838 protein-coding genes, 22 tRNA genes, 1 other RNA gene, 2 pseudogenes and 1 other annotated feature (2 of these 864 only partly in view) are annotated in these 922,746 nt (G+C 51.5%); of the genes and pseudogenes, 353 read left to right on the top strand and 510 right to left on the bottom strand.

The features are described 5' to 3' along the window. On the bottom strand, nt 1-507 hold the 5' portion of the coding sequence (ubiG, locus tag HMF8227_RS07805; protein ID WP_109339648.1) for a bifunctional 2-polyprenyl-6-hydroxyphenol methylase/3-demethylubiquinol 3-O-methyltransferase UbiG. The gene continues 207 nt to the left of window position 1, outside the view; the window shows 507 of its 714 coding nt (coding positions 1-507); its start codon is at nt 505-507; the stop codon falls past the left edge of the window. Between the two features lie 236 nt (nt 508-743). Here ubiG (HMF8227_RS07805) and gyrA point away from each other — a divergent pair, with 236 nt between their 5' ends. From gyrA to pyrF, 9 genes are all read left to right on the top strand, one after another. Next, entirely contained in the window at nt 744-3,353 is a 2,610-nt protein-coding gene (gyrA, locus tag HMF8227_RS07800) for a DNA topoisomerase (ATP-hydrolyzing) subunit A (protein ID WP_109339647.1), read from the top strand. Nucleotides 3,354-3,440: 87 nt separating this feature from the next. Beyond that, a complete protein-coding gene (gene serC / locus HMF8227_RS07795; RefSeq protein ID WP_109339646.1) occupies nt 3,441-4,526 on the top strand; it encodes a 3-phosphoserine/phosphohydroxythreonine transaminase in 1,086 nt (361 codons plus the stop codon). Further along, nucleotides 4,526-5,812 carry a 3-phosphoshikimate 1-carboxyvinyltransferase gene (aroA, locus tag HMF8227_RS07790; RefSeq protein ID WP_109339645.1) on the top strand — a complete coding sequence of 429 codons (1,287 nt, stop codon included), beginning with the start codon at nt 4,526-4,528 and terminating at the stop codon, nt 5,810-5,812. The genes serC and aroA overlap by 1 nt, the downstream gene beginning before the upstream one ends. Nucleotides 5,813-5,920: 108 nt before the next feature. Continuing rightward, a complete protein-coding gene (gene cmk, locus HMF8227_RS07785) occupies nt 5,921-6,601 on the top strand; it encodes a (d)CMP kinase (RefSeq protein WP_109339644.1) in 681 nt (226 codons plus the stop codon). Between the two features lie 106 nt (nt 6,602-6,707). Next, nucleotides 6,708-8,381 (top strand): 30S ribosomal protein S1, encoded by a 1,674-nt coding sequence (gene rpsA, locus HMF8227_RS07780; protein WP_109341042.1) that lies wholly within the window; start codon nt 6,708-6,710, stop codon nt 8,379-8,381. Nucleotides 8,382-8,434: 53 nt separating this feature from the next. Next, nucleotides 8,435-8,722 (top strand): integration host factor subunit beta, encoded by a 288-nt coding sequence (ihfB, locus tag HMF8227_RS07775; protein ID WP_109339643.1) that lies wholly within the window; start codon nt 8,435-8,437, stop codon nt 8,720-8,722. Nucleotides 8,723-8,815: 93 nt separating this feature from the next. Beyond that, complete coding sequence (locus HMF8227_RS07770) at nt 8,816-9,073, top strand: LapA family protein (protein ID WP_109339642.1); 258 nt, start codon at nt 8,816-8,818, stop codon at nt 9,071-9,073. Nucleotides 9,074-9,082: 9 nt separating this feature from the next. Then, nucleotides 9,083-10,255: a lipopolysaccharide assembly protein LapB gene (gene lapB, locus HMF8227_RS07765; RefSeq protein ID WP_109339641.1), complete on the top strand. Its 1,173-nt coding sequence runs from the start codon at nt 9,083-9,085 to the stop codon at nt 10,253-10,255. Further along, nucleotides 10,252-10,953, top strand: coding sequence for an orotidine-5'-phosphate decarboxylase (pyrF, locus tag HMF8227_RS07760; RefSeq protein ID WP_109339640.1), 702 nt, complete (start codon nt 10,252-10,254; stop codon nt 10,951-10,953). The genes lapB and pyrF overlap by 4 nt, the downstream gene beginning before the upstream one ends. 74 nt (nt 10,954-11,027) lie before the next feature. Here the strand turns inward: pyrF and rne are convergent, their stop codons facing one another. Continuing rightward, the gene (gene rne, locus HMF8227_RS07755; protein ID WP_204101044.1) at nt 11,028-14,000 is read right to left on the bottom strand and encodes a ribonuclease E; all 2,973 of its coding nucleotides are present in this window, start codon (nt 13,998-14,000) and stop codon (nt 11,028-11,030) included. A gap of 473 nt (nt 14,001-14,473) precedes the next feature. Between rne and rluC the strand changes: the two genes are divergently transcribed. Both rluC and HMF8227_RS07745 read left to right on the top strand, forming a co-directional pair. Then, nucleotides 14,474-15,424 (top strand): 23S rRNA pseudouridine(955/2504/2580) synthase RluC, encoded by a 951-nt coding sequence (gene rluC, locus HMF8227_RS07750; protein WP_109339638.1) that lies wholly within the window; start codon nt 14,474-14,476, stop codon nt 15,422-15,424. Beyond that, nucleotides 15,421-16,071: an HAD family hydrolase gene (locus tag HMF8227_RS07745; RefSeq protein ID WP_109339637.1), complete on the top strand. Its 651-nt coding sequence runs from the start codon at nt 15,421-15,423 to the stop codon at nt 16,069-16,071. Before rluC ends, HMF8227_RS07745 begins: the two co-directional genes overlap by 4 nt. On the opposite strand, the gene HMF8227_RS07740 is transcribed toward HMF8227_RS07745, so the two are convergent. After that, a complete protein-coding gene (locus HMF8227_RS07740; protein WP_109339636.1) occupies nt 16,068-16,649 on the bottom strand; it encodes a Maf family protein in 582 nt (193 codons plus the stop codon). The two genes, HMF8227_RS07745 and HMF8227_RS07740, sit on opposite strands and share 4 nt — an antisense overlap. 130 nt (nt 16,650-16,779) lie before the next feature. Here HMF8227_RS07740 and yceD point away from each other — a divergent pair, with 130 nt between their 5' ends. The 17 genes from yceD to HMF8227_RS07655 all read left to right on the top strand — a co-directional run bounded on the left by yceD (nt 16,780) and on the right by HMF8227_RS07655 (nt 30,954). Beyond that, on the top strand, nt 16,780-17,307 hold the full coding sequence (gene yceD / locus HMF8227_RS07735; RefSeq protein ID WP_109339635.1) for a 23S rRNA accumulation protein YceD: 528 nt from the start codon (nt 16,780-16,782) through the stop codon (nt 17,305-17,307). Between the two features lie 3 nt (nt 17,308-17,310). Further along, the gene (rpmF, locus tag HMF8227_RS07730) at nt 17,311-17,481 is read left to right on the top strand and encodes a 50S ribosomal protein L32 (protein ID WP_109339634.1); all 171 of its coding nucleotides are present in this window, start codon (nt 17,311-17,313) and stop codon (nt 17,479-17,481) included. A 12-nt stretch (nt 17,482-17,493) separates the two neighbouring features. Further along, on the top strand, nt 17,494-18,519 hold the full coding sequence (plsX, locus tag HMF8227_RS07725; protein WP_109339633.1) for a phosphate acyltransferase PlsX: 1,026 nt from the start codon (nt 17,494-17,496) through the stop codon (nt 18,517-18,519). A gap of 5 nt (nt 18,520-18,524) precedes the next feature. After that, nucleotides 18,525-19,484, top strand: a complete 960-nt coding sequence (locus HMF8227_RS07720; protein ID WP_109339632.1) for a beta-ketoacyl-ACP synthase III — start codon at nt 18,525-18,527, stop codon at nt 19,482-19,484. 79 nt (nt 19,485-19,563) lie between these two features. Continuing rightward, nucleotides 19,564-20,499 (top strand): ACP S-malonyltransferase, encoded by a 936-nt coding sequence (fabD, locus tag HMF8227_RS07715; RefSeq protein WP_109339631.1) that lies wholly within the window; start codon nt 19,564-19,566, stop codon nt 20,497-20,499. Beyond that, the gene (fabG, locus tag HMF8227_RS07710) at nt 20,500-21,237 is read left to right on the top strand and encodes a 3-oxoacyl-ACP reductase FabG (RefSeq protein WP_109339630.1); all 738 of its coding nucleotides are present in this window, start codon (nt 20,500-20,502) and stop codon (nt 21,235-21,237) included. Nucleotides 21,238-21,426: 189 nt separating this feature from the next. Then, nucleotides 21,427-21,666 (top strand): acyl carrier protein, encoded by a 240-nt coding sequence (gene acpP, locus HMF8227_RS07705; RefSeq protein WP_109339629.1) that lies wholly within the window; start codon nt 21,427-21,429, stop codon nt 21,664-21,666. A gap of 84 nt (nt 21,667-21,750) precedes the next feature. Then, the gene (gene fabF / locus HMF8227_RS07700) at nt 21,751-22,989 is read left to right on the top strand and encodes a beta-ketoacyl-ACP synthase II (protein WP_109339628.1); all 1,239 of its coding nucleotides are present in this window, start codon (nt 21,751-21,753) and stop codon (nt 22,987-22,989) included. A gap of 64 nt (nt 22,990-23,053) precedes the next feature. Beyond that, on the top strand, nt 23,054-23,857 hold the full coding sequence (pabC, locus tag HMF8227_RS07695; protein WP_109339627.1) for an aminodeoxychorismate lyase: 804 nt from the start codon (nt 23,054-23,056) through the stop codon (nt 23,855-23,857). Continuing rightward, nucleotides 23,850-24,845 carry an endolytic transglycosylase MltG gene (gene mltG, locus HMF8227_RS07690; protein WP_109339626.1) on the top strand — a complete coding sequence of 332 codons (996 nt, stop codon included), beginning with the start codon at nt 23,850-23,852 and terminating at the stop codon, nt 24,843-24,845. The genes pabC and mltG overlap by 8 nt, the downstream gene beginning before the upstream one ends. An 8-nt stretch (nt 24,846-24,853) precedes the next feature. Beyond that, nucleotides 24,854-25,474 (top strand): dTMP kinase, encoded by a 621-nt coding sequence (tmk, locus tag HMF8227_RS07685; RefSeq protein WP_109339625.1) that lies wholly within the window; start codon nt 24,854-24,856, stop codon nt 25,472-25,474. Continuing rightward, a complete protein-coding gene (holB, locus tag HMF8227_RS07680) occupies nt 25,471-26,358 on the top strand; it encodes a DNA polymerase III subunit delta' (RefSeq protein WP_109339624.1) in 888 nt (295 codons plus the stop codon). Before tmk ends, holB begins: the two co-directional genes overlap by 4 nt. 1 nt (nt 26,359) lies before the next feature. After that, a complete protein-coding gene (locus HMF8227_RS07675; RefSeq protein ID WP_109339623.1) occupies nt 26,360-27,139 on the top strand; it encodes a TatD family hydrolase in 780 nt (259 codons plus the stop codon). Nucleotides 27,140-27,180: 41 nt separating this feature from the next. Further along, a complete protein-coding gene (locus HMF8227_RS07670; RefSeq protein ID WP_109339622.1) occupies nt 27,181-28,146 on the top strand; it encodes an arginine deiminase-related protein in 966 nt (321 codons plus the stop codon). 199 nt (nt 28,147-28,345) lie between these two features. After that, nucleotides 28,346-29,347, top strand: a complete 1,002-nt coding sequence (gene trhO / locus HMF8227_RS07665; RefSeq protein WP_109339621.1) for an oxygen-dependent tRNA uridine(34) hydroxylase TrhO — start codon at nt 28,346-28,348, stop codon at nt 29,345-29,347. Nucleotides 29,348-29,447: 100 nt separating this feature from the next. Further along, a complete protein-coding gene (locus HMF8227_RS07660; protein WP_109339620.1) occupies nt 29,448-29,696 on the top strand; it encodes an EF-hand domain-containing protein in 249 nt (82 codons plus the stop codon). A gap of 847 nt (nt 29,697-30,543) precedes the next feature. Continuing rightward, on the top strand, nt 30,544-30,954 hold the full coding sequence (locus HMF8227_RS07655) for a hypothetical protein (RefSeq protein WP_109339619.1): 411 nt from the start codon (nt 30,544-30,546) through the stop codon (nt 30,952-30,954). Between the two features lie 33 nt (nt 30,955-30,987). Here HMF8227_RS07655 and HMF8227_RS07650 read toward each other — a convergent pair whose 3' ends face one another. Both HMF8227_RS07650 and ald read right to left on the bottom strand, forming a co-directional pair. Next, nucleotides 30,988-31,374 carry a DCC1-like thiol-disulfide oxidoreductase family protein gene (locus tag HMF8227_RS07650; RefSeq protein ID WP_109339618.1) on the bottom strand — a complete coding sequence of 129 codons (387 nt, stop codon included), beginning with the start codon at nt 31,372-31,374 and terminating at the stop codon, nt 30,988-30,990. A gap of 442 nt (nt 31,375-31,816) precedes the next feature. Beyond that, nucleotides 31,817-32,947, bottom strand: a complete 1,131-nt coding sequence (gene ald, locus HMF8227_RS07645; protein WP_109339617.1) for an alanine dehydrogenase — start codon at nt 32,945-32,947, stop codon at nt 31,817-31,819. A gap of 129 nt (nt 32,948-33,076) precedes the next feature. Between ald and lrp the strand changes: the two genes are divergently transcribed. From lrp to HMF8227_RS15250, 7 genes are all read left to right on the top strand, one after another. Next, the gene (gene lrp / locus HMF8227_RS07640) at nt 33,077-33,562 is read left to right on the top strand and encodes a leucine-responsive transcriptional regulator Lrp (RefSeq protein WP_109339616.1); all 486 of its coding nucleotides are present in this window, start codon (nt 33,077-33,079) and stop codon (nt 33,560-33,562) included. Between the two features lie 113 nt (nt 33,563-33,675). Then, on the top strand, nt 33,676-36,117 hold the full coding sequence (locus HMF8227_RS07635) for a DNA translocase FtsK (protein ID WP_109339615.1): 2,442 nt from the start codon (nt 33,676-33,678) through the stop codon (nt 36,115-36,117). A 1-nt stretch (nt 36,118) separates the two neighbouring features. After that, nucleotides 36,119-36,721 carry an outer membrane lipoprotein periplasmic chaperone LolA gene (lolA, locus tag HMF8227_RS07630; protein WP_162558545.1) on the top strand — a complete coding sequence of 201 codons (603 nt, stop codon included), beginning with the start codon at nt 36,119-36,121 and terminating at the stop codon, nt 36,719-36,721. A 3-nt stretch (nt 36,722-36,724) separates the two neighbouring features. Beyond that, nucleotides 36,725-38,044 (top strand): replication-associated recombination protein A, encoded by a 1,320-nt coding sequence (locus HMF8227_RS07625; protein WP_109339613.1) that lies wholly within the window; start codon nt 36,725-36,727, stop codon nt 38,042-38,044. Next, entirely contained in the window at nt 38,037-38,423 is a 387-nt protein-coding gene (crcB, locus tag HMF8227_RS07620) for a fluoride efflux transporter CrcB (RefSeq protein ID WP_109339612.1), read from the top strand. Before HMF8227_RS07625 ends, crcB begins: the two co-directional genes overlap by 8 nt. A gap of 10 nt (nt 38,424-38,433) precedes the next feature. After that, complete coding sequence (gene serS, locus HMF8227_RS07615) at nt 38,434-39,729, top strand: serine--tRNA ligase (protein WP_109339611.1); 1,296 nt, start codon at nt 38,434-38,436, stop codon at nt 39,727-39,729. A gap of 113 nt (nt 39,730-39,842) precedes the next feature. Beyond that, nucleotides 39,843-39,974, top strand: a complete 132-nt coding sequence (locus HMF8227_RS15250) for a hypothetical protein (RefSeq protein WP_275425501.1) — start codon at nt 39,843-39,845, stop codon at nt 39,972-39,974. Here the strand turns inward: HMF8227_RS15250 and HMF8227_RS07610 are convergent. Genes HMF8227_RS07610 through HMF8227_RS07590 form a run of 5 tightly spaced genes read right to left on the bottom strand, consistent with a single transcriptional unit; the run spans nt 39,971 to nt 42,052 of the window. Then, on the bottom strand, nt 39,971-40,309 hold the full coding sequence (locus tag HMF8227_RS07610) for a TusE/DsrC/DsvC family sulfur relay protein (protein ID WP_204101043.1): 339 nt from the start codon (nt 40,307-40,309) through the stop codon (nt 39,971-39,973). The genes HMF8227_RS15250 and HMF8227_RS07610 overlap by 4 nt on opposite strands. Beyond that, the gene (gene tusB, locus HMF8227_RS07605; RefSeq protein WP_109339610.1) at nt 40,306-40,596 is read right to left on the bottom strand and encodes a sulfurtransferase complex subunit TusB; all 291 of its coding nucleotides are present in this window, start codon (nt 40,594-40,596) and stop codon (nt 40,306-40,308) included. Before tusB ends, HMF8227_RS07610 begins: the two co-directional genes overlap by 4 nt. Beyond that, complete coding sequence (gene tusC / locus HMF8227_RS07600) at nt 40,596-40,952, bottom strand: sulfurtransferase complex subunit TusC (RefSeq protein WP_109339609.1); 357 nt, start codon at nt 40,950-40,952, stop codon at nt 40,596-40,598. The genes tusB and tusC overlap by 1 nt, the downstream gene beginning before the upstream one ends. Beyond that, the gene (tusD, locus tag HMF8227_RS07595; protein WP_109339608.1) at nt 40,949-41,335 is read right to left on the bottom strand and encodes a sulfurtransferase complex subunit TusD; all 387 of its coding nucleotides are present in this window, start codon (nt 41,333-41,335) and stop codon (nt 40,949-40,951) included. Before tusD ends, tusC begins: the two co-directional genes overlap by 4 nt. 45 nt (nt 41,336-41,380) lie before the next feature. After that, entirely contained in the window at nt 41,381-42,052 is a 672-nt protein-coding gene (locus HMF8227_RS07590; RefSeq protein WP_109341040.1) for a Bax inhibitor-1/YccA family protein, read from the bottom strand. Nucleotides 42,053-42,289: 237 nt separating this feature from the next. Here HMF8227_RS07590 and HMF8227_RS07585 point away from each other — a divergent pair. Both HMF8227_RS07585 and HMF8227_RS07580 read left to right on the top strand, forming a co-directional pair. Beyond that, nucleotides 42,290-42,381: transfer RNA gene (locus tag HMF8227_RS07585), tRNA-Ser, on the top strand. A gap of 438 nt (nt 42,382-42,819) precedes the next feature. Then, entirely contained in the window at nt 42,820-43,335 is a 516-nt protein-coding gene (locus HMF8227_RS07580) for a GNAT family N-acetyltransferase (RefSeq protein WP_109339607.1), read from the top strand. Nucleotides 43,336-43,379: 44 nt separating this feature from the next. On the opposite strand, the gene HMF8227_RS07575 is transcribed toward HMF8227_RS07580, so the two are convergent. Beyond that, nucleotides 43,380-43,856 (bottom strand): tetratricopeptide repeat protein, encoded by a 477-nt coding sequence (locus HMF8227_RS07575; RefSeq protein ID WP_109339606.1) that lies wholly within the window; start codon nt 43,854-43,856, stop codon nt 43,380-43,382. A gap of 182 nt (nt 43,857-44,038) precedes the next feature. On the opposite strand from HMF8227_RS07575, the gene HMF8227_RS07570 reads away from it, so the two are divergent. Continuing rightward, the gene (locus HMF8227_RS07570; protein ID WP_109339605.1) at nt 44,039-46,276 is read left to right on the top strand and encodes a tetratricopeptide repeat protein; all 2,238 of its coding nucleotides are present in this window, start codon (nt 44,039-44,041) and stop codon (nt 46,274-46,276) included. On the opposite strand, the gene HMF8227_RS07565 is transcribed toward HMF8227_RS07570, so the two are convergent. After that, entirely contained in the window at nt 46,259-46,765 is a 507-nt protein-coding gene (locus tag HMF8227_RS07565) for an RNA methyltransferase (protein ID WP_109339604.1), read from the bottom strand. The two genes, HMF8227_RS07570 and HMF8227_RS07565, sit on opposite strands and share 18 nt — an antisense overlap. 164 nt (nt 46,766-46,929) lie before the next feature. Here HMF8227_RS07565 and HMF8227_RS07560 point away from each other — a divergent pair, with 164 nt between their 5' ends. Then, a complete protein-coding gene (locus HMF8227_RS07560) occupies nt 46,930-49,125 on the top strand; it encodes a YgiQ family radical SAM protein (RefSeq protein WP_109339603.1) in 2,196 nt (731 codons plus the stop codon). A gap of 19 nt (nt 49,126-49,144) precedes the next feature. Then, nucleotides 49,145-49,480, top strand: a complete 336-nt coding sequence (locus HMF8227_RS07555) for a DMT family transporter (RefSeq protein WP_109339602.1) — start codon at nt 49,145-49,147, stop codon at nt 49,478-49,480. Nucleotides 49,481-49,534: 54 nt separating this feature from the next. On the opposite strand, the gene HMF8227_RS07550 is transcribed toward HMF8227_RS07555, so the two are convergent. Genes HMF8227_RS07550 through HMF8227_RS07505 form a run of 10 tightly spaced genes read right to left on the bottom strand, consistent with a single transcriptional unit; the run spans nt 49,535 to nt 62,262 of the window. Then, the gene (locus HMF8227_RS07550; protein WP_109339601.1) at nt 49,535-50,713 is read right to left on the bottom strand and encodes an AGE family epimerase/isomerase; all 1,179 of its coding nucleotides are present in this window, start codon (nt 50,711-50,713) and stop codon (nt 49,535-49,537) included. Continuing rightward, nucleotides 50,706-51,701, bottom strand: a complete 996-nt coding sequence (locus tag HMF8227_RS07545) for a carbohydrate kinase family protein (RefSeq protein ID WP_239421232.1) — start codon at nt 51,699-51,701, stop codon at nt 50,706-50,708. Before HMF8227_RS07545 ends, HMF8227_RS07550 begins: the two co-directional genes overlap by 8 nt. Further along, nucleotides 51,702-52,814 carry an ABC transporter ATP-binding protein gene (locus HMF8227_RS07540; RefSeq protein WP_109339600.1) on the bottom strand — a complete coding sequence of 371 codons (1,113 nt, stop codon included), beginning with the start codon at nt 52,812-52,814 and terminating at the stop codon, nt 51,702-51,704. Between the two features lie 2 nt (nt 52,815-52,816). Continuing rightward, nucleotides 52,817-54,400 carry an FAD-dependent oxidoreductase gene (locus HMF8227_RS07535; protein ID WP_109339599.1) on the bottom strand — a complete coding sequence of 528 codons (1,584 nt, stop codon included), beginning with the start codon at nt 54,398-54,400 and terminating at the stop codon, nt 52,817-52,819. Continuing rightward, entirely contained in the window at nt 54,397-55,881 is a 1,485-nt protein-coding gene (locus HMF8227_RS07530) for a DUF4127 family protein (protein ID WP_109339598.1), read from the bottom strand. The genes HMF8227_RS07535 and HMF8227_RS07530 overlap by 4 nt, the downstream gene beginning before the upstream one ends. Further along, nucleotides 55,878-58,424, bottom strand: coding sequence for a glycoside hydrolase family 38 N-terminal domain-containing protein (locus HMF8227_RS07525; RefSeq protein WP_109339597.1), 2,547 nt, complete (start codon nt 58,422-58,424; stop codon nt 55,878-55,880). Before HMF8227_RS07525 ends, HMF8227_RS07530 begins: the two co-directional genes overlap by 4 nt. Further along, a complete protein-coding gene (locus HMF8227_RS07520) occupies nt 58,421-59,248 on the bottom strand; it encodes a carbohydrate ABC transporter permease (protein ID WP_109339596.1) in 828 nt (275 codons plus the stop codon). Before HMF8227_RS07520 ends, HMF8227_RS07525 begins: the two co-directional genes overlap by 4 nt. Next, the gene (locus tag HMF8227_RS07515) at nt 59,245-60,108 is read right to left on the bottom strand and encodes a carbohydrate ABC transporter permease (protein WP_109339595.1); all 864 of its coding nucleotides are present in this window, start codon (nt 60,106-60,108) and stop codon (nt 59,245-59,247) included. The genes HMF8227_RS07520 and HMF8227_RS07515 overlap by 4 nt, the downstream gene beginning before the upstream one ends. Then, a complete protein-coding gene (locus tag HMF8227_RS07510) occupies nt 60,095-61,006 on the bottom strand; it encodes an ROK family protein (protein ID WP_162558544.1) in 912 nt (303 codons plus the stop codon). The genes HMF8227_RS07515 and HMF8227_RS07510 overlap by 14 nt, the downstream gene beginning before the upstream one ends. After that, nucleotides 61,003-62,262 (bottom strand): ABC transporter substrate-binding protein, encoded by a 1,260-nt coding sequence (locus HMF8227_RS07505; RefSeq protein WP_162558543.1) that lies wholly within the window; start codon nt 62,260-62,262, stop codon nt 61,003-61,005. Before HMF8227_RS07505 ends, HMF8227_RS07510 begins: the two co-directional genes overlap by 4 nt. Before the next feature lie 152 nt (nt 62,263-62,414). On the opposite strand from HMF8227_RS07505, the gene HMF8227_RS07500 reads away from it, so the two are divergent. The 3 genes from HMF8227_RS07500 (at nt 62,415) to HMF8227_RS07490 (ending at nt 65,100) form a co-directional block, all read left to right on the top strand. Next, nucleotides 62,415-63,152: a GntR family transcriptional regulator gene (locus HMF8227_RS07500; protein WP_109339592.1), complete on the top strand. Its 738-nt coding sequence runs from the start codon at nt 62,415-62,417 to the stop codon at nt 63,150-63,152. A gap of 10 nt (nt 63,153-63,162) precedes the next feature. Continuing rightward, nucleotides 63,163-63,846, top strand: coding sequence for an N-acetylmannosamine-6-phosphate 2-epimerase (locus HMF8227_RS07495; RefSeq protein WP_204101042.1), 684 nt, complete (start codon nt 63,163-63,165; stop codon nt 63,844-63,846). A gap of 207 nt (nt 63,847-64,053) precedes the next feature. After that, nucleotides 64,054-65,100, top strand: a complete 1,047-nt coding sequence (locus HMF8227_RS07490; RefSeq protein ID WP_109339590.1) for a sensor domain-containing diguanylate cyclase — start codon at nt 64,054-64,056, stop codon at nt 65,098-65,100. 67 nt (nt 65,101-65,167) lie between these two features. Here the strand turns inward: HMF8227_RS07490 and HMF8227_RS07485 are convergent, their stop codons facing one another. The 7 genes from HMF8227_RS07485 to HMF8227_RS07455 all read right to left on the bottom strand — a co-directional run bounded on the left by HMF8227_RS07485 (nt 65,168) and on the right by HMF8227_RS07455 (nt 75,009). Continuing rightward, a complete protein-coding gene (locus HMF8227_RS07485; protein ID WP_109339589.1) occupies nt 65,168-66,721 on the bottom strand; it encodes a DUF3370 family protein in 1,554 nt (517 codons plus the stop codon). A 152-nt stretch (nt 66,722-66,873) separates the two neighbouring features. Next, nucleotides 66,874-67,956, bottom strand: a complete 1,083-nt coding sequence (locus HMF8227_RS07480) for an acyltransferase family protein (protein WP_109339588.1) — start codon at nt 67,954-67,956, stop codon at nt 66,874-66,876. After that, nucleotides 67,953-69,287 carry a sugar MFS transporter gene (locus HMF8227_RS07475; protein ID WP_109339587.1) on the bottom strand — a complete coding sequence of 445 codons (1,335 nt, stop codon included), beginning with the start codon at nt 69,285-69,287 and terminating at the stop codon, nt 67,953-67,955. Before HMF8227_RS07475 ends, HMF8227_RS07480 begins: the two co-directional genes overlap by 4 nt. A 22-nt stretch (nt 69,288-69,309) precedes the next feature. Then, the gene (nagA, locus tag HMF8227_RS07470; protein ID WP_109339586.1) at nt 69,310-70,434 is read right to left on the bottom strand and encodes an N-acetylglucosamine-6-phosphate deacetylase; all 1,125 of its coding nucleotides are present in this window, start codon (nt 70,432-70,434) and stop codon (nt 69,310-69,312) included. A gap of 8 nt (nt 70,435-70,442) precedes the next feature. Then, nucleotides 70,443-71,438: a glucosamine-6-phosphate deaminase NagB-II gene (gene nagB-II / locus HMF8227_RS07465; protein WP_109339585.1), complete on the bottom strand. Its 996-nt coding sequence runs from the start codon at nt 71,436-71,438 to the stop codon at nt 70,443-70,445. Beyond that, nucleotides 71,435-72,331, bottom strand: coding sequence for an N-acetylglucosamine kinase (gene nagK / locus HMF8227_RS07460; protein ID WP_109339584.1), 897 nt, complete (start codon nt 72,329-72,331; stop codon nt 71,435-71,437). Before nagK ends, nagB-II begins: the two co-directional genes overlap by 4 nt. 110 nt (nt 72,332-72,441) lie before the next feature. After that, on the bottom strand, nt 72,442-75,009 hold the full coding sequence (locus tag HMF8227_RS07455; protein ID WP_162558542.1) for a family 20 glycosylhydrolase: 2,568 nt from the start codon (nt 75,007-75,009) through the stop codon (nt 72,442-72,444). A gap of 85 nt (nt 75,010-75,094) precedes the next feature. Between HMF8227_RS07455 and HMF8227_RS07450 the strand changes: the two genes are divergently transcribed. Then, on the top strand, nt 75,095-76,612 hold the full coding sequence (locus tag HMF8227_RS07450; RefSeq protein WP_109339582.1) for a sulfotransferase family protein: 1,518 nt from the start codon (nt 75,095-75,097) through the stop codon (nt 76,610-76,612). Here the strand turns inward: HMF8227_RS07450 and HMF8227_RS07445 are convergent. The 4 genes from HMF8227_RS07445 to HMF8227_RS07430 form a co-directional block, all read right to left on the bottom strand. Next, nucleotides 76,589-78,106, bottom strand: a complete 1,518-nt coding sequence (locus HMF8227_RS07445) for a tryptophan halogenase family protein (protein ID WP_109339581.1) — start codon at nt 78,104-78,106, stop codon at nt 76,589-76,591. The genes HMF8227_RS07450 and HMF8227_RS07445 overlap by 24 nt on opposite strands. A 5-nt stretch (nt 78,107-78,111) precedes the next feature. After that, a complete protein-coding gene (locus tag HMF8227_RS07440; protein ID WP_109339580.1) occupies nt 78,112-79,665 on the bottom strand; it encodes a tryptophan halogenase family protein in 1,554 nt (517 codons plus the stop codon). Nucleotides 79,666-79,668: 3 nt separating this feature from the next. Further along, the gene (locus HMF8227_RS07435; protein ID WP_109339579.1) at nt 79,669-80,382 is read right to left on the bottom strand and encodes a SapC family protein; all 714 of its coding nucleotides are present in this window, start codon (nt 80,380-80,382) and stop codon (nt 79,669-79,671) included. Between the two features lie 103 nt (nt 80,383-80,485). Beyond that, on the bottom strand, nt 80,486-83,098 hold the full coding sequence (locus HMF8227_RS07430; protein WP_109339578.1) for a TonB-dependent receptor: 2,613 nt from the start codon (nt 83,096-83,098) through the stop codon (nt 80,486-80,488). A gap of 276 nt (nt 83,099-83,374) precedes the next feature. On the opposite strand from HMF8227_RS07430, the gene HMF8227_RS07425 reads away from it, so the two are divergent. The 3 genes from HMF8227_RS07425 to HMF8227_RS07415 are packed head-to-tail and all read left to right on the top strand — an operon-like array spanning nt 83,375 to nt 85,747. Continuing rightward, on the top strand, nt 83,375-84,418 hold the full coding sequence (locus HMF8227_RS07425; RefSeq protein ID WP_109339577.1) for a LacI family DNA-binding transcriptional regulator: 1,044 nt from the start codon (nt 83,375-83,377) through the stop codon (nt 84,416-84,418). Next, a complete protein-coding gene (gene cobB / locus HMF8227_RS07420; RefSeq protein ID WP_109339576.1) occupies nt 84,405-85,109 on the top strand; it encodes a Sir2 family NAD+-dependent deacetylase in 705 nt (234 codons plus the stop codon). The genes HMF8227_RS07425 and cobB overlap by 14 nt, the downstream gene beginning before the upstream one ends. Nucleotides 85,110-85,111: 2 nt before the next feature. Beyond that, entirely contained in the window at nt 85,112-85,747 is a 636-nt protein-coding gene (locus tag HMF8227_RS07415) for a LysE family translocator (RefSeq protein ID WP_109339575.1), read from the top strand. Between the two features lie 27 nt (nt 85,748-85,774). On the opposite strand, the gene HMF8227_RS07410 is transcribed toward HMF8227_RS07415, so the two are convergent. Beyond that, a complete protein-coding gene (locus tag HMF8227_RS07410) occupies nt 85,775-86,383 on the bottom strand; it encodes a hypothetical protein (RefSeq protein WP_109339574.1) in 609 nt (202 codons plus the stop codon). Between the two features lie 231 nt (nt 86,384-86,614). On the opposite strand from HMF8227_RS07410, the gene HMF8227_RS07405 reads away from it, so the two are divergent. Genes HMF8227_RS07405 through HMF8227_RS07395 form a run of 3 tightly spaced genes read left to right on the top strand, consistent with a single transcriptional unit; the run spans nt 86,615 to nt 88,801 of the window. After that, the gene (locus HMF8227_RS07405; protein WP_109339573.1) at nt 86,615-87,358 is read left to right on the top strand and encodes a hypothetical protein; all 744 of its coding nucleotides are present in this window, start codon (nt 86,615-86,617) and stop codon (nt 87,356-87,358) included. Further along, the gene (locus tag HMF8227_RS07400; RefSeq protein ID WP_162558541.1) at nt 87,330-88,136 is read left to right on the top strand and encodes a glucosaminidase domain-containing protein; all 807 of its coding nucleotides are present in this window, start codon (nt 87,330-87,332) and stop codon (nt 88,134-88,136) included. Before HMF8227_RS07405 ends, HMF8227_RS07400 begins: the two co-directional genes overlap by 29 nt. Continuing rightward, nucleotides 88,136-88,801, top strand: a complete 666-nt coding sequence (locus HMF8227_RS07395) for a DUF2987 domain-containing protein (RefSeq protein WP_109339571.1) — start codon at nt 88,136-88,138, stop codon at nt 88,799-88,801. Before HMF8227_RS07400 ends, HMF8227_RS07395 begins: the two co-directional genes overlap by 1 nt. On the opposite strand, the gene ttcA is transcribed toward HMF8227_RS07395, so the two are convergent. The 11 genes from ttcA to ccoN form a co-directional block, all read right to left on the bottom strand. Then, on the bottom strand, nt 88,798-89,703 hold the full coding sequence (gene ttcA, locus HMF8227_RS07390; RefSeq protein WP_109339570.1) for a tRNA 2-thiocytidine(32) synthetase TtcA: 906 nt from the start codon (nt 89,701-89,703) through the stop codon (nt 88,798-88,800). The genes HMF8227_RS07395 and ttcA overlap by 4 nt on opposite strands. A gap of 92 nt (nt 89,704-89,795) precedes the next feature. Further along, nucleotides 89,796-90,728, bottom strand: a complete 933-nt coding sequence (gene uspE, locus HMF8227_RS07385) for a universal stress protein UspE (protein WP_109339569.1) — start codon at nt 90,726-90,728, stop codon at nt 89,796-89,798. A gap of 340 nt (nt 90,729-91,068) precedes the next feature. Beyond that, nucleotides 91,069-91,815 (bottom strand): fumarate/nitrate reduction transcriptional regulator Fnr, encoded by a 747-nt coding sequence (fnr, locus tag HMF8227_RS07380; protein WP_109339568.1) that lies wholly within the window; start codon nt 91,813-91,815, stop codon nt 91,069-91,071. A 35-nt stretch (nt 91,816-91,850) separates the two neighbouring features. Further along, nucleotides 91,851-92,522 (bottom strand): sulfite exporter TauE/SafE family protein, encoded by a 672-nt coding sequence (locus HMF8227_RS07375; RefSeq protein ID WP_109339567.1) that lies wholly within the window; start codon nt 92,520-92,522, stop codon nt 91,851-91,853. After that, on the bottom strand, nt 92,506-92,697 hold the full coding sequence (gene ccoS / locus HMF8227_RS07370; RefSeq protein WP_109339566.1) for a cbb3-type cytochrome oxidase assembly protein CcoS: 192 nt from the start codon (nt 92,695-92,697) through the stop codon (nt 92,506-92,508). Before ccoS ends, HMF8227_RS07375 begins: the two co-directional genes overlap by 17 nt. Continuing rightward, nucleotides 92,694-95,063: a heavy metal translocating P-type ATPase gene (locus tag HMF8227_RS07365; RefSeq protein WP_109339565.1), complete on the bottom strand. Its 2,370-nt coding sequence runs from the start codon at nt 95,061-95,063 to the stop codon at nt 92,694-92,696. The genes ccoS and HMF8227_RS07365 overlap by 4 nt, the downstream gene beginning before the upstream one ends. A 10-nt stretch (nt 95,064-95,073) precedes the next feature. Further along, entirely contained in the window at nt 95,074-95,562 is a 489-nt protein-coding gene (locus HMF8227_RS07360) for a FixH family protein (RefSeq protein ID WP_109339564.1), read from the bottom strand. A gap of 66 nt (nt 95,563-95,628) precedes the next feature. Continuing rightward, the gene (gene ccoP, locus HMF8227_RS07355; protein WP_109339563.1) at nt 95,629-96,600 is read right to left on the bottom strand and encodes a cytochrome-c oxidase, cbb3-type subunit III; all 972 of its coding nucleotides are present in this window, start codon (nt 96,598-96,600) and stop codon (nt 95,629-95,631) included. After that, entirely contained in the window at nt 96,593-96,787 is a 195-nt protein-coding gene (locus tag HMF8227_RS07350; protein WP_109339562.1) for a cbb3-type cytochrome oxidase subunit 3, read from the bottom strand. The genes ccoP and HMF8227_RS07350 overlap by 8 nt, the downstream gene beginning before the upstream one ends. After that, nucleotides 96,787-97,392 carry a cytochrome-c oxidase, cbb3-type subunit II gene (gene ccoO, locus HMF8227_RS07345; RefSeq protein WP_109339561.1) on the bottom strand — a complete coding sequence of 202 codons (606 nt, stop codon included), beginning with the start codon at nt 97,390-97,392 and terminating at the stop codon, nt 96,787-96,789. The genes HMF8227_RS07350 and ccoO overlap by 1 nt, the downstream gene beginning before the upstream one ends. A gap of 12 nt (nt 97,393-97,404) precedes the next feature. Then, complete coding sequence (ccoN, locus tag HMF8227_RS07340) at nt 97,405-98,832, bottom strand: cytochrome-c oxidase, cbb3-type subunit I (protein ID WP_109339560.1); 1,428 nt, start codon at nt 98,830-98,832, stop codon at nt 97,405-97,407. 221 nt (nt 98,833-99,053) lie between these two features. Between ccoN and HMF8227_RS07335 the strand changes: the two genes are divergently transcribed. After that, nucleotides 99,054-99,485, top strand: coding sequence for a hypothetical protein (locus tag HMF8227_RS07335; RefSeq protein ID WP_109339559.1), 432 nt, complete (start codon nt 99,054-99,056; stop codon nt 99,483-99,485). Here HMF8227_RS07335 and HMF8227_RS07330 read toward each other — a convergent pair. Continuing rightward, nucleotides 99,469-101,052 (bottom strand): cation:proton antiporter domain-containing protein, encoded by a 1,584-nt coding sequence (locus tag HMF8227_RS07330; protein WP_109339558.1) that lies wholly within the window; start codon nt 101,050-101,052, stop codon nt 99,469-99,471. The two genes, HMF8227_RS07335 and HMF8227_RS07330, sit on opposite strands and share 17 nt — an antisense overlap. Before the next feature lie 292 nt (nt 101,053-101,344). On the opposite strand from HMF8227_RS07330, the gene HMF8227_RS07325 reads away from it, so the two are divergent. Next, on the top strand, nt 101,345-101,536 hold the full coding sequence (locus HMF8227_RS07325; protein WP_109339557.1) for a zinc ribbon domain-containing protein: 192 nt from the start codon (nt 101,345-101,347) through the stop codon (nt 101,534-101,536). A 109-nt stretch (nt 101,537-101,645) separates the two neighbouring features. Continuing rightward, nucleotides 101,646-101,936 (top strand): high-potential iron-sulfur protein, encoded by a 291-nt coding sequence (locus HMF8227_RS07320; RefSeq protein WP_109339556.1) that lies wholly within the window; start codon nt 101,646-101,648, stop codon nt 101,934-101,936. 37 nt (nt 101,937-101,973) lie between these two features. Here the strand turns inward: HMF8227_RS07320 and HMF8227_RS07315 are convergent, their stop codons facing one another. Beyond that, on the bottom strand, nt 101,974-102,801 hold the full coding sequence (locus tag HMF8227_RS07315) for a S1 family peptidase (RefSeq protein ID WP_204101041.1): 828 nt from the start codon (nt 102,799-102,801) through the stop codon (nt 101,974-101,976). 586 nt (nt 102,802-103,387) lie between these two features. Here HMF8227_RS07315 and HMF8227_RS07310 point away from each other — a divergent pair. Genes HMF8227_RS07310 through HMF8227_RS07300 form a run of 3 tightly spaced genes read left to right on the top strand, consistent with a single transcriptional unit; the run spans nt 103,388 to nt 104,588 of the window. Beyond that, nucleotides 103,388-103,861 (top strand): DUF3653 domain-containing protein, encoded by a 474-nt coding sequence (locus HMF8227_RS07310; RefSeq protein WP_109339555.1) that lies wholly within the window; start codon nt 103,388-103,390, stop codon nt 103,859-103,861. 42 nt (nt 103,862-103,903) lie between these two features. Beyond that, nucleotides 103,904-104,275 (top strand): hypothetical protein, encoded by a 372-nt coding sequence (locus HMF8227_RS07305; protein ID WP_109339554.1) that lies wholly within the window; start codon nt 103,904-103,906, stop codon nt 104,273-104,275. Further along, the gene (locus tag HMF8227_RS07300) at nt 104,268-104,588 is read left to right on the top strand and encodes a hypothetical protein (RefSeq protein ID WP_162558540.1); all 321 of its coding nucleotides are present in this window, start codon (nt 104,268-104,270) and stop codon (nt 104,586-104,588) included. Before HMF8227_RS07305 ends, HMF8227_RS07300 begins: the two co-directional genes overlap by 8 nt. A 42-nt stretch (nt 104,589-104,630) precedes the next feature. On the opposite strand, the gene HMF8227_RS07295 is transcribed toward HMF8227_RS07300, so the two are convergent. The 26 genes from HMF8227_RS07295 to HMF8227_RS07185 form a co-directional block, all read right to left on the bottom strand. Beyond that, nucleotides 104,631-104,840, bottom strand: a complete 210-nt coding sequence (locus HMF8227_RS07295; protein WP_109339552.1) for a hypothetical protein — start codon at nt 104,838-104,840, stop codon at nt 104,631-104,633. 53 nt (nt 104,841-104,893) lie between these two features. Further along, a complete protein-coding gene (locus HMF8227_RS07290) occupies nt 104,894-105,100 on the bottom strand; it encodes a hypothetical protein (RefSeq protein ID WP_109339551.1) in 207 nt (68 codons plus the stop codon). A 2-nt stretch (nt 105,101-105,102) separates the two neighbouring features. Then, nucleotides 105,103-105,291, bottom strand: a complete 189-nt coding sequence (locus tag HMF8227_RS07285; RefSeq protein ID WP_109339550.1) for a hypothetical protein — start codon at nt 105,289-105,291, stop codon at nt 105,103-105,105. 1 nt (nt 105,292) lies between these two features. Next, the gene (locus tag HMF8227_RS15050) at nt 105,293-105,442 is read right to left on the bottom strand and encodes a hypothetical protein (protein ID WP_162558539.1); all 150 of its coding nucleotides are present in this window, start codon (nt 105,440-105,442) and stop codon (nt 105,293-105,295) included. After that, on the bottom strand, nt 105,439-105,801 hold the full coding sequence (locus HMF8227_RS07280) for a hypothetical protein (RefSeq protein ID WP_109339549.1): 363 nt from the start codon (nt 105,799-105,801) through the stop codon (nt 105,439-105,441). The genes HMF8227_RS15050 and HMF8227_RS07280 overlap by 4 nt, the downstream gene beginning before the upstream one ends. Nucleotides 105,802-105,917: 116 nt before the next feature. Next, nucleotides 105,918-106,373, bottom strand: a complete 456-nt coding sequence (locus HMF8227_RS07275) for a hypothetical protein (protein WP_162558537.1) — start codon at nt 106,371-106,373, stop codon at nt 105,918-105,920. Between the two features lie 41 nt (nt 106,374-106,414). Beyond that, a complete protein-coding gene (locus HMF8227_RS07270; protein WP_109339547.1) occupies nt 106,415-106,846 on the bottom strand; it encodes a hypothetical protein in 432 nt (143 codons plus the stop codon). Beyond that, nucleotides 106,839-107,918 carry a hypothetical protein gene (locus HMF8227_RS07265; RefSeq protein WP_109339546.1) on the bottom strand — a complete coding sequence of 360 codons (1,080 nt, stop codon included), beginning with the start codon at nt 107,916-107,918 and terminating at the stop codon, nt 106,839-106,841. Before HMF8227_RS07265 ends, HMF8227_RS07270 begins: the two co-directional genes overlap by 8 nt. Continuing rightward, a complete protein-coding gene (locus HMF8227_RS07260; RefSeq protein WP_109339545.1) occupies nt 107,915-108,559 on the bottom strand; it encodes a hypothetical protein in 645 nt (214 codons plus the stop codon). The genes HMF8227_RS07265 and HMF8227_RS07260 overlap by 4 nt, the downstream gene beginning before the upstream one ends. Beyond that, complete coding sequence (locus HMF8227_RS07255) at nt 108,560-109,660, bottom strand: hypothetical protein (RefSeq protein ID WP_109339544.1); 1,101 nt, start codon at nt 109,658-109,660, stop codon at nt 108,560-108,562. Nucleotides 109,661-109,865: 205 nt separating this feature from the next. Continuing rightward, nucleotides 109,866-110,258, bottom strand: coding sequence for a hypothetical protein (locus HMF8227_RS07250; protein ID WP_109339543.1), 393 nt, complete (start codon nt 110,256-110,258; stop codon nt 109,866-109,868). Nucleotides 110,259-110,438: 180 nt separating this feature from the next. Then, the gene (locus HMF8227_RS15110) at nt 110,439-110,582 is read right to left on the bottom strand and encodes a hypothetical protein (protein ID WP_204101040.1); all 144 of its coding nucleotides are present in this window, start codon (nt 110,580-110,582) and stop codon (nt 110,439-110,441) included. A 9-nt stretch (nt 110,583-110,591) separates the two neighbouring features. Next, the gene (locus tag HMF8227_RS07240) at nt 110,592-110,885 is read right to left on the bottom strand and encodes a hypothetical protein (RefSeq protein WP_109339541.1); all 294 of its coding nucleotides are present in this window, start codon (nt 110,883-110,885) and stop codon (nt 110,592-110,594) included. A gap of 9 nt (nt 110,886-110,894) precedes the next feature. Continuing rightward, nucleotides 110,895-111,725: a major capsid protein P2 gene (locus tag HMF8227_RS07235; RefSeq protein WP_239421231.1), complete on the bottom strand. Its 831-nt coding sequence runs from the start codon at nt 111,723-111,725 to the stop codon at nt 110,895-110,897. Nucleotides 111,726-111,734: 9 nt separating this feature from the next. Next, nucleotides 111,735-111,860 (bottom strand): hypothetical protein, encoded by a 126-nt coding sequence (locus tag HMF8227_RS15245; protein ID WP_275425500.1) that lies wholly within the window; start codon nt 111,858-111,860, stop codon nt 111,735-111,737. A 112-nt stretch (nt 111,861-111,972) separates the two neighbouring features. Further along, nucleotides 111,973-112,764 (bottom strand): hypothetical protein, encoded by a 792-nt coding sequence (locus HMF8227_RS07230; RefSeq protein ID WP_109339539.1) that lies wholly within the window; start codon nt 112,762-112,764, stop codon nt 111,973-111,975. Then, complete coding sequence (locus HMF8227_RS07225; protein ID WP_109339538.1) at nt 112,745-113,239, bottom strand: hypothetical protein; 495 nt, start codon at nt 113,237-113,239, stop codon at nt 112,745-112,747. Before HMF8227_RS07225 ends, HMF8227_RS07230 begins: the two co-directional genes overlap by 20 nt. Beyond that, complete coding sequence (locus tag HMF8227_RS07220; protein WP_109339537.1) at nt 113,239-113,811, bottom strand: hypothetical protein; 573 nt, start codon at nt 113,809-113,811, stop codon at nt 113,239-113,241. The genes HMF8227_RS07225 and HMF8227_RS07220 overlap by 1 nt, the downstream gene beginning before the upstream one ends. Next, a complete protein-coding gene (locus tag HMF8227_RS07215) occupies nt 113,804-114,109 on the bottom strand; it encodes a hypothetical protein (protein WP_109339536.1) in 306 nt (101 codons plus the stop codon). Before HMF8227_RS07215 ends, HMF8227_RS07220 begins: the two co-directional genes overlap by 8 nt. 121 nt (nt 114,110-114,230) lie before the next feature. Continuing rightward, nucleotides 114,231-114,503 (bottom strand): helix-turn-helix domain-containing protein, encoded by a 273-nt coding sequence (locus HMF8227_RS07210; RefSeq protein ID WP_109339535.1) that lies wholly within the window; start codon nt 114,501-114,503, stop codon nt 114,231-114,233. After that, complete coding sequence (locus HMF8227_RS07205; protein ID WP_162558423.1) at nt 114,500-116,338, bottom strand: HlyD family secretion protein; 1,839 nt, start codon at nt 116,336-116,338, stop codon at nt 114,500-114,502. Before HMF8227_RS07205 ends, HMF8227_RS07210 begins: the two co-directional genes overlap by 4 nt. After that, nucleotides 116,335-116,532 (bottom strand): hypothetical protein, encoded by a 198-nt coding sequence (locus HMF8227_RS07200; RefSeq protein WP_162558536.1) that lies wholly within the window; start codon nt 116,530-116,532, stop codon nt 116,335-116,337. The genes HMF8227_RS07205 and HMF8227_RS07200 overlap by 4 nt, the downstream gene beginning before the upstream one ends. Continuing rightward, nucleotides 116,529-116,720, bottom strand: coding sequence for a hypothetical protein (locus HMF8227_RS07195; RefSeq protein ID WP_109339532.1), 192 nt, complete (start codon nt 116,718-116,720; stop codon nt 116,529-116,531). The genes HMF8227_RS07200 and HMF8227_RS07195 overlap by 4 nt, the downstream gene beginning before the upstream one ends. Continuing rightward, nucleotides 116,717-117,157, bottom strand: coding sequence for a DUF3850 domain-containing protein (locus HMF8227_RS07190; protein ID WP_109339531.1), 441 nt, complete (start codon nt 117,155-117,157; stop codon nt 116,717-116,719). Before HMF8227_RS07190 ends, HMF8227_RS07195 begins: the two co-directional genes overlap by 4 nt. 2 nt (nt 117,158-117,159) lie before the next feature. Continuing rightward, nucleotides 117,160-117,330 carry a hypothetical protein gene (locus HMF8227_RS15045; RefSeq protein WP_162558535.1) on the bottom strand — a complete coding sequence of 57 codons (171 nt, stop codon included), beginning with the start codon at nt 117,328-117,330 and terminating at the stop codon, nt 117,160-117,162. Between the two features lie 289 nt (nt 117,331-117,619). Continuing rightward, a complete protein-coding gene (locus tag HMF8227_RS07185) occupies nt 117,620-117,874 on the bottom strand; it encodes a hypothetical protein (RefSeq protein WP_162558533.1) in 255 nt (84 codons plus the stop codon). Between the two features lie 412 nt (nt 117,875-118,286). On the opposite strand from HMF8227_RS07185, the gene HMF8227_RS15040 reads away from it, so the two are divergent. Next, complete coding sequence (locus HMF8227_RS15040; protein ID WP_162558532.1) at nt 118,287-118,457, top strand: hypothetical protein; 171 nt, start codon at nt 118,287-118,289, stop codon at nt 118,455-118,457. Nucleotides 118,458-118,603: 146 nt separating this feature from the next. Here the strand turns inward: HMF8227_RS15040 and HMF8227_RS07175 are convergent, their stop codons facing one another. From HMF8227_RS07175 to HMF8227_RS07155, 5 genes are all read right to left on the bottom strand, one after another. Then, a complete protein-coding gene (locus HMF8227_RS07175) occupies nt 118,604-121,708 on the bottom strand; it encodes an EAL domain-containing protein (protein WP_109339528.1) in 3,105 nt (1,034 codons plus the stop codon). A 160-nt stretch (nt 121,709-121,868) separates the two neighbouring features. Next, complete coding sequence (locus HMF8227_RS07170) at nt 121,869-122,252, bottom strand: hypothetical protein (protein WP_109339527.1); 384 nt, start codon at nt 122,250-122,252, stop codon at nt 121,869-121,871. Nucleotides 122,253-122,262: 10 nt separating this feature from the next. Next, a complete protein-coding gene (locus HMF8227_RS07165; protein WP_109339526.1) occupies nt 122,263-122,694 on the bottom strand; it encodes a DUF3693 domain-containing protein in 432 nt (143 codons plus the stop codon). Between the two features lie 77 nt (nt 122,695-122,771). Continuing rightward, nucleotides 122,772-123,038 (bottom strand): Lpp/OprI family alanine-zipper lipoprotein, encoded by a 267-nt coding sequence (locus HMF8227_RS07160; protein ID WP_109339525.1) that lies wholly within the window; start codon nt 123,036-123,038, stop codon nt 122,772-122,774. A gap of 84 nt (nt 123,039-123,122) precedes the next feature. Then, a complete protein-coding gene (locus HMF8227_RS07155; RefSeq protein ID WP_109339524.1) occupies nt 123,123-124,013 on the bottom strand; it encodes a L,D-transpeptidase family protein in 891 nt (296 codons plus the stop codon). Nucleotides 124,014-124,138: 125 nt separating this feature from the next. Between HMF8227_RS07155 and HMF8227_RS07150 the strand changes: the two genes are divergently transcribed. Continuing rightward, nucleotides 124,139-125,548: an MBL fold metallo-hydrolase RNA specificity domain-containing protein gene (locus HMF8227_RS07150; RefSeq protein WP_109339523.1), complete on the top strand. Its 1,410-nt coding sequence runs from the start codon at nt 124,139-124,141 to the stop codon at nt 125,546-125,548. 16 nt (nt 125,549-125,564) lie between these two features. On the opposite strand, the gene HMF8227_RS07145 is transcribed toward HMF8227_RS07150, so the two are convergent. Continuing rightward, nucleotides 125,565-125,822: a hypothetical protein gene (locus tag HMF8227_RS07145; protein ID WP_109339522.1), complete on the bottom strand. Its 258-nt coding sequence runs from the start codon at nt 125,820-125,822 to the stop codon at nt 125,565-125,567. 141 nt (nt 125,823-125,963) lie between these two features. On the opposite strand from HMF8227_RS07145, the gene fabA reads away from it, so the two are divergent. After that, complete coding sequence (gene fabA / locus HMF8227_RS07140) at nt 125,964-126,476, top strand: 3-hydroxyacyl-[acyl-carrier-protein] dehydratase FabA (RefSeq protein ID WP_109339521.1); 513 nt, start codon at nt 125,964-125,966, stop codon at nt 126,474-126,476. 58 nt (nt 126,477-126,534) lie between these two features. Here the strand turns inward: fabA and rmf are convergent, their stop codons facing one another. From rmf to HMF8227_RS07100, 8 genes are all read right to left on the bottom strand, one after another. Continuing rightward, the gene (rmf, locus tag HMF8227_RS07135; RefSeq protein WP_109339520.1) at nt 126,535-126,708 is read right to left on the bottom strand and encodes a ribosome modulation factor; all 174 of its coding nucleotides are present in this window, start codon (nt 126,706-126,708) and stop codon (nt 126,535-126,537) included. 273 nt (nt 126,709-126,981) lie between these two features. Further along, nucleotides 126,982-128,646 (bottom strand): DUF3466 family protein, encoded by a 1,665-nt coding sequence (locus tag HMF8227_RS07130; RefSeq protein WP_109339519.1) that lies wholly within the window; start codon nt 128,644-128,646, stop codon nt 126,982-126,984. A 14-nt stretch (nt 128,647-128,660) separates the two neighbouring features. Further along, nucleotides 128,661-130,583 (bottom strand): ATP-binding cassette ATPase Uup, encoded by a 1,923-nt coding sequence (uup, locus tag HMF8227_RS07125; protein ID WP_109339518.1) that lies wholly within the window; start codon nt 130,581-130,583, stop codon nt 128,661-128,663. Beyond that, on the bottom strand, nt 130,580-130,813 hold the full coding sequence (locus HMF8227_RS07120) for a glutaredoxin family protein (protein ID WP_109339517.1): 234 nt from the start codon (nt 130,811-130,813) through the stop codon (nt 130,580-130,582). The genes uup and HMF8227_RS07120 overlap by 4 nt, the downstream gene beginning before the upstream one ends. Further along, complete coding sequence (rlmKL, locus tag HMF8227_RS07115) at nt 130,806-132,899, bottom strand: bifunctional 23S rRNA (guanine(2069)-N(7))-methyltransferase RlmK/23S rRNA (guanine(2445)-N(2))-methyltransferase RlmL (protein ID WP_109339516.1); 2,094 nt, start codon at nt 132,897-132,899, stop codon at nt 130,806-130,808. The genes HMF8227_RS07120 and rlmKL overlap by 8 nt, the downstream gene beginning before the upstream one ends. Nucleotides 132,900-132,963: 64 nt before the next feature. Continuing rightward, nucleotides 132,964-133,506 carry a cell division protein ZapC domain-containing protein gene (locus tag HMF8227_RS07110; protein ID WP_109339515.1) on the bottom strand — a complete coding sequence of 181 codons (543 nt, stop codon included), beginning with the start codon at nt 133,504-133,506 and terminating at the stop codon, nt 132,964-132,966. 105 nt (nt 133,507-133,611) lie between these two features. Then, the gene (gene pyrD, locus HMF8227_RS07105; protein ID WP_109339514.1) at nt 133,612-134,619 is read right to left on the bottom strand and encodes a quinone-dependent dihydroorotate dehydrogenase; all 1,008 of its coding nucleotides are present in this window, start codon (nt 134,617-134,619) and stop codon (nt 133,612-133,614) included. Between the two features lie 147 nt (nt 134,620-134,766). Continuing rightward, a complete protein-coding gene (locus tag HMF8227_RS07100) occupies nt 134,767-139,593 on the bottom strand; it encodes an NAD-glutamate dehydrogenase (protein WP_109339513.1) in 4,827 nt (1,608 codons plus the stop codon). Between the two features lie 400 nt (nt 139,594-139,993). Here HMF8227_RS07100 and HMF8227_RS07095 point away from each other — a divergent pair, with 400 nt between their 5' ends. Beyond that, entirely contained in the window at nt 139,994-140,725 is a 732-nt protein-coding gene (locus tag HMF8227_RS07095) for a sulfite exporter TauE/SafE family protein (protein ID WP_109339512.1), read from the top strand. 75 nt (nt 140,726-140,800) lie between these two features. On the opposite strand, the gene HMF8227_RS07090 is transcribed toward HMF8227_RS07095, so the two are convergent. From HMF8227_RS07090 to HMF8227_RS07025, 14 genes are all read right to left on the bottom strand, one after another. Next, nucleotides 140,801-143,125 carry an efflux RND transporter permease subunit gene (locus tag HMF8227_RS07090; RefSeq protein ID WP_109339511.1) on the bottom strand — a complete coding sequence of 775 codons (2,325 nt, stop codon included), beginning with the start codon at nt 143,123-143,125 and terminating at the stop codon, nt 140,801-140,803. Then, nucleotides 143,122-144,123 carry a YCF48-related protein gene (locus HMF8227_RS07085; protein WP_109339510.1) on the bottom strand — a complete coding sequence of 334 codons (1,002 nt, stop codon included), beginning with the start codon at nt 144,121-144,123 and terminating at the stop codon, nt 143,122-143,124. The genes HMF8227_RS07090 and HMF8227_RS07085 overlap by 4 nt, the downstream gene beginning before the upstream one ends. A gap of 67 nt (nt 144,124-144,190) precedes the next feature. Next, on the bottom strand, nt 144,191-145,555 hold the full coding sequence (locus HMF8227_RS07080; protein WP_109339509.1) for a DUF1329 domain-containing protein: 1,365 nt from the start codon (nt 145,553-145,555) through the stop codon (nt 144,191-144,193). A 14-nt stretch (nt 145,556-145,569) separates the two neighbouring features. Continuing rightward, nucleotides 145,570-147,639, bottom strand: coding sequence for a DUF1302 domain-containing protein (locus tag HMF8227_RS07075; protein WP_109339508.1), 2,070 nt, complete (start codon nt 147,637-147,639; stop codon nt 145,570-145,572). A gap of 198 nt (nt 147,640-147,837) precedes the next feature. After that, nucleotides 147,838-148,059 carry a DUF2835 family protein gene (locus HMF8227_RS07070; RefSeq protein WP_109339507.1) on the bottom strand — a complete coding sequence of 74 codons (222 nt, stop codon included), beginning with the start codon at nt 148,057-148,059 and terminating at the stop codon, nt 147,838-147,840. Nucleotides 148,060-148,078: 19 nt separating this feature from the next. Further along, nucleotides 148,079-150,664 carry an aminopeptidase N gene (gene pepN / locus HMF8227_RS07065; RefSeq protein ID WP_109339506.1) on the bottom strand — a complete coding sequence of 862 codons (2,586 nt, stop codon included), beginning with the start codon at nt 150,662-150,664 and terminating at the stop codon, nt 148,079-148,081. Between the two features lie 17 nt (nt 150,665-150,681). Continuing rightward, nucleotides 150,682-152,157 (bottom strand): Na+/H+ antiporter NhaC, encoded by a 1,476-nt coding sequence (gene nhaC / locus HMF8227_RS07060; protein WP_109339505.1) that lies wholly within the window; start codon nt 152,155-152,157, stop codon nt 150,682-150,684. Between the two features lie 32 nt (nt 152,158-152,189). Further along, complete coding sequence (locus HMF8227_RS07055) at nt 152,190-153,524, bottom strand: sodium-dependent transporter (RefSeq protein WP_109339504.1); 1,335 nt, start codon at nt 153,522-153,524, stop codon at nt 152,190-152,192. 93 nt (nt 153,525-153,617) lie between these two features. Then, nucleotides 153,618-155,663, bottom strand: a complete 2,046-nt coding sequence (gene prc / locus HMF8227_RS07050; RefSeq protein WP_109339503.1) for a carboxy terminal-processing peptidase — start codon at nt 155,661-155,663, stop codon at nt 153,618-153,620. A 19-nt stretch (nt 155,664-155,682) separates the two neighbouring features. After that, nucleotides 155,683-156,327 (bottom strand): RNA chaperone ProQ, encoded by a 645-nt coding sequence (proQ, locus tag HMF8227_RS07045; protein ID WP_109339502.1) that lies wholly within the window; start codon nt 156,325-156,327, stop codon nt 155,683-155,685. A 3-nt stretch (nt 156,328-156,330) separates the two neighbouring features. After that, entirely contained in the window at nt 156,331-156,636 is a 306-nt protein-coding gene (locus tag HMF8227_RS07040; protein ID WP_109339501.1) for a hypothetical protein, read from the bottom strand. Next, nucleotides 156,633-157,088 (bottom strand): GAF domain-containing protein, encoded by a 456-nt coding sequence (locus tag HMF8227_RS07035; RefSeq protein WP_275425514.1) that lies wholly within the window; start codon nt 157,086-157,088, stop codon nt 156,633-156,635. Before HMF8227_RS07035 ends, HMF8227_RS07040 begins: the two co-directional genes overlap by 4 nt. 122 nt (nt 157,089-157,210) lie before the next feature. Continuing rightward, a complete protein-coding gene (locus tag HMF8227_RS07030) occupies nt 157,211-157,888 on the bottom strand; it encodes an SIMPL domain-containing protein (protein WP_109339499.1) in 678 nt (225 codons plus the stop codon). Between the two features lie 80 nt (nt 157,889-157,968). After that, nucleotides 157,969-159,429, bottom strand: a complete 1,461-nt coding sequence (locus tag HMF8227_RS07025) for a bifunctional 2-methylcitrate dehydratase/aconitate hydratase (protein WP_109339498.1) — start codon at nt 159,427-159,429, stop codon at nt 157,969-157,971. Nucleotides 159,430-159,523: 94 nt separating this feature from the next. On the opposite strand from HMF8227_RS07025, the gene rsmF reads away from it, so the two are divergent. Next, nucleotides 159,524-160,957, top strand: a complete 1,434-nt coding sequence (gene rsmF, locus HMF8227_RS07020) for a 16S rRNA (cytosine(1407)-C(5))-methyltransferase RsmF (protein WP_109339497.1) — start codon at nt 159,524-159,526, stop codon at nt 160,955-160,957. A gap of 468 nt (nt 160,958-161,425) precedes the next feature. Here the strand turns inward: rsmF and HMF8227_RS07015 are convergent, their stop codons facing one another. Genes HMF8227_RS07015 through HMF8227_RS07000 form a run of 4 tightly spaced genes read right to left on the bottom strand, consistent with a single transcriptional unit; the run spans nt 161,426 to nt 165,269 of the window. Next, entirely contained in the window at nt 161,426-162,043 is a 618-nt protein-coding gene (locus HMF8227_RS07015) for a LysE family translocator (RefSeq protein WP_239421229.1), read from the bottom strand. Further along, nucleotides 162,036-162,557: a gamma carbonic anhydrase family protein gene (locus tag HMF8227_RS07010; RefSeq protein ID WP_109339496.1), complete on the bottom strand. Its 522-nt coding sequence runs from the start codon at nt 162,555-162,557 to the stop codon at nt 162,036-162,038. The genes HMF8227_RS07015 and HMF8227_RS07010 overlap by 8 nt, the downstream gene beginning before the upstream one ends. Then, complete coding sequence (gene tesB, locus HMF8227_RS07005) at nt 162,557-163,426, bottom strand: acyl-CoA thioesterase II (RefSeq protein WP_109339495.1); 870 nt, start codon at nt 163,424-163,426, stop codon at nt 162,557-162,559. The genes HMF8227_RS07010 and tesB overlap by 1 nt, the downstream gene beginning before the upstream one ends. Before the next feature lie 10 nt (nt 163,427-163,436). After that, complete coding sequence (locus HMF8227_RS07000) at nt 163,437-165,269, bottom strand: protein kinase domain-containing protein (RefSeq protein ID WP_109339494.1); 1,833 nt, start codon at nt 165,267-165,269, stop codon at nt 163,437-163,439. Nucleotides 165,270-165,423: 154 nt separating this feature from the next. On the opposite strand from HMF8227_RS07000, the gene HMF8227_RS06995 reads away from it, so the two are divergent. Then, nucleotides 165,424-167,034: an L-lactate permease gene (locus tag HMF8227_RS06995; RefSeq protein WP_109339493.1), complete on the top strand. Its 1,611-nt coding sequence runs from the start codon at nt 165,424-165,426 to the stop codon at nt 167,032-167,034. A gap of 94 nt (nt 167,035-167,128) precedes the next feature. Beyond that, on the top strand, nt 167,129-167,449 hold the full coding sequence (locus tag HMF8227_RS06990) for a hypothetical protein (RefSeq protein ID WP_109339492.1): 321 nt from the start codon (nt 167,129-167,131) through the stop codon (nt 167,447-167,449). Between the two features lie 169 nt (nt 167,450-167,618). Here the strand turns inward: HMF8227_RS06990 and HMF8227_RS06985 are convergent, their stop codons facing one another. From HMF8227_RS06985 to HMF8227_RS06975, 3 genes are read right to left on the bottom strand one after another with little or no spacing between them, the layout of a single operon-like run. Beyond that, a complete protein-coding gene (locus HMF8227_RS06985) occupies nt 167,619-169,214 on the bottom strand; it encodes a dihydrolipoyllysine-residue acetyltransferase (protein ID WP_109339491.1) in 1,596 nt (531 codons plus the stop codon). An 11-nt stretch (nt 169,215-169,225) separates the two neighbouring features. Continuing rightward, nucleotides 169,226-170,203, bottom strand: coding sequence for an alpha-ketoacid dehydrogenase subunit beta (locus HMF8227_RS06980; protein ID WP_109339490.1), 978 nt, complete (start codon nt 170,201-170,203; stop codon nt 169,226-169,228). A gap of 2 nt (nt 170,204-170,205) precedes the next feature. After that, nucleotides 170,206-171,390 (bottom strand): thiamine pyrophosphate-dependent dehydrogenase E1 component subunit alpha, encoded by a 1,185-nt coding sequence (locus tag HMF8227_RS06975; RefSeq protein WP_109339489.1) that lies wholly within the window; start codon nt 171,388-171,390, stop codon nt 170,206-170,208. A gap of 303 nt (nt 171,391-171,693) precedes the next feature. Between HMF8227_RS06975 and HMF8227_RS15240 the strand changes: the two genes are divergently transcribed. Then, on the top strand, nt 171,694-175,401 hold the full coding sequence (locus tag HMF8227_RS15240; RefSeq protein ID WP_162558530.1) for a S8 family serine peptidase: 3,708 nt from the start codon (nt 171,694-171,696) through the stop codon (nt 175,399-175,401). A gap of 65 nt (nt 175,402-175,466) precedes the next feature. Here HMF8227_RS15240 and purC read toward each other — a convergent pair whose 3' ends face one another. From purC to dapA, 3 genes are read right to left on the bottom strand one after another with little or no spacing between them, the layout of a single operon-like run. Continuing rightward, nucleotides 175,467-176,177 (bottom strand): phosphoribosylaminoimidazolesuccinocarboxamide synthase, encoded by a 711-nt coding sequence (gene purC / locus HMF8227_RS06965; RefSeq protein ID WP_109339487.1) that lies wholly within the window; start codon nt 176,175-176,177, stop codon nt 175,467-175,469. A gap of 20 nt (nt 176,178-176,197) precedes the next feature. Then, entirely contained in the window at nt 176,198-177,310 is a 1,113-nt protein-coding gene (bamC, locus tag HMF8227_RS06960) for an outer membrane protein assembly factor BamC (protein WP_109339486.1), read from the bottom strand. Between the two features lie 9 nt (nt 177,311-177,319). Next, on the bottom strand, nt 177,320-178,198 hold the full coding sequence (dapA, locus tag HMF8227_RS06955) for a 4-hydroxy-tetrahydrodipicolinate synthase (protein WP_109339485.1): 879 nt from the start codon (nt 178,196-178,198) through the stop codon (nt 177,320-177,322). A 126-nt stretch (nt 178,199-178,324) separates the two neighbouring features. Here dapA and HMF8227_RS06950 point away from each other — a divergent pair, with 126 nt between their 5' ends. Both HMF8227_RS06950 and bcp read left to right on the top strand, forming a co-directional pair. After that, nucleotides 178,325-178,852 (top strand): glycine cleavage system transcriptional repressor, encoded by a 528-nt coding sequence (locus HMF8227_RS06950; RefSeq protein ID WP_109339484.1) that lies wholly within the window; start codon nt 178,325-178,327, stop codon nt 178,850-178,852. 7 nt (nt 178,853-178,859) lie between these two features. Next, nucleotides 178,860-179,330, top strand: a complete 471-nt coding sequence (bcp, locus tag HMF8227_RS06945; protein WP_109339483.1) for a thioredoxin-dependent thiol peroxidase — start codon at nt 178,860-178,862, stop codon at nt 179,328-179,330. Nucleotides 179,331-179,350: 20 nt separating this feature from the next. Here the strand turns inward: bcp and HMF8227_RS06940 are convergent, their stop codons facing one another. Then, the gene (locus tag HMF8227_RS06940) at nt 179,351-180,415 is read right to left on the bottom strand and encodes an AI-2E family transporter (protein WP_109339482.1); all 1,065 of its coding nucleotides are present in this window, start codon (nt 180,413-180,415) and stop codon (nt 179,351-179,353) included. Further along, nucleotides 180,408-180,644, bottom strand: coding sequence for a sulfurtransferase TusA family protein (locus HMF8227_RS06935; RefSeq protein ID WP_109339481.1), 237 nt, complete (start codon nt 180,642-180,644; stop codon nt 180,408-180,410). The genes HMF8227_RS06940 and HMF8227_RS06935 overlap by 8 nt, the downstream gene beginning before the upstream one ends. Nucleotides 180,645-180,878: 234 nt before the next feature. Between HMF8227_RS06935 and bepA the strand changes: the two genes are divergently transcribed. Continuing rightward, the gene (gene bepA / locus HMF8227_RS06930) at nt 180,879-182,327 is read left to right on the top strand and encodes a beta-barrel assembly-enhancing protease (protein WP_109339480.1); all 1,449 of its coding nucleotides are present in this window, start codon (nt 180,879-180,881) and stop codon (nt 182,325-182,327) included. On the opposite strand, the gene HMF8227_RS06925 is transcribed toward bepA, so the two are convergent. Next, a complete protein-coding gene (locus tag HMF8227_RS06925) occupies nt 182,313-182,789 on the bottom strand; it encodes a TlpA family protein disulfide reductase (RefSeq protein ID WP_239421228.1) in 477 nt (158 codons plus the stop codon). The genes bepA and HMF8227_RS06925 overlap by 15 nt on opposite strands. Before the next feature lie 68 nt (nt 182,790-182,857). On the opposite strand from HMF8227_RS06925, the gene arsC reads away from it, so the two are divergent. The 3 genes from arsC to HMF8227_RS06910 are packed head-to-tail and all read left to right on the top strand — an operon-like array spanning nt 182,858 to nt 184,206. Continuing rightward, nucleotides 182,858-183,211: an arsenate reductase (glutaredoxin) gene (arsC, locus tag HMF8227_RS06920; RefSeq protein WP_109339479.1), complete on the top strand. Its 354-nt coding sequence runs from the start codon at nt 182,858-182,860 to the stop codon at nt 183,209-183,211. A gap of 12 nt (nt 183,212-183,223) precedes the next feature. Continuing rightward, entirely contained in the window at nt 183,224-183,817 is a 594-nt protein-coding gene (gene wrbA, locus HMF8227_RS06915; RefSeq protein ID WP_109339478.1) for an NAD(P)H:quinone oxidoreductase, read from the top strand. Nucleotides 183,818-183,825: 8 nt separating this feature from the next. Then, the gene (locus HMF8227_RS06910; RefSeq protein ID WP_109339477.1) at nt 183,826-184,206 is read left to right on the top strand and encodes a DUF2069 domain-containing protein; all 381 of its coding nucleotides are present in this window, start codon (nt 183,826-183,828) and stop codon (nt 184,204-184,206) included. On the opposite strand, the gene hda is transcribed toward HMF8227_RS06910, so the two are convergent. Further along, nucleotides 184,203-184,901, bottom strand: a complete 699-nt coding sequence (gene hda / locus HMF8227_RS06905; protein WP_109339476.1) for a DnaA regulatory inactivator Hda — start codon at nt 184,899-184,901, stop codon at nt 184,203-184,205. The two genes, HMF8227_RS06910 and hda, sit on opposite strands and share 4 nt — an antisense overlap. Further along, a complete protein-coding gene (locus tag HMF8227_RS06900) occupies nt 184,894-185,955 on the bottom strand; it encodes a DUF2066 domain-containing protein (RefSeq protein WP_109339475.1) in 1,062 nt (353 codons plus the stop codon). Before HMF8227_RS06900 ends, hda begins: the two co-directional genes overlap by 8 nt. A 150-nt stretch (nt 185,956-186,105) precedes the next feature. Between HMF8227_RS06900 and purM the strand changes: the two genes are divergently transcribed. The 4 genes from purM (at nt 186,106) to fadE (ending at nt 191,083) form a co-directional block, all read left to right on the top strand. Further along, complete coding sequence (gene purM, locus HMF8227_RS06895) at nt 186,106-187,140, top strand: phosphoribosylformylglycinamidine cyclo-ligase (RefSeq protein WP_109339474.1); 1,035 nt, start codon at nt 186,106-186,108, stop codon at nt 187,138-187,140. Nucleotides 187,141-187,142: 2 nt separating this feature from the next. Continuing rightward, on the top strand, nt 187,143-187,781 hold the full coding sequence (gene purN / locus HMF8227_RS06890) for a phosphoribosylglycinamide formyltransferase (protein WP_109339473.1): 639 nt from the start codon (nt 187,143-187,145) through the stop codon (nt 187,779-187,781). Further along, nucleotides 187,768-188,508, top strand: coding sequence for a DUF3108 domain-containing protein (locus tag HMF8227_RS06885; protein WP_109339472.1), 741 nt, complete (start codon nt 187,768-187,770; stop codon nt 188,506-188,508). Before purN ends, HMF8227_RS06885 begins: the two co-directional genes overlap by 14 nt. Nucleotides 188,509-188,629: 121 nt before the next feature. After that, complete coding sequence (fadE, locus tag HMF8227_RS06880) at nt 188,630-191,083, top strand: acyl-CoA dehydrogenase FadE (protein WP_109339471.1); 2,454 nt, start codon at nt 188,630-188,632, stop codon at nt 191,081-191,083. A 206-nt stretch (nt 191,084-191,289) separates the two neighbouring features. Here the strand turns inward: fadE and HMF8227_RS06875 are convergent. The 5 genes from HMF8227_RS06875 to dnaQ form a co-directional block, all read right to left on the bottom strand. Continuing rightward, nucleotides 191,290-191,366 (bottom strand) — tRNA-Asp (locus tag HMF8227_RS06875). Nucleotides 191,367-191,385: 19 nt separating this feature from the next. Then, nucleotides 191,386-191,462, bottom strand: a tRNA-Asp gene (locus HMF8227_RS06870). A 21-nt stretch (nt 191,463-191,483) separates the two neighbouring features. Then, a tRNA-Asp gene (locus HMF8227_RS06865) sits at nt 191,484-191,560 on the bottom strand. Between the two features lie 194 nt (nt 191,561-191,754). After that, nucleotides 191,755-193,233: a TIGR03503 family protein gene (locus tag HMF8227_RS06860; protein ID WP_109339470.1), complete on the bottom strand. Its 1,479-nt coding sequence runs from the start codon at nt 193,231-193,233 to the stop codon at nt 191,755-191,757. Nucleotides 193,234-193,240: 7 nt separating this feature from the next. Further along, complete coding sequence (gene dnaQ, locus HMF8227_RS06855) at nt 193,241-193,951, bottom strand: DNA polymerase III subunit epsilon (protein ID WP_109339469.1); 711 nt, start codon at nt 193,949-193,951, stop codon at nt 193,241-193,243. A gap of 138 nt (nt 193,952-194,089) precedes the next feature. Here dnaQ and rnhA point away from each other — a divergent pair, with 138 nt between their 5' ends. Continuing rightward, nucleotides 194,090-194,554 (top strand): ribonuclease HI, encoded by a 465-nt coding sequence (rnhA, locus tag HMF8227_RS06850; protein ID WP_109339468.1) that lies wholly within the window; start codon nt 194,090-194,092, stop codon nt 194,552-194,554. Here the strand turns inward: rnhA and HMF8227_RS06845 are convergent. The 6 genes from HMF8227_RS06845 to HMF8227_RS06820 form a co-directional block, all read right to left on the bottom strand. Further along, the gene (locus tag HMF8227_RS06845) at nt 194,541-195,506 is read right to left on the bottom strand and encodes an NAD(P)H-quinone oxidoreductase (protein ID WP_109339467.1); all 966 of its coding nucleotides are present in this window, start codon (nt 195,504-195,506) and stop codon (nt 194,541-194,543) included. The genes rnhA and HMF8227_RS06845 overlap by 14 nt on opposite strands. Beyond that, nucleotides 195,506-195,781, bottom strand: a complete 276-nt coding sequence (gene yccX, locus HMF8227_RS06840; protein WP_109339466.1) for an acylphosphatase — start codon at nt 195,779-195,781, stop codon at nt 195,506-195,508. Before yccX ends, HMF8227_RS06845 begins: the two co-directional genes overlap by 1 nt. A 237-nt stretch (nt 195,782-196,018) precedes the next feature. Beyond that, entirely contained in the window at nt 196,019-196,318 is a 300-nt protein-coding gene (locus tag HMF8227_RS06835) for a PilZ domain-containing protein (RefSeq protein ID WP_109339465.1), read from the bottom strand. Between the two features lie 65 nt (nt 196,319-196,383). Beyond that, complete coding sequence (gene hrpA, locus HMF8227_RS06830; RefSeq protein WP_109339464.1) at nt 196,384-200,244, bottom strand: ATP-dependent RNA helicase HrpA; 3,861 nt, start codon at nt 200,242-200,244, stop codon at nt 196,384-196,386. A 62-nt stretch (nt 200,245-200,306) separates the two neighbouring features. After that, the gene (locus HMF8227_RS06825; RefSeq protein WP_109339463.1) at nt 200,307-200,726 is read right to left on the bottom strand and encodes a CBS domain-containing protein; all 420 of its coding nucleotides are present in this window, start codon (nt 200,724-200,726) and stop codon (nt 200,307-200,309) included. A gap of 82 nt (nt 200,727-200,808) precedes the next feature. Beyond that, nucleotides 200,809-201,828: an isoaspartyl peptidase/L-asparaginase family protein gene (locus HMF8227_RS06820; protein ID WP_109339462.1), complete on the bottom strand. Its 1,020-nt coding sequence runs from the start codon at nt 201,826-201,828 to the stop codon at nt 200,809-200,811. A gap of 135 nt (nt 201,829-201,963) precedes the next feature. Here HMF8227_RS06820 and sbcB point away from each other — a divergent pair, with 135 nt between their 5' ends. Next, nucleotides 201,964-203,406 carry an exodeoxyribonuclease I gene (gene sbcB, locus HMF8227_RS06815; RefSeq protein WP_109339461.1) on the top strand — a complete coding sequence of 481 codons (1,443 nt, stop codon included), beginning with the start codon at nt 201,964-201,966 and terminating at the stop codon, nt 203,404-203,406. Nucleotides 203,407-203,459: 53 nt separating this feature from the next. Next, nucleotides 203,460-205,121: a FapA family protein gene (locus tag HMF8227_RS06810; protein ID WP_109339460.1), complete on the top strand. Its 1,662-nt coding sequence runs from the start codon at nt 203,460-203,462 to the stop codon at nt 205,119-205,121. A 14-nt stretch (nt 205,122-205,135) separates the two neighbouring features. Here HMF8227_RS06810 and HMF8227_RS06805 read toward each other — a convergent pair whose 3' ends face one another. Continuing rightward, nucleotides 205,136-206,002: an NAD(P)-dependent oxidoreductase gene (locus HMF8227_RS06805; RefSeq protein WP_109339459.1), complete on the bottom strand. Its 867-nt coding sequence runs from the start codon at nt 206,000-206,002 to the stop codon at nt 205,136-205,138. Nucleotides 206,003-206,106: 104 nt separating this feature from the next. Between HMF8227_RS06805 and HMF8227_RS06800 the strand changes: the two genes are divergently transcribed. Together HMF8227_RS06800 and HMF8227_RS06795 are read left to right on the top strand one after the other, a co-directional pair. After that, entirely contained in the window at nt 206,107-206,598 is a 492-nt protein-coding gene (locus HMF8227_RS06800) for a glutathione peroxidase (RefSeq protein WP_109339458.1), read from the top strand. Continuing rightward, nucleotides 206,595-207,599 carry a 2-hydroxyacid dehydrogenase gene (locus HMF8227_RS06795; protein WP_109339457.1) on the top strand — a complete coding sequence of 335 codons (1,005 nt, stop codon included), beginning with the start codon at nt 206,595-206,597 and terminating at the stop codon, nt 207,597-207,599. Before HMF8227_RS06800 ends, HMF8227_RS06795 begins: the two co-directional genes overlap by 4 nt. Here the strand turns inward: HMF8227_RS06795 and HMF8227_RS06790 are convergent. Together HMF8227_RS06790 and HMF8227_RS06785 are read right to left on the bottom strand one after the other, a co-directional pair. Next, nucleotides 207,580-208,350 (bottom strand): methyltransferase domain-containing protein, encoded by a 771-nt coding sequence (locus HMF8227_RS06790; RefSeq protein WP_239421226.1) that lies wholly within the window; start codon nt 208,348-208,350, stop codon nt 207,580-207,582. The two genes, HMF8227_RS06795 and HMF8227_RS06790, sit on opposite strands and share 20 nt — an antisense overlap. Nucleotides 208,351-208,594: 244 nt before the next feature. Continuing rightward, nucleotides 208,595-209,359 (bottom strand): Nif3-like dinuclear metal center hexameric protein, encoded by a 765-nt coding sequence (locus tag HMF8227_RS06785; protein ID WP_109339456.1) that lies wholly within the window; start codon nt 209,357-209,359, stop codon nt 208,595-208,597. 111 nt (nt 209,360-209,470) lie between these two features. On the opposite strand from HMF8227_RS06785, the gene HMF8227_RS06780 reads away from it, so the two are divergent. Then, nucleotides 209,471-209,821 carry a hypothetical protein gene (locus HMF8227_RS06780; protein WP_109339455.1) on the top strand — a complete coding sequence of 117 codons (351 nt, stop codon included), beginning with the start codon at nt 209,471-209,473 and terminating at the stop codon, nt 209,819-209,821. A gap of 48 nt (nt 209,822-209,869) precedes the next feature. Here the strand turns inward: HMF8227_RS06780 and phrB are convergent, their stop codons facing one another. The 5 genes from phrB to pheS form a co-directional block, all read right to left on the bottom strand. Next, nucleotides 209,870-211,297, bottom strand: coding sequence for a deoxyribodipyrimidine photo-lyase (phrB, locus tag HMF8227_RS06775; RefSeq protein ID WP_109339454.1), 1,428 nt, complete (start codon nt 211,295-211,297; stop codon nt 209,870-209,872). Then, complete coding sequence (locus HMF8227_RS06770) at nt 211,294-212,253, bottom strand: YbgA family protein (RefSeq protein ID WP_109339453.1); 960 nt, start codon at nt 212,251-212,253, stop codon at nt 211,294-211,296. Before HMF8227_RS06770 ends, phrB begins: the two co-directional genes overlap by 4 nt. Nucleotides 212,254-212,334: 81 nt before the next feature. After that, nucleotides 212,335-212,631 (bottom strand): integration host factor subunit alpha, encoded by a 297-nt coding sequence (gene ihfA, locus HMF8227_RS06765; protein WP_109339452.1) that lies wholly within the window; start codon nt 212,629-212,631, stop codon nt 212,335-212,337. A gap of 5 nt (nt 212,632-212,636) precedes the next feature. Next, nucleotides 212,637-215,015: a phenylalanine--tRNA ligase subunit beta gene (gene pheT, locus HMF8227_RS06760; protein ID WP_109339451.1), complete on the bottom strand. Its 2,379-nt coding sequence runs from the start codon at nt 215,013-215,015 to the stop codon at nt 212,637-212,639. A 14-nt stretch (nt 215,016-215,029) separates the two neighbouring features. After that, on the bottom strand, nt 215,030-216,010 hold the full coding sequence (pheS, locus tag HMF8227_RS06755) for a phenylalanine--tRNA ligase subunit alpha (protein ID WP_109339450.1): 981 nt from the start codon (nt 216,008-216,010) through the stop codon (nt 215,030-215,032). A 143-nt stretch (nt 216,011-216,153) separates the two neighbouring features. Here pheS and HMF8227_RS06750 point away from each other — a divergent pair, with 143 nt between their 5' ends. Further along, nucleotides 216,154-217,383, top strand: a complete 1,230-nt coding sequence (locus tag HMF8227_RS06750; RefSeq protein WP_109339449.1) for an EAL and HDOD domain-containing protein — start codon at nt 216,154-216,156, stop codon at nt 217,381-217,383. Between the two features lie 102 nt (nt 217,384-217,485). On the opposite strand, the gene rplT is transcribed toward HMF8227_RS06750, so the two are convergent. From rplT to thrS, 4 genes are all read right to left on the bottom strand, one after another. Further along, nucleotides 217,486-217,839: a 50S ribosomal protein L20 gene (gene rplT / locus HMF8227_RS06745; RefSeq protein ID WP_109339448.1), complete on the bottom strand. Its 354-nt coding sequence runs from the start codon at nt 217,837-217,839 to the stop codon at nt 217,486-217,488. An 18-nt stretch (nt 217,840-217,857) separates the two neighbouring features. After that, nucleotides 217,858-218,055: a 50S ribosomal protein L35 gene (gene rpmI, locus HMF8227_RS06740; RefSeq protein WP_109339447.1), complete on the bottom strand. Its 198-nt coding sequence runs from the start codon at nt 218,053-218,055 to the stop codon at nt 217,858-217,860. Nucleotides 218,056-218,135: 80 nt separating this feature from the next. Next, nucleotides 218,136-218,693: a translation initiation factor IF-3 gene (gene infC / locus HMF8227_RS06735; protein WP_109339446.1), complete on the bottom strand. Its 558-nt coding sequence runs from the start codon at nt 218,691-218,693 to the stop codon at nt 218,136-218,138. A gap of 8 nt (nt 218,694-218,701) precedes the next feature. Then, a complete protein-coding gene (gene thrS / locus HMF8227_RS06730; RefSeq protein WP_109339445.1) occupies nt 218,702-220,618 on the bottom strand; it encodes a threonine--tRNA ligase in 1,917 nt (638 codons plus the stop codon). Nucleotides 220,619-220,768: 150 nt separating this feature from the next. Here thrS and HMF8227_RS06725 point away from each other — a divergent pair, with 150 nt between their 5' ends. The 5 genes from HMF8227_RS06725 (at nt 220,769) to HMF8227_RS06705 (ending at nt 224,301) form a co-directional block, all read left to right on the top strand. Continuing rightward, nucleotides 220,769-221,404, top strand: a complete 636-nt coding sequence (locus HMF8227_RS06725; protein ID WP_162558528.1) for an START domain-containing protein — start codon at nt 220,769-220,771, stop codon at nt 221,402-221,404. 63 nt (nt 221,405-221,467) lie between these two features. After that, nucleotides 221,468-222,325, top strand: a complete 858-nt coding sequence (locus HMF8227_RS06720) for a fructosamine kinase family protein (RefSeq protein ID WP_109339443.1) — start codon at nt 221,468-221,470, stop codon at nt 222,323-222,325. Then, nucleotides 222,326-223,084: a pteridine reductase gene (locus HMF8227_RS06715; RefSeq protein WP_109339442.1), complete on the top strand. Its 759-nt coding sequence runs from the start codon at nt 222,326-222,328 to the stop codon at nt 223,082-223,084. It abuts the gene before it with no gap. Nucleotides 223,085-223,093: 9 nt separating this feature from the next. Next, complete coding sequence (locus HMF8227_RS06710) at nt 223,094-223,294, top strand: CPXCG motif-containing cysteine-rich protein (RefSeq protein WP_109339441.1); 201 nt, start codon at nt 223,094-223,096, stop codon at nt 223,292-223,294. Nucleotides 223,295-223,380: 86 nt separating this feature from the next. Continuing rightward, nucleotides 223,381-224,301, top strand: coding sequence for a DUF3080 family protein (locus tag HMF8227_RS06705; protein WP_162558527.1), 921 nt, complete (start codon nt 223,381-223,383; stop codon nt 224,299-224,301). A gap of 138 nt (nt 224,302-224,439) precedes the next feature. Here the strand turns inward: HMF8227_RS06705 and ppsA are convergent, their stop codons facing one another. Further along, the gene (ppsA, locus tag HMF8227_RS06700; RefSeq protein WP_109339439.1) at nt 224,440-226,815 is read right to left on the bottom strand and encodes a phosphoenolpyruvate synthase; all 2,376 of its coding nucleotides are present in this window, start codon (nt 226,813-226,815) and stop codon (nt 224,440-224,442) included. A gap of 160 nt (nt 226,816-226,975) precedes the next feature. Here ppsA and ppsR point away from each other — a divergent pair, with 160 nt between their 5' ends. After that, nucleotides 226,976-227,788, top strand: a complete 813-nt coding sequence (ppsR, locus tag HMF8227_RS06695; protein WP_109339438.1) for a posphoenolpyruvate synthetase regulatory kinase/phosphorylase PpsR — start codon at nt 226,976-226,978, stop codon at nt 227,786-227,788. A gap of 44 nt (nt 227,789-227,832) precedes the next feature. On the opposite strand, the gene HMF8227_RS06690 is transcribed toward ppsR, so the two are convergent. The 9 genes from HMF8227_RS06690 to bioB form a co-directional block, all read right to left on the bottom strand. Continuing rightward, on the bottom strand, nt 227,833-229,176 hold the full coding sequence (locus HMF8227_RS06690; RefSeq protein ID WP_109339437.1) for a class II 3-deoxy-7-phosphoheptulonate synthase: 1,344 nt from the start codon (nt 229,174-229,176) through the stop codon (nt 227,833-227,835). Between the two features lie 92 nt (nt 229,177-229,268). Next, nucleotides 229,269-230,009, bottom strand: a complete 741-nt coding sequence (locus HMF8227_RS06685; RefSeq protein ID WP_109339436.1) for an ATP-binding cassette domain-containing protein — start codon at nt 230,007-230,009, stop codon at nt 229,269-229,271. Continuing rightward, entirely contained in the window at nt 230,009-230,953 is a 945-nt protein-coding gene (locus tag HMF8227_RS06680; protein ID WP_109339435.1) for a FecCD family ABC transporter permease, read from the bottom strand. Before HMF8227_RS06680 ends, HMF8227_RS06685 begins: the two co-directional genes overlap by 1 nt. Further along, on the bottom strand, nt 230,950-231,417 hold the full coding sequence (locus tag HMF8227_RS06675; RefSeq protein ID WP_109339434.1) for a low molecular weight protein-tyrosine-phosphatase: 468 nt from the start codon (nt 231,415-231,417) through the stop codon (nt 230,950-230,952). The genes HMF8227_RS06680 and HMF8227_RS06675 overlap by 4 nt, the downstream gene beginning before the upstream one ends. 215 nt (nt 231,418-231,632) lie before the next feature. Beyond that, entirely contained in the window at nt 231,633-232,505 is an 873-nt protein-coding gene (gene htpX, locus HMF8227_RS06670; RefSeq protein WP_109339433.1) for a protease HtpX, read from the bottom strand. A 131-nt stretch (nt 232,506-232,636) separates the two neighbouring features. Beyond that, a complete protein-coding gene (gene bioD / locus HMF8227_RS06665; protein WP_109339432.1) occupies nt 232,637-233,308 on the bottom strand; it encodes a dethiobiotin synthase in 672 nt (223 codons plus the stop codon). Next, on the bottom strand, nt 233,305-234,078 hold the full coding sequence (locus HMF8227_RS06660) for a methyltransferase domain-containing protein (protein ID WP_109339431.1): 774 nt from the start codon (nt 234,076-234,078) through the stop codon (nt 233,305-233,307). Before HMF8227_RS06660 ends, bioD begins: the two co-directional genes overlap by 4 nt. After that, complete coding sequence (gene bioF, locus HMF8227_RS06655; protein ID WP_109339430.1) at nt 234,062-235,225, bottom strand: 8-amino-7-oxononanoate synthase; 1,164 nt, start codon at nt 235,223-235,225, stop codon at nt 234,062-234,064. The genes HMF8227_RS06660 and bioF overlap by 17 nt, the downstream gene beginning before the upstream one ends. Beyond that, complete coding sequence (gene bioB, locus HMF8227_RS06650; RefSeq protein WP_109339429.1) at nt 235,226-236,269, bottom strand: biotin synthase BioB; 1,044 nt, start codon at nt 236,267-236,269, stop codon at nt 235,226-235,228. Nucleotides 236,270-236,373: 104 nt separating this feature from the next. Here bioB and bioA point away from each other — a divergent pair, with 104 nt between their 5' ends. Next, entirely contained in the window at nt 236,374-237,636 is a 1,263-nt protein-coding gene (bioA, locus tag HMF8227_RS06645; RefSeq protein WP_109339428.1) for an adenosylmethionine--8-amino-7-oxononanoate transaminase, read from the top strand. 14 nt (nt 237,637-237,650) lie between these two features. Here bioA and HMF8227_RS06640 read toward each other — a convergent pair whose 3' ends face one another. The 3 genes from HMF8227_RS06640 to HMF8227_RS06630 form a co-directional block, all read right to left on the bottom strand. Beyond that, nucleotides 237,651-238,376: a substrate-binding periplasmic protein gene (locus HMF8227_RS06640; protein WP_109339427.1), complete on the bottom strand. Its 726-nt coding sequence runs from the start codon at nt 238,374-238,376 to the stop codon at nt 237,651-237,653. A 41-nt stretch (nt 238,377-238,417) separates the two neighbouring features. Then, nucleotides 238,418-239,014: a 3'-5' exonuclease gene (locus tag HMF8227_RS06635; RefSeq protein WP_162558525.1), complete on the bottom strand. Its 597-nt coding sequence runs from the start codon at nt 239,012-239,014 to the stop codon at nt 238,418-238,420. Between the two features lie 61 nt (nt 239,015-239,075). After that, nucleotides 239,076-239,459, bottom strand: a complete 384-nt coding sequence (locus tag HMF8227_RS06630) for a hypothetical protein (protein WP_109339425.1) — start codon at nt 239,457-239,459, stop codon at nt 239,076-239,078. 183 nt (nt 239,460-239,642) lie between these two features. On the opposite strand from HMF8227_RS06630, the gene asnS reads away from it, so the two are divergent. Beyond that, nucleotides 239,643-241,040, top strand: a complete 1,398-nt coding sequence (gene asnS / locus HMF8227_RS06625) for an asparagine--tRNA ligase (RefSeq protein ID WP_109339424.1) — start codon at nt 239,643-239,645, stop codon at nt 241,038-241,040. Between the two features lie 431 nt (nt 241,041-241,471). On the opposite strand, the gene HMF8227_RS06615 is transcribed toward asnS, so the two are convergent. From HMF8227_RS06615 to HMF8227_RS06600, 4 genes are all read right to left on the bottom strand, one after another. Further along, complete coding sequence (locus HMF8227_RS06615) at nt 241,472-243,259, bottom strand: DUF4209 domain-containing protein (protein WP_109339423.1); 1,788 nt, start codon at nt 243,257-243,259, stop codon at nt 241,472-241,474. Between the two features lie 109 nt (nt 243,260-243,368). After that, the gene (locus tag HMF8227_RS06610; protein ID WP_204101039.1) at nt 243,369-243,680 is read right to left on the bottom strand and encodes a hypothetical protein; all 312 of its coding nucleotides are present in this window, start codon (nt 243,678-243,680) and stop codon (nt 243,369-243,371) included. 1,106 nt (nt 243,681-244,786) lie between these two features. Then, entirely contained in the window at nt 244,787-245,338 is a 552-nt protein-coding gene (locus HMF8227_RS06605) for an NAD(P)H nitroreductase (RefSeq protein ID WP_109339421.1), read from the bottom strand. Nucleotides 245,339-245,471: 133 nt separating this feature from the next. Next, nucleotides 245,472-246,089, bottom strand: coding sequence for an HvfX family Cu-binding RiPP maturation protein (locus HMF8227_RS06600; RefSeq protein WP_109339420.1), 618 nt, complete (start codon nt 246,087-246,089; stop codon nt 245,472-245,474). A 104-nt stretch (nt 246,090-246,193) separates the two neighbouring features. Here HMF8227_RS06600 and HMF8227_RS06595 point away from each other — a divergent pair, with 104 nt between their 5' ends. After that, a complete protein-coding gene (locus HMF8227_RS06595; RefSeq protein ID WP_109339419.1) occupies nt 246,194-246,394 on the top strand; it encodes a hypothetical protein in 201 nt (66 codons plus the stop codon). Between the two features lie 12 nt (nt 246,395-246,406). Here the strand turns inward: HMF8227_RS06595 and HMF8227_RS06590 are convergent, their stop codons facing one another. Further along, a complete protein-coding gene (locus HMF8227_RS06590) occupies nt 246,407-248,437 on the bottom strand; it encodes an NADPH-dependent 2,4-dienoyl-CoA reductase (RefSeq protein WP_109339418.1) in 2,031 nt (676 codons plus the stop codon). Nucleotides 248,438-248,644: 207 nt separating this feature from the next. Here HMF8227_RS06590 and sppA point away from each other — a divergent pair, with 207 nt between their 5' ends. Next, nucleotides 248,645-250,507: a signal peptide peptidase SppA gene (gene sppA, locus HMF8227_RS06585; protein WP_109339417.1), complete on the top strand. Its 1,863-nt coding sequence runs from the start codon at nt 248,645-248,647 to the stop codon at nt 250,505-250,507. A gap of 50 nt (nt 250,508-250,557) precedes the next feature. Here sppA and HMF8227_RS06580 read toward each other — a convergent pair whose 3' ends face one another. Continuing rightward, nucleotides 250,558-251,439: a PEP-CTERM sorting domain-containing protein gene (locus HMF8227_RS06580; RefSeq protein WP_162558524.1), complete on the bottom strand. Its 882-nt coding sequence runs from the start codon at nt 251,437-251,439 to the stop codon at nt 250,558-250,560. A 173-nt stretch (nt 251,440-251,612) separates the two neighbouring features. Continuing rightward, the gene (locus HMF8227_RS06575; RefSeq protein WP_109339415.1) at nt 251,613-251,975 is read right to left on the bottom strand and encodes a VOC family protein; all 363 of its coding nucleotides are present in this window, start codon (nt 251,973-251,975) and stop codon (nt 251,613-251,615) included. 204 nt (nt 251,976-252,179) lie between these two features. On the opposite strand from HMF8227_RS06575, the gene HMF8227_RS06565 reads away from it, so the two are divergent. Then, nucleotides 252,180-253,553: an MATE family efflux transporter gene (locus tag HMF8227_RS06565; RefSeq protein WP_109339413.1), complete on the top strand. Its 1,374-nt coding sequence runs from the start codon at nt 252,180-252,182 to the stop codon at nt 253,551-253,553. A 149-nt stretch (nt 253,554-253,702) separates the two neighbouring features. Here HMF8227_RS06565 and HMF8227_RS06560 read toward each other — a convergent pair whose 3' ends face one another. The 3 genes from HMF8227_RS06560 to HMF8227_RS06550 all read right to left on the bottom strand — a co-directional run bounded on the left by HMF8227_RS06560 (nt 253,703) and on the right by HMF8227_RS06550 (nt 256,680). Further along, nucleotides 253,703-254,617 (bottom strand): M14 family metallopeptidase, encoded by a 915-nt coding sequence (locus HMF8227_RS06560; protein ID WP_109339412.1) that lies wholly within the window; start codon nt 254,615-254,617, stop codon nt 253,703-253,705. Between the two features lie 130 nt (nt 254,618-254,747). After that, the gene (locus tag HMF8227_RS06555; protein WP_162558523.1) at nt 254,748-255,380 is read right to left on the bottom strand and encodes a hypothetical protein; all 633 of its coding nucleotides are present in this window, start codon (nt 255,378-255,380) and stop codon (nt 254,748-254,750) included. A gap of 124 nt (nt 255,381-255,504) precedes the next feature. Next, the gene (locus HMF8227_RS06550) at nt 255,505-256,680 is read right to left on the bottom strand and encodes an acetyl-CoA C-acyltransferase (protein ID WP_109339410.1); all 1,176 of its coding nucleotides are present in this window, start codon (nt 256,678-256,680) and stop codon (nt 255,505-255,507) included. Between the two features lie 210 nt (nt 256,681-256,890). Here HMF8227_RS06550 and HMF8227_RS06545 point away from each other — a divergent pair, with 210 nt between their 5' ends. The 6 genes from HMF8227_RS06545 to HMF8227_RS06520 all read left to right on the top strand — a co-directional run bounded on the left by HMF8227_RS06545 (nt 256,891) and on the right by HMF8227_RS06520 (nt 263,844). Next, nucleotides 256,891-257,289, top strand: a complete 399-nt coding sequence (locus tag HMF8227_RS06545; RefSeq protein WP_109339409.1) for a MerR family transcriptional regulator — start codon at nt 256,891-256,893, stop codon at nt 257,287-257,289. Beyond that, entirely contained in the window at nt 257,286-258,455 is a 1,170-nt protein-coding gene (locus tag HMF8227_RS06540; protein ID WP_109339408.1) for an isovaleryl-CoA dehydrogenase, read from the top strand. The genes HMF8227_RS06545 and HMF8227_RS06540 overlap by 4 nt, the downstream gene beginning before the upstream one ends. A 77-nt stretch (nt 258,456-258,532) precedes the next feature. Further along, on the top strand, nt 258,533-260,140 hold the full coding sequence (locus HMF8227_RS06535) for a carboxyl transferase domain-containing protein (RefSeq protein ID WP_109339407.1): 1,608 nt from the start codon (nt 258,533-258,535) through the stop codon (nt 260,138-260,140). A gap of 9 nt (nt 260,141-260,149) precedes the next feature. Further along, the gene (locus tag HMF8227_RS06530; RefSeq protein WP_109339406.1) at nt 260,150-260,938 is read left to right on the top strand and encodes an enoyl-CoA hydratase/isomerase family protein; all 789 of its coding nucleotides are present in this window, start codon (nt 260,150-260,152) and stop codon (nt 260,936-260,938) included. 3 nt (nt 260,939-260,941) lie between these two features. Beyond that, nucleotides 260,942-262,945 carry an acetyl-CoA carboxylase biotin carboxylase subunit gene (locus HMF8227_RS06525; RefSeq protein WP_109339405.1) on the top strand — a complete coding sequence of 668 codons (2,004 nt, stop codon included), beginning with the start codon at nt 260,942-260,944 and terminating at the stop codon, nt 262,943-262,945. After that, nucleotides 262,942-263,844: a hydroxymethylglutaryl-CoA lyase gene (locus HMF8227_RS06520; protein WP_109339404.1), complete on the top strand. Its 903-nt coding sequence runs from the start codon at nt 262,942-262,944 to the stop codon at nt 263,842-263,844. The genes HMF8227_RS06525 and HMF8227_RS06520 overlap by 4 nt, the downstream gene beginning before the upstream one ends. 28 nt (nt 263,845-263,872) lie before the next feature. Here HMF8227_RS06520 and HMF8227_RS06515 read toward each other — a convergent pair whose 3' ends face one another. Continuing rightward, nucleotides 263,873-264,682, bottom strand: coding sequence for an META domain-containing protein (locus HMF8227_RS06515; RefSeq protein WP_109339403.1), 810 nt, complete (start codon nt 264,680-264,682; stop codon nt 263,873-263,875). 126 nt (nt 264,683-264,808) lie between these two features. Here HMF8227_RS06515 and HMF8227_RS06510 point away from each other — a divergent pair, with 126 nt between their 5' ends. Next, nucleotides 264,809-268,147 carry a hybrid sensor histidine kinase/response regulator gene (locus tag HMF8227_RS06510; RefSeq protein WP_109339402.1) on the top strand — a complete coding sequence of 1,113 codons (3,339 nt, stop codon included), beginning with the start codon at nt 264,809-264,811 and terminating at the stop codon, nt 268,145-268,147. Nucleotides 268,148-268,198: 51 nt separating this feature from the next. Here HMF8227_RS06510 and HMF8227_RS06505 read toward each other — a convergent pair whose 3' ends face one another. Further along, nucleotides 268,199-268,963, bottom strand: coding sequence for a class II glutamine amidotransferase (locus HMF8227_RS06505; RefSeq protein ID WP_109339401.1), 765 nt, complete (start codon nt 268,961-268,963; stop codon nt 268,199-268,201). Between the two features lie 65 nt (nt 268,964-269,028). Further along, on the bottom strand, nt 269,029-269,670 hold the full coding sequence (locus HMF8227_RS06500; RefSeq protein ID WP_109339400.1) for a response regulator: 642 nt from the start codon (nt 269,668-269,670) through the stop codon (nt 269,029-269,031). Between the two features lie 214 nt (nt 269,671-269,884). Between HMF8227_RS06500 and HMF8227_RS06495 the strand changes: the two genes are divergently transcribed. From HMF8227_RS06495 to HMF8227_RS06485, 3 genes are read left to right on the top strand one after another with little or no spacing between them, the layout of a single operon-like run. After that, complete coding sequence (locus HMF8227_RS06495) at nt 269,885-271,180, top strand: GntP family permease (RefSeq protein ID WP_109339399.1); 1,296 nt, start codon at nt 269,885-269,887, stop codon at nt 271,178-271,180. Between the two features lie 9 nt (nt 271,181-271,189). Further along, nucleotides 271,190-272,368: an E22 family MetX-like putative esterase gene (locus HMF8227_RS06490; RefSeq protein WP_109339398.1), complete on the top strand. Its 1,179-nt coding sequence runs from the start codon at nt 271,190-271,192 to the stop codon at nt 272,366-272,368. Nucleotides 272,369-272,379: 11 nt separating this feature from the next. Then, nucleotides 272,380-273,357, top strand: a complete 978-nt coding sequence (locus tag HMF8227_RS06485; RefSeq protein ID WP_109339397.1) for an extracellular catalytic domain type 2 short-chain-length polyhydroxyalkanoate depolymerase — start codon at nt 272,380-272,382, stop codon at nt 273,355-273,357. Between the two features lie 71 nt (nt 273,358-273,428). Here the strand turns inward: HMF8227_RS06485 and HMF8227_RS06480 are convergent, their stop codons facing one another. From HMF8227_RS06480 to HMF8227_RS06465, 4 genes are all read right to left on the bottom strand, one after another. Then, nucleotides 273,429-273,575, bottom strand: a complete 147-nt coding sequence (locus HMF8227_RS06480) for a DUF2256 domain-containing protein (RefSeq protein WP_204101038.1) — start codon at nt 273,573-273,575, stop codon at nt 273,429-273,431. Between the two features lie 115 nt (nt 273,576-273,690). Continuing rightward, nucleotides 273,691-274,065, bottom strand: a complete 375-nt coding sequence (locus HMF8227_RS06475) for a hypothetical protein (RefSeq protein WP_109339395.1) — start codon at nt 274,063-274,065, stop codon at nt 273,691-273,693. 134 nt (nt 274,066-274,199) lie between these two features. Further along, entirely contained in the window at nt 274,200-274,487 is a 288-nt protein-coding gene (locus HMF8227_RS06470; protein ID WP_109339394.1) for a hypothetical protein, read from the bottom strand. A 133-nt stretch (nt 274,488-274,620) separates the two neighbouring features. Beyond that, complete coding sequence (locus tag HMF8227_RS06465; protein WP_109339393.1) at nt 274,621-274,968, bottom strand: hypothetical protein; 348 nt, start codon at nt 274,966-274,968, stop codon at nt 274,621-274,623. A 292-nt stretch (nt 274,969-275,260) separates the two neighbouring features. Here HMF8227_RS06465 and HMF8227_RS15170 point away from each other — a divergent pair, with 292 nt between their 5' ends. Both HMF8227_RS15170 and HMF8227_RS06455 read left to right on the top strand, forming a co-directional pair. Further along, complete coding sequence (locus tag HMF8227_RS15170; RefSeq protein WP_338056558.1) at nt 275,261-275,470, top strand: tyrosine-type recombinase/integrase; 210 nt, start codon at nt 275,261-275,263, stop codon at nt 275,468-275,470. Between the two features lie 163 nt (nt 275,471-275,633). Next, entirely contained in the window at nt 275,634-276,134 is a 501-nt protein-coding gene (locus HMF8227_RS06455) for a GNAT family N-acetyltransferase (protein WP_204101037.1), read from the top strand. A 32-nt stretch (nt 276,135-276,166) separates the two neighbouring features. Here the strand turns inward: HMF8227_RS06455 and HMF8227_RS15035 are convergent, their stop codons facing one another. Both HMF8227_RS15035 and topA read right to left on the bottom strand, forming a co-directional pair. After that, nucleotides 276,167-276,307, bottom strand: a complete 141-nt coding sequence (locus HMF8227_RS15035; protein ID WP_162558521.1) for a hypothetical protein — start codon at nt 276,305-276,307, stop codon at nt 276,167-276,169. Between the two features lie 149 nt (nt 276,308-276,456). Next, a complete protein-coding gene (gene topA / locus HMF8227_RS06450; RefSeq protein WP_109339392.1) occupies nt 276,457-279,123 on the bottom strand; it encodes a type I DNA topoisomerase in 2,667 nt (888 codons plus the stop codon). Between the two features lie 297 nt (nt 279,124-279,420). Between topA and astB the strand changes: the two genes are divergently transcribed. Then, a complete protein-coding gene (astB, locus tag HMF8227_RS06440; RefSeq protein WP_109339390.1) occupies nt 279,421-280,758 on the top strand; it encodes an N-succinylarginine dihydrolase in 1,338 nt (445 codons plus the stop codon). A 73-nt stretch (nt 280,759-280,831) separates the two neighbouring features. On the opposite strand, the gene HMF8227_RS06435 is transcribed toward astB, so the two are convergent. Next, complete coding sequence (locus tag HMF8227_RS06435; RefSeq protein ID WP_109339389.1) at nt 280,832-283,024, bottom strand: Ig-like domain-containing protein; 2,193 nt, start codon at nt 283,022-283,024, stop codon at nt 280,832-280,834. A gap of 111 nt (nt 283,025-283,135) precedes the next feature. Here HMF8227_RS06435 and HMF8227_RS06430 point away from each other — a divergent pair, with 111 nt between their 5' ends. Further along, nucleotides 283,136-284,482, top strand: coding sequence for a dicarboxylate/amino acid:cation symporter (locus HMF8227_RS06430; protein ID WP_109339388.1), 1,347 nt, complete (start codon nt 283,136-283,138; stop codon nt 284,480-284,482). A gap of 91 nt (nt 284,483-284,573) precedes the next feature. Here HMF8227_RS06430 and ahcY read toward each other — a convergent pair whose 3' ends face one another. From ahcY to HMF8227_RS06415, 3 genes are all read right to left on the bottom strand, one after another. After that, on the bottom strand, nt 284,574-285,956 hold the full coding sequence (ahcY, locus tag HMF8227_RS06425; RefSeq protein WP_109339387.1) for an adenosylhomocysteinase: 1,383 nt from the start codon (nt 285,954-285,956) through the stop codon (nt 284,574-284,576). Between the two features lie 44 nt (nt 285,957-286,000). Next, nucleotides 286,001-287,017, bottom strand: coding sequence for a protease SohB (sohB, locus tag HMF8227_RS06420; protein ID WP_109339386.1), 1,017 nt, complete (start codon nt 287,015-287,017; stop codon nt 286,001-286,003). Nucleotides 287,018-287,122: 105 nt separating this feature from the next. Next, nucleotides 287,123-289,645 (bottom strand): VolA/Pla-1 family phospholipase, encoded by a 2,523-nt coding sequence (locus HMF8227_RS06415; protein WP_109339385.1) that lies wholly within the window; start codon nt 289,643-289,645, stop codon nt 287,123-287,125. A gap of 268 nt (nt 289,646-289,913) precedes the next feature. Between HMF8227_RS06415 and HMF8227_RS06410 the strand changes: the two genes are divergently transcribed. Then, a complete protein-coding gene (locus HMF8227_RS06410; protein WP_109339384.1) occupies nt 289,914-290,660 on the top strand; it encodes a YciK family oxidoreductase in 747 nt (248 codons plus the stop codon). Between the two features lie 127 nt (nt 290,661-290,787). Here the strand turns inward: HMF8227_RS06410 and glnS are convergent, their stop codons facing one another. The 11 genes from glnS to sdhC all read right to left on the bottom strand — a co-directional run bounded on the left by glnS (nt 290,788) and on the right by sdhC (nt 304,921). Further along, nucleotides 290,788-292,458, bottom strand: coding sequence for a glutamine--tRNA ligase (gene glnS / locus HMF8227_RS06405; protein ID WP_109339383.1), 1,671 nt, complete (start codon nt 292,456-292,458; stop codon nt 290,788-290,790). An 81-nt stretch (nt 292,459-292,539) separates the two neighbouring features. Then, complete coding sequence (locus tag HMF8227_RS06400) at nt 292,540-292,926, bottom strand: SpoIIAA family protein (protein WP_109339382.1); 387 nt, start codon at nt 292,924-292,926, stop codon at nt 292,540-292,542. Nucleotides 292,927-292,985: 59 nt separating this feature from the next. Continuing rightward, nucleotides 292,986-294,782 carry a trans-sulfuration enzyme family protein gene (locus HMF8227_RS06395; protein WP_109339381.1) on the bottom strand — a complete coding sequence of 599 codons (1,797 nt, stop codon included), beginning with the start codon at nt 294,780-294,782 and terminating at the stop codon, nt 292,986-292,988. Nucleotides 294,783-295,053: 271 nt separating this feature from the next. Continuing rightward, a complete protein-coding gene (gene sucD / locus HMF8227_RS06390; RefSeq protein WP_109339380.1) occupies nt 295,054-295,926 on the bottom strand; it encodes a succinate--CoA ligase subunit alpha in 873 nt (290 codons plus the stop codon). Continuing rightward, complete coding sequence (gene sucC, locus HMF8227_RS06385) at nt 295,926-297,092, bottom strand: ADP-forming succinate--CoA ligase subunit beta (RefSeq protein WP_109339379.1); 1,167 nt, start codon at nt 297,090-297,092, stop codon at nt 295,926-295,928. The genes sucD and sucC overlap by 1 nt, the downstream gene beginning before the upstream one ends. A gap of 121 nt (nt 297,093-297,213) precedes the next feature. Beyond that, entirely contained in the window at nt 297,214-298,770 is a 1,557-nt protein-coding gene (gene odhB / locus HMF8227_RS06380; protein ID WP_109339378.1) for a 2-oxoglutarate dehydrogenase complex dihydrolipoyllysine-residue succinyltransferase, read from the bottom strand. 9 nt (nt 298,771-298,779) lie between these two features. Then, nucleotides 298,780-301,599, bottom strand: a complete 2,820-nt coding sequence (locus HMF8227_RS06375; RefSeq protein ID WP_109339377.1) for a 2-oxoglutarate dehydrogenase E1 component — start codon at nt 301,597-301,599, stop codon at nt 298,780-298,782. 113 nt (nt 301,600-301,712) lie between these two features. Then, nucleotides 301,713-302,423 (bottom strand): succinate dehydrogenase iron-sulfur subunit, encoded by a 711-nt coding sequence (locus HMF8227_RS06370; protein WP_109339376.1) that lies wholly within the window; start codon nt 302,421-302,423, stop codon nt 301,713-301,715. A 15-nt stretch (nt 302,424-302,438) separates the two neighbouring features. Then, nucleotides 302,439-304,205: a succinate dehydrogenase flavoprotein subunit gene (sdhA, locus tag HMF8227_RS06365; protein ID WP_109339375.1), complete on the bottom strand. Its 1,767-nt coding sequence runs from the start codon at nt 304,203-304,205 to the stop codon at nt 302,439-302,441. Continuing rightward, the gene (sdhD, locus tag HMF8227_RS06360) at nt 304,206-304,553 is read right to left on the bottom strand and encodes a succinate dehydrogenase, hydrophobic membrane anchor protein (protein ID WP_109339374.1); all 348 of its coding nucleotides are present in this window, start codon (nt 304,551-304,553) and stop codon (nt 304,206-304,208) included. Beyond that, nucleotides 304,547-304,921 (bottom strand): succinate dehydrogenase, cytochrome b556 subunit, encoded by a 375-nt coding sequence (sdhC, locus tag HMF8227_RS06355; protein WP_109339373.1) that lies wholly within the window; start codon nt 304,919-304,921, stop codon nt 304,547-304,549. Before sdhC ends, sdhD begins: the two co-directional genes overlap by 7 nt. Before the next feature lie 497 nt (nt 304,922-305,418). Here sdhC and HMF8227_RS06350 point away from each other — a divergent pair, with 497 nt between their 5' ends. The 7 genes from HMF8227_RS06350 to HMF8227_RS06320 all read left to right on the top strand — a co-directional run bounded on the left by HMF8227_RS06350 (nt 305,419) and on the right by HMF8227_RS06320 (nt 318,521). Further along, nucleotides 305,419-306,699 carry a citrate synthase gene (locus HMF8227_RS06350; RefSeq protein ID WP_109339372.1) on the top strand — a complete coding sequence of 427 codons (1,281 nt, stop codon included), beginning with the start codon at nt 305,419-305,421 and terminating at the stop codon, nt 306,697-306,699. 90 nt (nt 306,700-306,789) lie between these two features. Beyond that, nucleotides 306,790-307,320 (top strand): mechanosensitive ion channel domain-containing protein, encoded by a 531-nt coding sequence (locus HMF8227_RS06345; protein WP_162558519.1) that lies wholly within the window; start codon nt 306,790-306,792, stop codon nt 307,318-307,320. Between the two features lie 8 nt (nt 307,321-307,328). Continuing rightward, nucleotides 307,329-308,297 (top strand): D-cysteine desulfhydrase family protein, encoded by a 969-nt coding sequence (locus tag HMF8227_RS06340; RefSeq protein WP_109339371.1) that lies wholly within the window; start codon nt 307,329-307,331, stop codon nt 308,295-308,297. A 223-nt stretch (nt 308,298-308,520) separates the two neighbouring features. Next, nucleotides 308,521-309,585 carry an efflux RND transporter periplasmic adaptor subunit gene (locus HMF8227_RS06335; protein ID WP_109339370.1) on the top strand — a complete coding sequence of 355 codons (1,065 nt, stop codon included), beginning with the start codon at nt 308,521-308,523 and terminating at the stop codon, nt 309,583-309,585. 11 nt (nt 309,586-309,596) lie between these two features. Continuing rightward, a complete protein-coding gene (locus HMF8227_RS06330; protein WP_109339369.1) occupies nt 309,597-312,878 on the top strand; it encodes an efflux RND transporter permease subunit in 3,282 nt (1,093 codons plus the stop codon). Beyond that, nucleotides 312,865-315,933: an efflux RND transporter permease subunit gene (locus HMF8227_RS06325; protein WP_109339368.1), complete on the top strand. Its 3,069-nt coding sequence runs from the start codon at nt 312,865-312,867 to the stop codon at nt 315,931-315,933. Before HMF8227_RS06330 ends, HMF8227_RS06325 begins: the two co-directional genes overlap by 14 nt. A gap of 191 nt (nt 315,934-316,124) precedes the next feature. Beyond that, entirely contained in the window at nt 316,125-318,521 is a 2,397-nt protein-coding gene (locus HMF8227_RS06320; RefSeq protein WP_109339367.1) for a TonB-dependent receptor, read from the top strand. Nucleotides 318,522-318,591: 70 nt separating this feature from the next. On the opposite strand, the gene HMF8227_RS06315 is transcribed toward HMF8227_RS06320, so the two are convergent. The 6 genes from HMF8227_RS06315 to acs all read right to left on the bottom strand — a co-directional run bounded on the left by HMF8227_RS06315 (nt 318,592) and on the right by acs (nt 324,068). Next, nucleotides 318,592-319,113: a DUF2937 family protein gene (locus HMF8227_RS06315; protein WP_109339366.1), complete on the bottom strand. Its 522-nt coding sequence runs from the start codon at nt 319,111-319,113 to the stop codon at nt 318,592-318,594. A 1-nt stretch (nt 319,114) separates the two neighbouring features. After that, nucleotides 319,115-319,498, bottom strand: a complete 384-nt coding sequence (locus tag HMF8227_RS06310) for an MAPEG family protein (protein WP_109339365.1) — start codon at nt 319,496-319,498, stop codon at nt 319,115-319,117. A 198-nt stretch (nt 319,499-319,696) separates the two neighbouring features. Then, nucleotides 319,697-320,242, bottom strand: a complete 546-nt coding sequence (locus tag HMF8227_RS06305) for a DUF2058 domain-containing protein (RefSeq protein WP_109339364.1) — start codon at nt 320,240-320,242, stop codon at nt 319,697-319,699. A gap of 114 nt (nt 320,243-320,356) precedes the next feature. Next, entirely contained in the window at nt 320,357-321,352 is a 996-nt protein-coding gene (gene add / locus HMF8227_RS06300; RefSeq protein WP_109339363.1) for an adenosine deaminase, read from the bottom strand. A gap of 72 nt (nt 321,353-321,424) precedes the next feature. Beyond that, entirely contained in the window at nt 321,425-322,099 is a 675-nt protein-coding gene (locus tag HMF8227_RS06295) for a LuxR C-terminal-related transcriptional regulator (RefSeq protein ID WP_109339362.1), read from the bottom strand. Between the two features lie 25 nt (nt 322,100-322,124). Next, on the bottom strand, nt 322,125-324,068 hold the full coding sequence (gene acs / locus HMF8227_RS06290) for an acetate--CoA ligase (protein WP_109339361.1): 1,944 nt from the start codon (nt 324,066-324,068) through the stop codon (nt 322,125-322,127). A gap of 244 nt (nt 324,069-324,312) precedes the next feature. Here acs and HMF8227_RS06285 point away from each other — a divergent pair, with 244 nt between their 5' ends. The 3 genes from HMF8227_RS06285 (at nt 324,313) to cmoB (ending at nt 327,279) form a co-directional block, all read left to right on the top strand. Further along, a complete protein-coding gene (locus HMF8227_RS06285) occupies nt 324,313-325,461 on the top strand; it encodes a DcaP family trimeric outer membrane transporter (RefSeq protein ID WP_420820522.1) in 1,149 nt (382 codons plus the stop codon). Between the two features lie 112 nt (nt 325,462-325,573). Then, nucleotides 325,574-326,305 carry a carboxy-S-adenosyl-L-methionine synthase CmoA gene (gene cmoA / locus HMF8227_RS06280; protein ID WP_109339360.1) on the top strand — a complete coding sequence of 244 codons (732 nt, stop codon included), beginning with the start codon at nt 325,574-325,576 and terminating at the stop codon, nt 326,303-326,305. Then, nucleotides 326,302-327,279, top strand: a complete 978-nt coding sequence (gene cmoB, locus HMF8227_RS06275) for a tRNA 5-methoxyuridine(34)/uridine 5-oxyacetic acid(34) synthase CmoB (protein WP_109339359.1) — start codon at nt 326,302-326,304, stop codon at nt 327,277-327,279. The genes cmoA and cmoB overlap by 4 nt, the downstream gene beginning before the upstream one ends. Here the strand turns inward: cmoB and HMF8227_RS06270 are convergent. The 12 genes from HMF8227_RS06270 to uvrY all read right to left on the bottom strand — a co-directional run bounded on the left by HMF8227_RS06270 (nt 327,266) and on the right by uvrY (nt 335,770). Continuing rightward, complete coding sequence (locus tag HMF8227_RS06270; RefSeq protein WP_109339358.1) at nt 327,266-328,045, bottom strand: substrate-binding periplasmic protein; 780 nt, start codon at nt 328,043-328,045, stop codon at nt 327,266-327,268. The genes cmoB and HMF8227_RS06270 overlap by 14 nt on opposite strands. A gap of 208 nt (nt 328,046-328,253) precedes the next feature. Continuing rightward, nucleotides 328,254-328,943, bottom strand: a complete 690-nt coding sequence (locus HMF8227_RS06265) for a DUF5020 family protein (protein ID WP_239421225.1) — start codon at nt 328,941-328,943, stop codon at nt 328,254-328,256. Between the two features lie 240 nt (nt 328,944-329,183). Continuing rightward, nucleotides 329,184-329,378: a hypothetical protein gene (locus tag HMF8227_RS06260; protein ID WP_109339356.1), complete on the bottom strand. Its 195-nt coding sequence runs from the start codon at nt 329,376-329,378 to the stop codon at nt 329,184-329,186. A gap of 84 nt (nt 329,379-329,462) precedes the next feature. Continuing rightward, on the bottom strand, nt 329,463-330,572 hold the full coding sequence (msrB, locus tag HMF8227_RS06255; RefSeq protein ID WP_204101036.1) for a peptide-methionine (R)-S-oxide reductase MsrB: 1,110 nt from the start codon (nt 330,570-330,572) through the stop codon (nt 329,463-329,465). A gap of 213 nt (nt 330,573-330,785) precedes the next feature. Then, nucleotides 330,786-331,304, bottom strand: coding sequence for a hypothetical protein (locus tag HMF8227_RS06250; protein WP_109339355.1), 519 nt, complete (start codon nt 331,302-331,304; stop codon nt 330,786-330,788). A gap of 136 nt (nt 331,305-331,440) precedes the next feature. Continuing rightward, nucleotides 331,441-331,614, bottom strand: a complete 174-nt coding sequence (locus HMF8227_RS15030) for a hypothetical protein (protein ID WP_162558518.1) — start codon at nt 331,612-331,614, stop codon at nt 331,441-331,443. Nucleotides 331,615-332,198: 584 nt separating this feature from the next. Next, nucleotides 332,199-332,285 (bottom strand) — tRNA-Leu (locus HMF8227_RS06240). Between the two features lie 50 nt (nt 332,286-332,335). After that, nucleotides 332,336-332,409 (bottom strand) — tRNA-Cys (locus HMF8227_RS06235). Between the two features lie 14 nt (nt 332,410-332,423). Next, nucleotides 332,424-332,499, bottom strand: a tRNA-Gly gene (locus tag HMF8227_RS06230). A 213-nt stretch (nt 332,500-332,712) separates the two neighbouring features. Further along, on the bottom strand, nt 332,713-333,285 hold the full coding sequence (gene pgsA, locus HMF8227_RS06225; RefSeq protein WP_109339353.1) for a CDP-diacylglycerol--glycerol-3-phosphate 3-phosphatidyltransferase: 573 nt from the start codon (nt 333,283-333,285) through the stop codon (nt 332,713-332,715). 17 nt (nt 333,286-333,302) lie between these two features. Continuing rightward, nucleotides 333,303-335,129, bottom strand: coding sequence for an excinuclease ABC subunit UvrC (uvrC, locus tag HMF8227_RS06220; protein ID WP_109339352.1), 1,827 nt, complete (start codon nt 335,127-335,129; stop codon nt 333,303-333,305). Continuing rightward, complete coding sequence (gene uvrY / locus HMF8227_RS06215; protein ID WP_109339351.1) at nt 335,129-335,770, bottom strand: UvrY/SirA/GacA family response regulator transcription factor; 642 nt, start codon at nt 335,768-335,770, stop codon at nt 335,129-335,131. Before uvrY ends, uvrC begins: the two co-directional genes overlap by 1 nt. A 441-nt stretch (nt 335,771-336,211) precedes the next feature. On the opposite strand from uvrY, the gene ansA reads away from it, so the two are divergent. Continuing rightward, nucleotides 336,212-337,219, top strand: coding sequence for an asparaginase (gene ansA / locus HMF8227_RS06210; protein WP_109339350.1), 1,008 nt, complete (start codon nt 336,212-336,214; stop codon nt 337,217-337,219). A 58-nt stretch (nt 337,220-337,277) separates the two neighbouring features. Here ansA and HMF8227_RS06205 read toward each other — a convergent pair whose 3' ends face one another. The 7 genes from HMF8227_RS06205 to HMF8227_RS06175 form a co-directional block, all read right to left on the bottom strand. Further along, nucleotides 337,278-339,557, bottom strand: a complete 2,280-nt coding sequence (locus tag HMF8227_RS06205; protein ID WP_109339349.1) for a DEAD/DEAH box helicase — start codon at nt 339,555-339,557, stop codon at nt 337,278-337,280. Further along, entirely contained in the window at nt 339,554-340,288 is a 735-nt protein-coding gene (locus HMF8227_RS06200) for a hypothetical protein (protein ID WP_109339348.1), read from the bottom strand. Before HMF8227_RS06200 ends, HMF8227_RS06205 begins: the two co-directional genes overlap by 4 nt. A gap of 1,023 nt (nt 340,289-341,311) precedes the next feature. Further along, nucleotides 341,312-341,749, bottom strand: a complete 438-nt coding sequence (locus tag HMF8227_RS06195) for a hypothetical protein (RefSeq protein ID WP_109339347.1) — start codon at nt 341,747-341,749, stop codon at nt 341,312-341,314. 54 nt (nt 341,750-341,803) lie between these two features. Further along, nucleotides 341,804-342,502 (bottom strand): SMC-Scp complex subunit ScpB, encoded by a 699-nt coding sequence (gene scpB / locus HMF8227_RS06190; protein WP_109339346.1) that lies wholly within the window; start codon nt 342,500-342,502, stop codon nt 341,804-341,806. Next, nucleotides 342,502-343,371 (bottom strand): segregation and condensation protein A, encoded by an 870-nt coding sequence (locus tag HMF8227_RS06185; RefSeq protein WP_109339345.1) that lies wholly within the window; start codon nt 343,369-343,371, stop codon nt 342,502-342,504. Before HMF8227_RS06185 ends, scpB begins: the two co-directional genes overlap by 1 nt. Further along, complete coding sequence (locus HMF8227_RS06180; RefSeq protein ID WP_109339344.1) at nt 343,364-343,984, bottom strand: L-threonylcarbamoyladenylate synthase; 621 nt, start codon at nt 343,982-343,984, stop codon at nt 343,364-343,366. The genes HMF8227_RS06185 and HMF8227_RS06180 overlap by 8 nt, the downstream gene beginning before the upstream one ends. Nucleotides 343,985-343,996: 12 nt before the next feature. After that, the gene (locus HMF8227_RS06175) at nt 343,997-344,833 is read right to left on the bottom strand and encodes a PHP domain-containing protein (RefSeq protein ID WP_109339343.1); all 837 of its coding nucleotides are present in this window, start codon (nt 344,831-344,833) and stop codon (nt 343,997-343,999) included. A gap of 554 nt (nt 344,834-345,387) precedes the next feature. Here HMF8227_RS06175 and HMF8227_RS06170 point away from each other — a divergent pair. The 6 genes from HMF8227_RS06170 to trpA are packed head-to-tail and all read left to right on the top strand — an operon-like array spanning nt 345,388 to nt 351,946. Then, nucleotides 345,388-346,989, top strand: a complete 1,602-nt coding sequence (locus HMF8227_RS06170; RefSeq protein ID WP_109339342.1) for an anthranilate synthase component 1 — start codon at nt 345,388-345,390, stop codon at nt 346,987-346,989. Further along, nucleotides 346,982-347,587 (top strand): aminodeoxychorismate/anthranilate synthase component II, encoded by a 606-nt coding sequence (locus HMF8227_RS06165; RefSeq protein ID WP_109339341.1) that lies wholly within the window; start codon nt 346,982-346,984, stop codon nt 347,585-347,587. The genes HMF8227_RS06170 and HMF8227_RS06165 overlap by 8 nt, the downstream gene beginning before the upstream one ends. Continuing rightward, complete coding sequence (gene trpD / locus HMF8227_RS06160; RefSeq protein WP_109339340.1) at nt 347,572-348,591, top strand: anthranilate phosphoribosyltransferase; 1,020 nt, start codon at nt 347,572-347,574, stop codon at nt 348,589-348,591. The genes HMF8227_RS06165 and trpD overlap by 16 nt, the downstream gene beginning before the upstream one ends. Next, on the top strand, nt 348,584-349,957 hold the full coding sequence (trpCF, locus tag HMF8227_RS06155; RefSeq protein ID WP_109339339.1) for a bifunctional indole-3-glycerol-phosphate synthase TrpC/phosphoribosylanthranilate isomerase TrpF: 1,374 nt from the start codon (nt 348,584-348,586) through the stop codon (nt 349,955-349,957). Before trpD ends, trpCF begins: the two co-directional genes overlap by 8 nt. Next, entirely contained in the window at nt 349,957-351,138 is a 1,182-nt protein-coding gene (trpB, locus tag HMF8227_RS06150) for a tryptophan synthase subunit beta (RefSeq protein ID WP_109339338.1), read from the top strand. The genes trpCF and trpB overlap by 1 nt, the downstream gene beginning before the upstream one ends. Nucleotide 351,139: 1 nt before the next feature. Further along, entirely contained in the window at nt 351,140-351,946 is an 807-nt protein-coding gene (gene trpA, locus HMF8227_RS06145) for a tryptophan synthase subunit alpha (protein ID WP_109339337.1), read from the top strand. Nucleotides 351,947-351,969: 23 nt separating this feature from the next. On the opposite strand, the gene HMF8227_RS06140 is transcribed toward trpA, so the two are convergent. After that, nucleotides 351,970-352,209, bottom strand: coding sequence for a hypothetical protein (locus tag HMF8227_RS06140; protein WP_109339336.1), 240 nt, complete (start codon nt 352,207-352,209; stop codon nt 351,970-351,972). Nucleotides 352,210-352,297: 88 nt separating this feature from the next. Here HMF8227_RS06140 and HMF8227_RS06135 point away from each other — a divergent pair, with 88 nt between their 5' ends. The 3 genes from HMF8227_RS06135 to arfB are packed head-to-tail and all read left to right on the top strand — an operon-like array spanning nt 352,298 to nt 353,578. Next, complete coding sequence (locus HMF8227_RS06135) at nt 352,298-352,849, top strand: septation protein A (protein ID WP_109339335.1); 552 nt, start codon at nt 352,298-352,300, stop codon at nt 352,847-352,849. Further along, nucleotides 352,849-353,148, top strand: coding sequence for a YciI family protein (locus HMF8227_RS06130; protein ID WP_109339334.1), 300 nt, complete (start codon nt 352,849-352,851; stop codon nt 353,146-353,148). The genes HMF8227_RS06135 and HMF8227_RS06130 overlap by 1 nt, the downstream gene beginning before the upstream one ends. Nucleotides 353,149-353,152: 4 nt before the next feature. Continuing rightward, nucleotides 353,153-353,578 (top strand): alternative ribosome rescue aminoacyl-tRNA hydrolase ArfB, encoded by a 426-nt coding sequence (gene arfB, locus HMF8227_RS06125; protein WP_109339333.1) that lies wholly within the window; start codon nt 353,153-353,155, stop codon nt 353,576-353,578. On the opposite strand, the gene HMF8227_RS06120 is transcribed toward arfB, so the two are convergent. The 3 genes from HMF8227_RS06120 to HMF8227_RS06110 all read right to left on the bottom strand — a co-directional run bounded on the left by HMF8227_RS06120 (nt 353,575) and on the right by HMF8227_RS06110 (nt 356,705). Continuing rightward, a complete protein-coding gene (locus tag HMF8227_RS06120) occupies nt 353,575-355,545 on the bottom strand; it encodes a class I adenylate cyclase (protein ID WP_109339332.1) in 1,971 nt (656 codons plus the stop codon). The genes arfB and HMF8227_RS06120 overlap by 4 nt on opposite strands. 138 nt (nt 355,546-355,683) lie before the next feature. Next, nucleotides 355,684-356,028: an antibiotic biosynthesis monooxygenase family protein gene (locus HMF8227_RS06115; protein ID WP_109339331.1), complete on the bottom strand. Its 345-nt coding sequence runs from the start codon at nt 356,026-356,028 to the stop codon at nt 355,684-355,686. After that, the gene (locus HMF8227_RS06110) at nt 356,028-356,705 is read right to left on the bottom strand and encodes a 1-acyl-sn-glycerol-3-phosphate acyltransferase (RefSeq protein WP_162558516.1); all 678 of its coding nucleotides are present in this window, start codon (nt 356,703-356,705) and stop codon (nt 356,028-356,030) included. The genes HMF8227_RS06115 and HMF8227_RS06110 overlap by 1 nt, the downstream gene beginning before the upstream one ends. 118 nt (nt 356,706-356,823) lie before the next feature. Here HMF8227_RS06110 and HMF8227_RS06105 point away from each other — a divergent pair, with 118 nt between their 5' ends. From HMF8227_RS06105 to HMF8227_RS06085, 5 genes are all read left to right on the top strand, one after another. After that, nucleotides 356,824-357,258 carry a hypothetical protein gene (locus HMF8227_RS06105; RefSeq protein ID WP_109339329.1) on the top strand — a complete coding sequence of 145 codons (435 nt, stop codon included), beginning with the start codon at nt 356,824-356,826 and terminating at the stop codon, nt 357,256-357,258. 256 nt (nt 357,259-357,514) lie between these two features. Next, nucleotides 357,515-357,922, top strand: a complete 408-nt coding sequence (locus HMF8227_RS06100; protein ID WP_162558515.1) for a hypothetical protein — start codon at nt 357,515-357,517, stop codon at nt 357,920-357,922. 44 nt (nt 357,923-357,966) lie between these two features. After that, nucleotides 357,967-358,230 carry a PepSY domain-containing protein gene (locus HMF8227_RS06095; RefSeq protein ID WP_109339327.1) on the top strand — a complete coding sequence of 88 codons (264 nt, stop codon included), beginning with the start codon at nt 357,967-357,969 and terminating at the stop codon, nt 358,228-358,230. A gap of 13 nt (nt 358,231-358,243) precedes the next feature. Further along, nucleotides 358,244-358,918 (top strand): response regulator transcription factor, encoded by a 675-nt coding sequence (locus tag HMF8227_RS06090; RefSeq protein ID WP_109339326.1) that lies wholly within the window; start codon nt 358,244-358,246, stop codon nt 358,916-358,918. Next, nucleotides 358,915-360,273: an ATP-binding protein gene (locus HMF8227_RS06085; RefSeq protein ID WP_109339325.1), complete on the top strand. Its 1,359-nt coding sequence runs from the start codon at nt 358,915-358,917 to the stop codon at nt 360,271-360,273. The genes HMF8227_RS06090 and HMF8227_RS06085 overlap by 4 nt, the downstream gene beginning before the upstream one ends. Here HMF8227_RS06085 and HMF8227_RS06080 read toward each other — a convergent pair. Further along, nucleotides 360,233-361,294: an AI-2E family transporter gene (locus HMF8227_RS06080; RefSeq protein ID WP_109341030.1), complete on the bottom strand. Its 1,062-nt coding sequence runs from the start codon at nt 361,292-361,294 to the stop codon at nt 360,233-360,235. The two genes, HMF8227_RS06085 and HMF8227_RS06080, sit on opposite strands and share 41 nt — an antisense overlap. 96 nt (nt 361,295-361,390) lie before the next feature. Here HMF8227_RS06080 and folX point away from each other — a divergent pair, with 96 nt between their 5' ends. Beyond that, nucleotides 361,391-361,762, top strand: a complete 372-nt coding sequence (gene folX / locus HMF8227_RS06075; RefSeq protein ID WP_109339324.1) for a dihydroneopterin triphosphate 2'-epimerase — start codon at nt 361,391-361,393, stop codon at nt 361,760-361,762. Between the two features lie 9 nt (nt 361,763-361,771). Further along, nucleotides 361,772-362,668 carry a TIGR01777 family oxidoreductase gene (locus HMF8227_RS06070; protein ID WP_109339323.1) on the top strand — a complete coding sequence of 299 codons (897 nt, stop codon included), beginning with the start codon at nt 361,772-361,774 and terminating at the stop codon, nt 362,666-362,668. Between the two features lie 26 nt (nt 362,669-362,694). On the opposite strand, the gene HMF8227_RS06065 is transcribed toward HMF8227_RS06070, so the two are convergent. The 4 genes from HMF8227_RS06065 to HMF8227_RS06050 all read right to left on the bottom strand — a co-directional run bounded on the left by HMF8227_RS06065 (nt 362,695) and on the right by HMF8227_RS06050 (nt 366,926). Further along, complete coding sequence (locus HMF8227_RS06065; protein WP_420820521.1) at nt 362,695-362,934, bottom strand: ChaB family protein; 240 nt, start codon at nt 362,932-362,934, stop codon at nt 362,695-362,697. 95 nt (nt 362,935-363,029) lie between these two features. Continuing rightward, entirely contained in the window at nt 363,030-363,629 is a 600-nt protein-coding gene (locus HMF8227_RS06060) for a membrane lipoprotein lipid attachment site-containing protein (protein WP_162558514.1), read from the bottom strand. A gap of 101 nt (nt 363,630-363,730) precedes the next feature. Further along, on the bottom strand, nt 363,731-366,247 hold the full coding sequence (locus HMF8227_RS06055) for an ABC transporter permease (protein WP_109339321.1): 2,517 nt from the start codon (nt 366,245-366,247) through the stop codon (nt 363,731-363,733). Further along, nucleotides 366,237-366,926 (bottom strand): ABC transporter ATP-binding protein, encoded by a 690-nt coding sequence (locus tag HMF8227_RS06050; protein WP_109341028.1) that lies wholly within the window; start codon nt 366,924-366,926, stop codon nt 366,237-366,239. The genes HMF8227_RS06055 and HMF8227_RS06050 overlap by 11 nt, the downstream gene beginning before the upstream one ends. 24 nt (nt 366,927-366,950) lie before the next feature. On the opposite strand from HMF8227_RS06050, the gene HMF8227_RS06045 reads away from it, so the two are divergent. Together HMF8227_RS06045 and HMF8227_RS06040 are read left to right on the top strand one after the other, a co-directional pair. Continuing rightward, nucleotides 366,951-367,562 carry an arylesterase gene (locus HMF8227_RS06045; protein ID WP_420820554.1) on the top strand — a complete coding sequence of 204 codons (612 nt, stop codon included), beginning with the start codon at nt 366,951-366,953 and terminating at the stop codon, nt 367,560-367,562. Between the two features lie 54 nt (nt 367,563-367,616). After that, the gene (locus tag HMF8227_RS06040) at nt 367,617-367,808 is read left to right on the top strand and encodes a hypothetical protein (RefSeq protein ID WP_109339320.1); all 192 of its coding nucleotides are present in this window, start codon (nt 367,617-367,619) and stop codon (nt 367,806-367,808) included. 389 nt (nt 367,809-368,197) lie between these two features. On the opposite strand, the gene HMF8227_RS06035 is transcribed toward HMF8227_RS06040, so the two are convergent. The 3 genes from HMF8227_RS06035 to HMF8227_RS06025 form a co-directional block, all read right to left on the bottom strand. Next, nucleotides 368,198-369,475, bottom strand: coding sequence for an amidohydrolase family protein (locus tag HMF8227_RS06035; protein ID WP_109339319.1), 1,278 nt, complete (start codon nt 369,473-369,475; stop codon nt 368,198-368,200). Continuing rightward, entirely contained in the window at nt 369,472-370,887 is a 1,416-nt protein-coding gene (locus tag HMF8227_RS06030; RefSeq protein ID WP_109339318.1) for an amidohydrolase, read from the bottom strand. The genes HMF8227_RS06035 and HMF8227_RS06030 overlap by 4 nt, the downstream gene beginning before the upstream one ends. Nucleotides 370,888-371,066: 179 nt before the next feature. Next, nucleotides 371,067-372,005, bottom strand: coding sequence for a tRNA-dihydrouridine synthase (locus tag HMF8227_RS06025; RefSeq protein WP_109339317.1), 939 nt, complete (start codon nt 372,003-372,005; stop codon nt 371,067-371,069). 83 nt (nt 372,006-372,088) lie between these two features. On the opposite strand from HMF8227_RS06025, the gene HMF8227_RS06020 reads away from it, so the two are divergent. Further along, on the top strand, nt 372,089-372,766 hold the full coding sequence (locus HMF8227_RS06020) for a DUF599 domain-containing protein (protein ID WP_109339316.1): 678 nt from the start codon (nt 372,089-372,091) through the stop codon (nt 372,764-372,766). Here the strand turns inward: HMF8227_RS06020 and HMF8227_RS06015 are convergent. Genes HMF8227_RS06015 through HMF8227_RS05995 form a run of 5 tightly spaced genes read right to left on the bottom strand, consistent with a single transcriptional unit; the run spans nt 372,763 to nt 377,903 of the window. Then, complete coding sequence (locus HMF8227_RS06015) at nt 372,763-373,755, bottom strand: sulfotransferase family 2 domain-containing protein (RefSeq protein ID WP_109339315.1); 993 nt, start codon at nt 373,753-373,755, stop codon at nt 372,763-372,765. The genes HMF8227_RS06020 and HMF8227_RS06015 overlap by 4 nt on opposite strands. A gap of 6 nt (nt 373,756-373,761) precedes the next feature. Further along, nucleotides 373,762-374,748 (bottom strand): sulfotransferase family 2 domain-containing protein, encoded by a 987-nt coding sequence (locus tag HMF8227_RS06010; RefSeq protein ID WP_109339314.1) that lies wholly within the window; start codon nt 374,746-374,748, stop codon nt 373,762-373,764. Nucleotides 374,749-374,764: 16 nt separating this feature from the next. Then, entirely contained in the window at nt 374,765-375,997 is a 1,233-nt protein-coding gene (locus tag HMF8227_RS06005; RefSeq protein WP_109339313.1) for a lipoprotein-releasing ABC transporter permease subunit, read from the bottom strand. Then, nucleotides 375,994-376,674, bottom strand: coding sequence for a lipoprotein-releasing ABC transporter ATP-binding protein LolD (gene lolD / locus HMF8227_RS06000; RefSeq protein WP_109339312.1), 681 nt, complete (start codon nt 376,672-376,674; stop codon nt 375,994-375,996). Before lolD ends, HMF8227_RS06005 begins: the two co-directional genes overlap by 4 nt. A 14-nt stretch (nt 376,675-376,688) precedes the next feature. Beyond that, entirely contained in the window at nt 376,689-377,903 is a 1,215-nt protein-coding gene (locus tag HMF8227_RS05995; protein WP_239421221.1) for a lipoprotein-releasing ABC transporter permease subunit, read from the bottom strand. Between the two features lie 153 nt (nt 377,904-378,056). On the opposite strand from HMF8227_RS05995, the gene HMF8227_RS05990 reads away from it, so the two are divergent. From HMF8227_RS05990 to HMF8227_RS05955, 8 genes are all read left to right on the top strand, one after another. After that, the gene (locus tag HMF8227_RS05990) at nt 378,057-378,653 is read left to right on the top strand and encodes a PilZ domain-containing protein (RefSeq protein WP_109339311.1); all 597 of its coding nucleotides are present in this window, start codon (nt 378,057-378,059) and stop codon (nt 378,651-378,653) included. A gap of 7 nt (nt 378,654-378,660) precedes the next feature. Further along, nucleotides 378,661-382,143 (top strand): transcription-repair coupling factor, encoded by a 3,483-nt coding sequence (gene mfd / locus HMF8227_RS05985; RefSeq protein WP_109339310.1) that lies wholly within the window; start codon nt 378,661-378,663, stop codon nt 382,141-382,143. A 6-nt stretch (nt 382,144-382,149) separates the two neighbouring features. Further along, on the top strand, nt 382,150-383,445 hold the full coding sequence (locus tag HMF8227_RS05980) for a CsiV family protein (RefSeq protein WP_109339309.1): 1,296 nt from the start codon (nt 382,150-382,152) through the stop codon (nt 383,443-383,445). Between the two features lie 6 nt (nt 383,446-383,451). Then, nucleotides 383,452-383,973, top strand: coding sequence for a cob(I)yrinic acid a,c-diamide adenosyltransferase (locus tag HMF8227_RS05975; RefSeq protein WP_109339308.1), 522 nt, complete (start codon nt 383,452-383,454; stop codon nt 383,971-383,973). Nucleotides 383,974-384,064: 91 nt separating this feature from the next. Beyond that, nucleotides 384,065-384,682 carry an XrtA/PEP-CTERM system exopolysaccharide export protein gene (locus HMF8227_RS05970; protein WP_109339307.1) on the top strand — a complete coding sequence of 206 codons (618 nt, stop codon included), beginning with the start codon at nt 384,065-384,067 and terminating at the stop codon, nt 384,680-384,682. Nucleotides 384,683-384,735: 53 nt separating this feature from the next. Next, nucleotides 384,736-386,358, top strand: a complete 1,623-nt coding sequence (locus HMF8227_RS05965; RefSeq protein WP_109339306.1) for an XrtA system polysaccharide chain length determinant — start codon at nt 384,736-384,738, stop codon at nt 386,356-386,358. Between the two features lie 3 nt (nt 386,359-386,361). Then, a complete protein-coding gene (locus tag HMF8227_RS05960; RefSeq protein ID WP_109339305.1) occupies nt 386,362-387,225 on the top strand; it encodes an XrtA-associated tyrosine autokinase in 864 nt (287 codons plus the stop codon). After that, nucleotides 387,215-388,840: a hypothetical protein gene (locus HMF8227_RS05955; protein WP_109339304.1), complete on the top strand. Its 1,626-nt coding sequence runs from the start codon at nt 387,215-387,217 to the stop codon at nt 388,838-388,840. Before HMF8227_RS05960 ends, HMF8227_RS05955 begins: the two co-directional genes overlap by 11 nt. Here HMF8227_RS05955 and HMF8227_RS05950 read toward each other — a convergent pair. Further along, on the bottom strand, nt 388,837-389,877 hold the full coding sequence (locus HMF8227_RS05950; RefSeq protein WP_109339303.1) for an XrtA/PEP-CTERM system-associated ATPase: 1,041 nt from the start codon (nt 389,875-389,877) through the stop codon (nt 388,837-388,839). The genes HMF8227_RS05955 and HMF8227_RS05950 overlap by 4 nt on opposite strands. Nucleotides 389,878-390,025: 148 nt before the next feature. Here HMF8227_RS05950 and galE (HMF8227_RS05945) point away from each other — a divergent pair, with 148 nt between their 5' ends. From galE (HMF8227_RS05945) to HMF8227_RS05935, 3 genes are read left to right on the top strand one after another with little or no spacing between them, the layout of a single operon-like run. Beyond that, nucleotides 390,026-391,048, top strand: a complete 1,023-nt coding sequence (gene galE, locus HMF8227_RS05945) for a UDP-glucose 4-epimerase GalE (protein ID WP_109339302.1) — start codon at nt 390,026-390,028, stop codon at nt 391,046-391,048. Between the two features lie 38 nt (nt 391,049-391,086). After that, nucleotides 391,087-392,061 (top strand): efflux RND transporter periplasmic adaptor subunit, encoded by a 975-nt coding sequence (locus HMF8227_RS05940; protein WP_109339301.1) that lies wholly within the window; start codon nt 391,087-391,089, stop codon nt 392,059-392,061. Next, nucleotides 392,062-395,094: an efflux RND transporter permease subunit gene (locus HMF8227_RS05935; RefSeq protein WP_109339300.1), complete on the top strand. Its 3,033-nt coding sequence runs from the start codon at nt 392,062-392,064 to the stop codon at nt 395,092-395,094. Between the two features lie 5 nt (nt 395,095-395,099). Here the strand turns inward: HMF8227_RS05935 and prsR are convergent, their stop codons facing one another. The 7 genes from prsR to prsT form a co-directional block, all read right to left on the bottom strand. Continuing rightward, nucleotides 395,100-396,467, bottom strand: a complete 1,368-nt coding sequence (gene prsR / locus HMF8227_RS05930; RefSeq protein WP_109339299.1) for a PEP-CTERM-box response regulator transcription factor — start codon at nt 396,465-396,467, stop codon at nt 395,100-395,102. Between the two features lie 2 nt (nt 396,468-396,469). Next, nucleotides 396,470-398,515, bottom strand: coding sequence for an XrtA/PEP-CTERM system histidine kinase PrsK (gene prsK / locus HMF8227_RS05925; protein WP_109339298.1), 2,046 nt, complete (start codon nt 398,513-398,515; stop codon nt 396,470-396,472). 18 nt (nt 398,516-398,533) lie between these two features. After that, nucleotides 398,534-399,160, bottom strand: a complete 627-nt coding sequence (locus tag HMF8227_RS05920; RefSeq protein ID WP_275425498.1) for a S1 family peptidase — start codon at nt 399,158-399,160, stop codon at nt 398,534-398,536. Nucleotides 399,161-399,425: 265 nt separating this feature from the next. Next, nucleotides 399,426-400,358, bottom strand: a complete 933-nt coding sequence (locus HMF8227_RS05915) for a THxN family PEP-CTERM protein (protein WP_109339296.1) — start codon at nt 400,356-400,358, stop codon at nt 399,426-399,428. A gap of 153 nt (nt 400,359-400,511) precedes the next feature. Beyond that, nucleotides 400,512-401,369 carry a ThiF family adenylyltransferase gene (locus HMF8227_RS05910; RefSeq protein WP_109339295.1) on the bottom strand — a complete coding sequence of 286 codons (858 nt, stop codon included), beginning with the start codon at nt 401,367-401,369 and terminating at the stop codon, nt 400,512-400,514. Further along, nucleotides 401,362-402,276 carry a PEP-CTERM/exosortase system-associated acyltransferase gene (locus HMF8227_RS05905; RefSeq protein WP_109339294.1) on the bottom strand — a complete coding sequence of 305 codons (915 nt, stop codon included), beginning with the start codon at nt 402,274-402,276 and terminating at the stop codon, nt 401,362-401,364. Before HMF8227_RS05905 ends, HMF8227_RS05910 begins: the two co-directional genes overlap by 8 nt. 204 nt (nt 402,277-402,480) lie before the next feature. Beyond that, the gene (prsT, locus tag HMF8227_RS05900) at nt 402,481-405,204 is read right to left on the bottom strand and encodes an XrtA/PEP-CTERM system TPR-repeat protein PrsT (RefSeq protein WP_109339293.1); all 2,724 of its coding nucleotides are present in this window, start codon (nt 405,202-405,204) and stop codon (nt 402,481-402,483) included. A 93-nt stretch (nt 405,205-405,297) separates the two neighbouring features. Between prsT and xrt the strand changes: the two genes are divergently transcribed. Next, nucleotides 405,298-406,737, top strand: coding sequence for an exosortase (xrt, locus tag HMF8227_RS05895; RefSeq protein WP_162558512.1), 1,440 nt, complete (start codon nt 405,298-405,300; stop codon nt 406,735-406,737). Here the strand turns inward: xrt and HMF8227_RS05890 are convergent. From HMF8227_RS05890 to HMF8227_RS05850, 9 genes are read right to left on the bottom strand one after another with little or no spacing between them, the layout of a single operon-like run. Next, entirely contained in the window at nt 406,687-407,817 is a 1,131-nt protein-coding gene (locus tag HMF8227_RS05890; RefSeq protein ID WP_162558511.1) for a hypothetical protein, read from the bottom strand. The two genes, xrt and HMF8227_RS05890, sit on opposite strands and share 51 nt — an antisense overlap. Nucleotides 407,818-407,821: 4 nt before the next feature. Then, nucleotides 407,822-412,078, bottom strand: a complete 4,257-nt coding sequence (locus HMF8227_RS05885; RefSeq protein ID WP_109339290.1) for an FG-GAP-like repeat-containing protein — start codon at nt 412,076-412,078, stop codon at nt 407,822-407,824. Nucleotides 412,079-412,128: 50 nt separating this feature from the next. Then, entirely contained in the window at nt 412,129-413,109 is a 981-nt protein-coding gene (locus HMF8227_RS05880) for a polysaccharide deacetylase family protein (protein WP_109339289.1), read from the bottom strand. Continuing rightward, a complete protein-coding gene (locus HMF8227_RS05875) occupies nt 413,106-414,281 on the bottom strand; it encodes a hypothetical protein (protein WP_109339288.1) in 1,176 nt (391 codons plus the stop codon). The genes HMF8227_RS05880 and HMF8227_RS05875 overlap by 4 nt, the downstream gene beginning before the upstream one ends. Then, entirely contained in the window at nt 414,278-415,465 is a 1,188-nt protein-coding gene (locus HMF8227_RS05870) for a glycosyltransferase family 2 protein (RefSeq protein WP_109339287.1), read from the bottom strand. Before HMF8227_RS05870 ends, HMF8227_RS05875 begins: the two co-directional genes overlap by 4 nt. Nucleotides 415,466-415,517: 52 nt before the next feature. Continuing rightward, the gene (locus HMF8227_RS05865; RefSeq protein WP_109339286.1) at nt 415,518-416,693 is read right to left on the bottom strand and encodes a glycosyltransferase family 4 protein; all 1,176 of its coding nucleotides are present in this window, start codon (nt 416,691-416,693) and stop codon (nt 415,518-415,520) included. Continuing rightward, nucleotides 416,690-417,325, bottom strand: coding sequence for a polysaccharide deacetylase family protein (locus HMF8227_RS05860; protein ID WP_109339285.1), 636 nt, complete (start codon nt 417,323-417,325; stop codon nt 416,690-416,692). The genes HMF8227_RS05865 and HMF8227_RS05860 overlap by 4 nt, the downstream gene beginning before the upstream one ends. Continuing rightward, nucleotides 417,309-418,412, bottom strand: coding sequence for a glycosyltransferase (locus tag HMF8227_RS05855; RefSeq protein ID WP_162558509.1), 1,104 nt, complete (start codon nt 418,410-418,412; stop codon nt 417,309-417,311). Before HMF8227_RS05855 ends, HMF8227_RS05860 begins: the two co-directional genes overlap by 17 nt. A gap of 58 nt (nt 418,413-418,470) precedes the next feature. Next, a complete protein-coding gene (locus HMF8227_RS05850) occupies nt 418,471-419,817 on the bottom strand; it encodes a phenylacetate--CoA ligase family protein (protein ID WP_239421215.1) in 1,347 nt (448 codons plus the stop codon). A gap of 187 nt (nt 419,818-420,004) precedes the next feature. On the opposite strand from HMF8227_RS05850, the gene HMF8227_RS05845 reads away from it, so the two are divergent. Beyond that, nucleotides 420,005-421,462, top strand: a complete 1,458-nt coding sequence (locus HMF8227_RS05845; protein WP_109339282.1) for an oligosaccharide flippase family protein — start codon at nt 420,005-420,007, stop codon at nt 421,460-421,462. Here the strand turns inward: HMF8227_RS05845 and HMF8227_RS05840 are convergent. Both HMF8227_RS05840 and HMF8227_RS05835 read right to left on the bottom strand, forming a co-directional pair. Continuing rightward, nucleotides 421,446-422,807, bottom strand: a complete 1,362-nt coding sequence (locus HMF8227_RS05840) for an O-antigen ligase family protein (protein ID WP_109339281.1) — start codon at nt 422,805-422,807, stop codon at nt 421,446-421,448. The genes HMF8227_RS05845 and HMF8227_RS05840 overlap by 17 nt on opposite strands. After that, nucleotides 422,807-423,874, bottom strand: a complete 1,068-nt coding sequence (locus HMF8227_RS05835; RefSeq protein WP_109339280.1) for a GNAT family N-acetyltransferase — start codon at nt 423,872-423,874, stop codon at nt 422,807-422,809. The genes HMF8227_RS05840 and HMF8227_RS05835 overlap by 1 nt, the downstream gene beginning before the upstream one ends. 133 nt (nt 423,875-424,007) lie before the next feature. Here HMF8227_RS05835 and HMF8227_RS05830 point away from each other — a divergent pair, with 133 nt between their 5' ends. Further along, nucleotides 424,008-424,847, top strand: coding sequence for a glycosyltransferase family 2 protein (locus tag HMF8227_RS05830; protein ID WP_109339279.1), 840 nt, complete (start codon nt 424,008-424,010; stop codon nt 424,845-424,847). A gap of 168 nt (nt 424,848-425,015) precedes the next feature. On the opposite strand, the gene HMF8227_RS05825 is transcribed toward HMF8227_RS05830, so the two are convergent. Genes HMF8227_RS05825 through HMF8227_RS05815 form a run of 3 tightly spaced genes read right to left on the bottom strand, consistent with a single transcriptional unit; the run spans nt 425,016 to nt 427,954 of the window. Then, nucleotides 425,016-425,816 carry a hypothetical protein gene (locus HMF8227_RS05825; protein ID WP_109339278.1) on the bottom strand — a complete coding sequence of 267 codons (801 nt, stop codon included), beginning with the start codon at nt 425,814-425,816 and terminating at the stop codon, nt 425,016-425,018. Nucleotides 425,817-425,867: 51 nt separating this feature from the next. After that, entirely contained in the window at nt 425,868-426,860 is a 993-nt protein-coding gene (locus HMF8227_RS05820) for a glycosyltransferase family 2 protein (RefSeq protein WP_109339277.1), read from the bottom strand. Further along, nucleotides 426,857-427,954, bottom strand: a complete 1,098-nt coding sequence (locus tag HMF8227_RS05815) for a glycosyltransferase family 4 protein (protein WP_162558508.1) — start codon at nt 427,952-427,954, stop codon at nt 426,857-426,859. Before HMF8227_RS05815 ends, HMF8227_RS05820 begins: the two co-directional genes overlap by 4 nt. Nucleotides 427,955-428,087: 133 nt before the next feature. On the opposite strand from HMF8227_RS05815, the gene HMF8227_RS05810 reads away from it, so the two are divergent. Next, complete coding sequence (locus tag HMF8227_RS05810; RefSeq protein ID WP_162558507.1) at nt 428,088-429,161, top strand: glycosyltransferase family 4 protein; 1,074 nt, start codon at nt 428,088-428,090, stop codon at nt 429,159-429,161. Next, nucleotides 429,158-430,120, top strand: coding sequence for an endonuclease/exonuclease/phosphatase family protein (locus tag HMF8227_RS05805; protein ID WP_109339274.1), 963 nt, complete (start codon nt 429,158-429,160; stop codon nt 430,118-430,120). Before HMF8227_RS05810 ends, HMF8227_RS05805 begins: the two co-directional genes overlap by 4 nt. Here the strand turns inward: HMF8227_RS05805 and HMF8227_RS05800 are convergent. The 11 genes from HMF8227_RS05800 to HMF8227_RS05750 form a co-directional block, all read right to left on the bottom strand. Next, the gene (locus tag HMF8227_RS05800; RefSeq protein ID WP_109339273.1) at nt 430,103-431,158 is read right to left on the bottom strand and encodes an SDR family oxidoreductase; all 1,056 of its coding nucleotides are present in this window, start codon (nt 431,156-431,158) and stop codon (nt 430,103-430,105) included. The two genes, HMF8227_RS05805 and HMF8227_RS05800, sit on opposite strands and share 18 nt — an antisense overlap. A 26-nt stretch (nt 431,159-431,184) precedes the next feature. Further along, a complete protein-coding gene (gene tviB, locus HMF8227_RS05795) occupies nt 431,185-432,456 on the bottom strand; it encodes a Vi polysaccharide biosynthesis UDP-N-acetylglucosamine C-6 dehydrogenase TviB (protein WP_109339272.1) in 1,272 nt (423 codons plus the stop codon). Between the two features lie 29 nt (nt 432,457-432,485). Next, a complete protein-coding gene (locus tag HMF8227_RS05790; protein ID WP_420820553.1) occupies nt 432,486-433,898 on the bottom strand; it encodes a TIGR03013 family XrtA/PEP-CTERM system glycosyltransferase in 1,413 nt (470 codons plus the stop codon). 186 nt (nt 433,899-434,084) lie between these two features. Further along, complete coding sequence (locus HMF8227_RS05785; protein WP_420820520.1) at nt 434,085-435,488, bottom strand: SLC13 family permease; 1,404 nt, start codon at nt 435,486-435,488, stop codon at nt 434,085-434,087. A 3-nt stretch (nt 435,489-435,491) separates the two neighbouring features. Then, the gene (locus tag HMF8227_RS05780) at nt 435,492-436,148 is read right to left on the bottom strand and encodes a PilZ domain-containing protein (protein WP_109339270.1); all 657 of its coding nucleotides are present in this window, start codon (nt 436,146-436,148) and stop codon (nt 435,492-435,494) included. Nucleotides 436,149-436,179: 31 nt separating this feature from the next. Beyond that, nucleotides 436,180-436,842: an SDR family oxidoreductase gene (locus HMF8227_RS05775; RefSeq protein WP_109339269.1), complete on the bottom strand. Its 663-nt coding sequence runs from the start codon at nt 436,840-436,842 to the stop codon at nt 436,180-436,182. Between the two features lie 14 nt (nt 436,843-436,856). Next, nucleotides 436,857-437,603 carry a 3-deoxy-manno-octulosonate cytidylyltransferase gene (gene kdsB / locus HMF8227_RS05770; protein ID WP_109339268.1) on the bottom strand — a complete coding sequence of 249 codons (747 nt, stop codon included), beginning with the start codon at nt 437,601-437,603 and terminating at the stop codon, nt 436,857-436,859. Next, the gene (locus HMF8227_RS05765; protein WP_109339267.1) at nt 437,600-437,806 is read right to left on the bottom strand and encodes a Trm112 family protein; all 207 of its coding nucleotides are present in this window, start codon (nt 437,804-437,806) and stop codon (nt 437,600-437,602) included. Before HMF8227_RS05765 ends, kdsB begins: the two co-directional genes overlap by 4 nt. Beyond that, a complete protein-coding gene (gene lpxK, locus HMF8227_RS05760) occupies nt 437,806-438,798 on the bottom strand; it encodes a tetraacyldisaccharide 4'-kinase (protein ID WP_109339266.1) in 993 nt (330 codons plus the stop codon). Before lpxK ends, HMF8227_RS05765 begins: the two co-directional genes overlap by 1 nt. Before the next feature lie 4 nt (nt 438,799-438,802). Then, entirely contained in the window at nt 438,803-440,545 is a 1,743-nt protein-coding gene (gene msbA / locus HMF8227_RS05755) for a lipid A export permease/ATP-binding protein MsbA (protein ID WP_109339265.1), read from the bottom strand. A 93-nt stretch (nt 440,546-440,638) separates the two neighbouring features. Further along, nucleotides 440,639-442,891: a DNA internalization-related competence protein ComEC/Rec2 gene (locus HMF8227_RS05750; RefSeq protein WP_109339264.1), complete on the bottom strand. Its 2,253-nt coding sequence runs from the start codon at nt 442,889-442,891 to the stop codon at nt 440,639-440,641. Nucleotides 442,892-442,943: 52 nt separating this feature from the next. On the opposite strand from HMF8227_RS05750, the gene HMF8227_RS05745 reads away from it, so the two are divergent. Both HMF8227_RS05745 and HMF8227_RS05740 read left to right on the top strand, forming a co-directional pair. After that, nucleotides 442,944-443,477 (top strand): DUF2062 domain-containing protein, encoded by a 534-nt coding sequence (locus tag HMF8227_RS05745; RefSeq protein WP_109339263.1) that lies wholly within the window; start codon nt 442,944-442,946, stop codon nt 443,475-443,477. A 184-nt stretch (nt 443,478-443,661) separates the two neighbouring features. Further along, nucleotides 443,662-444,306: a hypothetical protein gene (locus HMF8227_RS05740; protein WP_109339262.1), complete on the top strand. Its 645-nt coding sequence runs from the start codon at nt 443,662-443,664 to the stop codon at nt 444,304-444,306. On the opposite strand, the gene recD is transcribed toward HMF8227_RS05740, so the two are convergent. From recD to recC, 3 genes are read right to left on the bottom strand one after another with little or no spacing between them, the layout of a single operon-like run. After that, a complete protein-coding gene (gene recD, locus HMF8227_RS05735; protein WP_109339261.1) occupies nt 444,303-446,165 on the bottom strand; it encodes an exodeoxyribonuclease V subunit alpha in 1,863 nt (620 codons plus the stop codon). The genes HMF8227_RS05740 and recD overlap by 4 nt on opposite strands. Continuing rightward, nucleotides 446,159-449,758, bottom strand: coding sequence for an exodeoxyribonuclease V subunit beta (gene recB / locus HMF8227_RS05730; protein ID WP_109339260.1), 3,600 nt, complete (start codon nt 449,756-449,758; stop codon nt 446,159-446,161). The genes recD and recB overlap by 7 nt, the downstream gene beginning before the upstream one ends. Then, the gene (recC, locus tag HMF8227_RS05725; RefSeq protein ID WP_109339259.1) at nt 449,745-453,014 is read right to left on the bottom strand and encodes an exodeoxyribonuclease V subunit gamma; all 3,270 of its coding nucleotides are present in this window, start codon (nt 453,012-453,014) and stop codon (nt 449,745-449,747) included. Before recC ends, recB begins: the two co-directional genes overlap by 14 nt. A 190-nt stretch (nt 453,015-453,204) precedes the next feature. On the opposite strand from recC, the gene HMF8227_RS05720 reads away from it, so the two are divergent. The 9 genes from HMF8227_RS05720 to HMF8227_RS05680 are packed head-to-tail and all read left to right on the top strand — an operon-like array spanning nt 453,205 to nt 461,903. After that, nucleotides 453,205-454,392: a UDP-N-acetylglucosamine 4,6-dehydratase gene (locus HMF8227_RS05720; RefSeq protein ID WP_109339258.1), complete on the top strand. Its 1,188-nt coding sequence runs from the start codon at nt 453,205-453,207 to the stop codon at nt 454,390-454,392. Further along, nucleotides 454,392-455,549 carry a LegC family aminotransferase gene (locus HMF8227_RS05715; protein WP_109339257.1) on the top strand — a complete coding sequence of 386 codons (1,158 nt, stop codon included), beginning with the start codon at nt 454,392-454,394 and terminating at the stop codon, nt 455,547-455,549. Before HMF8227_RS05720 ends, HMF8227_RS05715 begins: the two co-directional genes overlap by 1 nt. Nucleotides 455,550-455,551: 2 nt before the next feature. After that, the gene (gene neuC, locus HMF8227_RS05710; RefSeq protein ID WP_109339256.1) at nt 455,552-456,715 is read left to right on the top strand and encodes a UDP-N-acetylglucosamine 2-epimerase; all 1,164 of its coding nucleotides are present in this window, start codon (nt 455,552-455,554) and stop codon (nt 456,713-456,715) included. Next, nucleotides 456,712-457,785 (top strand): N-acetylneuraminate synthase, encoded by a 1,074-nt coding sequence (gene neuB / locus HMF8227_RS05705; RefSeq protein WP_109339255.1) that lies wholly within the window; start codon nt 456,712-456,714, stop codon nt 457,783-457,785. The genes neuC and neuB overlap by 4 nt, the downstream gene beginning before the upstream one ends. Then, complete coding sequence (locus tag HMF8227_RS05700) at nt 457,778-458,413, top strand: acetyltransferase (protein WP_109339254.1); 636 nt, start codon at nt 457,778-457,780, stop codon at nt 458,411-458,413. The genes neuB and HMF8227_RS05700 overlap by 8 nt, the downstream gene beginning before the upstream one ends. Before the next feature lie 2 nt (nt 458,414-458,415). After that, nucleotides 458,416-459,477 (top strand): nucleotidyltransferase family protein, encoded by a 1,062-nt coding sequence (locus HMF8227_RS05695; protein WP_109339253.1) that lies wholly within the window; start codon nt 458,416-458,418, stop codon nt 459,475-459,477. Further along, complete coding sequence (locus tag HMF8227_RS05690) at nt 459,474-460,445, top strand: Gfo/Idh/MocA family protein (protein ID WP_109339252.1); 972 nt, start codon at nt 459,474-459,476, stop codon at nt 460,443-460,445. The genes HMF8227_RS05695 and HMF8227_RS05690 overlap by 4 nt, the downstream gene beginning before the upstream one ends. Then, nucleotides 460,442-461,155, top strand: a complete 714-nt coding sequence (locus HMF8227_RS05685) for an acylneuraminate cytidylyltransferase family protein (protein WP_109339251.1) — start codon at nt 460,442-460,444, stop codon at nt 461,153-461,155. The genes HMF8227_RS05690 and HMF8227_RS05685 overlap by 4 nt, the downstream gene beginning before the upstream one ends. Then, nucleotides 461,142-461,903: an oxidoreductase gene (locus HMF8227_RS05680; RefSeq protein WP_109339250.1), complete on the top strand. Its 762-nt coding sequence runs from the start codon at nt 461,142-461,144 to the stop codon at nt 461,901-461,903. Before HMF8227_RS05685 ends, HMF8227_RS05680 begins: the two co-directional genes overlap by 14 nt. Here HMF8227_RS05680 and HMF8227_RS05675 read toward each other — a convergent pair. The 9 genes from HMF8227_RS05675 to HMF8227_RS05635 form a co-directional block, all read right to left on the bottom strand. Then, nucleotides 461,893-464,022 carry a motility associated factor glycosyltransferase family protein gene (locus HMF8227_RS05675; protein WP_109339249.1) on the bottom strand — a complete coding sequence of 710 codons (2,130 nt, stop codon included), beginning with the start codon at nt 464,020-464,022 and terminating at the stop codon, nt 461,893-461,895. The two genes, HMF8227_RS05680 and HMF8227_RS05675, sit on opposite strands and share 11 nt — an antisense overlap. Further along, complete coding sequence (locus HMF8227_RS05670) at nt 464,022-464,321, bottom strand: hypothetical protein (RefSeq protein WP_109339248.1); 300 nt, start codon at nt 464,319-464,321, stop codon at nt 464,022-464,024. The genes HMF8227_RS05675 and HMF8227_RS05670 overlap by 1 nt, the downstream gene beginning before the upstream one ends. Beyond that, the gene (gene fliS, locus HMF8227_RS05665) at nt 464,314-464,745 is read right to left on the bottom strand and encodes a flagellar export chaperone FliS (RefSeq protein ID WP_109339247.1); all 432 of its coding nucleotides are present in this window, start codon (nt 464,743-464,745) and stop codon (nt 464,314-464,316) included. Before fliS ends, HMF8227_RS05670 begins: the two co-directional genes overlap by 8 nt. A gap of 31 nt (nt 464,746-464,776) precedes the next feature. Next, a complete protein-coding gene (gene fliD / locus HMF8227_RS05660; protein ID WP_109339246.1) occupies nt 464,777-466,201 on the bottom strand; it encodes a flagellar filament capping protein FliD in 1,425 nt (474 codons plus the stop codon). A gap of 25 nt (nt 466,202-466,226) precedes the next feature. Then, a complete protein-coding gene (locus HMF8227_RS05655) occupies nt 466,227-466,664 on the bottom strand; it encodes a flagellar protein FlaG (protein WP_109339245.1) in 438 nt (145 codons plus the stop codon). A gap of 75 nt (nt 466,665-466,739) precedes the next feature. Beyond that, the gene (locus tag HMF8227_RS05650) at nt 466,740-467,732 is read right to left on the bottom strand and encodes a flagellin N-terminal helical domain-containing protein (protein WP_109339244.1); all 993 of its coding nucleotides are present in this window, start codon (nt 467,730-467,732) and stop codon (nt 466,740-466,742) included. 276 nt (nt 467,733-468,008) lie between these two features. Beyond that, nucleotides 468,009-469,004, bottom strand: a complete 996-nt coding sequence (locus HMF8227_RS05645; protein WP_109339242.1) for a flagellin N-terminal helical domain-containing protein — start codon at nt 469,002-469,004, stop codon at nt 468,009-468,011. 257 nt (nt 469,005-469,261) lie between these two features. Beyond that, a complete protein-coding gene (locus HMF8227_RS05640; protein ID WP_109339243.1) occupies nt 469,262-470,254 on the bottom strand; it encodes a flagellin N-terminal helical domain-containing protein in 993 nt (330 codons plus the stop codon). Between the two features lie 916 nt (nt 470,255-471,170). Continuing rightward, complete coding sequence (locus HMF8227_RS05635; RefSeq protein ID WP_109339242.1) at nt 471,171-472,166, bottom strand: flagellin N-terminal helical domain-containing protein; 996 nt, start codon at nt 472,164-472,166, stop codon at nt 471,171-471,173. A 242-nt stretch (nt 472,167-472,408) separates the two neighbouring features. Between HMF8227_RS05635 and xthA the strand changes: the two genes are divergently transcribed. The 3 genes from xthA to HMF8227_RS05620 all read left to right on the top strand — a co-directional run bounded on the left by xthA (nt 472,409) and on the right by HMF8227_RS05620 (nt 475,309). Beyond that, entirely contained in the window at nt 472,409-473,215 is an 807-nt protein-coding gene (gene xthA / locus HMF8227_RS05630; RefSeq protein WP_109339241.1) for an exodeoxyribonuclease III, read from the top strand. Further along, complete coding sequence (locus HMF8227_RS05625) at nt 473,215-473,868, top strand: energy-coupling factor ABC transporter permease (protein ID WP_109339240.1); 654 nt, start codon at nt 473,215-473,217, stop codon at nt 473,866-473,868. Before xthA ends, HMF8227_RS05625 begins: the two co-directional genes overlap by 1 nt. Before the next feature lie 106 nt (nt 473,869-473,974). Beyond that, nucleotides 473,975-475,309, top strand: coding sequence for a hypothetical protein (locus HMF8227_RS05620; RefSeq protein ID WP_109339239.1), 1,335 nt, complete (start codon nt 473,975-473,977; stop codon nt 475,307-475,309). 115 nt (nt 475,310-475,424) lie between these two features. Here HMF8227_RS05620 and ggt read toward each other — a convergent pair whose 3' ends face one another. After that, complete coding sequence (gene ggt, locus HMF8227_RS05615) at nt 475,425-477,113, bottom strand: gamma-glutamyltransferase (protein WP_109341024.1); 1,689 nt, start codon at nt 477,111-477,113, stop codon at nt 475,425-475,427. Between the two features lie 60 nt (nt 477,114-477,173). After that, nucleotides 477,174-477,929: an enoyl-CoA hydratase gene (locus tag HMF8227_RS05610; RefSeq protein ID WP_109339238.1), complete on the bottom strand. Its 756-nt coding sequence runs from the start codon at nt 477,927-477,929 to the stop codon at nt 477,174-477,176. A gap of 125 nt (nt 477,930-478,054) precedes the next feature. Between HMF8227_RS05610 and rrtA the strand changes: the two genes are divergently transcribed. The 3 genes from rrtA (at nt 478,055) to HMF8227_RS05595 (ending at nt 482,154) form a co-directional block, all read left to right on the top strand. Beyond that, nucleotides 478,055-478,648, top strand: a complete 594-nt coding sequence (rrtA, locus tag HMF8227_RS05605) for a rhombosortase (protein WP_109339237.1) — start codon at nt 478,055-478,057, stop codon at nt 478,646-478,648. Between the two features lie 121 nt (nt 478,649-478,769). After that, complete coding sequence (locus HMF8227_RS05600; RefSeq protein ID WP_109339236.1) at nt 478,770-481,064, top strand: carbohydrate binding family 9 domain-containing protein; 2,295 nt, start codon at nt 478,770-478,772, stop codon at nt 481,062-481,064. Between the two features lie 46 nt (nt 481,065-481,110). Next, entirely contained in the window at nt 481,111-482,154 is a 1,044-nt protein-coding gene (locus HMF8227_RS05595) for an oxidoreductase (protein ID WP_109341023.1), read from the top strand. A gap of 71 nt (nt 482,155-482,225) precedes the next feature. On the opposite strand, the gene HMF8227_RS05590 is transcribed toward HMF8227_RS05595, so the two are convergent. After that, nucleotides 482,226-484,718 (bottom strand): S9 family peptidase, encoded by a 2,493-nt coding sequence (locus HMF8227_RS05590; RefSeq protein ID WP_109339235.1) that lies wholly within the window; start codon nt 484,716-484,718, stop codon nt 482,226-482,228. 462 nt (nt 484,719-485,180) lie between these two features. Continuing rightward, entirely contained in the window at nt 485,181-485,792 is a 612-nt protein-coding gene (locus HMF8227_RS05585) for an FMN-dependent NADH-azoreductase (protein ID WP_109339234.1), read from the bottom strand. A 176-nt stretch (nt 485,793-485,968) separates the two neighbouring features. On the opposite strand from HMF8227_RS05585, the gene HMF8227_RS05580 reads away from it, so the two are divergent. Continuing rightward, nucleotides 485,969-488,437, top strand: coding sequence for a CHRD domain-containing protein (locus tag HMF8227_RS05580; RefSeq protein ID WP_109339233.1), 2,469 nt, complete (start codon nt 485,969-485,971; stop codon nt 488,435-488,437). Nucleotides 488,438-488,489: 52 nt separating this feature from the next. On the opposite strand, the gene HMF8227_RS05575 is transcribed toward HMF8227_RS05580, so the two are convergent. Beyond that, nucleotides 488,490-489,728 (bottom strand): cystathionine gamma-synthase family protein, encoded by a 1,239-nt coding sequence (locus tag HMF8227_RS05575; protein ID WP_109339232.1) that lies wholly within the window; start codon nt 489,726-489,728, stop codon nt 488,490-488,492. Between the two features lie 147 nt (nt 489,729-489,875). Here HMF8227_RS05575 and HMF8227_RS05570 point away from each other — a divergent pair, with 147 nt between their 5' ends. From HMF8227_RS05570 to HMF8227_RS05560, 3 genes are all read left to right on the top strand, one after another. Then, entirely contained in the window at nt 489,876-490,643 is a 768-nt protein-coding gene (locus tag HMF8227_RS05570; protein WP_109339231.1) for an NRDE family protein, read from the top strand. A gap of 100 nt (nt 490,644-490,743) precedes the next feature. After that, nucleotides 490,744-491,928 carry an amino acid aminotransferase gene (locus HMF8227_RS05565; RefSeq protein ID WP_109339230.1) on the top strand — a complete coding sequence of 395 codons (1,185 nt, stop codon included), beginning with the start codon at nt 490,744-490,746 and terminating at the stop codon, nt 491,926-491,928. Between the two features lie 143 nt (nt 491,929-492,071). Next, entirely contained in the window at nt 492,072-492,488 is a 417-nt protein-coding gene (locus HMF8227_RS05560) for a DUF3429 domain-containing protein (RefSeq protein ID WP_109339229.1), read from the top strand. 12 nt (nt 492,489-492,500) lie between these two features. On the opposite strand, the gene HMF8227_RS05555 is transcribed toward HMF8227_RS05560, so the two are convergent. Next, on the bottom strand, nt 492,501-494,450 hold the full coding sequence (locus HMF8227_RS05555) for a HAMP domain-containing methyl-accepting chemotaxis protein (RefSeq protein ID WP_109339228.1): 1,950 nt from the start codon (nt 494,448-494,450) through the stop codon (nt 492,501-492,503). A gap of 244 nt (nt 494,451-494,694) precedes the next feature. Between HMF8227_RS05555 and tcdA the strand changes: the two genes are divergently transcribed. Continuing rightward, nucleotides 494,695-495,492, top strand: a complete 798-nt coding sequence (gene tcdA, locus HMF8227_RS05550; RefSeq protein ID WP_109341022.1) for a tRNA cyclic N6-threonylcarbamoyladenosine(37) synthase TcdA — start codon at nt 494,695-494,697, stop codon at nt 495,490-495,492. Here tcdA and HMF8227_RS05545 read toward each other — a convergent pair. Next, a complete protein-coding gene (locus HMF8227_RS05545) occupies nt 495,480-495,887 on the bottom strand; it encodes a SufE family protein (RefSeq protein ID WP_109339227.1) in 408 nt (135 codons plus the stop codon). The two genes, tcdA and HMF8227_RS05545, sit on opposite strands and share 13 nt — an antisense overlap. Nucleotides 495,888-496,043: 156 nt before the next feature. Here HMF8227_RS05545 and HMF8227_RS05540 point away from each other — a divergent pair, with 156 nt between their 5' ends. Both HMF8227_RS05540 and HMF8227_RS05535 read left to right on the top strand, forming a co-directional pair. Then, complete coding sequence (locus HMF8227_RS05540) at nt 496,044-497,291, top strand: MFS transporter (protein WP_109339226.1); 1,248 nt, start codon at nt 496,044-496,046, stop codon at nt 497,289-497,291. Between the two features lie 59 nt (nt 497,292-497,350). Further along, the gene (locus HMF8227_RS05535) at nt 497,351-497,953 is read left to right on the top strand and encodes a hypothetical protein (RefSeq protein ID WP_109339225.1); all 603 of its coding nucleotides are present in this window, start codon (nt 497,351-497,353) and stop codon (nt 497,951-497,953) included. 5 nt (nt 497,954-497,958) lie between these two features. Here the strand turns inward: HMF8227_RS05535 and HMF8227_RS05530 are convergent, their stop codons facing one another. From HMF8227_RS05530 to gltX, 7 genes are all read right to left on the bottom strand, one after another. After that, nucleotides 497,959-498,486 (bottom strand): DUF6942 family protein, encoded by a 528-nt coding sequence (locus HMF8227_RS05530; protein ID WP_109339224.1) that lies wholly within the window; start codon nt 498,484-498,486, stop codon nt 497,959-497,961. Further along, nucleotides 498,483-498,854, bottom strand: coding sequence for a DUF2750 domain-containing protein (locus HMF8227_RS05525; RefSeq protein ID WP_109339223.1), 372 nt, complete (start codon nt 498,852-498,854; stop codon nt 498,483-498,485). Before HMF8227_RS05525 ends, HMF8227_RS05530 begins: the two co-directional genes overlap by 4 nt. 65 nt (nt 498,855-498,919) lie before the next feature. After that, on the bottom strand, nt 498,920-500,203 hold the full coding sequence (locus HMF8227_RS05520; protein ID WP_109339222.1) for an MFS transporter: 1,284 nt from the start codon (nt 500,201-500,203) through the stop codon (nt 498,920-498,922). A 629-nt stretch (nt 500,204-500,832) separates the two neighbouring features. After that, nucleotides 500,833-500,908: transfer RNA gene (locus HMF8227_RS05515), tRNA-Glu, on the bottom strand. Nucleotides 500,909-500,967: 59 nt separating this feature from the next. Then, nucleotides 500,968-501,043, bottom strand: a tRNA-Glu gene (locus HMF8227_RS05510). Between the two features lie 27 nt (nt 501,044-501,070). Further along, nucleotides 501,071-501,146 (bottom strand) — tRNA-Ala (locus HMF8227_RS05505). A 78-nt stretch (nt 501,147-501,224) separates the two neighbouring features. Continuing rightward, the gene (gene gltX / locus HMF8227_RS05500; protein ID WP_109339221.1) at nt 501,225-502,628 is read right to left on the bottom strand and encodes a glutamate--tRNA ligase; all 1,404 of its coding nucleotides are present in this window, start codon (nt 502,626-502,628) and stop codon (nt 501,225-501,227) included. A 276-nt stretch (nt 502,629-502,904) separates the two neighbouring features. Here gltX and HMF8227_RS05495 point away from each other — a divergent pair. From HMF8227_RS05495 to HMF8227_RS05430, 14 genes are all read left to right on the top strand, one after another. Next, nucleotides 502,905-502,980 (top strand) — tRNA-Val (locus tag HMF8227_RS05495). Nucleotides 502,981-503,006: 26 nt separating this feature from the next. Further along, a tRNA-Val gene (locus tag HMF8227_RS05490) sits at nt 503,007-503,082 on the top strand. Between the two features lie 146 nt (nt 503,083-503,228). Beyond that, the gene (locus HMF8227_RS05485) at nt 503,229-503,708 is read left to right on the top strand and encodes a GbsR/MarR family transcriptional regulator (RefSeq protein WP_109339220.1); all 480 of its coding nucleotides are present in this window, start codon (nt 503,229-503,231) and stop codon (nt 503,706-503,708) included. Next, nucleotides 503,705-504,796, top strand: coding sequence for an efflux RND transporter periplasmic adaptor subunit (locus HMF8227_RS05480; RefSeq protein WP_109339219.1), 1,092 nt, complete (start codon nt 503,705-503,707; stop codon nt 504,794-504,796). The genes HMF8227_RS05485 and HMF8227_RS05480 overlap by 4 nt, the downstream gene beginning before the upstream one ends. Then, the gene (locus HMF8227_RS05475; RefSeq protein ID WP_109339218.1) at nt 504,796-507,939 is read left to right on the top strand and encodes an efflux RND transporter permease subunit; all 3,144 of its coding nucleotides are present in this window, start codon (nt 504,796-504,798) and stop codon (nt 507,937-507,939) included. Before HMF8227_RS05480 ends, HMF8227_RS05475 begins: the two co-directional genes overlap by 1 nt. 21 nt (nt 507,940-507,960) lie before the next feature. After that, a complete protein-coding gene (locus HMF8227_RS05470; protein ID WP_109339217.1) occupies nt 507,961-509,205 on the top strand; it encodes an HD-GYP domain-containing protein in 1,245 nt (414 codons plus the stop codon). 64 nt (nt 509,206-509,269) lie between these two features. Next, nucleotides 509,270-510,898 carry a response regulator gene (locus HMF8227_RS05465; RefSeq protein ID WP_109339216.1) on the top strand — a complete coding sequence of 543 codons (1,629 nt, stop codon included), beginning with the start codon at nt 509,270-509,272 and terminating at the stop codon, nt 510,896-510,898. A gap of 56 nt (nt 510,899-510,954) precedes the next feature. Beyond that, a complete protein-coding gene (locus tag HMF8227_RS05460) occupies nt 510,955-512,763 on the top strand; it encodes an ABCB family ABC transporter ATP-binding protein/permease (RefSeq protein ID WP_109339215.1) in 1,809 nt (602 codons plus the stop codon). Further along, nucleotides 512,741-512,953, top strand: coding sequence for a DUF3820 family protein (locus HMF8227_RS05455; RefSeq protein ID WP_109339214.1), 213 nt, complete (start codon nt 512,741-512,743; stop codon nt 512,951-512,953). Before HMF8227_RS05460 ends, HMF8227_RS05455 begins: the two co-directional genes overlap by 23 nt. Before the next feature lie 6 nt (nt 512,954-512,959). Beyond that, complete coding sequence (locus tag HMF8227_RS05450; RefSeq protein ID WP_239421213.1) at nt 512,960-513,373, top strand: hypothetical protein; 414 nt, start codon at nt 512,960-512,962, stop codon at nt 513,371-513,373. 43 nt (nt 513,374-513,416) lie between these two features. Further along, entirely contained in the window at nt 513,417-513,623 is a 207-nt protein-coding gene (locus tag HMF8227_RS05445; RefSeq protein WP_239421212.1) for a DUF6435 family protein, read from the top strand. Between the two features lie 59 nt (nt 513,624-513,682). Continuing rightward, on the top strand, nt 513,683-514,273 hold the full coding sequence (locus HMF8227_RS05440; RefSeq protein WP_239421210.1) for a YqaA family protein: 591 nt from the start codon (nt 513,683-513,685) through the stop codon (nt 514,271-514,273). An 880-nt stretch (nt 514,274-515,153) separates the two neighbouring features. Further along, nucleotides 515,154-515,501, top strand: a complete 348-nt coding sequence (locus tag HMF8227_RS05435) for a hypothetical protein (protein WP_109339212.1) — start codon at nt 515,154-515,156, stop codon at nt 515,499-515,501. A 115-nt stretch (nt 515,502-515,616) separates the two neighbouring features. Further along, a complete protein-coding gene (locus tag HMF8227_RS05430) occupies nt 515,617-516,366 on the top strand; it encodes a nuclease-related domain-containing protein (protein ID WP_109339211.1) in 750 nt (249 codons plus the stop codon). A 289-nt stretch (nt 516,367-516,655) separates the two neighbouring features. Here the strand turns inward: HMF8227_RS05430 and HMF8227_RS05425 are convergent, their stop codons facing one another. From HMF8227_RS05425 to rpsO, 4 genes are all read right to left on the bottom strand, one after another. Further along, nucleotides 516,656-518,005 (bottom strand): ABC transporter permease, encoded by a 1,350-nt coding sequence (locus HMF8227_RS05425; RefSeq protein WP_109339210.1) that lies wholly within the window; start codon nt 518,003-518,005, stop codon nt 516,656-516,658. Further along, nucleotides 518,005-518,673: an ABC transporter ATP-binding protein gene (locus HMF8227_RS05420; protein WP_204101035.1), complete on the bottom strand. Its 669-nt coding sequence runs from the start codon at nt 518,671-518,673 to the stop codon at nt 518,005-518,007. Before HMF8227_RS05420 ends, HMF8227_RS05425 begins: the two co-directional genes overlap by 1 nt. Nucleotides 518,674-518,690: 17 nt before the next feature. Further along, nucleotides 518,691-519,986: an alkaline phosphatase gene (locus HMF8227_RS05415; protein WP_109339208.1), complete on the bottom strand. Its 1,296-nt coding sequence runs from the start codon at nt 519,984-519,986 to the stop codon at nt 518,691-518,693. A gap of 103 nt (nt 519,987-520,089) precedes the next feature. Continuing rightward, on the bottom strand, nt 520,090-520,359 hold the full coding sequence (gene rpsO, locus HMF8227_RS05410) for a 30S ribosomal protein S15 (RefSeq protein ID WP_109339207.1): 270 nt from the start codon (nt 520,357-520,359) through the stop codon (nt 520,090-520,092). 269 nt (nt 520,360-520,628) lie between these two features. On the opposite strand from rpsO, the gene HMF8227_RS05405 reads away from it, so the two are divergent. Beyond that, on the top strand, nt 520,629-523,709 hold the full coding sequence (locus HMF8227_RS05405; protein ID WP_109339206.1) for an efflux RND transporter permease subunit: 3,081 nt from the start codon (nt 520,629-520,631) through the stop codon (nt 523,707-523,709). Nucleotides 523,710-523,719: 10 nt separating this feature from the next. Continuing rightward, nucleotides 523,720-524,802: an efflux RND transporter periplasmic adaptor subunit gene (locus tag HMF8227_RS05400; protein ID WP_109339205.1), complete on the top strand. Its 1,083-nt coding sequence runs from the start codon at nt 523,720-523,722 to the stop codon at nt 524,800-524,802. On the opposite strand, the gene HMF8227_RS05395 is transcribed toward HMF8227_RS05400, so the two are convergent. The 7 genes from HMF8227_RS05395 to HMF8227_RS05365 all read right to left on the bottom strand — a co-directional run bounded on the left by HMF8227_RS05395 (nt 524,799) and on the right by HMF8227_RS05365 (nt 532,719). Beyond that, complete coding sequence (locus HMF8227_RS05395; protein WP_109339204.1) at nt 524,799-526,259, bottom strand: winged helix-turn-helix domain-containing protein; 1,461 nt, start codon at nt 526,257-526,259, stop codon at nt 524,799-524,801. The two genes, HMF8227_RS05400 and HMF8227_RS05395, sit on opposite strands and share 4 nt — an antisense overlap. Nucleotides 526,260-526,347: 88 nt before the next feature. Then, on the bottom strand, nt 526,348-527,274 hold the full coding sequence (gene truB, locus HMF8227_RS05390) for a tRNA pseudouridine(55) synthase TruB (RefSeq protein ID WP_109339203.1): 927 nt from the start codon (nt 527,272-527,274) through the stop codon (nt 526,348-526,350). Between the two features lie 5 nt (nt 527,275-527,279). Further along, the gene (gene rbfA / locus HMF8227_RS05385) at nt 527,280-527,699 is read right to left on the bottom strand and encodes a 30S ribosome-binding factor RbfA (RefSeq protein ID WP_109339202.1); all 420 of its coding nucleotides are present in this window, start codon (nt 527,697-527,699) and stop codon (nt 527,280-527,282) included. A gap of 71 nt (nt 527,700-527,770) precedes the next feature. Next, on the bottom strand, nt 527,771-530,395 hold the full coding sequence (gene infB, locus HMF8227_RS05380) for a translation initiation factor IF-2 (RefSeq protein ID WP_109339201.1): 2,625 nt from the start codon (nt 530,393-530,395) through the stop codon (nt 527,771-527,773). A gap of 24 nt (nt 530,396-530,419) precedes the next feature. Then, the gene (gene nusA / locus HMF8227_RS05375) at nt 530,420-531,913 is read right to left on the bottom strand and encodes a transcription termination factor NusA (protein WP_109339200.1); all 1,494 of its coding nucleotides are present in this window, start codon (nt 531,911-531,913) and stop codon (nt 530,420-530,422) included. A gap of 69 nt (nt 531,914-531,982) precedes the next feature. Next, the gene (gene rimP, locus HMF8227_RS05370; protein ID WP_109339199.1) at nt 531,983-532,441 is read right to left on the bottom strand and encodes a ribosome maturation factor RimP; all 459 of its coding nucleotides are present in this window, start codon (nt 532,439-532,441) and stop codon (nt 531,983-531,985) included. 201 nt (nt 532,442-532,642) lie between these two features. Beyond that, a tRNA-Met gene (locus HMF8227_RS05365) sits at nt 532,643-532,719 on the bottom strand. Between the two features lie 283 nt (nt 532,720-533,002). Between HMF8227_RS05365 and HMF8227_RS05360 the strand changes: the two genes are divergently transcribed. After that, nucleotides 533,003-535,510, top strand: coding sequence for an EAL domain-containing protein (locus HMF8227_RS05360; protein ID WP_109339198.1), 2,508 nt, complete (start codon nt 533,003-533,005; stop codon nt 535,508-535,510). Here HMF8227_RS05360 and HMF8227_RS05355 read toward each other — a convergent pair. After that, a complete protein-coding gene (locus HMF8227_RS05355; protein ID WP_109339197.1) occupies nt 535,482-536,702 on the bottom strand; it encodes an NADH:flavin oxidoreductase/NADH oxidase family protein in 1,221 nt (406 codons plus the stop codon). The genes HMF8227_RS05360 and HMF8227_RS05355 overlap by 29 nt on opposite strands. A gap of 69 nt (nt 536,703-536,771) precedes the next feature. Here HMF8227_RS05355 and HMF8227_RS05350 point away from each other — a divergent pair, with 69 nt between their 5' ends. From HMF8227_RS05350 to HMF8227_RS15025, 5 genes are all read left to right on the top strand, one after another. Continuing rightward, nucleotides 536,772-537,170, top strand: a complete 399-nt coding sequence (locus tag HMF8227_RS05350) for a MerR family transcriptional regulator (RefSeq protein WP_109339196.1) — start codon at nt 536,772-536,774, stop codon at nt 537,168-537,170. A 90-nt stretch (nt 537,171-537,260) separates the two neighbouring features. Beyond that, a complete protein-coding gene (locus HMF8227_RS05345; RefSeq protein ID WP_109339195.1) occupies nt 537,261-538,265 on the top strand; it encodes a GGDEF domain-containing protein in 1,005 nt (334 codons plus the stop codon). 32 nt (nt 538,266-538,297) lie between these two features. Beyond that, nucleotides 538,298-539,518: a saccharopine dehydrogenase family protein gene (locus tag HMF8227_RS05340; RefSeq protein WP_109339194.1), complete on the top strand. Its 1,221-nt coding sequence runs from the start codon at nt 538,298-538,300 to the stop codon at nt 539,516-539,518. Nucleotides 539,519-539,710: 192 nt separating this feature from the next. Next, entirely contained in the window at nt 539,711-542,554 is a 2,844-nt protein-coding gene (locus HMF8227_RS05335) for a bifunctional diguanylate cyclase/phosphodiesterase (protein ID WP_162558505.1), read from the top strand. Between the two features lies 1 nt (nt 542,555). After that, a complete protein-coding gene (locus tag HMF8227_RS15025) occupies nt 542,556-542,729 on the top strand; it encodes a hypothetical protein (RefSeq protein WP_162558503.1) in 174 nt (57 codons plus the stop codon). A 61-nt stretch (nt 542,730-542,790) separates the two neighbouring features. Here the strand turns inward: HMF8227_RS15025 and HMF8227_RS05330 are convergent, their stop codons facing one another. The 3 genes from HMF8227_RS05330 to HMF8227_RS05320 all read right to left on the bottom strand — a co-directional run bounded on the left by HMF8227_RS05330 (nt 542,791) and on the right by HMF8227_RS05320 (nt 545,941). Further along, on the bottom strand, nt 542,791-543,579 hold the full coding sequence (locus tag HMF8227_RS05330) for a S1/P1 nuclease (RefSeq protein ID WP_109339192.1): 789 nt from the start codon (nt 543,577-543,579) through the stop codon (nt 542,791-542,793). A gap of 78 nt (nt 543,580-543,657) precedes the next feature. Next, nucleotides 543,658-544,710 carry an MBL fold metallo-hydrolase gene (locus HMF8227_RS05325; protein WP_109339191.1) on the bottom strand — a complete coding sequence of 351 codons (1,053 nt, stop codon included), beginning with the start codon at nt 544,708-544,710 and terminating at the stop codon, nt 543,658-543,660. A gap of 61 nt (nt 544,711-544,771) precedes the next feature. Next, a complete protein-coding gene (locus tag HMF8227_RS05320) occupies nt 544,772-545,941 on the bottom strand; it encodes an acyl-CoA dehydrogenase (RefSeq protein ID WP_109339190.1) in 1,170 nt (389 codons plus the stop codon). Between the two features lie 205 nt (nt 545,942-546,146). On the opposite strand from HMF8227_RS05320, the gene HMF8227_RS05315 reads away from it, so the two are divergent. Together HMF8227_RS05315 and HMF8227_RS05310 are read left to right on the top strand one after the other, a co-directional pair. Further along, nucleotides 546,147-547,727, top strand: a complete 1,581-nt coding sequence (locus HMF8227_RS05315; RefSeq protein ID WP_162558502.1) for a methyl-accepting chemotaxis protein — start codon at nt 546,147-546,149, stop codon at nt 547,725-547,727. A gap of 25 nt (nt 547,728-547,752) precedes the next feature. Next, the gene (locus HMF8227_RS05310) at nt 547,753-549,390 is read left to right on the top strand and encodes a GGDEF domain-containing phosphodiesterase (protein WP_162558501.1); all 1,638 of its coding nucleotides are present in this window, start codon (nt 547,753-547,755) and stop codon (nt 549,388-549,390) included. 18 nt (nt 549,391-549,408) lie between these two features. On the opposite strand, the gene HMF8227_RS05305 is transcribed toward HMF8227_RS05310, so the two are convergent. Next, nucleotides 549,409-551,235, bottom strand: a complete 1,827-nt coding sequence (locus tag HMF8227_RS05305; RefSeq protein WP_109339187.1) for a cation:proton antiporter — start codon at nt 551,233-551,235, stop codon at nt 549,409-549,411. Between the two features lie 217 nt (nt 551,236-551,452). Here HMF8227_RS05305 and HMF8227_RS05300 point away from each other — a divergent pair, with 217 nt between their 5' ends. Genes HMF8227_RS05300 through HMF8227_RS05285 form a run of 4 tightly spaced genes read left to right on the top strand, consistent with a single transcriptional unit; the run spans nt 551,453 to nt 554,578 of the window. Then, nucleotides 551,453-552,286: a MipA/OmpV family protein gene (locus HMF8227_RS05300; protein ID WP_109339186.1), complete on the top strand. Its 834-nt coding sequence runs from the start codon at nt 551,453-551,455 to the stop codon at nt 552,284-552,286. Further along, the gene (locus HMF8227_RS15305; protein ID WP_109339185.1) at nt 552,286-552,681 is read left to right on the top strand and encodes a DUF3019 domain-containing protein; all 396 of its coding nucleotides are present in this window, start codon (nt 552,286-552,288) and stop codon (nt 552,679-552,681) included. The genes HMF8227_RS05300 and HMF8227_RS15305 overlap by 1 nt, the downstream gene beginning before the upstream one ends. Beyond that, nucleotides 552,681-553,361, top strand: a complete 681-nt coding sequence (locus HMF8227_RS05290) for a response regulator transcription factor (RefSeq protein WP_109339184.1) — start codon at nt 552,681-552,683, stop codon at nt 553,359-553,361. Before HMF8227_RS15305 ends, HMF8227_RS05290 begins: the two co-directional genes overlap by 1 nt. Further along, complete coding sequence (locus HMF8227_RS05285) at nt 553,358-554,578, top strand: ATP-binding protein (RefSeq protein ID WP_109339183.1); 1,221 nt, start codon at nt 553,358-553,360, stop codon at nt 554,576-554,578. The genes HMF8227_RS05290 and HMF8227_RS05285 overlap by 4 nt, the downstream gene beginning before the upstream one ends. Here the strand turns inward: HMF8227_RS05285 and HMF8227_RS05280 are convergent. Continuing rightward, nucleotides 554,571-555,401: a pirin family protein gene (locus HMF8227_RS05280; protein WP_109339182.1), complete on the bottom strand. Its 831-nt coding sequence runs from the start codon at nt 555,399-555,401 to the stop codon at nt 554,571-554,573. The genes HMF8227_RS05285 and HMF8227_RS05280 overlap by 8 nt on opposite strands. A gap of 395 nt (nt 555,402-555,796) precedes the next feature. On the opposite strand from HMF8227_RS05280, the gene HMF8227_RS05275 reads away from it, so the two are divergent. Both HMF8227_RS05275 and HMF8227_RS05270 read left to right on the top strand, forming a co-directional pair. Next, a complete protein-coding gene (locus HMF8227_RS05275) occupies nt 555,797-556,525 on the top strand; it encodes a substrate-binding periplasmic protein (protein WP_109339181.1) in 729 nt (242 codons plus the stop codon). 126 nt (nt 556,526-556,651) lie between these two features. After that, the gene (locus HMF8227_RS05270) at nt 556,652-557,056 is read left to right on the top strand and encodes a hypothetical protein (RefSeq protein WP_109339180.1); all 405 of its coding nucleotides are present in this window, start codon (nt 556,652-556,654) and stop codon (nt 557,054-557,056) included. Between the two features lie 301 nt (nt 557,057-557,357). Here HMF8227_RS05270 and HMF8227_RS05260 read toward each other — a convergent pair. From HMF8227_RS05260 to apbC, 3 genes are all read right to left on the bottom strand, one after another. Next, nucleotides 557,358-557,434, bottom strand: a tRNA-Pro gene (locus tag HMF8227_RS05260). 119 nt (nt 557,435-557,553) lie between these two features. Then, on the bottom strand, nt 557,554-558,144 hold the full coding sequence (gene dcd / locus HMF8227_RS05255) for a dCTP deaminase (RefSeq protein ID WP_109339178.1): 591 nt from the start codon (nt 558,142-558,144) through the stop codon (nt 557,554-557,556). A gap of 57 nt (nt 558,145-558,201) precedes the next feature. Continuing rightward, nucleotides 558,202-559,263: an iron-sulfur cluster carrier protein ApbC gene (gene apbC / locus HMF8227_RS05250; protein WP_109339177.1), complete on the bottom strand. Its 1,062-nt coding sequence runs from the start codon at nt 559,261-559,263 to the stop codon at nt 558,202-558,204. Between the two features lie 161 nt (nt 559,264-559,424). Between apbC and HMF8227_RS05245 the strand changes: the two genes are divergently transcribed. Continuing rightward, complete coding sequence (locus tag HMF8227_RS05245; protein WP_239421207.1) at nt 559,425-560,645, top strand: GGDEF domain-containing protein; 1,221 nt, start codon at nt 559,425-559,427, stop codon at nt 560,643-560,645. Nucleotides 560,646-560,738: 93 nt separating this feature from the next. Continuing rightward, nucleotides 560,739-562,778 (top strand): methionine--tRNA ligase, encoded by a 2,040-nt coding sequence (metG, locus tag HMF8227_RS05240; protein WP_109339176.1) that lies wholly within the window; start codon nt 560,739-560,741, stop codon nt 562,776-562,778. Between the two features lie 130 nt (nt 562,779-562,908). On the opposite strand, the gene HMF8227_RS05235 is transcribed toward metG, so the two are convergent. Beyond that, nucleotides 562,909-563,664: a methyltransferase domain-containing protein gene (locus HMF8227_RS05235; RefSeq protein ID WP_109339175.1), complete on the bottom strand. Its 756-nt coding sequence runs from the start codon at nt 563,662-563,664 to the stop codon at nt 562,909-562,911. Between the two features lie 77 nt (nt 563,665-563,741). Between HMF8227_RS05235 and gloB the strand changes: the two genes are divergently transcribed. Beyond that, complete coding sequence (gene gloB / locus HMF8227_RS05230) at nt 563,742-564,509, top strand: hydroxyacylglutathione hydrolase (RefSeq protein ID WP_109339174.1); 768 nt, start codon at nt 563,742-563,744, stop codon at nt 564,507-564,509. A gap of 179 nt (nt 564,510-564,688) precedes the next feature. After that, on the top strand, nt 564,689-566,353 hold the full coding sequence (locus HMF8227_RS05225) for a lytic transglycosylase (RefSeq protein ID WP_109339173.1): 1,665 nt from the start codon (nt 564,689-564,691) through the stop codon (nt 566,351-566,353). A gap of 41 nt (nt 566,354-566,394) precedes the next feature. On the opposite strand, the gene HMF8227_RS05220 is transcribed toward HMF8227_RS05225, so the two are convergent. Together HMF8227_RS05220 and HMF8227_RS05215 are read right to left on the bottom strand one after the other, a co-directional pair. Then, nucleotides 566,395-567,588: an ABC transporter permease gene (locus HMF8227_RS05220; RefSeq protein WP_109339172.1), complete on the bottom strand. Its 1,194-nt coding sequence runs from the start codon at nt 567,586-567,588 to the stop codon at nt 566,395-566,397. After that, nucleotides 567,588-568,376 carry an ABC transporter ATP-binding protein gene (locus HMF8227_RS05215; protein WP_109339171.1) on the bottom strand — a complete coding sequence of 263 codons (789 nt, stop codon included), beginning with the start codon at nt 568,374-568,376 and terminating at the stop codon, nt 567,588-567,590. The genes HMF8227_RS05220 and HMF8227_RS05215 overlap by 1 nt, the downstream gene beginning before the upstream one ends. A gap of 113 nt (nt 568,377-568,489) precedes the next feature. On the opposite strand from HMF8227_RS05215, the gene HMF8227_RS05210 reads away from it, so the two are divergent. Beyond that, complete coding sequence (locus tag HMF8227_RS05210) at nt 568,490-569,203, top strand: Yip1 family protein (protein WP_109339170.1); 714 nt, start codon at nt 568,490-568,492, stop codon at nt 569,201-569,203. Nucleotides 569,204-569,206: 3 nt separating this feature from the next. Here HMF8227_RS05210 and HMF8227_RS05205 read toward each other — a convergent pair whose 3' ends face one another. Further along, on the bottom strand, nt 569,207-569,995 hold the full coding sequence (locus tag HMF8227_RS05205; protein WP_109339169.1) for a DUF3025 domain-containing protein: 789 nt from the start codon (nt 569,993-569,995) through the stop codon (nt 569,207-569,209). Between the two features lie 76 nt (nt 569,996-570,071). Here HMF8227_RS05205 and HMF8227_RS05200 point away from each other — a divergent pair, with 76 nt between their 5' ends. From HMF8227_RS05200 to HMF8227_RS05170, 7 genes are all read left to right on the top strand, one after another. Next, nucleotides 570,072-571,742, top strand: a complete 1,671-nt coding sequence (locus HMF8227_RS05200) for a M28 family metallopeptidase (protein WP_109339168.1) — start codon at nt 570,072-570,074, stop codon at nt 571,740-571,742. A gap of 236 nt (nt 571,743-571,978) precedes the next feature. Continuing rightward, complete coding sequence (asnB, locus tag HMF8227_RS05195) at nt 571,979-573,649, top strand: asparagine synthase B (RefSeq protein WP_109339167.1); 1,671 nt, start codon at nt 571,979-571,981, stop codon at nt 573,647-573,649. Nucleotides 573,650-573,821: 172 nt separating this feature from the next. After that, nucleotides 573,822-575,453, top strand: a complete 1,632-nt coding sequence (locus tag HMF8227_RS05190) for an FMN-binding glutamate synthase family protein (RefSeq protein WP_109339166.1) — start codon at nt 573,822-573,824, stop codon at nt 575,451-575,453. Between the two features lie 89 nt (nt 575,454-575,542). Then, complete coding sequence (ybeD, locus tag HMF8227_RS05185) at nt 575,543-575,809, top strand: DUF493 family protein YbeD (protein WP_109339165.1); 267 nt, start codon at nt 575,543-575,545, stop codon at nt 575,807-575,809. 8 nt (nt 575,810-575,817) lie between these two features. Continuing rightward, nucleotides 575,818-576,465, top strand: coding sequence for a lipoyl(octanoyl) transferase LipB (lipB, locus tag HMF8227_RS05180; protein ID WP_109339164.1), 648 nt, complete (start codon nt 575,818-575,820; stop codon nt 576,463-576,465). Then, nucleotides 576,458-577,420 carry a lipoyl synthase gene (gene lipA / locus HMF8227_RS05175; protein ID WP_109339163.1) on the top strand — a complete coding sequence of 321 codons (963 nt, stop codon included), beginning with the start codon at nt 576,458-576,460 and terminating at the stop codon, nt 577,418-577,420. The genes lipB and lipA overlap by 8 nt, the downstream gene beginning before the upstream one ends. Nucleotides 577,421-577,565: 145 nt before the next feature. Next, complete coding sequence (locus HMF8227_RS05170; RefSeq protein WP_109339162.1) at nt 577,566-578,045, top strand: SprT family zinc-dependent metalloprotease; 480 nt, start codon at nt 577,566-577,568, stop codon at nt 578,043-578,045. Here HMF8227_RS05170 and HMF8227_RS05165 read toward each other — a convergent pair. From HMF8227_RS05165 to HMF8227_RS05120, 10 genes and pseudogenes are all read right to left on the bottom strand, one after another. Further along, nucleotides 578,029-579,519, bottom strand: a complete 1,491-nt coding sequence (locus tag HMF8227_RS05165; protein ID WP_109339161.1) for a tetratricopeptide repeat protein — start codon at nt 579,517-579,519, stop codon at nt 578,029-578,031. The two genes, HMF8227_RS05170 and HMF8227_RS05165, sit on opposite strands and share 17 nt — an antisense overlap. Next, nucleotides 579,519-580,412, bottom strand: coding sequence for a lipoprotein NlpI (nlpI, locus tag HMF8227_RS05160; protein WP_109339160.1), 894 nt, complete (start codon nt 580,410-580,412; stop codon nt 579,519-579,521). The genes HMF8227_RS05165 and nlpI overlap by 1 nt, the downstream gene beginning before the upstream one ends. Before the next feature lie 99 nt (nt 580,413-580,511). Beyond that, complete coding sequence (gene pnp / locus HMF8227_RS05155) at nt 580,512-582,629, bottom strand: polyribonucleotide nucleotidyltransferase (RefSeq protein ID WP_109339159.1); 2,118 nt, start codon at nt 582,627-582,629, stop codon at nt 580,512-580,514. Between the two features lie 165 nt (nt 582,630-582,794). Continuing rightward, nucleotides 582,795-582,881, bottom strand: a tRNA-Leu gene (locus HMF8227_RS05150). An 11-nt stretch (nt 582,882-582,892) separates the two neighbouring features. Then, nucleotides 582,893-583,249 (bottom strand): preprotein translocase subunit SecG, encoded by a 357-nt coding sequence (gene secG, locus HMF8227_RS05145; RefSeq protein ID WP_109339158.1) that lies wholly within the window; start codon nt 583,247-583,249, stop codon nt 582,893-582,895. Between the two features lie 9 nt (nt 583,250-583,258). Further along, a complete protein-coding gene (gene tpiA / locus HMF8227_RS05140; RefSeq protein WP_109339157.1) occupies nt 583,259-584,008 on the bottom strand; it encodes a triose-phosphate isomerase in 750 nt (249 codons plus the stop codon). Between the two features lie 103 nt (nt 584,009-584,111). Further along, complete coding sequence (gene glmM, locus HMF8227_RS05135) at nt 584,112-585,455, bottom strand: phosphoglucosamine mutase (protein WP_109339156.1); 1,344 nt, start codon at nt 585,453-585,455, stop codon at nt 584,112-584,114. Nucleotides 585,456-585,475: 20 nt separating this feature from the next. Continuing rightward, on the bottom strand, nt 585,476-586,312 hold the full coding sequence (gene folP / locus HMF8227_RS05130) for a dihydropteroate synthase (protein ID WP_109339155.1): 837 nt from the start codon (nt 586,310-586,312) through the stop codon (nt 585,476-585,478). Between the two features lie 59 nt (nt 586,313-586,371). After that, the gene (gene ftsH, locus HMF8227_RS05125) at nt 586,372-588,336 is read right to left on the bottom strand and encodes an ATP-dependent zinc metalloprotease FtsH (protein ID WP_109339154.1); all 1,965 of its coding nucleotides are present in this window, start codon (nt 588,334-588,336) and stop codon (nt 586,372-586,374) included. Nucleotides 588,337-588,384: 48 nt separating this feature from the next. Then, nucleotides 588,385-588,983: pseudogene (locus HMF8227_RS05120) on the bottom strand (SAM-dependent methyltransferase). Nucleotides 588,984-589,059: 76 nt separating this feature from the next. Between HMF8227_RS05120 and yhbY the strand changes: the two are divergent. The 5 genes from yhbY to HMF8227_RS05095 all read left to right on the top strand — a co-directional run bounded on the left by yhbY (nt 589,060) and on the right by HMF8227_RS05095 (nt 593,897). Then, entirely contained in the window at nt 589,060-589,356 is a 297-nt protein-coding gene (yhbY, locus tag HMF8227_RS05115) for a ribosome assembly RNA-binding protein YhbY (RefSeq protein WP_109339153.1), read from the top strand. A 158-nt stretch (nt 589,357-589,514) separates the two neighbouring features. Continuing rightward, nucleotides 589,515-589,910, top strand: a complete 396-nt coding sequence (locus tag HMF8227_RS05110) for an H-NS histone family protein (protein ID WP_109339152.1) — start codon at nt 589,515-589,517, stop codon at nt 589,908-589,910. A 156-nt stretch (nt 589,911-590,066) separates the two neighbouring features. Next, nucleotides 590,067-590,978 carry an AAA family ATPase gene (locus HMF8227_RS05105; RefSeq protein ID WP_109339151.1) on the top strand — a complete coding sequence of 304 codons (912 nt, stop codon included), beginning with the start codon at nt 590,067-590,069 and terminating at the stop codon, nt 590,976-590,978. A 2-nt stretch (nt 590,979-590,980) separates the two neighbouring features. Further along, the gene (locus tag HMF8227_RS05100) at nt 590,981-591,943 is read left to right on the top strand and encodes a DUF58 domain-containing protein (protein ID WP_109339150.1); all 963 of its coding nucleotides are present in this window, start codon (nt 590,981-590,983) and stop codon (nt 591,941-591,943) included. Beyond that, nucleotides 591,921-593,897, top strand: coding sequence for a transglutaminase TgpA family protein (locus HMF8227_RS05095; RefSeq protein ID WP_109339149.1), 1,977 nt, complete (start codon nt 591,921-591,923; stop codon nt 593,895-593,897). The genes HMF8227_RS05100 and HMF8227_RS05095 overlap by 23 nt, the downstream gene beginning before the upstream one ends. Here HMF8227_RS05095 and rlmM read toward each other — a convergent pair. Genes rlmM through HMF8227_RS05075 form a run of 4 tightly spaced genes read right to left on the bottom strand, consistent with a single transcriptional unit; the run spans nt 593,879 to nt 596,814 of the window. Then, a complete protein-coding gene (rlmM, locus tag HMF8227_RS05090) occupies nt 593,879-594,937 on the bottom strand; it encodes a 23S rRNA (cytidine(2498)-2'-O)-methyltransferase RlmM (RefSeq protein WP_109339148.1) in 1,059 nt (352 codons plus the stop codon). The genes HMF8227_RS05095 and rlmM overlap by 19 nt on opposite strands. Further along, nucleotides 594,937-595,311, bottom strand: a complete 375-nt coding sequence (locus HMF8227_RS05085) for a DUF423 domain-containing protein (RefSeq protein WP_109339147.1) — start codon at nt 595,309-595,311, stop codon at nt 594,937-594,939. The genes rlmM and HMF8227_RS05085 overlap by 1 nt, the downstream gene beginning before the upstream one ends. After that, on the bottom strand, nt 595,308-595,913 hold the full coding sequence (locus HMF8227_RS05080; protein ID WP_420820519.1) for an alpha/beta family hydrolase: 606 nt from the start codon (nt 595,911-595,913) through the stop codon (nt 595,308-595,310). Before HMF8227_RS05080 ends, HMF8227_RS05085 begins: the two co-directional genes overlap by 4 nt. Beyond that, entirely contained in the window at nt 595,903-596,814 is a 912-nt protein-coding gene (locus tag HMF8227_RS05075) for a transcriptional regulator GcvA (RefSeq protein WP_109341018.1), read from the bottom strand. Before HMF8227_RS05075 ends, HMF8227_RS05080 begins: the two co-directional genes overlap by 11 nt. A 194-nt stretch (nt 596,815-597,008) precedes the next feature. Between HMF8227_RS05075 and HMF8227_RS05070 the strand changes: the two genes are divergently transcribed. After that, on the top strand, nt 597,009-597,272 hold the full coding sequence (locus HMF8227_RS05070; RefSeq protein WP_162558500.1) for a hypothetical protein: 264 nt from the start codon (nt 597,009-597,011) through the stop codon (nt 597,270-597,272). Between the two features lie 140 nt (nt 597,273-597,412). Here HMF8227_RS05070 and kdsA read toward each other — a convergent pair whose 3' ends face one another. The 7 genes from kdsA to hemA form a co-directional block, all read right to left on the bottom strand. After that, nucleotides 597,413-598,267 carry a 3-deoxy-8-phosphooctulonate synthase gene (gene kdsA / locus HMF8227_RS05065; RefSeq protein WP_109339144.1) on the bottom strand — a complete coding sequence of 285 codons (855 nt, stop codon included), beginning with the start codon at nt 598,265-598,267 and terminating at the stop codon, nt 597,413-597,415. A 3-nt stretch (nt 598,268-598,270) separates the two neighbouring features. Beyond that, nucleotides 598,271-599,518: a DUF819 family protein gene (locus tag HMF8227_RS05060; RefSeq protein WP_109341017.1), complete on the bottom strand. Its 1,248-nt coding sequence runs from the start codon at nt 599,516-599,518 to the stop codon at nt 598,271-598,273. 92 nt (nt 599,519-599,610) lie between these two features. Beyond that, nucleotides 599,611-599,988, bottom strand: coding sequence for a SirB2 family protein (locus HMF8227_RS05055; RefSeq protein ID WP_109339143.1), 378 nt, complete (start codon nt 599,986-599,988; stop codon nt 599,611-599,613). Nucleotides 599,989-600,072: 84 nt separating this feature from the next. Next, complete coding sequence (locus HMF8227_RS05050) at nt 600,073-601,041, bottom strand: DUF3369 domain-containing protein (protein ID WP_109339142.1); 969 nt, start codon at nt 601,039-601,041, stop codon at nt 600,073-600,075. Between the two features lie 60 nt (nt 601,042-601,101). Beyond that, nucleotides 601,102-601,947 (bottom strand): peptide chain release factor N(5)-glutamine methyltransferase, encoded by an 846-nt coding sequence (prmC, locus tag HMF8227_RS05045; protein WP_109339141.1) that lies wholly within the window; start codon nt 601,945-601,947, stop codon nt 601,102-601,104. Beyond that, nucleotides 601,934-603,025, bottom strand: coding sequence for a peptide chain release factor 1 (gene prfA / locus HMF8227_RS05040; protein ID WP_109339140.1), 1,092 nt, complete (start codon nt 603,023-603,025; stop codon nt 601,934-601,936). Before prfA ends, prmC begins: the two co-directional genes overlap by 14 nt. A gap of 38 nt (nt 603,026-603,063) precedes the next feature. Next, nucleotides 603,064-604,326 (bottom strand): glutamyl-tRNA reductase, encoded by a 1,263-nt coding sequence (hemA, locus tag HMF8227_RS05035; RefSeq protein WP_109339139.1) that lies wholly within the window; start codon nt 604,324-604,326, stop codon nt 603,064-603,066. Between the two features lie 129 nt (nt 604,327-604,455). On the opposite strand from hemA, the gene lolB reads away from it, so the two are divergent. The 13 genes from lolB to HMF8227_RS04970 all read left to right on the top strand — a co-directional run bounded on the left by lolB (nt 604,456) and on the right by HMF8227_RS04970 (nt 613,179). After that, the gene (gene lolB / locus HMF8227_RS05030; protein WP_109339138.1) at nt 604,456-605,052 is read left to right on the top strand and encodes a lipoprotein insertase outer membrane protein LolB; all 597 of its coding nucleotides are present in this window, start codon (nt 604,456-604,458) and stop codon (nt 605,050-605,052) included. Further along, complete coding sequence (ispE, locus tag HMF8227_RS05025; protein WP_420820552.1) at nt 605,042-605,926, top strand: 4-(cytidine 5'-diphospho)-2-C-methyl-D-erythritol kinase; 885 nt, start codon at nt 605,042-605,044, stop codon at nt 605,924-605,926. Before lolB ends, ispE begins: the two co-directional genes overlap by 11 nt. 75 nt (nt 605,927-606,001) lie before the next feature. Then, nucleotides 606,002-606,952, top strand: coding sequence for a ribose-phosphate pyrophosphokinase (locus tag HMF8227_RS05020; protein WP_109341016.1), 951 nt, complete (start codon nt 606,002-606,004; stop codon nt 606,950-606,952). A 67-nt stretch (nt 606,953-607,019) separates the two neighbouring features. Beyond that, nucleotides 607,020-607,403, top strand: coding sequence for a hypothetical protein (locus HMF8227_RS05015; protein WP_109339136.1), 384 nt, complete (start codon nt 607,020-607,022; stop codon nt 607,401-607,403). Between the two features lie 124 nt (nt 607,404-607,527). Further along, a complete protein-coding gene (locus HMF8227_RS05010; RefSeq protein ID WP_109339135.1) occupies nt 607,528-608,187 on the top strand; it encodes a 50S ribosomal protein L25/general stress protein Ctc in 660 nt (219 codons plus the stop codon). A 5-nt stretch (nt 608,188-608,192) separates the two neighbouring features. Then, nucleotides 608,193-608,777, top strand: a complete 585-nt coding sequence (gene pth, locus HMF8227_RS05005) for an aminoacyl-tRNA hydrolase (RefSeq protein ID WP_109339134.1) — start codon at nt 608,193-608,195, stop codon at nt 608,775-608,777. 11 nt (nt 608,778-608,788) lie between these two features. Beyond that, the gene (gene ychF, locus HMF8227_RS05000; RefSeq protein WP_109339133.1) at nt 608,789-609,880 is read left to right on the top strand and encodes a redox-regulated ATPase YchF; all 1,092 of its coding nucleotides are present in this window, start codon (nt 608,789-608,791) and stop codon (nt 609,878-609,880) included. A gap of 102 nt (nt 609,881-609,982) precedes the next feature. Beyond that, on the top strand, nt 609,983-611,131 hold the full coding sequence (locus tag HMF8227_RS04995; RefSeq protein WP_109339132.1) for a GGDEF domain-containing protein: 1,149 nt from the start codon (nt 609,983-609,985) through the stop codon (nt 611,129-611,131). Between the two features lie 128 nt (nt 611,132-611,259). Continuing rightward, nucleotides 611,260-611,336 (top strand) — tRNA-Met (locus tag HMF8227_RS04990). Between the two features lie 5 nt (nt 611,337-611,341). Further along, nucleotides 611,342-611,426, top strand: a tRNA-Leu gene (locus HMF8227_RS04985). 3 nt (nt 611,427-611,429) lie between these two features. Beyond that, nucleotides 611,430-611,504 (top strand) — tRNA-Gln (locus HMF8227_RS04980). 27 nt (nt 611,505-611,531) lie between these two features. Then, nucleotides 611,532-611,606, top strand: a tRNA-Gln gene (locus HMF8227_RS04975). A gap of 154 nt (nt 611,607-611,760) precedes the next feature. After that, a complete protein-coding gene (locus tag HMF8227_RS04970; RefSeq protein WP_109339131.1) occupies nt 611,761-613,179 on the top strand; it encodes an alanine/glycine:cation symporter family protein in 1,419 nt (472 codons plus the stop codon). Between the two features lie 325 nt (nt 613,180-613,504). Here the strand turns inward: HMF8227_RS04970 and HMF8227_RS04965 are convergent, their stop codons facing one another. Both HMF8227_RS04965 and HMF8227_RS04960 read right to left on the bottom strand, forming a co-directional pair. Next, entirely contained in the window at nt 613,505-614,671 is a 1,167-nt protein-coding gene (locus HMF8227_RS04965; protein ID WP_109339130.1) for an FAD-dependent oxidoreductase, read from the bottom strand. A 56-nt stretch (nt 614,672-614,727) separates the two neighbouring features. Next, nucleotides 614,728-615,036 (bottom strand): hypothetical protein, encoded by a 309-nt coding sequence (locus HMF8227_RS04960; RefSeq protein WP_162558499.1) that lies wholly within the window; start codon nt 615,034-615,036, stop codon nt 614,728-614,730. Between the two features lie 234 nt (nt 615,037-615,270). Here HMF8227_RS04960 and HMF8227_RS04955 point away from each other — a divergent pair, with 234 nt between their 5' ends. The 7 genes from HMF8227_RS04955 (at nt 615,271) to HMF8227_RS04925 (ending at nt 622,976) form a co-directional block, all read left to right on the top strand. Further along, nucleotides 615,271-616,122: a DMT family transporter gene (locus tag HMF8227_RS04955; protein ID WP_109339128.1), complete on the top strand. Its 852-nt coding sequence runs from the start codon at nt 615,271-615,273 to the stop codon at nt 616,120-616,122. 133 nt (nt 616,123-616,255) lie between these two features. Continuing rightward, nucleotides 616,256-617,686 (top strand): tRNA (N6-isopentenyl adenosine(37)-C2)-methylthiotransferase MiaB, encoded by a 1,431-nt coding sequence (gene miaB, locus HMF8227_RS04950; protein WP_109339127.1) that lies wholly within the window; start codon nt 616,256-616,258, stop codon nt 617,684-617,686. Nucleotides 617,687-617,709: 23 nt separating this feature from the next. Then, complete coding sequence (locus tag HMF8227_RS04945) at nt 617,710-618,768, top strand: PhoH family protein (protein WP_109339126.1); 1,059 nt, start codon at nt 617,710-617,712, stop codon at nt 618,766-618,768. Continuing rightward, nucleotides 618,765-619,226, top strand: coding sequence for an rRNA maturation RNase YbeY (gene ybeY, locus HMF8227_RS04940; RefSeq protein ID WP_109339125.1), 462 nt, complete (start codon nt 618,765-618,767; stop codon nt 619,224-619,226). The genes HMF8227_RS04945 and ybeY overlap by 4 nt, the downstream gene beginning before the upstream one ends. A 32-nt stretch (nt 619,227-619,258) precedes the next feature. Then, complete coding sequence (locus HMF8227_RS04935; protein WP_109339124.1) at nt 619,259-620,140, top strand: HlyC/CorC family transporter; 882 nt, start codon at nt 619,259-619,261, stop codon at nt 620,138-620,140. After that, entirely contained in the window at nt 620,109-621,623 is a 1,515-nt protein-coding gene (gene lnt / locus HMF8227_RS04930) for an apolipoprotein N-acyltransferase (protein ID WP_109339123.1), read from the top strand. Before HMF8227_RS04935 ends, lnt begins: the two co-directional genes overlap by 32 nt. Nucleotides 621,624-621,695: 72 nt before the next feature. Further along, on the top strand, nt 621,696-622,976 hold the full coding sequence (locus HMF8227_RS04925) for a Xaa-Pro dipeptidase (RefSeq protein WP_109339122.1): 1,281 nt from the start codon (nt 621,696-621,698) through the stop codon (nt 622,974-622,976). 12 nt (nt 622,977-622,988) lie between these two features. Here the strand turns inward: HMF8227_RS04925 and HMF8227_RS04920 are convergent, their stop codons facing one another. From HMF8227_RS04920 to HMF8227_RS04910, 3 genes are all read right to left on the bottom strand, one after another. Further along, on the bottom strand, nt 622,989-623,669 hold the full coding sequence (locus HMF8227_RS04920) for a glutathione S-transferase family protein (RefSeq protein ID WP_109339121.1): 681 nt from the start codon (nt 623,667-623,669) through the stop codon (nt 622,989-622,991). 84 nt (nt 623,670-623,753) lie between these two features. Next, a complete protein-coding gene (locus tag HMF8227_RS04915) occupies nt 623,754-624,806 on the bottom strand; it encodes a Kelch repeat-containing protein (RefSeq protein WP_239421205.1) in 1,053 nt (350 codons plus the stop codon). 302 nt (nt 624,807-625,108) lie between these two features. Then, entirely contained in the window at nt 625,109-627,277 is a 2,169-nt protein-coding gene (locus HMF8227_RS04910) for a M3 family metallopeptidase (protein WP_204101034.1), read from the bottom strand. A 351-nt stretch (nt 627,278-627,628) separates the two neighbouring features. Here HMF8227_RS04910 and HMF8227_RS04905 point away from each other — a divergent pair, with 351 nt between their 5' ends. The 3 genes from HMF8227_RS04905 to HMF8227_RS04895 are packed head-to-tail and all read left to right on the top strand — an operon-like array spanning nt 627,629 to nt 632,366. Continuing rightward, entirely contained in the window at nt 627,629-629,551 is a 1,923-nt protein-coding gene (locus HMF8227_RS04905; protein ID WP_109339120.1) for a PrkA family serine protein kinase, read from the top strand. A 15-nt stretch (nt 629,552-629,566) separates the two neighbouring features. After that, a complete protein-coding gene (locus tag HMF8227_RS04900) occupies nt 629,567-630,835 on the top strand; it encodes a YeaH/YhbH family protein (protein WP_109339119.1) in 1,269 nt (422 codons plus the stop codon). A gap of 4 nt (nt 630,836-630,839) precedes the next feature. Beyond that, the gene (locus HMF8227_RS04895) at nt 630,840-632,366 is read left to right on the top strand and encodes a SpoVR family protein (protein ID WP_109339118.1); all 1,527 of its coding nucleotides are present in this window, start codon (nt 630,840-630,842) and stop codon (nt 632,364-632,366) included. On the opposite strand, the gene HMF8227_RS04890 is transcribed toward HMF8227_RS04895, so the two are convergent. Next, nucleotides 632,367-633,233, bottom strand: a complete 867-nt coding sequence (locus HMF8227_RS04890) for a LysR substrate-binding domain-containing protein (RefSeq protein WP_109339117.1) — start codon at nt 633,231-633,233, stop codon at nt 632,367-632,369. 118 nt (nt 633,234-633,351) lie between these two features. Here HMF8227_RS04890 and HMF8227_RS04885 point away from each other — a divergent pair, with 118 nt between their 5' ends. Both HMF8227_RS04885 and fghA read left to right on the top strand, forming a co-directional pair. Beyond that, entirely contained in the window at nt 633,352-634,473 is a 1,122-nt protein-coding gene (locus HMF8227_RS04885) for an S-(hydroxymethyl)glutathione dehydrogenase/class III alcohol dehydrogenase (RefSeq protein ID WP_109339116.1), read from the top strand. A 9-nt stretch (nt 634,474-634,482) separates the two neighbouring features. Next, on the top strand, nt 634,483-635,319 hold the full coding sequence (gene fghA / locus HMF8227_RS04880) for an S-formylglutathione hydrolase (RefSeq protein WP_109339115.1): 837 nt from the start codon (nt 634,483-634,485) through the stop codon (nt 635,317-635,319). A gap of 68 nt (nt 635,320-635,387) precedes the next feature. On the opposite strand, the gene HMF8227_RS04875 is transcribed toward fghA, so the two are convergent. Next, nucleotides 635,388-635,762, bottom strand: coding sequence for a DUF2237 family protein (locus tag HMF8227_RS04875; RefSeq protein ID WP_109339114.1), 375 nt, complete (start codon nt 635,760-635,762; stop codon nt 635,388-635,390). A gap of 78 nt (nt 635,763-635,840) precedes the next feature. Between HMF8227_RS04875 and ubiG (HMF8227_RS04870) the strand changes: the two genes are divergently transcribed. The 3 genes from ubiG (HMF8227_RS04870) (at nt 635,841) to HMF8227_RS04860 (ending at nt 638,611) form a co-directional block, all read left to right on the top strand. After that, nucleotides 635,841-636,620 carry a bifunctional 2-polyprenyl-6-hydroxyphenol methylase/3-demethylubiquinol 3-O-methyltransferase UbiG gene (gene ubiG / locus HMF8227_RS04870; RefSeq protein ID WP_109339113.1) on the top strand — a complete coding sequence of 260 codons (780 nt, stop codon included), beginning with the start codon at nt 635,841-635,843 and terminating at the stop codon, nt 636,618-636,620. A gap of 905 nt (nt 636,621-637,525) precedes the next feature. Continuing rightward, nucleotides 637,526-637,930 carry a GFA family protein gene (locus tag HMF8227_RS04865; protein ID WP_109339112.1) on the top strand — a complete coding sequence of 135 codons (405 nt, stop codon included), beginning with the start codon at nt 637,526-637,528 and terminating at the stop codon, nt 637,928-637,930. 63 nt (nt 637,931-637,993) lie between these two features. Next, complete coding sequence (locus HMF8227_RS04860) at nt 637,994-638,611, top strand: class I SAM-dependent methyltransferase (RefSeq protein WP_162558498.1); 618 nt, start codon at nt 637,994-637,996, stop codon at nt 638,609-638,611. A 94-nt stretch (nt 638,612-638,705) separates the two neighbouring features. Here the strand turns inward: HMF8227_RS04860 and HMF8227_RS04855 are convergent, their stop codons facing one another. Continuing rightward, on the bottom strand, nt 638,706-639,038 hold the full coding sequence (locus HMF8227_RS04855) for a hypothetical protein (RefSeq protein ID WP_109339110.1): 333 nt from the start codon (nt 639,036-639,038) through the stop codon (nt 638,706-638,708). A 284-nt stretch (nt 639,039-639,322) separates the two neighbouring features. Beyond that, nucleotides 639,323-639,438, top strand: a sequence feature (His leader region). 30 nt (nt 639,439-639,468) lie between these two features. Here HMF8227_RS04855 and hisG point away from each other — a divergent pair. The 9 genes from hisG to HMF8227_RS04810 all read left to right on the top strand — a co-directional run bounded on the left by hisG (nt 639,469) and on the right by HMF8227_RS04810 (nt 647,689). Beyond that, nucleotides 639,469-640,368 (top strand): ATP phosphoribosyltransferase, encoded by a 900-nt coding sequence (gene hisG / locus HMF8227_RS04850; protein WP_109339109.1) that lies wholly within the window; start codon nt 639,469-639,471, stop codon nt 640,366-640,368. Between the two features lie 2 nt (nt 640,369-640,370). Next, complete coding sequence (gene hisD, locus HMF8227_RS04845; protein ID WP_109339108.1) at nt 640,371-641,663, top strand: histidinol dehydrogenase; 1,293 nt, start codon at nt 640,371-640,373, stop codon at nt 641,661-641,663. After that, nucleotides 641,660-642,739 carry a histidinol-phosphate transaminase gene (gene hisC, locus HMF8227_RS04840; RefSeq protein ID WP_109339107.1) on the top strand — a complete coding sequence of 360 codons (1,080 nt, stop codon included), beginning with the start codon at nt 641,660-641,662 and terminating at the stop codon, nt 642,737-642,739. The genes hisD and hisC overlap by 4 nt, the downstream gene beginning before the upstream one ends. Then, entirely contained in the window at nt 642,736-643,806 is a 1,071-nt protein-coding gene (gene hisB, locus HMF8227_RS04835) for a bifunctional histidinol-phosphatase/imidazoleglycerol-phosphate dehydratase HisB (RefSeq protein ID WP_109339106.1), read from the top strand. The genes hisC and hisB overlap by 4 nt, the downstream gene beginning before the upstream one ends. A 1-nt stretch (nt 643,807) precedes the next feature. Beyond that, complete coding sequence (gene hisH / locus HMF8227_RS04830; RefSeq protein ID WP_109339105.1) at nt 643,808-644,422, top strand: imidazole glycerol phosphate synthase subunit HisH; 615 nt, start codon at nt 643,808-643,810, stop codon at nt 644,420-644,422. A 2-nt stretch (nt 644,423-644,424) separates the two neighbouring features. Next, the gene (gene hisA, locus HMF8227_RS04825; protein ID WP_109339104.1) at nt 644,425-645,162 is read left to right on the top strand and encodes a 1-(5-phosphoribosyl)-5-[(5-phosphoribosylamino)methylideneamino]imidazole-4-carboxamide isomerase; all 738 of its coding nucleotides are present in this window, start codon (nt 644,425-644,427) and stop codon (nt 645,160-645,162) included. Then, nucleotides 645,162-645,944, top strand: coding sequence for an imidazole glycerol phosphate synthase subunit HisF (hisF, locus tag HMF8227_RS04820; RefSeq protein ID WP_109339103.1), 783 nt, complete (start codon nt 645,162-645,164; stop codon nt 645,942-645,944). The genes hisA and hisF overlap by 1 nt, the downstream gene beginning before the upstream one ends. Beyond that, nucleotides 645,941-646,561 (top strand): bifunctional phosphoribosyl-AMP cyclohydrolase/phosphoribosyl-ATP diphosphatase HisIE, encoded by a 621-nt coding sequence (hisIE, locus tag HMF8227_RS04815; RefSeq protein ID WP_109339102.1) that lies wholly within the window; start codon nt 645,941-645,943, stop codon nt 646,559-646,561. The genes hisF and hisIE overlap by 4 nt, the downstream gene beginning before the upstream one ends. A 267-nt stretch (nt 646,562-646,828) precedes the next feature. Continuing rightward, nucleotides 646,829-647,689, top strand: coding sequence for a hypothetical protein (locus HMF8227_RS04810; RefSeq protein WP_239421339.1), 861 nt, complete (start codon nt 646,829-646,831; stop codon nt 647,687-647,689). Here the strand turns inward: HMF8227_RS04810 and HMF8227_RS04805 are convergent. Continuing rightward, complete coding sequence (locus HMF8227_RS04805) at nt 647,686-650,064, bottom strand: Lon protease family protein (protein ID WP_109339100.1); 2,379 nt, start codon at nt 650,062-650,064, stop codon at nt 647,686-647,688. The genes HMF8227_RS04810 and HMF8227_RS04805 overlap by 4 nt on opposite strands. A gap of 149 nt (nt 650,065-650,213) precedes the next feature. On the opposite strand from HMF8227_RS04805, the gene HMF8227_RS04800 reads away from it, so the two are divergent. Next, a complete protein-coding gene (locus tag HMF8227_RS04800; protein WP_109339099.1) occupies nt 650,214-650,732 on the top strand; it encodes an SRPBCC family protein in 519 nt (172 codons plus the stop codon). A 955-nt stretch (nt 650,733-651,687) separates the two neighbouring features. Here the strand turns inward: HMF8227_RS04800 and HMF8227_RS04795 are convergent. Continuing rightward, the gene (locus tag HMF8227_RS04795; protein ID WP_162558497.1) at nt 651,688-652,173 is read right to left on the bottom strand and encodes a zinc ribbon-containing protein; all 486 of its coding nucleotides are present in this window, start codon (nt 652,171-652,173) and stop codon (nt 651,688-651,690) included. Between the two features lie 190 nt (nt 652,174-652,363). Between HMF8227_RS04795 and leuS the strand changes: the two genes are divergently transcribed. From leuS to HMF8227_RS04745, 10 genes are all read left to right on the top strand, one after another. Then, nucleotides 652,364-654,943, top strand: coding sequence for a leucine--tRNA ligase (leuS, locus tag HMF8227_RS04790; RefSeq protein ID WP_109339097.1), 2,580 nt, complete (start codon nt 652,364-652,366; stop codon nt 654,941-654,943). After that, nucleotides 654,943-655,431 carry an LPS-assembly lipoprotein LptE gene (locus HMF8227_RS04785; protein WP_109339096.1) on the top strand — a complete coding sequence of 163 codons (489 nt, stop codon included), beginning with the start codon at nt 654,943-654,945 and terminating at the stop codon, nt 655,429-655,431. The genes leuS and HMF8227_RS04785 overlap by 1 nt, the downstream gene beginning before the upstream one ends. 2 nt (nt 655,432-655,433) lie before the next feature. Continuing rightward, a complete protein-coding gene (holA, locus tag HMF8227_RS04780; RefSeq protein ID WP_109339095.1) occupies nt 655,434-656,468 on the top strand; it encodes a DNA polymerase III subunit delta in 1,035 nt (344 codons plus the stop codon). Continuing rightward, a complete protein-coding gene (gene nadD, locus HMF8227_RS04775) occupies nt 656,468-657,106 on the top strand; it encodes a nicotinate-nucleotide adenylyltransferase (RefSeq protein WP_109339094.1) in 639 nt (212 codons plus the stop codon). Before holA ends, nadD begins: the two co-directional genes overlap by 1 nt. A gap of 29 nt (nt 657,107-657,135) precedes the next feature. Further along, the gene (gene rsfS, locus HMF8227_RS04770; protein WP_109339093.1) at nt 657,136-657,453 is read left to right on the top strand and encodes a ribosome silencing factor; all 318 of its coding nucleotides are present in this window, start codon (nt 657,136-657,138) and stop codon (nt 657,451-657,453) included. A gap of 11 nt (nt 657,454-657,464) precedes the next feature. Continuing rightward, entirely contained in the window at nt 657,465-657,935 is a 471-nt protein-coding gene (gene rlmH / locus HMF8227_RS04765) for a 23S rRNA (pseudouridine(1915)-N(3))-methyltransferase RlmH (RefSeq protein WP_109339092.1), read from the top strand. Between the two features lie 3 nt (nt 657,936-657,938). Beyond that, entirely contained in the window at nt 657,939-659,837 is a 1,899-nt protein-coding gene (mrdA, locus tag HMF8227_RS04760; protein WP_109339091.1) for a penicillin-binding protein 2, read from the top strand. Then, nucleotides 659,815-660,930: a rod shape-determining protein RodA gene (gene rodA, locus HMF8227_RS04755; RefSeq protein WP_109339090.1), complete on the top strand. Its 1,116-nt coding sequence runs from the start codon at nt 659,815-659,817 to the stop codon at nt 660,928-660,930. Before mrdA ends, rodA begins: the two co-directional genes overlap by 23 nt. A gap of 4 nt (nt 660,931-660,934) precedes the next feature. Next, nucleotides 660,935-661,768, top strand: coding sequence for a septal ring lytic transglycosylase RlpA family protein (locus tag HMF8227_RS04750; RefSeq protein WP_109339089.1), 834 nt, complete (start codon nt 660,935-660,937; stop codon nt 661,766-661,768). Between the two features lie 148 nt (nt 661,769-661,916). Then, nucleotides 661,917-663,092: a serine hydrolase gene (locus HMF8227_RS04745; protein ID WP_109339088.1), complete on the top strand. Its 1,176-nt coding sequence runs from the start codon at nt 661,917-661,919 to the stop codon at nt 663,090-663,092. A 47-nt stretch (nt 663,093-663,139) separates the two neighbouring features. On the opposite strand, the gene HMF8227_RS04740 is transcribed toward HMF8227_RS04745, so the two are convergent. Both HMF8227_RS04740 and queE read right to left on the bottom strand, forming a co-directional pair. Further along, entirely contained in the window at nt 663,140-663,991 is an 852-nt protein-coding gene (locus tag HMF8227_RS04740; RefSeq protein ID WP_239421204.1) for a transporter substrate-binding domain-containing protein, read from the bottom strand. Nucleotides 663,992-664,022: 31 nt separating this feature from the next. Continuing rightward, entirely contained in the window at nt 664,023-664,694 is a 672-nt protein-coding gene (queE, locus tag HMF8227_RS04735; protein WP_109339087.1) for a 7-carboxy-7-deazaguanine synthase QueE, read from the bottom strand. Between the two features lie 67 nt (nt 664,695-664,761). On the opposite strand from queE, the gene queC reads away from it, so the two are divergent. Continuing rightward, nucleotides 664,762-665,421, top strand: a complete 660-nt coding sequence (gene queC / locus HMF8227_RS04730) for a 7-cyano-7-deazaguanine synthase QueC (protein ID WP_109339086.1) — start codon at nt 664,762-664,764, stop codon at nt 665,419-665,421. On the opposite strand, the gene HMF8227_RS04725 is transcribed toward queC, so the two are convergent. From HMF8227_RS04725 to HMF8227_RS04715, 3 genes are all read right to left on the bottom strand, one after another. After that, a complete protein-coding gene (locus tag HMF8227_RS04725) occupies nt 665,418-666,344 on the bottom strand; it encodes a LysR family transcriptional regulator (protein ID WP_109339085.1) in 927 nt (308 codons plus the stop codon). The genes queC and HMF8227_RS04725 overlap by 4 nt on opposite strands. Nucleotides 666,345-666,464: 120 nt before the next feature. Beyond that, nucleotides 666,465-668,477 carry an excinuclease ABC subunit UvrB gene (uvrB, locus tag HMF8227_RS04720; protein WP_109339084.1) on the bottom strand — a complete coding sequence of 671 codons (2,013 nt, stop codon included), beginning with the start codon at nt 668,475-668,477 and terminating at the stop codon, nt 666,465-666,467. Beyond that, nucleotides 668,474-669,787, bottom strand: a complete 1,314-nt coding sequence (locus tag HMF8227_RS04715) for an MATE family efflux transporter (protein ID WP_420820551.1) — start codon at nt 669,785-669,787, stop codon at nt 668,474-668,476. The genes uvrB and HMF8227_RS04715 overlap by 4 nt, the downstream gene beginning before the upstream one ends. A 927-nt stretch (nt 669,788-670,714) precedes the next feature. On the opposite strand from HMF8227_RS04715, the gene HMF8227_RS04710 reads away from it, so the two are divergent. The 9 genes from HMF8227_RS04710 (at nt 670,715) to nth (ending at nt 677,288) form a co-directional block, all read left to right on the top strand. Next, nucleotides 670,715-670,791: transfer RNA gene (locus tag HMF8227_RS04710), tRNA-Asn, on the top strand. A 30-nt stretch (nt 670,792-670,821) separates the two neighbouring features. After that, a tRNA-Asn gene (locus tag HMF8227_RS04705) sits at nt 670,822-670,898 on the top strand. A gap of 142 nt (nt 670,899-671,040) precedes the next feature. Beyond that, entirely contained in the window at nt 671,041-671,622 is a 582-nt protein-coding gene (gene rsxA / locus HMF8227_RS04700) for an electron transport complex subunit RsxA (RefSeq protein WP_109339083.1), read from the top strand. Further along, entirely contained in the window at nt 671,622-672,182 is a 561-nt protein-coding gene (gene rsxB / locus HMF8227_RS04695; RefSeq protein WP_109339082.1) for an electron transport complex subunit RsxB, read from the top strand. The genes rsxA and rsxB overlap by 1 nt, the downstream gene beginning before the upstream one ends. Before the next feature lie 12 nt (nt 672,183-672,194). After that, on the top strand, nt 672,195-674,264 hold the full coding sequence (rsxC, locus tag HMF8227_RS04690) for an electron transport complex subunit RsxC (protein ID WP_109339081.1): 2,070 nt from the start codon (nt 672,195-672,197) through the stop codon (nt 674,262-674,264). Beyond that, on the top strand, nt 674,261-675,319 hold the full coding sequence (gene rsxD, locus HMF8227_RS04685; protein WP_109339080.1) for an electron transport complex subunit RsxD: 1,059 nt from the start codon (nt 674,261-674,263) through the stop codon (nt 675,317-675,319). The genes rsxC and rsxD overlap by 4 nt, the downstream gene beginning before the upstream one ends. Next, nucleotides 675,319-675,960: an electron transport complex subunit RsxG gene (rsxG, locus tag HMF8227_RS04680; protein WP_109339079.1), complete on the top strand. Its 642-nt coding sequence runs from the start codon at nt 675,319-675,321 to the stop codon at nt 675,958-675,960. The genes rsxD and rsxG overlap by 1 nt, the downstream gene beginning before the upstream one ends. Next, nucleotides 675,957-676,655 carry an electron transport complex subunit E gene (locus HMF8227_RS04675; RefSeq protein WP_109339078.1) on the top strand — a complete coding sequence of 233 codons (699 nt, stop codon included), beginning with the start codon at nt 675,957-675,959 and terminating at the stop codon, nt 676,653-676,655. The genes rsxG and HMF8227_RS04675 overlap by 4 nt, the downstream gene beginning before the upstream one ends. Beyond that, nucleotides 676,656-677,288: an endonuclease III gene (gene nth, locus HMF8227_RS04670; protein WP_109339077.1), complete on the top strand. Its 633-nt coding sequence runs from the start codon at nt 676,656-676,658 to the stop codon at nt 677,286-677,288. 159 nt (nt 677,289-677,447) lie between these two features. On the opposite strand, the gene HMF8227_RS04665 is transcribed toward nth, so the two are convergent. Further along, nucleotides 677,448-678,329, bottom strand: coding sequence for a DUF2306 domain-containing protein (locus tag HMF8227_RS04665; RefSeq protein ID WP_109339076.1), 882 nt, complete (start codon nt 678,327-678,329; stop codon nt 677,448-677,450). A gap of 115 nt (nt 678,330-678,444) precedes the next feature. Then, nucleotides 678,445-679,572 (bottom strand): helix-turn-helix domain-containing protein, encoded by a 1,128-nt coding sequence (locus tag HMF8227_RS04660; protein WP_239421203.1) that lies wholly within the window; start codon nt 679,570-679,572, stop codon nt 678,445-678,447. Nucleotides 679,573-679,928: 356 nt separating this feature from the next. Here HMF8227_RS04660 and HMF8227_RS04655 point away from each other — a divergent pair. From HMF8227_RS04655 to glpQ, 3 genes and pseudogenes are all read left to right on the top strand, one after another. Then, a pseudogene (locus HMF8227_RS04655) lies at nt 679,929-680,084 on the top strand (endonuclease III); the annotation flags it as partial. Between the two features lie 24 nt (nt 680,085-680,108). After that, nucleotides 680,109-680,492, top strand: a complete 384-nt coding sequence (gene gloA, locus HMF8227_RS04650) for a lactoylglutathione lyase (protein WP_109339074.1) — start codon at nt 680,109-680,111, stop codon at nt 680,490-680,492. Between the two features lie 67 nt (nt 680,493-680,559). After that, complete coding sequence (gene glpQ / locus HMF8227_RS04645; RefSeq protein WP_239421202.1) at nt 680,560-681,543, top strand: glycerophosphodiester phosphodiesterase; 984 nt, start codon at nt 680,560-680,562, stop codon at nt 681,541-681,543. Between the two features lie 106 nt (nt 681,544-681,649). Here the strand turns inward: glpQ and HMF8227_RS04640 are convergent, their stop codons facing one another. The 9 genes from HMF8227_RS04640 to glyA all read right to left on the bottom strand — a co-directional run bounded on the left by HMF8227_RS04640 (nt 681,650) and on the right by glyA (nt 689,138). Beyond that, nucleotides 681,650-682,132, bottom strand: coding sequence for a phosphatidylglycerophosphatase A family protein (locus HMF8227_RS04640; protein WP_109339072.1), 483 nt, complete (start codon nt 682,130-682,132; stop codon nt 681,650-681,652). A gap of 2 nt (nt 682,133-682,134) precedes the next feature. Next, a complete protein-coding gene (thiL, locus tag HMF8227_RS04635; protein WP_109339071.1) occupies nt 682,135-683,097 on the bottom strand; it encodes a thiamine-phosphate kinase in 963 nt (320 codons plus the stop codon). A 2-nt stretch (nt 683,098-683,099) separates the two neighbouring features. Beyond that, nucleotides 683,100-683,519 carry a transcription antitermination factor NusB gene (gene nusB / locus HMF8227_RS04630; protein ID WP_109339070.1) on the bottom strand — a complete coding sequence of 140 codons (420 nt, stop codon included), beginning with the start codon at nt 683,517-683,519 and terminating at the stop codon, nt 683,100-683,102. Nucleotides 683,520-683,521: 2 nt separating this feature from the next. After that, complete coding sequence (ribH, locus tag HMF8227_RS04625; RefSeq protein ID WP_109339069.1) at nt 683,522-683,995, bottom strand: 6,7-dimethyl-8-ribityllumazine synthase; 474 nt, start codon at nt 683,993-683,995, stop codon at nt 683,522-683,524. 64 nt (nt 683,996-684,059) lie between these two features. Further along, complete coding sequence (gene ribBA, locus HMF8227_RS04620) at nt 684,060-685,166, bottom strand: bifunctional 3,4-dihydroxy-2-butanone-4-phosphate synthase/GTP cyclohydrolase II (protein ID WP_109341010.1); 1,107 nt, start codon at nt 685,164-685,166, stop codon at nt 684,060-684,062. 56 nt (nt 685,167-685,222) lie between these two features. Beyond that, nucleotides 685,223-685,888 carry a riboflavin synthase gene (locus tag HMF8227_RS04615; protein ID WP_109339068.1) on the bottom strand — a complete coding sequence of 222 codons (666 nt, stop codon included), beginning with the start codon at nt 685,886-685,888 and terminating at the stop codon, nt 685,223-685,225. Nucleotides 685,889-685,895: 7 nt separating this feature from the next. After that, the gene (gene ribD, locus HMF8227_RS04610) at nt 685,896-687,026 is read right to left on the bottom strand and encodes a bifunctional diaminohydroxyphosphoribosylaminopyrimidine deaminase/5-amino-6-(5-phosphoribosylamino)uracil reductase RibD (RefSeq protein WP_109339067.1); all 1,131 of its coding nucleotides are present in this window, start codon (nt 687,024-687,026) and stop codon (nt 685,896-685,898) included. Continuing rightward, nucleotides 687,023-687,478: a transcriptional regulator NrdR gene (gene nrdR / locus HMF8227_RS04605; protein WP_109339066.1), complete on the bottom strand. Its 456-nt coding sequence runs from the start codon at nt 687,476-687,478 to the stop codon at nt 687,023-687,025. Before nrdR ends, ribD begins: the two co-directional genes overlap by 4 nt. A 403-nt stretch (nt 687,479-687,881) precedes the next feature. Beyond that, a complete protein-coding gene (gene glyA, locus HMF8227_RS04600; RefSeq protein ID WP_109339065.1) occupies nt 687,882-689,138 on the bottom strand; it encodes a serine hydroxymethyltransferase in 1,257 nt (418 codons plus the stop codon). Nucleotides 689,139-689,311: 173 nt separating this feature from the next. On the opposite strand from glyA, the gene HMF8227_RS04595 reads away from it, so the two are divergent. From HMF8227_RS04595 to HMF8227_RS04570, 6 genes are all read left to right on the top strand, one after another. After that, complete coding sequence (locus tag HMF8227_RS04595) at nt 689,312-690,109, top strand: SAM-dependent methyltransferase (protein WP_109339064.1); 798 nt, start codon at nt 689,312-689,314, stop codon at nt 690,107-690,109. A gap of 145 nt (nt 690,110-690,254) precedes the next feature. After that, nucleotides 690,255-690,437, top strand: coding sequence for a hypothetical protein (locus tag HMF8227_RS04590; RefSeq protein ID WP_109339063.1), 183 nt, complete (start codon nt 690,255-690,257; stop codon nt 690,435-690,437). Between the two features lie 21 nt (nt 690,438-690,458). After that, nucleotides 690,459-692,258 (top strand): tetratricopeptide repeat-containing diguanylate cyclase, encoded by a 1,800-nt coding sequence (locus HMF8227_RS04585; RefSeq protein WP_109339062.1) that lies wholly within the window; start codon nt 690,459-690,461, stop codon nt 692,256-692,258. Nucleotides 692,259-692,340: 82 nt separating this feature from the next. Further along, nucleotides 692,341-694,011 carry an energy-dependent translational throttle protein EttA gene (gene ettA / locus HMF8227_RS04580; protein ID WP_109339061.1) on the top strand — a complete coding sequence of 557 codons (1,671 nt, stop codon included), beginning with the start codon at nt 692,341-692,343 and terminating at the stop codon, nt 694,009-694,011. Nucleotides 694,012-694,213: 202 nt separating this feature from the next. Continuing rightward, the gene (locus HMF8227_RS04575) at nt 694,214-694,969 is read left to right on the top strand and encodes a substrate-binding periplasmic protein (protein WP_204101032.1); all 756 of its coding nucleotides are present in this window, start codon (nt 694,214-694,216) and stop codon (nt 694,967-694,969) included. An 84-nt stretch (nt 694,970-695,053) separates the two neighbouring features. Then, nucleotides 695,054-695,413, top strand: a complete 360-nt coding sequence (locus tag HMF8227_RS04570) for a PilZ domain-containing protein (protein ID WP_109339059.1) — start codon at nt 695,054-695,056, stop codon at nt 695,411-695,413. A 9-nt stretch (nt 695,414-695,422) separates the two neighbouring features. Here HMF8227_RS04570 and HMF8227_RS04565 read toward each other — a convergent pair whose 3' ends face one another. Further along, the gene (locus tag HMF8227_RS04565) at nt 695,423-697,354 is read right to left on the bottom strand and encodes an alpha/beta hydrolase family protein (RefSeq protein ID WP_239421201.1); all 1,932 of its coding nucleotides are present in this window, start codon (nt 697,352-697,354) and stop codon (nt 695,423-695,425) included. Nucleotides 697,355-697,430: 76 nt separating this feature from the next. Next, nucleotides 697,431-698,795, bottom strand: coding sequence for a DNA repair protein RadA (gene radA / locus HMF8227_RS04560; RefSeq protein ID WP_109339058.1), 1,365 nt, complete (start codon nt 698,793-698,795; stop codon nt 697,431-697,433). Between the two features lie 241 nt (nt 698,796-699,036). Between radA and HMF8227_RS04555 the strand changes: the two genes are divergently transcribed. Then, a complete protein-coding gene (locus tag HMF8227_RS04555) occupies nt 699,037-701,595 on the top strand; it encodes a PilZ domain-containing protein (RefSeq protein WP_109339057.1) in 2,559 nt (852 codons plus the stop codon). Here the strand turns inward: HMF8227_RS04555 and HMF8227_RS04550 are convergent. Next, a complete protein-coding gene (locus tag HMF8227_RS04550; RefSeq protein ID WP_204101031.1) occupies nt 701,544-702,461 on the bottom strand; it encodes an alpha/beta fold hydrolase in 918 nt (305 codons plus the stop codon). The genes HMF8227_RS04555 and HMF8227_RS04550 overlap by 52 nt on opposite strands. Further along, nucleotides 702,458-703,528 (bottom strand): phosphoserine phosphatase SerB, encoded by a 1,071-nt coding sequence (gene serB / locus HMF8227_RS15165; RefSeq protein WP_239421200.1) that lies wholly within the window; start codon nt 703,526-703,528, stop codon nt 702,458-702,460. The genes HMF8227_RS04550 and serB overlap by 4 nt, the downstream gene beginning before the upstream one ends. 210 nt (nt 703,529-703,738) lie before the next feature. On the opposite strand from serB, the gene HMF8227_RS04540 reads away from it, so the two are divergent. Then, nucleotides 703,739-704,320 carry an AhpA/YtjB family protein gene (locus tag HMF8227_RS04540; protein ID WP_109339056.1) on the top strand — a complete coding sequence of 194 codons (582 nt, stop codon included), beginning with the start codon at nt 703,739-703,741 and terminating at the stop codon, nt 704,318-704,320. Here HMF8227_RS04540 and HMF8227_RS04535 read toward each other — a convergent pair. From HMF8227_RS04535 to rpoE, 10 genes are all read right to left on the bottom strand, one after another. Continuing rightward, nucleotides 704,317-705,105: a TatD family hydrolase gene (locus tag HMF8227_RS04535; protein WP_109339055.1), complete on the bottom strand. Its 789-nt coding sequence runs from the start codon at nt 705,103-705,105 to the stop codon at nt 704,317-704,319. The genes HMF8227_RS04540 and HMF8227_RS04535 overlap by 4 nt on opposite strands. Before the next feature lie 21 nt (nt 705,106-705,126). Beyond that, nucleotides 705,127-705,765: a pyridoxamine 5'-phosphate oxidase gene (pdxH, locus tag HMF8227_RS04530; protein ID WP_109341006.1), complete on the bottom strand. Its 639-nt coding sequence runs from the start codon at nt 705,763-705,765 to the stop codon at nt 705,127-705,129. Between the two features lie 71 nt (nt 705,766-705,836). After that, nucleotides 705,837-706,745, bottom strand: a complete 909-nt coding sequence (gene era / locus HMF8227_RS04525; RefSeq protein ID WP_109339054.1) for a GTPase Era — start codon at nt 706,743-706,745, stop codon at nt 705,837-705,839. After that, complete coding sequence (rnc, locus tag HMF8227_RS04520) at nt 706,732-707,409, bottom strand: ribonuclease III (RefSeq protein WP_109339053.1); 678 nt, start codon at nt 707,407-707,409, stop codon at nt 706,732-706,734. Before rnc ends, era begins: the two co-directional genes overlap by 14 nt. Then, nucleotides 707,410-708,315 carry a signal peptidase I gene (gene lepB, locus HMF8227_RS04515; RefSeq protein WP_109339052.1) on the bottom strand — a complete coding sequence of 302 codons (906 nt, stop codon included), beginning with the start codon at nt 708,313-708,315 and terminating at the stop codon, nt 707,410-707,412. After that, nucleotides 708,316-710,139, bottom strand: a complete 1,824-nt coding sequence (gene lepA, locus HMF8227_RS04510) for a translation elongation factor 4 (RefSeq protein ID WP_420820518.1) — start codon at nt 710,137-710,139, stop codon at nt 708,316-708,318. 102 nt (nt 710,140-710,241) lie between these two features. Continuing rightward, nucleotides 710,242-710,727, bottom strand: coding sequence for a SoxR reducing system RseC family protein (locus HMF8227_RS04505; protein ID WP_109339051.1), 486 nt, complete (start codon nt 710,725-710,727; stop codon nt 710,242-710,244). After that, on the bottom strand, nt 710,724-711,698 hold the full coding sequence (locus HMF8227_RS04500) for a MucB/RseB C-terminal domain-containing protein (protein WP_109339050.1): 975 nt from the start codon (nt 711,696-711,698) through the stop codon (nt 710,724-710,726). The genes HMF8227_RS04505 and HMF8227_RS04500 overlap by 4 nt, the downstream gene beginning before the upstream one ends. Nucleotide 711,699: 1 nt before the next feature. Beyond that, nucleotides 711,700-712,290 (bottom strand): sigma-E factor negative regulatory protein, encoded by a 591-nt coding sequence (locus HMF8227_RS04495; protein WP_109339049.1) that lies wholly within the window; start codon nt 712,288-712,290, stop codon nt 711,700-711,702. Nucleotides 712,291-712,316: 26 nt separating this feature from the next. Beyond that, complete coding sequence (rpoE, locus tag HMF8227_RS04490) at nt 712,317-712,895, bottom strand: RNA polymerase sigma factor RpoE (RefSeq protein ID WP_109339048.1); 579 nt, start codon at nt 712,893-712,895, stop codon at nt 712,317-712,319. A gap of 226 nt (nt 712,896-713,121) precedes the next feature. On the opposite strand from rpoE, the gene nadB reads away from it, so the two are divergent. From nadB to HMF8227_RS04460, 6 genes are all read left to right on the top strand, one after another. Next, entirely contained in the window at nt 713,122-714,723 is a 1,602-nt protein-coding gene (gene nadB / locus HMF8227_RS04485; RefSeq protein ID WP_109339047.1) for an L-aspartate oxidase, read from the top strand. Between the two features lie 243 nt (nt 714,724-714,966). After that, entirely contained in the window at nt 714,967-717,933 is a 2,967-nt protein-coding gene (locus HMF8227_RS04480) for a TonB-dependent receptor (protein ID WP_109339046.1), read from the top strand. Between the two features lie 144 nt (nt 717,934-718,077). Then, on the top strand, nt 718,078-719,622 hold the full coding sequence (locus HMF8227_RS04475) for a tryptophan halogenase family protein (protein WP_109339045.1): 1,545 nt from the start codon (nt 718,078-718,080) through the stop codon (nt 719,620-719,622). A gap of 26 nt (nt 719,623-719,648) precedes the next feature. After that, nucleotides 719,649-720,356: a SapC family protein gene (locus tag HMF8227_RS04470; RefSeq protein ID WP_109339044.1), complete on the top strand. Its 708-nt coding sequence runs from the start codon at nt 719,649-719,651 to the stop codon at nt 720,354-720,356. A gap of 6 nt (nt 720,357-720,362) precedes the next feature. Continuing rightward, complete coding sequence (locus HMF8227_RS04465; protein ID WP_109339043.1) at nt 720,363-721,370, top strand: cupin-like domain-containing protein; 1,008 nt, start codon at nt 720,363-720,365, stop codon at nt 721,368-721,370. Nucleotides 721,371-721,394: 24 nt separating this feature from the next. Further along, complete coding sequence (locus tag HMF8227_RS04460) at nt 721,395-722,882, top strand: tryptophan halogenase family protein (protein WP_109339042.1); 1,488 nt, start codon at nt 721,395-721,397, stop codon at nt 722,880-722,882. Nucleotides 722,883-722,937: 55 nt separating this feature from the next. Here HMF8227_RS04460 and HMF8227_RS04455 read toward each other — a convergent pair whose 3' ends face one another. Together HMF8227_RS04455 and HMF8227_RS04450 are read right to left on the bottom strand one after the other, a co-directional pair. Next, complete coding sequence (locus HMF8227_RS04455) at nt 722,938-726,279, bottom strand: glycoside hydrolase family 3 N-terminal domain-containing protein (protein ID WP_162558495.1); 3,342 nt, start codon at nt 726,277-726,279, stop codon at nt 722,938-722,940. Continuing rightward, on the bottom strand, nt 726,276-727,562 hold the full coding sequence (locus HMF8227_RS04450) for a sugar MFS transporter (protein WP_109339041.1): 1,287 nt from the start codon (nt 727,560-727,562) through the stop codon (nt 726,276-726,278). The genes HMF8227_RS04455 and HMF8227_RS04450 overlap by 4 nt, the downstream gene beginning before the upstream one ends. 175 nt (nt 727,563-727,737) lie before the next feature. Here HMF8227_RS04450 and HMF8227_RS04445 point away from each other — a divergent pair, with 175 nt between their 5' ends. From HMF8227_RS04445 to HMF8227_RS04425, 5 genes are all read left to right on the top strand, one after another. Beyond that, the gene (locus HMF8227_RS04445; protein WP_109339040.1) at nt 727,738-729,087 is read left to right on the top strand and encodes a GH1 family beta-glucosidase; all 1,350 of its coding nucleotides are present in this window, start codon (nt 727,738-727,740) and stop codon (nt 729,085-729,087) included. A gap of 9 nt (nt 729,088-729,096) precedes the next feature. Further along, nucleotides 729,097-730,422, top strand: coding sequence for a glycoside-pentoside-hexuronide (GPH):cation symporter (locus HMF8227_RS04440; protein ID WP_109339039.1), 1,326 nt, complete (start codon nt 729,097-729,099; stop codon nt 730,420-730,422). A gap of 18 nt (nt 730,423-730,440) precedes the next feature. Next, nucleotides 730,441-731,454: a LacI family DNA-binding transcriptional regulator gene (locus HMF8227_RS04435; RefSeq protein ID WP_109339038.1), complete on the top strand. Its 1,014-nt coding sequence runs from the start codon at nt 730,441-730,443 to the stop codon at nt 731,452-731,454. A gap of 95 nt (nt 731,455-731,549) precedes the next feature. After that, nucleotides 731,550-732,083, top strand: a complete 534-nt coding sequence (gene dsbB / locus HMF8227_RS04430) for a disulfide bond formation protein DsbB (RefSeq protein WP_109339037.1) — start codon at nt 731,550-731,552, stop codon at nt 732,081-732,083. A gap of 95 nt (nt 732,084-732,178) precedes the next feature. Further along, entirely contained in the window at nt 732,179-732,703 is a 525-nt protein-coding gene (locus HMF8227_RS04425; RefSeq protein WP_109339036.1) for a GAF domain-containing protein, read from the top strand. Between the two features lie 74 nt (nt 732,704-732,777). Here HMF8227_RS04425 and HMF8227_RS04420 read toward each other — a convergent pair whose 3' ends face one another. From HMF8227_RS04420 to HMF8227_RS04395, 6 genes are read right to left on the bottom strand one after another with little or no spacing between them, the layout of a single operon-like run. Further along, on the bottom strand, nt 732,778-733,164 hold the full coding sequence (locus HMF8227_RS04420) for a Na+/H+ antiporter subunit G (protein ID WP_109339035.1): 387 nt from the start codon (nt 733,162-733,164) through the stop codon (nt 732,778-732,780). Nucleotides 733,165-733,169: 5 nt separating this feature from the next. Continuing rightward, nucleotides 733,170-733,439, bottom strand: coding sequence for a K+/H+ antiporter subunit F (locus HMF8227_RS04415; RefSeq protein WP_109339034.1), 270 nt, complete (start codon nt 733,437-733,439; stop codon nt 733,170-733,172). After that, nucleotides 733,433-733,936, bottom strand: a complete 504-nt coding sequence (locus HMF8227_RS04410) for a Na+/H+ antiporter subunit E (protein WP_109339033.1) — start codon at nt 733,934-733,936, stop codon at nt 733,433-733,435. The genes HMF8227_RS04415 and HMF8227_RS04410 overlap by 7 nt, the downstream gene beginning before the upstream one ends. Beyond that, entirely contained in the window at nt 733,936-735,447 is a 1,512-nt protein-coding gene (locus tag HMF8227_RS04405; RefSeq protein WP_109339032.1) for a monovalent cation/H+ antiporter subunit D, read from the bottom strand. The genes HMF8227_RS04410 and HMF8227_RS04405 overlap by 1 nt, the downstream gene beginning before the upstream one ends. After that, complete coding sequence (locus HMF8227_RS04400) at nt 735,444-735,806, bottom strand: Na+/H+ antiporter subunit C (protein WP_109339031.1); 363 nt, start codon at nt 735,804-735,806, stop codon at nt 735,444-735,446. The genes HMF8227_RS04405 and HMF8227_RS04400 overlap by 4 nt, the downstream gene beginning before the upstream one ends. Continuing rightward, entirely contained in the window at nt 735,806-738,598 is a 2,793-nt protein-coding gene (locus HMF8227_RS04395; protein WP_109339030.1) for a monovalent cation/H+ antiporter subunit A, read from the bottom strand. Before HMF8227_RS04395 ends, HMF8227_RS04400 begins: the two co-directional genes overlap by 1 nt. Nucleotides 738,599-738,984: 386 nt before the next feature. Here HMF8227_RS04395 and HMF8227_RS04390 point away from each other — a divergent pair, with 386 nt between their 5' ends. From HMF8227_RS04390 to HMF8227_RS04375, 4 genes are all read left to right on the top strand, one after another. Next, nucleotides 738,985-739,512, top strand: a complete 528-nt coding sequence (locus tag HMF8227_RS04390; protein WP_109339029.1) for a cytochrome b — start codon at nt 738,985-738,987, stop codon at nt 739,510-739,512. Between the two features lie 26 nt (nt 739,513-739,538). Then, nucleotides 739,539-740,105 (top strand): YceI family protein, encoded by a 567-nt coding sequence (locus HMF8227_RS04385; protein ID WP_109339028.1) that lies wholly within the window; start codon nt 739,539-739,541, stop codon nt 740,103-740,105. Between the two features lie 246 nt (nt 740,106-740,351). After that, on the top strand, nt 740,352-741,011 hold the full coding sequence (locus HMF8227_RS04380; protein WP_239421193.1) for a 2OG-Fe(II) oxygenase: 660 nt from the start codon (nt 740,352-740,354) through the stop codon (nt 741,009-741,011). A 194-nt stretch (nt 741,012-741,205) separates the two neighbouring features. Beyond that, entirely contained in the window at nt 741,206-741,649 is a 444-nt protein-coding gene (locus tag HMF8227_RS04375) for an Hsp20 family protein (protein ID WP_109339027.1), read from the top strand. Between the two features lie 67 nt (nt 741,650-741,716). Here HMF8227_RS04375 and HMF8227_RS04370 read toward each other — a convergent pair whose 3' ends face one another. Continuing rightward, a complete protein-coding gene (locus tag HMF8227_RS04370) occupies nt 741,717-743,093 on the bottom strand; it encodes a Type 1 glutamine amidotransferase-like domain-containing protein (RefSeq protein ID WP_109339026.1) in 1,377 nt (458 codons plus the stop codon). 337 nt (nt 743,094-743,430) lie between these two features. Between HMF8227_RS04370 and ppk2 the strand changes: the two genes are divergently transcribed. Next, complete coding sequence (gene ppk2, locus HMF8227_RS04365) at nt 743,431-744,201, top strand: polyphosphate kinase 2 (protein WP_162558494.1); 771 nt, start codon at nt 743,431-743,433, stop codon at nt 744,199-744,201. Here ppk2 and HMF8227_RS04360 read toward each other — a convergent pair. From HMF8227_RS04360 to HMF8227_RS04265, 22 genes are all read right to left on the bottom strand, one after another. Next, on the bottom strand, nt 744,198-745,001 hold the full coding sequence (locus HMF8227_RS04360; protein WP_162558493.1) for an alpha/beta fold hydrolase: 804 nt from the start codon (nt 744,999-745,001) through the stop codon (nt 744,198-744,200). The genes ppk2 and HMF8227_RS04360 overlap by 4 nt on opposite strands. A 49-nt stretch (nt 745,002-745,050) precedes the next feature. Continuing rightward, on the bottom strand, nt 745,051-745,695 hold the full coding sequence (gene adk / locus HMF8227_RS04355) for an adenylate kinase (protein ID WP_109339023.1): 645 nt from the start codon (nt 745,693-745,695) through the stop codon (nt 745,051-745,053). Nucleotides 745,696-745,912: 217 nt separating this feature from the next. Beyond that, nucleotides 745,913-747,835: a molecular chaperone HtpG gene (htpG, locus tag HMF8227_RS04350; RefSeq protein WP_109339022.1), complete on the bottom strand. Its 1,923-nt coding sequence runs from the start codon at nt 747,833-747,835 to the stop codon at nt 745,913-745,915. A gap of 84 nt (nt 747,836-747,919) precedes the next feature. Further along, a complete protein-coding gene (gene recR, locus HMF8227_RS04345; RefSeq protein ID WP_109339021.1) occupies nt 747,920-748,519 on the bottom strand; it encodes a recombination mediator RecR in 600 nt (199 codons plus the stop codon). A gap of 71 nt (nt 748,520-748,590) precedes the next feature. Then, the gene (locus HMF8227_RS04340) at nt 748,591-748,917 is read right to left on the bottom strand and encodes a YbaB/EbfC family nucleoid-associated protein (protein ID WP_109339020.1); all 327 of its coding nucleotides are present in this window, start codon (nt 748,915-748,917) and stop codon (nt 748,591-748,593) included. 33 nt (nt 748,918-748,950) lie between these two features. After that, on the bottom strand, nt 748,951-751,221 hold the full coding sequence (gene dnaX, locus HMF8227_RS04335; protein ID WP_109339019.1) for a DNA polymerase III subunit gamma/tau: 2,271 nt from the start codon (nt 751,219-751,221) through the stop codon (nt 748,951-748,953). A 4-nt stretch (nt 751,222-751,225) separates the two neighbouring features. Then, nucleotides 751,226-751,762 carry an adenine phosphoribosyltransferase gene (apt, locus tag HMF8227_RS04330; RefSeq protein WP_109339018.1) on the bottom strand — a complete coding sequence of 179 codons (537 nt, stop codon included), beginning with the start codon at nt 751,760-751,762 and terminating at the stop codon, nt 751,226-751,228. Between the two features lie 12 nt (nt 751,763-751,774). After that, on the bottom strand, nt 751,775-751,897 hold the full coding sequence (locus tag HMF8227_RS15235; protein ID WP_275425497.1) for a hypothetical protein: 123 nt from the start codon (nt 751,895-751,897) through the stop codon (nt 751,775-751,777). A 56-nt stretch (nt 751,898-751,953) separates the two neighbouring features. Then, a complete protein-coding gene (locus HMF8227_RS04325) occupies nt 751,954-752,706 on the bottom strand; it encodes an HvfC family RiPP maturation protein (protein ID WP_109339017.1) in 753 nt (250 codons plus the stop codon). Further along, a complete protein-coding gene (locus HMF8227_RS04320; protein ID WP_109339016.1) occupies nt 752,703-753,542 on the bottom strand; it encodes an HvfB family MNIO-type RiPP peptide maturase in 840 nt (279 codons plus the stop codon). The genes HMF8227_RS04325 and HMF8227_RS04320 overlap by 4 nt, the downstream gene beginning before the upstream one ends. Before the next feature lie 56 nt (nt 753,543-753,598). Then, a complete protein-coding gene (locus HMF8227_RS04315) occupies nt 753,599-754,141 on the bottom strand; it encodes an HvfA family oxazolone/thioamide-modified RiPP metallophore (protein ID WP_109339015.1) in 543 nt (180 codons plus the stop codon). 145 nt (nt 754,142-754,286) lie between these two features. Next, entirely contained in the window at nt 754,287-755,582 is a 1,296-nt protein-coding gene (locus HMF8227_RS04310) for a tetratricopeptide repeat protein (RefSeq protein WP_109339014.1), read from the bottom strand. 1 nt (nt 755,583) lies between these two features. Next, complete coding sequence (locus HMF8227_RS04305; protein WP_109339013.1) at nt 755,584-756,192, bottom strand: energy transducer TonB; 609 nt, start codon at nt 756,190-756,192, stop codon at nt 755,584-755,586. Between the two features lie 2 nt (nt 756,193-756,194). Beyond that, nucleotides 756,195-756,596 (bottom strand): ExbD/TolR family protein, encoded by a 402-nt coding sequence (locus HMF8227_RS04300; protein ID WP_109339012.1) that lies wholly within the window; start codon nt 756,594-756,596, stop codon nt 756,195-756,197. Between the two features lie 12 nt (nt 756,597-756,608). Further along, nucleotides 756,609-757,133 (bottom strand): MotA/TolQ/ExbB proton channel family protein, encoded by a 525-nt coding sequence (locus HMF8227_RS04295; protein ID WP_109339011.1) that lies wholly within the window; start codon nt 757,131-757,133, stop codon nt 756,609-756,611. 1 nt (nt 757,134) lies between these two features. Beyond that, nucleotides 757,135-758,493 carry a MotA/TolQ/ExbB proton channel family protein gene (locus tag HMF8227_RS04290; protein ID WP_109339010.1) on the bottom strand — a complete coding sequence of 453 codons (1,359 nt, stop codon included), beginning with the start codon at nt 758,491-758,493 and terminating at the stop codon, nt 757,135-757,137. A gap of 5 nt (nt 758,494-758,498) precedes the next feature. Continuing rightward, the gene (locus HMF8227_RS04285; protein ID WP_109341003.1) at nt 758,499-759,263 is read right to left on the bottom strand and encodes a DUF3450 domain-containing protein; all 765 of its coding nucleotides are present in this window, start codon (nt 759,261-759,263) and stop codon (nt 758,499-758,501) included. Between the two features lie 494 nt (nt 759,264-759,757). After that, nucleotides 759,758-760,003 (bottom strand): hypothetical protein, encoded by a 246-nt coding sequence (locus tag HMF8227_RS15020; RefSeq protein WP_162558492.1) that lies wholly within the window; start codon nt 760,001-760,003, stop codon nt 759,758-759,760. 200 nt (nt 760,004-760,203) lie between these two features. Further along, nucleotides 760,204-760,953, bottom strand: a complete 750-nt coding sequence (locus tag HMF8227_RS04280) for an O-methyltransferase (protein ID WP_109339009.1) — start codon at nt 760,951-760,953, stop codon at nt 760,204-760,206. 21 nt (nt 760,954-760,974) lie between these two features. After that, on the bottom strand, nt 760,975-762,789 hold the full coding sequence (locus HMF8227_RS04275; RefSeq protein WP_109339008.1) for a 2OG-Fe(II) oxygenase family protein: 1,815 nt from the start codon (nt 762,787-762,789) through the stop codon (nt 760,975-760,977). A 105-nt stretch (nt 762,790-762,894) separates the two neighbouring features. Continuing rightward, entirely contained in the window at nt 762,895-765,591 is a 2,697-nt protein-coding gene (locus HMF8227_RS04270) for a TonB-dependent receptor plug domain-containing protein (RefSeq protein ID WP_109339007.1), read from the bottom strand. 293 nt (nt 765,592-765,884) lie between these two features. Beyond that, nucleotides 765,885-766,979: a tryptophan 2,3-dioxygenase family protein gene (locus HMF8227_RS04265; protein WP_109339006.1), complete on the bottom strand. Its 1,095-nt coding sequence runs from the start codon at nt 766,977-766,979 to the stop codon at nt 765,885-765,887. 135 nt (nt 766,980-767,114) lie between these two features. On the opposite strand from HMF8227_RS04265, the gene HMF8227_RS04260 reads away from it, so the two are divergent. Beyond that, on the top strand, nt 767,115-767,390 hold the full coding sequence (locus tag HMF8227_RS04260; protein WP_109339005.1) for a late competence development ComFB family protein: 276 nt from the start codon (nt 767,115-767,117) through the stop codon (nt 767,388-767,390). A 9-nt stretch (nt 767,391-767,399) separates the two neighbouring features. Here HMF8227_RS04260 and ffs read toward each other — a convergent pair. After that, nucleotides 767,400-767,496, bottom strand: an RNA gene (ffs, locus tag HMF8227_RS04255) — signal recognition particle sRNA small type. 96 nt (nt 767,497-767,592) lie between these two features. After that, the gene (locus tag HMF8227_RS04250; RefSeq protein ID WP_109339004.1) at nt 767,593-768,648 is read right to left on the bottom strand and encodes a Glu/Leu/Phe/Val family dehydrogenase; all 1,056 of its coding nucleotides are present in this window, start codon (nt 768,646-768,648) and stop codon (nt 767,593-767,595) included. Nucleotides 768,649-768,867: 219 nt separating this feature from the next. Here HMF8227_RS04250 and HMF8227_RS04245 point away from each other — a divergent pair, with 219 nt between their 5' ends. Further along, complete coding sequence (locus HMF8227_RS04245) at nt 768,868-769,335, top strand: Lrp/AsnC family transcriptional regulator (protein WP_109341002.1); 468 nt, start codon at nt 768,868-768,870, stop codon at nt 769,333-769,335. Nucleotides 769,336-769,366: 31 nt separating this feature from the next. On the opposite strand, the gene HMF8227_RS04240 is transcribed toward HMF8227_RS04245, so the two are convergent. Then, a complete protein-coding gene (locus HMF8227_RS04240) occupies nt 769,367-769,765 on the bottom strand; it encodes an aldolase/citrate lyase/malate synthase family protein (RefSeq protein WP_109339003.1) in 399 nt (132 codons plus the stop codon). Nucleotides 769,766-769,882: 117 nt separating this feature from the next. Here HMF8227_RS04240 and HMF8227_RS04235 point away from each other — a divergent pair, with 117 nt between their 5' ends. Continuing rightward, on the top strand, nt 769,883-771,379 hold the full coding sequence (locus HMF8227_RS04235; protein WP_109339002.1) for a DUF3612 domain-containing protein: 1,497 nt from the start codon (nt 769,883-769,885) through the stop codon (nt 771,377-771,379). A 60-nt stretch (nt 771,380-771,439) separates the two neighbouring features. Here the strand turns inward: HMF8227_RS04235 and maiA are convergent, their stop codons facing one another. The 10 genes from maiA to pspA all read right to left on the bottom strand — a co-directional run bounded on the left by maiA (nt 771,440) and on the right by pspA (nt 779,966). Next, nucleotides 771,440-772,093, bottom strand: coding sequence for a maleylacetoacetate isomerase (maiA, locus tag HMF8227_RS04230; protein ID WP_109339001.1), 654 nt, complete (start codon nt 772,091-772,093; stop codon nt 771,440-771,442). Beyond that, nucleotides 772,090-773,106, bottom strand: a complete 1,017-nt coding sequence (locus HMF8227_RS04225) for a fumarylacetoacetate hydrolase family protein (protein WP_109339000.1) — start codon at nt 773,104-773,106, stop codon at nt 772,090-772,092. Before HMF8227_RS04225 ends, maiA begins: the two co-directional genes overlap by 4 nt. After that, entirely contained in the window at nt 773,103-774,245 is a 1,143-nt protein-coding gene (locus tag HMF8227_RS04220) for a homogentisate 1,2-dioxygenase (RefSeq protein ID WP_109338999.1), read from the bottom strand. The genes HMF8227_RS04225 and HMF8227_RS04220 overlap by 4 nt, the downstream gene beginning before the upstream one ends. After that, nucleotides 774,238-775,317 carry a 4-hydroxyphenylpyruvate dioxygenase gene (gene hppD, locus HMF8227_RS04215; protein WP_109338998.1) on the bottom strand — a complete coding sequence of 360 codons (1,080 nt, stop codon included), beginning with the start codon at nt 775,315-775,317 and terminating at the stop codon, nt 774,238-774,240. The genes HMF8227_RS04220 and hppD overlap by 8 nt, the downstream gene beginning before the upstream one ends. 215 nt (nt 775,318-775,532) lie before the next feature. Beyond that, nucleotides 775,533-777,089 (bottom strand): transcriptional regulator TyrR, encoded by a 1,557-nt coding sequence (gene tyrR / locus HMF8227_RS04210; RefSeq protein ID WP_109338997.1) that lies wholly within the window; start codon nt 777,087-777,089, stop codon nt 775,533-775,535. A gap of 144 nt (nt 777,090-777,233) precedes the next feature. Then, nucleotides 777,234-777,572 carry a 4a-hydroxytetrahydrobiopterin dehydratase gene (locus HMF8227_RS04205; protein WP_109338996.1) on the bottom strand — a complete coding sequence of 113 codons (339 nt, stop codon included), beginning with the start codon at nt 777,570-777,572 and terminating at the stop codon, nt 777,234-777,236. Between the two features lie 14 nt (nt 777,573-777,586). Next, nucleotides 777,587-778,384 carry a phenylalanine 4-monooxygenase gene (phhA, locus tag HMF8227_RS04200; RefSeq protein WP_109341001.1) on the bottom strand — a complete coding sequence of 266 codons (798 nt, stop codon included), beginning with the start codon at nt 778,382-778,384 and terminating at the stop codon, nt 777,587-777,589. A 223-nt stretch (nt 778,385-778,607) separates the two neighbouring features. Beyond that, nucleotides 778,608-779,027: an envelope stress response membrane protein PspC gene (pspC, locus tag HMF8227_RS04195; RefSeq protein ID WP_109338995.1), complete on the bottom strand. Its 420-nt coding sequence runs from the start codon at nt 779,025-779,027 to the stop codon at nt 778,608-778,610. Next, nucleotides 779,024-779,260 (bottom strand): envelope stress response membrane protein PspB, encoded by a 237-nt coding sequence (gene pspB, locus HMF8227_RS04190; protein ID WP_109338994.1) that lies wholly within the window; start codon nt 779,258-779,260, stop codon nt 779,024-779,026. Before pspB ends, pspC begins: the two co-directional genes overlap by 4 nt. Before the next feature lie 19 nt (nt 779,261-779,279). Then, the gene (gene pspA / locus HMF8227_RS04185) at nt 779,280-779,966 is read right to left on the bottom strand and encodes a phage shock protein PspA (RefSeq protein WP_109338993.1); all 687 of its coding nucleotides are present in this window, start codon (nt 779,964-779,966) and stop codon (nt 779,280-779,282) included. Between the two features lie 213 nt (nt 779,967-780,179). Here pspA and pspF point away from each other — a divergent pair, with 213 nt between their 5' ends. Genes pspF through HMF8227_RS04155 form a run of 6 tightly spaced genes read left to right on the top strand, consistent with a single transcriptional unit; the run spans nt 780,180 to nt 786,547 of the window. After that, a complete protein-coding gene (gene pspF / locus HMF8227_RS04180; protein ID WP_109338992.1) occupies nt 780,180-781,247 on the top strand; it encodes a phage shock protein operon transcriptional activator in 1,068 nt (355 codons plus the stop codon). Continuing rightward, nucleotides 781,244-782,866 (top strand): ABC transporter substrate-binding protein SapA, encoded by a 1,623-nt coding sequence (gene sapA, locus HMF8227_RS04175; protein WP_109338991.1) that lies wholly within the window; start codon nt 781,244-781,246, stop codon nt 782,864-782,866. The genes pspF and sapA overlap by 4 nt, the downstream gene beginning before the upstream one ends. Next, a complete protein-coding gene (locus HMF8227_RS04170) occupies nt 782,867-783,898 on the top strand; it encodes an ABC transporter permease (RefSeq protein WP_109338990.1) in 1,032 nt (343 codons plus the stop codon). Then, entirely contained in the window at nt 783,885-784,778 is an 894-nt protein-coding gene (locus tag HMF8227_RS04165; RefSeq protein ID WP_109338989.1) for an ABC transporter permease subunit, read from the top strand. The genes HMF8227_RS04170 and HMF8227_RS04165 overlap by 14 nt, the downstream gene beginning before the upstream one ends. Continuing rightward, nucleotides 784,779-785,774: an oligopeptide/dipeptide ABC transporter ATP-binding protein gene (locus HMF8227_RS04160; protein WP_109338988.1), complete on the top strand. Its 996-nt coding sequence runs from the start codon at nt 784,779-784,781 to the stop codon at nt 785,772-785,774. Next, a complete protein-coding gene (locus HMF8227_RS04155) occupies nt 785,771-786,547 on the top strand; it encodes an ATP-binding cassette domain-containing protein (protein ID WP_109338987.1) in 777 nt (258 codons plus the stop codon). The genes HMF8227_RS04160 and HMF8227_RS04155 overlap by 4 nt, the downstream gene beginning before the upstream one ends. Nucleotides 786,548-786,706: 159 nt before the next feature. Here the strand turns inward: HMF8227_RS04155 and flgE are convergent, their stop codons facing one another. The 6 genes from flgE to HMF8227_RS04125 form a co-directional block, all read right to left on the bottom strand. Further along, nucleotides 786,707-788,107, bottom strand: coding sequence for a flagellar hook protein FlgE (flgE, locus tag HMF8227_RS04150; protein WP_109338986.1), 1,401 nt, complete (start codon nt 788,105-788,107; stop codon nt 786,707-786,709). Nucleotides 788,108-788,121: 14 nt separating this feature from the next. Further along, nucleotides 788,122-788,805 carry a flagellar hook assembly protein FlgD gene (locus HMF8227_RS04145; RefSeq protein WP_109338985.1) on the bottom strand — a complete coding sequence of 228 codons (684 nt, stop codon included), beginning with the start codon at nt 788,803-788,805 and terminating at the stop codon, nt 788,122-788,124. A gap of 14 nt (nt 788,806-788,819) precedes the next feature. After that, nucleotides 788,820-789,275 carry a flagellar basal body rod protein FlgC gene (flgC, locus tag HMF8227_RS04140; RefSeq protein ID WP_109338984.1) on the bottom strand — a complete coding sequence of 152 codons (456 nt, stop codon included), beginning with the start codon at nt 789,273-789,275 and terminating at the stop codon, nt 788,820-788,822. Continuing rightward, the gene (gene flgB, locus HMF8227_RS04135; RefSeq protein WP_109338983.1) at nt 789,275-789,679 is read right to left on the bottom strand and encodes a flagellar basal body rod protein FlgB; all 405 of its coding nucleotides are present in this window, start codon (nt 789,677-789,679) and stop codon (nt 789,275-789,277) included. Before flgB ends, flgC begins: the two co-directional genes overlap by 1 nt. An 81-nt stretch (nt 789,680-789,760) precedes the next feature. Then, nucleotides 789,761-790,603, bottom strand: coding sequence for a CheR family methyltransferase (locus HMF8227_RS04130; RefSeq protein WP_420820517.1), 843 nt, complete (start codon nt 790,601-790,603; stop codon nt 789,761-789,763). 1 nt (nt 790,604) lies between these two features. Then, nucleotides 790,605-791,534 carry a chemotaxis protein CheV gene (locus tag HMF8227_RS04125; RefSeq protein ID WP_109338982.1) on the bottom strand — a complete coding sequence of 310 codons (930 nt, stop codon included), beginning with the start codon at nt 791,532-791,534 and terminating at the stop codon, nt 790,605-790,607. A 134-nt stretch (nt 791,535-791,668) separates the two neighbouring features. Here HMF8227_RS04125 and flgA point away from each other — a divergent pair, with 134 nt between their 5' ends. The 3 genes from flgA (at nt 791,669) to HMF8227_RS04110 (ending at nt 793,254) form a co-directional block, all read left to right on the top strand. Continuing rightward, entirely contained in the window at nt 791,669-792,361 is a 693-nt protein-coding gene (flgA, locus tag HMF8227_RS04120) for a flagellar basal body P-ring formation chaperone FlgA (RefSeq protein WP_109338981.1), read from the top strand. Between the two features lie 144 nt (nt 792,362-792,505). Further along, a complete protein-coding gene (gene flgM / locus HMF8227_RS04115) occupies nt 792,506-792,832 on the top strand; it encodes a flagellar biosynthesis anti-sigma factor FlgM (protein WP_109338980.1) in 327 nt (108 codons plus the stop codon). A gap of 2 nt (nt 792,833-792,834) precedes the next feature. Next, on the top strand, nt 792,835-793,254 hold the full coding sequence (locus HMF8227_RS04110; RefSeq protein WP_109338979.1) for a flagella synthesis protein FlgN: 420 nt from the start codon (nt 792,835-792,837) through the stop codon (nt 793,252-793,254). Nucleotides 793,255-793,309: 55 nt separating this feature from the next. Here the strand turns inward: HMF8227_RS04110 and HMF8227_RS04105 are convergent, their stop codons facing one another. Next, nucleotides 793,310-793,774 carry an LPP20 family lipoprotein gene (locus HMF8227_RS04105; RefSeq protein WP_109338978.1) on the bottom strand — a complete coding sequence of 155 codons (465 nt, stop codon included), beginning with the start codon at nt 793,772-793,774 and terminating at the stop codon, nt 793,310-793,312. Nucleotides 793,775-793,966: 192 nt separating this feature from the next. Between HMF8227_RS04105 and HMF8227_RS04100 the strand changes: the two genes are divergently transcribed. Both HMF8227_RS04100 and HMF8227_RS04095 read left to right on the top strand, forming a co-directional pair. Beyond that, nucleotides 793,967-795,103 carry a flagella assembly protein FlgT gene (locus tag HMF8227_RS04100; RefSeq protein ID WP_204101030.1) on the top strand — a complete coding sequence of 379 codons (1,137 nt, stop codon included), beginning with the start codon at nt 793,967-793,969 and terminating at the stop codon, nt 795,101-795,103. Between the two features lie 60 nt (nt 795,104-795,163). Further along, nucleotides 795,164-795,238: transfer RNA gene (locus HMF8227_RS04095), tRNA-Arg, on the top strand. Nucleotides 795,239-795,246: 8 nt separating this feature from the next. Here HMF8227_RS04095 and yghU read toward each other — a convergent pair. Next, nucleotides 795,247-796,107 carry a glutathione-dependent disulfide-bond oxidoreductase gene (gene yghU / locus HMF8227_RS04090; protein WP_109338976.1) on the bottom strand — a complete coding sequence of 287 codons (861 nt, stop codon included), beginning with the start codon at nt 796,105-796,107 and terminating at the stop codon, nt 795,247-795,249. A gap of 172 nt (nt 796,108-796,279) precedes the next feature. On the opposite strand from yghU, the gene HMF8227_RS04085 reads away from it, so the two are divergent. Continuing rightward, a complete protein-coding gene (locus HMF8227_RS04085) occupies nt 796,280-796,642 on the top strand; it encodes a YbaN family protein (protein ID WP_109340999.1) in 363 nt (120 codons plus the stop codon). Here HMF8227_RS04085 and HMF8227_RS04080 read toward each other — a convergent pair. From HMF8227_RS04080 to ccmA, 10 genes are read right to left on the bottom strand one after another with little or no spacing between them, the layout of a single operon-like run. Then, complete coding sequence (locus HMF8227_RS04080) at nt 796,639-797,427, bottom strand: MlaA family lipoprotein (RefSeq protein ID WP_109338975.1); 789 nt, start codon at nt 797,425-797,427, stop codon at nt 796,639-796,641. The two genes, HMF8227_RS04085 and HMF8227_RS04080, sit on opposite strands and share 4 nt — an antisense overlap. Continuing rightward, nucleotides 797,424-798,635, bottom strand: a complete 1,212-nt coding sequence (gene ccmI / locus HMF8227_RS04075; RefSeq protein ID WP_109338974.1) for a c-type cytochrome biogenesis protein CcmI — start codon at nt 798,633-798,635, stop codon at nt 797,424-797,426. The genes HMF8227_RS04080 and ccmI overlap by 4 nt, the downstream gene beginning before the upstream one ends. Continuing rightward, on the bottom strand, nt 798,632-799,069 hold the full coding sequence (locus tag HMF8227_RS04070) for a cytochrome c-type biogenesis protein (protein ID WP_109338973.1): 438 nt from the start codon (nt 799,067-799,069) through the stop codon (nt 798,632-798,634). Before HMF8227_RS04070 ends, ccmI begins: the two co-directional genes overlap by 4 nt. Next, on the bottom strand, nt 799,066-799,638 hold the full coding sequence (locus tag HMF8227_RS04065; protein WP_109338972.1) for a DsbE family thiol:disulfide interchange protein: 573 nt from the start codon (nt 799,636-799,638) through the stop codon (nt 799,066-799,068). The genes HMF8227_RS04070 and HMF8227_RS04065 overlap by 4 nt, the downstream gene beginning before the upstream one ends. Then, the gene (locus tag HMF8227_RS04060; RefSeq protein ID WP_109338971.1) at nt 799,635-801,596 is read right to left on the bottom strand and encodes a heme lyase CcmF/NrfE family subunit; all 1,962 of its coding nucleotides are present in this window, start codon (nt 801,594-801,596) and stop codon (nt 799,635-799,637) included. Before HMF8227_RS04060 ends, HMF8227_RS04065 begins: the two co-directional genes overlap by 4 nt. An 8-nt stretch (nt 801,597-801,604) precedes the next feature. Beyond that, entirely contained in the window at nt 801,605-802,072 is a 468-nt protein-coding gene (gene ccmE / locus HMF8227_RS04055; protein WP_109338970.1) for a cytochrome c maturation protein CcmE, read from the bottom strand. Next, the gene (ccmD, locus tag HMF8227_RS04050) at nt 802,069-802,278 is read right to left on the bottom strand and encodes a heme exporter protein CcmD (RefSeq protein WP_109338969.1); all 210 of its coding nucleotides are present in this window, start codon (nt 802,276-802,278) and stop codon (nt 802,069-802,071) included. The genes ccmE and ccmD overlap by 4 nt, the downstream gene beginning before the upstream one ends. A 1-nt stretch (nt 802,279) precedes the next feature. Beyond that, a complete protein-coding gene (locus HMF8227_RS04045; protein ID WP_109338968.1) occupies nt 802,280-803,023 on the bottom strand; it encodes a heme ABC transporter permease in 744 nt (247 codons plus the stop codon). Further along, nucleotides 803,023-803,691 carry a heme exporter protein CcmB gene (gene ccmB / locus HMF8227_RS04040; RefSeq protein WP_109338967.1) on the bottom strand — a complete coding sequence of 223 codons (669 nt, stop codon included), beginning with the start codon at nt 803,689-803,691 and terminating at the stop codon, nt 803,023-803,025. Before ccmB ends, HMF8227_RS04045 begins: the two co-directional genes overlap by 1 nt. Next, a complete protein-coding gene (ccmA, locus tag HMF8227_RS04035) occupies nt 803,688-804,311 on the bottom strand; it encodes a cytochrome c biogenesis heme-transporting ATPase CcmA (RefSeq protein ID WP_109338966.1) in 624 nt (207 codons plus the stop codon). Before ccmA ends, ccmB begins: the two co-directional genes overlap by 4 nt. A 180-nt stretch (nt 804,312-804,491) precedes the next feature. Here ccmA and HMF8227_RS04030 point away from each other — a divergent pair, with 180 nt between their 5' ends. Together HMF8227_RS04030 and HMF8227_RS04025 are read left to right on the top strand one after the other, a co-directional pair. Continuing rightward, complete coding sequence (locus tag HMF8227_RS04030; protein ID WP_109338965.1) at nt 804,492-806,432, top strand: flagellar hook-length control protein FliK; 1,941 nt, start codon at nt 804,492-804,494, stop codon at nt 806,430-806,432. Beyond that, the gene (locus tag HMF8227_RS04025) at nt 806,429-806,743 is read left to right on the top strand and encodes an EscU/YscU/HrcU family type III secretion system export apparatus switch protein (protein ID WP_109338964.1); all 315 of its coding nucleotides are present in this window, start codon (nt 806,429-806,431) and stop codon (nt 806,741-806,743) included. The genes HMF8227_RS04030 and HMF8227_RS04025 overlap by 4 nt, the downstream gene beginning before the upstream one ends. A 36-nt stretch (nt 806,744-806,779) precedes the next feature. Here the strand turns inward: HMF8227_RS04025 and HMF8227_RS04020 are convergent, their stop codons facing one another. The 13 genes from HMF8227_RS04020 to flhA form a co-directional block, all read right to left on the bottom strand. After that, on the bottom strand, nt 806,780-811,291 hold the full coding sequence (locus tag HMF8227_RS04020) for an EAL domain-containing protein (protein WP_109338963.1): 4,512 nt from the start codon (nt 811,289-811,291) through the stop codon (nt 806,780-806,782). Between the two features lie 242 nt (nt 811,292-811,533). Next, complete coding sequence (locus tag HMF8227_RS04015) at nt 811,534-811,941, bottom strand: DUF2802 domain-containing protein (RefSeq protein WP_109338962.1); 408 nt, start codon at nt 811,939-811,941, stop codon at nt 811,534-811,536. 61 nt (nt 811,942-812,002) lie between these two features. Beyond that, nucleotides 812,003-812,509: a chemotaxis protein CheW gene (locus tag HMF8227_RS04010; RefSeq protein ID WP_109338961.1), complete on the bottom strand. Its 507-nt coding sequence runs from the start codon at nt 812,507-812,509 to the stop codon at nt 812,003-812,005. Further along, nucleotides 812,506-813,198: a chemotaxis protein CheW gene (locus tag HMF8227_RS04005; RefSeq protein ID WP_109338960.1), complete on the bottom strand. Its 693-nt coding sequence runs from the start codon at nt 813,196-813,198 to the stop codon at nt 812,506-812,508. The genes HMF8227_RS04010 and HMF8227_RS04005 overlap by 4 nt, the downstream gene beginning before the upstream one ends. Before the next feature lie 43 nt (nt 813,199-813,241). After that, nucleotides 813,242-814,006, bottom strand: a complete 765-nt coding sequence (locus HMF8227_RS04000) for a ParA family protein (protein WP_109338959.1) — start codon at nt 814,004-814,006, stop codon at nt 813,242-813,244. A gap of 51 nt (nt 814,007-814,057) precedes the next feature. Next, on the bottom strand, nt 814,058-815,173 hold the full coding sequence (locus HMF8227_RS03995; protein WP_109338958.1) for a protein-glutamate methylesterase/protein-glutamine glutaminase: 1,116 nt from the start codon (nt 815,171-815,173) through the stop codon (nt 814,058-814,060). An 18-nt stretch (nt 815,174-815,191) separates the two neighbouring features. Beyond that, on the bottom strand, nt 815,192-817,384 hold the full coding sequence (locus tag HMF8227_RS03990; RefSeq protein ID WP_109338957.1) for a chemotaxis protein CheA: 2,193 nt from the start codon (nt 817,382-817,384) through the stop codon (nt 815,192-815,194). Nucleotides 817,385-817,393: 9 nt separating this feature from the next. Next, nucleotides 817,394-818,143, bottom strand: a complete 750-nt coding sequence (locus HMF8227_RS03985; protein WP_109338956.1) for a protein phosphatase CheZ — start codon at nt 818,141-818,143, stop codon at nt 817,394-817,396. 33 nt (nt 818,144-818,176) lie between these two features. Continuing rightward, entirely contained in the window at nt 818,177-818,560 is a 384-nt protein-coding gene (cheY, locus tag HMF8227_RS03980; protein WP_109338955.1) for a chemotaxis response regulator CheY, read from the bottom strand. A gap of 48 nt (nt 818,561-818,608) precedes the next feature. Then, the gene (locus tag HMF8227_RS03975; RefSeq protein ID WP_109338954.1) at nt 818,609-819,334 is read right to left on the bottom strand and encodes an RNA polymerase sigma factor FliA; all 726 of its coding nucleotides are present in this window, start codon (nt 819,332-819,334) and stop codon (nt 818,609-818,611) included. Next, nucleotides 819,331-820,203: a MinD/ParA family protein gene (locus tag HMF8227_RS03970; RefSeq protein WP_109338953.1), complete on the bottom strand. Its 873-nt coding sequence runs from the start codon at nt 820,201-820,203 to the stop codon at nt 819,331-819,333. The genes HMF8227_RS03975 and HMF8227_RS03970 overlap by 4 nt, the downstream gene beginning before the upstream one ends. Then, nucleotides 820,200-821,549: a flagellar biosynthesis GTPase FlhF gene (gene flhF / locus HMF8227_RS03965; RefSeq protein WP_109338952.1), complete on the bottom strand. Its 1,350-nt coding sequence runs from the start codon at nt 821,547-821,549 to the stop codon at nt 820,200-820,202. The genes HMF8227_RS03970 and flhF overlap by 4 nt, the downstream gene beginning before the upstream one ends. A 15-nt stretch (nt 821,550-821,564) precedes the next feature. Beyond that, nucleotides 821,565-823,664 carry a flagellar biosynthesis protein FlhA gene (flhA, locus tag HMF8227_RS03960; RefSeq protein WP_109338951.1) on the bottom strand — a complete coding sequence of 700 codons (2,100 nt, stop codon included), beginning with the start codon at nt 823,662-823,664 and terminating at the stop codon, nt 821,565-821,567. Nucleotides 823,665-824,078: 414 nt separating this feature from the next. Between flhA and leuA the strand changes: the two genes are divergently transcribed. The 5 genes from leuA (at nt 824,079) to HMF8227_RS03935 (ending at nt 830,014) form a co-directional block, all read left to right on the top strand. Further along, nucleotides 824,079-825,632: a 2-isopropylmalate synthase gene (gene leuA, locus HMF8227_RS03955; protein ID WP_109338950.1), complete on the top strand. Its 1,554-nt coding sequence runs from the start codon at nt 824,079-824,081 to the stop codon at nt 825,630-825,632. Then, nucleotides 825,633-826,730 carry a 3-isopropylmalate dehydrogenase gene (leuB, locus tag HMF8227_RS03950; RefSeq protein ID WP_109338949.1) on the top strand — a complete coding sequence of 366 codons (1,098 nt, stop codon included), beginning with the start codon at nt 825,633-825,635 and terminating at the stop codon, nt 826,728-826,730. It abuts the gene before it with no gap. Next, nucleotides 826,730-828,130 (top strand): 3-isopropylmalate dehydratase large subunit, encoded by a 1,401-nt coding sequence (leuC, locus tag HMF8227_RS03945; protein ID WP_109338948.1) that lies wholly within the window; start codon nt 826,730-826,732, stop codon nt 828,128-828,130. The genes leuB and leuC overlap by 1 nt, the downstream gene beginning before the upstream one ends. Next, nucleotides 828,127-828,729 carry a 3-isopropylmalate dehydratase small subunit gene (gene leuD, locus HMF8227_RS03940; RefSeq protein ID WP_109338947.1) on the top strand — a complete coding sequence of 201 codons (603 nt, stop codon included), beginning with the start codon at nt 828,127-828,129 and terminating at the stop codon, nt 828,727-828,729. Before leuC ends, leuD begins: the two co-directional genes overlap by 4 nt. Nucleotides 828,730-828,808: 79 nt before the next feature. Beyond that, a complete protein-coding gene (locus HMF8227_RS03935; protein ID WP_109338946.1) occupies nt 828,809-830,014 on the top strand; it encodes an HD-GYP domain-containing protein in 1,206 nt (401 codons plus the stop codon). Nucleotides 830,015-830,039: 25 nt separating this feature from the next. On the opposite strand, the gene HMF8227_RS03930 is transcribed toward HMF8227_RS03935, so the two are convergent. Beyond that, nucleotides 830,040-831,005, bottom strand: a complete 966-nt coding sequence (locus HMF8227_RS03930) for a chemotaxis protein CheV (RefSeq protein ID WP_109338945.1) — start codon at nt 831,003-831,005, stop codon at nt 830,040-830,042. Between the two features lie 129 nt (nt 831,006-831,134). After that, the gene (locus HMF8227_RS03925) at nt 831,135-832,730 is read right to left on the bottom strand and encodes an isocitrate lyase (protein ID WP_109338944.1); all 1,596 of its coding nucleotides are present in this window, start codon (nt 832,728-832,730) and stop codon (nt 831,135-831,137) included. Between the two features lie 148 nt (nt 832,731-832,878). Between HMF8227_RS03925 and HMF8227_RS03920 the strand changes: the two genes are divergently transcribed. Next, nucleotides 832,879-833,817, top strand: a complete 939-nt coding sequence (locus tag HMF8227_RS03920) for a LysR family transcriptional regulator (RefSeq protein WP_109338943.1) — start codon at nt 832,879-832,881, stop codon at nt 833,815-833,817. Nucleotides 833,818-833,925: 108 nt separating this feature from the next. Further along, a complete protein-coding gene (locus HMF8227_RS03915; protein ID WP_109338942.1) occupies nt 833,926-836,091 on the top strand; it encodes a malate synthase G in 2,166 nt (721 codons plus the stop codon). A gap of 56 nt (nt 836,092-836,147) precedes the next feature. On the opposite strand, the gene HMF8227_RS03910 is transcribed toward HMF8227_RS03915, so the two are convergent. From HMF8227_RS03910 to HMF8227_RS03865, 10 genes are all read right to left on the bottom strand, one after another. After that, the gene (locus tag HMF8227_RS03910) at nt 836,148-837,272 is read right to left on the bottom strand and encodes a beta-ketoacyl-ACP synthase III (RefSeq protein ID WP_109338941.1); all 1,125 of its coding nucleotides are present in this window, start codon (nt 837,270-837,272) and stop codon (nt 836,148-836,150) included. A 138-nt stretch (nt 837,273-837,410) separates the two neighbouring features. Then, nucleotides 837,411-839,201: a choice-of-anchor I family protein gene (locus HMF8227_RS03905; protein WP_109338940.1), complete on the bottom strand. Its 1,791-nt coding sequence runs from the start codon at nt 839,199-839,201 to the stop codon at nt 837,411-837,413. A gap of 288 nt (nt 839,202-839,489) precedes the next feature. After that, on the bottom strand, nt 839,490-840,101 hold the full coding sequence (locus HMF8227_RS03900) for a DUF2490 domain-containing protein (RefSeq protein ID WP_109338939.1): 612 nt from the start codon (nt 840,099-840,101) through the stop codon (nt 839,490-839,492). A gap of 96 nt (nt 840,102-840,197) precedes the next feature. Continuing rightward, on the bottom strand, nt 840,198-841,103 hold the full coding sequence (locus HMF8227_RS03895) for a hydrogen peroxide-inducible genes activator (protein WP_109338938.1): 906 nt from the start codon (nt 841,101-841,103) through the stop codon (nt 840,198-840,200). Between the two features lie 133 nt (nt 841,104-841,236). Beyond that, nucleotides 841,237-842,505 carry an inorganic phosphate transporter gene (locus tag HMF8227_RS03890; protein WP_109338937.1) on the bottom strand — a complete coding sequence of 423 codons (1,269 nt, stop codon included), beginning with the start codon at nt 842,503-842,505 and terminating at the stop codon, nt 841,237-841,239. A 12-nt stretch (nt 842,506-842,517) separates the two neighbouring features. Further along, nucleotides 842,518-843,195 (bottom strand): TIGR00153 family protein, encoded by a 678-nt coding sequence (locus HMF8227_RS03885; protein ID WP_109338936.1) that lies wholly within the window; start codon nt 843,193-843,195, stop codon nt 842,518-842,520. A 165-nt stretch (nt 843,196-843,360) separates the two neighbouring features. After that, nucleotides 843,361-844,077 (bottom strand): phosphate signaling complex protein PhoU, encoded by a 717-nt coding sequence (gene phoU / locus HMF8227_RS03880; RefSeq protein WP_109338935.1) that lies wholly within the window; start codon nt 844,075-844,077, stop codon nt 843,361-843,363. Further along, nucleotides 844,077-844,907 (bottom strand): phosphate ABC transporter ATP-binding protein PstB, encoded by an 831-nt coding sequence (gene pstB, locus HMF8227_RS03875; protein WP_109338934.1) that lies wholly within the window; start codon nt 844,905-844,907, stop codon nt 844,077-844,079. The genes phoU and pstB overlap by 1 nt, the downstream gene beginning before the upstream one ends. A 4-nt stretch (nt 844,908-844,911) precedes the next feature. Next, a complete protein-coding gene (pstA, locus tag HMF8227_RS03870; protein ID WP_109338933.1) occupies nt 844,912-846,468 on the bottom strand; it encodes a phosphate ABC transporter permease PstA in 1,557 nt (518 codons plus the stop codon). 2 nt (nt 846,469-846,470) lie between these two features. Further along, nucleotides 846,471-848,510, bottom strand: coding sequence for an ABC transporter permease subunit (locus HMF8227_RS03865; RefSeq protein WP_162558491.1), 2,040 nt, complete (start codon nt 848,508-848,510; stop codon nt 846,471-846,473). Nucleotides 848,511-848,728: 218 nt separating this feature from the next. On the opposite strand from HMF8227_RS03865, the gene HMF8227_RS03860 reads away from it, so the two are divergent. The 6 genes from HMF8227_RS03860 to HMF8227_RS03830 all read left to right on the top strand — a co-directional run bounded on the left by HMF8227_RS03860 (nt 848,729) and on the right by HMF8227_RS03830 (nt 855,849). Then, nucleotides 848,729-849,241, top strand: a complete 513-nt coding sequence (locus tag HMF8227_RS03860) for a glycine cleavage system transcriptional repressor (protein WP_109338931.1) — start codon at nt 848,729-848,731, stop codon at nt 849,239-849,241. A gap of 95 nt (nt 849,242-849,336) precedes the next feature. Next, entirely contained in the window at nt 849,337-851,427 is a 2,091-nt protein-coding gene (gene ppk1 / locus HMF8227_RS03855) for a polyphosphate kinase 1 (protein WP_109338930.1), read from the top strand. Next, on the top strand, nt 851,427-852,953 hold the full coding sequence (gene ppx, locus HMF8227_RS03850) for an exopolyphosphatase (protein WP_109338929.1): 1,527 nt from the start codon (nt 851,427-851,429) through the stop codon (nt 852,951-852,953). The genes ppk1 and ppx overlap by 1 nt, the downstream gene beginning before the upstream one ends. A 190-nt stretch (nt 852,954-853,143) precedes the next feature. Next, nucleotides 853,144-853,416, top strand: coding sequence for an HU family DNA-binding protein (locus HMF8227_RS03845; RefSeq protein ID WP_109340998.1), 273 nt, complete (start codon nt 853,144-853,146; stop codon nt 853,414-853,416). Nucleotides 853,417-854,005: 589 nt separating this feature from the next. Then, a complete protein-coding gene (locus HMF8227_RS03835) occupies nt 854,006-855,367 on the top strand; it encodes an AlkA N-terminal domain-containing protein (protein WP_109338927.1) in 1,362 nt (453 codons plus the stop codon). After that, nucleotides 855,364-855,849: a methylated-DNA--[protein]-cysteine S-methyltransferase gene (locus HMF8227_RS03830; RefSeq protein WP_109338926.1), complete on the top strand. Its 486-nt coding sequence runs from the start codon at nt 855,364-855,366 to the stop codon at nt 855,847-855,849. The genes HMF8227_RS03835 and HMF8227_RS03830 overlap by 4 nt, the downstream gene beginning before the upstream one ends. Before the next feature lie 40 nt (nt 855,850-855,889). Here HMF8227_RS03830 and lysS read toward each other — a convergent pair whose 3' ends face one another. Beyond that, entirely contained in the window at nt 855,890-857,446 is a 1,557-nt protein-coding gene (gene lysS / locus HMF8227_RS03825; protein WP_109338925.1) for a lysine--tRNA ligase, read from the bottom strand. Between the two features lie 14 nt (nt 857,447-857,460). Beyond that, nucleotides 857,461-858,559 (bottom strand): peptide chain release factor 2 gene (gene prfB, locus HMF8227_RS03820; RefSeq protein WP_109338924.1). Its coding sequence is split into 2 segments (ribosomal slippage): nt 857,461-858,483 and nt 858,485-858,559, totalling 1,098 coding nucleotides; the frame shifts between segments, so codons are not numbered across the junction. A 359-nt stretch (nt 858,560-858,918) separates the two neighbouring features. Between prfB and HMF8227_RS03815 the strand changes: the two genes are divergently transcribed. The 5 genes from HMF8227_RS03815 (at nt 858,919) to HMF8227_RS03795 (ending at nt 863,617) form a co-directional block, all read left to right on the top strand. Next, on the top strand, nt 858,919-859,959 hold the full coding sequence (locus tag HMF8227_RS03815) for an AI-2E family transporter (RefSeq protein ID WP_109338923.1): 1,041 nt from the start codon (nt 858,919-858,921) through the stop codon (nt 859,957-859,959). Beyond that, a complete protein-coding gene (locus tag HMF8227_RS03810; RefSeq protein WP_109338922.1) occupies nt 859,959-860,966 on the top strand; it encodes an amidoligase family protein in 1,008 nt (335 codons plus the stop codon). The genes HMF8227_RS03815 and HMF8227_RS03810 overlap by 1 nt, the downstream gene beginning before the upstream one ends. Continuing rightward, entirely contained in the window at nt 860,918-861,625 is a 708-nt protein-coding gene (locus tag HMF8227_RS03805) for a gamma-glutamyl-gamma-aminobutyrate hydrolase family protein (RefSeq protein ID WP_109338921.1), read from the top strand. The genes HMF8227_RS03810 and HMF8227_RS03805 overlap by 49 nt, the downstream gene beginning before the upstream one ends. Next, on the top strand, nt 861,625-862,059 hold the full coding sequence (locus tag HMF8227_RS03800; protein ID WP_109338920.1) for a YqaA family protein: 435 nt from the start codon (nt 861,625-861,627) through the stop codon (nt 862,057-862,059). The genes HMF8227_RS03805 and HMF8227_RS03800 overlap by 1 nt, the downstream gene beginning before the upstream one ends. Nucleotides 862,060-862,420: 361 nt before the next feature. Then, nucleotides 862,421-863,617: an Nramp family divalent metal transporter gene (locus HMF8227_RS03795; RefSeq protein WP_109338919.1), complete on the top strand. Its 1,197-nt coding sequence runs from the start codon at nt 862,421-862,423 to the stop codon at nt 863,615-863,617. A gap of 119 nt (nt 863,618-863,736) precedes the next feature. On the opposite strand, the gene proB is transcribed toward HMF8227_RS03795, so the two are convergent. Further along, nucleotides 863,737-864,855, bottom strand: coding sequence for a glutamate 5-kinase (gene proB, locus HMF8227_RS03790; protein ID WP_109338918.1), 1,119 nt, complete (start codon nt 864,853-864,855; stop codon nt 863,737-863,739). Nucleotides 864,856-864,939: 84 nt separating this feature from the next. Between proB and HMF8227_RS03785 the strand changes: the two genes are divergently transcribed. From HMF8227_RS03785 to HMF8227_RS03775, 3 genes are read left to right on the top strand one after another with little or no spacing between them, the layout of a single operon-like run. Next, complete coding sequence (locus tag HMF8227_RS03785; protein ID WP_109338917.1) at nt 864,940-865,836, top strand: acyltransferase; 897 nt, start codon at nt 864,940-864,942, stop codon at nt 865,834-865,836. Next, nucleotides 865,836-866,729, top strand: a complete 894-nt coding sequence (locus HMF8227_RS03780) for an acyltransferase (protein ID WP_109338916.1) — start codon at nt 865,836-865,838, stop codon at nt 866,727-866,729. The genes HMF8227_RS03785 and HMF8227_RS03780 overlap by 1 nt, the downstream gene beginning before the upstream one ends. Beyond that, a complete protein-coding gene (locus HMF8227_RS03775; protein WP_239421191.1) occupies nt 866,729-868,003 on the top strand; it encodes a mechanosensitive ion channel family protein in 1,275 nt (424 codons plus the stop codon). Before HMF8227_RS03780 ends, HMF8227_RS03775 begins: the two co-directional genes overlap by 1 nt. 31 nt (nt 868,004-868,034) lie before the next feature. Here the strand turns inward: HMF8227_RS03775 and HMF8227_RS03770 are convergent, their stop codons facing one another. The 3 genes from HMF8227_RS03770 to HMF8227_RS03760 form a co-directional block, all read right to left on the bottom strand. After that, nucleotides 868,035-868,763, bottom strand: coding sequence for a hypothetical protein (locus HMF8227_RS03770; protein WP_109338915.1), 729 nt, complete (start codon nt 868,761-868,763; stop codon nt 868,035-868,037). Nucleotides 868,764-869,014: 251 nt separating this feature from the next. Next, nucleotides 869,015-869,899 carry a UTP--glucose-1-phosphate uridylyltransferase GalU gene (galU, locus tag HMF8227_RS03765; protein WP_109338914.1) on the bottom strand — a complete coding sequence of 295 codons (885 nt, stop codon included), beginning with the start codon at nt 869,897-869,899 and terminating at the stop codon, nt 869,015-869,017. Then, nucleotides 869,896-871,242 carry a UDP-glucose dehydrogenase family protein gene (locus HMF8227_RS03760; protein ID WP_109338913.1) on the bottom strand — a complete coding sequence of 449 codons (1,347 nt, stop codon included), beginning with the start codon at nt 871,240-871,242 and terminating at the stop codon, nt 869,896-869,898. The genes galU (HMF8227_RS03765) and HMF8227_RS03760 overlap by 4 nt, the downstream gene beginning before the upstream one ends. Nucleotides 871,243-871,454: 212 nt before the next feature. Between HMF8227_RS03760 and wecA the strand changes: the two genes are divergently transcribed. Continuing rightward, nucleotides 871,455-872,501: a UDP-N-acetylglucosamine--undecaprenyl-phosphate N-acetylglucosaminephosphotransferase gene (wecA, locus tag HMF8227_RS03755; RefSeq protein WP_109338912.1), complete on the top strand. Its 1,047-nt coding sequence runs from the start codon at nt 871,455-871,457 to the stop codon at nt 872,499-872,501. Between the two features lie 106 nt (nt 872,502-872,607). On the opposite strand, the gene pssE is transcribed toward wecA, so the two are convergent. The 15 genes from pssE to HMF8227_RS03680 all read right to left on the bottom strand — a co-directional run bounded on the left by pssE (nt 872,608) and on the right by HMF8227_RS03680 (nt 886,711). Beyond that, complete coding sequence (pssE, locus tag HMF8227_RS03750; RefSeq protein WP_109338911.1) at nt 872,608-873,066, bottom strand: PssE/Cps14G family polysaccharide biosynthesis glycosyltransferase; 459 nt, start codon at nt 873,064-873,066, stop codon at nt 872,608-872,610. Beyond that, nucleotides 873,063-873,536, bottom strand: a complete 474-nt coding sequence (gene pssD, locus HMF8227_RS03745) for a PssD/Cps14F family polysaccharide biosynthesis glycosyltransferase (protein ID WP_109338910.1) — start codon at nt 873,534-873,536, stop codon at nt 873,063-873,065. Before pssD ends, pssE begins: the two co-directional genes overlap by 4 nt. Then, entirely contained in the window at nt 873,520-874,590 is a 1,071-nt protein-coding gene (locus HMF8227_RS03740; RefSeq protein ID WP_162558489.1) for a glycosyltransferase family 4 protein, read from the bottom strand. The genes pssD and HMF8227_RS03740 overlap by 17 nt, the downstream gene beginning before the upstream one ends. A gap of 2 nt (nt 874,591-874,592) precedes the next feature. Then, the gene (locus HMF8227_RS03735) at nt 874,593-875,807 is read right to left on the bottom strand and encodes an O-antigen ligase family protein (protein WP_109338909.1); all 1,215 of its coding nucleotides are present in this window, start codon (nt 875,805-875,807) and stop codon (nt 874,593-874,595) included. Between the two features lie 6 nt (nt 875,808-875,813). Continuing rightward, the gene (locus tag HMF8227_RS15230) at nt 875,814-876,161 is read right to left on the bottom strand and encodes an acyltransferase (RefSeq protein WP_275425496.1); all 348 of its coding nucleotides are present in this window, start codon (nt 876,159-876,161) and stop codon (nt 875,814-875,816) included. An 89-nt stretch (nt 876,162-876,250) separates the two neighbouring features. Then, a complete protein-coding gene (locus HMF8227_RS03725) occupies nt 876,251-877,174 on the bottom strand; it encodes a Wzz/FepE/Etk N-terminal domain-containing protein (protein WP_109338907.1) in 924 nt (307 codons plus the stop codon). A gap of 3 nt (nt 877,175-877,177) precedes the next feature. Beyond that, nucleotides 877,178-878,077, bottom strand: coding sequence for a glycosyltransferase (locus HMF8227_RS03720; RefSeq protein WP_109338906.1), 900 nt, complete (start codon nt 878,075-878,077; stop codon nt 877,178-877,180). After that, a complete protein-coding gene (locus tag HMF8227_RS03715; protein WP_109338905.1) occupies nt 878,074-879,141 on the bottom strand; it encodes a nitroreductase family protein in 1,068 nt (355 codons plus the stop codon). The genes HMF8227_RS03720 and HMF8227_RS03715 overlap by 4 nt, the downstream gene beginning before the upstream one ends. Before the next feature lie 9 nt (nt 879,142-879,150). Beyond that, complete coding sequence (locus HMF8227_RS03710) at nt 879,151-880,485, bottom strand: flippase (RefSeq protein ID WP_109338904.1); 1,335 nt, start codon at nt 880,483-880,485, stop codon at nt 879,151-879,153. Between the two features lie 8 nt (nt 880,486-880,493). Beyond that, entirely contained in the window at nt 880,494-881,435 is a 942-nt protein-coding gene (locus tag HMF8227_RS03705; RefSeq protein WP_162558488.1) for a glycosyltransferase family 2 protein, read from the bottom strand. Next, nucleotides 881,399-882,547: a polysaccharide pyruvyl transferase family protein gene (locus tag HMF8227_RS03700; protein ID WP_109338902.1), complete on the bottom strand. Its 1,149-nt coding sequence runs from the start codon at nt 882,545-882,547 to the stop codon at nt 881,399-881,401. The genes HMF8227_RS03705 and HMF8227_RS03700 overlap by 37 nt, the downstream gene beginning before the upstream one ends. Before the next feature lie 34 nt (nt 882,548-882,581). Beyond that, nucleotides 882,582-883,649 carry a glycoside hydrolase family 88 protein gene (locus HMF8227_RS03695; protein WP_162558487.1) on the bottom strand — a complete coding sequence of 356 codons (1,068 nt, stop codon included), beginning with the start codon at nt 883,647-883,649 and terminating at the stop codon, nt 882,582-882,584. 115 nt (nt 883,650-883,764) lie between these two features. Beyond that, the gene (locus tag HMF8227_RS03690; RefSeq protein ID WP_162558486.1) at nt 883,765-885,642 is read right to left on the bottom strand and encodes a hypothetical protein; all 1,878 of its coding nucleotides are present in this window, start codon (nt 885,640-885,642) and stop codon (nt 883,765-883,767) included. Nucleotides 885,643-885,647: 5 nt separating this feature from the next. After that, nucleotides 885,648-885,998, bottom strand: coding sequence for a DUF2304 domain-containing protein (locus tag HMF8227_RS03685; RefSeq protein ID WP_109338899.1), 351 nt, complete (start codon nt 885,996-885,998; stop codon nt 885,648-885,650). Continuing rightward, nucleotides 885,998-886,711, bottom strand: coding sequence for a glycosyltransferase family 2 protein (locus HMF8227_RS03680; RefSeq protein WP_204101029.1), 714 nt, complete (start codon nt 886,709-886,711; stop codon nt 885,998-886,000). Before HMF8227_RS03680 ends, HMF8227_RS03685 begins: the two co-directional genes overlap by 1 nt. Before the next feature lie 289 nt (nt 886,712-887,000). On the opposite strand from HMF8227_RS03680, the gene galU (HMF8227_RS03675) reads away from it, so the two are divergent. Together galU (HMF8227_RS03675) and galE (HMF8227_RS03670) are read left to right on the top strand one after the other, a co-directional pair. Continuing rightward, nucleotides 887,001-887,915 (top strand): UTP--glucose-1-phosphate uridylyltransferase GalU, encoded by a 915-nt coding sequence (gene galU / locus HMF8227_RS03675; protein ID WP_109338897.1) that lies wholly within the window; start codon nt 887,001-887,003, stop codon nt 887,913-887,915. Next, nucleotides 887,912-888,928, top strand: a complete 1,017-nt coding sequence (gene galE / locus HMF8227_RS03670; RefSeq protein ID WP_109338896.1) for a UDP-glucose 4-epimerase GalE — start codon at nt 887,912-887,914, stop codon at nt 888,926-888,928. Before galU (HMF8227_RS03675) ends, galE (HMF8227_RS03670) begins: the two co-directional genes overlap by 4 nt. A 9-nt stretch (nt 888,929-888,937) precedes the next feature. Here the strand turns inward: galE (HMF8227_RS03670) and HMF8227_RS03665 are convergent, their stop codons facing one another. The 29 genes from HMF8227_RS03665 to HMF8227_RS03525 all read right to left on the bottom strand — a co-directional run bounded on the left by HMF8227_RS03665 (nt 888,938) and on the right by HMF8227_RS03525 (nt 921,472). Beyond that, nucleotides 888,938-889,816, bottom strand: a complete 879-nt coding sequence (locus HMF8227_RS03665; RefSeq protein WP_109338895.1) for a glycosyltransferase family 2 protein — start codon at nt 889,814-889,816, stop codon at nt 888,938-888,940. 1 nt (nt 889,817) lies between these two features. Beyond that, on the bottom strand, nt 889,818-890,903 hold the full coding sequence (locus tag HMF8227_RS03660) for a glycosyltransferase family 2 protein (protein ID WP_109338894.1): 1,086 nt from the start codon (nt 890,901-890,903) through the stop codon (nt 889,818-889,820). Next, nucleotides 890,893-892,623 carry a hypothetical protein gene (locus HMF8227_RS03655; protein WP_109338893.1) on the bottom strand — a complete coding sequence of 577 codons (1,731 nt, stop codon included), beginning with the start codon at nt 892,621-892,623 and terminating at the stop codon, nt 890,893-890,895. The genes HMF8227_RS03660 and HMF8227_RS03655 overlap by 11 nt, the downstream gene beginning before the upstream one ends. An 87-nt stretch (nt 892,624-892,710) precedes the next feature. Next, nucleotides 892,711-893,676, bottom strand: coding sequence for a sulfotransferase family 2 domain-containing protein (locus HMF8227_RS03650; RefSeq protein ID WP_109338892.1), 966 nt, complete (start codon nt 893,674-893,676; stop codon nt 892,711-892,713). A 303-nt stretch (nt 893,677-893,979) separates the two neighbouring features. Then, nucleotides 893,980-895,695, bottom strand: a complete 1,716-nt coding sequence (locus tag HMF8227_RS03645; RefSeq protein WP_109338891.1) for a class I SAM-dependent methyltransferase — start codon at nt 895,693-895,695, stop codon at nt 893,980-893,982. Next, on the bottom strand, nt 895,667-896,572 hold the full coding sequence (locus tag HMF8227_RS03640) for a glycosyltransferase (protein ID WP_109338890.1): 906 nt from the start codon (nt 896,570-896,572) through the stop codon (nt 895,667-895,669). The genes HMF8227_RS03645 and HMF8227_RS03640 overlap by 29 nt, the downstream gene beginning before the upstream one ends. A gap of 11 nt (nt 896,573-896,583) precedes the next feature. Next, the gene (locus tag HMF8227_RS03635; RefSeq protein WP_109338889.1) at nt 896,584-897,894 is read right to left on the bottom strand and encodes a glycosyltransferase family 2 protein; all 1,311 of its coding nucleotides are present in this window, start codon (nt 897,892-897,894) and stop codon (nt 896,584-896,586) included. Beyond that, a complete protein-coding gene (locus HMF8227_RS03630; RefSeq protein WP_162558485.1) occupies nt 897,884-899,146 on the bottom strand; it encodes a glycosyltransferase family 2 protein in 1,263 nt (420 codons plus the stop codon). Before HMF8227_RS03630 ends, HMF8227_RS03635 begins: the two co-directional genes overlap by 11 nt. 2 nt (nt 899,147-899,148) lie before the next feature. After that, nucleotides 899,149-900,291 (bottom strand): hypothetical protein, encoded by a 1,143-nt coding sequence (locus HMF8227_RS03625; protein WP_109338887.1) that lies wholly within the window; start codon nt 900,289-900,291, stop codon nt 899,149-899,151. Beyond that, complete coding sequence (locus HMF8227_RS03620) at nt 900,278-900,937, bottom strand: hypothetical protein (RefSeq protein WP_162558484.1); 660 nt, start codon at nt 900,935-900,937, stop codon at nt 900,278-900,280. Before HMF8227_RS03620 ends, HMF8227_RS03625 begins: the two co-directional genes overlap by 14 nt. Next, a complete protein-coding gene (locus HMF8227_RS03615; RefSeq protein WP_109338885.1) occupies nt 900,934-901,734 on the bottom strand; it encodes a hypothetical protein in 801 nt (266 codons plus the stop codon). Before HMF8227_RS03615 ends, HMF8227_RS03620 begins: the two co-directional genes overlap by 4 nt. Nucleotides 901,735-901,753: 19 nt before the next feature. Further along, the gene (gene rfbC, locus HMF8227_RS03610) at nt 901,754-902,299 is read right to left on the bottom strand and encodes a dTDP-4-dehydrorhamnose 3,5-epimerase (protein WP_109338884.1); all 546 of its coding nucleotides are present in this window, start codon (nt 902,297-902,299) and stop codon (nt 901,754-901,756) included. A gap of 64 nt (nt 902,300-902,363) precedes the next feature. Next, entirely contained in the window at nt 902,364-903,248 is an 885-nt protein-coding gene (gene rfbA / locus HMF8227_RS03605; RefSeq protein ID WP_109338883.1) for a glucose-1-phosphate thymidylyltransferase RfbA, read from the bottom strand. After that, nucleotides 903,245-904,150, bottom strand: coding sequence for a dTDP-4-dehydrorhamnose reductase (gene rfbD, locus HMF8227_RS03600; protein ID WP_204101028.1), 906 nt, complete (start codon nt 904,148-904,150; stop codon nt 903,245-903,247). Before rfbD ends, rfbA begins: the two co-directional genes overlap by 4 nt. Next, nucleotides 904,132-905,172: a dTDP-glucose 4,6-dehydratase gene (gene rfbB / locus HMF8227_RS03595; protein ID WP_109338881.1), complete on the bottom strand. Its 1,041-nt coding sequence runs from the start codon at nt 905,170-905,172 to the stop codon at nt 904,132-904,134. Before rfbB ends, rfbD begins: the two co-directional genes overlap by 19 nt. A gap of 248 nt (nt 905,173-905,420) precedes the next feature. Continuing rightward, nucleotides 905,421-907,022, bottom strand: coding sequence for a hypothetical protein (locus HMF8227_RS03590; RefSeq protein WP_109338880.1), 1,602 nt, complete (start codon nt 907,020-907,022; stop codon nt 905,421-905,423). 165 nt (nt 907,023-907,187) lie between these two features. Further along, nucleotides 907,188-908,588, bottom strand: a complete 1,401-nt coding sequence (locus HMF8227_RS03585) for a hypothetical protein (RefSeq protein WP_109338879.1) — start codon at nt 908,586-908,588, stop codon at nt 907,188-907,190. A gap of 240 nt (nt 908,589-908,828) precedes the next feature. Beyond that, nucleotides 908,829-910,880 carry a type II secretion system protein D gene (locus HMF8227_RS03580; protein WP_109338878.1) on the bottom strand — a complete coding sequence of 684 codons (2,052 nt, stop codon included), beginning with the start codon at nt 910,878-910,880 and terminating at the stop codon, nt 908,829-908,831. Between the two features lie 3 nt (nt 910,881-910,883). Next, nucleotides 910,884-911,438: a hypothetical protein gene (locus tag HMF8227_RS03575; RefSeq protein ID WP_109338877.1), complete on the bottom strand. Its 555-nt coding sequence runs from the start codon at nt 911,436-911,438 to the stop codon at nt 910,884-910,886. Then, nucleotides 911,435-911,983: an alanine--tRNA ligase gene (locus HMF8227_RS03570; RefSeq protein ID WP_109338876.1), complete on the bottom strand. Its 549-nt coding sequence runs from the start codon at nt 911,981-911,983 to the stop codon at nt 911,435-911,437. The genes HMF8227_RS03575 and HMF8227_RS03570 overlap by 4 nt, the downstream gene beginning before the upstream one ends. Next, nucleotides 911,983-913,083, bottom strand: a complete 1,101-nt coding sequence (locus tag HMF8227_RS03565; RefSeq protein ID WP_109338875.1) for a hypothetical protein — start codon at nt 913,081-913,083, stop codon at nt 911,983-911,985. The genes HMF8227_RS03570 and HMF8227_RS03565 overlap by 1 nt, the downstream gene beginning before the upstream one ends. A gap of 6 nt (nt 913,084-913,089) precedes the next feature. Then, nucleotides 913,090-913,953: a hypothetical protein gene (locus tag HMF8227_RS03560; protein ID WP_109338874.1), complete on the bottom strand. Its 864-nt coding sequence runs from the start codon at nt 913,951-913,953 to the stop codon at nt 913,090-913,092. Nucleotides 913,954-913,955: 2 nt separating this feature from the next. Next, on the bottom strand, nt 913,956-914,645 hold the full coding sequence (locus HMF8227_RS03555; RefSeq protein WP_162558483.1) for a prepilin-type N-terminal cleavage/methylation domain-containing protein: 690 nt from the start codon (nt 914,643-914,645) through the stop codon (nt 913,956-913,958). Further along, on the bottom strand, nt 914,645-915,061 hold the full coding sequence (locus tag HMF8227_RS03550; protein ID WP_109338872.1) for a type IV pilus modification PilV family protein: 417 nt from the start codon (nt 915,059-915,061) through the stop codon (nt 914,645-914,647). The genes HMF8227_RS03555 and HMF8227_RS03550 overlap by 1 nt, the downstream gene beginning before the upstream one ends. Then, nucleotides 915,058-915,459, bottom strand: a complete 402-nt coding sequence (locus HMF8227_RS03545) for a type II secretion system protein (protein WP_275425513.1) — start codon at nt 915,457-915,459, stop codon at nt 915,058-915,060. Before HMF8227_RS03545 ends, HMF8227_RS03550 begins: the two co-directional genes overlap by 4 nt. Next, nucleotides 915,446-916,645: a type II secretion system F family protein gene (locus HMF8227_RS03540; RefSeq protein WP_162558482.1), complete on the bottom strand. Its 1,200-nt coding sequence runs from the start codon at nt 916,643-916,645 to the stop codon at nt 915,446-915,448. Before HMF8227_RS03540 ends, HMF8227_RS03545 begins: the two co-directional genes overlap by 14 nt. Before the next feature lie 5 nt (nt 916,646-916,650). Next, nucleotides 916,651-918,306, bottom strand: a complete 1,656-nt coding sequence (locus HMF8227_RS03535) for a GspE/PulE family protein (protein ID WP_204101027.1) — start codon at nt 918,304-918,306, stop codon at nt 916,651-916,653. Continuing rightward, nucleotides 918,303-918,728, bottom strand: a complete 426-nt coding sequence (gene gspG, locus HMF8227_RS03530) for a type II secretion system major pseudopilin GspG (protein ID WP_109338869.1) — start codon at nt 918,726-918,728, stop codon at nt 918,303-918,305. Before gspG ends, HMF8227_RS03535 begins: the two co-directional genes overlap by 4 nt. Nucleotides 918,729-918,736: 8 nt before the next feature. After that, on the bottom strand, nt 918,737-921,472 hold the full coding sequence (locus HMF8227_RS03525; RefSeq protein WP_109338868.1) for an SLBB domain-containing protein: 2,736 nt from the start codon (nt 921,470-921,472) through the stop codon (nt 918,737-918,739). Between the two features lie 215 nt (nt 921,473-921,687). Here HMF8227_RS03525 and HMF8227_RS03520 point away from each other — a divergent pair, with 215 nt between their 5' ends. Then, nucleotides 921,688-922,008 carry a DUF6170 family protein gene (locus tag HMF8227_RS03520; RefSeq protein WP_162558481.1) on the top strand — a complete coding sequence of 107 codons (321 nt, stop codon included), beginning with the start codon at nt 921,688-921,690 and terminating at the stop codon, nt 922,006-922,008. A gap of 128 nt (nt 922,009-922,136) precedes the next feature. Here the strand turns inward: HMF8227_RS03520 and HMF8227_RS03515 are convergent, their stop codons facing one another. Further along, nucleotides 922,137-922,574, bottom strand: coding sequence for a hypothetical protein (locus tag HMF8227_RS03515; protein ID WP_109338866.1), 438 nt, complete (start codon nt 922,572-922,574; stop codon nt 922,137-922,139). Between the two features lie 92 nt (nt 922,575-922,666). Here HMF8227_RS03515 and HMF8227_RS03510 point away from each other — a divergent pair, with 92 nt between their 5' ends. Continuing rightward, a protein-coding gene (locus HMF8227_RS03510; RefSeq protein ID WP_109338865.1) for a PQQ-dependent sugar dehydrogenase crosses the window boundary here: on the top strand, nt 922,667-922,746 show its 5' end (the start). It continues 1,045 nt past the right edge of the window; only the first 80 of its 1,125 coding nucleotides appear in the window; it begins with the start codon at nt 922,667-922,669; the stop codon falls past the right edge of the window.

Raw genomic sequence — 922,746 nt, 5'->3', positions numbered from 1 at the left:
GACAATGGCCATCAGATAGGATTTAATATTGCGGTTAAGGGTTGAGAAAAACACATGGCCCCCTGGCTTGACCAGCTTGGTGCAAGCCCTGACCACAGATTCAGGGTCGGGCACATGTTCTAACATTTCCAGACAGGTTATCACTTCAAACTGCCCGGCGTTGTCTTCGGCATAAGCTTCCGCGGTGGTAGCGTGATAGTTGATATCCAGCTGCGATTCCAGTGCATGTAGGCGCGCAACACTTAATGACTCCTCAGCCATATCGATACCCGTTACCTTAGCGCCAAGTCTGGTCATGGCCTCACACAAAAGGCCGCCACCACAACCAACATCCAGCACTGTTTTATCGAACAGACCGCCACTTTGACTGGCGATAAAATCTACTCTCAGCGGATTGATTTGGTGCAAGGGTTTGAACTCACCCTCTGGATCCCACCAACGGCTGGCGATGGCAGAAAATTTATCTATTTCGTTTCGATCAACGTTCTGGTTGGCCTCTGTGGTCATGGTCTGCTCACTACTGAAAAATCTGACCGGCAGTATAAATAGTTGAGCAAAAACGGACTAGGCCTAAATGGACTTATCTACTCAGTCAGTGGCTATTTATTTGCAAAGGATGGTGGTAGAATCGGGCGATTGTATAAGGGCGCAGAATCTACTCTGCGCTGCCGGTTCGGTTGCGGCGAAAGGCATCCCGATATTCGCCCGCTGATTCTAATAAGAACAAAGGGACAACGCAGTATATGACTGAGCGCGCCAAAGAAATACTCCCCATTAATATTGAGGAAGAGCTGAAGAACTCTTACCTGGATTACGCCATGAGTGTAATCGTCGGGCGAGCGCTGCCCGACGTTCGTGATGGTCTTAAACCAGTGCACCGCCGTGTGCTGTTCGCCATGCACGAACTCAAAAATGATTTTAACAAGCCATACAAAAAATCGGCCCGTGTGGTCGGGGATGTTATCGGTAAGTACCATCCCCATGGTGACTCGGCGGTTTATGACACCATTGTGCGTATGGCTCAGTCGTTCTCCCTGCGTTATATGCTGGTGGACGGGCAGGGGAACTTTGGCTCAGTGGATGGCGATTCGGCCGCGGCCATGCGTTATACCGAAGTTCGCATGGCCAAGATTGCCGGTGAACTGCTGGCGGATCTGGAAAAAGAAACCGTCGACTATGTGCCTAACTACGACAACACCGAGCAGATCCCCGATGTGCTGCCTACTAAGGTGCCAAACCTTTTGGTCAATGGCTCTTCTGGTATTGCCGTGGGTATGGCCACTAATATCCCGCCACATAACCTGACCGAGGTGGTGAACGGCTGTATCGAATTGATTAAGAATCCGGATATCAGCATCGAAGAACTGATCCAGTTCATCCCGGGTCCGGATTTCCCCACTGCGGCTACTATCAGCGGCCGGAAAGGCATCGAAGAGGCCTATCGAACGGGGCGAGGCAAGATTTACCTGCGCGCCAAGGCTGATATCGAATGCGACGACAATGGTAAAGAAACCATTATTGTCACCGAGATCCCTTATCAGGTGAATAAGGCACGTCTGATCGAGAAGATCGCCGAGCTGGTTAAAGAAAAACGTGTTGAGGGCGTCTCCGCGTTGCGTGACGAATCCGACAAAGACGGTATGCGTATCGTTATTGAGGTGAAACGCAACGAGTCGGCCGAAGTTCTGCTGAACCATCTGTATGCCAATACTCAGTTACAGACAGTATTTGGCATCAATATGGTCGCGCTGGAAAACAACCAGCCTAAGGTGTTCACCCTCAAAGAGATGCTGGAAGCCTTTATTCTGCATCGCCGTGAAGTCGTGACTCGTCGTACCGTGTTCGACCTGCGTAAAGCGCGCGATCGGGCCCATATCCTCGAAGGCCTGGCGATTGCACTGGCTAATATCGATCCTATTATCGAATTGATTAAGGCTTCACCCAGCCCGGCGGATGCCAAAGAAGGCTTAGTGTCTCGTGGCTGGCAATTAGGCCATGTGACCGACATGCTGGAGCGTGCCGGTGTGGATGCGGCCCGTCCCGATTGGCTGGCGCCGGAATACGGCATTCGCGACGGCGAGTATTACCTGACCGAGCAACAGGCTCAGGCGATTCTGGAACTGCGCCTGCACAAACTGACCGGTTTAGAACATGAGAAGATTCTGGGCGAGTATAAAGAGCTGTTGGATCTGATCGCGGAGCTGATCCATATCTTGGAAAGTCCCGAGCGCTTGATGGAAGTCATTCGCGAAGAGTTGGAGAAAATCCGCGCCGAATACGGTGATGAGCGCCGCACCGAAATCACCGCTGCCAGCCATGAGATCGACATGGAAGATCTGATCGACTCTGAAGACGTGGTGGTGACCCTGTCCCATGAAGGGTATGTTAAGTATCAGAAGCTGGGCGAATATGAAGCCCAGCGCCGGGGTGGTAAGGGCAAAGCAGCCACGAAGATGAAGGACGAGGACTTTATTAATCGCCTTCTGATCGCCAATACCCATGACTATATTCTGTGCTTCTCCAGTCGCGGCCGTCTGTATTGGATCAAGACGTATCAATTGCCTCTGGCCAGCCGTAATGCGCGTGGCAAACCGATCGTCAACATACTGCCGTTGGAAGACAACGAACGCATTACGGCCATGCTGCCTATCCGCGAGTTTGTGGAAGACAAATTCGTCTTTATGGCGACGGCCCACGGCACGGTGAAAAAGACCGATCTGACACAGTACTCTCGTCCTCGGGCCAGTGGCATTATCGCCGTGAACCTCAATGACGGCGATGAATTGATTGGCGTTGCATTGACCGGCGGCGACAGTGAGATCATGCTGTTCTCCGATGCCGGCAAGGTGGTGCGCTTCCCTGAGGATCAAGTGCGCTCTATGGGCCGAACGGCCACTGGGGTTCGGGGCATTAAGCTGGAAGACGATCAGAAAGTGGTATCGCTGATCGTGCCGGAAGGCGAGGGTGAGGTGCTCACCGCCACCGAAAATGGTTTTGGTAAGCGTACTTCTCTGGCTGAGTATCCCACTAAGAGCCGTGGCACCAAGGGCGTCGTGTCCATCAAGGTAACCGAACGTAACGGTGACGTGGTGGGGGCCGTCCAGGTGAACGAGTTTGACGAAATCATGCTGATTTCCAATCAGGGCACCCTAGTACGTACCCGGGTGAACGAAGTCTCCAGTGTGGGTCGTAATACTCAGGGTGTGCGTCTGATTCGTACTGCCGACGGTGAGTTTGTGGTAGGACTGCAACGCATCGAGGAAGTGGACGAAGAACAATTAGAAGACGGGCAAGAGTCCGCTGCAGAAACCGGCGATAATGGCGCCGAAGGTATCACCACGACAGAAGAGTGAGCCGGCGCAGCCTCAGGCTGCGCTTCTGTAATTGATAACGAGCGGCGCTTTGGTGGCCGCTCGTTTTGGTTTAGGAAGTCAATCTCAATGACCAAGGTATATAACTTTTGTGCAGGTCCGGCCATGTTGCCAGAGCCTGTGATGCAGCAAGCTCAAAGTGAGTTCTTAGACTGGCGCGGCCATGGCTGTTCGGTCATGGAACTCAGCCACCGCAGCAAAGATTTTGTGGCGTTGGCGGAAAAGGCCGAAGCCGACTTGCGCGAACTATTGCAGGTGCCAGATAACTATAAGGTACTGTTTACCCATGGGGGCGGTCGGGGCCAGTTTGCTGCCGTACCGCAGAACCTGTCACACGCCAATGATAAAGCTGATTATCTGGTTACCGGCTCCTGGTCTAAGGCGGCGGTAAAAGAAGGGGAACGCTTCTTACACCCGTCGGTGGTCGCCGAGCAAAGCGAACACGAGGGGCTTAAGGGTATCCCGGACAGCGCCCGCTGGCAGTTAGATCCGGCAGCAGCCTTTTTCCATTATTGTGACAATGAAACGGTCGACGGTATCGAACTGGACTTTGTGCCGGATACCGGCAGTGTGCCTTTAGTCGCCGATATGTCATCCAATATCTTGTCCCGGCCTGTGGATGTGAGCCGTTTTGGCGTGATTTACGCCGGTGCGCAGAAAAACATCGGCCCTTCGGGATTATCGGTGGTGATTGTGCGCGAGGACTTATTGGATAAAGCCCGTCAGGATGTTCCTTCCATTTTGCATTATCAGACGCTTGCCGAACACGGTTCCATGTTCAATACGCCGCCCACCTATGCCTGGTATCTGGCCGGACTGGTATTCGAATGGCTGAAAGAGCAGGGGGGCGTGGAGACTATGGAAAAGTTGAGCCAGAAGAAGTCAGCGCTGCTGTATCAGGCCATCGATGGTTCAGACTTTTATGTTAATCGTATTGTGCCTCGCTATCGCTCGCGGATGAATATTCCGTTTCAGCTTGCAAAGCCGGAGTTGGATAACGCGTTTCTGTCTCAGGCTGAGGCGGCTGGACTGAAAGCCCTGAAAGGTCATCGAAGCGTCGGCGGAATGCGCGCTTCTATCTATAACGCCATGCCTTTGGAAGGTGTTCAGGCTTTAGTGGACTTTATGCAAGATTTTGAAAAGAGGATGGGCTGATGGAACAACTGACACTCAAGCCCATTGCGCGCATTGATGGCACGGTAAATGTTCCCGGGTCCAAGAGCCTGTCGAATCGAGCCTTGCTGCTGGCGGCTCTGGCGTCGGGGGAGACGACGCTGACCAACCTGCTCGACAGTGACGACATTCGTCATATGCTGGCAGCCTTAAAACAGCTCGGTGTGGATTATCAGCTGAGTGAGGATAAGACCCGTTGCACCGTTACGGGGTTAGGCGGTGCGTTTAAGGTATCCACGCCGCAGAGCCTGTTTTTGGGTAACGCGGGGACCGCCATGCGCCCCCTGTGTGCAGCATTGGCAGCCTCTGTTGGAGAGTTTGAGCTGACTGGCGAGCCACGTATGGAAGAGCGCCCCATCGGCGCTCTGGTCGATGCCTTACATCAGGCTGGTGCGCAGATTGACTATCTGAAAAACGATGCCTATCCGCCGCTGAAGATTGCCGGACAGGGCCTTAAAGGCGGCCATATTCAGGTAGATGGCAGTGTTTCAAGCCAGTTTTTGACCGCGGTTTTAATGGCTGCGCCGCTGTTTGAAGATACCACCGAGATCGAGATTGTTGGTGAGCTGGTGTCCAAACCTTATATCGACATTACCCTGGATACCATGGCCAAATTCGGCGTTCAGGTAAACAATCACGACTATCAGCGCTTTGAGATCTCAGGCGGACAGACTTATCGTTCACCAGGGCAGTTTCTGGTAGAAGGCGATGCCTCGTCGGCGTCTTATTTCCTGGCCGCCGGTGCGATTAAAGGCGGTACCGTTAAGGTGACCGGTATTGGCAGTGACAGTATTCAGGGCGATAAAGACTTTGCGTTGGTACTGGAAAAAATGGGCGCTGAGATCCAGTGGGGGCCGGATTATATTCAGGTGACCGGTGCGCCGCTCAAAGCCGTAGATATGGATATGAATCATATTCCCGATGCGGCCATGACCATTGGGACAGCGGCTCTTTTTGCAGAAGGTAAAACCGCCATTCGTAATATTTATAACTGGCGAGTCAAGGAGACCGACCGGTTGGCCGCCATGGCGGCAGAACTTCGAAAAGTGGGCGCTGAGGTGATTGAAGGCGAGGACTTTATCGAGATAACGCCGCCCGAGGCGATTAAGCACGCCGCTATTGATACCTATAACGATCATCGCATCGCCATGTGCTTTTCTCTGGTGGCCTTGTCCGACACAGCGGTGACCATTAACGATCCGGGCTGCACCGCTAAGACCTTTCCCGACTACTTTGAACGGCTAAAAACGATCTGTCACGAACGTTGAGCTGGATCAGGCAAATGGTAACAAGGTGTTGCTTGCATTGCTTTAGGTGAGTGAAGGCGTATAATTGCGCGCGATTTTAAGCCACTCATTAGCTTTATGGGAGAAAGCATGCAAGCAGCACCTGTCATCACCGTTGATGGCCCCAGCGGCGCAGGCAAAGGAACGCTCAGCACCAGTTTGGCCAAGCATTTAGGCTGGCATTTTCTCGATAGCGGTGCCATCTATCGGGTGCTCGCTGTCGCCTCTATTCACCATCAGATCGACCCTACCGATGAACAGGCATTGTCGCCTCTGGCAGCAGGGCTCGACGTGCATTTCGAAGCCTCTGAAGAGGGGACTCGTATCGTACTGGAAGGAGAGGATGTGACCGACTCTATCCGTACTGAAGAGGTCGGGGCTGTGGCTTCTCAGGTGGCGTCTCTGCCTCAGGTTCGTGAGGCTCTGTTACGTCGTCAACGTGGTTTTCGCGATGAGCCGGGACTGGTCGCCGATGGCCGCGATATGGGCACCGTCGTGTTCCCCTCGGCGGAGGTCAAGGTGTTTTTGACCGCCAGCGCGGAAGAACGGGCCGAGCGGCGCTATAATCAGTTGAAAGAGGCGGGGCACGATGTTAGCATTGACCGCCTTTTGGCCGACATAAAAGCCCGCGATGAACGGGATATGAACCGTTCAGTAGCCCCTTTGGTGCCGGCTGAAGATGCCTTAGTGCTGGATTCTACCGAACTCAGCATTGAGCAAGTCTTTGATGCGGTTTTGGCTCATGCCGAGAATCGCTTGTCAAAAGACTGAAACTGGCAGGAAACGCCTGAAAAAAGGAAAGATCAGGCCAATTTGAACAACCCCACATTAGCGGGAATGCTGAGTGGATGTCCATTTAAGTTTATTTCTTATCATTATGACTGAAAATTTTGCAGAACTTTTTGAAGAAAGTTTAAAACAGCTTGAGACTCGTCCCGGTTCCATCGTAAAAGGAACTGTGGTTGCAATCGATAAAGACATCGTCCTGGTTGACGCGGGTCTTAAGTCTGAGAGTGCCGTACCGGCCGACCAATTCAAAGGCGCCGATGGAGAATTGGAGATCGCCGTGGGCGATCAAGTCGATGTGGCACTGGACGCGGTAGAAGACGGTTTCGGTGAAACCATTCTGTCCCGCGAAAAAGCCAAGCGTCATGAAGCTTGGTTGGAGCTGGAAAAAGCTTACGAAGACAAAGAAACCATTAAAGGTGTGATCAACGGTAAGGTGAAAGGTGGTTTCACCGTTGAAGTGAACTCCGTTCGCGCCTTCCTGCCAGGCTCTTTGGTTGACGTGCGTCCTGTGCGTGACACCACTCACCTGGAAGGTAAAGAGCTTGACTTTAAAGTGATCAAGCTGGATGCCAAGCGCAACAACGTTGTTGTTTCTCGTCGTGCGGTTATCGAAGCAGAGAACAGTGCTGAGCGTGAACAACTGCTGGCCACTCTGGAAGAAGGTCATGAAGTTAAGGGTATCGTTAAGAACCTGACCGACTACGGTGCGTTCGTTGACCTGGGCGGCGTAGATGGCCTGCTGCACATCACTGACATGGCTTGGAAACGCGTTAAGCACCCAAGCGAGATCGTCAATGTGGGCGACGAGATTCAGGTTAAAGTATTGAAGTTTGACCGTGAGAAACAGCGCGTTTCTCTGGGTATGAAGCAAATGGGTAACGATCCTTGGACTGATATCTCCGAGCGTTATCCAGAAGGCACTAAACTGACCGGTCAGGTCACAAACCTGACAGACTATGGCTGCTTCGTTGAGATCGAAGACGGCGTAGAAGGTCTGGTTCACGTGTCTGAAATGGATTGGACCAACAAGAACATCCACCCCTCTAAAGTGGTTAACCTGGGTGATTCTGTTGAAGTTATGGTTCTGGAAATCGACGAAGAACGTCGTCGTATTTCTCTGGGTCTGAAACAGTGCAAGCCAAACCCTTGGGAAGAGTTTGCTAAGTCTCACAGCAAAGGCGACAAGGTTACTGGTAAGATCAAGTCCATCACCGATTTCGGTATCTTTATCGGCCTGGAAGGCGGTATCGATGGTCTGGTACACCTGTCTGACATCTCCTGGAATAAGCCAGGCGAAGAAGCTGTTCGCGACTACAAGAAAGGTGACGAGATCTCGGCCATCGTTCTGCAAGTCGACCCTGAGCGTGAGCGTATTTCTCTGGGTGTTAAACAGATCGAAGAAGATCCGTTCAATAACTATCTGGCAGAAAACAAGAAAGGTACTATCGTTACAGGTACAGTGAGCGCTGTTGATGCCAAGGGTGTGACGGTGAAACTGGCTGAAGAAGTGGAAGGCTACATTCGTGTTGCTGACCTGGCCACTCATCGCATCGAAGACGCCAGCACTGAAGTGAGTGAAGGCGAAAGTATCGAAGCGAAGGTTGTGGGTGTGGATCGTAAGAACCGCAACATCAGCCTGTCTGTCAGAGCCAAAGACCAGGCCGAAGAGAAAGAAGCCATTGAGAAAGTGAACCAGCAAGACGATTCTGGTTTCTCTAACGCGATGGCCGAAGCCTTTAAAGCAGCGAAAGGCGAAGAGTAATGATGTAGGAGGCCACGGCCTCCTCGTCGATGCCACGGCTTAGAGAGGTTGCTATGACCAAATCCGAATTGATCGATAGACTGGCTTATAAAGCCAGTCATATGGCGGCAAAGGATGTCGAATCGTCCATTAAGGAATTACTGGAAATGATGGCTCAGACTCTGCAAAAGGGTGACCGCATTGAGATTCGTGGGTTTGGCAGCTTTTCATTGCATTATCGCGCACCGCGCGTAGGCCGGAATCCGAAAACGGGGGAAAAGGTGGAGTTAGACGGCAAGTACGTCCCCCACTTTAAACCCGGCAAAGAACTTCGGGAGCGTGTCGACAGCATTGCTGAATAACTCGCAAAGATAGTAAAAACGGCATTCCTCAGGAGTGCCGTTTTTTTATCGTTTCTGATAACCTATAGTCTAGCCAACGGACCGGAGTGACCCTTGAAAGCGATACTGACCCTGCTTATTGCCGTAATGGTATTTATTATCGCCCTGGCGTTGGGGGCACAGAATGATCAACTGGTCAGTGTCAATTACCTCATTGCCCAGTCAGAATTACGCCTTTCCAGTCTGATGGCGGTATGCTTTTTCTTCGGTGTAATAGTCATGGCCGTTTTCAGTACCCTCCTGGCCATGCGATCCAAATGGAAAGCCTTACGCCAGAGTCATAAGACCAGCCACGCCGACAAGGATTCGTAGACCGGTCTCATGCTTGAGCTTCTGTTTTTACTTTTACCCGTTGCCGCAGGCTACGGCTATGTGATGGGTCGTAACAGTGTGCGACAGGCTCAGCGCAAGCAATCCAAACTGCTATCCAGACATTACTATAAAGGACTGAATTTCCTGCTGTCTGATCAGCCGGATAAAGCTGTCGATACCCTTATTAAGATGATCGATGTCAACAGCGATACGGCCGAAACCCATATCGCCATGGGTAATTTTTTTCGCCATCGTGGTGAGTTAGACCGAGCTATCCGGCTGCACCAGAACCTGGTCGAAAAAGTGCAACTGAACCAGTCGCAAAGAGAAACAGCGCTCAAAGAGCTGGGACGGGACTACTTACTGGCCGGTTTTTTGGAACAGGCTGAAAACGTGGCGTTGCAGTTGCTCGACAGTGACAAGTACTATCTGGACGCACAAAAGCAACTGTTTAGTATCTACCAGACCACCAAAGAGTGGGAGAGGGCGATAGAGCTGGCCGAAAAGATGGCACAGCACCATGGTGATTCGGCGGAGCTATGCCAAAGGCTGGCGCATTTTTATTGTGAACAGGCAACAATCGATTGGCGCAAAGGAGATGTCAGTAAAGCGGAGAAAGCACTGCAAAAAGCGGTACTAGCCGATGAACGTGCCATTCGTCCTTGGTTGATCATGGGCAAGATAGCTCTCGAGCAGAATAACCCCGTCACCGCGATGAGCTACCTGGAAGAAGTCCCTCGTCGCGATGTGGACTGGCTGTCTGAAGCGATTCCGTTGATGACCCGTTGTGCTGGACAGGATGCTCAGGCGAAGGAATCGCTCAGGCATATACTGGACAGCTATCATGAGCAGTGTGCCACGGCCTATCTGGCCAGGGTGGAGTTAATGGCTGAGGAGGGACAGGAGTCTGAGGCGGTGGAATTTTTACTGCGCCAGTTGCGCCAGCATCCCACCATGAAAGGTTTTTATAATTTGATGGCGATACTGAGCCGTCGTGATGGCAACGGTGAGGTAGACCAAACACTTAGCTTGTTGCAGGAGCTGGTCCGGGAACAGTTACAACAGCGCCCTACCTACCGATGCACTTCCTGCGGCTTCTCTGGGCGGCAGGTATATTGGCTGTGTCCGTCTTGTAAACACTGGGGTGTGGTCAAACCCATTAAAGGCTTAGATGGAGAATAAACTTGAAAGAACCCAAGGTATTAATCGCACTGGATTTTGATGATAAGGACAAGGCTCTCGCTTTTGTCGACCAGTTATCTCCGGATGAATGCCGCCTGAAAGTCGGCAAGGAGATGTTTACCTATTTTGGTCCGGATTTTGTTAAGGCTCTGGTGGACCGAAACTTCGATGTGTTTTTGGATCTGAAATTTCACGATATTCCCAATACGGTGGCCAAAGCGGTGACGGCCGCCGCCAAACTGGGGGTCTGGATGGTTAATGTCCACGCCAGTGGTGGCAGCCGCATGATGCAGGCAGCGGTCGAAGCGTTAAACGTTTTTGGCGGGCAGCGGCCTTACCTTATTGGGGTCACGGTGCTGACCAGTATGTCGGAACAGGATTTGGCCGAAACGGGCGTCAGTGCGTCACCCAAGGAACAGGTACGACATTTGGCTAAGCTGGCTCAGGACGCGGGATTGGACGGTGTTGTTTGTTCGGCGCAGGAAGCGGCGATCCTGAAAGAGGATTTGGGCACTCAGTTTAAGCTGGTCACTCCCGGGATTCGTCCTGTCGGCAGTGCACAAGGTGATCAGCGCCGGGTGATGACGCCGCCTGAGGCCATGGAAGCCGGTGTGGACTATATGGTGATTGGTCGCCCGATTACCCAGGCAGCCGATCCTGTACAGGCGTTAAAGGCCATTAATCAGTCTATCGCCTAGGTCGGCAAAGAAGATTTACCCATTAAAAAAGGGCTGCCTACGGGCAGCCCTTTTTGGTCACAGCTCAGAAGCGTTTAACTGTCCTGGCTAGCCGGGTTGGTTGCCGGGGCTGATGCCTGACTGCGTCCCTTACTGCCCAAGGCCACCAGACCTGAGATTTCAAACTCGGGGCGGGCGTCATTGGCGATGCCGGTAATTTGTATCGAAGGCAACTCGCCCTCCACTGACTCAGGGCGAGTCATGGGGCGAGAGACAAAACGCGCCGGCACTCGTTCTTTGCGTTCAGTACCGGAAGCTTTTCCATTGCTTTCAGCTTTGGCTTTTGATGCGTCAGATGCCTTGTCGACCGTCACCTCAGAAGGCTGCTCCTCTGACTCGCTAAACAGCGGTGCCTGCTGCTCGTCGGGAGCCTGAGTGTCGTCGGTCTTCTGGGGCTCAGCCTGGGCGGCTGCACTCGTCTCTGTCTCTGCCTGAGCTACAGGTTCTTCTTCTGACTTATTGGCAGGTGCCTCGGGTGTCGCTTCCGGCTTAGTAGGCTCCAGCGCAAATTCGCCCTGTTCAGGCTGGGTATCAGTCTCAGCAGTTTGAGTACTTGAGCTCGCCTTTGCATCTGGTTTGGCCGGGGAGGGAGCTTGCTTAGACTCTACTTCAGAAGCAGGGACTTGCGGTTTGCTCTCCACTTGAGACGCCTGCTCACTGGCGGAAGGCTCTGCCTTCTCAGACTGAGCTTCGGCTGACGTTTCGGTGTCCTGAGGTTGCTGCTCTTTACGGCGACGCTGTCCCGATGCCCGTGCATGACGAGGACTACGGCGGCTTCTGTTACGGCCGCTGTCTTTGCTCTCGTTGCTTTCTGCCTGAGTGTCGTTGCCTTGCTGAGCCTGAGTCTCAACCTGTTCAGTTTGGGTTTGAGTGGCCTGAGGCTCGGTCACTGCCGCGTTTTCTTTCTTGGCTGGCGCAGGCGTGTTGACTTCTGTGTCAGTGCTCTTGGCCTCTACCGCTTGGCTGGCGGTCTCTGCGTCAGTTTGAATGCGCACCGAACGGCGACGATCCCGACGCTGACGGCGTTCCACATTCTGTTGCGCCTTACTCTTTTGCTCGGCGTTCTTCGGGCCTTGTTCTGGTTTGTTATCGGTTTTTGGCGCCTGGTCTTTTTTGTTAGACCGGTTTTGAGGCTTCTTCGGCTCCGCCTTGTCTTTGGCGGGACCGGCTTTTTTCTCTGACGCAGGTTTCCGGCGGTTGTCCTTATTGCCACCCTTATTATCTTGCTGGCGACCACGGCCACCACGGTTGCCTTGTTGTTGACGGCCGCCGCGGCGGCGCTGCTGACCGCGTCCATTTCCGGAGTCTGTAGAGGACGACTGCGTGGACTCTTCCGATTCCAGCAGAGACTTCAGCCATTTGACAATTCGGTCAAACAGGGAAGGCTGCGCCACCTGAGGAGCGGCTTTTTTGGGCGCTGTCATACCCTGCAACGCAGGCTCTTCACGCTTTTTGGCCATTTCAGATGGGGTGCTGGCACTCGGCTCAGGCGCTTCCTTATCCAACTCCAGGTTGTAGCTGGCCTCGGTGATCACTTCATCGGAGCGCAGGCGGGACACGCGGTAGTTGGGGGTTTCCAGATTCGGGTTAGGGATGATCAGCAAACTGACATTGTGACGATTTTCGATGCCTCGTACCGAGTCGCGCTTTTCATTCAACAAGTAGGTAGCCACGGATACGGGCACCTGAGCTTCGATTTGGCCGGTGTTTTCCTTAATGGCCTCCTCTTCCAGTAAGCGCAATACGGATAACGCCAAAGATTCGGTTCCACGAACCGTGCCATGGCCCTTACAGCGGGGGCAGACATTGGAGGCTGACTCACCCAGTGACGGACGCAGGCGCTGACGGGACATTTCCAACAGACCAAAACGGGAAATACGACCCAGCTGAACTCGTGCTCTGTCCTGACGGACGGCGTCATTCAGACGCTTTTCCACTTCTCGTTGGTGGCGCACCGGGCTCATATCGATAAAGTCGATAACAAACAATCCGCCCAGGTCGCGCAGACGTAGCTGGCGGGCGATTTCGTCCGCGGCTTCCAAGTTGGTATTCAGTGCCGTTTCTTCAATGTCGCCGCCTTTGGTGGCGCGCGAGGAGTTAATATCGATGGAGGTCAGGGCTTCGGTCTGATCGATAACGATGGAACCGCCAGAGGGTAAGCGCACTTCCCGTTGGAAGGCTGACTCGATCTGACTCTCTACCTGATAGTGATTGAACATGGGCACATCGCTGATGTAGCGCTTAACCCGTTGCGCAAAATCGGGGCGGACCAGTTCGATATGCTGCTGTGCCAGGTTGTAGACCTTCTCGTTGTCGATCAGAATCTCGCCGATATCGCGGCGCAAATAATCACGAATGGCGCGCACGATGACGTTGCTTTCCTGATGGATCAGGAACGGCGCCGAGCGGGACTTAGATACTTCCTCAATGGCCTGCCAGTGGGTCAGCAATACACTCAGATCCCACTCGAGCTCTTCGTAGGATTTACCCACACCGGCCGTACGAACGATCAGTCCCATGCCGTCGGGCAGTTTCAGCTTGTTTAAGGCACTTTTAAGTTCGGTACGCTCATCCCCCTCAATGCGTCGGGAGATTCCGCCGGCGCGAGGGTTGTTGGGCATTAATACCAGATAGCTGCCCGCGAGGCTGATAAAGGTGGTCAGGGCCGCGCCTTTCTGGCCGCGCTCTTCCTTATCAACCTGTACAATGACTTCCTGACCTTCTTTAATCACTTCTTTAATGTTGGGGCGACCATCGAAGGTGTAGTTTTTGGGGAAGTAAGTGCGGGCGATTTCTTTTAAGGGGAGGAAGCCGTGGCGGTCGGCGCCATAATCGACAAAGGCGGCTTCGAGACTGGGCTCGACTCGGGTGATTTTGCCCTTGTAGATATTGGCTTTTTTCTGCTCATGACCGGGACTTTCAATGTCTAAATCGTAAAGCTTCTGCCCATCTACCAGGGCAACACGCAACTCTTCTTGTTGAGTTGCATTGATTAGCATTCTTTTCATATTTTGTGACTCGATACTTTTTAAGTTCGGCCACTGTCGAAGATGGAGCGACGTTCAGGCATAAGGGCGCAGTCTCCCGACTGTACTGCGGCTGAGACCAGTGCTTTAAATATACTGCGTTGTCATACGTCACCTGATACTAAGCATCAGATGACCAAAAAACTGGGTTCGTTCTGTCTTCGCAAGTGACCGTTAATATTCTAATTAAACAATCCTGCTGCGGGGCCTTGAGATGCCACTCTTCCTAAACTGTTACACTCTTCAGGACAGGCATTTTTCTCGGTTGACCGTGTTGGGTAAGCGCCCAAAGCCCGGCGAATACAATGATTCAATGTTGCTTTTTTTATCGCTGCGCCCTCGCATTTTGAAGGCGTGGCTATAAGCCTAGTGATTATCGCATTAATTCTCAACCTAGCGCAATAGAATAAATGAGTGTCGGGGAGAGACTAAAATAGGATAAAATAGACCGTGTTATGACAGATTCTAGTTTCTCAAAAGTTCAGTTTATCAAGGTCACTGAGGCCGCCGATGGGCAAAGAATTGATAATTTTTTGCGTACTTTGGTAAAAGGTGTGCCGAAAAGCCTGATTTATCGCATTTTGCGCAAAGGTGAAGTGCGGGTGAATAAAAAGCGCGTCAAGCCAGACTACAAGTTATGCCAGGATGATGAAGTGCGCGTGCCACCGGTAAAAGTGCCAGAACGCCCAGAATTGCCCTCAGCCAACTTAGAGGTGGTCTCTAACCTCAAGCACCAAATTCTCTATGAAGATGAGACCCTGCTAGTCGTTAACAAACCTTCCGGTATGGCGGTGCACGCTGGCAGTGGAGTCAGTTTCGGCGTGATAGAAGCCTTACGTTCATTGCGGCCCAGTCAGACATTTTTAGAGTTGGTTCACCGGCTGGACCGGGACACATCAGGCTGCTTACTGGTGGCCAAAGACAGGCCTACTTTAAAGTCTCTGCACCGTCAGCTGACCGAAAAACAGGTAGACAAGCGTTATCAGGCTCTTGTTGAAGGCCAGTGGCCCGACGCCCGTCACAAAGTTCGCGCGCCATTGCGGAAAAACACCCTGAAGTCGGGGGAACGATTGGTGGCGGTTACCGCCGACGGCAAAGACTCGGAAACCGAATATCAGGTACTGGAACGTTTCGATGGCGCGACCCTGGTAGAGGCCTTTCCGGTCACCGGGCGCACCCACCAGATCCGGGTTCATTGCCAGCACGCCGGGCACCCTATTGGTGGCGACCCTAAATACGGCAGTGATTCGTTCAATGTACGCTGTCAGGAATGGGGGTTACAACGACTTTTTTTACACGCTCACAGCATCAGCTTTCTCCACCCCAAACGGGAGACCACCCTGCGCTGTGAAGCGCCGCTGGAAGCATCACTACAACGAGTATTAGAGGAGTGTCGCCGTTCATGAGTGACTATCGGTTAGTAATTTTTGATTGGGACGGCACTCTGATGGACTCGGCGGGCCGCATCGTCAGCAGCGTGCAGGCAGTAGCGAAGCGACTGGAACTGCCCGTGCCCGACGACGAGGCGGTTAAAGAGATCATTGGCATCAGCTTAGGACCGTCTTTAAAGCGGTTGTTTGGTGAATTGCCAGAGGCTCGGATGGAGCAGTTGGTTTCCGCTTACCGGGACGAATATGTGGAATTGAATACTACGCCTACGCCCTTATTCAACGGCGTGCCGGAACTCTTGACCCGGCTTCACGGTGAGGGACGTACTCTGGCCGTCGCCACCGGCAAGGCCCGTCGCGGGTTAAAGCGGGTCTGGCAGCAGACCAATACCGGCCACTTCTTTCATGGTTCACGCTGTGGTGATGAGACCGAATCCAAACCCCATCCACAGATGCTGGAGCAGTTATTGGAAGAGCTGGATGTGCCGGTTCACCAGGCGGTGATGATCGGCGATACGGTACATGATATGAAAATGGCGGAAGCCATCGGCATGGACCGCATCGGAGTCAGCTTCGGGGCGCATCATCCTTCGCGACTGGAATCCCACAAGCCTAAGGCTATCGTGGATAATATAGATCAGCTCGCCGCGCTGCTGGTCAATTAGGCGGTTAATACATCCACGCCTTCATTGGCCAGCATCTGGGTCAGGCGAATCAGCGGCAGTCCCACCAGGGTATTGGGATCGTCGCTGTGGATGGCAGAAAACAAGCTGATGCCAAGTCCCTCACACTTAAAGCTTCCGGCGCACTGGAAAGGGGTTTCTTTATCAATATAAGCGGTAAGCTGTTGCTCGGTCAGGCGGCGGAATACGACCTCTACCGGCTCTACCGCTGTCTGACAGTTTCCGGAATTACTGTTGAGCAGGCAAAGTCCTGTATAAAAATGCACTCGCTTGCCGTTGGCCAGCCGCAGTTGAGCCAGCGCCTTGTCCCGTTCCCCCGGTTTACCCATGATCTGATCATCGATGACCGCCACCTGGTCAGAACCGATAACCAGTGAGTGAGGCGCATTGGCGGCGATGGTCTCGGCTTTTTGGCGAGCCAGCCGTTCCACCAGGGCCTGGGGGGATTCACCGGCAACAGGGGACTCATCAATGTCCGGGCTTTGACACCGGAACGTTATACCCAGTTTGTTCAGCAGTGACTGACGGAACGGCGAACTCGAAGCCAGTATCAGTTCCATTTAGAGCTCCAATAAGGGATTTGTTTCCGGGCTCAGTTTAACATAGCCCGCCACAAAACGGCGCTGGGCAGTGGCCAGAGGGCAGATTTTCTTTGACTAACGCCTTGACTGGCTATATCATGCGCGCCCTATGCAGAAAGTGAAACTGCCAAAGCAGCTCGACCCTTTTAAAAATGCCGTTAAGCGCTCCGATTACGATGGAGTGCTAGAGGTTAAGGATATGTCGCGTTTGCATGAGGCAGCCGCTGCGGTGGAAGACGATGTGTCGGTCAATGTTCGATTTGATAAAGACGCGCAGGGTCTGGCATTTTTCGACGGCACGTTGACCACCAAAGTATCGCTTATCTGTCAAAGGTGTAATGAATCCTTTGTTTATCCGGTTTCGGTGTCGTTTTGTTTCTGCCCGATTCGGAGTGACAGTGACCTGGATGAATTACCGGAGCGTTATGAACCGGTGGAGGTCGACGACCATGGAAATGTCGATCTGCTCAAACTGTTCGAAGACGAACTGATTTTGTCATTGCCCTTGGTGGCCCTGCACGCAGAACAGGATTGCCAGATACGCAGTGACGAAATGAGTTATGGGGAGGTCGAACCGGTGGATGACAATCCAAACCCATTTGCGGTTTTGAAAGAACTAAAGCGAGATCAGGAGTAGGTAATGGCCGTACAACAGAATCGTAAAACCCGTTCTAAGCGTGGTATGCGTCGTTCGCACGATGCGTTGACTGCGGAAACTCTGTCTGTCGATTCCACGTCAGGCGAGACGCACCGTCGTCATCACGTCACCGCTGACGGTTACTATAAAGGCAAGAAAGTCATCGCTAAGTAACGCGAGTTGACATTGAGCCGTCTAACCATTGCGTTAGATATGATGGGGGGCGATCATGGCCCCCCTGTTACTGTTAATGCTGCCGTTCGTGCAGTAACAGATTCCCCGAATTTACAATTGTTGCTCTGTGGCGATCGCCCACAGCTTGAAGAGCAGCTCAAAAACTATTCCAATTACCCTGAAGAAGCCTTAATTCTGGTGCACACCGAGCAGGTAGTGACCATGGATGATAAGCCCAGCTCGGCGCTGCGCAACAAGCCCCGCTCGTCTATGAGAAAGGCGTTGGAGCTGGTGCAAAGCGGTGAAGCTGATGCCTGTGTCAGTGCCGGCAATACCGGTGCCTTGCTGGCCATGGCCTACTATGAGTTAAAAACCTTGCCGGGCATCGACCGACCCGCCTTGATATCTTCGGTGCCAGCCCAGAACCACAAAAAAGTGTTTTTATTGGATCTGGGCGCCAATGTGAGCTGCGACTCTGAAATCCTGTTTCAGTATGCGGTGATGGGCTCGGTGATGGCCGAAGAAGTCGAAGGCATCGCTCAACCCAAGGTGGGGCTTTTGAACGTGGGCGAAGAGCAGATCAAGGGCAATGATGTAGTCAAACACACCGGCCAGATCCTGTCTTCCCTGCCCAGTTTAAACTACATAGGCTACATCGAAGGTGGGGATATCTTTTCCAATAAAGCCGATGTAGTCGTGACGGATGGCTTTGTGGGTAATGTGGCGCTGAAAGCCTGCGAGGGCTTGGGCAAATTTATTATCAGCGAAGTGAAAAGGCTCTCACAAAAGAATTTGTTTACCCGTCTGATGGCGCGGCTGTCGCTACCGCTATTGAAAAAGATCTACAACAGGGTGAACCCCGACCAGTATAACGGGGCAAGTTTGATAGGATTGCGCGGCATTGTCGTCAAAAGCCATGGGAATGCGTCCAGTGATGCATTTTTGTACGCCATCCAAGAAGCCGTACATGAGGTGGACAGACAAGTACCAACAAAAATTAAAGACAAAATCGAACGTCTGTTAATGGAAAGGCCTTAATCTTTATGTATTCAAGAATTATTGGTACCGGGAGCTATTATCCCAGCCAGATTCGCACCAACGCGGATCTGGAAAAAATGGTGGATACCAGCGACGAATGGATCACCGAGCGCACCGGCATTAAGGAGCGCCGTATCGTTGGCGACGATGAAAATGTAGCCACTATGGGTGCCGAAGCCTCTCGCCAGGCCATTGAAGCGGCGGGTATCGACGCTAAATCCATCGATATGATCCTGTGCGCCACCACCAGTCATGACAAGGCGCTGCCCAGTGCCGCCTGTGACATTCAGAAAATCCTCGATCTTGATGGCATTCCAGCGTTTGATATTGCCGCTGCCTGTGCCGGCTATTGCTACGCGCTCAGCGTCGCGGATCAGTACATCAAATCTGGCATGTGCAAACGTATTCTGGTGGTGGGCAGTGATACTCTGTCGCGCCTGATCGACCCTAAGGATCGCACCATGATCATCCTGTTCGGGGATGCCGCCGGTGCCACGGTTATCGAAGCCAGTGAAGAGCCGGGCATTTTGTCCACTCATATTCACGCGGCGGGATCGCACGGTGACCTGCTCTATGTCGGTAACCCAACCCGGGGCGAAGAGGCATCTGTGCATGACAACTGGGGGGTGATGAAAGGTAACGAAGTATTTAAAGTGGCTGTTACCAAACTCAGTGAAGTGGTTGAGCAGACTCTGGCAGCCAATAACATGGCGAAGTCGGATCTGGATTGGCTGGTGCCGCACCAGGCCAACTACCGCATTATCAAGGCGACCGCTAAGAAGCTGGAAATGCCCATGGAGCAGGTGGTACTAACCCTGCCATATTTTGGTAATACTTCGGCAGCGACCGTGCCTACGGCACTGGACACCGCGATTCGAGATGGCCGCATACAACGCGGGCAGAACTTGTTGCTGGAAGCCTTCGGCGGCGGTTTCGCCTGGGCCTCGGCACTGGTTCGATACTGATCTGACAAAGGCTGCCGTTCCGGCGGCCTTTTTACTCAAGTAGACTACTCTCTATAAGAACTTAAAACAGGAGCAAGACATGTCTGAATTGGCACTGGTCTTTCCCGGGCAGGGCTCACAAACGGTGGGAATGTTGACCGAGTTAGCCGAACGCTACTCTCAGGTGCAGGAGACCTTCGAACAAGCCAGTGAAGCCCTTGGTTATGATCTCTGGGCCCTGGTCCAGAATGGACCGGAATCACAGCTCAACGAAACCCATCGCACTCAACCGGCGCTATTGACCGCCAGTGTCGCTATCTGGCGTATCTGGCAGGCCGAAGGTGGCGCGAAGCCTGCCATGATGGCCGGTCATAGCTTAGGTGAGTATTCGGCGCTGGTGTGTGCCGGGGTACTGGATTTTACCGATGCGGTGAAGCTGGTAGAAAAGCGCGGCCAGTTAATGCAGCAAGCGGTCCCCGCGGGTGTGGGCGCCATGGCCGCTATCATCGGTTTGGATGACGACAAAGTGAAAGCGGCCTGCCAGCAAGCAGCAGAAGGCCAGGTGGTGTCGGCGGTCAACTTTAACTCTCCCGGCCAGGTGGTCATCGCTGGCAATAAAGAGGCCGTAGACCGGGCGGTGGTATTGTGTAAAGACACCGGCGCCAAACGAGCGCTGCCTTTGCCGGTGAGCGTGCCATCTCATTGCGCTCTAATGGAGCCGGCGGCACAGGAACTGGCAGACGCGCTGAAGCAGGTAACCTTTAACAGCCCTGACATTCCGGTGGTGAATAATGTGGATGTAGCGGTGGAATCCGATGGGGATCGCATTCGCGATGCCCTGGTGCGCCAACTGTACAGTCCGGTACGTTGGACCGAGAGCGTTCAGTTTATGGCCGGTCAAGGCATCAGTACACTGGCCGAAACCGGACCAGGAAAAGTACTGACAGGCCTGGCACGTCGTATCGATAAGTCACTGGCGGCCACGGCCATCAATACTCCGGATAGCTTAAAATCATTATTGGAAAAAGGTGAATAAATGGCACAATTGGACGGACAAATTGCCCTGGTAACCGGCGCGAGCCGTGGTATCGGCAAGGCCATTGCTCAGGCATTAGCGGAGCAGGGCGCAACGGTTATCGGCACTGCGACCTCAGAGAAAGGCGCTCAGAGTATCTCCGACTATCTGGACGGCAAGGGCAAAGGTATGGTGCTGAACGTCAATGACGAAGGCCAACCCGACGCTTTATTGAAGGATATTAAAGCCGAATTTGGCGATCCTCAGATATTGGTTAATAATGCGGGCATCACTCGTGACAACCTTATGATGCGAATGAAGGACGACGAGTGGGACTCTATTATTCAGACTAACCTGACAGCGATCTTTAGACTGTCTAAAGCCGTATTGCGGGGTATGATGAAAAAGCGTCAGGGTCGGATCATTTCCATCGGTTCGGTCGTCGGCAGTGCCGGCAACCCAGGCCAGGCCAACTACGCAGCGGCCAAGGCCGGTGTGATTGGCTTTTCTAAGTCCCTGGCCCGGGAAGTGGCTTCCCGTGGGGTCACGGTTAATGTCGTGGCGCCAGGTTTTATCGACACGGATATGACCAAGGCCTTGAACGACGAACAGCGCGAGGCCATCTTTAAGGATGTTCCGGCGAACCGTTTGGGCCAGCCGGAAGAGATCGCTTCCACAGTGGCGTTTTTGGCCTCGCCTGGGGCAGCCTATATCACGGGTGAAACCATCCATGTGAACGGCGGCATGTACATGAGCTAATTGCAGTAATTTGTATCGATTTGCTATTAAAATGGGTACAATTGCTTTGAAAATAATATTTTTTAAATTTATGCTAGACTGTGGTTAGACCAGCAAAAAACTTAATGCTTCGGCTTGCAAGGCCAGCTTTTGCTGAATAAACTACCCGCAAATTTGTTATCTAGCGTTACTTAAGGGAAAACAAAAACTATGAGTACTATCGAAGATCGCGTTAAGAAAATCATTGTTGAACAGCTTGGCGTGAAAGAAGAAGAAGTAAAATCCGAAGCCTCTTTCGTTGACGACCTGGGCGCTGACTCTCTGGACACCGTTGAACTGGTAATGGCGCTGGAAGAAGAGTTTGACACCGAGATCCCAGACGAAGAAGCTGAGAAGATCACCACGGTTCAATCAGCGATCGACTATATCAACGCTCACAAAGACGCGTAAGTAACACCGAATTTGTAAAAAACGGCTCTGCAGAGCCGTTTTTTTTGTACCTACCTGAAAAATCCTTTGTAGTCGGAGGCCATTGTGTCTAAACGTCGTGTTGTCGTTACCGGTCTTGGCATGTTGTCACCCCTGGGCTTAGATACCCAAACCAGCTGGCGTAATGTATTAGCAGGCAAAAGCGGTATTGGGGATATAACCCGGTTTGATGTGAGTGATTTTGCCACCCGTTTTGCGGGCGAAGTTAAAGACTTTGATGTCGAACAGTACATGTCCCGCAAGGAGAGCAAGAAAATGGATCTGTTTATCCAGTACGGCATCGCCGCGGGTAAACAGGCTCTGGCGGACTCCGGGCTGGACATTAACGAAGCCAACGCCAAGCGTGTTGGTGTGGCTATCGGCTCTGGTATTGGTGGCTTAGGCCTTATCGAGGAAAACCACAAGAAACTGCTTAACAGCGGCCCGCGTAAGATGTCGCCGTTTTTTGTGCCTTCTACCATCACTAATATGATCTCCGGCTTCCTGTCGATTATGGAAGGTCTGAAAGGACCTAATCTGAATATCGTCACCGCCTGTACTACGGGGGTGCATAACATCGGTGTGGCGGCGCGCAATATTGCCTACGGCGATGCCGATGCCATGTTGGCCGGTGGTGCCGAGGCGGCGATTACGCCGTTAGGGTTAGGCGGTTTCGCTGCCGCCCGCGCGCTGTCCTCTCGTAATGACGATCCTCAGGCGGCCAGCCGTCCGTGGGACAAAGACCGTGATGGTTTTGTCATGGGTGAAGGCGCCGGTGTGGTCATGCTGGAAGAGTATGAGCATGCCAAGGCCCGTGGCGCGACCATTTATGCCGAGCTGTCCGGGTTTGGCATGAGCGGCGACGCTTTCCATATGACCTCGCCGCCTGAAAACGGGGAAGGTGCGGCCGACGCGATGGAAAATGCCCTGAACGACGCTCAGATTACTCCCGGGCAAGTGGGGTACATCAATGCCCACGGCACGTCGACGCCGGCTGGCGATATTGCCGAGGTGCGGGCGGTACATTCGGTGTTTAAAGATGCGGCCAAAGATGTTCTGGTCAGTTCTACCAAGTCTATGACCGGTCACTTGCTGGGCGCGGCAGGCTCGGTGGAAGCCATCTTCACCATGTTGGCGCTGCGCGATCAGGTCGCTCCGCCAACGATTAACTTAGAGACTCCCAGCGAAGGCTGCGATCTGGACTTTGTGCCCGGTCAGGCTCGCGATGTGAGCATGGAGTATGCCTTGTGTAACTCCTTTGGCTTTGGCGGGACCAACGGCTCCTTGCTGTTTAAGAAAATCTAAGGTGTTGCAATTGCCGATAAAAGCCTGTTTCCTGTGGGAAGCAGGCTTTTTTATGTGATGACTTATGGCGATCATTAACGGACAACCAGACAACCAAATTCCCATCACCGATCGCGGGTTTAACTATGGCGACGGTGTGTTTACCACCGCGGTGGTGGAGAACGGCCAGCTACAGCACTGGCCACTGCATCAACAGCGCCTGGCCGAAGGCCTGAAGCGCCTGAGGATCCCCTTCGAACACTGGCCTTCGCTGCTCGATAGCATCAAGTTGCAAGCTATGGCCCATCGTCAAGCGGTGATGAAAATCATCATTACCCGCGGCAGTGGCGGACGCGGCTATACGCCGCCAAAGGAACCCCAGCCGAACTGGGTTATCTCGGTGCATGACTTTCCCGAAAAATACGTAAGCTGGCGAGAGCAGGGCATTGAGCTGGGTCTCAGTGCCGTCAAGCTTGCTAAGCAGCCTTTGTTGGCAGGCATTAAACACCTCAACCGCCTCGAACAGGTATTGGTTCAACAGGAACTGCAGGATAAACCCTATGCCGACGCGCTGGTGTGTGACACCGATGGGGTAATGGTGGAAACGGCCATGGCCAATCTGTTCTGGTGCAAGGACGATGACTGGTTTACACCCGAGTTAAGACAGGCCGGGGTGGCCGGTGTAATGCGCCATCGAGTGCTCGCCGCCATGCATCAGCAGGGCATCGACTGCTATCCGGTGCGCCAGATGCCGATGATGCTTGAGCAGGCCGACAGCGCCTTTATCTGTAACTCGGTGATGGGACGGGTGCCGGTGGTTCGGTTTCAGGGACAGGACTTCGACCGGGAGCGGTACGAACAGCTAGAGGAGCGGCTGAATCTTGACTAAGTTACGTTGGCTCGGGCTTGTGGCCCTGGCGTTATTGCTGGCCGGCGCTATGAGCTATCAATGGCTAGAGCGCCAGTGGTCGGCGTCTTTACCGGTTGATGAACCTCAGCTGATTACGGTGGCTAAGGGCGAATACGCCGACGCTATCCTGGGGCGGCTTAAGAATAAACAGTGGCTCCCCCGGCCCTGGATGGCCAAGATCTGGCTACGGCTTAACCCCAAGCAGGCCCAGATTAAGGCGGGCACCTATGAAGTGACACCTGGGATGAGCCTCAAAGACCTGTTCGTCCGTCTGGCGGCGGGCGATGAAAAACAGTTTGCCATCACCCTGGTGGAAGGCCTGCAGTGGCGGCAGTGGCGGGAAAGCCTGCTGGCCGATTCACGGCTCAATAGCCAGGGTTTTAATGAGCAGCAACTGATCGCACAGCTTAGCCTCCAGGGCGATAGCCTGGAAGGCCAGCTGATGCCGGATACTTACCATTTTACCCATGGTACCTCAGTAACCGATCTGGTACTCCGCGCCTATGAGCGGATGCAGGCCTATCTAAATACTCAGTGGCAGCAGCGTCAGGTTGGTTTGCCGTTGGAGAGTCCCTACCAGGCACTGATCCTGGCGTCCATCGTCGAAAAAGAAACCGCACTGGCCGAAGAACGGCCGTTGATCGCTGGGGTCTTTATCAATCGCTTGCGCCGCAATATGCGCCTGCAGACCGATCCTACGGTGATTTATGGCATGGGCGAGGCATTTGACGGCAATATCCGCCGCGCCGACCTGCGCCGAAAAACGCCGTACAACACCTATGTGATCAAAGGCCTGCCGCCCACGCCCATTGCCATGGTGGGTCGCGAAGCCGTCGACGCCAGTTTGCATCCGGCTGACACTCAGGCGCTGTATTTTGTGTCCCGCAACGACGGCAGCCATGTGTTTTCCACAACCCTTGCCGATCACAACGCCGCGGTGAGAAAATACCAGCTTAACCAAGAGTAATCCCAGCTATGTCAGCAGCAAAATTTATCGTTATCGAAGGCTTGGAAGGCGCGGGCAAGAGCTCCGCCGTGGCCGTGGTGAAAGACTGGATTGAGCGTCAGGGCCATGACCTGGTGTGTACCCGTGAGCCAGGCGGTACGCCAATGGCCGAGGCTCTGCGCGATTGCGTTAAGGGTCACTGGCAGGAAACGGTCACCGCCGAGGCGGAGCTGATGATCATGTATGCGGCCCGGGTCCAGTTGCTGGAAAACGTCATCAAACCCGCCTTGGCAAACGGTCAGTGGGTGTTGGGCGATCGCCACGACCTGTCCTCTCGCGCCTATCAGGGGGGGGGGCGTGAGTTACCTGACGCTATGCTCGACAGCCTACGTCACATCAGCCTTAAAGGCTTTGAGCCGGACCTGACTCTGTATCTGGATATCGATCCGGCCATTGGCCTGCAGCGGGCGCGTCAGCGTGGCGACCTGGATCGCATCGAACAGCAGCAGATTGACTTTTTTAACCGCACCCGGGCGCGCTATCTCGCGCTTGCCGGGCAGGATGACAAGATCGTCACCATCGATGCCAGCCAGCCTATGGACGAGGTTCATCAGGCCATCCGAGGCGTGCTTGAAACGAGGTATTTATGAATCCTTGCCTGCCATGGTTTCAGACTCAGTTTGACCAGCTAGCCAGGCAGCGACAAAGCGGCCAGCTGCATCATGGTTTGCTACTGCAAGCCTCACCGGGCAGCGGGCAGGGCGACTTTGCCCGTAGTTTGGCCGCGTTATTACTCTGTCAACAATCGGGTGATCGTCCCTGTGGGCAGTGTCAGTCCTGTAAGCTGTATCAGGCCGGTTCACACCCGGATTTTATCGAGTTAGAAAGCGACAAGGCCATCGGCGTGGATCTGATCCGCGAAGGAATCGGTAAGCTGACCGGCACCTCGCAGCTGTCCGGCGCTAAGGTGCTGATTCTGCATCACGCCGATGCCATGACCGAATCGGCCAGTAATGCGCTGTTAAAAACCCTGGAAGAGCCGACCGCCAATACCTACTTGATTCTGACCAGTACCAGCTTAGAAGGGCTGTTACCCACCATTGTAAGCCGTTGCCTGAAAGTACGCCTGCCAACCCCCAGCCGGGCTCAGACTGAAAACTGGCTGAACGGTCAGGGGTTGATGCCCGAGTCCGAGATATTATCGTCTTTGTATGGCTCGGCTCCCATGACCCTAAAGCATTTGGTGGAGCAGGGGGAGGCCAGCCGTCTGGATGATTTTATTGCTCAGCTTGAGCGGGTGTTAAACGGCCAGCAAAGCCCCCTGAGCCTTGCCAATGACTGGCAGGACAAAGCCTCAGATACGGTGGCCTGGCTCGAACACTGGGCCCGCCAGCAGGGTCGGCTCGACCCGGAACTGCATCAGCGTTGTGTGGCGGCTCGCCGTCAACTGATGTCTGCCGGGGCCAATAAGAGCCTGATCCTTTATCACCTGCTGGGTGTTTTAATTTCTCAATCTCAAACTACAGGAGCCTGATTTGTTAGTTGATTCTCACTGCCATTTGGACCGCTTGGACAAAGACCCATCGCAATTACATGAGGTGATCCAGGCCGCCACCGATGCCGGTGTGGAGCACCTGCTTTGTGTCTGTGTGGCCGTTAATGATTACGAGACCATGCTGGATAAGGTGAAAGCCTATGACAATGTGTCGGTATCCTGCGGGGTACACCCCCTGCATCAGGAAGACGCCTGCAGTTACGATGAGCTGATTCGCTATGCCTGCCGCGATGAGGTGGTGGCCATTGGCGAGACCGGGCTGGATTATCACTACAGCCCCGAGAGTAAAGCGGTGCAGATTCAGTCGTTTATCGACCATATTAAGGTGGCAAATGAGACCAATAAGCCGCTGATTATTCACACCCGCGATGCCCGCGAAGATACCATCGAACTGTTAAAGCAACACAAAGCCGACCATACCAAAGGGGTACTGCATTGCTTTACCGAGAGCCTGGAAATGGCTGAGGCCGCCATGGAAATGGATTTTTATATTTCCATCTCCGGTATTGTGACCTTTAACGGTGCTAAGGAACTTAAACAGGTGGTTAAGGCCTTACCTATAGAGCGACTGTTGGTTGAGACCGACTCGCCCTGGTTGGCGCCGGTGCCACACAGAGGCAAGCAAAACCAGCCCGCTTACGTTAAAGAGGTGGCGCAGTATATTGCCGACTTAAAGGACATCCCCCTGGAGGAGTTAGCCCGGATCACCACGGATAATTTTTACCGACTGTTTGATCGAATCGAGCGCTCACACGTTTGATAAGGCAGTTCTAAACGTAACTTACACAACAAAACAACAATATGATGATGCCCTACACACAACCCCAGGTGGCCCGCACTCTGGTAATGGTGCCACCGCTTCACTTTGCGTATAACAACCAAACCGGCAAGGATAACGCCTTTCAGCAGCGCCTGACTCTGTCACAGGAAGAGGTGCGCGGACAGGCGATGGCCGAGTTTTCGAACATGGTGGACACCCTCAGAGGCCACCATATCGATGTGGTGGAAATGGCAGTGCCCGCCGACAGGCCCAAAACCCCGGATGCGGTGTTTCCCAACAACTGGTTCACTACTGGTGCTGACGGTGAACTGAGCCTGTTTCCCATGGCCACCGAAAACCGCCGCCAGGAAGTGTATCCCGACTGGCTCCAACAAAGCCTGCTCAGACATGGTTTTACCATCAGTGAGACTCGCGATATACGCGATCAGGCCGCGCCTGGCGTGTACTTAGAAGGCACAGGCGCACTGGTGTTTGACCATATCCATAAACAGGCTTATGCGGCCATCTCGCAGCGTTGCCACCGCCAGCTCGGTGAGCGGTATGTGACTGAGCTGGGTTATCAGTTTCAGGCGTTCGAGACCCAAACCCAATCCGGTAAGCCGGTGTATCATACCAATGTAATGATGAGCATTGGCGAGCGTTTTGCGGTGGTCTGCCCGGATGTGATCGAGGCCGGGCGCCGCGACGAGGTGATTGCCTCTCTGGCCGAACAGCGCGAGCTGATATTGCTGTCGGAAAACCAGATCAACCAGATGTGTGGCAATGTACTGGAAGTGGAGAACGAGGACGGTAAGCGCTACCTGCTGATGTCGCAAACCGCTTATTACGGCTTTACCGAGCGTCAGCGCCAGACACTCAGCCAATACGCCACTATATTGCCCATCGCTGTGCCCACCATTGAGCAGGTGGGCGGCGGCAGTGTGCGCTGCATGGTGGCCGAGGTCTTTCTGCCCAAAAAGCAGGCAGTCACCGCCAAAGCCAGTTAGGCGTTAAGGCCTGTTTATCTCTTGCCGACGAGCAGGGAAGGTAAACGGGCTCTTTAGTCCCTTTAAATGGTAAGGTTTTTTCTATACAATGCGCGCCGCTTGCCAGTACGAATAGGTTGCTGGCAGGCGGTCGTGGTGTGCCCGCACACCGGTTGTTCATGCTCTGGTTTTACGTTCCAGACCGCATAGAGGAAAAATCATGTCTCAGTACGTTGTATGTGCGCTGTATAAGTTCGTCACCCTGGACGATTTCGAAGCCCTCCGTCAGCCCTTGCTGGAAACCATGGAAAGCCATGGCATCAAAGGCACCTTATTGCTCGCCAAAGAAGGCATTAACGGCACCGTTTCGGGCAGCCGTGAAGGTATCGATAGCCTGCTGGCCTGGCTGAACGCCGATGAGCGGTTAAACCCCATCAGCTATAAAGAATCCTATGACGAAGAGCAGCCGTTTCATCGCACCAAGGTGAAGCTGAAAAAAGAGATCGTCACCATGGGCGTAGAAGGCATCGATCCGCGTAAAACCGTGGGTACCTACGTAAAGCCCAGCGAATGGAATGATCTGATTTCCGATCCCGAGGTGATGCTGATCGACACCCGCAACGACTATGAGATTGAGATCGGCACCTTTAAACGCGCCATCAATCCCAATACCGACACCTTCCGCGAATTTCCCGAGTATGTGGAAAAGACCCTGGATAAGAACAAGCATAAGAAAGTGGCTATGTTCTGCACCGGCGGCATCCGTTGTGAAAAGTCCACCGCCTACTTAAAAGAGCAGGGCTTTGAAGAGGTGTATCACCTGGAAGGCGGCATCCTGAAGTACCTGGAAGAGGTGGATAAGGACGAGTCCCTGTGGGAAGGCGACTGCTTTGTGTTCGATAACAGGGTGGCGGTAAACCACGACCTGGAACGGGCCGGTTATGACCAGTGCTACGCCTGCCGTTTGCCGATTACCGAGGAAGACAAGCAGAGCGACCAGTTCGAGCGCGGTGTATCCTGCCCCCGATGCTATGGCACACACAGCGACGAGCAGATTGCCCGGTTCCGCGAGCGTGAAAAGCAGGTACAGCTGGCCCGTCAGCGTAACGAAGAGCATGTCGGCTCAGACGCCCGCAAAGCGATGGAACAGCGCCGCCGCCAGAAAGCCGCCGAGCAGCGTGCCCGTGACCTGGCCGCCCAACAAGGCCAAAGCAAGGCGTAAACTACTAGACAGCCTTAATACGACCCCGTTACACTGGTTTTATTATGGGCGCGTAAGCATCAGCGACGTGCCGGAGTATCCAGTTAGCGGGGTTTTTAGTATGACCGAACAACAAGCACTCACCGAGCAGCAGGTGGCTCAGGTAAAAGACGAATTCAACTTCTTCGACCGTGACGATAACGGCCGGATCGACCTGGAAGAATTTACCGAACTGCTCACCGCATTATCCCCCAAAACCAAAGACGCCGCCGTGGCCGAAGCCTTTTCCATGATCGACGAAAACGGCGATGGTCATATCGACTTCGATGAATTTCTGGCCTGGTGGCAACAGGGGTGGTGGGAGTACTAAGCCCTCCGGCGGTAGGCCACCGCCATCACCTGTCGCCCTGAATTGATTTCAGGGCCTCGTCCAGGTCGTCCGCGCGGGCCCAAACCAAATCGTCACCCCTACCCCGATGCGGGGTCCAGCTCTTTAATGATTATTGAGAAGTTAGAATCCTGCTTGGTAAGAGGATTCTAACTTTGGTCTCCCTGCCGGATATGACGCCTTATCCATAAGGCGCCAGCTACTTTTGTCAGCTCACAAAAGTAGCGAAAAGGACCTAGTGGCCCGTGGACACCCTAGACGTGCCGGTCAGGCTTGCAAAAAGTCGGTCGTTCACACTCACTCCCTGTTCGTTTTCGCTCAAATCTCTCCCTGATATTTGACCCACTTTTTGCGGCGCTTGCCCGCCACAGGGTGTTTTAACGGGCCAATGGGTGCAAAACCGAGGGTTATGTTCTAATCATGAAGTTCTTGAGGTGCTAAAGGTGATGAGTAGAGCTTGGGGTTACTTCCAGTCGCTTTGACTTTCCCTTACCGAACCAAAGCTCAATCGAACGCGAAATCCTGGATGATTTCGCGAGGCGATAGCCTTGCAGGACGCTACCTAGAACCGGTTCGACGTCGTCAGAGCCTTGGTTCGGCAAGGTTCCCGGAAAGTCAGCAGCGACCAAAGACCTTTTCGCCCCTTTTAGGTCTTTCTAAAAGGGGCTGGCGTGCCGGGACGGTACGTCATATATCCAGCAGGGAAAGGCCAATATGACAAAGCTAATTGATTAACTGAATGGCTTTACTGTAGGGTACTAGACTTGGAAAGGTATCAGCAGGTAGCGAGCTCGACCTTCTCTTACCCCTTTGATTTGAAGAGGAATCTATGCCTGATTTAGCAACTATTGGAACGGTCCTTTCTAATGTGAAGACTGCGACAGATCTTGCGAAGTTAATAAAAGATAGTCAGCTTACACTGAATGAAGCTGAAACGAAGTTAAAAATCGCTGATCTTATAAGCACATTGGCTGATGTAAGACTTGAGATGGCCGAAGTTCAGCAAGCATTATTAGACAAAGATTCTCGAATAAAAGAACTGGAAGAAATCCTGCAAAAGAAGCGGTTACTTGAATTTGATGGGAAGTTGTACCGAGCTGAAGGTGACGATGTTCCATTTTGCCCTGTGTGCTATGAAAAAGATGATAAAACCCATCATTTATCATATGCAAAAAGAGCCAAGTACACTCCATCCCCTTATCATTACTGCAAAATATGTAATAACAAGTTCTATCAATAAATATTACATACATTTTAAGGTGCGAAATAAGTTTTACCCCTCCCTTGGCATCCTCCCTTGCTGACATAACCGCTTTACCACCCAGTGGTGATACCACTTGGCAAGTACGGGTCTGATGACAGGGATTCTGAACAGCCAGCCTAAGGGCTTAAGCCAGGGGACTCTTCCCAGCAGTAGGTCATAGGCGTCCAGTTCTTTGTAGACTTCGTTGATATCCGGGCGGTAGATGTGCAGTGCCAGCAGGGCGGCGTGGTAGTCGATATCCAGCTCGGCCATTTTCTGTTGGTGGGTATTGGCGTCCAGCCACAGGATGTTGTGGGCGTATTTCCCGGCCAGCTTTTCATAGCGCACCCGGTCTTTGCGGCAACGCGGGCATGCGGCGTCGTAGAAAACTTCCAGCGGTGGCAGGGATTGGCTCATAAACAGCTATATAGTGGCTTTGCCCTAAGTTTAGCTGCCCAGTCGGTGATAATCAGGCCGAATCGCTGCTCTCGTATTCGTGAACTAATGCTTTAAGCCATCACTAGCACCCGTCCTTGGGAGGATATTCCAGCCCGGCCTTTTGCTTGCGGTTTCCTGCCAGTAGCAAAAGTCCTGGTCGGGCATCCGTTGCCCTCCCGCTCACCACTCTATTGGCTGCGCGTTCTCGCCAATAGCGGGCGTGGTTCGCCCAAGGCCTCGTGCGCAGAGCGCACCGTGATTCACCCCCTTGACATAAAAAAGCCGGGTATTTGACCCGGCTTTCTGATTTTGTTGGTGCTAGCCTTAAGCAGACCCTGCGAGGCAGGACGCCGAAAAGGAGCCTACAGGGAGGTATTGACGGCGTGTCTGCGTAGGCAAGCTCCGATGAAGTCAGGCACTATCAGCCACCCAGTGCGGTTTTAGCATCGGTATAGCTAAAGCCCAGCTGTTCGCCCAGAGCGTCAACTACCGCTTTGTAGGTGACCTTGCCTTCGTGCACGTTCAGGCCGGCCAGCAGATGCTCGTCATCCAACATGGCTTGTTTGGGGCCTTTGTTGGCCAGGGCCAGACCAAAGGGCAGGGTGGCGTTGTTCAGTGCCATGGTAGAGGTGCGGGCCACGCCGCCCGGCATATTGGCTACGCAGTAGTGCACCACGTCGTCCACGTTATACACAGGGTCCTGGTGAGTGGTGGCTCTGGAGGTTTCAAAGCAGCCGCCCTGGTCGATGGCCACATCCACCAGTACAGAGCCCTCTTTCATAGCGCGGATATTGTCACGGGTCAGCAGTTTCGGCGCTGCGGCACCGGGGATCAGGACCGCGCCCACAATCAGATCGGCACGGGCCGAGTAATGCTCGATGGCATCCACAGTAGAGAAGACATTGTTAGTGCGACCGGCAAAGATATCGTCCAGCTGACGCAGACGCGGCAGGGAGCGATCCAAAATGGTCACATCCGCGCCCAGGCCAATGGCCATCTTCGCCGCGTTGGTGCCGACCACACCGCCGCCAATAACCAGTACCTTACCAGGGGCAACACCGGGAACCCCACCCAGCAGAGTGCCGCTGCCGCCGTGGGCTTTTTCCAGATAATGAGCACCGGCTTGTACGGACATACGGCCAGCCACTTCACTCATGGGGGCCAACAGAGGCAGGCCGCCGCTGCGGTCGGTAACGGTTTCATAGGCAATACAGGTAGCGCCGGATTCGATCAACAGCTCGGTTTGTGTTGGGTCCGGGGCCAGATGCAAGAAGGTGTACAGGGTTTGGCCACGACTGAGCATCTTACATTCGTTAGGCTGCGGCTCTTTGACCTTTACGATCATTTCCGCTTGTTCAAAGATGCTCTCCGGCTTATCGGCGATGGTCGCACCGGCTTGCTCATACTGCTCGTTGGTAAAGCCGATGGCGGCGCCACCATTGTTCTCCACCATCACCTGATGGCCGTGAGTCACAAATTCTTTAACGGCAGCAGGCGTCAGACCGATACGGTACTCGTGGTTTTTAATTTCTTTTGGTACACCGATTAGCATTTCAGAGGTTTCCTGTTTTGATTTTCAGTAGGGAAGCGCAGTATAGGTGAAGCTTTCCAGACATGTGTGCTGAATTTCGATGAAAACCAGTGTAATATTCTGCTATAAACCTGATTGGTAGATAATTGTATGCTGGTAAAAACCCCAAAACACCTCGATCGCATTGACCGCAATATCCTGGTGGAGCTGCAGAAAAATGGCCGTATTTCCAACGTGGATCTGTCTAAAAAGGTGGGCTTGAGCCCAACACCGTGTCTGGAGCGAGTGCGCCGTTTAGAGCAGCAAGGCTATATTACCGGTTATCACGCTCAGGTGGACCCGTCCAAGCTGGGCGCCGCCATGCTGGTGTTTGTGGAAATTACCCTGACTAAAACCTCGGTGGACATCTTTGCAGAATTTTCTGCTGCGGTGAAAAAGCAGGAGGATATTCAGGAATGCCATCTGGTGTCCGGCGATTTTGATTTCTTGCTCAAGGCCCGGGTGGCGGATATGTCCAGCTATCGGAAACTGCTGGGCGATACACTGCTGCGTTTACCCGGTGTGAGTGAGTCGCGCACCTATGTGGTGATGGAAGAAGTGAAACACACCGGCAATTTAAAGATTAACCTTAAATGAACAGGCTGAAAACGGCGCCATGAGAGGCCAACAGGCTCTAGGATTTATGCCCGATGGCTGGTATCTTTAGGCGCTGGTAAGCAGTATCCCGAAAGGACATCCCAATCGAAACTATGGCACGTTTATCCGGTATCCAAAGGATCATGGAAGTAGGCATGATCATCAGCAGCGCCTTTGCGCTGTTTTTGCTGTTGTCGCTGGCTTCCTTCGACCCGGCTGATCCCAGCTGGAGCCAGGCCGGATTTCGCGATGAGATCCACAATGCCGCCGGGCCGATTGGTGCCTGGTTTGCCGATATTCTGCTGAACACCTTTGGCTATGTGGCTTATTTATTTCCGTTTGCCGCGGCCCTGTTAGGCTGGTTTTTATTCCAGCAGACCAAACATCTGATGGAGCTGGATTACCTGACCATCAGCCTGCGCCTTATTGGCACCATCCTGGTAATGGTGGGTGCCACGGGCCTGGGTAGCCTGAACTTCGATGATATTTACACGTTTTCCGCCGGTGGTTTTATGGGCGATGCCATCAGCGGCCGGCTGCTGCCGTATTTTAATCTGCCTGGCACCATCTTACTGCTGCTGTGCTTTTTCTGTACCGGCTTTACCCTGATGACCGGTATTTCCTGGCTATTGATTGTGGATACCATGGGCGAATGGGCCATTCGCGGCACTCAGGCGCTGATGCAACTGCCCAATAAGTTATCCGGTTTTTCTATCTCCATGCCCAAGCGCGCACATGAAGAACAGGAACCGCAAGCCGAACCGAACCGAATGGCCACAGAGCCCGATGTGCCCTTTGAGCCGGATCCTGTGCCCGAGACCGAACCCGATAAGCCAGCCAGCAACAGCAAGGTTGCCGGCCTGTTTAAGCGTAAAAAGGCGGCCGAGCCGAAGATGGAGGACGACAAGCCGGTTATGCGTGAAGAGCCGGTGATTGCCGATTTGCCGCCTATGGATGAACCCTCCATGCCGGAAGAGCCCGTGATGCTGGACCCCATGGCGGATAAGAAGCAGGCCGCCAAACATACCAGGCCCGAACCCAAGAAGCCGGTGGTGGAAGGGGAAATGCCGTCTTTCGACTTACTGGATCGGCCGGATAAGAATCAAAACCCCATTACCCAGGAAGAGCTGGATCAGGTCTCTCGTTTGGTGGAAGAGAAGCTGGCTGACTTTAATGTGGATGCGACCGTGGTGGGTGTGTATCCGGGCCCGGTGATCACCCGTTTCGAGCTGGATCTGGCGCCGGGCGTTAAGGTGTCCAAGATCAGCAACCTGTCCAAAGATCTGGCACGGGCCTTATCGGCCATGTCGGTACGGGTAGTAGAGGTGATCCCCGGAAAATCGGTGATCGGTCTGGAACTGCCGAATAAAAACCGCGAAATGGTGCGTTTAAGCGAAGTCATCGAATCGGAAGCCTTTAAGAAATCTCCGTCGCCACTGACCATGGTGCTGGGCGCGGATATCTCCGGTAAACCGGTGATTGTGGATCTGGCCAAGATGCCGCACCTGTTGGTGGCCGGTACCACGGGCTCGGGTAAGTCGGTGGGCGTCAACGTGATGATTCTCAGCCTGCTGTACAAATCCACGCCCGAAGATGTGCGCCTGATCATGATCGACCCCAAGATGCTGGAGCTTTCGGTGTACGAGGGCATTCCGCACTTGCTGGCTGAGGTGGTCACCGATATGAATGAGGCTGCCAATGCGTTGCGCTGGTGTGTGGGCGAGATGGAACGCCGCTACCGGCTGATGTCGGAGCTGGGCGTGCGTAACCTGAAAGGCTATAACGCCAAGGTGGCCGATGCCATCGAGCGCGGCGAGCCGATTAAAGATCCTCTGTGGAAACCGGAAGAGAGCATGGAAACCGAGGCCCCGGATCTGGAAAAACTGCCCAGCATCGTGGTGGTGGTGGACGAATTCGCCGATATGATGATGATCGTCGGCAAGAAGGTGGAAGAGCTGATAGCCCGAATCGCCCAGAAGGCGAGGGCGGCAGGCATTCACCTGATCCTGGCCACGCAGCGGCCCTCGGTGGATGTGATCACCGGTTTGATTAAGGCCAATGTGCCTACGCGAATTGCCTTTCAGGTGTCGTCTAAGGTGGATTCACGCACCATTATCGACCAGCAGGGGGCCGAAGCCTTGCTGGGCGCCGGTGATATGCTGTATCTGCCGCCGGGCTCAGGCGTGCCGACCCGGGTTCACGGTGCCTTTGTGGATGACCACGAGGTGCATAATGTGGTGGCCGACTGGCAGTCTCGCGGCGAGCCGGAATATGTGGATGAAATTCTCAATGGCGAAGCCACCGCTGAAGTCTTATTGCCGGGTGAGCAGCCCGAAGGCGGCGATCAGGAGATGGACGCCTTCTACGACGAAGCCGTGGCCTTTGTCACCGAAAAACGCAAGGTGTCGGTGTCCAGTATCCAGCGTCAGTTCCGCATCGGCTATAACCGGGCGGCGCGCATTGTGGAGCAGATGGAGCACTCCGGTGTGGTCAGTGCCCAGGGCCACAATGGCAACCGCGATGTGTTGGCACCGCCACCCCCTCCAAGAGATTAATATGAAAAAACTACTACTCAGTTGTGCGTTATTTTTTTCCAGCCTGGCAGCGGCCGAAGGCGCCAAAGAGGCGTTAGAACAAAAGCTGGATGCGCTGAATACCTATCAGGCCGAGTTTAAGCAGACGGTGACCGATGCCGAAAACACCGTTATTCAGCAGGCTGAGGGCTTGCTGCAACTGCAAAAGCCTAATCAATTACGCTGGGAGTTGTACGCGCCCAACGACACCATCGTTATCGCCGATGGCGACACTGTCTGGCACATCGACCCCTTTGTGGAGCAGGTGGTGGCCATGAACCAGTCCGAGGCGGTGCAGAATAATCCGCTGGTACTGTTGGCTCAGCGCGATCCGGACACCTGGGCGCAGTTTAACGTCAGCCGGGACGATAGCGACTTTGTGGTCGCAAGCCGCAGTGACGACAGTCATATCGCTCAGCTTAGGATTCGTTTCGACGATAACACGCTAAGCAAGCTGACCATGCTCGACAGGCAGCAGCAAACCAGTGAGTTTGATTTTTACAATATCCAGCAGAATGTGTTGTTAGAACAGGGGCTGTTTAACTACAACCTCGCTAAAGGATATGAGCTGGACGACCAGCGTTAAGCTATGACTCAGTCGTTCGACTTTGGCGAAACCAACCCCTTCGTGCCTCTGGCCGCTCAGCTAAGGCCGGAGAAGATCGAGGATTACGTCGGCCAGGCCCATATTCTGGGGCCGGACAAACCTCTGCGTCACGCATTGGAGCAGGGCAAGGCGCACTCCATGATCCTCTGGGGGCCGCCGGGCACCGGCAAGACCACGCTGGCCGAGCTCATTGCCCGCTATTGCGAAGCCCATGTGGAGCGGATCTCGGCAGTCACCTCAGGAGTGAAAGAGATTCGTGCGGCGATCGACAACGCCAAACAGCAGGCCAGCGCCCGCGGCAAGGTGACCATCTTATTTGTGGATGAGGTACACCGCTTTAATAAGTCCCAGCAGGATGCCTTCTTACCCTATATCGAAGATGGCACGGTGATCTTTATCGGTGCCACCACGGAAAACCCTTCCTTCGAACTCAACCGGGCCTTGCTATCCCGCGCCCGGGTCTATGTACTGAAGTCTCTGACCAAGGATGATCTGAATCAGATGCTCGACAGGGCCCTGGCAGAGCCGCGCTTTAGTGATACCACGCTCACCGGAGAGGCCCGCCAGCAGCTGTTATTTCTAAGCCAGGGCGACGGTCGCCGGATGCTGAATTATCTGGAACTGGCGGCGGATTTTTGCCCGGGAGCGGAGATCACACCCCAGGCGGTTCAGGATGCGGTGGGCGGCAAGGTGATGGCCTTCGATAAGGGCGGCGATCAGTTTTACGATATGCTATCGGCGATTCATAAATCGGTGCGCGGCTCGTCGCCCGATGGCGCGCTCTATTGGTATTGTCGGATGCTGGAGGCGGGGGCCGACCCCTTGACCATTGCGCGGCGCTGTCTGGCGATTGCCTCGGAGGATATTGGTAATGCCGACCCCCGGGCTTTGCAGGTCTGCTTAAACGCCTGGGATATTTTTCATCGGGTGGGCCCGGCCGAAGGCGAGCGGGCCATCGCCCAGGCACTCATCTATTGTGCCAGTGCGCCTAAGAGCAATGCCGTCTACACCGCCTTTAAGGCGGCGCGCAAGCTGGCACGGGAAGATCACGACTACGAGGTGCCGGTGCATCTTAGAAATGCCCCCACAAAACTGGCTAAGAGTATGGGCCATGGAGAAGAATACCGTTACGCTCACAATGAGCCGGGCGCCTATGCCGCCGGTGAGTGTTATCTGCCAGAAGAGTTAAAAGGCACACGCTTTTATGAGCCCAGCGATCGCGGGCTGGAAAAGCAGATCTCGGCGAAGCTGGACTATCTGCGCCAGCAGGACCAGCACAGTAAGGTAAAGCGCTATGAATAATCTGGCCCTGTACGGCGTCATTGCTTTGGGGGGAGCAGGCGGTGCCTGCCTGCGTTATTTTATTTCCTCGCTGGCGCTGCAGTGGTTTGGCAAAGGCTTTCCCTTTGGTACACTTGCCGTCAATGTTATTGGCTCGGCCCTGATGGGCATGGTGTATGCCGCTTTAGAGGCCGAGGCTCTGGCCGGTCACCCCTGGCGGGCCTTTGTCAGTATTGGCTTTATCGGTGCACTGACCACCTTTTCCACTTTTTCTCTGGATACGCTGCTGCTGGTGCAGCAGGGAGCCTGGTTGAAGGCCGGTGCCAATGTGATTTTAAATGTGCTTTGCTGTCTAGCGGCAGCATGGCTGGGAATGCAAATTATTTTTTCGAAAGGGTAAGCGAAGCAGCATGTTAGACCCCAAGTTTTTACGTAGCGATATCGAAACCACCGCCAAGCGTCTGGCCAGCCGAGGCTTCGAGCTGGACGTGGCCGCCATCTCGGCACTGGAAGAAAAGCGCAAGGCCTTGCAGGTGAAAACCGAACAACTGCAGAACGAACGTAATGTGCGTTCTAAGTCCATCGGTAAGGCCAAGGCCGCCGGGGAAGACATTCAGCCGCTTTTGGCCGAAGTGGGTAAACTGGGCGACGATTTAGACGCCGCCAAGCAGGAGCTGGGTGAACTGCTGGACGAGTTAAAGCAGATCTCCCTGTCTATTCCCAATCTGCCCGATGATTCGGTGCCTGAAGGCAGTGATGAAGATCAGAATCAGGAAGTCAGCCGCTGGGGCGAGCCGCGCCAGTTTGATTTTGAGGTCAACGATCATGTGGATGTGGCCGCCAGGCTAAACAAGGGCCTGGATTTTGAAACAGCGAGTAAGCTAAGTGGCTCCCGCTTTGTGGTAATGCGTGGTCAGATCGCCAGGCTGCATCGGGCGCTAACCCAGTTTATGCTGGATTTGCATACCGACGAGCACGGCTATCAGGAAATGTACGTGCCATATTTGGTCAACAACGACAGCCTGTATGGCACCGGCCAGCTGCCCAAGTTTGGTGAGGATCTGTTCCATACTCAGCCTGCCACCGAAGAAGGACAGGGCATGAGTCTGATCCCCACCGCCGAGGTACCGCTGACCAATATTGGCCGGGATGAGATCTTCGATGCTGCTGAGCTGCCCGTGAAGATGACCGCCCACACGCCGTGTTTTCGCAGTGAAGCAGGCTCTTACGGTCGCGATACCCGCGGCCTGATTCGCCAGCATCAGTTCGACAAGGTGGAGTTGGTGCAATTGGTTAAGCCCGAACAGTCTTTCGAGGCTTTAGAGCAGTTGACCGGTCATGCAGAGAAGGTATTACAGCTGCTGGAACTGCCTTATCGCAAGATGTTGCTGTGCACCGGCGATATGGGCTTTGGTGCCTGCAAGACTTATGACCTTGAGGTGTGGCTACCGGCGCAAAATACCTATCGGGAAATTTCTTCCTGCTCCAACATGTTGGATTTCCAGGCCCGTCGTATGCAAGCCCGTTTCCGTAACCCGGATACCAATAAGCCCGAGTTACTGCATACTCTGAATGGTTCCGGTTTGGCCGTGGGCCGTACACTGGTGGCTATCCTGGAAAACTATCAGCAGCAGGATGGTTCGGTGACCGTGCCTGAAGCATTGCGCTCCTATATGGGCGGTGTGGAAGCAATAACGCCAGAATAATAACTCTGTGCCACTAAGTGATTGAGAAATGGGCCAAAATGGCCCATTTTTTTGTAATAGACTAAAAATTACGCTTTAATAGGCCAATTAATTAATCAACAGGGCGTTAGCCGATGAAAGTCACCGATGACGTGCGCCTGCTAATGAAGTTTGTCTACTGGATTGCCATGGCCATTGGCTTTGGTCTGGTGGCTTATTTGCTTTGGATGACCTTTGTTACCGTGTACAACGGTCTGATTGGTTAGAGGCACTTCTTTGGCTTGGGCAAACCGGCGATCTTGGTGGCCTGCTTGGCCGGGCCATCGGGAAACAGGCGAAACAAGTAACGGCTGTTACCTTTCTCTGGACCGTACTCTTTAGCCATGGCCTTAACCAGGGCGCGGATGGCCGGACTGGTATTAAACTCCAGATAGAAATTACGCACAAAGTACACCACTTCCCAGTGGGCCTCGGTCATTTCAATCTCATCACGCCGCGCAATTTCTGCGGCCAGTGCCTCACTCCAGTCATCGATGGACTTTAGATAACCGTTGGCGTCGGTGGCGATGGTCTCGCCCTGAAATTCGATACTGCTTGTCATGTCCAGGTCAGGCTGTTGTTGTACTCTAGCGTCAATTCTACCACAGACGCCATATCCACCGAATGAAAGAGCGCCGGTGATTCGCCCATTCCCCGGGCCAGGCAGTCACTTTGAAGCACATACACAGGTTGGTTCAGGGCGTTTAACCTTCGCTGCCAGCTAGGGGCGTTGAGCGCATAGACCCCATCTTCAAGCAGAAGAATGCCATCCTTGTCGCCTAACTGTGCCAAACACTGCTCCAGTGCCGGTGACGAAAAGGGGGAGGCGGTGACCAGATGTAGCGTCATTACAAGCTCACCAAGTGTTGATAGCCTGCGAGGGTTTGCTGCCACAGTTCCGGGCTTAGGATGCTGACCTCGGGCAATAAGTCTTGCGGGTTTATACCGCGTTCGGACAAGCTGGATTCCAGCACATAGATAGGCTCCACATCGTAAAACTCCAGCGCGGCAAAGGTCTTGCTGAAATTTTTGCGCTGCAAGGGCTCCGGCTGTTGGTGTTTAACCAGTTGAAAAACGCCATCACCGGCAACGAACAGCGCGCACTCCAGACCAAAGGTGCCCGCCATCATGGCCAGATCCAGGGCTTCCTGAGCACAGTGACCTGCATAAGGGGCGCGGCGACTGATAACGGCGACCTGGGTCATAACTGCACCACCCGATCGCTCTGGCTTATCAGCTTGATCAATTCGCCTAAGCCAGAGGCCTGAAAGGGCTTGTGTAAGTTCGGCTGTACCTGATGTTGGCTGGCATCTTCTTTGGCAATCACGCCACGTTTGGCGGCTGCGGTCACGCACACATGCAGGGGCACCTGAGTCTTTTGGTGAAACTCGGTCCAAAGGTCATGCCAGTTGGCCTCGTCGCCCGGGGGAGTATGCAGAGCATTGGCGTTATCGACGCCCGCCAGATAGAAAAATACTCCGTTAATTTGGTGGCCGAGTGCCAGAGCCGATTGCGCAAAGGTCAGTGCCGTAGCAGGGCCTGATGACTGAAAGGGGGAGCGAGTGAGAAGTAATGTAAAGCTTGCCATGACCGGAATGAAAAAACGCCCCCGGAAGGGGGCGCAGGGGGATGATTAATCTTCGCCGCCAAAGGCACCCAGTAAGTGCAGCAGAGCGGTGAACAGATTGTAGATACTTAAGTACAGTCCTACGGTCGCTCGGATGTAATTGGTTTCGCCACCATGGATGATACGACTGGTATCAAACAGGATGAAGCCGGACATAATCAGCACGATACCGGCGCTCACGGCCAGGCTCATGGCTGGGATCTGCAGGAAGATGTTGGCAATACCTGCAACAATGGCCACGATCAGGCCCACCATTAAGAAACCACCCATAAAGGAGAAGTCTTTCTTCGTGGTCAGGGCATAAGCGGACAGACCGAAGAACACCACCGCGGTCCCCCCCAGTGCTTGCATAATCAGTTCAGGACCGTTGCTAAAGGCGCCCAGGTAGTAGTTAAGAATGTGGCCCAGTGAACCGCCCAGCAGGCCGGTAAACAGGAATACCCAACCGATGGCAGACGAGCTTTCTGCTTTTTTGTGCACCACAAACAGCACACCCAACGCGCCCAGGCTCATTAACAGCGATGTGATCGCCGAGATTTGCATGGCAGTGGTGATGGCCGCACAGACGGCACTGAATGCCAGTGTCATGGACAGCAGCATATAGGTGTTGCGAAGTACCTTGTTGGTTTCAAGGACAGATGCCTTGGACGCCGTGTTGTACATCGTCTTTTGATTCATAGGGTTCATCGTTTGCTCCGGTTTATCAACCACATAGTGAAGTCATTGTACTGTTATATAGTCCATTTGTATGGGGTTTAGTTCACTTTTTCAAGGGCTTTCGGGTAAGTGGAGGGAAAAGGGGAATTTATTGATGCTTTTCACCGCAAAATGGACAAAGACTAAGCACTTAAAAGCTATTTTTAAAATAGGCCTTTACAAGGTCCGGAAAGCTCATTAAAGTACGCCCCACTTAACGGAGAGTTGGCAGAGCTCGGTTGAATGCACCTGACTTGAAATCAGGCGAAGGGTCAAACCTTCCGGGGGTTCGAATCCCTCACTCTCCGCCATATTCAAACAAAAACGCCTCGCTTTTTAGCGGGGCGTTTTTGTTTGTGCTATTGCTCGGCGGAGTTTGAGGGTGAGTCCCCGCTGGGTTCGACAAATTTGTCAGGAACAAATTTGGACGTCGCTTTAGCGGCGGCCCGAAGGGCGCTGGGCAGGATAGCCTGGCGCAATCCCTCACTCGACTTCACTACTTCCCACTCTGAGTGTGTCTTTAATAGCTGGATGCCTGCTCGCAGGCAGGCATGACGACAGGCTTAAACGAGCAGCTCGTAGGCATAACAAAGGCGTGTAATGTTACTCCGTCGTTCCTGAACAAACAGGAAGCCATTGCCGGGGCATAGGTCGGCTTGGTTGTTATTCCTTAATCCCTTCGCATCGCGTGGTATTTGTGAAAGAAACCGGTAATATCAAGGCATTGCAATGAGCCACAGGAAGCTCTAATGGAATTTAACATTCGTCATCTTGAAAAATCTGATGCCGAGTCTCTCGCTGACACTTATCGCTTTACTGAGGTAACGGAGCAGACATCTCAACTGCCTTATATGAGCTCTGAAACAGTAAGCGATCTGTTTTTCAGTACCAGGAATTATACGCTGGTAGCCGAGCAGGGTGGCCGAATTATGGGACATGTTTCCTTGTTTTTATCAGACAAAGCCCGGGAGCGTCACTGTGCGTCTTTAGCGATTGCTATTCATCCTGACGCCCAGGGGAAGGGGCTTGGTCGTCGGTTGATGCACTCGATGCTGGAGCAGGCCGATAACTGGCTAAACCTGGTGCGTATCGAGTTGGAAGTGCATTCCGATAATAAGCCGGCTATCGAGCTCTATAAGAAGTATGACTTTGAAATTGAGGGCGAAAAGCGTTTTGCCACTTTTAAGAGAGGCCAGTACCATAACCTGTTGATTATGGCCCGGCTAAGAAAGGAAGACCGCGAAAGAGAGCGGCGAGCCTGCTGAATGCCCGCAACGGGCGGGCATCGTTCAGATGTCGTCTTGCTCAATCAGTTGCTGGCGAACTGACTTCTGGCCAGAACCCGTTCAAGATTACGGGCGGTAATATCATTGTGAGGGTTCAGATAAGCGGCCATCTCCAGATTTTCGACACTCGCCTTGGCGTCACCCTGCAGGTAGCTTAAAACCGCCAGGTTGTTATAGGCGATGCTTTTCTCTCTCTTACTGGTGTACATCTTGACCGCTTCTGAGCAGGTTGTTGTGGCCTGCTGTAAGTCGCCCTGAGAAATGTAAGCCACGCATAAATTGGTGTTAATGTCGGCGAGTTCGCCCCGGTGTGACGTCTTGGCTTTGAACTGAGAGAGTTTCTGTACGCCAGTCTGGTAGTTTCCGGCTTCAACATCTCTGACACCATAGACATCGGCATAGCTTGTTTTCAGTTCCAGTGAGCCTGACGGGCTGCCACTGGCAGTGAAAGCGGCCAAAGTAATGGCGGCGATTGCGGTGATTTTGATTAGATTTTGCATGGTTTTCCCCTTGGATGTTTAACACTTGCCGGTATGAGCGATACCAGTGACGACCTTATAAAACTGAGTCATACTGAGCGCCTGACGAAAGTGAAATGACCGGCTAATGTTTTCCTAATGAAGGTTATTTTTCTTGTTAATCAAAGGGATAAAACCTGCTGAATAAATTGGAAATACAGAGCATGACAGGTAAAAATCGCCCCGAAGGACAATTTTATATTGGTGATGTACAGGTTGATGCGGATAACAACAGCATTAACCTGCATGGCCAGTGGGTCCACGTCGAGCCCAAAGCCATGCATGTGTTATGGGTATTAGCGTTGCAGGCCGGTCAGACCGTTCCCCGCGATAGCTTATTCAACAAGGTTTGGGGAGAGCGGGTTGTGGTCGAGGAGGCGCTGACCCGCACTATTTCGCAGTTGCGTAAGGCGCTGAATGACAGTCAGGCGCGACAAGTCATCCAGACCGTGCCGAAAAGAGGGTATAGGCTGACCAGTAACGTTCAGTGGCAGCAACATCTGCCGCAACAGGCTGAATCTCAGCCTGAGCCAACATCCAGGCCGCAGCAACCGGAAAGCCGGATGTCGGTGATCATCGCCACGGCACTGATTGTCATAATGGTGATCATCGTTCCGCTCTGGTGGTTTGGAGCTGACGAGCCGAAATACGACACCTCTCCTACGCCATCGGATTCAGTGGCAAACCAACCATCGGTGGCGGTCACTGCATTCACTAACGGCAGCGGCAAAAAAGAAGGGGATTACCTGGCCGCTGAGTTATCTGAGCAGCTGCATCAGGGATTATCCGGGCAATCGCGCCTGTCGCTTGCCCCCTACCAGCCTGAGCAGAATGTTGAACAAAAGTCGAAGCAAGTGCGCTTTGTCATAACCGGCCGTGTTGAACGACTCACCTCCTCAGGCGCCGACCTTGTATTGAGCATATATGACAGCCAGGTTGATAAGGTGGTTCGGACGATGCCGGTCAACAGCGATGAGTTAAAGCCAGGGGCCATTACTCCGGCACTGTTAAAACCGGTATTTGAGCAACTGGGCATCAATACAGAAGAGCCATCATCGGAGCAAGGCGACTCAGGCCAGGTTGACGTAAAAGCCTACCAGTATTACCTCAGAGGCAACTATTGGTGGATGAATGGCTCAACCAGTGAGTGGTTTGCCCGGGCTGAAAAGGCGTTTTTAAAAGCGTTAGAGATAGAGCCCGATTTTGCCTCCGCCCGGGGCAGCCTTGCCTATATCTATGCCCGGTATCAATTTCACGATATCTACATGCCAGAGGCAATGGCCATTACCAAAGCCGAACAAGCCATTGAGCAGGCGCTGGACTTAAACCCTAGACAAATAGATGCCCTCAATGCCAGGGCTATCATTGCTACTCAAAGGCAGAACTTTAAGCGAGCTGAACAAGCGTTGGAGGCGGTATTTGAGGTTGAGCCATCCAATTCGCAGGCACTGTATTTATATTCCGAGCTGGAGATTGCCCGCAATCAACCGGAAAAGGCCCTGGCCTACGCATTGAAAGCCCAGCAGGCGGACCCCTTGTCACCCTGGGTAAACATTAATCTGGCGATTGTTTATGGTGTTATCGGTCAGTACGATTCGGCGTATCAGGCGCTCGAGGACGCCATCAGCATCGACCCTGATTACGTTTGGGGCTATGTCTGGAAGGCCCGCATACTGCATCAAGAGGGCAAACTGGCAGACGCTGTTAAGGTACTAGAGTCAGCGATGGAGCTCGATCCTGGGTCAGCGGCGAACAGCGCTTATCTGGGATTGATATATCTGGATCTTGGGCTGTCCGGTGAGGCCCAGTACTGGTTTGAGCATACGGCTGCCCTTTATGGTGACTCGGTGGACGCCAGGTTCTGGAAAAACTTTGTGCGGTTGGTGTATCAGCGCAAGGATGCGGCTTTGCGCTTTAAATTACTGACTCAGCTTATTAGTCTGAAAAGCGGCACTTACAATCTGATGCCCGTATTGCTCCAGACCGCTGAGGAACTCAGACGCTCAGCCCCGGCCCTGATAACCGCTGAAGCAAGGAAGATCAAAGCTTCTGACCGGTTGGTGAATATCCAAAACGTGGAGCAGGCGTTGGGGTTACTGAGCCTGTCTGCGCCCGGTGATCAGAGGTTGATAAATAAACTGGTGCAATTCGAGCAGGCCTTGCCGCAATGGTCAGCCAGTCAGGCAATGGGGGCACGTCGTCTGTTGGCAACCGGTCAACCCAGGGAGGCTGTTAATGCTTTAATGCAGACCGCGAATGACGGCTGGCTAGTGCATCATTGGCTTAGACTGCGTCACCCTCTGTGGGAACAATACTCATCCGTGCCGGGTTTCGATACGCTACGCAGAACCATCAAGCAAAAGCAGCAAACCCAGCAGGCGTTGTTAGAGCGCGATTTTTAAGCGGTTATTATTGTCCCGGCTTTGTCGAATAAGTGTGTCACCTACCGGGTAATCCCGTTTGCTCATACGATCATAAAGTACCACATTGGCGGTGGCGGCCAGGTTCATGCTGCCCTGAGTCGGGATATAAATGACATGATCACAGGCCGACACCACTTCTTGTGGCAGAGAACCATCTTCAGGGCCAAACAAGTAGTAGGCATTATCCGGATGTTCAAATTCAGGCAGCGGCGTGGCGCCTTCCACCAGTTCAATACCGATACGACTGGCCCCCTTGGGGGTCATACTGATGAGGTCGTCCACGCCCACCGTGGGAATGCGCTCGCGAATCTTCTGGGTGTCGGCGCGATAATCCTTGGCATAACCATAACGCTGGCCGGTATAGAACACTGCACTGGCGCCGTAGCAGCCGCAGGCCCGTAATATGGAGGCCACATTGGTGGCGGATTTGGGGTTGACCAGCCCTAAAGTGACTCTGGATGGATTCATATTGAATTACCGTTGATTGAACGGCGCTAGAGTAGGCAACTCGGATAAGAAATACAACTTAAATACAGACCAATCTGACATTGTTTGTCTGAAAAATGGTCAATATTTCCATGGCGTTCAGGTATAATCCGCGACCCTTTGCGTTATCGAGAGTCCCGCCTGTTATGAAAGCCACCATCAAAGCCGAGCGTTCGCTGTTTTCCTATCCCAAATACTGGGCCCATTGCTTTGGAGCGGCGCCATTTTTACCCATGAGCCGGGAAGAAATGGACCAGCTGGGCTGGGACAGTTGCGACGTGATCCTGGTCACCGGCGATGCCTATGTGGATCACCCCAGCTTTGGTATGGCGGTCATCGGTCGCATGCTGGAAGCTCAGGGCTTTCGGGTGGGGATTATTTCCCAGCCAGACTGGCACAGCAAAGACGATTTCATGAAGCTGGGTAAGCCCAATCTGTATTTTGGGGTGACAGCGGGCAACATGGACTCGATGATCAATCGCTACACCGCCGATAAAAAGCTGCGCCACGACGATGCTTACACCCCCGGCAACGTGGGCGGAAAGCGACCGGACAGGGCGGTAACTGTGTACGCTCAGCGCTGCCGGGAGGCGTTTAAAGGTGTGCCTGTCATTGTTGGTGGTATTGAGGCCAGCTTGCGCCGCATCGCCCACTATGACTACTGGTCGGAAAAGGTCCGTCGCTCGGTACTGTTTGATTCGAAAGCCGATATGTTGATGTTCGGCAATGCCGAGCGCCCTCTGGTGGAAGTAACCCACCGCTTAGCGGCCGGAGAAGACATCAAGGACATTCGTGATGTGCGCGGTACCGCCATTATCGTTAAAGAGGCGCTGCCGGAGTGGGAAGGAGTGGATTCCACGCAGCTCGACAGGCCGGGCAAGATCGACCCTATTCCAAGCCCGTATCAGGAGGAACCGGACTGCGATCAGCAAGCTAAGGCGCAGCAACCGGAAGATAAAAACGCCGCCAAGCCAGTGGTGGTGCAGGCGGATTTTCGTCGTCGTCCCTGGGAGTACGTATATGTAAAATTGCCGGCGTTTGAAGTGGTTCGCGACAATAAGACCCTGTATACCCATACTTCGCGTATTTTACATCAGGAGACTAATCCGGGGTGCGCGCGGGCGCTGATGCAGCGCCACGGCGATCGCTCCATCTGGATCAATCCTCCGGCCATGCCGCTGGAAACCGAAGAGCTGGACGCGGTATTTGATCTGCCGTATCAACGCATACCTCATCCGGTGTATGGCGATGCCAAGATCCCGGCCTATGACATGATCAAGTTCTCGGTCAACATTATGCGCGGCTGTTACGGTGGTTGTACGTTCTGCTCTATTACCGAGCATGAGGGGCGCATCATTCAAAGCCGCTCAGAAGACTCCATCATCCGAGAGATCGAAGACATTCGCGACAAAGTGCCTGGGTTTACCGGCGTGATTTCCGATCTTGGCGGGCCCACTGCCAATATGTACCGGCTGCGCTGTCAAAGCCCCAAGGCCGAGGCCACCTGTCGGCGCCCGTCGTGTGTCTATCCCAGCATCTGTGCCCATATGGATACCGACCATACACCGACCATCGATCTGTATCGGCGGGCGCGCAATCTGGACGGCATCAAGAAGATCCTGATCGCCTCCGGCGTGCGCTATGATTTAGCGGTGGAAGATCCGCGCTATGTGGAAGAGCTGGCAAAACACCATGTGGGCGGTTATTTGAAAATTGCACCCGAGCACACCGAAGAGGGCCCATTATCTAAGATGATGAAACCGGGTATGGGCAGTTATTACCGGTTCAAAGAGCTATTCGATAAGTTCTCTAAGGAAGCGGGCAAAGAGCAGTATTTAATACCCTATTTTATTGCCTCTCACCCCGGTACTACCGATGAAGACATGCTGAATCTGGCCATCTGGCTCAAGGAAAATCGCTTTAAGCTGGACCAGGTGCAAAACTTCTATCCGTCACCCATGGCGACCGCCACCACCATGTATCACACCGAGGTGAATTCGCTGAAGAAGGTGAAAAAAGACAGTGATGCCGTGCCGTCGGCCAAAGGGGAGATCCACCGTCGTCTGCATAAGGCCATGCTGCGTTACCACGATCCTAAGAATTTCCCGCAGATCCGCGAAGCCCTGAAGCGCATGGGGCGGGAAGACCTCATTGGCCGGGGACCCCAGCATCTTGTCCCGCCGGAAAGCCCGAATGAGAAACGTCGTCAGGCACCGAAAGGGCGTAAGGGGGAAAAAGCCCTGACCAAGCACACTGGGTTGCCACCCAAACCGAAATATAAGGCGGCTTCCACGGGGAAAGGCAAAGCCCGGAATAAGAAGCCGCAACGCCAGGAGCGTTAGCATCCCAGGGGAGCTATAAATGTCATCAGGATTTACTTATCTGACCATCGCCATTATCGCAGAGGTGGCCGGCACCTTGGCCTTAAAAGCCTCCAATGGTTTTCAGCAGCCAGTTGCGGGGGGCCTGTGTGTGCTGGCCTACGTGGTGGCGTTTTATATGCTGTCACTGGTGGTCAAAACTGTACCGGTCGGCATTGCCTACGCCATCTGGGCCGGCGCAGGGATTGTGCTGATTACAGCACTTAGTGCCATTATCTATCGACAGTTCCCGGATTTGCCTGCGGTTATCGGTATTGTGCTGATTCTGGCTGGCGTTGTGATTATTAATATGTTTTCCCGTACTGTTAGTCATTAGATGGTGGCTGAGCTCTTTAGAGGCAGCGTTTTTTTTAAATGACGCTGGCGGTGCTCACAACACCGCCAGAGTATCCCAGCATGCCCCCATAGTATGGTAATCACACTTACCGCCGAGGATGCTTTTCTCGTTGGTGTATTTGTCGTTGTTGGCTTTCAGGATGCGATACCAGGCGCCGTATTTGTGGTCGACAAAATGATCCCAGGCATAGGCCCAGATTTGCTCATACCAGCGCCAGTATTGCTGGTCATCGGTGGCCTGCGCCAGCATGGCGGCGGCGGCAAATGTTTCGCACTGGACCCAGAAGTATTTATCCGAATCGCAAATACTGTTATCCGGCGCATGACCATAGCAGATGCCGCCGTGTTGGTCGTCCCAGCAGAGTTCTAAGGAACGGTCGAACAGGGCACGGGCACGTTTAAGCAGCCAGTCTTCTTTCTTATAGCGGTGCAGGGTGACTAATAGCTTGGTCCATTCGGTTTGGTGACCGGGCTGGAACCCCCACGGGCGGTAGAGGTTTTGTGGGTCGTCTTTGTTGTAGTCCCAGTCGATATTGAGCTGTTTACCGAAATGTTCCCAGATAAGACCACCGGTTTTGTCGGCCAGTTTGACCGCCACTGTTTTTGCCAGGGTGTAGGCGCGCTCTAAAAAGACCTCATCGCCGGTGGCCTGATAAGCGGCCAGAGTCGCTTCGCAGCAGTGCATGTTGGCATTTTGCCCGCGGTAATCACCCAGCTGCTTCCAATCCGGTGAGGCTTCGTCGGCGTACAGTTCAATGTGGGACTGCCAGAAACGGCGGTTCAGGATCTCCCAGGTGCGATACAGATCGGCGCGGGCCGATTCAATCCCCACCTCCACACAGCGGGAGTAGGCCAGTATCACAAAGGCCAGGCCATAGCAGTGATTGGTCTGATCCACCGGCTGATTGTCCTGCAAGATCCAGTTATACCCCTGGCGGGCCGTGTCCCAGTGCTGATTGCGAATATAGCTAAGGCCGTGCTTCGCCAGCGCCAGATAGCGCTCTTTACCGGTGTCCTGATAGGCGCGGCAGTAGTTGACCACCATACGGGTGGAGCTGACCAGATGTTTGTGGCCCTTATCAAACACAGTGCCATTGTCGTAATAGTTCTGGTGAAAGCCGCCGTTAACCCCATCCACCACCTGGGGATCGTAAAAGGCCAGGATGTCGTCGATATGCTGGCGAAGAAAGCGCGCGTCTTTAAAATCAGGCATGGTTGGCTCCTTGGTTTAAAAAAGGTTGTAATGAATCCGGGTCAGGCAATGAGCTAAAAGCGCCTTTGATTGAGGCGGCATGAGCGCCGCAGCAACAGGCAAAATAAAGATCATCCTCAAGCTCATGGCCACTCAGCCACTCGGTAAGTGTATTGCTGTGCATAGGCTTAGCCGATAAACAGCTTAGCAAACCGCCAATAAAGGCATCTCCCGCAGCGGTGGCATCTACCATCGCTACCTTAGGCGGTGAAAGCTGCCCCTGATCGGCTTTGGTGTACCATTGTACGGGTCTCGCGCCGTCGGTTATCAGGATGAGCTCAGGTTTGTGTTGTAGCAACTGTGTTAAGTAATCCTTATGACCTTGGGCCAGATAATCCAGCTCTTCGGTGCTCATCTTGATAATCTGGCACTGCTGAGCCAGATGGTTAACCCTGTTAGCGTCGGCCTTGCCCTCGGGCCAGAGGTTATGACGTAAATTCACATCGAAGCTGGTGATCCAGCCGGACTTCGAGGCTTGCTGCACACCATATGCGGTGGTCTGAGCAATAGCCATTTCGGTGAGGCTATTGGAGCAGATATGCAAAATACCGGACTGTTTAAAGAGCTCAGGGCGAAAATCCTCTGGTCGAAAGCAGAGATCGGCGGCCGGGGGCCGGTAAAATTCAAAGGTGCGTTCGCCATGCTCATCCAGTGAGACAAAGGCCAGGGCGGTTTTGGCCTTGTCGGTGGTCACAATATGCTGAATGTCGACCCCGGCATCGGCCAGGTTTTGCTGTAAGAAGTGGCCGAACTGATCCTGACCCAACGCGCCCACAAAGGCGGCCTTTCCGCCGAGCTTAGCGACGGCGACTGCGGCGTTGGCAGGCGCACCACCGGCATACTTAGTAAAGGTCTCAGGGCCGCCGCTCTCACTATCGCCAATGCGATTGGACAGCATATCCACCAAGGCCTCGCCAAAGCAGACCACCTGGGTTGTATCTGACATCATTCAGGACGCCTCCGCCACAAGCTGCTGCTCGGCTTTCTCTGCCGACAAGCGTTGCCCCTGATGATCGAACAGATACAGGCTGGACTCGGTGAGCTTGAGACGCACGGTATCGCCGGTGTTCGGGAGGTTGACCGCATGGCTCTGCACGCAGATCTCTTGTTTGCCTAACTGGCAATACAGGTAGCTTGTGGAGCCTAAGCGTTCGATCACGTTCACTCGCACCTCCAACTGACCATCATCAGCGATCAGAATATGTTCGGGGCGAACGCCCAGTCTGGCGACGCTGCGGGGCAACTCGACACCATCTTTTATCGCCACCTGCACACCGGCTTGCTGCTCCACCAATACATTTAAGTGCCCGTTATGCTGCTCGCCAACGCCCACATCCACGATATTCATCTTGGGCGAGCCGATAAAACCGGCCACAAATTCATTCACCGGATTGGTGTACAGCTCCATGGGCGTACCCACCTGTTCGATATTGCCGTCTTTGAGTACCACGATGCGATCGGCCAGGGTCATGGCTTCCACCTGATCATGGGTCACATAGATCATGGTCGCGCCCAGGCGGTGGTGCAGCTCGGACAACTCCACCCGCATCTTAACTCTTAGCTCCGCATCCAGATTGGATAAAGGCTCATCGAACAGAAATACCTCGGGGTCCTGAACGATGGCCCGGCCTATGGCCACCCGCTGGCACTGGCCGCCGGATAATTCGCCGGGTTTACGCTTAAGATAGGGCGATAATTGCAACATATCGGCGGCGTTTGCCACCTTTTGCTTTATTTTATCCTTAGGCTCTTTGCGCATCTTCATGCCGAAGCTTAGGTTTTGCTCGGCGGTCATATGGGGGTAGAGGGCATAGGACTGAAACACCATGGCCACCTGACGCTCGCTGGGCGGGAGCTTGGTCACATCGCGCTCACCGATGTGGATCTTGCCTTCGGTGACGGTTTCTAAGCCTGCGATCATGCGCAGCAGGGTGGATTTACCGCAGCCCGAGGGGCCGACAAAAACCACAAATTCACCGGACTGGATGCCCAGATCCACACCGTGGATGGTCTGGGTATCGCCAAAGCGTTTTTTTACCTTAGATAGGGATAGTGCGGCCATGGTTACTCCTCATAGCGACTGAATGCATTGTTATCGGGCCAGTGCAGGGGAATGCCCTGAACCTCCAGCAGCTGTTGTAGCTGTGTTACCTGCCTGGGATCACTGTGTATGTCGGCCGGTGTTTTTCCCTGGCTTATGCTGTAGGCGGCGATCAGTCCGGCCACTTCACCGACCAGCCATTCCACCGGATGTACCCGGGTCACGGCGCCTACCAGATGGGTGACGCTTAAGTTCTTACAGGCGGGTAACAGGTTGGTGATGGTTTTGGGGATAAAGATACCCAAGGGCAGTTCGAAGGGACGCACCCGGGCATTGGCCCCCATCTGAGAACGACAGGTGGGGTGGATATCCATATTATACAGCCCAATGCCTACTGAATTGGTTGCGCGTAACGGATTGCTATCGCTATTCCCATCGGCCTGAATGTCGCACAAGGTCAGGGTTTCCAGGCCCTTGATGCGTCTCGATTCGCGAATATAAAGCTGCTGTGCCAGGCCGTCTTCGGTGCCGGTCACGTCGGGCGCTAAACCCAGTTCGGGAAAGCCAAAACCGGCTTCGCATACCGAGTGGCGCGGTGCCTCATTTTGCAGCCAGTAGAGCAGACACAGGGATAACTGACGGGCGCGCTCTGCCAGTTCTTCTTCACTAAAATCTGGGTTATCCAGATAAGGTTCCAGCGCGTAATCGTTTTGCGCCCAGTTGATAAGACTCACATCCTGCTTGTCGCTGCGCCAGTTTTTCGCGGCGATAACCCGCCGGTAGCGCCACAGATCCAAGGTCTCGCCCTGACCAAAAAGTGGCAAGGTGATATGACCGAAAGGCTCACCACCGGGCAGCTTCTCACTGAAGATCGGATAGTCATAACCGGGCAGGTGATAGTCCCGCCAGAAGTCATAGGCAGGGGGTTTAGCAATAGCCGGTGCCTTGCCCGGGTATTTTCTTAGTGCCATCACCCAGGTCACCGGCTGCTGATCCATGGGATCAGCCGTCTCCGGAGTCTGCGGTTCGTTAAATTCGTCCCGGCTTTCCTTGCCCAGCGCATAGGGCATATTGGCCTGTTTCAGCAGCTCGCCGGTGTCCGTGGCATCTAAGTAAACATCGGCCATCAGGCTGACCGCTTTGCCTTGAGGGCACTGAACCTCGACGGCGGTGATGCGATCTTGCTGGCACTGGACCGAACTGAGTCGATGGCGCTCCAGTAACACCAGTAGTCCCTGTTCCACAAAGGGCTGAAGCAGGTCCCGGAAGTAGTCCTCGGCGACTTTAGGCTCGAAGCACAAACGGCTGACCCAACCATCGCCGGGGTTCAGTCCTTCGGTAAGGCTGCTGTTATCGACAAAATCCGGCTGCGCCTGGTAGTGCTCGCGAATGGCCTTGCGAAAGGCGTAATAGCTTTTTGAGGCGCCAAAAGATTCGATAAAGCGGTGTTCGTCGGGCGGTACGCCCTGGGATGTCATCTGTCCGCCCAGCCAGTGGTATTCGCTGACCAGAATCGTCTTAACGCCCTGACGACAGCTTTGCCAGGCGGCCATCACGCCGCCCAGGCTGGCCCCGATAACGGCGACCTGGGTTTGATAGCTGTTCATGACGTGGCTCCCTGCGCGATTTTGGTAACAAGGCCGATCTCGAAGCTGCGCTGCCAGGGCAGGTAGACATCATCCAGTTGAATATCCTCCAGGCCATGGTCGGCTAGCCACTGTCTGGCCACTGACAGGTAGGTCTTGCGCGCCAGTGCGGTTAATTCGCTGGCCGATTCTGTGCCGGTAAGCTGACGGCGAAGATGCTGGCGTAACCTTGCCTGATACAGATAATCGTCCAGCAGCCGAATGGCCAGCAGGTGGCGATTGGCGGCGGCATCAGGCTTTTTAGCCAGACATAACTGAGTCACTAAAAAGCCAATGCTGTTGCTGGCGGTATTCCAGGCGCCATAGGCGCTGAATTGATTAAGCTTGGCATCCAGAGCCTGAATAAGCTCAGGATCGCCGCCATTGGCATAGGCCAGATCCAACAAGCCCACCGGCTTATCGACGTTGGCAATACGCTCAAGCCACTCAGGATCATGAGGCAGGCTTTCGGGTAAGGGGTAGCCCAGCGCCCAGTCGCCCTGCTGGTGGCCCTGGCAGTGTACGGCGATAATGGCATCGGCATCGTCCGGGGATGATACGAGTTCTGCGCCTGCTGCGGCTATCTGGCCCTGGAGTGAGTCCACCACCGGACGATCTTCATAACGCGCCACCATCTGGCTCAGGCTGTCGGCATGATGAGGGTCGATAGCCAGTCTGGTTTTTTCGACCACACCAAGCTGCTGTAACTGACAGGCCAGTAAGGTGGCGGCGACTTCGTCGGCCCCGGCGTAAATGGCGACGTTTTGGCTAAGCCCTCGGCTTGCTACCTGCTGCTGCCAGTGGCGGCGCTCGGCAATATTAAAGCCGTATTCGGCGGTGTCATCCTGGGGCAGGATCAACCGGTCGATGATACCGTCGTCAACCCAATCCAGGATTTGTTCGGTGATCGCCAGATTACGCCTGCGCGTTGCCAGATAATCCTCACGGATGGCTTTGGGAATACGCGCCTTGGCCGCCTCGGCGCGGGTCTTATCTTCACTGTCGGCTAAGCAGTCGAAACGATCGCTGTAAAAGGACCACTCCCAGATATCGGTGCCATAATCGGCCCAATAGAGCTTTTCCTCTTCGTTTTCGTTGTTATTGGACATGCGCATGGTGGCGCAAAAGCCATACAAAGGCTTGTCGGGATAGTGCTGTTTTAAGTCTTTAAGCAATTCCAGCCACTCACGCAGGCTGTCCAGATCGTCCTCGATAAAGCGCGATGGCACCAAACCGCCATAGACCAGCATATCCAGCGACAGTATAAAGCCATCGGCCTTCGAGGCTTGCTGGTGGATCCATTGATGTAGCTGCTTACGATCGGCAGGTTCCCGGAAAAAGCCCAGCGCATCCACCTCGGGCAGCAGTAGCTCACAGTCAGCAGCCCTGGCAAGAAGGCCTAGCTGCTCACGGGTAACCGGACGGCCATCCACCGGCAGGGCGAGAATCGTGGCGCGCGTCATTGGTTGGCTCCTAATTTAAGGGTGAAGGTGGCAATCTGTTTTGGCTGGACCACCAGTGACAGTGGCAGAGGATCGCCGTTTAGATCGGTGCGGGTCACTGATTGAGTGCCAAAGTCGGCCTTAACCTCGGACTCCTGCGGGTTCCAAAGCCGCACTTCCAGATGGTCTTTAACACGGCGGCAGCTGGTGATCTGCAGCTCCGGGCTGTGTAGCTGGACCTGAGGCGCCTGATGCTCGCTGTGCCCCCGTAACACAGCCACCGGCTGACGGAACTGCCGGGCCTGATTGAGCAGTTTAGTGGGCGTGGGATCACCAGGCAGTAGCGCAAAGTGAAACTCATACTGGCCTAAACACTGAGCCTGGGGGGTAGCCAGATCGGGGCCTGCACCCTGACCCCGGGTGCTGAGGTCCCGGCGCGACAACCAGCCGACGCTGCGCAGTAAGGTTACCGCCAGGGTATCGCCGTGCTCATCACCGACCAGTTCAAATTCCTGCAGGCCACGCTGCATCACACCAAGGCGACCCGCCTTGATGGCCGAATAGCTGGGGTTCACCGCCACCGGGGTTTCCTGCATGCCGGAGACCGGCGCATCATCGAAATAGACCTTAGGCCGTTTGACCCAGTCAAAGGCGCTGTCGGCGTAAGAGTGCGCGACGCGCTCGCCAAGCGGCAGGTTGATACGAAGGCGCTGATCCTGAGCCCGGTTATGCCAACTTAGACTCACGTCGATATGCTGGCGGTCAGGCAGCAGGGTCAGGCAAAGCTGGCCTTGGCTGTCGACGGTCTTATCGTGGGCACCCTGGCGATCGTCGTTAAGGCTTGCCGGTTGGGTCAGTGTGATTTCCAGCACCAACTGCTGTAAACCATTGTCCCAGTGTCGACACTGACGCACTCGGGTAATTTGGCTATGGCGTAGCACCCCATCCACCGGCGAAAAATTATAGCTGTCCCCGGCGTCCAGTTCGGAGGTCAGGCTCAGCCAATTGTCGTAACGTTTCTGGCTTTGTTTGTCGGTAAACTGCAGCTTGCCATCTTGAGTCGGCTCGATTCGATAATACGCGTTTTCAAAGTAAGTCGTCTCAGTGTTCGTCGGGCCAGCAACGGATTGGCGGTCAGCCTCAACATTAAGCGGTTTTAATTCAAGGCCATCTAAGTCGGCCTTGAGTAATACCTGGTAACGAATACCTGACACCTGGTCGGGAAAGTCGTCAATTGGCGAGTGAAAATCCGCCGTTGGCTCGGAGCTTATTACCGTGCAGGGCAGGGTATTACCCTTATTGTCGGTAATGGTCAGCATCTGGGCCTCTTCACCGGCCAAAAACAGGCTCAGTGGTTGCCAGCCGCTGACCGGTTTGGGACTTGGATTAAATAGGCTGAACCGGCTGTCATCGGCAAAAGGATTGGATAAACCCTGCTCGCGGTGTTTGGTCATGCGGTTATTGGACAGCCCCAATGCCAGCTGGGCTTGCTTCTGCAAGGCATCCAGGCGCTGATTAAGCTGTTTAAAGCGCACCTGCATCTCTTCATGCACTTCATCCACGCTGCAGCCGCAGATAGAATCGTGGGCGTGCTGCTCAATAAGCAGCTTCCAGGTTTGCCTCAGATAGTGCTCCGGATAGCGGGCCAGAGGCGCAATAGCCAGCAGCGGCTCAATCAAGCCGGTGAGGCGGTCTTCAATGTGTTGGTTGGCCTGTTTCAGATACTGGCGGGTGGAGAGTACATCGGGCAGTACGAAAATATTGTCATTGCCTCTGAGCTCGCCGGTGAGTCGGCCTAACTGACCGCTGCTGCCTTTAAGCTCATTCACATAGTCTTCGAGGCGTTGCTGCTCGAGTTGGTAGGTGTTTTGACCTTGATTAAATTCCTGGATGCGCGTTTGCAAGCCTTCCCGGGTCAGCAGATGATCGCCCCCTTGGGTCAGTAGCAGACGCTGACCGGTGGAGCGCGTGGCAATTTTATCTAAGTAAGTGGTTAGGTTTCTCTGCCAGTTGTCGGTATTGAACGGGTGCTGGTAATAGCCCTCGGTAAGAAAGACGGTAAACACCTCGCTGCCATCGGCGGCCTGCCAGATCATTTCCGATTCGCTGTGATCGATGCCGCGCCAGGCCACCGCATTATCGATGCCAAAGCCTTTTAAAATCTGCGGCATCTGGGAGATGTGACCAAAGGTGTCGGGCAGATAGCCCACATTCTGACACTGGCCGAGTTCATCGGCACGCGTCCGGCCCAGTTCCAGGTTGCGGATCAGCGACTCACCGGCACAGAGAAATTCGTCGGCCATGATGTACCAGGGGCCGATGACGATCTTGCCCTGGCGTACATAGTCCTGAACCCGTGCGGCCAGCTCAGGCTCGGCGGCGGTATAAAAGTCGTCGATGGCCGATACCTGGCCGTCGAACAAAAAGCTTGTTAGTTCCCCGGCGTCCAGCTGTTCTACCACCTGCTCCATAACCTGTAGCAGGCGGGCCAGGAAGGTTTGGTGGGGATAATACCACTCCCGATCCCAATGGGTTTGTACAACAACGGCAACGGACTGACTCATCCTTTTACGCTCCCTTTCATGGCACCTTCGATAAAGTACTTCTGACTGAAAATAAATACGATCAATATGGGGACGATGGAGAAGATCGCGCCAGCGGCCACTAAGCGCCAATCCATGGAAAAAGTATTGGCCAGGCGATTCACGCCCAACGGCAGGGTGTAGTAGCCCGGATCATCCAGGATAATCAGGGGCCAGAGAAAGTCGCCCCATACGGCGATAAAGCTGAATACCGCCAGGGTTGCCAGCGACGGCTTCACCAGCGGCAGCAGAATATGCCACCAGATCTGCAAGCGGTTTAAGCCTTCCACCATGGCAGCTTCTTCCAGTGCCCGGGGAATGCCTAAGAAGGCTTGCCGCATTAAAAATACCCCAAAGGCACTGCAGGCATGGGGCAATATGAGCCCCAGGTAGGAGTTCTGCAGTCCCAGGGAAATGGCGATGCTGTAGACTGGGATCATCAGCAGCTGAAAGGGGATCATCATGGAGCTAAGTAGAACAATGAAGATCAGGTTCTTACCTTTAAACTCCATCCGGGCCAGCGGGTAAGCGGCCAGAGAAGCAAAAATAAGATTGGCAGTAACCGACAATATGGCCACCAGCACACTGTTTTTTAAATACAGCATAAAGGGCTGGCTCTCAATCACCCGCCAGAAGTTGTCCAGGGTTGGATCTTCTGGCAACAACGACGGCGGATACTGGAAGATATTTTCGTCACCGGATTTGAGAGCGGTGGACAGCAGCCATAGGAAAGGCCCTATGGTGACTACTGCCATCAATAGCAGGCCAAGGTAACGATTTAACACGGCAAACGCGGGGTGTTTCATTTGTCTTTCCTTAGCATAAACAGGTTAATCAGGGAAAAGCACAGCGTCATCAGGAATAACACCACACCGGCGGCGGAGGCATAGCCCATTTCAAACTCCTCAAAGGCGCTTTGGTAAATGAAGTACACCAGCGTCTTGGTGGCATCCAGCGGCCCACCCTGAGTCATCACATAGATCTCTTCAAATACTTTCATGGCAGCGATGGAGGACATCACACTGACCACGGCGATGGAGGGCTTTAACAGCGGAATGGTGATATACAGGGTCTGTTTAAACTTGGAGATGCCTTCTACCTCGGCGGCTTCATACAGATCTCGTGGGATGGATTGTAATCCTGCCAGGTAAATCACCATGTAATAGCCCATACCGGTCCAGATGGTTACCGCCATCACCGAAAACAGGGCGTTAGCCGGATCGGTGAGAAAGGCAACTGGATCATCGGTAATGCCGGTGGCCATCAGAAAATAATTAAGCAGCCCCTGCTCTTCGTACAACCATTTCCAGATGAGACCGGTAACCACCAGTGATGTGATTACCGGTAGATAGAAAATGGCCCTAAACAGTTTGATTCCCGGCAGCGAGCGGTTGACTAAAATGGCCAGGAAGATGGGCGCAATGACCAAGACCGGTACTACAATGACCAAATACAATAGAGTATTTTGCAGTGCATTCCAGAAGAAGGGATCTTCGGCCAGCTGAGCATAGTTATCCAATCCCACAAACCGGGATTCGGTGATCATATTGTAATCAGTCAGGCTGGCGGCGATCGCGTGCAACATCGGGTAGAGCACAAAGGCACCGATGATGGCACAGGCCGGAATTAGAAACAGGTATGGAGTCAGACTGTTACGATTCAACATGGCGAATTCCTATAGATTGCAATGCCAGCTTAGCCGCGCCGACGGCGCCAGCATCGTTGGCCAATTGGGCCACCTGCAGATTGATATCAAGATCACGCTGTTGCAGACGCTCCTGTACTTGTGACCACCAGTACTGGCGAGCGTCGATAAGACCGCCCCCAATAACAATGGCGTCGGGGTCCAACAGCCAGTACAGGTTTTCTATAGTAGCGGCCAGGTGCTGGCAAAACAGTTCGATGGCTTGAGAGGCCAAGTGGTTACCTTGATCCAGCGCTCTTGTCACTGCTTTGCCATCGGCAAAGAGCGCTTCAGAAGCTAACTGATTGGCAATAAAAGCAAGACCAGAGCCAGACACCAGCCTATCCAGGGTGAGCCACTCACTTGGTTTCCAGGGGTGGGGTAAACGCGTGCGGCCGATGTGTCCGGCGAGCTGGTGCCGGCCGTGAACGATCTGCCCTTGTTCTGCCAGTGCGCCACCCAAGCCGGTACCCAGGGTCAACATAAAACAGCGCCCCTGTTGTAAGGCGTTATTTGCCGATAATTCGCCCAGTAACGCCGCTTTGACATCATTGACGGCGACTGCGGGAATGTTAAAGGCCTTTTCTACCTCGGCGGTCAGGGGCGTGCCAGACCAGCCGGGAATGGCGTCGGTGGCATCTATCACAACGCCTGTGGCCGGGTCGATTATACCTGCACTGGAAATGCCAATGGCTTTAACAGGGGTTGAGGAGACGGCGAACAACTCAGTGAGGAGCTTATTAATGGCTTCCAGTACCGCCTCTCGACCCTCAGCGGCGTTGGCAGGCAACTGCTGCATATGAGAGGGCGTTAGGGCTTTATCAAAGCAAGCCCCCCGCACCTTGGTGCCGCCAATATCGATGCCAATAACCTGATTCACGAGCGATCTCCTAAAAACAGAGCCCAGGTATCGGCGGCTTGCTGTACCGCCTCATCCACCGAGAGCTTGCCCACCATGGCCGATTGCAGGTTGCGAACGAAGCTGTTTCTGAGTTTGCTGTATTTAGGCAGCGGTGGTACCAGTACGTGGCCTTCTAACACTTGCTCGGCAGATACGTAGCGCGCCTTCTCGAACAGGCTTTTGGGTGCCTGACTGTCTTTGGGTTGGAAAAAGTCAGACTGGTAACTGGCTTTTGTAGAGGGCAGTAAGGGCACTCGTTTAGCCAGTGCCATTTGATTTTCAGCATTGGTCACAAAGGCGGCAAATTCAAATGCGGCGTGTTTATGCCTGGAGAGCATGGGGACGGCCAGATTCATGGCGGCCACATTAAATCGACCCGATTGGGCTCCAAGCTGGGGAGCGACGTCTATCTGCTGGTAGAGATCCGGCGCATTGATCTTAATGGTGTTGAGGAACTGCATACCCGTGCTGATCATCGCCAGTTGTCCGGACTGAAACAGGTCTACGGCTTTATGATGTCCCTCGGTAAGGACATTCTTTGGGATCAGCTCTTGCTGATAGAGCTGACGATAGAGTTCGAAAAACTCGCGGCCTTGCCCGGTATTAAAACCTGCGGCAGTTTGACTATCATTGACCAGTTTGGCACCTGAGGTGACCAGATCTTCCAGTGGCTTACTGCCGTCCATAGCCGGGAAGTAGGTGTACTTGCCCAGCTTTTTCTTAATGGTTTTAGCCGCTTCCAGAATACCTTCATGGGTTTCGGGCACCGAGACGTCCGCTTGTTGCATCATTTGGCGGTTGTAAATAGTGATAGTGGTGGACAAATACCAGGGAATGGCAAACGTCTGGCCATGGTAACGATTCGCTTTCCAGATGGCGGGCAGAAAACGGTTGACCTGCGATTGGGTCAGGTAGTCTTCAGGATCTGCTAAAGCGCCATAGGAGGCGAGCTTTGAAGAAAACTGCGGGTTGAGGTTGACCACATCGGGGGCCGTCCTGGCCGCTACCGAGGCCAGCATTTTCTTTTCCATCTCCTTCCAGGGAACATCCACCCACTTTACCCGGATATCAGGGTGATCTGCTTCGAAGCGTTCAATGAGTCCGTTGACATATTCATCGTGAAAAGGGGAGAGCTGCATGGTCCAAAACTGGATCTGTACAGCACTTAAAGCGGGTCCGCTGCACAGTAACAATCCCATTATCAACGGGCGGCAGATTAAACGTAACGGGCGCATAGTTAACCCCATGAGAATGACTGACAACTGATTAACAATTTAGCCAATCTTTTTTTGCAAATCAAACCAATTGGTATATTATTTTTATCAGGGGCGACCTTAATGCCTGATTTGGTATACTTGTAGTCCAATTTTTTACAGGGTGAGACGCAGTGGCAAGAACAGCAAAACAACAGCGCTTATTGGCAGAGCTTATTCGGATTGCCGACAGACAGGCGCCCGGCACTCGTTTGCCCGCCGAACGGGAGCTAAGCGACACTTTGGGTGTTTCTCGGGATACTTTGCGAAGAGTCCTGAAAGAGGCAGAAAAGGACGGGCACGTTGAAATCCGCCAGGGAGCAGGTATTTTCATCCGGCCTAAGCCGCTCTCACAGAAACTGCGTCTGATGTCCTTCACGGAAGAAATGCGCCAGCGTGGCCTGACTCCATCCAGTGAGATGCTGTTTAACGATATGGTTCAGGCTGCGATTAAGGTGGCCAGAAAGCTCAATGTCCAGCCAGGTGCAGAGCTATTTCTTTTGCGTCGTTTGAGACTCGCCGATAATTCCCCTGTCGCTATAGAACGCGTCTACCTGCCCCGGGCTATTTTCCCACAGCTTCAAACCAAGCAACTGGCCAGCGGCTCTTTATATGAACTGCTGTATGAGCAATATGAAACCCTGGCCCATAGCGCCAGACAGAGTATTGAGGCAACGGTGGTTACCGAAGAGGAAGCCGAGCTCTTACAAATTCCGCCATTCAGCCCTGCGTTGCTGGTGGAGCGTACGGTCAGTGATGAACAGGGACGTACTATTGAATACGCCAAGAGCATTTACCGGGCCGATAAGTACCGCTTCGATGTGGCTGTAGAGCGCAGTGGCACTCAGATTGCCACCGTTTATGAACAGTAAAGGAGATGTCATGCAGGTACGGGATGAGAAACTGAGCGGGGGGCTTATCGTATCCTGTCAGCCAGTGGACAATGGTCCCATGGATAATGACGATGTGGTCAAGCGTCTGGCTCAGGCGGCTATTGCCGGTGGTGCCGACGGGGTTCGTATCGAGAATGCCCGCCGTGTGGCTCAGGTGCGAGAGGCTATGCCTGAAGCGCTTATTATCGGTATTGTGAAGCGCGATTTGGATGACAGCCCGGTGCGGATAACGCCATACTTAGAGGATGTGGCAGCACTGGCAACGGCAGGCGCCGATGTGATCGCTGTGGACGCGACAGACCGTGACCGCCCAGTGCCGGTAAAGGATTTGATAGAAGCGATTAAGCAGCAGGGCAAATGGGCAATGGCTGACTGCTCTTGCCTGTCAGATGCCTTAAGTGCGATGTCTTATGGCGCCGATATTGTCGGTTCGACGCTCTCCGGTTACACAGGCGGCCCTCCCCCCACAGAGCCTGATTACAAGCTTCTGGAACAGTTGGTCAGTCATTGTCCTAAAGTGATGGCAGAAGGGCGTTTCAATACCCCGCAGGACTGCGCAAAGGCGCGCTCATTAGGCGCATGGGCAGTGACAGTCGGAACGGCGATTACCCGTACCGAGGTGGTTACAGGCTGGTTTGCTGACGCCTTGAATACCGACTGGCCATCGCGTTAATTCCTTGCCGTTTTCTGCACAAACTTGTGCAGTGATAAAGTGCAATCTAGTATTAGTTAAGGTTGGCAACACTGGGTGTGTTGCTGTTCCTGTTCGGCGTGCCAGTTTGGTAGACAGGAGTAAGACAAGAGGGTCCTTAGAAGGAGAAACAGCACCAAATTCGCATTTTTCCAAGTCTTAACGCTCAGATTTCGCCACAGTTAACTTATGAATAAACTTCCTGAGGATGAGTTCGCCCAAGAGCTCGAAGAACTGAGAAGCAAAAGCCAACACCTTTTCAAACTTGAAAGCCGTTTGGAGGAGCTTGAGAAGCGTTGTAGTGAGTACAAAGACAGTTCAGATAAGCTCAGGGAAGAAGTCGGTATCTACCAAAAATTACTGGATGAGTGGGACTGGTTCTTTCAGCACTCCAGCGAAATGCTGTGTATCGCAACGAAGCAAGGGTACTTTAGGCGAGTAAACCCTGCTTTTGTCAAAGCGCTTGGATACTCTGAGAAGGAGTTGCTTTCCCGTCCCATTATAGATTTTGTTCACCCAGACGATCGCGAGAAGACACAAAAAGAGTATGAAAAGCTGATTAATGGAAATCAGGATGCGGTTGATTTCAGGAATCGATACCGGCATGCGGATGGCAGTTGGCATCATATTGCGTGGGTCTGTCCGTCATTAACTCCGGGGGTCAACAATCTCTATGCGATCGCCAGGGACATCACTGAACAACTAAAGCATGACGAACAAATATTATATAAGGCCATGCATGATCCATTGACCGGGCTTTACAACCGGGCAGCCTTCTCGGAGATGCTGGACAGAGCGATGGCCCGGGCAGATCGCCACAATGAAGGGGTAGTGGCCCTCTATCTGGTGGATTTAAACCGGTTTAAAGAGATTAACGATACCTACGGTCACTCCGTAGGGGATGAAGTTCTGACTCAGGTCGCCCAGCGCTTTGCCAACGTCAACCGAAAGAGTGAGTCAGTGTTTCGGTTGGGCGGGGATGAATTTGCGTTTTTGCTGGAGGATATCGCACCGGTTGAAGTGAAGCCGCTGGCACAGCGCATAGTGAAGTCTATTGAGTCACCTATTGCACTGAGTGATGGTGCATTTTCGCTTACCGTCGGGTGTAGTATTGGCGTTTCTTTTTATCCAAATAGCGCCACGGAAGTGAAAAAACTCATCGACCAGGCTGATGCGGCCATGTACAGGGTAAAGCGGGCATCCAAGAACGGTTTTGAGATTTTTCACCAGCCATAAACAGTATTCTTTCAGACGCTAATAAAACAGGCCAAATTCCGGCCTGTTTATGTGTAAGCCGTTTGTCTCAATTGGCTTCTAAGATCAGTTGTTGATTGGTGGTAATCAGTCCAGGTACATAAAGCTCAAGGTTAATGTTACGACTACCATTGGCCGGAATAGTATAGGTATCAATCACGGCGGAGGGGGAGCTCGGTGTGGTAAACAGATCCACCAGGCTCCCGTTAACCAGAGCCGGACTGTTCCAGGTAAAAGACACCGGGCTATTGGTTACATTCGAACCAAACCTAAAGGTGACTGAGCGATCGACGGAGTTATTATTAATCAAATGCAGCGTTACATTGTAATGGTGACCATAGTTACCATGAGTCTGTGCTGAGGAGTCAGATAGGTTCATGATTGCATCAGAGGTCTGATCCTGCAGATAGGTATAGATTTTATTGGTACTATTAAAGTTAAAGCCGATATAGCCCTGATTGTCTGGCAGCACGATGCTCTGGACACTTTTCACTCCGGAGCCGCTATAAATTCCCGCTTCACGACCAAATTTATCAACGTCAGGCTCGGCGATAAAACCTGGTGCCACATTGCCCTGAGACAGGTTAATGGCGTCGCTGCTGCTCCCTGTATTGGTCGCAACGGTGTACAGGTAAACCCCTTCATCGGAACAGATTTCATAGCGTCCATCGATCATACTATCCAGCTTAATCCTAACCAGCTCTTGGGCCGTATAAGGCGATACGATTCGTTGGATGTTGGTACGAGGTGTGTCATACAGCCAGTCATAGGCGACCTGATAATTAAGACCAGTGCCTTTGCCATATAAGGGCTTTTCGGTGTTGTTATACATAGAACCCGACAAGGTGACTGAAGCAGATACGTCATTCGGGTTGGATGCTAATAAGTGTACATATTTATCCGAACCGGATTTGTTGATGTGAAATAAATAGATATCGTTACAGCCTTGTAAAGGCGTGGATTGACCACCACGGGCGCCATCGGTACGACTGCTTTGCATCATCCAACCAGTGCCCTCTATGGCTTCTGGATTATTACTCTTCCAGATGGTTTTTTCGTCTACTTTTATTGATAAATTCCGCAGGAGAGTCCAATCCACAATATCACTGTTTAATGCCCCGGATTGCCAGTCTGCTGCAACCGTGCAGGGCGCATCGTTAACGATCACTGTACGGCTGTTGCCTTCCCAGCTGGTATCCGCGCCGGTCGCCTCTGATATAAAGGCAACAGGAACCATCGTTCGATTATAGGGCGTGGCGATAAAAGGGGCGGCATCCAGAGTCGTGCTTTGACCATCCACATAGGCGGTTGTACTCCCAATCCATAATTCAATGACTGTTCCGTCCTTGGTGCCGGTAATCTTTTGGGTTTCACCGTCCCAGGTTAAAGCAATCCCCATCGCCGTAAAAAGGGTGTTTAGCTCGACGAAGGTCCGTCCCTCAACGATTAACGGTGGTACTTCGAACGTCGGATAGCCGCAATTGTAATTTACATAGACCTCGTCCTGATTAGCGAGAATCGCATCGGCGTCACGGTAGTCCTGGGCTTGTAACGTGCTGGTAAAGAGCGCAGCAAGACAACAAAGGGTTGGAATTATTTTCATTGTATACCTTAGGTTGTGGTGGGTTTATGGCTAAATATTGCACAACTTCGGTATAAATCAATCCAATTGGACTTGTATTTGTAAATATCGGACCTACAGGTAGAAGCCCTGTGCCGTACAACCTAATCAGCACAGGGGATCCAGGGAAAGCATTACAGCTTGATAAAGATGCGTTTCTGGTAAAGCCAATGAGATAGGGTGTAGAACAGACCAACCGCGATGAGTGCAAACAACAACGAGGCGTTCTTGGCACTCATAACGTGATTGAAGCCATCAAAGATCCATTGATAGGCATTGGTAGTCTGTCCGTTAATGTCGAAGCGAATCAATTGAGCCAGACTAGCGGCATAAATCCATGAGAGTACATAGATAAACAGCGGGTTTGTGCCATAAATTGCCATCCAACCAAAGCCTTTTTGCCATCCTTTGATATCGTAGGCATAGATAATCAGGCTGAGTAAGAGCCAGGCGCAACCGGCTGTGACCAGTACATAAGAACCAGTCCAGAGCGCTTTGTTAACCGGCTGTGCCAGCGACCAGATCAGGCCTGCTGAGATGGACAGAGAAGCCCAGACTAGTAAGCGGCGACACTTATGCAATGGCTCACTCAAACGCGCCAGCTCAGAGCTGGTAAAGTAACCCGCAAGCACGGTAACCACGGCGGGTAGGGTACTGAGCAATCCTTCGGGATCGAAAGGCAGCCCGAAGCCTTGGTACATATGTCCACTACCCAGTAAAGTAAGATCTACAGTGCGCACCAGGTTGGTCTGAAGCTGCCAGGGCGCATCGACGGTTAACATGAGTCCCCAGTAGGCCAGCAAGATAAGACCCGCGGATACGTATAGCTGACGTTTAGACAGTGTCAGAATCAGTATGGATGCCACGCAATAACACAGGGCAATTCGCTGTAACACCCCCATAATCCGCCATTCATCCGGTGAGTGGGTAAAAGGATAGGCATTGAGCCCCACACCAATAAGAAACAGCAGCGCGGTTCGCTTGCCGATCTTGCCCCAGGGAATGCTCCGGCCCTGAAACTTACTCATGGAATGGAACATGGCTGCGCCCACCACGAATAAGAAGAAAGGAAAGATCAGATCCGTGGGAGTCATACCATGCCAGGCGGCGTGTTTTAGCGGAGCATAAATATGGCTCCACGAACCAGGGGTATTAACCAGTATCATCGCGGCCAGGGTCAGGCCGCGAAAGATATCTAAGCTGACTTCACGTTTCATGACTTCCACTGACGTTTTTTATGACCCGACAACGCGAAGTGCAGAATGTAAAGGTAGCAGGGGATCATCATCAGGTAAGCTTGCTGATTGGTAAAGAGATCGGCAAACAAGCCGTAAATCATGGGGATCACTGCACCACCGGCGATTCCCATAATCAGCAATGCCGAGCCTTTGGCGGTGAATTTGCCCAGGTTGGCTAATGCCAGTGGCCATATTGCGGGCCATACCATGGCATTGGCAAAGCCCAACAGTGCCACATAGGCTACGGTGTTCGGCATTTCAGGGAAGCCCAGCCAGCCCCAGGCAACCGCCGACACCGCCGTGCTTTCATGGCTGGAGAAGACCACCGCGAGTGACAGAATGATTCCCAGTACAGCGGAGAACGTCAACGCCTGATCCTGTTTGATCACTCTTGGGATCAATGCCAATCCCAGCAGATACCCTAGTACCATAAAGGCCATGGTATAGCTGGTCAGGGAGGTGGCATTCGCGACGCCCAGTTTGGATCCAAACAGACCGATAGTATCACCGGCGATCACTTCCACGCCCACGTAGAAGAACAAGGCAATGGCACCCAGAATTAGGTGGGGGAACTGAGTTACCGACGTCTTGGCATCGCCCTCAGCCAGATCGGCCAAAGAGTCATCGTCTTCAAATTCGATATCCGGTAGCGGCGAATACAGCAGGCCTACCATGAGTACGACCAAAGCTATCGCCATCCCTAGGTAAGGCATCACCAGCGCATTCGACAGCGCTTCGATTTGTGCTGCTTTTTCGGCGGCACCTAAGACTTCTACGGTTTTGGCGGTGACGCCCTCGAAATCGCCCATAACCAAGGCCGTGAATACGATAGGAGCAGCCACGCCGGCCCCTTTATTAAGCAGGCCCATTATGGAAATTCGGGCCGCCGCACTTTCCTGAGGACCGATATGCACGATATAGGGGTTGGAGGCCGTTTGCAGTATGGTCAGGCCTGTGCCCACTACGAACTGCGCCAGTAAGAACACCACAAATTGCTGGGAGTAGGCCGCCGGAATAAACACCAGGCTGCCCACGGCAATCAGGAGAAGACCCAGTGCCATGCCTTTCTTATACCCGGTACGTTCCAGAATAAAGGCCATAGGCAGTGCCATCACCGTGTAGGCGATGTAAAACGCAAATGCGATGAACAGTGCCTGAGTCTCGTTCAATTCACAGACGATCTGTAAAAACGGGATCAGGGCGCCGTTCAGCCAGGTAACAAAGCCGAAGATAAAAAATAGGGTACCGATGATCATCATGGGTACCACAGAACTGCGGTATTGAGGCTGGTCAGACATAGTGGTCTCCATCAGGTTGTCCTCTTGATTGTTATTATTGTTGAGTCACGACTTGGCCCTGGATCCAGGTCTGAGTCGCGTTAAGTGTATCGTCCAGCAGCACCATGTCGGCCTGATAACCGGGCTGGAGCTTACCGAGTTGATCCGCCAGTCCCAAATAGCGAGCGGGAGTGCGAGACGCCATAATCAATGCTTGCTCTAATGACAGACCGCTCTGGCAGGTGTTACGTACCGCCGAGGCCATATCCAGGGCAGAGCCGGCCAGGTTGCCCGCCGGAATAGTGAGCTTATCGCCAGTGCGGATGATGCGGGTGTCGAAAAAGGCCAGATCATCAATGTCCGAGCCCACATGGGCCATCGCATCGGTAACCAACATAACCTGATCGATACCTTTCGCTTTTATGGACGCCTTAACAGTAACCTTGTCCACATGGTAGTTATCCACGATCAGGCCGCAGTAGCTGTTGTCGTCAGCCAGTGCTGCGCCGACTACGCCCGGTTCCCGACTGGTCATGGGGGACATGGCATTGTGAAGGTGGGTAAAACCGTTGGCACCGGCTTCCAGTGCTTTTAAGGTGGTATCACAATCGGCGTTGGTATGTCCTAGGCAGACCCTGACACCCTGACGCACCAGATCGGCGATCACATCGGCGGGGACATTTTCCGGCGCTACCGTGAGCATGACCTTGCCCAGGTCCTGACGGGTAAACTGCTTAAGCTCATCGTCGGTAATGGGGCGAATAAACTGACTGCGGTGAATGCCTTTCTTAGGCTCGCTAAGGTGGGGGCCTTCAAAATGGATCCCCAAAATACCGGGGCTGTCTTGTGCGATGGCCTCGGCCATCGCATCGGCGGCACGAGTGATCGTATCCAGACTGTCTGTAATCAACGTCGGCATCATGGCTGTTGTGCCAAACTGGCTGTGAGCGTGACGAATGCGGTTAAGAGCATCGGCACTGGTATTGCTGTTAAACAGCACACCGCCGCCGCCATTCACCTGCACGTCTACGAAACCAGGCACCAACGTTCCCGCCAGTGGCGTGGGGCTGTCAGTGTGATTGCCGATCGCCAGAACTTTGCCCTGGTCAATGGTGACCGTCGTATTGGTATGCAGAGTGTCACCGTCAAAGAAACGCTCTGCAAGATAGGTAATAGCCATAGGTGCCTCTACAGAGTTTGAGTGACTTTTTTAAGGCCCTCTGGGTTATCCGGGTCCAGTCCCATTTGCTGAGCAACATTTTCAATATCCAGATAAAAACGCTGCATGATCGCCAGTGGCGCCAGGCGTGGATGTAGGTCCGGTGCAGGGTTGGAAAGATGGCATAGCTTGGCCCCGCGGTGTTTGATCTCTTTAATTTGCTCTCGGTGAGCCTCTACCGATTCATCGGTGACTTCAATATCCACTACGGCAAGCTGTTTTTGCACCAACGTCACCGGGCCATGCAAAAACTCGGCACTGGAGAAGGCTTCGGCGTGGACAGCCACCACCTCTTTTAACTTTAACGCCAGCTCCCGGGCGATGGCATAACCGAAGCTGCGCCCCAGAACGACACAGTGGGCCAGCGGTTTTATGAACACCCGGTCCAATTGCGCGGGCGCATCGACGGCTTTTTGTAAGCCTTCGGGAAGATGATCTAAAGACTCGATCAGTGATTTATCCTGTTTCCAGTACGCTACCATCTGCAGGAGGGCGCTGAGAGTGCACAGGTAGCTCTTGGTGGCGGCAACGGCTTTTTCTTCGCCCGCATTCAGCGGCAGTACATGATCAACCATTTCCGCCAGTGGTGAGCTTTCGTCGTTAACCAAAGCGACGACCAATGCGCCTGAGGCTTTGGCTGACTTGGCCTGAGCCAGAATGTCCGGACTGCGGCCAGATTGGGATATCACTAGTACCAGTGCCTTGTCTAACTTCAGGTTCTGGCCGTAAATACTCGCCACCGATGGGGCTGATGCGGTGACAGGAACGCCGGTTTCGACTTCAATCAAATACTTGGCAAACACCCCCGCATGATCCGACGAGCCCCGTCCCACCATCAATACAAAAGCAGGCTCGAAAAGTCGAATCTGGTGTCCTAGTCGTTCGCAGGCAGCTTGATTCTGTGTCAGTTGTTCTTTAACGCGGACAGGTGCTTCTGCCGCTTCTTTGGACATAATACTGGTCATAAGGTATCTCGCTTTGGATTGTCTTGTTGAGCAAATAGCACAGCACCCATTTCCGGACTGTGCAGACTGGGCTGGAGTCGCTCCTTTACATCTTCATCCAGCCAGGGAGCAATAATCGGAGCCAAGCCACCAATCATGGAAAAGCGCGGTGGGTTGTAGCCAAATAAGCGACGGGCCAGACGGTTGATGTAGTCGGCACCCTTGATCACCAGTTCAGTGGCTAACTCATCTTTCACATTAGCCTGTTCAAAGACGACTGGAGCCAGTTTGGCATATTTGGCCGGACTTTGGCCTGCCATGGTCTGAGCCAGTTCCCGAGCGGTTTGGCATTGTGTGAGATCCAGTACCCGCTCCACTAAGTCGGTTTTGGGCAACAGGCCGTCTAAGGCTTGCAAGCTTTGGCGAATGGCATTGATACCTAACCAGGCTCCGCTACCCTGATCGCCGACGGTGAAGCCATGACCACCGAATTGACGCCGTTGACCTTTGACATTGACCATGCCGCACGATCCCGTGCCGGTAATGATGACGGCTCCGTCCCCCCCCCCGTGAGCGCCTAAACAGGCGATATGTAAATCCGTGCTGATGTTAAGGCGGGCAAACGGATGATCCCAGTTGGCCATCCATTGATAGTATTTGGGTAGATTCAACCCAGCCAGCCCCATTCCTGCATAAACTTTATCGATGGTACTTGCGGGTAAGCCTGCGTTATCGATGGCCTGAGTCGCGCAATCGAGAATCGAGTTCAGTGACTGATCCAGCCCCTGATTGGGGTTAGCGGGACCTGACTGTCCGGTTCCCAGTTCCTTGCCCTCGGCATCGGTGAGCAGGGCTCGGCACTTACTGCCGCCACCATCGATGCCCATGTAATAGAGAGGCTGTTGCGTTGTCATGGTTTCCTCACTTGTTGGCCTTGCCTGCCATCGTATCCACCTAGCCTAGCAGACTGATGACAGCGTTGTCATTAATGTTATTGGAATATTTTATCCGAACTAAGTTTGGTCTATTTGGAATCATTATTCAAGAAGAACGCTCGACTTACCTTATCCGTTCCCGGTAAACGTGTACGTACATTGATCGGCGTATCAGTCTCGACAGGCGCCTTATAGGTTTGCCACTTACCATTGTGAGTTCGGTACTCTGCTTCCAAATGGGGCCAGGGCAGGGCGATACTCAATACGCCATGCTCTATCACGGCCCCGGGGGGAGGTAAGCGGAACATCAATTCCTGTTGGGTCAGCAAAGGTAAATATCCGGTGACCAGTGTGCCCGCAAACCCCTGCCAGTCAGCAAGTTGTTGTTGACGATGGGCCTGATCAAAATAATTTGTATCCGGACCATAGCTTTGTCCGGCTGTATAGGCCAGCTCCCAATCGGCTTTATGCCAGGCACGTTCTGCCAGAGCATGGAGGCGAGGAAACAACATGTAGCTGACCTGAGAGTCCAGTCTGAGCGTCTCGCTCCAAAGCTGTCCCTGAATGCCATAAGCTCGGGCGTCGTCTTGCAGTGGGGTATTGTCCTCTACACGAAATGCATTGCCCATTCGGTCGCGCCAAATTTCGGCGTGGACCGGCAGGTTATCCGGCATAAACTGGAATACCTGAAAACTGTCAGTACTGCGAGTGGCCCAGTAATAGCCTGGTTCGTCTGGGTGGGCACTGTAAGGGAAGTCAAAGTAAAGTACATCGGGGATACTCAACACGACATCCCAGCCGGTATTGGCCATCTGATGAGCGGTCTTTGCTCCATCCCAGTACAGAGTTCCCCATACATTGGCGTGAATTTGTTCTGGCAATTTTTGTGCGTCTACATGACTCAGGCCGTCACTCCAGGCACCGGCAGTAACCCCCATGCCAGCCACAGTTGCGGTCACCTTCTCGATAAAGTAGCCGGTGAGTTTATCCGCCTCATTAATGCCTTGTTGTTGCATCAGAGCCTGACAGGCCGGTGAGTCCACCCAGGCTCCCTCGGTTTCATCGGCTCCGATGTGATACCGCTGAATAGGTACACCAACAGCTTGGTGCATGGCCTGTACCTCACTGAGAACCTTCTCAACAAAGCGATAGGTGCTGTCAATGCAAGGATTCAATGTGTTGTCATTGTAGTATTGCACCGATGAATAGACCGTCTTATCTTCTGGCTCTACCAAGCGATAGCGTTGGGCCTGCTCAGTTTTGCCTTCCGCCATCAGGCGCTGGTACCTGACCTCCATCGACTTAATAGCAGCCCGGGAATGACCGGGCATATCGAGCGATGGGATAATCTCAATGTGTCGCTCGGCCGCATATTGCAATAGCTGCTGATATTCAGTAACACTCAGATAACCATTGACGGAGGTGTCTTTAAAAGGGCCGCTGCCAAGCTGGGGTTGTAAACAGCGACGTTCAGTAAGATCAAAGCAGCGATAGCCACCAATGTCGGTCAGTTCGGGAAGGCCGGGGATCTCCAGGCGCCAGCCCTCATCATCAGCCAGGTGCAAATGCAGTTTATTGAGCTTTAGCAAAGCCATCTGATCGAGCAGTTTTTCAATGAAGGTCTTACTATGAAAATTACGCGCTACATCCAGATGAACGCCGCGGAAGTCATAGCGGGGCTGATCCTGTATTTGGCCCTTGGGTAGGCTGTTGGAGTCTGGATCGTATAGACCAGCCAGGGTGATTAAGCCATAAAACTGTCCGGCAGTGTCCCGATACCTCAGTTGGATCGTATCACCGATATCCAATTGATAGCCTTGCTTTGCAATATCGTCATCCTGATTCAGTTGCACCAACAAGCCCGTCTGACTCAATGGCAATGATTCAAGACTGAACAGCTTACCCAGCGCTGAGCTTAAAAAATCCGCCGGTAGCTGTAAGCCCTTGTCCAGGCTCATAGTATCCCCGGTCCAGTTGCTCTGCGCAGGTTTAGGAATAATACGCGGCTGTGACTCGGCAGCGGTACTTGCCTGCAGGTTCTGGTAGTACTGATAGAGGTGCTCAGCATCGGCCAACGGGCTGTTGTCCTGCTCACTGCGCTTATATTGCTCGGGTCGTTTAAATTCGGCTACAAAGGGCAGGTAGGCTTCTTCGGTCGAGGTGTTCACTTGTTCCTGAGTAGACTGGATTATTTCAGGTTCGAGCTCACCACTGACGATAAAATAATTCGGTGTGGCGTCAGTTTGACTGATCGACCAGAAGGTTCCTTTAAACGGAATCTCCAGGCTTGCATCAGCTTCAAAACCGGTGAAATTTTTAGTGGGCGTAAGTGCATGCAAGTCGCCATTGATATGGGTAATGTCGAACGCATCACTGCTGTCCGACTGAATCGGCTTGGTATTGCTAAAATAAATAGCCCAGTTGTTGCTTTCAAAAGGCAAGGGTGACCGTAAGACCAGTTCGCCTGAAAAGCATTGGCCACCTCCGAGTGTTTCAGAACAGTCTTTTGCAGACAGGTTATCATTAACCCTGAAGGTCAGGTCTAACTGCTGGGCAAAACGATGCAGCTGCTGTTGAGACAGCCCCTCGTTTTGTGGTGCACAGCCAGATATGCTCATAGCACCGATAAGAGCAGTTGTATAAACGATGGTTTTCATAAAGATCTCTGCTGCAAATGACAACGTTGTCATTAATGTTAACTAAAGGTTATTATGGTTGCAAATACTTTGTCGGAATGAACCTATGGATAAACGGTCATTAATCCACGTCAGGCTCAGTCCCAACCAGGACGTCGTGTCTCTGAATGAAGAGCAACTCATTCAGCGTTTATTTACCTGGCAGTCAAAGGGAAACTGGAATCAACTGGCGTATGTTGCCGCACAGATCGATCCCGGGCAGCCGTTAGCAAAGAAGATCTGTGGTTATTTATTCAAAGCCAGATTTGAACTGGGTGATTTCAGGGCGTTGCTTAACGATGCCCATGAGCGTTGGGCGTTGGGTGATCGTCAGAGCGCGGTAGTAATGGCAATCACAACGGCTCAGCGTTACTACGGGCAGCACGAGGAAGCTTGTAAACTGATGCACGAGCTCATATCAAAAGGGGATGCGCAGGCATCACTCTACCATCAATACGGCTTGTTGTTATCCGAGCTGGGTCGCCGAAACGAAGCGCTTACAGCACTCAATCAGGCCATCAAACTCGCCCCAGACAAAGTGGCCAGTTATTGGGCCCGGGCTCCCTTGGTCAGAACGCTTGCGATGACTGATATCGAGGCGATGATTCAGCGCTTTGAGGAGCTGCCAGAATCACGCAACCCCGCTCCTTTGGCTTATGCCATTGGCAAAGCCCTGGAAGCTTACCCAGATAAGCGCGCCGACAGTTTTCAATGGTATCAGGTCGGCGCTCAAAAAATGAGGGATAGGTTATCACGAGCAGCGCACTCAGAGCAGCGTGAACTCTCGCTTTTGCATTCGGTATTTTGCAGTGCCGGAACAGTAGACATCAAGTCGCCCGAACGGCAACAGAAGGCTAAGGGACCAATTTTCATTTGTGGGCTACCCCGCAGTGGTACTTCTTTACTGGAATCGATACTGGCGACTCACAAACAGATACTGCCAAGAGGCGAATCACTCGCTCTGGCTCAGGCGACTCAGCACGTTTTGCAGCATGAAGGCATTTCAAAGTTCGGATATCAGTGGGTAAACCAACTTGACGCTAGGCAGTGGCAAGCGATTGGCGATAACTACCTTGAGCGACAACAAGCAGGCAATAATGAATTTATAACGGATAAGATGCCCCATAATTTTAAATCCCTTGGCATCATAGCCCGGGCATTACCTAACGCCCGAATTATCCACTGTCGGCGTCAGCCCCGGGACCTCTACTGGGCGTGCTTTCGACAGCTATTTGCCAATGGGCATGAATACACCTACGACTTTACCCGGATGCACCAGTATTATCAGAGTTACAGAAAGCTTATGACCCTGTGGGACTTACAGTTACCCGGAAGGATCTACCACCTCGACTATGAGCGGTTGGTAACACAGACAGATGCTGTACTTCAGGAACTCTCTGAGTTTATTGGTTGTGAATCAGACTTTGACTGGCGCGGCTTTCACCTTGCAGGCCGGCCGATGGCCACTTTAAGCAGCGAGCAGGTGCGCCAGCCTCTTTATGCCACTGGCATAGAAAACTGGCGTCGCTTTGAATCGCAACTTGAACCTATCTATAACCAATTAGGCCTGATGGATACTGGCTAGATAATCATGATGCGGTAGCAACTGTTCTGCCATCGTTTGGATACGTGACTGGCATTGTTCAAATGTTGCCGCGGCGGTTGCCGGATCAATGCGTAAACTCAGAGAAGGGGAGCGCTCCATCCCATACAGCACATAGCGATAGTTTTCGTCGGTGAAAGTGCTGGAGTAGCCCCCCGCCAAATCAAAGTACTCACAGACCTTATGCTGCCAGAGCTCAAGCTTACGCTCCAGGCCGGGGCATGCGGATGCGGTAGTCTGAGCATGTTGCCAAAAGGGCGTATCATCCCTGTCGGTTAGACAGTAGTGCAGCACAATGAATTGCTTGAGGTCGTCGTAAATGCCATTCATGGCCTGATTGTAAGCCTGGGCGACAGACTCAGCTTCAGAGCCACTTAAGTGGCTTGCCAGCAGGCGCACACCCAGGTTAATCACATGTAATCCGGTGGACTCCAGAGGCTCAATAAATCCGCCAGACAACCCGATGGCAATGCAGTTACCGCTCCAGAACTTATTTCGGCATCCCACCTGCATAGCTAAGTGATTGGTTTTGATAATATCGTCACTCGTCACGTCTATATGGCGCAGTAACTCGGCTTCAGCTTGCTCAGGTGTCAGCCTGTTGCTGTCGTAAACATAGCCATTGCCCCGTCGGTTGACTAAATCGATTTCCCAGGCCCAGCCATTAGACAGAGCGGTCGCTACTGTATAAGGCTTGGGCACGGTGTCTTCTTCGTATTTGGTCTGCACAGCAACGGCGCGGTCACAAGGAAGCTCCGCTTTAAAGGAGCGCCAGTTGTCCGGCTCCAGTTGATTGATCAGCAGGCCCTTAAAGCCGGAACAATCGATAAAAATATCGCCGCTGAAGGTGCCCTGGTCGGTGTGTACTGCCCGAATACGATGATTTTCAACGATCACATCATCGACCAGGGCTTCGATGTGCTCGACACCCGCTGCGGTCGCTTGTTGACGCAGATAACGTGCCATAAGGTTGGCGTCTAGATGATAGCCATAGGGGACCAGTCCGGTATAGGGGCGAGAGTTTTTACCTTTGGCGCACAACCCATCCCGGATGTGGTGAGCACTGGTGCAAACTGCCTCATCATAGCGCTGGAAGGGGGAACTGGATTGCATCCAAAGCGAGGAAATATCAATACCCGGCCCACTGAAATTCGACTCAAAAGGATGAAAGTACTCATGGGTGCGCCCATCTTTAGGCTTCATCCAGTTACGAAATAAAATTCCGGATTTTAGCGTACCCTGGGACTGTCGTATTAACTCAGCTTCATTCAACCCCATGGCGGCAAAAAAGTAGCGGATGCTGTGAACTGTTGCCTCACCGACGCCAATGATCCCCACATCCGGGCTTTCAATCAGGCGTATGTGGTATTGCTTGTGATCTTTGTTGAAATAGCGGTTTAAATAAATGGCGCTCATCCACCCGGCAGAGCCGCCGCCAACGATAGTAATTACAGGGAGGGTGTTGGATGTTGTCATAGTCTCTAAATCCGTTGTAATCCGTGCTGACCGGCGAGCTCCAGAAATTTTCGGTGTGACATCAGCTGCTTGCTTTGTTGGTCGGCCATTTGCTTAAGAAACTGGGCCTGCTGTCGTGCCTGCTGTGAATGAGCATACCGAAAGGCTCCCGCGCTGATGTCGGTGTGATACTCCATGCCGTATAGGACATAAAGATAGTTATCTAAATTGAAAATACTGTTTGTCTGTGCAAAGTCGTAGGCCGAGGGAACCTGGTAGCGCCAGCGATACAGCTTGTCCGATAAATGCTCAGGAATGGATGCTGGTTCTCTGTTATCCCGCCAAAAATCTGAGTCATCCCGTCGTGAAATACAGTAGTGCAGCTTAATGAAGTCAATGACCCGTTCCCACGCATAACAGACATGTTGATTATAACGTTTTGCTGCATGGGCTAACTGGTCGCGGCGCGCCGGTAGGGTGTCCGCGAGCATTCGGGCTGTAAGATCGAACATCAACAGACCCGTTGCCTCTAATGGCTCCACAAACCCTTGTGAGAGACCAATGGCGCAGCAGTTCCGATGCCAGAATTGTTGTCGGTAGCCGACTTGCATCGGGATACGACGGTAATCAAGATCGGCGGCATTACCGCTTTGTACCAAATACTGACTTAGGGTGTCTGCCGCCTGTTGTTCACTGGTATGAGCAGACGAATATACGTACCCGACACCCCGGCGTTGAGTCAGGCCTATATCCCAGATCCAACCGTGTTCCTGGGCTGTCGCCAATGTTGAACACGGGATGGCGGCATCAGGCTGGGAGTAGGGCACTTGCAGTGCCAGGGCGGTATCGGCCAGTAAAACATGGCGTTTATCTATGAGCGGGATTTGATAGGCGTCGGACAACAACCTGGCATTAAAGCCGCTGGCATCGACAAAGAAGTCACCTTCGAGGGTATTACCGTCTTTGAACTGCAGGGCCTTAATGTCGCCATTTGGGTGCAGTAGAGGTTGAGTCACATGGCCCGATACCCGCTTTACGCCAAGCTTTTCGGTGGCATGTGAAGCCAGTAACTCACTGAACTTTAGAGCGTCCATATGATAGGCATACTCGGTGACACCTTGGTATTCCGGATGCATCATACTTTTAGGCGCCAGGCCTTGATGGATAAGGTGACTCTGTACCGAGACATAATCGGCATAAGGTGTTTTCGTCTCGGATAGCAGCCAATAGGGGGTGAGATCACCTCGGCTCATATCCGGGTAATCAAACAGGTGATGATAACTGTGTTTACCACGGTGAGACGGCGAGTCATTCCAATTGATGAACTGAATACTCTGCTTTAACGTGGCCTGGCAATGTCTTAACACATCAGTTTCTGAGATGCCCAGATACTTTAGGGTATGGCGAATGTGTGGCACCGTACCTTCGCCCACACCAATGGTGGGCACATCCGGCGATTCAACCAGGGTGACACTGATTTCATCGGAGTCCCGACAATTGAGAGCCTTAGCTAAATGATTCGCGGCCAACCAGCCTGCGGTTCCACCACCGAGGACTACGATATTATGAATCGGGCTCATAGTTTAGCGGTTGTATTGGATAAAGTCGTGAGTCAGCCGCTGGATCTGGTGCAATGAAGTTAAGTGGCTATAGATAGCACCGAGAAAACCGCGTCGGCGTAGCTCGTTCACAACCTCATCGTCTAATTGTTTGAGCTTTTGTTCATCCACCATGTACAAACCTGCAATAGGCTTAGTGCTCTGCTCTTTATCATTAACTCGTAATTCCTGGGTTATTAGCAGATCATGTTGTTTGAAAAAGTTTACCAACCACCGAGTGGCATCTATTTGATGGAGGTAGTCCACCAAACTCTGTGCTCGTTGTTTTAGAAACGGCGTCTGCTCACCCTGGCTGTCAAATAAAGCCTCACCTTGATGTGCGCTGACCTTGGGATGGGATTCATCAATGCAGATGATAAGTTGCTCACTGTCCGGGGTTTCGCGGGTGACGGCAAAGGGACGATGGCGCATTGCCTGAGGCATGTAGGGCAGGGACCAGTCATTATTCTGACAATACAGATTCTGCCCTGGGTTCAGCCCCATCAGGGCAACGGCTTGAAAGTCACCGGTCTGACCGTGTTTTAAAAAAACCACGGGCCATTGGCTCGCCACGGCTGCAAACTCCTGGGCTGTGACGGGAATGGCTTGCTCGCCACAATAATCGCTGGGGGTGACCTGTGCCACTACTTTCAAGTGGCCATGCTGTTCGGGAGTCAGAGGAGTCATGGATGCTGTCATTGTTCTTATCCTAAAAAGTGAAGAGCGACTTATAGTAAGCCTGAGACAAAAAAGGGGGGCAAGCCCCCTTTTACGTTATACACTCAGTCTACTTTCTCGCCGTTTAGAAGCGAACGGACACGCCAGCGGTAATACGACGGGCCAGAACGTACTCATACAACGGGAATCCATCCTGGAAGCCACTGTAGAAGGTTGGCACTGCGTTGTTACCGAATTGCTTAGCATGTTCTTCAGTCAGGTTATTCACATCCAGCTTCACATCCACATTGTCAGTGACGTGGTAGGTGGCGCTAAGGTCAAGAACACCGAAGTCATCGTGCAGACGGTTACCGTAAGAACCGGTTTCACGAATCATATATTCATCCCGCCAGTTGTATGAGACTCGTACTTGGAACGAATCATTTTCATAGTAAGCGCTGGCGTTCACAACATGAGGTGAGCTGTCACTCAGAACACCGTTGCCATCAACGAAGGTGTCATTATCGGTATCCGTGTCGGTGTAGGTATAGTTCAGAATTGAGCCAAACCCGTTACCAAAATCTTGTTGATACTGAAGTTCCAGGCCTCTGACTTTAGCGGTCTTACCGTTGTCTTTCTCCTGAACGGTCCAGCCATTGGCGGCCTCGTCACCGGTTAAGTCGAACGGAATCTCGCTAGCGGGGGCACTGTATTCGCTGAAATTAACAAAGTTCTTTACGTCTTTTTGGAATAAACCCGCAGACAACAGAGAAGAATCATTAAAGTACCACTCTATGCCCAAATCAAACTGGTCGGAGATAAAGGGCAGCAGGCCGACGTTACCTTTGATCCACATTTGGTTGTTGGGCAAATCGTCGTTAGTGCCGCGCACGTCCGGGTTAGTATACATATCAATGTATTGTGGGCGCGCCATGGCTCGTGATGCAGAGAAGCGCAGAATCACATCATCGGCCAAGTCCATCGCCATGTTAAAGCTTGGTAATACTTGGGAGTAATCCGCTTTCTCGTTAGTACGCTGACCATCCACATAGAAGGTTGACGTCGCATCGGTGGTAACATAGCGCAAGCCAAAGTTACCGCGGATCATGTCGCCTTGATATTTGGCCATCACATAGGCGGCGAAGTTGTCTTCCTGGATTTCACTGTGAGCACCAAGATCTTCAACCTGACCCGTGATACTCGCCTTGGCCCAATCTTTCACCGCATCCACATTCAGTCCTAAAATGGACTGATCCTCAACGCCAACGTCTACCAGACCCTGACCATACTCTGATGTTGCGAAGGTGTTATCAAAGCCGTCTGTCTGTGTGTACTCAAAACGCAGACTGGTACTCTCGTGGTCGACAAACTTGGCACCGGTCTTGATGGCGTAGATGGGGCCGTAATCCACATTAAACTCAATATCACCCTGGAAATAGGTCTCTTCATCGGTTTTGGGAGTACGGTTGAAATTAGGGCCAGTACCCATGGCTAACAGCCCAGGATCGTAATCCGAGATATCGCTGACCGCGCCATTTGCGCTTTCAATGCTGTCAAACATCCACTGTTGGTTACCATTGGTAAAGTCATACGTTCCATTGTTCACCACAGACGCAGGGAAGAAGGCATCGTCTACGACCATTTCAAAATCGGTACCACCATCGGAGGTTGTTTTACCAGCCTGAAGATGCAGCTCATACCCGTCACCGGTATAGTTCGCTTCCACATCAAACACTTCAGAATTCATGGTCGCTTCACGAGGACGAGCCTGATAATAAGCGTTTGCAATGGGACCTTTTACCGGTGTGATGTTGTCCCCGGAACCCAAAAACTCCTCGGTGGCACTGGTATCACCCCAGGTGGTATCAGCCTGAGTTAACCATAATGCGTAGTTGGTGTTATCAGCCTCCATTTGCATGTCCATATAGTTAACTACCAACTCAAGGTTGTCGGTAGGCAAATACTGGACTGCCGTGGTAAAGGCACTACGCTCACGCTCTTGTTCAAAGCCTACAGGGCCTGCGCCCCATTGCCAGAACGCCTCGTTCCCCTGGCGAGCCAGGTTGCGCTTCTGAGCGACGGCACTCACTAATACGCCAAAGTTGCCATCGTCATTTTTCCAGCTGTAAAGGCCGGAAAGCTGAGGATCAGTTTCTTCAGAGTCACTTTGGTAGGAGCCTTCGAGCGACGCATAAACGGTATTAGGATCGAGATCCAGCGGCTTACGGGTATTAACAATAACCGTACCCCCGACACCACCTTCGGCGATGTCCGCCTGTGAACTCTTATAAACTTCCAGATCCCCAACCAGTTCAGAAGGGAGTAGTTCATAGTTAAAGCTTCGTTTTGCCGGTTCCAGAACAAACCAACCGGTAGAGGCAACGTTTTGACCATTTAGGGTAGTCTTGGTTAGCTCATTACCTACACCACGAATAGAAACCGCAGCCCCTTCACCAAACTGGCGCTGAATGGTAACTCCCGGAATCCTTTGCAAGGATTCGGCAACGTTCTTGTCAGGGAACTTGCCAATGTCCTCTGCGGTAATGGCGTCCACAATGGAGTCAGAAAAGCGTTTTTGATTAAGATTCTTGGCCTGGGATGCCCGAATACCACTGACCTGGATAACTTCCACATCATCAGCACTATTGTTCTGAGCGTTGTTATCTTCCTGTTGAGCCAAGACTTGCTGAGCACTTAAGGTGGAACCCACCATCAATGCCAGTTTCAAGCTTCGAGTTATTTTATTGAGTTGTTTCATGATGCCCTCTCGCGTTTTAAGTTTATACTGACAGCGTTGTCATTATTGTTGTTTTTTAAAGTTGGCAATCCCAGCAGTAGGGTACATCAGCCATGACAGCGTTGTCATGAATCACAACTTACACCATTATATTTACCTCTGCAACCTGGCGTTTACAAAAAAATTACAGGGCCGGGGCTCGCTGTTCCTGCCGAAGTACGTAAGCTCAATGACTTGGCTGGATTTAGTTGGGGGATTCATGTTATTTATCCTTTATTCATCGCGGTGGAAAAATTAATGAAAGCAACCATAAAGGACGTCGCTCATGAAGCCGGCGTTTCCATCAAGACCGTTTCCCGGGTTATTAACAAGGAAAACTCCGTTAAGGATGAAACGGTTAAACGCGTTACCCAAGCTATTGAAAAGTTAGGATATGAGCCCAACAAGGCCGCGCGTAATTTGGCGGGGACCCGCTCTTACACTATCGGTTACGTATACGATAACCCAAATGCCTATTACGTAATTGGGATGCAAAACGGTATTTTGGATGAATGCCGTGAGCAAGGCTATGAACTGGTGATCCATCCCTGTGACGCCAGTGCTGCAAATATCTGTGACGAACTGGGAGCGATGGTCCGCAAATCTCAATTGGCCGGATTGGTGATCTCGCCGCCATTATCGGAGATGCCGCACGTACTGGAGCGCCTGACTGAGATGGCTATTCCCTTTGTGCGTATCATATCCGGTTCATTTGAGAGTAAAGAAAATTACGCCAGCATCTATGTGCACGACCATGAGGCGGCTTATAACATTACGCAACATCTGGCCTGTCAGGGACATTCCCGGATCGCCTTTATCAGTGGTGATAAAGATCACCGCTCTACGACTGAACGCTTAAATGGCTATAAGGCTGCACTGTCCGACAATGACATCCGTTTTCAGCCTGGTTATGTTTATGAGGGGCGTTATTCCTTCGAAACCGGAGTACAGGGAGCGAAGCAACTGTTGCAGCTGGACAATCCGCCCTCTGCAATTTTTGCCTGTAACGATGAAATAGCTGCGGGCGCCTTATTTGCCGCCCGCTTGCTGGGGGTGGATGTGCCGGTCCAACTGGCGATTGCAGGCTTTGAGGACAGCCCTTTCTCACGCCAGACCTGGCCCAAGCTGACTACAGCTGCGCAACCTACTAATGACATCGCGCGGGAAGCAGCCTCCATGTTGGTTAATAATATCGCCGCCCAGCGGGGGACGAGAGCGAAAGATACCCGCATTGGCCATTTCCACTTTGAGCCTCAGCTGGTCATCCGCGAATCTACCCAACAACCCTATGAGCAAACCTAATGTTGTGGTTTTGACCGGTGCAGGTATCAGCGCCGAGTCAGGACTGAAAACGTTCCGCGATAATAACGGCTTGTGGGAAGAGCACCGGGTCGAAGAGGTGGCAACCCCCGAAGCCTTTGCCCGTAATCCCGATCTGGTGTACCGCTTCTATAACTTGCGACGCCAGGCGTTACTGTCCGGTCAGGTGCAACCGAATGCGGCCCATCACGCTCTGGTGCAACTGGAGCAGTACCTGGGTGGACGTTTTACCCTTGTTACTCAGAATGTGGATGACCTGCATCAGCGCGCTGGCAGCAAACGATTGCTTCCCATGCACGGAGAGTTGCTCAAGGCCCGTTGCTGCCGTACCGACAAACTGATGCTTCTGAAGGGAGAGCTGGATCGCGCAAACCACTGTCGGTGCTGTGAGCCACCAAGCTCAATGCGGCCCCATATCGTCTGGTTTGGTGAGATGCCACTGTACATGGACGAAATCTATGAAGCGCTCTGGCAAGCGGATATTTTTGTGGCTATTGGTACCTCTGGCACCGTCTATCCCGCCGCAGGGCTGGTTGCTGAGGCCAACCGTAATGGCGCACATACCCTTGAGTTAAACCTGGAGTCCAGCGATAGCGATTTTAAGGAAAAACGCCGGGGACGAGCCTCGGAATTGGTGCCTGACTGGGTGAATGAGATCTTGGAGCTGCGGTAATCATGCAACAATACTGGCTGGAATTTATCACTATCGCCACGGTTCACTTACTTGCGGTAGCCAGCCCGGGACCGGACTTTGCGATTGTGGTGCGCCACAGCATCCGGTTTGGCCGGCGCATTGCAATTATGACCAGCTTAGGAATCGGCGTCGCTATCTTGCTACATGTGGCCTATTCGTTACTCGGGATTGGCCTTATCATCAAAACGACTCCCTGGCTTTTTCAGTTACTGAGCTATGTCGCAGCGGTTTACTTGTTGTATATCGCCTGGGGAGCGCTACGCAGTCAACCCGCGAAGCCCGGGACAGAAGACTCGCCATCTACAGCGGTAAAATCCATCTCGGACAAGCGCGCTTTTGTCATTGGCTTTATCACTAATGGCCTTAACCCAAAGGCAACACTGTTCTTTCTATCCCTTTTCGCAGTGGCGATTTCACAGCAAACACCTATCGCAATTAAACTGATGTACGGTGGTTACCTGGCCTTGGCCACCGGCATCTGGTTTATCGGTTTGTCTCTGTTGTTGAGCGCGGGTAAGGTGCGTGACTGGCTGCAACGTCGGGGCCATTGGTTTGACCGCCTTATGGGCCTGGCATTAATCGCCCTGGCAATCAAACTGGTCTGGCCCGCGGGTTAGTAACGTCTGAGTTCAGCGGAATCCGTTTTAGAAATGGACATCCACATCACCCACGCCGACTTCAATATCGACTTCGTATTGGCCGTTGCCGCGCCAATGCACATCTTGAGACACGATACTCCGCTCCTGCTCAACATCTTTAAAACCACTGAGATCGGCGTCACCCACACCAGCTTCTAAACGAATAGAGTGATAATTTTTTGCCCCCAGTGATACATCCACAGAACCCACGCCGACTTCCATCATCAGGTTCTGTTGTACGCCGGCGATATTGACCTCACCAACGCCCAGATCCACCTCAAGGTTTGCATCGGACGGTAGCCAGATAATCCAGTGCTGGTGAATGTCATCGTCATCAATCGACAGATATAAACGCTGGTCATTGTGTTTAACATTCACCTCAACATCGGACAGGTCAACGCTACCAAACCAGTTACCATCCTGTTCTTCGATTTTCACCTCGTAGCGAACTTCAGGCTGGTCATGAACTTGGATATCCAGTTCACCCACAGGGATATCCAGCTCAACCTGGCTATTGGCGCTCACAGGATGTTGATCGCTCAGTGATACTTTCTCAGAGGCCACCACGGAGGTGCTAATAACCAGAGTTGTTAGTAATACAGCAGGGATGTGCATAATTCTTCCTTCTTAGTGCTATGAACAGATCTTGATTCAGCAAGCATCGGGCCAAATAATAACTGCCTCAATATCAACAACTTAATAAAATTAGGTCTGTTACGCGTAACTTTTTATTGGCTAATTTACTAAATAAGTAAACATTTTGACCACTTTGGAAACGAAGGGAGTACCGACATTTCATTGTGTGGCTGGTATTATGTCGCCACTTTTACAGCGAAGGTTTAAGCAGTGACCCAGAAACAAGCACTGACAATTGGTGGAAGCCTGGAAAAGGCATTGAAAGGGGAGATCAGCCTTGATGTGAAATCCCTTCTCAAGGAGGCTTGGCAGCTAACCCAAGTTACCAAGTGGGTATTATTACAAGCGATATTAGTGGTGTTTGTTGCGGCCTTGGTCGTCGTGCTGACAACAACCTGGTTATCCGAGACCCGAGGCTTGGCACTCACCGATCCTAATGTACAGTTAGCCACCAACTTAGTCTTAACCTTGTTAATGGCGCCGTTGATCACTGGCCTGCTTATGATGGGCATTAACCATAGCGTTGGTGGTGTATCTCGCTTGGATCATCTGTTTCATTTTATTCCCAAAACGCTGTACCTGTCGGTAACCGCACTGGTCGTCAGTTTACTTGTGGAGCTGGGATTAATGCTGCTCATTGTGCCAGGGATATATCTGATGATCGCCACTGGCTTCGCACTGCCACTCATCATCGAAAAGAAACTGACGCCACTGAAAGCCATCTGGTACTCAATCCTATCGGTGAGTCAGTTGTGGCTACAATTTATCGCGCTGTATTTTCTGTTTGCACTGCTAATGTTATTGGTAGTGGCCAGTTTCGGCATTGCGGCTATCTGGGTGCTGCCGTTTTATTATAATGTCAAAGGCGTACTGTACCGCGAGTTATTTGGGGTTACAGTGTATATTCAAGGCTCAGGAGGCTCGAATGAAGGCGAGTCCGTATTCAAGGCTTAAACGCTGGCGTAAACGGGCCAAGTGGCTTCTGATCACCGTTATTGGTGTTTCGGCCGTGCTGTATCCTTTTTGGCCCAAGACGCCACAGCCAGATGCTGTGGCTCCTGACGCACCATCACCGGTCAGCCGAATTCCGGACTTTGACCGATTCAGTGATGTTAAGCAAAAAAAGCGCGCCTTCTTCCAATATCTGCAGCCAGTCATTGAAAAACAAAATGAGCGTATATTGGAGCAGCGCTTGTTTGTGTTGGCGGTTCGGGAAATCTGGCGAGCCGGTGAAACCCTGACCCCGATACAGAATTCCAGACTGGAGACACTCGCTGAACACTATGAAGTCGCAGTACCTGATACCGATGCCGGCCTGACACCGTTACTCGAACGGCTGGATATCGTCCCAGAAGCTTTGGTTTTGGTTCAGGCTGCCAATGAGTCTGCCTGGGGAACCTCACGCTTTGCCCGTCAGGGCTACAACTTCTTTGGGATGTGGTGCTTTAGCCGCGGCTGTGGCTTTGTGCCAAAACAGCGCAACCAGGGAGCCAGCCATGAGGTGGCTAAGTTCGACAGCCTGGAACAGGCGGTAGCCGCCTATCTGCATAATATCAATACCAACAGTGCTTACGCTGACTTACGCACCATCCGCGCCCGTTTGCGTCAGCTGCAACGCTCTGTCAAGGCCGAGCGCCTGGCACAAGGCCTGATGCGATACTCTCAACGCGGGCAGGCTTATATTGATGAACTTTTATTGATGATTCGAATCAACCGGAAATACTTTAGCTAATGCGTTCTATATTACTTATCCCCGTGCTCGCGGCTTTATGCTGCCCCGTCAACGCCAACACCCTTGAACTCGATTACAAAAGTCTCTACAGCCATGTACGTAAGCTGGACGACGACACCATGCCAGCGCTGCAGTTTGCTTTTGGCCTGCTCGATAATCGCTCTACCGGCGGTCAGTTGTGTCAGATCCAATCGGCCACTCTGGTAACTCAGAAAAAAAAATTCGAGCTGCCCGTCACTGAGGAAGGGCGGTTTACGGTTTGGGCAGAGCGTGCCTTAAAAATGGCAAAGGCCAAGGTAAAACTGCAATTGACGGAGTCTGCCGAGCACTGTGATATGTCAGTGCAGCTGGAAGCCAAGCCAGAATATAACAAGACGCAGTACGACCTTGCCGAGTTAAGGGCCTTATCTGAGCAGTACCAGGTGTTTTTTGATGAGATGGGGAGCTTCCTGTCGTTTTTAATGCCTGGAACGCAAGGGATTCAGCTGCAGTTTGATGTCGCTCCAATGCCGGGCGAGGTGACCTTAAATGGCAAGCCTGTTGACCTGCCGGTTCATGACCGTCAGATTAGGCTGTCGAGTAGCTGGTTAACTGAACAGGGGGGCGAATTAAGCCTGCCAAAGGCGCCCAAGCGTATCACGGCCTGGGTGGAGCAGTCTGACTAAGACAGCTCCACAATCTGCACATCATCACGATGCTCTGGGGCACCGCTTGGCAGCTCCGGGGCGTCAAAGCCGATATCGCCGCCTTCGAAGGGACTGTCCTGCGTTCTCAGGTTGGCAAAGTCAAACAACTCAGTATCGGCCAAATGGGAGGGCGTCACGTGCTGTAAGGCGCGAGCCATATTTTCAATGCGACCGGGATAGCGCTGATCCCAATCCTGCAACATCTGCTTAATCATTTTACGCTGCAGGTTTTCCTGCGAACCACAGAGATTACAGGGAATGATGGGGAATGCCATGACCTCCGCGAAGCGGGCCAAATCCTTTTCTGAGCAGTAGGCCAACGGGCGGATCACCATATGCTGGCCATCATCGCTTACAAGCTTCGGCGGCATGGACTTTAAGGTCCCGCCATGAAACATATTCAACAGCAGGGTTTCGATCATATCGTCTCTGTGATGGCCCAGAGCGATCTTGGTGGCACCGAGCTCACTGGCAGTGCGATAAAGAATCCCGCGGCGCAGACGTGAGCACAAAGAGCAGGTGGTTTTGCCCTCGGGTATTTTGTCCTTAACAATGGAATAAGTGTCTTCATTGACGATATGGTAAGGCATATCAATGGCGTCGAGGTACTCGGGCAACACATGCTCGGGAAAGCCGGGCTGCTTTTGGTCCAGGTTAACGGCAATCAATTCAAACGACACCGGGGCTGAGCGCTGTAAAGAGCGCAGAATCTCAAGCATGCCGTAGCTGTCTTTACCGCCGGACAGGCAAACCATTACCTTATCGCCTTCTTCGATCATGGCAAAATCAGCAATGGCCTTGCCAACTCCACGGCGCAAGCGTTTATGCAGTTTGTTGAAGTCGTATTTCTGCTTGGCTGACAGTGTGTCTATCTGGCTCATTTCGCCACCTTGGTTGACCCGACAATAAGGGCGGCGATTATAGCGAAAGCGAAATAAAAAATCGCCCCTGGAAAGGGGCGATGGCAAGCTGGTTATTGCTTTAAGGGACTGACGAAACCATCTGGCTTGAGTGCCAGTACATCGCAGTCCAACTCATCAATGACATGCTCGGCAGTATTGCCAATCAAGGCAGCAGAAATGCCCTGGCGACCGACGGTACCCAATACGACTAACTCGGCATCCACATTACGAGCCGCGGCTGGTATCGCGTCTTCTGGCAAGCCTTCGCGCACAAAACAGTGTTCCTGACCGATGCCGTGCTTATCGGCAAATTCGCGCATTGTTTGTTCATGGTGCTCTTTGACCGATTGATTGAAACTGGCCGGATCGAACTCAGGGATCTCCACGGCAATATTGACTGGTGTTCCCGGATAGGAGTTCACCAGATTCATATCCGCATTCAGTGTATCGGCATAAGCCTTGGCAGTAGTGGCGATTTTGTCATTTAACTTGGCATGTTCCTCGTCCTCGGTACCCACATTCACTGCGGCCAGGATATGGCCCTGATCACGCCAGTCATGATCCTTAACCAGCAGTACCGGAACAGGGGATTTTCTCAACAGATGCCAGTCAGTAGGCGTGAAGATCACTGACTTAAGTGCACTGTGTTGGTGAGTGCCTTTAACGATCAGATCATACTGATGTTCCAGAGCCTCATGAACGATGGCTTCATAGGGACGGTTATGCCAAACCACTTTTGCTTTAACAGTGATACTGTCGTCCTGAACCTGGCTGGTAATGAGTTCACTCAACCACTCGGTGCGATCATCTACCACTGCCTGTCGCATGGTTTCTCGTTCTTCCACCGACAGCATGGTGGTCATCTCGTAAGAAAAGTCATAAATGGTCAAAAAGGCGGTGATGTCCGCCCCGGTTTTCTTGGCCAGCTCGACCGCTCGGTTTAGTGCCTTTTGCTGCTCGACAGTCGGGTCGACCACCACCAAAATATTATTGAAATCCAGCATCCTTTAAATACCTTACTCAGCTAATAGCAAGTTAAACAACTGGCATTAAGTGTATGTTCAAAAGGGAGTTTTCGCCAATAGTCTGAATTTGCGGTGGATCAAGCCTGAGAGCTTTAAGAACGGCGTCGCCATGGTGATTGGGCGTGTTCTTTGCGGGCAAGGGCGGAGGAGAAATTCAGAGGCGCCGTAAGCGGGAAAGTGATTTCAACCAAGCAAGCGCGAATGCCAGAACACCGTTCTGTATCTTACGGTGACAAGCCGCACTGACTGCGCTAAATGCAGCTGAGTGGCTCTTACGGCATCAAAAAAGATGATTAAAGGGGTAAAAAACCCCTTAACACTAGGACGCTTGTGTATTGGGGTTTTTCAGCGCCGCCACGTTCTCAACACTCTGTTCCAGTCGCCGTGGGTCCAGCAAGGTAATAAGCTTGCCATCCACCTGGATCAAGCCTTCCTGCTGGAAGCGAGTTAGCAGGCGACTGATGGTTTCTACCGTCAACCCCAGGAAGTTACCAATCTCGGCACGGGTCATGGTCAGTCTGAATTCCTTTGCCGAAAAGCCTCGTTCGCCATAGCGTCGACCCAGCTGTGACAGGAAGAAAGCCAACCGTTGAGTGGCGGTACGTTTATTCAGTAACAGGAACATCTCCTGATCGGCGAAAATCTCCTGGCTCATCATGCGCATTACCTGCTGGCGCAATCGCGGTAGATCGCCACTGAGGTTCTCCAGCGTGGAGTAGGGGATTTCACAAACCATGGCGGTCTCTAACGCCATAGCCGTACTGCGGTGGGCACTATTTTGAATGGCATCAAAACCCACCACATCGCCGGGAAGATGAAAGCCAATAATCTGTTCTTCACCATCGGGAGTGACAGTATAGGTTTTGAAGGTCCCGGTTCGCACCGCGTATAAGTTAGTCAGCGGGTCACCCGATTGAAACAGGGTGTCGTTTTTCTGGAATGGGCGTTTACGCTGAATAATATCATCCAGCTTGGCCATTTCGTTTTCACTTAACGAGAAGGGCAAACAGAGTTGACTGAAGCTACAGTTCTGACAGTGAATGGTACCGCTGGAAAACTTGGACATACCGGATTTTATACCTTGATATTATTCTTTCCACACTATATCGAATCTAGCCAGGGCTTTAAAAGTACCCACAAAGAAAAAATTACTAATATCAGGGCTAAGGTCGAACGTACCCACCGAAATCCTAGCCATTGCCGAAGTTGCTGACCGAGTGTTCCCAGCGCAATGAGTGTCGGTAGCGTACCGAGTCCGAAAAGCAGCATAATTTGGGCGCCTTGAATAGCGGAACCAGAAGCGACCGACCAACTTAAGGTGGAATATACCAATCCACAGGGAAGCCATCCCCAGACTAACCCATAGGGCAAGGCAGCCAGCGGTGAGCGAAATGGCAACAAAGACTTAGACAGCGGGGCAATGTGCCGCCAGACTCTGCCTCCCAGCCGTTCTAAATACGTCAGTCCTCGCCACCAGTTGCCCAAGTACAGACCCATGGCCAACAGTAATAAACCACTTATGGTATTAAGAATATAAGGTCCCAGAGGAAGATGCGCGCCCGCGGTGCTACCTAAGGCGCCCGCTAAGGTGCCTGCCAGGGTGTAGCTGGCAATCCGGCCGACGTTGTAACCAAGCACGTAGGGCCAGTGGGAACGGCCCCGGGGAATCGCGTAACTGAGTGCACCGACCACGCCGCCACACATACCGATGCAGTGTATACCGCCGGCTAAACCGATAAGAAGCGCCGATAGCAGGCTAATCTCTGGGGCCATCGTCGTTCGGTTTGCGCTTTGATTGAGAGGGTGTGTCGTCTTCGTCAAATAGGATGCTCGAGCCGTGACGCTCCAGATCGTCGAACTGACCGCTCTTTACTGCCCAGAAAAATACCATCACGGCTACGGCTACCAGCAGTATTGCCAGAGGAATCAACACATAGATAATGCTCATCGGGTCGAGTCTCCTGTTAACAGACGAACCGAGTTAACCACCACAATGATGGAACTGGCAGACATGCCGATCACCCCCATCCAGGGTGTAAGTATGCCGGCGACAGCCAGGGGCATCGCCAGCAGGTTGTAGCCGAGAGCCCAGGCGATGTTCTGACGAATCTTATTGCGACAACGCCTCGCCAGTTCCAGTAGATCCGGCAGGGCGGTCAATGAGCGGCCAACCAAAATAACATCGGCGGCATTTTTAGCCAAGTCGCTGGCTCCGCCCACCGCCACGGAAATATCGGCGGCCGCCAAAACCGGACTGTCGTTAATGCCATCGCCGATCATCATGACTTTACTCTGTTCCTGTAATTGCTTGAGCTGCTGTAATTTTTGTTCAGGTGTACACTGAGAAAAATACTGCTGAATGTTCAGCTGTTGGGCGACCTTTGCTACGTGCTTGGCGTGATCACCACTGATAATCAGACTGTCACAAGGCAGTGCAGCCACTACCGCAGCAGCTTCTTTCCGCAGCGGATCTTCCAGCACAAAGCCGCCAAGTACCTGATGCTCATCCTCCACAAGAATATGACAGTCCTTGAGAGGGCTATTGATGGTATGGCGCATGAATCTCGGGGCGCCGAGTCGGTAGAACTGCCCCTCGACCCACCCGCTTAGGCCCATCCCCGGATGCACTTCCACCCGCTCCGCTTGAACGCGCGGAAGCCCGGCAAAAGCCCGGGCGATGGGGTGTTCAGAAAACGCCTCCAGGCTGGCGGCAACAGATTTTAACTTAGCAGCATCATAGCCCGGGGCTGTATGGATGTCAGCCAAACGAAAGTGGCCTTCGGTTAAGGTGCCAGTCTTATCGAAGGCGACCTTTTGTACGCCTATTACACCTTCGAGCAAGTCAGAGCGTTTTAGCAGAATCCCTCTCTGGTTGAGCGCCCCCATGGCTGCCGTCAGCGCGGATGGTGTCGCCAGAGCCAGAGCGCAGGGACAGGTCGCTACCAATACCGACACAGCGAACCAAAGCGCATCGGGATGTCCGGCCCATTGCCAGCCCACGAAGGTTAACAGGGCAGTGATAAGCACGACGGTAACAAAATGACGAGCCAACCTGTCCACCATCAGCGCTACCTTTGGTTTACTGGCTAGTGCTTTATCCTGTAGCGCCATAATTTGGCTTATCAGGGCTTGCTTTAATGGTCGGCTGACTTCAATCACCAAGGCTCCGTACTGATTCTGGCTACCACCATAGACCACATCGCCAGTGGATTTATGCACTGGCTCGAATTCACCACTTAGCATGGATTCATCGATATAGCTGTTGCCGTCGATAATCCGGCCGTCCACCGGTATGGTTTCACCGGCTTTCACCAATACCTTCTGGCCCTGAGTCAGAGAGCGAGCCAGACACTGACGGTGCTCGCCATCGTCGATGACGGTGGCGGCTACTGGAATGAACTGAGTAATATTGGCCGACATCTCACTGGCTTTATGCCTGGCGCGATGCTCCAGGTAGCGACTGATCAGCAGCAAAAAGATGAACATGCATACTGACTCGAAGAAGACTTCGCCCTGTTGAGTTAATGTTGCCAGGGCGCTGGCACTAAAAAGAATAAGAATAGCCAGGCTTACAGGCACATCCATATTCACCGATCTGGCGCGCATAGCGCGCCAGGCACTGTGATAAAAATCGATTCCGGAATAGGCAACTACAGGGGTCGTCAGTACCAGGCTCACCCAATGCAGGAAGTGTCTGGTGTCTTCATCCAGATTGCCCAACAGACCAAAATACAAAGCCACCGCGATCATCATCACTTGCATGGACATGAGTCCGGCCAGACCAAGCTTTTTCAGAAACGAGCGTCCGACCTGCTGGTATTCCTGCTCATGGACTTCTGGCTGGAAAGGTTGAGCGTGATAGCCAATACGTTCGAATTGCTGCAGTAACGCGCTTAGCTTGAGCTTATCCGCCTGCCAGCGTACCGTCGCCCGATGGGCACTGACATTAACCGCCACCTGGATAATGCCATCCAGCTTTAACAGCTGCTTTTCAATCAGCCAGGCACAGGCCGCACACTTGATGCCTTCAAGCGTCAGCTGTATCTGCTTGCTGTTGCCCTCGTCAGCAACCAGCTCCTGCTGTAATTCGGGCGAGTCATACAGCCTCAGTGTGTCCAGCAGGCTTTGCTGTTCACTGGGTGTCTCTGCCGGGGCAGTGCGGAATCGGTAATAATCTTCCAGGCCGTTATCGACGATCGACTGTGCCACCGCCTGACAGCCGGGGCAGCACATGGCACGAGACTGACCTAATACTTCGGCGGTGTATTGATTCTGTTGAGCCACAGGCTCATGGCAGTGGTAACACTGGGTCAAGTTGGTTTCCCTAAGGGAGCAAACGCTGTGTCTGCTGCTGACCGTTAAAGCTTAGTGGCTGCTGGATTTTCCATTGTCCGTTTAAAGGGTGCAAGTTCAGCTTCCACTTACCTTCAAGTTGATGAGGCAGCTCGGCACGATAGATGCCGCCAGCATCACGGGTTAACAAAACGCGGAAATCCTTGTTCTCCAGTGTCGGGTGTTGGAAAAAGAGTTCCAGCGCCGTTCCGCTCTCAGGTTGGCCACTGATAAACTCCAAACTAAGGACGGTTTCAGAGACACTTAACTCGGTTGATATGCCCAGTTTTTGTGCCCGGCGTACCGCTGCCAACTGGCGGTTAATGGCCTTACCTTCTTTATAATAATCGTCTACCACCAGACTGTCTTTGGTGGTGACAGCCAGATACAGCATATGGCTACTAAGAATGATGGACAGCACTGGGATGGCGATCAAAAACCAGGGCCAGAATTGTTTATACCAAGGGCGAGAGTCAGACATTGTTAAATAAAATACAGGTTAAAATACAACAACGCCCCGCGGAGCGGGGCGTTCCTTTGCCAACAATTATTGTTGCGCTTGTTCAGACGTATCCTGTGACAGGCTGTATACATAGGCTGTCAGCACATGAACCTTGTCTTCACCCAGAATATCTTTCCAGGCAGGCATGACGCCATTGCGGCCGTACATCAACGTTTCGGTAACGGCTTTTTCGCTGCCGCCATACAACCAGGTGTTGTCGGTCAAATTAGGCGCACCAAATGCATACTTGCCTTTGCCATCCTGGCCATGGCAGGCCGCACAGGCTGCGAAGCGGGATTCACCGGCTTCAGCTAACTTGGGATCCACCTTACGGCCACTCAGACTCAAGGTATAGGCCACTACTTCTTTTACCCCTTGCTCACCGAATGCGTCTTTCCATGCTGGCATCTGACCTTGACGGCCTTGCAGCAGGGTCGTCTTAATCGCGCTGGGGCTGCCACCATAGAGCCAATCATCATCGGTCAGGTTGGGAAAGCCTCTCATTCCGCGGGCATCCGAACCATGGCACTGGGAGCAGTTTTGAATAAACAGGCGTTGACCGACCTTTAATGCCTCAGGGTCAGTAGCCAGATCTTTTACGTCCCGTTTGGCATAGGCTTCGAAGATCGGGCCAAAGCGTTCTTCAGCCTGCTCCATCTCACGGGCGTATTGCAGCAAACCACCTTCTTCCATGGCTGCCTGGCGCTTCTGCTGAACCTCCTCGACGCTGCGAGCATCCTGAATCGAGCTCTGCCAACCAAGCAGACCGGCAAAGTTACCCAGACCAGGGTAAAGTGCCAGGTAAATCAGTCCCCATACGATGGTGGCGTAGAACATGATGGTCCACCACCGGGGCAGGGGATTATTAATCTCAACGATACCATCAAATTCATGATGCATATCGTCGCCTTCCTTAACGCCAGTTTTATTTTTCAGACACCAACGTAAGATTAAAAAACAGCCTAAGATGGTGCCCAGTGTGATCACTGAGATCCAGATGCTCCAAAAGCTACTCATTGCTCGATGACTCCCGCTTTTCTTGTTGTGCTTCGCGCTTGGACGGCTTGTTCTCGTCGTCAAACACTAGGTTTGCCGCCTCGTCAAAACCCTTTTTGGATTTCTTGCTGTACGCCCACACCACGATTGCGATAAATAGTACAAAGACGGCAACCGTCCAAATAATGTTGATGGTTACCGAATCCATTATTTCAGCGCCGTTCCAAGTGACTGCAGATAAGCGATCAGCGCCTGCATCTCAGTCTTGCCTTTTACGGCGTCTTTGGCTCCGGCAATTTGCTCATCGGTGTAGGGCACGCCGAAGTCACGGAAGACTTTCATCTTCTTAGCCGTCAGTTCTCCGTCCAGAGTGTTTTCTGCCAACCAGGGGAAGCCAGGCATATTCGACTCTGGTACCACGGCTCTTGGGTTGATCAGGTGAACACGGTGCCATTCGTCACTGTAACGACCTCCCACGCGGGCCAAGTCAGGGCCAGTGCGCTTGGAGCCCCACAGGAAAGGACGTTCCCAAACAGACTCGCCAGCAACCGAATAATGACCATAGCGCTCGGTTTCGGCACGGAAGGGGCGAATCATCTGACTGTGACAACCTACGCAGCCTTCACGGATATAAATATCGCGTCCTTCCAACTGCAAGGCTGTGTATGGTTCTAAACCTTTTACCGGCTCAGTGGTTTGCTTCTGGTACATCAGCGGCACGATTTCCACTAAGGCACCAAAGCTAATTACCACCAGTACCATGATGGCCAACAGGCCGGTATTCTTTTCAACTAACTCGTGTACGTTCTTCATTAATCTGTTTCCTTATGCTGGCTGAGCTTCGGCCTGCAGGCTGTCTTTGGGCGCGCGAATAGTGCGATAGCAGTTATAAGCCATCAGCAACATACCGGCGACGATAAAGCAGCCGCCCAGGAAGCGGACAATATAGAACGGTTTGGAGGCATCAATGCTTTCGATAAAGCTGTAGGTCAGGGTGCCGTCGGAGTTAACCGCGCGCCACATCAGACCTTGCATTACCCCGGAGATCCACATAGCTACGATGTACAGCACCACGCCGATGGTTGCCAGCCAGAAGTGCACATTGACTAAATGAGTCGAGTACATACGCGGCTGACCGAATAACACCGGAATCAGGTGATAAATAGAGCCAATCGACACCATAGCAACCCAGCCTAGGGCACCGGAGTGCACGTGACCAATGGTCCAGTCGGTGTAGTGGGAGAGGGCATTCACGGTCTTGATCGCCATCATCGGACCTTCAAAGGTCGACATACCATAGAAGGACAAGGATACAATCAAAAAGCGTAATACAGGATCGGTACGCAGTTTATGCCAGGCACCGGACAGGGTCATAATACCATTGATCATGCCACCCCATGACGGTACGAACAGGATGACCGACATCACCATTCCCAGTGACTGAGTCCAGTCAGGTAGAGCAGTATAGTGCAGGTGGTGAGGACCGGCCCAGATATACAAGGCGATCAGTGCCCAGAAGTGCACTACAGAAAGGCGATAAGAGTACACGGGACGACCGGCCTGCTTAGGCACAAAGTAGTACATCATGCCCAAAAAGCCCGCCGTCAGGAAAAAGCCCACGGCGTTGTGACCATACCACCACTGCACCATGGCATCGACGGCACCGGCGTACACCGAATAGGATTTAAAGAAGGATACCGGCACCGCCATGCTGTTGGCGATGTGCAGCACCGCTACAGTCAGGATAAAGGCGCCGAAGAACCAGTTCGCAACATATATATGACTGACTTTACGAATGATCATGGTGCCGAAAAACACAATGGCATAGGCAACCCAGACAAGGGTGATCAGAATATCGATGGGCCATTCCAGCTCAGCGTACTCTTTAGATGAGGTCAGTCCCAACGGCAGGGTAATGGCTGCCGCCACAATCACCGCTTGCCAACCCCAGAAGGTAAAGGCTGCGAGCTTGTCGCTGAACAGACGCACCTGAGAGGTCCTTTGCACCACATAATAGGAGGTAGCAAACAAAGCGCTGCCGCCAAAGGCAAAGATTACCGCGTTGGTGTGAAGAGGTCTGAGACGGGAATAGGTTAGCCAGGGGGTGTTGAAGTTAAGCTCGGGCCAGATTAACTGAGCCGCAAGCAGAACGCCTACACTCATGCCGACAATCCCCCATATCACCGTCATCACGGCGAATTGTCGCACCACCTTATAGTTGTAGTCAGTATGTGCTTGACTGGTTTCACTCATTGTCATTTTTCCGCTGCTGGTTTTAAATGCTTCTGATTTTTTAACTAATTGTTACAGCCTGGTTAATTAACTGATAATTAGCCAAAAATACGAGTACAGTGGCTGCGAATGATACGTTTTTTGGGCATTAAAAGATAGCCTAATGCCGGCTTGATTGATCCGTATCAATGCTGCACACTGCCGCCTAAATCAAGTTCGTCGAATTATCCACCATAGCCTCAATGAAGCACTCTCTATGGCCTCTGTTTCTCTCTTTTGCCGCCCTGATGGCGAGCGTCTTTATTTTTTCAGATTGGTCCGGTGTCACCACCCTAAACGACGAACCGTGTCAGCTTGATCAAGGAAGCTGTCCTATTCAGCTTGGTCCACGTCAAGGTCGTATCATGCTGACACCTCAGCCCATTCCCCTCGAAGAAGAGTTAACGCTGCAATTTGAATTACCCGAAGGGTGGCAGCTGAACTCGGCGGTTATCGAAGGTGTTAATATGTATATGGGCCAAATCCCCGTTATCTTTGAAGGGCCCAACCGTGGCATCACTTTTTTGGGGGCTTGCTCTGAGCCTCGCATGCAGTGGCGCCTAGCCCTGAGGTTAGAACAACAAGACCAAAACGCCACCATTAGTCGCGAGCTTTACTTTACAACGCAGCGATAGGCCGCTTCTCAATCAGGTTCAGGCTCTCTTCGGCAAAGCCTGAACCGGCCTCGGTATAGAAGTTAAATACGTGCTCAATACCGTAGTCTAATAACTCTCTGCGTTCATCTTCATAACGGGCAATAGCGGCAGATTTTCCAGAATAACCAATGGACTTAAGTTGATCCTGAACGTGTTTGATGTCATCTACCGACGGTAGGGCGATCAGGAGCATTTCTACTTCGCTGAGGTCGAGGTTTTCCCAGAGATCGGCATCCTCACCATCGGCCAGCATTACCTGTAATCCGGCCTTTTTCTGCCGTGCTACCCGTTCAGAGTCGGCATCCAGCCCCCAGACTTGATCACCCAATACGTTTCTAAGCGCCATAAAGGCCCCTTTACCTACGCGTCCCATACCCAGTACCAAGACGCGCGCACCTTTTGGCTGCTGATAAACGTCTTCGGGCAGTCGGCGGCGACGCTCGAAGAAATTCAACAGCTTGTGCCAGCGGCTGTACCCGCTGTGAGCAAACTGGTAGCTTACACTGGTCAATATAAACGACAGCGACACAGCCAGTGCCAAAATGACCAGCCATTCTTTGGCCAGCCACCCCATATCCACACTCAGTGCGACCACGATTAACCCGAATTCACTGAAATTTGCCAGTGCCATGCCACATAGGTAGGCGGTACGTCCCCTTAGTCGCAGACCGGTAAACAAGAAGAAAAACAGCCAGAATTTTATTGGTAGTACCAGAGTAAGACCAAGCGCCATCAGTAGCATGGGAAGATTAGGAATGGCGGTAAATCCGATGGTCAGGAAGAAGCCGATAAGGAAAAGATCCTTAAAGTTCATCAGCGCCTTATTCAATTCTGCCGACTTGGTATGCCCGGAGAGCAATACGCCGACGATCAAGGCACCAAGATCGCCTTTTACGCCAACCAACTCAAACAGCTCATAACCGCCCAGCGCCAGGAAAAAGCCAGTAAGAGGCAGAAGTTCACCATGGCCGGACATCTGTAGCAATCGGGTCAGCAACGGGCGCAGGGGGATTAATGCCAGCAGGCCCAACGCATAGATGGAAGGCACCTTGCCGGTGGCCAATACCAGGAATACTACTGCGGCGATATCCTGCATAATCAGGATGCCTACCGCCAGCCGGCCATGCCGAGTCTGCATTTCTGCCGCTTCTTCCAGGATTTTAACAATACACACGGTACTGGAAAAACTCAGCGCAAAGCCCAGTAGGGCAGCTTCCTGCAAGCTTACGCTATCCAGGTAAGGTAGACCGATCGCCGCTGCCAGACTGACCAGGCCAACAGCAATGCTGGTCCACAGTACCATATGGGTGGTCGAGCCCAGCCAGACTTCCCGCTTCAGCAAGCCTCTGACATTAAGTTTTAAGCCAATGGTAAACAGCAACAGGGTGATGCCCAGATCGGCCAGAGCGTGCAGGCTCTGATTGGCCTCAAAGCCGAGAAAATGAAGTACAAAGCCTGCAGCCAAAAAACCAATCAATGGCGGAAGCTTAAGCAAACGCACGCCGAGGCCGCATATAAAGGCAAAGATAATAAAAACGTAATCCATGTATTAAGCTGTTTTATTGATTATGAATCCAGATTGCTGCTAAGGATAGCGAGCAAACGCCCTGTACGGCAAAGGATTTAGTTAAAAAGTCTCTTAAAAATTGATTTAAACCAAAGTGTTATACAAACAAGATCCGGCTTAACCCAGTGCTCGTATAAAGGGTGTGAACTGGAAAAAAATAGCACTATACGGGGATGAAAAGGTTACGCGTAACCATAAAAACTGTAAATATAGCAACGAGTTAGCTACCTTAGTGTACAAATAACTTAGTAAGAAGATAATTAAGAAGAAAATGAGTTTATCCGACGCCCAATCCTTTGAATGTCCGTATTGCATGGCAATCAATGATCTTGAGGTTGACCCCATCAATGATGTGGATCAATCGCAGGTTGTCGATTGCCAAGTATGCTGCCAACCTATTGTTATCAGAGTTACCGATGATGGACACGAGTATTACGTTGATGCCAGGGCTGAAAATGAATGAATCAAGCCCACATCATCCGGTTTCACAAAGCAAGGCTCGCCACGCGGCGGGCCTTGCTGGTTTTAACAAGGTGTAAATCGCAACTATTCTTATTTTAAGAGAGGTCGAAATGAAAGCACTATCGCGGCGAGATTTTTTAAAAGTGACAGGTTCTGCGCTTATTGGAGTAACAACCGGCGGTGTTTCTTTGCAAGCCTTGGCCAAAGAACAATTGCCACTGGACAACCCCAGCGCTAAGGCCTTGAAATACACTCATCAGTCTGACAAAGAAGGGCAGACGTGCGCCAACTGCATGCACATTCAGGGCGACGCCGGTAATGAGTGGCGGCCATGTGCGTTATTCCCAAATCATTTAGTGAACAACAATGGCTGGTGCGCAGGCTGGGTCAAACAGCCTTAAGGCTGGAAAAGGTGCCTGATTGCAGGCACCTTACTCACTAATTGCCGTACTGGACTAAAACATCATTAATAAAACTAATGGCGTCAGTGGTGTCAGTCCGGTAATTAAAGTCATTACCGACACAGTTCCCGTTTTTTGCCCAACCGAAAGACGTAACGGAAACGACCAGGTTGGTCTCTTTATAGAAGGTCGGGCCGCCACTGTCTCCGTAACAGGTTCCACCTCCGACGCCAGGGTTGTTGGAGAATTTAGCACTGGCTTCGCCTTGCCCACTTAGATAGCTATTGACCTCCAAGAGCCTTACGTCACCTTTATAGCGTTCATAGTCGCTCATTTCAGTTGGTGGTAGGGTGCCTTGACGTCCATACCCTACAGACTCAAAGAAGCGGCGATCCTGACCTTTTAGGTTCTCGAGAAATCCTTCTGGGGGCAGTTGTCCAAAACCGTTAGATGGGTAATAAGGTTGGTCGAGTATCACCACGCCAATATCATAGGTCATAGGGAACTCGCCATAGTCAGTCCAATCGGGGTGAGCGATAACCGCAGTCGTTGACATCCATTCATTATTGAACCAGTCCTGCAAACTAGCGTAATCACCTATACCAGAAAGCGCCTCTTCTTCGAAACGCACATAAGTAATATCGTTGGTATTACCGGCTTCGGATACACAGTGAGCGGCAGTAAGCATAACTCTCGGTGCGATCATGGTGCCGGTACAACTGAAGAACCCAACGCCATTTTGCACAAACAGCAGGGTACCAACATTAGGATGCTCACCGTTATCCGGCGCACCCCAGGTGATAGCCATGGCCGAACTGCAAGCACAAGAAGCTAAAGCAAGTGCAATAAGCTGTTTTTTAAACATGTGTTTCTCCAAAATAATCAGTTAATCAATAAGGTGCCTTACTTAACTAACTACAGGACAACTAACGGCAGGTGCTGTTACCTGGTAAGGAAGGAATGTAAGCATAGTCGACTTTAAAGCACCGAGTTAGCTGGCTGTATAATAGACGCTATTGGTTGTTGTAAAGCACAGAGAACTAAATAAGGAAAGGTCACATAAAAAGACTAAGACAGGTGGCGTTCTGATTGGCTCGTTGTTTGTGAACTACGATTCCTTCCTGTGATGCACAGGTTTATGAGACCGGCCAGAACATAGCCCAACAAGAGCAACATTCGGATCTGAGTTCCCATCCGCGAGGCCAACGTTTTAAAAAGAACGCGAAAGGAGAGCACCCAACTGAGTCAGGCGCTTGAGGAGCTAGAGCGCGTAGCGCAAAGGATTGCCAAACTTCGTAACTCTGCGTAGCCACTCAACTATGCATTTAACATAATATACATTATGCGCATATGTGATGTACGGGAATATTTACAAAAGGTACTTTTATTGCATCTGGCATTAATTGACTGATTTGAGTCGTATTTTTGTCAGTTGGCATGGAGTGCTGTACATGAGTAAAACTAACCGAAAAAAAGTTAAAAAAAATTCATGGTTCTTTTCCCAATGTTGGCAAGCTGGCCTGATCCACGGTGGTTTATCTGAATCGGATCTGGTTCAGCGGTTGGTTGATTTCTTCGGTGTGAGCGCCCGGACGGTTCGCGGCTGGCTCAATGCTGAGCATGATCCGCACCCTTGCGCCTTAAAGCTGCTAAGGCAGCGTATTTGTGGGGTTCCGCCGTCTGAGTCTTGGTCTGGCTGGTCGTTCTCTGGTGATGCGTTGGTCAGCCCTTATGGAACGACGATTACGCCAGAGATTGATAATAAGCTGCGGTATTTTCAAAACGAGATCCGGCGTTTGCGCATCGAGAACCAGGCGGCCAGCAATGAGCTTAAACGCCTTAGAAAAAGTTATGACCCCGAGTTTGTATCCCGAGTGCGTCAGGCTGCGGAGTTACTCAGCGATGTTGACGGGTTGCCGGTATGATGGTTCACTCTTGAGCCTCTGGAGTATTGCGAGTTTTACAATATGGAAAAGGAAGAATTCTTCGACTATCTCAATTCTATTGGTGCTAGTTGCCCTGTCTGCGGCAATGTAGATAAGCTTGGTGCTTTTATGCAGCCTGTGGTTGATGATGATGGCAACAAACGCAAGGTCGTAGCCCGCTATTCAATCCCACTTGAAGAACACTTAGGCTCTGAAGGCTATGTTAGTCATTTAGCCGATCCTGATTTTTTACCAGTTGATGCTTTTTTAGCTGCTTGTGGTAACTGTGGGCATATTATTCCCTTCAACCCAGCATTAATTCAAAAGCGGATGGAAAAAAAGGCCGAGAGGATCTCAAAGGAAATCCTTGAGAAAGAAGAAAAGTCTAACAATGAGGATGGACCCCATGAGTGATGATAAACAACAGTTGGCGCCTGTCTTTGAGCTTCCAACACGGCATACAGGCTTCTATAATGAAGGTAATGATTCAGGCGGCGGAGGTGGAGATTTGGAAACTCGTGTAGCAAAGTTAGAATCTGATGTGGAGCATATCCGCTCTGACATTAGCGACATCAAAACCGATATTCGTGAGATTCGGAAAGACAACCAAGAGATGAAAGATGCGCTGAGTGATATTAAAGTCGGCTTGGCCTCTAATCGTGCTTGGTATGTAACCACGGCTACGGGCTTAGCTATCGCCGCTTTTACTTTTGCCCGCTTTCTTTAATTACATATCAGACACTACTAAAGGGGCCTTAAGGCCCCTTTTTTAACGCTTCATTAATATGCATTCGTTGCTATATACCTTTACAACACTGACATCGAGAGTTTTTTCAATGTAGGCCACGTCATCGTCATCTATCGGTGATGATAGTCTCATAGCTATTTCTGAACCTTCTGGCACATCTTCTACCAACGGTTCGATATAGCCGTGCCCAGAATGCGGTTTGTTGTAGTTATATTTGTAAACTTTTGTCATGTTCACCTCACGAATAGACCAGATTAGGTAGTATGATTCGTGAGTGTCTAATGTCAATCCAGTTGAGTTCTGACAGTCTCGCCAGTAGATACCTGGATTATGGCACCGCCTTGGGCATATTTGAAGCCGGGGCGGAGCTGGCGGGTGCCGGGTTTGAATGGGTCGATTGCGGCGGTGGCCGGGGCCGTTGTTTCGGGCTGCTCTCGATTCGCCATAATGGCCTTGGTGTTGCGCACGATGCGGCGGCGGAATTGGTCCATTGTTATCCTCTCTGGTTGCTCAGTTCTAGGGTTTTAATGCGGGTGTCGTGCTCTTTCAGCGTTTCGTTGATGGTGTCGTCAGACTTGCTCAGATAGTCAATATGGACGGTTAACGCTTTTACGGTGCCAATGGCGGCGACTACGCCGGTAATCAGTGAGCCGATAACGGTTATTGCTATGGTTTCCAGCATACTACTTAACCTTTTTCAAAACGATCAGTGTGACCAGTGCGGCCACGCCGAGAAATACGACTTTCTCCCCTACCGTCAGATGCAGATTGACGGGCTTTTCTGGGGTGACGGTGGCGTTAACGTCGAATTGCTGCGGGATGCTGAAACTCACTGTTTGCGCCCTCCCTTGGCAGTTATGAAGCCTTCAAAGGCTCCACCTCCAAAGTAAAACGCGAGAATTACCCCGACCAATACGGCCATATCCCCTTTCAGCATTGTCATTTGGTCGTCCACGTTAATCCAGAACGACATAGCGAAGGTGATAAACCACGCCAGCCCATAGGGTACGCAGAAAATCACGGCAAGCAGACGCTGGGCCAGTTTGAAGGGTTCGTACAGCTTTAATAGCCGCTCCCGGCCATGGGCCTTTTCTTCGTCGGTGTGCCATAGGGCGTCCCCGGTGTTAACAACGGCGCTTACACCCTGGCTAACGGTTTCGGGACTGAATAGGGATTTTATCCAACTGAACATAGCCGCTCCTTAATCGTCCACTATGCCGCTGGTGTGTTTGCGGAGCTGGTACACCACCACGGCACCGATCACGGCTCCGGCAATAGTGGTAACTAGCCACGGCCCGTTAATGCGGTTCATGCCAATACCTCGCCGATGCCCATGTAATCCCCGCCGACGCGGGACCATAGCGCGGGCTGGGACTCGGTTTTGTCGGTTCTTACGTCTACATGCAGCATATTTCCGGGCTGAGTGTCGGTATACAGGCCAATTCCGGTAAAGCCGACCTTGCGGGCGGCGTCATAGACGGTTTGCCGCTGTTGGGCGGTGGTGATGTATTCGCCGTTGAGTGTGGGGAATACGTCGATGGCCCTGACCTCACCCCACATATCCACGTTGTGTTGGGAGTGATCGCCGGAACCGCCGTGGCGGCCCAGCGCTCCATTCACCGGGGAAACGTGGATCGGTGAACCTAGTTCCTCGCGCAAGGCGTCGAGCTTTTGCAGTAGTTCGCTGTTCATCAGCGGATACCAGGCCCCAAATTCAGAGGGCGCGAAGTGCTTTAGCTTTGGCTTGCTTAAGATCTTACTCACGATAATTACTCCAATTGCGAGAATTGCAAAATGCCAGGGCTTCATTGTTTGGGCTGTTCGTCTGGGGTGCCATCGGCTCGCAGTTCGTCGGCTCGGCCAGTGGCTAAAATTCCCACTTGTTCCAAATATGCCAGACCATCTACAGTGGCCGGGAAATCCAAGTCCACAAAGCTGCTGCTCATTAAATCCTTTTCCAGCACTTTAACGGTGCTGTCGGCGCTATCCTCAATGGCGACCTTTTCAGTGAGACTTAACCGGCGACGGAATGAGCCGATACTGATAACCCGGATGGGTTCAGGCTCGTTGGCTGGCGCTGGCGAGAACTCGCCCGTGGCCGGGTCGTATTGCTGGCCCACTAGCGCAGAGTCATACTCTGGTACTGGCACCAGTGCGGGATTGTCCACTTCGCCGGAGAGCTGGGAGACACCGACAACGATATTTTCAGCGTTAAGCTGCGCGTAATAGTTAGACATACTCGATCACCTCCCAACTTAGGGATACATTAATATTTTGACCGAAGTCGTTGTAAATCCGGATTGTTGTCGAATTTAGCAGCCTATACGTGATGTAGCTCGTATTGTCGTCAGAGCTGTATTTTCCGGCTACAGATGCATTCAGCATCGACTTCGACAGCGCAATAGAGCTAATAGGGATGTCATGGCTTGCCCCGCCAGTTATATAACCTGTGAAACGCCCCCTCTGAACACTAGAGATTGGGCTTTGCTTGGCGTTAATGTGGCTTTTGATATTGTCGCGGGCGTTTGCAATGTCTGTATTAATGGCATTGCGAACACCGGATAGCGACCAGCCCGCCCGGACGTTTGTATTTACCCAGTCAATCACCTTGTCGTATAAACTGCCTGCTGTTGTTCTAACAATTTCAGCTTTTACAGCATCGCGGGCCGCATTGACATTTGTTGGCGTGGCGCGGGTGCCGATGCGACTGTTTAGGGCGTCATATAGCAGCTTGTAGAGACTGCCCGCAGTTGTCCTAACAATTTCGTTTTTAACATTGTCTCGTGCGTTATTTACATCAGCGGCGGTAGCCCAGCCTGATAACGCATTAACGACATTGTAAACCTGCGTCAGGTCGCGATTTCCCGCGCCTTTTACTGAATCTCTAGCGCCGGTAACGTCAGCAGGTGTTGCGCGAGTATTAATACGTCCGTTTAGGGCGTCATATAGCAGCTTGTAGAGACTCCCTGCTGTTGTGCGCTGTAGCTCCGTGAAAATCTCGCCCCGCAGGGTGTCATTTTCAGCGGTTGTATGGTCGTTGATTGTCTGTACGTTGGTGTCCAGTTCACCATTAACTGTGGTGATGCTTTCCAGGATCGCCTCGTTTTGGTCATTTTCGGTGGCTATCTTGGTCAGGATCTGATTGAGAACGTCGTTTAGCTGGGCGCCCAGATTGCCGGTTTCGGTCTGGACCACGCCCTGAGTATTGCCCGCTTCCTCCAGTATCTTGGCGAACAGTTCAGCCAGCAGATACGCTGACTGGTCGTTCAGAAACTTCGGCATATTGATAGGGTTGCTCACTCCGTTCATGGCCGGTACTCCTCTGATACAGTCAATGTGGCGTCCTGGCCATCCGGGTTATAGGCCCATATTTCGGCGGCGTTACTGACTGTTGTACTCGCTGGGGCATCTAGTGCCCCTCTCAACATTAATCCGCCCTGCCCGTCCACTAATGAGTTACCGATTCTCACCATGGTCATCTGGCCACTGATATTTTGCACAGAGACAAGGCGATTGGTGTTGTCCCTGGCGTCTACCAGCTTTTTAGATTGGCCGGCGGGGATCACAACGTCCGGGTGTTGCTGAATCACGTTGGCCGGGATGTGCCGCGTTTTGCCGTCTTCAATACTGCTGACGGTGGCGCTGACGCTGATACCTTCTTGAATCCGCTTCACTACAACGTCATTTTCGACTGTGACAACGCCGGTTCCTGAGCCTGTCACCGGGATATTGGCAATTTCGTATTCGACCTCTACCGGGTCGGTGCCCTCGTTTTTGAACGCTACCTCGGTCACTGATGCCAAGTCATACTGGCGGGATACCTTACCCACCAACTCGCCAAATTCAGGCGCTGATACCACGAATTGGCCGGTGGCGTTAATTACAGACAGCCAGCGCCCGGATGTTTTGATGGGAAGCTCTTGGCCGGGGTTTATAGTCTTAATCGGCATTTACTTTCTCCCGAATGCAACAGCGGCAGTAATCAGCACCAGCGCCACAGCCACATAAAGGATCATCTTTTGGCTGGACTCGGCGACCACGTCTTGCCCTTGCAAGCTGGCGCTCTTGGCAAGCTCGGTAATGGCTTCGTTGTTCTTGGTTTGATTCTCGCCGAGGGCCTTAAGCACGGCATTTTGGCCGGTGGCGTTCATGGCGGCATTCTGGCTTAAGGTTTCCTGGAACTTGGTTGCTTGCTCGCCTAGTTCTTCCTGATATGACTCGGTAATGCTTTCGGTCACCCGCTCCAAGCTGCCGATAACCTCACCACCAAACCCAAAGCCCTCTGTCAGAGCGTTTTTGCTGACTTCCTCAATGGAATCGGCCGCTGTGCTGGTGATATTTTCAGCCGCATTCGTTGTTGATTCGATGGCTTTATCAGCCAGCCCCTTAAGGTCATCGGATTGACTCTCGGCCAGCTGGCCAACTTGCGACAGCGATTCTTTACCGAAGTCGAACGCATCCCCAACGATTTCAGTATTGCCACTGATAGATTCTTTACCAAAATCAAAGGCATCCCCGACGATTTCGGTATTACCTTCTATAGACTCAGAAATAGCGTCTTTACCGAAGTCGAACGCATCCCCAACGACTTCTGTATTCCCCTCAATGGACTCGTTTATCGCTTCCTTGGCAACTGCTTCTGCAGACTGCACCGCGCCGCCATCGACAATATTGATGGTGCCGTTATTTCCCGATAACTCTCCTTCGTTGTCGATGTTGACGCTGTTATCGGTGTTAAAGGATTCGTCAAACTCTCGATTATCGGAATTGTCCGTATTGAACGAGTCATCGTAGTTCTGAGACTGGTCATAATCGTTATCGACATCTGTTTTATTGGTTGTTGTGGTGTTGTAGGAGTCCTCTACTGTCGTATTATTGGAGTCCTCAACATCCACCGAGCTATCGGTATTTCCCGAGTCGGAAACCTCGATCTCAGTTTCTGACTCATCGTTAACGATGTTTTCAGCGCCCGCGAAATCACCATCATTGACGTGGTTAATCGTCTGCTGGTTATTCGTCGTGTTCTGTGAGCTTCTTGATTTACTGCCCATGAGGACCCCTTATCTCAGGCGATAAATGCGCTGACCATGAAACGGCTTTGGAGCCGTTCTTGCTGGCATCGGAGAGCGAGACGGATACGATGGAACCCCACGGCGAGTGCGGCTCTGCCGGTTCTTCTCTCGGCGGCGGCGTTTGTGGTCTTTTTTTGCTTGCACTGTTGCCGGGTTTGGTGCGGCAAAGCGGTTAAGCAAGTTGTTAATACTGAACATTATTAACCCCTAATTTAAATACGTACTCGTCTCGCCCTAACAGGCGCTTTCGAACCTCGGACAGCACAATAGGCAGACCGGACAGGCCCTTTTTCAGATGTTCCGGGGCGCGGGTATGAAAGCGAATGGTCATCGCATCATTACCCCTGGCAAAGTCGATTAACTCGCCTCGGTTTTGGCGAAGGTTTCTCCCTGCTACCGCCACAACAACCATTTCTGCGGCCTCAAACCGAATTACCGCGAGCATATCCCGGCTGTGGGTGATGTAGAGTCGGGAGATACCGCGTTCGATTTCGCGGAAAACCTCTTTCTCTGCATTACCCCACAGAGCAGGCTTAAGCAGCTTTTTGGCTTCTTTGGTTAACTGGATGCGCTTCATATCACTTCCTTAAAACAACAAACAGGACGCCAGCAACTGCCAACGCAATAAGCCAAGACGGTATTCCTGTTTTGTAGTTCAGGCCGCCAAAGTCGTTATTACCGGCCTGTAACCCTACGTCACCTGTGCCTGATGCGGCGCTGCTGCTGTTACTGGCACTCATGCCCCCCGCGCCGCCGATCATTTGGACACCTGCTTATAAGCGACATAAACCGCGCCACCGATAACGGCCCACTTAATGGCACTTCCGAAAGTGTCAGAGCTGAACAGGCCAAGGCCGAAACCGGCCCCGCCTGCAATTAACGGCCAAAATAAGAACGGCATAGATCCCCCTTATCGGCGCACGGCCAGCAGAAGAACGGTAAACAGTAGAGCTCCGCCCATAACCATCACTTGGTTATCTTTCACCCATTCCATAAGGCCGGGTGCGGGTTGCTGTTGCTGCTGAGCCGGTGACTGTTGGTTATTAGTCAGATTTTGTTGAGGGTTTTCCTGATTGGTGTTCCCTAGCTCATTCTGAGTCCATGCCCTGGCATATTCCTGGGCGAGTGGTGAAATCGTATCCACCACATCGCCCCCAAAGTCCATGATGGAATCCCAGATACTCGTTGACTGAGTTGTTTCCATGACTCCCCCTTATGCTACGCGCTTAAAGCCCTCAATACGGGTTTTCAGTGCGCCCTTAGCATCCACCGTAAAGGTAAAGTTGAGGTTGGCCGTTTCCACGGAATCACCCTTACCAAAGCCGAACTGAGTAAAGTCCAGAAGCAGCTTACCCGGTTGAGGTGTCACCCCTGCATAGCGCTGTAAACCATGATCAATGTCGCTTCGGTGCATCTCGCGAATGGTCGTGGCTCCACGCTTAACGATCACCTTTGAAATGGATACTTCGGATTCGTCGATGATCATGTGCTGAACATTTAGATTGGGCGAGCCGTTGGGGAAGCTCCAATCATAATCACCGGCTGCCGGGGTGTACTGAGTCACCTCATACGCCTGGGGGATCATGATGCGTCCACCGCCTTGTTTCGCACCTTGAGGGTTGGGCGATACATAGGCTTTACCCTTGAGGGTCAAATCTGCGGGGTCGGCTGCATCCTTAGCGCCAAATTCCACTTTAAGGGTGATGTCATCATACTGTGAGGTTTTCAGCCCTGATACGTGAATCCCTTCCAGCGTCCGATAACGGAACTTGGACAGGTCGATGCAGAAACGACCTGTGGTTTCGTGCAGGTTAAACAGCTTATCGTTCAGTTCCAGGTCTTTACCCGAATAATAAGCCACTGGCGTTCCACCAATGTCTACAGTCACCTTTTTCAAGGTGGCTTTCTTAACCAGATTGGTTTCCAGTTCCAGGATTTGATAAACCAGGCCGCCTTGCAGCTTGATGATAGCTTCCTCGCCATACCCTACGCCAGTTGGCCCCGCCAGTTGGATCATGGATGCCGCTAGTAATGAAGTCTTCACGATACCCCCTTACCCGATTACGTCTTCGACGGCGTCTACGTTGTTTGATGCCCAAACAACGAAGCCCGAACCGATGATCACCAAGCCGATGATAACGGCCAGCGATACGCTTTTTTTCTTCGTCAGAAAGTCCATAGAGTTACCTTGTTGTGTGTTGCCTGAAAATGCGTCAAATGTGTTTTTCAGGAATAACAAGGCCGGGAAGGAAAGACCGAACCCTATTCGGTTATGGATTCGGTCTTTTCGGTTAAGCGTTAATCAGCCGGTATTGCTTGGATTGGGCTTTAAACTGGGCTGGAACCCGCGCCAGTAGCGGTTTATTCGGTTTTATGTTCAGAGCCACTTTTTCATAGTTGCCTAGCCCTGGCTTTTTCAGCAGATAGTGGAGTCGGGTTTTATCTTCGCCCACCTTAAACGCCTCGTTGAGCTTGCCAAGCTGCACGACTTCATCCAGTGAGCAGCTTAATTCTGACTTCATTCGCTCGGCGTCAATCATGGATTCCTGACCGCCGACAACCTTAACCGGTGAGTTTGACCAGACCGTTTTAGGCACCTCGGTTGAACGCTGAAAGTCGGCGCTCATGATCAGGCCAAACTTGCGGCCGCCGGTGTAGCATTCGCCCAGAATGCTCGATTCCTTACCCGAGGACAGGACCATTCGGGCCAGCTCGGAGATATGAACATGCAACCGGCGAGCGCCATCACTGGCCGCCCACATCAATTGGCAGAACCACAGCAGCTCGGCGCGATCACATCCAGACTGTGGCTGATACGCTACCCTGAACGGCTTGCCACTTTTCCATGCGGTGGCAAAGGCGCGGCCAAAGGCTTTGCGGGTCTTGAAGTGGTAAACGGCGCGGCCCCCGATGCCGCCTTGCCGGTTCTGGTACTGGTATTCGCCGTAAGGGTCGAAGATAGCCAAGCAGGGCTTGGCCGGTATTAACCCCATCCAGTTAATCGCAACGCCCTTCCCATTGCCGGACGCGGCCACATAGGTGATGTGCTCAGAATCAAGGGCGTTATTCGGATTGATCGCCATCCGCGCCCCCTTCTGTCTTGTTGTCCTGGTCCTTTCTTGGGTTCAACTCCTTTTCGCGCTTCGCCTGGATCAACTTTTCGGTTTTCACTTTACGGAATACAGAGAAACCGAACATGAGCGTGGCAAAACCCATCCCCATATAGGGCATGTAATCCAGTAATTGCTTCACCCAAGGCGGCAACTCGTCCTCGCTGTTAAACAGCTTGCAGACGCCGGGGGCGAGTGTGTCGGCCAGATCCCGATATTCAAGCTCCGATAAGGTGGCATCGGTGCGCGTTACCATGCCGATGCAGTTTGTCAGCGTCCGGGCGCTGGATAAAACCTTCTCCTTGGCCTGTTCCTCGGTGAGGAATTCGGTTCTACCCCCTGATTCCTCGCCGGTCTGGACCGAATCGCCGGATTCGGTCTTGGCTTCGCTTTCTGCCGTTTCGGTCAGGAAGCTGTCCAGATCCATACCATCAAAAACCGAATCCATTACGCCCCCTGTGGTTGTGGTTCAGCCTTACGGGAAAGCCGTTTAAAGGCGAAATAGCCCCCAGCTCCGACCATGATCACAAGAGCAACCAGGCCGAAAATATGCCAGCCGGTTAAGCCGCCCTTTTCGGATTCGGTCTTTTCCGGCTCTGCTGCGGTTTTGGCGGCGGGTTTGGACGATGGCCGCCACAATTCCGGCTCGGATTTATTCTCATTTTCCGCGCCGGATTCGGTTCGAGCGGCCAACGGCTCGGGCTCCTGCTCGGGTTCCGGTTCGGTCTGAGTTTCGGTGTCTGATTCGGGTTGTTCGGTTTCGCCATTCGGTTCTGATTCGGGTTCAGAAACCGCATCTGCTGCGGGTTGTTCGGGTTTTCCGGTGCCAACTTCGCGCATATTCTCGGCCACGTAATCCTGAAAGGCATCATCCCCGGTCTGGTTTAAGCTCTTGCAGTGCTCGCAATAGGTGTAATACAGATTACGCCCGTTGGAGCGCTGGCGAACCGATGCAATTTCATCACAGGCGGGGTTCTGACAATCAATCTCACCGACGATTTTTGGATTGTCTTTACGCATGGGCGGCCTCCTCCAACTGCTTAACTCGGTCTTTCAGCGTTTCCAGCATCTGGGAAAGCTGGCTGACTTGGTGACTCAGGCTAATGGTGCGCCGGTCCAGACCGGCCACAACTTCAATCAGGTTGATGGACAGTTGCATGGCCTTGGGGCCTAACTCCTGCGCCTTTTTCGCTTGCAGGTCTACCCGGTAGCCGGGTACATCTGCTGCTTCCTTACTTAATTGAATTAGCCCCTTCGCATCCTCTATCAGTTTTGCGACTGACTCGGATTGGGTCGGTTGTTGTGCGTCTTCTGACATGGTGTTACCTCTGTTGGTGTTGTGTTTTGTTCTTCGGGTAGATAGAAAACGACTACCCATACCAGCGTTGCCCAACAAAGCCACCGGCCTATCGGCGCTATGACTTCATCGAACAGCTTTACTATTTCACTTTCTGACATGGTGTTACTCCTACTGTCATTTCCGAATTACCTATCCGGATGCAGATTTCACCGCCGCCCAGGGCCTTGATGATTGGCTCTACATTATCGAAGGTTAGCGCCGCGTCTGCGGACTCAATGCGGGATAAGGTGGCCTGTGTTACGCCCATTTTTTCTGCCAATTCTCCCTGCCCTATGCCCTGGGCTTTTCGTTGCTTTCGTATCCAGTCGGCAAGGTGCTGTCGGTAAAGGGATTGAGGAAATCTGTTGCTCATGCTGCCACCTCGCACCAGTTCCAGTCAGCGGGAATCATGCCGTTAACCGGCTCCACTTCGGGCGGTGCCCTGAATCCATAAAGCGCGTCTAACCACATCGCCTGGTTACTCAAGTTGCGCCATTGGTTCCAGAACTCGGAAACCACGGCCTTGTTCAGCTCGCGGCCCTTGGTCTTGCACCAGTCCACCACGGCACCGGCCAGCCGAACGCCCTTTTTGCTGTGCTCAACGACCTTAGCCCGCCAGCCACGGTTAACGATGGCGTGATGGATGAATGCCTGGGTCTGCTCCGGGGTGCGGAAGGTGATTTGATAGCGGTGGCCCCACTCGGTTTTTTCGCGCTGCTTTTGCAGGGCCTCCAAACGGGCTTTTTCCCGCTCAAGGCGGCGGGTCAGGCGCTCGACGTTGGCCTTTTGTACTTCCGGCCGTACTTTGTGGTAACGGTTCCAGCGGGCAAGCTGGGCTTGGTCGTGCTTTATGTTGTCTCTGGCCTGCTCCAGCTCCTGCTTAATCCGGTGCTGCTCGTTTTGTTTCTCAATGCCCATTTCATAAAGCACCTGGCTGGCTCGCTCGGCTTCGAACTCGGCCAGCACTTCCCACCCCGGAGCGCGGGCGCTGCGGCTGATGTTGTAACGGTTGCCCCGTATCCAGCCCTGAGTGCTGATAAGCTCGCCTGTGTCTTTATCCAGCGTGTGGTTGCCCTTGGTCATGTATCCGAGCGCCTTAAGCAAGTACCCGGTGGCCGCTTTGGGGCTGTGGATTCGCTCAAGATGGGCGAAGCCCTGCCCCCATGCTGATTCCATCTGCTCCGCCCAGCCCTTGAAATACTGTTTAGGCACATGCCAATTCATCAGAATATGCACATGGGGATTCTGGCCTGTGATCACTTCCCTGGTTTCGCCTACGGCGTTGGTAATTTTGCCGTACTTGGGCGGTGCTTCGGCCACCCAGATATAATCCAGCGGCGCGGGGACGCGCTCCGGGCCATAGTCGGTGTGTTTAACATCCCACGTTGGCCCGAATTTAACCGGCGCGGCGAACATTTCGCCTTGGGCTTGCTCCCGTTCGTCCTTGCTGGGCGTCCACGTCCAGCCGCGCTGGTAACGCTTCTGCATCAGGTCAAAGAACCGGCTTACTTCTCGGCCAATGGTGCTTTCGGTGTCAAAATCTACCGGCGTAAACGGGCCTGCTGCCTCATGGCCGGAGCACATATCGCCGACCCCATACACCCAGCTAAACTTGCCAGAGGCCATCACGGCCCCGCACTTGTCGCCCTTTTTGCCGCTGGCGTTGTTCCGCCATGCCTGAATATCAAGGATGCGCCGCCTTGCGGCGGTGTCAAAGGTCAGCGTTAGGAACGTTGAAAAGCCACGGCGGCACGTTGCCACATACGCGCCGGAATCGGTGATCGCCCTTGCGGCTCTATCGGTCAACTTCTCGGTCCACCGGTCCCCAAGCTGGGGAGCCGGTGCGGCCATGTGACGGCCTAATGTTTCAACTCTAACCCGCTGCTCGCCCGACCACTCACGGCCATAGAATCGCAGTATGGCGGGCCTGTCTGCCCCTGTCTCGCGTCTATCTGTACCTGAATTTTCCGTTGTCGGACTTTTGCGGGTATAGACAAGCCTATCTGTTCCCGCCGTTACCGGCGGCGCTTCGCGACGGGATTGTTGCTGTTTCACCCACCACTTGTGTTCCCACTTTTCCTCCTGAGTAAAGCGGGCGTGGCGTTGGGCTAGTTCGTCAGAATTGCATCCAAAAAAACCCGCTTCCGGGGCGGGTTGTCTGTCCCGGCCAACGTTGACCGGGATGTGTTCTATTACGCGGGGGGTCATCCTTGTTTCTCCCTTTCCAGCCAGAGGATGCAAAGCACGACAAAAGGCCAGATTATCGCCACTGGCAATAAGCAAAGCTTATTTCTCCACGTCAATTCCCTGCCCTTAACTAAATCCCTAAAAAAGATGATAAAACCAACTAAATATAAGCCGACAATGCCGCCTTTAATCATTTCCAGTGCTACGTCCATCAAGCCGCCCTCCACTCTTTCCACATCAGGTAAAACAGCACCAAGGGCCAAAAAACGGAAGTAGCTAGATATTTAGATGTGGGTTTATAGACTCGAAATCCTCTTTTTAGCTCAAGCAGGCTACAAACAAGGCCATACAGATAGATGGCGATACCAAAAATACCCGCCATATCCAAAGCTGTATCAATCATGCCGCCGCCCTCCCTTGCTGGTACTGAGCAAGCTGGGCCTCAAGCTCTGTCACTCGGTCCTTTAGGTTGCATTTTTCTTCGACTAGAGCGGTCAATTGCTGGACTAACTCTTTGCGTCGATGGCATTCCGCCTCGTAGCTGTTTTTCAGGCGGGTAACTTGGTTCCAAACAGGCGCAGGGATCGAATTGGTATTAAAGAGTTCAACCCAGCAAAAATCCGGCGCTATGGCCGGATTCTCGTCATGGGTCACCACATCGGTGATCACCGTCATAATCGCAAAAGCGTTACTCTTTCGGTCTGTCCCGTCGCGCAGGTCCAGCAAATCGCCCACGCAGTAATGGCGGTCCTTGCGAACAACCAGCGCCCGCTTATGACCGGCGCGGATGGCGTCAATGGTCTGTGATTTGGTGCAGAGGGTGTGTAATTCTCCTAACATGATCACACCCCCGCCTTGCTGGTCAGGCCGAAGTCCATGAGGTTATCGGCCACCGCTTCCCGAAGGTCTACCCCCTTAATGAGTTGCCTAAGCCAGTACCACTTGGCCTCTGCATCATGTCGCCATAGCCAAACAAAAGCGGCCCATTTAGAAATGGTGTTCACTGTCTTCATGCTACACCCCCTGAATGCTTTATCAGGTGGTCTAACGCGACCATTCCGGCATGTTGGCCGCACAATTTAACGCCGTTGATGCTGTAGCGGGCATATCTAACGCATCGTTGCCTTGTTTCGATTCCGGCTATTACCTGCCTGGTTATTCGCTGGCATCGAGCGGCTCTGGTGTCCATTCTGGGGCTGTGCAATCTCTCGGCCTGCATATCACGCTCTTTGGTGCACCTCGCTAGGCTCTTTCTTTTTGATGGATTTTTAGCGAGTGAGCTCATTCCTGCAAACGGCATGATCACACCCCCGCCGCTTCGCGTTGGGCTTCGGTGCCGATGGTGTCGATGTTGTGCTTTCTGCAGAAATCTTCCAGTTCCGCCAGATTGGGGAATTCCACTACCGATTTAGTGGTGGTCCGTGTCCCGTTTACCACGAGATTAAGCGCGAAATAGTTGTGATGCTCATTCACAACGGCTTGAAGCCCCACCGCCTGCATATCGGGCGCTGAGGTGGTCAACATTGCGAAACCTGGATGCTGTGTAAATTCTGTCATGGTTATCACCCTTCCCCGGCCTTGGCCGTTTAGTTTGGATTTAGGTTGTATTCACTTCCGCCCCTGTAGCATTAGGGGAAGGGTGCAGGGGCGCGGTTTCCCGCGAGCTACCCCCTGACCCTGATTTAGGAAGGAAAATGTCTAAAAAACCGCAACCCGGCCAAGCGCTGGAGTATTGCGAGTAATCCCGCCAAGCCAGATTGCTTAATTACATTAGCTCGACCCATCGAGGTAGTTCAATAGGGTGTAACCGTTGCAGGCCTTGAACGCATTAACTATTCTTATGTTGCGAGTAAATCTGGAGTATTGCGAAATGTTCACTACATGCGAATTGCTAGACCGTGTGAAAGCCACGTATGACCTGCGTTCCGACTATGCAGTTGCGAAGAAAATTGGTGTGAGAACATCATCCATGACCAGATACCGGAAGCACGGCGGCACTTTGGATGATTCTGTTGCTGTGGAAGTTGCGGAACTTTTAGAGCTAGATCCCTTTCAGGTTCTGGTTTCTGTTCACCTTGAGCGAGCGCACAACCAGCACAACCAAAAGTTGGTTAATGTCTGGCAGCAGTACGCTGCTTAATCCTGTTGAATTGCAACTTTTGCAAATTTCCCTATTCTTCTGAATCCCCCGCCCTGACTGAGTTTCAGGGCGATTGATTTAACGATTCAGAATATACATAAGACGAACCCAGATAGCCGTTGTCAAAAATCGTTGGCCAGTTAGTTTTAGTTATTAATGACTTTAGACAGACTTACAAATGGTGTTGAGAGAAGCTCGTCAAATAGCTCTGGTTTATGTAAGTAGTAACCTTGTACATAGTCGATGCCCATGTTGACTACTTCGTTATAGATCTCCTCATTTTCGACAAATTCAGCGACAGTCGGAATGTTTCTTACCTTAGCCACGTCAATAAATGATCTCACTGCAACTCGGTCAAGCTCTTCCGACAGAATAGCTCTGACAAACTGACCATCAATTTTTAGGAAGCTCGTATCAATGTTTTTGAGATATCCGAATGATGATGCTCCACTCCCAAAGTCATCGAGAGCGACATTAACTCCGATTTCTTTCAACTTGTCGACGAAACTGACAGCATCAGCAATCGACCTTACAGCTGTAGTTTCCGTTATTTCAAAGCATAAAAGATGCGTTAGTGATCTCGGCAAGGCTTGTAATACATTAATTACATCACTGTGGAACCGACGATCGCTTATGGATTGACCGGAAACATTGATATTTACTTGTTTAATGTCACTCCATACTGCTCTTTTCTGCAGTAAATCTATGGTTTCTTCAATGACATACAGGTCTATGCGGGCGGACAAGAAGTAGCGTTCTGCAATAGGTAAAAATGTTCCTGGAGATATGTAACGATTTCGCTCATCTCTAAGTCTCAATAAGACTTCAACGTGCAAGGCTTGATGCTCATCCTCAACTGAGAAAATTCTTTGTGCGAACAAATCAAAGCGTCTTTCATCAAGCGCTCGCTCTAACTTAGTAGCCCACCCCATTTCCACATGACGTAACTTAATGTCCATGTCCGATTGTTCCCAAACATGGACCCTGTTTCGCCCACCTTCTTTAGCTGCGTAACAGGCCCCATCAACAGCCCGCATTAGATCAGAAAGGCTAGTCCAAATGTCGCTAATGGGTACCAAACCAATGCTGGTACCTACTCTAAACGACTGATTACCATGGTAGTACCTGAACGCATCGACTCTCTGCCTAATGTCGTTAGCAACAGTGGTCGCTCTTGCAATCTCACAGTTGCTAAGGATTACAGCATATTCATCACCGCCGATACGGGCTATGATGTCACTGGAGCGAACCTCACGTTTCATCAAGTTAGTTACCTGTTTTAGCAGTTCATCGCCCGCAGCATGACCACAGGTATCGTTAACAATCTTAAAGTGATCAAGATCGATAAAAAGCAGAGCGTGAGTATTTTGATTGGAGTGGCAATCGTGGAGAGCCTGTTCAATTTTTGTTTCAAATGCAGAGCGATTGAGTATACCTGTTAGCGCGTCGTGAGTAGCTCTGTATTCAACTTCGTTATTTGCTCTGCGTTGCTCGGTTACATCATGAAAGACCATCACGGCCCCGATTGTTTCGCCATTTTCATTTTTAATTGGGGCGGCTGAGTCTGCAATGCTGTACTCTTCGCCATACTGGGATATCAGTTTGGTATCCGCAGCAAGCTCCACGGTTTTGTCTTTAGCAAGGCACTCTTCAATTGGATTACTGACGGGGATATTCGTATACTCGTTCACTATATTAAATACGTGTTGTATATCCTTACCTTTCGCATCATGGATTAAGAATCCAGTCAGCTGCTCAGCAATAGGGTTCATCCATTCAACCTTAGCCTTATTATCTGTTGTAATTACCGCATCGCCAATGGACTTCAATGTCACTCGCATGAGCTCTTTGGCTTCATGAGTTTCTTTGTGAAGTAAATAGGTCTCTGTTATATCTTGGAACACCCCAAACAATCGGATGCATCTCTCTCCGTCGAACTCAGCATCACCAATCGCCCTAACCCATATAGTCCGACCTTTTCCTGTCACAAGTTCTAGCTCTAGGTCCCAGCCTTTCCCTGTTTCAATTGCCAGCTCTACAGCTTGTTCAATTCTGTTTCTACTCTCTCCCTCTTTATAAAATTGTATTGCTGTTTCCATACACGGCTTATAATTGTTTTCAACTTCATGGATTTTTCGAGTTTGCTTACTCCATTGAATCTCACCAGTCTCGAGGTTAACCTGCCAAGTCCCAATATTTGCAATGTCTTGGAGTTTTCTTAATGTCTTTGCATCTTCTCTAATCCGTGCAAGGTCATCATTATGTTTTTCCTCAGCGCTAACTAACTCTTGATTAATTTTATAATCAATAAATTTTCGTCTTCGATGTAAAACGTAGGTGCTGATGACCGCGAGTAACGTTATAACGGTAGAGAATATTAGGTAGTTTAAGATAGGCTTACCCTGAATATGACTAACTATCCAGATTTCATAACTGCTTCCCAGAGCAGTCTTTAATCTAAGTGGCTCACTCAGCCAAAAGGACCACTCTTCAACGAATGCACCCTCTCTCTCTATACGATTAAACTTCTTTAAATCAGAATTTTTTAAGTTCCAACCTGAAGATGTTTGATGTCCAAACCTCACTTTGTCATCAGGATGGGCCAACAGCACGCCAAACTGATCAACAATCCAAGTCTCAACTTGATCGAGTTCACCAATATTTGAGTCTAAACCATCTTTTACAGAGAGATTGACGATCAATAGCACACGTTCATTTCCACCCAACTGCAACCATTCCATTACTCTAATGACCGGTTGCCATGGCTGCTCTATAACTCCTCTTTCCTGATTAAGTTCGACCCTTGAAATTAATTGAGAGGTAGAGCTTTCTAAAGCTCTTTTAAAGTAGCCTCGATTAGACTTATTCTGAAGTTCATTAGTCGGTATTTTGGTGACATCACCTGTATCACCTCTCTCATATCTGACTATCTCTTCGCCATTTTGCTTGATAAGCCTTATTTGTAGGATATCGGGATCAATGAAAAACACGCTTTCTATCAAGGGGGTGAGATAGTTGCCATTAGCGCCGTTCTTACTACTCAAGCTATCTTCTAGTCCTGCTACAATTCGACGACCGGACTTAATACTGTAACCTATGCCCTGAGCCGCCTCCCTAACACCGTCAGAGCTCTGCTTGAGATACTGGTTTGCCTGTTCCTTAAAGAAGAAGAAAGACAAACTGAATATGGATATAAATAAGAGCGAGACTATACCAGCGGTAAGAATGCTATTGCCTTTAGGCCTGACCATGACAAAACTTCCTTTTCTGCTTTCACATAGATACTTACGTCCGGAATACCCTTTTAGACCTTTTTGAAGGCAGGTATTTATACAAAGGGTAGGAGTCGGACTCGCCAATAGCAATTTGAGGATTTTTCAGAGTCAACTAGCTAAAGTCTTATTACTATGCTTAGGCCTTATCACTTTTTACTTCATTAACCGCTGCAGATCTCGGTCCAGGAGCCTTCCGCTGTTGGTTTCTCTGATTATTCATAACTTTAGCTTGCAGCCTTGCTATCGCTTTGTATCGATGGACGAAGGCCAAATCACTTGGCCTGCAAATACCCCAAGGTGTTTCTACATTCCCCTCCTTATTAATCTTGCACCGCTTCCAAGGCCCTGTTTCAGGCAGATAGCCACGATAGGCAATAGATAATAGTTTCTTTGCCCTACAACAGGGTTTGCCAGTCAGCCAATTATCCAGTGTTCGCACGGTGCAACCAAAGAACTTAGCAGCTGATTTTTTATCGTACCCAAAATAGCTAAAGAACTGCTGGTTAAACTCTCTATCCATGAGATGCCTCTTAACCAGCCGGGAGTGATATCAGTCTTCTTTGATTAAAATCTCGCCAATTAAACGAGCTAGTAAAGATTTTTTTGAAGAATTTTATAATTCTAAAAAACGGAGCTTTAAGTGAGTATGATTGAGAAAGCCAAAGAAAAACTAAGTTTATTAGATAGTTAGAAATATTTTCTTGCAGCGTTTTCTCCCCTTGAGGTCCCGTCAATCGGGGCGTAGGATGAGGTTGTAGCGCAAAGATGCAAATGAGAAGTATTATACATTGTGCGAATTTAGATAAGACCAAAGAAAAGGGCTCATGAGCGCCCAAATCTCCGCCTAACAGCAACAAGCTAATCACTGCCGCCTGACCGAATAACTTCTTTAAGGCTTTGTCCCACGCGGCCCGTTCTTCTGGGCTTTTAGCGCGTTCAGCGGCTCGCTTTGTAATGATCATTTATAATGATCATTTATTTTGTTTAACTAATAAAAAAGCCGGCTTATGCCGGCTCCGTTAATAAATGGCGGACTAAATTACTTGCGACAGCATTTTTCAAACATTCGCTCGGCACGCTCGTTAGCATCATCTGCCATCATTTGCGCCTTACGAGCTTCTTTCAGCGCCTCATCGGCACTTTGTTTTGCGCTGCCAACATCACTGGCTGTGCTGCTTTGCTGCTGTTGTAGATTACTCACTTGTGACTCCAAGCGCTCGACTTTATCAACCAGATCCTGGTTACTGGCACAAGCACTTAATGTCATTGCTGCCACAGCAGCGACCACAAGTTTAAAGCTCTTCATAAAGTGACCTCCTCTGTTAACTGTCTAAAATCTAGTCTATGTATTTCTAATGGTCAATTTATGCCTACAAACCAAGCTCTTAAATTAAATAGATACCGCATTGGGAATACCCTGAGCCTGTTGCATTAATCGAGTGACACGGGACCAGTCGATTGCCAGGTCCTGCTGTCCCCGGGCTTTTACAACCGCCTGCGTTGCAGGGGTCATGTTCTGACTCTTTGCTCGCTCACCGATCCGGTGCACTTCCAGCATAAGCTGGCCTGCGTGCCAACCGGCTTTTACGGGCTGGTAAATAATACGTACTGGCGTTCCCACCGTCACATTCTGATAAAGATCCGCAATGTCCTTGTCATAAAGTCTTAAACAGCCGTGACTGATGCGGGTACCCACCCCGTAGTCTTTATTCGTGCCGTGAAATAGATAACCCGGCCAGTTAAGCGTCACTACGTGCTTTCCCAGAGGGTTGTCAGGGCCGGGACGCACAAATTCCGGCAGTTCTCGCCCTTCCGCCTCCGCTTGGGCGCGGATGGAGTCTGGCACGCGCCACCAAGGATCCGTATTTTTACCGGTCACTAAGGTTTCGCCGGTGGGTGTTTCCCAGCCCTGACGGCCAATCCCCACCGGAGCGGTCATGACTTTGCCATTACCCAGAAAATGATAAAGCCGAAACTCAGCCAGGTTGACCACGATACCTCGACGCTCGCCTTCGGGCAGGATAAAGCGCGAAGGTATGGTTACCACCTGCCCCACCTTCGGCAACCAGACGTCTATCTCGGGATTGGCCGCGGTCATTTCCTCAATGCCAAGGCCATATTCACTGGCCAGATCCACCAACGTGTCCCCTTCTTCGATACTGGTATATTGCAAAGTACCGATAAGATCGCTGTCTGGAGTAATGTGATAGAGGCGCGCCTGCACATCAAAAACAACGAGCAGCGCAAAAAGGCAGCCCACTAAAGTCATAATCAGACGCAAGAACAAAACCTCCTAAAGCCGTTGGTGCCTTTCCTGATCCAAATCAGGTTGAAGTGCTCCACCAGTCGCTATGATTAGCCTATCTTATATCACAGAAGATAAAACAATCTAAGCGAGGAACGTCAATGCCAGAAGTTACCTTTTTCGGAGCGGCTCAAGAGGTTACGGGCAGCTGCCATAGAATCTCGCACCCGGGGCTAGGACACATCTTACTGGATTGTGGCATGCATCAAGGGGGGGATGCCGTGTCCAGGCTTCAGGAAGAACACTTTGAGTTCTCACCTCGCGACATTGACGCTGTGGTGCTCTCCCATGCTCATTTAGATCACTCTGGTATGTTACCAAAAATGATTCACCAGGGGTTTACCGGCCCAATATATTGCACCAAGGCCACCGCCGAGCTGTTGTCAGTGCTACTCAATGACGCAGCAGGTCTTTATCTCAGGGACCTGGAAAAGGAAAACTTACGTCGGCGAAGACAAGGTAAACGCCGGTTGTCTCCGGTTTACTCGATGAAGGACGTGGAACAAGTCTTAAAACAATGTGTCGGCCTGGATTATGAAACCGAGGCTTCTCTGAGTGATAACACTCGTCTGGTATTTCATGATGCCGGGCATATTCTTGGTTCAGCAATCACTGAGCTGTCGTTCCTTGAGCCGGGCGAACAAAAGCCGAAAACACTGGTGTTTAGCGGAGATCTTGGCAATACAGATATGGTGTTGATGCGTGACCCTAGCTTTCTGAGACACGCCGATGTGTTGATGATGGAAAGTACATATGGTGACCGCGAACACAAAACCCAGGGAGATACATTATCCGAGCTGGAGCAAATCCTTGCCGATACCTGGCAACGTGGCGGCAATGTGATGATTCCCGCTTTCGCCGTCGGGCGTACTCAGGAGATATTGTTCCACTTGGGCTGTTTGCACCAGCAAGGGCGACTGGATAACTGGCAGATATTCCTCGATAGCCCTATGGCTATCGAAGTCACCCAAATCTACGACCACTGGGTAGACTGGCTGGATACAAAGGACACGCAATTCCTGGATATGTCCCACCCTCATCCTCTTGAAGAGTTTCTACCGCATCTGTTTTTGGCCGTCACTCCGGAAGACTCTATGGCCATCAACAGCGTTAAAAAAGGCTGCATTGTCATTGCGGGTAGCGGTATGTGTACAGGTGGGCGGATTCGCCATCACTTTAAACAGCGCATCTGGAACCCGCACAATACTTTGCTGTTTGTGGGTTTTCAGGCCCGAGGGACACTGGGGCGGATTCTGGTCGATGGCGCCAAGTTCATCCGCCTATTTGGAGAGCAGTACGCCGTTAAGGCGCGCATCGAAACTCTGGGAGGTTTTTCGGCACATGCCGGTCAATCAGGCTTGGTTAACTGGGCCAGTGCCTTTACGCCAACCCCAAAGTTGATCTTGGTTCACGGTGAACCCGGCGCTCAGAAAGCACTGGCGCAAAGGCTAGAGAGAGAGACTGGGCAACGCCCTCTTATTCCCGCTCAGAAGGAATGCTTTCATTTCTAGCGCAATGTTCGATGGCTTAAAGGTCCCGCTCTTTAAGCCATTGACTTAAAAGCTTTATTTGGCCGCACTTATAAGCAGCGTAGGTTATGCGTAACGCATTGTTAAGCAGTTCACTGTCGGTCCAGCCGCTCTTGTTGGCCAATTCCTGATAACTATTCAGCCCTTTCTCATCTACGTAACCACGAATTTCCTTTTTTCCTGCTTGGCGCTGTCGTTCTCGGAATCGGCGTTGCTTATCGGCGTTGGCCCGGCGTTTTTGTTCTGGTGAATTCATGCTCATTCGTTGTCACAAATCTGTAGTGGCAGTATCGGACATTCGCAGGGTAAGGTAAATGACTGTTCGGAGTTGTTTAGCTTACAAGTGTGCGCTAAGTTAGGCGGCTTTCATGATAACAGCAACAAGAGAAGATGCGCTTTGAATAAAAACAGCTTTGATAGAGACGACTTGCTGGCCTGCAGCCAGGGTGAGCTCTTTGGTCCCGGCAACAGCCAGCTTCCAGCCCCTAATATGCTGATGATGGATCGTATTAGCCATATCAGTGATGAAGGTGGCGACTACGGCAAAGGTCATATTGTGGCTGAGTTGGATATTAAGCCAGACCTCTGGTTTTTCGATTGCCACTTCCCTGGTGATCCTGTGATGCCCGGCTGCCTGGGACTGGATGCCATGTGGCAATTAGTCGGCTTCTTCCTGGGGTGGTCCGGTGGACCGGGTAAGGGTCGCGCACTGGGTGTGGGCGAGGTGAAGTTTACCGGTCAGATATTACCCGATGCCAGTAAGGTAACTTACAAGATCCACATGAAGCGCGTCATCAAACGCAAGCTCTTTATGGGCATGGCTGATGGCTACGTGGAGGTGGACGGACGGCCTATTTACGAGGCTAAAGATTTAAAAGTCGGTTTGTTTCAAGACACCAGCGGCTTTTAATCTCCCCCTAATACTCAACAGCCCCAATTAAGGGGCTGTTTTCTGATATGGAATTGAGTTAGCGAATTAAGCCCGAACTTCGGTCTTCTTGAGCTGCCCGCCAGCCTCCGAGCCACTGGGAGCGAATCTCCGTATCTTGATAAGGGCAATTTTCTCTGGCCCGACCGATAACACCAGCCTGATAACCTTTGGAATGAGCTCTGGAGAGTTTGTCGCGTTTTTGTCTTTTCATGTAGCTTCCTCGTCCGTTATTTCAACTGTGTGATACTGGATCACCCTTAATGAGATATAGGATATTCCAGCTGGGTTCAATAGAGGATCTGAGGGTAACTGCTCATTCTTCAATAACGATTTGAATTAAAGTGACTTTTTATTTACATCATTTTTTCATATTTGTTACGCATCTTGATGTTTTTGGAATAAAAAGCCTTTCGTAGCTGGTATTTTGTTATTTTTCCAGTTCACAAAAAAGGGGCCAATGGCCCCTTCGTATAGCGATTCATGCTTAACCTCGGTAACGTCGCCATCCAATAAGGCCAAGCATTCCAAGCAATAGCCATGACAACCCACCGGCTTGACGTTCGAACTTCTCTTCCGAGTCGGAGCAGTCCTCAATGTCACCACCGGGAACAGGATTAAGTTTTACCGCTATGACGGTACTCTCGATGATGTCATTGCCTTGTTCGTCTTGTTCAATTTCACCGGCAATATTGCGTTTTGGCTTCTCAACCACGGCGGTAGCGGCAATCTCACCATTATCATTGATACCGTTGGCCTGAACAATGGTATAAGGCGCATCACAGGCGATAAGGTCATTCAGATTCTGGAAGCTCCCGCTGTCGTGGTCATAGATAAAGCCATTTCTGCGGCGCACAGCACCATTACCTGTTACCGTATCCACTTCGCCATCCCCGACAATGACATTGTTGTTATTGATGTCACGGGGCAAACTGGATGAGCCTGGGAAAAAGTCATCTGGGAAAGTCAGGGTTTCGCTGTTGATGTCGTAGACAAAAAACTTAGAACGCTCAAAACCGTTAACAAAACGCACACCATAGCCAGTGACTAGACCGTTATCGTTGATCCCGGCAGCCATTCCCGAAGTGTAGTCTTCTTTATCAAGTAACAGACTATTGGTCTGACCATCAATAAAGACCGCGGGCATGGTTCTAATCCGATCGTTCAGGTGCGGAACGCGATTCTGAGCAGTCCCCACTCCAACCCCCTGGCTGTTTACATCATTGGCCTGGCTGTTAAAGGTAGTGGTAGAATCTTCATCCGGCTCAAAGGCCAGAGGGAATGTCTCTAAAGATTCAATTTGGCCATCGTTGGAAATCTTCCAAAGGGCCGCCCTCATCTGAAAGTTGGAACTGTTTGCGTTTCTTACTGACTGCAAGCAGAGCTCTACTGGCTGATCACCGCGCTCTTCGGGATCTTCGCAATTACTCACCTGCCCAGCGAGGGTTTCAGGGGCCTCAGTAGAGACACTGCCCGCTACCCAGAGATTATCAGCTATGCCGCGCGCAGCACTGCGCCCGCCAAGTGTGTCTTCAGGCGGCAGTAAAGGCAGCACCTGATCGTTCAAATACACAAAGCCACGCTGATTAAAATCTCTTACCAAGTAAGTCAGCTGTTCGCCCTCATCATTGGTGTAGTTCACCTTATAATAAGGTGCCGTTCCTGTTCCTACGGCATTGCCAAGTGCATTGATGTCATAGACCAGTGTATTTACACTGCGCGTCAGCCCATCAAAGGCGGTAGAGGCTTGATCGAAACCCGTTACTTCCGTGGCGCCATTGGCATCGCCGATATAGCTTTGCACTTCACCCAACTTCTGCGTGAGCGGACTGTCGCTGCCGCTGAGAACGTTATACAAAATGACGAGGTCTTCATCACTGATATTGCCTTGCGCAACGGCATCAGGATCGTTGAGTTGCTCACGCAACGCTTCATTGTTTTCCAAATCCAGCAGCTCAATGTCGATGGGCGGATTAAAAGGAAATTGTACCTGAGACACCACACCGCCCTGCTCGCCGATGGCAACAGACACACTTTGTACCCCTTGCTCATTGCTGGCCAACTCTGAAATTTCATACACGGCAGCCTGGGCGGTATTACTGGTCAATGCCAGTGTTAAGGCTGATAATGCAAATAGCTTGGTTCTTGTCATTTTATATCCTGTTTTTACTGCTCCGCCATACTTTCTAATTCATCCCAGCGTTGATATGCGGTTTCAAGCTGCTGTTGTAAACGCGCTAATTCGTCCAACTTAGCCTGAGTTTGCTCGGAGTCCTGTTTAAAAAAGTCTGGATCGTTTATTTTTTCCTGTAGATCATCCACTTGCAGCTCAAGCTTTTCGATCTGTTCAGGCAGCTTCTGAAGTTCCAGTTGGTACTTATATGATAACTTTTTCGGCTTAGTGACAGAAGACTGCGGCTTTGGACTGTCTTTGTCCACTTTAGTTTCCTGCAATTTTTCTTCTGCTCGCTGCTTTTGCTGCTGCTCAGCCTGCTTTCGATACCAGTCCTGAACATCCGCATAGCCTCCCACAAACTCGCGAATGCGTCCATGACCTTCAAAGTAAAGGCTGCTGGTGACCACGTTATCGACAAACTCCCGATCGTGACTGACTAGCAGAACTGTACCTTGATAGTTACTCAGAGTTTCTTCCAGTAGCTCTAGCGTTTCCACATCCAGATCATTGGTGGGCTCATCCAGAATCAACAGATTACTGGGTTTTAGTAACAGCTTGGCTAGTAGCAGGCGATTGCGCTCACCGCCAGAGAGAGAATACACCGGCGCATTGAGCCGGTCAGGTGTGAAAAGGTAGTCCTGCAAATGACTGATCACATGACGAGTGCGGCCATTGACAGTCACTTCCCGTTTACCATCGGCAATGGCATCTACTACCTTGGCATCATGATCGAGGGCTTCACGATGCTGATCAAAATAAGCGATATCGAGATTGGAGCCCTGTCGCACCTTACCCTTGTCTGGAGTAATGCGTCCGAGCAATAACCGAATCAGAGTACTCTTGCCACAGCCATTTGGGCCGATCAGTGCCAGCTTGTCGCCCCTTTGCACCAACAGGCTGAGGTCCTCAACGATTGGCTTAGTCTCATACTGATAGCTTAGATGCTCCGCCTCCAAAACCATCTTTCCGGAAGACTGACCGTCGTTAACAGTGACCAACGCCCGGCCTTGCTTTTGCCGACGTTTAGCGTGTTCCTGACGCATGGCTTTTAAGGCTCGAACCCGACCTTCGTTGCGGGTACGCCTGGCTTTTATGCCTTGACGGATCCAGTTTTCTTCCTGACTGAGTTTTTTATCGAAAGCGGCATTATGAGTCGCTTCCACCGCCAGATCCTCGGCCTTTTTATCCAGGTAAGCCTGGTAGCTCCCCGGGTAACTCGTGGCGTTACCACGATCCAGGTCCAGAATGCGGGTGGCCATGGCTCGAATAAAAGCCCGATCGTGACTGACAAACACTAAGGTGGCCCGAATGTCTTGCAGAAACTTCTCCAGCCACTGAATGGTGGCCACATCCAAATGGTTGGTAGGCTCATCCAACAGTAGTACATCCGGATCGGATACCAGTGCTTTGGCAAGCGCCGCTTTTCGGCGCCAGCCGCCAGAGAGAGCCGCCAAACTGCTTTCGGCCGACAGCTCAAGATGTGACAACACCTGTTCAATACGTTGCTCAAACTCCCAGGCATTGTGGTGCTCAAGCTGGTGCTGCAGCTCCTGAAGTCGGTTCAGGTTGGCTTCTGAAGGATCTTTGGCTACCAGGTGGGTCTGGCGGAAATACGCTTTTAGCAACTCGCCTGATTGGGAAAGTCCCTCTGCGACGTAATCGAAAATGCTGATGTCTTTGTTTTGCGGCGGATCTTGCTCAAGCCGCGCGATAACGGTTTCTTTGTTAACGATACGCTGGCCATCGTCCAGGACCGTCTCACCGGCTAGTACTTTAAGCAGCGTGGACTTACCACAACCATTTCGGCCCACCAGACACAAACGTTCCTGTGGCTGAATCACCAGTTCAACCTTATCCAAAATGGCTTGTGGGCCAAAGGCTAACTGTGCGTCTTTTAACTGAATCAAACTCAACGGACAAACCCTTTTAACTGCTCGCCATCAAACGGCCACCTCAGCTCTTTGCCGCTTGAGGCCTTAAGCACTGGAATCGACCATTTGTAACACTCATAAAGCGCATCATCATAGGCAATATCCTGTACCTGTAAAGCCTGATATGCCTCAGGCGCGCTTTGTTTAATCAAATCCAGCGCCTGCTCACACAGATGGCAGCCTTCGGTGCTATACAGGGTGTACTCAACCATGGGTGATCACCCAACAGTGATGGATTTTTGGCTGGCGCTTAAAATCAGTCGGCAAGGTTTTAGCGCTGATGTTCTCTGCTCGTAACCCGACCTGTTCCAGCCCTTTCTCGTCCAATTTAAAGCCGCGCAGGTTATTAGAGAATACGATTTTACCGTCAGCTGACAGACTATGCTTAGCATCGGTCAGTAAGGCGAGGTGGTCTCGTTGTACATCCCAGGTATTGTCCATGCGTTTGGAGTTAGAAAACGAAGGAGGATCGATAAAAATAAGATCATATTGGCGCTTCTGGCTCTGCAAATACTGAGTGCAATCGGCTCGCTCAAACTGATACGCGCTGCCCACCAGTTTGTTTAACCGAAAATTTTTCTTGGCCCAGTCCAGGTAGGTATTGGACATATCCACTGTGGTCACCGACTTGGCCCCGCCAAGGGCCGCCTGTACCGATACCGAACCGGTATAAGCAAACAGGTTGAGTACGTGTTGACCCCGACTCCACGACTTAACCAACTGGCGGGTATCGCGATGATCGAGAAACAGCCCGGTATCCAGATAGTCTTTAAGGTTAACCCAGAAGCGCGCGCCGTTTTCATACACCTGGATAAAGTCTTTTTCCTGTGCCAGTTTCTGGTACTGCTCGGTACCCTTTTGCTGCTGTCGCACCTTGAGTACCAGTTTGTCTTCCTCGATGTTCAGCACCTGGGGTAGCACCATTAAGGCGTCCATCAGGCGACGACGGGTTTTACTTTCCGGAATATTTTTGGGCGCCGCGTACTCCTGCACCACCGCCCAGTCGCCATAGCAATCTACGGCAATGTTGTATTCCGGCAAATCAGCATCATAGACCCGATAGCAGTTGGTATCCTGACTTTTTAGCCAGCCTTTAAGCTTATTCAGGTTCTTCTTAAGGCGGTTTTCAAAATCGTTGTGCCCCTGGATGCGCTCCTGACAATTGGCCTCATCCATGCGGTATAGCGCCAGCTGACACTCCAGCCGACCATTGTAGAGGCTGTACTCTTTATGAGCCCTGAGCTTAAGCTGGCGCAATAAGTCCCGGTTAGAGGACAGTAGCGCCAAGTGCCAGTCGGCAAAGTGCCGTTTAAGATGCTGACCCCAGCGATCGAAAATCGGTAGCAAAGCCGTCAGTTCACTTAACCGTTCACCGTAAGGAGGATTCGAGACCAGATAGCCAGGTTGCTCAGTGTCAGGCACCCATTCACACGCATCGCCCTGGGCAATATCCACATAATGTTTCACACCAGCACGTTCGGCATTCTGGCGAGCGAAGCCCACCACCTGGCTGTCCTCATCTCGACCTGAAATAACCATAGCGGGCTCACGCTGTTGATCGACGGCGTGATCGCGTAAAGATTGCCACAAGCTTTGATTATGGTTTTTCCAGTGATCGAAGCCCCAACGCTGTCTGGCTAAACCGGGGGCAATATTGGCAGCCATGAGCGCGGCTTCGATCAACAAGGTGCCTGCGCCGCACATGGGATCAGCTAACGGTTTGCCAGAATCGGCCCATCCGCTGCGATACAAGACAGCTGCCGCCACGTGCTCTTTTAAGGGCGCTTCACCAGTTTGCTGGCGATAATGGCGCTGATGCAGGCTTTGACCAGAGAGATCCAGGGCAATAATGGCCTGATCGCGCCACAGGCGGCAGTGAAGACGAATATCTGGGTCTTGTTTGTCAATGGAAGGACGTTGTTCATAAAGATCCATAAACTGATCGACGATGGCGTCTTTGACCGTCAGCGCACCGAACTGACTGTTACGGATCTGGCGGTTAGTACCGACAAAATCGATTACCAGTTTTTGGTCGACGTCAAAATGCCGTCCCCAGTTAACCCGACCAGCCAACTCATAGAGTTGGTCTTTATTGTCGGCGCTGCCCTGCTCCAGCACCCAAAGTACCCGGTTAGCCAGTCTTGACCATAAACACAAGCGATAAGCATCGGCCAGTTCGGCCTCCAGCCGCACTTGTCCCGGCTTTATGGCGACCTCAGCCTCTGGACAGAGTCGCTCAACTTCGGCTTTGAGTAATTCTTCGAGGCCCTTGGAGGTGGTCAGTATAAGTGGTTGCATATCCCGCCCTTTTTTTATGAGGCTGGGATTATACGGGAAATACGGGGCCGCTGGCGAGTTGTGATCAGGCTAATTTACGTTCCATGCTGCTGTAACGACTCACGCACGGCAACAGGCAATCCAAATGCACTTTCAGCACATCGAATTGTTGCAGGGTTTTGGTACTGGACAGGCTAAACTGCTCATCCAATAGCATGATATTACAAACATCTTCCTGCTCATCCAGTACAAACACTCTGGCTTCACCATCCTCGGTATGTATGGTTGCCAACTGGTGATGATGTCCGGCATAGCGATGACGCTTGAAATACCAGCTCTTTGGGGCTTGCAGCTTAAAAAAGCGCATCACTGCACAGGCGTTAATGGCGATCTGGGTTTTCTCTGGAGGCGTCATTTCCGGCAAGGCCGCATCCAGTTGATGGGCGTAGCGGGTGTAACTTTCCAGATCTTGCAAATCAAAGCCATCGCCTTTGGCGGCGGGCAAATGGGTTAAGCGCTTATTTGCATAAGGCGTTACAAACACCATGTCGTCCGTTAATTTCAACGCCAGCTTTTGGTGCTCCTCATCGAAGTACCATAGCCAACTGGTGTCTGGCTGTAACATCATAACAAGCTCCCCCTGCTCGTTGGTTTTGATCCCATAAGCTTACTAGTTATGGGGCTTTTTATTAATATCAAAAGTGAATAAAAAATCGCCTTTAGCTGCTAATTTTTATATGTGTTTCAGGATCTTAGTGATCAGGCTCGGCCCTTGGTAAATAAACGCCGAATACACTTGTAGCAAGTTCGCCCCGCTATCCATACGCTGTCTGGCCGCTTGCGGACCATCGATACCGCCGACACCAATAATGGGAAGCTTACCATCTAGGTGTCGGGCGAGCTTATGCAACACTTGGTCACTCTTCTCGGTCAGGGGCTGCCCGCTCAGGCCGCCGGCTTCATCAGCGTGTTCAAGTCCTTCCACCAGGGCCCGATCTAACGTCGTATTGGTAGCAATGACCCCATCCATCTTGCTTGCCATTAGTGCGTCGGCCATTTGAGCAATTTCGTTATCATCCAGATCCGGCGCAATCTTTACTGCAATGGGGACATAGCGACCGCTTTTTTCGGCCAGTTCAGACTGAGCCTGCTTTAAACCTGTCAGCAAAGTTTGTAAGGCATCGCCATGCTGTAAGTCCCGCAAACCTGGTGTATTGGGTGATGAAATATTCACCGTAATATAACTGGCATAAGGATATACCTTGCGCAGACAAATGAGGTAATCTTCCAACGCCTGCTCTTCCGGGGTGGTTTTATTTTTACCAATATTGATCCCCAAAATGCCCTTATAGTGTGCCTTTTTAACCTGCTCTACCAGATAGTCCACGCCCTTATTATTAAACCCCATACGATTGATAATGGCGTTCGCCTCTGGCAAGCGAAATAACCGGGGTTTATCATTACCTGGCTGAGGCTTGGGAGTGACTGTGCCCACCTCAATAAAGCCAAAGCCCATGGCCGCAAAAGCGTCGATGCACTCTCCGTTCTTGTCCAGTCCTGCCGCTAATCCCAGCGGGTTAGGAAACGTCAGCCCCATCACCTCCACCGGTTTGTCTGATACGGACTGGGCATAGAGCGCCTTAAGCGGCGTACGTTGAGTATTTTTCAACGCCGACAGGCTGACATCATGAGCGGTCTCGGCATCCAAACTGAATAATATAGGGCGCAGCAAAGAGTACATGGTGGTCCTCAGTGGGAAAAAGCCGTAAGTGTATCAGTTTTTACAAGATTATTGCTTTCCTTTATCGGCGGTCATGTTCGTAACCTGAGCGTCAAAACGAAAAAAGCCGACAGTCACGTCGGCTTTTTAAGGTAGGTGAATCGATGCTTAGGCGCAGTTCAGGCTCAACAGCATTAATTCCCGCAGTGCTACTGAGAACTTGGCAAATTCATGAGTACTGCTTGTCTTAAACTCAGACATCATGTGATACCAGCGCTCAAGCAGGTTTTCATGGGTGTCAAACCAACCATCCAGAATATCCTCAGCATTGGTCTTATCACCGCCAAACTTAAGCAATACCGAGGTCAGAGCACGCTGTTGCCAATCGAGCTCTTCACGATATGACGCTCGGGCCAAGGCCTGCCAGTGATTGGTCACATCCTGAGCATTGATCTGGTCCAGGAACCAGTGCAGTTGCAGTCGATTGCCCAACGTAAAGTACAGGGTCGCCACCAGTGCAGTGGGCTTGTTTTCCTGCTCAATAATCTGTGCCAGGTCCAGCACACAGAAAATATTGCTCAGACTGGCTACCTGATAGGCAATGTCATCAGGTACTCCGTGCTTCGTCAGTTTAAGGGTCTTCTCTTCCAGCTCTTTATACTCGGAGTCTACCAGGTATTTCTCGATGTTCTTATACAGGTCTTGGTAGACCGGTTCGAACTCCGCTACCGCCTGCTCGATGGGCTTAGACTTGGAGCCATGACGCAGATACCAGCGGCTCGCACGACGAAGAGTACGGCGCATGTCATCTAACATCCGCAGCTGTACGTCGGCATCAATCTTGTTATCCAGCGTCTCGATTTTTTCCCACAGCTCGTGGAACCGGAACACTTCCTTGACTACAGCATAGGCATTGACTACTTCCTGAATTGTGGCACCGGTTTCTTCTTGAATACGGAACGCAAAATTCAGTCCCATGTCGTTGAGCATATTATTGGTCAGCTTAGTGGCCACTATTTCTGCTTTTAGCGGGTGCTCGTAAATCTGCTCTTCGAAGCGCTCCTGTACCTTCTGAGGGAAGGCATTAACCACCAAATTAGCATGATACGGGTTATCGGTGATTTCCGGAATGTTCAGGCGCTCTTTCATCACCATCTTGCCATAGGCCAGCAGAACGGACAGCTCTGGCCTTGTTAACCCACGGTTAGCCGCCTGACGCTCAGACAGCTCATCGTCGGATGGAATAAACTCCAGTTCACGATTGAGCTTACCTTCCTTCTCTAACCCATGGATAAAGCGCATCTGCTCTTTGAGACGTGCGGCGCTTCCCAGTTCGCTGATGGACAGAGACTGGGTCTGACGGTAGCAATCCTGCAATACGATGTCGGCGACATCGTCAGTCATATCGTACAGTAGCTGGTTACGCTGCTTGAGGGTCAGGTCGCCATTTTGCACCAAGGCATTGAGTAGGATCTTGATGTTAACTTCGTTATCCGAACAGTCCACACCGCCGACATTATCCACAAAGTCGGTATTCACTCGACCGCCCTTGGCCGCAAACTCGATACGACCGAGCTGAGTCAGTCCCAGGTTTCCGCCCTCACCGACGATCTTCGCATTGAGTTGCTTACCGTTAACACGCAAATCGTCGTTGGCGCGATCGCCCACATCTGCATGAGACTCTTTGCTGGACTTCACATAGGTACCAATACCGCCATTCCAGAACAGATCCACTTCCATTTGCAGGATGTTATGAATAAGTTCATTAGGCGTCATGGCCTGCTTCTTGGTGCCCAGCCACTTCTTCATTTCCGGCGTCAGATTGATAGATTTAGACGCGCGCGAGAACACCCCGCCGCCCTTAGAAATCAGTTTAGTATCATAGTCGGCCCAGTTCAGAGAAGGATCCTCGAACAGACGCTGACGCTCTTTGTAACTGGTGGCCGCATCCGGCGATGGGTCGAAGAAAATATGCATATGGTTAAACGCTGCCACAAGGCGAGTGTGTTCAGATAGCAACATGCCGTTACCAAACACATCCCCGGCCATATCACCCACCGCAATACAGGTGAAGTCCTGAGTCTGACAGTCGATGCCCATTTCACGGAAATGACGTTTAACGGACTCCCAGGCGCCACGAGCGGTAATGCCCATACCTTTATGGTCGTAGCCTACGCTGCCGCCGGAGGCAAAGGCATCACCCAACCAGAAGTTATATTCCTGAGCAATACCGTTGGCGATATCGGAGAAGGTAGCGGTGCCTTTATCGGCAGCCACAACCAGGTAGGTGTCATCGTCATCGTGACGCACCACATCCTTAGGGGGCACCACTTCACCTTGTACGATGTTGTCGGTCACATCCAGCAAGCCTCGAATAAAGGTCTTGTAGCACGCCTGACCTTCCTTAAAGAACGCATCGCGACCACCTTTCTTAGGCAGTGCTTTACAGACAAAGCCACCTTTGGCCCCCACAGGTACGATAACGGTGTTTTTCACCTGCTGGGCCTTTACCAGTCCCAATACCTCGGTACGGAAGTCTTCCTGTCGGTCAGACCAGCGTAAACCACCGCGGGCGACACGACCACCGCGCAAGTGAACCCCCTCGACACGCGGGGAGTACACGAAGATTTCATACTTCGGCAGTGGCAACGGCATTTCAGGGATCAACTCCGGCAACACCTTGAAGGACACATAGGCCTTATCTTCACCCGCCTCATTGGCCTGATAGAAGTTGGTTCTTAAGGTGGCCATGACCATATCCACATAACGGCGAATAATACGGTCATCATCGAGGTTGGATACCGAATCCAGTTTTTCTTTAATGTCGTTTTGAAGTTTTTCGACCTTCTTCTCAGTGCGCTTGGCTTGAGGATCGAAACGTTGTTCAAACAGGTTGACGATTAAGCGAGCAATATCCGGATAGTTGTCGAGAGTACGGGCAATGTAGTTTTTACTGAAAGAACTGCCCGTTTGACGCATGTATTTAGCATAGGCCCGTAAAATAGTCACTTTACGACCGGACAAGCCGGCACCCAGCACCAGGCGGTTAAAGGAGTCATCTTCCAGGTGGTTATACCAAACCTTCGAGAACGCATCCTGAAACAGATCCTGGGCCTGCTCCAGACTCATCTTGTGGCTGTTGCTGTGCAACATGGAGAAGTCCATAATCCAGTTCACCCGGCCATCAGCCGATTTCACCTCAAACGGACTTTCGTCGATTACTCGCAAGCCAAAGTGCTCCAACATAGGCAGCACGGCGGACAGATGGATGGGTTCTTTGCGATGGAACAGCTTGAGCTTAACCACCTTGCTGTCGGACGACTCCTCTTGTGGACGGTAAAACAGCATATCCAGGGTATGGTTGTCGTCCAGGGCTTCAAGCTTCTCGATATCCACCACAGCGGTGGTGGGGAGGTTGTGTTCTTTATAGCTGCGCGTGAAGGCCTGATTATAGTATTCGTCCAGCTTCTTGCCCTTGGCTTCGCCGTAGCCAGAACGCAATGCCGCGCTGAGCTTGTCGTTCCAGCTTTTGGTTAATTCGATGATGTTCTTTTCAATTTCCTTCACATTGATTTCCACATTATTGTTTTTGACGCGCACAATGTAGTGAGTCCGGGCATAAACCGACTCGGAGAAGTAGGTGGTAAACTCCACTTCCTCGTCGCTATTAAGGTAGTTTTTCAGCAATTGCTGAGTTTCTTTGCGCAGTTGGGTGTTGTATTGCTCTCGGGGGACAAACACCATGCAGGAATAAAAGCGCCCAAAAACATCTTTGCGTACGAAAAGCCTCGAAATGCCGCGCTCCTGCATCTGTAAGATACCGAGAATGATTTGGCCCAGCTCTTTTTCCTTGGCCTGCAAAAGTTCATCCCTTGGATAAGTTTCCAAAATGTTGAGAAAAGCCTTGTAAGCGTGTGAGCCTTTTTCAAAGCCGGAGTCATTGCAGATTCTCTCGATTTTATTTTTCAATACCGGCACTTCGTTGGCGCTCGCATTGTAGAAGGTCGACGAGAACAGTCCAATAAAGCGGTGTTCGCCCACGACATTGCCCGACTTGTCGAACTCTTTAATGCCGATGTAATCCATATAGGCCGGGCGGTGCACCCGTGATTTTGAATTGGTTTTTGTCAGAATCAGCGGATTATTGCTTAAGGTTTCCTGACGGGCCGACAACGGCAAGTTCGATAGCAGGCGCTCGCGATTGCTGATGGAGTTTTTCATCAGGCCCAGGCTCGAGTCGTCGTCGGAAATCCAGCGGTGGTCCCCTTCGATGGCCTTAGCGTTATAGTGACGGTAGCCCATCAGAGTAAAGTTGTGATCCCGGATCCACTTTAAAAAGGCCAGAGACTGTTGCTGAGCCTCATCGCCGGCGGGGCAAGGAGCCTTGCCGTAACCGGCAATGATTTCATCTAAGCGATCCATCATGCCACTCCAGTCGGACACAGCCAAGGACACTTCTTCAAGCACCGACTTAAGCTCTTTGGTAATGGTATCCAACGCTTTTTTACTGGTCTGGCGATCGATTTCGATCAAAAAGACGGTTTGCTTCAGGCCTTTTTCGTCACGCTCCAGAATCCCTTGCAATCGATGTTGTTTATCCCGCTTCACATTGATCGGTGTATGCAATAACAAGTGGGCAGTAATACTCAGACGGTTGATAGCCATTCGCACCGAGTCCACCAGGAAAGGCATATCGTCGACAATGATCTCAATGATGCTGTGACCGGACTGCCAGCCGTGTTTGGCTACCTCAGGATTGAACACATTAATGTAGGGCGTGCTCTCATTGAACTGAATAAATTCATTCCAGAGGCTTAAGGTCGCACCATAAAGGTCACTATCGACCCGGCTTTCCAAATCATCGGCGGAGATATTGCGAAAAAGGGTTTGGGCAAATTGCTCGACCATGGGGGCCTGAGTCTTATCGACATTCTTTCGGATAAGTTTATAAACGTTTTCGAGGAGTACAGAGTGTTGACTATTTGCAACCGTCATTATTTTACCTTTTCTTAGGTGATGGTTTGTTTTGCGGCCCTGTAACACGAGGGGCTTGTTACAAATTTGATGCGTATTGTCCCGCATTCTGGCAGCGTTTAAAAGGGCTCCTTTAACCCTAAATTAACAACTGAAAATAGATATGCAGCCAGCTGTGATAAAAACGATTAAACGCCTTTAAATCCCTAGGTTAAGACTCATAGTTATGCAACAAAATTTTTTTAACCCGCGTTATTTTAGTATGCCATCTACCACTTCTGACCTGTCGTAACTCGGCAATCCCCTTTCACTGCACGACCAGAACAATGTCTCAAAAAAACTAGATTTAGTCCTGCATACCTCAGTTTTGTATCAGTGTTCATGGTAAAATTCCGGCTTTCTTAGCAACGGATAATCGTTTATGGAAGCCTGGCTTATTCTTGGTGCTGCGGTACTGGTGGCGAATTGCATTCAGGCCGCGACCGGCTTTGGCAGTATTGTCATTGCGATCTCTATTGGAGCTCTTTTTTTACCCATTCCGGCTATGTTGCCTGTGTTGGTTCCGCTTAATGCAATCATCACTGCCTATATGGTAGCGCGGTATTATCAACACGTTCAGTGGCAGACCTTTCTTGGACTTATCCTACCGCTGATGATTAGCGGCCTGGCGGTGGGGGTTTTCGCTTTATCCTACCTGGATAACCGATATCTGAAAGCACTGTTTGCTCTATTGGTTATTTGGTTTGCCAGTCGATCTCTATGGGCCATATATCGCCATAACAGTGCTAATTGCCACCATCCTTTGGTTACCCGGCTACTCGTGTTCGGGGCTGGTATCACCCACGGCATGTTTGCCAGTGGCGGACCTTTGTTGGTATATGGACTGGCCGGTACAACGATGGATAAAGCCCAATTCCGGGCCACGCTCTTGCTGGTGTGGCTAACCATGAATATTAGCCTGACCGCTTGGTTTGCTTACAATGGCAAACTGTTTATAAACGCTGATAAAATTCTTTGGCTGCTACCAATGGTGTTGTCTGGAGCCTGGCTAGGCAATGCGCTTCATCACCGTATTCCGGAGTTAACCTTTAAGAAGCTGGTCCTCGCGATGTTAATGATTACTGGTGGCCTGTTGCTAGGCAGTAGCATTTAAACACCGATTCGGATTGCGCAATCAGACACAAAAAAGCCAGCATTTAAGCTGGCTTTTTACTATTAAGACAGAAAACTACGTATCTTTGCTTTGCTTACGCCAGAACAGCGCTGACAGAGCCGGCAACACCAAAATCGCTCCAAGCATGTTCACCAGGAACATAAAGGTCAGTAGGATCCCCATGTCCATCTGGAACTTCAGGCTGGAGAATACCCAGGTGCTCACACCGATTGCGAGCGTTATGCCGGTAAAGAGTACCGCACTGCCCCGTTCCTTCAGAGCTTCAAAGTAAGCCTGGCGCACCTGCATGCCATCCTTTAATTTGTCACTCATGGTCGACAAGATGTAGATCCCATAATCTACACCGATGCCCACGCCCAGCGCGATTACTGGCAGAGTCGATACGGTCAAACCGATTTCCAGCAGGGTCATCAGTGCCTGAGCCAGTACCGACACCACATACAGTGGTACCACCACCGCCAGCGTGGCACGTAAAGAACGGAAGCTCAGCAGGCACAGAATGATCACCGCACCGAATACATAAGCCATCATCGGCATCTGTGCCGCCGATACGGCTTCATTGGTGGCCGCCATTACGCCGACCGGGCCAGAGGCCAGCTTAAACTGCAGTTCCTCGGTCTCATATTGCTGGCGATATTCCTTCACGGCCTCCACCGCACGGCTGATGGTTTCGGCCTTGTGGTCTTCCATGAATAAAATCACCGGCATAACGGAGCAGTCGCCATTCAGTAAGCCCGAAGAGGTGTCTACCCGAGCAATGGCCTGAACCAACGTCTGCTGATTACGGGGCAGCACTCGCCATTTAGGGTTCCCTTCGTTATAGCCAGCATTAATCAGCTTAGCCACTGAGGCAAGGCTCACCGCTGATTGCACCCCTTCCACATTCTCCATCTTCCACTGGAAATCGTCGATGGCGTTCATGACTGAATGCGAGGTACAGGCCGATGGCGTGCTCTCGACTATTACCGACATATAATCCACGCTGATGGCGTATTTATCGGTTATCAGGAAGGTATCCTGATTATAACGAGAGTCAGCATGCAATGCTGGGGCGCCTGCATGAAGATCACCGATCTTCATCTGCTGCGACTGATAAAAACCCAGGGCAAACAAGATGGCGGTCACCGTCAAAATACCATAGGCAACCTTGGGTCGTGAACAGTGAGCAATGCCATCCCAAAAGCGATCGGAGCGCTGTTCCTTATCCTTAAACCTAGCCTTGTATTTATCGCCCAGCTTAACGTAAGACATCAGTACCGGCAGCAAAATCAGGTTAGTCAGTATAATCACCGCCACACCCATACTGGCAGTAATGGCCAACTCCCGAATGATACCTATCTCAATGACCAGCAAAGTCATAAAGCCCACGGTATCGGACAACAAGGCCACGCCCCCCGGGATCAGCAAGGTTCGGAATGCTCGCTGAGCACCTTCTTTGACCGTCATGCCAGAAATCACCCGCTTACCTACCGAGTTAATCATCTGAACCCCGTGGCTGACGCCAATGGCAAACACCAAAAAAGGCACCAGAATGGACATCGGATCGATACCAAAACCCAGCACCGTCAATAAACCAAGCTGCCATATAACCGCAATCAACGAACAGGCAAGTGGCAGTAGCGTCAATAGCATCGACTTAGAAAAGAAGTACACCATCAATGCGGTGATAAGGATGGCAACGGCGAAGAATAGTAATACATCCTTGGCACCATCGGCCACATCGCCCACCATCTTCGAGAAACCGATGATGTGAATACTGATTTGTTCGTCTTCAAACTGATCGCGGACCTTGGTCTCCAGTTGCTCGGCAAACGCCAGAGTATCCAACGGCTCACCGGTATCTGGATTGATCTCCATTAACTGGGCGGTCACCATGCTGCAACTGAAATCGTCGGAGACCATGCGCCCAACGATCCCTGCTTTAGAAATGTTTTCCGAGACCTGCTGCAGACCCCGCTCACTCTTAGGCGAGAAGTCTGCCGGAATGACCGGACCGCCCGAGAACCCCTCTTCCACCACCTCGGTAAAACGAGTAGACGGGCTATACAGAGATTTGACCTGTGAACGGTCAACGCCAGGAATAAAGAATAACTGATCATGCACTGCTTTGAGGCGCTCAAAGAAGCGCTGATTAAAGATATCCCCTTCCCGGTTACACACTGACACCAGGATGTTGTTGGCGCCACCGAAGCTCTCACGATGCTTCATATAGGTTTGCATGTATTCATGCTTTAGCGGGATATTCTTAGTAAAGCCCGCATCCAGCCGCAGAGCCGTCGCCTGCCACAATAATAAACCGGTCAATACGGCAAATAAGGTCAGCACCCAAGCTCTGTGACGAAAGATAAGTACTTCAAAAAAATCAATAAATCGGGTCATAATAAATCTTTAGTATCAAACACCTGAATACCCACCTCCGTGACGGCCACCAGGCGACCGTTAAAAGGTACTGCGTTAAGAATGGCTTTTTCTTCCGGCCACTGAGATAACTGATTCTGCGCGCCTATTTGCAGCCGATATCCCTTATTGGCCACCAGTAACGCTCCACCATTTGGCAGAGGCACCACTGAATTAAAGGTCGAGTCGATGCCAGACTTGATTTTCTGCCATTGGTTACCATCAACCAGTTCAAAGGCGTTGCCTCTCAGCCCCGCGGCGATCACCCGCCCACTCAGGGTAATATCGATTCCGAAGAACGAGCCATAGTAATTGATGGGCATACGCTGCCAGCTTTGGCCTTTGTCACTGCTCTTAGCGATGGTGCCCATTTCCGCAGCCAGGTACAAAGTCCCATCCTCACCCCGAGCCACTCGGTTGAGATGCGGGAAGATCGACCCGACTTCAATCTCATAAAACTCTGGATCATTTTCCTTTAAGTCCAGCAGGTATTCCTGATCCATCTCGCTGAGTAACGACAGATGACGTTCTTTCTGCCAGTTCTGCCCGCCATCCACCGTGCGATAAAACAGGCCATAGGCGCCGATGGCAATGCCACTTTGATCATTAAAGAAATACAGATCCATCAGCGGCTTTTGCAGTTCTATATCCTGATGCACCTTTTTCCAGCTCATACCACCGTCATCACTGTGCAGGATGACCGCATCATGGCCCGCCGCCCAGGCATGGCCATAAGCACTGAATACGGTGGTCAGGGTAGACTGGGTCGGTACCGGGCGTTGCTGCCAGCTCTTACCGTCGTCGGAGATCAGAATATGGCCTCGCTCTCCCACGGCAATCAACCGGTTGGCCTCGGTCTTTGTAATATCCAGGAGCAAAGACTGGTCAGCCAAAGGCGCGATAAAACTTTGCTTATCCTCGGCAAAGGAAGGCCAAATTAACATCCAGCTCAGGATAAACAATACTGCTGCGCGTTTCATAAATTGCTTTTTTCCTTAGAGGGCTAAAACAAAAACGGTTGGCAGTGCCAACCGTTTACCTGCGTTATTAACGAATGCCGGACCGTCGTAGTGCCTGAGGCGTAAACTCTCGCTCACTCGGTTCAACGGTAAAGTCGTACATCTGAGCTTCGTTGTCCAAGCCCAGCGCCAGGTAGCGACGCGAGTTCAGATCGTGATAGACATCCAGCGTCGACCACAAAGTGGGCACCTCATAATAATTGATGGCATAGGCCATGGCATTACGATAGAGCTCATCGCGGTTATCGTACATATCGGTGACCAGGATTTGCCAGCTGTCCTCGTCAATGTAGAACACCCGCTTTTTATAAATATGACGGAACTCGTCTTTCAGGTTCGCTTCCACTACCCATACGCGGTGCTTCTCATAACGAGTCAAATCCGGGTTAATATGACCGGGTTGTAAAACCTGATCATAGCTCAACTCGTCACTGTGCAAGCGGTAGTTATTGTATGGGACATACATCTCTTGCTTGCCAACCAGCTTCCAGTTGTAACGATCCGGTGCACCATTGTACATATCAAAATCATCAGAGGTACGTAAGCCGTCGGAAGCCGTTCCGGGCGCATCATAAGCTACATTCGGAGCCTTGCGAACACGGCGCTGGCCAGTGTTGTATGTCCAGGCGCGACGGGGCTCTTTCACCTGATCCATGGTTTCATGAACCAGCAATGCAGTCCCTGCCAAACGCGCAGGCTCGGTGACCTGTTGTTTAAACTTCATGATGATGTTTTCTTCGGTCAGTTCCGCCGGCGTGGCGTCCTTGTCGGCATAATTGACCAATAATATATCGTCGAAGCCTACCAGGTTATAATCGCCTGAGGGCGTTGGGCCTGCCTGGCCGCCATAGCGCTGAATCGCTTGTCCACGATAGCGCAGGATATGGTTCCATATCACTTCCAGACCATTTTGCGGGATCGGAAAAGGCACACCAATGGCAGCATTTTTCACGCCGTTACCACCCTGAGCCAATTCGGCCCGAGTGGCGTTAGCTTTGGTCGCCTCATACACAAATTCTGGATTAGCAGCGGTACGACGAGTCTGGTAAACCGGCATCTTGAAGCTATCCGGGTAAGCCTTGAACATGGCTTTTTGACCTGCCGAAAGATAATCGGCGTACTGACTCATATTTTCGGCCGTAATCGTGAACTGCACCTTGTCCTCAGGGAAAGGATTAGGGTGATGATCCCCTACTTCGTAACCCGCCGGTGGCTCAGTGATACCACCAGTCCAGGCCGGAATGGAACCATCCTCATTACCCGCTTTCTTACCACCTAATGGCGTTAATTCATTACCGAGTTTGGCCGCTTCCGCTTCAGACACTTTGGCGTACGTGCCGTGAGCACTTAACGCCAGGCCTAGAGCAGCTGCGACTAGGGCTAATTTTCTCATACTTCTGTAACTCCCTAGATTGAATACTTAACGTTCAGAGATATAAAGTCTCTGTCTGCGAGTGAGTTGGTGGTTCCGACACCACCCCAATAGTTATTGACCGACAAGCTGGCCGACCAACGACTCAGATAATCAAAGTTCACCGACAGGCTGGACGACTTACGATCTTCCACAAACAGGAACATAGGATCGGGCGTAATACCGTCCACATCGTGAGCAAACGTCGCTCTGACTGACATATTCACGCCAGCGTAAACGTTATTAAAATCCGCCTTCGCCAACAGCCGGTATCCCCACGCGTCTTCGGTAGGGAAAGGATTGGTTTCAGGGCCATTTGACAAGCCAATATGCAAACCTTCTTTACCTTCGAACTCGCTCGCACCGGAGCGTGAGGTGCCCGGGCCGTTTAGGCGCAGAAAATCGGGATCGGGAAAGTCACTGATATTCACATAACCGACTTCACCCAATACCGTCAAATTGTCAGTACCCAGAGTGGGACCAAACAAATGAGTCGCGGTTAACTGCATCTGAGTGGTGTCTGTCCTAATAAAGCCCTGAGCTGTCTCGCCAGGTCCCGGCACATAACCGAGAAAATCATTAAGCTGGGAGATATTGGCCAAATCCGGTCGCAGGCCAGCATTGGCTAGCTGCTGTGGCATCCCCGCATACAGCAATTCAACATCATCGATTTGCAGTGGCTCATCCTCACGGTAAGCAATTTCCCCGGCCAGCGCCGTATTACCCACGTAGGTATTGAAGCTAAAGCCATACAACTTAATATCTTCAGGGAAATAGAATTGTGCCTTGGTAAAGGCTTTGAGGTTGGTAATGTTGTCTTTGGTTATGGTGTTTTGAGCCATATACTGCAAGTCACTCACCAGACTGCCCTGACGGAAGTCAGAAGTTAACCCTGAAATCACAGGTCTCTGAGAGTGATAATTAATATGGTAGAGACCAAACTCAGTCGCGTTCAGTTCTTCGGCATAATAAGACAGTTTAATACCGTACTGGCCACTATCGCTGGCTTCTACATCCGCAGCGTCACTGTACCCACGCACCGCCACCTTTGTTGGGAAAGCCAGATAGGCCTGAGCCAGTGCCGGGTTTTGAGTGGCCGCAAACTGGTCGCCGATGGAGTTTAAGTTAGCCAACAGAAAGTCCAAATCGATGTCTGGATTACCCGAAAAACCTAACTGAACATTCGACGCCTGACCGCCCTCACCAGCAAAGTCATTGGTGGAAAAGTAACTGCCGTTTTGTGGTAAGCGGCTCTTTTCCCACTCGTACTGATAGTACATAGAAAGACCAAGGTTGGCCGTCAGCCCCAACTGGGCGTATAGCATACCGACTGGTATGAACACTTCTTTAAGCTCAGACCCCGGCGCGACAGCGCGAGACACATCCACTGGATTGATGGTATTGATACCATGCTGAATAAAGGTACTTTCGCCCCAGCTGACGACCTGATCGCCCAAGCGAATGGAAACCGGCACCTTGCCAATTTCAAAGTCGGCATAGAAAAACGCATCCAGTAAACGGACATCGGCGCATAGTTCTTCTTTGGCCTCGTCGTCTTCACAGGGGTCTACCCGACTATCCAGTCCCGCCTGTTGCGATACAGGGTTACGCCATGGACGGTCACCATCCATCAATTCAAAGTCGTAGAAGTACATCCCACGGACAAAGAGTCCCATGTTGTCATAACGAATATCCAGATCATGAGTGCCTTTGAATTGGGTCGAAAAAGCCTCGCCTGGATCGTAGTTCAGGTTACCGTTATCACCATTGGTTGAATAGGCGCCGTCCACAGTACTCCATATGTCTGCCGACGGGTATACCACCTGGCCAGCAGCCGGGTTGTAGCCCGTCCAGTTAAACACCGGATTGTTAGCCTGACCTATGAGGTCGAAATCCCGATCTTCGATCCGGTAGCTGGTCCCCAGTGAAAAACTGGAGTCAAAACTGACATCCACGTCACCGAACCGCCAGTTGGCAGCCTGTGACGAGGCAGCCGTCAAGCCCATAAAGGCAGCGACACCTATTGCCAGAGGCGTTTTGGTAAAGTTGCGAGGCCCTTTATTCATCGTTGTTATTCTCCCCTGTCCTACAGGTTGGTGTGTATCTAGCTGGCGCTCAGAAAGAGAGTCCAAATTAACAAAATGATTACATCATTTTAGGGTATAAGCAAGAACAAATCGTACCAGTTGACCATAGCGCATTCTTTTGTTTTTTCAATCGGTTAATAATGCTTCGATAGCAACGGACTGGCAGGAACGATAGCGTTAACCGACTCGCTCAAAGGATTGAATCTTATTGTTCTCGTCGGTCAATAACCGAAATCGCCCCTGGATTCCGGTGTGACCGATAAAGGGCCTGAGGGTATAAGCGGGCACTTGGACCCGCTCACCGCTCTCAGCCATCAAAAGCGCATGTGGGGTACTGGCGTGATAAAAGTGAATGCACTCATCATAGGCCAGATTGAGTCGGAAGAAATAGGCTTTCATTTCCCCTTTTCTCTTCTGTCTAACCTTTTAAGGCGCGGGTCACTTTTTCGTACAGGTCACGGCTAAGCGTCGCCTGCTCTGCCAGTCGCTCTAGTTGTTGGCGCATGTGCTGTTGCCGGCCCAAATCAAAGCGTTTAAATGCCAGCAGCGGCGTAACCAGCCGCGATGCCACCTGGGGATTAACGCTATCGAGGTTAAGCAGGTAATCGGTTAACAGGCGATAGCCACGTCCATCGGCCTGATGAAAGGCTTGAGGGTTGCGCATCGCGAAGGGCCCCCAAATCGCACGCACTTTATTGGGGTTGTTAATACTGTACATGGGGTGCTCCATCAAGCTTTCCAGCTGCCCGGCCATATCGTCTTGAGGGCGACTGGCGTGCAGGCTAAACCATTTATCCATCACTAGTGAGTCTTTACGCCAAAGCTGTTCGAAGTCGCTCATCAGACTGTCAAACAAAGACAGATTCGCTTGCTGGCAGCCGGTCAGCACACCCAGAGTCTGAGTCATATTATCGCTGTCCTGATACACCTGCTGCAGTTGAGTTTCTGCCTCCGGCAACTCACTATGAGCCAGATAAAACATGGCCCGGTCCAGCAGACGTCGCCAATTAGCCTGTTCGGCAGTATAGGCATAATCCTGCTTAGGTCGCTCATCCACAAGCTGTTGCCACTGAGTGGCAAACTCCTGCGCCAGCCGGGTCACTATCAGCTTGCGGGCTCGCAGTAGGCCGTCCACATTCACGATATCCTGCTGTTGGCTTAGGGTATCGAAACTGGGAAGCATGAGCATTTCAGCGAGTAAAGCAGCGTCCTCAGGCGGGCTTTTTAATAGTTCAGCAATCAGTTCAGACAACGCTTCTGACACCTGTTCCGAACTGTTACGCGAGCTATCCTCAGCCAGTTGATGAATGTGCTGACTAAACAGAGTCTGACACGCATCCCAGCGCACAAAATCATCCTGCCCTTTTAACGCGATGCGAATCAGGTCGCTGTCGGCAATGGTCTGTTTTACCTTCACCGGTGCAGAAAACCCTGTCAGGCAAGCGATAGCGGGGTTTGATGCGACATGATCAAAACAAAACCGCTGCTCAGATTCGGACAAGGATAAGACTTCAGACCGACTGCCGTGCTCGTCCACAAGTTCAACCCCAAAAGGGATCGGCAGCGGCTGTTTATCGGCCTGATCCTGAGTCGGCGGAGTATGTTGACTCAGGGTCAAGATCAGCTGCTGATGTTTTGCGTCGTATTCCGACTGCACGGTGACCTGAGGCGTACCAGACTGACTGTACCAACGTTTAAACTGTTCTAAATCGACGCCATTCGCATCGGCCATGGCCTGCACAAAATCATCACAGGTGACGGCCTGGCCATCGTGGCGCTCAAAATACAGATCCATGCCTTTTCTAAAGCCACCCTGCCCCAGCAAGCGCTGCAACATGCGTATTACCTCAGCGCCTTTGTCATACACGGTCACCGAGTAGAAGTTATTCATTTCCATGACCTCTTCAGGTCGGATGGGATGCGCCATTGGGCCGGCGTCCTCGGCAAACTGATGTTCGCGGATGACCCTGGCCTGCTTAATTCTGACTAAAGCTGGTGAGGCCATGTCGGCGCTGAATTGCTGATCCCGGAACACCGTTAGCCCCTCTTTCAGGCTCAGTTGGAACCAGTCTCGGCAAGTGACACGATTGCCGGTCCAGTTGTGAAAATATTCATGGGCGATCACCGACTCGATATTAAAGTAATCATCGTCAGTCGCTGACTCGGCATCGGCCAGTACGAACTTGGCGTTAAAGATGTTCAGGCCCTTATTTTCCATGGCGCCCATGTTAAAGAAGTCCACGGCCACGACCATATACACACCTAAGTCGTATTCCAGACCATACACCTGCTCATCCCATTGCATGGCTTTTTTCAACGACGCCAGCGCATGATAACCGCGATGGCGGTTGCCCTTGTCAACGTAAAGTTCCAATGCGACTTCTCGTCCGGAGCCTGTGGTATAGCGGTCGGTCAGACAGTCAAAGTCGCCGGCCACCAAGGCAAATAAATAACAGGGTTTAGCGAACGGGTCCTGCCAGCGCACCCAATGGCGGCCGTCGTCTAAATCACCGCGCTCCACCAGATTGCCGTTGGACAACAGGCTCGGATATTTGTGCTTATCGGCGATCACCTTAACGCTGTATTTGGCCATCACATCGGGTCGGTCCAGAAAATAGGTAATACGCCGAAAGCCCTGAGCCTCACATTGAGTGCAAAAGGTCCCATCAGACTTGTATAAGCCTTCCAATGCCGTGTTATTGGCCGGATCAATCTCCGTAACCACTTTGAGTTCAAACTGCTCGGGCAAATCCGTTAAGACTAGCGCGGTATCGGTTTGCTGCTCTGGTGTTTTATCCTCTCCATCTACGGTCAGTGCTAAAAGCGTGAGGTGTTCACCATCCAGTTCAAGCACCGCCTGGGTCTCGCCCTGACGCACCACCTGTGATACCGCCGTTACCCGAGTCTGATGATCCTCAAGTTCAAAGGTGAGATCCACGTCGGTAATGGTGTAAGCAGGTGGCCGATAATCGGCCAGACGCATAGACTGATGAGGTTGAGACATATAAAGGCTCCTACCGCTTAATTGGAATTCGAGTTTTCTACTGCCTGCTTCGCGTATTCGGGCGGATCGATACGCAGTATCTTGATGCCGACATAGGCATAAACGATCGACAACACCAAATTAATCAAGTTAAAGAATGCATAGAAAATATACTCAAAAGGATGCACCATCAGCACGCTATGCATGTACGCGCCACAGGTGTTCCAAGGGATAAGTGGCGAGGTGATAGTACCGCCATCTTCCAGACTCCGGGACAGATTCAATTGGTGCAACCCTCGCTTACTGAACTCCTCCTTGTACATCCGACCTGGCATCACAATGGCCATATATTGATCGGCAGTAATCAGGTTAGTGCCGATGCACGTCAGGATGGTACGGCTTATCATAGCTCCAGCCGTGTCGGCGCCTTTAAGGAACGCCGATACCGCCCGTTTGAGCAAGCCAATTCGTTCCAGAACGGCGCCAAAAGACAACGCACACATAATCAGCCAGACCGTATTGAGCATACTGGCCATGCCGCCGCCGCTGAGTAAGCTGTTTAGCTCCTCACTGCCTGTATTCAGGCTCACGCCGGCATACAGGGTTTGCCAGATTAATGACAGATCCGCCACCAGGTTGCCTTCTCCATTACCCAGCTTATTCACCAGTTCAGGTTGGAATATCAGCGCCCAGACGCCCCCTAACAGGGCTCCGATGGATACCGCGGGGAAAGCGGGCATTTTCTTAATGGCAAGGGTTAATAACACGATCAACGGGATCACCATGGCAAAACCCAGATTATAGTTGTCGTTTAACAACGTCTGCATCTGTTCAATTTTTTCCAGTGAGGCACTGCCGGATTCATTCAGGCCAATAATGAGAAAGGCGATGAGCGCCAGAATGAAGCTCGGTACCGTTGTCCACATCATATACCGAATGTGTTCAAACAGCTCTGTACCGGCCACTGCGGGGGCCAGGTTGGTGGTCTCCGATAAGGGTGATACCTTATCGCCAAAGTACGCTCCGGAAACAATGGCACCGGCGGCCACCGCTTCCGACATCCCCATACCACTGGCAACACCGATTAGAGCCACACCCACGGTAGCGGCCGTGGTCCAACTGCTACCAATACTCATCGCCACAATGGCGCAGATCAAGCATGAGGCAGCGTAGAATACCGAGGGGTTAAGCAGTTCCAAACCGTAATAAATCAAGGTTGGCACGGTACCGGCCAATAACCAGGTGCCAATAAGCGCCCCCACCGACAGCAGGATCAATATGGCCCCTAAAGACAATGAAATGCCATTGATAATGCCTTTTTCGATGTCATGCCATTGCATGCCATTCTTAAGACCGATCACCGCAGCAATGCCCATCGACACCAACAAGGCAATCTGATTGGGGCCGTAGGACGAGTCATCCCCAAAAAGATAGACCGATGAGGACAGAAGGAACACCAAAACCACGATGGGAATCAGTGCATCAATCAAGGAGGGTTCGCGGTGTTTTACCATCAGACTAAAGCTCCGTTATTGTTGTTGTATTTTTAAGCCACTGAGCGGTAGAACATCAGTAGGATGACTACAGGGCACACAAATCGCACATACCAGGGCCAGATTTTCCAGAACAGTCGCTGCTCTGCCTGATCGTCGCTGCGCTGAAGCTCCTGAAGAATCTCATTGCGACGCCAGACCCAACCGGCGAAAAGGCACAGCATCAACCCCAAAAGAGGCTGGCTATATTCGGTAGTCAGCATGATCACCAGACCAAAGAGCTGCTCAAAGTTGAGCATAATAAGAGTGCTGATAACAAAGATAACCGCCGCAATCAGGATCACCGCTCCCTTTCGCGGCAGACGTGATTTTTCTACCACGCAGGATACCGGCACTTCCAACATGGATATGGATGAGGTGAGTGCAGCGATAGACATAAGCACAAAAAATGCCAGACTGACCATGACCCCCATGGTGCCCATAGTATCAAACAGCGCCGGTAATACGGTAAAGATAAGGGTATCGCCGGCGATCAGAGCACCGCTATCATTGAAAATCTGTACACCGTTGTGCAGGGCGACATACATGGCAGGAATGATCAGAAGGCCCGCAAGTATCGCCACACCAATATCCACCAAAGCTACCGACGCGCCCAGCGAGGGCAGTTTTTCCTTATGGCTGACATACGAACCGTAGATCAGCATGGTTCCCACCCCTAACGACATAGAGAAAAACGCCTGGCCCATGGCACTGATGAGCAAATTGGCATCCCAAACCCGGCTAAAGTCAGGCAGTAGATAGGCCTTGAGTCCTTCTGTGGCACCGGGCTGGGTCATCACATAAGCAAACAGTAAAGCCATAATCAAAAACAAAGTGGGCATCAGACGCACCGACCAGCGTTCGATTCCACCGCTTACGCCACCGATAACGATGCCCGCAGTCAGCGCCATAAACAGGGCGCAAAATACGATATTACGACTGTCGGAAAACGTCACCAACCAATCGGCCAGAGAGTCTAAACCAGTGATATGGGCCAGAGCCTGGAAGGCAAAGGCCAGCATCCAGCCAGCAACAATGGCGTAAAATGCCAGAATAAACGAGACGGTAACAATGCCCCACAACCCAACTGCGTTACCAAACTTAGAACGGCTCACCTTGCCCAAGGCGTCTACCACATTAGCGCCCGTAGCCCGGCCTATCATCAACTCCGCCATCAACACCGGATACGCCAGCACGAAGGCCAGAATCAGATACACCAACACAAAGGCTGCGCCACCGTTGCTCGCGACCTGCGTTGGAAACCCCCAAATGTTGCCCAGGCCAACAGCCGAACCGGCCGCCGCCATAATAAATCCTACTCTCGAAGAGAATTCGCCCCTAGAATTCATAATCAGCCTTTATCATTGTTGTTATTGTTTTTTTATTGTTTAACACACAACAGGGGCCGTGGCGGCCCCTGTTACCAGTGTCATTGCTGGATGTTACGACTGGTTGATAGCGTAATGACCGGTGTTGATCATGTCAAAGGTGATGGCGGCTGCTTCGTCCAGGAGAGGATCCAGCTCATCCAACACCTCAGGCAGATCCTCATCCAACGACGCCAACGGTTCTTTACCCATGCGTTTTAATCGCTCATTAACCCGGGTCAAACGCTGCTCTTCTCGCTCTTTTTTGTCAGCGCGCCGTTCAGCTTCCACCAAAGACACATATTTCTTGTCCTTTTCATCCAGGTAACGCTGAATGTCCTGCTCAATATATTGAAACTCGGGATCTTCATCGATGCGCTGTTGATGAGCCTGACGCAGTTGCTCCACTGCCGCATCGGCATCACCGTAGGTGGTGTAGCTGGCTCGTTGAATACGATCCCATGGCAGCGCATTATCTTCCTGACTTTCACCCCACTCCTCAGGCTCAATGGGAGAAGGGAAACGAATATCAGGCACCACCCCCTTATGTTGAGTACTACCACCGTCAATTCGGTAGAACTTGGCAATGGTGAACTGGACGCTACCCAATTTATTGTCATAGAGGTCGTAGATCCGTCCCAGTCCACGGTGCTGTTGTACCGTGCCTTTCCCGAATGTCTGCTCACCAATAATCAACGCCCGCTCATAATCCTGCATCGCCGCAGCAAAAATCTCTGAGGCAGAAGCGCTGTAGCGATCCACCAGGACGGTCAGAGGGCCACTGTAAGCCACTTTGCCATCCCGATCTGCTTCTTCGCGAATACGCCCAGCGCCGTCACGAATTTGTACCACCGGTCCTTGCTCAATAAACAATCCAGTCAACAAGGTCGCTTCGGAAAGTGAGCCACCACCGTTGCCACGCAGATCCACGATAATCGCCTCGACGTCCTGTTCATTCAGTGATTCCAGCTCCGCGGCCACATCCTCATGCAGATTGTTGTAAAACGAAGGAATAGTAATCACTCCCAACTTTTTGTCGGCATTAGGGCCGGTTTTTGGGGTGTATACCTCTGACTTGGCAGCCCGATCTTCTAGCTTAATCTTATCCCGGGTCAGTCTAACCACATCCGGCGTGGTACTCTCCGTAGACCCTTTTAATACCTGTAGTCGAACGACACTACCTTTGGGTCCTTTAATTAAATCCACAACCTCGTCCAAACGCCAGCCTACGACATCGACAAACTCTTCGCCTTCCTGAGCGACGCCGACGATCTTATCTTCTGGCTTGATCTTGCCGGACTTGTCGGCCGGCCCGCCGGGCACAACTGAACGGATAACGGTAAAGTCTTCTTCCACCTGCAGCACCGCACCGATACCCTCAAACTCCAGGTTCATCTCCATCTGGAAACGTTCAGCGTTGCGGGGCGACAAGTAGCTGGTGTGTGCTTCGATGCTACGGGCGAAGGCATTCATCGCCGTTTGAAATACATCTTCACTGTTGGTTTGATTAAGTCGACGAATGGCACGCTCATAACGTTTGGTAAGCACCTCTTTGATGCCCTCCCATTCTTTTCCAGCCAACTTCAGATTAAGGGCATCGTACTTAACCCGTTGGCGCCATAACTCGTCCATTTCGGCCTGTGTCTTGGGCCAGTCGGCCTCTTCGCGATCGTAGTGAAACTTGTCATCGGCGACGGTGAAGTCAAAGGGCGACTCAAGCAAGGATAAGGCGTATTCATAACGCTCCTTACGGCGCTGCATATTCAGCTCGTAAAGGTCATAGGCGATGGACAGGTTGCCAGACTTTAACGCCTCATCGAATTTATATCTGAGGGATTGGGCTTGTTTTATGTCGCTGGCAAAAAAAAGATTACGATTGCCGTCCAGCATATCCAGATAACGCTCGAACATCTGTCCGGACAGGCTGTCGTTCAGTTCAATCTCTTTGTAGTGAGCCCGGGTAAACAGAGAGGTTACTCGTTTCGCCGATACCGCGTGTTGGCTTTCTTGCTCCAGTTCCGGCAGGGTTTTGTCTGCTGCTGGGGAGTCATTCACTGCCGCAGCGCCGCTGCTGAGCGCCAGAAATACACCAGCCACTAAGGGGCGAATCGAGTGCTTCATATTGTTACCTCTTAATTCGTTACTGTCGCGCTAGTCTCAGCGTATCCACAGGGACCTTAACGGACATACCGGAATCCAGCTGAACCTGAACACCGTCTTTGACCACCTCTGTGATCACACCTTTGACCGGTGCCTTGGCGAGCTTCACAGATACCTTAGTGCCCGCTTTCAGATCACCTTCTTCGAGTTTTGGCGGTGGTCCTTGCCTATTTGGTTGCTTACGTGGCGCTTTAGTTCCAGTCCTTTGCGTCGGTTTGGCTTTTTTCTGAGATGAAGCTTCGCCTTTTTCGCCCCTGTTGGGCTTCTTCTGAGCCTGCTGCTTGCGCCGCTCAGCGACGCGCTGCTTGCTCTCCTGCAACTGTTGTTGAGCGTGGTCAGCGTGTTCTTGCTCAACCACACTGTCAGCTTCACCATCCAATCCAACTCGCTCAGCACCGACTTTCACCGAGTGCAGGTAGCGCCAGCTATTAGTATAGTGCCTTAACGTGCTGCGCAGCTGGGTTTTACTGACTCGCTCGTCGTCTTTTAAGCGTTCGGCAAGATCCTGAAAAATGCCAATTTTGAGAGGTTTGGCCTCGCCCTGAGTGGAAAAGCAAGCGGGAAAGGTTTCCGCCAGAAAGGCGATGACTTCTTTAGTATTCGAGAGTTTTTGTGGGCTATCCATTAACTAAGGTTCTGGTTGGTGATTAAGATTATCCGAGTCGTCATCTTCCCAAGTTGCCAGCATATGGTCAACCCAGTCAAACAGCTCAGTCACGTCGCTATCGATCAGATGGGGGTCTTGATGCCAGTTTTCCCACACCTTTTGCAGCATCAATTCCAGGCGTGGCACAGGTATGTCCTCATCCACTTGCTGGTAAAGGTAGTGCAACATTTCATTGAGGCGGTCAGCCGCATCCTCGGCCTCTTCGTCCCAAAACTGCATGTCATCCTGAGTAGCCAGTACTACGTGAATATCAATCAATGATTTCACAGCTGCGCCTCTAAGATGCTCACCAGCTTCTCCAGCCCGGCCTGATCGTCTGCATCGAAGCGCCCTATTAGTGGGCTGTCAATGTCCAGAACACCGAAAAGTTCACCGTCGACCTGAATAGGCAAGACGATTTCAGCGTTAGAAGCTGCATCACAGGCGATATGACCTTCGAACTGATGTACATCGTCAATCCGTTGCACCTGTCGCTGCTGAGCCCCTGTACCGCAAACACCACGGCCAATAGGGATGCGCACGCAGGCGGGTTTACCTTGAAACGGCCCCAACACCAGCTGCTCTCCATGGGCCAGGTAAAAACCGGCCCAGTTGATATCAGGCAATTTCATCCATAAAAGCGCACTGATGTTGGCCAGGTTGGCAACTCTGTCAGGTTCGCCATCGATCAGCGCCTGAGCCTGCTGGACAATTTCATCGTAAAGTTCGGCTTTTTGAATCGGCATAAAGGCAATTTACCCCAAGGGAATAACAAAGGGCGCAAAACATACTGTGATCTGCACGGATTGAAAACCTTTTTATGGTAAAAACCCAAACCTTTTGTTTATAAAACCCTCAATCTCTATCGAGGCTGGAGCTCAAACTTTACCCGAACCGTAGCAGCAATCTCACTTTGTCCGGCCATTGAGCCGGCCGAATCCGCTTCCATTGACATCCTCATCATTGGCATAGGCCTTGGCTGATAGGCCGATTGTTCTGTCACCGCCATCACCTGGCCTACAGCGACGCCCAGACTCTTGGCGATTTGCTCGGCTCGCAGCTTTGCGTTGGCCACCGCCTTTGACAGGCTGGTCATGTAGAGTCCTTCAGCATCGGCAAAACCCTGTCGAAAATCACTGATGCGGCTGGCCCCAAGTTTCATAACGCCATCCAGTATGGTGTCATACTTTTCCAGTTGGTACAGGTTGACGGCAATTTCCCGGCTCAGAGTAAAACCCTGGTGCTGACGCCCCTGCTCCGTATGATGATAATTCGGTCTCAGATTCACCTGAGTGGAGCGAATATCCTGCCTGGCAACCCCCTGCTTTAACAAAAACTCTTGAATTTCTTCTGTGTTGGCCTGCAAATTTTGGTTGAGTTTAGCCACCACCGAACCCTGTTCTTCCAGGTACAGGCTAAAGCTAAACTTATCTGGCACCTGAAGGACCCGTCCCTGTCCGGTGACCTCAATAACCTGACCAGTCTGTGCCATGGCGCTTAAGCTAAGGCAACAGAGTAAAACTAACCACCAGTGCTTCATAGAATTTCCTTGCTAATTTCCTGAACGTTAATGCTGAACAGTTTGCCATCGCAATCTGAATCGGCCATGAACGCACTGCCTTAAATACGCCAATGTTCCATAAACTGATGTACAGGCAGGTTCATCAAGCCTTGTTCGTCATTCATCAATTCAATAAGGCGCTGACACTGGGCTACAGGAAAGCGTGTGGACAGGTTCCGCTCAAATTTGCGCTCTAAAACCCTAATCCCTTCTTCCCGGCGGCGGCGATGACCGATTGGGTACAACACCTCTGCCCGGTCGCTGGCGCTACCGTCTTTGAAAAACACCTGCACGGCGTTGGGGATGGCCCGCTTACTCGGTTCCAGGTAGTCCCGACTGTAAGCGGAATCCTCCGTCAGCCGCATCTTGTCTCTGAGCTGATCGATCTCGGGATGGGATTGATGAAACTCATCGGCGTAATGGTCAGCGGTAAGTTCGCCAAACAGCAAACACACCGCCACCATATACTGCAGGCAATGATCTCTGTCAGCAGGATTGGTTAGCTTGCCCTCTTTGGCAATAATCCGCAGTGCCGATTCATGGGTTGTCAGTTCGATGTGCTGGATGTCATCAAGTCGATCTTTAACTTGTGAGTGCAATGTTAGCGCCGCTTCACACGCGGTCTGGCCATGAAACTCTGCGGGGAAAGACAACTTGAACAGAATATTTTCCATCACGTAGCAGCCATAATCTCGCTGAAAGCGAAACTGACGCTCGCTGACAGGTTTCAACGACAGATCTTTATTGGCGTGGCTGAACACTACGTCATAAAAGCCCCACTGGGCTGCCGTTAAGGCACTCGGGACCCCGGGTTCGCCCCTTAAAGCCAGGCTCGCCAGTGTAATCGCCCGAGCCGTGGCATCGCCAGCCGCCCAGGACTTTCTTGGCCCGGTATTAGGTGCATGGCGATAAGTCCGCAAGGCCTGTCCATCCACAAAAGCATGGGACACAGCCGCCATAATCTGGTCCCGATTGCCGCCCATCAGCCAGGTTACCACTGCGGTACTGGCTACCTTTACCAGGATTACATGATCCAGGCCGACCCGGTTAAAACTGTTCTCCAGCGCCAGTATTCCCTGAATTTCATGGGCTTTAATCATGGCCTCAAATAGGTTACGCATAACCATTTTTCGGTCGGATTGAGATAGAAAATCCCCCATTGCCAGAATCGCGCCCAGATTATCGGAAGGATGGCCCCATTCAGCAGCCAGCCAGGTATCATTAAAATCTAGCCAGCGGATCAAGCTGCCAATGTCGAACGCCGCCTTTTCAGGATCCAACTGAAATTGAGTGCCGGGTACTCGAGCGCCACCGGGTACTTGATGGCCCCGTACCCGAGGACCGAGATGGCTGGCACATTCGGGAAATCGGAGTGCCAACATGGCACAGCCAAGCGAATCCATCAGACAATAGCGCGCCGTCTGCCAGGCTTCTGGACTTTCAATTTTATAATCGAGCACATAATCGGCGATATCCTGAATAACCTGATCATAACTGTGCTGTTCAGCGTCACGACTCATAAAGGCTCCCAGATAAACTGATACCTCTTTAGCCTAGTCCATCGCGAGTCTATTTTTGCTATAGTGCGCGCCATCGTTGTTCAGTGGAGTTTCCATGGAGCCCCAAACTCACTTACCCCAAGCTTTTATCGATAAGATGGCCTCTCTGCTGCCTCAAACACTCAGCCTGGACGATTTTATTCGGTATTGCCGCACTCCGCTACGTAAGAGCATTCGGGTGAATACCCTGAAGATCAGTATCGATGACTTTGTCAGCCACATACAAATAAAGGGCTGGCGCCTGACGCCAATCCCCTGGTGTAAGGCAGGGTTTTGGCTAGAAAGACCATCAGAGGAAGAAGATCGTCTGCCTCTTGGAAATACGGCCGAGCACTTAGCCGGACTGTTTTATATTCAGGAAGCCAGTTCCATGCTGCCGGTCAGCGCACTGCTGCATGGCGGAGATTCTCCGGAACGGGCCCTGGACATGGCCGCTGCGCCGGGATCAAAAACCACTCAGTTGGCAGCCTGCATGCAAGGTGAAGGACTTGTCGTAGCCAATGAGCTATCGGCCAGTCGGGTTAAGGTTTTGGTGGCTAACCTCCAACGCTGTGGCGTACGCAACGTATTAGTCAGTCATTATCAGGGACAGGTCTTCGGCGAATGGCTACCGGAGTCGTTCGATGCCATTTTGCTGGATGCGCCTTGTGGCGGCGAAGGGACGGTGCGCAAAGATCCTCTGGCGATGAAAAACTGGTCACCACAGGCTATTGAAAACATTGCCAGCGTTCAAAAGGAGCTCTTGCACAGCGCCTTTTTGGCGCTTAAGCCAGGTGGCACCCTCATCTATTCCACCTGCACCCTGAGCCCGGAAGAAAACCAGCAGGTGGTGGCCGATCTGCTCGGGCAATATCCAACTCTGGCTCAGGTGGAGTCCCTAGAAGACCTCTTCGACGGGGCCAGCAAAGTGGTTACACCTGAAGGCTATCTGCACGTCTGGCCTCAGGTTTTTGACAGCGAGGGCTTTTTTGTTGCCCGTCTGACAAAGCGCCAGGCCCTGAGTCAATTAGCCAAACCGAAGAAAGTAAAAGTAACGTCAGTCCCCGCGCCCAAGAAGACCGAAGAAACACTCAAACACTACCTTGACAGTCAATTTGGCCTAACCCTGCCTTCAGGTGAATTAATGCAAAAGGACAAAGACCTCTGGCTGTTCCCTTCCGGCACCAGTGAACTTATCCCGCGATTTCGCTTTAATCGCTGTGGGTTGAAACTGGCAACGCAACATAAAAACGGCTTCCGTCTGACTCATGACGCCGCCATTGCACTTGCGCCCCATATCAACAAAAACCGTTATGAGCTGAGCGAACAGCAATTAGTAGAATTTTACAAAGGACGGGACTTGAACGTACCCGAACTCAGTCAGGGCGGTGAGCTGGTGCTGTGCTTTAATGGCCATGTCGTCGGCTTGGGCAAGGCACTAAATGGCCGTATTAAAAATGGACTGCCTCGGGAACTGGTGCGCGATGACCGGGTTGTGAAAGCAAGCTAAGCAACTGTGGATAAAGCCTGTATAAAATGTTGACTAACTGTGTTCAATCTCGACTGTGTTTTATATAACGATCTGTATAAACAGGTTTTTTTTCTTAAAAAAATATTTAACACATAAATATCCACAATGGGCTAAACTAAGATTCCGCCTTTAAAAAGGCGACAGATTCACGCCGAGTTAGCGCAAGGCTCACGCCCGTGAGCCATTCCCCTAGCCCGGAAACCCCAAAAGGTTTCCGGGTTTTTTTATATACAGGATGTATGGTATGCCACGGGCGCATGGATGCGCAGGAGTGGCGATGTCCAGAGCCGAGCTGGAATATCGCCCCATGGATGGGTAACAACAATACAACCCAGGGAGCAATTCGAAAGATATGGCAGAGCTCTAAGTCAGGTGTTCGCGCCTGCAAAAACTGTACTTAGGCAGTCCATAACCCGCGCATGAATTCTCAAGCAAGGGGTACGCACGTTATAAACCGTGCCAATGATCCACCATTGGCCAAACCACCGCTAAAACTAACAGCATAGCCATAATACGGTTAAACCAGCGTATGTGGTTGGCCTGCTTGAGAAAGTGCGTGAGTCGGCTGCCAAAATACAGCCACAATCCGACACAGGGAAAGGCCACTGCCGAAAAGGTCAGCGCGATCACCGCCACCTGCCAGTTCAGCGTCTCAGTAGCGCTGGTGTAAGCAGCCAGAGCTCCGGTAGCCATCACCCAGGCTTTAGGGTTGAGCCATTGAAATAGCACCGCCTGCCAGTAAGTTAACGGTTGGGATTGAGTGCCGTGACGTTGCTCAAGATTGGGCACGGTGGTCGCCATCTTAAAGGCCAAAAACAGCAAATAGACCAGACCTCCAACCCGAATAGCTTCAAATGCCATAGGGTATTGCTTTAATACCGCGCCCAGCCCCATTCCCACCAATAGCACCATAACGGGAAAGCCGGTACAAATACCGAGAAAATGTGGCAAACTGCGCCGAACGCCAAAATTCAGGCCAGATGTCATGATCATCATATTATTTGGCCCCGGCGTAATGGTCATAGTGAGGGTAAAAAGCATCAGAGCCGGCAATAACTCAATCAAGGGGCGTTAGCTCTTTACTAAAGCGCCTGGCATTGTCCACATAATGTTTTGCCGAGGCCTCCAGGCCACGAGCCTGTTCGGGAGTGAGCTGTTTGATGACTTTAGCCGGACTTCCGACCACCAGCGAATAGTCAGGAACGTCCATATTTTCAGTCACCAATGCGTTAGCGCCGATCACGCAGTACTTACCAATATTGGCGCCATTGAGCACCACCGCATTGATGCCGATAAGGCTATAGTCGCCAATGTGACAGCCATGCAGCATGGCCTTGTGCCCTACCGTAACCCCTTTACCCAGAAACAACGGCGAGCCTGGGTCCGTATGCAGCACCGCCCCATCCTGAATATTAGTATCTGGGCCGATATCGATGGGATCATTATCGCCCCGTACCACAGCGTTGAACCAGAAACTGACATTCTCATGGGCGATAACATTACCCATTACCTGCGCCGATGGTGCCATATAGACTGACGGGTGCAGCTTAGGTTGGGTATCACCGATTTTATAGCGCATTATGAGTTTTCCCCAATCTGCCGAACCAAGCCTTCCTGCATGGTGGACGCCACTAACTCTCCCTGTTGATTGAATATCTGTCCTCGAGCCAGACCACGGGCCCCCCCCGCCGTCGGACTTTCCATGCAGTACAATAACCACTCATCGCCAAAGCTAAAGGGACGATGGAACCACATCGCGTGGTCGATGGTCGCCATCCTTAGATTACGATTTAAAGTGGATATGCCGTGAGGCTGAACCGCAGTAATTAAGAAATAATAATCGGACGCATACGCCAGTGCACACTGATGCATGTTAAGCTCACTGCCCAAGTCCGACGCCTTCATCCACACTTGACGGACCGGTTCGTGCACCGAGGGCTCCAGCGGATTAATGGCTTGCACCGAACGCATATCGATGGGCTTATGGAAGTTAAGTTTTTCCACCATATGCTTGGGCAGCTTCTCAAGATACCGCTCGTAAAAACGCAGATCGGACTCCAGCTCTTCAGGCCCTGGCACATCCGGCATGCTGGGGTACTGGTGGGTCATACCCACTTCCTCAATCTGAAAAGACGCCGTCATATAAAAGATAACCCGGCCATGTTGAATACCTTTAACCCGCCGGGTGGCAAAGCTGCGACCATCGCGGATATTCTCAACATCGTAAACGACTGGGATGTTAGGGTCACCCGGCAACAAGAAGTAGCCATGAAAAGAGTGAGCCTTACGACGCTCTTCGACGGTTTGCTGAGCGGCTGCCAGCGCCTGGGCCATCACCTGACCACCAAACAGGGCTTTGAAGCCCAGATCCCAGCTTTGTCCCCGAAACAGCTGATTTTCGAGCCGTTCCAGAGTCAGTAATTCGGTTAGTTTAATATGTGTATTCATTGTGCCTTATTTAAGCCTGTGTCATTGGGTCGCGCGGATAAAATTTATCCGGCAACGCCATCTTGTGTTCAAAGTAGCGGGTGTCTTTATACGGTAATTTCATAAAGCCAGAAATCCCCAACCCGTCAATCAGGGAAATATGCGCTACAACCTGTTGCAGCAAATGCTGAAACCGAGCTTCCTGAGAGTGATCCAGCAACCGGTAATAGCTGTGCAACTTCAAATTGTGTTCCAGAGCCTCAAAAATAATACACCCCGTGTGATGTATGGTATTGAGTTCACTGAGAATTTCCAGCATGGATTGGGGCAATTGCAGTAACTCATCCGGATCGTCACCATCTTCGAAATAAGAGTGCATCTGGGTTTGCTCTTCCACTAAGGAAATGGAGCTAACCTCATAGGGAATGCGGGTGTCGGCCTCGGGCAAAAAGGGCACATCGGGACCTGACCGATCCAGGTGCAAAGTGTCTCTGGCATTGAACATACAGCTTTTAAACACCCCCACACGATGAATGGCGCGGGCCAGTGTAACAACATGGTTCACCGAGATTTCAAAGGAACGGCGTAAGGCAGGTTCATAAAGATTCAGGCTGGAGTCAATATATACCCCTTCCGGGTGCCAGCGCACTGCCATGCCACCCACCACGGGGTACTTACCCAGACGACTGACCGCAGAAACAAACGCCTTCTCGGTCTCCCCCATGCCCTGCATATAGTTTTTGTAGTAGCGCTCAAACTGGGCGTCATTGATGTACCGGAGCTCTGCATCCTTGCCCTCTTCCCGCAAAAACGACTTGCGTGACGAATACACCACGGTATCGATGAGCTTATCCGACTCGTGCACCCAGCAAGGAATGTCCGGCACGTACTCCAGCTGCTCCAGACTGCTTGAGAATTTGATGTTGCGCCAATAATGGCTGTTGCGTACAAAGTAATCGCCGCCCTGTCGGCGCTGCTCGGCGTCGCTGCTCATCATCGCTTCCAGTGTTAATGCCACCTCCTTCGGCAATCCCAGTGAACAGGGACGGATCACATGGCGGCCAAAACGGCAGGATTGACCCGATGCCAAAGCATAAAGCGTACTGGCGACGCCTTGCTCATCGAAGCGAGGGCTTGAAAGCGCTCCGTTCAACTGTTCCTCCCCGATGTAGTACACGTCTCCCAGCCTCGCATTCGTCTGCTGCAGATCGGCGGACATCAGATCCATCACCGAAGTGCTGATAAACTGGCCATTGGCATCAAGCTGGGCAAACACCGACGAGCCCCAGTCAATCAGGGACACCTGTTCGGTTTGCGGATCAAACACAAGGTTCGATGGTTTTATATCGCCATGAACGATGGGACGGGGCTGGCCCTGATAGGTTTGACTACGCAGATGTTTCAGCAATTGACCCAGCTGTACGGCAATCTTAACCACTAATCGGGCACTGAGGGGGCCTTGCTTGAGAGAGAACTCCTCCAGATCCTCACCTCTGGCGCGCTGCATCACCATAATCGCCTGCTTACGGATTCGCTGAAATTCTTCCAGTGCGGGCACATGGGGGTGATCTACCTGGGATAGCATATAGGCTTCGTCTTCGAGCCGATCCTGTACATGCTGAGGTAGGTTGATGCGGGAGAACTTAAACACCAACTGCTCGCCCCGCTCACTGATACCGCCAAACACAAAGCCAAACGCGCCTTTACCGATTAGCTCAATACGTTGGTACCCCAAAAGCTCAAGCTGTTCAATACACAGATTAATCCAGTCTTTAAGCTTGCGGGCATCCTTGTGCGACAGCAGATAGATAGACTGTTCATCGGGAATATAGAAGTGTTTAAGCTTTGACTCTGGGACCGGCATAACCCGTGACTGACGAAGACTTTTCGGCAGAATAACAAACCTGACTGATTAAGGGGAGCGACAAAACCCTAAACCAATGACCCGCATCAAGCTGCTCTATTGCTTATTCACTCCAGTGTGAGTGTAATGGTGCTTTTCATATCTGGATTGACCTATGACCTGGCTTCAGATTGTTACTGCGATTATGCCGGTATTAAGCGTACTGGTATTACTGGTGGTACTTCGCCTGCCAGCCGCTCGCGCGATGCCATTAAGCCTGCTGCTCTCAGCATTTATGGCATATTTTATCTGGGGTATGAGCGAGCGTCAGATGGCTGCCGCCATGATGGAAGGCGTCATGATCGCCGCCACCATACTCTGGATCGTATTGGGCGCCCTGTTTTTGCTCAACACATTAAAAGCCACCGGTGCCATTGATGTGATCCGGGGTGGCTTTGCACAGATCTCACCAGATCGACGGATCCAGGTCGTGATCATCGCCTGGCTGTTTGGCAGTTTTCTGGAGGGGGCGGCCGGTTTCGGCACTCCGGCCGCCATTGCCGCTCCGTTATTAGTCACGCTTGGCTTTCCACCTCTGGCTGCCGTGGTATTAGCGCTGATTGCCGACTCCAGCGCTGTTTCTTTCGGAGCCGCTGGCACCCCTATTATTGTGGGATTAAAACAAGGCCTGGAGCAGTCCAGCTACAGCCAGTTACAGGATATCGCTGTCACAGCCATCGGTATGGATATTCTAATCGGATCTTTGCTGCCTACCGTCATGGTGATCATCCTGACGCGTTTTTTCGGTGAGCAGAAAAGCTTTAAACCGGCACTGGCAGCCTTGCCTTTCACCCTTACCGCCGGCTTGGCCTTTACCCTACCCGCCTATATCGTAGCTTATTGGCTGGGGCCTGAGTTCCCCTCCATTTTAGGCGCGTTGATCGGCCTGGGCTTGATGATCACACTGGCAAAACTTAGCTGGCTGGTGCCCAGAACGCCCTGGTATTTCTCCGAGGAAGATCGCCAGCAGGTACATAAGGCAATGTTAAAGCTCGCCCAACCTCAGCCAGTCACCATGAGCCTGTGCCGAGCCTGGTCGGCTTATCTATTGGTCGCTACCCTGCTCGTTCTTACCCGACTTGAGTTTTTGCCTTTGAAAAGCTGGTTAAACGCCGCCGTACTTAGTTGGCAAAGTATTTTGAATACTTCTATCTCCATAACCATCACTCCACTGTATTTGCCGGGCAGTCTGTTTATTATCAGTGCATTGGTGTCCATCCGCTGGCAGCAGGGTCGTCGCCATCATTTAACCCAGGCTTTGACGACAAGTCTGAAAACCTTGCGCCCGACCTTCATCGCTCTGATGACTGCCGTACCGATGGTCCGTATTTTTTTGCATTCGGATATTAATCGGCTTGGCCTCAACGCGATGCCCTTGGAGATGGCGCAACTTGCTGCAGAGCAGCTTTCTGCCCACTGGCTATGGGTGGCCCCTTTTATTGGCGCACTAGGGTCCTTTATCGCCGGCTCGGCCACCTTTTCTAATATGATGTTTGCCGAATTCCAGCAAGCAGTGGCATTAGATGCTCAGTTACCACAGAACCTGGTGTTAGCCTTGCAGCTGTTAGGCGCTAATGCGGGCAATATGATCTGTGTCGTCAATGTAGTGGCGGCCGCCAGTGTGGTGAATCTCAATGGCCGTGAGGGACAAATCATCCGATTTACCCTGCCGCCAATGCTGTTCTATTGTCTGGGCGTCGGGGCGATTGCGGTGTTACTGGGTTAGCGATTCCGAGAACAGACTTGGGGAACTAGGTTTCAGCTTCTATAGTGTTCAACAACGGTCTATAAATCGATACATTGCATTAGTTACTGGAGGTATGAGATTGTTTCGTGTCGATGACTTTCCAGAATTAAAACGATACCAGCCAAGTACGGCTAGGAAACTGCTCAATAAGGCTAAGCAAGAAGCTTACGCTGACAAACGATTTTGGATGAAGCTGATCTGGTTAAGCCTTATCGCGATGCTCATCGTCGCTGGTTTCATCTCAGTCGCAGAATATGTGGCGCCTCAAGCTGGACCTTGGTCACATACTATCAGTATTGCCGGAATAATGCTCGCCGCGGGGCTGTTCAACTTGAAGGTGAAGCCTCTGTTCGGCCGCTATGTGACGAGCACTATCCGGGATGAGGAAAAGTAGCGCCCCGGGTCTCTGGCAAGTAAGAAACAGGCCAGTAGGACTGGCATTACGAACAAAAAGACGTCGGTGTCGGTGTCTCTGATCTCCTTTTTCTATCGCTGCGCGAGCGGATTAACACTGAGTAACCTGAATAAAAAAGCCGACGTAAAAGCCGGCTCTGTATGACCACTTATTTTAACTCCGACAGCATCGACAGCGGGTTCTCAAGGTAAGACTTCCACAGATTGGAAAACCGTACCATGGTCGCGCCGTCGATAATGCGGTGATCGCCCGACCAGCTGATATGCATCAGGTTGACGGCCTTGACGTTGTCCTGCTCATCAAAGCGCGGCAGCTTTTGCATCTTACCCAGCGCCACTATGGCCGATTCGGGTTTGTTGATCACCGGCGTGGCCGTGGTGCCGCCCAGCACACCGATATTGGAGATACTGATGGTACCGCCGCGCATATCTTCCTGACTGATGCGCCCTTCTCTGGCACCGTCGATCAAACGCGCGGCTTCCTGGGCCACCTCAAACAGGCTGAGATTCTGCACCCCTTTGATGTTCGGCACTACCAGCCCCATTTTAGAGTCTACCGCCATACCGATGTTATGGTCATCGAAGTAAGTCAGTTCGGTGCAGTCGTCGTTAACCTGGGCATTGACGATGGGGAACTGCTTCAGCGCCAGCGACATGGCCTTGATAAAAAACGGCATAAAGGACAGCTTCACGCCCTGTTTTTCAAACTGCGGCTTAAGCATGGCTCGCGCCTCGATCAGCGCGTCCATCTCAATCTCATCGGAGACTGAGAAATGCGGAATGGTAAACACCGAATCGGCCATCTGCTTAGCCATAACCTTACGTACACCACGAATGGGCTCGGTACGCTTGCCGCCGGTCGCCTTAACCTCAGCTTGAGGCTGCCTGGACTCAGGCTGAACTCGTGTCTGGGACGTTGCGCCCAGCACATCCTTTTTCAGAATACGGCCTTTCTTACCACTGCCTTTGACGGCGGTAAGGTCCACGTCCTGCTCTTTGGCCAGGCGGCGTACCGCAGGACTGGCAACCGGCTTGCCAGAGTGGGTATACATGGGCTCACCCGCGCCACCTTCGGCTTTCTCAGAGGCCTTGCCGGAGGGCTTTATATCGGCTTTGTCGTTGCTTGCTTGCGGTGCCGGAGCAGGCGAAGAGCTTGGCGGATTCGCTTCCCCTTCTTCTCCTTCCATTTCGATGGCAAACAGCGGCTCGTGAACCTTGGCAATATCGCCTTTGTTGTAATAGCGCTTTACCACTTTGCCCGAGTATTTGGCCGGGATCTGTACCATGGCCTTATCGGTCATCACCTCGGCCACGGGCTGATCTTCTTTGACCTCATCACCTTCTTCCACCAACCACTCGGCAATTTCACATTCGACAATGCCCTCGCCGATATCCGGCAAAATAAAGTCTTCTACATGCTTACCGGCAGATGAGGACTGTTCTTGCAGTTTGGACTCAGAGGCGGATTCAGCCGGGCTTTCTGTGGCGGCTTGCTCAGTGCTGGTTTCGCCGTCCACCTCCATAGCAAATAAAGGTTCGTGGACCTTGGCAATATCCCCTTTCTGGTGATAGAGCTTTTTCACGATACCGGCGTGCATGGCAGGGATCTGCACCATGGCCTTGTCGGTCATCACGTCCGCCACAGGCTGATCTTCCTCAACCCGGTCACCTTCTTTCACCAGCCATTCGACCAGTTCGCATTCGACAATACCTTCACCGATATCAGGTAAAATAAAATCTTTCATACGTCCCAATCCTAAAACTGTACCGTGCGTTTAATGCCTTCAAACACCTTGAGGTGGTCGGGCAGATATTCTTTCTCATGCGCCAGCGGGAACGGCGTGTCCAAGCCGCAAACGCGTTCAATGGGCGACTCGAGATTTAAAAAGCAGCGCTTTTGCACGGTTGCGGCAATCTCACTGGCAAAGCCCGACGTGAGCGGCGCTTCCTGAGCGATCAGCAACCGGCCGGTTTTCGCCACTGATTCACACACGGCCTCCACATCCCATGGCAAAATACTGCGAAGATCGATAATTTCACAGGAGATACCGTCTTTTTCGGCCATTTCTGCGGCCTTTTCCATGTAATCCATCTGCTGCCCCCAGGCCAGCAGTGTGATATCGGAACCTTCCTTAACCACATCGGCCTTGCCCAGCGGCAACTCATAATCCTCTTCTGGCACCTCGCCCACTGACGCGCGATAAATGCGCTTCGGTTCTAAAAACAGTACCGGATTATCATCGCGAATCGAGGACAGCAATAATCCCTTAGCCTGGTAAGGGTTGCGCGGTACCACGATCTTCAGGCCCGGAGTGTGAGCAAAATAGGCTTCTGGCGACTGTGAGTGATAATGGCCCCCGGCGATACCGCCGCCATAAGGTGTGCGGATGGTTAAGGTGCCACAACTGAACTGACCACCGGAACGATAGCGCCACTTGGCGGTCTCGTTAACGATCTGGTCAAAAGCCGGAAAGATATAGTCGCCAAACTGAATTTCAGCGACCGGCACCGAACCTTGTGACGCCAGACCATTGGCAAAACCAATAATGCCCTGCTCCGTGAGCGGCGTATTAAAACACCGGGCCCGACCAAATTTCTCTTGCAGATGACTGGTGGCTCGAAATACGCCCCCGAAGTGCCCCACATCTTCACCAAATACCATCACTCGTTCGTCGTCAGTCATGGCGGTGATAAGAGCACTGTTTATTGCTTGCAGTAGATTCATCTTCGCCATCTTTATAGCCTCCCTGACGTATTTGGATAGGCATCGGGATATTTTTTCATATGTGCCTTGAGTTCATCGAGTTGTTCCTGGAGATGCCAGGGTGCTTTGTCATAGACATCGGTAATCAGTTCGTCGATATGACAAACGTCGGTTTTTTCTACCTTCTTCAGCTCGGCTAATACGGTCTGGCGCATTTGCTCGGCGTCCTTCTCGTCCTGCTCTTCATCCAACAATTTCTTGGCCGACAGGTATTTACCCAAGCGCTGGATGGGATCCTTCTGACGCCAGCGCTCTTCTTCGTCTTTAGAACGGTAGCCCGTGGGATCATCCGACGTCGAGTGGGCGGCCAGACGATAGCTCATAGCCTCGATCAACACAGGGGCGTTTTCTTCCAACGCAATCTCACGAGCCTTCTTGGTGGCAGCGTAAACGGCAAAGGCGTCATTTCCGTCTACTCGAATGGTCTTCACGCCATAACCTAAGCCCCGAGAAGCAATACCATCACCGGCAAACTGCTCGTCGGCCGGGGTGGAAATGGCATAACCATTATTACGACAAAAGAAAATGCACGGACAATTCAATACGGCGGCCATGTTCAGACCCGCATGGAAATCCCCTTCCGATGCGGCGCCTTCACCGAAATAACAAATGGTGATCTTGCCTTCCTTTTGCATTTTCTGTCCGTACGCGTACCCGGCAGCCTGAGGGATCTGAGTGCCCAGCGGCGAGGAGATGGTCATAAAGGCATGCTCTTTGCTGCCGTAGTGGATAGGCATCTGACGGCCTTTATTGGGATCTTTTTCGTTGCTGAACATCTGGTTCATAAAGGCTTCGGTGGTATAACCCCGGTACGCCAAAGCCCCCTGCTCCCGGTACTGGGAGAAGATCATATCCTTGTTGTCCAGCGCGGCAGCACTCGCTACCGAGGCAGCCTCTTCACCGGTAGAAGCCAGATAAAAGCTGATACGGCCCTGACGTTGGGCGGCGATCATACGCTCATCCAATATGCGGATATAGCGCATGGTCTTGTAGATCTTCACCAGAGTATCGTCATCGACATCCGGTTTTTTGGCGCCTTTAACTAAGGTTCCATCGGCATTGAGCAACTGCAGCATGGGAATATCCACGGTGCCTTTTTCAATGATGCTCACCTTATGGCTGGACTTAATATCGGCCAGATGATTTCTGTCTTTCATAGGGTCAACCTTATTATTGTGATGGCAGCACGCTCACCGCCTAATCTCACTGTTTTGCTGTCCAGTATAGTAGTTAAGATATCCCCGAAAGGTGTTGCTTTTTATCGGAAGTGTTTGCCAAGCGCTAGGATAGAACTTTTGCTTTAAGGGTATTATTTAGGATAAAACTTGGCGTATTTAACAAAATCCATACACCGGATACACATTCGACGAACATTGGCCGTTTCCCAGTGAATAAACCGGATGTCACCTGGGTCCGTATTGGTTAAGCTGATACCGAAAATAACGTCAAAGGAGTTTGTTGTGAGGTCAGTCAGGTTGTATTCGTTATCATTATTGATCTCGATATTGGTAGCTTTGGGGCCGTATTCTGCCCACGGCAAGTCTGGCGATAATCCGTTGCAGCGGGACTTACCGTATATCGTGGAGCTGAAGACATCGACGTTTTCACCGCTAAGCCATGAAAAGGCGGCGAGCCAGGATAATCAACACCTTAAGCGACAGCAGCTGGCGTTTATCCAATCGGCCGGTTTGCATCTGGGTCAATCTGTTAAAGCGCTATACCACTACCGCCATGCCCTGAACGGAGTGGTATTAGATATCAGCCCGTCTCAGGCCCAGGCTCTGAAAGACCACCCGGAGATCGCACACATTGAGCGCTCTCGCATTGAGCCTTTGATGACCGATTCAGGCCCGGACTGGATAGGTGCCGACCAGGTCTGGAGTGGCACAGACTCTCAAATGCCCTATCAGGGAGAAGGTACCATTATCGGCATTCTTGATACCGGCGTGAATACGGATCATCCTTCCTTCGCCACCGAGAGCGGTGACGGTTACGTCCATCAGAACCCCAAAAGCGGTTATCTGGGCGACTGTCTGGACAATCCCAACCTGTGTAATGACAAGTTGATCGGTGTATACAGTTACGACGATATCACCGGTGAATACGCCAACTTATCTCCCGGCACTCCTGAAAATGGTGAGGATCATAATGGCCACGGTTCCCATGTCGCCGCCATTGCCGCCGGTAACGTCCAGCGAGACGTGCCGATTTATGACGCCGCCGGCGATCCAAATCCCGACATGACCTTTGCCCGGATCTCCGGGGTAGCGCCGAGAGCCAACATTATCAGCTATCAAGTCTGCCAGGCGGGTGACCCCGGCGATAGCATTAACTTCGATGGTTGCCCTACTCATTTGGTGATTAAGGCTGTGGATCAGGCTATTGCCGATGGTGTGGATGTGATCAACCATTCTATTGGTGCGGCCACACAGTCTCCCTGGTCTGGCAGTAAAGGCAAAGCGTTTTTAAAAGCGCAAAATGCCGGAATTGTGGTGGTGCACTCAGCCGGTAATGAGGGGCCTGCTTCACAAACCGCCAGTTCGGATGCTTCGGCGCCTTGGGTTATTTCAGTGGCCGCCTTTACCCATGATCGCGCTGTGGCCGATAAGACCATTGGTAGCTTTTCCGGTGGGCTGGTCGCTCCCCCCACACTTACCGGACGTGCTCTTACCGAAGGCATTACCGCAGCGGTTGTGTATGCGGGAGACTTTAACAACCCGAACTCCAGTGACGACCCGGCCCAGTGTCTGGAGCCTTTCCCTAGCGATACCTTTAATGGCGAAATTGTTGTCTGTGATCGTGGACAAATCGCTCGCGTGGACAAGGCCAAAAACGTTAAAGCTGGTGGTGCCGGAGGCTTTGTGCTGGCAAATGTCAGCGACAATAATTTGGTTGCCGATGCTCACGTGCTCCCCGCCATCCATATAAATCGTGCCGATGGCGATGCATTAAAAAACTGGCTTGCCAGCGGCAGCGACCATCAGGCCACCATTTCGGCGGCAGAGTTCGTCAGCGAGCCTGCGTTGGCCAACCAAGCCGCCGATTTCAGTTCACGCGGGCCTAATAATCTGTTGCCCGATGTACTGGCTCCGACTCTGGCCGCACCTGGTGTCAACATCTGGTCGGCTTATGCCGATAACCAGCCGAGCGGATTTAAGGATGACCCCGACCCCAGTGACTATGCCTTTATTGACGGCACCTCTATGGCCGCCCCTCACGTGGCAGGAGCAGCGGCCTTGCTGGCTGGCCTGCATCCGCAATGGTCGCCAGCTCAAATTCAATCGGCATTAGTATTAACCGCCGATGATAATACTGTAAGAGAAGATGGCACCACCCCCTCAACTCCTTTTGATATGGGCGCTGGAATGGTGAATCTGGCGGCCGCTGCCAATGTCGGGTTGGTTTTGAATATCACCGATGAGGAATTTGAACTTGCCGATCCGGCGCGGGGCGGTGATCCCAAAGCACTCAACCTTGCCAGCTTAACCGACAGTGATTGTGTCACCCAATGCCAATGGCAGCGTACCTTGACGGCCACGAGCGATCAGAGTTGGGCCGTCACCACACAAAGCGCCGATTCTGATTTGAGCCTGAGTGTGGATCAGGCAAATTTCGCACTCAGTGCCGACGAGAGCCAAACTCTCACCGTTAATGCTGATATCGGTAGCGGTCAGGCCAATCATTGGTATTTTGGCAAGGTCATCCTCAGCAGTGCGGAGCAAACGCTGGTGATGCCAGTGAGCGTTAAGAAAAGCACCGGCAATCTTCCTCAGTCTGTTTCTTTTATCAGTCACAGAGACACGGACACTCGCATTCTGACTGATCTGAAAACCGCAGCCGCCGACTCATTGACCTTTACCTCATACGGTCTGGTGTTCCCTCAGTCGATCCAGGGGGATATCAGTCAGGACAGTAATAACAGCTCCGCCTTCGACCAACTTGACGATGGTGTTGACCAGCGCCTAGTCAGCCTTGGTGATGACGCCCAACGGCTGGTGGCAGTAATCACCGAAAGTAGCGCACCGGATCTTGACCTTTTCGTGGGTCGGGATGATAACGGTGATGGCTTAGCTCAGGAATCAGAGTTGCTGGCTTCCAGCACTTCTGCCGATGCTTCAGAGCGAGTCGATCTGCTTCAGCCTGAACCGGGAGACTATTGGATTCTGGTACAAAACTGGCAGTCGTCAGACGCCAACCAGGATAGCTTCAACCTCGATTACGCCATCGTCGGTGAGAGCAGCGACGCGAGCCTGAACGTCTCAGCTTCAAAGAACCAGTTTGCCCGTTTAGAACCCTGGTCGTTGAGGCTAAATTGGCAGCTTAATGACGCCACTCAAGGGGACGCTTTCTATGGCCTTGTTCAACTTGGTTCGTCGCCAGACTCTCCGAATGATATGGGGGCTATCGCTGTGGATATAGTTCGCGGCGAAAATGATGTCTCTCTGACCGCCGAGGCAGACAGAGTCCGGCCGGGAGCAACGGTGAATGCCGCAGCACGCATTTTGCCTAACCGTACCAACGAGACCCGAGCTTATCAGATACAGCTAACACTGCCTTCGGCGTTCTCGGCAAACAGCGCTGACAGCGGCAGCATCGATGGTCAGCAGATACAATGGCAGACGGAGCGGCCTGCCAACAGCATGGCTCAGCAATTTCCCTTCACCATAACCGTGCTAAACGACGCCCCGGCCGGCCCAATCGAGCTACTGTTAGAGTCTCAGCTAACCACACCAGCCTCCTCCCACGAACAGCTTGAGGTGGAGCTCCCCGTGCAGGTGGAGGGCGCTCCACAGGTCGCCATCAGCGGTAATACCAGCGTGAGCAGCGGTGCAAGCGTCAGTCTCACGGCCGAGGTTACCGAACCGAACGATGATCCGGTGGATATTCAATGGCAGCAGTCTGGAGGGCCATCAGTGGCTCTGTCTGGATCAAACTCAGCGCGGTTAAGCTTCACCGCCCCCGATGTCAGCAGCCGTGTCAGTATATCACTGCAAGTCAGTGTGAGTGATGACAGAGGTAACCAGACGACTGAAATGGTGACAGTAACCGTAGCTCCGGCTCAAAGCAGTGGCGGCGGAGACGGCGGAGGCGGCAGTCTTGCATGGCTGTGTGTGCTGCTGATTTCCGCGCTCTTCATTAAGAGCAGTCCGACAATCAGGGCTGTGTGAGATTCAGGCAGCAACAAAAAAGCCCGGTTTGGCTAACCGGGCTTTTTTTAGACCTTGTTCGGCGCTTACAGCGACACGCCTAAACGTTTGGAAACCTCTTCGTAGGCCTCTATAACTCCTCCAAGCCCCTGGCGGAAGCGATCCTTATCCAGCTTGTCGCGAGTCGCTTTGTCCCATAAGCGGCATCCGTCCGGGGTGATCTCATCACCCAGAGTAATCTCGCCGTTAAACAAACCAAACTCGAGTTTGTAATCCACCAGAATCAGCCCAGCGTCATCAAACAGCTGCTTAAGCACATCATTAACCTTGAAGGTCAGCGCTTTCATCTGTTCGATCTGCGCTTCGGTGGCCCAGCCAAATGAACGAATGTGATACTCATTGATCATGGGATCATGCAACGCGTCGTTCTTGAGGAAGAACTCGAATGTTGGCGGTGTCAGGTCAGTACCTTCTTCCACGCCCAGACGACGACACAATGAACCGGCCGCAACGTTTCTTACCACACACTCGATGGGAAACATGTCTAGCTTCTTCACCAGGGACTCGGTGTCCGACAGTAACTGTTCTACCTGAGTCGGAATACCGGCCTGTTCCAACTTGGACATAATGAAATGATTAAACTTATTATTAATCATCCCTTTGCGATCCAGCTGTTCGATTTTTTCACCATCGAAGGCGGAGGTGTCGTTGCGGAACTCCAGCACCAGCCTGTCAGTATCCTCTGTGGTATATACTGTTTTGGCTTTGCCTCGATAAAGTTCTTGCCGTTTTTCCATCGAATTGGTCTCTTTCGGTATTAAAGGTCTAAGTCATCTTGGGCCATAACGTCGGCAAAGGCCGGATAAATGGCGTCAAGAGTCTGTTTATCCAGTGGTTCACTGGCGTCGTTCATCAGGGTAATCATCACACTATCCTGATCCTGGTTCAGCTTAAATCGGTAAGCCTGCTTTTGCAGAGGCATTCGCTGTTCATCACCACCAAACAGGCTATCCCACCAGCCGTCATCGCCACCGTTATAATCGGTGAACAGCAAGCCCACTGACTTATCCAGGTCTTTGACGACAAAACCCAGCTTGCGCAGTACTAACTGCATCCGGGTCCAGGCAATATCATAGTCTGCCTTTATCACAAACGCTGGCTCACCTTGCTGGTTCTGGCCTTGTTCTAATGACAGTCCCTGCTGGGCCTGACGGAATTGCTTAATCTGCGCAATCTGACGCTGCTGCGCGAAGCTGTGTAAAACTCTGTTGAGTTCTTCCACTTCCAAACGCTGTTGCGAGGCGGCCGCCAGCTTATCCTGACCTTGTCCATCAACTTGATAGTCATTCAGTGACAAGCTCAACTCGCCCGAGCGACCATGAGGCTTCATATCCAACTGAAACTCAAGCTTAGCTCGCTGCAATGCTTGTTCCTGCTCTTCACTAAAGTCGAACAAACTGACGTCATCACCTTCAATGGTTTGATCTAACATCATCCACTCTGTTAACAGGCGGCCTTGGTCGCGGTCAAACTCAGCCACCTGAATGCGATTCTCTTCCAGGTAGTGGATCACTGCGTTCCAGATGCTCTGAGACAGTGTGGTATCGTCGTCCACCTGTTCGAAGTAAACCCGGGCGCTACTGTCTCCTTCTACCACTCTTGAGCCTGTGACTAATGGCATTACCAGCGCCGGAGAGTCGACTCTTAGTGCCTTACCAACAGGTTTACCCTGTGTCTCCACATGAGATGGCAATGCATACTGGTTGTCCATTTTAGGTGCGACTAAATCTGGAGGGGTTTGAAGCGTGCCAGAGCCTTGCTGCTGCTCGACATACTGAAAGTTTCCGTTGGCGGTGCGACGTTCTTCCACTGAAGAACAGCCGCTAACCACAGCGGCAACGGCCAGCACTAAGGCTGAATGACGGATCATGAATACTCCTTAAATAAGTCCGGACTGCTGCATGGCCTTTTCGAGTCGTTCCTGGCTGTTTAGTTCCGGCTCAACCAACGGCAACCTAAGCGTTGCCGACGCAATACGTTGCATCTTAAACAAAGCCCACTTGGGCATCACTGGATTGGGCTCGATAAACAGCAGCTCATGTAAATCGGCGATGGATTCGTTCAATTGCTCAGCTTCAGCCAGTTTGCCCTGGCCACACAACTGACAAAGACGCGCCATTTCGGCGGGAACGATATTCGCGGTCACTGAGATCACCCCGTGACCACCTTGTTTTAAAAACTCGTAGGCGGTGGGATCTTCGCCGCTCAGCAGCACAAAGTCCTCTGGAACCTTTGGCTTAAGCGATGCCAGCCGGGACAGGTCTCCGGTCGCATCCTTCAGGCCAACAATATTCGGATGTTGAGCCAACTCTTCCACAACCCAGTCGGCCATGTCAGCTACCGTCCGGCCTGGTACATTATACAATATGGTCGGTAAGTCCGTTGCTTCAGCGACGGCCTGAAAATGAGCTAGAATGCCACTTTGCTGCGGCTTATTATAGTAAGGCACCACGGTCAGTTGGCCATCGACACCCACTTCCGCCGCTCTTTGGCTGAGCTCGACCGCTTCAGCCGTGGCGTTTGCGCCTGTGCCCGCGATGATCGGAATCCGCCCCTTGGCGAACTCAACCGTTCTTTTGATCACTTCAATATGCTCATCGGTGGGTAGTGTGGCGGATTCGCCGGTGGTTCCGACTGCCACAATGCCCTGAGTACCATTATCAATATGGAATTCGACGAGTTCTTCTAATGCGTTGTAATCGACATTGCCACTGGTGTCCATTGGAGTCACCAGCGCAACAATACTACCTTCGAACATGTTGCCCCCGTTATTTGAGCGCCTAATGGTAATAACCAAGCCTTATAAAAACAAGCGAGTCGTAGCGAAAAAACGCATTTGTGGTAAACTTGCGCGCCCTCGATGTCAAACAGACCTCAATGCCCTATGAAGCAACAGTTAATCGTGACCATTTTGGGTACCGACAGCCTGGGAATTCTCAGTACGTTGGCTGCGGAAGTGGGAGCCTGTCAGTGCAATATTCTGGACAGTCGTCAGGCCATCTACGGCCAGGATTTCTCACTGACGATGATTCTGGAAGGCAGTCAGTCGGCCATCACCAAGGCAGAATTAGTATTGCCTCAGGTCTGCCAGCGCCATGATCTATTGTCCATGATGAAACGTACTTCGCAGCATTGTAAACAAAGCCTGGTGCGCTTGGCAGATGTGGAGTTTGATGGTCGTGATGCGGTGGGCGTACTGGAGGAAATTACCCGGTTCTTTGCTGACTTTGCCATCACCATTACCGCTTTTCGCCAACAGACGGACAAAGAGCCATCCAGCAACACCGCCCAAATGCACTGTACCATGGTGGTCAGTATGCCTAAGGACACGGATATCGAAGCGGTCAACCAGGCTTTCACTAATAAGCTCAAAGATTTACAGTTAACCGGAACACTCACTGAAAAACATTGAGGAACCTATGAAAACACTTGAAGCGGGCCAAGCCGCCCCGAGTTTTACTCTCCCCAATCAAGATGGCGCAGACGTTAGCCTGAATGACTTCAAAGGCAAGAAGGTACTGGTGTACTTTTACCCTAAAGCCATGACCCCTGGTTGCACCGTTCAGGCACAGAACCTGCGTGACAGTAAAAAGGATCTGGACAAGCATAATGTCGAAGTACTGGGGATCAGTATCGATCCGGTCAAACGACTCCCTAAGTTTATTGAGAAGGAAAACCTCAACTTTACCCTGCTCTCTGACGAAGACCATCAGGTAGCCGAGCAGTTTGGTGTCTGGGGTTTAAAGAAGTTTATGGGCAAGGAATACGATGGCCTGCATCGGATCAGCTTCCTGATCGACGAACAAGGCAACATTGAGAAGGTATTCAACAAGTTTAAGACCAAAGACCACCATGAAGTGGTCCTCAATTACCTTAACAGCGACAGTTAACCGTCACCATGGACCTGCGACTACTGAGTCGCAGGTACTTCCGACTCAGACCAGGCATTGAACACCGCCTTCACCAGGGTCGCCAGAGGGATAGCGAAAAACACCCCCCAAAAACCCCACAGCCCGCCGAAAAACAATACCGCAATGATGATGTAAACCGGATGCAGGCTGACCGCCTCGGAAAACAGTAAAGGCACCAGTAAATTCCCATCCAGAGCCTGAATAATACCATACGCTACCATCAGGTAGCCGAATTCAGGCGACAAGCCCCATTGAAAGAGCCCTACGACCGCTACCGGCAGGGTCACCATCGCCGCACCGATATAAGGAATTAACACCGAAAAGCCCACTAATACCCCCAATAACAAGGCATATCTCAGTTCCATAAGGCTAAAGGTTATCGCCGATACAGCACCGACAATTAAGATCTCCACTACCTTGCCGCGTATATAATTGACGATTTGCAGGTTCATTTCCCTCCCTACCTGATTCACCAGGCGCCGCTCTTTGGGCACAACGCGCGACAGGTTCCCCATTAGCTCCCGTTTATCTTTAAGCATAAAAAGCACCATCAGGGGGACCAGAATCAGATAAACCAGAAGCGCCACCAAATCCACCAGAGAACTGACCGAAGCGCTGAGAATATCTTCACCCAAACCAACCACCTTAGCGTTCGCATCCGTCAACAATCGTTCAATATCCATCGGTGCCACGAATCCGGGGTAACGTTCCGGCAGCGTCAGTAACCAGTCCTGAGTGTGGGCCCAAATTTCAGGCAGTTCGGTAAGTAGGTTCATACTTTGTCGCCAAATTACCGGCACCAATCCAACTGCGGCCAGAATAATCAGCGTTAAAAAAACTAAGATGACCAGACTCGTGGCCCAGGTCCGGCCCAACCCTATCCGCTCCAGCCGGGCCACAGGCCACTCCAGTAAGTAAGCCACTACGATGGCAATTAGCATCGGTGCCATCATATCGCCCCAGAAAATCAGCAGCCCGAAGGCTACGACTAAGATCAGTAGCAGTGCCGCCGCATCCGGATCGGAAAATTTACGCTTGTACCAGCCGTTAAACATATCAAGCATGGTGAGAGTCCCAGTAAAAGCTTAATTCAATATCATGTTCGTTGATTCTGTGGCCTTGCCATTGGCAGCCACGGAGTGTCAGCCAATGTTTGGCATCCGCCGCACTATCCACTTTCATCCGAACCCGGCAGTGCTCGTCGGTTATATTACGAAGGGCGCGCTTAAGCTCCAACAGGGATTGTGGGCAACGCCACTCCGTTAAGTCGATATGATGTACAGTATCTGTCATACAAGGCCGCTATTTCTCTGACGTCGAGATGGCGTGTTCCAATGTGCACTATTCTAAGAACAAGCGCACTGGTATAACAGTCTTTTTTCAATGAGCCGACTGCGCTATTCTGCCTACAAGGCTTTCGCCCATGGGCTCAAATCCAAGTGCTCACAGAAACGTAGGAACTTCCAGAGTAATTTCATCTCCAACCCTGTCGAAGTAAAGGGTTAAACCAAGGATTCTAGTATTACCATGCAGCGCTTTGTCAGTTTTATTTCGGCCGCCATATTAAGTTTCGGTCTCGCCGCTCAGCAGCTAAATCTAAATGATCGCAACACTCTGCCGGAGATCGGTGTTGTGGCCGCCAATGCCATCAGCATCGATAAAGAGCGCTTAGTGGGAGACGCGATCATGCGCCAGATGCGCGGTCAGGCTCCGGTGGTCGGAGATCCGCTACTGAATGAATACATTCAGGACTTGGGAAATCGACTGGTAGCGCAAGCAGATAACACCAAGTTCCCGTTCAATTTCTTTTTAGTCAATAACCCGGAGATCAACGCATTCGCCTTTTATGGTGGTTATATCGGCGTTCACACGGGGCTTATCTATCAGGCAAGCACCGAGAGCGAGCTAGCGTCTGTGCTAGCGCACGAAGTGGCTCACGTTACTCAGCGTCATATCGCCCGGCGCATGGAGTCAGCTCAACGTTCGGGACCACTGCAAATTGCCTCTATGTTGGGTGGAATACTGCTGGCCATGGCCGATCCCGAAGCGGGTATGGCGGCCATCTCCGCGAGCTCTGCTGCAGGCCAGCAAGCCAGTATTAACTACACCAGAGATAACGAAAAAGAAGCTGACCGTATCGGTCTGAGGATCCTGTATCAGGCAGGTTTTGACCCGACGGCCGCGGCCAGCTTTTTCGACAGGCTGGTGGAAAAATATCGCCATAAATCGAAGCCCCCAGCGTTTTTACTGACCCACCCGCTGCCAGAGAGTCGTGTCGCCGACGCCAGGGCCCGGGCCGGCGCCTACAACTCTCAGGAGCGGGGCTCCAGCCTCGCCTTTTTCCTCGCTAAAGCCCGTATCCAGGCGCTTTATATGTTCGATGCCGATAAGAACCAGAGTTATTTCCGCCGGCAATTGGATCAGGCGCATCCGGGCTTGCAGTTGGCAGCCCGGTACGGCTTAGCATTGAGCTTAATGCGTGCAGAACAGCCAAAGCAGGCTCAAGCCCAGTTAACGCCGCTTATGGATGCGCATCCAGATAATCTGTTTTTCCTTGATGCCATGACCGACATCCTATTGGATCAGCAAAACTACGATCAGGCAATGAAAATGCTGGCACCACACCTGGCTAATAAGCCCCGTAATCAGGTGTTGGCACTGAATTACGCTAATGCCGCCATAAATGCAGGTCAGTATAAAGATGCCATTCGGCTGCTGAAAGATTACCTGATGATCAACGAAGACCATATGCTGTCCTATCAACTGTTGGTTGAAGCCTATGGTCAGAGTGATCAGGCCCTTGAACGCCATCAAAGTCAGGCAGAAATATACGCGCTGGTAGCCGCCTACCCGCGCGCCATTGATGAGTTACAAAGCGCCTATAACTACACCGGCGACAGCCACCTTGCCAAACAGCGTATCCGGGCACGAATCGAGCAGTTCCGGGAAGCGAAAAACCGCCTAGAGCGCCTCTAGTTTTTTTAGAGTCCGAGTCAGAGATTCGGCGCTTTGTTCACCCAGCAACTGCTTAACCACTTCACCCTGTGGATTAATGATGTATGTGGTTGGCAGGCTAATGGGCCACTCCATCGGTAATTTGGGGTGGGGAGTGGTCAGGATAACAGGAAAGCGAATCTGGTATTTTTTAACCATCTCCTGCAAGGGGCCGGGCGGGATACCGTCAAAGTTGACCCCAAACAAGTGCACCGGCTTACCAGTCATTTGTTGTGAAAACCGGTTAAGCTCGGGAAATTCTTTCAAACAGGGAGCGCACCACTCGGCAAAGAAGTTCACTACAACCCACTGCCCCTCCAGCTCTCGCCACTGGTAACTCTCACCCTTAAGTGTCTTAAAGTCCGGGGCAAACTGGTTAAAACTGAATACACCGGCTACGATGGCCAGAATCGCTACCACCGGTATTATGACTTTTTGACGCAAAGCTCTGTCCTCATTGCTCGGTCTTGTTAGAATAACCGCAAGATTAACTAAAAACGGCAATGGAAACTATGAGTCAGGTACAAATCCTTCATAATCCGAGATGTTCAAAGAGCCGACAAACTCTGCAACTACTAAAAGACAAAGGCGTCGAGCCAGAGATTGTCGAATATCTGAAAACCCCTCTAGACCGGCAGGCTCTGGCGACGCTTCAGCAACAGCTCGGACTGGACGATGCACGCCAAATGATGCGCACTAAGGAAGCAGAATACAAGGCTCATAACCTAGGCGACACCAGCCTGACGAACGAGCAGTTATTGGCCGCGATCGCCGATACACCGAAGCTACTAGAGCGCCCCATAGTGATTAATCAGGATAAGGCGCGTATTGGCCGACCACCAGAAAACGTTCTGGATGTTTTGTAAAGCGAGTCTCAAATGAACCAAGCTTATGCTTTGGTGCTCTATTACAGCACCCATGGCGCTACGCGTAACCTGGCCGACAAGTTAGCTCAGGGCATTGAACAAGGTGGCCTGGAGGCCAGAGTGCGCACTGTGTCAGCGGTTCGCACTTTGGACCAGCCCGGGCAACAAACCCAGCCAGACACTGGAGCGCCCTATGTAACCCGTGAGGATCTGGTTAACTGCTCGGCACTGGCCATGGGCAGCCCGGTCCGCTTTGGCAATATGGCAGCGGCCCTAAAATACTTCTGGGACTCCACGTCTAATGAATGGTTGGCCGGGGAACTGGTGGGCAAACCAGCCTGCGTATTCACTTCAGGCGCCAGTTTACATGGTGGTCAGGAGTCCACCTTGCTAACCATGTTATTGCCATTACTTCATCACGGCATGTTGGTGCTCGGTACACCTTTTACCGAACCCGAACTCAACCGCACCCAGCAAGGCGGTACCCCCTATGGCCCCAGCCATGTGGCCGGTATCGACAATAACGTTCGACTGAGCGATAGCGAACAGCGCCTGGCACTGGCTCAAGGCCAGCGTTTGGCAAACATCGCCAAAACTCTTATCTAGGAAATTTTATGGCTCCCCATACCCGATTTTTGCGCTTTTTGGCCTTGATCAGCTACTCCGCCCTGCTGATTTGGGTGGTGTTATGGCATTTTGTACTCGCCCCCAGTGAGATGTATTCGCCGCTGTTTCTGGTGCTGATGTGGGTTCTGCCGGGTCTGTTGCCGTTGAAGGGCATCATTCAGGGCAAGCCCTATACCCATGCATGGGCGAACTTTATTCTGATGATTTACATTCTGCATGGCTTCACTTCCGTGTACGCGGTGAGCGAGCAATGGCATTATGCCACGGTAGAAATCCTGCTTAGTCTATCGGCGTTTATCGGCTGCACCTATTACGCCCGGTATCGGGGTCGGGAGTTAGGAATCGGACTGAAAAAACGAAAAAGCTAAAGGTTCAGCGCTTTTTTTACAAAGGGGATGGTGAGCCGGTGTTGAGCTTTAAGGCTTAACGCATCCAGGCGGTCTAATAGCCCCACCAGTACCGTCATATCACGCTGACAGTGGTTCATCAGAAAGCGGGCCACTTCCTGGGGCATAGTCATCCCTCGCCGGTGGGCCCGTACCTGTAAGGCATTAATGCGCTGCTCATCATCCAGCGGCTGGATATGATAGCTGACGCCCCAGCTCAACCTGGATTGTAAATCCGGCAATTCCAGTGGCAACTGCTTCGGACCCGAGTCGGCGGCAACCAACAACCGACACTGCTGCTCTCGTGCACGGTTGATAAAATCAAATACAGCCTGCTGCCACTCCAGGTGTCCACCTATGCATTGAATGTCGTCCAGACACACGAGGTCCATCTGCTCTAACCCCTGTAGCATGGCCGGGGCCAGATCTGCCATTTGGTTGAAGCTAATATAGGTGCAGGTCAGGTTGGCATCGGCCGCCTGATTACAGGCACTGAACAGCAGGTGGCTCTTCCCCGCCCCCGTTTGACCGCTCAAATAGGTCAGAAAAGGCTTCGGCTGAGCCGCGGTAACCCAGGCAGTCAAATGGGCCAATACATGCGCATTGCTACCTGGAATGAAACTGTCGTAGACCTCATCATCAGGCAACTGAACGGGTAAGAAAAGTTGCTCAGTCATTGTTGACCCAAATAAAGCGGTTATCGGTCACCGGCTGACCGAAGTTGTCCCGTTGGCGTTGAATTTTTGGCTCCAGAGATAACGATTGCAGCAAATCCTGCTCACTGCCGAGCAGACCGACTTCATAGGACGCCTGAGCGCCCTGAATGTGTTTAAGACTAACGTTGGACACAACAGCCAGACTCGACAGCACTCGTGAGATACCTACAAAACTGTCCAGGCTGGTCACATTGTCAAAGGTCATCAGCAGTGACTCGCTTTGGCCGTTAACCTGACCGGTGGCGTACTGTTCGGCCAATTGATTGGCCAAGGCGTTCACCAGCCTCCGGGCCAATGCATCAGGGTTTGATGCCAGCAGGTAGCCTTGAAAGAATTGCTCTTCCAGCACCATATCCCAGTCGGCTCGCCATTGCTCTGACTCACTGTTCTCAGCGTCACTCACTTCAGGATACATACGAGCACTGAAAACCACCTGAGGCTGATAGCGTTCGCTACTTTGCTGAATATGCTCTATAAATCGCCCCCACACATCCAGCGCACTGACTCTGTTCACATCGGTCAGATCCATCAGCGGTAAACGCAGCACAATGCCCCTTCGACGAGCCTGCTCTTTAAACTCTCTGACTAAACCGGCGTGATGGTACTCCGAAACCAAACCTCTTTCGCCATCAACCGGGTCCAGAGCCAGCCATAGCAGACTCTCCGGCCTGCGCTGCCCCCAGATGGGAAAACCGGCCCCCCGGATCAGTTGATTCACCTTAGCCTGGTCAAACCTGGCTAAGTAGAACAATTGTTGCTGTTGTTGCTCAAAGCGATACTGACTCAGAAGCTCATCGGCATTTCGGAGCTGACGACGGGTATCAGGATGACTCAGGATATCTTCCTTGCCACGGACTTTGACTAACACCTGTGCCAAGGCTTCCCCCATGGCTTTGCTCTGCGCAGAAGCAGACTGGTTATCAATGGCAACGCGGCCTTGATAGAGATCGCTTACCACCGCTCCATAGGTAGGACCACTCAGCACCATCAGCAGAATCACAGCCAGTCGCAGCATGTTAGACGCTCACAATATTCCTGTTCGATGAGGCTATTGTCATGGAATTGCTGAAAAATTTCATCCTTTGTTTTATCGGGTTACCCATTATCAACCTTTGCTGGTAGAATTCGCCCAGTTTTCAATTGCACCAGAGAGTTGAGGTGAGCCGTGAGTAAGTCCCAGTCGTTAAGCTATAAGGATGCCGGGGTCGATATTGATGCTGGTAACCAATTGGTGGAGCGCATCAAAACTGTTACAAAGAAGACCCAGCGCCCCGAAGTCAAAGGTGGCCTTGGCGGTTTTGGCGCCCTGTGTGCCTTGCCTGAAAAATACCGTCAGCCTTTGCTGGTCTCTGGTACCGATGGTGTTGGTACCAAGCTGCGTCTGGCCATGGACCATGGACAGCATCAGGGAGTAGGTATTGATCTGGTCGCCATGTGCGTCAACGATTTAATCGTTCAGGGTGCCGAGCCACTGTTTTTCCTGGACTATTATGCCACCGGTAAGCTTAATGTAGACACCGCTGCCGACGTGGTCACCGGTATTGGTGAAGGTTGTCAGCAGTCCGGTTGCGCTCTGATTGGCGGCGAAACGGCTGAGATGCCCGGCATGTATCATGGTGATGATTATGATATCGCCGGTTTCTGCGTTGGCGTGGTTGAGGCTGATGAAGTTATCGATGGCAGTAAAGTCGCACCAGGCGATAAGCTGATCGCACTTGGTAGCTCAGGTCCGCATTCCAACGGTTACTCACTGATCCGCAAAATTCTTGAAGTGTCTGGTGAAGATCCCAAGCAGGACTTTAATGGCAAAGCCATCATTGACCATCTTTTAGCGCCTACCCGCATCTATGTAAAATCGACTCTGAAACTGATTGAGACATTACCAGTGCATGCCATCTCTCATATTACCGGTGGCGGCTTCTGGGAAAACATCCCCAGAGTACTTCCGGATAATGCCAAAGCGGTTATCGACGGCAGCTCCTGGGAGTGGCCAGCGATTTTTAATTGGTTACAGCAAAAAGGCAATGTCACCACCCATGAAATGTACCGTACCTTTAACTGTGGTGTGGGACTGATCGCAGCAGTGCCAGCTGAGCAGGCCGAACAAGCTGTGGCTTTGCTCAACGAACAAGGCGAGAACGCCTGGATTATCGGCAGCATTGAACAGGCCGATGGTGAACAACAGGTTGAGATTCGTTGATAATGAAGTCCATTGTTGTACTGATTTCTGGCAGCGGCACCAACCTGCAAGCCATCTTAGACGCCTGTGAACGCGGTGATATCAATGGTCGGGTGAGTGCCGTTATCTCAAATAAGGCTGATGCCTATGGCCTCAAACGAGCCGAATTGTCAGGCGTAAAAGCCGTGGTTTTGAGTCATAAGAGCTATGCATCCCGCGAAGACTATGATCGGGCTTTGCAACAGGAAATCGATCAGCACCAACCGGATCTGGTGGTACTGGCGGGCTTTATGCGTATCCTCAGTGACGAATTTGTGCAGCATTACACTGGGCGAATGCTGAATATTCATCCGTCCCTACTGCCTAAGTACAAAGGACTCAATACACACCAACGGGCCCTGGATGCGGGTGATACCGAACACGGGGTGACCGTACATTTTGTAACCCCGGAACTGGATGGCGGCCCCACCGTAATACAGTCCAAGGTGCCGGTCTTCAGCGGTGACACCGCCGAAGAGCTGAGCGAGCGGGTGCGTCACCAAGAGTTGAGCCTGTACCCATTAGTGGTAAAGTGGTTCTGTGAGGATCGGCTGGAGTTAGACGGTGATACAGTACTTCTCGACAGACAACCTCTGCCTACTCAGGGTTATGCGAACGATTAAAGCCTTACTGGCAGTAACCAGCCTAATGGTCGGTACTGCCTTGGCCCAGGCTGATACTCGACCTTCTTTCCAGTTACAGCCTTATCACGCCCAGTATGTGGCTTCCCGCTCTGGTATGGAGCTGGGTGAAGCAAATCAGCGCCTCACTGCGCTGGGTCGCCATCAATACGAATTATTTTACCGGTCTCACGCCCAACTGCTGTTTTTATCCGATACCCGTACCGAACGCAGCTTATTCCGCTACCGACCAGAGAGCGGGCGGATTATCCCCTACAAATACTACTATGAGCGCGAAGGCACGGGTGACGATGAGAAGCTAAGTCTGGAATTTTTCCCAGAAAAACAACGAGTTGAATCTAGCAAAGGGAATACGATTTCCTGGCAACCAGAGGACTTACTCGACAACCAGCTTTATCAGCTCAAGGTCCGTCAGGGACTGGCTGAGGGGAAAACTGACTTTCGTTTTGACAGCATCGATGAGGACGGTCAGACCGAGAGCCAGCACTTTCGGGTGGTTACCCGGGAAGATCTTCAACTTCCCTACGGAAAACTGCCAACCATAAAGCTAGAGAAGGTACGCGAAAGCAGTCGTCGTCAGACCTTTATCTGGTTTGCGCCCCAACTTAACTACACGATGGTGCGTCTGCGTCAGTTTAAAGACGGCGACGAACAGGCCGACATCAGACTGACTCAATATGAAACCGGCGCATCGTCGGTGCAACAATAAACTGACACTCACTCCCACTCTATTTGACCTCACCGACTAAATTATCTGCTTGATTTTTTGATCCATTGAGCCTAATTTGCCATACTGTATCTGGTCGGACCTCTTATCTTACGGAGTAATTATGCACAGTTTATTATGGCTTCTCGTCATTGTGGTAGCACTGGGTGCTGCCGCATACTGGCGCTTAAAGCTAAGCGCCACTACCTTATTAATCGCAGCAATTCTGGCTGCCGGCACCCTGATAGGTGGCGTCAACCAGTGGGGCTGGATCGCCTTTGCCATTCTGGCTCTGCCCTTTAACCTTAAGGCTATTCGTAAAAACTACCTATCGGCTCCCATGCTCGCCATGTATCGCAAGATCATGCCCAGTATGTCGCGAACCGAGCAGGAAGCCATTGATGCCGGCACCGTCTGGTGGGATGGCGAGCTTTTTAGCGGTAAACCGAATTGGTCAAGTCTGCACAACCAGCCCAAGGCCCGACTGACCGAGGAAGAACAAGCCTTTCTGGATGGTCCATGTGAGGAAGCTTGCCGCATGGCCGACGAGTGGGAAATTAACCACGAGCGTGCCGATTTGCCTCCGGAGCTATGGCAATTCTTAAAGGACAATAAGTTCTTCGCCATGATCATCAAAAAAGAATTTGGTGGCTTGGAGTTTTCTGCTTACGCCCAGTCCCGGGTACTACAGAAGTTGGCTGGTTCTGGCGCTGTTTTGGCGTCCACGGTCGGTGTCCCCAACTCTTTGGGTCCCGGTGAGCTGCTACAGCACTATGGTACCGAAGAGCAAAAAGATCATTACTTGCCCCGACTGGCTGACGGCCGTGAAATCCCCTGTTTTGCACTGACCAGCCCAGAAGCAGGTTCCGATGCGGGTGCTATTCCGGACACCGGTGTAGTCTGTAAAGGGGAGTTTAACGGGGAAGAGGTTCTGGGCATGCGCCTGAATTTCTCCAAACGTTACATCACTCTGGCGCCGGTTGCCACAGTGGTCGGCCTGGCATTCAAGCTCTATGATCCCGACGGTCTGCTGGGCGACCAGGAAGATCTTGGCATCACCTGTGCCCTGCTTCCCAGCGAGACCAAAGGGCTGGAAATTGGTCGTCGCCATTTCCCACTTAACGTACCGTTCCAGAATGGTCCGATTAAAGGTGAAGACGTCTTTGTACCGCTGGATTACATCATTGGTGGTAAGAAAATGGCTGGTCAGGGCTGGCGCATGCTGATGGAATGCCTGTCGGTCGGCCGTTGCATCACTCTGCCGTCCAACTCTGCCGGTGGTGTTAAGTCCGTTGCTCTTGCGACAGGGGCCTATTCGCGCATCCGCCGGCAATTCAAGCTGCCCATCGGTAAAATGGAAGGTGTTGAAGAGATGCTCGGGCGTATTGGCGCCAATGCCTATATGATGGATGCAGTGACCAGCATGACCACCAAGGCACTGGATATGGGTGAAAAGCCCTCCGTGATCTCTGCCATCTGTAAGTATCACCTTACCGAGCGTATGCGCCAGTCCGTTATTGACTCTATGGATGTGCACGGCGGTAAAGGCATCATCCTGGGCCCGAACAACTACATTGGCCGAGCCTATCAAGGTGCGCCTATTGCCATTACTGTCGAGGGTGCCAACATTCTCACCCGTAATATGATGATTTACGGTCAGGGCGCCATGCGCTGCCACCCTTTTGTATTGCGGGAGCTTTACGCGGCGCAAAGCGACGATGCCAATGAGGCATTAAGCGAATTTGATAAGGCCGTCTTTGGTCATATTGGTTTTGCCATCAGTAACTTCTTCAGGGCCAAATGGTTTGGTTTCACCGGCGGACACTTTATCGGTACCCCCTATAACGATGAAACCAAAGCCTATTATCAGGGCCTGGAGCGTTATTCAACAGTACTGGCCATGTTATCCGACGTTGCCATGGGCGTTCTGGGTGGCGAACTAAAACGTAAAGAGCGAGTCTCAGCGCGACTTGGCGATATTCTCTCTTACCTCTATCTGGGCAGTGCGGTCTTAAAACGGTATCAGGATGAGGGCCGCATTAAAGAGGACCTACCTATGGTTCATTGGTCCATGCAGGACTTGCTGTACCGTACAGAAACCGCTGTCATGGACCTGCTGGATAACTTCCCGGCCAAAGGTTTGGGTAAAGTACTGAAGCTCGCTGTGATGCCTTTCGGCCCGCGCTATAAAAAGCCCTCAGATAAGTTGGATCATGCTATCGCCAAGATCCTTCAGACCCCGTGCGAAGCTCGTAATCGCCTGGGCGAAGGTCAGTATCTGACGCGGGAAGAAGGCAATCCGTTCGGACAGCTAGAGCAGGCGCTGGACGATATTCTTGCCGCCGAGCCTCTGTATGACAAGGTATGCAAAGCCGCAGACAAACCCCTGCCTTTCTTCTATCTCGACCAGGTGGCAGATAAGGGTCTGGAGCTGGGCGTTCTGAGCGAACAGGAAGCTGAGCTGTTGCGTCGTGCAGAACAAGAGAGATTAACGGTTATCAACGTGGATGACTTTGATACCGAAGATCTTGTCGCAGGCCGTCAGCGAACGGATACATCCAAAGAAAAAGCAGCCTGACAGGCTCAGTAACTGAAATATCAAAAGCCCCGTTTAGCGGGGCTTTTTTTGTAACAGAGGAGATGCGAATACACGAGCGCAGAGTCTTGGGAATATAATGCGGTTCCTCTCGGTTCTCAGAAGCGCGAGGATTAACAACTCTTCAGAGAAAGCACGTGAGTAAAATACAGACACAAAAAAACCACCCTCAAGGTGGTTTCTTGTAGTGGCGGAGCGGACGGGACTCGAACCCGCGACCTCCGGCGTGACAGGCCGGCATTCTAACCAGCTGAACTACCGCTCCGTTATGACTATTTTCTGACTGGCGGAGCGGACGGGACTCGAACCCGCGACCTCCGGCGTGACAGGCCGGCATTCTAACCAGCTGAACTACCGCTCCGGACAGAAAATTATAACAGTGTGGCGGAGCGGACGGGACTCGAACCCGCGACCTCCGGCGTGACAGGCCGGCATTCTAACCAGCTGAACTACCGCTCCACATATTCTGTTATATATCAAAACGTTAAGTAAGAACTCGTTTAAGCTCTTGCTCAACTGGGCGCAGATGATACGGCGTCCCCCTGATACAGTCAACCGGTTTTTCAAAGTAAACCTGTATTTTTGCCCTTTTCAATTCCGTTTGGCCTAATAATAAGCAAAATGGCTAAATAACTATCAGTGACACCGGCCCGCTAGTCCTCATCAGGCATGGACAAATCCAGCAGACCATCATCCTTGCCTTTGGTAGTCTTTGGGCTGGACTGGGTTTCCGTATCCAGTAACTCCTCGTGTTCGGGGTCTGTCTTACTGCGCGGACGCTGAAAGTACCAAATCATCCCACCGCCGGTCAGCACAATCAGAACATTGGCCGCGATAATGATGATCAGCAGCATTTGACCGGACATGCCCTGCTCGGCTTGCTCCTCCGGCGCTGGCGCGAAACTCTGAGGCATGGCCATGCCATCCAGATTGCCGGCAATATTGCTAGCCTCTTGCGCTTCACTGAGCGACGCTTCACCGCTGGTGCCAGCTTCCGCCTGGTTATCATCTTGCGGTTGCTCAGCCATGGCCTGTTGCTGCTTGACCGCTTGTTCTTCAGCGAGGAAACTAAACTCAGGCACGTCCATAATAAAATCACGCCCCGAGGTGGTATTGCCAAAAGCGGTCACCTTTGCGCGAAACATACCGTATTCGTAATTAAAAATTTCGAATTCCCGGGGCCCGGGACCTGTCTCGGTTAACGAGAAGTTTTGGACGTCACCGTTGGGGTAACGTACTTTACCGTCGATCAACACCGACTCCATATCAATCTTGGGGTGTGTAGCGTCGATAAATAAATGATGGCGTCCGTCCCCCTTATCCAGTTCCACCGACAGTTCGAAAGGGTTGGGTAACAGGTGAACGGGCTCGCCTCTGTGTTCTCGGTTGAACAGCTCAGATTTCACCCGATAAACCGGTGTCCATTTTCCGGAATTGATGCGCAGATTAAACTGTCCGGTAAATAATCCATCCGCTGGCCTCTCATCCATGCCACGTCCATCATCTTTAAAGGTGGCAAGGGTGACGGTACCGGCGCCGAAGTTATCGTATTCAGCGTCATTGGTACTGACCAGCTCGACCTCAAGCTCCACCACATCACGAAAGCCAACTTCGTCGATAGGCTCGCCATCATTACTGAGTGTCGCGATCACCTTTAACACTTCGCCTTTGAACAGAGTCTCGGGGAACGGCTCAACTTCCAGCTTGAGATCACTAATCACCATAATTCGGCTATTGGGCTTGATCGCCCCTATGGCTTGCCAGGGCCCGGGCATGGGCTCTTTAATGCGGATCAGGTCATAGTTCACGTCATCGAACCAACGAATCTTATCGGCACCCGGCTCACCGGCCATTTCCACATCTTCATCGCTGGCGAAGATCTTAGAACCATCGGGCCTGACCAACACCACCGGCGCACTGCCATACTCACGGAAAAACACCATGGTGACTTCATCGACCTTATAATCGATACGAAACCGGTTATTCAGCAGTTCAATGCTATTGAGGTACTCATTTCCCAACATGGTAATAGGATTAGCCTTGTCGGATTCAGACTGCTCCTCCTCTCCCTGTTGCGCCCATACCGTCAAACTCAATAACACGCCTGCTAAGGCCCATAAATGTTTTGTCATAACCCGCCTATTGGCGCCATATGCACTGGCCGCCTTCCTCTTCGATCAAGTCCAAACGCTGTTCATGCGCTTCTAGTTCATCGGCGGTGGCCCGAATAACCTTTAGCGGATTTCGATCGGCGGTTAAACGACGGATGGACTCCGCACCATTGTTGTCGTTGCCACTATTTTGATGACCATGCAAATTCAAAGCCGTCTGACCACCGGTCATGTGCAAATAGACGTCGGCCAGAATCTCAGCATCCAATAAGGCACCGTGCAGTGTACGATGGGAGTTGTCGATGCCATAGCGTTTACACAACGCATCCAGGCTGTTTCTCTGCCCTGGGAACAGCTCCCGCGCCATGGTCAGGGTGTCCCGAATCTGACATAACTGGTTGGTCAGATCCTGTGGTTTACCCAATAAACCAAATTCATGGTTCATAAACCCCACATCGAAAGGCGCGTTATGGATCACCAGTTCAGCACCGCGAATATAATCGACAAAGTCGTCGGCGATGGCGTGAAACTTGGGTTTATCCGCCAGGTATTCATTGGTAATGCCATGGACCTCAATGGCTTCTTGTTCTACCTCTCTTTCGGGATGAATATAGACATGAAAATTATTGCCCGTCAGGCGACGATTGATCATTTCGACACAGCCGATCTCAATGATGCGATGCCCCTGCTTAGGATCAATGCCCGTCGTCTCGGTATCCAATACTATCTGTCTTGCCATAAACGCCGCTCCTTATCTCATTAACGGCCATTATACATAGCGAGAGAACTCTGCACGACGCCTACGGATGGATTTTGACATCGTGCTCACGACAAGCAGGTGTTATCATTAAGCCAGTAATCAAAGACTTAGTGATTAATGAAACAAATTAAAATTTTTACCGATGGTTCTTGTCTGGGCAACCCAGGACCAGGCGGCTACGGAGCGGTACTCGAGTACGGGAAGCATTCTAAAGAGTTAAGCCAAGGCTATCAGCGTACCACCAATAACCGCATGGAGATGATGGCCGCCATTGCTGCACTTGAGAGTCTCAATCAGGCCTGCGAAGTTGACCTGACCACCGACAGCCAATACCTGCGTCAGGGCATCAACCAATGGATCCATAACTGGCGCAGAAATGGCTGGCGTACCAGTAACAAGAAACCGGTAAAAAACGCTGACCTGTGGCAGCGCCTGGATGCAACAGTGCAAAAACATCAGATTCACTGGCACTGGGTGAAAGGCCACTCGGGGCACCCCCAAAACGAACGTTGCGATGATTTAGCCCGCAATGCAGCACAAAGTGATAATTTGTTAGAAGACACGGGCTTTACCAGTGAATAACTAACTTGCCGAGGTTCTCATTACGCGCCATTCGCTGATGGGCTTGGTCTATCTGTTCTGGGGAAAAGACCCTATCCACGCAGGGCATTAAGCTGCCCTGCCCGAACAGAGCCAGACAATCTTTGTTTAAGGCTTGAATCAGCTCCGCCTTGTAGGCATCGGAGCGATTTCGCAGCGTTGACCCCATTACCGTGGCCCGTTTCTGTAAAAGCCGTGCCATATCAAGCTTATCCGCAAAACGCCCACCCAGGATGGCCAGAGTGACAATACGGCCGTCCAGATTCAACGCTCTCAGGTTGCGATTGAGATAATCTCCCCCCACCACATCCAGAATGAGATCCACACCCCCCAGGCGCTCTCGCACTGTATCGACAAAGTCCTGCTGGCGGTAATTAATGGTCACATCCGCGCCAAGTCGCCCGCAGAAGCTGAGTTTGTCGGCATTAGATGCCGTTATGGCCACCTGTGCCCCCCGACTTTTCGCCAGTTGAATGGCCGCCGAACCGACGCCGCTGGCCCCTGCGTGGATTAATACCTTTTGCCCTTCTGCCAACTTACCGAGCCAGAATAATGCCTGATAAGCGGTTAGAAACACTTCCATGAGTCCCGCGCCATCGCTAAAACTCATATTATCGGGCAGTGGCATCAGGTGCTCGGCTCTAACTCTGACGTACTCAGCATAACCGCCGCCCGGCACTAATGCGCATACGCGATCGCCTTCGTGCCAGGCAGTTACCATGCTGCCTACAGACTCAAGGGTACCGGACACCTCAAGACCCAAAACCTGGCTTTCCCCCCTAGGAGGTGGGTACTTGCCCTGTTTTTGCAGCAGATCGGCCCGGTTTATACCAAAAGCCTTTACCTTGATAATGACCTCATAGTCACCGGGATTGGGCTTATCCATTTCAGCCAATTGCATCTGGCCGTGCTCATCGACGGTGAAGTAACGCATCAGCGAACCTCAAAGCCTGTATAATCCTGAGCAGGACGCTCCTCGACAACAACTCTGTCCACCCTGGCCTGCTCAGGCCCCCTATGCAGATAGTCCACCAGCAACTGTAGCTTGTCATGGCCGCCATCAGCCTGCACCTCAACGCTACCATCGGGCAGGTTTTTGGCATAGCCAGTTAATCCCAGCTTGATTGCCTGTTGCTGGGTACTCTTGCGAAAAAATACGCCCTGTACCTGACCATATACGATGGCTCTAATGCCCGTGTTTTTATTCATTGGCACTCCTGAAGGTTAAATCATAGAAGTGAGGATAGTGAAAATGACTGAAAATTGTTTAATACAATGTAAAGAAACAGCAGCTAAACTGGCACCTTTTGACGTGGCCCTTTATCGCAACAAAACAAACAAAAAGCGGTGAATACACTCAAGACATCTGAGCAATACAAACGGGCGGCTGGATGAGGGTTATACTAGGCTGTACGTCAGGCGAACGCTCCACGCTAAAAACCGGCTCTAGATCATCTCCAGAATTTCCAGTCCGACAATAAATTGTCCATCGTCCTCAGACTGACAGCGCACCACCTTAGTTTTGGCATTCAGGGAAGGTAACTGACTGTTGGGTGAATCCATGCTAACCCGAACCTGTGCTCCAGGCTCAATGCTTTCTTCCACTTCAATGGACATGCCACTGGCGCTTAAATCCTTACACAGCCCAGTCAGAGTGCGCAAAGACTCAGCATCGTCCACGGCCAGCTCCACCGGCGTGTTCACCATCATGCGTAAATAATCCCTTTTATCTTCATAGCCCAGCATTGCTCATCCCCCTGAATAAAAGCCTGTTGCGGTTATAAATCGAGCGGCCAGTGATGTCAATCCGCTTACAAAGTCTCTAACTCGTTGATAATGCGTTTTTCAGAGATGGGATAGGCTGTACCCAACTGCTGAGCGAAATACGACACCCTGAGCTCATGCAGCATCCAACGTACGTTTTTTAAGGCTTCTGGCACCACCTGTCCCTTTGGCACTTTATTCAGCTTGGCTTGCCAGCGCAGCTGGACTTTTTCGATACTCAGCTGATGCTGTCGGTCGCGCGTTGGATCGATAGGCAGCTTTTCCAGACGCCGTTCGATAGCCTGTAAGTAGCGATTCCAGTCATCCATTCGTTCCACGCCCAGATCGGTCACAAAGCCGGGGTAGACCAGATCATCCAGTGTCGCCTTAATATCACCAATGGCATTAATCATGGTCATGGGTACATTGCCTTTAATCTTCTTGTGGATACCGTGAGCACGAGTGAGACCAGTCTCAACTTTGACCGCTACCGCGAGTACCTCGTCGTTGAGCCTGCCACGCACCTGCTCCTTGAGGGCGTCAAACTGCTCAGGGTCACGGACATCTTCTGGCCAGTTAATGATGGCATCGTCCAGCACGGCCGCAATACAGTCGTCGATCAGCGCCTTGATTTGTCCGAAAGGGTTAAAGTACAGCCCCAGCTTAGCCTTGTTGGGGAGCTTTTGCTGCAGATAACTCACCGGAGAGGGTAACTGTAACAACAGCAGTCTGCGCACCCCCTGACGATGGGCTTGCTGCGCCTTCTGCTCACCGTCGAACAACTTGATGGCGACAGACTTGCCTTCATCCACCAGCGCCGGATAAGCCTTCACCTCGTAGCTGCCCTGTTGCTGATGGTATTCAGTGGGCAGTGGCCCAAACTGCCAATCGCTCAGACTGTCTTGTTCTATGCCCGGACTGGCCACCTGCTGCAGGTTCTCAGTTACCTGACCTTTTAACTGCTGTTGCAAAGCCAGCAGATCTCGTCCTTGAGCGAGTAACTTGTGGTTATGATCAAACACCTTAAAGTTCATCTTTAAGTGCTGTGGCAATCCCGCCCAGTCCCACTCATCCTCAGGCACTTCAACACCGGTCATGCGTTTAAGATGATGGCTCAGTGAGTCCAAAAAGGGGCTGTCGCCCACTTCCATCGCCGACACACTGGCACTTGCATAATCCGGTGCCGGAACAAAATTGCGGCGTAAACGTTTTGGCAGCGACTTTATCAAAGTCGTAATCAATTCTTCACGTAGCCCGGGCACATGCCAGTCAAAACCATGCGGGCGGACCTGGTTCAACAAAGGCAGGGGTATCTCAACACTGACTCCGTCATCGTCGTCTTTGGGTTCGAAATGATAGCTCAGCGGAAGGGTCAGGTTGCCTTGCTGCCAGGCTTCTGGGTAATCCAGCTCACTAACAGTACTACCATCATCACGCATCAGTTTATCCCGGGTCAGCACTAAGTCCACCTGCTGATGGGCCTGTTTCCACCAGCGGCGGAATTCCGCTTCGCCAACCACGGAATCAGGCAGATGCTCGTCGTAAAACTGCATTAAGTGTTCTTCGTCCACCAAAATATCACGACGGCGAGCCTTGGCTTCCTCTGCCTCTATCTCGGCGATCTGCCGCTGATTCTCGCGCAAAAACGCGTAATCCAGCTTGGTGTTCAGGTTAACCAACGCCTCTCGGATAAAAATTTCCCGACTGGCAACGGGATCGATATTGGCAAAACGCACCGGCCGGGACGGCACAATGTCCAGTCCGTACAAAGAAACGCGCTCCTTGGCCATAACCGCGCCCTGTTTCTTAGACCAATAGGGTTCGGCGTGATGATACTTCACCAGATGCCTGGCCAGCGGCTCTAGCCATTGGGGTTGAATGCGTGCCACATCCCGGGCAAACAGGCGGGAGGTTTCCACCAATTCGGCGGCCATCAGCCACTTTGGTGCCGACTTGGCCAGTCCCGAACCGGGAAAAATCATAAAGCGGGTATTACGAGCACCCAGATACTCTCTTTCTTTGTCTTTAAAACCGATATGAGACAGCAGGCCTGATGCGATTGACTGATGAATGGCATCATAGTCGCTTGGCTGGCTGTTAATGCCAAAGCCGAGATCCGCAATCGCCTGCTTAAGCTGGCTGACAATATCCTGCCATTCGCGCAGACGCAGATAATTGAGAAACTGCTGCTTACACCATTTGCGAAACTGATTGCCCGACAAGGCCTTCTGTTGCTGCTTAAAACTCTGCCACAGATTGTAAAAGGCGATAAAGTCGGAATCCTTGTCCTGATACTCGCTATGAGCTTGATCGGCTGCCTGACGTTTTTCCTGAGGCCGCTCTCTGGGATCCTGAATACTCAGCGCCGCGGTGATGATAATCACCTCCGACAAACAATCTCGGGAAGCCGCTTCAACCACCATCCGGGCATAGCGCGGGTCAACCGGTAAACGGGCTATCTGGCGGCCCTGACGGGTCAACTTAGCCCGGTTAAAGCCTTTGCCTTGCTGGCGGATGGCACCCAATTCATCGAGCAACCGGAAGCCATCCTTGATATGGCGTGAATCCGGTGGCTGCACAAAAGGAAAGCCGTCAATATCACCAAGACCGATGGCCAGCATCTGCAGGATCACCGAGGCCAGATTGGTCCGCAGAATCTCTGGATCGGTAAACTCGGGCCGAGCCATGAAGTCTTCTTCTGAATACAGCCTGATGCAAATACCCTCAGACACCCGGCCGCAACGCCCAGCGCGTTGATTGGCTGAAGCTTGAGAGACTGGTTCGATGGGCAGCCTCTGTACCTTACTGCGATAGCTATAACGACTGATACGAGCAAAGCCAGGATCGATCACATACTTTATGCCGGGAACCGTGAGCGAGGTTTCCGCCACATTGGTGGCCAGCACGATGCGCCGACCGCCGTGAGGGGAAAAAATACGGTTTTGCTCGGCGGAGGATAATCGCGCGTACAATGGCAGAACCTCAGTACCTCGCCACTGTTGCTTATTTAAGGCATCGGCGGTATCCCGTATCTCTCGTTCGCCGCTGAGAAACACCAGAATATCGCCACGCGATTCACGGCCTAACTCGTCCACCGCATCGATGATGGCCTGAGTCTGATCGCGATCTTCACCGCCCTCTTCCTGTATCGGCCGATAGCGCACTTCCACTGGATAGGTACGACCACTGACCTCGATGATAGGAGCGTCATTGAAGTGCTTTGAGAACCTCTGTGGATCGATGGTGGCACTGGTGATGATAAGCTTCAGATCGGGCCGCTTGGGCAGCAGTTGTTTTAAATATCCGAGAATAAAATCGATATTGAGACTGCGCTCATGGGCCTCATCGATGATGATGGTATCGTACTGATTCAGGTACCTGTCCTGTTGCAACTCAGCCAGTAAGATGCCATCGGTCATCAACTTCACATAGGTAGAATCACTGACCTTATCGGTGAAGCGCACCTTGTAACCCACCGCCTGGCCCAGCGGCGAGTCCAGTTCTTCGGCGATACGGTTAGCGACACTGCGCGCCGCCAGTCGTCGTGGCTGGGTATGACCAATAATGCCGGTCGCACCACGGCCCAGTTCCATGCATATCTTGGGGATCTGAGTGGTTTTGCCTGAGCCGGTCTCCCCGGCAATGATGACGACCTGATGGTCACGGATCGCCTCGGCAATGGCGTCTTTCTGATCACTGACTGGTAGCTCAGGGTACTCAATAGGCGGACGCGTGTCCGATTTCTGGCGGGTCTTATCCACCGAACGTTGAATCCTGTCGGCGAGTTGCTCAAGAGCTTCCCTCTGCGGTGACTTGCCAAGCCGCTGCAATTGACGGCGCAAGCGGTGGCGATCCCTGGTCTGACTCTGTTCGATTTGTTGTTTTAGTTCGGCAACAGAAAAACTCAAAAGCGGCGCTCCACATCAATAATGGGCGCCGATCCTAGACCGTGCGAGGTTAGATTTCCAGCCTAACCCACTCGGCGGTAGCCATCGTGGAGCTGGATGTCGATGGCATAGAGCACATCGGTGCGAGTTATAATGCCCTTGATAACGCCATCGTCATCAACCACAGGATACACTTTCGGTTTTTCCGTTAGCATCTGCTGGGCCAGATCGATAATCGATGTGTAGGGTTTTACCGTCATCACATCAGTTTGCATTACCTCTTTTACGCGGGCCACCTGCTCCCGGTAATAGCTCGACTCAAGCATACGATTCAAGCAATCCTGCTCGGATAAAAAGCCGACAACCTTGCGATAACCATCGCACACCGGTCCACCGGTTTGGTGACCGTTGAGGAAAATTTCCACTGCTTCGGCTACCGTCATTTCCGGGGTAAATAACAGCGGGCGACGATTCATATAATCACTGACTTTCAGGGACTCCATTAGGCCTCCTTAGATTGAGTGTTACTACAACAACACTTTAAATGTAGACCCTGTAATTCGCCCTTTCCCGCTTTTCGTGCTTTTATTTTTTTCCGTAAATACCGACATCGAGAGCACCATCAGTATCAATGGCCGCCCGGTACATGCCTTCGGTGTTAAAAGGCATGGAAATATGGCCTTGTGAATCAATCACAATAACGCCACCATCGCCGCCGGCCGGCTTTAATACCTGATGGATCACCGTATTAGCCGCCTCAGCGGCGCTAACATTCTGGTATTTAACCCGGGCACAAATGTCTGCGGCCACGTTAAAGCGAATAAAATACTCACCGTGACCAGTGGCCGACACCGCACAACTGTCATTATCAGCAAACGTTCCGGCACCAATCACCGGTGAGTCACCGATACGTCCCCAGCGCTTCGCGGTCATGCCGCCGGTAGAGGTACCTGCCACCAGATTTCCCTGATCGTCTAATACCACCGCCCCTACGGTGCCAAATTTATAATCGCCCCCCCCCTTTGACAACACGGCCGAGTTTGTTCCCTCAATAGCCTGCTTGGCCTTCTGCAGACTCTGATAACGGCGTTCGGTGTTAAAATAGCTGTTCGGTACCATGGTGATGCCCTGAGAGATGGCAAAATCTGCCGCCCCTTGCCCACTTAAGAACACGTGTTTGGAGTTGGTCATCACCTTATGAGCCAGAGTGATAGGATTACGAATGCCAGTTACACCGCTGATAGCCCCAGCCTGCCTGTGGCGACCTTCCATAATAGAGGCATCCAGTTCATGGGTTTCATCATAGGTATACACTGCCCCTTTGCCCGCATTAAACAGTGGCGAGTCTTCCAGGATGGTAATCGCTGCCATGACCGCCTCAGTGCCATGGGCACCAGCTTTAAGCTTTGCATAACCTGCTTCTGCCGCTTCTTGTAGCTTGGCTCGGTAGGCTTTTTCCTGTTTATCAGTGAGCCTGGCCTTCGTAATGGTACCGGCCCCCCCGTGAATGGCGATCGCGACTGGCCCCTCACTGGCTTGAACAGGTATTAAACTTAAACACCCGAGTGCCAATACCCCCAAACCGGTTATCACTAATGATTTCATTTGACGTTCCTTACAATGAGATTGCTGTTGCCAGACTAGCAAACTCCAACAAGAAAGTGATTATTTTCATCTTATTTGCCAGCCCCTAATCACCCGCCTAGAATGGCGCCTACTTTTAATTCACGATCAAGAGAGATGCCGGTGGCAACACATCAACCCAGTTTATTCTGGCACGATTACGAAACCTGGGGGGCCAACCCGGTTAAGGACGTTCCTGCCCAATTTGCTGGTGTGAGAACGGATCTGGAGCTTAATATCATCGAAGAGCCTGTAGAATGGTTCTGCCAGATCCCCAACGACTACCTGCCCCATCCCCAGGCCTGTCTTATCACCGGTATCACTCCTCAGCAGAGCCTGAGAGACGGGATGAACGAAGCCGAGTTCGCCCGGCACATTGAGCATCAGTTCAGCCGCCCGGACACCTGCGTAGTGGGCTACAATAATCTTCGCTTCGATGATGAAGTGACCCGCCACCTGCTGTATCGCAATTTCTATGAACCTTACGCAAGAGAGTGGCAAAACGGCAACAGCCGATGGGACATCATTGATATGGTCCGTGCCTGCTATGCCCTGCGCCCTGAAGGCATTGAATGGCCGGAGAGAGAAGACGGCAGCCCGAGCTTTAAGCTGGAGCATCTAACCCAAGCCAACGGGCTTGGCCATGACCGGGCTCACGATGCGATGTCCGATGTATACGCCACCATCGATATGGCGCGCCTGATCAAGCAAAAACAGCCTAAGCTCTATCACTACCTGTTTGGTCTGCGCAAGAAATCAGCGGTTAAGGCCCTTATCGATTATCACAACCTGACACCTTTAGTGCATGTATCTTCAAAGCTCCCTGCGGTTAATGGCTGTACGAGCTGGATAGTGCCCGTCTGTCCACACCCGATCAATCGAAACGCCATTATCTGTCTGAACCTGGCACTGGATCCCAGCCCTTTGTTTGATCTGGATGCCGAGCAATTACGACATAAGCTCTATCAGCCCAGCAGCGAGCTGACCGAGGGCGAACAGCGCTTACCAATAAAATTAGTGCATCTGAATAAATCACCGGTACTGGCCCCGGCTAAGACACTGACCGAGGATAACGCCGACCGGCTCGGGCTGGATCGTCAGCAGTGTTTACATAACCTGAGTTTGATTAAAAACAGCCCCGGACTGGTGCAAAAACTGCAGGATGTGTTCGATACCGAGCCGGAATCCATCGAGAAGGACGCCGACCACGCCTTATACTCCGGTGGCTTTATCGGTGATGCGGACAAGAGTCGCTGCGAGCAAGTCCGCCTGAGTGAGCCAGAGCAGTTAACCGGATTAGACTGGCAGTTTGAGGATCCACGTCTGAACACCCTGCTGTTTCGCTATCGGGCCAGAAATTATCCCCAGACTCTAACTGAGGCGGAGATGAACCGCTGGCAACGTCACCGGCAATACCGACTGACTGCCCCCGACTCCCCGGCCAGTATCAACTTAACCGAATTTGCCGAGCAGCTGGAAATTCTCAGTGAATCGGTAAAAGAAGACCCGAATAAGCTGGCAATTTTACGCGCTTTGTATCAATATGCCTCTGAGTTGTAACATTATTGTTATTCTCGCCGATAGCAAAATAAGACACGATAAAGGCAGACGATATGAATGGGGTCACGCTGTATCTGTCCAATGATAAGAATGAGCTGATCATGGAGATAGATACGTCGAAAGTCACCGACGAAATTACTGTCCATGGTCTGGAAGCTCTGATCGAACAAAGCGACGGTGCCGAGTTTTTCCGCCATAAGCAACAGATACAAAGTCTGTTCCAGGACTACAGTAAGGCTAAGAAAGACGGTGCCAGTAAGTCTTTTAAAGAAGCCGTCGCCGAGCGGCGTGACGCGAAGATGCGCTTTACTATTGGCGAAGATAATATGGAAGCCACCGTCGAGGTCACCAGCGCCTGTGGTGGCAAACCAATCAGCTATACACAACTCATTCAGGAAGCCAAACGCTCGGGTATTCAGCGCGGTATCAGTCGTAAGCGTTTAAAAACCTTAGTCAAAGAGCTACAGCAAGCGTCCCCTGGCACGACCCTGTCCAGAGTGTTTGCCAAGGGTCTACCGGTACGTCATGGGCATGACTCGCTCGTCAAGCCTTTGGTACCCAATGCATTAGAACGTATATTACAGCCTCAGGAAGTCAGCGAGTCGCGCGTGGATATGCGTGATCTGGGGGACATTATCTGTGTTAAAGCGGGTACGCCGGTATTACGCCAGGTACCTCCCAGCAAGGGGCGAGCAGGTTACACAGTTAAAAATGAAACCGTAGTCCCCAATGTGGGTAATTGGGTGCCGTTACAGCCCGGCGATGGCACGGTTGTCAGTCCCGATGATCCTCACCTGCTACTGGCTGAAATCTCCGGCATGCCAAAATTTCGCGATGGTCGCATGTGGGTGGATGACACCTACATCTCCAAAGGCGTTAACGTGGGTACTGGGAATGTATCCTATAACGGTGCGGTCATTGTCAATGGCGATGTCACAGAGAAGATGATCATTAAGGCTGACGGCGATGTGACCATCAATGGTTTTGTAGAATCGGCCACCATAGAGTCGGGCGGCGATATCATCATCACCCAGGGTGCGGTCGGCAAGCAAGCCGATCACGATAGCCCAGAATATGGCACCCGGCTGGTGGCTCAGGGCAGCATCTTTATCCAACACGGTCAGGGTCTGGACATCTGGTGCGGTGGCAATGTCAATGTGGGTAAGCAGCTGGCTTATAGCCGCGTTGATGCCGGAGGTGCTCTCACCGTTGGGCCGGTGAATAACCCCAGTGGCAACTTATTTGGATGTGACATTAAATGTCGGGACAGAGTCACCGCCGGGGTGATTGGCGCTAAGGCCGGCAGTGTGCTGTCCATCGACTTTAGCGATGGTTATAACGACTTGCTGGAGCGCCGCGATACGCTTGAAGAGATGCTGAATACCTATGAGCGAACTCACAAGCGGCACCGCAAGAAATTTAATGATCTAACCAAATACCGCGTCCCCAATAGCCTGCAGTCGAAAATGGAACGGGCTAATAAGCTGTTTGATGATGAGAAGCAGTTGATAAAATGGATGTATCTAAAGATCGATCACCTCAAAAAAGGTAAGGATCTTTACCTTGAAAGCAATGCGCGCGTGGTGGCCACCAAGAATATCCGAGCCGGTGTCAAAGTTCGCCTCAATAACCGAAACTGGAAGGCAGAGCGCGACTTTGGCACCGGTCAGGTGCTTTATATCGAGCACGAATGGCAGTATAAGCCGGGCAGTTAGCTCCCGGCCTATACCTATTTATTCAGGCGCGCCAGCAAGCTGGAAGTATCCCAACGTCCCCCACCCATGGCCTGTACATCACTGTAAAACTGGTCCACCAAGGCCGTTACCGGCAGACTCACGCCAGTTTGAGCCGCTTGTTGCAAGGCAATGTTTAAGTCTTTACGCATCCAGTCCACCGCAAAGCCAAAGTCGTATTCCCCTTGCAACATAGTTTTATACCGGTTTTCCATTTGCCAGGACTGTGCCGCGCCGTGTCGAATGACTTCAACCACTGCTTCACAATCCAAGCCACTGGCCTGACCAAAATTTAACGCCTCAGAGAGTCCCTGTACGATACCGGCAATGCAGATCTGGTTCATCATTTTGGCAAGTTGGCCGCTGCCCACAGGGCCCAGTAACTGACTGTGTTTGGCGTAGCTGTCCAGCACCGGTTTTACGCGCTGATAACTGGTTTCATCACCGCCCATCATGATGGTCAGTTGGCCTTGCTCTGCTCCCGCCTGACCGCCGGAAACGGGAGCATCCAGAAACCCGACGTTAACCCGATTTGCCGCGTCGGCTAATTCTTCGGCCAAACTGGCTGAGGCAGTGGTGTGGTCAACCAATACCGACTGTTCCTTCATTGAGGCCAAAACGCCCTGCTCGCCTATCGTTACTGAACGAACATCATCATCATTGCCCACACAAAGAAGCACAACATCGGCATCCTCTGCCGCTTGACGCGGTGTTTTGAAGCTATTCCCACCGAATTGGTCACACCAATTGTCCGCTTTACTCCTGGTGCGATTGTATACTCTGACATCAAATCCGGCCTGCGCGAGGTGCCCCGCCATCGGGTAGCCCATCACGCCCAGGCCTATAAACGCTACCTTTGTCATAGATCATTCCTCTTATTTGGTTAGGTATTTATTTTGTCCTGAAAAACGCCTAAGCTGAAACAAGTGTGCAGTGGGTATCCGGCAGTATTTTAGACGGGATCAGGATGACTTCCATATACGACTTTACCATTGAACTTGCCAATGGCGAGCCTAAACCCTTGGCCGATTATCGTGGTCAGGTAATGCTGATTGTAAACACGGCCAGCTATTGCGGCTTTACCCCTCAATACCAGGGCTTGGAAAACCTGTATCAGAAATTCAAAGACAATGGTTTTGTGGTGCTAGGGTTCCCCTGTAATCAGTTTGGCAATCAGGAGCCGGATTCAGAAGAAACCATTCAGTCTTTCTGCCAGCGTAATTATGGTGTTACCTTCCCATTATTTAAGAAAGTGGACGTGAACGGCAAACAGGCTGAGCCCCTGTTTGACTATTTAAAACAGCACGCGCCAGGCATTTTGGGTAGTCGCCGCATCAAGTGGAACTTTACCAAATTTCTAGTTGGCTCCAATGGCAAAGTATTGAAGCGCTTTGGCAGTGTAACCAAACCCAAAGAACTCTCCCGCCATGTGCACCAAGCTTTGCAGAAGGGCCTATGAAAGTCGGAGTATTCAGCGCCAAACCCTATGATCGCCAGTTTTTGCAAGAGGTTGATGCGCCCGACATAGACTGGCACTTTATTGAGACCCGTCTCAGTGAGCAGACATTACCCCTGGCCAAAGGAATGGACGCTATCTGTGCCTTTGTGAACGACCAGTTGGATACCACGACGCTATCCCAGCTCAAAAAGATGGGCATAATGCACATAGCGCTGCGCTGCGCTGGCTTTAACAATGTCGACACTCAGGCGGCCCAACGACTAGGCTTTAGCGTTTCCCGTGTGCCGGCATATTCACCTGAGGCTGTTGCCGAGCACACCCTGGCACTGATTTTGACTCTCAATCGTAAGTTACATAAAGCCTATAACCGTATCAAAGAGGGCAACTTCAGCCTTGATGGGCTGATGGGCTTTAATCTGCACGGCAAAACCGTGGGCATTATCGGCACCGGGCGTATCGGCGCTGCCACCTGCCGTATAATAAGCGGTTTCGGCTGCAAGATTCTCTGCCATGACCCCAGCCCTAATGACGAGGTTAAAGCCATGGGTGCCCGCTATGTTCCCATTGATGAACTAGTGAGTCAGGCCGATATTATCAGCCTCCACTGCCCCCTGACGCCCGAAACCCGACACATGATCAATGACGCCCGACTGTCGCAGATGAAGCCGGGTGTTATGCTAATCAACACTTCCAGAGGTGCTATGGTGGACACCCAGGCCGTGATCCAGCACCTGAAAAATGGTCATATCGGTTACCTGGGTCTGGATGTGTATGAAATGGAGGGGGACTTGTTTTTTGAGGATCTGTCTGACCAGATCATTCAGGACGATGTGTTTCAGCGCCTGCAAACCTTCCCCAATGTATTAATTACCGGTCATCAGGGCTTTTTCACCCGGGAAGCCATGACCCACATTGCCCAAACTACCGCAGACAACCTGCTTGCCAGCCAGCAGGGTGATTATAGCGCTCCGAGCTTTTTAGTTACCCCTGCTTCTTCATGAACAGGTGCATATAGCGGCCCAGCCAGAAATACGGATGAGTGCGGCCGTAGGCTATCTCCATGGTTTTCAACTCATCATAGCGTTCGGTTTGCATGTCACGCTCTTTCAAGTAGTCATGAAAACAACGGATGCCAGCGGTGTGTTGAATGGTCACCGGTTTGGGTGCCAAAAAATCCAACACTGCTTTTGGCTCCAGCGCGTTATTTGGGTTCAGCCGAACCCGGTTTTTGACCTTAAGATCCCGCTCGATGTATTCGAAATTCCCGTACAGCAGGTTGGCAAAACGATGGGCATCCTTATTAAAAAAGCTCAGCGATAGCCAGCCGCCTTCCGGCAACAAGTCAAGCAAATGTTCAACCGCCTCATAAGGCTTCTCCAGCCACTCCAGTACTGCATGACAGACGATACCATCGGGTCGCCAGTTATCAGGCAACGACTGCAACGGGCCTTGATGATAGTCAACATCTAGACTTTCAAGCCTTTGTCTGGCCAACGTTAGACAATCATTCGAAACGTCGTTGAGCAGCACTTTATGGCCGCGACGGCTCAATTCCAGAGACATCATACCGGTGCCACCACCTGCATCAATAATGCGCTGAGGTTTGCTATCGAGTAATTCATCAAGATAGTGCACTAACAGCTCATGACGCAGCCGCCCTTTGGTACTGCCGTAAATGTTTTTATCGAATTTTCCGGCGATACGATCGAAGCTTTGATCCTGATTCATAACTAGGCCGTGTTTGTCTTTCATATTCGTCTCTGTTGATAGCGTAAAAAGCGTCAATTAGGGCGCGAAGGCTGTGGTTAGTCATCTAAACGACCACGAGTAGCGAAGACTGACGTTTTTTAGCCTCGACCCGAAGAGCTGCTGTTATTTTTCCACCCAGCGTCGTTATCGGTCACTTATTTAGACCCTCTAAACTACGCTCCCCCTGCCTTGCAGGGATGAAAAAATGCCCGCCGGCAGGGGACGTCTATTAAAATGTAAACACGGTCTATGCCGGACTATCAATATCAACGAAAGCCACATCCAGTCCAAACTCCTCGGCCAGGTGGTCTCCCAGGGCCTTTGCTCCATAGCGCTCTGTGGCATGGTGCCCTGCAGCAAAAAACTGAATACCCCGCTCTCGGGCCGTGTGAATGGTCGGTTCAGATACCTCTCCGGTAATAAAAGCGTCGACTCCGCTATCGGCTGCCATATCGATAAACCCCTGACCACCACCGGTACACCAGGCCAGAGTCTTAATGATTTTATCACTGGCTTCTACCAGCGGCTTTCTTTGTAAGCGCTGTTCAATGCGCTCGGCCAGCTGAGCCGCAGTCAATGGCTCGGATAATTCACCGGTCATTACCACACTGCAAGGGTTCTCTGGCTCCAGGGTACCTGTCACCTCAATCTCCAGCATAGCGGCCAGTTGAGCATTATTGCCGTATTCTGGATGGGCATCCAATGGCAAGTGATAAGCCAACAGATTGATATCGTGCGCCAATAGCGCCTGTAAACGACGTTTTTTCATGCCGGTGACAGGCTGAGGCTCGCCCTTCCAAAAATAGCCATGGTGCACCAACAAGGCATCAGCGTTTAAGTCGATGGCCTTATCCACCAATGCCTGGGAAGCCGTCACCCCAGTGACCAGTTTTTGAATGCGCTCCTTCCCCTCAACCTGCAGACCGTTAGGGCAATAATCCTTGAACTGAGACACTCTCAAAGTGTCATTTAAATACTGAATCAGTGCGTCTCTTTGTACTTCTGCGCGCATATCCACTCTCTATCGGCTGAAAATTAGACATTAAAATGCAAACAAGGTATAACAGGGGCTTATCCGTTTTCAAATTGAGTTACACATTTAATAAAGGTAGTAGTCCAGATTATGAGTAAATTGGATAAAGACCAGGTCATTGCGAAGTTTACCGAAGCGTACAAAGCTGCCAATGGTAAAGAGCCACAAATTGAAGCCAAGAGTGGTTGGTATAGCGTCGATGGCGGCAAGAATGTTCGCCTGGCGACACTGGATGAAATGGCTGACGAACTCGCCGCTGGTAAGAGCACTACCGCCAGCAAACCTGCGGCCAAAGCCGACAAACCGGCTAAGCCTGCCGCCAAGGCCAAGAGTGCTCCGGCTAAGAAACCAGCCAAAAAGAAAGCCCCTGCCAAAGGCGGCTTCTCTGTTAAGGCATTCTGGGGCGAGCAATTAACCGAAGGCAGTCGCCTGCCTCGCTAATTTGCTCGTTGATAACGGATATAGAGAAAGCGGCCAACGGCCGCTTTTTTAGTGGCTGGCTAAAAAATCCTGAAACCGACGCTTGGTTTCAGCCACCGTCGCTTTATGATCGACAATTGGGGCTGGATAATCTACGTCTGAGAATCCTTGCCAAGCACTGGGCTGGTGCAGATGTTTATCAGGTACAGACTCAAGCTCAGGTACCCAAGAACGAATAAACCTGCCCTGCTTATCGTATCTTTCCCCCTGCGTGGTGGGATTAAAAATACGAAAATACGGCGCCGCATCGGTGCCCACGGAAGCGCTCCACTGCCAGCCACCGTTGTTAGAGGCGAAATCTCCGTCGATCAAACGTGACATAAAGTAATCTTCCCCCCAGCGCCAGGGCAGTCTGAGGTGCTTACACAAAAAGCTGGAGACGATCATTCTTAACCGGTTATGCATCCAACCGGTCTGGTTGAGACAACGCATGGCTGCATCGACGACCGGATAGCCGGTGCGCCCCTCACACCAAGCCTCAAAAGCCTTCTTATCGGTCTCCCAGGGAAATTCATCATACTGGGACTGAAAACATCTGTGCTTACACACATGAGGAAAGTGAAACATTACATAGCGATAAAAATCACGCCACGCCAGCTCACGCAGCCATTCGTACTCTCCTCCGTTGCGTTGCTCGAGGCTTTGACGGGCTTCGATAGACAGTTGGTGATAAAGCCTGGCCGGACTAATAGCGCCAATAGAAAGATACGGCGATAACTCACTGGTGCCTTCCTTGATCGGGATATCCCGATTTGACGCATAATCCGCAGCTCGCTCACTGACAAACGCTCTGGCCTTTTCGGTCAGACCTTTATCGCAGGCAGGCCAGCGCTTCGAATCACGCCGCGACCAATACCAATCAGACAGTGAGTCCAGCTCGACTTCCTCATCCAATGTTTGAGTCTGGCTGGCCTGGCTGTTTGCCGACAAAGGCGTCATATTTTGTCGCTCAAGTTCTGCCAGCCAAGCCTTAAAATACGGTGTGAACACCTTATAGGGTTTGTTTTGCTGGTTGAAGATGGCGTCGGGACGCACCAGGCATGTATCGTGAAACACGCCACATTGAATGCCCTGATCCTGTAACGCTAGCTTCAGTGCCTTATCCCGTTGCCGTTCATCCCACTCATACTCAGCATTAACATACACGTTATTGATGTTGTGTTTCTGACACTCTATGGCAATACGCTTAACAGACGACGTGTAATCGGGCTCTTTGACTATGTTCAAATAAACATTGCGATCTTTGAGTCGCTTTTTTAGCTCAGCGAGCCGTGCCAGGATTAAATCTGTCTTCGCCTGTGCCAGCCCATAATGCCGCCACTGCTGCGGAGTAACGATATACACCGCAGTAACGCTGTCATGCTGCTCAATGGCATAATTTAAAGGGCTGTGCCAATCGGCCCGCAAATCACTTCTTAGCCAGATTAACGCACTCACTGCATGAGGTTCCTGATACCGAGTTGCTCCGGATAAGGGTCAAGATAGACCTGCTTAGAGACATAGTCGTCGGGATGATGCCTAAGATGGTGTTGTAAAAGCGCCATCGGAGCCATTAAAGGCACGTAGCCGCGGCGATATTTGTCAATCTGCTCAGAAAGCGCCTGTTTATCCTGCGCCGATAGCTGCTGCTTAAAGTAACCTTGTAAGTGCATCAGAGCATTGGTGTGTTTCTTACGAGTCGTTGGTTTACTGAGCGTTGCCATAAATAAGGTCAGGTATTGATCGATGGCCGATTGCCAGTGTTCTGAGGCCGATGCCACAACCCTGCCCAGTTGGCGACAAGCGGCGGGACTGTAAGCCATCAGTAGCAATTTATAACGACTCTGAAAGTTCACCAATTCGGCCATCTTCTTCGATGCCAGTACGTTTTGTTTAAAATCACGATAGGCGAACACCCGGGTGACAAAAGCTTCTCTCAAGCCAGCGTCATTCAAGCGACCATCTTCTTCCAGCGGCAAGTGCGGATAATGCTGTCGCAACAGGTGGACAAACACGCCCTCACCTTTTCGATGCATGAGTTCACCGCTTTCGTTATAAACCTTAATCCGCTCCATGCCACAACTGGGGGACTTGGCGGCCAGGACAAACCCATCCAGCGTGTCGAGCACGGGTCGCTGCCTATCGAAGAAGCTTTGCATCTTGTCGGTATGATCCAGACGACCGTCTCTGGTGTCGGTTAAACGGTACTCACCATTCAACTCTCGAACATGGATAGTTGGCCTGGGTACTGGCATACCCATGCCCACCTCAGGGCACAGGGACTTAAACTCAACCACTTCGGCAAGTTTGTCGGTCACAAAATGGGAGCGCTTATGGCCTCCGTCATAGCGCACCTTTTGTCCCATAACACAGGCACTGACACCCACTTTGGGACGGGCAAATGTAGCAGTCATAGATTCCTCCTCTCAATGAAGAATAAACGACGACGATCCTGCGTTGGATCATAAAAAAACGCGCCGATTGGCGCGTTTTTACTATTTCAGGGGCTCGGCATTTTCCACCCGGCTCTTTAGCTTCTGACCGGGTCGAAACGTCACCACCCGACGGGCTTTAATCGGGATGTCCTCGCCCGTCTTAGGATTGCGGCCGGGCCGCTGGTTTTTATCCCTGAGGTCAAAGTTGCCAAAGCCGGACAGCTTGACTTGCTCACCGCTTTCCAGCGCTTCTTTGATTTCCTCAAAAAAGGCTTCCACCAGTGCTTTGGCGTCACCTTTGTTGATTCCAAACTTCTCAAACAAGTGTTCTGCCATTTCGGCTTTGGTCAGCGCCATAGGTGTCAATCCCTCAGTGTTGCTCCGAAGTGTTCCGACAGATGAGCAACCACCTGCTCCACTGTCGCCTGAATCTCTTGTTCTTCCAGTGTACGTTCGGCATGTTGAAGAGTCAGAGAAATTGCCAGACTCTTGTTGTTTTCTCCGAGCGCATCACCACGATATATGTCAAACAAGTTTAGGGCAACCAATTGATTTCCGCCAACTTTTTCTATCGCATCCAAAACATCCCCGGCCGCGACCGCCTCATCCACCACTAATGCAATATCGCGACGATTGGCCGGCTGATTGGAAACCTTTCTGGCCTGAGGCAAACGACGCTGACACAAGGCATCCTGATGCAGCTCAAACACAAAAGCCCGACCTTTCAGACCCAACTGCTTTTCAAACTGAGGATGTACGGCCCCTAACCAGCCAATCACCTCACCTTGACGCAGGATCTCGGCGCTCTGACCTGGATGCAAAGCCGAATGTTCGGCAGCCCGGAAACTAAATTCATTCTCGGCGCCAGTCAGTTGAATCAGGCTTTCAACCACCGCCTTGATGTCGAAGAAATCCACACCCGCATTCGCCTTATCCCAGTGCTCCTGATGGCGCTGACCAGCCAGTACGCCACTGATCATCGGCTGCTGCTGCATCTTGCCATCTTGCACCACAAAACGCAGGCCAGTCTCAAACAGCGCAACTCGCTGCTGCTGGCGATTCTGGTTATAGCTAACCGCCTGCAACAAGCCGGGCCACAGGCTGACTCGCATTGCCGACATGTCCACCGAAATCGGGTGAGGCAGCACCCAGGCTCCGGAGGCTGGGAATAAGGCTTCCTGCGCCTTAGGATCGACAAAAGAATAGGTAATAGCTTCCTGGTAGCCCAAGCTGGTCAAACGTTGTTTCAGTGCGACCAGGGGTAACTGTTGCTCGCTGGTGGGAGCCATGGAAAGCCTGGCCATCGGCGCCACCGGCTCTACCCTGTGGTAACCATATACTCGTACGATTTCTTCGATCAGGTCTTCTTCAATGTCGATATCAAATCGATAGGGAGGCACATCCACCTGCCACTTTTGACCGTCAAACTCCACCATAAAGCCCAGACGCTTAAGGCAATCGGTAACTCTGTCATCATCAATATGCATGCCCAAGACCCGATCCAGGCGCTCACGACGAACATGGACATTTTTAAAGCCCGGCAAATACTGCTCATCCACCGCTTCAGTAATAGGACCTGCCTGACCACCAACAATATCCAATAACAACCGGGTAGCACGTTCCATGGCCTGGAATTGCAAGGTCGGATCGACGCCTCGCTCATAGCGATGAGACGCGTCGGTGTGTAATCCGTACTGACGTGCGCGGCCCATGATGGCGTCCGGTGCAAAGAAGGCGCTTTCCAGGAATATATTCTGAGTCTGTTCGGTCACGCCCGAACCTTTGCCCCCAAAGATACCGGCCATGGCCAGGGGCTTTTCCTGATCGGCGATAAGCAGCGTATCTTCTTTTAACTCCACCTCTTCACCGTCCAGCAATACGAGCTTCTCACCGGCTTTGGCATTACGCACCTGGATGTCGCCGCTCAGAACATCGTTATCGAAAGCATGCATGGGATGACCTAATTCCAGCAACACGAAGTTGGTCACATCCACCACAGGGTCGATGCTGCGGATACCGCTGCGACGCAACTTTTCCTGCATCCATAAGGGGGTCTTGGCCATGGGATTAATGCCTTTAATGACACGACCTAAATAACGGGGACAAGCCTCACCATTGACCAGACGGATTTCCCGTTTATCATCGATCATCGCCGCCACATCGTTCACCTGAGGCTCCAACACGTCCTGTTGGTTTAACACCCCAACCTCACGAGCCAAGCCCTTCAGTCCCAGGCAGTCGGCGCGGTTTGGCGTAAGATCCACCTCGATACTGACATCGTCCAACTGCATGTAGTCACGAATATCCACACCAATAGGTGCGTCTTCAGGCAACTCGGTAATACCGTCGTGATCCTCTGACAAGCCCAACTCAGAAGCCGAGCACAACATCCCATGAGAGGGCTGTCCCCGAAGCTTGGCCTTTTTAATCTTAAAGTCACCGGGCAATACCGCGCCTACTTTGGCCACCACCACTTTTAACCCCTGACGGCAGTTCGGCGCACCACAGACAATATCCAGTAATTCTTCGTCACCGGCATTGACCTTGGTCACCTGCAGTTTATCGGCGTCCGGATGCGGCCCGCACTCCACCACCTCACCGACCACCACGCCGCTGAATGCGGGGGCGACTGGCTCAATAGCGTCCACTTCCAGCCCGGCCATGGTAATCTGTTCCGCCAGCTCTTCGGTGCTAACTTGGGGGCTTACCCACTCTCTTAACCATTGTTCACTGAATTTCATGGCGTCGTATAACCTTAATTAAATTGTTTCAAGAAGCGCAGATCGTTTTCGAAGAAGGCGCGAAGGTCGGTCACCTGATAGCGCAGCATGGTGAGGCGCTCAACCCCCATACCGAAGGCAAAACCGGTGTATTCCTCCGGATCGATATTCACCGCTCTCAATACATTTGGATGCACCATGCCGCAACCCAACACTTCCAGCCATTTACCATCCTTGCCCATCACATCCACCTCAGCAGAAGGCTCGGTGAAGGGAAAGTACGATGGCCTAAAGCGAATGGTTAACTCCTGTTCGAAAAAGTGCGTCAGGAAATCCTGCAAAATACCCTTAAGTTCGGCGAAGCTGACGTTCTTATCCACCATCAGGCCCTCTACCTGATGGAACATGGGCGTGTGAGTCTGATCATAGTCGTTACGATAAACCCGTCCCGGCGAGATGATCCTCAGCGGTGGTCTTTCCTGTTCCATAGTACGAATCTGCACCCCCGAAGTTTGGGTACGCAGCATCGCATCGGGATTAAAATAAAAGGTGTCATGGTCAGCCCGCGCTGGATGGTTAGCCGGAATATTAAGCGCATCGAAGTTATGGAAACTATCTTCGATTTCCGGGCCGGATTTGACCACAAAGCCCAGCTCACCAAAAAAGGCGCTGATACGCTCAATGGTACGCGAGACAGGATGAATGCCGCCCGCCTCCAGCGTTCGTCCGGGCAAAGTGACATCCAGGGTTTCCTTAGCCAGCTTGGCATTGAGCTCTTGCTGCTTAAGCAAATTGCCTCGCTCCTGAATCAAGCCTTGCAGCTGCTGTTTGGCTTGGTTGATTTGGCCTCCAACCTTAGGACGCTCTTCAGGACTTAGCTTACCTAGGCCCTTTAATAATTCGGTTAACTTACCTTTCTTGCCCAGAAACTCCACTCGGACCTTGTCCAGAGCGGCGGCATCGGTAGCGTCGGCGATGCGCTGTTCGGCTTCACGACTGATGGCTTCGAGATCCATAGATTCCTCAAGTGTCAATTGCGATGACGTTATGCTTCGATAAAATAAAGCGTTGAATTCTACACGATTATTCGTTTTTACTGCTAGGCTTTAGCGGATAAAAACTGCAGAATAATAGCTACAGCAACACAAATAGCCCTGATATGAATGTATATTGTGCCCGCCAGGCCATTTTGAACCGCCGCCTCAATACCGTGGCATACCAACTGACTTTTCGCCATTCACTCGATGACGATGACAGCGACAACAGCTATCAGGCCCTGAGCCGACTTGTATCTCAGCAGCACTTCGGCGTCGGTTTCAGAACTCTGACCCAAAGCCGTAAGGCAGTTCTTCCCATCACTCAGGAAGCCATTAACGAGGGGATTGGCCGCTTCCTGTCGCCCAAAGATGTGGTTTTAGAGCTTGATGCCTCTGTATCACTGCCCCAGACCGTTTATGAAGAGTGCCAACGGCTGTTCCACCAAGGCTTTCGCTTCGCCCTCGTTAATTACATACCGGGCCAGGGCTGGGATGAGTTTGTTAATTTTACCCGCCTGGTGCGTTACGACTTTAACCAATTCGATACCGCTAAGCTCGCAACCGTCACTGAACCGTTGAAAAAGCGCAACAACATCAAGCTGCTGGCCTACGGTATCAACAACAAGGAACAGTTGGACAGAGCCAAGTCACTGGCCTTCGAGTTTTTTCAGGGCAGCAGCTTTCATCAACCGGAAGCCATAGCCAGCCGGGATATTGAGTCGAATCATATCCTAATCATGGCCATTTATGCCGAAGTACTGAAAAAAGACATGAACATCGATCGTATCGCCGACCTTTTCCAACGCGATGTATCACTCAGTTACAAGCTGCTGCGCTTCATCAATTCCGGAGTCTACGAACTGGTTCGCCCCATTGAGTCCATTCGCCAGGCCATTATTTATCTAGGCAACGAAACAGCCAGAAAATTTGTGTCGTTAATTGCTACCGCTCATATTGATAACGGCAAGCCCAAGGAGTTGCTCACTGTATCCATCATCCGGGCCCGGTTCTGCGAGTTGATTGCAGAGCGGCATTGTCCGGAGCAAAGTACCCGCGCTTTTTTGGTAGGTCTTTTTTCCATGCTGGACAGCTTTCTTGACCTGCCCATGGAAGAGATTGTTGAGCAGTTGCCAGTAGACGACGATGTCAAAGGCGCTCTGCTGGGAGAGGCCAATGCATTGCAGCATATTCTGGCGCTGGTGCAATCCTACGAAGAAGGCAGTTGGTATTGGACCCAACGTTGGTCAAATGTGTGTGAAATCCACCCGGATAAACTCCCTCAGTTACATCAAACCAGTCTCATCTGGGCCCAAGCCTGTGACAATTTGAAGGAAGAAAACGACGAACTTTGAAGTTGTAATCGCTATCAGTTTTCGTCACTGCAACGAAAAACGGGATGCATCCTGCATCCCGTTTTCCTGAAAGAACATAAAGCTAATGAAAATTCACTTCGCTTAAAGGGCGCCCTTGGCAGTATCTACCAGAGCGGAAAACGCTGTCTTGTCGTGCACAGCGATGTCTGCCAGAATCTTACGATCGATCTCAACAGAAGCTTTCTTCAGACCATTGATAAAACGGCTGTAAGACAAACCATTCTGACGAGCGGCCGCGTTGATACGGGCGATCCACAGCTGGCGGAACTGACGCTTGCGTTGACGACGGTCACGATATGCATACTGGCCCGCTTTAGTAACGGCCTGGAATGCAACACGGTAAACGCGTGAACGCGCTCCGTAATAACCTTTCGCCTGCTTCAGAATTTTCTTATGACGGGCGTGGGCAATGGTGCCTCTTTTTACTCTTGCCATTGTACAGTCTCCTTAAGCTTAAACGTACGGCATCATGCGTTGGATTAACGCAGTATCCGCATCATGTGCCAGTTTCTTGCCACGCAAATGGCGTTTACGCTTAGAACTCTTCTTGGTCAGAATGTGACGCAAGTGAGACTGCTTACTTTTAAAGCGGCCGGAAGCAGTTTTCTTGAAACGCTTGGCAGCACCGCTGTTAGTCTTCATTTTAGGCATTGCTAAAACTCCGCATTGTTACAGTTAAAATTAGCAGTAAGGCGATCGAGCGCGCAGTCGCTCAATGCTTTGGGCCTTATCTACTTCTTGATGGGAGCTAACACCATGATCATCTGACGACCTTCAACCCGACGAGGGAAAGATTCGCAGCTGGCGATATCTTCCAGGTCCCCTTTTACACGGTTTAAAAGATCAATACCGATCTCTTGGTGGGCCATTTCACGTCCGCGGAAGCGGATCGTAACCTTGGCCTTGTCTCCCCCTTCCAGAAAGCGACGCAGGTTGCGCAGTTTGACCTGGTAATCGCCTTCATCAGTGCCAGGACGGAATTTCACCTCCTTGACCTGAATTTGCTTCTGCTTCTTCTTCTGCTCTTTCTGAGCCTTACTCTTTTCGAAGAGGAACTTGCCGTAGTCCATGATCTTACAGACCGGCGGGTTAGCGTTCGGGCTGACCTCGACCAGATCTTCACCAGCCTCAGCGGCAGCTTCCATGGCCTGATCAATAGAGACCACGCCTACCTGTTCACCACCGGCTCCGACTAAACGGACTTCGGATACATTAATTTCTTCATTAATACGGGCTTTTGATTCGTTTTTTCCCCGATTGTTAGCGCCTTTAATGTGTTGTTCCTCCAAGAATTAAATTATTCAATCACTTTGTTGCGAATCTGAGTCTGAGCCTGTTCGGCAAAATCCGCCAAACTCATGCTGCCCAAGTCTTCGCCGCGGCGAGTCCTTACGGCTACCTGGCCTGCGTCCATTTCTTTGTCGCCGACCACCAGCATGTAAGGCACACGCTTTAGAGTGTGCTCGCGGATTTTAAAGCCAATCTTCTCATTTCTCAAGTCAGTCTTAGCCCTAAAGCCCATTTGATTGAGCTTTTCTACCACATCACGGGCATAATCCGCCTGTTTATCGGTAATATTCAGTACTACCATCTGGGTAGGAGCCAACCACAGCGGGAAGAAACCGGCGTACTCCTCGGTCAGAATACCAATAAAGCGCTCCAACGACCCTAAAATGGCCCGATGGATCATCACTGGTACCTTACGCTCCCCATCCTCAGCCACATAGGTAGAACCTAAACGTCCTGGCATGGAGAAGTCCAGCTGTACCGTACCGCACTGCCATGCACGATCCAGGCAGTCATGCAGGGTAAATTCGATTTTCGGCCCGTAGAAGGCCCCTTCCCCCGGAAGGTATTGGAATTCTATTCCCTTCGCCTCTAATGCTTCGGCCAGGGCTTTTTCGGCTTTGTCCCAGATTTCATCCGAACCTACGCGCTTTTCAGGGCGGGTCGACAGTTTTACGGCCACCTTCTCGAAGCCGAAAGCCTCATAGGTTTCATAGACCATGTCGATGCAGCTGCCCACCTCGGCCAGAATCTGCTCTTCGGTACAGAAGATGTGCGCGTCGTCCTGGGTGAAGCCTCGTACCCGCATCAATCCGTGCAAAGCGCCCGAGGGCTCATTTCGATGACAACAGCCAAACTCGGCCATTCTCAGAGGCAGGTCCCGGTATGACTTCAGTCCCTGATTAAAGATTTGCACATGCCCGGGACAATTCATCGGTTTCACCGCGTACTCACGATGTTCTGAATGCGTAGTGAACATATTCTCCGCGTACTTATCCCAGTGACCGGAACGCTCCCACAGGGTACGATCCATCATCAAAGGCCCTTTAACCTCGCCATACTCATATTGGCGCAGCTTCTGACGCACAAATTGCTCCAGCTCAGTGTAGATGGTCCAGCCATCGTTGTGCCAGAATACCATGCCCGGGGCTTCTTCCTGCCAATGGAACAAGTCCAGTGCTTTACCAATCTTGCGGTGGTCGCGCTTCTCTGCTTCTTCTAAGCGTTGCAAATAGGCCTTCAACTGCTTCTTATCAGCCCAGGCTGTGCCATAGATTCGCTGCAGCATTTTGTTGTCGCTGTTACCACGCCAGTAGGCACCAGCAACCTTCATTACCTTGAAGTTCTGACAAAAGCTCATGTTTGGAACATGGGGGCCACGGCACATATCGGTGTATTCTTCGTGATGGTATAGACCCGGTTTATCATCCCGACTGATGTTTTCATCCAGGATTTCCATCTTGTAAGGTTCACCCCGGGATTCAAAGGTATCTCTGGCTTCCTGCCAACTGACCACTTTTTTGATGACCGGGTACTTGGTCTTGGCCAGTTCTTTCATGCGCTTTTCCAGCTTCGCCAGATCGTCCTCACTCAAGGGTTCATCCATGTCCACGTCATAATAAAAGCCATTATCGATCACAGGACCAATGGCCATCTGTGTATTGGGCCATAGCTGCTTAATGGCATGGCCTAGCAGGTGGGCACAAGAGTGACGGATAATTTCCAGTCCTTCTTCATCACGAGCGGTGATGATCTGAAGGTCGGCGTCCTGCTCAATAGGGTCACAGGCATCGACTAACTCACCATTGACCTTACCAGCGATGGTGGCCTTAGCCAGGCCGGGGCCGATATCATTGGCCACATCCATGACCGAAACGGCGTGATCGAATTGACGTTGACTACCGTCGGGAAGCGTAATTACAGGCATGAAACATCCTTTACAGTGGTGACACAAACCAAGTGCCACTTGTTTATAAAACAAAGCACGCCCCCAGGGCGTGCTGACCTAAAATAAAAATACGAGATAATGTCTGTTACCATCAGACAGGCGCACACTATACCCAATACAGGACTCTTGATGCAACGACTAGCCGTTTCTCTGCTGTTTTTGGTCAGTATTGCCAGTGGGGCAAACCCGACTTGTCTCACCACTGCCGATACCTGGCAACAGGCCAAGGCGCCCTCTACAATCCAGCTTTATTACCGGACTCTGCCGGATAGTGGTCATTTAGAAGTCACCGCAGCCACAGAACTGTCCGGTCAGCCTGAAGATTTCATCAGACTATTGCGCCAAACTCAAAGGGCGCCAGAGTGGATGGCTAACGTAAGGTCCGTGGAAGTACTGTCAGAACCGGAACCGAATGTGGATATTGTACACACCAAGCTCAACGCTCCCTGGCCGGTAAGAGACAGGGATATGGTCACCCGCTCAACGATTAAAAGAGATCCGGACGGACATATTCACATTCAGGTCACCGATCTGGGGCAGCACTACCCCCAAGAAACCGGCTTTGTCAGAATGACTCATGTGCGGGGCCGCTGGCAGCTAACACCAGGGTCGTCAGGCACCTTTAACCTCTGCTATCGCGGCAGTGGTTCAGCCGCCGGACGACTGCCGCAATGGCTGTCGAATAACCTGTTGCTGTCCGCCATGAAGCGCACCTTTACCCGCTTGCGAGAATTACCGGAATTTTCCGTTTCGCCAGCAGCGTAGATGACTTTTTTTCTCAGCGTTCTGTTCCATACTAATAACCTCATCCGTTGATTAAGAACCCCTATGTGGCATTTTATCAGTGAGCAAATCAGTCAATCTCTGGGCATCGACTTTGTCTGTGACGATATTCGCCAGTTGGGTCAGCAATTTACTCAAAGCTTTCGCATCGCCAACGACAAGCGCCGATTTTTTGTCAAACTCGGCCAGCCCAATCAACTCGCCATGCTCGAAGCAGAAGCCAATGGCTTAACCCATCTGGCCCAGGCTGCGGATTTCGATGTCCCTAAAGTGATCTGTGTCGGCCAGGTTTCTCAGCACAGTTTTTTAGTACTCAGTTACATCCGGTTTGAAGAGGGCGACCATGCTCTTTGGGGGCAACTCGGTCGTGCCCTGGCTCGGTTTCACCGTCAGGACACTCAGGCCATGTATGGCTGGGAGGAAGACAATTACATCGGTAGCACTCCGCAGCTTAACCGCTGGCACAAGAAGTGGCATCGCTTCTTCGCCGAACAGCGAATCGGGTATCAGCTTCAACGGCTCAGCGAAGCAAGTCAGCTTAACGTGCACATTGATAGAGTAGTGGATTCAGTGCAGCGACTCCTGGCAGGTCACCAGCCCCTGCCCAGTCCACTGCATGGCGATCTGTGGCAAGGTAACGTCGGCTTCAGTCATCAACGACCGATACTGTACGATCCTGCATATTACTACGGGGATCGGGAGACGGATCTGGCGATGACCGAGTTGTTCGGTGGTTTTCCCCACACTTTTTATGAGCATTATCAGGACGAGTGGCCCTTACCGGAAGAATACCAGTATCGTAAATCCGTTTATCAGCTGTATCATATCCTGAACCATGCACTGATGTTCGGCGGCCACTACCTGCAAAGCGCGCAACAACATTTGGATCACCTGGAATACTGAATGCCACTGCCTGAACACAGCCTGCCGTCGAATGCGGTTATTCTGATCACCGGTGCCGCACAACGCTTGGGCGCTACCCTCGCAAGGCATTTGCACAGCAAGGGCTACCGAATACTCATTCACTACCATCGCTCGGTTGAGGCAGCTGAACAATTGCGGAGCGAGTTGGAACAGCAACGTCCTAATTCGGTCAATACCGTGCACGGAGATCTCACCCAAGCTGCCAGCATAACCGGCATCGTGGATCAGGCTCTTGCCCGGTTCGGAGAGGTTAATGGGCTGATCAACAACGCCTCAGCTTTTTATCCCAGTCCCATGGGGGAGATCGACGAGCCACACTGGCACCAGTTATTTGCCACCAACACTGCGGCACCGCTTTTACTGAGTCAGCAGCTTCGTCAACAACTGAGTCACCACAACGGCTGCATTATTAATATCACTGACATCTACGGAATGACGGGACGGGCAGGTTACAGTCTGTATTGTGCCGCCAAGGCTGGCCTAAATAATCTGACCAGAAGCCTGGCACTGGAATTAGCTCCGCGGATACGAGTCAACGCCATTGCCCCGGGTGCCATTCTCTGGCCGGAGCCCGAACCGAACCAACAGGAAAAAGAGCGTATGCTGTCAGAAATCCCGTTGGAACGTTTGGGTCAACCGATGGATATTGCCAAGGCGGCGGCGTTTTTGCTTGAATCTGAGTACATCACCGGCCATATATTAAAGGTAGACGGCGGTAAAAGCCTGTCTGGCTGCTAAGGAGTCACCATGCACAATCAATCGCAAACCATCGAATGCCCTCACTGTGGTCATCACCTGCATATAGAACTGGATTACAGCCAGGGCGACCAGAATTACTACGAGGACTGTACTAACTGTTGTAACCCTATCCATCTGCAATTGCACATCGATGAGGAGCATAAAAAGCTCAGTGTGCGTATCGACGGCGATGACGAACAGCTTTACTGACTGATCGAATGCGTTTATGTCAAAGACTCTGCATAGTACTGGCAACCCTAAATCTGCTCGCCTGTTCCCCTGAGCTCCCGGAACATGTGACGACCTACCGGGACCGGCTTGCTAATGTACTAGAGGTCGATACTCCAAGCCCTACCGCAGTATCGCCGATGCAGCCCTTTCCCAGAGTCAAAAAGCCAGAGAATAAAATTAAACTGACCCTCAATGAGTTTTATCAACTCAGCGACTGTCCACTTTATAGCCTGGTCGCCGAGCGCAATACGACTCTGGGGCGTCTGCAGGCCCCCTCGACGCGTTATCATTATGAACAACGGCTTTTGCACGCGCTAAAGCGTTGTGCTGACAACACTGAGGACAGCAAGCTCAAAACGAAACTCAATCAATGGTATCGCCTAAAACAGCAACAACGGGCACAAAACTGGTACTGGCTGCTGGGTAGTGAAGAACTGCGCCATGGACTCAGTCGCAATCAGGGCTGGCTTTCAGCTCAGCCGAAACATAGCGACGCTGTGGAGAGCTGGCGTTATCTTCAGCAAATGCGGCCTCCCTCAGCCAGAGATATCGACCTTGCCATACTGGAACAGCACCTTAAACGAATTGCCGACGCTCATGTGGTTAGCCGCGTGATCCGCACCCAGCGCTATCTGGCGCAGCAGCTGCCGGCATTTACCCAGTGGCTCGAGCAACACCGTCCAGAGTGCACAAACGACTCGGCGCAGTATCTGCGCAACGTCTTCGGCCGTTTTTTTATCGAACGTATTCAGCCTGTCGGCGCTCGCCTGAATCATTACCACTACCGGTTAAATCCCATGCTGGATGACTTATACCGACAGCCCGGCCAACCCGAAGCCATTGTTCGGTGGCTGGATAGCTATTGGTTACAAGGCTTTCAGGAGTATCAAACAGCGATGCAGGAACATATCCAGTGGTGGCAGGACTTTTTTAAACAGTGTGAACTGGCACCACCGACAGCCGGTATGGGTTTGGGCCCCACCTAAACCCATTAACTGCTGCCTGCAGCGGCCTCCCTGGCGTGCCATATACAAAGGGAAGGATTTTCTATACTCCGGTAGGCACCGAAAGAGGTAAAGACTGGAAATAGTATAAGGCTGGCATGACGCCAGCCTTATTAGGTGTTACTGCTGATATTTCTCACCCAGATGCAGCCAGGTATCAACCACCGAGTCCGGGTTTAAGGACACACTGTCAATGCCCTGCTCTACCAGCCACAGAGCCAGATCTTCGTGATCCGACGGCCCCTGCCCACAGATACCCACATACTTACCACGGGCATTAGCGGCCTTAATGGCCATGGACAGCATCGCCTTAACGGCTTCGTTACGCTCATCGAACAAGTGAGCGATCAGACCCGAGTCCCGATCCAGACCCAGCGTCAGCTGTGTCATATCATTGGAGCCGATGGAGAAACCATCGAAAATATCCAGGAACTGGTCGGCCAATACCGCATTGGAAGGCAGCTCGCACATCATAATGACGCGCAAACCATTTTCGCCCTGCTTAAGTCCCTGCTCGGCCAGAAGCTCGATAACCTGACGCCCCTCTTCCAAGGTACGTACAAAGGGAATCATGATCTCCACATTGGTCAGTCCCATCTCATTGCGTACTCGCTTGATGGCCTCACATTCCAGCGCAAAGCACTCGCGGAAGTCCTCGGAGATATAACGGCTGGCACCGCGAAAGCCCAGCATGGGGTTTTCCTCATCGGGCTCATACTGGAAACCACCCACCAGATTAAAGTACTCGTTCGACTTAAAGTCAGACATGCGCACAATAACCTTTTCCGGCGAGAAGGCCGCACCGATGGTGGCGATGCCTTCCATCAGCTTCTTAATGTAAAATTCACGAGGTGACTCGTAACCGGCCATCATATCGCGGATTTCCGCTTTGACATCTTCAGGCTGATTATCAAAATCCAGCAGCGCTTTGGGGTGAACGCCAATCATGCGGTTAATGATAAATTCCAACCGTGCCAGTCCCACCCCTTTGTGTGGCAGACGTGCGAAGCCAAAGGCTCTGTCCGGGTTGCCCACATTCATCATAATCTTAAAGGGCACTTCCGGCATGGCATCGATGCGCGAGCGCGTCACATCAAACTCCAACTCAGAGCCGTAAATGTAGCCGGTGTCCCCTTCGGCGCAGGAGACTGTGACCTTATCACCGTTTTTAATTACCTCAGTGGCATCACCACAACCGACAACCGCTGGAATGCCCAGCTCGCGGGCAATGATCGCCGCATGGCAGGTGCGACCACCGCGATTGGTGACAATGGCCGAGGCCTTTTTCATGATCGGCTCCCAGTCCGGGTCAGTCATATCGGTCACCAATACATCACCGACCTGGATCTTATTCATTTCATCCAGCGAACTCAGCACCTTCGCCTCACCGGCACCGATTTTATGACCGATAGCACGGCCTTCGCAGACCAGCCTGGCATCGCCTTTTAACTGGAAGCGCTCTACTACCTGCATGTCTTCGCGGCTGCGCACCGTCTCAGGACGCGCCTGCACGATATATAACTTGCCGTTCACACCGTCTTTGGCCCATTCGATATCCATTGGGCGTTGGTAATGCTGCTCGATAATCACCGCCTGGCGGGCCAAATCCATTACTTCATCGTCTGTCAGGGAGAACTTATGGCTCAGTTCAGCGTCGACGTCGACAATTTCCACCTGCTTACCGTGGCTGGCATCCTGCGAGTAAACCATCTGCTTGAGCTTGCTGCCCATGTTGCGACGCAAGATAGCCGGACGTTCGGCAGCCAGCGTCGGTTTATGGACATAGTATTCATCCGGGTTTACGGCGCCCTGCACCACCATTTCACCCAGGCCCCAGGAAGAGGTGACAAAAACCACATCTTCAAAGCCAGACTCGGTATCGATGGAGAACATGACACCAGAAGAGGCCTTGTCACTGCGTACCATCAGCTGAACCCCTGCCGACAGGGCTACGCCCTTATGGTCGTAGCCCTGATGCACACGGTATGAAATGGCCCGATCATTAAACAGCGAGGCGTACACGTGCTTGATGGCAGTCAGTACGTTTTCATAGCCTTTCACATTCAGGAAGGTTTCCTGCTGGCCTGCAAAAGACGCATCGGGCATATCTTCGGCGGTAGCTGATGAGCGCACCGCAAAGGAGGCGTCGCTGCCTGCTTCTTGCTCTAATGTGTCGAAAGCCTCGCGAATGGCCGCTTCTTGCTCGGCCAAAAACGGCGTGTCGATGATCCACTGGCGGATCTCTCCGCCCGCTTTCGCCAGAGCGTCCACGTCATCCACATCCAAAGCGTCAAGGGTCTGATGGATGCGATCGTTAAGCCCGCTCTGTTCCAGAAACTGATTAAACGCCGCCGCGGTGGTGGCAAAGCCGCCAGGAACCGACACCCCGGCCGAAGCCAGATTGGAAATCATCTCCCCCAGAGATGCATTCTTGCCGCCCACCTTGTCGACATCCTGCATCCCCAATTCCTGATACCACAACACGTAATCTTGCACTGCAACGCCTCCGGATAGTTGTTAAATGCATTAAGGATGATTTATTTCCTTTATGCATTTTTACTCGCTTTTTGTGGGATGGATTTTAAAATGGTGGGTATAAAAAAGTAAAATTTTATTTGTTTTCGTAATAAAATTACGACAATGTTAAGGAGATGTTGTGCGCAGCGCGTTTTATATTTCAGACGGTACCGCCATTACTTCAGAGGTATTCGGTCATGCCCTGCTGTCCCTGTTCCCCACTGAATTCAACCACATCACCATTCCCTTTGTGGAAACCGAAGAACAGGCCAGACAGGTTTGTAAGGAAATTTCGGACAATTTTAAGCAAACGGGTGAACGCCCTTTGGTGTTTTATACCATCGTTAACTCTGACGTTCGCGAAGTCATCAGCGGCTCGGAAGGCATCAATTATAATTTTCTGGATCAATTCGTCGCACCCTTAGAGAAGATTCTCGGCTTGCCCGCCAAGCCTGAAAAACACCGCACCCACAGCATTCATGAAAAGACTTATGATATCCGTATTGAAGCGGTCAATTATGCGCTGGCCAATGATGACGGAAGTACCACAGATAACTACGCCGAGGCCGATATTATCCTGGTAGGCGTGTCCCGCTCTGGCAAAACACCGACCAGCTTATATCTGGCGCTGCAATACGGCATCAAGGCTGCCAATTATCCGTTCACTGAAGAAGATATGGGCGATATGTTAAAGCTGCCGCCCAAGCTCAGGCGGTTTAAGGAGAAGCTGTTTGGGCTGACTATTTCCGCCGACCGGCTGCATCAGATCCGTAATGAACGACGCGCCAACAGCCGCTATGCCTCCATCCGCCAATGTCGCATGGAGCTCAGGGAAGTAGAAAACCTGTACCGTAAGGAAAAAATTCCCTTCCTCAATAGTACCCGTTTCTCAGTGGAGGAAATTTCCGCCAAGATCTTAGCCCAGACAGGCCTGACACGGAAAAAATACTAAAAGCATGCAGCCGCCCGGAACGGGCGGCCTGAGGGTGCAACGTGTTAGTCGTTTTTCAGATGATCGGCCACCAGGAAGGCCAACTCCAGCACCTGATCGGCATTTAAACGAGGATCACACTGAGTCTGATAGCATTCGGCCAGATCCGCTTCGCTGATCTTATAGGCACCACCAGTACACTCGGTCACGTGTTGGCCGGTCATTTCCAGATGGATGCCACCTGCATGGGTGCCCTCGGCCCGGTGAGCCTGGAAGAACTGCTGGATCTCTCGCAGGATACTGTCGAAGTTACGGGTTTTATAGCCACTTGAAGCCTTCACCGTATTGCCGTGCATGGGGTCGGAACTCCACACCACATGACGACCTTCCTGCTTGACCCGGCGCAGTAAGCGCGGCAGGTTTTCAGCCAGATTGTCCGCCCCCATCCGAGTGATCAGAGTCAACCGGCCCGGATCATTGTTGGGGTTTAAAGCATCGATAAGGCGAATCAACTCGTCTTCGGCCATGCTTGGCCCAACCTTAACCCCAATGGGATTATGAATGCCGCGGAAGAATTCCACGTGAGCATGATCCAACTGGCGGGTTCGTTCGCCAATCCACAGCATATGCGCCGAACAGTTGTACCACTTATCGGTTAAGGTATCGACGCGGGTTAGCGCCTGCTCGTAGTTGAGCAGCAATGCCTCATGGGACGTAAACAGGTTGGTCTCGTGAAGTGCCGGATGATTGTTGGCATTAATCCCCACCACTTCCATAAATTCGAGCGCATCCTGCAGGCGATTGGCCAAATCCTGATAGCGCTCTTTCAGCGGATTATTTTCCACAAAGGCCATATTCCAACGGTTAACCTGATGTAAGTCTGCCAACCCACCCTGAGCAAAGGCTCTGAGCAGGTTTAACGTGGACGACGCCCGGTGATAAGCCTCCACCATGCGCTCAGGGTCCGGTACCCGGGCAGCTTCTGTGAACTCGAAACTGTTGATGATATCGCCCCGGTAACTAGGCAGAGAGACCCCATCAATGGTTTCCATATCGCTGGAGCGAGGCTTGGCGTACTGGCCTGCCATTCGCGCAACCTTAGTTACCGGGCAGCGCCCCGCATAAGTCAGCACGATGGCCATCTGCAGAATGACCTTAAAGGTGTCGCGAATCTTCGGTGCATTAAACTCACTGAAAGACTCTGCACAATCGCCGCCCTGCAACAAGAAGCCCTTGCCCTGGGACACATCGGCCAACTGGGAATAGAGCGCGCGGGTTTCCTCGGCAAACACCAGCGGTGGATACGACGACAGACGCTGCTCCACTTCGCTTAGCTTGTCATTATCCGGGTAAGTGGGTTGTTGCAGAATCGGCCTTTCTCGCCAGCTATCAGGTTGCCAATGTGTCACGAAGTTTCCTTTATTAATGCTTCAACTAGTTACAGACCCGACAACTTACGACCTCTGTAAGAATATTTCAATGCGAAATGCATCTAACTCATTCAATCAGGCTCGGTGCGCACTGCACAACGACCGTTTGAGTCATATAACCAGTGAACCCGACAATCCAGTGTCTCTGCCAGACGAGTTGACTCCACCAACTCTCCCACCGTGTCACAGGCCAGCAACCGTTGGTTTTTCAACAAAACCAGACGGTCGGCGTAGTCAAAACTCATGGTCAAATCATGACTGGACATCACCACCAGATTGCCTTTGATAGCCAGCGCGTTTAACAACGTAAGCAACTGATGTTGATGACGATAATCCAGTCCCTGTAAAGGCTCGTCCAGCAGGAGCAAAGCCTGGCCGTGTTCTATCTGCGGCCAAAGCTGCAGCAATACTCGCGCCAAATGCACCCGCTGCAGTTCTCCGCCGGATAACGCGGTTAATGGCCGGTGGTAAAAAGCGCTAATTTCCAGCGCTGCGGCCAAAGAGTCATCAATGTGGCTCCCCCCGCTGTAATAATCCAACAGCTCCGCCACCGTCAACGGAAACGCGCAGTGATAATCCTGTTCCAGGAACGTGCGGTAATACGCTAGCTCTGCTGGCTGGTAGGTATTAATCGCGTTATTCAGTAACAGATATTGACCGGAATCGATATCCAGCAACCCCGCCAGGACCGTTAACAGGCTTGATTTTCCCGCCCCGTTTGCACCGATTAAATGCACGCACTGGCCGGACGTCAGATTCAGACTGATATCCTGCAATCGCCCTGTGACCGTTACTGCTTGCAGACGAATCATCAACGGCCCACCTGACGAATAATGATGTAAAGAAACAAGGGGCCTCCTACCGTCGCGGTCAGCATGGACACCGGCACCGCGACGCCGCCGAAGGCACGAGACGCCAGAATCACGATCAGCATTAAAATCGCACCGGTCAATGCCGACGCCGGTAGAATAAGACGGTTATCATGGCCCCAGCACAACCTGAGAAGGTGTGGCACCAGCAGCCCCACAAAGGCAATGGAGCCTGCCAGTGACACGGCTATACCTACCAGCATGGCGCTGACTAATAAAATGCGCGGATAAAAACGTCCCATATCCAGGCCTCTGAGCTGGGCAGCGCTGTGGCCCAGATAGAGCCAGTTTAACGCACTGGATTGCGTCGTCACATAGGCCAATAAGACTAACGCCACCGGCAGCGTGATCAATGCGAGGGTCAAGTCAGCCTGATGCAAACTCCCAAGCAGCCAGAAGGTCAAATTACGCAGCGACTGGGCATCGCTGAAAAAGTAAAGCCAGGCAATAATACCACCGGCTAAGGTCGACACAGCAATCCCCGCGAGAATCACTGTATTAGCCGCATAAAAGCTTAATCGTTTGCTAATAAAATAAATCAGCAAGGTGGTGAGCATGGCCCCGATAAAGGCAAACACCGGCAGGCCGTAAACCCAGCTCGCGCCGAAACCGGTTAACAGAAACAGCGCTGCAAATAAGCTGGCACCGCTACTGATACCGATAATACCGGGATCGGCCAGAGGATTTTTTAACAAAACCTGTAGCAAGGCAGCGCTGACAGCAAGCCCAGCACCGACAGTCCAGGCGGTTAACACGAGAGGCAGCCGCAACTGCCAGAGGATCTGTTGCTGCGCGCCATCGTCACCGGGGAGTCCGTGCAGCAACACCCACAGGCTCAGCCCAAACAACAGCGCCGTGAGCACCAGCAACTTAGTACGGTGGCTCATTGGCGCGATAAATGAGTCAACAAGGCGTCCACACCGGCTTCAACCCGGTCCAATACCTCTTCAAAACCGCCCTGCCCGCCATAGTACGGATCCGGAACGATAGGATCAGACAAATCGGTAAAACTTAAAAACAGACGCACTTTATGCTGATGTTCGTCGGGACAGCGTGCCTGCAGGTCAGCCAGGTTGTCTTCGTCCATGGCCAGTATCCAGTCAAAACGCTCAAAGTCGCTATCATCCACCCGACGAGCGCGCAGATCATCACAAGGATAACCTCTATCCAACGCGGCCCTTTGAGTTCGCGGGTCCGGTGCTTTGCCCACATGATAGGCGGCGGTGCCCGCCGAATCGATGGTCAGTTCCACACCAGTCTGTTTAGCTCTGGCGCGCATAACCGCATGAGCCGTGGGTGAACGGCAGATATTGCCCAGGCAGACAAATAATACAGAGGTGGGTGTTGGCATAGTGCTCCTTTAAACAAGACGTCTTATTGCCTGATGCAACTATTAATAAACTGGGCATTAGAGGTCATTATTGGCAGACTCGCCGTGAGACCGTCCCTGGGGTGCCTGTCCAGCAGCCTTGCTGCAGAGGGTCTGCTCACAATGCCCCTAAGCCCAACCAGCTATCTTGATAAACGGTACTATGTCAGACTGGCTTCCCCAGTCAACACAGTCACTTACCCCTGGCGCAAGGCGTTAATGCGCTTTTCCAGCGGGGGATGGCTTAAGAACAGTTCACTGACACTGTGCCGTCCGCGAATGCCAAAGGCCGCCAGGGTACCGTCCAACTTAGATTCCTGACTGAGTTTTAGCCGCTCAAGTGCTGCTATCATCTTCTGTTTGCCCACCAGGTTCGCCGAGCCGGCATCGGCCCGATACTCCCGGAAGCGACTGAAAGCCATCACGATGATACTGGCAATCAACCCAAACACCATCTCAAGCACAAACACTGTCGCCATATAGGCAAAAAAGCCCATGCCGCCACCCTGCTCGTTGTTACCGCGCATAGCACTCGAAATCACATTGGCCACCACTCGGGCCAGGAAGATCACAAAGGTATTTAAGATGCCCTGCAGTAAAGTCATGGTCACCATATCGCCATTGGCAATATGGCTGACTTCATGGGCCAGCACCGCCTCGACCTCGTCCCGACTCATACTCTCCATAAGCCCGGTGGACACAGCGACCAGGGCATTATTGCGACTGGCTCCGGTAGCGAAGGCATTCATATCTGCCGAGCGGTACATCGCCACTTCCGGCATGCCAATTCCGGCCTGTTTAGCCTGACGGGCCACGGTATCCACGAGCCAGCGCTCGGTTTCCGAGCGCGGCTGCTCGATGACATAGGCCCCTACCGAGCGTTTGGCCATCCACTTTGACAGCCACAGAGATATAAAGGCCCCGCCAAAACCAAACACGCTGGCAAAGATCAGCAAACCACCGTAGCTTTGCATGGATGTTCCCGTGGCCGCGAACACAATGTTCATCACCACACCCAGTACCAGCACAACGGCCAAATTGGTTGCCAAAAACAGCAGCACTCGCTTCATGGTTACATACTCCAGTTATACCAATGCGTATAGACGTTTCATTACCGTCATTAATGTAGTGTCACAGTCATCGCTTTCCAATAGACAAAGTGTGAACATTTATGACAACAGTCCACTTGCTATCCACCCACTTAAAGAATGGGCGTCAGATCCAGATACTTAAATGCTTCTGCCGGGCCGGATAAGCGCGGTATTTTGCCCAGAAAAGGGGCCTGGATACTCTTATGTAAATAGTTGAGGTTGTCGTCGGCATAGGGCATCTGCCAGTCCACCTGATTGGCAATCCAGCCCACCAGTTTAAGACCATCATTTTGAATGGCTTCGGCGGTCAGCAAGGCATGGTTCAAACATCCCAGCCGCAGGCCCACTACCATGATTACCTGCATCTGCTGCTGTTTAACAAAATCACTCAGGTAAATCCCGTCTGTAAGCGGCAAACGCCAGCCTCCCGCACCTTCTGCCACCAGATAGTCCGGCTGCATCCGCTCAATATTGCTCACCGCTTGGTTTAACGGGTCTAAATCAATCCGTTGGCCCAAGCTTTCAGCCGCAATGTGCGGCGCGATGGGTTGCTCATAGGCGCAGGGGTTGACCTGTTCATATGTCAGCTCTACCGTACTTTCCCTTTGCAGTAGCAACGCATCATCGTTACGCAGGGCGCCCCCCAAATTATTACAACCCGCTGCTACGGGCTTAAACCCAGCGGTACTGAAACGGCGCTGTTTAAGCTGGTTTAAAATCGCGGAAGTCGCAAAGGTTTTACCCACATCCGTGTCTGTTCCCGTTACAAACAACTTTTTCATTTACTCAGTTCCAAAGTCAAAATTCGATAAGTCAGCGGCAACCCGTGTTCGCAGCCATAGTGCTCTAGGTATTGCCCCTCAATATTCTTTAAGGTGTGGCGCCCCAAATACCCGGACTGGCGCTGGATCACCACATTGGCACCGATAGCCTTAATGGAGCCCAGTAACTGGCGAACGCTTGCGTGATACGTCAAATAATCCTGTTGGTGGCTCTGCACGGTAAACCCGGCTTCTGTAGCAGCCTGAATCACCTTGCCCGGATCGGCAAAGCGATTGACATGCTGGTGTTTATCCACCTTCTGCCAGCAATCGTTAAGCTGATAAAAAGAGCCATCCACCATCAGGGTAAGCACTGCCCGGCCCTGAGGCTGAAGCACCCGGTATATTTCATCTAAAGACAGGCTTAAGGGGTCACACCACTGCAGTGCCATGGAGGAAAACACCACATCCACGCTTTCAGAGCGAAGCGGCAACGCATCGGCATCACCCTGCATCCAGGTAACGTCTTGCGCATTGTGCTGCGCCGCCTGCAGCATGCCAAAGGCCAAATCCAATCCCAGCACCTGATTGGCACGCCCCTGTAAGCCCACTGTTATCCGGCCCGGGCCGCAGCCAATATCCAACAACCGGTTTGCCGAGGCTGGCAGTCGGCTTACGGCATCGTCGGCGATCCGGCGTTGTACCTCGGCGGCTTTATCATAATCCGCCGCCGCACGACTGAACTGCCGGGCGATACTGTGTTTAATATCCGGCTCAATCAGGCTTTGCAAAAGCTTGCTCCATTAAAGTCACCAACTGCTGAATATCCTGATCCTGGTGAGCTGCGCTAAGAGTAATACGGATACGGGCCGAATCCACGGGTACCGTGGGCGGACGAATGGCGACAGCCATCACGCCGTCTCGCTCCAACTTCTGGCTCATCGCCAGTGTCTTTGCCGCATCCCCGAGGATAATGGGCTGAATAGCGGTCTGTGACTCGCTCAGCGGCAGTCCGGCGCGCTGGGCCAGATGACGAAACAGGGCGATATTGTTATTAAGTCTGTCGCGCCGCCAGCTCTGATGTTCCATCAATTGCAAAGCGCCCAGTGTTACCGCCGCCATCAGCGGCGACATGGCGGTGCTGTAGATATAGTCGCGGGCAAAATTCAGCAAATATTCGAACAACAATTCGTCACAGGCAACAAACGCACCGCTGGTACCCACCGCTTTGCCAAAAGTAGCCATTAGCAAAGGCACCTGAGTCGCATCCAAACCAGATGCAGCCACACTGCCAAAGCCCGTCTCGCCGGATATGCCAAAGCCATGAGCGTCGTCGAGCATCAGCAGGCTGTTATTGGCGGTGGCCGTTTGTGCTAACTCGGCCAGAGGCGCTCTGTCACCGTCCATACTGAAAACGCCTTCGGAGATCACCAGAGTATCGCCCTTAGCCTTAGTCATCAGTTGTGCCAGATGCTCACTGTCATTATGGCGAAAACGCATCAACCTCGCTTTGGTATGGGTAGCACCATCAAGCATAGAGGCGTGGCTGAGGCGGTCGGCCAAAATGGTGCCGCCGTCTTTCATCAGGGTGTGGATCAGGCTGTGATTGGCACTGAAACCTGCGTTAAAGAGTAACGCTCGTCGATAGCCCAGCCGCTCACATAAAAAGGCTTCCAGCCTGGCATGCTCCACGGTAAAGCCGGTCACCAACGGTGAGGCGCTGCTGCCTGCCCCCACCCGCTCGGCGGCCTGCACCGCCACGGCTTTAAGCTCATCGCTGTGCGCCAGGCCCAGATAGTCGTTGCCGGAAAAATTCAGGTAGGCCCGGCCATCCAATTTAACCGTGCGTCCGTCTACCGGCTCTATCACCCGGCGGCGACGCAATAGCGCCGCCTCGTGCCGCGCGTCCAACTCGGCCTGTAAACGGGAAAAGCCCATTTAGGACGCGTCGTAAAACAGCGCTTCGGACTCTTTCTCGGCCACCGCATCACGCAGCACCGATTCATGAGCTTCATCGGAATAATCCCGGCCGCGCTCGGTGTTGATGCCCAGCTTCTTAAACAGCTGCACATCCGAGTCTTCGTCCGGGTTGGAGGTCGTCAGCAGCTTACAGCCATAGAATACCGAGTTAGCGCCGGCCAGGAAGCACAGCGCCTGCATCTGCTCATTCATCTCTTCCCGGCCTGCCGACAGACGTACATAACTTTTCGGCATCATGATCCGGGCCACGGCAATGGTGCGCACAAATTCAAAGGGCTCCATATCCTCAAGGTGATCCACCGGCGTGCCTTCCACTTTGACCAGCATGTTGATCGGTACACTCTCGGGCTGCTCAGGCAGGTTGGCCAGTTGCATTAGCAGACCAGAGCGGTCATTAGCATTTTCGCCCATGCCCACGATGCCGCCTGAGCACACATTCATGCCCGCTGCACGCACATTTTCCAAGGTATCCAGACGATCCTGATACGTTCGGGTGGTAATAATCTCACCGTAGTATTCGGGAGAAGTATCCAGGTTATGATTGTAATAGTCCAAACCGGCATCTTTGAGCATCATAGCCTGCTCGCGGGTCAGCATACCCAGCGTCATACAGGTCTCCAGCCCCAGATCTTTGACCCCCTGAACCATCTCGATGATATAAGGCATATCGCGGTCTTTCGGGTTACGCCAGGCCGCCCCCATGCAAAAGCGCGTAGAGCCGGCTTGCTTGGCTTCCTTAGCCCGCTGTAACACTTTCTCCACTTCCATCAAACGCTCTTTTTCCAGACCAGTGTCATAACGCGCGCTCTGCGGACAGTATTTACAGTCCTCCGGGCAGGCGCCGGTTTTTATAGACAGCAAGGTACTGACCTGAACCTCGTTCGGGTTAAAATGCTCGCGGTGAACTTGCTGGGCGCGGAATAAGAGATCGTTAAAGGGCAAAGCGAATAAGGCATTCACTTCATCCAGAGTCCAGTCGTGACGGATTTCTTCAGCAGACATAGCGCTTCCTTTACAGGGGTAATATGCTCGAGTAGTCTAAGCGCCGACCTTAAGTTGTCAACCGATTTCATTTACCACACTTTACATCTGGTGATATTTTAACCATGGATACTTCTTTCGATCAGCAGCACATTTGGCACCCTTATACCTCAGCCTTGAATCCATTGCCTTGTTACCCGGTGAAACGGGCTGAAGGTGTCAGGATAGAGTTGGACGACGGCCGCAAGCTGATCGATGGCATGGCGTCCTGGTGGGCAGCCATCCACGGTTACAACCACCCGGCTCTGAATAGCGCCGTTCATGAACAAACCGACAATATGGCCCATGTCATGTTTGGTGGCCTGACCCACCAGCCCGCTATCGAGGTGAGTAAGAAGCTGATCGATATGGCCCCGGACGGATTAGAACGGGTGTTTTTGGCCGATTCAGGCTCGGTGGCAGTGGAAGTGGCCATGAAGATGGCCTTGCAATATTGGGCCTGTCAGGGCAATCAGCAAAAACATAAGTTTCTGACCCCTCGTAACGGTTATCACGGCGATACCTTTGGCGCGATGTCGGTGTGCGATCCGGTCAACGGCATGCATTCGCTGTTCAGCAATGTCCTGCCCAAGCAGATTTTTGCCCCCGCCCCTCAGACGCTCTTTGACCAGCTTTGGAACGAAGATGAAATGGCACCGCTGATCGAACTGTTGGAGCAGCACCACCACGAAATTGCCGCTATGATCCTGGAGCCCGTGGTACAAGGCGCTGGCGGCATGCGCATTTATCATCCCAATTATTTACAGCGAGCCCGCCAGTTGTGTGACGAATACGGCGTGTTGTTGATCGCCGATGAAATCGCTACCGGCTTTGGCCGTACCGGCAAGTTGTTTGCGTGCGAACACGCCGATATCAGCCCGGATATCCTGTGCGTGGGTAAGGCATTAACGGGCGGCTACATGACCATGGCCGCCACCTTGTGCAGCGAGGATGTGGCGATGGGCGTGTGCCAGGGCGAGCCCGGTGTGTTTATGCACGGCCCCACTTATATGGGCAACCCTTTAGCCTGTGCAGTGGCTGACGCGAGCCTTTCACTGATTCAGCAGGGCCACTGGCATCAGCAGGTCGCCAATATCGAACAACAATTACAGCAAGAATTAGCGCCTCTTGCAGAGTTAGAAGCCGTGGCCGATGTGCGGGTTTTAGGTGCCATTGGTGTGGTGGAAGCTCATAAACCGGTGGATGTGGCGAGCATTCAACGCCATTTTGTAGACGCCGGGGTCTGGATCCGTCCGTTTGGCAAGCTGGTGTATATAATGCCCCCCTATATCATCCAGCCCGATGAGTTGCGCCAGCTAACTCAAGCGATTGGCTCAGCGCTCAATTAGTCAAAAGCGGTCAACTAACGATAGGTGTCGACAATACGTTTCAGTTCGCCCGTTTGCGCTAATTCAGCCAAGCGGTACTCCAACCAATGCTGGGCCTCTTCCGGAAGGTGCCCATCGTACATCAGGTACATTTGTATGGTCGGGATCAAATGGCTGAGTGACTGGATCACATAATCATTGGCGCGCATGTTTAACTGCCTCAGGTGGTACTGTAAACGCAAGTCAATATCCAGGTAGGCATCACCTCGTCCCTTTTGCAGCATTCTCAGAGCATGAGCCGGCGATGCAACGTAAGAGATACGAAAACGCACATTTTCGTCGCTTTGCTCAGACAGGTAACTTTGCAGCTGCGGATAGTCATAGCCGCGCACCAGTAACAGATGCACAGAGGCTAAATCATTCCACTGATTAACCTCGATGTCTCGGCGAGTGATGAGTACATGCCGCCAGTCAAACAGCGGCGTCTGCGACAAACGTGCGCCGTCGATTAACCAAGGTTCGGCCCCATAGGTTAGCCAATGATGTACCTCGCCTTGTTCCCGCATACGCTGCATTCTTTGGGCAGGTGCCATTAGCGTTTTTAAGCGATAAGGCTGCTGCGCAAATATGGCCTTAACAATATCCGTTATCACTCCTGAGTGCATAGGCTGGCCGGGCTGCGATATTTGAAGTGGCTGTACCTGACCCGGATAGATCAGATAAGTGAGATCCAATGCCCGGGCACCGGTTGCGCCTGACATGGTTAAAAGACACGCAGCAGTCCATATGATAAATATTCGATTCATCGGGTTTGGGTAAGCTCCGACCAATCAAGAAGCCCTTGAGCGAGTATGTGCTCCAAACTCACAGCCATGCTGCGAACATCATGCAAAGCATTATGGGCTTCACCTTTCAGTGGCAGCTGAAACACCTTATGCAGATCGCCACTGCATACATCGTTCACCGCTATCCCTGCGCGGTTAAACACATCCATCAGGTTTTCAAAACCGCCGCCAAATTCAGGCTGGGGTAAGCTCAGTAACCGGGCATTTTCCATTAATACTTCATCATCTTTGCCCCAGCAGAAGCAGCGCAGCTGTCCTTGTTCGGTGAACTGGTGAAAAGCCTTTAACGCCGACGCATAATCGACACCATGATTCTCCAGCGCATGCTGAGTGATTCCCGTCAGATCCACAATATAGTCGCTGAGCGTGGGGTTGATTGCCGGGCAAACGAGCTCATTGAAGCTCTGTTCTATCTGGATTCCCTCAGAGATATAATCGATTTTCAGTGCTGCCAACTGTATAACCTCACGGTGCTCCCCGGGTCCACGCCAATTGCGCTCCCTGGAGCCGGGCCAGGCGGTAAACTCAGTATCAAACAATACAATCGGTGGCATAGAAAACAATTAGTAACAGCGGTGTGGTTATATCAACCCATTCCTTACTCTAACGCAAGGGTCAGTCCATATGTTTGAAAAGGTAGAGAATAAACATCACCGAGATAACGAGAAGGACGGGTAAATTAAGCCAGATAGCATCGCCCCGACGCCGGATACGCTTGCGGCGAATAACGGTGCCCGCCGCGCTGATGATAAAAGTCAGTACCACCGTAATGATTAAATAGACGCTGTAGCTTTCCAGCCAGTGCTCTCTAACTTGCAGCTTCCAATAGGTGATCAGCCCCGTAATGAGCTCGGGCCGCGCGTAATGAAACAGCACCAGCGCCAGCACAAACACACTCCAGCCGAGGATACTAAGTACGATCAATAACTTGAGTACTGGATCCCGGGTTTTGGGAGCTTCTCTTCGTTCGGCACGTTCAGGCGTTTTGTCTGTCTTCATGATTTATGCTTGAGTCTCTGATACAGCTAAGTAAGATAGCGTTTTTGCTTCTCAGCCCCACGATCGAGAGGCAGTTATAGTATTTTAGGCAATAGCCGCTCATTTTTCGTTCAAATATCAGAATTTTATCTGGCAAAAAGATCTTATGTACCGGTTTGTTACAGCCAGAGATGGAGAGTTTTAATGGCGCATACCCCAGTTGTCGATGTTCTTAAGGGTCAACACGCGGTCGGCGATACCGTTTTGGTCAAAGGATGGGTTCGTACCCGTCGTGATTCCAAGGCCGGTTTGTCGTTTATTAATTTGCATGACGGGTCCTGCTTCGATCCGGTGCAGGTCATCGCGTTAAACACCCTGAATAACTATGACGATATACTCAAGCTCACAGCCGGATGCTCGGTCAGCATCACCGGCACGGTCAAAGAGTCTGAGGGTCAGGGCCAGGCGCTGGAAATTGAGGCTCAGGATGTCGAGATCCTGGGCTGGGTAGAAAACCCAGACACCTACCCCATGGCCGCCAAGCGCCACAGCATCGAGTACTTGCGGGAACACGCTCACCTGCGTCCGCGCACCAATGTAATCGGTGCGGTAACGCGCGTGCGCCATTGCCTGTCGGCGGCCATTCACCGTTTTTTCCACGAGCAAGGCTATTACTGGATCAGCACGCCGATTATGACCGCCAGTGACACCGAAGGCGCCGGGGAGATGTTCCGCGTCTCCACGCTGGATATGGCGAACCTGCCGCTGGACGACAAGGGCCATGTGGATTACTCGGAAGACTTCTTTGGTAAAGAAACCTTCCTGACCGTATCCGGCCAGTTAAACGTAGAAACCTTCGCCTGCGCCATGTCCAAGGTATACACTTTTGGCCCCACCTTCCGCGCCGAAAACTCCAACACCAGCCGCCATCTGGCCGAGTTTTGGATGATCGAACCCGAGGTTGCCTTTGCCGACTTAAACGACGTTGCCGGGCTTGCCGAAGAGCTGCTGAAATACGTATTTAAGGCGGTACTGGAAGAGCGCCGCGACGATATGGAGTTTTTCGCCAAGCGCATCAATAAAGAAGCCATCAGCCGGTTAGAAAAGGTGGTGGAACAGGACTTTGTGCATATGGATTACACCGATGCCATCGAAATCCTGAAAAACTCGGGCAAGAAGTTCGAATTCCCGGTGGAATGGGGCGTGGATCTGTCGTCTGAACACGAGCGTTACCTGGCCGAAGAGCATGTGGGCGCGCCCATTATTATGAAGAACTATCCCAAGGACATTAAGGCCTTCTATATGCGCATCAACGACGACGAGAAAACCGTCGCAGCCATGGATGTGCTGGCCCCGGGGATTGGTGAGATCATCGGCGGCTCCCAGCGTGAAGAGCGTCTGGATGTGTTCGACCGCCGCTTGGATGAAATGGGCCTGAATAGAGAAGACTACGCCTGGTACCGGGATCTGCGCCGCTACGGCACCGTACCCCACTCCGGCTTTGGCCTGGGCTTTGAACGTCTGGTGGCCTACGTCACCGGCATGCAAAACGTCCGGGATGTGATCCCCTTCCCCAGAACGCCGGGGAATGCACAATACTAATTACTGCGATTTTACTTCCTGTAGAACTAAAAAAGCCGACACCTTTGTCGGCTTTTTTATTGTTTACTCTGGTGAGCTTAGAGCGTTATAAATCACCTTATCCATTTACGGCCTCTGATGTAGAACCTACATCTTTTTTAAGCAGTAACACGACCAAGTAAACCAAAGCGAAAGGCGGAATCAACGATAACACCCACCCAATAAACCTGCTAAAACAGGAGTTTGTGTTTTACGACGGCCAAGGTAGTAACAGACTGCACCCATGATTAAGGCGAAGAGTGCGATAAACTCGCCAAGCAACGTAGCATTAATATTCAAACGAACTCTCCCTGTAGTTTATAACGCCGCCATAAGCGGTGAGTAACAGTTGGCTAAACTTTCTAGCGAAGCGGAACCGAGCCAACTGTTACGAATCCGACTTAATGGCTTTGTTAGCTGCTATTTTCTGGTTTGTAGTACTGTTTCCAGTGACTACCTAAAGGCAACATTACAATGTGTAAAACTAACCACCAAAGAAAAATCGGTGCAACACCATAAAAGTGACCAGCCGGCATATAGCCATGAGACATCTGGTTTCTTAAGTCTCCATATATCTTATCTATTAAAATTGATTGAAGATTTCCGACAATATCTTGACCTAAAACTTCAATAATAGCTGGATGATCTAATAAATATTTCAGGCCACTTCTTTCTTGAGAACCATCACCGTGCAATGTTGTTGGCTCCTCTCCTTGAGTTCTTGCCACGTACCTAAGTGAATTTTCAATCTGTGGAATAAGAATATGACACGCACTTAGAAAATCCCCTTCAAGGCCAAATATAATCCCTTTAATATAAAAATATTCGTGCCCATATGGTATGAACGGACTATTTTTTAAAATAGATTCTAGAGCATATTCAGAAACATGGTGCTGAGTCATTAGCTCATTTAGGGCAGGTCTTATCTGTCCCTGTACTGCTAATTGATGATCAATTCCAATATTTTTCATCATTGTAGCCCAAGTGACAGGACCATCTTGACTTTCATCTAGTCCCATACCAGCAGGAACTGTTGCAACTGTGATACCTTCGTGATCTATATGCGTTCCACCAAACATCCATGCGATGCTACTTTGCATTTGTTCGATTGCTTGCTCTTTCAGCTTGTTAATATCTGTAGGTCTTGAAACCAGAACACCAAGCCTAAAAAGCATATCGAAGAAATCTTTACCTTGGACTTGAATTTTTGCTTGATGAACAATTTCACTAATGTCTTGTGCTGGTGTTGAAAACTCATGTAGTTGATGTAGAGATTCAATTTGGTGATCTCTCATTGTCTCATATAGTTCAAGCCTTTCTTGCCTAGTGTTGGGGACTTTAGACAATGCATCAATTGCTTTAAGTATGCATCCTGCAGCTATCAGTCCACCATCTTGAAGCTCTGAGTCTTTGATGTGGCAAGCTGCTATTTCTCTCCATATTTCTTGCTGTTTGCTTTTATTTCTAGATGAATTAGCAGAGTTTAGTGCGCACTCCCATCCACTTATCGCTGTTCTAGTATCACCTAATTCAAAACGAGTTTGAGCAATTTCCTCTGCTGTATTAAGAATCCAGTCATCATCACCTACGCCACATTCATGTGATAACGTCAATAAACGCAATGCATAAAAAGGTGAATCATCTAGTTTTTTACTATCTATCTCAGATTTAATGAAGTCTGCTAATTTTTCGAACAAATCAGGCCGCTGAGTATCTCTTCTGAACATGCAGCTTAACCTTAAGGCGCGTTCTATTCTCTCTGCTGGGTATATCCATGATTCACCTAATGCTAATAATTGTTTTGCTGATTCAAGATATGCCTCTATTGCCATATAGGCATGATCAACACTTCCAACTTTAGTAACCCAAGAAATATCTGCTAACCGTGCTTGTAACTCTGGTATTGTCACAGAGTCGCAAAATTGAGAAATCGCATTCAAAGACTCTTTAGAAAAATCACTGGCAATGAGACCTCTGCGGTCTTGCATTATAAATTTAGGTGAAAATGGCGCTTTCGGATTTTCAGGCTTTAGGTGCATCGAGCAAGTGGCAGATAACAGTTTTGCGGCATTAGAGCCTTCAATACTCCTCAAAGCTGACTCCAATTCATAATACAAAGGCTTGCTGCATGAACAGAGTATTTGATCTTGATCTAGTGATTGCAACTCCTCCAGAGTTACTTCAATTTCTTGAATAGACATATAACCTCCGTGTGTAGAGTGCAGCTAACGCCGCAATAAAAGGCGAGCGTTAGCGAGTCCAGCCCACGCTTTTTTTGTGGGCGAATTTTAATTGCCTTGTTAAGTGGCATTATTTGCCAACCTTTTTATATAGCTTTTCAAAGTGTTCATTGGCTTCAGTAGCATTTAGTGTTTGACGCTCTTCTACTTTTTGAGTGTTGTACTCTAATAGTTTTTGGATAAACACATCAAAGAACCCAAGTGGAAGTATTAGTGATACAACCACGGATATTACTATTACTTCAGTGAGCCAAGCGCTGCTAGTGAAGTATGCTACGATCACGACAATAGCCAGAATAGATTTCACCCATTTAGATACTGATGCAAAGCCCATTGCGGACTTAATGTCGCTAGTTAACATCTCTTCTTTCAGGTCTCGCACAATCCTTCCTTTTGCCATTTAACAGTTATTAGTGTGCACGCGCACTAAATACGGGAGGGTGATAGCTGGTTTGAGGATAGTGCATCGGTTAACTCCTTTTAAAACAATCCGTTAATGGCTTTTTGGTAGGCTGCCATGCGCCAGAAGATATGTAGAAAGTGAGCACAGTCTAACCGAGCGCTCGCTAAAAACACAAGCTAGAGAAAAAAGTATTTAATATCAATACCATGCTTAGTTGCCTTTGGAGGAAGCGAGCGCTTTACTTCGCGGGCAGGCACCAATTCATGGCAAGTTCTATTATACCTGTATATTTATTGGCTTAGGCTTGGAAAAAGCGGGTCGCTCACACTCACTCCCTGTTCGTCTTCACTCGATTTTCTTCCCTGAAAATCGCCCCACTTTTTCCGGCGCCGGCCCGCCACAGGGTGTTTTAACGGGCCAAGGGTGCACCCTCAGACATCTGCGCTTAATGTTGGAGACCCTGAGGCGACCTCAGGGTGACTGTAATAGTGAGGATTGGTATGTCGCTTTGACTTTCCCTTGACGTGCCAAGGCTCAGTCGAACGCGAAATCCTGGACGATTTCGCGAGGCGATAGTTTTACAGGATGTTGCCTAGAGCCGGTTCGACGTAGTCAGAGCCTTGGGGCGACAAGGTTCCCGGAAAGTCAGCAGCGACTAAAGACCTTTTCGCCCCTTTTAGGTCTTTCTAAAAGGGGCTGGCTCGCGAGGGAGCGCGAGTCATATCCGGCAGGGAGGCCATGGTTGAATCCTTCGCCGGGGCGACTGGGTTAGGTTAGCAAACTCGCTAAAAGAACTGGACCCCGTATCGAGTACGGGGTGACGATTACTTTAAGATTAGTGCATCATGCTCGGCAAGGAGGCCAAAGCTGGAATCAACCTCAAAAGCAGAATTCCGGCTTATCAATAAACTAAAAGACCTGAGTCCCGGCCTGCCGGGACGACGAGGGTTACTGATGCTTTGAGGATAATATCGGCTCTGACCGCGCGTTGAGTAAGGGGGACCGAGGGCGAGGCCCGGAATTGAATTCAGGGCCACAGTTAGCATAAAGAGTCTGGTCTGATTCAGGGCGCCAACCCTGGTCGCTTAATCCCAAAACTCGAAAAAGTCGCCTGTCTCCTTCTGCGGTTTGGGCAGTGGTTCGGTCACCGGGGTACCCAGATACAAGAAGCCAACAATCTCATCTTGCTCGGCCAGACCCAGCGCATTTTTCACCTCACCGTTTTGAGCGTAACTACCGGTGCGCCACATACCACTATATCCTTGGGCCACAGCGGCCATTTGCATGGCATGTACGGCACAGGAGGTGGAGGCGACCTGCTCTACCCAAGGCACCTTAGGGTGTTCGCTGTACTTGCTGATCGCCACAATCACCATAGGGGCCCGTTTAGGCAACTCTGGCGCACGTTCAATGTCTTTTGCCGACATATCTTCGGCGATGGCCCCTTGCTCAAAGATATCCCCGAGCTTTTTCAACCCCTTGCCCTGACAGACAATAAAACGCCAGGGCGTTAAGGCTCCGTGATCGGGTGCGCGCAAGGCGGCCTGCATAATATTTTCCAGCGCTTCCCCTTCGGGGGCCGGGGCTTGTAAGCGAGGTTGGGAGGAACGGGTTAACAACAACTCCAGTGCCTGCATGGGCGCTCCTTAAATCCTGTTCTGATCATCGAAGGTACAAAACCATACCTTTAGAAAGCCGCAAAGGTTCACTCCGGGAACGTTCGCGGCGAGTCTTTAAATGATGGGGCCGTTTTACTGATGCCGCATTCGGTTATCGGCACAGCCAGCGGCATAAATAGTAATCCACGCTGGTAAAGCGGCCGCCGCCGGTGAAAAACAAACTGAGCAGCATAATAAAATAGGTGGCGGCAAACTCAATACCATTATTGAGGATAACGAAGTTACCACTGCTGGTCAGCCAGTCGTAATTGCCGTATTCCTGGAGGATATCTTTGGCCATGGCCAGCTTTTCCTGAGCCTGCATGACCTGTTCGTTGTGTAAAATGGTGCCATCGGCCAACCAGCTCGAGGCATCGGCTATGGCGGGCCAGCCGTTCTGCCAATGCACTGTCACAGCGGCCACAACCATGGTGATCATCAGCGGAATACTGGCCCAGCGTGTTGCCAGCCCCACCAGAATCAACACGCCCCCCACCAGTTCGGCGGCAATGGCCAAAAACGCCATCAGCTCCGGAAACGGCATTCCCAGTCCCCACTCGCTATTGCCAAACCACTGCACCACGCTGTCAAAGGAGTTGGCTTTATTCCATCCCGCCTGAATGAGCACCGGCGCCAGATAAAGCCGAATCAGCAGAGGCGCAAGGCCTTCAGCAACGTTTGTGACGTTTAACGCCTGGTGAAGTTTTTTACCGGTATTGACGATGTCCATGCTCTCTCCTGCTGATTTTTATGGTTATTCACAGTGACAATTTCTACAATTAAGGAACGGCAACACAGCAATATCCTTTCAAAAGCCAGTATCAGTCAATAACTATGAGTAAACCCACACCATCGTCAAGTGGCGCATTACATAAACTGTATCAGAAACAGCAGCCCAAGCTGGGTGCCAAAAGGGGCACGTCAAAGCTTTTGACGACGTTTGCCGAGGACGACTATCAGCGGATCGCGGCCTTGATAGCCAAATGGCTGGAGGAGTCGGAGAAACCTCAACGCCGCCGTTCCCAGCGGCGTTGAGCATTTTTAGGATTAAATACTGGCCGCCAGTTCGGCCCCCTGGCGGATAGCACGCTTGGCATCGAGCTCCGCAGCCACATCGGCGCCGCCAATCAGATGATTAGGAATGCCTTTATCCGTCAGGCCCTTTTGCAAGGCTCTAAGCGGCAACTGGCCGGCGCAGATGATCACGTTATCCACGGCCAGTATCTGCTGCTCGCCTTCGATGCTTACATGCAGGCCTTTATCATCAATGGCTCGATACTCCACCCCGGCGATCATCTTCACCCCCTGATTTTTCAGGTCTTTACGGTGCACCCAGCCGGTGGTTTTGCCTAAGCCTTTGCCCACTTTTGAGGTTTTACGCTGCAAAAGGTAGATCTCCCGCTTCGATGCGCTAATTTGAGGCTTAGCCAGAGCACCGCGATTATTGCGATAGTCTTTATCAATGCCCCAGTAGGTCAGCCATTTATCCACATTGGTGGACAAAGACTCGTCATGACACAAAAACTCCGCCACATCAAAGCCAATGCCACCGGCACCAATGATCGCCACCTTGTCGCCCACCGGCTTGTGGTCGCGCAATACATCCAGATAAGACAGTACTTTTTCGTGCTCAATGCCCGGTAAATCCAGCTCTCTGGGCTGAATTCCCGTTGCCAGAATAACTTCATCGAAGTTTGCTTCAGCCAGCGATTCGGCTGTCTGCTCACTGCTTAGATGCAGTTTAACGCCGGTTACCTCAAGTCGTTTATTGAAATAGCGCAGCGTTTCGTGAAACTCCTCTTTACCGGGGATTTGCTTGGCATAATTAAACTGCCCGCCGATTTCAGACGCTTTATCGAACAGATGCACCTCATGACCACGCTCAGCAGCGTAACAGCTAAACGCCAGCCCCGCCGGGCCCGCGCCGACCACCGCCAACTTTTTCTTATGATGCGTGAGGGTGAAATTTAATTCGGTTTCGTAGCCAGCCCTTGGGTTGACCAGGCAGCTGGCCCGCTTTTTCTCAAACACATGGTCTAAACAAGCCTGGTTGCAGGCAATACAGGTGTTGATTTCATCGGCCCGGCCTTGCTCGGCCTTAATCACCAACTCGGGGTCTGCCAGCATGGGCCGTGCCATAGACACCATATCCGCCTGCCCTTCCGCGAGAATCTTCTCGGCCACATCGGGCATGTTGATGCGGTTGGTGGCGATAAGCGGTACCGACAACTCCTGCTTAATGCGTTCCGTAACCCAGGTAAAAGCGGCTCTTGGCACCGAGGTGTTAATGGTCGGAACCCGGGCTTCGTGCCAGCCGATGCCGGTGTTGATGAGGGTAACGCCGTTTTGCTCCAACAATTTACCGAGCTTAACGACCTCTTCCCATTCACTACCATTTTCCACTAAGTCCAGCATGGACAGACGGAAGATGATAATAAAGTCCTCACCGACTTTTTCGCGCACCGCTTTAAGAACTTCCAGAGCGAAACGAGCGCGATTTTCGAAGCTGCCGCCCCACTCATCGTCGCGCTGATTGGTGCGTGGACATAAAAACTGATTGATCAGATACCCTTCCGAGCCCATGATTTCGACACCATCATAACCGGCCAGCTGTGCCATGGCCGCGCTGTTGGCATAATCTTTAATGGTGCTCTTGATGCCTCGTTTGGACATGGCCCAGGGTTTAAACGGGTTAATCGGAGCCTGAATCGCCGAAGGCGCCACATTAATGGGATGATAACCATAGCGACCGGTGTGCAGAATTTGCATACAAATTTTACCGCCATGCTGGTGCACAGCCTCGGTAATCACCTGATGCTTTTTGGCTTCTCGTTTGGTTGCCATGCGGGAGGCAAAGGGAAACACCCAGCCCTGACGATTGGGGCTGATGCCACCGGTTACAATCAGGCCTACGCCACCGGCGGCCCGCTCAGCGTAAAAGGCGGCCAGCTTATCGAAGCCGTCTTTCTCCTCTTCCAGGCCCACATGCATGGAGCCCATCAATACGCGGTTTTTCAGCTGCGTGAAGCCTAAATCCAAGGGTCTGAAAAGATGAGGGTAATGAGAGTTATCTGCCATGATTATTATTGATTTACTGGTCTGATTAGTTGAGTCTAACCAAGAGTTTTACCAATTGCACCCGCTATTGGGCGTACACGCGTTCACCAGACAGTAAATAACAAACTGTCTCTGGCCGAGTTACAAAAACTTACATTTGCGATTTCGGGCTTTGCGCCATATCAGATAGGATACGGATGATAAGTAGTGAAAGGAGTATTTATTTCGATGGCATCCGGCAAGAGCTTTACCAAATCCCTGTTTACCGGTTTGTGGGCTGTACTTAACTTCAGTCGCAAGCTGTTCTTTAATCTGATCTTCATCGCCATTGCAGTGGGCATCATTGTCGCCATCGTCAACTCAGAAGATGGCAAGGTGGTGGTACCGAAAGACTCTGCCCTGGTTCTGAATCTGAACGGTAAGTTGGTGGTACAGGAAACACAGGTCGATCCGTTCGAAAAGTTTATGCAGGAAGCCCTGGGTGAGAAAGAAGAAGATCCTGAGGTGTTGGTACGCGATGTGATCTTCGCCATTGATAATGCCAAGCAGGATAACCGCATCAAAACTCTGATTCTCGACTTACACGGCCTGCGTCGCAGTGGACTGGATAAGCTGGGGCGTGTTGCCGAAGCCATCGACAGCTTTAAGGAGAGTGGCAAGAGCGTGTACGCCATTGGGGATTACTTCTCTCAAAGCCAGTATTACATCGCCAGTCATGCCGATAATCTCTATCTCAATCCAATGGGCGGGCTCATGTTCGACGGCTATGGTCGTTACAAGCTCTACTATCGCTCGGCGCTGGAAAAGCTGAAAGTGAACCCGCATATTTTCCGGGTCGGTACCTATAAGTCTGCGGTAGAACCCTTTATGCGTGACGATATGTCCGATGAGGCTAAAGAGGCCAATCTGGCCTGGCTTAATGCCCTTTGGGATCAATACAAAACGGACGTTGCCAGTGCCCGTGGCCTGGAAGCCAGCCACTTTGACGACGATCTGGACAAACTCAACCAAAAGCTTTCCTCTGTGGATGGCGATTTCGCCCAGTACGCGCTGGAATATCAGTGGGTGGACGCGCTGAAGACCCGCGAGGAAGTGCGCACTGAAATGGTGGACCTGGTGGGCAAAGATGATTCCCGGCTCGGCTTTCGCCATATCAGCTACGACAATTACCTGAAAGTCATCAAGCTACCCTTTATCGGTAAAGATAACGGTACCGACAATGTAGGTGTGGTCGTTGCCAAAGGCACCATCTTAAATGGCAACCAGCCAGCAGGCACCATTGGAGGTGACAGCACGGCCCGTCTGTTGCGCCAGGCTCGCATGGATGACGATATTAAGGCCGTGGTACTGCAGGTCGACAGTCCCGGTGGCAGCGCCTTTGCCTCTGAACTGATTCGTCAGGAAGTAGAACAGTTGAAAGCGGCTGGCAAGCCTGTGGTGGTTTCCATGAGTACTTATGCCGCCTCCGGCGGATATTGGATCTCTACCAGTGCCGATCAAATATGGGCAAACCCCAGCACCATCACCGGCTCTATCGGAGTATTCGGACTGTTTATGACCTTTGAGGACTCGCTGGATTACCTGGGCATCAATGCCGATGGCGTTGGAACGACCGACTTAGCCGGCCTCTCCCCCTTCAATGGTTTGAAACCGAAAGCTGGCGAACTCATCCAGAAAAGCATCGAGCACACCTACGATCAATTTATCTCCCTGGTGGCAACCCACAGAGACATGACGAAGTCTGAGGTGGATGAAATCGCCCAGGGACGTGTCTGGGTTGGCAGCAAGGCCAAAGAGCTCGGATTAGTTGATGAACTCGGTGATGTGGATGACGCTGTGCGGGCCGCTGCGGAGCTGGCGGAGCTGGATAAGTACGACACACATTATGTTGAGCCGCCATTAAGCCCACAAGAAAAATTCTGGCGCGAGCTTTTTGGCACAGCTTCAGTCTGGATGGGCGACATGTTGATATCACAAAGCGACAGCACTCTGATCAAGATGGCTCGCAAGACGCTGTCGGAGTTTGACCAGTTCGCCAAGCTCAATGATCCCAAAGGAACCTATGCGCTGTGCTTCTATTGCCAGCCATAAAACGGCACTGAACGGATAAAAAAAGAGCGGCTAAGCCGCTCTTTTTTGGTTTAGGCTTTCAGTCGCCACCGACTGAGTCCCATCATCAACAGCCCCAATGCCAGCAGTGCCAATGACCAAGGCTCAGGCACCGTTGTGGTATCGGCCGGGTCTCTGGCCCACACATTGATGTGGGACACCCCTTTTCCTGCCAGATCCATGGTATTCAATGTCCCGGTAAAGGCATAAGGAGTCAGGAAATTCAGCGCTGGGTTCGGCTCATTATTGAAAATATCAATAAAGTCAAAGTCGTACACAGCAAAACCGGTCCCTGCCTTGACGGAAAACGCCAAGTGGTCAAAGGTTTTATCGCCTAATACCGCTTGCACCTGCTCAATGATGTCGAGCTTGACGGTTAATGACCAGTCAGCCGAGGTACAATCGCCATCTGCACAGTCGAAGCTCATCTCCAACAGGTCTCCTATAAACAAACCTGTATTGTCATTAGGCTTCACGGAGCTGTAGTTATAGCTACCGGTTTCCAGCTCATCGTCCCATTGGAAGTTCAAAAGGTGAATCCAACCCGGATCATTCTGTGCATCGGCAGGCTCAGGGTCACCAGCCCACGTGCCCAAGACCTGCAACTCATCGGCTTCAATAAACTCTAACCCATCAAACAAGTCACCTTCGCCATTGAGTAAACCATCATTGTACTGGCCAATGTTATTGGTGGGGTTGCTAAGTCCCCACTGGTCATCATTACCAGGATCGTAGCCCAAACACTGACTCGCATCATAGGGCCCATTCTGTAATAAATTGTCATTAAGATCAGTCAGTAACGCTACCGTATTCAGAGTAACCTTTGAGGGATCGCAACTGAGAACACCGGCCTTGGCCGTAAAGGTCAAGGAGGCAGCAATAATGACCACGATTGTTACGCAAAATTTGTACATGCTCGGCTCCAAACCATCCATATTGAGACTTATTAATTAGCAAGAAGCGGGCCTTTTTAAATACCTTAAATTAATCAGCCAGTTAGCATCGAGGCTGGCGAGACTATTGACTCGGTGTAAAATTTACTGACAGTGCTAAATCCCGCTGTCTCAAGGACCAAATCCAACACACTTTACGGGCTGTGATAAAAACTCAGCACGTAACCATCGGGATCCTGAAAATCGGCAGTTAATCCGCCATCTGGCGCAGGCTGGACCGGCTCGATAATCTGCACATCATGCTTTACCAACTCTTCCACTAACTCGTAAATATCGTGCCCGTCAATATTAAACACCAGTACCGGGGTGCGGCACGACTTCTCTTGCCCCTCAATAAACACCAACACCATATGCCGTGTATTGACGACCAGGTAAGGATATTCATGACCGGAAGTCAGTTCCGCTTCAAGACCTAATATGCCCTCATAAAAGTGTCGGGTTCGCTTTAAGTTTTTCACCGAGAATACCGCCGCACCGATTTCCGGGTTATTCAACATCTGTCCATCTCCCACTTTTTGTCCTGCTTTATGTTCTCAATTAAGAATGCTTTGTGGTTTTTTGCAAACTCTTCGTCCCCAAGGCTGTAAAATTTCCGGTCACTGACCGCGACCCAATCAGTGGAATCAAGTACAATCCGTGGCTCGCAGTCGTAAGGAGCGACTGCAATAAATGAAATCACTCTTATCCAGATCTAAGCGGCGATGTTAAAAACTGAAATCCGACAATTACTCAAGCTCGCCTGGCCACTGTTGATCGCCCAGGTCACTCAAACACTGATGGGTGTCTCCGACACCATTATGGCCGGTCAGGTCTCTGCATCAGATATGGCCGCGGTGGCTATCGCCGGTAGCATCATCATGCCCATTTTGTTCTTTCTGCAAGGGATTATCCTGGCGCTGCCGCCCATTATTTCCCGGCTCAATGGTGCCGGACAAAGTGCCAGTATTCCCAATCAGGGCCAGCAGATGCTGTGGCTGTCATTACTACTGTCTCTGCCGCTGGCTGCGGGGTATTTTTACATTCCCTACTGCATGCAATGGCTAACCATGGAAGCCGAGCTTAAGGCCATCACCACCGAGTACATGCAGTATTTGGCCTTGGGCATTCCTGGTTTCGTGGCCTATCAGGTATTCCGCCAGTATTGTGAGGGATTATCCGTGACCCGGCCCAGCATGGTCATCATGGTGATGGGGCTGTTGGTCAATATCGCCGCCAATTATGTGTTTATCTATGGCAAGCTTGGTCTGCCCGCCTTTGGCGGTGCGGGCTGTGGCATCGCCACCAGCATTGTATTCGCCGCCATGATGGTGGCGACCTGGTGGTATACGCTCAGATCGCCCCGGCTTCAGGCCCATAGCCTGTACCGGCGCTTTTACCGGCCCAGCTTGAGTGATTTCCGCGCTCAGCTGGGCATTGGCCTTCCCATTGCCCTGACCATCTTGTTTGAGGTATCTCTGTTTGCTTTAGTGGCGGTGCTCTTGGCTCCATTTGGCGCCGAAATCGTGGCCTCACACCAGATTGCGCTGAACTTTTCGTCGCTGGCCTTTATGGTGCCGCTGAGCATTGGTTTTGCCACTTCCATTCGCATAGGGCATTTACTCGGTGAGGGCCGACCTGCCAATGCCCGAAAAGCGGTGTATGGGGCCTGGATTACCGGCTTGAGTGCGGCTGTTTTCACCGCCAGCCTCAGCCTGCTACTGCGCTACCCCATTGCCAATCTGTATTCCAACAACGCCGAGGTCGTGAATATGGCCGCTAACCTGATGTTCCTGGCGGCGGTGTTCCAGTTTTCCGATGCCATTCAGGTGATTTCCGGCTGCGCTTTGCGAGGCTATAAGGACACCAAGGCCATGTTCTATATCAGTTTTGTGTCTTACTGGATGGTGGGCCTGACCACCGGTTGTGTGCTGGGTCTGACTGACTGGATTGTTGAACCCATGGCGGCAGAGGGCTTCTGGATTGGCTTTATTACCGGTCTGACAGCGGCAGCGATATTCTTAGGCTGGCGGCTGATGGTGGTACAAAAACGTCTGCGCTCCACCCCAAGCCAGTCACCTCAAGCGGCATCTGCCTAAGGCATACACGCGACTATTTTTGGCTCAGCGGGGACGTTTAACCAATCAGCTGACCTTGTGAGACAGGACGTCGAACAAGAGTTCCATAGATGGACTTCCAACGTGTATGCGTTTGGTTAAACGTCTCCGACGAGGATACTTAAGCTCCCTTACAGCTGTCCGCGCACATAATCAAGTCCGCCGGTAACGGCCGCCACCTGTGCCAGAATGCATTGCTCAGGATTGGCCTTAGGGCTGTCTGGGTAGACTTCGGTGGTGGTGGTAAAACGCGCCTGACTCAGGCCCATACACAAGCCCAGATTATCGGCTGGTAAGTGAATCATGCCATGCTCGGTGATATCCACGCCAATGAGTTTCCCTTGATCGTCGGCCTCGGCTATATGGGTCACCTTCTCTACCTCGCGCAATACGGATCGCTGGAATTCCACTTCGGCGCGTGACGCATTCGCCACCAGATAAAAGCCGTCGGGAATATTCCAGTTGTCATTGACCGTTCCCTCGCGGGCTGCCAAGGCTGGACGGAACTCTGAGTTATCCGTATCCGTAGTCTCGTGCAAGTCGATGTGCACCAAAGGCTCGATGCCCTGAGCGGCCAGAAAGCCCATAATATTCGCCGCTTCCGGGGCCGGGCTGTTTGCCACAAAGGAACGGTTCGGGTCCTCTGCGGCCGGGTTCCAGCGGTTGATGGTCTCATAGCCCCAAGGGCTGATGCAGGGCGCCACCAGAATATTAAACGCATCGGTGTAACTGCCTGCCCTGGTCTTGGCAAAGCGCAATGCGCCGTGTACGCCACTGGTTTCATAACCATGAACACCACCAGTCACCAGTACTACCGGCTTATCATTCTGCCATTGTTTTGCCTTTAGCACATACAGCGGATAGTTGTTGGTTTGATAGTCCAGAGTGCCGTATTGATGGACGTCGAATGACTCAGTAAGCGCATCAATCTCGCTGACCACATCGTCAAAGTAAGAACGTTTCACGGACTGGCTTTCGAACCACTGCTGCTTCTCAGCCTCGCCCCAGGGCTGGCCCGGTATACCAATTGGATACTGTCGCTGCATTAATCTATGCCTTTACGATAATACAAAGGCCGCTGATTATATCAATATCCACTTCTGAACACAGGGAACAGAATAAAACAGTAGCCGATTCAACGCCGTTAAAGCTTTACATCACTGTGCGTCTTGAGTTCTATTTTTCCGACGGGCCCCGGCGTTTGTCTGCAGGGGGACCGCGGCGCTTCTCTTGTTCGGCCTCTTCATTTTCCTGCTCAATGATCTCACGCTCTCTTTCCAGCGCATCCTGTTGGCTTTCTCGTTCCTCTTCCCGACGTTCCCTCTCGTCCTCAAATGCATCCTGCTGGCGCTCACGCTCCTTTTCTATGCGCTCCCTGGCTTCTTCTTCCTTATCCCGTTGTAACTCACGCGTACGTTCTTGTTGTTCAAAGCGTCTTTCATACTCGTTCTCACTGATATCTTGCTCGTATTTATGGCGCTTTTCACGCCATTCCTCCCGCTCTTCCTGCCAACGCTCTTGTTCCATTTCCCGCTGCTCTTTGTCCCCTTCCCGCATTACTTTGGCGTGCTCCCTGGCTATTTCAGCCTGATGCCTCCCTTCTCCCTGACGAGCTTCACGCTCCGCCATGCGCGCTTCCTTCTTCATTTCACGGGCTTGTTTCCGCTGCGCTTTCTCATATTTACGTTCGGCCTTTTTATCCATTTGAGTTTGCTTACTGCCCTTGTCCTCTGGTGGCTGCAACGCCATCGTTGATGAGGAAAAAAAGCTCAGAGTCACGATAGTGGCAATCATCATTAACGTTTTCACAGGTGGTTCCTTATCAAATCTCCCACGAATCAGTATCAGACAATTTTCAGTAAAAACAATTTGCTTGATATAAAAAAGCCAGCGTCATGGCGCTGGCTTTTATCAACAAAATGGCGGCCTGAACTTAGATAAGTTCAACACCGATGGCTGTAGCTTCCCCACCGCCGATGCAAAGTGACGCCACACCTTTTTTCAGATTACGCGCCTTTAAGGCATGCAGCAGGGTCACAATAATCCGCGCTCCGGAAGCTCCGATGGGGTGACCCAAGGCACAGGCCCCACCATTCACGTTGACCTTATCGTGAGGAATATTCAGCTGCTTCATTGCCAGCATCGTCACCATGGCAAAGGCTTCGTTGATCTCAAACAGATCCACATCATCCACACTCCAATCCAGCTTATCCAACAGCGACTGCATGGCACCCACTGGCGCCACAGTGAAATTTTCAGGCTCAATGGAATGGGTACTGTGACCTAAAATCCGGGCAATGGGCTTTGCGCCTTGCGCTTTCGCTTCTGCCTCACTCATGACCACCAGGGCTGCCGCGCCATCAGAGATGGAGCTGGAGTTGGCCGCCGTAACAGTGCCGTCTTTTTTAAACGCCGGTTTCAGGCTGGGAATCTTATCGGGGCGAGCATTGCCCGGCCCCTCGTCGGTATCCACCACCACATCTCCCTTACGGGTTTGCATGGTCACTGGTGTAATTTCGTCCTGGAAGTCACCACGCTTAATGGCCTCACCGGCCCTCGCCAACGATTCCACAGCAAACTCATCCATCTGCTCTCGGGTAATGTTCTCGGCATCGGCCGTATCCTGTGCGAAACATCCCATCGCCTTGCCATCGTAAGCATTTTCCAAACCATCCAGCATCATATGGTCGAGCATTTGGGCATGCCCCATGCGGTAGCCTGTGCGCGCTTTGGGTAACATGTAAGGCGCATTACTCATGCTCTCCATCCCGCCAGCTACCACACTCTTGGCAGACCCGGCTTTAATGAGATCATGAGCCAACATCACCGCCTTCATACCCGAACCGCAGACCTTATTGATAGTAGTAACTCCGCAGCTCAATGGCAGCCCGGCTTTCAGGGATGCCTGGCGAGCGGGTGACTGACCCAGACCTGCGGGCAATACACACCCCATAAAGACTTCGTCCACACCACCTTCACCGGCTTGCTTGATGGCGGCCTTAATGGCCTCAGCGCCTAAATCGGTGCTGGAAACGGGCGCCAATCCCCCCATAAAACTGCCCATTGGTGTGCGTTTGGCTGCCACTATTACCACAGAATCCTGACTCATCGGTTATCACCTCTTTGCTATTAATCTCAATTAACTTAGCTTAATCCCACAAGGGCTCCTCAACCATAAGGATTTGGTACAGTGCTGCACATAAAAATGAACATCGTCTTTCATCGACTTTGTACCAATTTCCCCGCCGCAGTTGTTGACGCCTTGTTATGGTTACTTTACCTTTACGTTAACTCAACCCTTACGTAAACGTAAAGCTGTATGACCGATGAACGCACTTACACCATAGGTGAACTGGCAAAGGAATTTGACATCACCCCCAGATCCATTCGTTTCTACGAGGAGCAAGAACTGCTAAACCCAGAACGAAATGGCCAGGCCCGCATATACTATAAACGGGATCGTGTTCGTCTAAAGCTGATTCTGCGCGGTAAGCGGCTGGGGTTCTCGCTAGCCGAAATCCGCTCGCTATTTTACCTGTATGACATCAATGACAGTTCAGAGGCACAGCTGATCACCGTATTGGAAATGACTCAAGAAAAGCGCACGGCCTTGAAACAGCAACTGGACGATATTCACTCACTGATGACGGAATTGGATGATCTGGAAAGCCGTTGCGCCCGCGAATTAGAACAAATTAAACGAGGAAAAGCGTCATGAATGCACCTTACCCTACTTTGAATTTCGGTCTTGGCGAAGACGTGGATATGTTAAGAGACCATGTATACGCCTTCGCTCAGGGCGAGATCGCCCCGCTGGCTGAATCCGCCGATGAGGCCAATAGTTTCCCTAATGAACTCTGGCCCAAGCTGGGCGAGATGGGCCTGTTGGGCGTGACCGTTTCTGAGCAGTACGGCGGATCCAACATGGGCTACCTGGCCCATGTGGTGGCGATGGAAGAAGTCAGTCGCGCCTCTGCGGGTATCGGCTTGAGTTACGGTGCTCACTCCAACCTCTGTGTGAACCAGATTTACCGTAACGGCAACGATACCCAGCGTGAAAAATATTTACCCAAGCTGGTTTCTGGTGAGCATATCGGGGCGCTAGCCATGAGCGAGCCTAACGCCGGGTCCGATGTGGTGAGCATGAAGCTCAGCGCCAAAAAGCAAGGCGACAAATACGTTCTCAACGGCAATAAAATGTGGATCACCAACGGTCCGGACGCCGATGTGTTTGTGATTTATGCCAAAACCGACCCAAATGGCGGCTCCAAAGGCATCACCGCATTCATCGTCGAGAAAGACACCCCCGGATTTACCCAGGCCCAGAAGCTCGACAAGCTAGGCATGCGTTCGTCGAACACCTGTGAACTGGTATTCGATAACTGCGAAGTTCCTGCCGAGAACGTGATGGGCAACGAGGGTGACGGCGTGAAGATCCTGATGAGTGGTCTGGATTACGAGCGCTTAGTACTATCAGGAGGGCCACTTGGCATTATGCAAGCCTGTATGGATGCCGTGGTGCCCTATATTCACGACCGTAAACAATTCGGCCAGAGCATCGGCGAATTCCAACTGGTACAGGGTAAAGTGGCAGATATGTACACCCAGATGAATGCCGCCCGCGCTTATGTGTACACCGTGGCCAAGTCCTGTGACCGCGGTGAAACCACCCGTAAAGATGCTGCCGGTGCTATTTTATATTCGGCGGAACTTGCCACCAAAATGGCTCTGGATGCTATTCAGTTACTGGGTGGCAACGGCTATATCAACGAATACCCAACCGGTCGCTTGCTTCGCGATGCCAAGCTGTATGAGATTGGCGCTGGTACCTCGGAGATCCGCCGTATGCTAATCGGCCGTGAATTGTTTAAAGAATCTAAGTAATACGATTTGCAAATTCGCTGTCATCGTCTGCACTTAAGACGGAATAACGATAATAAGGCAACAAACAGGAGAGCCCTGTGCCCCGAATAGAATCGAGCATTAACACCAAAAGCCAAGAGTTTGCCGACAACGCCGCCTATATGAAGAAACAGGTGGACGATTTGCGTCAAACTGTGGCGAAAATTCAGCAAGGTGGTGGTGACAAAGCACGCCAGCGCCATACAGAGCGGGGCAAGTTACTGCCCCGGGAGCGGATTAACGCCCTGATCGATCCTGGTTCCCCCTTTTTAGAACTGTCTCAATTGGCAGCGTGGGAAGTCTACGACGATTACGTCCCGGCTGCGGGGATTATCACTGGTATTGGCCGGGTTAACGGCGTCGAATGTATGATCGTAGCCAATGATGCCACTGTTAAAGGCGGCACCTATTACCCGCTAACGGTGAAAAAGCATCTTCGGGCCCAGACCATTGCGGAGCAAAACAACCTGCCCTGTATTTATCTGGTCGACTCCGGTGGCGCTAACCTGCCTCGCCAAGACGAGGTGTTTCCGGACAGAGAGCACTTCGGCCGGATTTTCTTTAATCAGGCCAATCTGTCATCTCGCAACATTCCTCAGATCGCTGTCGTAATGGGGTCCTGCACTGCAGGAGGCGCTTATGTTCCGGCGATGGCCGACGAATCCGTCATCGTGCGCGAGCAAGGTACCATCTTCTTAGGTGGCCCACCTTTGGTCAAAGCCGCCACCGGCGAGGTGGTCAGTGCCGAAGAACTGGGTGGTGGTGACGTGCACTGTCGCACCTCCGGGGTGGTGGACCATCTTGCCAATAACGATCACCATGCCTTGCAGATCGCCAGGGATGCCGTGGCCCGTCTCAATCGTACCAAACCCCTGAATTTGAATGTCACCGAACCTGTCGCGCCCCATTACGATGAACAAGACATCTACGGCATCATCCCCAAAGACAGTCGCAAGGGCTATGACGTGCATGAGATCATCGCCCGTATTGTGGATGGGTCCGAATTCGATGAGTTTAAGTCTCTGTATGGTTCTACACTAGTATGCGGATTTGCACGCATCTTCGGCTATCCGGTAGGCATTGTCGCCAATAACGGAATTCTATTCTCGGAGTCGGCGCAAAAAGGGGCTCACTTCATCGAATTGTGTGCCCAACGCAAGATCCCACTGGTGTTTCTGCAGAACATCACAGGCTTTATGGTAGGTAAACAGTACGAAGCTGACGGCATTGCCAAACACGGCGCCAAGATGGTGACCGCCGTTGCCTGCGCTCAGGTACCCAAGTTTACCGTACTTATCGGCGGCAGTTTTGGTGCTGGCAACTACGGCATGTGTGGTAGAGCCTACGATCCCCGCTTTATGTTTATGTGGCCCAATGCCCGTATCTCAGTAATGGGCGGCGAGCAGGCCGCTGGCGTGCTCGCCACAGTTAAACGAGATCAAAAAGAGCGTCAGGGTGAGAGCTGGAGCGAACAAGAAGAAACGGACTTTAAACAACCCATTATCGATGATTATGAGCGTCAGGGTCACCCCTACTATGCGTCGGCCAGGCTATGGGACGATGGGGTCATCGATCCGGCCGATACCCGCCAGGTACTGGGCCTTTCCCTGTCCGCCGCCTTGAATCAACCCATTGCCGACAGCCGCTTCGGCGTCTTCAGAATGTAAGGAGGTCACATGTCAGAGCAGATTATATTTGAAACCGACGCTCGGGGTGTGGCCACGGTCACCCTGAACCGACCGGAGAAGCATAACGCCTTTGATGACCAGTTGATTGCACAATTAAACGAATGCTTTAAGCAGGTGGAAGAGGATGACGACATCCGGGTGATGATACTGACCGCCGAGGGCAAAAGCTTCAGTGCCGGTGCCGACGCCAACTGGATGAAACGTATGGCCAATTACAGCTTCGATGAAAATGTGAATGATGCCCGGTTGCTGGCTAATATGCTGCATCGACTCAATAACCTGTCCAAGCCCACCATTGCCAAGGTACAGGGCTCGGCGTTTGGTGGCGCTATCGGCCTGATTGCCTGCTGCGATATCGCTATCGCCAGCAAGCTGAGTAAGTTTTGTCTGAGCGAAGTGAAACTCGGCCTGATTCCAGCCACCATCAGCCCCTATGTGATCGACGCCATGGGTAAGCGAGTGGCACGACGTTATTTCACCACTGCCGAGGTATTTTCTGCCCGACGCGCTCGTCGGCTAGGGCTGCTCAGTGAGGCAGTTACTGAGGAAGAACTGGATCAGACAGTCGAAGATATCGCCGCTCAGATTCTGAAAAACAGTCCTGCAGCAGTCACTGCAGCCAAGCAATTGGTGTTCGATGTCGCCGAGTTGCCTCAGGATGAAGAGCTGATCGAAAAGACCAGTTTGCGTATCGCTCGTATTCGCGTATCCGAACAAGGCCAGGAAGGCTTACAGGCGTTTTTGGATAAGCGTCGCCCTAACTGGTATCAGGAGTAAATCATGGTAGTAAAAGTACTGATTGCCAATCGCGGCGAGATCGCCTGCCGAATTATTAAGACCGCCCGGCGTATGGGCTTTCAAACGGTGGCCGTGTATTCCGATGCTGACGCCAATGCCCTGCATGTGCAGATGGCCGACGAAGCGGTGAATATCGGCCCGGCTCCTTCAAAGGACAGTTACCTGCAGGCGGAGAAAATCCTTGAGGTTGCTGAGCGTACCGGCGCCGTAATGGTCCATCCCGGCTACGGATTCTTGTCAGAAAATGCCGAGTTTGCCCGCCTGTGTGAAGACAAACAGCTGTTGTTTGTCGGCCCGCCGGTGGCGGCTATCGACGCCATGGGCTCAAAATCAGCGGCCAAAAATATCATGGAATCGGCTGGAGTGCCGCTGGTGCCTGGATACCATGGAGATGATCAATCCGAGACCAATCTAAAGCAACACGCCGACAATATGGGCTACCCTGTACTGCTGAAAGCTGCCGCGGGCGGCGGCGGTAAAGGCATGCGTGCAGTCTGGTCCGACTCTGAGTTCACCGAAGCCCTGGCAGCCGCCAAACGAGAGTCTCAGGCCAGTTTCGGTGACGATACCATGCTGATAGAAAAATACCTGACTCAGCCACGACACGTGGAAATACAGGTGTTTTGCGACATGCATGGTAATGGTGTTTACCTGTTCGAGCGGGACTGCTCCATCCAGCGCCGTCACCAGAAAGTCATCGAAGAGGCCCCGGCCCCCGGCATCAGCGATGCTGTGCGTCAGCAGATGGGCGAAGCGGCTTTAAAGGCTGCCAACGCCATCGGCTACGTAGGCGCCGGTACGGTGGAGTTTCTGCTGGACACCGACGGCAGTTTCTACTTTATGGAAATGAATACCCGTCTACAGGTGGAGCACCCGGTTACCGAAATGATCACCGGGCAAGACTTGGTGGAGTGGCAACTTCGCGTCGCCAGTGGTGAAGAGCTGCCATTGAGCCAAAGTGAGTTAGTGTGTCAGGGCCACGCCTTTGAGGCGCGCATTTATGCCGAAGATCCCAATAACGACTTTCTGCCCTGTACCGGCAAACTGCAATTTGTACAGCCCCCTGAAGAATCGGATTATGTGCGGGTTGATACAGGTGTGCGTCAGGGCGATGAGGTATCGGTTTACTATGACCCTATGATCGCCAAGCTGGTTGTCTGGGACGAAAACCGGGATAAGGCTCTGAGGCGCCTGTTGCGTGCTCTCTCTGAGTATCGTATTCAGGGACTGACCACCAACGTGGAATTCCTCTACAACCTGGCTAATTGCAAGGCCTTTAAGCAGGTGGAACTGGATACCGGCTTTATCGAGAAACACCGTGAAGCCATCTTTGCCGAGAGTGAAGCCGATCTGAAGCACTTGTTAACCCTGGCATCGCTGTATCTGGTCCTGTCGCAAGGCAATCGACAGAAGCCCAGTGTCATTAATAATTACGACCGTTTTTCGCCCTGGCAGCAGCAAAGTAACTGGCGCGCCAACCTGACCGCCGAACATCAGTTGGATATTGAGATCCGCGGCGATCTTTACCCGGTTAAGGTCACACCATTAGGCAGTGATCAACAAGGCTATCGCATTAGCAGTGACTTTGGCGTCAGCCAGTGTAGCGGCGATCTGGACCGTGAAACCCTGACCGCCGTCGTAGATGGTCACAGGGTCACAGCTCTGGTGGCCGGAGACACCATGCAGGCAACCCTCTATACTCAAGATAACGCCCTGCACTTTAGCCGTCGCCAGCCTGATATGGGATTGGCTGACCAACAGCATCACAGTGGCTTTACGGCACCGATGAATGGCACAGTCGTGAAGCTAATGGTTGAGCCGGGCCAATCGGTCAAAAAAGGCCAGCCATTGATGCTGATGGAGGCCATGAAGATGGAGCACAGCCTCAACGCCTTTGCCGATGGCAAGGTTACCGAGTTTTTCTATCAACCCGGTGACTTAGTGGACGGGGGCGCCGAGCTATTAACCTTTGAGGAAGACGCATGATCCCGGCGCAGGTTAAACTGGTTGAGGTAGGCCCCAGAGACGGGCTGCAAAATGAGCCTGGCACCATTGATACAGCCGATAAGGTGGCATTGGTACAGGCACTTGCCGATGCAGGCTTGCCCGTGGTGGAAAGCGGTGCCTTTGTATCGCCTAAATGGGTGCCGCAAATGGCCGATAGCGGTGAGGTACTCAAGACAATTGAGCGCCATAAAGACACCGTCTATAGTGCGCTTACTCCTAACATCAAGGGATTTGAACTGGCTTTGGATGCCGGGGCCGACGAAGTGGCTATCTTCGGTGCGGCCTCGGAGGCCTTCTCCCAGAAAAACATCAATTGTTCGATTGCGGAGAGCCTTGAGCGCTTTCAGCCCGTATTGGATGCGGCCAAGCAGGCAAACATTCCCGTGCGCGGCTATGTTTCCTGTGTACTGGGCTGCCCCTATGAAGGAGAAGTTTCACCGCAAAAAGTCACCGACGTGACGCGTCAGCTTCTGGACATGGGCTGTTACGAGGTGTCATTGGGTGACACCATCGGTGTGGGCACTCCGAAAAGCACCCAAGCCATGCTGAAATCGGTGTTATCCCAGGTGCCAGTAGAACAGATCGGAGTGCATTTTCATGATACGTACGGTCAGGCTCTGGCCAACATACTGACGGCGCTGCAGCTTGGCGTGCGCACGGTGGATAGTGCAGTGGCCGGTTTAGGAGGATGCCCCTACGCCAAAGGAGCTTCAGGCAATGTGGCCACCGAAGATGTTCTTTATATGCTTAACGGCATGGGTATCAGCACCGGCGTTGATTTAGATCGAGTGGTAGCGGCTGGCGAACGCATTACCCAGATTCTGGGTAAGACTAACCAGTCCAAAGTAGCCCGGGCTATGCTGGCCCAGAAGGCTTGAAGATATCGACAAAAACTGGCGATTGGTTTTAATTAAAACGAATCGCCGCTTCAAACCGTGCTAATGGAGCCATACGCCCCTTATTGAGTGACAATTGATTGCCTTTACGAGTCAGGTTGTCGGCCTTTTTCAACGCCTCGAGAAAGGCCTGCTCAACTTGCATGTTAGGGCACGCCATCATAGTAGAGCCCAACTGTCCGAAGCTCACTTTACCCGGTGCGTCTTCACTGAACTGACCAAAAAAACGGTTGCAGCCCGCGATCCCGGCAAGCTGCAGGGTTTCTGGGTGAATCCGAAAAAAAGGTTGCTTACCTTCCACGTCTACCGACTGTCCGTTTAACTCCATCAAGACCCATTTGATGCCTTTTATTTTGGGAAGTTGGCCGTGTTGCTTGGCTAAGCGATAATGCTCGGCTAAAGCGCCACTCACACGATGCCCTTCCTCCGTTAAATGATACAGCTGGTTCTCAGTCACCTGGTAGAGTCCGGGGGCATTTTCCAGGTCTTTTAACGTCACCACAGAACCGTTATCACTCCAGGCAAAATGACCGCCCTGGCGTTGCCAGCCGTCACCGGTACCGATATAGCGCGTCTCCATGGTATAAGTCAGATCAGGATTCAGCGTCAGCAAGGTGTCTGTGCCCATACAATCGGCACAGGGTAAGACACCATGGTAGGTACCTGCCCAATCCACAGAGTTCTGGCTGTTATGAGCCCGGTCATCGACTACCGGCGATTCCGCTGACTGACTGGACGACGCTTTATCCGACTCTGAAACAAAAGTGCTACAGCCTGTCAGGCCAAGTATCAGAACAAATGGAACTAAGAGGTTTTTCATTACCGATTCCTGTTGTGATTGTTATTATCCGATTGCTACGTTCAGTACCAACACCTGACCCTAGTCAGTCAGCGAAGTTCAGGTTAAAGTGTTTCAAATAAGTATAAGAATAACAAAAATTTTATTATGTTCAGTATCTGGCTGCTGACGCTCTTCGCTCTAGCCTACCTTAGTTTGCTGTTCGGTGTCGCCTTCTGGGGCGATCGTTTTCATCGTAGCGCCCGTCAACGACCGATTATATACAGCCTGGCGCTGGGCGTGCACTGCACTTCCTGGGCATTTTTCGGCACTGTGTCGCAAACTCTCAATTATGGCTGGGCCTTTGTCCCCACCTATGCGGGCAGCATTGTTGTTTTTGTATTCGGCTACCCACTGTTAATGCGTATTATCCGCTTCTGTCAGCGGCATAATATCAGTTCACTGGCTGACTTTATCGGTGCCCAGTTTGGCCAGTCCTATTCACTGGCGGCTTTAGTCAGCATCGTGTGCTTACTGGGTGTAGTGCCTTATACGGCGCTGCAACTGGATGCGCTTACCAACAGTGTCGAATTGCTCTCAGACGGTCAGCCGCAATGGCCCGGTGGCATGAGCTTGTATGTAGCATTATTGCTGGCTATGTTTGCCATTATCTTCGGCACGCGGAGCCTAAGCCTCACCGAAAAACGCCCTGGTCTGATGCTCGCTATGGCTTTCGAGTCTCTGGTAAAACTCGCCGCTTTAATCGCCATCAGTCTGTTTATTATCTATGGCGTATTTGATGGTTTTTTCGATATGGCAGCCAAGGCCTACGATAATCCGACAAGTCGTCGAATGCTTCAGGCCGATGCCAGTTACTGGGTATACCTCAGCCATATGGTGCTGGGTTTTTGCTCCATGCTGATCCTGCCGCGCCAGTTTCATATTAATTATGTGGAAAATAATGGCGAGCTGGAACTCAACCGGGCGCGCTGGTTGTTTCCCCTGTATCTGACTTTGATGAGTATCAGCGTATTTCCCATTGCGCTTGGGGGGGCCTTGCTGCAGCCTGACACCAGCCCGGATCACTACGTGCTGGCCATTCCTATGCTGGCAGACAGCCCTATCAGCGCCATCATTGGCTTTATCGGCGGCCTGTCCGCCGCCTCCAGTATGGTGATTGTGGCGACCCTGGCTCTGGGCATTATGATCGCCAACAATCTGGTGACCCCGCTGTGGCTGAGCCTGACCATTAAAAGCCATCACCACCACCGTATCCAACCGACCACCCTGTTAACTGTGCGCCGCCTGACCGTGCTGGCGATCCTCGGGTTATCCTACTTGTATTCCGAGCACGTTAGTCAACGAGCGCCGTTGGCCAATAGCGGCGTGATCGCTATTGCACTGATGGCTCAACTGGCACCGGCCATGATATTAAACTTAACCACCGGAGCGCGCAGCCAGCTTGCCGCCCATTTAAGCATATTAACCGGTACGCTATGCTGGCTATTCTGGGTACTTTGGCCCAGTGTTCAGGCCAGCTATTATTTTGAAGAAACCCCCAGCGACATCGAGCTGGCCGATGGACTCTTTTACAGCCTTAGTTTAAACCTTCTGGTGTTTATAATAGTCAGCCTTTTACGCGGTAAAAGACAACACTTGCAGGAACAGCCTCATCGGGCTCTTCCCCCCTCCCATGCTGTCAAGATAGGCCCTCTGTTATCGGTTACACGACGGGTTTTACCGGCTGGACAACAGGCAAATCTTGAGGCGGACCTGGATCGGCGTAACGACCATTACTACGCCAGCCAGCAGCTGATTCAGCGAGCCGAGCAGTTGCTCTCAGCACACGTAGGCAATGCCAGCGCCCGTATTTTACTGTCAGCCATCACCGAAAAGCATCAGGTTGCCCTGGATGAACTGGTGGGACTGGTGGAAGAAGCGACACAAAGCTATCAGTTTAATCATGAACTGCTGCGCTCTTCGGTAGAGCACATCGAGCAAGGCATCAGCGTGGTAGATCAGCACCTTAAGCTGCTGGCCTGGAACCAACGTTACATCAGCCTGTTTCACTACCCGGACGGCTTTATTCGCGCAGGTCTGCCTCTGGGAGACATTTTGCGTTTTAATGCCAAACGGGGCCTGTTTGGCGAAGTCGACGACATTGAGGCTGAAGTCGATAAACGACTGGCCTATATCCGTCAGGGTAGCAGCTATCGTTATCTGCGGCGTCAAAGTGATGGCCGTTATATCGAACTTCAGGGCAATCCTATGCCCGGGGGTGGTTTCGTAACCACCTACAGCGATATTTCTAATTACGTTCAGACCCAGCAAGCCTTAGAGGAAGCTAAAACTCACTTAGAGGCCCGGGTGGCCGAGCGCACTAAGGCCCTTGCGACCGCGAAGCAGGAAGCCGATCAAGCCAACCAGAGCAAAACCAAGTTCCTGGCCGCTGCTGGTCATGACCTGATGCAGCCTTTTAACGCCGCCACACTGTTTGCCAGTATGATCCGCCAGCAAGCACCCAACCAGGCCATTGATGAGTTGGCCGACCACTTACAACAATCCCTGCATAATGCTGAAAACTTGTTAACCTCACTACTGGATATGACCAAGCTCGACTCTGGTCGCCTGCAGGCTCATCGGGGAGCTTTTCCGCTCAGTGAGGTTTTAGATCCGCTGACGCGTGAGTTTTCGCTGCTGGCCGAGCAAAAGTCCCTTAGTCTGCGCTCAATTCCCACATCGGTGTGGGTAAATTCCGACAAAAAGCTCCTCAGGCGCGTACTGCAAAACCTGTTGTCTAACGCTCTGCGTTATACCGTAAGAGGCCGGGTTATTCTGGGTGTACGCCACCGAAACGATACGGTTGAGGTTCAGGTATGGGACACCGGCCCTGGCATGACCGCCGAGCAACAGAAGGTGATATTCAACGAATTTCAGCAGCTCAACCCCGATAACAAACAAGGGTTGGGTCTGGGCTTAACCATTGTCGAACGCATTGCCGAGTTGCTAGAGCACCCCCTCACCCTGGCCTCAATACCTGATAGTGGCACCCGGTTCAGCCTGACATTACCGCGAGCGTATCCAACCAAAGCTGTTCAACACAGTCGTCCGTCTGAAATACCGGACAACAGCCGCTTTATGAATGGTCGACGGGTGCTGATTGTGGATAACGATCCACAGATACTCCATGCCATGAGTCAACTGTTTAAACAGTGGGGTGCTGAGGCCATGACCGCTTCTGAGGCCAGCCAGGCTCTGCACCTGTGTCCACAAGCCCCCGATCTAGTGATGATGGATTATCAACTGGATAATGGCGTTACCGGCTTAACAGCACTGGAGCAGTTACAAGCGCAGTGGCAATGCTCTCCACCCTGTATTCTCAATTCGGCTAATTATGACGATCAGGTCCGAGAGCAAGCCATCGAAGCCGGACTGGCGTTTATCCATAAGCCCATTAAACCCGGTGCCCTGAAGCGCTTAATAAAGAAAGTACTGAGGCTCGAGTGAGTTGGGCCAGTGACTGATTAAACATAAGTTTGTGGCCCGGTATCACTGGTACTAGACAGGCTCTCCATAGTGAAACAGCTGGCTCTCACCGCAGGCCATCTTATGCCAGTGTTCGTTATTGGTCAGCGGCTCTGTGGTGATCACCGATACCACATCATTGGGTGTGGTCTCCTCGGCAAAGTCGATATCCACATCCACATCTGACAGTCTGGCGATGCTAAACGGTGCCCTGCGGGTAATCCAGTGTAGCTTCGAGGTACAGTACGCCAGAAGGTACTCGCCATCGGTGAGCAGCATATTAAACACGCCAAGCTCACGCAGGCCATCCAAGCGGCGACGAATAAAGTTAAAAGCGGTTTTACGATTTGGCATATCATCGCCGTAATGCTGGTACAGCTCACTCATCAGGTAACAAAAGGCGCGTTCAGAATCTGTGGTGCCCACGGGTTTAAAGCGGCTATAGGGAAGGTCCCGATAGCCCGTTAGCTGACCATTATGCGCATAAGTCCAATAGCGTCCCCACAACTCTCGGGTAAAGGGATGGGTGTTGGCCATACTCACATTGCCCCGGTTGGCCTGGCGAATATGGGCAATCACGCTCTTACTCTTGATGGGATGATCGGAAACCAGCTCGGCAATCCTGGACTGATAACTGGGCTGAGGGTCTTTAAAGGTGCAATTGCCCTTGCCCTCGTAAAAAGCAATACCCCAACCATCTTTATGGGGTCCGGTGCGCCCGCCGCGCTCGCGCAGCCCTTTAAAGCTAAAACAAATGTCCGTGGGCACATTGGCGGACATGGCTAACAACTCACACATGGCGCTTTAAACTGATTTTCCTGTGCATGAATGGTTACATAAAACCGCAACGAGGGTAAGTGTTTTTAGCGCTCCATGGCCTGACGGAACAGAATGCCTGCCTGTGTGCGGTTGATCACATCTAACTTACGTAAGATCGCCGAAACATGCTGCTTAACCGTGGTTTCCTGTACCTGCATCTCATAGGCGATCTGCTTATTCAGTAAACCATCGGCAATGTATTTAAGCACCCGCAATTGATGCGGGGTCAACTGCTCCAACTGCCGGGCAAAGTCGGCGTGTTCACTCTGGCCCAGCTGTTCTATCAAAGAGTCCACCCCTTCTGGCAACCACTGTTCGCCATCCAAAACTTTGGTGATGGCAATCTCAATATTATCCAGCGGCGCCGATTTGGGCAGATAACCACTGGCTCCAAATTCCAGCGCCTTGGCAATCATGCTGGGTTCTTCCTCGGCCGAGACAATCAGCACCTGTACGCCGGGATAGGTATGCCGAATCAAAGATAAACCGGTCAGCCCATCGTTGCCCGGCATATTCAAATCCAACATCACCAGTTCGATATCCGGATGCCGAGCCAACGCCTCCATGGTCTGTTCAAGACTGGCGGTTTCTAGTAACTGATCCCCGATCACGCTCTGCACAGCCTGTTTCATAGCACTGCGGAACAAGGGGTGATCGTCGGCGATAATGGCGCGATACTGACTCATAGGGTTTGATGCCTCTGACGCGGATGTCATGGTGTTGTGATACTGTTATCGATGTTAACAAATTTCGTTCCACAGGGTGATGCCGATTTGTTAGCGCCAGGCTGTACCATAGTACTATGGGCGCATTTATAACGATGACACACAATAAGGTTCAAATGTCATCGTGCCGATAAGCACACCAGTGACAAAACAATAACAACAAAGGACAGACATTATGCTGAGTTTGATCGGCCTGGTAGGCGGGCTGGGATTGTTGATTTGGCTGACCATCAGAGGCATGAACCTGTTTATCGCCGCGCCTCTTTGTGCGCTGATTGTCGCGTTAACCAGTGGTATTCCCGTATTTAGCGGCGAGATCAACTTTGTTGAAGCCTATATGAACGGCTTCTCGGGATTTATTGCCTCCTGGTTTTTTATGTTTCTGCTCGGATCCCTGTTCGGCAAGTTTATGGAAGATACCGGTGCGGCCGACTCGGTGGCACGCTGGATCGTCGATCGTCTTGGAATGAAGCACGCCGTGCTGGCGGTTGTGGCCGCCTGCGCCATTCTCACATACGGCGGTGTAAGTGTGTTTGTGGTGGCATTCTCTGTTTACCCCATGGCGCTGAGCCTGTTTAAGGATGCCAACCTGCCGCGGCGCTTTATCCCGGCAGCACTGGCGTTTGGCTCAGTCACCTTCACCATGACCTCGGCGGGTTCACCGGAGATCCAAAACTGGATCCCGATTAAATACCTGGGTACGTCTCCGTTTGCCGCTTGGGAGGTGTCACTCGTGGTGGCCGTATTTATGGCCGTATTTGGCTACTGGTGGCTGAAAAAAATGATTGGCAAAGCCGTGGCCAATGGCGAAGAGTTTGAGCACCGCGATACCGACCCCCACATTCCTGAACGTGACTACCCTCACCCCATGACCGGTATCATTCCGTTATTGGTGGTATTGGCGTTTTCATTTTTCTTCCATGAAAGCCTGCAACAACTGGCGCTGATCGTGGCCCTGGGCGGCGGGGTGCTGACCTTAATGGCCATTAACTTTAAGCACTTCCACAATCTCAGCAATGCGGTGTCTCTGGGAACCACAGGCGCATTGGTGGCCATTGGTAATACCTCGGCAGTGGTAGGCTTTGGTTCAGTAGCCAAATCCACCGATGCCTTTCAGGTGGCCGTGGATGCCATGACTGCCCTACCCGGCAACGAGCTTATTGGCGCGGCAGTAGCAGTGAGTGTGATTGCAGGCCTAACCGGTTCGGCCTCTGGCGGCCAGGCCATCGCTTTACCGTTGATAGGCCCTCACTATATGGATCAGGGCGTCGACCCAGAGCAACTGCACCGAATCGTATCGATTTCCTCCGGCGCACTGGATTCACTGCCCCACAATGGTTATGTGGTGACCACCATCCGCGCAATCTGCCATGAAACTCACCAGCGCGCTTACTGGCCGCTGGGTGCGCTGACAGTCGTACTGCCATTAGTCGGCCTGGCTATGGCCGTCGCTATGTTTAACTTTTTCTAGGGAATAACGATGCGAGTTTTAGTTAGCCTGTGGTTTATTCTGATTTGTCTACCCGCAAGCGCAGAGCCACTGTTGGTCGACAAACAGCACTTTACGCTTGAGAGCTTTACCACCTTTTCCGGTCAGACCATCAAGAATGTACAAGTAGGCTGGGAAAGCTATGGCAAGCTTAACGACGATAAGAACAATGTGATTCTGGTCACCCACTACTTTTCCGGCAACTCTCATGCTGCCGGTAAATACCACCCCGACGATGAGGAACCTGGCTATTGGGACGCCATTATCGGGCCCGGCAAAGCCATCGACACCAATAAGTATTATGTCCTCAGTGTAGATACCCTGGTGAATTTAAACGTGCACCACCCCAAGGTGATCACTACGGGCCCCGCCACCATCAATCCGGATACCGGCAAGCCCTACGGGCTGGATTTTCCGGTGGTGACCATCCGCGATTTCGTCAATGTGCAAAAAGCCCTGTTGGATTCACTGGGCATCGCCAAACTCCACGCCGTGATAGGCCCTTCGATGGGCTCCTTGCAGGCACTGGACTGGGCCACCGCCTACCCTGAGCGCGTAGAACGAATGATTTCGGTGATCGGCATGGGAGAAACCGACGCCTGGAGCATGAACCGCTTAGAGCACTGGGCCAATCCCATTCGTTTGGACCCTAATTGGAACAACGGCGATTATTACGCCAAGGTGCCGCCAAAAGAGGGACTGCATGACGCCCTGACACTGATTACTCAGGATGCTCTGCACCCGCAGTTTATTAATGCCATGCTGCCCCAGCATTTTCCGATTGAAGAATCACCTCTGGCTCACATCAATAACAAACACTCCAGTGTGAAAGCCTTTGAAGCCTTGTCCGCAAAACGGGTTAACACCGCCGACGCCAACCACCTGTTGTATCTGGTCAAAGCCAGCCAGTTGTTTGTGGCCGGGTTCGATAAGCCCCTTGAACAGGCCATGCAAACCGTTCAGGCAAAGGCCTTATTCCTACCCGCCGCGAACGATCTCATCCTGCCACCCTACCTGGCCAATGAGGCCCACCAGGCGCTATTAAACGCCGGTAAAAGTAGCGATTATGAAGAACTTAGCGGCGACATGGGCCATTTAAACGGCATTCGTTATGTTCAACAGGCTGGCGAACGCATCGCCAGTTTCTTAGCCGAACCGGTTAATCACTAAAAGGAAACGCCATGAAAGCCATTACCCTAGCAGTTACCTCTGCGCTGAGCTTGTCGGCCTTTGCCGGTGAGCTGCCCGCTCTCAAACTGGATTTGAGTAATCTGACTGTATCCGGACTGTCCAGCGGCGGTTATATGGCCGGCCAGTTTCATCAGGCCTATGGCGATAAGATAACGGGTGTTGGCATTATCGCCGCCGGCCCCTACTACTGCGCCCAAGGCTCGATCATGACAGCCCTGGGCCAGTGCGTGAATAAACAAGACGGTGCCATTGACCTCAAGGCATTGAATGAAACCCTAGCTCAGTGGCGGCAACAAGGCCTTATCGCCCCTGAAACCGCCATCGAGGACGATAAGGTGTGGGTATTGCACGGCAGTATGGATGAAAAAGTCATCGCGCCGGTCACCAACGCCTTGGTGCAACAATACCGTGACTGGGGCGTAGAACAGCTCACTTACATCAACGACAAACCCTTCGCCCATCACTTCCCGGCCGAGTCCAACGGAACCGATTGCGCCGTATCCGAGGCGCCTTTCGTGGGCAACTGTGGCTATAATGCCGCCGCGGAAATGCTAAACACCATTAGCGATGCTAAGGCTACAGAGACCGACACCGGAGAGCTCTATCGCTTTAATCAACAGGAGCTTGGCGGAGAGTTTGCGGAAAGCCTCGCCGAAACTGGCTATGTATTCGTGCCACAAAGCTGCACCGAGGGCAATCAGTGCCAGCTGCATATAAACTTTCACGGCTGTAAACAATACGCCGAGGCCGTTGGCACCGACTATATCGAGCAAAACGGCATTAACGACTGGGCCGCGGTGCACAATACCGTGGTGCTCTACCCGCAAACCACCGCCTCTGCGCTGATGCCCATGAACCCCCAAGGCTGCTGGGACTGGTGGGGCTACACCGATGAGCACTACGCCACCAACAAAGGCCAACAGGTTCAGGCCGTAATGAAAATGGCCGAGTCACTGAGTAGAGAATAGCGAGTTGCGAGTTGCGAGTTGCGAAATCAACATCAACCCAAACGCGAATAGCCGCAACGTCTGCGGCTTTTTTATGCCTTATGAGCCTTGTGGCGCTCGCCCCTGCAACGCTCAGAGCAATACTTCACCTCATCCCAACAGGCTTTCCACTTCTTACGCCATGCAAAAGGTCGCTCACAGACAGGACAGATTTTCTCGGGAAGGTGGGATTTTTTCATTGATATCAGGCGTTGTCATAAATAAAAATATATAGGGCAATTCGCCTAATTCGGACCAATATTGGATATAGATGCCAGCGTCCCTTTACAGTACTTTGTTATGCGTGGCTTGGCACTATAAGCAGAATACCTCTTGTACCCACTCGTCTTTTTCAAATGGACCATGTATTGATTTAAAGCAACCACGGCTTTCTTCAATGTTTCGATCTAGATCTTTTGCAACCCAATCAACAGTGCAAACCACCTTATCGGTATCCAGAATAACCCCTTTGACGATACCAAGATGAAATATTCTGATGCCAGTTTGGCCGCCTCCTTTCATTCGCTTAATCGCGATTCTATCTCCTACTTTAACTCCTGAAGCCTTTTTATACTGTGCCGGTTGCTCACCTTCATTCCAGCCAAGCATCCATATTCCTTGCTCTAGAAACTTCTGATCCTGATGCTCGGTTCCTCCCCAAGAAGCACCCACAACCCAATATTGACTCATTTCTTACTCCGTTACTTGATGATGAAACGCAAAACGCACACAACTAAAGGCCCTGAGCTTTACTCTCTGGCTTTGTTATAAGTCACTTTATCGCTGCTTTAGGCTATCTGGTTCTTTTTGCGCAACCACTACCACTATGCGATAACCGATACTGCTCGACTTTCAACTACTGTAACAGCTCCCGCTCGCTCAATGATTTTTAACAAGACCGATTGAATTGCTTCGTCCTCTCTGACATCTTTATCACCCGTAAACCTTTGTATTTGAGGCTCACCATTCTCTTCAGACAGAAAGGTAATGACTACCTCCGTCGCTAAATTTGGCGCTTTACCGAAATACTCTACTGAAATTTGCGGATAACCCTTAAAACCTCGTTGCACTCGTTTCAGTATGCGTTTTTTCGCTTTATCCACATTCATCATTAAACTCTTTTTGATTGCTAAATTTAAATAAACGTCTTGCTCACACGTCGGTCTGGAGCCGCGAAACGTCGGAAGAACGGTCGCTGTGCAGTCGATTGTTAAGTATACAGTGCTGCCCTCGGTACCCTCCGGATTAACCCATGAGAGGACAGCACTGTATGCAGTAAGGATTCCCAAGTGGATCACAGCGATTAGTATAACTGAGCTTCCAGGTTGGAGCTTTGGTACAGGGCGCTTTTGCTTCGTAATCATTCTTCACGAGCGGACTGTCTTCCGGTTTTACCAAAAGACCCAGGCCCACATTTTTAGCATCAATGCCGCTAATATTTGTTATTCGGAAACGGTAAGTTTTACCATCTTTGAAAATATAGAAGGATAGTCGAGCAGCATTTCTCTCTTTTTCTTCCCGTAGCAATATCTCCAGCTGCTTTTTTGCGAGCTCGGACGTTGCACGCTGCAGCTCGTTTGCTTCTATCTGCATTCTCGTTATCCAGCTCAAACAACCAAGCTAACAATCGTCGCGATGCAACCGAAGAGAACGCTTAAGCGCTCGTACTTTGACACCCTGATTCCCGAGTTCCTTTGGGCTTAACAGCGTATTACTGAAAATTCTCGGTATCCACGAGGCAGGTTAACATCGGAGCATCCCTATTCTCGGTGTTTGCCTCATCCTATCAGCAACAACACTGCCGCTAACTTTTCAAAGAGTTAGCGACGTCATTTTGTGAAAACCGAGCCCGACGATTCAGCAAACCGAGAATTGCCCAAGCAATATGTATTTCCGCCTTTCACACCTTGCATTCGTCCCTATGATGGTTATGTGTGTCGACACCCTATTTGCGAAACCGCTTACCCTAAGCCACTTAGGGCTGCTGTTTTACAACAGTGGCATTGCTAAGAGGGTAACAGCTCACACATTCCGACATACTTTTGCCACTCAATTGCTTCTGCATGGCGCGGATATCAGTAGGGTACAGGATTAATTAGGCCATAGCGATGTACGAATCACTAAGCTCTATACCCACGTGATTGGCAGTCGCTCTTCAAGTGCAGTCGGCCCTCCCGACTGGCTCTAATGAGAAGTTTAAGTTAACGTCATTGAGCGCTAGACTACCGGCAAATAAGTAAACATTCATCGGAGTCGAATTGAACGCCGAGATCCGCATTTCGTCCTACTCCCCAAGCCATGCCAGGGCCATTGCCGATCTTTACCACGCTGCAGTGCATGGGATTGATTCATTGGTTTATTCAAAGGCCCAAAAAGAAGCCTGGGCACCAACACCGCCGGATTACACTTTTTGGGCTAAACGTCTGCAGGATAAGCAGCCCTTTGTGGCTTTGGTGGATGAGCGTGTGGCGGGCTTTATGGAGTTAGAAGCCGATGGGCATATCGATTGCGCCTATACACACCCGGATTTTCAAGGCTCGGGGGTTGCCTCGGCTTTATATCAGCACCTCGAAAGCCAAGCCACAGCAAAGGGTATAGATTCTCTTTATGTGGAGGCCTCAATCGTTGCGAAGCCTTTTTTCGAGCACCGAGACTTTATGGTTTTGCGCTCTAATAAGGTTTACAAAAAAGGTTTGGAACTCATTAATTTCAGTATGGAGAAGCCTCTTTCTGGCAGGCAGATAGCTGATACATTTTAATCTCACTAAAGTTTTAATCAGGCTTTAGCACGTTAGCTCTGGCGCTCTTTACTGACCGTCATCACCTTTGACAGTCCCCAGAGGAATACTCCAATCCCGACCCCGGAAAACAAGAAAAATACAGCTATACCGATGGGAGCCCCCCAACCTAACACGCCATAAAGATATTCCATGGTTACTCGTCCAAGTTCATTGATGAATTTTCATTGTTCAGTACTTGTCAGGGCGATGCAACAAAATGTACGTAAAGTAATGCGCTTACCGGCAAATGCTTAGACCAATGAAAAAAGCCCCTGAGCAATTCTGGGGCTTTTTAAAGGGATTAGGACTTAGCCTTGGTTTTCTTCTTGGCCGTGGTTTTGCCCTTGCGCTTATCCTGCGCCTGCCACTTACCATTATCGTACCAGGCGCTCCAGCCACTGGCCTTACCTTCCGGCGTTTCGCTCATCACATACTGCTGCTTAGTCTTACGACTAAAGCGCACGACGGTTGGGTTACCGTCTGGATCTTCCTGGGGCGCATCGGCCAGATACAGGAATTTAGATGGCAACCGATCGCGGAAGCGGGCCAGTTCGGCCACTTTGGGCGCACGGGTCTCGCGGGATTTCGGGAAATTATGAGCGGCCAGGAAAATACCGGAGGCGCCGTCACGCAGCATAAAGTGCGCATCGGTCTTTTCGCACGGCAGTTCGGGTAAATCCACCGGATCTTCTTTCGGTGGCGCCACTTCGCCATTACGCAGCAGCTTACGGGTGTTTTTACACTCCTCGCTGGTGCAGGCAAAATATTTACCAAAGCGGCCGTTACGCAGCTCCATATCCGAGCCGCATTTGTCGCATTCGATAATGGGACCGTCGTAGCCTTTGATCTTAAAGGTGCCAGTCTCGATTTCCGTTCCCTTGCACACCGGCGTGTTACCACACACATGCAGTTTACGTTTTTCGTCGATCAGGTAGCTGTCCATGGCCGTACCACACTGGCTACAACGGCGTTTAGCCCGCAGCGCCTCGGTTTCCATTTCCTCTTCGTCGTCCACCTTCACCACTTCATCGCCTGAGGTCAGGTTCATGGTGTTGGTGCAACGCTCTTTGGGCGGCAGGTTGTAGCCTGAGCAGCCTAAGAATACGCCGGTGCTGGCGGTACGCACCATCATGGGACGGCCACACTTACTGCACTCTATATCCGTTTGCACCGCTTCATTGGTGCGCATACCGCCCTCTTCGGCGGGCTTTTCCGCGCTCAGCAACTTCTGATAGAAGTCACCGTAGAAATCGTTAAGAACTTGCTTCCAGTTGAGCTGACCTTCGGCGATCTCGTCGAGATGCTGCTCCATATTGGCGGTGAAGTCGTAACTAATAAGGTCGTTAAAATTTTCCAGCAGGCGGTCATTGACGATCTCACCCATTTTCTCGGCGTAAAAGCGCTTGTTTTCAAGCCTGACGTAGCCACGATCCTGAATAGTAGAAATGATGCTGGCATAGGTAGAAGGTCGACCAATACCGCGTTTTTCCAGTTCCTTAACCAAGGAGGCCTCGCTAAAACGCGCCGGAGGCTTGGTAAAGTGCTGCTTGGGATCCAGTTTTTTCAGATCCAGCACGTCGCCTTCCTTCACATCCGGCAGGGTCAGATCTTCCTCGCCCTTTTTGGACTTTGGCGGCTGAACCCGGGTCCAACCATCAAACTTCAGTACCCGGCCCTTAGCGGTCAGTTCGAAGCCGTTGGCTTCGGCGCGAATGGTGGTGGCGTCGTATTTGGCAGGCACCATCTGACAGGCGACAAACTGACGCCAGATCAGCTCATACAAACGCTGAGCGTCGCGCTCCATTTCCGACAACGAATCGGACTTCACCTTTACATTGGAGGGGCGAATGGCTTCGTGCGCTTCCTGGGCCCCCTCTTTGCTACCATAGCGATTGGGGTTATCCGGTAGGTAGTTGGCACCAAAGCTCTCATCAATATAGCCACGGCAGGCGTCTACGGCCTCACTGCTTAAATTGGTAGAGTCGGTACGCATATAGGTGATGTGGCCCGCTTCGTACAAACGCTGGGCCATCATCATGGTCTTTTTCACTCCAAAGCCTAAACGGGTACTGGCCGCCTGCTGTAAGGTGGAAGTGATAAAAGGCGCCGAGGGCTTGCTCTGGGTCGGCCGGGATTCCCGGCTGACCACCTTATAGTCGGCGTCTTTAAGCTTGCTAACCGCCTCATCAGCCTGGGCCTTATTCTTGGGCTTAAAAGCCTGACCGTTTTCCTTGGCCACCAACATGCGTAGCGGTGATGACTTGGCCGTTAAGTCCGCGTGAATGTCCCAGAACTCTTCTGGCACAAAGGCTTTAATTTCACGCTCACGCTCCACCACCAGGCGCACCGCCACCGACTGCACCCGACCGGCCGACAGCCCTCGGGCAATTTTCTTCCACAACAGAGGCGAGACCATAAAGCCCACCACCCGATCTAAAAAGCGGCGCGCCTGCTGGGCATTGACCCTGTCTACGTTAACTTCCCCCGGGTGAGAGAAGGCTTCCTGAATGGCGGTTTTGGTGATTTCATTAAACACCACCCGCTTGAACTCTTGCTTGTTGGAGCCAATCAGCTCCTGTAAATGCCAGGCAATGGCTTCCCCTTCACGGTCCAAATCCGTCGCGAGATAGATGGTGTCGGCATTTTTAGCCAACTTTTTCAGTTCGTTGACCACCTTCTCTTTGCCTTGCAATACCTCATAATGGGCTTCCCAGTCGTTTTCCGGGTCGATACCCATACGATCCACCAGTTTTAAATACTCGTGACGACGCAGGTAGGCCTGCTTTTCTTCCTCCGGAAAAGTCTTCAATTCTTTGGCCGGTTTTTTGGGCGGCACCTTACCCTGGGCCTTAGTGGGCAGGTCGCGAATGTGTCCGACACTGGATTTCACCACATAGTCGTTACCCAGGTATTTATTGATGGTTTTTGCTTTTGCCGGGGACTCGACGATGACCAACGACTTTGCCATAGACTCAATGCTCGTAACTGTTTGAAAGACTTAGCTGAATGAAAATTAAGGAATGCCAGCTATGCGTATTATTTTTACATATATCGGCAAACTCCCTATAACACAAGGGAATTTGCTATTGGGTGGTGTAATTGGAGCACATGGTAGTCATCCAATAGCGGGGATGCAAATTTGGCAGCTTGTTAAAAAAACGTATAATAGGCAGCCTCTGCGCCCTTCTTATCTCAACAAGAACAATAACAGATCGGTTAAGCGCAGTGTTTCCCTCAACACACCACAGAGAATAACGAGGAAATAATGAAAGCATTTGAAGTGAATTTCGATGGACTGGTCGGCCCCACACACAACTACGCTGGCCTGTCTTTCGGTAATGTTGCCTCGCTGAATAACGCTAAAGCCGTTAGCAGCCCCCGTCAGGCGGCAAAGCAAGGTCTGCAAAAAGCCAAGGCACTGGCCGATATGGGCATGCTACAGGGCCTATTAGCGCCTCAGGAACGTCCGGATGTGGAGACGCTGCGTCGCATCGGCTTTACTGGCTCTGACGCTCAGGTTCTGGAAAAAGCCGCTAAACAAGCCCCAGAGATTTTTCTGGCTTGCTGTTCAGCGTCCAGCATGTGGACCGCCAACGCTGCCACCGTATCTCCCAGTGCCGATACGGCCGATGGTCGTGTGCACTTTACGCCAGCCAACCTGACCAACAAATTCCACCGCTCACTGGAGCCGGACGTCACCGGTCGTATTTTAAAAGGCACCTTTGCCAACGAGAAATACTTTAATCACCACCGTCATCTGCCTGATAACGATCATTTTGGTGATGAAGGCGCGGCCAATCATACCCGCCTGTGTTCTAATTACGGTCATGCCGGTGTGGAACTGTTTGTATTTGGCAAGTACGCCTTTGACAGCAGCAAACCTGCACCCACTAAGTTCCCTGCTCGTCATACCTACGAAGCCTGCGAAGCCGTTGCTCGTTTGCACGGCCTGAGCGATGACAGCGTAGTGTATATTCAGCAGAACCCGGACGTGATCGACCAGGGCGTGTTCCATAACGACGTTATTGCCGTGGGCAACCAGAACGTGCTGTTCTATCACGAGCAAGCCTTTGCCGATACCCAAAAGGCGCTGGATGAAATCCGCCGCAAGTTTGGCAGCGACGACCTGCACTTTATCGAGGTGAAAACTTCTGATGTTTCTGTTGAGGAAGCTGTCAAAACCTATCTGTTTAACACTCAGATCATCACTCTGCCTGATGGTGATATGGCCATTATTGCGCCCAGCGAGTGTCAGGAGAGCCTTGCGGTTTCGGCTTATCTGGATAAGCTGGTGACCTTGGGTACACCGATTAAGAAGGTCCACTATTTCGATGTGAAGCAGAGCATGAAAAACGGTGGTGGCCCCGCTTGTCTGCGTCTGCGTGTGGCTCTGACCGATCAAGAGGTCGCGGCGGTTAACCAAAATACCCTGATTAACGACGCTCAGTTTAACCGTCTGAATCAGTGGGTGGATAAGCACTATCGCGATGAACTGAGCTTCGACGATCTGCGCGATCCGCAGTTGCTGATCGAATCCCGCGATGCACTGGATGAGCTGACCCAGATCCTGAAACTAGGCTCGGTATACCCTTTCCAGCGTTAAGCAATAAGTTCTTACAAATACAAGAAACCCGGCGACTGCCGGGTTTCTTCGTTATGATGTACTTTACAATGCATTAATTCGGATCTGCGCAGCTATTGCTGGAGCCGAACGAGTTGGGTGCCGGGGCGGCGTCCTCGTTGCTGACATCCTCTCCCGATACTGTCAGTGTTAACACATGACTTTCTTCGGACTCACTGCCGGCGGACTCACTTTCCACTGAAATCTTAACTTCCGTCCAGGGCGCAAAGCTCTCGGCATAGGTGTGATACATCAGTACAGGGTCAGAACTATTAGTTACAACGCTATCGGTAAAGTTCTCGCCATCTTTAAAGCTGATGCTGCCCAAAATACCCGGAGTTAGTTGTCCGTCACCATTGGTATCCTCACCGGCATCCAAGATTCCGTTGCCGTTAATGTCCTCATTATCACAAACGGCCGTTACCACGGTCAGCCAGCGCTCATCCGGCTCACTCCATACCCAATACCCCTTACGGTACACCCCGCCTTCTGCGTAAGGCTCTGGTACCACCGACGCAGTCAAATCGACGCCATCTTGCAAGCTGCCCTGAGGATCGGTAACAAAAACCGCGTATTCCTTACGATAGGTAGCAGCACTGGGTGATTCAATCAGATTGCCGGTACCAAAAGAGATATCAAAGGGTCGATCACCAACGGTGACATTGGTTTGCCCGGTGACAGAGTTATCTTCTACGACGGTGGCGGTAATGGTCACAAACTCTTCGTTGGTCACGGCATTGGAGGTAAAGACCGTACTGGCAACACCTTTATCATTAGTGACTGCCGAGTTTGGCTCGAGAGAACCGGCACTGGGATCATCCACATTGAAGCTCACCTGCATACCTTCCACCAGATTGTCGTTAGGATCGCGTACCACCGCAGTAATGGTACTGGTTTGACCATCCGGCCCAATGCTGTCTGGTGTCGCATCGACAATAATACTGTCGGCATCGGTGGCAATGAAGTTCACCTCGCCAGTGACACTGACCTTATTCCCCTCACTGTCCTCACCTTCGGCGGAAATAGAGGCGGTTCCCGCATTATTTGAGCTGATACTCACTGAAGCCTCGCCATTGGCATCAGTAGTGACTGTGCTTGACGAGAACTGACCTCTGGAGGTCAGGAAGGTCACACTCCCTCCCGCAAAGGCACTGCCGTCTTTTTCCCAGCGTATCGTGACAGTGGCATTATCGCCTAGCGGCACATTGTCGCTGGGTAAGCTTACGAAGCGGAAGTTATCCCGCTGCACGCTAATCTCAAACTCAGCACTGGCATTAAGTGCCTCGGCCGATATGGTATCAAGGCCTGCCTGGGTGCCTGTGTAGACAACCGTCGCTTTACCATCGGTATTAGTGGTTACCTCTGATTCAGCCAAAGTGCCATTTTCGGCGCTCAGACTAACCGTCTGGTTAGCAATCCCCTTGTCATCCGAGTCCAACAGACTAATAAACAGCTCAGTGCTGTTATTTAAGACGACCGAGGTACCACCATCGATCTGGATTTCGGTGCCCAGGACTGATACCACAACATCCTGCGTCAACGTGCCCGATGTGGCCGTAACAGTGATATCCCGGTTTTCGGGGTTCGCTTTACTGGTCAATGTAGTGCGCGCTGTGCCGTCCTCACCACTGACTGCCACGCCGGGAGCCGGAAGTTCGCCGGAGGTCGCGCTGAAGACCACCTCTGCGCCGGGCAACAAACGATTGCCTTGGTCTTTTAATAAGGCGATGATTTCGACGCTGTCAGCCCCTGACGACGCCATCTGATTGGAGGTAGCATAAACCTCCATAGAAGCCGCCTGGATAGTGGACTGTCCTCCATCGCCGGCCGAGTTAAAGCTGGTGGACGCTTCTTCACCGTCTACGGTCGCCACTATATTGGCTTCCCCCGCAGTGCTGCCCACCACCAAACGGATACTGGCAACGCCGTTTGCGTTGGTGGCTGCCAGACCGTCAGCCGGATCTAAATTGGCACGCCCCGATACCGGCAGTGAGAAAGTAACCGTCTCTCCCTCAACTGCTGCACCGGTTTCATCGGTAACCGTTGCCTGCGCAACGAGCGGCGTCGCAGCAGACAGTTCTGTGCTGGCATCTCCGGATTGCTCATCCACCAATTCTAACGAAACGGACAGTTCCGAACTTCCTGAACCGCCTGAGTCATCATCCCGGCTTAAACTTCCTCCGCCGCCGCAGGCGGTGATAAGCGATAATAAACTGATAAGAACCAGCGTCTTGATCGTCGACGGCATTCACTTCTCCCAAATATCAACATGAAACACTCGTTAGTGGGCGAGTTTTAGTTTAGCTTGTCCAGCAAAATTGCTAGGCTAAGCGCCATAATAATAAGCTATGGAACACTTATGACCGATCAGAAAACTAAATACAGTCTCACCACCCGAATTTTTATTGGTATGCTCGCCGGAATCCTTGTCGGTTCCCTACTGCGAGCCCTGTTTGATGATAGCGGAGATTTCGCTTTTCGTGTATTCGGGCTGCAGATTTCTACGTATGGCCTTTTAGTCGACGGTATATTTACCGTTATCGGTCAGATATTTATCGCCAGTTTACAAATGCTGGTGGTCCCCCTGGTGTTTATCTCACTGGTCTGTGGCACCTGCCATTTAAGTGAGCCCAGTAAGTTAGGCCGACTCGGGGGCAAGTCTATTCTACTGTACATTGGAACGACGGCCATTGCCGTGACGTTGGCATTGAGTGCCGCGATCTTCTTCCAGCCCGGCGGCGATGTCACCATGTCCAGTGACACCACCTACGAAGCCAACGAGGCACCTTCTCTTTCTCAGGTGATCATCGATATGTTTCCGACTAACCCCATTAATGCCATGGCCGAGGGCAACATGCTGCAGATCATCGTGTTTGCCATCTTGTTTGGTATTGCCATCGCCATGAGCGGTGAAGGCGGTAAGCGAATTGCCAATGTGTTTGAGGACTTTAACAAGGTGGTAATGCGTTTGGTAACCATCCTGATGAACATTGCGCCCTATGGGGTCTTTGCACTGATGGCTAAACTCTTGGCAACGGTAGACTTTCAAATTATTGGCGAGCTGGGTAAGTACTTTGCGCTGGTCCTGGCGGTATTGCTGTTTCACGGCTTTGTGTCCTACTCGGTCATCCTCAAGCTGTTTACCGGCCTCAACCCGCTGATTCTGTTTCGTAAGATGCGCGATGCAGCGCTGTTTGCCTTTAGCTCTTCGTCGAGCTCGGCTACTTTACCGGTAACCTTAGAAACCGCCCGCAATAAACTGGGTGTTAAGAACACCGTATCTTCCTTTACGGTTCCTCTGGGCGCCACCATCAATATGGATGGCACCGCCATTATGCAGGGTGTGGCGACCGTATTTATCGCTCAGGTATATGCCGTCGACTTGAGTGTGGCGGACTACCTGATGGTCGTACTGACCGCTACCCTCGCCTCTGTGGGTACGGCAGGCGTTCCGGGCGTTGGTCTGATTATGCTGGCAATGGTGCTAAACCAGGTGAACCTGCCAGTAGAAGGCATTGGGCTGATCATCGGCGTGGACAGGCTGCTGGATATGACTCGAACCGCCGTGAATGTCACCGGTGACTGCACTGTGGCCTGCATTGTTGGCAAGAGCGAAGGCGAGCTGGACGAGTCGGTATTTAACGACCCTGATGCAGGTTACAAGGAAGAAGAAGTCGATTTCGACCACTTTGAACGCAATAAATAGAGTGTATCTACTTTAATGGGTGCCAGATTGTGCACCCAAGGATCAAAAAAGCCACTCGTACGAGTGGCTTTTTTATTGGCCTGTTGGCGTATCAGTATTTGTAACTGTCCGGCTTAAACGGGCCATCGGCGCTTACGCCAGTATAGTCGGATTGCTCTTGCGTCATTCGGGTAATCACGCCGCCAAAGCCTTCCACCATATCCTGAGCCACTTCCTCGTCCAGCTTCTTAGGCAGTACTTTGACATAGAGGCTGTCGGCTTTTTGGTCTGCCGGTAACTCAGCAAACTTACCGTCCCACAGATACATTTGCGCCAGCACCTGATTGGCAAAAGAACCGTCCATAATCCGCGAAGGATGGCCGGTAGCATTACCCAGATTGACTAAGCGACCTTCCGCCAGCAGCAGCAGGTGATCATCGGTGGCTTTGTTGCGATAGACTTTATGGACCTGGGGCTTGATCTCATCCCATTCCCAGTTGTCACGCATAAACTTGGTGTCGATTTCATTGTCGAAGTGGCCAATATTACAGACGATGGCACCGCTTTTCAGACATTGCAGCATGTGTTTATCACAGACATTCACGTTGCCTGTGGTGGTCACTATCAGATCCGTATTGCCCAGCAGGTCCTTGTTGATGCTTTCCAGTGTCCCGTCGTTCTGACCATTGATATAAGGCGACACCACCTCAAAACCATCCATACAGGCCTGCATGGCGCAAATGGGGTCAATTTCTGACACCTTAACGATCATACCTTCCTGACGCAGAGACGCCGCCGAACCTTTACCCACATCGCCGTAACCCACGACCAAGGCTTTCTTACCAGAGAGCAGGTGATCGGTGCCACGCTTGATGGCATCATTCAGGGAGTGACGGCAGCCGTACTTGTTGTCGTTCTTGGACTTGGTGATGGCATCATTAACGTTGATCGCGGGCACCTTCAGCTCACCGTTTTTCAGCATCACCTGAAGTCGGTGGACGCCGGTGGTGGTTTCCTCCGAGATGCCGTGAATATTATCCAACAGTTGCGGGTATTTGCTGTGTACCATTTCGGTCAGATCACCGCCGTCGTCCAGAATCATATTGGCATCCCAGGGCTTATCACTGCCCTTGCTTTCCAGAATGGTCTGTTCAATACACCATAAGAATTCTTCTTCGGTCTCGCCTTTCCAGGCAAACACCGGAATGTCAGCGGCAGCCATGGCGGCGGCGGCATGGTCCTGAGTGGAAAAGATATTACAGGATGACCAGCGCACCTCCGCGCCCAAGGCGGTAAGAGTTTCAATCAATACCGCCGTTTGAATGGTCATATGAATACAACCCATGATTTTGGCGCCTTTCAGCGGCTGCTGATCGGCGTATTTACGGCGCAGTGCCATGAGCGCCGGCATCTCACTCTCGGCAATAGTGATCTCCTTGCGGCCCCACTCAGCCAGAGAAATATCCGCCACTTTATAGTCGTTAAACTCACTCATTATTGTCTCCTAGATGGATAGGTAAAACGATGCCAAACGCTTGGCTACGCCCAGGGTAATTGTAGCTTCTGCCACAACCGATCGAGCAGGCTTTCTGTGCCCACACTCACAGACTGACCCAGCTTCTCGGCCAGGTTCTTGCGGGTTTTAAATTCAACTTTGTAAATCTGACGCTCTTTGTTAGCGGCAAACAAAAAATCATCGGAGGTCTTAATTTCGTCCACCAGTTCCATAGTTTTGGCTTTTATGCCATACCAATATTCCCCCGTGGCCACACTGCCAATGTCCAGCTTGGGGCGGTGTTCACTGACAAAATCTTTAAACATACCGTGCACTTGTTCCAGTTCTTCACGGAATTTCTTTCGACCCAGATCATCATTTTTGCCGAACAGCGTCAGAGTACGCTTAAATTCGCCAGCGGTGTGCTGCTCAAAGTCGATGTAGTTCTTATCCAACAACCGGTGAAAATTAGGCAGCTGAGCAATAACACCAATGGAGCCGACAATGGCAAAAGGCGCGCTGATAATTTTATCGGCCACACAGGCCATCATATAGCCACCGCTCGCGGCCACTTTATCCACTGACACGGTCATTTTAATCTTATGATCCCGGAATCGCTGCAGCTGGGAGGCTGCCAAGCCATAGCCGTGGACCATACCACCGCCACTTTCCAGGCGAACCAGCACTTCGTCGTTGTCCTCGGCCACACTCAAAATGGCACTGACCTCTTCCCTTAACTGTTCGACTTCCCGGGCGTCAATGGAGCCCTTAAAATCTATCACGAAGAGCTTATTCTGCGCTTGTTCATTCTTGCTTTGCTGTTTTTGCTCTTTCTTACGCGCCTTATGACGCTTCTTCAACTCGTTTTTGTCCAGCAGGACGTGCTGAGCCTGCTCCACCATATGATCAAGTCGTTCCGATAACGACGTAATTTCTAATTCGCCCTTATTGTGTTTATGCCGGTTCGCCAAGCCCATAATGCCGCCCACCGCCAGTAAAATCGCCACGACAATGGTGATGGCTTGCAATAAAAACAGGCCGTATTCATAGAGAAATTGCACCGTTGTTTTCTCCTTTTTCGATATTGAACCCCTTAAGAGGGCGAATTTAACACAAAAAAAGCCGGACAAGTGTCCGGCTTCGTCAATTAACGGTGAATCGCTAGATTATTGAGCAATCACCGCTTCATTGGAGATAACAATGGCACCGTTACTGAGGAATGCACCTACCTGTGTCTGCATCTCAGAGGTGGCAGCCGCACTGCTGGACGGGTCAAGCAGTGAACTGTGCCCACCTTGGTTAAAGCGCACAGCGCCCTCACCGACGGTGGTACTCACGATGTTCGGCAGTCCCAGTAACTGAATCAGTGGCTCGGTGCCCGCCAGTGGCAATGACGTGCTGTTGGGAATCACCTGATCCGGTAAGTTCTGCTCACTACCATCACCGACAACTTCGATAAGGTGCACATTGGTGTTCTCAGCGACCGTTGCCGCATAGTTATTCGGATCAGCGGCATCCACCACAGTCTGGGCTGCAAATGCGAAACCAGCGAACGTGCTCTCAATTTCTGCCTTTTGAGCGCCGCTCAGGCTCTGTTCAAACAAAGGATAAAACTGAGCAGCTGCGCTCACGGGATCGGTCAGACCATTTTCCACCATGTACGCTTGTAACGCTTGCTGGAAGTCTTCTGACGATGCTGCCAGCAAAGAGCCTTTAACAACCGGACCGAAAGTGGGTGAATCCAACAGGAAGCCGGCAATACCACCACCTGGCATCGCCAGTGTCGCCGACTCCATTGCCGTCATGGAGGCAAAGTCAGCCAGTTGACCATCCAGTTCACTATTCGCGATAGCGAGCGCTGCAGTACCGGTAATACCACCCAACGAATGCCCTACATAGGATACGGCGTTTGGATTGATAGTCACCTGACCGGTAGCGTCGTTAAGCGCATTTAGGCCTAAACGTAACGCCAGGGTATCGGCGATGCTCTGGCGCAGGTTATCCCGGGTAACAAGCAAGTTCGCCAGGTTCATATAGGCCGTTGCACTGCCCGTTGTGGCATTCACCTGACCAAAACCGCGTTCACCATGCAAAGGGTGGTCGATCGCGACAGTCGCAAAGCCAAACAGTGACAACGCCCCAGTCATAGCCAGCATGTCCTCTTTCTTGGACGTGATACCGTGCTGCAAGATCACCACCGGCCAGCCGTTCTCAGGCATAGCGGCAATCGGCTCGAGACCTGGAGTGCTGGCAGCAACCATATTCTGGAAGGCCAGGTTCGGTACAGTATACTGAACCGGAACATCCTGTACTGACTGTTGTTCTGGAATCGGGTTGTACTTGGTCAGGTGACGAGGGTCATCAATACCCACGGCTGACAGATTAAGGTCAAACAGCTGGCCGTCGGACAGAGCCTGACACAACGCATTGTTCTCGCCCACGGCTCCCGCGGCGATGAGTTGCGTGACTTGCTCCTGGCCCATAGCCTGTAGCATTGCGCCAGACGTACAGGCCGCACGCCACCATTGATCCATCGGCATATCTGCACTGGAGTAGTATGGTAGCGACGCACTACCAACGGCTAAATCCGCGGCGCAGAATGCACCAAACTGCCCCACCAGTTGACCGGCAGTGGGGTCGCCCGCGCCTGCCGCAGTAAATAAGTTGCTGCAATTATCCAGACCTGCGGCCTGAATGCCTGCTAACTGGTCTGCGGGCAAAGACACTTGTAGAATTTGCGGATATACAGAGCCTGCGGCAACAGATGCAGTCACTTCTGGCAGTGTTCCTGCTGCTGCGGCCTGCGCTTGCTGGAGAGGCAAGCCTTGCCCCAGCGCTCCCTGCAATGTTTGAGCGTACTCCCCTATTTCCATCTTACGAATGGTGGACAATACTTCGCCGGTTGACTGAGTCGAGAAATAAGCCGCATAGGACACACGCTCTCGCACCAGACCCCGATCTTCCAACAATGGAATAAAGGTATTTACAATACCCTGAAGCTGTAGCTGGTCCGGAGTAGCCAGAGGATTGACCTCAGGGTCCTGTTTGACCAGATCCCAGGTGGTTGACCCCTTTACGGCATTACCGGCACTGTCTCTTAACGATTCTGTCATTGCCAGTACATAACCCTGGCCGGACTTGAGTGGTTTAAGAGGAACTACATTAATAGTACCAGAGGATGGATCGGGCATTTGGGCCACATAATCCACACCATAAACCAGTTCATCACCCAGTTCACAAGGTAAGCCCGGGGCACCCGCTTCGGCTGCGATGCCCTGACAAATTTGCGACTCACCTTCCAGCGCCTGAGTAGCCTCGTAAATATGAATGGCGTCCATCAGGGTGTCTTCGTTCAAAGATGACCCCTCAGGTACATTAATATTAATGGTAAAAGGATGCTGTGTTGACCAACCGTCCAGCGCACTGAGCGCATGTTGAGGATTACCCGGATCAAACTCCGCGACACTGACAGTATTGATAGTGAAATCGAAAAGATCACCATTTGGAATCATCAGTAAGTCATTGGGAACATTGAGGTTACTGGCAGCTGGATCGAAAACGATTCTAGATGTGGGTGGCGTTGGTGACTGCTCGGCCTCATTTTGCAGCTCTTCGAGCGTCTCTCCGCCGCCGCAACCCGTCAGTCCCAGCACTGTGGCAATGGTTGCACTTAATACGAGTTTTTTCATTGTGTCTCCCCAGGATCCTATTGTTGTTTTTATCCACCGCCATGACCGCATTGGCCCGGTTGGTATCATTGCTGTTTTAAACTGGTCGTAATCAATGACGTTCGCCAACATGTACGACCAGTTGCATTATTCACAATAGTATTGGCTTTACCTTGGTTTTGCAAAGGTTTGTTAACCAATTGTTAGCTCAATCATTAATCCTATAAATGCAACCACAAACAAGCAGTTAACTGATAAAATGAAGTAAACCAAATAATGGGTATTAATCATGTTTGACTACCAACCAAAGACCAATGAACTAAGGGATAAAGTCATTCTGGTAACCGGTGCCGGCGATGGTATCGGCAAAGTCGCAGCGAAAACCTATGCCAGTTTAGGCGCTACCGTGATTTTACTGGGACGCACTACCAGTAAGCTGGAAACGACCTATGATGAAATCATCGCCGACCAAGGCCCGGAGCCTGCTATCGTGCCACTGGATCTCAAAGGCGCAACCCTCAGCCATTACCAACAGATGAACGCGACCATTGAACAAGAATTTGGCCACTTGGACGGGCTGTTACATAACGCCAGCCTGCTCGGCCACCTGCGCCCGTTCAGTCAGATCCCGCTCGACGAATGGCAGGAAGTCATGCAGGTCAATGTGACTGCCGAATTTATGATGACCCAGGCCCTGCTGCCGACGCTGCAAAAAGCCGAAAAAGCCTCGATCATCTTCACCAGCTCTGGTGTGGGTCGCAAAGGCCGTGCTCACTGGGGCAGCTATGCGGTATCTAAATTTGCCACCGAGGGCATGATGCAAGTGCTGGCCGATGAGTTTGAAAACAGCTCGATGCGCTTTAACTGTATTAACCCCGGCGCCACTCGCACCGATATGCGGGCCTCGGCCTACCCTGGCGAAGATCCCAAGACATTGAAAACGCCAGAGCAAATTATGCCGCTGTATTGTTATTTAATGAGTGATGCCAGCGCTGAGACCACCGGCCAGAGCCTGGATGCGCAGCCCAAAAGGTAACCTCATTACTTGATGACAGATACGACAAAGCCATCGTTCACAGGCTAGCCGTAACTCCTTCCTTGGAGCTGCACAGGGCCTGTGAACGATGGCTTAGTTTTTTCTTAATTAAGCAAAGCGTCCGCGACTATTCCTTAGCCTCAATCTTGGCCCAGGTATCTCTTAGCGTTACGGTACGGTTGAACACCGTTTTTTTCTCGGTGCTGTACTTGTCCTTGCAGAAATAACCGATACGCTCAAACTGCAAGGCTTTGCCGCGAGGCACCTCGTTCAGGCTAGGTTCGATAATGCCGGTACGAACCACCAGTGATTCCTCATTAATGGCGTCGGTAAAGACTTCTTCAGCCTGGGGATTGGGCACCTTAAACAGACGATCGTATTCACGAATTTCCGCTTCTACACCGTGTTTGGCAGATACCCAGTGGATCACGCCTTTAACCTTGCGACCATCGGCCGGGTCCTTACCCAGAGTGTCAGGATCGTACGAGCAATAGACAGTCGTGACATTACCTTCGGCATCCTTTTCGACGCGCTCAGCCTTGATGACATAGGCATTGCGCAGGCGCACCTCCTTGTCCAGCACTAAACGCTTAAACTTCTTGTTGGCCGACTCGCGAAAGTCTTCCCGTTCGATATAGAGTTCACGACTAAAGGGCACTTCCCGCTGACCCATCTTCGGATCATTAGGGTGATTGGGGGCGATCAGCATCTCCTCGGCGTCTTCGGGATAATTCTCAATCACCACCTTGATGGGATCCATGACCGCCATGGCCCGGGCGGCATGCTGGTTCAGATCATCGCGGATGCAGGATTCCAGTACCCCCATCTCCACGATGTTGTCCATCTTGGTAACCCCAATGCGTTTACAAAACTCTCGAATTGAGGCTGGTGTGTAGCCACGGCGGCGCAAACCGGCAATGGTCGGCATCCGTGGGTCGTCCCAGCCATCCACATGCTGCTCTTCTACCAACTGAATCAGCTTACGCTTGCTCATGATGGTGTATTCGAGATTCAGGCGCGAAAATTCATACTGACGCGGACGCGCATCGATGGTGATGTTATCCAACACCCAGTCGTATAAACGGCGATTATCCTGGAACTCCAGAGTGCACAGAGAATGAGTGATACCTTCCAACGCATCGGAAATACAGTGGGTAAAATCGTACATGGGGTAAACACACCATTTATCCCCAGTCTGGTGGTGATGCGCGAATTTCACCCGATACAGAACAGGATCACGCATGCACATAAAGGGCGAGGCCATGTCGATCTTAGCCCTTAACACGCACTCACCTTCTTTGTACTTACCGGCAGTCATATTCTCAAATTCCGCCAGATTCTTCTCTACCGGTGTGTCTCTGTAGGGACTGTTCTGCCCCGGTGCTTTCAGGGTGCCACGCATTTCACGGATGGTGTCTGGATCGCTGAAATCCACATAGGCAAGGCCTTTTTCAATCAGCTCTTTAGCAAAGCCGTGCAACTGGTCAAAATAGTTCGATGAATAACGGGGCTCACCCAGCCACTCATATCCTAACCAGTGCACATCGTCTTTTATGGAGTTCACATAGTCGATGTTTTCTTTTTCGGGATTGGTGTCATCAAAACGCAGATTGCACTCGCCCTGATAATCTTCCGCAAGTCCGAAATTCAGACAGATCGACTTGGCATGACCAATATGCAAAAAACCATTGGGCTCAGGCGGGAAACGGGTATGCACATGATCATGCACACCTTCGGCAAGGTCTTTGTCGATGATTTGACGAATAAAATTGGTCGGACGGTGCTCGGTCTCGGCCATGGATGCTATCCCCTGCTAACACACTGAAAAATAAAGCGAGCATTATAACAGTTCAGGCGCTAAAAACAGCAGGGACTTATATCAATCGTCGCTCAACAACCAATTCAACGCATCATCATGATAGGTAAAAAACTTGACGTCGCCGGACACGAACCAGCCGCCAATTTTGGCCGCCATCTCCTGCCAGTTTTTATTGCCCCAGATGGCAACTTTCTTAAACTTCTTACCATGGGCCATGCCCAGCTTAAAGTCATCCCAGGCTGCGCGCAGCTCCCAGCCCTCCATGTGAGTCGCATCCACAAACACTAAGCCCCTGGGTTCCTCCAGGCCGTCCAGCGCCGACTCCAGTAGCGGAGTAATCTGCTTATAATCCTCATGAGTCAGCTTCCCCACCGCTTTAAGAGTCAGAAAAAAGTCCTCACCGACTCGTTCTATACCTACCGACAGGCCATGCCGTTCAATACTCATGCCGCCCCCTTTTGCTTTTATCTCAGGCAAAGTGTAGACGAGCCAGCGCGTGTTGATGCTTAACTTTTCGTTTCTAACAGCTCGGAGACTTTTGTGCCGGTCGTAAAGTGCTGTCGACACACGGTCTCAGCGACCGAGTCATAGAGATTGTCGATATCTTCGGAGCCCATAAACTGCTCGCTAAAGCCCGGCATAACCGGGTCCAGATGCAGGCGCGTCACATTGATAAAGTGAGCGATCAGTTCCTTAATATTTTCAGTGCCCACAGCGATGCGCAGTGTGGTCAGATAAATGCCGGCCTCTTGCTGCTCTTCCGGGCCCATTTCCGAGTGTGACGTGAGGGCCGGACAGAGCACAATAGTATTGTTCTGCCCGATACTCACCTGATGACTGAAGGCGGGCTCCAGAGCGTCGAAAAAGCGTACAAAGGTATCACGGCACAGGCCCGCCTTTTCCATATCAATGGTAAACAGCGCACAAGGCCAGCCATGACGGAGCTGCTTTTCCCGAATTGCCGCATTGTGATTGTGACTCAGACTATGGCAATGCACCTGTATATCGGGGTGAGAATCGAGAAACTGACTGAGCACCTGTGTATTAATGCTCTTGATCATGATGCGCTGTTCCAGGGTCTTCATGCCAGTTAGCACATCAAAGGCCTTCTCCGAATCCAGGAAGGCTCCCTTGATGTAATACACATCCCAAAACAGAGTACGTGACCAGTCATAGCCATTGATACTCTCGCCTTTGGGTTGGAACATCTTATAAGTCTCACCAATCACCACACCGGCGGTGGTGGCGCCACTACCACAAATGTCTTTGGTATAACTGTGCACCACATAATCGGGGCGCTCAGTCTTATCCTTGCGTTGTAAGGGCTGATGCAGTACCGGCGTAGCCAGCGTTGAGTCCAGAATGACCTGATGACCCCCCTTGTGTGCGGCTTTACTGATCCCGGCCACATCCAGAACATAACCGTGAGGGTTACAGGGTGACTCCAGATACACATGCAGCTCATGGTCCTGCAGCCGTTCGCGATACTTAGCCTTCACCTCCTCAAGGCGCAGTTTAAAGCTGTTGGCATCATAACCGTCGAACCACTCCAGTTGGATATTGAGGCGCTTTTCACGGGCGTAGTAATCATGCAGCAGCTGGTATACGCCACCATAAACATTGCGCGATACCAAAAGCACATCGCCATGACTGAGTACATTGGAGAGCACCCCATCGATGGCGGCCATTCCAGAGTTGAAGTTCCAGGCCAGATAATCGGCCGAATAAGGCCCGGCCTCGAGGTCCACAATGGCATTGGCCAGACTAATATTGGTGGGATTTAACAAGCGCGAATAAATTTGATGGGTAAATTCCTTGCCCTGAAAAGCATCGTCCACCCATTCAGTACAAGCATATACGTATGTGGCGGTACGCACGATAACGGGTGTGGCAGAAAACAGCGCGGTAACATTGTCGAACAGCGGATAATGGCTCTGCCCTACCTGGGTGCCATTGTGCAAATGCAGGCTTTGGAAAGTCGCACGAAACGGGTTTTGCAGCGTATCCAGAATTTTAGCAATCTGAAACGAAAGAAACTTTTTGGCATTAAAGTAGGCGATTTTATCTTTACGACTGAGATCCCCCAGTGTCTGATTAGTGATCTGCCACAATTCGCTAATATCCAGCTGCGCCTCATAAAGATGCCGCGCCGTGCTGAGCAGAGTGCGACCATAATCCGTATTCGGGTCAACGCCGAAATGATCCAGCTGCTCCGCAGCCAGTTCATCTACAGAGTGACTGCGGGTGGTATTGCGTTTGGGTGAGAGTAATTTTGCTGCTTTCAGGGACTGCTGCTCGCGCATAACAAACCTTTTTTACTTATTATTTGCATTCTATTAAACAGCAATTGGCTCTGACTGGCACCCCAGACGGGAACAGTCATAGAGCAACCTGGCAGCTTTTATTTACGGTGCATACAGCAAGTGGTCGCAGCGGGTATCAATATGGCTGAGCTTAGGCTGGCTTGTTCAAAATTCTGAACAGTAGCAATATTAACCACAGCAGATGATTAGGGCTAAAACAAAACAGCCCGCTAAAAAGCGGGCTGTTTACCGTGTTACTTGGTGAGGTGGCTTACCAGCCAGTGGCTTCGCGCAGTGCCTTACCAATATCAGCCAGGGAGCGAACGGTTTTTACGCCAGCCGCTTCCAGTGCCTTAAATTTATCATCAGCAGTGCCCTTACCGCCGGCAATGATGGCGCCAGCATGGCCCATACGTTTGCCTGGAGGCGCGGTAACACCTGCGATGTAAGATACAACCGGTTTAGTGACGTTGTCCTTAATAAAGGCCGCTGCCTCTTCTTCGGCAGTACCGCCGATTTCACCGATCATCACGATGGCTTCGGTTTCCGGATCTTTTTCGAACATTTCCAGAATGTCGATAAAGTTAGAACCTGGAATCGGATCGCCACCGATACCCACACAGCTGGACTGACCGAACCCTTCGTCGGTGGTTTGCTTCACGGCTTCATAAGTCAGCGTACCGGAACGAGATACGATACCCACTTTACCGGGCTTGTGAATATGGCCTGGCATGATGCCGATCTTGCACTGATCCGGCGTAATCACACCCGGGCAGTTAGGACCGATCATACGTACGCCTTTGCTATCGACGTACTCTTTCACGTACAGCATATCCAACGTCGGGATACCTTCGGTGATACAAACGATAAGTTCAATGCCTGCATCCGCAGCTTCAATAATGGAATCTTTACAGAAAGGCGCAGGAACATAGATAACAGTCGCTGTCGCGCCGGTGGCTTCAACAGCTTCGCGCACGGTGTTAAATACCGGCAGACCCAGATGAGTAGTGCCACCCTTGCCTGGCGTCACACCGCCAACCATCTGTGTACCATAGTCGATGGCCTGCTCGGAGTGGAAGGTGCCTTGTCCGCCAGTAAAGCCCTGACAGATAACCTTAGTGTTTTTATCGATTAATACTGACATTATTTGCCCTCCGCAGCTTTGACCACTTGCTGTGCCGCGTCAGTCAGACTGGAAGCAGCAATGATATCCAGACCGGAATTGGCCAGAACTTCACGGCCCAACTCGGCGTTGGTGCCCTCCAGACGAACCACAACCGGAACGTTGACGCCAACTTCTTTCACTGCACCGATAATACCTTCGGCAATCATGTCACAGCGAACAATACCACCGAAAATGTTCACCAATACCGCTTTCACATTGTCGTCAGACAGGATGATCTTAAAGGCTTCGCCAACGCGCTCTTTGGTCGCGCCGCCGCCCACATCCAGGAAGTTAGCCGGCTTACCACCGTGCAGGTTTACGATGTCCATGGTACCCATAGCCAGACCCGCACCGTTCACCATGCAGCCGACGTTGCCGTCCAGCGCCACATAGTTCAGTTCCCACTTAGACGCATGAGCTTCGCGCTCGTCTTCCTGAGAAGGATCGTGCATGCCCTGTACCTTAGGCTGACGGTACAGTGCGTTGCCATCAACACCCAGTTTGGCATCCAGACAGTGCAGATCGCCGTCTTCTTTAATAACCAATGGGTTGATTTCGATCAGTGCTACATCTAAATCTTCAAACATCTTCGCCAGACCCATGAAGATCTTAACGAACTGCTTGATTTGTGCGCCTTCCAGACCCAGTTTAAAGGCAATTTCACGCGCCTGGTATGGCTGAGCGCCTACCAGAGGATCGATTTCTGCCTTTAGAATCTTTTCCGGAGTTTCTTCGGCGACTTTCTCAATCTCAACACCGCCTTCGGTAGAAGCCATAAAGACGATACGGCGAGTACCACGGTCAACAACAGCACCTAGGTACAGCTCCTTACCGATATCAGTGCAAGATTCAACCAAAATTTTATTAACAGGCTGACCTTTCTCATCCGTCTGGAAAGTGACCAGGTTCTTACCCAGCCAGTTTTGCGCAAAATCGCGGATCTCGTCTTTGGTTTTAACCAGTTTTACACCGCCGGCCTTACCGCGACCGCCAGCGTGGACCTGACATTTAACTACCCATTCGTTACCACCAATACGCTCGGCCGCTTCTACGGCACCCTGAGGCGTATCAGCAGCATAGCCTTCGGATACGGGTAACCCGTATTCGGCAAATAGCTGTTTGCCCTGATATTCATGCAAATTCATGGTGTTCGTTCCGTTGTTTTGAGTGAGAAAGTTGCATAGACATGCAACCGACTCACAAGATTATAAAAGTAAGCCGCCACAAAAGACAGCCCCGACAGCGGGTCGGGGCTTTAGGTGGCGATTAAATGTCCAACAGCAGGCGGGTCGGGTCTTCCAGCAACTCTTTAATGGTTACCAGGAAGCCAACAGACTCTTTACCATCTATTATACGATGGTCGTAGGACAGAGCCAGATACATCATTGGCAGAATTTCCACCTTGCCATTGACCGCCATAGGACGTTCCTGGATCTTGTGCATACCCAGAATGGCGCTTTGCGGTGGATTGATAATCGGCGTTGAAATCAGCGAGCCAAATACACCACCATTAGTCAGGGTAAAGTTACCGCCCTGCAAATCATCCATGGAAAGCTTGCCATCACGACCTTTTAAGGCCAGCTCACGAATGTTTTTCTCGATATCAGCAAGTCCCATCTGGTCACAGTCGCGCACGACCGGCGTTACCAGGCCGCGAGGCGTGGATACCGCGATAGAGACATCGAAATAATTATGGTAGCAGATGTCGTCACCATCAATGGAGGCGTTCACCTCAGGGAAGCGTTTCAAGGCTTCAGTAACGGCTTTAACATAGAAGGACATAAAGCCAAGACGGATGCCGTGCTTCTCTTCGAAAACGTCCTTGTACTGCTTACGAATATCCATGATCGGCTTCATGTTCACCTCATTAAAGGTGGTCAGCATGGCCGTGGAATTCTTAGCCTCGAGCAGACGCTTAGCAATGGTCTTACGCAGACGGGTCATGGGCACGCGCTTCTCAGTGCGGTCGGCCATGCCGGTTGCCGCTGGCGCGTCGGCCGCTTTCTCGGCTTTATCGTCTGACTTCGCCTTATCGCCGCCGGATTTCAGGTGCTTTTCCACATCTTCTTTGGTGATGCGGCCATTTTTGCCTGTGCCCTTAATCTTAGCCGGATCCAAGCCTTTCTCAGACAACAGACGGCGCACCGAAGGGCTCAGCGCATCGCTACTGCCCTCATCCTCACTGCTGCTCTCTGACTGAGTCTTTTTGTCATCAGAAGAGGACGCCTGACCACCGCCAGCCTTAAAATTAGCGATAACCTGTTCAGCTTCAACGGTGGTGCCTTCTTCAGCCAAAATCTCACTGACCGCACCGTCGGCAGGTGCGACGACTTCTAATACTACCTTGTCAGTCTCAATATCCACCAGATTCTGATCGCGGGATACCTGCTCGCCTGGCTGAACATGCCAGGTGGCTACAGTGGCATCGGCAACAGACTCAGGCAAGGTCGGCACTTTGACCTCCATGGATTCGCCTTCGGCGTCGTCGCTGTCTGACTTAGACTCTGCCTTATCACCGTCTTTACCGTCAGCCTTATCGTTCTTTTCTTCTTTTTTGTCATCGCTGCTTGAAGACTCACCTGAGGCGCCTTCTTCAAGCTTACCGATAACCTGCTCACCATTGACGGTGGCACCTTCATCTTCGAGGATTTCGGCAATCACGCCATCGGCCGGTGCGGATACTTCCAGCACCACTTTATCGGTTTCAATATCCACCAGATGCTGATCACGGGTTACGCTGTCACCCGACTTTACATGCCAAGTGGCAATGGTCGCGTCAGCAACGGATTCTGGTAGTACCGGAACTTTAATTTCTACACTCATTGTGGTCCCTTATTTTGTCGCAAGTGCATCTTCGACCAGCGCTTTTTGCTGGATATTATGCACGGAAACGTAACCCACGGCCGGCGAAGCTGACGCCGGACGTCCTGTATAAGTTAATTTTGCCCCATCCGGGATGGCGGCATAGAAATGGTGCTGGCTGCAATACCAGGCACCCTGGTTTTGCGGCTCTTCCTGACACCATACAAAGTCGGTGACGTGTTTGTATGGCTCCAGCACCTCAGCAATCTCATCATGAGGGAACGGATAAAGCTGCTCAATACGAATAATGGCAACGTCATCCTGTTCGTTCTTGCGTCGTTGGTCGAGCAGGTCGTAATACACCTTACCGGAGCACATGACCACACGCTTGACCTTCTTAGGATCAAGATCGTCAATCTCAGCGATAACGTTGTGGAACTGCCCTTCGGCCAACTCTTCCAGTGACGAAGTCGCCTGAGCGTGACGCAACAAGGACTTCGGTGACATCACAATCAATGGCCGACGCATAGGACGCAGCATCTGACGGCGCAGCATGTTAAACACCTGAGCCGGCGTCGATGGTACACACACTTGCCAGTTGTGGTCGGCGCTCATCTGTAAGAAGCGCTCCAGTCGCGCCGAGCTGTGTTCTGGCCCCTGCCCCTCATAACCGTGAGGCAAGAGCATTGTCAGGCCACACAAACGGCCCCACTTCTGCTCACCGGAGCTCAGGAACTGGTCGATAACCACCTGAGCACCATTGGTAAAGTCGCCAAACTGCGCTTCCCAAATGGTCAGGCAATCCGGCTCTGCAGTGGAGTAACCATACTCGAAGGCCACCACCGCTTCTTCCGATAATACCGAGTCGTAGATCTCCATCGGGCCCTGGCCTTCCCGGATATTCTGCAACGGCATGTAGGTCTCGGCATCCGCCTGATTATGCAGTACCGCATGCCGGTGGAAGAAGGTGCCCCGGCCAGAGTCCTGCCCGGTCATACGAATACGCGAGCCGTCATCGACGATCGTGGCGTAGGCTAAAGTCTCTGCCATACCCCAGTCCAGTTTTCGCTCGCCATCGATCATGGCTCGACGGTCTTTATACAACTTAGCGACCCGACTGTTCAGTTCAAAGCCTTCAGGGATGGTGCAGATGCGATCGCCCAACTCTTTGAGTTTGTCCAAACCGATCTCACCTTTGTAAGGTGTATTCCAGTCGTGGCCCAGATAAGGTGACCAGTCCACCGAATGCTCGGTCATCGGACGCCATTCATCCACCACACAAGCCCCGTGATCCAGAGCAGAGCGATAATCGGATACCAGCTTTTCCACCTCGTGCTTATCAATGGTGCCTTCGGCTGTCAGTTGATCGGCATAAATCTGTCGAGGTACTGGGTGCTTTTTGACCTTCTTGTACATCAGGGGCTGAGTGGCCGAGGGCTCATCGGCTTCGTTATGGCCATGACGGCGATAACACACTAAATCAATCACCACATCCCGCTTGAACGTGTTGCGATAATCCAGTGCCAACTTAGTCACAAAAACCACTGCTTCAGGATCGTCGGCATTCACATGGAAAATTGGCGCCTGGACCATCTTGGCGATATCTGTACAGTAGGGCGTCGAACGGGTGTCATCCAATTTGGACGTGGTAAAACCCACCTGGTTGTTAATCACAATGCGTACCGTACCACCGGTTTGGAAAGCGCGGGTCTGAGACATATTGAACGTCTCTTGCACCACGCCCTGTCCGGCAATCGCAGAGTCACCGTGAATGGTGATCGGTAACACCGTAGAACCGTCTTCACAGCCGCGACGATCCATACGCGCACGCACCGAGCCCATCACTACCGGGTTAACAATCTCCAGATGTGAAGGGTTAAAGGCTAACGCCAAATGCACATTGCCACCTGGGGTAGCGTAGTCCGATGAATAGCCCATATGGTACTTCACGTCACCCGAACCGAGTGATTCGTCGTGTTTCCCGGAAAATTCATCAAACAGGACGGAGGGGTTTTTACCCAGTACATTCACCAACACATTCAGGCGGCCACGATGAGCCATTCCCACAACCACCTCTTTGGCACCCTTTTCACCGGCATGGCTGATGAGGTTTTTCAGCATCGGGATCAGCGCATCACCACCTTCCAGCGAAAAACGCTTAGCGCCCGGGAACTTAGAGCCCAGGTATTTTTCCATGCCGTCAGCCGCGATCAGGCCCTTAAGGATATTGATCTTGGCATCGCGGTCAAATTCAGGTTTGGCCTGCACCGATTCGAAGCGCTGCTGAATCCAACGCTTCTGTTCGGTATCGGTGATGTGCATGTATTCTGCACCCACCGACCCGCAATAAGTTTGATTCAATGACTTAAACAGCTCACCCAGGGGCATGCTGTCTTTGCCGACTTTATAAGAGCCGACATTGAACACCGTGTCAAAATCTGATTCGCTCAGTTCGTGGTGGGCCAGTTCCAGATCACGCACCCGATCCTGCTTCCACAAACCCAGAGGGTCGAGATTGGCATTTTGATGCCCACGGAAACGGTAGGCGTTGATCAGTTGCAGCACCTTGACCTGACGGTCGTCGGTAGCGGCACCGGTTGCACCCGCCGCACTGACTCGTCCCATGGGCCCCAGCTTCGCCTGTTCGCGAAACTGCTGGCGGATATCGCTGTGCTTGGCTTCCAGCTCTACCCCTTCCACTTTCGGGAGACGGTCAAAAATCGTGCGCCATTCGTCCGATACGCTTTGCGGATCGTCGAGGTAGGCCTCGTAGACTTCCTCTACGTAGGCTGCGTTACCTCCAGCCATGTGGGAGGAATCCCACCACGCTTTCATCACGCTTTCTAGCATTGTTGTCCCTTAGTTCGTAAGACTCAGCAAATAACAAAAAAATAGCCACCCTCCACGGATGGCTATTTAGTATTACTACGCTGTGATATCAGTTGCCTGTATCACTAACGTCACTAAACAGCCCGTTGCAATAGCATAGACTTGATCTGACCAATCGCCTTAGTCGGATTCAACCCTTTCGGACATACGCTGACACAGTTCATGATGCCATGACAGCGGAATACACTAAAGGCATCATCCAGTTCATTCAGACGCTCTTCGGTGGCCGTATCACGGCTGTCGGCCAGGAAGCGGTATGCGTGCAGCAAACCAGCCGGGCCGATAAACTTGTCCGGGTTCCACCAGAATGATGGGCAAGATGTAGAGCAACAAGCACATAAAATACACTCATACAGCCCGTCCAGCTTATCCCGCTCTTCCGGCGACTGCAAAAACTCACGCGCCGGCGGGTTCTTGCCATCGTTAATCAGGAACGGCTTCACCTTCTCGTACTGGGTGTAGAACTGGCTCATGTCGATAACCAGGTCGCGAACGACTGGCAATCCAGGCAATGGACGGATCACAATCTTACCCTTGCCTAACGCCGACAGAGGAGTAATACAGGCCAGACCGTTTTTGCCATTCATGTTAATACCATCGGAGCCACACACGCCCTCGCGACAAGAACGGCGGAACGACAGCGTCGGGTCCTGCTCTTTGAGCTGAATTAACGCATCCAGCACCATCATGTCCTGACCTTCGTCCACCTCGAGCTGGTAATCCTGCATCCGGGGCGCACTATCAACATCCGGGTTGTAACGGTAAATGGAAAATTCTAATTTCATCGTTATACCACCCTATCAATAAGTCCGAGCTTTCGGCGGGAAAGCCTCGCGAGTTTTCGGAGACATGTTCACCTGGCGCTTGCTCATCTGCTCGGTCTCAGGAGAGTAGATGGTGTGACACAACCAGTTCTCATCGTCTCGATCCAGGTAGTCTTCCCGGCTGTGAGCGCCGCGGCTCTCGGTACGGAAGTTCGCCGCAACAGCTGTGGCGTATGCGGTTTCCATCAGGTTATCCAGCTCTAAACACTCGATGCGCTGAGTATTGAAGTCAGAGCTCTTGTCGTCCAGACGAGCGTGTTGCAAGCGCTCCCGGATCTCTTTCAGTTCGGCCAGACCATTGGCCATGGCTTCACCTTCACGGAACACCGAGAAATTCATCTGCATGCACTGCTGCATGTCTTTCTTAATCTGTACCGGATCTTCGCCTTTCTCTGAGCCTTCCCAGCGATTGAAACGCGCCAGAGCAGCGTCCAGATCAGAATCCGACGCCTGACGAGGCGTACCAATTTCATCCAGCGCCTCACCCAGATGCATACCTGTAGCACGGCCGAAGACCACCAGATCCAGCAGCGAGTTACCGCCCAGGCGATTCGCCCCGTGCACCGACACACACGCGATTTCACCGCAGGCAAACAGGCCATTCACGACCTTCTCATTGCCTTCTTTATCCATAGTTAGGGCCTGGCCATGAACGTTGGTCGGTATACCCCCCATCATGTAGTGACAGGTTGGAATGACCGGAATAGGTTCTTTAACCGGATCCACGTGAGCGAATGTACGGGACAACTCCAGAATGCCAGGCAGACGAGATTCGAGTACCTCTTTACCCAGGTGATCCAGCTTCAGCTTAATGTGAGTCCCCCAGGGACCATCACACCCACGACCTTCGCGAATTTCCGTCATCATGGAGCGAGCTACCACGTCTCGGCCGGCAAGGTCTTTGGCATTCGGAGCATAACGCTCCATGAAGCGCTCACCGTCTTTATTCAGCAGGTAACCACCTTCACCGCGGCAACCTTCCGTTACCAGCGTTCCGGCACCGGCAATTCCCGTTGGGTGGAACTGCCACATTTCCATGTCTTGCACCGGTACACCTGCACGCAGTGCCATGCCAACACCATCGCCGGTATTGATATGAGCATTGGTCGTTGACGCATAAATACGACCTGCACCACCGGTGGCCAGTACCACGGCTTTCGATTTAAAATAAACCACTTCGCCGGTTTCAATATCAATGGCGGTACAGCCAACGATATCGCCGTCTTGGTTTTTCACCAGATCCAGCGCATACCACTCACTGAATACCTTGGTCTTGTTCTTTACATTCTGCTGATACAGCAGGTGCAACAGCGCATGACCGGTACGGTCAGCTGCGGCAGCGGTACGAGCAGCCTGCTCGCCACCAAATTCTTTTGACTGCCCACCGAAAGGACGTTGATATACTTTGCCGTTTTCAAAGCGGGAAAAAGGCAGGCCCATATTTTCTAATTCAAGAATGGCCTTAGGACCGGTTTCACACATGTATTCGATGGCATCCTGGTCACCGATGTAATCTGACCCCTTGACGGTGTCATACATGTGCCATTGCCAGTTATCTTCATGGGCATTGCCTAGTGCAACGGTTATCCCACCCTGCGCCGAAACCGTGTGCGAGCGAGTTGGAAACACTTTAGACAACAAGGCACAGGATTTACCGGACTGAGAAATCTGTAAGGCGGCGCGCATTCCCGCACCACCAGCGCCGATCACGACGGCGTCAAATTCATGTACTGGAATACTCACTTACACACCCCACAATACGAACAGGCCTACCGCCACATAGACGAAAGCCAATAAATTCAACAAATACTGAACAACCATGCGAACACCGGTGGCTTTAACGTAGTCAGTCAATACCTGCCACAGACCGATGCGCACGTGAAGCATGATGGAAACTAATGCTGCGAAGGTGAAGACCTTCATCGCCAGACCGGAAAACAGACCACGCCAAAGTTCATAAGTCAGATTTGGCGTTGATACAAAGAACCACAGCATAAAAATGGCAAAAGCCGCCATTATCACTGCGGTGGCGCGCAGGGTCACAAAATCCTGAACCCCATTGCGTTTTAAACTCGCTTTATTGGTCACCATAATGCCACTCCCAATACTACTGTCAGCACAATCCACAGACCGATGACAGCCTTCGCACTGTTATTACCGGACTCCAGCTCTTCCCAATAACCCATATCCATCACCATATGGCGCAAACCGCCCAACAGATGATAGGTAAAAGCAGAGGCTGTACCGATGGCGATGATTTTGCCCACCACACCGTTCATACACTCTGACACCATGGCGAAGCCGTCCGCAGACGATACCGACACGGCCCATGCCCAGATTACAAACAGCAAGGCAAAAAACATGGCCACACCGGTCACACGGTGAAGGATGGATGAAACAGCAGCGGGAGGAAACTTAATCGTATTGAGTTCTAGATTTACTGGTCTTTGTTTATTCACGACTTGTTGCCCGTTTTACCCTTTGGGGTTTGAATTTCAACGTCATTCCGGTGCGCAAAAATGTCACTGGCATGACATCTCGGTTAATCCGGTAATTGTTATCATTTTGTAACAGCAAAATGTTAAAAAAAAGCTACAACCACCGAGACTTAAACGCAGCAGAGTATATCTAGCTGCCACAATAATTACAATTTTTGTTACTGGCTATTGTCCAGATAGAATCTGTCTCATGCTCGACGTCATTATCAGGCAATACGCCAATTTCTGGGCTAGGATCATGACTGATTCTTTTTCTGTGGCTATGCCACTTTAGTTGCATAGATATCGACCAAAAACGCATTTAAATTGACTTGACGGCTCATTATCAGTACAAATAGCCGCACTTTTTCATGCTGATTGGAACTTTTCGCACTTTTGAACCTTGGCGAAAGCCACATCGTATAAGGTCCGACGAGTTTTTCAATTGACGACAGACGCAATCTGAAGGAGAGCATCTTATGGCAGATAACAACGCCATCCTAAAAGTAGGCGACAAGGAGATTGAGCTTCCTGTGCTATCAGGAACCGCAGGACATGATGTCATCGACGTGCGTAACCTGGGTAAACACGGTTACTTCACTCACGATCCTGGCTTCACCGCCACCAGTTCCTGCGAATCTGACATCACCTACATCGATGGTCAAAATGGTGTTCTGCTGCACCGCGGCTACTCTATCGAAGAACTGGCCCGGGACGCCGAGTTTCTGGAAGTTTGCTACATGCTGCTACACGGTGAAGCACCGTCCGCTGAGCAGTACGCCGAATTCAAGCATACCATCACCCACCATACCTTGGTGCACGATCAGGTGAACAACTTCTTCCGTGGTTTCCGCCGCGATGCACACCCTATGGCTATGCTGTGCGGCACAGTCGGTGCCCTTTCGTCATTTTACCATGACGACCTGAACATTCATGACCCCGAGCAGCGTCTGCGTAGCGCCTATCGCTTAGTGGCAAAAATGCCGACGCTGGTTGCCATGTGTTACAAGTACAACATTGGTCAGCCGTTTGTTTATCCCGATAACAGCAAATCCTTTGCCGAAAACTTCCTGAATATGATGTTCTCGGTACCGGCGGAAGAGTACAAGCCAAGTGCTGCGGTTGTGCGCGCAATGGACCGTATCTTCACCCTGCATGCCGACCACGAACAAAACGCCTCAACCTCAACGGTGCGTTTGGCCGGCTCGTCGGGCGCCAATCCCTACGCCTGTATCGCTGCTGGTGTTGCTTCACTTTGGGGCCCAGCACATGGCGGTGCTAACGAAGCCTGTTTGAACATGCTGCAGGAAATCGGCAGTGTGGATCAAATCCCCACTTACATCGAAAAAGCCAAAGACAAGAACGACCCTTTCCGTCTGATGGGCTTCGGTCACCGGGTATACAAAAACTATGACCCTCGCGCGACGGTAATGCGTGAAAGCTGTCATGAAGTTTTAGAAGAGCTTAACATCGACGATCCTCTGCTGGACGTGGCCATGGAACTGGAGCGTATCGCTCTGAGCGACGACTACTTCAAAGAGAAGAAGCTTTTCCCCAATGTGGACTTCTACTCTGGTATCGTGCTGAAGGCCATCGGTATTCCAACCAATATGTTTACCTGTATCTTTGCTCTGGCACGTACCGTGGGCTGGATCTCCCACTGGCACGAGATGCTATCTCAGCCAGGCCAGAAGATTGGTCGTCCTCGTCAGCTTTACACTGGCGAAGCACAAAAGCCGTACCAGCCGATCAAGAAATAGGTCGACAATCAGAAGACTTAAAAAAACGCCGCGCAATGCGGCGTTTTTTTGTTTAGGCTATAAACACTTAGTAATAACAGCAGGACTAAAATGTCTTTTCCCCTAACCGCCCTGGCGTTATTGGCTGTGGTGCTGGCGTTTCTGCTCACCCGCCGGGCCCTGGGCAGCTTTCTAAACCGCGTTATGGACACCAAAGAGGCCAGCATTCAGCGCAAACAGTTAGTAGAACGATTGGTACGGCTGGCCCATAGCCTGGCGTTTGTAACTCTGCTGCTACTGACACTGGGTATCGACTATCAGAATCTGATGCTGTTTGTGTCCTCCACCTTCGCCATTTTAGGTGTTGCCCTGTTTGCCCAGTGGTCGATCCTCAGTAATATTACCGCCGGAGTACTGATCTTCTTTAACTTCCCCTACAAGGTGGGGGACAGCGTGCGGGTGGTCAATAAAGACTATGATGTCACCGGAACCATCAAAGAGATCACCACCTTCCATGTGCTTATCCAGCGCCAGGATGGCGAACTCATCACTTACCCCAACAGTTTGCTGCTACAAACCCCAGTGGTGAAGTTACCTCAAAATCCCGTAGACGCTAAACCCGAGTCCATAGAATCTGACTAGGAAAACTGATGCCAAACATAGATAAAGTCTCACTTGCTCATTTACCCACACCACTTGAGTTTCTGCCGCGTCTGACGGAAGCCCTGGGGGGCCCCGATATCTGGATTAAACGGGACGATCAAACCGGTTTGGCGCTGGGCGGCAACAAGACCCGTAAACTTGAGTACTTGCTAGGTGATGCCCTGACAAGCGGAGCCGACACCATCGTCACCGCCGGCGCAATTCAATCCAACCATTGTCGCCAGACCGCCGCGGCTGCCGCCAAGCTGGGGCTGGATTGCCATCTGGTACTCGGCAGTGAACCGCCAGATACTGTCACCGGAAACCTTCTCCTGGACCAGTTATTTGGTGCCAAATTGCATTGGGCAGGCAGAGAGCGAAGGGGCGAGCCGCTGTCTGAATTAGTCAGTGAGTTAAAAGCCCAAGGCCGCTCACCTTATCTGGTCCCCTATGGAGGCTCCAATCCTATCGGCGCTCTGGGCTATGTCGAGGCAATCAAGGAATTAAAACAGCAAAATGGCCCGGAATTCAGCCATATCCTGTTTGCTTCATGCTCTGGTGGCACCCATGCAGGAATGCTGGCTGGTCAGGCCAAATATGGACTTAATTCCAAGATACTGGGTATTCGCATCGACAAACAGGATCCTATGGATGGTCCTTATGAACAGCAACTGACCAAACTGACTCAACAAACTACCCGGTTACTCACCCCCGAAGTCACCACCGATAAAGTGCAACTGAACAACGACTATATGGCTGGCGGTTATGCTGTACTGGGCCAGCAGGAAGTCGAGGCCATTCAAATGCTGGCGCGCACCGAAGGCATTTTACTGGACCCTGTCTACAGTGGTCGCGCCTTTGCCGGCCTGGTGGATCTGGTTCAACAAGGCTTTTTTGATAGCGATAAGCCCGTATTGTTCTGGCATACAGGGGGCAGTCCAGCTTTGTTTGCCTACCACCAACAACTGAGTGCCTGATTCCCCAACGGCCTGGCGTCTTCTAAGTACGATAGGGACTCTCGCCAACAATTAGTGTTTTTAGCCAACAAGTTTTAAACCTTTTGTTAATTCGCTGCGACTAACAAAAATAAACTCATGATATAAAAGGAATTTCTATTTTGGCACAGGCTGTGCAACTAAAACGACTAAATACTCTCTAATTGGGGCTTTTCGGGTCCATTACTTATTCAGGGGAAGAACAATGTTAACCAGTTACCGAATGCTATTTGCCACTGTGGCCATTGCGGGCAGCGCTTTACTCAGCGGCTGCAACAGCGCCGGTGCCAGTGCCGATCATCAAAAAGAAGAAACGGAGACAGTGGCCATTCCAGTGGAAACCACGGGTCTTAAAACCGGTGATATTTCCTCGGCCTACTCCACTACCGCGATTCTGGAGGCTAAGGAAGAAGCCTTCGTTGTGGCAAGAGCCTCCGGCATTATCCGCGAGATTCTAGTGGAAGAAGGCGACTATGTGCAGCAAGGACAACCCCTGGCGAAGCTAGAAACCGAGCGTTATAAGCTCAACCTGCAAAAAGCCAAAGCTAATCTTGCCGGTATCGAAAAGGAATTAGCCAAGGTTAAGGATATGCACCGCCGACAACTGGTCAGCGACGATGTCTACGACAAACTCTCCGCACAGTATGATGCTGCCAAAGCTAACCTGGAAATCGCCAAGCTGGACCTGTCAGAAACCACCATCACCGCGCCCATCGCGGGTTTTATCGCCGAGCGTAACGCTAAGGTGGGTAATCTGACCGAATCATTCCAACGTGAGCGCATGTTCCATATTGTTCAGCAGAAGCAACTCTACGGTATCGTGCATCTCCCCGAAAAGGAGCTGCCCCGAGTGCATGTGGATCAAGCCGCCAGCCTGAGCATTGCCGCTTTGGGTGACGCTCAGGTCAGTGCTTATGTGGAGCGCATCAGCCCCGTTATCGATGCAACTACCGGTACCTTTAAGGTCACCCTGCGGGTACCCAACGAAGAGAACCGCCTTAAAGCTGGCATGTTTTCCGAGGTCAGTCTCAACTACGACACTCACAATAACGCCACCTTGTTGTCTCGCCGGGCGGTGATCAATCAGGACAATCGCACCAATGTGTTTGTGGTTAAAGATGGGGTCGCTTCCAAGGTGGAAATTAAAACCGGCTATCAGCAAGGCGAATGGGTGGAAGTCCTTAGTGGACTCAACGGCGATGAGCAAGTGGTGGTTACCGGCCAACACAACCTCAAAGACGAAGCCCCTGTCGAAATCGTTAACAGCTAAGGAACAGTGCAATGAAATTGGTGGATATTGCAGTTAAACGCCCGGTCACGGTTTGGATGTTTACCTTTGCAGTCGTGCTGTTCGGCATGGTGTCACTGTCGAAATTGTCGCTCAATTTACTGCCCGAACTGTCTTACCCCACGCTGACCATTCGAACGGATTACACCGGTGCGGCCCCAGCAGAAGTAGAACAGTTGGTGTCCAAGCCCATCGAAGAAAGCATTGGCGTGGTACAGGGTGTACGGCGGGTGACATCTCGCTCCAAAGCTGGTCAGTCCGACGTAATCCTGGAATTTAACTGGGGCACGGACATGGATATGGCCAGCCTGGATGTGCGAGAAAAACTCGATACGCTCAGGCTGCCCCTTGATGTAGAAAAGCCCCTGCTGCTCCGCTTTAACCCCAGCATGGACCCGATTCTTCGCTATGGCCTGTCACCTAAAGGCGATCAGGATCTGGATGAGGACACGACTAAGGGACTGCGTAATTACGCCGAAGAACAGATCAAGCGCAAACTGGAGTCCGTGGAAGGGGTAGCCTCGGTACAAGTGGGCGGAGGCCTGGAAAACGAAATCCAGATTCTGGTGGATCAACAAAAAGCCAGCCAGCTGAATATCGGCCTGGAACAAATTATCGATCGCATCAAGGCTGAGAATATCAACACCTCCGGCGGACGGGTAGAAGACGGCGCCAAGGAATATCTGGTGCGCACGCTCAACGAATTTACGCAGCTCGACCAAATCCGGGACCTCTTTATCGCCACCCGAGGGGGCCGGAATATTCGCCTGGGCGATCTGGCCATTATCAAAGACAGCCATAAAGAGCGCGATTCGGTAACTCGCTTCAACGGCCGCGAAGGGGTTGAAATCGCCATCTATAAGGAAGGCGACGCCAACACCGTGCAAGTCGCAGAGAATGTCGCCCAGCGCTTAAAACAGTTTGATACCAGCCTGCCAGAAGATTACCAGTTTACTCAGCTCTATGATCAAAGCCGCTTTATCAGCAATGCGATCAGCGAAGTCCAGTCAGCAGCTATTGTGGGTGGCTTGCTGGCCATGGTGGTGTTGTATCTGTTTTTAAACAACATCTGGCCTACTCTGATCATTTCACTGTCGATCCCGGTTTCGGTGATTGCCACTTTTAACCTTATGCTGGGTAACGGCATTAGCCTGAATATGATGAGTTTGGGCGGTATCGCCCTGGCTATAGGCCTGTTGGTGGATAACGCCATCGTGGTACTTGAAAACATTGACCGGCAGAAGAAGCACCAGCCCAACCCATTCAAGGCCGCTGCCATAGGCACCAAAGAGGTCAGTACCGCCATTACCGCGTCCACCCTGACTACCATTGCGGTATTTTTCCCACTGGTGTTTGTCGAAGGGATTGCCGGACAACTGTTTTCTGATCAGGCCCTCACTGTCACTTTTGCCCTTGCCGTATCACTGGTGGTTGCTCTGACCTTGATTCCGATGCTGGCGGCCAGGGAAAAATCCGAACAAGCCAAAGCCTATCAGCAACAAATTGATTTGGGCCCCAGCACGCCGTGGCAGCCCAGCAGCCGGTTAGGCAAACTTTGGTACTGGTTAACCCTGCCTCTGCGCTGGCTGGTTCGTGGGGTGTTTTACTACCTTCCCCTGGTGTTTAGCTCCGCTGGGCTTACGCTGTTCCGCGCTCTGAAATGGGTCGCCAGCAAACTGGTGTCACCACTTCTGTGGAGCTTTAACCGGCTGTATCAGGCCGTCGAAAGCGCTTATCTGAAATTACTGCCTGGAGCTTTAAAACAGCGCTTGCTGGTGTTGGGCAGTATTGTTGTGATCTCTGGCGCTTCACTGGCACTACTGCCTCGACTGGGCATGGAACTGCTGCCCTCTATGGCTCAGGGCGAATTCTATGTGGAAGTCACTCTGCCGACCGGCGCACCCATCGAGCAAACCGATAAGGTGCTCGCCAAACTTGCCGATTTTACTCAAGGCCTGGAGGGGGTCGAGCGTACCTATTCGCTGGCCGGTACCGGCAGCCTGATGAACGCGTCTCCTAGCCAGGGTGGCGACTACTGGGGCAAGCTGAATGTGGTGCTCAATGAAGGGACCGACGCGGCGACCATTGAGCAAGTTCAGGCTCAGATGCGCCAGTTCTTGCGCCAACAGGCCAGTGTGACAGCCCGTTTCGACCAGCCTGCGCTGTTTAGCTTTGCGACGCCACTGACCATTGAGCTGCGCGGCTACGACCTGAACCAACTCGCTCTCGCCCGGGATCGAGTGCTAGAAGCTATGCAGGATAACCGCCGCTTTACCGACATTGAATCCAGCCTGCAGTCCGGTCATCCAGAGCTCAGCATTCAGTTTAATCATGGCCGATTGGCTCAGCTGGGCCTGACCGCCCCTCAGGTATCACAGCTTATCGCCGCCAAGGTGGAAGGCGAAGTGGCCAGTCGTTATACCATTGATGACCGCAAGGTGGATATTCTAGTACGAACTCAGCAGCGTCAGCGTGACTCTATCGAGGATATCAGCGCAATGATCGTCAACCCCGGTCAGACTCCGGCTATTCCGCTTGAAGCTGTCGCCGATATTCGTATGGATACCGGTCCCAGCGAAATTACTCGCATCGGCCAGGAGCGGGTCGCGGTTATTTCTGCTAATCTTGCCTTTGGCGATCTTAGCGAGGCGGTTGCCGAAGCTCGTCGGTTACTGACTCAAGTCACGCTTCCTGCCACCATTAACGCCAATGTCGCAGGTCAGAGCGAGGAGATGGACGTCAGCTTCAAGTCTCTCCAGTTTGCCTTGCTGCTGGCAGTCTTTATGGTCTATTTGGTGATGGCCTCCCAGTTTGAATCGCTGCTGCACCCATTTTTGATCCTCTTTACTGTGCCCCTTGCCGGAGCAGGTTCCATTTATGGTTTGCTTATTACTGGTACCAGTATCAGTGTGGTCGTCTTCATAGGACTTATCATGCTGGCGGGCATTGTGGTGAATAACGCCATTGTTTTGGTGGATCGAATCAATCAGCTCAGAGACTCAGGCATGGATAAGCACAATGCCATCATGGACGCCGCTCATAGTCGATTAAGACCCATTCTGATGACCACTCTCACCACGACCCTGGGTTTACTCCCCATGGCCATCGGTTTGGGTGAAGGCGCAGAGGTGCGCACCCCCATGGCCGTGACGGTGATTTTCGGTCTGCTGTTTGCGACCGTGCTGACCCTGATACTGATTCCCGTGCTGTACAGCCTGTTCGACCGCAAGGTGTTCGCCGAGCAAGTAGAAGGAGCCCAGCATGAATCAGCTTGAATCTATGGGGGCGGGCCTGGCAAGCTTTGCCATTAAACGGCCGGTGACCATCGGCATGATCTTCTTGTCGATGCTGTTGCTTGGGCTGCTTGCCAGCCGATTGCTGCCGCTGGAGAAATTTCCCGGTATTGATATCCCTGAAATGGTAGTGGTGGTGCCCTATCAGAACGCCTCGCCGGCGGAAGTGGAAACCATGATCACCAAGCCCATCGAAGAAGCTCTCGCCACGATGTCGGGCATCCGGGAACTCAACTCCCGCTCCAATGAAAACGAATCAGTGGTGCATCTGCAGTTCGACTGGGGGGAAAATATTCGAGCGAAGAGCATAGAAGCGCGGGAAAAAGTCGACGCTATCCGCCACCTGCTACCCTCAGACGTACAGCGGGTAATGGTGTATCGGTTTAATACCAGTGATATGCCCATCTTCCAGCTGCGCGTTTCCAGCGAACGAGACCTGTCCAATGCTTATGATCTTCTGGAGCGCAACCTGAAAATGCCCATCGAACGGGTTCCGGGCGTATCCAAGGTAGAGTTATACGGGGTGTTAAAGAAGCAGATTTCCATCCGTCTGGACTCTGCCCGGGTTGCCGCATTGCATCTGGATCTGTCACAACTCACTGAGCGTCTTCAACAAGCCAACTTTTCCATGAGCGCCGGAGATTTTGTGGCTCTGGACCGCAAGATCCTGATCAGTCCCCAGGGTGAGTTTCGCAGCCTGGATGATATTCGTAATCTGGTCATCAAGCCCGGCGTGCGTTTGGACGATGTTGCGGATATCGGCTATGAAACTCCAGAACGGACCGAAGGGCGACACCTGGATCGCACTTATGCCGTGGGTCTTAACATTTTTCGTGAGTCCGGATCTAACCTGGTCAACGTTTCTACTGCCGTACTGAAGGTGGTCAATCAGGCTAACCAGAATCCGGCATTTAACGGCATCAACCTGTTTATCATGAATGACGAGGCCGACGCGGTTCAGTCCTCCCTGGGCGATCTGGTGGAAGCCGGCCTTATCGGCGCTGTACTATCCATACTCGTGTTGTACGCCTTCCTGCGGCAATTCAGTTCCACTTTAATGGTGGTTCTGTCAGTGCCCTTCTCACTGTGCATCACTCTCGGTGCCATGTACTTCTTTGGCTACAGTCTCAATATACTGTCTTTGATGGGCCTGATGCTGGCAGTGGGCATGTTGGTGGACAATGCGGTAGTCGTCACCGAAAGCATCGTTCAGGAGCGGGCTCATATCAAGGACCCCATCGCTGCCACCAAGGCCGGGGTCAGCAAGGTCAGTTTGGCCGTTATTGCCGGTACCATCACCACCATGATCGTGTTTCTGCCGAACATTGTCGGTGAAAAGGTCAACGTCACCGTGTTCTTAGAACATGTTGCCATTGCCATCTGTATATCATTATTAGCATCACTGCTTATCGCTCAGACCCTGATCCCGCTTTTGAGCACCAGAATAAAGCTGAAGGACACTCAGGCTACAAAACCTGAGGGCCCGATAAAGCGAGGGTACTTAAAGGCGTTGGCATGGACGCTTAAACACCAGGGAGCCACGGCCGCTATTGCCATATTGATTCTGTTCAGCACCGCTATTCCGATGGGTGTAGTGTCTAATGACGAAGCCAATGAAGGCCCGGATAAGCAGCTCTGGTTGGCCTACCACATTCAGGGTAATTACAGCCTGGATGAGGTGGAAAAAGAAGTGGATCGGATGGAAGCATACCTCTATGCCAATCAGGATCGCTTTCACATTAAGCAAGTGTACTCCTATTACAACCCCGGTCATGCGGTATCCGGCATTACCTTAAATGACGAGGTGCCTGTAAAGGCTGCCGATATCAAGGCGCTGATCATGGAAGACATGCCCAGCTTTGTACGCGCCAAGCCCAGTTTTCAGTGGAACACAGGCATGGGAGGTGGCGTTAAAATCACCCTACTGGGGCAATCTTCCGATGTACTGATGAAGATCGCCGATCGTGTGGTACCCGTGCTGGGAAGTATCAATGGTCTGACCGATGTGCGCGCCGACATCAACAGCGAGCAACAGGAACTGCGCATTAAGGTGGATCGTCAGAAGGCCTATCGTTACGGATTAAGCGCCGGACAAGTAGCCAATAGTGTCGCCACGGCTCTCAGAGGTAGCAATCTTCGCACCTTCCGTCATGGTGATACCGGTGAGGAAGACATCCGTCTGTTGTTTGACCGCCGGATTCAGCACTCGGTGGATAAACTGCGTCACTTGCCGCTGCTGCGTCAGGGGGATAAGACAGTGACTCTGGACATGGTGGCGGATCTCTCATTGGCCCCCAGAATGTCAGAAATCCGCCGCCACGAGCGTCAAACCGCCCTGACCATAGGCGCAAACCTCGGTGAAGAGATGACTCTGGGGCAGGCACAAACACAGATCCGAACCATGATGGACAATATCGCGCTGCCCACTGGCTATGCCTGGCAGTTCGGCGGCAGCTTTAACAATAACAACCGTAACCGAGCGGTGATGCAACTCAATATGCTGCTGGCCATCTGCATGATCTATGTGGTGATGGCGGCTTTGTTTGAGTCCTTGCTTCTGCCCACAGCGGTAATCACCTCGCTGCTGTTTTCTTTTACCGGGGTATTCTGGGCCTTTATGCTCACCGGAACCTCTATGTCCATTATGGCCATGATCGGCATGTTGATACTGATGGGCATTGTGGTGAACAACGGCATCGTCCTGGTGGACAGAATCAATCAGTTGGTGAACTCAGGCCTGAGTGTACCGCAGGCGATCATGGACGGTTGCTCGACTCGGGTACGACCTATTCTGATGACAGTAGCCACGACGGTGCTCGGCCTGGTGCCTCTGGCTTTGGGTAGTACCAAGATTGGTGGCGATGGGCCGCCCTACTCCCCTATGGCCATTGCCATTATTGGGGGCTTGATCTTCTCTACCCTGACCAGCTTATTTTTGGTGCCGCTTGCCTATCTACTGTTACTTAAGCTGCGACGCAAGACGGTCAACCTGTTTCAGGACAGCCGTCAACTGGTCGGTCGACTGGGTGTAAAATAATTTTTCTCCATGGGAGGCTCAGCGCCGTGTTGAGCCTTCCCAGAGACCAACTGTTAGTATATCTATACTCGTCTGATGAGTTTTTATACTCAAATAAGCAACATTGCTCTTGCCGCGTTATTTTCAACGTCATATTCTGGTTATGAAACAAAGCACATTTCAATGTGCAACAATAATAATTGGAGAACACGATGACACTCACAAATAAGCCTTTTCGCAGAACGCTACTGTCGGCAGCCATCGCGAGCCTGGCATGTGGCAGCGCTTTTGCTCAGCAAGAGGATAACAATGAACAACAGGATACTGAGTTCGAACAGATCCTTGTCACTGCAACGAAACGCACCGCGACGCTGCAAGAAGTTCCCTTTTCACTCAATGCCCAGACTCAGCGAGATATTGAGCGCGCCGGGGCCGGTAACCTCGAAGACCTGTCGCGCAATATTGCCGGGTTGGTGATCCAAAACCTGGGGCCAGGCCAGAGTCAGGTGGCCATTCGTGGTGTCTCTGCCGGTCAAATCGTCCGTGACCAACCTGGCGTCAAAGAACAGGTGGGTGTCTATCTGGATGAGAGCGTGATTTCCTTATCCCTGTTCACCCCAGATATTGACCTTTATGACCTGAATCGCGTCGAAACCCTGCGGGGACCTCAGGGCACGCTTTTCGGTTCCGGCTCAATTGGTGGCACCATCCGCTACATCACCAATCAACCTGCGTTAGGGATCACCGAAGGCAGCTTTGAGGCAAACCTAAATACCATGACCGATGGTGGTACCGGTGGACACTTAAAAGGCATGTATAACCTGCCCCTGACTGACGATATGGCGCTGCGCGGTGTGCTCTATTCCACTCAGTATGGCGGCTATATCGATGCGTATAAAGAAGGTGGTGGTTTCGAAGAAGACGTAAACAGCGGCAGCCGCACGGGTGGCCGCCTGGCCCTGAAATGGGAAGTCACGCCTGATCTGACTATCACTCCACGAGTGGTGTACCAGGAAATCGATATGGATGGCTTTAATCGCCAGGAAGTGTTCAACCTGTTTGCCAATCCCTACACCACCGAGCGAACTCCAATTCAACTGGGCGAGCGCGAGCAATACCTGCTGCTGGATGAAGGCTTTAAGGACGAGACCCTGATAGCCGATCTGACCGCCAAGTGGACCATGGACACAATGGATATGGACTTCATCTACAGCTACACCGATCGTGAGATCATGGTCAGTCGTGATGCTTCTGCTCTGACCGGCAGTGTCAGTGTTGATCTCGGATTCCCCGATGAGGCAGTAACATTACCCTCCAACCTCAGAGATGGAACCGAGGTAGAACAGGATACGATAGAACTGCGCTTTAGCTCTAATACGGTTGAGCCTCTTCAGTGGGTTGCAGGCGTGTTCTACGCTGATACCCAAAGGGAGTATAATCAACGGCTGCCGACCCCCGGATACGATGCCTACACAGACGCCATATTTGGCGAAGGGACATCTGAAGCCCTGGCCAATGGCTTTATGCTGAACTCGCCCTATAACTCCTACCTGCCTTACGACCTGGAACAGCTGGCCGTTTTTGGCGAGGTTAACTACGATGTCAATAAGGACCTGACCCTGACTCTCGGCAGCCGCTTCTATGATTATGAAGAGTCTCGCCGCTTTAAGACCGGTGGCCTGTTCTCGAACAGCGATGACCAGACCGACTCTACCGAGTCAGACGGCTTCACCTCTCGTGCTATCGCCAGCTACAAGCTGAACGACACCGTAAACCTGAACGCTCAGGTGTCACAAGGTTTCAGACTTGGTGGTGTTAACGATCCACTGAACAGCAGCCTGTGTAACGATGAGGACGAACAGGTATTTGGCAGTTTCCAAAGCTATGATGACGAGAAACTGGTCAACTATGAAGTCGGTTTTAAGGCTCAGGATCGCGGCTGGACAGCGAATATGGCGCTGTTCTATACCGATATTGAGGATCTTCAGGTTACTCTGGATGCGGGGTCATGCTCGTCTCGAATCTCCTTTAATGTGCCTGAGGCCCATACTAATGGACTGGAGTTTGAGCTGAGTCGTCAGGCCACAGATAATCTTTACGTCACTGCCGCCGGTAGCTGGGTGAAAGCAGAGTTTGACTCCACGGTGCTGGACAGCACAGGCTCAGTACTGGGCGGGGTTAAAGAAGGCAACCGTCTGGCATCAGTTCCCGAGCTGCAGTTTTCATTGGGCACAACTTACGACTTTGATTCCGGCCTGCTCGGTTCGGACAGTGCTTATATGAACGCGTCGTTCCAATACGTTGGTGACCGCATCACTCAGCCTGGCGACCAGGTAGAAGGAGCGGGTGTGTTTGTATCCGGTCTGCCTTTTGGGGGCGCAACGGGTAACGAAGTGACCGAGCTGGATTTGGAACTGGATGCCTACTCCACTTTGAACCTGAGCCTGGGATTAACTTATGACGATTATGATGTGGTGATCTACGCCAATAACGTCACCGATGAAAATGCCAACCTGTCTTTCGACCGTGAACGCGGCGGCCGGGCCAGACTGGCTTATCGGACTAATCAGCCCAGAACCTTTGGCGTTACCTTCAGAACCATGTTCTAAGACGCCATCCCTGGAAAGTAAAAAGGCCGCATAATGCGGCCTTTTTTAGATAACCTCAAGATAGATTAAATTACGGCGTAACACTCTGACGCCCTGAACGAATCAGTATCCCGAAGAGTAAATCTATCAAAATCAGACCCAATAGCCCGCTGAAAACACCCCAACCAATAGCAACTGGATTTAGCTGTATCTGATAACTGTAGCTTTGCTGCGCCTCGCTCAGGAGTTGTCTGTCAGGTTGGAGCATCATCAACCACGCATTCTGCAGACTGTTTTGTTGTGACAGACGCTGATTAAGATCGTTAAGATACGTCACGCGAGCCACCAAGGCCCGCAGGTTGCGGCCTCCCGCGACAATCGCTGGATCCGAGTTGCCAAGATAACGCACAATCAACGCATCCAACCGACCATCAGTAAAGCGCTCCGCGTCCTGCCGGTACGGCGCCAGATTCTGTCTGGCTTCAGACAAGTGTGCCGTTACCGTGTCCTGATACTGATCGATAAAGGCGGGCACCTGTACTCCTGAAAGGAGCAGCGCCACAAAGATCCCCAGTCTCAGGTAATTCAGCAAATGCAGCAGCACACTTTTCATCCTAGACCAGTCGCATCACCACCTGCACTAACCCCAACACGGCACCGGCAATAAAAACCACATAGGTCATCACCATGCCCCAGAAGCGAAAGGGTATTTTTGAGCGCAGCAATCCATGGGCATGCGAGAGTCGCCCTAATAGCAGTACGATACCGAGAAGGTGTATGATCCATGGTGCTAAGCCCGACTGTTCCAGTAAATAAATAAGCAACAGCGCAAAAGGGATGTTCTCAACCGCGTTGCCGTGGGCGCGGGCAGCGATCTCCAAAAGTTTATTCCCACCATCGCCGGTAGAGATCTGGTGCTTTCGACGATAGGTCACTACGTTGTAGGACAAAACCAAGAGCAAAATTGCCAGCACACTGGCATAGAGTAAAGTAATCACGCTAAATCTCCTTAGAGTCCACGCAAAATCAAATGCTTAGACTCCAGCATAGCGCGTTTTTTGTGCTGTTTTAAACTATTCCAGTTTATGGGTCGACTGATTTACTGGTACCGGTGATCGAATCCGGTGCCCTAGCCTGAGTCGCCAGGGACAGGCGCTTGCCGCTGATAGTCTATCAGCGGCTTTTTTATGCCAAAATCACCACATTAAGTCGTCGGGTATTTCATACTCGGCATACCAGTCATCTTCTTCAGTGCCAGTATTTTCCTGCACCTTATCGGCCCGATGCAGCACATAGCTGTCATCCCGTTCAGCAATCTTATCGGCCACAGGCATGGGCACTATCTGGTAAGTTCCTTCCAGCGTCACGATAGCTAGCTTACCATTGGTCAGGCGCTTGTGAGTGAGTTCGTTCACATGCAGCTGCTTCACCTTACTGTCATCCGTGAAGTTAAAGGCAATATCGCCATTATCTTTTGGCTGAGCATTGGACTGGATGAGTTGTTTGATCTGCGCCGTAACCTCACGCTTTTGCGCCTCGGCTTTATTCTTAGCATTTAACTCACGGTCACGAGCCTTTTTTTCCTCGAGAGCTTTCTGTGCGGCAAGTTTGGACTCATCCACTTCCACAACTTTTTGCTTACGTTGAGCTTTATGCTTTTTTCGTTGTTCTTGTTTGACTCTCTGGGCCTGCTTCTTATCAGTCAGCCCTGCTTGTAATAATTGGTCTTGTAATGAAGACATGGCTTCTCTCTTACTGCCAAATTGACACCCGTTGAATCATTTTATCAATACCGGCCGACAATGTCCTTGGGTTTCCCTGCAGTCAGGCTTCTGAGAAGACGCCTGACTGCATGGTCAAAGTGCTTTTTCTGCCAGTTGTTGCTTTTCCGCTTCACTCAAGAAGGCTGCCTTAACCCCTCCTAACTGAATTTGTTCCAGCTGCCGTTGACTGATGCCAATCACCTCATGGGCGACTCGGTACTCATTTTCCAAGTCGATATTGGAAACGGCAGGGTCGTCGGTAGCGAGAGTGACGTTAATGCCATGCTCCAGAAACGTGGGCATGGGGTGCTTTTTAATGTCGTCGATAGTGGCAGTTTGGTAATTAGAGGTAGGGCAAGATTCCACGGATATCTCATGCCTTGCCATATAATCCATCAATTTAGGATCCTGAGTCGCTGCCACCCCGTGACCGATTCGGTTAGCGCCCAGCTTTTCGATGGCATTCCACACACTTTGAGGTCCATCGGCCTCACCAGCATGAATGGTAATAAACCAGCCTGCGTCACGAGCCTGTTTAAAATGCTCCAGAAATAATTCAGCCGGATAGCCCAACTCGTCACCAGCGAGATCCAAAGCTTTTATCTTATCCTGGTGGGTCAATAATGCCTGTAACTCTTGCATGCAAATATCGGCACCAAAAGTACGACTTAAAATGCCGATAAGGTTGGCCTTAACACCGAATTCGCGACTGCCCGCACGCACGCCATCAACCACTGCGGCGACTACATCGGCCATGGGTAAGTCATGCGTATGAGCCATATAGTAAGGCGAGAACCTCAGTTCGACATAGTCCAGTTTGGCTTCGGCGGCATCGCGCATGTTCTCATGGGCCACCCGATGACAGGCATCCACATCCGCCAGCACCGACACGCCATAATCGAGCTTTTGTAAGAAATCCATCAGGTCACTGGTCTGCCCCTGTACCTGCGCTAAGGGAATCAGAGCTTCCAGGGAGTCTGCGGGTAACTCCAGATGGTGCTCTTGCGCTAGTGCCCAGATGGTTTTCGGGTGAATATTGCCGTCCAGGTGGCGGTGTAAATCCACCACCGGTAATGCATAGTTGATCATTCAGGCTCCGTAATATACTGCTGGAATACGGCCCTACTGTACTCTTTTCAAAAGGCGGGGAAAATAGTTATCTTAAGCTGAGTTAGCTCCAGTTGAATCTGCTCCCTGGGGCGACTCAAGCTGCAACTTTTCCGCCAGCAGTACCGCCTGAATGCGACTGTATACATCAAGCTTTCGGAAAATCGCCGTCATATGAGCCTTCACTGTGGCTTCCGTAATTCCTAGTTCATAGGCGATTTGTTTATTTAACAGGCCGGTGTGCAGCAGATACAACACCTTATATTGCTGAGGCGTTAAAGTGGCGACCTTCGCGGCCAAATCCCGTTCTTCCTGTGACAGGCTGGCGAGCTTGCCGCGTACTGTCTCAGGCACCCACTTATCTCCTTCTATCACGGCACTAACCGCCTCTTTGATGGCGTCTGTAGAGGCGGATTTTGGAATAAAGCCCAGCGCACCAAAGCCCATCACTTTAGAGATAATCTCTGGACTGTCGCTGCCGGAAATGACCGCGACAGGTACTGTCGGGTAATCCTCGCGCAAGCGAATCAGACCATAGAGATCGCCAGAGCCAGGCATATGCAGATCGAGCAGTACCAGATCCAGCTCTGGATACTGCTCGAGCTGTTTGAGCGTGGTGTCCAGGGAGTCAGACTGGACAATTTCCAGATCATCAAACATCTGTGACAGGGCACCCCCTAAGGCTTCCCGAAATAACGGATGATCATCGGCGATCAGAAATTGCGCCATAACTCCCCCAACAGGCTCTACTTACCTAACGATTCAGGCGATTCTCAATCAGCGAGTCTACCACAGCAGGGTCAGCGAGGGTCGACGTATCCCCGAGTGCCTCGTGCTCATTAGTGGCAATTTTGCGTAAGATTCGTCTCATTATCTTGCCAGAGCGGGTCTTTGGCAGGCCGGTCGTCCACTGAATAAAATCCGGCGTGGCAATGGGGCTTAGATCATCACGTACCCACTGGCGCACTTCCTTGGTTAATTCTTCAGTAACTTCGGTGCCATCGGTAGGCATCAGATATACATAGATCCCCTGGCCCTTAATATCGTGCGGATACCCCACTACCGCCGCTTCGGCGATGGCCGAATGAGCCACCAGCGAGCTTTCGATTTCGGCGGTGCCCAGGCGGTGACCGGATACATTAAGTACATCGTCCACCCGACCGGTAATCCAGTAATAACCGTCTTCGTCGCGGCGTGCGCCATCACCGGTAAAGTAAAGGTCATCGTAAGCGCTGAAGTAGGTCTGCATAAAGCGCTCATGATCGCCCCATACAGTCCGTGATTGACCTGGCCAGGAGTCGGTGATCACCAGATTCCCCTCGGTCGCACCTTCAAGGAACTGTCCCTCGGAGTCTACCAGTGCCGGTTTCACACCGAAGAAAGGCCGTGTCGCTGAGCCTGGTTTAAGGTCGGTGGCCCCAGGCAACGGCGTAATCATAATGCCGCCGGTCTCGGTCTGCCACCAGGTATCCACGATGGGGCACTGACCGTTACCGATCTTATTGTGGTACCACTCCCAGGCTTCGGGGTTAATGGGCTCACCCACACTGCCTAATATTTTCAATGAGCTGCGATTCGTGCCCTCGGAAGGAAAATCGCCTTTGGCCATAAGAGCCCGAATGGCCGTTGGCGCGGTATACAGAATATTCACCTGATGCTTATCGACAATCTGAGCCATACGGCGAACATCCGGATAAGTGGGCACCCCTTCAAACATCAACGTTTGTGCGCCATTGGCCAGCGGGCCGTAGACAATATAAGTATGGCCGGTGATCCAGCCGACATCGGCGGCGCACCAGTACACATCCCCGGGTTGATAATCGAATACATATTGATGAGTGAGCGACGCGTACACCAGATAACCGCCTGTGGTGTGCACCACTCCTTTGGGCTTACCGGTTGAGCCGGAGGTATACAGCACAAACAGCGGGTCTTCCGCATTCATGGGTTCAGGCTCACAATAGCTGTCGATATCAGCCACTAATTCATGCCACCAGATATCACGTCCTTGCTGCATCACGGTATCACTGTCCACATTGTTCAATGTGATGACTTTTTCGATACAGCGGGTATCCTCACGTTCCAATGCTTTATCGACATTAGACTTCAGTTCCATCTGTTTACCGCCGCGACGGTTGAAGTTGGCTGTGATCACCAGCTTGGCCTGACAATCGTCGATGCGATCGGCAATGGCATTGGGCGAGAAGCCACCAAATATCACCGAGTGAACGGCTCCGATACGGGCACAGGCCAGCATCGCGTAGGCTGCTTCAGGCACCATAGGCATATAGATGATGACCCGATCACCTTTGCCTACTCCCAGCTTTTTCATGCCATTAGCCAACTTGCAGACTTCGTCTTGCAGTTGCTGGTAGCTTATTTTCTTGTCTTCCTCGGGCGAATCTCCCTCCCAAATGATGGCGGTTGCATCGGGATTCGCTTTGGCATGGCGGTCAATACAGTTGTAAGCCACATTAAGCTCGCCATCTTCAAACCATTTGATGCTTACATCGTCACGGGTGAAGCGGGTATTTTTTACCTGAGTAAAAGGAGTGCTCCAGTCCAGACGCTTCCCCTGCTCAGCCCAAAATCCCTCAGGGTCATCGACAGACCATTGATACAGGCGCTGGTACTCGGCGTCATCGGCGTGTGTCGGACGTTTGGGATAAGAAGACACAGGATGCGTTTGATGGGACATAGTCACTCTCCAGAATGTTCTGTTTGTAAAATTTTTGTTTATGGTAGGCCGTTACTTGACTGACAGTATTAGACCATAGTCTAACAACTTGTAAATAAAGGGTAGAACACAGTCCAGCCCCTATTAATACTCGCTTAACAAAAACCGAACTGTCTTCGACTTAGGTCTATACGACCAAGGTCAGATTGAGGTCTCCCCATTCGTACACAACAGTGACATTGTCATAGTTTGCGAGGACATAACCGTGAAAACAATAACCACACTGACCGCATTGTTGGCTGCGTGTACTCTACCCGTTGGGGCCGATGCATTAAACAATACAGAATTCAGCTACGGTGGATACATAAAACTCGATGCCATCGCCAGCCAGTATTCCGATGGCGATCTTTCCTCAGGCAATATAGGTCGCGATTTTTATATTCCGGCACTGGTTCCCGTTGAAGGTGTAGAGGAAAGTACCGCTTTTGATATGCACGCCCGTCAGAGCCGCTTTAAGCTTGGGACCAAAACCTCACTGGATAACGGCAAAGCTATCACTACCCGTATCGAAATGGACTTTATGGCCACCCCAAATGGTGACGAGCGCATCTCCAATTCCTACAGCCCCAGAATCAGGATCGCCAGCCTGCAATACGATAACTGGTTGTTTGGCCAGAGCTGGAGTACCTTTCAGGACGTGGCCGTGCTACCGGAAACTCTGGACTTTATTGGTGCCACCGATGGTACTATCTTTGTGCGCCAAGCCATGATTCGCTATACCAATGGCGGCTTTGCTATTGCCATCGAAAATCCAGAAACGACCATCACCCCTTTTGGCGGCGGTGGACGAATTATCGCCGATGATAACGCCGTACCGGACTTCGTCGCCCGTTATACCTACAAAGGAGGCTGGGGGCACATCAGCCTGGCAGGCTTATTACGTCAGCTGTCCTATGAAGATACGGCAAGCAATATTGATGACAGTATTACCGCCGTAGGCCTGAGTCTTTCAGCTAAGATCAACATCGGCCGTGACGACCTCAAGCTAATGATTAACTCCGGCTCTGGCCTCGGACGCTACCTGGGACTGAATACCGCCAACGGCGCCGTTTTAGATGCCAATGGTGAGCTTGAAGCCATAGATGCTACCGGCGGTCTGGTGGCTTATCGTCACTGGTGGAGCGAACAGTGGCGCTCCAGCTTAAGCTATTCGTTCTTTAACGCCGACAACGATACCGCCCTGACCGGCGCAAACGCGACGAAGATGACCAACAGTTTGCGCATAAATGCTTTGTATTCTCCCACCCCCGCTCTCACCTTTGGTGTTGAGTACGCCAAAGCAACCCGGGAGTTGGAGTCCGGAACCGACGGTGACATGGACAGATTACAGTTTTCCGCCAAGTACAGTTTTTAAGAGGCTGCCTGCACTTTTACCGACCTTGCTGGCTCTACGTCAGGAGCCAGCCTTTTTCTTTCAACGCTAATTCCGCTAAAATCCCGCCATCTTCCGGCAATACAAGCAGATTATGGCAACCCCACAAGACACCATCTATTCCAGCCCTATGGCTCAGGTTAGCGACTTTCGCTTTGATGAGAGCGTGGCTGAAGTCTTTCCGGACATGATTCAACGCTCGGTACCGGGCTACAACACCATTGTGGATGCCATCGGCCAACTTGCCGGACACTACGCCCAGCCAGATACTCGCTTGTACGACTTAGGCTGCTCGCTGGGCGCGGCCAGTTTGTCTATGAGCCGCTATGTACAGTCGAATAATACCGACATCGTGGCGGTGGACAACTCCGAAGCCATGGTGGAAAAATGTCAACGTCATATTCAGGCTTACAAGTCCGAGACGCCCATTTCTGTCGTCTGTGACGACCTTCAAAATATCAACATAAAAAATGCCTCGGTGGTCGTTATGAACTTTACCTTACAGTTCATCCCACCCGAGCAGCGCCAGAGTTTGCTTGCCAGGATCTACGCGGGCATGGTGGAGGGCGGTATTCTGATACTGTCGGAGAAACTCAGTCATTCCACAACCCAAGGCAATGAACTACTGGTCGAACTGCACCACGAATTTAAGCGTCGCAATGGTTACAGTGAATTAGAGATCAGCCAGAAGCGCACCGCTCTGGAAAACGTGATGCGCATCGACAGCTTTGATGCCCACCATGAAAGGCTCACTCAAGCGGGCTTTAAGGACGTTGTATTGTGGTTCAAATGCTTTAATTTTGCCTCAATGGTGGCCATCAAATGAATAACACTCTCCCTGCCTTTAGCGAATTCTACACGCGTATTGCATCAACGGAGCTTGGCCACTGGCTGACCACCCTGCCCGCTCAGCTTGCCCAATGGCAGCAGACCAATAAGCAAGAGTTACAAAAAGGCCTGAAACTTATCGGCAAGCTGCCGGATCTGGACGCCGACGAGGTGGACTTACAAACTCAGGTAAAAATCGGCTCCGGTCAAAAGGTAGAAGAGTATACCCAAAAGCAAATCACCGGCCTGCTGCAACGCTTTAAGCCTTGGCGTAAAGGCCCCTTCCATATTCACGGTATTCATCTGGATACGGAGTGGCGTTCAGACTGGAAGTGGGACCGAGTCTTGCCTCACATCCGTCCTCTAGCGAATAAGACAGTGCTGGATATTGGCTGTGGTAGCGGATATCACCTGTGGCGGATGCTTGGAGAAGGCGCCCGAGAGGTCATTGGTGTTGACCCTTACCTGCCGTTTTTCCTGCAATTCCAGGCCATTAAACACTTTTATCCAGCCGGTAATATTAACCTGTTGCCCCTTGGCATCGAACATCTGCCGGAATTAAAAGCGTTGGATACGGTGTTCTCCATGGGCGTATTCTATCACCGACGCAGCCCCGTCGACTTTCTATACCAGCTAAAAGGCTTACTTAAAAAAGATGGTGAATTGGTGCTGGAAACCCTGGTTATCGAGGGCGATGAGCACAGTGTACTGGTCCCTGGTGAGCGCTATGCGCAGATGCGAAATGTCTGGTTTATTCCCAGCACAGCCGCGTTAACTCAGTGGTTAACCCGGGTTGGCTTTAGCGATATTAAAGTGGTGGATATCAATCAAACGACCGTAGATGAGCAGCGCAGCACTAGCTGGATGACCAGTCATTCATTAGCCAACTTTTTAGACCCAGCCGATCAGAACAAGACCATCGAAGGCTATCCAGCTCCAATTCGGGCCGTGTTAGTCGCTAAGGCCGGTTGAGTTTCGGTGAAGACTGAATTAAATCCAGCCACTGCTGATACTGATCATTGCTAAAGCCATATCGTTCAAATAGAGCTTTAACTTGTGGTGAGTCCCCCATACTAAGCAGTGCCTGGTTGAGCCGCTTTACCACGTTAATCATAGGCCGGTTATCGTTGGCGGTGACAAAATGTACCGTCGTATGAATCAAGGATTCGGTCACTCGTTTAGGGCACAAATCGACCTCGTGACTCTGACAATAGACTCGCACAAACGCGTCGGATAACAGCGCATAGTCAATGCGCTGGCCGTTTAAGGCGGCGAAAAGGTCAAACGCCGAACGTGCCGGGTAAATTTGGTTAAACCCTTTTTTCTGAGCATAACGATGTTGTATTGAGCCGTTCGAGACACCCACAATACTGTCCTTGTAATCAATAGGGCCGGCGTTAACATGAGCTGGCACATAGAGGGCAGAAGATTCGGTTGCCATGGGCAAGCTGAAATAAGCCCACTTTGCCCGCTCTTCGGAGTACAGTGCCCCAAAAGCCAGATCCGACTTATGCGCCTTGACTCGCCGCTGAGCCCCCAACCAAACCGTACTTCTTTTATCAAACTGAATTTCTGCCTTTCGTGCTGCTTGTTCGAGCAGTGTCCATGACAGTCCATAAGCAGGCGACAGACGTGTGAATTCCTCATGATTATCAAATACTGTAATGGATACCTTGGCTGCAGCCAATCCAGCTTCACAGTGAAACCATAATGCTATGAGTAGTAGCCAACGAGACATTCGTCTTCCTTATCCCCCAGTTATCCATCAGATTAGCTCAAAACCAACCAGAACTGAGGTGATTTCGATCAAAAAAGCCGCCAACGATGACGGCTTTGGGCAACACTCTCTAAGTCTACTGTCTCTTTTACTGAGCGTGCAGACTATCGGAAGCTAACTCCGTTACCGATCCATTCACGCCCCTAAAAATGAATTCCGCGCGAGTCTGTTAAAAGTGATATTTCACTAACAGATTGACATTAGACTCATGAGTCGGAAAGCCCAGTGTATCGGCAATGCCGAATTTATTGCGCCAGTACACATACTCAACCCCGAGATAGAGACGCTCTTCCAGTCCCATGGCTTTGCCTGCATTCCATTTGAGCTGGGATGTCCAGTTCATGCTGGCACGCTGGTCTTCTGTACTGGAAAACCAATCCAGAAAGCCATCAAACAAAAATGCTTGTTGTCCGATTGAGAAAGGATATCCCCAGACTGTGGTCAACTGCCAGTTGTCCTCAACCTGGTCATTATTGCGTCGATAGGTGTTCACCTGTAAGTATTGGAACCCTGGAATATTTAAATCCAGACCAACGCCATGAAGAAAGTGAGTCGCATGCTCGGCCATTTCTACCGTATTGGCGAACAACACATCCTTGATGAGCCCCCCTTTTTCAGGGCAATAAATCTCTAACTTGCAGCCGCTTAAACGAGGTGACCACTCGGCGTAATTTTCCCGACCACCATCGCGAGAACGTAAGTGATCCAGAAAGAAAAAGCTATCACCCCAACTAGCACCTGATGCATGCTCAAAGGTCAGCACAGCCCGGCGACTGTCACCAACTCGGTAATTTTCGCCATACAGGTACGTCGCACTAAAATCCTGCCACAACAGTTTTGCGTGTAGCGGCGCAGTCAATAAAAGTGTCCCTAGGACAAGGAGCGTCTTTCTCATCGGTATAGGTAGCCTAACTTTTACAGGTAAGATTAGCTTATCGCAGGATACGCACAGGTGTCAGCCTTTATCGACGGGCCCCAGAGAGAGGCAACAAGCCGGCGCACATAACCAGCGTTATCACGATACCCCATTTCCTGCCGACCAGCCGCATTGCGGGACCACGAGAAGTACAAATGGTAATCCAGTTTTTAACTTCTGCACTCAGTGGATTTGCTCGAGCTGCTCGTACAGCTCATCGATCTCCATGTCCAGGGCTTCAATCATAGCGCGCTGGGTTTCCAGAAACTCTTCCTCTACTCCTTCCGAGACCTCACGAGCTTCAAGTTCCCGCTGAGTTTTATCACGCTTTTTCTTGAGCTTTTTAATTTCTGACTGAATTTGTTTTTGATTTTTCATAGCTGTTTACAAACAGGTTCGGTTACAAGTTCCAGAATATGTCAGACTTATTGAAAATTAAAGATATTTCTTTTAACTGTCGTTTTAGTTTTGTGAGTCAGCCTTACCGGTGACATCAGCGATATAGTCATCATAGCCCCGTTCCTTCATGACGGACAGCGGAATAAACTCCAAAGCCGCAGAGTTCATACAATAGCGAAGCCCCGTCGGCTCAGGACCATCGGCGAACACATGCCCCAGATGAGAGTCGGCAATTCGGCTTCTGATTTCGGTCCGACTGATAAACCAACTGTTATCTTCCCGTCTGACAACGGCATCAGGTCGGATTGGCCGGGTAAAGCTCGGCCAGCCAGTACCGGAACGGTACTTATCAGCCGAAGAAAACAATGGCTCACCACTGACCACATCAACATAGATACCGGACGCCTTATTGTCCCAATAGGCGTTGTCAAATGGCGGCTCAGTCTCATCCTGCTGGGTGACCCTATATTGCATGGGCGTCAGCTGTTCTTTGAGTCGAGCTTTAGCAGGCACTTGATAGCGGCTATCGGCCTGCGTCATACCGCCCGGATTATCATTGGTGAAGCGCTGGTAGTCCACACCACTGGTCTCTCCCCAATGCCGCTCGACAAAATCGTAACGCCCGGAGTTAAAAGTGTAGAACTTATAACGTAGTGGATTTTTTTTATAATAGTCCTGGTGATATTCCTCAGCACGATAGAATTCAGAAAAAGGGGTGACCGGCACCACGATGGACTGCTCAAAAGGCCCGTACTGTTGTAGCCACTGCTTCGATGCCTCAGCAACCTGCTGCTGCAGGTCATTGTGATAGAAGATTTCAGGCCGGTATTGCTGCCCCCGATCCACAAACTGCCCGTCTGCATCAGTGGGATCCATGATTCGCCAAAACTTTTGCAGCAATCCTGCATAGGAAATCACATCGGGATCGTAGTAAACCTGCACCGCTTCGGTGTGGCCTGTACTGCCCGATGAGACCTGCTGATAGGTGGGGTGAGCTTCCGTTCCTCCCGTGTACCCAGACACGACTTCCCGTACGCCCTCAAGCTGTTCGAAAGCCTCCTCAACACACCAAAAGCACCCCCCCGCCAAGGTCGCAACCTGCTCTTTGGCAGACAGCGCACCGGATGAAAGCACAGTTACCAGTAGTATGGCTACAGTCTTGATTAGCTTCACACTTCACCTCAATCAATAAACGACTTACTCTTTATTGACCGGCAAAGCGCAGAAAGATTACTCAGAATACAAAAATTGTGGAGGGATAATCAGCTTCCGTACGTACGAATCGTATATGTCGAACAACCTTAAAAGTCTTCATTGTCCCGGTTGCCATTAAAGCAAGAGCTTGCCACATCTTAGATTAAAGCCCGAAACAGAAGTCGCGTCTGTTTAGAGGTAATCTGCGTACAAGTCTTTTTTATAATAGAGTTTTCCCGCTAACACTTTGACAGCGATCATCACGGCGCAAGCGGTCACAATAAGGTTGCAGATAGCCTGTGATGACGCGTAAAACACACCGAGTGCATCAGACTTTATTATGAACCTGTCGACATAGCGGGCCACTTCCAGGGTTCCCATGAAAAACAGGCTCCCCAACAATAATTGCACGGTAGCAAGCTTATTTAAACCATTGTTAAACGTATTGGAGACGATAGAAAAGAAGCAGCTCATATAAATCAGGGCATAACCCAAATACCAGCCAAACCTGATGAGTGTCTTATACTCCTCTACATGCCAGATCGCCTCCATCCCTATAAGGAAAAAACCCTCAACCAACCTTAGAAGGAGAATCGTAAACAATACCATAGAGATCGGACGATTAGCCCTACCAAAAACAACAACAATTAATACTGCAAGTATGTCGAGAAATACGATACTTCTCGCCAAATGGGATAACCAGTCAACCACTCGATTCTATCAACTTGATTTTTCAGAAAGGAATGTAAGTCTGGCACACTAACGAGAGAGAAGTAAAGGAGGTTTGGGTAACCATGTATAGATCATTCTCAGGTTACCCCAACCTATTCGTATAAGTGTGGATAAGTTACGAATAAACCGGTGGCTCAAGACCGCCCTTTCCGAAACAGATGCTACAAGCAATCAGTTCACTACCCTTTACTTCCAGATCAGTTAGCGAGCTGTCAGAGATCACTGCAGCGAAAGAAGAAAAAGCGAATATCACTGCCAGCGCAGGAAGTATTTTTTTTAATTGAATCATTGAATGGTCTCCCAATAATAAATATCGATGGTATTGGTTGCTTCAAAGAGCAACACTGAGAGACTGCAAGTTAGATGCCAAGAAGGAGACATCTCTGGAGCGCATAGCTGCCTTGCTATCCAGCGATAGACAATATTTTGACAAGGCCATTATCGGTGGAAATATATCGCCCAAACGGCAACAACATGCCTTTGGATGGCAATGCACTGCGCAGCAAAAGACCGCCCACTGGCTAGAGAAGGAAAATAACGTAATAAGGAGCGCGAATTTTAATCGCTTGTATCTTGTGCCAACGGCGTCGGTTTAAGTCTGGGTTCGGTGAGTCAAATAGCAGCACATCAGCTTAAGTGGAGAAAAAATCATTGAGATAATTGGTACCCGGGCGCAACGCGAACACAGGACGTGTGAGCTGGGGGGGGCGGTGCATCAGGGATGTGTTGACTCAAGACACAAATAGCGCCTTGTGTACCAACAGACGGGGAATCATTAAGAACCGCACGCCAACGGCGTCGGTTTAAGTCCGGGTACACCAATTCAAACAATTGAACATCAGCTTAAGTGGAGAACAAAATCAAAGAGATAAATGGTGCCCGGGGCCGGACTTGAACCGGCACGAACTTGCGTTCGAGGGATTTTAAATCCCTTGTGTCTACCAATTTCACCACCCGGGCATCGGGTGCAAGTCTGTCGACTTGGGTGTGATATTCTGCTTAAAGAAGCATGGAGGCGGGTCCCGGAGTCGAACCGAGGTCCACGGATTTGCAATCCGCTGCATAGCCACTCTGCCAACCCGCCTTGGGAATAAAGTTTGGAGCGGGAAACGAGATTCGAACTCGCGACCCCAACCTTGGCAAGGTTGTGCTCTACCAGCTGAGCTATTCCCGCAAACTTTATATGTTACTTCTGCTCTTTGGTCATCCTATAGGGCTGAGCTATTACAAAGTACTTCCTGTACCTCTCCCTGTGCATATCGCGCTGGGCGAAATGTGGAGCAGAATTCTACAGCCACTGCCCGGACTGTCAACCACAAAAGTGCCCTTTTGCTTGCGACTGCTGCTTTTTTAGCTTAACCGGCCTATTTTCCAACAAAAAACGTTGTTAGGCGTCGCTTTTGACCAGTAAAAACTTCCAGGCCGCCATCAGGTAGATCGCCATAGACCATACCGATAACGCCGTCGCCAACCACAGCAAAATATGCCCCAGCGTGACCCAATAAATGGTGACCCCCATAAAGGTCTCCAACTCCGACAGCAAGCCGATAAGCGCCAGCATCTGAGCCATCGTCTTGGCTTTGCCGATAAAGGAAACCTTAACCATCTCCTTTTGCCCTGACTCAGCCATCCACTCTCTGAGAGCGGAAATAAACAGCTCTCGCGACATTAATAAGATAGCTGGGATCGTCACCCACAGGCTGTCGTAAGTATGAGCCACCATTATCAGGGCAGCCCCTACGATCAACTTGTCCGCTACCGGATCCAAAAAGGCCCCAAAGGGCGTAAATTGCCCCAAGCGACGGGCCAGATAACCATCAAACCAATCGGTGATCGCCGCAAACCAGAAGATAAAGGCCCCGGCCTGATGGGCCCAGCGCCAATCCAGGAAATAAACGACGACAAAAACCGGTACCAGCAGCACTCGGAGAAGGGTAAGAATGTTCGGTACTGTCCACATGTAACGCTGCTTTCCAATTATTGATGTAAATGTTCGTAAATGGCTTCGGCCAGCGCCTGACTGATACCCGGCACCTTGGCCAATTCGCTGGTGCTGGCATTTAGCACCTCCTGCATTCCGCCCAGGTACTTCAGCATCACCTGACGGCGCTTCGCGCCCACTCCGGGAATAGACTCCAGCCGGGACTTAGTTTTGGCTTTCTGCCGGCGTTGCCGGTGACCGCTGATGGCAAAGCGATGGGCTTCGTCGCGGATATGCTGAATTAAATGCAACGCTATCGAATCTGCAGGCAGCGGGATAGTAGCATGATTTCCGGCCAAGATGAGAGTTTCAAGGCCGGGTTTTCGGCTGGTGCCTTTGGCAACACCGATAAGTAGTGGCATTTTGTCATGAGGCCAATCCTCAAACTGGGCCTCGGCCTGAGCCAGCTGCCCTTTACCGCCGTCGATAAGCAAAATATCCGGAATCTTACTGTCGTCCTTTACATTGCGATAACGGCGGCGCAACGCCTGAGCCATGGCGGCATAGTCGTCGCCAGGTGTAATACCCTCAATGTTATAGCGTCGGTAATCGGCCTTAAACGGCCCCTCCCGATTAAATACCACACAGGAAGCCACCGTCTGTTGGCCGGAGGTATGGCTGATGTCAAAGCATTCCATACGCTGAACAGGTGACTCCAGCTCCAGCGTCTGCTCCAGCTCCTGATACCGCGCCACAACGGACTTTTGACTGTTCTGACGCGACTCCAGCGCCGTCTGGGCATTGGTATTCGCCAGTTGCAGATAGCGGCGTCGCTCGTCCCGCGCGCCACGGTAAAAACTCACCGAGTGCCCGGCCTGCTCAGCCAGCAACGATGCGATGGTGTCCTGCTCTTGCAAAGGCACCGGCACCACAATTTGTTTGGGAATGGACTTATTGCCCGCCAGGTAAAACTGCAACAAGAACGCCTGGAAGATCTCTTCCGGCGAGGAGTCTGCCGGTACCTTTGGGAAAAAGCTTTTGTTACCCAACAACTTATTATCACGAATAAAAAAGCCCTGAATACAGGCAAGACCGGGAGCGGAGGCGATACCAAACACATCCATCTCCGGCTGATCACCACTGACCCACTGCTGTTCCTGCACCTTGCGCATGGCAGAAATCTGGTCCCGATAGCGTGCTGCTGCCTCAAAGCGCAACTCTTGGCTGGCCGCTTCCATTCGGTTTACCAGCTCATCAATCACCTCGCTGCTCTTACCCTTCAGAAACTTGCGTGCCAGGTCCACCTGCTGCTGATACTCTTCATCAGTAACCAGCCCCTTCACGCAAGGTCCGGCACAGCGTTTTAACTGATACTGTAAGCAAGGCCGGGTGCGGGCCTGATAGTAACTGTCCTGACACTGACGTACCGGAAACAATTTCTGCATGGTACGCAGGCTTTCGCGGACCGACCAGGCACTGGGGTAAGGGCCAAAATACTCGCCTTTGAGCTTGCGCGAGCCGCGGTGCATTGTGAGCCGCGGATGTTGATGATCGGTAAGCACAATATAAGGGTACGACTTATCATCCCTCAGCAGAATGTTATACCGGGGCTTATACTTCTTGATGTAATTATTTTCGAGGATAAAGGCTTCGGCTTCCGAATGGGTCACCGTTACATCCATATCGGCAATCTGTTTTACCAGAGACTCGGTTTTAACGCTGCCCACGTTAGTACGAAAATAACTGGCCACACGCCGTTTGAGGTTCTTGGCCTTACCCACATAGATCACCTCACCGGCGGCGTTGTACATACGGTACACGCCGGGCTGTTCGGTCAGGTGTTTCAAGAAAGCCTTGTGGTTAAAGGCAGAGGTTTGGCTCATTAAATATCGGAGCTGATCACGTTGTGTTTGATGGCCAGCCGGGTCAGTTCCACATCGCCGGAGACCCCTAACTTATCAAACATCCGGTATCTGTGAGTATTCACGGTTTTGGGCGTGACATTGAACTTAGCAGCAATATCCAGCACCCGCTCGCCCCGCGTCAGCATCAGCATAATCTCCATCTCTCTCTGGGAGAGCTTTTCAAAGGGATTCTGGCTGTCACCGCCACAGCGACTAATGGCAATTTGCTGCGCCATTTCGGGCGTCAGAAATTTCTGGCCTGAATGAACTTTGAAAATGGCCTGCAACATCTGCTGAGGCCCGGCGTCCTTGGTGATATACCCCCACGCACCGGTTTCCATCACTTTGGCAGGCAAGGCATTATCCTTGTGCATAGACAAGAAAAGCACTCGGGTATCCGGGCAATGGTGCAGAATGCGTTTTGTGGCCTCCATACCACCCAACCCTGGCATATCCAGGTCCATCAACACCATATCCGGTTCTAATGCCCTACATTGTTTTACCGCATCTTCGCCGTTGTCGGCCTCACCCACCACTTTAATGTCTTTTTCTTTATCCAGCAGTGAGCGAATGCCAAAGCGAACAATATCGTGGTCATCCACTAAAAAAATGTTAATCAAGGGGAAGCTCCTGAGTAATTTGAGAGCCCTCTATGTCCCACCAAAGGTGCTACTGTTTATTACCGATAAAAACTGCTGCTGAGCCGATTCCAGCCTTGAACCACATCGGCTCTACCCTGCCCGATATTACGGGCATAACAGCGACTGACTGTACACTCAATCAACCAGCGATCCCGCCCTACGTGCAATTTTTCCGGGCCTTTGGGCTTGCCACCACACCGGCATGTGTCAGGCGTCGATCGCTTCTCTGGCAACATTGAGTCATCCGTCTATCACATTGTAACTATTCATAAATACCACAAAGATTATCCCAAAAGCTATGCCTGGACCCGTAAATGTAGCAAATGCACACCAAATGATGAAAAATCCAGCGCCCACGGGCATCAAAGGACCAGTGATTCGGGTTACACTATAGGGCAAACGCATCATCGGATTGTGACAGTGAAAAAGAATATTTACGTGGCCTACACCGGCGGCACCATAGGCATGCATCCTTCCGATAAAGGCTATGTCTGTGTGCCCGGCTTCCTGAGTCAGACATTAAGCAAAATGCCCGAGTTCCATCGCCCGGAAATGCCTCAGTTCACCATCCACGAATACGACCAGTTGATCGACTCATCGGATATGAGCCCCAACGACTGGCAGCAGATCGCCGAGGACATTCGAGCTAATTACGACCAATACGACGGTTTTATTATCCTGCACGGCACCGACACCATGGCGTATACCGCCTCGGCCCTGTCCTTTATGCTGGAGGACTTATCCAAGCCTGTGATTGTGACCGGCTCCCAGATCCCACTGGCCGAGCTGCGCAGCGACGGTCAGGTGAACCTGTTAAACGCCCTGTATCTGGCCGCCAACTACCCCATTGCCGAAGTCAGCCTGTTTTTTAATAACCAGCTGTTTCGCGGGAATCGCAGCCGTAAGATCCACGCCGACGGTTTTGACGCCTTCGCCTCCCCAAACTTCCCGCCGCTGATCGAAGCGGGGATCAACATCGAACTGCGTCAGGGCAAACTCAGCCAGCCCAGCAACAAACCATTGCATGTACGCTCAGTCACTCCGCAGCCAATTGGCGTGATCACCCTATATCCCGGAATCAGCGCCGAAGTGGTAAGAAACACCCTGCAACAGCCGGTAAAAGCGTTGATATTGCTAAGCTACGGTGTGGGCAACGCCCCTCAGAACAAGGCCCTTTTGGATGAACTGGCCTACGCCAGAGACAACGGCATCGTCGTGCTTAACTGCACCCAGTGTTTAAAAGGCAAGGTCAACATGGCCGGCTACGCCACCGGCAACGCCCTGGCCCAGGTCGGCGTAGTCTCCGGCAGCGATATGACCCTGGAAGCCGCCCTGGCCAAACTGCACTACCTACTCAGCCAGGACTTATCGGTAGATGAGATTAAAAACGCCCTTAAACAGAATTTAAGGGGTGAAGTGACGGAGTAACGCCTCAATCAGCCGCCGCCGAAGGCGGTCGGCTGGATTGACTTGTTATGAGCATTTCTCAGGGAAGATACCATTCAACCATATCTTGAATGTATTTTGGAGCTGTATAGATTTCATCTTTGAAGTTTATGGTTTCTTCACTGATATAAAGTATATATTGCGTGATATCAGCAATGTTCTCTGGTGGGAAACCGTACCGCATCAGTAACGTATGCATGGTATTGTTGGTTCCGAACCTCAAGAGCTCGATCATTTTATCAGCACGAACATCTGATGTATGGTCTTTATATATCTTGAAGGTAGTAATGAATGATTCTGTTAACGAGAATGATATAACCTGATCCAAGTAATCGTACGTATCAAATACTATTGCATCATAGCTGACGTCTTTCGCTCTACTAGAAGCATCGAACATTGGATAAGAATTAGTAAGTGAGCTTTTTGGCAGTTTTACTGCTGGTTGTGAAAACTCAGGACTTCCGTGATGGCCAGAATCTTTTTTTGATATATAGCTGTAACGAATACCTACAATTTCTCTAAATGAGCGGCCTTGAATGACTTGCAAGAAAATTGAGATTGCCTGTCTGAAAACCGCTTCTTCTCCGTCATACAACACTCTATTGATATAGGCTTCATATAGAAAACGAAAATAAACCTCTAACGACCTCCTTTTTTGTTTGTTTTGAGAGCCATATAGGGCATCTTTAATTGTTGCCTCGTCATAAATAATATTTAATATAGATTCGCAATATTTTATGGTTTCAGGTGTTGTTAAACGCTCAATTTTAGAAGGGGGAGCTTGTTTGTCATCATCGAAGCTGCCATCTTTAATAGAATCAATGAGTTCTACCTTATCTTGATCGATATCTTCCGAGTCAATTATTGACTCTTCACTTAATAAGAATTTATCATTGACTCTTTGGGCAAGTAATTTAGGGCTTTTTGTAAAAACATAACCAAAGTCGAATTTAGGATCATTAGAAAGTCTTCCTGCCCGCCCTATTAGGTTTTTAAAGGAAAGTGACCTGCTCTGATCATTCTCACCTAAAATTCTCATGTTATCTAGCCACACAATATCAAACGGCATATTTACCCCTTGAGCTAGGGTGCTAGTAGCGAAGCATATTTTTGCATAGCCTTTTCTAATCAAGTCTTCTACTAAGAATCTGACCTCTAAAGGAACAGAACCATGATGAATTACAATCCCCTTGCGCAACAACTCAACCATATCTGAATCATGTCCATCATTGTCAGCACCAAGTAAGTGCTCGATAGTATTAATAATATCTATCGCATCATCAGCTTCGATGTTTTTATAGTTGTCGATATATTTTTTAAAAGGCTCAATATATGAACCATTATATATTGAGTTTTTTGAAACGAAGACTAGTACGGAATGAGTTCCATCAAAAGCAAAATCATTAAACTTTCCGTCTAACTCAACACAACTCTTTATATGGTGACCATTTTCACTATACGGAGAGAATTGATAATACTTCCTATTGCTACTGTGTTGAAAAATAAATATTTTCCCAACAGTACCGTGCGTATATGACCTTGAGTATCCAGAATCTTCTGAGAAATCGTGCTTTTTCAGTTGAGCTTCGGGGTTTTCAACAAAAGGGTGTGCGAATATTAATTTTGCTGAAGGGTAATGTTTTTTCACTCTTCTGACGAATACATCAAATATTATTCCCCGCTCATTCTCCTCAGAAACTTGGGCCTCATCAAAGAAAAATATTTTTATATTAAGACTGAGGTTTCCGGTAAAAAGATCTCTGGCCCTTTCTGGAGTTAGAATAAATATCCTTCTAAGATTCCTTGATTTGAATATGTCATCAACAAAGGGAGAAATCATTACATTCTTATCCCCCTTAAACTTCTTTTTCATTGTATTGACATATTCCGCAATTAAAGCTCTTGATGGTACAACTACTACAGCATCCCCATCGTCCTCAGCAATAAAGTCTCTTATTGAATATGATTTCCCTGCACTAGTTGGCGCAGAAATAGAGACGACACGATTATCATTTACTGCTCGCCTAACACTTGCTTGCACAGGCGTTAGGTATTCACCAAAATCATTTTTGTGCTGCTTGCCAAATCCAGAAATGAGAAATGAATATAAACTGTTTGGCTCAGGCAACTTATAAAACAAGCCAAGTGAAGAAATTATTTGTTCTTCGTGTTCTTCAAATATCTCACCGTGGAATTTTTTATAATAACTTAGTTTTTCTAATATTTCTGAACTTATAGGCCCATCTCGGTGGAGTTGGTCAAGTAATACAGACAGACCAATTAATGGATTAGGGTTGTTAACGATCTCAGTAATACTCACCGAGTTACTCCTACCAAGTAGACTGATTTGATTTCATCAGCGTTAAGTTTCTCTTCTGCAGACTTAATGGCATTATGTATGATCGAGAGAGGATTATCAGTGTTTATAGAAAATGCAGCCACAACCCCATAGCTATCTTTATCAAGATTATCTATTGCTTCACCCGAAACCAAGTTTATTAAATGAATACGATCTCTAAAGTGTTTTTCATCATCAATGAATCCTTTCGCTTGATTTATTGCATTCCCGTGTGGATTCGATACTCCAGAGAATTTAGCCTCGCCAAAATTTATTATTTGCTCTGAGCATACTGTATGAAAATCAAAACCTTCATTTTGCTTTAATTGAGGTTTCCAAAGTTCAGCTACTGGTAGCGGTAAGTGGTTAAATATTGCTTCTAGTGCATGAGTCGAACCAATAGATACCATAACTTCACCAAACTCACTACCTACATTACAAGATGCAGCTGTATTTTGGAAAATGCTAACTAATGCCTGAGCTGTTTCATTAACTGTTCTGTCATATGCTCGCCGGCATCCTGGATCTAAATTCATCATCCATGCTGTATCAAGGACATTTTTAGCCAGTTCATTTGCTATTTTATCGATCTCGTTAACATGTACATGGCAAACTTTGATTTTTTCAATAGTGGATTTACTAACGACCTCCCTAAAATCGCATCCCCAGTTAGCGTCGATGTGTTGGCTTCCGTATCCTAGTTTTTCTGTCATCAGTTGATTCTTCTAAATGATAGATGTGATTAAAGTTACTGAACTTGATGTATGCGCTGCTCATAACAGTTATTAGTGTGCACGCGCGATAAATACAGAGTTCTGGAAGCTTGATTGGAGAGCAAACATTGAATAACTCCTTTTAAAACAGTCCGTTACGGGTATGCCGCCAGGTCGCGACAAACCGGTTGTTTTGTGGAAAACGAGTACAGTCTAACTTGGCGCTCGCCAGAAACACAAGCCTGTCAAAAAGCCTTTTAGTATCAGCCTGATACAAGAGTGGCTTTGGAGAAAGCGAGCGCCTTACTAGCGACCTGACACCGATTCTGGTGTAAGTTCTATTATACCTGTATAAGAGTTGAGTAGTTTGACTTAGGCTTTCCCTGCTGGCTATGACACGCCATCCACAGGGTGTTTTAACGGGCCAACTGGTGCGGACTGAGGCTTACGAGTTGAATGTTGGAGACCCTGAGACAAGCTCAGGGTGACTGGGAAGGTTGGGTTTACTCCTTGTCGCTTTGACTTTCCCTTGACGAAAAAAGGCTCAATCGAACGCGAAATCCTGGACGATTTCGCGAGGCGATAGTTTTGCAGGACGCTACCTTGAGCCGGTTCGATGCTTTCAGAGCCTTGGTTCGGCAAGGTTCCCGGAAAGTCAGCAGCGACCAAAGACCTTTTCGCCCCTTTTGGGTCTTTCCAAAAGGGGCTGGCGTGCCACGGAAGGCACGTCATATCCGGCAGGGATGCCAAAGGTGGAATCCACCTCAAATTCAGTATCCTGGCTACTCAGTAAAGCTAAAAGGACTGGACCCCGCATCAAGTGCGGGGTGACGATAACTCTATGATTCGCGTCACGTATCTGGCTATGGTTGCCAATGTATAAAGGCCCTATGAAGGGCAGGATTCCGAACTCTTAGTCAAACTACAAGGATCAGGCCCCGGCCCTCGCCGGGTTGACGATAAGTGCGGGCGGGCATACTGCGAGGCCCTGAGCTAACTCAGGGCGACGATATGCCCTGGCCCCTAGATCCTTACCCCTCGCTCCCTGAGCATATTCTCAAGCACGATTTTGGACCACTTATACACCTGATCGGTGGCGATCCCGGTTTGCTCCTTTTTAAAACGGATCACAATGGGATAGGTACTGGGGTCGCAGAAGTTGTGCCTGTCGAAGCCCTCCCAGAGCAGCGCCAAAGAGCTGATCTCGATGCTCGAGTCCCCATACACCCAGTAACTGACCCGGCTGGAATAGCCATTGCGGTATATATCATTGCCCAGTCGTCTGGCTTCGGCCTCAGAGCCCAGACAAAAAGCCTGGTAGACCGGCCTGGACTCCTGTTTTGAACTTGGGGTCAGTGAACAGGCCGACAAGCACAGGCCTAACAATGCGTACATAACGGACTTTACACTCACCGGCTGACAACTCAGCGATGGGCGCTTCTTCTTTACTTCTGATTTCATTCGACGGGACTTTCTCAAAACAATCGTTAAATTAAACACCGGGATTTCAGTCAATCAATCCTGGCTCTCTGCGCCTCGTAGCGGGATCACATTATCGGCTGTTGGCGTCCCGTCCGCTGCCGTCTTCCTGCTGTCCTTATTCTCCGGGTCATCCCCGCTTATCGAGGCCTCGGCCTGCTTCGCATCCTCGTCGGTGGGCATAGAGAAAAGATCCTCTATCTCACCGTCAAAACCTTCGATATCCGGCAATTGTTCCAGACTTTGCAGGCCAAAGTAATCCAAAAATCCCTTGGTGGTGGCGTATAGCGCCGGGCGGCCGGGCACCTCACGGTGGCCCACCACCTTAATCCAGTCCCTTTCGGTCAGCGTCTTAATAATATTGCTGCTGACCGTCACCCCGCGCACATCTTCGATTTCGCCCCGGGTAACCGGCTGGCGATAGGCGATCAGCGCCAGCGTTTCCAGCAAAGCGCGGGAATAGCGCGGCGTGCTTTCCTGCCACAGCTTACTCAGCCAGGGCGACAGGCTGTCGTCCGACTGAAACCGATAGCCCGACGCCACCTGCACCAGATGAATGCCTCTGGGCCGGTAATCCAGTTCGATGGCGTCCAGCGCCTTATTCAGCTTCTGGGTAGAAACTCCCAGGCCTTCCAGTACGGTGTTTTGCAGCTTGTCTTTACTCAGTGGTCCGTCGGCCACAAACAGCGCCGCCTCCACCAATTGTTTTAACTGTTCATCGCCGATCTTCGCCATCAGCCCAATTCCTCGTAACTCTTATCCTGCCCACCTGCGGCGCGAATATGGATCTGACTGTAGGCCTCTGATTGTAACAGCTCCACCAGCGACTCCTTCACTAATTCCAACACGGCTAAGAAGGACACCACCACGCCCGAGCGGCCTTCCTCGGGGGTAAACAGCTCGGAGAAATTCAGGTAACGATCCGCCTGCACCTTATCCAGGATCTGGCTCATGCGCTCTCGGGTGGACAGCACTTCGGGAGTAATATGATGATGCTCGAAATTGGCTGCCTTTTGCATGGCAGACTGAAAGGCCAGCACCAGCTCTTTAAGGTCCACTTCCGGCAAGATCTGCTCGGGCTGGCAGTTTTCATGGGCTGTTGCCGCGCCGGTAAAATTGTCCCGTTCCTGACGGGGCAAGCCGTCGATCTCGGCCGCCGCCTGCTTGATGGCCTCATACTCTTTTAGCCGCCGGATCAGCTCGGCTCTGGGGTCTTCTTCGTCCTCTTCCACCGACTTAGGCCGCGGCAGTAACACCCGGCTTTTAATCTCCGCCAGAATCGCCGCCATCAGCAGGTACTCTCCAGCCAGTTCCAGCTTGAGATCCTTCATCACGTCTACGTATTCCATATACTGGCGGGTGATATCCACAATGGGCATATTGGCGATATCCAGTTTCTGGCGCTTGATCAGATACAACAGCAGATCCAGCGGGCCTTCGAAGGTTTCCAGAATCACTTCCAGCGCTTCCGGCGGAATATAGAGATCCTGCGGCTTTTCCAGTACCGCTTCGCCATTAACAAACGCCAGTGGCAGCGGTTGCTGCACCGGAACTTGTTGGCTGACTTGTGGCTTGTCGCCGCTGGAAGGGGTTGGCTCAGACAAAAGGCTCTACATCCCCCTCGCCTTCACGCAATACCCGCGCCTCACCGTCGGAAAGGTCCACCACTGTGGTGGGATGCTCGCCAATATTGCCGCCGTCGATGATCAGGTCCACCACCTTCTCCAGTCGGTCGCGAATATCTTCAGGATCGGACTCGGCCAGGGCATTGCCCGGCAGAATCAGGGAGGTGGACATCAGTGGTTCGCCCAGCTCTTCCAGCAGTGCCAGGGAAATGGGATTTGCCGGTACCCGAATGCCTATGGTCTTACGTTTGGGGTTTTGCAAACGCTTGGGGACTTCCTTAGTGGCCTTAAATACAAAGGTGTAGGGGCCTGGCGTGTTGTTCTTAAGTTGGCGAAAAGCCAGATTATCCACCCGCGCGTACTCAGACAGCTCCGACATATCCCGGCACATCAGGGTAAAGTTGTGATCCTTGCCGATGTTTCGGATCTGGCAAATGCGCTCCAGTGCCTTTTTGTCGTCCATATGGCAACCAATGGCATAACCGGAGTCGGTGGGATAAACCACCACAGCACCGTCGTGGATCATCTCACAGGCTTTCTTAATCAGCCTCGGCTGAGGGTTGTCCGGGTGTATCTGAAAAAACTGACTCATCAATACCTCCAATTAATTGATGGACCAATTCTGCCATATTGGCACAAGGTCTTCGGCAAACGAAAGGTTTTTGCCCAGCTCCGTCCAGCGCGACGGATGATGAAAGTCCGAGCCGGCCGAGGCTTTAAGATCATATTCGCGGGCATAGCTGGCCATCTGTCGACGCCGATCCGGCGACAGGCCCGGATGCAATACCTCCAGGCCATCGCCGCCACAGTCTTTAAAATACACGATCAGTCGGCGCAGCCACTTGGCGCTAAGGTCATAGCGGGCCGGATGAGCCAGCACCGCATCGCCACCGGCGGCGTGGATCCAGTCAATGGCCTCAGGGATCTCCGGCCACTGGGGGGTCACATGAGCTCGTTTCCCCTTGCCTAAATAACGGCGAAAGGCGGCATCAAAGTCACTGACAATACCGGCGTTAATGAGCGCCCGGGCAAAATGGGCCCGGGTCACCTGCCCCACTCCGGCCAGTCGCACCGCATCTTCATACACCGACTCAAAGCCCATTTTAGCCAGCTTCTCACCGATTTTTTGCGCCCGCTCATCACGCCGCTCACTTTGCTCGGCCAGCCGCTGAGTTAAAACCGGATGGGCCGGATCGATATTCAGCCCTAATACATGAATATCAAACCCATGCCAGCGGGTGGAAATTTCCACCCCTGGAATCAGCTGTAATGATCGTTTTTGCCCGGCCTGACATGCCTGAGCCTCTTCCAGGCCAGCGGTCGAATCATGATCGGTAATGGCCAGCACATCCAGCTGATGATTATGGGCCCGAAGCACCAATTCCTCAGGCGATAAACTGCCATCGGAATAGTGGGTGTGACTGTGCAGATCGATTTTCATTAGGGTCTGTTTATCTCTCATCTTCGTCTCTGTTGAGAGCGAAAAAAGTGTCAATCAAGGCGCGAGTGGCGTGGTTTAGCCATCTAAACGAGCCACGAGTAACCTAGCGTGACGCTTTTTTAGCCTCAACCCAAGGGGCTGGGGCCATTTTCTCATCCAGCGGCGTTATCAGTCGCTTATTTAGGTCCACTAAACTTCACTCCCTCTGCCTTGCTGGATGAAAAAATAGCCTCCAGCAGAGCGCGTTTATGAAAGATAAACAGACCCCAACACTATGGTTTATTCACTTTTGCCATAAGCACATTGGTTGACTTAGGCTTCAATTTGGTTTCTTCTATAGGCACATTATACAGAACAGCGACGCTGATTCTCGAACAAAACCAATGAAAGCATTGAACGATTTATGAGAGCACAACAGTCTTTTCACACACTGAACACTATCTGGTGGTGGCATAACCCGAACTAAGCGGGCTATGCGCTTTTGTGCCTGGAAAAATTCCAGAGAAAAGGCCCGCACTTCGCGGGCCTTTTTCGTTTTTAACCATGGATAATTTATGAGCTTAACTCAACTTAGCCAACAACCCGGACAGGTGGAGAGTCTGATTAAAGACGCCCCCTACCAGCCCGACCCCTTGGCACTCTATCAGCATCTGTGTCGGGAGCGGGGCAATACCCTGCTGTTAGAGTCGGCCGAGATCGACAGCAAGGACAACTTAAAGAGCCTGATCCTCACCGACGCCGCCGTACGTCTTGAGTGCCGGGGTCATCAGGTGAATGCCGTAGCGCTCACCGATAACGGCCAGGCGGTACTGCCGGTACTGGCCGAATACAGCGGTGCCGAAGTGAGTGAACAAGGCCTTACCCAATTAACGCTGACCTACCCGCCCGCCGATGCCGAGCTGGATGAAGACGCGCGTTTAAAAGCTCACTCGGTATTCGACAGCTTAAGAGCCTGCGTGCAGAGACTAACGCCATTGCGCGACCATCCTCAGGCAGTGTTTCTGGGCGGGGTGTTCGCCTATGACTTACTGGCCGGTTTCGAGCCTTTGCCGGAGGTACCCGACGGCGATAACGACTGCCCGGACTTTGTGTTTTATCTGGCCGAGACCCTGATATTGGTAGACCACCAATCCCGCAGCAGCCAGATTATCGGCAGCGTATTTAGCGGCGAGCAGGTCGCCAATCATTATTTCGCCGTCAGTCAGCGTGTGGAGCAGCTTTATCAGGCCTTAGGTGAGAATCTGCCCGAACCGACAGCGCCCACGGCTTCAGTCAGTGCCGAGTCACTGAAGGTGAGTAAATCCGATGCAGAATTCAAACAGGATGTGCTGAATCTTAAAGAACATATCCTGGCCGGGGATATTTTTCAGGTGGTGCCCTCGCGCACCTTCTCCCTGCCCTGCCCCGATGCTTACCTGGCCTACGCCAGGCTTAAGCAACAAAACCCCAGTCCCTACATGTTCTACCTGCAGGATCAGGACTTCACCATCTTCGGTGCCTCGCCAGAGTCGGCGCTTAAGTACACTCAGAGCAACCGCGAGGTGGAGGTGTACCCCATCGCCGGAACCCGTCCACGAGGCTTTAACCACGATGGCAGTATCAATAGAGATCTGGACAGCCGCATTGAGCTTAACCTACGCGAAGACGACAAAGAAAAAGCCGAGCACCTGATGTTGGTGGATCTGGCCCGTAACGATATAGCCCGGGTCAGCGAGCCGGGTAGCCGTTATGTCAAAGATCTGCTCAAGGTCGACCGCTATTCTCACGTAATGCACCTGGTATCGCGTGTTGTGGGCACCTTACGCAGCGACCTGGATGCGCTGCACGCTTATCAGGCCTGCATGAACATGGGCACTCTGGTGGGCGCACCAAAAGTGATGGCAGCCCGGCTGATTCGTGAGGTGGAGGGGGAACGCCGGGGCAGCTACGGCGGCGCCGTAGGCTATATGAATGGCCACGGCGATCTGGATACCTGTATCGTGATTCGCTCGGCCTTTGTCAAAAATCAGACCGCCTATATTCAGGCAGGCGCCGGGGTGGTATTTGACTCCGAGCCTCAGTCAGAGGCGGATGAAACCCGTGGCAAGGCTCAGGCGGTGATCCGTGCGGTGATCGACGCCCACCAATGCCCTATCAAGGAGAATGATCATGGCTGATAAGCGTATTATTCTGGTGGATAACTTTGACTCCTTTACCTACAACCTGGTAGATGAAATGCGCTGCATGGGCTTTGAGCTGACCGTCTATCGTAACCAGCAAAGTGCCGATTTTATCCTGAAACAGCTGGAGCGAAGCCCCACTCCGCCGCTGTTGATGCTCTCGCCAGGCCCCGGCGCACCGGCCGATGCCGGCTGTGTGCCTGAACTGTTAAATAAGGTGGCCGGGCGTTTCCCAGTGCTGGGGATCTGCTTAGGCCATCAGGCCATTGTGGAGCATTTTGGCGGCACAGTGGGCCGGGCCGATACCGTGATGCATGGAAAGTCTTCGGCCATCGAGCACTGCGGCGATAAGATGTTCAGCGATCTACCCAACCCATTACCGGTGGCACGCTACCATTCTCTGGTGGCGCACTCGGTACCCGACTCGCTGGACGTGTTGGCCGAATTTAACCAGTTGCCCATGGCGGTGTATCACCAGGAGCAGCAGATGCTGGGCTTTCAGTTTCACCCCGAATCCATTTTAACGTCACTGGGCAGCCAGTTGTTGACCCAGAGCATTCACTTTCTAGGAGATGCGTCGTGCAAGACATACTAGATACCTTATACGACGGCAAAGCCTTGTCTCAGGCCGATACGCGGCGTTTTTTTGATGCCGTAGTGAAAGGCGATGTGGAGCCGGTGGTACTGGCTTCCGCACTCACCGCATTAAAGATGCGCGGCGAAACCCCGGAGGAGATAGCCGGGGCCGTATCGGCGCTAATCGATAATGCCAGGCCCTTTCCTGAGGTCGACACGCCTTTTGCCGATATCGTCGGTACCGGCGGCGATGGTCACAACACCATTAATATCTCCTCGGCCAGCGCGATTGTGGCGGCGGCCTGTGGCGCTAAGGTGGCCAAACACGGCAATCGCAGCGTGTCCAGCAAATCCGGTTCGGCAGACCTGTTTGAGTCTTTCGGCATGGAATTGATGATGTCCCCAGACACTGCCGCCAACTGCCTGGAGCAAACCGGCCTGTGCTTCTTATTTGCGCCCAACTATCATGCCGGCATTCGCCATGCGATGCCGGTGCGTCAGGCGCTCAAAACCCGTACCCTGTTCAACCTGTTAGGGCCGTTGGCCAATCCGGCCCGTCCCAGCCATATGTTGGTAGGGGTGTATCTGCCTGAACTGGTGCGGCCCTTTGCCGAAACCCTGAAACTACTGGGCTATACCAAGGCACTGGTGGTGCATGGCAGCGGCCTGGATGAATTTGCACTGCATGGCCCTTCGCAGGTGGCTGAGTTGGATCAAGGGGAGATCCGTGAATATCAGCTCAGCCCGGCGGATTTTGGCCTGACCGAATCCCCCATTAGCGCCATTAAAGGCGGCGAACCAGAGGAGAATAAAACCCTCATTGAGGCGCTGCTCAATGGTCAGGGCCAGCCAGCCCACGAAACCGCCGTCGCCATCAACACCGGCGCGCTACTGAAACTGCTTGGCTTAGCCGAAACCTTTAAACACGGAGCCGAACAGGCGCTGGCGGTGATCCGATCGGGCCGGGCAATCGAAACCATTGAACAAGCCAGTCGACTGAGTCAGGAGGCCACTCATGGATAATGTGCTTGCCCGGATTGTTGCCGATAAGCGCCAGGAATTAACAGCCCGTAAGCAGGCGTTACCTCTGAGTGAGTTTCAGCGTACGCTGACTCCCTCAAAAAAGAGCCTGTATCGGGCTTTAAGTGCACCGAACACCGGCTTTATCCTGGAATGCAAGAAGGCTTCACCTTCCAAAGGACTGATTCGCGAGCGGTTTGATCTGGACGAGATCCTCGCCGCCTACACCCCTTACGCGGCCGGCATCTCAGTGCTAACCGACGAGAAATACTTTCAGGGTCGCTATGAATATCTGCAGTATGTGACCGAACGTGTCAGCCAGCCGGTGTTGAATAAAGACTTCTTTGTTGACCCGTATCAGGTATACCTGGCCCGCTACTATGGCGCCGATGCCATCTTGCTGATGCTGTCGGTACTCAGCGACGACGAATATAAGCAGTTAGAGGCGGTGGCCAATGAGCTGGAGCTGGATATTCTGACCGAAGTCAGTAACGAACAAGAAGCCGAGCGGGCCTGCCAGTTAAAGGCCAAAATCATCGGCATTAACAACCGCAACCTGCGGGATCTCAGCACCGATCTGGCCGCTACCGAGCGCCTGGCTCCTCTGTTGTCAGAAGAGGCGGTAGTGATTTCCGAATCGGGCATCTATACCCATGAGGATGTGCAGCGTCTGGCACCGCATGCGGACGGTTTTTTGGTGGGCAGCGCCCTGATGGCCCAGCACGATCTGCCTAAAGCCGTGCGCCAGCTGGTGCTGGGGAAGGTAAAAGTCTGTGGGCTCACGCGCATTGAGGATACCAAAGCCGTGGCCCAGTCTGGTGCCAGCTATGGCGGACTGATTTTCGCTCGAAAGTCATCCCGCTGCGTGACGCTTGAGCAGGCTCAGGCCATCGTCGATGCCGTGCCCTTTAATTATGTGGGGGTGTTTGTGAATGAAGCCATCGAAACCGTTGCGGATACGGCCCGTCAGTTGTCACTGGTGGCGGTACAATTGCACGGCGATGAGGACCATACATACATCGACCAGCTGCGCGCCGCCCTGCCCGACAACTGTCAGGTCTGGCGGGCCGTCGGCGTTAAAAACAGCCTGCCTGAGATGGACCACCCTAAGGTGGACCACTACCTGCTGGACTGTCAGGTGGGCAAGGATAAAGGCGGCACCGGCCAGTCCTTCGACTGGTCGTTGCTGGAAGGGCTCGTTGATAAGTCCGGTTACTGGCTGGCGGGCGGACTGAGTCCGGAGAATATCAAACAGGCACGCCGCACAGGTTTAGGCGGGCTGGATGCCAATTCCGGCGTCGAAAGCGCTCCGGGCATCAAAGATGCCGACAAGATCAAACAACTTTTTAACCAATTACGGGATTACTGATGACTGATAACACAGGAAAATTCGGCGATTATGGTGGCACCTATGTGCCCGAGTTGCTGGTGCCGGCACTGGACCAGCTGGCCGAGGCCTTCGAGGAGGCCCAAAACGATGAAGGCTTTAAACAGGAGTTTATGAGCCTGTTAAAAGACTACGCCGGTCGCCCGACGGCGCTCACTCTGACCCGTAATCTGGTGAAAAACCCTAAGGTAAAGCTGTACCTGAAACGGGAAGATCTGCTGCATGGCGGCGCTCATAAAACCAATCAGGTTCTGGGTCAGGCGCTGCTCACCAAGCGCATGGGCAAGACAGAAGTGATCGCTGAGACCGGCGCCGGTCAGCATGGTACCGCCACGGCTCTGGCGTGCGCACTGCTGGGGCTCAAAGCCCGGATTTATATGGGCGCCAAAGACGTCGAACGCCAGGCGCCCAATGTATTTCGTATGCGCCTGATGGGGGCGGAAGTGATCCCGGTGGAATCAGGCTCCGGTACCTTGAAGGACGCGGTGAATGAGGCCATGCGCGACTGGTCCGCCACCTATGACAAGGCCCACTACCTGCTTGGTACCGCTGCCGGACCGCACCCTTTCCCCACCATTGTGCGTGAGTTTCACCGTATGATCGGCGAGGAAGTAAGGGAGCAAATCCTGGAAAAAGAAGGTCGCCTGCCCGATTCCATTGTTGCCTGTGTCGGCGGTGGCTCCAACGCCATCGGCATTTTCGCCGACTTTATCGACACTCCCGAGGTCAAACTAATTGGCGTCGAGCCGGCCGGTAAGGGGCTGCACAGCCACGAGCATGGCGCGGCCATTGCCAACGGCACTAAAGGTATCTTACACGGGGCTTACAGCTACATTATGCAAACCGAGGAAGGCCAGATTGAAGAGTCCTACTCGGTCTCGGCCGGGCTGGATTATCCGGCGGTGGGTCCTCAGCACGCTTACCTGAACGACATTGGTCGGGCAAGCTATGAGTCCGTCACCGATGAAGAAGCCCTAAATGCCTTTAAGCTATTGGCCCGTAAGGAAGGCATTATTCCGGCGCTGGAGTCCTCCCACGCCCTGGCCCATGCCCTGAATATGGCCGATGAAGCCGAAGACGACACCATCATCGTGGTCAACCTGTCCGGTCGCGGCGACAAAGACCTGGCCCATGTCCACCAAATCCTGGAAGGAGAGCAGTAAGATGGCGCGATACCAAGCAATGTTTGAACGACTGGAAGCGGCCAATCAAGGTGCGTTTGTGCCCTTTGTGATGGTAGGCGACCCGGATCTCGAGACCAGCCTTGAGATCATCAACGCCCTTATCGACGGTGGCGCCGACGCGTTGGAGCTGGGCATCCCGTTCTCAGACCCAGTGGCCGACGGCCCCACCATTCAAAAAGCGGCCCTGCGTGCTTTAGAGCATAACGCCAAACCGAGCGATTGTTTAAACCTTATCGCCAGGGTGCGCGAACAACACCCGGACATTCCTATCGGCCTGTTACTGTACAGCAATCTGGTGCTGGCGCCTGGCATTGATCAGTTTTATGCCAGGGCTGCCGAAGCGGGAGTAGACTCGGTTCTGATCGCCGATGTGCCCCTGAAAGAAGCGGCACGCTTTCAAGAGCAGGCCAGAAGTCATGGTATTCAGCAGATCCTAATCGCCCCACCTAATGCCAGTGAAGCAACATTAGAGAAGATCGGCGCCCAGTCCGAAGGCTATACCTACCTGCTGGGCAGAGCCGGAGTAACAGGCACCGAAACCGCCGCCACCATGCCAGCCAAGGACCTGGTCGAGAACCTGCAACGTTTTAATGCTGCGCCCCCCATTCTCGGGTTTGGCATTTCCAAGCCAGAGCAGGTGAAAGACGCCATCCAGGCAGGCGCGGCCGGCGCCATTGCCGGTTCGGCCACGGTTAAGCTTATTGAGCAGCATCTCGGGGATAAAGCCACCATGCTGGGCGAACTGACAGCCTTTGTTCGCTCCATGAAGACAGCCACACAAATGTAACCGCAGCGACGCCCTGCGGGGCGTCACTCTTTACTCTGAGATTCGCGCTCTTGCCTCACCCGCTTAGCCTGAGCCACAATCACGCCGCTCATTAACCCCAGGCCGGTGCCTGAGAGAATACCAGCCAGTAAGCCTAAACCGGGATCATTGACGTGCTTGCCGTAAATAAAACCAAAGAAAACCCCCAGCACAAAACCCACCAGGGCACCGATCCAAAGATAGCGACCGGCTAAAGACCGGGACGGCGCTTTTGGATTATTCACTATTATTCTCCCTGCTTAACGCTGACAATGCTGTAAAGCCTAGCAAAAAGCGTTACTATTGCCCCGAAATATCCAGACAAAAGTAACGATGACCGCACTGTTTGAATTTTTACCTCTGATTGTATTTTTTGTGGTGTACAAGATAGAAGGCATCTTCTGGGCCACCGGAGCCCTGATGGCAATGATGGTGCTGCAAATTTTGGTCACCTTTGCCAAGACCAAGTCAGTTCCCAAAAAGCAGTGGCTGTTTTTAGCCATTATTCTGGTGTTCGGCGGCCTGACAATCGGGCTCCGGGACGAAACCTTTATCATGTGGAAGCCAACCATCGTCTATGTGGTGTTCTTCGCGGGCCTGATGATCAGTCAGTGGATGAAAAAGCCGGCCATTAAAGGCTTGATGGGCGGAGCCATTGCCATGCCCGAGCGTATATGGAATCGCCTGAACACCAGTTGGGCCCTGTTTTTTCTGCTCTCTGCCATGGTCAACCTGTACGTGGCTTATCAGTTCAGTGAGGAAGTCTGGGTTAACTTTAAGGTCTGGGGCATGACTGGTGCCACCCTGCTTTTCTGTGTTGCCAGTATTCTGGCGGTACAAAAACATGTCACCGAGGTCGACACCCCTGCCAAGGAGAACGACTGATGTGGTATATGATTGTATCGGAGGACGTACCTAACAGCCTGCCACTGCGCAAGCAAACTCGTGAGGCTCATCTGGCCCGCCTGCAGCAGCTTAAGGAGCAGGGTCGCTTACTCATCGCTGGCCCCTGTCCGGCCATTGATACGGAGAACCCCGGCGAAGCGGGCTTTACCGGCTCACTAGTGGTCGCCGAATTTGAATCTCTGGAAGCTGCCCGACAATGGGCCGATGCCGACCCCTACAAAGCCGCCGGCGTCTACGCTCAAACCACCGTGAAACCCTATAAAAAGGTTCTGCCCTGATTCTATGATCGAGAGTAACAGCCTGTTTATCTCTAATAATGTTCAGCTGCCGCTCCATGAAATCGAGTTAAACGCCATCCGGGCTCAGGGCAGCGGCGGCCAGAATGTGAATAAAGTGGCTACCGCCATTCACCTGCGTTTCGACATTCGCACTTCGTCATTGCCTGAGTTCTACCAGCAGCGCCTGTTGGCACTGAAAGACCAGCGTCTGACTCAGGATGGGGTAATAGTGATAAAAGCCCAAAGCTTTCGCACTCAGGAACAAAATCGAGAAGACGCGCTGCAGCGGTTACAGAAGCTGATTCAGAGCGTCGCCAAAACCGAGAAAAAGCGCAAAGCCACTAAACCTTCCAAAGCGGCCAAGCGCCGACGACTGGAGAACAAAAAGCAACAGGGGCAGAAAAAGCAGCTCAGAGGCAAGATCTTTTAAAGCAGATCAAACTCATATTTGCTGCGCCGGCAAAAGTCACTGTGCAACCGTTCCTGATGCGCTCCCTCCGGCACCATTAGACCGCAGCGGGGCCGCTCCTTATCCAAGCGTTCCGTTAGGGTATTGAAGATCTCAAAGCCGCGATGACAATACAGCTCTCCCCAACTGGTAACATAGATTACATAGAGGCTGTCGATATCGCCTCGCAAACGACGGCTGGTAAAGTTCGCCACCGCCAGGCAGGCTGTAATTTTTTCCGGCGCCAGCAAAGCCTCGCGGCTGATTTCTGATACTTTACGGGGCGGGAACCAATCCTCGAACAAGAGCACCATCCGCCGCACGTCCGCTTCCGATAATGGTTCGGTTTTATAATCCATTAAAAAACGGCTGCGTCCATCGAGTACCTTGTTCCATACCGACCAGAGAATGGGCTCGACCAGGTTTTCTCCCTTGTGAAGGATCTTCTTTGGAATGGTTTCGGGCAGAATATTGAGCTGGTCGCCGCTGCAAATAAACCAACGTCGACCGCTTTCAGACACCAACTCCATATCCGCCTTTATGGTGACAAAGCGGCAGTAAAGTTCATCATCCATGACGCTGCGGAGATATTCGATTTTATGCTTCTTACGGGAGTAAAAACTGTCCAGCTTACGCCCAATAACCGTCATGTCCGTCGGATTAACCTGCTGGGGGGCCTGACTCAATTCGGCCGACAAGCGTCGATAGCAATGAATCAGGAAACTATGTACCTGACGGCTTAGCACCAACAGATCATGAAAGGGCCATTGGCGCAGGTTATCCACGCGGGTCAGTTTCTGAGAATCCCACCCCCAGTGCCGGACATAACTTTGCATAATGCGTTTTTTAAAGGTGCTTGTGGCCTGCAGCTGGTTGTTGTAACTGGACAACGGCTCACCACACTTCACATAAAAGCACAGTTGCAACAGAGGCACCACATCCGGCTTGGCCCGACGATAGTAATCCACCAGATCATCAAACATCAGGGCATAGGCATCCACCTGCTCCTCGGCTCCTTCGATCTGGAAGCCACTGTGGACACGCTCTTTCAACAGGTTACATAGCGGCTGTTTTCGCCCTAAATTCTGCAAAAAGACTTCCAGCTTGGCCATTTTCAATACCGATTTGAAGGGTGAGTCCATGGCCTTGGCGATCTGCCAGATAGCGGCACCAAACAGTTCTCCCGAATCGAGCTGCTGCAGGTTGCCCAAGTCCATGACTAAATGGGGCTCCGGCGAACGGCCCGGTTTGAGGGAATGCAGCAGCCGATGGTATTCATCATCGTCGGCATCGGCCGGCACCAGCCACCAGAAGGGTAAACGGCCGGCAACCAGAATATTGGTGGCATAAAACTCGGCTTTCAGAAATCGAGCCTGCGCCGAACCTGAGCTCTCTCCATCGGCCTGACCAAAGTCATTGGCTCTGACATGGTCGATATCGGACAGGAAGAAATGCACTTCCATTCCCTGCTGATCAGCCCATTGTTCTATGCGGGTCAGCTTAGTCTGTAACAACGCTAACTGATGCTCGGAAAAGGCTTTGGTATCCAGGCAAACCCAATAGTCGAAATCCGAATTTGCCGACTGGGCGATGCTGCCGATGCTCCCCATCAGTAACAACGCATCGATGGACCTTTGCTTAGGCCAGATAGCCCTGAAGTTATTAAACAACTCGTGCTGTTCTGGAAAAAGCTCCGGCAAGACCTCACGCACACTGTCCCGCAAAGAATAAACTTGCAAACCATAGGGCACTGCCGGGTCATCCACATACCCCGGTAGGTCCGGATGATTTACATGCAGTAAAAACGGCAAAGCATGAAAGTAAGCATGTCGCCCATCGGGCAACAGGGACACGGCTCTCTCGTAACGGATTTTATTAAACCGCAACACCCGTAATAGACGAATAGCGAGGTTAGACTGTATAGGAACTTCAGCCTGTTCGATGTTCATGATGCTCTCTGTTGGCGCACTGTTTTTGAACGAGGCTGGATGCCCCCTGCCACACTCGGCCCGCCTGCAGACCGATAAAGCCAGACATTACCGCCCGGCCGCCCATAATAACAAATTCCGCAGTGTGCATCTGCCTTGTTAACCTTCTCTCTGGTCCGACTTTGTCTCCGGTAACTCCGAAGGCAGGACCCGCCACTCAGGCTCAGCAAACTCGCCTATTGGTGTCACCTTACAGAACTCTGCCGCACGCTTGATGATCGCCATCACTTGGCTGGGCTTGTGCTGCTCCATGGCATCCCGTTGAGCCTTCGTTTCCCAGTGGGCAATGGCGATTAAACGTTGGGGATCACTCAGGTCCCGGTGAAGCTCGGTACCCTGGGCACCGGCGGCCTGCTGAATCAAACGACTCGCAGCCAGCCAGGCCTGGGCGTAATCTTCGGCCCGATGATCGGAATCCACCTTGATCTCGAACAGATATTTCATTAAGGCACCTTTTGCGTTAACCGTTGGTTCATATCCGCCATTACTTTGGCTTTAAAGCTGCCTTCTGGCCGCTTTTCAATGTTAGCCTTGTAGCGTTGAATAGGCAGGATCTCCAGATTGGCACTTAGGGTCTTAAACAGCCTCGGCAGGCGCTCCCCCGGAGTTTGTACATGGTGAAGACCGCCGCTGTAGACAAACAGCATTTTGCCCTTATCCAGTCGTTCCAGAATATCTGCCACTCCACCACGAACCGTCATGGGGTTACCGTGTTTGTCCAGGCCATTGGCTCGTTTCATTCGTCCTTCTGGCAAAATCGCGGTAATCGCCTGATCATCGACCTGCTGTAAGAAATGCTGCCAGGATTCATCTTTTTGGCGCGTGATGGGGATCACGCCAGGCAACAACCATTTCAATAAACGCCCCGTCATTGGACGCATTAAGGTGACGTCGGCGCCCGGTATAATCACTTTATGCGCCAGAGACCACACAAAATGCCAGGGGGCCATTCGAATTAACAGCGGTTCAAACAAGCTGGTATGGTTTAAGAACACCACCAGCCTGACTTCCCCGAGAGCTTCAGGTGGTTCTGTTCCCAGCCAGGTAGGCCTTCCTCGGTAACAAAGCTGGCTGAACAGTTTTAACGTCGCCATTAAGGCAAAACTTAACCAACGCCGCAACGAACTCCTCCGATAAACCATACCTAATTGCCCTTATCCATACCTTAATGCCGGTTCAGGAAAATAGCCACTCGCCGATAGATTTATCAGACAGAATTAATAAGCTGGAATAGAGAAAATGACGATCTTGCCCAACCCTCTGCGGGTATTATTGCTACCGATGCTGGCGATCATCCTGCCAATGAGCCTCACCGGCTGCATTCAGGGTCAGTCCATGGCTGCAACTCAAAAGAGCTTCGCTGCAGGTAGTGACGTGCCTACCCAAACATTACGGAGTGTCGACCGACAGTTGCGTCAGGCGCTGACTCCCAGTGGCTGGTACTACAAAGGCTCCGTGGCAGCTAATGACCAAGTCAACGCCTATATCAAAATCCCCAGTCAGTTAACTCTGGATATTGAGTATCAGGAAAACTACCTCAAACAATCGGTGTGCAAGATGATCAGCGAACCGGCAACCTGGCGTGAACTGGAAGACATATCGGTATGGGTGCACATTTATACTCAGGAGAAGAGCCAGTCGGTTTATGCCAGATGTGACAACCCCGTGGCTTAATCTATACGCCCCGTTCTGCCTCCGTGCCAGCCTTTAATGTTAGCTACATTTACCTCCCCGCTGTTTTTCGCTTAATGTTAAGCGTTGTTTATCCGCAGATAATTTAACCCATGACTTTCCTGCCTCGGCTCACCGAAAACAGAGAATTATACTTACTCAGGAAGCCAGAATACTTAGCGGCCACTTAACCTCAGTTCAGCCCGGATTCATGCTTGCGGCCTAGACTTCAGATAACACGCTTTGTTTGGAGTTCGTTATGAAATCCGTAATTTACCTGCTGGCCGCTGCGACGCTAACCACAAGCACCCTGACCTATGCCGGTCATACCGATTATGCCCGAGTTTATCGCGTGGAGCCGATTTATACCTCCGACCACAAACGCCATTGCTACTCCCCTCATCCACGACACCACTCAAAGAGTAATAAGCACAGGGGCAGTAAACACCATGGCAGAATTACCATCAATAGAGAGCGAGGCCCGTCAGTGCGTTACCATTCAGGCCACCGGCCCCATCACACCCCGCAAACAGGGAACTGTTACAAAACCCAGTACCGGGTCTGGTATTATTATCAAGGACTTCAGTTTCAGAGCGTGATGCCCTTTCACCCAGGCGGTCAACTCAGGATCCGCATCGATATTACGCCCCTTGTTCATGGATATTGAACCGGGTGCTAAACTGGCTTCATCTGGGAGAGACAGGAAACGCCATGATACGCCCATTTCTATTGATACTGAGCATCGCTATTGGTGTCTTATACGGGTCTGCTGAAGCCCAGCAGCAACGCCTCAGTGTTAATGTCAGCTCTTCTCAGGCGGCTCAGATTGCCGCCCACCGAGTACCCGGCAGAGTTTTGAAAGTCACCACCGGCCAGCGCTATTACCGCGTTAAGATTCTGAAGGAGTCCGGACGGGTCGTGGTTGTGGTGGTTAATAACAGTAGCGGTAAAGTAGTCCGCGTCGAAGGCGAATAGTTAAGGAGTTGTTATGCGTATTATGATTGCCGAGGACGATCCCCGACTGTTAACCCAGCTCGACCAATTGTTGCAACAACAAGGTTACAGTGTGGATCTGGCCGACGATGGTCAAAAGGCGCTCCACCTGCTGGACGAGTTTTCCTACGACCTGGCAGTCGTCGATATTGGCCTGCCCATCACCGATGGTCTGGATGTCATTCGTCGCGCCCGCAAAGCCGGTAACCGCGTGCCGGTTCTAATTCTCACTGCTCGCGACCGATGGCAGGAAAAGGTTGAGGGACTGGAAGCCGGAGCGGATGACTACCTGACTAAGCCCTTTCATAACGAAGAGCTACTGGCCCGGATTAAGGCCCAGATTCGTCGTGCCTCCGGTCAGCCCAATCCCACCATCGAACGCGGGCCAATCACGTTGGATACCCTTAATGAAGAGGTGGAAGTGGACGGCGAGTATGTGGAACTCACTGCCTATGAGTACAAGGTATTAGAATACTTGCTGATGCATCCCAATAAAATCGTCTCCAAAATTGAACTGACCGAGCACATCTATGATCAGGATTTTGACTTGGACAGCAATGTGATTGAGGTGTTTATCGGCCGTCTGCGCAAGAAACTCGACCCGAGCAACCACCTCAAACCCATTGAGACTCTGCGTGGTCGGGGCTACCGCTTCAATCGCCAGCTATGATCAAGCTGTCGCTCAAGCTGCGCACATTCCTGGCCGCACTGGTGGTGTTGGTGGTGTTTGTACCATTGACCGCCTTTACTCTGGAGCGGGCCTTTACCAATAGTCTGAGTCAGTCCATCCGCGACCAACTGGAACTGCAGACCCTGGCCCTGATCTCCGAATTTGAGATGCAGAACAACGAAGTGCGCATGCCACAGCGGCTGTTCGATAACCGCATGAATCTGCCTGGTTCCGGCACTTACGCGTTTATCTCCCTGAATAAGCTGGCGGCCTGGCAGTCGGCATCGGCGGTCAACTGGTCATCCCAACCCGACCTTCATCGCCCGCCCGTGGGGCAGGCCTTCTTCGGTCGCCAGTCATTACAGGGCAACACTTACTTCCAATACAGCTATACCGCCGAGTTTGCCGACGGCGGTCGGATATTCCCTGTCACTTTTCACACCTTACAGGAAGGTCGCTTATTCGATCAGGAGCTCAGCGCCTTTCGCCAGACTCTGTGGCGCTGGCTCGGCGCGGTAGCCGCTGCATTGATTCTGGTACTGGCATTAAGCTTACGCGCAGCTTTAAACCCCATCTCCCGACTGGATAAGTCCATTCAGGCTATGGAGCAAGGCCGGATTCAGCGGCTGGATGATGCATTTCCCCCTGAGCTGCATAAGCTGACTGACAGTCTGAATCACCTACTCGACTCCGAGCAGCAGCAGCGTCAGCGCTATCACAATAGTCTGGGCGACTTAGCCCACAGCCTTAAAACCCCCCTGGCAGTATTGAAGGGCTTGAATACCTTACCCGAACAGGCACAGGAGCCAGTGTCGCAGATCGAGCATATTATCAACCGCCAGCTAAAACGAGCGGTCGCCGGCGCCGGTAGCGGCCTGCAATCCACCCAGCCGATCAAGCCCGTTGCCGACGCTCTGCTGCGCGCCATGGACAAAATTTACCAAGCCCGCCAGCTCAATTTAAACAGTGATATAAGTGACTCGGCCTGTGTGCCCATGGATAAAACCGATCTTAACGAGGTACTGGGAAACCTGTTAGATAACGGCTGCAAAGCCGCCCGCAGTCAGGTTACCGTTTTTGCTCGTCGCGAAGCCAACCTGTGGCAACTTGGTGTGGAAGATGACGGGCCCGGTATTACCGAAGAACAACAACAGCAATTACTGGCACGGGGCCAGCGACTGGACACTTACCGGGACGGTCAAGGCTTAGGGCTTGCCTTGGTTGCCGACATCGCCCACGCCTATCATGGAGAGTTACACATTGAGCCTGGCAGTCTTGGCGGAGCCCGGGTGTTTATATCGGTGGCAGATGATACTAAGACTCCTGGCGCATCTTCTGAATCGTCGCGTCGGTAGACTGCTCGTCAGACAGCAACAAGGCAAACCAGCGCCCGCCCTGGGTACTTTCTAAGGCAATCTTAACGATCATGGTCAGCGGCACCGACAACAACATGCCTACAGTACCCAACAGCCAGCCCCAGAAGATTAACGATAAGAACACCACCAAAGTGCTCAGCCCCATACCGCGTCCCATTAGACGGGGCTCGACAATATTACCCATTACGGTATTGATCACCACAAACACCGCTGCCGTAGCGCCTGCCACACCAACACCATGCTGAACCAAGGCCAACAATACCGGTGGTATAGCGGCAATCATCGAGCCGATATTAGGCACGTAGTTCAATAAAAACGCCAGCGTGCCCCACAACATGTAATGGTTAACATCCAGCAGATACAATAAAAAACCTGCCAGGACACCGGTTGCCAGACTCACTAAGGTCTTAATGGCCAGATAGTCTTTTACCGAGCTGAGAAACTTATCGATCTGTTTGGTTTTCATATCCGGATCGTCCAGGGCTACATGGACTTTTTTGGGGATCGACTCAGCTTCAAACAGCATAAACACCACGGTCAGCAGAATCAGTAAAAAGTTTGTCATTACGGCACCGACACTGGTTAGCAAATTACTGGCCATATTCATGGCAATGCCGGGGTCCAGATACGATAACAGCTGCTCGCGGTCGACATGGATATTGAACTGGGCTAACTGCCCCACCAGCCACTGAAACTGCTCGGACAATTGCTGCTTGTAGTCAGGCATACTCTCTGAAAACTCATTCAGGGACTGACCAACCAGACCAGTTAGCATAAATCCAAAAATAACAATCAGGAGTATAACCAGTATCACCGATAACAAACGCGGCACGCGATACTGGGCGGCTTTCGTTACCAAGGGGTTACAGGCCACTGCAATAAATACCGATAGCAAGAAGGGCACCACAATGGTGCTGGCCGATTTGATACCAGCCAAGACCACCACGATGGCTGCGGTACAGAGTAGCACCTTAGTTGAAGCCGAAGGCTGAGAGTTCATAAATTGCGTCATTGGTCGGTGAATGTGGCAAAATTAGCAGAAAAACGGACTCTTTAAAATAAAATCAATCAGTTGCAACAGAGGATAAGAAACACAATGACACTCAACCCGGCCACCATTCGAATTAAAAACCTGCGTCTGCGAACCTTTATCGGTATCAAGGATGACGAAGTACAAAATAGGCAGGATGTCGTGATCAACGTCAAGATCCACTACCCGGCAGACAGAGCGGTGAATACGGACGAAATGGATAATGCACTGAACTACCGCACCATCACCAAACGCATCATTGCCCATGTGGAGAATAACCGTTTTTCCCTGCTGGAAAAGCTCACCGCCGATATTCTGGATATTGCCGCAGAACACCCCTGGGTTGAGTATGCCGAGGCAGAAGTCGATAAGCCTCACGCTCTTCGCTTTGCAGATTCGGTATCTCTTTGCTTATCTTGTAATAAGGAAAGCCAATAAGGCCAGCTTATGAACCTTTTTATCACCGGCGGTACCGGACTGGTAGGCTCAACATTAATCGGGGCCCTGACCGAAGATTACAAAGTCACCGTACTGACTCGTGACACCGATCACGCTCGTGAGGTATTAGGCGACAGGGTTCGGCTGGTCACTGACCTGGACGAGCTGAAACACCTCAATGAGTTCGATATTGTCCTGAACCTGGCCGGTGAGCCGATTGCCGATAAACGCTGGACGGCACGTCAGAAAGAAAAAATTTGTCAGAGTCGCTGGCACATTACCGACAAATTAAGCGAATTAATCCAGGCCAGTGAGCAACCGCCGGTACTGTTTATCAGCGGGTCGGCGGTGGGTTACTACGGACGTCAGGGTAATAAGCTGGTCACCGAAGACGAGACTCATTGCTACGATGAGTTCAGTCATAAGGTCTGTGCCAAATGGGAAAAGCTGGCGCTTAGGGCAGAATCGGAGCAAACTCGTGTTTGTCTGCTGCGCACCGGCATTGTGCTGAGTGACCATGGCGGCGCATTACAGAAGATGTTGCCGGCGTTTCGCTTTGGCCTTGGTGGCCCCATTAGCAAAGGCGACCAATATATGTCTTGGATCCACCTTCAGGATATGATCTCCGCCATTCGTTTTTTAATGGTTCAGGGTGACGCTAAAGGCCCTTACAACCTAACCGCGCCTGAACCAGTCACCAATGAACAGTTCAGCCGCACTCTGGCAGAAACCCTGAATCGACCGTGTTTGTTTCGGGTACCTGCGTTTATGTTGCGACTGATGTTTGGCGAAATGGCCGATCTGCTTCTGTACGGTCAACGTGTACTGCCGAGACGGTTAGAGCAGGCAGGCTTTCATTTTCGATTTCAACAGCTCCCTGGCGCCATGACCGATCTTTTGAGCTAGCAGCACTGCTGCTGTTGTCGTTAAGGCTAATCGTCCTTTTGAACCCATTTACCTTGTTCATCTTTAACATAGCTTTGCTTTACTGCTGACCAGGCGACCTTATGGGCCACTTCTTCCCGGCTGTCATCACCATCCCGGTCTTTCGGTGAAGCATACTCGTCCCAGGCATTATTAAAGGCTTCACGGTAGATAGTCTGCGCGTGTTTCGGCAACACATCTTTTACCGCAGCGGGTAAACTAGCATTAGAATCGTAAGGCAAGGCCATTCCTCTTTTATGTGAAACACTGAAAGCTTAGCACTAAATATCGGCTGTCGGCTGATAAACCAAGAAGAGCGCCCTGTGGCGCTCTTACTCAATGTCTATAGATGGTCTTCAGCCCTCAGCGTCGCTTCCTGTCTTTGAGAAACATCCTTCGATTTCCAGGCAGGCAGATATTCCGCGTATTTTTGCTTAATGTCAGGCATATTATTTGTTGCCCACTTTTCTGCCTCCGGAGTCACTTCCACAAACTCGGCATTCTTCATCATTTTTTGCACACGCTCATTATCATATGAGAACTTAGCCGAATCATCATTCCTCACTGGATGAAGCGAGAACCGTGCCTTCCAAAACCCCATCCGTGGCGTCACTATCGAATAATAAGTTTTTCCTTCTTTTAATTCGGCTTTTAAAAAATCCGCCGACTCACCAACGACCATAAACATCCGTTCTCCACCTTCAGTATCGTACTTAACTTGCGTCTCGTCAGAAACGATACCGATAAACTCAGGCTCACCATTAGTTACATCGAACACGGATGCCTGAATCGCTTGTGCAACAAATGCAGAACGCACAAACACAACCTGAGCACTTCCGGACTCGGCATTATCCAGCTTTTGCGACTGCGCACTTTGCATCATGGTTGATTTACAACCTGAAAGTACAATGACTGCAACAAGGAGTGTGAGGATTTTTTTCATCTTAGAATTCCCTTTAAAAACAAAAAGAAAGCTGACCATAACAATTTAGTTACATTGTTGCCTGCTTTCTGTGTCCCGAGATCAAGTCCTTACAACAACCATCAAGCCAGTCTTCTTAACAGCATGGCCGTATTAAAGGATAACAGCCGCCAGCAGGCTAATGCGCCTAACAGGCCCACCACAAGAGCTCCGGCCAGAGGGGCCAAAACCCAGAACTCCAGGTGAATGCTGGCCTGCATACTAAATATCTGAGTCTGCAATAGATAAAGCGCCAACTCATTGGCCAGGGCCGCAATAAACCCAGCAACCAGCCCGATGATGACAAACTCCAGTACCACACTCAGGCGAATCATAAGTCCTTTGGCACCCAAGGTGCGCAGTATAGCCAGTTCCTGCAGCCGTTCATCCATACTGGCCTGTACCTGAGCGATAAGCACCAGGGTCCCGGCACAGAGTACCAGTATCAGAATAAATTCCACCGCTGCCGAGACCTGATCGATAATGCTGCGCAACTGATTGATGCGCGCATCCACATCGAAAAGGCTAACGGTGGGAAACGGTGCCATCAACGCCGCCAGCTCCGACTTTCGCTCAGTGGGTAAATAGAAGCTGGTAATATAGGTAGGTGAGAAGTCCGCCATGGCTTCGGGCTCGATCACAAAGTAAAAATTTGGCTGCATGGTTTGCCAGTTCACCTTCCGTAAGCTGGTGACCTCTACTTCCACTTGCTCACTGCCAATATTGAACCTGAGCTTATCCCCAAGGCCAATATTCAGCCGCTCCGCCACCTGGGACTCTACCGACACTTCCAGCACCGGATTGTCGTTATTTCCATGAAACTGCCCGGCAACAACCTGATTGGCGTTTTGCAGGTTATCCGACCAGGTAAGGTTGGACTCCCGTCCCAACCCCTGACGACCTTCATCGCCCTCTTCCTTACTGACATCGGTGCGTACCGTTTCATCATTAACCGCAGCAAAACGACCACGCACCACCGGATAAAAAGTTTGGGTACTGACATTCGCTTCACCAAAATGCTGCTTCACTTCCGGTAGCTTCTGCTCCGTGATGTTAATCATAAAATAATTGGGGGTGCCTTGAGGCAACTGATCCCGCCACTGTTGCACCATGTCATTGCGCATCACCAACACCACCAGCAATAACATGATGGTGATGGAGAAACTCATCAATTGGACCGAATTATCCATGGCGCGGCGTTTAATGCGTGCCCAGGCCAGTTGCCAAGCACCGATAGAGCCACCACCCAACTTACGCCCAAGGGCGATGAGCCCGTAAGTCACCACCAGTAAAGCCAACACCAGCACAATGCCCGATACAAATAATATGGCACTGATTTTCAGGTTACCGCTGTAAGCCCACATCAAACTAAAAATAGCACCACCGGCAGCGGCAAACTGCAGGGTTCGCGAACTGAGTGTCGCTTCAATGTCTTTTCGAAGCACACGTAACGGCGGCACTGAAAACAACTTAAGTAATGGGTAAAGTGAAAATAGCAACGAACACACTAAGCCGGTGAACAGCGATATTGCCAACGGACGCCAGTACCAGCCGCCCAGCGCGATATCCGCACGTTCAGCGATAAGTTCAGCCACCCAGGACTGAACGCCGTAGCCTATAATGCCGCCGACAAAAATCCCCAGGAGAGTGATAAAGACTACCTGCAATAAATACACACGTTTTACCAGCCTGCCACTGGCACCCAGTGTCTTCATGATGGCCACAGGATCATAATGGCGCTGACTGAAACGCTGTGCCGCTACCGCAATGGACACTGACGCCAATACAATGGCGAGCAAACTGGCCAACAGAAAATATTGCTCGGCCCGGTTCACCGCTTCGCCCAATGGCGAATCGTCGTCCTGTATACTGCGCCAGTAGTGAATGTCGCGATTAAGTTGCGGCTCCAGCCACTGGTAGTAGGCTTCCAGAGCCTGTTCTTCACCGGCAAACAGATAATCATAGTCGGTGCGACTGCCCGGCCCGGTCAGATTGGTGGCGGGCATGTCCTGACGACGCATCAACACCAGAGGATCACCACCAAACACATTGAAGCCGCCGTCGGGGAGCTCTGACAGTACTTCCGTCACAGTAAAGCTGCGATCACCAATTTCCACCTCGTCCCCTTTGCTCAACTTCAGGTTCTGAAACAGCCTTGAGTCGAGCCACACTTCACCGGAGGCTGGTAAACGGGACACTTCTTTGGCCTGCCCAAAGGGTTTATCAGCAATCTTAATCGTACCTTTCAGCGGATATTGATCATCGACAGCCCTGAGATCGGAGAGCACCAACTGACCATTGGCGAACACCATAGAGCGCAACTGGATCTTCTCAGCAACCCGCAACTCACGGTCATGCGCTTGCTGTATCCATTCCCGCGGCGCGGGCTTGTCCGAGCCCAACAGGCGATCGGCTGCAAGAAACTGAGCGGTACGTTCGGTTAAGGCCTCTTGCAACCGTTCACTAAACATAGACAGAGACAGCACTGCCCCCACAGACAATACGATGGCCGCCAGAATGACCGACAGTTCTCCGCGTCGGGCCTCGTGTTTAAAGAGTCGCCAGGCCAGCGACATCGCCAGTGTCCAGTTAGCTGGCATAACGACGACGCTCCTCTGTCACTTCAGTCAGGCTACCAGCCTGCATTTGCAGCTGGCGGTCGCAGTGGGCAGCGAGTTCGCTGTCATGGGTCACCAGAATCAAGGTGGTGCCGGCCTGTCGATTCAAGTCGAACAACAACTTCTCTACCCGCTCGCCATTATCGGCGTCCAGGTTACCGGTAGGTTCATCGGCGAACAGGATTTTCGGGCGAGTAATAAACGCCCGGGCTATGGCGACTCGCTGCTGTTCACCGCCACTAAGTTGGTTGGGATAGTGATGGCCGCGGGCTTCAAGGCCGACTTGCTCTAGCGCTTCCAGCGCTTTTTGCCTGGCGTTTTTTACTCCGGCAATCTGTGCCGGCAACATGATATTCTCCAGTGCAGTTAAACTTTGCACCAACATAAAGCTCTGAAAAATAAAGCCGACTTTCTCGCCCCTGACCTGAGCCCGGGCTTCTTCGTCCATGGCATGCAATGGCTGGCCATCAAGATAAATCTCACCTTCACTAACTTGATCCAACCCCGCCAACAAGCCCAGCAGAGTGGATTTACCGGAACCGGACGCGCCAACAATGGCAACCGACTCGCCCTGCTTGACTCTGACGTCGATCGGTTGAAGGATCTGAAGCGTACCATTGGTGGTGGTCACCGATTTTGTGACTGCTTTTGTTTCTATCATCATAAAGAGGCCAATTGCATCGTGCTGAATAAAATTAAACTACTGCTAGTGCTTATACCCCTGCTAGTGATTTCAGATCAAGTGAATGCCAAGCAGGTTAAGCTACTGATCCTGGGAGATAGCCTAAGCGCTGCCTACGGCATGAAGCAAGAACAAGGCTGGGTTAATTTGTTACAAAATAAATGGCAGGACAAAAGCATCACGCTGATCAATGCCGCCATCTCCGGCGAGACCAGTCAGGGTGGACTCGCGCGTTTACCGCGACTATTAAATCAACACAATCCCAGCCACCTTCTGATCGAACTCGGAGGCAACGACGGTCTGCGAGGCTACCCGGTGAACAAGCTTAAACATAATTTAGGGGCTATGATCGAGCTGGCCCGCCAACAGAATGTCAAAGTATTACTGCAAGAGATCCAAATCCCGACCAATTTTGGCCGCCGCTACACAGACATGTTTACCAACAGTTTCAGCGAGGTCGCCGAAAATTACGATATGCCTTTAATTCCCTTCTTTTTGCAGGATATCGCCACCGATGACAGCCTGATGCAAAACGATCGCATCCACCCGAATGAACGCGCCCAGCCCAAGATCAGCGACTTCATGGCTCAACAATTGAGCCCTTACTTATTTTAACTGCTCAACTTTTGAGCTAAACTATAACGTACTATTTTTCGATTCGGAGTGATTATGGAAGTCGGTTCAACCAGCTTACAAAATGCCACCACTCAACAAGCAGCAGTTAATACGCAGCAAGAACGTCGCGATTTGCAAACACAGCAAAACCAACAGCAAAATGTGGAGCAACAGCAGCAAGCACAGCAAACCGCTTCTACTACCCCCGGTGAGCGAGTCGGTTCTATAGTGGACATACAAGCCTGATTAACGCTTACCCCAATTTGCATAAAAGCGGCAAGCCTCAAAACTTGCCGCTTTTCGTTTGGCCCATTATACCAATCCGTATAAAGGTTTATCACTCAGCAAGAGCTAAAAGGTGCTCTGACAAGGCAGGTTACCGAAGGTTTATTGGGGCTAAATCGAGGTAGCCTAACACAGTCAGAGTGCCTTTTAGCCTTGCCCATGAGGAGCGGCCAGAAGGCCTTACCTCTGTGTTGGCGCTTTTTGACATAGCACCACTATGCCTGCAAAGCACCGCCTTGATCTAAGACCTTCTGACCCGCTCTGAATGGTTAAACCTTATATACGGATTGGTATTAATCAAAAAGCCCCGCCAAATGGCGGGGCTTTCCATTACAGATTAGTGCTTTGTCCTAGGGACGCACATAGCCGTGCGGCTTATCTTGTTCCAGGTTTAGATAACGATCTCTAAGCTTGGTCTGGCGGGATTCGAGGTTGACCTCCTCGCCATTGATAACCACATGCTCAGGAGCCTCCATGACTTCCAGAGGATCGCCGGACCAGACCACCACATCGGCGACTTTGCCCGCTTCCAGGCTGCCATAGTCGGTGTCCACGCCAAAGATCCTGGCGGTGTTGATGGTCAGCGCCGCCAGGCCCTCCTCCCAGGGTAGGCCATAAGAAACCGCATTACCGGCATGCTGGGTCGCAAGGCGGATATTATGTGTTTCCACACCAATGGCAATGGTCACCCCTGCCTCACTCAGGCGGCTGGCGTTGGCCAGGGTCGCGCCCAACTGATCGAAAGCATAGGGCAGATTGGATTCGGGGTTAAGGATTACCGGAATGTCCGCATCGGCCAGCTCATCGGCAACGCGCCAGGCCTCAGAGCCCTCCAGCAATACCAAATCTAATTTTGAATAGCGGTCTTTAAGGGCAATTATCTGGCGAATATCTGAGGCACGATGGGCTTCGATCACCAGCGGCATCTGGCCCTGTACCACCGGGATTAGCGCATTGACGTCCTCCTTGGGGAACTGACCATACCAGCGATCATTCGGTCCCAACTTATCGCCGTTCAGACTATCGGCGGTGGCCAGCGCATCATCCAGCTTGGGCCACAGTGCCGCGCGGGAGCCGCCGTTGTCATCGGCGCCGTCGTTATCCACCGCCAGCACCATCAGCGCCTTAGACTTGATGACAGGGTTAGCATTATCACCCAGAGTGATCACCGCGCCCTGGCCATGGAATAGCCGGTTGGTATGTGACATGGCGCTCACCGCCGAGGTAAAGCCCTCGATACGGCTAATCGGGATCAGACTGGAGTCTGGGTTGATGGCATAGGACACATCCAAGGCTGCTCCCAGCGGCGAATAACTGTCCAGTGTGTGGGAGGCGTCCACAGTACCGGCCGAATACCCTACTTCCACGAGTCCCAATTGAGTAAAGGCACCGATAAGGCCTGGTGTGACGACCTTATCTCTGGCATCGATCACTCGGTAACCGGCCGGTACCTCACCACCAGAGGTGACCGACTCTATACGGCCGTCGCTGATCAATACGGTAGCATTTTGCACTGCCCCCAGGCCATTCATGGTGTGGGTATAACCGCCTACAATGGCAATATCCTCGGCCAGCGCCTGAGTGGAGCACAAGCCGGCAATTAAGGTCGCTAAAGCTAATTTTTTCATTTCACGTCTCCTTCTCCGGTTTGCCCTAACTCAAAGTCGCGCACCGGCCAACTGTCCGGATTCTGACGATCATAAGCCAGACCGCCGTCGATATAGACTCGCTCGGCTTGAGCATAGGTAGAGAACGGATCGGTGCTCCAGAGCACCAAATCGGCATTTTTGCCCGCTTCCAGTGAACCGGTCTGATCGAAAATACCCAATGACTTGGCCGGATTGGCCGACAGCCAGGTCCAGGCGACCGCCTTATCCAGTTCGATACCGGCGCGCTGACCGTCGGACAGTGCCTTGGACGCTTCCTGGTTTAGCCTTTGAATACCTAGGTCACTGTCTGAGTGAACAATGGCGCAGGCGCCCGCCTGCTCCACCATGGCGATATTCTCGCGAATGCCGTCGTAGGCTTCCATCTTAAAGCCCCACCAGTCGGCCCACATGGATGAGCAGACATTATTCTCGGCCAGAAGATCGGCGATCTTGTACGACTCCACCGCGTGGTGGAAAGAGGTGATCTGATAATCAAATTCTTGCATCAGATCCATCATGGTGCCCATATCATCGGCCCGATAGCAGTGCATATGCACCAGGATCTCTCCCTCTAGCACACCGGCGAGTGTTTCCAGCTTCAAGTCGCGTTTAGGCGGAGTGGGGTTCTTGCCAGCCCTATGATCTTCGCGGTATTGATCCCACTTACGCATGTAGTCCTGCGCATCAGCCCAGGCCTGACGGTATCCGGCGACGTTACCCATACGGGTTGAAGGCCCACCTTTGTCACCATACACCCGCTTGGGGTTTTCACCACAAGCCATCTTCATGCCATAGGGCGCGCCGGGAAATTTCATGTCCTGAATAATGCGGTTGGGGAGGTTTTTCACCGTTACCGCTCGGCCGCCCACTAAGTTGGCCGAGCCTGGCAGTATTTGCATGGCGGTCACACCACCGGCCAGTGCACGCGGAAAGCCCGGGTCCTGAGGCCATATAGAGTGTTCGGCCCAAACCTCGGCCGTAACCGGGTTCGTCATTTCGTTACCATCGGCGTGGGAGTGAGTATCCGGAGTAGCATACACACCTAAGTGACTGTGGTTATCGATGATCCCCGGCGTTACCCATTTGCCAGTACCATCAATCACCTCAGCCCCTTCAGGCGCGTCGATGGACTCACCCACTTGGATGATCTTACCATCTTTAAACAGCACCGCACCGCCGTCGATACGCCCACCCACGCCGTCTAAAAGGGTGACATTGGTGATCAGCACATGCTCGGCTGGTAAAGGTTGATAGGTGCTGGGGTATGGATCTTTGTCGATTTCCACCAACGGCTTCTGCTCTGTATCGGCCTTCTGACCACAGGCGGCCAGGAGGCCTGCCGTCACAGCCGCCAGTAGCAGTCGCTGGCCATTCTTATAGTGTAATTTCATGGTGTTCCCTGTCGTTTTTCTATGGTTGCTTGGGAAAGAGAGCGACAGGCCGTGCGAAGAGGCCTTGTCGCCATTACCAACAATAGAGCAAAACGACACGTCCGGATCAACTTAAAACCAAGGCGTCCGGGACCAATGACAGATTAGTGCGACTAATTAGCCTGGCACGCAAACTGAGATCAGGCTGCCAGATGGGGCAGAATATCCTCAGCGGTTTTTAAGACCCGTATGGTCTTGAACAGCGCTTCTGCTTCCGGATATTGCAGTTTCAGATATCCGAGCCATTGCTTGACCCTGTTGGGATAGTACTTGCCCTTATCGCCGTATATTTCATAGCCTGAGTAACTGGCCAGCAGTTCCTTGACCTCCGGCCAGCTCATAGGCGTTTGATGGCCGCGCACCACCTGCCCCAGGTTAGGCATAGCCAGTGCGCCCCGTCCGAGCATAATATCGCCGCAACCAGACTGAGCAATGCAGTTTAAGGCATCCTGACGCTGCCAGATCTCGCCGTTGGCGATAACAGGGACATCCACCACCTGACGAATCTTATCGATCCAGTCCCAGTACGCCGGCGGTTTATAGCCTTCCGTTTTGGTGCGGGCATGCACGGTAATAAGACCAGCCCCACCCTCGGCCAGGGCTCTTGCGTTATCCAGTGCTAGAGACTTATCCTCAAAGCCCAGACGCATCTTGGCAGAAACTACCTGATTTGAGGGCACCGCCTGCCTGACCGCCTGCATAATTTGATACAGCGTCTCGGTCTCTTTCAGCAGTACCGCCCCGCCTTTGGATTTGTTGACTGTCTTGGCCGGGCAACCAAAGTTCAAATCCACACCATGTGAGCCAAGCTCAATCGCCCGAACGGCGTTTTCCGCCAGCCACTCGGGGTATTGTCCAAGCAGTTGTACCCGAACCGGCGTGCCCGCATCGGTCAATCCCCCTTGCTTTAGCTCCGAGCACTGACGATAAAACACTCGTCTCGGCAAGCGCTGATCGACTACCCGCACAAACTCGGTCACACAGAGGTCATAACCACCGATCTTTGTCAGCATGTCCCGCATTAACGCATCCACCACGCCTTCCATCGGTGCCAGAGTGATGCTTTTCGGTTTTGTCATCAACGGATTCTCGGGTACAGTGATTGGGAGCGCGAAGTGTATCAAACCATCTCTAAGGGGGCAGTAATATCGTGAACGAGAGCATGAATTGGCTCGACCTGACCGCCATCGTTTGGTTTTTCAGTATCTGGATTGGCTATACCCTGTTTGCCAAACGAAAAGCACGCTCGGTGTCATGCCTTGCCAGTGAGTTACGCCAAAAGCGTACCCGCTGGATGAGCCAGATGCTACTCAGGGAAAACCGGGTGGCTGATGTATCGATCATCTCAACCCTGGAGCGCAACATCACCTTCTTCGCCTCGAGTTCCCTGCTGATACTGGCTGGTTTACTGACCGCCATGGCTTCTATCGACAAGTTGGAGCGCATGCTCGAGCAGTTAGCCTTACCCTCCCCGCAAAGCCCGGAACAGATCCAGCTTAAACTGCTGGTGTTGATCATTATTTTTGTGTTTGCGTTTTTCCAGTTTACCTGGTCGCTGCGCCAATATGGCTTTGCCGGTGTACTGGTGGGCGCCGCCCCTAATGGCAACGTACTCACCGAGCAGGAGGTGGAAGACTATGCGAATCGCACCGCTAAGGTGGTGGATCAGGCGGGCCACAGCTTTAACTATGGTCTCAGAGCCATTTACTTTTCACTGGCGACCCTGTCCTGGTTTATCAGCACCGAGCTGTTTATGGCCTCCTCGGTAGTGACCATGCTGGTGATGCACCAACGAGAATTCCACTCCAAGGCTTTAAGGGCTCTGAAAGACAGTCACTAAGGTTCTCTATGGAAAGGGGTGCCGGTAAAAGCAATGGTTTCCAGTGTTTCCTTCCAGTTACGGAAAATAGCAGGCTGCTCTTCTAGTTGCTTGTGCAGGTGTTTCGTTCCTACAGGCAGGAATGACTGCTGACTGCGTTTTTCCTTCTCCACCTCGAAACATCCCGCAGTTAAAGGGTTTAGTGACATATTTTCGTCTAGCTGCTTTGGTAAGCGTCGATGATCTCTTATAGTATTAAAAAACAGTCGGTCAATCGCGTTTAAACTCTCCAACTCGTCATCAAAGCTACTCAAGTCCAACTTATACTTATCCAGAGTCTGATTAAAAGTCTCGTAAATGACACAGGGAAGCTGCTTGCGACTTAAATAATACTCTTGAATGGCATGGATATCTTCGGTGATTCCTACAGTGTCAAACTGCTCTAAGACTTGATGCGCAGCGACACTGCCATCAAAACCTGGCTGCTCAACCGCTTCAGGCCCGCTTGGGTTCAACTGCTTCACCATCAAGTTTTGATTGTCAGGCTCCGCGATAAATGCTTTGAAACCTTCAACACTGGGCTGCTCTTGCGCGCGCATACATTGATAGGTGTAGGAAGACTTCACACGTTTGACAGGATCTCTCACTATGGTGACAAGCTCAACAGGTTGAGGAAACTGCTTGTGCATTCCAAAACTCACATGTCCGGACAACCAGCTACATTTAGCATTTGGATGCTGCCGTAATTGAGCCAGAAGGCTGTCCATATCCGATTGACCACCGAGCCTCACTTGAGCTCCCGCCGAGAGGTACTGTAATGGGCGCCCCTTAGCCAGTAGATTCTGCAAATGACCCGACAACTGGAAAATATTGGTTAAAGAGATGCCACCGGTTTTGGGCACATGATAGAAAAATATGGGCTTATCCAGCGGAGTCACACCTTGAAAGCTTCTTAGGAAGTGAAGATGTTTATTCGCCTGCTGCGCTAATTGATGAATAGTGTTTGTCATAAATACCTACGAATATTCCAGCTCTAGAGCACCTTTGTTAACGATATTCTTTACCGCGCTTGGCCAGTCGGAAAACTGCGCAGGGTTCGACTCCAGTTGTTCGACAAGATAGCGCGTTCCCATCAGACCACCTGTTTGTTGAGAGCTTTTTTCTTTCTCCAGTTCGTAGCAGATTGCCGTTACACCATGTAAAGGCTCCATCTCAAAGAGAGATAGATCGGGTAACTTCCGGTTTCGGCGCAACAGTTGGTACAAGTCCATATCCCGCCGGTTGTTTTCGATAATCAACTGATCATAATGACTTAAATCCAACTTATATTGGGGGAGGGTTTGGTTGAATCTTTCATAAGTCACACAAGGTAGTCCTAAGCGACTTAGGTAAAATTCTTGAAAGAGCTTAAGATCTGAGATGTCGCCAATATAGTCAAAAGATGAGGCAATGCGCTCAGCCCAATCATTTATACCCACGTCCTCTACAAGCTCATCTTTAGGCACGCAGAGCTGCTTAAACATGACATCTTGATTATCGGGGCTTCCGATAAAACACTCAAAATCGTCCATAGAAGGCTTCTTCTGGCTGCGCATACACTTATATTGATAGGCCGACTTCACCCTATGGATAGGATTTCGGATAATGGTCATCAGCTCGGTGTCATTGGGTAAGAACTCATGGGTACCAAAGGGGACATGCCCCGCGATCATTTCACATTTGGCAGCGGGATTTTGTTCCAGCTTTTTAGCGAAATCTGCAAGCTGTTCGGGACTATCCACACGACCACTAACTCCCCCTTGCCCCCCAAAGCTTGGCTGTACTCGGCAGAGCCTTTGGTAAATCTGCTTAGCGAGCATAATGGTATTGAAAAAGGATAATCCGCCTGTTTTAGGGATATGATAAAAGAAAACCGTTTTATCGAGTCGATTCTTTGTCCTAAATGACCTTAAAAAATTAAGATCAGGATTTAACGAGCTCAATTTATTATCAATAGAAGTCATGCTTTTATTTTCCTTATTACCCCGTTAGTACCTTGGCTGGAGCCACCCTGGCCGCCTTAATCGCCGGATACAGGGTGGCGATAGTACTTAATGCCAGCGCGATGAACATCGTTATGCCCACATCATCCCACTTAAGCTGGCTTGGCAGAAAATCGATAAAATAGATATCGCCAGAAAGCAGTCGAACTTGAATCAGATTTTCCAGCCAGAGCACCAAGTCTGAGATATTCAATGCCAACAACACGCCGACAGCGCTACCAACCAAGGTGCCAATGAGCCCATTGAGCAGGCCTTGCAGCATAAATACCTTAATGATCATGCCATGGCTCGCGCCCATGGTTTTTAGCATGGCGATCTCACCGCGCTTTTCATTTACGGCCATCACCAAGGTGGAGACAATATTAAAACAAGCCACCGCGATTAACAGGGTTAATGCCAGATAGACCACCATACGGACTAACTGAATATCCTGATACAGGTGCCCATGAGTTCGGGTCCAGTCGGAGATATAAACGTGCTGAGGAAAGTCGAAGCCAATACGACGCATTAGCCTTGGAGCCTGATAGGGATCAGCAAAGCCAAATTCCAGGCCTTGAGCGCCACTGTCGATGCCCGCTGTTTCGGCGGCCAAAGACAAATGTACCAAGCCCATGTGATTATCCAGTTCACCGCCAATATGCAAACTACCGGCGACCGTCAACCACACCGACTTAGGGGCACTGAATTTGTCCTCCCCCAGGCGCGGGAGTAACACCTGAACTTTATCCCCCGGGTTAAGTTTAAGCTCATCCATCACACCTTCACCCAGCAACACCCTATCGGGATGGCCTTTAAATCGTTGCCACTGGCTTTCATCGAGCAACTGTCGATAGCGGTGACTGCCGCCAAGCGATGGGTCTAACCCGGTCAGCTCCACCGCCTTCATTTCGCGGCCCTTTTGCAACATAGCGGTCATCCGGGTGATGGGCACCACATAATCCAGTTCCCTGATGGCCTGTAATCGCTCGACCTGCTCGGGCCAGTACTCAATGCCCGAGGGGGCCACAGCCATAAGATCGCCGTGGGGCAAAACGGCCAGCAGGCGGTCTTTCAACTCCCGCTCGAAGCCATTCATCACCGACAGCATCAGGATCATCACAGCGCAGCCCAGGCCGATGCCCAGAGTGGAAGACGCCGAGATAAAGGAGGTAAAGCCGCTTTGACGTTTGCTGCGGCGAAAGCGCCAGGCCAATTGCCACAACAGCTTCATGGAATATCCACCAACTCACCATTGTGCAGAGTATACTGGCGGTCCAGTCGATCGGCCAGATGCTGGTCATGCGTCACCACGACAAAGCTGGTTTGCAGCGAATCGGTCAATTCCTTAAGCAGTCTGTAGATCTGTTCGGCGGTCTTGTTGTCAAGGTTGCCGGTTGGCTCATCGGCTAACACCAGCTTGGGGTGATGCACCAGCGCCCGGGCGATAGCCACCCGCTGACGCTCACCACCAGAGAGCTCCGACGGCTTGTGGGCGGCACGATGCTCCAGGCCTACTTTACAAAGCATCTTTCGGGCCTGATGCTCCGCATCACGGGTGGACTGTCCGCCGATCAGCAAGGGCATGGCGACATTTTCCAGCGCCGTAAACTCTGGCAACAGATGATGAAACTGATACACGAAGCCCAGCTGCCTGTTACGAAACTGTTCCTGCTGGCGCTGGTTGAGCTTAAAGATATTCTTACCTTCAAACAACACCCTACCCTTGTTGGGAGTATCCAGCGCCCCCAGCAAATGCAACAGGGTACTCTTGCCAGAACCGGAACTACCGACAATGGCCAGTTGTTCGCCGGTACGCACCTTAAAGTCCACCTCGCTGAGCACCTGGACCGATTCAGGCCCCTCATCATAACTTTTGGACAAATGCTGACATTCCAGCAATACCGACATGGAAATTCTCCTTGCTATTCGTATCTGAGAGCCTGAGCGGGCATCACTTTAAGGGCTTTAAAGGCTGGGTAAAGAGTTGCCAAAAAGCTTAACAATAAACACCCCATCACCATGACTAAGATATTGGCGGGCTGCATTTGTACCGGAATGGGACCGGCACCGGGAAACAGGTTCACGCCCATCAGCCCCATAATTGTGGTCAGCTGACTGGCAATCAACACCCCGCCTATCAGCCCGAATAGTACCCCCTTGGCGCCATTATATAAGCCGGTAAACAGGAAGATGCGCATCACCTGCCCAGGCGCCATACCCATGGTGCGCAATATGGCGATATCACCGCTCTTCTCGGTCACGACCATGACCATGGCTGAGACAATATTAAAAGCGGCCACGGCAATGATCAGCCCCAGCATCAGACCCATCATATTTTTTTCCATCTTGACCGCATCGAATAAAGGCCCCTGACGCTCTCGCCAACTCTGATACTTCACCTCTCGCTTGTCGAGCACTTCAGCCACCGGCTGCCAATCAAACGCATCGTCTAAAAACAGACGCCAGTGAGCACGCCGTTCCACTTGAGTACGCAATAGCCTGGCGATATCCTGGATATGGCTCAGCACCACCTTGTCATCCATCTGCGAGCCTAAATCGAATATCCCGACCACAGTAAACTGACGCTGACTGGGAAAACGTCCCAAAGGAGTAAACACGCTCGCTTCGGCAGACATCAGGCGCACCCTGTCGCCGACTTTTATCGATAGAGCCGAGGCCAGTGCCCTTCCGATCAAAATCTCATAACGCCCCCCCTCCAGCGGCATTTCCCCGGCAATAAGATGCTGACCTACCGCCGAGGCGGAGCCTATCGTCTCGGGAGACACGCCTTGTAACTGAACGCCCTTTAAGGCGCTGGCGGACTGAATCAGCGCCTCCGTTTCGATATACGGAGCGTAAGCCTGAATCCCCGACAAGCCGGTGATTTCAGGTGACAGGGGTTTATCAACGGGCTGTTCGAGGACAAAGTGGGGCATCAGTCCCAGAATGCGGTCTTTTAGCTGACCTTCAAAGCCATTCATCACCGAGGAGATGGTGATCAGAGCCGCCAAGCCCAGAGCGATACCGGCTACCGAGAACACATTAATGAAAGCCACAAAGGGGTTGCCCTTGCGAGTTCTTGCATAACGAAAGCCAATATAGGTGGACAGCGACTGAAACATGGGAAGATCGCTCATGAGTAACGGCGTGTGGCACCTGCCTTTTGCTGCCTAAAAATGCAGCGCCATAAGGCAAGAAATCACTGATTCTCTTAATGATTGGCGATAATAGGTGTAAGCTATCTCACAATCAAGCACTGGGTGATTGCCCTTCTGTACGCGGAGTCATCGATGGACGAACTGTCACTGGAGCAGAAACAACAGCAATTTGATGAGTTTTTTCGCATCAAACATAGCCTCAAGGCCAATATGAAGCCCCTTGAGGATGACTTTGTGCTGCCTCATGTGGACAATCTGCGCGAGCACATGCCCTATGCATTTCGTATAGCCACCGAAGTCTCCACACTCGAAGCCTCAGCCCTGAGGCCCTTGCGCAAGCTGGGCGAACAGGCCCAAGAGCTGGCCAGCTTCTTAAATCATCAGTCCCGAAAGATCGACTTGATGATGTCCTACATTCTGCACTCGCAGATGGAAGAACAGTACCAGTATGAATCCTATTCTTTTGGGGGCGGTGGTGTGGTGTTAATTTCCGACCAGCCAGCAGAAATAGGCCAGCGCTGCGAATTGCGCCTGTTTATTGACGAAGAGGCTTCGGCCGTATTTTGCTATGGCGAGATCATTGCTTGCGACAAGGTGGAAGATGACTACCATCTGTCACTGATCTTTACCCGAATCCGTGATGAAGATCAGGAAGTGTTGGTCAGAGCCAGTCTGCATCTGCAAACCCAACAACTCAGAGCCCGTAAAAAACAACAGGACAACGACTGATCGACCTATGAACAGCAGTATTTTCGCACCGCCGCTGCCCGCCAAGGCACAACAGATTATTTCCTGGGGCAACCTGCACGGCAGCAGTCTGGCCTTAGCCATCGTCAATGCCGCCAGACAGCATAAAGGCTCCACCGTGCTGGTCACTGCGGATACCCCCACGGCCCTGAAACTTGCCCGTGAAATAGAAAGCCTGCTACCGCCCAGCCAAATTCCGGTGCGCGTTTTTCCCGATTGGGAAACGCTGCCCTACGATCAGTTCTCCCCCCATCAGGATATTATCTCAGAACGGCTGGAAACTCTGTTTAATATGACTCAGCCTCAAGCCAGCCTGTATATAGTGCCGGTGAACACCCTGATGCAGCGACTGGCGCCGGTAGATTACCTTTCCAGGTACCTGCTATTGCTGGAAAAAGGCCAGAAACTGGAGGTCGACACCTTCCGTCAAGGACTGGAAAAAGCCGGTTATACTGCGGTGACTCAAGTGCTCAGCCATGGCGAATATTCGGTGCGCGGCAGCATCATCGATCTCTATCCTATGGGCAGCAAACAGCCGTTTCGCATTGATTTGTTTGACGATGAAATCGACTCCATCCGGGTGTTCGATACCGACTCTCAGCGCTCCGGGGAGACTCGCGATAAGATCCGAATGCTGCCAGCTCATGAATTCCCCACCGATAAAACCGCCCTCAATCTGTTCAGAGAACAGTTTCTTGAACGCTTTGATGCCAGCAATGCCAAAGAGTCGGTGTTCTACCAAGTGACCAAGGGTACTATGCCGGCCGGTGTGGAGTATTACCTGCCGCTGTTTTTTGAATCCACCGCCACCTTATTCGATTACCTACATAAAGACTCCCTGGTGCTGATGCATGGCGACATTAATCATGCTGCCGAGTTTTTCTGGGCCGATATCAGCGAACGTTACGAGCAACACAAGTATGATCCTCAGCGGCCTTTACTAGGACCGGCCGAGATCTATCAGCGGGTAGATGAGCTCTTTGCGGCGCTGAAACGATGGCCGCGGGTGCAGGTTCAATACGAAATGCTGGAAGACAAAGCCGACCGGCACAACTTCCAGACCCAGGCCCTGAGTCCGGTAGCCGTTAACCCCAACAGCAAGACTCCGCTGGCCTCACTGCAACAGCACCTTGAGCAATGGCGGAAGCTGGGAGTTAAAGTGCTGTTCAGCGTCGAAAGTCAGGGTCGCCGGGAAAGTCTGTTGGATATGCTCGGCAAGATCCGCTGTCAGCCTAAACAATGCCAGGATCTGGACGCTTTTTTAAACCAGCATGAGTCTCCCGGCATTTTTGTCAGCAATGCCGAGCACAGTTTCGAATTGCACGAATCCGATGCGCAGTTGGTACTCATCACTGAGACCGAATTATTAGGCCATAAGATCAGCCAAAGGCGACTGCGCAAGCAACAGCAGGCCACCGACGAAGCAGCCGTTATCCGAAATCTTGCAGAGCTGAAAATCGGCCAGCCGGTGGTACACCTGGATCATGGTGTTGGTCGTTACATAGGTCTGCAAACCCTGGATGCTGGCGGCGTCAGCACCGAGTTTGTCACCATCGAATATGCCAAAGGCGCTAAGCTGTACGTGCCGGTCTCGTCGTTGCACCTTATCAGTCGCTACACCGGTGGCGATGTGGATCAGGCCCCTTTACACAATCTGGGTAACGACACCTGGGCCAAGCAACGTAAGAAAGCCGCCGAAAAAGTACGGGATGTGGCCGCTCAGCTGTTGGATATTTACGCCAAACGCGCCGCTAAGCCCGGCTTTGCCATCGATGTGGACTGGAACGAGTATCAAAGTTTTGCCGATAGTTTCCCCTTCGAAGAAACCCCAGATCAACAACAGGCTATTAATGCGGTGATCCAGGACATGGGTAGCCCTACCGCCATGGACCGTCTGGTCTGCGGTGACGTAGGCTTCGGTAAGACTGAGGTGGCCATGCGGGCGGCCTTTCTGGCCGCCAACGCCGGTAAACAAGTCGCGGTTCTGGTGCCAACCACCCTGCTGGCCCAACAGCATTTTGAGAACTTTAAAGACCGCTTTGCCAACTGGCCGTTTAAGATTGAGGTTATGTCACGCTTCAGCAGTGGCAAGAACCAAAAGGCGGTGTTGCAAGAGCTTGAGGATGGCAAGGTGGATATTGTGGTGGGTACTCACAAGCTGTTGCAAAACGACATCAAGTTTAAGGATCTGGGCCTGGTCATCATCGACGAAGAGCACCGCTTCGGTGTGCGCCAGAAGGAAAAGTTCAAAGCCCTGCGTGCCGATGTGGATATTCTGACTCTGACCGCCACCCCCATTCCCCGAACCCTGAATATGGCCTTATCGGGCATGCGGGATCTGTCGATCATTGCCACCGCCCCCGCCAAACGTCTGGCCATTAAAACCTTTGTCCGCCAGCGGGATCATCAGCTGTTGCGCGAGGCGGTGATGCGCGAGATCTTGCGGGGCGGTCAGGTCTATTTTCTACATAATGAAGTGGAAACCATCGACAAAACCGCTCGTGAACTGGCCGAGATTGTGCCTGAAGCCCGCATCGCCAGCGCCCACGGACAGATGCGCGAGCGCGAGCTGGAGCGGGTGATGTCAGACTTTTATCACCAACGCTTTAATGTACTGGTCTGTACCACCATCATCGAAACCGGCATCGATATTCCCTCGGCCAATACCATCATCATGGACCGAGCCGATCATCTGGGTCTGGCCCAATTACACCAGTTGCGTGGTCGCGTGGGACGATCTCACCACCAGGCCTATGCCTATCTATTAACCCCCCACCCCAGACGCATGACCAAAGACGCTCAGAAGCGTCTGGAGGCCATCGCCTCGCTGGAGGATCTCGGTGCGGGCTTTGCCCTGGCTACCCATGACCTGGAAATTCGAGGCGCAGGGGAACTGCTGGGTGATGACCAATCCGGCCAGATCGCCACCGTTGGCTTTAGTCTGTATATGGATATGCTGGAAGAAGCGGTGGAAGCCTTAAAAGAAGGCAAAGAGCCGTCGCTGAGTGACAGCCTGTCAAGACATACCGACATCGAACTCAGGGTTCCGGCACTGCTGCCCGAGGACTATATAGCCGATGTAAACCTGAGGTTGTCCATGTACAAGAAGATAGCCAATTGCCAGAACGATAGAGAGCTCGATGAGGTCCAGGTAGAACTGGTTGATCGCTTCGGACTGCTGCCACAACCGGCCAAGAACCTGGTCAGACTCACCGCCATGAAATTTAAGGCCCGCCAAATCGGCATTCAGAAGATCGAAGCTCATGCCAAAGGCGGCATCATCGAATTTGACGAGAAGCCCAGCATCGACCCCGGCTATCTGATTCAACTCATTCAGCAACAGCCCAGTATTTACAAGCTGGAAGGCCCGCAAAAGCTTAAGTTTAACATCGCCACTGACGAAGCCACTGAGCGTGTTAAACTGGTGCAGGACATGCTGGATGAATTCAGCCAACAACTACAGGCGGCATAATAAGAAATGAAAGGAAAACTCTTACTGGCCATCGTAACTACTGGGCTGAGCCTCGCTCTGCATGCCAAAGAACCGTTGGTGGATTGGTGGTTTGAAATCGAAGTTCTGGCCTTTAAGCACAATACACCGGTGGCCGAACTTGATGAACGCTTCCCTCAGCCAGTGGTAACGCCTGCAGTCCCATCCATGATGGAGCTGATCAAACAATATTTGCGTCCGGACACCAGAACACTCAGAGCCAGTTTACCCTCGTGTTTGCCTCTGTCTGACTCCGATGAACCACCACCGTCTGTAGCAGACAAGGCTCTGCTCAACACCCTGACTCAGAGCATCAGCAGCTTAGAGTCCACTAGCCCACTGTATCCAACGGACCCGGAGGAGCATTTTTCACCGGATGCTGAAGTGGTCGGTAAAGTTGTGGACTCGGAAGATAGTGGTAAAGTCAGCCAATCCGCTCACTGGCTTAACACCGGTTGCCAGTATGATTTTGAGCAACGCTACCTGGCCGATCTACTGGTTAAAACTCCACAGCCGGAGCAACACATCGAGCAAGTGCCGACAACCATTGATGCCCCAGAGAAAATCGGTAACGATAAGCCCTATCTGCTGGCCAGCGACTCACTGCAATTGCACAGGTTGGCGGGTAAACTGCGCTATCGGGCGGACGTTGAGCCGCTCTTACACTTGGGCTGGCGACAGGAAGTTCAGTTTGGGCGCGGTCGCGCTCTGCCACTGCGCCTGATGGGCGGTAAAAACTTTGCCAAAGACTATGATGTCTTGGGTTATCCCCTAGGGGAGGACGAGCCAAAGCCTGACATAAATACCCCACTCGCCTCACCCACACAGCCCCTGATGGAAAAAGTTGAGGAAGCGTTAGACAACCCACTGGTGCTGACCAAATCCCATATCGCCAGCGAGCAGCTCGGCCAGACTATCCCCGAGTTATTTGAACTGGACGGTCAGTTTAAAGTCTATCTGAAGTACATTAACCGGGTGCCCTATCTTCACATTGATGCAGAGCTGGTGCATCGCCGGGAGGGCGATGCTGGCCTGATGAATACCCAGCCGTTGTCGCAACTGCAAGCGGTTCCGGAGACTTCATCGGCACTCTACGCCAGTGATGATAGTGCCAATCGCCAGCTTTACGGTTTTGGCTTTGATCAATTACGGCGAGTCATCAGTAACCAACTGCACTATTTTGATCACCCCTTGTTCGGTTTAGTCGTCCAGATCAGGCGTTACACCAAGCCTGTTGAGGAAGATAAAGCCGAGCAAGAACAGCAACAGAATAATAACCAATAGGCTTTTATGAAAATTTACACTCGAACTGGGGATAAAGGTAATACCCAGGTATACGCCGATACCGTTGAGCCCTTACCTAAAAATCACAGATTACTGGAAGTATACGGCACTTTGGATGAACTGAATGCCCACCTCGGTCTGTTGGCTTCCTACCTGGACATTTCTGAATCTCACTGCCAGGCCATTTTCGAGGTACAGCAGAAACTATTTCATATTGGGTTCACTCTATCAGCCAGCAGTGAACTTACGGATAGTGACGTTACGGAACTGGAGCATCAGATAGACCAGTGGCACACCGAACTGCCACCTCAGACCAGCTTTATTCTGCCCGGAGGCTGCACTAAAGCAGCCCAGGCTCAGGTCTGCCGAACCGTTTGCCGACGAGCCGAGCGTCATGTGGTCGCGCTCAGTGAGCAGCGTGATGTCAGCCCCCAGGCCTTGTGCTACCTGAACCGACTGTCCGACTGGCTGTTTACCCTATCGCGTTATCTTAATCATCAACAAGGCATAACCGAACAAAAAGTCTAGTTTTCACCAACTTGTGTCATTTTCTATTTTGCTATTTGGCGGCTTTCATCTAGTCTTTTTTTAACGACACGCTTAACTGCCATGGAATATAATGATGCAACGCTACGGATTCTTGGTACTTCTATTGCCTCTATGGCTGGCGGGATGCGCCACCCACCTCCCCCCAGCCACTGTTCACGAATCTCAGACCACCAATATCGATAATTACGAATATTTGATTGGCCCCGGTGACACCCTGAACATCTTTGTGTGGCGCAACCCTGAAATCTCCGGTTCTTTCCTGGTCCGTCCCGATGGCAAGATAACCACCTCTTTGGTGGAAGATATCGAGGTCTCCGGAAAAGCACCTTCGGCATTAGCAAGAGACATCGAAACCGTACTGAGCAAGTACATAAAAGATCCCATAGTCACCGTGAGCGTGTCGGGTTTTGTCGGCCCGTTTAGCGAGCAGGTTAGGGTAATCGGCCAGGCCACGTCGCCCCAAGCCATCAACTATCGTAAAAATATGACCTTACTTGATTTAATGATCGAGGTGGGAGGACTGACCGAGTTCGCCGCAGGCAATCGGGCCAAGTTAATTCGGGTAGAAAACGGACAACAGAACCAATATGACCTTGAGATTGCCGATCTCATTGAGTCTGGTGATATCAGCGCCAACGTAGATTTGCTGCCGGGAGATATTGTGATCATCCCTGAGTCCTGGTTCTAGGCTGACACAGATCATCATCCCCAATTTTTATCATCACTGGAATACAGTAAAAGATGGAACATCTACAGCAGCTTTTCGATGATCTGATCGGCTATGTCCGAGGTATCTGGGTTAAAAAGCGTATTATCATGCTCACATCATGGCTCATATGCCCATTGGCATGGTTAGCCATAGCAATTATGCCAGACGTCTATCAGGCTTCGGCTAAGGTCTATGCCGATACCAACTCGATTTTACAACCCCTGTTAAAAGGGGTCGCAATCCAAACCAATGCCGATCATGAAGTGCAATTGATGGCCCGGACTCTGCTGACCCACCCGAACCTGGAAAAAATCGTTCGTCAGACAGACATGGACTTAAATGCCAAAAACGAAAAAGAGTTCGTGAACATCGTTGAGCATCTCAAAGAAAAAATCGACATCGACTCGACTGGGCGAGCCAACATTTATACGATTTCTTACCAGAACAAGGACCCTCAACTGGCAAAAACGGTCGTCGAAGAAACATTGAATCTGTTTGTGGAATCGACCCTGGGCTCGACCCGGCAAGACTCTCACTCTGCCAACCGCTTTTTAAATACCCAGATTGCGGAGTATGAACAGCGTCTGAGCGAAGCCGAACAGCGTTTGGCTGACTTTAAGCGCAATAATGGGCAATACCTGTCCAGTAATAACACAGGCTACTATGAGCAAAAAAATCAGCTCAAAGACGAGTTAGACGCCATCGAACTGGAAATTGCTGAAGTCGAATCACGACTGACACAAGCCGAAAACGCCATGAAACAAGCCAGACAGGCGTTAAGACAGCAGAACTCTACCGACAATGTGAGCATTACAACCAAGTACGACGAGCGTATTAAGACCCTGCGCACTCGCTTAGATGAGCTCATGATCCGCTTTACCGAGAATCACCCCGATGTGATCGAAACCCAAAATTTGCTTACTAACCTGGAGCAGATGCGGGCGCAGGAAATACAAGAGTTTGAGCGTCAGCTGGAAAGTGATCGCGACATTACCGCCTTGTCTAAAAGTGCCGTGGGAGAAACTTTGATGATCCGAGTCCAGCAACTGCGTAACGAGCTGGCATCACTGGAAGTACGTAAAAGCAATTACCAACAAAAGTTGGAAGATCTCGAAGCAAAGATCGATGTCTACCCGCAGATCGAAGCCCAGCTAACCGCACTAAACCGAGACTATGGTATCACCAAGAAAAAGTATGAGGAGTTACTGTCAAGGCGCGAGTCAGCCAAGATATCCCAACAGGCAGAGCTGCAGCAGGATGACATTCAGTTTCGAGTGATTGACCCACCGCGCACACCATTGACGCCCTCGGGGCCAAACCGCCTGCTATTACATAGCGCGGTGTTAGTCTTTGGCTTCGGGGCTGGTATTGGCCTGGCTTTTCTCATAAGCCAGATTCATCCGATAGCACTGAGCCCTGGGCAATTAAGTGCTGCTACTCAACTGCCCGTTTTTGGGGTGGTTTCCCATGTAGATATACAAGACATTGCCAAAGCGAAACGTCGTAAGTTGTTTTGGTTCTGGACATCCAATATTACATTACTGGCCGGTTACCTGGGTTTTATCGTCCTCGACCTGACAGGCCACCGATTGGATAACGCCTTACTGAACAAGATCTTTCAGCATATTAGCTCACAAGTAGCAGGCTTGGTGTAAGTTATGAGTACCATTGAAGAAGCCCTGAAAAAACACGCTTCAACCTCTGTCGAAGACGAGTCTGAAAGCCAGACAGCGGCGCCGGTTGATAAAAAGCATCCCTCGCGCTCAGCATCCGTTAAGCAGGAAGAGAGTCCCCAGGTTCACATTCCTCTGGAAGACCTGGAACGTCAGGGCTACGTATCGGTACTTGGCAATCGTTGCGCCATTAATGAGGAGTTTCGCGGCATTAAGCAAAAAGTCTTGTCCAACGCCTTTGGGCCGTTGTCTAAGAGTCTGCCTAACGCCAACTTAATTATGATCAGTAGCGCTACTGCCAGCGAAGGCAAGTCCTTTTGTGCGCTGAACCTGGCGCTCAGCATCGCCCTGGAGCAGGACAAGACGGTGCTATTGGTGGATTGCGACGTTTTGAACCCGTCACTGGACAAAAAAATGCAGATCAAGCCGAAGCAAGGGTTGATTGAGTATTTATCCAGCGAGGCCGACGATGTCCAGGACATTATCCATTTAACTAACCTGGAGAAGTTGCGTTTTATTACTGCCGGTCGACAACACCACTTAAGTAGCGAGCTACTGGCCAGCGAAAAAATGGCCCAGTTGGCTGAAGAGTTTGTCAGCCGCTATCCAGATCGCCTGGTTATCATGGACTGCCCTCCTTTGCTCGGCATCAATGAGACCTCTGTGCTCTCCACTCTGGCCGGTCAGATACTGATCGTTGTCGAAGAAGGCCGAAGTGCAATGGCAAACATAAAAACCGCTGTCAGCTCTCTGGATCGGAATAAGGCTATCGGGTTTGTATTGAACAAATCCACACAGCCGGATAACAGCAATTACGGCTATGGGTATGGATACAGCTATGGCAGATAAGGTTAAGCAGCCAACCTACCGTTTACTTTGCTTACTGAGCACGATGGCTCTGCCAGTCAGTGGGCTGGCAGGTGAACTCATGATTCAGCCAGCATTAGAAGTGCTGTCGTCTCACCCGGATATCGACGATCGAACCACTCCCAGTCAAAGCCGCGATGGTCTCGCCTGGAGCCTTACCCCAGAGTTAGGGCTTGAGTACCATTCAAATCGCACCAGGGTGAATTTCATCACTCGCTATCAACATATTGAGCGCCATGGCGAATTGACGTCGAGCGGCCGCAGTAACGGCGATTGGTCTACAACGCTGAGCTCTACCGTAGATATTGTCAAAGACGCCCTGCAGCTGGCCGCGACGTATGATCGCTCGCAACAGCTAGCCGACAGTCGCACCGGCGTTTTCAGCGACAAGCTTACCGCTCCGGACGACTTTGTGGATGTAGAATCCTACAGCGGTAATCTGAGCTGGCAAATCCCTAATGCCAAATGGGTATCAATGAACGGCAGTCTCTTTGGCTCACGCCGTACCACAGTCGATGATGTCAGCGATGGCGACTTTTTCAATGTAGACTCTGAGCGGCTCGGCGGACAAATGCAGCTGAGTAACGGATATCAATACCAATACTTGCAATGGCAGCTACAGGCTTCTGAGCAGGAAACGCGACGGCGTCAACTGGGTGACTTTAAGCAACAGGCTCTTTCAGCAAATATGGACATTCCGCTATACGGTGAGCTCAGCCTGACTCTCACAGCGCAAGATACAAATTACAGCCTGGATGGCAACCAGATACTGGCTGACCGACTGGATTATCAACAATACGGTATTGGCTTGGGCTGGCAGTTAGGGCAAAACAGCGTGATTAAAATTATTGCTTACCGCTCCGATCAGAACCAGGAGCAAACCGATGATAATTATATTGGAGGACTGGCCAGACTGGTCTTGTCGCCGCGCTCTTCCATTGAGTATGAGAAGTCCAAAAATGCCCTTGGCGACAAGGAAAGCCTGACGCTGATTCAAAACAGTCGTCTGCTGCGCACCCGGGTTGGCTTCTCGGAAGATATCCGCATCAGTACGACCACCGAATTAGCTCAGACCGGCACCGCAACGTTTGTATGCTCGGACTCCAGTACCGATATTAATGACTGCTTTCTGCCTTCGACACTGGACTATCAACTGGCTCCCGGTGAAGCCTTGGTCAGCTTTAATCAGCTGTCTCCAGAGTTAAACGAGCAGGTGGCCAAACTAGAAACCGCCTTCATCAGTCTCAGCTACGATAATCAAAGTAAATTGCTAATGAGTGTCGGCTATAGTCACAGCAAGCGGGTTGGTCTTGAAAGTGCGACCCGTGACGAAGACAGAGACAGCTACAGTGCCAACCTCAGCTATAGGGTCGCCCCCTACTCGGCAGTCATACTGAGCGCCAACATCAGCCAGATTGACTTTATCACTCTCAACGAGTCGGATGACAACCGTCAATTCGCATTGTCTTACGATACCGCATTGAGCCCGGATATGGATCTTAAGCTATCGGCTGTTCGGCGTGAGCGGAAGGTAGATGAACGACAAATTGACTTTACCGATGATAGGTTGGAACTGGTGTTGAACTACCGTTTTTAAGGCGCATCATTCCCCTGCTTCAGACGCTCCAGCCGACGTTTTATCACATTATCCAGATAGCGGCTGAGCTTGAGTTTATGCTTTAACGTCACCTCCAGCGTATCCCGGATCTCGGCGATGCTGGTTTTCAGGTACTCCAGGTCCTCTTCTACCTTGTTATCCCCGAATTCCAACGCCGCTTTGTCTTCATCCAGCGGGTATTGAGCATCCAGCGCACCTTCCACCAGAGACTCTTCGGTTAACTCTTCCAACACGCGTTTCACATCATCCGCGTCAATGATTCTGGCTTCACTCAGATAACCGAACAACAAGGCACGATCGGCTAAGGTATTGATTTTCCTGGGCACTCCCTGACTGTACTCGAATATTACATCCAACGCCTGATCGGTAAATATCCGTTGCGGCTGACGAGACACACAATCGATGCGGTATTGAATGTATTCGGCAGTTTCCTGATGGTTAAGAGGTGTAAGATTCAAGGAAGCCACTATGCGCTGCCGGAACTGTTCCATCTCTGGTCCCCTTAGCAAGGTGCGCAGCTCCTTTTGTCCCAATAAAAAGCTTTGCAACAAGGGACGACCCTGGGTTTGAAAATTTGACAGCATGCGTAATTCTTCCACCGACTCTGGTGGTAGGTTTTGCGCTTCATCGACGATGAGTAAAGCCCGTCGTCCTTCATCGTACAACGTGGTCAGAGCCTGCTCGATCTGCTCCACTAACACCGCTTTGGAGGACGCCTGATGGGATAAACCCAACTTACTGGCGGTCACTCGTAATAGATCTTCCGGTTCAAGTCGCGTGGTTACCATATGTAACACGGTGATGTTGTCGTCGCGAATTTGCTCAATCAGACTGTTTGCCAGTGTGGTTTTGCCCGTACCAATATCACCGGAGATAACAATAAACCCCTCCCCCGATTGCACGCCATATTGTAAGTAAGACATGGCGCGGTTATGGATCGAACTGCCGTAAAAGAAATTCGGATCCGGTGTGAGGTGAAAAGGTTTATCCGTTAAACCATAAAACGATTGATACATAACCCACCCACTCCTTTATAATCTTGACACCGGCTTGATGGTCAGTGCTCATCTAGCTTGGTTGTAAGTTGTATTATTAGCAAGCATCAACAAAAATGATAGATAAATACGAGGGTACCGATCCCCCGACAATACAGGGAGACACACTTTGACAACACTTATCACCGGAGGCTGCGGTTATATTGGTAGCCATACCCTGGTCAACCTGTTAGAACAACAACCACAACGAGATGTTCTGGTGCTGGACAACCTCAGCAACAGCTCTGAGACGGCCTTGCAGCGCGTATCCGAGTTGGTAGGGCGGCCCATTGAACTGGTGGTCGGCGATATTCGCGACAAAGACACCCTGACACGCCTGCTAAAACAAAACCAGGTGGATACCGTGATCCACTTTGCCGGTCTCAAAGCGGTCGGCGAGTCGGTCAACCAACCGCTGGACTATTATTCCAACAATGTCTATGGCAGCCTGGTGTTACTGGAAGCGATGCAGGAAGTCGGCGTTAATAAGCTAATTTTCAGCTCCTCGGCCACTGTCTATGGCACGCCCAAACAACTCCCCATCACAGAACAAGCCCCCACTGGCGGTATTATGAATCCTTATGGGCGCACCAAATGGCATATCGAGCATATCCTGCAGGATGTCTGTACCGCCATTCCAGACTTTACGGCTATTTCACTGCGCTATTTTAATCCGGTCGGCGCCCACAGCAGTGGCCGCATTGGCGAAGACCCCAAAGACACCCCTAATAATCTGATGCCCTATATCACTCAGGTGGCCGTGGGCCGGCGCCCCCGGTTAACGGTATTCGGTGATGACTATGACACCATAGATGGTACTGGCGTGCGAGACTACATTCATGTAATGGACCTGGCAGCGGGACACAGTGCGGCACTGGAACGGCTAAGTCAGATTGGTGCCGGTTTTCACGCCATCAATCTGGGCACCGGGCGGGGCTATTCGGTACTGGAGATCATCCGAGCCTTTGAAGCCGCCTCCGGGCAGAGAATTGATTATGGAATCGGTCCAAGACGTTCAGGTGACATTGCCAGTTGTTATGCCGCCAATGATAAGGCCAGACAACTGTTGAACTGGCAGGCCACCCGAGGGCTTGATGAAATGTGTACCGATGCCTGGCATTGGCAGCAAAACAATCCCAATGGCTATACTTAGACTCTACATCACTTCAGTTATTACAAGGACATCGCGCCATGCGGCTCATTCCGGTGACACTCACCTGCCTGCTCTTTGTTAGCTGCCTGTTCTGGCCGTCCCTGTTAATCGCCGACGAGCGCTTTCAGGTTCAGCGCGTCCAGGCCGTCGAACACATAATAGAAGTACGTCGCCAGGGCACACTGGCCTTTCTTCGGGAGTACCGCCGCGCCTTTAAGACCGCCGGTTATGTGAAGGCATTAAATGTGGATGTGGGCCAGACCTTCCAGCAAGGCGATACGCTTGCTCAATTGGATATCAGCGAACTCTTACAGCAACGCCAGCGTATTCAGGCCAGACTCACCTTTATCGGTAATGAGTTATTGCGGCTCAACCGTCTACTGGATCGAAAGCTGGTCTCTCCTTCCAGTGTTGAATCGATGCAGGCCGAACACGACCAGCTCCAGGCTCAACTATCAGAGCTGAATTACAATATTAACAAATCGACCATCAAGGCCGACTTCGACGGGGTCGTCCTTGCCCGCCAGGTCAATCAGGATGAACTGGTTCAGCCCGGACAGAGTGCTTTAGTCGTGACACCACTGCGCGATAACTGGGTGGTCGAGGTCACCGTCAGCGCTGACGAACGACTTGGGCTTAAACCGGGGCAAAAACATCGTATTTACCTACCCGCTTTAGACCAGGAATTTTCCGCTCCGATCCGTATTCTCGCCCAATCTCCGATAACCAATAGCCAGTTATATCGGGTCGCCCTGGCACTGCCAGCAAAGGCCGATTTTGTGAAAGGTTTAGTAGCAGAAGTGACCTTTCAACTGCAGCGCGCAAATGTTTACCCGATTCCCCATCAGGCCATTATCCGCAGCCATCAGGGACAAGCCGAAATAATGTTAAGTCAGGACGACCGTTACAAGACGCAAAAGTTTGCGGTGTTGGATATGGATGAGCGCTATAGTTATCTGGCAGCACAGCAATCAACCATTCAAGTCGTTACCAATAGCTGGATTGCACACTAAATGATGGTGACACTCGCAAAACGTGCTATCGCCTATAACCGGGTGTCTTTCTTACTGTTGGCATTGGTCCTGCTGCTGGGCGGAATTTCACTTAAGCTAATGCCCAAAGCCGAAGACCCTCAGTTTGAATTACCCTTATCGGTGGTCGAAGTCCTGGCCCCCGGACTGAGCACCCAGGATATGGAAGTCCAAGTGGTCAACCCCATTGAGGATGCCTTTAGCCTGCTGGAGGATGTTGACAGTATCGAAACCACCATCAAACAAGGCAGTGTCACCTTTGAGGTACGCTTTTTATACGGCGTTGAGCCGGACGCTGGCTTCGATGAGGTAGTCCGGGCTGTAGGCCGGGTCAGAGCCAGCTTACCGTCACAAATCAAAGGCATCCTATACTTCAAGGCCGCCCCCACCACAGTCAATATCTTTCAGATAGCCCTTAGTTCGACCCAGAACGACTATGTCCTCTTAGAACGTCATGCCAAGCGCCTTCAGCGACGCTTGCAGGCTATTAAGGGCATCAACAAGGCAGAACTTTGGGGCGTTCCGGAACAGGTGGTTAAAGTGGCTTTAATGCCGCATAAATTACAGGCTCATCAACTCAGTCTCGCCCATATTCAACAAGCTCTGAGCGCCCGGGGCACCTATCGAAGTGCCAGCTATATCGATACCCAACAGCGCCGTTATCATATTGAGTTGTCAGGTAAGTTTGAGTCGCTGGCGGCCATTCGTAACACCCTGATCCCCGCTATCGGCTCAGAGCCTGTACGCTTGGGGGATATTGCCCATATTGACTATGCCAGCTATCAGCCCGATTACCTAGCCTACCTGAATCAAATCCCCAGCGTTTTTGTGACGCTACAGCAACGTAGCGGCAGTAATATCTTTGATATCAAGCAACAGGTACAAGAACAGCTGGATAGCTTTGCTAAGCAGCTTGATGGCTCAGGGATTCAGATGAAGGTTATCTTCGATCAGTCCGAGGGCGTGAAGCACCGTGTGGGCGGTTTTCTTAACAATCTTTGGTTCGGCTTAGGCCTGATCCTAGCCGCCCTGTTAGTGTTTATCGGCTTGCGAGAGGCCATTATCGTAGCCCTAACCATTCCCTTGTCTATTGGACTGGCGTTAGTATTATTGGACAGCCTGGGCTTTGCCTTTCAACAAATGACCATCGCCGGCCTTATCATCGCCTTAGGTCTACTCGTGGATAATGCGCTGGTAATGGTCGAGGCGACCACTCAAAAGCTGCGACACAACGGCAATAAGATCAAAGATGCGGCTCTTGCCGCCGTTAAAGACGTTGCCTGGCCAATCACCTCAGGAACTTTGACCACCGTTTTTGCCTTTCTGCCGTTGCTGCTGTTGCAAAGCGATACCGGTGACTTTATGCGCGGACTGCCAGTGTCGGTGAGTTTAGTGCTGATCTCCTCACTGATCTTTGCCACCGTCTTTCTGCCAGCATTAATGGTGGCTCTGCGGATTCAACACCAGGGCCGTTGGAACCTGCAACGCACTCTCAATGGTCTGGCCAGAACCGTCTATTCGCCTTTGCTGTCGTCGCTAACCCGCTGGCCCTGGCTAACGGTTGCGGCCGGCCTGGGGCTGGCGGCCTTATTTGCCAGTTTGTTCCCCAAAGTCGGCGTGAGCCTGTTTCCCAAAGCTGAAAAGCAAATTGTGGTAGTCAATGTGGAGACCAATCCTGCGACATCTCTTACTCACACAAGGGAACTTGCCTTTTCCATCAGCCGAGAGCTTAGTCAACTGCCTGGCGTTCAGCATATCGTCGAGAACGTGGGCGCCAGTAACCCCAGAATCTATTACAACCATGTAGCCCGCCGTGGAGAGCCCTACTTCGCCCAGTTAATGCTGTTCATGGACAACTATAATCCGAGCACTATCGAAGACACCATTAGCAAGGTCCAGTCCCGTTATCAGGATGAGGGGGAAGTTAAAGTCAACGTGTATGAATTTCAGCAGGGCCCGGTCACCGATCGCCCCATCACTTTCAGGATAATGGGCGACGATTTAGCTCAATTACGCGACTACGGTGCAAAGCTGGCTGAGTTTCTGAAGCAACTCGACGGCACGCGCGACGTGCGCAACGTCTCGTCCCAAAACAACACCAAGCTGGCTATCCGGATCGACGAGTTTAAGGCCCTTAACGCTGGTCTGAGCCTGTCAGCACTGGAACAGCAATTGTCCTTATTGCTGGAAGGTCAACGGCTGGGCAGCCTGGATGACTCTTTCGGCGAAGACTTTTCCATAATACTAACCCAGTCCGAAGCTGAGCTTCAGCACCTCCTGCGCAACACCTATGTTTATCATCCGCAGGGAGAAAGTCTGCCGCTCAGCGCCGTTGCCAACATTCATACCATAGCGGGAACACCGCCATTCTTTCACTATCAGAGAACCCGGATGGTCAAAGTCAGTGCCGATTTTTCGCCGGGCTATAATGTCAAAGCGCTAACCGAACAAGCTCAAGCTTTCCTAGATCGCCAGCAGTGGAAAGGCGGTATTTATTATCTAACCGGCGGCGAGGAGGCCGCACGACAAAAGTCCTTCGGCGGCCTGAGCCAAATTATGCTGCTGGCCGCCGGCGGTATTTTTACTATTCTGGTTTTACAGTTTAACTCGCTGCGCCAGCCACTGATCATCTTTAGCATACTCCCTCTTGCCATTACCGGAGCCATTGTGGGCCTCTATCTGACCGGCCACTCCTTTTCCCTGATGGCGTTTATCGGTGTAATCAGCTTACTGGGCATCGTAGTGAACGACTCCATCATCATGGTCGATACCTTTAACCGACAACGTCATCAACACGAAAACAGAAAAGCGGCGATGATTGAGGCTGCCAGCAGCCGCTTTACCCCCATCATCTTTACCTCATTGACCACAATTTTAGGTCTGTTGCCGCTAACCTTATACGGCGGTGCGCTTTGGGAGCCCATGGGCTGGGTGATCATCACCGGGCTGATCTTTTCTACGCTGACCTGTTTACTGTTTGTCCCTGCAGTTAGTCTACTGCTGTCCCGACGCTGATCTGGCTAATTCACCTGATTGTTCGACTTAATATCACTAAGACCGTACTTATCAATCAGGGCATAAAGCGTGGGGCGTGTAATGCCCAATAACTCTGCCGTACGAGATAGGTTACTGTCGGCTTGAACAAAGGCTCTGCGTATAGCGTTGGACTCTGCCGTTTCTCTTACCTGTCGTAAATTAAAGACCTCTGCCGGTCCCCCACCACCAGACAGGTTTAGCATCAGATCATCAGCACCGATAAAGGGCTTGTCGGCCATCACAACAGCGCTTTTTATCTTATTTTGAAGCTCTCGGATATTGCCTGGCCAAGCGTATTCGAGCAGAGCCTGTTTGGCATCATCGGCAAGGCCGCGACACGGTTTATTTAATTGCCGGCTATAGCTATTGAGAAAATGCTTGGCCAATAACAAGGTATCCTTGTCCCGATCTTTGAGCGGTGGGATTTTCAAGGTTATCTCACTCAGCCTGTAGTAAAGGTCTTCCCGAAACGCTTCATTAGCGACCATTTCAGGAATGTCTCTGTGCGTGGCGCAAACTACTCGAATGTCGACCGGAATTTCCTTGCGACCACCAACTCGCTCAATAGTACGCTCTTGTAAGAAACGCAGCATCTTGGCCTGCAGTGGCAGTGGCATATCGCCAATTTCATCCAAAAACAGGGTGCCGCCATCGGCATGCTCAATCTTACCGGCTGTGGTTTTTACCGCGCCTGTAAACGCGCCCTTCTCATAGCCAAAGAGCTCGCTTTCCAGCAGGTTTTCCGGTATGGAGGCGCAATTAATGGCAATAAAGGGTCCCTCGGCGCGGGCACTTTTTTTGTGCAAAGTGCGTGCAAACACCTCTTTACCGGTACCGCTTTGACCCAAAAGCAATACGGAAATTTCCGTATCCGCCACTTTATCCACTATCTGGCGGGCTTTAAGAATCGCTTCACTGCTGCCAATAATGTCGGAGTCCTGACTATGACGCTGCTCCAGAGCTGTCAGCTCCCGCTCCAGGTTCACTAGATAGAAAGCCCGTTCAAGAATGACAGAAATAGTCGGTAACTCAATGGGCTTGAGATAATAGTCATAGGCGCCAAGCGCAATAGCTTTAAGGGCGCTCTCCTGGTCCGAATTCCCAGTGACCACGATCACCTTGGTGTCGGGCAATAGAGATAAGATTTGTTCAAGAATGGCAAGCCCCTCAGTGGCATTACTGGCATCCGGTGGCAGCCCCAGATCCAGAGTCACCACTTTTGGCTCGTGCAAACGAAGCTGTGCAATGGCCGATTGCCGATCCTGAGCAAAAACGGTTTCATAGTCGGTCAGCCCCCACTTCAACTGTTTTTGGATCCCCAGGTCGTCGTCAATGACCAATAACTTTTCCATAACTACTCCTGCGTTAAAATTGGCAAACGAATATCGAATCGAGTTCCCTCGCCAGGGGAGGAAGTCACCGCAACCTGTCCTCCCAGAGACTCCATATAATGCTTAGCCTCGTAGGCCCCAATGCCCATGCCGGCATTTCCCTTGGTTGTTACAAAAGGCGTAAAAAGCTGGGTCTGAATAAACTCTTCGGTCATACCGTTACCGGTATCGACAATGGTTAACTGACCTTGCTGTTCTCGCTGAGTAACGAAAATCCTGATGGCGCCTTTATCAGGCGTTGCCTGTTGAGCGTTATCCACCAGATGATAGAGAACCGTGGCCAGTGTTTCGCTGTCCGCCTGCACGCTAAAGTCTCGTTCTACCTTAAGCTCAGGTTGAGGTTGCTGCCCCCGACACCGCGGCAAAACTTTATTTTGGATACATTCAGCGATTGCCACCCGACTTACTTCATGGCTGTCAGCGCGCCTTGAAGTCAACTGAGTGAGCATTTTTTGCAGTCGGGTATCAGTATGACTCAAGGTTTCAAATGTATCTTCTATAAACTCCGGGTTGTGCTTATGCTTAGTCGCATTACTCAGGATAAGACGAATCTGGGCCAGTACGTTTTTCAGGTCGTGTACTACAAAGGCCGATGTGCGACTAAAAGCAACAAATTGTGCATTCTCCAATAATTGTTGACGGGTCTCATACTGGGTCAAATAATGACTCACCTGCTCTGTCACCACACCCACATAATCGCGCATCTCCCAGTCAAGACGCATCTCTTTACTGCTTTTTAGCAAAACCATGCCCCATAAACCTTGAGGATTGTATATCGGAATCACCACCAAGGACGCTAGCTGCTGCTCCTGCCACCCGCTCAGAGCTAATTTCGGATAATGTTCAGGATGTAACCGGTATTCATGGCCGTCTACAATCCAGTGGTTATCCTTTAGAAACGGACACAGACCTTGTTTGATCGCAGCTAACTGCGAATCGGTCACCCAAAATCCGATATCCGCCACCGTGGATAAAGTTGCTCCCTGTTGCTTAACCAAGGCCCCTATGGGTAACTCCATGGCATCCAGTACACCTTTCAGTGCACGTTGATAGGCATCTTCCCCCTTGGTAAAAGGTTGGCTCAACAAATGGGTAAGCGCCAGCCAACGGGCCCGGTAGTCAAAGCGATTGGCAAAAAAATGCTTTTGAATCAGAACTCTTGCCTTGCGCTTAAATTGAGAGGACAACAACACAAACAGCAATACTACAAAGGCCAGGGCAGTAAACAGTATTTGCAACATTGAGGACCATTGTCCCTCAATAGAGCGAATATAATAACCAGTTAACGCCATTACCGTCAGATACAGGCCCGCTCCCAATAATAACGAGCTGCGCCATACCACATCACGGGATATATATATCTGTCCGCCTAGCTGGCGGCTGCGCTTCATTGACCAGAAAAGAAAGGGAATAAACAGAGTATGCAGATAGCCTCGGGCCAGCCACATGGTCGGTTCAACCTGCTTGAGTAAACTGGCATCGGCGAAAACAATGAAGTCATAAACCAGTAAAGTACCAAGGCCAATTAATAAAGGCTTTAACCCCCATAGTCGGTTCTTTGCCTGGCGAAGCAGCGTCTCGATATAAAATAAGGCCAGCAGGGTCAGCGCCAGATAACCAGTAAACACGGCATTTTTCGACAACCAATAGATCTCATTCGCCAGCGGCAGGAACATCCCCGTGCTCAAAGCCAGTATGGCTGACATTTTATGACCTGAGCCGATTTTTCCATCACCTTGGCTGACCACCAATAACAAACCGATAACAGAGACCAATCTCAGGCTTTCTCCGATAAAAACCGGAGTATCGAACACCACTAGCCAGGAGCCGCTCAAATGAATAGCCGCCCAAATCGCCCCACACAATAATGTTAGTGTCAGGACTCTTTTAACCACAGAGCGGCCGGGCGTAAACTGAGTCAGTCCAAGAATCAATAAATACACCAGCAGAGCACTGGCATACCCGAGCCAGTTCAAGAGCTCTGGCGGCGTCCCATCAATGGCTAACATAACAGTGTCCTTAAGGCTCTATTCAATACTGTCTAACAACTGTTGTAGGTACCGGGTCGGTATTGCGTAGGTAATATGGCTGGGATCTCGTAATACATCCTCCTTGGTTTCTTTCACAAATACCTTATTGACGATGGCGATTACCTCGCCACTGTTTTGTTCGTATACGGGACTGCCACTATTGCCGGGGTAGGCAGTCGCATCCAGCTGATAAGTTAAGAAAGGCTCTCGCAAACGCTTTAGTTTTTGAATGGAAAGCTGACTAGAATGATCTGCAGGTATGGCAATGGGCGTTCTGGCAGAAATAATTCCTTTATGTGTCACCGGATACAGCCCCAGCACCGCACCAATGGGAAAGCCGGTAAAGGCGATCTCGGTACCATCCTGATACCAACGAGTATTAAGCACCATTGGCGGCAGCTTGGCACCTGACAGCGCCAATATGGCCAAGTCATGGTCTTCATCCTTGGCGATCACAGTAACAGGGATAACGGTGATCTTGTCACCACTGCCAGCAAATACGGCGTAGTGCTGCCGGGTCTTTGGATCTAACGCCTGATCCACCACATGAGCATTGGTGGCGACCCACTGCCCCTTCGCCACGGCAAAGCCAGTACCTAATATTTTGACTCTAGGTGTCCCCATGGGCCTAAAAATACCCACTCCAACTACAGATGGTTTAACCTCAGTAACTACGCTTACCAGTGGCTTTCCGATTACCACCAGTGGCAGACAGGTCAAAACCATAACAATGACTTGAGACAACCGAATATTTATCAACTGAGCCTGGATTAAAAGTTCAATAAAAACATTATGTTCAGATTAGTCTGCCGCTGAACATTGTCCATACTTTAAGCACAAAAAAAGGGCCAGTATTCACTGGCCCTCTGTCTCTTTACTGACGTTTCATTCAACCCCGACGGCGTCCTGCCAGTCCCAGACCTAACAGACCCAGGCCAAAGATAGCCAACGTACCTGGCTCAGGAACGGTGATTCTAAACTCCGCGTTAAGAGTGTTTTCTTGTCTCTCCTCGGTGACAAAGCCAACACATCCGGGCGCGGCACCGACATTAGCGCAAGCATCATCGGTGATAGTAGTTAAACCGCTGAGCCGTGTGGTCAGGTAGTACATGCTGTCCCAGTCAGGGTCGAGGCTCACCTGGAAAGGCACGGTAAACTCAACAAAGTCACTGCCCACCACGAAAGGAAATGCCGGAATGGTGTTATCCACCACAAAGATATCCGCACAACCGCCGGCGTTAACGCCCTGGAAGTTTGGTTCACCATTGGGGCAAATAGGATCGCCACCGTTATTGTTTTGGGTCTCAAAGAACAAAATATTAAAGTGCAGCTGAGGCCCAGTGAATGCAAGAGCAGGTTGTCCCGGTACTGGCACACCACCAGGCATGGCAGCTGTAGGCTCCAGTAACAAGGCATCCAGCAATGAAGCATTGGTCAGGTAATCATCATTAATGATGAAGTTATTGTGGGTAATGGATGTACCGGGTGCAAAACCGCCATTCGTCACAATGCTTCCCTCGGATGCGCTGTCCACATCCAGGCTACTTCTGTCCGTAGACACCGCGGTACCCCACTCTAACAGAGTTGGCAGAGGACCATCGTCACCATCAACATCACCGTCTTCGTCACTGTCGATGATATTGCCATAAACAGAGCCCGAGTCTGAGCTGCCGCTGGCGGTGATAGGAGGGTTAGCACCAAGAGGTTCCCAATCAAGCCAACCGGCCTGGTTGGAGAAGTTCCAGTTGGTCACGATGCCTGCCTGAGCAGCGCTGGTAACACCTGCAAACAAGCCTGCCAGTAACAATTTATTCAGTTTCATCTTTGGTCTCCGTTCGTCAACCTATTTGGTTACGGAGTACTTAAGCATAGCTTGTGCCAATATATTAACGATTGATTTTATTGGGTTTTATTTAGAATCTTTAAATGAAAAATTAAAGTTGTAAAGAAAGCTGACAAACGACTTCAAATCTGACTAATCAGACAACACCACACGTTTAGCCACATGAAAGGCAATTCGCTGCAAGGGGTTACGGTTGCCCCAAGGTCGCCAGGTTATTTTCGTGCGGTTACGGTAAGCATCAAAATGCAAACCATAAGGTGCATGAATGACTGGGCCGCGCTCCAGCAGAATTTTCAATGCATAGGTTGCAGCCACTCCTGCACATAGCTTTACCCCCATCACTAAAGAAGGTCCTTTACGGGCCTTGAAGTCCGCTTTGGACGCATCCACCAGATAATGTCTTTGCATCATGGCCGGGGATAAACCGATCAAAAACTGAATCAGTTGTTCTTCCTCGGACTTAACGTCATCAAAGCGAAAGTAGTCCTCGTAAGTCATTTTACCCGGCATAAAGCAAAGGAAAGCTACGCCCATACCCAAAGGCGCTGCCGTGATCACGGGGATTTTCAATTCCTCACAACGACGAAAAATCAGTTTTCGGGCCTCCAGGGCGAAGAAGTCCAGACTATCGACATAAAGGTCCACGTTGTTCAGAAAGGCATCTACATTCCCTTCCGAAATCCCTTCGGGGAATTCATTTAGAGCCAGTTGAGGGTTAGTATCTCTGGCAATATCGGCCATCACCTGACATTTTTTACCTCCAAGCCGACTTAACAAAGCGCCGGCCTGGCGATTGATATTATGGATCTCAAACTCGTCGAAATCAGAGATGTTAAAGTTTTCGACACCTAAGCGGACCAAGGTCACCAGATGTTCACTGCCCACTCCCCCCATGCCCGCGATAGCGATCCGCTTGCCGCGCAGCACATCCTGCTCAGCATCAGTAACCCAACCAATATTGCGCGAAAAGGCAGCCTGGTAATCAAACATGACGTAGCGGATACAAACTGGTCACACTCGGATATCGGGCATTCAGTATCTCAGGAGGCCGGGCATATTTTTTCTTGTCGTCTTGTAACGATTGCAGCAGCTTAACCTGAGCAGCCAAATCCTGATCGATACGATCGTAAAGGAGTTGGAACCCGGTATTCAGTTCATCCAGTCCCTGCTCAGGCTCAATATAATAAGGCGCTCGCTTACCATGATACTCAGTGACTGGTCCCACTTGCTGAAACCGTATTCCGACAAAGTTCATGCTCCTGGCAAGCCTTGGCTCCATCATGACAAAGCAATGTCGAATACCCAGATTTACCATTACCGATGCCGCCGCCAGGTAAAGGCCAACAGCAATAAAGGGAAAGCAACGCAATTCGGTTTCCGAATAGGTATCCTCATTTATTACCCCAGTCTCCGCCCCCTTGTATTGATCCATAGTACGACGCCGATAGCTGGCTGGAACGGCCAAGCGGGAGATCTCACAGACCTCATCACGGTGAAACTGACTGGGCTTCAGGGTTGCCTGTTCGAGTGTATCTGAGCAAAACTTCTCAAGCGGTAACAGTTCCTGACTGCTGTGGCTGCGCACCACCCGAACGGTTCCGGCAAACCGATGTTTCGGCCAGTGCTCAATCAAACAGTGGACCGACTGAGGCTCAAACTCATCCGTTTCCATGCCCGATTGGCGCTGGGGCTCAAAGTGCAGTTCATCACAATACACGTTATGCCGTATGCGATAGGACTCATCTTTTAACTCATCCGAAATTGCCAACTGTGGCTTAAGATACTGTGAAAAATGTCTGGAAACCCGTTTTACTTCCCGGTTGGCCAACAGGGTGATCAAGTTGTGCGCTACCGGTCCGATAATGGGCTTGCGGGATAGGCGTCGGAGTAGTTTCATGGTCTCAGCCACCTCTATAGCTGACAGAAATATAGGCTGTACCAACTGCCTCAGCCCTTCGTGTGACACGATTACTTTTTGACTAAATATTGTTCAATCATAGATGACATAACCGGACTGTCACCCTTGCTCTTATCTTTAAAAAACATAAAAGATATTACGGTAATAACCATATGAGCTTTACACTCAGCAACAACCCGCAGTCTATAGTTGCTGTTTCAGATAACTCACCCGCTGGCGCAGCTCGCCCTGTAGCGGTGGCAACTCATCGACAAGAACTTTGGCCTCACTCCATTGCTGGTGACTGACTAACGCCTCCAGTAAATTCACACCAATGGCCGGGTTTTGTTTGCCGGTCAACTCATAGGCCCGGCGCAAAACACTGACCGCGGCCCCAGGCTGTTGTTCCTGTAACAAAATGGTGCCTTGCGTATCTAATATCTGAGCATCGTCAGGACTTAAACTAACGGCCCTATCAATCAATGATTTAGCCTGCTTCAGTTGCCCCTCTTGGGCTCGGAGCCATGCCAGATTATTCAACAGCATGGCATTGTCAGGCTTTGTCTCCAGCAAAGACTGATATTGCTCGGCAGCGGCGGGATAGTCTTGCTGTTGCAGCAGCCACTCAGCATATAGCATAGCGCTTTGATAGTCGTCAGGATGTGCCTTTAGGTGTGACTGCCAGAATGCTTTCGCTTCCTCTTTGTCGCGATGATTCTTGGCCTTGGCCAGGTTCAATACAATCTCGGGCTGCGGCTGCTGTTGATACAGTTCCATGAGTACCAACTCTGCCTGTCGGTAATTTTTCATCAGCATGTGATACCGTGCCACTAACTCCTTGACCAGCATTTGTTCAGGGTGGGAGGACTGCAAAGAATCCAGGACAGGTTTGAGCTTATTCAGCTGCCCTTGCGCCATCAGCCAGCGCGCCTGAAACACCCTGAACCGAAGGTTTTGTGGCCACAAACTGACCGCCTGTTCTAACAATCGTTGCACCCTTTGATTTTGTCCTTGTTGGCGCGCATCGTAAATCGCCAGTGCGTAGGCCGCAGGCTCACTGTCAGTCATTTCCAACCATTGCTTTGCTGTATCCGATGCCGCCTCTGGCTTTCCTGAACGCAGCTGCGTTTCATAAAGTGTCAGCCAGTATTGCTTTTCGGTATAGGCTTCTGGCTCAAATGTTTCCACCGCTAACGTTTGGGCCGCTTTATCGAAGTGCTTATGATGAAACTGGGCGTAACCTACTAAGGCTCTTATTGGCTTATTTTTGGGATATTGCGACAGGGTTTGCTCGAGCGTGTTCAGTGCCTGTTCCGTGCGGCCCGAAAAGCTCGAGAGTAAATAGATCTGTTTTAATAACAAGGGGTTTTGAGGATGTCTGGCCAAGGCACTATTAAGGTGTTGCTCCCCCCATTCATAATTCTCGGTTAGTTGAGCAAGCTGCGCCACATACAACGCCGTAGAGGGCGCCCCAGGCTCGTTGGAGAGCGCCTTCTCCAGCGCGGCTCTGGCCTGTTCGAACTGTTGCTGTTTTATATGAATGTAAGCCTCTAAATTATAGCCTTCCACCCGCTCCGGATATTGCTGCTGCCATGCTTTTGCCATTTTTGTGGCAGGGCCGTATTCACCGTACTTAACCTTAGCCATGGCATAAGCCAGCTCGGCTTCCGGGTATTCTCCCTTTTCAAGAATGACTTGCTCGAGGTGACCAAATCCAGCCGTGTCATCGACCCTCAGCTTAAGCAGCCCAAGTCTTAACTGAGTCTCAGCATTAAGATTATCGCTCTGCTCAACCTGCTCAATAATCCTGGCCACCGTACCGATCTCGCCACTGTCAGCGAGAGCCGTTCCCATGGATAGCAAAAAGTCGGGCGAGTATCCCTGATGCGTAGTGATCTGTTGAACCGCCTCTTCCACATACCCAAGCTTCATCCTTACCATGGCAAGCAACGGGTGAGCCGGATGCGACTGCGGCAAGTTTTCAGCCGCTGGTGCCAGGTGATGATAAGCCTGACTGAAATCCTCAAGCTGATAAAAGCTGGCGCCCAACACATACCCCAACATAGGCGAGGAAAACCCATTACTGCTAGCGATACGCGCATAGTTACGCGCCTGTTCGTAATCCTGTTCACGAAAGTAGGTCATGCCCAGTAGCGCATTGGCAAATGGTTGCCGTTCATTGGCTTTAAGTACTGGTTCCAGCGTTTCTTTTACCTGCTGTAATTCATCGTTATAAAAGTACGCATTAGCCAGAAGCAAGTAGGTTCGCCCCTGCTCAGGACGAAGTTGCCGATAATGTTTAAGCTTTCCAATAGCACTCTGAAGCTGTGTCATTTCCAGATCGATGCGAGCCGAGAGCAATACAGCGTCGGCATAATCCGGAGATTGCGCCAATACTGGCTCGATGGTCTCCGACGCTTTGGCTAAATCACCTTGAGCCGCCTGCCAGTAGGCTTTGGCAAAGCCTGCATAAGAATTATCTTCAGGTAAAGTCTGCAACACACTCTTGGCGGCATCGAATTGCTGTAGTTCAAGGTGGGCTACAATTTGGTAAGCCTGACTCTTTGGCGAATCAACTGCTTCCTGCTTCTGGCCCAGTTCAATGGCATCCAGATAGCGCTCCTGTAACACGTAAATTTGAGTCAGGTCCCCCACGAGTCCGGATTGCCGGGGCGACAGTTCATAAGCTCGACTCAACTCTTTGTCTGCTGTCTCATAGTCTCCTTGTTTCAGATACAACCGCCCCAAAGTTAGCCTCGCTGGCGCATAGCCGGGAAAGGCTTTAATCAGGTTTTTCAGTTCGATGATCGCGGCTCTTTCCTCTCCGGCCTTTATCGTGGCATGAATGTCTTGCAGCTGCTGCTCTTTACTTTGAGGGCTGCAAGCAATTAAAAACAGTAAACAAATAGACCAAATCGCTGGGCGCATGGCGTCAGGCTCCTTAACATGCCATAACTGGTGTAATGACTAATATAGACTAGGGTTTAAATTTTGAGTGCGCTTTTGAAAAGGACGCAAACATTGACCACTCCAACTCGATATTATTTCTTTAACGCTGGCGTCTACCTGGTCGTTGTCATGGCATTTATGCTGGTTAATCGGCCTATCGTCCTTGATATAGCCACTCACAGCTTTGACGACGGCACATACTCTCATGCTTACTTAATGCCATTGGTCAGCCTTTATTTGCTCTGGCATGGCTTGCGACAAGGAAACATACAACTTCGTCCGAGCTGGGGCTGGCTGTTTTGCGCTGCAATAGTGATGGCGTTAATGACACTGACCTATATCGCACAGATAGCGCCGTTGTATCGACTGCTGTTTGCCATCGCCCTAATGCTTCTGGTTAACGGGTTGTACAAGACGACCATAGCCTCACTAATGCCTATCTTGATGGTGTTTTTTGTGGTGCCGATATGGGGCATTCTAACTGTTCCGTTACAACAGCTCTCGATTTACGCCGTATCGGGTATTATGGCTCTGACCGGCGTTCCTACCTTTGTAGAGAATACCCACGTCAGCATCCCGCCAGGCACCTTTGAAATTGCCGGAGGCTGCAGCGGACTGAGATACTTCATCGTCTCCTGCCTGATTGGGCTGCTGTACAGCTATCTGAACCTCAGCCGTTGGCGCTCAGTGACGCTTTTTATGACTGTGGCCATCCTCGGCGCGTTAGTGACCAACTGGCTGCGTATCGTTGGCCTTATTGTGATTGGCTACGTCTCTGACATGAAAAGCCCTTTAATGGACGACCACAACCTGTTCGGTTGGTATTTGTATATTCCGTTTCTGGCGGGCCTGCTACTATTTGGTCGCTATCTGGCCCGGAAAGACAAACAGCATACGCCTGTGACGTCTGTGCGCTCAACGGTTAACAGTCAATGGCATCCGCTCCAGGCAATTTGTTTAATGGGCGCTACCTTAATACTGTCTACCCAAAGCGTGAGTTTGCTGCTCCCTTCGTCATCGGAGCAGGCTCCCGCTTTGCCCAACCGCATCGCCGTTAGCCCCATCATCCCCGATCCGGATCACCTGTCTACCAAACAAGGCAACCGCTATCCCGGGAGCCTTCACTTGCGGTACGCCTTTTCGGGTCTGCGACCGGGGAATAAGGCGTCTTATTACCTTAATCAACCCGTTCCCCCTGACTGGCATGTCCGCCAACGCCAGCTTAAGGGCCACTATCAGTGGACATTGGTAAGCCGTTCTGCCCGTGAGCACGCAATAATCGGTTACAGTTATGGAGCCGGACAAAAACAATTTGCCCGTGAAAGCCAGCTGAAGCTGGAACGATTGAAACAGGCGATAACACTGTCGCGCAGCAGCCATTTGGACTGGTATTATTTTCCCTGCCCTACTCTGTCAGAATGCCAGTCATTGTTTGACAGCCTGACCGAGGAGGGCTCCCCTTTACTTGGCCAGTCGCAACTTCAAACGGCGAAAATGGCCACGCAACACTAAGAAATCCAGTTGCCTTAACCATAAACGCCAGTAGTAATTTTTTAGTGCTCGACCAATGGCGACGCTGAGTTCATCCTGCTTTGCTCTCTTTAGCTTGTCATAAAGCTCCTGCCAGTTGGCGACCTGCGACTGTTCATAGAGTCTAAGACGCCGAATACGGTTTATGGCTTGTGTGGTCATAGGCGGGAAAGCGTCACTGTGTATGCCCAGTACATCGAGCGCAGCCATGGTTCGCAGACACTTTTCGCATTCACCACAGTTGTATGTTTTGTCATGCCAACAAACCCTTAATAGTTTGACGGCATCAGGATCCCTGGCGATCAAAGCCAACTTTTGCAGCCGGGTATGTTCAGCTCCGTCATGAATAATCTTTGTCTGTCGACTACTCCAGAGCGGGTCGGTTACAAAAGACGTACCTTCTATTTTCATCTCGGCATAACTGCTGCCCGAGGCGATATAACAGCGCGCCACCCCTCCTGCCAGGGCAATACTGGCCAAACCTGCCCCATTCCAGCGATTCCAGCCGATATTGTGGTGATAGCCTAAGTAACGCACATTGGTGGCAATAGCGCGCATCGGCATTTCGTCACGCGCCAGATAGGCAGTATTGCGTTCAAGAGCCTGCTGATACAAGGGGTCATTATCCAGTTGAATATCTATTCCCTTGGCAAAGAGCGTCTCATCTAAATGCGCTCGCTGTTTCAGGTAGGTGTGGGTGCCATCCACCCCGCCGGAAAAAAACGCCACTCGCTTTTTCGCCGGTGGCGCCGATTGGTAATCCCCGCCCGTAACGGCAATTGGTTTTAGGGATAAATTCAGAGACTCAGACCAACTCAAAAAAATGTCCTGAACCTGCTTAAGGTTTTCCAGTAATATCGGACAAACCGGAAGATCGTCAGGAAGCCGTATATCCTGACCCAACTGCATTGCCGGTAGCATCGCGGCCACCACAAAAGCATCCGCTCTGGGACGCAAGCCATAGCCCTTGGGAAACTCGAACCAGAGTTCAAAGTCACCACAAAGGCCTGTCAGACGTTCCTTGCCGTTTCGCTCAACCACTTCTACTGCTGATATTCTCATTCACTTACCGCTCCATCGCCCGGGCTTTTATGCTATCCGAGCCCTCAGGGTAAAATACAATCTGATAATGCTGGTCAACCTGTATATTTTCGAAACGCTGACTGGCTGGCCAAGCATTCGGCCAGACGACTTGAATATCCACTCGTTCGTTTTTCCCCAGGCCAATGTGAAGGCCACGTGCAGGTCCAGTATGGCGATAGTCCGGAGCTATCAGACGATGCGCTAACAACTGATCAGTTCCCGCTTTATACACCAGCACCCGACTGCCGATCCCGTCTATATTCTGACCTTTACCCATCGCTTTGCCATTGAGGCTCAGACGCAGAGAGTGATTCTTAACAGAGGATTCATTTGTATACACCCAGGCGCTGGAACGCTCAGCATTTTTAGCGCTGATCGCAAGATCCAGTAGCCCATCCTGATCGATATCATCGGCCGCCAGATACCATACGAGAGGCACTTCCGGGGTTGACAAAACCGCCGCCCCTGAGCGCATGTTGAAGTCTCCCTGAGAGTCTTGCATCAATAAGCGAAGCTTCTGGCCGGGCCCGATAGTCACTAAGTCTGCGTAGCCGTTATTATCCATATCTTCAAACACCAGTGTGCCCTTCGTAAGAGCTACACTGGCGTAAGTGTCCGGGTAAAGATCCTCAGCGCTGAGAGCCCGAGCGTGATAACCATCGGGTTGATTAAGCAGGACATGAAAATCCGATTGCGGCTCATCGCTGGCGGTCACACAAAACAGATCCAAGGCACCATCTTTGTCATAATCGAGATGGAAGATGCCACCACTGTAGTCACAAATATCAAATGCCGGCTGATACTGGCCGATGGTAAAGCCTTGGCCCTGATCATTGAGCAGCAGTTTCTTATCAGCCAGGCTCCATAGATCCGGCCAACCGTCCTGATTGAAGTCGGCCCAGACAGGTTCTTTTACTTGGGTATCGAACAATAACCGCCCGTCGTCCAGTGATCGAATACGCCCTTGTCGATTGATACGATCAAGCACTCCATCACCATTAAAGTCCGCAAAACTAAATCGATCTTTATAGCCTTGCGCGTAGGGCGTATCCGCCTCGGCTCGCCAGGCCTTCTGATGTTCAAAAACAAGGGTCTCAGCGCCTTTAGCCGAATGATTTTCAAAAAAATCCGAACCGGCCTCAGTCCCCCGGCACCAGAAGTCCGCCTTGTCGTCGCCGTTAAAGTCGCTGATCTGCGCACTCCAGGTGCAGGCGATATCATCCGCCCCGGATAGATGCTCACTGGCAACAGTATCCAACTCAAACCGTCCGGCGCCATTATTTAACCAAAGACAATGACGCCCAATCTCCTTGCCGTACTTACGCAGGTGCTGATGATCCAATGCCAGTTTATCCGGGTGACCGTCCCCGTTAAAGTCGGCCAGGTGAACGCCAAAGCTATTGTCCGGCCGACATTGCCCCTCTAGCGCCTCAGGTCGGTGCTGAAAAAAAATGGGCTGATTTTTATCCGGGTAGCGCTTGCGAAAGTGAGCCTCTACAGCATTATTACGCGCTTCTAATCGGGAGCGTGTTAACTGGCAGTCGCTTTGCCCCCGACACAAACCGCTCCAGGCCACAAACTCAAAGCCAGTGTCCGGCTTAGCGGTAAGGTTTATCACATCCTCTGGATCAACCCTTAAGCGACAGCGGTCAGCACACTCACGGTCACCAGCGATCCGTCCTCCGTCAGATACGCTAAGTTCAACGGCTTTATTCAGCTCATCGAGGACCCAGGCATAGGTTTGCACACTATTGGATCGATGTTGCCAGTTCCATAACCTTGGCACCATACTAAGCTTTGCGCACTGAGGGTTCACCCAACCCTCATAAAGCGCCTCCAAACGGGCCAGCAATCGCTGACGGGCAGAGACAGACGACTCAAAATAAACGCCGGCGGACAGCGTCAGCAGCGTTTCAATATTGTGGGTGTCCGTATACCAGCGGTGCCAACTTTCAGAGCTTTGTTGTTCCACTGATGCCAGGTCACTCATAAAATACAGCATAGCCGTGCTCTTAGCTCTTGTATTACATGAGCGGGTGCGTGCTTCGGTAAAGCCGGGCTTAGTAATAAAACTCTCAGATTCAGCATCAAAGCTTGAGGTGAACCCGTATTGTTCCACCGCGTTCGCCAGGCGTCTCAGCATTTCTGGTACATCCGAGTGGTCAAGCAGCCAATACGCCTGCCAAAGGAAATCGGCAATATTTTCACTCATCCAGGGCGAGCCAGCTCGGTCATCGCTCATTCCGTCTCCCGGATAAGGCATACCCTCATGGACACGGTAAGAATGCCGAAAATACCCCGGCATAGGCAGCCAATCATTATCTTTATCCCACTGCTTGGGGGCTTGCTGCATGTCTTTTAGCGACTCAATGCGCTCATTTAAATGTGCTAATACCCCCTCATTCGCGGTCATTTCAAAGACATTCAATTCAGCCAGCCCTACCAAGCCCGCTCCCCGCTCAGTGAAGCCTTCACTTTCACTGTCGTACGGGTCTCGACTAGGATGCTGATTCCAGCCTTTATCCGCCTGAAGTGCCATATCCACCAGCAGCGACTCATCCCACTGGGTGCTGTCTCCGGTTAAGGCCCAAGCCAGCTTCGCTTGCTGAGGGGCAATGTACTTTCCATCCGCGCAGGCGGTGGACTTGTATGTCCAGCAGCCCCTTCCTCCCTCTGGACGCGGGGGCACATCGTCACTGCGAACATAGTTAAAGTAAAACTGCTTGCTCAGATAGGCTTCTTTAAGATATCGCGCGTCTCCGGTCACCATGTAAGCCTTAAACAATGCGGAAGCTCGGTCAAACAGCCAGTTCGCATTACTGGAGCTGGTGAAATTAAGCGATCCGGCCCAGTGTTCGAACTGAGTCTCTAAATACTCGGCCATAGCAGGACTCTCGTCGGTTACTGGCCGAAAAGGAGGGACGATACCGCTTTGACTTAAGTAATAAGGGTCGTGCGTTACTAGAATACGCGGGAAAGGCAAGTGCTCTTTGTCGGTCCCCGCGTGGCTTAAAGACTGATGATAAGGCAATGGTTCGGGTATTGTCTGGCCTTGACCACCATCAGTAACCGTGAGCCAAACATCTCCCTGAGTCAGATCCAGCTCCGGCAGCTGGACGGTCGCTGAGCGAACCGACCCATCTCGCCAGTGCCACATCATTCCGGCCTCGACGTGACTCTCTATAGGTTGATCTCCCTGAAAAATTTGAATTTGTTCAGTTGACTGGATCACACCACTGGCCAGCGGCAAACCAAACACAACCAGCTCCTTATCTCCGGCAGTGACAGCTGAATCGACCTGCAACTTCACATAAGTGTGCAGCCTGTCAGCTGCCGGAGCCCAAAGCGCCCGGGTGTGTTTAGCGCTGCTCATGGCTAGCTGACATTCGTCTCCTTGCCCGCGACAAGCACCATCCCAACCAGCAAACTGCCACCCTGGTTCGGCAACCGGCTTCAGCGTCACAGGCTCTGACTGGGGAACAGTAAAATCACAGCTCTGAGCGCAACGCCAGGTCCCCCGATTTACAAGGACCTGTCCGCTGCCGTGATTATGGATCGTCAGAATCACGTCTCCCGAAAGACTACCCGGTGACAAAGGCGCTGTAGCGCTTACCAACAGGTTATCCGCTTGGGCCTCAAGCCCCCGATCCCGAGTGAACAGCAAGGGACGAACCTGCTGCCAGTCTCGTGTCTCCAACTCGTGCCAGTACAACGTTTGCTCTGGCTGGGTAAGCTTAGACACCTGAATTTCGCCGCCTTGTTCAGACAAATGCACGCGCCAAAGGTAGCCAGTATTCAGCTCAGCCGGTCCCAATTCGAAACGAGACAGATAGCCATATTGGTTGTTCGTGCCCGCGTAAAAATATCCGTTATCCGCATACACATAGTAATAATCATCACTGTGCTGACTTTGTATACCGAAACCAAATTGTCCCCGTTCAAACCACTGCTGTGCACTGAATTCAATACTAATAGTTATGGAACTTTTGGCGGGATAACTCTGCTCTCCTAAAACCTTATAGATGCTCTCGTCCCAGCCTGATAAACGCTCAATTTGAAGATGCGAGTCCAGATTCTGCCAGTTCTCCGGCAAGGCACTCAGGCCCTCCGTTCCCTGATCAAAATCCTGCTGCCAGATGAGCGCACCAGAGCCACCAGCACTGGCACCTAGTGACAAAAGCACAAGCAAAAAAGAATTGACCACTATCAGCCGCAGGCAACAAAAATGGTTAGACCACATGAGCTTTCCGGAAAGGAAATTCTGCTAAAAGTTTAGCAGTGGCGGGCTATTCAGCAATTGGAACTCAGCTTTCGGCAACGCTTTTGCATAGCGCGATGGTCGAACTCTCTGTCTACCGGAATACGACAAAGCTGGAAGCGCTGTGAATCAAGTTGAGTGTTAACTCCAGCGTTAAAAGAGAACGCCACCCGGTAGCCAAAGCTCCGAATCATGGAAAACATGGTCTGGTTAAAACTGCGACCACCGCCCACCGGATAAGACAAGGCCTCAACCTGTATACCAAGGTGCTGTTGCAACAATGCCTTGCTGTGCTGCAATTCAAAACTCAGTTGCTGCTCATCCAATTCCGTAAAGATTCGATGAGTATGGGAGTGCGCGCCGATAGTCATGCCGCCATCGACCATTTCCTGAAGTTGTGACCAGTTCATAAACTGACTGGCATAGCTACCCGCGTCGATATTCAGCCCCGTGGCCTCCCGTAATTGCTGCAACTGCTCAGAGACAGACTGCGGACTGGATTTTATTCGCGCCAGTACCGCTCGGATATCCTGACGACAATCGCCCTTCAGCGTCACAGGCTCGCTCCATGCGGGAAGCATTAACTTGTGGTCGTTAAACCGCCGCACCATCCAGGCAATTTCATCCCACCAGGCCAGTTCATCAGAATCCACCAAACCTGTCGCGATAAAAAACGTTGCCGGTATATTCAATTCCCTTAGCACCGGAAAGGCCAGCTCGTAATTGTCCATGTAACCATCATCAAAGCTGACAAATGCAAGGGGCCTATCCACCGGCTGATGGCTGTCGGCCATTGCAATCAACTGCACCAAATCAATCACCTCAAATTCTTGTTTAAAGTAACGAAGATACCGTTCAAGGCTGGTTTTAGAGCAGGAAAATACACAAGGGTCAAAGTCGGTCTGACGCCAGTCACCAATGCGATGAAAATTAAAGCAGTATACCCCTGGTTTCAGTTGATTAACTGTCCAAGGCCAGAGCCGGTTCAGCCTGGTGGTCCATGACACGCTCATGGCTTCAGACTCGTCTTGTAACTCGGCGCGGGCAGGATAAAGTCGCGGTAATCATTCGGGTTTCCCGACTTGCCGGCTTCCGCTGCCTTAATGATATTGTACATTTCCCGGGAGTTGACGTAGTGCAGACAATAATTCTGACCGTCGTTATAAGTCGACTCCAGATAGCTAAACATCTGCTCTGCCGGCTTACCCAAGAGCACCTCGGCGTCTTTCTCCTGTGTGCCATGGGTATGGATCTTGATAAAACGCCAATTAGGCTGACCTGTTACATGCACATTCGCTTTGACCCACAGATCCACCCGTTCGGGTGTGGGCTCCATCCCTGCTCGGATATCGGCATTTTCTATCTGTGGAAACACGCCTTTTTTACGGACTTTCCAGTTCAGCATTAGCGGGCCATTAACCAACAGCAAATCCCCCCATGCCTTTCCCCCGCACGTCACCGCCCGGCCCTTGTCATGGGACTTAGGCGCAGTGGGATCGTCTTTGGCGTAATAAATACTATTGATGGTGCTGGGCTGAGTGCAGTGAGGTGCCGATGGAAAGGTAAAGTCGGCATAACAGCCTGTTTCCCGTAACACGATGAGTTCGTTATTCACCCCACACAGGCTGCCATCGGGAGCCGAGTTATCCAACGTCCAGTTACCATGTATAAAGCCATACATGAGTTGGCCACTTTCAGGATCCGGGCTTAGGGCACCATGGGCCTCATGCAGACGAGAGGCAAAGTCGGTCAGGGTCTGCCTTAGGTTCTCGGCCGTATCGTCGTCGTGGTGCAGATGAACCTCGATTTCACCGAACCCCTGTTGGCATAACCAGGCAAGCTTATCTAAATGCTCGAAGCGGTACTCTTCCTCGGGATAGAAAAACGTGTGCTGTGGTGGCCGACCATCGGCATCCTGATGTCCCTTGACCAGTTCAGGATAACGACGCATCCACAAGTCCACTCGCTGACGCTCCTGCTCAAGGCTGATATCCCGGCCCCACTGGGGCTCAAAGTGATCCACAAAACTAAACATTATATGAACCGGCCCTGATTGGCATTTGGAACGCCCTGGCATCCAACGCTGTCTCAGATACGCCCAGAACCAGTTTTGCATATGCTTTTTACGCAGCACTGTCCAAAAGCCTGCTGCCAGCAGCAGAACAATGACTACAGCCCAGATCATTCTCTCGCCGTCCTCTTCCAATGGCCCTGAACATCACCGCTCATGTAGCGCAAAAAGCCTTTAAGCAGGGCCAGATTCATCAATACGAAAAAAAGCAATAAACGCTGTAAGCCACCCAGCCTTTTTCCTTGTTTCTGTCGGTTCCAGCCTTGCCATACCAAACCATAGACACCAAGCTGCAATAGCCATAGCAGAAGATAGCCAGGGCTGGCGATCAGGAAAGTGTTGGCTAGGGCAGCCACCACCAGGCAGTGTGGCACAAACCAGCGGCACACCTTATGACTCAGGTAGGAAAACCAACGCCAGCCATATCGGGGACTCAAGGCCCAAGGCATGGTAAATAAAGCCTGATAATTGCCCATGCCAATGCGTACACGGCGTTGGGCCTCGTCGACAACGCTGGGCGCCACCTTTTCCTGAGCCCTGGCCTCGGGATCGTAAACAAGCCGATAGCCGGCTTTCGCTACCTGCATAACGAGTCGAAAGTCATCGATAATGGTGTTTACTGGCAAGTCGATGTATAACGACCGACGAATAGCGTAAATGGCCCCGTTAGCGCCAAGGAGAGCGCCCATGCGTGATTCGTGAAACTTCAATATCTGCTCATATCGCCAGTAAAGTCCATCCTGATTATCACCCGACTCGGCATCCCATAAATGTAACTCCCCGCACACTGCTCCTACGCCCGCATCATTGAAGTGTCGCACAAGGGTTTTAAGCGCATCGGCTTCGAATTGGGTATTGGCATCGGTCATCACCAGAATGTCATCCTCAGATTCCGCCACCAGGTCATTTAATACACTACTTTTTCCGCGGTTACGTTCAAACAGATGTAACCTGAGGTTAGGAATATCGAGATTGCTCAACAATGCATTGGTCTCATCCGTACTGCCATCGGACCCGACTCGGATGGTGAGCCGGTCACTCGGGTAATCTAATGCCATCAGGTTGTGGATCCGCTCCACAATACAGCTTTGTTCATTGTAGGCGGCAATAATCACCGTTACTGGCGGCCACGCGTCTGGTTTACCTGGGCGTCGATTGCAACGTTGCCAGAGAAAACGGGTGTCTCTCCCAGTTTGCAGGATGCTGCTACTGAGCACCAACACTATGGGATATAACAAGTAAGTGTAGAGGACGACGCCCAGGCTCCCCCAAAGCAACCACTCCCAAAACGTATGCATTCAATCCCCCTGCCACCGACCCTTGCTAGAGTGGAGAGCCACTCGCAATGTCTTAGTGTGTATTATCCAGTAATCCCATCAGCTGCTGGGCGTTATGGTGCCACTGGCGTTCACGCTTAATATAATCTCGGGCGTTTTCCCCCACCTTTTGTTGGTGATGACGATCCCCTGCCAGCACCAGCACTTTCTCAATACAAGCCTGACGATCGCCCGCTGGGAAAAGCCAACCGGTCTCACCATCTTCCACCACTTCCTCGATGGGGGAATAATCCGGTGCCACCATCGCCTTGCCCATTGCCATAAATTCGAACAACTTCATGGGTGAGCCATAGTCATTGGAGTCGGGCAATATGCCCAAATCCATCGCTGCGAGGTAATCCACCACCTGTTCGTGCGGTAAACGGCCCGTCATAATCACCTGCTGCCCGGCGCCAGCTTCTTGTACACGTTGTTCAATGGCTTCGAAACAATACCCATCTCCCACCAGCAACAACACCAAGTCCGGGACCTCATGCAGTCGCTCCACCATCATATCGACAAACCAATCGATACCATGCCAGTGGACAAAGGCCCCTACATACCCTAGTACGACTTTATCCTGAACCCCTAACTGTTGGCGTAACTTTTGACGGCGCCTTTCGTCAGGATGAAAACGCGCCAGGTCGGCCCCATTGGGTGACACCACACTAGGTGGCAGATCTTTGTATGCTTGTTTCGCCACCGATTGAAAACGGCCGGAGATAAACACCAGGCCGCTGGCATGCTGAAAGATCCAGCGTTCAATCCTTCTTGCCAGCCCTTTAAAAAACAATGGTCTTACCCGCTCAACCAGGCAGGAGTCATTGACCTCAAGAATGATGGGCAACTTCTTCTGACGAGCACAAACCACCCCCGCCACCATAAACAAAGAGTAGCGTTCATAAATGCACTGGATCGATTGGCGCTTTACTGCACGACGCAACCGATACCAGGCAACAAGGTTATAAGACAGTTCAAACAGCTCAAACAGCCATTCAGGGGCGTGGCGTGTCCACTCCAATAAGCCTTTTAAAGGGTGTCGCCTGGCCTTTTCCGGGCTTGTCTTGCTGGCGCTTTGCTCAGGATCCGCTCCTGGTAAAGATAACAGTGACACCTGGTGACCAAGCTGCCTGAGCCCGTTGGTCACCCCTAAAATATGCACACCTTCCGCCCCCTGGCCCCGGGTACGATGATGAAATAACACCCTCACGAACGCGACTCCAGAGCGCACAGTTCAAAGCCTTGTGCCTGCCAGCGAGGAATGAGTGTTTTAAGGGCTTCGACACAACGATCATCGTCATCGTGAAAAAGAATAATATCGCCATTAACCGGGGGATGGCTGTCAAATTCCTGTACCAACCGTTCGGGGGGCCACTTCCTAAAATCCATCGAGTCGCGACTCCAGTGCACTGCCGTCATGCCTTTTCTGGCAAGGTACAGCAGCAGCCTCAGATCCCAGCGTCCCTGAGGTGCGCGAAACCACCGACACGAACGATGAGTGATGGCTTCGATGACAGCATTGGTACGCGCCACCTGTTGTATTTTTTGCTGATGGCTAATGCGATGAAACGGCGCATGGTCAAAGGAATGATTAGCCAATGTATGGCCCTGAGCATGAATTTGTGCTGTCAGCGAGGGATACCGCTCAACCTGCTGACCCAGCATAAAAAAAGTCGCCCTGGCACCAGTTTCAGTCAGTAAGGCCAGTAGCGACGGGGTCACTTCTGGAGTGGGACCATCATCGAAGGTCAAAAATAGCTGTTTGCGCCTGGGCGATTGACGTTTTAGCAACCAAGGCGCTAAGCAGCGCTGCAACCAGGGCCAATTAAGCAGATATGTCATCGCCCTGGCCCTGAGTTTCTGAGTTGTCCCCGGAGCTTGTATTTAATAGCTCCAACAGGCCCTTACGGTTTTCCTGCCAGCTGAAACGCTGACTGTATGCCTTTATGGCTTCGCTCGACCATGAGTGCTTCAATACGCCCTGCAATGCTTTTGCTACCGCGGCCGCGTCTTGGGGCGGGATTAACAGACCGCACAGCTCCCTGTCCAACACTTCGGGAATGCCGCCTACCTCTGTTGCCACCACTGGCACCCCGGCGGCCATTGCCTCTAAAACCACGTTGGGCACCCCTTCATGATAGCTGGGCAAAACCACTGCCTTGGCATGTTGCATCCATGGCCCCAAGGCTTTGTGAGGCACTACCCCGGCAAACTCCACCCGACCGGCAACACCCAGCTTCCTGGCCCGTTCTTTAAGGCGCCCTAACATGGGGCCACCGCCCAAATAGACCAGTTTCATCGGCTCCTCAGGGTCCACACTCAACCGGGCAAAACCTTCGAGTAATTCCATAACCCCTTTTGCTGCCTTTAAATTACCCACATACAAAAAGTAATTTCGTTTGATGGGAGGTTCTTTAGGCTCGCTAAATAAACTGTGGTCCACACCATTGTAGATGACGTGGATTTTATCTTCTTGAATCCCCATACTGACCATCTTGGTCTTCAGAGCCTCGGAGACCGCCACTATCCCTTGGGCCTCATCCGCCGCTGCCAGTATTTGACGCGCGCGATGTTTGTCCTGCGCGTGGATATTGATATCACTGCCATGCACCTTGAAGTAAAACTCCGCATTCAAACGGCGAGCGATAGGCGCGGCCGCAACCACATCGGGATAGGCCCAGGTCGCCAGGACTTTCTGCGGTCTGATACGCTGTAGCCAACGCCGCCCCCATAGCCAAAGCGACCAATACATGAAACGACCATACCAGCGCCGGCCAATCTTAGGCGTGTAAAAATAAGGTACCAAACGATAGTGAGACGACTTCCCCACCATAAACGCATGAGCCAGCCAGTCCGCAAACGCCACAGGAATCAAAAAGTACAGTTCGTAATCCTGCTCCAGCTGCTTAAACTGCTGCTGATTAAACATGGCCCGACTCGGCTGCCATGGCAACGGATAAAGGTTGGTAATAATTAATAGTTTGGGTTTACAGCTCACAAATCGTCACCCTGTGTTTGCCTGAAGCGTTTAAGGGGATGCTCGGCACTCGCCGAACATTTACCCGTAATTCACCTTGGCTGTATTTGTCCACTTCCCTCTGCAGTCGCTCAACCGCCTCATCACCGAGTGGCAACGGGCACTCCAGCAAAACATCCAAGCTATCCAGTTGGCTTTGCCTCACCTGAAACCGCTTGATTTCCGGGAACTCTTTAAACAAGTGGGGGAACAACTCACCGGGAATGTGAGCGCCGGATGGGGTCCTTAGCATGTCCAGCTTGCGACCCTCTGCGCTGTCCATCACTGGTAGCGGGTTACCGCAACCACAGCCCTCTCGGGCGAGTGAGACCCGGTCACCGTTCAGATAACGCACCAAAGGCATCCGGTAATTGAAAAGGTCCGTTAGGGCTAGATCACCACTGCCCTGCTCCAGACTCTGCCCTTGCTCATCCAGGGCTTCCACCATCAACTGGTCACTATTAATGTGCAGCCTCTTATGCGCTTGACACTCGGCGGCAATCAACATCACTTCACGACAGCCGTAGGTGTTGTATGTTGGGGCGCCAAAGGCCTGCTCGATGATCTGTCGCTGCGACTCAAACAAGGGCTCGGCGCCAGTCAATATGGCATTAGGCTGATACACTGTCAGCCCTTTTTCGACGATATAACGAGCTAACTCAAACAATGGGTTTACGTAACCAACAATAGCCTCAGGTCGCACTCGGTTTACTTCGTTAACGTAACTGTCGAGGTTATCGCTGCGCATGGCAAAAGCATTTAGCATGGTGCGGTTATAGAACCCATGATATAGCCGGTTTCTCAAACGCTTCGACCAAGGCTGAGGCCCAACATCGGTTCCCCACAGGTACAACGTTTTATGTCCCAGACCTGCCCCTAACCAACCATAAGCCCGCCACATAACCGCCTCTCGGCGTGTATTACTGTCGGGGTTTAGCTCGAAATGAAAAGGCTGACCGGTGGATCCACCGGTAGATTTACGAATACCACCACTGCCTGTCTGAGCCAGTACCCGGTCACGATGCTCGGTTAACACGGATTTGTTTACCGGAGGCAAACGTGTAAAGTCATCCCGGCTACGGATATCTTGTACTGAGTCAAGACCAGCGCGCTGCCAATGCTGACGATAAAAAGGCGAATGCTCAAAACAATGAGTCAACAGCCGCAGCAACTGTTGCCACTGATGCTCTCTGAGTTGATCTTCAGTCCAGTTCAGGTGATTTTTATACTCATCCAGGTAGTCCAGCAAAGGCTTGGACCTTAACTTCTGATAAACCGGCAATAAGACCTTGTTAAGCATCCAAGGGTACCAAGCCACCCCACTTCTCCTTTTGCCAGACAGTCAGAACGAACTGCAACTTATTCGTGTTTTACAATTACATTTATCATTGGTCATATCCGTTTAATGTCAATGTTTTGATGGAAAAAATGTCGTAAATTCAATCATCACTGGCTACACTGCCGGTTTGTAATCCATCCCGGATCACGCACACTGAGACAGCACAATGCCCAATTTGTCGTTTAAAGCGCAGGTATTGAATTCGTTAAAGTGGGTTGCTATCGGCCGGATAGGCACCCAGCTTATTCGATGGCTTATCACCTTCTGGGTGATCCGTATTCTCACCCCGGAAGACTACGGGGTGGTAGCCATCTCCGACATCTTGTTCAGCTTTCTGACCACGGTGGCGGGCGCCTTTGCCCTGAGCCCCCTGATTCAGTCAAAACAACTCAGTCAACAACAGCTGTCAGGCTACTTTGGGGCCATACTGTTGTTTTACCTCAGTTTGTTTGCCTTGCAGATGCTGACCGCCGACTGGTTCGCCTATATTTACGACAGTGAGGTAGTCGATGACATTCTCAGGGTCAATGCATGGTGTTTCCTGCTGCTGGCACTGGAAGCCATTCCCTCAGCCATGCTCAGCCGTCAAATGGCGTTTAAGTCACTATCACTCATCAATGCCGGAGCCAATATTGTGGCCGCCATCGCCACTCTCACCTTCGCTTTAAACGGCTTTGGTTTTTGGGCGTTAGTTTATGGAGAGATCGTCGCCATTGGACTTAGGGTAATCGCACTCACCCTCATCCACCCCATTCGTTTCTGGCCTTCGCTGGACTTTTCACAAATAAAAGAACTGGGACGATTTGGCGGCACCATGAGCCTGCTGTCCGTTGTGCTCTATCTGTTTTTACACCTGGATGTGGCCGTTGGTGGGTTATTACTCAGTAATGCCCAAATCGGTCTGTTTGCCGTTGCTCTCCAGTTTGCGCTGATGCCACAAAAGAAAATACTGCCATTAATTCGCCAAGTTGCCTTCCCAGCGTTTTCGCAGATACAGCACTCGCCTAAGCTGATCGGAAACTATATGTTGCGGGCCCAACAACTCTCAGCTCTGGCGGTCTTGCCGATATTTTGGGGGCTGGCCAGTGTAACCGACTATATTATTCCACTGGTTTTGGGAGCTCGCTGGGAGGACGCCATATTACCCACCACGCTGGTACTATTGATCATGCCTCTGCGATTCAGCGAAGAATTGTTTCACCCCGCCATAAAGGCCCTTGGCAAAGGTGGCGTATTGCTTAATAACACGCTGCTCAGCATCGCCGTCATGAGTGTGGCCATTGTCATCGGTAGCCACTATGGAGCTCCGGGGCTGGCCGGAGCCTGGCTTTTGGGCTTTCCTGTCGTCTACTTCATGTTACTGCGCCGCTACACCCACTACCTGCAGTTTTCAGCCATGGGATTGATGCGCAGTGTATTGCCCTTCGTATTGGCCGGTGGACTGATGCTACTGTTGGTGCACATCGCCAAGATATGGTTAGTCAAAGTAACCATCATCAACCTCACATGTCTGGTCATGCTGGGCGCTGTCACCTACCTGGGGGTCTTATGGTTGTTTTGCAAAGACAGATTACTAGAAAGCAAACGGTTGCTGAGTCAGGATAAACCTAAATCAACAATTTAATAATTACCACCATGCTGGCAATGGCCCCTGCTGACAGCGCCAGCCCCAACCAAATTACTCTGCCTAACCCTTCGACATTGAGGCTTCCATTCATCCTGGCCGTGCGATAAAAGCTGGCCACTGCCAGTCCCGCGAACAGGTAACCAATCAATGTATAGGAACGACTTAAGAAAAATGCGGTGCTCAAAAAGCCCAAAAAAGAGTAGAAATACGTTGTCATTAATAACTGTTGCTCTCTAACCCGTTCATAATCAGTATCCTGACCGTTTGCTTCAAAGCCAACATCAGCCTTCTTTTCAGGAAGGGATAGAGTATTTAGTTGACGCCTAGGGTAGACCATATACAGCGTCAACAGGGCGAATAGCATCCATAACAGATAACCCACCATTCCTAATTCGGCCAATACCAGTACATAAGAGTTGTGGGCCGTCAGGCCGTGATGATCAAGAAAGTTATTCTGTCCCACACCGAACAGCGGGTTGGAAAAGAACATCTGCATGCCTTCATACCAGGCATCGACACGCCCGTAAGCAGAACTCTCGCTTGCATCAATGGAGCGAAACTTAGTCAATACCACCACCACCAACGGCAATAACAACAGCCCGAAAAAGAACGCCTTTACCTTGCCGTAACGAAAATAAAAGCCCACGGCCATCAGAAATAACAGCGATACAATGGCCCCTCTCGAGTTCGTCAGGTAGACGCCATAAGCGAGAAAGACCGCCACGCCCAACATCAATATCTTAGTCAGCCAGTTGCCTCGATAGATAAAGAACATCACAAAAGGCAGCGTCATTACCAAAAACATGGCCAGATCATTAGGGTCATTTAAAAACCCCAGATAAGTTATACGCCCATGCAAGGTCATCATTGCCCCACTCCAGCCTATCCCCATCGGGTCAGCGCGCTGCGATATGCCATTATGTACCATCAGGATAGCCGCCAGAATAGCCAGCAGCATCAACGTCTTTTGCCGAGCCGGCGTTGTAGCGATGCTACATACCACGAGGAAGGGTAAGGTGGCCCCAGTGAGGAAATTAATTCCACTTTGAACCCCGCCCCCCAACCACCCATTGAGCGCACCTGAGACCACCATCACCGGAGTCACCGCCAGGCATAACCAGAATTGGATGGGGAATACCTTCGGTCGCGTTAATAACAGATAGGCAATAAAGGTCAGTATCAATGAATACCGAATAATGGGCGTTTCGTAGAGAGTCTGCCCCATTTCATGGGGCCGAATCAGCACCAGTGCAAAGTAAATTAACAAAAACACAAAAGGTATTGTGGAGTCGGACTTCTCCGCCTCCATGGATTGAGGTTTACCCAAACTCTGTACCAACATTAGCTGTTTCCCAAAAACATCAATACCCTGGATAGCACTCGCGCCGAGGCATAGCGAAGAGGGTGCCTAATCCAAAGTACTTCTCCGATAAGGCCCATACTATCGGCCAGTTTTGCCTTATAGCTGTCGTTCATCGAGCCCAGCATCAAGTCATAATCCCAGTCCGAGTGACTCTTACGGCTCCACAGATGCAAAACCAAACCCGGTGACATGGCCGAAAACGCCGGGTCCCAACCGCTTTGATAAAAAAACAGCCGCCCCTGATATTCATAGTAACAGTGGATGCCGTAAATACATTCGGGCGACTCCAAGACACTCATTTTTAGCCGTTTTGATGTTTGCATCTGGCGTTGATGAAAAGCATTAAACGCACCAGAGATAAATGCACCGGTCTTGCCTCGCTGATGCCAGCGCTTTTGGTGCAACTGTTTTAAGCTGGACCAATAATCTGTCATTTCGCTCCTTGCCAACCAACGACAGTGGGCCCCCTGATTTTGAAGCTTTCTCAAACGCCGTCGATACTGCCGTTCCAAAGACATTGATGGAGGACTGCCCGCTAAAGACATATAACGCAGGCCGAGAGGTCGAAACTGGACTCTGGGCTGGCGGGCAACAACGCTTAGCCAGCCAGCCTTCTCGGACAGCGCCCGCCAATAGCACCAATCAAAAGGCAAGGCACACACCGCGCGTTCTAATATCATCATTAGCTCAGAACCATGCGCTGGGTGAACCAAAGCGTCGGTATACTCCGAGGCAATTTCCGCCTCTTCTGGTTCCCCCTGCCCCAATGGCCTCAGCACTCTGGCTCCTAAGTAGGATGGTTGGGTGTACAGTGGCAACAATGCCACCAGGTCCCTCCGATGATTCCATACCAGCACGGCCAGTAAGCTCCAGTCGCTTTGCCAGAAGCACTCGTACCAAGGCCGCAACCATTGAGGCGATGAGAACCACCCGTCTTTGCCGTACTCCTTAGCCAGGGTCTGCCAGGCATGTTCATGCTGTTCCAGCTCCTGCCATTCGGTGATCAGGGCACAACGATAATGGGCCGTTTCTAACAGGTCATGCATAGGATCCCTGTACCAACAGTTGCCAAAGTGCTCCCCTGAACTATTTTTATCTTTACTGCGAGTTTATATAGCAGTCTTCTGCCTGAATACCAGAAACCTGTCACTCTTAAGTCATGACAACACTGAGGACACCATGGTCGAAAAGAGCAAAGATACAAAGAGTATTGCCGTATTGATCCCATTTTTCCGGGCCGAGGCGTACTTTGCTGAGTGCCTGGCCTCTGTGTTGGCACAATCACTTCCTCCCGATGAGGTATTGGTTGCCGACGACAACAGTACGCCTCAGTCAAGAGACTTTCTGTCTCAATTTGAACCTCAGATAAAAGTCATCCCTTTGTCATACCAACATGGCCCGGGTAGAGCCCGTAACAAACTGATTCAGGAGGCTCGCAGTCACTGGGTGGCATTTCAGGACTCTGATGATCTCTGGCATCCCAATAAGCTCGAACGGCAACTGGGCTTCCTACTGGAACATCCTGGCTATGCAGGCTGTCATACGGGCGTTCAAACCTTTAATCAACAAGGACCGCTCAATACTTATAACAACAAGCCGGAGCTGTTAACCGTTACAGATCTGATGCACAGCAGTCAGATTCCCCCTCCCAGCTTTTTAGTTAAGCGTGAATGTCTGTTGGCTATTGGTCTGTTCGATACTCGTTTTAAGACCTCTGAAGATTATGATCTATCCATTCGGCTAGTGTCTGCCGGATATCCTATCGGATTTATTCCGGAGGTATTGACCTATGTGCGCAGAGCCAATCACGGCAACATTTCTTCTCAGGGGTTCACAGTGCTGCGTCACCACCTAAAGCTTATGTACAAACATCATACTCTGTTCAGCCAGCAAGGAGTGCCACACTGGCGTCGTCAGTTTATTGGTCAATCCATGCGTCAGGCTGGTGGCAAGGTAGGGGGACTGGCCGGTAAAGCCCTATCCGGGATGGGTCGCCTGCTGACTTACCAAAATGAATGAGAGAGTAGACTGACCCTGGTTCAGACTGCGCAAAAGCTTCAGAAGACATTTATCCGCGATGGGGAGCCTCTGCACAACTGGCAATTCTTTCTTGCTAAGCGCCTCTTAGAACCGGGGGAACGAAAACGACCAACTCGCCAGTTAACTTTGCTTCGGTAGGGCTCCTAACTAATCTAAAAACTCACGGATAAATGCCTGCTCCTCATGGGTTAATAGTGAGCAGGCGGGCTCTGCTGTGAGTAACTGCACAATACGCTCTGGCCATCGAACCTGAGTCCAGCGGGTTCTTGCCTGGTCCGGATCCGGAGGACCTTGATGGTGGCTGAAGGACGACCCACCTCCCTGGCTACTGATAGCGGGCATGCGATCATAACTCAGCATCAATGCTTGCAAGAAACGAGACCGATACTCCCCATTCACCAGCCAGTCATCATAATGCCAGTGTAGCCACTGGTGCTGCTCGGCGTCATGCAACCATTTCAAGCGCCTGATAAAGTGTTTATCAACACGCATATCCCCTCTATCCAGGCCTTGTTCGGCCTGATTCACAGCTCTTTGAATGCGTGAAGCGATGAGATTCAAGCAACTCCGTGTAACAGCAATGGAAACACTGCCTCTGGGAACATAGGGAGAACAGGCGCTCGGTAGCCAGTCTTCCAACGAAATAATGACAAAGCTGGCCTGTTGCCAGCTCTGCCGATATCGCCAGACGATTCGCAGAAGCTCAGCCACTCCAAACCAGTTGGCCTCATTAAACAGTACCGTCCGACCAGTTACGGAGCACGAGAAGCAACCGTCCTGCTCCTCCCAGCTCACCGGTTGACGCTCCAGGGCGTTTGCAAGCCAGTTGATGCAGGCATGGTTGCCGCTGCGCCTAAGCCCTACCACAGTATAGACCTTTTTCGAGCGAAACAGCGCCGAAAGCCACCAGAAGCAGAGCCAGTTAAACGCGTACTTAAGCGGACTCAAGTGCACTCCCTATGAGCAATACTAGCTCTATGGCCGTGGGATATTGCTCCATCACCAACCTTTTAGGGAGTAATAGTTTTGAGAAAGCTGAACCGGGTCGGAGAGCGGATCCCAAACTGGAGTGAACAAAGTCTTCACTTTACCCACCAACCGGGTCACTGTATTGGCAATTGGAATCGGCAAGTATAACCACCGACACAGCAAAAATATTTTCCGACGGAACACCCAGTGATACATGGCCTGCTCGGCGTAAAAGTTATATCCCCAGCGAGACTCAAACAGCCGGGAGCTATGATAGGTAAGCTTAGGCGCCCAACGGAAGAAGAAAAACTTCATGTCAAACCAGGCCATGCGCGTCCCCAGGTTATCGAAAATCACTACGGATTCGGGCTGGGTCACTATAGCGCGCCCCATCTGTCTGATTTGCATTCCAATATCAATATGTTCTCGAATGACCATTTGAGGCAGTTCGATGCTCTGTAACACTTGGGTGTCGAAAAGCACCCCGTGCAACTCAAACATTTCAGAGGAACGCACCTCTTTTGGAATATCCTCAGGCAAGGCACGGCGGAAGTGTTTATCTTCGATAAGATAGTCCTGCCCCTCTACATTAACGATCCGAATCTCATTCGTGTACAGATGGTTTCTGAGACTGGCTCCTTCATCCACCCCAGCTTTCTCCAAGGTAAGTGGGTTGACTATGGCAGCATGCTCGTCGCGTGCTGTTTCAAGCAGCGGGGGTAACCAGTTCTCGGTGACATTGGAGTCATTGTCCAACAGCATTGTGTATGGGGTGTCTATATTGTCTCTTATTTGGCGAATGGCCTGCATGGGGATCACCAACCCGAGTTCGATCACTTCGGCATTAGGCTTATCCGCCAATGTATCGGCGATGCTCTTTTTCAGGTGCTTGGGGTAATCCAAATCCAGAACTTTGAGCTTAAAAGGCTCAGAGGTGCATCGATAGAGGTTGTTAATGCATTCGATGATCCCAGAGTAGCGATCCCGGGGCGTGATAACAACGGTGACCTGTGGCGCATTCATGGCGTAGCCTCGTGCTGAAGTTGTTGAAATTGCTCTAAGTAATTGGAAACCATATGTTGCCTGGAAAAGCGTGTAGCCACTCGCTGATAAGCGGCGGCCCCAAGCCTTTGGCACAGCTCGGCATCGTTTTCCAGTTTAACTATAGCCTCGGCTATGCGTTCCGGAGAGGCCGGTGGCACCAAAATCCCAGTTTGTTGATCCATCACAATATCGGGGATTCCTCCCACATGGGTAGCAATAACCGGTTTGGCCTTGGCCCCGGCCTCAATAAAGACCAGCCCGAAGGCTTCTTCTCTGGATGGCAATAAAAAAATGTCGCAAGCTGTGAGCCACTGCGGCGCGTTATTCAGTTGCCCCAGAAAGCTGACCCTGGTGTTAAGCCCCAGTACACTGGTCAGTTCCAACAGCCGTTGTTGCTCCTCAGAAGAGCCTTCCCCTGCAATGTAGAGATGCGCGCACGAGCCTCGCTCAATAGCCAAGGCCAGTGCCTGAATACTATCCTGATGGCCTTTAATAGCGCCCAGGTGACCCAAACTGAGAATCACAAACTGGTCCTGGTTCAGTGATAACTGCTGACGAATAGCGCTGATCTGCTCCCCATCAGGCTCTGGCCCTACTGCCGTTCCTCCATGAACCACGGCACACTGGTCGGGAGGTAAATCAAGCTGGCTCTGAATCAATGCCATTCGCTCTGAAGATACTGCAATAAACCGGCTAAGGCAGCGCTTTAAAACCCAATTCAACGCTGATGGACGATACCGGCTCACATCTGAACGATGAAAGGTGCCAACAACCGGCACTCCCAGCAAACGCCCCACAACACCAGCGTAAAACTGACTGAGTTCACAATGGGCATGAATCAGTGAGATGCGCCGCTTGCGAATCAGGCGAGCCAACTGAAAAAACAATCGCCAGTTTAGTCCTTCCTTCCTGGGAAGGACTACCACATCATCGAGCTTTATATTGACCGTCGGCGCCTTCAACGAAACGGCTGTAACGGTCTGTCCCTGTGACCGGAGCCCTTCCACGGTATCGCAAAAACGAACTGTGCGTCCGCCCTTATCCAGGCTCTGCACCACTTCCAGTATTCCCATCCCCACTCCTCGAAGGATAGCGTTTCGGCATGGCAATCTGTGCCAGTGCTTTATACACTCAATAACAATATGGATCTGCACCAAGCTTAGCCCAGATTGGACAGTCCGCCACGACAGCAACAAGGAGTTATCAGTGGACGCACATCATGTGGTACACGTTCTATCCAGCCTTAAAGTCGGCGGGGCTGAACGATTCGTCATCGACCTCAGCGAGCTGCAACGTCAGCAAGAAATGTCGGTGTCAATTGCCAGCTTCGGTAATCCGGCAGACCCCCTAGTGGAAGTCTGTGGTCAGCATCAACTGCCGGTCACCCATATCACTGGCAGTTTGTGGGGTAAATACCGTCGCTTATATCACCTGACTCGCAACAACCCCATATTACATGTGCACTCCCCTGCGGCTCTCAGAGCCATGATGCCATTTTTGCTTACCTTAGGACGTCATCTGCGTCTGGTATATACCCGCCATGGTGCCGCTCCACTGGCGGGTAAACGCTGGCAACGCGTGCATAATCTTTTACGTCATCGACTGCATCAGATCACTTTTGTCTCCGAAGATGGCCGCAATCAATTTCTCAGTACTTACCCTTGGGAAAGTCGCCAATGTCAGGTCATCGAAAATGGTATCGCTTTACCGGAAATATCCACCCCTCCCCAGCCCCAAAATCCGATCAGACTCGGGATGGTGGGCCGCTTAGTCCCCATCAAGCATCAGATTGGCTTACTACAGGCGCTGGAAACATTGTCGGAAAGACGACAGCAATTCACCCTGGACGTTTTCGGTGACGGACCTTGTCGTCAGGAACTGGAATCTTTTTGCCAAACACATCTTAGTGACATGGAGGTGCATTTTCACGGTAATGTGTCAGACCGCCACCGCATTTATGACGCTATGGATGTGCTGGTCGTCACCTCTCAGTCTGAGGGTTTATCTATTGCGATGCTAGAAGCCATGGCTCGTCAAATCCCCTGCATCGCCACTGCAGTAGGCGGAAACCCAAGGCTGGTAGAAGATGGTCACACCGGAAGTCTGGTGGACTATGATAACCCGACCCAGCTGGCAAGCCGCCTGAGTGGAATCCAAGAAAATCCCGAACAACTAGTGCGATGGGGGATCCATGCCAGAGAGTGGGTGGCGCGCTATTTTTCCATTGAGCGCACCGCAGCCTGTTACCAGCAAATTTATCAGCAGGGCATTTCAAGATGAGATACGTACTTCAGGGGCTCTTTGTGCTGTTTTGTGCCGCCTTGCTCAGCTTATCGAACTGGCCCGTCAATGATGTCACCCGCCCCCTGCTGCTGAGCTTGCTCTATTTCCCTCGCTGGCCATTAGCACTGGGGTTATTACTGTTACTGGTGGTTATCGCCTATCGGCGACCTTGGTGGCTGACCCTATTCAATACCCTTTTACTGGCCTTGAGTCTAACCGTGTTCTTGGAAATTAAGCTTTCAGCCAGCCAGGCAATCGCAAGCCAGAGGCCAGCAGCGGTCACGATCTTGAGCTTAAATATGGGCGGCCCGACGGACACCCAAAAATTACAGCGAATGGTGGAAACCTATGATGTGGACGTGATGGCATTTCAGGAAACCTCTGAACAGGAAATCTCCGGTCTGTTCCCTGCCCCCTGGCAAACTCACTGCGTATCTCGCCTATGCACCGTCAGCCGCTGGCCACTAAGATATCAAGGAAGCGGTGAGCGCAACCAGGCACTGGACGGCTGGGGACGCTTTGTCGCGTTTTACCAACTGGGGGCAGATAAGCCCGTACAACTGGCGAATGTGCACCTGGAAACGCCCAGAAAAGCCCTAAACCATATTCTCCGGGCCGATGTCAGCCATATTGATGTGATGCTGAATACCAACGAACGACAGCGGCAGGCACAGCAAGTGGCACATTTCCTTGGTTCCGACACGCCGGGATTGGCGGCCGGTGATTTCAATATGGTTCGGCTAAGCCCTTTATATAGCGCCGAACTTGGCCACTACAACAACAGTCTGGCCCTGGCGGGAAGAGGACTGGCTCATACTAAGCTTACCTCTTACCACGGCGTCACCATCGATCACGTGATACACAACGACAAGTTACAAACACACAGCGCTGCTGTCTTAGAAAACCTAGGCGGTGACCATAACCCCATTATCGCCCGGTTAACCCATACTCCCTGACCTTGACTCCGGGAGCTCATCGGAGAGACGACGTACATACCACTGCATAGCCAGTGTCAGTCCCTGCTGGACCCGATACTCAGGTTCATACCCCAACAGCCGCTTTGCCTTACTGATATCAGCCTGAGAATGTCGCACATCACCGGGGCGAAAATCTTCATAACGCGGAGACTGTTCATAAACGATCCCATTTTGCGCCAGTGCTTGGCGCACGTGCTCGAACAACTGATTCAAGCTAGTGCGATCGTTTAAGGCCACATTCATCACTTGATGACCTGGCAACTGTTCATTGGCCGCCGCCAGAATATTAGCCTGAACGGTATTTTGGATGTAACAAAAATCCCGGCTGGTCTCTCCGTCACCATAAATATGAATAGGCTGGTTTTGAATCATGGCTGCTATCCACTTGGGGATCACCGCCGCATAGGCACCGTTAGGGTCCTGACGGGCACCAAACACATTAAAGTAACGCAACCCAACGGACTGAAAACCATAGTTGCGCCAGTAGACATCAGCGTACAGCTCGTTAGTCAGCTTTGTTACTGCATAAGGTGACAATGGATTACCAATCTGATCCTCCACCTTAGGCAATTGAGTATGATCACCATAGGTGGAACTGGACGCCGCATAAACAAAAGCCTTTACCTGACGTTGCCGGGCCGCGTCTAGCACTGCCAGAAAACCATCCACATTGGTTCTGTTTGTGGTCAGCGGGTCTGCCAGCGAACGGGGCACGGAGCCCAGCGCCGCCTGGTGCAGCACATAATCCACACCTTGAGTCAGCTCCAGGCATAACTCAGCATCGACAATATCCCCCTCAATAAAAGTAAAACGCTGCCACTGTGACGCCGTCACTGAAGACTTAACCTCATTCAGATTGTGTCGAAAACCAGTAGCAAAATTATCCAGGCCGATGACGGTTTGCTCCAGCTTAAGCAGTGTTTCCAGCAAATTAGAGCCAATAAACCCCGCCACTCCGGTAACAAGCCATACTTTGGGGTTGGCTCTCAGCTTCCCCTTCACCGCTTCGTATTCCATTGGAGGCTCCTGTTTTACCCTCAGTTTTAAAGGCGCAAATCGACCATTTCACGTGGCAATGCATGCTTAAGGTCATACACCACAGCCACATCTTTACCATAGGAGCGGATCGTCTGCGCTGCCAATTGCTTGAATTCCTTATGCGCCACGGCCAGAATAACCACATCGTAGCCAGCCTGGGTTGGCTCATCAATCAGCTCAATGCCATACTCATGAAAGGCTGCCTGCTTATTGACCAGAGGATCATAGACCTCCACATCAATATCAAAATCTTCCATTTCATGAACCACATCGATCACCCGGGTATTGCGAATATCAGGACAGTCTTCCTTAAAGGCTAACCCAAGCACCAGGGCGCGCGAGTGAAATACCTTTATCTCCTTTTTAATCATCCGTTTGACCAGCTGATGCACCACATGCTTGCCCATATCGTCATTAATTCGGCGTCCGGCCAGAATGACCTGCGGCTGATAGCCAATAGCCTGCGCCTTATGCGTGAGGTAATAGGGATCGACACCGATGCAATGCCCACCAACGAGCCCCGGGCGGAAAGGTAGAAAATTCCATTTGGTTCCCGCCGCCCTGAGCACATCATCGGTATCAATGCCTAGCTTGTTAAAGATGATGGCCAGCTCGTTAATCAATGCAATGTTCAAGTCTCGCTGTGTGTTTTCGATAACCTTAGCGGCCTCCGCTACCATGATGGATTCTGCTTTGTGAGTACCCGCCCGAACGACCGAGGCATACAAGCTATCGATTATCTCGGCCACTTCTGGCGTAGACCCCGAGGTTACCTTCTTGATATCCTTGAACTTATGAGCATTATCCCCTGGGTTAATTCTCTCCGGACTGTAGCCGACGTAAAAGTCATCATTGAGGGTTAACCCGGATACTCGCTCCACCACGGGTACACAGTCCTGCTCCGTAGCACCGGGATAAACGGTGGATTCGTAAACAATGATATCGCCTTTACCGATCACTTCACCCAACATTTGCGAGGCATTGATCAACGGCGACAAATCCGGACGCTTGGAGCTATCTACCGGCGTTGGCACCGTGACAATATAGAAGTTACAGCGACGCAGGTCCGCCAAATCACTGCTGTAGTTAAGGTGCTCGGCCTTGGCCAACTCATCGGCAGAGCACTCTCGTGTCGCATCGACCCCCTCTCGCAATGCCTGGATTCGGGAATCACTGATATCAAACCCCAGGGTGTCATAGGCCTCACCAAAGGCCACCGCCAGGGGCAAGCCTACATAACCTAAACCAATCACACCAATGACATAATCTTGTTTCATGCTGCCTCTTTTGTTGTTATCCAGAGTCCTCAACGTCCCTTACCAAACACGATAACCTCCAGTGTTCGGATCAGGATCAGGATATCGAACATAATGGAGCGATGCTTGATGTAATAGAGATCGAACTTCACCTTCTCAAGCGTATCTTCATCGGTGGAGCCATAAGGGTATTTAAGCTGAGCCCATCCCGCCAGTCCTGGCTTAACGTAGTGACGCTGCGCATAGTAAGGAATAAGCCCGATATACTTTTTCACAAACTCGGGCCTCTCCGGACGCGGGCCCACAAACCCCATATCACCGCGCAGGATATTAAACAATTGCGGCAGTTCGTCGATTCGATATTTGCGCAAGAAGTGGCCTATCCGGGTGGTTCTGTCGTCATTCTCACTGGCAAAGCGAGCTCCGTCTTTCTCGGCATCGGGCCGCATACTACGGAACTTACGGATGCTAAACACTCGTCCGTTCTCACCCACTCTCTCCTGGGTGTACAACACGCTGGCGCCGGTTTTACGACCGTCATCAAGGTAGATACACAAGGCGGTTAATAAGATAATTGGCCATGTGAGCAACAGGATGAACAACGCCAGGCCAGCATTAAAGAAATAGTCAACCGACTCACGGAAATGATTAGAACTGCGAAACCCATTCGAGTAGATCACCCAACTGGGATAAATGAGAGTCACAGCAATCTGACCAGTTTCCCGCTCAATAAAGTCGATAATGTCCGTGATTTGTATACCACGGATCTTAAAGTTAAATAAGGCATCCATCGGCATCGTATTGCGGCGCTGGTCACAGGCGATCACCACTTCCTCAACACCATTTTCAATGACAAAGGAAGTCAGGGCTTCCTCATCAAACTCATAGACTTTTTCTCGCCTTATCAAACGCTCCTTGTCACCCGGTTGCGCCACAAAACCCAAAAGCTCGAAGTCCCGGCGATCCGCTTTGCGCCGCATGCGCTGCTCAATGATTGACGCGCGCTCTCCGGTACCCAACACGATACAACGACGCTTAACAAACCCAAGCCATTGACTGTCGTAAACAATGACCCGGAACAACGTCAACAGGATCAGGCTGATGCTGCTGATCAGCGCCACCGAGTAGTGGTCGAAGGGCTCAAACTGAAAGATATTGAGAACGATGACATCAACTAAAAAATAACTCAGGCCAACGGCCACCAGAATACGGCGAAAGATTCCCCGGCTGCTCTCTCGCAGTCTTAGCTCATAAAGTCCGAGCGATAGCAGGATCAATTGCTGGAGCAGAATAAACAACACGACTTCCACTCTGAAAATATCCGGTAACAGACGGACTTGCTCAGTTTCTACGGATAAATAGGCGACAGAACCGATCCAGACTGCGATAAACAGAACGGCAAAATCCAGGAAAAACAGCTTTCGCGTTTTCGCATGCACATGTGCATGATGGCTGTATGACAGCGGCATGGTATCCCTTAGGTGTGTTGTGCCCTAAATTTCATACTAATAGTCCAAGGGTCAATCGGTGGACAGTAAATATGATGGTTTCTTAAACACTAACTAAAAGATAGACCTAACTTAGTGACTCACAAGGCGTTTTGTGATTTTTTTGGATATAAAGCCAAAGCCAGTTTCACAGCAACAATCTTAGGCCAGCACTACCACAACAACGGCCGTGACAATCAAGGCGACCAGCAAATTCAGTACCACGCCCTGACGGGCCATCTGCTGAATACTGACTTTTTGTGAACTGTAAATAATGGCATTGGGTGCCGTCGCGACCGGCAACATAAAGGCACAACTGGCACTGAGAGCCGCGGGAATCATTAACAACTTAGGATCGATGCCTGCTGCCGTCCCCGCTGAAGCTAAAACCGGCATGAGCAGAGTTGCGGTGGCAGTATTGGAGGTAATTTCGGTTAAGAAAGTTACACTCAGGCACAAAATCAGAACCAACAATGGCAAAGGCAGATGCGACAAACCGCTCAGCCACTGGCCCATCAACTCGCTCAGGCCCGATTGGGTGAACGCTTTGGCGATGCAAATACCACCGGCAAACAGCAGCAGCATGCCCCATGGGATATCACTGGCAGTTTGCCAGTCCAGTAACTTGCCTTTGTGCCCCGAGTCATTTTTAGACTCACCAGAGGGCACCAGAAACATGGCCACTACCCCGGCAAGCGCAATGGTGCTGTCACCAACCGTACTCAAGCCCAGCCACTGAGTCCAGTAAGGACGGGTGATCCAGGCAAGTACCACCATAGCAAACACCCAAAGCGTGCGCTTTTCGATAGCTCGCCAGGGACCAGGCTCAGGCAACCTTAGCTCACTCCGCCCCGAGAGTCCTCGTGTCAGCCATAAGGCCATCAGTGGAATGCCGATGAATACCACCGGCAGACCAAAGGACATCCACTCAAGGAAACTCATTTCCAGCCCCTGAGTTTCCTTATAAATGCTGATAAAGATGATATTGGGTGGCGTACCGACCGGCGTTCCCACACCACCCAGACTCGCCGCATAAGCAATACCCAGCAGCAAAGCCACCGACAGCGTTTTGTCGTTGCTTGCTTGCAACACCGCAATAGCCATCGGCAATAGCATCAAGGTGGTGGCAGTATTAGAGATCCACATCGACAACAGTGCAGAAGTCAACATAAACCCCAGCACGATGCGCTTGGCGCTGGTTCCGCCGGTCAGTCGAATCATGTAGTAAGCCAACCGGCCATGGACTCCTGAGTATTCGATCGCCTTTGACAACATAAAGGCTCCCATCAACAGCAGGATCACATGACTGCCCAGCGCCGATGCCGCCTGGTTGTAATCTAGCACGCCGGCTAAAGGAAAAGCCGCAAAGGGGATCAAAGATGTGGCCGGAATGGGCAGAGCTTCGGTCACCCAATAAAAGGCCGTCAACAAAGTTATGGCGGCCGTCAGACTGATGATCAGAGGTTGCCCGGCCCAGTGCAACACCGCCAATAACGTTAGAGCCGATAAAGCCCCTAATAATATATAAGGGGGCCGAACTCGTGCCTTACGTAAGTGCCCTTCCAAAGTTTATTCCAACCCCAAACTATCCAGATATTGCTGAGGCTGATCAAACTGAATGCCCACGCTGAGACCTTCTTGAGAATCGTACTTTGAGTTTTTGATCTCACCGCTAATGGCCTCATCCAAGCCTAATTTACTGTCAAACAGATGGATGTGAATAGGCATATGATTGACCTTCTTTCCCTTATAACTGGCATCAAATACAAAGCGGCAACCGCTATTGGAGATATCCTTAACCGTGCCCTCCAATGCTTTCGCCTTGGCTTTCTTTGGCTGAATACTGGCCTTGAGACTAATGGCCACCCGCTTACTTGAACGTAAGGCACGTCGGTGAATCTCATTGGGAAAGGTAAGAAACATGAGTCGGTCAGGGTGACGTACTAACTGCATAATCTGGGATTTAAACGCAAAGCAGTCCCCCATTTCATCTTCGATGATATAACGACAGACCACTACCAAGCCTCTGGCCTCGCCTTCGGCTGGCAACATCTCTTCGTCAAAGCGAACTATCACATACTTGCCCGGCACCATCCCCACCAATTTGGTCATATGGCGGTTGCTCAGGCTATCCAGCAACTGTAACTCAACCTTCAGGCCGATCTTAAATTGAGACAACAGCTGGCTGTCTTGCAGCAGTTGTTCTCGCTTAATAATGGAATCCAAAGACCACTCCTACTACGTCACACGTTGTCGACTACCAAGGCAATACTTGTCCCTGCGCATGCCAGAATGTCCCCGAGTTCTCCATGTTTAGTTGTGCAATTCTCTGCATCAGTCCCTGCGCCGAGTATTCTGCCGTCACGTCTCCGTTATGATTAACCATATCAGTCTGCACATAGCCCGGATGCAATATGGCCACTGCTATTCCCTTATCGGCCAGATCCCGGGAAAGTGAAACCCCGGCGGCATTCAACGCAGCCTTGGACATCCGATAGCCGTACCGACTGCCAGAACCATTATCTCCCATTGATCCCATACGACTGGTGATAAGAGCGACCTTGCTGCCCGCCTTAAGATTCGGCAACAATGCCTGGGTGAGCTTCAACGGCCCCAGCGCATTCACCCGAAACTGGCGTTCCATGCTGGCAACATCCAGATCGTCCAGAGTTTCACGCCCCAGAATGCCCGCATTGTTTACGAGTGTATCGATAGTCACGCCCTGTAGCGGGGCCAGAGTCTGAGATAACCGCTCAAAATCGCTAATATCCACACCTTCAATCACCTCAGCGCCACTGTTCTTCAACGCTTCTGAAGCCGCACGACACAAGCCATATACCCGATGGCCCTGCGCCAGATAAGCTTGTGTCATAGCCAAGCCTATGCCTCGATTCGCGCCGGTAATCACCACATTCGCCATCACTGATTCTCCTGTTATTGCTCAAGCCGGACCAGATCTTCTGGTGTATCTACCCCTACAGGCGGCGCTTCTCGAGCAATATCCACATGGATCTTCTCACCATGCCAAAGCACCCTGAGCTGCTCAAGAGATTCGATCTGCTCAATTCCCGACGGACTCATATTCACATATTGCTGAATAAATCCGGCCCGGTACGCATAGATACCTATATGACGCAGATAATAGTCCCCAACTTCATCAATGGTGTCTTCGTCCATAAAACGAGCCCGATCATACGGAATGGTTGCGCGGCTAAAATACAGCGCATAACCAAGCTTATCGGTGACCACTTTAACAACATTAGGATTAAACACTTCCTCTACTTGGTTAAGAGGCACTGCCAGGGTCGCCATTTCGGCGTCCCGATGCTGATATAAGTTCTCTGCCACCTGCTGAATGTTAGCCGGTGGTATAAACGGTTCATCCCCCTGCACATTCACCAGAATGTCCTCGGACCCGAGCTTAAGCTTATCGACTACCTCCGCCAATCGCTCGGTTCCCGACTCGTGATAGCTTGCCGTCATACACACGTGACCACCAAAAGCCGTCACGCACTCCGAGATTCGACTGTCATCGGTGGCCACAATGACCCTCTCGGCACCAGACTCGTGGGCTCTTTCAACCACATGCTGAATCATGGGTTTGCCCTTAATCTCCGCCAGCGGCTTACCCGGGAAGCGAGTCGAGCCATAACGAGCCGGAATGATCACCGAAAATTTCATGCCCTTTTCACCTGCTCAGCCTCGTCCAAAGTCAGGTTCCGGGCCTCACTTTCCAGCATCACGGGGATGTTCTCTTTAATGGGAAACGCAAGGCGATCGAACAGACAGATCAACTCCTGTTGCTCACCATTATCATATAACTCCACTTTGCCCTTGCATAAGGGGCAGGCCAAAATGTCCAGAAGCTGTTTATCAAAGGCCATTATCGTTTTGCATCCTTAGTTCGCTTATTCGTTTTCAGACGTTGCAACAGTTGTTGCTTAAACTGCTCACTTAACTTAGCACTCACGGGTAAATACCACCATTGGGAACGGGCAAAGGGACGGCATTTTACTGCGTCTTTTTCGGTCATCAGTACCACATCATCGGGCAGATCACTCTCACAGAAGGGGTGATGATCCGAGAAAGCCCGGGCTTCACTTAAACGCACCCCTTTACTTTCCAGCAACTTAAAGAAGCGATCAGGATGACCAATCCCCGCCACAGCCATCACCGGCCGATTCAAACTCGCCAGAGAACGGGTCTGGTTCGGATACTTTACATTCACCAGTTGCCCCGACTCTAGCGTCATCAGGTGCTCGCCCGCCTTGGCGGTGCCACCGTTGACGACCACAAAGTCGCTCTGCGAAAGACGCCAGGCTCCTTCTCTGAGTGGCCCCATTGGCAACAAATACCCATTACCCAACCGCCGCTGACCATCGATTACCACAATTTCAATATCCCGTTGTAACCGGTAGTGCTGCAAACCATCATCAGAGACAATCACATCGCAGCGATGCTGTTCCACTAAATATTGGGCACCGCGCACCCGATCCGGATCCACCACCAGAGGGCACGGCAGATGCTGGCGGATCAGCAACGGCTCATCACCTACGACTCTCGGGTTGCTGTCTTTGGCAACCGTTAACGGGTAGTGGGGTGCCTTTCCACCGTAGCCACGACTGATCACGCCAGGGTGATAGCCCTGCTGGCGTAACCACTGGCACAGGCGGATCACCATTGGCGTTTTTCCCGTTCCGCCAACAGTAATATTACCGACTACAATAACCGGTGCCGATACACGACAGGACTTTTTCAGCCCCTGACGATAAGCCCAGCGTCGACAGGCGGACAACAACCAAAATACGAGTGCCAGAGGAGCCAGTAACCACAACCAGAACGAGCCCTGATACCAGCCTTTTTCTAACCAGTTCATCGCCCTAGCCCTTAAATTGCATCTTATAAAGCTGAGCATAGATTCCATCGGCCTCAAGCAGGCTCTGATGGGTGCCCGACTCCTGAATCTGGCCATGATCCATCACCAGGATCTGGTCAGCGTTCTCGATGGTCGATAAACGGTGCGCCACCACAATGGCGGTGCGATCTTGTTGCAGTTTTTCCAACGCATCCTGAATCAAACGCTCCGATTCAGTATCCAGTGCCGAGGTGGCTTCATCCAGAATCAATATGGGCGCATCACGTAAGATAGCCCGAGCGATGGCGATTCGCTGACGTTGACCACCGGAGAGCATCAGGCCATTCTCGCCGACCATTGTATCCAGTCCCTCCGGTAATTCATCTGCAAATTCCATAACATGGGCCACCCGAGCCGCCTCGATGATCTGCTCGCGGCTCACCTGTTGCTTGGCGCCATAGGCAATATTATTCGCAATCGTATCGTTAAAGAGCGTGACATGCTGAGACACCAGCGCAAACTGGCGTCGTAAATCCTGCAAACGAATATCGTCAATGGCATTGCCGTCAATGTTCACTTGCCCTTCCGTGGCGCTGTAAAAGCGCGTCATCAAGTTAGAAATCGTCGATTTACCACTGCCTGAACGGCCCACCAGAGCCAAGGTAGTGCCGGCCGGCACATGAAAACTAACGTTCTCTAAGGCCGGTTGAGATTTATTTGGATAGTAAAAAGTTACCTCATCAAAACGAATTTCACCCTTAACTCGCTCCAGCGACTTTGTGCCACGATCCACCTCTGGCTGCTCGTCCAATACCTCAAAAATACTGCTACAGGCTGCCATCCCTCTCTGGAACTGACTGTTGACCGTGGTTAATTGCTTTAACGGCTTTAATAACATGGTCATACAAAACACTACCGTGGTAAAAATACCGGCGGTAAGCTGTTCCAGCATCTGTGGCAAGCTCGAGATATACAGCACCACTGCCAACGCCACTGAGGCGATGATTTGGATCGACGACTCGCTAAGAATACGCGAGACGATAAGCTTCATATTATGCTGGCGGTTGCGATTGTTTCGCTCATTAAAACGCTCGGCTTCCAGCTTCTGCCCGCCGAACATCAGTACCACCTTATGTCCCTTGATCACCTGCTCTACCGTATTGGTCAGGCTTCCCATGGCCAACTGAATATTCTTACTGACCACCCGAAAACGCTTACTGACCACCGATACGATCACCGCCACCAGCGGACCTATCAGCAAGAAGATCAGCGACAGACGCCAGGAGTAGTAAAACATCACCGTTAGCAGCCCAATAACCAGTGCGCCCTCTCGCACCAGCACCAGTAACGCCTTACCGGCAGCGTTGGTAACCTGCTCGGTGTCATAGATCACCTTGGAAATCATCTTTCCGGAGGAGTGGTTATCGTGGAAGGCCACCGGCAGGTGCATAAACTTCTCAAACAATTGCTGGCGCATCCGCATGACCACCTGATTGGAGATCCAAGACAACGTATAGGCACCCATAAAGTTAAACAGACCGCGTAAGATAAAAACGGGGACCACAAAGTAAGCAGCCATACGCAGATATTCGTACTTGCCGTTAACCAGGCTCTCATCGATCAACGGCTTAAGCTGTGAAAACACCCAGGCATCCAGCGCCGAATACCCAATCATACCGACGATGGCCACGGCAAATGCCAGCTTAAAATCGCTCTGGTAATGTAAAAATCGCCTTACTATTGACTCTTCAGGGGCAGTCTTTGTCATTGAATTCGCTATTATTATTCCGATACGCCCGGACGATGGGCAAGATAGCGTCTATTGTAACCGCCATAGCCCTAATCCCCAACTGTTAGCTAATCAGCGCCGGGGGTGGTACCAGTAAGGCGCCAGATCACGGCGATAGGTCAAGACTTGCCATCTCCCGTCCGGGTAAAATCTTAGCCGGATCTGTCCCTGTCGATGGGTGCTGAGGGTGTTAATATTCTGCTGCCGATAGCGCTGTACCACCCCAGCCCGAGGAAAATCCCAGCGATTGGCAAAGCCAGCGCTGAACAAAGCCAGCTCGGGCAATACCCTAATAATAAAACTATGACTTGATGAGGTATTACTGCCATGGTGCGGCACCAGCAAAACGGTAGCGTCCAATACCTCATTCGCGCCAGACAGCAGCGCCAGTTCCTCGGTCTTACCAATATCACCGGTCAACAGAACACTGTGGTTTGGCCCTGTGATGTTAAGGACACAGGAGTCTGCATTATCACTGTCGTGCACCGGCCCCGGTGGCCATAACACCCTTAAGGTCAGTCCCTGCCATTGCTGCTGCCAGCCCCTGATACAATTATCCTCCGGCGTTAATAACTGAGCTACCGGCATATGGGAACGTAATATATCCAGTCCGCCGCTGTGGTCATTATCGCTGTGACTGATAAACACATGATCAAGCCGGGTAATTCCTTCATGATGCAGCAACGGCAATACATGACTGTCGATCGCGTTATAGCCACTGGGATAGGCAGGCCCCGTATCATATAAAAGCGCCCGGCTACCGGATTGAACGATAACGGACAGCCCCTGCCCCACATCCACCAAGTCCAGTTGCCAATAAGGGGCCTTGGCGGGCAGTAGATAACTGATTAACGGCAGGCAGAGTATCAATCCCCAACCACGATGTAGCGGCAATGGGGGCAACAAAAACCACACCAGGGCCAACGCCAGACACAGCCAGACCGCCCCCGATACCTGAGACAATAATGTGCTGGATAAATCCCAATGATGTAACGTCTGAGCGCCAGTCATCAACCAGTCCAGCAATGCCCCTAAGGCTTCAAAGCCTACGAGAGCCCCGCTTGGCCAAAACATCAAGCCCACCACCAGCAACAAGCAGGCAGGTACTATGAGCAAGCTCACCACAGGCACCGCCAGAGAATTAACCAGCGGCGCCAGCCAGGAAACAACGCCAAACTGCCAAACCACCAGTGGCATCATCAGTACGCTGAGCCCCAATTGCAGCTTGATCAGGTTAATCATTGCATTAGCCAGATTCCAACGTCGGCGCCTCGTCGGCCAGCGCCAGAATATAAACCCGATGATCACAATGGCCCCAAAGCTTAGCCAAAAACTCAGGCTGTAGAGACTCAGTGGAAACAGCAGCAAAAATACCGTCACCGACACCAGTAAGAATCGCCGCGGGGACCAATATTGCCTGAATATCACCAAAGCACCGAACAGCACCAACATCAACCAGGCCCTGAGCACCGGCAACTGAAACCCGGATAAGTACGCATACCCCAGAGTTACCGCAGCAGCCCCCAGTAAAGCAGCACTGTGACCGTTAAACCACTGGCGTTGGCGCATTAAGAAACTCAGACCCCAGGCCAAAACTGCATAGCCGAGACCAGCGACAATCCCAAGATGCAAACCAGAAATGGCCACTAGGTGCGAAAGCCCCAATGATTGCAGCAACTGCCAGTCTTCATCCTGCAGAAGGCTTCGCTCACCCAGCGATAAGGCCAGTAGCCAGCGTTTAGCCGGCAACTCTGACTCCTTGAGACGATTCACCCAATACTGTCGCCACTGATACTCACTATTTAACCACCGGTTGTTCTTATCCGATTTCACATAACCTGTGGCCACAATGCCGTTGGCCAGCAACCAGCGCTGATAATTAAAGCCGCCTAAATTAAGTGAGCCATGGGCGGGTTTGAGCTTTACCCAAAGCCGCAGGTTTTGGCCCGAATAAACCGGATCCGGTGGGTAGCGCCAGCTGAGTCGCAACGCAGGAGCGACTCCACGGACTGACAGCCCGTTAAAACGTGTCAGCTCAAGCGTAAAGCGCGCTCGGTGTTTATCGTTGGCAGCCGAGACAACCTGCCCCTCAACCCAAAGCGGCTGCTCTAACTCTACCTGTGGCAGTTGCCAAGAGGCATACCAATGGCCTACACTCGCCGCCCAGACAATACCGGCCAGCAAACCGGATAAGATGAAACGCTTAAGGCCCAGGCACACACAGGCTGTAATGCCCATTGAGGCGACAAGCCAGACGGGAGGCAACTGATACCAAATCAGGGCCGATACGTTGGCGATAATAAAACTGAAAAGCCATCTATCCATAATGCGCTTGCCGATGAGATCCCTTCGGGTGTCGTGCTACTCTGAGAATGCTATGCCTAGAAAATTTATTAGACGTTTTTTACCAGATCATCAAAAAATACGTGAACAGCGCGCGCTGGCCGTATTCGGCACGCTATTGCACGACGCCAACCTATGGCATCTCAATCGCCGCTCGGCCGCTGGCGCCTTTGGTATTGGCCTTTTCTTCGCGTTCTGGCCAGTGCCTTTCCAGATGTGGCTGGCTGCAGCCTTAGCCATTCCCTGCAGGGTAAATTTGCCATTATCCGTCGCCACCGTCTGGATCACGAACCCCTTGACCATGCCACCCATGTTTTACGGCGCCTACCTGGTGGGCGTCTTTGCCCTGGGTGAGGAAATTCAAAGTTTTGCTTTTGAGCTTAGCTGGGACTGGGTGGTACAAAGCATCAGCACCATCGGGCCGGCATTTTTGGTAGGCTGCGGCATCTGCGCCATCGTCGCGGGGCTGGCCGGATATTTTGGTATGAATTTGCTCTGGCGCTGGTCGGTGGTGAGACACTGGAATAAACGCCGAGCACAACGAAAATCGGCGTCTTCTGATAGCTGATACCGCGTACCCAAAGTGCCGGGCTCCCCAGAAACGGTGCTAAAGTCTAAAAACAAAGAGAAACGATAGAGGAACTTCTCCCCTTAGCTAACCTCTATTGTTGCATTGCTCAGCCTGTTCGTTGCAATGGATGGCCCAACATCGCCTTATCACCTTTCGTTTCTGGAGACCCTGGCTTCTTTCCATGAGCCTGCATCTTGTATTGTTCGCGTGGTTTAGCGAGTCATTACATCGCCCGGAGTCCGCCGACATCCACGGTGACATCATTCATGCCAGACTCATTAACGCTCCCCCAAGGCCACCTTCAACGGCCCGTAAGCCAAAGGGTCAAACGGAGGCTGAGAGTCAAGCCAGTGAGCCTGATAGTTCTTCGCCTACCAGTTCTCAGCCCGACAACAGCGCCAATACCAACAAAACAAAACGCCCGAACCAAAGTTATTCCGGGCCCGCGGCAAGCCCACCCACTATCCCGTCCCGAAAAACTGGGACTGAGGCCAAAACGCTCCCAACACACCAATCGCTTTATGAGCGAACCCGAAAAAGCATATCCCGGCTACAACAGCAGCAGGATCACGCCTTGTTTAGCCAGCACCGGGAGCAACGTCGCCGGCAACGGCTCCAGGAAATGGTACGTCCCATCGAACCTGAGATCCGAGCCAGGCAAAACCGGCAACCCGGCGAGATTCGATGGGAGATTAACTGTGATAAACAGATTGGTCAGGCGCTTAGCTTGTTAAGTCGTTTCACCGGCGGGAATTTGGATTGTAGCCAACCCAGCGATATTCAGCCCTTTATCAACCGGCGACTTAAAAAGCCGGAACAGAACTAACCGGGATGGTTAACCGCCAGTCGTATTGTCAACCCTGAACCACGCTGGCAGGGCTGATCGACCGCAGCCTGCAAAATACCTTGCCCGGCAAACAAACTCATCTTATCCCTGGCCCGGGTGATGCCCGTGTAGAGCAACTCGCGACTGAGAATTGGCGAGGGGGATTTCGGTAGACAGAGCACCGCATGGGAAAATTCCGAGCCCTGACTCTTATGGATGGTCATGGCATAGAGAGTATCATGAGCAGGCACACGGCTGGGCAGTGCGTTCTCGAAACCACCATCGGCACGTTGGAACCAGACTTTGATAAGGCCATCCTCATCCGGCATCACAATGCCCACATCGCCGTTAAAGCGGTTCAGGCGATAATTATTTTGCGTCACCATGACCGGCCGGCCGGTGTAAAAATCCTGCTGCGGTTTTATCCATCCCTGCTTGGCCAGATGCTGCTCAATGAGCAGGTTAAGCTGCTCCATACCCCAGGGACCTTTGCGGGTCGCGCACAAAACCTGGATTTGACTCAAAGCCTGAAAAGCAGTCCGAATATCCCGTCGCTGGCAGGCACGAAAATAGTCAGGATAAACCTCACCCAGAAGTTCGAGAAGCTGTTTCACCTGTGGATTTGAGTACCAGTGAATATCATCGTGGTTCTGAGTTAACACCTGACTTAACGTCTCGAACTGGCCGTCATTCACGGCCTGCGCTAGCTGGCTAATACCACTGTCAGCATCGAAGCGATGACTTTTGTGTAAGCGCACGAGGTGATTTTGCAGCAGACTCACCGGTTTTCGGGCCGCTTCAAGGTGATACCCGGTTACCGCCTGAATCATATGGATGGTGTCTCTATCAAACTGAGCGGCAGGGTTGTCGGTCATCCCATACCAGCTTTGACAGATATCGCCGAGTACTGAGCCCACTTCCACCGAGGCAAGCTGATGATGATCGCCCAGTAATATCAATCGACAGTGGCTCGGCAGCGCCTCTAATAACTTGGTCATCAACGGCAGATCCACCATTGAGGCTTCATCCAACACCAGGGTGTCCACCGGCAGCGGGTTGTCTTTATGATGACGAAAAGTCACCTTACCGGGTAAGGGGCCTAATAGCCGGTGCAGTGTATGGGCCTGTTCGGGCAGTGCCAACGCCATACTTTCGGGCAACCGCGCCTTAGCCGCGACCATGGACTCGGCCAACCGAGCAGCCGCCTTGCCGGTAGGCGCGGCCAGCGCAATGCGCTGCTCCTGCTTATCGGATAAGGCCTGAATCAGCGCCAGTAAACGACTGACCGTAGTCGTTTTGCCCGTGCCCGGCCCGCCGGTGATAATACTAAGCTGTCGGGTTGCCGCTACCAGCACCGCGATCCGCTGCCAATCAATGTGAGCCGGAGCCGCCTGCCCCTCAAACAACAAGGCGAGTTGCTCGCCCAATCTATCCATATCCAGCGAATAACGCCGCTTGGCCAACTGCTCCAGTCGCTGAGTTAAGACCACTTCATAATGCCAGTATCGCTGTAAATAAACGGCATCTTGCGCCAGCACCAGTGGCGTTTGCAGGCTCCCATCCAAAGGTTCATCCGCCGAGGCAATGGCATCACTGCCCTCGGCAACTAAAGCGTGGATTGAAGGAAAGTCGCCCATGCCCGGGCTTAGCTCTCGCGCCTGCCGCCAAAGCACCGCCAGATCATTAATGGACACGCATACCTGCTGACGCGCTAACTGGCGACTGACCAAAGCAGCAATGACTCCCAATGCCTGACCGGATTTTGCACTGTGTCGGGCGACAAAATCCCCCAGTCCCTGATCCAGAGGAGTCAGCCAACCGGCTTTAACCAGCGGAGCTAAAACTGAGTTCTCTAACATAAACTTAATTGCTCCACCTGAGGGGTTTGCCCGTCGAATAAGTCATCCAGAGCCAGGATCAATGCCTTGGGGGGCTGATAATGTAAGACACCGGAATCTTTCGTCTGACCGTCCATTCCCCGTAAAAACAGATACAGACTGCCGCCCATATGAGTATCAAAGTCGTAGCCGGGCCAGTAGACCTTCAGCCAGCGATGCAGCGCCAGCACGTACAGAATTGCCTGCAGATAATAATCGTGTTCCAACATAGCCTCGTGCAGCGCCTCTCCCTGATAATCGGCGAGAGTATCGCCTAGGTAGTTGGACTTATAGTCGGCCACAAAGCAGCGCCCCTCATGGACAACGGTAAGATCGATGTAGCCTTTTAACATGCCAGAGAGCCGCTCAAACTGATAGTTAGCGTTTAGCATGGGCTCGTGCTGATTCAAGACCCGGTTAAACTGACTGGCGCCCACCTGCTCCAGCGGCAGATAAAACTCCATTTCTGCTTTAAGCTGTCCGATCTCCGACAAGCTGACATTATCCAGCGCCCCGACAGGATGGCGCATCACCGACATTATCCAGTGACACAACATCCCGACCTGGCTTTCTACCTCCGCGGCCTCCGGTGACAGTGTATCAGCGCCTTCCTCTATCTGACTCAGCCATTTTGTCGGCAAGATAGCGTATTTTTTCGCCATCTTAAGCACTACATCCCGGATTCTACCGGGCTCACTCAGTGGCAGGCTATGCTCCAGAATATCATGCAAGAAAGAGCCCGCCTGAGCACCGCGCTGAAAGCTAAAAGGCGTGACTGACTCAGTCTCAGGAGTGGACAGGACCTTGTCTCTGCCTTCATCCAGTCCGGGCACCGGCGCTTCCTCCTGCGAATCTGGCTCATCGGCAACCTGAGTCTGGCTTAAAGCCGAGTAGCTGGTTACGCGCCACTGGCGCATCAAACTGCGACTTAACTGGGCACAGGCGAGCCCTTGCTGCTCGTCACTGTAAGCCCGGTAATAAGTCGGTTCTGCCTCTGGGTCCAATTCCAGGGGCAGATAATGCAGCGTGTCACCGTCAGCCAATTCCGTGAATCGCTGACTCAGGCAGGCATCATCCGGCTCATCACCGTCTTTTAATACCAGCTTGCCCACCGCCACTTGCTTGAGCACCGACTGTTTGCCACGGTGGGCAGGATTCCACACCCCCACAAAACAGGCTAAGGCGGCGCGGGTCAGCGCCACATAAAGCAGCCTCAACTGCTCCGCCAGCTGTTCGTACTCGGCCTGTTTCACACCCTCCGGCTCATCGTTTCCGGCCAGTTTCAACTGCCCAGTGGCATCATGATAAAAGGCCTCCCTGAGCGGTTGGCTATTGCAACTAAAGGGATAGAACACCACCGGGTATTCCAGCCCTTTGGAGCTGTGCACGGTAACGATTTGAACCAGGTTGGCATCGGTTTCCAGCCTTAACTGTTGAACATTATCCTGCGCTTCGGGAGCCTGCAGACGGTGCTGATACCAGCGCAACAATTGACTTTCTCCCTCTAGCTGTTGGCTTTGTTGTTGCAATAGCTCGCTGAGATGGCGCAAGTCGGTGATCCGCCGTACTCCGTCAGGGCGGGCCATCTGGCGCTCAAACGCCGATAAAAAATCCAGTGCCTGATTCAGAGCACTGGCAATGCCCTGTTGCCGCCAGACTCTGTGCCAACGGCCAAACTCCCACAGTAACTGTTGCCAACGCTGGTCATGGCTCAACCAGTGTTCAAACTCACTCGCGCTGAGGCCCACCAATTCAGTTAACAACGCGGCTTTCACTGCCTGTTCGTCACTGGGGTGTGCCAGTGCCTGTAACAAGTAAAATAATTCCAACGCCAGCGGGGTATCAAACACGCTCTCGCGGGATAAAAACACGCTGTCGATACCGACACGCTTGAAGGTTTGCGCCAGCACTTGCGCTTCGTTGCGGTTATTCACTAACACGCAGCAATCCCCCGGTGTCAGAGGGCTGCGCTGTCCCGAAGCATCCACAATAGCGGTTTGCCCGGTCTGTGCCTGATTCAGCAACCCGGCCAGAGTATTGGCGCACTGCTGGGCCACGGTAGGCGCCATAGCGCGAAAGGTAGATGCCGACGCTGTTTGCCAGTGCCAGAAGGTCATCCCCTCGCTACGCTGACCGTCGATTTCCAGCCAATGCTGCCGATTCTTAGCCTTTACCGGACTAAAGGGAATGTCCTTATCGAACAGAAAGCCGTACTGACTTTGTGAGAATAGTCGATTGACCCCTTCCACCAGCGACGGACGGCTGCGCCAGTTGCTATCCAGCGTATAGTGCTGGGCGGCATCCACCCAATGCTTGGCTTCAATGTAGGTATAGATATCGGCGCCGCGAAAACCGTAGATGGCCTGCTTGGGATCACCAATCAGGATCAGGCTGTTTTGGTGATTATCAGCCGGATAAATGCGACGGAAGATCTCAAACTGCACCGGATCAGTATCCTGAAACTCATCGATCATGGCTTTGGGGTATTGCTCACGGATCGCCGCAGCCAGTGCTTCGCCCTGTTCGGATATCAGTGCCTCACCCAATTGACTGAGCAGATCATCGGGACTGAGCAGTGCCTGGCGACGCTTGTCCCGGCGCAGCTGGTCACGCACTTCGGCTACGGCCTTTTCCAGAAGCTCTGCCTTTAAGCCCTGTAACCACTGCTGATGCAAGTGCAAAGCCTCATCCACCAGACTAAAGTCCAGCGAGGTTAAAACCTTACTGGCCTTTTTTTCCGCTTCATACACCTTCGCCGACTGCAACTGCTCAAAGCCGAGCTCTCCGTCGGGCAGCAAGGCATCAGACTGGCAATAGGCTGTGAAGGCTTCGATCAGTTCGGGACGGGCCAGCTTACGACCTTTCTTAAAATCGGCCTTGGCAAAATGCTCTGGCAGACGTTTATCCAGCCACCAGCGCTTGAGCTGACTGACGACGTCTTCTAATGTCCCTCTCACCTGTGAAGCCGTGGTCAGAGGCGCTTCCAACGTTATGGCTCGGGACAATAACGGCCCGATGGTCTTGGTAAGCTCTGCAGGCGTCGCCCAAATGGCCAGAATCTGCGTCAGGCTGTCCTTATCAGTAGGACTAATATGACGACGCCAGAAGTCATTCGCCGCGTGCTGCAACAGCTCTGATTCGTCGGTGATCAACTGTTGCTGATAGGCCGAACCACTTTCAAAGGCGTGCTGCACCAACATACGCTGGCAAAAACCGTGAATAGTATAAATACTGGCCTCATCCAGCTGTCGGGCCGCCAGTATGAGCCGCTGACAGGCCAGCGACTTATCCTCAACATCGGATAGAATCTCTCCCAACACACCATCCGTTTCTGACGCGAACAGGGCCTGGACCGCCTGCATGATAAGCTGGCGAATGCGATCTTTTAACTCGGCGGTGGCTGCGTTAGTAAAGGTCACTACCAGGATCTGATCCACAGTCCTGGCATCGCACTGATGCCCGAGCAGCAGTCTCAAATACAAATGCGCAATGGTAAAGGTCTTACCAGTGCCTGCACTGGCTTCGATGAGCGCCGAACGGTCAAGGGCAAACGCCGGAATATCAAGCGCCTTCATAGAATTCCTCCGCGGTCAGGCGCTGTCGCGCCGCCATTGCTGGCCCCCAAAGGGTTTCACTGTAATGACAGAACGCCTCCCAGACCTCGCTAAGTTCAGGAAAGCAACGCCCGATGTAAGGGTCGCTTCCTTCGGCGTAATGGCTGTCTTCGCTAAAGGCCTGCAAAACCCGTTGTGGGTCTTGTTTATCCAACCAGATATCGGCCAACCGCACTAAAAACGGCTGGGGTTGTGTCAACCCCATTCGACGGCAGTGCTCAAATGCCTCTAGCCAGCTTCGGGCCTGTTGCGTATCCGGAGCGTCAAACACACAAAGCTTATCCTCACTGCCAAGATAGATGCCATGATCCACAGCATGGCCGCTGGCACTGAGTAATAGCAGCTTTAACCACAACTCCAGTTCATGACCGGGCCGAACCTTGCCGGCTCGCCATAACACCAGCCGACGACCATAGATGTGGTGCTGTCGCCCACTGATTCGGCTCTCACCCAGTTTCAGGTCTAAATCCAGCTCCCGGGCCTTGATGTTGGCGGTAAGCACCGACAGGCGCTCTTTGATACGTTGCGCCTGGGTCTTGACAGGCTGCAACGCCAGCTCTCCCATATTGCCGGGAGGCAGCAACCCCTGAGCGGCAAAGTACGCCGCCGAATCAGGCCGTTCTTCCTCCACCAGTGACTGACGCAACTGATACTGCGTCAGTCCATCAAGAGCAAAGGGTTCCTCGTCTTCCTGCTGCTCCTGTAACTGGCCAAAGCGTACCTGCCAGCGCTGCTGAAAGAAGCCTTTACAGGGATTTTGTAAAAAGCCGATCCAGTCCTGGATATCCAGGCTGTCACTGTCTGGTAGGTCAGGTAATGGCGTATCGGCAAAAGCCTTAATAGTCAGCGAGCGGTGTTCATTTTCGGCCAGCGCCAGCCAGTGCTTTTGGTAGCTTTGCGGTGCATCAGGCTCAAAGCAGGTGCGGTCAAATGGCTGTAACGGGGCCTGACAACAGAGCTGCTCGCGCAGCGACACCCGACTATTGTCAGACCGATAAACCTGTTCACAGTAATCCAGCAGTTCACTGACGAGCACCGAAGGTAGCAAGTCACTGTTATCCCTTTGACTGCGACCGATATAACTGATGTATAGCGCCTCACGGGCCGATAGGATTGCTTCCAGAAACAGATATTTATCGTCCAGTCGCCGGGAGCGATCGCCTTTTCTGGGGGTTGCGAGTTGCATTAAGTCAAAGCCCATCGGCGTCACCTGACGCGGATAGTCGGCATCATTCATTCCTAACAGACACACCAGCTTGAAAGGCACCGCTCGCATGGGCATTAAGGTGCAAAAGTTTACCGCCCCGGCTAAGAAACGTTGTCCAACGCCTTTTTGCTCCAGCTCTTGTTCCAGTGCCAGCACAAAAACGCGCTGTTCCACTGCTTCGGCATACTGCCGGCCGTGCTCACTTACGCTGTCGATGGCTTGCTGAAGCTGTTGGATATAGGCCAGGTCGCCTTCATCCGGCCGGTAAAACCCGTTCAGCGCCTCCCTTGCCTGATTTGACTTGTGTGAAAGCGAATTGGACGCCAGACATTCGGCCTGCAGCCATTGTAAATGCTGCACAAACACCAGTAACTTACCCAGCGCCTGAGCACTTTGGCCTTCGATGTCCGCATAGGGGCTCAAATGAGAGGTCAACGACAGCGTGTCGCAGCTGGCAGCGTACCCTGCCAACAAACGCTCCAGCGCAAACAGCCAGGTATTTTGCAGCACCTCAGGTACTTGCCAACGCGCCTTATCCCTATCATCCAGGCCCCAGCGCGCGCCCGCATCAATCAGCCAGTAGCGACATAAATCAAATTCCGCCTCGCTGAGTTCAAAACGCCGTCGCACCGCAGGCACATCCAGAATGTCCATCACCTCGCTCAGGCCAAAGCGACTGTCCTGCAGGTTTAACAGGCTTAAGAAGCTGCTTATCAGCGGTGACTCTTCAGCCACATGACGATCGGAGATGCTATAAGGCAACGACAAAGGATCATCCTGACGACCAAACACCCCATGGATCAACGGCGCATACTGGGCCACATCGGGCATCATAACGATAATATCGCCGATATCGGCCGCAGGGTGAGTATCCAAAAAACGTAATATCTCATCGTGCAGCACTTCCAACTCGCGCTGGCGTGAGTGGCAGCTGACGAAGCTTAAGCTGCGGTCATCGCTGTCTACCGGTATTTTGCCCTGCTCATCGCACCACAAAGCTTCGGGGGCCAGGTCGGGCTCATCACGACAGGTAAGTTCGTCGATTTCATGCTGTAAGTGACTGAGCAAATGACTGGGTGGCACCCGTACAAAAGCCTCTAAAGGTTCGGGCTCCGCATCCAGCAGCATATCCTGAAAGTCCTGCCCCAATTTACCCCAGGAGGCTAACAAGGGATTACCCACATCCAGGTAGTCGGCGCGCTGCTGCTCGGATAATGCATCACTGACCCTAATGCGTGCACGGCGCTTTTCATCCACCAGGTCGCCCCAGTAATGGCAACTGGGGTTTAACCAGTAAACAAACACCTCGGTATGTTCAGACAGGGCCTGCAACACCTCCAACTGCTGTTTGGGCAAGGCGGAAATACCAAACACGGTAAGTGAGTCGGGTAAGTCTGAGGGCGGGTGATGCCGAAGTGCTTCCAACAACTGCTGATGTAAATTGGCCCGATGCCAGTGGGACTCCCCCAACTCACGGGTTTTATTCACTAGTGATCGCCACAGTATGGGCTGCCAGGGATGCTCGGTGACCTGGGTATCCTCAAGCCGATCCTGACCGCCTTCCCATGCCTGTATCCAATCGGGCCTGTAAACCAGGTACTGGTCAAACACGTCGGCCATTTTCAATGCCAGCCGGTAGCGTTTAACCGAGTCATTGTCCGCCAGGTAATCACGCACCGCAGCAAATTCAGGCTCACCGGATAACTCGGGCAACAACGCCATCAGCTTCCAGGTCATATTGTCTTTGGTAAACGCTGACTCATCGGGCAGATCGGGCAGACACTGCTGATACAGTTGCCAGATATAGCTGGAAGGTAAAGGGAAGCTCAGGTTAGCCGCGATCTTATGCCGCTCGGCGATGCGCAACTTCAGCCACTGCGCCATGCCCGGACTTTGTACCCAGACCGGACGCTCAGCAAAAACCCGCGTTAAGTCCACTGGCGCACGCAACTGCTCGCAGAGCTGTTCGGCCAACACTTCCATTTTATTGGACTGGATAAGGTGGAGCATGATTAAAGTCTGCTGAACATTTTCCGAAATAATATCACCGGACGATAAAAACGAATAGCACTCTAGACCACAACCCAGGCACCAAGCGATAAGCTAACTCACTGAGTTAAAATGTGATTTCCAGTTTGCTTTGGCTTCTTTATACTGTAAAGAGTGCGCGCTTTCGCTCTGAACCACACATAGGCAGAATATGAATACGGTACTTTCACTGATTGGCCGCGACCAGGCCCTGTTTCAGACTGATCTGGATTCCTTAGAACCTCTGCTCGCCGACCGAGTCGCTCAGGGGCGCTTCTTAATCGTGGGTGGTGCCGGCTCCATCGGTCAGGCAGTGGTGAAGGAGATCTTCCGTCGTCAGCCACAGAAACTGCATGTGGTGGACATCAGTGAAAATAATCTGGCGGAACTGGTACGCGATATTCGCAGTCGCTTCGGCTATATTGACGGCGATTTCGCCACCTTTGCGCTGGATTCTGGTAGCCTTGAATTTGAAGCCTTTTTTAATGCCGATGGTCACTACGATTATATTTTAAACTTGTCCGCCCTTAAGCATGTGCGCAGCGAAAAAGACCCCTTTACCCTAATGCGCATGGTGGATGTGAATATCTTTCACTCGCTGAGGCTGGCCGAACTCGCCGCCCAGGCTAAGGCTAAATACTTTTGCGTGTCCACCGATAAGGCTGCCAACCCGGTCAATATGATGGGTGCCTCGAAACGCATTATGGAGATGTTCTTACTGCAGCAAAGCAAGCACGTCTCAGTCTCAATGGCGCGCTTTGCTAATGTGGCCTTTTCCGACGGGTCATTGCTGCATAGCTTTAATCAGCGCCTGCTTAAGGAACAGCCGATTGTCGCACCAAATGATGTGCGCCGGTATTTTGTGACCCCGGAAGAGTCCGGTCAACTCTGTTTAATGGCCTGTTTATTAGGCAATAATGGCGATATCTTGTTTCCCAAACTCAGCGACAAACTCCATCTGATCACCTTTGCCGAAATAGCCGAAAAGTATCTTAAGCAGCGAGGGTTTCACCCCATACTCTGTAGCAGCGAAAGCGAGGCTCGGGAAAGAGTACAGGAACTTAAAGCTCAATCCTGCTGGCCCTGTTTATTTACCCGAAGTGATACCACCGGCGAAAAAGACTTTGAAGAGTTTTTTGTCGAGGGCGAACAGGTGGATGACAAACGCTTCGATAGCCTTGGGGTAGTGAAAAACAAGGCCTTTCAACAAGATGAAAACTTGGCCGCCTTTGAACACGGGGTCCGCCAGTTAAAGCAGCAAGGTCAATGGCAAAAAAGCGATATCCTTACCTTGTTCACTAGACTCTTGCCGAACTTCCATCACAAGGAGTTAGGCCGTTACCTGGATGAGAAGATGTAATGGATCCCATTCAACAACTGGTGGATTTTACACGCCACTATTACCAGACCAATGACTTTATCCCGCTGCACGCCCCTCAATTCGGCGATGCGGAAAAACAGGCGGTTATGGATACACTGGAGAGCACCTTTGTCTCCAGTGTGGGTCGTTATGTGGATGAGTTTGAGCAGCAGATAAGCCAGTTTACCGGCTCGGCCGGGGCCGTTGCCACTGTCAATGGTACGGCGGCCCTGCATGCCGCCCTTTACGCCAGTGGTGTTCGCCAAGGCGATATGGTCATTACCCAGGCGCTGAGTTTTGTGGCCACTGCCAATGTGATCCACCATATGGGTGCCACGCCAGCCTTTGTGGATATCAGTCCGTCGGGATTCGGGCTATGCCCAGATGCACTGGCGGCGTTTCTGGACGAACACGGCCAATTAAGAGACGGGGCTTGCTACCACAAAACCAGCCACCAGCGTATCGGCGCCGTGGTGCCTATGCATACCTTTGGCCATCCGGCGGATATGGACGGTTTGCTCAGGGTCTGCCAACAATGGCATATCCCCTTAGTGGAAGACGCCGCCGAAAGCCTGGGTTCTTGGTACCAAGGCCATCATACCGGCACTCTGGGTGATTTTGGCGCGCTCAGTTTTAATGGCAATAAGATTATTACCACCGGCGGTGGCGGCATGGTGCTCACTCGAACGGCCGGGGCGCAGCAGCAAGTCAAGCACCTCACCACTACCGCCAAGGTGCCCCATCCTTATGAGTTTTTCCACGACCAGGCCGGTTTTAACTACCGGATGCCGAACCTGAACGCCGCATTAGGCTGTGGCCAGATGACCCGCCTCAATGACTATCTCAAGGCAAAGCGGGCCTTGGCAGAGCATTACCAACAATTGTTTGCGGGCACTGAATATCAATTTATCCAGGAACCTGAAAACTGCCGCTCCAATTACTGGCTCAATGGCATTATCTGCCCCGATAAAGCCTGCCGGGATAAACTGTTAACGATAACTAATGATCAAGGGGTAATGACCCGGCCCGTATGGCAACTGATGCATCGACTACCCATGTATCAGGACTGTATCAGAGGAACGCTCCCTACCGCCGAACGGGCGGCAGAGCGCATCGTTAACCTGCCCTCCAGCCCACTGACAACAAAAGAGGCCTGACTATGAAGCGAATCTGCGTCTTTACTGGAACTAGGGCCGATTACGGCCTGCTCTACTGGCTGATGCAGGATATTCTTCACGACACAGAGTTAGAATTGCAGACTTTGGTGTCCGGCAGTCATTTATCGCCGGAGTTAGGCCTGACCTACCGCCAGATCGTGGCCGATGGCTTTAACATTGACGCTAAAGTCGACATGCTGCTTTCCGCCGACTCGGCAGTGGCGACTGCCAAAAGTATGGGACTGGGCGTGATGGGCTATGCCGACGCGCTGAGCCGTTTAGCACCCGATGCGTTGGTTATTCTGGGGGATCGCTATGAAGCCCTGGCCGCCGCACAAACGGCCTTGTTGCTTAATATTCCCATTATTCACTTACACGGCGGGGAAATCACCGAGGGGGCCTATGACGATGCCCTTCGCCATGCCATTACCAAGCTGAGTTACTTACACTTCACCTCCACCGAGCCCTACCGCCAACGGGTCATCCAGCTAGGCGAGGCCCCTGAGCGGGTATTCAATGCTGGGGCCATTGGTTTGGATCACCTAAGTAGAAGCCAATTAATGACCCGAGCGGAGCTGGCCCAATCCCTGGACTGGACGCTGCACCGCCCCTATTTTGTGGTCACCTACCATCCCGTCACCTGGGGTGATGAGGATGGCCCAACCAGCATGGCAGCATTATTAGCGGCCTTGGACTGCTTTCCTAAGCATCAGGTCATTCTTACTTATCCCAATGCAGATGAAGGAGGCCGGCAATTGCTGCCCCTGTTAGAAGACTATGCGGCGGCGCAAGGCGAAAGAGTCAAGCTTGTGCCGTCTTTAGGCCAGACTCGTTATCTCAGTGCCATCAAATACGCCGATGCGGTAATTGGTAACTCTTCCAGCGGCATTATTGAGGTGCCCGCTTTCAATGTAGGGACAGTGAATATCGGCGTTCGCCAACAAGGGCGACTGGCTGCGGACAGTGTATTGCATTGCCAGCCCGACCAAAGCAATATTCAAAAGGCCATACAAACCGCCATTCAAGAGCGCCCCCACTGGCAAGCTCAAGGTGTCGATAACCCCTATGGTAAAGGCAGCGCCAGTAAAGCCATCATTAAACAACTTAAGCTCTTGCCTAAAAAGCCGATAAAAACATTCCACGATCTAGTGATAGGTGATAAGTGAAAACCCTGATTATTGCCGAAGCCGGTGTCAATCATAACGGCGATGAACAACTCGCACGTGAGTTAGTCGATGTGGCCGCCCAGGCTGGGGCTGATATCGTAAAATTTCAGACCTTTAACGCCGATAACCTAACCACCCAAGACGCCAAGCAGGCCGACTATCAGGCTCAAAACATGGGACAACAGCAGTCTCAGTATCAGATGTTGAAAGCCCTGGAACTGCCTACTGAAGCCTTTCGCCGTTTGAAAGCCTACGCCGAAAGCCAGGGTATTGGATTTCTGTCAACGGCTTTCGAAAGTCAAAGCCTTAATTTTTTAACCTCTGAGTTAAAGCTGACCCGACTCAAGATCCCCTCAGGGGAACTCACCAACAGCCCATTTGTGCTTGAACATGCGCGTACCGGCTGCGATCTTATTGTTTCTACCGGCATGGCGACCCTGGCGGACATTGAGAGGGCGCTGCAGGTGATCGCCTTTGGCCTACTCAATAGCAGTGGCAATCCGACCGAAGCCTTGTTGCTACAAGCTTATTCAAGCCAACAAGGCCAGGAAGCCTTAAGACAAAAAGTCACCCTGCTACACTGCACCACAGAATATCCAGCGCCCATGGAACACATTAACCTCAATGCCATTAGTAGCATGAGACAAACCTTCGGACTGGCGTGTGGTTACTCCGATCATACTCTGGGCATCACAGTGCCTATCGCGGCAGCGGCCTTGGGCAGTGCTGTTATCGAAAAGCATTTTACACTGGATCCCAAGCTACCCGGGCCAGATCATAAAGCTTCGCTGCCGCCGGACGAACTGACCACCATGGTCAAAGCCATCAGGGAAGCGAATCAGGCCATGGGCGACGGTATCAAACGACCACTAGGCGATGAACTTAACAATGCAAAAGCGGCCAGAAAGAGCTTAGTGGCTAGCACCGATATTCATACGGGCGATGTTCTTGGTGAGCACAACCTCACCATTATGCGTCCCGGTGATGGCATTCCCGCTCATAGATACTGGGACTATCTGGGCCGCCAAGCACTAAAAGCCTACCGAGCCGGAGACTGTATCGATGAATAAGCCCTTGGTCTTGCTTGGGGCAGGCGGACACGCCAAGGTGGTGGCGGAATTATTAGCCGAGCTGTCTTTAGCGCCGGATTATATTATCAGCCCTGCTCCTCCCACATTCGAGTTTCAGGCCGTTCACTTGACCGATGATGACGCATTACACCAGTTCAAGCCTGACGAAGTTATATTAATCAACGGCCTGGGCGCCCTTCCCGGTCAGCCCCGTCGCTATCACCTGTTCGAACAGTTTACCGCTCAGGGCTATACCTTTATGACGCTGATTTCACCCCTTGCTCATGTATCGCCGTCCGCCCAGCTAGAGCAAGGCGTCCAGATAATGCATGGTGCAATCATTCAGGCCGCCGCCCACATAGGCCGCAATAGCATTATCAATACCGGTGCCATCGTTGAGCATGATTGTCATCTTGGTGCTCATAATCATATTGCCCCAGGCGTCACCTTAAGCGGCGAAGTAAAAACCGGTCATTATGTCCATATCGGTACCGGCGCCAATATCATTCAGCAATGCCACATTGGCGATAGAACCGTCATAGGCGCAGGGGCCACTGTAGTAAAATCGGTGACTGCCGATAAGAAAATGTACGCAGCAATGGGAACTGTCCGAGACCACGAGGAGTAGCTATGGCACAGCGTTGGCAACAGGCCCTGATTCATCCCTCGCAGAGTATTAGGGATGCCCTTCAATGTATGAATGATGAGGCATTGCGGCTGGTTATGGTGGTGGATGAACAACAACATCTGATCGGTGTTGTTACCGACGGAGATATCCGACGGGGATTGCTTGGCGATCTCACCCTGGACCATCCTGTCCAGGCGATAATGAATACCTCCCCCGCCACCGCGGCGGAAGGCACGTCCAAAGCATCCCTGGTTCGTTTGATGAAAAGCCGCAGTATCTTGTCGGTGCCCTTGGTTAAAGATGGCAAAGTCGTTGGGCTGGAAACACTGCAGCACGCGCTGGATAAGCAACGCTACCATAACCCAGTCTTCATTATGGCTGGCGGCTTAGGAACACGACTCCGGCCGCTTACCGACGAGTGCCCCAAACCCATGTTAAAGGTGGGCGACAAACCCATACTGGAAACCATATTACAAAGCTTTATCGATGCGGGCTTTAGCAATTTTTACATTTCCACCCACTATATGCCCGAGAAAATTCAGGACTACTTTGGCGATGGCAGTCGCTGGGGCGTTGATATTCATTATGTCCATGAGGCATCGCCACTGGGTACCGGGGGCGCTTTAGGGTTACTGCCGGACGACTTGCCCGATCTGCCCATTATTATGATCAATGGCGATATCTTGACTAAGGTGGATTTTGAGCGCCTGCTGAATTTTCATAATGACAGCCAGGCAACCGCTACCATGTGCGTACGCGAGTATGAGTATCAGATCCCCTATGGAGTAATAAATGGCCAGGGCATCGAGATTACCAGTATGGAAGAAAAGCCCATTCAACGGTTTTTTATCAATGCCGGGATTTATGTAGTTAGTCCTGAACTCGCGCGGTCAGTCCCAAAAAACCAGCCAGTGGACATGCCCTCTCTTCTGGATCAGCGAATGCAGCAACAAGAGAAAGTGGTCATGTTTCCCATCCATGAGTATTGGCTCGATATTGGCCGCATGGATGACTTCCATCGTGCCCAGGCGGATATTTATACCTTCGAACGGGAGTCAGTGTGAAGCGCGCGCTGGTTGTGGGGCTGGGTAACATCAGTCACCGCCATAGACGCAATATCAAAAGGCTCTATCCGGATGCCGCGGTAATGGCACTGTCGGCCTCGGGCCGCCAAGTGCTAGATGTTCCAGATGCGGATATCATTGGCCAAACTTTTGAGCAGGCGCTGGACTGGCAACCCGACTATGCCATTATCGCCTCTCCCGCCAGTAGCCATTTAGACTATGCTATCGCTCTCATTCAGGCGGGCACGGCATGTTTGATTGAAAAGCCGCTTTGCGCTAACCGCGACCAATTGGCGCGGCTAAACCAGTTTCCAGCAGATGCCAGAGTCGCCGTGGGCTACTGCCTTCGCCACTTGCCTGCCGCCCAATTGGTCAAGGAGCAACTAGACCAGCAAGCCCTGGGCAAGATCATCGGCTGCCAGATTAGTGCCGGTCAATATCTGCCGTTATGGCGTCCCACAGAACATGGTGACTCGGTATCCAGCCAGGCTCATCTGGGAGGCGGTGTATTGCTGGAGCTCAGCCATGAGTTAGATTATTTACAGTGGTTTTTTGGTCCCTGTGAGATCCAATCTGCCCTACTTCGGCATTCATCCCTATTAACGCTCGATGTGGAAGAAGTGGCCGATCTTAGTTTATTGAGCCAAGGCAATGTGGCCTGTCAGGTACACCTCGATTTCCTTCAGAATCCGGCCCAGCGCTATTGTTCCATCTTAGGGACACAGGGGCGCTTACACTGGGATCTTATCACTAACCAAATCCGGCATTGGAACGGCACTGAAACAGAGCGTGTTCTTTACCATCAACCGGAATATGATCGAAATGATATGTATCTTAAGCAACTAAAAGAGTTTGAAGCCATGACTCAGGGACGTCCCCATCAATGCGTTTCTCTGCAAGAAGCCGCAGCCACCATCCATTTGGTCGATAGCATCAAACAAAAAGCCCTATGGGGAGCACCAGTATGAGCAATTACGCCTTTATCTTCGCCCGCGGGGGCTCTAAAGGCTTACCCAGGAAGAACGTCAAGCCTTTGGCAGGCAAACCCTTGTTGGCCTATTCCATTGAATCCGCTTTGGCTTGCCCTGATATTGACAGGCTTTTTGTGTCCACCGAAGATGCCGAGATTAAACGCATTGCTCTGGGTTACGAGCAGGTGGAAGTGATCGAGCGGCCCGCTGAGCTGGCCAAAGACACCAGCGCCGAGTGGCTGGCCTGGCAACACGCAATAGGTTGGGTAAAAGAGCAATATGGGGCGTTTGATAATTTTATCAGCCTGCCGGTAACCAGCCCGCTTCGAAATACCCAGGATATTGTTCGGGCCATTTCCCAGCGACAACAGCAGGCTGCCGATATCTGCATCTCTGTTACCGCGTCCGATCGCAGCCCTTACTTTAATATGGTAACCCTGGACGACAACCAGAAATGCCAGCTCGTTATTCCCAGTGAAGGCCCGGTAACCCGCCGTCAGGATGTGCCCTCGGTGTATGACATTACCACTGTAGTCTATGCAGCCAAACCAAGCTTTATCGAGCACAACCATAGCTTGTTTTCCGGTACAGTAACGGCCATCCAAGTCCCCAAAGAGCGCGCCGTAGATATTGATGATATCTATGATTTTTATCTGGCCGAAGCCATCTTAAAACATCAGCAGGAGCCCGACCATGAAAGCAGGTGACAACCGTATTTTGCTCTTAGGCGCAGGCGGTCTATTAGGCACCGAGCTTGCCTGTCATCTGTCTCAAACAAGCTCGGCCCAACTATTATTGGTGGATAAAGACGTCCAGACCATGAAAAAGCGTCTGGCCAATAAAGGCATCGACTTAAACAGAGTGGAGTCCATTGAGTTAGATGTTACCAACGAGCAAGAGGTGAAACACTTCTTCGCGCAACAGGACTACTTAAACGGGGTCGTCAACTGCAGCTATCCCAGGAACCAGACGTATGGCCAGCACTTCTTCGACGTCGGCCTAAGTAGTTTTAACGACAATCATAACCTGCATTTGGGTTCCGCATTTTTAATCATGCAGCAGGCGGCCGCTTTATTTAAACGCCAGCAACGTCCTATGAGCGTGGTTAATATCGCCTCTATTTATGGCGTGACCGCGCCAGACTTTGATATTTATCAGGGTACAGCAATGACCATGCCCGTGGAGTACGCCTCCATCAAGGCGGCCATCCTGCATCTAAGTAAGTATGTGGTCAGTTATGTAAAAGACAGTGATTTTCGGGTGAACTGTGTCAGCCCTGGCGGGTTGGAAGACGGGCAGCCAGAAAGCTTTCTGCAAGCCTACAGAGCAAACACCCTGGGCACCGGAATGCTGCAGGCGGCAGACATCACCGGCGCCATTGAGTTTTTATTATCCGACCAGGCGCGTTATATCAATGGTCAGAATATTATCGTAGACGATGGGTTTAGCCTTTAGACGCGGCTCTGGCTTCTTCGTTCAAACGCTTCTGATACTGAGATACTTCCCAGGAATGGCCACACTTGGTTTTCCAGTTTATGGCAAAGTCGTCCCTCATTGCACGAATACATTCCTGCCAAACAGGGAAGCAAGCGTTGAAGTATTCCAAGCTTCGCTTTTCGTCTTTAAACAGATACAACATCGATATTAAAGGGCAATGGAAATACAAGAGTGTTCCTTTAATAATATGGAATAAGTGGCTATATTTGCTGCCCTGATAAGCGAAGACCACCCTCGACTGACGCTTCAAGATATCGTTGGCTTCTTGTCTGCTGGAGTAAGACTCTTCTCCAATACTAAGGAGGTAGTCACACAACGACGTAAACTCTTCAACACCCACACTTTGCTCTAAATCGTCCTCTTTCAGCTGAACGAAAAAACTCTGCTTTATCCGCTCAATAATAGTGTCCTTGGATTCTTTAGCCGGCAGGCATAACACATCTTCCTCCGTTAATGGGGTCGCTCCCTCAATCGCGGCTCCTTGGCCCACATTATAAACATCCAACGTCGATGCATCTTTCAGCAAGGAGGCCATTTGCTGACGCGCTATGGCCAAGAGTTTCGTTGCTTTTACGGTTCCCCCCAGGTTTCCAGGAAGCTCAAACTCTGCGTTGGTGTCCAAGTTGAACCGATCGCTGAAGTTCACATCTTTGTAAATACTGAACTGAGAATGACTGTCTCCGTCAGCTGGATAGCCATTATCAACCCCAAACAGGTAGATCTCTTGAAAGCCCATCATATAAGCAAAGGATAGCGCAGTGTTCGCGACTAACGGCGCAGCGTTAGGCAAGGAGGCCATTAACGCCCCCGACTCTCTCAGATATTGCTGCTGAATAAAGACGGTCGCCGCTTCCGGTCCTTTAAGGCCTAATCCAGCCCACTCGTATTTATCCAACACGTCTGGATAAATGACATCCACAGCAAGCAGATTGGTCTTGGCAACGATATCTTCAGGCAGAGTGTCACAAACCACATCGTAAGTGATTTTCGGGCGCTCTACCAAGACATGGAAATCTGGCTGAATTCCCAGTTTTAGCAACGACTGAAACGCTGATCCCGCAGCCAGAATTATTGCTTCGTTGGCGTTTTCCTTAATAACAGACGCCGCTTGATCGAGTGACGGGCCATTACCAATAATAAACACAGGAATATCAGAAAGGACGCGACGGTTTACTCTGGTTCGTAGTAGAAAGTTAGCTGGCTTTTCAACATTACGAATGCCGTGCGCTAACCCTGTCAGCGCGTCGTTATAAAAACCGTAGCCAAACTGCACCTGATAAAAGTTGTTAAAGAATTCCTTGATCAACTTATTAACTTCGTCCACCGGCGTATGCTGGTAGCAAAAGCTACTGATCAGAGAAAACGCTCCAATTTTCTGATACGTCGTTCTCAGAACATTAAAAAATGTTTCATAGGGAATGCCAACCTGAATGAATAAACAGCCGGACTCAACATCGACCTTCTCCATCAAACTACACCAGTCTGTGCAATACAAGCTTGCATAGAAGGTTTCAAAGTCAGGTTCACAAAGGAAAATATAATCGAACTGATGCTGCTCAAAGAGTATCGGCAAGTGATACCCAAGCCCAATTCCGAAGACAATACACGTCGGATAGTGCTCAGGTAATTTATCTAACTTAGGTTCATTTTTATGATCAAATTGATTTATCGCCTCAGCTAACTTGCACATATATCGCATATGCAAGCGTTCATCTGTCTTGGTGGCCTCATCCGGCTTACCGTACAAGGAAGACCGACCGAATACTGGGTTGGCGACGTTTCGTTCAACTTGTCTTCTTGACTGGGCTATCGGTTCTTCAGAATAAATGGGAACAGACTGGCCTTTGGGAATATAGTTGCCTTCCCCGGTAGGAGTCACAAAGACCCGAAAGTCATCGCTCGGAGTGTAGCTGCAAATGGACTCATAAATTTCAGGGAAGAAACGCTTGAAGGCAAGTAAGTTATTATCGAATCGCCGCTGAGATTCCTGTTCAAAGGCTCGTTGTTGCTCTTGTTGAGCCTTAGCTTTATCAAGCCTCTTTTCCAGCTCAGCCAACTCTTTTTTTAGTTCATCCATCAATCTTTCCGATAGTGCTTACCTTTATTAAGAGCACTATTCTTATTAAAAGGGGCCAGAATATCAACAAGACGCGCGGCTTCTTTCTCTAAGTTTTCGGTGTTGTCTCGGAGACGAAGCGCCAACTCGTTCAGGTAAGCGCGATCATGTTCAGACAGAGAAGCTAGGTATTCGGTGGAAAGGCTACGTAAAGAACTATCCAGCTGGCGAAATTCCACCAACGCGTTCGAGAAATCCTTATTTTCAAGATACTCCTCAAAGCGTTGGCGTTGCTGTTTTATTTGGTCAATATCAACCACCGGACGCCACTGCCCGTTGCTCCATCTGTTGGAACGCTTGCTCACGGCTTTCTTTCGGAATCTGATCCCAGGCGTCTTTAATTCCTGAGAAAAGCTCGATTACTTCATCAATAGCTGCAGTGTCATTATTGACGGATGCATCCAATAAACGCTCTGACATATAGGCGTACAGAGAAGCCAAATTCTCTGACATTTCTCCGCCCACCTCCATGTTAAGACTTAAACGCAAAGAGTCTATGATGCTCGTGGCTTTCGACAAGAACCGGCTCTTATTCTCGAGATCCTTCTGCTCAATATTAATCTTGGCAATCTTCATAGACTCAAGAGCACCATTCATTAGCATTTGAGTAATCTCATAAGGATCTGCACCGGCGAGCCGTGTTTTTAATGCCTCTTTCTGATAGTGCTTAACCTTCGTATTCATAACCATACCTCTTAATACTCTGTTCTATTAACTAATTCTTATTGGATGTAAAGCCCGGAAGAGAGGCCAGTTGTCCCATAAGATAGTCACCGGAACTGCGCATACTCGCAATCAACGTATCCAAAGAGGCGTACTTGTCTCTAAGGCTGGATTCTAACTGCTGCATTTGATACCGATGGTCGAGTCTATCGTCAGTGAGATCATCCAGTTCTTCATTCAGGTAATCTTGTCTGTCTTTGAGAACCCCACCTGTCTCAACATAAGTAGACAAAATATTATTAAAGGTCTCTGATATACCACCAGGATTAGTAAACAATTTACCAACATCCGCAAAGTTATTGTCTAAAGCTTCGCTTAAGCTAGTAATGACATTGGATGTATCCAGCTTCATGCTTTCATTCAGCTCGAGACCTGCATCAAACATTGTTTTAAAATCACCGGCACCAGACACCTCTGTTGACAATGCGCCAATCAATTGGTCTTTGATTGAGCGAATAGTTGCATCACCAAAAAGCGGTGAATTTACAGAAGATGATTGCTGGTTGAGCATATCTATGGTGTTGTTGAACGCCTTAACAAAGTCGTTCACTTTCTTGGTTACACCCTCTTTATCGTAATCAACTGTCGCTTTGGCCACTTCACCAGATACACTTTCCCGTTTAGCGGTAATCGTTAAGTCCTGGACCGCATCTGTAAAGGTATTGGTGGCATTTGTAATCTGGATACCATCTACTTCGATAATGGCATCCTGAGCTTGATCTTCGGCGGCAATTGCTAGGCCCCCTGCACCCCCGCCGTTTGCAACCGTAGAAAGTCTGTCAAGCTCAGCATTGTCGTTAGTGATAGTTAAATCATTACCCGCACCGGTTTCGTTAGACTCGATCACCAACAAGCTTTCAGAACCAGTATTTACAATATTGGCAGACACACCGAAATTGGTATCGGAGTTATTTATCGCTTGTCTTATGTCTTCCAAAGTGGCGTTGGCATCGATGGCAACATCGAATGACTTGCCTCCTGCGGCAAACGATAAAGTACTGGCAGAAGTAGTAATAACTTCGTCAGCAGATGAGAAAGTATTGGCCGGATTCGATGTGTCAGTTACCGCGCGACTGCCTTGGGCAATCTGTACAACACCAATGTCAAAGTTGCCGGGTGTCGCGGTTTCTGCTGCTTTAACATCAACCAAGTCACCTAAAGTATCTGCATTATCTGGTTGCCTGGTAGTAGCAACTCGTTGATTGAATTTGTCCGCACTAAGCAAGTCCTCAACCGTTTCTTGCAACTTGGACATGACCGACTTAATGGCACCAATGCCTGTCAACTGCACGTTTAGCTCAGACTCGCGCTGGGCAAACTTTTGCAGTTTAGGCTGATTCTTCGCCTGTAGTGTGGCAGAAATGATCGACTCTAGGTCAAGCCCGGAACCAACTCCTGCATTGGTAATTGTCGGCATAGTACCTCCGTAATTGGCCTACTGCTTACGACTTTTCATCGAACAGTATACCAGAACCTCTATTTAGATTATCGGCGATCTCACTCAGAGCTTGAGCAATTTCTCTCAATTCTTTTGGCGGTATTTCTCTTATCACCTCACCGCTATCTTTATCAACAACCTTGACCACGGGCGGGTCGTTGGCGTCATCGAATTCAAATACGAGACTGGTGGATTTGAGCGGGAATTGCTCATTCAACGAAGTTAATTGTTCAATAACAGACTCTTTATCATCTGAGGACGACGACGCTGACTGCTCTGAAGGCACGGGTTCGCTATCGCGGCGCTGAGATTTACTGGCCGTCTCTTGCGTACCTTGGGACACCTCAAGTACTGTTCGCTTTTCTGCTCCATCACCTGAATACGCTCCCTCTCCAATCTTAGGTGAATAGCTGACAAAATCCGGAATATTGCTGACTGACATATATCCTCCTACCACTTGGCTTAAGAGGAGGTACCGAAGCCGGTACCTCTCTCAATATTAGAGGCACTACCTGTTTTAGCCAAGTAGACTCAGTGCCAACTGAGGGCGCTGATTTGCCTGAGCCAAGATACTTTGAGAAGCCTGCTGCAGAATCTGATTCTGCGTCAGCTTCGCTGTTTCAGCGGCAAAGTCTGCATCTTTGATACGAGATTTCGCTGCCGACAAGTTCTCAGAAATGTTGGCCTGGTTATTAATCGTAGACTGGAAACGGTTCTGAACCGCACCCAACTCAGCACGCTTCTTATCCACCACCGCAATCAATGAATCCATACTCGCAAGTGTTAACTGAGCATTAACCTGAGTAGACACAGAAATGGTGGTTGCGGCGAGACTGGCTGCACTAAAGGCAATATCAGCCAAGGCCATCGTGGTGTCTAACGCCGAGAAAGCTGAGACACCATTGGCACCGACCACGTCTGTCAAAGCGTTACCGGTAACGGCACTGGCTATATCCGCAATACCCGACAAGGTAAAGCCGCCGTTGGCCGTCAGGCTGTTTGCACCATTGGCTGTATTACCGACATCTTTCATGCTAAAGCCGATGGTTTGGACCGCGTCTGCACCAACCTGGAAGCTCGCTTCGTAGCTACCATCCAGCAGATTTTGACCACCGAACGTCGTATCTTGAGCAATACGGTTAACTTCTTCCATGAGTGAGCGAATTTCTTCCTGTATCGCTAAGCGGTCTTCATCAGTATTTGAACCATTGGCCGCCTGAGAGGCCAGGGTACGCACACGCTGGAAAGAGTTTGTAATCTCTTCCATTGCCCCTTCAGCTGTCTGAGCCAAAGAAATACCGTCATTCGCGTTACGGTTACCTTGGTTTAGTCCATTTACTTGGCCTTCTAAACGGTTTGAAATTTGAAGACCAGCCGCATCGTCTGATGCACTGTTAATACGAAAACCTGATGACAGGCGCTCAAATGCCTGATCAAGCGAATTACCAGATTTCATCAACTGACGCTGAGCATTCAACGAGCTGACATTGGTGTTTACATACAATGGCATAATATAGCCTCCGCTTTTGTTTGTATTTGAGACGCTAGCCTACCCCTAAGCATTACGCCTCCAACTCTACAGAGCGACTTTAGATACAAGTCGTCTAAACTGTTTATCGACCCCATATCTTCAGGCTTTAATGTTTTTTTTAAAAATCTTAAAAAAAATAGTCAAGACCCTGTTTTATAACAACTTTTACTTCCCACTCTCATACAAAAAACTCCCACAGGGCGACCCTGCAGGAGTTTAATAATTCAACCAGTAGCGTTACTGGGATTGAAAAGCTTACCCTTGAAGCAGACTCAGTGCTGCCTGAGGGCGCTGATTGGCTTGCGCTAAAATGGTCTGTGAAGCCTGTTGCAGTATCTGATTCTTAGTCAGCTTCGCGGTTTCTTCCGCAAAGTCCGCATCTTTGATTCGCGACTTCGCTTCACTCAGGTTCTCTGAAATATTGGCCTGGTTATTAATCGTGGACTGGAAACGGTTCTGAACCGCACCCAACTCAGCACGCTTCTTATCCACCACTGCAATCAATGAGTCCATACTCGCCAGGGTTAACTGCGCATTGACCTGGGAGGATACCGATATCGTGGTCGCGGCAAGATTCGCTGCACTGAACGCCAAATCCGCTAACGCCAGCGTCGTATCCAGTGCCGAAAAGGCCGACACGCCATTCGCACCAATGACATCCGTTAGCGCATTGCCCGACACCGCACTGGCTATACCCGCTATACCTGACAGGGTAAAACCTCCATTGGCCGTTAAACTGTTCGCACCATTGGCGGTATTTCCCACTTCTTTCATGCTAAAGCCAATGGTTTGCACCGCATCTGCACCAACCTGGAAACTCGCTGAGTAACTGCCGTCCAACAGGTTCTGACCACCAAAGGTCGTATCCGACGCGATTCGATTGACTTCATCCATCAATGCCCGAATCTCTTCCTGGATCGCAATCCGGTCTTCATCCGTGTTCGAGCCGTTCGCTGCCTGGGAGGCCAATGTACGAACACGCTGGAACATGCTGGTCATTTCGTTCATGGCACCTTCGGCTGTCTGCGCCAAAGAGATGCCGTCGTTGGCATTTCGGTTGCCCTGGTTCAGACCCATAATCTGCGATTGCAGACGGTCGGTAATCTGAAGACCCGCCGCGTCATCCGACGCACTGTTAATTCTGAAGCCCGATGACAAACGCTCAAACGCCTGGTCCAGACCGTTGCCCGAACTCATCAGTTGGCGCTGGGCATTTAATGAGCTAACATTAGTGTTTACAAATAATGGCATGACTATTCTCCTCAATCTCTCTTGGAAAAGACGGTTGGGCTCTCACCCCCAACCTTATCTCTCTTCTTCTTCTGTCCGGTCTCTCACCCCCGGACAATTCCTTTAACGGCAGACAAAAAAATTACTTAAGAAGTTTTTTCGTACATTTATCAATTAACCATTAGCTTGAGCCCACCATAAGCTTCCTCATTGAGTAAAATAAAAAAAGCCCGCTTTAAAAGCGGGCTTTTTAGAGAGAGATTGAGAGATTTGAGAGATTATCCCAACAGACTCAATGCAGCTTGAGGACGCTGGTTGGCCTGAGCCAAAATAGTCTGAGAAGCCTGCTGCAGAATCTGATTCTGCGTCAGCTTCGCTGTTTCAGCGGCAAAGTCTGCATCTTTGATACGAGATTTCGCTGCCGACAAGTTCTCAGAAATGTTGGCCTGGTTATTAATCGTAGACTGGAAACGGTTCTGAACCGCACCCAACTCAGCACGCTTCTTATCCACCACCGCAATCAATGAATCCATACTCGCAAGTGTTAACTGAGCATTAACCTGTGAGGAAACAGAAATTGTAGTCGCAGCAAGGCTAGCGGCACTAAAGGCAATATCAGCCAAGGCCAACGTGGTGTCTAATGCCGAGAAGGCTGAAACACCATTGGCACCAACAACGTCCGTCAAAGCGTTACCGGTAACGGCACTGGCAATACCGCCAATACCCGACAGGGTAAAGCCGCCGTTAGCCGTCAGGCTGTTTGCACCATTCGCGGTATTTCCCACTTCTTTCATGCTGAAGCCGATGGTTTGGACCGCGTCTGCACCAACCTGGAAGCTCGCTTCATAGCTACCATCCAGCAGATTCTGACCACCAAAAGTGGTATCTGATGCTATACGGTTCACCTCTGTCATCAATGAACGAATTTCTTCCTGGATCGCTAAGCGATCTTCATCGGTGTTTGAACCGTTGGCAGCTTGAGAAGCCAGAGTACGCACACGCTGAAACATGTTAGTGACTTCGTTCATCGCACCTTCGGCGGTTTGAGCCAAGGAAATACCATCATTAGCATTCCGGTTGCCTTGGTTCAGACCTTGAATCTGAGACTCCAGACGATCTGAAATTTGAAGACCAGCCGCATCATCAGCTGCGCTGTTAATACGGAAGCCTGATGACAAGCGTTCAAACGCCTGGTCCAGATTATTGCCTGAAGTCATCAGCTGACGCTGAGCATTCAACGAGCTGACATTTGTATTTACATATAAGGCCATAGTTACACCCTCAATCTATGTGTTAATTCGATAAGCCGTCATACAGGTTGTAGTTCGACTTACCTAGGTTATCGGGCGGCAACTTGCTTCCTTTAGGATTTTTTTTGCCACCCCAAAGAAAAGGGAAATAAACCACATATATAACAACCAATTACATGAAACAGGGAGGAAATAAAAAGAAAAGAAAAGACTGGCGCAACATGAACTACTGGAATGCAATAACTCACAGATAACTTATCACTCTTACACCAGAAAACCCTATAAAAGCTAAATTTATCAACAGAATATAAAACTTAAAACCAATAGGTTACAAATAAAAACATCGACTAATGAAAGCCTTAACAAAAAAAATAAAAAAAACATAGATAAGCATAAGAAAACAGAAGCCAATACAGCAACCACTTGCCACTACTGGACACCTGCTACGCTACAAATTGGTATACGGACCAACACAGCCGATAAGCTATGTACTTCGCAAAAGGTGTATCATAAAAAACTCCATCTGCCCTCTAACACTCTCTTCAGCCTTTGCAATAATGCTGCGAAAGAAAAACCTTATTAGACTTGTAGATTATATCGGCGGCAACCGGAGACAATTTAGGAAAAAATTTACCGCTTCGATAATGGGGATATAGCGGGCGTTACAGGGGCTCTGAGGTACAAAGAAATAAAGACGGCAGATTCCTGCCGCCTTTGGCTTCAGAGAGTTGAGAGAATATCTAAGCGACCAGTTATTATTGGTATAGTACTTGCTTTTATCTTTTTTATGGCGGGAAGTGACGGAAAAATGTCGTTCCTGCCTCGGTTAGTAAGTAGCCTCCGCGGTCTTACTTTCCACTTTTGCCCCCTTATCTCTACCCCTTCCTATGGTAAGGGGGCAATACCTTTCCCAGTAGCGTTACTGGGATTGAAAAGCTTACCCTTGAAGCAGACTCAGTGCTGCCTGAGGGCGCTGATTGGCTTGCGCTAAAATGGTCTGTGAAGCCTGTTGCAGTATCTGATTCTTAGTCAGCTTCGCGGTTTCTTCCGCAAAGTCCGCATCTTTGATTCGCGACTTCGCTTCACTCAGGTTCTCTGAAATATTGGCCTGGTTATTAATCGTGGACTGGAAACGGTTCTGAACCGCACCCAACTCAGCACGCTTCTTATCCACCACTGCAATCAATGAGTCCATACTCGCCAGGGTTAACTGCGCATTGACCTGGGAGGATACCGATATCGTGGTCGCGGCAAGATTCGCTGCACTGAACGCCAAATCCGCTAACGCCAGCGTCGTATCCAGTGCCGAAAAGGCCGACACGCCATTCGCACCAATGACATCCGTTAGCGCATTGCCCGACACCGCACTGGCTATACCCGCTATACCTGACAGGGTAAAACCTCCATTGGCCGTTAAACTGTTCGCACCATTGGCGGTATTTCCCACTTCTTTCATGCTAAAGCCAATGGTTTGCACCGCATCTGCACCAACCTGGAAACTCGCTGAGTAACTGCCGTCCAACAGGTTCTGACCACCAAAGGTCGTATCCGACGCGATTCGATTGACTTCATCCATCAATGCCCGAATCTCTTCCTGGATCGCAATCCGGTCTTCATCCGTGTTCGAGCCGTTCGCTGCCTGGGAGGCCAATGTACGAACACGCTGGAACATGCTGGTCATTTCGTTCATGGCACCTTCGGCTGTCTGCGCCAAAGAGATGCCGTCGTTGGCATTTCGGTTGCCCTGGTTCAGACCCATAATCTGCGATTGCAGACGGTCGGTAATCTGAAGACCCGCCGCGTCATCCGACGCACTGTTAATTCTGAAGCCCGATGACAAACGCTCAAACGCCTGGTCCAGACCGTTGCCCGAACTCATCAGTTGGCGCTGGGCATTTAATGAGCTAACATTAGTGTTTACAAATAATGGCATGACTATTCTCCTCAATCTCTCTTGGAAAAGACGGTTGGGCTCTCACCCCCAACCTTATCTCTCTTCTTCTTCTGTCCGGTCTCTCACCCCCGGACAATTCCTTTAACGGCAGACAAAAAAATTACTTAAGAAGTTTTTTTATCACCCGGCTGAAGCCTATCAGGGCAAGGGGTTCGGGGTTATCTTGCTCAAAGAGATTTGCTACCATTGCCGCCATTAACGCACTCGGAAAACCTCAACCTATGAAGTTTATTTCCTTTAACATCAATGGCATCCGCGCTCGACTACACCAGCTCCAGGCGCTGATAGACAAACATCAACCGGACGTGATCGGCTTACAGGAAACCAAGGTGCATGACGACCAATTCCCCCTTGCCGATGTACAGGCCATGGGGTATCAGGTGCATTATCATGGTCAGAAAGGCCACTACGGTGTGGCCTTGCTCAGCAAGCAAGAAGCGAGTGATGTTCGTTGTGGCTTTCCCGGTGATAGTGAAGAAGCACAACGACGGATGATTATGGCCACTTATAAAGACGAAAATGGACAACCGGTCCGCGTGCTGAACGGTTACTTCCCTCAGGGTGAAAATCAGGAACATGAAACCAAATTTCCCGCTAAGCGTCGTTTCTACGCCGACTTGAATAACTATCTGCGCGAGTATCACCGTAACGACGAGCAGTTGATCGTGATGGGCGATTTGAATATTTCTCATCAGGATCGGGACATTGGTATCGGTGAGCAGAATCGTAAACGCTGGCTACGGACCGGCAAATGCAGCTTTCTTCCGGAAGAGCGAGAGTGGCTGAACAACCTGTTAAGCTGGGGGCTGAAAGACAGCTTCCGCAGCCTGAACCCAGACGTCGACGATCAGTTCAGCTGGTTTGACTATCGCTCAAAGGGCTTTAACGACAACCGCGGGCTGCGCATCGACCTGATCCTGGCGACCACGCCTCTGCACGACAAACTCGCCGACGCCGGCATTGATTACGAGCTAAGGGGCATTGAAAAGCCATCTGACCACGCGCCGATCTGGGCTGATTATTCTTAATGTGGGGATTAACACCACTTCAGATCGCTGCTTGGGCCGCCTTAATTGTTTTTGTGTTGCTCGGCCTGCGCCACCAGTCGCCCAGTGAATTACTGGGCGATAGGCGCTCACAACACCTGGTATTCGGCTCAGCCGCCTGTGTGTTTTTCCTTTGGCTATTTCGTACCGGCATCTACGACGGCCTGAATGTGCACTTTTTGTGGCTAACTGCACTGACATTAGCCCTAGGCTACCGCCGAGCTATTATAAGTGGGATATTAGCGCTTCTCGGGGTTACTTTGATAGGTTATGAAAGCTGGCCCATGCTGGGTATCAACGCCACCTTAGGGGTAATCATTCCCATCAGCCTGAGCTATATCATCTACAACGTGGTATTTCACAAATTACCGCGTAATGTGTTTATTTATATATTCCTGTGCGCCTTTGTCCCCGGTGCACTGATGATCGCGTTAAAAATGACCCTACTGGGTGGCTACTACCTTTTAGAGGGCATTCACAGCTGGCCGGTGATCCAGGATAACTACCTGATTCTTATTCCTTTACTGTTATTCCCCGAAGCCATGCTCAACGGCATGACGATGACGCTGATGATCATTTATAAGCCCTCTTGGGCCTACACTTTTTACGATAAGTTTTATCTGTTCCATAAATAAACGAGTACTGGCCCTCGCGAAGTCTGTCGTCGTTCCACAAACAGTGGAATATAATATTCTCCAGGGATACTATGTCTGTAATACCCCCGATTAAAAGGAAACTACAATGACCAGACCCCTGGCCCTTTCCAGTCTCGCGCTCTTGATATTAACCGCCTGTGGTGACGTCACTCCCACAGCGACCGAACAAAGCAGCAACGATAAAGCCAAGAACGCTCAACAGCGCGTGCATCAGAAACTCGAACAAGATCCTTTTTATAAACAGCAGATCACCTCTCAGCCACTGCTACCGGCAAATTTAAGTGAGCCCTATATCCAGTGCCCGCTTTCTTCATCTCAAAGCGGTGATTACAAATCCAGTGAACAGGTGGACTACAGCCAGCCAGGTTGGGAGCAGCGTATCGCCGCAGACTGGGACTACTTTGATAGCAGTGAGGAAGCAGGGAGAATTCTGGTTATCGACTTTCAACAGCGCGATCAAAGCCTGGCGTATCGCTATCTGGCCAACGCCAATACTCAGGATGATCTCTATGAGCCCTGGAGCACCTCCAAGATCATGGCTATTACAGGTGCTGTCAGCAAGGCCAGAGAGCACGGCGTAGGGGCACGCAGTCTGGCCGGCGGCGTTGTACCAGTGCCGGATCTTATCACCAGCATCAATAGCTATGCTCCTTTTGGCCAGGCTAACGGTAACTCCAACTCTATTGCCACCTACCTGGTCAATGCTGCCGGGCGCGATTACCTGACCTCACTGTTTCACGATAACTGGCTAAAGCTCAGTAACGATAACGTCAGCTTGCGCGGTGCCTATTACCGGGAAGTATTCAATCCGGGCGAAGATCTCTGGCTCGACCCCGAAACGGGCAAAACAGCGCCCATGCCAACACTGGAAAGTAACAGCGACGATCCTGGATATCGTGATTACCGGTGTGATGATTGCGGCCTGACCGGCAACAAACCCATGACCACTCTGGCTCAGGCTGAATGGCTTAAGCGCCTTGCGTCTCACCAACAGGATAAAGCTACCCGCCACCCCAATCTGACGGCCGAAGACGTGCAAACACTGTTTTATGGCACCGGTCACTCTGATGAGCAGCACCAGTATGGTGGGATGCTTCAGGGAATCTCACGAATGCTGACTCATGCCTTAGCCAAGGGCATTGATGCCGATACTCAGGACCCCAAGGCCACGTTGGATAAATCCACCGACGGGCAGTGGCGAATTTTCCAGAAAATCGGTTGGGGGCCAAGCGGCACCCGTGGCCGCTCAGAAGTAGTGATACTGGCGCAAGTCTGCTTGCCAGAATATCAGGGAGGTAAAGCCTTCACGCTAGCAGCTCAATCGTCGGTGGAAGGTAATGATGAGGCGTTGGTCAGCAATGCAGGTCAGAAACTGCAAAAGCTGATGACCCATTCGCTAGAGCAATATCTGAACAGGTAACCCTAAGATGATATTGGGGAGCTTCATCCGCTGACTCGCCGTAGCTTCATCTCTACTCCTCTGCGGCTTCCCTGCCGCAAAGGAGTAGAGATGACTCCCCAATAGCTTGCAATTACTACAGGCCCACAGCCACCCCTTCACGTCTGGGGTCAGCACCACCGATCAGCTTGCCATCCTTAAGCACTATGCCGTGCAGACCGCTGTTTAAGTCAATCACCTTAACCTTGTGTCCTCGCTGTTCAAACCAATCCTTGTGCTGTTCAACCGGCGTCCCCTTTTCAAGGGCCGTATAGTCATTACGGTTAGTGATCTTAGGTAGATTGATGGCCTCCTGAATATTGAGATCCCAGTCCAGCACCCCCACCATTGTCTGGGCCACATAATTAATGATTCGGCTGCCACCGGGCGACCCCACAACCATATAAAGTTCCCCATCTTCTCTAAATACCATGCTGGGTGCCATGGAGCTGCGTGGACGCTTGCCCGGCTCAATGCGGTTGGCCACGAATTGATCACCATATTGAGGCACAAAGGAAAAGTCTGTCATTTCGTTGTTCAGCAAAAAGCCTTCCACCATCAGCGAAGAGCCAAAAGCCATCTCAATCGTGGTGGTCATCGACACAGCATTACCTTGCGCATCCACAATCGAAACGTGACTGGTGTTGGGTAGATCATAAGCGTTGTCGGCCGCAAAGCTATTACCCATATAAGGCTTACCGTGGCGTGCAGTACCCATATCTTTTCGTTTATCCATCAGTCGGGAACGCCCTTTAAGATAAGAACTGCTGATAAGCCCCACATAGGGCATACCGGTGTGATCGCTGTCCGCCACATAGCGTTCTCTGTCGGCAAAGGCTAAACGCGACGCTTGGGTCAGAAGATGCAGGGCCTCAGGAGAGTTGGGCTTATATTGAGCCAACTCATAAGGCTCCAGCATCTTTAATATTTGCAGCACGGCGATCCCTCCAGACGAGGGCGGGGCCATACCGCAAATATCATACACCTTATATTGACCGCACACCGCGTTGCGTTCAGTAGCTTCATAAGCGGCGATATCCTCGGCGGTTAAAACTCCGGGATGGATAGACGCTTTTTGCACCTTTTCGGCAATTTTGTTCGCAATTTCACCATGATAGAAAGCATCCGCGCCTCCCTGAGCAATCTTGTTCAGGGTACTTGCCAGCGCAGGGTTTTTGAGGAGGTGCCCCGGCCGAACCGGCTTACCATCGGGATAGAAATAGTTCTTGGTCTCCGGAAACTGCTTCACTCCAGGGTGGATCTCCAACGCCACCAGCTTGGCGAGGCGGGGGGACACTTTAAAGCCCTGCTCGGCCTTAACCGCCGCCTCGTAAAACAAATCCTGCCAGGGCAACTTACCATGTTTGCTGTGCGCCAGCTCCAGCGCCCGCAGCACCCCTGGCACACCCACTGCCTTACCACCGACAATGGCATCTCGCCAGGCCATTGGTCTGCCGTCTTCTAAAAACATATCTGCGGAGGCCGCTGCCGGGGCCTTCTCACGTCCATCATAGGTGTAGAGTTTTTTCTTTTCGTTATCCCAATAAAGGATAAAGGCGCCGCCCCCGATACCAGAGGACTGAGGCTCAACCAACGTCAGCATGGCCTGAACCGCAATAGCCGCGTCCAGAGCCGTACCGCCCTTTTCAAGAATGTGCTTACCCGCCAGTGAGGCATGAGGATTGGCGGCACTGACCATATATTTCGATTTAACCACTGCCTGCTTTTCTATATAGCCGGTGGCCGCCTCGGGCTCACGATCCTCTCTGGGTGGCTCGCTGGCCATCCCTGAAGCGGTCAATAGGGCCAGCAAATAACAACTTAATTTACGCAAACTACATCTCTCCTATTGATAAATCTTCGGATCCGGGGTCCGCTTTTCCAGGAACGCTTGAAAAGCTTCCTTTGCGGCTGGGCTTTGAACCTGTTCCAGAAAAAAGTCCAGCTCCTCGTTCATATGCGCGGTGACCGCCTGTTGCTCATACTTCATCAGCTTCTTGGTCAACGCCAGCGCATACTTTGGCTTCGCTGCCAGTTTTAAAGCCGCCTGCCAGGCACTGGCTTCCAATTCAGTTTCGCTGATAACCGCATTCACCAGACCAAACTCCCGCGCCTCTTCGGCCCCAAAGGGTTCAGCCAGCATTAGCCATTCGGCGGCCTTACGATGGCCCACCAACTTAGGCAACAGGTAGCTGGAGGCATACTCCGGCACCAACGCCAGATCAACAAAAGGCAAAGAGAACTGGGCATTGTCGGCGCAATAGACCAGGTCACAGTGCAGCAGCAAGGTGGTGCCAATACCTATCGCCCGGCCCTGTACCTGAGCCACCACCGGCAGCGGACAGTTTTTTAACGCGTGCATGAAGCGCACCGTATCGCCTAAGTGCTCATTGCCGGCCTCGGCGAAAACTGAGATATCATTACCCGCGGTAAAGTCGGCGCCTTCCCCACGGATTAACACCGCCCGCAAGCTCTCATCTTCTTTGGCTTTTTCCAATGCATCCGCCATCGCCGCATACATAGGCAGAGTAATGGCATTTTTCTTCTCTGACCGTTTTAGGGTCAGCACTAACACAGCCTGTTTGTGATCGATGCTTATCATGCTCGACTCCGTCGCACGTAAAGACGCCCACTTTATCAGGCGCTTAGCAATTTCGCTATAAACATGGACTGGGCTGGTCGTTACTAACAAAAATGGCTACTATACCTGCAAAAAATCGTCGCCCTATGTCATTGCCTCTAAAACCTCATCAATACGCTGGCCCCTTATTCTTGGCTCTGCTTTGTCTGTTGCTGTTTGCTGCACCGGATACCCTTTATCAACAACTGATCTACGATCGAGTGTTAGTTCGAAGCCATGAGTGGTGGCGATTGCTTAGTGCCAACCTACTGCACACTAATATTAACCATTTGCTACTCAACCTAGCGGGAGTGGCTCTGCTTTGGGCACTGCATGGCGATTATTATCGCACCGGCGGGCTTCTGCTGCGGTTTATGCTATGCGCATTAGGCTGCACTTTGGGGCTTTTCTGGTTTGTCGAAAATATGCTGTGGTACGTAGGTCTGTCCGGAGCCTTGCACGGGCTCTTTGCCTGGGGCGCGGTGCAGGACATCCGCTATGGTCTTAAATCAGGCTGGCTGCTGCTCGCTGGTCTCATCGCAAAGCTGGCTTACGAACAGTGGTTTGGCGCCAGCGCCGATATTAGTCGCTGGATAAACGCCGCTGTCGCGACCGATGCGCATCTTTTTGGAGCTTTGGCGGGCTTTATGATCGTGTTAGCAGAATGGTGCTCACAAAAGATGTTACGTAGCCCCCAATAAATGCCGGTCAGCATTTAACGAAGAATCCGGTTGCTTGATCTCAACCTTATTGCTTTGTAAACCTATCTCCCCATACTGGCGACCAAGGCAATCTGACTAACAATTTTTGGACCTCTATTTCATGCGAACGAGACTTATCGCTGTATCACTATTAGCCAGTACCGCCTTCGCCGACGATGCCGCCATGGCGCCTTTTCAAATCCCCAACCTACCCGCCGATGTGACGATTGATGGGAAAATCGATGAGTCGATATGGCAACAAGCCGGTGTGCGTGAGCTCAGTTACGTTACCTGGCCAGACGAAAATGCCCCATCCCCTGTGAACACCACACTGCGCATTTTTGAAAGTGGTGACACGCTCTACCTGGCGTTTGATGCCAAAGATCCAAACCCCAATGATATCAGAGCCTTTTACAGTGACCGTGATAACATCTGGAGTGATGACGCTGTGGGCGTCAAGCTGGATACCTTTAACGACAGCCGCCTTGCCTATCAGTTTTTTGTGAATCCTTTTGGCGTACAAGGGGATGCCATCGAAAATGAAATGACCGGTCAGGAAAGCGACAGCTGGGATGCCATCTGGCAATCGGCCGGCCAGATCACCGAAGATGGCTATCAGGTCGAAATGGCCATCCCGCTGCGGATATTAAATTTTAAAGAGTCGGATCGCACCCAAACCTGGCAGGCCGAGTTTGTGCGCTTCTACCCGCGTGATGAACGCTTACGCTTGTCCAACTTACCTAAGGATCGCAGTAATGCCTGCACCCTGTGTCAGTTAAGTCCACTGCAGGGCTTTGCCGAAGCCGAGCAAGGCACCGATCTGACCCTGGTTCCCACTCTGGTGACCAGTCGCAGTCGCAGCCGTGACCCGGCAGAAACCCTGAACTGGGACTACGACAGCAAGCTGGAGCCGGGACTGGATATAAAATGGGGGGTGACCCCAGAAATGTCGCTGCAGGCCACTTTAAATCCGGATTTCTCTCAGGTGGAAGCGGATGTCGCCCAGCTTAGCATCAACAACACCTTTACCTTGTTTTTCCCTGAGCAGCGCCCATTTTTTCTAGAAAATGCCGATTATTTTGCCAGTAACTATAACCTGATCTATACCCGAAACGTCGGCGCGCCCGATTATGGCGCCAAACTGACCGGTCGCGCCGGTGACCACACACTGGGCGTGTTTGGCGCCAATGACATTAATACCACCTTTATTGTGCCGGGCAATATTGGCTCCTCCATTGCCGAACTAGAGCGGGAGTCGCAGAATGCTGCGCTGCGCTACCGCTACGACGCTTCAGACAACCTTTCTCTGGGCTGGGTAAGTACCCACCGTCAGGCGGATGACTATCGAAATACGGTGTACGGTGGCGATGCCAAGTACCGCGTCAACGAACAGGATACGGTCAGAGTGCAGTACGTACATTCCAGCACTCGTTACCCTAATGGACTTTATCAGGAGTTCTGCGATGATGAGCAGTGCCAGTCTTCGCAAGAGTTCACTGAGACAGCCCTGCGCCTACAACAAACCGATATCGACGATAAAGCCTATCGTGTGGATTTGAACCATGATGAGCGCGACTGGTTTGCCTATGTCAGCCATTCTTACCAAGGCAAAGATTTTCGCGCCGATTTAGGCTTTGAGTCGCGCAGCGACTTTGTTAAAACGGTTGCCGGTGGTGGCTACGCTTGGTACAACGAAAGCTCATGGTGGAGCCGCTTCCGCCTACGCGGTGACTGGGATATCACCCACAATACCAACGGCGAGCTGATCGAACGAGAGAACGAGGCCAATATTACCCTGGACGCCGTCAAGCAGTCTTATGTGCAGCTTGGTTATGTTGAGCGGCAGCGCGTGGGTCAACGCCGGGATACCTCCCGCCTTGCCATTGACGGTAACACCCGACTGTATGACGAGTATCTCTACTATCTGTTTGCTGAAATGCGCCCCAATGCCAACTGGTACATGAATTTAGACATTCAACATGGCGAACAAATCGACTTTGCCAATGACCGCTTAGGCGATCATTTCCGCTTTCAGGCCGTGGCCGACTGGAATCTTGGTGCCCATTTCAAGCTAAAGCTTCGCCATACATATCGTTCCATGGACGCCGCAGATGCGCCTCTTTTTACTGCCAACCTGACCGACACCCGTTTCATCTACCAGTTCGATGCCAAGCAGTACCTGCGCCTGTCGCTGATCTACTCGGACATCGAGCGTAATCAGGCCAATTATCTGGACGACGTCACCGAGCAAAGTACCGACCTGGGCACTCAACTGCTCTACTCTTATAAGGTCAACCCTCTGACGTCCTTCTTTGTGGGCTACGCCGATCACGGGTTTACCGATGATGTTGTGGCAGGCTATACCCGTGACGAGCAGTCGGTATTTATGAAATTCAGTTACGCCTGGATGCTGTAAGCCTCCCATTGCTACAATGCCCCGCAACCAATTGCGGGGCTTTTTTATGTCACAATCACAACCCATCTCCACCGCGTTAATCGGCTTCGGGCTCTCGGCCAGAGTTTTTCATCTGCCATTTATTCAATGCCAGGCCGGATTTAGTCTGACTGCAGTGAGTACCTCACAGCAAAACGAGGCCAGCTCCATAGTTCCGGACGTTAAACTGTTTCGTGACGCACAATCCTTAATCCAGCAATCGGATTCGGAATTAGTAGTCATCACCGCTCCTAATCAGTTTCACTATCCGCTCGCTAAGCAGGCTCTGATGATGGGCAAGCACGTAATTCTGGAAAAGCCTTTGGTGCTGACTGTCGCTGAGGGCGAAGAGTTAATTCTCCTGGCCCGACAAAGCGGCAAGATACTGGCCCCTTTCCATAACCGCCGCTGGGACGGGGATTTTCTGACCCTTCAGCAACTCATCTCAGAAGATGTGCTGGGCCAAATCAAAGGCTTCGAGTCCCACTTCGACCGCTTCCGGCCCCAGCCCCGCCAACGCTGGCGCGAGCAAGCGGGGCCGGGAAGCGGCATCCTGTATGATTTAGGCCCACACCTTATTGACCAGGCGCTGGCTCTGTTTGGCTGGCCGCAGGCAATCAGCGCCACCTTAAAAAACAGTCGCGATAGCGCCGAAACCTGTGACTACTTTCATCTACAGCTCCATTACGCGGATAAAGAAGTGCTATTGCACGCCGATGCCTTCTCCGCTGGCCCCAAATTACGCTTTAAACTTCAAGGTGATCGGGGCACTTATTTGAAGTACGGCATGGATCCACAGGAAGAGCGGCTGCGCGCTGGAAAGACGCCTGACCGTTCAGAATGGGCAGCAGAGGATGAAAATCATTACGGCACCTTGTATCAAGAGTCGGGGGAGCAGGTCATCGCCACCCAGACCGGCGGCTATCAGTACTTTTATCAAGAAGTGGCTAACGCCATTCGTTACCATGCGCCGCTAACGGTTAGCGCTGACAACGCGCTGGACTCCATTCGACTGATTGAGCTGGCCCAACGTAGCCACCAGGCAGGCCAACGGTTAACTCTGACCTCTTAGAAATTTCCCTCAAGAAAGCAAAAAGGGCTGTCATCACTGACAGCCCTCTAACACACAAAATATAAACTCGATTATTCGAGGTTTTCCTCAAACAGCTTATAGATCCGGCGATACTCGTCCAGCCAGGAGCTGGGCTGACGGAAGCCATGAGGCTCCACCGGGTAGATGGCAGTCTCAAAGTCTTGCTTCTCAAGCTCAATCAAACGCTGCACCAGACGCACCACATCCACAAAAAATACATTGTCATCAATCATGGGCGCATTGATTAACAATGGCTTTTCCAGACCTTCAGCATGGTAAATGGGCGAGCTGCGCTTATAGGCAATGGGATCCACCTGCGGCGTGTTTAAGATATTAGACGTATAAGGGGTATTGTAATAGGCCCAGTCCGTGACTGGTCGAAGTGCAGCGCCGCACTGGAACAGATCCGGCTCGGTGAACAGGGCCATAAAGGTCATAAAGCCGCCGTAAGAGCCGCCATAGGTACAGACATTGTCCCGGCCCACATTGGCATTATTCACCAGCCAGTTAACCCCATCACTCAGATCCTGAGTCTCAGGAGTGCCCATCTGCCGATAGATAGCGGTACGCCAATCGCGGCCATAGCCTTGAGACGCTCGGTAATCCATGTCCATGACCACATAGCCTTGCTGCACTAACATAGAATGGAACATAAACTCACGGAAGTAACCGGACCAGCCCATATGGGAATTTTGCAGATAGCCGGCACCGTGGTTAAAGATGACCGCCTTGCGTTTTTCCCCGGCCTGATAATCTTCCGGTAAATACACCTTGGAGTAGATCGGCTTGTCGGTATGACTGGACGGCACAGGCATAATTTTGGGCGCGGTCCAAGGCAGTGACTGAAACGCCTCGCTGACGGTGCTGGTCAGCTTCATCGGTCTTTGCGCTACATCGGCTCTTTGCACATAGAGTTCCGGCGGCATAGTGATTTTACTATGGGTAATGATCAGCCTCTGCTCGTCTGGGCTCAACACATACTCGTTCATGCCACCCATATCGGTAATAGGCTCAATGGCGCCATTTTCCAGGTTCACCCGGTAGATCTCATAGATGCCCGGATGCTTCTTATTGGCGCGGAAGTAGATGTACTGATCGTCGTGAGTCAACGTCAGATCATCCACCACATAATCACCATAGGTCAGCGCCTGCTCCTTGGTACCCGGCGTTTGCAGGTAAAGATGCGCATAGCCGGATTGCTCCGACAGGAAATACAGCCGCTGGCTGTTATTCAACCAACCAAAGCTATTAAATTTGTAATTAATCCAGGCATCGTCGTGCAGGCGGTGTTGCGATACCAGCACTCTGTCTTTCAGATCCACGGTGGCGATCCAGCGGTCTTTGTTATCCCAGGCTTGCAGCATTACCGCCACTTGCTCGCCGCTGTTATGCCATTCAATCGCGCTCTGATGCCAATACCAATCGGTCATCAGGCCGATATCCCTTGGCAGCCGATTGGGCTCATAGGTTTCGCCTTTGGCCTCGGCGTTTTCTTTTTTCACCTCGGCCAGCACATCTTCATTATAACCAGGCAGTGTCTGGTAGCTTAACGCGTGCTGTTGATGTGCCTCTAACTCCAGCAGCAACAATTCTTGATTGACCGACTCCGCATCGGCCACCATGCGCCGTGCTGACTCAGCATAAATACGGCCGTCTTCATTGATGTAATTCGGCATGATGTCGCCGTCGCTACGGCTGGGCTTGTCTTCCTGAATCGCCAGGATCACCCGTTTGCCATCAGGCGACAGGCTCGCATCCACGGTCTTAAAGCCTTCTTTTAGGTAAAAGGGCTGTGGGCCGGTGGCCGGGTTTTGCTGCTGCAGGGCCTGTTTGTGCTCAAACTTGGCGTGACGATCGGCACGCTCCTTGGCCACATAGTCGATAAGCTTGACCTGTTCCCTGGCCAGATAATCGTTAAGCTCCTTATTAGCCTTAGGCGGCTCACTAAACTGCCAGCTTACCAACAGCTCGGTAAAACCGGACTGAGGATGAATGGCATAGAAGCCGTTGCCGCTTTGGTAGGCAATGCGTCCATCAAGCAGGAACTGGGGTGACTGAATCGGTTTGTCAGTACGAGTCAACTGGCGCACTTCGCCGCTATCCAGGTTCTTAATAAACAGATTATTCTCAAAAACCCACAACACCTGACTGCGTTCACTGTTAAAGACACGATCGGCGTTATCGGCAAGATGGTACTCAGACAAACTCAGCTTATCGCCATTGCCCGCATTGGCCGCGTCACTTTGCCAGAGATCCTCAATAGGCTGGCCGTCACGTTTACGCCAATAGCGCACCTGTTCGCTGTCCAGGCTCCAGAATGGCTTTTGCGGCTGACGGCCCAGCCAATCAGGGTGCGCCATCACCTGCTCAAGGGTAATGGTGCCATCAGTTGCTGGACTCATAGATTCAGCCTGAACCGCAGGGGCCGCAGTTGTTGCAGCATTCGTCGAAGCGTCCATTTCTGGAGTCTGACTGGTGGTGCTACAGGCCGCCAGTGCGCCGGACAAGACCAGCGCCGTTAAAATCTTGGATTTGTTCTGCATCATTGGATTCCTTTAAGGAGGCACAAACAGCGATAAAGCCGTTCTGACTGCTCGCTATTAAAACGCAAAGCGTGCATAAGGAGCAAATAGGTTGAGATAACTTTATGGATAGGACGGTTGAGTGAGGAACTCCCTTCTGTGCGTATTGCGCACAGAACCGACATAGACGGCGGAAATGCAGAAAACCCAGGAGCGATTATTTGCCCGTCCATCCCTGGACATCGCCACTCCTGCGCATCCATGCGCCCGTGGCATACGCCGACCTAGAACCGTTCAAGTCCATGCTTTGAGCAAAAGCTTGCCCCCTTGCCCTAACATATCCCTCGAATTGCTCCTGCATTCGAGGGATACCGTCCATCCCTGGACATAAAAAAAGGCCCTATCGGGGTGATAGGGCCTAAGAGCACACTCAACTAGGAACACACATTCATAAAGGCTTGCACCTTTACTTACTGCATAAGGTCAGGCAACGGTTTGTCCAAGAAGTTCAGAAATTTTTTCATTAGCGGCAGAAAAACTTTTTTCAAAGCTATCCTCGCCCATAGCCAACCCTTCCGCGTACACAAACTCCACATCAGAAATGCCGATAAAGGCAAAGAAATTTTTCAGATACTGAGTCTGAGTATCCTTGTCTGTGCCTTGATACTGGCCTCCGCGAGCAGCCAATACGATCACTTTTTTGTTTTCCACCAGTCCCACAGGGCCGTTTTCGGTATAACGGAAGGTAATACCGGCCCGCGCTACCCGGTCCACCCAGGCTTTGAACACCGAAGGTGCGCCGAAATTGTACATCGGCATGCCAATCACCAAAGTATCGTGCTGCTGCAGTTCATTCACCAGGGTATCGGAAATTGCCGCCAGTTCTTGCTGCCCAGCATCACGTTCATCGACAGGTGTCATCCAGCTTGCCATCTCAGCCTGACTCAGATGTGGCAGACTGTCTTCGGCCAAATTACGCTGAGTTACACTAACATCCCGCTGCTGTTGCAGCTTCTCCACAAAGGCGTTCACCAGTTTGTTGGAATTGCCTGCATCGCCGTTCAGGCTGGTTTTAATTACCAATAAATTCTTCATAACAAGACTCCTCAAGATTGGACACTTGTCATATTAGTCTTATTGATTGGAAAATAAATCACATAAAAACGGCGAAATAATTCCAATAAATAGAACATTCCATTTGTAAATAATTTGTGATCTCTTAACTTTGACCTAGCGTAAGCTCCTTTGATATTAACCAATGGAGCAACACCATGAAATCCATAACACCAATACTGGCAGCCTTAACACTGCCATTTGTTCTTACCGGTTGCTTAAACAGTGACTCCGACCCCCTACCGGAGCCCCCTGAGCCGCCAGCGTTCAGTAATTTGAGGGTCACTCATGCGGTTTCTGACGCCCCGACCGTTAATGTTATCGCTAATGGCGACACCCTTTCAGAGGGCGCTGACTACCAGGCTTCCACAGGCTGGCAGTCCGTTTTATCTGACACTTATACCGTAGAAGTGAACGCCAATTTACCTGGTGGAGACAGCGCTACTGTGATCGGCCCGGTGGATCTGACTCTCACTGGCGACATGAATTACGATGTTGTAGCTGTCGGTCAGGTGGGGGATATCGAGCCACTCGTGTTGGAAAATGCCGAAACCACTGTCACCAGTGGCAACGCTCGGGTGCAGATTCTGCATGCTGCAGCCAATGCTCCGATGGTAGATATTTATGTTACTGCTCCCGATGCCGAGTTAGCCAGTGAACAGGCACTAGCTACTTTATCTTTCAAAGAATATACCGCCCAGACAGAAGTAGCGGGAGGTGATTATCGGGTGCGCATCACCCCGGCCGGAGCCGATACTGTGGTGTTTGACTCAGGTACTATCAATCTGGCCGACGGCGCCGACTTAATGGTTGCCGCTACTGACAACACCGGCGCTGGTGATTCACCGGTTACCCTGCTGGCGGTAGACGCCAATGGCGCAACCAGGCTTTGGGACACAAATACCGGTGCTAATCTGCGCGTTCTGCATGGCAGTCCTGATGCGCCAGCCGTTGATGTGCTGGTAAATAATGCAACTATGCCCATGCATTATCAGCTAGATGGCTTAGCCTATCCTAACGCCACCGACTACCTGGCAGTGCCTGCCGACGAGTTGCTCGTGGATGTGGTTGCCGACGCAGATAACAGCGTGGTGGCTATTGATGATGCCGCTGTCGCTCCCATGCAGGGCATGGCTTATACGGCTATTGCGACCAATACTCTTGCCGACATCCAGTTAGCGTTGCTAACGGATGATCACAGAAGCATCGCGACGGCCGCCAAGGTACGCCTAATCCACAACGCGCCAGCGGCCGGTGATGTGGACATTTACGTCACCGCCGATGATGATATCAGCGACGACGATCCTGCCTTCACTGACGTGCCCTATGACGCAACGAACCTGGCGACCACCGGCTATGTTGAGCTGGCTGAAGGCACCTACTACATCACTATTACCCCAGCCGACACCAAAACCGAGGCCATTGGCCCGTTAATGGTTGAACTGAACAATGGTGACGTACTCAGCGCGGTAGCGTTGGAAGCGAATGGCGGTGGTACACCTCTGCAGGCGGTCATTCTGGATGACTCCAAACCTGCCCCGGTCAGCCTGGACGCCACTCAAACCTTCGAAGTGAGCCTTGATGGCATGCAGGAAGTCCCGGCTGTCGATACAGCAGCAACAGCAGCGGCAACGGTGTTGCTGGATGAAGACGACCGCTTGTTCAGTGTCACTGTGGATACCAGCGCCGTAGACAACGTCACGGGAGTGCATGTGCACGACGGGAACATTGGCCGAAATGGCCCGGTTGCCTTCCCGTTACAAGCTTCCGGGGATGATACCTACACCCTGCCAGCCACCAATCTGCTTGACCCAATGATCGAAGCGCTGAAAAGCGGTGAGTGGTATATCAACGTCCATACCGAGGCCAACCCCAGCGGCGAAGTACGCGGCCAGATCGTACCTGAGACCATGGCCGTAGTGACCTTTCCGCTGAGTGGCAGTCAGGAAGTCCCTTCTGTTACCACCGATGCCATGGGGTACGGATACGCGACCTTAGACACAACGACATTGGCAGTGGATCTGGTTGCCGTCACCATGGGTGTGGAAGATGCCACTATGGCCCACATTCACACAGGCTATGCCGGTGAGAACGGGCCAGTCTATGTCACGCTAGAGCAAAGCATGGATGACGCCAATGTCTGGATGACGCCAGCGGGAGCTATGATCGATGCCACTAACGCCGCTCGTTTGGTTGAAGGGGGGCATTATGTCAATATTCACACGCCGGCAAATCCATCGGGTGAACTTCGCGGTCAAATTACCCCCGACAATATTGAAGTCTATGGCGTGACCGCGACCGGCGACCAGGAAGTGCCCGCCGTTGATACCAATGCCATGGGTGAAGGTGCAATAACCCTCAATACATCAACGATGACCATCAAAGCCATCATTAACGTCATGGACATCAGTCCCAATGCGGCCCATATCCACCAAGGCGCGGTGGGTGAAAATGGTGGTGTGGTAATTGGGTTAACTAACCCCGACGCGGGCCTCTGGACCTTAGATGCCACATTAACCGAAGCACAGATGGCACTAATGCAAGCGGAAGGGTTATACACTAACTTCCATACCGACGCATTCCCGTCTGGTGAGATCCGTGGTCAAATTACGCTGGGCTTTGAATAACCCGGCAACGCAGCTTAAAAACAGCAACGCCCCGCTATCGGGGCGTTCTTTTTTATACCTTATCTAACGCCTGGTCGAAGTCGGCGATGATGTCGTCGGTATCCTCAATGCCCACACTGAAGCGAATCATATTATCGCTGATGCCCATCTTCGCGCGCTGCTCCGCGCCCATTTCATAGTAAATGGTATGAGCTACCGGAATCCCCAGCGTTCGGGTATCACCCAGATGAGTGGCATTGAGTACCAGTTGTAACTCATTCATAAAGGCAAAGCAGTCCACCTCAGGTTTGAGGTCAATGCTTAAAATGCCGCCGTAGTATTTAAACAATTCCCGGGCAATAAAGTGCTGAGGATGACTGGGCAGGCCCGGATAGTAGACCGTTTCAACTTTATCGTGCTGATCCAGGTATGTCGCCAGTTTCATAGCACTGGTGCAGCATTTTTCCATGCGCAGCGCCAGAGTTTCCATGCCAACGGAAATTAAGTGCGCAGAGTCTGGCGTCAGGCAGCCCCCCATATCCCGAAGACCTTTTTTCTTTATTTGAGTCAGCCCCCACATCTCTTCTGGCTGGCTCTTATAGTCCTCGTTAATGTTGGGGAAACGAGTCCAGTCATACAAGCCGGTGTCAATAACTGCACCGCCCAACACATGACCGTGACCGGCAATGTATTTGGTCAGCGAACCCAGTACCAGTGAAGCTCTGGCTTTTTTGGCATCGAATAAAAAGGCTGGTGTCATGGTGTTATCCAGCATATAAACCAGTCCGTGTTCTTCACACAACTGGCCGATGGCCTGCAAGTCCGCTACCTGAGTCACGGGGTTGGCAATCGTTTCCAAATACACTGCGCGAGTATTCGGTTTGATAGCCTCTTTGACCGCAGTCACGTCGGTCACATCCACCAAAGTTACGTCAATACCAAAGCCTTCCAGGGTATTGGCAAAACTATTGGTATTGCCAAACAAAAACTGGCTCAGAATCAGATGATCGCCATGCTTTAACAAGGTCAGCATAGCCGTAGTAATGGCCGCCATACCGGTAGCAAAAGTAAGCGCCCCAACGCCCTCTTCCATTTGCGCCAGCATATTCTGAAGCGCATTAATGGACCCAGATGACTGACGGGAATAGGCATGGGCATTTTTACGCCCCTGAAACACATCGACCAGCTCTTCAACACGCTGGTATTCAAACAACACCGAATTACTGGTGGGCTGATGCACGGCCCCGTCTTGTGGCTGATTTAAGGTACGATCGGCGTGAACCAGACGAGTGGTAAACCCTTTAGACTGCAAAATACTCCCCTTACACTACGGCGAACATCATTCGCTGATAACACTGAATCTGCCCCGATAATCCAATATGATAAGGGCATTGTCGAGAGAGAATCCGTCTAAGATGCAATTTTTTGCTATTAGCCTATAACCTCAGGGCCTTTCATTATGTGCGTACTCTTTGTCGCTCTGAATCAGCACCCCGACTACAAACTCATTGTGGCTGCCAACCGGGATGAGTTCTTTGCCCGGCCCACTCAAGCATCGGGCTTCTGGGCTGATTCTCCTGAATTGCTGGCCGGTCAGGATTTACAGGCCGGCGGCACCTGGATGGGACTGACCACCAAGGGCCGTTTTGCGGCACTGACCAATATCCGTGCTCCCAAGACCATGGATAAAGATAAACTCAGCCGTGGTCATTTGGTCAGTAACTACCTAAAAGGCAACGAGAACATCGAAGCCACGATCCAAAGGCTGCGCCAAACCCGGCATCAGTACAATGGCTATAATCTGCTGTTTGGCGATGCAGACCAACTTGTGGCTTACAATAATTTTTCCGATGAGTATGACGTTCTGAAGTCTGACATCTATGGCTTGTCCAATGCCGATATTCATACCCCCTGGCCAAAGACACTGGCTGGCTGCGAAGAACTGGCTCACATTTGCCAAAGTCAGGCGCCCGCCGAACCGGCTCTTCTGGCCCTTTTGCACAATACCCAGCAAGCCGACGATGTCCATTTGCCAGACACCGGCATTCCCAAAGACTGGGAACGCCAGCTATCGGCCCGATTTATACAAGGCCAGAGCTATGGCACACGATCCTGTACGTTACTGTTGGTTAGCCAAACCAGTCAGGTTATCTGGCGCGAGCAGCAATACGGTCCCGACAGTGAGTTTCTTGGCGAGCGGCGTTATGAGTTTCAGATAGCGACATAATATATTTGATTTTTCATCTCGATCTTTATCAAGCCGCTGGCATAATACCTCCTTTGTTGAGTCGAGTTGTCCCGCTGGGACCTAATCAAAGAGGGAAATCATGCTAGAAGTGCTTGAGCAATTACCTGCCGACCCCATTCTGGGCCTATCCACTGCCTACAAAGCCGATACTAACCCAAAGAAAGTTGATCTGGGCGTGGGCGTCTATAAAGATGAGCAGGGCCGCACCCCGATTATGAGTGCGGTAGCGAAAGCACAAAATATTCTGCTCGCCAACGAGGATTCCAAGACCTATATCACACCCCAGGGTGTGCCTGGTTACATCGAGGGTATGTTGAAGCTGCTGCTGGGTCAGGAGCACAAGACCTTGATAGACGATCGCGTAGCAGCGGTACAGGCTCCCGGCGGCTGTGGTGCCCTGCGTATTCTGGCCGAACTGATTAAACGCGCCAAAGGCGACACCACCGTTTGGGTTTCTGACCCCACCTGGGCCAATCATATTCCGCTGATCGGCAGTGCCGGCCTGGAAATCAAGACCTATACCTACTTCGATAAAGAACTGGCCGGCATTCGCTTCGACGATATGCTGCAAAGCCTTCAGCAGTCGAAGAAAAATGATGTGGTGTTGCTGCATGGCTGCTGCCATAACCCCACCGGTGCCGATTTAACCAAAGAGCAGTGGCATCAGGTACTGGAGCTGGCGAAAGAAAAGCAATTCATTCCCTTTATCGACATCGCCTATCAGGGCTTTGGCGACGGGATGGATGAAGACGCCTACGGTCTGCGCCTGCTAACCGAAAACCTGCCGGAAGTATTGGTCGCGGCCTCCTGCTCGAAGAATTTCGGTCTGTACCGAGAGCGCGTGGGACTGGCAGCCATGATTACCCCCGACCAGAAAATACGCGATGCAGTGCAAACTCAGATCCAGTCTGTCGCTCGCGGTATCTACTCCATGCCACCGTCATATGGAGGTGCATTGGTGGATATCATCTTAAACAGCGATGATTTGAAGCAGCAATGGCTGGCCGAGGTCACCGAGATGCGAGAGCGTATGCACACCCTGCGTCAGATGCTGGCTGACAAGCTCAAGGCCAAGGGCCATGACTTTGACTTTATTACTCGTCAGAAAGGCATGTTTACCTATCTGTGTATTACTCCCGAGCAGGTACAGCAACTGCGTAATGAGTACTCCATCTACTTCGTAGACTCCAGCCGCATCAACGTGGCCGGGATCAGTAAGTCCAACGTAGACTATCTGGCCGACTCCATCGCCGCCGTACTCTAAACGGGACGTAAAAAGGCAGACCTGTTTCACTGGTCTGCCTTTCCTTCTCCTTCTACCCTTTAACCGATCTTTCCTGTTCCCTACGCCATATAAAGTCCGTAATTCAGGCTAAAAAGCCTTATCTCTGCTCAGGGAGTCTGATTATGTATTTACTATTGGGATGGGCGGGCATTTTGCCCTTTGTCATATTAAGTGCTGGCAGTGTTTTTGGGTGGCTACCACCAACTCTGGCGACACAATGGTTTAGTTTGTACAGCTTAGTTATTTTAAGCTTTATGGCCGGAACCCAATGGGGCTGGGCGGTGAAACACCAGCATGCGCCCACCCCCCACCTATTGTCGGTCACACCTGTGGTATTGGCCTTTTTGCTGGCGGCCATTGGTGACCTTGTCATCATAAGCACGCCGGTTGAGCTGGCTATTCTGTCCGGGCTGTTTGTGTGGCTTTGGATTTATGATCGTCTGTTATTTCGCGAACATAGCCATTACCTGAAGCTACGGCTCCACCTCACTACGGTGGTCGTAGCCTGTCATATAATGATGATATGGCAGGCCCAATAAAGCCCGTTACACTCAGAGCTTAAAGTGACCACAGCTTTGTTTCAGGGACTCAGCCATATGCTCCAGACGATTGGCTGATTGAGCCGTGCTCTTCGCCCCGTCTGAGGTTTCCTTAGCCATGGTGTTAATTTCCATAATGTTGCGATTAATGTCTTCAGCGACCGCAGATTGCTCCTCTGCCGCACTGGCGATTTGGTGATTCATATCATTAATGTTATTTACCGAATCGGTAATCAGCACGAAGGCTTCCTGGGTCTGGTTAGCCTTGTCGATGGTCGTTTCTGTCTCGGTCATTGTTCCGCGCATTGACTCCACCGAACGACGCGTTTCCCCCTGTAGCCGGTTCAGCATACTTTGAATCTCATCAGTACTCTGCTGAGTTCGGCTGGCGAGGGTCCTTACTTCATCCGCCACAACCGCAAAACCACGTCCCTGCTCACCAGCCCGGGCGGCCTCAATGGCCGCATTTAACGCCAGCAGATTGGTCTGTTCGGCGATACCATTAATGGTCCCCAGTATTGAGCCCATGCTCTCCGCTTCCTTATTAAGGTTGTCGATAGTTTCCGATACATGGTTAATATTGCGTACCAATACCTGGATACTATCGGCGGTAGACTGTACCAGCTGCTGACCGTGAGAAGCGCTCTTGTCCGTTTCCGATGCTGCCTGCGCCGCACCCTGAGCGTTCTTGGTCACTTCCTGAACCGACGCGGCCATCTCTTCCATTGCCGTGGCGGCCTGAGACAGCTGGTTAAGCTGATTGTCCGTGCTTTTGGAGGTTTGTGTGGTGACCGACGCCAAACTGGAAGCCGACTCCGAAAGTTCGTCGCTGGATTTGTCAATTTGACTGATAACATCACGCAGTTTTGTCACCATCTGCAGCAACGCGGCATAGATGCCAGTAACTTCTTTACCGGAGTCATTAACGACCATCAGGTCACCGTCGGCCACACGACGGGCGATACGCTCAATGGTTCTGGGCTCACCACCTATAGGACGCATAATAAACTGGGGCATGAATATGGCCGCCGCCACACCTGCCACTAGAGACAAAGCCACCACAACAAGAACCCAGAAATTGGCCGAATCCGACGCCGATACCGCCTCCTGTCCCAGTCGCTCCTGAGTCTTAGCAATTTCTAACTTTAACTGCTCTATCTCACCGGCCATCTGAGGACCCAGGGTGTTTAACACTCCATTGATGACCTGGTTTCGAGCCACGATCACCTCAGTTACTTCTTTTAGAGCCTGTAAGTACCTTTGGCGCTGCTCTCTGATATCTTGCTTTAATGCGTCTTCCCGGGCACTTAAGCTCAGGCTATCCAGCTGGTTCAGCGCCATTTCCAACTCATCAAGCTCACCAAGAGCCCGCCGCTCATCTGAGATATCATTATTCAGTAAAAACTTATTCGTATACAAACGCCCTAGCAGCAGGCTTTGTTGTGCGTGAGCGGAAAAATAACTGAGTTCCGTATCGCCACTCTGCCGTGCTAACGTAATAATCTCGGTGGCACTTTTGCGCATCGCTAAGCCCGCAGGGTCCAAGTCCTGATATACGATGTCATCTCGCTGAGCGTAATATTCCCTGACCTTGTCAAAACCGTCCTTATAACGCTGAAACTGTGCAGCGATGTCCCTGATAATTTGACTCTGCTGATCATTCCTGTTGTTCTGCTGAGCTGCTTGCAAAAGCTCGGATAGTAGCGTCACCCGACTTTCATAATCGGTAAGATTCTCCTCATTTGGATCACTGAAGAACTTCACTACCGCCATGCGCACTGTTAATAGATTGGCCTGAATCCGCCCTGCCAGATTCGTGTTACTGGACTGGTACTGGTAGTCGTCAAAATAATTGTTCACTCGCTTAAGACCGACAAAACCAACCGCTGCAACAATGAGCAGTAAAAGTAACAATGACAGAAAGCTCAGCTTGAGCTGAAGATTCAAAGATAGGTTATTCATCGTGCGCCTCACTTCATTTATAGCTTCGATCCATGAGGCCACTATTATTAACTGGTAGAAATGCCCGAACTTCCATCCAGGCACTATTTGTAATTATGATTTACCTAAATTAGCTTAATTTAGAACGATATAAGCCATTTGTTAAGGAAATATTACAACTGCCTCGATAAGGCACTGTTTCCCCTTGCTCATAAAATTTATGTTAAACTGTGTCGCCTTTTACAGTGCCGAATTCCTGCAAATAATGAGTGATTTTTCTGAACGTTTTGGTGGCACACAGCGCCTCTATGGACAGCAGGCGATGCAATGGTTACAGCAGGCCCGTTTTGCCGTTGTGGGCATTGGCGGTGTCGGTTGCTGGGTTGCAGAAGCTCTGGCCCGAACGGCGATAGGCCAGCTGACCCTGATTGACCTTGACGACATCTGCGTGACCAATACTAACCGTCAGTTACATGCGCTTACCGATACCGTCGGCCGACCTAAGGTGGATGAGATGGCCAGGCGCATCAGCCTCATCAACCCCGACTGTCAGCTTAATGCCGTTGAAGATTTCGTTACAGCGGAAACGGTCGGTGAGTATCTGAATGAACTGGATTATGTTATCGACGCTACCGACTCGGTCAGCGCCAAGGCGGCCATGATCGCCCACTGCAAACGCCGTAAGATCCCGGTTTTAACCATCGGCGGCGCGGGCGGGCAGACGGATCCCACTCAGATCGCCATCGCCGACCTGGCCAAGACGGTACAAGATCCACTGGCCGCCAAGGTGCGTTCTTTACTGAGGCGCGAGTATGGCTTTAGCTCCAATCCAAAAAGGCGCTTTCAAGTGGACTGCGTATATTCTACCGAGCAACTGAAATATCCTCAGCCCGACGGCAGCGTGTGCGAAACCAAACAATTTGCCGATGGCAGTACCAAGCTCGACTGCAACACCGGTTTTGGTGCTTCCGTGGCAGTTACCGGGAGCTTTGGCTTTTTTGCCGCCGCCCGGGTGATTGATAAATACCTGGCTCGCTGTGAGCGACAGGCTCAAAGGGACTGACAGCGATACTGAATGGCTTTAACTACCGCGTTGAGGCCACTGGCTCTGGATTGGCTGAGGTGTCGCTCCAGACCGAGTAACTGTAAATAGGCCTGACTGTCAAAGGCCTGGATTTTCTCCACCGACTGACCTTGTAACGGCTCCATCAATACGGCCAACAGTCCACGGATAATCTTACTGGTGGAATAGGCTCTTAACTGAACGGCGTGTGTATCACCTCCCAGAATGAGCCAGACCTGGCTTTCACAGCCAGACACCTCATTGTCGTCACATTGCTCAGACGGCGTCAGAGGCGCAAGCTGCTTTCCCGCCAACATCAGTTGACGCATTTGCGCCTCCCAGTTCTGGGATTGCTGTATGGTGGTGGCTAAAGGCGATAGCTTAACGGTGCTCAATGTAATTCCAGTGTTCAATGTGCGTGGCCGATTGTCAGGAATAACCTGCCTGGGATCAAGTATCACCTTAGGTTATACAAAAAATACAACGTATTTATTTTACTAATGTAGCTGGCCAACCCTAATATATAAACAAATTACTTTATAAAATAATCAATGACTACTCGACTCGCTTATACCATCTTACTCACCATGATGCTGGTGAACCTTCTCAGCACCGCCGGGATCGCACTGCCCTACCCGATTCTGGCACCTCTTTTTACTGACACCGCAACGAGCGGTTTAACACGTTTCGCCGACCTTCCTCCTGAGCTTCTGCTCGCCGGCGCCCTGGCGATTTATCCGCTCGGTATGTTAATCGGCTCGTCCTTTATCGGTGCGTTATCTGACATTTACGGTCGCAAGCCGGTGTTAAGAACCACGCTGGTTTTAAGTGTTATCGGCTATCTGTGCACCGCCTGGGCCGTGGTCAGTGAAAGCTATCTGCTGTTTATTCTGGCCCGGTTTGCCACGGGTCTGTGCGAAGGTAATATCTCTATTGCCCGCGCAATCGTAGCCGACCTTGAACCCCAGATAGACAAAACCCGTGCCTTCTCCTGGCTGTTTGCTACCTCATACTCAGGCTGGTTGATCGGTCCGTTGAGCGGTGGATACCTGATGGCCTTAGGGCCCGAAGTACCTTTTATCGTTGCCGCCGGAGCCATGGCTGTGGCCTTAGTACTGGTTGCCTTTGTGGTACCACTGGCCGCGTCTCCTAAGATGAAACAACGCGGCTGGTTACAGCAGGCGAGGCAGACCAATTCGTTAAGCTTGTTAAAATACAGCGATGTGCGTCAGTGCTTTGCCATGTATCTGTGTCTTCTGCTGGGCGTAAACGCCCTGTATCAGTTCACGTCATTGTGGCTGGTCGAACAATACCAGATGAGCAGCGAAGCCATCGGCGAAACCATCGCCGTGCAAACACTGGCCATGACCAGTGTCAGCCTGTTGCTCGTAGAGCGTTTTAAGCGCTGGTTTGGCCTGGTCGCGACCGTCATTACCGCCATCGGCTTACTGGCACTGGTGCTGATTAGTGCTCCCTGGTTCAAAGCCGACAGCGTCTGGCCTTACTACGCCGTCACCGGTACCCTGATCGCTGCCTATAACGGCCTGCTGCCAGTGTATATCAGTGACCGCTTTGCCGAGTATGGTCAGGGGCGGATTATGGGCCTCATTGCCAGCACTTTTGTGTTTGCCAGTATGAGTATTGCTGCATTAGGCGGAATTATTAGCCTCTGGGGCGCGCACTGGAGTTTATTTAGCGGGGGTATTCTGATGCTGTTGGCACTGGCACAGCTAATTATTCTGTTTTATCAGGATGGTCAGCTAGCCAAACTGAAGACTCAGCAAAGTACATCCAACTAATCGCTTGTGTTATCAGGCAAAAAACACGCACAATAAATAAAAACGAATAGGAACACGCAATGAAGTCTCTTACTTTGCTAGCCGCTATGATCGCGCCATTCGCCCTGGCAGAAACCGGTGACAGCCACCTGTCTTACGACTGGCTTGAAGCTGGCTATAAAAATATCCAACTGTACGATATCGATGCCGATGGCTGGGGACTGGGATTTTCCAAAAAGCTGACCCGAAACTTTTATGTGCAGGGGCGCTATCACGATGTCACCGATGATCATGTTGATGCTCATACCCAAGTGGACATAACCACCGCGGAACTTGGTCTGGGTTATTATCATCCACTGACAGACAACATGGATTTTACCGCCACACTGTCGCGCTTAGACGGTGAAGAAGACTTCACCGAAGATGAAGGCTACCATCACCATCATGACCACGATATCGAGAGTACCGCCTTCACTCCTGGCTTAAAAGCCCATATCGGCAAGGTAGAATTGCATGGTTCGGCCCGCTACGTGAAGCCCGATCATGGCGACAGCCACTGGGGGCTTGAGGTCAGCGCTAATTATTTTGTCTCCCCGACGTGGACCCTAAGCGTGTTGTACGAGAAGGTGGATGAAGAAAAAGTACTGCTGCTCGGCACCCAGTATCATTTTGGCAGCCATTAATAGCGTCACTGAGGTGTGGCCAAATCAACCATAATCTGCGCCAGACGCTCAATCTTAGCATTGGACAACTGTCGGTAATCTAAAAAGGGGCTGACCACCAGCCTCTCACTTTGATTGACCGCAAACGCCGGATCCAGCCAAACCAGCCCTAACGGGGCGAGTGCATCCATCGTTCTGGCGTGTTGGCGTCCGGCAATAATCTCAACGGCCTGTGGCCGGTAACAGGGCCTGGGAGCGCCAAAGACCAGCGCCGTCCCAGAACCGGCCTGTAACAGAGTCTGCTCCCGATAATCTTGCCATCGTTCGGCGCCCTGAGTCAGATCCATACCGATGTCCTTTAAGGCAAACACCAGCTTGGCATAGACATTGAAAATTTTTCGCCAGCCGTTACCACAGGCCTGCCCAATACTGTGCAACTCACCGCGTGCGGCAGGGTGAAACACCACTGGCGAATTCCCCAGCGGTGGTGCCATTGCCACATAAATAATCAAGTCCGGTTCATCATCGCCCAGCCCTGATGCGGCCAGACTCACAGGGTGACACCCTCTTCCGACAGGGCCTGTAAAAACTCATCAATGGTGATCAAAATACCCTCTGCTTCCCTTGGCGCCGGTGAAAGCATTAAATACACATCATCCTCGGCGTACAGAGGCAGCCATTCTTTCATGAGTTTCTTTAGCGACAAAGATTTGGGTTTGGCTTCCGGGTAATGAGCCCCCAACCATTGAAGCGCCGCATCTTTTCGGCAAAACAGTGGCGTGCAGGCATCGCCTTCTGCGCTTAACATGGCCCAGCGCGGCCCGTGTTGCAGGTGATAAAGCTCGCCTTGCTCAATAATAGCCAGCAGAGTCTGCTCGGCGCGCTCTTCTGGCGCCAGTTGCTGAAAGTCTTCCAGAGTCATAGTCTACAGCTTTAGATGAAATCTGGCGGTATTATGCCTGAAAAGGGGCGTAAACGGCACGCCCGTTATTCCTGTGTTTCCGTTCGGTCAGCCGCCGTCTCCTGACTTCGGTAGGGCTCCCCTTTTTCATTTTGCAGCTGGAAGTCATAGGCTGCCTGGAGACCAGTATCTTCCAGGATTTCCTCGTCTGGCTCCAGCTCTAACTGACGCGGATAAAAGGGCGACAACAGGGCTGCCAGAATGCCCAGAGCGGCAAAAATGGCAAAGGCATCGCCATAACCAAAGTCCTCCACCAGCAAACCGAACAGCGCCGAACCCACGGCTTGTCCCAAGGACACCGCCATAAAAGGCAACACCGGCCCCATGGATAAGCGACCGGGTAACAAGCGAATGCCGGTCATCAGGTACAAGCCGGTCAGACTCATATACGACAAGCCGAATACCAGCGCCGAAAAGATCGCAATAGCGATATTACCGGGACTGGCCGCCACCAAAGCCAGAGCGGCAGATAACATCATCAGCATTAAGGCCTGGGTGATCGGCGGATTATTGCGATCGGCCAGATCGGCGACCACGGCGCCCCCCAGTCCCGCAAGCCCGACCGCGAGCCAAAGTAAGCCGGTAGAACTTGATGGTAACTGGCCAAGCGTGGCCACCAAATCCGGCGCAAATATCCAATAGGCTGAGGATACAAAGCCCATGACAAACGCAAACCCGGACAACCGAAAAAGTCGGGTCCACTGAAGCACACTGACCGGTGGTGCCGGTGCGGCATTGGAGGGCAATACTGGTGAGACGGACGGCAACATTCGCCAGGCCGCCAAAACCCCAACGGCTGCCAGTACTGCAAAAGAAAAATAAGCGAATCGCCAGGCATCCGCCAGCAATAAGACCGTAGGTACCGCTACTGCTACACCGATACTGGTTCCGGCATTCATCACCGAGCTGACGCGCCCGTGCAGCGAACGCTTCACCAGTGCCTGCATAGCCGCAGTGAGTGCCGGCATCATTAATCCGGTGCAGATACCGCAGGCAAACACTCCAACGCCCAGGGAAATAGCTCCCCAGGCCTGACTGATCAGTCCCAGCCCTGCTGCGCCAAAGATGCCTGAAATCATCCCGGTTTTTCGAGCCCCCAGCCGATCGGCGGCCAGAGGGGCGATGGCGGTGGCGAATAAAAAGCTGATAAGAGGTAGCGCACCGATAATACCGATCACCGAAGGGGTGAGATTGAGAGCTTCGCGAATCGGCGGCACAAAAAGACCAAAAGCAAAACGCGCCAACCCGTAGCTAATGGCGATCAACATTGCACCAAATATCGCAAACGCAGTGCTCGATGGATACCTCATAGCGTCTCCCTTTTGCCCTCCTCTCCACTTCCCTCAAGGGCTATCAGAACAATGCACGAGCCCTCATTGTTGTAGTTGTATGGCGAATCGTCCAGAAATACATGACAAAGGCAGAAGATCTTGGTCAGTAAGTCACTGATGAAGCGATGAACGGCATGTCATGGAAGACATGCCTGGAATACAGCGACATGGATGTCTGCTCCTCAAAAGCAGCCAATTTATAAATATTGATTCCCTTAAGCCAGCGATAAAGCAGAACCTGTGAGATAGGGTGAAGAGCGGTAAGCTTTGCTTATCATCAGTGACCTAACGTCACTGATGAAGCGATGAACGGCATGTCATGGACGACATGCCTGGAATACAGCGACAAGGAGGTCTGACAGATGAGAGCTAGTACAGCTAAAGCACACATAAGAAGCCCTGGCACTCGGGCGATTACCTTAGGCTCAAGAGTCAAATGTCCCCAAGGGGATTACGAAATGCCTCCATGCATTTCGCCCTTCGGGCCGCCGTCGCAAGCTCCGGCATTCCAATTTGCTCCAGACAAATTGGTCGAACCCACAGGGGTTCTCAGTCTCATGGACCAACAAATAAAAAAGCCCCGCTCTTGCGAGCAGGGCTTTTTTATTTGGCGTCCCCAAGGGGATTCGAACCCCTGTTGCCGCCGTGAAAGGGCGGAGTCCTAGGCCTCTAGACGATGGGGACAAAACCTTTAGTATGTCGATGGCCTAATACCGGCATACTGAAATTTTGTCATTTGGAAGTGGCGTCCCCAAGGGGATTCGAACCCCTGTTGCCGCCGTGAAAGGGCGGAGTCCTAGGCCTCTAGACGATGGGGACGCTGTATTCCAAATTGTTCCAGAAAGTTGGTGGAGCCAGGCGGGATCGAACCGCCGACCTCTTGCATGCCATGCAAGCGCTCTCCCAGCTGAGCTATGGCCCCGACTTTCTTGTCTGGCTGCTGTTCCGTGACAGCGGGGCGCATTCTAGGCACCCCCCCGTTTTAAGTCAATAACTTTTTTTAAGAATTTTCTCTGTCTGCTATAAATTTAAGCGCTTTGTCGATTCGTTGCTCGATTTGATCGATTTTTAGCAGGTTTAGGGTCACATCCAGCGACGGAGAGTTACCGGAACCGGTCGCTGCGACTCTCAGGGGCATCCCCACTTTGCCCATGCCAACGTCCAGTTGTTGGGCTGTTTCATTGATGGCAGCCTGAATATTCTCCGGCTTCCACTCAGAAATCGCCGCCAGCTTCTGTTTTACTAACTCTAGCGGCTCCTTAGCCACCGGACGCAAGTGCTTCTTAGCCGCCTTGGCATCAAACTCGTCATATTCCTCGTAGAAGTAACGACTGATCTCGGCCAACTCTTTTAAGGTTTTCACCCGGTCCGCCTGGATGGCGATCACCTCTTCCAGCGCCGGCCCCTGAGACAGGTCGATACCCTGATGCTCAAAGTGCCACTTTGCGTGTTTTGCCACGTCGTTGACCGGCAGCGACTTAATATAGTGCTGATTCAGCCAGATGAGTTTTTCGGTATTGAAGGCGGACGCCGACTGGCTGATGCCATCCAGACTGAAATGCTCCAGCATTTCGTCCAGAGTGAAGATTTCCTGATCGCCGTGGGCCCATCCTAATCGAACGAGGTAGTTAATCATCGCCTGAGGCAAGAAACCGTCATCACGGAACTGCATCACACTGACCGCGCCATGACGTTTAGACAGCTTCTTACCGTCATCGCCCAGAATCATCGACACATGGGCGTACTCCGGCAACGGCGCATCCAGAGCTTTAAGAATATTGATCTGGCGAGGGGTATTATTGATATGGTCTTCGCCGCGCACCACATGGGTAATGCCCATATCCCAGTCATCCACCACTACACAGAAGTTGTAAGTAGGAGAACCGTCGGTACGCTGAATAATAAGATCGTCCAGTTCGCTGTTGGCAATGGTAATGTCACCACGGATATGATCCGGGATCACCACACTGCCCTCATCGGGATTGCGGAAGCGGATGACATAATCGCCGTCCTGTTCACCGGCGTCCCGACAATGACCATCGTATTTCGGCTTCTCGCCATTGGCCATCTGCTGCTCACGCAAGCTCTCCAGACGTTCACGGGAGCAATAGCACTTATACGCCTTGCCCTGGTCGAGCAGCTGTTGAATCACTTCCCGGTAACGATCGAAGCGTTGAGTCTGATAATAAGGGCCTTCGTCCCAATTCAGTCCCAGCCACTCCATGCCCTCTAAAATGGCGTCGATGGCCTCCTGAGTGGAGCGCTCGATATCGGTATCTTCAATCCGTAAGACAAATTTGCCGCCCTGACTCTTGGCATATAACCAGGAGTACAACGCCGTTCTGGCTCCGCCAACGTGCAGGTAGCCGGTAGGACTGGGAGCAAATCTAGTGGTAATGGTCATAGTCGAGTGAATCCTGTTGCAGGTCGTTAAATCATTTAGCCCGATATTTTATCAGCTTGCATCGCCTACGCCTATTCGACTGTCCTGGTGTTTTACTGCATCGCCAGAATAACGCTCAAAATGGGCAATATTGATGGTATAACCATCAGAAAAGCTCAATCTGCGCGCTTTTTATGCACTCAAACAGCTTTTTCAAAAATTGTGTTGACTCCTTTTTCGGGCTCCCTATAATACGCCCCCACTTGCCGAGGCAACTTAGCAAGGCAGACAACAAGTGGGTGGTTAGCTCAGCTGGGAGAGCATCGCCCTTACAAGGCGAGGGTCACTGGTTCGAACCCAGTACCACCCACCATTTGTTGTTCTGATTCCACTTTATGTGGGTGGTTAGCTCAGCTGGGAGAGCATCGCCCTTACAAGGCGAGGGTCACTGGTTCGAACCCAGTACCACCCACCATTTCTTTGTACAGATACCGTTTCATTCCTCTTTAAGAACTTTACGCATTCATTCGTATTGTTTTCGTTTCCTGTTGATCCAAATCTAATCAGGATCAATATGTTTAGTCTAGACTGAACGAACTAAACAAAAACCAACGCCCCAATATGAAAAACGATGTCGCCGCCCATTTTATTGAGCGTATGGGCTTATTAGTGGAAGCCGAAGGCATGCCTCGCATCGCCGGACGTATTTTCGCCTTTTTGATCTTAGCCGAAGGTCCACACAGTTTTGCCGAACTGGCTGAAGAGCTTCACATCAGTAAAGGCAGTGTCAGCACTAATACCCGTTTACTGGAAAACCTGGGTCTTATCGAACGGCTCACCCAGCCCGGTCAGCGTCAGGATTACTTTCAGCTAAAACACGCCCCCTACTCGGAACTGTTACGGGGCATCGCCCAGCGCACCAATACGGCCATTGAACTCATTCAACAAACCCGACGAGACTTACCTGTGGCGTATTCAGGCAGCCAACCTCGTTTGCAGGAACTTGAGCAGTTTTATCAGTGCTTTTGCCGTCATATCGAATCAATGTTTCAGGAGCTGGCGGAGCTTTCCGTTGAACGCATCAAGGAGGTGAAATTATGAACCGCTCTATTTGGATGGCCGCCGGATTAGCCGGAGCCTTGATAGTCTGGATGCTCCTTGGCGTGTTCAGCGATTCAGAGGGTCAGGCTTCATCGGAGGATAAGCAGAAAAGCGCAGCTCCAGCACTAACGGTACAGGCGGAACAACGCTCAGCACAGACCATAACCCGCGAAATTAAGGCCCATGGTTCTGCCGAGCCTGAGCGAGAAGTCGCCATCAAGGCTGAAACCTCCGGCCAAATACGGCAGATACTGGTCGACGAAGGCAATCAGGTGAAGCAGGGACAGGTACTGGCTCGCATAGCCATGGATGACCGTCAGGCGCGCTTGTCCAAGGCACAGGCGGCACTGGCAGAGGCGCGCAGCCAACTGGCTTCGTTCGAAACACTGAAAAAAGACAACTATCAATCCGAGCTTAGCCTGCAGCAGGCCAGAGCCGCCGTTGAAAAAGCCAAAGCCGATCTGGCCGCCATTGAGTTGGACATTCAACGCACCGAAATTCGCGCCCCCTTTAGCGGTGTGATCGAGCGTTTTATGGTGGAGCAAGGCGAGTTTGTTGTCGCCAATCAGGGCGTCATCCGCCTGGTGGATAACGACCCACTGGTGATCCGCGCCGATATTGCTCAGCAGCACATTGGCCGGGTCAAACCAGGCAAAACGGTGCAGGTGGAACTGGCCACCGGTTACAAAGACAGCGGTCCCATTCGCTATATCGCTCCCAAAGCCAATACCAATACGCGCACCTTTGCCATTGAGGTGGAGCTGGATAACGCCGACCATGCCCTGCCCGGCGGCGTCAGCGCTAAGCTAACCATCCCCACCGAGCAGGTGCAGGCTCATTTTGTTTCCCCTGCCCTGATAAGCCTGAATACCAATGGCGAATTAGGGGTAAAGAGCGTGGATGATGAAAATCGTGTGCATTTTCACCCAGTCACCATTGTGGATGCTAAGACACAGGGGCTGTGGCTAACCGGCTTACCCGATGAGCTGGGCCTGATAACCGAAGGCCAGGCCTTTGTTCAGGATGGGGAAACGGTTGCGGTGAGATGGCAACAACAATCGGCTCAGGTAAGATCGGGAGGTCTGTAATGAACTCAGTGATACAGGCCGCCTTCCAGCGCAGTCGAGCCGTGGTGTTGCTGTTTTTTGTCACCATCTTAGCCGGCGCCGGCGCTTACTACACCATTCCCAAAGAAGCCGAGCCAGATATCACCATCCCCACCATCTATGTGTCTATGGTGCATCACGGCATTTCCCCGGAAGATGCAGAGCGATTGCTGATCCGTCCGATGGAAAAAGAACTGCAATCGGTGGAAGGCCTCAACGAGCTCCGAGCCGTAGCTTCGGAAGGCTACGCGTCTATAACCTTAGAATTTGATGCCGGATTTAACCCGGATCAGGCCCTTCGCGATGTGCGCGAACAGGTGGATATCGCCAAGGCGGAATTGCCCCCGGACACCGAAGAGCCCAGAGTCACTGAAGTGAACGTGGCCTTGTTTCCGGTTATCACAGCAGTACTGTCTGGCCCGGTTCCAGAGCGGCAAATGCTGGAGGTGGCCCGCCGGCTGCAAGAACGCATCGAAACCATCGAAGGGGTACTGGAGGTGGAGATTGCCGGAGATCGGGAGGAACTACTGGAGATTCTGGTAGAGCCCAACACCCTCGAAACCTATGGCCTGTCCTTCGAAGAGATCATCAGTGTCTTTCAGCGTAACAATCGTCTGGTGGCGGCCGGAGCGCTGGAAAGTGAAGCCGGGCGTATTCTGCTCAAGGTGCCCGGCGTCATCGAAACCCTGGAAGATGTGCTTAATATGCCGGTAAAAACCGTCGATGGCACCGTCATTACTTTTGGGGATGTGGCGACCATTCGCCGTACCTTTAAAGACCCGGACAGCTTTGCCCGGGTCGGTGGCCAGCCTTCCATTGCGCTGGAGATCACCAAGCGCGCCGGAGCCAATATCATCGAAACCATCGAACAGGCACGCCAGACCATAAGCCAGACTCAGGACGCCTGGCCCGCATCGTTAAAACTGACCTACATGCAGGATAAGTCCGAGCAAATACGCACCATGCTCGGCGACCTGCAAAATAATGTACTGACCGCCATTGTGCTGGTGATGATCGTGGTGCTTGCCGCCATGGGCCCTCGCCCTGCTATGTTAGTAGGGCTGGCGATACCCGGGGCCTTTTTAGCCGGAATTCTGGTGATCCAGTGGATGGGACTGACACTCAACATTGTGGTGCTGTTCAGCCTGATTCTGGTGGTCGGTATGTTGGTGGATGGCGCCATCGTCACCACCGAACTGGCTGACCGCTACATGAGTGACGGCCAAAAGCCCAAACCGGCTTACCGAGCCGCAGCACAGCGTATGGCCTGGCCGATTATCGCGTCCATCGCCACCACCCTGGCCGTGTTTGTGCCCTTACTGCCCTGGCCGGGCATCGCCGGTGAGTTTATGCGCTTTTTGCCCATAACGGTGATCATTACCCTCATCGCATCGCTGGCGATGGCCCTAATCTTTATCCCCGTTCTCGGCGGCGTCATCGGGCGCGCACCACGGGACCAAATCGGCCAGCAGGCTGTTATCGCCGCCGAAAGTGGAAAGCTGGAAGACATCGGCGGCTTTACCGGCCGCTACCTGAATCTGTTAAGCGTGTTATTACAACACCCGGGCAAGGTCTTGCTGGGCGCCATTTTACTTTTAGTCGGTGCCTATTCGGCTTACGGCACCTTTGGCCGCGGGGTGGAGTTTTTCCCCGAGGTGGAGCCTGAGTTTGCCCAGGTCCAGGTGCGCGCCCGCGGCGACTTATCCATCTATGAGCGGGATAAGCTGGTTCGTCAGGTAGAACAGCAGGTGTTACCCATGAATGGCCTCGAAACCGTCTACACCCGCACCATGGGCGGCGGTCGCAACAGTAGCGGTCAACTGGCCGAGGATGTGATCGGCGTGATACAGCTGGAATTTGTTGACTGGCAGCAAAGGCGCAGTGCCGACGAAATACTCGGTGAAGTGCGCCAGCGTACCCAGCATATTCCCGGCATCATCGTACAGGTACAAAAAGCCCAGAACGGACCGTCTCAAGGCAAGCCGGTGCAGCTTCAGGTACGCTCCAGTGACTCTGCGGCCCTGAACAACACCATCGCTAAAATCAGAGACAAGATGCGCGACATTGGCGGTTTTGTGGATGTCACCGACTCCAGACCTCTGCCGGGCGTAGAATGGCAGCTTAGGGTAGACCGTGACGAGGCAGCCCGTTACAGCACCGATGTGGTCAGCCTGGGGAATATGGTGCAAATGATCACCAACGGGGTAAAGATCACCGAATACCGACCGGACGACGCCGATGAAGAAGTGGAAGTACGGGTACGTTTTCCTCATCAATACCGCAGCTTTGATCAGCTTGACCAACTGCGCGTGCCCACCCGTTACGGCCCCCTACCGGTGACCAACTTTGTCAACTTCGAACCTGCCCCGAAGACGGGCACCATCAATCGTGCCGACGCCCAGAGGGTTATGACCATCGAGGCTAATGTGACCGATGGCGTACTGGTGGACGAACAAATTGGCAGGATGGAGCAAGCCATGGCCGGTATGAACTTTCCCTCGTCGGTGAGCATGCAGTTTAAAGGGGAAGCAGAAGATCAGCAGGAAGCGGCCAACTTCCTGATGCAAGCCTTTGCCACTGCGGTGTTCCTGATGCTGGCGATTTTACTGATCCAGTTTAATAGCTTCTACCAGGCTGCTCTGGTGTTAAGTGCCATTGTTTTCTCCACCGCTGGCGTACTGCTGGGACTGCTGGTGACCGGTCGGGCCTTTTCCATTGTGATGGGTGGCGTGGGCATCATCGCACTGGCGGGTATAGTGGTGAACAACAATATTATCCTCATCGACACCTTCAATGATCTTAAACACAGAGGCTATGAAGTTAAGGAAGCAATACTGCGCACCTGCGCACAGCGTCTACGCCCCGTATTGCTCACCGCACTGACCACCGTGTTGGGGCTACTGCCTATGGTGTTTGCCCTGAACATTGACTTAATCAATCAGGATATCGCCGTGGGCGCCCCCTCAACGCAGTGGTGGACTCAGCTGTCCAGTGCCATTGCCGGCGGATTAACCTTTGCTACCTTGCTGACCTTACTGCTGACGCCTTGTCTGCTAAGGTTAGGCGAGCGCTTGCCGGTACCGAAAACACAGCAAGCGCCGGACGCATCACCTGGACAAGCCTGACAGACAGAGTTACTGACGTTTATGACTACTATCAATATCAGCCCCCAAAAGCTCACCTTAGGCATGTACGTTAGGCTGCCTTCCGGCTGGATGAAGCATCCTTTTTTGTTGAACAGCTTTGAGCTGAAAGACCCACGTCAAATCAAGATCATTCAGTCACTGGGTCTGGATTACGTGGTGGTGGATGAAAGCAAAAGTGCGGTGCGACTGGACGAACCAGAACCCGACTCCGCCGAAGAGGATGACAGCGAACTGTTGAAAATGCGCCTTGAGCAGGAGAAGCAGCAACGCATCGAAAAACTCAAGACCTTCCGCCGCAGTTTGCAAAAAACCGAGAAGCAGTTCGATAAAAGCCTGGCTCAGGTACGCAGCCTGATGAATAAGGTCAATGGCCGTCCGCTGCAGGCGGTGCAGGAAGCCAAGGAACTGATTAACAATCTGGTGGAGGTCATCATGGGCGATCAGGGGGCCATATTGCACCTGATGAAAGACAACAAAGACCATCAGGAGCTTTACTACCATTCTCTGAATGTCACTGTACTGGCGCTGATGCTGGCCAAGCAGATGGACATGAGCAAAGAAGACTGCCAGAACCTGGGGCTTGCGGCGCTGTTTCATGATGTCGGCAAACTCAAGATCCCCAAACAAATCCTGAATAAGAAAGTCGCGCTGACCAGGCCCGAAAAGAACTTTTTAATGCTGCATTGCCAGTATGCGGTGGAAATGTTGCAAGAGGCCGAAGAGTTTCCCAGACAAGCCTTACCGATGATTTTCCAGCACCATGAATACCTGGACGGCTCCGGGTACCCAAGAGGACTGACCGACGAAAATATCCTTCCCCCCAGCCAGGTACTGATGCTGGTTAACGAATACGATAATCTCTGTCACCCGGTAGACAGCAGCAAAGCACGAACGCCCTATTCCGCCCTGTCTTACCTGTTCAAGAAAATGCGGCAGAAACTACCGGAAAAAGCCCTGAAGATGTTTATCAAGCTGCTGGGAGTATACCCACCGGGAACCCTGGTATTGCTGTCTGAACAGCAGATAGGCATGGTAATTTCGGTGAACAGTAAGGATCTGCTCAATCCGGGCATCTTGCTTTATGACCCAAGCGTACCGCGCACCGAGGCGCCCATCCTGGATTTAAAGGACAGCGAACTGTCCATCCAAAAAGCGCTGGCACCCAAGCAACTCCCGCAAAAGGCTTACGAGTACCTCAACCCCAGAGAGCGAATCAGTTATTTTGTCGATCAGGCGCCAAGTTAAGAAATTTTGCCGTTTGCACGATATACTCTAAAGCACAGGCCGACACGAACAAAGATAAAGGCGCATGGATTATAAGCTGGCACAGTCCTGTAAAGTATTGGTACTGGACGATATTCAGCTCGCTCAGGGCTACATCAAATACAGCCTCAAAGAACTGGGACTGACCGATCTCTACTACGCCGATCGTACTGAAACCGCCCTGAAACAACTCAAAGATACCCGGTTTGATCTCATCCTCTGCGCGTATGACCTTAAGCACGAGCAGGAAGGCTACAACCTTTATGAGCGGCTCAAACAGGAACAACGTCTGCCCTCTAGCACGGCGTTTGTTATTACCTCTGCCGATACCAGTGCCCATATTGTTCGCGCCATTATTGAACTGCAGCCCGACGAATTTATCGTCAAACCCTTCACCGTTAAGTCACTGGATAAACGCTTAAGTGTGGTACTGGAGCGCAAACGAGCTCTGCGCAACGTCTACCAGCTGATGGACCAACAAGAATTTAACGCCGCGTTGCAAGAATTGGAAGTGGTATTAACCAACCCGGCCCACTCGCGTTTCTACCCCACCGCACTGCGCCTCAAAGGTGACTTACTGCTTAAGCTGGAGCAATATGAGAGCGCACGGGACTTTTACGAAGCCATTGTCAGTGTGCAGAGTTTCTCCTGGGCCGAGTTAGGCCTGGCCAAGGCGCTGCTGGCCTTGGGTGACAACGACGAGGCCGAGAAACGCATCCTGCGTATCGCCTTTAAGCCTGACGCCCAGCTGGCCGCCTACGACTTACTCAAGGACGTGAACATTCAGCGACAGGATTACAACAGCGCCCTGGAGAGTCTGGTCACCGCCGCTCAACTGTCGCCACATAATATCGAGCGGCACAAAGAGGCCGTGGACCTGGCCCGACTGGCCCACGATCATCAGGCCCAGTTTGAATCCGCCAAAAAAGCGGCCCGCTATGCGCGCCAAACCCTGCATGACCACCCTGACAACTACCTGACCGCCGCCCGCGCCGGGCTGGATTACGCGATGACGGTGGAAGATAACGACGTGCCCGATGTGCTGCATCAGACTCAGGAGTGCATCAAACAAATGACCTCCAGTTTCCCGACCGCTAAGAATGAGTACGACGAACAACTCAATGTGGTCAACGCCCGCCTGAACTTTTTGTACGACGATGAACAAAAGGCCCAGAAGCTTATCAACCAGTTAAGCGGCGATGTGCTTGAGAACGACGATCTGGAAACCCTGCTGGATAAGGCCAAAACCTTCCATGCGCTGGGTCTGTATGAGCGCAGTGAAAAGGTCATGAACGAAGTCGAGCAGCGCTGCCACCAGGACGACCAGCAAAGCCGGTTGTTTATTCAGTATGTTAAACAGGAAAAACGGGAAAAGTCCGCCATTCGCATGAACCCTCGGGAGCTCAACAACAGCGCGGTAAGCTCTTATCAGTCCGGTGACCTGAATAAGGCTCTTAAAACCTTCCGACAGGCCTATACGATTATGCCCAAGAGCCCGTCCATCGCGCTTAACTTACTGCAAGCCCTGACCGACAAAACCGGCGGCATTAACATTAATAAAAATGTCGAACAGCTCATGCACCGCTGCATTCGAACCATCGAATCGGGCGAATTGTCGGAAGACCAGCATTCCCGTTACCAGCAGATCCGAGCCAAACTCGAAGGCAGTTTGTGATCGCGTCCGTGCTGCCAATGGTACAATAGCGCCAACACTCATCCATCCAGACCTCAATGAGATCGAATCGATTTCCCGTTGACAACGATCACCCGGTAAACTGGCACACCCTGAAACAACTCCTCCCCTACCTGAGCGAGTTTAAGGCCCGGATCGGACTGGCGCTGGTCTGTCTGATCGGTGCCAAGCTCGCCAGCATCGGCATGCCTTTTGTACTTAAGTACATTGTCGATGATCTGAATATGGACAGTACCGAAAAAGCGCTGCTCGCGGTACCGGTGGCGCTAATCGTGGCCTACGGCAGCCTGAGGCTGTTCAATACCCTGGCCGGAGAAATCCGCGACACCCTGTTTGGGCGGGTCACCGAGCGCGCCATGCGCCGGGTCGGGCTTAAGGTGTTTAAGCATCTGCATCGTCTGGATTTAAGCTTTCATCTGGACCGCCAGACCGGCGGGCTGGCCCGGGACATCGAGCGCGGCACCAACGGCATCAGTTTTCTGCTGCGCTTTATGGTGTTCAACATCGTTCCCACCCTGCTGGAAATTACTCTGGTGGTCGGCGTGCTGTTCTATCAGTTTGGCTTTAGCTTCGCGAGCGTCTTGTTGGTGGCGGTGGTGGTGTATATCTGGTTTTCGGTCAAGGCCACCCACTGGCGCACCGAATATGTGCGGCAAATGAATCAGGCCGATTCCGGCACCAATACCCGCGCCATCGACAGCTTGCTTAACTACGAGACGGTAAAATACTTTAACAACGAAGGCTATGAATCCCGCCAGTACGACAAACACCTGGCCGATTGGGAACAGGCCCGCCGCAATAACCGTTTGTCTCTGTTTGCGTTAAACGGCGGCCAGGCACTGGTGATCGCCGTGGCCATGACCGCCATGTTGCTGCTCGCCGCTCAGGGTGTGGCCAGCGGGGCCATGACCATCGGTGACTTTGTGATGGTGAACGCCTTTACCATGCAGATCTTTATGCCGCTGAACTTTTTAGGCTTTGTGTATCGCGAAATACGCGGCGCCATGGCCAATATCGAACAGCTGTTCGGCTTGTTAAAACTTGAGACCCGCATTAACGACCAGCCCGGCGCCTCTGAGCTTAAGGTTACCCAGGGGCGGGTTGAGTTTAAGCACGTGAACTTTGCCTATCAGCCGGACCGGCCGATTCTGGAGGAGTTAAACTTTACCATTGAACCGGGCCAGAAAGTGGCGGTGGTCGGTCCGTCCGGCGCCGGTAAATCGACGCTGGTTAAGCTGCTGTTTCGATTTTACGACGTTACCCAGGGCCAGATAAGCATCGATGGACAGGATATTCGCAGCGTCAGCCAGGATTCGCTGCGCAAGGCCATCGGCATCGTACCTCAGGATACCGTGCTGTTTAACGACTCCTTGTTTGAGAATATCCGCTATGCCCGGCCCGACGCCAGTGACGAGGAGGTCAACCGGGTGATCGATCTGGCCCATCTGCGCCATTTTGTCGAAGCCTTACCCAAAGGGGCCGAGACCAAGGTGGGCGAACGGGGCCTTAAGCTCTCCGGCGGCGAGAAACAGCGCGTGGCCATTGCCCGGGTGCTGCTGAAACGCCCCCCTGTTATGGTGTTCGACGAAGCCACCTCATCACTGGATTCACGCAGTGAACAGGCCATCGTCAGGGCACTCAAAGAGGTGGCACGGGGCCATTCCAGTTTGGTGATCGCCCATCGCCTGTCTACCATCGTCGATGCCGATAAGATCCTGGTCCTGGAGCAAGGCCGCATTGCCGAATCGGGCAGCCACAGCGAATTACTCTCCCGTAATGGTCTGTATGCGGCCCTGTGGCGTAACCAACAGCAAGAGCAACATGATGAACCCACAACAACTGCGTGAGGCCGTAAACCAAACCATGCCCTTTGGTAAGTATGCCGGTAGCAAGCTGCTGCATCTGCCCGAGCCCTATTTAGTCTGGTTTTCCCAGCAGGGGTTTCCCGAGGGCAAACTGGGCCAGCAACTGGCGCTGATGCATGAGATCAAGGTCAATGGTCTGGAGTCGGTCTGCGCGCCGCTTCTGGAGGATTGAGCCTCAGTGCCTTTGTACCATCAACCGGATCACCGGCGTCGGCGCCGACAGTACGAACCGCGGCGCCGCAGTATCAAAGACGAAAACATCGACCGCCAAATTCTGGTGCTACACCAGGCCATGCTGGACAAGCTGCAGCGCCATCCCGAGCTGCTTCCCGCCATTTTTGAAGTGCTGGAGCAGCGCCGGGAAATGGGCAAACTCCGCCACGGTGCCTACCTGACCTGGTACTGTGCGCTCGAGCAGCTGACCCGTAATCCCAAGCGCTGTTTCGAAGCGCTGCTGGACGATACCCCCCGAATGCGCAAACTGCGACGTAAAACCCCACTGGTGGGGATACTCACCGAAGAAGAACGGCAACAGGCCCTGACCAGCAATGCCTGCGGCGAAGGCAGTGTGGGGCCGCTGATCGGTCATTAGTCCGGGCAATACAACTTTTTCGGCCTGTTCACCGTAGGGAGTCATGCAATCAACCATTTTTGAGGCCCCCATGTTCGGATTATTCAGCGCTAACCCCAGCAAAAAGTACCGTAAACAACTGTCGAAACTACAGGAGCAGGCCCTCACGGCCCAGCGAAACGGCGATATTCGCCAGTACTCCATGCTCTCCAAAGACGCCGACGACCTGTGGCAGAAAATCCAGCAGATGGAAGCTCAGCAACAAAAATAACGGCCCTGGAGGGCGGTGTGGCATAATACGCACTTTTGATGCAGCACCCTTTGGAGCCTATGACCCCACGCCCCAAAAACAAACGCGCCGACCAGTGGCTACAGCGACTGCTGGACTCCAACCATGCACTGGTGATTCTGTTTTTCTTTTCAGCGCTGGAAGCCACCATTATTCCCGTGCCGCTGGAGCTGGTACTCATTCCCTATATGCTGGCCGAGCGACACAAGATATGGCGCATCGCCTCGGTGGCGCTGGCGGGCTGTCTGTTCGGCGCCAGCATGGGTTACTGGGTCGGCTTTGGGCTATATGAGTCGGTCGGCCAGTGGTTTTTGAGCTACACCGGTGGCCAGGCCCAGTTCAACGAATTTTTAGCTAATATGGAAGGCAATGGCTTCTGGGCCATTTTTATGGTCGGCCTGACCCCGGTGCCCTTTCAGATCGCGCAGCTCGCGGCCGGCGCCAGCCAGTACTCCTACTGGCTGTTTCTCGTCGCCTCCCTGCTGTCCCGCTCGCTGCGCTATTACGGTCTGGCACTGCTAGTCATGTTAATTGGCGAACAGGCCATGACACTGTGGCGTAAACACTCGGTGAGTGTGGGCATTGGTCTTTTAGTGATTCTGGTTATCGGGCTGGGGATTCAGTATTTTTAAGCTGCCCGGAGGCAGACAGGCACTCCCCCAGTCGGCGACGGATATCTGCCAGTATTGGCCTCCTTGCCTTATATGACGTGCCTTCCTTGGCACGCCAGCCCCTTTTAGAAAGACCACAACGCTTTCGGGAAAAGCGTTGAACGTGGGAGCAACGCGACGACGGCCCGTACGGCGAGTATCAGGACGATACGAGTAAAAAGGGGCGAAAAGGTCTTTGGTCGCTGCTGACTTTCCGGGAACCTTGCCGAACCAAGGCTCTAACTACATCGAACCGGCTCAAGGTAGCGTCCTGCAAAGCTATCGCCTCGCGAAATCATCCAGGATTTCGCGTTCGATTGAGCCTTATTTCGGCAAGGGAAAGTCAAAGCGACATATCAATCCCCACCATCATAGTCATCCTAAGCTTGGCTCAGGATCTCAACCGGTAATTATCAAAGTTTCGGCCAGCACCAATGGCCCGTTAAAACACCCTGTGGCGGGCAGACGCCGGAAAAAGTGGGGTCATCTGCTGTCACCCTGAACGTGGTTCAGGGTCCAACACTTTTAGTATTAACTGAAAAGCCAAAATCCAGCTTATATATGGATGCATAATCTGGCCCCCCTGCCAGATACGACAGGCCATTCTGTGGCTCACCGGTCTGGCTTATGCAAGTGTTGAATTGAAGGTAAAGGTCAGTTACCCATGGTGTTCAGAGTTCCTGATAACAGCAATATGACGGCAATCTGCCGGTTTTTGACATTCTTTGCGCCAGACAATGGGGTATAAGCCAATCTATACAAGGCCTGTGGGCTATGGTACAAAAAACCTATTATTGATCTCGAGCAAGACGCCGCGTTTAAACACGGCACTTTGCCGCAGATTAAATTGTTATGCAATTATATGAAGAAGCCTTCGAGAAAGAAAAAGCGTCAAAGAAAGGAGAAGTCCGTTGAAGAATTGCGCGAGCCAAGGTTTTCAGCGCTAGGAGATGCTCTTGAAAGCTTGATGCTCCCCAAGAAGCAGGGATGGCTCTATTTTGGGTTCTTTTTCTTCCTCGCGTTGTTTTTGGGGGTTCATCTATATCAAGCAGCGATTAATTTAGCGGTACCCAATATCCGAACTACAGATACGGTATATTTCGATACAATGCCTACGTGGTTTACGGTCGTCGTGTTAGTTAAGCTTGCGTTCTGGCTGTTTAGCGTGACTTACATAGCTGTCTTCATCAAAAAGCTAATCTGGGACTAAAATGCATAACCAAGCCATTAAATTCGCTCCCTTCGGTCGCCGGACCTCGTTTCACTCGGCCGTTTATGGCAGGCGTTAAGAACCAACAGTAGACAACTCCCCGGGTATCCATAAAATGCTAGATCTTTGGTGGGTTCTTCCCGCCCTGATTCTCCTATCGCTATTAAAAACACCTTGGTTTAAGGGTGTTGCGGGTGAGTGGTTAGTCAAGCTACAGGCAACGCTACGCTTGCCCGAGGGCACTTATCATCCGATACACAACGTAACGCTCCCCACGCCTGACGGCTCTACGCAGATCGACCACATTTTTGTTTCCCGCTTTGGGGTGTTCGTTGTGGAAACCAAGCATATGAAGGGGTGGATCTTTGGCGGGGCGAACCAGGCCCAGTGGACACAAAAAATCTACAGAAAGTCCTTCAAATTTCAAAACCCACTGCACCAAAACTACAAACATATCAAAGCGCTGGAATCATTACTCGATGCCCCGCCCGATGTTATTCATTCAGTTGTTGTCTTCACGGGTGACAGTACATTCAAGTCTTCCATGCCAGCTAATGTCACGAGCGGTGGTGGCTACATTAGCTACATAAAGTCATTCTCTCAGCGGGTAATGACAGAGGCTGAAGTAGCGCAAGTTGTGTCCCAAATTCACTCTGGCCGGTTAGCAGCGAACTGGCACACACATCGTCAGCATGTCCGACAACTCAGAACTCAACCTGATGCCAGGGTGGAGCGAAAATGCCCAAGATGCGGTAATAAGATGGTGCAGCGCACGGCAAAACGGGGCCCGAATGCTGGAAATCCGTTCTGGGGCTGTTCGACCTATCCCAAGTGCAGAGCCGTTGAGAATATCGGTTCAACCTGACCAAGCGTATGATAGTGCGCTAAACACAGCCCGGCAGGCAGTTTCCCTTGACCTGCTCGCCTCTTTAGCTACGTTTGGTAGAAAGCTTTAAAAACTAACGTTCAATCAAGGCCGTATAAGATGGCCGTCTAAGGAGAGACTCTATGAACAGGGTGAAATGGAGCGGTATTGTTTTGTTTTTAATTGGTGTCGCCATGATTATTGTGGCATCTGTAAAGATAAACTCAGCCACCGCGGCTGAGCTGACTCCCCTCTCCCACGCCCAGCCCCACCGGGGCTGGCGATAAATCTACACCCTGGCTGATAACCCCCGGCTCAGTGCCGTGCGGTAAGACAGCCACGCTGGCAACAGCGCCAGCAGCGCCGCCAGCGCCAGTACCACCAACAGATAAATACCGGTGGAGGCGGTCATCGGCAGCGGGCCGATAAACAGGCCAAATTGCTGGCTGAGCAGTGGCCTTGCCAGGGTCAGGCTGCCTGCCAGTATGGCATAGCCCATCACCGCGCCCACCAGCGTAATCAGCACCGCTTCGATCTCAATCAGCAGCAGCACCACCCGGCTGGGCGCGCCAATGGCCCGGAGTACGGCGATTTCCCGCTCCCGCTCTCTGAGTGAGGCCAGCAGCATGGTCATCATGCCAAGCAGGCTGGCCACCAGTACCAGTGCCGCCACCAGAGATAACGCGCCCTGCACCATGCCCATCATTTCCCACAGCTGCGACAGGGCCACGCCGGGGATAATGCCCAGCAGTGCTTCGTCTTTAAACTGGTTCACCTGACGCTGGAACTGCAGCACTCCGATACGGGTTTTTAGGCCCACCAGTAACGCGGTAACCGAGTCCGGCTGGTGATGCTGATGGGCGTGCTCACTATGCTCCTGGTGTTTGGGCTCAGCGTCGTGATCATCATGATGGTCATGACTGTCATGCTTATGCTCGTCATGCTCGTGATGGTCCGCAGGCTTAGGCTTGGCGCCGATGCGCTGGCCGATTTTGGGCCGGGATGAGGTATCATGAATGGCGGCAATGGCGCCCAGATCCACATGCACCGTCTGGTCCACCGGCGTGCCCGTGGGCGACAGAATACCCACAATTTTCAGTGGATGGCCCTTATGCTGGGTAAAGCTCACCTCGCCGGTGCCGTGAGACAGTGTGATGCTCTCATTGAGCTTATATCCGAGTTTTTCGGCCACGGCCGCGCCCAGCACCACTTCCTGCTCGCTGGCAAAGGCCCTGCCCTGCGCAAATGCTAGCGGCTGCTTGTCGCCGTATTTAAAGCGCTCAAAGTAGGCCTCGCTGGTGCCCATCACCGCATAGCCTTTGTGGGAGTCGCCCAATGAAATGGGCACCATCCAGTCCACCTGTGGCGAGTCTTTCAGCGTCTCGACGGTCTGCCAGCTGATGTTGTTGGTGGGGTTACCGATGCGAAACACCGAGTACAGCAGCAGGTTCACCGGCCCGGTGCGCGGTCCCACGATCACATCCACCCCGGAGACGGTGCGGCCAAAACTGGCCTCCAGCTCGTTTTTCAGGTGGTCCACCCCCAGCAGAATAAACACACTCACGGCGATGGAAAAAGCAGTGAGAAAGGCGGTCAGTTTGCGATTCCAGAGACTGGCCCGTGCGATCTTCAGTAACATTACCGCCCCTCCACTTGATTGATTTCGGCCAGATTCTGGTGATGGTCAAAATGCCGCGCCAGATCTTTATCGTGGCTGACGAAGATCACCGTAGCATTGGACTGTTCGGCGCTGCTTAACAGCAATTCGATAAAGTGGTCACGCAGATCACTGTCGAGTGCCGAAGTGGGTTCATCGGCGATGATCAGCTCCGGCTTATTCAGCAGCGCCCGCACCACGGCCACACGCTGCTGCTGGCCTACGCTCAGATCGGAGGCCTTACGCTGAAGGATATCGTCGGTCAGCTCCAACCGTTCAATCAGGGTGTGACGCCAGTCTGCGTCGAGCTGACGACCGCCGCTGAAGCTGGCCGCCAGGGCGATATTGTCTTTAACGCTCAGATACGGCAGCAGGTTAAACTGCTGAAACACCATACCGATATGACGAGCCCGAAAACGGTCCCGTTTACCCGGACTCAACTGATTGATGGCGGTGCCCAATATCTTCACCTGCCCTGATTGCGGGGTCAGCACGCCGCACAGCAGATTCAGTAAGGTGGATTTGCCGGAGCCGGAGGGCCCGTATAAAAACAGGCTGTCGCCGCTGGTCAGCTGCCACTCGGGGATATCCAGCACCGGCGCTTGCTGCCAGGCAAAACGCACATCGGTCAGTTTTACCGCTACCGTCATTATCCGCCCTTCCTCAGTCAGTCCTGTGTCACTAAATCAATCAGCTTCTGGCCGATGACGTTGTTTTCCATCGATCCACGAAATGCCTCAGCGCCCTGCCCGTAGGCAAAAATCTGAATATCCCCGGCGCTGTGATTGAGCGAGGTCCAGCCGGTGATGGTGCGCTCGTTGATCATATCCCGCAGGCGCTGACGAATGATATCGCGCGAGCCGGTCCGGCGATCCCGAACCAGTTGCTTCACCTCTTTATCGGTCAGCTCAAAATCCACTGCGGCGGCCACCAGCTTCGGGGCCTGCTCAGGTTCGGCGGCCAGAATATCGTCCGCCAGTGTCACAATGGCCCGGTGTACCTGTTTTACGATAGCGGGTTTCCACTGCTTGGTATGATAGCCGCCCACACTCAGGCCTCCGGTCTCGTGATCGGCGGTGATCACCAGCAAGGTATTGGGGTGGGCATCCACATAGTCCTTGGCGGCCTGAACGCCATTGGCAAAGTCGGTCATCTCGTACATGGTACAGGCGATATCGTTATCATGGCTGCACCAGTCAATCATGCCGCCTTCGGCCATCAGGAAAAAGGGCTTGCCGGCATCATCGAGCAGGTCGGTGGCCTTGCTGACCATCGTCGCCAGTCGGGTCACGTCTTTATCGTCTGTGTCGACCACATAAGGCAGGTTCACCGGCGCAAACAGGCCCATCAATGGCAGACTGTTGGTCTTTTCCAATTCGGACCAATCGTCGATATAGGTGCCGCCCGCCTGTTTGAATTCCTCGGTCAGATCCCGGTCGTTGCGCACAAAGTAATCGGTACCACCACCCAACAACACATCAAACTTAAACTGGTCCTTAATTTTCTCATCCAGATAGTCATCGGCCAGTTCATGATAGTTACGGCGTGCCTCGTTATGAGCCAGGAAACTTGCTGGTGTGGCGTGGTTAACCTGTACCGTGCTGATAACGCCCGTTTGATAGCCACGCTCTTTGGCCAGCTCCAGCACGGTGGGAACGGGCTGCTTGTTGTTATCCACGGCAATGGCGCCATTGTAGGTTTTAATGCCCGCCGATAAGGCAGTGGCGCCAGCGGCAGAGTCGGTAATCAGGTAGTCATCGTCTGGTGTATTGCGGGACATGCCCACCAGCATCTCGTCCAGCACAGTTGGCCTGGCCGGCCGGCTCTCATCAGCAAAGTAACGATAGGCGGTGGTATGGGAGACCCCCATGCCATCGCCGATCATCAGGATGATATTGGGAGCTGGCTCAGCCTGGGCCACGGAGGCGGCGGCTAACGCCGAAAACAGGAATCTTTTTAGCATCTTACATCCAAAAGTAAGCAGAGAAACAAGGCTATCCTAGTGTAACCGCAGGCACAAAAAAAGCACCCGAAGGTGCTTTTTGTTTGCGATGGATGGCGCGATATTAACGACGCAGACCCAGACGCTTGATCAAATCGCTGTAGCGGTTCAGATCGTTTTTCTTCACATAGTCCAGTAGCTTACGACGACGGCTAACCATGCGCAGCAGACCACGACGAGAGTGGTGATCCTGCTTATGCTCACCGAAGTGGTTTTGCAGCTTGTTGATGTTGGCGCTCAGCAGCGCAACCTGAACTTCAGGAGAACCGGTATCGTTCTCGCCCTGACCGTATTCGGCAACAATTTGTGCAGTTTCTTGTTTCGTTAGTGACATAGCTTACTCCAATAGTGAGACAGGCCGATCACTAATTCAGCCTGTCGAAAAAGAGGCGGCATTATAACGACCCAGCGACAAAACACAAGCAAAACTGCCACTTATCGTCATAAAAGCCACCGATTGCCTTAACTGAAACACACCTCCCCAGCCCTTACGGGGCAAGGGCTTAAGAAAATTTAAGAACTTTTAAGAGGCTATTCAGGCACCTTAAGCCGGGCTTTTCTATGCTGCGTGACGTTCGATTTTGAAAGCTAAAAGGACGACCCATGAATTTGCTTGCTAACAGCCATAAAAATCCGATTGCGGTGATTGTGGTGTTTTTGATCCTTGGCATTTTAGGTGCCACTGCGCTGACGCAGCTACCTGTCCAACTCACGCCCAATATTGAGCGCCCTCAAATCACGGTGGTGAATTTCTGGCGCTCCGCCGCCCCGGAGGAAATGGAGTCTGAGATTGTGCAGCCCCAGGAGGAAGTGTTGCAGTCGGTAGTCGGAGTTGAAAAACTCAGCTCCACCATCCGCGCCGGGCTTGCTTATACCACCATTGAGTTTGCCATCGATGCCAATATGCAGCAGGCCTTTATCGATGTGGTCAGCGCTATTAATCAGGCTCCGGGCCGGCCCCGTGAGGCCGCCGAGCCACAAATTGTGCTCGGTCAACTGGACATGGGTTTCTCAACACTGCTGATCCAGAACCTGAGCGAAGATGGCAACAAGGATTTCAGTGCTTACCAGGAAATGATCAAGCAAAACGTTGCGCCTCGCCTGCGGACCATTGAAGGCATCACCGACGTGAATCTGAACAGTTATCTGGAGGGCGAATTACAGATTACCGTCGACCCCTACCGCATGGCAGCCCTGGGGTTGTCCTTGTCACAGCTGATGCAAAATATCGCCAATGCCAGGGACGTCTCTGGCGGCTTTGCCGAGGTTGGTCGTCGCGAGTACACCGTGCGCTATAACGGCCAGTACAGCACCGAGGAATTTGGCAATATGGTGGTCGCCTACAACGACGGCCGGCCGGTGTACTTGCAGGAAGTGGCAACCGTCACTAAGGGCTATCGTGAACAGCGTAATTTTGCCTACCGCAACAACCAGCCCGCCTTTTACATTACTCTCAGTGCGGCAAAGAACGCCAACACCATTGCCATTATGGATGAACTGAAACAGCGCGTTGGGCAAATCAATGAGCAGATTCTGGCGCCGCACGATCTCAATCTGGTACTGAGCTTTGATCCGTCAACACACATCAAGCGAGCCATTGAGCTGGTCAAAGGCAACCTCGGGATCGGCATTATCCTGGCGATGCTGATGCTCTATGCCATGCTGCGCGGCGTGACCGCCACGCTGCTTATCGGCATTACGATCCCGGTTTCGTTGCTAGCCGCAATCTGGGGGCTGTCGCTGATGGACCGCAGCCTGAATATCATCTCCCTGGCAGGTCTGGCCTTCTCAACCGGCATGGTGCTTGACGCCGCAATTGTGGTGCAAGAAAACATCGTGCGGCTGAGAAGGTCCGGGCTTCCCCTTACCGATGCGGCAATTCAGGGCACCCGAGAGGTTGTCCCTGCCCTGTTTGCCTCAACGCTGACCACCATTGCCATCTTTACCCCCATCATCTTTATGCAGGGCGTCGAGGGGCAGCTGTTTATGGATCTGGCCCTGACCATGACCTTCTCGGTGGGCGCCTCCCTGCTCGCGGCCACGCTGTTACTGCCGGTTGTGGCGGTAATGGCACTGAGACGGGATACAGGCAACAAATCGACCGATGTCTTCTGGCAAAGGCTGGCCGGGTTGTATCAGCGGCTGATGAACACCCGCTTAAAGCAAGCGATTGCCTTTGTCGCGCTGCTGCCAGGGGCCCTGATGATCATCGCCTTAATGATGCCGCGTGCAGACTTCCTTCCTGAAGCCAAGTGGGAGGGCATCATTACCGTATTTAATGTCCCCCCGGGCGCCAACTATGCGGTTCTGGAGAAGGAGATCGGTCAGCTGTTGATAAATCGTCTTGAGCCCTATCGCACGGGTGGCAAAAAGCCGGCCATCCGGGATTACAACATTGCCATGAGCGCGGGGGGACGCGTGTTATTCATCTATCCCAAAGACCCGGCCAAAGTTAAAGACGTGCTAAGACTGCTCAATGAAGAGATTCTGGTCGGGCTGCCAGACACCCAGGCCTTTTCCTTCCAGCAGTCACTACTGAGTATGCGTACCGGTGGCAGTCGCACCGTCTATATGAACTTCAGCGGCGATATTAATCAAACCACGCGCCTGGTGGCCAAGCGGGCCATGGGCCGAATTCAGGACACATTGGCGGGTTCTGTAGTCCGGCCGTTACCCGGCCTGTCCGACAAGCAGCCTGAGCTGAGTGTTGTGCCCGATGATTATGCTCTGGCCCAGTCCGGGGTCACGCGCGCCGATATCGGCAACGCCGTACGGGTACTGACAGACGGGGCTTATGCCGGTGAATATTACGATGGCGACCGTCGTCTTGACATCATTTTAAAAGGGCAGGCCTGGAATACGCCGGAGCAACTTTCCGCTATGCCCATTTATACCCCCGCAGCCGGTGTCAAAACACTGGATCAACTCACGACTCAGCAGCGCACAGTGGGTCCCGTAAGTCTGCGCCATGTTAATGGTCAGCGGGCCCTGACTCTGGCCATTACGCCCCCGGGCAATATTCCGCTTGAAGACGTCATCAGCCGTTTGCGTGACATTATCGGCGAGATCCAGCCAGAACTGGGTGGTCAGGCGTTTATCTCTCTCAGTGGCGGTTCGGATAATCTCAAAGACACCATCAGCACGATGTCGGCGAATTTTGGCTTCGCCATCCTGATTCTGTTCTTACTGATGATGGCGCTGTTTCGCTCTGCGGTGGATAGCCTGTTGGTGCTGCTGTCCACGCCCGTCGCTCTGGCCGGTGGCGTGCTGGCGCTGAGCATCCTTAACCTGTTTACGCATCAGGCGCTGGATTTACTGACCATGATCGGCTTTGTGATCCTCATGGGACTGGTGGTCAATAACGCCATCTTATTGGTGGACAAGACCCGCCGGGCTCAGTCGCAGGGCGCGAGCCTCAACGACGCCATCAGCGAGGCCGTTCGCACACGTATCCGTCCCATTTACATGAGTACCCTGACCTCGGTCATTGGCATGCTGCCGCTGGCGGTGATTCCCGGCATTGGCAGTGAAATCTATCGAGGGTTGGCGGTCGTGATTGTCGGCGGCATGCTCGCCAGCACCCTGTTTATGGTTATCCATATCGCTGTTCTGCTGTCTGTCACCGGACAGCTCACCACATTTACGCGTCGTAAGCCGACGCCCAATACTGTTACCCAATCATAAGGAAGTCACCATGAAAAAACTTATCTATTGCTTTACTGCGCTGTTATTTATTCAGTGGCCCCTGGACGTTCAGGCCAAAGAACCTGCGGCCCCCGTGGTGTCGGTAGTGCCGGTAGCGACTCAACACCTGAGCCCGTCAGTCAAGGTCACAGGACAGGTACAAAGCCGCCTTAAGTCGGATATTTCCGCTGGCGTCAGCGGCAAACTGACCTGGGTTGTGGAACCCGGCAACCAGGTCCGTCAGGGCGATGTCTTGGCCCGGCTTGAAACCCAACCCTGGCAAAACAAGGTGCGCCAGCTGGAACTAAAGATTCAACGCAAAACCATTACCATCAACAAACTGAAAGGTGATTTAGAACGCATGCAGGAATTGCATCACCAGTCGGCTATTTCTCAGCGGGACCTGGACAACCAGTCGGCCGACCTGGCACTGGCTGAGACTGATCTGGAATTACTCAGGGTCGAACTGGACGATGCCAAGGACAAGCTGAGTAAGACTCAGGTGGTGGCGCCGTTTTCAGGCGTCGTTGCTAAGCGCTACCGTCAGGAGGGTCAGGATGTAACCGCCGCTCACGCGATCGTGTATTTGATCAACACTCAAAAGCTTGAGGTGCGGGTCAATGGTCCTTTGGCTTATGCGGATTTTCCCCGTGCTCAGGGCGCCATGACCGTGCACTTCAATAAGGGAGAGACTCGCTTTCCCCTGCGGTCCATCGTGCCGGTCAGCGACGAGCGCTCGCAAACCTTCAGTGCTTATCTGGAAATCCCTGAAGCCGACGCCGGTCAGTTTTATGTGGGCCAGCTGGTGAGTGTGGACCTGCCCAGCGCCTCCCCCGAGCTGAACGCGGTCGTGCCAAGAGATTCATTGATTGTCGGCAAAGAACGGACTCAGGTCTATGTGCTGGATCAGGACGGCAAAGCGAAAGCGGTAGATGTTGAGGTGATAGCCGGTCAGGGTGATAAAGTCAGTGTTAAGGGCAATTTGTCAGAGGGGCAGCGGGTGGTCGTGCGCGGCGGTGAAACGCTGTCGGATGGGCAGCTCGTGCGCGTTCTCACCGCCGAGGAATTCCCTCTGTCGACGATCGCCAGTTAAGCACTGGGGATCTGCTCTAACAGTTCGGCAAAGCCCGGAAAGCCAAAGAGCGACTGATAAAGTGGGTCCACCGGCACCAGTAGTACAGTGGACTGCTTCTGTGCCACGGCCGTTCTAAGCCAGTCGAGTGCCGCGGCCTTGTCGCCCGCTAAAATGGCATAGCGGGCGAGTGCCAGCGGTGGCCGGTAGTGACCGACGTTTTCGGGCAACTCCTGCTCAAGAAAGTGCCTGAAAACCGCCGTCAGCCCGCCTTCATGATACACACGCTCCACCGTCTTAATCCGCAGCTCATCAAACCCCGCTTCAGCCATCAAGACCTTCAGCTTCCTGAATGCGGTTGCTTCCTTACCCTGCATTAATGCGACCCGATGGGCCATAACATGATGACCCCGGCTGTCCACCTCTGAATTGATCAATCGCTGCACTTCCGCCATCGCGAGGTCATACTCGCGCTGCATAAAGTGTACAAAGGTCATATTCACAAACCGATAGTAACTGGGGTTAATGGCCCTAAGCCGATCCAGCTGCTCCCGGGCCTGCTCAAACTTTCCCTGAGTAATCAGAAACTCGCTGTAGGTCAGATAATTAGTGGGCTCATCGGGACCGTATTTCAGTGCGTTTAGGTAGGCGCTGTCGGCGCTTTCAAAATCCCAGTCGGCCAGGAATCGGATGGTTGCCAGCATCAACCAGGCTTCATCATTTTCAGGATCTTTTTCTAAAACATGCTCGGCCAGTGCCCGAATCTCATCCTTGTACAACTGCAGACTGGCAAAACTGGTTTGCGTATGGCTTAACTCAAATTTCGCTCTGGCGATGCCCATGTAGGCGGGTAAATAGTCAGGGTGGCGCTCTAAGACATTACGATAAGTGACGATGGCCTGTTTCAGTTGAGCGCCATCGTTACTCTCTAATGCCTGCCCGGCCACCTCCAACTGCTGGCGAAACGACTCCGACAGCGTCACTGTCTCTGCTTTTTGAGAGTCGACGGGCGTACTCTCTGCAGGCCACCAAAACCACGCAGGGGCCACTAAAGCCACTAAAAAGAGCAGTACTGCACTCGTCCTTTTGACGGAAGACGGGGATTCATTCACCTGGGAAACGGGTTCAGATTGGGCGTTGGCATCTTCTGCCGACTCGGAATCGAAACACTGGGTCTGTGGCAACCACTGGTAGCCAACGCCGCTGATGGTCTTTATATAGATGGGCTGATGACGGTCATCGCCCAGCGCCTTTCTGAGCTTACTGACTGCCACCGAAAGGCTGTCTTCGTTGACGACACGATCCGGCCATAACTGTTCGAGTAACTCAGACTTTCTAATCACCCGGCCATCAGAGCGACAGAACAACTCCAACAGTTGGCTAACCTTTTGTTCTAACGGTTGCGGATATCCGTTCTGACTGAGGGTATTTTGCTTAGCATTAAAGGTTTTATCGGAAAATTGATACTGCCCTGTCACAGCACCGGCTCCCTTGAGTTCGCAGGTCTAGTAGCAGGACAGTATCTATCAGCCCATAAAGAATGGCAAATCAGCACGTTAGTCTGTGTTAGAAATCGCGTACAACCAGTCTCTGGGGTGACAGCCGCCCTTTGCTGACCAGGCCCACACCGACAAATTCACCACTCAGGTAAACCCGGGTTTGGCCGTCGATGTCAGTGTCGGCATTGATCGAGTTTCCGTTTAAGAAGTAGCGGGCCCGTTCTTCGCTGATGCTCAGCTCGGGCAAACGTTTCACTGTGCTGTCCATGGGCAGAAGATGCGCATCCAGTGGCTGCCAGTTACCGGTTTCCCGTGGCTGGTGCTGGTCGGCAAGCTGCTGTAACTGCTCGATGGTGACCATTTTGTTCACCGGATAATCGGCCACAGCCGTGCGATGCAAGCGGGTCACGTAGGCCCCACAGCCCAGGTTCTGACCTAGGTCATCCACCAGTGAGCGGATGTAGGTCCCCTTGGAGCAGTGCACTTCCAGATCCAGCTCATCACCGTCCAACCGGGTGATGTCGATGCTGAAAATGGTGATGGGCCGCGCTTCTCTGGGGACTTCGATACCCTGACGGGCATAGGTATACAAGGGTTTACCCTGATACTTCAGGGCCGAGAACATGGACGGCACCTGCTCACTGTCGCCGGCAAACGCTTCTACCGCCTCGCGGATTTGTGCCTCGCTGACATCCACCGGCTTGCGCTCGACCACCTCACCATCAGCATCGGAGGTGGTGGTGCGAATGCCCAGCTTTGCCGTAACCGAGTAGCGCTTGTCCGCATCCAGCAGAAACTGGGAAAACTTGGTGGCCTCACCCAGGCAAATGGGCAACATGCCGGTCGCCAGCGGGTCCAGGGCTCCGGTGTGACCGGCCTTGGCGGCGTGGAAGATACCGCGCACCTTTTGCAGGGCCTGATTGGATGACCACTCAAGCGGTTTATCGAGTAAGACTACGCCGTGAATATCACGGCCTTTACGTCGCTTGGCCACCTGACTTAAGACTCCTCAGACTCTTCGGCATCCGGGTCGCGACCAGCCTTGCGGGCCCGTTCACGATCTTCCTCGACGGTTTTCGATACCAGGCTGGAAATACGCACACCCTCGGTCAGACTGGTGTCCTGCAAAAAGCGCAGAGCCGGTACCGTGCGGCTGGTTAAACGCTTTGACAGCAGGCTGCGAATAAAACCTTTGTTTTCTTCCAAAATCGCCAGCTGCTCTTTGACTTTCTCGTCGTCGCTTTCGAACAGCGTCACATAGATCTTGGCATGGGCCAGATCTTTGCTGACCTCGGCACCGGAGACGGTCACCAGACCCAAACGAGGGTCACGGTCTTTCATCTCAAACTGTAAAATACTGGCCACTTCCTGATGCACCACCTGGGCGACGCGGTCGGTACGGGAAAATTCTCTTGCCATCTTTGACTCCAGACAGAAACGGAGGCCTTACGCCCCCGTTTAATTCTACTATTAGCTTGTGGTGGCGTTAATTAAAGCTCGCGCTTCACTTCCACCACTTCGAAGACCTCAATCTGGTCGCCGACTTTGACGTCATTGTAGTTCTTAACGCCGATACCGCATTCCATGCCTTTCTTCACATCCTGGACATCGTCCTTAAAGCGGCGCAGTGACTCCAGTTCACCTTCGTAGATCACCACGTTATCGCGCAATACACGGATGGGGGCACTGCGTTTAACCACACCTTCGGTGACCATACAACCGGCGATGGCGCCAATCTTGGGTGACTTGAACACGTCCCGCACTTCGGCCAGACCAATGATCTGTTGTTTGAAGTCGGGCGACAGCATACCGCTCATGGCCGCTTTCACTTCGTCGATAAGATCATAGATGACGCTGTAGTAACGCAGGTCGATGTCTTCGTTCTCAATGGCCTTACGGGCCGAAGCATCGGCACGCACGTTAAAGCCGACAATGATGGCGCCGGACGCCGAGGCCAACGAGGCGTCGGTTTCGGTGATACCACCCACACCACTGCCCACGATGTTGACTTTCACTTCGTCGGTCGACAGCTTGGCCAGAGATTCGGCAATGGCTTCCACCGAGCCTTGTACGTCAGCTTTCAGTACCACGTTCAGCTCATGAACATCACCGGATTCCATATCGGCAAACATGTTCTCCAGCTTGGCTTTCTGCTGTTTCGCCAGCTTAAGCTCACGCTGCTTTTGACGACGGTGATCGGCCACTTCACGGGCTTTCTTGTCGTCTTTCACAACCAGAGCGTCATCACCGGCGGACGGCACACCCGACAGACCTAAGATTTCGACCGGCGTAGACGGACCCGCTACTTTAACTTCATTGCCACTCTCGTCACGCATGGCGCGAACACGGCCATACTCGAAGCCACATAGCAGGATATCGCCAGCATTCAGCTGCCCTTCCTGAACCAGGATGGAGGCAACCGGCCCACGGCCTTTATCCAGGCGCGACTCGATAACAATACCCTTGGCCGGGCCTTCGGCGACGGCTTTCAGATCTAACACTTCCGATTGCAGAGTAATGGCTTCCAGCAGCCCATCAATGCCCATACCGGTCTTGGCGGAGACATTCACAAACTGGTGCTCGCCACCCCATTCTTCGGAGATGACTTCCATCTGGGACAGCTCGGTCTTAACACGATCCGGGTCTGCACCCTCTTTATCCATCTTGTTCACCGCCACAATCAGCGGTACGCCAGCAGCACGAGCGTGCTGGATGGCTTCTTTGGTCTGTGGCATTACGCCGTCATCGGCAGCCACGACCAGCACAACGATATCAGTCGCGGTGGCACCACGAGCACGCATGGCGGTAAAGGCCGCGTGTCCGGGTGTATCCAGGAAGGTCACCTTGCCGTTTTCAGTATCGACGCTATAAGCACCAATGTGCTGAGTAATACCGCCGGCTTCGCCGGAGGCTACCTTGGCGCGACGAATGTAGTCGAGCAGCGAGGTTTTACCATGGTCGACGTGACCCATGATGGTGACCACCGGCGCACGGTTGATCGCCTCACCTTCGTTCGACTCGGTCAGCAGCTCATCTTCCAGCGCGTTGTCATTGACCAGCTCATATTTATGACCCAACTCTTCCACCACCAACACGGCAGTGTCTTGATCCAGCACCTGGTTAATCGTGACCATCTCACCCATTTTCATCATCACTTTGATGACCTGAGTGGCTTTGATGGCCAGTTTATTTGCAAGGTCGGCAACGGTGATGGTTTCACCCAGCTTCACCACTTTTTCAACGGGCTGGGCGGGTTTCTTAAATCCGTGCATTAAATCGGCACCTGCATTTTTCTTTTTCTTGGGTTTACGGCGGCGTGTAGACGTTCGCTCGTACTGCATATCTTCCTCGTCTTCTGCCTCCTGGGCATAACGATTGGAATGCATATGCACTTCTTCCGCCTCCTGTTTACGGCGGCGCTCTTCTTCTTCTTTCCAGCGACGTTCGTTCTCTTCCGCCAACTTACGGGCTTGCTCTTCCGCTTCCTTGGCTTCCTGCTCAAGCTTGCGCTTGGCTTCTTCTTCCTGCTGCTTACGCAGGGCTTCGGCCTCTTCTTCGGCCTTCTGGCGGGCGGCAAGCTGCTCAGGGGTCAGACTCTCTTCTTCCTGTTTACGCTTTTCCGCTTCGGCCTTGGCGCGAGCGCGCTCTTCCTCGGCCTTACGCTTGATTTCCGCTTCTTTCTTGGCCCGTTCTTCGGCCTGACGCTTGGCCTCGGCTTCCGCTTTGCGCTTGGCTTCTTCCCGTTCTTTCTCAATACGGGCTTGTTCCTCAGCCTGACGCTTGGCCTCTTCCTCGGCACGTTGCTTCTCTTCAATCTCCGAGCGTTTCACGTAGGTGCGTTTCTTGCGCACTTCTACCTTCACCGCCTTGGACTTACCCGATGAGTTCACATTCAGGGTACTGGTGGTACGACGTTTCAGCGTCATACGCTTGGGCTCGGCGCCCTTGTCGTTACCGTGCTGTTTGCTTAAATGATCCAGCAACTGGCGCTTTTCATCTTCATTGACCTGATCGTTAGGTCCTTTCTTGATGCCCGCGTCAGCAAACTGCTTCACCAAACGGTCAACCGATGTGCCAATATCACCGGCAAGTTTTTCTACGGATACTTCTGCCATGTGTCGTTGTTCCTCCCGTTGACCTTATTCTTCATTAAACCAAACGATGTTGCGGGCTGCCATGATCAGCTCAGCGGCTTTCTCTTCGCTCAGATCTTCAATATCGCTGATGTCATCCACCCCTTGCTCGGCAAGACTTTCCAGATCGATTACGCCCCGGCTGGCCAACTGATAGGCCAGGTGCTTATCGATCCCTTCCAGATTCAACAGCTCTTCTTTCGGTTCATTGCCTTCCAGGGACTCCTCACTGGCCAGTGCCTGAGTGGTCAGGAAGGCTCGCGCCCGCTCGCGCAGCTCTTCAATCATGTCTTCATCCAGCCCTTCAATCACTTCCAGCTCGCTGCTGGGTACATAGGCGATTTCTTCCAGGGTGGTGAAGCCTTCCTCTGCCAGCACAGCGGCAAATTCTTCGTCGATATCCAGCGCAGTAACAAACTTGTCGATAATCTTGCTGGTTTCTTCTTCGTGCTTGGCATTCAGGTCTGCCACTGTCATCACATTCAGCTCCCAGCCGGTCAACTGACTGGCTAAGCGAACATTCTGACCGTTACGACCAATGGCCTGTGCCAGGTTGTCGTCTTCGACTGCGACGTCCATGGTGTGGTTGTCTTCATCCACAATGATGGACGCTACTTCGGCCGGAGCCATGGCGTTAATCACAAACTGGGCCGGGTTTTCATCCCATAAGACAATGTCCACGCGCTCACCGCCCAGTTCACCGGAAACGGCCTGTACCCGAGAACCACGCATGCCCACACAGGCACCAACAGGGTCCAGACGCTTGTCATTGGTCTTAACCGCAATCTTAGCTCGCGAGCCTGGATCGCGCGCTGCAGAGCGAATCTCCAGCACTTCTTCGGCGATTTCCGGCACCTCGATGCGGAACAACTCCACCAGCATATCCGGGTGAGTTCGGCTGATAAACAACTGAGCACCACGGGCTTCCGGGCGGATAGTGAACAGCAAGCCACGCACCCGGTCACCGGGGCGGAATGTTTCGCGAGGCAGCATGTCTTCACGGAAGATCACACCCTCGGCGTTGTTGCCCAGGTCGACAATGATGTTGTCGCGGTTCACTTTTTTCACCGTGCCGGTAATCAACTCACCCACACGGTCTTCGTATTCGGCCAGTACCTGGGCCCGCTCCGCTTCGCGCACCTTCTGCACGATAACCTGCTTGGCGGTTTGGGTGGTGATACGGTCAAAAGCGATTGATTCAATCTGCTCTTCAACATAATCACCCACTTGTACATCCGGTTCATCGATTTGTGCCGCTGACAGCGTCAGCTCCGCGTACGGGTTTTCCTGCGGCTGATCATCGGGAATCACCAACCAGCGACGGTAGGTATCAAAATCGCCCGTTTCCTCGTCGATGTCCACACGCACTTCGATGTCACCGTGGTTCTTCTTCTTGGTGGCACTTGCAATGGCGTATTCCAACGCTTCAAAAATCTTTTCCCGTGGGACTTGCTTCTCGTTGGATACCGCTTCAGCCACTAATAGAATTTCTTTATTCATGCCCTGTTGCCTCACTAAACCGTCACTAAAGAAGTCGGTTACTTCTTAAGTTCACTCATTGTCCCTCGACTAGTCGAAAACGGGAACCAGATTGCCTTTTTCGATATTGTCGATGACCAGCTCAAAGGTCTCGCCATCCACCTCGATCGTTAAGATGCCGTCTTCAACACTCAGCACCTTACCCTTAAATTTGCGTCTGTTGTCCATTGGCGTGCGCAGCCTTACCGATACGGTTTCCCCGATCACGGCCGCATAATGCTCAGCCTTAAATAAGGGACGATCCATTCCCGGCGACGACACCTCAAGGTTATACTCGGTGTTGATGGGATCTTCCACGTCCAAAATAGCACTGACCTGATGACTCACATCGGCGCAGTTATCTACCGAGATGCCGTTAGCATGGTCGATGTAAATCCTTAGCGTCGAGTGTTTGCCCGCCGCCACAAACTCTACCCCCAACAATTCGAAGCCCAGGGCTTCAACCGCAGGAGTCAGCATGTCGGTCAGGGTTTGTTCGATTCTTGCCAAAACCAAGCTCCAAATACAAAAAAAGGGCGTAAACGCCCAGACCTCATTTCGGGTTGCCCCGTTAGACTGTCAGCCCCGATGCCTGGCATCGGCGCAGTTTCTGAGGAATAACAAAAAGCCCCGTACAAGCGGGGCTTTTTATCTCTGGACCCTTGTCCACTATACTACCTTGAATCCGGCGCATTGCCCAATTCATAAAAGTGGTTGCGGGAGCTGGATTTGAACCAACGACCTTCGGGTTATGAGCCCGACGAGCTACCAGACTGCTCCATCCCGCGTCAGAAACTTGCTCTTGCTGCGTCGCTGTTTAGCGCCTCGCCTCAAGATGGTGCGTATTATACATAGCCTTTGAGGTCACGCAAGGGCTATTATGAATTTTTCATTAAACACGTGCACACTTGGTTATTTCGCACTCAGATCGTGCAAAACACCGTCATAATTGACATTTTTTAAACGGTTTTGTTCCCTTCTAATTTAGACAGACTCCCGGGTTGCACATAGACTTACTCCCACAGTGGCGGTCTTGGAGTACTAAATTATCACTTTGGGATACGGACAATCATGAACATTAAGCCGGATGCCAGCCAATCCCCTTATTGGCGACCACTCATCGCGCTCGTCATTATTCTGAGTGTTAGCGCGACGGTGTATGCACTTTTGCAACATGCCGACTCGTTGACTCAATCTTCTGCCCGGATCAACGTCACCCCTTTTGAGCATGCCCCCACCTCAAAAACGGCCACAAACCATCCCATTCCGTTGAATGGTCCGGTTGCCGGGCCTGAATTCGGGCCCAAAGCCACCTGGTACCGGTTGGATGTCACACTCCCAAAACCCGATAGCGATTGGGTGTTACTGCTCGATAATCCAATGATTGATGCCCTTGATGTGTATCAGGTAGATAATGGTCACGTCATCAACAGTTATTTTCTGGGTGATTTGCGGGCCCAGCCAGATCTCAAACATGCCCTGCCCCATGTAACGTTCCGAGCGTCAGGACAGTCGGCGCAGTTCATTGTGCGAAGCCAGACTCAGGGAGCGCCTTATATTCCTTTTGTGGTTTTTAGTCAGACCGACTTTACGCTCTACGCGCACCTGATCTTCTTCCTATGGGGAGGGTTTGTCTGCATTGTTCTGGTAACAGCGGTTTACAACCTGATTCTTTTTGTCGGGAGTCGAGACAAGTTATACCTGATTTATACCGGTTATGTGCTGGCAGTGATGATCACACTGGGCGTGGTCCACGGCTTTGCCCATTTTCTATTCCCCGACAACGCCTACCACCTGTTAGCCCGGCACACTATCTCCACTTATTATCTCACCGCGTTTTTCAGTCTCTGGTTCGCTTTACTTTATTTACGCTACAACACAGACACTAACCCTGCGCTATACAAATTAGGGAAAACCTTCGCATTTTTATTGCTTGGCGGTGCCATCCTCACAGCCCCTCTGGCAGAGTATCAGTCGGCACAACTGTTCTTCGGAGTGCAGCTATTGCTCTACCTGTTTGCCCTTTATTTGATGGCGCGAAAGCTAAAAAAAGAGTTCCAATGGGCTCGCTACTACTTCATTTCCTGGCTGCCGCTGTATATAGGCGCGGCTATCGGTCCATTGATGATGTCCGGCTATCTTGAATACAGCTTTTGGAGTCGTCATGCGTTGCTTCTTGGCGTCATGTTCGAGATCACTTTTATGTCCATGGCGCTGGCCGACAGGTTGCGCCATTACCAACATGAACATCTTCGCCTGGCGACTCATGATCCGGAGTCTCAACTGCCTAACCAGTCTTTTCTGGCTTTTTCGTTGCAAACCGATGTCGCAGAGAAAACACAGCCGTTAACCTTAATCATGGTCGAGTTGACCAACATTCAAGCGATCCAGCCTTATATCACCCGGCAAGGCTTTATGGAACTTCAGGAGCGTTTGAAACGTCATCTGGAAAGTCAGCTTCAGGGAATGGGCATTGCACTCTATCCCCTTCGTCTCGGGCGAGAGCATTCATTAAGTGTCCTGTTGAGACACGATGTGCTGGCGTTTATCGGCATGGGGCATATTGATCACCACGCCAGCATACTGACACAACAAGCCGATAAACTCTCTTTGCAGCAAACCATCGATGATCTTAATGTTAATATCAAGGCGGTCACGGGTGTGGCAGAGTTCAACGCACAAGGCGACAAAATCGAGCAAAGTATCAATGCAGGCTATCAGGCGATTGAAAAAGCTCACGAGCAGCGAACTCAGATGGCGGCGTACTATGCAGAATCTGCTCAGTTTTATGAGCGACAAATCATTCTCGCCAGTGAACTGTCCAAGGCTCTGTCCAATGAGCAGTTTTGCTTATATTACCAGCCTCAGGTCGAATTAGAATCACTGCGTATCTATGGTGCAGAAGCGCTTATTCGTTGGCATCATCCTAGTCTTGGCTGGATTTATCCCGATCAGTTTATTCCCATCGCGGAAGCAACCGGCATGATCACACCACTCACTCGCTGGGTGATTCGCCAGAGCCTGACTGACCTGGAGGACATGGCCTCAACCACCCCATCCTTATCCGTCAATGTATCAACGCAGGACGTGTGCAACGAGACATTCTGCGACTTCCTGGATGGCGTAATGACTGCCAGATCTGTCTCTGTCACTTCCCGTCTGACACTGGAAGTGACAGAGACAACCAACATCACCGAAGCTGAACAGTTTGAGCGCAACCTACAGCGGATCAAGTCAATGGGCGTTAACGTCGCCATTGATGATTTTGGTACCGCTTACGCCTCACTACAGTACATCAGCTCCCACGGTTTCGATAAACTGAAGCTGGATAAGGCTTTTATTCTCAACCTTGCCACCTCCCAAAAGAATCAAATGATCACCAAAGCCACCGTCAGCATGGCCAAGAGCCTCAAGATTGAGCTTGTCGCCGAAGGTATTGAAGACGAGCAAACCGTCAACCTGCTCGTCTCAATGGGATGCCTTATTGGTCAGGGCTATTATTTTGCCCGCCCTATGCCCAAAAACGACTATCTGGTTTGGGTAGATAGCATCACAGCGCCCGCCGGTACCGACGCGTAAGCCGGGCTAAACGCAGCTGGTCTGTTATCAACGAAAACAGCGGTCCAATCTGTCGCTTGGGTAATTTGCCATCGCTCATGCGCCTTAGCTGGCGACGCACCATGGCCATGGTTGCAAGACCACTTAGGGTCTTGTCTCTAAAATCAGCCTTAGGCACGGGCGATGCGTACTCGTCTTGCAGCCAGCGTACCGGTAAGTCCGGTGTTTGAGCGAGAGCACTGGCAATCCCCACCAGGCTCACCCCCGATGCCAATACCGCCGCGGCAGTTGCACGTTGGGTTATGCCACCTGTGGTCATCAGTGGCATTCGGGCCACATCCAGCATCTGAGTCGCGAACTCCAGAAAGTAAGCCTCACGGGCCAGCGTACGGTCATCGGCGCTACGCCCCTGCATGGCCGGTGCCTCATAACTGCCACCAGAGAGTTCGATAAAATCCATTCCCATGTCGTTGAGCATTGCAATGACGGCTTTAGCGTCTTTTACATCAAAACCACCGCGCTGAAAGTCGGCAGAATTCAGCTTCACCGAAAGGGAGAACTCTGGGCTCACCGACTGCTTTACGGCCTTAATCACTTCCAACAGTAGCCGGGCACGGTTTTCCAGACTTCCTCCCCAGCGATCCTGACGGACGTTGGTCAGTGGCGACAGAAACTGTGCCAGCAGATAGCCGTGTGCGGCGTGAATCTGCACGCCGTCAAACCCGGCTTGTTCGGCGCGCCAAGCGGTGACTGAAAAGCGCTCTATCACTTCCTGAATATCCGTCTCAGACATGGCTCGGGGCTTGGCAAACAACCCGGAGTGCTTACCCATACTCAGAGGTACATCCGACGCTGACCATGCTTTTCCGCCCATTTTGGCAAACACCTGTCGGCCCGGATGATTAATCTGCATCACAATTTTGCCGCCCTTGGTGTGCACGCAACGAGCCCAATTTTTAAAGGGCTCGAGATCGCTACCGGCTTCCAACGCCACACCACCCGGGCCAGTCATGGCCAGACGATCGATCATCACATTCCCGGTAATCAGTAATCCAGCCCCTCCCTGTGCCCATTGTTCATATAACCGAAACAACGGCGGCCCGGGCAACCGATTCGCTTCGGCCAGGTTTTCTTCCATGGCGGCTTTGACGATGGGGTTTGCCAGGGTAAGTCCGCTCGGCAAGGTCAAGGATTGGGAAATAAATTCATTCATAATGACTACCTGATTAATGACACTGAGCCTAAACTAACATTAAAGTTAACTTTAACCTCAAGGTGCTTTATGCAAATCGGTCAACTGGCCCGACTAACCGGCTTACCCGCCAGCACTCTGCGTTTTTATGAGCAGAAAGGATTATTGCAACCTCACGGGAGATCAGAAGGCGGCTACCGACAATACGATGAATCAGCCGTCGCCCGAATTCAGATGATTCAGTTTGGACAGAGTCTGGGGTTTAAGCTGGATGAACTGGTCAGCCTGATGCAGGACAATCAGGACTGGCAGCACGACACGTTGCTTGCCAGACTGGATGAGAAGCTCGACGATGCTCAAAACCTCATCACTCAGTTAAAGCAAAAGCGCCGCCAGCTAATGAACTTAAGGCAAACTCTGGTGAGTCACTGGGATGCCGGAGAGTGCTTGTCTACCGAACAATTGCAAGACCTGATAGGCGATGCCTGAACCGAAAACCCGCAGTAAGTTGCCTTCTGGGTTAACAAAAGGTTAAGTTAAGGTTATGAAAACAGTCCACATTCAGGGAATACCGACATCGTGCTCACCAAGTATATTCGCCTGATCGCCACGCGCAGTTTTAAAGAGCAATTATTGCTGACCATCAGCGTCATTGGCATGCTCGGGATCGGGGCTATCATACCGGTCCGCATTCTTGAGCAGCACTGGCCGATGGTAATGCTAGACAGCACACTGGTGCTACTGTTTGCCCTGTTTACCTATCTGGTCTGGCATCAGCGTTTTTTAAACCCGTTAAGCTACCTTATTGCCACCGTCATTTTAGTGGGCACAACCGCGACGGCATTCTTACAGGGCTACCCACAAGTATTCTGGCTATTTCCCGCGATCACCGCTGTGTTTGTGATCCTAAGCGCTCGGGATGCTCTTATTGGCATTACAATTACTTTTGTGGTGATGGCCTTTCCTCTCAGCGACAACATGACGCCCTCGGAGCTGATTACCTATTTTCTGACGCTCGTCACCACCAGCATCTTTATGTTTTTATTTTCCCGTCAACTTTTATCCCAACACGAGAAGCTCGAGCGCCTGGCCCATCTTGACCCACTGACAGAAATTGGCAACCGCCGGGCCTTTGAGCAGCAAGCCAAGACTCAGATGGCCATGTACCAACGTTCTGAAACGCCACTGTCTCTTATTATCTTTGATATTGACGATTTTAAGGATGTCAATGACAGGCTAGGTCACGAAGAGGGTGATCGGGTGTTGCTGGCCGTGACTCAGGCTATTGGGCAACGGCTCCGAAAGAGCGACAGTCTGTTCCGCCTTGGCGGTGAAGAGTTCGGCGTTTTACTGCACAATACTGTTGCCGAAGACGCACTTAATCTGGGCCAATACCTGCAAATGGCCCTGGCCGGTCTCAACCACCACGACTGCGAGATCACTGCCTCTTTTGGCGTCGCTGAGTATCAGGGTGAAGGCTTATCCCGCTGGATGAGCCGCACCGACAAGGCCATGTACACCGCTAAAAACAACGGCAAGAATCAGGTGGCACTGGCCGATCCAGATCCAACCTCCAAACGTTAACGTTCCACTATTAACCAACATAAGGATAATTTGTGACTGAATCCTTCGATATTGTGCTGTTTGGCGCGACCAGCTTTGTCGGCAAGATCACAGCCCGATATATGGCAGAGCATTACCCATCTGCCGACATAAAATGGGCCATTGCCGGGCGCAGTGAGCGTAAGCTGCATGCCCTGAAAGCGGAATTACCCCAGGGCAACGAACCGGAAGTTATCATTGCCGACGCGACCGACGGTTCTGCATTAGACAGACTCTGCCAGCAAACTAAGGTGATCGTGTCCACAGTAGGGCCTTACGCCATATATGGAGAAGCCCTGGTTAAAGCCTGTGTGGACAATGGCACCGATTACTGCGATCTCACCGGTGAGGTGCAGTTTGTTCACAAGATGCTGAAGCAATACGAAGCTAAGGCCCGCGCGTCTGGAGCGCGCATCGTACACTGCTGTGGTTTTGACTCTATCCCCTCGGATCTGGGCTGCTACTTCTTACAACAGCAGGCCAAAGAGAAATACGGTCAACCTTGCCAGAGAGTGGCCATGCGCGTCGCTCGCATTAAGGGCAACTTTTCCGGTGGCACCTTTGCCAGCATGATGAATGTGTTTAAAGATATGGGCAAAGATCCCTCCTTAAAAAAGGTCCTCAGCGATCCCTACAGTCTCTGTCCACCGGACTTTAATGACAAGGCCCGTCAGAAAAGTGTGAAAAAGTATTTCTGGGATAAGCTGTCTGACAGCTGGGCCGCCCCCTTTATTATGGCCGGAGTCAACACCCGTATCGTGTTACGCAGTGCTGCTCTCGCCCCCGAGCTCTACGGCAGTGAATTTCAGTATCACGAAGCCATGCTCACCGGCTCCGGCGCTAAAGGTAAAAAGCGGGCCTCGCGCATCACAATGGGTTTGGGCGCGTTGATGTTGTCCGCCTCGGTAGCCCCCCTGCGCTGGATATTAGAACGCTGGATTTTGCCGAAGCCCGGTACCGGACCCTCCCCTAAGGAACAACAGGAGGGGTATTTCCGCATTCACCTCTACGGCCGGACGTCGTCCGATCAGGAACTGAAAGTCGAAGTCACCGGTGACCGTGACCCCGGCTATGGCGCCACCGCCAAAATGCTATCGGAAGCGGCCCGGTGTGTATTAAAAGACTGTCCCAAAGAAAAACAAGAGGGTGGTTTCTGGACGCCTGCGACACTTATGGGGGAGCCATTAATCAAGCGTTTACAAGACAATACAGGTATAGACGTTCGGCTCCTGTAAGGAAGTTGAGTCGGCCATAAAAACAAGCTTATAATGCGGGGCCATGACGCCTCGCATTACTATGACCGACCATCGGGACATGGAGCCAACGCTATTTTAATCCCAACCTCAATTTCCTCACGATTCTCCCTGTCGGGTCATTATCGACGCAAGTATTGGCTATACGGCGCCTTGGGTATGGTGATTATCCTGATGTTACTCGGTTCAATGGAGTACACCCGTCACCACAGTGAACTGGAGCAGCAGCGAGTTCAGATTTCCAAGCGTCTGGGGCATAGCATGACCCAGGTCAATGACCAAATCAGTCAGTATCTGAATATCGCGCAGGGCGTTGGGGCCTACTGGCTGATGCACCCGCAACTGACCCAGCAGGAATATGGCGCCTTTACCCATCAGCTGTTACAAAATTCCAAGGTCATACGACATATCGCCGCATCTCGTAACCAGGTGATTGAGTACGTTTACCCCCTTAAAGGCAATGAGCAAGTTATCGGCCTGAACATCGCCCGTTTACCGGAGCAAAGGCAGGCATTGCTGAAGGCGCAGGAAAGTCACTCCACCGTTATCGACGGCCCCATTGCTCTGGTACAGGGTGGTCAGGCGCTTATCGCCCGACACCCGGTTTTTTCACCGGACAGCGGTCAGTTTTGGGGCACGGTATCGTTAGTGCTGCACTACGATACCCTGCTTGAGCAAGCGCTCGCCGAAACCAGAAGCGAGTTAAGGCTCAGCATTCGGGTTGACAATGATGCGCCCCATTCCGCGCAAATTTATGGCACCGCCATTCCCCCGGAGCAGTCCCCTATCACGGCCAGCTTAGCTGTGGGCGATACGAGTTGGCAGTTTAGCGCTGTTCCGCGCAAAGGCTGGCAGTCCTATCAACCATTTGTTCTGCTCTGGTTAAGCGGCTTACTGACGGTCTTCATATGGTGGCGACTGGCCTACACTCATTTACTGCGCCACCAGCTGACCGACCAGCACAGAGCAGACCAATATCGCCAGGCGAAACGCTTCGAACAGATGTTTTATCAACACAGCGCCATTATGCTGACGATTGATGCTGACAGCGGTGAAATTCTGTCGGCGAACAATAGTGCCGAAGCCTTTTACGGCTATTCTGAAAGCGAGTTGCGTAGTATGAATATAGCGAGACTCAACAACTTACCAGAAGAAGAAGTCAGTCGGCGCCGGAAGCAGGCCCTGACCGGTCAGGTCAATTGCTTTGTTTTCCCACACCGCTTAGCCAATGGGGATATCCGCAACGTAGAAATACATTCCTCACCGGTTCATGTGGATGATAAGGCCATTTTATTGTCCATTATTCACGACGTGACCGAACGGGTGGAGCAAGAGCAGAAACTGAAGCTGGATGCCAAGGTGTTCGATAACTCTCAGGAAGCCATTATGATCACCGATGCAGATCAATGCATCCTGGCCATCAACCCCGCTTTCTGCCGAATAACGGGCTACCACGAGGAAGAGGCTATCGGCGCAACCCCGACTCTGCTCAATTCTGGTCGTCACGGGCCGGAGTTTTACCGCGAGATGTATCAAAGCCTCGACACTTATGGTCATTGGCGCGGCGAGATCTGGAACCGCCGTAAGGATGGCACCGTTTATCCGGAACTGTTATCCATTAGTTCAGTGCTGGCCAATGATGGCCAGGTGACTCACTATGTGGCGGTGTTCTCCGATATCACATCGCAAAAGCAATCCGAAGAAAAACTGGAGCAACTGGCTCATTACGACCTGCTTACCGGTTTACCCAATCGCCTGCTGCTCAAGTCTCGGATGCAACACGCTATTGAGTCGGCCAATCGCAATCAGGCTCACCTTGCAGCGCTGTTTTTGGACCTGGACCAGTTTAAATATGTTAACGATTCGATGGGGCACGCTTCTGGCGATATATTGCTACAGGAAGTTGCACAAGTGTTGTCACACCGTATACGCACCAGTGATACGCTAGCCCGCCTGGGGGGCGACGAATTTGTGGTGCTACTGGAAGACATTCATAGCCCGGAGGATGCCACCACTGTGGCCGCAGACCTGATTAACGCCCTGAACCGGCCTTTCAGGCTGAATGAGCATAAATCTGCCCATATTGGTGTCAGTATCGGGATTTCCTTATATCCGGAAGACGCCGACAGTGGCGACCAGTTACTGGCCCATGCCGACGCAGCCATGTACCGGGCCAAATCCCTCGGCCGCAATACTTATGCCTTTTACACCCAAAGCATTACCCGGCAGTCGCAACATAAGCAGCGGATTTATGGTGAGTTAAAAGACGCCTTAGAACAGGACCAGCTGCGACTCTACTATCAGCCACAGGTCGAGTTAGCCACTGGCCGGGTGACCAGTGTTGAAGCATTAATCCGTTGGCAGCATCCACAACAGGGATTGCTGACCCCTAATCACTTTATCCCGGTGGCCGAAGAGCGAGGCCTGATTCACAAGGTCACTCTGTGGGTTATTGAGGCTGCCTGCCGTCAGTTAGCGGACTGGCAATCCCAAGGGATGGAAGTCGATATTGCCGTCAATGTATCGCCAAGAGACTTTGCCATAGACGACTTTTATGACCAGGTAGAACAACTTCTGAAGCAATATCAGGTCGAGCCAAAACGCATGCATCTGGAGCTGACCGAAAACACCCTGCTCAACCAACCTCGTCAGATTATCGAAACTCTGGAGCGCTTCCGCGCTCTGGGCGTGCAACTGGCCATTGATGACTTTGGCACAGGCTACGCCTCATTGGCTTATCTGCGCTCTCTGCCGGTGGATAAGCTTAAGATCGACCGCAGTTTTGTGAACGATATTTCAGCGGCGGCCCACGACACGACGATCGTGAGAGCCGTTATCGGCCTGTCCAAGGCCTTTAGCCTGACGGTCGTTGCAGAAGGTGTAGAAACCGAGATACAGCAAGACATGTTACGCGAACTAGGCTGTGACGTAGGCCAAGGTTACTTCTACAATAAGCCCCTCAGTGAATCTGATTTCAGGGAGTGGCTAACTCAATGGCAACAACGGGAAAGGGGTTGATATGACCCTCTTCTACATTCTCGGCATCTTATTGGTGGCGCTGTTGATTCTGGTGCCTTTGTTGGAAAAGGCCAACCTGCAATTTTCACCGAAAACCATGAGCACCATGAGCCGTTGGGTGCTGCCACTGGTGGCGATACTGCTTATCTTACAGTTAGTTCGCTATATGCTGTAGTAATACAGCCTCAGGGCCCGCTTGCCCAGCGGGCCCTGAGGGTTTGGTTCAGTGTTTGTACTTACTGAGCAAACAGCTGGTTGAGGTAGGCGGCCATACGAACCCCTGCCTGTTTAAGGCGCATCTTCACCTTAGGCAAGTGCTTAAACTTATAATCCCAACTAATCGCATCGCTGTCGGGGTAAATAACATCTCTGATGTCGGTGCTTTCCTCAATCCACTGCAGCGGCGGAGCGCTTTGCCAGTCTGCGACTTCCTCTGCAGTAATCCGCCGATTCAGCCAGCTTGTCCACTCACTGTACGATAACTGTTGCCGGTCAATTAAGCCGCTGTCCCAGACACGATGCAAATTGCTGTTCTCCCAGAAAAACGACAGCTTAACGTCGTTACCGCCTCGGTCAGTTCCATTACCGGCGTGCAGCGGCTGGTGCAAATCACCGATAATATGAACAATAAAACGCAGCGCCAGTTGGCGCTCCTCAAGGCTGGCTTCCTCATCCTGTAGGGTTTTGCTAAAACCTTCTAATGCCGTATAGGCATCCCCTTGTTCCGGTGCACCAACCTGATGGTAGTGTTTTCCCTCAGGAACGGTCACATAATGATAGGGGGATGCCGTTTCCTGCCAGAACTCGCTCGGATGAGAACGCATCTCATCCGGCCAGGTAGAAGCTTCTGCCAAGTCTTCCGGTCCCAGGATCCGATCTATCGCGGCTTTTGCTTCGCTCGTCAGGTATTGCTCAGCAATAGCACCTGTGATGCGGTGCCCTGTCTGGCCCCATGCATTGGCGTCAGGTGAGTAATTAATGGCGGCTGCAATCAAGGCAGCGGCGGCAAAGGCGGGTTTTCTCATGGTAATACCACTATCCGATTCAACAAAAGTGCGTTTATGACACCGGCATGGGCAACAGTAAAGAGCGGTCATGAAAATTTAATCCGCCCAATGTAAATGCCCCCCGATGGGAAGAGTGATAAAGGGCGGCAGCCCCGGCCGTTCGGCCATAATCGTCTCTAAACGCCGCCGCGGCTCGTCCAGTGCTTCGGCGGACAGCTGAAAGGTTGACCAGTGCATCCCTACACTCGTGGCTGCTCCCACATCCTGATGGATCCTTACCGCTTCCTGGGGGTTAACGTGATACGGCTTCATAAACCAGCGCGGTGAATAAGAACCAATGGGGATCAATGCAACATCGATGTCCTTGAGTCTCTCCCCGATTTGCCGGAACTGGACCGGGTTATAACCGGTGTCACCGGCAAACCAAAGACGCCAGTCCCCTATCTGGATATGCCAGCCAGCCCAGAAGGTTTCGCGCCTGTCAAACAGACTGCGTGCCGACCAGTGCTGTGCAGGTGTCGCAGTAATGGTGTATCCCCGGCCAGTGTCCTGCTGCCACCAGTCCATTTCGGTAATACTCAGACCGTCTATGTCCTGCTGTTTGAACCACTCACTCAACCCCAGAGGTACATAATAATGAGGTTCGTTGCCCAGTTGCTTAATGGTCGCCCTATCCAGGTGGTCATAGTGATTATGGGAGATAAGCACCACATCAATGCGGGGCAAGTCCTCAAATGAATAAGGCATGGGGGCAAGCCTCACCGGCCCGGCAAAGCTAACCGGTGAGGCTCTTTCAGACAAGATAGGATCGGTAAGCACATTCAGCCCACCGGCCTGGATCAGAAAAGTCGAGTGTCCCAACCAGATCACTCTTTCCCCTGACGGACGCACCGTCAGATCCAAGGTATTGGTGACCGTCTGAATCCGATCCACCTGCGCCGACTGATCGGCAAACTCAGTGTCCCCGAACAGGCGCATGCCCCAGTAATCGAAAAAAGACTTTTCCGGGTCCTGGATTTGGGGGTTAGTATACTGACCGTCTTCAATCAGGGTGTGTTGACTGGTGGGCAAGTCTTTTTGAGACGCACAAGCCGCCAAGGACAGGACCGTGGCCCACACCCCTGCCCACCACTGAAGTTTTACCTGCATTTGCACCTACTTTGCATAAACATACCTTGTTACGCCAAAGAGCGCTGAGGCGATCAACCACTCAGAAGAAAGCCTGTAAGCCGGTCTGCGCCCGTCCCAGAATTAAGCCGTGTATGTCATAGGTGCCTTCGTAGGTATTTACGGTTTCTAAATTCAACATATGCCGCATCACGTGATACTCGTCGGAGATACCATTGCCACCGTGCATGTCTCTGGCCTGGCGGGCAATATCGAGTGCCTTGCCACAGTTATTGCGCTTCATCATGGACACCATGACCGGGTCCTTTTGACCTTCATCAAACAGTCTCCCGACTCTCAGCGCTCCCTGAAGTCCTAATGCTATCTCGGTTTGCATATTAGCCAGCTTGGTTTGAAATAACTGGGTCTGGGCGAGCGGCTTACCAAATTGTTTTCTGTCCAGACCGTACTGACGGGCCTGATGCCAGCAAAATTCCGCTGCGCCCATGGCGCCCCAAGCAATGCCATAGCGGGCCAGATTTAAGCAACTGAACGGCCCTTTCAGACCTTTTACGCCCTCCAGCAGGTTGCTTTGGGGCACAAACACATTATCCATGACGATCTCACCGGTAATGGATGCCTTGAGAGACAACTTACCTTCTATTTTGGGAGCCGACAGCCCGGTCATGCCTTTATCAAGAATAAAGCCGCGAATGGCGTTGTCGTCACTGACATCCTTAGCCCAGACCACAAACACATCGGCAATGGGCGAATTGGTTATCCACATCTTATTGCCGCTGAGCCGATATCCCCCGTCGACTTTGACCGCCCGAGTTTGCATACTGGCCGGATCTGAGCCTGAATCCGGCTCGGTCAGTCCGAAACAGCCGATCCATTCACCACTGGCCAGCTTCGGCAGATACTGTTCTTTTTGCTCTGGTGTGCCAAAGGCGTAAATGGGATGCATCACCAAAGAGGACTGCACGCTAAAAGCACTCCGATACCCGCTGTCCACCCGTTCGACCTCGCGGGCGATCAGGCCATAGGAGACATAATTCACACCAGCGCAGCCATAACCATCGATGGTCGCACCCAACAGGCCCATCTCGCCAAACCGTTGCATGATCGTAGGGTCAAAATATGCCTCGCGATTGGCCTGCAGGATCCCTGGCTGCAACTCCTGCTGACAAAACTCTCTGGCACTCTCTCTGATCAACCGCTCCTCTTCGCTCAGCTGCGCACTTAACCTCAGACAATCGAACCAGTTACTCATTTGCACTTGCTCCCAAGAAAACACTTCGTTAAACCCGGTATAATAACCAACTCACTACCTCCCCCCTACCCGAAACTCATCAAAATTGTCTCAAATCAAATATTTCCCTGTTAGGACCACGTAATGTAATAAGGTATTCCATTCCAATAATAACCATGTTATTTGTATGGTTATTATTAACACACTGTTTACTATTGGATCTGCGATGAGACACGATGTTCATGTGACACAACAATGCATTTCTCTCAGCGATACAACCAACATATTGTCGACCACTGATCTCAAGGGCAAAATCACCCACGTTAACGACGAATTCATTTCTGTCAGTGGTTTTAGCCGAGAAGAGCTGATTGGGCATCACCATAACGTGGTTCGCCACCCTGATATGCCTGCTCCCGTATTTAAAGCGTTCTGGCAAACACTGAAAGATGGCCGCTCCTGGATGGGCGTCGTTAAAAACCGTTGCAAAAATGGCGATCATTACTGGGTGGACGCTTTCGCCACCCCAATCCAGCAGTCCGGTGTAACAACGGAATACCAGTCCGTAAGGCGCAAACCCCAGGCCGCCTTTGTTAAACGGGCTGAGCGTCTCTATAAGATGTTTGAAAATGACGCATCCCCTACCATCCGGTCCAGGATTGCGCTGTTTCCATTGATAGCAGCAACCTTCTCACTACCACTGCTGGCCTTCGTTTTGACAGCAATCTTTAACACCGGTGTTCTGTTCTCATTATTCCTCTCCACCTTTTTTTGGGTTGCGGCACTTGTCGGGGTGTTTTACTGGCTTCGCCCCATTCGTCAGGCGATTGAAAAAGCAAAAGCCGTCAACAACGATGTCGTCGCCCGATATGTCTACACCGGTCAGAACAACGAGGGCGGGGATCTTCTGTTAGCGTTTCAAACTCTGGAAGCAGAAAATGCCGCACTTGTGGGACGGTTAAACGATATGTCGTTGACTCTGTCCCGAAGTACAGAGAGTTTAAGCTCTGCCGTCACTCAGGCGGAAGCCGGACTCGATCAGCAGCTCGAACAAATTGCGAATATCAGTCAGGCACTCAGAACCCTGCACAATACCGTGACAGAGGCGGCCGATCATTCTCGTAAAGCCTCTGATAGCACCGCAAACGGGCTCGCTGAGTTAGAAAAAGGCCACAGCGCAGCTCATCAGAATGAAGGCGCTGTCAGCGAGCTCAATGCGCAAATCTCCCATTCTGTCAGTACCATTGAAGATGTGTCCGCCAGCAGTGAAGACATAGATCGAATATTACAAGTTATCCTGAGCATCGCGGAGCAAACCAACCTATTAGCGCTCAATGCCTCCATTGAGGCAGCCAGAGCTGGCGAACATGGCCGAGGCTTTTCTGTGGTTGCCGATGAAGTCAGGGCTTTAGCAACTCGAACGCAAGAATCTACCGCAGAAATACAAAACGTTATTCATACGCTGCAGAGCAGAGTTTCGGACGCCGTCAGAACCATGAAAATCAGTCAGGAGAAAACGGCCACGAGTGTTCAACTCAGTTTGACCAGTAAGAAGGTGCTCGGACAGTGTTCGGAACAGTTTCAGGTGATTGCCAATATGAGCCAGCAAATTGCCGATATCGTGGCAGAACAAGGCCAGAATGCCCAGCAAATGAACCTCAGTGCTGAGCAGCTTCAAAGTATTGGCAATGATAATCGAGAGGCGTCGAGTCTGGTCGCTCAGGTTTGCGCCGAAACTAAGCGCATCAGCCAACGGCTCGATCAGCTTACCAACCAATTTTGGTCTAAGCAGACCCGCTCTGCCTGAAAAAAAGTCCGACGGAGTAATCAATATGCAGTTTTCTTCGGTAGCGCCTTTGTACATGCCTTTATCCACGTCCAAGCTCTCTTCTGAACAACTGGCTCAGTACTACTCCGCACTTAATATGACCTCCATTGTTTCCATCACGGATCGATCAGGCAGGATCACGTACGTCAATAAGTTGTTTGAGGAAATAAGTGGCTACAGGCGATGTGAACTATTGGGACAAAGTCATAATGTGATCAGGCATCCCGATATGCCGGATGAAGTTTTCAGAGACTTATGGAAAACCATTAAAGCCAAACAAATCTGGACCGGCCTTATCAAGAACCAGCGAAAAGACGGCAACAGTTACTACGTTAAGACTTCGATCATTCCTATTCTGACCTCAGAGGGCAACATCAAGGAGTATCTGAGCATACGCAATGATGTCACTCGTATCATTAAGGCTCGTCGCACCATTCAGCGCCAGACCACCGATACTCTGACAGGTCTGCCAAACCGAGTGCGGCTGCTGAAAGATCTGTCAAACGGAGACTATCAATTGGTGGCCTTGCTGGATGTACGTAACTTCAAGATGCTCAATGATTACTGGGGCGTGGAGTCAGGCAATGAAATCATTCAGCAACTCGCTAACAATATATCGTCCGCAGCGGCTATGATAAAGATAAGAGTCTATGCTATGAACGGCGCATTATTTGCCCTGTTACCAGAGGGTACCATTTCACTGGAAGACTTCTATCAGGACTGCCAGCGTCTGAGACTGACTCTGGCTTCGAACCCCATTCAGTTACAAGAACACCCCATTGATATTCCCGTGACTATGGCCATTGGCTACAGCTCAAAGACCCCCTTAGCCTATGCGGAATCAGCACTACAGGAAGCAAAACAATGCTACTGGAGAGACGAGGTCCCAGTGAAGGATGATGGTTCCGATCCAGCGGATAACTTCCATATCATCGAGCATGTCCGAACGCTGTTGGACAATGACTCACTCAAGCCGATGCTGCAACCTGTCGTTGCGGCTGCCGAGCCCAGTCGCGTCGTCTTTTACGAAGCGCTGGCCCGCTTTGACAGTGAGGCAGAAACCTGGTCTCCGGCCGAGGTTTTACCTCTGCTAAAACGCACTCACTATTATCAGAAGCTGACGGTAACCATGATGAAACGCGCTCTGGCTATTGCCAGGGAGCACCATGTCCGTGTATCGGTCAACCTAAGTATTCATGATATTCTGAATCGGGAAACGGCCAATATGCTGCTGGATATGCTCACCACTGGCAATGGCAATCAAATCATCGTAGAGCTGACCGAGTCCGAGGCGATTACCGACTTTGAGCCGGTAAAGGCCTTTGTTGAGCGGCTGAAGAACCTAGATGTCATGTTTGCGATTGATGATTTTGGTAATGGCTATTCCAACTTCGCTTACCTGACTGAGCTTAAGCCGGATATCATCAAAATTGATGGCAGCATTATTAAAAATATCGAGCACAACCGGCACCATGTCCAGGTGCTAAAATCGATCATTTTCATGGCCTCACAGCTAGGCATACAGACGGTGGCAGAATACGTCGAGTCCGCTTCTCGCCTAACGTTATTGCAAGAGTTGGACATCGACATGGTCCAGGGATTTTTTATCGGCCGGCCTGCTCTAAAGCCCGCTCAGTTCTGACACGGGCTGCGCAATAGCTCATTCTGCTTTCTCTGACTCTGGCTCTGTCTTCGCTCTGGGCTGCTTAAGGCTGATAATTTTCCAACCTTTGGCCGGCGTCAGCTGTCGCTCGCTGGTGAACACGTGCACCGACTCCTTCTCATCGATGGCGAACAGAGGCAGTACATCGGCGTCTGAATCTTTGAGAAGCTGCTCAAAGTCGAACTCCTCTGTTAACTCCGTCGTATGGATCTCCGCCTTTTCTTGCAACGATTTTTTCAGCCCGGTATAAGAGACCTTATCCCCAAACAGGTGCTGGCCGCCGTAACGGAATTTGGACTTCTTACGTTGCTCACCGCTTTTGGTGAGGCGATTACGAATGGTAAAAATACGGTTAGGTTCAAATTCCTGGCGATAGTAGTGAGCCACCAAGGCATTCAGCTCCAAATCCTCGGACATGGCCATCAAATGACCAATACCCGCCAAATCCAGATGCCGTTCGGCATGCTCTGAGGCAGGGTTTCCCCAATAGGCAGCCAGACCTCGCATCTCGGCTTCCTTAACACAGGACCAGTTATCGTCCGCCAGAACGACTCTAATATCGTTATCTTTCAAAGCCTTACCTAAGGTCTGAGCCACCCGGTTAGCACCAACGATTAGAAAGCCTTCCGGCTCCGGTTGAGCCACTTTCAGGCCTCGCGCCAATGGCCCGGCCGTCACGCTCTGCAGTAAGACGGTACCGATGATCACCATAAAGGTCAGGGGAACTAATTGATGCGCCTGTTCATAACCTACCGCATCCAGCTTAATGGCAAATAGGGCTGAGATGGCGGCAGCCACGATACCACGCGGGGCAATCCAGGCTAGCAGATGCCGCTCTGGCAGGGTCAACTTAGAGCCCCAGGAAGAGGCGTAGACACTCAATGGTCTGGATACCAGCTGAATAACCCCGAATACGGCCAATGCGCCCCAGCCAAGGCTTAAGAAAGCATCCGCATCCATACGAGCGGCCAAAACGATGAACAAGGTTGAGATCAGCAGCACACTCAGGTTTTCTTTAAAGTCCAGAATGCCTTCCAGGTCGATGCCTTTGAGATTTGCCAATAGCACGCCCATCACCGTCACGGTCAGTAGGCCGGACTCTGCCTGCAACATATCCGAAATGGCGAATACGCCACAGACCAGTGCTAATGCCAGGTAATTGTGCAAGTAGCGAGGCACCCAATGACGACGCAGAATCACCGCCAATAGATACCCGGCAAATGCGCCCAGCACGCAGCCGATCAAGAGAATCTTGCCAAAGACGACGGCACCACTGATCACTCCGCCTTGTGTCCCTTCCGACAGGATAAACTGATACACCAGGATAGCGAGCGTCGCACCGATGGGGTCGATCAGTATGCCTTCCCAGCGCAATGTGTTGGCAACGCGCTCCTTAGGCCGGATAGTGCGCAGCATAGGTACTATCACCGTTGGTCCGGTCACCACCATGATAGCGCCGAACAGCATGGCAATTTCCCAGGAAAACCCTAATAACCAACGAGTAGTGATTGCCGTCACCAACCAGGTTATTAATACTCCCCCGGTGATCAGGTTACGGATCACCTTCTCCAGGCCCGGGATTTCACGGAACTTGAGTGTTAAACTGCCCTCAAAAAGGATCACCGCGACAGCCAGCGAAATAAAAGGGAACAATAAGTCCCCAAACAGCGGATCTGGCTCGAAGACACCCAGCACAGGCCCGGCCACAATACCGGAAAGCAGTAAAAATAAGATAGCCGGAAGCTTCAGCCGCCATGCCACCCATTGGCAGGCCATACCCACCGTTAAAATTGCCGCCAATGACGCCAACACCTCTCCGTGCATCCAACACCTCGTTAATCGAAAGTGGCCTGATTAGTAATCAGTTAAGCGAAAATCTCAAGCATAGTACCAAGTTAGCTGTGGTACTCAACACCAGGGCCATTTAATCTTTCATAGACTGCCGCAAAGAAGCATGACAAGGCGAGAATTTCTCACCGAAAGTGGTATACTGCGCGGCCATAAAAATGCGGTTCATCTTTTTCCCGTTCAGTACAACTAAATGATTAAATATCTACTCACGCTCTGCTGCTTTTGGCTTTACTTCGGTCAAATAGCGCTGGCCTCCTCCTCTGAATACGTCCAGACTCACCGGCTTAACCTGGGGGTATCACTGGGCTTTGGTGGTATTCAGTCTCCACTGAAAGATGGTGACAATGTCACCACCCTGGCCATTCCCCATGTTACCTATTACGGTGAGCGTTGGTATTTCGATGACTTTTGCCTCGGTTACAGTCTGATTGAAGATCGCAGAGTCATGCTCGATATCGTAGGTACGCTCAATACCGACGGCTTTTTTTTCCAGGCGGGAGACGTAAACCGTACCGTTGTTGCCCAGCCCACCTCATTCAGTCTGACCTCAGTGACACCGCTGCGCCTCTCTCTGCCTATGGAAAAGGTCGAGCGCGACCTGTCGTATCTCGGTGGCTTAGCGCTCATATTGCCTCACCCTGTGGTGACGGTGACACTGGCTCATTTTCACGACATTTCCGGTGTGCACAACGGGAGCGAAAGCCGCTTTAACCTCTACAAAAGCATGGAGCTCGGCAACCATAAAATAGCCATTGAGCTTGGCGCCGTGCGCAAGAGTCAGGAACTCATCAATTATTATTATCAGTTCAACGAGAAAGAAACATTCCTTGGCGCCTTTCTGGATCCTTTGCCTGCTGCCATTAATAAGTACATAAAACTGGACTACGCTTATCCGTTATCCAGGCACTTCAGTATTAAGTTTCAGATAAAGCAAACCTTCCTGGACAGCCAGCTGATAAAGGGGCCCATGATCGATCGTTCCAGCTTACTGTCAGGCTTTGCAGGGGTTGAGTACCGGTTCTAATGATGAAGACTTTACTTTCGCCCTCACTATGGACTGCCACTTTTTTGCTGATGATAGGCGCTCAGGCGAACGCCGGCGTTAAGTTAAATGTATCTCCCAACGTCTGTGTTAAAGAGCCGCGGCAATCCCATTGCCAACTGGACCTCACGGTACAAGTACAAAGCACATCACCACAAGCGTTGTGTTTAGTCATTCCGACAGAGTCTGAGCAACGTCTGTGTCGGAAGACCACACAACACTGGGAGACACTGATACAAGTTAATGCAAGGGACAACTTTTCCGTAGAGATAATCGATGAACTCAATGACGCCGTGTTGGCGAGAAAAGGGATCAGGGTGCTAGAGCACACTCCCGACGCACAGCGAATCAAACGGCGATTTGGCTGGGGGTTTTAATGACGTCTATCGTGATTATTGAAGATGACCGTGAACTTGGTGAGCTGATTAGCCGGGTCCTCGAGAAACATGGCTATCACACTACTTTGTTTAACACCGCTGAGCAATTCCGACAGCACTCTCCCGGTACTGAAACGGCTCTGGTTATCTGCGACATCATGCTCCCCGATGGTGATGGGTTCGAACTGGCTGCCGAGATCAAAGCCCACTATTCCTGCCCTTTTTTATTCCTGACCGCCCTTGACTCGGAAGAGTCTCATATTCGCGGACTGAATCTTGGCGCCACCGACTACCTGATCAAGCCGATAAAACCGGAATTATTATTAGCCCGGGTGGCAGCCAATATCAGGAAGGTGAATATACTCGCCAACCCGGATATTAAACAACTGGGTTACCTAAAGCTGGATGCCGCGCGGTGCGAGGCCTGGTATGGAAAAACCAACCTGAACCTGAATCGCCAGGAGTTTATTCTACTGGAGCACCTGATGCGCTACGACCCTGAACCTGTCTCCAGGGATATGCTGTTCAAGGCGGTGGTGGGACGCGACTATGATGGCATCGACCGCGCTATCGACCTTAAGGTAAGCCGACTCAGGAAGAAGTTCTCTGAAGCCGGCGTCCCCATCGATATAAAATCAATTCGAGCCCAGGGCTACGCACTAACCACAACCGACCTATGAAATTCCAGTTCCTACGGCTCTATATCCTTAGCGCTGTCATCCTGATCGGCTTAGTGCTCTCATTCGGCCAGCTCTACAATCGGATTTTTTTCCCGCAGCATGAGCCAGCCTACGTCATTCCCATGCATGATTTACAGGCATTGGTGACCGACAGCAGCAAGGTTAGCCGTTTAACCCGCTCACAGCTTGCACTGCCGCAGCAGCTATCCGATGCTCTGCAAAAAAATGGCACACTCAGTGTGAACGACCATGGCTCAGACTACATCTATGTACTCGATCCTGAACAAGGGTCAGAAGATAGTGTGGTTTACCAGTTAGGGCCGCTACAACTCATCAAAGACAATGAAGAGAGCCATGGATTTTTTATCGCCTTTTACAGTTTACTGGCCGTGTCCTTATTTTTGTTGTTCCGCCCCTTATTTAGTGATTTGGTTAAGCTACAGCGCACCGCCATCAACTTTGGTCAGTCACCACGAGCCATGCCCGTGATGACTCGCAAGAACTCCAGCATTTACCCGCTGGCGAAAAGCTTTAGCGATATGTCCCAGAAAGTGACCCGATTCCTAAGTTTGCATACCGACTTATCGCGAATCATTTCTCACGAAATCCGCACCCCTCTGACACGCATCCGGCTGGCCTTATCCCTGGTGGACTCAATTCCTAAACAGGAAGAGCTGCATATTCATAAGTCTCTGGATGAAATTGAGAGCCGATTGGAGCAGTATTTAAACTTTGCCCGCATTGAGAACCAATTTACCGCTCTGGAGCTGACGGACTGTGATAGCACAGAACTGGTACAGGCCGAAGTGGATAAATTTAAGTTCTATGGCTATTTAGCGTTTGATCTCAATATCCAGATAAAGCGCATGCCGTGTGATCCCAACTGTTTCTGTATCGCCTTACAAAACCTGCTGGTGAATGCCAGCAAACATGCCAGAAAGCATATCAAGGTTGAGCTCTACCAGCACAAACAAGACTATGTGCTCAAAGTGAGCGACGATGGGCCCGGACTGCCCAAAACCGCGAACAGTTTGATCGAGCCCTTCAGTCAGGGCTCAGAAACTCCGCTCAGCAGCGGTTATGGTTTGGGCCTCTACATTGTCCATCGTATCGCCCACTGGCACGGCGGACACTTGCAATTGGGCAACAACCCAACGTTGGGCGGAGCGGAAATCACCTTTCAGTGGCAGGCACCGAGCGAGACTGTCACTAGCTGATCGAGCCCATACGCCCGGCCTGGTAATCCATTACCGCCTGGCGCAGCTCGGCCTCGTTATTCATCACAAACGGTCCCATGTGGGCAATTTTCTCGCCGATACGATGTCCCAGCAGAACTAACGCCCCTGCCCCCTGCTCGCTGGCCGTTAAGGTAACCTCTGCTCCGCCCTGAATACGCAAAAGCTGGCAGGTACTGGCTTCTGTGAGACTACCACTATGAACATAAATCAGTGCTTGCTCCCAGGCAGACAGATTCAACTGAGCTTGCCCGCTAGCTCTGAGCTCCACATCGGCAATCGCCCCCGATGCCGCCAGTCCTTGCAGTGGTGAAGACACCGCCTGACCATCCAGCGCCCAGTTACCTGCCAACGCAGTCAGGCGAGCACCACTATGGTTAGAAACGACAGGCAAACCGGAGTCGGTGGAATCCTGATACTGTGGAGGACGCAGCTTATCTTTGGCAGGCATATTCAGCCATATCTGAAAACCATGCAGCCCTTCATCACCTTCGACCGGCATTTCTGAGTGCACTACGCCAAAGCCGGTGCTCATCCACTGCACATCGCCCGCACCGATGACCTTCTTATTGCCCATTTGATCCCGATGCTCGAAGCCACCTTTTCGAATGTAAGTAAAGGTTTCGATGCCCCGGTGGGGGTGGGCGGGAAAGCCTGCCATGTAGTCGGCCTTGTTGTCTGACTTTAATTCGTCAATCATTAAATAGGGATCCAGCGACAGACGCTGGAAATCCGCCACCCGGCGAATGTTAACGCCTGCACCGTCCTGAGTTGGGCGACTGTTCTGAACATCGATAATTTTCATACTCACCTCTGAGCCAATGTTTGAATGGCTTAAAGATTAGCACCGAAAAATAAGAATAAAATAACAAAATAATACCGATATTATTCTATTTAAACGAAAGTTTAACCCGTACCTTATGACTTAGCAGACCGCGGGCAATCCCCCTGGCATCCACCACAATCAGATAGAGGCTGGGCGATGGCCAGAATCATGCTCGTCACAAACACGCCCCCAGTGAGATGGTTGCCAAGAGGGCTTACAACCCATACCAAATACCGGCCCACGCATAATTAAACACCGCCTTGCCGGGAGTTTTATAAATCGATTACTATGGAGAAAGAAGAACCGAAACACTGTGCCGTAAGACAACAACGCCACCAAGCACAATTCTTAATCTGAGGCACAAGGAGGGACCTTTGTTGAAGCCCACTATTCTGATGGCCGCTGTCTGGTTAGTGCTTGCTTCCGGCGAAAGCGCTTTAGCTGCATCAAAAACTACCATCATTTGGGGCACAGATCGCTGGCCCAACTTTACCGAAACCAATGGTCGTGGCCTTTATCATGATCTTATCCAAGCAGTGTTTCCCGGCACCGGCTATGAGCTGAATATCCGCTATATGAACTGGCCCCGAGTGATTCAAGGGCTCGACGAGGGTTACATTCACATGACCGGCGCAGTCCAAAAAAGAGATAAGTACCACTATTCTTCCCAGGCCATTCTCAGCGAACGCATTCTTATTCTGGCCCCTGCCACTCGGGTCAACAATAGCTTTATCAACAATATTAGCCGGATGACCGGTGCCTGGCGGCGTGGATATCGCAAGGCTATCGTCGAGCAATCAGCACTAAAAGGACTCCAGGGTGTCGCCTTAGATAATCCGGAAATGGCGCTGAAGTTATTAGATAAACGACGAATCGACTATTACATGGATATCAGCAGCATTATCGAGAAACTCGATAGTGACAAGCTTCAAGATCTCCGTACTAAAACCGTAGGGCATTACAACCTACACTGGGCCTTTAGCAAAAATGAAAGCGGCAAAGCCCTGAAACAACACTTTGACCGGGCATTGGAACGTTTAAAGAAAAGCGGGGAGCTTGAAAGAATTTACAGCAAGTACGATATTGCTCTGCCTAACCGCTGAATGTCCTGAGCATCCGGGCAAGACAATAATCCAAACGACGCCCAAGAGTCGGTATATTATTCATCCTAAAGATAACCCTGTCAGCAAGGGTGATGGGCTGGTTAAACTGTTGGAAGGTAAAGCTGCATGAGAATTATTGTTATATCAGCAATGGTTGCATTAGGGCTTACGGGGTGCGGAGGTGCCAATAGTAACTATAACCTTAACGCTCTCCACTCCGATCACGGTAAGCTGTTTCAAGTAATAAAGTATGATGGCAGAAAGGATATTGATTACTCCTACTGTGATTCACAATCTCAGCTATACAAGACGCGCATCCATAGGATCGACAACTCAGAGTTCATAAGCTTGAAATGCCGGAATGAGTTTAATCATCGCACCAATGCCTCATCAACCTTCTACAAATACTCAAGGGTATTTAAAAATGGTGCTGTGCGCTTTTGCGGCTGGAAGGATTTTAAAACCAACAACGGCCAGACGACCATGAATAAAGGAACATCTGGCAAGTGCGCTGAATTTAAGTTTTGGTAGTGATATGGCTCCCCGAAAAAGACAACCTGAGAACAAGGGCTTTCAGTTATCTGGAGAGAGTAAGAAGTCAGTAGGCATAAGAGGATTTACTCCCGGCTCCTGCGCAATTTACAGGGAAGTAATGAATGCAGATTTTGCATGGAGCGAAAATCTGCGCCGCCCTTCAGGCCAGCTAAAACTGTTCAAATTCGCTCCCGGCGAATTTGTGAACTCCGACGTGACCGCTTCGCGCTCATGTCGTCGGTTCCTTATGCTCAGTGCAATTGAAAACTTTGGAAATTATCTCGGGGAGAGGAAGAATTGGTCGGCGTGAGAGGATTTGAACCTCCGACCCCTGACACCCCATGACAGTGCGCTACCAGGCTGCGCTACACGCCGACCGAAAGAGGTTGCTAGTGTACTTATTTTACTTGCCTTTGCAACGGTGATTTGATCTTATCGTGCTTAAGTGCTGGAAGTTTCACCAAAGCGGCGGTTTTACCGCCGCCTTCTACAAATCAGCTTTTCTCGTCGTCACTGATGCGGCTGGCTATGGCCCCCGCCTGATCTTTGTATTTAGCATCCAGTCGGGCGTTATAGGGCTTTTCCGCTTCGCCCGATAAGACTTCAAAGCTCAGCGCGCCAATTTTCATCTTGGGTCTGAGCGCCAAAGGCAGCTTACCGCTGTTATAAAACTCCAGCACAATATTCCCGGACCAGCCCGGATCGATGCGATGGGCGGTGACGTGTACCATCAGCCCCAGTCTTGCCAGAGAAGAACGGCCATCCAGCCAGCCCACTACATTGGCCGGCAGCGTCACCGACTCCAGCGTGACCGCCAATGCCAGTTCGCCGGGATGCAGAAAAAATGCCTCACCATCGGGCAATACAATTTCGTCACTCATTACAGAGTGCATGGCCCGCTCGACTTCCTCTTTCGGACCGCTTAAGTCAATGTAGGGCGCGGCGTGATCCTGAAATACGCGGAACTTGTTGCCCAAACGAATATCCACCGTGGCACCGCTGATCATGGCTTCGGTGGGTTCAGGGTTGAGGCCAATCTTGCCCTCGTCTAACCATTGTTTTATGTCTCTGTCGCACAAGCGCATCAGAACGGATTCCTTATATATGAACTGGCGCCATTATTCACAGCCAGCGCGGTTTATTCAATCACTTTGCACACTGATATCGATCGCCTGAGGCTGGCTTAAACTGCTCAGGTATAACCGTCGGGCCAGTTGCCTTGCGGCGCTTTGATACGCCGCGGTTAACTCACTGGGTTTAGCCAACAGCGACTGGCCACTGTCGGCACAGGTGCGGATGTCGGTATCCAGCGGAATTTGCCCCAGCAGTGGCACCTGAAAGTGCTGACTGATTTGCTGGCCGCCCCCCTGATCAAACAAATACTCCTGGTAGCCACAGTTTTTACACTGGTGGTAGCTCATGTTCTCCAGCACTCCTAATACATCCACATCCACTTTGCGGAACATGTCGATGGCCTTGGTGGCATCGGCCAGTGCCAGATTCTGTGGTGTGGTCACCACCACCGCTCCACTGACTGGGATTTGCTGAGCCAGCGTGAGCTGGATATCGCCGGTGCCCGGTGGCATATCGATCAGTAAGTAATCCAGCTCCCCCCAGTCGGTTTCATCCAGTAACTGCTGCAAAGCCCTGCTGGCCATAGGCCCGCGCCAGACGGTGGCATCGTCGGGCGGCACCAAGTAGCCGATGGAGTTGGCTTTTAACCCCAACGATTCCATCGGCTGCATGGTCTTATCATCCTGTGTCTGCGGACTCTGACCTTCATTACCTAACATGGTAGGAATGGATGGACCATAAATATCCGCATCCAGAATGCCAACACTGGCGCCTTCCGCTTGCAGCGCCAGCGCAAGATTAACCGTAGAGGCTGACTTCCCCACGCCTCCTTTACCGGAGGCTACCGCCACCAGGTTTTTGATGTTTCTCAGCCGTCTCTGAGGCGCGCCAGACAGCATCACCTGCTGTTGGATGGTGGGCAAGGGCCCAACCTCGGCCTGTTTCAAGGTTTCTGACAACGTTTCTTGTTGGCTCTGACAAGCAAAGGGCAGAGTCAGTGTATTCGTTGACGCATCAAACCAAGCGGCCACCTGATTGGGTGATAATTCGAAAAAGCGCGCCAGGGACATGAGCAGCTGACTCGGAGGATGTTGTTCGGAGCGGTCTTTCTTGCCCCAGTTAAACCTCATATTCTTTTGCCTCTTATCTGGCTGACAGTAGTCCGAGCATAACATAGCGCCCCATACGCGGATATCTCAGCCTGTCGGCTAATTGTCCAAACAATCATCAGGTTACGCTGCCAACCCCATTATTTATTGGTACACTCGGGACATTGGGGAATACGGCACCTGTGCCAACGACATTGAGGTTTATTGTGCCTGTTATTGCGGTACTGCCCGCCGTTATTATTTTCATCCTACAACTCTGGGCTCCCAACGCTCTGGCTCAGCTGTCGGTGCCATTTCCTGCTTCCGCATACCTGGCCTTGGGACTGGTGCTGATATTATCCTCATTCATGCGCCAGTGGCAGTGGCTATATTGGCTGGCTTTGCTGCTGAGCAGCTATTTCACGATACAGTCTGGATTACAGCGCCCCCTGTCAGAACCGGATGTGGCGGCGCTGTACAACACTCTGCCAGTACTGCTGACTCTGCTAATGCTAATACTGACGCTGTTTCCCCTGCCTTCCATTCTGACCTGGCAGGGGATCGCACTGGCGATCATGATCGCTGCATTACCGCCGGTGCTACTGGTTATGCCTCTGGCCGACTGGAGTTCAGCACTGGCGTTGTCCGAAGCATTACTTATCCAGCCCTACGATAATCTGGCCCTTAACTGGGGACTGCTAAGCCTGATCTTTGCCGTGGGAAGCTTGTGGTTGCTAATGGGGCTGTACTTTCGCATGAGTCTTATTCACTGGGGCGAGTTTGCCACCTGGATGGCGATGATGAACTTTGTCATCTTCGTGCATCTGCCGGACGCCTCTGGCTGGGCCACACTTGCCGCCACTCTGTCCCTGCTGATTACGCTGGCCTGGCAGATGTTGCACCTGGCCTATATGGATGAACTTACCGGCCTGCCACAGCGACGGGCTCTGCTCAGCCACCTTAACCGTCTGGGTAAACGAAGCGCCGTAACCATGCTGGATGTGGATCATTTTAAACAGTTTAACGACACCTACGGCCACGATGTCGGCGACCAGGTATTAAAGCTGCTTGGCAGCGTACTGAGCAAAACCAAATCCTGTAAAGCCTATCGCTATGGGGGCGAGGAGTTTACCCTGATCTTCCCTCATAAGGACCCGGAACGGCTTGAGGCAGAGCTCAATGAGATTCGACAACAGGTGGCTGACTACCCCTTGGTATTGAGACAAAACCAGCGCCCCGAAGATGACAAGGCTGGTAAAACCAGGCGGGGTAACAGCGACGGCGGTAAGGCCATCCATATCACCATTAGCCTCGGCTGCACCGCTTACCAAAAAGGCGATGACAGCGACAGCCTGCTAAAGCGAGCCGATAACGCCCTGTACGCGGCTAAGAAGGCGGGCCGTAATCGGGTAAAATTTGCTTAGGGCCTGTTTATGAAGGGTGCAATACGACGCCTTTTTGGGTAATATCGCGGGTCTTTTCCAACTCCGACGTTTTAACGATCCCAAAAGGCGGTTATGGCAGATTCGCAACGTAAAATTCTGGTCACCAGCGCACTTCCCTATGCCAATGGTTCTATTCACTTAGGGCATTTGCTGGAGCACATTCAAACCGATATCTGGACACGCTTTCAGCGTCTTCGCGGTCATCAGTGTTACAGTGTATGCGCCGACGATGCACACGGTACGCCAGTGATGCTCAAAGCCCGCGAACTGGGTATCACACCGGAAGAAATGGTCGCCCAGACCCGCGCTGAGCATCATCAGGATCTGACCGCGTTTCTGGTCAACTACGACAACTACTATGTGACCCACTCGCCGGAAAACCGCGAGCTGTCGGAGTACATCTACAAACAGCTGGATCAGGCCGGTTACATAAGCCGCCATACCATCAGTCAGTTGTATGACCCTCAGAAGGAAATGTTCCTGCCCGATCGTTTTGTAAAAGGCACCTGTCCCAGCTGCGGCGCCGAAGATCAGAACGGCGACAGCTGTGATGTGTGCAGCGCCACCTATCGCCCTACCGAGGTGAAAAACCCGGTATCGGTCATTTCCGGGGCCACTCCGGTTCTTAAAGACTCGGAGCACTTCTTCTTTGATTTGCCGCGCTTCGAAGGCATGCTAAAAGACTGGCTGCGCTCGGGCGCCATCCAGACCGAGATGGCCAATAAGCTACAAGAATGGTTCGACGAAGGTCTGCAGCAATGGGACATTAGCCGCGATGCGCCCTACTTTGGCTTTGAGATCCCAGGCGCCCCGGGCAAGTTCTTCTATGTATGGGTGGATGCACCTGTGGGCTACATGGCCAGCTTCAAACACTACTGTGACCAGCACAACATCGACTTCGACGAGTACTGGAAAGAAGGCTCCGATACCGAGCTGTATCACTTTATCGGTAAAGACATCACCTACTTCCACTGTCTGTTCTGGCCGGCGATGCTGGAAGGCGCGGGTTTCAGAAAGCCGACGGGCGTTAATGTACACGGTTTTGTGACCGTCAACGGCGCCAAGATGTCCAAATCCAAAGGCACCTTTATCAAGGCCCAGACCTATTTAGAGCACCTGAACCCCGAGTATCTGCGCTATTACTTTGCCAGCAAGCTCAGTGACAACGTGCACGACATCGATCTCAACTTTGAAGACTTTGTGCAAAAAGTAAACTCGGACCTGGTGGGTAAGGTGGTCAATATTGCCAGCCGCTGCGCAGGCTTTATTACCAAGAAATTTGGCGGCCAACTGGCCGAGGAACTGCCACAGCCTGAGCTGATTAAAGAGTTTCAGGATGCCAGCGAGACCATCGCTGAGTATTTCGAAAGCCGCCAGTACCACCGGGCAATTCGCCTGATTATGTCGCTGGCCGATAAGGCCAACCAGTACATCGACGCGGAAGCCCCCTGGGTTACCATCAAAGATGAGAATAAGCAGGCTGATACCCATCAGGTATGCTCACTGGGTATCAACCTGTTCCGCATTCTAATGGTGTACTTAAAGCCGGTCTTGCCGCAATTAGCGGAAAAGTCGGAGGCTTTCCTGAACGATACGCTAGACTGGTCGAGCGCCCAATCGCTTTTGACCGGCCATGAAATCAACAAGTTTAAGGCGCTGATGCAGCGTGTGGATATGGATAAGGTGAACGCCATGGTGGATGCCTCCAAAGAAGATTTGAAAGCCGCCGAACAACAAAAGGCAGAGCCCACTCAGGATACGGAGCTGAGCAAAGACCCAATCTCGGAGACTATCGCCTTTGAGGACTTTGCCAAGATCGACCTGCGCATTGCTAAGATTGCCAAGGCCGAACATGTGGAAGGGGCCGATAAGCTGCTGAAGCTGCAGCTGGATTTAGGTGGAGACACCAAGCAGGTGTTTGCCGGCATTAAATCGGCCTACGACCCGGCCGAGTTAGAAGGCAAGCTAACTGTCATGGTGGCCAACTTAGCGCCCCGTAAGATGCGCTTTGGCCTGTCCGAAGGCATGGTTCTGGCCGCCGGCCCGGGCGGTAAAGATCTTTGGATTATGGAACCCCACGAAGGCGCCCAGCCAGGAATGCGGGTGAAATAACCCAATATTTATATGCCACAAGGAAGGCATCATTCACAGACTCACCGTAACCCCATCCATGGGGGCTCCTCTGCGGCATCCTTGCCGCACAGGGTCTGTGAATGAAACCTTCCTTATGCCCAGCCAACGTCTATGAATTCGACCAACGTCCGGCCCTTAACCCTGCCCCGGAGGCGGCAAATGCCGGCTTAGGCTTTAGCATGGCCTTGTTCGGGGTCATTGGAATACGACGTTTCCTGCCCACCATCACATACACCGACGCCAGTCCTGGCAAATAACGCCCCATCCAACGTTGATAACCGCTGTTAATATTCATCTTTCGCTCAAACAATAGCTCACTGTGGATCATGCTGTGGTGCTCAATCACCTCATAGCCCAGCAGGTTAAACCAGTCCCGCATCCGGAAGGTAGAAAAGGCTCGCATTTCATGCAGCAATGAGTCGGGTTTAAACGGCCAGTACTTTGCAAATCCGGCACAGCTGAAGGGATTTAAGCCCAATACCACCAGGTGCCCATCGGCCATAATCGCGCGGCTCACATCCCTGAGTAGCTTGTGGGGGTCCTGACAAAAATCCAGGGTAAAGGGCAACACTATGGCATCCACACTGCGTCGCTGCAGAGGCAGGTTGTTTAACTGCGATACCATGTCTCCATAGGGATGGGGCTGGGCTGTGATGGCAGTCTGCTTTTTTATGGGGCACTCCGGCAACGATAATTCCGCGCCCAGGGCTCCCATTTTCACCAGATGATACCCAAACCACTGCCGCGACAACGGGGCGAGGTCGGCTTCAAGCAGTGCTTTCAATTGGGCACCCGCTGGCATGTCCTGCCAGGTTTTGGGAGCGCGGGGCGCATTGTTTGCCAACGCCGGTGCAAAAGGAATCATAGCGAGCGCTTGTTGTCCTCTATAATGAGTGCTTATAGTGTTAAACTGTCACTGTCTCAAGCAATGAGCAAGACGCGATGATCAATATTACGCCGATTAGAGCCTTTAGCGACAATTATATTTGGTGTCTGAGTCACCAAAACTCCGCCGTGGTGGTAGACCCGGGCGATGAAGCTCCGGTGCTGGATTATTTGCGACAGCATCAACTGGACTTGTCAGCGATACTCATTACTCACCATCATGCCGACCATATTGGCGGCGTTAAAGCCCTGGTCAAACACTTTCCCCATACCCGAGTCTACGGCGGGCCTAAGCGCATCCCTTGCGTCACACATACGGTCGAAGGCGAGGACAATGTACGGGTGGCTGGGCTGGCGAAAACCTTTAAGGTCATCAGCGTGCCCGGTCATACCATCGATCATATCGCCTATTACAATGACGAGCTGGGACTGTTTTGTGGCGATACGTTGTTTAGCGCGGGCTGCGGACGGTTGTTCGAGGGGACACCAGAGCAAATGCGGGTATCATTAGCCCGGCTTACCGCCCTGCCGGATAAGACACCGGTGTATTGTGCCCACGAGTACACTCTGGCCAACATCGCCTTTGCCGAAACTCTGGAGCCCGATAACCAGGCGCTTCTGGATTACAAAGCCAGTGCCGAACATTTAAGAGAGCAAGGCAGGCCAACTCTGCCCTCAAGCATACAGAAAGAAAAGGCGGTCAACCCCTTTCTGCGCCTGCACAGTCATACCATCAGACAATCGTTGGAACACAAAGCTGACAAGCCATTAAAAGACGACGATACCCGATTTGCCGTGATGCGAGACTTAAAGGATCACTTCTGACACGAGCCCCCCAGATCCACGTTAACTTCCCGGTGCCAGTTGAATAGACGCACGGCCAGAAAGCTTACTCTTTTCGATTGGCACTGTTTGACCTAAGTCCCCTAGCGCCTCCGTGAGAGGTTAAAAGTCTATATGGATTGGTATAGAATGAGCGCACATCATCAAGGTGACCATAATTTATGAAGAAACTGCTGCTTACCTTTTCCGCCGGTCTTTTGCTGCAAGGCTGTCAGACCACCAGCCTTTGGTCTGAAACCCAACAACAAAAAGCCGAGGAGCAAAACATCGCCGCCGATGTGCGCGCCGAATGCAGCAGTGTTCATCCTGCCGAAGAGGCCGAACTTTGTCGCAGTGGTCAGGAAGGCGTGATTCCGGTCAAACACCCGGTAGATGAATTATTGGCGCCCATCGATCCTCTACCTGAGGCCAAGCAGGATGAAACAGAGCCAAAGGTTACCGACCTCTGGCAACGCATCCGCAGTCAACTCGCCTTTGAGGTCCCCGATAATCGCCGGGTTAACGTGCAGAGAAACTGGTACCTGAAACACCCTGAATATATGGAGCGGGTCAGTAAACGCGCGGCTCCCTTCCTGTATCTGATCGTGGAAGAACTGGAAGCCGCCGGGATGCCACTGGAGCTAACCCTGCTGCCCATTGTGGAAAGCGCTTTTGACCCCTTTGCCTACTCCCACGGCCGTGCGGCCGGTATGTGGCAGTTTATTCCCGGCACCGGCAAGCGTTTTGGTCTGCGTCAGAGTTGGTGGTACGACGGTCGCCGGGACGTATTAGCTTCCACCCGCGCTGCGATAAAGTACATGCAATACCTGCATGATTTTTTCGATGGTAACTGGCTGCATGCACTGGCTTCCTACAACAGTGGCGAGGGGCGGGTCCGCAACGCCATTCGCAAAAACCGTCGGTTAGGCAAGCCTACCGACTTCTGGTCACTGGAGTTGCCCCGGGAGACCCGTGCCTATGTGCCTAAGCTACTGGCACTGGCCGATATTCTGAAGAACTCAGAAGCCCTTGGAGCGAAATGGCTACCAATCAAAAACGAGCCTGTCACTCAGCCAGTCAATGTGGGTTCCCAGATCGATCTGGCCCTGGCGGCCGAGATGGCCGGGCTCAGCGTCGAAGAGTTACATGCTCTCAACCCCGGCTATAACCGCTGGGCGACAGACCCTAAAGGCCCTCATACGCTGCTGCTGCCTATTGATAAGGCTGAGCCCTTTGAACTGGCGCTGACCGAGATGGAAGATCGTGAGCGGCTCAACTGGGTACGGCACAAGGTGGAAAGTGGCGACAGCCTGTTAAAACTGGCCAAGGAATACCACACCAGTGTGGATGTGATTCGCCAGGTGAACGACATTCGCGGCAATATTATTCGCGCAGGCGACCACCTGATGGTACCGGTGGCCCTTAAGGCGCTGGACAGCTACAGCCTGTCCAAAGACCAGCGTCTGGCCTCCACTCAGTCCCGTCGCCGCGCCGAGCATAAACTGACTCATCGTGTGCAAAGCGGCGATACCCTGTGGGAATTATCGATGGAATACGACGTCAACGTACGTAAGCTGGCCAGCTGGAACGGCATGGCCCCTACCGATCCACTGATGCCCGGCCAGAAGCTGGTGATCTGGGTGGATAAAGTATCCGAACAGCAATCTTCTGATGCCATCATGCGCACCGTTACTTACCGGGTACGCAATGGCGATTCACTGGCGCGCATTGCCAATAGGTTTAATGTCAGCATCAGCGATATTGAGAAGTGGAACCAAATCAGTCGCAAAAATTACCTGCAGCCCGGGCAGCGATTAAAATTGCATATTGACGTGACTCGCACATAAAAAAAAGCCCTCGCATGAGGGCTTTTTTCTTGGGGCGCAGGTTATCGGAATAGGACCTTTTCCTGATTAAACCAATACACACAAAAGGCAATCAGGCCACCGGCGATGACACTGGTGGAGCCGAAGATGGCAAACAGGGCGTAATAATCCATGGTGCCCTTGATAAGCTCTTTAATCGCCAGCGCTACGTTGGTAATCGGCACCCAGGCCCAGCCATCCTCCAGTGAGACACCCGGCAAGGTGGCCAGGACGATGGGAACAATCACGGCAAACATGATCCCGCCCATATAACTTTGTGCCTCTTTAAAGCTGCGCGCATAGATGGAAATGCTCAGCAGCATAGAGGCAAAAATGGCCACAATGGGGATCAGCATCAGGAACATCAGCACAAAGTCGATGGCGTGAATGGCCGCCATAAACTCCGCCACCATCGCAATCGCCATGCCCTGGCCCAGTACTATCCCCCAGGTTGCCATGCTCGCCACCGTGATCAGCGCCGACACCACCCCGGCCAATGCAATGGTAATAAACTTACCCAGCACCAGATGATGACGAGGGATGGGGCTGATGAGCAGCGTTTCCAGCGTACCCCGTTCCTTCTCCCCGGCCCCTAAGTCGGTAGCCGGATACATGGCGCCTTGCAGACAGAGGATAAAAATCAGGTAAGGCACTAAGCCACCCACTTTCTCGCCCCAGCTCTCGCGCTTATCGGCCACATCTTGTTTATCGATCACAATGGGCTCAATCAACGCCTGCTGAGCCGACTCATCCAGGCCCAGCGAGGTAAATGCCTGACGACGTTTGTCTTCGCGATGCCGATCCAAAATATCGCCGACGCGCTTTTGCACCATATTCAGGCCGGCGTCATTGAGCATTAGGGTAATCTTCGCCTGGCCGCCTTCCAACGCTGGTTGATCGAAGTTGGCCGGAATGGTCAGGACAAAATCGAGCTTTTCCTGTTTAATCAATTGCTCAAAATTGGTGCTGGAGTCCTGCTCCACAAACTGAAACAGCTCCTGTTGCTTCAACTCTCTCACCAGTGCAGGACTGTTCTCGGCACCTACCACCGTGTATTTCAGGGTTTCGGTCTGGGCATCTTCCAAAGCCTTAGAGGTGAAAAAGCCCACGATGCCGATCAGCACCGGAAACAGGATCAGCGGCATGGCGATCATAAAAAACAGGGTCTTGCGATCCCGCAGCAGTTCCTTCAATTCTTTTTGCATGATCATCCACATCACGCGGCTCCTTTTTGTCGTTGCAAGGTGGTCAGAAACGCCTGGTGCATTGAGCCATCGGATAGGGCTTTAAAGGAATCCAGGTCGCCATTAAAACAGGTTTTACCTTTGTCGATAACGGTGACGCTATCACACAGCTCATCCACCTCATCCAGATGGTGAGTGGAAAAGATCACCGGAATGCGCTGCTCCTTAAGGCGGCGAATAAAATCCAGCACTGTTTGGGTGGCCATAATATCCAGCCCGGTGGTGGGTTCATCCAGAATCACCGCGTCGGGTTGGTGCACCACTGCACGGGCAATGGCAGTCTTCTGTTTCATACCAGTAGAGAAGTTCTCACAGCGCCGATCCAGAAAACTCTGCATATCGAGCAAATCGGCCAGCTCTTCGATGCGCTCGGCGATGCGCTTAGGATCCATGCGGTGCAGGCGGCCAAAGTATGCGATGTTTTCCCGACCCGTCAGGCGACCGTAAAGGCCAGTAGAGCCAGACAAAAAGCCGAGCTTTTTACGGGCGATGACCGGGTTGGCCAGGATGTCTTCCCCATTGATCAGAATCTGTCCGCTGGAGGGCTTTAATGCCGTGGACAACATCCTTAAGGTCGTGGTTTTACCAGCGCCGTTGGGGCCAAGCAGTCCCAGTACTTCTCCAGCATCACAGCTGAAGCTCACATTTTCTACCGAATGAAAAAAGCGTCCCTTCAAACGGGGGTCGGCCTTTTCCTGCTCACTCAGCTTTTTCGGGTTTTCCACCCGAAAGGTCTTTGCCAATCCATTGATTTCTATCATATCAGGCTCTTATTGATGATTTTTATTATCAGCCATTGAATGTACCTGCTGTTTAACGGTATTTTCAAAAGCAATTTGTAACAATCGCTAACATTACCCAAATAAGGAACGCTATGGAAAAGGTCAATAACCCTTTGCAAGCCTGTAAGGACATCATTTTTAAGCCGAATCACGTATTCGCCACTCTGGAAGACGCCAAAAACTGGTCCTGGGTGCCCTTTATTCTGGTGGTGCTCTGTGCCGCCCTGCCCAACTATCTGTACTTCGAAACTGTCGACTTTCAGTGGTACAAAGAGATGATGGTCAACGCCCAGATGTCCGATGTCAGTCCGGCTGAAAAGGAAGCCGCCCGGCAGCAGCTGGAGCAGAGCCATCAGTTTATGGGCATGGGCTTTTCGGTACTGATGACCACCATTGGGTTTATTATCGTCAATGCCATTGTCGCCGCCTACTTAAACCTGACCACGCGTAACGACGAATATAGTACCAATGGCTTTACCGATTGGTACGGCTTTGCCTGGTGGGTGTCGATTCCTGCCGCCCTCGCCGGGCTTGTCAGCGCCCTGGTGATCCTGCTGTTTGGCTCCGAGCAAATGCTGCCCAGCATTATGGCCGCCACATCTGTGGGCTACTGGCTGTCCATCCCGGTAGAGTCGGACTGGTTTGGCTTTGGTCAGGCCCTGACGTTGGAAAGCCTGTGGATGATCTATCTGCTGGCGGTCGGGATCAGCCAGTGGACCCGCTTACCGTCCAAAACCATCTGGATGATCGCCGCGCTACCTTTCGCGGTCATCTGGGGTGGCTGGTTGCTGGTGCTGTTGTTTTAACTTCTAGCGCCGCCGTTTAGGCATAAAATAATTCTGATTCTGATAGAACGCCGGGCTCTGGTTCTCATACCAACCCGGCACGCCTAACAGGGGTAACGGGTGCAGGGCGCCTCTGGTGGCCAGGCAGTCTTCCTGCCTGAGCCGAAAGGCCAGTTTCGTATCAAGCTGTGCGTACTGTGCCGCCCTACTCTGTTCAAAGAAGTGCTCCTCAACCTTAAGTCCCAGCCACTTGCCGGTCAGTCCTATGTAGGGAGCCAGCAGCATTTCATAATTGGCGTGACCGAAGATAAAGGCCTGAACCGTACGCCCCCATTGCGGTCGTCCAGAGTAAAAGCCATCCAGCCATTGATGCTCTGCCAGCAATTCAGTGATGGCCGGTTCACTGTATGCCAGCACCACCCCGCACTCATCGAAGTGGGTAATGCGATTACGCCTGGCCGTTCTCGGACTGACTCCATGTTGGTGAATATCGGCTATATGCTGGCGATTGAGTTCAGCCTTAGCGTTGGGAAACTGGCACCATATCAGGCCATTAAATAAGTCGTGCCAGTTGGCGCGGGTCGGAATCACCTTGTCTTCCCCTATGACCTGTTCATAGTAGCGATCATTAAACGTCACCTTATCCTGTGGCATAAAGGTGTGTGTCATCTTCGTTGGACGTTGGGCATTCAGCCAGTCCGGGCCGGGCATCGCTTTCTGTTCAGCAAGGGCAAACTCCGCTGCTAAGTGCTTAAGCGGCGACCTGTCGAAACATTGCGGTGACCAGGCGATGGTATCGGCATCAAAAGACATAAGGTGACTGGTAGGCTTAGGACGAATTTTCTATACTGGGCGACGGATTCTAACCCGATAACAAGAAGAGATAAAAATGAAAAAAGCCTATCTGGCTCTGGCCCTGGCGCCCCTGCTTCTGGCAGGCTGCTCCAAGCCGGGCACTGAGCAAGCTAACGACAGCAAGACCGCCGAGGCCGAACAACAAGTAAAAACGAACTTCGATACGGTTTACGACAGTATTTCGGCCGAGACCTTAAAGAAACACACCAAGACATTAGCGTCCGATGAGTTTGAAGGCCGTTTGCCTACCACTAAGGGCGAAGAGCTCACCATCGACTATTTAACCAAACACTTTAAAGAGTTTGGCCTTAAACCGGGTAACGGCGATAGCTACCTGCAGCCGGTAGAGCTATTGGAAATCACTGCCTCAGGCAATGAAGTATTACAGATTGGCTCTCAGACCCTGCAATACAAAGAGAACATGGTAGTTGGTACCAAGCGCGAGCAGGAAAAAGTCAGCCTGGATAACTCCGAGCTGGTATTCGTCGGCTACGGTGTCAACGCGCCTGAATATGACTGGAACGACTACGAAGGCGTGGACGTAAAAGGCAAAACCGTGGTGATCCTGGTCAACGACCCAGGTTTTGAAAACCCTGAAGGTGATAAGTTCCAGGGCAAAACCATGACCTACTACGGTCGCTGGACGTACAAATATGAAGAAGCCAGCCGTCAGGGCGCTGCCGGGGCCATCATTGTGCATGAAACGGCCCCTGCGTCCTATGGCTGGTCAGTCGTCGCTAACAGCTGGAGTGGTCCGCAGTATTCGATGGTCACCGACAATGGCGCCGCCGACCGTGTGGCAGTGGAAGGCTGGATCAGCCTAAACGCCGCCCAGAAGCTGTTTGACGAGGCCGGTATGGACTTTGCTGAGATGAAGCAACAAGCTATCGCCGGTCCTACGGCGGTGCCGCTTGAGGGCTTAACGGCGTCGGTTGAAGTCAGCTCCGAACTGGAACGTTCCACCAGCTACAACGTGATTGCGACCCTGCCCGGCGCAACCAAGCCCGATGAGCACATTATCTACACCGCCCACTGGGATCACCTGGGTAAAGACGAGTCGCTGGAAGACGATCAGATCTACAACGGCGCGCACGATAACGCCACCGGTACTTCGGCGCTGCTAACCATGGCCGAGGCCTTCTCCAAGCTGGAACCCCGTCAGGATCGTTCCATGACCTTTTTGGCCGTTACCGCCGAAGAGCAAGGCCTGCTGGGCGCTAAGTACTACGCCAGCAATCCGGTTATCCCCATCGAACAAACCGTGGCAAACCTGAATATGGACGCCATGAACATCCTAGGTCGCACCAAAGATGTAGCGGTTGTGGGTAAAGGTAAGTCTGAGCTGGAAGAATACTTGGCTAAGGCAGCTGAGCGTCAGGGTCGTCACCTGGTCGAAGAAGGCCGCCCCGAGGCCGGTTACTATTACCGCTCCGACCACTTCGCTTTTGCCAAGCAAGGGGTTCCGGCCCTTTACGCCGAAGGCGGTGAAACGCCTATCGATGAAGCCACCGCCGAGTATCGCAAGCGCATGAATGTGATCGTGCAGGGCTGTTATCATCAGGTGTGTGACCGCTTCCGCGACAGCTGGGACTTTGGCGGTGTTGTGGAAGACACCCAGCTGTTTTTCGATGTGGGTGTCCATGTCGCCAATGCCGAGCAGTGGCCAGACTGGAAAGCCAGCAGCGAGTTTCAGCGCCAGAAGTAACTTCCGGCTTTCGTAAATCAGTGCCGCCTTTCCAGGCGGCACAGTTGTATCTGCACCGCGCAAACCAACTCCAATCGTATATTTTATCCCAGAATCATCTTGCATTTTTTGACAGGGCTGGCAGAGTCAGAATCGAACACTTTGTTCTAAAAATCTCGCTTTATTGAAACATTTTCATAACAACAGCGATTTTTAGCGCTTTTATACTGACAATTATCCTTGGAGAGCCCTTATTTATGTGCGGTATATTGGGAATTCTGGACATCAAATCTGATGTCAGTGAGTTGCGGAGCCAGGCTCTGGAACTGTCAAAGTTATTACGCCACCGAGGCCCGGACTGGTCCGGCATCTGGAATAATAACAATGCCATTTTATGTCACGAGCGTCTGGCGATCGTGGATCTGGATAATGGTGCCCAACCGCTTGTCAGCAATAATAATCAGCAAATTCTGGCCGTAAACGGCGAAATCTACAATCACAAGCAACTTGAGGCTGACCTGGCGACGCCTTACGAGTTTAAGACGCATTCGGACTGTGAGGTGATCCTGCCGCTGTATCAGCAAAAGGGCATCGACTTCATCGACGAGCTGGAAGGCATGTTTGCCTTTATCCTCTACGACGAGGAAAAAGACGCCTACCTGGTCGCCCGGGATCATATCGGCATTATTCCGCTGTATACCGGCTTCGATGAGCACGGCAACCTGTATGTGGCCTCAGAAATGAAGGCACTGGTACCAGTCTGCAAGACCATTCAGGAGTTTCCTCCGGGGCATTACCTGTGGAGTGAAGACGGCGAACTTCGCCGCTACTACCAGCGCGACTGGATGGACTACGATGCGGTCAAAGACAATGAGACCAACCTGGAAGACCTCAAAGCGGCTCTGGAACAATCAGTCAAAAGTCACCTGATGTCCGATGTCCCCTATGGTGTGCTGCTGTCCGGCGGGCTGGATTCGTCGCTGGTGTCCGCCATTGCGGCCAGGTTTGCCGCCAAACGGGTGGAAGATGAAGACCAGTCCGATGCCTGGTGGCCTCGTCTGCACTCCTTCGCCGTAGGTCTGGAAGGCTCGCCCGACCTGGCGGCTGCGCGCAAAGTGGCAGATATGATCGGCACCGTGCATCACGAGGTGAATTTCACCGTACAGGAAGGCCTGGATGCTATCAAAGATGTCATCTACAAGTTGGAAACCTATGACGTGACCACCATCCGTGCCTCCACGCCCATGTATCTGATGAGCCGTAAGATCAAGGCCATGGGCATTAAGATGGTGCTGTCCGGCGAAGGTGCCGACGAGATCTTCGGCGGCTACCTGTACTTCCACAAAGCTCCTAACGCTAAAGAGTTCCATGAAGAGACGGTACGCAAGATCGACCGCTTGCATATGTTCGACTGCGCCCGCGCCAACAAGGCCACCTGTGCGTGGGGCTTAGAAGCCCGGGTGCCCTTCCTGGATAAAAACTTTGTGGATGTGGCCATGCGTCTGAACCCGAAAGACAAGATGTGTCTGGACGGACGAATGGAAAAGTGGATTCTGCGCAAGGCCTTCGATAACGGTGAATACTTACCCCAGGAAGTACTCTGGCGTCAGAAAGAGCAGTTCAGCGATGGCGTCGGCTATTCCTGGATCGATTCGCTCAAAGAAGTGGCCGAAACACAGGTCAGCGATCAGCAGATGAAAACCGCCCATTTCCGCTTTCCGGTCAACACTCCGGATACCAAGGAAGGCTACCTGTTTCGCGAGATCTTCGAGAGCTTCTTCCCGCAGGAAACTGCGGCCCGTTGCGTGCCCGGAGGCAAGTCCATCGCCTGCAGTACCGCCGAGGCGCTGGCGTGGGATGAAAGTTTTGCCAACATGGCCGACCCATCGGGCCGTGCCATGCAGGGTGTACACAGCGACGCCTATTAAAAAGCCTAACCCTAGTCGTGCATACAGCCCCCAGGCCTGTTTAGGGCCCGGGGGCTTTTTATCGATCAGACTCCGCCCCCTTCACAAACTATCTCCCATATTCAGGTTTAGTAGTTGCAACCGGGCCGCCGACTATGTTTACTTGTAAACAAAACCAATCAACGTCAGCCCTATGCGCCGCTTCTTTTATCTGATTCATCTGCTTGTCTTTCTTGTGTTGATTGCCTTGGCCGCAAAGTGGTCCTGGGTGGGCTGGTTACTGTTGGTGCCACTTGCCACCTTTGGCCTGGGCCTGCTGGATCTGCTGCAAAAGGAACATTCCATACGGCGCAACTTTCCCTTCTTCGGTCGCGGACGCTGGTTAATGGAGGGCCTAAGACCTTTTGCACGCCAGTATTTTGTCGAATCCGATATGGATGGCCGCCCCATCAACCGCATGTTCCGCTCTATCGTATATCAGCGGGCCAAAGGCGCGATGGACTCCAACCCATACGGCACAAAGGTGGATGTGTACCGGGCAGGGTATGAGTGGATCGCTCACTCAATGGACGCAAAGAACATCAAAGACATCAACACCTCCCCCACGGTCACTATCGGCGGTTCTGACTGTCAGCAGCCCTATGAGGCTGCATTACTGAACATCTCCGGCATGAGCTTTGGTGCCCTGAGCGACCATGCTGTTAAAGCCTTAAACAAGGCCGCCCGGCTCGGTGGCTTCTACCATAACACCGGCGAGGGCAGCATCTCTGACTATCACCTCGAATACGGCGGTGATCTGGTCTGGCAAATCGGCACCGGTTATTTTGGCTGCCGCGATCAGAATGGCCAGTTCAGCCCAGACGCCTTTGCCGAAAAAGCCGCTTATGACAGCGTCAGAATGATTGAAATAAAGCTCTCTCAAGGGGCCAAGCCCGGTCATGGCGGTATTCTTCCTGCGGGTAAAAACTCCGAGGAAATCGCACGTATCCGACTGGTAGAACCGCATACGGATGTGATTTCCCCGTCCACCCATTCAGCGTTTTCCACCCCTATAGAGATGATGCAGTTTATCCAAAAACTCAGAGAGTTAAGCAAGGGTAAACCCGTCGGTATCAAACTGTGTATCGGCCGGCGAAGTGAATTCATTGCTCTGTGTAAGGCCATGCGGGAGACTCACATCCACCCCGATTTTATCACCGTTGACGGCGGCGAAGGCGGCACCGGCGCTGCGCCACTGGAGTACAGTAATTCTGTGGGAATGCCACTGCACGACAGCATTGCCTTTGTGGAAGACTGTCTCATCGGGTTTGACCTGAGAGATAAAATAAAAATTATTGCCAGCGGCAAGATATTGACCGGCTTTCACCTGGTGCGTGCGTTGGCATTGGGGGCCGATCTTTGTAACAGTGCCCGGGGTATGATGCTGGCGCTAGGCTGTGTCCACTCGCTGATTTGCAACACCAATCGCTGCCCCACCGGCATCACCACGCAGGATCGCCAGCTGATTGCCGGGCTGGACGTGGAAGACAAGGCCGAGCGAGTAGCACGCTATCAAAAAGAAACCGTTCATTCGGCGGTGGACATAACCTCGTCCTCCGGCCTTAAAAGCCCCAACAAACTTAAACGCTATCACCTGTATCGCCGGGTGGATCATGCCTGCGTCGAGCGTCTTGACGCCCTGCTGCCCTATCCTAAACCAAGCAGTTTTCTGGATGCCCCTCTGCCAGACAAATACCAGCAAGATATATTAGAGGCTTCTCCGGACTCCTTTATGGCACGGCATATGGATCTGGACCAGCCCGGTGGCGCTCCGGCCTCTACTTGATTTAGCCCCTGCGGCCCCCATCTATAGCTAATACGCCGGCAGATCAGGTATAATCTCGCCGTTTTTGCTGTACCTGCCTGGAGAAGCCCATGGATACCAAATTTGACCAATTGCTGGATTTTCCCTGTTATCAGACCTTTAAAGTGGTCGGCATCGCCCATGAGCGATTGCCGGATGATGTGGTAGCCTGCCTGCAACAGCACGCGCCCGCCGATGACTACCAGCCCAGAGTCAAGGAAAGCTCTAAGGGTAACTATCACTCGGTGTCCATTAGCGTCCGCGTTACCAGTAAGGAACACATGGAGACACTCTATGTAGAACTGGGTAACCTGGAACTGGTACGCCACGTTATTTAAGGCCTGTGATGACAGATTCCATTATCGTGCGCCAGCTTGGGCGTCAGGACTATACGCCTATCTGGCAGGCGATGCAGGATTTTACCGACCATCGCGGCGATAACACGTCCGATGAACTGTGGTTGGTGGAGCATAACCCCGTATTCACTCAGGGGCAGGCGGGCAAAGAGGAACACTTGCTGGCCCCCGGCGATATCCCGGTGGTGAAGGTGGATCGAGGCGGCCAGGTGACTTACCACGGCCCCGGCCAGCAAATGCTCTATGTCCTGGTGGATTTACGCCGCCGCAAGCTGGGGGTGCGCCATCTGGTCACGGCACTAGAGCAAACCATCATAGAGACACTGGCCCCTTTTGGCATCGAGGCCTATGCCAAGGCCGATGCTCCGGGCGTCTATGTGGATGAGAAAAAAATATGCTCCGTGGGCCTGCGCATCCGTAAAGGCTGCTCTTTTCACGGACTGGCAATGAATGTGAACATGGACCTGGGCCCCTTTCAACGCATCAATCCATGCGGCTATGCGGGCATGGAAATGATACACTCTGCACAATTAGAGGGTCCCAATAGTCTGGAACAAGCCGGTCCTTTGCTGGTATCGGCATTCTGCCAACAGTTAAACATCGAACACACCGACAATCGAGAAGGTTTTGATGAGTAATACACGACCAGAAGCGGGCGTAAAGCTACGCGACGAAGACAAAGTAAAGCATATCCCGGTTACCATAGTGCCGACCGAGCGCGAGGAGATGCTACGCAAGCCGGACTGGATCAAGATCAAGCTACCGCCTTCCACCGACCGTATCGACAACATAAAAAAAACGCTGCGTAAGAACAATCTGGTGTCAGTGTGTGAAGAGGCCAGTTGCCCCAATCTGTCCGAGTGTTTTAATCATGGCACCGCCACCTTTATGATCCTGGGTGAGGTTTGTACTCGTCGCTGTCCATTCTGTGACGTAGCCCATGGTAAGCCATTGCCTCCCAGCGCCGAGGAGCCGGAAAAACTGGCTTCTACCATCGCCGAAATGAAGCTTAAATACGTGGTCATCACCTCGGTAGACCGCGATGACCTGCGCGATGGCGGCGCTCAACACTTTGTCGACTGCATCAATGCCATTCGCGAGAAAAGTCCCGAGACCAAGATCGAAGTCTTGGTGCCTGATTTTCGTGGCCGTATGGATCGGGCGCTGGAAATCTTCAAAAACGGCGTACCGGACGTGTTTAATCACAACCTGGAAACCATCCCCAAGCTGTATCGCGAATGTCGTCCTGGCGCCAACTACAAATGGTCCCTGACATTACTGAAGAAGTTTAAACAGCAACATCCAGAAATCATGACTAAGTCTGGGCTGATGATGGGCATGGGCGAAACCAAGGAAGATATGGTGGAAGTACTTAAAGACCTGCGCGAGCACGATGTGGACATGCTGACGTTAGGCCAGTATCTGCAGCCCAGCCGTCACCACTATCCGGTAAAACGCTATGTTCACCCGGACGAGTTCGGCGAGCTGAAACAGATTGCCGATGACCTTGGCTTTACCCACGCCGCCTGTGGCCCCCTGGTGAGGTCCTCCTATCACGCCGATCTTCAGGCCGCCGGTGTGGAAGTGGGCTAGTGATAACTGAAACAGGGAAGTGCTAACGTCACCGAGACATCAAGGACGTCATAAAGCAGACCCTTTGAAGGAGCCCCAGGGATTGGATTTACGGCGTGTCTGCGTATGACATCCTTGATGGCTAACTCTCCTTAGAAGCCCTGTTATGCTGCATACTCAACAGCTTCATCAACGTGTCGAACACTGTTATTGCCTGGCAGAACAAAAACTGGGGCGCTCCTTCCCCCGCCCCAAAGTCAGCCTTAAGCAGCGGGGCAAAGCTGCGGGCAGCGCACGACTGCAAACGAATGAACTTCGCTTTAACCCGGTATTGCTGGCAGAAAATCCGCAGGCCTTTTTCGATGAGGTCATCCCCCATGAGATCTGCCACCTACTTACCTGGCAGCTGTATGGCCGGGTTCGGCCTCATGGCAAGGAATGGCGAGGCTTGATGGGATCAGTATTTGGCCTGACCGGCAAAGCCAGCCATCAGATGGATGTGAGTTCGGTGCGTGGCAAAACCTTTGCCTATAGCTGTGACTGTGGGCCGGTGGAATTAACGATACGCCGCCATAACAAAATCCAGCGCGGTCAGGCCCGTTACTACTGCAAGAAGTGTGCTTGTGCGCTTACTCCGGCGCACTAGCCGCTTCTTCGGATGCCGGTGCAGGCTCGGATTGACCATTACCGTCAAAGGCCATGGCGAGCTGCCACCAACTGTCGGCGGCCAGCCACTGACGTTTCTGCTGCAACGCCTGGGCAAAGTTCACATAGGCCGGGATCACGTCCTGTCCGGTTTCCAATCGCTCGCGCCATAACTCCAGATAAATGGGAGGGATACGCTCGATGTCGTGAAATTCCATAAAGGTCATGCGCGAAGTGAGCTTATAGGCCTGATAATCATGGTTATCACAGGTCCGCGCCGGACTCAGGCTCCAGTCACTCTGCGCTTTACGCCAGTCCTCAGGAATGTTCATCCCTGCCGACTCACTCGCCTGCTGAATTAACACATTAGGCGCGCCCAGACTGGCCTGGCACACCTGCTCCGCCGTTTGATCGGCGAGCGGGTATTCATCCACAAAGCCAACAAAATGGGCCAGCTCGTGCACAAACACCGAGTAAGAGTCGGCGACATCCAGATACATCACACCATTGTGCACATTGGCCTTACCTTCCTCGGCCATTACCAATACATGAGTCAGCTGTTGCTGCAACGGTTTAAGTCGGCTCGCAAGCTTGGCCTCATCGCAGCCCAGTCGGCCACTTCCCTGCCAGTTCTCGCTACAGGACAGTGCATTGTCTTCCAGCCAGACCATAGGCAAAGTGCACATCGGCAGACTAGCCAGACGGGCGTCCTCAGAAAACTGTTCTAAGAGCGACTGAATGCGATAAGCAGAGGTTAACGAGGTTGCCACCGGCTGAATGCGCATAGGGCATTCAGCGGGAGCCTGGGCGACGTTAATTGGCTGTTGCCAGTGCTTCTCTATCAGCGCCAGATAACGCTGACTCAGAGCATAGCCCAGCTCGGCACTGCGTTTAAGCCAGTGTATGGCTTGCTGCTGCTTGTTCTGGGCCCACAACAACCGGGCCAGAGTGAAACCGCTCTCCCCATCCTGCGGCGCAGCCTGTTCTAACAGCGGCTGTGCCGTATCAAACGCCTCGTGCAATAAATGCCATTGGGCCAGGGTTTTAATCGCAGGCACATAACGCTGATCTGCCGACTGTTGCAGCCATTGCAGCTGCTTTTGTGTCGAGCGACTGAGCATCGCCAAGTCGTACTGAGCCCGGGCATGACCTTCATGGGCCGCGCGAGCCAGCCAACGCCGGTGAGGTTCAGGCTGCGTTTCACGGCTTGCCAGTTGGTAATAGGCCTCACTATCACCCATACCACCGGCAAGCTTGAGCCAGTAATCCGCCGACTGTGCAGTACCGTATTCTGTTAACGCCTCTAATGCCGTCTCAGACCCTTTGCGAGCCACAACAAAAAGCTGAGTAGGCATCGGCTGCTGACGGTGCTCATAGAGCACCTGAGGGGCATAGTGGGAGGTTGAATAAGCAATCCCCACACACAGGCCAACGATAATGACCAACTTCACCACACTCAATAACCAACCGAGCATCAGTCGCCCTGCTCTACAGTACGCTCACGCAGCAAATCCAGCTCCAGACGAGCGTATTTGTGTTCCACAAACTCATACACGTTGGTACTCAGGGCGAGCTTAAAGTAGTTGGCGGCAATACTCTTGTTCTGTTTAAGCGTGTGGTATTTACCCAAATAGAAATAGGCTTCGCACAGCCGGTGAGTCAATTCGCTTTGATTGCGCACATTTTGCAACACGCCACCCAGAAGGCGCCCCTCACTGATTTTACCGAGAAACAAATCCACCAGTTCGGAAGCCCATAACTTGTCTTCCAGTTTGGCACGCTTTTGCTTCAGATGCTTTGTTGCCTGCTCGGGATCGATATCATACTCGGCAATAAAAGCCCAAATGGCCCGGTAGGGGTCACTGGTATCCTTTTGGTAAAAGGCGGCTAAGTCTTCTACGGCCAGTTCCGGGCGACCTCCGTAATACAGGGCAATGCCGCGGTTTAAGAAGGCGTATTCATGCTCGGGGTCGATTTCCAAAGTGGCATCAAAGGCTTCATAGGCACGGATAAATTCCATATTCTGAGTATGATGGATACCCATAAAGTTATAGGCTTCTGCCATATCCGGTTTTAATTTTAGCGCACTGGTGAAATCAAAATGGGCCAGGCCTTTAAGACCCACGCTGTCGTACAACATTCCGCGTTGATACAGCAATTCGGCACGCTGCTCCTGATCCAGATCTACGTTGTTCAGGATCTGACTATAGCGGGCCAGCGCCATCTGGCTGCGCATGTCTGCCGGTTCTGGTTCTGCCAGGATCAGGTTGCCCATCTGACTATCGCCGCCCGAGCTGCCGGGCACCGAGCTACACCCTGCTACCAGCAGTAAAGTCAGCAACAAGGCCAATATTGGTAATTTTTGCATAATCTAAAGGTAAGTCGCCGTATAAAAAAATGGCACCCTGAGGATGCCATTTTTTGCTGTGTATTACTACTGCGACGGTCCTGTCGACCGCCACGGTAATTAGCTGTCTGAACTTTCGGAGGTCTCAGCCTGCGGCTTTTCCAGCAGCTCTTTCATGCTCAGGCGAATACGGCCCTGACGGTCGATTTCCATCACCTTCACATCTACGTTCTGACCTTCTTTCAGGTAGTCGGTAACCTTATTCACACGCTCGTGAGCGATCTGTGAAATATGTACCAGACCTTCTTTACCTGGTAACACTTCCACAAAGGCACCAAAGTCAACGATGCGCTTCACGACACCATTGTAGGTCTTACCGACTTCCACATCGGCCGTTAAGCCCTCGATACGGTCAATGGCGATCTGTGCCTTGGCCCGCTCGGTAGCAAAAATCTTAATGGTACCGTCGTCTTCGATCTCGATGTTGGTATCGCTCTCTTCGGTAATCGAGCGGATAGTGGCACCGCCTTTACCAATAACATCACGGATCTTGTCCTGATCGATCTTCAGACTGTAGATACGCGGAGCAAAATCAGACAGCTCTTCACGGTGAGAACCGATCGCTTCGTCCATCACACTCAGAATGTGCAGACGAGCTTCTTTGGCCTGCTTCAGGGCAATCTGCATGATTTCCTGAGTGATACCTTCGATCTTGATATCCATCTGCAAAGCAGTCACACCGTCGCTGGTACCGGCTACTTTAAAGTCCATATCGCCCAGGTGGTCTTCGTCACCCAGAATGTCTGACAATACCACGAAGTTATCATCGCTTTTCACCAAGCCCATGGCAATACCCGCTACGGAAGACTTGATAGGCACACCGGCATCCATCAACGCCAGAGAGGTACCACATACTGAGGCCATAGAAGAAGAGCCATTCGACTCTGTGATTTCGGAAACCACTCGTACCACATAGGGGAATTCTTCTTCCGACGGCATAACCGCCTGAATGCCACGCTTCGCTAAACGACCGTGACCGATTTCACGGCGCTTGGGCGAGCCCATCATGCCGGTTTCACCCACACAATAGGGAGGGAAGTTGTAGTGCAGCATAAAGCGGTTGTTGGTCATGCCGCCCAGTTCATCGATCATCTGAGCGTCACGCTCAGTACCCAGAGTGGCAGCCACTAACGCCTGAGTTTCACCGCGGGTGAACAGCGCTGAGCCATGGGTGCGAGGCAGAATGCCTGTGCCCACATTCAAGGCACGTACCATTTTAGGATCGCGACCATCGATGCGAGGCTCACCTTTCAGAATGCGGCTACGTACCACATCACTTTCCAGCTCGTGCAGCAGGTCGGCAACTTCTTTTGGGTCTTGCTCTTCATCTTCTGCGGTAATTTGCTCAACCACTTTGTCGGTCAAAGCGGTTACCGCATCTTTACGTTCCAGTTTATCGGAAATCTGGTAAGCGGCGGTCATGTCCGCTTCCGCCATCTCTTTGATCTTGGCTTTTAGCTCAGTATTTTCCGCTTCAGGTTGCCAATCCCACTTAGGCGTATTGACCTCGGCGGCGAATTCATTCACTGCACCTACCACGGTTTGCATCTGCTCGTGACCGTACATAACGGCACCCAGCATGGTCTCTTCAGGCAGTACGTCGGCTTCAGATTCCACCATCAGTACGGCACTTTCTGTACCGGCAACCACCAGGTCCAACTCGGACTCTTCCTGCTCGGACACACGAGTGTTCAGGATGTACTGGCCGTCCTTATATCCCACACGGGCAGCACCGATAGGACCGCTGAACGGGATACCGGAAATCGCCAAAGCGGCAGAAGTTCCGATCATGGAAACGATATCAGTCGGGATATCCGGGTTAGCGGAAACAACGGTAATGACGACCTGAACTTCGTTTTTAAAGCCTTCCGGAAATAAGGGGCGGATAGGACGGTCGATCAGACGCGCAATCAGGGTTTCGTGCTCTGCAGGGCGCCCTTCGCGCTTGAAAAAACCGCCAGGGATCTTACCCGCAGCGTAGGTTTTTTCCTGATAGTTCACGGTTAATGGGAAAAAGCTCTGATCGGGCTTGGCTTCTTTCTTACCAACCACGGTTACCAGAACCGAGGTATCATCCATACTGGCCATCACGGCAGCCGTCGCCTGACGGGCAATTACGCCGGTTTCTAAGGTTACTTTATGTTGACCGTATTCAAATGTTTTTGTAATCGGAGTCACTGTTTCTTCCTTTTACGAGTCCTATGGGACTCTTTTACTGTTTACTTTAGGTTTCTTCGCTTTTTAACGCGGCCGATAGTATAGCGGCTCAAAGACGGTAAAAACAGGGCATTTACATGACAAATTTTAGCGACAAAAAACCCGGCTTAAGCCGGGCTTTATAAATGGTGCGGATGGAGAGACTTGAACTCTCACGTGCTTGCGCACACAACGACCTCAACGTTGCCTGTCTACCAATTCCAGCACATCCGCGAATCTGATTATTACTGAGGTACATCCGAGCTGTTGCCGCCTTCCGATGCAGGCACGTCGCTATCGGCAGGCTTAGCTGTACTCTCTTCTGACGCTGGCACCTCCAGGTTCTGCCACTCATCACCTTGCTTGTCTTCTTGCGAGGTCATTGCCCCAAGAATCAAGCTAATACCGAAGAACAACGTGGCCAGAACGGCCGTGGCGCGGGTCAGAAAATTACCGGCCCCCGTTGACCCAAAGACAGTGCCCGAAGATCCCGCGCCGAAAGACGCTCCCATGTCGGCGCCTTTACCGCGCTGAAGCAGTACTAGACCCACCAGGGCAAGAGCCACCAGCAAATAAGCTACCAATAATACTTCGTAAAGCATGCTTTACCTCTATGCGTTTGCCGCTTGGCAAATCGTTAAAAATTCATCCACTTTCAAACTCGCCCCACCAATCAGACCACCGTCCACATCGGGCTGGGCAAACAACTCGGCCGCATTGCTACCTTTAACACTGCCACCGTATAAAATACGTATCTTCGCGGCTGCGGCGGGGTCGACCTCGGCCAGATAACCACGAATAAACCGGTGCACCGCCTGCGCCTGTTCCGGTGTTGCCGTTTGACCGGTACCTATGGCCCAAATGGGCTCGTAAGCGATAACAATCTTGGCGATAGCCTCACCACCAATGCTGTCCACTATTGCTTTCAACTGCTCGGCAATATGACTTTCTACCAGCCCTGCCTGACGAGTCTGCTCAGACTCACCGACACAGACAATGGGTGTTAACCCTTGACTCAGTGCTTGCGCCGCTTTCTCTCCCACCAGCGCATTGCTTTCCTGATGGCCGTCGCGGCGTTCAGAATGACCGACAATGACATAGCGGCAGCCCATCTCATTGAGCATTGCAGCACTCACATCACCGGTGTAAGCGCCACTCTCGCAAGCGCTCACATCTTGCGCTCCCAAGGTCAATGTTCGCTTGGATAAGGCCGCCAGATACGGGAAAGGAGGACACACCACCACTTCAGTCACTTGCAATTCGGCCTGCTCAATGCCATCAGCCAGAGACTCAGCCAATGTCAGGTTACCGTTCATCTTCCAGTTACCAGCGACCAATGGTTGTCTGCTTTGTGTTGTCATAGCGACTCCTTATCCTCCCAAAGGATCATGATATGCACGATGGGAAGCGCGCGAGAGTTTACCCAAGCCTGCGCCAATATACAAGCACGCCACCGTCGTAGAACTACTGTCCGGTTACTTTTCGTACCGCGTCGGCAATATAGCCTGACCAATGCTCGGCGTGATGCACTTCATTGGCTTCCACCATCACCCGGATCAAAGGCTCCGTACCACTCTTACGCAGCAATACACGGCCCGCGTCGCCCAACTCCGACTCGGCGCGACTCACCGCCTGTTGAACCCCCTCGGCTTCAAGGGGCTTTTGCCCGGACTGGAATCGAACATTGATCAGCTTTTGTGGCAGCTTTTCCATTCCCTGACGCAGTTCGTATAAGCTGAGTCCAGAATGCAACATGGACGCCAATACCTGCAAGCCCGCCACTATACCATCGCCGGTGGACGCCATATTAAGATTCAGAACATGGCCGGAATTCTCTCCCCCGATCTTCCAGCCTCGCTGATGAAGCAGTTCCATGACGTAACGATCGCCGACCTTGCTACGCTCAAAAGGAATCGATAACTTGGCCAGTGCCTGCTCCAGACCCAGGTTGCTCATCAGGGTACCGACAACGCCACCCTGCATATTGCCAAATTTAAGCGCATCCCGGGCAATGATATAGACAATTTCATCGCCATCGACAATGTGGCCTTTGTGGTCCACCAACATGATACGGTCACCATCGCCATCCAATGCGAAGCCCAGGTCGGCTTTTTCTTCAAGCACTTTGGCACGCACGGCATCCAGCGAGGTAGCACCGACGTTGTCATTGATGTTCAGCCCATCCGGATTCACGCCCAGAGTGAGCACCTCAGCACCCAACTCGCGGAGCACATTGGGGGCAATATGGTAGGTCGCGCCATGGGCACAATCTACCACGATCTTAAGACCTTCCAGTGACAACTCTGAGGGGAAAGTGCCTTTACAAAACTCGATATAACGACCAGCGGCATCGTCAATCCGGGTTGCTTTACCCAGTTTATCGGATGCGACGCACTGCATAGGCTGTTCCATTTGCCGTTCTATTGCCAGCTCAAGATCGTCGTCCAACTTGAAGCCATCCGATGAGAAGAACTTAATGCCGTTGTCATAGTAAGGGTTATGAGAGGCACTGATCACAATTCCCGCCTCTGAACGGAAGGTTTTAGTCAGGTAGGCTATGGCGGGCGTTGGCATAGGTCCCAACAAACCAATATTGATGCCGGCAGCGGAGAGGCCGGATTCCAACGCCGATTCCAGCATGTACCCTGAGATGCGAGTGTCTTTACCAATAAGCACTTTATTGGTTCCGCGTCCGGCAAGAATACGACCCGCGGCCCAACCCAGCTTAGTTACAAACTCGGGGTTGATGGCACTTTCACCCACTTTACCCCGAATACCATCAGTGCCGAAATATTTACGCTGACTCAATGTAAGATCCTCTTAAAAACTCAATCATCCAACTGGCTTGGGTCAAGCGCTACCCAGGCCACTCGAAGCGCCTGAGCCGTCGGCGCCACATCGTGCACTCTGAGAATTCGTGCACCATTGATCATCGCCATCACGGCCGCCGACAGACTGGCAGCCTGGGTTTCACCGGCAGAAAGCTGGAGTAACTTACCCAGCATAGACTTGCGGGACAGTCCTGCAAGAATGGGCAGTTCTAACGCCTTTAACTGTGCCAATTGATGGAGTAGCTGATAATTATGTTGCAGCGTTTTACCGAAACCGAATCCCGGATCCAGAACCAAACGGCGTCTGTCGATACCGGCTTCTTCACAAGCTTGAATACGCTGCTTTAGAAAAACGCTGACCTGCTCAACCACATCATCGTATTGTGGTTTCTGCTGCATGGTTTTCGGCTGGCCTTGCATGTGCATCAAACACACCGCTACGTCGGTTTTTGCCGCCGCTTGCAACGCCCCTGGCACCTGCAAGGCACGCACATCGTTGATGAGCCCGGCACCGGCCTGTACGGCTTGTGTCATCACCTCAGGTTTACTGGTATCCACCGAGATAATCGTATCGAATCGCTCACGGATGGCTTCGATCACCGGAATGACCCGATCCAATTCTTCCTGCACTCCAACTTCCTGTGCGCCGGGGCGAGTAGACTCTCCGCCCACATCGATCATGTCAGCTCCTTCCGACAACATTTTATCCGCATGGCGAATCGCCTGCTCCAGCGAGTTGAACTGACCACCGTCAGAAAATGAGTCAGGAGTAACATTTAAAATGCCCATAACCCGGGGCAGGTCGAGGCTGAGTGCTTTCTGTCCAAATTGCATGATGATTATTATTGGAAATGGGAAGGGGCACTGTGCGCACCCCTTGATATTAGATGAAATTAACTTGGCAGATCGCCGGGCTTACCAACATCCGAACGACCTTTATCCTCGTCGCTGCTCTTGTCGTCTTTAGTCTCGTCATCGGCTTTATTGCCGTCACCGGTTGGTGCACTGCCTGTCGGACGGTCATTATCATTATCCCAATCCTGAGGAGGACGAACGTCACGACGAGCCATCAGATCGTCGATCTGCTTGGCGTCGATGGTTTCATACTTCATCAACGCATCTTTCATGGCATGGAGAATGTCCATATTTTCATTCAAGATCTTATAGGCCCGCTCATAATTACTGTCGATCACTGCCTTAATTTCCGCGTCAATGGCACGGGCCGTGTCATCAGACATGTGCGAGGCCTTGGACATACTCTTACCCAAGAACACCTCACCTTCTTCCTCGGCGTACAGCATCGGTCCCATTTTATTGGACAATCCCCATTGGGTGACCATCTTGCGAGCCAGGTCTGTGGCCTTCTCAATGTCATTGGAAGCACCGGTGGTAACCTTATCATCGCCATAGATGACCTGCTCTGCGATCCGACCGCCATACAAGCTCGAAATCATGCTTTCAATATGCTGTTTGGTGTAGCTGAATCTGTCTTGTTCAGGCAGATACATGGTCACACCCAATGCACGGCCACGGGGGATAATCGACACCTTATAGACAGGGTCATGCTCCGGTACCAATCGTCCGACGATCGCATGGCCCGCTTCGTGATAGGCGGTCATTTCCTTCTCGTCCTCGGTCATTACCATGGACTTGCGCTCGGCGCCCATCATGATCTTGTCCTTGGCCCGATCAAACTCTTCCATCGCGACCAGTCGCTTGTTAGCTCGAGCGGCAAATAGAGCGGCTTCATTCACTAGGTTAGCTAAATCGGCACCGGAGAAGCCTGGCGTGCCCCGCGCAACGACGCTGGCATCCACATTATCGGCAACAGGGATCTTGCGCATGTGAACTTTGAGGATCTGTTCTCGCCCACGGATATCGGGCAGCGCCACAACAACCTGACGGTCAAAACGACCGGGGCGCAACAGCGCCGGATCCAACACATCCGGACGGTTCGTAGCGGCGATAACGATAATCCCCTCGTGACCTTCGAAGCCGTCCATCTCAACCAACATCTGGTTCAGAGTTTGCTCACGCTCGTCGTGACCGCCACCTAAGCCCGCGCCACGCTGACGACCGACCGCATCGATCTCATCAATAAAGATGATACAGGGAGCCGACTTCTTGGCTTGTTCAAACATGTCCCGCACCCGGGAGGCACCGACACCCACGAACATCTCCACAAAATCGGAGCCGGAAATGGTGAAAAACGGTACCTTCGCTTCACCAGCGATAGCTTTCGCCAGCAGGGTCTTACCGGTGCCCGGCGGCCCTACCATCAATACACCTTTAGGTATCTTGCCGCCCAGTTTCTGGAACTTGGAGGGGTCTTTCAAAAAGTCCACCAGCTCAACAACTTCTTCCTTGGCTTCGTCACAACCGGCTACGTCGGCGAAGGTGGTCTTCACCTGGTCTTCACCCAGCAAACGCGCCTTGCTCTTACCAAAGGACATAGCACCACGGCCACCGCCGCCCTGCATCTGACGCATAAAGAAGATCCACACGGCGATCAACAGCAGCATCGGGAACCAGGAGATAAATATATTGGCCAGCATCGAGGGTTGCTCTGGAGGCTCGCCGTACACCCGCACGTCGTTTTTCAACAGATCATTGAGTAGATGCTCGTCGTACGACGTGGGTAGGAAGGTCTTAAAGTTCTCCCCACTGCGTTTCACGCCCTTAATCTCACGGCCATCGATACGCACCTCGCGCACCATGCCCTGATTCACATCATCAATAAATTGAGTGTAGGAATATTGTCTTCCGGGGGATTCACCCGGTGTAAAGCTTTGGAACACCGTCATTAATACAACGGCGATCACCAGCCACAGAATTAGATTTTTTGCCATGTCGCTCAACGCTGTAACCTCGTTTATTACAAATTCATTTTGGCAGGGCCAAGCCTACTACAGTTTATAGCCTGTCGCTACCAGATAAACCTCTCGGGAACAGGCCCGGGAAGAATCGAGTTTACGGGTCTTTACCGCCCGAAATGCCTGTTTTACTGCTTTGAAAAAGTCGTGAATGCCCGCACCCTGAAATACTTTGACCGCAAAACTGCCATTGGGTTTTAGCACCTGATGGCACATATCCAACGCCAGCTCCACCAGCTTGATCAACCGAGTCATTGCCACTCATGCTGGGAGCCATATCGGACAACACTGTCTCTATTGTTTTACTCCCAATGCGCGCCAGCAACGCCTCGTCCCGAAAGCTCACGCCTAACGAGGGTCCCATGGGCAAGATATCGCAGGCGATGACCTGGCCCCTGTCCCCCACCAGACCGGCAGTTACTTGCGACTAACCACTGAATGCCGCCCTCAAATCTACGACGGTCATCCCCAGTTTGATCAGTTTGTCTTTGTCCCGAATCTGTTCCAGCTCGAATACGACCCAGGACCGCCAGCCTTGTTTTTGCACTTTTTTGAACATACTGCTCATCGAAGTGCTCTTTCAGGCAACGCTGACTTCTGGCAGAACCGTGTTTTTTGACCGTAAGTCGTATTTGTAGTTGGGAATAAGGGGTTAATGGCGTTAAAATAGAGGTTTTCAACCTCGCAATAGTAATAAATGTATCACTAATGAAGCTTTCCACGAAACAAAAGCAGTACTTAAAAGGCCTGGCTCACTCCCTAAAGCCTGTTGTGCAACTGGGGAATAACGGTCTCACAGAGGGTGTCGTCGCTGAGATTGATCAAGCTCTTAGCCACCATGAACTGATTAAGGTTAAGATTCCTACCGAAGACAAACAAGAAAAGCAATTAATTGCCGACGCCATTGTGCGCGAAACGCAAGGGGTGAATGTGCAGATAATTGGGCACACTTTGGTTTTATATCGTCCAGCTAAAGAACCCAACATTCGTTTACCTAAAAAATGAAACCAAAGGGCTGGACCTGTTTTCAGTCCGTTGGTTTTCGAAAATAATTTAATCGCACAAAAACATCACTTTCGTCTCCTTTCTTGTTGAAATATCAGACAACTAGTTATATTTTATCTCTATTAATTTTTAATAGAAAAATAAACCTAAGGTGACTCATGACTGAATTTCTTAAGATCTTAACTCACGGACGCCGTTTGCAAGGAGCGGTAAAAGAGCTGTCAGTAGAAGAGTTACAGGAAGTAGCCGAAAAGTTAGATAATGTAATTACAAAGCGTAAAGAACAGGAAGCGGTTCAACGAGCCGAGGAAGAAAAGAAAAGACAACTTAAGGAAGCCCTGTTAAAACAAATGCAGGAAGCGGGCATCGATCCTGAAGAATTAGCCGGAGCGGCCAAATCAGGGAAAAGTAAAGGTAAAGGTCAAAAACGGCCCATTAAATACCGTTATACGGATCCTCAGGGTCAGGAACATACCTGGACCGGTATCGGCCGCACACCGAAAGTGTTTGCCGAACTAAAAGGCAAAGGCCAATTAGAGCAATATCGGGTGTAATCGATCTTTAAAAAAACCGGCTGCGGCCGGTTTTTTTATGCCTCCTATATTTCCTTCCCCGACTTAATACAGTGAGTATCACCTGCATACCTATCTCTGGTCGACGCCAGCGAGCAATTGGCTAAGCTTAGAGTGTCCTTTGCTGATGGAGTCATCATGGCAAACCTCGATACGGCCATTCAACAAATAGAACGACAAATTCTGGGTAAGAGTGAAGCCATCCACCTGGCGGTATGTTGCATGGTAGCCGGAGGACACTTATTGATCGAAGACTTACCCGGCATGGGAAAGACAACTCTGTCGCACGCCCTCGCCAATACCTTCGGCCTGTCGTTTTCCAGAGTCCAGTTTACCTCGGACATACTGCCCGCCGACGTGCTTGGATTTTCAACCTTTGACCCTCAGCAACAAGACTTTAGTTTCCACCCTGGGCCTGTATTCAGTCAGTTGGTGTTGGCCGACGAGATAAACCGCGCCAGCCCCAAAAGCCAAAGCGCCCTTTTAGAAGCAATGGAAGAGCATCAAGTGTCTATTGATGGTAATACCTATCCACTTCCATCGCCCTTTTTTGTTATCGCCACGCAAAACCCGCTTCACCACACAGGCACCTACCCACTGCCCGAGTCTCAACTGGACCGCTTTTTGATGCGCCTTCAGATCGGCTACCCACAGGCTGATGCTGAGAAGGCCATGCTCAGACAATCCCACCAGCCTCAGAATCGTCATCAGCCCCTGTTAACACCAGAAAAGCTCAGTCAGTACAGCGAACAGAGTCGCCAAATCCATGCGTCCGATGCGTTATTGGATTATATCCTTCGCCTGGTTAACTTCAGTCGTCAGTCGGGTCAGTTCCCCAACGCTTTGTCCCCACGCGCGAGCAAGGCCTTACTCGGTGCAGCTCGGGCCTGGGCTTTGATTCAGGGCCGGGATCATGTGTTACCGGAAGACGTACAGCAGGTCTTGCCTTCAGTCTGTGAGCACCGCCTCAGGGACAGTCAGACTTCGCATTATCAGGAGAAGGCACTCAGCATGACTTTGCTGGAACACATCGATCCGCTTGCCGCCTGATCATGCTTAGATCCTTCTGGCAGCAATGGCAGCATCGTTGGCTGGATAAACGCATTCCCGGCCATAACATTCATACCCTGAATATGAGTAATATTTTTATTTTTCCATCCAGGTTTGGTCTGGGATTTTTGCTTCTGTGTGCACTCCTGTTTTTATTGGGGACGAATTACCAAAATAACCTGATCTTACTGATGAGTTACTTCCTGATCAGCTTGATGCTGGTATCTATGTTTGTCAGTTACAACAACTTCTCTGGATTACAATTCAGTCTGAAGGTGCCGGATCATTGTTTTGCCGGTGAACAAGTACAAGTCACACTGAATCGCTGTGATGATCGCCCTGATAAATCTGGTCGCCTGGTCGCACACTGGATGGGCGGTTCTCCATTTCAGTCCACAAATATGGAAAATCGCGCCTCTTTAACACTCGCCTATGAGACACAACGACGAGGGCAACTTTTATTACCCAGAATAACCTTGTTCAGCCTATATCCACTGGGACTGTTTCGCTGCTGGAGCCATCTTAAATTTCCTGGTCACACCATGGTATACCCGCAAATTGGCCATCAATTTGTAGGAGAGGAGCAACCATCAGACAATACAGCCAGTGGCGCGCATGAAGGCTCCACGGGTCATGAAGACTTTCAGAGCCTGCAGCCCTACCGCCCCGGAGATCCCTTACACCAAATCGCCTGGAAGCAGGTGGCCAAAGGCCATGAACTGATGCGCAAAAGCTTTAGTGACCCAAGAGGTCAGGTGACGTGGTTACAGCTACGTCCAGGCTCTCCCGATACTCTTGAGCAACGCTTGTCCGATCTCTGCTATAGCGCCCTCAGCCTGGACCGGCACAACCAACGCTTCGGCTTACGCCTTGGCAAGCAGGCCATAGCACCGGACTCGGGTCCCCGACACCTGCATCACTGCCTCACATTATTGGCGCTGTATGGGCAACACACAGCTCAATAATCCGGCTCACTTGGGGCTGGCCCTGATTCTTTTGGGCACCGCGCTCGGTCTCTACCAACCGCTGTATTTCTGGGTCCAGCTGCTGGTTGTCTGTGCCGTCGTCATCCAGCTGAGTCTTTACCTACGCTGGCAAAAACGTGCGCCTGAAAAGCGCACCGTCAGCTTACTGGCCCTACTGAGTCTGATTGTATTGGCCTACAGCAGTTTGTCGGGAGGACTGCTGCAGGCCATGATCAACCTGCTGATGCTAGGCAGTACCCTGAAGTTACTAAACCTGAACCGTGACAGAGATGTCTACCAGCTGGCATTGAGTAATCTGTTTATGCTGGCCACTCTACTGGTGTTTCACCAAGATCTGATGGTAGCTATTTATACCGCACTCTTGCTTATAGCCACATGTTTCAGCCTAATGCTCTACGCCTGTCCGGCCAGTGACTTACGCCGTCTGGCACGCTTACTCGGCATTCTTACACTGCAGGCCCTGCCTATCATGGTACTGCTTTTTATCGCCTTACCTCAGTTAGGACCTCTGTGGAAAATGCCTGCCGCTCGCAGCAGCCAGGTCGGTCTTAGCGATAGCCTGTCCCCCGGAGATATCGCCCACCTGGCCCAATCTGGTCAACTTGTCTTTCGCGCCGAGTTCAAAGGGCCCCTTCCTGATTATTCCCAGCGCTATTGGCGGGCCTTAACCCTGGAACACTTCGATGGCCACCGCTGGCAAGTCTCTCCGGCGCGGACAGCCTCGGTCACTCCAACTTCTGAAGATCACAAGCCCTCTGTAAGCAGCACGGCGTTGCCCTATGAGGTCATCGCCGAAGCGACTCAACAACCCTGGCTATACAGTCTGAGGGTATCCCAAAGCACTACGATGGGTGTTTGGCACAGCAAAGATTACCAACTGCGCCGTCGTCAGCCCTTGCAGAGCTCGTTCCGGTATCAGGCTCTATGGGATAACAGAGTTCCCAAGAGTTTTAATCCCGACCAGGAGCGACGAATTAATTTACAAAAGCCTGACCGGGGCAATCCAAAGCTGCGTCGCTGGGGCAACGAACTGCGCCAGAAACACCCTTCAAATGCTGATTACATTAGGGCACTGTTAAATCACCTGCGTCAGCAGCCATTTCGCTACACGCTTAGGCCGCCACCCATGCCGGTCGATGCCATGGATCGATTCTGGTTTGAACACCAGGCGGGCTTTTGCGCCCATTACGCCAGCGCCCTGACCTACCTACTAAGGCTCGGCGATATTCCGGCTCGTGTCGTCACCGGCTACCTGGGCGGTGAAGTGGACGACGACGGCTATATCAGCGTTCATCAGTTTGATGCTCACGCCTGGGTCGAATGGCTGTCCGATGACGGCTGGCAGCGGCTGGACCCTACTGCTATCGCCGCTCCGTTAAGACTGGACTTTGGTCTGGAGCAGGCTGTGGCTCAGGAGCAAAGCTTTCTTAGTGAGGCCCCTTTGTCGCTGTATAAGCTCAAATCTGTCCCCTTACTGAATCAACTACGATTGTTGCTCAGCGATCTGGACTATCAATGGAGTCGCTGGGTGCTCGGCTTTAACCGCCAGCGTCAGCGGGATTTGCTGCAACAGCTCTTGGGTGAACTGACTCTGACCCGCCTTAGCCTGTTCGGCCTGTCGGTCATAACCGGTATCGGTCTGTTACTGGCTATCTACCAATGGCAGGGACGGCGCCAGAAAGGTAAAGAGCCCTCAGAGGCACACTATTATCACCGGGCTGTCAGCCTATTGGGTCAATCAGGTCTTAACCGGCCAGAAGCCGCTGGACCATTGGCCTATCAAGATTACCTTGATGGCCGGTTAGCGCCCGGAGCACTGCGGACCTTTCGGCTGCTCAGCAGGCTTTACTGTCGCTGCCAATACCAGAACCGCTACCGTCATCCGCGCTGGGCCAAAAAGCTCTACCGACGCTTTCAGCGGGAACTCAAATGACAGGTCACCTCTTCCCGGTCATGGTATAAGTGCTTAATGCTAAGCCGGTATTCATGGCCGGCCAGGATCTCGGCAATGAGCTCGCGTGCCTCTGTGACCGACTCGTAGCGCTTTTTCATTGGCAACTTCAGGTTAAAGATGGCCTCCTGACACCAGCGGCGCTCAAGCCACTGAGCCATCAGGCGCGCCACACGCAGTGGGCTTTCCACCATGTCACACACCAACCAGTTCACCGGCTTTTTGCGTGGCTCGTATTTGAAACCATCGGCAGAGTAATGCTGCACTAAGCCTGTTTCCATCAAGCTATCGGCCATGGCGCCATTATCCACCGCCTGGACAAAAATACCTCGACGCACCAGTTGATACGTCCATCCCCCCGGGCAGGCACCCAGATCCACCCCATGCATGCCCGGTTGCAGGCGCTGATCGCGTTCAGCACTGGTTAAAAACAGCTGCAGAGCTTCATCCAGTTTCAACGTAGAGCGACTGGGGGCTTCCGACGGTGACTTCAGTCGTAAAATGCCCAGTGGCTCGGGTGAAATATTCTCCGGCAAACCAACCCCCAGATGGACCTGACGGCTGTGAGTAAAAAAGGCAAAGAGTACCGGCTTGCTGGCCTGTTCCTTTTTAGTTAACACACCTTTGCCCCTCAAGGCTTGGCGCAGCGGCACGGTGAACTTACGACAGAAACGGGATAATTCACGGCCTTCAGTAGTGTCCGGATATTCCACTCGCAGCTCCCCACATACCGGTAGCCCTTCGCAGGCCGCCAGAATAGGACTGATACGATCACTCACATCCAGTTCATCCAGTGTCTGCCAGTGCACCCACAACTGACGGGCAAATACGAGCCGATGTACCGATAACGACTGGAGCTGGCTCTGCATGGAACTGTTATCCACTGCCTGATAATGCACTAACCCACCGTCTTTTTGGGTCTGGGCATAGCCCAGCACACCGGCAGCGCTGGCCTCCTGTTGAAGCTCCTTGACCAGTTCACCTTCAAAGCCAGCGCGGCAATAGGCCATGTACCCCGACATCAGCTCATCGCCTCTTTCACGGCCGTAACCATCAGCAGAAGCCAGCCGGTAATCAACAAGATTCCGCCAACCGGCGTAACCGGCCCGAGCCACTTCATGCCGGTCAGAGACAGTAAGTACAGACTGCCACTAAACAGCAACACACCAGCCACCATGGTCCAACCGCTGTAGATCAGCAATTCACTGGGCTGAAAGCGATACAGTAACACTAACGCCAGTAGTGCCAGAGCGTGATAAAACTGATATTGAACTCCGGTTTCAAACGCACTTAACAGAGACTCGGTCAAACGTCCCTTCAGGCCATGGGCTCCAAAGGCCCCGAGAACGACGCCGCTTAAGCCAAAAAACGCGGCCATAACCAGTAACCACTTCATGATTCATTTCCTAACTGTTGGTTAATAAAACCGCTGATACAATCGGCCGCAGACGCCATATGGGTGTCGTAATCATAACCAGAGCGCTTACGGGGTTTGAGACTGTGATCACCATCGGCCAGAAAACTCAGGGTGAGGTGAGCTTCAAGCTCAATATTTTGCCAGTCTTCCCGATTTCCAAAGGTATCGCGCTCGCCCTGCACGATCAGCACGGGCTTGTCAGCCTGCTGCAGAGGCTCCAAACGCAGTTTTTCCGGCTTACCCGGTGGATGCAGAGGGTAACCCAGTGCAATCGCTCCTCTGACTGGCGATAAATGGCAAATACTCAGCGCCACCCTTGCGCCCATGGACTTGCCGCCGACAAATAGTGGCAACTCGCCACCAGCCCCACTGACTTGCTGCTCGAACGCCTCGATAAGTTTCGGCATGGGATTGGGCGGGCGCTTTTTGTTCTCTTCAAGCGCTTTTTGCATGTAAGGAAAATTAAACCGCTGCACCTCAATGCCGCGTTCTTTCAATAAGTCGTCCATCTGGCGCATAAAATCCGACTCCATACCAGCCCCGGCACCGTGGGCCAAAATCAGTTTTGCCTTAATGCTCAAAATCTTCATCCTCTTGCTCGGCTTTTACCTCTGCCAATACCCAGTCACGGAAAGTGGCGATCTTACCTAATTCTGCCTGAGATTCATTACACACCAGATAATAGGCACTTTTAGTGATTAATTTTTCCTCAAAGGGACACACTAACCGTCCGGCCTGTATGTCTGGCCGCGCCAGCACACTGTGCCCCAACGCGATACCCTGACCGATAGCCGCCGCCTGTTGCACTAACATGGAATGACTGAAGATAGGCCCCTGACTTACATTCATGCCCAGTACGTTAAAGTGTTTGATCCAGCGCTGCCAGGCTTCCCGGGAAGAATCGTGCAACAGGGTATGGTATTTGAGGTCATCCAGTGTTTCCAGCGGCTTACCCGATTGAAACAGCAGCGGCGAACACATCGGGGTCAGATATTCGGTATGCAGTTTATCGGCATGCAACCCGGACCACTTGCCGCGCCCATAATAGACTGCCACATCCACATCATCCGTCAGATGGCCTTCATCGAAATCCACCGCCTTAATACGCACATCAATATCCGGATACTGCTGGGTGAATTTATGAATTCTGGGCACCAGCCATTGGGTGGCAAAGCTTGGCGGCAATGCCACAGTGATCGCCCCCGTAGCTCCTCGAGCCAGAAGCTTTTGCGTTGCATCCTGTAAGGCAATGAAAATATCTTTAATGGCCAGATAGTACGCCTGCCCTTCCTCGGTCAACAGCAAGGTGCGGTTCTTGCGGAGAAATAGTTTAAAGCCGAGAAATTCTTCTAATGCCTTAATCTGATGGCTGACTGCGGCCTGGGTCACAAATAGCTCATCAGCGGCTCGGGTAAAGCTCAGGTGACGCGCTGCGGCTTCAAAGGATTTAAGCGCGTTTAAGGGCGGTAATCTTCGTGACATTAAAATGACCATTTAATAAGTTTTTCTAATGGCAAATATTATATTTTATCAATTTAACCTTGTCACTCATTCGTATATATTTTCACCGTCTTATAAAAAACTCATTTATTTTTATAAAGTTACAAACTTGTTAAATTGAGTTAAGACACAAAAACACACAACTTTTACATTAGATTAACTTAATAGGTTTGCAGATGAAAATGATCACTAAAGGTACTATCGCCACATTAACCCTGATGGTTAGCTCTTTGAGTTGGGCCGATGACATCCGTAACGCTCAGTGGCTGCAACAGCAGCTCAACAGTGAAGTGCAGTCAGTACTGCAACAAATGAAGGCCGAGCTGCCGAACACTCAGCAAGTCGCTAAAAATGATCTGGCACCAGAGTTGAACAAAGCCTCACTGGTTGCCCGTCAGCCCAAGAGCAAGAACTCTGAGCGCCGCGTACTAGCAGACTAGGATAGGAGCCTCTCTCTTATCGGCTTCGGCTGAGAGAAGTAACCCTCCCCCATCTGCAATCCCGTCGTATAGCCAGAATTTGGCTATAAAAAAGGGTGGTCCACGGACCACCCTCGGCAGGATTCGCTATCACTCCGGTATCAAGTCTGTGCGCTGGTATCCAGCGGAGCAAAAGACTTCACCAATTCATCCACTGCCTTCATTTGGGTTAAATAGCCTTCCAGCTTATCCAGAGGTAAAGCGCATGGGCCGTCACACTTGGCCTGATTGGGATCAGGATGTGCTTCAATAAACAACCCTGCTAACCCCAGCGCCATCCCTGAGCGCGCCAACTCGGCCGCCTGAGCACGACGCCCATCGGCAGAATCACTGCGCCCCCCGGGCTTTTGTAAAGCATGGGTCGCATCGAAGACCACCGGGGCCAGATGCTTCATCTCATCCATACCCAGCATATCCACCACTAGATTGTTATAACCGAAACAGCTGCCACGCTCACACAGCAGGATACGATCGTTACCCGCTTCCAGAAACTTGTTAATAATGTGGCGCATCTCGTGAGCCGCCAGAAACTGGGGCTTTTTCACATTTACGACAGCGCCCGTTTGGGCCATGGCAACCACCAGGTCGGTCTGACGAGCCAAGAAAGCGGGCAACTGAATCACATCTACCACCTCGGCTACCGGGGCCGCCTGATAGGGCTCATGGACATCGGTGATAACGGGCACATCAAACTGAGCCTTGATCTCTTCGAAGATCTTCAGCCCCGCCTCCATCCCCGGTCCGCGGTAGGAATGCATTGAGGAGCGATTGGCTTTATCGAAAGAGGCCTTAAACACATAGGGAATGTCCAGCCTCGTGGTCACTTCCTTATAATGCTCGGCAATTCGCAACGCCAGATCCCGAGACTCCAGCACATTCATCCCTCCAAACAGCACAAAGGGCTGGTCATTAGCGATGGTAATCGGTCCCAAAGGGATACTATTTAAATTGTTCATTCGTTACCCCGCCACACCTTGAAGAATCACACCGCAGAAATAGGCCATATAAGTACCCAGAGCATAGCCCATCACCGCCAGTAGAACCCCAACCGGTGCTAAGGATGGATGGAAAGCTGCCGCCACCACAGGTGCCGACGCCGCCCCGCCCACATTAGCCTGGCTACCCACTGCCATGTAAAAAACCGGAGCTCTTAGAAGCTTCGCCACGCCAAGCATCAACCCAGCGTGAATCAGCATCCAGATAATACCGATTAAGAAGAAGATGGGTGTTTCGGTAATCTTAGTCACATCCATATGCAGTCCGATCGTCGTCACCAGCACATAGACAAACAGGCTACCCACCTTGGACGCGCCTACCTGCTCAAGGTTGCGTGCCTTACTGAAGGACAAAGCAATCCCCATGGTGGTCGCACTCACCACAAGCCAGAAAAACTTCGAATGCAGACTGTATTGCTGACCCCATGGTGCATTTTCCACCATCCAGGGTTGCACGGTCTCGGCAATAGCATGCGCCAATCCACAAGCGCCCATGCCCACAGCCAGAATCAGTACGATGTCCCTCAAGGTGGGGATACGAGACTTCTCGCGCTGAAAGTGCTCGACCTTCTCGACCATCTCGGTAATAGCGGACGTATCGGCCCCGGTGCGGGCATCCAGCTTCTTAGCATTGGAAGCCATAATCAGTAATACCGCCATCCACAGGTTAGCGACAATAATATCGACCGTCACCATGGTGGAGAAAATACCGCCACCGACCTCGAAGATCTCCTTCATGGCCGCCTGGTTGGCCCCTCCACCGATCCAGCTCCCTGCCACCGTGGTCAGGCCTCGCCATACGGCGTCGGGCCCCTGGCCGCCGAGCAGTTCGGGCGAAAAGGACGACACGATCAATAATGCGATAGGTCCACCAATAACAATGCCCACCGTACCGGTTAAAAACAGAATCAGCGCCTTCGGCCCAAGGTTAAAGACGGATCTCAGATCCATGCTCAGAGTCAGCAACACCAAGCAGGCTGGCAGTAAGAACCGTGATGCCACAAAGTAAGCCTGTGATTCATGACTATCAACGATATTAAAGGTGTTTAACAGCGATGGTAGGAAGTAGCATAGCAACAAAGCTGGCACATATTTATAAAACGCCTGAAAGAAGCGGTTAGGGCTACCCGCGGTGTAAAAAATAAGTCCTAAAAACACAAATAAAATGCCAAATACAATGGCGTCATTCGTAATCAACGGCGAATGCGTCATAAGTACAACCTCAATGATAAGTAAGGCCGAGGAACTCCCCGGCATGAAAAAATAAACTCAAAGTAACCATTATGCCTTAAGGTAAGCGGCGTTCAGGAGAACAGCAGTGGCTGCTTAATGATGGCCACTTTGGCCGCAAACAACAGCCAGCTAATGGCACCCAGGAACCCCACCCAGCGGATAAAAGTGGTGCGGCCAATTTTGAGGGCAACAAAAGCCAACAGGATGTAGAGCAATACGGCCATCAATTTTTCAGTTACCCAATCGTGAACAAAAGGGTACTGTTGAATCAGCACGCAAAGTCCCGCTGCACTCAGCAACAAGAGGGTATCGATCACATGAGGCACCACCTTGACCCATTTTTTACCTAACATGGCCGGGTGGCGATGCAACCAATAGAAACGCAGTACAAAGAGGGCCACTGTCAGGGCGACCATGGTTTGATGAAAGTGTTTCAGGGCAAAATACATGCACAATCCTATTGTTGTTTTTGCCGCTCACTTTACTGTCTCAGGCCCGGAAGGTCGAGCCCTTTTATCCCTTGAGGATTGCTGTCAGTCCTGTTTCATCTTACGGTTTAATAAAACATTATCGAAGGCCATCTGGATATTCTGGCAAAACATATCCAACAGCTTTTGATCGGAGGCACTCAGTTGATGGGGCAAACCGGACAGATACAGTAGCGCCCCTGAGGTGGACTTACTCTCGCAATATGCCACCAGATAATTGGCATCATAGATAACTTCCTGGTTCTGGTAAGCTTTCTTACAGGCTTGATACTGGTGTTTATCCAGCAGCTCCCGTAACGCACGCCCTTCGTGCTGTGCGTAGTCTCCCTGTCCTCTAAGCACATAGAGCTCTTCCGGCACTTCCGCACCCGCATCAATGGGCTCGGGGCCGGCCACAGCAGAGGTGATATAGGCGGCCTGAGCCCCGCCTAAGATAGAGGTAAGCTGTTGAATTACACCGTCGATAAAGGTCTCCAGAGACTGGGCATTAAAGAGGTCCGCCGTGGCTTGCAGAATTTTCTCAAGCCCGCGCCGACTTTCCTCAATCACCATAATGTCCTGAAACGAACGCAGCGCCGAAATGACCACGGTGAACAGTTTTTGTGAGGTGAGTTCCGTCTTGGATTTGTAGTCGTTGATGTCGTAATTAATGATGACATCCCTCTCCGGTGCTTGCCCGGGCTGGCCGGTACGGAGAATAATGCGGGTGAAGTGGTTATCCAGTTGATTGCGAACATAATCTGCCACCAGCAAACCGGCATCGTCCGTTTCCATCACCACATCAAGCAGAACGATGGCAATATCCGAATGCTGCTCGAACATATCTCTGGCCTCAGCACCGCTGTAGGCGCTGATAAACTCCAGCCCTTTATCCTGGAAGACCAGATCACTGAGAGCAAGCTTGGTCACCGCATGCACCTCAGGCTCGTCATCCACGATCAACACCTTCCAGTTGATCCGCTCGGTGATCAGATCGTCCTCGGTCTCATCGACAAACAGTAAGTCATCCGACATTGACACTTCTCCCCCTAAATCCAACTTTACCTTAGCATAGAGCCAGCTTTACGCGACAATTTATCGATAGCCCAGGGTTATCCTTTCAAGACCCGCCAAGTCCGACAAAGTAGTTACCCGGCTAAAGCCCTGCCGGATCAAAATAGCACGCACCTGTGGTCCTTGTTGGTAACCATGTTCAAATATCAGTAACCCGTCTTGCGACAAATAACCACCCGACTGACTGGCAATCGCCTCAATATCCGCCAGTCCCTGGTTGCCAGACACTAAGGCACTGCGTGGCTCAAAACGCACATCGCCTTGCGCCAGCCAGTGGTCCTCGTCATCAATATAGGGCGGATTACTGACAATCAGATCGAACGAGGTGTCAGACAGTTGCTGAAACCAGTCACTGACCTGAAAGCGGACATTATTAATGCCATTGCGTCGCGCATTGCTTGCGGCCAGCTCAATGATTTTACTCTGGTAATCCACCCCCAGCACTTGCCAGGCAGGCCGCTCTTTCGCCAATGCCAAGGCAACAGCACCGGTGCCGGTGCCGAGATCCAGCACCTTGCGGGACGTTTTTGGGGTATTCTCCAGTGCCGCCTCTACCAAATGTTCAGTTTCCGGGCGGGGAATCAGAGTATCGGGGCTGACCTGTAAGTCCAGGTCCCAGAATTCGCGATGGCCGGTAAGATAAGCAACGGGTTCACCGGAGGCTCGCCGGCAAACCAAAGTCTGAAAGTCCTGCCACTGCGAATCGGTTAAGGCCTTGTCGGGCCAGGTCATCAGATAACTCAGTCCCTTTCCCAGACAATGACACAGCAGGACCCGGCTATCCAGAGCTCCGCTGTCAGACTGGCTTAACGTTTTCCGCGCCCAGGCGAGCGCGGCTTCAATACTGGGAGACTCAGCGTTGTTCATCGGCCAGTGACGCCAGCAAGTCGGCCTGATGCTCCTGACGAATCGGGCCCATGATGGCTTCCAGGTCACCTCCCACAACTTCATCCAACTTATACAACGTCAGGTTAATGCGATGGTCGGTAACCCGTCCCTGAGGGAAATTGTAGGTACGGATTCGCTCGGAGCGATCACCGCTGCCCACCAGATCACGGCGGGTACTGGCTTCTTCCGCATTACGCTTATCCTGTTCCATCTGGTTCAAGCGGGCCTGTAACACCGACATGGCTTTGGCTCGGTTCTTATGCTGAGACCGCTCATCCTGACATTCCACCACCACGCCGGTGGGTATATGGGTCAGACGAATGGCCGAGTCGGTTTTATTCACGTGCTGACCACCCGCACCACTGGCACGGAAGGTATCCACTCTCAGATCTGCTGAGTTAATTTCAATAGCTTCGGACTCCGGTAATTCCGGTAACACTGCCACCGTACAGGCCGAGGTATGAATGCGTCCCTGAGACTCGGTTTCCGGAACCCGCTGTACCCGGTGGCCGCCAGATTCAAACTTCATCACGCCATAGGCGCCGTCGCCAATCACATTGGCAATGACCTCTTTATAGCCACCGTGTTCACCTTCATTGGCACTGACCACCTCTATCCGCCAGCCCTGCTGTTCGGCATAACGGCTGTACATGCGGAACAGGTCGCCGGCAAAAATGGCCGCCTCATCGCCGCCGGCACCGGCTCGAATTTCTAAGAAACAGTTACAGTCGTCACTGGGATCCTTCGGCAGCAGTAAGATTTGCAGGTCTTGCTCCAACTGCTCGATCTGCGCCTTGGCCTCGGTAATCTCTTCCTCGGCCATGGCCTTCATATCCTCGTCATCCTCGGTCAGCATTTCCTCAGCACTTTGCTGGTTTTCCTGCGCCTGTTGATAGGCCCGGAAGCAGCCGACAATTTCCTCCAGCTGCGAAAACTCCTTCGATAAGGCCCGGAACCTGTTTTGATCACCGATCACTTCCGGGTCGCCCAGCAAGGCCTGCACTTCTTCAAAGCGCTCGATCAGGGACTCCAACTTACGTAATACAGACTCTTTCATAGGTTTCCTGTGGTTAGCGTGCGCCGCTTGTGGGCGAATCAGCTGTTATCTCGCGACTCAGCCAGTATGTTTTGCAACAATTGCAGACTGCGTTCATCCTGATTGGCCGCCGCTTGCATAATCGCCTTTGTCGGTCCGTGCGCTAAGCTCTTGGTTAATTTATTTGCCAGCTCTTCGATCACCGTCTCCGGTGACTTACCTTCCTGCAGCTGCTTGAGGGCGCGCTGCTGCCATTTTTGTTTGATGCTCTCGCTGTTCTGCCGATAACGGCGCACCGTTTCCACCGACGACTGGCTCTCCAGCCACTGGCTAAACTGACTCACGCCCAAATCGATAAAACGTTCGGCATCGGCGGCCGCCGACTGCCGATTGGACAGGTTCTTCTCCACGATTTGCTGTAAATCGTCGACGGTATATAAGTACGCGTCATCCAACTCAGCGACTTCAGCCTCAATATCCCGGGGCACCGCCAAATCCACCAGCAACATAGGCTGATGACGACGCTGCTTTAAGGCCCGTTCGACCACGCCTTTACCGACAATAGGCAACTGACTGGCGGTGGAGCTGATCACAATATCCGCCTCGCCAATATGCTCCGGGATCTGGCTGAGCGTCAATACCTCTGCCCCCAGAGACTCAGCCAGCAGCTGGCCCCGGGCTAGGGTTCGGTTTGCGACACTCAGTTGGCGCACCCCCGCTTCGTAAAGGTGCCGGGCAACCAGTTCGATGGTTTCACCGGCCCCAATCAACAACACCCGACAGCGCCCCAGGTCCGAGAAAATATGTCGCGCCAATTGTACTGAGGCAAAGGCCACCGACACCGCATTGGCACCAATGTCTGTCTCGCTGCGAACCTTCTTGGCCACCGAAAAAGTGTGTTGAAATAAACGCTCGAAGCGCGAGCCGATCATGCCGCCATGCTTGGCACTGGTGTATGCCTGCTTTACCTGCCCCAGAATCTGGGGCTCGCCCAACACCAGCGAGTCCAGGCCACTGGCCACACGCATCAGATGGCGAATGGCTTGCTCGTCGCTACGCACGTAACTGGCGGCTTTCAGCTGCTCGCAATCCACCTGATGGAACTCGGCCAGCCAGTCACAGAGCGCCGACTGCAACTCAGTCTCGGCGTCCAGGTACACTTCGGTACGATTGCACGTTGATAGAATCACCGCTTCCTGGCTGCCTAACTGACCCTTGAGCTGTTCGAAGGCATCAAACAAACTGTCGGTGGAAAACGCCACCTTCTCCCGCACTTCAACCGGTGCGGTGTTATGATTGATACCGAATGCAATAAAAGCCATGGAGTTTTGTACAGATTGGGCGCTGAGCAGTTGTCACTAAGGGCTCAGCATTGTACGCAAAAGCCCTCACTATTGAAAGCACACGACCGAATGTGGTCTTATAAACCATTCCTTTAACGATGGTGTTCCATGAAGTACCTGCTGCCATTTCTATTTGCCTTACTGCTGAGCGCCTGCGCCACACCACCGCCCAAACACAGCGGCAGCGTAGATGCCGAGCGACATCAGCAGCGTTTGAACGCACTGACTCACTGGTCGCTGAGCGGCAAACTGGCCTATCGAGGCCCAGAGGAGCGCTTCAGTGCTAACCTGAATTGGCAGCAATGGGGGCCGGATTACCGATTCCGCCTCTCTACGTTCATTGGTACCTCACTGATGGATATGCAGCGCCGGGGGAAATCGGTAGCGTTAACCCTGGACGAGCAGACATATCGACATCGCCATGCCGGGACGCTGTTGGAAAACCTGACCGGCTGGCCGATCCCGGTAGAGCAGCTACCCCATTGGATCAAAGGCAGTAGCATGGGTGCCATCGAGCGCCAGATTAGCGACAATGGCTTACTGCAACGCCTGCAGTCGTCCACAGACTGGCAGGTAACCTACGATGATTATCGTCAGTTGGGCGACTATGTTCTACCTTACAGCCTGCGCCTGACCCACCAGAACCACCTGATTAAGATTCGCATCAACCAATGGCAACCGATCGATGACAACCATGCCCTCTAAGCTCACCCGATGGCCAGCGCCAGCCAAACTGAATTTATTTCTGCATATCCTCGGACGCCGCAGCGATGGTTATCACCAGTTACAAAGCCTGTTTCAAATGCTGGATTACGGTGACTCGTTGCAATTTTCCGCCGACAACTCGGGACAGATTAGCTTAGAAACCTCGATTGCCGGTGTGCCCAACGAAGACAACCTTATCGTAAGGGCCGCGAAGCTATTGCAGCAATACGCACAGACCTCCCAGGGCGCACGCATTTGGTTGCACAAAACGCTGCCCATGGGCGGTGGCATCGGTGGAGGTTCGTCCAATGCCGCTACGACCTTGGTGGCGCTTAACTATTACTGGCAGCTAAATCTGACCACTGACCAACTGGCCGAACTGGGCTTACAACTGGGCGCGGACGTTCCTGTGTTTGTGCACGGCCAGACCGCCTTTGCCGATGGTGTAGGTGAACAACTCAAAGCCCTGCCACAACCGGAACGGTATTATTTAGTGGTCACGCCAGATGTGCATATCAGCACCGCCGAGGTGTTTGGTCATCCACAGCTTCCCCGTAACACCCAACCCATCGCTCCGGAGCACTATCATTTTGAAGACACCCATAACGACTGTCAGGAATTGGTCTGTCAGCGCCATCCACTTGTTGCAAAGGCGTTACAGGCGTTGCTAGAATACGCGCCATCTCGGATGACGGGAACCGGGGCGAGCGTTTTTGCTGTATTCCCCCGCCGAGACCAGGCAGAACAGGCGTTACAGAGTCTGCCAGCGTCGACGCGCGGATTTATTGCGAAAGGGGTGAATTGCTCACCGCTGATTCGCCTGCTACAACAATTAACAGACTCAAGAGTTCAGAGTGACTCGCGCACTCAATAAGTTGATTGTATGGCAGATAGCAAGCGTAAATTCCGACCGTCTGAAAAACTAAGCCACATCTTCGAGGATCCCTCAGTGCCGGACATGAAGCTATTTGCTGGTAACGCGACACCAGACCTTGCCCAGAAAGTTGCCGACCGCCTATATACCAAACTTGGCCATGCCAGTGTAGGCCGTTTCAGCGACGGTGAAATTAGCGTAGAAATTCATGAAAACGTCCGTGGTTCGGACGTTTTTATTATCCAGTCTACGTGCGCGCCCACCAACGATAACCTAATGGAATTGATCGTCATGATCGATGCCTTGCGTCGAGCTTCTGCCGGACGTATTACCGCCGTTATGCCTTATTTCGGTTATGCGCGTCAGGATCGCCGGGTGCGCTCGGCTCGAGTGCCAATTACCGCGAAGGTCGTCGCAGATTTTCTGTCCAATGTCGGCGTTGACCGTGTTCTGACCATCGACCTGCATGCGGAGCAGATTCAGGGCTTTTTTGATGTACCGGTAGATAATGCCTTCGGCACCCCGATCCTGGTGCAGGACATGCTGGAGAGAGACTTAGAGAACCCCGTGGTCGTATCACCGGATATCGGCGGTGTGGTTCGTGCCCGCGCGTTGGCTAAGGTGATGAACGATCTGGACCTGGCCATTATCGATAAGCGTCGTCCCAAGGCCAATGTATCTCAGGTCATGCACATTATTGGTGATGTTCAGGGCCGCGACTGTATTATCGTGGACGATATGATCGACACCGGCGGCACCCTGTGTAAAGCGGCTGAAGCGCTAAAGGAACACGGTGCCAACAGCGTTTACGCCTACGCCACTCATGCTATCTTCTCCGGCAATGCGCCCAAAAACTTACGCGATTCGGTGATTGATGAAATCGTAGTCACCGACAGCATCCCACTGGCTCCGGAAATTCGTGAGCTTGGCAAGGTGAAACAGCTTAGCCTCTCAGACATGCTGGCCGAGGCCATTCGCCGGGTCAGCAATGAAGAATCCATCTCGGCGATGTTTGATTATTCGTAAATCGCCGATTAGAGTTAAAGCCGCTTTATGCGGCTTTTTTTATGGCAATGGTTCGAGGAGGCCTTTGATGCTCAGTAAGTTTATGGCCTTACCCCTGCTACTGGTATTGTTTGCGTGTGAAAATCATGCCAGCCACTCATCATCGGCGCCCTCCGCTCAATCGGAAAACACCATGGCATCGACAATAAAACAGCAGGTCCAGCTTACCGGCACCATCGAATATAAAAACTTTGAAGGCGGCTTTTATGCTTTAGAGGCCAAAGACGGTCAAAGCTATCTGTTAATGGACCTAAGCAGCCGCTACCAGCGCCACGGCCTGGTCGTCGAAGTCACCGGCCAGTTACAACCCGATACCATTACCTTTCAACAATACGGCACCCCCTTTAAGGTCGAAGCAGTCACGATCCTGGATGACAGTAACGCCCGGAAAAGCCAAGCCGACCAACTTTAGTCTCCTATCTTTGGCTTGTACCCTTTTCGGGCCAGTGGTAGAATGCGCCGCCCTTTTTCGAAGGGGTTCCGTTTGAATCTTTGGTCGCGAAGATTCAATGACACTATCTAATTGGAGACACATTATGTCTGAAGCTATTTTCCATCTGGATGCGGAAGTCCGCACCGACATGGGGAAAGGTGCGAGCCGCCGCCTGCGTCGTGCTGACAAATTACCCGCTATCCTTTACGGTGCTGGTAAAGATCCCGTTGCCCTGACGCTGGACCACAACAAAGTTAATGAAGCTCAGGATTTCGAAGCTTTCTACAGCCACGTTCTGACTCTGAACATTGGCGGTGATAAAGTTGAAGCTCTGGTTAAAGACATGCAGCGTCACCCGTACAAGCCTAAGCTGGTACACGTTGACTTCCTGCGCGTTGATGCAAACCAGAAAGTGACCACTCACGTTCCGATTCACTTCCTGAACGAAGATAAGGCCCCTGCCATCAAGACCAATGGCGGCGTACCTGAGCACCACATCAACGACATCGAAGTGACCTGTCTGCCAAGCAGCCTGCCTGAGTACATCGAAGTGGATCTGATGGATCTGGAAATCGGTGAAACTCTGCACCTGACTGACGTTAAACTGCCTAAAGGCGTTGAGTCTGTTGAGCTGGCCAAAGGCGAAGATCACGACCAAGCCGTTGTGACCATCAAGACTCCTAAGACAGCCGCTGCCGAAGAAGACGAAGGCGCTAGCGAAGCTGCTGATTCTGGCGACGAAGAAGCCAGCACTGAGGAGTAATCTCCTTGGCTGAGATTCAGCTAATTGTGGGCCTGGGTAATCCAGGCCCAGAATATCAAGCCACCAGACATAACGCCGGCAGTTGGTACGTTGAAGAACTGGCCCGACGTTACAATATTCCCCTCAAACCCGACGCAAAATTCTTTGGTTTAACCGGACGCGGCACCATTGGCGGCCAGGACGTTCGACTCCTTATCCCCACAACCTTTATGAATCGCAGTGGTCAGGCGGTTGCCGCACTGGCTAAGTTCTATCGCATTCCACTGGAAGAAGTCTTGGTGGCGTTCGATGAGCTCGACTTACCACCAGGGGTAGCCAAATTTAAGCTCGGGGGCAGTTCCAGCCAAAATGGCATTCGGGATATTGTCAGTAAATTCGCCAATGATAAAAATTTTTACCGGCTGCGCATCGGCATCGACCACCCTGGTCACAAAAGCCGCGTTACCGGTCATGTACTGGGCAAACCATCCCAGCCAGATAAAGAAAAGATCGACGCCGCCATCGATGAGGCGGTCCGTTGTACCGAGATTCTGCTCCAAGACAACGACATCAAAAAGGCGATGAATCGCCTGCACTCGTTTAAAGCATAAGAGGATTAGTCATGGGTTTTAAATGCGGTATTGTGGGTCTGCCTAACGTAGGTAAGTCCACTCTGTTTAACGCGCTCACCAAAGCCGGTATCGAAGCGGCCAACTTTCCGTTTTGTACCATTGAACCCAATACCGGCGTGGTTCCAGTGCCAGACGTACGCCTGGATAAGCTGGCAGCCATTGTAAACCCACAGAAGGTCCTACCCACTACCATGGAGTTTGTGGACATTGCCGGTCTGGTTAAGGGTGCCTCTAAGGGTGAAGGTCTGGGTAACCAGTTTTTGGCCAACATCCGTGAGACCGACGCCATCGGCCATGTAGTGCGCTGCTTTGAAAACGACAACATCGTGCACGTCGAAGGCAAGATCAGCCCCGAAGACGATATTGAGGTGATCAACACCGAACTGGCCCTGGCCGACCTGGAAAGCGTGGAAAAAGCCATTATCCGCCAGAGTAAACGCGCCAAAGGTGGCGACAAGGATGCAAAATTCGAGGTCACCGTGCTGGAGAAAATGAAGCCGCATCTGGACGAAGGCAAGCTGCTGCGCTCCATGGAGCTGGAAAAAGAAGAGTTGGCCGCTGTGAGCTACATGAACCTGCTGACCCTCAAGCCCACCATGTACATCGCCAATGTCAACGAAGATGGCTTCGAGAATAATCCGTACCTGGATCGTGTCAAAGCTATCGCTGCAGAAGAAAATGCCGTTGTTGTGGCCGTATGCGCCGCCATCGAAGCGGAAATTGCCGAGTTAGAGGACGACGAAAAGGCCGACTTCCTGGACGAGATGGGGCTGGAAGAGCCGGGCTTAAACCGCGTGATCCGTGCCGGTTACAGCCTACTAAACCTGAACACCTATTTTACCGCAGGAGAGAAGGAAGTCCGCGCCTGGACCTACCCTATTGGCTCTACTGCCCCACAAGCAGCCGGAAAGATCCACACCGACTTTGAGAAGGGCTTTATCCGCGCCGAAGTAGTGGCCTATGATGACTACGTCGAATACAGCGGTGAGCAAGGTGCCAAAGATGCTGGCAAATGGCGTCTGGAAGGCAAAGAGTATATTGTTAAGGATGGAGATGTAATCCATTTCCGATTTAACGTGTAAAACGCCAAAGGCAATTCGATAACAGCCCCGGCAAAATGCCGGGGCTTTCGTATCAAAAACTTTTATACTTGCTGTTAGTCTGATTAAGGAGCGCCCGGCCTAGTGAGTGAGTGGCAGCTGGTTTTCTTCGATTTATTGGTCGCAGGCCTGTTTACTCTGGTTTTAATTGGCTTTACCCACGTAATGCCTAAGCCCAGCCACCCTGTTAAACGACGCTCTACCCGCTATGTGCGTCTTTTCCTTGTTGTCGCTTTTGCCACCTATGTCAGCACCACCATTCAGCTGTTCACTGATACGCCCCTATCTTTTATAGTTCACGGCTTCTTATTTCTTCTGTCTGTTTATTTGCTCTACTTTGCGTTACAAATGCGCTTTGGCATTCCGGTTAAAAGCCAGAACTGGCGATGGCTCGTCGGCCACCTGATTGTTTTTACCAGCATCCAGCTATGCCTTATCTTTATCATTAACTCGGCCACGTTACGCGGTGTGAATATCGCTCTTCAGGCCACCATTCCTATTGCACTCTCAGCCGCGACCGTTATTCAAAACCAGCGTAACACCGGCGATAAGCTGTTACTTCTGGCGTTCCTTTCCGGTGTGCTGGCCATTTTTGCTATTACCGCTTTCCATCAATGGGTATTTGGTGGCGATGCCCTAGCCCTCATCAAACTCAGTCAGGTTAGCTTCATTACCCTGGTGTTAACGGCATTCTGCGGTTTTGTGCTGTCCATTATGTACTCTCTTATTGCCCGTATACGCAAAGATATGCTCACCGATCCTCTCACTAAGGTGAAAAATCGTCACTATCTCGATGACCCCGATTTCGGATGCTGGCTTGAAAAGCCCGCATCCCCAACTCATACGCTGGTTTTGTGTGATATTGACCACTTTAAGCGTTTTAATGATAACCATGGTCACGCTGTGGGCGACAAAGTACTGATCTTCTTCACCGAGATCGTGCAACAAAACTGTCGGAAAAAAGACATCTTTATTCGACTGGGAGGAGAAGAGTTTCTTTTGCTCTTACCGAACACCGATAAGGATCAGGCTTTTAGTATTACCGAGCGTATCCGGCAGGATATTGCAGCGCGTCCGTTTGTTTTAAATAACGGGAATGAGGCCCGGTTAAGCTGCAGTTTTGGGCTGACCGCCTATGATTCAACCAAAAGCTTGGACGCCAACATTAAGCAGGCTGATGTAGCGCTCTATGATGCTAAGGCCAAAGGCCGCAACAGAACCTGCCAAAACTAACAAATTTTCAGCAACTAAGCGTCCATCTGCTCACATCCTAAGCAAAAGAACCATTTCTTTTGAAAAGAGGCTTGACGCTCACAGGGGGGATGAGCATAATACGCGCCACTCAACGCGAGTAAGCAAGTGGCTAAGTAGCTCAGTTGGTTAGAGCACAGCACTCATAATGCTGGGGTCGCAGGTTCGAATCCCGCCTTAGCCACCATAAATGCGGAAGTGGTGGAATTGGTAGACACGCTGGATTTAGGTTCCAGTGCTTCACGGCGTGAGAGTTCAAGTCTCTCCTTCCGCACCATGTTGGGGTATAGCCAAGTGGTAAGGCAGCGGGTTTTGATCCCGCCATTCGTTGGTTCGAGTCCAGCTACCCCAGCCATTTTTCTTGCTTCACGCGTTGACCCGTTGGGGTATAGCCAAGTGGTAAGGCAGCGGGTTTTGATCCCGCCATTCGTTGGTTCGAGTCCAGCTACCCCAGCCACTATTCCAAAAGCCAGCCTTCGGGCTGGCTTTTCTCGTTTCTGCCCCATCGTTTTCTCATCTGGAATAACCAAGAGTTATGGCTTGGGTTCTGGACAAGACTGCACTCAATGGCGACTATAGCCACCACAGAACAACGATAACGAGAAACCATTGTGATCCACGAATTGGTCGATGCCGTTAACGGCTTGCTATGGAGTTGGCTACTGATTGTGATGCTGGTGGCTACTGGCGTCTGGTTTACCGTCCGTCTGGGCGGTATTCAAATCAAACACTTCACTCATATGTTCAGCCTGATGAAGGGCTCGCGTCACCACGACAAGGCCGGGATCAGCTCGTTTGCGGCCCTGTGTACCAGCCTGTCGGCACGGGTGGGAACTGGCAACCTGGCCGGCGTGGCGGTGGCTATTTCTCTCGGCGGTGCCGGTGCCATCTTCTGGATGTGGATGATCGCCCTTTTAGGCATGGCCACCGGCTTTGCCGAGAGTCTGCTCGGTCAGCTTTATAAGGTTAAAGACAGCAACGGCGAATATCGCGGCGGTCCGGCCTATTACATTCAACAGGGACTGAAGCAACGTTGGCTAGCCATTGCCTTCTCGTTATGTCTGTTTTTGGGCTATGGGTTTATTTTCAGCGCAGTACAGGCTAATTCCATTACCGATGCCTTAAATCACGCTTACGGTATCAGTGAGTTTAATACTGGCTTGGTGATCATTATCGCCGCCGGGCTTATTGTGGTAGGCGGGCTACATAGCATCGCCCGCTTCGCCGAATGGGTTGTGCCGGTGATGGGCATCGCTTATGTACTGGTTGCGCTCGGCATTACCATTATAAATATCGAGCAGGTACCTTCTTTGCTCGGCCATATTCTGACTCAGGCCTTCGGGTTTGAAGAGGCCGGTGGCGGCTTGTTGGGCGCGGCGATTAAACATGGTATACAACGCGGCCTCTATTCCAACGAGGCAGGCTCCGGCAGCGTTCCCCATGCGGCCGCCAGCGCCACCCCCCATCCTAACCACCCTGCTTCGCAAGGCTATGTGCAAATGCTGGGAGTGTTTTTAGATACCCTGATACTCTGTACCTGCACGGCGGTTATTATTCTGCTTGCTGGCGGCGGACAAGGCGAGATGGAAGGCATCCGCATGACTCAGGACGCCATGAGCTATCACCTGGGTAATGGCGGCAATGACTTTGTCGCCGCGGCTATCAGCCTGTTTGCTTTTACCTCTGTAGTAGCCAACTACGCCTATGGTGAGAGTAACCTGCATATGTTTAAGCTGGACAACAGAATCGGCCGCTCGATATACACTGTGGGCTACCTGGCTATGATTTTGTGGGGCTCTATGGCCGCGCTGCCCAAAGTCTGGGCCATGGCTGATATGGCGTTGGGCCTGATGACCGTGATTAATATCATCGCCATCGTCTGGCTGACTCCCACTATAGTCAACATCACCAAGGACTACTGGGCTCAGCATAAGGCCGGTAAGCAGCCCGAATACCGAGCCGGTAGCTGCGATATCCAAGGCCACTCCGAACCAGACATCTGGGTGAACACCGGTTCGCGCAGCGAATAAATGGTGATTTAACATCTCCATTTAAGGTGTGAACGGCTAGCGTGAGTTGACCATGGACGGTCAACATTAGAGCAAAGCAGGAGCAATTGCCGTGAGGGTCACCCTGGAATACAGCTACAAGGACGTAGACTCCCTCCCCACGAAAAACACATTATGAGCGCCTCATTGCCCAAGATCGAACAAAGCTCATTAGAAGTGACTCAACGTCACTTCGAGAGGGGCGAACGGCTAATCATGGAGGACTAGCCTGGTATATCGCTACAGGGATGTAAGTTCATTTTGCGGCCCCCCCTCTCCCACGTCCTCTCTGACCGTGCAAAAACCGCTACAAACCCATGGCATAGCGCATGACCTGGTTTTTAATCGGGCCACTGCGTTCTGCTAAGGTCAAAGCGGCGTTGCGCAGAGCCTTCATCAGCGCAAGGTCATTGCTAAAGGTCTTATAGAAGCTGTCCATGGCGGTCATCATTAGCAGATTATCGGGCCTGCGCTTATGAGCAAACTGGCGTAAGCTCTTTTCCAAGGCATCTGCCTCTGAAAGCTCAATGCTATCGACGACACTCAGTAAGGTGCCAACATCCTTAAAACCCAGATTAACGCCCTGCCCCGCCAGCGGATTTATAGTATGGGCCGCGTCGCCGAGGATTACAGTGCGGCCACTAAAGTAGTGCTGGGCGTGCATTCGGGTTAGCGGAAAGCTGGCCTTATCAGTCACCTCGAAGTCCACCAACTCATCGGGAAAGGTTTCCATGATGGCCTGTTTTAATTGGGCATGACTCAGTTGTTCTAACCGCTGCACAGTCTCGGGAGCGTCATACCATACCAACGAGGCATAGCCATCAAACAGCGGCAAAAACGCCCGAGGTCCTGAAGGGAAAAATTGTTGCCAGGTAATGTCCTGCGCTAGGTCCTGGGTTTTAACCGTTATCGCCAGCGCGTGCTGGCGGTACTGCCAACCTGTGGTGCCAATGCCTGCCGCCTGCCTGACTCTGGATTGGGCGCCATCGGCACCGATAACCAGCTTAGCGGTTAATAATTCACCATTATTCAGGCTTACGGCTGCCTGTCCGGGCCCCATGGATAGTTCGGCAAAGCCAGCGTCAAACCAAGTCACATTCGTGTAGTCAGACAGAGCCTGATGCAGGCCTAACTGAACGACACGGTTCTCGATAATATGCCCCAAGTGGTTCCGGTTGATATCGACGGCATTAAACTCGGTGCGAGCCTGGGGCTCCTCCCATACCGCCAAACGGCGGTATGGCTGAAGTCGCATATCGGCAATGGCCTGCCAGGCTCCCAGCTCTTCAAGTAATCGCTGTGAGGCAGCGCTGATAGCCGACACTCTTAAGTCAGGTAACTGACTCGCCCGAAAAGTCTCAGGCATTGCCGGTTCCACCAGCGCAACGGATCGTCCCTGCCGGGCTAATCCCAGTGCCGTCGCCGCCCCCACCATACCGGCACCGACAACGACACAATCAAATTGTTGGCCCATAAATCTACTCTAAGTGCTGACTTAAAACAGCCGCCAGAATAGCATATCAATCGGGTTTAGTCGGCACGCGCCACGGTCGACGCCCGACGATGATTCGCCGAGGCATACAACTCATCTGAGGCCATTTCATACAGGCTCGTTAACGCCTGAGTACGAATGTCCTGATTTAGCCGGTGTTCAATTTGTTGCTCGGCGCGACTGTAAGCCTGATAGGTATTATCCATACCCGGCTCATAATCATAAGTAAACACATAACGCAGGTAATCCTGGTCTGACTCATTACTGCCTTGCACCGTGGCATTGGCTGCACCGGCCGCAGCAAGAGCAACCCCGAACAGTAAAGAAAGGTTAAAAGTTTTCATCATAGCCCCCATTGTTTGGCAATTAATTGTGATGCACTTAATAAGTAGCTAATGGCGGCCAAAAGGTTACATTGAGAATGTAAAGAAATGTGTCGATGTGGCCTGATTCAGAGCTTTTGTTACATCTGCCCCATTAATCGCTATTAGCAGACCATTCATCGTCGCCTTAACGACGAGTTAACAGATTCGCCTGCGTGGGTTTGATACAATCGGAATTCGTATTTAGCAGGAGAAACCATGAACCCCAGTATCTGGATAGGCGCTCTCAGCTTAATCCTGGCCGAAGCCTTGTTTGCCGGCGTTGGCGCCATGGTCAAACATCTCAGCGATTCGGCCAGCCAGACCCAACTGGTGTTTTTTCGTAACCTGTTTGCACTCATTGCCCTGTTGCCGGTAGTGGGACGACTCGGCCTGACTGGCCTTAAGACGCAGAAACCTGCATTGCATATTATCCGGGCGACTTCCGGTCTTATTGCCATGTACTGTTTTTTCTACGTGCTGTCCCATATCCCACTGGCTCAGGCCATGATGGCTCTGTTAATCGCGCCTTTTGTCATCCCCTTTATCGCCCGTTTTTGGTTAAGGGAAATCATCACCACCAAGACCTGGGTAGCCATGGCCATCGGCTTTTGTGGTGCCGGCTTTGTGCTGCAGCCGAACGAGGGCGGCATCAGTATCTATATCGCCTTGGCGCTGCTGTGCGCTTGCCTGGTGGCTTTTACCAAGTGCGCCATTCGTAAGATGAGCGACACCGAACCCTCAGCCCGCACCGTATTTTATTTTACCGGTATTGCCACCCTGGTATCCCTGTTTCCGATGTTGATTAACTGGCAGCCCATGAGTGATGAAGCCTGGCTTTGGTTAATCGCGATGGGCATTATGGCGGCCGCCGGACAGCTCTTAATGACCAAGTCTTTCCAGCTGGCCTCACCGGCGCGTATCGGCCTGTTAACCTACACCAATGTACTCTTTGCCGCCGGGCTGGGTTATTGGTTCTGGAACGAAACCCTCTCCAGCGGCCTTTTCATCGGTATCGGACTGATTATCTGGGCCGGCAACATCACCCTACGCCAACGCTGGCTGATCTAAGCGCCAAGAAGCGACTGTCTGTGTTTAAATCCGCTGCAATTGGCGGTAAAATACGCGACCTTTTTTCGCGGGCCTCTGTCAAAAGGACGGGGTCGGTTGATAAGCGCCAACGCAAAGCTGAGTTGAATGCCGTATGAGTAAGAAACTATTTATCAAAACCTGGGGCTGCCAAATGAACGAGTACGACTCGGAGAAAATGGCGGACCTGCTGGATTCCACCCATGGCTATCAGGCGGCCGAAACCGCCGAAGAAGCCGACGTGATCCTGCTCAATACGTGCTCCATCCGAGAAAAGGCTCAGGAGAAAGTGTTTCACCAATTGGGTCGCTGGAAGAACCTGAAAAACACCAATCCTGACTTGGTGATTGGCGTGGGCGGCTGCGTGGCCTCTCAGGAAGGCGACCTGATTCGTCAGCGCGCCCCCTTTGTGGACATTGTGTTTGGCCCTCAAACTCTTCACCGACTGCCAGAGATGGTCAGTCAGGTACAAGGCGACCGCAACCCGGTCGTGGACATCAGCTTCCCGGAGATCGAGAAGTTTGACCGTCTGCCGGAGCCCCGTGCCGAGGGCCCCACCGCTTTTGTGTCGATTATGGAAGGTTGCTCTAAGTACTGCAGCTTCTGCGTGGTACCCTACACTCGCGGTGAAGAAGTCAGTCGTCCGGCAGACGATGTGATCTTCGAAATCGCCCAACTGGCCGAACAAGGCGTGCGCGAAGTGAATCTGCTGGGTCAGAATGTCAACGCCTACCGCGGCGATCATCACGACGGCAGTATCTGCACCTTCGCCGAACTATTGCATCTGGTGGCGGCCATCGATGGCATCGACCGCATCCGTTATACCACCTCTCACCCGGTAGAGTTTACCGAGGATATTATTGAGGCCTATGCCCATATCCCGGAGTTGGTGGATCACCTGCACTTGCCTGTGCAAAGTGGTTCGGATCGGATCCTGACTCAGATGAAGCGCGGCCATACCGCACTGGAGTACAAATCCAAGATACGCAAGCTGAAAAAAGTCCGCCCCAACCTGAGCATGTCATCAGACTTTATTATCGGCTTCCCGGGCGAGACCGACGCTGACTTTGAAGCCACCATGGATCTCATCCAGGCGGTGGACTACGACCTGAGCTTTAGCTTTATCTACAGCGCCCGCCCCGGCACACCGGCGGCTGACCTGCCGGACGATGTCTCCGAGGAAACCAAGAAACAGCGCCTCTATCTGCTTCAACAACGCCTTAACCAACAGGCCCAGCGTATTGCCCGTAATATGCTGGATACCGAGCAGCGCATTCTGGTGGAAGGCCCGTCCAAGAAAAATCCGATGGAGTTGTCCGGTCGTACCGAGAACAACCGGGTCGTGAATTTTGAAGGCAGTCCGGACATGATCGGCGAGTTTGTGGATGTGCGCATCACCGACGTATTCAGCAACTCGCTGCGTGGTGAAGTACTGCGTCGGGAGGCCGACATGGGCCTGCGTGTCAGCGTGTCCCCAGAGTCTATAATTAATCAACAGGCCACCAAACAGCCCGACGAACTGGGTGTGGCCCAATTCAATCCATAGAATCCTAATTCAGGAGAGTATTTTTGGCTAACCAACTGGTCAGCAACGAAATTCGTTTAGAACCTCAGGACCACAAGCGCCTTTCCAGCCTCTGCGGTCCCTTCGATGACAATATCAAGCAGCTGGAACGCCGCCTGGGCGTCGAAATCAGCTACCGCGACAATTTGTTTAAGGTGCTGGGCAAGGCCCCACAGGCCGCCGCTACCAGCGAGCTGCTCAAGCATCTGTATGTGGAAACCCAGCCGGTAAAGGGCAAGATCCCCGAGTTAGACCCACAGACCGTGCATCTGGCCATTCAGGAAGCCAATGCACTGGAACAATCGGAGCCTAAGCACCAATACGGCAAAGAGGTCCACATCAAGACCAAGCGTGGCATCATCAAGCCCCGTAACCCGCATCAGGGTCAGTATATTCAGAACATCATCAATCACGATATCACCTTTGGGATCGGCCCGGCGGGAACCGGTAAGACCTATCTAGCGGTGGCCGCGGCGGTGGATGCGCTGGAGCGTCAGGATGTGCGCCGCATCTTATTGACACGCCCGGCGGTAGAAGCTGGTGAGAAGCTGGGCTTTTTACCCGGCGATCTGGCCCAGAAAGTGGATCCCTATCTGCGCCCCCTTTACGATGCCCTGTTTGAAATGCTCGGTTTTGAAAAGGTAGAAAAGTTTATCGAGCGAAACGTCATTGAAGTGGCCCCTTTGGCTTACATGCGTGGCCGGACTCTGAACGACGCCTTTATCATTCTGGATGAAAGCCAGAATACCACCATCGAACAGATGAAGATGTTTCTGACTCGGATCGGCTTTAACTCCAAGGCAGTGATCACGGGTGACATTACCCAGATCGACCTGCCCCGCGGCGCGAAAAGTGGTCTTCGCCATGCTATTGAGGTTCTGGAGAATGTGTCTGACATTTCCTTTAACTTTTTCAGCGCTGGCGATGTTGTGCGCCACCCGGTGGTAGCTCGCATTGTCGAGGCTTATGAAGAACATGATAAAGCCCGTGCAGCGGCGAAGACCGCCAAAGACGCCGCCCAGAAGCTTGACGGCGACAATCAGCAGAACGATACGCCGACGTGAACGCCATCATTGACTTGCAAGTCGCCTCAGAGGCAGCCGACCTGCCTTCTGAGGCGCAGTTCCAGCAATGGTTCTCCACAACGCTTAAGCACCTGAAACGCGACAGCGGCGAGATCACGGTGCGCATTGTGGACGAAGATGAAAGTCAGCAGCTTAACCTCAACTACCGGGGCAAAGACAAGCCCACTAATGTGCTATCTTTCCCATTTGAGGCGCCGCCCGGCATTGAGCTTGATCTGCTGGGTGACTTAGTCATCTGCGCAGCGGTGGTCGCCCGAGAGGCCGAACAGCAGCATAAGTCACTGCACCATCACTGGGCTCATATGACCGTCCACGGCATCTTACACCTTCTGGGCTATGACCACATGGAAGAAGACGAGGCCGAACAAATGGAATCGGTCGAGATCGCCATTTTAAACCAATTAGCCATTGACGATCCCTATACCCTTAGGGAATGATAGCGTCCTGAACGAAAAAGTTACTGGAGCCTATGAGCGACGACAACCCACACTCTAGCAACGGTTCTTCCATGGGCTGGTTTGGCAAGATAGTCCAAAGCCTGTCGGGAGAGCCGCAAAACCGCAATGAACTGGCCGAGGTGATCACCGAAGCCGAGGAACGTGAGGTTATTGATTCCGCCACTCGGGAGATGATCGAGGGCGTATTGGAAATCAGTGAGATGCGTGTGCGGGACATCATGATCCCCAGAGCGCAGATGGTCACCATAGGCATTGAGGAAACGGTAGACCAGTTTCTGCCGATTATGCTTGAGTCCGCCCACTCCCGTTTTCCGGTCATTAACGAAGACAAAGACCATATTGAAGGGATCTTGCTGGCCAAGGACTTACTGAAGTACGGCTTCGACCCCGAGGCTCAATTCACCCTCAAAGACATTCTGCGCCCGGCCATCATCGTACCGGAGAGTAAACGTATCGATGTGTTACTCAGAGAATTTCGCGAAGAGCGCTACCACATGGCGATTGTGGTGGACGAATACGGCGGCGTGTCTGGCCTGGTCACCATCGAGGATATTCTGGAGTTGATCGTTGGCGAGATCGAAGACGAGCATGACACAGAAGAGAATGAGCTGGACGACATCCGTCCACTGAACAAATACACCTACTCGGTCAAAGCGCTGGTATCGGTGGAAGAGTTCAATCGCTTCTTCGAGACTGGGTTTGATGAAGAGGAGGCCGATACAATCGGTGGCATCGTGCTCAAAGCGTTCGGCCACATGCCTCGCCGCGACGAGGCGGTGGAAGTGGATGGTATTCACTTTCAGGTGACCAACGCCGACAAGCGCCGCCTGATCCAGTTAAAAGTCAGCCTGCCCAAGGACGATGACGACAACGACGCCGAAACGGAAAAATAGCAGGCTGTTTCACAGCATTGCCTTTCTCAGTGGCGCGGGCCTGACCTTAGGCTTCGCGCCTTTTTCCGTTTGGGCACTGGGGCCACTCTTGGTATTGGTGTTTCTGGCCGCTCTGGCCGCTTCACCACGCCCGTTCTGGACCGGCTTCTGGTTCGGGGCCGGCTGGTTTGGCGTCGGCATCAGTTGGGTGCATGTCAGCATTGCTGACTTTGGCGGCCTGCCGTTAATCGGCTCTTTGGGATTAATGGCGCTGTTGTGCGGCTATCTGGCCCTTTATCCTGCGTTATTCGCCTGGCTATTGAGGCGTTACTTCTGCACCCATTTATGGCCTTTGGCGGCACCGCTTTTGTGGTTGATGACCGAATGGTTACGAAGCTGGGTGCTAACGGGCTTCCCCTGGCTGTCTTTAGGCTATTCACAACTTCACGGCCCATTAGCAGGCTGGATACCGGTAATCGGCGAGTTTGGGACCAGTGCCCTGGTCATCCTTACCGCCAGCGCTCTGGTAGCCTTCACTGCATCGGGTCGCAAGGCATACTGGTTAATGGTTGCACTGTTACCTTTGGTTGCGGGAAGCCTTCTGAAACAGATTAACTGGGTAAGCCCCAGCGACCGCCAGGTCGATCTGGCCATGGTACAGGGCAATATCAAACAGGAGCTGCGCTGGATCCCAGAGCAGGACGCGCCCACCATGAACAAATACCGTCAGCTCAGTCAAAATCACTGGGACGCGGACCTGATGATCTGGCCGGAGGCGGCGATCCCCAAGTTAGAGCCCATGGCTGTGGAGTATATTCAGGCCCTCGATGAACAGGCCGCCATCACTCATACCGGCATGATCACCGGCATCGTCAATTACAATTTCGAGAGCCAGCAGGCATTTAACCAGTTAATCGCTTTAGGTTCGGAAGGCGGAGAGCCACAAGGACACTACCAATACCAACATGACAACCGCTATGCCAAGCATCACCTGCTGCCCATCGGTGAGTTTATTCCTTTGGAGGACTGGCTTAGAGGGTTGGCACCGATTTTCGACCTGCCCATGTCATCTTTTACCCGGGGCGCTTATCAGCAAAAAAACATCATTGCCAATGGCTATCATTTAGCCCCGGCCATATGCTTTGAGATTGCCTTCCCCGAGCAAATCCGCGCCAACCTGCACCCCGGCACCGACTTGATTCTCACGGTGAGTAATGATGCCTGGTTTGGCCGTTCTCATGGCCCCCATCAGCATATGGAAATTGCTCAGGTGCGAGCGCTGGAGCTGGGCTTACCGGTACTCAGAGCCACCAACAATGGCATCACCGGGGTCATCACTCCCGACGGCCGGTTAGTTCAGCGCCTGCCTCAATTCGAAGAGAGTGTTTTGCGCACCGAAGTCAATTTGTACACCGGCCAGACTCCCTTTGTCCGCTGGGGCTCCTGGGGCAGTTGGTTCATGACGTTAGTACTGTTCGCTTTTGCCTGGCTTCGCCGCCGCTAGCTTAAGCAGTTGAGTTTGCACCACAAACCGGTAAGCTCGAGGGTCTGACACACCACAGGAACACCTACAAACATGAAACTCACCACTTTGGCCAGCTTTGGCCTTGCCATGATGGTTGCCAGCTCCGCCCAGGCAACGGATCTGATGATTAAGGCCGGTACCGTGCTTGATGTCACCACCGGCGATTTACTTAATAACAAAACACTGCTCATTGAAGATGGGCGTATTCAGTCGATAATTGATACCGACAACGCCACTCTCCCTGCCGCTGACCAGGTATTGGATTTATCCGATTACACCTTACTGCCCGGCCTGATGGATATGCACGTGCACCTGACCAGCGACGCGAACAAGCATGGCTATAAGCGCCTGGCTGATTCGCTCCCCCGTAAGGCACTGACCGGGGCCATGAATGCCAGGACAACACTTCAGGCCGGGTTTACCAGTGTCCGCAACGTGGGCGCTCCCGGTTACAGCGATGTTGCCCTGCGCGATGCGATTCGCGATGGTGAAATCAGCGGCCCACGCATCTTCGCCGCTGGCATCCCCCTTGGCGTTACCGGCGGACACTGTGACAATAACCTGCTGCCCTACTCCTATAAGGACAAGTCCCCCGCCGTGGCTGACGGTCCCTGGGCGGCGCGCGAGAAAGTGCGCATGAACATAAAATACGGTGCCGATGTGATAAAAATCTGTGCCACTGGCGGGGTCCTATCAAAAGGCACCAAGGTCGGTGCGCAACAGTACAGCCTGGAAGAGATGAAGGCGATTGCCGACGAGGCCAAACTAAGGGGTGTAGTCACTGCCGCTCATGCCCACGGCACGTCCGGTATTAAAGACGCCATACGCGCTGGTATCGACAGCATTGAGCACGCCAGCCTGCTGGATGATGAAGCCATTGAGCTTGCATTAAAGCACGGTACTTACTTTTCCATGGATATCTTTACCACCGAATACATCTTATCGGCCGGTAAAGAAGCGGGCATACTGGAAGAGAGCCTGAACAAAGAGCGTAAAGTAGGTAAAACTCAGCGAGAAAGCTTCCGCCGAGCAGTAGAAGCAGGCGTCAAAATGGTATTTGGTTCCGACGCAGGTGTTTACCCCCATGGCATGAATGGCCAGCAATTCTCCCGAATGGTGAAGTTTGGTATGAGTCCACTACAAGCCATTCAGGCGGCAACAATAAACGCCGCCACATTACTGAATCAAAATCAGCACCTGGGAAGTATTGACGCTGGAAAGTGGGCCGATATCGTTGCCGTAAAAGGCAACCCTCTGGAGAAGATTCAACTACTGGAGTCCATTCCGGTAGTAATTAAAGACGGACATATCGTCAAACAGCCCGCCGAGTAACCTTACCGGGCCCTAGCTTGCCTGGGGCCCATACTCATAATCACCGCCTTTTTCCAAAGCCTTGCGGTAGGCGCTTTGAGCGTGAATGCGCTGTACGTACGCCAGAATGTTGGGACGGCTCTCATCAACGGTGCCTTTAGCCACACAGGCCTCCAGAGGGAAACTCAACTGAAAATCAGCGCCACTTATGGCCTCCCCCAGAATCCATTGTTTTCCCTCTAAGCTCTGCTCCACAAAATCCAGATGGGATTGAATGTTGGGCAGGACAAAGTTTTTTAGCACCTTGTTGGCGATCGACCGGGCAATGGGCTTGGCAAAAAACGGCATAGGACCGGTTTTGATCTTCTCCATCACCAGCCTCAGTAACAAGGGCGGCATCAAGCTGGCCTCAGGGTACTGCAGCCAATATTGATACTGGGTTTGCTCAAACTGCTGGCTGGCACCGGTCAGCTCTCCCCCTCCGTAGCGACGTGCCAGATAGTCGATAATGGCTCCGGACTCGGCCAGCCTGAGCTCGCCATCCTCCAGCACCGGCGCCTTACCTAAGGGGTGGACATCTTTGAGGCTCTGAGGAGCCAACTGGGTTTTGGGATCGCGCTGGTGATACTGGATTTTGTAATCCAGTTTGAGATGTTCCAGTAACCAAAGTATGCGCTGCGAGCGACTGTTGTTTAAATGATGCAGGATAATCATAAGCGTACTCCATGGCCCACAATGACAAGAACCACTGTTGGTGGTCTGAGATAGGGCCTTGTACGCTTCTTTTACCCGCTTCGATCAATCGCCAATCACCGGATAGGTGGTTATTTTATCCAGCACCTGCTGTTGCCGCGTCATGCCACCGATCACCAACAGCTTATGCCCCATTACCAATAACCCGCGATGATCCATGGTGGCCTGGCTGCTTTGCCCCAACTGCCAGCGGTTTTCTTTGGGATGATAAACCCAGACGTCCGACGATGGCTCGGACGGCTCGCCGTTATAACCAATGCCATTGTAATTATAGGGATTACTACTGCCACCAATAAACACCGCTTTGCCTTTGACACTCGCCGCTGCCATGCGGTAGCGAGCCTCTCCTGTGGGGTGCTCAATTTTCTGCCAGTCAATACGGGTAGGATCGGCGGCATTGATAATTCCTTTGAAACAAGCTGGCTCGGCAGCGAAGGTGCGCTTTGTCATCAGCTGTGGCACCACCGCCACACCATCACAGAGAATCATTTGGTTCTCGATAATGGCGCCGGCATGGCCAAACACCGGTTTGCCCGGGAAAGGACTGGCTTGCTGCCACTGACGGGTTTGGGTGTCGAACACCTGCACCAAATTGACATTGCCGTGGTTATGCCAGCCGCTCACCAGGTAGATATAGCGGTTTTGGTGCACCAGAGCCACACTATCATCCACCGGCACGGGCATATCGGGCAGCTTTTGATACTCCATTTCCGGCACCTTGAAGGCGTAAACATCCGGACTGGAGGTCTCACTGTGATCCTGTTCAACGGTATACCCCCCGAAGATATAAGCGGTATCGCCAATGCCCGCTACCGTCGTCGCCAGGCGCCCTTCGGGACTCATCGACGCAGGCACCGGTTCGACCGGTTGCCAGCTTTTCTCGCCGATTTTAAGCACCCAGGCCTTGTTATGCGCTGCCTGCCAATCCTTTGCCTCCGCCAAACCCATAAAAGAAGCCAGAAAGTGCTCACCATCGGCCTCTAAATGGGCAACACCATTATTGGTCACAGGTTCAGGTAAATCGGGGAGTTGCGAGCCGGCCAGGGCCCACCCTGCCAGCACCAGTCCCATCAAGGGCAGACAGCGTCTCATCATCATCACAATCCTATTTGTCAGACTGACTAAAGCCTAACACCACAGGATGGAAAGGCATAATTGGCAAGCGCTTTCTTGTGCCTCTCCTTGTCATAAGTACTTCCCATAAACATTCAGGTTGATGACGACCTGACCTGGTATGAGAGCTCAAAGCTTTAACTCAGTTCATTGTGGTCATGCAAAAGGAAGCCTATGTAGTGACAAGACTGCATATCAAATGTCGGACCTAATATCAGCGCTGTTAAAAACTCAACATAAAAAAGGCCAGCGTTTTGCTGGCCTTTTTATCAACAGAATAATCTAAATTACTCTACCGGAAAGCCCCGGTCGCGCATCAGCGCTTCTACCCGTGCATCACGACCACGGAAGGCCCGATAGGCTTCAGCCGGGTCCATGGCGTTACGTACCGAGAACAGATACTTCACCAAGCGGCCAGATACGTCTTCGTCATAGAAGCCACCCGGAGCCTCGGCGAAAGCCTCCGCCGCATCAGACGTCAGTACCTCCGCCCACATATAGCCATAATAGCCCGCCGAATAGCCCTCTCCCGAGAAGATGTGACCAAAGTGGGGAGTGCGATGACGCATCACGATCTCATCCGGCATGCCCAGTTCGGCCAGCGTTTCGCGCTCGAACTTGTCAGGGTCAATCCCTTCAGGATCCGTGGTGTGTAGCTTCATGTCCACCAGCGCCGAAGCCAGGTATTCGGTGGTTTTAAAGCCTTCATTGAAGGTCGCCGCCTTTTTAATCTTGGCGACTAGCTCATCCGGGATCGGCTCACCGGTCTTGTGGTGCACCAGATAATTATCGATCACTTCGTCGGTCAGCAGCCAGCGCTCAAGCAGCTGTGACTGGAACTCGGTGTAGTCGCGAACGCCACCGTTCAGGGTGGGGTAAGCCACATTAGAGGCTAACGCGTGCAGGGCGTGGCCGAATTCGTGGAAGTAAGTCTCGGCATCGTCCCAGCTGATCAGTACCGGTTCGCCCGGCTTACCTTTAACAAAATTTGAATTGTTAGAAGACAGCACCGTTTCTTTACCATCAAAGGTGGTATGGCTGCGGTAACTGTAAGCCCAGGCCCCAGAACGTTTACCCTGACGGGCAAAGGGGTCTAAGTACCACAGACCAATATGCTCACCGCTGTCTTTATCGGTGACTTCCCACACCTTTACATCATCATGGAACACCGGCACTTTACCTTTTTCCACCGGGGTAAAGTCAAAGTTAAACAACCGGCCGGCCACGTAGAACATCGCCTCACGCAACTTATCAAGCTGCAGGTATTGCTTGACCTCATCAGAGTCCAGATCATAACGCGCCTTACGCACTTTCTCGGCATAGTAGCGGTAATCCCAGGGCTGAATGGTAATGTCTTTACCCTCAGCATCGGCAATGGCCTGCATATCGGCCACTTCTTGCTCAACACGCGCCAGAGCCGCTGGCCACACCGCCATCATCAGATCCATCGCGTTTTCTGGGTTCTTGGCCATACGGTTTTCCAGGCGCCACTGGGCATAATTCTCATAGCCCAGCAGTTCGACCCGCTCGTCACGCAGCTTTAGAATCTCAGCAATGATAGCGTTGTTGTCATTCTCATCAGCGTTATCGCCGCGGCTGTAATAATCATTCCAGACCTTTTTACGCAGTTCACGCTCATCGGAATAGGTCAGGAACGGGTCCATGGATGACCGCGTATTGGTAATGGCGTATTTGCCCTCGTTATCACGCTCAGCGGCAGCCTGGGCCGCAGCGTTGACCACCGACTCGGGTAACCCGCTTAGCTGGTCTTCACTCAGATACAGCACGTAGCTTTCCTCATCCGCCAACACATTGTTAGCAAACTGAGTGTGCAGCTCAGACAACTGCTTATTGATCTCCGCATAGCGAGTCTTGGCATCGCCTTCCAGCGTTGCTCCATTGCGAGCGAAACCATCGTAAATCAGGGTAACCAGACGCTGCTGATCGGGTTGAAGTTGTTTAAACCGGTCACTGTTAAAAACCGCTTCGATACGTTTAAACAAGGCCTCATTTTGGCGAATCCTGGACTGGTATTCGGCGAGCTTGGGCGCCATCTCCCGTTGAATCTCACGAAACTCCGGCGAGGATAAATTAGCACTCCAGATCACATAATAGGTAAACACCCGACCGATGGCCTCGCCAGCCTTCTCGTAAGGAACGATGGTGTTTTCAAAGGTGGGCTCTGCGGACTGGTTCGCGATAACCTCCAGCTCCGCCAGGTGCTCGTCCATGCCTTTTTCCAGGGCAGGTTTTAACAGGGATAACTCCATCTTATCGAAGGCCGGCACCCCACCATACGGGCCTTGCCACTCAGCTAAAAGCGCATTGTTATAGTCTTTAGTGGCTACCGATTCTGTATTACTGGTTTCACTAGGGGACGTCGCCTGGCCACAACCCGCCAGCGCACCGGTTAAAGCCGTTGCCACGGCTAATGTAAGTAATCTTTGTTTTAACACTGTTTGACTCTCTGTTGTTGTCGATCGACTAAGACATAGTAATGAGTTCAGATATTGACGTTAACGTAAACAACAAATTTTGGCACCCGTCACGATGTAACCAATCGTTAACAGGTCGCTAACGTGCGTCCAGTGACATCGGCTACGAGAATGAGTATCAGACAATCCATTTGCCGGGAGCCGACGTAGTAAGTGGTGACTGACCAAATAATCCGTTGAGGAAAATCAATAAGTTGTCAGATTGTTGCAACACAAAAATTCAAATAAGGGTCTAACCTTATAGCAAGGATAGGTTAACGCCCGAACGCGTTCTTCGTTCTTTCAATTCCAGATCCTGTGCCGGAGGTGACAATGGGTATTTTTGAGCATTATCAACAACGCTACGAAGCTCATAAGGAAGAAGAGTACAGCGTGTCCGAATTCCTGGAGCTGTGTAAGGAAGACAAAACCGCTTACGCCAATGCAGCAGAACGCCTGTTACAGGCCATTGGCGAACCGGAAATGGTAGACACCTCGACGGACCCGGTTCTCAGCCGGCTGTTTTCTAACCGCGTATTACCCCGTTATCCGGCTTTCAATGAATTTTACGGTATGGAAGATTCCATCGAACAGATCGTGTCTTATCTCAGGCACGCCGCTCAAGGCCTGGAAGAGAAAAAACAGATACTGTACTTATTGGGTCCGGTAGGGGGAGGGAAATCCTCTCTGGCCGAGAAGCTTAAAGAGTTGATGCAACAGGTGCCCGTTTACTGCCTTAAAGGTTCACCGGTGAACGATCACCCACTGTGTCTGTTTGATGTTAACGAAGATGGTGAACTGCTGGAAAAAGAATACGGTATTCCCCGGCGCTACCTGAAGACCATTATGTCACCCTGGGCGCGCAAACGACTGCATGAATTTAACGGTGATATCAGTCAGTTCAGCGTGGTTAAAATGTATCCATCGGTGCTGGATCAAATTGCTGTGGCCAAGACCGAGCCGGGGGATGACAACAATCAGGACATTTCTGCGTTAGTGGGTAAGGTGGATATTCGCAAGTTGGAAGACTATGCCCAGAACGACCCTGACGCCTACAGCTATTCCGGCGCTCTGTGTAAGGCAAATCAGGGGCTGATGGAGTTTGTGGAAATGTTCAAGGCGCCCATCAAAGTGTTGCATCCCCTACTCACCGCCACTCAGGAGGGGAATTATAACCCCACCGAGGGCTTTTCAGCCCTGCCCTTCGACGGTGTAATACTGGCTCACTCCAACGAGTCCGAATGGCAAAGTTTTCGCAATAACAAAAACAACGAAGCCTTCTTAGACCGGGTCTACATTGTGAAAGTCCCCTACTGCTTGCGGGTATCTCAGGAGAGGAAGATCTATGACAAGTTACTGGAGAACAGCGAACTCAATGAGGCCCCCTGCGCGCCGGGAACGCTGGATATCATGGCCCAGTTCTCGGTGCTTTCACGCTTAAAAGAGCCGGAGAACTCCAGTATCTACTCTAAGATGCGGGTGTATAACGGCGAAAGCCTGAAAGACACCGATCCCAAGGCCAAGTCTTATCAGGAATACCGGGATTATGCGGGCGTGGATGAGGGCATGAACGGCTTGTCCACCCGCTTTGCCTTTAAGATCCTATCGCGCGTGTTCAACTTTGACCCCACAGAGGTGGCCGCCAACCCTGTGCATCTGTTTTATGTGCTGGAACGTCAAGTGGAGCGGGAGCAGTTTCCCCCCGAGCAAACAGAGCGCTATAAAGAGTTTCTAAAAGGCTATTTGATTCCCAAGTATGTTGAGTTTATCGGCAAGGAAATTCAAACCGCCTATCTGGAATCCTACTCAGAATATGGCCAAAACCTGTTTGATCGTTACGTCACCTATGCCGACTTCTGGATCCAGGATCAGGAATACCGCGATCCGGAAACCGGCCAGTTGTTCGACCGCGAGGCCCTGAATGCCGAGCTGGAGAAAATCGAAAAGCCAGCAGGCATCAGCAATCCCAAGGACTTTCGAAACGAGATCGTCAATTTTGTATTGCGGGCACGGGCCAATAACAAGGGTAAAAATCCCAACTGGACCAGCTACGAGAAACTGCGCACCGTCATCGAGAAAAAGATGTTCTCCAACACCGAGGATCTGTTGCCGGTCATCTCGTTTAACGCCAAAAGCAGTGCCGAGGACCAGAAAAAGCACGACGACTTTGTCAAACGTATGACCGAAAAAGGCTATACCCAAAAACAGGTACGGCTGTTATGTGAATGGTACCTAAGGGTACGTAAATCCTCGTAGTTGGCAGGAGGTACTATGACACACTTTATTGATCGGCGAGAAAACAGTAAGGGCAAGAGCACCGTTAACCGGCAGCGCTTTATTCGCCGTTATAAGAAGCAGATCAAAAAAGCCGTGTCCGACGCCATCAGCAAACGCAGCGTCACCGACGTGGACAGTGGCGAGAGCGTGAATATTCCCACCCGGGATATCAGCGAGCCCATATTCCACAAAGGCAAAGGCGGTGTGCGCGATATGGTGCACCCCGGCAATGACCAGTTTTCCGAGGGGGATAGAATCAAACGTCCTTTAGGGGGCAAGGGGGAAGGCAGCGGCGATGGTGACGCCAGCGATTCTGGCGAGGGCGAAGACGACTTTGTGTTTCAAATCTCCAGGGACGAATATCTGGATTTGCTGTTTGAAGACCTGGAACTGCCCAACCTAAAGGAAACTCAACTCGACAAACTGGTGCAATACAAGACCCATCGAGCCGGGTTCAAGTCTGATGGCGTGCCCACCAACTTAGATATCGTGCGCTCGCTGAAAGGCTCTATGGCCCGTCGGATTGCCCTGACCGCCGGTAAGAAAGCCAAAATCAAAGAGCTGGAACAGGAGCTGGAGCAGTTACTGAACGATACCCATGACCACACCCTGCGTATTCAGGAAATAGAAGCCCAAATCGCGGAGCTACGTAAGCGTGTCGATGCCATCCCGTTTTTGGATGACATCGACCTGCGCTTTAAACACTACGAGAAACGCCCCCACCCGACCAGCAAGGCTGTGATGTTTTGCCTGATGGACGTTTCAGGGTCTATGGATCAGGCCACCAAAGATATGGCCAAGCGCTTTTACATTCTGCTGTACCTGTTTTTAACCCGTACCTATGAGAACGTCGAAGTGGTCTATATTCGCCACCATACCCAAGCCAAGGAGGTGGATGAACAGGAGTTTTTCTACTCTCAGGAAACCGGGGGCACTATTGTCTCCAGCGCCCTGAAGCTGATGAAAGAGATCGTGCTTAAGCGTTATCCGTCCAACGAGTGGAATATCTATGCCGCGCAAGCTTCAGACGGCGATAACTGGGCGGATGATTCCCCCAAATGCTCTGAACTGCTGCAAAACGACATCCTGCCGCTGGTGCGCTACTACGCCTATATTGAGATCACCCAGCGCCAGCATCAGAGCCTTTGGCGCACCTACAACAGCCTTAAAGAGGTCAACCCTCACTTTGCCATGAAGCACATTCGCAGTGTGGAAGACATCTATCCGGTCTTCCGTGAACTCTTTAAAAAACAGGCCGCTTGATCCTATGGTAAAAAAAGCCTCAAAACGCACAGCTCAGCCACTGTCAGATGGACCGGACTGGACCTTCGACCTGCTGGACGAGTATCTGGCGGAGATCGACCGGGTCGCCAAGCACTATGGACTGGACACCTATCCCAATCAAATTGAGATCATCACCGCCGAGCAGATGATGGATGCCTACGCCAGTGTCGGTATGCCCATCAATTACAGTCATTGGTCCTATGGTAAGAAATTTATTCAGACTGAGCAGGGCTATAAGCGCGGGCAAATGGGCCTTGCTTATGAAATTGTGATCAACTCCGACCCCTGCATCGCCTATCTGATGGAAGAAAACACCATCACCATGCAGGCACTGGTGATGGCCCACGCCAGCTATGGACACAACTCTTTTTTTAAGAATAACTACCTGTTTAAGACCTGGACCGATGCCAGCTCCATCATCGACTATCTGGAGTTTGCCAAAAACTATGTGGCCCGCTGCGAGGAACGCCACGGTATCACCGAAGTGGAAGAGACCCTGGACTCCTGTCACGCCCTCGCCAACTTTGGCGTAGACCGTTATAAGCGGCCACAACGACTGTCACTGAGAGAAGAAAAAGAACGCCAGCAGAATCGGGAAAAATACCTGCAGTCACAGGTTAACGAGCTATGGCGAACCCTGCCAAAGAAAGCCAAGACCGATCCTGAACTGAAACAAAGACGCTTTCCCGCCGAGCCTCAGGAGAACCTGCTGTACTTTATCGAAAAAAATGCGCCCTATCTGGAGCCCTGGCAGCGGGAGCTGGTGCGTATCGTTCGCAAAGTATCGCAGTACTTTTATCCGCAAAAACAAACCCAGGTGATGAACGAAGGCTGGGCGTGCTTCTGGCACTATCACATTCTCAATCATCTGTACGACGAGGGGCTCGTTACCGACCGTTTCATCATGGAGTTTTTGCACAGCCACACCAATGTGGTGCTACAGCCGGAATACAACAGTCCGTATTATTCCGGCATTAATCCCTATGCGCTTGGCTTTAACATGTTTATGGACATCAAGCGCATCTGTCAGGAGCCCACCGACGAGGACAAACACTGGTTCCCTGAGATTGCCGGCAGCGACTGGCTGGAAACCGTGCACTTTGCCATGGAAAACTTTAAGGATGAGAGCTTTATCAGCCAGTTTTTATCCCCCAAGCTGATGCGGGATTTTAAACTGTTTGCCATTCACGACGACGACAGTGAAGATTACCTGGAAGTCAGCGCTATTCACAATGAAGATGGCTACCAGCGCCTGCGGGATAAGCTCTCAGCACAATATAACCTGAGTAACTTAGAACCTAATATTCAGATCTACAATGTGGACGTGCGCGGCGACCGTTCACTCACCCTAAGATATTACCCGCAAAACCGAGAGCCGCTGGCCGACAGCACGGAAGAAGTAATGCGGCATTTGTATCGCCTGTGGGGCTTCGAAGTAAAACTGGAGCGAGACAACGACGACCAGGAGCCAACACTGATTGCCACCTGCCCGTCCGAGCCCAGTAAGTGATTATATGGATTGGTATAAATAATCCACCAGGGTTTTGACCTTGGCCGAACGCTGGCGGTTGTGTGGATATAGCGCCCACACACCTTCATCGGCCTGCCGGTACGCATCCAATACTAAAACCAGTTCGCCTGTCGCCAGTTTATGATCAACATAATAATCCGGCAGCTGAGCAATGCCCAGCCCACGACAGGCCGCATCACAAAGGGCCAGGCCCGAGTTACACTGGATCCGTCCCCGGGGTTTAAACTGCACACGCTGGCCGTTTTGCAAAAATCGCCAGTATGCCTGAGAGCCTTGCAAACACTCATGCTGTTTTAGCTGCTCAATGGTTCTGGGCACGCCGTGGTGGTCAAGATAGCCGGGGCTGGCGACCAAATACTGGGTGCGTTGAGTCAGGCGCCGGGCAATATAGGTGGAGTCACTGAGCGGCCCTAAACGGATGGCCAGATCAAACCCATGCTCAATCAGATCCAGTTTATTGTTGGTCATATGCAGGGATAAGCGAACCTGTGGATAGTCCATCAGAAACTGGTTTAATAAGGGCGCCAGTGTGTTTTCCCCGAAATAAACCGGAGCCGTGACCCGCAACAGGCCCTTGGGCACCGCCCGGTACTCCCCTACCTGCTGATTGGCCTCTTCCAGTTGAGACACCAGCTCCTGACAGTGTTGCAGGTAGATCTCACCTTCTTCGGTCAGTGACACCTTCCGCGTGGAGCGAAACAACAGCTGGATACCCAGCTTATTTTCCAGCGCCGCGATATTGCGGCTCACCTGAGCCACCGAAAGATTCAGTGTCGGCGCCGCTCGGGTAAAACTGCCTTTTTCAGCTACTGCCACAAACTCGCTGATACCTAGCCAGGGATTCATATTGATTATTTCATTTATACAAAAGTCATTTTCATTTAAGCACAATTATTTAGTCTGAGAAAAGGTCTACAATAGTCCGACAGTCTTTAACAACGTAAAAAACTCTGGGGAGATTTCAATGGAAAGCATCACAACCAAAGCTGCCGTCGCATGGGGTCCAGGCGAGCCGCTAAAAATTGAACAGGTTCAGCTGGCGCCGCCAAAAAAAGGCGAAGTACTGGTGAAAATTGTGGCGACCGGCGTTTGCCACACCGATGCCTACACATTATCCGGTAAGGATCCTGAGGGTATCTTCCCTGCTATCCTTGGCCATGAAGGCGGCGGTATCGTTCAGGCCGTCGGAGAGGGTGTCACCTCGGTAGAAGTCGGCGACCATGTTATCCCGCTGTACACCCCAGAATGCGGAGAGTGTAAGTTCTGTCGCTCGGGTAAGACCAATCTGTGTCAGGCCATTCGTGAGACACAGGGAAAGGGTCTGATGCCCGATGGAACCACTCGTTTTTCCAAAGACGGTCAGCCCATCTATCACTATATGGGCACCTCCACCTTTGCCGAACACACCGTATTGCCGGAAATCGCTCTGGCGAAGATCGATAAGTCGGCCGCGCTGGACAAAGTTTGCCTGCTCGGTTGCGGCGTGACTACCGGCATGGGCGCTGTGGCCAATACGGCCAAGGTGGAAAAAGGCGATACCGTGGCGGTATTTGGTCTTGGTGGCATTGGCCTGTCGGTGATCATCGGCGCACGCATGGCCGGAGCCGGCCGGATTATTGCCATCGACATCAATGAAGATAAGTTTGAGATTGCCGAGCAATTAGGCGCTACGGATCTCGTTAACCCCAACAAGCACGACAAGCCGATTCAGGAAGTCGTAGTGGCGATGACCGACGGCGGGGTCGATTACAGCTTCGAGTGCATCGGTAACGTGGATGTGATGCGCTCGGCACTCGAGTGCTGTCATAAAGGCTGGGGTGAATCGGTCATCATCGGGGTGGCTGGTGCCGGCGAAGAAATCTCCACCCGCCCATTCCAGCTGGTCACCGGCCGGGTCTGGAAAGGCTCTGCCTTTGGTGGCGTTAAAGGCCGCAGCCAGCTGCCCGATTATGTTCAGCGCTATATGAACGGGGAATTCGAGTTGGATACCTTTATCACCCACGAGCTTCCCCTGGAAGATATTAATCAGGCGTTTGACCTGATGCATGAAGGCAAATCCATCCGCTCTGTGATCCACTTCGACTAAGGAGTCATCATGGCCATTGAAAAACTGTCTGAGGTCAAATGCTTTGGCGGCTGGCAACAACGCTTTCAGCATCAGTCTGACTGTTTGAGTTGCACCATGACCTTTTCGGTCTATCTGCCACCACAGGCCGAGCAGCAAATGGTGCCGGTGATCTACTGGCTTTCCGGCCTGACCTGCACCGATGAGAACTTTTCTACCAAATCAGGCGCTCAGCGCTACGCCGCTGAGCATGGTGTGGCGTTGGTAATGCCCGATACCAGCCCCAGAGGCGATAACGTGCCGGATGATCCGGACGGTGCCTTTGATTTTGGTCTGGGCGCGGGGTTTTATGTCAATGCCACCCAGTCCCCCTGGAAAGCGCAGTATCAGATGTTTGACTATGTGCACCGCGAGCTGCCTCAGGTTGTCGAGTCGCAGTTGCCTGTGTCCGGCCGAAAAGCCATCAGCGGCCATTCCATGGGAGGGCATGGCGCACTGGTGATCGGTCTGACTCATCCACAAGACTACAAGGCGATTTCGGCCTTTGCGCCGGTGTGTAATCCCACACAGTGCCCTTGGGGGAAGAAAGCTTTTAGCAACTACCTGGGCGATGACAGAGCCACATGGAAAGCCTATGATGCCAGCGAACGTTTGGATGCGTTTGAGGGTGACATGCCTATTTTGGTGGATCAGGGCACGGCGGATAACTTTCTAAAGGAGCAACTGGGAACACCGGCGCTGGAAGCAGCCAATCAAAGAGGACTGGCCGAGATTCGCTATCAGGAAGGTTATGATCACAGTTACTACTTTATCGCCAGCTTCATCGGCGAGCATATCACCTTTCTGGCCAAGGCCTTAAAAGGCTAACCCCATCAGGCCCGCCTCAGTGCGGGCCTGTGCTCTCTCTTTCTTATCAAAACGGCAATATCCGCCCGCTATCCGCTTTGACTCACATCCAGCGCATAGGACTCCAGCATTGCCAGAGGGATCACATCCAGCGCTTTTTCATGGGTGGCTTCAAGATCGACCAAAGGCGCCACGCCCGCCTGATAAGCCTGTAGCCACCGCGCGGCACAGACACACCAGCGATCGCCCGGCTTTAGGCCGGGAAAGGCAAATTCCGGGCGCGGCGTGGAGAGATCATTACCCTGACTGCGTGCGTATGCTAAAAAGGCCTCGTCGACCGCGGCGCAAACACTGTGGTTACCGGCATCCTGAGGCGGCACATAGCAGAAACCTTCACGGGTAAAGCCCGTGTTACCGCAACAGAGTTTAAGTGGTCTGCCGTAGACGTTTTTCGCGTTTGCCATAGCGCGCCCTTTCACTGAACTATTAATGACAGATGGCGTAGTAATAACACATTCACTACTGCGAACAACACCAAGGTTATGATCAACAAAAGCCAACTTTCTCAGCCGATATCGGACGATAATATTTCGAATGAGGAAATCGCTCGGTTTGATGCCATGGCCGAATCCTGGTGGGATCCGGAGGGCTCGTACAAAACCGCGATCGCCTTTAATCAAGCCCGCACCGAAGTAATGTTGGCACAGATACAACAACACTTTGGACTTGAGCATGCGACTAAGCCACTGGAAGGCGTGTCGATTCTTGATGTCGGCTGTGGTGGTGGACTGGTGAGTGAAACACTGGCGTTAAAGGGCGCACAGGTGACGGGCATCGACGCCAGCGCGGTGAGTATTCAGGTTGCCAGGCGCCATGCTAAGAAAACGGGCGTATCGGTCAATTACCAACATGCACTGTCGAGTGATATGGCGAAACAGCATGACAGATTCGATGTAGTGATCAATGCAGAGGTGGTCGAGCATGTCCCTGATCAAAAGCAACTCATCCGGGAATGCAGCGAAATGGTGCATCCCGGTGGTATGCTGATTCTGGCCACACTCAATCGCACCGTCAAAAGCTTTATCATTGCCATTCTGGGTGCCGAGTATGTGATGCGCTACTTACCCATTGGTACGCACGACTGGCGGCTTTTTGTTAAGCCCGCAGAACTGAACCAATGGACCGGCGAAGATATGAAACTGACCTTTGAAACCGGCATGAGGCTGAATCCGTTTTCAGGCCAATGGCGTGTTTGTCAAAGTACAAGGGTGAATTATCTGCAGTGTTACCGCAAGCTACCGGGCTTAACGCTTGATACCTGACCTGATATAACTCAAGGGCTTCTGGATCGTCGCCCTGAATTCAGTTCAGGGCCCAGCTCTTTTAGCTTTTTTCGCAAGACCAGAATCTTTTTTGAGAGAGGGACTCGGACATTGACCTCCCTGTCTGATATGACTCGCCCTCCCTCGCGAGCCAGCCACTTTTGTCGGCTCACCAAAGTAGCGAAAAAGACCTGGGTGGCCCGTGACACCATCAACGTGTCGGCCAGGCTGGTAAAAAGCCGGTCGCTCACACTCACTCCATGTTCGTCTTCGCTCGATTTTCTTGGTCATCGGCTTTCCTTGCCTCTTCCCAAGTCCAGCTTCGGCATCCGTTACCTTCGCGTTCAAACCTAAAACCGCTGCGCGCTCTCGCGATTTCTAAACGGTTTTTCACCCATTAAAATCGCCCCACTTTTTCCTGCGCCAGCCCGCCACAGGGTGTTTTAACGGGCCAAGGGTGCAAAACCGAAGCTTAGAGTATTAAACGTAAAAATCAGCGTATATGCTAAGTTGAATGATTACGGCAGGTGACCCATTTCCCCCTTAAAAACGCCACATGCTGACAGAGCGCCGACAAGACGGGGGCAAATTTCCGGGATAAATTTGAGTAAGGGTTGAGCAGGAGGCGAATCCTTACGACCTCGTTTTGGCAAGCTCTGGCAGTATGGCTGTTGGCGTTTAGGGGGGCGTGCTTTCTTTTCGCCCCTTTGCTTTGCACGAGCAAAGAAAAGGGGCTGGCGCGCCACGGATAGCGCGTCATATCAGCAGGGAAAGCCAAACGTCTAGCTCACCATTAAGCGAGGTAGTGACATTGGACTTGCTATCCTTACAAGATAAAGTAACTTGCTAGGTAGCGGACCTTGTATGGTCTGTATAATAAACTGTTATGCACCAAGGAGAGTGAAGTGCTGATAACCGGCGAGTGTTTCTGTGGTAAGGTGAGCTACCAAGTCGATGGCAGGCTTCGTGATGCGAGGTCTTGCCACTGCTCCCGCTGTCGTAAAGCATTCAGCTCCCAGGCGTCAGCATATGCATTGGTTGAATCATCTGAGTTCAGTTGGTTATCCGGCGAGGAATTACTTACATCCTATGTTGGCAGCCATGGCTTTGGGCTTCGGTTTTGCAGCAAATGCGGGTCTACGCTTTGTGGAATTTTTAATGGAGTCATCCATGGTGTGACTTTAGGATGCGTGAATGGTGACCCGGAAATTGAGATTGGCATGCATATCTTTGTAGGCTCTAAGGCTGCGTGGGAAGTTTTGCCAGATGGGATGACTCAATATCATGAGCAGGGTCCGAACAATGCATAACCAAGCGGTCAACTCCTGTCGACCTTGGATCGCCAAAACCGAATGGGTGAATTTCGAATTATTATGAAAGCACAGAGTTTCTGGGATCGAGTGTCGAGGATGTCTCGCGCACCGGAAGAACTCGGATCAACCGCTCGTAAGATAGTTGACACCGCACAAGAACACCTTTCCAGTGAGAGCATTCTTCTCGACGTGGGATGTGGCACTGGAGACCTGACCATAGCAATCGCCGAGAGCGTGGCGTCCGTTCATGCTATCGATAGCTCCCCCGGCATGATCGAGGTCGCGAAAGTAAGGGCTAACCAACAGGGAGCCATAAATGCGGATTTCGCCCAAGGAGACCTCGCCGCCGCAGCCAACCCCGGAGGGGTCTTCACGGCGGTTACAGTATTCAACGTCCTTCACTACATAGAAGACGTCCCGGAAACCGTACGACAGATTGAAAAAACGCTAGCTCCCGGAGGGCTGTTTCTCTCATCAACTGCGTGTCTGGGTGAGCGAAGAAGCTTTCTGGGGGCGCTTACTTGGATTCTCACGAGGCTACGCATCATGCCGGAGACGCACTTTTTCAAACAGGCAGATCTGGTGGACATGATTACTCGAGAAGGTTTTGAGATCTTCGCGAAGAAGAAGCTCTCTCCGTTGCCGGAGTATTTCATTGTTGCCAGAAAGACCGCATAACAAGGCGCTGCATCTGACCGCTATTCCGCTGCGCTCCATAGCGGCAGGTGAGCTTGGTCGTTAACCGTCAGTTCTAATCTGAGACCGCTCCCACTCACACATAAATATCCAAATGCCCGTCTTTGGTCCAGCCGTCTTTATCGGTGTCGGTCTTGTCGTTTTGTTTCTTGGCGCTGTCTTTTTCTTCCGGCTCTGGTTCGGACTGTTTAGCGTGTCGCTTAGCGGCCTGCTCTTCATCCCTTTGCCCTTGCTGATGCTTGCGATAGATCTCGTGGATTTCTCGCTCATCAGTGGTCATCGCCTTCTCTTCGTCGTTAAGCGGACGCAACTTCGCTTCCTTGGCGATGCTCTTAATGCGCATCTCCTCCCTTGGGATAGGCACCTTGCCTTCTTTCGGCAAGATAGGAAACAGTAAATCATTAAACATGGCGTTCGCTTAACCTCTGGCTATATATTCTTTATCGGCCTCAAACACTGCACTTTTATACTCTGACATTTTAGGGCAGCGAAAGTTGTACAAGTTATTCCACAAAGTTTTAGTCGGTTCATGAGTTTTTTCAGCCTCGCTATTGCACCAAACCCCGAAAATACGATAACTTAGCCACTAACAGCTAAGGCATTAACCATGCCAAAACAGAGCAACTTGACTATACAAGTTAAGCCAAACCTCATCAGAGAGTGTAGTATGAATCGCCAGGACCTGAACACAATCCGCCATCATCACCATACGGCATAACCTTTCAGGTTCTTGCTGGAAGGTTTAGTATCGCCTTCCAGTGGAGCATTAAGCGTGACCCCCGGAAGGCGACTTCCGGGGGTTTTTCGTTTAGGCGGCACAACAGCATTAAGGAATCAGCATGATAGACAGCAACAGACTCAGAATCGCAGTACAAAAATCCGGTCGTTTGTGCGATGGCAGTATGGACCTGCTTAAGGCCGTAGGGGTGAAGTTTTCTCTGCGGGATCGCTTGCTGATCGCCCACTCCACCAACCAACCAGTGGATCTGCTCAGGGTGCGCGACGATGACATTCCCGGCCTGGTCATGGACGGTGTCGTGGATTTAGGCTTTATCGGTGAAAACGAATTAGAAGAGAAGATGCTGGAGCGTCAGGCCGCTGGCAAGAGCTCAGAGTACAAAGTCCTGGAGCGACTCGACTTTGGCGGCTGTCGTCTGTCTATTGCCATTCCCAGTGAAGATGAGTACACCGGTCCTGAGTGGCTGGAAGGCAAAAAGATCGCCACCACCTACCCTCACCTGTTAGAGCGTTACTTCAAAGAGCAGGGCATTAACGCCAGCGCGGTGATGCTCAATGGCTCGGTGGAAGTCGCCCCTCGCGCGGGCCTGGCCGATGGCATCTGCGATCTGGTCAGCACCGGCGCCACGCTGGAAGCCAATGGCCTGGAAGAAAAAGAAGTCATTTTCAAATCCAAAGCCGTATTAATTCAGCGCGCCGACGAACTGTCCGATACCAAACAACTGCTGGTGAACAAATACCTCACCCGCATGAACGGTGTGATGCAGGCCAAAGAGAGCAAATACATTATGCTTCACGCGCCACGCACGGTGCTGGACCAGGTTAAATCTTTACTGCCAGGCGCCGAAAACCCCACCATATTGCCGCTGGCCGGTAATGATGAGCAGGTGGCCATTCACGTGGTCTCCACCGAGACCCTGTTCTGGGAAACCATGGAAAAACTCAAAGCCTTAGGCTGTAGCAGCATTCTGGTATTGCCCATTGAAAAGATGCTGGGGTAAACATGCTGAACTGGTCACAACTGTCCAATGACGAAAAAACCGAGGCATTAGCCCGTCCGGCCATGGCCGACAGCCAATCGCTGACGGCCACGGTTCGGGACATTATTCAGACGGTCCGTAAGCAAGGCGATAAGGCCCTGTTCGACTACGCCGAGCGCTTCGACAAGGTCACCCTATCGGAGCTGGCACTACCTGCCAGCGCCATAGACGAGGCCGAAGCTCGCTTGAGTGATACGGTCAAACAGGCCATCGAGCTGGCCTATGCCAACATCACCAAGTTTCACGAGGCGCAAAAACCTGCCGACACTAAGGTAGAAACCAGCCCCGGCGTGATTTGCGAACTGAAACACGAAGCCATCGACGCGGTGGGTTTATACATTCCCGGCGGCACGGCGCCTCTGCCCTCGACCGTATTAATGCTGGGTGCCACCGCCAAAGTGGCGGGCTGCCCACGCAAGGTACTGTGCTCGCCGCCCAATAAAGAGGGTGTGCTGGCCGATGAAATCCTCTATGCCGCTAAGCTCTGTGGTATCGATGAAATTTATCGAGTCGGCGGTGCGCAAGCCATTGCCGCTTTAGCCCTTGGCACCGAGTCGGTTGCTAAAGTGGATAAAATCTTCGGTCCCGGCAACAGCTTTGTTACCGAGGCCAAACAGCAGGTGAGTTTATTACCCGGCGGCCCGGCCATCGATATGCCCGCCGGCCCCTCTGAGGTATTGGTACTGGCGGATAGCGAGGCCAATCCGGCCTTTGTGGCATCCGACCTGCTTTCCCAGGCGGAGCACGGTACCGACTCACAGGCGGTGCTGGTCAGCGACAGCGAAGCGCTCATCACCGCCACCAAAGCCGAAGTAGCCAAGCAACTAGCGGGCTTAAGCCGCAATGCCATTGCCTCTGAGGCCATGACTCACAGCCGTTATATACTGACCGGTTCTCTGAGTGAGTCGGTGGCGGTGTCTAATGCCTATGGCCCTGAGCACCTGATTGTACAAACGCGCGAGCCTCGTGGCTTACTGGCCCAGCTTAAAAATGCCGGTTCCATCTTCTTAGGTCCCTACTCGCCGGAGTCGGCGGGCGATTATGCCAGCGGCACCAACCATGTGCTGCCCACCTATGGCTATGCGCGCAATACCTCAAGCCTTGGGCTTTTGGATTTTATGCGCCGCTATACGGTGCAGGAGCTGTCCGAACAGGGCCTTAAAAACCTAGGCCCGGCCATTATGACCCTGGCGGGCGCCGAGGGTCTGGATGCCCACAAACAGGCGGTGGCACTGAGAATGGAGACGTTATCATGAGCAATCTGGCCGATAAGTTACAATCCCCGCATGTAAAAACGCTCACACCTTACCAGTCGGCACGGCGCTTGTTCTCCGGTGGTCAGGACTGGCTCAATGCCAATGAGTCGCCCTTTGCCAATGACTACAGCGTGGATGCCAGCCGCTTTAACCGCTACCCCGACTGTCAGCCTAAGACGGTGATTCAATCGTACGCCCAGTACGCGGGGGTAGAGCCTGAACAGCTATTGGTGAGCCGCGGCGCCGATGAAGGCATTGAGCTTTTGATCCGCGGCTTTTGTGAGGCAGGTAAGGATAACATCCTTATTTGCCCGCCCACCTACGGCATGTATGCCATCAGCGCCGAAACCTTTAATGTGGGCGTGGAAAAAGCACCACTGAAGGCCGACTTCAGCCTGGATATGGACGCCATTGAAAGCCAAGTTGGCAAGGTAAAACTGGTGTTTATCTGCTCGCCCAATAATCCCACAGGCACTCAGGTTGATGCCGAGTCTATTCACCAGACCTTAGCCCTGTTTAAAGACAAAGCCCTGGTGGTGGTGGACGAGGCTTATATTGAATTTGCCGAAGGCGAAAACTGGGCCAATAAACTGGCTGACTACGATAACCTGGTTGTGCTGCGCACCCTGTCAAAAGCCTTTGGTCTGGCCGGCCTGCGCTGCGGCTTTACCCTGGCCTCACCAGAGATCATTGAGGTGCTGCTTAAGGTTATCGCGCCTTATCCACTGGCCGAGCCTGTGGCACAAATTGCCGCGCAAGCTCTGTCGGCTCAAGGCCTTGCTACCATTAAGCAGCAAGTCGGCGAGTTAAACGGCCTGAAAACCGAACTGCGCGCGGCGCTCAGTTCACGGGCCGAATTCGAGGTGCTGGGTGACACCCAGGCCAACTTTGTGCTGGTGCGCACCGAACACAAGCAAGGCTTAATGGACGCGCTTGTTGAACAAGGCATCTTAGTGCGCGACCAGTCCAAACAATTATATCTAGATAACTGCCTGCGCATCAGCGTGGGCGATAAGGCGCAAAACGCCCGCCTGCTGGCGGCCATCGACGCCTTCTTTAAGCAGGAGACAGCATGAGTCAACAGGCCATTTTATTTATTGACCGCGATGGCACACTGGTTGAAGAACCGCCCGTGGACAAGCAACTCGACAGCCTAGAAAAGCTGGTGTTCGAGCCTCAGGTGGTGCCGGTATTATTAAAGCTGCAAAACGCCGGGTTTCGCTTAGTGATGGTATCCAACCAGGATGGTCTGGGTACGGACAGCTTCCCGCAGGCGGATTTCGATGCCCCCCACAATAAGATGATGCAGGTATTTAACTCTCAGGGCGTGCGCTTTGACGATGTGCTGATCTGCCCTCACTTCCCCGACGATGACTGCGCCTGCCGCAAGCCGCGCTTAGGGCTGGTGAAAGACTACCTGCAACAAGGCAAGGTGGATTTTGCCCGCTCTTATGTCATAGGTGATCGCGATACCGACATTCAGCTGGCCGAGAACATGGGCATTAAAGGCATTCAGTATGACCGCGACAGCAACGGCTGGCCCGCCATCGAACAGGCGCTGCTCAGTCAGGGTCGCGTGGCGGAAGTGGTGCGCACCACCTCCGAAACCGATATTCGGGTCAAAGTGGACCTGGACAACCAAGGCCAGTCGAGCATCAGCACCGGCATGGGTTTTTTCGACCACATGCTGGATCAGATCGCGACCCACGGCGGCATTTCACTGGATATTCAGGTGAAAGGTGACTTGCACATTGACGATCACCACTCGGTGGAAGATACCGCACTGGCCTTAGGTGACGCCCTGCGTCAGGCCCTTGGCGATAAACGCGGCATCGGCCGTTTTGGCTTTGCCCTGCCCATGGATGAGTGCCGCGCGGAATGTGTGCTGGATATCTCCGCCCGACCTTATCTGAAGTTCGAGGCTGACTTCAGTCAGGAGCGTGTGGGTGAGATGTCTACGCAAATGGTCGGTCACTTTTTCCGCTCTTTAAGTGACAGCATGGGTATTTCCCTGCATCTGTCCACCACCGAAGGCAACGCCCACCATCAGGTAGAGAGCCTGTTTAAGGTATTTGGTCGGGCGCTGCGCCAGGCGGTGACCAAGCACGGTGATGTATTACCCAGCAGCAAGGGAGCCTTGTAACATGGCCAAGCAACCGAATCTGGTGATTGTGGATACCGGCTGCGCCAATATTTCGTCCGTGAGATTTGCCATCGAGCGCCTGGGTTATGAGGTGACCGTGTCGGACCACTCCGAAGTAATCAAGGCCGCTGATAAGGTGTTTCTGCCCGGTGTGGGCGCCGCCAAGGCGGCCATGGAGCAAATCGCCAACAAAGGTCTGATTCAGGTGCTACCCTCACTCACTCAGCCGGTGTTGGGTATTTGCTTAGGCATGCAGCTGATGACCCGCTATTCCGAAGAAGGCATGGTGGATTGCTTAAGTCTTATCAACCAGGACGACGCCCGCGTAAGCCGTATGCAGGTGGGGGATCTGCGCCTGCCCCATATGGGTTGGAATACTGTGCAACCGACTCAGGATTCACCGCTGTTTGATGGCATCGACGAAGGCAGTTACTTCTATTTTGTGCACAGCTTCAGCGTGCCACCGGGCGATTACACCCTGGCTGAATGCGATTACAACCTGCCCTTCTCTGCCGCCATCGGCCAGAACAATTTCTACGGCGTGCAATTTCACCCCGAGCGCTCCGGCCCGGTCGGCGCGCGTCTGCTAAAGAACTTTATCGAGTTGTGTGATTAACCATGATTATTCCAGCAATTGACCTGATCGACGGTGAAGTGGTCCGTTTGTATCAGGGCGACTACAACCAAAAAACCGCTTACCGCTACGACCCCGTGGATGTGGTCAAACGCTATGCCGACGCCGGTGCTAAGTGGCTGCATATTGTGGATCTCACTGGCGCCAAAGACCCGGCTAAACGTCAGCTGGCGCTGATCGAAAAGATGGTGGCCACAGGTCTGATGCAGTTTCAGGCCGGTGGGGGCATTCGCAGCGAAGAGGACGTCAAGAGCCTGCTCGATGCTGGTGTCAGCCGCGTAGTAATTGGCTCACTGGCGGTCAAGCAGCCCGAATTGGTCAAACAATGGATGCAGGATTATGGCCCCGATAAGATCGTGCTGGCGCTGGATATCAATATCAACGCCGAGGGCAAAAAATGCATCGCCACCCACGGCTGGCAACAAGACAGCGGCGTCGAGCTGGCAGGCCTGTTAAGAGACTTCCAGAGCGTGGGCGCCAAACACGTGCTGTGTACCGATATTGCCTGCGACGGCACCTTGCAGGGCCCCAATCAGTCCTTGTACGAACAGGTCAAAGCCGACTTCCCCGAGGTGATCTGGCAGGCTTCCGGCGGCATCGGCAATTTGGAGCATATTCGCGCGCTCAAGGCTTCCGGCATAGACTCGGTGATTCTGGGCCGCTCCCTGCTGGAAGGTAAGTTCGAGCTTAGTGACGCCATCCAACTGTGGGAGCGAGACTGATGCTGGCAAGACGTATCATCCCCTGTCTCGATGTGCGCGACGGCAAGGTGGTTAAAGGCGTGCAGTTTCGTAACCACGAAATCGTCGGCGATATCGTGCCGCTGGCCGAAGCTTATGCCAAAGCCGGCGCCGATGAGTTGGTGTTTTACGATATCACCGCCTCTTCCGATGCCCGTACCGTGGATAAAAGCTGGGTCAGTCGCATCGCCGAGGTGATCGATATTCCCTTCTGCGTGGCAGGCGGTATTAAGTCCGTCGAACAGGCCGGCCATATTCTGGCCATGGGCGCGGATAAAATCTCCATCAACTCACCGGCACTGGCCGATCCGAGCCTTATTACCGAGCTGCATGACCGCTACGGCCAGCAGTGTGTGGTGGTGGGCATCGACAGCTATTTCGACGCCGACAGCGGTGTCTATCAGGTCAAACAGTTTACCGGCGATGAAAGCCGCACCCAAACCACAAGGTGGCAAACCAAGGACTGGGTGAAAGAAGTGCAGGAGCGGGGCGCGGGCGAAATTGTACTGAACTGCATGAATCAGGACGGCGTACGCCAGGGCTATGACATCGAGCAACTGGCCAGTATTCGTCAGGCCTGTAAGGTGCCCTTAATCGCTTCCGGTGGTGCCGGTGAGATGATTCACTTTCTGGATGTGTTTGAACAGGCCGATGTGGACGGCGCACTGGCTGCCTCTGTGTTTCATAAGAACCTGATCAGCATTCGCGAATTAAAACACTACTTACGCCAACACGGCATTGCCATTCGAAAGGACGACTTATGATTATCACCCTGGATAATATCGACGCTCTGGCCTGGGACAAGATGGATAACCTGCTGCCGGTGGTGGTCCAACACGCCGTATCGGGCAAGATCCAGATGCAGGGCTATATGACCCCGGACGCCGTCAAAGAAACCCTGGCCACCGGCCATGTGACCTTCTTTAGCCGCTCCAAACAGCGCCTGTGGACCAAGGGCGAGAGCTCCGGCCATACGCTGGAATTGGTGGAACTGTCGGCCGACTGCGATCAGGATGCCCTGGTGGCACTGGCGATACCGAACGGGCCCACCTGCCACACCGGTGACCCAAGCTGCTGGCATGAAGGCGCGACCCCGGCGTTCACCTTTATCGCCGAGCTGGAACAGTTACTGGCCGAGCGTAAAAATGCCGATCCGAACAGCAGCTATACCGCCAAACTCTACGGCAAAGGCATCAAACGCATTGCCCAGAAAGTGGGTGAAGAAGGCGTAGAAACCGCACTGGCGGCCACCGCCAAAGACTGGAATGAGCTTAAAAACGAATCCGCCGACCTGCTCTATCACCTGATGGTGCTACTGCAAGCCAGCGATCTCAGTGTGAACGATGTGGTGGAAGTGCTCAAGGAACGGCATCAGAAGTAACCCTTTAAGGCCCACAGAAGGTGGGCCTCACCTGATTCAGCATGACTCCCAACCTTTGAGCCTTGGTATGGAACGAATCACTCTCGGCCCCCGACCGGTTTGAACTCCTCCCACTAACCGTTAACACCATTCCTGAGCAGGATATCAGCGAGCCTACCTTGTATCTTTCTTGTAGAGTCGCATCAGTCGGTTTTGCTACAATCAAAAATATGGGTTATTTAATAGGCGATGCCGTTGAAAGCAGGTCTCATTGTACTTATCTGGATAATGTGGGTGACTGCCACAGAAGCCAAACCCATCCCAATATTCATTCGTGACGATGTTTACGCTGACTACCAGAAGGCTGTGGGTGATAAGCCCGTATTGTCCGTAACAAACTTCTCTCAACGAGGAATGCGTCGGGATGTGGTCGACATGATAATAGCGCAGCAAGCGTTAAAACTCGGCGGTTTCGACTATCACTTCGAGTATTTTCCCGGCAAAGTAAACTTCCGCAATACCCGAATGCTGAAAACCGGTGAACTGCTGATGAGCTTTGATTCCTATTGGCTGGAAGATGCACAGGCCATCAATCAGCATGTTTATATCTCCAAGCCAGTGATTCGACGCGGCGAATATCTTGCTGGCATTTATACCCAGCCCGGTAACGAAGCCACCCTTGCCATAAAACAGCTGGAAGACTTGCATCAACTCACCTCCGTATCGACACCCAAGTGGTCTGTTGACTGGCGAACATTGAATAACCTGGGGCTTAAAGAGCTAGTGCGCGAAGACTCATGGGTCAGTCAGGCTCAGATGGTTTACCGAGGCTGGGTAGATTTTATGCTCAGCCCGTTTTTGCCGGAACAAAAGAACTTTGTCGTCAACAATGTGGATAATACAGGTGGCTCTATTACACTCGTTGCCGTGCCCGGGGTGGCTGTTGTTTTAGACGGAAGCCGGCACTATGTCATCAGTCGCAATCACCCTCTAGGGAAGGCCGCCTACAAGGCTCTGGAGGAAGGCTTGCAGGTGTTACGGCAAGACAACCGAGTCCGGCACGCATACCAACAAGCTGGCTTTTTTGTGCAAAATGAGCGGGTTTCCATTTTAAATGCGCATTTAGTTCAGGCAAAACAGGGCTTTTAATCCCCCATCACTATTTGGGCGATCTCCTGTAGCCGTTCCACCACCATCTGATTGAGGGAGTTTTTCGGGTAGCGCCCCTTGCTGTTTAGCTCACCGGCATCACGTTTCATCAGCAGGGCCAGGGCTTCGTCCACCGTCTCCACGGTGTAGATGGCAAAGCGCTCCTGCTTAACCGCGTTGATGATCTCTTTATCCAGCACCAGATTGATCTGATTGGATTTGGGGATGATTACGCCCTGATCACCGGTCAGTCCCCGATGCTGGCAGAGCTTGAAGAAGCCCTCGATCTTCTCGTTCACACCGCCGATGCTTTGCACCTGACCATACTGGTTAATAGAGCCGGTCACCGCCAGCGACTGTAATACGGGCTGGCGGATCAGCGCCGAAACCAGGGCCGCTAACTCTGCCAGCGAGGCCGAGTCACCGTCGATATGACCGTAAGACTGCTCGATGGCAATATTGGCTGACAAAGTCAGCGGGAAATTCTGGGCGTATTTGTAACCCAGGTAACCGGTGAGCAGCATCACTCCCTTGGAGTGAATAGGGCGGCCCAGTTCCACCTCTCGCTCAATATCCACCACGCCGTTGGAACCGGCGTACACGGTGGAGCTGATGCGCGTGGGTGTACCAAAGACGCTGCCGCCTACCTCCAGTACGGTCAGACCATTAACCTTGCCCACCTCCTGGCCATGGGTGTCGATCAGGATCTGACCTTCCTTGATTTCCTCCAGCAGGCTCTGGCTGATGCGTCCGCTCCGCTCGGTCTTGGCACGCAAAGCCGTTTCAATATGGCTGACATCCAGAGTATCCACCTGTTGCTGACGGCAGAAATAATGGGCTTCATGCAAAAGCTCAATGACATCAGCAAAGCGGGCCGACAGTTTTTGCTGATGCTCGGCCAGGCGCAACGAATATTCCACCAGCCGGTACATGGCCTTGGGGGAGATAGCGGTCAGTCCCAGTTCATTGACCTGATGACGCACCCGGCCGATAAAGTCATTCAGTGTGTGCTTGTCCAGCGGTATCTCATGGTCAAAGTCCACCAACACACGGAATAGCTCATCAAACTCGTCGTCGAGTTCCTGCAGCAAATAGTAGAGATCCCGCGAGCCCATCAGCACCACTTTGACTTTAAGCGGCATGGACTGCGGACTTAAGGTCACCGTGTTCACCATGCCCATATCGTGCTGCTGCACATCCATCTTTAACTCGCCACGCTTAAGCGCCAGCTTAAGCGCCTCCCATACCTGAGAGTTCTCCAGCAGCTTATCGGCATCCAACAGCAAATAGCCATTATTGGCCTTATGCAGGGCACCGGGGCGGATCATACGGTGATTGGTGTAGACCCCGCCCTGCGTACTGGTGTATTCGATGCGCCCGAACAGATTCTGGTAGGTTGGATTCGGTTCATAGACCACCGGCACCTCGCCATGCAACTGATGACTGACCAACACATTGGGTAAGTAATGCTCCTCAAGAATACCGCGATGGTCCAATTCCTCGGTTTTATCGTCTTTGCCATCATCCACCAGCAGATCCACCACCGTGTCCACCAGGTTGGGCCTGAGCTGGCGTAAAAACTTCACCAGCCCCAGTTCGTTGGCATATTTGTGTTCAAGCTCTTTCAGCAGCGGCTTGATGCCCTGCTCCGCGGTATCCCGACACAGTTTACGCAGCGCCTCGGACATCTGCCGTTTCCACTTGGGTAGTTCAAGCAGCTGTTCGTTGAGATACTCTTCCAGCTCGGCGATCCGGTTAAAAAATTGCTGGCGCTGCTCGTCGCTGGCACTGGCAAACTCTTCATCGTTAACCGGCTTACCGTCCACAATGGGCGCAAAGCTGATGGTGCCACTGTCTTCGTACAGGGCCACATTGTGTTTCTGGGCGTACTCCTCAACTACTTTGATGGCCTGGTCGTAACGTTTGTCGAACTGCTGCTTGATAGAGGCTTTCTTACGCTGATAACTGGGATTGTCGAAAGCGGCAGGGAAGGTATCCAACAGTTCATCCACTAAACCACGAAGGTCATCCTGCAGCACCTTGCCCGCTCCGGCTGGCAGTCGCAATGCAAAGGGCTCGCGTTCATCGTCGAAGTTATTGATATAACACCAGTCATCGGGCGCCTGATCGGTTTTTACATGCCGGGCAATATATTCTTTAACCAGAGTAAAACGGCCGGTGGCCGGCTCCCCCATGATATAGAGGTTATAGCCTCTGGCATTGATACCCAGACCAAAGCTCAACGCCTCACGAGCCCGGTGCTGGCCGATAAAGCTGGCTTCCAGCACCTTGTCGTCTTTCAGCGCCTGGTTAATCAGGCGACGACTGGGCTTGGCGGTGAGTTGGGCTGGGGTGAGAATCTGGCTGTCAGGCATGGAGGTGTCAAAAAAGGGATTAATACCTCAAGTGAACCCCGATTCCGCCGGTGTGTCAAACCCAGCCGGTCTAAGTGCGGGGTTTCTGTGCATTGCCTTTATCATCCATTACGCTAGGCTCATTTAAAACTCCATACCCAGCCTTTAAAATGAAAACCTGTCTATTGTGCTTCGCCTTAATATTAATAAGCCCTTCTACCCGCGCCGAGGTGCTGCACCTGTCCGAGTCTGGCTTTATTCTGCAAAACGAATTCACCACCCAGGCATCAGCCGACAGAGTCTGGGACGGACTGATCAACCATATCGGCGACTGGTGGCCCGCCGACCATACCTGGTTTGGCAAGGCAGAGAACCTGAGCATCGAGCCGGTGGCGGGAGGCTGCTTCTGTGAAATCGATGGCGATAAACAAGCCGAGCATATGCGCATCAGCTTTGTGTATCCAGGCAAACACTTGCGCATGACCGGCGGCCTCGGCCCACTACAAGGCATGGGCCTGTATGGCTCTCTGGACTGGCAGATCGCGCCCACTGATAGCGGCACCAGAGTAACACTCAAATACAGCGTTCAGGGCTACAACCCCAATGGATTTACCGACCTGGCGCCCATCGTGGATAAGGTACAAGGGCTGCAGTTAGGTGGGTTGGAAGAATTCTTGAAACTGAAATAGCCGTGGACCGTTTCAATTTGGCACAGCCTAAAGCATCAGTTGTGGTTAACAGTTCTTACTATTTTAGTGTACTTAGTTGGACACTCGGTTATGACATTGGGTGCAGACCGGAACATCTTTTCCTTCGTCATTCTTATACCAGTACCTATGCGCCTTAACCGAAAGGTCTTTCCCACACATTGCACATTTACTGAGGCGATCAGAACTAAAATAGATCAGGTATCCAATAAAAAGCAGCGGCAATCCAATAAGCAAAACCAGATTATTTATTTCTTGCTCCGTCATTAAAACCTTCCATATATCTAGCAATGTTGCCCAAAGTATATGTCACCATATGCTTTAACCATAAAGTCCCTGACTTTAAAGGCCACCTTCCTGTGTGATATGACTCGCCCTCCCGGCGAGCCAGCCACTTTTGTCAGCTCACAAAAGTAGCGAAAAAGACCAAGGTGACCCGTGGACACCCTAAGCGTGCCTGTCAGGCTTGCAAAAAGCGGGTCCCTCAAACTCACTCCCTGTTCGTCTTCGCTCGATTTTCTTCCCTGAAAATCGACCCACTTTATCCGGCGCCTGCCCGCCACAGGGTGCTTTAACGGGCCAGGGGAGTAAAACCGATAGTCACACATTAACCAATCAACGCTTTAGGTGCTGAAAGTGATGAATATTGGTTGGGTTTACTCCTTGTCGCTTTGACTTTCCCTTGCCGAAACAAGGCTCAATCGAACGCGAAATCCTGGATGATTTCGCGAGGCGATAGTTTTACAGGACGTTGCCTAGAGCCGGTTCGATGCTGTCAGAGCCTTGGTTCGGCAAGGTTCCCGGAAAGTCAGTAGCGACTAAAGACCTTTTAGCCCCTTTTGGGTCTTTCCAAAAGGGGCTGGCGCCTCATGGATGAGGCGTCATATCTGGCATGGAGGCCAATATCCCTATTAACCGCCAAGGCAAAACCCGGCGGTTAATTCTCCTTTAACACTCGTGCAAACTCATTATTGCCACACTCTATACAGGGGTGCACCGGCTCGGCGTAAGTCACAGTATAGCGATGACCACAGCTGGTACATTCCAGCTCGCCTAAGGCCACCAGCTCGCCGACGCGATAGATGCCGTGATGCTCTACGTCCTTTTTAAACTCGTTCATTGCCAGTTGGTTCTTGTCGGCCATGGACACCAACGTTTCCCAAAAGTCGGCCTTCACCTGCTGCCACCAGGGTGACTCATCGGCGTCTCGCTCCATTTCACTGGCAAAGGTCTGCAAGTCCCGCGACAGCGTATATTCCAGCTGCTCCATTTCCTCTTCGGTCAGTCCCTTGGCCGCCCGAATCCATGCCTTGGCCTCTTTCTCGATCTCCATCATGCTGAGCACATCCTGCTCGACGGATTTCTTGACCCAGTCAGTCAGGTTTTCCAGCATTTGCTGATAATTTTTGGCCTGTTTTTGCATTATTGTCCCTCTTGTCATGGCTTACTAATAAGCATTAGGGGAATACCGGTGAGTTTCAAGCCCGTAGCTTGATCCGGATCACTCAACCCTAAAGGCGCAGAAATCCCGCCCCTCCTATTGTTCAGTATAGCGCGGCTAAGGTATTCTATAGGGCTTTACAGCTAAACTTACCGTGCGGATTAAAAAGTAGATGCAAAGACAGTACAACCCGAAAGAAATCGAGCAAAAGGTTCAGCAGTATTGGGAAGACTCCGGTCTGTTCAATGTCGAGCCAGACCCGGAAAAAGAAAAGTTCTACTGTCTGTCCATGTTCCCCTACCCCAGTGGCCGATTGCACATGGGCCATGTCCGCAATTACACCATCGGCGATGTGGTCAGCCGCTATCAGCGGATGCAGGGTAAGAATGTGATGCAGCCCATGGGCTGGGATGCGTTTGGTCTGCCGGCAGAAAACGCCGCCATTGATAACAATACCGCCCCGGCCAAGTGGACCTACGCCAACATCGACTACATGAAAGACCAGCTTAAATCGCTGGGCTTTGGCTATGACTGGGACCGGGAAGTCGCCACCTGCGATCCCGAGTACTATCGCTGGGAGCAGTGGTTCTTCACCCGCCTGTATGAAAAAGGTCTGGTCTATAAGAAAAACGCCACGGTGAACTGGGATCCCATCGACCAGACTGTACTGGCTAACGAACAGGTGATCGACGGTCGCGGCTGGCGCTCGGGCGCCCTGGTGGAGCAAAAAGAAATCCCCCAGTGGTTTATTAAGATCACCGACTATGCCGAAGAACTGCTTAAAGACATCGACCAGTTAGAAGGCTGGCCGGATCAGGTCAAGGCTATGCAGCGCAACTGGATTGGCCGCTCGGAAGGCGTAGAGCTGACGTTCGAGGTTGCCGACAGCGACCAGTCCATGAGCGTCTACACCACCCGCCCGGATACCCTGATGGGTGTCACCTATGTAGGTCTGGCAGCCCAGCATCCATTGGCACTGAAAGCGGCCGAGAATAATCCCGAACTGGCGGCCTTTATCGACGAGTGTAAAAACACCAAGGTAGCCGAAGCCGATCTGGCCACCATGGAGAAAAAGGGCTGCGCTACGGGGCTTTACGCCATTCACCCGGTGACCGGTCAGCAGGTCCCTGTTTGGGTGGCAAATTTTGTATTGATGGATTATGGCTCCGGTGCGGTGATGGCTGTGCCCGGGCATGACCAGCGCGACTGGGAGTTCGCCAGCAAATACGACCTGCCCATTAAGCAGGTGATCGAGCCGGTGGATGACGCCGAATGCGATATTAGTCAGGCCGCCTTCACCGACAAGGGCCGTTTGGTGGACTCTGGCGAATTTAACGGCATGAGCTCCGAAGAGGCTTTTAATGCCATTGCCGACTGGTTGGAAGGGCAAGGCAAGGGTAAGCGCCAGGTCAATTATCGACTGCGCGACTGGGGGGTTTCCCGTCAGCGTTACTGGGGCGCGCCCATCCCCATGGTAAACCTGGAGAACGGCGAGTCAGCTCCCTCCGAGGAACTGCCGGTACGTCTGCCGGAAGATGTGGTGATGGACGGCGTTACCTCACCACTTAAAGCCGATAAAGACTGGGCCAAGACCACCTACCAAGGCCAGCCTGCTCTGAGGGAAACCGACACGTTCGATACCTTTATGGAATCAAGCTGGTATTACGCCCGCTATTGTTCGGCCAAGTTTGCCGAAGGCATGGTGGATCCTAAAGAAGCCAACTACTGGTTGCCGGTAGACCAATACATTGGCGGTATCGAACACGCCATCCTGCACCTGCTGTACAGCCGCTTCTTCCACAAGCTGCTGCGCGATGAAGGCCTGGTGGAATGTGATGAGCCCTACAAGCGTTTGCTGTGTCAGGGCATGGTATTAGCCGATTCTTTCTATCGCGAAGACGAAGAAGGCCGCAAGACCTGGTATTCCCCAACTGAGGTGGATATCGAAACGGATGACAAGGGCCGTATTATCAAAGCCACCTTACAAAGCGATGGTCAGGAAGTCATCCACGGCGGTATGACCAAGATGTCCAAGTCTAAGAACAACGGCATCAATCCGCAGGAAGTTATCGAGCAGTACGGCGCCGATACGATCCGCCTGTTTACCATGTTTGCCGCGCCACCGGAGCAGACTTTGGAATGGGTGGACTCAGGCGTTGAAGGCGCCCACCGCTTCCTGCGTCGCCTATGGAAATTAGTGCAGGAGCACTTAGCCGCCGGTGACGCCCCTGATGTCGAGCCTTCTGCGTTAACTAAAGAGCAAAAGAATCTGCGCCGGGAAGTGCACAAGGCCATCGCCAAGGTCAGCGACGACATCGGTCGCCGCCAGCACTTTAATACCGCCATTGCCGCCATCATGGAGCTGATGAACCATCTGCAAAAAGCGTCTCAGGAAGAACCGCAGGATCGCGCCGTCATGCGCGAGGCGTTAAACGCCATCGTGCGTCTGCTTAACCCGGTCACGCCTCATATCTGTCACAGTCTGTGGCAGCAGATGGGCCATAACACCAACGTGGAATTCAGCGGCTGGCCAGAGGCGGATAAAGCCGCCATGGTGGAAGATGAAAAGCTGATCGTGGTGCAGGTCAACGGCAAGGTGCGCGCCAAGATGACCGTGTCTGCTGAGGCCGACAAAGACAGCGTAGAAGCGCTGGGTCTGGAGCAGGACAATGTGAAACCCTTTACCGACGGTAAGACAATCCGCAAGGTGATCTATGTGCCGGGTAAATTGCTGAACATTGTTGCCAACTAATGAATTATTTTGGTCGTGCCTTTTGGCTGGGCGCTTTGCTAGTACTCCTGAGTGCTTGTGGCTTTAAGCTACGCGAGACGCCTCTGCTCGGGGCGTCTTTTGAGCAGTTTTACGTACACAGCACCCAACCTCATGCGCCCCTGTATCGCGCCTTCTATCAGCGTCTGCAACAGCTCCCCTACCAGTTGCTTGAGCAGCCTGAAGTGACAGAGCCGGTGATCACCCTGTATCCGGAACGGCTGGACCGGCGTTTATTGTCGCTGTTCTCCACCGGTCAGGTGGCCGAATACGAACTGGTTTACCAAGTTCGCTATCGAGTGACTCTACCGAACACCGAACCCCAGGAGTTCGAATTTGAGCTAAGACGGGAATATCAGGACGATCCCAATGCCGTATTAGCCAAATCCCGCGAGATGCAGATTATCCTCTCGGAGATGCGCGACAAGGCCAGCGAGAGGATACTGCGACAACTGAGTAAGTTAGGCTAACGATGCAGGTGTACCCGAACCGGTTCGATTCCACAGTGGCACAGCAAGGGCTGGCCTGTTTCTATCTGATTTTCGGCGACGAGCCGCAACAGAAGCTGGAAGTGATCGACGCCATCCGTCAACACGCTAAACAACACGGGTTTGATGAGCGCCAGAGTTTCCAGGCCGACAATCAGTTTCAGTGGGCGACGCTGGTCGAAGCCACTCAGACCCTGTCGCTGTTTTCCGCCCGTCAGTTGATCGAGCTGGAATTACCCAGTGGTAAGCCAGGCGCTGAGGGCAGCAAAGTGCTCAAGCAACTGGCCGAGACTCCCAGTGAAGATGTAATTGTAGTGCTGCACGGCAACCGCATCGGCAAGGATGTGCAAAACACCAAGTGGTTTAAAGCCTTAGATAACCGGGGCGTTTACGTGCCCTGCTACCCCATGGAAGGCAACCACCTGCAAAACTGGGTTCGCCAGCGGCTGCAGCAGCATCAGTTACAGGCCGAGCCCGAAGTGGTGAAGCTCATCGCCGATTATTGCGAGGGCAACCTGCTGGCCGCGCGTCAGGAAATTGAAAAACTAGCACTGCTATTCCCCGGTCAGTCCATCACCCTGGAGCAAGCTACCGGGGCTGTGGTGGATCAGTCCCGCTTTAATGTGTTCCAGCTGGTGGATGTGTTGCTGGCCGGCGATGCGGCGCGCAGCGTCAAGTTACTGCAGCGCCTGGAAAGCGAAGGCATCGAGCCCACTATCATCCTGTGGGCTTTAGTACGAGAGTGGCAGACCTTGTATGAACTGCAGTTTGCCCTAAATCAGGGCAACAACCTCAGCGCCCTGTTTAAACAACATCGTATCTGGCGCAATCGTCAGGGGCTTTATCAAACGGCCTTACAACGGCTGGACTTACCCACTTTGGATAAGATGCACGGCAAGCTGATGGCCTTCGATCAGGCCTTAAAACAATCCAGTATCACCCGGCCCTATGTGGAACTGTGCCACCTGTGTCTGCTGTTTATGCCTATGCCACTGGACGCTCTGGAGCTGGGTTACTAATGAGTCAGGCCATCGGCATATTTGGCGGCACCTTCGACCCCATTCACCAGGGCCATCTCAAGCCGGTGAAGGCCGCCGCACAACAGATAGGGCTGGACAAGGTATACTTGTTACCCTGTCATATTCCGCCGCACAAAGGAGCGCCCGAGGTGAGTAGCGCACAGCGCCGGGAGATGGTGGCATTAGTGTGCGGGGAAGATCGACTGTTTGAACTGGATGACCGCGAGTTAAATGCAGATGTGCCCTCTTATACAGTCAACACACTCAGGCAGTATCGCCTTGAGCACCCGGATTCACCACTTATGTTTTTTATGGGCATGGATTCCTTTAACAGCTTTCACCGCTGGGTGCAGTGGCAGGAGATTACCGACCTGGCTCATTTGGTGGTATGCCTGCGGGGCCATCACCAGCCAGATTGGAACGACGACATTCAAACACTTTTGAAACAGCGCCGCACGGAGCGCCCCAAAGAATTACACCGGCAACCGGCCGGACTGATTTATCTGGCCGACACACCTGAGCTTACTCTGGCTTCGACGGATCTTCGTCGGCACCTACGACAGGGGCAGGCCGACAGCTCGGAGATTCCTGAAGCGGTTCTGAACTATATTCAACAACACGGGCTTTATCGCTCTTAGTTTAATCACAGCAACGACGAGGAGAATCCTTGGATCACCAACAACTGACCGATTTTGTACTGGACAAGATCGATGATATGAAAGGCCGCGACATTCGGGTTTTGAATGTTAAGGGCAAATCTACCGTTACCGACACCATGATCGTCTGCTCGGGGAACTCCAAACGCCATGTGGCCTCTATTGCCGATCATGTCATAATGGAACTCAAGGCCGAGGGGATCCGTCCTCTCAGCAGCGAGGGCAAAGACACGGGCGAATGGGTGTTAGTGGATCTGGGCGAACTGATCCTGCATGTGATGCAGGACGAGACGCGCGACTTTTATCAGCTTGAGAAACTCTGGGAGTAATATCCGGCCTTATGCAATTACATTTGGTGGCAGTGGGAACCAAGATGCCGTCTTGGGTCGAGCAAGGCTTTGGCGAATATCAACGTCGCTTTAATCAGGATATTCAGTTCCGGCTGACGGAGATCCCCGCCGGAAAGCGCGGCAAGAATGCCGATATAGAGCGCATCCTGCATAAGGAAGGTCAGCAAATGCTCGCCGCCGTACCCAAGGGCCACCGCATCGTTACCCTGGAAGTCACCGGTAAGCCCTGGACCACTCCTCAGTTGGCCGAACAGCTTCAGCACTGGCAGATGGACGGTCGGGATGTCAGCCTGTTGGTGGGCGGCCCCGAAGGGCTGGCGCCCGAATGCGTGCAAGCATCCGAGCAAAAATGGTCCCTATCACCGCTGACGTTACCCCACCCGATGGTGCGGGTACTGCTCGCCGAAAGCCTTTACCGGGCCTGGTCACTGAATAATAACCACCCCTATCACCGGGAGTAACTCTTGCCACCGAAGCGCATTACCATTCGCGATCATACTGCCGAGGCCAATTTATTTGCCCGACGCACTGTGATCGCTCTGCTTGGCGCTTTAGGCCTCATGCTGATGCTGGTCGCGAATCTGCATCACCTGCAGATGACTAAGTTTAAAGACTACCAGACCCGTTCCAATGGCAACCGCATCAAGGTACTGCCAGTCGCTCCAAACCGCGGTATGGTGTACGACCGCAATGGCGAGATCCTGGCCGAGAACCGGCCCACCTTCTCCGTAGAGGTGATCCCGGAGCAGGTGGAAAACCTTGACGACACCTTAATTCAACTGCAGTCGCTGTTAGACCTGCCTGATGAAGCGCTGAATCAATTTCGCCAGGAGTTAAAGACACAACGCCGATTTAAACCAGTCACCCTGAAGTCTCGCCTCAGCGACCGTGAGGTAGCGTTATTGTCCGCCAATCAACACCGCTTTCCCGGGGTATCGGTGGAAGCCCGTCTGACTCGTTATTACCCCTATGGCGAAACTCTGACTCACCTGCTCGGCTACGTGGCGAAGATTAACAAACGTGATGTGCAAAAGCTCAAGGAAGCCGGCCAGGCGGAAAATTATGCCGCCACCTATAACATCGGTAAGCAAGGGATAGAAAAGTTCCACGAGACCCAATTGCACGGCGAGGTGGGCTATCAGGAAGTGGAAGTGAACAACCAGGGGCGTATTATCCGCACTCTGAATGTCCAGCCCCCCGTTCCCGGTAACGACATCATTCTGAACGTGGATGTGAAGTTGCAACAGGTAATCCACGACCTGATGGAAGGCCACCGTGGTTCGGTGGTAGTTCTGGATCCCAATGATGGTGGTGTCTTAGCGCTTTATTCCAACCCCAGTTACGATCCGAACCTGTTTGTGCATGGCATCAGCAGCAAGAACTATAACCGGCTGCTGCAGTCTCCTGATCGCCCCCTGATTAACCGCGCTACTCAGGGCCAGTATCCCCCCGCCTCCACCGTCAAACCCCACTTGGCATTACTCGGGCTAGACAGTGGTGTTATCACCTCTCAAACCCGCATCTATGATCGCGGCGTCTATCAGCTTAAGGGCGTAGAAGACACCTGGCGAGACTGGAAAAAGTGGGGGCATGGCTGGGTGGATGTGACAAAATCTATCGAGGTGTCTTGTGACACCTTCTTCTATGACATGGCTTACCGGCTGGGCATCGATCGCATCAACGAGATGATGAGCCAGTTTGGCTTTGGTCAATACACCGGCATCGATCTCTATGAAGAATACGACGGCAATATGCCCAGCCGAGGCTGGAAGCGCGCCCGTTATAACGAGCCTTGGTATGTCGGCGATACGATATCCGTGGGTATCGGCCAGAGCTATTGGACCGCCACCCCGTTACAATTGGCCAAGTCCATCGCGACTCTGGTTAACCGTGGCCAACGCTTTGTGCCCCAATTGGAGCGAGGCCGCTATGTGGACGGTGAGATGCTGATTAACGAACCTAAGACCCTGCCTCCCATTCAGATCACCGACCCTGCCTATTGGGATATTGTGCTGGATGCCATGTACGGCACGGTCAATCGTCCTCACGGTACCGCCCGTCGACCGTTTGAAGGGGCTGAGTATATCTCTGCTGGGAAGACCGGTACCGCTCAGGTGGTCAGCCTGGGAGAGGATGAAGAATACGATGAGGAAAACATCGCCGAGCACCTGCGGGATAACGCCATGTACGTAGGCTATGCGCCCTACGAGAATCCCGGCATTGTCATCGCTGTGGCCATGGAGAATGCCGGAGGTGGCAGTTCTCAGGCCGCCCCCATTGCCCGACAAGTGATGGATTACTATTTTGAACAACACCCCGAACTGATCCAAAAGGCTGAGAATGAACCAGAATCTGGACTCTAACCGTCAGAGCCTGTTACAGCGGCTACACATTGATGGTCCGCTCCTGGCTGCACTACTACTGCTGATGGGTGTCGGTCTGGCGGTAATATACAGTGCCGGGGGCCAGGACTGGCAGTTAGTCAGCCGTCAGTTAACCCGTCTGGGAGTCGCCTTGTTGGTTATGGTGGTGGTAGCCCAAATCCCGCCACTGGCATACCGGCGTCTGTCCATACACTTTTATGTTGTGGGAGTACTAATGCTTGTGGGCGTGCTGTTGTTTGGTGTTACCGGAAAAGGGGCGCAGCGATGGCTTGATCTTGGCTTTATGCGCTTTCAGCCCTCGGAGATTATGAAGCTGGCCATGCCCATGATGCTGGCCTGGTTTATCAGCCGACAACCCTTGCCGCCGCGATTCCTGTCGATCCTGGCCGGATTGGTGCTGGTCACTGTGCCCACTTTATTGATCGCCAAACAGCCTGATCTGGGCACCTCGCTGCTAATAGCCAGCTCCGGTTTGTTTGTACTCTTCCTGGCGGGCGTCAGTTGGAAACTCATTGGCGCGGTGGCGGTGCTGGGCTCAGCGTTTCTGCCGGTACTGTGGTTTTTCCTAATGCACGAATACCAGAAACAGCGGGTACTGACCTTTCTTAATCCCGAGTCCGATCCCTTAGGTGCGGGCTATCATATCATTCAGTCAAAGATCGCTATTGGCTCAGGAGGCTGGTCTGGAAAAGGCTGGCTTGAAGGCACCCAGTCGCAACTGGAGTTTTTGCCCGAGCGCCACACCGACTTTATTTTTGCTGTTTTCAGCGAGGAGTTCGGCTTTTTAGGCGTCTGCGGGCTACTGCTGCTTTACGCTGCGATTATCATCCGAGGTATGCTTATCGCCATTCGCGCCCAGGAAGCTTACAGTAAGTTACTGGCTGGCAGTATCACGCTGACCTTCTTTGTCTATGTATTTGTGAATATGGGCATGGTTTCTGGTATTTTGCCCGTCGTTGGCGTACCTTTACCTCTAGTCAGCTATGGCGGCACCTCAATGGTGACTCTGCTGGCAGGCTTTGGCATCTTAATGGCAATCAGTACTCAGAAACGCTTATTATCCCGAGAATAATAATATGCGCATACTAGTCCGTTTTGGTATTCCTATACTGGCGCTGGCCTTAACGGCCTGTACCAGCTCTGGTCGTTACAGTCAGCACTATGACTCTGCCCCTGCTAAACCACCGGCCCAGCTGAATCAACAGGATGCCATCCCGGTCCACATTCCTTTCAGTCCCCGGGGCAACCAGCCCTACCGGGTGCTGGGGAAGAGTTACACACCTTTATCAGTAAACGAAGCCATCGACTATGAAGTCGAAGGTGAGGCCTCATGGTATGGACAGAAGTTTCACGGACATATGACCTCCAACGGCGAGATCTATGACATGTATGCCATGTCTGCAGCCCATAAGACCCTGCCTATTCCATCGTTCGTAAGGGTCACCAATTTGTCCAACAACAAGCAGGTGGTGGTCAGAGTTAATGATCGCGGTCCTTTCCATGGCAACCGGGTACTCGACTTATCCTATGCTGCCGCTGCCAAGTTAGGCATGCTGAAAACCGGCACCGCCCATGTCCGTATTGAGAAGATTCACGTCAAGGCCGACGGTCAGATGTTGATCGCGGGCCAGCCGGTCAATCCCGCCTCCGAACAAGACACTCAGGCAGAAAAAGCCCTGTATATTCAGGTCGCGGCACTCAGCGATGGTGAGAAAGCACGGCAGTTGGGTCGCGGGTTAGAAAACCTGTATCAGTTACCCATGCTGATCGCTGCCGACAAAGGCATTCATCGGCTCAGACTCGGCCCTATCGATGACGAGCAACAAGCCGAATTATTATTGCTCGAGCTACGCAAAAACGGCTATGAGCAAGCCTATTCCCTCTACGCTCCTGCCAGCGAATCGCTCTGAGCGGGGTTTGTCATCACTGAGCACGGAATTTTTTCGCATTTTGTGACTCTACCCTATGTCAATTGAACTGCGGAACGCCACAACAGCGGCAAAAAGTGCTATATTGGCGCCCGCTTTTTGTCGTAACTCAAACAATAATGGATCACTAATGGGACACAGCAAAGCTTCCTTTTACACCGCTTTTAGTTTCTTGCTTATTGCCAGTCTATTCACTTTTGTCGCCCGCGCCGCGGTGGTGATACCGGATCCTCCGCAGGTCGCTGCCGAAGGCTTTGTGCTCGCGGATCATAATACCGGAAAGGTGATCGCCGAGCGCAACGGTGACATGCGTTTAGCACCTGCCAGCCTGACCAAGATGATGACTGCCTATGTGATCGGTCAGGAGCTGAAAAGCGGTGCCATCGCTTTGGATGATAAGGTGACTATTTCCGAAAATGCCTGGGCCAAGAACTTTCCTGAGTCTTCCAAGATGTTTATCGAGGTAGGCAAAGAAATCCCGGTGCGTCAGCTTATCCGGGGCATTATCGTTTCATCGGGCAACGATGCCTGTGTGGCCATGGCCGAACACATCGCGGGCAGTGAAGATGCCTTTGCCAGCATGATGAACAACTACGCCGAGAAACTGGGCATGACCGGTTCTCACTTTGTGAACTCCCACGGCTTGGATCATCCGGAGCACTACACCACGCCCCGGGACATGCAGGTTCTGTCTCAGGCGCTGATCCGCGACGTGCCTCAGATCTATCAAATCTATTCAGAGAAAGAGTTCACCTTCAACAACATCAAGCAGTACAACCGCAACAGCCTGTTGTGGGATCGTAGCCTGAATGTGGATGGCATTAAGACCGGCCATACCTCTGAAGCCGGATACAGCCTGGTGACGTCCGCCACCCAAGGCGATATGCGCCTTATCTCTGTCGTCATGGGCACCGAAAGCGAACAAGCCCGTAAGGAAGAGAACCGCAAGCTGCTCAAGTATGGTTTCCGCTTCTATGAGACCCTGGTGCCGTATAAAGCTGGCGAGAGCTTTGTGGCTCATCCTATCTACATGGGTGATAAAGACACCGTTGAATTAGGGATTCTGGAGGATACCCCTATCACCATTCCTCGTGGTGCCAGCGATGAACTGGAAGCCAACTTTGAGCTTTCGAAGAAACTAAAAGCCCCGCTCGCTAAGGGGGAGCAGGTAGGTACCCTGTATTTACAGCTGGATGGTGAAGACGTGGCTCAGTACCCTCTGGTAACTCTGCAGGAAGTGCAGGAAGGCGGCGTGTTCAAACGTTTAATGGATTACATTAAGCTGTCGCTGGGCATGGGTGAGTAGCGCGGCTACTTTAGCGGTTGGCGGTTCCTTCCGCCAACCATCCCCTATTAATCAAAAGCGACCGGGTGCCAGAGTTCACTGCGTTCTAGCGGAGTCTGTTCTGGCAGAATCGGGTTCTCAAGCCGCAAAATGGTACGTTGCCCCAGCTTGGCTCGTTTCAGTAGGGGCCGATGAACATTAAAAAACAGCTCATCAAACTTTCCGTTGGAGAGAATTTTCTTCAGGCCACCTTCGATCAGTTGTTTTAACGTAACGTTTTTACGATTGACGAAGAAATACATCGCGGTGGGATAATACAAGGCCAACTCGGGCTCAACCATCAACCCCTGACTGTGTACCTGCTCTTCCAACTCGGAGTATATCTCCACTATCGAACGGGGAAACATGACCCCACGGTCACTCTTCAGTAACTCGAATAAGGGCTCATACTCTGGATCCGTAACCACATCAATGCCATTGGTTTGCAGGATTTTGGTATCTGGCCAGTTTTGGCCTGACACGGCACGGTATTTCGCCAGTTGCTCCAGGCTTTGGATGCCCTGAAAGAACTTCCGGTTAGAAGGACGAATCAGCAGCAACCGGGTACCGATGAGGCCCTTATAGACAGGAATACGTACCGGCAACATCTCCTCTTCACGCAGCTTGTCCGTCATACTCCATAGTACATTGATGTCTCTGTTAGCCTTAAGCCGCTGAATGGCATCGGTCTGAAATAAGATTCGATCCGAGGGGATCAGGTTGTAGTTCACCCCGGTCGCTTCAAGAGCCAGGGACAGCAACTCCACCGGATAACGGCTCCGATAGTCATGATCGGACAGCTGACGTGGATAAACCAGTTTCCAGGTCGCGGCCGACACACCAACAGACGTCAATAACAGCAGTACTAACAGAACTCGCATCACCTTCCCTGCCCTCATCTTTCTCGGATAACTATTCTATGCCAATAAACTTATGTGTTTGCAAAGATAAACGCCAGTTTTCGGCGATACAGGTTCGGATGGCGAGCTCGGTGGCCCGCTTTTGCTGGCTGATAGGTTGCAGGTATACCAAAGCATCCAGATTCGTGGCCGGTCGGGCCAGCAGAGCCTTTAACTCCTCCACATGCCGTTCCATGGCCACCGGATGTTTAATCTCATGAGCCACGGCTAATACCGAATCCAACACAGGATAGCCGCCTTTCATGTCTACCTTGGGTGAGAGCGTCACCCAGGTCTCGGGACTAATTTGTAATTCAAAGGTGCCGCTGGTTTCAATCTGTGTGCTAAAACCATGCTGGTGTAAGGTCTGGGTTAAGTCTCGCAGGTCATACATGGCTGGCTCTCCACCGGTCAATACCACATGTCTGGCCTGATAACCCTGACGTTTAAACAGCGCCATCAGCTGCTCGGCATCACTGGAAAACCAGTGGCGGGAATCTCCCGACTCCTTCATTACCTGCTGTTCGCTGCGCTTGTCCTCCAGGTCCACACTCCAGGTGTGCTGGGTATCGCACCACGGACACCCTACCGGACACCCCTGAAGGCGCACAAAGATGGAGGGGACACCGGTATAGGCCCCTTCCCCCTGGATTGATTCAAAGACTTCATTCAGTTTCAGCGACATGGTTTTCCTTTGGCATTGGAATTCATTAGAATCCGGCAAACTGACAGATTATAAAGAAGCAGAGACGATGGCACAAAAAGCAGTAGTGATTTATTCCGGTGGCATGGATTCTTTTACCGTGTTGCATAAGGCCCTTCAACAAGGAATGGAACTGTACGCCTTGTCCTTTGATTATGGTCAGCGCCACAAGAAGGAGCTGGATTATGCCGCTGCCGTGTGCGCTGATCTTGGTATCTCGCACAAGATAGTGGATATCAGCGCCATCAACACCCTGGTCGGCGGATCCGCCCTGACCGATGATATTGAGGTGCCTGAAGGCCATTACGAAGAACAGAGTATGAAATCCACCGTGGTGCCAAACCGCAATATGATTCTGCTATCTCTGGCCGTGGGCTATGCCGTGTCTCTGCAAGCCAACCAGGTATACTACGGTGCCCACTCTGGCGATCACGCCATCTACCCCGACTGCCGTCCTGAGTTTGTGCATAAGATGAATGACGTGTGCGCCATCGCCAACTATGAAGCTGTGGAGATCGTCACACCTTATCTGAATGTCAGCAAAACAGACATTCTCACCGACGGTTTAAAGATGGGGCTCGATTACAGCCAGACCTGGACCTGCTATAACGGTCGGACTCTTGCCTGCGGTAAATGCGGGGCCTGTCAGGAACGTCAGGAGGCCTTTGCCCAAAATCAGGCAGCCGACCCCCTGGAATACGAAAACTAAGCGGTGCCCATTTCCTGACCCGCGAAATGGGCCAGTTCGCGAATGAAGTACTTTAACACCGGATTAAGGATGGTGTTTTTGCCATTGATCACAAACAGCTGGTGCTCAAACGAAAACAGCTCACCGCCAACGGGAACCAGTTGGTTCGCCGGGTCCTGTCCGATGTAATCGGGCAGCAAGCCAATATAATGGCCGCTCATCACCGCCGCGAGACAGGACTCATAAGAATCTGAAAAGGTATGAATCGCTAAGCGCTGCTTCTGCTTTTCTGCCACATAATTAGCAGTCGACAGACCGTTTATACCGACGGCGGCATAATCCTCTAATTTCAGTTCTTCTACAGGCTTATCCTTCTGACGCGCAAGAGGATGGCGCTGATGAGCGTACAGTCGACCACGAGTACTCACTTCCAGAGGGTGGAATACCAGCGACTCGGGTTTGACCATCTCGAAACTGGACACCACCAGGTGACATTCACCGGACACGGCAACATGCTCAATCTCATTATAGAGCCGGGTCTGAATGTTGATATGAATATCGTCGAATTTAGCCATGGTACTGTCCACCGCTAAGCTAACAGCGTTCATCAGAGGCTTCGGAAGACCAGACATTAACATCAGGGTAATATGGCCCGAAAAGTCGTCGTGCAGGGTCTTCAGGTTAAACACAAAGTTGTCGAAGGAATTGAAGATACGTTTGGTTTCCTGAAAGACCACTTCGCCTTCTTTGGTCATCTGAAAGCCACCACGGCCTCGATGACAAAGCACCAAGTCGAGGCGCTCTTCCAACTTTTTAATGGCCGCACTAATGTTAGGCCTTTGCATACGTAATACCGGTTCTGCAGCGGTAAATCCGTTGCAGGAGGCTACGGCATAAAACACTCTTAGCAGCTTAATATCGGATTCTTGTAGTCGATTGAGCATAATCCATCGGTCAACAGTTAGGTATACCAGCGTATACTACACCCATAGGTATAGACTGGCAAACCTTAAAGCCATTTTCATCTCATGCTCCCAGGCCGGGTGAGGCACCTCGGCCCGAATTTACGACATCGCCACCAGCTTCTGCCGTAACGCTTCGACGTCATCCCTGATGGAGGCCGCCTTTTCAAACTCCAATTCCTGAGCGTGTTTAAACATCTGTGCCTCCAGGCGATCGATTTCCTTAAGCAACTCATCAGGAGTGCGCAGCTGATATTGTCCCTGAGATTCGGCCACCTTTTTGGCTTCCGCCTGACGCTTGCGGGACTGACGCTCGCCCAGATCCATGACATCGGTGATGGGCTTGACCAACTTGGTGGGCTCAATACCATGAGCTTCGTTGTGGGCCTGCTGTTTCTCCCGACGGCGCGCAGTCTCATCGATGGCTTTCTGCATCGACTTGGTCACCTTGTCCCCATAAAGGATCGCCTTACCCCTGGGGTGGCGGGCGGCGCGACCAATGGTCTGAATCAAAGAGCGCTCAGCGCGTAAAAAGCCTTCTTTATCGGCATCCAGAATTGCCACCAATGATACTTCCGGCATATCCAGGCCTTCCCGCAACAGATTAATCCCGACCAGGACGTCGAAATTTCCCCGACGCAGGTCGCGGATGATCTCCATACGCTCCACTGTATCGATATCCGAGTGCAGATACCGGACTTTCACACCATGCTCGTCGAGATAGTCACTGAGATCCTCAGCCATGCGTTTGGTCAACGTGGTCACCAGTACCCGTTCGTCCACCTCAGTGCGCAGATGGATCTCCGATAGTAAATCATCCACCTGGGTCGCCACGGGCCGCACTTCGATTTCCGGATCCAGTAAGCCAGTAGGCCGCACCACCTGCTCCACTACATCGCCGCTGGACTTTTTCAGTTCATAGTCACCCGGTGTGGCCGACACATAGACGGTCTGCGCCGAAATATGCTCGAATTCTTCAAACTTCAGGGGCCGGTTATCCAACGCCGACGGTAGCCTGAAGCCATACTCCACCAAGGTTTCTTTGCGGGACCGATCCCCCTTGTACATAGCACCGATCTGGGGCACGGTGACATGAGATTCATCGATAAACATCAGTCCATCGGCGGGGAAGTAATCGATGAGTGTCGGCGGTGGCTCGCCCGGAGCACGACCGGACAAATAGCGTGAGTAGTTTTCGATCCCCGAACAGTAACCTAGCTCGAGCATCATCTCGATGTCGAACTGGGTGCGCTGACTAATGCGCTGCTCTTCGATAAGCTTGTTATTGTCTTTTAACTGTTCGCGTCTGTCTTTCAGTTCTTCCTTAATCTGCTCAATAGCCGCCAGGATCTTCTCCCGTGGAGTCACATAGTGGGTCTTGGGAAAGACCGTAGCCCTTGCCACTGTTCGCTCCACTGCTCCAGTCAGGGGATCGAAAATACTGATGCGCTCAATTTCCTCGTCGAACAGCTCCACCCGTATGCCTTCCTGCTCCGAATCGGCCGGAAAGATATCGATCACATCACCACGCACTCTGAACGTGCCGCGCTCAAAGGCGACATCGTTACGGGTATACTGCAGTTCCGCCAGACGACGCAAAATATCGCGCTGATCCATCAAATCACCCTGGCGCAGGTGCAACAACATCTTCATATAGGAGTCTGGATCGCCCAAACCGTAGATAGCAGAGACACTGGAGACAATCACAACGTCCCGTCGCTCCATCAAGGCCTTGGTGGCCGACAGGCGCATCTGCTCGATGTGATCGTTAATGGAGGCGTCTTTCTCAATAAAAGTATCTGAGGCCGGCACATAGGCCTCCGGCTGATAATAGTCATAGTAGGAGACAAAGTACTCCACCGCATTATGGGGAAAGTATTCTTTCATCTCACCATACAACTGAGCCGCCAACGTTTTATTATGCGCCAGGATCAAGGTGGGCCGCTGCACTTTCTCGATGACACTGGCCATGGTAAAGGTTTTGCCCGAACCCGTGACTCCTAACAAGGTCTGTGCCGCCAGGCCCGATTCCAGCCCGTCTACCAGACTCTCAATCGCCTTGGGCTGATCACCAGCCGGTTGATACTTCGAAAGCAGTTGAAAGCCTCGACTCATGATGTCACCACCTCTTCACGTTGATTCTGCTGCTGCCGGTTAATCATGCGCTCAAACCATATAAAGGCCACGGCGGCCGTCAACAGGTTGGCCAGTACGGCTCCCCAGAATAGCCCCTTCAACTCAAACAATAAGCTGCCTAAATAGGCCACCGGCACATAAAAGACGAAAAAGCGCACCACACTTAATATCATGGCGCTCATGGGTTTGTGCAGCGCATTAAAAGATGAATTGGTCAGTATGACGACACCCTGCAACCCATACCCCAATGGAACGATCATCAAAAACACCTGGATCAGTTCAGCCACCTCCCGTTCCTCGGCAAATATTTGTCCGATTAACGGCGAGGCCAGCCACAGCACCACGAAGATCAGTAATTGCCAGAGCAGCACAAAACGAATACAAAGGGTGTAACTGCGCTTAACCCGCTGGATATTTTCGGCGCCGAAGTTTTGGCTGATAAAAGGCGGCAGGGTCATGGACAAAGCCAGAATAACAATACTGGCGATAGACTCCAGTCGGTTCCCTACCCCCCAGGTGGCCACGGCTTCGGCACCGTAGGTCGCCACAATGGCGGTCAACACGCCATTGGCGATGGGCGTAAGCATATTGGCCGCGGACGCCGGCAGACCGATGCGCAGAATTTCCTTACTGGTCATCTTAAATTCACTCAGATTGAGTAAGCGCGGCAATATCAAGCGCCGTTTTAGCGCCAATAAATACAGGATATAGACACAGCCCGACAGCCAGGCAATCAAAGTCGCAATGGCTGCGCCCTGAATCCCCAGTGCCGGTATGGGGCCAAAGCCGAAAATTAAAATAGGATCCAGCACCGCATTCACCAACCCGCCCGCTGCCATCACGATACTGGGGGTTTTGGTATCGCCAGACGCCCTGAGGACACTGTTACCCACCATCGGTAACGCCAGCGCAACGCCAGCTCCATACCAAATGATCATATAGTCTTTAATATGCACCATCTGAGCATCGTCGGCGCCCAACAGACGAAATATGGGCTCAATGGTGAAAAGACCGATCAGTGCCAAGCCCCCTACAAGCAAGGCCGATAACATCAGTGCACCGGTTCCAAACTCTTTGGCAACAAAATGGTTACCCGCCCCCATGTAGCGACCAATGGTCGCCGAAGCGCCGATGCCCAGGCCAATATTCAGACTGATCAATGTGAAGGTCACCGGGAAGGTAAAGCTGATGGCCGCCAACTCTTCTGTACCCAGGAGACTGACAAAAAAAGTGTCTACCAGGCCAAAGGTCATTAACATGATCATGCCCATAATCATCGGCAGAGTCATTTTACGCAGGGTGGCGCCAATGGGCTGGGTTAGCAAATCCGTATGAGCAGCTTGCTTCACTGATACTCTCTTATCGGGGGAATAAAGACGCTCCAGTGTAACGAGAAACGGCGCATTGCGCATCCATAATCCCGCTAGTCTTAGCAACGTCCGCCTTGTGGAAAACTTCCACAATGTTCTGGCTTAACGCGCGTTTTTGTGGCACAAAAATAAAATAACTAACAGCCTAATCAGGGCTTTACTTTACCCAAAAGTTTCGTTATCACAGTTTCATCGGCACGCCACAAAAAACACTCAAGACATTGTTTTAGAACGATTTATCGAATTAAAAACAAATCTCCTACTTAAGTATCTTGACAAGCCTGATGATAAACCTATTCATCTTCAAGGAAGTCATCAACATAGTTATCCACAGATTTGGTGGATAACTGTCACAGAGCCAGTAACGACAAGCCTTATCCCCGGCTGTGGAAAATTTTTTGTAAGTCGCCACTAACCGTCTGATTGCCAAACTCTTGCTACAGTTTTATGAAACCCTGTTTTTCCATACAGGCTTTACTCTGATACTAATAAGAAAAGGATCTATGTATTTTGTTTTTTATTCTTTTAATTCGTCAAGACTTACCACTTGCCCATCTCAGGCTCGTTGTCTTGGATTCTCGGCGTGGCTGAACGCTATCTTCTTATCCAGCCCGGCAAGTCCGGAGTAATTAGAGAGTCTGAATGAAAGATCGGAACGAACAGCCCTATAACCCTCCGTTGAATTAGCCACCCGTACCTCCCTGTCAGACAGTAAGGTGACGAGGAATTAAGCAAACAGTCATAAACTGACAAAATAATCGCGACGGAGTATTGACACCTTACCGCCCCCTATTTAATATTCGCCCCCGTTGTCGGGCAGCGTCCGGCAAGATAAGAAAATTCAGCTCCCCCTTAGCTCAGTTGGTCAGAGCGACGGACTGTTAATCCGCAGGTCCCCCGTTCGAGTCGGGGAGGGGGAGCCAAATTTCTTATCAGTCCAGTTTTCCTACGATTCCCCCTTAGCTCAGTTGGTCAGAGCGACGGACTGTTAATCCGCAGGTCCCCCGTTCGAGTCGGGGAGGGGGAGCCACTCTCTTCAGAGTGTTCTGTTTCTCCGTCACATTATCACCACAACTGCACAAATAACCCTATGATTCCCAAGTTGTTAAACCGTACCGAAACACGGATAATGGGCGTCTAAACAGACATGGGTTCAATCGATTACTGATGGCATGACCGAGTATATTCTGCTGCTAATAGGCACTGTCCTGGTAAACAACTTTGTGCTGGTCAACTTTCTTGGCCTCTGCCCCTTTATGGGTGTCTCCGGCAAACTGGAGACCGCCATCGGTATGTCTATGGCGACGACCTTCGTGTTAACCCTGGCCTCGCTGAGCAGTTATTTGGTCGAACATTATATCCTGCTGCCTTTGGGCATTGGCTACCTGCGCACCCTGAGCTTTATTCTGGTCATCGCAGTCGTGGTTCAGTTTACCGAGATGGTGGTGCACAAAACCAGCCCGACCCTGTATCGTTTGCTGGGCATATTCCTGCCACTTATCACCACTAACTGTGCTGTACTCGGCGTCGCCTTGCTGAATATCCGAGAGCAACATAATTTTTTGCAAAGCATTATCTATGGCTTTGGTGCCGCGGCCGGCTTTTCTCTGGTCCTTATCCTGTTCGCCGCCATGCGAGAGCGCCTGGCGGTGGCCGATGTGCCAGCGCCCTTTAAAGGAGCCTCCATTGCCATGGTCACCGCGGGGCTGATGTCCTTAGCCTTCATGGGCTTTACCGGATTGGTGAGTTTGTAATGTCAGTGATCGCAGCACTTATTGCCATTGGGGCCCTGGCCCTGGTTTTTGGCCTGATTCTGGGCTATGCGGCCGTACGTTTTAAGGTGGACAGCGATCCCTTAGTGGATCAGATTGACGAGATCCTGCCGCAGACTCAGTGCGGTCAATGCGGTTACCCGGGCTGTCGCCCCTATGCCGAGGCCATTGCCAATGGCGACGACATTAACAAATGTCCGCCAGGGGGGGAGGCCACGATTAAGAAGCTGGCCGATCTCATGGGCGTAGACCCCAAACCTCTGGATGAGGCCCATGGCGCCGAAGACGTGAAGAAGGTGGCCTATATTCGTGAAGATGAATGTATTGGCTGCACCAAGTGTATTCAGGCCTGCCCGGTGGATGCCATCGTTGGTGCTTCCAAGCAGATGCACACCGTGATCGTGGATGAATGTACCGGCTGCGATCTCTGTGTGGAGCCCTGCCCAGTGGACTGCATCGATATGGTCCCGGTAGGCCAGAACCCTCGCTCCTGGCGATGGCAGTTGCAAAGCATTCCAGTAACTACAGTGACAGAACAATAAACGGGAACCGATTTGGACGCACTGATCGACAAAATCCGTGAGGGTCGTTTTTGGGATTTCCCCGGCGGCGTTTTTCCACCTGAACGTAAGGCTATGTCCAATCAGGCCCCCATCCGGCTGCTACCCTTACCCGAAAAGCTCTATATCACTGTCAAACAGCATATTGGCGTAGAAGGTCATGTCCGTGTGCAGGAAGGCGAGCGGGTATTGAAAGGCCAGCCGCTCACCCAGGCTATGAACCCCTTTGCCGTGCCGGTGCATGCGCCCACTTCCGGCACCGTTACCGCTATCGGTCCCCATGTGGCGGCTCACCCTTCCGGACTGGAAGATCTCACCATAGAGCTCACCCCGGACGGCAAAGACCAATGGTGTGAGCTCACCACCCTGCCCGACTACCAGCAGCGCCCTAAGTCGGAAGTCATAGAAGCCATCAGCCGGGCCGGTATCAGTGGAATGGGAGGGGCAGGTTTCCCGACTCACATCAAAGTGTCGCCGAAAAAAAATGTGGATTTTCTGATCATCAATGGCGTGGAATGTGAGCCTTATATCACTTCCGACGACATGTTGATGCGAGAGCACGCCTGGCAAATCCGTCAGGGTATCGATGTCATGACCCACTTATTAACGCCAAAATATGTGCTGATCGCCATTGAGGACAACAAGCCGGAAGCCATCAAGGCCATGAAAGTGGCCTGTCAGGAAAACCCCAACTATGTGGTGTGTTCAGTACCTACCAAGTATCCCGCCGGTGGGGAAAAGCAACTGATTCAGGTTCTAACCGGTCGCGAAGTGCCCAGTAAGGGACTGCCCATTGATGCCGGAGTGATCATGCAAAACGTGGGCACCTGCTATGCCGTAGCCGATGCCATTTTCACTGGCCGCCCGTTAATCCAGCGTGTGGTGACAGTCACAGGTGAGGCGTTGAAGCAGCCGCAAAATGCCTGGGCCTTACTGGGCACGCCGGCAGGTCATCTACTGCAGCAGGCTGGTTATCAGAGCGAGCGCCAACAACAAAAAAACTGGATCATGGGCGGGCCCATGATGGGCTTTAACCTGGTGGATGAGCAGACCCCGGTGGTTAAGATCACCAACTGTCTGCTGGCACCTGACGACAAGCTGATGCCAGAACTCAATGACGAACAACCCTGCATCCGCTGTAGCGCGTGTGCCGATGCCTGCCCGGCGAGTCTCCTGCCCCAGCAGCTGTATTGGCACAGTAAAGCCAAAGAGCTGGATAAGGCGCAAGACTACAACCTGTTTGACTGTATCGAGTGCGGTGCCTGCGCCTATGTCTGTCCCAGCCAGATCCCCTTAGTACATTATTACCGGGTAGCGAAGGCGGAAATCCGCACTCAGGAAGAAGAGAAGGAAAAAGCCGATCGGGCACGGGATCGCTTCGAGGCGCGTAAAGAAAGGCTGGAACAGGAAAAGCAGGAACGGGAAGAAAAACACCGCCGTGCAGCCGAAGCTCGCCGAAAGGCCAAAGAAGCCCGAGGGGAGGAGGACCCTGCCCAGGCAGCTGTAGCCCGTGCTAAAGCCCGTAAATCGGGCGACGGTGATGCCAAGGCCGGCGTGGCGGCTGCCATTGCACGTGCCAAGGCCAAGAAGCAACAGGCCGAAGGGGAATCAACCTCAACCGCCGACAACGCATCGACTCAGGCTCCAGACAAAAAAGACAAGGTGCAAGCGGCCATCGCCCGAGCTAAGGCCAAAAAAGCCCAGCAACAATCCAGCGTTTCTGAGCCGAACGACGGTGAGAACAAGACAGCCACGGACGACGCCAAGCAGGATAAAGTCAAGGCGGCCATTGCACGGGCAAAAGCCAAACAACAGGCCAAACGGAGCGAGTCCGAAGCTCAGCCTCGAGAAGACAAGCAGGCTGACCTCAGTAAAGAAGACAAAGTCAAAGCCGCCGTTGCTCGCGCTAAAGCCAAACAACAGGCCAAACAGAGCGAGTCCGAGGCTCAGCCTCAGGAGGACAAGCAGGCTGACCTCAGTAAGGAAGAGAAAGTTAAAGCCGCCGTTGCTCGCGCTAAAGCCAAAAAGCAAGCCAGAGAACAGAAGGATAACGATCAGTCATGAGTTTTCGACTCGCCAGTTCACCGCATCAGCGCCAGCCGCGCACCACCAACCAGCTCATGCGACTGGTATGCTATTGCACCCTGCCCGGCTTTGCTCTGCAGCTATGGTTTTTCGGCTGGGGGACACTACTTCAATTCATTATTGCCGCTGTGGTGGCCATCGCGACCGAAGCGCTGTTTCTGGAAATCCGTAAGAAAGACTTCGAAAAAGCCTTAATGGACTGCAGCGCCCTGCTGACTGCGCTGCTGCTGGCTCTCAGTATCCCGCCTCTGGCACCGTGGTGGGTCACTGCCATCGGCAGTTTTGTCGCCATCGGCATCGCCAAACAGCTCTATGGTGGTCTGGGCTTTAACCCCTTTAACCCCGCCATGGTTGGCTATGTACTGCTGTTGGTGTCCTTCCCTGTCCAAATGACCGGTTGGCTACCGCCCAGAGAGCTGGCAGAAATGGGTTATGATTTGTTGGATGCGGCCAGTGTGATCTTCACCGGCTTTACCACCGAAGGCTACAGTCTTGACCAGCTCAGAGCGGGCATCGACGGCTTTACCATGGCTACCCCGTTGGATAGCGTTAAAACCGACCTGGGTCGCGGGCTAACCTACGACGAAGCACTCGCCAAACCCTTATTTAATGGAGAGTCCGGCGTGGGCTGGTTTTGGATCAACCTGGCCTATCTGGCCGGTGGACTGATACTGTTAAAGACCAGAGCCATTAAATGGCAGATACCGGTCAGCTATTTGCTCACTATCGCTGTCTTCGCCGGTCTTTTACACTTGGCGGCACCTGCCAGTTTTGGATCTGCGTGGCTGCATCTGTTCAGCGGCGCCACCATGTTTGGCGCCTTTTTCATCGCGACCGACCCAGTATCGGCATCCACTACCGATCGGGGCAGACTGATATTTGGTGCCAGCATCGGCTTTTGGGTAGTTGCCATTCGCACTTGGGGTGGCTACCCCGATGCAGTAGCCTTTGCCGTACTCATCATGAATATGGCGGTGCCCTTAATTGACTACTACACCCAGCCGCGTACCTATGGTCATAAGGAGTCTTCCTGATGCTCAAAAACATGCGTAAAAATGGCGGCATACTTGGGGCCTTTGCGATCGTCACCACGGGCCTTATTGCACTGACTTACGAACTCACCAGCCCGGTGATCCATAGCCAGGAGCTGCGTGAACGTCAGCAAACCCTGAACCGCATTATTCCCTCTGCATTGCACGACAATGCCCTGACCCGGGATTGCACTCTGGTCACAGAAGCCGATCTTCTGGGTAATGCCAAACCCAAGCGGGTCTATCGTGCCCGTCTTGGCGGCGAACCTCGAGCTCTGGCCATTCAGACTCTGAGCCCCAATGGCTATAACGGCAACATTCATCTGTTAGTGGGTGTGGATACAACGGGTGCCGTCACCGGCGTTCGGGTCACCAGGCACCAGGAAACTCCAGGCCTGGGCGATAAGGTAGAGACCCGCATCAGCGACTGGATCTTAAGTTTCGACGGCAAACGCTACACCGAATTTAATGCCGACAGCTGGGCGGTAGAAAAAGACGGTGGTAGCTTCGACCAGTTTACGGGCGCAACCATCACGCCCAGAGCGGTGGTGAGTGCAGTAAAGAAAGCGCTGATTTTTGCTCAACAAAACGAACAGGCCCTGTTCCGTGCGCCCAACGAGTGTAACGGAGAGACCAGAAAATGAGTGAATACCGTCAACTCAGCCAACAAGGTCTCTGGAATAATAATGCCGCCTTAGTGCAGCTTTTAGGGTTATGTCCGCTGTTGGCCGTCACCGGGAGCTTTATCAATGGTCTGGGTTTGGGCCTGGCCACCATCATGGTGCTGGTCGGCTCCAATACCACAGTCTCATTGGTGCGCCAGTGGGTGCCGTCGGAGATCCGCATACCCATTTTTGTGATGGTTATCGCCGCCTTTGTCACCATAGTGCAGCTACTGATGAATGCCTTTACTTATAGCCTCTATCAGGCGCTGGGTATCTTTATCCCTCTGATTGTAACCAACTGTGCCATTATCGGCCGCGCCGAAGCCTATGCCTCCAAAAACCCAGTACACTTTGCGGCCTTCGACGGTCTGATGATGGGTCTGGGTTTTACGTTAGTGCTCGTGGTACTGGGAGGGCTCAGAGAAATCCTGGGGCAGGGTACGCTGTTTGATGGCGCCGAGTTTCTGCTCGGCCAGTGGGCAACGGTACTGGAATTACGCCTGTTCGAAGCCGACAGCTATTTGTTACTTGCCATCTTACCGCCGGGCGCTTTTATCGGGCTGGGCCTGTTGATCGCGCTGAAAAATGCCATCGACCGTTATCTGGACGCTCGCGCCAAGGCTCAGGCTCCGCAAAAGACGGTAGAGCGCGCTCGGGTGACTGCGGAGAGCTAAATGAATAATCAAAAACGCCGCCAGATCTTAGAGCGCCTGAGAGCCGAAAACCCGAATCCCACCACAGAGCTAAACTACAGCAGTCCCTTTGAGCTGCTCATCGCCGTGCTGTTATCGGCCCAAGCCACCGATGTGGGCGTGAACAAGGCCACAGCCAAGCTGTATCCGGTAGCAAACACTCCACAGGCCATGTTGGACCTGGGCGTGGAGGGAGTGAAGGAATACATTAAGACCATCGGCCTGTTTAATTCCAAGGCCGAAAATGTGATTAAGACCTGTCGCATTCTGGTGGAGCAATACGGCGGCGAAGTACCGGAAAGCCGTGAAGCGCTGGAATCATTACCCGGTGTGGGCCGTAAAACCGCCAATGTGGTGCTGAATACCGCCTTTGGCTGGCCTACCATTGCTGTCGATACGCATATATTCCGCGTCTCTAACCGCACCAAACTGGCTGCGGGCAAGAACGTCAACGAGGTAGAGCAGAAGCTACTTAAGGTAGTGCCTAAGGAATTTAAGGTAGATGTGCACCACTGGCTGATCCTGCACGGTCGTTATACCTGTGTCGCACGCAAGCCCCGCTGTGGCTCCTGCGTCATCGAGGACCTGTGTGAATTCAAAGATAAGACAGAATAACCCCTGGTTTGCCTCAAGCCTGAAGCAAGCCTGCCCTCGTTATTGTAATAATCAGTATCCGATAACGTGTTTTAGACTTTGATGTCACACAGCAAGCAGCCACGAGTTCCAGGAATAAACTCATGGCTGCTTGCTTGGCCTGTAAACCTCAAAACGACTCTAAAACACGATAGGCTCACCGCTCATTATCTTCAGTAAGAATGGAGTCAATCCTGTTATGCCCGCCATCATTAAGGTGGTCAGCAAGACTAAGACCCCCGATGCCATTATTTTTATATTGCTGTTTTTGCTTTCACAGGCATAAAAATAAAGCTGCGCGGTCGCCAGTGGCAATAAAAAGCACCCAAAAGTCCAGATAGGGAAGAAGGGATCGCCGAAGGCAGGGCTCCCGCCAGCAACGGTACCGGTAATGAAATAGCTGAACACCCCGACCCTAAGAAACCACTGGGCGTTGGACACTAAAAACAGTCGTATTGCCCATTTTCTATGGTCCGCGATATCTTTTTTTATCGCACATCTAACCGTTAAATAAGCGAAACCCAGTATTAGAAAACCATTAATGCTTGTGCCTGTCGCCGAAATCGTATCTGGGCTGGAACCTCTTATCCAGGATAGGTAAAAGCCAGACATGGCCAGGAAAAACACGGTAACTAAATAAAGATATCCATTTACTTTATGCAACGTCGGTGCTTTAACCCTTACCTGGGGGATTAATTGCAAAGCCCCGCCAAATGCGACAATACCTGCTCCAATGGCGTGAACAGCAAAAAGAAGATTACCCGCCGTATCGCCAGCCTTGTGTGGTGAGCTTCCTAGCGGTTCCCAGCGATTCCAGATTTCCATATTGTCATTAATGACTGAAAATCCGTAAAACTTGATGATGTAAAAGAAAAACAGCCATTGACCCGCCATTATGGCTAAGAACCAGAAAGCTGCTGAATATTTTAACAGCCTACTGGCCAAACCGGCTTTTGATTTCTTTTTAACGTATCCGCTTTCACCTTTTTCTGATAGCACAACGCTTTCTGATGCGACTCCCATAACACGCCCTTCTCATTCAACGAAATTCTCATCAAATTCTCTATCAAGGGGGCATTCAGGTCGTCCGAATGGGCATATTCGTACTCATTCGCACATCGTTTGCCTGTTTTTTGAGCTACCCTGGCTTTCTGAATCCGGTTGGGGTGACTCCAACTATCTTCTTGAATGCACTGTTAAAGGTCGATTTAGACTTAAACCCGACTTCATAGGCGATTGATGAAACCAACATATCGGTGTTTGCTAAAAGATCTTTTGCTTCTTCTACCCTGTAGCGGTTAACAAATTGAAAGAAATTCGTTTTCATAAACTGCGAAAGGGTCTCTGAAATGTAGTTTTCACTTACCGAGATCACCGCTGACAACCTGTTTAAGGACAAGTCCTCTTCTTTATACAGTTGCTTCCCGGTCATGGCGTCAGTCAACTTTACCGCTATTTCCTGCATTTTCTCATCAGGAAGAACAGCCTCCCTCTCTTGCACCGTTAGTCTGATAACTTCTTCAGAGGCGCCTAACTCAAGTTGTTTAAGGGCAAGGTGAGTAAATGAAACTAAGACTAAAAACTCAAACAGCGGAAGTAGTGTGTCCAGAGCAAAAAATTTAACCCCAATAAAGGTGGCTGCATAGTTCGCCGCATAAAAAAACCAAACAAGTCCCCATAAAATTAATATAACCCTGAGCCAGTCCATTGCCCGTTGTTCAATTGCAGAGTACTTCTCCATCAACTGGTTGCGATGCTTTGCATGCAGCCTGAAGGTCGCTATCAGATAGGCGAAGGTAAAGACAATAAAGGCAACGGCTGTAAACAAACACATGGATATGGCTATTTGCCATAAGTCGGGATCGCGTGTAATTGGATCTGCTAATGCCAGCTTTTGCTCCGGCGTGATACTAAACATAAACGGTATCATTGACAGGATTACGGCAATTGGCCCTAACAACACCGTAAGGTATGACTTCACAGAGTGCTTAGTCGCAGGATACATCGCCATACACGCATAAAAATACAGAGCGGGTCCCATTAACATTCTGACAGGCAACTGAAAACCGGCGATGGCTGGTGCATACTGATACACCCCCGAATAGATATAGAGCTCACCAATGATATGAATGAGTAGCAGTATCAGAAGCCCTGACAGGTAAGCGGTCTGCTTATGTTTAGGCGTGCTGAACGTTCGCACGAGCCCAGAAACAACAACTCCCATCATTCCCGAATAAAGGACCGTGGGAACCAGAGCAATAGACATAGTATTTTCCAAACCCAAAAAGTAGGTAGCAATTAGCTTTTTAAATGAAAAGTGAAAAAGGATGGCGCCGGCGCATTCTAAGCGAAAGCCTGGTTTCAATTCAATTGGGTTATCGCTTTACGAAAATGGGGCATTCTGCAGCTCAGTCAGAGCAAATCTTGAAGTAGTAACCATTTTTCACCCTTTTTCCCTGATCCCAGCCTCTTTTCACAACGGCCGATACTGCCCGCCGTGTAAATATGAACCTCGGGGGTGCTGGTTGACATGTCTCTATCATGCCTGTTTTCACCACAACCGACCATTACCGTGGCCTCCATATATTCAGCGCCCGCAATCCACCAAACTGAATGGGCGTCGAAAAGTTGCTGAAGGTGATACCTGGTAAGTTTAAGATGGATGTGTACCAATTGTTGAGCCTGCACGGTGGTTATACCTGTGTCGCGCGAAAGCCCCGCTGTGGCTCCTGCGTCATCGAGGACCTGTGTGAGTTTAAAGATAAAACCGAGGTGTGATCATCACCCATTTAAGGAGGTTTTATGCGCTTTCTGCATACCATGCTAAGAGTCGGCGATCTGGAGCGTTCGATTCACTTCTACACCCAGTTGTTGGGAATGAAGCTGCTCAGACAGTCTGACAATGAGCAATACCGTTATACCCTGGCCTTTGTAGGCTACGGTGATGAATCGGACCATACGGTACTGGAGCTGACCTACAACTGGGATCAGAGCGAATACCAGCATGGCGAGGCCTTTGGCCACATCGCCATAGGCGTAGAGGATATTTATGGTTTCTGCGGTAAGCTGGAACAAGCTGGCGTAGAGGTATACCGAAAACCAGGGCCCGTAAAAGGCGGCAAAACGGTGATCGCCTTTGCCCAGGATCCGGACGGCTACGCCATCGAACTGATTGAACGAGCCTGAGGATTCACCAGATTGTCATCGTAACCGGCTAAACTGACCGCCACGCTATTCGCTGCGGGAGATTTATTTGCGTCTGATCATTTTTTTATTCAGCCTCTGTCTGAGTCCGTTTAGCTGGGGCGACACCGCTATTATCGCCCATCGCGGGGCCTCCGCTTATCTGCCCGAACATACTCTGGAAGCGGCTATTCTTGCCCATGGCATGAATGCCCATTATATCGAGCAGGATCTGGTCCTCAGTGCTGACGGTATCCCTGTGGTATTGCACGATATTCACTTAGATACCATCACCAATGTGGAGTCGGTCTTTCCTGACAGACACCGTGACGATGGCCGCTATTATGTGATCGACTTTACCCTTGCCGAGCTACAGGAGCTTAGAGTCCATGAACGGCAAACCACTGATGGCCAGCAGGTCTACCCGCGCCGTTACCCTGGCCAGAGCCCCTATCGTATTGCCACCTTTGAGCAGCATATTCAGTTGATTCAGGGGCTCAACATGCGCAGAGATAAGGCGATTGGTTTGTATCCCGAGATTAAGGCCCCCAAGTTTCACCAAACAGAAGGACAGGATATCAGTGCCATTGTGGTGGAATTGCTCAAAAAATATGACCTTAATCACCCGGAGGCAAACCTCTATGTGCAGTGTTTTGACTTTAAAGAAGTGAAACGGCTGCGCACCGAGCTGGGCTTAAAAGCGCCGCTGGTGCAGCTTATTGGCGAAAACGATTGGCAGGAATCAGGCACCGACTACGAGTGGCTAAAAACGGCTGACGGGCTGGTCGAGGTGGCCCGCTACGCCGATGGCATTGGCCCCTGGTATCACCAGCTTGTGAATATAGAAAACGGCCAGCTGAGCACCACGGAGTTAGCCAGACTCGCTCATCAACAGGGCCTGCTGGTCCACACTTACACTTTACGCGCCGATCAGCTGCCCGAGGATGTGAGTTTTACTCAGCTATCGGACTACTTAATAGACACCCTGGGAGTCGATGGGATCTTTACCGATTTTCCGGATCGGTTGGTTATACACCAAAAGCCTGGGAGGTAATCCTTAAGATGGCGCTGTGCGGCAGGGATGCAGCAGAGGAGCCCACACAGAGGTTTTATAGCGAATCGATGAAGATGTGCCTCCCCGGCTCTAATCAACTGCCCTCTTACAGCCAACCTGCCCACAATAGCCCATGCATACACAACAAGGCGAATATTCCGGCCAGAATGTCATCCAGCATAATGCCCAGTCCGCCATCGACATGACGGTCCAGCCAGCGTATGGGCCAGGGTTTTACAATATCGAAAAACCGAAACAACACAAAGCCAGCAACCAGATTCAGCCCGGTAGCCGGTACAAGCAGGAAGGTAATGAAGATGCCGGCAAATTCGTCCCAGACGATGGCCGGATGATCGTGCACGCCCATCTTATAGGCGCTGTAATCGCAGATCCAAATTCCAAGCAGACTGATGGCAAGGGTGATAGCCAGATAGATCAGGCTGTCGGTGGGGGCACACAGCCAAATCAGCGGCAAGGCCGCTAAGGTACCTGCAGTGCCTGGCGCCTTAGGGCTGAGACCACTGCCCAGACCCAGCGCCAGAAAATGCACCGGATTCTTAAGCAGATGGGCGCTGACCTGGCTGCTCACGGTTAACTAAAGTGCTCGTAGCCATGGCCGCGAGAGGAATAAGGTTGCTCCCCATGACGCAACTCGACCTTGCCGGTTTTGCCATTGAGTTGGCCGATGCAAGTGGCACTCACACAAGCCGCCGCCAGAGCTAACTCCAGATTGCCCTTCTGCTCTTCAGATACGGTAAACAAAAGCTCATAATCGTCGCCGCTGTTAAGGGCATATTCAAAGGCATCCTCTTCGGACACCGAGGCTCGCATCGCTTCGGATAACGGCAACTTCTCAAGCTGAATGGATGCGCCACACCCTGAAGCATGCAGGATATGGTGCAGATCGGCCACCAAGCCATCAGACACATCGATACAACTGCTGGCTATACGGCGCAGGGCTGTGCCCGTTAGTACCCGGGGAGTAGGAGTTTGAAAACGCGTTAATACCTCATTACGGGCGTTGAGCGGCAGCTGACGCTTGCCGTTTAGATAGTCCAGCGCCAGTCCCGCATCGCCCAAAGTGCCCGTAACATAGAGCCAGTCACCGGGCCGGGCATGAGAGCGTGTCAGGGCCTGCTCGTTCGGAACAAAACCCTGAGCGGTAATCGTAATGCTTAAAGGTCCACGCACTGTATCACCGCCGATCAACTGAACGCCGTAATACTCACACATTTGCTGGATGCCATTGGAAAAGGCATTCAGCCAGCATTCGTCCACCTCAGGAAGTGACAGCGACAGGCTGACCCAGGCCGGCTCCGCCCCCATGGCTGCCAGGTCACTGAGATTCACCGCCATCGCTTTCTCAGCAATGGCTTGTACCGGCGTATCTTTGGGAAAGTGCACACCCTCGACCAGCGTATCCGTGGTAGTACACAAGCTCTGACCTTCGGGCACCTGAGTGACCGCACAATCATCGCCAATACCTACCTCAACATCACGGCGTTGGTGGCTTCGGGTACGAAAGAAGCTATCGATAATATCGAATTCTTGCACGACTACTGTTCGTGTTGGCGGAGCTTTCGGATGGCTTTATCCAATACCCCGTTAACGAATTTATGACTTTCGTCGGCGCCAAATACCTTGGCCAGCTCAATCGCCTCGTTGATAACCACCCGATAGGGAACATCCAGACGATGCTGAAGCTCATAGGTCGCCATGCGCAAAATCGCTTTTTCCACCGGATCCATTTCTTCCGGCAAGCGTCCTAGGTAGGGTCGAATGGCCTTATCCAGATCTTCCGACTGTTTAATGACCGAACGCAATAATTCCTGAAAGTACTCCAGGTCCACCTCTTCCATCTGATTGGTGGTAGCCAGATGTAACTCAATCTGGTTGGCGGAATTTTGAGTCATCTGCCATGAGTAGATGCCCTGCAGGGCAATCTCTCTGGCCTTATGGCGAGCAGCGGGTTTCAACCTCAGGCTCCTTCAATCTGGTCAATTACATTTACCATTTCCAGCGCACCCATGGCCGCCTCGGCACCTTTATTTCCGGCCTTAGTGCCGGAGCGCTCGATGGCTTGCTCAATGGAGTCTGTGGTGATCACGCCAAAGGCCACCGGCAATTCTGCATCCAGAGATACCTGTGCCAATCCCTTGTTACACTCGCCAGCCACGAAGTCAAAGTGGGGAGTACCACCTCGGATCACCGCGCCCAGAGCGATAATAGCGTCGAACTTGCCGCTGTTGGCCAACTTTTTGGCAACCACCGGCAGTTCATAGGCCCCGGGCACACGAACCAGAGTAATGTCCTGTTCGTTAACTTCACCTACTCGTTCCAGTGTATCCAGAGCGCCATCCACCAGGCTTTCCACTACAAAGCTGTTAAAACGAGACACCACCAGAGCAAATTTTTTGCCGGTGGCACGCAGATTACCTTCAATGATATTCATGTCGGCCTTCCTGATTCAAAACGGCGCGTATAGTAGCATAACACGCCAGAGTTTTAGGATATTTTTAGGAAACGAATTCCACCACTTCCAACCCGAAACCGGACAGGGCATGGTATTTTTTAGGCTTGCTGAGCAGTCGCATTTTCTTCACTCCCAACGAGGCCAGGATCTGACAACCGACGCCTACGGTGCGTGAGGAGCCATCCCACTTATTCCCCGCCGACTTCTCGCCTTTATCCTCAGCCTCAAACTGCTTCAGGGTGGCGATCAGTTCGTCGTTGGTTTCGTCTTTACCCAGCAGCAATAACACGCCACCTTCGTCGGCAATGCGCTGCATGGCCTGAGGTAGGCCCATACTGCGGTCCAGCGAGCGCTGCGAACCGAGCAAATCGCTGAAGGTATTATGCAAATGAACCCGCACCAACGTGGGATCGTCGGGTGAAACTACCGTGTTTTTCAGCACAAAATGCAGTTGATTGTCGATCACGTCCTTAAAGGTAATCAGATCAAACTCACCGTAATCGGTAGGTAGCTTGCACTCGGCTACTTTCTCAATGGTGGTTTCGTTGAGATTCCGATACTCGATCAGATCGGCAATAGTGCCAATCTTGATGCCATGTTTTTCAGCGAACTCTTCCAGCTGCGGACGACGCGCCATGGTGCCGTCGTCGTTTAAGATCTCTACGATCACCGCCGCCGGTTCACACCCTGCCAGCCTTGCCAGATCCACGCCGGCTTCGGTGTGTCCCGCGCGGTTCAATACACCACCTTCTTTGGCGATGAGCGGGAAAATATGCCCGGGCTGAACAATGTCTTCGGCAGTAGCATCGGCGGCGACCGCGGCCTGTACCGTTCGCGCACGGTCGGCGGCAGAAATCCCTGTAGTCACCCCTTCGGCGGCCTCAATGGACACCGTAAAATTGGTGGAAAACTGGGCGCCGTTGTTGGTGACCATCAACGGCAGATTCAGACGGGCACAGCGTTGTTCGGTCATCGGCAAACACACCAGCCCGCGGGCGAAGGTGACCATAAAGTTGATCGCCTCTGGGGTAATATGCTCGGCGGCCATGATCAGATCGCCTTCGTTCTCCCGGTCCTCGTCGTCCATCAGGATCACCATCTTGCCCTGACGAATATCCTCGATTATTTCCTGAGTCGTGTTTAACGCCATAAATTCGCTCAATTGTGTAGGGTAAATTCGATGCAGCCAGGCTGCCTGTTGTTATTTTAGCGGCCTTTCAGATAACCGTGTTCGGCCAGAAACGCCATGCTGATATCAGACTCATCGCTCTTTGCGGCTTTATCGCCTAACAGCAACCGCTCCAGGTAACGGGCCACCACATCCACCTCCAGATTGACCTTAGTGCCCACCTTGTAGGTACTGATGTTGGTTTCCTGTAAGGTGTGAGGAACCAGGGTCAGCTTAAAGCTGGCCCCCTTAACCTCATTGGTGGTCAGGCTTACGCCATCTACGGTAATAGAGCCCTTCTCGGCGATATATTTCGCCAGCTTATCCGGGGCCTTGATCCAGATCTCCACCGCCCGGGCCGTCTCGGTAATGGATTGTAACTCACCGACCCCATCCACATGGCCGCTGACAATGTGGCCGCCAAAACGGGAGTTGGGTTGCATGGCCTTTTCCAGGTTAACCTGATCGCCAGTCTTATAATCGGTAAAGCCGGAGCGCTTCAGTGTTTCCACGGACACATCGGCGGCATAATAATCACCACCGAATTCCACCACGGTCAAACACACGCCATTAGTGGCTATGCTATCACCGAGGGCAACATCGCTCATATCCAACTTGCCGGTGGAGACTTTTAATCTCACATCGCCGCCGGTTTGCTGCATGGCGGCAATGGTGCCTACTGCTTCAATAATGCCTGTAAACATAATGGTTCTACTTTTTCTGGTTTTGAGGTAATACCCGGGCCGTCAGCCTCAGGTCCTCGCCTACCTGACGGATGTCGCTCCAACTGAGCGAGAGAGCTTCATTCATATGGCTGAGGCTGGGCATTAAACATAACCCTTTAGCCTTATCACCCATCAACTTAGGTGCCTGATACAGCATTAGCTCATCCACCAGATGCTGCTGCAATAGTGCTCCGGCGAGTGCCGCGCCCGACTCCACCCACAGATGATTGACGCCGCGCTGTCCCAACTCGTTCAATAGCGCAGGTAAGTGTACCCGCGGCGTTTTGTGATGACATTGCCACTGACTGACATTGCTATCAAACCGCCAGTGGTTCGGCTTCTTATTGGCCAGCAGGATCTCTCCCGGCAGCGTAAACAGCGTTAAATCCGGCTGCATCTGATTGCGGCTATCCACAATCACCCGTAGGGGCTGGCGTACGCCCAGGTCATCTTCCAACCCCAGCGCGTTAGCTGTTAGCCTGACATTCAGTGACGGGTTATCGATCAGTACCGTGCCGGAGCCGGTTAAAATAGCGCAGGCGCTGGCCCGGTGACGCTGCACATCCAGCCGGGCCGCCTCACTAGTGACCCACTGACTGTGGCCATTTTCCAGCGCCGTCTTTCCGTCTAAACTGGCGGCCAGCTTCAGGGTGACAAAGGGTTTGCCGGTGCGCATACGGGTCATAAAACCTCGATTCAGCGCTTCGGCATCGGTTTCTAGTAGGCCGTGCTCGGCAGCAATACCCGCATTTTGCAGCAATGCTAAGCCTTTTCCTGAAACCTTCGGGTTAGGATCGGTGCCCGCCGCTATCACCCGCTTGATGCCTGCCTCGATCAGCGCTTCGGCGCAAGGCGGGGTGCGGCCATGGTGACTGCATGGTTCCAGGGTGACATAAGCAGTGCCGCCGCGAGCTCTGTCGCCGGCCTGTCTCAGCGCAAACACCTCAGCATGAGGGCCACCAGCCTGACGATGATAGCCTTCTCCGGCCAGATTACCGTCGCTGTCCAGGATGACACAGCCCACTGCGGGATTGGGCGAGGTGGTAAACTGGCCCTTACCTGCCAGCGCAATGGCCCGGCTCATCCAGTGGTGATCGGCCTCGCTAAAGGCGGTCATTCATTGTCCCCCAGACGGGCAATCTCTTCGCCGAATTCGCGAATATCTTCAAAGGAGCGATACACAGAGGCAAAGCGCACATAGGCCACCTTATCCAGCTCTTTTAGCGCGTCCATGATAACGCTGCCGATAAACTGACTGGTCACTTCCCGCTCACCGGTGGCGCGGAGGGTGGATTTCAGCCGGTTTATGCACTTCTCGACCTGCTCGGTACTCACCGGCCGGCGCTCCAAGGCACGCTGTAATCCCGCTCTGAGCTTGTCCTCGTTAAAGGGTTCACGAGAGCCATCGCGCTTAACCACACGGGGCATGACCAGCTCGGCGGTTTCAAAGGTGGTAAAACGCTCATGGCAGTTAATGCATTCACGGCGGCGGCGGATCTGATGGCCGTCGGCCACCAGTCGCGAATCGATAACTTTGGTTTCCTGCTCGGAGCAAAAGGGGCAAAACATGGCCTTTCCTGCGCTTGATCTTTCTGCCGCTAAATTACCAGAATTGGCGCTGAAAAGCAGCCACTAGCAAAAGAGTCTTCCGTTAATGCTAATTCACTTGCTTGTGGTGTTCTCATCAGCTCTGTAGTAATGGTTGGAGAATAGAATACAAGATGAAAATATGATTAAGCCGACACGACCATGGCGAAATCATTAAGGGGGTGTTCTAAAGCAGACCCTGTGCGACAAGGAGGCCGCACAGGAGCCCCCAGGGAAGGGTCTACGGCGAGTCTGCGTAGAACGGTCCCTTGATGGTGTGTTCGCGGTGCCTGACTGACCAGCTATTCCTCACAGGGCGCCTAAATAAAAAAGCCGGTCAGAGACTAAGCTCTGACCGGCTTCATTTTGGACCTAACGATAGTTATTACGCGTAAACCGGGAAAGCCTTACAAAGCTCAACCACTTCGCCTTTAACGCGTTCGATCACTGAGTCATCGCCCATATTATCCAGCACGTCACAGATCCAGCTACCCACTTGCCTGGCCTGCTCTTCCTTAAAGCCTCGGCGGGTAATGGCCGGCGTACCAATACGCAAACCACTGGTGACAAACGGCGAGCGAGGATCATTGGGTACTGCGTTCTTATTCACGGTGATATTGGCCCGGCCCAGCGCTGCATCGGCGTCTTTACCGGTGATGTCTTTGTCGATCAGATCCATCAGGAACAGGTGGTTGTGAGTACCGTTAGACACCACCTTATAACCACGCTCCTGCATCACCTCAACCATGGCCTTGGCATTATCCAGCACCTGCTGCTGGTAAACCTTAAACTCGGGCTCCAGCGCTTCCTTAAAGGCTACCGCCTTACCGGCGATCACGTGACACAAAGGACCGCCCTGATTACCAGGGAATACCGCGCTGTTGAGTTTCTTGTACAGGTCTTCATCGCCGCACGCCGACAGAATCAAACCACCACGAGGACCCGCCAGAGTCTTGTGGGTGGTAGTCGTCACCACATGGGCGTGTTTCATCGGGCTGGGATAGAGGCCAGCAGCAATCAAGCCTGCCACATGAGCCATATCCACCAGCAGGTACGCGCCCACTTTATCGGCAATCTCGCGAAACTTCGCCCAGTCCACAATACCGGAATAAGCCGAGAAGCCACCGATGATCATCTTAGGCTTGTGCTCAAGTGCCAGAGCTTCCACCTGCGCGTAATCGATCTCGCCGGTTTCTTCATCCAGGCCATACTGAACCGCGTTATAAGTTTTACCGGAGAAGTTGACATGAGCGCCATGAGTCAGGTGACCACCGTGAGCCAGGCTCATCCCCAAAACGGTATCGCCAGCATCCAGCATCGCCATAAAGGCCGCGGTATTGGCCTGAGAACCGGAGTGAGGCTGCACATTGGCATAATCGGCACCGAACAGCTCTTTGGCGCGCTCGATGGCTAAGTCTTCGGCGATATCCACAAATTCACAGCCGCCGTAGTAACGCTTGTGAGGATACCCTTCGGCGTATTTGTTGGTCAGTTGTGAACCCTGCGCTTCCAGTACCCGGGGACTGCAATAGTTTTCCGAAGCGATCAGTTCAATATGGTGTTCCTGACGCTCATTTTCCTGTTGGATGGCTTTCGCCAGTTCCGGATCAAAATCCGCAATGTTCATATCGCGCGACAGCATGACATCTCCTCAGCTTGGCGGGGTGAAAAAAGTGAGGCCATATTCTAGCCATTTTCCCGCCCTTGTACACTAGTGGAATATAGAATCAATGGTTTGCTCTTAGAGCGATTCTTGGGATACTTCCCCTGTCATTTAATTCGTAGTGGTTAGACATACCCAACAAGGAGAGTCTCATGCCCCCATCCTTAGTCTGTGTCGGCACCGGCATGACCCTGGGCGCCCATATTGCCCCGTTGTGTCGGGATTACATTGAAAAGGCCGATGTGGTCTTCTCGCTGATGTCCCACGGCATCACCGAAAAATGGGTCGAGGAGATGAACGCCGATGTACGCAGCCTGCAGCCTTATTACGAAGAGGGTAAGTCCCGCAATGATTCCTATCAGGAAATGGTGGAAGCCATCGTTGAGGAAGTGCGGACCGGTAAGCGGGTAGTGGCCGCCTTTTACGGCCACCCCGGTATTTTTGCCTGTGTGGCCCACCGCGCCATTAACAAGGCCCGCGATGAAGGCTTTGTCGCCCATATGGAGCCGGGTATCTCGGCCGAGTCCTGCCTGTATGCCGATCTCGGCATCGATCCGGGCCGTGTGGGCTGTCAGCACTACGAAGCCAGCCAGTTTATGTTTTATCAGCGGGTGGTGGACCCGGCTGCCTACCTGATTTTATGGCAGGTAGGGCTGGCCGGAGACCAGTCTCTGGGCAAGTTTTCTACCGGCGCGGAATACCGGCAGGTGTTGGTGGATATTTTACTTGAGACCTACCCGGCCGAACATGAGGTAGTCCTGTATCAGGCCAAGGTACTGCCCATCGACGAGATACGAAACGAGTCGGTGGCGCTTGCCGACCTGCCCCGGGCCGAGCTTTATATGCACACCACATTAGTCATTCCGCCGGCGCAAAAGATGCAGGATAACCCCAGAGTCCGCCAACGGCTTAGGGCTCTGGATAGTGGACTCAAGCTAGTGACCGATTGAAATGAGTTGCACAGATGATTGACTGGACAAACGTATTCAAGCTCATACAATGGTTTTTGGCTCTGGTAAGTGGTCGTAGAGCCGGAACTTACAAAGTGGCGGTACTCAACTGCTTCTGCACCGATCGAAGGACAAGGAGAATAATATGATTTCAAGAGTTCAAGAACTGGAACAACTGGGCGCCAGCGCCTATGCCAATCAGGATGTCATTGCCGAGCAATTAATGGCAAGCTGCAACGGCCATCAGATGTGTCTTATCACAGAGCCTGACGATGACGATCCGAATAAGAAAGACAAGCAACCCGAGAAGGAACGCAATGTTGCCTAGGCAACGAGGCGTCATAAACTGATGAGACCTGGCAGCATTAATAATCAATGGTGGTCCATCGGGCTGATATTGATATTAATGCTGCCACTTTCCCCCCTACTCGCTCAACCCAGCACACCAGCAGAGCTGCTGGACGAGGCCAACCGGGTACGCAGCCAGAACCCAGATAAGCTGGATCAGTTACTGGCACAGGTTAAACCCCATGTGGATTCACTTTCAGAAACCCAGCAAGCCAATTTTGAATACCTAAGCGCTTATAATACGGCCATTCATGGTCAGCCCCAATTGGCGATCAGTGACCTGGAACAATTGATTCAACGCATTGAGTCGAATAAAGACGGCGCGGGGCAACAACTGCAGAGAGTCTCAATTCGCGCCAAGGGCACCATTGTCAATCTATTGGCTAATTCCAAAGTTGATGACTGGTACAGAGGGTTAGAACTGATAGAAGAACTTCATCAATTGGTTGAACCGCTTTCCTCAGATGATCAACTTTTCCAGATGGCGTATATTAATACCGCTATTTTCTATAACCATTTGGAGCAATACTCGCTCGGCTTACCCTATGCCCGCGCTGTCACTAAAGCGAATACGTCTATACGGTTACAATGTTTTGCGTACCGCCTTATGTTGGAAGCCCAGTTAGCCCTTGGTCAGCTATCCGTTGATTCCGCCGAGTTTAGCGAGGGCAAAGCGGTGTGTGAACAGGCTAACGAAGAGCTCCCCGTGCAGATATTTAACGGTCACCAGGCTAAGGTGTACATTGACCAACAGCAATACTCGCAAGCGATTGCCCTGTTAAATCAAAACCTGCCAGTCGTTGAGTCTATCGGTTCCAAGGCCTTGATAAGCGTTTTTAACAGTCTTCTGGCTAAAGCCTACCTTGAGACCGGCGCACTCAATCAGGCCAGAACTCATGCCCAGAAGACTCTTGGGCTCCTTGAGGACTACGGCAACACCGAGTCAAGAATCCGCGCCTATGAGGTACTGTATCAAATCGCCAGGCAGCGTAATCAGCCGGCTCAGGCGCTCAATTATTATGAGCAATACGCCCAGGCCAATCAGACCTACCTGGACGATATTCACGCCCGCAATATGGCCTATCAGTTGGCGGTGCATAAAGCCACCCAACAACAAAATAAGATTGAGCTGTTAAATAAAGAAAATACCCTGCTGCGCACCCGCCAAATTCTGGCGCAAACCGAGGCCGAGAACACCCGTTTTGCGGTGCTGTTTTTGATTCTGGCGGTGCTGGTACTGGGGCTGTGGCTGTACAAGAACCACACTACCCAGAAGCGCCTCAAAGCCCTGGCCGAGCGAGACAGTCTGACCGAAATTTCCAACCGCCGCCACCTGCTGCAAGCGGCTAAATACGCCCTGGAGTACTGTAAAAACACCCGTCAGATTCTGGGTATTGTGGTGTTCGATTTAGATAAATTTAAATCCATCAATGATCGATTCGGCCATGCCACTGGCGATTGGGTACTTAAGCAGGTCGTGGCCACCTGCCAGAAGGTCAGCCGCCAAAGCGATATTTTTGCCCGCATCGGCGGCGAAGAGTTTTGCTTTGTGCTGCCCGGCTGCGATAAGGAGCACTGTCAGAACTTTGCCGAAGAGTGTCGCCGCGCCTTGGAAGAGGTGGTTATCGAAGAGGATGGTCATCGCATTCGGGTCACTGCCAGTTTTGGTGTCACCGATACGCAAAGCAGCGGCTACAACCTCGATAAGCTCATTGGTGTGGCCGATAAGGCCATGTATAACGCCAAAAACAAGGGGCGTAATCAGGTTGTGGTGGCCACCGCCCAACCCGCAACCGCCTGAGACGCTCCTGACGCCCGCAACGCTTGTTCTGGTCCGTCCCCTCCAATACAATAGCGCCCTCACTCAACACCAGTAGAAAGCTATGGCTCAATACGTATACAGCATGCATCGGGTAAGCAAAATCGTGCCCCCGAAGCGTCAGATTTTAAAAGACATTTCATTAAGTTTTTTCCCCGGCGCCAAGATCGGTGTTTTGGGCCTGAACGGCGCTGGTAAATCCACTCTGCTGCGCATCATGGCCGGCGTGGATAAAGAGTTTGAAGGCGAAGCCCGCCCTCAGCCTGGTATCAATATCGGCTATCTGCCGCAGGAGCCGCAACTGGACGAGTCCAAAGATGTGCGCGGCAACGTCGAAGAAGCCGTGGCCGATGTAGTCCACGCCTTAAAACGCCTGGATGAGGTGTATGCCGCCTACGCCGATGAAAACGCCGACTTCGATGCTCTGGCCAAAGAGCAGGGCGAGTTGGAAGCTATTATTCAGGCCAAAGACGGTCATAATCTGGACCACGCCTTAGAGCGCGCGGCCGATGCCCTGCGCCTGCCGCCCTGGGACGCGGATGTATCCAAGCTCTCAGGGGGTGAACGCCGCCGTGTTGCGCTGTGCCGTTTGCTGTTAGAAAAACCGGATATGCTGCTGCTCGACGAGCCGACCAACCACCTGGATGCCGAGTCTGTGGCCTGGCTGGAGCGCTTCCTGCACGACTACGAAGGTACCGTGGTGGCTATTACCCACGACCGGTACTTCCTCGACAACGTAGCCGGTTGGATCCTGGAACTGGACCGTGGCGAAGGCATTCCCTGGGAAGGTAACTACTCATCCTGGCTGGAGCAAAAAGAGAAGCGCCTGGAGCAGGAAGCCAAGACCGAGCAAGCCCGTCAGCGCTCCATTAAACAAGAACTGGAGTGGGTTAAGACCAATCCTAAAGGCCGTCAGGCTAAGAGTAAGGCGCGTCTGTCACGCTTTGAAGAGCTGAACAGCGGTGATTACCAGAAGCGTAACGAAACCAACGAGCTGTTTATTCCACCGGGCGACCGTTTGGGCGATCAGGTGATCGAAGTGGAGCACCTGAAAAAGTCCTATGGGGATCGGGTGCTGATCGACGACTTAAACTTCAGCATGCCGAAAGGCGCCATTGTTGGCATCATCGGTCCGAACGGTGCCGGTAAGTCTACCCTGTTTAAGATGCTCAGCGGCACCGAGCAGCCTGATGACGGTGAGATTAAGCTGGGCGACACGGTCAAGCTGGCCAGTGTGGATCAGTTCCGCGATCATCTCGACGGCGACAAAACCGTCTGGCAACAAATCTCTGACGATCAGGATGTGATCCGCATCGGTAATTTTGAAATCAACAGTCGCGCCTATGTCAGCCGCTTTAACTTTAAAGGCAATGACCAGCAAAAATACATCAAGGACCTGTCCGGAGGGGAGCGCAACCGGGTGCACTTAGCCGAGCTGTTAAAGGCCGGTGGTAATGTGCTGCTGCTCGATGAGCCCACCAACGATCTGGATGTGGAAACTCTGCGGGCACTGGAAAACGCCCTGCTGGAATTCCCCGGCTGTGCCATGGTTATCTCGCACGACCGCTGGTTCCTGGACCGGGTAGCCACCCATATCCTGGACTACCGCGACGAAGGTCAGGTGAACTTCTACGAAGGCAACTACACCGACTACGAAGCCTGGCTCAAAGAAAACTTTGGTAAGGATGTGGTCGAGCCACATCGCTTGAAATATAAGCGTATTAGTAAGAAATAAGATACCGGGGAGCCAGAGAGCTCCCCTTTTCCTACTACTCAATCAGACGAGTAAAATGGCAACTTGCAGGTGCCATTCTTAACACCTTGTTGCTATTTCAAATAACGGTTTAATTTATCAACGTTCTGGAAAGTCACTTTAGACTCTCGTAAAATGGTCAAACTTTCGCCGCAGTAGTTGTACAGGTGAGTCTATTCGCTGTTTGACCGTCGTTCTATTATTTCTCTGTTCTTTTTCTGGTCATACCGGGCCGGCGGATGCCAATGTACAAATGTGTGTGGATCACTTCCCTCCCCGACAAATCCAGACCCCGGATGGCCATTGGACAGGCTACAGTGTCGCCGTGGTTCAGGCGATTGCTGACAGAGCCAAAGTCTCCCTGACGTTCACCATCAATACCCCCTTTGGTCGCTGCCTGAAGTACATGAAAAGCGGAGAAACCCAGATCATGTCTGGCTTGCGTCGAACGGATGAGCGCCTTGAGTATATGCACATGGAGCCTTATTCCATTGCCAGTACCAGCTTATTGTTTTCCAGGACCGCTTCCGAACTCAATATCAGCCAGCCCAGACAACTGGCCGGTCTCATCGTCGGTGTCATGCGGGGCTTTACCTACGCCAAGGAGTTTGAACGGATGCGTGATCATATCCAACTGGTGGAAGTGGGAAGTTTAAGTGCGGGCTTTGGAATGCTCAACAAAGGACGCATCGATGTGATGATGGCCACTGACTACTATGGCTATTACCAGATGCAAAAGGAACATTCGCGAGGCCAGTTTAAAGTGCAGCCTCTATCCTTCACTACCGATTCTCCGGTTTACATCGGTCTGTCTAAGGCAGGCTTATCTGACGATATTAGCCTACGACTTCAGGACGCGACCCGGGCACTGCGAAAGGACGGGACAATCCAAGCCATTTTACAGGCCCATAAGCCGCAAGTGGTGAGCACTTCGAACTGACAAAGCCGGCGAATCGCATAGCCAGTTATCAATAACCATAAAACCGACTATGCTTTTTCTACGCTAAGTAACTTTAAACACCCTATGGATCGCCGACACTTTACCCGCATTCCTTTCCCCGCCCCCGGTGAAGTTCGCCAGGAACAACTGGTACTGAGTTGCCAACTGGACGACCTCTCCTTAAAAGGCGTTTTGCTGGAGTGTCCCGACAATACTCAGCTCAACCCTGAGCTACCGGTATTACTCAAGCTGACCCTGCCTAATAATGAGCCCATCATTCTTGAGGGAGATATTCGTCACCAAGAGGGTGAGCAACTCGGCTTGCATATCACCCTGATAGACATCGATAGCGCCAGCCGCCTGCGCCGAATTGTGGAATTGAACACCGGTGACGAGAGTTTGTTAAAGCGCGAACTCAGTAAGCTATTAAGCGATAGCAGTTAGTGAATTGAATCATTGCAGATGCTCGCCTAAAAATGAGTCGAGTTCTTTAAAAACCCGATGCCGGTTGCGCTGAATAGAAAGGTAATGGTCACCATTTTCCAGCTCCACATATCTTACTACTTTGCCTTCATCTTCCAACTCATCAGCAAAGTCCTCACTCTGGTATACATCCACTACACGATCGTCCTCTCCATGTAAGAGCAATAGAGGCGTTTTGATTTTGGATACATAGTAATAGGGTGAACGTGCTTCAAGATCGTCCCAATTATCGCCGATCTGGTTTTTCACAAACGCATAATTGGTATAACGACGACTCTTACTTACAAGGTCTTTAAGATTGAACACTCCGGCAAAAGCCACCGCACACCTGAACAAGTCTGGAGCTTTGACCGTTGCCATCGCAGCCGCATAACCACCATAGCTGGCCCCAACAATGCACATTTTCTGGGCATCCGCTATTCCCTTATCGGCAAGCCAGAGTGCAGCATCGGTAATATCATCCTGCATGGTTAAGCCCCAGCCTTTCATCTGCTCCATGGCAAATTCGTAACCATAGCCCGACGAGCCACGAAAATTGGGCCGAAATACCGCGTAGCCGCGACTGGCGAAAAAAGATGTCCAATAATCAAACCCATCCATGTCCCTAGCTCCGGGACCACCATGAGGGTGAATAATAGTGGGGAAAGGCGCTTGGTGTCCGATTGGCACAGTCAGGTAGCCCTCTATTTTGGTCCCATCCCGCGCGGTATAGGTCACAAGCTCATGCTCTGGTAACTCAGCCTGGATCAATCCTGGATATTGGGAGAATAAGAACCCTAGCTCCCCTTTGCCTCTGTGGCCAAGATAATAAGCCCCCGGCTGTGAGTCACTCTCGGTATACAACAGATAACGTTGTTCATCACGGCTGAAATCGACCAGAAAATTACTGGTCTCAGGTAAGGCATTATCTACGAGAGCCTTAAAGCTTTTGTACTCATCATCGAAATAGACCCGTCCACCTGTAGCATTAGCATTCAGAATACCGATGACTTCACCAGTTTTATCCGAGTACAACAGCCGCCCATCAACATCATAATGTTCATCCGCGAACACCAACTCACTCTGCTGAAGACTCAAGTCCATCTTAAACAGTGCCTGTTTGTCATCTAGGTACTTGGTGTAATAAAGAATATTGGGGTCGAGCCCGAAGCCTCTGATGGTGATGGCTGGGTCCTTCATTGCGTTATACTCAAAAAGAGTCTTCCAGTCATCTTCTGCATTGAAACGGTGCATGATACGAGTTTGACCATCATCATAGTCAACCGAGCGCCCGATACGAACCCGATGTTGCTGATCAGTAAACCACTCCCTTATTCTCATCTTGCCTCTGACTAATCTTTCCGTACTGTTTCTTTTATTGATATTGACTTTGTACACGGAGGGTTGCAGAGCCTGGTCTAAATCAAGAGCCATCAAGATATGGTCCGGATCGTCAGGTAAAAAATCAACCACTGTGTCTTGGTACTGGGAGTTGTGCTCATTGCGCAGAGAAGAGGTTTTGGGTTCAATAACAGCTCGCGGCTCAACGTCTACTTGATCTACGTCGACTGCAACTAAGCGGGTTTCTCTGGTGTCTACGCCATACCGATTCCAAGCGTAGCTTAACCCCACTAGTAAAGTCTTATTATTCGCCCAGCGAAACCATCGGATACGGACATCTTCATTATCTGTGCGCACCAACAGTTTGCTACCGTCTCTATCCAGATGAATCATTCTCAAAACCGCCATCTCGGGTTTCTGCAGGTTCTGGATCATCGCCAGCTTGCTACCATCGGGCGACAGTTTCGGGCTCGTGTATTTGGGGAGAGCACTAAAATATTTGACTGGCAGGGGGTCAGAGAAAACGACTGACGTCATCAAAGCCGTCAGCAATGTGACGACTCTCAAGTCCATCCTTAACATTTGAAACTCCTTTTAAAATCAACCAACTATACTCGACGACGTAACCTAGCGATTTTCAGGTCTAAGGTCAAAGACTCTATAGTAATTCCAACGCCTCGGATAAGCGCTTAACCCCGCTCACTTGCATCCCTTTGATGGCTGTCTTGGGGGCATTGGCGGCCGGTACGATAGCACGGGTAAAGCCGTGTTTCGCCGCCTCTGCCAGGCGTTCTGTGCCATTGGGCACTGGACGAATTTCTCCGGCCAGCCCGACTTCCCCAAAGACAATCAGTTCCCTAGGCAGCGGTTCGTTACGAAAGCTCGACACCATGGCTAACAGCAGTGCCAGATCGGCGCCCGTTTCCGCGACCTTGACCCCGCCGACCACGTTGACAAACACGTCCTGGTCATTCATTTGCACATTCCCATGACGGTGCACTACCGCCAGCAACATGGCCAACCGGTTTTGCTCCAACCCCACCGCCAAGCGCCTGGGGTTAGCCATCTGTGAATAATCCACCAAAGCCTGTATCTCCACCAGCAAAGGACGGGTCCCCTCCCAGACAACCATCACCACGCTGCCGGGACTGGGCGCGTCTTCACGGCTCAAAAAGATGGCCGAGGGGTTACTCACTTCCTTTAGCCCTTTATCAGTCATGGCAAACACGCCCAACTCATTAACGGCTCCGAAACGATTCTTATGCCCACGCAGGGTACGGAAACGGCTGTCCCCGTCCCCTTCCAGCATCATGGAGCAATCGATACAATGCTCCAGAACCTTGGGGCCTGCCAGGCTACCTTCCTTGGTAACATGACCAACGATCAGCATCGCAATATGATGCTGTTTGGCAAAACGGGTCAGAAACGCGGCGCTTTCACGTACCTGGGAGACACTGCCCGGTGCCGATTGCACATCGGACACATGCATCACCTGGATGGAGTCGATCACCATAATCTTCGGCTTGTGATTGAGCGCCAGATCACAAATCGTCTCCACATTCGTCTCTGCCAACAGCTTTAAAGTATCGGTGGGTAAACCCAGACGGTTGGCTCTGAGTGCAACCTGTTGTAATGACTCCTCCCCAGTGACATACAAGGCTTGTTGCTGGGCAGCCAGATAACACATGGTCTGCAGCAACAGGGTGCTTTTACCCGCGCCCGGAGAGCCACCGATCAGGGTGGCCGAGCCCGGCACAACACCGCCCCCCAACACCCGATCCAGTTCCCTAAAGCCGGAACTGAATCTGGGTAAGGCCTGCAGATCAATTTGATCTAAGGTCTCCACTTTACTGGCAATCGCGCCGGCATAACCGCTGCGGCGACTGGCGGTATTTTCTTTTGCCGAGGCGATCACGAACTCAGAGATAGTGTTCCAGGCTCCGCACTCGTTGCACTGCCCCTGCCAGCGGGGAAACTCTGCGCCACAATCTGAACATACATAGGCTGTTTTTCGCTTTGCCATCGAGGTTACCGTTACAAAATTTGATTCAGTATATCAATCCAACGTCGAGCAGACAGCGTGTCTGTTACTCAACCTGCTGATTAAGCCAATAAAAACTTATATATTTAAGCAAGCTGCCGACACTAATGGTAAGTTGACGCAACAAAGGCTTGGGAGCGATGACGCAAAGAGCACACCGACGCCCGGCCCGAGAGCCCATTTCAGCCTTAGTGGCTAACAACCTGATACTTTGATCCGGATTATGGCCAACACCACTCCTTACGACATCGAACATTACTTGCCACTGATTGAGCGGCTGAAACCAGCGGTGAATACGCCTGATTTTGAGCGTATTCTGAAAGACGCCACTGCCGAACATCCGGATCATCTTCGCTTCCTGATAAAAATGGAGCTGCAACGTCAGGGACGTCCTTGCCAGAAGGCCATCGATCTGCGCACCGTTAGCAATAACCCTTGCCGGGAGTATCAACATGACGGTGTCACTCATTTTATGGATGAAACTGCCATAGACGTGTTTGAGCAGCAATTGAGGCGCTTTGGCGACTACACCCTGGGGGTGTATGAAGCGGTGACCGACCCCCGCCCCGAAAGCCCGCAACTGGCCACACAGCCTCAGGAGGACAAGCAAAGCCGGCCGGCCCAGCCGCAAACTAACCCGCTGGATGGCGTCGATCTTAGCTGTCAGGTGATCAACACCGCCCAGTTCCATAAACGTGATGAAGAACGCATGAATTTTTCTCAGCCTGTGGAACTGTTTACCCAAGCCAATGAATCGGCTCACGCCATTAGTGTGGATATTTCCAATAAAGGACTGAGGGTTAAAACCGCCGATCCTGTGCCCTTGCAGCCCGATCAGGAAGTGGTGGTGTATTTTCGGGAACTGACCCGTCAGATGGGCAGCAAACGCCCGGAGGGCATTACCTACAAAGTCATCCGCGAAGAACAGAAAAGTCAGGAAGAGCGTTATATAAGCCTGAGTCGGGTGGTCAGTGATAAACGCCAGGGCGATGATTTTGAGCGCTTTCTTAGTAGTTATATCCGCGGCAATAAGGGCCGCTATAAGGTAAATCTGGATAACACCCTGCAAGCCATCCTGATCCGCGGCTATGAACAATACTACATTCCACAGTTCACTTCCCTGCCGGTATTCATTGACCAACTCGCGGACCAGCCGCATCCCCGGTATATCCTGACCAATGACAGTAACCGGGAGCTACTCAGCTATTTCCAGAACGAGCAACGCCAGCAGTGCCTCAGTCATCTGCTCAACGAGACCCGGTTGGCCTACTGGACTGGTCAGAAAGGGAGTTTCCATACCTATTTGTATTGTTTTTCTCACAGTGCCCGCGACAAAACCCAGTTTTACTCGGCAACCCGCGAGGAGCTGGACGAACATCCCGAACTGCGCAGCACCTTTCTGGGTTGTGGCGCTCAGCGTGCCAGTTGGCGGGTATTGAAGGTTCAGCTCACTGCAATAACTCCCGATGAGTGCTACTTTCCATCTTCTCTACCCGATGATGTCAGCGATAAGGTGAAAGAGCATAATGCGCCGCCAACGCCCCGGTTAATGGCACGTCTTAAAAACCTCAAACACCTGGTGTTATTGACCGACATTACCACTTCGGTCAACGCCTTGAGCTATCAGAAGCGCCAGGTAGATCGTGACAAACTGAATCAGTTAGCCCGGTTTCGGCACCCCCCTCAGACTCCTGAAGCGATTCAGACCTTCCGGTTCCAGTACCAGGAACTTCGCAAGCAATCGCGTTTTCTATTACGCACGCCAGTGAATGTCGATACGGGCAAAAAGCTGGTCACGGGTACAACCGAGGATGTATCGGTCGCGGGGGCACGTATCGAGCTCAACGAGCCTATGTCGTTGGAGCCAGGCAGCCGGGTATTTCTGGACTTTCCTTCTCTTCAGAAGATCGCCAAACAATATAACCTGCGCCACTTAGAGTATGAGGTTCGTCATATCAGTCCTAACCGGCGTGTGGTCAGTGTTCAGGTCAGAAGCAACCGTAACAGCGTCTCCAAGCCGTTTTTCAGTACCCTGATCAAGCAAAACCGCAAGCAAATGCGTCTGCTTGATGCACAGGAGGACAGCCTGGGCATCGGTGAGGCGCTGCGCAATATATACGCCCGTCACCTCTGCAATACACCGGTATACCTCCAGCGGCATGGTGCCCATTGGCTGCCGGACAGCCTGCTTCAAGCCGAGGGGGGCACTCAGCCTCTCTATCACCTGCTTACACGCAAGGCTCCAAGGGGCCGGTACAATTTTGCCCCCTTCTATCGTCAGAACAAAGAAGGCACACCACTGCTGGAGGGTTGGATTCAACGCATCAAACCTCAGGATAAGCCGGTCACTTATGAACTGATGGCGGCATTGCAGCCTTCAGATCGCGAGCCCAAGACACAGACGGATCTGCGCCTGAGCACCGAGTTTGGCGATGATCGCGCCCGCAAGGAGTTTATCCAACGCGCCATCGGCAATGGCGGCTTTGTGGCGCTGGTATTGATGCTCAGCAAGACTGGCAAGCCCGACGCTGGCAAACTGGATCTGGAACTGGACTATGTTAACGACTATGCGCCCCACCGCGCCAGGGAGCTGCAGGAGCGTTTGTGGAATGTGGAAGTCATGGCCGATCTGGTGGACATCACCGATGAGTGTCTGAGACGTTATGGCTTTGATGAACAGGCCGTTCGTCAGAATCACAAAGCCCTGACCGGCCCCGCCTCAAAGCCAGTTCAGGCTACCCGGCAATCCACAGATGAAGCAGCCAGCCAGCGTGCTACCTGAGGGAAGTGATCGGCCTCACAGTCTCTGTGAGTCAGAATGTTGATATGGTCATAGTCGTGCTGGTAGCCACCTGCCCGACTCAGGGTGGTGCAATCCTCACGGTCAAAACCACACTCACGGGCAAACAACAGCATATCGTCGGCATGCCCCAAAACCTTATCGGCCCTGCCGGTGATAAACCAAGTGCGGGGCAAAGCAGCACGCTCGAGCACCTGATGATAATCAAAACCGTCGCAGGGCTCTTTCCAGGCATCCTTACGCACCCATTCAGAGACGCCTCGCAGATAATTAGCCGTTTCATTATCAGCGCCAATCTTCAAGTCACGGGCAGGAAAATAGCCTACTAACCGGCTCACCAACGGGCCCAGGCGATGCCAGATCAACTCCAGTTTGAATAACCGTTCCATATTGCGTACCCGGATTCGACGCTTGGTACCAAACATCACCTGACGGCTGATGCCTTGTGCCAACTCTGGAAAGCGCAGCAAGGACGCCATTAGCATCACACCGCCCCAGGAATGCGCCAACGTTCGCAGAGGACTGGCATAGCGCTGCTGTAAGTGAGAGATCGCTTTGGGAATATCTTCAACAATACTCTCATGCTGTCCGTATTGATGACCCCGGCGGATAGTCGGTCGGCTTAACCCCCGCCCCCTTAGGTCCAGGACATAAACATCTAATCCCTGACGCGCCAAATAGGGGGCCAGTCCCTGTCCTTTATGACTGTAGAAAATACGACCATTTTCGATGGCGCCGTGAATCATCAGTACCGCCTGATGACCGTCCCTCGCTTCAGGAGCAATTCGCCGAAGATGCAACCGATAGCCATTGCCGGTTAAAAACTCTGAGGACTGAACGGGATTCATGCTGGATCGAGCAGATAGAGCATTTCTTCCAGACCGCCGAAACGAATGGCGCTATCGGCCCGAGCGCCCACCACGGGCTTGGCGCGATAGGCCACACCCAATCCAGCCGCCTCCATCATCACCAGATCATTGGCGCCATCGCCCATGGCAACCGTTTGCCCGGGAGCAATATTCCACTGCCGAGCCAGCTCAGTCAGGGTCTGTGCCTTAACCTGCGCATCCACAATACGCCCGTCCACCTCGCCGGTCAGCTTGCCATCGGCCAGACCCAGCACGTTGGATACCGCCGCATCCAGCCCAAGACGTTGTTTAAGATTATCGGCAAAATAGGTAAAGCCACCAGAGGCGATGACCACTTTCCATCCATGATGTTTAAGCCGTTGGACCAGAGTTTCAACGCCGGGCATCAGAGGCATGGCGTCCTGTACCTGCGCGAGTATGCTTTGATCGGCACCTTTCAAACACGCCACACGTTCTCTCAGGCTCTGGGCAAAGTCCAGCTTGCCCTGCATGGCTTGCTCGGTCACTGCGGATACCTTATCGCCAACGCCTGCCAGCTTGGCCAGCTCATCGATACACTCCATCTGGATCACCGTGCTATCCATATCCATAACCATCAGGCCGGGCTTGTTGAGGCTCGGTGCCTGACGCAACAGATTCAGCTCCAGTCGATGTTGACGACAAACGGCATCCAACTGTGCCGTCTCGAATTTCGCGGGCACATCTAATACATCAAACACCACCGCTAAGCCCAGCGGATCGCCGTCGAGCCAACGAGGACGAAAAGCCCCCAGCGTCAATGTTCCGTCTAATGCCAGCTGAAGTTTCTCCAGCTTAGCCAGGGTCAGCGCCGGAGTCCGCACCACCAGCTGAGCAGCGGCGACTTTCTCGGGGGTAAACTGGCTGCTCGTCAACGTGCAGGCAACACCGCCGAGTTGATTCTCGGGCAGGTTCGTGCAAACCGCACTGGGCTCCTGAGCACCAAGCTGAATCTGTTCGATGGCTAACAATTGGCGCAAAAAGGCCGAGCTGTGTTTTTGACTGTCGGAAAACTGCAATTGAGTCACGTTGACTCCCGATGAATAAGGATGTGCTGCATTCTACCCAAAGCCAGTGCAAGCCCCAAGACACTCGTGCTCTTAGTTATACCAATCCGTATAGATCTTGCTGAGTGATTAACGATCGATACGAATTGGTATTTATCCTGCGGATTTTAGCTATTGCAAAAGCGTTGGAATCCCCTAAGGTAATAGCCATTGTAACCAGTTGCTGTTTTTATGGCCCAAAAGATACTTCTGACCGAGCCTGTTGCCCGCAGTAGTCCCTATACCGTTTATAAGCGGCTGTTCCACTTAGGGCTGGCGGGGATCACTTTGATCCTGGCCTTGAATGTGTGGGTGTTCGGAGAACGCCAGGACGCTCAGGTGCAGCAGAATCTGGCCAATCAGCTAGGCAAAACCCTGACTCGTCTCGGTGCCCAGATCGCTGCCCGGCTGGAGGTCGAACCGGAGTCGATGACGGCCGTATTGTCCGCAACAGCCCGGGATCCCCATGTTATTTCTGCCACCCTTTATAACGACAAGGGGCAAGTCATGGGCCATCAGGGAAACAACGAGAGCCTGCTGAGCTTACAGAAGCAAACACCGGCCCCTCTGGTGTACGTGCAGGAAATCCGGCTGGACGATGACATCAAGGCTTATCTGCGCCTGCTATTGAACCGTTCGCAGGTTCTGCAACATCACCAAAAGTACCAAGCCAGTAAACGTTATCAGACCGAGCTGCTGATGGCACTGGCTTTTATGCTGGGAATATTTCTGACCCGCGGTTTTTATAAGTTCCGCGCCAGGCGCAACGGTTAGCACTGATCACTCCCGATCCCGAATAAATCGCGACTGTTTTGATCGGTCTGCGCCTCAACCTCTTGCACGCCAGTGTGTTTCAGCCCTGCCAATACCTTCGCCACCTGGGGCAAAAACAGCGGCGAGTTACGCTCACCCTGATGACCATGTAAGGGCATATCCGGCGCGTCGGTCTCCAGCAACATGGCTTCTAACGGCAAGCGAGCCACCGCATCGCGGGTCTTGCGAGCTCTGGGGTAGGTAACAGTGCCGCCAATCCCTAAATAAAAACCCCGGTCAATATAGGCCTTACCCTGCTCATAACTTCCGGAAAAGGCGTGGATCACGCCCCGACCATCAAAGCCAGTGTACTTGAGCGATTGTAAAATACCGTGGTGGGACTTTCGGTGATGCACAATGACCGGCAATGCCTGCTTCTTGGCAAGCTCAAGCTGCGCTTCAAAGGCTTGTTGCTGAGTACTGGTATCGAAGCGCTGCAAAATCTCCTGACTAAAATCCAATCCGGTTTCACCGATGGCGACTAACGACTCACGCTGTCGTTTTACTTCCGCTTCCAGTTGCTCTAATGCCGACTCCAGCTTGGCAGGAAGAAACCACGGGTGGATGCCGAGTGCGGCGTATAAAAGCCGATGCTGACAACAAAGGTTGAGTTGTCCAGACCAATGCTTTGGCCCGACGCCAGGCACAACAATGGCTTCGAAGCCCTGGGGCTGACACTGATCCAACAACGATTGGCGATCCTTGTCAAAATCGCTGAAATCCAGGTGACAATGGGAGTCAATCATCGTCGCAACCCGTCATCACCATCAAGGCATCAGCCGCTGGATCTGCCAGTGTCCATCGTCTTGCTTCTGATACTGAAAGCGGTCATGCAACCGATGGGCCCCGCCCTGCCAAAATTCTACTTCATGGGGAGTCACTTTATAGCCCCCCCAGAATTTCGGCAGAGGGACTTCTCCCCGGGCGAATTTTTGCTTCGCCTCGGCAAATTTGTTCATCAGCATCTGGCGCGTGGATACTGGCTGGCTTTGAGCCGACGCCCAGGCAGCCAGCTGACTCTCTTTAGGGCGGGATAAAAAGTACTTCGCCACCGATGCCGTCGATAAAGGCTCTACACGACCGCAAATCTTCACCTGACGCTCTATCAAGTGCCAGGGGAAGTGCAATGAGATCCTGGGGTTTTTGGCCAGCTCTTTGGCTTTGCGACTTTCCAGATTGGTGTAAAACACAAAGTCACCATCGACAATGTCTTTAAGCAGCACAATACGCTGGGAGGGCTGGCCGTTTTCATCCACGGTTGCCACTGTCATGGCCGTAGGATCGGGCGCCCCTGTGTCCATATACTCCTGTAACCAACGCTCGAATTGCTCGACGGGGTCTTCCGATAACTGGTCCCGATCCAGGGTACCCTGAGTATAATCACGACGAATTTGATGCAATGTCAGTGACATGTGGTTCTCCTGTCTGTACTGACCTTCTAACTTTTTATAGTGATACGCCTAAGGGGATGTGACGATCAATCGTCCGAGTAACCCAGACTGCGCAAAGCGCGCTCATCATCGGCCCAGCCCGCTTTTACCTTCACCCAAAGTTCCAGGAACACCTTGTTATCAAACAAACGCTCCATATCCTGGCGAGCTTCCTGACCAATGGTTTTAAGACGCTGACCACCTTTACCGATGACCATCGCCTTTTGAGTGTCTCTTTCCACCAGAATCAAACCATTGATTTGGAACACGCCCTGAGGCGATAGTTTAAACTGCTCTATCTCCACAGTCACCGAATAGGGCAGCTCGTCACCGGTAAAACGCATCAGCTTTTCACGAATGATCTCAGCGGCCAGAAAGCGCTGCGAACGATCGGTGATGTATTCTTCCGGGTAATAATGTTCGCTGGCCGGCAAGGCATCAAACACTAACTGGCGTAATTCATCAACATTGCGATTTTGCTTGGCTGACAGTGGCATAATATGAGCGAAATCATGCTGCCCACTGAGCCATTTCAAATGGGGCAACAGCTCTTCTTTTTCCCTCACCTTGTCGGTCTTATTGACCAGCAACCAGGTTGGCAGGCCCGAGGCTTTAACCCTGTCCAGCACCAATTGGTCATCTTCGGTCCAGCGGGTGCCTTCCACCACAAAGAGCACCAGCCCGACATCGGACAGCGAGCTCTGTGCCGCCCGGTTCATCACCCGATTGATGGCGCGTTTTTCTTCGCTGTGCAACCCCGGGGTGTCCACATAGATGGCCTGATAAGGTCCTTCTGTGTCGATACCCATTACCCGGTGACGAGTGGTCTGCGGCTTACGGGAGGTGATGCTGATTTTTTGACCCAGCAGCTTGTTGAGCAGCGTGGACTTACCCACGTTAGGCCGTCCAACGATAGCCACCAGGCCGCAGTATGTCTCTGGATTATTTACCGTCATGGAGCTGCTCCAGAATCTGTCGTGCCGCCTGCTGCTCGGCGCGCCGACGACTGTTCGCCTTTGCCGTTGCCGGCGCGGTCATGCCTTGTACCTGGCATTCGACAGTAAAAGTTTGATCGTGCGACTTACCCGTGACGTCTACCACCGTATATTCCGGTAATGGCTGCCTACGACTTTGCAGATATTCCTGCAATCGGGTCTTATGATCCTTGGGGTGATAATTAGGGTCGAGCTTCTCCAGGCGCGCCTGATACCAACTCAACACACGTTGTTTCACCGTATCAAAGCCAGCCTCCAGGAAGATGGCACCAATGACAGCCTCCATGGCATCGGCCAGAATGGAGTCACGTCTAAAGCCACCGCTTTTCAGTTCTCCCGGCCCCAGTTGCAATCCGTCGCCCAGGTGAAATTCCCGTGCCAGTTCAGCCAGAGTCTCTCCCTTAACCAGAGTAGAGCGCATTCGGGTCAGTTTACCTTCCGGCTGTTCAGGAAAACGAAAGTACAGCTCCTGAGCGATGACCATTCCCAACACGGAGTCACCCAGAAATTCGAGGCGCTCGTTATGCTGGCGACTGGCACTGCGATGAGTTAACGCCTGATGCAGGTTGTCAGGATTCTGAAATTCGTAACCAAGATTGCGAGAGATGGCATCGTAAGCGTGCATTTACTCAATCCCGCCGATGCGTTCGAATCGAATGCCGGTAGGAATCCACCCTGGCACCCAACTGCTGGGAGGCCGATCGAACTCGAAGCTGATCCAGATAGCGACCGCCTGTCCCACCAGATTAGCCTCAGGCACAAAGCCCCAGAAGCGGCTGTCACGACTATTATCCCGGTTATCCCCCAGTACAAAGTAATGGCCTTCAGGAACCACAAACTCACGCGAGCCGTTGTACAGATGTCGACTGGGTATGGGTGGCAAAGGATTGCGCAGAATTTGATGCTGAGTGTCACCGATAGTTTCAGTATAACGCTCCAGCGGCATCAGGTTCTGATAGTATTCGCCGCGCTTTTCAAACTCCAGCGATAAGGGCTCCAGCTTGGGGCAATTCTGTTGATTTTCGGCCTCACACGCTGGTTGCAAATACACCTGTTTGTCTCGGTAAACAATGCGATCACCGGGCAGACCAATCACTCGTTTAATGTAGTCAAGATTAGGCTGCTCCGGGTACTTAAACACAGCAATGTCGCCTCGCTCCGGTTGGCCGGTTTCCACTAACTTTGTGCGCCACACCGGATCTTTCAGGCCATAGGCAAACTTCTCCACCAGAATAAAGTCTCCCACCAGCAAAGTCGGCATCATGGAACCGGATGGGATCTGAAAGGGTTCGTACAAAAAGGAGCGCAATACCAATACAAAGGCCAGCACCGGAAAAATCTGTTGAGCGGTATCCACCACCGCAGGCAACGGGGCTTCGGCAACATCATCGCTTACGCTCGCCGAGGCCGCACCAACATCACTGACGCCAGCGGCCTTGCGTTTCGGAGCCCAGAATAGGTGATCCAACAGCCAGATGAGTCCCGACGCCAGAGTCACCACCACCAGGAAGATGGAAAAATAGTTCGCCATTTACTTTCCTACTTTGAGTACGGCCAGGAAGGCATCTTGTGGCAATTCCACATTGCCCACTTGCTTCATCCGCTTCTTACCTTCTTTCTGTTTCTGCAATAGCTTTTTCTTACGGCTCACATCACCGCCATAACACTTCGCTATTACGTTTTTACGCAACTGTTTTACAGTGCTTCGGGCGATCACATGTGTACCAATGGCCGCCTGAATAGCGATGTCAAACATCTGCCTTGGGATCAACTCTCTAAGTTTCTCCACCAACTGTCTACCACGCCCCTGCGCGTTATCTCTGTGCGTGATCATGGCCAGAGCATCGACTCGCTCGCCGTTGACCAGAATATCCACCCTCACCATGTCGGCTTGCTGGAACTTCTTGAAATGATAATCCAGAGAGGCAAAACCACGAGTGGTGGACTTAAGGCGATCAAAGAAATCCATCACCACTTCTGCCATAGGGATATCATAGCTTACCGCGACCTGCTTACCGTGATAGGCCATTTTGGTCTGCATGCCACGTTTTTCCACGCACAGCGTGATGACATTGCCTAAAAACTCCTCCGGCACCAGAATATTGGCTTCGACCACGGGCTCGTGGATTTCGGCAATATCATTGACCGGTGGTAGCTTAGACGGGCTATCCACCGACAGTTTTTGACCATCGTTGGTCACCACTTCGTAGATGACCGTCGGCGCGGTAGTGATAAGATCCAGATCGTACTCCCGCTCCAGACGCTCCTGAATGATCTCCATGTGCAGCATGCCCAGAAAGCCGATTCGGAAGCCGAAGCCCAACGCAGCGGAATTTTCCGGTTCATAAAACAACGAGGCGTCATTCAGGCATAACTTTGCCAACGCGTCACGAAAGTCTTCATAGTCGTCAGAACTGATGGGGAACATTCCCGCATAGACCTGAGGCTTAACCTTTTGGAAGCCCGACAGCATTTCCTGAGCGGGGTATTTAGAGGTGGTAATCGTATCCCCAACAGGTGCGCCCTGGATTTCCTTAATACCGGCCACAATATAACCCACTTCACCGGCCTGAAGTTCGCCGGTTTCCAGCGGCTTGGGCGTAAAAATCCCCACCTTATCGGCAATATGTTCATTACCATTGGACATGATTTTAATCTTGTCGCCCGCTTTGAGTTCCCCCTCAAATACCCGCACCAGGGAGACGACGCCCTGATAGTTATCGAACCAGGAGTCCACAATCAGCGCGCGCAGCGGCGCTTCCACCGTGCCTTCAGGAGGGGGGATCTTATCGACGATTTCTTCCAACACTTCTTCGATGCCCATACCGGTCTTGGCCGAGCAGCGCACCGCTTCTAATGCGTCGATGCCAACAATATCTTCAATTTCTTCAGCCACACGCAGAGGATCGGCTTGTGGCAGGTCGATCTTATTAAGAATCGGCACCACTTCCAGGTCCATTTCGATGGCGGTATAACAGTTGGCCAGGGTCTGGGCTTCCACACCCTGCCCCGCGTCCACCACCAGCAAAGCCCCTTCACAGGCTTTCAAGGAACGGGACACTTCATAGGAAAAGTCTACGTGGCCTGGGGTGTCGATAAAGTTAAGTTGATAGGTTTCGCCATTCTTGGCTGTGTAGTCCAGGGTCACACTCTGGGCCTTGATGGTAATGCCCCGTTCTCTCTCCAGATCCATGGAGTCCAATACCTGTTCGTTCATTTCCCGATCGGTCAGACCACCGCAGTGCTGAATCAGACGGTCTGATAAAGTGGACTTGCCATGGTCGATGTGCGCAATGATGGAAAAATTGCGGATGTGATCGAAATCTTTATGTTCAATGGGATGCTTTTTTGACACTCGCTAAAACTCGCTTTGGGTACTTTAACTCTTGCCCCGTGCGGGGTCAGCTCAGAATGCGGGGATTATATCGCAGGACCCCAACCGATTAATAGGTAAAGTTTAGGGTTCGAGTTGTTGCACACTCAGCCGCCGACCATGCCACGGTAGCAAACACAGTAACTGAGGCTGAAAACGCTGAGCGCGACGGCTGTCCTTAAAGCACCCTCTCAGCCAGTAGAAACAAGCTGCCGTAGCCGCAAACGAACTCAGGACAACCCATAACTCACCGTTCAGGCCTAACCGGGGCAAGGCCCAGTCAGCCAACAGTGCTGCCGCGATGAGGGTCAACAGAGGGAAAAGATACATCAATACTGACGCGCCGAGCAGAGACTGTTCAGGAATGCCCAACTTCACCTGCTGGCCAATATGGGCCGCTTCATCCCACGCAAAGACCAGCGTCTGCGCCCGGGGAGATAATGCCTTAGCAATGCTGCCAGTGCCGCAATCGTCATTAGCGGCACAACCGCCGCAAGTAGTTTTAATCTGGGTTTTTACCCAAATATAGCCATCCTTTACCTCGGTAATAGTGCCGACTTCTTCAATCATGGTCTGGCGCTCACCGCTGCAGTATTCAAAGAAACGGACTCGGCTATTGCCTTAGCTGTCTTTGGTGGAAGTTTCCCCACCACAGTCACTTCGAGAGGCCCCTGCTGAATTGACAGCAGTGTATCACCACTGTGCCTTAACCACCCATCGTCGCCCGAACCAGATTGAATTTTTTGTAGATACACACTGACATCAATCAGGCCGTCACTGAGCATGATGTAGTCCACCAAAGCTCCGGTCAGCGGCAGTTGATGGGTATCCCGACGCACGACCTGCATTCCGGCAGGCAGCCAGTTTATCTGCCATCGATTGATAGTACCGCTATTCACGTCCCGTTCAATCACATCAGGCAGCTTTGCGGTTTCAATGCGAGTGAAATATTCGTCGGGTTCGGCAGAAACCTGCAAAGATGTTACCTGTATCTGCTCAAGGGCTCGCCCCTGTGGATCCATCATATCCATTCGCAATAACAATCCCGTTTGCTGATCCAGCCACAGGTTAAAGCCATAGCGACTCTTATCTTTACTCACTATACGTAACTGCTGCGCGGGCCGTCCGCTAATGCGACTGCGTCCGACCGTCACCAGGTCGTATCCCTGCTGAATTATCGTAGGATCACGGAGCATTTCTGCGGGCAAAGGGCCATTAATGACCTGGGATCGTAGCGAATAGGCAGGCACATTGGGCTCAAAATAGCTGACTCTATCGCCAATACGCACCACCTCCCGACCAGGGCCATTTTGCAGGCTCAGATGCTCCATCTCAACGCCGTCAACAACAGCATGACGCCATAAATAGGGTTCAAAGTCGCCGTTTTCCTGAAGCTGAACGAAGGAAATTCGGTAGTTAAGAGAATGCAACGCCTGGCTCATTTTCTCCAGCCAGGCCTTCGCGGAATGGGCCGTATCCGCTAACGCAACGGAGGCACAGGACAAGACCAGAATGACAAGCAAAGCACCGCGTTTGAGCATATTAACGTGGTTGGTCCTGAGGAGTCTTTGACTGAGTTTCTGGGTCTTTTTGTTGCGTTTGCTGAGCCATAGCCTTAAGGCGCATCTGCCGCTGATGATCAGTCATGTAAGCATTAATACGGCGTTTTTGCTGCAAGGCATCCGTATTGGGCATTTGCCTGGTTTGTTCAAGGCTCACCGGTGACAGTCCCCCTTTGGCACCAAGAGTCGGCGCTGTATTAAAGGGTTCGGTAACCTGGGGCTGATGCAACTGTTGCACACCAAATATGGTGGCGGCCGCAACCGATGCTGCGATGGCGAATTGACCACCGGAACGAACCAACGGCACCAAGTTACGCACTACGGGCCATTGTCTGATATCAGACTTGGGGGCCACTATGGCGGGCTCTTGGTCGATGGCTTCAGCGACTTTGGCACTGAAGTCCAAATCCATCTCCGGGGGGAGCTCTTTACGCAATCCATCCCGAATCAGATGGTACCGGCGCCATTTGCCTGCAAGTTCAGCATTATCGTAGAGCCGATCTACAAAGGTAGACTCGCCATGCTCTCCATCCATCATTGCCGACAAATGTTCATCTTGTTGTTGCGTCATATAGCACTTTTCCTGCATTACGCCCGTTACTGTTGTAACAGAGGCTGTATCACTTTGTCGATAGCTTCCCGAGCCCGGAAAATCCTTGAACGTACCGTTCCCACCGGACAATCCATCACAGTGGCGATTTCCTCATAACTCATTCCTTCCATCTCCCTCAGCGTGATCGCTACCCTCAACTCCTCGGGCAAGCTGTCGACGGTGTCGAACAATAAGGTCTTCATTTGTTCTGACATCAGTGTGCGCTCAGGCGAACTGTTTTCCTTCAACGCTTCACTGCCATCGTAGAAATCCGCTTCCTCGGCGTCAACGTCGTTGGCGGGTGGTTTGCGTCCCTGGGCCACCAGATAATTCTTGGCGGTATTTACCGCAATTCGGTACAACCAGGTGTAAAACGCACTGTCGCCACGAAAGTTCGGCAAAGCCCGGTAGGCCTTGATAAAAGCTTCCTGAGCGACATCGGCCACATCCCCTGAGTTTTTCACGTACCGCGACACCAGATGGGTCACTTTATGCTGGTACTTCTCAACTAACAGGTTAAATGCCCGCTTATCCCCTTTTTGTACCCGTTCAACCAACTGTTGATCTGTTATCTGCTCGCTCATTCGAGCCACATCTCCCTTACCACTAATGCGATGCTTTGGCTCTCGCAAGCATCTAGTAGACTCTGCTTGTTATTAAAAGTTCGGAGGAAATTCATCCTGGCGGCTAATTTTTGCAAATTTTTATCCGAAACGGGGGAATAAATACGCCGAAACGCTTTTATTTCCACCCCAAATGCATACTATCATGGCTTTCAAATATAGGATCGATAAAGCCCGATACAAGTCTATGAGCCAAGCCATTGAACACCAGTGCGATCTTCTTATTATCGGTAGTGGTGCTGCCGGTCTTAGCCTTGCCTTAAGCATGGCTGAGCAGTGTCAGATTATCGTGTTGAGCAAAAGTTCCGTCAGTGAAGGATCCACACTGTACGCTCAGGGGGGTATTGCTGCGGTGTTTGATGAAACCGACTCTATCGAATCCCATGTACAGGATACCATGCAGGCCGGTGCCGACCTGTGCGATCGAAAAGCGGTGGAATATACTGCGGAACATGCCAGGTCAGCCATGGAGTGGTTGATTAACTTTGGTGTGCCCTTCGATCAGGAAGACAGTAGTAACGGCGAACCACGCTATCACCTGACCCGTGAGGGCGGTCATAGCCACAGACGCATTCTGCACGCCGCTGATGCCACGGGTAAAGCGGTGCAAACCACGCTCATCGACGCCGTCAAGGCGCATCCAAATATTCATCTTTTCGAACGCTATAATGCGGTCGACTTAATCAAGGACAAAACCCGACCGGATACTCTGTTAGGGGCTTATGTCTGGAACCGCAACCGGGAAAAGGTTGAAGTCATCCGGAGCCGGTTTGTCACCCTTGCTACCGGCGGTGCCAGTAAGGTGTATCAGTATACCTCGAACCCGGACGTCTCCAGCGGTGATGGCATTGCCATGGCATGGCGTGCAGGTTGTCGGGTAGCCAACATGGAGTTTAACCAATTCCATCCTACCTGCTTATATCATCCCGAAGCGCGGAACTTCCTGATCACCGAGGCGCTACGGGGCGAAGGGGCTTACCTGGTGCACGCCGATGGCCAACGCTTTATGCATAGATTTGACGAGCGCGGTGAGCTTGCCCCGAGAGACATCGTAGCTCGCGCCATCGATTATGAGATGAAACGTACCGGCGCAGACTGTTTGTATTTGGATATCAGTCACAAGCCTGCCGACTTTATTGTTAAGCACTTCCCAACCATTTATCGTAAGTGCCGCTCGCTGGGCATTGATATTACCCGCCAGCCCATACCGGTTGTGCCTGCCGCGCATTACACATGCGGCGGAGTGATGACCGACTTTAACGGACGCACGGATATGCAGAATCTTTACGCCATTGGCGAGGTAGCTTATACCGGCTTACACGGTGCCAACCGCATGGCCAGCAACTCTCTGCTGGAGTGCGTGGTCTTCGCCCAAGCCGCCGCCAAAGACATCCTGTCCAAATTGGACATTCCCCTCTCCAATGCCCCCATAAAACCCTGGGATGAAAGCCGGGTCAGCGACTCGGACGAAGAAGTCGTCATTCAGCATAACTGGCACGAACTCAGGCTGTTTATGTGGGACTATGTGGGGATCGTGCGCACTAATAAGCGATTGGAAAGAGCCTTACACCGCATCGACCTGTTAAAGCAGGAAATCCATGAGTACTACGCTAATTTTCGGGTCAGTAATAACCTACTGGAACTGCGTAACCTGGTCACCGTTGCCGAGCTCATCGTGCATTGCGCCATGCAGCGTAAAGAAAGCCGGGGACTTCATTATAACCTGGATTACCCGCAGCAATCAGAGAGTCCTTCTCCCACTGTACTGTTGCCCGCTACATATCGCTAACATTCCTTTTCTCCGGCGCGCACTGTTAACCAAAAAATAACAACCCGCGCCTTGTGAAGCCCCAAGCACCCGCTGTAATGGCATTAACCGTACTCAACTCTTGTCACTAAATGTAAATTTTTTGCTATCGGACATTGATCTAGCTTTAGTATTGCCATAACATCTGAATGTAAGCGCTTCCATTTTTAGTAAGGCGAAATGTAAGCGCTTTCAGCAAACATTACGGGAAACAGGTCACAGCACATGAATATAAAACGCTTTAAGAAAACACAGTTAGCCGCCAGCCTGGCTCTGGCGTTCGCCTCATCTTCCGTCATTGCTCAAGACAATGAACAGAATAACAATGACGTAGAGCAAGATGTCGAAGTCATTAAAATTAAGGGTATTAAAGGCAGTCTGGTTCGTTCAATGGATGTCAAACGCAGCTCTGACGGCGTTGTTGAGTCCATTTCAGCCGAAGACATCGGCAAATTTCCTGATACTAACCTGGCAGAGTCACTGCAACGGATCACCGGTGTATCCATTGACAGAGCCAACGGTGAGGGTAGCCGGGTTACCGTGCGTGGCTTTGGCCCGGACTTTAACCTAGTCACGCTAAACGGTCGTCAGATGCCCACTTCCTCGCTGGAAGCGACATCAGCATCATCGTCCCGATCATTTGATTTTGCCAACCTGGCCTCCGAAGGCGTCGCCGCAGTCGACGTTTATAAGACAGGGCGTGCCGATATCCCCACAGGCGGTATGGGCTCTACCATTAACATCCGTACCACTCGCCCTCTCGATGCGCCCGGCTTAAAAGCGACCGTTGGTCTTAAAGGGGTTATGGACCAGTCAACCGATGAAGGTTCCTCCATTACTCCAGAGCTCTCTGGCCTCTACAGCAATACCTTTGAGGATGACACCATCGGCGTTGCGCTCTCCGCGAGCTATCAAAAGCGTGACAGTGGTAACCAGCAAGCAAACTCCGGGGGTTGGCGTACCTTCCCCGCATCGGTAAACGGTTTTGACTGGGCGGGCAATAATGCTGAATGGGGCGGCCTAATCCCAGACGGTGAAGGCGCGCATCAGAACAGTCCTCTGGACGGTGAAGGCGTATACTCTGTGCCTCAAAGTTTGGGGTATGCCTTCCACGAAATCGAGCGTACCAGAACCAATGGGCAACTCACGCTGCAATACAGGCCTGTTGACTCACTGGTTACGACGCTCGACTACACCTATTCCAAAAATGAAGTGCAAGACCGTTACAACGACGTCTCCGCATGGTTTAACTTTGGCCCCTCCTCTGGTCAATGGACTGATGGCCCTGTCGCCGCTCCCCTGGTTTATACCGAGGTCTTCGGCGCTCCTGGCGATCTGGCTCAGGGTGGCGGTAATTTCTCAACCGCTAACGAGAACAAATCTTTGGGATTCAACGCCGACTGGCAGGTGAACGACAACCTGAATATGACGTTTGATTTCCACTCTTCATCGGCTGAGTCAGGTCCTGATGGTCCTTATGGCAGTAATAACGTGATCGGCATGGCCACATGGGTTCGTTCCGTTTCTACAGCAGACTTCAGTGGAGACTTCCCCGTACTCAGCATTACCATGCCGGATGGCGTCTCTAACCAAGCCGAAAATATGCGCGTGACGGGCAGCTCTTTCCGTAACAGCCAGATGCGTACCGATATCGATCAGTTCCAGCTGGACGGGGAGTATGTCTTTGACGATGGCGTTCTGGAAAGCATCGACTTCGGTGTATCCAGTACCGAAGTCGAAAACCGCTCCGCATTCTCTAATGTTCAGCAGGATAACTGGGGGGGCGTTGGCGAAGCTGGCGATATCGACCTGTCCGTCTTTGAGTCTGACAGCATCAGCGGCAACTTCGGTGTATCAGGCAGTAATGATCCTGATTTGCTGCAACAATTTTTCCGCTGGGATTTTGATACGGTACGAGACATTGCCGACCAAACCTATGGACAAATCGGTCCAAACGCCGGTGACTGTGGCTCGTCTTTCTGTGCATCATCAGATATGACCACCGACCGCCGCACAGAGGAAGAGCAACAAGCCGCTTACATTCAGGCAAACTTCTCGGATTGGTGGGCCGGTATGCCGGTTAACTTAGTGGCAGGTGTACGTTATGAGAAAACCGACGTAACCTCTCGCGCTCTGGTACCGACCTACTCCAGTATCGGGTGGGCAGGTGACAACGAGTTTAACCTTATTTCAACCGGAGAGTCTGAGTTCAGTGAGTTAACAGGTAGTTACTCCAACGTGCTCCCCAATATCGACTTCGATATCGAGGTGATGGAAGACGTTATCCTGCGTGCCTCATATAGCACCACAATTGCTCGCCCCGGTTACTCAGACATTCAGGGCGGTCAAACCCTTAACTCTCTGGTACGTATTAACGGAGGCACTGGAGCCAGAGGCAACCCTGATCTGGAACCCTTTGAGTCTGACAACTTCGACCTGTCAGCGGAGTGGTATTACGGCGAAGCCAGTTATGTTGCACTGGGCTATTTCCGCAAGGATGGTCAAAACTTCATCGGTCGTACTACCGTTGAAGAGCAAACCTTCAACCTGCCCCATCCTGCTCAAGGCGCACGTTACGATGAGGCACTGGCGGCAGTTGGTAACAATAACACTCTGATTCGTCAGTATATTATTGAAAACTACCCGGAAACCGTCACAGAAAATGGCGTTATCCTGGGCGTCGATGGCGATGCTCCTGCCACTTTCGATATATCCATCCCGGTAAACCAGAAAGACACCGAGCTGGATGGCTGGGAATTCGCCTGGCAGCACATTTATGGCGACTCTGGCTTCGGTAGTATCATCAACCTGACAGTGGTTGACGGTGACATCAACTACGACAATCAGAGCCAGGAAGAGCAATTTGCCTTGTTGGGCTTGAGCGATTCCGCCAACTTTGTTGCCTTCTACGATAAGAACGACTTGCAGGTTCGACTGGCCTATAACTGGCGTGACACCTTCCTGGACTCAACAATCAACACCTTAGGGCTACAAAACCCTATCTATGTTGAAGACTACGGTCAGTGGGATTTCAATGCCAATTATCAGGTCAACGAAAACCTGTCCGTGTTTGTCGAAGGCATCAACATCACCGATGAATATACACGCAGCCATGAGCGCGCCAAGGAACAAATTGTGAACCTGACGCAAACAGGCCCGCGCTATAACATCGGCGTAAGGTACAGCTTCTGATAAAAGCAACTAATTAGGGTGTGAAAGGGCTTTTCACCTCCACAGTGAAAAGCCCTTTATTTATCTAAAACTTTACTCTTTATGACAACCCGTCCATGGTAAGGGTGGATAAAGACTAGGGTTTTAGTAGGCAGCGAAGTACAAATGTCCAATCCCATAGAGCGAATTGTAATTGTGGGCGGCGGTAGCGCCGGGTGGTTGACCGCCTGTGTTCTGGCGTCGGAATACCAGTTCGATCATTCGATAGCCATCACTCTGGTGGAATCACCAAGCATCCAGCACATTGGTGTCGGTGAAGGCACCTGGCCGTCCATGAAACAAACTTTGGCGAGGATTGGTATTTCAGAGAATGATTTTCTGAATCATTGCCAAGCGAGCTTTAAGCAAGGGTCGCAATTTATTAACTGGGGATGCGGGCGCACGCCAGACCACTATCATCACCCGTTTACGCCCCCGGCAACTCAAAGTGAACGAAACACTGCCGCATTCTGGCAACCGTATCAACAGACACATAGTTTTGCAGAGTTTTTTAGTATTCAGCCGAAGGTCATTGAGCAAGGCCTTGCTCCCAAACAGATCTCTACACCTGAGTACGCGTTTATTGCCAATTATGGTTACCACCTGGATGCAGGGAAGTTTGTCCAGATGCTAACCGAACATGGCAAGAGAAAGCTGAACATTCACCACCTACTGGACGATATCGTCGAGATTCAGTCGCAGCCGGGTAGCGATGAGATTGCGGCTGTGGTGGGACAGCGTCATGGAGCGATTTCAGGCGATTTATTTATTGACTGTACCGGCTTTCGCAGCCTGTTGTTAGGTCAGCATTACGGGATCGACTTTATTGAACAAGACTCTGTGCTTTTCAACGACCGGGCCATCGCTGCGCAGGTTCCCTACCCGCTCCCAGACGCGCCCATTGCCTCGGCAACCTTATCTACGGCTCAGGAAGCAGGCTGGGTGTGGGATATCGGTCTGCAAAACCGTCGTGGGGTGGGTTATGTTTACTCATCATCCCATAGCAATGAAAGCCAAGCTGAGCAGGTGCTCTCCCAGTACATCAAACAGAGCGGCGTTTCCGAGGTTCCCGAGTTTCGTTCTATCTCAATAAGACCGGGCTATCGCGAACGGTTCTGGCATAAAAACTGTGTGGCAGTGGGAATGGCCGCCGGCTTCATTGAGCCTTTGGAAGCCTCAGCACTGGTTATGGTTGAAATGGCGGCACAGTATCTTGCCGAACAGTTACCACAGAACCAGAGCGCGATGCCACTGGTTGCAAGCCACTACAATGATTGCTTCACCCGCCGCTGGCAACAAATCATGGAGTTCCTGAAACTACACTATGTGCTCTCAAATCGAACCGATACCCAGTATTGGCGGGATAACAAGTCGACGGACTCAATTCCAGACACTCTGCAAGAAAAACTGACGCTCTGGCAAACCTCTTGTCCCAGCCATTATGATTTTGGTTACATTCAAGAACTGTTCCCCGCGGCCAGTTACCAGTACATTTATTATGGGATGGGTGGGCAAACACGGTTCAGACCCACAGCCAGTTTGCAGGAACAACACCAGGCGATGCAGCAAAGGCTGCGTGACAATGAGGTTAAAAGTCGGCAATGGCTGTCTCGCCTGCCAAGCAACCGTCAGTTACTAAACCAAATACAGGCTCAGGGGTTAGCCACCTAAGCCGTACCTGCACCAATGGAGTCACTATGAGTCGAAATGCATTACTGAACAACATCGATCACAAAGGCCTACGAGTTATCACCGAAAAATCCGAAGCAATGGGTGATAACCACATGCTTGCCCTGACTTTTCCTGCCGAATTCCGTCAGATACAGGCCCATTATCCAATCTTTTTTCATAAGCACGAGCAGACCGGTGAGTTCTATCCTGTGGCGCTGATGGGGTTCACCCAGGGGGAAAACCTCTTTTTAACCCCTCAAGGCTGGGATGCCAGCTATATACCATTGAGTATTGAGCGTTTGCCGTTCTCCATCGGAGAACAGAATGGTTCACAGGTCGTAAATGTAGACCTGGACAGCCCTAAACTCAGTCAAACTGAGGGGGAGCCATTATTTTTGGAGTTTGGCGGTCAAAGCCCTTTCCTGGAAAAGCTGACTGCGTCGCTGGAATTGTTGGATCAAGGAGTACAGGACAACCAAAAACTGGTTGAGACACTCACCCAACTAAAGCTGATTGAGCCTATCACTTTGGACATTACTCTTAACAACGGCAAACAGCATCAGCTGATTGGTTTTTATACTCTTAACGAAGATACCTTCAATGAACTGTCCGCCGACACCATTGCTCAGCTGCATCAAACCGGTCATTTAGAGGCTATCTATATGATTTTAGCTTCCCACTCTCAGGTACTCGAACTCATCAAACGTAAAAATATCCAACTTGAGCTCGAGTAACCCTGGATGAAACGGTTTGCCCCTATTCAACACCTCGACTGTGCAGAAACTGCCCCAGATCTGTCGGCCATTTTCGAGCGCAGTGAGCCTCTGGTACTTAAGAACCTGCTTAAGCATTGGCCCGTGGTGCAAAAGGCCCATGAGGGCGATACCGAGGTTGCCGCCTATCTGTCAGAGCTGGCTACCAGTGAACCCGTGACGGTGTATCAGGGTAACAGCCCTGACCAGACCAAAGTCTTTTATAACGACGACCTGACTGGTTTCAATTTTACCCCCTCGTCAGCCCCTTTAGCAGAAGTTCTGGACACGCTGATTAAAGATAACAGCGAACATTCGGCAATGCATTATGTTGGCTCTACTCTGATCGATCGCTGGTTACCGAGATTTTGCCAGCACCATACGGTGCCTTCGGTACCCGACACCGCGCTGCGGAGTATCTGGCTGGGAAATCAAACTGAGATTCCCGCTCACTTCGATTTCCCAGACAACCTGGCCTGTGTAGTGGCAGGACAGCGACGTTTCACACTGTTCCCGCCAGAACAGGTCAGCAATCTCTACGTTGGGCCTCTGGAGCACACACCCGCCGGGCAACCTATTTCCATGGTCGATCTCAACCAGCCGGATTTGGAGCGCTTCCCGTTATTCAGAGAGGCACTTGTGCACGCCAGGCAGGCAGAACTCAACCCCGGAGATGCTATCTTTATTCCGAGTATGTGGTGGCACCATGTAGCCAGCCTGAGAAAACTCAACATTCTGGTTAATTACTGGTGGCGCAATACACCTCACTTCCTCGGTAACCCCACCAACGCATTGATGCATGCCCTGCTCTCTATTGGTCAGTTGCCAGCCCACCAAAAACAAGCCTGGCAGAGCCTATTTGATCATTGGGTCTTCAATAGCGACGAGGGTCGAATGAATCATCTCCCCGAAGATAAAACGGGAGCCTTGGGTAATATTGACGAGGTGCGCGCACGGCGACTGCGCGCTGATCTCATTAACAAACTTAACCGTTAGGTATTACGGTTCGAGGTTATCACTATGAAGCAATCAATTAATAAAGTCATTATTGCCGGCGGCGGCACCGCTGGGTGGATGACTGCCGCGACCATGTCAAAACTGCTTGGCAATGTGCTGGACGTCACCCTGGTGGAGTCGGAGCAAATCGGCACTGTGGGTGTGGGTGAAGCCACTATTCCGCCGCTACTCACCCTGCATCAGCTATTGAAGCTCAACGAGCAGGAGTTTATGGCAGCCACTCAGGCCACTTTTAAACTGGGCATCAGCTTCGAGAACTGGAAAGATGTGGGCGAGGATTACATCCACTCCTTTGGGACAACCGGCAAGGACTGCTGGGCCTGTGGCTTCCAGCATTTCTGGCTAAAGGGGCACCAGAAGGGTATTGCCAGTCGCTATGGTGACTATTGCCCCGAGCTTTTGGCCGCCGAACAAAACAAATTTGCCATACAGCCCAAACAAGGCCTCAACTATGCTTATCACCTGGACGCGTCGCTATATGCCAAACTGCTGCGCCAAATGGCAGAGCAACATGGTGTTAAGCGAGTAGAAGGAAAGATTGCGTCGGTACAAAAGCACGACAACGGCTATCTGAAGGGCCTTATCCTGGATTCCGGACAAACCCTGGAGGGCGACTTCTTTATTGACTGCACCGGCTTTCGAGGGCTGTTGATCGAGCAAGCTTTGCATACCGGTTACGATGACTGGACCCACTGGCTGCCTTGTGACTCTGCGATTGCGGTGCAAACACAAGCCACTCGAGCGCCGATTCCCTACACCCGCTCCATCGCCCATGAGTCAGGCTGGCAATGGCAAATCCCCTTGCAGCACCGGGTCGGCAACGGCCTCGTCTACTGCAGCCGCTATCAGTCTGATGATGACGCTCGGGAGCAACTGTTAAAGAATATCCAGGGGGAACTGAGAACCGAACCTCGCGTGATCAAGTTCCAAACCGGCCAGCGACGTCAACACTGGAATAAGAACTGTGTGGCGGTCGGTTTATCTTCAGGCTTCATCGAACCTCTGGAGTCCACCAGCATCCACCTCATCCAACGCGGCATTATCCGCTTGCTACAAATGTTCCCGCTCAATGGTATCAGCGAACATGACATCAAGGAGTTCAACCAACAGACCGAGCACGAGGTGGAGAACATCCGTGACTTTATCATCCTTCATTATCATGTGACGGAACGTCGTGACACCCCATTCTGGCGGCATTGTGCCTCTATGCCGATCCCGGATTCGCTGAAGCACCGTATTGAACTTTTTAAAGAAACCGGCCGTGTCTTCAAGGTTCCCAATGAACTGTTTGCTGAGAATTCGTGGGTACAGGTTATGATGGGGCAAGGACTGACACCCCAGGCCTACCACCCTATTGTCGACCATATGCCGGATCACGAACTGGAAGCGTTCCTGGCCCAGATTAAAGCGCAGTCAGCTCATCGGGCACAGCAGCTCCCTGAGCATGCAGACTTTATCAACCATTATTGCAAAGCCTCCGAGGCTATGTGATGTCACAAAAAAAGGGGCTTCCGGCCCCTTTTATCAATTCATCAGACACTGATAACTATTGGTAGACCCTGACGTAATCGACCCACATTGTTTTTGGGAAGCCTGTTGCATCAACCCCTGTCTGATTTTTCTCCTCCGGCCATTTTCCACCTATCGCCAAGTTCAAAATAAGATGGAACGGTTGGTCGAACGGTGCCGTAGCAGCCAGCGACTGAGGCGTCTTACCACCGGAGTACCACTGGTCAGCTCCGATAGTGGCGTAATGCGTGTCGTTGACGTACCAGCGAATTTCATCCTGCTCCCACTCAATGGCATAAACGTTAAAGGCATCAACAGGCGTCACTGCTGACTCAAACACATAGGCATTAGTCAGATGGGTATTGTCAGGCCACTCTCCGCCAAAGTGCAGCGAGCCGAATACGCGGCGTTGGGTTTCGCCTCGCTCAGCCCCGCTTCTGTCGGAAGGCGTGCCAAGGTTAACGGCTTCCATGATGTCAATTTCTCCCGAAGCGGCCCAGCCTCCATAAGACCAATCGGTTGGCAACATCCAAATCGCAGGCCATACGCCTTGCCCCGCCGGCAGCTTAGCCCTGACTTCAACCCGTCCATACTGCCAATCACCTTTGCCTTTTGAGCGGATTCGTGCTGACGAATATGGCAGTGTGCGAGTCTGTGAGGGATCATAATCGGGATGCTCGTCAGGCAACGTCGTCCCTACGGCATCGCCTTTACGAGCAATGATCTCTAGCTGACCGTTGCTTACCTTCAGGTTATTCTGGGAGTTGGTATAACACTGTTGTTCATCATTCCCGCCTCCCCAGCAATTGACTTCGAAACTCCACTTGCTGGCATCCAACCGAGTTCCATCGAACTCGTCCTGCCAAACCAAGTCTTTAAACTGCCCTTTGGAAGGACAGTCTAAAGTTTGAGCTTCCCCGGAGGGTTCAGTGGTGAGTTTGATATCGCTCACATTCACTTTCCAACCATCTTGTGCTTTCAGAGCAAAGGCCGTAAAAACATTACTCATCCGAACTGAATCCAGACACTGCAAAGGCAGCGTCAGGGTTTGCCATTCATCGCCCTTAACTTCGGCTCCTAAATCGAACCATTGAGAACAAGTTTCACCACAGGCTAAAGCTGCTTTCAATGGGCCCTGACCTTGACTCAACACCTGCAGATCCAGACTAAAGTAGCCACTGGCTTCATGGTAAGAGCGCCAGTCTGAAGGGAATGGGCTCGAGAACATCATCAAACCGGCTTCACGGGCAGTAAATGATAATGTTCGAGCGTCCTCCTGCACCCGACGGTCCATGGTTTCCAGCACCATAACCGGCGTTGTTACGACACTACTGCTGACCGTTTGACGCTCGTTAATGCTGCCAATCTGCAACGTCCAGGGTGATTGAACCGAGCGTTCAAATATCGCTTTGCTCGTCGCAAGATTCGCATCCTGTCCAACGTCTTCATTCAGGTCATTACCAACGCGAGACTTGTCATCATAAGTCAAACCATAGCCTAACTCGAACAAGGGGGATTCTGGCTCTTTACTATTATTGAACTGGTAGGGAGAGGCTGGCCAAGGGAACGGCAAACTACCGACGAAGTCGTGCTGAACCTCACCTGTGGCATCGGTCAACAACACATCGGCAACGCCCTCTCCTTCCGAACCAGGTAGCCAGGCGGCAACAAAAGCATCGGACTGGTTTAACTCGGGGTTTACCCACATCGGACGACCACTCAAAAAGACACTGACTACGGGAACTCCACTGGCTTTCAACCGCTTAAGCAGAGCCAGGTCCTTCTTTATGCCACGGTCAAACTCGAGACTATCGAGATCGCCGTTACCTTCGGCATAAGGCTGCTCGCCAAAGACCACTATCGCCACATCCGGAGCCTCTTGGTACTCACCTTGTGGCGACAGAATAGCTTCGCCACCCGCTGCCTTAACCTGGCGCTCTATACCATCAAAAATAGAACTGCCTCCCGGGAAGTCTGCGTTGGTGTTGCCAGTACCTTGCCAGGTAATCGACCACCCTCCGCTTTGCTGACCGATATTGTCAGCGCCACCGCCAGCGACAAGGATGCGCTGGGTTGGATCCAGGGGGAGAAGCTGGCTGTCATTTTTTAGCAACACTAGTGACTTACGTACCGCCGCACGCGCCAGTGCCCGGTGTTCTTGATGACCTATCAGGCTTTTATCGGGGGTATTCTTGACCACCTCTTGCTGTTTGCGCTCAAACAGACCTGCCCGAAATTTAACTCTTAGCACGCGCCGAACCGCATCGTCCAGACGCTCCTGAGCGATAACACCCTCCCGGACCTGCCTCACCAGGTTTTCAAACAGTGGCTTCCAGGCATCGGTGGGCACCATATAAACGTCCAGCCCCGCATTCATGGCGTCGGGACAGTTATGATTTTCGCAGCCCTCGATTTGTCCATGACCATTCCAGTCACCTACGACAAAGCCGTCAAAACCCATTTTTTCCTTTAACACCTCAGTCAGAAGATAATGGCTACCGTGGATTTTCTTGCCATGCCAGCTGTTAAAGGATGCCATGACCGACTGAGCTCCCGCAGATAACCCCCCTACGTAACCCTGGGCATGGATGTGATAGAGGTCCTCTTCGGTATTGACGTTGTTACCCTGGTCATCTCCCCCTAATGTTCCGCCATCACCCACAAAGTGCTTTACGGTGGAAATCACATCATTATCTGAAAAACGCTCTCCACCGGGGCTTTCCTGCATGCCACGGACAACAGCGGCGGCGTATCGTTTGACGAGCTGGGGGTCCAGAGAATAGCTCTCGTAGGTTCTACCCCAGCGAGGATTTTCCGCCACCGCAACCGTAGGCGCAAAGATCCAGTCAATACCTGTGGCTCGGGTTTCCAGTGCCGTGACACGCGCTATCTTTTCCATCATGGCTGCATCATCGGCAGCCCCCAGACCGATGTTATGGGGGAAGATCGTCGCGCCTTTAACATTATTGTGACCATGTACCGCATCTGTGCCCCACATAGTTGGAATCGCAATACCATCCAGACTGTCATCCATGGAGGCTTCTCGCATGGCTTCGGCCAACTCGATCCAATCTTCAATGGCGGCATTTTTGTTATTGTCAGGATAAGCGCCCCCCCCGTTCAAGAAGGAGCCAAACCCATAGCGGCGCATGTCCTCGACGGTGATATCTCTTATTTCCGGCTGGATAACCTGAGCGACTTTCTGCTCCAGCGTCATGCGTTTTAGCAGTGCATCAACCTGTTCTTCAATGTCCGGCTGCGCTTCCACCTTCGAGTTCACGGGCTGCCAGAGCTCTGCGCTTTTTTGAGCGACCGGAGAGCACCCTGCCAAGCCAATCAGAACCGCCCCTGATAATGCCAGTAATCTCATTGTTTTCATGCCCGCTTCTCCTCTGCGACATTCGCCAGATGCTCATAACGTGGGATGGACCCTTTCAGGCCATAAAAGCCAATATAGACGTAACACAACGCCGGCAGTAAGAATGACAACTGCAGACCAATGCTGTCCGCCAACATTCCCTGAAACACCGGCACAATCGCTCCACCAACAATGGCCAAACACAGCAGGCCCGAACCTTGGCTAGTAGACTTACCTAAGCCCTTGAGTGCTAATGAGAAGATGGTTGGGAACATGATAGAGTTACACAAACCAACCGCCAGAATCGTCCACATGGCAACCGAGCCTGAGCTGGCTACCGATGTCACTATCAGCGCGATAGAGCAGAAACTGCAGAAGGCCAATAACAGCCTTGCCGGAATATGACGCATCAACAGCGCGCCTATGAAGCGACCGACCATGGCCCCTCCCCAGTAAAATGCGATGTAGTTAGCCGCTGTAGACTCGGGCATACCGGCGATATAGGACTCGCCCAGATAGTTAACCAGGAAGCTCCCAATGGCAACCTCAGCGCCGACATAAACAAAAATACCGAGCGCCCCCAGAATCAAGTGGCGATGGTGCCAAAGGCGCTCTGCATCGCTGCTATCCGGCGCGACCGGCACATCCGCCTCATTGGCATCCGGTACAGGTAGGGTAAGCTTTAAAAATAGCATACCGAGCAAGAACGCCACGGCAGCTAAGCCAAGGTAGGGAGGGATGACCGTCTCAACCGCCGCCTTGGCTCCTTCCAATTCGATATGATCAGAGAACAGCAGCCAGCCACCAATAATAGGCGCTACGGTTGTCCCCAGAGAGTTGAAGCCTTGCGCCAGGGTTAATCGGCTGGACGCATTCTTAGGATCCCCTATCAACGCCATCAGTGGATTGGCCGTCACCTGAAGTATGGTCACTCCGGCCGCCAGCACAAAAAGCGCGCCTAAGAATAACCAGTACAATTCCATCCAGGCAGAGGGCACAAACAACAGCGCACCCAAGGCGCTGATGACCAGACCAATGCTAATCCCGTACTGAAACCCGACCTTCTTAATTAGCTTGCCGGCGGGGATCGAAATCAAAAAGTAAGCACCAAAGAAGCAGAACTGCACCAGCATGGCTTTTGTGTATGTTAAAGAAAATACCGACTTTAGATGAGGAATCAGTACATCATTCAGTGATGTTATTGCTCCCCACATAAAGAAAAGCGCCGTCAGCGCAACAATCGAGAATGTTGACCCTCTCGGCTCGGAGGCCATTGATTCAGAGGAGGATGATAAGTTAGCCATAAAGACTCCTTTGGTTCCGAGTAGCATGTAACAAGGTTGTTGCAGCTCAAACCAGCATTGACCCTGTCAGTTACATTGATATAACATAATTGTAAGCGCTTACAATATTGACTTTTCAACCTCATGTCCAGCCAAAATGTAAGCGCTTTCTTTTAATTGTTGATTTGGTAACTTTATGACTGCAAAACATGGATTGACGCTGCCCTCAGATTCTTCGCTGATGCAACAAGACTTTGTCTTCGGCGTCGCCACTTCATCCTTCCAGATTGAAGGTGCCCGCGATGGCCGCCTTCCCTGTATCTGGGATACCTTCTGCCAGAAACCCGGCACCATCAAGGATGCTTCTAACGGAGACATTGCCTGTCAGCATGTAGAGCTATGGCTACAGGACGTCGAGCTTATCAAGCAGCTCAATGTTGATGCCTACCGACTTTCTATATCTTGGCCACGAGTTATTCATGAGAGTGGTGAGATAAATGAAGAAGGGCTAAATTTTTACCACAAGGTGATCGATGCACTGAACGAGGCAGGCATTCAAGTCTTTGTTACTCTCTATCACTGGGATCTCCCGCAGCACCTGGAAGACCAGGGCGGCTGGTGCAACAGGGCGACGGCATACGCATTCAGAGACTATGCCGATAGAGTTTCGGCGGCGCTGGGTGAAAAAGTGCATGCTTACAGCACATTAAACGAGCCCTTTTGCAGTGCTTACCTGGGTTACGAGCTGGGTATCCATGCCCCTGGCATTCAGAATCAAGCCGCAGCCAAGGCAGCCGCCCACCACCTGATGCTAGCGCATGGGCTCGCGATGCCTGTACTCAGGAAAAACTGTCCCGGCAGCCAACACGGTATTGTCGTTAATATTTCCCCCATTGAGCCTTATACTAACACCCAAGAAGATATCGCCGCTGCGGAGACTGCTCACCAGTACCTGAACGCCTGGTACATCGATCCGATATTGAAAGGCCAATACCCAGACGTACTTGAGAAATTGTCGCCTGAAGCGAGACCACCGGTAGAACCCGGTGACATGGATATCATTGCACAGCCTATCGACTATCTGGGTGTGAACTATTACACCCGAGAGCGCGCCCAGGCCTGTTCAGGCGAACTGTTCAGGTTAGCCGAAGACAAGCCTTTGCCGCTAACAGACATGGGTTGGGAAGTATACCCTCAGGGGCTCTACAACACGTTGACGCGACTCAACAAGGAATATCTCCTGCCACCGCTTTATATCACCGAGAACGGGGCCGCCATGAAAGATGAACTGGACAATGGTCGAGTTAGGGATACGAACCGTATAGACTATTTCCAAACTCATTTAAATGCCGTGGACAAGGCTTGTCGCAGTGGCGTTAATATCGCAGGCTACTTTGCCTGGTCACTGATGGACAACTTCGAGTGGGCTGAGGGGTACTTGAAACGGTTTGGTATCGTTTATGTCGACTATACCACTCAGGAGCGCATTCTTAAGGACAGCGCAAAGGCATACAGCGCATTGATTGCATCACGGACTGCAGGCTAGGGAATACAGATGGTTTCAGTAAGAGAAAAGGTACTGTACGGATTAGGAGATACGGCCAGTAATATTATTTTCCAGACGGTACTGTTATTTCTGGCCTATTTTTATACCGATATATATGGACTGTCGGGCACCATGGTCGGCGTACTCTTCTTAACGGTGCGCATCTTTGATGCCGTCACGGATCCGTTAATGGGCGCCCTGACCGACAGAACTCACACCCGCTATGGTCAGTTCCGTCCCTATATTCTCTGGCTGGCTGTTCCGTTTGGCGTCATCAGTGTGGTTGCTTTTACCACTCCCGACTTCAGCCAGTCCGGGAAAATTATCTACGCTTTCATAACCTATGGCTTGCTGATGGCAGCCTATACCGCCATCAATATTCCCTACTCGGCTCTGGGCGGCGTATTGAGTTCGGATATCAATGAACGAGTCTCAATCCAGTCATACCGCTTCGTCTTTGGCATGCTGGGGGGGCTTTTCGTTACTGCCTTAACGCTGCCCATGGTCGACTGGCTTGGTCAGGGTAACAAAGCCTTGGGTTATCAATTGACCATGGGAGTATTAAGCACGCTGGGCGTTATGTTCTTTCTGCTTTGTTTTTGGGGAACCCGCGAGCGTCACCAACCTGTGCGCCACCCGAAAAAAAATCAGGTATGGAAAGATGTCAGAGCGCTATTTACCAATAGCCAGGTGCGGGTGCTATGCACAGCAGTAACTGTGCTGATGACCGCGATGATCTTAAAAAGCACTCTGGCTATTTATTACGTCAAATATGTACTGGGCCGAGAAGACTTTATAACCTGGTTTATATCCATTGGCATGGTTGGCAATATTTTGGGCTGTGCCCTGGCCAGCCGCGTCAGCCGCCATATTGAGAAGGTGACCGCTTACCGTTACCTGCAGTATATCTCCGCATTGCTCTGTCTCGGGGCGTATTTTGTCCCCAGCAATCAGTGGATAATGGCAACTCTGTTGTATTTCCTATGGGGCTTTTTCCTGCAAATGGCAACCCCCATGCTTTGGGCAAAAATGGCTGATACCGCCGACTATTGCTCCTCTGCGGCCAATAAAAATCTGACAGGCATGGTGTTCTCTACCATTGTGTTCTTCATTAAACTGGGCATCGCGTTTGGTGGCGCATTCGCCAGCGGTCTTTTGGATGTATTCCAGTACATGCCCAATGTTGAACAGCAGCCAGCCACGCAGCAGCAAATACAAATGGCGTTTACGCTGTTTCCTGCCGTGGGCTTTTGTGTTGTCGGACTTTTGATGAACAAGTACCATCTAACCCATGATAAAATTCATCAACTGAAAGCCCAATCCCAACCTTTGTAGTTATCCCGGAGAATACACATGGCCACCATTTACGAAGTTTCTCAGCTTGCCGGAGTGTCATTGGCCACGGTGTCTCGGGTAATGAATGGCAACGACAATGTCCGGGAGAAGACCAAGCAGAAAGTTCTGGCGGCAATGAAAGAACTGGATTACCGCCCTAGCTCGGTAGCCCAGTCTCTGGCATCAAACCGCACCAACTCGGTGGGGATTTTGGTTTCTGAACTTCATGGCCCTTTCTATGGCGATATGATGAGCGGCATCGAAACTAAGCTACGCCGACATAAGAAGCACACCATCATTGCCGCTGGGCACAGCCAGAAAAAATCGGAGAAAGAAGGTATCGAGTTTTTGGTTTCCAGAAACTGTGACGCACTCATACTGCACGTGGAAGCCGTATCAGATCAGTACCTGAAAGAACTCGCCAAAAACACCCCTATAGTATTGATTAACAGAATCGTTCCAGGGCTGGAGGAGCAATGCATTAGCCTGAATAATTACATGGGGGGACAACAAGCCGCGCATAGTATGGTCGAAAATGGTCACCAGAACATTGGCTACATAAGTGGGCCGCTTTGGAAACAGGATGCCAAGGAGCGCCTCGCCGGCCTGCAGGATATATTGATACAACGGGGTTGTCCTATCGCAGACGATCATATTTATGAGGGTGACTATCAGGAGCAAGGCGGCTTCCTGGGGGCGAAAGCCTTACTGGAGCGATATCCGCAGCTCAGTGCCTTGGTATGTGCCAACGACGAAATGGCGGCCGGCGCCATGAACGCTATCCGTGAGATGGGAAAATCTATTCCAGACGACGTTTCAGTGTTTGGCTTCGACAATATGCTTTTTGCACAATACCTCTTTCCTAAGCTTTCCACTATCGACTACCCCATTCGAGAAATGGGAAAAATGGCGGCACGTTTAGTACTCAAAGAGGTTTACAACATTGACAGCGGAAAGATTTCCCGTCTGTTCGAACCCAGGTGCATTGAGCGGCAATCCGTAAATGCCCTCCCCATTAGTGAGGCTATCTAGCCCTTTTTGGGAGACATCGGCATGGGTGCCAACAGATTAATCTTGCGGTATAGTGCGTTACTATAAAAACTAAAAAATCCCACGGATAAGTGCTAATGCCACACTGGTTTTCTTCCATCCATCTCTTTTCTCAGCGCAAGCTCGGCTGGGGACTGCTCTTTTTAGCCTGCACCGCACTGGAGATCAGCGCGCTTTATTTCCAACATGTCATGGATCTGGCCCCCTGTGTGATGTGTATCTATCAGCGTAATGCGGTGTTTGGTGTCATGCTGGCCGCCTTGGTGGGACTAATTGGATGCCACAACCGCATCGCACGCTGGCTGGCATTGCTTGGCTGGGGTGTTTCGACCCTATGGGGGTTAAAGATCGCCTATGAGCATGTGGATATCCAGACTGCCGCTAACCCTTTCTTCGCCACCTGCGAAGTGGTTCCGCGCTTCCCCTCGTGGCTGCCCCTGCACGAATGGTTGCCGAATGTCTTTGCCGCGACCGGTAGCTGCGGCGATATCGACTGGCAATTTCTAAGCCTGAGTATGCCCCAATGGATGATGGTTATTTTTGCTGGTATGAGTCTGGCCTGGTTGATTGTTATTGTCGCCAACCTGTTCGGTAAACCAGAAATCCACTAGTTTAATTGGGTCACTCAAAATATGATTGATGTTGAGTAAGTGCTGTAGAGTTCTATAGTTAGATTTAGACATGTCAGCCTCTGGTACGGAGTTTAATGACTAAATCAACGACGGGTCTTGATCCTCTTACCCGACTCAGCATGCAGTTATCCAATCCAAACCTCGCCCGGGCAGGTTTGCTTAAGTTGGTTTGCGAGGCGATCGCATCTTCTGTCCCCAAGTCAAACAGAACCAGCTTATGGAAGTTCAGTGATGACCAGTCCTTTATCACATGTATTGCTCTTCTGACTCCTGACGGCTTTCAACAGCCTGAGGGACTGCGCTTAACGCAAAAAGACTATCCAGAGTATTTCGAAGCTATTATAAAGTCAGACTCAGTGATGGCATCGGATGCGCGTTCACACCCCGATACCCGCTGCTTTAACAAGGGATACTTTGATGAGGAACACATCTACTCTTTGATGGATTATATGTTCAATAATGATTTTTCCCCCTTCGGCATCATATGCTGCGAAAGCGCAGGCAAACAAGTTGATTGGAGCCAAGAGGACCTGCAGAGTCTGGAACGCGCTGCAAGAATCGTTTCGATATTTTCAAACATCAGACACCTTGCCGAGTAACTCTTTACCGTTCTGGCTGTACGAGCCCTGAGCAAACCGTTGATGGCCTTGATTCAAAAACACTGTGTGGCTTTCTAGTCTTTCTTGTCCATTTGTTGCTCGCTCTCAGGCGGCAGCTGCTCCCTGGCGGTTTCGATATACTCCTTACGAGCGGTCTTGGCGATGGCCTTGTCCCTGTGGTGCATCGCTGTTTTTGCCAGCATATGAGCAGTGACTGGCGCAGTAATAATCAAAAACAGGGAGATCAAGAATTCATGGACACTGACCACATCATGACGATAAGACATCACCACCATCGACGCCATCAGCATGCCACCAAGACCGACCGTTGTGGCCTTCGTGGGAGCGTGAAGACGGCAATACAAATCCGGCAGGCGAATGAGTCCAATGGAGCCCACCAATACAAAGAGCCCCCCCACAACCAGAAAAAGACTGGCAATTAATTCAATCCAGAAAATCATAAACCCTACTCAATAATGTCGCCGCGTAACAGATACTTACATAAGGCTACCGTGCTGACAAAACCTAGCATGGCGATCAGCAGCGCCGCTTCAAAAAACAAATCACTGCCTTTAAACATGCCGTACAGTAGAATCAGGGCGATGCTGTTAATGAACATGGTATCCAGCGCCAGAATGCGATCAGAGATTTCCGGGCCGATTAACAGCCGCCACAGGTTCAGAATCAAGGCCACACAAAGCATGATGCCAGTTATCATCATTGCCCAATCTAACATTCAAAGATCTCCTTGAGCGGTTTTTCATAGCGCTGCTTGATGGTCTCCGCCAACTGCCTCTCAGGCACATCCAGGTTCAGCACATGCACGTAGAGCCAGTTTCGATCCGCCGAGACCTCCGCGCTGACGGTTCCCGGTGTCATCGTCACTGAGCTGGCGAGCATGGTGATCGGCAACGACTGAGTCATATCCAGAGGAACGGCTATAAACGCTGGTTTAAGGCGCTTTAATGGCCCTACTACGAGCACCGCCACTTGAATATTGGCCACCACGATATCGGCCAGCACCATCAAGAAGTAACGCAACAGTTTAAACGGGTGCCGAATCGCTGGCTGACGGGTGTATAAGGGCGCGCATAACCGAGGAATAGCTATGGCGAAAATGAGCGCCAGCAAAAGATGTCCTGGAGCCACTGAGTTATTTAACATCAGCCAGACCACAAACAGTAATACACTGTGAACCGGCATGGGGAACCATTTTGTTGCCAGAGCAGACATCAGTCTTGTCCTCCCGGTAAAAGTACCTGCATCAGCTCATTGTAATTGTGCAGTTGACTGGCCGCTTGTTGAGTAAAATCGGTTACCGGTGCCGCGAAAATCACCAGCATAGGAATGGTTAACAATAAGATGATCACGCTCGCGACCTGGTACACCGACAAGGGTTCGGCATCGGTTTTATCACCACTATAACGCCAAAACAAGGTGGTGCCGGCTCTCGATAAGGCTACGATGGTGACCAGACCAGTAACCAGGATCACAGGCCAGGCCCAGAGCATCTCTGCGGTTTCGTGAGCGGCCTGCAACACCAGAACCTTACCGATAAAACCGGACAGAGGTGGTAAACCAGCAACGGCCATGGCCGCCACAAAAAACAAAATGCCCAGTAGCGTCGGCTGCTTTAACTTACGAGCCATCACGAACCAGTCAAAGGCCTTGCCCCGTTGCTGACCGATCATGTCGGCAATTAAAAACAGGGCGCCTCCCACCAGCGTACTATGAATCATGTAGTAGAGCCCTGCCGCCGTCGCCTCTTCGCTGCGAAGAGCAAAGGTCACCATCAGAGTGCCCACTGACACAATCACCAGATTCGCCACCAACTGACGTAAGTTAGGGCTGGCTAACACGCCTACAGCACCGAGCACTAGGGTCAACAATGCCAATGGCCAGATCCAGCCCTGGGCCATATTGGCCAGTTCACCGGCCCCGTCACCAAAAATGACCGTATACACGCGGAAAATGGCGTAAATCCCTACTTTAGTCATAATGGCGAACAAGGCCGCCACCGGCGCACTGGCTGAAGCATAGGTTTTGGGTAGCCAAAAATGCAATGGTAGCAGCGCCGCCTTAAGACCGAAGACGATCAGCAGTAATAATCCACCGGCCTGCGCAATGGCTCGCTCTCCCGCCGCGAGCTCTCCCACTCTCAGGCTCATATGGGCGATATTAAGCGTCCCAAGGGTACCGTATAGACTAGCCAGTGCGAACAGAAACAGTGCCGAACCAACCAGGTTCAGGATGACATAGTGGACCGCGGCACTGGTACGCTGCTTACCGCCGCCATGGACCAGCAAGGCATAGGAGGCGATCAGCAACACTTCAAAAAACACAAACAAGTTAAACAAATCACCGGTCAGGAAGGCACCGTTGATGCCCATCAACTGAAACTGCATCAGTGGATAAAAATACGCCCCTTGTTTGTCATCTCCGCCACAGGCAAACAAAATAGCGCACAGACCCAGCACCGCCGTCAGCATCAGCATTAGCAATGCCAATTGGTCTGCCACCAGCACAATGCCAAAGGGAGGCTGCCAGTCGCCTAACGCGTATATCTGTACGCCCTGATGCATCACGTGCCACCCGAGCACACCGATCGCAATAATCAGTAATGCCGCCAGCAACACGGAAAACACTCGCTGGCGCTCCACACTGCCACTCAAAGGAGGCAGCAACTGCAGTATGCCCGCAAACAACGGGATAATAATGGGGAGAATCGCTAAGTGCTGAGTCATGACTTCTCCTTGGCCGAGGGCTTTTCTCGGCTGGAGCGTGGCGAGCGGCCGTCCACATAGTCATTACCCAGATCCGCCCGGGCCCGCATGGCCAGAATAACGATAAAGGCAATCATGGCAAAACCAATCACTATGGCAGTCAGCACCAAAGCCTGCGGCAAAGGGTCGGTATAGGCTTCAGCCGTGCCCAATATGGGCGCTCCTTCAAAGCGCAACCGGCCGCTGGAGAATAAGAACAAATTCACCGCGTAGGACAAAAAGGTCAGGCCTAACACCACCGTAAAGGTTCTGGCTCTTAATACCAGGTAGATACCGCAGAAGGTCAGCATTCCCACACAGAAAGCAAATAGCCCTTCCATTACTCCTCCTCAACCTTGGGACGATGACGGGTAGTGAGTTTCCCCAGATTCGCCAATATCAATAAGGTGGCGCCAATCACCGTCAGGTACACGCCCAAATCAAAGGCCATAGCACTGGCCAGCTCAAACTTGCCCACCACAGGCCATTTAAAGTAATCAAACCAGGAGGTTAAGAATGGGCGCCCGAATAACCAGCTTCCTACCCCTGTCAGGCTGGCTATCAAGATGCCACTGGCAATCACCCATTGATAGTCCAGCTTCATGCGTGGCTTGATCCAGTCAACCCCATGAGCGATGTATTGCTGAATCAATGCCACTGAAGTGATCAAACCGGCAATAAAGCCTCCGCCTGGCATGTTGTGGCCGCGCAGGAAAATATAGGCTGAGACCAGCAACGCCAGCGGCAGCAGGCTCTGTGAGATCACCGCCAGGATCATGGGATGCACATCTTTGGACCAGGGGCGTCCCATTCCATCCGCCGACGGCATTGCTAAACGCATGCGGGCAATCAGCTTGTAAATCCCCAGTGCAGCAATACCCAGCACGGTAATCTCACCCCAGGTGTCAAAGCCCCGGAAATCCACCAGGATAACGTTGACCACATTGGTCCCGCCGCCGCCAATTTTACTGTTAGCAAGAAAGAAATCGGAGATACTCGTCAGTGGCCGCGTCAGCATAGCGTAATTTATGGTGCCGATAATACCGCCAAAGAGTGCCGCGATGCCTAGATCCCGTGCCATCCGACGTGGTGAAGACTGGTTACGGGTTTTCTGCGGCAGAAAAAACAACGCCAACATCAGCAGAATGATAGTCACCACCTCCACCGATAATTGGGTTAAGGCCAGATCCGGCGCCGAGAAGCGTAGAAAGGATATGGACACGATAAGCCCAACCACGGAGAGTGTTACCAGTGCCACCATACGTTTGTGATGGAATATCACCGTGGCCAAAGCGGCAAGGCTCAGAATAACAGCCGCGGTAATCTCAATGGCGTTAACAGGCAACAGGCTGCGCTTACCTTCCATACTGTCAAGATCCAGCAATGGCGTACCAGCCATCACCAGTGCCAGCAACAGCATCAATACCAGATAGCGCTGTACAGACCCGTTAATAATGAAGTTGTGCAGCCACACCGAGCGCTCGACGAGCCATTGCACCACGCCCTCAAAAACCATCTTGGCGTCGGTTTCATGGAACTGGGCCTGGAACTGGAACAGGTGACGGCGATTGGCATAGACTAACAAGCCTCCCACCAATGCGATAACACTCATCAGCAGCGGTAAATTTAATCCGTGCCAAATAGCGAGACTGTATTCGGGCAGCTCCCCTGACAATACTGAGCTTGAAGCAGCTTTCAACAACGGACCGATAACCAGACCGGGAATGACCCCCACTAAAAGGCAAAGCGCTACCAGGATCTCCACCGGAATTTTCATGTACCGTGGCGGCTCATGGGGCGTTTTCGGTAAGTCCACCGGCTCGCCATTGAAAAACACATCGTGAATAAAGCGCAACGAATAAGCAACCGAGAATACGCCACCCAGCGTTGCCAACACCGGCACCATCCAGGATAAGGATCCCAGTGCGGATTGATGAAGCGTTTCGGCAAAGAACATTTCCTTGGACAAGAAACCGTTCAAAAGGGGAACCCCGGCCATGGACGCCGCTGCCACCATGGCCAGCGTTGCCGTATATGGCATATAGTTCCACAGACCATTAAGTTTGCGCATGTCCCGCGAACCGGACTCATGATCAATGATACCGGCGGCCATAAACAGTGAGGCCTTAAAGATCGCATGGTTGATAATATGGAACACCGCCGCTACTGCTGCCAAATGAGTATCCATGCCCAGGAGCAAGGTTATCAAGCCGAGATGACTGATGGTGGAATAGGCCAGTAATCCCTTTAGATCGTGTTTAAACAGAGCAATATAGGCGCCGTAGAGTAAGGTCGCCAGACCGGTAAGGCTGACCGCTAAGAACCACAGCTCGGTCCCTGCCAGCACCGGATAAAAACGCGCCAGCAAAAAGATACCGGCTTTAACCATGGTTGCAGAATGTAAGTACGCACTAACCGGCGTTGGTGCCGCCATGGCATGAGGCAACCAAAAATGAAACGGAAACTGAGCCGACTTGGTAAAGGCGCCTAGCAGAATCAACACCAGAGCAACCGGGTAAGCATCATGCTGGCGAATCACTTCGCCGCTGGCTAACACCGTACCCAAGTCATAACTACCTACAATGTTACCAACGATGATCAGGCCCGCAAGCAGCGCCAGCCCACCGGCACCGGTGATGGTCAGAGCCATGCGCGCGCCCTTGCGGGCATCGCTTCGGCCTCCCCAAAAACTGATCAAAAGGAACGAACTGATACTGGTGATTTCCCAGGCCATCCATAATTGCAGCAGATTATCGGCAATAACAATGGATAGCATGGCTGTCATAAAGAGGATGAGGTAGGCGTAAAACCGGCCCATTGAGTCCTTCTCAGACAGATAATACCGGGCATAGAGGATTACCAACAGACCAATGCCCAGGATAAGTACTGCAAACAGTAACGCCAGCCCGTCTAAACGGAATGAAATCATCAGCCCAGCCTGGGGGATCCAGTCGAAGTGCTCACGAATGGTTTCACCCGCAAACACTTTTGGGGCTAAGCTGACAACTTTGGCCAGTACAATAGCCGGCGCAAGCGCCGTTGCCCAGGCACAAACACTGCGTCCATAACGCTCGGTTAACAATGGCATTAAAATGCCTGCCAGCAACAGCAGGGGTATCCAGAACAAACTCATTGAGTCAGCGTGCTCCATGGTCATGGTTTTTTCACAGACGCGTGGCAACCGCACTTGCTCACGCTTCCGGCTGAGTCATCCTCACTACCGGGCCTGATTTTTATACCTGCCGGGTGGACTAAAGTCCAATTCAGCGGTACGAACCGGACAAAATCCGCTCGATAACAATGCCTTACCGTACTCCAGAAGACAACAGTCCCAGCCATATAAAAGCGACAGGCCGACAATCTTATGCGTTTAGGCTATCAATATAGCCCATGACTGTCAGTAACTGTTCGCGCCGCAACCATTCGACTAAAACGAACAGTATAAGCCATTATTAGCCATTTATTTTTGCTTAAATGTTTTCTAAGCTGCCAATACGTTGATTCTGGAGAAAAAGTTCTATGCAGGAAAGCAGCTGGAGCTGGTTGATCATCGGCATTCACTGGATCACCGCCATCGCGGTTATCGCTTTGTTTGCAGTCGGTTTGTGGATGGTGGATCTGAATTATTACAGTGACTGGTATAAGACTGCGCCCCATTACCACAAGAGTGTGGGGTTGCTATTGGCGTTGCTAACACTCATTCGCATGCTGGTTCGCTGGCTCAAGTCTCGCCCCCAACCTCTCGGTGCCGCTTGGGAGCAACGGGTATCCTCGCTAGCCCATGCAATGATCTATCTGCTGCTGTTGGGATTATTTATCAGTGGCTATCTGATATCGACCGCCGATGGTCGCAGCATCGATGTGTTTAACTGGTTTACCATACCCGGCGCTGGATCCTTGATAGAACGCCAAGAGGACCTTGCTGGCGAGGTGCACTTTTACCTGGCCTGGACATTGATCATTCTGGCCGGACTACACGCTTTAGCGGCGTTCAAGCACCACTTTTGGGATAGGGACGCCACGTTGAAACGCATGTTAAAACCTTAACTATTAAACCCTGAGGAGATACTACGATGAGAAAAACTCTGATTGCGGCCAGTCTGCTGGCTCTTGCCCCACTGACCAATGCCGCCGACTATGTCATTGACAGCAAGGGCGCGCATGCTTCCATAAACTTCAAGATTCAGCACCTGGGTTACTCTTGGCTGACCGGTCGTTTCAACGACTTTGAAGGAAAGTTCAGCTACGACAAGAAAAACCCTGAGGCCGCCAGTATTACGGTTAAAATCAACCCCGCTAGTGTTGACTCTAATCACGCCGAGCGCGACAAGCATCTGCGTGGCGAGGACTTCCTGGACGTAGAAAAATTCGACAGTGCGAAGTTCGCCTCAACTGAGATCGAGGATCTGGGCGATGGCAAGCTACGTGTCAAAGGCGACCTGACCCTGCACGGTGTGACTAAGCCAATCACCATCAAGGCCAAGAAAGTCGGCGAAGGTGTGGATCCCTGGGGCGGCTATCGAGCTGGCTTTATGGGTAAAACCCGCATTGCCCTTAAAGACTTTGGCATAGACTACGATCTGGGTCCGGCGTCAACTCATGTTGACCTGGAGCTGCATGTGGAAGGTGTTCGCCAGTAATACCTGGCTGGCAACGTGCTTTCCGTTGCCAACAAGACATAAGAAAGCCATTAGTCTCAGTCCTTGTTCGGCATGGAAGCCGCACAGTAGTCTCATGGATGGGTGTACGGCGAGCCTGAGAATAGTGGCCTTTTTGTGTTTAAGCCCGAGTCAACGACAAAGCCATTTCGCCAAGCGAAATAAAGATGACTTTTTCAGAGAAACAGGGTAAAACTGCGCTCCCTGTGATTTGATGGTTTTCCGCCCGTGAGCGCGCTGACTCAGCCCCCCTTGCAACTTAATGAACACGCCTTTGATGTCATTGCCGACGCCTTAGTCGACAAAGGCTATGCCGTATTGCCAAATTTCCTGCCAATCACTCTGGCAGAAGGCTTACTGCAGGAACTCAAAGGCTATCAGGAGGAAGACTTCAAGCGCGCAGCTATTGGCCGGCTTCGTGATGAACACCGAAACCAATTTGTACGCAAAGACAATATCCGCTGGTTAACGCCCAAGCGCACCCACCAACAACAATTTCTGAGTCTGATGGACAGCCTTAAAAGTGCGCTTAATCGCCGCCTGTTTATGGGATTGTTCGATTACGAGTGTCATTTTGCACACTACCCGCCTGGCGCCTTTTACAAAAAGCACCTGGACGCCTTCAAAGGCCGCACTAACCGGGTACTGAGCACCGTGTGCTACCTGAATCCAGGCTGGCGGCGTGAAGAACAGGGTCAGCTAGTGATCTATGATCCAGATACAGATCAGACTCTGCTGAAAGTCACACCGCTATTCGGGCAAATGGTGATTTTCTTAAGCGAACAATTTCCTCACGAAGTCCTGCCCGCTCAACGGGATCGTTACAGCATCGCAGGTTGGTTCCGGGTGAACACCAGTATCAACGGCATCATAGACCCATCAAAATAACTTATCTTTCAAAGCGTTAAAGAAAATATAGAAATTTTTTTTGCGTCAGGACTTGGAAAGCTTCCCCCCACCCTTATTTAGTTATTGTCGATGCCGGAAGGGTCGACAATAACAGTCGGGACCAGCCCGGCTAGAACTGCCGCCGATAATTCGGGGCTAACAATCACATATTGCTTATTATTGAGGATATGACTATGCGTAATATCGATCTATCTCCACTATACCGTTCATTTATTGGCTTCGATCAACTGGCTTCCATGATCGACGCTGCAAGCCGCAATGAGAAACAACCAACGTATCCGCCTTACAACATCGAGTTGTTGGAAGAGGACAAATACCGCATCACTATGGCTGTAGCTGGCTTCGAAGACACCGAGCTGGACATTCAGGTGCATGAAAACACCTTACAGGTGACCGGCAACAAGCCCGGTAAAGAAACCGAGCGAAAGTTCCTGCACAAAGGCATTTCCGAGCGCAATTTCGAGCGTAAATTCCAGTTAGGTGAACACGTCAAAGTTGTTGGTGCCGATCTGCGTAACGGTCTACTGCACATCGATCTGGAGCGTGAAATTCCGGAGGCGAAAAAGCCCCGTAAGATTGAAATTGGCGGACAGCTGTTGGAAGACACCAGCAAATAAAGCCTGACTCTTTGTTTCCCTGTTAGAAAACGGGCTGGTGGTGACCAGCCCGTTTTTTTATTAGTGATTAATAGGGATTAGAGGGATTATAGAAGTCCGTTACTGTGCCATCGATATCCAAACGGATAGGCGTCACATTGGTCGCGCCGGTCAGGATATTAAACCTATCACCTGCTGTGATGTAGTAGCGCAATAGATCATCGATGATCACCGGCTTCCCGCACTCGGTTTGAGTAAACTGAGTCTGGGTATCGGCTTCCAGAATATAGGCTTCATAGTTGCCATCCACCACACCTTCACCGTTTTCGGTGAAAAACACAGACGTTTGCTCTGACACACCAATAGCACGCTTATCGCCACCAACATGAGCCAGGAAGACCGCCATACGTCCCATGCGATCACGCTCGTAGAAATGGGTATCTGTAATCAGGTTCTGCATGATATCAGTACTTAAGAAGTTGTTGCTGATATTGATGGATTCATGACAGAAGTCTGCAACCACCTCGTTACTCACTGACCCCAGAACCCCATCGGGATCATAGATATACTGGCTTTGCACTGCATTCCCCGCGGAAGTGCCCCCTAATACGCCGTTTTTAGCGTAAACATGGTCTATGGCGTCTTGAACCTTAGTTCCTTGCCAGTGGTTCAGGTATGCCGACTGGTCACCGCCGGAGATCCAGACAAACTCAGCACTGCGAATCGCCCAATCCACATAGTCAGAGTTGGCTTTCGCCTGAGAGTCGATGATCAGTGTTTCCACGGAATCAGCGCCGGTCAGGTTCTGCAGGTAGATATTATAAGCGTCGGTCCCTGATGCACGCAGCACCACAATATCGCCGCCATTAATATGCGGCTGTATGCGGTTACTAAAGGCATCATCCACATCGGTGCCACCGCCCATTAGCAAGACGCCGGCCTGGTCACCCAGCGTTGGGCATACGTCTACGTCATTGCCGACTATGGATGCCGTCAAATCACTGGGCTTTGCAGGGCGAGTACCATAGGTTGTGCAAGCCTCAGGTTGCCCCCCCGTATTGCCATCAGGAAAGGTGATATTAAGTTGGTAATTCCCGGTACCACTGTAGCGGGTTACCTTGATAAAGTGTTCGCCGGCAATCGCCTGATAACTGCCTTCTTCCGGATTGTTGCTGGTGGCACCGCTCAGCACCGCCGAGCCTGTCACTTCATAAAGATCCCAATCAAAATCGTCACCGGAATCATGACTTAAAGACACATCAATAGTGCCATCCGAGGCCAGCGTGAAGGAGTACCAGTCCACGTCCTGTCGGGAATCGATGCTTGCCGAAACCGCAGTATCGGAACACAAACCAGTGTTAGCGTCAGATTCGGTGTCGTTGGTTTCGGTTTCTGAGGTAAGACATGCCGAAGCATTAAAGCTGAATGACATCAGCAAAGCTGCGGCTAAAGTTGTGTGCTTCATACAAAGCTCCTGTTTTATTTTTGTCACATGGAGACACCACCACGATGGTGATGCGGGATCAGTGCCGGGGCACCAAACTAAAAAAGAGAGTTAAGCGGGGAAATTACTCGTCAAACCACTCGGACAGGTGATAGTCCGTCGAGCAAGGATGTGTGGGCCGTCCTGGCTCGAAAAACGCAATTTGAAACATGAAATTAACAGAAGAGTTACTAATATTACAGTTTGCTTACCATGCCAATTTGATCAGGGCTTTGCAACAACTTGTCACAGAGTGCAAAGGTTAGACATTGAATTATAATAAAAAATAACCCTTTCAGAGGAGCGGGGCCAGAAGCAATTGGACGATAAAAGTCACCGTCAGCAGCTCAAACAGCGTCAAACCCAGTTGGTTCACTTCCAGCAGTGGGTCAGAGATACCCAGCAAAAAGTGGTTATTTTGCTTGAGGGACGAGATGGCGCCGGAAAGAGCAGCATGATCCGAACCATTACCCAGCATCTGAACCCTCGCTTTTACCGAGTTGTGGCACTGGATAAACCAACGCCGCGGGAGCAGAGCCAGTGGTACTTTCAACGCTACCTGAAACACCTCCCGGCCAGCGGTGAAATCGTCTTGTTCGACCGGAGCTGGTATAACCGCGCCGGAGTCGAGTCGGTGATGAACTTTTGTAGTCAGGAACAGCTTGAGCAGTTTTTACAAACCGTTCTTTTGTTAGAACATAGCCTGGTCAATGAGGGGCTGAAGCTGCACAAATATTTCTTATCCATTTCACATCAGGAGCAGGCTAAGCGGTTTGAGAGAAGACTGAAACACCCAAGGAAAAACTGGAAGTTCAGCCAGATGGATGTAGTCAGCCGACAACGCTGGAATGACTACAGCGAAGCCTATTCAAGGATGTTTCAGAACACCCACAGCACCGTGGCTCCCTGGACAGTGATCGAGTCTGATCACAAGCCTTTTTCCAGACTAACACTGATCGACCACTTTCTTAGGCAATACGAATTCCCAAAGCAGCCAGCTTGCGACGCTCACCAAATCACCAAACTGGCCACTGATTCGCTGCAAAACATCCATTATGGACCGGCAGATGTACTCTCTGACAACGACTAATAACGTGCTGGATGGCTGCTAATGCTATCCAGGAAACAGAGTATGTGTTTGTTAACAGCCTCGCTATGGCTGATCGGCGCCATATGACCACCAGGAGTGAACGTAAATCGACAGTCAGGCAGAGTGTGCGACAGTGCCTTCGCCACGGCACGGCTGGATCGGCGACTTTGCTCACCAGCCATAAGCAAACAGGGCAAGGTCAACGCCCGATAATCGGTCAACGTGTACCCTTCACCGATAAGTCCTTCGAAATCCTGTCGGACCTTGGGTACCTGAGCAGCCATTCCAGCCTGCAACCTCTCCGGCAAAGCGGCAAAATAGCCTTTACCGTTCCAGTAATCCACAAACTGTTGTGCCGCCTGAAAGTTATCGGCCTGTGTCATCTGGCCTGAGATGCTCAGCACTTCCGTAAGGCCTTCACTGTCAGGATTTAACAGGTGAAAGGCCACCGGCTCAAATAATGCCATAGACTCTACTCTGTCTCCTAGCTCGTAGGCCAGCTTCAGAGCCACCGCACCGCCAAAAGAATGGCCCACCAGAGTGAAAGACTCAACCTCATAATCAGCCAGTATACCTTCGATGCGCTGTACTTCCTGAGCGAGGGAAAATGGACGCTCTTTATCGTGGGGCGCTGGCGCCTGACCATAACCGAGCAGATCCAAATTCAATATGCGCCAGTGGCCCTGCAACTCGCTGATCAAAGCCTGCCACTGGCGAGCGCTGCTCAAAGAGCTGTGTAGCAAGACCACCACAGGTCCGTCGGGCCTGCCGTTTTCATACACTCCGGGAAATAGAGACATAACGGATGCAGACAAAAAAACCCGGCTAAGCCGGGTTTTAAATACTGAGTTAGTCCAGAAGCTCGGCCAGTTCCTGACTGACCTGTTCAACCGGCTTGGTGCCATCCACTTTGTGGAACTGACAATTTCCTGCTTCAGCTTCTTTCTGGTAGTAACTGACCAAAGGCTCGGTTTGCTCATGGTAGACGTTTAAACGCTTACGCACGGTGTCTTCGCGGTCATCATCGCGGATCACCAGTTCCTCGCCGGTTTGGTCGTCTTTGCCTTCCTGCTGCGGCGGGTTGTACTTCACGTGATAAACACGGCCCGAAGCGGGATGCACGCGACGTCCGCTCATGCGCTCCACGATCACCTCATCATCCACATCGAACTCAATCACATGATCGATGGCGATATTGTGCTCTTTCATGGCATCGGCTTGCGGGATAGTGCGCGGGAAGCCGTCCAACAGGAAACCGTTGGCGCAGTCGTCCTGAGCGATGCGCTCTTTCACGAGGCCGATGATCAACTCATCGGATACTAGCTTGCCCTCGTCCATAACTTGCTTGGCTTGTAAGCCGAGTTCGGTACCTGCCTTGATGGCTGCCCGTAGCATATCGCCGGTCGAGATCTGTGGAATGCCGAACTTACCCATCAAAAACTGGGCTTGAGTGCCTTTACCGGCACCTGGCGCGCCAAGAAGAATGATGCGCATACCGTGTCCCCTTGCGTAATCAGTGATCAGTTGAAAGTAAAGTTGGAACTTTACACATTCGGTATTAAGGATACAAGGCGTACCACTTCAGTATTAAGCGACTTGGACTAAAGTTTAACCAGCGATACCACTCCTTAACGACTTTTAGCCTTAATGAGCGATGAGAGACCTGATGGAGTGGGATTAAAAAAGGCGGGCTCAGTGGCCCGCCCTGTTGTTACTTAAGCAACGTCATCAGTAACTGATTGACCTTTTGAACATACTGAGCAGGATCTTTCAGACTGCCCTGTTCGGTGAGTGACGCCTGGTCAAACAATACTTCGGTGAAGGCCTTAAAGCGCTCTTCATCCTGAATGTCCGACAGGGTTTTCACCAGCTCATGCTCCGGATTCAGTTCGAAGTGGTATGCCACCTCAGGGACGGGCTGACCGGCCGCCTGCATCAACTTCACCATCTGGGTGCTCATGCCATGCTCATCGGCCACTACGCACGCTGGCGAATCGGTCAGACGATGACTGAGCTTAACTTCCTTCACTCTTTCGCCCAACACGTCTTTGACGCGCTTTTCGATGCCCTCGACCTGTTTTTCCGCCTCTTCCTGAGCCTTCTTAGTGTCTTCATCATCCAGGTCACCCAGATCCAGATCGCCTTTGGTGATGGATTGGAAAGACTTCTCCTGATACTCATTCAGATGGGACATCAGCCACTCGTCGATGCGATCGTACATCAACAGCACTTCGATGCCCTTCTTACGGAAGATTTCCAGATGCGGGCTGTTTTTGGCCGCCAGGTAGCTGTCGGCGGTAACATAATAGATCTTGTCCTGCCCGTCTTTCATGCGTCCAATGTAGTCGTCCAGCGATACGGTCTGAGCGTCACTGTCCTCATGAGTGGAAGCAAAACGCAGCAGACCAGCAACCTTCTCTTTATTGGCAAAGTCTTCCGCCGGGCCTTCTTTGATCACATTACCAAACTCGTTCCAGAAGCTCTGGTATTTGTCGGCATCGTTTCTGGCCATGCGCTCCAGCATGGTCAGCACACGCTTGGTACAACCCTGACGGATGGCCTGAGTAATACGGTTGTCTTGCAGAATCTCGCGGGACACATTCAGCGGTAAGTCTGAGCTGTCCAGCACCCCTTTTACAAAGCGCAGGTAGGTGGGCATAAACTGCTCGGCGTCGTCCATGATAAACACACGCTGCACATAAAGCTTAAGACCGTGGTTCTGCTCCCGGTTCCAAAGGTCAAACGGCGCCTTGGACGGGATATAGAGCAGGCTGGTGTACTCGGTCTTGCCTTCAACCTTGTTGTGTGACCAGCTTAGCGGGTCACCAAAGTCGTGAGAGACGTGCTTGTAGAATTCTTTGTATTCTTCATCGCTGATCTCCGACTTATCGCGGTTCCACAGGGCAGTGGCCTTATTCACGGTTTCCCAGTGAGCGGGCTGCTCGGGGATCTTCTCACCGTCCGGGCCGTCGCGCTCAGGCTCGGCCTCTTTATACATTTCCACCGGGATACTGATGTGGTCGGAGTATTTGTTGACGATGGAGCGCAGGCGCCAGTCGTCCAGGAACTCTTTTTCGTCGTCTCTCAGGTGCAGGATGATCTCGGTACCACGATCGGCTTTCTCAATGTCGGCGACGGTGTACTCGCCCTCACCTTCACTGATCCATTCCACCGCTTCATCGGCTTTATGGCCCGCCGCCCGGGTACGAACAGTGACTTTGTCTGCGACGATAAAGGCCGAATAAAAGCCCACACCGAACTGACCGATAAGCTGAGAGTCTTTCGCCTGGTCGCCAGACAGCTTACTGAAGAACTCGGCGGTACCCGACTTGGCGATGGTCCCAAGATTCTGGAGTACCTCGTCGCGGGTCATGCCGATTCCATTATCACTAATGGTGACGGTACCGGCCTCTTTATTGGCGCTGATGCGTACTCGCAGATCGCCGTTATCCTCATACAGGCTGTTATCCGACAGCGCCTTAAACCGCAACTTGTCGGCGGCGTCGGCGGCGTTGGAAACCAACTCACGCAGGAAAATCTCTTTGTTGGAATACAGGGAATGAATCATCAACTGAAGCAGTTGCTTTACTTCAGTCTGAAAACCGTGCGTTTCTACATGGGCTGCATCGGCCATAGAAAGCTCTCCTAGTTCATTATCAATACTACGAACAGGGAGATAGGGGCAGGCAGGGCAATTTCAACCTCACCAGACTAAAAATTATAGTTCCCGCCGACCCGAGAAAGCGTGCACCAGGGTAGAGCCGTCCAGATACTCGAGTTCACCGCCCACCGGCACTCCCTGAGCGATGCGGGTGGTTTTAATTTCCCGCTCCTGACAAAGCTGATGGATATAGTGAGCGGTGGCTTCGCCTTCCACTGTCGAGTTAGTGGCCAGGATCACCTCTTGAGTGTCCGTGTCATCCAGCATACCGGCGAACACATCCAGACCAATATCCTTAGGGCCTATCCCATCAATGGGTGACAGATGCCCCATCAACACAAAATACAACCCCTGATACTGCGAGGTTTGTTCAATGGCCAGCACATCCTGGGGCGACTCCACCACACAAACAGTGCCGCTGGCCTGGCGCTTGGAGCTGGCGCAGATATCGCACAGGTCAGACTCGGTGAAGGTCCGGCACTGACGACAGTGCTGAATATGTTCCATGGCGTTACGCAGCGCGTCAGAGAGCTTAAGCGCGCCTTCACGGTTACGCTCCAGCAAGTGAAACGCCATACGCTGCGCCGTCTTCTGCCCCACACTGGGCAGAACCTTGAACTGTTCAATCAACTCATCGAGTAAGGGGCTGAATTTCATAATACTTAGTACCGAAGTAAAAACGGCTGCCCAGGGCAGCCGCAAAAATAGGTTGTCATCAACAATGCCAGTTAGAACGGCATGTTCATGCCTGGGGGGAGTTGCATCCCACCGGTAACCGACTGCATTTTTTCCTGACTGGTTTCCTGCACCCGACGCACCGCGTCGTTAGTAGCGGCCGCCATCAGATCTTCGATCATGTCTTTGTCGTCTTCCATCAGACTTTCATCGATATGCACCCGACGCACGTTGTGGTTGCAGGTCATAGTAACCTTGACCAGTCCTGCTCCGGCTTCACCAGTCACTTCCAGTTCGGCCAACTCCTGCTGGGCTTTCTGCATCTTTTCCTGCATTTGCTGGGCTTGTTTCATGATGTTGCCCATTCCGCCTTTAAACATAGCTACCTCTTTTATTCAGTTTACTGCTTTATTTTATCTGGGTTGAACGCTGTCGGGAATCACTTTCGCGCCGAAAGTCTCCCTCAGGTTCGCTACCCCCGCATCTTCGGCAATGACCGTCTCGGCATGAGCCTGTCGCATTCGCTTGATATGGTAATTCAGCGCAAACGGTGTATTCAGGGTTTCACCAATATTGACACTCACATGCACCGACTGGCCCATATGCTCAGAAAGGGTTAGGGTCAATTGCTCCAGAGTGTCCTCCCGCAGCAAGTGTTCCTTGGCCGAATTCAGTGTCAGCCGAAAGCTATTATCCTGACGCTGACAATTAGAGTGCAAGGCCACCTGCTTCGGCAGCGCCATTAAACCACTGTCTTCAATAAGCCTTGCCCAGGCATCCAGCTGACTGGCATGAAGTACCTTTTCACCATTATCCAAGAAGGCTGTTAAGGTTTTATCGATGGCCACTACTTTTGGATCATCGTCCCCGTCATCGGCCGACCAACTATCCGGCTCCGGCTGCGAGGTCTTCATGCCCGCGCCTTCGGAGGAAGAGTGCCTTGAATCATGTTGTGGCTGCTCAGCAGTTACTGCCTCTGGCACTGCAGGCGTGTCCGGGTCAGGCTGAGAGAAATCGACTGGCGCCGACTGCCCGCCAAAGTCAGACTCCCCCATAGGCGGTAAGTCATCATCGGTCCAGGGCGGCGCTTCATCATAGGGCTGATACTGGTGCGCTTCCTCTGACGGTTCAGCGGGTGTTCCGGTGGCTTGTGGCTCAGTTTCAGCGTTGTTTTCTGGTTCAGGTGATGGAGCCGGGGCCTTAAGTACCTGTTTCGTCGTAATTTCAGTCGACGCGTCCGAAGACTTGGATTCGCTGACTGGTTCGCTTTCTGCGTCGTTGCCGGACTGCAACAGACGGGCACGCAGATTCAGAATCTTAGCGGTCTGGCTCTCTGGCTCTGGCTCTGGCTCTGGCTCTGGCTCTGGCTCTGGCTCTGGCTCTGGCTGTTCAGTGTGAGAGTTCGGCTGTGCTGCGGTCAACGGTGACTGCAATTTATCAGACTCCGCCCAGATGGCATCTTGCTGAGCTTGCAGTCGCTCCAGTTCACTACTTTTGACGCTGTCGCGCTCGTCGGCTACTGCATCATCCTTGGAAACAGCTTCGCTTTGATAAGCCTGTTTTGACAGCTCATCTAGCTTTTGCGGAGTTTTTTTTTCAGCCTTTGGCGTAAAAGCCAACATACGCAATAGCGTCATTTCCAGACCACTTCTGGGGTCGGATGCGAAGGGGAGATCTTTTCGACCCTGCAACGCAATTTGATAGAAGAGCTGTACCTGCTCGGCAGGTAACATCTTAGCAAGTTGATAGATGGCCTTGGCGGTAGCCGTTTCCAGTTTGCAGCTGTCCGGTACCAACTGCGTCAATGCAACTTGATGTAACAAGCTCAGCAAATCCGCTAACAGCTGGTTGTAATCGGGCGCCTGAATCGACAGGGCATCCACCTGCTGCATCACCTCATCGGCGTCGTTTTGAGCAACGGCATGCAACAGCTTGAGAATCTGATTGCGATCCATCAGCCCCAGCATATCCACCACCACCTTAACGGAGACGTCACCGCCGCTTTGGGCTATGGCCTGGTCGGTGAGGCTAAGACCGTCGCGCATACTGCCCTGAGCCGCTCTGGACAACTGAGCAATGGCCTCGCTCTGATAGCCAATGTTTTCCTGTTCGAGAATGTATTTCAGCTGCTGTCCTATCTGCTCTCGCGATAAGGCTTTAAGGTTAAACTGCAAACAGCGTGACAAAATCGTGACTGGCAGTTTCTGTGGGTCTGTTGTAGCTAAAAGAAATTTTACATGCGGTGGCGGCTCTTCCAGTGTTTTGAGAAGCGCATTGAAGCTATGCTTGGAAAGCATATGTACTTCGTCAATCAGGTAAACCTTGTAGCGACCTCGCGTCGGACTGTACTGAACATTGTCCAGCAGCTCACGAGTGTCCTCCACCTTGGTACGGGAAGCCGCATCGATCTCCAGCAGATCCACATAATTGCCGCTATCGATCTCGACACATGTATGACATTGGCCGCAGGGGGTTGATCCCATGCCCTGCTCACAGTTCAGACTCTTGGAGAATATACGGGCAATGGTGGTCTTTCCCACACCCCGGGTACCGGTAAACAGATAGGCATGATGCAGGCGATCGGTGTCCAGCGCATTACTAATGGCTTTCACCACATGCTCCTGCCCTACCAACTCACCGAAGTTGGCAGGCCGCCATTTCCGGGCCAGAACTTGATATCCCATCGCCTCAGTCTCCCTCAAATTGACACAGGGTATGGCAGCGGATTCCAGCCTCCTGCAGTCGGGCTCGACCGCCCAGAGCGGGGAGGTCCACGACAAATCCAGCGTCTTCGACGACGCCTCCGAGCTGCCTGACCAAGGCTGCAGTGGCTAACATGGTGCCACCTGTGGCCAAAAGATCATCAATAAGCAGGATCCGGTCGCCGGGTTGAACCGCGTCCCGATGCAACTCCAGCATGTCTTTGCCATATTCAAGCTCATATTCCTGCCGGATCACCGCTCTTGGCAATTTATTGGCCTTGCGGATAGGCACAAAGCCGACCGATAACGCCATGGCCAGAGGAGCCCCGAAGACAAAGCCCCTGGCTTCTGTACCAGCCACCTTATCCACTTTAAGATCATCGAACCGCGCAGCAAGATGATGAATACAGGCTTTAAAAGCGGCGTCATGCTGCATTAAGGTGGTCACATCGCGAAACTGAATACCGGGCTTGGGGTAGTCCGGCACCGTGGTAATAGTGGCTTTAATCTGGTCGAGATTCACAATTTGCTTAGTTTAGAGGTAAAACACAAACCAGCCGAGAATGGCATGGACCGTTGGCATTGCCAGCATTACCACCAAAGCTATCAACAGATACTTGAAGTTAAAAGGATCCTGACTCGTTTGTTTCTCTTGCATGCTATGACCTTAGAAGTTTCTAGGCGGCAAATCTTATAGCAAAGCCGGTCAAATTCCTAGCCGGACTCGCCCCCGATCAGGACCTGTTTGTGTGCCAGTTCTTGAAGAGCTGCCATCGCCCCCTGATAAACCTGCTGAGGGGCTAACTGAGGCAGGTGACTCGTCATCTGCGTTATTACCATTTCGGTGCTAACGCCGGGATGATTGTCGATAAAATCCAGCATCACCGCATTCATGGGGTTTAGCTGAGTGAAATGAACACAATGCTCTATGTCCCTGTGCACCACAAAATAATAGGGACCATCAGACGAGTCTGGACAGTATTTAGGGGCGACCTGGTGAACCGGATAGTCATAGCTTAGCAACCACGCCAGTGGCGATATGCTCAACGCCGAGGACGGCACCAATTGAGTCACGAGTTGCTCAGGGGCAATGGTTTGGGTCGAGCTATCCAGCGCCAACTCCACCCATTCATAGTGAGCCAGCTCTGCCAAAAAGGGATAATCGTCTGGCCGGGGTTGGTATTCCCTGTCTAGGTACTCCACAAACTCCTTGCTGATGTCGACAAAATAGGGCGACCGGCAACGGTGTTCGACAAAAAACTGCCGACACAGCTTCTGCCAATTCAACTCGGAGTATAGACTCTTGAGGACTGGAAATCCGGTATCTAAGAAACCTTTTACGTTATTAAAAAACAGCTCCCGATAAATCCGCATACGCCGGTCTTCAAGCTCTTCAGGGCGGGGGCTATGCTCTGGGTCTCGAATGTGCTGATAAAACTCTCTTTGAACCTGCTTGAAGGACATCATGCACTCTTACTGGCTTGAGCTAAATGACGATGCTGGATCTGACGGATCCGATCTACCTCAGCCAGTAACTCGGGCAGAGGGGGAATATTAAAGTCGCGCTCCAACAAAGTTGGGAATACTCCATGCAGTAGGTAAGCCTGCTCCAGCAACTGCCAGACCGGTTCGATCACATCGGCACCGTGAGTATCGACAATTAAATCCTCGGCTTCATTAAAGTGTCCGGCAATATGACCATAGGCTATTCGCTCGCTTGGCAAGCCTTGTAAAAACTCCATGGGGTCATAACCGTGGTTTGTCGCATTAACATAAATATTATTCACATCCAGCAATAGCTGACAGTCAGCTTGCTCTATAACTGCCAGGGTAAATTCCAATTCACTCAATTCCTGTCCGGGTGCCGCGTAATAGGATACATTTTCAAGGATCAATGGTCGCTCAATAATATCCTGCACATGGCGCACGCGCTTTGCTACATAATCTGCTGCTTCCTCGGTAAAAGGAATGGGCATCAGATCGTAAAGATGCCCTTCGCCCGAGCAATAACTTAAGTGCTCGGAGTAGTGCTGTATATCGTGACGATCGAGGAAGCTTTTAACCGACTTAACAAACTCAATATCCAATGGATCGGGACTGCCGATGGACAACGACAGACCATGAGTTTTAAACGGATACTGACGGGTTAGAGTCGCAAAATCCTGGTGATACCGGCCTCCCAGGGGAATCCAGTTTTCTGGAGCCACTTCCCAGAAATCCACTGGAACCTGACCGTACTCCAACACGTCTTCAATCATTTCTCGCCTGAATCCAAGGCCAACTTCGGATTGCGTTATACCCATAAGACTCCTTAAAAAAGGCCGGCTAAGACCGGCCTCCCTCATTCTGCCAGAGGACGTTAATGCGAACCACCGCATTTGCCTTCGCCACATTTCCCTTCTTTGTGGGTTTTCTTTGCTTCGCCACATTTACCTTCGCCACATTTCCCTTCTTTGTGGGCTTTCTTTGCTTCGCCGCATTTACCTTCGCCACATTTCCCTTCTTTGTGGGCTTTCTTTGCTTCGCCGCATTTACCTTCGCCACACTTCCCTTCCTTGTGGGCCATTTTTTCTTCGCCGCATTTACCTTCGCCACACTTCCCTTCTTTGTGAGCTTTCTTTGCTTCGCCGCATTTACCTTCGCCACACTTCCCTTCTTTGTGGGCCATTTTTTCTTCACCGCATTTGCCCTCGCCACATTTGCCTTCCTTGCGGGCTTTTTTATCCTCTCCGCACTTGCCTTCGCCGCACTTGCCCTCACCGGCAAACTGCATATACCCCGACTCCAGGGTTGTCATGCCAAAAGGATTTTCCGTCTCTACCGCTGCAGCTGTAGTAGCCATAGAACCTAACACCATAGCGCCGAGTGCTGATGCAATATGAGTTTTCTTAACCTGTTTCATAAACCTTTTTCCTCTGTAATAGCTTTTTTATAGGCCGACTGGCTCTCTCAAGCATAGACCACGTCGACAGAATTTTTATTTCACTAATACTTTTCAGTAGCTATAAAAAAAGCCCCTGAACGGGGCTTTTTTTATAGCTTAATAATTAAAGTTGAATGCCACGGTTTTTGGCCTTCTCTCTAATATAGGGCTCCCAGCTATTTGCGCTGCGACGTGTAGAGCTATCTTGCTTAGCTAACTGAACATATCGAAGAGCTTCTTTAAATTTGCCCTGATAGAAGTTCGCTTCCATCATAGACATATACAAGTTGCCCTTATCATCAGTTGCTAGCGATATTGCCTTATCCAGCGCACGTACTGCCTTACCATACTCCTGAGCAGCCATCAGCAATGAGCCCTGACGACGGAAATGGTCAGGATCATTACTCAAGGCACCGGCTTTACCGTAATAGTCCGCAGCCTTGAGCACATCTTTAGCCTGATGCCAGGTATTGGCGATAGTGGCAAAAGACTTAGCGTCTTTTTCAATCATGCCCGAGTTAAGCGCTTCCTCATACAATTTAGCAGACTTGTATGGGATTCCGTTAGTGGCGAAAAGCTGCGCCAGAGCCTTAATCTCTGACTTCTTATCCACATAGCCCTGTTTGTATGCTAAGTCCATAGTCTGCAGAGCTTGAGGATAGTTTTCTACCAACATGTAGAAAAATGCTAGCTGAGTCCACCACTGATCCGTTTCCGGAAACAGCTTAACCAGTTGCTCAGTCACCTCTATGGCTTGAGGATACATCTTACGTTCGTAGTAAGACGTCATCTTCAATACATAGGGGTTTTTATCCGGCTTTTCGGCATATTGGATGGCCTTGTTCGCAGGTGCAACCATCTTATCCAGTTGCTTGGTCTCATAATAAGCCTGAGACATACGCACGTAGACATCCGGATTGTTCTTACAGGTTTCATCCAACCAGCGCTGATACCACTTTAAGGCTTCACGATAGTTTTCTTCCTGCATACTCAAGTCTGCCACCAACTTCATGGTACCAAACTGCTCACTATCGTTTAGCTCATTCGCCTCTACTGCACGAGTCAGATAACGTAACGCTTCCTGCGCCTTGCCTTCCTGTGCAGCCAACAAGTTACCGATAAAGCGATCAGTATAAGCACGATCAAATTCATTCGACGTATCGATGTCATACAGAATTTCTAACGCGCCCTGCACGTTATCATTGCTGTATTCCTCAAACGCATTTTGAATTTTCTTGCCCACACGTTGGCCAGGAACGCTAGTTGAACTTTTCTGATAGTCAGCACATACCGAAGGAGGCGTCGCCTTGGGCTGGTCCTTTCCCTTATCGTCCTGCGCAGCAACATTGGCCGAGAACGCATAAACAGCAACAGATGTGGCAACCAGCAACTTTTGGATTGGATTTTTCGTAAATGTCATTCTACTGCTCCAATTTAAAGTCAAGTTGAACCTTCATGTTGTACTGTTTGACAGGCTTGCCTTCGACAACTTTCGGTTTGTATTTCCAACGACTCAATGCACGACGCGCTTCACGGTCAAAGATGCGCTTGGGTTCGGCATCGATTACGTCGATGTCTTCTACGCCACCCACTTCATTGATAGTGAATGACAAACGTACCCAACCTTCTTTTCCGTCACGAGCCGCTTCGATGGGATACTTAGGTTCAATTCGCACGATAGGAGTGGCTTCACCATCTCTCATCATTGCACCTGGACCTGAAATGTCCACATTGGCACCACCCACATCGACGCCAGGCATGTCAAAGTTCATGTTGGCATCGGCTTCGGCCGCATCAGGTTCCTGAGGTTCCATCTTAGGCGGCTGTTTTGGTGGCGGTGGTGGTGGTGGCGGAACCCGAGAGCGTGTTTGCGTACTGGAGTCCGGTTCACTCATCACGACATCGATAACCGGTGCCGGTGGCGGTTCTTCTCCAGGGCGGGCGGAATTAGAAATCAATTCTGCCATTAACACAAACAGTGCAAAGGTTACGCCCGCACCTACTAGTATAGAAACTATTAGACGAAGCATATTTAACTACCCTTTGCTGCTACAGAGATCTGCTCAATACCCGCTGCCTTGATCTGGTCCATGACCTTCACAACAACACCGTGTTTCGCTTTCTGGTCCGCCTGAACAAACACAACGCGAGTTGGCTGTTCCGCCAGTAGACGCTCAATGTTTGAGCGAACACTTTCGACTTCAACCTGACGCTTATCCAACCAAACATCACCATCTTCGGTGACCGCCACAAAGATGTTGGCGTTTTTAAATTTGGTGGCTTGCGTTGCCGCAGGCTTAAGGACTTCGATCCCTGCCTCCTTCACAAAGGAGGTAGTTACAATAAAGAAGATCAGCATGATAAATACGATGTCGAGCATCGGAGTCATATCAATTGCTGCTTCCTCTTCTTCTTCTCGAATCTTACGAGCCATATAATTCTCTCTCTAATGGTGAGGCAAGCTATCGACGAGTTTTTCTTTGCTCATTTTGACCCGGGCTTCCAGGCGAGAGCTGAAAAACACTCCAGATAGTGCGGCGACCATTCCGGCCATTGTCGGAATTGTTGCCATGGAGATACCACCCGCCATCAGACGTGGGTTCCCCGTGCCTTGTACCGCCATCACCTCGAATACAGCTATCATCCCGGTGACGGTTCCTAACAAACCAATCAGAGGGCACATTGCTACCAGAGTCTTAATCAGCAGCAAACGTTGATTGAGCCTATCCGATGCTTGCGAAATCCATGCTTCACGGATTCTATGCGCATACCAGGATGTTGTATCCTCCCGTGCATCCCAATCGGAAATGATCTGTTTCATCTCCTTAGGAAACACGGAAGACACATACCAAAAGCGCTCGATCATGAAGATCCACATGAGGAAGAGCGCGGCAGCAACGACATAGAGCACGTCACCGCCGGTAGCGATAAAATCCCTGACAGATTCCCAAAGTTCTATCAGGTATAACATATTAAGCTTTCTCCACCTCAGCGTGAGCCGCTACGATGCCCGCAGCTTGCTCATCGAGAACGTGTGTAATGGACTTCGCACGGCCAGCAACAATGCTGTGTAGCAGGATCAGTGGCAGAGCCGCGATAATACCCTGTGCCGTTGTTACCAGAGCCATGGAGATACTACCTGCCATCATACGAGGGTCGCCCGTACCAAACAGAGTAATGGTCTGGAAGGTGGCGATCATACCAATTACGGTACCCAGTAGACCCAGCAATGGCGCAATGGCCGCCAAGATCTTGATGATGTTTACACCACTTTCAATCTTAGGAAGCTCACGCAAAATAGCTTCATCCAACTTCATTTCCAGATTTTCTGCATCGGCGTCTTTGTTCTCTTGGTATACCTTCAGGATACGGCCCAGAGGGTTAGAAGCAGATGGGTTACCAGTATTATTCAGCTGAGTACGGATTTTACCGCCCATCGCTGTCAGAGTGACCAGCTTGTACAGTGAGATAAGCACACCCAAGGCAAACAGGCCTGTAATGATGTAGCCTGGCAAGCCACCGGCGTGATAACGCTCCATCAAGGTTGCCTTAGCGGTCAACAGCCCCAGGATAGAACCTTGAGACGGGTCAACATACAAAGGGTGTACGCCAGAAGTTGATTCTTTGTAGTCCTGCGCAGCAGACACCATGTGATCGCCAGGCTGACGGCCTAAAGGCTGTACCTGGTTGTTCTCGGTGCTGAACTGCAGGTAACCTTGGTTACCGATCAGGTTAAAGGTACCTACACGAACCACTTCCTGAGTTTCAGAACCACCATCCAGCTTCACCACTTCGGTGTTGAAGCGAGAGATCTTGCCGGACTCGGTCATTTCAGTTTGCAGAGCAATCCACAGCTCTTCAAGTTCGCTGATATTAGGCAAACCTTTAGACTCAGAAGACATTTCTTCTAAGAACTCGCCACGACCTGGGTATTCGGCACTCACAATAGAGGTAGAGATACGGCCATAGGCTTCACCTGCAGCCTGACGAACCACACCAAACATCTCACCCAGAGTACCGGTGGCATTCTTCAGTTCTTGCTCTTTATCGGCCAAACGCACTTCGTTTTGCTGATACTGTTCGGACAAACGCTCACCGCGTTCTTCTTCAGCTTTCAGGTCAGCGCGTGCTTGACGCAACAAAGCTTGTTTGTCGGCGCGCTCGGAAAGAAACTCACGCTCACGTTGCTCGTTGATGCGTGTCTCTGAAATGCGATCTTTCTTCACTTCTTCCAGCAACTGATCCAGTGTATTACTGGATTGTGCATAGACTGGTGCAGCACTTACAGCAACCGCTGCCGTAAGTAAGGCAGATTTAACTAAGTGTTTCATTCTGATTACTCCGCGGCTTTAATTGGTAGTTTAACAAGGTCGCTGGGCACCAGTTTCTTAGCCATTTTCACAGCTTTGGTAACTGAGCCGATATACTCATCGCCTAGCTCTTCCCAAGCGCGGGCATCGTTATTCCATACCCAGGCGTTTTTCTGGTCAAGAGACAGAGCCAGCAAGGCCGTACGCCCCAAGTTGAAGAAGTCGGCCGAGATCTGCTGACCGTTGTAGCTCAGCTCCCCCTGATAGGCACGGATGCGAGTGCCGTACTCCAACTCAACCAAGTAAGCTTCCAGTACCTGACGGAACTGCTCGGAAGTTGTGACATCAGAGCGGCTCATCAAATCACGAAGCTTAGCAACACGAGCATTACGCTCGTCCAGATTGATGGGCAGATCCAAGTCAATGAATTTCTCCAGTGAATCGATCATGCGATACATCAAAGGAACTACGCCACGTTTAACGCCTTCAATGTTGTCGATCTGACGTTGCAAAGACGCAATAGCATCTTCCTGGTCAGCAACCAAGCCTGCTACGTGGTCGTTGTACACTTTCAGGTTTTCAGTCTCATCGACCACCTGACGGTACTCTGCCAAAAGCTCCTGAGTCTGTTCGTAGATTCTGTTGATCTTCTCTTGAGATTGCGCTGCAGCCTTATGAATCTTTGCTTCTTCTTGTTGCAAAGTTTTTAATGGGTCTGCAGAGACTACCTGGCTGCTACCTAGCGCAAACGCGCCGATAACGGCAGAAGCGATTAGATTTCTCTTGCTCATATTGGACATAGTTCCCAACCAATTTTCTGTCTTTAATCCTCACCCAGCGCTAACACCTGCGCCTTGGTAAGGGGCTATTAAAAACGGTTTTGTTAATGATATGTAGCACGTTGGCAGAGATTACCAAAGTGCGGAACCTCGAATATTCACACGGAACCGTTAAAAATGTCAAGGTCGTCTAGCTGTAGCGTTTACCTATTTATAACGTCTTCTCTCACGTAACCTCACTGGAAAGCCTGTCACAGAGTGGCCTAATAAGACGTGCTCAATTATTAACCTTATCATCCTGTTCCATTAACAATATGTCATAAAACGTCACTTCGGTGTCTGATCTCATCCTACTTATCAGCCCCAAGCTATGACTGAGTATCGCTGGATAACTTCTTGAAATAAGCTGGGGTTAAGGAATAATAATCTCACGCTAACACTCTAGTGGTAGCTCAACGGGTTAATGTCACCGTAGAAACTACCAGCCTTTTAGAAGGGACTCATAATCAGTTCTTTAAAGTCCTTTGATTCTCGAGATTCCGCATATCTCGTTCTTCCTTTATTCGTTGCGCTTCTTTTTGTGACTTAGTCACACAAAACCGTTTCTTTACATGTGAGCCTGTTGGTTTATAGTACTCGCAAACCAGTTCCTCATCTCCGTTACTAGCTACTGCTGTTTCACCGTCATCACTTGTTGATGCACACCCACCTAACAACACACAAAAAAGCGCAGCGATATAAATTCTTTCCATCGTTTGTCCCTACTTTTGTCAAAGTTAATATGAGCCAGTTCAAACGCTAAGAGTTACACTAATCAGTGAAATGTCAATGTATAAGAAAGTTAAATTATTGGTGATGTGTGTTTTTGTTTACCTGAAGCGCAAAAATTTCATTACGGCCGGGTTTTCAATGTTCAGTGGGCATTGCCCTCCTGAACCTACAAGTTTTGCCCCTAGTCTAAAAGCTGCTTATCCCAATCGTCCGAATGCAACTCCTTTGCACCCCAACCAAAAGCAGGTTGCTTTGTCTGACGTGTCGGAAAATCAAAATTCCGCTTAAGGAATAAAGAGGTTGTTGAAGTGTGCGACTCTGTCGGCTTAAAGCCATACATATCCACTTGAAGTAGCCCCGAGTTTTTTAACATTTTAGCCGTGTTTGGATGCCAGTCCGCATTATCCAAAATGATTACACCATTATCAGACAAACATTCGACAGCGAAGCGAGCGCAGTCATAGCGATACCCGGCTCCATCGACAACAATCAGATCTAAACGCCCCCCTATGCTCTTGATTACTTTAGGGAACTGTTCCCCCGCCGCATACAGAAGTTCAACATTGTTGTTCACCATTGCCTTTAGCTTTTCATACCACTTAGCGTTATTCTCAACAGTGTAAACTTTCTCAGCTCGCTCCATCCAATAAAGTGTCGACGCACCTCCGCCAAACTCAAACACGACCTTTTTAGAAAGGTCAAACTGCCTTAAGTACTCTATCGTAGGGTAAGTATACAGCGGGATATACTGACCATCCCTATCAACGGCCATCCCTTTTTCCACTGATTTTTTAAATCCATAAATATTACCCAAAATATAACTACAGGAAGCAAGCATTAACTCATCCTTTGGCATATCGATGACCCCAGGATGAATCTCTAGCTCCTTCTCATTTTCTTCACTTTTTGGCTGTATAGGTCCCCAATACATATAACCTCCAATTAAAAAAGTTCACTTAGGAACAACATCAAATGCAACGCTTAGCCTGTTTGACTGTGAAGTAAAAGGAATTGTCCCATGCCACATATACGATGGAAAAAATACAACACACCCTTCCTTAGGCTTCACCACATAATCAGGCTCAAGCTCAATAAACCGGCTCAATTCGGGCTGGCCCAGTTTCAGCCAGCCTTGTCCATCTGTCCCGTTCATACTGGGAATATCTACATATAACGGGGCACTGATCCAACCTTCATGGTGGTAATGATTCTTATGAAATCCCGATGATTTAAGCTTCACAGACCATGAGCCCTGGTACTTAAAACCTGACGACACTCTCCTCAAAAACGGATGTGAGTCATCTACGGGTAGCTGTTGAATATAGCGCTCCAAGGAAGCGTCAATCGCGGTCCTTAATCGTTGAATGGTTGGATCCATCATGTCGAATAGATTATCCATCGTCTGGGTTCCATGACGAAGAGATTGATCTATTGGGTGGTTTTTGTCCCTGTGAAACTCCTCTAGCCGACACTTCAATTCATCAAGAAAGCAATCGGAGCTCTGTCCTTTTATATTCTCCAAGCAACTGTATACTTGGACAAAATCACTATAGTTATACAGACCATAATATTCATCCATACGCCCCATCAGCCTGAGCAAAGTAGCTTTACAAGCCCACCACCCTTGGTCGTAGGGATTGCTCTTGATGAGCTTTTGGATGTATTCATCCGCCGCCGGGTACTCTTGATTCACCATGTGGCAGACAGCAAGCTCCCTTAAAAAGTTTGAATTTCCCGGGGCCAGGTTACTCGCCTTCCTATATGAAGAAATGGCCTGTTCGAAACTCCCGGTTTCCCGGCTAATATAACCTTTAGCAGCATGAGCGTATGGGTTGCTGGCATTAAGCTTAAGAAGGCGACTAATGTATTCATTGGCCTCGTCAAAATGCTCAACCTTAATCAGCTTTAATAACATACCTGCTAAAACAGGTTGGTTCTCGGGATACTTTTCTAGTGCAGCCCGATAATAGGCGAAACTATCCTTTTCATTTCTCAGCCATAGTAGTTCCGAGAGTATTTCGTGGGTCTTAAAATCTGTCTCATCGATCTTTAAGCAATCCTTGAGCAAATCTTCCGCTCTTTCCTTCTGCCCAGATAGCTGACAACACATAGCCGCAAGTTGCCGAAGGGCTATTGACCCTGTATAGCGAGTTAGTCCATAAGTGAGCCAACTTAATGCCTCCGAATACTTACCGCAACGACGCAAGACTTTTCCCAGACTCACTAACTGTTGTTCTGAAAAGCGATCCTTATGCCTCTCTACTGAACTCAACTGCTGCATTAATGCACTCTCGTGTTTTAGCGTCGCAAGGATATCAACATAAGGTATCACCACACTCGGTTTACCGGGGTGGGCCTTTATCGCCTTTTCTAAGGTTAATAGAGCGCAGTTTAATCGGTGCTTCCTTTTGTATAGGCTCGCAAGGTTCAGTAGACCATCTATATTTGCACTATCTAATTTAAGAACCTGATTGAACAGCTCCTCTGCCCGTTCTTCTTCCCCCATTGAACTTAATAGCAACCCGTAGCCGTTATAAGTTTGTGGGTTTTTTGCCTCATACTTTAACGCATTCTTATAGTAGGACTCACTGTCATTATAGTTACCCAGCCGTCTCTCACATCCAGCGAGTAAGTTATACATATTAGGAAAAGCAATTCCCTGACCGGCTATTTTCATAGCGAGTTGTCTGGCTTCCTTGACGTGACCAGAGCTGTATAGAGAAAAAGCCCTTTCAATATATGACTGGACTGTATTGGATGGCGGCATAACCCCTCCGAGACGATAAAAACGGCACCTTATTATAGCGTTAACAAGGCATAAAAAAGCCGCTTTTGAAAGCGGCTTTTTTTATTACTAAACAACAAGCTTATATTAGAACTTCGCAGTAACTCGTGCGTACATGTAGCGGCCTGCTACGTCATACGACTGGTTAATGGTGTTCATGTCTTGGTTGTTAGTAATGTATGGAGGCTCTTCATCGAGCAGGTTACGTACACCCAAAGTGAAGCTATAGTTCTTCATGTAGTAAGTGCCCTGTACATCGTGGTACCAGATAGAATCTGCGATGTTGTCCAGGTTATCTTCTGAAGCAAAGATATCTTCACCTTCTGACTGGTAACGACTTGTCCAGTTCAGGGAGAAGTCACCCGCCGTATACATTAAGCCAATGTTGGTACGCCATTCAGGGAATACTGCCAGTGTAGTTTCCCACTGGTCGGCAGCTACTTTACCTGCAGCTTCAACCACGTCAGCGCCTTCATACGGAAGATAGGTGTACTCGTTCAACCAAGTACCATCTACACGCATTGACAGGTCACCCGCACCCATTGGCATTGAATATGAGAAGTCAAAGTCCACACCTGAAGTTTGGAACGTTGACAGGTTCTCATTAACTAGCAGTACACCAGCCACAGTACCAAGGGCACTACGGTAAGGAGACGTTGGGTGAGGTGCATCGCCAGTCAGTGAAGGACCTTCGATGAAATCACACAATGGGCTAGAGAAGTCTGGAGAGCTATAGCAACCATTTACCACGTTGTCAGTACCAACAGTGCCGATACCGTTTGTGATCTCGATATCGAAATAATCCAACGCTGCAGTGAAGCCGCTGTCGTGAGTGTAGACGACACCCGCAGTCAAGCTCTCTGACTCTTCCGGCTCAAGTTCTGTATTACCACCTTCTACTGTGCTCGATTGGTTAGAAGACAGCTCGAAGTTACCAGGCAGGCCATCGGCCGCACAGTTATCTTTTACAGTCTGAGATACGTTGGACGAACCATAGTTCTCACAAGGATCGTTGTAAGCCAAGTTAGTCTCTGCCTGAGGAGCAAACAACTCGGTTATGCTTGGAGCACGGAAACCATCGGCTACCGTCGTTCTCAGCAATAAGCCATCTAGGGGTTCCCACTCGACGCCAATTTTAGAATTGGTTGCGCGGTCATCCAAGAAGGAGTAGTCAGTTGAACGAACAGCCGCAGAGATACTTACGGTTTCCAGTACTGGCAAGGAAACCTCACCGTAAAATTCCGTTACTTCAAACTGACCTTGTGTAGGATCACCAGCTACGGAGTATATTTGACCGATTGAGGCTGCACCGTCAGGCGTGTTGCTGTAATCTTCCCAACGCTGCTCAAAACCAGCCGCCCACATTGGAGCACCGCCAGGCAGTTCGAAAGTTCCGAAGTCACCGGACAAGTTACCCATTAACTGCTTAACAGTACTGCGAACAATTGGAGAGTTCGGTACAAATGCGTAGTTGATCATCTCGTCGGTCAACGTACCCGCTTCCAGAATATTCCATACTTCTGGGCAAGCTGCATCATCATCACACTTCGCAGGATCAAGCAGCGTTTCAATGCGAGTTGGGTTTACACGACCATTGTCAAGACGCGCATCTACGTAACGCGCATAGTTGTAGGCCAAGTCCCAAGAAACACCGTTATCGAAGTAGCCTTCAAAACCGAATACCATACGGTAGTCCGAGAAGTCCTGAGTAAACTCACGGCCGGCGGTTTCACGCAGACGACGAGCAACAAAGATATCTTCGCCAACTGGATTGTAGGGGTTGGTTGCAGGCATCAGAGGTGCCCAGAAAGTACCCTCTGGAGCCATCAACTGGTCTGATTTACGGTTTGTGAAACCACCCTCAGCGAACACCATAGTGTCGTTAGTGATTTCATAGGTTGCAGAACCGTTGATTGAGAACACCTGCTGAGGAGTCTGCATTTTAGAGGTTGTAGCGTAGTTAAAGCCATCAACCGCCTGGTCGAAAGGACGAACTTCGCCTGTCATTGGGTCAACGACGTGGCCAGAGTAGTTTGCATTGAAGAACTGGCCGTATGGGATAGTACCGGAACCCCCACAAACCTTCTCACCATTCCGTTCAAAGATTGGGCACTCAGCAAACTCGCGGTCACCCTGGAAAATTGCATTACGGTCGCTGTATTCCAAGGCCAAAACCACATTGCCTTTATCACTGGAAGTACCAGTGGTGACCGCAAACTTGGTGATCTCACCATCGTTTTCAGTAGTAACATCGTGCTGGGCGGTGATTTCAACGCCCTCAAAATCACGCTTAGTGATGAAGTTAATAACACCAGCGATTGCATCAGAACCATAGATAGTTGAGGCGCCATCTCTGAGTACCTCAACACGCTCAACGAAAGATACAGGAATGGAGTTCAAATCACCTGATGCATAACGGCGACCATTAATAAGAACCAGAGTACGACCTGAACCAAGACCACGCAGAGACGCTGTTGCAAAGCCACGCGAACCGTTGTTCACATTACTACCTTCCGCACCACCGTTCATCGCAGGAACAGCCTGCACGAAGTTTTCTAGAGTAGTAAAGCCTGAGGCCTCAATGTCTTCAGCAGAAAACACACTGATTGGGCTTGCAGACTCCATGTCTGTACGCTTGATTCGAGAACCGGTAACTGAGATTTTTTCAACATCGTCAGCACCTTCTTCTTGAGCAATAGCGTTGCCGGCTACAGTTGCAGTAGAAGCAACACCAAACGCTAAGGCTAGGCGAACGGACTTCGCCAACTTGGAATTTGTATACATGTTTTGTCTCCCTGGACCACGTTCACGCATTTACATGCGTTTGTTCGTGATTATTGTTTATTGCTTTTAGCAATTTGTTATTCGAGGCTTACGCCTCTGAAGAGATAATATACATAGCACTCCGCTGGGGTCAACTTGGCTTCCTCTCGTAAAGCCATAAGTTCACTGGTTTACATTTAATTCATACTCATATTTGTAAACTATATTATACAGCCATCAATATAATGCCGTCGAGCAATCTATGGTTTGCACCTATCGAGTTCAGTCATTACAAACGGTCATCAATCTGAGAGTTACACTCTCGACAGATGAAACCCTAAACTCTCTCTTACTTCCTGCGGCAAGTCAGGTAACGCTTTTTTAGGTAACAGGAAGGTCGACATGTTAAAGAAGTCTTTAAAGATCCTGTTCGATTCGGTAGTACGCTTGAGATATTCGTGACCCGAGGAGCCGCCAGTCCCAATCTTTGAGCCCAGCATTCGCTGTACCATCATGGCATGGCGATAACGCCAGATGGTCAACTTCTCATCAATTTCCGTCAGGCAGGTAATCAATTGATAGGGCAAGTTGAACAGCGGTTCTTCCTGATATTGGCAGATAAATAGCGATGACAGCATGGCTCGTTGCGACAACCGTAGCTCATCTTTTTGTTGCAGTTTTTTATACTCTTTATCATCCAATAAGGCATTAAACACGCCCTTGGTCTGTTCGATGCCTTCTAGTTCCGTCTCACGCTGCTTCTCATTAAGAGTCTGGTTGCTTTGAACGGTTTGCTCATCCTCGGCCAACATAGCAGTGGCGGCACTATTATAGAGCTCCCAAAACTTAAAATCGCCAAACTCTAAAAGAGGCATGCGCTCGAGCCATGACTCTACCAGTTCAAACAGCGAGGGCCTGTTTTCCAGCTTTTCCAGGTAGTGGCGATCCTGTTCTTCCAGTCGCTGATAGAAAGACTGCTTATCAAAGTCGATGCGATAGTCGCGTTTTAATCCCAGGCTTATCTCCAGGCGTTTGAACTGAATGCTTTGAAAGCCGGATGCAGGGATCAAGTAATCCCGGAACGTCAAAAACTCCTGTGGGGTCATGGTTTCCATCACGCCGATTTGATCGTTCATCAATTCCTGAATGGTAATGATCCGACGCAGACGGTGTACAACGGTGGTCAGTTGCTGATCCTTGACCTCTTGCTCGGAAAAGGTATCCATCACTGAGCCCAACTCATGCAGTACCTGCTTGAACCAAAGCTCATACACCTGATGCACAATAATAAACAGGGTTTCATCATGGGCTGTCTCTCCGTAGCGACTGCTATGGGGCGCCTGCGCCGCCAATAATTTATCCAGTTGCAGATAATCGCCGTAGTAAACAGGTTCTTGATTTTTTTGCATTTTAAATTCTCTTATCTGTAGATTGCCGACTAGACTAATGGCAGATTAATCCAGTTTACTAGGGCCTGAAGCTGTTTCATAGACGTGTAAACAGGCCGTAACAAACGTGTTTTACAACCCTTCGGAGGTGGTCTTATGAAAATGGATGATGACATCCACAACTACTACGAACATCTGGTGTTGGAGCAGATAGAACAAAGAGGATTAAAGAACACTAAGGACAGCGATTACCTGGCTGATCTTTGTTGCCTAGCTCTAAACCAGGTGCCGCCGCGTTATATACGCTATGAAGTGGATATGGCGTTTTACATTTCACAAAGCGAGCGTCAGGAGATGGAGATGAACGTCAAGCACGCCATCGACAAGGCGATAAACTACTTAGATGGAATAGAGGTAAAAGCCGAAAGTTGAGGGTGGCGATCCCCTCAGCCACATCCCGGCACATGAGTCGTTCACTACGGCTGCTCCCTTCCGGGCCTGACCGGGTTCGCGAAGTATCATTGCGGGAGGACCAAGGGGACCACCATTGAAACTTTACAAGCCGGAGCTGTCTCCAGCGGGCGCGCATTATCTCTGATGGTCCCGCTGGATGCAAGCCCGAAAATCCGAGCCGTTAAGCTTGATTCAGGAAGCGCTCTTCAGCGATCAGATTCGACTCGGTATTCGTTGCAACCTGTTTCTGCTCCGCTCTTTGGTAGATCTCCACTAAGGTTTCGCCAATGCCTTCCAGGTGGGCTTTGAGCGCATCGGCGGTACTGTCTGTTTTCTGATGATAAATATCGATCACTCCACCAGCATTAATCACGTAATCCGGTGCGTAAAGAATGCCCTTTTCTCGCAGCACTTCCCCATGACGCTCTTCCGCCAATTGGTTATTCGCCGCCCCGGCAACAACTTTAGCTCTTAGGTTAGCAATGCTGTCGTCATTTAAAATAGCCCCCATAGCGCAGGGTGCGACCACATCCACATCCAGAGCCAGAATTTCCTCTGGCTCCACGACCGTGGCACCAAACTGTTGTCTTGCCTTATCCAGGTTATCCGGATAGATGTCGGTCACATAGAGTTTGGCGCCTTCTTTATGTAAATGTTCCGCCAGACGCCATCCCACATGTCCTAGCCCCTGAATGGCCACAGACACGCCTTCAAGCTCACAATTCATAGCATGTTGAACCGAGGCCTTAAGGCCAACAAACACCCCATAGGCGGTAGACGGTGCCGGGTTGCCATCAGCCTTGGCACCATCGTAACGGAAGTTAGCATGGGTGCCGGCAATATAATCACTGCGCTCTGCCATCGCTCGTAAGTCTTGTACACTGATACCGGAGTCTTCGGCGGTAATGTATTTCCCACCCATGCTCTGCACTGCCTCGCCCATCGCGCGCATCATATCGTCGGTTTTGTGTTCCCTTGGGTTACCGATGATCACTGACTTGCCGCCGCCCAGTTTCAGGTTCGCCATCGCTGATTTATACGACATACCCTTGGACAAGCGCAGTACATCGTTCAGCGCTTCCTCACTATTCGCATAGGGCCACATCCGGCAGCCGCCCAAAGCAGGTCCTAAATGAGTATTGTGTACGGCAATAATTGCTTTGAGACCCGTTTTCTCATCGTGAAAAAAGGCCACTTTCTCGTGGTTGTCAAAAGCATGATGGTCAAATACGGACATAGTCAGGGTACCTGTTGTTCTATTGTCGATTATAGTGTCGCACATACTAGCTTAAACCCCCGAGGACATGCCTTGCGAAGTTCATCAACGCACATTTACACTGGCAAGAAATGTGTGGTTATGTGTACAATATTAGGATATATATCCTAGACTTTGTCGTTGATCTTCAACGGCATTTCACGCACCCTTGCAGCCCCTTTTTTTGGTGATACCGACGTTATGAAACTGGACAAATTTGACCGCGAAATTCTACGTGTCTTACAAAGAGACGCCACCGTTTCCATGGCCGAGCTTAGTCAACAGGTAGGCTTATCTCACACGCCCTGCTGGCGGCGTGTGAAACGGTTGGAAAAGGAAGGTATTATCCGCGGCAAAGTCACCTTACTGGATGGAAAGAAGCTCAATCTGGGGGTCAGTGTATTTATCTATATCACGCTCAAAAATCACGACGAGGCATCGCTGAACAGCTTCGAAGCGTCGGTTCAGGACATCCCCGAAGTCGTGGAGTGTCACACCACCAGCGGTGATAAAGACTACTTACTCAAGGTAGTGGTGGAAAGCATCGAAGAATACGAACACCTGTTGAAAAGCCGCTTCACACATCTGCCCAGCGTCGATCACCTAAGCTCCACCTTTGCTCTCAAGCAAGTCAAAAACACCACCGAATTACCGATTAAGAATCAGTAGTTCCTGGGTGTAAGTCAGGCCGAAGCCTGACTTACACCAATCGAAAACTGATCTCATCAATGTGAGCGCTATCGGAGCGACCGCAGCTGCCCGAAACCTTAAAGCTGATCTGCGCCATTTCGCCCTGTTCATTACGAAGCGTCAGACTCTCCGGCTGTTCTCTGTGGCCTTCCTTATCAATCAGGTGACAGGGCTTTTGCAAACCGGTCTGCGTACCATCGGCAAAGAAAGCCAATAGATTCTGATAGTAAACAAAGTAGCTCACCACATCGCAATGAGACCCCTGCTTTAAAGGAAAGGCCTTATCCAAAGCCTGCTTTGCTTCATTAAGCAGTTGATTGGCCCTTTGGCCCTGAAAGCTGTCGATGACTTCCGCCGACGATCGACCTGAATGAGTATGCGTCAATTCTGTTGCATTGAGTGCTGTCATTATTCGTCCCCTTGCCTCTTTATTCTGGTCAAGCCGATGCGTTGACCTTGAATAGCAGTCTAGACAATTTTTTACTACAATTTCACAAATAAAATTTCACAATGTAAATTTTACAAAATGACATCACGTAAAAGTCTGATCCGACAATCTCACTTTCTGGGCACTAAGTTGCGTAACTTGCGCAAGCGGCACGGCTTGACCATTGAAGACTTATCCGCTCGCTGTATTCGTATCGACCCTGAATACGCACCTTCGGTCTCCTACCTGTCCATGATTGAGCGCGGAAAGCGTGTGCCCAGCGAGGCCATGCTGGAAGTGATCAGCGAGGTATTTCAAAAACCTCTGCTATGGTTTCTGGACGACGAACCCGCCCCCGAGGCCACGACACCGGCTAAAGGAAACTCGGGCGGAATCAGCGGGATGCCACTGGAACCGGGATTTTTGTTCTCTCAGGACATTCTGCAAATCGCCATTCCCGAGCTGCTTTCTCAAACTGGTGTCAGCGGGCAGCAGTTCGCTCATCTATTGATTCGTGCCTATCAGGAACACCATCAGAACCACTTCCCCGACCTGGAGCGAGCCGCCGAAGACATTGGCCAGCGCCGGATGCCTCTAAGTACTCAGGACTTACTGGAGCTAATCGCGCAGCAAGGCTATAAGGTCGACTGGTTTGATGAACCGGCCCAACCCAAAATGGACAATACTGGGATAACCACCCATCAGCTAAGGTCTTCCTATATGAAGGGTGCCAATACCCTGATGCTGAACCGCCATCTCAAACAGGCCCCAACCCGTTTAAAATACGAACTGGCTACGTATATTGGACGGCGGGTATTGCACCGTAGCGAGTATAATGAACAGTCCATGACCATCGGCGGCAGTCAAAACTGGCAGCAACGCCAGAGCCACAGCCATATTGAAGCCGCCGATGTACTGGCCGCATGGCGGGATTTCGAATGCAGTTTTTTCGCCGGGGCTTTGCTATGCCCTAAGGCACCTTTTCGTCAGTTGCTGGATCGCTATGGCTATAGCATCGATATACACAGGCAGATTGAAGTTTCTCCTGCTGTCGCTATGCGACGTATGACGGCAGTATCATCCTACCCACACTGGCACTATTTCGACGCCTATTCACCGGGTAAATTAAAGGCCGTTTATCGCGGAAACGGCATTCCCCTGCCCTGGGGAAATATGCGCACCGTCGATGATCCTTGCCAGCATTGGGCTGTTTTTCGCAAGCTCAGTGAGTCAAATGCCAACAGCTCAGCACAAATTTCCGTTTTGCACGTCAATGGGCAGCCCAGAATCTACTGCTGTGACTCAGTACGAGTGCAGGATTTGGCAAACAACCCTCATGTGTTATGTGCTGGCATTGATTTAAACCCCGCTCTGGAAGCTCAGGGCCATAACGCCAACGAACTGGCGGAGCTGGTAAAGCAGAACTGCAGTGAAAACGGCGGCTCAGCACTGCTGCCCAGCGCATTGCGCCAGCCTTTAACCTCGGTGGCTAAAATTCTGAATATCGGCTGGATCGAGCAAGGCATGGCATCACCGGCACACCTGATATGCGCAAAAGGCAGTGAATGCCCCAGAAACCCGAGCTGTTATGGATAGATGAGGAGGAGCGATTGAGGAGCCCTGAAGCTAATTTCAGGGCGAAAGTATAGCATTATCTCACTGGGCGTCTGGCTGATTTTCCGGCCGTGCCCGCTCAAACGCGTCCAACTCGAGACAATTGTGGTAGATCTTCTCGATCAACGGATAGGCACTAATATCCACCTTAAAACGCATGGCGTTATAGACCTGAGGGACCAGACAAATATCGGCCAGCGACACATCGAAGCCAAAGCAGTATTTGCCCGCTGTAGTCTGCAAACGCTTTTCAACGGCACTCAGCCCCCGCTGATTCCAGTTTCTGGCCCAGGCGGCCTTGTGTTCATCATCGGCGTTGAAGTCTGCCGAAATTTGCTGCAATACCCGGAGATTCACCAGCGGCTGAACATCACAGGCTAAGTCATAAGACAAGGCCCGCACTCTTGCACGATCTAAACGATGCTCGGGTAAGAGTTCTTCCCCGCTATCGTACCTTTCATGCAAGTACTCGATGATCGCCAGTGACTGGTTAAGAATCACGTCCTCATCTTCGTCGACGAAAGTGGGCACTAACTCGGCCGGATTCAACTGCTGGTAAGAAGTCAGGTGCTGTTCACCGCCGTCTTTGACCAAATGCACCGGCACATAGTCATAGTCCAGTTGTTTCAAATTCAGCGCAATTCGCACCCGGTAACTGGCGGAAGACCGCCAGTAACCATAGAGCTTCAAACTCATCCCTTGTACTCTTTCACTTGCTGATCGATGGCACCAAAGACACTCTCACCATTATCATCCAGCATCTCGATGCGAATCTTATCACCGAACTTCATAAACTGAGTGGATGGCTCACCATCACGAATCGTTTCGATCATCCGGACCTCAGCGATGCAGGAGTAACCCACTCCACCTTCGTCAATGGACGTCCCGTGATCGGTGCCTTGCTTATTGGAAACCGTGCCAGAACCGATAATACTGCCGGCCCCCAGGTTACGGCTCTTAGCGGCATGGGCGATCAACTGGGCAAAATTGAAGGTCATATCGGTGCCCGCATCCGGCTTGCCGAAAGCCTTGTCGTTATAAGTAGACAGCAATGGCAGATGAACCTTGCAGTCTTCCCAGCTTTCCCCCAGCTCATCAGGCGTCACCGCCACTGGCGAAAATGCTGAGGCTGGCTTGGACTGGAAAAAGCCAAAGCCTTTAGCCAGTTCGCCAGGGATAAGGCCGCGCAGAGACACGTCGTTCACCAACATCAGCAAGCGGATATGATTGCCCGCTTCCTCCGGGGTACAGCCCATGGGCACGTCACCGGTAACCACTGCCACCTCACCTTCAAAATCAATGCCCCATTCATCAGAGGGCAGTTCAATATCCTCCTGCGGTCCAATAAAGTCATCAGAACCACCTTGGTACATCAGAGGATCGCTCCAGAAGCTTTCCGGCATCTCGGCACCCCGTGCTTTGCGCACCAGCTCCACATGGTTTACATAAGCACTGCCATCAGCCCACTGATAGGCCCGGGGCAAAGGCGACTCACACTGAGCCGGGTCAAAGGACATCACATCGTCCAACTGACCGATATTCAATGCGTGATAGGTAGCCTGCAGGTGCATGGCCACCGTATCCCAGTTATCCAGGGCTTCTTGCATGGTAGAAGCAATGTGTGTCACAGCCACAGCGGATTTCAGATCTTTACTGACAATCACCAGTTGGCCGTCGCGAGTATCGTTTTTTAGCGTTGCGAGTTTCATTGATTATTAGGCTCTTCTTTCCAGCTATTTACGTAGTCGTGGTTTTCAACTTGGGATGCCGGTTCGCCAATTTCAAGGGCGTCCCGGGTATCCAACATAACCGCGACCTCGTCGGTGAATTTTTTACGATGCTCCAAACCGGCTTTAAAAGCCTTAGGATGCGGGCCATGGGTGAACCCGGCCGGGTGGAACGTAACCATCCCGCGCTCAATATTATCGCGACTGAAAAAGTCTCCCTCATGATAGAACAAAACTTCATCGAAATCGTCATTGTTATGATAAAACGGCACTTTCAAAGCACCGGGATCACTCTCAATAGGCCGGGGCACAAAAGTGCAGACCACAAAGCGATTGGCGACAAAGGTGGTGTGTGCCGATGGCGGCAGGTGATAGCGATGGCTCATAAGGGGCCGGATATCACGCCAGTTTATTCGTACCGCAGCGACCTCACCGTGCCAACCGATAGCGTCCAACGGGTTGTAGGGGTAGGTAATCACTGACACCTGATTGTGACGCTTGACCGCCACTTGCCAGTGGTTCTCGTCTTGCTGATCCAAAAATGTCTGATTGATTTCAGGCGTATCCAGCATGGCCGGGTCAAAAATGGCCTGAGGGCCTAACAGTCCTTTATCTGGCAGCTGGAAGCTGTCATTAGTGGCTTCAATCATCAAAAGCTGCATGGAACCGGCAGGCTCTAAGCGCCACATGGTCGAGCGTGGCAACACCAGATAATCACCTTTATTCAGGTGAAGGTGCCCATAATCGCAGAACAATTCACCATGCCCCTCATGCACAAACAACAACTGATCTCCATCAGCATTGCGGGCCAGACTGCTCATAGCCTTATTACAGTGCCACAATCGCATCTGACAATGGGCATTGGACAGAATCAGCGGCGCCTGCCACGGGCTATCCATGGCTACATCATTAAGCTGATTTAAGTCAAACAGTCGAGGCCTTAACGGCCCCTCCCAATGACTCCAGCCCGTGGGGGCATGCTTATGATGGAAGTGGGTAGCCGGTCCGAAAAAGCCGCTCCGGCCCACCTCTCTCTCAAAGATGGCCTCTTGCGGAAAGTCCGCATGAGCCTGGCGCGACACCTTACCCTGTTGACGGGGAAAGGTGATCCACTTACGCATCGTTCAACACTCCACGACGAATCTGATCCAGCTCAATGGATTCAAACAGAGCCTTAAAGTTTCCTTCACCGAAACCTTCGTTGCCCTTCCGCTGAATAATTTCGAAAAATACTGGCCCGATTACGGTATCGGTGAAAATCTGCAGCAAAATACCGTCTTTCATCGGCGCACCATCGATCAGAATTTTCTGCTTCTGTAATTCGGCCAAGTCTTCGCCATGACCAGGCACCCGTTCATCCACCTTCTCGTAGTAGGTGTCCGGTGTATCCATAAAGTTCATGCCGCGGTCACGTAACTGACGAACTGTTTCATAGATATTGTCAGTGGCAAGCGCAATATGCTGAATCCCTTCACCGTTATACTCGCGGATAAACTCTTCAATTTGCGATTTTTCATCAGAGGACTCATTGATCGGGATGCGGATCTTGCCACAAGGCCCAGTCATTGCCTTACTGACCAGTCCGGTTAGCTTGCCCTCAATATCGAAATAGCGGATTTCGCGGAAGTTACCGATGTTCTCATAAAAGTCGGCCCAGACTTTCATGTTGCCGCGCTTCACGTTATGAGTCAGGTGGTCAACAAAGTCCAGTCCCGTATCTGCATCCTGCATGCGCTGCTGCCAATCATCGTAGAAATTGAAGTCCACCTCATAGATGCTGCCCTTATCGCCGTAGCGGTCCACGAAATACAGGGTGCTCTCACCGATACCGTACACAGCAGGAATCATCAGTTCCATTGCGCCAAGGTTTCCCTGGAACTGCTTAGCACCATTGGCCAGTGCGTGCTCCAGAGCCTTAGCGGCATCTTTAACCCGCCAGGCCATGCCACAGACGCTGGGCCCATGCTCACGGGCGAATTCTTCCGCCTGGGATGAAGGTTGAGCATTCACAATAAAATTGATATCGCCTTGCTTATACAGCCAGACTTCTTTTGAGCGGTGCTTGGCCACCTCAGCAAAGCCCAGGCAAGAAAACAGGTGCTTCAGATCCGCAATGCCTTTGTCATCGGCGGCGGTATATTCCACAAATTCAAAACCGTCAGTACCAAGAGGATTGTAGCTTTGTTCAGTCATGGTCTTTCTCACTCAAATTCGAAAATTGAAAAACTAGGGACTGGTAATAGACAACAAAGCATGGCAAAAGAGAAGAAAGCTTGCCCCGTCAGTTTTTAACCAAACCACAAAGATATCGTAACGTATCTTTTACAACCCAGCGCTGGAAACTAACTCTTTGAATAAAAAGAAAATAGTGCATTAAAAAAGGGAGCTGCCAGCTCCCTTTTTTGGAATCAAATCTTTACAGTCTTCTTGTTAATGCCGTATTCGCGCAACTTGTTGGCGATAGCGGTATGGCTCAGTCCCAGTTTCTTGGCTAACTGGCGAGTGCTGGGGTAGCTGGGATAAAGCTGACGCAGCAGATCCCGCTCAAATCGCTTCACTTCCTGATCCAGAGTGCCTTTGATCTCCTCTGGGAAGTAGGTCTTGGATCCCGTGGTGCCCGGCAGCTCAATGTCATCCTTAGACAGCTCTGACTTTTCCAATAGGGTCAGCGCCCGATAGATAGCGTTTTCCAGTTGACGCACATTGCCGGGCCATGGATAAGACTGCAGCAACTCCACCGCCGAACGATTCAGCTTAGGCGCCTTTCGTCCCAACTGACGACTGTGCAGCTGCATAAAGCTCTCGGTCAGGCCAATTATGTCCTGCTTTCGCTGGCGCAGCGGTGGCATCGTCAGGGTGAGTACATTAAGACGATAATAGAGATCCTCACGAAATTTCTCTTCCTGTACCAGTTGACTTAAATCACTCTGCGTCACCGATATGATCCGAAGATTGACGGTCACTTCCTTATCACCGCCGACACGTCTGAAAGAACCGTCCTGTAAAAAGCGCAGCAACTTACTTTGCAAGTGAGGTGACATGCTGCCCACCTCATCAAGCAATAAGGTGCCGTTTTCCGCTTGCTCCAGCAAACCGGAGCGAGCTTCATTGTTACCATAAGCACCGGATGCACAACCAAACAGTTCCAGTTCAACCATATCATCAGGAATGGACGCACAGTTCAGTACCACGAATTCGTTTTCGGCGCGACGGCTACCTTCATGACAAGCACGTGCTAACTGCTCCTTACCGGTACCGGTCTCACCACAAATCAGCAAGGGTGCGTCCAGTTCGGCCATCTTTTGTGCTTCCCTGACCACTCTTTTCATCGACGGACTACTCGTTTGTAGCCGCGCAAATGAATGGGTTGTTGGCTGGATTAAAGCGTTCATTTGCTGGCCCAGGCGGTGCTCCGATTTTAACACCACCACCGCACCGGCCAAGATAGATACGCCTTCCGTGTCCGGCACATCGATGGGCAATAAGTCCACCAGGTAATCCTGCTCAATAAACTTAACCTTATGGGTTTGAGCCAGCACCTCATCGCCTTCTAACCAGCGGTGGAAGTTAAAGCCTTGGATAAACTGCTCGATATCCTGATCGACGATCTCGTCATAAGACGATTCCAGGCTGTTCACCACAGCCTCGTTCGCCACCACAATATTGCCTCTGGTATCGATAGAAAAGACGGGGTCCGGCAGGGTTCTTAGTAAGGCTCTGAGCTGATGTTGCTCGCGTTCACCAGGCATAAACGGCGTAGTTTTCACATCATCAATACCAGGAATGCGCCGGATTCGCGGCATCAGATGCTGGAAGTCTTCGAAGTCGATATTGGGAAAGTGCAGGTAGATCTTACCACCGGTGACGATCTCGATCCCTCGCAGATCGATCTCATACTCTACTAAAATATCCAACACATCTTGTGTAATGCCTAACCTGTCCTGACAACTAATTTCCAAACGCATCGCTTGCAGATCCCGTCTCTTATATAACTGATAAAATTTTTTGTAGCGTTTTGTAGCAATTCTTTGGCTAAGAGGGAAGGATTAAATCGCCTTACAGGGCTTAGGTCGAGGGGAGTATCTCCCCTCGACGGGCTTGTTAGCTATTTATTTCAATAACTTATCGGTCTTGGCAGCACAGATAAAATCATTTTTGTGCAGGCCGTGAATGGCATGCGTCCACCAAGTAACCGTCACCTTGCCCCACTCCACCAGAATCGCTGGATGATGCCCTTCCTCTTCCGCCAGCTCACCTACCTCATTGGCAAAGCTGAGTGCCTGACGGAAATTCTTAAACTTAAACCCGCGTTCCAATTGCATAATTCCTTCACGCACTTTGGTTTCCCAATCAGGGATCTCACGGATCAGAGTGGCCAGTTCTTCTTCGTCCACCTTAGGCGCATCGGCGCGGCAGGCTTCACATTTTTGTTGGCTTAATTCGCTCATATTCACCCCTTTAATTAGCTTGCTTTTTGTTTCGGCGGAAATTTCGGCTCATACAAGCCTAGTGACTTCGCCTTTTCCACCAGAGACATAATGTCTGACTCAGCGATATTAAACAGTTCTTTGAACTCACCGAGTATGTAGTAAACTGGCTGCATTATATCAATCCGATAGGGCGTCCTAAGCGCATCTAAAGGATCCAGCGGGTATCGCTCAGCTTTGTCGCTGTCCAACGCATAAAGGGTTTCTCCCGGCGAAGACAATATACCGCCGCCATAGATTCTTAGATCACCTTTTTGTTTCACCAACCCAAACTCCACGGTGAACCAATACAGGCGTGCAAGAAAAACACGATCTTTTTTATCGGCGGCATAGCCCAGCTTACCGTAGGTATGCGTAAAGTGGGCAAAGTCCGGGTTAGTCAGTAGCGGGCAGTGACCAAAAACTTCATGAAATATGTCCGGCTCCTGAAGATAGTCAAACTCCTCACGGGAACGAATAAAGGTCGCCACCGGAAACTGCTTATTTGCCAGCAGACGGAAAAACTCATCGAAGGGGATCAGGGCTGGTACCTGAGCCACATTCCAGCCCGTTTCACGCTCCAGAACCCGATTGAGTTCGTATAACTGAGGAATACGGTCTTTGGGCATATCCAGCAGTTCAATCCCCTGCATATACTCATCACAGGCACGATCAGGCAACAGTTTCATCTGCCGCTCAACCAATTCCTGCCAGATGCGGTTTTCCTCCTCGCTCCAGTGGATGATGCCTTCGGCATCAGGCTCTTTGGATACATAGGTGGTTTGTTGTTTCATAACATCGTCCATCGTTGACCAATGTACGGCACTTTAGACAGTTTTTTCATTATTATTCTCAGTGCCAGTAGAGGATTGGGAGTCTACGTATTTCGATGCTGGGGAACAGCTACTGCCGAGGGATAAGACTTACACGGTTGTAACAATATATTTACATTGTGTATTCAAAGCCATCAACAAAAAAGCCAGCACAATGGCTGGCTCAAGGGGGAGATGTCGAGTGCTACAAACGGTCAATTTCTCGATGCAACTGGAACTCAGAAGAAGTGACATAAGTCTCCATTGCCCTGAGCCGATGTTCCAGGTGTTCAAAGCGGTGCTTAATATCCTGAAAAGCATGGCGCGGGGATTCACCGGCACGCCAAACGCGGGATTTAATCTCCACCGCTTCCTCGTCACTGCTCTGCCAGCCCTTACCAAAGGACGAGTCCTGAGTCTCTGCATTACTGGCCGGAGCCTTATCCAGAATAAACCAGGCCGCAATATAAGCGATGACGAAGAATGGGCCAGCCAATAACACCGCCGACACCAATGCAATGCGAATTAACCATACTTCCCAGCCAAAGTAGTCGGCCAGGCCGGCGCATACGCCGGCAATCTTGCCCTTCTGCGGGTGTCGATACAATTCACCGTTACGTTTCATGCTCGATTCCTCCACTGTGGACTTTCCGCGTCCAATATGGCCTCCAGGGTCTTGATGCGCTCGCCCATGGCCTCGGCCTGATGCGATAACGCTTTCATCTCGGCGACTTCTTGCTCGGATAACCCCTGTGACATCTTACGCTTACTGCGGTAATGCAGTATCAGCCAGATGGGCGCCACAAAAATCATAAATATAATTATCGGCGCCACGATAATACCTATCACATCTTCCATTACGAACTCCCCAACTCAGTTACTTGGACTTAGACTCTGACTTACTGCCTTTACCTTTCACACGCTTTTTCAGAGCCTCCAGTTCGCTACTGACTTTTTCGTCGGCTTCCAGTGCTGCAAATTCGTCATCCAGTGTTTTCTTACCTAAGTCGTAAGATTCCACCTGGCTCTCTATATCGTCAATCTTGCGCTCGTAGCGTTCAAAACGATCCATGGCATCATGCATTTTACCACTGTCCAGATTTCGCTTAATTTCCAGGCGTGATTCTGCAGTCTGCTTACGCATCAGAATGGATTTCTGACGAGCCTTGGCATCGGCCAGTTTTTCTTGTAGCTGGCTTATCTCATTCTGTAGTTTGCCAATCTGCTCTTCCACCAACAGCAGCTCATTTTTTAAATTTTGCGCGTAATCTTCGGCCTTCTGCTTTTCAGTCAACGCCGCACGCGCCAGATCCTCGCGATCTTTGCTCAGAGCTAACTCTGCTTTGGCTTCCCATTCCTCAGCCTGCTTTTCCAGCTTGCTAATCTGATGGTTGATCTCCTTTTTGTTCGCCAATGACTTGGCAGAAGTGGAGCGCACCTCCACCAGCGTGTCTTCCATCTCCTGAATAATCAGGCGCACCATTTTTTCCGGATCTTCCGCTTTATCCAACAGAGCGTTTATGTTCGAATTTACAATATCGCTAAAACGAGAAAAAATACCCATAATCTACGACCTCGTTAGTTGTTGAGATTGGGTTGTCAGCGTAATCGCTCACAACGGCCTGCCCTACTAATACAATTACCAGGCCAGTTTTTTCACAGTATGTAACATCATGATTTAACGGTTTTTTTCTAATTGCTACCCTTTTAGCCCTCAGTAGCATATTATTAGGATCAACCACATATTAGTCATTTAGACCAACTTTTGAGGAACGCAGTGAGCCGCTTTCGTCAGCAAGACAACATTATCGGTCAGTCCAATGCTTTTTTAGAAGTACTCGAGCGGGTCTCACAGATCGCTCCCCTTACAAAACCCGTACTGATCATCGGCGAACGAGGTACCGGTAAGGAGCTGATCGCCGCAAGACTGCATTACCTCTCCGAGCGCTGGGACCAATCCTACCACAAGCTAAACTGCGCTGCCCTGAACGAAAACCTGTTGGAAAGTGAACTTTTCGGCCATGAAGCCGGAGCCTTCACCGGCGCAAGTAAACGACATCAAGGGCGTTTCGAAGCCGCTCATGGGGGCACTCTGTTTTTGGACGAATTAGCCAATACCTCAGCACTCATCCAGGAAAAACTGTTGCGCGTAATTGAATACGGCGAATTCGAACGGGTAGGCGGCTCCCGAACCATCAAGGCTGATGTGCGCTTAGTGGCTGCCACCAACGAAGACTTACCCAGCCTAGCTGAGCAGGGTGAGTTTCGCGCAGACTTACTGGATCGGCTCGCATTTGATGTCATTACTCTTCCTCCCCTGAGAGAGAGGCGGGATGATATTCTGCTATTAGCGGAAACTTTTGCTATCAATATGGCCCGGGAACTGGATATGGAGTTATTCAGCGGTTTTTCCGAAAAGGCCAAGCAAACCCTACTGGACTATCACTGGCCGGGCAATGTGCGTGAGCTGAAAAACGTGGTGGAGCGAGCGGTTTATCGCTGTCAGAACCCACATTTACCGGTCAGTGAGATCCAGCTCGATCCTTTTGAGTCACCATTTCGCCCTCGAGCTTCCAGACCAAGTTCTGTTGAAGAGGAACAGATACCCACCTCTGTTCCACCAGTAGAAAAGGATAATGCTGCATCTCAACCACGCCCTGAATTCCCAGTAGACTTAAAAGCGGAGAGTCAGTCCTTTGAAATCGAACTGATCCAGCAAGCCTTAAAGCACAGTCAGTATAATCAGAAGAAAACCGCTCAGAAACTCGGACTGACCTACCATCAGCTGCGCGGCTATTTAAAAAAATATAACTTGCTGGAAACCGGAGCGTCGAGCGCCTCATGAGTGATTATCGCCTGCTATTGCTGCTCATGCCGCTACTCACCTTCATCGCTGGGTGCGAGCAACAATCCACCCGGCAATTGGCCCAGAAAGGGCTGGTTTACTGCTCCGAGGGCAATCCTGCTACCTTTAATCCCCAATTGGATATTTCAGGCATCACGGTCGATGCTACCTCCCACCAGCTCTATAACCGCCTGATCCGTTACAACCCTGAAACCGGTCAGCTAGAACCGGAACTGGCGACGAGTTGGTTGTTGAGAGACGACGGGGTGACTTATGAATTTCAGTTACGCAAAGACGTTCCGTTCCACTCCACTCCCTATTTTACCCCGACTCGTAACTTTAATGTCGATGATGTAATTTTCACCTTTGATCGCTGGCGTATGCTCAGCCACAACTATCATAATGTGTCTGGGGGCAGTTACCCCTATTTTGAAAGCCTGGAACTCAGTCAGGTGGTAGAAGAAGTCAGCCGGATCAACGGCTACCGAGTTAAAATAAAGCTCAGTCATCCAGACAGTTCTTTTCTGGCCTCGCTGGCGACGGACTTCGCCATTATCCTTTCGGCCGAATATGCCGAATACCTGGAAGACGAGGAGTTGGATAAGTCCCTTATCGATCGTCGCCCTATTGGTACAGGTCCCTACAAATTTGCCAGCTTCCAGCGTAACAGTCATATCCGCTATTTTCGTCATCCTGACTACTGGGCCGGCCCCGCAAAGCCTGAGCAACTGCTGTATGACATAACCCCTACCAGTTCCATGCGCCTGGCCAAGTTAATCACTGGCGAATGCGATGTCGCGGCTTATCCGGCCCAAACCGAATTAAAGGTAATACAGGAACACCCGGAGCTGACCCTGGATGAGCTTCCGGGCCTTAATGTCGGCTTTTGGGCCTTCAACACCAAGCGCCCCCCGTTCGACAATCCTAAGGTTCGGCGAGCCCTGGCTATGGCCATCGATAAGGAAACTCTGTTAGATGCCGTTTATTTTGACAGTGCGGTACGGGCTAAAGGCATTTTACCCCCCACTTCGTGGGCCTATGATCAGACTCAGCAAGAGGTGAATTACAATCCTGTCAGGGCCAGACAATTGCTGGAGGAAGCAGGCTTTGGTGAAGGGTTTTCCATGAATATTTGGGCCTTACCCGTTCAGCGCCCATACAATCCCAACGCGCGAAAAATGGCGGAAATCATGCAGCGCTATCTGGCCGAGATTGGCGTCAGTGCCCGTATAATCAGTTACGAATGGAGCAACTTCCGCGAGCGTCTCCGGGCCATGCAGCATGATTCTGTACTGATCGGCTGGTCGGCCGATAACGTCGACCCGGATAATTTTTATCGTCCGCTGCTCAGCTGCCCCGCCGTAGACTCAGGCTCTAATCGCGCCAACTGGTGCCATCCGGAATTCGATAAAGTACTGGAACAGGCTTTGATGAGCGCGGACAAACAACAGCGAACGGCTCTGTACCGTCAGGCCAATCAGATTCTTAACGACCAAATGCCATTGGTCCCCCTGGCTCATGCTTATCGGTTTCAGGCCTATCGCAAGGCGGTGCGAAACCTGCCAATTCTGCCCTTTGGCGGGATTGCGTTTGGCGGTGTTAGCAAGGAGGAGCGGTAAGTGCTCTATTATCTATTACGCCGAATAAACTTGCTGCTGGTCACGTTACTGATCCTGACTCTGGCATCCTACGCTTTGGTATTTCTGTTTCCGGGCGACCCTATTACCAATCTTACCGGCATCAGCGACACCCACAGCGCGGCTTACCAACGCCAAAGCTTTGCCTATAACCTGACTCAAGGCTGGTGGCAAGGCTATATCACCTATATGCAAGACTTGCTAAGTGGTCAGTGGGGGTTGAGTATGAGTACCGGTAAATCGGTGTTTGCCGATATTGGCGCTCACCTCCCAGCCAGTATCGAACTGGCCATGTACGCCATGCTGGTATCAGTCTTTGTCAGCCTGCCTCTGGGCATTATTGCGGGGCTAAGACACGGCAGGCATACCGACTCAATGGTATTAGGAGCCAGTCTGGTGGGTTACTCCATGCCGGTGTTCTGGCTAGCGCTGATTATGATTTTGGTATTCTCTCTGCAGCTGGGGCTGCTGCCTATTTCCGGCCGTATCAGCCTCCTGTACGACGTTCCAGCTGAGACCGGCTTCATTCTGCTGGACATTCTCACCTCTGACTTACCCAATCAAGATGCGGCCTTTAACGACGCACTCCGGCACCTGATCTTACCCACGTTGTCGGTATCCATCGTCACCAGCGCCATGATTATCCGTCTGACCCGCCGCTCAGTCGTTGATGTGATGCGTCGGGATTACATCAAAGCGGCCTACGCAAAAGGCCTCACCCAGTGGCAGGTACTCTGGCGCCACGGCCTTAAAAACGCATTAATGCCAATTATGCCGCAGCTCGCGATGCAGTTTACTGTGCTATTGACCAATGCCATGATCGTGGAGGTTATCTTCTCCTGGCCCGGTATTGGCGAGTGGCTGGTACAAGCTATCTATATGCGCGACTACCCGGCTATTCGAGGCGGCATGCTGGTCGTGTCGGCACTGGTGATCATGTTTACTATTGCTATCGATGTGTTTATGCGAGCCTTCTATCCACTCAGCAAGAGGCAGATCCATGCCCAAGTTTAGTTTTTATCTGGATGAAGAGTTCCCCTCCCCCTTCCAGCAAACCTGGCAGGAGCTGAACAATAACCATGTTGCCCTCGCAGGCATCTGGTGTTTGGGCATCTTTGTTTTACTCGCCATCATAGGCCCACTGCTTATGCCTTATGGACCTTACGAGCAAAACACCAACACCATATTGCTACCTCCGGCCTGGGATGCCAACGGCAATATCACACATGTTTTCGGCACCGACAGTCTGGGTAGGGATATCCTGACGCGAGTGCTCTATGGCTGTCGTATCACACTTGGGACCAGCCTGATTATGGTCATTTGTGCCATGCTGATCGGCTGCACCATCGGCGCTTATGCGGGAATGGTGCGGGGCCTCAGATCCAGTCTGCTCAATCACTTGCTGGATGCCGTAATGGCCATCCCAACCTTGCTGATAGCCATTATCATTGTCGCAATATTGGGTACCGGCCTGGTTAACAGCGCCTGGGCCATTATGCTGGCGTTAATCCCCCAGTTTATTCATCATACTCGCGGCCTGGTCAGCAGTCAGATGCACAAGGATTATGTTATTGCCGCTCGCCTGGACGGCGCAGGTAACTGGCGCGTGCTGAGAAAGGGCATCTTACCCAACATGATTGAAATGCTGGTAGTCCAGGGGACGATGGCGCTCTCCATTGCCATACTGGATATTACCGCACTGGGCTTTTTGAATTTAGGCGCTCAGGCGCCCTCACCCGAATTAGGCTCCATGCTATCCGACACCTTAAAAATCGCTTATATCGCCCCTTGGAGCCTGGCAATTCCCGGCGCCGCAATCTTCTTACTGGTACTATCGGTTAACCTCATTGGTGATGGCCTGCGTACGGCCTTAAGAAAACGGCTGGAGCAATAGATGCCGCTACTGGATATTAAAAATCTGACTCTGGAGATCGATAGCCCGGTGGGCTGGGTCAAGGCACTGGATAAGATAAGCCTGACCGTCGATCGCTCCGAAATCCGCGCGCTGGTGGGGGAGTCCGGCTCTGGCAAAAGCCTGATTGTCAAAGCCATTGTTGGCGCCCTGCCCGAACAATGGCGGGTTACTGCCGATCGAATGCAATGGAAAGGCAAAGACTTACTGTCCATGTCGGCCAAGGAGCGACGTCATATCACCCGACATGAGATCTCGGTCATACTGCAAAACCCGGTGGCTGCGCTAGACCCCTCGGCCAAATTGCATGAGCAGATCGAAGAGAGTATTCCGGATAATATGCTCGACCGGGCCTGGTTCTGGCAACGCCGGGAGCAGCGCCGTATCCTGGCGGTCCAGCAATTGCACAAGGTGGGTATTAAACACCATGAGGAGTACATGGATTCTTACCCCCACGAAGTGCCGGAAGATATCTGCCAGAAGTTCTATATCGCCATGGCGCTGGTATCCAAGCCCGAGTTGCTGATCGCGGATAACCCGACGATGGGCATGGAGCCCACATCCAAGGTTCAGGTGGTTAAACTACTGAACAAGCTCAATAAGACACGCTCCTTGAGCCTGCTGTTTGTCAGTCATGACCTTCAGGCCATTTTCTCCATAGCCAAAAGCCTGACCGTGCTCTATTGCGGACAAACGGTGGAAAGCGGGCCGCTGGATAAGATCCGCAAGCGTCCATTACACCCCTATACCAATGCACTGCTGGAGAGTGCTCCGAGCTTTCGGCGCGAATTACCACCAAAATCACCGCTCAGCTGTCTGGATGGCACCATTCCCACGCTGCAACATTTGCCCATCGGCTGTCGCTTGGGCCCCCGTTGCCCCAGAGCCCAAAAAGCCTGTGTTAAGATGCCAGCAACCCGTCGCATTCATGATCATAACTATGCCTGCCACTTTCCATTGCACCGAGGTCACAAATGACCCCCTTGCTCAGCGTCTCTAATTTAAGCTTTCACCCGAAGCGCCACTGGCTCAGTGGTGGCAGTGAGGACTTCGTGTTAGCGCCGGTGAACTTTGAGCTCCATCAGGGGGAGACCATGGCCATTATCGGTGAAAATGGTTCGGGGAAGTCTTTGCTAGCAAGGCTGCTTGTGGGCGTAGAGACACCAAGTGGAGGGCAAATAGCACTAAATGGCGAGACACTGGTGCATTCAAACCGGCGTTTGCGTTATCAGCGTATTCGCATGATCTTCCAGCACAGTAAGGGCTCCCTCAATCCAGCTCTTACCCTGGGCGTCCAGTTAGAAGAAGCCTTGTTACTTAACACCCAACTGGATGAACAGGAACGCCAACGCAAGATCCAACAGGTGCTCACTCAGGTGGGACTGTTGCCTGATCATCAGCACTTCTATCGTCATATGCTCTCAGAGGGTCAGCATCAGCGAGCCGCAATCGCCCGAGCTTTGATACTGGACCCTGAAATTGTTATCGCCGATGAGCCCTTCGCGGCCCTGGATCCCTCGGTGCGCTCCCAAACCGTGAACCTGCTTTTGAAATTACAAAAAGACCTCGGTATTGGTTTTATCTTTATTTCCCATAATCTGGGGATTGTCAGACACATGAGTGACCGGGTATTGGTACTGTCACAAGGCAAGGTGGTGGAGTCCGGCAAATCGGAAGTGGTATTTAGCTGGCCAAAATCAGAATGTACCCAAAAGCTGATGTACGCGTATCAGTCGCTGACACAAAAATAACCATTATCACATCGTCTCGAATTGCTCCCTGCATTCTCGGCATACCATCCATCCCTGGATATCGCCTCGAATTGCTCCCTGCATTCTCGGCATACCATCCATCCCTGGATATAAAAAAGCCCGGCTTCATGGGCCGGGCTTGTATTTAACGCTCATCAATTAACGGATGTTGAGAATGGTCTGGTTCAGGGTGTTATTGACTTCCAGGGCCCGGGAGTTTGCCTGGAAATTCCGCTGGGCCTGAATCATATCCACCAGTTCAGTGGTCAAGTTCACGTTAGCCTGCTCCAGTGCCTGGGAGTTGATACTACCAAAGGTACCTGTGGTGGCTTCGCCTGCCAGAGGCTCGCCAGAGTTAATACTCTCCTTCCACTCGGTATTACCGTTCTGTGTTAACCCTTGCTCATTGGCAAAGCGCACTAACGCAATACGGCTCAAAGGCTCAGAGGTACCATTTGAATAAGTGGCCCGCACCAATCCGTCTTCGTCGATATCCACCCCGGTTAATCGTCCCACAGGCAAACCATCTTGCTCCAGAGAGGTTACCTCAAAGCTTGAGGCAAACTGGGTGGGTTCATCCGGCGTAGCGCCACCCGCTGTGAAGTTAAAATCCGTTGTTAATGTTTGTGTGGGATCCGAGCCATTGGTCAAAATACCAACACCCAGTGCCTCTGTAGCTAACTTGCCATCGGCTGGTTGAACACCATCAGCGGCTTCTACCCCCTGAAAGTCGCCACCAGAGCTGAATATCAACCGAGACACAAAGACATCATTACCAGTATTTCCGCCAGCGACGTTCTGACCTGCTGCTGGAGCCGACGGCGCGTTACCTAATGCTGTACCGGTATTATCGGTGTAATTGACCAGTTGATCATCGACTGCTGTTGCAACAACCCATTCATTACCGGTAGCTGCAGTGGAGTCTTTAATAAAATAAAAGGTCTGAATATGCGAGTCACCGAGAGAGTCAAAGACCGTCACCGATGTCGCCGCGTTATAGGTGTCGGGGTCTGTGGGATCGAAGTCAGCCGGATCCAGTGCCGCATCGCCCGCTGGCAGGTTCATCTTCATATCCACCTCAGCAGTCGCCTGAGGGGCGCCAGAGGAATCCGGAATTCGAATCGGATTAGCGGTACTTAAGGCGCTGGAAGCTGAGGTGCCGTCCGGATTCACCGGAAAGCCCATCAGATTTCGTCCACGCGAATCCACCACAAAGTTATTACTGTTAAGTTTAAACATTCCCGCCCGAGTGTAGGAAAAATCCTGTGACCCCTGCTCAGGTACCGTGGCGAAGAAGCCATTACCGGTAATGGCCAAATCCAGCGCATTATCGGTAAACTTGAGACTACCCTGGGTAAACTGCTGTGCCACTTCCGAGGTCAATACACCGTCGCCCACTTTGGTTTTAGAACCCGCTAACAAAGAGGTGGCATACACATCCACAAACTCGGCCCGCGACTCTTTAAAGCCGGTGGTATTAACGTTGGCGATGTTGTTCGCCGTGGTATCCAGATCTTTTTGTGATGCGTTTACACCACTAAGTGCAATATTAAATGACATAGTTTGCTCTCCTGTTAACCGATTTCCATCACATCGCCCAGTGTCACGCTCTCATCGCCATAGAGGTTTAGAATCACCCCCTGACCATTTGAGCCCATGCTGACACTGTTCACATGACGGTGAATCGCCGTCGGTACGGTGGTCTGTTCACCATCTACGGTGGCCGAAGCCGTAAGCTTGTAATTACCGGGTGGCACGGGATTACCGTTCTGGTCGGTACCATCCCAGCCAAAATCGATATTCCCCGCATCTTGTGAGCCTGCGTCCATGACCCTGACCGTTTCACCATATTGGTTTTCGATGGTCAGTTTCATGTTGCTGGCTCTGGATTCATTGACTATTACACCGGTCACCGGCTGCCCCTCTTTTAACACCATATTACTGCTTTGCAGCAATACCTGTTGCCCTACCAGACTGGATGCCTGAAGAGCCTGATTGGAAGTCATGGACTGGGCAAACTGATCGAACTTCTGGTTCAGTGAACTTAAGCTGTCAGCCATAGTAAAGCTGGTCATCTGCTGGACCATCTTATCGTTGTCCACCGGCTTGGTTGGGTCCTGCATGGACAATTGTTCGGTCAACAGTGAGAAAAAGTCTTCCTGGGTTAACTGCCCATTATTTTCATCGGCCTTGGGGACCTTACTGTCATCCTGCCAGTAATAGTCCTTGTTGATGCCGGTATTGGTTACATTTTCCATAAACCGTCCTCAGATTATTGACCTTGGCCCAACTGCAGTACGCGACGGAAAATCCGTTTGGTGGTATCCGCTACCTGCACATTGGTTTCATAACTCTTGGAAGCCGACATCATATCTGCCATTTCTTCCACCACATTGACGTTAGGCTTATAGATGTAGCCATCCTTATCGGCCATGGGGTGGTTGGGGTTGTACTCCACCTGCAGAGGCTTATCGCTCTCGACAACACCCAGTACCTGTACGCCATGCCCTCCACTCGTGGGCGGCAAGTCCTTGCCACTATGCTTGGCATAGTTATTCATTGCTCTGTCCATCTCGGCGGCAAACACGGGCTTGCGCGCTCGATAGGTCTGGTCATAGCTACTACTGACACTATTGGCATTAGCAATATTACTGGCCGTAGTATTCAGCCTGACGCTTTCTGCACTCATGCCAGTACTGGCAATATTCATTACATTAAACAGGCTCATTAGGCTTGTCCTCCTCCACTAATGGCTTTTTTCATGCCTTTCAGTTTGCCGCTGAGGAAGGTCATGCCAGCTTGCATTCGCATGGCATTTTCCAGAAACGCATTTCGCTCTTGCTGCACATCCACCGTGTTGCCATCGCCGGTATCCGGCTGATTCGGCACCCGATACATGGCTTCCTCCGCCCCGCGCACCTCAACACTAAAGTGCTTGTCATGGGTGCGAGACATGCTGTGGCTTTGCTCGGCCCTGGCCGATTGCATCGCAGACTTAAAATCGAGATCCCGAGCTTTATAGCCGGGCGTATTGGCGTTGGCCAAGTTTCCCGCCAGTAGCTCCATACGGTCCTTACGAACCGTCGCAGCCCGGTGGTGAAAGTCGGTCAGTCTGTCTAGGTTGATTGCCATAGTGTTTCTCCTCGTGACGGAAAAACAAAAGCAACAAGTGTGCCAAAAGGATTTTTGACACCTTAGAAGAGAAGTAGCCGGTTAGCTTTTCTTGCGGTAGTACAGGCCCTTAGTACAACGAACCATAGTAAATTCGTCACTCAGACCTGACAAAGATTCGGAGGCACCGAGGAATAAGATGCCATCCTTGTTCAGGCAGGCGGCAAGTTGTTGCAGGATTTTGGCTTTCACCTCAGCCGAGAAGTAAATCAGTACATTACGGCAGAATATGATGTCAAACTTCCCCAACAAACTATAAGACTCGAGCAAATTGACCTGACGGAAACTCACCATCCGTCGCACTTCCTGCTTGACCCTTAACATGCCGTTCTCAGCCGGTTCAAAAAATTGACGCTTACGTTCATCCGACAGTCCGCGGGACAGAGTCAGATTGTCGTACTCGGCCAGTTTACATCGCTGGAGCATATCGGCTGAGATATCTGTTCCTACTATCTGGCCGCCACCTCGCAGAGCCCCGGGGTTTTGACGCTGATATTCCAGTATGGACATGCCAATAGAGTAGGGCTCCTGCCCAGACGAACATGCTGCCGACCAAATTTTAACAGGGCCGGGGCGTCCCTTAAATTCGGCCAGCATCTCGCTTTTTAATAACTCAAAAGGGTAGCGGTCACGAAACCATAGAGTCTCATTGGTCGTCATCGCATCGATAACCGCCTCGATCAAGCCACGGTCTCGCTCCTGCAATACCCGCTCCACCAATTCCGGTAAGGAAGGGCTTGCGTACTTTTTCAATAACGGTGACAAGCGGCTGCGCACCAGGTATTGCTTATTGTCACCCAGCACAATGCCACAACGGCGCTCTAAAAACTGACGAAAACGCTCATAGCCCTGAGCGTCTAGTTCTCTATCCGATACCACGGTCACCTTACTCGCTTTCCAGCCCCAACCATTTTTTCACGGAGTTGGCCAACTCGTCTGGGTGGAACTTGGCGATAAAGTCATCGGCACCCACCTTCTTAACCATGGCCTGATTAAACACCCCGCTTAGAGAGGTGTGTAGAATAACATGTAACTGATTGAGCTTTGGATTATTTTTTATTTCCGCCGTGAGGGTATAACCATCCATTTCCGGCATCTCAATGTCAGAAACAATAACGCCGACTTTGTCAGTAACATCACCCGTGTCTTCGGCCAGCTCCAGTAACCGATCCAGTGCTTGCTTCCCATTTTTGGCCACTTCAATCTCAAGTCCCAGGCTGGTCAAGGCGCGCACTACCTGGTTTCGGGCCACGGAGGAATCGTCCGCCACAAAGATAATTTTGTCTTTCACCGATGTGGTATCCAGCCCTTCGGTAACCGACTCACTAACATCAGCGTTCAGCGGCGTGATCTCATTCAGAATCTTTTCTACATCCAGAATCTCGACCAGCTCGTTTTCGAACTCGGTCACCGCCGTCAGGTAACTGGCCCGTCCGGCTCCTTCCGGCGGCGGCAGAATGTCATTCCAGTTAATATTAATAATCCGCTCGACCGACCCCACCAAGAACCCCTGTACCGAGCGGTTATACTCGCAGATAATCACGAACGCCTTCTGCAAGTCCTGCACCGGTGGGAGCCCCGTCGCCATACCAAGGTCAATGACCGATACCGTCTGGCCACGGATATGCGCCACACCGCGGACATAAGCATTCAGTTTGGGCATGGCCGTCAACGGGGGACACTGCAGAACCTCGCGCACCTTGAACACATTGATGCCAAAACGCTGTCGTCCGCCCAAATTGAAGAGCAACAGTTCCAAGCGGTTTTGGCCTACCAACTGGGTACGCTGGTTTACGGAATCGAGAACACCTGCCATGAATCCCCCTGCAAGGTCATTATATATTTAGGCACAAAATTTGCCTGTGTTGTAGCATCAGTACCAAATCCGGCGCTTTTTTGACGCCAAGCAACGACGTCGAATCAAGCCTGGTCAATTTAAAATAAGTAAATATGAAACAATTATCTAGCTTTCTTTTTATTTTTGTCGCTCTGATAACGCCTTACTCAGAAGCTGCCTCAGAGCCACGACATCAACAAGTTACTGAAACCGCCGAACGGTGGGTGTTTCAACAACTGCGACAGCCTGGCACCCAGTCGGGACTGGAAGTCAAAGCCACGCCTGTGGACGAACGCATCCAAATCCCAGCCTGTGCTAAGCCTTTTGCAGCCGAAGCCAATAACAATAGTCTTAGCCAGTCCACTATCACGGTCAAGGTACATTGTCCGGTGTCTGACTGGTTCTTATACGTTATGGTGCGCGTCAAAGATCTGCAATCTGTGGTGGTCACCACGGCCTCCTTGTCGCCGGGCACCCTGCTCTCTTTAAACCATCTAAAAACCATTGAGGTAGATAAAAATCAGTTGCGCGGCACGACGTATGCCGAGCCGCAACAGGTGGTAGGAGCCAGGGTGAAACGCCGTATTCGAAGCGGTGACGCCATCACCCCACGACAACTGTGTTTTATTTGTGAGGGCGACAAGGTCACCATCCTCGCCAAAACTGGTGGTCTGAGTATTAAAACCTCGGGCATTGCCGAGCAGGATGGCAACATTGGCGATACCATTCAGGTACGTAATCGCCGTTCAGAACGTATGGTGAATGCCAGAGTAATAAGCAGTGCTGCGGTTCAGGTCGGCATCTGATATAATTAAAGGGATTGTAGTGTGGGCCGATAACCTTTGTGAGGCGGCACAGTTAACCACAAAAACATCCAAAAAAGTTTAAAGGTTTGCTAGTGTGGGCCGATAACGATAGTAAGAGTGTATTAATTTTGGTGGGTTTTGACCATGGCAATTAACAATGTCAATAACAACCTGAGCAAGTCTCAGGTCGACAGCCAGAAGCTTGCGCAGCAGCAGGCACAGAACCAGTCCAACCAAGCCGCCGCCCAGAAAACTGGAGCAAAAGCAAGGCCGGACTCGGTATCTTTGACCCAGTCTGCCCAGCAAATGGCCAATGTACAGAAGAAGAGTAACGAGGCACCTGTTAATCAGGACAAAGTGGATAAGCTGAAAAAAGCCATCCAGGCTGGCGAATATAAAGTCAATGCTGATGTCTTGGCTGATAAGATCGCCAAGATGGAGTCAGAACTATTTGGCGGAGAAAAAGCCTGACTATGACCACATCGTCAGTCTCCCTGTTGGAACAACAACTTCAGAACCTTGAACAACTTAAGACGCTTTTGGATAACGAGCTAAAGCTAATCAGCAGTCGGGATCCAGAAGCGTTAATTGATCTGTTAAAGCAAAAACAATCTTTGCTGGACCAAATCCAGCAAGCCGACCAAAAAATCGCCAACCTAAGCCAAGAGCAACTGGCCGATCCCGACGCAGACGAGCTCAAAACCGCTATTGAGCAACGGGTAGATGACTGCAAATACCTCACCGAAATCAACGCCAAGGCTGTAGAACAAGGCCAATTGCGATTAGAACACCTGCGTAACCTGATCTTGGAAGCCCGCTCAAAAGAATCCATGACCTACAACAAAAGCGGTAAACCCACCTCGGGCTCCCGGGGCGGCGGTGTTAAAGCCTGATAGTAGAGAACATAAAAAAAGCGGCAATCATTGCCGCTTTTTTTATGGCGTTCACTCAGTAATAGGTAACATTCTTAATCCGTCGTGGCCGGGACGTGGAAATATACATGTCGTGAACCTTCTTCATGTCCAGTTTCACCTCGGTGGCGTAAGTGTCCTCTCCTACCGGGTAGGACTTAATGATTTCTGCACCGCGGATCACTGCATCTACTGAAGCCTGCAACTGGTCATCTTGCAATACCAAGTCCTGAATGGTCTGACTGCCACGAATACGCTGACCATAGACCTGTTCAGCCAGCTCCCGATAAGCATCCAACTTAGAGGCCTTAATCGCATTGATACGGCGTACCGAAGACGTCTGCCCTTTCTGCACTGACACGGGTGCATAACCCACAGCTTTGACAACAGGATAATGATCCGGCTCGACGTACTCCCATTCGACCTGTCGGTCGAAGACGCTCGAACAGCCGCCGGTAAGCAGTGCCAACCCCAGGGTGACACCCAGACTGATTTGTTTCATTATCAACTCCTGAATTGATTTCCCGACAGCGACGAAAAACTGACCGCTGCCCACAGATGAATAAAGCAATGCAAATAGCACACCAAAAGTAGCTGCGTGATATAAAACTATTTGGGCATGGTTTTTGCTCACTTTCATCAAACCGATGCGCTGCGCAATCAGCGTCAGAATTCCGACATAGCGAGTATCAAGGTGAGACGACTGTTACTACTCTTTGTTCTATTTATGCCTCTGGGCGCTGAAGCCATCTGGTACGAAGCCAGTGGCCAGGCGACCATCATCCAGGGTAACCGGGAACATGCCCGGCGCATGGCCACCGAAGAGGCCATCAAACAAGCCTTGCTGTTTTCCGGGGCCAAGGTGGCCAGTATCCAAAAGCTCACCGATGGCTTGCTCAGCGATGACCGGTTGGAGGTACTCTCCGGTGGCGAAGTTAACAGCGTGGAAATGGTCTCGGAGAACTACAGCGGCGATCTGATCTCCGTCACCATTCGCGCCGACATCTTCCCGGCCAAGACCGACTGTGACATTACCGGCTATAAGAAAGATATCGCCACCACCTGGTTCCCCATTTACAAGCGCGCTCAGGCTCGCCTCGGACAACTGTATGAATTGGGCGAAACCGTGCCCCGCAGGCTGGAGCAGAACTTCAGCGTCAGTGCCGGCCATGCCCGCATCGACCATATTTTCCCTAACTACTACAGCCCTCAGCAGGATATGACCCAGCAGGCCATCACCCTGTCTCGCGATACGGGGACTCAACTGGTACTGTTTGGCGAAATTCTCGATCTCAGTCACAAGGTGGAATCTGCAGGTAGCCTGCGCTTCTGGCAGTCGGACCAAACACAACGCCACTTTAGTTTGCGCGCTTATCTGATTAACGGCATTACCGGCGAGCTATTGTTTACCGACACCTTCCAAACTCAGGCACTCTGGTCATACCCCCACAACGAAATCGTCGATGCCGCCTCCGGGGCATTCTGGAGCTCCACCTATGGCAGTGGCGTCAATAACTTACTGCAACGCATCGCTGAGCGCGTCGATGAGGAAGTTGCCTGCCTGCCCTCTTATGGTCGGGTGGTGCGAGTTGTGGGCGAAGAAATCACCATAAACCTGGGACGGGAACACGGCGTTAATCAGGGAGACCAAATGCAGGTATTCAAACTCGGGCAGTTCTTTGACACCGAAGGCAATAGCCATTACCAGTATCAACTGCACCCCTTTAAGGTACAGGTGATGTCCATCTCCGGCACCTCTGCGGTAGTAGAGTCTGTTAACGGCCAGCCTTTGCTGAATATTCAGCCAAATGACTTTGTCACCAAGCGTTAGGGCTTTCAAAAAACTACTGCATCAGCAATAATCCTGCTTCCGATCGATGCTTGGTAGTTTGTCCCCATAGTTTAATGGATAAAACAAGGCCCTCCTAAGGCTTAGATCTAGGTTCGATTCCTAGTGGGGACGCCATTTCTTATTTAGTACCCTAACTTATCCTGAGTCTTATGCTCAAAGTCGCTAGCGTGATGGCGTTCATGTAGCTGTTCGTGTTCCTCTCCCCAAACGCGATTGACCATCCGGCCCCGTTGAACGGCGGGGCGCTGGGCTATTTGCTCAGTCCAGCGTTGAAGATGCTTGTAGTCCTGCACCTGTAAAAATTCACCGGCATCATACAATTTGCCTTGGGCTAAAACGCCATACCAAGGCCAGATGGCCATATCGGCGATGGAGTAATCTTTGCCTGCCATATACTGATGCTCGGCCAGATGCTTATCCAGCACATCCAGCTGACGTTTGGTCTCCATGGCGTAGCGATTGATGGGGTATTCCAGCTTCTCGGGCGCATAGTTATAAAAGTGCCCAAAGCCGCCCCCCAGGAAGGGCGCACTGCCCATCTGCCAGAACAACCAGTTCATGCACTCAGTCCGGCCTCGATGATCGCTGGGGATGAAGGCCTCAAACTTCTCAGCCAAATACAGCAGGATAGATCCTGATTCAAACACTCGGGTATCGGTAGTGGTATCCAGCAACGCCGGGATCTTGGAGTTGGGATTAAGTTCAACAAAGCCGCTACCGAACTGCTCGCCCTCGCCAATGTCGATCAGCCAGGCGTCGTATTCAGCCTCCTTAATGCCCGTTTCCAGCAGTTCTTCAAACATGATGGATGTCTTGACGCCATTCGGCGTTGCCAGAGAATACAGTTGAAACGGCTGCTCACCTTTGGGCAAGGTCTTATCGAACCGGGCCCCGGCGGTAGGCCGGTTGATACTGGCAAATTTACCACCGCTTTCGTTGTCGAAGGCCCAAACCTTAGGTGGGGTGTAGCTGTCTTGTGCCATTACTCACTCCATGGTTTTATTGCTTAATCAAAAATACACCTGTGTTTACCCGTTATAACAGAATAAAGTTCAGCTATGCGGAAACACATCACAAGGCGTGCGTTTCTAGCACTAATGAGCGAATATTAATGTATTGGTTTTTATTCACTATAACAGAGGCGGAGCTGCACCATTGGTAGCAATCTACTGGCGTATTCTTGCCTCGTTGTCGCTCATAACTGGATTCATCGGGGTGTTGCTTCCGGGCTTGCCCACAGTCCCCTTCATTCTGGTGGCAGCCTGGGCAAGTAGCAAGGGGTGGCCCCGACTGGAAAATTACCTGCTGGGCCATCCTAAGTTCGGTGATGATATTCGTCAGTGGCGAGGTGGTGGCTATGTGCGTCGGCGCGCTAAATATATGGCCACCCTGTTGATCGGGCTCAGCATGCTGCTGTTATGGATGAGTCAGGCCAACAGCTGGTTGGCCATAATTGTGACCCTGATTTGTACCTTCGTTTTGCTGTGGCTCTGGCTGCGGCCAGAGCCACAGCATTAAAGGTCTCTCAGGTAAGCGTCAATATCATCGTTTAATTCTTCCTCTTCCCTGGAGATCTCCACTTTGCCATCTTTCAAGTCGGCGTCCTGTTTTTGGAAGTAAACATTCCGCACCATGGCATAAGGGTCCACGGCACCATTGATCATCTGCTCCTGAGCCATCAGATCGATGCGGGCTTCGAGCGCCTGCACCGCCACTCGAAACAGGTTTACCTGCCAGGCAAGATTATCGATAGGAAAATAAGCATTATCCACGGCGCTGCCAGCAGCAGCGCGCAAATCATTGGGACCCATCGCGGGCACCATCAAATAGGCACCATTGCCCACACCCCACACGCCAAGGGTTTGACCAAATTCTTCTTCTTTTAAATTCAAGCCCATATCGGTGGCCACATCCAGGGTGCCAAACAGACCAAAAGTAGAGTTCACTACAAAGCGTCCCACACTGATCAAGGACTCTTCCATATCACCTTGTAATAGGTTGTTTAAGGCACTGGCGGGCTCCGACAAATTATTGGCCGCATTTAACAATCCCGTGCGTGCAAAATCTGGCATCACCGTCTTATACCCTACCGCTAGCGGCCGGATGAGATAGGGATCCAGGTAATCCCAGTTCAGTGTCCAGAAGGGGCGGTTGACAGGCTCAAGCGGATCGCGCTGTTCGTACTTATCACTGCCGGCCATTGAAGGCTGGTTAGCCTCGGCACGCTGCTCTGCTTGCTGTGATGAACTGCAGCCCCCTAACAACAACAGGCTGATTACTACAATAAAATAGATGCGACTCATTCCAATTCCTTATCGATTCGAATCTGGGCTTTAACGGTTTTTTGGGGCGTTAAGATCACCTGAGCTTGCCCCTGCAGCTCGCCACTGGCGGCCATCACATCACCATCGGCGGAGACTCTAGCGGTCAGGGTCACCTGTTGCAAGTCGGATAAACGCTGACTGGGCATAACACTGTCGGCGTCGGTAAGCGTCACTTGTACCGGCCACTGGGATACGGGCTGGCGCACCACAGCCACCGGCATGCCCGACTCAGTATCCGAAGGACGGGCAAACACAACCAGCATGCCGTCTTCTGGCACTTGATCACGCAAGGAGCCAGCCAGCTCAATCACCACATCAATGCCGGTGATCTTACCGGTCAGTTCACCGATCCGGGCGTCAATTTCTGCTTGCATGGGATTATCGTCGGGCAACATGGCTGCTAGTTCCTGCCAGCTGTCGATGGCGAGATCCTTTTGCCCCAACTGAGTAGCGGCAATGGCCATCAGTCCTAGCACACTACTGTCACCTGGTGTGGCTTCCTTTAGCGGTGAAAGAATGTGCAAAGCTCGTGTTAGATTTTCTTCACGCCCGGTGGATACCAGACTTTGGGCCAGATTCAGCCTTGCACTGTCGCGGGAGCCGTCCAGCGCCAGGGACTTGTCAAAGGCTTCGATGGCCGCATCGTGACGGTTTAAACTGGCATGCACCCGCCCCAGCAGCAACCAGCCTTCTGGTGCATCGGGTTCAGCTTGCAGCCGGGTTCGAAGCGCCAGGGCAAAATCGCTCAGATCCTGCCGGGTAATAGAGGGGTCGGCATCGACCACAATGCGCTTGCCTAAATCACCAATGCGCCCTTTCGTCTGCTGCCAGTGTTGCAGCGACTCGATACCACTGCCGCTGACATAAACCACTGCCGTTACCACCGCCGCAATAACAGTGCCAATCAGCAAGGCCAGCCAGCTTCTTTTGGAATGACTAGGACGCTCTTCGTGCTGCTCCAGTACCAGCGCCGTTTTAACATCCTCTACCGCCTGCTGGTAATCGCGCTCTGAGAGCAGCCCTTCTGCCACTTCGACATCCAGTTCCTGCAACCGCTGGCGAGTAATGCTGGCGTTCAACTGGCCGCTGCTAACGCGCTCGACCTGGTGATGCCGCCACAAGGCCCACAGAGGAAACAGCAAGGCCGCCAAGGTCAATACACCAAGAGCTATCCAAAAGGCTGTCATTGTTCCTCCTTATCCAGAAGCTTATCGGCCTCACTGAGTATGTCCTCTGATATCGCAGCCTGCCGACGACGTCGCACAACCAGAGCCATTATCGCCAGCAAAATAAAGCCTACTGGCAGCAGCCATAGCAAAGATGTCAGTGGCGTTACCGGCGGCTGATAATAAACAAAATCGCCATAACGCTGTTTCATATACTCAATAACTTGCTGCTTGCTCTGCCCCTGTTGTACCAATTGATAGGTCTTACGCTTTAAGTCTCTGGCCACCATGGCATTGGAGTCGGCAATATTCTGGTTCTGACATTTAGGGCAGCGTAACTCTGCGCTCAGCTCGTTAAAAAGCTGTCTTTTGGCAGGATCTTCAAAATGGAATCGCTCCTGCTGCGCTGTCGCACCCAGGCTTAGCAGCATCAGAAGTACGCTAAATAGTCTCATTGCTGTTGTAACTCCTGATAGAGCGGCTGGATCTGGTTTTGCCATACCCGCTCATTCACATCGCCGATGTGATGCAGGCGCACCACGCCCTGCTTATCGATAAGGAAGGTTTCCGGCGCACCGGTAACGCCCAAATCCAACGAATACTGCCGCTTCTCATCGAAGATATTAAATTGATAAGGATTACCCAGCCGTCCAAGTGTCTGGCGGATATCCTGGCGCATTGCCGTTAAGCTCTTGCCGCCAAAATCCGGGTCCATATCCGCTTCGTAGTACAGCCCAACAATGCGTACGCCCTGCTGGCGCAGCTCGGTTAAATACGGCAACTCCACCGCGCAGGTGACACACCAGGTCCCCCAGACGTTGAGCAGCGTCACCTTACCGGCGAACACTTCTGGGCCATAACGCACATTATCGTCCATCACGTCGGGTAAATTAAAATCCGGTACCGGCTGACCGATTAGGGTGGACTGCCGTTCTCTGGGATCGGAGAACAGCCCCGACAATAAAAACACCGACACCAGCGCAAACAAGCCCAGCGGCAGAGCAAATAAGGCAATCTTCTTCATGTTGTGGCCTCCGTCGAACGCTTGCCTTTCACTTTCACCCGGTAGCGTTTATCGCTCATGGACAGTAAGCCCCCCAAAGCCATCAGGATGGCGCCCCCCCAAATCCAGCGAACATAGGCTTTAACATAAATCCGCAGTGCCCAGCTGCCATCGTCAAAGGACTCGCCCAGCGCTACATAAAGATCCCGCGTCAGGCCCACATCTACTGCCGCCTCGGTCATAGTGTTACGCTGAACCGGATAGAAGCGTTTTTCCGCCTCCAGATGACCGATCTGTTGATCATCCCGAAAGATATCCAGCTTAGCCACATTGCCGCTGTAATTAGGCCCTTTTAAAGACTCGACACCATTAAAACGAAACTGATAGTCCTGCACCATCAGGCTTTGACCGGCACTCATCCGTACATCGCGCTCTTCGGAATAATTGCTCACCCCGGTAATACCGATAAGCATCACCGCAAAGCCCAAATGCCCCAGCACCATGCCCCAGTGACTGCGGGTCAGCTTAGTCAGCCCCGCCATGGGCGAGGCCTGATGACCAATGCGTTGATAAATTTCCTGAATGGTGGCGAGCATCACCCAGAAACTCAGCGCCAGTCCCAAAATGGCTAAGTAAGACACCGGTTCGTTGCCAAAGCCAATCAGCAGTGCCGCGACCAGACTGATTCCTGCAGCCAACAACAACTGATTCTTAAGCGCCCCTAAAGGCTGGCGTTTCCAGCGACTCAAAGGCCCGATAGACAGCAAGAATACGAAAGGCACTATCAGGTAGGTAAACATCTGATTGAAAAAGGGGGCACCCACCGAAATAGAACCGAGCCCAAGTTCCTTATGTACTAAGGGTAACAAGGTGCCAAGCAACACCACCAGGGTAGCGGCCGAAAGCAGAATATTATTGCCAATCAGCATGGTCTCACGGGAAATCAGCTCATAACGGCCCACACTCTGCAGAGCCGGTGCTCTTAAGGCGTAAAGCAATAAAGAACCGCCGATCACCAACACCAACAAGCCCAGAATAAACAAGCCTCGGCTTGGGTCACTGGCGAAGGAGTGCACCGACACCAAAACGCCGGAGCGCACCAGGAAGGTTCCCAAAAGACTCAATGAAAAGGCAGCAATGGCCAGCAGCACCGTCCAGGACTTAAACGACTTTCGCTTTTCAGTAACGGCCAGAGAGTGCAATAAAGCCGTGCCCACCAGCCAGGGCATAAAGGAAGCGTTTTCCACCGGGTCCCAGAACCACCAACCGCCCCAGCCCAGCTCGTTATAAGCCCACCAGCTACCAAGGGCGATTCCCAGCGTCAGAAATACCCAGGCCGCCAGTGTCCACGGGCGTGACCAGCGTGCCCAGGCCGAATCCAGCTGGCCTGAGATCAACGCGGAGATGGCAAAGGCAAAGGCCACCGAAAAGCCCACGTAGCCCATATACAGCAGCGGCGGGTGAATGATCATGCCAAAATCCTGCAACAGCGGATTGAGATCACGGCCATCCACAGGGAAAAACGGCAGTAAACGTTCGAACGGGTTGGAAACGGTCAGCATGTATAAATAAAAGCCGACCCCCACAAGCCCCAGAACCCCGATCACACGCGCCACCATGGCTGCCGGCATCACTCGACTGAACAGGGCCACGGCCACCGTCCAGATGGAGAAGATCAGCACCCAGAGTAGAAACGAGCCTTCATGGCCGCCCCAGACCGCAGTGACCCGATAGTACCAGGGCAACTGAGTGTTGGAGTTTTGTGCCACATAGGCGAGGGTAAAATCATGGGTTAAGAAGGCGTAGGTTAAACAGGCATAAGACAACGCCGTAAACAGGAATGCCCCCACCGCCAACGGCTTGGCTGAGGCGATCATAGTATCATTACCGGATTGCGCTCCCCACAGCGGATAAATTGCCATCAGCAGGGTTAAAAACAGCGCCAGCGCCAGTGAATAGTGTCCAAGCTCAGCGATCATAAACGGCTCTAATAACTGGTATTTTCTGAGGGTTTAACGTGCTTAATGCCTTTCATGGCTTCAGCCACCTCGGGCGGCATATATTCCTCGTCGTGCTTGGCCAGCACCTCTTCGGCTTCGATCACATCACCTTGTTGTAAGGTGCCGGTAGCGACGATGCCTTGTCCTTCACGAAACAGATCCGGCAGAATGCCTTGATAGCGCACAGTGACTTTAGGGCCGGTGTCCATCAAGTCAAAGCTGACAGCCAGCGAGTCCGGGTCACGTTCAACAGACCCTTCCACCACCAGCCCACCTACTCGAAGGCGCTGACCTGGCTGAGGCTTAGCGCCATTTTTGCCCTCGACGATTTCAGTGGGCGTATAGAACAGATCGATGTTCTGATTGAGTGCATACAACATCAGGCTAACGGCCCCAGCCATCACAAGGACGATGGCGCTCACGGCTATCAGACGTTGTTTTCTTCTCGGGTTCACTGTCCACTCTCCTGCTGTTGTCGATACTGCTTAATGCGCTGCTGACGCTGCAACTCTTTTTGTACCTGGCGACGCAATTGACGACGGCTCCAGATGCCCTGGCCCCAGAGCCAAAGCATTAGCCCCACACCCGTACCAAAAGACAACCAGACAAAAAAGCCATAGCCGCCCATCGCCCAAAACTCACTGAAAGACGCAAATGCCATCTTAGTCCTCCTGCCCCTGAATCAACTTCACCACCCAGGGCCGGTGGATCTCACGACGCAAGATCTCATTCTGCAGCCGGTACAGACTTGCCGCCGCTACAAATAAGCCCAGTCCCAGCAACGATAATAACAGCGGCCACAGCATGGCATTATCGATGGAAGGCTTGGCAAACTTAGTGATGGTCGCCCCCTGATGCAAGGTATTCCACCATTCCACCGAGAAATGGATGATGGGCAAATTAACCACGCCGATCAAAGCCATCACCCCCGATGCCTTGGCTCCCTGCTGCTTGTCATCAAAGGCGTTGTACAGCGCCATCACCCCCAGATACAAAAACAGTAAAATTAACTCGGAGGTCAGACGCGCATCCCACACCCACCAGGTACCCCACATGGGCTTGCCCCACGCGGCCCCCGTAATCAGGGCAATCAGTGTCATGACCGCCCCCACAGGGGCAATCGCAGCGATGGCCATGTTAGCGGTGCGTATCTGCCATACAAGCCCTATAAAGGCCGCAATAGCCATGGCTGAATAGGCGCCCATAGACCAGATGGCACTGGGCACATGCAGATAGATAATGCGAAACGAATCGCCCTGCTGGTAGTCGGCTGGCGCGAACGCCAGCCCCCAGATAAAGCCCACAAGCAATATCAATAAAGACAAACCCGCCAGCCAGGGCCACAATTGGCCACACAGTTGATAAGCTCTGTCCGTTTTTGCGTAAGGATGTAGCCATTTCCACATCAGTTCTGACTCACTCTTAAACCATAAGCTGTAGCAAAAGGCATCAAAGCCAGTGCCAGTAATAACAGGGCCCCCATAATGGCAAGCTGTCCCGTGTAATCCAGTTGCATGGAGGCGGCATCGACCGCCGAGGTGGCAAAAATTAACAGAGGCACAAACAGCGGTAACAGTAACAGGGACAATAGAACCCCGCCCCGCTTAAGGCCCAGGGTCAAAGCCACACCACCGGCCCCCACAAGACTTAGCAGGGGCGTACCGATTAATAAGGTAAGCAATAAGGCCCAATACATGTGCGAAGAGAGATTGAGCAACAACGCCAACAGTGGCGAAATCAGCAACAGCGGCATTATAGTTAATAGCCAGTGAGTACTTACCTTCACAATAACCAGGACCGATAAAGGAATCGGACTGAGCATTTGCTGTTCTAACCAGCCATCTTCAAAATCATCCCGAAACAACCGCTCCAGCCCCAGCAAGGACGACAGCAAAGCCGCAATCCAGACAATACCGGGAGCCAGCTTCTGTAACGTTTGCGGACCTGGCCCCACGGCCAATGGAAACAGGGTGATAACCAGAATAAAAAACACCAGAGGCTGAGCCAGCTCAGAGCGCTGCTGATAGGCCAGACTCAGTTCACGCGCAAACACGGCGTTAAGCCCACGACTCATAACTGATACTCCAGTTCTAACCGCTCCAGCGAGTGGGACAACGACAGCGGCTGATGAGATGTCACCGCAATCATGCCACCATGCTCAAGATGCTGCTGCATACGCCGTTCCACCAAAGCAATTGCATTACGATCCAAAGCGGTGAAGGGTTCATCCAGGACCCACAGAGGAGCACTTTTTAACCAGAGTCGCGCCAAGGCGATACGCCGCTGTTGTCCGGCGGAAAGCTGTCCGGCAGGCAGGTCTTCCAGCCCGACCAGGCCTAAACGGTCGATCACCGGGAGGATATGTTGCTCATGAGCCACTTCGTGAATACGGCACCACTGTTCCAGATTTTGTTGGGCACTACAGAGGCGATTCACGCCGGGCTTATGGCCGATATAGATCAAGGATTGATGAAAGCCACACGGGTCATCGTCTATGGGGCTGTCATTCCAGCATACCCGTCCGCTCTCAGGCATCGAGAGGCCCGCCAGTATGCGCAGTAAACTGGTTTTCCCTGCGCCGTTAACCCCGGCGATTTGCAGAATTTGCCCGGGCTGCAACCGCAGACTCAGGCCCTCAAACAGCACCCGATCACGTTTAACGCAGGCCAAATTGTCAGCGGACAAAGACGCCAAGCTCAGTACTCCAGCACAGGCAACTACGGTGCCTTAAAAGTGGGCTAAAAAAACGGCGCCAATGATACCACAGCCACCCCCCTTTGCCAGATCTCGTGTTGTCGTCCTCGCCGAGTTATAGTTGATGATGATCAAAGGGTTCCTAATTCATAAGCCAGCGAATATTGCCGATAACAATCTATGAGCGACCTACGCCTGACACTGCCACAACTGAGCCTCCAGATGACCACCCCGACCGCATTGGGCCGGGGGCAGGATCTCAGTGGCCTGCAACTTAAAGTAAAGCTGATGAACGATACAGCCATCACTTTTATGGCGTCCAATCAGCCCATTACCGTAGCCAGAAGTCAGGTTAGCGGGCAGTTACAAACCGGCCAGCAGTATCAGCTGCAGCAGATAAGCGCCAACCAGTATGGTTTGGTCGCCCAAGCTACCAGCACCCGGGACCAGGTGCAGCTCCTATCCAAGAGCCTCTCCTCGAGTCTGTCAGCCAAGGTCATGGCTGCCTTTGCCAGTCAGCAACCGGGTCCCCTGACCTTAAATGGCACGGTGATGGAAAGTAGCCGTCAGCAGCTCAGCATAAAACTGTCCTCAGGTCAGCACATACAACTACCAGCCCGACCGGAACTAAGCGTAAAACCCGGCGAAGCGGTGAAGTTAGAGCTGAAACAAGTACAACAGCAGTGGCAGCTTACGTTGACGTCGGCTAAATCGCAGCAATCCACCAGACTGCCACTTCAGCCTCAACAGGCAGCCTCATTGGCACCAGTCTTAGTCAGTGGGGAATCGGCAGCAACACTCTCCAAGACTCAATTACAGCAGTGGCAGCAACAGCTGCTGATAAAATCCAGTAAACAGGAGCTAGGGCAGCTGTTACGACAAAGCCCATCGCCACAAATCAAACTCAGTTACGCCGAGCCGGGCCGCCTTCAGGCTCGCTGGTCTTCTCCGGCCAGTCCCAGCGCCACTTTGAGGCTGGACGATCAAGGTATTAAGCAATTAAAGAGTCTGGCCCGGCCAGAACCGATAGGCATCAAGGCGCCCGAAGCGGGCGACAAGCCACCGACCGGACTGAATATCAGCCGTATTACGCCCAGGCCCGAAGTATTACTCAGCGAGCAAGGCTTAAAACTTAGCCCTCAATTACCGCCTCGTCCGCCCTCTCCCATCGTGAATCTGGCGCAACAGGCCGATGCCTCGACCCGTCAACAAATCGTGGGCTTATTAAGGCAACTGCAGAGCCAGCAGAGTTCGCCGGCCGAGGGCCTGAACCAACTCCAGGCCACTTTAAAGGGGCTGCCAAAGAGTGGTGAACTGGGTGGCTTAATGAATAAAATTAGTGAGCAGCTCAACCGTAGCCTGCCACAGGGCAGCCGGGATGACGCTCAGCAACTCCGGCAACTGCTGACTCTCCCTGCACTGAATATAACGCCCACCCAACTGACTACCCCGACCAGTCAGAGTGGCTTTATGGGCGGGCTGGTCACCTTATTGCAGATCGCCTTGAGCGCGCGCATGACTCGCCATCGCCCTGAGCAAGGAACCAGGTTAATGGAGGGACTCAGTCAGTTAATACAAGCTCGCGGTGAGGCCAGCGCTCCGACTGCGGGCTCCCAGCTTCCGAATCTGAATAACTTTGCCCAGCTTGAGCAGCGTCATCAACTGATAAGACAGCTCAGCAGCCTGTTAAACCAGCACCCAGGTAGCAAGATTGGCGCGGCCGATGCCGCCATTCAAGGACAGGAACTGTTTCATTACACCCTGCCACTGGGCAGCGCGCCTCATCGCGACGCAGAGCTACTGATTAAGCGGGAAGATCTTCCTGAGCACAATAATCCGGAGGAGTCGACGGGCGAGAAACGCTGGAACTTAACGATGAGGCTCACTATTGGCGAGGAACAGGGGTTATTGGCAAAAGCCAAGTTGTACCGACAGGAGTTGGAGCTGCACCTTTACGCCGACCAGCCACATGTAAAGAATAAGGCTGAAAAGTATTTGCCGCTGTTAAAAGAGCGCCTGGAAACCCTGGGACTGACGGTAACCGATACCCGGTGCGAGCTGGGGCAGATCCCCAAGAGTCTGAAACCCCAGCCTTACCATCTTTTTGAGACCCATGCATGAGTGAATCTAACAAACCCAAATCGGCCGTTGGCCTGAAGTATCAGGATGGCAAACAATCCGCCCCTGAGGTCATCGCCAAGGGCTTTGGCGACCTGGCAGAAGATATCATCCAGTTAGCAAGAGAAAATGGCGTGCTGGTGCATGAAGACGAGCAATTGGCGACTTTTCTTAATACCCTGGATCTGGGTCAGGAAATTCCACCGGAGCTCTATTATGTGATTGCCGAGTTGATCGCCTTCTCCTATGTGCTGCAAGGCAAATTCCCGGAAAGCTGGCAAGATCTAAAGGGACAAACCACCCGCCGGGTATAACTGCCGCCAACTTCCGACACACACCTGAAGACAAGGTTACAGTTTGCCGCACTGCTCCTGTGACATAGGCTTGTGGTAATAAAAACCCTGATGCCAGAAACACCCCAGCTTCTCAAGAAAAGCCTTCTGCTGTTCAGACTCAATTCCTTCGGCGATGCACTGCATATCCAGATTACTTGCCATCATCAGTATGGTCGCAATAATTTGCTCATCATTTTTGTCCAACCCAATGTCAGCCACAAAACTCTTATCTATCTTGAGTAGATCCAGCGGAAACTCTTTTAAATATTTCAATGAAGAGTAACCGGTACCAAAGTCATCCAGAGCTAAACGGAAGCCTGCAGACTTGAGCTCACCCATCGTCTGCCTGGCCTGTTGGTAGTCTTTCATTAATACGCCTTCAGTTATTTCAAAAGTAATCACTGAAGGGGGAAGATTTGCGTCGTCTAACGCAGACAGCACTTGACTCATGTCCATATCTGACTCGAAATGAACGGGCGATAGATTAACCGATAAATAACAGGACTCCATTTTGCCGTATTGGGTCTTAAGAAACTCGACCCCTCGTTCTATCGCCTGAATGGTCATTGGTACTATCAGGCCCATATCCTCGGCCATGGGTATAAAGTCAGCCGGGGAGATAAGTTGCCCCTGTTTTTGCCAACGCAGTAACAGCTCATACCCCATAATGCAGTCATTAGCCGTATCCATAATAGGCTGATAGTAATTAATGAACTCTTGTTGCGCGAATGCGCGCCTTAGCTCTTGCTCAGCTTCAAGCTGGCCATGGGCTCTCTCGTTCATATGTTCGGCAAAGAATTGAAAATGGCCGCGCCCCATTTCCTTGGCATGATACATAGCGATATCGGCATTACGCAGCAACGCTGAGGAGTCCCCTGCATCATCAGGGAATAAAGCAATACCAATACTGCAGGAAACCGTCACTTCCTGACCGTTTAAAACTACCGGACGTTCCACCGTGTGAATAATGCGGTCAGCCATGTGAGTAACGTCTTCCACGCTGTCATAATCGGACGAGAGAATGACAAATTCATCACCTCCGAGGCGAGCAACAGTATCGCCTCCCCTCAGCACCAGCTGCATACGATTCGCTATTTCCTGGAGCAGCGAATCACCGGCTTCGTGACCCATCGAATCATTGACTTGCTTAAATTTATCCAAATCAACAAACAACAATGCCATTTGATTTTTATAGCGGCGGGCATGATGGATTCCCTGTTTGATCCGGTCCATTAAAAGAGAACGATTAGGCAAGTTAGTGAGAGGATCGTAATTTGCCAATTGCTTAAGCTCATTCTCAGCCTGTTTCTGCTCACTGATGTCAGTCAATATCACTACATAGTAAAGCTCTGCAGCCTCTTTGGCCGGTGACATAGACACGGCGCTGATTCTGACCTGTACATCTCTCGATTGGCCATCAGAGGGTGTTATGAGATCCTCACCCTGCCAGTAGTCATTTAAAGCCAAGTGACTGATGACAGAGGTATAGTAGCGCCGTTTTTCTTTATCTACGCCAAAGGAGAAGTCCGCTTTTTGAGCCGTCAGTTCCCCCTCATGGCGATAACCAAAGACTCTTAGAAAGGCGTCATTGGCAGCGATAGGGGCTTGTCTTGCATTCAGAATAACGACCCAGTCCTGAGTATTTTTATAGGCTTCACCAAACAGTTTCGCCCGTTCTTCATTAATTCGCGTCTCAGTAATATTGGTATAGATGCCGCTTGCCTGAAGGGCTTGCCCATCTTCGTCCCTTGATACAGCACGTCCCAAGTCACGGAACCAATACCATAGATTATCGTTCCCCTTCAGACGATAGCTGATATCAAAGATCGCTTGTGAATTGTCTAAGAATGCCTGCCAGTGGTCGATAGCGTGCTGCCGGTCCTCCGGATGAATCAATGCATGAAATTCATCCATATCAATGCGATCAGAGCTATACCCCAATACGTCTTTAATTCTGGGCTCGTAACACTGATTCGTATCCGCTTGCCACTCCCACACGCCGCTGTTACTGACAGCCAAGGCAAGTTGAAGTCGCCTCTGGTTCTCCTGCAAACTGGTGTTTGCCTCAATTAAACGCTGACGCCCCAGCTGTCGGTGATAGAGCCAGGCTCCAAATAGTGTGAGCGTCAACAAGACATAAAGGGACAAAGCCAATGGTGAAGACCAGGGCGCGTGCATGACATGGATGCTTAGATAGGCTGGGATCAGAGATTCGCCCGATCCAGGATCCTGAGCATAAATAGTCAGTTGATATTCGCCAGGCGAAAGGTTAGGGAATACGGCGAAAGCTTCCTTGCTGGGCGGGGACTGAATACTTTTATCTCCAGAGAGGGTGTACCGAAATCGTGTCTGGTCGCTGTACTTATAATCCACAGTGGTGAACTCAACGACTAAGCCTACATCGTCATGATCGATAACGACTTTTTCACCTGTGAGGTCCACCAAAGGGTAGTCGAGGCCCCCAGAGAGCAAGCGTATATCGCTCACCTTAACCTTACCCTGATGCTCCGGGGCCACGTTGAACGCCGAAGGCGTTACCGCTACGGCTCCTTTTACTGAACCAAAGACAATGCGCCCATCATCTAACTTCGAGCTGGCTCCACCGTTGAACTCATTAGTCAGCAAGCCTTGTGTCACATCAAACTGTTGGAAGGTCTCTGTGTCGAACGAGTAGCGGTACAAACCAGTGTGAGAACTGGTCCAGATATTACCTTTGCTGTCCGTTGTGAGTTGGTAAAGAGTGTCACTCTCAAGGCCACTGTTCTTGGCATCATAATGCGCGACAACTTGCTTTGTCTGCCTGTCAACAACATACAGCCCATGACCGGAATAACTTACCCACAGCCTGTTGTCATGATCAAATACTACGCTCTCAGCATATTCGTAGGGACCGATCTCACCTTCCACTTCGTGGACTTTATCAACCTCATTGGTTTCAGTGTTCAGCTGCCATAGTGCCCCACTGACCGATAACATAAGTTCATTTGGGAACTCACTCTCTGTTGATAGTATCCCAGCAACTTCATTGATATTAAATTTTGCACTGAGTTTCTCATTCAGTGTCAGTTTGTTGGTATCGGGCTCATAAGTGTAGATTCCCGCTTCAGCGACGAACCAGACTCGGCCCCGGGCGTCCAGGTTAGCGCCCCAAACGTATTTGGGCATAGAGGCCGCCCCGGTAAGCGTAACTTCAGAATAATGGCCAGTTGAAGTATCAAACAGACCAACTTCGCTTGCCGTCGTTAGCCAGAGTTTACCCTCTCCCAAAGGAAGGATTTGGTAAATACTGCTGGCACTCTCCACTTGCTTCTCATCTTGATTAACCAGATAGCTTGTGACTTCCCCCGTATCAGGCTCATAAGCGTTCAAACCGTTTTGAGTCCCTATCCAGATCAATCCATTGTCAGACTCATGAATTGTCCATACTTGATCGTGACTCAGTTGGGAGTGGGTATGTTGAGATATGGTTTGAAAACCAAGTGCGTCAGCCGACCAGTAAAGAGCACCATCGGATTGAGTGCCCAGCCATAGGTTGCCGTGCTTATCCAAAGCGACTGTTTTCAAATCATCATCGGATATTGGGATTCTTCCATCACTGGTACGGAAGATATGCAAGGTTTCCGCGTTTGAATTGGATAAGAGGTAAAGACCATGGTCGGTGGCAAGATAAGTTCCTCTTTGGCTATCAACTATCTGCCAGATATTTCTCTGGGGTAAGATGACTTCAACCGTGGGGAATGATGCCGCGCTTTCCAGATAATCAATCACTTGTTGGTGACTGGTTGAATAGAGCCCTTCGACCGTGCCAATGTAGACGCGATCCCCACTATTATAAAACGCTTTTACATTGCTATTATCTTTATTTTTCTGTGACTCCGGTACCAACTGAACAGAACGCATAACATCCAATTTCAGATGATAGGCAATGCAGCCAGCCGTGGTCCCAATGTAGAGCACATCTCCCAGCCGATGAATAGCTCGTATCCATCGGTGCGTATCAACAAGGGAGTCGCCAATACTTACAAGCTCTTCACCAACCTCCCCGGAAGTCCCGACTCGGATAACGCGATTACTGACAGCCAGTAAGCTAGCATCGGCTCGATCAGCAATAAAACCTTCCATGGTCTGCATGATGCTTTCATTATCTTCAAAGGGGAGTTTAAGGTGTTTAATTATCTCGCCACTGGACAGATCAAAAACATAGATCCCCGAATACCTTGTACCCGCCCATAAGCGGCCTTGCTGGTCGACGGCAAGTCGCACTATCGGCAAACCGTTGAGAGGGGCCGGTGCCAGGCTGACCCGGTAGCCGTCATAGCGGTGTAGGCCAAACTCGGTGGCGACCCAAAGATAACCATCTGGCGCGATCAATAAGTCATTCACGGTATCCTGGCTGAGGCCATCCGCGGTTGAAAGCTGTTTGAACTGAGGGATAGGGATGGTAGGCGAGACCGACGCGTGCACGGAACTGACTAACAGTACGGAGAGAAATAATCCTCCTACAAGATGGTCGAGTACGCGTCTCATAACTACGGCTTACCATTTAGACAGACAAAAACAGCTTATTAAACAATAGCTCATTATTGATGTCATTTGTCGTGAGTGTTTTACTGGAGACTAAAAGTCAACGATTCTGTCCACTGCTTCAACATCCTTTCCAGAAGCCTGACAAGACAACGTAAGTGATGCGATAACAGCGCAAAAAGGAAGGAGTTTGGTCAGTCAGCAAGGCGCATTAACCGACTTTTAAGAATACAAGGATATGACGATCAGGACGCTTTACCGTGCAGGTTAAATAGCAACTCAGCCTCGGCACGAGGCAGTTCACATTCCTGCATCACCTCTTCGATCCCTGCGCCATTCTGAAACAGCTTTACCGCCTTGGAATAGAGCTTAGACTCCGGCTCCATCTCAGCCAGCTCCCGTTGTTGCTGTTTTAGCTCTTCGAGCTGCACGGTAAGTTGCTTCACTCTATCCCCCACCCCGATGCTACCGGTGCGAAGTTCATGAAGCTGGGCGTCGACTTCGGTCAGTCGTTTGGCCTGCTGATGCTGTTTTTCCGATATCGATCGTAACTGCTCATGCAAGCGTCCCGAGCGACGAATCTGCCAGGCCAGTAATAGCAACAACAACACCAAAACGGCGCCGACAGTGCCGATGAACCACTGCAATTCCAAAAGCCGACTCCTTTAAAAAAATGCCCGGCGTATACCGGGCATGATCAATCGGGGGTTGCGGTTATAAGGCCGAGATTTCATCCCACTCTTCATCAGTCAGCAGCTTATTGAGGTCCACCAGAATCAGTAGCTCTCCATCACGATTACTCACGCCCTGAATGAATTTCGCGCTTTCTTCGGTACCCACATTGGGCGCACTATCGATCTCAGAGCTTTTCAGGTAAACCACCTCGGCAACGCTGTCGACCAAGATGCCCACGACCTGTTTGTCAGATTCGATGATAACGATACGGGTGTTGTCAGTAACCTCGTGAGCGTCCAGACCGAAGCGTGAGCGAGTATCGATCACCGTTACCACATTACCACGCAGGTTAATGATCCCCAGGACATAGTAAGGCGCGCCCGGTACCGGAGCGATCTCAGTATAGCGAAGCACTTCCTGCACCTGCATCACGTTGATGCCGTAAGTTTCATCCCCCAGACGGAAGGTAACCCACTGGAGCACCTCGTCGTTATCTTCCACACCCTTATCCAGAATGGAAGTACTCTTACTTTGTTCAGCCGTCATAGACCCGCTCCCGAATTATCGTCATTCATTCCCATGCCCCGATCCAGCATTTTAATCAGCTCGCTGACATGAATAAGGGCACACATCTTCTCTTTGACCAGTCCTGCCAACCAGGGACGCTTACCCTGGCCGTCACTCCACTTAATATCCTCATGCTGCAGGGTGACGTTATTGACCAGCGACTCACAGGCCAATCCCCACTGGCTTTCTCCTAACATTATAAGATATTGATAATTTAGTGATTCTGCCAGTGTTTCATCGTACTTTTGCGGCATTACCCAACGCGCGGTATCCACCACGTTCAACTTCTGCTGTTTGTGGATCATCACCCCATCAAACCAGTCGGGCTTACCGAACAAGGGCGAGGTCTTCTCCAATTGGTGAATACCGCCCAGTTCGGTCAATGGTACCGCCAGTAGTAAGCCAGCCACAGTAAAATACAGTGCCTGAAACTCACCTTGTTCAAACCCAGCCCGCTCTGCGACTGAGGCGCCCCCTCCTTCACCAGCCTGAGTCTGTGGCTTAGACTGCGTCTGTGGTTCTTTATCGGCCGCATCCGTCACCACCTTAGTCTCTGATTGCGCCGGTTTCAGATGCTGTTCGGCCGACTTCAGCAACCGTTCCACTGACTGCTGCTGGACCGGGTCAACCTCAGGTTCGGTCAACAGATCGCTCAGATAGGCCTGCATTATATTTTCATTCGCAAAATGACCGGAACTCACTGTTTACCACTCACTGTTCGATACTGGTTAATAGTCGCTCATAGGCAATCACACCACGGCTTTTCGGACAATAGACGGGCGGTGGTGTCAGAGCCTGGCTGGCATCGCGAAAGCGCGTATCCACCGGGATTACGCCGTTCCATACCTTGTCACCATAGGTCTGCTTCAGTCTCTGGTACGACTCTAAGGCGGCTTTGGTTCGCTTATCGTACATGGTCGGCACAATGGTAAACTGATATTCACCACTCTGGTTGCCACGCATGATCTCCAGAGTTCGCATCATACGATCCAAGCCCTTCAGAGCCAGATACTCAGTTTGCACGGGCACCAGGATTTGTTCACATGCTGCCAACGCATTGACCATCAATACCCCTAGCACCGGTGGACAGTCAATCAGTACATAGTCAAATTCGCTTTCTACCAGATGCAGTGCTTTTTTCAACAGCAAGCCCATACCGCTTTGCGTACCCATGCTGCGATCCAGGGTCGCCAGTGCCATGGTCGCCGGTAATAAAAACAGAGAATCCAGTTTCGTCGGGCAAAGGGCATCCAGCACAGTGTCAGACGACAGGTTACTTCCGGCGGTAAACACATCATAGACGCTGCCGGACAGTTCTTCCGAATCTACCCCAAAGTAATAACTCAGCGAGGCGTGCGGGTCGGTATCCACCAACATGACACGATAGCCTTTCTGCGCCAATAAGGCGCCGAGGGTGACCGTAGTGGTAGTCTTGCCCACTCCACCTTTCTGATTGGCCACCGTCCAAATCTTCATAGCCAATTTCTCTCGGCAGACTTGCCATCAATGGCAATACGGGCCTGCATATCAGCCAGACACCTTCATTTCAGCCAACACGTGCTCCACCACCTGGTCGATGGGTAAGTCTTTGGACGACAGTCCGGCACTCGCGACTGCCTGCGGCATGCCATAGACCACAGAAGTCTTCTCATCCTGAGCCCAGATAGTGGCACCTTTTTGCTTCAAGGAACGGCAACCTTCCCGTCCATCGGCCCCCATACCAGTCAGCACAATCGCCAATACATCGCCACCAAAAATACGTCCGAGCGACGCAAAGCTGAGATCCACACTTGGCTTATAGGTCACCCCACTGATGGTGGCTTCCTGAATGATCTTGATAGAACACTGCTGAGGGTTGCCTTCCATTAACATCTGAGTGCCGCCGGGAGCAAGATAGGCATGGCCAGGCTTGAGTACATCGCCCTGAGCGGCTTCTTTGACTCGGATCTTACACAGCCCATCCAGGCGCTCGGCAAAGGCCTTGGTAAAAGTACCGGGCATATGCTGAACCAATAACACCGGATAAGGGAAGTTCGCGGGCAGATTACTCAAAATTTGTTGTAGTGCCACAGGACCACCGGTTGAGGCCCCAATGGCAAGAACCTTATAAGACTTGCCTGACGCCCGTAAGGGCTGGCGCCGCTGCGACTCCCCGGAAGGGGTGGGTCGAGTCGTGTCAGGCCGAGCGGTTGGTGTCAGGGGGCGCTGCCGTAAACTGGCTCGGGGCCGGGAAGGCATAAAATGGCGCTTGCGCGCCAGACTCTTTACCTTCTGTCGCAAAAGAGTCACTGCCTCTTTGCGATCCTGAGCGATATCTTCGAATTTCTTCGGCAGAAAATCCAGCGCACCAGCATCAAGGGCGTCAAGAGTAGCCTGAGCGCCCTCGTGCGTCAGTGAAGAAAACATAATGATCGGGCGCGGCGACTGAGCCATGATCTTACCCACGGCGGTAATGCCATCCATGATCGGCATTTCCACGTCCATGGTGATGACATCCGGATCCAACTGCTCGGTAAGAGTCAGCGCCTCCTTCCCATTTCTGGCCTGTCCTACAACCTCCAATCCTGGTTCCTGATCCAAGATTTCCGCTACTCGACGCCGGAAAAACGTTGAATCATCCACCACCAGAACTTTATACGCCATTCCAACTACTGCCTTGTGTTATCGGGATTTTTTACCGTAATGCTTAACCAGACTGGGGATGTCAACGATCAGCGCAATGCCACCATCGCTGGTGATAGTCGCGCCGGCCATACCCGGCGTGCCTTGTAACAACTTATCCAAGGGTTTAATGACCACTTCTTCCTGACCGATGAGACTGTCCACCACAAAGCCAAACTGTTGAGTGCCTTGCTGCACCACCACTACATGGCCTTTGCTGCGGTCAATAGGTTCGGGGCTCGGATTACGCACCAACCATTCCCGTAGGTAGAACAAGGGAATGGCTTTGTTACGCACAATCATGGTCAGCTGACCATCCACTGTATTGGTGCGGCTCTCATCCACATTAATGATCTCGCTGACGGCACCCAACGGCAGAGCAAAGGTCTGTTCGCCAATCACCACCATCAAGGTTGGCAGGATGGCCAGCGTCAGTGGCACTTTGATGTCCAGACGAGTGCCCACATTCTTTTCAGAGTCGATGTGGATGGTACCATTTAACTGGTTGATCTTGGTTTTGACCACATCCATGCCCACGCCGCGACCGGAGATATCGGAAATTTCGGTCTTGGTGGAAAAGCCGGGGGCAAAGATCAGGTTAAAGGCCTCGGTATCCGACAGACGCGCCGCCGAATCCGGATCCAGAACACCACGATTGATGGCGATTTCTTTAAGTTTCTCCGGATCCATACCTTTACCATCGTCTTGAATGGTCAAAAGGATATGGTCGCCTTCCTGTGACGCGGCAAGCTTGACATTACCCATGCGCGGTTTACCAACGTCTTCCCGCTCGTCAGGCATCTCAATGCCATGATCAACCGAGTTACGCACCAAGTGCACCAAGGGGTCAGCCAGAGCTTCCACCAGATTCTTATCCAGATCCGTCTCTTCCCCTTCCAAACTAAGGGTAATCTCTTTCTTCAGGCTGCGTGCCAGGTCCCGAACCACTCGAGGAAAACGACCGAAGACTTTCTTGATCGGCTGCATCCGGGTCTTCATCACCGCGCCTTGCAAGTCGCCAGTCACCACATCCAGGTTGGAAATGGCCTTGGTCATGTTCTCATCGGTCACATTATTGCCCAGCGTCAGCAAACGATTACGGACCAATACCAGCTCGCCAACCATATTCATAATTTCATCCAGACGCTTCGTGTCCACACGAACGGTTGTTTCCGCCGGCGGAGCAGCGGCGGCTTTACGCTCTGGTTTCTTGTCATTGGTCGCCGGTTTCTTCACTGCCGGTGTGGGCTTCGGCGCAGGAGCAGGCTTGGGAGAGCCAGACTCGGATTTGGGAGACGGACTCGGCGCCGGAGAGGGAGAGGGGCTGGGTGCTGCCGACTTGTCCTCATCAGCACCAGGGCCTTTACCCTTACCATGCAGCTGATCTAGCAGAGCCTCAAACTCGTCTTCGTCAATCTCTTCATCACCCTCACCAGAAGATGTTGCCGCAGCTTCTTTAGTGGATTTCTTGTCAGGTTCTTCACCCGCCTTGAACTTACCCTCTCCATGGAGTTCATCCAGTAAGGCTTCAAATTCTTCATCGGTAATATCCTCATCACCGTCTTCACCTTTTTTCTCTCCGGATGGAGCCGCTGAAGCTGCCTCTTTTTCAGCCTTGGAGGGACCGCTGCCCGGACCGTGCAACTCATCCAGCAGCGCTTCGAATTCATCTTCGGTGATCTCATCAATGCTGTCACCCTCTCCTGCCTGTTCAGCGTTTTCAGAGGGTGTCGGCGCTTCCGGCTCAGGGTCGGGCTCGGGCTCTGCTGGCGCAGATTCGGCGGCCGCCTTTTCATCTTCCGATTCCGGTTTGCTAAGGCGATGCAGGGTGTCCAGCAATTCAGGAGAAGCGGGCTCCAAATCCTCTCTGGCTTTAACCCGCTCAAACATATCGTTGACAGTATCCAAGGACTCCAGGATTACATCCATTAAATCGGATGTCACCTGACGCTGACCGTTACGCAAGATGTCAAAGACGTTCTCTGCGCCGTGACAAATATCCACCAACTCAGTTAACGAGAGAAATCCAGCGCCGCCCTTAACGGTATGGAAGCTGCGGAAAATGGCATTCAGCAGATCTTGATCATCTGGGTTGTTCTCCAGATCCACTAACTGCTCCTGAAGCTGGTCGAGTATCTCGCCCGCTTCGATCAGAAAGTCCTGTAGTATTTCCTCGTCAACATCGTAAGCCATTTCAGCCCCCTAAAATCCTAAGCTCGACAGCAAATCGTCCACATCATCCTGACCGGTCACAACATCGTCGCGATTCTCGGCATCGATGATGGGGCCTTCAGCCTCTCTGGCTTTATCGGAATCAGACTCAGATTTATTAGCTTTTTCATTGACTTCCGGTTCACCAAATACAGTCAACATGTGAACCAGACTGTCTTCCACCTCTTTAACGAGGTCGATGACTTTACGAATCACCTGCCCAGTTAGATCTTGATAACCTTGAGCCATTAACACTTCGGTCATTAATTCGGTCAACTTAGCCGTGTCATTGTTCGACTGCTCCAGCAAGGCGTCCACCTTATGGCACAGCGCTTTAAACTCTCCCAGCTCAATGTCACGGCTCATCAGACGCTTCCACTCGGGCAGTATCTCACCGATATTCGCATTCAACTGCTCCACCATGGGCATACTCTTTTCTACCGCGTCCATGGTGGTATTAGCAGCCTGCTCCGTGGTTTCGATCACATAGTTTAGTCGGGTCTTGGCGTCGGGAATGTCTTCATTGGCCAGGTTGGCAATGCGGGCATCCAATTGAAAGTTATTCAATGAATCGTGCAGCTGGCGGGTCAGTTTGCCCACTTCGGCAAACAGCTCGGTGGAGTCCCGCAAGCTGATGGATTCCAACAGCGCGTTAGCTCCCTCATTATCGCCTTGCTCAAGCAATTGCACCAATTCCCTGGCTTCTTCCAGGGAGATGGGGGTATTGGATTTATCTGTCATCGGGCGTTCCTTATTCGGGTAGGAGGCGCCGGATTAACCCAGGCGTTCGAAAATTTTGTCGAGCTTTTCTTTCAATGTGGCTGCAGTGAACGGCTTAACGACATAACCGTTGACTCCGGCCTGGGCCGCCGCCACGATTTGCTCTTTCTTGGCTTCCGCGGTCACCATCAATACGGGAAGGTGCTTTAGATTATCATCGGAACGAATGGCCCGTAACAGGTCGATACCTTGCATGCCCGGCATATTCCAGTCGGTCACGACAAAGTCGAAATCTCCCTGCTGAAGCATTGGCAGTGCAGTGTTACCGTCGTCCGCTTCCTGGACATTGGTAAAGCCAAGATCTTTTAAAAGGTTTTTAATGATTCGTCTCATTGTTGAAAAGTCATCAACAACAAGAATTTTCATATTTTTATCCAAAACTGCCTCCGATGAGGATTGCACTGATTAGAATTAACATACTGCTTTCTAGGCGGCCTGCCAAGTTTGCATCCGAGTCCGCAAACGCAACATCGCCTGGCTATGAATCTGACTCACCCTGGATTCACTGACGTCAAGTACCTCGCCGATCTCTCGTAAGTTCAACTCTTCGTCATAATACAGGGACAATACTATGGCTTCCCGCTCCGGCAAAGTGGTAATCGCGTGGGCGAGCGCCTTTTGAAACGCACCTTGTTCCAGATCACGATAAGGCGTGTCTGCCTGGCGAGACTCTTCGGTACTGAGCACATCTTCTGTTACTCCCAGGTCCTCAATACCGATCATCCGACCCGCATTCACTTCATTGAGCATCTGGTGGTAATCATCCACGCTGACCTGCATTTTCTCAGCCACTTCCAGATCGCGAGCGTCGCGACCGGTCTCTTTTTCCACCTCGGAAATAGCTTCGGCAATAGCGCGGCCATTCTTATGCACCGAACGCGGGGTCCAGTCACCTTTTCGAATCTCATCCAACATGGCACCGCGAATACGGATACCGGCAAAGGTTTCAAAGCTGGCTCCCTTGGAACCATCAAAGTTTTTGGCCGCCTCCAACAACCCGATCATCCCCGATTGGATCAAGTCATCAACCAGCACGCTGGCTGGCAGTCTTGCCATCAGGTGATGGGCGATGCGCTTCACCAAAGGCGCATGCTGTTCGATCAGTTGACGTTTATCGTCTTGTTGTTGATAAGCTGCCGCTTTACTGTTCACGCCTTATCTCTCTGCATTTGGGGGTCGTGATTTACCAACTGCTCCAGGAAAAACTCCAAATGTCCACCAGCCTGCTCCGGAACCGGCCAACGCAAAGCCTGTTTGGCCAGGTTGGTAATGGCGACAGATGCAGGCGAACCCGGGAAGGCATCCACAATAGGCTGCTGCTTGCGCACAGCCTTACGGATATTTTCATCGAAGGGCACCGTGGCCACCAGTTCCAAAGCGACATCCAAAAATCGATGGGTTACCTTGGACAACTTAGCAAACAACTCCTGCCCTTCGCGCAGGTTTTTAACCATATTGGCCACGACCTTGAATTTGAATACGCCATAATCGCGATTCAAAATTTTGATCAAAGCATAAGCGTCGGTCAGGGAGGTGGGCTCGTCGCAAACCACTACCATAATGTCCTGAGAGGCTCGGGAAAAGCTTAATACCATGTCGGAGATACCGGCGGCGGTATCCACAATCAGAACATCGATTTGGCTTTGCAATTCACTGAAGGCGCGAATCAAGCCAGCGTGCTCTGTGGGGCTGAGTTCGGTCATACTCTGGGTGCCGGAACTGGCTGGGGCAATCTTGATGCCATGAGGGCCCTCTACCAGAATCTCATCCAACAAGCACTCGCCGGACAACACATGAGACAGGTTCTTTTCGACTCTCAGCCCAAGCATAACGTCCACGTTAGCCAGTCCCAAGTCGGCGTCCAGCACCATAACGCGCTTGCCCTGCTTGGCCATGGCGATAGCCGTGTTCAGGGTGATATTGGTTTTACCCACACCCCCTTTTCCCCCTGTGACCGCAATCACTTTAATCTGCTTAGGCTGATTCATTCTTCGTAAGCTACTCGCCTGATCCTCAATCATATTGATACTGCTGAGTTCACCGCTCGTTGGGTTTTGGCCGCTCCGAGCGCAAATTGTTTATAGAGTCTGGCCGCGCATGAGATCAAATATTTTGCATCGGCCGCCTTAATGTCTTCCGGCACTCTCTGACCATCGGTCAAGTAACTTACCGGCAAGCGCTGCTCGATCGCGACACTGACAGCTTCCCCTAAACTGTAGCACTCGTCTAATTTTGACAGAATACAGCCTTTTAGCGGAATCTGTCCATAGGTGTCGAGGGTGTGCGTCATAACCTGACGCTGGGCATTGGCAGCCAGCACCAGATAATGATTGATACTAGCATAACTTGACTGGCTCAATGTATCTAACTGTTTGATTAGGCGAGCGTCTCTTTGCCCGAAACCAGCAGTATCTATAAGCACCAGGCCTTTATTACGGAACTGATACAACAAATCGGACAGTTCTTCGGACGTGGCGGCCTTTTTCACCTGGCAACCAATGATTTTGCCATAAGTCGCCAACTGTTCATAAGCTGCAATGCGATAGCTGTCGATCGTAATCAGTGCCACCTTGTCACCGCCATGACGACGCGCGTACTGGGCCGCCAGCTTGGCGATGGTAGTCGTTTTACCCGTCCCCGTGGGACCCACCAAGGCCACCACGCCGCCATTGCGTACAATATCGTTATTAGAGGTGTGGATTTTATTGGCCAGCAACTTCAGCAAAAACTTCCAGGCATCTCGCTCTTCGCAATTGGGCGGCGTGTACGACACCACTTCCTCAGCCAGAGATTCACTGATGCCCATCTGTTTGAGCCGCTCGATAAGATAATCGTGTAAGGGGCGCTCCTGCTGACGCTGCTGTTTCATCAGACCAGAGACCTGAAACTCTAAGACATTGCGCAGCGAGGCCAGCTCCTGACGAATGTCGTCCATTGAGCCCTGCTGTGCGGCCGGCTGAGCCTGAGAGGGGACAGGCTTGGGGTCAGCTACAGGTTGAGTCTGAGGACCGGGTTCGGAGGTGGTTTGGGGCTGACTGGGTATGGCACCTTGCTTCTCCAGTAGCGCTCGCAAGGAGTCCTGACCTTCATCACCGATAATCTCACTCAGGCTGGGCGAAGCCTTCGCCTGAGAAGACAGGGTGTCAGATTTCTGGCGCAGCGGAGTGACCGAACTCTGAGCTTTAGCTTGCGGCTGAGCTTGTGGCTGCACCGCGGACTTAGTCGGCTCTTTATCATAGGCTGCCACCACTTCGATGCCATCACCGACCTTCTTTTGCGACATGATTACCGCATCACCGCCCAGTTCTTCTTTCACCTGCGACAAAGCGTCGCGCATGTCCTTTCCATAAAAGCGTCTGATTTTCATGGCCTCTCCCCTCTATTACTGCCCGATGGCACTAACGATCTTGATCTGTTTATCATCCGGTACTTCCTGATACGACAATACATGTAAGCCACTGATCGCGTTTTTCAGGAAACGCGATAACACGGGCCGCAACATGCCAGATGTCAGCAGTACCGCAGGTTCTCCGGCCAGCTCTTGCTGCTGCGCCACTTCGCCGAGTGAGTTCTGCATCTTCTCAGCCAGGCCGGGTTCGATGCCAGCGCCTTCATTGCCGCCAGCCTGAAGAGACTTATGCAACATCTGTTCCAAATCTGGAGATAGCGTGATTACCGGAATTTCCTGACTCGAACCATTGATTTCCTGAACGATCAGGCGTTTTAAAGCGATGCGCACGGCCGATACCAGAACGTCGGGATCTTGACTCTTAGGTCCATACTCGCACAGGGTCTGGATAATGGTGCGCAGATCCCGAATCGGAATGCCTTCATACAACAGGGTTTGCAGCACCTTGACCACCGTACCCAACGGCATCACATCCGGCACCAAGCCTTCCACCAGCTTAGGATGCTGCTTCGCGAGCATATCCAGAAGTTGCTGTACCTCTTCATAGCCCAGCAACTGATAGGCATTATTCGTCAGCAGCTGGCTCAGGTGAGTAGCCACTACAGTCGCCGCATCGACAACGGTATAGCCGAGAGTCTGAGCATGCTCTTTCTGCTCTGATTTAATCCATACAGCTTCTAAGCCAAAGGCCGGGTCAGTGGTTGGCGTGCCTTCCAGTTTACCGAACACCTGACCGGGGTTAATAGCAAGCTCCGCATCGTGAGCGATTTCCGCCTCACCGATGGTCACACCCAGCATGGCGATGGTGTAGTTATTAGGACTGAGATCAAGGTTATCTCGAATGTGTACCGGTGGGATTAAGAACCCGAGCTCCTGGGACAGCTTCTTACGCACACCTTTAATGCGCGTCAGCAGTTCGCCTCCCTGAGACTTGTCCACCAAGGGGATCAACCGGTAGCCGACTTCAAGACCAATGGTATCGACCTGCTGCACATCTTCCCAACCCAGCTCTTTGACTTCGCCTTTGGATTGAGATTGCTCAGGCAGATTTTCTGGCTGTTGAGGCTGTTCCGCCTGCTTTTTCTCAATATAGTAGCTGTAATACGCGAGCCCACCGGTAACACAGGCCAGACCCAGAAATGCCATATGCGGCATACCGGGTACGATGCCCATTACAAATAATATGCCGGTTGTAATGGTCAACGCGGTGCGGTTACCGAGTTGGCGCTTAACCTCTGCGCCCATTTCCTGAGTGTCATTTTCCCGGGTCACGATAATCGCGGTGGCAACGGATAACAGTAACGATGGAATTTGCGCCACCAGGCCATCACCAATGGTGAGCAGTGTGTAAATTTCCACTGCCTGACTGAAGCTGAGATCGTGCTGAATCATGCCGATAAACAGACCGCCGACGATGTTGATCACCATGATCACTAAGCCCGCAATAGCGTCGCCTTTAACAAATTTAGAAGCACCGTCCATGGAGCCGTAAAAGTCAGCCTCAGCGGTCACTTCCTGACGACGCTGTCTGGCCTCTTCCTGATTAATGAATCCCGCGTTCAGATCGGCGTCGATGGCCATCTGCTTGCCCGGCAAAGCATCCAGAGTAAAACGCGCGCTCACCTCGGAAATCCGGCCTGCACCGGCGGTCACCACCTTAAAGTTGATAATCATCAGGATGGCGAACACCACGATACCCACAGCATAGTTGCCACCGATGACCACCTCACCAAATGCTTCTATGACCTTACCAGCAGCGTCTCCCCCTTCGTGACCTTCCAGCAAGACCACTCGGGTAGAGGCTACATTCAAAGCCAGCCTGAGTACTGTGGCGATCAGTAGCACCAAAGGAAAAGCACCAAACTCTACGGGCCGTTGAGTGAACACGCTCACTAATATCACCACCAGTGACAGGGCAATATTAAAGCTAAACAAAATATCCAACAGCACCGGCGGCATGGGTAGGATCACCATACCCATAATGGCCAGCAGAATTACCGGCGCACCCAGGCCGGAGGACATCTGTTTGAAGCGTTCTTTATCGAATCGATTCAGGTAAGCGCTTAGTTCCATAGAGTCAGGCTCAAACAACGAAATTTTGACAACTGGCCTGACTCTGCAAAAAGCGGTCCAGTTTTTCACAAGCCTCAATCAAGTGCTTAATAAAAGACCGTCTGGGTATAAAAGAACTAAACACACCCATAAAAACAAAACATACATCCTAATAGAAAACAAAAAGCAAAAAGATATTAGGATAAAACCATCACAAAGCTTGACTGTTTAGGCCATAACATTTAACAATAGCGCCAGCAGCGAATGAATCAGATTGAAACTATGTACGCGACCGCTTTACTGACACTACGACTACTATCAGGGCAACCAGATTGCACGGGGAAGTCGTAGCCAAGCGACAGTCGCATCAAACAAACCCGTGCCTAGCACGGGTTTTTCGTTTCAGCGCCGAGAAAATGCCAGAAGGATAAGATGATGACAGAGCAGGTAAAAATATTTGATACCACTTTACGAGACGGCGAGCAGGCTCTGCCCGCCAGCCTGAGTGTCAAAGAAAAGATTCAAATTGCCCTGGCGTTGGAACGGCTGGGCGTCGATGTGATCGAAGCAGGTTTCCCGGTATCCTCCCCCGGAGACTTTACCTCAGTACAGCAGATCGCCCGTGAAGTAAAAGACTCCGTGGTGTGTGGTCTGTCACGAGCCGTATTTAAAGATATTGATGCCTGTGGTGAGGCGCTGAGCGTCGCCGAACGTTTTCGTATACATACCTTTATTGCGACCTCCAGTATCCACGTGGACAGCAAATTGAGAAAGTCCCAGGACGAGGTATTGGAAATGGCGGTCAAGGCAGTTAAGCATGCTCGCCAGTATACCGACGATGTGGAATTTTCCTGTGAAGACGCTGGCCGAACCGATCCGGACTACCTGTGCAGAATGGTGGAAGCAGCCATTAAAGCCGGGGCCAGCACGGTTAACATCCCGGATACTGTGGGCTATACCATCCCCACCGAGTTTGGTGGCATCATTCAAAACCTGTTTGATCGGGTGCCCAATATCGACCAGGCCACCATCTCCGTCCATTGTCATAACGACTTAGGTCTGGCGGTAGCCAACTCTCTGGCTGCGGTGCAAGCCGGAGCTCGTCAGGTAGAATGTACCCTTAACGGTATCGGTGAGCGGGCCGGCAACTGTTCGTTGGAAGAAATCGCCATGATCCTGCAAACCCGTCAGGAATTACTGGGCTTGTCCACCGGCATCAACAGTACCGAGATATCCCGCAGTTCGAAGCTGGTTAGCCAGATCTGTAATATGCCGGTACAGGCCAACAAGGCCATCGTCGGGGCCAATGCCTTCAGCCACTCCTCCGGCATTCACCAGGACGGTGTGCTGAAATCACAGAACACCTACGAAATCATGACTCCCGAAAGCGTGGGCATTAATAAAAACAATTTAAACCTGACCTCCCGCTCCGGCCGCCACGTGATCAAGCACCGGATGCACGAGTTGGGCTATAAGGATAGCGACTTCGACTTAGAGACCCTTTATGAGGGCTTTTTGAAACTGGCCGACAAAAAAGGTCAGGTCTTCGATTACGACCTGGAAGCCCTGGTGTTTTTCGATCAGCAAAAACAGCAAGAACCTCATTACGAGCTGCTGTACCTTCAAGCCAACGCCGGCAAGGGCATGATCCCCAGCGCCACGGTAAAAATGCGCATGGGCGAGGAGGAAGGCACAGCGTCAGCCACTGGCAATGGTCCTGTGGATGCGGCCTTTAATGCCATCATCCAGGTTACCGGCAATGATGAAGTGGAAATCGCCGACTTTAAACTGGACTCCAAGGGCGAAGGTGCTGACGCCCTGGCCCAGGTCAGTGTGGTCGCCGAGTACAAGGGCCGTCGTTTTAATGGTATTGGTCTTGCCACCGACATCGTTGAAGCCGGCGTCAAGGCCTTGATTTATGTATTAAACAACACCTGTCTGGCGGACCAGATAGATGAGAAAAAACAACAGAAAATAGCAGGGGTATAAATGTCTGAATATTCGATAGCGCTGTTACCCGGCGATGGTATCGGTCCAGAAGTCATGGCCGAGGCCGAGAAAGTCTTAGCCGCCGTGGCAACGCGTTTTAAGCTGACCTTTTCCTTAACCCGATACGATGTGGGTGGCTGTGCCATTGACAATCACGGCCATGCGCTGCCTGAGCAGACGCTGGCTGGCTGTGAGAAGGCCGACGCCATATTATTTGGGTCCATTGGAGGCCCGAAATGGGACAGCCTGCCGCTGGAGCAGCGCCCCGAGCGCGCTGCACTGTTGACCCTGCGCAGTCACTTTGATCTGTTCAGCAACCTGCGTCCGGCACGCATCTATCCGGGCATGGAGCATCTATCGCCTCTGCGCGCCGACATTGCCGCCAGTGGCTTCGATGTACTGGTAATGCGTGAACTCACCAGTGGCATCTATTTCGGCCAACCTAAGGGGATGGAGGGCGAAGGCGAAGAGGCCTTTGCTTTCGATACCATGAGGTACAGTAAGCGCGAGATCCGGCGAATTGCCAAGCTCGCCTTTGAGGCAGCTCGTCTGCGCCGCAAAAAAGTGACGTCAGTGGATAAGGCCAATGTATTGACCTGCAGTCGCTTATGGCGAGAAGTCACCGAGGAAGTCGCCGCCGATTACCCGGATGTAGAGTTGGAACATATCTATATCGATAACGCCACTATGCAGCTGCTGCGCTACCCCAACCAGTTTGATGTCATGCTCTGCTCTAATTTATTTGGCGATATCATCAGCGATGAATGCGCTATGATCACCGGCTCCATGGGCTTACTGCCGTCGGCCAGCATCAATGAACAGGGCTTTGGCATGTACGAGCCGGCCGGCGGTTCGGCGCCCGATATCGCCGGTCAGGGCATTGCCAATCCCATCGCTCAGATTCTGTCAGCAGCCATGCTACTGCGCTACAGCCTGAACGAACAGGCCGCTGCCGACGCGATTGAGGCCGCAGTCCAGCACGCCTTGGAAGATGGCGTGGTGACCGCCGAGCTATTAAGCGAACAAGATAAGCATAAAGCCAAGTCCACCGGCGAGGTAGGCAATTACATCGCCCGAATTATTGAGGATAACGCCTGATGGGTAAGACCTTATACGAGAAAATCTGGGATACACATTTGGTAGCCCGCTCCGGTAGCGATAACTTAATCTATATCGACCGCCACCTGATCCACGAAGTCACCTCACCCCAGGCCTTTGCGGGACTGGACGATAAGGGCCGCAAGTTGCGCCGCCCGGATAAAACCTTCGCTACCATGGATCACAGCATTTCCACCCGCTCGCTGGCGCTGGATGCCTGCGGTCCCACCAATGCCCTGCAACTGTCCACCTTAAGGGATAACTGTGAGAAACACGGGGTGGAACTGTTTCCCGTTGGTCATAAGAAACAAGGCATTATCCATGTTATTGCCCCTGAGCTGGGCCTTATCCTACCGGGCATGACGGTGGTTTGTGGTGATTCTCACACCGCGACACATGGCGCTTTTGGCGCTCTGGCTTTCGGCATTGGCACCTCAGAGGTAGAACATGTATTTGCCACCCAGACGTTAAAACAGAGCCCAGCCAAGACCATGCTGGTCAAAGTCGATGGTGAACTGGGACTAGGTGTGACCGCCAAAGACATTATCCTGGCGATCATCGGGCAGATCGGCCATGCTGGCGCCACCGGCCATGTAATTGAGTACGCCGGCAGTGCCATTGAGGCGCTGTCCATGGAAGAGCGCATGACCATCTGTAATATGAGCATCGAAGCCGGTGCCAAAGCTGGCCTGATCGCCCCGGATCAGACCACCATCGATTATTTAAAAGGCCGGGAGCGAGCCCCTCAAGGCGCAGACTGGGAAGCCGCCATCAGCGACTGGCAGCAGCTAAAGTCCGACGCGGATGCCCGGTTTGACACCACCGTGACTCTAAAAGCCGAAGACATCGAGCCTCAGTTGACCTGGGGCACCAACCCCGGGCAGGTGGCTGCGATCAATGCTGTGGTACCCGACCCGGAGAGTTTCACCGACCCTGTAGTGCAAACCTCAGCGCAGAAAGCCTTGCAATATATGGATCTTAGGCCAGGTCAGAAGCTCACCGATATCGCCGTCAGCCATGTCTTTATCGGCTCTTGCACCAACAGTCGTATCGAAGATCTTCGCGCGGCCGCTAAGGTGGCCGCTCAAGGTAAAGTGCCGAGTTCAGTCACCGCCATGGTGGTCCCCGGCTCGGCAGCGGTTAAGGCCCAGGCTGAAGCCGAAGGTCTGGATAAAATCTTTACCGAGGCGGGCTTTGAATGGCGTCTGCCCGGCTGCTCTATGTGTCTGGGTATGAACGACGATATTTTGCAGCCCGGCGATCGCTGCGCTTCAACCAGCAACCGCAACTTCGAGGGCCGTCAGGGTCGCAACGCGCGCACCCACCTGGTCAGCCCCGCCATGGCCGCTGCGGCTGCCATCAAGGGTCATTTTGTCGATGTCAGGGAGTTACAAGCATGAAGCCCATTTCCACCATACAGGGCAAGGCCGTGCCTTTAAATCAGGCCAACGTAGATACGGATCAAATCATCCCCAAGCAGTTTTTAACCGCCGTCAGCCGCGCTGGTTTTGGCAAGCACCTGTTTCACGACTGGCGCTATCTGGATCTGGAAGAAAAACAACCTAACCCGGATTTTGTCTTGAATAAGCCCGAACACCAAGGGGCCAATATTCTGCTGGCGCGGGAAAACTTCGGCTGTGGCAGCAGCCGCGAGCACGCGCCCTGGTCGTTGACCGATTATGGTTTCGAGGCCGTCATTGCGCCAAGCTTTGCCGATATCTTCTATGGTAACTGCATGAATAATCAGCTGTTGCCCGTCGCCTTGAGCCATCAGCAGATGGATGCGTTGTTCGATTTGGTAACAGCCGACGCCGACATTCCTATCACCATCGATCTGCCCAACCAGCAGGTTAAAGTGGCCGACAAGACGTTTGAGTTCGATATCAAAGAACATCATAAATATAAGTTACTGAATGGCCTGGATGCCATCGGCGAAACTCTGCAGCATGCCGAGGCGATTGATAGCTACGAACCGGGCATTCCCGCCTGGCGCCAATAATCATCCCCCCCTCGGCGCTTGCCGCCGAGGGGATTTTCCGCTATAAGTCTCCTCCCCGTTCCTGTCATAATTGAACCTTATGAGCACGCAGCGATTTTCCATCAATGACATCCAACTGGGCATGTTTGTCACTCAAGTCACCCGACAGACGGGCGAGCTGACCATCAAGACCCAAGGCCTGATAAAATCCGAGCGCCTGCTCGAACAGCTCAGGCAAAAAGGCGTGCAAGAAGTGGAAGTAGACCTGGCCCGCAGCGTTCTGGAACAGGGGCTGGAATTGAATGTGTCGGAACAAACGACCGAATCGCCAAAAGCCATCTCAGCCAGTCCTGCTAACGAGGACCCCATGGCGGCCATTGAGCAGGCCGGCCAACTGTATGATAAGGCCAGGACCATTCAGAGCCGATTTGTTAAAAAGCTCAAGAAAGGTGCCCTGCCGCCCATTGGCGAATTAACCGAGGTCAGCGCGGATATTATCGACTCGGTGTTCGATAATGCCGACGCCATTAGCCTGCTCACCCAGATCAAAGATAGAGAACAATATCTGATGGAGCATTCGCTGAACTGCTCCATTTTGATGGCCATGTTTGCCCGACAGATGGGCTTTGACAAAGCCACCATCGACGAGCTGGGCCTGGCTGGGCTGTTAATGGACGCCGGTATGGCGACCCTACCCGAAGATATTCTGAACCAACGCGGTAAGCTCAGCGACCAGGAGCGCACCATTGTAGAAAGCCATGTGGATGTTGCGGTCGATTTGTTAGAACAATCCGAGCACGCCAGTGACACCGTGCTGGATGTGGTCCAGAACCACCACGAAAGGCTGGATGGCTCTGGCTACCCCAACGGCAAACAAGGCGATGAGATTTCCGTCTATGCCCGCATGGCTGCGATTGTCGACAGCTACGACGCCCTTACCGCCGATCGCCCGTACCGCAAATCCCTGAATGCCACTCAGGCCTTAAAACGCTTGCTGTCCACCAGCCAGGGGCAGTTGGATCAGTCTCTGGTGCAACAGTTCATCCGTTGTATCGGCGTGCATCCGGTGGGGTCACTGGTGAAGTTAAAAAGCGAAAAGTTGGCCATCGTGATAAAAGCCAATAAGGATGACCCGTTAAAGCCCAAGGTCGCCAGCTTTTACTCCGTGCGCTCTGGCCACTATAAGGACGTTCGAATACTGGATCTGACCCGGGATCAAGACGATATCGAGGCGTGTGTGCGCCCCGAAGAGTTTAAGATTAACCTGGCCCGATTCTTCCGCGAAGTATTGCTGGGGCGCCTTTAGACATTAACTCCGCCCCAGAAGCCTTTCACGTCACATCGTGAGGCGCTTTGCCTTCCAGAATACGGCGCATGCACTTTTGCGCCTCCACCACTAAAAGCTCAGGCTGGAATTTAGAGATGAAACCATCGCAGCCCACCTTTTTCACCATGGCCTGGTTAAATGAGCCACTCAACGACGTATTCAGAACCACATACAGATTCTTCATGCGGGCATCATCACGTACCGAGGCGGTCAGACTGTAACCGTCCATTTCCGGCATTTCGGCGTCGGTAAACATCATCAGGATCTGCTGATAAATATCGATGCCCTCATCGGCCCAATGTTTTAGTAAGTCCAGGGCCTCGCGACCATCCTGGCATTCTATCACCTCAATACCCACCTGACTGAGAGTGTTCTTAACCTGGCCACGGGCGGTAGGAGAGTCGTCCACAATCAGCACCTTCTTGCCGGCCAGGTGAGCGGTGACTTCGTCGTCCAAGACCTCTTGAGGCAACTCCACGTCATAGTCCACAATCTCGGCCAGAACTTTCTCCACGTCGATAATCTCGACGATCTCCCGCTGCCCTTCCAACTCGGTGTGGGTAATGGCGGTCAAGTAGCTGCCTCGTCCTAACGTTTTCGGGGGCGGCTGAATATCGGACCAGGAGGTGTTAACAATATTCATTACCTGACCAATCAAAAAACCCTGCACCGTGCGGTTGTACTCGGTGATGATGACATTTTCGTGCTCATGATCCATTTTTCCCGGCAAGCGAATGGCACTGCGCAAGTCGATAATGGGCACCGAGTGTCCCCGAAAATCCATTACACCTTTAAGATGGGGGTGGGAGCCGGGCATTTTGCTTAAGCTGGGTACCCGGATCACTTCCCGTACCTTAAACACATTCATGGCAAACAGCTGACGACTGCCCAGGCGGAATAACAACAACTCCAGTCGGTTCTCTCCCACCAGGTTGGTACGCTGATCCACCGATGACAACAACTGCGACATAACCAAACTCACCTATTACACAACAATGTTTCTATCATAGCTTGCCCGCTTTGCTGATGCGAGCCCTTGTCTATACGCAAAAAGGCCGTGGTCACCCACGGCCTTCCTCTACTCACTTATACCCTGAGCTTAGCCAAACTGATTCATTGTGTTGTTGGCGCCTCCGGCTTTCAGTGCCTGTTCTCCGGAGAAATACTCCTTGTGATCATCCCCCAGATTGGAGCCAGCCATATCCTGGTGTTTGACACAAGCCAGTTGTTGGCGAATCTCCTGGCGCTGAACCTTATCCACATAGGCCAGCATTCCTTCATCGCCAAAGTAGCCTTTGGCCAGATTATCCGTAGACAACGCCGCCGTATGATAGGTCGGCAGAGTAATCAGATGATGGAAGATCCCCGCCTGCTCGGCCGCGTCTTTCTGGAAGTTCTGGATCCAACGGTCCGCTTCCTGAGCCAGCTCACTGCCATCGTAAGCTTCGCTCATGAGTTCGGGCCGTTGGTACTGACTTATATCCTTACCTTGCTGCTGCCAGGCATCAAACACTTGCTGACGGAAATTCAGTGTCCAGTTGAAGGATGGTGAGTTGTTGTATACCAGCTTAGCATCCGGCACCACATCACGAATGCGATTGACCATACCCGCAATCTGACCAATGTGTGGCTTCTCAGTCTCTATCCACAACAGATCGGCACCATTTTGTAAGCTGGTGATGCAATCCAGTACCACCCGATCCTCACCCGTTCCTGCCTTGAACTTGTACAAGCCGTTGGGCAGACGCACGGGCTTTCTCAGCTCACCATTTTGCTTGATCACCATATCACCATCACTGACGTCTTCTGCTGATGCCACCGGAGTGGTTTCAAGAAACGCGTTGTATTGGTCGGCTAAATCCCCCGCCTGCTGAGCAACCGGGATCTTTTGCGTCAGGCCTGCGCCCAGAGAATCGGTGCGAGCCACAATCACCCCATCGTCCACGCCCAGCTCTAAGAAGGCGTAACGTACGGCATTGATCTTAGCTAAGAAGTCCTCGTGAGGCACGGTGACTTTACCGTCCTGATGGCCACACTGCTTAGCGTCGGACACCTGGTTTTCGATTTGAATGCAGCAGGCCCCGGCTTCGATCATCTTCTTAGCCAGCAGGTAAGTGGCTTCTTCATTGCCGAAACCCGCGTCAATATCGGCAATAATTGGAACGACATGCGTTTCAAAACTGTCGATTTCATTTTGCAGGCGCTGCACCGCCACCTGGTCGCCATGGCCTTGAGCCTCATCCAGCTGCGTAAATAAATGGCCCAACTCGCGGGCATCGGCCTGCTTTAAGAAGCCGTACAGCTCTTCGATAAGCGCCGGTACCGCGGTCTTTTCATGCATGGACTGGTCTGGAAGAGGACCAAACTCCGAGCGCATGGCCGCCACCATCCATCCGGACAGATACAGGTAACGTTTGTTGGTGGTGCCATGATGCTTTTTAATCGACAGCAGTTTCTGCTGACCCACAAAGCCATGCCAGCAACCTAAGGACTGTGTGTAAGCTGCAGGATTGGCATCATACTCGGTCATATCCCGGCGCATTACCGAGGCCGTATAACGGGCGATATCCAGCCCGGTCTTAAAGCGATTTTGAGTCTGCATACGAGCCACAAACTCGGGATTAATGTTTTGCCAGGTAGGTTGACCATTGCAAAGCTGGCTGGCGGTATCAATAGCATGTTGGTAGGCTGACATAGTTCTTTCCTCTTTCAGACACTGTTAACTCATCGCTGCACTTGTTGTTGTGTTTTGGCAGCACAGATTGAAAACCTGTTGCTGACAAGATTAGCCAGTCACGCTATGATTCAACCAATTTATTAACTAGATTCCGGGCATAACCTACATGAATATATCTAAAGTAGACCTGAACCTGTTGGTGTATTTCGATGTGTTGCTAAGAGAACGCAGTGTCACGCGGGCCGCCAATCAGCTCAGCATTACTCAGCCCGCAATGAGTAACGGCCTGAAGCGACTTCGGGAGCTGTTTAACGACCCCATATTAATTCGCACCTCCGATGGCATGACACCAACACAACGCGCCCTCGAGTTACAGCCAGTAATCCGCGATACTCTTTTCAACCTGGAGTCAGTCATTCAGCCCAGTACCGACTTCGAACCGGCGACCAGTACGCGTACTTTTCGCATCATGGCCAGCGACTATGCCGAATCGACCCTGCTGTTAGAGGTGATTCGTCAACTTAACAAAGAAGCCCCCGGGATCACCTTAGATGTGATCACCCCCAGTGATGTGACCTTCCACGATGTAGAGCACGGCAAGGTAGACATGGCCATCAATCGATTCGAAGAGCTACCTCTGTCCTTCCACCAGAAAGTTCTCTGGTACGACACCTTCTCGTGCGTGGTCAACAGGGAAAACCCGGTACTTAAAGCCTTTACGTTAGAGAATTATCTGGACAGCCAACACATTTGGGTCAGCAAAACCGGCTTTGGTGTGGGCGTGGGTATCGATCCCAACGAAGTTCAGAAACTGGGCTGGGTGGACCTCGAACTCAGTAAGATCGGCAAGAAACGACATATCCGGGTATTTACCCGCCATTATCATGTGGCCCTGCAACTGGCCAAGGAGCAAAACCTGATTGCCACCCTTCCCAGCCGTGCGGCACAGATTTATGCTAAAGACCCGGACATGGCCATCTTAGAACCGCCATTCGATATTCCGCCCATTGCCCTGAAAATGGCCTGGAGCGCCCTGCTTCAGCACGATGCTGGCCACATCTGGCTACGCCGACTGATCATCGATATCGCCCGTGAATTGGAGTAGTAATAAAACTCTCATAATTTGTATGAATGATGAAGATAGGTGGCATAAACTCAACAATTAACACCGGGCTGGCTAGACTGGAGGCATCTGGATCTACAGGAGCAATGTATGGCGGCCTATCAGCAACGCGACGCACTCAGCGTTCACCCTCAACTATGCGACTTTCTTGAACAGCAAGTCCTGCCTAAAACCGGCCTGGACCCGGCGCTATTCTGGCGAGGCTTCGCTCACTTACTCAAAGATTTGAGCCCGGAAAACCAGGCATTACTGGATAAGCGAGAGCAATTACAGCAACACATCGATGACTATCATCGCCAGCATCCAACTCTGGCGGCCTCCGATTACAAGGCATTTTTAGAAAGCATCGGCTATCTGCAATCTGAGCCTGCCGACTTTCGTATTCAAACCCAAAACGTGGATGACGAGATCGCTCGCCTGGCCGGTCCCCAACTGGTAGTGCCTATCAATAACGCTCGCTATGCGCTAAATGCTGCCAATGCACGCTGGGGCAGCCTGTACGATGCCGCCTATGGTACCGACGTGCTCCCCGAAACAGATGGTGCCGAGAAAGGAAGCCAATATAACCCGGTGCGAGGGCAGAAGGTGGTCACCTGGGCCAAGGACTGGCTGGATAAGATTGCCCCTCTTACGCAGGGCCAGCACCGCCAGGTCACCGGTTATCGCATCGATAACGGTCAACTCAGCGTGAGCCTGGAAAACGGTGATGTGACAACCCTGGCTTCCCCCGGCCAGTTTGTGGGATTCAAGGGGGATGCCAGCCAACCCGATGCCGTTTTACTGCAGCACAATGGCCTGCACGCCGAGATTCAAATCAATGCCAGCCACCCTGTGGGTAGGACCGACCCCGCTCATGTCAGCGATATCCTGATGGAGTCAGCGCTGACCACCATTATGGATTGTGAGGACTCGGTGGCCGCCGTCGACGGCGAAGACAAGACCCTGGTGTATCAAAACTGGCTTGGGTTGGTGATGGGTGATCTGAGCATTAAAATGCAAAAAGACGGCAACACCCTCACGCGGCGCCTAAATCCGGACCGTGACTATCAAACTCCGGATGGAAAAGGCCTGAGCCTGCCAGGTCGCAGCCTGATGCTGATTCGCAATGTGGGCCACCTTATGCGCAATCCGGCCATCACTTTGGATGGCGAGCCCGTCTTTGAAGGCCTGATGGACGGAGTGATCACCAGCCTTATTGCCAAGCTGGATATTATGAATCAGGGTCAGTTCGGCAACAGCCGAACCGGCAGTGTCTATATCGTTAAGCCTAAGATGCACGGACCGGAAGAAGTGGCCTTTACCAACACCCTGTTTGCCCGTGTAGAACAGTTGGTGGACCTGCCTGCCAATACACTGAAAATGGGCATTATGGACGAGGAGCGTCGCACCAGCCTGAACCTTAAGGCTTGTATTGAGGCAGCCAGGGAGCGGGTCATATTCATCAATACCGGCTTTTTGGATCGCACCGGTGACGAGATCCATACCAGTATGCTCGCCGGGCCTTTTGCCCGCAAAGGTGAGCTCAAGCAGCGCCCCTGGATCCAGGCCTACGAGCAAGCCAATGTCTTGATCGGATTAAAATCGGGCCTGTCCGGTAAGGCTCAGATCGGTAAGGGCATGTGGCCCATGCCGGATAAGATGGCGGAGATGATGGAAGCGAAAATAGGTCACCCCAAAGCCGGAGCCAATACCGCCTGGGTACCCTCACCGACTGCCGCGACTCTGCATGCGCTGCACTATCATCAGGTGGATGTGTTCGAGGTTCAAAAACACCTTCCCGATGCCCAAGGCCTGCGAGACACCTTGCTGCAAATTCCGCTGCTGGAACAGCCAGACACTCTCAGCGCCGATGAGGTTCAGCAGGAGTTGGATAACAATGTGCAGGGCATTCTGGGTTACGTAGTACGCTGGGTGCATCAGGGAGTCGGATGCTCCAAGGTGCCAGATATTCACGATGTGGGCCTGATGGAAGACAGAGCCACCTTACGTATTTCCAGTCAGCATATTGCCAACTGGCTGCATCACGGCATCGTCAGTCAGTCGCAGGTAGAAGAAACTTTAAAACGGATGGCGGCGTTGGTGGATAAGCAAAATAGCGGTGATCCCGAGTACATTGCCATGCTGCCAGAGCCAGAGAAGAGCATTGCATTTCAGGCTGCCAGTGAACTGATCTTCAACGGTAAGACCCAACCATCGGGCTATACCGAACCGGTGCTGCACAAGAAGCGTTTAGAGATGAAGCAACAGCAAGACTAAGCGTTTGGGAAGCGGGGCGCGTTAATCCAGCCCCGTTTCCTGCTCTGTTTGACGACTTAGCGTTTCTTCAACACCAGACTACCAATTGAGTAACCCGCTCCGAAGGAACACAGCACGCCAAGCTCACCACTTTGCATATCCTGATGATGCAGGTTGAAGGCGATCATGGAACCGGCTGAGGCAGTATTGGCGAACCTGTCCAGTACGATAGGCGCCTCATCTTCGCTGGCGTCCCGGCCCAGTAGCTTTTTCGCGATCAGTAGATTCATATTGATATTGGCCTGATGCAACCACCAGCGGCGAACATCCGTGGTGTCGTAGCCACAATCGGCCAGATGCTGCTGCAAGTGATCCGCTGCCATAGGGCAGACTTCCTTAAACACCTTACGACCGTTTTGATGGAACAACTTATCGGCCCCGTAAGGGTCGCTGTCATAGGCTCGGGCCATGTAACCAAAGTTAGAGCGAATGTTGTTAGAAAACTGGGTTACTGCCTTAGTGCCCAGGATCTCAAACACATGCGGACCAGTGGCTTGTGCCCCGTCTTCCACCAACATAGCGGTAGCCACATCACCGAAAATAAAGTGGCTGTCGCGATCGCAGTAGTTTAACTGCGGCGAGACCAGTTCAGGGTTGATCACCAGTACCGACCTGGCCGTGCCCGCCTTGACCATTTCATAAGCACGATGCAAACCGAAGGTCGCCGCCGAACAGGCCACCAGCATATCAAACCCAAAGCCCTGAATGCCCAGGGCATCCTGAACCTCGATGGCAATCGCCGGATAAGCTCGCTGAGTGTAGGCACAAGAAACAATCACCGCATCCACCTCCGAGGCGCTTCGGCCCGCCGCAGCTAAGGCTTTTTGGGCCGCATCAATAGCAATCTCGGCCTGCTCAGAGCGGGCACTCTCGGGGCGCTCCGGCATTTTAGGCTTCATACGATCGATATCCAGAATGCCCGATTTTTCATACACATAGCGGCTCTTGATACCGGAGGCCTTCTCGATAAACTCGGCACTGGAAAAAGGTTTCGCGTCTATTTCGCCGGCTTCGATGGCTTGCTGATGCTGTTGATTAAACTGCTCGGCCCACTGGTTGTATACCGCGACCAGCTCCTCATTACTGATACTCTCGGCCGGGGTCCACAGGCCACTGCCGCTGATCACCACAGAATCGGTCATATATGCGCTCTCTATAAGGATTATTCTGCAAATTCTAACCTTGTTCGGGTTGAGTGTCATGGCGGCACGCGATCAGGACATAAAAAAACCGCCGGTACCGGCGGTTTTTTTATGTACACAAGTGCGTTTGGCGCTCAGTCAGTATTGCTCCACTTGCCAAACCGTTACCGAGCCACTGACCTCATTACCCACGATCAGTAGTGGTTGGCCCGAAGCACTCTCCTCAGCAGGCACGAACTTCATGCCCTCAGGAGCCAAATCACCGATACCATCACCGGGCTCCAACCCTTCTGTAAGATCCCGGTTAATCAGGTAGTCGACGAATTGAGCATCGTAGGGGTTCGTAATGTCATAAATCATAATGCCCCCCATGCGCTCAAGCCCAACAAAGGCGTAGGTTCTCTCACCCACCATCCCCAGTGTCAGTGCTTCTGGTTCTGCACCTTTATTCTCTGAGCGGGAATCCCCCTCGTTTTCATCGTCGTTGTTATTAAAGGCATCGCCATGCACGGATGCCGTAATCCGTTCAATATCATCGCCTGAGTCGAATACCACCAGACCGTTCGTATCCCAGATGGTAAAGGATCGTGCTCCATAGGCATAAGCGGCACTGTACTCTCCGTTTCCATCGGCATCTCCCAAGGCCTGAGTTACTCTCAAATCAGACAAATCGGCGCTGATCTCAACACCCGGCTCGAAAATTAAGTCTTCAACTTTCACCTCATCGGTGTAGCTCAGACAACCATCATCTTCATCGTAATCAACACCGCCTGCCGTGATGCACTCAGCTTCATCAGCCACCTCAAAGAAATATTCACGCGCATCGCCCTCGTTGGCCGTTACCAAAAAATCAGCGCCTTTCCATTGATAACTGGCGATGCTGTCTGGCATATATACACCATACAAGTTTTGGTATTGACCAAAGCTGACTGTACCGTCTTCCATCGCATCTATCTGTAGTCGCGACCAATCCTTAAAGCCAAGGCCTTGAATGCGTATCGACAGGTCATTGAGGTTGATCATCGCAAGGCCGTTGTTTTCCTGCAAGGTCACATAAGCCATATCGTTGGTTGCCGTTATGTATTCGGGCTCAAGGTCCTGAGCGACACTACTATCCACGGTATTTCCATTGATAGTGCGGCCATTGGGCGTTGGAAAATGCATGCCCATAGCACTGAGCGCTTCTTTTTGATCGTTGAAGGCCTGAAAACCCAGCTCCGTCACACTGGCAGCACTGAGGTCGCTGCCGACTAATTCAATAACGGTCACCGAACCTTCAGGGTCCTCACTAAAATCCCCATTAGGCTCACCCTCATTGGCGACAATGACCTTGCTCCCATCCGGTGTAAACGTCACCATGTCGGGTAAGAAGCCCGCTTCAATCGCCCCCACATAATCCGGACTGCCTTCATTCAGGCCGTTGTAAAACAAAACCTCGCCACGCACACCATGGGAGGCTTCCATCGCCACTACCAGCCAGTCACCATGCACCGCAATACTATTTGCACCGACTAGCGTTTTGCCATTGACCTCCGTTTCCAGTGGCATTGAGGTAGAGTTAAGGGTGTCGGCTGTCAGTGGGTTGGTGACTTGCTCATTGCTGACAGTCGTCATATCTATCATGGCAATGGTCGGAGTGCTGGCCGCGCTATTGATAGCATAAGCAGTCAACGTCTGGGGATGGTACTGTACAATCTCCGCCGCTCCCTCGGGGTCTTCTGGATTTAATATGGTTCTGGCGACCACCTTCATGGTAATCCCTTTAACCGCATCATCTCCTGCGGGTCCCTGGTCACCTTGAGGTCCCTGCTCCCCCTGAGGGCCTGGTTGCCCCTGTAGGCCATCATCGCCTTCCAAGGCACAGCCTGATAATGCAAACGCTACAGATAGCGCAAGAAGTGCTGGTTTAATTCGGTTTTCATTTGTCATTAGTCTGTCTCGGTTACTTGGAGTGTTAAGACCACTAACATCCCAAGATTTATTGACAGCACAACGACAACGTCGTGACAACTTTTTGAAATCTTATTGACACAACTCCATCAACCGCACCGAATTTAATACAACCGTCGTATTTGTCCCTAAGCGTTCAATTTTCAACCTAACGTTTTGCTCCCTGACAATCTGATGACAGCGGCAAACCACCTTCTCACTGACAAACAAACATAAAAAAACCGCCGGGCTAAGGGCGGTTTTTTTATTCTAGCCTGTCAGGCCTGATTAAAATTTGTATTTAAACTTGGTACCGATCACCCAAGCCACACTGGAACCAGACTCGCGCAACAGGTAAAGGTCGCCTTTCCAGTCTTGAGTCAGCTGCCGCTCGGCGCCTATAGCAACACGGTTTTTGTCTTTTTCTCCGTCGCTCAGTTTATAGAAGTACTCATAACTGGCGTAGGCTTTGTAGTCGCCGTATACCTCGGACACTTTACCTCTTAAACGAGCACGCAAGCCGTAGTCGTCATTCTTCCAGCGGTTTTCCAGCTTCAGACGCCAAGCCGTCTTAACGCCATTTATGGACAGCTTCTTCTTGGCAAAAGGCGCTACTCGCCACTCTTCACTACTAAAGTCACCCTCAGCCCCTTTCGACTCGTGGCGAAACTCCACACCAAGATCCAAACCTTCAGCCACGGAGCGAGACACGCTGAACTTACCGTTCAACATAAACAGGCCATCACCGGTTAAATCGGTCTTCTGCTCACTGGCGAAGTTTAAGCTGTAATCCTGATACGCCGTCTTGGCGCTGAATTCATTCCACCATTGCTCGGTGTCAGCAAAGCTTAAACTGCTGACCAGCACCAAACTCAAAATAGTTATACGTAACGATGTCATAAAAATGCCATAAAACTGTCATATTTCATGGCTGCGCATAATAGGGGCTTTACGTATAAATGCAAGTATTATCCGCAACACAAAGTGTTCTGGGACTCAAAGTTTTGGCTTGGGCATCAACGGTGCAATGACTTCGGCCAGACGTCGGAATAAACGCATTCTTGTGGTACCACTGCGCCAGACCAGGCCAATCTCCCGAAAAGCCCGGTCTTCTGCCGGGAAGGAGACCAACTGGGTATGCGCCAACACGTCGCTTTTCAGGGCCAGTTCGGGCAGGAAGGTCAGCCCCAGCTTACTGTTCGCCAGTTGTACCAACGTAAACAAGCTGCTGGCCGCCAGGGCACTGACCTGCTCACTGTGTCTGAGCCCACAGGCACTTACCGCGTGGCCTGTCATACAGTGCTCCTGCTGCAATAAAAATACGCTGTTTTCCGGCAACTGGGAGTAATCGAGAGGACTCGGCAGTTGCTCTAACATTTCCGGGTGTGCCACCAAATGGAATGGATCGTGACCGATTACCAACTGTTTGCACCCGGGCGTCTCCATAGGCAGGGCCAGAACCAACAGATCCAATTCGCCGTTATTGAGTTGCTGCAGCAGGTGACTGGTGGTGTCCTCCTGAATCTGCAGGTTCAGCTTGGGCAACTTATCCTGCACTTCATTTATCAGAGGTTCGAGCATAAAGGGGGCAATCGTGGGAATCACCCCTAACCTGAGTTTGCCGGCCTGCCAGTCCCCGGCGCTATGAACAAAATCCAACAGATCGCTGGCTTGATTTAATAAGGCCCGACTTCGCTGAACCACCTCATGACCAAATGGGGTAAATATAAAGGTCTTATGGTCCCGCTCCAGCATCTGGCAACCAAAGTGCTCTTCTAAGTTCTGAATGGCAGTACTTAACGTGGACTGACTGACAAAGCAACGTTTGGCCGCCCGGTTAAAGTGCTGCTCTTCGTGCAACACCACCAGATAATACAGATGCTTGAGGTTCGGCCACTTCATATTCACATTCCCGACTATTATCTATTTCTTAATCGATTTTTACGAATATATTGGACCCTCTCCCGTAAGTCCACGACACACATAAAAAAGCCCGGCGGTGCCGGGCTTTTTTGTTTCCAGATGCTTTATCAGCTTAGGCGATAAAGATCCCCTTAAGCATAAAGAAGAACATGATGGACAACACCGCTCCCACAGGCAGAGTGACTACCCACGAAACCACAATGTTACGCACCACGCTTAGGTTCAAAGCAGCGATACCGCGCGCCATACCAACACCTAACACCGCCCCCACCAGGGTTTGTGTGGTGGAGATTGGCAAACCGGTACCTGAAGCGACCACTACGGTTGTGGCTGCAGCCAGTTCGGCGGCAAAACCACGACTGGGAGTCAAATGGGTAATGCCCTTACCAATGGTCTTAATCACGCGATGACCAAAGATAGCCAGACCCGCTACGATGCCGATACCACCCAGAGGCAGTATCCACCAGGCGAGTTGCGCTTTGGCAGCAATCTCACCGTTGTTATGCACTACCGATACCACGGCAGCCAAAGGACCAATGGCGTTGGCCACGTCGTTCGAGCCATGGGCAAAAGCCATACAGCAGGCGGTAACAATCATCAGTACCGCAAATACCCGCTCGACACTGGCGTAATGCATCTTCTTGTCGGCCTTAGCGTCGGTCTTCAAACCGCGGATAAAGTAGCTACCCACCAGTGCTACTAATACTGAGATACCGACAGCCCAGGCGTAACCTTCGGCGGTGCCCATTTCCATACCGACGTGCTTAAGGCCCTTCTTAATGGTAACCAGCGACATTACAAAGCCGGCAAAGGCCATATAAAGTGGCACATAGCGTTTGGCATTCTGCAGCGGATTGTCGGTATTAAAGATCAGCTTCTGTGCACTCATAAAGATGAGATAGGCAATAAAGCCCGAGATGGCCGGAGTGATGACCCAGCTACCGACAACGCCGATCACCTTGCCCCACTCTACCGCCTCAGTGCTGACGCCAACGGCAGCAAAACCAACAATAGCACCGATAATAGAGTGGGTGGTGGACACAGGCCAGCCCAACCAGGAGGCGATAACCAGCCAGATACCGGCTGCCAACAAGGCAGAGATCATGCCGAACACCAGCAATTCCGGTTGGTCAACAAAAAAGGCACTGTCGATAATGCCTTTTCTGATGGTGGAGGTGACCTCGCCGCCGGCCAGGTAGGCCCCGGCAAATTCAAAGACCATGGCGATCAGGATCGCCTGTTTGATGGTTAAGGCTTTTGACCCCACAGAGGTACCCATGGCATTGGCCACGTCATTGGCGCCAATCCCCCAGGCCATCAAAAAACCAACCACGGCCGCCGTCGCGACCAGCATAAAGCCGTACGTACTGATAATATCCATAAAACTGTGCCCTTAACTTGCCAGCATTAATTCCAGTCGGGAACCGACTCGCTCGGAGATATCGGCAAGATCGCCGATCCATTCGATGACGCTGTAAAGGAACATCACGTCGATGGGATTTAAATTGGCCTCAAGGGCTCTTAAGTCACGACGCAGCTTAATCTGCATCTTATCGGTATCGTCTTCGATCTGGTCTAGCTCGGCGATCATCTCTTCCACCAGCTTAACCTCACGACCGCGGAAACCCGCTTCCAACAACTCATCGAGTTCATTGGTCACGACCTTGGCCTGGCGTGTCGCGTCAAGGCAACGATTTAAATAGGTAAGGAAGGTTTCTTTGATCTCAGCCGGAATCGGCAATTCACGGCCAAACACCCGTCCGGCGATGTCGCGGGAGCGGTTGGCGATCTTGTCCTGCTGACTGAGCAAATCCAGCACATCATGGCGCTGAACCGGCATAAAGATACCGGCAGGCAGATTAGCTCTGAGCTCTCGTTTCAGATCATCGGCGTCGCGCTCCAGATCGGCGATGCTCTCATAAGCTTTTTCTACGGCTGACCAATCTTGCTTAAAGACGGCTTCAAAGAAAGGTAACAAGCCCTGGCTGCACTTATGCACAAGATTTATGTGCTCCTCAAGTGGTTTCAGCGGCGACTTGGCGAATACGTCAAGAAACGAACTGTTAGACATAAATGGCACTATACTGACCCTTTTATTTCGAGCGAATCATACACTATCACTGTAAAGTGCAATATTTCAGTTGCATGACAGTTTTGTGACAACCATCAACGCGGCGCGTATGGTACAACATTAAATATGACACTTTTGTGACAATTTGAAAAATTTTCGCTAATCCTAGCGTAACTCATTGAGCTTGTCGCGAATCTCATGACGTGAAGCATGGCGAATATCCTTACCTTGCACTAAGTAAATCACATACTCACAGATATTCTTACATCTATCCCCGACTCGCTCCAGAGAGCGCATGGCCCACAGGATCTCCAGCCACTGATGCATCGACTCCCGTTCCTGTTGCATCTCGGTAACGGCCTGCATCAACAGTTGCTTGTAGCGCTCATCGATGTCCTGATCCTGCATATGAATCTCAAGTGCTGCCTCCGCATCCATACGGGCAAAGGCATTCAAAGTTTGACGAAACAACTCCATCACCTGATTGCCGGTCGCCACCATGCCATTTTTGATATCGGCCGACACCGGCAAGGTTCGCTTAACGATCAACCCCGCAATCCTCTCCACATCATCGCCAATGCGCTCGATATCGGCGGTCACTTTGTTAATGGTCATTACCAGGCGTAAATCGCTGGCGGCCGGATGGCGCTTGGCGATGATACGCAAGCACTCTTCGTCAATCTGCACTTCCATGGCGTTGACGGTCTGATCGTTCACCACCACTTTTTCTGCCAGCCCGGCGTTATTATCCCGAAGGGCAACCACCGCATCACACAGCTGCTGCTCCACGACCCCGCCCATAGTCAGCACGGCGTTACGCAGGTTCTCCAGCTCCTGGTTAAAGCGGCCTGATATGTGGGTGTTGAGTTTAATGTTATCCATCAGCCGTAACGCCCTGTAATGTATTCTTCGGTTTGTTCCTGTCTGGGCCGGGTGAACAAACGGTTGGTATCGGAGTACTCCACCAGACGCCCCTCGTGCAAGAAGGCGGTGAAGTCTGACACCCTTGCCGCTTGTTGCATATTGTGGGTCACAATCAGAACGGTAAACTTCGATTTTAGTTGGTTGATCAGCTCTTCGATGGTCAGCGTGGAAATCGGGTCCAGCGCCGAGGTTGGCTCGTCCAGTAACAGAATCTCTGGCTCCAGCGCAATGGCCCGGGCAATCACCAGTCTCTGCTGCTGGCCGCCAGACAAGGTCAGTGCAGAGTCGAATAAACGGTCTTTCACCTCATCCCATAAAGCCACATCCTTCAGGGCCTTCTCGGCCGCGTTATCCAGCTGACGTCGATCTTTGATTCCCCGAATTTTCAGACCATAAACCAGATTTTCATACACCGACATTGGAAACGGGTTGGGCTTTTGAAAGACCATGCCCACCTGGCGTCTGAGGCGCGCAACATCCTCACGCCGGTCATAGATATTTCTTCCATCAATGATCACTTCACCCTCAACTTTACAGCCGGGCTCCAGGTCATTGAGGCGATTAAAACAGCTAAGCAATGTGGACTTGCCTGAACCACTGGGTCCGATCAGGGAAGTAACCTGATGTTTCGGCACACTCATGCCAATACGCTCCAACACCTGGTTATTGTCAAAATAGAGGCTAAGCTCCTTGACCTCCACGGAGATCTGCTCCGGTGACAAAGCTTCAAGATCCACCTCCGGTTGAACCAGAGAAAAATAATCAAACAAGGGTTTGCTATTATCCATCCACTTACCTTATCAACGCCTGATAACGCGCCCTCAGTCGCGCCCGTACCAGAATTGCCGCCACATTTAATACCACCACGATCAACAGCAAAAGCAAACAGGTCGCAAACATCATCGAGCCGCTTTGGGCAAAATGATTGCTGTGAAAAGCACCATCGTAAATCAATACTCCAAGATGCATAAACTGTCGGTCCAGATGCAGATAGGGAAATTCTCCGTCTACCGGCAAACTCGGCGCAAACTTAACAGCACCCACCAGTAACAACGGTGCCACCTCACCGGCCCCACGGGCAATCGCCAGAATCATGCCGGTCATAATGCCAGGGCTTGCCATCGGCAGCACCGTATTCCAGATAGTTTCAAACTTGGTAGCCCCGAGCGCAAAGCTACCGTGGCGAAGCGACTTGGGCACCCGGCGCAGGCCTTCTTCAGTGGCAACAATCACTACGGGTAAGGTCAGCATGGCCATGGTCAGCGAGGCCCAGAATAATCCCGGCGCACCGAAGGTCGGCGCGGGCAGGTGGTCACTGAACAGCCACTCGTCGATCTGACCGCCCACGATGTACACCCAGAAGCCCAAGCCAAACACACCATAAACGATAGAAGGTACGCCCGCCAGATTATTAACGCCGATGCGGATCAGCGAGGTCAGTCCGTTATCTGGCGCATACTCACTCAAATAGAGCGCCGCAATCACGCCCAGTGGCGTTACCAGCACGGTCATCAATAAAACCATGACCACCGTACCGAACAAGGCCGGGAAGACGCCTCCGGTATCGTTTGAGCTCTTCGGTCCCTCGCTGACAAAGTGCCAAAGCCGGGTCAGAAAGACCTGAAACTTATCCAGTACATCCAGGCGGTTAAGCAGCCAGTAATCATCCACTGAAGCCAGCGGCAGACTAAACTCTCTGCCATCGGCCCCCATCAGACTTAATCGGAACTCAGCCAGCGCCCGCTCCTTGCGTTGAATCTGCTCCTGAAGCTCGGCAAAACGTTGAGCAAGTTTCTGCCGGGCGGGGGCCTCTTGGGCCACGCCACGACGCTCCATCTGAGCGAGCTGCTGGTGAATGGGTCCCAGCTGGTCTTGCTTTAAATCCTCGACCTGACGGACCCGGGCCGACACTTTGTTTAGTAATTCCGGTAACTGCTCCACTGACAGGCGCTGCGGCCCCTGATAGCCCGCCAGTAGCTTAGCGTATAGACGATTGCCGTTACGTAGCAAAATATCGGTCAGTTCCGGTGGTCTTCGCGCATCAATAATACGGCGGCTCTCGACAATATACTGCTGGGCACCAAACTGCTCCAGCAAGGCACCACTCATGACCCAGTGACTGTGCTCCTCTGAACTGCGATAGTCACGGGATTGCACCTTGGCAAATACAGACTGAGTAGTACCACCTTGTTCATAACGCACTTCATACAAAGGCTGGGGCCAGAAATAGGAGACTCCATAGGCCAGTATGACCCCGGCAATCAATAAAATCACCATCAGCAATAACGCCGCCGGCACGCCGCTGAGCATCAGGGGTAAATCGTTTTTCTGGCGGTTCAGGATTCCCATGCTCAGACCCTCTGATAACGCCGCCGCAGATGGCGGCGAATTAACTCAGCCAGTGTATTGACCAAAAAGGTAAAGCCAAACAACAGCAAGGCGGTAAAGAACAAAATGCGATAATGAATACTGCCAACCTTAGACTCGGGAAGCTCAATGGCGATATTGGCGGTCAGAGTGCGGATGCCGCTAAACAAGTCCCAGTCCGGCACCGGCGTATTACCGGTGACCATCAGTAGAATCATTGTTTCACCAAAAGCGCGCGATAAGCCCAACATCACCGCCGAGAATATACCGGGATAGGCGGTGACCAACACCACCCGACTCAGTGTCTGAATGCGTGTGGCGCCAAGGGCGAGAGAAGCTTGGCGAAGATGAGACGGCACTTCATAGATAGCATCCTCAGCCAGCGAATAGATACTCGGCGCAATGGCAATCCCCAACGCCAAAGCAATCACGATGGCATTTTTGCTACTGTATTGGCTGTCCTGCGCGTAGTTGCCCACCCATTGGTTCCAAACCTCAGGCTGCCAATCATTGCCCGCGCTTAAACATAACCACAACAACAGTGCCAGTACTGGTATCAATAGCAGCAGTTCCCAGCCCGTCTGCCAACGTGGAGGTAAACACTTGGCGATACTGCGCTGACTTAAGGCCGCCGATACCATCACAAATGGCAGACTCAACAAAAACAGCATCAAACCAAACAAGTATTCTTCCACCACCGGCGTCAACCAGATGGCGGCGATAAAACCAATGACCACGGAAGGAATAGCTTCCAGCATTTCGATGCCCGGCTTTAACCAGTTACGCAGCCGCTGGGGAACAAAATAGGCGGTATAAACAGCCGCCCCCAAAGCCAGTGGCACCGCCACTAAAAGCGCCACCAACGCCGCCTTAAGACTACCGATCACCAAAGGGACCAGACTGTATTTGGCCGAAATCTCATCATTGGCGGTTGTGGATTGCCACACATAATCGGCCTGGGCGTAGCCATCGTACAATACCGGCTGCCACAAGCTCTCAAAACTGACAATGGAATCGGCGTCCCGAATCTGCCAACGTTGCATCGTCTTACTGTCCCATACCTGCAGCGAATCCCCCACCGAATACACCTTGTCCGCATTCTGGGGCAGTGACTGGCGCAGCAATATTTCTCCCGTAGTGCCGAGAAGCAACACCAGCTGTCGTTGCTCGGTCAGCAATATCAGTAGATCTTTCCCCGGTATGGTCTGTAAGTCGAGTAGCGTCTGCTGTTGGTGTTTGACATAGCTTTGGCGCAGCCTGAATTGCCCCTGCTCATTAACCAACGACCATTTCTGCCATTCCCCGCCTTCCAGTCCCAGCATGACAGCTTTATCGTCAGCAAAGGTCCGCACAAACTCAATTGGCTTGTCGAATGTATAACTCTGCTGGTTCGCTCCAAACAGGTGCAGCTTATTGCCGTCGGCCACCAGTGCAAAATTTTGCGACGGCAACAAGGTCAGTTTTCCAGACACCGGCAGGTTTTGAGTATGACTCTGCAAAGGATTATGGCGCGACACCCACTTCACCGCCCAGTGCTTGTCCGTTTTTACTGCCAGCCCATACCAGTGTTCGGATAAGGCCACCTGCCAGTCTTTTCCCCCAATGTCCTGGTGGGGGGCATAAAACGACGCACGCTGCTGCTTTTGCCAGTCCTGGCCGCGGCGACGTAACTGCATAATACGCAGTACCCCTTCGCCACTGAGTTCAAACACATAGCGGCTGCCGAGGTACTCTCTTGCTTTCACTCGAGTCGAACACGGCAGCGGAAACTGCGCCTGAGTGTGCCAGGTTTGTGGGTCAGCCAATGACAGCTGGCAGTCTTCATTGAGTAATAAGGCAGGTTGGTTATTTGCCTGAGCTCCGGGCAACAGCACTTTCGCCTGTGTGGGTAGCGGCCATTGCTGCTGCATCTGCACCGAGGGGGAGTAAAGCAGCGGCCACACCACATACACAAGGTGCCAGATTAACAGGCCCAGGGTCACCAGCACCATCCAACCACCCGCCGCGATAACACGCCGGGCCAAACGATCCCGTCGCTGCCGCCTGATGTTATGTGAGCTTGAAAAAAGGCTTAGCCTGGACACATCGGCTCCACTGCAAAAAAACTACTGTCATTGTACTGACCCCGCTGGGAATTCATAGGCAAACTAAGCGGTTGAAATAACGATAGTATTTCGCGCTAGTACCAATCCTGCATTATAGTGAAGGAAAAACCCCAACCTTATTCCTTAAGAGGTTAACCATGAAAACCGTGATTCTTACCATGTTGGGTCAGGACAAACCCGGCATCGTGCAAACCATAGCCAGTGTTGTGCAGCGTCATCAGGGTAACTGGCTGGCCAGTAATTTTGCTCATATGGGCGGTCATTTTACCGGTTTTGTGGAAGTCCGCCTGCCCGCCGAGCAACTGGATAGTCTGGTTACCGAGCTCGATCAGATGCCCGAACTAAACATTAAACTGGTGGAAGCAGAAGTACCTCATCCGTCCACCAGTCACCATGTTGAACTGGAAGTTACCGGCAATGACAGACCGGGCATCGTTCAGCAGATTACCGGCGCCTTACAGCAGTTTGACATCAATATATTGCGCTTTGAGAGTCTGTGTGAGTCGGCTCCCAACTGGGGCAGCGATCTGTTCCGTGCTCGCTTCGAACTGGCGGTGGCGGACAACATCCAAGTCGAAGAGCTGCAAGAAGCAGTAGAAAACCTGGCCAACGACTTAATGGTCGATGTGCAGTGGCAGGGTAAGCCGTAGATACGTCCACAGACCGACTGTCATATTTCAGTCATAATACAGTAGTGTCAGTCAGCTAGACTCCGAGCCAAATTGATGAAGCAACGATGTATTGGATGACCTTAAAAACTGGCCCCTATTACCCCAAAGAACTCAGTTGGCTGGCCTTTAACGAGCGCGTGCTGCAAGAGGCCGCCGACAAGCGCAACCCTATTGTCGAACGTATCCGCTTTCTGGGCATATACTCTAACAACCTGGACGAGTTCTACCGAGTGCGGGTGGCTGATGTGAAACGCCAGATTTACATCCACCTTAATGAAAAAAACATCGAGGCGGCCGAAGAAACCAAGCATCTGATGGATCAGATCCAGGCTAAGGTCATTGAGATGACCAAGAGCTTCGAGCGCATCTATAATGATGTCGTGACGCGCCTGAAAAAATACAACATCCATCTTTTGCAAAAAGAGGATATCAACGACTATCAGGCCCACTGGCTCAGAGACTATTTTAAAAATAAGATTCTGCGGTATATCGCCCCTGTGATCGTCACCAACCGGGTGAATCTGGTGGACAGGCTTAACGACACCGACACCTATCTGTTAGTGGGCATTCACAAAGTCGACAAGCCAACTCAGTATGCGGTCATCGAAGTCCCCACTGAATACATGTCACGCTTTGTCCAGCTGCCGCCGCAGAAAAGCCGCAAGCACAAGTATATTATCCTCCTGGATGACATTATCGACCTTTGTCTGGAAACCATCTTTAAGGGCATTGTGGATTTTGATCACCTGGATGCCTACTCCTTTAAGATGACTCGGGATGCCGAGTATTCCATTACCGACGAGATCGACGAGAGCTACGTGGAAAAGATGTCCGAGAGCATGAAGCAACGGCTGATTTCCGAGCCGGTGCGGGTAATCCACGATTCGGATATGCCTAAAGACATGCTGCGCTTTCTGCGCAAGGAAATGCAAATGTCGTCCTACGACAGCCTTATTGCCGGCGGTGCCTATCGAAACTTTAAGAACTTTATCGGCTTTCCCAATCCGGGCCGGGACTATCTGGAAAACAAAAAGCTGCCAGCGATTAATGCCCGCGCCTTTGCCGATTTCGATACGGTATTTGACGCCATCCGCCATAGCGACATTCTGCTTTACTACCCCTACCATCGCTTCCTGCACATGACGGAAATGGTGCGCCAGGCCGCGTTCGATCCGAACGTCCGCCATATCCGACTGAACATTTACCGGGTGGCCAATAAATCACGCATTATTAATTCACTGATGGACGCGGTTCACAACGGCAAGCAAGTTACCGTGATGGTGGAGCTGCGAGCCCGGTTCGATGAAGAGGCCAACATCGAATGGTCGAAGCGCATGACCGACGCCGGGATAAAGGTGATTCTGGGCATTCCCACTCTGAAAGTTCACTCTAAGCTCTGTGTTGTCAGCCGTGAGGAAAACGGCGAGCTTATCCACTACGCCCACTTTGGTACCGGTAACTTTAACGAAAGTACCGCCAAGATTTATACCGACTTCAGCTTATTCACCCGCCATCAGGAGCTGGCTCAGGAAGCGGTCAATGTGTTTGAGTTTATTCAGTATCCTTACCGACGTTACAAATTCCAGCACCTGCAAGTCTCACCCATCAATGCCAGGACCAAGATCCAGCTACTGATCCGCCAGGAAATCCAAAATGCGCGGGCAGGTTTGCCAGCTGGTATCAGGCTGAAGGTCAATAATCTGGTGGATATACCACTTATCGACGATCTCTATCGGGCCAGTGAGGCTGGCGTCGAAGTTCGAGCCATAGTCCGCGGCATGTGCTCCCTAAAACCGGGAGTCAAAGGTTTAAGCGATAACATCTACATTACCAGTGTCGTGGACCGTTTTTTGGAACACCCCAGGGTGGCCATTTTCGAAAATGCCGGTGATCGCAAAGTCTTTATTTCTTCAGCCGACTGGATGACCCGAAATATGGACAACCGGGTGGAGGTGGGGTGTCCGGTCTATGATGCCAGACTGGCGCAACGTATTATCGATATCTTTACCATTCAGTGTCGGGATACCACCAAGGCCAGAGTCATCGACGAGCACCAGACTAATCCTTACGAGCCCAGGGGCAACCGAAAAAAGTTGCGTTCTCAGGTAGAGATCTACCATTATCTGAAGAATCAGGAAAAGCTAACGCAAGAGTCACAGGATTAATGTCAGAACTCAGCCGGGTCTTCGAGGATGTGGAAAGTCGTGAGGCCACCCACGTCGCCGCCCTGGATATCGGTTCCAACAGCTTTCATTTGGTCATCGCACGGGTGATCGCCGGCAGTGTTCAGATATTACATCGGGTCAAAGAGCGAGTCCGGCTGGCCGAAGGATTAAATGCCGACAATATTCTGGAGCCCGAGGCCATTGAGCGTGGACTGGCAGCACTGGCTAAGATGGCCGATAGTCTGCAAGGGTTTCACCCCGACTCGGTGCGCATCGTTGCCACTAACACCCTGCGCAATGCCACTAATGCCAGAGACTTTATTAAGGCCGCCAGGTCAGTCATTCCCTACCCTATCGAGATCATTTCTGGCATGGAAGAAGCGCGCCTTATCTATCAAGGTGTGGCTCACACCACCGACGCTAAAGGACAGCATCTGGTGATCGACATCGGCGGCGGCTCCACCGAGTTTATAATTGGCACCGGTTTTCAGCCACAGCTGATGCGCAGCATTCAAATGGGCTGTGTCAGTTTTAATCAGCGCTATTTTGCCAAGGGTAAGCTAACCGAAAAGCGTTTTAATAAAGCCATGACCGCTGTGCAACAAGAGATGGAGTTTATCCAGCACAAATACCGTAAACTCGGCTGGGACAGAGCCATTGGCACTTCCGGAACCATAAAAGCGTTAACCAGTGCCGCCCAGTCATTGAACCCTGACTTACCGCCCGATACTCTTACACTCAACGAATTGAACCAATTACGACAACAATGTATCCAGGCCGGTCATATTGACCAACTTAATCTCACCGGCGTCGGAGAAGACCGCAAGCCGGTCATCGCTGCCGGGCTTTGTGTGCTAACCGGGATCTTCGAAAGTCTGGGCATCCAGTCACTGCAGTTTTCGTCGGCCGCCTTGCGTGAAGGTGTGATTTACGAGATGGAAGAACAACTGGCCCATGGCGATATTCGCGAACGCACCGCCGAGAGTCTCGCCATTCGTTATGATGTGGATACGGATCAGGCCCGGCGCGCACTGCAAACCAGTCTTGAGCTGTTCGATCAGGTCAAGAAGAGTTGGCAGCTCGATAATGAAGCACGCCAGCTATTGGGCTGGGCCGCTTTACTGTACGAGGTGGGCTTGCAAATCAATTCGCGGCGCGTGCAACATCACTCGGCCTATATTCTTAACCATACCGATCTTCCCGGCTTTAATCAGGAGCAACAGCTGCTATTGGCCACTCTGGCCCGCTTCCACCGAAAGAAGGTACGCAGCGAGGACGTACCGGAATTTGTCATCTACAGCAAAGAATCCGTCCACCGACTGATAGCCTTAATACAAATCGCCACTACCCTGCACATTCAGCGTCAGGACAACGTACTGCCCCAAATTACAGCTAAGGCTGAAGAGCAGCGCCTTGAGCTGACCTTTACCGACAACTGGCTGGCAGCGTCGACATTGGTACAGGCGGATTTAGAAACGACCGCGATGAATCTCAGGCATTGTGGTATTGAGTTAATTGTCCAATAGTCGTTCATGTGCCTGTCACAGTGTTGCTTTAGACTGCGGGTTTTGTGTAGCCTGAGCAACAGGCCTGCTATAGGTATCTCCCTGCACAACAAAGTGACAGGGTAAATACGAAAAAATGTCTGTCTTCATCTCGCCGTTCGTTATAGTTAGGCGAGACCAATATACTGATGTAACCATAAGGATGATAACCATGAATAAATCTGATCTGGTCAATGCCGTTGCCGAAAGCGCCGAACTGTCTAAAGCCTCGGCAGGTCGCGTGATCGACTCTGTTACCGATGCCATTACCGAGTCTCTGGCAAAAGGGGAAGAAGTCGCGCTGTTAGGCTTTGGCACTTTTAAAGTCACTCAGCGCTCTGCCCGCACCGGCCGCAATCCTCAAACCGGACAGGAAATCCAGATAGCCGCCTCCAAAGCCCCCAGCTTTAAAGCCGGTAAGGCACTGAAAGACGCTGTTAACTAACAGCGAATTCCAGACTTTTCCAAGGGCAGCCAGGCTGCCCTTTTTTATGTCCAAGGATGGACGGTATGCCGAGAATGCAGGGAGCAATTCGAGGCGATGTCCAGGGGTGAAGAGGCAGAAAACAGCTCCTGCGTTTTCTGCATTTCCGCCTTCCCTGGCGGTCCGGTGCGCGAAGCGCGCGAGGGGTGATTTAACATCACGCCGAGAGCGATGAACGCGAGGCCGTGGGCGAACCGCGCATGTCATTGGCGAGGGCGCGCAGCCAATGAAGTAGTGAGCGGGAGGGAAATGGATGCCCGACCTGGACTTTTGCTGGAGGCAGGACGCTGTAAGCAAAAGGCCGAGCTGGAATATCGCCCCATGGACGGGTGTCAAAAAGGTAAGAAGGCGATGTTCAGGGATAAAGAGGCAGAAAACAGCTCCTGCGTTTTCTGCATTTCCCGTCATTCCTGCCCCAAGCAGGAATCCATAGACGAAGTAATAACAGGGAAGCGCCAGATATTTCACTTTAACTTCCGAAAATGGCTAGTCAGTCGCACTCAGTCCAATACAATCTCACTATAACTCCGGCTTCAGTGACCAAGGCTCAATGCAACTCAGTCATCTATCCAAAGACGAATGCCAGCGTGCCAGAATGGCTCGTGATTCACGCTTCGACGGACGCTTTTACGTGGCCGTGAGAACCACTGGCATCTTCTGCCGGCCGATTTGCCCGGCCATTTTACCCAACGAGGACAATGTGGAGTATTTCTCCCACCAAGCTAAGGCCCTGCAGGCTGGCTACCGCCCGTGCCTTCGCTGTCGGCCGGACAGCGCGCCCGGTTCCTGGGCCTGGCGCGGCGTTGAAACTACCGTATCAAGAGCCACAAAACTGATTGAACAAGGTGAGTTACAGCATCAGTCACTGCCCGAGCTTTGTGAGCGATTAGGCGTTAGTGATCGCTACCTACGCCAGCTATTTCAGCAACAGTTGGGGATGTCGCCCAAACAATACGCCCAGTATCATCAGCTGATGTTTGCCAAGCAACTCCTCCACAGCAGCTCCATGAGCATCACGGAGGTTGGCTTTGCCAGTGGTTTTAACAGTACCCGTCGCTTTAACGATGCATTTCAAAAGGCGCTGAAACTCACGCCCGGTCAAATTCGTCGTCAGGAGAATCACGCGCTGCACCGAAAAAGTCTGGCGCTGGCGTTTCGAGGCCCTTTCCATTGGCAGCATACTCTGGCTTTTTATCGCCAGCGCGCCATCGACGGATTGGAACAGGTGGATGAGCAAAGTTATCAGCGCCGCTTTACCCTCGCCGGTACCCAGGGTTGGTTTAAGGCCAGTCTGCCTCGGGCAAACCCCGCCAACACACTGGAAATCGAATTTGAGCTGGATGACATCCGCCTTCTCCGGCATTTGGTGAACCGGCTACGGCAAATGTTTGACCTTGATGCCGACCTTGACCATATCGAGTCCCACCTGGAGTCTGTGGCTCCGGGCCTGATAAGCGAGTCGGGCATCCGCATTCCCGGCGTGTGGACTGCCTGGGAGGCAGGCGTGCGAGCCATCCTGGGCCAACAGGTGTCCGTTAAAGCCGCCATTGGGCAACTGAATCTATTGGTCGAGCGGTTATCTCCTAACCGTTTCCCCACCCCGGCTCAGGTCGCCTCCGCCGATCTAAGCTTTCTGCGTATGCCGCAAAGCCGTAAGGCTACGCTAAGCCGCTTGGCAGAGCATCTGTTGTCCACACCGGACAGTCCGCCCTCCGACTGGCTGGCGCTGAAAGGTATCGGCCCCTGGACGGTTAGCTATGCACGCTTGCGTGGCCTGTCCGAAACCGATTGTTTTTTAGACGGCGATCTGGTGGTGAAAAAGGCGCTCGACCGTTTCCCGCAACTGAACGCCAACTCTGCCGCCCCCTGGGGTAGCTACGCCACCTTCCACTGTTGGAGTTTTCTATCATGAATCGCTACACCATCTTTAACAGTCCTCTGGGGCCGGTAACCCTGCAAGCCAGTTCACAGGCGCTTTCTGGAGCCTGGTTTACCACTCATACCAGTCAGCCCGAAGAGCTCGGACAGCGAGACGACGAATTTGCGCTGCTTGTGGAAGCAATCGCTCAGCTTCAGGCCTATTTTGCCGGTCGGTGCCAGAGCTTCGATTTGCCTGTTGCCCCTCGGGGCAGCGAGTTTCAACAACAAGTCTGGCAGGCACTGCAAGGCATTCCTTATGGTGAGACCCGAAGTTATCAGGATATTGCCAATGCCATTGATAATCCCAATGCCGTACGCGCGGTGGGGCTGGCTAATGGCAAGAATCCATTGTCGATCATCGTGCCCTGCCATAGAGTCATCGGTAAAAACGGCAAGCTCACCGGCTATGCCGGAGGACTGGACAGGAAACGGGCGCTGTTAACGCTGGAAGGCTGTTTGACTAAAGACGGGTAGCCAAAAAAAAGCGGGAAGTGAGACTTCCCGCCTTATCGGATTAAGCTTCCTTTGATGCCTCGCTGTTTTGAGGACGCATATGCGGGAACAGGATCACATCCTTGATGGTGGGGCTGTCGGTAAACAGCATCACCAAACGGTCGATGCCGATGCCTTCACCGGCTGTCGGCGGCAGGCCGTATTCCAGCGCGCGGATGTAGTCTTCGTCATAATGCATGGCCTCTTCGTCACCGGCGTCTTTTTCTTCCACCTGCTTGCGGAAGCGTGCGGCCTGATCCTCGGCGTCGTTCAGCTCCGAGAAGCCATTGGCCAGCTCGCGGCCGCCCACAAAGAATTCGAAACGGTCGGTAATAAAGGGGTTGTCATCATTACGACGGGCCAGCGGGGACACTTCCCAGGGATACTCGGTGATAAAGGTGGGCTGAATCAGCTTATGCTCGGCCACCTCCTCGAAGATCTCGGTCAGGTACTTACCCGCGCCCCAGATACCGTCCACTTCCGGTTCTTTAATCCCCAGCTTGCGAGCCATTTCTTTTAACGACTCCAGATGGTTTTCCGGGTCCTTAATGGCGTCCTTATCGGCATCGGGCCAGTGCTTTAAGATGGCGTCAGACATCGACAGACGCTCGAACGGCTGACCGAAGTCGTAACGGGTTTCACTGACCACCTCACCGTTCTCATCGCGTTCGGTGTTGATGATTTCCGTGGTGCCGAGTACATCCTTGGCCAGAGTGCGTAGCATATCCTCGGTAAGATCCATCAGATCGTTGTAATCGGCATAGGCCTGGTAAAACTCGATCATGGTGAACTCAGGGTTATGGCGAGTAGACAGCCCTTCGTTACGGAAGTTGCGGTTGATCTCAAACACGCGATCGAAGCCGCCCACCACCAAGCGTTTCAAATACAGCTCTGGCGCGATACGCAGGTACATATCGATGTCCAGCGCGTTATGGTGAGTCACAAAGGGCTTAGCCGTGGCGCCGCCTGGGATCACCTGCAGCATAGGCGTTTCCACTTCCATAAACTCACGCTCGCTCAGATAACGACGGATACCGTTCACAATCTGACTGCGCACCCGGAAGGTTTCGCGGGTGTCCTCGCTCATGATCAGATCCACATAACGCTGACGATACTTGGTTTCCTGATCCGCCAGCCCATGGAATTTTTCCGGCAGCGGACGCAGCGACTTGGTCAGCAGCTCATACTCGTCCATGGTCACATAGAGATCGCCGCGGCCGGACTTTTGCAAGGTGCCCCTGGCTCCGATGATGTCACCGATATCCAGCGAGCCATAGCGAGCCTTGATGTCCTTCTGGGTATCTTTGCTGGCGTAAGCCTGGATACGGCCTTTCATATCCTGCAGCAGAATAAAGGGGCCACGCTTGGCCAGTACTCGTCCGGCTATGCTAACCACTTCGCCCAGCTCGGCCAGCTCTTCTTTGGACTGCTCGCCAAATTTATCCTGTAAATCCTGGCTGTAATGCTCACGGCGAAAACGGTTTGGGTGGCCGTTGGCGTTACACTGACTGCGGATATCGGCCAGCTTGGCGCGACGCTCAGCGATCAACTTATTCTCATCTTGTTGGCTATCAGTCATCTTGCTTTCCAAAGTTACAGCCCGGACTTCAGGCTGGCTTGAATGAATTTGTCCAGTCCGCCGTCCAGTACGGCCTGGGTATTTCTGTCTTCGACGCCGGTGCGCAAGTCTTTGATGCGCGCATCGTCCAGTACATAGGAGCGGATCTGACTGCCCCAGCCGATATCGGACTTGGTGTCTTCCAGCGCCTGGCGCTCTTCGTTTTGTTTGCTCAGCTCCAGCTCATAGAGTTTGGCCTTTAACTGCTTCATGGCCTGATCTTTGTTCTTGTGCTGAGAGCGGTCATTCTGACACTGCACCACGATACCGGTCGGCTCGTGAGTAATACGCACCGCCGAGTCAGTTCGGTTAACGTGCTGACCACCCGCGCCTGACGCGCGATAGGTATCGATGCGCAAATCCGCCGGATTGATCTCGATATCGATATCCTCGTCCACTTCGGGATAGGCAAAAGCGGAGGCAAAAGACGTGTGACGACGATTCCCCGAGTCAAAGGGCGACTTACGAACCAGGCGGTGAACGCCCGTTTCCGTGCGCAGCCAGCCAAAGGCATATTCACCAGCAAAGCGCACCGTAGTACTCTTAATGCCTGCCACATCGCCGTCGGAGAGCTCGATAATCTCGGCTTTAAAGCCATGCTGTTCGCCCCAGCGCAGGTACATCCTCAGCAGCATATTGGCCCAGTCCTGAGCCTCGGTGCCGCCGGAGCCTGCCTGAATATCCAGATAGCAATCGCTCTCGTCGTTAGGGCCAGAAAACATACGACGAAACTCAAGACCTTCAAGCTGTTTGACCAGCTCATCCAGTTCGCCCTGAGCTTCGTTTAAGGTGTCTTCGTCCTCAGCTTCTACGGCTAGCTCTACCAGCCCTTCCACATCCTCAGCACCCTGCTCCAGGGTGTTGATGGTTTCTACGACCTTTTCCAGAGCAGACTTTTCTTTACCCAACTTTTGCGCGTAGTCCGGGTCATTCCAAACATCTGGATCTTCCAGCTCGCGGCTGACCTCTTCTAATCGTTCTTTTTTAAGATCGAAGTCAAAGATACCCCCTAAGCGCTTCGGTGCGCTCGCGGACATCAGCAATACCTTGGGTTACAGGGTTGATTTCTAACATAAATCTCCGCGTGTAATGACAATCTCGAAAAGGCGGGATTTTAGCGGATTTGGTGGCCTTTTGACAGTACCATTCGGCGCCTGTTTCCACGCCAAAAGATTATTACTTATATTACCGCCACACCGGCACTGGCTGATGTCCGGTTGTATTGACCAAGCTCAGCCAAGCCCGGGACGCAATGCATATTGCTTTAATAACCACGCCTCATTGGTGTCAAAAATAAGAGAGGTTCAGCCAAGCCATTGAAAATAAGAACATAACCCCAAGTGCTATACTCAATGCGACCGCGGCGATAGGAGAAGGACATCAAACGATCCCAAATTGAGACCTTTTGGCCAGCCTGGAGTTGGCCGGTGTTAATGATCATTGTGGGTGTTACCACGCTGCACCTGGCGCAGGGGTTTCTGTTGCCGGTCACCATCGCGGGTCTGTTAGCATTGATGCTGTCCCCGGCCGTCAAGTGGCTGATGCGATGTCATTGTCCCAAGCCGCTGGCCAGTGTGTTGATGATTTTACTCAGCATTGCCCTTATCATTGGCGCACTCTGGCTGGTGATGCCAGCACTTGGCCAGTGGATGTCTACCGCTCCCGAGAAAATCGAGCACTTCCTGCATAGCGATCAAGATCTTCAATCCTCCATTGCCGAATTATCGCGTAATATTGAACAAACCTCGAAAACCGTAGATAAAGCCGTCGAACAAATGATGGCCGGTGAGGGCACCAATCCCATCGTAGTCGAGCAGGAAACCTGGCCCAATGCGTTACTGAGCGGATTACAACTGGGGCTCACCAATACTCTGTTAATTCTCGCCTTAACCCTGTTCCTGCTGATCAGTGGCGACCGCCTGGCCATTAATCTGATCAAACTCAACAAAGACCACCAGCACCGCAAACGCCTAGTCAGTCTGTTTCACCATCTGCGTGCCGAGACCAGTCGCTACCTGGGCGCCGTCACCCTAGTAAACCTGTCACTGGGCGTGCTCAGTAGCACACTGTTCTGGTTTTTAAATGTGCCGCTGGCGTGGATGTGGTTGGTACTGATCACGCTGCTTCGGTTTATTCCCTATGTCGGGCTCAGCGTGGTCAGTCTGTTACTTTTACTGGTCTGTATGACCCACTTTCCGCACTGGTGGCAGGCCGCCCTGCCCGTGGGCTTGTTTCTGGTGCTGGCTACCCTGTATGGTTTTGTTATTGATACCCTGGTCCACAGTGTCCGTCTGAGCCTTAATCCGGTTGTTGTGTTTGTGGCGGTGATCTTCTGGGGCTGGCTGTGGGGCATTCCTGGCGCCATTATTGCCGTACCACTGCTAACCATTATGGTGGCCTTTGCCCAAGCGATGGGCTGGCAGGGAGTATTAACCGTCGTCACTCGTAACCCGCGTCGAGCAAAGGAGTCTTAATGAGCCAGAATCACTATGCTATGCCTCAAAAAGCGGACAAAGCCAATGGCGAACAGCGCCAGGTCGGCTTCGAACTGGAATTTGCCGGTCTGTCAATGAAGCGAGTGTCCGAAGTTCTCCAGCAATGTTTTGGCGGCGAGTTAGATATCCGTTCCCAGGCAGAAGCCGAGCTTAAGACCGAGGAACTTGGCGACTTTGTTATCGAACTGGACTGGAGTTTTGGTAAGAAGACGGCCAAAGAGCGCGCAGAACAGCGAGCCAAAGAGATCGGCAAGGCGCACGCCGACGATCCTTTTATGGAGTGGCTGACTAAGTTAGCGGGACAACTGGTCCCCATGGAAGTGGTTTGCCCGCCCATAGAACTGACTCGACTGAAGCGCCTGGATAGAGCCATCCGTTTGTTACGCAAAGCCGGGGCCAAAGGCACTGAGAAGTCCCTGCACTACGCGTTCGGTGTTCATATAAACCCTGAATTGCCGGATACGGATGCCGAGACGATAATCCGCTACCTTAAAGCCTACGCCATTGCTCAGGACTGGCTGTTAAAGGTGCACAAAGTAGATTTAATCCGCCGGGTCACCCCCTATATCGACTGTTACCCTAAAGACTATTTGCGCAAGGTGCTGGGTTATGAGGGCAATGAATCCATTGAGACGGTCATCGACGATTACCTGAAGCTTAATCCTACCCGCAACCGGGCTCTGGACATGCTCCCGCTGTTTAAACACCTGGACGAAAAACGGGTCACCAATACACTCGATGATCCAAGAATCAATGCCAGGCCTACCTTTCATTACCGCATGCCAAACTGTGAAATTGAGCGGCCCGACTGGTCATTGCATTGCAGTTGGAACGTATGGTGTGTGATTGAGGCGCTGGCCAATGACGCAGAACAACTCAACACACTGACTGAACAATGGCTGGCACATGATCGTCCTCTGACATTTGAAAAGGCACCATGGCACAAGACACTCAACGAAATACATCAAAACCTGTCATCGGCGTAACCGGTAATGCCAGGCGCTGGTCACCGTCCTGGTATTGTATCCGCTTATCAGTATGGCTTGCCGGGGGGATTGCCAGGCGCATCAGTGTGCGGCACGAATTGCCGGAAGCGCATCTGGACGGACTGGTGATCAGTGGCGGCGATGACATTCACCCTGAGCTTTACGAGGGCGAAGTAGCGCCCAAGGGAGAATACGATGAGGCCCGGGATGCGCTTGAGCAGCGATACATTCGCTATGCGCTGGAGCAGCACCTGCCCGTGTTAGGCATTTGCCGGGGTTATCAGCTGATCAATGTCACTCTGGGAGGGCGTTTGTACGAGGACATACGCCCCTTACGCAGAAAAACCTCCAACTTTGGCACGGTACTGCCTCGTAAGACGGCCCGACTTCAGCCTGGCAGTTTGCTGAAGCGCTGGCTTAAGGCATCACAGGTGAGGATCAACAGCCTGCATCAACAAGCAGTGAAAGAGACCGGGCAGGACCTCACAACCAGTGCCTACGATCTGGATGGCTTTATTCAGGCCACCGAGAATCACAGTACGCCGCCAATACTCGGAGTGCAGTGGCATCCCGAGTATCTGTTTTATCTGTCCCGGCAGCGGCGCCTGTTCCACTGGCTGGTCATTCAGGCCAAACGTTTTCAAGCCCGGGAGAACTGATGCTAGGTTACCTCACGCTATTCGGAGCGGCCTTTTTATCCGCTACCATTTTGCCGTTTTATTCCGAGGTCATCCTCTTTGCCTTAGCCAGAGACGGCGAGCCGGGCTGGGCGCTGATCCTGGTCGCGACTGTTGGCAATACGCTGGGCGCAGTGGTGAACTGGGTACTGGGTAAGTACTTACTCAAGTATAAAGACCGGCGCTGGTTTTACTTTAAAGAAAAGCAGCTCCATCGGATGCAAAACTGGTTTAATCATTATGGCGTCTGGAGTCTGTTGCTCGCCTGGCTGCCGCTGGGCGGCGATGCCTTGACCTTTATTGCCGGTGTAATGAAGGTGCGCCTCTGGGTGTTTCTGATTCTGGTCGGCATCGGCAAGGCCGTGCGCTATGTGGCGGTATTTTACTTCTCTGCCGCCAGTTTGAACTGGCTGTAACCAAGGCAACCATGTTGTGAACCAGCACCAGAGTTAATGCTCCAAGCGGAACCTAACGAGCGAATGACTCCTGCCCGTGGATTCCTGCTCGGAGGCAGGAATGACAAAAAAAGCCGATTCCTGCGTACTGGAATAACAGTAAACTTTATCTGTGACTTATTGTTTTACCGTGATGCCTGCGAAAGCAGGCATCCACCGGCTGAACCAATTCCAGAGTTAAGGCTTGAAGTCCCTCATAACTCGACCTGCGTCGGTGCCAACTGCGCAACAATCAATCAATTTTAGTCAATTGCCTCTCTCAATTTAAAATCGGGCCTGCTATTCTGCGCGCTGATTCAATGGGGATATTTACGGAGACTTTATGCGATTTGGAGCCGGACTTCTGGTTACTGCCGCCTTTATCGGCCCGGGTACAATCACCACCGCCAGCGTTGCCGGTGCGAACTTTGGCTTTGCCCTGTTATGGACCTTACTCTTCTCAGTCATCGCGACCATTGTGCTGCAAGGCATGGCCGCCCGGCTCGGCATTGTGACTGGGCTGGATCTGGCTCAGGCCCTGCGCAAACACATTCACCAACCATTGTTTCGCTATCTTGCGGGCTTTTTAGTGATCAGCGCCATCGGTATCGGCAGTGCCGCCTATGAAGCGGGTAACCTGACCGGTGCAAGCTTAGGTCTGATTGGCCTGTTTCCCGACTCCGAGCATTATTACTGGACGCCGGTTATTGCACTGATTTCTGCCGCCTTGCTTTGGACCGGTAAACACAAACTGGTAGAAAATGCGCTCATCGGTCTGGTTCTGATCATGAGCCTGGTGTTTATCACGACTATGGTTATGGCCGGACCGGATTTAGGGGCGTTAATGGCAGGTTTTGTACCCTCGATCCCCGAAGGCTCGCTGACCACAGTACTGGCTCTGATTGGCACCACCATTGTGCCCTACAACCTGTTTTTACATTCCGGCGTATTAGCAAGCCAGGCCCGACACACCGAGGATAAAACCAGGGCGGTCACCCATGCCAACTGGGATACCGGCCTATCGGTGGGGCTGGGAGGCTTGATTACCCTGGCGATCCTGTCCACCGCCAGCGTGGCTTTTTTCGGTCAGCAGGTGAATAGCCTGTCTGCCGCCACCATCGCGCACCAACTCGAACCCTTGTTAGGAGAATCCGCCCAGTACTTTTTTGCTGTAGGCCTCTTTGCAGCGGGCTTAACCAGTGCCATCACCGCCCCATTGGCCGGGGCCTATGCCGTATGCGGCATGCTGGGCTGGTCCAATGATATGAAAAACACCCGCTTTAGGCTGGTGGCGCTGTTTATCCTGATCTTTGGTGCCGTGGTTGCCAGCCTGGGGCTGGATCCGTTCGCGGTTATTATCTTTGCCCAGGCCACCAACGGCGTTTTGTTACCCGTGGTCACCTTCTACTTGGTGTGGCTGGTCAACAGCCGCAAGGTGATGCAGGAACAAACTAATGGGCTGGGTTTGAACCTGCTGCTCATTCCTATCGTCTTGCTCATCACCGGCCTGAGCATCTATAAATTGGTGTCGTTGGTATAGCCTTTAAGGGGCTGTAGACCAGCCCCTTTCCATCCCCTGTCAGAGCCTGAGTGAGGGTATGGATTCCTGCTCGGTGGCAAGAAGTGTGGATTATCGCTTACACAGGAATGACGATTATATTAATGCAGAATAAGGTCATCTCGATGGACGGCAACGGGCGCGCGGACATAGCCCAGACGAGACTCAATGTTCAGACTCTGGGCGCCACAAATCTGTCGCAGCTCCGCAGCAGAGTACTGGCTGAGACCGGTGGCAATTACCTTGCCCTGAAAGCTCACCTCAACGGCCTCACCAATATCAAAATGGCCCTGCACCTCTGTAATGCCCACCGGCAGTAAAGAAGCGCCCGCACTAACCAGCGCCTTCGCTGCGCCTTCATCGACGGCTAGCTGGCCTTTCGCCTTCAAGCTATGACGCAGCCAGTTCTTCTTGGCACTGTCACGTGACTGACCGGCCTGAATCAGAGTACCGGGCACCCTGCCCTGAGACAGCTGCATATAGCTATTGGCATCACCGCCATTGATGATCAGCGTCTGTACACCATTTGCCGCCGCCTTGCTCGCCGCCTGCAACTTGGTCAGCATACCGCCGGTGCCGATGCAGGAGTGGCTGTCCCCGGCTAAGGCCATATGCTCGGCTGTTAAGGTCTCAACCCGTCGAATGGGCGATGCTTTTGGGTCATGGTGAGGATTGGCGGTATACAGGCCATCGATATCGGTGCAAAGCATGAGAGTGTCGGCTTCTGCGACAAGGGCTACCAACGCCGCCAGGTTGTCATTATCGCCGAATTTCAGCTCGTCACTGGCTACAGAGTCGTTTTCATTCACAATGGGCAGAATGTCGAACTCTAACAACTCCCTGAGTGTACTTTTGATATTCAGGTAGCTGTCACGCTGTCGGATATCATTGTGAGTCAGCAACATCTGGGCGATATCAAAGTCAAACAGTCGCGCCCAGTTGGCCATCATGCGATTCTGCCCTACCGCGGCCATGGCTTGTTTGCGGGACAGACTGGCGGGGGGCTCGCCGCCCAACGCGCTTCGACCGGCGGCAACCGCACCGGAAGACACTAATACCACCGACTTCCCCTGACGACGACTCTGGCTGATAAACTGGGCCAGAGGCATCAGATGTTCAATACAGCAGCGATTGCCCTGGGGCGCGATGAGATTACTGCCCACTTTGATCACGGCGCGCTGCCACTGAAACGGAGCATAGTTATTAGAGCTGGCGTTCACAGGGAAAATCCTTAAAGCTGTGATGAATACCGCAGATTGGTATAAAATACGCCGCAAACTGGTTTCTAGACAACAACTTTTAGCATGAAAAACCTTGTTGGCGTATTTTCGGTATTGGGTTACGGAATCAACACCCTGTTCTGGTTTGTGCCGATTATTCTATTGTCCCTGCTGAAATTGATTCCGATTCGCCCCTGGCAGACCGTACTCACTCGCATTCTGGACCGGTGTGCCACCTCCTGGGTCAGCATCAATAACCTGAACCAGAAGCTCACCGGCGGCACTCAGTTTGACGTTAAGGGTCTGAACCCGCTCACCCCCAAAGAGTGGTATCTGGTGATTGCCAACCACCAGTCCTGGGTGGATATTTTGGTTCTTCAGCGCGTGTTTAACCGTAAAATCCCATTTCTAAAATTTTTTCTAAAGCGAGAGCTGATCTGGGTGCCCTTCCTTGGCCTCGCCTGGTGGGCACTGGACTTCCCCTTTATGCGCCGCTACAAAAAAGCCTTTTTGGAAAAGTACCCGCACAAGAAGGGTAAGGATCTGGAAACCACCCGCGCAGCGTGCGAGAAATTTCGCTTCAAACCTGTGAGCATCATGAATTTTGTGGAAGGCACCCGCTTTACTCCACAAAAACACGCGGCTCAGAACAGCCCTTTTGACCACCTGCTCAGACCCAAAGCAGGCGGCATTGCCTTTGTATTAAATGCCATGGGTGATAAATTACACCAGCTACTGGATGTCACCATTCACTACCCTCAGGGGGCACCCAGCTTTTGGGACTTTGTCTGCGGTAAGGTGAAGCAAATTCAGGTACGCGTTAAGGTGACATCACTGGACAATGTGTTGCCCGGTGATTACTTTGACAGCGAAGAACAAAAACTGAAGTTCCAGCAATGGCTGAATCAACGCTGGCAACAAAAAGATGCCCTGCTTGAAACGCTGGAAAGGGCCACATGCTCTAAGGAACAAGCCGTATAATGTTATCTTTCTTACCGCCGTTTTTAATTCTTCCGGTCCACCTGCTATTACAGATCCTCAATCTGGCGTTCTGGGGCGCCTTTGTTATCGGTTTTGGGATCATTAAGTTTTTGTTGCCTGTTCCCGTTATAACACGGGCTCTGAACGCCATACTGCACTTTGGCATGGCGAGCTTTGCTGTATGCAGCATGGGCTTTATCCGTTTGTTTAACCGACTGGACCTGCAGGTCGAAGTGGATGGCGAGCTGGATAAGCAGCACTGGTACCTGGTGATCTCCAACCATCTCAGTTGGCTGGACATTATCCTGCTGATGTACTTTTCCGTAGGCCGCATCCCAGCGACTAAGTTTTTTATCAAGCAGGAACTGCTATGGATGCCCTTTGTAGGCCTGGGAGCCTGGGCTCTGGATATGCCGTTTATGCGTCGTTACAGCAAAGAACAGGTAGAGAAGAATCCGGCCCTAAAAGGCAAAGACATCGAAACCACCAAGAAAAGCTGTGAGAAATTCAAAGCCATTCCCACCACGGTAGTGAACTTTGTGGAAGGCACGCGTTTCACGCCCAAGAAGCACCGGCTGCGCAATAGCCCTTACGAAAACCTGTTAAAACCCAAAGCTGCCGGAGTCGCCTTTACGCTGGCGGCCATGGGCCATCTGTTTAATCATATCATCAATGTCACCTTGCTCTATCCCCATAGTCGCCATCCGGTCCTGGAGCTGCTCTGCGGCCGATTAACCAAGGTATTGCTGCATGCCGAGGTCTTGCCCGTGGAAGAGCGGTTGATCGGTGATTACTTCAATAACGAACAATTCCGTCTGAGCTTTCAAAGCTGGCTCAACGACAAATGGGCGGAAAAAGACCAACACCTGCGTCAACTTCTGGATAGCCGTTAATGGATGAAAAACAAACACTGATGCAAGGCTTTGAACAGCTGCCCACCCTGGTACTGGAATACAGCGATGCGCTGGGCCTGCCGATTCAGGTGAGCCAGACGCTGTATTTAGTCATTGCTTTGAGTTTAATACTGGTCAGTTCCTGGCTTGGATTGGTTGTAGGTAGGTACTTACTAACTCACCAGGCCACAAGACTGATTGCAGCCAGTAAGAGCCAACTGGATGACGAACTCAAGGAGCATCACTTTTTCTCCAGACTGGCGCACCTGATCCCGGTCGTACTGATTTATGTGCTGGCTCAACCGCTGCTAAAAGATTGGGAAGGCGCGCTGAGCTTGTTACTGAAGCTGACGTATATCTATGGAGTGGTTGTGTCGCTTCTGCTTATCAGCGCTCTGCTGAATACCGCCGAAGGCATTTACAACCACTCCCCGATGGCCAAGCGCGTGCCCATTACCAACTTCATTCAGGTGGGCAAGCTGATCTTTACGTTGGTGGCCATCATTCTGGTGGTTGCCGATCTTATCGATAAGTCTCCGACGCTGGTTCTTTCGGGCCTTGGAGCCATTACCGCCGTTTTGTTGCTTATCTTCCGCGACACCATTTTAGGCCTGGTAGCAGGGGTCAACATCGTGGCCAACCGCATGGTCAATACTGGCGACTGGATAGAACTGAGCAAGTATGGCGCCAATGGTACGGTGATCGCCGTAGGCCTAACCACGGTCAAGGTACAAAACTGGGATAACACCATCACCACAGTGCCCACTTATGCCCTGATTGGTGACTCGTTCATTAACTGGCGCGGTATGCAGGAATCCGGCGGTCGCCGCATCAAGCGGGCCATATATCTGGATATCCATTCCATTCGTTTTTGCGATGAATCGATGTTAGAAGACTTCGCCAAGATCCGTTATATCAAAGCGTACATCAATAAAAAGCGAGAAGAGGTCGCCAGACACAACCAGGATGAGCATGTCACCGCAGAGGATCTGGTTAACGCCCGTCGGCTGACTAACATCGGTACCTTCCGCGCTTATATTATTGAGTATCTTAAGCATCACCCCAAGGTCAATCAGGAGCTGACGTTAATGGCCCGCCAGCTGGCTCCGACGGAGTTTGGCCTGCCCATGGAGGTTTACTGCTTTTCCAAGGACAAAATCTGGGTGGAATATGAGGGCGTGCAGTCGGATATTATGGATCATCTGCTGGCCATCTTACCGGCCTTTGGCCTGCGCGCCTATCAGCGCATTAGCGACCGTCAGACAGGGAACTGAACAAAGCTCAGACTCGAAAAGTCAGCACGCTCTAGTGGTGCAGTAAGGCCAGCGTCACCAGCGTCACCACACCGAGGCCAGCCCCAATAAGATTATAGGTGCGCCAGGCGCGAACCTCATGCCAGAGGGAGTGTTTGTGATTATGGCTGTGATCGTGCTTGTGCGGTTGGTGTATCAAAACGTGCAATAAGGTGCCCGCCACAAAGGATTGCAACAGAGCAAAGCCCTCGCTGCTGATGGCCTTTTCGATTTGCAGCCCCAACACATAGCCAAACAGCGTAAAGATGGCTACCGACATTAAGCCCATCCATACGCCCTTGCGACCAAACAGCGGTCGTAATAGCAATAAAATCATCAATGCTACCGGTATCCGGTGCAAGACCACCGCCAGGCCCAGTAAACCGGACGCTGAAGATAGATGTTCATATTCGTTCAGGGAGGCGCCATCGATCATGGCGTGTAACATCAGGCCGCAGATCCCGATCAGCAGCGTAACCTGATGGGTGCTGTCTGCTGCCTTACTGAAGAGCTTTTCGATCAGTGTCGGGCCGCTGAGACCAATAATAATCATAGGCACTGCCCACCAGCCTACCGCCTGATAGGACATGGGAATGATCTCGCCAAGCACAATACCGGCCAACACCACAATCAGGAAGCTGGATAGCAGATGCTCGAAGCGTTGCTTGCCCCGGGATAGCTTTTCTATCAAGGGCACTAAAATAAGCACCAGCAAACTGAGGGCGAGGTATAACAGGCTCAAGGGCTTCTCTTAATAATGCGCATGGAACGAACAGGCGGCGTATTATCCGCACTGGTGGTTAAGAGTAAACCATTTTTTGTTATAAAGTAACATTAGGTTATTTGGAAAGCGCTGACTAATTTCTTCCAATCACAAATACAGGCATTCTTGAGCCGAATACCAGCACCGAAAAGAAATCCATCAGTCGATGACATCTAACCCCATAGATACCTGCTTTCGCAGGTATGACGCTAAACAGACTGGTCTTGTGGCTATAACTTAAGGTACGCCGCGAATTCCTGCCCCAGCTCCGGATGGCGAAGGGCATACTCCACATTGGCTTTCATATAACCCAGTTTACTGCCACAGTCATGGCTTTTACCCTTCATGTAGTAGGCTTCCACCGGCTCTTCCAGCATCAATGCGTCGATAGCGTCGGTCAGCTGGATTTCATCGCCCGCCCCCGGCGGAGTATGGCGCAACTTGTCCCAGATATTGGCCGACAGCACATAGCGCCCTACCACGGCCAGGTCGGACGGCGCCTCGTCTTTGGGCGGCTTTTCCACCACCATTTTAATCGGCGCGGATTGCCCGGGCCGAAGTTCCTCTCCATTAATATCGGCAATACCGAACTGACTGACCTTATCCTCCGGCACCTTCTCCACCATAATCTGACTGGCACCAGACTCTTTAAAGCGCGCGATCATTTCGGCCATATTATCCTGAGTCAGGTCAGAGGCCGCATCGTCAATGAGCACATCTGGCAAGACCACCGCAAAAGGCGCGTCACCCACCAGCGGCTCGGCGCAGAGCACAGCATGCCCCAGTCCTTTCGCCACGCCCTGACGCACATGCATGATGGTGACATCTTTTGGGCAAATGGACTGCACCTCATCCAACAGCTGACGTTTGACCCGCTTTTCCAGCGTTGCTTCCAGTTCAAAGCTGGTGTCGAAGTGGTTTTCAATGCTGTTCTTACTGGCATGAGTCACCAAAACAATTTCCTTAATGCCGGCCGCAACGCATTCACTGACCACATACTGAATCAGGGGCTTATCCACCACCGGCAACATCTCCTTGGGAATAGCCTTGGTAGCAGGCAACATACGAGTGCCCAGGCCTGCAACGGGTATTACGGCTTTTCTCACATCCATCACGAAATCTCCGATTTTATTGACTGCCCCCGACCGATACCGAAGTAATGAATGCCCAGCTCATGCATCTGCTGTGGGTCATACAAATTTCGGCCATCAAAAATCAATGGCTGTGCCAGCTGCTGTTTGATCAACTCAAAATCCGGGGCTTTAAAGGCCTGCCAATCGGTACAGATGACCAAAAAGTCTGCGCCGCTCAGCGCCGCTTCCTTGGTGCCCATCAACCTTAAGTCATTGCGCCCGCCATAGACACGTTGAGTTTCTTCCATCGCTTCCGGGTCATAGGCTTGTACAGTAGCCCCTTCCTCCCATAGCTGCTCCATGAGCACTCGACTAGGTGCTTCGCGCATATCATCGGTGTTGGGTTTGAACGACAGTCCCCACAAAGCGACAGTTTTGCCGTCAAGCTGGCCGTCGAAGTAATCACTGATGTAGCCGAACAGTTTTTCCTTCTGAGCATAGTTGACCGCTTCCACCGACTCCAATACCCGAGCCTGATAACCTACTGCATTGGCGCTGCGAATCAGCGCCTGAACATCTTTCGGGAAGCATGAACCACCATAGCCACAGCCTGGATAAATAAAGTGGTAGCCGATACGAGGGTCCGAGCCAATGCCCCTGCGCACATTTTCCACATCGGCACCAAATTTCTCTGCCAGGTTGGCAATCTCGTTCATAAAGCTGATTTTGGTGGCCAGCATGCAGTTCGCGGCATACTTGGTTAGTTCCGCACTGCGCACGTCCATGACGATGATCTTTTCATGGTTCCGGTTAAAAGGCGCATACAGGCGGCGTAAGACTTTTTCGGAATTGGACGACTCTGTACCCAAGATAATCCTATCCGGGCTCATACAGTCCTTAACCGCCGCTCCCTCTTTCAAAAACTCAGGGTTGGAAACCACATCAAAGCTCAGCTCAACTTTACGTTGTCTCAGCGTTTCGGTTATCGATGCTCTTACTTTGTCGGCAGTGCCCACCGGCACGGTGGATTTATTAATGACAATTTTATGCTCCTGCATATGTTCGGCGACCGTCCGTGCAACTGAAAGCACATATTTGAGGTCCGCCGAGCCGTCCTCATCCGGCGGTGTACCTACCGCGATGAAGATCACCTCCGCGCGTTGTACCCCCTCTTTCGCGTCCGTTGTGAAGTGCAGGCGGCCTGCGGCAAGGTTCTCTTTGACAATCGGCTCCAGGCCTGGCTCATAGATGGGAATGCCCCCATTGTTCAGCAAAGCCACTTTATCCTGATCCACATCCACACAGGTAACATCATGGCCTACCTCTGCCAGAATAGCGCCCTGAACCAGACCAACATAGCCCACGCCAAATACGGTAACTCTCATCCTGCTTCCTTTAAAAAACCGTTGATACTGTGTACTAACCACAGACCAAAATTCTTCAGGAATGATACCTGAGTAAGATAAAAAACTTAATGACAGGTGAATGAAAATCTTGTGCGCTTGTGAGAACGTCCCTCGTCAATTAGAATAAGCGGGTTATCAGGCCGGATTGGGGGCGGCTTTCCTCAACGCACTTTCACTAGGGGCATTTTTCCGTGATCGATACGATGATCATTACTCTTTTCTCGTTCTTTGTAGCCTTTGCCTCCGTCATGCTGTTTCGTCCTATTGCTATTGGTGTCGGGCTGGTCGATAGACCCTGCTCTCGAAAACGCCACCAGGGCGAAGTGCCTCTGGTAGGCGGACTAGCCATCTATACCAGTATTGTCCTAAGCAGCTTCTTATTTGTTGAGTTCGACAACGTTTACAAGATGTATATGCTCTCCACCGCCTTTTTGGTGCTCATCGGGGCTTTAGACGATTATCACGATATAGAACCGAATATCCGCCTTATTGCTCAGGTTTTGATCGGCTCGTTGATGGTGTTTGGTGCGGACGTCCAACTTACCAACCTCGGTAACTTAATAGGGACCGGTGATATTCAGTTAGGTGTTTTGGCCCCGATAGTAACGTTGATGGCCGTAATTGGCGCCATCAACGCGTTTAATATGACTGACGGGGTGGACGGCCTTGTGGGCACCTTGGGTATTCATACGTTTATATCCATCGGTGTGCTTGCGTATCTCGGAAATATTGAGTTTTCCTCCGAGCTTCCCGCTATGTTTATTGGTGCATTAATCGCCTTCTTGTTCTTCAATTTTGGTCGTTTTAAACGAGGCCGTTATAAAGTCTTTATGGGTGATGCTGGGAGTATGCTGTTAGGTCTTACCGTTATCTGGATGCTTGCGGTTTGTACCCAGGGCGAGTCCAGATTTGTTGACCCTACAACTGCACTCTGGCTGATTGCCGTCCCACTCATGGATATGGTGTCGGTGATGATCCGCCGGATAATGTCGGGGTTATCGCCACTGAGGGCCAGTCGCGATCACTTGCATCACATTCTGTTATTTAAAGGTTTGTCAGCAAGGTGGACCACAATATTTATAGGTGTCATTAGCGTTATTGCTAGCTTGCTCGGTATAATAATGCAGGAGTCACAGGTCCCCGAATCCACTCGGCTAATTAGCTTTTTGAGTGTTTTCATCGCTTATAACTTCTTTATGTGTCGTCAAGACAAGCAAATGCACAACCACGTTCAGTGAAAATACTCTCTCGCTGGGATATTAGTGAACTAAAGCCTCCCCAATAAATAGACAATGCTGGCTTTCGCTCTATTGTTCCTGAGGGTGAAAACTATTAAGTAAAGTACTATTGAAGACCCAAAAACTCTCTTATATTTCCAGCAATAAAAAATGACTCCTTCTGATAAGGGGTGGGTTTGTAACCCTGCTTAATTTTTCTTAGTCCTGTCAAAATCTCACTCGCGTTATTGGCAACAAGCGCATAGTTTTCACCGCCGACATAACGTGCAAGGTCGAGCTGGTGTTGGTCCTTTCTCTCCAAATTTGGAACAACAATCAACACTTTCTCCATTTCCAAAAGTTGATAGACACTACCAGCTCCGGCATGAGTAATGACAACATCACTCTGCTTGTACTCGTTTTCAATATTTTGAGAAAACCTAAACCATTTACAATGCCGGGGTTCATAGTCACCGTTTGCTATTTGACAAACGAATTCCAGCTCTGGCAGCTGGCCCGCAATATTATCAATATGTCTAAAAAGACCATTAAAAGTAGTAGTGCCAACAGTAACCAATACCCTCACAGACGCCCCCCATACATCCCCTTGGGATAGAACTTCGAGAGCGTTTTATTCTGATAGTAAAAACGATTCGCAATTAAATACATCACTCTTCCCGCCAGGGAGCGAGTATAGAACCGACTCCATGTTTCCAAATGGATAACCTTTCCGCCACAAATACGCAAAATCAACGCGGGTATGATGGCTATACCCGGTCCCGTTGAAATCATTGACGTCACATGATGTTTTCTAATGATATGAATTGACTGCCAAAAAATCTGCCATGCCGCAATTAAGCTACCGCTTGAACGGCTTTTTTCTCTTAAGCCAGGTGCTACAACATGATAATCAGACCATTCCGGGCGGCTTGAGTCATCGCTTATAGTTACGATGCGAGTTTGAGTTACATTTAAGGCATTTACCACACGGTGGGCTTGTGCTTTGTGGCCTCCCGCTCCGTAAACCATAAGTAAAATGTTAGTTTTTCTGCCCATCAACACTCTTTCCCGACATACGACTAAACAGGCTTACTAATTCCCGTGCTCCGCTCTCTACTCGAAAGTTATCAGAAACATTGTTTCGGGCATTGTCGGCCATTGAGACGCAGTTTTGATACGCCTTTTCTATTGCTCTTGCGATATCTTCACCATCAGTTGATCGAGCAATAATACCATCAATGCCATTAGTGACGATGTCAGTAATGGGACCAGACGGCGTGGTAACAACGGGTAAACCACAGGCCATCGCTTCAATGAAGACCATACCAAATGAGTCATACTCGGAGGGCATAGCGAAAACATCATGACTTTTCATTTGCTGTATTTTTTCGTCCTCATTCAACCAGCCGAGAAAGCGTATGCGTGACTCAAGTTGAAGCTTTATACTGAGCTTTTGTAACTCCCCCACATAAGGGCCGGTCCCGGCAATACTTAAATGAAACTCTGGTGGGAGAAACCTCATCGCCTCAATAACACGCTGAACCCCTTTTTTCTTCAATAGTCGCGTCATTGTAATAACCCGTACCGTCTCACTCGGGCTATCAGGTGTATGCGCTTCTTTCATGGCCTTCGCCAGAAAGACCGGACTCAGACCATTTTGATTAACGACTATTTTGTCCTTTAACTCAGGGTAAACCTTTTCTATGCGGTTCTGCCACCACTTAGAGACCACAACAATCTGGTCTGCTATCAAGAGCATCCGCCTCAAGAAAAACCTTGTCACTCGGTTGTTTAAATAAGCATCTATTTCCACTGAATGAAGATGAAAAACAATAAGAGCTTTTCTGCTTCGTGCTCGTCGCGCCAATGCATACTTCCGAACTAAAGAAAGCCACGGGCCACAATGGAGCCAGACTACGTCTCCCGCCTTTACATTTGTATCAAGTTCATTCAGTGCACCACAAAAACTTGACCATTTTTTACCTGGGCGGTGGCTCACTACTGCCCTCACTGGGATATTTTTTGCCTCAAGCATGGGGCTTAGAGCATTGATAACTGAAGCTATTCCCCCACGACCATTTTTTGTCTCCGTTGATACACAATGAATCATTTTTAATCCCTGTGAACATCGTGAGCATTCAGGCAGGACGATAAGGCTAGCCCCATAAATATTCCCCATATTGGCGTGATGACGCCATTAAACGACACATGGCCCGCAACACTTCCCAGCGCGAGTAGTAATAAAAAAGCAATAATAGGCGGCGCACGAAATGCCTTATGTTTAATGCGTGTTAATGTTAGAAATACAGCCAAATAAGACGTATAAATAAATCCAGTAATAGCAAAGCCAAAATAAATAGCCATATCAGCAAAATCAAGTTCAATTCGAGTTTCAGAAAGAGCGCTCAGTTTCTCGAAATCGAGTCCCCAGACCCAATCTTGCCACCCCCCAGACAATAGCGTAGGAAAAATAATAGCGAACTTCTCCTCTCTCCCTGATAAAAGGGCCCTGCTAATACCTCCTTGCTCGTAAAAAAACACAAGACGAGCATATATTGGAGTATCAGTTAGCCAATCCCAGGCCAACAAAAGCCCCCCCAAGGAAACTGAAAAGAGAAATGCAAACAACAAAATGCTTTTGGCGTTTAAACGAAAGCACATAGTCAACATGCCCACTAACAGGACACCTAAAATGCCTCCTTTAGTTCCCATAATCAGAGCAAGTAGCAGGAAAAACAGTGTTGTAGTCAGAAACCTGAATGTCGATTTTGTGTAAGCGTTGTAAATGACCCAGCTTGCGCAAACAACAATAATACCCGATACGACATTACCACCGACAAAGAAGCCAGTGGCACCATAAGATCCGTAAGAAAACTGCCCAACACCAGTGTACGAGGCCGCCACATTTGCGAGTAATACAAGCAAATATCCAGCTACAACTAGCTGGATCGTTTTTGCTGACGTCGTTCGCATTACCGAAGTTATCGAGAAAGCGAGAAAGAATAAATAAGCCTTAAATAGCTCCTGTAAAGAGAAAAAAAGCCCAGAGCTATCGCCAAACCACAACCGAGACAGAGCCCAGCAACAAACAATCAGAATAAAGGCGCTATTGTAAGCCATTACTTTGGGCGCATAATGGGCCAAGAACAACAGCGACAAAAACATGGCCCCGAGCTTATAAGCGGGAGAAAGCATGCTTGGTAGCCCCAGATTAAGCACTAACGCGCCATTAATCGTATCGACCAGAAGGGTCAGAGCCCAGATTAATACCAGCCCACGCTCTTGAAATGATCGGCGAGGATCACTGAAAAACGTTGAGGACGACATAGCGATTTACCGTTTCTTCTGACCGAATGCGCCAATTCGCACATTTCTTTTAATAATCCGCGCTGGATTCCCCGCCACTATGACATTTGACTCGGTTACCGGCTCGGACACAACCGCACCAGCACCTACAACAACACTATCTGCAATATCGCATCCCGGTAAGATGATAGCCTTGGCACCAATAAATACATGACGCCCAATATGAGTTTGGACGTGCCGTTTATTTATATAATCATGAGATAGAACCAATGAGTCTGCTGCGATATAGCTTTTCTCACCTATATGTATGCCGCGAGGATTTGACTTATCCAAATAGGCTTTGAAACTTACAATGGTTCCTTTACCAATATTCATCCCAAATGCATGAACCAAACACCAGCGTCGTAAGCCAATCACAGAGTTCCGGAGCGAATCCCTCAGAAAAACGAACAACGGTCTTTTCATCATTTCGTTCCCTGCTTGCGGGTGACAAAACCAATCGTCAAAAAGCACGCGACAATACCACCCGACAAGAATGCAGCGAGGAAAACTATTAGCGCACGTCTAGGACCATATTTAGAGTCTGGAACATAGGCTTCACTTATCACCGACAACACGTATTCATCCCCCACGTTGGCCAGCATGAGTTCCTTGTATTGTTCTTGAATCAAGCCAAATAACGACGTCTTTATTTCCACATCCTCTGTCTGAGACACCTGCTGCTTCAGATAACTGATGTTCCCTTTAAGTCTACTCAGTTCTCGGTCCCTCATGACTTTATTAACTTCAGTAACCAGTCCTTCCAGCCACTCCTTACTTAATAACGGGGATAGAGACTCTACTGAGATAGTAATAACGCCGGAGGTTGGGTCTTTTTCCACAACCAACTGCTCCAAAAAGCTCTCATAGAGTTCTGAGTCAGTAGGAGTTGATGAACGCGGAGGCTCTACCTCTCTGAGCCAAGTACGTGTCTCCACATCATAGATCTCTTTATTAATGACTAGTTCACGCTCTCTATCATCCCAATACTCACCAGCAATCAGCACCACTTCCAGTTCATTCTCTTTGATAAAATTCAGCAAAAAAGAACGTGATGTCAGCGTTTCCAGTGCAAGAGACACCTTATCCACTGCTCCTTTACCGCCCAGAGAGATTCCAGCCATAGATGCGAGCCCACCGAGCTGCCCAGTTACCGACGAGAGCTCACCTGACTGATTCTGACTCGGTGCAACAAGGGCCTCACTACGATAGACATTCGGCAAACTCAACGTCCACATTGCCGTTCCAACGGAGATCAGGAATGGAATGCCGAGTAAATAAACCCAGCGCCTTATCAGATAATAAAAGAGTGTGCGAATGCTATAATCCAAACTATCACTGTTACTCATCACTCATCCTTTTAAAATTTTTAATCTAATTGCCGAAAGGTAGGGAAAATTAGAAGAAAGTAAATATCGAACTGCGAGGCGCCAGTTTCGTAATGTCGCCAACTTTATAAAACAGAATATTGTGAACTTCTCTCGTCTTGCTCGGCATAGCAAAAACTTTTGATCTCTCGCATTTCTCCTGCTAGAAATACCTGCGTATTTTTCAATAATCTTTTCATGGCCTAGCACCTTGTTTTTTGAGACACTGATTCTGCCTAGCTCGTGCTCCGTATGTGTAATATAAGTTGGTTTATTTAAACTGTATGCATCACCATATTTCTGACACGCTCGAATCCAAGTATCCCAGTCCTGGCAAGCTGGCATCGCTGCATCAAACCCACCAATCGCTCTTAGCTTTTCAGTCTGAATAAACACTTGATTCCCAGCATAATTAAAGCTCAGCAACCTATCTAAAGTCAGCCGCTGTTCATTAAAGCCCAGCACCTTCCTCCGCTGTCCATAACTCCAGTATTGAGAGGTAAAGACAAATCCATACTTATCAGCAAGCGCCCTGTTGTTCCAAAAAAACAAAAGTCTGTCGGGGGTAAACTCATCATCATCATCCAGGCCTGTAATGTACTCGCCGCGGGCCATAGAAATCGCAAGGTTGCGAGCCGCACAGGCCCCCTTCGGGCTTTCATGACGATAAACCCGGAACCTCGGATCTTCGTTACTCAACTGATTTAAATACTGTGCGGTTTCGTCACTTGAACCATCATCAACAATGATGGCTTCAAAGTTCGTAAAGGTTTGCGCCTGTATCGACTTCACTGCCCTGGGAAGCAATGACAACCGATTATGGGTCGGCATATAAATGCTGACCAATGGTTTGCTCTTATTGGGTTCCAAAGTCGTCGCCGTCATTTAACATCCTGTCTGAGCGATTCAACCGTCTTCTTCTGAGAGTATGGAATTTTGCCGGTATGCTCAGCATAACCAATGGCAATCAGCATCACCACGCGTTGCTCTGGTGCTAATTCAAGGCGCTCGGCGATGGCCTTCTCCCTGAAATCAATATCAGGCCAGTTAAGCGGGCAAGAAGCCAACCCCAGTGTTTCTAATGCCAACATGAGTTGCATCGCGGCTAATGAGCCATCGATATAAATGAGATGCCGGTCGCGCTCAAGTGGATAGGCAGAAAGCTCTCCCACAACCGCGATAGTACAGGGAATATTATGTACAAAGCCGCCCGTACCAACGGCAAGTTCTGCGATTTGCTGAGCTTTTTCATTACCATTCGCGACAAAAAAGCGGAAGGGCTGACGATTGCAGGCGCTTGGCGCCCACGACGCCAGCTGAATGGCCCTGTCTAACTTATCATCTTCAACAGAACTCTGACGAAACCAGCGTGTAGAGCGGCGCTGACGAAACAGTAGTTCCAATTGCAGATCATCGATCTGACTTCGGCTTCGGTCACTATCGGTATAGGGAACGTATCCACTATCGCCCCGCCGACCTGTCGCTTCAAATACGTTTCTGGCCGATGTCACCACTGCCGTCGGCTCCACCACATCGAAATAGTCGGTCAACACATCGGTAGCCCACTTCAGCTCTTGCTCACACGAAGTGCGTGAATTCACCATCTTTGCAAAAGCCTCTACGGTTTCCTGGATGTATTGCTCCGCAAAAACAGGCCGCCTGGGTCGCATAATCAGGCCTTTCTCAAGCCGATGTGTATTGCGCCTCAACAGCGCGCTGCTGGCAGTATTAGCGAGACTTTGATGAGTTTTGTAATAAGTCAACCGCCCGTTCAGCACCGCATGTTGCTCGCGGCGAAACTCGCGGGAGACCAAGGTGTAGTAAAGGCTACTCAGAAAAGGGCTTTTGGCAAACAGGCTCAATAACAACAGCCTCACGTCCTCACGATTCTTCTTAAGACTTACAATCGCGCTACGAGGCAATACTTTTCTAATAAGAGCTTTAAACATGGTATCGAATCATCCTCGCCTGAAATAACTGCCCGCCCTGAAGGGTAGTAACAGAGAACGGGACATTATAAAGGCCATCGGTCGAGTATGCGATGAGAAAAACAAAGCGAAATAGGAAGCACAGGCATACGAAATCAATGTCGCCCAAGCTGCTCCCATGGACTCATAATGAGGAATCAGCAGAGCGTTTAAAGCGACATTTACCAGGGCTCCTGCAAGTTGAGTGACCAAAGAAAACTTCAAGAGCCCTTCAGCGATAAGCCATTTACTGAATAAGGCCCGCATAAATATAAACACACCGGCTAATATATGTATGGAAAGCACTGGGGCCGCTTGCCGGTATTCATCCCCGAATACTATGACCATCACCGATTCTGATAACAATATAACGGGAACTACAACCGCCACGGCCATAGCAAACAAAAGGTCGCACAACACCTGCAACTTTTTATGATAGTGCTCATGGCTGGTATTTCTCAGTTTAAGAAGCATCGGAAAAAAAGAGCTGACCACAGCTATGGGGATAAAATACCAAATCTCAGAGATACGACTGGCTACCGAATAGAGCCCGGCTTGCTCAAGAGTAGTCATCCTGGTCAGCATCACCATATCGATTTTGAGGTATACCATCGCTGCAAAACCAGAGAGGATAAGCAGCCATGACTGCTTAACCATAGATATCGCACGACGACCATCAAGCTGCCAGTCAACAAGGCGCTCTCCGCGGAGCCGGTAAACGGTTAGGTAAGATAGTGCCGAGACAATCAGCTCGGCACCATATAACCAAACAAAAATGCTAAGCTCTGCCTCAAACCATATAGCGGCTAACCGCATGCTAAATATCGCGAATAAGGCAAAGGTCCTAGCCATAACCGAATACTGGACCTGCACCCTGGACTGGAACCAAAAGTCGATAAAGGTCATACAGGAAAAAACTTGAGCGACACCTATAAGCATCAGCCATTGAGCGTTCTGCGCCGATTCCGTCATCCCATAAAGGCTAAGCACCCCAAGCCCCAGTAACCCTCCAAAAAGCCGGACCAGAAAAGCCGCACCCATGACGGAATAGCGATGGTCGTGCTCATTCACCAACTCACGGGTAATAAGGCTACTTAACCCCATTGTTGCCAAAGGGGTTACAAGCATCGCCACTGAGAGAAGGTAGCTGTACAGACCAAGTTGCTCAACGCCAAGGTGACGAGCCAGAAGAACACTGGTAATCAGACCTACGGGCATCGAAACAAGCTTCTCTGACAACAGCCAGTGGGTATTCTTAACCGCTCTTTTACTCTCTCTCGACAGAGCAAACCGGTCTTTTAATTTTTCAACGACCTTGGCAGTCATCGGGCACCTCAAAGCCTCTCATCAGCTTTTTGTAGGCCCAGCAAGTACTTGACGCGATAGGCTACCTGGTACCATTTTAGAAAAGTAAAAAGCCCAAAGATCCGACACTTCTGAGCTAGAGTCAGCCCCATAGGATGAGAGGCAAGCTTCTTCAGGCTTTTAACCGGAGGGATAATCCCCCTAATCAAGGCTGTCCACCGAAACAGTGCCGCACACTCAGGCAACTCCTCTCGCTGGCGGTAAGCACCGCCTACTGTGCGCCGTATTTTGCGGGTTAACTGCTCGAGTCTTTGGCGGGCTGGATGACATACTCGTACCTCAGACGCATAATTCACTGGGATACTTGCTGTTTTTAACCGAGTCCCCCACTCCAGATCGCCACCGGAATAAAGGCTCGTATTGAAAGAACCGACCTGGTCTATGACCGCTCTGGAGGTAAAGAGATTTGCTGTAACACCGAAGTGTTGCTGCTCGGCATAAAACTGTTGCGGGAATGCTCTAAGAACTTCATAAAGCTCCACTATGGATGGTTGCCCCTGACTTTCAACATAAACCTCCACATTCCCGGCGATGGCCTGCAACGGTTGTTTCATCAGATGTTGCAACGCATTTTCAATCCAGTCAGGCTGAGGTAAACAGTCTGCATCGGTAAAGCCAATATACTTAATGCTCTTCGGTAATTCATTAAGTGCTTTATTTCGAGCACAGTAAGACCCCGGTTGCTCTTCAAATAGATAGTGACAAAAGCTATAGCGCTCAACACAGTGTTGAATATTATCACTGGAGTTATTGTCCACGACCATCACGAACAACCGCTCAAGTTCTATTGTCTGCGTGGCCAGAGCATCCAGACACTGGCCCAAGCGGTTCACTTCGTTGTAAGTCGGAATGATGATGGCTACATCCGCAGACATCACTTGTTCTCCATGACACTGAAAATTCTTTGCCACATAGCTTCGGACTTTTGTTTTTCATGCCCGGCATATTCGGCGATCAACGTCTTAATTCTTCGGTACTCCTCGCCACCGTCCCCCAGAAGTAGCATTTTTTCTTTAGCCACACCAAGGTCTTTTTTCTCATCAAAGAGCAGATCTTCAATGCCATAGTCAGACAGTAATTGACGATACTTGTGGCTCCACCCCGTTGCCATTACAGGTACATTCTGAGACAGGGCGCTTACAAGACCGTGAAAACGAGAGCTAACCACCAGCTTCGACATCCCTATCAGGGCCTTTACATCGGTGGCAGTATCGGGCTTGATTACAGGTACATCACAGCCCGCCTCAGTGATAATATCTTCAGCAAGCTGAGAGTCTTTTCTCCCTTCATGGACCAGAACGAAAGGCTTAAGATCAGCCTCATGCGCTTGCCTGAGTAATTGAGCCATAAAGCTGAGGTAATGGCCTTCGTCCTGCTTCATTTCCATCATTTTAGCATTTGGAATAAAGCAAACGCGTTTGTCCTTCATATCTATTGTTTGGGAGTACACTGGCTGAATCAAGTTAGTAAAGTCAGGCGCCTGAAATACATTTCCAGAGCAGTTCTTTATACCCTCGACATGTTCCAGCGACTCGGGATCTCGTGCAAATACCAGGTCGGCCGCCTGTAAGATCTTAGCCATTTCTCGTTTGATAGCCTCGTCAGAAAATGGTCCCAATGCCTGAGGCATGAGTATCAAACGCCTTGAGGACTTACCATTTTTAAAGCCGCGCATATAGGCATTAAAGCGCTGGCGCACTTTAACTGCTCCCCACTGGTCCCCATAGGCAAAACCTGACGCATCGAGAATAACGTCAATTTCCGACTTCAAAACAATGCCCAGATGGCGCCGAATAGCAGTCGGTACGACACGAAAAATGGCGCCAACATTCAAACCGAATTTTTTAAACTCAGCAAGCTGGTGAGCTTGATATAGCGCGCGCTGTTCGTAAGGGGCAGTGCTTGGCGGCAAAACAATGCGAGCCTTAATACCACTTCGCTTCAGTTTGTGGCAAATCGCAGCCAGCATGAGTTCCGCACCTTTATTGGGGAAACCAATACCGCGGACTTCAATATTTAACAATTTTTCATTCCTCTACACGGTAAACAAAGTCCCGCTACAGTGGGGAGTCAATGAAGCCAAGTTGCATCATCATCGCCTCAATAAGGTAGTAATCGGCGTAGATCAAAGAGGTGTCAATTTCACTACCGGCTGGAAAGTGACCGGTGGCGTGCATTAGCAAGGACTCACCAGACTCATTCAGGTCGATGTAGCGCGGGTTAAGCAATGCATCAATAAGCCTCTGCGAGGCTTTTCGGTAAACCGAAATGGTATCAGGATTGTCGTGCAAGTTCGAGAGTAGCCATAAGCCAGCCGCAGCGATGGCCGAAGCTGCGGCATCCTTTTGGGCCTCACCGGGCGCATCAAAATCCCAAGGCGCCACGCCATCATTAGGCATTCGGCTAATAAAGGCCTTTGCTGTTACATCTGCCGCCTCTAAAAAGCTCACGTCACCTGTGTAGCCATAGGTTTGGGCGAAACCGTAAATGGCCCAGGCTTGCCCCCGAGCCCAGGTACTTGATGCGTTAAGACCTTGCTCAGTGTGCTTTCTCATTACCGCACCTGACGTTGGGTCAAAGTCTACAACATGGAAGGTTGAGCCATCTTGGCGGATAAACTCGTCGGCCGTGGTATAGGCATGGGTTAAGGCAATCTGATAGTAGCGATCATCAGCAAATAAACGCGCCGCCTCAAATAGCAGCGCCAGATTCATCAAATTATCGATGATTACAGTGTGACGGCCCATTCGATTCCACGACTTGATCGCACCAACATTGGGGTTAAAGCGCGTCACCAGGTTCTTTGCGCCTTGCTCCATTACGGGCAAGTATTGTGTCTCGTTCGTAGCTCGGTACCCTTTGCCAAAACTATAGTCCACCATAAAACCGATATCATGGGTCGACCAATGAGCAGCATCATCCAGGTTCACCGTCCAACGTCGAGCTTGCTGTTGCAGTTCGTCATGTTCCAACCAATGAGCAAGATTCCATAAAATCCCAGGCAAAAAGCCACTGGTCCAATTAAGCGGTACCTGTACCCATTCATTCGCATCATTGACTGCTCTTGGGTAGCCCTCTACAGGGCTGTGATGCCGAGCAAAATTCAGATACTTTTCCTGAGCCATACTCAGAACCTGCTTGCGGCTATACTCCGGTTCGAGAGCATTTTGTTCAGACGGAGAAGCAGAGTTTTCCGCACTGCACCCTGCAAGAACAAGACAACAGCACACCAGTAAACTCTTACCGACACTCAAGTTCATTCCCCTCAGTAAGAGTCATAAGGTCGTACTCACCATTGCTATCCACCTCCCCTAAGCGAGTGGGTAACTGATGCCATTGGTTCTGTCTATCAATCAACACCAATGAAGCAGCCGGAAGTTCATCGTTATCGGCAGAGCCAATAAACTGGTACGGATTAGCTACTCCCGCGATTCCCAACATCGAACCGTTTGTACCAATGAAACCTCTGGCGTAGTTCATTTCACACAAGGAATCCAGATATCCGTTTGTTCCCGGGGTTAAAGGCCTTGAAAAATAGTCTACCCGCCCTCGTAACACTCTCGCCAACGCCCCTCCGGCCAAGTTATTTTCCATACCGTTTGGAGTTGCAGGAAAGTAAGCTCCAACCTTGGCACTTTCATGTTTGAAAAGAAAGCCCGTGGAATAGTTATGATCCACATCTTCACTTTGCCAGTCCGACAGCCAAACATCTCCAACTAGCGCTAATGACTCAATACGGTGTTGGGCAGCAGACCAAGGGTAGTGGCTATCACTGCCTTTTGAGCGGGTTACCAGTACCCGAACAGATGAGTAACCAGAGTCAGATATCATCAAATCCTTCAGATAGGTCCTCTCCCTGACGGGTTGACTCAGCTCGGTTTCATATACTGCAACTCGGCTCATTTCTTCGTTCGTCGATAATGGGAGTAATGTATCAGCACCAAGCCATTCTGAAGACCTTCTGTCAAAGTACTGCCAGCTTACTGCACCATCATCAGAGTAAAGCAGATAGAGGTTCGCCCTGTCCGCCACACTCCCTCCCAGATGTTTATTAAATGCCAAAACCACTTCCCGGCCATTAGGCGACACTCTTGCTAATGCATAATGCCCTTCCACCGCAGCTATTGGCCTCACGTCAGTCAACGTGGCTTTATCCATTCCCTCTTCATAAACGATACTTGCTTGCCAGACTTGTCGAGTGCCCTCCCGGCAATTCAGCTCGTGATTACCATAGCAATAAACGTTGTAGATCACCTTTAAACCGTGTTCCGTGGTAAGCAACTGTGGATAGGTAATAGACGCGAATTCTGGACGTGAAAGCGCTTCTCCCAAGGTTTGATAATTAATATTATCTGGTGTAATTTCCCGTATTTCTAAGCTATTGCTGTTGAAAACAGTTACCTCATCAGGCCGACGGATATAAAACATCAGGCCGCTGCGCCTGGTCCCCCGCCCTGAGGCAAGTACAATTAAATTGCCTTTATTATCAAAGCTCAGTACAGCGTTATCATGAGGGTCGTCTGTATTCTTGGCATGCAAAAGCAGCGGGGCTGAGACCTTACCGGTATGGTTATTCAGGCGCGCAATATACAAGCCTATAATATTGGTCTTTCCGTCTTCACGCCAGAACAGCTCACTTGACGTTTTAACGCCCCCATTAACAGTGGTAGCCACCTTCTGTTCTTCATCGGTTAAAACCGGACCGGAGTAAACAAAATACTGGTAGTTTTCTGAACTGACAGCTACCGGGCTGTGTTTAGCGGAATAGGTCCCAACCACGCCACTGTATACAGATACCAACTCACCAGATTCAAATGGATCCAGTTCGTTATATAAAGTAGAAGTAGTATTATGTCCGTAAACGTGAGGACGAAAACCAAATCCGCCCTTATAGCGAGTTACTGAAGGGGACTGTTGGTCACATTGAAAGCTATCGCTTAGACACTCACCGGATTGTGTCTTGAGGTAGGTGTACGATCTGGCTGAGTCTTGGTCTGGTGAGGCTGTTAGCTTATAGGCTGAAGTCCTGTCGTAGTTTTTGTTTTCTCTGCTATCGCCGCCACACCCCGCGATGCATAACGACAAACATAAAAGTCCAAATACCCCAAGCTCTCTCATACAGCTTAAGACTCCCTGCTACTATCCTTTCTATCCGCTTCCAGCATGGCCAAACGTTGCACTAAACGGTTTATTGTTACCTGCATGCGGGCACGCTCAATATCCGCAATCAGCAGCTTGATCAAAATCACGCCCATGCCCAGCAATACAGGAATAATCGGCGGGTAGCTGATTCCCAGGCCAGAACCGATAATGTCATTCAACTGAGGGAAAAAGCCATAAAGCAATATAGCAATGGAAATCAAAATCCACTTAAGGCCATCCCGGGTGATTAGGTGGTCCCTGCGTACCATCCAGATGATGGTGATACTGATTAACGCGGCGATAATGGACGACACGATCTGAGGTGTACTCATTAGCTTCCCTGTTTTAAACGACGAATATAACGAGTGGAGCGCTCTGGCATGGCCTTCACCAAGCACAAGAACAAGGTGATCATCATATAGTAAGTGACCTTCCCCCACGACGAAAAGATGCGCGATATCCCGTTAGTGCGATGACACATACGTACCGACACTTCCTGCATAGTCAATCCTGCCGAGCGCAGCATCAGCAATACGCCCATATCCTGAAACTCCAACAGGGATGCCTGCCGACTGGTTAACACCATCAGGGCATTTTTATTATACAAACGAAAACCTGAGGTCAAATCGGCGATACTGACGCCGGTCAGGCGCTTGAATAAGCCCCAGGCAATCCGGCGTGACAATGACCCACGGGCAACACAGGCACCAATAATCACATCGGCCTTATTGTTTTGCCCTTGTTCTAATAAAGTAGGGAGGTCCTCCGCCCTGTGCTGGCCATCCGCATCCATGGTGATCACCTGCTCAGCCCCCAACTTGGCGGCATAACGCAAGCCCGCCTGAGTGGCCAGCCAAGCTCCCACTGATTGCACCATCGGCAATACCAGGGCGCCAGCTTCTGTAGCCTCTTTAGCGGTATTATCGGCACTGCCATCATCCACCACAATAACGGTGCAAGGCACACTCTGCCTGACACCCGCCACCACAGCTCCAATGGTCAACGCCTCATTTTTTGCGGGGATAACAACGAATAAGATGATCACGCTCCTCAGTTCAGAGCGGGATTATAAAGGCTGAACAGCCCAAATGGTAGAGTGATTATTGCCGTTAACCCATCACACTCTGCCATGCCATATAACCGCGTCAAAATCACATCTAATATGGTATCCATTACCAAACTATGCCATTACACAACGTCATGCCTGGCTAAGAGCGTAGGAAAAATGTCGAATAATAAGAGGCATGAAGTCCAGATCGCTGGCTGATGATTTCGTTTAGCGACAAAAAAACGTATTATCTGCCCTCTACCATAACAAGGAAGAAATTATATCAATGCACTCAGCAAAGAACTCTCTGGTCCGTAAGGCTGTTATTCCTGTAGCAGGTCTTGGCACCCGCATGCTGCCTGCCACCAAGGCTATTCCCAAAGAGATGCTACCGGTAGTAGATAAGCCCCTGATCCAATATGTGGTCAATGAATGTGTCGCTGCGGGTATAAAAGAGATCGTACTTGTCACCCATGCCAGTAAAAACAGCATCGAAAACCACTTTGATACCAGCTTTGAACTGGAAACCACACTGGAAAAACGAGTAAAACGTCAGCTACTAGAAGAAATCCAGTCCATATGCCCGGATGATGTAACCATCATGCATGTTCGCCAAGGCGTAGCTAAAGGCTTGGGGCATGCTATTTTGACGGCACGTCCATTAGTGGGAAACGCACCTTTTGCCGTTGTTTTACCGGATGTACTGATCGACGATTTTCTGGCCAACCCAAAGCAAGATAACCTGGCTGAAATGCTCAACCATTTTGAACAATCCGGTCACAACAAGATTATGGTAGAAAAGGTGCCAGAGCACCTGGTAAACCAATTCGGCATTGTGGATATTGGCGGTCAGGCCATCGAAGCGGGCCAAACCGCACCAATCAGACGTATTGTTGAAAAACCGGCACAGTCGGAAGCTCCCTCTGATCTTTCCGTTGTGGGGCGTTATATTCTCTCGGCCAACATCTGGGAGCAGCTTGAGTTTACCCCGCCGGGCGCTGGTGACGAAATTCAACTAACCGACGCCATTGCATCACTAATGAAAATCGAACCAGTGGAAGCCTATTACATGAAGGGAAAAAGCCACGACTGCGGCAGCAAGCTAGGCTATATGAAAGCCAATGTGGAATACGGCTTGAGACATTCAGTCTTAGGCGAGGTTTATAAAACTTACCTACAAGAGTTGAGTCAAACGCTATGAGTCACATTCTGGTTACTGGCGGCGCTGGCTATATTGGCAGCCATACTGTATTGCAGCTCCTTGAAAACGGTCACGAAGTCACGGTCTTGGACAACCTTAGCAACTCCAGCCGCGAGTCTTTACGGCGAGTAGAAAACCTAACCGGCGGTCTCATCCGATTTATTCAGGGAGATCTACTAAACCCAACCGATATCAAACGGGCTTTTGCCAATAGCAGCATCGAAGCTGTTATCCACTTTGCCGGTCTGAAAGCCGTGGGAGAGTCTGTCAGCCAGCCGATTCGTTATTACCAAAACAATGTACACGGCACCATGAACCTGTGTGAAGTGATGCAGGAGCATGAAGTCAAAACCCTGGTATTCAGCTCCTCGGCCACTGTATACGGTGACCCACAGACCCTCCCGCTTAAAGAATCCATGCCAACAGGCACGCCGACCAATCCCTATGGCCAGTCCAAGTTAATGGTTGAAACCATCCTACGCGATCTGCACCATGCCGACGGTACCTGGCGTATCGCCCTCCTACGTTACTTTAACCCGGTAGGCGCCCACGAATCCGGCGAGATCGGTGAAGATCCCAGCGGCATCCCAAATAACCTGATGCCCTTCATCGCCCAGGTGGCCACTGGCAAACGGAAAAAGCTCAGTGTTTTTGGCAATGATTACAACACCCATGACGGCACCGGTGTACGTGACTACATTCACGTTGAAGATCTGGCCGACGGCCATTTAAAAGCCCTGCAAACCCTGAATAAACCAGGGTTAGAAACCTACAATCTGGGCACCGGCCAGGGTTACAGCGTGCTGGATATGGTAAAAAGCTTCGAGAAGGTCAATAGCGTGGCAATCCCCCATGAAATTGTCGACCGCCGCCCTGGTGATGTGGCCAGTTGCTATGCCTGCCCGAAAAAGGCCAAACAAGGCCTGAACTGGGAAGCCAAGCGGGGCATCGATGAGATGTGCCGTGACACCTGGCACTGGCAATCCAAGAACCCGAACGGATATTTCCGTTAAGGCTGAAACTTACTTAACCAACGCCTGGCGAAAGTAAGCCAGAGAAAGCTTCACCTCAAGAGCGGCTAACGCCTTAGCCGAGCAGAAAAGGGCATGAAGTCGTAATATTAATTTGCGTTTCGCCACGGCCGCTGTTTTCTGCCATGCAATAGTTTCAGCTTGTTCAGTAACTAACTGGTAAAGCATCCACTCTTCCTCAAACCTAGTGCGGTCTTTGGTGAGTTGGGCCGTAGTACTCTGACTGTGGCGGCGATATTCAAATTGTACGTCCCGAGTACCGACGATACACTTGCCCCCCATCAAAAGCCGCGCATACAAGTCCAGATCTAACACCATTCCCCAGCGTTCTGAGAAACCAAACTCTTTAATCACCTCACTTCGGTAGCAAATCGTCGGGCAATAAACAAAGCAACCTTTTAGAATCTGCGCCAGGCCCAGGTCGCCTTCCAGACAATATTCTTGCTGTGCTGGCTCTATCCAAGTTTTAACGCTATCAGCAAAGCTCCAGGTTGCCTGACCGCATTCGTCAATCAGCGCAACACCACAAAACCAGGCATCGGCAACATCATATTGTTGAATAAGTTTGTTCATTAGGCCCAGATAACCAAGTTTAAGCTTATCATCGGAATGCAGTAACACGGTGTATTCACCGGTCGCCTGTTCGACACTATGATTCCAGTTCTGAGCAATACCGCTGGTGGGGCATTGTGTAATCTTTACATCTGGTACTAGTTCACGAATATGAGTCAGTGCAGCATCAGAGACGGGTGAGTCTAGCGAAATAATCAACTCAAAGTCTCGAACAGTTTGCACAGCAACGCTTTTTACGGCTTCAAGTAAAAGACGTTCTGAGCCATAGTGAGGGATGCAGACGGAGAAAAGGGGCATATTAAATATGGGGCGCCCTAGGCTGATTTCCCGGAGCCTCTTTTTTTTCGCGGCTCTGCCCAGAGGAAATAAAAGGCAAGAACAATAACAACAGGCTTAAATAAAGCCTCTCTCCGATTGAACGCCGACCGGGAAATAATTGGCGCAGCATCCTAACACGTGATATCGGACTCATAGTATCGAGAGTGACCATATTTTCAAGTTGGCTAAACTGAGCCTGAGAGAGCTTTAAGCCACTACCATTAACAACACGCTTCAACGCCTTTGCCTGGTGAAGGGTTCGTTTCAGGTTTATCGGGAAACGCAGCAGGCTCCGGTAAAAGTAAGGCTTGATGTAGCTAAAGCGCTCTTTGGCGGAGATGGTGCCAATAGAATTGCCGGTGTGTTGCCTGTAATCGATCAGCGCCTTATTCAAGTAACACGTTTTCCCTGCCAGCTTGGCGCCAATATAAAACCAGAAGTCATGCACAACAGCCTCGGGCGGAATAGGCGTCATCAAGGATAACAAACGGCGATTAAACCCCATCGCACAGCCTGTTGCCACGTTCTGAACCAAAGCACGGGACAAACCATGTTCGTCAGGGTGTGGTAACCCTTCAAACTCACGGAACGACTGGGCTAATGGGGTTAACTTTTCATCAACCACGGTAAGATCAGTATGAACCACCACCGGAAAATTCTTCCCTTCTGAGTCCTCAACCTGCCGTATTGCCTCTACAGTCAACTCCACTTTATCCGGGTGCCATACATCATCCTGATCACAAAAGAAGATATACTCGGCGTCGGTGTGCTTAAGCGCATACTCACATAGTATGGAAAAGTTTCTTACATAGTTAGCTTGGTAGAAAGTTGCAGCGGGGGAGTCAGGGGTAAAATCATCGCCCTCTATATCGTTGAGCAATAAAACATCATCGTAACTGCGCAATATATCCATCGTGGCATCCCTGGAGCCATCGTCTCGTGCAAGGACCTCTACCGAAAGAGTCTGTTCCAGTAAGCTGTCGACTTGCTCTTTTAAATAGGAAGCCCCGTTATAGGTCGCTAACAGCACCACGACTCTAGCGTTTTGTATCGTTTTATTGTCCATCCAGACACTCTTTCATTAATACTGAGAACTTCTCCATATATTGAGCGGCCTCACTGTATTTCTGCCCATTTAACAACCCTTCCAACACAGCCAGAGTGGAAACCAGCTTTAATGACGCCAAGGACAGCCCCTGACAGTCTTCACGCGTTTCTCTCAATCGACTCAGAATCTCTTCTCCAACTTCATCCAGTTCAGACAGCCGCATTCCCATACCCAACGGCTCAACTCCCAGAGCATGCCAGTGACTGACTTTAGGTTCACCATCTTTAGAAACTAAAAGAGCACCGGGATTTAGCGCACGATTAAACAAGAAGGTTGGTAGGTTATCAATATAAGGACAGATGCGAGGATACAGCCTAAGCACTTCATCCAGTATGGGATTCTCCCCCAACACCCGGATCTCCGCGAGCTTATCAACCTCCAAGCGCTCATGCACCATTGGGGTGCTACGAGCTACCTTGCTATGCAGGTATTCCGGTAATGGATAACACCATAATGCCTGCCTTGCGCTATCAAGAAGCGTCTTAGTGATATTCTGCTTCCCTGAAGAATTGAAAGGCCCCTCAACCAGCAAAAAATATTTACCCTCGGACTCACCAGAGTCAATAACCCGCGTATTTAAAGCAAAATCACTGTCCAGTTCTTCTCTGATTAACTTATCCGAGTGATAGTTCTTTTCCTGCTGCAGTGGATAGAGTTTCAGCAGCAGATCGTAATCATTTGAATGGCCTTCTGCCTGGCCCAGATAACAAGCGATATTTCTCACGCCACTATCAACCCATTGCCACTGGTAACTGAGCAGATCAATATGGGAGCAAGCATTGAGATCTGCTATTGTCTGCGGCCAGTTTTGCGGCAACAGCCCCTCAACAAAGGTGACTTCATGCTGCTTCTTTACCTCTATCAGCTTCACGTCTGAAAAATACAAGGCGCTGATTTTTTCTTTCTGTTGATGGGTAATAAAGGCGTCATTAAAGGCCAAAGTGAAGCGGATCATCACCTGACGTGTAAGGAGAATGATGATGATACCGACAATAAAGCTATAGCTCTCCACCCAGAAGAAATAAACCAAAAATAAAAAAACCACACCAAAGTTTATCGCTGACAGCCCCTGCAAATAGGTAGTCTTACGGTTAATAAAGGAAATTTTATTCAGAGACTGCCTAGGCTGACTCAAATAGCGCCAATAAAATACCATGCCTGTGTATTCCAGTATTAACAACCCGGTTAAAACTGCATAAATACGCCAGTCAAGCAAATACCCCAGGGCCATACCACCGACCACCATAAGTACACCACCCCAGGTTCGGGCCACTCGGGTAAACATTAACTTTGAAAATTCTTGCTGATTGTCAAATAAGGATATCTTGTCTGACCCTTCCACAATCCTTCGCCCTGCCCTGATTGCCAGCTTATTAAGGGCCATATCGCTCAACAGGTAGAGGAAGTAGGCAATACCGGCCCCGGAAGCCAGCCCAATAATCAAAGTTTCCTGCTCTATTTGAGGAATAAAAGGCCTGATAAAACGCGGCACACCCTCTGAGCCGATAACAATCAGTAGCTTTAATGGGATAAACACAACCAGAACCTGACTAACCTGGTTGATCAGAAATAACACCACCGATAAATAAAGGTGGGCATGGCACAGTTCGGCGACCTTAGCAGTAAGCAGATTAAACCACCGACAATAATCGGCAATAAGAGAGTTAAGGTTTGACATACTCGCCTTTGATTAAGGTGGTTCCAAGTTCAAAGTAGTAAAGATCAGACGGATGCTACCAGAGTCACACTTCTCAGTGGAAGCCTCCTACTCAATTTTCAGTCTGAATAACAGTTGACCGGTAGACTTCACCTCTAGCGAAACAACGTCACCTTCTGTCCGAGGTAGCTTCTCGCTTTGAAAGCCCACGTAGCGATGACGGGGAAAGCACCAGCGAGGAAATCCGGTAAAGTAATTATCGGCTGTCAGGGTTTGCAGCACCTCATTGCCAACCTTAACCACCAGTCTAACAGGCTGTGTACCGCCATGATAAAACGCACAGCCAGCTAAGCGATTATTGTTATTTATGTTAACCGAGGCATAAACCCAAGAGTTCACCGAGTGATGCTCCATGTGACTAAGGCGCTGCTCAAGCAATGCCTTTGCTTGACCATAACAGATGAGATCTTCCTCGTTTAACGCTAGCAAGCGGGCTTTTAGGCTTTCTCCTACCGATTGGCTGGAAATAGAAGGAGAATGATTTTGATTACGCTCTAGGGCCTTTACTTGGCTCCCGTATAGCTCATTAAAGTACTCGACACTCTCAACATATCGCTCCGTTATGCCGATAAAACCATATAAAGACAGCGGTAAACCTTTTAAGTAGCGGGACTGTATATTTCGATAGCATGATTTGACAAGATACTTTTCCAAGCTTAGATTTAAGCCATCATACTTTACCTTATGATTATAGTGAGATAAGACCTGCTGGAATGGATGCCGTAAAAAAGTCACCACCTTATGTGACGGATAAAAATCACTGTATTTACGTGCTGGTATATGCCCACACAAAGATCGCTTAGATGCAAAAACCATATCCTTCAATGTATAAAAATCAGATTCAGCATAAGCCTTCTTCCTGACTTCGTCACTTGTGACCTTTGACTCTTCCCCATAGTCTTTCCAAAGTGGAACCTGTCGCTCGAGGGCATGGCGAAAACTGGTACCCGCTGTTTTAGGAATATGCACAAAAAACACACTGGGGTAATGACGTTTGAAAAGTCGATTAAACATTCAATTTGGAAACTCTACTTTGATACAACTAAAACCTGGCTAATGCAAGAATCTGATAAAACCGAACAGCCTCTCTAAAACAGGCAAAATAGAAGATACAGACTTACTCTAACATCAACAATATATTCTTAATAAAAACCACTAAAAAGACTCTCCAAACTACAAACAAACCCACTTAGCAAAAGAAAAAACATAACAATACAGACCACTCATTGATTCAAAAAGCAACAGTTAACTTTACCTTCAGCTAGAATAATTTAACGTTAATCAAGCTAAAACACTCACACTATCTGTGTATACTATCTATAATCCCCAAAATTCATCTACATCGGGTCGATATGCTCTTACAGCCTTTAGCTGCCTCTGGTAATCGACAAGGTGTGATACCTCATCATAGAGCAATGAACTTACGCCATAGTTTTCAGTTGCATTGTAAGGAGTTTCCCACTCACATTTTGACAAGTTGTGATCGGGGTAGAGCTTATTTAGTTCCTCGCAGGCATCCTCGTACGACTTCCAAAGTTTTTCTGCAAGTAAGATAGTAAGGTTCCCTTGTTCTAGCTCGTGCATCCATGAATTTAATATTTCACTGTAGTCAGAGCGTTTTATCACACTATCCCTCTTACAAAATTCAATTATATCTTCATCAGATACAGGTATACCCGCTGCTTTTAGGGCTGCCTTAGCTTGTGATATAACTCTCTCAACGGGATCGCGCAATACTAAAACAATATTTTTATTTAGAAGGGAATCCGAGAGGTAATTGATTCCTTTTGATGGCAACATACAATACTCTGGGGTCGCGTCTATAGCCACCCTTCCTCTAGAATATTCAGTCATAACCTTCTTATACCAAGCTAAGTTAAGCGAGTTATGAACAATATTAAAGACATACTTTGACCATCTGTCATTGTTTATATCATTAAGCTTGCCCTTAAACTTATCCGCCACAACCCTATCTGCCCAAAACCCTGAGTACGCAGAGTTTCTAGCAAAAAACAATCTATTAAAAAAATTCACCTCTTTCACTGGAGGACCATAAAAAGCGGTATCCCTAGATGATAGGAAATTAAAAAGCCAAGTTGTAGCAGCTTTTTGAACACCCACAATCAACAACACAGGCTGATCAATAGCATGGTCCTCAACAGGAACTTCGTCGTCCTTATAGATAATTGGTAAACTCGAATCCTTGAGCATATCAAAGTTATATGCTTGCCCCTTCCTGACTCTACTTTTTTGAGCAATATAATTTTCTTGAGACTTCCAAACTAAACCTTCTTCAAAACATGCCGATGATTTATAAAAATTAAAATCTTCACCTAGGCTATTATCTACTTGGTCTCTAGCCGAATGAACTTCGGTCAAAAACTGTTGAGGGTGAACAAGGTTTTTGCAGTGAAAAGACTTTTTATCATCGAAATAAGTTGATTTAGCAGAGCCATTTTTTACAAATAACATTACGTTCTGGCGATACCACCAGTCGATAGTAAAATCATCCCATATTGCAGGCCTAATCACATCAAAGCATTCATAATTGTGATAAGAGAACAGTTTTACCCAGTCGGTACTCCATGTTTCATTAATATGACCATCGCCCCCTTGGTAAGGTATTGCAGCGGAAAACAATATATAGTCCGATGATAGAGTAAGGGCTTTTACAACTTCTGAACCCGCTGGTTTAGTTAAGTGCTCAGCAACCTCCAGGCAAATAGCGAGGTCAAAGCTTTGCTCAAACGCAGGCCGTTTTTTCTCCAAGTTACAATAGATATAGTGCTCGTCCTCTATATATTTATCCAAATGTTTAACATGATCACCTTCAACTCCAATTAGCTGACTAACACCCAACTGCCTACAACCTGCTAACCAAGTTCCTAAACCACATCCAAAGTCAACGACACGCTCAACCTTAACAGGTAGGACCTCAAATACCCTCTGAAGAACAGCTACAGCACTTTCGTAACTTCCGCCACTTTGGTTCTGGTAGAATTTTTTACCGTATATTTTTGAACCGCTTTCCATATACTTTACTCCAAAGCTTAGAAAGGAATGATAAGATGGCAGAAATACTATTTTTAGAAACTTCAGCGAGCAAGCTTACTTGTTCTTTGTTTCTATATTCTAATAGCAGCGCCCCACCCAGTCCAGGAAAATCATATGATGCAGGCTCTGAAATGTATTTATTAATCACAACCTCATGACTTCGAAGATGCTTACACCTATCTTTAACAACTGAGTTTGAGTACGAACTTAAATCATTTAACGATCTGACATAATAATTAGCAAGATTTTTATCAAGGTGACCAACCCTAAAGCAATATAAAAACCTTAGATTAAAATCCCAGTCACCAAGGACAGATAAACGTTCGTCATAACCTCTAATAGTGTCATAAGCACGTCTATAAAACATAAAACTAATAGGCGGAAATATATTATTCTTTAATATATCAATGAGCAGCAAGCAATCTGAGCTTAAGGTTTTGACTTCACTTTCAGAAACTGTAACCCATTCCCCGTCACTAAAACATTCCTCCTTATAATTATAATTTGTTATCACTCCTGACAACACAGAATTATTTTCCAAAAACGTGACCATTTCGGAGATCGCCTTAGGATTTAAATCATCATCATCATCATGAATGAGTATTAATTCCCCATTAGAGCGACTAATTGCTTTGTTAGATGCCGCCTCCATACCAATTGATTTGGGAACATTGATATAGACAAAAGAAGCGAGTGAACTTTCTAGGCCGCTGAAAAAAGTACTTGGAATATCCTCTCCACCGTCATTTATCAACACCCATTCGATATTTTCATAGTCCTGTCCTAACACGGAAGATTTTGCCCTGTCCAGGACTTTCAGTCGATCTTTAGTTCTCGTTATTATCGAAACTAACATTGAGCTACCTATTATTTCCTCTTTAACAATGGCCTTTTCCCAGAAAAAATAGAATCCGGTATCAAACTATCATTAAAATAAAATTTCGAAATGCCCGACCAGCTTCTTTTTTCATAGGAACCATTTATCAAAAAGTGTAAATACGGCCCAAGAAAATAGGACTTCACATCTGGATTACTATCAACATACTCATGAATATTGAGATCTCTATTAGTTCTCAAGAAAATATAATCTTTTATTAAAAAGTAAAATCTAGAAATCTTACGTAAAGGTCTAGTGCACATCCAGCTTACAGTTAAATAAAACGTTATATCATTGCCGGAAAAAGCAGATTCATGTCTATGATTTTTAGGCTCATTATCAAGCATTCTCTTTGCATGCCTGATGAAACTGATAGCAGCAGCGTCTTCTCTCAATAGAGAGTCAACCAGGAGCCTATGAAACTCATCATTTGCAAGTGAAGCTTTGTTCTTTACAGTCTTAATCACTTTCGAAATGGAGGATGTACATTCGGACAAAGCTTCGTCGTTATATAAAATATAGCTCTCAAATACAAACCAAAAAGTATCTCGGAAATATCTCTCAAATGTATCCATTTGAGAATACGTTTGAGCTATTCGACTCATTTCCTCTAAATGTTCACAAAAGTCTTTTAGCTTTTCTATAGTATTAAAATGACGAACTTCATCTGGATTTGTTCTATAGTAATAAATCGTCTCAGGAAAAAAATAACAATTTTTCAATCGAGATAAAGCGTTAAACAAAAAAACAGGGTCTTCGCCAACTCTCAGATCAGGATATTTCAAGCAAATTCTTTTTAACTTCTCAACCTTGAAAGCAAAAACAACATGATACCAGGGTAGACCGTGAGCTTCATTGATTTCATCCTTTTCACAGAATTTATTGTTTATAGTTTTTATATTTGGCAACGGATACTTTTCTGAACTTTGATCCAGAATAAAGTACTTACCATTCCCTCTTAATAAATCGTAATCTCCAAACTCAGCATATTTCAAAATAACTTCTACTGCATTAGTTGCTATAACATCATCAGGATCAAAAAAACAAACATAATCACCGCTAACATAATTCAACCCAATATTTCTAGTAGGTCCTGGTCCTAAATTTTTTTCATTACGCACCACTTTCACTTTGAAATCAGTACTCTGAAACGAGCTCAATATTTTTAAAGAATCATCGGAAGAACAGTCGTCAACAAATATAACCTCAAATGACTTTGAGGTCTGCTTTAACAAAGACCCCAAAAACTCATCTAAAAAATTAGCTGCATTAAACACTGGACATACGATGCTAATCAACATTACTACTCTTCCTATTAGTTATATAATCTTTGACAGCTATCTTCAATTCGAAGGAACTTCGATGGGGAAGTTTATTGAGCTTATCATTTATACATTTATTAGGAGCAAGACCTCGACGTAATCCATAAAGCAGATAGTGCAAAGTAGGAGACCTATCTTTCTGCATGACCTCAGGATTATATCTAATATAGAAACCAGGATCGAAAATCCTATAATAAAAAATCAGAAAAAACAGATTAAAGAGTTGCCAAACATTAAGCCTGGGGTGCTTTCTAAAATAGAATTTTTCACAGTCGGTAACGCCATGCCGATGAAGAAAGCTTGAGAAATCAGCACAATCAAAAAAGATATAATTAAAGTCTTGCCCAGATACCTTCCTAATCAAAAACCCCAGCTCTTTTAGATACTCAACCCTTAATGATTGTGTAATATTTTTAAATTTCCAATTAACCAGATCGCTCAAAGTTTTTGACGCTTCATAGAACAATAAATTCCTAGTATAATTTTCCTCTGGAAATTCAGACAGAAACTCATAAATTTCTTTATAACAGAGAAACTTATATTTAGCATTATACTCTTCGTCATCTATAGACATTATTGAAGTCGTATCAGAATCTCCACGCTGCCTATAGAGTAAAAGGCTATCTTTTACAAAGCTTATCTTATCACTATAGAAAAAGGCTTTTGTTGTAAAAGGATTGTCTTCGTGTTTTTTCAAGTACTCTATAAAATATATACTATTTTTCTCTAAAAACTCTCTCTTAATTAATTTATGCCAAGCAACTACGTGACTACAAAATTCTGGAACATCTATAAATTTTCGGCCTGAGAATGATTTTTTTTGACATTCAGCTAAGTAATCCTCTGTAGTGCTACCATCGCTATACCAATGTAACACCCTACCGGTTACAATATCGCTTTCTGAATGCACCGATTCCTTCACCAAAGCTTCTATTGCATCATTATTACCGAGCATATCATCAGAGTCTATAAAATAGACATATTCGCCTTTAGCTAATTTTAAACCAGTATTCCTAGCCCCCGGTAGACCTTTATTAAATTCATGCTTGACAATATTTACCCTACTATCTTCCGATGCATATTTCTCACAGATAGCTACTGAGTTATCATTACCACAGTCATCAACGCAAATCACTTCTAAGTTGCTATACGTCTGACCTAAAACACTCTGCAAACAGTCGTCAATGTATTTTTCTACATTATAAACTGGAATAATAATCGAAACTAACATTTTCATACCGGCCTATAGGTTTGGTTTCCCACCATATTTTCTTCACGAACCTGGGGAAGAATACTATTATAAAAATGTGAAGAAACACTATCAGAAATAGACGACAATAATAATAAATATAACCTAGGCTCTTTTGACTCGACGAATATCAAAAAATCAGAAAATCTCTCTGGAATTAAACTTCTCTTTTTGTCATCATTATCGTCTTTTTTAGTAGCAGACTTTAAGTTATCAACATATAAAGTATAAGTGTCTTTATCAATATATTTTTCGTCTCGCAACCTATCATAAACTGACAAAGCAAAGTGATGAAACTTTTCATTCAATTTCATAAAATCTAATAACTTTTCACCTCTATCATTCAAATGAGATTTCTCCCACTCTATAAGAAGGCTTTTGTACTTCCTTATTTCCCCAAGAGATAGTGGAAGCATATTAATGAAGTTCTTTATAAGAATAGCATCATAGGTCTTTATTCTACTATTTGCATTATAACTTGACTTAATATTTATAGGAATATCAACACCTATGAAATCTAGAAAACTTGCAATAACGCCATGTTTCTCTTGACACACAACCTCGTAGCATCCAACAAAAATTGAATCCACTTCTTTTATCGCTCTAAACTTAGATAAGTGATAAGTCAGATCTAGCTTTTCATTGACAACATTATTAAATGATTTTTTTAAATCAACCCAGCGCCCAGGATAGTCCTTTACGACTTGATTTAGAGAGGAATCCACATAGTCAACAAGATCTCTAATTACAAAATATACTCTAACTTTTGGCATATATCCAAAAATACGCCGAAGAAAATTGGAAATATAGTCAGCACTGTAATAGTAGAGGTCTTCACAAGAAAAAACGATTCGTTTAGCACTGTCGAGTGACATTATTTCATTCTTCACGGAGTCTAAATGCCCATTACTCAATGCATCACCGTTATCCAGCACGAAACCACCGCCTAATTCTCGGTTTAATTCATATACTAAGGGCCAGCAAGCTCCAGAAGAATCTGTTCCTGACTTAGGAAGGTAAACTCCAACATGCTCTAGAGAATCCCTGTTATCTCTCAAAAAATTCTGTAGAGAAGTCGTACCCGTCTTTGGCATACCTATATGTAGTATTACTTCATGTTCTTCCATCAATAAACCTCTCTGATTTTTCATAAAGTTGAAAATCGTCACTGTAGAAGGAATTAAAAGTCTTTTGATTTTCCTTATTCAACTTAATATTCAGGCGACAACTCCCAGTCTCATTTTGAATAACAGGTGAAACATTATATAAGCTCTCCAAATATTTTTGATTATCCTTAAAATCATAAACACAAAGATTGCTTACACTAGAGCAATCGATTTCTTTCAATATATCTACTTGTCGTACAGTATGTCGATCTTCTGATAAAGAACCTGAAAACTGCTCAAAAAAAACATTAAAAAACTCAGAACTACTTTTTTTTTCGACTGTTGAAGAGCACAGGCTTTTAAAAAAGTTTTCTGAAAAAGCTCTCTTGAAAATATTATATAGATACATATTGGAATAGGATTCGTCAACCTGCTTATCGATCACCCAGTTTTTATAAAAAGACTTAAAGCGGGCCCATGGTTCTCTTACAAAAATCACACACTCAAAATCATTTTGATTAGTAAAAACTTCGAAGTCATGAGACACATTAACTCCTTGATTTTTATAGAATTGATTTATCGTTGAATACCCACACTTTAAGTTAGCAACTATTACTTTCTTATTACCTTGATCAACAAAAACCCTTGGATCATTATATTTCTTCATAACAAAAATCCTTCTATAAAATCATCTTCTTTAATATTATCTTCAATATCTTTGTCTTTATAACCAAGAATCAACTCGCTCAATAAAATCGATTCAGCCTTTGTACCCCGCCAACTTAAATGATGGATATCTCTTTCCCCAGAACTTGAAACTCTAAAACCAAAAGAGTCAACTAATGGAGTTTTATCAATAAATGTCAAACCAAACATATCACAACTATCTTTAACTGACTTATGAATTACTTCTCTACCGAAGCTGGCGTCGCTTGAAAATATATGTGATGTGAAAATCAACTTTGAATCATATACTTTAGACACGGACTGAACTAAATCATTAATAAACTTTTTTGACTGTTGATACCTAACAACATTTAACTCCGGTTCATAGATATTATAATAACCATCTTTCCATATCTTAGAAAAAGGAACATTCCTGTAATAATTAGGGTTCCCTTGTATGTGAATACCTTCATATTGAAACTCATGAAGAGTCGAAAGCTCTATATATAGATAGTCAGCAGATGAAATTTTCTCAATAACACTCTTTATAAACAAAGAATCATGAAAGACCTTGTCATTAAAGGGGTTTTCAGGAGTAGCATCCCGTCTAAAAAATCGGGGCCTTATCACTTCCGATTGTGAAATTTCTTCACTCCTAAAAAGAAGGTCATATATCTGACCAGCTGACTGAAAGTACCCGACATTAAGAAAATCAACATCTATACGTGTATATTTTTTAATATACTCTAAAGGCCAGTGAATACGGCTTGTTCCTATTGCTACTATTTTTTTCATCATTATTTTTTAACTTAACTATCTACAATTCATCTAAAAGCACTGAGAAATTAGTTCCGCTTTCATCTTTCGCTGAAATTTTTTTATCAACTTTTATATCAGGCCATTGTATGTCTAGTATTGGATCATCCCATCGAAATCCTCGTTCATTAGTCGGATCGTAATAGTTTGTACACTTGTACACAAAGTCAGCTATTTCACTCATAACCAGAAAACCGTGAGCAAAGCCCGGTGGCACCCACAGCATGTGCTTATTTTCTGCCGATAGAGTAAAGCCTTGCCATTGACCAAAGGAAGGCGAGTTTTTACGACAGTCTACAGCGACATCATATACCTCACCTTGTGTTACACGTATCAGCTTGCCCTGTGGGTGTTTTAGTTGGTAATGCAGTCCTCGCAGTGTGCCTTTTTGACTGCGGCTGTGGTTATCTTGTACAAATTGGTACTTTCCGCAATGCTTCTCAAATTCGTCCTGACGAAACGTTTCCATAAAGAAGCCACGGTGGTCTTCGTGCACTTCGGGCGTTATGAGTACCAGGTCCTTTAATTTTTGTGGTTGGTAATACATAGTTTTCTTTGTTCCTTTTTCGCGCCCAGGACACAACCTACTAACACTTGTGCCTCAACTACAGTCACAACAGACGCTTTAAATACTGTCCGTACTCAGTCTTCGCAAGCGCTTCGGCTTGAGTCTGAAGTGTTTCTCTGTCTATCCAGTGATTGGACCAGGCGATCTCTTCCAGGCACGCGACTTTTAAGCCCTGCCGGTGCTCTATGGTTTGCACGTACTGACTGGCTTCGATCAGGCTATCGTGCGTGCCGGTATCCAGCCAGGCGAATCCCCGTCCAAACTTTTCCACCCGCAGTTTTCCTCGTTCAAGGTAGGCGTTGTTCACACTGGTGATTTCCAGTTCACCACGACTTGAGGGCGTCACTGATTTCGCAATATCAACCACATCATTGTCGTAAAAGTACAGTCCTGTCACGGCATAGTTTGATTTAGGATGCTCTGGCTTTTCTTCAATTGAGGTTGCCACGCCATTATTGTCAAAATCAATGACACCAAAACGTTGCGCATCTTTCACCCAGTAACCAAAAACAGTCGCGCCGTGGGTATTCGACACGGCTTCTTTTAACTTGCCAGTAAACCCTTGTCCGTGGAAGATGTTATCCCCCAGCACTAAACAAACCGGGCTATCACCAATAAACGTCTCACCGATAAGAAAAGCCTGAGCTAATCCACCGGGACTTGGCTGGACCGCGTAGCTTAGCTGAATCCCAAACTGGCTGCCATCGCCAAGCAACTTTTGGAAGCCAGCTTTGTCTTCTGGGGTGGTGATGATCAGAACTTCACGAATACCGGCCAGCATTAATACCGATAACGGATAATAAATCATCGGCTTGTCATAAACGGGCAACAGCTGTTTCGAAACCCCCAGGGTAATGGGATGTAACCGGGTGCCCGCGCCACCAGCCAAAATAATGCCTTTATAGGCTGACTTTTCTGACTCCCTCATTGGCTGGTTCCTTGCTGGTTGCCTGGCAGTTGCTGTTTGGTCATTTCTTTCGACAAGCCTGTTTTCCAGTCACTAAGTTTGACGCCATCTAATGCTTTTAACAGTTTACCGCAGTCCAGACGAGAGTTTAGTGGCCTTATAGCTGGGGTCGGGTAGTCACAGGTTTTTATTGGTAAGAGCTTAGGCACGTTCGGAAGCCGCTTGTTCTTGCGAGCGAGTTCAAAAATTGCCTTGGCAAACCCATACCAGCTGACCTCGCCTTCTTGGGTGAGATTGTAAATGCCCTTTAGCCGCTCTTCGTAAGCCAAAATGCTAAAGGTAGCGAGGATATCGGCTGAGGTCGGGGTACCAACCTGATCGTCAACGATGGTGAGCACGTCACGCTGTGAAGCAAGCTTCAGCATGGTGTTCATAAAGTTATGCCCACGATAACTATATACCCAGCTGGTACGCAAAATGCTGTACCGATTTGTCGTCGCCTGTATCGCCATTTCGCCAGCCAATTTGGTTTTTCCGTAAACAGACTGGGGGATAAGGGGGGCGTTTTCATCCTGAGGCTTTGTGCCCTGTCCAGCGTATACGTAATCGGTGGAGTAATGTAATAAGTAAGCACCGGTCTGCTGACTGTACTCTGCCAATGTGTGTGGCAAGCGATGGTTTAACATATCAGCTGATTGAGGCTCAGATTCCGCTTTGTCCACCTGTGTGTAGGCGGCGGCATTGATCATGGACGTCGGCTGATGTGCTTGCAGGTAAGTTTTTACTGCATCCAGGTTGCTCAAATCAAGTTCGTCACGAGTTGGAGATAGCAACTCATAGCCACGTTCCAGCAGTTGTCTTTTTAACTCGTGACCAACCTGACCATTGCTACCAAGAACTAATATCATAGCAACGCCTGCCACCAGGCTTTATTGGTTAAATACCAGGCGACGGTGTTTTGCAAGCCCGACGCCAAGTTGTGACGCGGCTGCCAGCCAAGCTCATTCTGTATTTTATGGCTGTTAATCGCGTAACGAAAATCGTGACCAGGGCGGTCAGTGACAAATTCGATAAGTCTCTTATAATCAAACCCATCGTTTAGCTCGCGGCCAATAAATTGGCACATTAATTCCACTAATTTTAGATTACTGACTTCTTCTGTTCCGCTGGTCGCGCCACCAATTGCATAGGTCTCACCTATTTTGCCTCTTTCCGCGACGGTGATCAGCGCTTCGGCATGGTCATCAACATAAAGCCAGTCTCTTATCTGCTGCCCCTGGCCGTAAACCGGAATGGGCTCCTTTGCCAAAGCTTTGGCAATAACGGTGGGAATCAATTTTTCCGGGTATTGATAGGGCCCATAGTTATTAGAGCAATTGGTGATAACAACGGGTAGCCCATAGGTTCTATACCATGCTCGGACTATGTGATCAGAGCTCGCTTTACTGGCAGAGTATGGTGAGCTGGGCTTGTAGGGTGTTGTTTCATCAAACGCAGGATCATTCGGTTCGAGATCACCGAACACTTCATCTGTGGAGACGTGCTGAAAACGAAAAGCCTTAGCCTTTTCAGGGTACTGTTTTTTTAGCCACAGCCAATAGCCTCTCACTTTTTCCAATAACGTATAGGTACCAACAATATTCGTTTGAATAAACTCTGCCGGCCCGTCGATTGAGCGATCGACATGACTTTCTGCAGCAAGATGCAAAATGACGTCAGGTTGATGAGCATAGAGAGCCCCGGCCACTGCATCAGCGTCGTTGATATCGGCTTGAATAAACGTGTAATTGGGGTTATCAGCGACCACCTGTAGGGAGCTTAGATTACCCGCATAAGTGAGCTTGTCATAATTAACCACGCGGCTATTTGTATTACTCAGCAGATACCGTATCACCGCCGAACCAATAAAACCGGCACCGCCGGTGACTAAAAATGTTTTATTCATATATTAAATATCCAACAAGGTTCGAAAGCGCCGCCTGCTTGCCACACCTTTCCCTAAGTTCCCAATACGAATGAGCTCACCTACAGTGACAATGCCCAGCTTATTTTTAAGATAACATTGTCAGCAAGGCCTCAACTCTAACATAGCTTGCAATGATGAAACGACTACCAACAACTACTAGCCATAACTTACAAGGTTTTTATCAAGCTATCTTTCTTGCTTAGACTGCTGCCATAAAACAGCCATGTTTATGGACTACAAGCTCGAGCCAGACGTTGGGCGATGATATTGCTGCTGTCGAGCTGCAAAGAGCGTTCAATTAACCCTTTGGCAAAATCACAATTTCCGTGCTCTACCTGATATTGCGCGAGCTTGGACCAGACCATGGATTTATCCTGGTTGCGGGTAAAGGATTTTGCCGCCAACACACCTATATATTTAGCTCTTGGGGTATTTCCGGTCTTATGCAGCAGGTCCATATACGCGATGACGGGTTTGGCTTGCAGTTGCCCCCGCTCTGATCCCACTTTAATAGCAACCCGAAGCCATTTAACACCATGCTTGAATCGCCCCCTTTTTGCTTCAAAAAGCCCTAACGCCGCGTAGCTTCGCCAGTTATCTCCCACATGGGTCAGTTCGTGGCGATAAAAAGAAATAGGCTTGCCCCACAATTCATTTCTTTTGTATGTCAGGAAGGTAAAGACCAGGGTCAGTGCAATGGCTACAAATACAACTGTACGCAGCCGGTACCTCGACAATAAACCCGCAAGACAAGAGCCAACCAGAACCGCTAAAAAGGCATTCGGCAGGTAAGTACGGTGCTCAAAAGCCAGGTCGACAATGGGTATCAATGCCGACTCCACTGAATGTGCTAAATAGAACAGGCCAACACAGACAGTAATCAGGGGCAGGCGTTGCCTAAGCGAAATCGCAACAACAATCACCGCAAGATGCCCGACCCCCGAGAGCAATACTTGCGAGCTTGTGGCTGAGTAAACGGTTGTCGGATACTCGAGTAATAAAGGATAGGGAACGAAAAACTTATAGATGTATTGCCACAGGATGACCAACTGATGAGCAAAATATTCGTATCGCGGCATCTCGGTCTGCAATCGGGTCGCCTGATCGATCACATGCAGCAAGCTGTGTTCCGATAAGTTTGGTATCAGATCGATGGCAAATAAGCCAGCCAGACCAACAGCAAGAACACTGTATAAAACCCACTGCCATAGTCTTGATACCGTCTTAAACAAGAACAGTTCAAGCAACAAGAAGGCGACCGGAAGTGTCACTATGTTTTGCTTTGAGATTGCCCCCATAGAAATAAACACCAGCACGGCAATCGTATATATGAGCCGCTGTTTACCACCGTATGTTCTGGCCCCGAGGTAGGCCCATAATGCCAGTACATAAAATAGGGCACTGAGAAGCGCCGCCCGCTGCACAATATAAGTCACCGCCTGCGTATTTAGCGGTGCGAGCAGGAACAGAGCAAAGGTAAGGAATATGCAATAGTGCTGGTACGCCCTTCCACCGCCCACGATTGTGACCAGGCGCTTCGACAATAATGCAACCGATGCCGCAACGGCCAGGTGGAGAACCATATTGGTCAGGTGGTAGACAAGAGGTTCTTCCCCGAACACCTCATAAGTAAGGGCGAAGCTGTAGTAGGTCAGTTGCCGACCAAAATAATGCTGGTTTAACAATCCCCAGTCGGTGGTCAGTAGTGGGTTATCCACGATCGATGAAAAGTCATCCAGATAGAAAGGCACTGACAATGACGGCCAATACGCAACCACCCCCAAAGTGATTGTCAACGCATAAAGCAAAATTAACGCGGGTCTCTCCAAAACAGCGTCTCCATCCAGTTAAAGGCGACAGGATAGTAATGGAACTTTGGCGGGTATTCAATAACAGCTGTAACAGACAGTACAGAGGGCCGGTTGTGGCAAAAACAACAAAAAAAAGGCGAGGTTACCCTCGCCTTTATTAACTAACACAATAGAGCGTGTCTATTAGTTAGATTTGGTATTGTTCACGGCTAAACGGTCACCGCGTACGTTGTAAGCAGTGAACAGCTCGATGTCGTCTGATGGTGAGTTGATCACCAACGTCATGTCCATCTTCTTAGAAGAGCCGTCATAACCTTCTGCTTCCAAAGCATTACGAATTGAAGTCGACAGAGCGGTAATCTTGTCAGCTTCAGCGGACACAGACAGTGTTACAGGGCCGTACTCGTTACCGGCATCATCAAAAGCGGTCAGCTCGATATCACCGTCTACGCCACCGTCGTTGCTAACGTAGATGATTTGGCTGATACCAGCACCATATGGGATATATGGAATATTGATAGTAGCGCCAGACAGTGTCCATGCACCCAAGTCAATGTTGTCATTGGTCATGCTGCCAGTTTCAACGGTAGAACCTACCAAGCGGCTGTAGTTCAGCGTTAGATCTGCAGAGAAAGACTGGTCAGATAATACCTGAGCGTCTTCATCATTTACACCGTCTGCCGTTAGGGTTACACCGATTGCGTCTGCACCGCTGGTCAGGCCACCAGTGGTGGTCAGTGACAACACGTTGTCAGCGAACGTTGTTTCATCAGTGTCTTCGGTTGCACCGGTCAGAGCGTAAGAGCCTGAGTCCAGATCGCCTTCAGCATCGTTCAGGAACGCCAGGTCTGAGCCAGTCAGAGCCAGAGTCGCGCCGGTAGAGGAGACCGATAACAGATCAGCGCCCCACATTACGTCCAGAGTGGCACTGTCGGTAGTACCGTCGGTGAACTGTTTACGCTCGTTCTCTACATCCACAACCCCGTCGAAAGAGTCACCAGCAGCAACGGAGAACTCAGAGCTAACCATTGCAACTGTTGTGGCTGCACCAGCATCGAAAGACGTACCAGATCCAGAGATGGTGCCCTGAGTGCTTACAGAAATCGCACCGCCGGAAACACTATCCAGAGTCACACCGCTCAGATCGTATGACAGATTTTCTTCGTCACTGTTGTCAGCGGTTACACGGAACGTCAGTGTTGAAGTTGTGCTATCGATCAGAGAGAAGTCACCAGCCACGTCACCAGAACCTGTAGATGCACTACAGTTAGTATCAGTAGCGTCACAAGCAAGCTCTGGAGAGCTAGCAGAAGTGTCGATAGTGGCACCCGAGAAAGTAATGGTCAGCAAATCACCGGCCACATAGTCTGCTCCGGGAGCGATCTGAACTTCAATATCTGTACCAGACACTGTGCCCACATCAATCGATTCGGCCAAGTCAAAGCCTTCCTGAGAGATCAGCGGGTAATCTGGGCTGTCAGTTAGCACTGATGAAGTAACACCAGTGGTAATTGTTGCTGCGTTAGCTGAAGCTGCGCCCGCGACGGCAGCAGCGATCAACGTTTTCTTAAGAATAGATTTCATTTCTTATTCTCCAATTTCATGAAATTGGGAATACAACACTTGTGTCATATTCCGTTCCTAGTTTCCTGTCTAGCTAGGGTTAATGATAAAAGTTTTCCTTCATGGACAACTTTTTACCAAAGGCAATTCTTATTGATGACTAAGTGTCTGTCAACACTTAGAAATAAAAATTAGTGCCCGCATCCGGCAAGTGAACATCTAATAACCATAGCTGCTTCTTCCACTTTAAGCTTATTATGCTTAACGAATCAAGCGAATGTTTTCAAGCCCGCCTTCAAAATCCGACATCAGCTTATTCCACTGCTCGTTGCTTTCGATCACCTTAGGGGTAACCAGCATCACCAGCTCTGTCTTGCTTCGAGAGTCGGTCCGGCCCTTAAACAGATGCCCCACCAATGGTAAGTCTCCAAAGCCTGGCACCTTTGTCTCTCCATTGGACACGTCCTCGCTGATCAGTCCGCCCAGCAACACCGTTTTACCACTGCCCACAACGGCTTCAGTATCCAGAGACCGTTCGAAGATCGACGGTGAGCCATTGCTCCCTGCCGTTGTATCGACAGTGTTACTGATGCGCTGGTTAATGCTCATGATGACCACACCCTGCGCGTTGATGGTGGGCGTTACGGACACGTCCACCCCTGTTTTGCGATACTCAATGTTGGTAGTAACGTTACCACCATCCTGAGAAACCGTGCCGCCTACAACAGGTATGTCAGTTCCTACGCTGATATTAGCAGCGACACCATCTCTGACTAATAAGGAGGGATTTGACAACACGTTGATAAACTTATTTTCCTTGAAAAAGGACGCTACTGCCTCGGCCCCGCCATCCAAAAAGCTTAGGTTTAAGCCGCCTGTCTCTCCAGCACCAAACGACCCCTGTGTGGTTACAGAAAGCCTGCTGCTGTTTTTCAGCGCAAACTCAACACCATACTTAAAGTCATCAGCCATAGTGACTTCGGCTATCAGCACTTCCAATAATACTTGTTTGGGCAGTACATCGAGTTTTCTGAGTAGCGGCAACAAAGTCTGGTACTGGGAACCTGAGGTTCTGAAGATGATAGAGTTGCTGCGTTCATCCACCACGAAGGACATTTTTTCGGCCGAGACCAGGGTCGAGCCACTATCGCCGGTGTTTCTTAACTCTTCAGCGTTGGCACCCGTGCTTCTCTGGTTTTTGGAAACTGTGGAGCGGCTGCCTAATGAGATCAAATCACCGATGCTTTTCCCCAGGTCCGTTGCCCTGGCGTATTTGGGGTTGTAAACGAAATACTGCTCGCTCTCCCCTCGGGTTGGCTGATCAAGAATCGTCGCCCAGTACTTAACCCGGTCCAGTAGTTCTTCAGAGGTCGCAAATACCGCTGCAGAACCAAGGTGCTCCAATGGCACCAAGGCGATGTTAGAATTCGAGCCAGTATTCACTCCGACATTCAGCCCTTCATTCTCCATCAAGGTTTTTGTCTGGTTTACGAATTCATTCAAGGGAATATACGTCAGCGTAATAAGCCCAATATGCTTGCCCCTGTTTGCCGGCGTATCGAGTATATCGATCAGTTCCAGCGCTCGAAGGACATTACTGCGATCCCCCATTACAAATAATGAGCTCTGCTCAAAGTCGGCTCTGATTGTTGCGCTAATTAACTCCCTGACCGTTCTCTCGAGCGCAACCTTAATACCATACTTAATGGGGACCACTTGCAGAATCTGGCCACTGGTGTTAGGCACAGACTCCGGTGTATTACCTATGCCAATAGCTGCCTTGGCTTTACCCAACTTGGCGGCCTGGAAGAAAAACGTCCCGTTGTCATAATCGACACTCACCTGTTCACGCTTCAACACCGAAGCTATGATGTTGAATAACTCGCGCTTTGAAACTGGCTCTTTTACGTTTGCCGTAACCGGTGTTTTATTATTCTTCAGATCCGGGGCAACAACATAGTTTTCTGACAGAATCTCACCAAAGGCGTAATGCAGAAACTCAGTCAGTGGCATGTTTTCCGCTGCGATGGTCGCCTTTTCCTGCGCACTAAAGGTCTCTGCGATTCGCTGCTGCTGGACTTCTTCTTTTTGATCTGCAGTAATCGATTTTAAAGGCTCAAAATCTTTCTTTCTGCCCTCATCATCGGTGTCCTCGGGTTCAGTGGCTTCTTGAACCGGCTCACCACCCGATAAGTATGACTTCTTCAACTCATACACAAAGTTGTCTTGCTTTTGGTTTTCGTGAGACTCCTGGTTGGTCGCACAACCTATCAGCAAGGTGCTCAGTATTACGGTGACAGTTATTTTTTTCACAATCTATTCCTTGCTTCCAATTTTAAAAATATCTAATCGGATCACTTTATCGGTATTCTGATGACTTAGCGTAACTTGTTTTTGCCCCAACTCTGTCAACAGATAGGGACCCAGAGCATCTCCTTGCTTAACTTTAACGAACTGGCTTTGACCAGAGTCAAACTCCTCCATTCTAAGCACGGCAAATTGTTTATTCTTCTTCGCAGAGAAGACGCCCACTAGGGCAACCTGTGTGTTTTCGTCAAAATGCTCGTGATTGGGCCGCAGCACCTTGGGTTTAGATTTTTGAGCATCTAATTCGGAATCCTTGGCAGACTGTTGCTGCTCTTCATCTTCTGCTTTTTTCTCCGGGGCAAGTTTATTCAGCCTTTCCCGCACCCCCTCAAAGTTAACGGCGTCACTATTTGTCCCCAGAGACAAATCAGACCATTGAGGCGCTTCTGAGCCTGATGGCTCAGTAACACCAGAAGGCAGTGTTGGGATAATCAGAACGGCATAGACTGCAACAACAAGCAGCCCTCCATATAGACAATGTCGCCAATTTAATACCAAACTCACTGCATCGTCCCCTGCATAAAGTACATTTCGATTAGCACATTGCCGGAGGTTTCCCCCATTTGTTCCCAGCGGATTTTCTGGTCTTTGATGCGTAATTCCAAACGGTCCACCATTAGCCAGTCACCCAGCTCCAGCAATGCCATATGAAACCGGGCAAACTGATCAAGCTGAGACTCCACTCGAACAGATATGGAGGCCTTTGTGGGCTGACCGTCTATTACCGAGACCCATTCTACACTATCCAGCTTCACCCCGGTGCGTTCGGCAATATTTTGTAACTTCATTTGAAAGTCGAGCTTGGCAAAGTTTACCTCTGGTGCCTGCGGGTACCGAGCGCGCAGCTCTTCCAACTTTGCGTTCAGCTGTTTCTCTCTTGCGACATAGTCTTCATGTGAAGCATCCAGCTCTTCTACTTTTTGCAGTCTTTCTGAGAGGTCGAGTAATAACTGTTGCTCCTCTTCGAGGTGCTCAAAGAGGGGCTGGACACCGAACTTGATAGCCAACAAAGAGCCTACGACCAATAACATCACCTTCTGCCGACTCATTATTCTGCTCCCTCCGCCGGCTTCAGCGTCATACTGATATTAAACCGCTCTCTGCCGACGCTTTCTCGAATCGAGCTTGAGAACTCTGCTGACGCGACCAAAGGGTGTTCATTAATGAGTTGCAATGCGTCTGTGGCTTTGTCCGCTTCCAGCCTGAGCTCAAGCTGACGTCCTTCGGCGGTGACCAGTAACATAGCGTATTTTTCTTGCTCCATTAATGTCAGCATGACATCCCACATACTATTACTGAAATCTGAACCGCCACCAGTCCGCTGCAGCGTTTCAACGAGCTCCGTTTTTTGCCGTACCCGGTTTCGTATCTCGACAGTCTCCGTCACATCGGTCGACTGGATAGCGTTCTCTATGTCGTTAATTCGATATTTAACGTAGGCATACTGCCCCGCAACCATAAAAATGAAACCAGCCACGGCGCCAAGCCCAACGCTCTGCCAAGAAGCCATGCCAGCAATATTGCCACCGTATTTCTGTTGCCTTAGCAAGCCCCCTAAATCTGTCACGGAGAGAGACTCAAGAGCCCACTTCAGTCGAGAAAGATACGCTTGCTCTGTTAACGTTTCTTTGGGACTTTCTTCAGCTTCGGCTCCTATCGCCATCAGAAAATAGGCGGCATCCTGATACAAACCTTCAGCAATCGTTGAGCCACGTTTGTCACCTTCAAGCCGGTACAGCTCATTGCCCGCTCTTTTAACGGTAATGAGTTGATTCGACTCTGTGCTTAGAGGAAGATAGGTTTCTGGCATCCAAAGCCCGATTAAATCATCAAGACGCTGGCCAATGTCGGTGTTGAATACCCAAAAACGAACGTGGAAACCCTGTTCATCGCCTGAGACTACACTATAGACATAGGTTCCACTCAATGAGTGGGTAATGACTTTCTTCAGTTCTCGTCTATCAGCAATTGGGTAGTACTTTTCGTACTCGGAGTAGTGTTCACGCCCTACCAGCAAGAGCGGAAACGTTACTCCCTCGAGTTGATGCCACTCCGCCTCCTCAGCGCGTGAGCCGCTGATGGCGTATAAACGCTTCCCTAAGAAAAAAGCCTGGCGGCTCCACCACTTATCAAACAGCTTTTTTAACATCTATAGTTACTCAAGAAATACAATTGGGGGTTCTCTGTCAGGCTGCAGCTTTATGGTTATATTTTTTGAGACCCTAAAATCGCCTGTGTTAACTGCCGCATTAATCGCAATCATTTCACTGGGATAAAAGCTGACACTATCCATACTGTCTATGCCACTTAATGCCCTGAATTCTCTTTCATCCAACTTGCCAGAAAGGCGTCTGGCTAAAAGGTTATCAAGACTATCATTTGGGGCGATAAGTGCCAATAACTCCTTGGGAAGCGTCCCTGGATTAAAGTAGTCAACCGGTAGATAGGTAACGAACCTTTTTGCAAGTAATGCCTCTAGACCAGGAGAGATGTAATCAAGTTCTCCAAAAAACTGAATCGGCCCACGGAAGCTTCCCCTGGCCTCAGATGCCGAAGGTGTCTCAACCCCCTGCCATTGTTGCAGCAAGCTAATTAACTGACGTGACTCAGCTGGTGACAGTGATTGTTGCAAGAGCAACTTTTCAATGATGTCGGGAGAATACATCAACGAGGCCAACCCAGCCATATCCTGCAATCGGAGTTGAACGGTGCGTTGCACTCGACCTTTCTCCCCACCGACTTCAATCTCAAAGGGGCTGCTAAAAAAATTCCACTGACGCTGAATCTCACTGCCAGAGCCCTTAACACGCTCTTTGGTCATAATATCAAACAGGGTTCTTTCTATCGCATTATTCAGCGCAAGCTCTGCACTGACCTTGTCCTGCCATAGCTGGGCCGATCTCAGTTGGCTTTGCGTGTCTTTCGTCAATTGGATAACTAACAGCAGTATGATGCCTGTAATTAACAGCACCTGCACTAAGGCAACACCTGCTTGCTTTTGCTGTATTCTCTCATCCATAACTACTCTCCTGTTAAGTAATAGTCGATGAGATCGTCTCGGAATGCGGCCACGGGAACATCCAACTTAAGTGTTTTACCTCCCATCATTACAACTTCAACGCGGACCTGAGTAGGGGTAACCCAAGTGTCTTTAGCACTATAAAACCCAAACCACTGTTGTTCATCAATACGATTATCCTGCGAGTATTGATTGGCAAAATCATTAAAATGAGGCCAACCAAAGAAAGAAAAGCTCAGATCCTGTATGCCTGTCATTAAAATAAACTGATAGCTGAAGTTGTCGGTGTGCCGCTGGATATTCTGAAAATTACTCTGCTTCAAAGGTAATTCAGAATATATCAAGTCCAGTCCTTCGCCTGTTTCGCTGCTTTTAGTAATTAACTCAAACAAGGCAGGCCCTTCTGCCGTTACGGCCTGCTGGCGAATCGCCCGCAACACCGTTTCGCCGCCTTCAAAATAAAAATAAGGCTGCTTATTTTCGACCACCAGGTAGGGTTTAATGTCTTCCAGAGTGGTATGCAGCAGGCTGGCCCCCCTAGCTAGCTTATATGCATCTTTGAAGCCTGTTTTCTCTCGGGCCCAATAATCAGAAAAGGTCTGATAAGCCAGTGTTCCGGTAAACACGATTAAAGACAGGAGTGTCAAAGAAACCAGCAACTCAACCAATGAAAAACCTTGATTTCTATTCATCAGGCCTCCCATCCGGACACAACAAACTGGTATAGCTCCGTCTTTTCCTGCAATGAGAGATTAAGGTCGACGCGCCATAGGAAGATCTTTTTATTAAGTTGAGTAAATCCTTCATCTTCTTTTGAGAAGACTGCCACAGGCTTACTTTGCTCTATCACCTCAGCCCGCCAGGAATAACCAACTCCAGCCTGCTCACCCTCTCCGCTTAACTCTCTCAGTCCACTCGTGGCCCTTAGCTCCTGCTTAATATTCTCCACGAGTCCCATGACCACACCCGACATTCTGACGGAACGAGTGGCTCTCACGCTGTTATCCACTGACGACGAATAAATCAGGGACGCGCTGGCAATAGCGGCAAACAGGATGACACCTGCAATCAACACTTCTAACAGGGTAAAGCCACTTTGCCTTTTCATAACAATGCCTTCCCGACATTAAGAGTCTCGCGACTGCCATCAAACTGATAGTTTATGGTGGTTAACGAGGGCAAGCCCTGGCTGTTAATTCGGATACGCTGTTGGTTAAAACGGATGAACTCAAAGGTGTGGCGGTAGTACTCCTGTTGCCCTTCTTGAAAAGAGGCCGTAAGTTGAGCTTGATTCAAGTTTACGTCCATCCCCTCCTGACGAATCATAGCTGATTCACTCAGTTGGCTTAAGATAGTGACTAGGCGCTTCTCTTCAGCCTTCTTGCGATACTTACTCAACATATCAATGCTCAGCCCACCCACCAGAGATACAACCGTCATCATAATGGTAATGACGACCAATAACTCAATAAGCGTGAAGCCTTTGGATGTCCTATAAGCCGACATCATTGACAGATACGACACTGAGAAGCATGGTGACAACGACACTGCCGACAATGCCGCCCATAACCAGAATAAGCAGGGGTTCCAGAATGGTGGTGAGCTTTTCGGTCCAGTTCTCAAACTTCACTTTTGAGCGGCTGGCAATGTCATTAAAGACGGTATCCATACGACCACTTTCTTCACCCACCTCCAGCAAAGAAAGATAAAAAGCATCATAGATAGGCGTTGCAGTGAGTGCAGAGGTGATAGAAGCGCCTTTTTTGACCTTATCCCTCGCCGCTCTCAGACTCTTACTGACGAGTGGGTTTTTGATACTGTCTGCTGCATAACCGATAGCATCGTCAACCTTCACCCCGGCACTTAGCATCAGCGACATAGCGGAGCTAAAACGGATACGCTCAACCTGGATGACTACTGATGACAACAGAGGCGCTCTCATTGAGAGGTCCGCCAGCTTATTCTTTAACTCCGGATTGTCTCTGGAAATATATAGGGCTGCTGCCCCAGCCAGTATCGCTGCATACAAAAACCACTGATAGTTTTGCATCCAGTCACTGGTTGCAAGAAGGAAAGCGGTATATACGGGAATATCATCGGCGTCGGTAAAAATACTGCCCATTTGAGGCACAATGTAATTAAACACAAAGATGATGCAAAGAACACAAACAGCCATAATAACCGCGGGGTAAGTCACCGACTGAATCACCTTCGAGCGTAACTCCCGCCGGAACTTCAAATCCCGGGACAGACCATCAAACACCTCTGGCAGTTTCCCTGTCGCCTCTCCGATACGAATCAGGTTGATATACAGAGCATCAAATACCTTCTTCTGCTTTGAAAAGGCGACTGCCAGACTCTCTCCTTTTTTTAGGCTAGTATGAATCTCGCCCACCAGGCGCTGAAGCTGACCTTCTCCCTTGTTCTTGCTAATAATAGCCAGTGCCTTATCAATTTTGACACCGCTACTTAAAAGAATAGACAGCTCAGAGGTTAGAAACTCAAGGTCTTCAAGGCTCACCTTTTCTTCTGATAGCCGCCAACTCTGTCCCGCTCGCGACGATAACTCCTTGATCTGAATAACATGACGGCCTTGCTTTACTAACTCTCGTTTTGCATCCTCAACGTTGGAGGCCTGAATCTGATCATGCTGCTTAACGCCCGCCTCATCATAAGCTGTATATTTAAACATTGGCATCAGGCACAAACCCTGAGAACTTCTTCAACGGTAGTTTCCCCCCTCAGCGCCTTTAACAGGCCATCTTCCATGAGTGTCCTTCCACCCTGTTTTTTATTTATCTCTCTTGCCTTGGGGATAAAGTAATCGTCTTTATTAAGATTGCGGATGTCATCATCGCAGCGCATATATTCCAAGATCGCCAAACGTCCCTTGTAGCCCGTGTGTCCGCATTCTTCACACCCTCTTGCAGCAACAAGGTTAGGAGACTCGACCTGAAAGTCTTCGATGATTGCCCGAACTCGATCAGCCAACGGCAATGCTTCCAAAGCAACAGGCTCACTGCAGTGAGAGCAGACTTTGCGCACTAGCCGCTGAGCGATCACTGACACGATGGCCGCGTTGAGCAAAAACTCTTCAACGCCTAGGTCAATCAAACGTGTATAAGCGCTCGGCGCGTCATTGGTGTGAACGGTACTGAAAACCAAATGCCCGGTGAGTGCCGACTGCATAGCAATTTGTGCCGTGATTTTGTCCCTGATCTCACCCAACATAATGATGTCTGGATCCTGTCGAACAATACTTCTCAATCCCGCGGCAAAATCGAAGCCGATTTCCGCATTCACTTGCACCTGATTAATCCCTGGAAGTTGATACTCAACCGGGTCTTCCAGTGTGATAATTTTCACCTCTTCGCGGTTAAGCTCATGCAAAAAGGTATACAAACTGGTTGTTTTACCACTGCCCGTCGGGCCAGTCAGTAAGATAACCCCGGCGGTGGTCTGCAAGTCTTCCTCAATCCTTGCTCGTAAATCCGGAGTAATACCCAATACGTTCATATCGTAAGTGATGGCGTCTTTCTTAAGAAAACGCATCACAATACTTTCCCCCTGGCTCAGCGGAAGCGAGGAGACCCGAATATCCAACTCGGTATTCGATATCTTGGTTTCTATTTTTCCGTCCTGAGGACGGCGCTTCTCGGCGATATCCATATTGGCGAGGATCTTAATTCTGGAAAGCACCGCCATTTGCAATGTTGCTGGCAGGTAACTTTCTTTTTTTAACACCCCATCCACTCGATAGCGAACCCGGAACTTCCCTTTTTCAGGCTCGATGTGCATATCAGAGGCGCCTAAACTTACCCCTTTGGCAATCAGCCCGTTAAGAAGATTCACCGTGGGCGCTTCTGTCGCAAGCTCTCTTAGCTTATCTTCTTCAAGTTCAGACAGCACCGAATCAGTGCTGCTGTCAGTTTGCTGAGACTTAATGCTCGCCGCCAGCGCATCAACGACGGCTTTTCGGGCCAGAAGAGGCTTGGCCGTAATCCCCTTCAGCAACGCGAGCTGATTCGCCTCCCAGCACAGAGGGTCGTTGGTAACAAAGCGATACTGCTCATGCTCTTTTGAATGAGGAACCCAACCGAGATCAATGAACTGGGAAACCAGACTCTCCGGCAAATCCGTTTGAGACTGCTGATGTTCCAGGTCCTCTTCAGAGAGGATCTGGGCGCCTAATAAATGCGCATAAATATCGACCAGCTGCTCTTGAGAAATACTGCCTATATTGACCAGGATTTTCTCAAGTCGTCCCCCATGCTTGGCTTGATAGGCCTTAGCTTTTTCCAGGTCAATGCCAGAAACGCCAAAGTGAACTTGTAATATCGTTTCCAGACTCATCGGCCCACTTCTATGTCCGCATTTTCATCTTCACCACCAACCCGGCCGTCTTTGCCCAGCGACCGGATTTGATAGGCCATACCATTGGGTCCTGGCACTTCAAGGATGTATGGGTTTCCCCAAGGGTCATTAGGAACCTGTTTACGCACATAAGGACCGTCCCAGCCTTCTTTATCACTTTGCCATAGCTCATCCAGACTCTCTGGGTATTGACCGATATCCAGATAATAGGTGTCCAGTGATGTCTCCAACATCTGCATCTGAGCCTTGGCGGTACTCTGCTTGGATGAGCCGACCTTTGAAAACATCTCAGGCGCAACCAATGAACCAAGCAACCCAATAATAACAATAACAATCAGCAGCTCTACCAATGTAAAGCCACTTTGAGTTTTAACGCTCTCACGACGCTGTTTTAGTAACATATCTACCTCTATATACTTCCAATCGCCGCGATAGACACTGCGATCTGATAAACAATTTGGGTCGCGCTGGACCATAATGTCAGGTTATCCATATGACTGGAGTCAAAGGGTACCACAATGGTGTCCCCCGGCTGAATCTGGCTATCTCCGGCCCCGCCTGAAAACCAGAAGCCGCCATCACGTCCGGGCACCACCACTGAGCCATCGGCACGAATAATGTACGTCCGCTCCTGTGCGGCCAGCTCCTTGTAACCACCGCTTTTGTTAATGTAATCCTCATAAGAGACATTCTGACTGTACAGGTGCGACGTGGGAACATAAACCTCACCAATTACGCTGACTGACTGACTTTCGCCTGGTACATACAGGGTGTCTCCATCCTCTAAGATAACGTCTTTCTCATCACTTCCCTGAATAATACCCGGTAGGTCAATAACCAAACGTCCCACAGCCTCAACCCGGGTTAAATCTCGCAGTAACTTTTTGGCCTCATCGTAACTGACCATCTCGCCCGCACCGGCCTGTTTGCGCAAGCTTTCCGAAGCGATTTGCTTGCGCAGCTCTTCGGTGAGTTTGATGAGGTTTTCCTTCTCCTGTTCCTTCAAGTCTTCCCGGGTAAAGATTGCGGCCTTTGGGTCAGCGTAGTTGGTCAACCCTCCGACACGCGTCAACAAGTCGGTCATGGTTTCACCGCGACGAATCGTATACTCGCCGGGGAATTTAACCTCGCCTCTAACCTCTACGGTAAGGTTTTCTTGCCAGTCCGGAATCGTAAAAATGTTAATCCGATCACGACTGACAAGCTCTATGTCTTTTTGGTTCCCGGCTAATACCTTGCCGAGATTGAAGTTTATGTGTTTTACATCTGCCTGGCCGTCCTGATTTAGTACCGTCCGGGTAATTTCCGAATTTGTTTCATAGGACGACTCGGTTAAGCCTCCGGCGGCCTTTACCAGATCGACTATAGAGCCATTAACTGGCAGCGGGTAAACGCCGGGCACCTTAACCTCTCCCACAATCTCAACCAGTTGGAGAGGCTCACCTAGCCTTGCCTGTTCTCTGAGCTTGGCAATGACTGGGGCCAGCATACGCTTGCGGGAGAAATAGGTTGCATCTTTAAACTCTAAAATACTTTCCTTTTCTGCTTCGGTCAGTTCAATCAACGTCTGATTGGCCAGCGCTTCCAGTTCTTCGTCGCTGTAGCGATCATCCTCAGCATCTTCGTTTAAGCCCAATTGTTGCCAAAAAAGCTTTTCCTCAATGCGCTTTTCCCACTTTTCCTTTTCGTTTTCATCCAGCTCTTCGCGGGTGTAGGCCAAATCTTCCAGATTAACGTCCCCCATGGCCTCACTTTCGTTTCTGGAGAAAACCAGTATCCGATCATTTTGTTTAAGGAGCGGGTCGGAGCCTGATTGGCCTGCCGTTATCTCGGTCAGGTCTACCTGCAGTGCATTGAGATCACCATTGGCATTCTTTTCACGCAAAATGAGTACATAACTGAGGTCCGCTGACTCCAGCAAGTCTGAACGGATATCCCCGAGAATCGAGGATACTCGAAGACCAGAGTGCCACTGATATTTCCCGGGCCTAGCGACAGCACCGATCAGCGTCACAGCGTTCGCGACATGGGGCGATACTCTCGGTACACGGATTTCGTCACCACTTCTGACATCAATATTGTTATCAGACAGATTGCCGGTAAGCTGAACTTGCACCCCTTCTTTATAACGTTTGACACTAATGGCTTTGGCATAGCCATTGGGCTTTATGCCACCCGCCAGCGCGATAACCTCAGACAGATCCTGCTCATTTTTCAACTCATAAATAGCCGGACGGCGCACTTCACCATCGACGGTAACCGTGTTTTCAACGGCTGGGATAAACACTACATCGCCGGACTGCAGCAACACATCATCGGAGCTGTCACCGGCATTGAGAAGGTCATAAAGATCCAGCGTGTTAACCAGTTTCCCCGCACGCTTTAACTGAATATTACGCAGCGAGGCAATATCAGACACACCACCACTGACAAATAAGGCATGGGTAATGGTGGACAAGGAACTGACGTTGTAAGCGCCGGGCTTATAAGCCTCGCCCATCACAAACACCTGAATCGTGCGCAACTCCCCCATAGTCACAGCAACGTCCACACCGATGATTTGTTTCTTTATCTGATTGGCCAGAAATTGCTTAACCTCTGAAAAGCTCATTCCCGCCACACTAAGTGGGCCGATCTGAGGAATTTTGACTGTGCCATCGCGGTTCACTGGCAACTGATATTCCTGGTTTTCCTTACCGTAAAGCTGCAAATTCACCGTATCACCGGGCCCGACAATGTAGTGGGCGGGAACCGGTGCATTAATCATCGGCGTAAAGGTAGAGGGCTCACCCGAAAACAACTGTGCCCCGTAAAGTTTAAGTTCTTTGTCTTTTTCCTGCTCTTCCAGCTCTTTTTCCTGTTCATCTTCCTGTGATTCAATCGGATTACCAAACTGATCAAACTGGGTACCACGTGGATACATGCCCTGCTGCTGTTGGCCCTGGCCCGCCTCTGAACCTTGCTGGTTCATATTGCCAAGTGAAGACATGTCGATCCCAAGCTGGGAAGCCATTCGCTGACGTTCCTGCGCAGACATATTCTTAAAGCGCTGCATTTGCTCCTGAGACAGCGTCTGAGCATTTGCAGCACCGGAAATCAGCAGCAAAGGGATAAGAAGCGTTGTTACAGTCCGTAGTAAACTCATTGAAAAATTCGCCCAGTTTTTATTCGTCAAACAGTCATTTAAAGCCGCGTTATTCTACCGAAGATTGTCGAAGCTGGACAATCGGATTTTCACACCATCGGATTCGAGCTTCGCATAGGACGACAGCTTTTAATTTGATTGCTACTATAAACGCCTTTTTCATTTTCGCCGTACTAGAATTCAAAGCGGCTCTGCATTGGACTCTGTGACTAACTATGAGTTACCACATATCGACACGTACACTCCCCGGGCTGGAATCGCTCAGCTTTCGTCAACGTTTGGCCGTAATCGAGATAGCAGCTCAACGACTGACCGGCATTGAGCGGCTCACACTCAACCTGATCAAACTACTGGCGATTATCGGTGGCTTTGTGTGCCTGTATCGGGTGGCCGAAGACTGGCGAGCCATTTTTGGGGTCATCGTTGCACTACTATGCTACCCATTGGTGCTAAAGCCGATTTATCACCAGCTTTGCAGTAAGCACATAAAGCAAACCGATATCGAGAAGGTAAAACAAGCATCTGAGGAGGGTTAGCATTATGGGCTCTTCTATCATTGCTGCATACGAGCAGGTACGACTCAGTTAGGGAGTAAGGGCATTGCCAACGTACGGCAGACGCCAGTCTGAGACGGTGGCAATGAAGAATTAATTTCGTAAAGGAGTTAAAACCAGCGCCGTGGCGCTGGACGCATTTGCACAAACAGCCAACCGCCCACAAAACCGGCAACAGCCTGAGTAAGCAACCCCGCCAGTGTTCTTGCGCCAGCAATCAGGGTAATGCCCATAATGGGTTGCATCGCGGCATGAATTGCCAATAACGCCACAAACCCCGCCAGGCCATAGAAAGCCGCTGGCATGGGTCTGGTTGCTTTCTCAATTCCACCCGCAACCAAAAATGCCAATAACAGGCCGAGACCGATGATGATTCCATAGGTAGGCAGCAGGCCCAGCCAGTCCTTGAACGTCATTTGCAGGCGCTCTGACCACTGGATCGTGACATCAACCGAGGCCATTTCCGCCAAAACAAACTGCGTGTGCGCGATACTGGCAAGGGTAAAACACACCAATGCCGCTATAATGAACCGAACCAACTTCCCCATTGCGCCCCCAACGCCGATACCTGCTAAAATACTAGCATCATCTTACACAAGTGTTTAAGAAATAACATTTTTTACTCTGTTAAGGAGGTAGCATGATTCGTTGCCTAACCCGAGCTACCGCGATATGTAGCGTGTTGATGACGTCGGGGGGACTGGCTCAAGGTGCGCCCGG

The sequence above is a fragment of the Saliniradius amylolyticus genome, from assembly GCF_003143555.1.
Taxonomy (GTDB): Bacteria; Pseudomonadota; Gammaproteobacteria; order Enterobacterales; family Alteromonadaceae; genus Saliniradius; species Saliniradius amylolyticus.
Note: the sequence above shows the minus strand (reverse complement) of the source record. Positions and strands in the feature narration are given on the sequence as shown.

What these genes read in the sequence shown, in the direction of transcription:
- HMF8227_RS05805 (WP_109339274.1), top strand. Translation starts at nt 429,158, where the DNA reads ATGAGATACGTACTTCAGGGGCTCTTTGTGCTGTTTTGTGCCGCCTTG.
- HMF8227_RS06725 (WP_162558528.1), top strand. Translation starts at nt 220,769, where the DNA reads ATGCAACGACTAGCCGTTTCTCTGCTGTTTTTGGTCAGTATTGCCAGT.
- HMF8227_RS05995 (WP_239421221.1), bottom strand. Translation starts at nt 377,903, where the DNA reads ATGAGCGATCTTCCCATGTTTCAGTCGCTGTCCACCTATATTGGCTTT.
- HMF8227_RS07305 (WP_109339554.1), top strand. Translation starts at nt 103,904, where the DNA reads ATGGAAAAGGAAGAATTCTTCGACTATCTCAATTCTATTGGTGCTAGT.
- HMF8227_RS07660 (WP_109339620.1), top strand. Translation starts at nt 29,448, where the DNA reads ATGACCGAACAACAAGCACTCACCGAGCAGCAGGTGGCTCAGGTAAAA.
- HMF8227_RS05170 (WP_109339162.1), top strand. Translation starts at nt 577,566, where the DNA reads ATGCTGCATACTCAACAGCTTCATCAACGTGTCGAACACTGTTATTGC.
- HMF8227_RS05325 (WP_109339191.1), bottom strand. Translation starts at nt 544,710, where the DNA reads ATGCAGGTAAAACTTCAGTGGTGGGCAGGGGTGTGGGCCACGGTCCTG.
- HMF8227_RS06940 (WP_109339482.1), bottom strand. Translation starts at nt 180,415, where the DNA reads ATGCTTGATATGTTTAACGGCTGGTACAAGCGTAAATTTTCCGATCCG.
- nagA (WP_109339586.1), bottom strand. Translation starts at nt 70,434, where the DNA reads ATGGCTATTACCTATCTTGCAGAGCGTTTCTTTGACGGTGACACTCTG.
- HMF8227_RS07250 (WP_109339543.1), bottom strand. Translation starts at nt 110,258, where the DNA reads ATGAAGCGCATCCAGTTAACCAAAGAAGCCAAAAAGCTGCTTAAGCCT.
- HMF8227_RS04860 (WP_162558498.1), top strand. Translation starts at nt 637,994, where the DNA reads ATGAAAGCACAGAGTTTCTGGGATCGAGTGTCGAGGATGTCTCGCGCA.
- rrtA (WP_109339237.1), top strand. Translation starts at nt 478,055, where the DNA reads ATGTCATTGCCTCTAAAACCTCATCAATACGCTGGCCCCTTATTCTTG.
- HMF8227_RS03655 (WP_109338893.1), bottom strand. Translation starts at nt 892,623, where the DNA reads ATGTCAAACCTTAACTCTCTTATTGCCGATTATTGTCGGTGGTTTAAT.
- HMF8227_RS07375 (WP_109339567.1), bottom strand. Translation starts at nt 92,522, where the DNA reads ATGGCCCCAGAGATTAGCCTGCTATCGGCGCTTCTTATCGGTTTAGCC.
- lysS (WP_109338925.1), bottom strand. Translation starts at nt 857,446, where the DNA reads ATGACTGATAGCCAACAAGATGAGAATAAGTTGATCGCTGAGCGTCGC.
- HMF8227_RS04280 (WP_109339009.1), bottom strand. Translation starts at nt 760,953, where the DNA reads ATGTATTGGGGACCTATACAGCCAAAAAGTGAAGAAAATGAGAAGGAG.
- HMF8227_RS06350 (WP_109339372.1), top strand. Translation starts at nt 305,419, where the DNA reads ATGGCAGATAACAACGCCATCCTAAAAGTAGGCGACAAGGAGATTGAG.
- HMF8227_RS06800 (WP_109339458.1), top strand. Translation starts at nt 206,107, where the DNA reads ATGACTTCCATATACGACTTTACCATTGAACTTGCCAATGGCGAGCCT.
- HMF8227_RS07285 (WP_109339550.1), bottom strand. Translation starts at nt 105,291, where the DNA reads ATGCTGGAAACCATAGCAATAACCGTTATCGGCTCACTGATTACCGGC.
- rnhA (WP_109339468.1), top strand. Translation starts at nt 194,090, where the DNA reads ATGAAACAAATTAAAATTTTTACCGATGGTTCTTGTCTGGGCAACCCA.
- HMF8227_RS07435 (WP_109339579.1), bottom strand. Translation starts at nt 80,382, where the DNA reads ATGACAGCATCCATGACTCCTCTGACTCCCGAACAGCATGGCCACTTG.
- HMF8227_RS07270 (WP_109339547.1), bottom strand. Translation starts at nt 106,846, where the DNA reads ATGTCTAACTATTACGCGCAGCTTAACGCTGAAAATATCGTTGTCGGT.
- HMF8227_RS05220 (WP_109339172.1), bottom strand. Translation starts at nt 567,588, where the DNA reads ATGTGGATGATCATGCAAAAAGAATTGAAGGAACTGCTGCGGGATCGC.
- HMF8227_RS06565 (WP_109339413.1), top strand. Translation starts at nt 252,180, where the DNA reads ATGTTAAAAACTGAAATCCGACAATTACTCAAGCTCGCCTGGCCACTG.
- acs (WP_109339361.1), bottom strand. Translation starts at nt 324,068, where the DNA reads ATGTCCCATCAAACGCATCCTGTGTCTTCTTATCCCAAACGTCCGACA.
- HMF8227_RS06605 (WP_109339421.1), bottom strand. Translation starts at nt 245,338, where the DNA reads ATGCAGGCACTGGAGTTGTTGTTAACCCGTTCCTCCCAACCTCGCTTA.
- HMF8227_RS07150 (WP_109339523.1), top strand. Translation starts at nt 124,139, where the DNA reads ATGCCAGAAGTTACCTTTTTCGGAGCGGCTCAAGAGGTTACGGGCAGC.
- HMF8227_RS04070 (WP_109338973.1), bottom strand. Translation starts at nt 799,069, where the DNA reads ATGAGACTATTTAGCGTACTTCTGATGCTGCTAAGCCTGGGTGCGACA.
- rsmF (WP_109339497.1), top strand. Translation starts at nt 159,524, where the DNA reads ATGGAGCCCCAAACTCACTTACCCCAAGCTTTTATCGATAAGATGGCC.
- HMF8227_RS03740 (WP_162558489.1), bottom strand. Translation starts at nt 874,590, where the DNA reads ATGATTCATTGTGTATCAACGGAGACAAAAAATGGTCGTGGGGGAATA.
- tusD (WP_109339608.1), bottom strand. Translation starts at nt 41,335, where the DNA reads ATGGCAAGCTTTACATTACTTCTCACTCGCTCCCCCTTTCAGTCATCA.
- HMF8227_RS04005 (WP_109338960.1), bottom strand. Translation starts at nt 813,198, where the DNA reads ATGCAGGCCTATCTGAGCGATCTGTTGACCGAACCTGAGGTTGACCCG.
- HMF8227_RS15040 (WP_162558532.1), top strand. Translation starts at nt 118,287, where the DNA reads ATGACCAGATACCGGAAGCACGGCGGCACTTTGGATGATTCTGTTGCT.
- HMF8227_RS05800 (WP_109339273.1), bottom strand. Translation starts at nt 431,158, where the DNA reads ATGGAATACGAAGCGGTGAAGGGGAAGCTGAGAGCCAACCCCAAAGTA.
- HMF8227_RS05280 (WP_109339182.1), bottom strand. Translation starts at nt 555,401, where the DNA reads ATGAAAATTATCGATGTTCAGAACAGTCGCCCAACTCAGGACGGTGCA.
- flgB (WP_109338983.1), bottom strand. Translation starts at nt 789,679, where the DNA reads ATGGCAATCAACCTAGACAGACTGACCGACTTTCACCACCGGGCTGCG.
- ribBA (WP_109341010.1), bottom strand. Translation starts at nt 685,166, where the DNA reads ATGGCGTTAAACACGACTCAGGAAATAATCGAGGATATTCGTCAGGGC.
- HMF8227_RS06935 (WP_109339481.1), bottom strand. Translation starts at nt 180,644, where the DNA reads ATGACAGATACTGTACATCATATCGACTTAACGGAGTGGCGTTGCCCA.
- prfA (WP_109339140.1), bottom strand. Translation starts at nt 603,025, where the DNA reads ATGAAAGAGTCTGTATTACGTAAGTTGGAGTCCCTGATCGAGCGCTTT.
- HMF8227_RS06410 (WP_109339384.1), top strand. Translation starts at nt 289,914, where the DNA reads ATGTTTGACTACCAACCAAAGACCAATGAACTAAGGGATAAAGTCATT.
- hisF (WP_109339103.1), top strand. Translation starts at nt 645,162, where the DNA reads ATGCTGGCAAGACGTATCATCCCCTGTCTCGATGTGCGCGACGGCAAG.
- HMF8227_RS06070 (WP_109339323.1), top strand. Translation starts at nt 361,772, where the DNA reads ATGAACCTTTTTATCACCGGCGGTACCGGACTGGTAGGCTCAACATTA.
- add (WP_109339363.1), bottom strand. Translation starts at nt 321,352, where the DNA reads ATGATCAACTATGCATTACCGGTGGTGGATTTACACCGCCACCTGGAC.
- HMF8227_RS06980 (WP_109339490.1), bottom strand. Translation starts at nt 170,203, where the DNA reads ATGGCGAAGATGAATCTACTGCAAGCAATAAACAGTGCTCTTATCACC.
- HMF8227_RS06295 (WP_109339362.1), bottom strand. Translation starts at nt 322,099, where the DNA reads ATGGCGCAATTTCTGATCGCCGATGATCATCCGTTATTTCGGGAAGCC.
- HMF8227_RS03995 (WP_109338958.1), bottom strand. Translation starts at nt 815,173, where the DNA reads ATGGCGTATAAAGTTCTGGTGGTGGATGATTCAACGTTTTTCCGGCGT.
- HMF8227_RS04145 (WP_109338985.1), bottom strand. Translation starts at nt 788,805, where the DNA reads ATGGAAAATGTAACCAATACCGGCATCAACAAGGACTATTACTGGCAG.
- phoU (WP_109338935.1), bottom strand. Translation starts at nt 844,077, where the DNA reads ATGGATAACATTAAACTCAACACCCACATATCAGGCCGCTTTAACCAG.
- HMF8227_RS04020 (WP_109338963.1), bottom strand. Translation starts at nt 811,291, where the DNA reads ATGAGACGCGTACTCGACCATCTTGTAGGAGGATTATTTCTCTCCGTA.
- HMF8227_RS04275 (WP_109339008.1), bottom strand. Translation starts at nt 762,789, where the DNA reads ATGCCGCCATCCAATACAGTCCAGTCATATATTGAAAGGGCTTTTTCT.
- HMF8227_RS06025 (WP_109339317.1), bottom strand. Translation starts at nt 372,005, where the DNA reads ATGACAAAACCGAAAAGCATCACTCTGGCACCGATGGAAGGCGTGGTG.
- HMF8227_RS03715 (WP_109338905.1), bottom strand. Translation starts at nt 879,141, where the DNA reads ATGTTTAAAGCTCTTATTAGAAAAGTATTGCCTCGTAGCGCGATTGTA.
- HMF8227_RS07350 (WP_109339562.1), bottom strand. Translation starts at nt 96,787, where the DNA reads ATGGATTCGGTAACCATCAACATTATTTGGACGGTTGCCGTCTTTGTA.
- HMF8227_RS05935 (WP_109339300.1), top strand. Translation starts at nt 392,062, where the DNA reads ATGATGGTGACACTCGCAAAACGTGCTATCGCCTATAACCGGGTGTCT.
- prsR (WP_109339299.1), bottom strand. Translation starts at nt 396,467, where the DNA reads ATGGAAAAGTTATTGGTCATTGACGACGACCTGGGGATCCAAAAACAG.
- HMF8227_RS04455 (WP_162558495.1), bottom strand. Translation starts at nt 726,279, where the DNA reads ATGAAAACAATGAGATTACTGGCATTATCAGGGGCGGTTCTGATTGGC.
- queE (WP_109339087.1), bottom strand. Translation starts at nt 664,694, where the DNA reads ATGTCGCTGAAACTGAATGAAGTCTTTGAATCAATCCAGGGGGAAGGG.
- leuD (WP_109338947.1), top strand. Translation starts at nt 828,127, where the DNA reads ATGAAGCCCATTTCCACCATACAGGGCAAGGCCGTGCCTTTAAATCAG.
- tmk (WP_109339625.1), top strand. Translation starts at nt 24,854, where the DNA reads ATGTCAGCAGCAAAATTTATCGTTATCGAAGGCTTGGAAGGCGCGGGC.
- HMF8227_RS04425 (WP_109339036.1), top strand. Translation starts at nt 732,179, where the DNA reads ATGACTAAATCAACGACGGGTCTTGATCCTCTTACCCGACTCAGCATG.
- yghU (WP_109338976.1), bottom strand. Translation starts at nt 796,107, where the DNA reads ATGGCACAAGACAGCTACACCCCACCTAAGGTTTGGGCCTTCGACAAC.
- HMF8227_RS04125 (WP_109338982.1), bottom strand. Translation starts at nt 791,534, where the DNA reads ATGGCAGGTGTTCTCGATTCCGTAAACCAGCGTACCCAGTTGGTAGGC.
- HMF8227_RS07190 (WP_109339531.1), bottom strand. Translation starts at nt 117,157, where the DNA reads ATGTTAGGAGAATTACACACCCTCTGCACCAAATCACAGACCATTGAC.
- HMF8227_RS06480 (WP_204101038.1), bottom strand. Translation starts at nt 273,575, where the DNA reads ATGAAAAAATCCCACCTTCCCGAGAAAATCTGTCCTGTCTGTGAGCGA.
- HMF8227_RS04245 (WP_109341002.1), top strand. Translation starts at nt 768,868, where the DNA reads ATGAAACTGGACAAATTTGACCGCGAAATTCTACGTGTCTTACAAAGA.
- HMF8227_RS05400 (WP_109339205.1), top strand. Translation starts at nt 523,720, where the DNA reads ATGAAAAAACTTATCTATTGCTTTACTGCGCTGTTATTTATTCAGTGG.
- HMF8227_RS05915 (WP_109339296.1), bottom strand. Translation starts at nt 400,358, where the DNA reads ATGAAACTGAATAAATTGTTACTGGCAGGCTTGTTTGCAGGTGTTACC.
- HMF8227_RS07650 (WP_109339618.1), bottom strand. Translation starts at nt 31,374, where the DNA reads ATGAGCCAATCCCTGCCACCGCTGGAAGTTTTCTACGACGCCGCATGC.
- HMF8227_RS03970 (WP_109338953.1), bottom strand. Translation starts at nt 820,203, where the DNA reads ATGATTGAGGATCAGGCGAGTAGCTTACGAAGAATGAATCAGCCTAAG.
- HMF8227_RS06795 (WP_109339457.1), top strand. Translation starts at nt 206,595, where the DNA reads ATGAAAGTCGGAGTATTCAGCGCCAAACCCTATGATCGCCAGTTTTTG.
- hda (WP_109339476.1), bottom strand. Translation starts at nt 184,901, where the DNA reads ATGACTGAGCAACTTTTCTTACCCGTTCAGTTGCCTGATGATGAGGTC.
- rlmH (WP_109339092.1), top strand. Translation starts at nt 657,465, where the DNA reads ATGCAATTACATTTGGTGGCAGTGGGAACCAAGATGCCGTCTTGGGTC.
- mfd (WP_109339310.1), top strand. Translation starts at nt 378,661, where the DNA reads ATGAACAGCAGTATTTTCGCACCGCCGCTGCCCGCCAAGGCACAACAG.
- HMF8227_RS05645 (WP_109339242.1), bottom strand. Translation starts at nt 469,004, where the DNA reads ATGCCATTATTTGTAAACACTAATGTTAGCTCATTAAATGCCCAGCGC.
- HMF8227_RS04480 (WP_109339046.1), top strand. Translation starts at nt 714,967, where the DNA reads ATGAATATAAAACGCTTTAAGAAAACACAGTTAGCCGCCAGCCTGGCT.
- HMF8227_RS05635 (WP_109339242.1), bottom strand. Translation starts at nt 472,166, where the DNA reads ATGCCATTATTTGTAAACACTAATGTTAGCTCATTAAATGCCCAGCGC.
- HMF8227_RS04325 (WP_109339017.1), bottom strand. Translation starts at nt 752,706, where the DNA reads ATGATGTCCTTCAAGCAGGTTCAAAGAGAGTTTTATCAGCACATTCGA.
- HMF8227_RS07025 (WP_109339498.1), bottom strand. Translation starts at nt 159,429, where the DNA reads ATGAGTCGTGACGCTGAACAGCACAGTTATGATCAGGTTATTCAGGAT.
- hisH (WP_109339105.1), top strand. Translation starts at nt 643,808, where the DNA reads ATGGCCAAGCAACCGAATCTGGTGATTGTGGATACCGGCTGCGCCAAT.
- HMF8227_RS07450 (WP_109339582.1), top strand. Translation starts at nt 75,095, where the DNA reads ATGGATAAACGGTCATTAATCCACGTCAGGCTCAGTCCCAACCAGGAC.
- ispE (WP_420820552.1), top strand. Translation starts at nt 605,042, where the DNA reads ATGCCCTCTAAGCTCACCCGATGGCCAGCGCCAGCCAAACTGAATTTA.
- HMF8227_RS05845 (WP_109339282.1), top strand. Translation starts at nt 420,005, where the DNA reads ATGCCCAATTTGTCGTTTAAAGCGCAGGTATTGAATTCGTTAAAGTGG.
- HMF8227_RS05465 (WP_109339216.1), top strand. Translation starts at nt 509,270, where the DNA reads ATGGATTATAAGCTGGCACAGTCCTGTAAAGTATTGGTACTGGACGAT.
- HMF8227_RS05355 (WP_109339197.1), bottom strand. Translation starts at nt 536,702, where the DNA reads ATGAATGAATTTATTTCCCAATCCTTGACCTTGCCGAGCGGACTTACC.
- kdsB (WP_109339268.1), bottom strand. Translation starts at nt 437,603, where the DNA reads ATGAAATTTTCGGTGATCATTCCGGCTCGTTATGGCTCGACTCGCTTC.
- asnS (WP_109339424.1), top strand. Translation starts at nt 239,643, where the DNA reads ATGGCGCATACCCCAGTTGTCGATGTTCTTAAGGGTCAACACGCGGTC.
- HMF8227_RS06470 (WP_109339394.1), bottom strand. Translation starts at nt 274,487, where the DNA reads ATGATGAATGTGGATAAAGCGAAAAAACGCATACTGAAACGAGTGCAA.
- HMF8227_RS03795 (WP_109338919.1), top strand. Translation starts at nt 862,421, where the DNA reads ATGCGATTTGGAGCCGGACTTCTGGTTACTGCCGCCTTTATCGGCCCG.
- HMF8227_RS06510 (WP_109339402.1), top strand. Translation starts at nt 264,809, where the DNA reads ATGTTCAGTATCTGGCTGCTGACGCTCTTCGCTCTAGCCTACCTTAGT.
- pstA (WP_109338933.1), bottom strand. Translation starts at nt 846,468, where the DNA reads ATGGGAATCCTGAACCGCCAGAAAAACGATTTACCCCTGATGCTCAGC.
- ybeD (WP_109339165.1), top strand. Translation starts at nt 575,543, where the DNA reads ATGGATACCAAATTTGACCAATTGCTGGATTTTCCCTGTTATCAGACC.
- HMF8227_RS03720 (WP_109338906.1), bottom strand. Translation starts at nt 878,077, where the DNA reads ATGACGGCGACGACTTTGGAACCCAATAAGAGCAAACCATTGGTCAGC.
- HMF8227_RS07145 (WP_109339522.1), bottom strand. Translation starts at nt 125,822, where the DNA reads ATGAATTCACCAGAACAAAAACGCCGGGCCAACGCCGATAAGCAACGC.
- HMF8227_RS04905 (WP_109339120.1), top strand. Translation starts at nt 627,629, where the DNA reads ATGGGTATTTTTGAGCATTATCAACAACGCTACGAAGCTCATAAGGAA.
- HMF8227_RS07295 (WP_109339552.1), bottom strand. Translation starts at nt 104,840, where the DNA reads ATGACAAAAGTTTACAAATATAACTACAACAAACCGCATTCTGGGCAC.
- HMF8227_RS06050 (WP_109341028.1), bottom strand. Translation starts at nt 366,926, where the DNA reads ATGATAGAAACAAAAGCAGTCACAAAATCGGTGACCACCACCAATGGT.
- HMF8227_RS05960 (WP_109339305.1), top strand. Translation starts at nt 386,362, where the DNA reads ATGAGTACCATTGAAGAAGCCCTGAAAAAACACGCTTCAACCTCTGTC.
- HMF8227_RS06305 (WP_109339364.1), bottom strand. Translation starts at nt 320,242, where the DNA reads ATGTCTTCATTACAAGACCAATTATTACAAGCAGGGCTGACTGATAAG.
- recD (WP_109339261.1), bottom strand. Translation starts at nt 446,165, where the DNA reads ATGTTAGAGAACTCAGTTTTAGCTCCGCTGGTTAAAGCCGGTTGGCTG.
- bepA (WP_109339480.1), top strand. Translation starts at nt 180,879, where the DNA reads ATGCAGCGCTTTGTCAGTTTTATTTCGGCCGCCATATTAAGTTTCGGT.
- bioD (WP_109339432.1), bottom strand. Translation starts at nt 233,308, where the DNA reads ATGAAAAAGTTGTTTGTAACGGGAACAGACACGGATGTGGGTAAAACC.
- HMF8227_RS06820 (WP_109339462.1), bottom strand. Translation starts at nt 201,828, where the DNA reads ATGAAATCATTAGTGATAACCGGTTTGGGGGTATTGGCACTCGGGTGT.
- HMF8227_RS04565 (WP_239421201.1), bottom strand. Translation starts at nt 697,354, where the DNA reads ATGTTAAGGATGGACTTGAGAGTCGTCACATTGCTGACGGCTTTGATG.
- HMF8227_RS04385 (WP_109339028.1), top strand. Translation starts at nt 739,539, where the DNA reads ATGAGAAAAACTCTGATTGCGGCCAGTCTGCTGGCTCTTGCCCCACTG.
- HMF8227_RS07260 (WP_109339545.1), bottom strand. Translation starts at nt 108,559, where the DNA reads ATGCCGATTAAGACTATAAACCCCGGCCAAGAGCTTCCCATCAAAACA.
- nadD (WP_109339094.1), top strand. Translation starts at nt 656,468, where the DNA reads ATGAGTCAGGCCATCGGCATATTTGGCGGCACCTTCGACCCCATTCAC.
- HMF8227_RS04505 (WP_109339051.1), bottom strand. Translation starts at nt 710,727, where the DNA reads ATGATTGAAGAAGTCGGCACTATTACCGAGGTAAAGGATGGCTATATT.
- HMF8227_RS04410 (WP_109339033.1), bottom strand. Translation starts at nt 733,936, where the DNA reads ATGTCTGCTCTGGCAACAAAATGGTTCCCCATGCCGGTTCACAGTGTA.
- HMF8227_RS04740 (WP_239421204.1), bottom strand. Translation starts at nt 663,991, where the DNA reads ATGCGAGTTCTGTTAGTACTGCTGTTATTGACGTCTGTTGGTGTGTCG.
- acpP (WP_109339629.1), top strand. Translation starts at nt 21,427, where the DNA reads ATGAGTACTATCGAAGATCGCGTTAAGAAAATCATTGTTGAACAGCTT.
- HMF8227_RS05055 (WP_109339143.1), bottom strand. Translation starts at nt 599,988, where the DNA reads ATGTATTTTGCCCTGAAACACTTTCATCAAACCATGGTCGCCCTGACA.
- HMF8227_RS04305 (WP_109339013.1), bottom strand. Translation starts at nt 756,192, where the DNA reads ATGCTTCGTCTAATAGTTTCTATACTAGTAGGTGCGGGCGTAACCTTT.
- HMF8227_RS05540 (WP_109339226.1), top strand. Translation starts at nt 496,044, where the DNA reads ATGACTACTCGACTCGCTTATACCATCTTACTCACCATGATGCTGGTG.
- infB (WP_109339201.1), bottom strand. Translation starts at nt 530,395, where the DNA reads ATGGCAGAAGTATCCGTAGAAAAACTTGCCGGTGATATTGGCACATCG.
- HMF8227_RS04440 (WP_109339039.1), top strand. Translation starts at nt 729,097, where the DNA reads ATGGTTTCAGTAAGAGAAAAGGTACTGTACGGATTAGGAGATACGGCC.
- ccmB (WP_109338967.1), bottom strand. Translation starts at nt 803,691, where the DNA reads ATGAGTCGTGGGCTTAACGCCGTGTTTGCGCGTGAACTGAGTCTGGCC.
- HMF8227_RS04010 (WP_109338961.1), bottom strand. Translation starts at nt 812,509, where the DNA reads ATGACGGCTGAACAAAGTAAGAGTACTTCCATTCTGGATAAGGGTGTG.
- recC (WP_109339259.1), bottom strand. Translation starts at nt 453,014, where the DNA reads ATGCTCCACCTTATCCAGTCCAATAAAATGGAAGTGTTGGCCGAACAG.
- HMF8227_RS05650 (WP_109339244.1), bottom strand. Translation starts at nt 467,732, where the DNA reads ATGCCATTGTATGTAAACACCAATGTCAGCTCGTTGAATGCTCAGCGT.
- hisIE (WP_109339102.1), top strand. Translation starts at nt 645,941, where the DNA reads ATGATTATCACCCTGGATAATATCGACGCTCTGGCCTGGGACAAGATG.
- HMF8227_RS03515 (WP_109338866.1), bottom strand. Translation starts at nt 922,574, where the DNA reads ATGGGGAAGTTGGTTCGGTTCATTATAGCGGCATTGGTGTGTTTTACC.
- HMF8227_RS07415 (WP_109339575.1), top strand. Translation starts at nt 85,112, where the DNA reads ATGCAACAATACTGGCTGGAATTTATCACTATCGCCACGGTTCACTTA.
- HMF8227_RS04445 (WP_109339040.1), top strand. Translation starts at nt 727,738, where the DNA reads ATGACTGCAAAACATGGATTGACGCTGCCCTCAGATTCTTCGCTGATG.
- HMF8227_RS04925 (WP_109339122.1), top strand. Translation starts at nt 621,696, where the DNA reads ATGAAACTCACCACTTTGGCCAGCTTTGGCCTTGCCATGATGGTTGCC.
- rbfA (WP_109339202.1), bottom strand. Translation starts at nt 527,699, where the DNA reads ATGGCAAGAGAATTTTCCCGTACCGACCGCGTCGCCCAGGTGGTGCAT.
- HMF8227_RS06115 (WP_109339331.1), bottom strand. Translation starts at nt 356,028, where the DNA reads ATGAAATATCTGTTCGAGATCAAGGTGGATTCCGATCATCGGGCCGAA.
- HMF8227_RS06615 (WP_109339423.1), bottom strand. Translation starts at nt 243,259, where the DNA reads ATGTCTATTCAAGAAATTGAAGTAACTCTGGAGGAGTTGCAATCACTA.
- HMF8227_RS04320 (WP_109339016.1), bottom strand. Translation starts at nt 753,542, where the DNA reads ATGGGTATAACGCAATCCGAAGTTGGCCTTGGATTCAGGCGAGAAATG.
- HMF8227_RS06135 (WP_109339335.1), top strand. Translation starts at nt 352,298, where the DNA reads ATGACCGCACTGTTTGAATTTTTACCTCTGATTGTATTTTTTGTGGTG.
- serC (WP_109339646.1), top strand. Translation starts at nt 3,441, where the DNA reads ATGACCAAGGTATATAACTTTTGTGCAGGTCCGGCCATGTTGCCAGAG.
- HMF8227_RS05480 (WP_109339219.1), top strand. Translation starts at nt 503,705, where the DNA reads ATGAACCGCTCTATTTGGATGGCCGCCGGATTAGCCGGAGCCTTGATA.
- HMF8227_RS07130 (WP_109339519.1), bottom strand. Translation starts at nt 128,646, where the DNA reads ATGACAAGAACCAAGCTATTTGCATTATCAGCCTTAACACTGGCATTG.
- HMF8227_RS06715 (WP_109339442.1), top strand. Translation starts at nt 222,326, where the DNA reads ATGCCACTGCCTGAACACAGCCTGCCGTCGAATGCGGTTATTCTGATC.
- HMF8227_RS05330 (WP_109339192.1), bottom strand. Translation starts at nt 543,579, where the DNA reads ATGAGAAAACCCGCCTTTGCCGCCGCTGCCTTGATTGCAGCCGCCATT.
- HMF8227_RS15030 (WP_162558518.1), bottom strand. Translation starts at nt 331,614, where the DNA reads ATGATTCAATTAAAAAAAATACTTCCTGCGCTGGCAGTGATATTCGCT.
- hppD (WP_109338998.1), bottom strand. Translation starts at nt 775,317, where the DNA reads ATGACTGAACAAAGCTACAATCCTCTTGGTACTGACGGTTTTGAATTT.
- HMF8227_RS06485 (WP_109339397.1), top strand. Translation starts at nt 272,380, where the DNA reads ATGAAAGCCATTACCCTAGCAGTTACCTCTGCGCTGAGCTTGTCGGCC.
- HMF8227_RS05820 (WP_109339277.1), bottom strand. Translation starts at nt 426,860, where the DNA reads ATGAATGCGCCACAGGTCACCGTTGTTATCACGCCCCGGGATCGCTAC.
- HMF8227_RS04660 (WP_239421203.1), bottom strand. Translation starts at nt 679,572, where the DNA reads ATGTCTATTGCTCTGGTTCCCACGGTCCTTTATTCGGGAATGATGGGA.
- purN (WP_109339473.1), top strand. Translation starts at nt 187,143, where the DNA reads ATGAAGTCCATTGTTGTACTGATTTCTGGCAGCGGCACCAACCTGCAA.
- HMF8227_RS04500 (WP_109339050.1), bottom strand. Translation starts at nt 711,698, where the DNA reads ATGCTCAAACGCGGTGCTTTGCTTGTCATTCTGGTCTTGTCCTGTGCC.
- HMF8227_RS05940 (WP_109339301.1), top strand. Translation starts at nt 391,087, where the DNA reads ATGCGGCTCATTCCGGTGACACTCACCTGCCTGCTCTTTGTTAGCTGC.
- HMF8227_RS05225 (WP_109339173.1), top strand. Translation starts at nt 564,689, where the DNA reads ATGAAGAAACTGCTGCTTACCTTTTCCGCCGGTCTTTTGCTGCAAGGC.
- HMF8227_RS03900 (WP_109338939.1), bottom strand. Translation starts at nt 840,101, where the DNA reads ATGACATCGTTACGTATAACTATTTTGAGTTTGGTGCTGGTCAGCAGT.
- HMF8227_RS05610 (WP_109339238.1), bottom strand. Translation starts at nt 477,929, where the DNA reads ATGATAAGCATCGATCACAAACAGGCTGTGTTAGTGCTGACCCTAAAA.
- galU (WP_109338897.1), top strand. Translation starts at nt 887,001, where the DNA reads ATGCACTCAGCAAAGAACTCTCTGGTCCGTAAGGCTGTTATTCCTGTA.
- HMF8227_RS04080 (WP_109338975.1), bottom strand. Translation starts at nt 797,427, where the DNA reads ATGAGTCGCATCTATTTTATTGTAGTAATCAGCCTGTTGTTGTTAGGG.
- HMF8227_RS07120 (WP_109339517.1), bottom strand. Translation starts at nt 130,813, where the DNA reads ATGGTTGAGTACACCCTGTATAGCACCGAAGGCTGCCATCTGTGTGAG.
- HMF8227_RS05920 (WP_275425498.1), bottom strand. Translation starts at nt 399,160, where the DNA reads ATGGGGACACCTAGAGTCAAAATATTAGGTACTGGCTTTGCCGTGGCG.
- tusC (WP_109339609.1), bottom strand. Translation starts at nt 40,952, where the DNA reads ATGACCCAGGTCGCCGTTATCAGTCGCCGCGCCCCTTATGCAGGTCAC.
- HMF8227_RS04475 (WP_109339045.1), top strand. Translation starts at nt 718,078, where the DNA reads ATGTCCAATCCCATAGAGCGAATTGTAATTGTGGGCGGCGGTAGCGCC.
- HMF8227_RS05990 (WP_109339311.1), top strand. Translation starts at nt 378,057, where the DNA reads ATGGACGAACTGTCACTGGAGCAGAAACAACAGCAATTTGATGAGTTT.
- HMF8227_RS04885 (WP_109339116.1), top strand. Translation starts at nt 633,352, where the DNA reads ATGGAAAGCATCACAACCAAAGCTGCCGTCGCATGGGGTCCAGGCGAG.
- HMF8227_RS05205 (WP_109339169.1), bottom strand. Translation starts at nt 569,995, where the DNA reads ATGTCTTTTGATGCCGATACCATCGCCTGGTCACCGCAATGTTTCGAC.
- HMF8227_RS07455 (WP_162558542.1), bottom strand. Translation starts at nt 75,009, where the DNA reads ATGAAAACCATCGTTTATACAACTGCTCTTATCGGTGCTATGAGCATA.
- yccX (WP_109339466.1), bottom strand. Translation starts at nt 195,781, where the DNA reads ATGAATAAAAACACGGGCATTAGAGCCATCGTATATGGTCAGGTACAG.
- glnS (WP_109339383.1), bottom strand. Translation starts at nt 292,458, where the DNA reads ATGGCCGAGACCGAGCACCGTCCGACCAATTTTATTCGTCAAATCATC.
- HMF8227_RS06900 (WP_109339475.1), bottom strand. Translation starts at nt 185,955, where the DNA reads ATGCTGCGACTGGCTGTGATTCTGCTGATGGTGCTGAGTGGTCCTACC.
- ihfA (WP_109339452.1), bottom strand. Translation starts at nt 212,631, where the DNA reads ATGGCGCTGACCAAAGCCGAAATGGCAGAACACTTGTTTGAGAAGTTT.
- HMF8227_RS06065 (WP_420820521.1), bottom strand. Translation starts at nt 362,934, where the DNA reads ATGGCCTTGCCTTACGATTCTAATGCTAGTTTACCCGCTGCGGTAAAA.
- HMF8227_RS05200 (WP_109339168.1), top strand. Translation starts at nt 570,072, where the DNA reads ATGAAAAAAGCCTATCTGGCTCTGGCCCTGGCGCCCCTGCTTCTGGCA.
- fliS (WP_109339247.1), bottom strand. Translation starts at nt 464,745, where the DNA reads ATGAATACGAAGGTTAAGCACTATCAGAAAGAGGCATTAAAAACACGG.
- arfB (WP_109339333.1), top strand. Translation starts at nt 353,153, where the DNA reads ATGATCGAGAGTAACAGCCTGTTTATCTCTAATAATGTTCAGCTGCCG.
- HMF8227_RS07565 (WP_109339604.1), bottom strand. Translation starts at nt 46,765, where the DNA reads ATGAATCCATCCAGAGTCACTTTAGGGCTGGTCAACCCCAAATCCGCC.
- tpiA (WP_109339157.1), bottom strand. Translation starts at nt 584,008, where the DNA reads ATGACAACACAAAGCAGACAACCATTGGTCGCTGGTAACTGGAAGATG.
- HMF8227_RS04315 (WP_109339015.1), bottom strand. Translation starts at nt 754,141, where the DNA reads ATGAAACAGGTTAAGAAAACTCATATTGCATCAGCACTCGGCGCTATG.
- fadE (WP_109339471.1), top strand. Translation starts at nt 188,630, where the DNA reads ATGCACAGTTTATTATGGCTTCTCGTCATTGTGGTAGCACTGGGTGCT.
- HMF8227_RS06545 (WP_109339409.1), top strand. Translation starts at nt 256,891, where the DNA reads ATGACCGATGAACGCACTTACACCATAGGTGAACTGGCAAAGGAATTT.
- HMF8227_RS05305 (WP_109339187.1), bottom strand. Translation starts at nt 551,235, where the DNA reads ATGCACGGAGAGGTGTTGGCGTCATTGGCGGCAATTTTAACGGTGGGT.
- HMF8227_RS15230 (WP_275425496.1), bottom strand. Translation starts at nt 876,161, where the DNA reads ATGAATATTGGTAAAGGAACCATTGTAAGTTTCAAAGCCTATTTGGAT.
- lipB (WP_109339164.1), top strand. Translation starts at nt 575,818, where the DNA reads ATGACAGATTCCATTATCGTGCGCCAGCTTGGGCGTCAGGACTATACG.
- HMF8227_RS06035 (WP_109339319.1), bottom strand. Translation starts at nt 369,475, where the DNA reads ATGAAAAAATTAGCTTTAGCGACCTTAATTGCCGGCTTGTGCTCCACT.
- HMF8227_RS04900 (WP_109339119.1), top strand. Translation starts at nt 629,567, where the DNA reads ATGACACACTTTATTGATCGGCGAGAAAACAGTAAGGGCAAGAGCACC.
- HMF8227_RS04205 (WP_109338996.1), bottom strand. Translation starts at nt 777,572, where the DNA reads ATGAGCGAATTAAGCCAACAAAAATGTGAAGCCTGCCGCGCCGATGCG.
- ccoS (WP_109339566.1), bottom strand. Translation starts at nt 92,697, where the DNA reads ATGAGCATTATCTATGTGTTGATTCCTCTGGCAATACTGCTGGTAGCC.
- HMF8227_RS06100 (WP_162558515.1), top strand. Translation starts at nt 357,515, where the DNA reads ATGAAATCCGTAATTTACCTGCTGGCCGCTGCGACGCTAACCACAAGC.
- uspE (WP_109339569.1), bottom strand. Translation starts at nt 90,728, where the DNA reads ATGCTGGATTTCAATAATATTTTGGTGGTGGTCGACCCGACTGTCGAG.
- HMF8227_RS07085 (WP_109339510.1), bottom strand. Translation starts at nt 144,123, where the DNA reads ATGAAACGCGCAGCAGTATTGTTTATCCTGAGCTGGATGTTAATTTGG.
- HMF8227_RS07670 (WP_109339622.1), top strand. Translation starts at nt 27,181, where the DNA reads ATGATGATGCCCTACACACAACCCCAGGTGGCCCGCACTCTGGTAATG.
- HMF8227_RS07535 (WP_109339599.1), bottom strand. Translation starts at nt 54,400, where the DNA reads ATGAACAGCTATCAAACCCAGGTCGCCGTTATCGGGGCCAGCCTGGGC.
- tyrR (WP_109338997.1), bottom strand. Translation starts at nt 777,089, where the DNA reads ATGCGTTTGGAAATTAGTTGTCAGGACAGGTTAGGCATTACACAAGAT.
- HMF8227_RS06005 (WP_109339313.1), bottom strand. Translation starts at nt 375,997, where the DNA reads ATGAAGCTGTTGTGGCAATTGGCCTGGCGCTTTCGCCGCAGCAAACGT.
- cmk (WP_109339644.1), top strand. Translation starts at nt 5,921, where the DNA reads ATGCAAGCAGCACCTGTCATCACCGTTGATGGCCCCAGCGGCGCAGGC.
- rpsA (WP_109341042.1), top strand. Translation starts at nt 6,708, where the DNA reads ATGACTGAAAATTTTGCAGAACTTTTTGAAGAAAGTTTAAAACAGCTT.
- HMF8227_RS06675 (WP_109339434.1), bottom strand. Translation starts at nt 231,417, where the DNA reads ATGCCAACACCCACCTCTGTATTATTTGTCTGCCTGGGCAATATCTGC.
- HMF8227_RS03545 (WP_275425513.1), bottom strand. Translation starts at nt 915,459, where the DNA reads ATGTCGGCTTATAGGACATCCAAAGGCTTCACGCTTATTGAGTTATTG.
- HMF8227_RS07610 (WP_204101043.1), bottom strand. Translation starts at nt 40,309, where the DNA reads ATGACAAGCAGTATCGAATTTCAGGGCGAGACCATCGCCACCGACGCC.
- folP (WP_109339155.1), bottom strand. Translation starts at nt 586,312, where the DNA reads ATGCAATTTGGACAGAAAGCACTCAGCCTCGACCTGCCCCGGGTTATG.
- HMF8227_RS06990 (WP_109339492.1), top strand. Translation starts at nt 167,129, where the DNA reads ATGAGATTGTTTCGTGTCGATGACTTTCCAGAATTAAAACGATACCAG.
- HMF8227_RS03800 (WP_109338920.1), top strand. Translation starts at nt 861,625, where the DNA reads ATGCTAGGTTACCTCACGCTATTCGGAGCGGCCTTTTTATCCGCTACC.
- HMF8227_RS07255 (WP_109339544.1), bottom strand. Translation starts at nt 109,660, where the DNA reads ATGGGCAGTAAATCAAGAAGCTCACAGAACACGACGAATAACCAGCAG.
- HMF8227_RS06860 (WP_109339470.1), bottom strand. Translation starts at nt 193,233, where the DNA reads ATGACAAAACATTTATGGGCCTTAGCAGGCGTGTTATTGAGTTTGACG.
- HMF8227_RS06260 (WP_109339356.1), bottom strand. Translation starts at nt 329,378, where the DNA reads ATGAAAAATCAAAAACAAATTCAGTCAGAAATTAAAAAGCTCAAGAAA.
- sucC (WP_109339379.1), bottom strand. Translation starts at nt 297,092, where the DNA reads ATGAATTTGCATGAATATCAGGGCAAACAGCTATTTGCCGAATACGGG.
- lpxK (WP_109339266.1), bottom strand. Translation starts at nt 438,798, where the DNA reads ATGAACTGGTTAGAAAAAGGCTGGTATCAGGGCTCGTTCTGGTTGTGG.
- HMF8227_RS04045 (WP_109338968.1), bottom strand. Translation starts at nt 803,023, where the DNA reads ATGTGGAAATGGCTACATCCTTACGCAAAAACGGACAGAGCTTATCAA.
- HMF8227_RS04290 (WP_109339010.1), bottom strand. Translation starts at nt 758,493, where the DNA reads ATGAAACACTTAGTTAAATCTGCCTTACTTACGGCAGCGGTTGCTGTA.
- ppk1 (WP_109338930.1), top strand. Translation starts at nt 849,337, where the DNA reads ATGACCTTAAAAACTGGCCCCTATTACCCCAAAGAACTCAGTTGGCTG.
- HMF8227_RS04000 (WP_109338959.1), bottom strand. Translation starts at nt 814,006, where the DNA reads ATGAAGATTTGGACGGTGGCCAATCAGAAAGGTGGAGTGGGCAAGACT.
- HMF8227_RS06400 (WP_109339382.1), bottom strand. Translation starts at nt 292,926, where the DNA reads ATGAGTATTGAACGGCATGGCCTGTCGGTAGGTATAGAACGAGTCGGT.
- HMF8227_RS15025 (WP_162558503.1), top strand. Translation starts at nt 542,556, where the DNA reads ATGACCCTCTTCTACATTCTCGGCATCTTATTGGTGGCGCTGTTGATT.
- HMF8227_RS04110 (WP_109338979.1), top strand. Translation starts at nt 792,835, where the DNA reads ATGACCACATCGTCAGTCTCCCTGTTGGAACAACAACTTCAGAACCTT.
- HMF8227_RS04745 (WP_109339088.1), top strand. Translation starts at nt 661,917, where the DNA reads ATGGGACACAGCAAAGCTTCCTTTTACACCGCTTTTAGTTTCTTGCTT.
- HMF8227_RS05435 (WP_109339212.1), top strand. Translation starts at nt 515,154, where the DNA reads ATGAAGAAGCCTTCGAGAAAGAAAAAGCGTCAAAGAAAGGAGAAGTCC.
- HMF8227_RS04585 (WP_109339062.1), top strand. Translation starts at nt 690,459, where the DNA reads ATGAGACCTGGCAGCATTAATAATCAATGGTGGTCCATCGGGCTGATA.
- pheT (WP_109339451.1), bottom strand. Translation starts at nt 215,015, where the DNA reads ATGAAATTCAGTGAACAATGGTTAAGAGAGTGGGTAAGCCCCCAAGTT.
- gyrA (WP_109339647.1), top strand. Translation starts at nt 744, where the DNA reads ATGACTGAGCGCGCCAAAGAAATACTCCCCATTAATATTGAGGAAGAG.
- recR (WP_109339021.1), bottom strand. Translation starts at nt 748,519, where the DNA reads ATGAAATTCAGCCCCTTACTCGATGAGTTGATTGAACAGTTCAAGGTT.
- HMF8227_RS04550 (WP_204101031.1), bottom strand. Translation starts at nt 702,461, where the DNA reads ATGAATCCCGTTCAGTCCTCAGAGTTTTTAACCGGCAATGGCTATCGG.
- HMF8227_RS07475 (WP_109339587.1), bottom strand. Translation starts at nt 69,287, where the DNA reads ATGGAGACCACTATGTCTGACCAGCCTCAATACCGCAGTTCTGTGGTA.
- HMF8227_RS06825 (WP_109339463.1), bottom strand. Translation starts at nt 200,726, where the DNA reads ATGGAGTCCCTGAAAGTCAGTGATTATATGAATCGTCGCCCGCTGTTA.
- HMF8227_RS04595 (WP_109339064.1), top strand. Translation starts at nt 689,312, where the DNA reads ATGCCCCCATCCTTAGTCTGTGTCGGCACCGGCATGACCCTGGGCGCC.
- rlmM (WP_109339148.1), bottom strand. Translation starts at nt 594,937, where the DNA reads ATGTCGGGGTACATGGCCTATTGCCGCGCTGGCTTTGAAGGTGAACTG.
- HMF8227_RS06950 (WP_109339484.1), top strand. Translation starts at nt 178,325, where the DNA reads ATGAAGCAACAGTTAATCGTGACCATTTTGGGTACCGACAGCCTGGGA.
- sapA (WP_109338991.1), top strand. Translation starts at nt 781,244, where the DNA reads ATGAGTGATTATCGCCTGCTATTGCTGCTCATGCCGCTACTCACCTTC.
- HMF8227_RS05075 (WP_109341018.1), bottom strand. Translation starts at nt 596,814, where the DNA reads ATGTCACGAAGATTACCGCCCTTAAACGCGCTTAAATCCTTTGAAGCC.
- HMF8227_RS07240 (WP_109339541.1), bottom strand. Translation starts at nt 110,885, where the DNA reads ATGGAAACAACTCAGTCAACGAGTATCTGGGATTCCATCATGGACTTT.
- HMF8227_RS07555 (WP_109339602.1), top strand. Translation starts at nt 49,145, where the DNA reads ATGTCATCAGGATTTACTTATCTGACCATCGCCATTATCGCAGAGGTG.
- HMF8227_RS07445 (WP_109339581.1), bottom strand. Translation starts at nt 78,106, where the DNA reads ATGACAACATCCAACACCCTCCCTGTAATTACTATCGTTGGCGGCGGC.
- HMF8227_RS07480 (WP_109339588.1), bottom strand. Translation starts at nt 67,956, where the DNA reads ATGAAACGTGAAGTCAGCTTAGATATCTTTCGCGGCCTGACCCTGGCC.
- HMF8227_RS04615 (WP_109339068.1), bottom strand. Translation starts at nt 685,888, where the DNA reads ATGTTTACAGGCATTATTGAAGCAGTAGGCACCATTGCCGCCATGCAG.
- HMF8227_RS04540 (WP_109339056.1), top strand. Translation starts at nt 703,739, where the DNA reads ATGGCCCAAAAGATACTTCTGACCGAGCCTGTTGCCCGCAGTAGTCCC.
- HMF8227_RS06055 (WP_109339321.1), bottom strand. Translation starts at nt 366,247, where the DNA reads ATGCCAGCTAACTGGACACTGGCGATGTCGCTGGCCTGGCGACTCTTT.
- rfbB (WP_109338881.1), bottom strand. Translation starts at nt 905,172, where the DNA reads ATGAATAAAACATTTTTAGTCACCGGCGGTGCCGGTTTTATTGGTTCG.
- dnaQ (WP_109339469.1), bottom strand. Translation starts at nt 193,951, where the DNA reads ATGGCAAGACAGATAGTATTGGATACCGAGACGACGGGCATTGATCCT.
- HMF8227_RS04750 (WP_109339089.1), top strand. Translation starts at nt 660,935, where the DNA reads ATGCGCATACTAGTCCGTTTTGGTATTCCTATACTGGCGCTGGCCTTA.
- nhaC (WP_109339505.1), bottom strand. Translation starts at nt 152,157, where the DNA reads ATGGTAAAACACCGCGAACCCTCCTTGATTGATGCACTGATTCCCATC.
- pspA (WP_109338993.1), bottom strand. Translation starts at nt 779,966, where the DNA reads ATGGGTATTTTTTCTCGTTTTAGCGATATTGTAAATTCGAACATAAAC.
- cmoA (WP_109339360.1), top strand. Translation starts at nt 325,574, where the DNA reads ATGGCAACCCCACAAGACACCATCTATTCCAGCCCTATGGCTCAGGTT.
- HMF8227_RS03650 (WP_109338892.1), bottom strand. Translation starts at nt 893,676, where the DNA reads ATGTTTAATCGACTTTTCAAACGTCATTACCCCAGTGTGTTTTTTGTG.
- HMF8227_RS03625 (WP_109338887.1), bottom strand. Translation starts at nt 900,291, where the DNA reads ATGGAAGAACATGAAGTAATACTACATATAGGTATGCCAAAGACGGGT.
- HMF8227_RS07165 (WP_109339526.1), bottom strand. Translation starts at nt 122,694, where the DNA reads ATGATCATTACAAAGCGAGCCGCTGAACGCGCTAAAAGCCCAGAAGAA.
- HMF8227_RS07570 (WP_109339605.1), top strand. Translation starts at nt 44,039, where the DNA reads ATGACAGGTAAAAATCGCCCCGAAGGACAATTTTATATTGGTGATGTA.
- HMF8227_RS06805 (WP_109339459.1), bottom strand. Translation starts at nt 206,002, where the DNA reads ATGACAAAGGTAGCGTTTATAGGCCTGGGCGTGATGGGCTACCCGATG.
- HMF8227_RS05535 (WP_109339225.1), top strand. Translation starts at nt 497,351, where the DNA reads ATGAAGTCTCTTACTTTGCTAGCCGCTATGATCGCGCCATTCGCCCTG.
- HMF8227_RS04675 (WP_109339078.1), top strand. Translation starts at nt 675,957, where the DNA reads ATGAGTGAATACCGTCAACTCAGCCAACAAGGTCTCTGGAATAATAAT.
- HMF8227_RS04795 (WP_162558497.1), bottom strand. Translation starts at nt 652,173, where the DNA reads ATGCAAAAACAGGCCAAAAATTATCAGCAAATGCTGGAAAACCTGACT.
- rsxG (WP_109339079.1), top strand. Translation starts at nt 675,319, where the DNA reads ATGCTCAAAAACATGCGTAAAAATGGCGGCATACTTGGGGCCTTTGCG.
- HMF8227_RS04105 (WP_109338978.1), bottom strand. Translation starts at nt 793,774, where the DNA reads ATGAAACAAATCAGTCTGGGTGTCACCCTGGGGTTGGCACTGCTTACC.
- HMF8227_RS03890 (WP_109338937.1), bottom strand. Translation starts at nt 842,505, where the DNA reads ATGGATATTATCAGTACGTACGGCTTTATGCTGGTCGCGACGGCGGCC.
- bcp (WP_109339483.1), top strand. Translation starts at nt 178,860, where the DNA reads ATGAAAACACTTGAAGCGGGCCAAGCCGCCCCGAGTTTTACTCTCCCC.
- HMF8227_RS04570 (WP_109339059.1), top strand. Translation starts at nt 695,054, where the DNA reads ATGGATCGCCGACACTTTACCCGCATTCCTTTCCCCGCCCCCGGTGAA.
- HMF8227_RS06015 (WP_109339315.1), bottom strand. Translation starts at nt 373,755, where the DNA reads ATGACAAACACTATTCATCAATTAGCGCAGCAGGCGAATAAACATCTT.
- ccoN (WP_109339560.1), bottom strand. Translation starts at nt 98,832, where the DNA reads ATGAGTGAAACCAGTCAAGCACATACTGACTACAACTATAAGGTGGTG.
- HMF8227_RS07485 (WP_109339589.1), bottom strand. Translation starts at nt 66,721, where the DNA reads ATGAAAATAATTCCAACCCTTTGTTGTCTTGCTGCGCTCTTTACCAGC.
- HMF8227_RS07330 (WP_109339558.1), bottom strand. Translation starts at nt 101,052, where the DNA reads ATGGATTACGTTTTTATTATCTTTGCCTTTATATGCGGCCTCGGCGTG.
- HMF8227_RS06515 (WP_109339403.1), bottom strand. Translation starts at nt 264,682, where the DNA reads ATGAAAAACCTCTTAGTTCCATTTGTTCTGATACTTGGCCTGACAGGC.
- HMF8227_RS06195 (WP_109339347.1), bottom strand. Translation starts at nt 341,749, where the DNA reads ATGAAATCAGAAGTAAAGAAGAAGCGCCCATCGCTGAGTTGTCAGCCG.
- HMF8227_RS07740 (WP_109339636.1), bottom strand. Translation starts at nt 16,649, where the DNA reads ATGGAACTGATACTGGCTTCGAGTTCGCCGTTCCGTCAGTCACTGCTG.
- HMF8227_RS04310 (WP_109339014.1), bottom strand. Translation starts at nt 755,582, where the DNA reads ATGACATTTACGAAAAATCCAATCCAAAAGTTGCTGGTTGCCACATCT.
- HMF8227_RS07635 (WP_109339615.1), top strand. Translation starts at nt 33,676, where the DNA reads ATGGCACGTTTATCCGGTATCCAAAGGATCATGGAAGTAGGCATGATC.
- HMF8227_RS05695 (WP_109339253.1), top strand. Translation starts at nt 458,416, where the DNA reads ATGGCACAGCGTTGGCAACAGGCCCTGATTCATCCCTCGCAGAGTATT.
- HMF8227_RS06340 (WP_109339371.1), top strand. Translation starts at nt 307,329, where the DNA reads ATGCCAAACATAGATAAAGTCTCACTTGCTCATTTACCCACACCACTT.
- HMF8227_RS07185 (WP_162558533.1), bottom strand. Translation starts at nt 117,874, where the DNA reads ATGACAGAATTTACACAGCATCCAGGTTTCGCAATGTTGACCACCTCA.
- HMF8227_RS05775 (WP_109339269.1), bottom strand. Translation starts at nt 436,842, where the DNA reads ATGGCGAATGTGGTGATTACCGGCGCGAATCGAGGCATAGGCTTGGCT.
- HMF8227_RS05830 (WP_109339279.1), top strand. Translation starts at nt 424,008, where the DNA reads ATGGTCGAAAAGAGCAAAGATACAAAGAGTATTGCCGTATTGATCCCA.
- pgsA (WP_109339353.1), bottom strand. Translation starts at nt 333,285, where the DNA reads ATGTGGACAGTACCGAACATTCTTACCCTTCTCCGAGTGCTGCTGGTA.
- HMF8227_RS05675 (WP_109339249.1), bottom strand. Translation starts at nt 464,022, where the DNA reads ATGGATGAACTAAAAAAAGAGTTGGCTGAGCTGGAAAAGAGGCTTGAT.
- HMF8227_RS04065 (WP_109338972.1), bottom strand. Translation starts at nt 799,638, where the DNA reads ATGAAGAAGATTGCCTTATTTGCTCTGCCGCTGGGCTTGTTTGCGCTG.
- rnc (WP_109339053.1), bottom strand. Translation starts at nt 707,409, where the DNA reads ATGCACGCTTACGATGCCATCTCTCGCAATCTTGGTTACGAATTTCAG.
- HMF8227_RS07090 (WP_109339511.1), bottom strand. Translation starts at nt 143,125, where the DNA reads ATGACCCGATTTATTGATTTTTTTGAAGTACTTATCTTTCGTCACAGA.
- nrdR (WP_109339066.1), bottom strand. Translation starts at nt 687,478, where the DNA reads ATGTTTTGCCCCTTTTGCTCCGAGCAGGAAACCAAAGTTATCGATTCG.
- HMF8227_RS03630 (WP_162558485.1), bottom strand. Translation starts at nt 899,146, where the DNA reads ATGTTAGTTTCGATTATTATTCCAGTTTATAATGTAGAAAAATACATT.
- HMF8227_RS05720 (WP_109339258.1), top strand. Translation starts at nt 453,205, where the DNA reads ATGAATACGGTACTTTCACTGATTGGCCGCGACCAGGCCCTGTTTCAG.
- HMF8227_RS06790 (WP_239421226.1), bottom strand. Translation starts at nt 208,350, where the DNA reads ATGAAAGACAAACACGGCCTAGTTATGAATCAGGATCAAAGCTTCGAT.
- kdsA (WP_109339144.1), bottom strand. Translation starts at nt 598,267, where the DNA reads ATGAACAATTTAAATAGTATCCCTTTGGGACCGATTACCATCGCTAAT.
- hemA (WP_109339139.1), bottom strand. Translation starts at nt 604,326, where the DNA reads ATGGCTTTTATTGCATTCGGTATCAATCATAACACCGCACCGGTTGAA.
- HMF8227_RS04665 (WP_109339076.1), bottom strand. Translation starts at nt 678,329, where the DNA reads ATGGGAGTCGCATCAGAAAGCGTTGTGCTATCAGAAAAAGGTGAAAGC.
- HMF8227_RS05835 (WP_109339280.1), bottom strand. Translation starts at nt 423,874, where the DNA reads ATGCATGACCTGTTAGAAACGGCCCATTATCGTTGTGCCCTGATCACC.
- HMF8227_RS05975 (WP_109339308.1), top strand. Translation starts at nt 383,452, where the DNA reads ATGAAAATTTACACTCGAACTGGGGATAAAGGTAATACCCAGGTATAC.
- HMF8227_RS06835 (WP_109339465.1), bottom strand. Translation starts at nt 196,318, where the DNA reads ATGCTGGGCTATGAAGATAAAAGGGATTATTTACGCATGATGGTGAAC.
- nlpI (WP_109339160.1), bottom strand. Translation starts at nt 580,412, where the DNA reads ATGCAAAAATTACCAATATTGGCCTTGTTGCTGACTTTACTGCTGGTA.
- HMF8227_RS06995 (WP_109339493.1), top strand. Translation starts at nt 165,424, where the DNA reads ATGACCTGGCTTCAGATTGTTACTGCGATTATGCCGGTATTAAGCGTA.
- HMF8227_RS07095 (WP_109339512.1), top strand. Translation starts at nt 139,994, where the DNA reads ATGGAAGCCTGGCTTATTCTTGGTGCTGCGGTACTGGTGGCGAATTGC.
- htpG (WP_109339022.1), bottom strand. Translation starts at nt 747,835, where the DNA reads ATGGCCGATGCAGCCCATGTAGAAACGCACGGTTTTCAGACTGAAGTA.
- HMF8227_RS05560 (WP_109339229.1), top strand. Translation starts at nt 492,072, where the DNA reads ATGTATTTACTATTGGGATGGGCGGGCATTTTGCCCTTTGTCATATTA.
- proQ (WP_109339502.1), bottom strand. Translation starts at nt 156,327, where the DNA reads ATGGATAGCCCACAAAAACTCTCGAATACTAAAGAAGTCATCGCCTTT.
- HMF8227_RS05285 (WP_109339183.1), top strand. Translation starts at nt 553,358, where the DNA reads ATGAAATTCCAGTTCCTACGGCTCTATATCCTTAGCGCTGTCATCCTG.
- HMF8227_RS03525 (WP_109338868.1), bottom strand. Translation starts at nt 921,472, where the DNA reads ATGAGTTTACTACGGACTGTAACAACGCTTCTTATCCCTTTGCTGCTG.
- HMF8227_RS03585 (WP_109338879.1), bottom strand. Translation starts at nt 908,588, where the DNA reads ATGAAATCTATTCTTAAGAAAACGTTGATCGCTGCTGCCGTCGCGGGC.
- HMF8227_RS05570 (WP_109339231.1), top strand. Translation starts at nt 489,876, where the DNA reads ATGTGCGTACTCTTTGTCGCTCTGAATCAGCACCCCGACTACAAACTC.
- HMF8227_RS04915 (WP_239421205.1), bottom strand. Translation starts at nt 624,806, where the DNA reads ATGATGATGAGACGCTGTCTGCCCTTGATGGGACTGGTGCTGGCAGGG.
- HMF8227_RS07070 (WP_109339507.1), bottom strand. Translation starts at nt 148,059, where the DNA reads ATGAAAGCCTATTTCTTCCGACTCAATCTGGCCTATGATGAGTGCATT.
- HMF8227_RS07495 (WP_204101042.1), top strand. Translation starts at nt 63,163, where the DNA reads ATGCAGGTACGGGATGAGAAACTGAGCGGGGGGCTTATCGTATCCTGT.
- gspG (WP_109338869.1), bottom strand. Translation starts at nt 918,728, where the DNA reads ATGTTACTAAAACAGCGTCGTGAGAGCGTTAAAACTCAAAGTGGCTTT.
- HMF8227_RS05300 (WP_109339186.1), top strand. Translation starts at nt 551,453, where the DNA reads ATGATTAAATATCTACTCACGCTCTGCTGCTTTTGGCTTTACTTCGGT.
- rsxA (WP_109339083.1), top strand. Translation starts at nt 671,041, where the DNA reads ATGACCGAGTATATTCTGCTGCTAATAGGCACTGTCCTGGTAAACAAC.
- HMF8227_RS03615 (WP_109338885.1), bottom strand. Translation starts at nt 901,734, where the DNA reads ATGATGAAAAAAATAGTAGCAATAGGAACAAGCCGTATTCACTGGCCT.
- trpB (WP_109339338.1), top strand. Translation starts at nt 349,957, where the DNA reads ATGACTGATAACACAGGAAAATTCGGCGATTATGGTGGCACCTATGTG.
- HMF8227_RS04875 (WP_109339114.1), bottom strand. Translation starts at nt 635,762, where the DNA reads ATGGCAAACGCGAAAAACGTCTACGGCAGACCACTTAAACTCTGTTGC.
- pspB (WP_109338994.1), bottom strand. Translation starts at nt 779,260, where the DNA reads ATGGAAGATGTGATAGGTATTATCGTGGCGCCGATAATTATATTTATG.
- rluC (WP_109339638.1), top strand. Translation starts at nt 14,474, where the DNA reads ATGACAGATTCTAGTTTCTCAAAAGTTCAGTTTATCAAGGTCACTGAG.
- HMF8227_RS06465 (WP_109339393.1), bottom strand. Translation starts at nt 274,968, where the DNA reads ATGCAGATAGAAGCAAACGAGCTGCAGCGTGCAACGTCCGAGCTCGCA.
- HMF8227_RS05655 (WP_109339245.1), bottom strand. Translation starts at nt 466,664, where the DNA reads ATGTCAGTCAGCAATATTCCGGATTTTGTCAGCTATTCACCTAAGATT.
- ald (WP_109339617.1), bottom strand. Translation starts at nt 32,947, where the DNA reads ATGCTAATCGGTGTACCAAAAGAAATTAAAAACCACGAGTACCGTATC.
- HMF8227_RS07410 (WP_109339574.1), bottom strand. Translation starts at nt 86,383, where the DNA reads ATGCACATCCCTGCTGTATTACTAACAACTCTGGTTATTAGCACCTCC.
- HMF8227_RS05715 (WP_109339257.1), top strand. Translation starts at nt 454,392, where the DNA reads ATGGATCCCATTCAACAACTGGTGGATTTTACACGCCACTATTACCAG.
- queC (WP_109339086.1), top strand. Translation starts at nt 664,762, where the DNA reads ATGGCACAAAAAGCAGTAGTGATTTATTCCGGTGGCATGGATTCTTTT.
- HMF8227_RS06095 (WP_109339327.1), top strand. Translation starts at nt 357,967, where the DNA reads ATGATACGCCCATTTCTATTGATACTGAGCATCGCTATTGGTGTCTTA.
- HMF8227_RS05310 (WP_162558501.1), top strand. Translation starts at nt 547,753, where the DNA reads ATGCAGTTTTCTTCGGTAGCGCCTTTGTACATGCCTTTATCCACGTCC.
- fabD (WP_109339631.1), top strand. Translation starts at nt 19,564, where the DNA reads ATGTCTGAATTGGCACTGGTCTTTCCCGGGCAGGGCTCACAAACGGTG.
- sbcB (WP_109339461.1), top strand. Translation starts at nt 201,964, where the DNA reads ATGCCGGTGGCAACACATCAACCCAGTTTATTCTGGCACGATTACGAA.
- HMF8227_RS04300 (WP_109339012.1), bottom strand. Translation starts at nt 756,596, where the DNA reads ATGGCTCGTAAGATTCGAGAAGAAGAAGAGGAAGCAGCAATTGATATG.
- HMF8227_RS06685 (WP_109339436.1), bottom strand. Translation starts at nt 230,009, where the DNA reads ATGATTCGTCTGCAAGCAGTAACGGTCACAGGGCGATTGCAGGATATC.
- HMF8227_RS05520 (WP_109339222.1), bottom strand. Translation starts at nt 500,203, where the DNA reads ATGAGGTATCCATCGAGCACTGCGTTTGCGATATTTGGTGCAATGTTG.
- HMF8227_RS07525 (WP_109339597.1), bottom strand. Translation starts at nt 58,424, where the DNA reads ATGAGTCAGTCCGTTGCCGTTGTTGTACAAACCCATTGGGATCGGGAG.
- radA (WP_109339058.1), bottom strand. Translation starts at nt 698,795, where the DNA reads ATGGCAAAGCGAAAAACAGCCTATGTATGTTCAGATTGTGGCGCAGAG.
- rpoE (WP_109339048.1), bottom strand. Translation starts at nt 712,895, where the DNA reads ATGAGCGAGCAGATAACAGATCAACAGTTGGTTGAACGGGTACAAAAA.
- HMF8227_RS06770 (WP_109339453.1), bottom strand. Translation starts at nt 212,253, where the DNA reads ATGACTGCTACATTTGCCCGTCCCAAAGTGGGTGTCAGTGCCTGTGTT.
- HMF8227_RS04235 (WP_109339002.1), top strand. Translation starts at nt 769,883, where the DNA reads ATGACATCACGTAAAAGTCTGATCCGACAATCTCACTTTCTGGGCACT.
- adk (WP_109339023.1), bottom strand. Translation starts at nt 745,695, where the DNA reads ATGCGCATCATTCTTCTTGGCGCGCCAGGTGCCGGTAAAGGCACTCAA.
- HMF8227_RS05565 (WP_109339230.1), top strand. Translation starts at nt 490,744, where the DNA reads ATGCTAGAAGTGCTTGAGCAATTACCTGCCGACCCCATTCTGGGCCTA.
- HMF8227_RS04030 (WP_109338965.1), top strand. Translation starts at nt 804,492, where the DNA reads ATGAGCGACCTACGCCTGACACTGCCACAACTGAGCCTCCAGATGACC.
- HMF8227_RS03780 (WP_109338916.1), top strand. Translation starts at nt 865,836, where the DNA reads ATGTTATCTTTCTTACCGCCGTTTTTAATTCTTCCGGTCCACCTGCTA.
- flgA (WP_109338981.1), top strand. Translation starts at nt 791,669, where the DNA reads ATGAAACAATTATCTAGCTTTCTTTTTATTTTTGTCGCTCTGATAACG.
- HMF8227_RS06080 (WP_109341030.1), bottom strand. Translation starts at nt 361,294, where the DNA reads ATGAACTCTCAGCCTTCGGCTTCAACTAAGGTGCTACTCTGTACCGCA.
- HMF8227_RS07170 (WP_109339527.1), bottom strand. Translation starts at nt 122,252, where the DNA reads ATGGATAGAGAGTTTAACCAGCAGTTCTTTAGCTATTTTGGGTACGAT.
- fliD (WP_109339246.1), bottom strand. Translation starts at nt 466,201, where the DNA reads ATGCCGACAATTACCAATGCAGGAGTTGGTTCCGGGCTTGACCTAGAG.
- HMF8227_RS05320 (WP_109339190.1), bottom strand. Translation starts at nt 545,941, where the DNA reads ATGAGTAACTGGTTCGATTGTCTGAGGTTAAGTGCGCAGCTGAGCGAA.
- HMF8227_RS06175 (WP_109339343.1), bottom strand. Translation starts at nt 344,833, where the DNA reads ATGAAAATCGATCTGCACAGTCACACCCACTATTCCGATGGCAGTTTA.
- HMF8227_RS04295 (WP_109339011.1), bottom strand. Translation starts at nt 757,133, where the DNA reads ATGTTATACCTGATAGAACTTTGGGAATCTGTCAGGGATTTTATCGCT.
- HMF8227_RS05210 (WP_109339170.1), top strand. Translation starts at nt 568,490, where the DNA reads ATGGAAAAGGTCAATAACCCTTTGCAAGCCTGTAAGGACATCATTTTT.
- HMF8227_RS15250 (WP_275425501.1), top strand. Translation starts at nt 39,843, where the DNA reads ATGAAAGTCACCGATGACGTGCGCCTGCTAATGAAGTTTGTCTACTGG.
- HMF8227_RS03685 (WP_109338899.1), bottom strand. Translation starts at nt 885,998, where the DNA reads ATGAGTACACCTCAGATCGTGTCGTCCATTATCGCCGCGTTAATCAGT.
- HMF8227_RS07290 (WP_109339551.1), bottom strand. Translation starts at nt 105,100, where the DNA reads ATGGACCAATTCCGCCGCCGCATCGTGCGCAACACCAAGGCCATTATG.
- HMF8227_RS05165 (WP_109339161.1), bottom strand. Translation starts at nt 579,519, where the DNA reads ATGCTCGGTTGGTTATTGAGTGTGGTGAAGTTGGTCATTATCGTTGGC.
- HMF8227_RS05110 (WP_109339152.1), top strand. Translation starts at nt 589,515, where the DNA reads ATGACTGAATTTCTTAAGATCTTAACTCACGGACGCCGTTTGCAAGGA.
- rpsO (WP_109339207.1), bottom strand. Translation starts at nt 520,359, where the DNA reads ATGTCACTAACGAAACAAGAAACTGCACAAATTGTTGCCGAATACGGT.
- ccmI (WP_109338974.1), bottom strand. Translation starts at nt 798,635, where the DNA reads ATGACAGCCTTTTGGATAGCTCTTGGTGTATTGACCTTGGCGGCCTTG.
- HMF8227_RS07625 (WP_109339613.1), top strand. Translation starts at nt 36,725, where the DNA reads ATGACTCAGTCGTTCGACTTTGGCGAAACCAACCCCTTCGTGCCTCTG.
- uvrC (WP_109339352.1), bottom strand. Translation starts at nt 335,129, where the DNA reads ATGAGCCAAACCTCTGCCTTTAACCACAAGGCTTTCTTGAAACACCTG.
- HMF8227_RS07100 (WP_109339513.1), bottom strand. Translation starts at nt 139,593, where the DNA reads ATGACGGTTGCAAATAGTCAACACTCTGTACTCCTCGAAAACGTTTAT.
- HMF8227_RS05475 (WP_109339218.1), top strand. Translation starts at nt 504,796, where the DNA reads ATGAACTCAGTGATACAGGCCGCCTTCCAGCGCAGTCGAGCCGTGGTG.
- HMF8227_RS04250 (WP_109339004.1), bottom strand. Translation starts at nt 768,648, where the DNA reads ATGTCCGTATTTGACCATCATGCTTTTGACAACCACGAGAAAGTGGCC.
- HMF8227_RS03815 (WP_109338923.1), top strand. Translation starts at nt 858,919, where the DNA reads ATGATCATTGTGGGTGTTACCACGCTGCACCTGGCGCAGGGGTTTCTG.
- HMF8227_RS05485 (WP_109339220.1), top strand. Translation starts at nt 503,229, where the DNA reads ATGAAAAACGATGTCGCCGCCCATTTTATTGAGCGTATGGGCTTATTA.
- HMF8227_RS06505 (WP_109339401.1), bottom strand. Translation starts at nt 268,963, where the DNA reads ATGTGTGAGTTGTTAGCCATGTCCGCCAATGTGCCCACGGACATTTGT.
- ccoP (WP_109339563.1), bottom strand. Translation starts at nt 96,600, where the DNA reads ATGAGTAGCTTTTGGAGCATCTGGATCTCAGTGATCACACTGGGCACC.
- aroA (WP_109339645.1), top strand. Translation starts at nt 4,526, where the DNA reads ATGGAACAACTGACACTCAAGCCCATTGCGCGCATTGATGGCACGGTA.
- HMF8227_RS05840 (WP_109339281.1), bottom strand. Translation starts at nt 422,807, where the DNA reads ATGTTGGTACAGAGTTTGGGTAAACCTCAATCCATGGAGGCGGAGAAG.
- HMF8227_RS07080 (WP_109339509.1), bottom strand. Translation starts at nt 145,555, where the DNA reads ATGAGAAAATTAGCCCTAGTCGCAGCTGCTCTAGGCCTGGCGTTAAGT.
- HMF8227_RS04270 (WP_109339007.1), bottom strand. Translation starts at nt 765,591, where the DNA reads ATGTATACAAATTCCAAGTTGGCGAAGTCCGTTCGCCTAGCCTTAGCG.
- HMF8227_RS05095 (WP_109339149.1), top strand. Translation starts at nt 591,921, where the DNA reads ATGGGCAACACACAGCTCAATAATCCGGCTCACTTGGGGCTGGCCCTG.
- hisG (WP_109339109.1), top strand. Translation starts at nt 639,469, where the DNA reads ATGATAGACAGCAACAGACTCAGAATCGCAGTACAAAAATCCGGTCGT.
- HMF8227_RS03690 (WP_162558486.1), bottom strand. Translation starts at nt 885,642, where the DNA reads ATGAGAGAGCTTGGGGTATTTGGACTTTTATGTTTGTCGTTATGCATC.
- rplT (WP_109339448.1), bottom strand. Translation starts at nt 217,839, where the DNA reads ATGGCAAGAGTAAAAAGAGGCACCATTGCCCACGCCCGTCATAAGAAA.
- lepB (WP_109339052.1), bottom strand. Translation starts at nt 708,315, where the DNA reads ATGGCGAACTATTTTTCCATCTTCCTGGTGGTGGTGACTCTGGCGTCG.
- HMF8227_RS06710 (WP_109339441.1), top strand. Translation starts at nt 223,094, where the DNA reads ATGCACAATCAATCGCAAACCATCGAATGCCCTCACTGTGGTCATCAC.
- HMF8227_RS07720 (WP_109339632.1), top strand. Translation starts at nt 18,525, where the DNA reads ATGTATTCAAGAATTATTGGTACCGGGAGCTATTATCCCAGCCAGATT.
- HMF8227_RS07335 (WP_109339559.1), top strand. Translation starts at nt 99,054, where the DNA reads ATGAAGCACTCTCTATGGCCTCTGTTTCTCTCTTTTGCCGCCCTGATG.
- dsbB (WP_109339037.1), top strand. Translation starts at nt 731,550, where the DNA reads ATGCCACACTGGTTTTCTTCCATCCATCTCTTTTCTCAGCGCAAGCTC.
- HMF8227_RS07540 (WP_109339600.1), bottom strand. Translation starts at nt 52,814, where the DNA reads ATGGCCGCACTATCCCTATCTAAGGTAAAAAAACGCTTTGGCGATACC.
- HMF8227_RS05590 (WP_109339235.1), bottom strand. Translation starts at nt 484,718, where the DNA reads ATGCAGAACAAATCCAAGATTTTAACGGCGCTGGTCTTGTCCGGCGCA.
- HMF8227_RS04450 (WP_109339041.1), bottom strand. Translation starts at nt 727,562, where the DNA reads ATGGCTAACTTATCATCCTCCTCTGAATCAATGGCCTCCGAGCCGAGA.
- leuB (WP_109338949.1), top strand. Translation starts at nt 825,633, where the DNA reads ATGTCTGAATATTCGATAGCGCTGTTACCCGGCGATGGTATCGGTCCA.
- HMF8227_RS07265 (WP_109339546.1), bottom strand. Translation starts at nt 107,918, where the DNA reads ATGAACGGAGTGAGCAACCCTATCAATATGCCGAAGTTTCTGAACGAC.
- HMF8227_RS05235 (WP_109339175.1), bottom strand. Translation starts at nt 563,664, where the DNA reads ATGATTCCTTTTGCACCGGCGTTGGCAAACAATGCGCCCCGCGCTCCC.
- HMF8227_RS07400 (WP_162558541.1), top strand. Translation starts at nt 87,330, where the DNA reads ATGAAGGCGAGTCCGTATTCAAGGCTTAAACGCTGGCGTAAACGGGCC.
- HMF8227_RS15020 (WP_162558492.1), bottom strand. Translation starts at nt 760,003, where the DNA reads ATGGAAAGAATTTATATCGCTGCGCTTTTTTGTGTGTTGTTAGGTGGG.
- HMF8227_RS03540 (WP_162558482.1), bottom strand. Translation starts at nt 916,645, where the DNA reads ATGTTTAAATATACAGCTTATGATGAGGCGGGCGTTAAGCAGCATGAT.
- HMF8227_RS05415 (WP_109339208.1), bottom strand. Translation starts at nt 519,986, where the DNA reads ATGCTAAAAAGATTCCTGTTTTCGGCGTTAGCCGCCGCCTCCGTGGCC.
- HMF8227_RS05950 (WP_109339303.1), bottom strand. Translation starts at nt 389,877, where the DNA reads ATGTATCAATCGTTTTATGGTTTAACGGATAAACCTTTTCACCTCACA.
- sppA (WP_109339417.1), top strand. Translation starts at nt 248,645, where the DNA reads ATGGCATCCGGCAAGAGCTTTACCAAATCCCTGTTTACCGGTTTGTGG.
- cmoB (WP_109339359.1), top strand. Translation starts at nt 326,302, where the DNA reads ATGAATAACACTCTCCCTGCCTTTAGCGAATTCTACACGCGTATTGCA.
- yceD (WP_109339635.1), top strand. Translation starts at nt 16,780, where the DNA reads ATGCAGAAAGTGAAACTGCCAAAGCAGCTCGACCCTTTTAAAAATGCC.
- flhA (WP_109338951.1), bottom strand. Translation starts at nt 823,664, where the DNA reads ATGGAACTAAGCGCTTACCTGAATCGATTCGATAAAGAACGCTTCAAA.
- HMF8227_RS04025 (WP_109338964.1), top strand. Translation starts at nt 806,429, where the DNA reads ATGAGTGAATCTAACAAACCCAAATCGGCCGTTGGCCTGAAGTATCAG.
- galE (WP_109338896.1), top strand. Translation starts at nt 887,912, where the DNA reads ATGAGTCACATTCTGGTTACTGGCGGCGCTGGCTATATTGGCAGCCAT.
- HMF8227_RS06335 (WP_109339370.1), top strand. Translation starts at nt 308,521, where the DNA reads ATGTTAACCAGTTACCGAATGCTATTTGCCACTGTGGCCATTGCGGGC.
- HMF8227_RS06495 (WP_109339399.1), top strand. Translation starts at nt 269,885, where the DNA reads ATGCTGAGTTTGATCGGCCTGGTAGGCGGGCTGGGATTGTTGATTTGG.
- htpX (WP_109339433.1), bottom strand. Translation starts at nt 232,505, where the DNA reads ATGAAGCGAGTGCTGCTGTTTTTGGCAACCAATTTGGCCGTTGTGCTG.
- lolB (WP_109339138.1), top strand. Translation starts at nt 604,456, where the DNA reads ATGAAGTACCTGCTGCCATTTCTATTTGCCTTACTGCTGAGCGCCTGC.
- HMF8227_RS15045 (WP_162558535.1), bottom strand. Translation starts at nt 117,330, where the DNA reads ATGAAGACAGTGAACACCATTTCTAAATGGGCCGCTTTTGTTTGGCTA.
- HMF8227_RS06180 (WP_109339344.1), bottom strand. Translation starts at nt 343,984, where the DNA reads ATGAGTCAGTTTTTTCAGATACACCCGGACAACCCTCAGCCGAGGCTG.
- HMF8227_RS04400 (WP_109339031.1), bottom strand. Translation starts at nt 735,806, where the DNA reads ATGGAAGGGCTATTTGCTTTCTGTGTGGGAATGCTGACCTTCTGCGGT.
- HMF8227_RS04715 (WP_420820551.1), bottom strand. Translation starts at nt 669,787, where the DNA reads ATGACTCTGCCGATGATTATGGGCATGATCATGTTAATGACCTTTGGC.
- pstB (WP_109338934.1), bottom strand. Translation starts at nt 844,907, where the DNA reads ATGGATAATAGCAAACCCTTGTTTGATTATTTTTCTCTGGTTCAACCG.
- recB (WP_109339260.1), bottom strand. Translation starts at nt 449,758, where the DNA reads ATGAAGGCGCTTGATATTCCGGCGTTTGCCCTTGACCGTTCGGCGCTC.
- trpCF (WP_109339339.1), top strand. Translation starts at nt 348,584, where the DNA reads ATGGATAATGTGCTTGCCCGGATTGTTGCCGATAAGCGCCAGGAATTA.
- pheS (WP_109339450.1), bottom strand. Translation starts at nt 216,010, where the DNA reads ATGGATCTCGAAGCCATCAGTCGTGAAGCCGAACAGCGCATCGCCGAC.
- HMF8227_RS04800 (WP_109339099.1), top strand. Translation starts at nt 650,214, where the DNA reads ATGAAAACCTGTCTATTGTGCTTCGCCTTAATATTAATAAGCCCTTCT.
- HMF8227_RS05425 (WP_109339210.1), bottom strand. Translation starts at nt 518,005, where the DNA reads ATGTTACTGAAGATCGCACGGGCCAGTCTCTGGAATCGCAAACTGACC.
- prsK (WP_109339298.1), bottom strand. Translation starts at nt 398,515, where the DNA reads ATGTTAGCCATTGATGGGACGCCGCCAGAGCTCTTGAACTGGCTCGGG.
- HMF8227_RS07315 (WP_204101041.1), bottom strand. Translation starts at nt 102,801, where the DNA reads ATGTTTAAAAAACAGCTTATTGCACTTGCTTTAGCTTCTTGTGCTTGC.
- HMF8227_RS07590 (WP_109341040.1), bottom strand. Translation starts at nt 42,052, where the DNA reads ATGAATCAAAAGACGATGTACAACACGGCGTCCAAGGCATCTGTCCTT.
- rpmF (WP_109339634.1), top strand. Translation starts at nt 17,311, where the DNA reads ATGGCCGTACAACAGAATCGTAAAACCCGTTCTAAGCGTGGTATGCGT.
- HMF8227_RS06845 (WP_109339467.1), bottom strand. Translation starts at nt 195,506, where the DNA reads ATGCGTTACTTCACCGTCGATGAGCACGGCCAGATGCAATTGGCTGAA.
- HMF8227_RS03665 (WP_109338895.1), bottom strand. Translation starts at nt 889,816, where the DNA reads ATGCCCCTTTTCTCCGTCTGCATCCCTCACTATGGCTCAGAACGTCTT.
- HMF8227_RS05315 (WP_162558502.1), top strand. Translation starts at nt 546,147, where the DNA reads ATGAGACACGATGTTCATGTGACACAACAATGCATTTCTCTCAGCGAT.
- HMF8227_RS06975 (WP_109339489.1), bottom strand. Translation starts at nt 171,390, where the DNA reads ATGAAAGACAGAAATCATCTGGCCGATATTAAGTCCAGCCATAAGGTG.
- HMF8227_RS05860 (WP_109339285.1), bottom strand. Translation starts at nt 417,325, where the DNA reads ATGACATATCTGCTTAATTGGCCCTGGTTGCAGCGCTGCTTAGCGCCT.
- HMF8227_RS07230 (WP_109339539.1), bottom strand. Translation starts at nt 112,764, where the DNA reads ATGGCGATCAATCCGAATAACGCCCTTGATTCTGAGCACATCACCTAT.
- HMF8227_RS07000 (WP_109339494.1), bottom strand. Translation starts at nt 165,269, where the DNA reads ATGCCGGTCCCAGAGTCAAAGCTTAAACACTTCTATATTCCCGATGAA.
- HMF8227_RS06320 (WP_109339367.1), top strand. Translation starts at nt 316,125, where the DNA reads ATGACACTCACAAATAAGCCTTTTCGCAGAACGCTACTGTCGGCAGCC.
- HMF8227_RS07425 (WP_109339577.1), top strand. Translation starts at nt 83,375, where the DNA reads ATGAAAGCAACCATAAAGGACGTCGCTCATGAAGCCGGCGTTTCCATC.
- HMF8227_RS05015 (WP_109339136.1), top strand. Translation starts at nt 607,020, where the DNA reads ATGCTCAGTAAGTTTATGGCCTTACCCCTGCTACTGGTATTGTTTGCG.
- leuS (WP_109339097.1), top strand. Translation starts at nt 652,364, where the DNA reads ATGCAAAGACAGTACAACCCGAAAGAAATCGAGCAAAAGGTTCAGCAG.
- HMF8227_RS04555 (WP_109339057.1), top strand. Translation starts at nt 699,037, where the DNA reads ATGGCCAACACCACTCCTTACGACATCGAACATTACTTGCCACTGATT.
- HMF8227_RS03550 (WP_109338872.1), bottom strand. Translation starts at nt 915,061, where the DNA reads ATGAAAAGGCAAAGTGGCTTTACCCTGTTAGAAGTGTTGATTGCAGGT.
- HMF8227_RS03920 (WP_109338943.1), top strand. Translation starts at nt 832,879, where the DNA reads ATGAATATATCTAAAGTAGACCTGAACCTGTTGGTGTATTTCGATGTG.
- HMF8227_RS04590 (WP_109339063.1), top strand. Translation starts at nt 690,255, where the DNA reads ATGATTTCAAGAGTTCAAGAACTGGAACAACTGGGCGCCAGCGCCTAT.
- HMF8227_RS05620 (WP_109339239.1), top strand. Translation starts at nt 473,975, where the DNA reads ATGACCAGACCCCTGGCCCTTTCCAGTCTCGCGCTCTTGATATTAACC.
- HMF8227_RS06885 (WP_109339472.1), top strand. Translation starts at nt 187,768, where the DNA reads ATGCGAACGATTAAAGCCTTACTGGCAGTAACCAGCCTAATGGTCGGT.
- HMF8227_RS04390 (WP_109339029.1), top strand. Translation starts at nt 738,985, where the DNA reads ATGCAGGAAAGCAGCTGGAGCTGGTTGATCATCGGCATTCACTGGATC.
- holA (WP_109339095.1), top strand. Translation starts at nt 655,434, where the DNA reads ATGCAGGTGTACCCGAACCGGTTCGATTCCACAGTGGCACAGCAAGGG.
- HMF8227_RS05745 (WP_109339263.1), top strand. Translation starts at nt 442,944, where the DNA reads ATGCCTAGAAAATTTATTAGACGTTTTTTACCAGATCATCAAAAAATA.
- HMF8227_RS15035 (WP_162558521.1), bottom strand. Translation starts at nt 276,307, where the DNA reads ATGGAATATCTTTATGGCGTGTTAGGTTGGGGGGCTCCCATCGGTATA.
- HMF8227_RS07320 (WP_109339556.1), top strand. Translation starts at nt 101,646, where the DNA reads ATGAAAGCACTATCGCGGCGAGATTTTTTAAAAGTGACAGGTTCTGCG.
- HMF8227_RS05585 (WP_109339234.1), bottom strand. Translation starts at nt 485,792, where the DNA reads ATGAAGAATTTATTGGTAATTAAAACCAGCCTGAACGGCGATGCAGGC.
- rfbC (WP_109338884.1), bottom strand. Translation starts at nt 902,299, where the DNA reads ATGTATTACCAACCACAAAAATTAAAGGACCTGGTACTCATAACGCCC.
- HMF8227_RS07215 (WP_109339536.1), bottom strand. Translation starts at nt 114,109, where the DNA reads ATGTCAGAAGACGCACAACAACCGACCCAATCCGAGTCAGTCGCAAAA.
- gltX (WP_109339221.1), bottom strand. Translation starts at nt 502,628, where the DNA reads ATGACCATTACCACTAGATTTGCTCCCAGTCCTACCGGCTACCTGCAC.
- HMF8227_RS05905 (WP_109339294.1), bottom strand. Translation starts at nt 402,276, where the DNA reads ATGAAACTACTCCGACGCCTATCCCGCAAGCCCATTATCGGACCGGTA.
- HMF8227_RS07430 (WP_109339578.1), bottom strand. Translation starts at nt 83,098, where the DNA reads ATGAAACAACTCAATAAAATAACTCGAAGCTTGAAACTGGCATTGATG.
- ttcA (WP_109339570.1), bottom strand. Translation starts at nt 89,703, where the DNA reads ATGAGCCAGATAGACACACTGTCAGCCAAGCAGAAATACGACTTCAAC.
- ribH (WP_109339069.1), bottom strand. Translation starts at nt 683,995, where the DNA reads ATGAATATCATTGAAGGTAATCTGCGTGCCACCGGCAAAAAATTTGCT.
- HMF8227_RS06490 (WP_109339398.1), top strand. Translation starts at nt 271,190, where the DNA reads ATGCGAGTTTTAGTTAGCCTGTGGTTTATTCTGATTTGTCTACCCGCA.
- HMF8227_RS07395 (WP_109339571.1), top strand. Translation starts at nt 88,136, where the DNA reads ATGCGTTCTATATTACTTATCCCCGTGCTCGCGGCTTTATGCTGCCCC.
- HMF8227_RS05680 (WP_109339250.1), top strand. Translation starts at nt 461,142, where the DNA reads ATGAAAGCAGGTGACAACCGTATTTTGCTCTTAGGCGCAGGCGGTCTA.
- HMF8227_RS03725 (WP_109338907.1), bottom strand. Translation starts at nt 877,174, where the DNA reads ATGAGTAACAGTGATAGTTTGGATTATAGCATTCGCACACTCTTTTAT.
- HMF8227_RS03565 (WP_109338875.1), bottom strand. Translation starts at nt 913,083, where the DNA reads ATGTTAAAAAAGCTGTTTGATAAGTGGTGGAGCCGCCAGGCTTTTTTC.
- prsT (WP_109339293.1), bottom strand. Translation starts at nt 405,204, where the DNA reads ATGCGCCCAGCGATTTGGTCTATTTGTTTACTGTTTTTAATTGCTTGC.
- HMF8227_RS07325 (WP_109339557.1), top strand. Translation starts at nt 101,345, where the DNA reads ATGAGTTTATCCGACGCCCAATCCTTTGAATGTCCGTATTGCATGGCA.
- msbA (WP_109339265.1), bottom strand. Translation starts at nt 440,545, where the DNA reads ATGACAAAGACTGCCCCTGAAGAGTCAATAGTAAGGCGATTTTTACAT.
- trpA (WP_109339337.1), top strand. Translation starts at nt 351,140, where the DNA reads ATGGCGCGATACCAAGCAATGTTTGAACGACTGGAAGCGGCCAATCAA.
- lapB (WP_109339641.1), top strand. Translation starts at nt 9,083, where the DNA reads ATGCTTGAGCTTCTGTTTTTACTTTTACCCGTTGCCGCAGGCTACGGC.
- leuA (WP_109338950.1), top strand. Translation starts at nt 824,079, where the DNA reads ATGACAGAGCAGGTAAAAATATTTGATACCACTTTACGAGACGGCGAG.
- HMF8227_RS06345 (WP_162558519.1), top strand. Translation starts at nt 306,790, where the DNA reads ATGTCTTTTCCCCTAACCGCCCTGGCGTTATTGGCTGTGGTGCTGGCG.
- HMF8227_RS05350 (WP_109339196.1), top strand. Translation starts at nt 536,772, where the DNA reads ATGCAAATCGGTCAACTGGCCCGACTAACCGGCTTACCCGCCAGCACT.
- HMF8227_RS07575 (WP_109339606.1), bottom strand. Translation starts at nt 43,856, where the DNA reads ATGCAAAATCTAATCAAAATCACCGCAATCGCCGCCATTACTTTGGCC.
- HMF8227_RS03915 (WP_109338942.1), top strand. Translation starts at nt 833,926, where the DNA reads ATGGCGGCCTATCAGCAACGCGACGCACTCAGCGTTCACCCTCAACTA.
- HMF8227_RS07515 (WP_109339595.1), bottom strand. Translation starts at nt 60,108, where the DNA reads ATGTTGAATCGTAACAGTCTGACTCCATACCTGTTTCTAATTCCGGCC.
- phhA (WP_109341001.1), bottom strand. Translation starts at nt 778,384, where the DNA reads ATGAAACAACAAACCACCTATGTATCCAAAGAGCCTGATGCCGAAGGC.
- HMF8227_RS05190 (WP_109339166.1), top strand. Translation starts at nt 573,822, where the DNA reads ATGCGCCGCTTCTTTTATCTGATTCATCTGCTTGTCTTTCTTGTGTTG.
- HMF8227_RS06200 (WP_109339348.1), bottom strand. Translation starts at nt 340,288, where the DNA reads ATGACAGAAAAACTAGGATACGGAAGCCAACACATCGACGCTAACTGG.
- tcdA (WP_109341022.1), top strand. Translation starts at nt 494,695, where the DNA reads ATGAGTGATTTTTCTGAACGTTTTGGTGGCACACAGCGCCTCTATGGA.
- flgM (WP_109338980.1), top strand. Translation starts at nt 792,506, where the DNA reads ATGGCAATTAACAATGTCAATAACAACCTGAGCAAGTCTCAGGTCGAC.
- HMF8227_RS04220 (WP_109338999.1), bottom strand. Translation starts at nt 774,245, where the DNA reads ATGCGTAAGTGGATCACCTTTCCCCGTCAACAGGGTAAGGTGTCGCGC.
- tesB (WP_109339495.1), bottom strand. Translation starts at nt 163,426, where the DNA reads ATGAATACACATATTAAACTAACCGAATTACTGACTCTGGAACGGCTC.
- HMF8227_RS06630 (WP_109339425.1), bottom strand. Translation starts at nt 239,459, where the DNA reads ATGAAGACAGACAAAACGCCTGAACGTGCCGAACGAAGAGAAGCTCCC.
- HMF8227_RS07160 (WP_109339525.1), bottom strand. Translation starts at nt 123,038, where the DNA reads ATGAAGAGCTTTAAACTTGTGGTCGCTGCTGTGGCAGCAATGACATTA.
- HMF8227_RS06600 (WP_109339420.1), bottom strand. Translation starts at nt 246,089, where the DNA reads ATGGACATCGTCAATACCGGTAAAAAACTTCACCAGGCGTTAAACGTC.
- yhbY (WP_109339153.1), top strand. Translation starts at nt 589,060, where the DNA reads ATGAAGCTTTCCACGAAACAAAAGCAGTACTTAAAAGGCCTGGCTCAC.
- HMF8227_RS07530 (WP_109339598.1), bottom strand. Translation starts at nt 55,881, where the DNA reads ATGACGCGCGCCACGATTCTCGCCCTGCCGGTGGATGGCCGTCCGGTT.
- HMF8227_RS05430 (WP_109339211.1), top strand. Translation starts at nt 515,617, where the DNA reads ATGCTAGATCTTTGGTGGGTTCTTCCCGCCCTGATTCTCCTATCGCTA.
- flgC (WP_109338984.1), bottom strand. Translation starts at nt 789,275, where the DNA reads ATGAGCCTGTTTAATGTAATGAATATTGCCAGTACTGGCATGAGTGCA.
- HMF8227_RS05455 (WP_109339214.1), top strand. Translation starts at nt 512,741, where the DNA reads ATGAACCCACAACAACTGCGTGAGGCCGTAAACCAAACCATGCCCTTT.
- HMF8227_RS07745 (WP_109339637.1), top strand. Translation starts at nt 15,421, where the DNA reads ATGAGTGACTATCGGTTAGTAATTTTTGATTGGGACGGCACTCTGATG.
- HMF8227_RS06500 (WP_109339400.1), bottom strand. Translation starts at nt 269,670, where the DNA reads ATGAGTCAGTATCGCGCCATTATCGCCGACGATCACCCCTTGTTCCGC.
- HMF8227_RS05555 (WP_109339228.1), bottom strand. Translation starts at nt 494,450, where the DNA reads ATGAATAACCTATCTTTGAATCTTCAGCTCAAGCTGAGCTTTCTGTCA.
- HMF8227_RS05700 (WP_109339254.1), top strand. Translation starts at nt 457,778, where the DNA reads ATGAATAAGCCCTTGGTCTTGCTTGGGGCAGGCGGACACGCCAAGGTG.
- ggt (WP_109341024.1), bottom strand. Translation starts at nt 477,113, where the DNA reads ATGGCCAGCGAGCCACCCAGAGAGGATCGTGAGCCCGAGGCGGCCACC.
- HMF8227_RS06750 (WP_109339449.1), top strand. Translation starts at nt 216,154, where the DNA reads ATGAATGTATATTGTGCCCGCCAGGCCATTTTGAACCGCCGCCTCAAT.
- thrS (WP_109339445.1), bottom strand. Translation starts at nt 220,618, where the DNA reads ATGCCTGTAATTACGCTTCCCGACGGTAGTCAACGTCAATTCGATCAC.
- rfbA (WP_109338883.1), bottom strand. Translation starts at nt 903,248, where the DNA reads ATGAGGGAGTCAGAAAAGTCAGCCTATAAAGGCATTATTTTGGCTGGT.
- HMF8227_RS06590 (WP_109339418.1), bottom strand. Translation starts at nt 248,437, where the DNA reads ATGGCAGATAACTCTCATTACCCTCATCTTTTCAGACCCTTGGATTTA.
- HMF8227_RS06910 (WP_109339477.1), top strand. Translation starts at nt 183,826, where the DNA reads ATGGCTCCCCATACCCGATTTTTGCGCTTTTTGGCCTTGATCAGCTAC.
- HMF8227_RS07360 (WP_109339564.1), bottom strand. Translation starts at nt 95,562, where the DNA reads ATGTCTGACTCTCGCCCTTGGTATAAACAATTCTGGCCCTGGTTTTTG.
- HMF8227_RS07055 (WP_109339504.1), bottom strand. Translation starts at nt 153,524, where the DNA reads ATGAATTCTAGGGGCGAATTCTCTTCGAGAGTAGGATTTATTATGGCG.
- HMF8227_RS05870 (WP_109339287.1), bottom strand. Translation starts at nt 415,465, where the DNA reads ATGCATACGTTTTGGGAGTGGTTGCTTTGGGGGAGCCTGGGCGTCGTC.
- rmf (WP_109339520.1), bottom strand. Translation starts at nt 126,708, where the DNA reads ATGAAAAGACAAAAACGCGACAAACTCTCCAGAGCTCATTCCAAAGGT.
- HMF8227_RS06085 (WP_109339325.1), top strand. Translation starts at nt 358,915, where the DNA reads ATGATCAAGCTGTCGCTCAAGCTGCGCACATTCCTGGCCGCACTGGTG.
- HMF8227_RS06810 (WP_109339460.1), top strand. Translation starts at nt 203,460, where the DNA reads ATGAATGGGGTCACGCTGTATCTGTCCAATGATAAGAATGAGCTGATC.
- gloB (WP_109339174.1), top strand. Translation starts at nt 563,742, where the DNA reads ATGATCAATATTACGCCGATTAGAGCCTTTAGCGACAATTATATTTGG.
- sucD (WP_109339380.1), bottom strand. Translation starts at nt 295,926, where the DNA reads ATGTCAGTATTAATCGATAAAAACACTAAGGTTATCTGTCAGGGCTTT.
- glyA (WP_109339065.1), bottom strand. Translation starts at nt 689,138, where the DNA reads ATGCTGTCGCGCGATATGAACATTGCGGATTTTGATCCGGAACTGGCG.
- lnt (WP_109339123.1), top strand. Translation starts at nt 620,109, where the DNA reads ATGACGACAACGACGCCGAAACGGAAAAATAGCAGGCTGTTTCACAGC.
- cobB (WP_109339576.1), top strand. Translation starts at nt 84,405, where the DNA reads ATGAGCAAACCTAATGTTGTGGTTTTGACCGGTGCAGGTATCAGCGCC.
- neuC (WP_109339256.1), top strand. Translation starts at nt 455,552, where the DNA reads ATGAAGCGAATCTGCGTCTTTACTGGAACTAGGGCCGATTACGGCCTG.
- dnaX (WP_109339019.1), bottom strand. Translation starts at nt 751,221, where the DNA reads ATGGGATATCAAGTTCTGGCCCGGAAATGGCGGCCTGCCAACTTCGGT.
- HMF8227_RS06325 (WP_109339368.1), top strand. Translation starts at nt 312,865, where the DNA reads ATGAATCAGCTTGAATCTATGGGGGCGGGCCTGGCAAGCTTTGCCATT.
- nadB (WP_109339047.1), top strand. Translation starts at nt 713,122, where the DNA reads ATGAGCCAAGCCATTGAACACCAGTGCGATCTTCTTATTATCGGTAGT.
- HMF8227_RS03775 (WP_239421191.1), top strand. Translation starts at nt 866,729, where the DNA reads ATGGATGAAAAACAAACACTGATGCAAGGCTTTGAACAGCTGCCCACC.
- HMF8227_RS05405 (WP_109339206.1), top strand. Translation starts at nt 520,629, where the DNA reads ATGAATTTGCTTGCTAACAGCCATAAAAATCCGATTGCGGTGATTGTG.
- HMF8227_RS06170 (WP_109339342.1), top strand. Translation starts at nt 345,388, where the DNA reads ATGAGCTTAACTCAACTTAGCCAACAACCCGGACAGGTGGAGAGTCTG.
- serS (WP_109339611.1), top strand. Translation starts at nt 38,434, where the DNA reads ATGTTAGACCCCAAGTTTTTACGTAGCGATATCGAAACCACCGCCAAG.
- fabG (WP_109339630.1), top strand. Translation starts at nt 20,500, where the DNA reads ATGGCACAATTGGACGGACAAATTGCCCTGGTAACCGGCGCGAGCCGT.
- dcd (WP_109339178.1), bottom strand. Translation starts at nt 558,144, where the DNA reads ATGCGCTTGTGCGACAGAGACATAAAACAATGGTTAGACGAGGGCAAG.
- rpmI (WP_109339447.1), bottom strand. Translation starts at nt 218,055, where the DNA reads ATGCCTAAAATGAAGACTAACAGCGGTGCTGCCAAGCGTTTCAAGAAA.
- HMF8227_RS05525 (WP_109339223.1), bottom strand. Translation starts at nt 498,854, where the DNA reads ATGACTCTGGAAGACTTTCAGCAACTGGCGCCAGAAGAGCGCGCCGAG.
- HMF8227_RS07075 (WP_109339508.1), bottom strand. Translation starts at nt 147,639, where the DNA reads ATGAATAAAGGGCCTCGCAACTTTACCAAAACGCCTCTGGCAATAGGT.
- HMF8227_RS04810 (WP_239421339.1), top strand. Translation starts at nt 646,829, where the DNA reads ATGTGGGTGACTGCCACAGAAGCCAAACCCATCCCAATATTCATTCGT.
- ubiG (WP_109339113.1), top strand. Translation starts at nt 635,841, where the DNA reads ATGATCAACAAAAGCCAACTTTCTCAGCCGATATCGGACGATAATATT.
- HMF8227_RS03555 (WP_162558483.1), bottom strand. Translation starts at nt 914,645, where the DNA reads ATGAATAGAAATCAAGGTTTTTCATTGGTTGAGTTGCTGGTTTCTTTG.
- HMF8227_RS03930 (WP_109338945.1), bottom strand. Translation starts at nt 831,005, where the DNA reads ATGTCGCAGTTGTTGTCATCGGTGGATCAGCGTACCAACCTGGTGGGA.
- ettA (WP_109339061.1), top strand. Translation starts at nt 692,341, where the DNA reads ATGGCTCAATACGTATACAGCATGCATCGGGTAAGCAAAATCGTGCCC.
- HMF8227_RS03535 (WP_204101027.1), bottom strand. Translation starts at nt 918,306, where the DNA reads ATGAGTCTGGAAACGATATTACAAGTTCACTTTGGCGTTTCTGGCATT.
- HMF8227_RS07195 (WP_109339532.1), bottom strand. Translation starts at nt 116,720, where the DNA reads ATGATTGATACAGCTTTGGATATGGCGGGTATTTTTGGTATCGCCATC.
- HMF8227_RS04855 (WP_109339110.1), bottom strand. Translation starts at nt 639,038, where the DNA reads ATGTTTAATGATTTACTGTTTCCTATCTTGCCGAAAGAAGGCAAGGTG.
- HMF8227_RS04435 (WP_109339038.1), top strand. Translation starts at nt 730,441, where the DNA reads ATGGCCACCATTTACGAAGTTTCTCAGCTTGCCGGAGTGTCATTGGCC.
- xthA (WP_109339241.1), top strand. Translation starts at nt 472,409, where the DNA reads ATGAAGTTTATTTCCTTTAACATCAATGGCATCCGCGCTCGACTACAC.
- HMF8227_RS03845 (WP_109340998.1), top strand. Translation starts at nt 853,144, where the DNA reads ATGAATAAATCTGATCTGGTCAATGCCGTTGCCGAAAGCGCCGAACTG.
- HMF8227_RS05215 (WP_109339171.1), bottom strand. Translation starts at nt 568,376, where the DNA reads ATGATAGAAATCAATGGATTGGCAAAGACCTTTCGGGTGGAAAACCCG.
- HMF8227_RS05595 (WP_109341023.1), top strand. Translation starts at nt 481,111, where the DNA reads ATGTCACAATCACAACCCATCTCCACCGCGTTAATCGGCTTCGGGCTC.
- HMF8227_RS05980 (WP_109339309.1), top strand. Translation starts at nt 382,150, where the DNA reads ATGAAAGGAAAACTCTTACTGGCCATCGTAACTACTGGGCTGAGCCTC.
- ribD (WP_109339067.1), bottom strand. Translation starts at nt 687,026, where the DNA reads ATGACCGCCTTTAGCGAGGCCGATCACCACTGGATGAGCCGGGCCATT.
- asnB (WP_109339167.1), top strand. Translation starts at nt 571,979, where the DNA reads ATGTGCGGTATATTGGGAATTCTGGACATCAAATCTGATGTCAGTGAG.
- scpB (WP_109339346.1), bottom strand. Translation starts at nt 342,502, where the DNA reads ATGGCGAAGATCGGCGATGAACAGTTAAAACAATTGGTGGAGGCGGCG.
- HMF8227_RS04160 (WP_109338988.1), top strand. Translation starts at nt 784,779, where the DNA reads ATGCCGCTACTGGATATTAAAAATCTGACTCTGGAGATCGATAGCCCG.
- HMF8227_RS06330 (WP_109339369.1), top strand. Translation starts at nt 309,597, where the DNA reads ATGAAATTGGTGGATATTGCAGTTAAACGCCCGGTCACGGTTTGGATG.
- HMF8227_RS07030 (WP_109339499.1), bottom strand. Translation starts at nt 157,888, where the DNA reads ATGAAGCACTGGTGGTTAGTTTTACTCTGTTGCCTTAGCTTAAGCGCC.
- HMF8227_RS07440 (WP_109339580.1), bottom strand. Translation starts at nt 79,665, where the DNA reads ATGAGCCCGATTCATAATATCGTAGTCCTCGGTGGTGGAACCGCAGGC.
- HMF8227_RS03660 (WP_109338894.1), bottom strand. Translation starts at nt 890,903, where the DNA reads ATGGACAATAAAACGATACAAAACGCTAGAGTCGTGGTGCTGTTAGCG.
- HMF8227_RS15170 (WP_338056558.1), top strand. Translation starts at nt 275,261, where the DNA reads ATGTATTTCCGCCTTTCACACCTTGCATTCGTCCCTATGATGGTTATG.
- HMF8227_RS03990 (WP_109338957.1), bottom strand. Translation starts at nt 817,384, where the DNA reads ATGGCTTACGATGTTGACGAGGAAATACTACAGGACTTTCTGATCGAA.
- HMF8227_RS05955 (WP_109339304.1), top strand. Translation starts at nt 387,215, where the DNA reads ATGGCAGATAAGGTTAAGCAGCCAACCTACCGTTTACTTTGCTTACTG.
- HMF8227_RS04370 (WP_109339026.1), bottom strand. Translation starts at nt 743,093, where the DNA reads ATGAAGCACACAACTTTAGCCGCAGCTTTGCTGATGTCATTCAGCTTT.
- lipA (WP_109339163.1), top strand. Translation starts at nt 576,458, where the DNA reads ATGAGTAATACACGACCAGAAGCGGGCGTAAAGCTACGCGACGAAGAC.
- HMF8227_RS04935 (WP_109339124.1), top strand. Translation starts at nt 619,259, where the DNA reads ATGAGCGACGACAACCCACACTCTAGCAACGGTTCTTCCATGGGCTGG.
- purC (WP_109339487.1), bottom strand. Translation starts at nt 176,177, where the DNA reads ATGGAAAAACGGCAAGAACTTTATCGAGGCAAAGCCAAAACAGTATAT.
- HMF8227_RS06020 (WP_109339316.1), top strand. Translation starts at nt 372,089, where the DNA reads ATGAATTGGCTCGACCTGACCGCCATCGTTTGGTTTTTCAGTATCTGG.
- pabC (WP_109339627.1), top strand. Translation starts at nt 23,054, where the DNA reads ATGGCGATCATTAACGGACAACCAGACAACCAAATTCCCATCACCGAT.
- HMF8227_RS04960 (WP_162558499.1), bottom strand. Translation starts at nt 615,036, where the DNA reads ATGATGAAAACTTTTAACCTTTCTTTACTGTTCGGGGTTGCTCTTGCT.
- HMF8227_RS07655 (WP_109339619.1), top strand. Translation starts at nt 30,544, where the DNA reads ATGCCTGATTTAGCAACTATTGGAACGGTCCTTTCTAATGTGAAGACT.
- pspC (WP_109338995.1), bottom strand. Translation starts at nt 779,027, where the DNA reads ATGAAACGTAACGGTGAATTGTATCGACACCCGCAGAAGGGCAAGATT.
- HMF8227_RS05050 (WP_109339142.1), bottom strand. Translation starts at nt 601,041, where the DNA reads ATGTCGGATGACTTACTGTTTGTCGATGAGACCGAGGACGATCTGATC.
- HMF8227_RS05765 (WP_109339267.1), bottom strand. Translation starts at nt 437,806, where the DNA reads ATGGCCTTTGATAAACAGCTTCTGGACATTTTGGCCTGCCCCTTATGC.
- ccmD (WP_109338969.1), bottom strand. Translation starts at nt 802,278, where the DNA reads ATGGCATTTGCGTCTTTCAGTGAGTTTTGGGCGATGGGCGGCTATGGC.
- HMF8227_RS03635 (WP_109338889.1), bottom strand. Translation starts at nt 897,894, where the DNA reads ATGTTGATTAGCATCGTATGTCCAGTGTTTAATGCAGCTAATTTTTTA.
- HMF8227_RS04405 (WP_109339032.1), bottom strand. Translation starts at nt 735,447, where the DNA reads ATGACTCAGCACTTAGCGATTCTCCCCATTATTATCCCGTTGTTTGCG.
- HMF8227_RS05815 (WP_162558508.1), bottom strand. Translation starts at nt 427,954, where the DNA reads ATGGGAATACTGGAAGTGGTGCAGAGCCTGGATAAGGGCGGACGCACA.
- miaB (WP_109339127.1), top strand. Translation starts at nt 616,256, where the DNA reads ATGAGTAAGAAACTATTTATCAAAACCTGGGGCTGCCAAATGAACGAG.
- HMF8227_RS05740 (WP_109339262.1), top strand. Translation starts at nt 443,662, where the DNA reads ATGAGCCTGCATCTTGTATTGTTCGCGTGGTTTAGCGAGTCATTACAT.
- maiA (WP_109339001.1), bottom strand. Translation starts at nt 772,093, where the DNA reads ATGAGTTTGAAGCTCTATGGTTACTGGCGGTCTTCCGCCAGTTACCGG.
- HMF8227_RS05855 (WP_162558509.1), bottom strand. Translation starts at nt 418,412, where the DNA reads ATGTTTAATCAGCAGCAGTTTAAGCAGCTGGAGCAGGATTACGAACTG.
- ahcY (WP_109339387.1), bottom strand. Translation starts at nt 285,956, where the DNA reads ATGAGTGAGTTTAACGACTATAAAGTGGCGGATATTTCTCTGGCTGAG.
- HMF8227_RS05010 (WP_109339135.1), top strand. Translation starts at nt 607,528, where the DNA reads ATGTCTGAAGCTATTTTCCATCTGGATGCGGAAGTCCGCACCGACATG.
- pepN (WP_109339506.1), bottom strand. Translation starts at nt 150,664, where the DNA reads ATGTCTCAACCTCATCAGTCTATGCGTCTGGCCGATTATCGGCCACCT.
- topA (WP_109339392.1), bottom strand. Translation starts at nt 279,123, where the DNA reads ATGGCAAAGTCGTTGGTCATCGTCGAGTCCCCGGCAAAAGCAAAAACC.
- HMF8227_RS06635 (WP_162558525.1), bottom strand. Translation starts at nt 239,014, where the DNA reads ATGCCACCGATTGTATTGTTTGATACTGAGTTTACCGCCTGGCCCGGC.
- arsC (WP_109339479.1), top strand. Translation starts at nt 182,858, where the DNA reads ATGAGTCAGGTACAAATCCTTCATAATCCGAGATGTTCAAAGAGCCGA.
- HMF8227_RS04890 (WP_109339117.1), bottom strand. Translation starts at nt 633,233, where the DNA reads ATGAATCCCTGGCTAGGTATCAGCGAGTTTGTGGCAGTAGCTGAAAAA.
- HMF8227_RS07220 (WP_109339537.1), bottom strand. Translation starts at nt 113,811, where the DNA reads ATGCGTAAAGACAATCCAAAAATCGTCGGTGAGATTGATTGTCAGAAC.
- lrp (WP_109339616.1), top strand. Translation starts at nt 33,077, where the DNA reads ATGCTGGTAAAAACCCCAAAACACCTCGATCGCATTGACCGCAATATC.
- HMF8227_RS15235 (WP_275425497.1), bottom strand. Translation starts at nt 751,897, where the DNA reads ATGCAAGAGAAACAAACGAGTCAGGATCCTTTTAACTTCAAGTATCTG.
- HMF8227_RS04285 (WP_109341003.1), bottom strand. Translation starts at nt 759,263, where the DNA reads ATGAGCAAGAGAAATCTAATCGCTTCTGCCGTTATCGGCGCGTTTGCG.
- HMF8227_RS15245 (WP_275425500.1), bottom strand. Translation starts at nt 111,860, where the DNA reads ATGGACTTTCTGACGAAGAAAAAAAGCGTATCGCTGGCCGTTATCATC.
- odhB (WP_109339378.1), bottom strand. Translation starts at nt 298,770, where the DNA reads ATGAGTGTAGAAATTAAAGTTCCGGTACTACCAGAATCCGTTGCTGAC.
- era (WP_109339054.1), bottom strand. Translation starts at nt 706,745, where the DNA reads ATGACGGTAAATAATCCAGAGACATACTGCGGCCTGGTGGCTATCGTT.
- HMF8227_RS06780 (WP_109339455.1), top strand. Translation starts at nt 209,471, where the DNA reads ATGAGTAAATTGGATAAAGACCAGGTCATTGCGAAGTTTACCGAAGCG.
- HMF8227_RS05105 (WP_109339151.1), top strand. Translation starts at nt 590,067, where the DNA reads ATGGCAAACCTCGATACGGCCATTCAACAAATAGAACGACAAATTCTG.
- prc (WP_109339503.1), bottom strand. Translation starts at nt 155,663, where the DNA reads ATGAAGCACTCGATTCGCCCCTTAGTGGCTGGTGTATTTCTGGCGCTC.
- HMF8227_RS03830 (WP_109338926.1), top strand. Translation starts at nt 855,364, where the DNA reads ATGAATCGCTACACCATCTTTAACAGTCCTCTGGGGCCGGTAACCCTG.
- rne (WP_204101044.1), bottom strand. Translation starts at nt 14,000, where the DNA reads ATGAAAAGAATGCTAATCAATGCAACTCAACAAGAAGAGTTGCGTGTT.
- HMF8227_RS06580 (WP_162558524.1), bottom strand. Translation starts at nt 251,439, where the DNA reads ATGTACAAATTTTGCGTAACAATCGTGGTCATTATTGCTGCCTCCTTG.
- HMF8227_RS03520 (WP_162558481.1), top strand. Translation starts at nt 921,688, where the DNA reads ATGAGTTACCACATATCGACACGTACACTCCCCGGGCTGGAATCGCTC.
- HMF8227_RS06030 (WP_109339318.1), bottom strand. Translation starts at nt 370,887, where the DNA reads ATGAAATTACACTATAAGAATGGCCAGCGACTGCTACTGGCGGCTGTG.
- nagB-II (WP_109339585.1), bottom strand. Translation starts at nt 71,438, where the DNA reads ATGACCAGTATTATGTCCAAAGAAGCGGCAGAAGCACCTGTCCGCGTT.
- HMF8227_RS06550 (WP_109339410.1), bottom strand. Translation starts at nt 256,680, where the DNA reads ATGAGTCAGGATTCTGTGGTAATAGTGGCAGCCAAACGCACACCAATG.
- holB (WP_109339624.1), top strand. Translation starts at nt 25,471, where the DNA reads ATGAATCCTTGCCTGCCATGGTTTCAGACTCAGTTTGACCAGCTAGCC.
- HMF8227_RS07560 (WP_109339603.1), top strand. Translation starts at nt 46,930, where the DNA reads ATGAAAGCCACCATCAAAGCCGAGCGTTCGCTGTTTTCCTATCCCAAA.
- HMF8227_RS03560 (WP_109338874.1), bottom strand. Translation starts at nt 913,953, where the DNA reads ATGGATGAGAGAATACAGCAAAAGCAAGCAGGTGTTGCCTTAGTGCAG.
- HMF8227_RS05625 (WP_109339240.1), top strand. Translation starts at nt 473,215, where the DNA reads ATGTGGGGATTAACACCACTTCAGATCGCTGCTTGGGCCGCCTTAATT.
- HMF8227_RS04165 (WP_109338989.1), top strand. Translation starts at nt 783,885, where the DNA reads ATGCCCAAGTTTAGTTTTTATCTGGATGAAGAGTTCCCCTCCCCCTTC.
- HMF8227_RS06560 (WP_109339412.1), bottom strand. Translation starts at nt 254,617, where the DNA reads ATGCAGCGACAGTATCCAATTGGTATACCGGGCCAGCCCTGGGGCGAG.
- tusB (WP_109339610.1), bottom strand. Translation starts at nt 40,596, where the DNA reads ATGACGCTACATCTGGTCACCGCCTCCCCCTTTTCGTCACCGGCACTG.
- bamC (WP_109339486.1), bottom strand. Translation starts at nt 177,310, where the DNA reads ATGATCCGTCATTCAGCCTTAGTGCTGGCCGTTGCCGCTGTGGTTAGC.
- HMF8227_RS05360 (WP_109339198.1), top strand. Translation starts at nt 533,003, where the DNA reads ATGAACATTAAGCCGGATGCCAGCCAATCCCCTTATTGGCGACCACTC.
- HMF8227_RS06090 (WP_109339326.1), top strand. Translation starts at nt 358,244, where the DNA reads ATGCGTATTATGATTGCCGAGGACGATCCCCGACTGTTAACCCAGCTC.
- HMF8227_RS06165 (WP_109339341.1), top strand. Translation starts at nt 346,982, where the DNA reads ATGGCTGATAAGCGTATTATTCTGGTGGATAACTTTGACTCCTTTACC.
- apbC (WP_109339177.1), bottom strand. Translation starts at nt 559,263, where the DNA reads ATGAGGTTTAACTGGGGCAAGAAAGACCGCTCCGAACAACATCCTCCG.
- HMF8227_RS07550 (WP_109339601.1), bottom strand. Translation starts at nt 50,713, where the DNA reads ATGCCTGATTTTAAAGACGCGCGCTTTCTTCGCCAGCATATCGACGAC.
- HMF8227_RS05965 (WP_109339306.1), top strand. Translation starts at nt 384,736, where the DNA reads ATGGAACATCTACAGCAGCTTTTCGATGATCTGATCGGCTATGTCCGA.
- HMF8227_RS05270 (WP_109339180.1), top strand. Translation starts at nt 556,652, where the DNA reads ATGAGAATTATTGTTATATCAGCAATGGTTGCATTAGGGCTTACGGGG.
- HMF8227_RS07520 (WP_109339596.1), bottom strand. Translation starts at nt 59,248, where the DNA reads ATGAAACACCCCGCGTTTGCCGTGTTAAATCGTTACCTTGGCCTGCTA.
- HMF8227_RS04060 (WP_109338971.1), bottom strand. Translation starts at nt 801,596, where the DNA reads ATGATCGCTGAGCTTGGACACTATTCACTGGCGCTGGCGCTGTTTTTA.
- ccoO (WP_109339561.1), bottom strand. Translation starts at nt 97,392, where the DNA reads ATGAAGAACGTACACGAGTTAGTTGAAAAGAATACCGGCCTGTTGGCC.
- HMF8227_RS05580 (WP_109339233.1), top strand. Translation starts at nt 485,969, where the DNA reads ATGAAATCCATAACACCAATACTGGCAGCCTTAACACTGCCATTTGTT.
- nth (WP_109339077.1), top strand. Translation starts at nt 676,656, where the DNA reads ATGAATAATCAAAAACGCCGCCAGATCTTAGAGCGCCTGAGAGCCGAA.
- HMF8227_RS05885 (WP_109339290.1), bottom strand. Translation starts at nt 412,078, where the DNA reads ATGTGGTCTAACCATTTTTGTTGCCTGCGGCTGATAGTGGTCAATTCT.
- HMF8227_RS05685 (WP_109339251.1), top strand. Translation starts at nt 460,442, where the DNA reads ATGAGCAATTACGCCTTTATCTTCGCCCGCGGGGGCTCTAAAGGCTTA.
- HMF8227_RS04785 (WP_109339096.1), top strand. Translation starts at nt 654,943, where the DNA reads ATGAATTATTTTGGTCGTGCCTTTTGGCTGGGCGCTTTGCTAGTACTC.
- HMF8227_RS03645 (WP_109338891.1), bottom strand. Translation starts at nt 895,695, where the DNA reads ATGGAAAGCGGTTCAAAAATATACGGTAAAAAATTCTACCAGAACCAA.
- dapA (WP_109339485.1), bottom strand. Translation starts at nt 178,198, where the DNA reads ATGTTCGAAGGTAGTATTGTTGCGCTGGTGACTCCAATGGACACCAGT.
- HMF8227_RS05890 (WP_162558511.1), bottom strand. Translation starts at nt 407,817, where the DNA reads ATGAGAATATCAGCAGTAGAAGTGGTTGAGCGAAACGGCAAGGAACGT.
- trhO (WP_109339621.1), top strand. Translation starts at nt 28,346, where the DNA reads ATGTCTCAGTACGTTGTATGTGCGCTGTATAAGTTCGTCACCCTGGAC.
- HMF8227_RS03860 (WP_109338931.1), top strand. Translation starts at nt 848,729, where the DNA reads ATGAAAACCGTGATTCTTACCATGTTGGGTCAGGACAAACCCGGCATC.
- fnr (WP_109339568.1), bottom strand. Translation starts at nt 91,815, where the DNA reads ATGTCCAAGTTTTCCAGCGGTACCATTCACTGTCAGAACTGTAGCTTC.
- nusA (WP_109339200.1), bottom strand. Translation starts at nt 531,913, where the DNA reads ATGAATAAAGAAATTCTATTAGTGGCTGAAGCGGTATCCAACGAGAAG.
- HMF8227_RS07490 (WP_109339590.1), top strand. Translation starts at nt 64,054, where the DNA reads ATGAATAAACTTCCTGAGGATGAGTTCGCCCAAGAGCTCGAAGAACTG.
- HMF8227_RS07580 (WP_109339607.1), top strand. Translation starts at nt 42,820, where the DNA reads ATGGAATTTAACATTCGTCATCTTGAAAAATCTGATGCCGAGTCTCTC.
- HMF8227_RS07545 (WP_239421232.1), bottom strand. Translation starts at nt 51,701, where the DNA reads ATGATGTCAGATACAACCCAGGTGGTCTGCTTTGGCGAGGCCTTGGTG.
- HMF8227_RS05640 (WP_109339243.1), bottom strand. Translation starts at nt 470,254, where the DNA reads ATGGCCTTATATGTAAATACAAATGTCAGCTCGTTGAATGCTCAGCGT.
- HMF8227_RS04965 (WP_109339130.1), bottom strand. Translation starts at nt 614,671, where the DNA reads ATGGGCCAACAATTTGATTGTGTCGTTGTCGGTGCCGGTATGGTGGGG.
- HMF8227_RS05600 (WP_109339236.1), top strand. Translation starts at nt 478,770, where the DNA reads ATGCGAACGAGACTTATCGCTGTATCACTATTAGCCAGTACCGCCTTC.
- HMF8227_RS06375 (WP_109339377.1), bottom strand. Translation starts at nt 301,599, where the DNA reads ATGCTAGAAAGCGTGATGAAAGCGTGGTGGGATTCCTCCCACATGGCT.
- hisC (WP_109339107.1), top strand. Translation starts at nt 641,660, where the DNA reads ATGAGCAATCTGGCCGATAAGTTACAATCCCCGCATGTAAAAACGCTC.
- HMF8227_RS06060 (WP_162558514.1), bottom strand. Translation starts at nt 363,629, where the DNA reads ATGAAAAAAATCCTCACACTCCTTGTTGCAGTCATTGTACTTTCAGGT.
- rlmKL (WP_109339516.1), bottom strand. Translation starts at nt 132,899, where the DNA reads ATGCAACCACTTATACTGACCACCTCCAAGGGCCTCGAAGAATTACTC.
- rodA (WP_109339090.1), top strand. Translation starts at nt 659,815, where the DNA reads ATGAACCAGAATCTGGACTCTAACCGTCAGAGCCTGTTACAGCGGCTA.
- HMF8227_RS06985 (WP_109339491.1), bottom strand. Translation starts at nt 169,214, where the DNA reads ATGAAAGATTTTATTTTACCTGATATCGGTGAAGGTATTGTCGAATGC.
- HMF8227_RS03760 (WP_109338913.1), bottom strand. Translation starts at nt 871,242, where the DNA reads ATGAGAGTTACCGTATTTGGCGTGGGCTATGTTGGTCTGGTTCAGGGC.
- HMF8227_RS06415 (WP_109339385.1), bottom strand. Translation starts at nt 289,645, where the DNA reads ATGAAAAAACTCGTATTAAGTGCAACCATTGCCACAGTGCTGGGACTG.
- HMF8227_RS06370 (WP_109339376.1), bottom strand. Translation starts at nt 302,423, where the DNA reads ATGAAATTAGAATTTTCCATTTACCGTTACAACCCGGATGTTGATAGT.
- HMF8227_RS04265 (WP_109339006.1), bottom strand. Translation starts at nt 766,979, where the DNA reads ATGCAAAAAAATCAAGAACCTGTTTACTACGGCGATTATCTGCAACTG.
- HMF8227_RS06315 (WP_109339366.1), bottom strand. Translation starts at nt 319,113, where the DNA reads ATGAAAAGTGTGCTGCTGCATTTGCTGAATTACCTGAGACTGGGGATC.
- HMF8227_RS03640 (WP_109338890.1), bottom strand. Translation starts at nt 896,572, where the DNA reads ATGTTAGTTTCGATAATAACGAGAACTAAAGATCGACTGAAAGTCCTG.
- HMF8227_RS04340 (WP_109339020.1), bottom strand. Translation starts at nt 748,917, where the DNA reads ATGTTTAAAGGCGGAATGGGCAACATCATGAAACAAGCCCAGCAAATG.
- HMF8227_RS07280 (WP_109339549.1), bottom strand. Translation starts at nt 105,801, where the DNA reads ATGTTCAGTTGGATAAAATCCCTATTCAGTCCCGAAACCGTTAGCCAG.
- HMF8227_RS04535 (WP_109339055.1), bottom strand. Translation starts at nt 705,105, where the DNA reads ATGATTGACTCCCATTGTCACCTGGATTTCAGCGATTTTGACAAGGAT.
- HMF8227_RS05085 (WP_109339147.1), bottom strand. Translation starts at nt 595,311, where the DNA reads ATGAAGTGGTTACTGGTTATGGCCGCGTTTTTTGGCTTAAGCGGCGTC.
- HMF8227_RS06640 (WP_109339427.1), bottom strand. Translation starts at nt 238,376, where the DNA reads ATGTCAGGCGCAACCGGTGCCCGGGCATTGGATCTCACTTATCTGATC.
- ychF (WP_109339133.1), top strand. Translation starts at nt 608,789, where the DNA reads ATGGGTTTTAAATGCGGTATTGTGGGTCTGCCTAACGTAGGTAAGTCC.
- hisB (WP_109339106.1), top strand. Translation starts at nt 642,736, where the DNA reads ATGAGTCAACAGGCCATTTTATTTATTGACCGCGATGGCACACTGGTT.
- HMF8227_RS04495 (WP_109339049.1), bottom strand. Translation starts at nt 712,290, where the DNA reads ATGACGCAACAACAAGATGAACATTTGTCGGCAATGATGGATGGAGAG.
- HMF8227_RS15305 (WP_109339185.1), top strand. Translation starts at nt 552,286, where the DNA reads ATGATGAAGACTTTACTTTCGCCCTCACTATGGACTGCCACTTTTTTG.
- HMF8227_RS03710 (WP_109338904.1), bottom strand. Translation starts at nt 880,485, where the DNA reads ATGACTGCCAAGGTCGTTGAAAAATTAAAAGACCGGTTTGCTCTGTCG.
- rsxD (WP_109339080.1), top strand. Translation starts at nt 674,261, where the DNA reads ATGAGTTTTCGACTCGCCAGTTCACCGCATCAGCGCCAGCCGCGCACC.
- HMF8227_RS03810 (WP_109338922.1), top strand. Translation starts at nt 859,959, where the DNA reads ATGAGCCAGAATCACTATGCTATGCCTCAAAAAGCGGACAAAGCCAAT.
- secG (WP_109339158.1), bottom strand. Translation starts at nt 583,249, where the DNA reads ATGCTTTACGAAGTATTATTGGTAGCTTATTTGCTGGTGGCTCTTGCC.
- HMF8227_RS03910 (WP_109338941.1), bottom strand. Translation starts at nt 837,272, where the DNA reads ATGACCGATTCTGTGGTGATCAGCGGCAGTGGCCTGTGGACCCCGGCC.
- HMF8227_RS06435 (WP_109339389.1), bottom strand. Translation starts at nt 283,024, where the DNA reads ATGCCGTCGACGATCAAGACGCTGGTTCTTATCAGTTTATTATCGCTT.
- HMF8227_RS06475 (WP_109339395.1), bottom strand. Translation starts at nt 274,065, where the DNA reads ATGAGTCAATATTGGGTTGTGGGTGCTTCTTGGGGAGGAACCGAGCAT.
- HMF8227_RS05875 (WP_109339288.1), bottom strand. Translation starts at nt 414,281, where the DNA reads ATGATCTGGGCTGTAGTCATTGTTCTGCTGCTGGCAGCAGGCTTTTGG.
- HMF8227_RS04465 (WP_109339043.1), top strand. Translation starts at nt 720,363, where the DNA reads ATGAAACGGTTTGCCCCTATTCAACACCTCGACTGTGCAGAAACTGCC.
- HMF8227_RS06540 (WP_109339408.1), top strand. Translation starts at nt 257,286, where the DNA reads ATGAATGCACCTTACCCTACTTTGAATTTCGGTCTTGGCGAAGACGTG.
- HMF8227_RS07205 (WP_162558423.1), bottom strand. Translation starts at nt 116,338, where the DNA reads ATGACCCCCCGCGTAATAGAACACATCCCGGTCAACGTTGGCCGGGAC.
- HMF8227_RS03895 (WP_109338938.1), bottom strand. Translation starts at nt 841,103, where the DNA reads ATGAAGTGGCCGAACCTCAAGCATCTGTATTATCTGGTGGTGTTGCAC.
- folX (WP_109339324.1), top strand. Translation starts at nt 361,391, where the DNA reads ATGACACTCAACCCGGCCACCATTCGAATTAAAAACCTGCGTCTGCGA.
- HMF8227_RS06575 (WP_109339415.1), bottom strand. Translation starts at nt 251,975, where the DNA reads ATGTTGAATAACCCGGAAATCGGTGCGGCGGTATTCTCGGTGAAAAAC.
- HMF8227_RS05445 (WP_239421212.1), top strand. Translation starts at nt 513,417, where the DNA reads ATGCAATCAACCATTTTTGAGGCCCCCATGTTCGGATTATTCAGCGCT.
- HMF8227_RS06120 (WP_109339332.1), bottom strand. Translation starts at nt 355,545, where the DNA reads ATGAACATCGAACAGGCTGAAGTTCCTATACAGTCTAACCTCGCTATT.
- HMF8227_RS03985 (WP_109338956.1), bottom strand. Translation starts at nt 818,143, where the DNA reads ATGACAGATAAATCCAATACCCCCATCTCCCTGGAAGAAGCCAGGGAA.
- HMF8227_RS07110 (WP_109339515.1), bottom strand. Translation starts at nt 133,506, where the DNA reads ATGATGTTACAGCCAGACACCAGTTGGCTATGGTACTTCGATGAGGAG.
- nagK (WP_109339584.1), bottom strand. Translation starts at nt 72,331, where the DNA reads ATGACAACGCAACAGCCTCTCTATTACATGGGCATCGATGGTGGCGGC.
- HMF8227_RS06270 (WP_109339358.1), bottom strand. Translation starts at nt 328,045, where the DNA reads ATGTCTCGTTGGCTACTACTCATAGCATTATGGTTTCACTGTGAAGCT.
- HMF8227_RS06130 (WP_109339334.1), top strand. Translation starts at nt 352,849, where the DNA reads ATGTGGTATATGATTGTATCGGAGGACGTACCTAACAGCCTGCCACTG.
- HMF8227_RS06720 (WP_109339443.1), top strand. Translation starts at nt 221,468, where the DNA reads ATGTGGCATTTTATCAGTGAGCAAATCAGTCAATCTCTGGGCATCGAC.
- HMF8227_RS07010 (WP_109339496.1), bottom strand. Translation starts at nt 162,557, where the DNA reads ATGCGCTATAAAATCGGTGATACCCAACCTAAGCTGCACCCGTCAGTC.
- HMF8227_RS06680 (WP_109339435.1), bottom strand. Translation starts at nt 230,953, where the DNA reads ATGAGCCACCGTACTAAGTTGCTGGTGCTCACGGCGCTGTTGTTTGGG.
- HMF8227_RS05335 (WP_162558505.1), top strand. Translation starts at nt 539,711, where the DNA reads ATGTTACTCGGTTCAATGGAGTACACCCGTCACCACAGTGAACTGGAG.
- HMF8227_RS03735 (WP_109338909.1), bottom strand. Translation starts at nt 875,807, where the DNA reads ATGTCGTCCTCAACGTTTTTCAGTGATCCTCGCCGATCATTTCAAGAG.
- HMF8227_RS05880 (WP_109339289.1), bottom strand. Translation starts at nt 413,109, where the DNA reads ATGAGCGTGTCATGGACCACCAGGCTGAACCGGCTCTGGCCTTGGACA.
- flgE (WP_109338986.1), bottom strand. Translation starts at nt 788,107, where the DNA reads ATGTCATTTAATATTGCACTTAGTGGTGTAAACGCATCACAAAAAGAT.
- HMF8227_RS03835 (WP_109338927.1), top strand. Translation starts at nt 854,006, where the DNA reads ATGCAACTCAGTCATCTATCCAAAGACGAATGCCAGCGTGCCAGAATG.
- HMF8227_RS03885 (WP_109338936.1), bottom strand. Translation starts at nt 843,195, where the DNA reads ATGTCTAACAGTTCGTTTCTTGACGTATTCGCCAAGTCGCCGCTGAAA.
- HMF8227_RS04260 (WP_109339005.1), top strand. Translation starts at nt 767,115, where the DNA reads ATGAAAATGGATGATGACATCCACAACTACTACGAACATCTGGTGTTG.
- HMF8227_RS03785 (WP_109338917.1), top strand. Translation starts at nt 864,940, where the DNA reads ATGAAAAACCTTGTTGGCGTATTTTCGGTATTGGGTTACGGAATCAAC.
- HMF8227_RS07505 (WP_162558543.1), bottom strand. Translation starts at nt 62,262, where the DNA reads ATGCGCCCGTTACGTTTAATCTGCCGCCCGTTGATAATGGGATTGTTA.
- HMF8227_RS04920 (WP_109339121.1), bottom strand. Translation starts at nt 623,669, where the DNA reads ATGATTATCCTGCATCATTTAAACAACAGTCGCTCGCAGCGCATACTT.
- HMF8227_RS05070 (WP_162558500.1), top strand. Translation starts at nt 597,009, where the DNA reads ATGAAAATGATCACTAAAGGTACTATCGCCACATTAACCCTGATGGTT.
- HMF8227_RS04240 (WP_109339003.1), bottom strand. Translation starts at nt 769,765, where the DNA reads ATGACAGCACTCAATGCAACAGAATTGACGCATACTCATTCAGGTCGA.
- HMF8227_RS03925 (WP_109338944.1), bottom strand. Translation starts at nt 832,730, where the DNA reads ATGTCAGCCTACCAACATGCTATTGATACCGCCAGCCAGCTTTGCAAT.
- metG (WP_109339176.1), top strand. Translation starts at nt 560,739, where the DNA reads ATGGCAGATTCGCAACGTAAAATTCTGGTCACCAGCGCACTTCCCTAT.
- HMF8227_RS05440 (WP_239421210.1), top strand. Translation starts at nt 513,683, where the DNA reads ATGACCCCACGCCCCAAAAACAAACGCGCCGACCAGTGGCTACAGCGA.
- HMF8227_RS04460 (WP_109339042.1), top strand. Translation starts at nt 721,395, where the DNA reads ATGAAGCAATCAATTAATAAAGTCATTATTGCCGGCGGCGGCACCGCT.
- HMF8227_RS03620 (WP_162558484.1), bottom strand. Translation starts at nt 900,937, where the DNA reads ATGAAGAAATATAATGATCCAAGGGTTTTTGTTGATCAAGGTAATAAG.
- HMF8227_RS06105 (WP_109339329.1), top strand. Translation starts at nt 356,824, where the DNA reads ATGACGATCTTGCCCAACCCTCTGCGGGTATTATTGCTACCGATGCTG.
- HMF8227_RS07210 (WP_109339535.1), bottom strand. Translation starts at nt 114,503, where the DNA reads ATGAGCAACAGATTTCCTCAATCCCTTTACCGACAGCACCTTGCCGAC.
- wrbA (WP_109339478.1), top strand. Translation starts at nt 183,224, where the DNA reads ATGAACCAAGCTTATGCTTTGGTGCTCTATTACAGCACCCATGGCGCT.
- HMF8227_RS05910 (WP_109339295.1), bottom strand. Translation starts at nt 401,369, where the DNA reads ATGTTTGATTACCAGGCTGCCTTTTCGCGCAATATTGGTTGGGTTACT.
- HMF8227_RS06430 (WP_109339388.1), top strand. Translation starts at nt 283,136, where the DNA reads ATGACCGATCAGAAAACTAAATACAGTCTCACCACCCGAATTTTTATT.
- HMF8227_RS05420 (WP_204101035.1), bottom strand. Translation starts at nt 518,673, where the DNA reads ATGACGGTAGCGGTAAAACTGACCGATGTGCGTTTTGCCTGGCAGCAA.
- HMF8227_RS04395 (WP_109339030.1), bottom strand. Translation starts at nt 738,598, where the DNA reads ATGAGTTTGTTCTGGATACCCCTGCTGTTGCTGGCAGGCATTTTAATG.
- ppx (WP_109338929.1), top strand. Translation starts at nt 851,427, where the DNA reads ATGTCAGAACTCAGCCGGGTCTTCGAGGATGTGGAAAGTCGTGAGGCC.
- HMF8227_RS06525 (WP_109339405.1), top strand. Translation starts at nt 260,942, where the DNA reads ATGGTAGTAAAAGTACTGATTGCCAATCGCGGCGAGATCGCCTGCCGA.
- HMF8227_RS04470 (WP_109339044.1), top strand. Translation starts at nt 719,649, where the DNA reads ATGAGTCGAAATGCATTACTGAACAACATCGATCACAAAGGCCTACGA.
- HMF8227_RS04955 (WP_109339128.1), top strand. Translation starts at nt 615,271, where the DNA reads ATGAACCCCAGTATCTGGATAGGCGCTCTCAGCTTAATCCTGGCCGAA.
- bioF (WP_109339430.1), bottom strand. Translation starts at nt 235,225, where the DNA reads ATGGGCTTTTCCCGTTTACAGGCCGAGTTGGACGCGCGGCACGAGGCG.
- crcB (WP_109339612.1), top strand. Translation starts at nt 38,037, where the DNA reads ATGAATAATCTGGCCCTGTACGGCGTCATTGCTTTGGGGGGAGCAGGC.
- fghA (WP_109339115.1), top strand. Translation starts at nt 634,483, where the DNA reads ATGGCCATTGAAAAACTGTCTGAGGTCAAATGCTTTGGCGGCTGGCAA.
- HMF8227_RS06520 (WP_109339404.1), top strand. Translation starts at nt 262,942, where the DNA reads ATGATCCCGGCGCAGGTTAAACTGGTTGAGGTAGGCCCCAGAGACGGG.
- HMF8227_RS05290 (WP_109339184.1), top strand. Translation starts at nt 552,681, where the DNA reads ATGACGTCTATCGTGATTATTGAAGATGACCGTGAACTTGGTGAGCTG.
- ihfB (WP_109339643.1), top strand. Translation starts at nt 8,435, where the DNA reads ATGACCAAATCCGAATTGATCGATAGACTGGCTTATAAAGCCAGTCAT.
- HMF8227_RS05970 (WP_109339307.1), top strand. Translation starts at nt 384,065, where the DNA reads ATGATGCAACGCTACGGATTCTTGGTACTTCTATTGCCTCTATGGCTG.
- pyrD (WP_109339514.1), bottom strand. Translation starts at nt 134,619, where the DNA reads ATGTACTCTTTGCTGCGCCCTATATTATTCAGTTTGGATGCCGAGACC.
- HMF8227_RS05750 (WP_109339264.1), bottom strand. Translation starts at nt 442,891, where the DNA reads ATGGATAGATGGCTTTTCAGTTTTATTATCGCCAACGTATCGGCCCTG.
- hisD (WP_109339108.1), top strand. Translation starts at nt 640,371, where the DNA reads ATGCTGAACTGGTCACAACTGTCCAATGACGAAAAAACCGAGGCATTA.
- HMF8227_RS04360 (WP_162558493.1), bottom strand. Translation starts at nt 745,001, where the DNA reads ATGTCTCTATTTCCCGGAGTGTATGAAAACGGCAGGCCCGACGGACCT.
- HMF8227_RS04420 (WP_109339035.1), bottom strand. Translation starts at nt 733,164, where the DNA reads ATGATTTTCTGGATTGAATTAATTGCCAGTCTTTTTCTGGTTGTGGGG.
- HMF8227_RS07175 (WP_109339528.1), bottom strand. Translation starts at nt 121,708, where the DNA reads ATGGTCAGGCCTAAAGGCAATAGCATTCTTACCGCTGGTATAGTCTCG.
- leuC (WP_109338948.1), top strand. Translation starts at nt 826,730, where the DNA reads ATGGGTAAGACCTTATACGAGAAAATCTGGGATACACATTTGGTAGCC.
- HMF8227_RS06040 (WP_109339320.1), top strand. Translation starts at nt 367,617, where the DNA reads ATGGAAGTCGGTTCAACCAGCTTACAAAATGCCACCACTCAACAAGCA.
- flhF (WP_109338952.1), bottom strand. Translation starts at nt 821,549, where the DNA reads ATGAAAATCAGACGCTTTTATGGAAAGGACATGCGCGACGCTTTGTCG.
- prmC (WP_109339141.1), bottom strand. Translation starts at nt 601,947, where the DNA reads ATGAACAACGCTGAGTCTCCCAGTATTGAAGCCGCGCTCGCCTGGGCG.
- tviB (WP_109339272.1), bottom strand. Translation starts at nt 432,456, where the DNA reads ATGAAACAAGATTATGTCATTGGTGTGATTGGTTTAGGTTATGTAGGC.
- HMF8227_RS04155 (WP_109338987.1), top strand. Translation starts at nt 785,771, where the DNA reads ATGACCCCCTTGCTCAGCGTCTCTAATTTAAGCTTTCACCCGAAGCGC.
- HMF8227_RS04805 (WP_109339100.1), bottom strand. Translation starts at nt 650,064, where the DNA reads ATGCCTGACAGCCAGATTCTCACCCCAGCCCAACTCACCGCCAAGCCC.
- HMF8227_RS03905 (WP_109338940.1), bottom strand. Translation starts at nt 839,201, where the DNA reads ATGACAAATGAAAACCGAATTAAACCAGCACTTCTTGCGCTATCTGTA.
- HMF8227_RS03805 (WP_109338921.1), top strand. Translation starts at nt 860,918, where the DNA reads ATGGCACAAGACACTCAACGAAATACATCAAAACCTGTCATCGGCGTA.
- HMF8227_RS05470 (WP_109339217.1), top strand. Translation starts at nt 507,961, where the DNA reads ATGACTACTATCAATATCAGCCCCCAAAAGCTCACCTTAGGCATGTAC.
- astB (WP_109339390.1), top strand. Translation starts at nt 279,421, where the DNA reads ATGAAAGCATTTGAAGTGAATTTCGATGGACTGGTCGGCCCCACACAC.
- HMF8227_RS06395 (WP_109339381.1), bottom strand. Translation starts at nt 294,782, where the DNA reads ATGCGCGAGCAGCAGTCCCTGAAAGCAGCAAAATTACTCTCACCCAAA.
- sdhD (WP_109339374.1), bottom strand. Translation starts at nt 304,553, where the DNA reads ATGGTGACCAATAAAGCGAGTTTAAAACGCAATGGGGTTCAGGATTTT.
- HMF8227_RS03695 (WP_162558487.1), bottom strand. Translation starts at nt 883,649, where the DNA reads ATGGCTCAGGAAAAGTATCTGAATTTTGCTCGGCATCACAGCCCTGTA.
- HMF8227_RS06010 (WP_109339314.1), bottom strand. Translation starts at nt 374,748, where the DNA reads ATGACTTCTATTGATAATAAATTGAGCTCGTTAAATCCTGATCTTAAT.
- uvrB (WP_109339084.1), bottom strand. Translation starts at nt 668,477, where the DNA reads ATGAGTCGAGGCTTTCAACTGCTTTCGAAGTATCAACCGGCTGGTGAT.
- HMF8227_RS05460 (WP_109339215.1), top strand. Translation starts at nt 510,955, where the DNA reads ATGAGATCGAATCGATTTCCCGTTGACAACGATCACCCGGTAAACTGG.
- HMF8227_RS07310 (WP_109339555.1), top strand. Translation starts at nt 103,388, where the DNA reads ATGAGTAAAACTAACCGAAAAAAAGTTAAAAAAAATTCATGGTTCTTT.
- HMF8227_RS04415 (WP_109339034.1), bottom strand. Translation starts at nt 733,439, where the DNA reads ATGTTAGATTGGGCAATGATGATAACTGGCATCATGCTTTGTGTGGCC.
- pssD (WP_109338910.1), bottom strand. Translation starts at nt 873,536, where the DNA reads ATGGGCAGAAAAACTAACATTTTACTTATGGTTTACGGAGCGGGAGGC.
- HMF8227_RS04225 (WP_109339000.1), bottom strand. Translation starts at nt 773,106, where the DNA reads ATGAAACTCGCAACGCTAAAAAACGATACTCGCGACGGCCAACTGGTG.
- lolA (WP_162558545.1), top strand. Translation starts at nt 36,119, where the DNA reads ATGAAAAAACTACTACTCAGTTGTGCGTTATTTTTTTCCAGCCTGGCA.
- lolD (WP_109339312.1), bottom strand. Translation starts at nt 376,674, where the DNA reads ATGTCGGTATTGCTGGAATGTCAGCATTTGTCCAAAAGTTATGATGAG.
- bioA (WP_109339428.1), top strand. Translation starts at nt 236,374, where the DNA reads ATGGATACTTCTTTCGATCAGCAGCACATTTGGCACCCTTATACCTCA.
- HMF8227_RS03570 (WP_109338876.1), bottom strand. Translation starts at nt 911,983, where the DNA reads ATGAGTCGGCAGAAGGTGATGTTATTGGTCGTAGGCTCTTTGTTGGCT.
- HMF8227_RS03935 (WP_109338946.1), top strand. Translation starts at nt 828,809, where the DNA reads ATGAGCACGCAGCGATTTTCCATCAATGACATCCAACTGGGCATGTTT.
- HMF8227_RS06595 (WP_109339419.1), top strand. Translation starts at nt 246,194, where the DNA reads ATGAGTAAACCCACACCATCGTCAAGTGGCGCATTACATAAACTGTAT.
- HMF8227_RS05100 (WP_109339150.1), top strand. Translation starts at nt 590,981, where the DNA reads ATGCTTAGATCCTTCTGGCAGCAATGGCAGCATCGTTGGCTGGATAAA.
- gloA (WP_109339074.1), top strand. Translation starts at nt 680,109, where the DNA reads ATGCGCTTTCTGCATACCATGCTAAGAGTCGGCGATCTGGAGCGTTCG.
- HMF8227_RS04725 (WP_109339085.1), bottom strand. Translation starts at nt 666,344, where the DNA reads ATGCTCAATCGACTACAAGAATCCGATATTAAGCTGCTAAGAGTGTTT.
- HMF8227_RS04895 (WP_109339118.1), top strand. Translation starts at nt 630,840, where the DNA reads ATGGTAAAAAAAGCCTCAAAACGCACAGCTCAGCCACTGTCAGATGGA.
- HMF8227_RS07300 (WP_162558540.1), top strand. Translation starts at nt 104,268, where the DNA reads ATGAGTGATGATAAACAACAGTTGGCGCCTGTCTTTGAGCTTCCAACA.
- HMF8227_RS04375 (WP_109339027.1), top strand. Translation starts at nt 741,206, where the DNA reads ATGCGTAATATCGATCTATCTCCACTATACCGTTCATTTATTGGCTTC.
- rsxB (WP_109339082.1), top strand. Translation starts at nt 671,622, where the DNA reads ATGTCAGTGATCGCAGCACTTATTGCCATTGGGGCCCTGGCCCTGGTT.
- HMF8227_RS06530 (WP_109339406.1), top strand. Translation starts at nt 260,150, where the DNA reads ATGTCAGAGCAGATTATATTTGAAACCGACGCTCGGGGTGTGGCCACG.
- HMF8227_RS07225 (WP_109339538.1), bottom strand. Translation starts at nt 113,239, where the DNA reads ATGGATTCGGTTTTTGATGGTATGGATCTGGACAGCTTCCTGACCGAA.
- bioB (WP_109339429.1), bottom strand. Translation starts at nt 236,269, where the DNA reads ATGTCTGCTGAAGAAATCCGTCACGACTGGACTCTGGATGAAGTGAAT.
- hisA (WP_109339104.1), top strand. Translation starts at nt 644,425, where the DNA reads ATGATTATTCCAGCAATTGACCTGATCGACGGTGAAGTGGTCCGTTTG.
- HMF8227_RS05060 (WP_109341017.1), bottom strand. Translation starts at nt 599,518, where the DNA reads ATGACGCATTCGCCGTTGATTACGAATGACGCCATTGTATTTGGCATT.
- HMF8227_RS15110 (WP_204101040.1), bottom strand. Translation starts at nt 110,582, where the DNA reads ATGCCGTTCTTATTTTGGCCGTTAATTGCAGGCGGGGCCGGTTTCGGC.
- HMF8227_RS06785 (WP_109339456.1), bottom strand. Translation starts at nt 209,359, where the DNA reads ATGCGCGCAGAAGTACAAAGAGACGCACTGATTCAGTATTTAAATGAC.